The sequence below is a fragment of the Microbacterium sp. LWH11-1.2 genome, assembly GCF_038397745.1.
Lineage (GTDB): Bacteria > Actinomycetota > Actinomycetes > Actinomycetales > Microbacteriaceae > Microbacterium.
Window position 1 is genome coordinate 2,797,180 of record NZ_CP151636.1, and the last position, 891,410, is coordinate 3,688,589.

885 protein-coding genes, 18 tRNA genes, 2 other RNA genes, 1 pseudogene and 1 riboswitch (2 of these 907 only partly in view) are annotated in these 891,410 nt (G+C 68.8%); of the genes and pseudogenes, 407 read left to right on the forward strand and 499 right to left on the reverse strand.

Translation table 11 applies throughout. The features are described 5' to 3' along the window. From MRBLWH11_RS13520 to MRBLWH11_RS13530, 3 genes and pseudogenes are all read left to right on the forward strand, one after another. Positions 1–90, forward strand: partial view of a Xaa-Pro peptidase family protein gene (locus tag MRBLWH11_RS13520; RefSeq protein WP_341945231.1) — the end only. It extends 1,089 nt beyond the left edge of the window; 90 of the gene's 1,179 nt are visible here — the last part of the coding sequence; its start codon lies beyond the left edge, outside the window; the stop codon is at positions 88–90. Positions 91–94: 4 nt separating this feature from the next. Beyond that, a pseudogene (locus MRBLWH11_RS13525) lies at positions 95–1,021 on the forward strand (alpha/beta hydrolase); the annotation flags it as partial. Continuing rightward, entirely contained in the window at positions 1,018–2,052 is a 1,035-nt protein-coding gene (locus MRBLWH11_RS13530) for an Lrp/AsnC family transcriptional regulator (RefSeq protein ID WP_341945232.1), read from the forward strand. The pseudogene MRBLWH11_RS13525 and the gene MRBLWH11_RS13530, both read left to right, overlap by 4 nt. On the opposite strand, the gene MRBLWH11_RS13535 is transcribed toward MRBLWH11_RS13530, so the two are convergent. Beyond that, positions 2,049–2,234, reverse strand: a complete 186-nt coding sequence (locus MRBLWH11_RS13535) for a hypothetical protein (RefSeq protein ID WP_341945233.1) — start codon at positions 2,232–2,234, stop codon at positions 2,049–2,051. The two genes, MRBLWH11_RS13530 and MRBLWH11_RS13535, sit on opposite strands and share 4 nt — an antisense overlap. A gap of 135 nt (positions 2,235–2,369) precedes the next feature. Continuing rightward, positions 2,370–2,442 (reverse strand) — tRNA-Ala (locus MRBLWH11_RS13540). A gap of 137 nt (positions 2,443–2,579) precedes the next feature. On the opposite strand from MRBLWH11_RS13540, the gene MRBLWH11_RS13545 reads away from it, so the two are divergent. Genes MRBLWH11_RS13545 through MRBLWH11_RS13565 form a run of 5 tightly spaced genes read left to right on the forward strand, consistent with a single transcriptional unit; the run spans position 2,580 to position 6,950 of the window. Then, positions 2,580–3,650 carry an NAD(P)-binding domain-containing protein gene (locus tag MRBLWH11_RS13545; protein ID WP_341945234.1) on the forward strand — a complete coding sequence of 357 codons (1,071 nt, stop codon included), beginning with the start codon at positions 2,580–2,582 and terminating at the stop codon, positions 3,648–3,650. Positions 3,651–3,710: 60 nt separating this feature from the next. After that, complete coding sequence (locus tag MRBLWH11_RS13550) at positions 3,711–4,502, forward strand: hypothetical protein (RefSeq protein ID WP_341945235.1); 792 nt, start codon at positions 3,711–3,713, stop codon at positions 4,500–4,502. Further along, on the forward strand, positions 4,499–5,026 hold the full coding sequence (locus tag MRBLWH11_RS13555; RefSeq protein ID WP_133192838.1) for a hypothetical protein: 528 nt from the start codon (positions 4,499–4,501) through the stop codon (positions 5,024–5,026). Before MRBLWH11_RS13550 ends, MRBLWH11_RS13555 begins: the two co-directional genes overlap by 4 nt. Positions 5,027–5,067: 41 nt before the next feature. Beyond that, complete coding sequence (locus MRBLWH11_RS13560) at positions 5,068–5,724, forward strand: SDR family oxidoreductase (protein WP_116636686.1); 657 nt, start codon at positions 5,068–5,070, stop codon at positions 5,722–5,724. Positions 5,725–5,759: 35 nt separating this feature from the next. Beyond that, positions 5,760–6,950 carry a glycoside hydrolase family 3 N-terminal domain-containing protein gene (locus MRBLWH11_RS13565; RefSeq protein WP_341945236.1) on the forward strand — a complete coding sequence of 397 codons (1,191 nt, stop codon included), beginning with the start codon at positions 5,760–5,762 and terminating at the stop codon, positions 6,948–6,950. Positions 6,951–6,969: 19 nt separating this feature from the next. Here MRBLWH11_RS13565 and MRBLWH11_RS13570 read toward each other — a convergent pair whose 3' ends face one another. From MRBLWH11_RS13570 to MRBLWH11_RS13580, 3 genes are read right to left on the reverse strand one after another with little or no spacing between them, the layout of a single operon-like run. Then, on the reverse strand, positions 6,970–7,833 hold the full coding sequence (locus MRBLWH11_RS13570) for a 3-methyladenine DNA glycosylase (RefSeq protein ID WP_341945238.1): 864 nt from the start codon (positions 7,831–7,833) through the stop codon (positions 6,970–6,972). A 1-nt stretch (position 7,834) separates the two neighbouring features. Beyond that, on the reverse strand, positions 7,835–8,860 hold the full coding sequence (locus tag MRBLWH11_RS13575) for a phosphatase domain-containing protein (protein WP_116636684.1): 1,026 nt from the start codon (positions 8,858–8,860) through the stop codon (positions 7,835–7,837). A 4-nt stretch (positions 8,861–8,864) separates the two neighbouring features. After that, positions 8,865–9,536 carry a DedA family protein gene (locus MRBLWH11_RS13580; RefSeq protein WP_116636683.1) on the reverse strand — a complete coding sequence of 224 codons (672 nt, stop codon included), beginning with the start codon at positions 9,534–9,536 and terminating at the stop codon, positions 8,865–8,867. 41 nt (positions 9,537–9,577) lie between these two features. On the opposite strand from MRBLWH11_RS13580, the gene MRBLWH11_RS13585 reads away from it, so the two are divergent. From MRBLWH11_RS13585 to holA, 6 genes are all read left to right on the forward strand, one after another. Beyond that, positions 9,578–10,897: an anthranilate synthase component I family protein gene (locus MRBLWH11_RS13585; protein WP_341945239.1), complete on the forward strand. Its 1,320-nt coding sequence runs from the start codon at positions 9,578–9,580 to the stop codon at positions 10,895–10,897. Positions 10,898–10,922: 25 nt separating this feature from the next. Further along, positions 10,923–13,508, forward strand: coding sequence for a leucine--tRNA ligase (leuS, locus tag MRBLWH11_RS13590; protein ID WP_341945241.1), 2,586 nt, complete (start codon positions 10,923–10,925; stop codon positions 13,506–13,508). Positions 13,509–13,604: 96 nt separating this feature from the next. Then, complete coding sequence (locus tag MRBLWH11_RS13595) at positions 13,605–14,201, forward strand: ComEA family DNA-binding protein (RefSeq protein ID WP_341945242.1); 597 nt, start codon at positions 13,605–13,607, stop codon at positions 14,199–14,201. Next, on the forward strand, positions 14,198–15,904 hold the full coding sequence (locus MRBLWH11_RS13600) for a ComEC/Rec2 family competence protein (RefSeq protein WP_341945244.1): 1,707 nt from the start codon (positions 14,198–14,200) through the stop codon (positions 15,902–15,904). Before MRBLWH11_RS13595 ends, MRBLWH11_RS13600 begins: the two co-directional genes overlap by 4 nt. Before the next feature lie 15 nt (positions 15,905–15,919). After that, positions 15,920–16,510 (forward strand): hypothetical protein, encoded by a 591-nt coding sequence (locus MRBLWH11_RS13605; protein WP_341945247.1) that lies wholly within the window; start codon positions 15,920–15,922, stop codon positions 16,508–16,510. Between the two features lie 43 nt (positions 16,511–16,553). Then, complete coding sequence (gene holA, locus MRBLWH11_RS13610; protein ID WP_341945248.1) at positions 16,554–17,591, forward strand: DNA polymerase III subunit delta; 1,038 nt, start codon at positions 16,554–16,556, stop codon at positions 17,589–17,591. Positions 17,592–17,662: 71 nt separating this feature from the next. On the opposite strand, the gene rpsT is transcribed toward holA, so the two are convergent. Next, positions 17,663–17,923 carry a 30S ribosomal protein S20 gene (gene rpsT / locus MRBLWH11_RS13615; protein ID WP_116636678.1) on the reverse strand — a complete coding sequence of 87 codons (261 nt, stop codon included), beginning with the start codon at positions 17,921–17,923 and terminating at the stop codon, positions 17,663–17,665. 221 nt (positions 17,924–18,144) lie between these two features. Here rpsT and MRBLWH11_RS13620 point away from each other — a divergent pair, with 221 nt between their 5' ends. After that, a complete protein-coding gene (locus MRBLWH11_RS13620; RefSeq protein WP_341945249.1) occupies positions 18,145–19,518 on the forward strand; it encodes a GH1 family beta-glucosidase in 1,374 nt (457 codons plus the stop codon). Next, a complete protein-coding gene (locus tag MRBLWH11_RS13625; protein ID WP_116636676.1) occupies positions 19,515–20,735 on the forward strand; it encodes an MFS transporter in 1,221 nt (406 codons plus the stop codon). Before MRBLWH11_RS13620 ends, MRBLWH11_RS13625 begins: the two co-directional genes overlap by 4 nt. Here the strand turns inward: MRBLWH11_RS13625 and MRBLWH11_RS13630 are convergent. The 5 genes from MRBLWH11_RS13630 to MRBLWH11_RS13650 form a co-directional block, all read right to left on the reverse strand. Beyond that, the gene (locus MRBLWH11_RS13630; RefSeq protein WP_116636675.1) at positions 20,730–21,458 is read right to left on the reverse strand and encodes an alpha/beta hydrolase; all 729 of its coding nucleotides are present in this window, start codon (positions 21,456–21,458) and stop codon (positions 20,730–20,732) included. The two genes, MRBLWH11_RS13625 and MRBLWH11_RS13630, sit on opposite strands and share 6 nt — an antisense overlap. Positions 21,459–21,544: 86 nt before the next feature. Continuing rightward, positions 21,545–23,263: an ABC transporter family substrate-binding protein gene (locus MRBLWH11_RS13635; protein WP_116636674.1), complete on the reverse strand. Its 1,719-nt coding sequence runs from the start codon at positions 23,261–23,263 to the stop codon at positions 21,545–21,547. A 139-nt stretch (positions 23,264–23,402) separates the two neighbouring features. Further along, the gene (locus MRBLWH11_RS13640) at positions 23,403–25,331 is read right to left on the reverse strand and encodes an ABC transporter ATP-binding protein (RefSeq protein WP_116636673.1); all 1,929 of its coding nucleotides are present in this window, start codon (positions 25,329–25,331) and stop codon (positions 23,403–23,405) included. Further along, positions 25,328–26,266, reverse strand: coding sequence for an ABC transporter permease (locus MRBLWH11_RS13645; protein WP_243409003.1), 939 nt, complete (start codon positions 26,264–26,266; stop codon positions 25,328–25,330). Before MRBLWH11_RS13645 ends, MRBLWH11_RS13640 begins: the two co-directional genes overlap by 4 nt. A 1-nt stretch (position 26,267) precedes the next feature. Further along, entirely contained in the window at positions 26,268–27,251 is a 984-nt protein-coding gene (locus tag MRBLWH11_RS13650) for an ABC transporter permease (RefSeq protein WP_116636671.1), read from the reverse strand. Between the two features lie 240 nt (positions 27,252–27,491). On the opposite strand from MRBLWH11_RS13650, the gene lepA reads away from it, so the two are divergent. The 4 genes from lepA to hemW are packed head-to-tail and all read left to right on the forward strand — an operon-like array spanning position 27,492 to position 31,812. Next, on the forward strand, positions 27,492–29,345 hold the full coding sequence (gene lepA, locus MRBLWH11_RS13655; RefSeq protein ID WP_341945251.1) for a translation elongation factor 4: 1,854 nt from the start codon (positions 27,492–27,494) through the stop codon (positions 29,343–29,345). A gap of 2 nt (positions 29,346–29,347) precedes the next feature. Next, positions 29,348–29,851, forward strand: a complete 504-nt coding sequence (locus tag MRBLWH11_RS13660) for a DUF1990 family protein (protein WP_341945252.1) — start codon at positions 29,348–29,350, stop codon at positions 29,849–29,851. Between the two features lie 55 nt (positions 29,852–29,906). Further along, on the forward strand, positions 29,907–30,560 hold the full coding sequence (locus MRBLWH11_RS13665) for a DUF1990 family protein (RefSeq protein WP_116636667.1): 654 nt from the start codon (positions 29,907–29,909) through the stop codon (positions 30,558–30,560). Positions 30,561–30,576: 16 nt separating this feature from the next. Continuing rightward, positions 30,577–31,812, forward strand: a complete 1,236-nt coding sequence (gene hemW / locus MRBLWH11_RS13670) for a radical SAM family heme chaperone HemW (RefSeq protein WP_341945253.1) — start codon at positions 30,577–30,579, stop codon at positions 31,810–31,812. 1 nt (position 31,813) lies between these two features. Here the strand turns inward: hemW and MRBLWH11_RS13675 are convergent, their stop codons facing one another. Continuing rightward, positions 31,814–33,235: a carboxylesterase family protein gene (locus tag MRBLWH11_RS13675; protein WP_341945254.1), complete on the reverse strand. Its 1,422-nt coding sequence runs from the start codon at positions 33,233–33,235 to the stop codon at positions 31,814–31,816. Positions 33,236–33,349: 114 nt separating this feature from the next. Here MRBLWH11_RS13675 and hrcA point away from each other — a divergent pair, with 114 nt between their 5' ends. From hrcA to MRBLWH11_RS13735, 12 genes are all read left to right on the forward strand, one after another. Continuing rightward, entirely contained in the window at positions 33,350–34,381 is a 1,032-nt protein-coding gene (hrcA, locus tag MRBLWH11_RS13680) for a heat-inducible transcriptional repressor HrcA (RefSeq protein WP_341945255.1), read from the forward strand. 37 nt (positions 34,382–34,418) lie between these two features. Continuing rightward, positions 34,419–35,534 carry a molecular chaperone DnaJ gene (gene dnaJ, locus MRBLWH11_RS13685; RefSeq protein WP_341945256.1) on the forward strand — a complete coding sequence of 372 codons (1,116 nt, stop codon included), beginning with the start codon at positions 34,419–34,421 and terminating at the stop codon, positions 35,532–35,534. 2 nt (positions 35,535–35,536) lie between these two features. After that, positions 35,537–36,265 carry a 16S rRNA (uracil(1498)-N(3))-methyltransferase gene (locus tag MRBLWH11_RS13690; RefSeq protein WP_341945257.1) on the forward strand — a complete coding sequence of 243 codons (729 nt, stop codon included), beginning with the start codon at positions 35,537–35,539 and terminating at the stop codon, positions 36,263–36,265. 48 nt (positions 36,266–36,313) lie between these two features. Then, positions 36,314–36,664: an HIT domain-containing protein gene (locus MRBLWH11_RS13695; protein ID WP_341945258.1), complete on the forward strand. Its 351-nt coding sequence runs from the start codon at positions 36,314–36,316 to the stop codon at positions 36,662–36,664. A 79-nt stretch (positions 36,665–36,743) separates the two neighbouring features. Beyond that, the gene (locus MRBLWH11_RS13700) at positions 36,744–37,769 is read left to right on the forward strand and encodes a PhoH family protein (protein WP_341947831.1); all 1,026 of its coding nucleotides are present in this window, start codon (positions 36,744–36,746) and stop codon (positions 37,767–37,769) included. Between the two features lie 16 nt (positions 37,770–37,785). Beyond that, the gene (ybeY, locus tag MRBLWH11_RS13705) at positions 37,786–38,244 is read left to right on the forward strand and encodes an rRNA maturation RNase YbeY (RefSeq protein ID WP_017202321.1); all 459 of its coding nucleotides are present in this window, start codon (positions 37,786–37,788) and stop codon (positions 38,242–38,244) included. Then, on the forward strand, positions 38,241–39,536 hold the full coding sequence (locus MRBLWH11_RS13710) for a hemolysin family protein (RefSeq protein WP_116636660.1): 1,296 nt from the start codon (positions 38,241–38,243) through the stop codon (positions 39,534–39,536). The genes ybeY and MRBLWH11_RS13710 overlap by 4 nt, the downstream gene beginning before the upstream one ends. Further along, a complete protein-coding gene (gene era, locus MRBLWH11_RS13715) occupies positions 39,529–40,425 on the forward strand; it encodes a GTPase Era (protein ID WP_116636659.1) in 897 nt (298 codons plus the stop codon). The genes MRBLWH11_RS13710 and era overlap by 8 nt, the downstream gene beginning before the upstream one ends. 54 nt (positions 40,426–40,479) lie before the next feature. Then, a complete protein-coding gene (locus MRBLWH11_RS13720; protein WP_116636658.1) occupies positions 40,480–41,007 on the forward strand; it encodes a sigma-70 family RNA polymerase sigma factor in 528 nt (175 codons plus the stop codon). Next, positions 40,997–41,983 carry a hypothetical protein gene (locus tag MRBLWH11_RS13725; RefSeq protein WP_341945259.1) on the forward strand — a complete coding sequence of 329 codons (987 nt, stop codon included), beginning with the start codon at positions 40,997–40,999 and terminating at the stop codon, positions 41,981–41,983. The genes MRBLWH11_RS13720 and MRBLWH11_RS13725 overlap by 11 nt, the downstream gene beginning before the upstream one ends. Next, positions 41,980–42,459 (forward strand): hypothetical protein, encoded by a 480-nt coding sequence (locus MRBLWH11_RS13730; protein WP_341945260.1) that lies wholly within the window; start codon positions 41,980–41,982, stop codon positions 42,457–42,459. The genes MRBLWH11_RS13725 and MRBLWH11_RS13730 overlap by 4 nt, the downstream gene beginning before the upstream one ends. 8 nt (positions 42,460–42,467) lie before the next feature. Then, the gene (locus tag MRBLWH11_RS13735; protein WP_341945261.1) at positions 42,468–43,409 is read left to right on the forward strand and encodes an NADP-dependent oxidoreductase; all 942 of its coding nucleotides are present in this window, start codon (positions 42,468–42,470) and stop codon (positions 43,407–43,409) included. 72 nt (positions 43,410–43,481) lie between these two features. On the opposite strand, the gene MRBLWH11_RS13740 is transcribed toward MRBLWH11_RS13735, so the two are convergent. Then, positions 43,482–44,129: a hypothetical protein gene (locus MRBLWH11_RS13740; protein WP_341945262.1), complete on the reverse strand. Its 648-nt coding sequence runs from the start codon at positions 44,127–44,129 to the stop codon at positions 43,482–43,484. 194 nt (positions 44,130–44,323) lie between these two features. Here MRBLWH11_RS13740 and leuA point away from each other — a divergent pair, with 194 nt between their 5' ends. Further along, positions 44,324–46,078 carry a 2-isopropylmalate synthase gene (leuA, locus tag MRBLWH11_RS13745; protein WP_341945263.1) on the forward strand — a complete coding sequence of 585 codons (1,755 nt, stop codon included), beginning with the start codon at positions 44,324–44,326 and terminating at the stop codon, positions 46,076–46,078. 105 nt (positions 46,079–46,183) lie between these two features. Here the strand turns inward: leuA and MRBLWH11_RS13750 are convergent, their stop codons facing one another. Further along, positions 46,184–46,876 (reverse strand): TRIC cation channel family protein, encoded by a 693-nt coding sequence (locus tag MRBLWH11_RS13750; RefSeq protein ID WP_116636651.1) that lies wholly within the window; start codon positions 46,874–46,876, stop codon positions 46,184–46,186. Positions 46,877–46,910: 34 nt separating this feature from the next. Between MRBLWH11_RS13750 and recO the strand changes: the two genes are divergently transcribed. After that, positions 46,911–47,654, forward strand: coding sequence for a DNA repair protein RecO (recO, locus tag MRBLWH11_RS13755; RefSeq protein WP_341945265.1), 744 nt, complete (start codon positions 46,911–46,913; stop codon positions 47,652–47,654). Next, positions 47,651–48,454, forward strand: a complete 804-nt coding sequence (locus MRBLWH11_RS13760; RefSeq protein WP_341945266.1) for an isoprenyl transferase — start codon at positions 47,651–47,653, stop codon at positions 48,452–48,454. Before recO ends, MRBLWH11_RS13760 begins: the two co-directional genes overlap by 4 nt. On the opposite strand, the gene MRBLWH11_RS13765 is transcribed toward MRBLWH11_RS13760, so the two are convergent. Then, a complete protein-coding gene (locus MRBLWH11_RS13765) occupies positions 48,394–49,005 on the reverse strand; it encodes an AAA family ATPase (RefSeq protein WP_116636648.1) in 612 nt (203 codons plus the stop codon). The genes MRBLWH11_RS13760 and MRBLWH11_RS13765 overlap by 61 nt on opposite strands. A 134-nt stretch (positions 49,006–49,139) precedes the next feature. Here MRBLWH11_RS13765 and MRBLWH11_RS13770 point away from each other — a divergent pair, with 134 nt between their 5' ends. Then, positions 49,140–49,832 (forward strand): DsbA family oxidoreductase, encoded by a 693-nt coding sequence (locus tag MRBLWH11_RS13770; protein ID WP_116636647.1) that lies wholly within the window; start codon positions 49,140–49,142, stop codon positions 49,830–49,832. Between the two features lie 64 nt (positions 49,833–49,896). Here MRBLWH11_RS13770 and MRBLWH11_RS13775 read toward each other — a convergent pair whose 3' ends face one another. Both MRBLWH11_RS13775 and MRBLWH11_RS13780 read right to left on the reverse strand, forming a co-directional pair. Next, positions 49,897–51,093, reverse strand: coding sequence for a metallophosphoesterase (locus MRBLWH11_RS13775; RefSeq protein WP_341945268.1), 1,197 nt, complete (start codon positions 51,091–51,093; stop codon positions 49,897–49,899). A 158-nt stretch (positions 51,094–51,251) separates the two neighbouring features. Then, positions 51,252–51,746, reverse strand: coding sequence for a glutathione peroxidase (locus MRBLWH11_RS13780; RefSeq protein ID WP_116636646.1), 495 nt, complete (start codon positions 51,744–51,746; stop codon positions 51,252–51,254). A 59-nt stretch (positions 51,747–51,805) separates the two neighbouring features. Here MRBLWH11_RS13780 and dusB point away from each other — a divergent pair, with 59 nt between their 5' ends. The 5 genes from dusB to MRBLWH11_RS13805 all read left to right on the forward strand — a co-directional run bounded on the left by dusB (position 51,806) and on the right by MRBLWH11_RS13805 (position 57,198). After that, positions 51,806–52,981, forward strand: a complete 1,176-nt coding sequence (gene dusB / locus MRBLWH11_RS13785; RefSeq protein ID WP_341945269.1) for a tRNA dihydrouridine synthase DusB — start codon at positions 51,806–51,808, stop codon at positions 52,979–52,981. Beyond that, complete coding sequence (locus tag MRBLWH11_RS13790) at positions 52,971–54,356, forward strand: deoxyguanosinetriphosphate triphosphohydrolase (protein WP_341945270.1); 1,386 nt, start codon at positions 52,971–52,973, stop codon at positions 54,354–54,356. The genes dusB and MRBLWH11_RS13790 overlap by 11 nt, the downstream gene beginning before the upstream one ends. After that, positions 54,356–56,215, forward strand: a complete 1,860-nt coding sequence (gene dnaG / locus MRBLWH11_RS13795) for a DNA primase (protein ID WP_116636643.1) — start codon at positions 54,356–54,358, stop codon at positions 56,213–56,215. Before MRBLWH11_RS13790 ends, dnaG begins: the two co-directional genes overlap by 1 nt. 36 nt (positions 56,216–56,251) lie before the next feature. Further along, positions 56,252–57,025 carry an ATP-binding cassette domain-containing protein gene (locus tag MRBLWH11_RS13800; protein WP_116636642.1) on the forward strand — a complete coding sequence of 258 codons (774 nt, stop codon included), beginning with the start codon at positions 56,252–56,254 and terminating at the stop codon, positions 57,023–57,025. A gap of 97 nt (positions 57,026–57,122) precedes the next feature. After that, positions 57,123–57,198: transfer RNA gene (locus MRBLWH11_RS13805), tRNA-Asn, on the forward strand. 59 nt (positions 57,199–57,257) lie between these two features. On the opposite strand, the gene MRBLWH11_RS13810 is transcribed toward MRBLWH11_RS13805, so the two are convergent. The 3 genes from MRBLWH11_RS13810 to MRBLWH11_RS13820 all read right to left on the reverse strand — a co-directional run bounded on the left by MRBLWH11_RS13810 (position 57,258) and on the right by MRBLWH11_RS13820 (position 59,914). After that, complete coding sequence (locus MRBLWH11_RS13810; protein ID WP_341945271.1) at positions 57,258–58,151, reverse strand: dihydrodipicolinate synthase family protein; 894 nt, start codon at positions 58,149–58,151, stop codon at positions 57,258–57,260. A 75-nt stretch (positions 58,152–58,226) separates the two neighbouring features. Then, the gene (locus MRBLWH11_RS13815) at positions 58,227–58,901 is read right to left on the reverse strand and encodes a class I SAM-dependent methyltransferase (RefSeq protein WP_341945272.1); all 675 of its coding nucleotides are present in this window, start codon (positions 58,899–58,901) and stop codon (positions 58,227–58,229) included. Beyond that, entirely contained in the window at positions 58,898–59,914 is a 1,017-nt protein-coding gene (locus tag MRBLWH11_RS13820; RefSeq protein ID WP_341945273.1) for an NAD(P)/FAD-dependent oxidoreductase, read from the reverse strand. The genes MRBLWH11_RS13815 and MRBLWH11_RS13820 overlap by 4 nt, the downstream gene beginning before the upstream one ends. A gap of 67 nt (positions 59,915–59,981) precedes the next feature. Here MRBLWH11_RS13820 and MRBLWH11_RS13825 point away from each other — a divergent pair, with 67 nt between their 5' ends. Next, on the forward strand, positions 59,982–60,560 hold the full coding sequence (locus tag MRBLWH11_RS13825) for an XRE family transcriptional regulator (RefSeq protein ID WP_341945274.1): 579 nt from the start codon (positions 59,982–59,984) through the stop codon (positions 60,558–60,560). A 70-nt stretch (positions 60,561–60,630) separates the two neighbouring features. Here MRBLWH11_RS13825 and MRBLWH11_RS13830 read toward each other — a convergent pair whose 3' ends face one another. Further along, entirely contained in the window at positions 60,631–61,143 is a 513-nt protein-coding gene (locus MRBLWH11_RS13830; RefSeq protein WP_341945275.1) for a septum formation family protein, read from the reverse strand. A gap of 132 nt (positions 61,144–61,275) precedes the next feature. Further along, positions 61,276–61,842, reverse strand: coding sequence for a peptide deformylase (gene def / locus MRBLWH11_RS13835; protein ID WP_116636636.1), 567 nt, complete (start codon positions 61,840–61,842; stop codon positions 61,276–61,278). Positions 61,843–61,885: 43 nt separating this feature from the next. Between def and MRBLWH11_RS13840 the strand changes: the two genes are divergently transcribed. After that, entirely contained in the window at positions 61,886–62,971 is a 1,086-nt protein-coding gene (locus MRBLWH11_RS13840) for a DMT family transporter (RefSeq protein WP_341945276.1), read from the forward strand. 32 nt (positions 62,972–63,003) lie between these two features. Here the strand turns inward: MRBLWH11_RS13840 and pgl are convergent, their stop codons facing one another. From pgl to tkt, 6 genes are read right to left on the reverse strand one after another with little or no spacing between them, the layout of a single operon-like run. After that, a complete protein-coding gene (pgl, locus tag MRBLWH11_RS13845) occupies positions 63,004–63,783 on the reverse strand; it encodes a 6-phosphogluconolactonase (RefSeq protein WP_341945277.1) in 780 nt (259 codons plus the stop codon). 5 nt (positions 63,784–63,788) lie between these two features. Further along, positions 63,789–64,724 (reverse strand): glucose-6-phosphate dehydrogenase assembly protein OpcA, encoded by a 936-nt coding sequence (locus tag MRBLWH11_RS13850; protein WP_116637051.1) that lies wholly within the window; start codon positions 64,722–64,724, stop codon positions 63,789–63,791. After that, positions 64,721–66,271, reverse strand: a complete 1,551-nt coding sequence (gene zwf, locus MRBLWH11_RS13855; RefSeq protein ID WP_116637050.1) for a glucose-6-phosphate dehydrogenase — start codon at positions 66,269–66,271, stop codon at positions 64,721–64,723. Before zwf ends, MRBLWH11_RS13850 begins: the two co-directional genes overlap by 4 nt. A gap of 22 nt (positions 66,272–66,293) precedes the next feature. Then, entirely contained in the window at positions 66,294–67,901 is a 1,608-nt protein-coding gene (locus tag MRBLWH11_RS13860; RefSeq protein WP_341945278.1) for a glucose-6-phosphate isomerase, read from the reverse strand. Further along, positions 67,898–69,010, reverse strand: coding sequence for a transaldolase (tal, locus tag MRBLWH11_RS13865; RefSeq protein WP_116637048.1), 1,113 nt, complete (start codon positions 69,008–69,010; stop codon positions 67,898–67,900). The genes MRBLWH11_RS13860 and tal overlap by 4 nt, the downstream gene beginning before the upstream one ends. Next, positions 69,007–71,118 (reverse strand): transketolase, encoded by a 2,112-nt coding sequence (tkt, locus tag MRBLWH11_RS13870; RefSeq protein ID WP_341945279.1) that lies wholly within the window; start codon positions 71,116–71,118, stop codon positions 69,007–69,009. Before tkt ends, tal begins: the two co-directional genes overlap by 4 nt. Positions 71,119–71,381: 263 nt before the next feature. Here tkt and MRBLWH11_RS13875 point away from each other — a divergent pair, with 263 nt between their 5' ends. Beyond that, positions 71,382–72,287: a heme o synthase gene (locus MRBLWH11_RS13875; protein WP_116637052.1), complete on the forward strand. Its 906-nt coding sequence runs from the start codon at positions 71,382–71,384 to the stop codon at positions 72,285–72,287. A gap of 80 nt (positions 72,288–72,367) precedes the next feature. Here MRBLWH11_RS13875 and MRBLWH11_RS13880 read toward each other — a convergent pair whose 3' ends face one another. Together MRBLWH11_RS13880 and MRBLWH11_RS13885 are read right to left on the reverse strand one after the other, a co-directional pair. Next, complete coding sequence (locus MRBLWH11_RS13880) at positions 72,368–72,871, reverse strand: hypothetical protein (RefSeq protein ID WP_341945280.1); 504 nt, start codon at positions 72,869–72,871, stop codon at positions 72,368–72,370. A gap of 66 nt (positions 72,872–72,937) precedes the next feature. Continuing rightward, positions 72,938–74,059 (reverse strand): COX15/CtaA family protein, encoded by a 1,122-nt coding sequence (locus MRBLWH11_RS13885; protein WP_341945281.1) that lies wholly within the window; start codon positions 74,057–74,059, stop codon positions 72,938–72,940. Positions 74,060–74,293: 234 nt separating this feature from the next. Here MRBLWH11_RS13885 and sufB point away from each other — a divergent pair, with 234 nt between their 5' ends. From sufB to MRBLWH11_RS13920, 7 genes are read left to right on the forward strand one after another with little or no spacing between them, the layout of a single operon-like run. Further along, positions 74,294–75,712, forward strand: coding sequence for a Fe-S cluster assembly protein SufB (sufB, locus tag MRBLWH11_RS13890; protein WP_116637045.1), 1,419 nt, complete (start codon positions 74,294–74,296; stop codon positions 75,710–75,712). Beyond that, entirely contained in the window at positions 75,713–76,918 is a 1,206-nt protein-coding gene (gene sufD, locus MRBLWH11_RS13895) for a Fe-S cluster assembly protein SufD (RefSeq protein ID WP_341945282.1), read from the forward strand. Further along, complete coding sequence (locus MRBLWH11_RS13900; RefSeq protein WP_116637043.1) at positions 76,915–77,241, forward strand: non-heme iron oxygenase ferredoxin subunit; 327 nt, start codon at positions 76,915–76,917, stop codon at positions 77,239–77,241. The genes sufD and MRBLWH11_RS13900 overlap by 4 nt, the downstream gene beginning before the upstream one ends. Further along, positions 77,242–78,012, forward strand: coding sequence for a Fe-S cluster assembly ATPase SufC (gene sufC, locus MRBLWH11_RS13905; RefSeq protein ID WP_116637042.1), 771 nt, complete (start codon positions 77,242–77,244; stop codon positions 78,010–78,012). A 9-nt stretch (positions 78,013–78,021) separates the two neighbouring features. After that, a complete protein-coding gene (locus MRBLWH11_RS13910; protein ID WP_116637041.1) occupies positions 78,022–78,351 on the forward strand; it encodes a metal-sulfur cluster assembly factor in 330 nt (109 codons plus the stop codon). 2 nt (positions 78,352–78,353) lie between these two features. Continuing rightward, positions 78,354–79,508: an aminotransferase class I/II-fold pyridoxal phosphate-dependent enzyme gene (locus MRBLWH11_RS13915; protein ID WP_341945284.1), complete on the forward strand. Its 1,155-nt coding sequence runs from the start codon at positions 78,354–78,356 to the stop codon at positions 79,506–79,508. Beyond that, on the forward strand, positions 79,505–80,875 hold the full coding sequence (locus MRBLWH11_RS13920) for an MFS transporter (RefSeq protein WP_341945285.1): 1,371 nt from the start codon (positions 79,505–79,507) through the stop codon (positions 80,873–80,875). The genes MRBLWH11_RS13915 and MRBLWH11_RS13920 overlap by 4 nt, the downstream gene beginning before the upstream one ends. Here MRBLWH11_RS13920 and MRBLWH11_RS13925 read toward each other — a convergent pair. Beyond that, positions 80,838–81,422 (reverse strand): TetR family transcriptional regulator, encoded by a 585-nt coding sequence (locus MRBLWH11_RS13925; protein WP_116634794.1) that lies wholly within the window; start codon positions 81,420–81,422, stop codon positions 80,838–80,840. The two genes, MRBLWH11_RS13920 and MRBLWH11_RS13925, sit on opposite strands and share 38 nt — an antisense overlap. 89 nt (positions 81,423–81,511) lie before the next feature. On the opposite strand from MRBLWH11_RS13925, the gene MRBLWH11_RS13930 reads away from it, so the two are divergent. Together MRBLWH11_RS13930 and MRBLWH11_RS13935 are read left to right on the forward strand one after the other, a co-directional pair. Continuing rightward, entirely contained in the window at positions 81,512–82,210 is a 699-nt protein-coding gene (locus MRBLWH11_RS13930; protein ID WP_341945286.1) for an ABC transporter ATP-binding protein, read from the forward strand. Next, entirely contained in the window at positions 82,207–82,800 is a 594-nt protein-coding gene (locus tag MRBLWH11_RS13935) for an energy-coupling factor transporter transmembrane protein EcfT (protein WP_341945287.1), read from the forward strand. The genes MRBLWH11_RS13930 and MRBLWH11_RS13935 overlap by 4 nt, the downstream gene beginning before the upstream one ends. Positions 82,801–82,804: 4 nt before the next feature. Here the strand turns inward: MRBLWH11_RS13935 and MRBLWH11_RS13940 are convergent, their stop codons facing one another. From MRBLWH11_RS13940 to MRBLWH11_RS13955, 4 genes are all read right to left on the reverse strand, one after another. Further along, positions 82,805–84,115: an acyltransferase gene (locus MRBLWH11_RS13940; RefSeq protein ID WP_341945288.1), complete on the reverse strand. Its 1,311-nt coding sequence runs from the start codon at positions 84,113–84,115 to the stop codon at positions 82,805–82,807. Positions 84,116–84,213: 98 nt separating this feature from the next. Further along, on the reverse strand, positions 84,214–84,885 hold the full coding sequence (locus tag MRBLWH11_RS13945) for a response regulator transcription factor (RefSeq protein ID WP_116634798.1): 672 nt from the start codon (positions 84,883–84,885) through the stop codon (positions 84,214–84,216). Beyond that, positions 84,882–86,126, reverse strand: coding sequence for a histidine kinase (locus tag MRBLWH11_RS13950; protein WP_341945289.1), 1,245 nt, complete (start codon positions 86,124–86,126; stop codon positions 84,882–84,884). Before MRBLWH11_RS13950 ends, MRBLWH11_RS13945 begins: the two co-directional genes overlap by 4 nt. A gap of 5 nt (positions 86,127–86,131) precedes the next feature. Further along, a complete protein-coding gene (locus tag MRBLWH11_RS13955; protein ID WP_341945290.1) occupies positions 86,132–86,749 on the reverse strand; it encodes a VTT domain-containing protein in 618 nt (205 codons plus the stop codon). A gap of 164 nt (positions 86,750–86,913) precedes the next feature. Between MRBLWH11_RS13955 and MRBLWH11_RS13960 the strand changes: the two genes are divergently transcribed. The 7 genes from MRBLWH11_RS13960 to MRBLWH11_RS13990 are packed head-to-tail and all read left to right on the forward strand — an operon-like array spanning position 86,914 to position 91,960. Next, the gene (locus tag MRBLWH11_RS13960) at positions 86,914–88,512 is read left to right on the forward strand and encodes an ABC-F family ATP-binding cassette domain-containing protein (protein ID WP_116634801.1); all 1,599 of its coding nucleotides are present in this window, start codon (positions 86,914–86,916) and stop codon (positions 88,510–88,512) included. A 30-nt stretch (positions 88,513–88,542) separates the two neighbouring features. Then, positions 88,543–89,127 carry a pyridoxamine 5'-phosphate oxidase family protein gene (locus MRBLWH11_RS13965; protein WP_341945291.1) on the forward strand — a complete coding sequence of 195 codons (585 nt, stop codon included), beginning with the start codon at positions 88,543–88,545 and terminating at the stop codon, positions 89,125–89,127. A 52-nt stretch (positions 89,128–89,179) separates the two neighbouring features. Further along, a complete protein-coding gene (locus tag MRBLWH11_RS13970; RefSeq protein WP_341945292.1) occupies positions 89,180–89,842 on the forward strand; it encodes an HAD hydrolase-like protein in 663 nt (220 codons plus the stop codon). Positions 89,843–89,864: 22 nt separating this feature from the next. Then, a complete protein-coding gene (locus tag MRBLWH11_RS13975; RefSeq protein WP_341945293.1) occupies positions 89,865–90,224 on the forward strand; it encodes a metalloregulator ArsR/SmtB family transcription factor in 360 nt (119 codons plus the stop codon). After that, positions 90,221–90,718 (forward strand): SRPBCC family protein, encoded by a 498-nt coding sequence (locus MRBLWH11_RS13980; RefSeq protein WP_341945294.1) that lies wholly within the window; start codon positions 90,221–90,223, stop codon positions 90,716–90,718. Before MRBLWH11_RS13975 ends, MRBLWH11_RS13980 begins: the two co-directional genes overlap by 4 nt. 36 nt (positions 90,719–90,754) lie before the next feature. Beyond that, the gene (locus MRBLWH11_RS13985) at positions 90,755–91,189 is read left to right on the forward strand and encodes a cupin domain-containing protein (RefSeq protein WP_341945295.1); all 435 of its coding nucleotides are present in this window, start codon (positions 90,755–90,757) and stop codon (positions 91,187–91,189) included. Positions 91,190–91,192: 3 nt separating this feature from the next. Beyond that, on the forward strand, positions 91,193–91,960 hold the full coding sequence (locus MRBLWH11_RS13990; RefSeq protein WP_341945296.1) for a hypothetical protein: 768 nt from the start codon (positions 91,193–91,195) through the stop codon (positions 91,958–91,960). A gap of 6 nt (positions 91,961–91,966) precedes the next feature. Here MRBLWH11_RS13990 and MRBLWH11_RS13995 read toward each other — a convergent pair whose 3' ends face one another. From MRBLWH11_RS13995 to MRBLWH11_RS14010, 4 genes are read right to left on the reverse strand one after another with little or no spacing between them, the layout of a single operon-like run. Continuing rightward, on the reverse strand, positions 91,967–92,779 hold the full coding sequence (locus tag MRBLWH11_RS13995) for an SURF1 family protein (protein WP_116634805.1): 813 nt from the start codon (positions 92,777–92,779) through the stop codon (positions 91,967–91,969). Further along, positions 92,776–92,970, reverse strand: coding sequence for a hypothetical protein (locus MRBLWH11_RS14000; RefSeq protein WP_341945297.1), 195 nt, complete (start codon positions 92,968–92,970; stop codon positions 92,776–92,778). Before MRBLWH11_RS14000 ends, MRBLWH11_RS13995 begins: the two co-directional genes overlap by 4 nt. Beyond that, positions 92,967–93,317 carry a DUF3099 domain-containing protein gene (locus MRBLWH11_RS14005; RefSeq protein WP_116634807.1) on the reverse strand — a complete coding sequence of 117 codons (351 nt, stop codon included), beginning with the start codon at positions 93,315–93,317 and terminating at the stop codon, positions 92,967–92,969. The genes MRBLWH11_RS14000 and MRBLWH11_RS14005 overlap by 4 nt, the downstream gene beginning before the upstream one ends. A 50-nt stretch (positions 93,318–93,367) precedes the next feature. Continuing rightward, positions 93,368–93,973, reverse strand: coding sequence for a DUF4190 domain-containing protein (locus tag MRBLWH11_RS14010; RefSeq protein ID WP_341945299.1), 606 nt, complete (start codon positions 93,971–93,973; stop codon positions 93,368–93,370). 143 nt (positions 93,974–94,116) lie between these two features. Between MRBLWH11_RS14010 and MRBLWH11_RS14015 the strand changes: the two genes are divergently transcribed. Beyond that, positions 94,117–94,827, forward strand: coding sequence for a beta-ketoacyl-ACP reductase (locus MRBLWH11_RS14015; protein ID WP_045280106.1), 711 nt, complete (start codon positions 94,117–94,119; stop codon positions 94,825–94,827). A 24-nt stretch (positions 94,828–94,851) separates the two neighbouring features. On the opposite strand, the gene MRBLWH11_RS14020 is transcribed toward MRBLWH11_RS14015, so the two are convergent. Genes MRBLWH11_RS14020 through MRBLWH11_RS14030 form a run of 3 tightly spaced genes read right to left on the reverse strand, consistent with a single transcriptional unit; the run spans position 94,852 to position 97,516 of the window. Next, positions 94,852–95,547: an alpha/beta hydrolase gene (locus MRBLWH11_RS14020; RefSeq protein ID WP_341945300.1), complete on the reverse strand. Its 696-nt coding sequence runs from the start codon at positions 95,545–95,547 to the stop codon at positions 94,852–94,854. A 41-nt stretch (positions 95,548–95,588) separates the two neighbouring features. Next, a complete protein-coding gene (gene serB, locus MRBLWH11_RS14025; protein ID WP_341945301.1) occupies positions 95,589–96,224 on the reverse strand; it encodes a phosphoserine phosphatase SerB in 636 nt (211 codons plus the stop codon). A gap of 50 nt (positions 96,225–96,274) precedes the next feature. After that, the gene (locus MRBLWH11_RS14030) at positions 96,275–97,516 is read right to left on the reverse strand and encodes a glucose-1-phosphate adenylyltransferase (protein WP_116634812.1); all 1,242 of its coding nucleotides are present in this window, start codon (positions 97,514–97,516) and stop codon (positions 96,275–96,277) included. Between the two features lie 70 nt (positions 97,517–97,586). Here MRBLWH11_RS14030 and glgA point away from each other — a divergent pair, with 70 nt between their 5' ends. The 3 genes from glgA to MRBLWH11_RS14045 all read left to right on the forward strand — a co-directional run bounded on the left by glgA (position 97,587) and on the right by MRBLWH11_RS14045 (position 99,943). Next, the gene (gene glgA / locus MRBLWH11_RS14035) at positions 97,587–98,771 is read left to right on the forward strand and encodes a glycogen synthase (RefSeq protein ID WP_341945303.1); all 1,185 of its coding nucleotides are present in this window, start codon (positions 97,587–97,589) and stop codon (positions 98,769–98,771) included. Positions 98,772–98,788: 17 nt separating this feature from the next. Then, positions 98,789–99,574, forward strand: coding sequence for an ABC transporter ATP-binding protein (locus MRBLWH11_RS14040; RefSeq protein ID WP_116634814.1), 786 nt, complete (start codon positions 98,789–98,791; stop codon positions 99,572–99,574). A gap of 111 nt (positions 99,575–99,685) precedes the next feature. Continuing rightward, on the forward strand, positions 99,686–99,943 hold the full coding sequence (locus MRBLWH11_RS14045) for a type B 50S ribosomal protein L31 (protein ID WP_021200734.1): 258 nt from the start codon (positions 99,686–99,688) through the stop codon (positions 99,941–99,943). 66 nt (positions 99,944–100,009) lie between these two features. On the opposite strand, the gene MRBLWH11_RS14050 is transcribed toward MRBLWH11_RS14045, so the two are convergent. From MRBLWH11_RS14050 to MRBLWH11_RS14060, 3 genes are read right to left on the reverse strand one after another with little or no spacing between them, the layout of a single operon-like run. Then, complete coding sequence (locus MRBLWH11_RS14050) at positions 100,010–100,294, reverse strand: hypothetical protein (RefSeq protein ID WP_341945304.1); 285 nt, start codon at positions 100,292–100,294, stop codon at positions 100,010–100,012. A 55-nt stretch (positions 100,295–100,349) separates the two neighbouring features. Next, the gene (locus MRBLWH11_RS14055) at positions 100,350–101,606 is read right to left on the reverse strand and encodes an alpha/beta fold hydrolase (protein ID WP_341945305.1); all 1,257 of its coding nucleotides are present in this window, start codon (positions 101,604–101,606) and stop codon (positions 100,350–100,352) included. Beyond that, positions 101,606–103,609, reverse strand: a complete 2,004-nt coding sequence (locus tag MRBLWH11_RS14060) for a DUF262 domain-containing protein (protein WP_341945306.1) — start codon at positions 103,607–103,609, stop codon at positions 101,606–101,608. Before MRBLWH11_RS14060 ends, MRBLWH11_RS14055 begins: the two co-directional genes overlap by 1 nt. Positions 103,610–103,785: 176 nt before the next feature. On the opposite strand from MRBLWH11_RS14060, the gene MRBLWH11_RS14065 reads away from it, so the two are divergent. Both MRBLWH11_RS14065 and MRBLWH11_RS14070 read left to right on the forward strand, forming a co-directional pair. Then, positions 103,786–104,559 (forward strand): hypothetical protein, encoded by a 774-nt coding sequence (locus MRBLWH11_RS14065; protein ID WP_116634818.1) that lies wholly within the window; start codon positions 103,786–103,788, stop codon positions 104,557–104,559. Positions 104,560–104,754: 195 nt separating this feature from the next. Further along, positions 104,755–105,258 carry a DUF3145 domain-containing protein gene (locus MRBLWH11_RS14070; protein WP_116634819.1) on the forward strand — a complete coding sequence of 168 codons (504 nt, stop codon included), beginning with the start codon at positions 104,755–104,757 and terminating at the stop codon, positions 105,256–105,258. A gap of 137 nt (positions 105,259–105,395) precedes the next feature. On the opposite strand, the gene MRBLWH11_RS14075 is transcribed toward MRBLWH11_RS14070, so the two are convergent. After that, positions 105,396–106,799 (reverse strand): PLP-dependent aminotransferase family protein, encoded by a 1,404-nt coding sequence (locus MRBLWH11_RS14075; RefSeq protein WP_341945307.1) that lies wholly within the window; start codon positions 106,797–106,799, stop codon positions 105,396–105,398. A gap of 95 nt (positions 106,800–106,894) precedes the next feature. Between MRBLWH11_RS14075 and MRBLWH11_RS14080 the strand changes: the two genes are divergently transcribed. Further along, positions 106,895–107,560 carry a hypothetical protein gene (locus MRBLWH11_RS14080; protein ID WP_341945308.1) on the forward strand — a complete coding sequence of 222 codons (666 nt, stop codon included), beginning with the start codon at positions 106,895–106,897 and terminating at the stop codon, positions 107,558–107,560. A gap of 60 nt (positions 107,561–107,620) precedes the next feature. Here the strand turns inward: MRBLWH11_RS14080 and MRBLWH11_RS14085 are convergent, their stop codons facing one another. The 6 genes from MRBLWH11_RS14085 to aceE form a co-directional block, all read right to left on the reverse strand. Continuing rightward, a complete protein-coding gene (locus tag MRBLWH11_RS14085) occupies positions 107,621–108,859 on the reverse strand; it encodes a beta-ketoacyl-[acyl-carrier-protein] synthase family protein (RefSeq protein WP_116634822.1) in 1,239 nt (412 codons plus the stop codon). 93 nt (positions 108,860–108,952) lie between these two features. After that, positions 108,953–109,201 (reverse strand): acyl carrier protein, encoded by a 249-nt coding sequence (locus MRBLWH11_RS14090; protein ID WP_017830435.1) that lies wholly within the window; start codon positions 109,199–109,201, stop codon positions 108,953–108,955. A gap of 67 nt (positions 109,202–109,268) precedes the next feature. Then, entirely contained in the window at positions 109,269–110,270 is a 1,002-nt protein-coding gene (locus MRBLWH11_RS14095) for a beta-ketoacyl-ACP synthase III (RefSeq protein ID WP_341945309.1), read from the reverse strand. Further along, positions 110,267–111,187, reverse strand: coding sequence for an ACP S-malonyltransferase (locus MRBLWH11_RS14100; RefSeq protein ID WP_341945310.1), 921 nt, complete (start codon positions 111,185–111,187; stop codon positions 110,267–110,269). Before MRBLWH11_RS14100 ends, MRBLWH11_RS14095 begins: the two co-directional genes overlap by 4 nt. A 100-nt stretch (positions 111,188–111,287) precedes the next feature. Then, complete coding sequence (locus tag MRBLWH11_RS14105) at positions 111,288–112,490, reverse strand: helix-turn-helix domain-containing protein (protein WP_116634825.1); 1,203 nt, start codon at positions 112,488–112,490, stop codon at positions 111,288–111,290. 32 nt (positions 112,491–112,522) lie between these two features. Continuing rightward, positions 112,523–115,249, reverse strand: a complete 2,727-nt coding sequence (gene aceE / locus MRBLWH11_RS14110; protein ID WP_341945311.1) for a pyruvate dehydrogenase (acetyl-transferring), homodimeric type — start codon at positions 115,247–115,249, stop codon at positions 112,523–112,525. 254 nt (positions 115,250–115,503) lie between these two features. Here aceE and MRBLWH11_RS14115 point away from each other — a divergent pair, with 254 nt between their 5' ends. From MRBLWH11_RS14115 to MRBLWH11_RS14125, 3 genes are all read left to right on the forward strand, one after another. Continuing rightward, complete coding sequence (locus tag MRBLWH11_RS14115) at positions 115,504–116,109, forward strand: carboxymuconolactone decarboxylase family protein (RefSeq protein WP_341945312.1); 606 nt, start codon at positions 115,504–115,506, stop codon at positions 116,107–116,109. Positions 116,110–116,119: 10 nt separating this feature from the next. Beyond that, on the forward strand, positions 116,120–117,013 hold the full coding sequence (locus MRBLWH11_RS14120; protein WP_341945313.1) for an RNA polymerase sigma-70 factor: 894 nt from the start codon (positions 116,120–116,122) through the stop codon (positions 117,011–117,013). 41 nt (positions 117,014–117,054) lie between these two features. Further along, positions 117,055–117,127: transfer RNA gene (locus MRBLWH11_RS14125), tRNA-Val, on the forward strand. A gap of 146 nt (positions 117,128–117,273) precedes the next feature. Here MRBLWH11_RS14125 and MRBLWH11_RS14130 read toward each other — a convergent pair. From MRBLWH11_RS14130 to MRBLWH11_RS14155, 6 genes are all read right to left on the reverse strand, one after another. Then, positions 117,274–117,528, reverse strand: a complete 255-nt coding sequence (locus MRBLWH11_RS14130; protein ID WP_341945314.1) for a hypothetical protein — start codon at positions 117,526–117,528, stop codon at positions 117,274–117,276. A 187-nt stretch (positions 117,529–117,715) separates the two neighbouring features. Continuing rightward, complete coding sequence (locus MRBLWH11_RS14135; RefSeq protein ID WP_341945315.1) at positions 117,716–118,126, reverse strand: TM2 domain-containing protein; 411 nt, start codon at positions 118,124–118,126, stop codon at positions 117,716–117,718. Between the two features lie 856 nt (positions 118,127–118,982). Next, positions 118,983–119,156 carry a hypothetical protein gene (locus MRBLWH11_RS14140; RefSeq protein WP_341945316.1) on the reverse strand — a complete coding sequence of 58 codons (174 nt, stop codon included), beginning with the start codon at positions 119,154–119,156 and terminating at the stop codon, positions 118,983–118,985. A gap of 169 nt (positions 119,157–119,325) precedes the next feature. Continuing rightward, positions 119,326–119,709, reverse strand: a complete 384-nt coding sequence (locus tag MRBLWH11_RS14145) for a hypothetical protein (protein ID WP_341945317.1) — start codon at positions 119,707–119,709, stop codon at positions 119,326–119,328. Between the two features lie 123 nt (positions 119,710–119,832). Beyond that, the gene (locus MRBLWH11_RS14150; RefSeq protein ID WP_341945318.1) at positions 119,833–120,315 is read right to left on the reverse strand and encodes a hypothetical protein; all 483 of its coding nucleotides are present in this window, start codon (positions 120,313–120,315) and stop codon (positions 119,833–119,835) included. A gap of 433 nt (positions 120,316–120,748) precedes the next feature. Then, the gene (locus MRBLWH11_RS14155) at positions 120,749–121,033 is read right to left on the reverse strand and encodes a hypothetical protein (RefSeq protein ID WP_341945319.1); all 285 of its coding nucleotides are present in this window, start codon (positions 121,031–121,033) and stop codon (positions 120,749–120,751) included. A 1,204-nt stretch (positions 121,034–122,237) separates the two neighbouring features. Between MRBLWH11_RS14155 and MRBLWH11_RS14160 the strand changes: the two genes are divergently transcribed. From MRBLWH11_RS14160 to MRBLWH11_RS14180, 5 genes are all read left to right on the forward strand, one after another. Beyond that, the gene (locus tag MRBLWH11_RS14160) at positions 122,238–122,573 is read left to right on the forward strand and encodes a metalloregulator ArsR/SmtB family transcription factor (protein ID WP_341945320.1); all 336 of its coding nucleotides are present in this window, start codon (positions 122,238–122,240) and stop codon (positions 122,571–122,573) included. Next, on the forward strand, positions 122,566–123,000 hold the full coding sequence (locus MRBLWH11_RS14165; protein ID WP_341945321.1) for an SRPBCC domain-containing protein: 435 nt from the start codon (positions 122,566–122,568) through the stop codon (positions 122,998–123,000). The genes MRBLWH11_RS14160 and MRBLWH11_RS14165 overlap by 8 nt, the downstream gene beginning before the upstream one ends. A gap of 35 nt (positions 123,001–123,035) precedes the next feature. Then, entirely contained in the window at positions 123,036–123,386 is a 351-nt protein-coding gene (locus MRBLWH11_RS14170; protein WP_341945322.1) for a nuclear transport factor 2 family protein, read from the forward strand. Positions 123,387–123,478: 92 nt separating this feature from the next. Next, the gene (locus MRBLWH11_RS14175; protein WP_341945323.1) at positions 123,479–124,369 is read left to right on the forward strand and encodes a TIGR01777 family oxidoreductase; all 891 of its coding nucleotides are present in this window, start codon (positions 123,479–123,481) and stop codon (positions 124,367–124,369) included. A gap of 43 nt (positions 124,370–124,412) precedes the next feature. Next, a complete protein-coding gene (locus MRBLWH11_RS14180) occupies positions 124,413–125,366 on the forward strand; it encodes an L-lactate dehydrogenase (protein WP_341945324.1) in 954 nt (317 codons plus the stop codon). 13 nt (positions 125,367–125,379) lie between these two features. On the opposite strand, the gene MRBLWH11_RS14185 is transcribed toward MRBLWH11_RS14180, so the two are convergent. Continuing rightward, a complete protein-coding gene (locus tag MRBLWH11_RS14185) occupies positions 125,380–126,144 on the reverse strand; it encodes an SDR family NAD(P)-dependent oxidoreductase (RefSeq protein ID WP_341945325.1) in 765 nt (254 codons plus the stop codon). A gap of 100 nt (positions 126,145–126,244) precedes the next feature. Between MRBLWH11_RS14185 and MRBLWH11_RS14190 the strand changes: the two genes are divergently transcribed. Beyond that, positions 126,245–127,081 carry a helix-turn-helix transcriptional regulator gene (locus MRBLWH11_RS14190; RefSeq protein ID WP_341945326.1) on the forward strand — a complete coding sequence of 279 codons (837 nt, stop codon included), beginning with the start codon at positions 126,245–126,247 and terminating at the stop codon, positions 127,079–127,081. Between the two features lie 6 nt (positions 127,082–127,087). Here the strand turns inward: MRBLWH11_RS14190 and MRBLWH11_RS14195 are convergent, their stop codons facing one another. Further along, on the reverse strand, positions 127,088–127,927 hold the full coding sequence (locus MRBLWH11_RS14195) for an aldo/keto reductase (protein ID WP_341945327.1): 840 nt from the start codon (positions 127,925–127,927) through the stop codon (positions 127,088–127,090). A gap of 61 nt (positions 127,928–127,988) precedes the next feature. On the opposite strand from MRBLWH11_RS14195, the gene MRBLWH11_RS14200 reads away from it, so the two are divergent. The 4 genes from MRBLWH11_RS14200 to rnpB all read left to right on the forward strand — a co-directional run bounded on the left by MRBLWH11_RS14200 (position 127,989) and on the right by rnpB (position 131,263). After that, a complete protein-coding gene (locus MRBLWH11_RS14200; protein ID WP_341945328.1) occupies positions 127,989–128,372 on the forward strand; it encodes a YchJ family metal-binding protein in 384 nt (127 codons plus the stop codon). Between the two features lie 36 nt (positions 128,373–128,408). Beyond that, positions 128,409–129,143 (forward strand): C4-type zinc ribbon domain-containing protein, encoded by a 735-nt coding sequence (locus MRBLWH11_RS14205; protein ID WP_341945329.1) that lies wholly within the window; start codon positions 128,409–128,411, stop codon positions 129,141–129,143. A 22-nt stretch (positions 129,144–129,165) separates the two neighbouring features. Continuing rightward, positions 129,166–130,863, forward strand: coding sequence for a bifunctional 3'-5' exonuclease/DNA polymerase (locus MRBLWH11_RS14210; protein WP_341945330.1), 1,698 nt, complete (start codon positions 129,166–129,168; stop codon positions 130,861–130,863). Positions 130,864–130,906: 43 nt separating this feature from the next. Further along, positions 130,907–131,263: RNase P RNA component class A (gene rnpB, locus MRBLWH11_RS14215), an RNA gene on the forward strand. Between the two features lie 57 nt (positions 131,264–131,320). Here rnpB and MRBLWH11_RS14220 read toward each other — a convergent pair. Beyond that, positions 131,321–132,067, reverse strand: coding sequence for an ROK family protein (locus MRBLWH11_RS14220; protein ID WP_116634837.1), 747 nt, complete (start codon positions 132,065–132,067; stop codon positions 131,321–131,323). A gap of 68 nt (positions 132,068–132,135) precedes the next feature. Here MRBLWH11_RS14220 and MRBLWH11_RS14225 point away from each other — a divergent pair, with 68 nt between their 5' ends. Genes MRBLWH11_RS14225 through MRBLWH11_RS14240 form a run of 4 tightly spaced genes read left to right on the forward strand, consistent with a single transcriptional unit; the run spans position 132,136 to position 137,656 of the window. After that, a complete protein-coding gene (locus MRBLWH11_RS14225; protein WP_116634838.1) occupies positions 132,136–132,360 on the forward strand; it encodes an SPOR domain-containing protein in 225 nt (74 codons plus the stop codon). Between the two features lie 2 nt (positions 132,361–132,362). Next, entirely contained in the window at positions 132,363–133,700 is a 1,338-nt protein-coding gene (gene glnA, locus MRBLWH11_RS14230; protein ID WP_116634839.1) for a type I glutamate--ammonia ligase, read from the forward strand. A gap of 9 nt (positions 133,701–133,709) precedes the next feature. Then, positions 133,710–136,685 carry a bifunctional [glutamine synthetase] adenylyltransferase/[glutamine synthetase]-adenylyl-L-tyrosine phosphorylase gene (locus MRBLWH11_RS14235; RefSeq protein WP_341945331.1) on the forward strand — a complete coding sequence of 992 codons (2,976 nt, stop codon included), beginning with the start codon at positions 133,710–133,712 and terminating at the stop codon, positions 136,683–136,685. 50 nt (positions 136,686–136,735) lie between these two features. Next, entirely contained in the window at positions 136,736–137,656 is a 921-nt protein-coding gene (locus tag MRBLWH11_RS14240; RefSeq protein WP_341945332.1) for a diacylglycerol kinase family protein, read from the forward strand. 7 nt (positions 137,657–137,663) lie between these two features. On the opposite strand, the gene MRBLWH11_RS14245 is transcribed toward MRBLWH11_RS14240, so the two are convergent. From MRBLWH11_RS14245 to glnA (MRBLWH11_RS14260), 4 genes are all read right to left on the reverse strand, one after another. Continuing rightward, positions 137,664–138,806 (reverse strand): AI-2E family transporter, encoded by a 1,143-nt coding sequence (locus MRBLWH11_RS14245; RefSeq protein WP_341945333.1) that lies wholly within the window; start codon positions 138,804–138,806, stop codon positions 137,664–137,666. A gap of 98 nt (positions 138,807–138,904) precedes the next feature. Further along, positions 138,905–139,117, reverse strand: a complete 213-nt coding sequence (locus MRBLWH11_RS14250) for a hypothetical protein (protein WP_341945334.1) — start codon at positions 139,115–139,117, stop codon at positions 138,905–138,907. A gap of 19 nt (positions 139,118–139,136) precedes the next feature. Then, positions 139,137–139,625 (reverse strand): pyridoxamine 5'-phosphate oxidase family protein, encoded by a 489-nt coding sequence (locus MRBLWH11_RS14255; protein ID WP_116634843.1) that lies wholly within the window; start codon positions 139,623–139,625, stop codon positions 139,137–139,139. Between the two features lie 158 nt (positions 139,626–139,783). Beyond that, positions 139,784–141,208: a type I glutamate--ammonia ligase gene (gene glnA / locus MRBLWH11_RS14260; RefSeq protein WP_116634844.1), complete on the reverse strand. Its 1,425-nt coding sequence runs from the start codon at positions 141,206–141,208 to the stop codon at positions 139,784–139,786. Positions 141,209–141,329: 121 nt separating this feature from the next. Between glnA (MRBLWH11_RS14260) and MRBLWH11_RS14265 the strand changes: the two genes are divergently transcribed. Next, positions 141,330–141,758, forward strand: a complete 429-nt coding sequence (locus MRBLWH11_RS14265) for an RDD family protein (protein ID WP_165808033.1) — start codon at positions 141,330–141,332, stop codon at positions 141,756–141,758. A 7-nt stretch (positions 141,759–141,765) separates the two neighbouring features. Here the strand turns inward: MRBLWH11_RS14265 and MRBLWH11_RS14270 are convergent, their stop codons facing one another. After that, positions 141,766–142,254, reverse strand: coding sequence for a RimK/LysX family protein (locus MRBLWH11_RS14270; RefSeq protein ID WP_116634846.1), 489 nt, complete (start codon positions 142,252–142,254; stop codon positions 141,766–141,768). Positions 142,255–142,271: 17 nt separating this feature from the next. On the opposite strand from MRBLWH11_RS14270, the gene MRBLWH11_RS14275 reads away from it, so the two are divergent. Next, entirely contained in the window at positions 142,272–143,459 is a 1,188-nt protein-coding gene (locus MRBLWH11_RS14275; RefSeq protein ID WP_116634847.1) for a RimK family alpha-L-glutamate ligase, read from the forward strand. Between the two features lie 63 nt (positions 143,460–143,522). Here MRBLWH11_RS14275 and MRBLWH11_RS14280 read toward each other — a convergent pair whose 3' ends face one another. Then, positions 143,523–144,233, reverse strand: a complete 711-nt coding sequence (locus MRBLWH11_RS14280) for a DUF4191 family protein (protein WP_116634848.1) — start codon at positions 144,231–144,233, stop codon at positions 143,523–143,525. A gap of 162 nt (positions 144,234–144,395) precedes the next feature. Between MRBLWH11_RS14280 and MRBLWH11_RS14285 the strand changes: the two genes are divergently transcribed. Further along, positions 144,396–145,841: a hypothetical protein gene (locus MRBLWH11_RS14285; RefSeq protein ID WP_341945335.1), complete on the forward strand. Its 1,446-nt coding sequence runs from the start codon at positions 144,396–144,398 to the stop codon at positions 145,839–145,841. A gap of 9 nt (positions 145,842–145,850) precedes the next feature. On the opposite strand, the gene sucB is transcribed toward MRBLWH11_RS14285, so the two are convergent. The 3 genes from sucB to MRBLWH11_RS14300 form a co-directional block, all read right to left on the reverse strand. After that, positions 145,851–147,614 carry a 2-oxoglutarate dehydrogenase, E2 component, dihydrolipoamide succinyltransferase gene (gene sucB, locus MRBLWH11_RS14290; protein ID WP_341945336.1) on the reverse strand — a complete coding sequence of 588 codons (1,764 nt, stop codon included), beginning with the start codon at positions 147,612–147,614 and terminating at the stop codon, positions 145,851–145,853. A 67-nt stretch (positions 147,615–147,681) separates the two neighbouring features. Further along, positions 147,682–149,055, reverse strand: a complete 1,374-nt coding sequence (gene lpdA / locus MRBLWH11_RS14295) for a dihydrolipoyl dehydrogenase (protein ID WP_341945337.1) — start codon at positions 149,053–149,055, stop codon at positions 147,682–147,684. 3 nt (positions 149,056–149,058) lie between these two features. Continuing rightward, entirely contained in the window at positions 149,059–150,531 is a 1,473-nt protein-coding gene (locus tag MRBLWH11_RS14300; protein ID WP_341945338.1) for a leucyl aminopeptidase, read from the reverse strand. A gap of 113 nt (positions 150,532–150,644) precedes the next feature. On the opposite strand from MRBLWH11_RS14300, the gene MRBLWH11_RS14305 reads away from it, so the two are divergent. The 5 genes from MRBLWH11_RS14305 (at position 150,645) to MRBLWH11_RS14325 (ending at position 155,587) form a co-directional block, all read left to right on the forward strand. Further along, positions 150,645–151,586: a PAC2 family protein gene (locus tag MRBLWH11_RS14305; RefSeq protein ID WP_116634852.1), complete on the forward strand. Its 942-nt coding sequence runs from the start codon at positions 150,645–150,647 to the stop codon at positions 151,584–151,586. 168 nt (positions 151,587–151,754) lie between these two features. Next, positions 151,755–152,999, forward strand: a complete 1,245-nt coding sequence (locus MRBLWH11_RS14310; RefSeq protein ID WP_116634853.1) for an RNA polymerase sigma factor — start codon at positions 151,755–151,757, stop codon at positions 152,997–152,999. Beyond that, the gene (locus MRBLWH11_RS14315; RefSeq protein WP_207769933.1) at positions 152,999–153,691 is read left to right on the forward strand and encodes a coenzyme F420-0:L-glutamate ligase; all 693 of its coding nucleotides are present in this window, start codon (positions 152,999–153,001) and stop codon (positions 153,689–153,691) included. Before MRBLWH11_RS14310 ends, MRBLWH11_RS14315 begins: the two co-directional genes overlap by 1 nt. Before the next feature lie 154 nt (positions 153,692–153,845). Next, positions 153,846–154,550 (forward strand): alanine racemase C-terminal domain-containing protein, encoded by a 705-nt coding sequence (locus MRBLWH11_RS14320; protein ID WP_341945339.1) that lies wholly within the window; start codon positions 153,846–153,848, stop codon positions 154,548–154,550. Next, entirely contained in the window at positions 154,547–155,587 is a 1,041-nt protein-coding gene (locus MRBLWH11_RS14325) for an alanine racemase (RefSeq protein ID WP_341945340.1), read from the forward strand. Before MRBLWH11_RS14320 ends, MRBLWH11_RS14325 begins: the two co-directional genes overlap by 4 nt. Positions 155,588–155,657: 70 nt before the next feature. Here MRBLWH11_RS14325 and MRBLWH11_RS14330 read toward each other — a convergent pair whose 3' ends face one another. Next, positions 155,658–155,876: a hypothetical protein gene (locus MRBLWH11_RS14330; protein WP_116634856.1), complete on the reverse strand. Its 219-nt coding sequence runs from the start codon at positions 155,874–155,876 to the stop codon at positions 155,658–155,660. 181 nt (positions 155,877–156,057) lie between these two features. Between MRBLWH11_RS14330 and MRBLWH11_RS14335 the strand changes: the two genes are divergently transcribed. Beyond that, entirely contained in the window at positions 156,058–158,193 is a 2,136-nt protein-coding gene (locus MRBLWH11_RS14335) for a DNA topoisomerase IV subunit B (RefSeq protein WP_341945341.1), read from the forward strand. 5 nt (positions 158,194–158,198) lie between these two features. Here the strand turns inward: MRBLWH11_RS14335 and MRBLWH11_RS14340 are convergent, their stop codons facing one another. Next, positions 158,199–159,416, reverse strand: coding sequence for a glycosyltransferase (locus tag MRBLWH11_RS14340; protein WP_341945342.1), 1,218 nt, complete (start codon positions 159,414–159,416; stop codon positions 158,199–158,201). 32 nt (positions 159,417–159,448) lie between these two features. Between MRBLWH11_RS14340 and MRBLWH11_RS14345 the strand changes: the two genes are divergently transcribed. From MRBLWH11_RS14345 to MRBLWH11_RS14360, 4 genes are read left to right on the forward strand one after another with little or no spacing between them, the layout of a single operon-like run. Beyond that, a complete protein-coding gene (locus tag MRBLWH11_RS14345; protein WP_341945343.1) occupies positions 159,449–160,438 on the forward strand; it encodes an NAD-dependent epimerase/dehydratase family protein in 990 nt (329 codons plus the stop codon). Next, a complete protein-coding gene (locus MRBLWH11_RS14350) occupies positions 160,435–161,232 on the forward strand; it encodes an MBL fold metallo-hydrolase (protein ID WP_341945344.1) in 798 nt (265 codons plus the stop codon). Before MRBLWH11_RS14345 ends, MRBLWH11_RS14350 begins: the two co-directional genes overlap by 4 nt. Continuing rightward, the gene (locus MRBLWH11_RS14355) at positions 161,232–162,533 is read left to right on the forward strand and encodes a F390 synthetase-related protein (RefSeq protein WP_341945345.1); all 1,302 of its coding nucleotides are present in this window, start codon (positions 161,232–161,234) and stop codon (positions 162,531–162,533) included. The genes MRBLWH11_RS14350 and MRBLWH11_RS14355 overlap by 1 nt, the downstream gene beginning before the upstream one ends. Then, complete coding sequence (locus MRBLWH11_RS14360; protein WP_341945346.1) at positions 162,520–163,452, forward strand: 3-oxoacyl-[acyl-carrier-protein] synthase III C-terminal domain-containing protein; 933 nt, start codon at positions 162,520–162,522, stop codon at positions 163,450–163,452. The genes MRBLWH11_RS14355 and MRBLWH11_RS14360 overlap by 14 nt, the downstream gene beginning before the upstream one ends. A 22-nt stretch (positions 163,453–163,474) precedes the next feature. Here the strand turns inward: MRBLWH11_RS14360 and MRBLWH11_RS14365 are convergent, their stop codons facing one another. After that, positions 163,475–165,916, reverse strand: coding sequence for a DNA topoisomerase IV subunit A (locus tag MRBLWH11_RS14365; protein WP_341945347.1), 2,442 nt, complete (start codon positions 165,914–165,916; stop codon positions 163,475–163,477). 44 nt (positions 165,917–165,960) lie between these two features. Between MRBLWH11_RS14365 and MRBLWH11_RS14370 the strand changes: the two genes are divergently transcribed. Next, positions 165,961–167,082, forward strand: coding sequence for a nucleotide pyrophosphatase/phosphodiesterase family protein (locus MRBLWH11_RS14370; protein WP_165808036.1), 1,122 nt, complete (start codon positions 165,961–165,963; stop codon positions 167,080–167,082). A gap of 9 nt (positions 167,083–167,091) precedes the next feature. On the opposite strand, the gene sepH is transcribed toward MRBLWH11_RS14370, so the two are convergent. Continuing rightward, positions 167,092–168,138, reverse strand: a complete 1,047-nt coding sequence (gene sepH / locus MRBLWH11_RS14375; RefSeq protein WP_116634862.1) for a septation protein SepH — start codon at positions 168,136–168,138, stop codon at positions 167,092–167,094. A 198-nt stretch (positions 168,139–168,336) separates the two neighbouring features. On the opposite strand from sepH, the gene MRBLWH11_RS14380 reads away from it, so the two are divergent. Beyond that, positions 168,337–168,630 carry a DUF4193 domain-containing protein gene (locus tag MRBLWH11_RS14380; protein ID WP_105725536.1) on the forward strand — a complete coding sequence of 98 codons (294 nt, stop codon included), beginning with the start codon at positions 168,337–168,339 and terminating at the stop codon, positions 168,628–168,630. A gap of 74 nt (positions 168,631–168,704) precedes the next feature. Here the strand turns inward: MRBLWH11_RS14380 and MRBLWH11_RS14385 are convergent, their stop codons facing one another. Next, entirely contained in the window at positions 168,705–169,166 is a 462-nt protein-coding gene (locus tag MRBLWH11_RS14385; RefSeq protein WP_341945348.1) for a DUF3093 domain-containing protein, read from the reverse strand. A gap of 12 nt (positions 169,167–169,178) precedes the next feature. On the opposite strand from MRBLWH11_RS14385, the gene dut reads away from it, so the two are divergent. The 5 genes from dut to dxs all read left to right on the forward strand — a co-directional run bounded on the left by dut (position 169,179) and on the right by dxs (position 176,054). Then, positions 169,179–169,646, forward strand: a complete 468-nt coding sequence (dut, locus tag MRBLWH11_RS14390; RefSeq protein ID WP_165808037.1) for a dUTP diphosphatase — start codon at positions 169,179–169,181, stop codon at positions 169,644–169,646. After that, the gene (locus tag MRBLWH11_RS14395; protein WP_116634865.1) at positions 169,646–170,233 is read left to right on the forward strand and encodes a DUF3710 domain-containing protein; all 588 of its coding nucleotides are present in this window, start codon (positions 169,646–169,648) and stop codon (positions 170,231–170,233) included. The genes dut and MRBLWH11_RS14395 overlap by 1 nt, the downstream gene beginning before the upstream one ends. Continuing rightward, entirely contained in the window at positions 170,230–170,964 is a 735-nt protein-coding gene (locus MRBLWH11_RS14400) for a DUF3159 domain-containing protein (RefSeq protein WP_341945349.1), read from the forward strand. The genes MRBLWH11_RS14395 and MRBLWH11_RS14400 overlap by 4 nt, the downstream gene beginning before the upstream one ends. 153 nt (positions 170,965–171,117) lie before the next feature. After that, positions 171,118–173,955 (forward strand): aconitate hydratase, encoded by a 2,838-nt coding sequence (locus tag MRBLWH11_RS14405; RefSeq protein ID WP_341945350.1) that lies wholly within the window; start codon positions 171,118–171,120, stop codon positions 173,953–173,955. Positions 173,956–174,113: 158 nt separating this feature from the next. Beyond that, positions 174,114–176,054 (forward strand): 1-deoxy-D-xylulose-5-phosphate synthase, encoded by a 1,941-nt coding sequence (gene dxs / locus MRBLWH11_RS14410; RefSeq protein WP_116634867.1) that lies wholly within the window; start codon positions 174,114–174,116, stop codon positions 176,052–176,054. Between the two features lie 29 nt (positions 176,055–176,083). Here the strand turns inward: dxs and MRBLWH11_RS14415 are convergent, their stop codons facing one another. From MRBLWH11_RS14415 to MRBLWH11_RS14425, 3 genes are all read right to left on the reverse strand, one after another. After that, positions 176,084–176,776, reverse strand: a complete 693-nt coding sequence (locus MRBLWH11_RS14415; protein ID WP_116635386.1) for a hypothetical protein — start codon at positions 176,774–176,776, stop codon at positions 176,084–176,086. A gap of 100 nt (positions 176,777–176,876) precedes the next feature. Continuing rightward, positions 176,877–178,346: a glycerol-3-phosphate dehydrogenase/oxidase gene (locus MRBLWH11_RS14420; protein WP_341945351.1), complete on the reverse strand. Its 1,470-nt coding sequence runs from the start codon at positions 178,344–178,346 to the stop codon at positions 176,877–176,879. Continuing rightward, complete coding sequence (locus MRBLWH11_RS14425) at positions 178,343–178,951, reverse strand: helix-turn-helix domain-containing protein (RefSeq protein WP_341945352.1); 609 nt, start codon at positions 178,949–178,951, stop codon at positions 178,343–178,345. Before MRBLWH11_RS14425 ends, MRBLWH11_RS14420 begins: the two co-directional genes overlap by 4 nt. 20 nt (positions 178,952–178,971) lie before the next feature. On the opposite strand from MRBLWH11_RS14425, the gene MRBLWH11_RS14430 reads away from it, so the two are divergent. Genes MRBLWH11_RS14430 through MRBLWH11_RS14440 form a run of 3 tightly spaced genes read left to right on the forward strand, consistent with a single transcriptional unit; the run spans position 178,972 to position 183,147 of the window. Next, entirely contained in the window at positions 178,972–180,606 is a 1,635-nt protein-coding gene (locus MRBLWH11_RS14430; RefSeq protein WP_341945353.1) for an FAD-binding oxidoreductase, read from the forward strand. Between the two features lies 1 nt (position 180,607). After that, positions 180,608–181,513 (forward strand): YegS/Rv2252/BmrU family lipid kinase, encoded by a 906-nt coding sequence (locus MRBLWH11_RS14435; protein ID WP_341945354.1) that lies wholly within the window; start codon positions 180,608–180,610, stop codon positions 181,511–181,513. Beyond that, positions 181,510–183,147, forward strand: coding sequence for a GMC family oxidoreductase (locus MRBLWH11_RS14440; RefSeq protein WP_341945355.1), 1,638 nt, complete (start codon positions 181,510–181,512; stop codon positions 183,145–183,147). The genes MRBLWH11_RS14435 and MRBLWH11_RS14440 overlap by 4 nt, the downstream gene beginning before the upstream one ends. A gap of 73 nt (positions 183,148–183,220) precedes the next feature. Here the strand turns inward: MRBLWH11_RS14440 and MRBLWH11_RS14445 are convergent, their stop codons facing one another. From MRBLWH11_RS14445 to MRBLWH11_RS14460, 4 genes are all read right to left on the reverse strand, one after another. After that, positions 183,221–185,362 (reverse strand): 3-hydroxyacyl-CoA dehydrogenase NAD-binding domain-containing protein, encoded by a 2,142-nt coding sequence (locus tag MRBLWH11_RS14445; protein WP_341945356.1) that lies wholly within the window; start codon positions 185,360–185,362, stop codon positions 183,221–183,223. Next, positions 185,362–186,567, reverse strand: coding sequence for a thiolase family protein (locus MRBLWH11_RS14450; RefSeq protein WP_341945357.1), 1,206 nt, complete (start codon positions 186,565–186,567; stop codon positions 185,362–185,364). The genes MRBLWH11_RS14445 and MRBLWH11_RS14450 overlap by 1 nt, the downstream gene beginning before the upstream one ends. A gap of 73 nt (positions 186,568–186,640) precedes the next feature. Next, positions 186,641–187,834, reverse strand: a complete 1,194-nt coding sequence (locus tag MRBLWH11_RS14455) for an HRDC domain-containing protein (protein ID WP_341945358.1) — start codon at positions 187,832–187,834, stop codon at positions 186,641–186,643. Next, a complete protein-coding gene (locus tag MRBLWH11_RS14460; protein ID WP_279303204.1) occupies positions 187,827–188,408 on the reverse strand; it encodes a DUF3000 domain-containing protein in 582 nt (193 codons plus the stop codon). The genes MRBLWH11_RS14455 and MRBLWH11_RS14460 overlap by 8 nt, the downstream gene beginning before the upstream one ends. 25 nt (positions 188,409–188,433) lie before the next feature. Between MRBLWH11_RS14460 and MRBLWH11_RS14465 the strand changes: the two genes are divergently transcribed. After that, positions 188,434–189,588 (forward strand): alpha/beta fold hydrolase, encoded by a 1,155-nt coding sequence (locus MRBLWH11_RS14465; protein WP_116634874.1) that lies wholly within the window; start codon positions 188,434–188,436, stop codon positions 189,586–189,588. Here the strand turns inward: MRBLWH11_RS14465 and MRBLWH11_RS14470 are convergent. Both MRBLWH11_RS14470 and MRBLWH11_RS14475 read right to left on the reverse strand, forming a co-directional pair. Then, positions 189,572–190,003 (reverse strand): SufE family protein, encoded by a 432-nt coding sequence (locus MRBLWH11_RS14470; RefSeq protein ID WP_116634875.1) that lies wholly within the window; start codon positions 190,001–190,003, stop codon positions 189,572–189,574. The genes MRBLWH11_RS14465 and MRBLWH11_RS14470 overlap by 17 nt on opposite strands. Positions 190,004–190,022: 19 nt before the next feature. Continuing rightward, the gene (locus MRBLWH11_RS14475) at positions 190,023–190,916 is read right to left on the reverse strand and encodes a sulfurtransferase (protein ID WP_116634876.1); all 894 of its coding nucleotides are present in this window, start codon (positions 190,914–190,916) and stop codon (positions 190,023–190,025) included. Between the two features lie 145 nt (positions 190,917–191,061). Between MRBLWH11_RS14475 and zapE the strand changes: the two genes are divergently transcribed. The 3 genes from zapE to MRBLWH11_RS14490 all read left to right on the forward strand — a co-directional run bounded on the left by zapE (position 191,062) and on the right by MRBLWH11_RS14490 (position 194,079). Next, positions 191,062–192,099: a cell division protein ZapE gene (gene zapE / locus MRBLWH11_RS14480; RefSeq protein ID WP_116634877.1), complete on the forward strand. Its 1,038-nt coding sequence runs from the start codon at positions 191,062–191,064 to the stop codon at positions 192,097–192,099. A 134-nt stretch (positions 192,100–192,233) separates the two neighbouring features. Next, positions 192,234–193,472 carry an ammonium transporter gene (locus MRBLWH11_RS14485; protein WP_341945359.1) on the forward strand — a complete coding sequence of 413 codons (1,239 nt, stop codon included), beginning with the start codon at positions 192,234–192,236 and terminating at the stop codon, positions 193,470–193,472. A 19-nt stretch (positions 193,473–193,491) separates the two neighbouring features. Beyond that, positions 193,492–194,079, forward strand: a complete 588-nt coding sequence (locus MRBLWH11_RS14490; RefSeq protein ID WP_341945360.1) for a type II toxin-antitoxin system PemK/MazF family toxin — start codon at positions 193,492–193,494, stop codon at positions 194,077–194,079. Here the strand turns inward: MRBLWH11_RS14490 and MRBLWH11_RS14495 are convergent. Then, positions 194,045–195,205, reverse strand: a complete 1,161-nt coding sequence (locus MRBLWH11_RS14495; RefSeq protein ID WP_341945361.1) for a DUF1611 domain-containing protein — start codon at positions 195,203–195,205, stop codon at positions 194,045–194,047. The genes MRBLWH11_RS14490 and MRBLWH11_RS14495 overlap by 35 nt on opposite strands. 215 nt (positions 195,206–195,420) lie before the next feature. On the opposite strand from MRBLWH11_RS14495, the gene MRBLWH11_RS14500 reads away from it, so the two are divergent. After that, on the forward strand, positions 195,421–195,807 hold the full coding sequence (locus MRBLWH11_RS14500) for an SPW repeat protein (protein ID WP_116634881.1): 387 nt from the start codon (positions 195,421–195,423) through the stop codon (positions 195,805–195,807). Between the two features lie 47 nt (positions 195,808–195,854). On the opposite strand, the gene MRBLWH11_RS14505 is transcribed toward MRBLWH11_RS14500, so the two are convergent. Then, positions 195,855–196,280, reverse strand: a complete 426-nt coding sequence (locus tag MRBLWH11_RS14505; RefSeq protein ID WP_341945362.1) for a GIY-YIG nuclease family protein — start codon at positions 196,278–196,280, stop codon at positions 195,855–195,857. Between the two features lie 110 nt (positions 196,281–196,390). Here MRBLWH11_RS14505 and MRBLWH11_RS14510 point away from each other — a divergent pair, with 110 nt between their 5' ends. Continuing rightward, positions 196,391–197,473 carry a PQQ-dependent sugar dehydrogenase gene (locus MRBLWH11_RS14510; RefSeq protein WP_341945363.1) on the forward strand — a complete coding sequence of 361 codons (1,083 nt, stop codon included), beginning with the start codon at positions 196,391–196,393 and terminating at the stop codon, positions 197,471–197,473. A gap of 47 nt (positions 197,474–197,520) precedes the next feature. Here MRBLWH11_RS14510 and MRBLWH11_RS14515 read toward each other — a convergent pair whose 3' ends face one another. Together MRBLWH11_RS14515 and MRBLWH11_RS14520 are read right to left on the reverse strand one after the other, a co-directional pair. Beyond that, positions 197,521–198,093 carry a Pr6Pr family membrane protein gene (locus tag MRBLWH11_RS14515; protein ID WP_341945364.1) on the reverse strand — a complete coding sequence of 191 codons (573 nt, stop codon included), beginning with the start codon at positions 198,091–198,093 and terminating at the stop codon, positions 197,521–197,523. A gap of 148 nt (positions 198,094–198,241) precedes the next feature. Beyond that, a tRNA-Val gene (locus MRBLWH11_RS14520) sits at positions 198,242–198,314 on the reverse strand. A gap of 151 nt (positions 198,315–198,465) precedes the next feature. Between MRBLWH11_RS14520 and MRBLWH11_RS14525 the strand changes: the two genes are divergently transcribed. The 7 genes from MRBLWH11_RS14525 (at position 198,466) to MRBLWH11_RS14555 (ending at position 200,400) form a co-directional block, all read left to right on the forward strand. Beyond that, positions 198,466–198,538, forward strand: a tRNA-Gly gene (locus MRBLWH11_RS14525). Between the two features lie 54 nt (positions 198,539–198,592). Continuing rightward, positions 198,593–198,663 (forward strand) — tRNA-Cys (locus MRBLWH11_RS14530). Between the two features lie 29 nt (positions 198,664–198,692). After that, positions 198,693–198,764 (forward strand) — tRNA-Val (locus tag MRBLWH11_RS14535). 110 nt (positions 198,765–198,874) lie between these two features. Continuing rightward, a complete protein-coding gene (locus tag MRBLWH11_RS14540; protein ID WP_341945365.1) occupies positions 198,875–199,279 on the forward strand; it encodes a hypothetical protein in 405 nt (134 codons plus the stop codon). A gap of 52 nt (positions 199,280–199,331) precedes the next feature. Then, positions 199,332–199,604, forward strand: coding sequence for a hypothetical protein (locus tag MRBLWH11_RS14545; RefSeq protein ID WP_116634888.1), 273 nt, complete (start codon positions 199,332–199,334; stop codon positions 199,602–199,604). An 80-nt stretch (positions 199,605–199,684) separates the two neighbouring features. Continuing rightward, positions 199,685–199,948 (forward strand): hypothetical protein, encoded by a 264-nt coding sequence (locus MRBLWH11_RS14550; RefSeq protein WP_116634889.1) that lies wholly within the window; start codon positions 199,685–199,687, stop codon positions 199,946–199,948. Then, on the forward strand, positions 199,945–200,400 hold the full coding sequence (locus tag MRBLWH11_RS14555) for a BLUF domain-containing protein (RefSeq protein ID WP_116634890.1): 456 nt from the start codon (positions 199,945–199,947) through the stop codon (positions 200,398–200,400). Before MRBLWH11_RS14550 ends, MRBLWH11_RS14555 begins: the two co-directional genes overlap by 4 nt. On the opposite strand, the gene MRBLWH11_RS14560 is transcribed toward MRBLWH11_RS14555, so the two are convergent. From MRBLWH11_RS14560 to MRBLWH11_RS14570, 3 genes are read right to left on the reverse strand one after another with little or no spacing between them, the layout of a single operon-like run. Then, complete coding sequence (locus MRBLWH11_RS14560) at positions 200,382–201,455, reverse strand: FAD-dependent oxidoreductase (protein WP_341945366.1); 1,074 nt, start codon at positions 201,453–201,455, stop codon at positions 200,382–200,384. The genes MRBLWH11_RS14555 and MRBLWH11_RS14560 overlap by 19 nt on opposite strands. After that, positions 201,452–202,801: a deoxyribodipyrimidine photo-lyase gene (locus MRBLWH11_RS14565; protein ID WP_341945367.1), complete on the reverse strand. Its 1,350-nt coding sequence runs from the start codon at positions 202,799–202,801 to the stop codon at positions 201,452–201,454. The genes MRBLWH11_RS14560 and MRBLWH11_RS14565 overlap by 4 nt, the downstream gene beginning before the upstream one ends. Positions 202,802–202,852: 51 nt before the next feature. Continuing rightward, a complete protein-coding gene (locus MRBLWH11_RS14570; RefSeq protein WP_341945368.1) occupies positions 202,853–203,248 on the reverse strand; it encodes a hypothetical protein in 396 nt (131 codons plus the stop codon). 119 nt (positions 203,249–203,367) lie between these two features. Between MRBLWH11_RS14570 and MRBLWH11_RS14575 the strand changes: the two genes are divergently transcribed. Then, entirely contained in the window at positions 203,368–204,138 is a 771-nt protein-coding gene (locus tag MRBLWH11_RS14575; protein ID WP_341945369.1) for a DUF2807 domain-containing protein, read from the forward strand. Between the two features lie 14 nt (positions 204,139–204,152). Here MRBLWH11_RS14575 and MRBLWH11_RS14580 read toward each other — a convergent pair whose 3' ends face one another. Next, positions 204,153–205,100: an alpha/beta hydrolase gene (locus MRBLWH11_RS14580; protein ID WP_341945370.1), complete on the reverse strand. Its 948-nt coding sequence runs from the start codon at positions 205,098–205,100 to the stop codon at positions 204,153–204,155. 163 nt (positions 205,101–205,263) lie between these two features. Between MRBLWH11_RS14580 and MRBLWH11_RS14585 the strand changes: the two genes are divergently transcribed. The 5 genes from MRBLWH11_RS14585 (at position 205,264) to MRBLWH11_RS14605 (ending at position 210,079) form a co-directional block, all read left to right on the forward strand. Beyond that, positions 205,264–206,418, forward strand: coding sequence for a histidine kinase (locus MRBLWH11_RS14585; RefSeq protein ID WP_341945371.1), 1,155 nt, complete (start codon positions 205,264–205,266; stop codon positions 206,416–206,418). Then, the gene (locus tag MRBLWH11_RS14590) at positions 206,415–207,098 is read left to right on the forward strand and encodes a response regulator transcription factor (protein ID WP_341945372.1); all 684 of its coding nucleotides are present in this window, start codon (positions 206,415–206,417) and stop codon (positions 207,096–207,098) included. Before MRBLWH11_RS14585 ends, MRBLWH11_RS14590 begins: the two co-directional genes overlap by 4 nt. A 12-nt stretch (positions 207,099–207,110) precedes the next feature. Then, positions 207,111–207,470: a YnfA family protein gene (locus tag MRBLWH11_RS14595; RefSeq protein WP_341945373.1), complete on the forward strand. Its 360-nt coding sequence runs from the start codon at positions 207,111–207,113 to the stop codon at positions 207,468–207,470. A 122-nt stretch (positions 207,471–207,592) separates the two neighbouring features. Then, positions 207,593–209,518 carry a threonine--tRNA ligase gene (thrS, locus tag MRBLWH11_RS14600; RefSeq protein ID WP_341947832.1) on the forward strand — a complete coding sequence of 642 codons (1,926 nt, stop codon included), beginning with the start codon at positions 207,593–207,595 and terminating at the stop codon, positions 209,516–209,518. Between the two features lie 27 nt (positions 209,519–209,545). Continuing rightward, complete coding sequence (locus tag MRBLWH11_RS14605) at positions 209,546–210,079, forward strand: HIT domain-containing protein (RefSeq protein WP_341945374.1); 534 nt, start codon at positions 209,546–209,548, stop codon at positions 210,077–210,079. 134 nt (positions 210,080–210,213) lie between these two features. Here MRBLWH11_RS14605 and pdxY read toward each other — a convergent pair whose 3' ends face one another. Beyond that, complete coding sequence (pdxY, locus tag MRBLWH11_RS14610) at positions 210,214–211,065, reverse strand: pyridoxal kinase PdxY (RefSeq protein WP_341945375.1); 852 nt, start codon at positions 211,063–211,065, stop codon at positions 210,214–210,216. Positions 211,066–211,111: 46 nt separating this feature from the next. Beyond that, a complete protein-coding gene (locus MRBLWH11_RS14615) occupies positions 211,112–212,416 on the reverse strand; it encodes an aminotransferase class I/II-fold pyridoxal phosphate-dependent enzyme (protein WP_116634899.1) in 1,305 nt (434 codons plus the stop codon). Positions 212,417–212,506: 90 nt separating this feature from the next. On the opposite strand from MRBLWH11_RS14615, the gene pdxS reads away from it, so the two are divergent. Then, positions 212,507–213,400 (forward strand): pyridoxal 5'-phosphate synthase lyase subunit PdxS, encoded by an 894-nt coding sequence (gene pdxS, locus MRBLWH11_RS14620; RefSeq protein WP_341945376.1) that lies wholly within the window; start codon positions 212,507–212,509, stop codon positions 213,398–213,400. After that, positions 213,390–213,998, forward strand: coding sequence for a pyridoxal 5'-phosphate synthase glutaminase subunit PdxT (gene pdxT, locus MRBLWH11_RS14625; protein WP_116634901.1), 609 nt, complete (start codon positions 213,390–213,392; stop codon positions 213,996–213,998). The genes pdxS and pdxT overlap by 11 nt, the downstream gene beginning before the upstream one ends. Here pdxT and MRBLWH11_RS14630 read toward each other — a convergent pair. Both MRBLWH11_RS14630 and MRBLWH11_RS14635 read right to left on the reverse strand, forming a co-directional pair. Then, on the reverse strand, positions 213,995–215,374 hold the full coding sequence (locus tag MRBLWH11_RS14630) for an aminotransferase class V-fold PLP-dependent enzyme (protein ID WP_341945377.1): 1,380 nt from the start codon (positions 215,372–215,374) through the stop codon (positions 213,995–213,997). The two genes, pdxT and MRBLWH11_RS14630, sit on opposite strands and share 4 nt — an antisense overlap. 44 nt (positions 215,375–215,418) lie before the next feature. Then, positions 215,419–216,105 carry a PHB depolymerase family esterase gene (locus MRBLWH11_RS14635; protein ID WP_341945378.1) on the reverse strand — a complete coding sequence of 229 codons (687 nt, stop codon included), beginning with the start codon at positions 216,103–216,105 and terminating at the stop codon, positions 215,419–215,421. 88 nt (positions 216,106–216,193) lie between these two features. On the opposite strand from MRBLWH11_RS14635, the gene MRBLWH11_RS14640 reads away from it, so the two are divergent. From MRBLWH11_RS14640 to MRBLWH11_RS14675, 8 genes are all read left to right on the forward strand, one after another. Then, the gene (locus tag MRBLWH11_RS14640; protein WP_116634904.1) at positions 216,194–216,955 is read left to right on the forward strand and encodes a YebC/PmpR family DNA-binding transcriptional regulator; all 762 of its coding nucleotides are present in this window, start codon (positions 216,194–216,196) and stop codon (positions 216,953–216,955) included. A 46-nt stretch (positions 216,956–217,001) separates the two neighbouring features. Then, positions 217,002–217,562 carry a crossover junction endodeoxyribonuclease RuvC gene (gene ruvC, locus MRBLWH11_RS14645; protein ID WP_341945379.1) on the forward strand — a complete coding sequence of 187 codons (561 nt, stop codon included), beginning with the start codon at positions 217,002–217,004 and terminating at the stop codon, positions 217,560–217,562. 27 nt (positions 217,563–217,589) lie between these two features. Beyond that, a complete protein-coding gene (gene ruvA, locus MRBLWH11_RS14650; RefSeq protein ID WP_116634906.1) occupies positions 217,590–218,210 on the forward strand; it encodes a Holliday junction branch migration protein RuvA in 621 nt (206 codons plus the stop codon). After that, positions 218,203–219,228, forward strand: a complete 1,026-nt coding sequence (gene ruvB / locus MRBLWH11_RS14655) for a Holliday junction branch migration DNA helicase RuvB (protein ID WP_341945380.1) — start codon at positions 218,203–218,205, stop codon at positions 219,226–219,228. The genes ruvA and ruvB overlap by 8 nt, the downstream gene beginning before the upstream one ends. Before the next feature lie 75 nt (positions 219,229–219,303). Continuing rightward, positions 219,304–219,702 carry a preprotein translocase subunit YajC gene (locus MRBLWH11_RS14660; RefSeq protein ID WP_341945381.1) on the forward strand — a complete coding sequence of 133 codons (399 nt, stop codon included), beginning with the start codon at positions 219,304–219,306 and terminating at the stop codon, positions 219,700–219,702. A gap of 55 nt (positions 219,703–219,757) precedes the next feature. Beyond that, positions 219,758–221,524 (forward strand): protein translocase subunit SecD, encoded by a 1,767-nt coding sequence (gene secD, locus MRBLWH11_RS14665; protein ID WP_116634909.1) that lies wholly within the window; start codon positions 219,758–219,760, stop codon positions 221,522–221,524. Further along, on the forward strand, positions 221,524–222,513 hold the full coding sequence (secF, locus tag MRBLWH11_RS14670) for a protein translocase subunit SecF (protein ID WP_341945382.1): 990 nt from the start codon (positions 221,524–221,526) through the stop codon (positions 222,511–222,513). The genes secD and secF overlap by 1 nt, the downstream gene beginning before the upstream one ends. Positions 222,514–222,582: 69 nt before the next feature. After that, positions 222,583–224,835, forward strand: a complete 2,253-nt coding sequence (locus MRBLWH11_RS14675) for a bifunctional (p)ppGpp synthetase/guanosine-3',5'-bis(diphosphate) 3'-pyrophosphohydrolase (RefSeq protein ID WP_116634911.1) — start codon at positions 222,583–222,585, stop codon at positions 224,833–224,835. Here the strand turns inward: MRBLWH11_RS14675 and MRBLWH11_RS14680 are convergent. Further along, entirely contained in the window at positions 224,822–225,373 is a 552-nt protein-coding gene (locus MRBLWH11_RS14680; protein ID WP_165808038.1) for a type IV toxin-antitoxin system AbiEi family antitoxin, read from the reverse strand. The genes MRBLWH11_RS14675 and MRBLWH11_RS14680 overlap by 14 nt on opposite strands. A 64-nt stretch (positions 225,374–225,437) precedes the next feature. Further along, the gene (locus MRBLWH11_RS14685) at positions 225,438–226,790 is read right to left on the reverse strand and encodes a DUF349 domain-containing protein (RefSeq protein ID WP_207769938.1); all 1,353 of its coding nucleotides are present in this window, start codon (positions 226,788–226,790) and stop codon (positions 225,438–225,440) included. Between the two features lie 216 nt (positions 226,791–227,006). On the opposite strand from MRBLWH11_RS14685, the gene nirB reads away from it, so the two are divergent. Genes nirB through MRBLWH11_RS14705 form a run of 4 tightly spaced genes read left to right on the forward strand, consistent with a single transcriptional unit; the run spans position 227,007 to position 231,899 of the window. Continuing rightward, the gene (gene nirB, locus MRBLWH11_RS14690) at positions 227,007–229,586 is read left to right on the forward strand and encodes a nitrite reductase large subunit NirB (RefSeq protein ID WP_341945383.1); all 2,580 of its coding nucleotides are present in this window, start codon (positions 227,007–227,009) and stop codon (positions 229,584–229,586) included. Beyond that, positions 229,583–229,963: a nitrite reductase small subunit NirD gene (gene nirD, locus MRBLWH11_RS14695; RefSeq protein WP_116634913.1), complete on the forward strand. Its 381-nt coding sequence runs from the start codon at positions 229,583–229,585 to the stop codon at positions 229,961–229,963. Before nirB ends, nirD begins: the two co-directional genes overlap by 4 nt. Next, complete coding sequence (gene cobA / locus MRBLWH11_RS14700; protein ID WP_341945384.1) at positions 229,960–230,775, forward strand: uroporphyrinogen-III C-methyltransferase; 816 nt, start codon at positions 229,960–229,962, stop codon at positions 230,773–230,775. The genes nirD and cobA overlap by 4 nt, the downstream gene beginning before the upstream one ends. Further along, positions 230,772–231,899 carry a uroporphyrinogen-III synthase gene (locus tag MRBLWH11_RS14705; RefSeq protein WP_116634915.1) on the forward strand — a complete coding sequence of 376 codons (1,128 nt, stop codon included), beginning with the start codon at positions 230,772–230,774 and terminating at the stop codon, positions 231,897–231,899. Before cobA ends, MRBLWH11_RS14705 begins: the two co-directional genes overlap by 4 nt. A gap of 22 nt (positions 231,900–231,921) precedes the next feature. Here the strand turns inward: MRBLWH11_RS14705 and MRBLWH11_RS14710 are convergent, their stop codons facing one another. Further along, positions 231,922–232,224 carry a hypothetical protein gene (locus MRBLWH11_RS14710; RefSeq protein WP_243408872.1) on the reverse strand — a complete coding sequence of 101 codons (303 nt, stop codon included), beginning with the start codon at positions 232,222–232,224 and terminating at the stop codon, positions 231,922–231,924. Positions 232,225–232,337: 113 nt separating this feature from the next. On the opposite strand from MRBLWH11_RS14710, the gene MRBLWH11_RS14715 reads away from it, so the two are divergent. From MRBLWH11_RS14715 to MRBLWH11_RS14940, 46 genes are all read left to right on the forward strand, one after another. Next, on the forward strand, positions 232,338–233,708 hold the full coding sequence (locus MRBLWH11_RS14715) for a replication-associated recombination protein A (RefSeq protein ID WP_341945385.1): 1,371 nt from the start codon (positions 232,338–232,340) through the stop codon (positions 233,706–233,708). A gap of 181 nt (positions 233,709–233,889) precedes the next feature. Beyond that, positions 233,890–234,519, forward strand: a complete 630-nt coding sequence (gene rpsD, locus MRBLWH11_RS14720) for a 30S ribosomal protein S4 (protein ID WP_116634918.1) — start codon at positions 233,890–233,892, stop codon at positions 234,517–234,519. Positions 234,520–234,629: 110 nt separating this feature from the next. After that, complete coding sequence (locus MRBLWH11_RS14725; RefSeq protein WP_116634919.1) at positions 234,630–234,818, forward strand: hypothetical protein; 189 nt, start codon at positions 234,630–234,632, stop codon at positions 234,816–234,818. A 52-nt stretch (positions 234,819–234,870) separates the two neighbouring features. Then, complete coding sequence (alaS, locus tag MRBLWH11_RS14730; RefSeq protein WP_116634920.1) at positions 234,871–237,531, forward strand: alanine--tRNA ligase; 2,661 nt, start codon at positions 234,871–234,873, stop codon at positions 237,529–237,531. After that, positions 237,528–238,001 (forward strand): Holliday junction resolvase RuvX, encoded by a 474-nt coding sequence (gene ruvX / locus MRBLWH11_RS14735; RefSeq protein ID WP_341945386.1) that lies wholly within the window; start codon positions 237,528–237,530, stop codon positions 237,999–238,001. Before alaS ends, ruvX begins: the two co-directional genes overlap by 4 nt. A 2-nt stretch (positions 238,002–238,003) precedes the next feature. After that, positions 238,004–239,491: an endolytic transglycosylase MltG gene (mltG, locus tag MRBLWH11_RS14740; protein ID WP_341945387.1), complete on the forward strand. Its 1,488-nt coding sequence runs from the start codon at positions 238,004–238,006 to the stop codon at positions 239,489–239,491. 4 nt (positions 239,492–239,495) lie between these two features. Beyond that, a complete protein-coding gene (locus tag MRBLWH11_RS14745) occupies positions 239,496–240,308 on the forward strand; it encodes a shikimate dehydrogenase (protein WP_341945388.1) in 813 nt (270 codons plus the stop codon). Positions 240,309–240,370: 62 nt separating this feature from the next. Then, the gene (aroC, locus tag MRBLWH11_RS14750) at positions 240,371–241,600 is read left to right on the forward strand and encodes a chorismate synthase (protein WP_341945389.1); all 1,230 of its coding nucleotides are present in this window, start codon (positions 240,371–240,373) and stop codon (positions 241,598–241,600) included. Continuing rightward, positions 241,584–242,102: a shikimate kinase gene (locus tag MRBLWH11_RS14755; protein ID WP_341945390.1), complete on the forward strand. Its 519-nt coding sequence runs from the start codon at positions 241,584–241,586 to the stop codon at positions 242,100–242,102. The genes aroC and MRBLWH11_RS14755 overlap by 17 nt, the downstream gene beginning before the upstream one ends. Next, positions 242,099–243,187: a 3-dehydroquinate synthase gene (gene aroB, locus MRBLWH11_RS14760; protein WP_116634926.1), complete on the forward strand. Its 1,089-nt coding sequence runs from the start codon at positions 242,099–242,101 to the stop codon at positions 243,185–243,187. Before MRBLWH11_RS14755 ends, aroB begins: the two co-directional genes overlap by 4 nt. Before the next feature lie 2 nt (positions 243,188–243,189). Next, positions 243,190–243,735: a GNAT family N-acetyltransferase gene (locus MRBLWH11_RS14765; RefSeq protein WP_341947833.1), complete on the forward strand. Its 546-nt coding sequence runs from the start codon at positions 243,190–243,192 to the stop codon at positions 243,733–243,735. Next, positions 243,732–244,172 (forward strand): type II 3-dehydroquinate dehydratase, encoded by a 441-nt coding sequence (gene aroQ / locus MRBLWH11_RS14770; protein WP_116634928.1) that lies wholly within the window; start codon positions 243,732–243,734, stop codon positions 244,170–244,172. Before MRBLWH11_RS14765 ends, aroQ begins: the two co-directional genes overlap by 4 nt. Positions 244,173–244,283: 111 nt before the next feature. Continuing rightward, positions 244,284–244,844, forward strand: a complete 561-nt coding sequence (gene efp / locus MRBLWH11_RS14775) for an elongation factor P (RefSeq protein ID WP_116634929.1) — start codon at positions 244,284–244,286, stop codon at positions 244,842–244,844. Between the two features lie 3 nt (positions 244,845–244,847). Then, complete coding sequence (gene nusB / locus MRBLWH11_RS14780; protein WP_116634930.1) at positions 244,848–245,258, forward strand: transcription antitermination factor NusB; 411 nt, start codon at positions 244,848–244,850, stop codon at positions 245,256–245,258. 54 nt (positions 245,259–245,312) lie between these two features. Continuing rightward, positions 245,313–248,603 (forward strand): SNF2-related protein, encoded by a 3,291-nt coding sequence (locus tag MRBLWH11_RS14785; RefSeq protein WP_341945391.1) that lies wholly within the window; start codon positions 245,313–245,315, stop codon positions 248,601–248,603. 104 nt (positions 248,604–248,707) lie between these two features. After that, entirely contained in the window at positions 248,708–250,285 is a 1,578-nt protein-coding gene (locus MRBLWH11_RS14790; protein ID WP_341945392.1) for a Rieske 2Fe-2S domain-containing protein, read from the forward strand. Between the two features lie 42 nt (positions 250,286–250,327). Continuing rightward, positions 250,328–250,585: a hypothetical protein gene (locus MRBLWH11_RS14795; protein ID WP_133192791.1), complete on the forward strand. Its 258-nt coding sequence runs from the start codon at positions 250,328–250,330 to the stop codon at positions 250,583–250,585. Continuing rightward, positions 250,582–250,962 (forward strand): PIN domain-containing protein, encoded by a 381-nt coding sequence (locus tag MRBLWH11_RS14800; protein WP_165808039.1) that lies wholly within the window; start codon positions 250,582–250,584, stop codon positions 250,960–250,962. The genes MRBLWH11_RS14795 and MRBLWH11_RS14800 overlap by 4 nt, the downstream gene beginning before the upstream one ends. A 70-nt stretch (positions 250,963–251,032) precedes the next feature. Next, positions 251,033–251,563 (forward strand): bifunctional pyr operon transcriptional regulator/uracil phosphoribosyltransferase PyrR, encoded by a 531-nt coding sequence (gene pyrR, locus MRBLWH11_RS14805; RefSeq protein WP_116634933.1) that lies wholly within the window; start codon positions 251,033–251,035, stop codon positions 251,561–251,563. After that, entirely contained in the window at positions 251,560–252,525 is a 966-nt protein-coding gene (locus MRBLWH11_RS14810) for an aspartate carbamoyltransferase catalytic subunit (RefSeq protein WP_341945393.1), read from the forward strand. Before pyrR ends, MRBLWH11_RS14810 begins: the two co-directional genes overlap by 4 nt. After that, entirely contained in the window at positions 252,522–253,826 is a 1,305-nt protein-coding gene (locus MRBLWH11_RS14815; protein ID WP_341945394.1) for a dihydroorotase, read from the forward strand. Before MRBLWH11_RS14810 ends, MRBLWH11_RS14815 begins: the two co-directional genes overlap by 4 nt. Next, positions 253,823–254,332 carry a hypothetical protein gene (locus MRBLWH11_RS14820; RefSeq protein WP_243408874.1) on the forward strand — a complete coding sequence of 170 codons (510 nt, stop codon included), beginning with the start codon at positions 253,823–253,825 and terminating at the stop codon, positions 254,330–254,332. Before MRBLWH11_RS14815 ends, MRBLWH11_RS14820 begins: the two co-directional genes overlap by 4 nt. Continuing rightward, positions 254,329–255,474, forward strand: a complete 1,146-nt coding sequence (carA, locus tag MRBLWH11_RS14825; protein ID WP_341945395.1) for a glutamine-hydrolyzing carbamoyl-phosphate synthase small subunit — start codon at positions 254,329–254,331, stop codon at positions 255,472–255,474. The genes MRBLWH11_RS14820 and carA overlap by 4 nt, the downstream gene beginning before the upstream one ends. Next, on the forward strand, positions 255,474–258,761 hold the full coding sequence (gene carB, locus MRBLWH11_RS14830; protein ID WP_341945396.1) for a carbamoyl-phosphate synthase large subunit: 3,288 nt from the start codon (positions 255,474–255,476) through the stop codon (positions 258,759–258,761). Before carA ends, carB begins: the two co-directional genes overlap by 1 nt. After that, positions 258,758–259,603 carry an orotidine-5'-phosphate decarboxylase gene (pyrF, locus tag MRBLWH11_RS14835; protein WP_341945397.1) on the forward strand — a complete coding sequence of 282 codons (846 nt, stop codon included), beginning with the start codon at positions 258,758–258,760 and terminating at the stop codon, positions 259,601–259,603. The genes carB and pyrF overlap by 4 nt, the downstream gene beginning before the upstream one ends. After that, entirely contained in the window at positions 259,596–260,507 is a 912-nt protein-coding gene (gene gmk, locus MRBLWH11_RS14840; RefSeq protein WP_116634939.1) for a guanylate kinase, read from the forward strand. Before pyrF ends, gmk begins: the two co-directional genes overlap by 8 nt. Before the next feature lie 65 nt (positions 260,508–260,572). Next, positions 260,573–260,830 carry a DNA-directed RNA polymerase subunit omega gene (gene rpoZ, locus MRBLWH11_RS14845; protein ID WP_116634940.1) on the forward strand — a complete coding sequence of 86 codons (258 nt, stop codon included), beginning with the start codon at positions 260,573–260,575 and terminating at the stop codon, positions 260,828–260,830. A gap of 90 nt (positions 260,831–260,920) precedes the next feature. After that, a complete protein-coding gene (gene metK, locus MRBLWH11_RS14850; protein ID WP_116634941.1) occupies positions 260,921–262,114 on the forward strand; it encodes a methionine adenosyltransferase in 1,194 nt (397 codons plus the stop codon). Positions 262,115–262,130: 16 nt separating this feature from the next. Further along, positions 262,131–264,089: a primosomal protein N' gene (locus MRBLWH11_RS14855; protein ID WP_341945398.1), complete on the forward strand. Its 1,959-nt coding sequence runs from the start codon at positions 262,131–262,133 to the stop codon at positions 264,087–264,089. An 18-nt stretch (positions 264,090–264,107) separates the two neighbouring features. Beyond that, a complete protein-coding gene (gene fmt, locus MRBLWH11_RS14860; RefSeq protein ID WP_116634943.1) occupies positions 264,108–265,028 on the forward strand; it encodes a methionyl-tRNA formyltransferase in 921 nt (306 codons plus the stop codon). After that, entirely contained in the window at positions 265,025–266,521 is a 1,497-nt protein-coding gene (locus MRBLWH11_RS14865) for a transcription antitermination factor NusB (RefSeq protein WP_341945399.1), read from the forward strand. The genes fmt and MRBLWH11_RS14865 overlap by 4 nt, the downstream gene beginning before the upstream one ends. A 4-nt stretch (positions 266,522–266,525) precedes the next feature. Beyond that, positions 266,526–267,206, forward strand: a complete 681-nt coding sequence (rpe, locus tag MRBLWH11_RS14870; RefSeq protein WP_279303205.1) for a ribulose-phosphate 3-epimerase — start codon at positions 266,526–266,528, stop codon at positions 267,204–267,206. Further along, on the forward strand, positions 267,203–267,466 hold the full coding sequence (locus tag MRBLWH11_RS14875; protein WP_116634946.1) for a phosphoribosyl-ATP diphosphatase: 264 nt from the start codon (positions 267,203–267,205) through the stop codon (positions 267,464–267,466). Before rpe ends, MRBLWH11_RS14875 begins: the two co-directional genes overlap by 4 nt. Before the next feature lie 38 nt (positions 267,467–267,504). Continuing rightward, positions 267,505–268,347 (forward strand): ATP phosphoribosyltransferase, encoded by an 843-nt coding sequence (gene hisG, locus MRBLWH11_RS14880; protein WP_116634947.1) that lies wholly within the window; start codon positions 267,505–267,507, stop codon positions 268,345–268,347. After that, entirely contained in the window at positions 268,347–269,108 is a 762-nt protein-coding gene (gene hisF, locus MRBLWH11_RS14885; protein WP_116634948.1) for an imidazole glycerol phosphate synthase subunit HisF, read from the forward strand. The genes hisG and hisF overlap by 1 nt, the downstream gene beginning before the upstream one ends. Further along, the gene (hisI, locus tag MRBLWH11_RS14890) at positions 269,105–269,464 is read left to right on the forward strand and encodes a phosphoribosyl-AMP cyclohydrolase (protein ID WP_116634949.1); all 360 of its coding nucleotides are present in this window, start codon (positions 269,105–269,107) and stop codon (positions 269,462–269,464) included. Before hisF ends, hisI begins: the two co-directional genes overlap by 4 nt. Continuing rightward, a complete protein-coding gene (locus MRBLWH11_RS14895; RefSeq protein ID WP_116634950.1) occupies positions 269,461–270,048 on the forward strand; it encodes a Trp biosynthesis-associated membrane protein in 588 nt (195 codons plus the stop codon). The genes hisI and MRBLWH11_RS14895 overlap by 4 nt, the downstream gene beginning before the upstream one ends. 47 nt (positions 270,049–270,095) lie before the next feature. Next, on the forward strand, positions 270,096–270,326 hold the full coding sequence (locus MRBLWH11_RS14900; protein WP_116634951.1) for an HGxxPAAW family protein: 231 nt from the start codon (positions 270,096–270,098) through the stop codon (positions 270,324–270,326). After that, positions 270,326–271,102 carry an indole-3-glycerol phosphate synthase TrpC gene (trpC, locus tag MRBLWH11_RS14905; protein WP_341945400.1) on the forward strand — a complete coding sequence of 259 codons (777 nt, stop codon included), beginning with the start codon at positions 270,326–270,328 and terminating at the stop codon, positions 271,100–271,102. The genes MRBLWH11_RS14900 and trpC overlap by 1 nt, the downstream gene beginning before the upstream one ends. Further along, positions 271,099–272,367: a tryptophan synthase subunit beta gene (gene trpB, locus MRBLWH11_RS14910; protein ID WP_341945401.1), complete on the forward strand. Its 1,269-nt coding sequence runs from the start codon at positions 271,099–271,101 to the stop codon at positions 272,365–272,367. The genes trpC and trpB overlap by 4 nt, the downstream gene beginning before the upstream one ends. Further along, a complete protein-coding gene (gene trpA / locus MRBLWH11_RS14915; RefSeq protein WP_341945402.1) occupies positions 272,364–273,167 on the forward strand; it encodes a tryptophan synthase subunit alpha in 804 nt (267 codons plus the stop codon). The genes trpB and trpA overlap by 4 nt, the downstream gene beginning before the upstream one ends. 10 nt (positions 273,168–273,177) lie before the next feature. Further along, on the forward strand, positions 273,178–274,203 hold the full coding sequence (gene lgt, locus MRBLWH11_RS14920; protein ID WP_341945403.1) for a prolipoprotein diacylglyceryl transferase: 1,026 nt from the start codon (positions 273,178–273,180) through the stop codon (positions 274,201–274,203). A gap of 85 nt (positions 274,204–274,288) precedes the next feature. Beyond that, entirely contained in the window at positions 274,289–278,869 is a 4,581-nt protein-coding gene (gene gltB, locus MRBLWH11_RS14925; protein WP_341945404.1) for a glutamate synthase large subunit, read from the forward strand. Continuing rightward, a complete protein-coding gene (locus MRBLWH11_RS14930) occupies positions 278,862–280,328 on the forward strand; it encodes a glutamate synthase subunit beta (protein ID WP_116634957.1) in 1,467 nt (488 codons plus the stop codon). Before gltB ends, MRBLWH11_RS14930 begins: the two co-directional genes overlap by 8 nt. A gap of 60 nt (positions 280,329–280,388) precedes the next feature. After that, positions 280,389–281,840 (forward strand): pyruvate kinase, encoded by a 1,452-nt coding sequence (pyk, locus tag MRBLWH11_RS14935; protein WP_116634958.1) that lies wholly within the window; start codon positions 280,389–280,391, stop codon positions 281,838–281,840. 250 nt (positions 281,841–282,090) lie between these two features. Further along, positions 282,091–282,627: an alpha/beta hydrolase gene (locus MRBLWH11_RS14940; protein ID WP_341945405.1), complete on the forward strand. Its 537-nt coding sequence runs from the start codon at positions 282,091–282,093 to the stop codon at positions 282,625–282,627. 57 nt (positions 282,628–282,684) lie between these two features. Here MRBLWH11_RS14940 and MRBLWH11_RS14945 read toward each other — a convergent pair whose 3' ends face one another. The 3 genes from MRBLWH11_RS14945 to MRBLWH11_RS14955 form a co-directional block, all read right to left on the reverse strand. Further along, the gene (locus MRBLWH11_RS14945; RefSeq protein ID WP_341945406.1) at positions 282,685–283,890 is read right to left on the reverse strand and encodes a M23 family metallopeptidase; all 1,206 of its coding nucleotides are present in this window, start codon (positions 283,888–283,890) and stop codon (positions 282,685–282,687) included. Between the two features lie 97 nt (positions 283,891–283,987). Beyond that, positions 283,988–285,238, reverse strand: a complete 1,251-nt coding sequence (locus MRBLWH11_RS14950; RefSeq protein ID WP_341945407.1) for an alpha/beta fold hydrolase — start codon at positions 285,236–285,238, stop codon at positions 283,988–283,990. A 24-nt stretch (positions 285,239–285,262) separates the two neighbouring features. Beyond that, positions 285,263–285,345 (reverse strand) — tRNA-Leu (locus MRBLWH11_RS14955). A 92-nt stretch (positions 285,346–285,437) separates the two neighbouring features. Here MRBLWH11_RS14955 and MRBLWH11_RS14960 point away from each other — a divergent pair. Together MRBLWH11_RS14960 and MRBLWH11_RS14965 are read left to right on the forward strand one after the other, a co-directional pair. Next, positions 285,438–286,055 (forward strand): response regulator, encoded by a 618-nt coding sequence (locus MRBLWH11_RS14960; RefSeq protein ID WP_116634961.1) that lies wholly within the window; start codon positions 285,438–285,440, stop codon positions 286,053–286,055. A 16-nt stretch (positions 286,056–286,071) separates the two neighbouring features. Continuing rightward, positions 286,072–286,653: a GNAT family N-acetyltransferase gene (locus MRBLWH11_RS14965; protein WP_341945408.1), complete on the forward strand. Its 582-nt coding sequence runs from the start codon at positions 286,072–286,074 to the stop codon at positions 286,651–286,653. Here MRBLWH11_RS14965 and MRBLWH11_RS14970 read toward each other — a convergent pair. Then, positions 286,628–287,056, reverse strand: a complete 429-nt coding sequence (locus MRBLWH11_RS14970) for a hotdog fold thioesterase (RefSeq protein WP_116634962.1) — start codon at positions 287,054–287,056, stop codon at positions 286,628–286,630. The two genes, MRBLWH11_RS14965 and MRBLWH11_RS14970, sit on opposite strands and share 26 nt — an antisense overlap. Positions 287,057–287,101: 45 nt before the next feature. Between MRBLWH11_RS14970 and polA the strand changes: the two genes are divergently transcribed. From polA to MRBLWH11_RS15005, 7 genes are read left to right on the forward strand one after another with little or no spacing between them, the layout of a single operon-like run. Continuing rightward, the gene (gene polA / locus MRBLWH11_RS14975) at positions 287,102–289,735 is read left to right on the forward strand and encodes a DNA polymerase I (RefSeq protein WP_341945409.1); all 2,634 of its coding nucleotides are present in this window, start codon (positions 287,102–287,104) and stop codon (positions 289,733–289,735) included. Between the two features lie 58 nt (positions 289,736–289,793). Continuing rightward, positions 289,794–291,470, forward strand: a complete 1,677-nt coding sequence (locus tag MRBLWH11_RS14980; RefSeq protein WP_341945410.1) for a DUF885 domain-containing protein — start codon at positions 289,794–289,796, stop codon at positions 291,468–291,470. 54 nt (positions 291,471–291,524) lie between these two features. Further along, on the forward strand, positions 291,525–292,559 hold the full coding sequence (locus MRBLWH11_RS14985) for an LLM class flavin-dependent oxidoreductase (RefSeq protein WP_341945411.1): 1,035 nt from the start codon (positions 291,525–291,527) through the stop codon (positions 292,557–292,559). A 48-nt stretch (positions 292,560–292,607) separates the two neighbouring features. After that, a complete protein-coding gene (locus MRBLWH11_RS14990) occupies positions 292,608–293,960 on the forward strand; it encodes an MFS transporter (protein WP_341945412.1) in 1,353 nt (450 codons plus the stop codon). 49 nt (positions 293,961–294,009) lie between these two features. Continuing rightward, positions 294,010–294,756, forward strand: a complete 747-nt coding sequence (locus MRBLWH11_RS14995) for an SGNH/GDSL hydrolase family protein (RefSeq protein WP_341947834.1) — start codon at positions 294,010–294,012, stop codon at positions 294,754–294,756. Next, positions 294,753–295,412 (forward strand): hypothetical protein, encoded by a 660-nt coding sequence (locus tag MRBLWH11_RS15000; RefSeq protein ID WP_341945413.1) that lies wholly within the window; start codon positions 294,753–294,755, stop codon positions 295,410–295,412. Before MRBLWH11_RS14995 ends, MRBLWH11_RS15000 begins: the two co-directional genes overlap by 4 nt. Positions 295,413–295,417: 5 nt before the next feature. Then, positions 295,418–296,164, forward strand: coding sequence for an SUMF1/EgtB/PvdO family nonheme iron enzyme (locus MRBLWH11_RS15005; protein ID WP_341945414.1), 747 nt, complete (start codon positions 295,418–295,420; stop codon positions 296,162–296,164). 31 nt (positions 296,165–296,195) lie between these two features. On the opposite strand, the gene MRBLWH11_RS15010 is transcribed toward MRBLWH11_RS15005, so the two are convergent. Genes MRBLWH11_RS15010 through MRBLWH11_RS15020 form a run of 3 tightly spaced genes read right to left on the reverse strand, consistent with a single transcriptional unit; the run spans position 296,196 to position 298,553 of the window. Further along, the gene (locus MRBLWH11_RS15010) at positions 296,196–296,618 is read right to left on the reverse strand and encodes a GNAT family N-acetyltransferase (protein WP_116634968.1); all 423 of its coding nucleotides are present in this window, start codon (positions 296,616–296,618) and stop codon (positions 296,196–296,198) included. 18 nt (positions 296,619–296,636) lie between these two features. Beyond that, positions 296,637–297,962 carry an MFS transporter gene (locus MRBLWH11_RS15015; RefSeq protein ID WP_341945415.1) on the reverse strand — a complete coding sequence of 442 codons (1,326 nt, stop codon included), beginning with the start codon at positions 297,960–297,962 and terminating at the stop codon, positions 296,637–296,639. A gap of 42 nt (positions 297,963–298,004) precedes the next feature. Next, entirely contained in the window at positions 298,005–298,553 is a 549-nt protein-coding gene (locus tag MRBLWH11_RS15020; RefSeq protein ID WP_341945416.1) for a GNAT family N-acetyltransferase, read from the reverse strand. 72 nt (positions 298,554–298,625) lie between these two features. Between MRBLWH11_RS15020 and MRBLWH11_RS15025 the strand changes: the two genes are divergently transcribed. Next, positions 298,626–298,994 carry a VOC family protein gene (locus MRBLWH11_RS15025; RefSeq protein WP_341945417.1) on the forward strand — a complete coding sequence of 123 codons (369 nt, stop codon included), beginning with the start codon at positions 298,626–298,628 and terminating at the stop codon, positions 298,992–298,994. A 16-nt stretch (positions 298,995–299,010) separates the two neighbouring features. Here MRBLWH11_RS15025 and MRBLWH11_RS15030 read toward each other — a convergent pair whose 3' ends face one another. After that, positions 299,011–299,295 carry a DUF1905 domain-containing protein gene (locus tag MRBLWH11_RS15030; protein WP_116634972.1) on the reverse strand — a complete coding sequence of 95 codons (285 nt, stop codon included), beginning with the start codon at positions 299,293–299,295 and terminating at the stop codon, positions 299,011–299,013. Positions 299,296–299,315: 20 nt separating this feature from the next. Beyond that, positions 299,316–299,696, reverse strand: coding sequence for a DUF1761 family protein (locus MRBLWH11_RS15035; RefSeq protein ID WP_116634973.1), 381 nt, complete (start codon positions 299,694–299,696; stop codon positions 299,316–299,318). 74 nt (positions 299,697–299,770) lie between these two features. On the opposite strand from MRBLWH11_RS15035, the gene MRBLWH11_RS15040 reads away from it, so the two are divergent. Together MRBLWH11_RS15040 and MRBLWH11_RS15045 are read left to right on the forward strand one after the other, a co-directional pair. After that, on the forward strand, positions 299,771–300,388 hold the full coding sequence (locus MRBLWH11_RS15040) for a TetR/AcrR family transcriptional regulator (protein ID WP_341945418.1): 618 nt from the start codon (positions 299,771–299,773) through the stop codon (positions 300,386–300,388). Between the two features lie 63 nt (positions 300,389–300,451). Further along, entirely contained in the window at positions 300,452–300,616 is a 165-nt protein-coding gene (locus MRBLWH11_RS15045) for a hypothetical protein (RefSeq protein ID WP_341945419.1), read from the forward strand. Between the two features lie 20 nt (positions 300,617–300,636). Here the strand turns inward: MRBLWH11_RS15045 and MRBLWH11_RS15050 are convergent, their stop codons facing one another. After that, positions 300,637–301,452, reverse strand: a complete 816-nt coding sequence (locus tag MRBLWH11_RS15050; RefSeq protein WP_341945420.1) for an aminoglycoside phosphotransferase family protein — start codon at positions 301,450–301,452, stop codon at positions 300,637–300,639. A 170-nt stretch (positions 301,453–301,622) separates the two neighbouring features. Here MRBLWH11_RS15050 and MRBLWH11_RS15055 point away from each other — a divergent pair, with 170 nt between their 5' ends. Beyond that, positions 301,623–302,468, forward strand: a complete 846-nt coding sequence (locus MRBLWH11_RS15055) for a class I SAM-dependent methyltransferase (RefSeq protein WP_341945421.1) — start codon at positions 301,623–301,625, stop codon at positions 302,466–302,468. Between the two features lie 16 nt (positions 302,469–302,484). Here MRBLWH11_RS15055 and MRBLWH11_RS15060 read toward each other — a convergent pair whose 3' ends face one another. From MRBLWH11_RS15060 to MRBLWH11_RS15075, 4 genes are all read right to left on the reverse strand, one after another. Further along, positions 302,485–303,570, reverse strand: a complete 1,086-nt coding sequence (locus MRBLWH11_RS15060; RefSeq protein ID WP_341945422.1) for a serine hydrolase domain-containing protein — start codon at positions 303,568–303,570, stop codon at positions 302,485–302,487. A gap of 89 nt (positions 303,571–303,659) precedes the next feature. Then, positions 303,660–306,017 carry an excinuclease ABC subunit UvrA gene (locus MRBLWH11_RS15065; RefSeq protein WP_341945423.1) on the reverse strand — a complete coding sequence of 786 codons (2,358 nt, stop codon included), beginning with the start codon at positions 306,015–306,017 and terminating at the stop codon, positions 303,660–303,662. A 29-nt stretch (positions 306,018–306,046) separates the two neighbouring features. Then, positions 306,047–306,457 (reverse strand): VOC family protein, encoded by a 411-nt coding sequence (locus MRBLWH11_RS15070; RefSeq protein WP_116635400.1) that lies wholly within the window; start codon positions 306,455–306,457, stop codon positions 306,047–306,049. Between the two features lie 5 nt (positions 306,458–306,462). Then, complete coding sequence (locus MRBLWH11_RS15075; RefSeq protein WP_207769954.1) at positions 306,463–306,894, reverse strand: helix-turn-helix transcriptional regulator; 432 nt, start codon at positions 306,892–306,894, stop codon at positions 306,463–306,465. Positions 306,895–307,040: 146 nt separating this feature from the next. Here MRBLWH11_RS15075 and MRBLWH11_RS15080 point away from each other — a divergent pair, with 146 nt between their 5' ends. Further along, complete coding sequence (locus MRBLWH11_RS15080) at positions 307,041–307,634, forward strand: DUF308 domain-containing protein (RefSeq protein ID WP_341945424.1); 594 nt, start codon at positions 307,041–307,043, stop codon at positions 307,632–307,634. A 71-nt stretch (positions 307,635–307,705) separates the two neighbouring features. On the opposite strand, the gene MRBLWH11_RS15085 is transcribed toward MRBLWH11_RS15080, so the two are convergent. Next, a complete protein-coding gene (locus MRBLWH11_RS15085) occupies positions 307,706–308,470 on the reverse strand; it encodes an SDR family oxidoreductase (protein WP_116634979.1) in 765 nt (254 codons plus the stop codon). A 120-nt stretch (positions 308,471–308,590) separates the two neighbouring features. On the opposite strand from MRBLWH11_RS15085, the gene MRBLWH11_RS15090 reads away from it, so the two are divergent. The 4 genes from MRBLWH11_RS15090 to MRBLWH11_RS15105 all read left to right on the forward strand — a co-directional run bounded on the left by MRBLWH11_RS15090 (position 308,591) and on the right by MRBLWH11_RS15105 (position 311,286). Further along, positions 308,591–309,064, forward strand: coding sequence for an NfeD family protein (locus tag MRBLWH11_RS15090; protein ID WP_116634980.1), 474 nt, complete (start codon positions 308,591–308,593; stop codon positions 309,062–309,064). A gap of 9 nt (positions 309,065–309,073) precedes the next feature. After that, on the forward strand, positions 309,074–310,003 hold the full coding sequence (locus tag MRBLWH11_RS15095) for an SPFH domain-containing protein (protein ID WP_341945425.1): 930 nt from the start codon (positions 309,074–309,076) through the stop codon (positions 310,001–310,003). Then, the gene (locus MRBLWH11_RS15100) at positions 310,000–310,797 is read left to right on the forward strand and encodes a glycerophosphodiester phosphodiesterase family protein (RefSeq protein ID WP_341945426.1); all 798 of its coding nucleotides are present in this window, start codon (positions 310,000–310,002) and stop codon (positions 310,795–310,797) included. The genes MRBLWH11_RS15095 and MRBLWH11_RS15100 overlap by 4 nt, the downstream gene beginning before the upstream one ends. 105 nt (positions 310,798–310,902) lie before the next feature. Beyond that, positions 310,903–311,286, forward strand: coding sequence for an RNA polymerase-binding protein RbpA (locus tag MRBLWH11_RS15105; RefSeq protein WP_116634983.1), 384 nt, complete (start codon positions 310,903–310,905; stop codon positions 311,284–311,286). Positions 311,287–311,354: 68 nt separating this feature from the next. Here MRBLWH11_RS15105 and lnt read toward each other — a convergent pair whose 3' ends face one another. Genes lnt through MRBLWH11_RS15150 form a run of 9 tightly spaced genes read right to left on the reverse strand, consistent with a single transcriptional unit; the run spans position 311,355 to position 321,084 of the window. After that, positions 311,355–312,890, reverse strand: coding sequence for an apolipoprotein N-acyltransferase (gene lnt / locus MRBLWH11_RS15110; protein ID WP_341945427.1), 1,536 nt, complete (start codon positions 312,888–312,890; stop codon positions 311,355–311,357). Between the two features lie 11 nt (positions 312,891–312,901). After that, positions 312,902–315,376, reverse strand: a complete 2,475-nt coding sequence (locus tag MRBLWH11_RS15115; RefSeq protein ID WP_341945428.1) for a DEAD/DEAH box helicase — start codon at positions 315,374–315,376, stop codon at positions 312,902–312,904. Next, the gene (gene tatC / locus MRBLWH11_RS15120) at positions 315,373–316,131 is read right to left on the reverse strand and encodes a twin-arginine translocase subunit TatC (RefSeq protein ID WP_116635401.1); all 759 of its coding nucleotides are present in this window, start codon (positions 316,129–316,131) and stop codon (positions 315,373–315,375) included. The genes MRBLWH11_RS15115 and tatC overlap by 4 nt, the downstream gene beginning before the upstream one ends. A gap of 57 nt (positions 316,132–316,188) precedes the next feature. Further along, on the reverse strand, positions 316,189–316,425 hold the full coding sequence (gene tatA / locus MRBLWH11_RS15125) for a twin-arginine translocase TatA/TatE family subunit (protein WP_116634986.1): 237 nt from the start codon (positions 316,423–316,425) through the stop codon (positions 316,189–316,191). Positions 316,426–316,469: 44 nt separating this feature from the next. After that, on the reverse strand, positions 316,470–317,453 hold the full coding sequence (locus MRBLWH11_RS15130) for a WYL domain-containing protein (protein ID WP_116634987.1): 984 nt from the start codon (positions 317,451–317,453) through the stop codon (positions 316,470–316,472). Beyond that, positions 317,450–318,442, reverse strand: coding sequence for a WYL domain-containing protein (locus tag MRBLWH11_RS15135; RefSeq protein ID WP_116634988.1), 993 nt, complete (start codon positions 318,440–318,442; stop codon positions 317,450–317,452). Before MRBLWH11_RS15135 ends, MRBLWH11_RS15130 begins: the two co-directional genes overlap by 4 nt. After that, positions 318,442–319,374: a hypothetical protein gene (locus MRBLWH11_RS15140; protein WP_116634989.1), complete on the reverse strand. Its 933-nt coding sequence runs from the start codon at positions 319,372–319,374 to the stop codon at positions 318,442–318,444. The genes MRBLWH11_RS15135 and MRBLWH11_RS15140 overlap by 1 nt, the downstream gene beginning before the upstream one ends. Positions 319,375–319,384: 10 nt before the next feature. Further along, entirely contained in the window at positions 319,385–320,404 is a 1,020-nt protein-coding gene (locus MRBLWH11_RS15145) for a tRNA (adenine-N1)-methyltransferase (RefSeq protein WP_341945429.1), read from the reverse strand. Further along, positions 320,401–321,084, reverse strand: a complete 684-nt coding sequence (locus MRBLWH11_RS15150; RefSeq protein WP_279303206.1) for an HAD family phosphatase — start codon at positions 321,082–321,084, stop codon at positions 320,401–320,403. Before MRBLWH11_RS15150 ends, MRBLWH11_RS15145 begins: the two co-directional genes overlap by 4 nt. 88 nt (positions 321,085–321,172) lie before the next feature. Between MRBLWH11_RS15150 and MRBLWH11_RS15155 the strand changes: the two genes are divergently transcribed. After that, entirely contained in the window at positions 321,173–322,021 is an 849-nt protein-coding gene (locus MRBLWH11_RS15155) for a PAC2 family protein (RefSeq protein WP_116635402.1), read from the forward strand. Positions 322,022–322,027: 6 nt separating this feature from the next. Here MRBLWH11_RS15155 and MRBLWH11_RS15160 read toward each other — a convergent pair whose 3' ends face one another. Both MRBLWH11_RS15160 and MRBLWH11_RS15165 read right to left on the reverse strand, forming a co-directional pair. Further along, positions 322,028–322,852: an undecaprenyl-diphosphate phosphatase gene (locus MRBLWH11_RS15160; RefSeq protein ID WP_116634992.1), complete on the reverse strand. Its 825-nt coding sequence runs from the start codon at positions 322,850–322,852 to the stop codon at positions 322,028–322,030. A 47-nt stretch (positions 322,853–322,899) separates the two neighbouring features. Then, entirely contained in the window at positions 322,900–324,195 is a 1,296-nt protein-coding gene (locus MRBLWH11_RS15165) for a M20/M25/M40 family metallo-hydrolase (protein ID WP_116634993.1), read from the reverse strand. Positions 324,196–324,307: 112 nt separating this feature from the next. Between MRBLWH11_RS15165 and MRBLWH11_RS15170 the strand changes: the two genes are divergently transcribed. Next, a tRNA-Leu gene (locus tag MRBLWH11_RS15170) sits at positions 324,308–324,390 on the forward strand. 71 nt (positions 324,391–324,461) lie between these two features. On the opposite strand, the gene MRBLWH11_RS15175 is transcribed toward MRBLWH11_RS15170, so the two are convergent. Beyond that, positions 324,462–325,556, reverse strand: a complete 1,095-nt coding sequence (locus tag MRBLWH11_RS15175) for a VIT1/CCC1 family protein (protein WP_341945430.1) — start codon at positions 325,554–325,556, stop codon at positions 324,462–324,464. A 167-nt stretch (positions 325,557–325,723) separates the two neighbouring features. Next, the gene (locus MRBLWH11_RS15180) at positions 325,724–327,466 is read right to left on the reverse strand and encodes a DEAD/DEAH box helicase (RefSeq protein ID WP_341945431.1); all 1,743 of its coding nucleotides are present in this window, start codon (positions 327,464–327,466) and stop codon (positions 325,724–325,726) included. Between the two features lie 147 nt (positions 327,467–327,613). Here MRBLWH11_RS15180 and MRBLWH11_RS15185 point away from each other — a divergent pair, with 147 nt between their 5' ends. The 3 genes from MRBLWH11_RS15185 (at position 327,614) to MRBLWH11_RS15195 (ending at position 330,982) form a co-directional block, all read left to right on the forward strand. Continuing rightward, entirely contained in the window at positions 327,614–328,441 is an 828-nt protein-coding gene (locus MRBLWH11_RS15185) for an SGNH/GDSL hydrolase family protein (protein ID WP_341945432.1), read from the forward strand. A 113-nt stretch (positions 328,442–328,554) separates the two neighbouring features. Beyond that, a complete protein-coding gene (locus tag MRBLWH11_RS15190) occupies positions 328,555–329,001 on the forward strand; it encodes an AAA family ATPase (protein WP_341945433.1) in 447 nt (148 codons plus the stop codon). After that, entirely contained in the window at positions 328,979–330,982 is a 2,004-nt protein-coding gene (locus MRBLWH11_RS15195; RefSeq protein WP_341945434.1) for an AAA family ATPase, read from the forward strand. Before MRBLWH11_RS15190 ends, MRBLWH11_RS15195 begins: the two co-directional genes overlap by 23 nt. Positions 330,983–331,274: 292 nt before the next feature. Here MRBLWH11_RS15195 and MRBLWH11_RS15200 read toward each other — a convergent pair whose 3' ends face one another. Continuing rightward, positions 331,275–332,075 (reverse strand): RNA methyltransferase, encoded by an 801-nt coding sequence (locus tag MRBLWH11_RS15200; RefSeq protein WP_341945435.1) that lies wholly within the window; start codon positions 332,073–332,075, stop codon positions 331,275–331,277. Between the two features lie 82 nt (positions 332,076–332,157). On the opposite strand from MRBLWH11_RS15200, the gene MRBLWH11_RS15205 reads away from it, so the two are divergent. Both MRBLWH11_RS15205 and MRBLWH11_RS15210 read left to right on the forward strand, forming a co-directional pair. Next, a complete protein-coding gene (locus tag MRBLWH11_RS15205; protein ID WP_341945436.1) occupies positions 332,158–332,997 on the forward strand; it encodes a Sir2 family NAD-dependent protein deacetylase in 840 nt (279 codons plus the stop codon). Beyond that, positions 332,994–333,581, forward strand: a complete 588-nt coding sequence (locus MRBLWH11_RS15210) for a histidine phosphatase family protein (protein WP_341945437.1) — start codon at positions 332,994–332,996, stop codon at positions 333,579–333,581. The genes MRBLWH11_RS15205 and MRBLWH11_RS15210 overlap by 4 nt, the downstream gene beginning before the upstream one ends. Here the strand turns inward: MRBLWH11_RS15210 and MRBLWH11_RS15215 are convergent, their stop codons facing one another. From MRBLWH11_RS15215 to MRBLWH11_RS15235, 5 genes are read right to left on the reverse strand one after another with little or no spacing between them, the layout of a single operon-like run. Then, on the reverse strand, positions 333,582–334,391 hold the full coding sequence (locus MRBLWH11_RS15215) for a CoA ester lyase (protein WP_341945438.1): 810 nt from the start codon (positions 334,389–334,391) through the stop codon (positions 333,582–333,584). It lies immediately after the preceding gene. After that, positions 334,388–334,870, reverse strand: a complete 483-nt coding sequence (locus tag MRBLWH11_RS15220) for a MaoC family dehydratase (RefSeq protein ID WP_116634999.1) — start codon at positions 334,868–334,870, stop codon at positions 334,388–334,390. Before MRBLWH11_RS15220 ends, MRBLWH11_RS15215 begins: the two co-directional genes overlap by 4 nt. Before the next feature lie 10 nt (positions 334,871–334,880). Continuing rightward, on the reverse strand, positions 334,881–336,029 hold the full coding sequence (locus MRBLWH11_RS15225; protein ID WP_341945439.1) for an acyl-CoA dehydrogenase family protein: 1,149 nt from the start codon (positions 336,027–336,029) through the stop codon (positions 334,881–334,883). Positions 336,030–336,031: 2 nt separating this feature from the next. After that, positions 336,032–337,936 carry a biotin carboxylase N-terminal domain-containing protein gene (locus MRBLWH11_RS15230; RefSeq protein ID WP_341945440.1) on the reverse strand — a complete coding sequence of 635 codons (1,905 nt, stop codon included), beginning with the start codon at positions 337,934–337,936 and terminating at the stop codon, positions 336,032–336,034. 5 nt (positions 337,937–337,941) lie between these two features. Then, positions 337,942–339,495 carry a carboxyl transferase domain-containing protein gene (locus MRBLWH11_RS15235; RefSeq protein WP_341945441.1) on the reverse strand — a complete coding sequence of 518 codons (1,554 nt, stop codon included), beginning with the start codon at positions 339,493–339,495 and terminating at the stop codon, positions 337,942–337,944. 112 nt (positions 339,496–339,607) lie between these two features. Here MRBLWH11_RS15235 and MRBLWH11_RS15240 point away from each other — a divergent pair, with 112 nt between their 5' ends. Next, complete coding sequence (locus MRBLWH11_RS15240) at positions 339,608–340,219, forward strand: TetR/AcrR family transcriptional regulator (protein ID WP_116635003.1); 612 nt, start codon at positions 339,608–339,610, stop codon at positions 340,217–340,219. On the opposite strand, the gene MRBLWH11_RS15245 is transcribed toward MRBLWH11_RS15240, so the two are convergent. The 3 genes from MRBLWH11_RS15245 to pdhA are packed head-to-tail and all read right to left on the reverse strand — an operon-like array spanning position 340,212 to position 343,704. Further along, positions 340,212–341,579, reverse strand: coding sequence for a dihydrolipoamide acetyltransferase family protein (locus MRBLWH11_RS15245; RefSeq protein WP_341945442.1), 1,368 nt, complete (start codon positions 341,577–341,579; stop codon positions 340,212–340,214). The genes MRBLWH11_RS15240 and MRBLWH11_RS15245 overlap by 8 nt on opposite strands. Beyond that, a complete protein-coding gene (locus MRBLWH11_RS15250; protein WP_341945443.1) occupies positions 341,576–342,586 on the reverse strand; it encodes an alpha-ketoacid dehydrogenase subunit beta in 1,011 nt (336 codons plus the stop codon). The genes MRBLWH11_RS15245 and MRBLWH11_RS15250 overlap by 4 nt, the downstream gene beginning before the upstream one ends. A 2-nt stretch (positions 342,587–342,588) precedes the next feature. After that, positions 342,589–343,704 (reverse strand): pyruvate dehydrogenase (acetyl-transferring) E1 component subunit alpha, encoded by a 1,116-nt coding sequence (pdhA, locus tag MRBLWH11_RS15255; RefSeq protein ID WP_341947837.1) that lies wholly within the window; start codon positions 343,702–343,704, stop codon positions 342,589–342,591. A 170-nt stretch (positions 343,705–343,874) separates the two neighbouring features. Here pdhA and MRBLWH11_RS15260 point away from each other — a divergent pair, with 170 nt between their 5' ends. Continuing rightward, positions 343,875–344,348, forward strand: coding sequence for an Lrp/AsnC family transcriptional regulator (locus MRBLWH11_RS15260; RefSeq protein WP_116635006.1), 474 nt, complete (start codon positions 343,875–343,877; stop codon positions 344,346–344,348). Here the strand turns inward: MRBLWH11_RS15260 and MRBLWH11_RS15265 are convergent. Beyond that, positions 344,320–345,219, reverse strand: a complete 900-nt coding sequence (locus MRBLWH11_RS15265) for an alpha/beta hydrolase (protein ID WP_341945444.1) — start codon at positions 345,217–345,219, stop codon at positions 344,320–344,322. The genes MRBLWH11_RS15260 and MRBLWH11_RS15265 overlap by 29 nt on opposite strands. A gap of 66 nt (positions 345,220–345,285) precedes the next feature. Between MRBLWH11_RS15265 and MRBLWH11_RS15270 the strand changes: the two genes are divergently transcribed. From MRBLWH11_RS15270 to MRBLWH11_RS15280, 3 genes are all read left to right on the forward strand, one after another. Continuing rightward, positions 345,286–346,011 (forward strand): 3'-5' exonuclease, encoded by a 726-nt coding sequence (locus MRBLWH11_RS15270; RefSeq protein WP_341945445.1) that lies wholly within the window; start codon positions 345,286–345,288, stop codon positions 346,009–346,011. An 88-nt stretch (positions 346,012–346,099) separates the two neighbouring features. After that, positions 346,100–347,059 (forward strand): AraC family transcriptional regulator, encoded by a 960-nt coding sequence (locus tag MRBLWH11_RS15275; RefSeq protein ID WP_341945446.1) that lies wholly within the window; start codon positions 346,100–346,102, stop codon positions 347,057–347,059. Between the two features lie 145 nt (positions 347,060–347,204). Next, positions 347,205–347,522: a hypothetical protein gene (locus tag MRBLWH11_RS15280; protein WP_341945447.1), complete on the forward strand. Its 318-nt coding sequence runs from the start codon at positions 347,205–347,207 to the stop codon at positions 347,520–347,522. Between the two features lie 15 nt (positions 347,523–347,537). On the opposite strand, the gene MRBLWH11_RS15285 is transcribed toward MRBLWH11_RS15280, so the two are convergent. Both MRBLWH11_RS15285 and MRBLWH11_RS15290 read right to left on the reverse strand, forming a co-directional pair. Next, positions 347,538–347,611 (reverse strand) — tRNA-Ile (locus MRBLWH11_RS15285). A 31-nt stretch (positions 347,612–347,642) separates the two neighbouring features. Next, on the reverse strand, positions 347,643–348,179 hold the full coding sequence (locus tag MRBLWH11_RS15290) for a gamma carbonic anhydrase family protein (RefSeq protein ID WP_341945448.1): 537 nt from the start codon (positions 348,177–348,179) through the stop codon (positions 347,643–347,645). A 130-nt stretch (positions 348,180–348,309) separates the two neighbouring features. Here MRBLWH11_RS15290 and MRBLWH11_RS15295 point away from each other — a divergent pair, with 130 nt between their 5' ends. Next, a complete protein-coding gene (locus MRBLWH11_RS15295) occupies positions 348,310–348,795 on the forward strand; it encodes a DNA starvation/stationary phase protection protein (RefSeq protein ID WP_116635011.1) in 486 nt (161 codons plus the stop codon). 68 nt (positions 348,796–348,863) lie between these two features. On the opposite strand, the gene MRBLWH11_RS15300 is transcribed toward MRBLWH11_RS15295, so the two are convergent. The 5 genes from MRBLWH11_RS15300 to MRBLWH11_RS15320 are packed head-to-tail and all read right to left on the reverse strand — an operon-like array spanning position 348,864 to position 353,730. Further along, positions 348,864–350,315 carry an amidohydrolase family protein gene (locus tag MRBLWH11_RS15300; protein WP_341947839.1) on the reverse strand — a complete coding sequence of 484 codons (1,452 nt, stop codon included), beginning with the start codon at positions 350,313–350,315 and terminating at the stop codon, positions 348,864–348,866. Between the two features lie 41 nt (positions 350,316–350,356). Then, complete coding sequence (locus tag MRBLWH11_RS15305; protein ID WP_341945449.1) at positions 350,357–350,998, reverse strand: FMN-binding negative transcriptional regulator; 642 nt, start codon at positions 350,996–350,998, stop codon at positions 350,357–350,359. Between the two features lie 23 nt (positions 350,999–351,021). Next, positions 351,022–352,020 (reverse strand): DNA-formamidopyrimidine glycosylase family protein, encoded by a 999-nt coding sequence (locus MRBLWH11_RS15310; RefSeq protein ID WP_341945450.1) that lies wholly within the window; start codon positions 352,018–352,020, stop codon positions 351,022–351,024. 1 nt (position 352,021) lies between these two features. After that, positions 352,022–352,507: a ribose-5-phosphate isomerase gene (locus MRBLWH11_RS15315; protein WP_116635015.1), complete on the reverse strand. Its 486-nt coding sequence runs from the start codon at positions 352,505–352,507 to the stop codon at positions 352,022–352,024. A gap of 38 nt (positions 352,508–352,545) precedes the next feature. After that, a complete protein-coding gene (locus tag MRBLWH11_RS15320) occupies positions 352,546–353,730 on the reverse strand; it encodes a ferrochelatase (RefSeq protein ID WP_341945451.1) in 1,185 nt (394 codons plus the stop codon). Positions 353,731–353,854: 124 nt separating this feature from the next. Here MRBLWH11_RS15320 and pepN (MRBLWH11_RS15325) point away from each other — a divergent pair, with 124 nt between their 5' ends. The 4 genes from pepN (MRBLWH11_RS15325) to MRBLWH11_RS15340 all read left to right on the forward strand — a co-directional run bounded on the left by pepN (MRBLWH11_RS15325) (position 353,855) and on the right by MRBLWH11_RS15340 (position 359,670). Then, the gene (gene pepN / locus MRBLWH11_RS15325; RefSeq protein WP_341945452.1) at positions 353,855–356,407 is read left to right on the forward strand and encodes an aminopeptidase N; all 2,553 of its coding nucleotides are present in this window, start codon (positions 353,855–353,857) and stop codon (positions 356,405–356,407) included. 88 nt (positions 356,408–356,495) lie between these two features. Next, positions 356,496–357,569 (forward strand): mechanosensitive ion channel domain-containing protein, encoded by a 1,074-nt coding sequence (locus tag MRBLWH11_RS15330; RefSeq protein WP_341945453.1) that lies wholly within the window; start codon positions 356,496–356,498, stop codon positions 357,567–357,569. Next, on the forward strand, positions 357,569–358,015 hold the full coding sequence (locus MRBLWH11_RS15335; protein ID WP_341947841.1) for a globin: 447 nt from the start codon (positions 357,569–357,571) through the stop codon (positions 358,013–358,015). Before MRBLWH11_RS15330 ends, MRBLWH11_RS15335 begins: the two co-directional genes overlap by 1 nt. Then, positions 358,012–359,670, forward strand: a complete 1,659-nt coding sequence (locus MRBLWH11_RS15340) for an FAD-binding dehydrogenase (protein ID WP_341945454.1) — start codon at positions 358,012–358,014, stop codon at positions 359,668–359,670. The genes MRBLWH11_RS15335 and MRBLWH11_RS15340 overlap by 4 nt, the downstream gene beginning before the upstream one ends. Before the next feature lie 47 nt (positions 359,671–359,717). On the opposite strand, the gene MRBLWH11_RS15345 is transcribed toward MRBLWH11_RS15340, so the two are convergent. Then, positions 359,718–360,383, reverse strand: coding sequence for a hypothetical protein (locus MRBLWH11_RS15345; RefSeq protein WP_116635021.1), 666 nt, complete (start codon positions 360,381–360,383; stop codon positions 359,718–359,720). Between the two features lie 50 nt (positions 360,384–360,433). On the opposite strand from MRBLWH11_RS15345, the gene MRBLWH11_RS15350 reads away from it, so the two are divergent. Next, complete coding sequence (locus MRBLWH11_RS15350; protein WP_341945455.1) at positions 360,434–361,318, forward strand: acyl-CoA thioesterase II; 885 nt, start codon at positions 360,434–360,436, stop codon at positions 361,316–361,318. On the opposite strand, the gene MRBLWH11_RS15355 is transcribed toward MRBLWH11_RS15350, so the two are convergent. The 6 genes from MRBLWH11_RS15355 to MRBLWH11_RS15380 all read right to left on the reverse strand — a co-directional run bounded on the left by MRBLWH11_RS15355 (position 361,315) and on the right by MRBLWH11_RS15380 (position 365,652). Beyond that, complete coding sequence (locus tag MRBLWH11_RS15355) at positions 361,315–361,683, reverse strand: HNH endonuclease signature motif containing protein (RefSeq protein ID WP_341945456.1); 369 nt, start codon at positions 361,681–361,683, stop codon at positions 361,315–361,317. The two genes, MRBLWH11_RS15350 and MRBLWH11_RS15355, sit on opposite strands and share 4 nt — an antisense overlap. Positions 361,684–361,718: 35 nt before the next feature. After that, positions 361,719–362,195: a thioesterase family protein gene (locus MRBLWH11_RS15360; RefSeq protein ID WP_341945457.1), complete on the reverse strand. Its 477-nt coding sequence runs from the start codon at positions 362,193–362,195 to the stop codon at positions 361,719–361,721. Further along, complete coding sequence (gene ettA, locus MRBLWH11_RS15365) at positions 362,195–363,874, reverse strand: energy-dependent translational throttle protein EttA (protein WP_116635025.1); 1,680 nt, start codon at positions 363,872–363,874, stop codon at positions 362,195–362,197. The genes MRBLWH11_RS15360 and ettA overlap by 1 nt, the downstream gene beginning before the upstream one ends. 63 nt (positions 363,875–363,937) lie before the next feature. Then, a complete protein-coding gene (locus tag MRBLWH11_RS15370) occupies positions 363,938–364,435 on the reverse strand; it encodes a hypothetical protein (RefSeq protein ID WP_207769943.1) in 498 nt (165 codons plus the stop codon). A gap of 72 nt (positions 364,436–364,507) precedes the next feature. Next, entirely contained in the window at positions 364,508–365,047 is a 540-nt protein-coding gene (locus MRBLWH11_RS15375) for a single-stranded DNA-binding protein (protein WP_116635026.1), read from the reverse strand. Positions 365,048–365,580: 533 nt separating this feature from the next. Further along, a tRNA-Arg gene (locus MRBLWH11_RS15380) sits at positions 365,581–365,652 on the reverse strand. A 58-nt stretch (positions 365,653–365,710) separates the two neighbouring features. On the opposite strand from MRBLWH11_RS15380, the gene orn reads away from it, so the two are divergent. The 6 genes from orn to MRBLWH11_RS15410 all read left to right on the forward strand — a co-directional run bounded on the left by orn (position 365,711) and on the right by MRBLWH11_RS15410 (position 368,339). Beyond that, on the forward strand, positions 365,711–366,337 hold the full coding sequence (gene orn, locus MRBLWH11_RS15385) for an oligoribonuclease (protein ID WP_116635028.1): 627 nt from the start codon (positions 365,711–365,713) through the stop codon (positions 366,335–366,337). 36 nt (positions 366,338–366,373) lie between these two features. Then, a tRNA-His gene (locus tag MRBLWH11_RS15390) sits at positions 366,374–366,449 on the forward strand. Between the two features lie 78 nt (positions 366,450–366,527). Further along, positions 366,528–367,160: a LysE family transporter gene (locus MRBLWH11_RS15395; protein WP_341945458.1), complete on the forward strand. Its 633-nt coding sequence runs from the start codon at positions 366,528–366,530 to the stop codon at positions 367,158–367,160. A gap of 41 nt (positions 367,161–367,201) precedes the next feature. After that, positions 367,202–367,549 (forward strand): metallopeptidase family protein, encoded by a 348-nt coding sequence (locus tag MRBLWH11_RS15400; RefSeq protein WP_116635030.1) that lies wholly within the window; start codon positions 367,202–367,204, stop codon positions 367,547–367,549. Then, positions 367,546–367,842, forward strand: coding sequence for an ATP-dependent Clp protease adapter ClpS (gene clpS, locus MRBLWH11_RS15405; protein ID WP_341945459.1), 297 nt, complete (start codon positions 367,546–367,548; stop codon positions 367,840–367,842). The genes MRBLWH11_RS15400 and clpS overlap by 4 nt, the downstream gene beginning before the upstream one ends. Then, positions 367,839–368,339 (forward strand): DUF2017 family protein, encoded by a 501-nt coding sequence (locus MRBLWH11_RS15410; RefSeq protein ID WP_341945460.1) that lies wholly within the window; start codon positions 367,839–367,841, stop codon positions 368,337–368,339. Before clpS ends, MRBLWH11_RS15410 begins: the two co-directional genes overlap by 4 nt. Before the next feature lie 4 nt (positions 368,340–368,343). Here MRBLWH11_RS15410 and MRBLWH11_RS15415 read toward each other — a convergent pair whose 3' ends face one another. The 9 genes from MRBLWH11_RS15415 to MRBLWH11_RS15455 form a co-directional block, all read right to left on the reverse strand. Further along, entirely contained in the window at positions 368,344–368,925 is a 582-nt protein-coding gene (locus MRBLWH11_RS15415) for a hypothetical protein (protein ID WP_341945461.1), read from the reverse strand. Then, on the reverse strand, positions 368,909–369,226 hold the full coding sequence (locus MRBLWH11_RS15420) for a hypothetical protein (RefSeq protein ID WP_116635034.1): 318 nt from the start codon (positions 369,224–369,226) through the stop codon (positions 368,909–368,911). Before MRBLWH11_RS15420 ends, MRBLWH11_RS15415 begins: the two co-directional genes overlap by 17 nt. 37 nt (positions 369,227–369,263) lie before the next feature. Then, a complete protein-coding gene (gene dinB, locus MRBLWH11_RS15425) occupies positions 369,264–370,520 on the reverse strand; it encodes a DNA polymerase IV (RefSeq protein ID WP_341945462.1) in 1,257 nt (418 codons plus the stop codon). Between the two features lie 79 nt (positions 370,521–370,599). Then, positions 370,600–372,114, reverse strand: a complete 1,515-nt coding sequence (gatB, locus tag MRBLWH11_RS15430) for an Asp-tRNA(Asn)/Glu-tRNA(Gln) amidotransferase subunit GatB (protein WP_341945463.1) — start codon at positions 372,112–372,114, stop codon at positions 370,600–370,602. Beyond that, positions 372,114–373,631, reverse strand: a complete 1,518-nt coding sequence (gatA, locus tag MRBLWH11_RS15435) for an Asp-tRNA(Asn)/Glu-tRNA(Gln) amidotransferase subunit GatA (RefSeq protein WP_341945464.1) — start codon at positions 373,629–373,631, stop codon at positions 372,114–372,116. The genes gatB and gatA overlap by 1 nt, the downstream gene beginning before the upstream one ends. Then, positions 373,628–373,927, reverse strand: coding sequence for an Asp-tRNA(Asn)/Glu-tRNA(Gln) amidotransferase subunit GatC (gene gatC / locus MRBLWH11_RS15440; RefSeq protein WP_116635038.1), 300 nt, complete (start codon positions 373,925–373,927; stop codon positions 373,628–373,630). Before gatC ends, gatA begins: the two co-directional genes overlap by 4 nt. A gap of 9 nt (positions 373,928–373,936) precedes the next feature. Further along, on the reverse strand, positions 373,937–374,533 hold the full coding sequence (locus MRBLWH11_RS15445) for a dihydrofolate reductase family protein (protein WP_341947842.1): 597 nt from the start codon (positions 374,531–374,533) through the stop codon (positions 373,937–373,939). Then, positions 374,526–374,969: an SRPBCC domain-containing protein gene (locus tag MRBLWH11_RS15450; RefSeq protein WP_341945465.1), complete on the reverse strand. Its 444-nt coding sequence runs from the start codon at positions 374,967–374,969 to the stop codon at positions 374,526–374,528. Before MRBLWH11_RS15450 ends, MRBLWH11_RS15445 begins: the two co-directional genes overlap by 8 nt. Next, positions 374,966–375,316, reverse strand: coding sequence for a metalloregulator ArsR/SmtB family transcription factor (locus MRBLWH11_RS15455; protein WP_341945466.1), 351 nt, complete (start codon positions 375,314–375,316; stop codon positions 374,966–374,968). The genes MRBLWH11_RS15450 and MRBLWH11_RS15455 overlap by 4 nt, the downstream gene beginning before the upstream one ends. Positions 375,317–375,398: 82 nt before the next feature. On the opposite strand from MRBLWH11_RS15455, the gene MRBLWH11_RS15460 reads away from it, so the two are divergent. Further along, positions 375,399–377,099 (forward strand): long-chain-fatty-acid--CoA ligase, encoded by a 1,701-nt coding sequence (locus tag MRBLWH11_RS15460; RefSeq protein WP_341945467.1) that lies wholly within the window; start codon positions 375,399–375,401, stop codon positions 377,097–377,099. A gap of 65 nt (positions 377,100–377,164) precedes the next feature. Continuing rightward, entirely contained in the window at positions 377,165–378,967 is a 1,803-nt protein-coding gene (locus MRBLWH11_RS15465; protein ID WP_341947843.1) for a DEAD/DEAH box helicase, read from the forward strand. A gap of 94 nt (positions 378,968–379,061) precedes the next feature. Here MRBLWH11_RS15465 and MRBLWH11_RS15470 read toward each other — a convergent pair whose 3' ends face one another. The 4 genes from MRBLWH11_RS15470 to MRBLWH11_RS15485 are packed head-to-tail and all read right to left on the reverse strand — an operon-like array spanning position 379,062 to position 384,163. Next, on the reverse strand, positions 379,062–379,529 hold the full coding sequence (locus MRBLWH11_RS15470) for a hypothetical protein (RefSeq protein ID WP_341945468.1): 468 nt from the start codon (positions 379,527–379,529) through the stop codon (positions 379,062–379,064). After that, entirely contained in the window at positions 379,526–381,841 is a 2,316-nt protein-coding gene (gene ligA, locus MRBLWH11_RS15475) for an NAD-dependent DNA ligase LigA (protein WP_116635045.1), read from the reverse strand. The genes MRBLWH11_RS15470 and ligA overlap by 4 nt, the downstream gene beginning before the upstream one ends. 39 nt (positions 381,842–381,880) lie before the next feature. Next, positions 381,881–382,978: a tRNA 2-thiouridine(34) synthase MnmA gene (gene mnmA / locus MRBLWH11_RS15480; RefSeq protein ID WP_116635046.1), complete on the reverse strand. Its 1,098-nt coding sequence runs from the start codon at positions 382,976–382,978 to the stop codon at positions 381,881–381,883. A gap of 9 nt (positions 382,979–382,987) precedes the next feature. Further along, on the reverse strand, positions 382,988–384,163 hold the full coding sequence (locus MRBLWH11_RS15485; RefSeq protein WP_341945469.1) for a cysteine desulfurase family protein: 1,176 nt from the start codon (positions 384,161–384,163) through the stop codon (positions 382,988–382,990). 101 nt (positions 384,164–384,264) lie between these two features. Between MRBLWH11_RS15485 and glgX the strand changes: the two genes are divergently transcribed. From glgX to glgB, 3 genes are all read left to right on the forward strand, one after another. Beyond that, a complete protein-coding gene (glgX, locus tag MRBLWH11_RS15490) occupies positions 384,265–386,337 on the forward strand; it encodes a glycogen debranching protein GlgX (protein ID WP_341945470.1) in 2,073 nt (690 codons plus the stop codon). A gap of 65 nt (positions 386,338–386,402) precedes the next feature. Further along, positions 386,403–388,475, forward strand: a complete 2,073-nt coding sequence (locus tag MRBLWH11_RS15495) for an alpha-1,4-glucan--maltose-1-phosphate maltosyltransferase (protein WP_341945471.1) — start codon at positions 386,403–386,405, stop codon at positions 388,473–388,475. Next, on the forward strand, positions 388,472–390,676 hold the full coding sequence (gene glgB / locus MRBLWH11_RS15500) for a 1,4-alpha-glucan branching protein GlgB (protein ID WP_341945472.1): 2,205 nt from the start codon (positions 388,472–388,474) through the stop codon (positions 390,674–390,676). The genes MRBLWH11_RS15495 and glgB overlap by 4 nt, the downstream gene beginning before the upstream one ends. Positions 390,677–390,727: 51 nt before the next feature. Here the strand turns inward: glgB and MRBLWH11_RS15505 are convergent, their stop codons facing one another. Further along, positions 390,728–391,651 carry a tetratricopeptide repeat protein gene (locus MRBLWH11_RS15505; protein ID WP_341945473.1) on the reverse strand — a complete coding sequence of 308 codons (924 nt, stop codon included), beginning with the start codon at positions 391,649–391,651 and terminating at the stop codon, positions 390,728–390,730. After that, on the reverse strand, positions 391,648–393,630 hold the full coding sequence (locus MRBLWH11_RS15510) for a glycosyl transferase (protein WP_341945474.1): 1,983 nt from the start codon (positions 393,628–393,630) through the stop codon (positions 391,648–391,650). The genes MRBLWH11_RS15505 and MRBLWH11_RS15510 overlap by 4 nt, the downstream gene beginning before the upstream one ends. Positions 393,631–393,808: 178 nt before the next feature. Here MRBLWH11_RS15510 and MRBLWH11_RS15515 point away from each other — a divergent pair, with 178 nt between their 5' ends. After that, positions 393,809–394,870: an AI-2E family transporter gene (locus tag MRBLWH11_RS15515; protein ID WP_116635053.1), complete on the forward strand. Its 1,062-nt coding sequence runs from the start codon at positions 393,809–393,811 to the stop codon at positions 394,868–394,870. Between the two features lie 7 nt (positions 394,871–394,877). On the opposite strand, the gene MRBLWH11_RS15520 is transcribed toward MRBLWH11_RS15515, so the two are convergent. The 9 genes from MRBLWH11_RS15520 to rpsB form a co-directional block, all read right to left on the reverse strand. After that, positions 394,878–395,591: an alpha/beta hydrolase gene (locus MRBLWH11_RS15520; protein WP_341947844.1), complete on the reverse strand. Its 714-nt coding sequence runs from the start codon at positions 395,589–395,591 to the stop codon at positions 394,878–394,880. Between the two features lie 2 nt (positions 395,592–395,593). After that, the gene (locus MRBLWH11_RS15525) at positions 395,594–395,881 is read right to left on the reverse strand and encodes a hypothetical protein (RefSeq protein ID WP_341945475.1); all 288 of its coding nucleotides are present in this window, start codon (positions 395,879–395,881) and stop codon (positions 395,594–395,596) included. Between the two features lie 9 nt (positions 395,882–395,890). Further along, complete coding sequence (locus tag MRBLWH11_RS15530) at positions 395,891–396,559, reverse strand: transglycosylase SLT domain-containing protein (RefSeq protein WP_243408877.1); 669 nt, start codon at positions 396,557–396,559, stop codon at positions 395,891–395,893. A 66-nt stretch (positions 396,560–396,625) separates the two neighbouring features. Continuing rightward, a complete protein-coding gene (locus MRBLWH11_RS15535) occupies positions 396,626–397,207 on the reverse strand; it encodes a DivIVA domain-containing protein (protein ID WP_116635055.1) in 582 nt (193 codons plus the stop codon). Beyond that, positions 397,207–398,349 (reverse strand): phosphatidate cytidylyltransferase, encoded by a 1,143-nt coding sequence (locus MRBLWH11_RS15540; RefSeq protein ID WP_116635056.1) that lies wholly within the window; start codon positions 398,347–398,349, stop codon positions 397,207–397,209. The genes MRBLWH11_RS15535 and MRBLWH11_RS15540 overlap by 1 nt, the downstream gene beginning before the upstream one ends. Positions 398,350–398,354: 5 nt before the next feature. After that, complete coding sequence (frr, locus tag MRBLWH11_RS15545) at positions 398,355–398,909, reverse strand: ribosome recycling factor (RefSeq protein WP_116635057.1); 555 nt, start codon at positions 398,907–398,909, stop codon at positions 398,355–398,357. A gap of 68 nt (positions 398,910–398,977) precedes the next feature. After that, positions 398,978–399,694, reverse strand: a complete 717-nt coding sequence (pyrH, locus tag MRBLWH11_RS15550) for a UMP kinase (protein ID WP_017202017.1) — start codon at positions 399,692–399,694, stop codon at positions 398,978–398,980. Between the two features lie 93 nt (positions 399,695–399,787). Continuing rightward, complete coding sequence (gene tsf / locus MRBLWH11_RS15555) at positions 399,788–400,615, reverse strand: translation elongation factor Ts (RefSeq protein WP_116635058.1); 828 nt, start codon at positions 400,613–400,615, stop codon at positions 399,788–399,790. A gap of 46 nt (positions 400,616–400,661) precedes the next feature. Further along, positions 400,662–401,618 (reverse strand): 30S ribosomal protein S2, encoded by a 957-nt coding sequence (gene rpsB / locus MRBLWH11_RS15560; protein ID WP_341945476.1) that lies wholly within the window; start codon positions 401,616–401,618, stop codon positions 400,662–400,664. A gap of 324 nt (positions 401,619–401,942) precedes the next feature. Here rpsB and MRBLWH11_RS15565 point away from each other — a divergent pair, with 324 nt between their 5' ends. After that, on the forward strand, positions 401,943–402,464 hold the full coding sequence (locus tag MRBLWH11_RS15565; protein ID WP_341945477.1) for a M23 family metallopeptidase: 522 nt from the start codon (positions 401,943–401,945) through the stop codon (positions 402,462–402,464). Positions 402,465–402,491: 27 nt separating this feature from the next. Here the strand turns inward: MRBLWH11_RS15565 and MRBLWH11_RS15570 are convergent, their stop codons facing one another. From MRBLWH11_RS15570 to MRBLWH11_RS15610, 9 genes are all read right to left on the reverse strand, one after another. Further along, positions 402,492–403,394, reverse strand: coding sequence for a tyrosine recombinase XerC (locus tag MRBLWH11_RS15570; RefSeq protein ID WP_341945478.1), 903 nt, complete (start codon positions 403,392–403,394; stop codon positions 402,492–402,494). A gap of 67 nt (positions 403,395–403,461) precedes the next feature. Then, positions 403,462–404,658, reverse strand: a complete 1,197-nt coding sequence (dprA, locus tag MRBLWH11_RS15575) for a DNA-processing protein DprA (RefSeq protein ID WP_341945479.1) — start codon at positions 404,656–404,658, stop codon at positions 403,462–403,464. Then, positions 404,655–406,184 carry a YifB family Mg chelatase-like AAA ATPase gene (locus tag MRBLWH11_RS15580; protein ID WP_341945480.1) on the reverse strand — a complete coding sequence of 510 codons (1,530 nt, stop codon included), beginning with the start codon at positions 406,182–406,184 and terminating at the stop codon, positions 404,655–404,657. The genes dprA and MRBLWH11_RS15580 overlap by 4 nt, the downstream gene beginning before the upstream one ends. After that, the gene (locus MRBLWH11_RS15585; RefSeq protein WP_341945481.1) at positions 406,181–406,543 is read right to left on the reverse strand and encodes a YraN family protein; all 363 of its coding nucleotides are present in this window, start codon (positions 406,541–406,543) and stop codon (positions 406,181–406,183) included. Before MRBLWH11_RS15585 ends, MRBLWH11_RS15580 begins: the two co-directional genes overlap by 4 nt. Positions 406,544–406,647: 104 nt before the next feature. After that, positions 406,648–406,974: a DUF2469 family protein gene (locus MRBLWH11_RS15590; RefSeq protein WP_017204525.1), complete on the reverse strand. Its 327-nt coding sequence runs from the start codon at positions 406,972–406,974 to the stop codon at positions 406,648–406,650. Positions 406,975–407,043: 69 nt separating this feature from the next. Then, entirely contained in the window at positions 407,044–407,703 is a 660-nt protein-coding gene (locus MRBLWH11_RS15595; protein ID WP_341945482.1) for a ribonuclease HII, read from the reverse strand. Beyond that, positions 407,700–408,431 carry a signal peptidase I gene (gene lepB / locus MRBLWH11_RS15600; RefSeq protein WP_116635066.1) on the reverse strand — a complete coding sequence of 244 codons (732 nt, stop codon included), beginning with the start codon at positions 408,429–408,431 and terminating at the stop codon, positions 407,700–407,702. Before lepB ends, MRBLWH11_RS15595 begins: the two co-directional genes overlap by 4 nt. A 117-nt stretch (positions 408,432–408,548) precedes the next feature. Further along, entirely contained in the window at positions 408,549–408,896 is a 348-nt protein-coding gene (gene rplS, locus MRBLWH11_RS15605; protein WP_116635067.1) for a 50S ribosomal protein L19, read from the reverse strand. Positions 408,897–409,064: 168 nt separating this feature from the next. Continuing rightward, on the reverse strand, positions 409,065–409,553 hold the full coding sequence (locus tag MRBLWH11_RS15610; RefSeq protein WP_116635068.1) for an MFS transporter permease: 489 nt from the start codon (positions 409,551–409,553) through the stop codon (positions 409,065–409,067). Between the two features lie 109 nt (positions 409,554–409,662). Here MRBLWH11_RS15610 and map point away from each other — a divergent pair, with 109 nt between their 5' ends. Both map and MRBLWH11_RS15620 read left to right on the forward strand, forming a co-directional pair. Further along, positions 409,663–410,445, forward strand: coding sequence for a type I methionyl aminopeptidase (gene map / locus MRBLWH11_RS15615; protein WP_341945483.1), 783 nt, complete (start codon positions 409,663–409,665; stop codon positions 410,443–410,445). A 42-nt stretch (positions 410,446–410,487) separates the two neighbouring features. Beyond that, the gene (locus MRBLWH11_RS15620) at positions 410,488–411,081 is read left to right on the forward strand and encodes a histidine phosphatase family protein (protein ID WP_341945484.1); all 594 of its coding nucleotides are present in this window, start codon (positions 410,488–410,490) and stop codon (positions 411,079–411,081) included. Positions 411,082–411,099: 18 nt separating this feature from the next. Here the strand turns inward: MRBLWH11_RS15620 and trmD are convergent, their stop codons facing one another. From trmD to rpsP, 4 genes are read right to left on the reverse strand one after another with little or no spacing between them, the layout of a single operon-like run. Then, positions 411,100–411,819 carry a tRNA (guanosine(37)-N1)-methyltransferase TrmD gene (gene trmD, locus MRBLWH11_RS15625; RefSeq protein ID WP_341945485.1) on the reverse strand — a complete coding sequence of 240 codons (720 nt, stop codon included), beginning with the start codon at positions 411,817–411,819 and terminating at the stop codon, positions 411,100–411,102. 19 nt (positions 411,820–411,838) lie between these two features. After that, on the reverse strand, positions 411,839–412,429 hold the full coding sequence (gene rimM / locus MRBLWH11_RS15630) for a ribosome maturation factor RimM (RefSeq protein WP_116635071.1): 591 nt from the start codon (positions 412,427–412,429) through the stop codon (positions 411,839–411,841). A 1-nt stretch (position 412,430) separates the two neighbouring features. Next, entirely contained in the window at positions 412,431–412,661 is a 231-nt protein-coding gene (locus MRBLWH11_RS15635; protein WP_017830729.1) for an RNA-binding protein, read from the reverse strand. Between the two features lie 6 nt (positions 412,662–412,667). After that, complete coding sequence (rpsP, locus tag MRBLWH11_RS15640) at positions 412,668–413,108, reverse strand: 30S ribosomal protein S16 (protein ID WP_116635072.1); 441 nt, start codon at positions 413,106–413,108, stop codon at positions 412,668–412,670. Between the two features lie 206 nt (positions 413,109–413,314). Between rpsP and MRBLWH11_RS15645 the strand changes: the two genes are divergently transcribed. Further along, complete coding sequence (locus MRBLWH11_RS15645) at positions 413,315–414,466, forward strand: glutamate--cysteine ligase (RefSeq protein ID WP_341945486.1); 1,152 nt, start codon at positions 413,315–413,317, stop codon at positions 414,464–414,466. Positions 414,467–414,469: 3 nt separating this feature from the next. Here the strand turns inward: MRBLWH11_RS15645 and MRBLWH11_RS15650 are convergent, their stop codons facing one another. Continuing rightward, the gene (locus MRBLWH11_RS15650) at positions 414,470–415,441 is read right to left on the reverse strand and encodes a sugar-binding domain-containing protein (RefSeq protein ID WP_116635073.1); all 972 of its coding nucleotides are present in this window, start codon (positions 415,439–415,441) and stop codon (positions 414,470–414,472) included. Positions 415,442–415,543: 102 nt separating this feature from the next. On the opposite strand from MRBLWH11_RS15650, the gene MRBLWH11_RS15655 reads away from it, so the two are divergent. The 3 genes from MRBLWH11_RS15655 to glpK all read left to right on the forward strand — a co-directional run bounded on the left by MRBLWH11_RS15655 (position 415,544) and on the right by glpK (position 419,656). Next, positions 415,544–417,253: a glycerol-3-phosphate dehydrogenase/oxidase gene (locus MRBLWH11_RS15655; RefSeq protein ID WP_341945487.1), complete on the forward strand. Its 1,710-nt coding sequence runs from the start codon at positions 415,544–415,546 to the stop codon at positions 417,251–417,253. Positions 417,254–417,345: 92 nt separating this feature from the next. Beyond that, complete coding sequence (locus tag MRBLWH11_RS15660; RefSeq protein ID WP_116635075.1) at positions 417,346–418,101, forward strand: MIP/aquaporin family protein; 756 nt, start codon at positions 417,346–417,348, stop codon at positions 418,099–418,101. A 40-nt stretch (positions 418,102–418,141) separates the two neighbouring features. Next, a complete protein-coding gene (gene glpK, locus MRBLWH11_RS15665; protein WP_341945488.1) occupies positions 418,142–419,656 on the forward strand; it encodes a glycerol kinase GlpK in 1,515 nt (504 codons plus the stop codon). 6 nt (positions 419,657–419,662) lie between these two features. Here glpK and MRBLWH11_RS15670 read toward each other — a convergent pair whose 3' ends face one another. Further along, on the reverse strand, positions 419,663–420,589 hold the full coding sequence (locus tag MRBLWH11_RS15670; RefSeq protein WP_341945489.1) for a LysR family transcriptional regulator: 927 nt from the start codon (positions 420,587–420,589) through the stop codon (positions 419,663–419,665). A 78-nt stretch (positions 420,590–420,667) separates the two neighbouring features. Here MRBLWH11_RS15670 and MRBLWH11_RS15675 point away from each other — a divergent pair, with 78 nt between their 5' ends. Then, complete coding sequence (locus MRBLWH11_RS15675) at positions 420,668–421,582, forward strand: EamA family transporter (protein ID WP_341945490.1); 915 nt, start codon at positions 420,668–420,670, stop codon at positions 421,580–421,582. Positions 421,583–421,589: 7 nt separating this feature from the next. On the opposite strand, the gene ffh is transcribed toward MRBLWH11_RS15675, so the two are convergent. Continuing rightward, positions 421,590–423,152, reverse strand: coding sequence for a signal recognition particle protein (ffh, locus tag MRBLWH11_RS15680; protein ID WP_116635079.1), 1,563 nt, complete (start codon positions 423,150–423,152; stop codon positions 421,590–421,592). Between the two features lie 71 nt (positions 423,153–423,223). Further along, the gene (locus MRBLWH11_RS15685) at positions 423,224–423,811 is read right to left on the reverse strand and encodes a TetR/AcrR family transcriptional regulator (protein ID WP_341945491.1); all 588 of its coding nucleotides are present in this window, start codon (positions 423,809–423,811) and stop codon (positions 423,224–423,226) included. A gap of 97 nt (positions 423,812–423,908) precedes the next feature. Between MRBLWH11_RS15685 and lipB the strand changes: the two genes are divergently transcribed. Both lipB and lipA read left to right on the forward strand, forming a co-directional pair. Further along, on the forward strand, positions 423,909–424,562 hold the full coding sequence (gene lipB / locus MRBLWH11_RS15690; RefSeq protein ID WP_341947845.1) for a lipoyl(octanoyl) transferase LipB: 654 nt from the start codon (positions 423,909–423,911) through the stop codon (positions 424,560–424,562). Beyond that, positions 424,559–425,548 (forward strand): lipoyl synthase, encoded by a 990-nt coding sequence (lipA, locus tag MRBLWH11_RS15695; RefSeq protein ID WP_116635081.1) that lies wholly within the window; start codon positions 424,559–424,561, stop codon positions 425,546–425,548. Before lipB ends, lipA begins: the two co-directional genes overlap by 4 nt. 27 nt (positions 425,549–425,575) lie before the next feature. Here lipA and MRBLWH11_RS15700 read toward each other — a convergent pair whose 3' ends face one another. Together MRBLWH11_RS15700 and ftsY are read right to left on the reverse strand one after the other, a co-directional pair. Beyond that, a complete protein-coding gene (locus tag MRBLWH11_RS15700; protein ID WP_116635082.1) occupies positions 425,576–426,076 on the reverse strand; it encodes a DUF2004 domain-containing protein in 501 nt (166 codons plus the stop codon). A gap of 44 nt (positions 426,077–426,120) precedes the next feature. After that, positions 426,121–426,993 (reverse strand): signal recognition particle-docking protein FtsY, encoded by an 873-nt coding sequence (ftsY, locus tag MRBLWH11_RS15705; RefSeq protein WP_116635083.1) that lies wholly within the window; start codon positions 426,991–426,993, stop codon positions 426,121–426,123. A gap of 28 nt (positions 426,994–427,021) precedes the next feature. Here ftsY and MRBLWH11_RS15710 point away from each other — a divergent pair, with 28 nt between their 5' ends. Next, positions 427,022–427,696 (forward strand): hypothetical protein, encoded by a 675-nt coding sequence (locus MRBLWH11_RS15710; RefSeq protein ID WP_341945492.1) that lies wholly within the window; start codon positions 427,022–427,024, stop codon positions 427,694–427,696. 99 nt (positions 427,697–427,795) lie between these two features. Here the strand turns inward: MRBLWH11_RS15710 and smc are convergent, their stop codons facing one another. Continuing rightward, positions 427,796–431,338: a chromosome segregation protein SMC gene (gene smc, locus MRBLWH11_RS15715; RefSeq protein WP_341945493.1), complete on the reverse strand. Its 3,543-nt coding sequence runs from the start codon at positions 431,336–431,338 to the stop codon at positions 427,796–427,798. A gap of 530 nt (positions 431,339–431,868) precedes the next feature. On the opposite strand from smc, the gene MRBLWH11_RS15720 reads away from it, so the two are divergent. The 5 genes from MRBLWH11_RS15720 (at position 431,869) to MRBLWH11_RS15740 (ending at position 436,445) form a co-directional block, all read left to right on the forward strand. Next, positions 431,869–432,150 carry a hypothetical protein gene (locus MRBLWH11_RS15720; RefSeq protein ID WP_116635086.1) on the forward strand — a complete coding sequence of 94 codons (282 nt, stop codon included), beginning with the start codon at positions 431,869–431,871 and terminating at the stop codon, positions 432,148–432,150. Between the two features lie 14 nt (positions 432,151–432,164). Then, positions 432,165–433,253 (forward strand): GNAT family N-acetyltransferase, encoded by a 1,089-nt coding sequence (locus MRBLWH11_RS15725; protein ID WP_341945494.1) that lies wholly within the window; start codon positions 432,165–432,167, stop codon positions 433,251–433,253. Then, positions 433,250–434,329, forward strand: a complete 1,080-nt coding sequence (locus MRBLWH11_RS15730; protein ID WP_341945495.1) for a GNAT family N-acetyltransferase — start codon at positions 433,250–433,252, stop codon at positions 434,327–434,329. The genes MRBLWH11_RS15725 and MRBLWH11_RS15730 overlap by 4 nt, the downstream gene beginning before the upstream one ends. 101 nt (positions 434,330–434,430) lie before the next feature. Beyond that, positions 434,431–435,126 carry an ABC transporter ATP-binding protein gene (locus tag MRBLWH11_RS15735; RefSeq protein ID WP_341945496.1) on the forward strand — a complete coding sequence of 232 codons (696 nt, stop codon included), beginning with the start codon at positions 434,431–434,433 and terminating at the stop codon, positions 435,124–435,126. After that, positions 435,123–436,445 carry an FtsX-like permease family protein gene (locus MRBLWH11_RS15740; RefSeq protein WP_341945497.1) on the forward strand — a complete coding sequence of 441 codons (1,323 nt, stop codon included), beginning with the start codon at positions 435,123–435,125 and terminating at the stop codon, positions 436,443–436,445. Before MRBLWH11_RS15735 ends, MRBLWH11_RS15740 begins: the two co-directional genes overlap by 4 nt. An 11-nt stretch (positions 436,446–436,456) precedes the next feature. Here MRBLWH11_RS15740 and mutM read toward each other — a convergent pair whose 3' ends face one another. From mutM to MRBLWH11_RS15770, 6 genes are all read right to left on the reverse strand, one after another. Then, entirely contained in the window at positions 436,457–437,320 is an 864-nt protein-coding gene (gene mutM / locus MRBLWH11_RS15745) for a bifunctional DNA-formamidopyrimidine glycosylase/DNA-(apurinic or apyrimidinic site) lyase (RefSeq protein ID WP_341945498.1), read from the reverse strand. Continuing rightward, positions 437,313–438,005: a ribonuclease III gene (gene rnc, locus MRBLWH11_RS15750; RefSeq protein ID WP_341945499.1), complete on the reverse strand. Its 693-nt coding sequence runs from the start codon at positions 438,003–438,005 to the stop codon at positions 437,313–437,315. The genes mutM and rnc overlap by 8 nt, the downstream gene beginning before the upstream one ends. 14 nt (positions 438,006–438,019) lie before the next feature. Then, positions 438,020–438,229: a 50S ribosomal protein L32 gene (gene rpmF, locus MRBLWH11_RS15755; RefSeq protein ID WP_116635093.1), complete on the reverse strand. Its 210-nt coding sequence runs from the start codon at positions 438,227–438,229 to the stop codon at positions 438,020–438,022. 2 nt (positions 438,230–438,231) lie between these two features. Beyond that, the gene (locus MRBLWH11_RS15760; protein WP_116635413.1) at positions 438,232–438,780 is read right to left on the reverse strand and encodes a DUF177 domain-containing protein; all 549 of its coding nucleotides are present in this window, start codon (positions 438,778–438,780) and stop codon (positions 438,232–438,234) included. A 71-nt stretch (positions 438,781–438,851) separates the two neighbouring features. Then, entirely contained in the window at positions 438,852–439,349 is a 498-nt protein-coding gene (coaD, locus tag MRBLWH11_RS15765) for a pantetheine-phosphate adenylyltransferase (protein WP_116635094.1), read from the reverse strand. Between the two features lie 60 nt (positions 439,350–439,409). Next, complete coding sequence (locus MRBLWH11_RS15770) at positions 439,410–441,584, reverse strand: ATP-dependent DNA helicase RecG (RefSeq protein WP_341945500.1); 2,175 nt, start codon at positions 441,582–441,584, stop codon at positions 439,410–439,412. 61 nt (positions 441,585–441,645) lie between these two features. Between MRBLWH11_RS15770 and rsmD the strand changes: the two genes are divergently transcribed. Continuing rightward, the gene (rsmD, locus tag MRBLWH11_RS15775) at positions 441,646–442,263 is read left to right on the forward strand and encodes a 16S rRNA (guanine(966)-N(2))-methyltransferase RsmD (RefSeq protein WP_341945501.1); all 618 of its coding nucleotides are present in this window, start codon (positions 441,646–441,648) and stop codon (positions 442,261–442,263) included. On the opposite strand, the gene thiL is transcribed toward rsmD, so the two are convergent. After that, positions 442,233–443,228 (reverse strand): thiamine-phosphate kinase, encoded by a 996-nt coding sequence (gene thiL / locus MRBLWH11_RS15780; RefSeq protein WP_341945502.1) that lies wholly within the window; start codon positions 443,226–443,228, stop codon positions 442,233–442,235. The two genes, rsmD and thiL, sit on opposite strands and share 31 nt — an antisense overlap. A gap of 23 nt (positions 443,229–443,251) precedes the next feature. On the opposite strand from thiL, the gene MRBLWH11_RS15785 reads away from it, so the two are divergent. Further along, a complete protein-coding gene (locus MRBLWH11_RS15785; RefSeq protein ID WP_116635098.1) occupies positions 443,252–443,734 on the forward strand; it encodes a DUF3515 domain-containing protein in 483 nt (160 codons plus the stop codon). A 1-nt stretch (position 443,735) separates the two neighbouring features. Here the strand turns inward: MRBLWH11_RS15785 and MRBLWH11_RS15790 are convergent, their stop codons facing one another. The 6 genes from MRBLWH11_RS15790 to leuC all read right to left on the reverse strand — a co-directional run bounded on the left by MRBLWH11_RS15790 (position 443,736) and on the right by leuC (position 450,102). Next, positions 443,736–444,818, reverse strand: a complete 1,083-nt coding sequence (locus MRBLWH11_RS15790; protein WP_341945503.1) for a D-alanine--D-alanine ligase family protein — start codon at positions 444,816–444,818, stop codon at positions 443,736–443,738. Then, on the reverse strand, positions 444,724–445,860 hold the full coding sequence (locus MRBLWH11_RS15795) for an NAD(P)H-dependent glycerol-3-phosphate dehydrogenase (RefSeq protein ID WP_116635100.1): 1,137 nt from the start codon (positions 445,858–445,860) through the stop codon (positions 444,724–444,726). The genes MRBLWH11_RS15790 and MRBLWH11_RS15795 overlap by 95 nt, the downstream gene beginning before the upstream one ends. Further along, the gene (locus tag MRBLWH11_RS15800; protein ID WP_116635101.1) at positions 445,850–446,614 is read right to left on the reverse strand and encodes a lysophospholipid acyltransferase family protein; all 765 of its coding nucleotides are present in this window, start codon (positions 446,612–446,614) and stop codon (positions 445,850–445,852) included. Before MRBLWH11_RS15800 ends, MRBLWH11_RS15795 begins: the two co-directional genes overlap by 11 nt. Next, complete coding sequence (murA, locus tag MRBLWH11_RS15805) at positions 446,611–447,978, reverse strand: UDP-N-acetylglucosamine 1-carboxyvinyltransferase (protein ID WP_116635102.1); 1,368 nt, start codon at positions 447,976–447,978, stop codon at positions 446,611–446,613. Before murA ends, MRBLWH11_RS15800 begins: the two co-directional genes overlap by 4 nt. Before the next feature lie 67 nt (positions 447,979–448,045). Beyond that, positions 448,046–448,642 (reverse strand): 3-isopropylmalate dehydratase small subunit, encoded by a 597-nt coding sequence (gene leuD, locus MRBLWH11_RS15810; RefSeq protein ID WP_341945504.1) that lies wholly within the window; start codon positions 448,640–448,642, stop codon positions 448,046–448,048. A gap of 2 nt (positions 448,643–448,644) precedes the next feature. Then, positions 448,645–450,102 carry a 3-isopropylmalate dehydratase large subunit gene (gene leuC, locus MRBLWH11_RS15815; RefSeq protein WP_341945505.1) on the reverse strand — a complete coding sequence of 486 codons (1,458 nt, stop codon included), beginning with the start codon at positions 450,100–450,102 and terminating at the stop codon, positions 448,645–448,647. Positions 450,103–450,292: 190 nt separating this feature from the next. Here leuC and MRBLWH11_RS15820 point away from each other — a divergent pair, with 190 nt between their 5' ends. After that, positions 450,293–451,588, forward strand: coding sequence for a PLP-dependent transferase (locus MRBLWH11_RS15820; protein WP_341945506.1), 1,296 nt, complete (start codon positions 450,293–450,295; stop codon positions 451,586–451,588). Next, entirely contained in the window at positions 451,585–452,898 is a 1,314-nt protein-coding gene (locus MRBLWH11_RS15825) for an LLM class flavin-dependent oxidoreductase (protein ID WP_341945507.1), read from the forward strand. The genes MRBLWH11_RS15820 and MRBLWH11_RS15825 overlap by 4 nt, the downstream gene beginning before the upstream one ends. Before the next feature lie 22 nt (positions 452,899–452,920). Here the strand turns inward: MRBLWH11_RS15825 and MRBLWH11_RS15830 are convergent, their stop codons facing one another. After that, on the reverse strand, positions 452,921–453,418 hold the full coding sequence (locus MRBLWH11_RS15830; protein ID WP_341945508.1) for a DUF427 domain-containing protein: 498 nt from the start codon (positions 453,416–453,418) through the stop codon (positions 452,921–452,923). Positions 453,419–453,454: 36 nt separating this feature from the next. Here MRBLWH11_RS15830 and MRBLWH11_RS15835 point away from each other — a divergent pair, with 36 nt between their 5' ends. Continuing rightward, the gene (locus MRBLWH11_RS15835) at positions 453,455–454,051 is read left to right on the forward strand and encodes an LON peptidase substrate-binding domain-containing protein (protein ID WP_341945509.1); all 597 of its coding nucleotides are present in this window, start codon (positions 453,455–453,457) and stop codon (positions 454,049–454,051) included. 2 nt (positions 454,052–454,053) lie between these two features. On the opposite strand, the gene MRBLWH11_RS15840 is transcribed toward MRBLWH11_RS15835, so the two are convergent. Continuing rightward, positions 454,054–455,058, reverse strand: a complete 1,005-nt coding sequence (locus MRBLWH11_RS15840; RefSeq protein ID WP_116635109.1) for a TerC/Alx family metal homeostasis membrane protein — start codon at positions 455,056–455,058, stop codon at positions 454,054–454,056. 200 nt (positions 455,059–455,258) lie between these two features. On the opposite strand from MRBLWH11_RS15840, the gene MRBLWH11_RS15845 reads away from it, so the two are divergent. The 5 genes from MRBLWH11_RS15845 to MRBLWH11_RS15865 all read left to right on the forward strand — a co-directional run bounded on the left by MRBLWH11_RS15845 (position 455,259) and on the right by MRBLWH11_RS15865 (position 459,550). Further along, positions 455,259–455,924, forward strand: a complete 666-nt coding sequence (locus MRBLWH11_RS15845; RefSeq protein WP_243408880.1) for a TIGR00645 family protein — start codon at positions 455,259–455,261, stop codon at positions 455,922–455,924. A 60-nt stretch (positions 455,925–455,984) separates the two neighbouring features. Then, complete coding sequence (locus MRBLWH11_RS15850; protein ID WP_116635110.1) at positions 455,985–456,542, forward strand: sigma-70 family RNA polymerase sigma factor; 558 nt, start codon at positions 455,985–455,987, stop codon at positions 456,540–456,542. Continuing rightward, positions 456,539–457,648: a DUF4349 domain-containing protein gene (locus tag MRBLWH11_RS15855; RefSeq protein WP_341945510.1), complete on the forward strand. Its 1,110-nt coding sequence runs from the start codon at positions 456,539–456,541 to the stop codon at positions 457,646–457,648. Before MRBLWH11_RS15850 ends, MRBLWH11_RS15855 begins: the two co-directional genes overlap by 4 nt. A 112-nt stretch (positions 457,649–457,760) precedes the next feature. Next, entirely contained in the window at positions 457,761–458,309 is a 549-nt protein-coding gene (locus MRBLWH11_RS15860) for a winged helix-turn-helix domain-containing protein (RefSeq protein WP_116635112.1), read from the forward strand. Beyond that, entirely contained in the window at positions 458,309–459,550 is a 1,242-nt protein-coding gene (locus tag MRBLWH11_RS15865) for an MFS transporter (protein WP_341945511.1), read from the forward strand. The genes MRBLWH11_RS15860 and MRBLWH11_RS15865 overlap by 1 nt, the downstream gene beginning before the upstream one ends. Positions 459,551–459,602: 52 nt before the next feature. Here the strand turns inward: MRBLWH11_RS15865 and MRBLWH11_RS15870 are convergent. Next, a tRNA-Glu gene (locus tag MRBLWH11_RS15870) sits at positions 459,603–459,675 on the reverse strand. Positions 459,676–459,827: 152 nt separating this feature from the next. Between MRBLWH11_RS15870 and MRBLWH11_RS15875 the strand changes: the two genes are divergently transcribed. Then, positions 459,828–460,466, forward strand: coding sequence for an MBL fold metallo-hydrolase (locus MRBLWH11_RS15875; protein ID WP_341945512.1), 639 nt, complete (start codon positions 459,828–459,830; stop codon positions 460,464–460,466). Further along, complete coding sequence (locus MRBLWH11_RS15880; protein WP_341945513.1) at positions 460,463–460,993, forward strand: GNAT family N-acetyltransferase; 531 nt, start codon at positions 460,463–460,465, stop codon at positions 460,991–460,993. The genes MRBLWH11_RS15875 and MRBLWH11_RS15880 overlap by 4 nt, the downstream gene beginning before the upstream one ends. Here the strand turns inward: MRBLWH11_RS15880 and pepN (MRBLWH11_RS15885) are convergent. From pepN (MRBLWH11_RS15885) to MRBLWH11_RS15900, 4 genes are all read right to left on the reverse strand, one after another. After that, entirely contained in the window at positions 460,990–463,476 is a 2,487-nt protein-coding gene (gene pepN / locus MRBLWH11_RS15885; RefSeq protein WP_341945514.1) for an aminopeptidase N, read from the reverse strand. The genes MRBLWH11_RS15880 and pepN (MRBLWH11_RS15885) overlap by 4 nt on opposite strands. Before the next feature lie 49 nt (positions 463,477–463,525). Then, entirely contained in the window at positions 463,526–464,539 is a 1,014-nt protein-coding gene (locus MRBLWH11_RS15890) for a DNA topoisomerase IB (protein WP_341945515.1), read from the reverse strand. 88 nt (positions 464,540–464,627) lie between these two features. Continuing rightward, entirely contained in the window at positions 464,628–465,122 is a 495-nt protein-coding gene (locus MRBLWH11_RS15895; protein WP_341945516.1) for a hypothetical protein, read from the reverse strand. A 9-nt stretch (positions 465,123–465,131) separates the two neighbouring features. Further along, positions 465,132–466,454: an MFS transporter gene (locus MRBLWH11_RS15900; RefSeq protein WP_341947846.1), complete on the reverse strand. Its 1,323-nt coding sequence runs from the start codon at positions 466,452–466,454 to the stop codon at positions 465,132–465,134. A 116-nt stretch (positions 466,455–466,570) separates the two neighbouring features. Here MRBLWH11_RS15900 and MRBLWH11_RS15905 point away from each other — a divergent pair, with 116 nt between their 5' ends. Continuing rightward, positions 466,571–467,422, forward strand: coding sequence for a hypothetical protein (locus tag MRBLWH11_RS15905; protein WP_341945517.1), 852 nt, complete (start codon positions 466,571–466,573; stop codon positions 467,420–467,422). A 7-nt stretch (positions 467,423–467,429) separates the two neighbouring features. On the opposite strand, the gene MRBLWH11_RS15910 is transcribed toward MRBLWH11_RS15905, so the two are convergent. The 3 genes from MRBLWH11_RS15910 to MRBLWH11_RS15920 form a co-directional block, all read right to left on the reverse strand. Next, positions 467,430–468,425 (reverse strand): SDR family oxidoreductase, encoded by a 996-nt coding sequence (locus tag MRBLWH11_RS15910; protein ID WP_341945518.1) that lies wholly within the window; start codon positions 468,423–468,425, stop codon positions 467,430–467,432. 83 nt (positions 468,426–468,508) lie between these two features. Next, positions 468,509–468,580, reverse strand: a tRNA-Gln gene (locus MRBLWH11_RS15915). 106 nt (positions 468,581–468,686) lie between these two features. Beyond that, complete coding sequence (locus tag MRBLWH11_RS15920; RefSeq protein WP_341945519.1) at positions 468,687–469,238, reverse strand: ABATE domain-containing protein; 552 nt, start codon at positions 469,236–469,238, stop codon at positions 468,687–468,689. A 133-nt stretch (positions 469,239–469,371) separates the two neighbouring features. Here MRBLWH11_RS15920 and MRBLWH11_RS15925 point away from each other — a divergent pair, with 133 nt between their 5' ends. Beyond that, the gene (locus MRBLWH11_RS15925; RefSeq protein ID WP_341945520.1) at positions 469,372–469,818 is read left to right on the forward strand and encodes a VOC family protein; all 447 of its coding nucleotides are present in this window, start codon (positions 469,372–469,374) and stop codon (positions 469,816–469,818) included. 225 nt (positions 469,819–470,043) lie between these two features. Here the strand turns inward: MRBLWH11_RS15925 and gltX are convergent, their stop codons facing one another. Further along, a complete protein-coding gene (gene gltX / locus MRBLWH11_RS15930; protein ID WP_341945521.1) occupies positions 470,044–471,549 on the reverse strand; it encodes a glutamate--tRNA ligase in 1,506 nt (501 codons plus the stop codon). A 172-nt stretch (positions 471,550–471,721) separates the two neighbouring features. On the opposite strand from gltX, the gene MRBLWH11_RS15935 reads away from it, so the two are divergent. Continuing rightward, positions 471,722–472,966: an acyl-CoA dehydrogenase family protein gene (locus MRBLWH11_RS15935; protein ID WP_341945522.1), complete on the forward strand. Its 1,245-nt coding sequence runs from the start codon at positions 471,722–471,724 to the stop codon at positions 472,964–472,966. Between the two features lie 16 nt (positions 472,967–472,982). On the opposite strand, the gene MRBLWH11_RS15940 is transcribed toward MRBLWH11_RS15935, so the two are convergent. The 5 genes from MRBLWH11_RS15940 to MRBLWH11_RS15960 form a co-directional block, all read right to left on the reverse strand. Further along, complete coding sequence (locus MRBLWH11_RS15940) at positions 472,983–474,242, reverse strand: MFS transporter (protein ID WP_341945523.1); 1,260 nt, start codon at positions 474,240–474,242, stop codon at positions 472,983–472,985. Next, positions 474,239–475,015 (reverse strand): fumarylacetoacetate hydrolase family protein, encoded by a 777-nt coding sequence (locus tag MRBLWH11_RS15945; RefSeq protein WP_116635125.1) that lies wholly within the window; start codon positions 475,013–475,015, stop codon positions 474,239–474,241. Before MRBLWH11_RS15945 ends, MRBLWH11_RS15940 begins: the two co-directional genes overlap by 4 nt. Before the next feature lie 28 nt (positions 475,016–475,043). Beyond that, on the reverse strand, positions 475,044–476,144 hold the full coding sequence (locus MRBLWH11_RS15950; RefSeq protein ID WP_116635415.1) for a branched-chain amino acid aminotransferase: 1,101 nt from the start codon (positions 476,142–476,144) through the stop codon (positions 475,044–475,046). Between the two features lie 61 nt (positions 476,145–476,205). After that, positions 476,206–477,249, reverse strand: a complete 1,044-nt coding sequence (locus tag MRBLWH11_RS15955; RefSeq protein WP_116635126.1) for a 3-isopropylmalate dehydrogenase — start codon at positions 477,247–477,249, stop codon at positions 476,206–476,208. Between the two features lie 73 nt (positions 477,250–477,322). Then, a complete protein-coding gene (locus tag MRBLWH11_RS15960; RefSeq protein ID WP_116635127.1) occupies positions 477,323–478,858 on the reverse strand; it encodes an MFS transporter in 1,536 nt (511 codons plus the stop codon). A 63-nt stretch (positions 478,859–478,921) separates the two neighbouring features. Here MRBLWH11_RS15960 and MRBLWH11_RS15965 point away from each other — a divergent pair, with 63 nt between their 5' ends. Beyond that, on the forward strand, positions 478,922–479,464 hold the full coding sequence (locus MRBLWH11_RS15965) for a TetR/AcrR family transcriptional regulator (protein ID WP_341945524.1): 543 nt from the start codon (positions 478,922–478,924) through the stop codon (positions 479,462–479,464). A gap of 66 nt (positions 479,465–479,530) precedes the next feature. Here MRBLWH11_RS15965 and serA read toward each other — a convergent pair whose 3' ends face one another. From serA to MRBLWH11_RS15980, 3 genes are all read right to left on the reverse strand, one after another. Beyond that, positions 479,531–481,135, reverse strand: a complete 1,605-nt coding sequence (serA, locus tag MRBLWH11_RS15970) for a phosphoglycerate dehydrogenase (protein WP_341945525.1) — start codon at positions 481,133–481,135, stop codon at positions 479,531–479,533. Positions 481,136–481,249: 114 nt separating this feature from the next. After that, positions 481,250–481,582: a hypothetical protein gene (locus MRBLWH11_RS15975; RefSeq protein ID WP_341945526.1), complete on the reverse strand. Its 333-nt coding sequence runs from the start codon at positions 481,580–481,582 to the stop codon at positions 481,250–481,252. Then, a complete protein-coding gene (locus MRBLWH11_RS15980) occupies positions 481,579–482,043 on the reverse strand; it encodes a hypothetical protein (RefSeq protein WP_116635131.1) in 465 nt (154 codons plus the stop codon). The genes MRBLWH11_RS15975 and MRBLWH11_RS15980 overlap by 4 nt, the downstream gene beginning before the upstream one ends. Positions 482,044–482,123: 80 nt before the next feature. On the opposite strand from MRBLWH11_RS15980, the gene MRBLWH11_RS15985 reads away from it, so the two are divergent. Continuing rightward, positions 482,124–483,062 (forward strand): hypothetical protein, encoded by a 939-nt coding sequence (locus MRBLWH11_RS15985; RefSeq protein WP_341945527.1) that lies wholly within the window; start codon positions 482,124–482,126, stop codon positions 483,060–483,062. A gap of 17 nt (positions 483,063–483,079) precedes the next feature. Here the strand turns inward: MRBLWH11_RS15985 and MRBLWH11_RS15990 are convergent, their stop codons facing one another. Continuing rightward, positions 483,080–483,736, reverse strand: coding sequence for a GntR family transcriptional regulator (locus MRBLWH11_RS15990; RefSeq protein ID WP_341945528.1), 657 nt, complete (start codon positions 483,734–483,736; stop codon positions 483,080–483,082). Between the two features lie 74 nt (positions 483,737–483,810). Here MRBLWH11_RS15990 and MRBLWH11_RS15995 point away from each other — a divergent pair, with 74 nt between their 5' ends. Further along, the gene (locus MRBLWH11_RS15995) at positions 483,811–486,645 is read left to right on the forward strand and encodes an FAD-binding and (Fe-S)-binding domain-containing protein (RefSeq protein WP_341945529.1); all 2,835 of its coding nucleotides are present in this window, start codon (positions 483,811–483,813) and stop codon (positions 486,643–486,645) included. Between the two features lie 65 nt (positions 486,646–486,710). Here MRBLWH11_RS15995 and ilvC read toward each other — a convergent pair whose 3' ends face one another. The 7 genes from ilvC to MRBLWH11_RS16030 form a co-directional block, all read right to left on the reverse strand. Continuing rightward, positions 486,711–487,739, reverse strand: coding sequence for a ketol-acid reductoisomerase (gene ilvC / locus MRBLWH11_RS16000; protein ID WP_243408881.1), 1,029 nt, complete (start codon positions 487,737–487,739; stop codon positions 486,711–486,713). An 83-nt stretch (positions 487,740–487,822) separates the two neighbouring features. Beyond that, the gene (gene ilvN, locus MRBLWH11_RS16005) at positions 487,823–488,335 is read right to left on the reverse strand and encodes an acetolactate synthase small subunit (RefSeq protein WP_116635136.1); all 513 of its coding nucleotides are present in this window, start codon (positions 488,333–488,335) and stop codon (positions 487,823–487,825) included. A gap of 3 nt (positions 488,336–488,338) precedes the next feature. Continuing rightward, entirely contained in the window at positions 488,339–490,141 is a 1,803-nt protein-coding gene (locus MRBLWH11_RS16010; protein WP_341945530.1) for an acetolactate synthase large subunit, read from the reverse strand. Between the two features lie 72 nt (positions 490,142–490,213). Next, positions 490,214–491,932: a dihydroxy-acid dehydratase gene (gene ilvD, locus MRBLWH11_RS16015; RefSeq protein ID WP_341945531.1), complete on the reverse strand. Its 1,719-nt coding sequence runs from the start codon at positions 491,930–491,932 to the stop codon at positions 490,214–490,216. Between the two features lie 9 nt (positions 491,933–491,941). After that, a complete protein-coding gene (otsB, locus tag MRBLWH11_RS16020) occupies positions 491,942–492,775 on the reverse strand; it encodes a trehalose-phosphatase (RefSeq protein ID WP_341945532.1) in 834 nt (277 codons plus the stop codon). Next, positions 492,765–494,195, reverse strand: coding sequence for a trehalose-6-phosphate synthase (locus tag MRBLWH11_RS16025; RefSeq protein ID WP_116635139.1), 1,431 nt, complete (start codon positions 494,193–494,195; stop codon positions 492,765–492,767). The genes otsB and MRBLWH11_RS16025 overlap by 11 nt, the downstream gene beginning before the upstream one ends. 71 nt (positions 494,196–494,266) lie before the next feature. Next, positions 494,267–495,532, reverse strand: a complete 1,266-nt coding sequence (locus MRBLWH11_RS16030) for an MFS transporter (RefSeq protein WP_341945533.1) — start codon at positions 495,530–495,532, stop codon at positions 494,267–494,269. A gap of 220 nt (positions 495,533–495,752) precedes the next feature. On the opposite strand from MRBLWH11_RS16030, the gene MRBLWH11_RS16035 reads away from it, so the two are divergent. Continuing rightward, positions 495,753–496,958 (forward strand): PLP-dependent aminotransferase family protein, encoded by a 1,206-nt coding sequence (locus MRBLWH11_RS16035; protein WP_341945534.1) that lies wholly within the window; start codon positions 495,753–495,755, stop codon positions 496,956–496,958. Between the two features lie 9 nt (positions 496,959–496,967). Next, entirely contained in the window at positions 496,968–497,267 is a 300-nt protein-coding gene (locus MRBLWH11_RS16040) for a hypothetical protein (RefSeq protein ID WP_341945535.1), read from the forward strand. 23 nt (positions 497,268–497,290) lie between these two features. On the opposite strand, the gene MRBLWH11_RS16045 is transcribed toward MRBLWH11_RS16040, so the two are convergent. Genes MRBLWH11_RS16045 through MRBLWH11_RS16055 form a run of 3 tightly spaced genes read right to left on the reverse strand, consistent with a single transcriptional unit; the run spans position 497,291 to position 499,941 of the window. Beyond that, positions 497,291–498,490, reverse strand: coding sequence for an acetyl-CoA C-acetyltransferase (locus tag MRBLWH11_RS16045; protein ID WP_341945536.1), 1,200 nt, complete (start codon positions 498,488–498,490; stop codon positions 497,291–497,293). Continuing rightward, positions 498,483–499,151: a 3-oxoacid CoA-transferase subunit B gene (locus MRBLWH11_RS16050; RefSeq protein WP_341945537.1), complete on the reverse strand. Its 669-nt coding sequence runs from the start codon at positions 499,149–499,151 to the stop codon at positions 498,483–498,485. The genes MRBLWH11_RS16045 and MRBLWH11_RS16050 overlap by 8 nt, the downstream gene beginning before the upstream one ends. 1 nt (position 499,152) lies before the next feature. Further along, positions 499,153–499,941: a CoA transferase subunit A gene (locus tag MRBLWH11_RS16055; protein WP_341945538.1), complete on the reverse strand. Its 789-nt coding sequence runs from the start codon at positions 499,939–499,941 to the stop codon at positions 499,153–499,155. Between the two features lie 105 nt (positions 499,942–500,046). Here MRBLWH11_RS16055 and MRBLWH11_RS16060 point away from each other — a divergent pair, with 105 nt between their 5' ends. From MRBLWH11_RS16060 to MRBLWH11_RS16075, 4 genes are read left to right on the forward strand one after another with little or no spacing between them, the layout of a single operon-like run. Further along, on the forward strand, positions 500,047–500,835 hold the full coding sequence (locus tag MRBLWH11_RS16060; protein ID WP_341945539.1) for an IclR family transcriptional regulator: 789 nt from the start codon (positions 500,047–500,049) through the stop codon (positions 500,833–500,835). Between the two features lie 37 nt (positions 500,836–500,872). After that, positions 500,873–501,310, forward strand: coding sequence for a MarR family transcriptional regulator (locus tag MRBLWH11_RS16065; protein WP_341945540.1), 438 nt, complete (start codon positions 500,873–500,875; stop codon positions 501,308–501,310). Next, complete coding sequence (locus MRBLWH11_RS16070; RefSeq protein WP_341945541.1) at positions 501,307–502,536, forward strand: MFS transporter; 1,230 nt, start codon at positions 501,307–501,309, stop codon at positions 502,534–502,536. Before MRBLWH11_RS16065 ends, MRBLWH11_RS16070 begins: the two co-directional genes overlap by 4 nt. Positions 502,537–502,567: 31 nt before the next feature. Continuing rightward, positions 502,568–503,050 (forward strand): YbaK/EbsC family protein, encoded by a 483-nt coding sequence (locus MRBLWH11_RS16075; protein WP_341945542.1) that lies wholly within the window; start codon positions 502,568–502,570, stop codon positions 503,048–503,050. A 1-nt stretch (position 503,051) separates the two neighbouring features. On the opposite strand, the gene MRBLWH11_RS16080 is transcribed toward MRBLWH11_RS16075, so the two are convergent. The 3 genes from MRBLWH11_RS16080 to MRBLWH11_RS16090 all read right to left on the reverse strand — a co-directional run bounded on the left by MRBLWH11_RS16080 (position 503,052) and on the right by MRBLWH11_RS16090 (position 504,021). Next, the gene (locus tag MRBLWH11_RS16080) at positions 503,052–503,462 is read right to left on the reverse strand and encodes a protease inhibitor I42 family protein (RefSeq protein ID WP_341945543.1); all 411 of its coding nucleotides are present in this window, start codon (positions 503,460–503,462) and stop codon (positions 503,052–503,054) included. Between the two features lie 44 nt (positions 503,463–503,506). Further along, positions 503,507–503,875, reverse strand: coding sequence for a hypothetical protein (locus MRBLWH11_RS16085; protein WP_341945544.1), 369 nt, complete (start codon positions 503,873–503,875; stop codon positions 503,507–503,509). 73 nt (positions 503,876–503,948) lie between these two features. Beyond that, positions 503,949–504,021, reverse strand: a tRNA-Lys gene (locus MRBLWH11_RS16090). A gap of 154 nt (positions 504,022–504,175) precedes the next feature. Here MRBLWH11_RS16090 and hisN point away from each other — a divergent pair. Both hisN and MRBLWH11_RS16100 read left to right on the forward strand, forming a co-directional pair. Continuing rightward, positions 504,176–504,973, forward strand: coding sequence for a histidinol-phosphatase (hisN, locus tag MRBLWH11_RS16095; RefSeq protein WP_341945545.1), 798 nt, complete (start codon positions 504,176–504,178; stop codon positions 504,971–504,973). Positions 504,974–504,992: 19 nt separating this feature from the next. Then, complete coding sequence (locus MRBLWH11_RS16100) at positions 504,993–505,562, forward strand: hypothetical protein (protein ID WP_341945546.1); 570 nt, start codon at positions 504,993–504,995, stop codon at positions 505,560–505,562. A gap of 19 nt (positions 505,563–505,581) precedes the next feature. Here MRBLWH11_RS16100 and MRBLWH11_RS16105 read toward each other — a convergent pair whose 3' ends face one another. The 4 genes from MRBLWH11_RS16105 to MRBLWH11_RS16120 are packed head-to-tail and all read right to left on the reverse strand — an operon-like array spanning position 505,582 to position 509,524. Further along, positions 505,582–506,394 carry an ABC transporter ATP-binding protein gene (locus MRBLWH11_RS16105; RefSeq protein WP_341945547.1) on the reverse strand — a complete coding sequence of 271 codons (813 nt, stop codon included), beginning with the start codon at positions 506,392–506,394 and terminating at the stop codon, positions 505,582–505,584. Continuing rightward, positions 506,391–507,434, reverse strand: a complete 1,044-nt coding sequence (locus tag MRBLWH11_RS16110; protein ID WP_341945548.1) for an iron chelate uptake ABC transporter family permease subunit — start codon at positions 507,432–507,434, stop codon at positions 506,391–506,393. The genes MRBLWH11_RS16105 and MRBLWH11_RS16110 overlap by 4 nt, the downstream gene beginning before the upstream one ends. Beyond that, positions 507,431–508,474: an iron chelate uptake ABC transporter family permease subunit gene (locus tag MRBLWH11_RS16115; RefSeq protein ID WP_341945549.1), complete on the reverse strand. Its 1,044-nt coding sequence runs from the start codon at positions 508,472–508,474 to the stop codon at positions 507,431–507,433. Before MRBLWH11_RS16115 ends, MRBLWH11_RS16110 begins: the two co-directional genes overlap by 4 nt. Before the next feature lie 3 nt (positions 508,475–508,477). Continuing rightward, complete coding sequence (locus MRBLWH11_RS16120; protein WP_341945550.1) at positions 508,478–509,524, reverse strand: ABC transporter substrate-binding protein; 1,047 nt, start codon at positions 509,522–509,524, stop codon at positions 508,478–508,480. A 161-nt stretch (positions 509,525–509,685) separates the two neighbouring features. Here MRBLWH11_RS16120 and MRBLWH11_RS16125 point away from each other — a divergent pair, with 161 nt between their 5' ends. Both MRBLWH11_RS16125 and MRBLWH11_RS16130 read left to right on the forward strand, forming a co-directional pair. Further along, complete coding sequence (locus tag MRBLWH11_RS16125; RefSeq protein WP_341945551.1) at positions 509,686–510,498, forward strand: AraC family transcriptional regulator; 813 nt, start codon at positions 509,686–509,688, stop codon at positions 510,496–510,498. 12 nt (positions 510,499–510,510) lie between these two features. Continuing rightward, entirely contained in the window at positions 510,511–511,071 is a 561-nt protein-coding gene (locus MRBLWH11_RS16130; RefSeq protein WP_341945552.1) for a GNAT family N-acetyltransferase, read from the forward strand. On the opposite strand, the gene MRBLWH11_RS16135 is transcribed toward MRBLWH11_RS16130, so the two are convergent. Together MRBLWH11_RS16135 and ssrA are read right to left on the reverse strand one after the other, a co-directional pair. After that, positions 511,049–512,134, reverse strand: a complete 1,086-nt coding sequence (locus MRBLWH11_RS16135) for an ATP-binding protein (RefSeq protein WP_341945553.1) — start codon at positions 512,132–512,134, stop codon at positions 511,049–511,051. The two genes, MRBLWH11_RS16130 and MRBLWH11_RS16135, sit on opposite strands and share 23 nt — an antisense overlap. 137 nt (positions 512,135–512,271) lie before the next feature. Further along, positions 512,272–512,641: a transfer-messenger RNA gene (gene ssrA / locus MRBLWH11_RS16140) on the reverse strand. A 140-nt stretch (positions 512,642–512,781) separates the two neighbouring features. Between ssrA and MRBLWH11_RS16145 the strand changes: the two genes are divergently transcribed. Further along, positions 512,782–513,444, forward strand: a complete 663-nt coding sequence (locus MRBLWH11_RS16145; protein ID WP_341945554.1) for an SIMPL domain-containing protein — start codon at positions 512,782–512,784, stop codon at positions 513,442–513,444. Positions 513,445–513,456: 12 nt separating this feature from the next. Here the strand turns inward: MRBLWH11_RS16145 and hflX are convergent, their stop codons facing one another. Next, on the reverse strand, positions 513,457–514,962 hold the full coding sequence (hflX, locus tag MRBLWH11_RS16150) for a GTPase HflX (protein WP_341945555.1): 1,506 nt from the start codon (positions 514,960–514,962) through the stop codon (positions 513,457–513,459). A 67-nt stretch (positions 514,963–515,029) separates the two neighbouring features. Here hflX and MRBLWH11_RS16155 point away from each other — a divergent pair, with 67 nt between their 5' ends. Next, positions 515,030–515,671 (forward strand): methyltransferase, encoded by a 642-nt coding sequence (locus MRBLWH11_RS16155; RefSeq protein WP_341945556.1) that lies wholly within the window; start codon positions 515,030–515,032, stop codon positions 515,669–515,671. Positions 515,672–515,709: 38 nt separating this feature from the next. Here MRBLWH11_RS16155 and dapF read toward each other — a convergent pair whose 3' ends face one another. From dapF to MRBLWH11_RS16245, 18 genes are all read right to left on the reverse strand, one after another. Further along, positions 515,710–516,582 (reverse strand): diaminopimelate epimerase, encoded by an 873-nt coding sequence (dapF, locus tag MRBLWH11_RS16160; RefSeq protein ID WP_116635163.1) that lies wholly within the window; start codon positions 516,580–516,582, stop codon positions 515,710–515,712. A gap of 45 nt (positions 516,583–516,627) precedes the next feature. Beyond that, positions 516,628–517,155 carry a dihydrofolate reductase family protein gene (locus tag MRBLWH11_RS16165; RefSeq protein WP_341945557.1) on the reverse strand — a complete coding sequence of 176 codons (528 nt, stop codon included), beginning with the start codon at positions 517,153–517,155 and terminating at the stop codon, positions 516,628–516,630. A gap of 37 nt (positions 517,156–517,192) precedes the next feature. After that, positions 517,193–518,107: a tRNA (adenosine(37)-N6)-dimethylallyltransferase MiaA gene (miaA, locus tag MRBLWH11_RS16170; protein ID WP_341945558.1), complete on the reverse strand. Its 915-nt coding sequence runs from the start codon at positions 518,105–518,107 to the stop codon at positions 517,193–517,195. Next, on the reverse strand, positions 518,104–519,651 hold the full coding sequence (gene miaB, locus MRBLWH11_RS16175; RefSeq protein WP_341945559.1) for a tRNA (N6-isopentenyl adenosine(37)-C2)-methylthiotransferase MiaB: 1,548 nt from the start codon (positions 519,649–519,651) through the stop codon (positions 518,104–518,106). Before miaB ends, miaA begins: the two co-directional genes overlap by 4 nt. Positions 519,652–519,699: 48 nt before the next feature. Next, complete coding sequence (locus tag MRBLWH11_RS16180) at positions 519,700–520,614, reverse strand: regulatory protein RecX (protein WP_341945560.1); 915 nt, start codon at positions 520,612–520,614, stop codon at positions 519,700–519,702. Continuing rightward, positions 520,614–521,663 (reverse strand): recombinase RecA, encoded by a 1,050-nt coding sequence (gene recA / locus MRBLWH11_RS16185; RefSeq protein ID WP_341945561.1) that lies wholly within the window; start codon positions 521,661–521,663, stop codon positions 520,614–520,616. The genes MRBLWH11_RS16180 and recA overlap by 1 nt, the downstream gene beginning before the upstream one ends. A 269-nt stretch (positions 521,664–521,932) precedes the next feature. Continuing rightward, positions 521,933–522,157 (reverse strand): DUF3046 domain-containing protein, encoded by a 225-nt coding sequence (locus MRBLWH11_RS16190; protein WP_116635169.1) that lies wholly within the window; start codon positions 522,155–522,157, stop codon positions 521,933–521,935. Positions 522,158–522,180: 23 nt separating this feature from the next. After that, positions 522,181–522,489, reverse strand: a complete 309-nt coding sequence (locus MRBLWH11_RS16195; protein WP_060925763.1) for a helix-turn-helix transcriptional regulator — start codon at positions 522,487–522,489, stop codon at positions 522,181–522,183. Positions 522,490–522,630: 141 nt separating this feature from the next. Further along, positions 522,631–523,119 (reverse strand): CinA family protein, encoded by a 489-nt coding sequence (locus tag MRBLWH11_RS16200; RefSeq protein WP_341945562.1) that lies wholly within the window; start codon positions 523,117–523,119, stop codon positions 522,631–522,633. Continuing rightward, the gene (gene pgsA, locus MRBLWH11_RS16205) at positions 523,116–523,691 is read right to left on the reverse strand and encodes a CDP-diacylglycerol--glycerol-3-phosphate 3-phosphatidyltransferase (protein ID WP_341945563.1); all 576 of its coding nucleotides are present in this window, start codon (positions 523,689–523,691) and stop codon (positions 523,116–523,118) included. Before pgsA ends, MRBLWH11_RS16200 begins: the two co-directional genes overlap by 4 nt. Next, positions 523,691–526,399, reverse strand: coding sequence for a DNA translocase FtsK (locus MRBLWH11_RS16210; protein WP_341945564.1), 2,709 nt, complete (start codon positions 526,397–526,399; stop codon positions 523,691–523,693). The genes pgsA and MRBLWH11_RS16210 overlap by 1 nt, the downstream gene beginning before the upstream one ends. A gap of 73 nt (positions 526,400–526,472) precedes the next feature. Then, positions 526,473–526,967, reverse strand: coding sequence for a GNAT family N-acetyltransferase (locus MRBLWH11_RS16215; protein WP_341945565.1), 495 nt, complete (start codon positions 526,965–526,967; stop codon positions 526,473–526,475). Between the two features lie 74 nt (positions 526,968–527,041). Beyond that, on the reverse strand, positions 527,042–528,718 hold the full coding sequence (locus tag MRBLWH11_RS16220) for a ribonuclease J (RefSeq protein ID WP_341945566.1): 1,677 nt from the start codon (positions 528,716–528,718) through the stop codon (positions 527,042–527,044). 53 nt (positions 528,719–528,771) lie between these two features. After that, positions 528,772–529,749 carry a 4-hydroxy-tetrahydrodipicolinate synthase gene (gene dapA, locus MRBLWH11_RS16225; RefSeq protein ID WP_116635175.1) on the reverse strand — a complete coding sequence of 326 codons (978 nt, stop codon included), beginning with the start codon at positions 529,747–529,749 and terminating at the stop codon, positions 528,772–528,774. Positions 529,750–529,777: 28 nt separating this feature from the next. After that, on the reverse strand, positions 529,778–530,200 hold the full coding sequence (locus MRBLWH11_RS16230) for an EF-Tu/IF-2/RF-3 family GTPase (RefSeq protein ID WP_341945567.1): 423 nt from the start codon (positions 530,198–530,200) through the stop codon (positions 529,778–529,780). Between the two features lie 13 nt (positions 530,201–530,213). After that, positions 530,214–530,975, reverse strand: coding sequence for an SDR family NAD(P)-dependent oxidoreductase (locus MRBLWH11_RS16235; protein WP_341945568.1), 762 nt, complete (start codon positions 530,973–530,975; stop codon positions 530,214–530,216). After that, the gene (locus tag MRBLWH11_RS16240; RefSeq protein WP_341945569.1) at positions 530,975–531,451 is read right to left on the reverse strand and encodes a dihydrofolate reductase; all 477 of its coding nucleotides are present in this window, start codon (positions 531,449–531,451) and stop codon (positions 530,975–530,977) included. Before MRBLWH11_RS16240 ends, MRBLWH11_RS16235 begins: the two co-directional genes overlap by 1 nt. Further along, positions 531,448–532,257 carry a thymidylate synthase gene (locus MRBLWH11_RS16245; RefSeq protein WP_341945570.1) on the reverse strand — a complete coding sequence of 270 codons (810 nt, stop codon included), beginning with the start codon at positions 532,255–532,257 and terminating at the stop codon, positions 531,448–531,450. The genes MRBLWH11_RS16240 and MRBLWH11_RS16245 overlap by 4 nt, the downstream gene beginning before the upstream one ends. 118 nt (positions 532,258–532,375) lie before the next feature. Between MRBLWH11_RS16245 and MRBLWH11_RS16250 the strand changes: the two genes are divergently transcribed. From MRBLWH11_RS16250 to MRBLWH11_RS16260, 3 genes are all read left to right on the forward strand, one after another. Next, positions 532,376–532,789 carry a thioredoxin family protein gene (locus tag MRBLWH11_RS16250; protein ID WP_341945571.1) on the forward strand — a complete coding sequence of 138 codons (414 nt, stop codon included), beginning with the start codon at positions 532,376–532,378 and terminating at the stop codon, positions 532,787–532,789. 22 nt (positions 532,790–532,811) lie between these two features. Then, entirely contained in the window at positions 532,812–533,378 is a 567-nt protein-coding gene (locus tag MRBLWH11_RS16255) for a DUF4395 domain-containing protein (RefSeq protein ID WP_341945572.1), read from the forward strand. A gap of 85 nt (positions 533,379–533,463) precedes the next feature. Next, positions 533,464–533,889 (forward strand): OsmC family peroxiredoxin, encoded by a 426-nt coding sequence (locus MRBLWH11_RS16260; protein ID WP_116635182.1) that lies wholly within the window; start codon positions 533,464–533,466, stop codon positions 533,887–533,889. A 25-nt stretch (positions 533,890–533,914) separates the two neighbouring features. Here the strand turns inward: MRBLWH11_RS16260 and MRBLWH11_RS16265 are convergent, their stop codons facing one another. From MRBLWH11_RS16265 to MRBLWH11_RS16285, 5 genes are all read right to left on the reverse strand, one after another. Continuing rightward, complete coding sequence (locus tag MRBLWH11_RS16265; protein WP_243408885.1) at positions 533,915–534,352, reverse strand: hypothetical protein; 438 nt, start codon at positions 534,350–534,352, stop codon at positions 533,915–533,917. Then, positions 534,349–535,089 carry a 4-hydroxy-tetrahydrodipicolinate reductase gene (gene dapB, locus MRBLWH11_RS16270; protein WP_116635184.1) on the reverse strand — a complete coding sequence of 247 codons (741 nt, stop codon included), beginning with the start codon at positions 535,087–535,089 and terminating at the stop codon, positions 534,349–534,351. The genes MRBLWH11_RS16265 and dapB overlap by 4 nt, the downstream gene beginning before the upstream one ends. A gap of 52 nt (positions 535,090–535,141) precedes the next feature. Further along, positions 535,142–535,744: a histidine phosphatase family protein gene (locus MRBLWH11_RS16275; RefSeq protein WP_116635185.1), complete on the reverse strand. Its 603-nt coding sequence runs from the start codon at positions 535,742–535,744 to the stop codon at positions 535,142–535,144. Positions 535,745–535,814: 70 nt separating this feature from the next. After that, positions 535,815–536,855, reverse strand: a complete 1,041-nt coding sequence (locus MRBLWH11_RS16280) for an aldo/keto reductase (protein ID WP_116635186.1) — start codon at positions 536,853–536,855, stop codon at positions 535,815–535,817. A 217-nt stretch (positions 536,856–537,072) separates the two neighbouring features. Next, positions 537,073–539,349, reverse strand: a complete 2,277-nt coding sequence (locus MRBLWH11_RS16285; RefSeq protein WP_341945573.1) for a polyribonucleotide nucleotidyltransferase — start codon at positions 539,347–539,349, stop codon at positions 537,073–537,075. Between the two features lie 366 nt (positions 539,350–539,715). Here MRBLWH11_RS16285 and MRBLWH11_RS16290 point away from each other — a divergent pair, with 366 nt between their 5' ends. Beyond that, positions 539,716–541,026: a UDP-glucose/GDP-mannose dehydrogenase family protein gene (locus MRBLWH11_RS16290; protein WP_341945574.1), complete on the forward strand. Its 1,311-nt coding sequence runs from the start codon at positions 539,716–539,718 to the stop codon at positions 541,024–541,026. Between the two features lie 24 nt (positions 541,027–541,050). Here the strand turns inward: MRBLWH11_RS16290 and MRBLWH11_RS16295 are convergent, their stop codons facing one another. Further along, a complete protein-coding gene (locus tag MRBLWH11_RS16295) occupies positions 541,051–542,994 on the reverse strand; it encodes a GDSL-type esterase/lipase family protein (protein WP_341945575.1) in 1,944 nt (647 codons plus the stop codon). A 139-nt stretch (positions 542,995–543,133) separates the two neighbouring features. On the opposite strand from MRBLWH11_RS16295, the gene MRBLWH11_RS16300 reads away from it, so the two are divergent. Both MRBLWH11_RS16300 and MRBLWH11_RS16305 read left to right on the forward strand, forming a co-directional pair. Continuing rightward, positions 543,134–543,718 carry a VTT domain-containing protein gene (locus MRBLWH11_RS16300; protein WP_243408887.1) on the forward strand — a complete coding sequence of 195 codons (585 nt, stop codon included), beginning with the start codon at positions 543,134–543,136 and terminating at the stop codon, positions 543,716–543,718. Positions 543,719–543,755: 37 nt separating this feature from the next. Continuing rightward, entirely contained in the window at positions 543,756–543,932 is a 177-nt protein-coding gene (locus tag MRBLWH11_RS16305) for a DUF5302 domain-containing protein (protein WP_165808049.1), read from the forward strand. A gap of 78 nt (positions 543,933–544,010) precedes the next feature. Here the strand turns inward: MRBLWH11_RS16305 and MRBLWH11_RS16310 are convergent, their stop codons facing one another. Next, positions 544,011–545,447: a cation:dicarboxylase symporter family transporter gene (locus MRBLWH11_RS16310; protein ID WP_116635190.1), complete on the reverse strand. Its 1,437-nt coding sequence runs from the start codon at positions 545,445–545,447 to the stop codon at positions 544,011–544,013. A gap of 148 nt (positions 545,448–545,595) precedes the next feature. Between MRBLWH11_RS16310 and MRBLWH11_RS16315 the strand changes: the two genes are divergently transcribed. Together MRBLWH11_RS16315 and MRBLWH11_RS16320 are read left to right on the forward strand one after the other, a co-directional pair. After that, positions 545,596–546,879: an ATP-binding protein gene (locus MRBLWH11_RS16315; protein ID WP_341945576.1), complete on the forward strand. Its 1,284-nt coding sequence runs from the start codon at positions 545,596–545,598 to the stop codon at positions 546,877–546,879. Continuing rightward, complete coding sequence (locus MRBLWH11_RS16320) at positions 546,876–547,568, forward strand: response regulator (RefSeq protein ID WP_341945577.1); 693 nt, start codon at positions 546,876–546,878, stop codon at positions 547,566–547,568. The genes MRBLWH11_RS16315 and MRBLWH11_RS16320 overlap by 4 nt, the downstream gene beginning before the upstream one ends. Positions 547,569–547,572: 4 nt before the next feature. Here the strand turns inward: MRBLWH11_RS16320 and MRBLWH11_RS16325 are convergent, their stop codons facing one another. Next, a complete protein-coding gene (locus tag MRBLWH11_RS16325; protein ID WP_341945578.1) occupies positions 547,573–548,925 on the reverse strand; it encodes an FAD-binding protein in 1,353 nt (450 codons plus the stop codon). Between the two features lie 58 nt (positions 548,926–548,983). Further along, positions 548,984–549,127: riboswitch (FMN riboswitch) on the forward strand. A 13-nt stretch (positions 549,128–549,140) separates the two neighbouring features. Between MRBLWH11_RS16325 and MRBLWH11_RS16330 the strand changes: the two genes are divergently transcribed. Next, positions 549,141–549,575, forward strand: a complete 435-nt coding sequence (locus MRBLWH11_RS16330) for a 6,7-dimethyl-8-ribityllumazine synthase (RefSeq protein ID WP_341945579.1) — start codon at positions 549,141–549,143, stop codon at positions 549,573–549,575. Positions 549,576–549,600: 25 nt separating this feature from the next. On the opposite strand, the gene MRBLWH11_RS16335 is transcribed toward MRBLWH11_RS16330, so the two are convergent. Continuing rightward, positions 549,601–550,245 carry an FMN reductase gene (locus MRBLWH11_RS16335; protein ID WP_341945580.1) on the reverse strand — a complete coding sequence of 215 codons (645 nt, stop codon included), beginning with the start codon at positions 550,243–550,245 and terminating at the stop codon, positions 549,601–549,603. Position 550,246: 1 nt separating this feature from the next. Then, entirely contained in the window at positions 550,247–551,473 is a 1,227-nt protein-coding gene (locus tag MRBLWH11_RS16340) for an LLM class flavin-dependent oxidoreductase (RefSeq protein WP_341945581.1), read from the reverse strand. A gap of 111 nt (positions 551,474–551,584) precedes the next feature. On the opposite strand from MRBLWH11_RS16340, the gene MRBLWH11_RS16345 reads away from it, so the two are divergent. Next, positions 551,585–552,715, forward strand: coding sequence for an acyltransferase family protein (locus tag MRBLWH11_RS16345; RefSeq protein ID WP_341945582.1), 1,131 nt, complete (start codon positions 551,585–551,587; stop codon positions 552,713–552,715). A gap of 9 nt (positions 552,716–552,724) precedes the next feature. Beyond that, positions 552,725–553,588, forward strand: coding sequence for a serine hydrolase (locus MRBLWH11_RS16350; protein WP_341945583.1), 864 nt, complete (start codon positions 552,725–552,727; stop codon positions 553,586–553,588). Positions 553,589–553,592: 4 nt separating this feature from the next. On the opposite strand, the gene efeB is transcribed toward MRBLWH11_RS16350, so the two are convergent. The 3 genes from efeB to efeU are packed head-to-tail and all read right to left on the reverse strand — an operon-like array spanning position 553,593 to position 557,103. After that, complete coding sequence (gene efeB, locus MRBLWH11_RS16355) at positions 553,593–554,903, reverse strand: iron uptake transporter deferrochelatase/peroxidase subunit (protein WP_341945584.1); 1,311 nt, start codon at positions 554,901–554,903, stop codon at positions 553,593–553,595. Positions 554,904–554,929: 26 nt separating this feature from the next. Further along, positions 554,930–556,162 carry an iron uptake system protein EfeO gene (gene efeO, locus MRBLWH11_RS16360; RefSeq protein WP_116635200.1) on the reverse strand — a complete coding sequence of 411 codons (1,233 nt, stop codon included), beginning with the start codon at positions 556,160–556,162 and terminating at the stop codon, positions 554,930–554,932. Next, on the reverse strand, positions 556,159–557,103 hold the full coding sequence (efeU, locus tag MRBLWH11_RS16365; protein ID WP_341945585.1) for an iron uptake transporter permease EfeU: 945 nt from the start codon (positions 557,101–557,103) through the stop codon (positions 556,159–556,161). The genes efeO and efeU overlap by 4 nt, the downstream gene beginning before the upstream one ends. A gap of 121 nt (positions 557,104–557,224) precedes the next feature. Between efeU and MRBLWH11_RS16370 the strand changes: the two genes are divergently transcribed. After that, positions 557,225–558,229: a 2-oxoglutarate and iron-dependent oxygenase domain-containing protein gene (locus tag MRBLWH11_RS16370; RefSeq protein ID WP_341945586.1), complete on the forward strand. Its 1,005-nt coding sequence runs from the start codon at positions 557,225–557,227 to the stop codon at positions 558,227–558,229. Between the two features lie 24 nt (positions 558,230–558,253). Here MRBLWH11_RS16370 and MRBLWH11_RS16375 read toward each other — a convergent pair whose 3' ends face one another. The 3 genes from MRBLWH11_RS16375 to rpsO form a co-directional block, all read right to left on the reverse strand. Beyond that, a complete protein-coding gene (locus MRBLWH11_RS16375) occupies positions 558,254–558,595 on the reverse strand; it encodes a transcriptional regulator (RefSeq protein ID WP_243408888.1) in 342 nt (113 codons plus the stop codon). Further along, positions 558,592–559,464: a hypothetical protein gene (locus MRBLWH11_RS16380; protein WP_133192794.1), complete on the reverse strand. Its 873-nt coding sequence runs from the start codon at positions 559,462–559,464 to the stop codon at positions 558,592–558,594. The genes MRBLWH11_RS16375 and MRBLWH11_RS16380 overlap by 4 nt, the downstream gene beginning before the upstream one ends. Positions 559,465–559,642: 178 nt before the next feature. After that, complete coding sequence (gene rpsO / locus MRBLWH11_RS16385; protein ID WP_055993247.1) at positions 559,643–559,912, reverse strand: 30S ribosomal protein S15; 270 nt, start codon at positions 559,910–559,912, stop codon at positions 559,643–559,645. A gap of 187 nt (positions 559,913–560,099) precedes the next feature. On the opposite strand from rpsO, the gene MRBLWH11_RS16390 reads away from it, so the two are divergent. After that, complete coding sequence (locus tag MRBLWH11_RS16390; RefSeq protein WP_341945587.1) at positions 560,100–561,392, forward strand: MFS transporter; 1,293 nt, start codon at positions 560,100–560,102, stop codon at positions 561,390–561,392. A gap of 33 nt (positions 561,393–561,425) precedes the next feature. Here MRBLWH11_RS16390 and MRBLWH11_RS16395 read toward each other — a convergent pair whose 3' ends face one another. Further along, positions 561,426–561,980, reverse strand: a complete 555-nt coding sequence (locus MRBLWH11_RS16395) for a YceI family protein (protein WP_116635206.1) — start codon at positions 561,978–561,980, stop codon at positions 561,426–561,428. A gap of 179 nt (positions 561,981–562,159) precedes the next feature. Next, positions 562,160–562,528, reverse strand: coding sequence for an FKBP-type peptidyl-prolyl cis-trans isomerase (locus MRBLWH11_RS16400; RefSeq protein WP_116635207.1), 369 nt, complete (start codon positions 562,526–562,528; stop codon positions 562,160–562,162). A gap of 99 nt (positions 562,529–562,627) precedes the next feature. On the opposite strand from MRBLWH11_RS16400, the gene MRBLWH11_RS16405 reads away from it, so the two are divergent. Then, on the forward strand, positions 562,628–563,431 hold the full coding sequence (locus MRBLWH11_RS16405; protein ID WP_341945588.1) for a GntR family transcriptional regulator: 804 nt from the start codon (positions 562,628–562,630) through the stop codon (positions 563,429–563,431). 31 nt (positions 563,432–563,462) lie between these two features. Next, on the forward strand, positions 563,463–564,182 hold the full coding sequence (locus MRBLWH11_RS16410; RefSeq protein WP_341945589.1) for a cache domain-containing protein: 720 nt from the start codon (positions 563,463–563,465) through the stop codon (positions 564,180–564,182). A 92-nt stretch (positions 564,183–564,274) separates the two neighbouring features. Here the strand turns inward: MRBLWH11_RS16410 and MRBLWH11_RS16415 are convergent, their stop codons facing one another. Together MRBLWH11_RS16415 and MRBLWH11_RS16420 are read right to left on the reverse strand one after the other, a co-directional pair. Continuing rightward, positions 564,275–564,964 (reverse strand): alpha/beta hydrolase, encoded by a 690-nt coding sequence (locus tag MRBLWH11_RS16415; protein ID WP_341945590.1) that lies wholly within the window; start codon positions 564,962–564,964, stop codon positions 564,275–564,277. 40 nt (positions 564,965–565,004) lie between these two features. Beyond that, positions 565,005–566,324, reverse strand: a complete 1,320-nt coding sequence (locus tag MRBLWH11_RS16420; protein ID WP_116635211.1) for a PrsW family intramembrane metalloprotease — start codon at positions 566,322–566,324, stop codon at positions 565,005–565,007. A gap of 89 nt (positions 566,325–566,413) precedes the next feature. Between MRBLWH11_RS16420 and MRBLWH11_RS16425 the strand changes: the two genes are divergently transcribed. Then, the gene (locus tag MRBLWH11_RS16425) at positions 566,414–567,283 is read left to right on the forward strand and encodes a fumarylacetoacetate hydrolase family protein (protein ID WP_341945591.1); all 870 of its coding nucleotides are present in this window, start codon (positions 566,414–566,416) and stop codon (positions 567,281–567,283) included. 67 nt (positions 567,284–567,350) lie between these two features. Here the strand turns inward: MRBLWH11_RS16425 and MRBLWH11_RS16430 are convergent, their stop codons facing one another. Further along, complete coding sequence (locus MRBLWH11_RS16430) at positions 567,351–568,811, reverse strand: aspartate ammonia-lyase (protein WP_116635213.1); 1,461 nt, start codon at positions 568,809–568,811, stop codon at positions 567,351–567,353. A gap of 60 nt (positions 568,812–568,871) precedes the next feature. Continuing rightward, positions 568,872–569,792, reverse strand: coding sequence for a phosphodiesterase (locus MRBLWH11_RS16435; protein WP_341945592.1), 921 nt, complete (start codon positions 569,790–569,792; stop codon positions 568,872–568,874). A 62-nt stretch (positions 569,793–569,854) separates the two neighbouring features. Between MRBLWH11_RS16435 and MRBLWH11_RS16440 the strand changes: the two genes are divergently transcribed. After that, complete coding sequence (locus MRBLWH11_RS16440; RefSeq protein ID WP_341945593.1) at positions 569,855–570,421, forward strand: TetR/AcrR family transcriptional regulator; 567 nt, start codon at positions 569,855–569,857, stop codon at positions 570,419–570,421. A gap of 15 nt (positions 570,422–570,436) precedes the next feature. Here MRBLWH11_RS16440 and MRBLWH11_RS16445 read toward each other — a convergent pair whose 3' ends face one another. Together MRBLWH11_RS16445 and MRBLWH11_RS16450 are read right to left on the reverse strand one after the other, a co-directional pair. Then, positions 570,437–570,772: a peptidase gene (locus MRBLWH11_RS16445; protein ID WP_116635216.1), complete on the reverse strand. Its 336-nt coding sequence runs from the start codon at positions 570,770–570,772 to the stop codon at positions 570,437–570,439. Further along, entirely contained in the window at positions 570,769–572,127 is a 1,359-nt protein-coding gene (locus tag MRBLWH11_RS16450; protein ID WP_116635217.1) for an inorganic phosphate transporter, read from the reverse strand. Before MRBLWH11_RS16450 ends, MRBLWH11_RS16445 begins: the two co-directional genes overlap by 4 nt. A gap of 158 nt (positions 572,128–572,285) precedes the next feature. Between MRBLWH11_RS16450 and MRBLWH11_RS16455 the strand changes: the two genes are divergently transcribed. Beyond that, a complete protein-coding gene (locus MRBLWH11_RS16455; RefSeq protein ID WP_341945594.1) occupies positions 572,286–574,412 on the forward strand; it encodes a S9 family peptidase in 2,127 nt (708 codons plus the stop codon). On the opposite strand, the gene MRBLWH11_RS16460 is transcribed toward MRBLWH11_RS16455, so the two are convergent. The 7 genes from MRBLWH11_RS16460 to MRBLWH11_RS16490 all read right to left on the reverse strand — a co-directional run bounded on the left by MRBLWH11_RS16460 (position 574,382) and on the right by MRBLWH11_RS16490 (position 581,378). After that, complete coding sequence (locus tag MRBLWH11_RS16460) at positions 574,382–575,410, reverse strand: 6-phosphofructokinase (protein WP_116635219.1); 1,029 nt, start codon at positions 575,408–575,410, stop codon at positions 574,382–574,384. The genes MRBLWH11_RS16455 and MRBLWH11_RS16460 overlap by 31 nt on opposite strands. Positions 575,411–575,611: 201 nt before the next feature. Further along, on the reverse strand, positions 575,612–577,777 hold the full coding sequence (locus tag MRBLWH11_RS16465) for a DEAD/DEAH box helicase (protein ID WP_341945595.1): 2,166 nt from the start codon (positions 577,775–577,777) through the stop codon (positions 575,612–575,614). A gap of 210 nt (positions 577,778–577,987) precedes the next feature. Further along, positions 577,988–578,941 (reverse strand): bifunctional riboflavin kinase/FAD synthetase, encoded by a 954-nt coding sequence (locus MRBLWH11_RS16470; protein WP_341945596.1) that lies wholly within the window; start codon positions 578,939–578,941, stop codon positions 577,988–577,990. Continuing rightward, on the reverse strand, positions 578,938–579,375 hold the full coding sequence (locus tag MRBLWH11_RS16475) for a hypothetical protein (protein WP_243408889.1): 438 nt from the start codon (positions 579,373–579,375) through the stop codon (positions 578,938–578,940). Before MRBLWH11_RS16475 ends, MRBLWH11_RS16470 begins: the two co-directional genes overlap by 4 nt. 57 nt (positions 579,376–579,432) lie before the next feature. Continuing rightward, on the reverse strand, positions 579,433–579,801 hold the full coding sequence (locus tag MRBLWH11_RS16480; protein ID WP_341945597.1) for a hypothetical protein: 369 nt from the start codon (positions 579,799–579,801) through the stop codon (positions 579,433–579,435). Beyond that, positions 579,798–580,691: a tRNA pseudouridine(55) synthase TruB gene (gene truB / locus MRBLWH11_RS16485; protein WP_116635224.1), complete on the reverse strand. Its 894-nt coding sequence runs from the start codon at positions 580,689–580,691 to the stop codon at positions 579,798–579,800. The genes MRBLWH11_RS16480 and truB overlap by 4 nt, the downstream gene beginning before the upstream one ends. Before the next feature lie 45 nt (positions 580,692–580,736). Then, the gene (locus MRBLWH11_RS16490; protein WP_116635225.1) at positions 580,737–581,378 is read right to left on the reverse strand and encodes a hypothetical protein; all 642 of its coding nucleotides are present in this window, start codon (positions 581,376–581,378) and stop codon (positions 580,737–580,739) included. Positions 581,379–581,461: 83 nt separating this feature from the next. On the opposite strand from MRBLWH11_RS16490, the gene MRBLWH11_RS16495 reads away from it, so the two are divergent. Continuing rightward, complete coding sequence (locus tag MRBLWH11_RS16495; protein WP_341947847.1) at positions 581,462–582,331, forward strand: A/G-specific adenine glycosylase; 870 nt, start codon at positions 581,462–581,464, stop codon at positions 582,329–582,331. A 16-nt stretch (positions 582,332–582,347) separates the two neighbouring features. On the opposite strand, the gene MRBLWH11_RS16500 is transcribed toward MRBLWH11_RS16495, so the two are convergent. The 5 genes from MRBLWH11_RS16500 to nusA form a co-directional block, all read right to left on the reverse strand. Continuing rightward, positions 582,348–584,387: a helix-turn-helix transcriptional regulator gene (locus tag MRBLWH11_RS16500; RefSeq protein ID WP_341945598.1), complete on the reverse strand. Its 2,040-nt coding sequence runs from the start codon at positions 584,385–584,387 to the stop codon at positions 582,348–582,350. 273 nt (positions 584,388–584,660) lie between these two features. After that, on the reverse strand, positions 584,661–585,086 hold the full coding sequence (gene rbfA / locus MRBLWH11_RS16505) for a 30S ribosome-binding factor RbfA (RefSeq protein WP_116635227.1): 426 nt from the start codon (positions 585,084–585,086) through the stop codon (positions 584,661–584,663). Positions 585,087–585,199: 113 nt separating this feature from the next. Continuing rightward, positions 585,200–587,938 carry a translation initiation factor IF-2 gene (infB, locus tag MRBLWH11_RS16510; protein ID WP_341945599.1) on the reverse strand — a complete coding sequence of 913 codons (2,739 nt, stop codon included), beginning with the start codon at positions 587,936–587,938 and terminating at the stop codon, positions 585,200–585,202. Between the two features lie 94 nt (positions 587,939–588,032). Then, entirely contained in the window at positions 588,033–588,287 is a 255-nt protein-coding gene (locus MRBLWH11_RS16515) for a YlxR family protein (protein ID WP_341945600.1), read from the reverse strand. 59 nt (positions 588,288–588,346) lie between these two features. Beyond that, positions 588,347–589,333, reverse strand: a complete 987-nt coding sequence (gene nusA / locus MRBLWH11_RS16520; protein WP_116635230.1) for a transcription termination factor NusA — start codon at positions 589,331–589,333, stop codon at positions 588,347–588,349. A 66-nt stretch (positions 589,334–589,399) separates the two neighbouring features. Between nusA and MRBLWH11_RS16525 the strand changes: the two genes are divergently transcribed. Then, positions 589,400–590,821: an NAD(P)/FAD-dependent oxidoreductase gene (locus tag MRBLWH11_RS16525; protein ID WP_341945601.1), complete on the forward strand. Its 1,422-nt coding sequence runs from the start codon at positions 589,400–589,402 to the stop codon at positions 590,819–590,821. Here MRBLWH11_RS16525 and MRBLWH11_RS16530 read toward each other — a convergent pair. The 3 genes from MRBLWH11_RS16530 to MRBLWH11_RS16540 all read right to left on the reverse strand — a co-directional run bounded on the left by MRBLWH11_RS16530 (position 590,790) and on the right by MRBLWH11_RS16540 (position 594,487). After that, positions 590,790–591,830, reverse strand: coding sequence for a TIGR00730 family Rossman fold protein (locus tag MRBLWH11_RS16530; RefSeq protein WP_116635232.1), 1,041 nt, complete (start codon positions 591,828–591,830; stop codon positions 590,790–590,792). The genes MRBLWH11_RS16525 and MRBLWH11_RS16530 overlap by 32 nt on opposite strands. Positions 591,831–591,917: 87 nt before the next feature. Continuing rightward, a complete protein-coding gene (locus MRBLWH11_RS16535; RefSeq protein ID WP_341945602.1) occupies positions 591,918–593,672 on the reverse strand; it encodes a proline--tRNA ligase in 1,755 nt (584 codons plus the stop codon). A gap of 44 nt (positions 593,673–593,716) precedes the next feature. Then, the gene (locus MRBLWH11_RS16540) at positions 593,717–594,487 is read right to left on the reverse strand and encodes an isocitrate lyase/phosphoenolpyruvate mutase family protein (protein ID WP_341945603.1); all 771 of its coding nucleotides are present in this window, start codon (positions 594,485–594,487) and stop codon (positions 593,717–593,719) included. A 272-nt stretch (positions 594,488–594,759) separates the two neighbouring features. Between MRBLWH11_RS16540 and MRBLWH11_RS16545 the strand changes: the two genes are divergently transcribed. Continuing rightward, a complete protein-coding gene (locus tag MRBLWH11_RS16545) occupies positions 594,760–596,124 on the forward strand; it encodes a DUF222 domain-containing protein (RefSeq protein ID WP_341945604.1) in 1,365 nt (454 codons plus the stop codon). A gap of 87 nt (positions 596,125–596,211) precedes the next feature. Beyond that, complete coding sequence (locus tag MRBLWH11_RS16550) at positions 596,212–597,627, forward strand: RNB domain-containing ribonuclease (protein ID WP_341945605.1); 1,416 nt, start codon at positions 596,212–596,214, stop codon at positions 597,625–597,627. A 45-nt stretch (positions 597,628–597,672) separates the two neighbouring features. Here the strand turns inward: MRBLWH11_RS16550 and MRBLWH11_RS16555 are convergent, their stop codons facing one another. From MRBLWH11_RS16555 to ispG, 3 genes are read right to left on the reverse strand one after another with little or no spacing between them, the layout of a single operon-like run. Beyond that, entirely contained in the window at positions 597,673–598,536 is an 864-nt protein-coding gene (locus MRBLWH11_RS16555; RefSeq protein ID WP_116635237.1) for a hypothetical protein, read from the reverse strand. A gap of 56 nt (positions 598,537–598,592) precedes the next feature. Next, a complete protein-coding gene (locus tag MRBLWH11_RS16560) occupies positions 598,593–598,925 on the reverse strand; it encodes a nuclear transport factor 2 family protein (protein ID WP_116635423.1) in 333 nt (110 codons plus the stop codon). A gap of 23 nt (positions 598,926–598,948) precedes the next feature. Beyond that, a complete protein-coding gene (gene ispG, locus MRBLWH11_RS16565; protein ID WP_116635238.1) occupies positions 598,949–600,079 on the reverse strand; it encodes a flavodoxin-dependent (E)-4-hydroxy-3-methylbut-2-enyl-diphosphate synthase in 1,131 nt (376 codons plus the stop codon). Positions 600,080–600,329: 250 nt separating this feature from the next. Here ispG and MRBLWH11_RS16570 point away from each other — a divergent pair, with 250 nt between their 5' ends. Further along, entirely contained in the window at positions 600,330–602,213 is a 1,884-nt protein-coding gene (locus MRBLWH11_RS16570) for a chorismate-binding protein (protein ID WP_116635239.1), read from the forward strand. 19 nt (positions 602,214–602,232) lie between these two features. On the opposite strand, the gene MRBLWH11_RS16575 is transcribed toward MRBLWH11_RS16570, so the two are convergent. Further along, positions 602,233–603,546, reverse strand: a complete 1,314-nt coding sequence (locus MRBLWH11_RS16575; RefSeq protein ID WP_341945606.1) for a M50 family metallopeptidase — start codon at positions 603,544–603,546, stop codon at positions 602,233–602,235. A gap of 65 nt (positions 603,547–603,611) precedes the next feature. On the opposite strand from MRBLWH11_RS16575, the gene MRBLWH11_RS16580 reads away from it, so the two are divergent. From MRBLWH11_RS16580 to MRBLWH11_RS16590, 3 genes are all read left to right on the forward strand, one after another. Then, positions 603,612–604,193, forward strand: a complete 582-nt coding sequence (locus tag MRBLWH11_RS16580; RefSeq protein WP_341945607.1) for a hypothetical protein — start codon at positions 603,612–603,614, stop codon at positions 604,191–604,193. Between the two features lie 100 nt (positions 604,194–604,293). Beyond that, positions 604,294–604,977, forward strand: a complete 684-nt coding sequence (locus MRBLWH11_RS16585; RefSeq protein ID WP_341945608.1) for a YcnI family protein — start codon at positions 604,294–604,296, stop codon at positions 604,975–604,977. Positions 604,978–605,069: 92 nt separating this feature from the next. Beyond that, positions 605,070–606,692 carry a UDP-N-acetylmuramoyl-L-alanyl-D-glutamate--2,6-diaminopimelate ligase gene (locus tag MRBLWH11_RS16590; RefSeq protein WP_341945609.1) on the forward strand — a complete coding sequence of 541 codons (1,623 nt, stop codon included), beginning with the start codon at positions 605,070–605,072 and terminating at the stop codon, positions 606,690–606,692. A 30-nt stretch (positions 606,693–606,722) separates the two neighbouring features. Here MRBLWH11_RS16590 and dxr read toward each other — a convergent pair whose 3' ends face one another. Both dxr and MRBLWH11_RS16600 read right to left on the reverse strand, forming a co-directional pair. Next, positions 606,723–607,805, reverse strand: a complete 1,083-nt coding sequence (dxr, locus tag MRBLWH11_RS16595; protein ID WP_341945610.1) for a 1-deoxy-D-xylulose-5-phosphate reductoisomerase — start codon at positions 607,803–607,805, stop codon at positions 606,723–606,725. A gap of 31 nt (positions 607,806–607,836) precedes the next feature. After that, the gene (locus tag MRBLWH11_RS16600; RefSeq protein ID WP_341945611.1) at positions 607,837–608,799 is read right to left on the reverse strand and encodes an FKBP-type peptidyl-prolyl cis-trans isomerase; all 963 of its coding nucleotides are present in this window, start codon (positions 608,797–608,799) and stop codon (positions 607,837–607,839) included. Positions 608,800–608,922: 123 nt separating this feature from the next. Between MRBLWH11_RS16600 and MRBLWH11_RS16605 the strand changes: the two genes are divergently transcribed. Beyond that, positions 608,923–609,720, forward strand: a complete 798-nt coding sequence (locus MRBLWH11_RS16605) for a lysophospholipid acyltransferase family protein (RefSeq protein WP_341945612.1) — start codon at positions 608,923–608,925, stop codon at positions 609,718–609,720. A 17-nt stretch (positions 609,721–609,737) separates the two neighbouring features. On the opposite strand, the gene MRBLWH11_RS16610 is transcribed toward MRBLWH11_RS16605, so the two are convergent. Continuing rightward, the gene (locus MRBLWH11_RS16610) at positions 609,738–610,238 is read right to left on the reverse strand and encodes an OsmC family protein (RefSeq protein WP_341945613.1); all 501 of its coding nucleotides are present in this window, start codon (positions 610,236–610,238) and stop codon (positions 609,738–609,740) included. A gap of 48 nt (positions 610,239–610,286) precedes the next feature. On the opposite strand from MRBLWH11_RS16610, the gene MRBLWH11_RS16615 reads away from it, so the two are divergent. Continuing rightward, a complete protein-coding gene (locus tag MRBLWH11_RS16615; RefSeq protein ID WP_341945614.1) occupies positions 610,287–611,282 on the forward strand; it encodes an asparaginase in 996 nt (331 codons plus the stop codon). Between the two features lie 24 nt (positions 611,283–611,306). On the opposite strand, the gene MRBLWH11_RS16620 is transcribed toward MRBLWH11_RS16615, so the two are convergent. The 17 genes from MRBLWH11_RS16620 to prmC all read right to left on the reverse strand — a co-directional run bounded on the left by MRBLWH11_RS16620 (position 611,307) and on the right by prmC (position 628,123). Further along, positions 611,307–614,048, reverse strand: a complete 2,742-nt coding sequence (locus MRBLWH11_RS16620) for an FtsK/SpoIIIE domain-containing protein (protein WP_341945615.1) — start codon at positions 614,046–614,048, stop codon at positions 611,307–611,309. Between the two features lie 59 nt (positions 614,049–614,107). Continuing rightward, positions 614,108–614,908, reverse strand: a complete 801-nt coding sequence (locus MRBLWH11_RS16625; RefSeq protein WP_116635251.1) for a protein phosphatase 2C domain-containing protein — start codon at positions 614,906–614,908, stop codon at positions 614,108–614,110. Positions 614,909–614,987: 79 nt separating this feature from the next. Further along, positions 614,988–615,971, reverse strand: coding sequence for an aldo/keto reductase (locus MRBLWH11_RS16630; protein WP_341945616.1), 984 nt, complete (start codon positions 615,969–615,971; stop codon positions 614,988–614,990). Positions 615,972–616,069: 98 nt separating this feature from the next. Next, the gene (locus tag MRBLWH11_RS16635) at positions 616,070–616,861 is read right to left on the reverse strand and encodes a large exoprotein (protein ID WP_116635253.1); all 792 of its coding nucleotides are present in this window, start codon (positions 616,859–616,861) and stop codon (positions 616,070–616,072) included. 139 nt (positions 616,862–617,000) lie between these two features. Next, complete coding sequence (gene yaaA, locus MRBLWH11_RS16640) at positions 617,001–617,747, reverse strand: peroxide stress protein YaaA (protein WP_341945617.1); 747 nt, start codon at positions 617,745–617,747, stop codon at positions 617,001–617,003. An 89-nt stretch (positions 617,748–617,836) separates the two neighbouring features. Next, positions 617,837–618,097, reverse strand: a complete 261-nt coding sequence (locus tag MRBLWH11_RS16645; RefSeq protein WP_045280545.1) for a F0F1 ATP synthase subunit epsilon — start codon at positions 618,095–618,097, stop codon at positions 617,837–617,839. Between the two features lie 2 nt (positions 618,098–618,099). After that, entirely contained in the window at positions 618,100–619,554 is a 1,455-nt protein-coding gene (atpD, locus tag MRBLWH11_RS16650; protein ID WP_116635255.1) for a F0F1 ATP synthase subunit beta, read from the reverse strand. 21 nt (positions 619,555–619,575) lie between these two features. Further along, positions 619,576–620,475: a F0F1 ATP synthase subunit gamma gene (locus MRBLWH11_RS16655; RefSeq protein ID WP_341945618.1), complete on the reverse strand. Its 900-nt coding sequence runs from the start codon at positions 620,473–620,475 to the stop codon at positions 619,576–619,578. Between the two features lie 20 nt (positions 620,476–620,495). Then, positions 620,496–622,136 carry a F0F1 ATP synthase subunit alpha gene (gene atpA, locus MRBLWH11_RS16660; protein ID WP_116635257.1) on the reverse strand — a complete coding sequence of 547 codons (1,641 nt, stop codon included), beginning with the start codon at positions 622,134–622,136 and terminating at the stop codon, positions 620,496–620,498. 47 nt (positions 622,137–622,183) lie between these two features. Further along, positions 622,184–622,975, reverse strand: a complete 792-nt coding sequence (locus MRBLWH11_RS16665; RefSeq protein WP_116635258.1) for a F0F1 ATP synthase subunit delta — start codon at positions 622,973–622,975, stop codon at positions 622,184–622,186. Beyond that, complete coding sequence (locus MRBLWH11_RS16670) at positions 622,975–623,532, reverse strand: F0F1 ATP synthase subunit B (protein ID WP_341945619.1); 558 nt, start codon at positions 623,530–623,532, stop codon at positions 622,975–622,977. Before MRBLWH11_RS16670 ends, MRBLWH11_RS16665 begins: the two co-directional genes overlap by 1 nt. Positions 623,533–623,559: 27 nt before the next feature. After that, positions 623,560–623,796, reverse strand: a complete 237-nt coding sequence (gene atpE, locus MRBLWH11_RS16675) for an ATP synthase F0 subunit C (RefSeq protein WP_025103147.1) — start codon at positions 623,794–623,796, stop codon at positions 623,560–623,562. A gap of 57 nt (positions 623,797–623,853) precedes the next feature. After that, positions 623,854–624,642 carry a F0F1 ATP synthase subunit A gene (gene atpB / locus MRBLWH11_RS16680; RefSeq protein ID WP_341947848.1) on the reverse strand — a complete coding sequence of 263 codons (789 nt, stop codon included), beginning with the start codon at positions 624,640–624,642 and terminating at the stop codon, positions 623,854–623,856. Between the two features lie 143 nt (positions 624,643–624,785). After that, entirely contained in the window at positions 624,786–625,304 is a 519-nt protein-coding gene (locus tag MRBLWH11_RS16685; protein ID WP_341945620.1) for a hypothetical protein, read from the reverse strand. Next, a complete protein-coding gene (locus tag MRBLWH11_RS16690) occupies positions 625,304–626,473 on the reverse strand; it encodes an MraY family glycosyltransferase (RefSeq protein WP_116635262.1) in 1,170 nt (389 codons plus the stop codon). Before MRBLWH11_RS16690 ends, MRBLWH11_RS16685 begins: the two co-directional genes overlap by 1 nt. After that, positions 626,470–627,210: an L-threonylcarbamoyladenylate synthase gene (locus MRBLWH11_RS16695; protein WP_116635263.1), complete on the reverse strand. Its 741-nt coding sequence runs from the start codon at positions 627,208–627,210 to the stop codon at positions 626,470–626,472. Before MRBLWH11_RS16695 ends, MRBLWH11_RS16690 begins: the two co-directional genes overlap by 4 nt. A 52-nt stretch (positions 627,211–627,262) precedes the next feature. Continuing rightward, positions 627,263–628,123 (reverse strand): peptide chain release factor N(5)-glutamine methyltransferase, encoded by an 861-nt coding sequence (prmC, locus tag MRBLWH11_RS16700; RefSeq protein WP_341945621.1) that lies wholly within the window; start codon positions 628,121–628,123, stop codon positions 627,263–627,265. Between the two features lie 98 nt (positions 628,124–628,221). Between prmC and cysK the strand changes: the two genes are divergently transcribed. Together cysK and epsC are read left to right on the forward strand one after the other, a co-directional pair. Then, on the forward strand, positions 628,222–629,160 hold the full coding sequence (gene cysK / locus MRBLWH11_RS16705; RefSeq protein WP_116635265.1) for a cysteine synthase A: 939 nt from the start codon (positions 628,222–628,224) through the stop codon (positions 629,158–629,160). Next, positions 629,157–629,732 (forward strand): serine O-acetyltransferase EpsC, encoded by a 576-nt coding sequence (epsC, locus tag MRBLWH11_RS16710; RefSeq protein ID WP_116635266.1) that lies wholly within the window; start codon positions 629,157–629,159, stop codon positions 629,730–629,732. The genes cysK and epsC overlap by 4 nt, the downstream gene beginning before the upstream one ends. Before the next feature lie 12 nt (positions 629,733–629,744). Here epsC and MRBLWH11_RS16715 read toward each other — a convergent pair whose 3' ends face one another. The 6 genes from MRBLWH11_RS16715 to lysA all read right to left on the reverse strand — a co-directional run bounded on the left by MRBLWH11_RS16715 (position 629,745) and on the right by lysA (position 637,164). Next, positions 629,745–630,152, reverse strand: coding sequence for a phage holin family protein (locus MRBLWH11_RS16715; protein WP_116635267.1), 408 nt, complete (start codon positions 630,150–630,152; stop codon positions 629,745–629,747). 32 nt (positions 630,153–630,184) lie between these two features. Continuing rightward, entirely contained in the window at positions 630,185–631,264 is a 1,080-nt protein-coding gene (gene prfA / locus MRBLWH11_RS16720) for a peptide chain release factor 1 (protein ID WP_116635268.1), read from the reverse strand. An 11-nt stretch (positions 631,265–631,275) separates the two neighbouring features. After that, the gene (gene rho, locus MRBLWH11_RS16725) at positions 631,276–633,282 is read right to left on the reverse strand and encodes a transcription termination factor Rho (RefSeq protein ID WP_341945622.1); all 2,007 of its coding nucleotides are present in this window, start codon (positions 633,280–633,282) and stop codon (positions 631,276–631,278) included. A 172-nt stretch (positions 633,283–633,454) separates the two neighbouring features. Continuing rightward, positions 633,455–634,408 carry a homoserine kinase gene (gene thrB, locus MRBLWH11_RS16730; RefSeq protein WP_116635424.1) on the reverse strand — a complete coding sequence of 318 codons (954 nt, stop codon included), beginning with the start codon at positions 634,406–634,408 and terminating at the stop codon, positions 633,455–633,457. A 2-nt stretch (positions 634,409–634,410) separates the two neighbouring features. Beyond that, on the reverse strand, positions 634,411–635,715 hold the full coding sequence (locus MRBLWH11_RS16735) for a homoserine dehydrogenase (protein ID WP_116635270.1): 1,305 nt from the start codon (positions 635,713–635,715) through the stop codon (positions 634,411–634,413). Positions 635,716–635,745: 30 nt separating this feature from the next. Then, positions 635,746–637,164, reverse strand: a complete 1,419-nt coding sequence (lysA, locus tag MRBLWH11_RS16740) for a diaminopimelate decarboxylase (protein ID WP_116635271.1) — start codon at positions 637,162–637,164, stop codon at positions 635,746–635,748. A 151-nt stretch (positions 637,165–637,315) separates the two neighbouring features. Between lysA and MRBLWH11_RS16745 the strand changes: the two genes are divergently transcribed. From MRBLWH11_RS16745 to MRBLWH11_RS16760, 4 genes are read left to right on the forward strand one after another with little or no spacing between them, the layout of a single operon-like run. Continuing rightward, the gene (locus MRBLWH11_RS16745; RefSeq protein ID WP_116635272.1) at positions 637,316–638,362 is read left to right on the forward strand and encodes a YihY/virulence factor BrkB family protein; all 1,047 of its coding nucleotides are present in this window, start codon (positions 637,316–637,318) and stop codon (positions 638,360–638,362) included. Between the two features lie 60 nt (positions 638,363–638,422). Beyond that, complete coding sequence (locus MRBLWH11_RS16750; RefSeq protein WP_341945623.1) at positions 638,423–639,328, forward strand: alpha/beta hydrolase; 906 nt, start codon at positions 638,423–638,425, stop codon at positions 639,326–639,328. Next, positions 639,303–639,884, forward strand: a complete 582-nt coding sequence (locus MRBLWH11_RS16755; protein WP_341945624.1) for a TetR/AcrR family transcriptional regulator — start codon at positions 639,303–639,305, stop codon at positions 639,882–639,884. The genes MRBLWH11_RS16750 and MRBLWH11_RS16755 overlap by 26 nt, the downstream gene beginning before the upstream one ends. Positions 639,885–639,886: 2 nt before the next feature. After that, positions 639,887–640,618 carry an alpha/beta hydrolase gene (locus MRBLWH11_RS16760; protein WP_341945625.1) on the forward strand — a complete coding sequence of 244 codons (732 nt, stop codon included), beginning with the start codon at positions 639,887–639,889 and terminating at the stop codon, positions 640,616–640,618. A 15-nt stretch (positions 640,619–640,633) separates the two neighbouring features. Here the strand turns inward: MRBLWH11_RS16760 and MRBLWH11_RS16765 are convergent, their stop codons facing one another. Then, positions 640,634–641,485, reverse strand: a complete 852-nt coding sequence (locus MRBLWH11_RS16765; RefSeq protein WP_341945626.1) for a DUF2993 domain-containing protein — start codon at positions 641,483–641,485, stop codon at positions 640,634–640,636. Between the two features lie 39 nt (positions 641,486–641,524). Beyond that, the gene (gene argS, locus MRBLWH11_RS16770) at positions 641,525–643,189 is read right to left on the reverse strand and encodes an arginine--tRNA ligase (RefSeq protein WP_341945627.1); all 1,665 of its coding nucleotides are present in this window, start codon (positions 643,187–643,189) and stop codon (positions 641,525–641,527) included. Between the two features lie 93 nt (positions 643,190–643,282). On the opposite strand from argS, the gene MRBLWH11_RS16775 reads away from it, so the two are divergent. Both MRBLWH11_RS16775 and MRBLWH11_RS16780 read left to right on the forward strand, forming a co-directional pair. After that, complete coding sequence (locus tag MRBLWH11_RS16775) at positions 643,283–644,098, forward strand: SGNH/GDSL hydrolase family protein (protein WP_341945628.1); 816 nt, start codon at positions 643,283–643,285, stop codon at positions 644,096–644,098. A gap of 16 nt (positions 644,099–644,114) precedes the next feature. Beyond that, positions 644,115–644,187 (forward strand) — tRNA-Arg (locus MRBLWH11_RS16780). Positions 644,188–644,546: 359 nt separating this feature from the next. Here MRBLWH11_RS16780 and MRBLWH11_RS16785 read toward each other — a convergent pair. Next, positions 644,547–644,840, reverse strand: a complete 294-nt coding sequence (locus tag MRBLWH11_RS16785; RefSeq protein ID WP_341945629.1) for a hypothetical protein — start codon at positions 644,838–644,840, stop codon at positions 644,547–644,549. A gap of 11 nt (positions 644,841–644,851) precedes the next feature. Here MRBLWH11_RS16785 and MRBLWH11_RS16790 point away from each other — a divergent pair, with 11 nt between their 5' ends. Continuing rightward, complete coding sequence (locus MRBLWH11_RS16790) at positions 644,852–645,181, forward strand: hypothetical protein (protein ID WP_341945630.1); 330 nt, start codon at positions 644,852–644,854, stop codon at positions 645,179–645,181. Here the strand turns inward: MRBLWH11_RS16790 and MRBLWH11_RS16795 are convergent. From MRBLWH11_RS16795 to MRBLWH11_RS16810, 4 genes are all read right to left on the reverse strand, one after another. Continuing rightward, positions 645,178–646,356 (reverse strand): acyltransferase, encoded by a 1,179-nt coding sequence (locus tag MRBLWH11_RS16795; RefSeq protein WP_341945631.1) that lies wholly within the window; start codon positions 646,354–646,356, stop codon positions 645,178–645,180. The two genes, MRBLWH11_RS16790 and MRBLWH11_RS16795, sit on opposite strands and share 4 nt — an antisense overlap. A gap of 66 nt (positions 646,357–646,422) precedes the next feature. Continuing rightward, complete coding sequence (locus tag MRBLWH11_RS16800; RefSeq protein ID WP_341945632.1) at positions 646,423–647,982, reverse strand: glycosyl hydrolase family 28-related protein; 1,560 nt, start codon at positions 647,980–647,982, stop codon at positions 646,423–646,425. A gap of 33 nt (positions 647,983–648,015) precedes the next feature. After that, positions 648,016–648,297, reverse strand: coding sequence for a hypothetical protein (locus MRBLWH11_RS16805; RefSeq protein ID WP_341945633.1), 282 nt, complete (start codon positions 648,295–648,297; stop codon positions 648,016–648,018). Beyond that, a complete protein-coding gene (locus MRBLWH11_RS16810) occupies positions 648,294–649,964 on the reverse strand; it encodes a hypothetical protein (RefSeq protein WP_341945634.1) in 1,671 nt (556 codons plus the stop codon). The genes MRBLWH11_RS16805 and MRBLWH11_RS16810 overlap by 4 nt, the downstream gene beginning before the upstream one ends. A 51-nt stretch (positions 649,965–650,015) precedes the next feature. On the opposite strand from MRBLWH11_RS16810, the gene MRBLWH11_RS16815 reads away from it, so the two are divergent. From MRBLWH11_RS16815 to MRBLWH11_RS16830, 4 genes are read left to right on the forward strand one after another with little or no spacing between them, the layout of a single operon-like run. Next, positions 650,016–650,345 carry a hypothetical protein gene (locus tag MRBLWH11_RS16815; protein WP_341945635.1) on the forward strand — a complete coding sequence of 110 codons (330 nt, stop codon included), beginning with the start codon at positions 650,016–650,018 and terminating at the stop codon, positions 650,343–650,345. After that, the gene (locus MRBLWH11_RS16820; RefSeq protein ID WP_341945636.1) at positions 650,338–650,505 is read left to right on the forward strand and encodes a hypothetical protein; all 168 of its coding nucleotides are present in this window, start codon (positions 650,338–650,340) and stop codon (positions 650,503–650,505) included. Before MRBLWH11_RS16815 ends, MRBLWH11_RS16820 begins: the two co-directional genes overlap by 8 nt. Continuing rightward, positions 650,502–650,645: a hypothetical protein gene (locus tag MRBLWH11_RS16825; protein ID WP_341945637.1), complete on the forward strand. Its 144-nt coding sequence runs from the start codon at positions 650,502–650,504 to the stop codon at positions 650,643–650,645. Before MRBLWH11_RS16820 ends, MRBLWH11_RS16825 begins: the two co-directional genes overlap by 4 nt. A gap of 16 nt (positions 650,646–650,661) precedes the next feature. Then, positions 650,662–650,898 (forward strand): hypothetical protein, encoded by a 237-nt coding sequence (locus MRBLWH11_RS16830; RefSeq protein ID WP_341945638.1) that lies wholly within the window; start codon positions 650,662–650,664, stop codon positions 650,896–650,898. Positions 650,899–650,912: 14 nt separating this feature from the next. Here MRBLWH11_RS16830 and MRBLWH11_RS16835 read toward each other — a convergent pair whose 3' ends face one another. The 9 genes from MRBLWH11_RS16835 to MRBLWH11_RS16875 form a co-directional block, all read right to left on the reverse strand. Next, a complete protein-coding gene (locus MRBLWH11_RS16835) occupies positions 650,913–651,839 on the reverse strand; it encodes a hypothetical protein (protein WP_341945639.1) in 927 nt (308 codons plus the stop codon). Between the two features lie 352 nt (positions 651,840–652,191). Continuing rightward, positions 652,192–652,407 (reverse strand): holin, encoded by a 216-nt coding sequence (locus MRBLWH11_RS16840; protein ID WP_341945640.1) that lies wholly within the window; start codon positions 652,405–652,407, stop codon positions 652,192–652,194. Then, the gene (locus tag MRBLWH11_RS16845) at positions 652,404–652,796 is read right to left on the reverse strand and encodes a hypothetical protein (RefSeq protein ID WP_341945641.1); all 393 of its coding nucleotides are present in this window, start codon (positions 652,794–652,796) and stop codon (positions 652,404–652,406) included. Before MRBLWH11_RS16845 ends, MRBLWH11_RS16840 begins: the two co-directional genes overlap by 4 nt. Beyond that, positions 652,796–653,608, reverse strand: coding sequence for a M23 family metallopeptidase (locus MRBLWH11_RS16850; RefSeq protein ID WP_341945642.1), 813 nt, complete (start codon positions 653,606–653,608; stop codon positions 652,796–652,798). The genes MRBLWH11_RS16845 and MRBLWH11_RS16850 overlap by 1 nt, the downstream gene beginning before the upstream one ends. Before the next feature lie 4 nt (positions 653,609–653,612). Beyond that, positions 653,613–654,236 (reverse strand): hypothetical protein, encoded by a 624-nt coding sequence (locus tag MRBLWH11_RS16855; RefSeq protein ID WP_341945643.1) that lies wholly within the window; start codon positions 654,234–654,236, stop codon positions 653,613–653,615. Between the two features lie 62 nt (positions 654,237–654,298). Further along, positions 654,299–655,183, reverse strand: a complete 885-nt coding sequence (locus MRBLWH11_RS16860) for a hypothetical protein (RefSeq protein ID WP_341945644.1) — start codon at positions 655,181–655,183, stop codon at positions 654,299–654,301. Continuing rightward, positions 655,180–656,292: a hypothetical protein gene (locus MRBLWH11_RS16865; protein ID WP_341945645.1), complete on the reverse strand. Its 1,113-nt coding sequence runs from the start codon at positions 656,290–656,292 to the stop codon at positions 655,180–655,182. The genes MRBLWH11_RS16860 and MRBLWH11_RS16865 overlap by 4 nt, the downstream gene beginning before the upstream one ends. Before the next feature lie 7 nt (positions 656,293–656,299). Beyond that, positions 656,300–657,121, reverse strand: a complete 822-nt coding sequence (locus MRBLWH11_RS16870) for a hypothetical protein (RefSeq protein ID WP_341945646.1) — start codon at positions 657,119–657,121, stop codon at positions 656,300–656,302. A gap of 190 nt (positions 657,122–657,311) precedes the next feature. Beyond that, the gene (locus MRBLWH11_RS16875) at positions 657,312–660,083 is read right to left on the reverse strand and encodes a phage tail tape measure protein (protein ID WP_341945647.1); all 2,772 of its coding nucleotides are present in this window, start codon (positions 660,081–660,083) and stop codon (positions 657,312–657,314) included. A 63-nt stretch (positions 660,084–660,146) separates the two neighbouring features. On the opposite strand from MRBLWH11_RS16875, the gene MRBLWH11_RS16880 reads away from it, so the two are divergent. Beyond that, on the forward strand, positions 660,147–660,485 hold the full coding sequence (locus MRBLWH11_RS16880) for a hypothetical protein (protein WP_341945648.1): 339 nt from the start codon (positions 660,147–660,149) through the stop codon (positions 660,483–660,485). On the opposite strand, the gene MRBLWH11_RS16885 is transcribed toward MRBLWH11_RS16880, so the two are convergent. The 42 genes from MRBLWH11_RS16885 to MRBLWH11_RS17090 form a co-directional block, all read right to left on the reverse strand. Beyond that, a complete protein-coding gene (locus MRBLWH11_RS16885; protein ID WP_341945649.1) occupies positions 660,482–660,841 on the reverse strand; it encodes a hypothetical protein in 360 nt (119 codons plus the stop codon). The two genes, MRBLWH11_RS16880 and MRBLWH11_RS16885, sit on opposite strands and share 4 nt — an antisense overlap. An 11-nt stretch (positions 660,842–660,852) precedes the next feature. Continuing rightward, positions 660,853–661,257 carry a hypothetical protein gene (locus tag MRBLWH11_RS16890; protein WP_341945650.1) on the reverse strand — a complete coding sequence of 135 codons (405 nt, stop codon included), beginning with the start codon at positions 661,255–661,257 and terminating at the stop codon, positions 660,853–660,855. An 87-nt stretch (positions 661,258–661,344) separates the two neighbouring features. Further along, entirely contained in the window at positions 661,345–661,860 is a 516-nt protein-coding gene (locus tag MRBLWH11_RS16895; protein ID WP_341945651.1) for a hypothetical protein, read from the reverse strand. Positions 661,861–662,112: 252 nt separating this feature from the next. Continuing rightward, positions 662,113–662,532, reverse strand: coding sequence for a hypothetical protein (locus tag MRBLWH11_RS16900; protein ID WP_341945652.1), 420 nt, complete (start codon positions 662,530–662,532; stop codon positions 662,113–662,115). Then, positions 662,529–662,723 (reverse strand): hypothetical protein, encoded by a 195-nt coding sequence (locus tag MRBLWH11_RS16905; protein WP_341945653.1) that lies wholly within the window; start codon positions 662,721–662,723, stop codon positions 662,529–662,531. Before MRBLWH11_RS16905 ends, MRBLWH11_RS16900 begins: the two co-directional genes overlap by 4 nt. After that, positions 662,720–663,112, reverse strand: a complete 393-nt coding sequence (locus tag MRBLWH11_RS16910; protein ID WP_341945654.1) for a hypothetical protein — start codon at positions 663,110–663,112, stop codon at positions 662,720–662,722. The genes MRBLWH11_RS16905 and MRBLWH11_RS16910 overlap by 4 nt, the downstream gene beginning before the upstream one ends. Continuing rightward, positions 663,113–663,523: a DUF6093 family protein gene (locus tag MRBLWH11_RS16915; protein ID WP_341945655.1), complete on the reverse strand. Its 411-nt coding sequence runs from the start codon at positions 663,521–663,523 to the stop codon at positions 663,113–663,115. It lies immediately after the preceding gene. Further along, a complete protein-coding gene (locus MRBLWH11_RS16920) occupies positions 663,514–663,951 on the reverse strand; it encodes a hypothetical protein (protein WP_341945656.1) in 438 nt (145 codons plus the stop codon). The genes MRBLWH11_RS16915 and MRBLWH11_RS16920 overlap by 10 nt, the downstream gene beginning before the upstream one ends. A 26-nt stretch (positions 663,952–663,977) precedes the next feature. After that, on the reverse strand, positions 663,978–664,904 hold the full coding sequence (locus tag MRBLWH11_RS16925) for a phage major capsid protein (RefSeq protein ID WP_341945657.1): 927 nt from the start codon (positions 664,902–664,904) through the stop codon (positions 663,978–663,980). A gap of 14 nt (positions 664,905–664,918) precedes the next feature. After that, positions 664,919–665,410: a DUF4355 domain-containing protein gene (locus MRBLWH11_RS16930; RefSeq protein WP_341945658.1), complete on the reverse strand. Its 492-nt coding sequence runs from the start codon at positions 665,408–665,410 to the stop codon at positions 664,919–664,921. A gap of 112 nt (positions 665,411–665,522) precedes the next feature. Continuing rightward, positions 665,523–666,188, reverse strand: coding sequence for a hypothetical protein (locus tag MRBLWH11_RS16935; protein ID WP_341945659.1), 666 nt, complete (start codon positions 666,186–666,188; stop codon positions 665,523–665,525). Further along, positions 666,172–667,584: a phage portal protein gene (locus MRBLWH11_RS16940; RefSeq protein ID WP_341945660.1), complete on the reverse strand. Its 1,413-nt coding sequence runs from the start codon at positions 667,582–667,584 to the stop codon at positions 666,172–666,174. The genes MRBLWH11_RS16935 and MRBLWH11_RS16940 overlap by 17 nt, the downstream gene beginning before the upstream one ends. Continuing rightward, a complete protein-coding gene (locus tag MRBLWH11_RS16945) occupies positions 667,581–669,065 on the reverse strand; it encodes a hypothetical protein (protein WP_341945661.1) in 1,485 nt (494 codons plus the stop codon). The genes MRBLWH11_RS16940 and MRBLWH11_RS16945 overlap by 4 nt, the downstream gene beginning before the upstream one ends. Before the next feature lie 312 nt (positions 669,066–669,377). Next, positions 669,378–670,250, reverse strand: coding sequence for an HNH endonuclease (locus tag MRBLWH11_RS16950; protein WP_341945662.1), 873 nt, complete (start codon positions 670,248–670,250; stop codon positions 669,378–669,380). A 514-nt stretch (positions 670,251–670,764) separates the two neighbouring features. Then, the gene (locus tag MRBLWH11_RS16955) at positions 670,765–670,929 is read right to left on the reverse strand and encodes a hypothetical protein (protein ID WP_341945663.1); all 165 of its coding nucleotides are present in this window, start codon (positions 670,927–670,929) and stop codon (positions 670,765–670,767) included. Positions 670,930–671,055: 126 nt separating this feature from the next. Next, positions 671,056–671,313 (reverse strand): hypothetical protein, encoded by a 258-nt coding sequence (locus MRBLWH11_RS16960; RefSeq protein ID WP_341945664.1) that lies wholly within the window; start codon positions 671,311–671,313, stop codon positions 671,056–671,058. 346 nt (positions 671,314–671,659) lie between these two features. Beyond that, positions 671,660–671,857, reverse strand: a complete 198-nt coding sequence (locus tag MRBLWH11_RS16965; RefSeq protein WP_341945665.1) for a hypothetical protein — start codon at positions 671,855–671,857, stop codon at positions 671,660–671,662. A 110-nt stretch (positions 671,858–671,967) separates the two neighbouring features. Next, positions 671,968–672,165, reverse strand: a complete 198-nt coding sequence (locus MRBLWH11_RS16970; protein WP_341945666.1) for a hypothetical protein — start codon at positions 672,163–672,165, stop codon at positions 671,968–671,970. A 374-nt stretch (positions 672,166–672,539) separates the two neighbouring features. Then, entirely contained in the window at positions 672,540–673,697 is a 1,158-nt protein-coding gene (locus MRBLWH11_RS16975) for a hypothetical protein (RefSeq protein ID WP_341945667.1), read from the reverse strand. A gap of 446 nt (positions 673,698–674,143) precedes the next feature. Next, positions 674,144–674,216, reverse strand: a tRNA-Leu gene (locus tag MRBLWH11_RS16980). Between the two features lie 306 nt (positions 674,217–674,522). Next, entirely contained in the window at positions 674,523–675,176 is a 654-nt protein-coding gene (locus tag MRBLWH11_RS16985) for a hypothetical protein (protein ID WP_341945668.1), read from the reverse strand. Continuing rightward, positions 675,169–675,357, reverse strand: coding sequence for a hypothetical protein (locus MRBLWH11_RS16990; RefSeq protein ID WP_341945669.1), 189 nt, complete (start codon positions 675,355–675,357; stop codon positions 675,169–675,171). The genes MRBLWH11_RS16985 and MRBLWH11_RS16990 overlap by 8 nt, the downstream gene beginning before the upstream one ends. Before the next feature lie 430 nt (positions 675,358–675,787). Beyond that, a complete protein-coding gene (locus MRBLWH11_RS16995; protein WP_341945670.1) occupies positions 675,788–676,057 on the reverse strand; it encodes a hypothetical protein in 270 nt (89 codons plus the stop codon). A gap of 138 nt (positions 676,058–676,195) precedes the next feature. Then, complete coding sequence (locus tag MRBLWH11_RS17000) at positions 676,196–676,618, reverse strand: single-stranded DNA-binding protein (RefSeq protein ID WP_341945671.1); 423 nt, start codon at positions 676,616–676,618, stop codon at positions 676,196–676,198. Between the two features lies 1 nt (position 676,619). Then, positions 676,620–677,045, reverse strand: a complete 426-nt coding sequence (locus MRBLWH11_RS17005; RefSeq protein ID WP_341945672.1) for a hypothetical protein — start codon at positions 677,043–677,045, stop codon at positions 676,620–676,622. Between the two features lie 118 nt (positions 677,046–677,163). Next, positions 677,164–677,418, reverse strand: a complete 255-nt coding sequence (locus MRBLWH11_RS17010; RefSeq protein WP_341945673.1) for a WhiB family transcriptional regulator — start codon at positions 677,416–677,418, stop codon at positions 677,164–677,166. After that, entirely contained in the window at positions 677,415–677,732 is a 318-nt protein-coding gene (locus MRBLWH11_RS17015) for a hypothetical protein (protein ID WP_341945674.1), read from the reverse strand. Before MRBLWH11_RS17015 ends, MRBLWH11_RS17010 begins: the two co-directional genes overlap by 4 nt. Then, positions 677,729–678,541, reverse strand: coding sequence for a hypothetical protein (locus MRBLWH11_RS17020; RefSeq protein ID WP_341945675.1), 813 nt, complete (start codon positions 678,539–678,541; stop codon positions 677,729–677,731). The genes MRBLWH11_RS17015 and MRBLWH11_RS17020 overlap by 4 nt, the downstream gene beginning before the upstream one ends. Before the next feature lie 23 nt (positions 678,542–678,564). Next, positions 678,565–679,203, reverse strand: a complete 639-nt coding sequence (locus MRBLWH11_RS17025) for a DNA methyltransferase (protein WP_341945676.1) — start codon at positions 679,201–679,203, stop codon at positions 678,565–678,567. 177 nt (positions 679,204–679,380) lie between these two features. Further along, positions 679,381–679,803 (reverse strand): hypothetical protein, encoded by a 423-nt coding sequence (locus MRBLWH11_RS17030; protein WP_341945677.1) that lies wholly within the window; start codon positions 679,801–679,803, stop codon positions 679,381–679,383. Continuing rightward, entirely contained in the window at positions 679,800–680,282 is a 483-nt protein-coding gene (locus MRBLWH11_RS17035) for an SAM-dependent methyltransferase (RefSeq protein ID WP_341945678.1), read from the reverse strand. Before MRBLWH11_RS17035 ends, MRBLWH11_RS17030 begins: the two co-directional genes overlap by 4 nt. A gap of 158 nt (positions 680,283–680,440) precedes the next feature. Beyond that, positions 680,441–680,839: a hypothetical protein gene (locus tag MRBLWH11_RS17040; RefSeq protein ID WP_341945679.1), complete on the reverse strand. Its 399-nt coding sequence runs from the start codon at positions 680,837–680,839 to the stop codon at positions 680,441–680,443. After that, positions 680,836–681,651, reverse strand: coding sequence for a PD-(D/E)XK nuclease-like domain-containing protein (locus MRBLWH11_RS17045; protein WP_341945680.1), 816 nt, complete (start codon positions 681,649–681,651; stop codon positions 680,836–680,838). The genes MRBLWH11_RS17040 and MRBLWH11_RS17045 overlap by 4 nt, the downstream gene beginning before the upstream one ends. Further along, on the reverse strand, positions 681,648–681,824 hold the full coding sequence (locus MRBLWH11_RS17050; RefSeq protein WP_341945681.1) for a hypothetical protein: 177 nt from the start codon (positions 681,822–681,824) through the stop codon (positions 681,648–681,650). The genes MRBLWH11_RS17045 and MRBLWH11_RS17050 overlap by 4 nt, the downstream gene beginning before the upstream one ends. Positions 681,825–682,551: 727 nt before the next feature. Continuing rightward, entirely contained in the window at positions 682,552–682,755 is a 204-nt protein-coding gene (locus tag MRBLWH11_RS17055; RefSeq protein WP_341945682.1) for a hypothetical protein, read from the reverse strand. A 1-nt stretch (position 682,756) separates the two neighbouring features. Next, positions 682,757–682,912 carry a hypothetical protein gene (locus MRBLWH11_RS17060; protein WP_341945683.1) on the reverse strand — a complete coding sequence of 52 codons (156 nt, stop codon included), beginning with the start codon at positions 682,910–682,912 and terminating at the stop codon, positions 682,757–682,759. A 285-nt stretch (positions 682,913–683,197) separates the two neighbouring features. Beyond that, on the reverse strand, positions 683,198–683,716 hold the full coding sequence (locus tag MRBLWH11_RS17065) for a hypothetical protein (RefSeq protein ID WP_341945684.1): 519 nt from the start codon (positions 683,714–683,716) through the stop codon (positions 683,198–683,200). After that, on the reverse strand, positions 683,713–684,105 hold the full coding sequence (locus tag MRBLWH11_RS17070; RefSeq protein ID WP_341945685.1) for a hypothetical protein: 393 nt from the start codon (positions 684,103–684,105) through the stop codon (positions 683,713–683,715). The genes MRBLWH11_RS17065 and MRBLWH11_RS17070 overlap by 4 nt, the downstream gene beginning before the upstream one ends. After that, positions 684,105–684,449: a hypothetical protein gene (locus MRBLWH11_RS17075; RefSeq protein ID WP_341945686.1), complete on the reverse strand. Its 345-nt coding sequence runs from the start codon at positions 684,447–684,449 to the stop codon at positions 684,105–684,107. The genes MRBLWH11_RS17070 and MRBLWH11_RS17075 overlap by 1 nt, the downstream gene beginning before the upstream one ends. A gap of 271 nt (positions 684,450–684,720) precedes the next feature. Beyond that, positions 684,721–685,470, reverse strand: a complete 750-nt coding sequence (locus MRBLWH11_RS17080) for a methyltransferase (RefSeq protein ID WP_341945687.1) — start codon at positions 685,468–685,470, stop codon at positions 684,721–684,723. 357 nt (positions 685,471–685,827) lie between these two features. Then, positions 685,828–686,028: a hypothetical protein gene (locus tag MRBLWH11_RS17085; protein ID WP_341945688.1), complete on the reverse strand. Its 201-nt coding sequence runs from the start codon at positions 686,026–686,028 to the stop codon at positions 685,828–685,830. A 324-nt stretch (positions 686,029–686,352) separates the two neighbouring features. Continuing rightward, a complete protein-coding gene (locus MRBLWH11_RS17090) occupies positions 686,353–686,577 on the reverse strand; it encodes a hypothetical protein (protein WP_341945689.1) in 225 nt (74 codons plus the stop codon). Between the two features lie 242 nt (positions 686,578–686,819). Between MRBLWH11_RS17090 and MRBLWH11_RS17095 the strand changes: the two genes are divergently transcribed. Beyond that, positions 686,820–687,257 carry a hypothetical protein gene (locus MRBLWH11_RS17095; protein ID WP_341945690.1) on the forward strand — a complete coding sequence of 146 codons (438 nt, stop codon included), beginning with the start codon at positions 686,820–686,822 and terminating at the stop codon, positions 687,255–687,257. Positions 687,258–687,577: 320 nt separating this feature from the next. Here the strand turns inward: MRBLWH11_RS17095 and MRBLWH11_RS17100 are convergent, their stop codons facing one another. The 7 genes from MRBLWH11_RS17100 to MRBLWH11_RS17130 form a co-directional block, all read right to left on the reverse strand. Further along, entirely contained in the window at positions 687,578–688,861 is a 1,284-nt protein-coding gene (locus MRBLWH11_RS17100) for a tyrosine-type recombinase/integrase (protein ID WP_341945691.1), read from the reverse strand. 3 nt (positions 688,862–688,864) lie between these two features. Beyond that, positions 688,865–689,107 (reverse strand): hypothetical protein, encoded by a 243-nt coding sequence (locus tag MRBLWH11_RS17105; RefSeq protein ID WP_341945692.1) that lies wholly within the window; start codon positions 689,105–689,107, stop codon positions 688,865–688,867. Between the two features lie 353 nt (positions 689,108–689,460). Then, positions 689,461–689,706 (reverse strand): hypothetical protein, encoded by a 246-nt coding sequence (locus MRBLWH11_RS17110; RefSeq protein ID WP_341945693.1) that lies wholly within the window; start codon positions 689,704–689,706, stop codon positions 689,461–689,463. Positions 689,707–689,792: 86 nt separating this feature from the next. Next, positions 689,793–690,071 carry a DUF2945 domain-containing protein gene (locus MRBLWH11_RS17115; RefSeq protein WP_341945694.1) on the reverse strand — a complete coding sequence of 93 codons (279 nt, stop codon included), beginning with the start codon at positions 690,069–690,071 and terminating at the stop codon, positions 689,793–689,795. 35 nt (positions 690,072–690,106) lie between these two features. Continuing rightward, on the reverse strand, positions 690,107–690,373 hold the full coding sequence (locus MRBLWH11_RS17120; protein ID WP_341945695.1) for a DUF6510 family protein: 267 nt from the start codon (positions 690,371–690,373) through the stop codon (positions 690,107–690,109). Beyond that, a complete protein-coding gene (locus MRBLWH11_RS17125) occupies positions 690,373–691,113 on the reverse strand; it encodes a ferredoxin reductase (RefSeq protein ID WP_341947849.1) in 741 nt (246 codons plus the stop codon). The genes MRBLWH11_RS17120 and MRBLWH11_RS17125 overlap by 1 nt, the downstream gene beginning before the upstream one ends. Continuing rightward, complete coding sequence (locus MRBLWH11_RS17130) at positions 691,110–691,703, reverse strand: sulfite oxidase-like oxidoreductase (RefSeq protein ID WP_341945696.1); 594 nt, start codon at positions 691,701–691,703, stop codon at positions 691,110–691,112. The genes MRBLWH11_RS17125 and MRBLWH11_RS17130 overlap by 4 nt, the downstream gene beginning before the upstream one ends. A 98-nt stretch (positions 691,704–691,801) precedes the next feature. On the opposite strand from MRBLWH11_RS17130, the gene MRBLWH11_RS17135 reads away from it, so the two are divergent. Continuing rightward, positions 691,802–692,209, forward strand: a complete 408-nt coding sequence (locus tag MRBLWH11_RS17135) for a hypothetical protein (RefSeq protein ID WP_116635283.1) — start codon at positions 691,802–691,804, stop codon at positions 692,207–692,209. On the opposite strand, the gene MRBLWH11_RS17140 is transcribed toward MRBLWH11_RS17135, so the two are convergent. Further along, the gene (locus MRBLWH11_RS17140; protein ID WP_341945697.1) at positions 692,138–694,645 is read right to left on the reverse strand and encodes an HAD-IC family P-type ATPase; all 2,508 of its coding nucleotides are present in this window, start codon (positions 694,643–694,645) and stop codon (positions 692,138–692,140) included. The genes MRBLWH11_RS17135 and MRBLWH11_RS17140 overlap by 72 nt on opposite strands. A gap of 162 nt (positions 694,646–694,807) precedes the next feature. On the opposite strand from MRBLWH11_RS17140, the gene MRBLWH11_RS17145 reads away from it, so the two are divergent. Further along, positions 694,808–695,248: a hypothetical protein gene (locus MRBLWH11_RS17145; RefSeq protein WP_341945698.1), complete on the forward strand. Its 441-nt coding sequence runs from the start codon at positions 694,808–694,810 to the stop codon at positions 695,246–695,248. After that, entirely contained in the window at positions 695,245–696,369 is a 1,125-nt protein-coding gene (locus MRBLWH11_RS17150; RefSeq protein ID WP_341945699.1) for a DUF998 domain-containing protein, read from the forward strand. Before MRBLWH11_RS17145 ends, MRBLWH11_RS17150 begins: the two co-directional genes overlap by 4 nt. Here the strand turns inward: MRBLWH11_RS17150 and MRBLWH11_RS17155 are convergent. Together MRBLWH11_RS17155 and MRBLWH11_RS17160 are read right to left on the reverse strand one after the other, a co-directional pair. Then, positions 696,320–696,700: a PLDc N-terminal domain-containing protein gene (locus tag MRBLWH11_RS17155; RefSeq protein WP_116635287.1), complete on the reverse strand. Its 381-nt coding sequence runs from the start codon at positions 696,698–696,700 to the stop codon at positions 696,320–696,322. The genes MRBLWH11_RS17150 and MRBLWH11_RS17155 overlap by 50 nt on opposite strands. An 88-nt stretch (positions 696,701–696,788) precedes the next feature. After that, complete coding sequence (locus MRBLWH11_RS17160) at positions 696,789–696,998, reverse strand: hypothetical protein (protein WP_116635288.1); 210 nt, start codon at positions 696,996–696,998, stop codon at positions 696,789–696,791. Between the two features lie 137 nt (positions 696,999–697,135). Between MRBLWH11_RS17160 and MRBLWH11_RS17165 the strand changes: the two genes are divergently transcribed. The 10 genes from MRBLWH11_RS17165 to MRBLWH11_RS17210 all read left to right on the forward strand — a co-directional run bounded on the left by MRBLWH11_RS17165 (position 697,136) and on the right by MRBLWH11_RS17210 (position 708,520). After that, complete coding sequence (locus MRBLWH11_RS17165) at positions 697,136–699,700, forward strand: LuxR C-terminal-related transcriptional regulator (RefSeq protein WP_341945700.1); 2,565 nt, start codon at positions 697,136–697,138, stop codon at positions 699,698–699,700. Positions 699,701–699,760: 60 nt separating this feature from the next. Further along, positions 699,761–700,885 (forward strand): AI-2E family transporter, encoded by a 1,125-nt coding sequence (locus MRBLWH11_RS17170; RefSeq protein ID WP_341945701.1) that lies wholly within the window; start codon positions 699,761–699,763, stop codon positions 700,883–700,885. A 14-nt stretch (positions 700,886–700,899) separates the two neighbouring features. Then, entirely contained in the window at positions 700,900–702,276 is a 1,377-nt protein-coding gene (locus MRBLWH11_RS17175; RefSeq protein ID WP_341945702.1) for a hypothetical protein, read from the forward strand. A gap of 1 nt (position 702,277) precedes the next feature. Then, the gene (locus tag MRBLWH11_RS17180; protein WP_341945703.1) at positions 702,278–703,744 is read left to right on the forward strand and encodes a DUF2252 domain-containing protein; all 1,467 of its coding nucleotides are present in this window, start codon (positions 702,278–702,280) and stop codon (positions 703,742–703,744) included. Then, a complete protein-coding gene (locus MRBLWH11_RS17185) occupies positions 703,741–704,484 on the forward strand; it encodes an ion channel (protein WP_341945704.1) in 744 nt (247 codons plus the stop codon). The genes MRBLWH11_RS17180 and MRBLWH11_RS17185 overlap by 4 nt, the downstream gene beginning before the upstream one ends. Further along, positions 704,481–706,088, forward strand: a complete 1,608-nt coding sequence (locus tag MRBLWH11_RS17190) for an MFS transporter (protein ID WP_341945705.1) — start codon at positions 704,481–704,483, stop codon at positions 706,086–706,088. Before MRBLWH11_RS17185 ends, MRBLWH11_RS17190 begins: the two co-directional genes overlap by 4 nt. 47 nt (positions 706,089–706,135) lie before the next feature. Then, the gene (locus MRBLWH11_RS17195; RefSeq protein WP_341945706.1) at positions 706,136–706,600 is read left to right on the forward strand and encodes a MarR family transcriptional regulator; all 465 of its coding nucleotides are present in this window, start codon (positions 706,136–706,138) and stop codon (positions 706,598–706,600) included. Between the two features lie 29 nt (positions 706,601–706,629). Continuing rightward, a complete protein-coding gene (locus MRBLWH11_RS17200; protein WP_341945707.1) occupies positions 706,630–707,052 on the forward strand; it encodes an organic hydroperoxide resistance protein in 423 nt (140 codons plus the stop codon). Between the two features lie 19 nt (positions 707,053–707,071). Beyond that, positions 707,072–708,049, forward strand: coding sequence for a zinc-binding dehydrogenase (locus tag MRBLWH11_RS17205; RefSeq protein ID WP_341945708.1), 978 nt, complete (start codon positions 707,072–707,074; stop codon positions 708,047–708,049). Positions 708,050–708,121: 72 nt separating this feature from the next. After that, positions 708,122–708,520, forward strand: coding sequence for a RidA family protein (locus tag MRBLWH11_RS17210; RefSeq protein WP_116635295.1), 399 nt, complete (start codon positions 708,122–708,124; stop codon positions 708,518–708,520). On the opposite strand, the gene MRBLWH11_RS17215 is transcribed toward MRBLWH11_RS17210, so the two are convergent. Then, entirely contained in the window at positions 708,510–709,130 is a 621-nt protein-coding gene (locus MRBLWH11_RS17215) for a hypothetical protein (RefSeq protein ID WP_341945709.1), read from the reverse strand. The two genes, MRBLWH11_RS17210 and MRBLWH11_RS17215, sit on opposite strands and share 11 nt — an antisense overlap. A gap of 83 nt (positions 709,131–709,213) precedes the next feature. Between MRBLWH11_RS17215 and MRBLWH11_RS17220 the strand changes: the two genes are divergently transcribed. Next, on the forward strand, positions 709,214–710,962 hold the full coding sequence (locus tag MRBLWH11_RS17220; protein ID WP_341945710.1) for an alkaline phosphatase family protein: 1,749 nt from the start codon (positions 709,214–709,216) through the stop codon (positions 710,960–710,962). A gap of 15 nt (positions 710,963–710,977) precedes the next feature. Here the strand turns inward: MRBLWH11_RS17220 and MRBLWH11_RS17225 are convergent, their stop codons facing one another. The 5 genes from MRBLWH11_RS17225 to MRBLWH11_RS17245 are packed head-to-tail and all read right to left on the reverse strand — an operon-like array spanning position 710,978 to position 714,935. Next, on the reverse strand, positions 710,978–712,054 hold the full coding sequence (locus MRBLWH11_RS17225) for a DNA polymerase IV (protein ID WP_341945711.1): 1,077 nt from the start codon (positions 712,052–712,054) through the stop codon (positions 710,978–710,980). Positions 712,055–712,094: 40 nt separating this feature from the next. Beyond that, the gene (locus tag MRBLWH11_RS17230) at positions 712,095–712,487 is read right to left on the reverse strand and encodes a DUF1304 domain-containing protein (protein WP_116635298.1); all 393 of its coding nucleotides are present in this window, start codon (positions 712,485–712,487) and stop codon (positions 712,095–712,097) included. 26 nt (positions 712,488–712,513) lie between these two features. Next, entirely contained in the window at positions 712,514–713,347 is an 834-nt protein-coding gene (locus tag MRBLWH11_RS17235) for a CPBP family intramembrane glutamic endopeptidase (protein ID WP_341945712.1), read from the reverse strand. Further along, positions 713,344–714,069, reverse strand: a complete 726-nt coding sequence (gene trmB / locus MRBLWH11_RS17240; protein ID WP_341945713.1) for a tRNA (guanosine(46)-N7)-methyltransferase TrmB — start codon at positions 714,067–714,069, stop codon at positions 713,344–713,346. Before trmB ends, MRBLWH11_RS17235 begins: the two co-directional genes overlap by 4 nt. Positions 714,070–714,095: 26 nt before the next feature. After that, positions 714,096–714,935: a DUF3097 domain-containing protein gene (locus MRBLWH11_RS17245; RefSeq protein ID WP_341945714.1), complete on the reverse strand. Its 840-nt coding sequence runs from the start codon at positions 714,933–714,935 to the stop codon at positions 714,096–714,098. A 122-nt stretch (positions 714,936–715,057) separates the two neighbouring features. Between MRBLWH11_RS17245 and MRBLWH11_RS17250 the strand changes: the two genes are divergently transcribed. The 4 genes from MRBLWH11_RS17250 (at position 715,058) to MRBLWH11_RS17265 (ending at position 719,235) form a co-directional block, all read left to right on the forward strand. Beyond that, a complete protein-coding gene (locus tag MRBLWH11_RS17250) occupies positions 715,058–717,127 on the forward strand; it encodes a TPM domain-containing protein (RefSeq protein WP_341945715.1) in 2,070 nt (689 codons plus the stop codon). A gap of 58 nt (positions 717,128–717,185) precedes the next feature. Next, entirely contained in the window at positions 717,186–717,929 is a 744-nt protein-coding gene (locus MRBLWH11_RS17255; RefSeq protein WP_116635302.1) for a PspA/IM30 family protein, read from the forward strand. Positions 717,930–717,997: 68 nt separating this feature from the next. Next, entirely contained in the window at positions 717,998–718,801 is an 804-nt protein-coding gene (locus tag MRBLWH11_RS17260) for an arginase family protein (RefSeq protein WP_341945716.1), read from the forward strand. Next, on the forward strand, positions 718,798–719,235 hold the full coding sequence (locus MRBLWH11_RS17265) for a Fe-S oxidoreductase (protein ID WP_341945717.1): 438 nt from the start codon (positions 718,798–718,800) through the stop codon (positions 719,233–719,235). Before MRBLWH11_RS17260 ends, MRBLWH11_RS17265 begins: the two co-directional genes overlap by 4 nt. 4 nt (positions 719,236–719,239) lie before the next feature. On the opposite strand, the gene MRBLWH11_RS17270 is transcribed toward MRBLWH11_RS17265, so the two are convergent. From MRBLWH11_RS17270 to MRBLWH11_RS17280, 3 genes are read right to left on the reverse strand one after another with little or no spacing between them, the layout of a single operon-like run. Beyond that, positions 719,240–719,710: an SIP domain-containing protein gene (locus MRBLWH11_RS17270; RefSeq protein WP_116635305.1), complete on the reverse strand. Its 471-nt coding sequence runs from the start codon at positions 719,708–719,710 to the stop codon at positions 719,240–719,242. A 33-nt stretch (positions 719,711–719,743) separates the two neighbouring features. Next, on the reverse strand, positions 719,744–720,454 hold the full coding sequence (locus MRBLWH11_RS17275; protein WP_341945718.1) for a tyrosine-protein phosphatase: 711 nt from the start codon (positions 720,452–720,454) through the stop codon (positions 719,744–719,746). Continuing rightward, positions 720,451–720,927 carry a carboxymuconolactone decarboxylase family protein gene (locus tag MRBLWH11_RS17280; RefSeq protein ID WP_116635307.1) on the reverse strand — a complete coding sequence of 159 codons (477 nt, stop codon included), beginning with the start codon at positions 720,925–720,927 and terminating at the stop codon, positions 720,451–720,453. Before MRBLWH11_RS17280 ends, MRBLWH11_RS17275 begins: the two co-directional genes overlap by 4 nt. Before the next feature lie 170 nt (positions 720,928–721,097). Here MRBLWH11_RS17280 and MRBLWH11_RS17285 point away from each other — a divergent pair, with 170 nt between their 5' ends. The 6 genes from MRBLWH11_RS17285 (at position 721,098) to MRBLWH11_RS17310 (ending at position 727,056) form a co-directional block, all read left to right on the forward strand. Continuing rightward, entirely contained in the window at positions 721,098–722,036 is a 939-nt protein-coding gene (locus MRBLWH11_RS17285) for an alpha/beta hydrolase (protein ID WP_341945719.1), read from the forward strand. Between the two features lie 93 nt (positions 722,037–722,129). Beyond that, a complete protein-coding gene (locus MRBLWH11_RS17290) occupies positions 722,130–723,650 on the forward strand; it encodes an ABC transporter substrate-binding protein (RefSeq protein ID WP_341945720.1) in 1,521 nt (506 codons plus the stop codon). 16 nt (positions 723,651–723,666) lie between these two features. Beyond that, positions 723,667–724,617, forward strand: coding sequence for an ABC transporter permease (locus tag MRBLWH11_RS17295; protein ID WP_341945721.1), 951 nt, complete (start codon positions 723,667–723,669; stop codon positions 724,615–724,617). Beyond that, a complete protein-coding gene (locus MRBLWH11_RS17300) occupies positions 724,614–725,483 on the forward strand; it encodes an ABC transporter permease (protein ID WP_341945722.1) in 870 nt (289 codons plus the stop codon). Before MRBLWH11_RS17295 ends, MRBLWH11_RS17300 begins: the two co-directional genes overlap by 4 nt. After that, complete coding sequence (locus MRBLWH11_RS17305; protein ID WP_341945723.1) at positions 725,480–726,271, forward strand: ABC transporter ATP-binding protein; 792 nt, start codon at positions 725,480–725,482, stop codon at positions 726,269–726,271. Before MRBLWH11_RS17300 ends, MRBLWH11_RS17305 begins: the two co-directional genes overlap by 4 nt. Next, the gene (locus MRBLWH11_RS17310) at positions 726,268–727,056 is read left to right on the forward strand and encodes an ABC transporter ATP-binding protein (RefSeq protein ID WP_341945724.1); all 789 of its coding nucleotides are present in this window, start codon (positions 726,268–726,270) and stop codon (positions 727,054–727,056) included. The genes MRBLWH11_RS17305 and MRBLWH11_RS17310 overlap by 4 nt, the downstream gene beginning before the upstream one ends. 7 nt (positions 727,057–727,063) lie before the next feature. On the opposite strand, the gene MRBLWH11_RS17315 is transcribed toward MRBLWH11_RS17310, so the two are convergent. From MRBLWH11_RS17315 to MRBLWH11_RS17325, 3 genes are read right to left on the reverse strand one after another with little or no spacing between them, the layout of a single operon-like run. Beyond that, a complete protein-coding gene (locus tag MRBLWH11_RS17315) occupies positions 727,064–727,678 on the reverse strand; it encodes an N-acetyltransferase family protein (RefSeq protein WP_341945725.1) in 615 nt (204 codons plus the stop codon). Positions 727,679–727,682: 4 nt separating this feature from the next. Next, positions 727,683–728,396: a uracil-DNA glycosylase gene (locus MRBLWH11_RS17320; RefSeq protein ID WP_341945726.1), complete on the reverse strand. Its 714-nt coding sequence runs from the start codon at positions 728,394–728,396 to the stop codon at positions 727,683–727,685. Between the two features lie 2 nt (positions 728,397–728,398). Then, entirely contained in the window at positions 728,399–729,181 is a 783-nt protein-coding gene (locus MRBLWH11_RS17325) for an SDR family oxidoreductase (protein WP_207769950.1), read from the reverse strand. Between the two features lie 147 nt (positions 729,182–729,328). Here MRBLWH11_RS17325 and MRBLWH11_RS17330 point away from each other — a divergent pair, with 147 nt between their 5' ends. The 3 genes from MRBLWH11_RS17330 (at position 729,329) to MRBLWH11_RS17340 (ending at position 733,009) form a co-directional block, all read left to right on the forward strand. Beyond that, positions 729,329–730,651, forward strand: a complete 1,323-nt coding sequence (locus MRBLWH11_RS17330) for a bifunctional o-acetylhomoserine/o-acetylserine sulfhydrylase (protein WP_116635316.1) — start codon at positions 729,329–729,331, stop codon at positions 730,649–730,651. A 101-nt stretch (positions 730,652–730,752) separates the two neighbouring features. Continuing rightward, positions 730,753–731,763, forward strand: coding sequence for an endonuclease/exonuclease/phosphatase family protein (locus MRBLWH11_RS17335; RefSeq protein ID WP_341945727.1), 1,011 nt, complete (start codon positions 730,753–730,755; stop codon positions 731,761–731,763). 40 nt (positions 731,764–731,803) lie between these two features. Next, entirely contained in the window at positions 731,804–733,009 is a 1,206-nt protein-coding gene (locus MRBLWH11_RS17340) for a homoserine O-acetyltransferase (RefSeq protein ID WP_341945728.1), read from the forward strand. Between the two features lie 9 nt (positions 733,010–733,018). On the opposite strand, the gene MRBLWH11_RS17345 is transcribed toward MRBLWH11_RS17340, so the two are convergent. From MRBLWH11_RS17345 to MRBLWH11_RS17370, 6 genes are read right to left on the reverse strand one after another with little or no spacing between them, the layout of a single operon-like run. Then, positions 733,019–733,630, reverse strand: a complete 612-nt coding sequence (locus MRBLWH11_RS17345) for an NUDIX domain-containing protein (protein ID WP_341945729.1) — start codon at positions 733,628–733,630, stop codon at positions 733,019–733,021. A gap of 9 nt (positions 733,631–733,639) precedes the next feature. Next, positions 733,640–734,869 carry an MFS transporter gene (locus MRBLWH11_RS17350; protein ID WP_341945730.1) on the reverse strand — a complete coding sequence of 410 codons (1,230 nt, stop codon included), beginning with the start codon at positions 734,867–734,869 and terminating at the stop codon, positions 733,640–733,642. Between the two features lie 9 nt (positions 734,870–734,878). Next, positions 734,879–735,352: a GNAT family N-acetyltransferase gene (locus MRBLWH11_RS17355; RefSeq protein WP_341945731.1), complete on the reverse strand. Its 474-nt coding sequence runs from the start codon at positions 735,350–735,352 to the stop codon at positions 734,879–734,881. Next, positions 735,345–735,674, reverse strand: coding sequence for a thiamine-binding protein (locus tag MRBLWH11_RS17360; protein ID WP_341945732.1), 330 nt, complete (start codon positions 735,672–735,674; stop codon positions 735,345–735,347). Before MRBLWH11_RS17360 ends, MRBLWH11_RS17355 begins: the two co-directional genes overlap by 8 nt. 3 nt (positions 735,675–735,677) lie before the next feature. Continuing rightward, positions 735,678–736,916 carry a hypothetical protein gene (locus MRBLWH11_RS17365; protein ID WP_341945733.1) on the reverse strand — a complete coding sequence of 413 codons (1,239 nt, stop codon included), beginning with the start codon at positions 736,914–736,916 and terminating at the stop codon, positions 735,678–735,680. Next, positions 736,913–737,746: an NAD(P)H-hydrate dehydratase gene (locus tag MRBLWH11_RS17370; RefSeq protein ID WP_341945734.1), complete on the reverse strand. Its 834-nt coding sequence runs from the start codon at positions 737,744–737,746 to the stop codon at positions 736,913–736,915. The genes MRBLWH11_RS17365 and MRBLWH11_RS17370 overlap by 4 nt, the downstream gene beginning before the upstream one ends. A 56-nt stretch (positions 737,747–737,802) precedes the next feature. Here MRBLWH11_RS17370 and MRBLWH11_RS17375 point away from each other — a divergent pair, with 56 nt between their 5' ends. Next, the gene (locus MRBLWH11_RS17375) at positions 737,803–738,870 is read left to right on the forward strand and encodes an NADH:flavin oxidoreductase/NADH oxidase (protein ID WP_341945735.1); all 1,068 of its coding nucleotides are present in this window, start codon (positions 737,803–737,805) and stop codon (positions 738,868–738,870) included. Positions 738,871–738,942: 72 nt separating this feature from the next. Here MRBLWH11_RS17375 and MRBLWH11_RS17380 read toward each other — a convergent pair whose 3' ends face one another. The 3 genes from MRBLWH11_RS17380 to MRBLWH11_RS17390 form a co-directional block, all read right to left on the reverse strand. After that, positions 738,943–740,004 (reverse strand): hemolysin family protein, encoded by a 1,062-nt coding sequence (locus MRBLWH11_RS17380; protein ID WP_116635326.1) that lies wholly within the window; start codon positions 740,002–740,004, stop codon positions 738,943–738,945. Continuing rightward, positions 740,001–741,317: a hemolysin family protein gene (locus MRBLWH11_RS17385; protein WP_341945736.1), complete on the reverse strand. Its 1,317-nt coding sequence runs from the start codon at positions 741,315–741,317 to the stop codon at positions 740,001–740,003. The genes MRBLWH11_RS17380 and MRBLWH11_RS17385 overlap by 4 nt, the downstream gene beginning before the upstream one ends. Before the next feature lie 111 nt (positions 741,318–741,428). Then, positions 741,429–742,883, reverse strand: a complete 1,455-nt coding sequence (locus tag MRBLWH11_RS17390) for a GuaB1 family IMP dehydrogenase-related protein (RefSeq protein WP_341945737.1) — start codon at positions 742,881–742,883, stop codon at positions 741,429–741,431. Positions 742,884–743,043: 160 nt separating this feature from the next. Between MRBLWH11_RS17390 and MRBLWH11_RS17395 the strand changes: the two genes are divergently transcribed. Further along, the gene (locus tag MRBLWH11_RS17395; protein WP_116635329.1) at positions 743,044–746,724 is read left to right on the forward strand and encodes a multifunctional oxoglutarate decarboxylase/oxoglutarate dehydrogenase thiamine pyrophosphate-binding subunit/dihydrolipoyllysine-residue succinyltransferase subunit; all 3,681 of its coding nucleotides are present in this window, start codon (positions 743,044–743,046) and stop codon (positions 746,722–746,724) included. A gap of 71 nt (positions 746,725–746,795) precedes the next feature. Here MRBLWH11_RS17395 and MRBLWH11_RS17400 read toward each other — a convergent pair whose 3' ends face one another. The 3 genes from MRBLWH11_RS17400 to MRBLWH11_RS17410 are packed head-to-tail and all read right to left on the reverse strand — an operon-like array spanning position 746,796 to position 748,978. Continuing rightward, positions 746,796–748,097: a GNAT family N-acetyltransferase gene (locus MRBLWH11_RS17400; protein WP_341945738.1), complete on the reverse strand. Its 1,302-nt coding sequence runs from the start codon at positions 748,095–748,097 to the stop codon at positions 746,796–746,798. A gap of 33 nt (positions 748,098–748,130) precedes the next feature. After that, entirely contained in the window at positions 748,131–748,376 is a 246-nt protein-coding gene (locus MRBLWH11_RS17405; protein ID WP_116635331.1) for a zf-HC2 domain-containing protein, read from the reverse strand. Further along, a complete protein-coding gene (locus tag MRBLWH11_RS17410; RefSeq protein ID WP_243408894.1) occupies positions 748,373–748,978 on the reverse strand; it encodes a sigma-70 family RNA polymerase sigma factor in 606 nt (201 codons plus the stop codon). Before MRBLWH11_RS17410 ends, MRBLWH11_RS17405 begins: the two co-directional genes overlap by 4 nt. Before the next feature lie 126 nt (positions 748,979–749,104). Here MRBLWH11_RS17410 and aroA point away from each other — a divergent pair, with 126 nt between their 5' ends. The 3 genes from aroA to bcp are packed head-to-tail and all read left to right on the forward strand — an operon-like array spanning position 749,105 to position 751,978. Further along, the gene (gene aroA / locus MRBLWH11_RS17415) at positions 749,105–750,421 is read left to right on the forward strand and encodes a 3-phosphoshikimate 1-carboxyvinyltransferase (protein WP_116635333.1); all 1,317 of its coding nucleotides are present in this window, start codon (positions 749,105–749,107) and stop codon (positions 750,419–750,421) included. Positions 750,422–750,424: 3 nt separating this feature from the next. Continuing rightward, positions 750,425–751,495 (forward strand): ribosome small subunit-dependent GTPase A, encoded by a 1,071-nt coding sequence (gene rsgA / locus MRBLWH11_RS17420; protein WP_341945739.1) that lies wholly within the window; start codon positions 750,425–750,427, stop codon positions 751,493–751,495. Positions 751,496–751,504: 9 nt separating this feature from the next. Next, entirely contained in the window at positions 751,505–751,978 is a 474-nt protein-coding gene (gene bcp / locus MRBLWH11_RS17425; protein ID WP_341945740.1) for a thioredoxin-dependent thiol peroxidase, read from the forward strand. Positions 751,979–752,000: 22 nt separating this feature from the next. Here the strand turns inward: bcp and MRBLWH11_RS17430 are convergent, their stop codons facing one another. After that, positions 752,001–752,387 (reverse strand): hypothetical protein, encoded by a 387-nt coding sequence (locus MRBLWH11_RS17430; protein WP_341945741.1) that lies wholly within the window; start codon positions 752,385–752,387, stop codon positions 752,001–752,003. A gap of 234 nt (positions 752,388–752,621) precedes the next feature. Here MRBLWH11_RS17430 and MRBLWH11_RS17435 point away from each other — a divergent pair, with 234 nt between their 5' ends. Next, positions 752,622–752,870, forward strand: a complete 249-nt coding sequence (locus MRBLWH11_RS17435) for a WhiB family transcriptional regulator (protein WP_028503730.1) — start codon at positions 752,622–752,624, stop codon at positions 752,868–752,870. A 69-nt stretch (positions 752,871–752,939) separates the two neighbouring features. On the opposite strand, the gene MRBLWH11_RS17440 is transcribed toward MRBLWH11_RS17435, so the two are convergent. Together MRBLWH11_RS17440 and MRBLWH11_RS17445 are read right to left on the reverse strand one after the other, a co-directional pair. After that, on the reverse strand, positions 752,940–754,424 hold the full coding sequence (locus MRBLWH11_RS17440; RefSeq protein ID WP_116635337.1) for a PAS domain-containing sensor histidine kinase: 1,485 nt from the start codon (positions 754,422–754,424) through the stop codon (positions 752,940–752,942). Between the two features lie 24 nt (positions 754,425–754,448). Then, a complete protein-coding gene (locus MRBLWH11_RS17445) occupies positions 754,449–754,835 on the reverse strand; it encodes an Rv3235 family protein (RefSeq protein ID WP_116635431.1) in 387 nt (128 codons plus the stop codon). Positions 754,836–754,962: 127 nt separating this feature from the next. Between MRBLWH11_RS17445 and MRBLWH11_RS17450 the strand changes: the two genes are divergently transcribed. Then, positions 754,963–755,574 (forward strand): hypothetical protein, encoded by a 612-nt coding sequence (locus MRBLWH11_RS17450; RefSeq protein WP_341945742.1) that lies wholly within the window; start codon positions 754,963–754,965, stop codon positions 755,572–755,574. Here the strand turns inward: MRBLWH11_RS17450 and MRBLWH11_RS17455 are convergent. After that, on the reverse strand, positions 755,562–755,840 hold the full coding sequence (locus MRBLWH11_RS17455) for a helix-turn-helix domain-containing protein (RefSeq protein WP_116635339.1): 279 nt from the start codon (positions 755,838–755,840) through the stop codon (positions 755,562–755,564). The two genes, MRBLWH11_RS17450 and MRBLWH11_RS17455, sit on opposite strands and share 13 nt — an antisense overlap. Before the next feature lie 97 nt (positions 755,841–755,937). Between MRBLWH11_RS17455 and MRBLWH11_RS17460 the strand changes: the two genes are divergently transcribed. Together MRBLWH11_RS17460 and MRBLWH11_RS17465 are read left to right on the forward strand one after the other, a co-directional pair. Beyond that, entirely contained in the window at positions 755,938–756,558 is a 621-nt protein-coding gene (locus MRBLWH11_RS17460) for an SAF domain-containing protein (RefSeq protein ID WP_341945743.1), read from the forward strand. A 5-nt stretch (positions 756,559–756,563) separates the two neighbouring features. Next, positions 756,564–757,796: a P-loop NTPase gene (locus tag MRBLWH11_RS17465; protein ID WP_165808053.1), complete on the forward strand. Its 1,233-nt coding sequence runs from the start codon at positions 756,564–756,566 to the stop codon at positions 757,794–757,796. Here MRBLWH11_RS17465 and MRBLWH11_RS17470 read toward each other — a convergent pair. Both MRBLWH11_RS17470 and secA read right to left on the reverse strand, forming a co-directional pair. After that, positions 757,720–758,946, reverse strand: a complete 1,227-nt coding sequence (locus tag MRBLWH11_RS17470; RefSeq protein ID WP_341945744.1) for a pyridoxal phosphate-dependent aminotransferase — start codon at positions 758,944–758,946, stop codon at positions 757,720–757,722. The genes MRBLWH11_RS17465 and MRBLWH11_RS17470 overlap by 77 nt on opposite strands. Before the next feature lie 76 nt (positions 758,947–759,022). Further along, on the reverse strand, positions 759,023–761,827 hold the full coding sequence (secA, locus tag MRBLWH11_RS17475; RefSeq protein WP_341945745.1) for a preprotein translocase subunit SecA: 2,805 nt from the start codon (positions 761,825–761,827) through the stop codon (positions 759,023–759,025). 188 nt (positions 761,828–762,015) lie between these two features. Here secA and MRBLWH11_RS17480 point away from each other — a divergent pair, with 188 nt between their 5' ends. Then, a complete protein-coding gene (locus tag MRBLWH11_RS17480) occupies positions 762,016–762,618 on the forward strand; it encodes a PadR family transcriptional regulator (protein WP_341945746.1) in 603 nt (200 codons plus the stop codon). Between the two features lie 74 nt (positions 762,619–762,692). Continuing rightward, a complete protein-coding gene (locus MRBLWH11_RS17485; protein WP_116635344.1) occupies positions 762,693–764,030 on the forward strand; it encodes a hypothetical protein in 1,338 nt (445 codons plus the stop codon). A 64-nt stretch (positions 764,031–764,094) separates the two neighbouring features. Here the strand turns inward: MRBLWH11_RS17485 and raiA are convergent, their stop codons facing one another. From raiA to mtrA, 5 genes are all read right to left on the reverse strand, one after another. Next, on the reverse strand, positions 764,095–764,751 hold the full coding sequence (gene raiA, locus MRBLWH11_RS17490; RefSeq protein ID WP_116635345.1) for a ribosome-associated translation inhibitor RaiA: 657 nt from the start codon (positions 764,749–764,751) through the stop codon (positions 764,095–764,097). An 87-nt stretch (positions 764,752–764,838) separates the two neighbouring features. Next, positions 764,839–765,531, reverse strand: coding sequence for a phosphoribosyltransferase family protein (locus tag MRBLWH11_RS17495; RefSeq protein WP_341945747.1), 693 nt, complete (start codon positions 765,529–765,531; stop codon positions 764,839–764,841). A 96-nt stretch (positions 765,532–765,627) separates the two neighbouring features. Continuing rightward, positions 765,628–767,346 (reverse strand): LpqB family beta-propeller domain-containing protein, encoded by a 1,719-nt coding sequence (locus MRBLWH11_RS17500; protein WP_341945748.1) that lies wholly within the window; start codon positions 767,344–767,346, stop codon positions 765,628–765,630. Further along, the gene (mtrB, locus tag MRBLWH11_RS17505) at positions 767,339–769,021 is read right to left on the reverse strand and encodes an MtrAB system histidine kinase MtrB (protein WP_116635348.1); all 1,683 of its coding nucleotides are present in this window, start codon (positions 769,019–769,021) and stop codon (positions 767,339–767,341) included. Before mtrB ends, MRBLWH11_RS17500 begins: the two co-directional genes overlap by 8 nt. A gap of 7 nt (positions 769,022–769,028) precedes the next feature. Beyond that, positions 769,029–769,709: an MtrAB system response regulator MtrA gene (mtrA, locus tag MRBLWH11_RS17510; protein WP_116635349.1), complete on the reverse strand. Its 681-nt coding sequence runs from the start codon at positions 769,707–769,709 to the stop codon at positions 769,029–769,031. A 96-nt stretch (positions 769,710–769,805) separates the two neighbouring features. Here mtrA and MRBLWH11_RS17515 point away from each other — a divergent pair, with 96 nt between their 5' ends. The 5 genes from MRBLWH11_RS17515 to MRBLWH11_RS17535 all read left to right on the forward strand — a co-directional run bounded on the left by MRBLWH11_RS17515 (position 769,806) and on the right by MRBLWH11_RS17535 (position 775,434). Beyond that, positions 769,806–771,281, forward strand: a complete 1,476-nt coding sequence (locus MRBLWH11_RS17515) for a hypothetical protein (protein ID WP_341945750.1) — start codon at positions 769,806–769,808, stop codon at positions 771,279–771,281. Then, entirely contained in the window at positions 771,278–771,919 is a 642-nt protein-coding gene (locus MRBLWH11_RS17520) for a DUF4129 domain-containing protein (RefSeq protein WP_341945751.1), read from the forward strand. Before MRBLWH11_RS17515 ends, MRBLWH11_RS17520 begins: the two co-directional genes overlap by 4 nt. Then, positions 771,916–773,103: a DUF4350 domain-containing protein gene (locus tag MRBLWH11_RS17525; RefSeq protein ID WP_341945752.1), complete on the forward strand. Its 1,188-nt coding sequence runs from the start codon at positions 771,916–771,918 to the stop codon at positions 773,101–773,103. Before MRBLWH11_RS17520 ends, MRBLWH11_RS17525 begins: the two co-directional genes overlap by 4 nt. Before the next feature lie 99 nt (positions 773,104–773,202). Continuing rightward, positions 773,203–774,126, forward strand: coding sequence for a MoxR family ATPase (locus MRBLWH11_RS17530; protein WP_243408905.1), 924 nt, complete (start codon positions 773,203–773,205; stop codon positions 774,124–774,126). Then, positions 774,127–775,434 carry a DUF58 domain-containing protein gene (locus tag MRBLWH11_RS17535; protein ID WP_116635354.1) on the forward strand — a complete coding sequence of 436 codons (1,308 nt, stop codon included), beginning with the start codon at positions 774,127–774,129 and terminating at the stop codon, positions 775,432–775,434. A gap of 15 nt (positions 775,435–775,449) precedes the next feature. Here MRBLWH11_RS17535 and MRBLWH11_RS17540 read toward each other — a convergent pair whose 3' ends face one another. Continuing rightward, complete coding sequence (locus tag MRBLWH11_RS17540) at positions 775,450–776,442, reverse strand: stage II sporulation protein M (RefSeq protein ID WP_116635355.1); 993 nt, start codon at positions 776,440–776,442, stop codon at positions 775,450–775,452. A 16-nt stretch (positions 776,443–776,458) separates the two neighbouring features. On the opposite strand from MRBLWH11_RS17540, the gene MRBLWH11_RS17545 reads away from it, so the two are divergent. Further along, a complete protein-coding gene (locus tag MRBLWH11_RS17545) occupies positions 776,459–777,268 on the forward strand; it encodes an RDD family protein (RefSeq protein WP_116635356.1) in 810 nt (269 codons plus the stop codon). 30 nt (positions 777,269–777,298) lie between these two features. On the opposite strand, the gene ahcY is transcribed toward MRBLWH11_RS17545, so the two are convergent. The 5 genes from ahcY to MRBLWH11_RS17570 form a co-directional block, all read right to left on the reverse strand. Next, positions 777,299–778,744: an adenosylhomocysteinase gene (ahcY, locus tag MRBLWH11_RS17550; RefSeq protein WP_341945754.1), complete on the reverse strand. Its 1,446-nt coding sequence runs from the start codon at positions 778,742–778,744 to the stop codon at positions 777,299–777,301. 40 nt (positions 778,745–778,784) lie between these two features. Beyond that, complete coding sequence (locus tag MRBLWH11_RS17555; protein WP_341945755.1) at positions 778,785–779,999, reverse strand: ABC transporter permease; 1,215 nt, start codon at positions 779,997–779,999, stop codon at positions 778,785–778,787. After that, on the reverse strand, positions 779,996–780,748 hold the full coding sequence (locus MRBLWH11_RS17560; protein ID WP_341945756.1) for an ABC transporter ATP-binding protein: 753 nt from the start codon (positions 780,746–780,748) through the stop codon (positions 779,996–779,998). The genes MRBLWH11_RS17555 and MRBLWH11_RS17560 overlap by 4 nt, the downstream gene beginning before the upstream one ends. Then, the gene (locus MRBLWH11_RS17565) at positions 780,745–781,671 is read right to left on the reverse strand and encodes a biotin/lipoyl-binding protein (RefSeq protein ID WP_341945757.1); all 927 of its coding nucleotides are present in this window, start codon (positions 781,669–781,671) and stop codon (positions 780,745–780,747) included. Before MRBLWH11_RS17565 ends, MRBLWH11_RS17560 begins: the two co-directional genes overlap by 4 nt. Positions 781,672–781,772: 101 nt before the next feature. Then, the gene (locus MRBLWH11_RS17570) at positions 781,773–781,979 is read right to left on the reverse strand and encodes a DUF3499 family protein (protein WP_116635361.1); all 207 of its coding nucleotides are present in this window, start codon (positions 781,977–781,979) and stop codon (positions 781,773–781,775) included. Between the two features lie 77 nt (positions 781,980–782,056). Here MRBLWH11_RS17570 and MRBLWH11_RS17575 point away from each other — a divergent pair, with 77 nt between their 5' ends. After that, positions 782,057–782,485, forward strand: a complete 429-nt coding sequence (locus MRBLWH11_RS17575) for a hypothetical protein (protein ID WP_341945758.1) — start codon at positions 782,057–782,059, stop codon at positions 782,483–782,485. Between the two features lie 35 nt (positions 782,486–782,520). Here the strand turns inward: MRBLWH11_RS17575 and MRBLWH11_RS17580 are convergent, their stop codons facing one another. The 4 genes from MRBLWH11_RS17580 to manA form a co-directional block, all read right to left on the reverse strand. Then, entirely contained in the window at positions 782,521–783,903 is a 1,383-nt protein-coding gene (locus MRBLWH11_RS17580; RefSeq protein WP_341945759.1) for a DUF5719 family protein, read from the reverse strand. After that, positions 783,900–787,085: a glycosyltransferase gene (locus MRBLWH11_RS17585; RefSeq protein WP_341945761.1), complete on the reverse strand. Its 3,186-nt coding sequence runs from the start codon at positions 787,083–787,085 to the stop codon at positions 783,900–783,902. Before MRBLWH11_RS17585 ends, MRBLWH11_RS17580 begins: the two co-directional genes overlap by 4 nt. A gap of 74 nt (positions 787,086–787,159) precedes the next feature. Beyond that, positions 787,160–787,477, reverse strand: coding sequence for a WhiB family transcriptional regulator (locus MRBLWH11_RS17590; RefSeq protein WP_116635434.1), 318 nt, complete (start codon positions 787,475–787,477; stop codon positions 787,160–787,162). A gap of 108 nt (positions 787,478–787,585) precedes the next feature. Continuing rightward, on the reverse strand, positions 787,586–788,740 hold the full coding sequence (manA, locus tag MRBLWH11_RS17595; RefSeq protein WP_341945763.1) for a mannose-6-phosphate isomerase, class I: 1,155 nt from the start codon (positions 788,738–788,740) through the stop codon (positions 787,586–787,588). A gap of 69 nt (positions 788,741–788,809) precedes the next feature. Here manA and MRBLWH11_RS17600 point away from each other — a divergent pair, with 69 nt between their 5' ends. Then, positions 788,810–790,225: an O-antigen ligase family protein gene (locus tag MRBLWH11_RS17600; protein ID WP_116635364.1), complete on the forward strand. Its 1,416-nt coding sequence runs from the start codon at positions 788,810–788,812 to the stop codon at positions 790,223–790,225. Next, the gene (locus MRBLWH11_RS17605) at positions 790,222–791,520 is read left to right on the forward strand and encodes an O-antigen ligase family protein (protein ID WP_116635365.1); all 1,299 of its coding nucleotides are present in this window, start codon (positions 790,222–790,224) and stop codon (positions 791,518–791,520) included. The genes MRBLWH11_RS17600 and MRBLWH11_RS17605 overlap by 4 nt, the downstream gene beginning before the upstream one ends. A gap of 35 nt (positions 791,521–791,555) precedes the next feature. On the opposite strand, the gene galE is transcribed toward MRBLWH11_RS17605, so the two are convergent. After that, positions 791,556–792,545, reverse strand: coding sequence for a UDP-glucose 4-epimerase GalE (gene galE / locus MRBLWH11_RS17610; protein ID WP_116635366.1), 990 nt, complete (start codon positions 792,543–792,545; stop codon positions 791,556–791,558). 150 nt (positions 792,546–792,695) lie between these two features. Here galE and MRBLWH11_RS17615 point away from each other — a divergent pair, with 150 nt between their 5' ends. From MRBLWH11_RS17615 to MRBLWH11_RS17625, 3 genes are read left to right on the forward strand one after another with little or no spacing between them, the layout of a single operon-like run. Continuing rightward, positions 792,696–794,606: a glycosyltransferase gene (locus MRBLWH11_RS17615; protein ID WP_116635367.1), complete on the forward strand. Its 1,911-nt coding sequence runs from the start codon at positions 792,696–792,698 to the stop codon at positions 794,604–794,606. Next, on the forward strand, positions 794,603–795,565 hold the full coding sequence (locus MRBLWH11_RS17620) for a glycosyltransferase (RefSeq protein ID WP_116635368.1): 963 nt from the start codon (positions 794,603–794,605) through the stop codon (positions 795,563–795,565). The genes MRBLWH11_RS17615 and MRBLWH11_RS17620 overlap by 4 nt, the downstream gene beginning before the upstream one ends. A gap of 2 nt (positions 795,566–795,567) precedes the next feature. Beyond that, a complete protein-coding gene (locus MRBLWH11_RS17625) occupies positions 795,568–796,161 on the forward strand; it encodes a hypothetical protein (protein WP_243408897.1) in 594 nt (197 codons plus the stop codon). A 15-nt stretch (positions 796,162–796,176) separates the two neighbouring features. Here MRBLWH11_RS17625 and MRBLWH11_RS17630 read toward each other — a convergent pair whose 3' ends face one another. The 10 genes from MRBLWH11_RS17630 to MRBLWH11_RS17675 form a co-directional block, all read right to left on the reverse strand. Next, complete coding sequence (locus MRBLWH11_RS17630; RefSeq protein WP_116635370.1) at positions 796,177–796,728, reverse strand: hypothetical protein; 552 nt, start codon at positions 796,726–796,728, stop codon at positions 796,177–796,179. Further along, positions 796,725–797,327 carry a sigma-70 family RNA polymerase sigma factor gene (locus MRBLWH11_RS17635; RefSeq protein WP_341945764.1) on the reverse strand — a complete coding sequence of 201 codons (603 nt, stop codon included), beginning with the start codon at positions 797,325–797,327 and terminating at the stop codon, positions 796,725–796,727. Before MRBLWH11_RS17635 ends, MRBLWH11_RS17630 begins: the two co-directional genes overlap by 4 nt. 7 nt (positions 797,328–797,334) lie before the next feature. After that, entirely contained in the window at positions 797,335–798,264 is a 930-nt protein-coding gene (locus MRBLWH11_RS17640; protein WP_341945765.1) for a hypothetical protein, read from the reverse strand. 89 nt (positions 798,265–798,353) lie between these two features. Next, complete coding sequence (locus MRBLWH11_RS17645; RefSeq protein WP_116635373.1) at positions 798,354–799,088, reverse strand: ABC transporter ATP-binding protein; 735 nt, start codon at positions 799,086–799,088, stop codon at positions 798,354–798,356. Then, entirely contained in the window at positions 799,088–799,879 is a 792-nt protein-coding gene (locus MRBLWH11_RS17650; protein ID WP_116635374.1) for an ABC transporter permease, read from the reverse strand. The genes MRBLWH11_RS17645 and MRBLWH11_RS17650 overlap by 1 nt, the downstream gene beginning before the upstream one ends. Positions 799,880–799,889: 10 nt before the next feature. Further along, positions 799,890–801,026 (reverse strand): UDP-galactopyranose mutase, encoded by a 1,137-nt coding sequence (gene glf, locus MRBLWH11_RS17655; protein WP_116636492.1) that lies wholly within the window; start codon positions 801,024–801,026, stop codon positions 799,890–799,892. Positions 801,027–801,058: 32 nt separating this feature from the next. Further along, positions 801,059–803,218, reverse strand: a complete 2,160-nt coding sequence (locus MRBLWH11_RS17660) for an acyltransferase family protein (protein WP_341947851.1) — start codon at positions 803,216–803,218, stop codon at positions 801,059–801,061. Beyond that, positions 803,146–804,471 (reverse strand): nucleotide sugar dehydrogenase, encoded by a 1,326-nt coding sequence (locus MRBLWH11_RS17665; protein WP_341945767.1) that lies wholly within the window; start codon positions 804,469–804,471, stop codon positions 803,146–803,148. The genes MRBLWH11_RS17660 and MRBLWH11_RS17665 overlap by 73 nt, the downstream gene beginning before the upstream one ends. A gap of 108 nt (positions 804,472–804,579) precedes the next feature. Further along, positions 804,580–805,647 carry a UDP-N-acetylglucosamine 2-epimerase (non-hydrolyzing) gene (gene wecB / locus MRBLWH11_RS17670; RefSeq protein WP_341945768.1) on the reverse strand — a complete coding sequence of 356 codons (1,068 nt, stop codon included), beginning with the start codon at positions 805,645–805,647 and terminating at the stop codon, positions 804,580–804,582. A 40-nt stretch (positions 805,648–805,687) separates the two neighbouring features. Then, a complete protein-coding gene (locus tag MRBLWH11_RS17675; protein WP_243408987.1) occupies positions 805,688–806,140 on the reverse strand; it encodes an acyltransferase in 453 nt (150 codons plus the stop codon). Between the two features lie 91 nt (positions 806,141–806,231). Here MRBLWH11_RS17675 and MRBLWH11_RS17680 point away from each other — a divergent pair, with 91 nt between their 5' ends. Genes MRBLWH11_RS17680 through MRBLWH11_RS17705 form a run of 6 tightly spaced genes read left to right on the forward strand, consistent with a single transcriptional unit; the run spans position 806,232 to position 813,114 of the window. Further along, the gene (locus tag MRBLWH11_RS17680) at positions 806,232–807,197 is read left to right on the forward strand and encodes an NAD-dependent epimerase/dehydratase family protein (RefSeq protein ID WP_116636496.1); all 966 of its coding nucleotides are present in this window, start codon (positions 806,232–806,234) and stop codon (positions 807,195–807,197) included. Then, positions 807,194–808,306, forward strand: a complete 1,113-nt coding sequence (locus MRBLWH11_RS17685) for a DegT/DnrJ/EryC1/StrS family aminotransferase (RefSeq protein WP_341945769.1) — start codon at positions 807,194–807,196, stop codon at positions 808,304–808,306. Before MRBLWH11_RS17680 ends, MRBLWH11_RS17685 begins: the two co-directional genes overlap by 4 nt. Beyond that, entirely contained in the window at positions 808,303–808,935 is a 633-nt protein-coding gene (hisH, locus tag MRBLWH11_RS17690) for an imidazole glycerol phosphate synthase subunit HisH (RefSeq protein ID WP_116636498.1), read from the forward strand. The genes MRBLWH11_RS17685 and hisH overlap by 4 nt, the downstream gene beginning before the upstream one ends. Beyond that, positions 808,935–810,920: an N-acetyl sugar amidotransferase gene (locus tag MRBLWH11_RS17695; RefSeq protein ID WP_341945770.1), complete on the forward strand. Its 1,986-nt coding sequence runs from the start codon at positions 808,935–808,937 to the stop codon at positions 810,918–810,920. The genes hisH and MRBLWH11_RS17695 overlap by 1 nt, the downstream gene beginning before the upstream one ends. Beyond that, complete coding sequence (locus MRBLWH11_RS17700) at positions 810,920–812,107, forward strand: glycosyltransferase (protein WP_341945771.1); 1,188 nt, start codon at positions 810,920–810,922, stop codon at positions 812,105–812,107. Before MRBLWH11_RS17695 ends, MRBLWH11_RS17700 begins: the two co-directional genes overlap by 1 nt. Continuing rightward, positions 812,104–813,114, forward strand: a complete 1,011-nt coding sequence (locus tag MRBLWH11_RS17705; RefSeq protein ID WP_116636501.1) for a D-glucuronyl C5-epimerase family protein — start codon at positions 812,104–812,106, stop codon at positions 813,112–813,114. Before MRBLWH11_RS17700 ends, MRBLWH11_RS17705 begins: the two co-directional genes overlap by 4 nt. 9 nt (positions 813,115–813,123) lie before the next feature. Here the strand turns inward: MRBLWH11_RS17705 and MRBLWH11_RS17710 are convergent, their stop codons facing one another. Next, on the reverse strand, positions 813,124–814,281 hold the full coding sequence (locus MRBLWH11_RS17710) for a glycosyltransferase family 1 protein (RefSeq protein WP_341945772.1): 1,158 nt from the start codon (positions 814,279–814,281) through the stop codon (positions 813,124–813,126). Between the two features lie 103 nt (positions 814,282–814,384). Here MRBLWH11_RS17710 and MRBLWH11_RS17715 point away from each other — a divergent pair, with 103 nt between their 5' ends. From MRBLWH11_RS17715 to MRBLWH11_RS17730, 4 genes are read left to right on the forward strand one after another with little or no spacing between them, the layout of a single operon-like run. Continuing rightward, positions 814,385–815,680, forward strand: coding sequence for a hypothetical protein (locus tag MRBLWH11_RS17715; RefSeq protein WP_341945773.1), 1,296 nt, complete (start codon positions 814,385–814,387; stop codon positions 815,678–815,680). Further along, entirely contained in the window at positions 815,664–816,839 is a 1,176-nt protein-coding gene (locus tag MRBLWH11_RS17720; RefSeq protein ID WP_341945774.1) for a hypothetical protein, read from the forward strand. The genes MRBLWH11_RS17715 and MRBLWH11_RS17720 overlap by 17 nt, the downstream gene beginning before the upstream one ends. 4 nt (positions 816,840–816,843) lie before the next feature. Beyond that, complete coding sequence (locus MRBLWH11_RS17725) at positions 816,844–818,010, forward strand: glycosyltransferase family 4 protein (RefSeq protein ID WP_116636505.1); 1,167 nt, start codon at positions 816,844–816,846, stop codon at positions 818,008–818,010. Between the two features lies 1 nt (position 818,011). After that, positions 818,012–819,247 (forward strand): glycosyltransferase, encoded by a 1,236-nt coding sequence (locus MRBLWH11_RS17730; RefSeq protein WP_341945775.1) that lies wholly within the window; start codon positions 818,012–818,014, stop codon positions 819,245–819,247. Here the strand turns inward: MRBLWH11_RS17730 and MRBLWH11_RS17735 are convergent. Then, entirely contained in the window at positions 819,224–820,372 is a 1,149-nt protein-coding gene (locus tag MRBLWH11_RS17735; protein ID WP_116636507.1) for an acyltransferase, read from the reverse strand. The genes MRBLWH11_RS17730 and MRBLWH11_RS17735 overlap by 24 nt on opposite strands. An 88-nt stretch (positions 820,373–820,460) precedes the next feature. On the opposite strand from MRBLWH11_RS17735, the gene MRBLWH11_RS17740 reads away from it, so the two are divergent. Beyond that, a complete protein-coding gene (locus MRBLWH11_RS17740; RefSeq protein WP_116636508.1) occupies positions 820,461–821,543 on the forward strand; it encodes a glycosyltransferase in 1,083 nt (360 codons plus the stop codon). 24 nt (positions 821,544–821,567) lie between these two features. Here the strand turns inward: MRBLWH11_RS17740 and MRBLWH11_RS17745 are convergent, their stop codons facing one another. From MRBLWH11_RS17745 to MRBLWH11_RS17760, 4 genes are read right to left on the reverse strand one after another with little or no spacing between them, the layout of a single operon-like run. Continuing rightward, positions 821,568–823,361, reverse strand: coding sequence for an ABC transporter ATP-binding protein (locus MRBLWH11_RS17745; protein ID WP_116636509.1), 1,794 nt, complete (start codon positions 823,359–823,361; stop codon positions 821,568–821,570). Positions 823,362–823,373: 12 nt separating this feature from the next. Further along, the gene (locus MRBLWH11_RS17750) at positions 823,374–824,360 is read right to left on the reverse strand and encodes a Gfo/Idh/MocA family oxidoreductase (RefSeq protein WP_116636510.1); all 987 of its coding nucleotides are present in this window, start codon (positions 824,358–824,360) and stop codon (positions 823,374–823,376) included. Further along, a complete protein-coding gene (locus MRBLWH11_RS17755) occupies positions 824,360–825,457 on the reverse strand; it encodes a DegT/DnrJ/EryC1/StrS family aminotransferase (RefSeq protein ID WP_341945776.1) in 1,098 nt (365 codons plus the stop codon). The genes MRBLWH11_RS17750 and MRBLWH11_RS17755 overlap by 1 nt, the downstream gene beginning before the upstream one ends. Continuing rightward, on the reverse strand, positions 825,454–826,065 hold the full coding sequence (locus MRBLWH11_RS17760) for an acyltransferase (protein WP_341945777.1): 612 nt from the start codon (positions 826,063–826,065) through the stop codon (positions 825,454–825,456). Before MRBLWH11_RS17760 ends, MRBLWH11_RS17755 begins: the two co-directional genes overlap by 4 nt. A gap of 79 nt (positions 826,066–826,144) precedes the next feature. On the opposite strand from MRBLWH11_RS17760, the gene MRBLWH11_RS17765 reads away from it, so the two are divergent. Further along, entirely contained in the window at positions 826,145–826,831 is a 687-nt protein-coding gene (locus MRBLWH11_RS17765) for a glycosyltransferase family 2 protein (protein ID WP_116636513.1), read from the forward strand. A 4-nt stretch (positions 826,832–826,835) separates the two neighbouring features. After that, the gene (locus MRBLWH11_RS17770; RefSeq protein ID WP_116636514.1) at positions 826,836–827,210 is read left to right on the forward strand and encodes a DUF2304 domain-containing protein; all 375 of its coding nucleotides are present in this window, start codon (positions 826,836–826,838) and stop codon (positions 827,208–827,210) included. Here the strand turns inward: MRBLWH11_RS17770 and MRBLWH11_RS17775 are convergent. From MRBLWH11_RS17775 to MRBLWH11_RS17795, 5 genes are all read right to left on the reverse strand, one after another. Beyond that, the gene (locus MRBLWH11_RS17775) at positions 827,207–829,180 is read right to left on the reverse strand and encodes a DUF6541 family protein (protein ID WP_341945778.1); all 1,974 of its coding nucleotides are present in this window, start codon (positions 829,178–829,180) and stop codon (positions 827,207–827,209) included. The two genes, MRBLWH11_RS17770 and MRBLWH11_RS17775, sit on opposite strands and share 4 nt — an antisense overlap. After that, a complete protein-coding gene (locus tag MRBLWH11_RS17780) occupies positions 829,177–829,914 on the reverse strand; it encodes an ABC transporter ATP-binding protein (RefSeq protein WP_116636516.1) in 738 nt (245 codons plus the stop codon). Before MRBLWH11_RS17780 ends, MRBLWH11_RS17775 begins: the two co-directional genes overlap by 4 nt. Next, positions 829,911–830,813 (reverse strand): ABC transporter permease, encoded by a 903-nt coding sequence (locus MRBLWH11_RS17785; RefSeq protein WP_243408988.1) that lies wholly within the window; start codon positions 830,811–830,813, stop codon positions 829,911–829,913. The genes MRBLWH11_RS17780 and MRBLWH11_RS17785 overlap by 4 nt, the downstream gene beginning before the upstream one ends. A gap of 118 nt (positions 830,814–830,931) precedes the next feature. Next, a complete protein-coding gene (locus tag MRBLWH11_RS17790; RefSeq protein ID WP_341945779.1) occupies positions 830,932–833,397 on the reverse strand; it encodes a VCBS repeat-containing protein in 2,466 nt (821 codons plus the stop codon). 100 nt (positions 833,398–833,497) lie between these two features. After that, complete coding sequence (locus tag MRBLWH11_RS17795) at positions 833,498–834,571, reverse strand: glycosyltransferase (RefSeq protein ID WP_116636519.1); 1,074 nt, start codon at positions 834,569–834,571, stop codon at positions 833,498–833,500. 121 nt (positions 834,572–834,692) lie between these two features. On the opposite strand from MRBLWH11_RS17795, the gene MRBLWH11_RS17800 reads away from it, so the two are divergent. Together MRBLWH11_RS17800 and MRBLWH11_RS17805 are read left to right on the forward strand one after the other, a co-directional pair. Next, positions 834,693–836,456 carry a DUF4012 domain-containing protein gene (locus tag MRBLWH11_RS17800; RefSeq protein ID WP_341945780.1) on the forward strand — a complete coding sequence of 588 codons (1,764 nt, stop codon included), beginning with the start codon at positions 834,693–834,695 and terminating at the stop codon, positions 836,454–836,456. Between the two features lie 143 nt (positions 836,457–836,599). Continuing rightward, on the forward strand, positions 836,600–837,184 hold the full coding sequence (locus MRBLWH11_RS17805) for a hypothetical protein (RefSeq protein WP_116636521.1): 585 nt from the start codon (positions 836,600–836,602) through the stop codon (positions 837,182–837,184). Positions 837,185–837,433: 249 nt separating this feature from the next. Here MRBLWH11_RS17805 and MRBLWH11_RS17810 read toward each other — a convergent pair whose 3' ends face one another. The 6 genes from MRBLWH11_RS17810 to MRBLWH11_RS17835 all read right to left on the reverse strand — a co-directional run bounded on the left by MRBLWH11_RS17810 (position 837,434) and on the right by MRBLWH11_RS17835 (position 843,354). Beyond that, positions 837,434–838,888 (reverse strand): LCP family protein, encoded by a 1,455-nt coding sequence (locus MRBLWH11_RS17810; RefSeq protein WP_116636522.1) that lies wholly within the window; start codon positions 838,886–838,888, stop codon positions 837,434–837,436. Continuing rightward, positions 838,885–839,352 carry a 5-(carboxyamino)imidazole ribonucleotide mutase gene (gene purE, locus MRBLWH11_RS17815; RefSeq protein ID WP_341947852.1) on the reverse strand — a complete coding sequence of 156 codons (468 nt, stop codon included), beginning with the start codon at positions 839,350–839,352 and terminating at the stop codon, positions 838,885–838,887. The genes MRBLWH11_RS17810 and purE overlap by 4 nt, the downstream gene beginning before the upstream one ends. A 119-nt stretch (positions 839,353–839,471) precedes the next feature. Next, positions 839,472–840,596, reverse strand: coding sequence for a 5-(carboxyamino)imidazole ribonucleotide synthase (locus tag MRBLWH11_RS17820; protein ID WP_341945781.1), 1,125 nt, complete (start codon positions 840,594–840,596; stop codon positions 839,472–839,474). A 97-nt stretch (positions 840,597–840,693) separates the two neighbouring features. Continuing rightward, positions 840,694–841,212, reverse strand: a complete 519-nt coding sequence (locus tag MRBLWH11_RS17825; RefSeq protein ID WP_116636524.1) for a PH domain-containing protein — start codon at positions 841,210–841,212, stop codon at positions 840,694–840,696. A gap of 91 nt (positions 841,213–841,303) precedes the next feature. Further along, positions 841,304–842,074, reverse strand: a complete 771-nt coding sequence (locus tag MRBLWH11_RS17830) for a biotin--[acetyl-CoA-carboxylase] ligase (RefSeq protein ID WP_341945782.1) — start codon at positions 842,072–842,074, stop codon at positions 841,304–841,306. Further along, positions 842,071–843,354: a CDP-glycerol glycerophosphotransferase family protein gene (locus MRBLWH11_RS17835; protein WP_341945783.1), complete on the reverse strand. Its 1,284-nt coding sequence runs from the start codon at positions 843,352–843,354 to the stop codon at positions 842,071–842,073. The genes MRBLWH11_RS17830 and MRBLWH11_RS17835 overlap by 4 nt, the downstream gene beginning before the upstream one ends. Before the next feature lie 57 nt (positions 843,355–843,411). Between MRBLWH11_RS17835 and MRBLWH11_RS17840 the strand changes: the two genes are divergently transcribed. Then, positions 843,412–844,509, forward strand: a complete 1,098-nt coding sequence (locus tag MRBLWH11_RS17840; RefSeq protein ID WP_116636527.1) for a glycosyltransferase family 2 protein — start codon at positions 843,412–843,414, stop codon at positions 844,507–844,509. Between the two features lie 15 nt (positions 844,510–844,524). On the opposite strand, the gene MRBLWH11_RS17845 is transcribed toward MRBLWH11_RS17840, so the two are convergent. The 3 genes from MRBLWH11_RS17845 to MRBLWH11_RS17855 are packed head-to-tail and all read right to left on the reverse strand — an operon-like array spanning position 844,525 to position 848,853. Then, positions 844,525–845,961, reverse strand: a complete 1,437-nt coding sequence (locus MRBLWH11_RS17845) for a CDP-glycerol glycerophosphotransferase family protein (RefSeq protein WP_116636528.1) — start codon at positions 845,959–845,961, stop codon at positions 844,525–844,527. Further along, positions 845,958–847,211 carry a CDP-glycerol glycerophosphotransferase family protein gene (locus tag MRBLWH11_RS17850; RefSeq protein ID WP_341945784.1) on the reverse strand — a complete coding sequence of 418 codons (1,254 nt, stop codon included), beginning with the start codon at positions 847,209–847,211 and terminating at the stop codon, positions 845,958–845,960. The genes MRBLWH11_RS17845 and MRBLWH11_RS17850 overlap by 4 nt, the downstream gene beginning before the upstream one ends. A 46-nt stretch (positions 847,212–847,257) precedes the next feature. Beyond that, complete coding sequence (locus MRBLWH11_RS17855) at positions 847,258–848,853, reverse strand: trypsin-like peptidase domain-containing protein (RefSeq protein WP_341945785.1); 1,596 nt, start codon at positions 848,851–848,853, stop codon at positions 847,258–847,260. Between the two features lie 98 nt (positions 848,854–848,951). Between MRBLWH11_RS17855 and MRBLWH11_RS17860 the strand changes: the two genes are divergently transcribed. Continuing rightward, a complete protein-coding gene (locus MRBLWH11_RS17860) occupies positions 848,952–850,154 on the forward strand; it encodes an aminotransferase class I/II-fold pyridoxal phosphate-dependent enzyme (protein WP_341945786.1) in 1,203 nt (400 codons plus the stop codon). 17 nt (positions 850,155–850,171) lie between these two features. On the opposite strand, the gene MRBLWH11_RS17865 is transcribed toward MRBLWH11_RS17860, so the two are convergent. Continuing rightward, positions 850,172–850,981 carry a carbon-nitrogen hydrolase family protein gene (locus MRBLWH11_RS17865; RefSeq protein ID WP_341945787.1) on the reverse strand — a complete coding sequence of 270 codons (810 nt, stop codon included), beginning with the start codon at positions 850,979–850,981 and terminating at the stop codon, positions 850,172–850,174. A gap of 79 nt (positions 850,982–851,060) precedes the next feature. On the opposite strand from MRBLWH11_RS17865, the gene MRBLWH11_RS17870 reads away from it, so the two are divergent. Next, positions 851,061–851,134, forward strand: a tRNA-Met gene (locus tag MRBLWH11_RS17870). A 92-nt stretch (positions 851,135–851,226) separates the two neighbouring features. Here the strand turns inward: MRBLWH11_RS17870 and MRBLWH11_RS17875 are convergent. The 3 genes from MRBLWH11_RS17875 to MRBLWH11_RS17885 all read right to left on the reverse strand — a co-directional run bounded on the left by MRBLWH11_RS17875 (position 851,227) and on the right by MRBLWH11_RS17885 (position 856,937). Further along, positions 851,227–852,723 carry a cytosine permease gene (locus MRBLWH11_RS17875; RefSeq protein ID WP_116636533.1) on the reverse strand — a complete coding sequence of 499 codons (1,497 nt, stop codon included), beginning with the start codon at positions 852,721–852,723 and terminating at the stop codon, positions 851,227–851,229. Positions 852,724–852,848: 125 nt separating this feature from the next. Next, positions 852,849–855,770, reverse strand: coding sequence for a UPF0182 family protein (locus tag MRBLWH11_RS17880; protein ID WP_341945789.1), 2,922 nt, complete (start codon positions 855,768–855,770; stop codon positions 852,849–852,851). A 75-nt stretch (positions 855,771–855,845) separates the two neighbouring features. Continuing rightward, positions 855,846–856,937 carry a PDZ domain-containing protein gene (locus tag MRBLWH11_RS17885; protein WP_341945790.1) on the reverse strand — a complete coding sequence of 364 codons (1,092 nt, stop codon included), beginning with the start codon at positions 856,935–856,937 and terminating at the stop codon, positions 855,846–855,848. Positions 856,938–857,055: 118 nt separating this feature from the next. Here MRBLWH11_RS17885 and MRBLWH11_RS17890 point away from each other — a divergent pair, with 118 nt between their 5' ends. Further along, positions 857,056–858,474 carry a zinc-dependent metalloprotease gene (locus MRBLWH11_RS17890; protein ID WP_341945791.1) on the forward strand — a complete coding sequence of 473 codons (1,419 nt, stop codon included), beginning with the start codon at positions 857,056–857,058 and terminating at the stop codon, positions 858,472–858,474. Positions 858,475–859,290: 816 nt separating this feature from the next. On the opposite strand, the gene MRBLWH11_RS17895 is transcribed toward MRBLWH11_RS17890, so the two are convergent. Continuing rightward, positions 859,291–861,012, reverse strand: coding sequence for an ATP-dependent helicase (locus tag MRBLWH11_RS17895; RefSeq protein WP_341945792.1), 1,722 nt, complete (start codon positions 861,010–861,012; stop codon positions 859,291–859,293). Then, positions 861,009–861,890, reverse strand: coding sequence for an NAD(+) diphosphatase (gene nudC, locus MRBLWH11_RS17900; protein WP_341945793.1), 882 nt, complete (start codon positions 861,888–861,890; stop codon positions 861,009–861,011). Before nudC ends, MRBLWH11_RS17895 begins: the two co-directional genes overlap by 4 nt. 97 nt (positions 861,891–861,987) lie before the next feature. On the opposite strand from nudC, the gene MRBLWH11_RS17905 reads away from it, so the two are divergent. Beyond that, positions 861,988–863,376 (forward strand): hypothetical protein, encoded by a 1,389-nt coding sequence (locus MRBLWH11_RS17905; RefSeq protein WP_341945794.1) that lies wholly within the window; start codon positions 861,988–861,990, stop codon positions 863,374–863,376. Here the strand turns inward: MRBLWH11_RS17905 and MRBLWH11_RS17910 are convergent. Together MRBLWH11_RS17910 and MRBLWH11_RS17915 are read right to left on the reverse strand one after the other, a co-directional pair. Continuing rightward, the gene (locus MRBLWH11_RS17910) at positions 863,322–866,861 is read right to left on the reverse strand and encodes an ATP-dependent DNA helicase (protein ID WP_341945795.1); all 3,540 of its coding nucleotides are present in this window, start codon (positions 866,859–866,861) and stop codon (positions 863,322–863,324) included. The two genes, MRBLWH11_RS17905 and MRBLWH11_RS17910, sit on opposite strands and share 55 nt — an antisense overlap. Then, entirely contained in the window at positions 866,825–870,034 is a 3,210-nt protein-coding gene (locus MRBLWH11_RS17915) for an ATP-dependent DNA helicase (protein ID WP_341945796.1), read from the reverse strand. The genes MRBLWH11_RS17910 and MRBLWH11_RS17915 overlap by 37 nt, the downstream gene beginning before the upstream one ends. 149 nt (positions 870,035–870,183) lie before the next feature. Between MRBLWH11_RS17915 and MRBLWH11_RS17920 the strand changes: the two genes are divergently transcribed. From MRBLWH11_RS17920 to MRBLWH11_RS17930, 3 genes are read left to right on the forward strand one after another with little or no spacing between them, the layout of a single operon-like run. Further along, positions 870,184–870,408, forward strand: coding sequence for a DUF3107 domain-containing protein (locus MRBLWH11_RS17920; RefSeq protein ID WP_116636539.1), 225 nt, complete (start codon positions 870,184–870,186; stop codon positions 870,406–870,408). A 7-nt stretch (positions 870,409–870,415) separates the two neighbouring features. After that, positions 870,416–870,703, forward strand: a complete 288-nt coding sequence (locus MRBLWH11_RS17925) for a hypothetical protein (protein WP_116636540.1) — start codon at positions 870,416–870,418, stop codon at positions 870,701–870,703. A gap of 18 nt (positions 870,704–870,721) precedes the next feature. After that, on the forward strand, positions 870,722–871,219 hold the full coding sequence (locus tag MRBLWH11_RS17930; RefSeq protein WP_243408994.1) for a hypothetical protein: 498 nt from the start codon (positions 870,722–870,724) through the stop codon (positions 871,217–871,219). Here MRBLWH11_RS17930 and MRBLWH11_RS17935 read toward each other — a convergent pair. Beyond that, positions 871,216–871,929: a ferritin-like fold-containing protein gene (locus MRBLWH11_RS17935; RefSeq protein ID WP_116636541.1), complete on the reverse strand. Its 714-nt coding sequence runs from the start codon at positions 871,927–871,929 to the stop codon at positions 871,216–871,218. The two genes, MRBLWH11_RS17930 and MRBLWH11_RS17935, sit on opposite strands and share 4 nt — an antisense overlap. 192 nt (positions 871,930–872,121) lie before the next feature. On the opposite strand from MRBLWH11_RS17935, the gene MRBLWH11_RS17940 reads away from it, so the two are divergent. Then, positions 872,122–873,645 carry a DEAD/DEAH box helicase gene (locus MRBLWH11_RS17940; protein ID WP_116636542.1) on the forward strand — a complete coding sequence of 508 codons (1,524 nt, stop codon included), beginning with the start codon at positions 872,122–872,124 and terminating at the stop codon, positions 873,643–873,645. Here the strand turns inward: MRBLWH11_RS17940 and MRBLWH11_RS17945 are convergent. Together MRBLWH11_RS17945 and MRBLWH11_RS17950 are read right to left on the reverse strand one after the other, a co-directional pair. Continuing rightward, positions 873,632–874,567: a DUF817 domain-containing protein gene (locus MRBLWH11_RS17945; RefSeq protein ID WP_341945797.1), complete on the reverse strand. Its 936-nt coding sequence runs from the start codon at positions 874,565–874,567 to the stop codon at positions 873,632–873,634. The two genes, MRBLWH11_RS17940 and MRBLWH11_RS17945, sit on opposite strands and share 14 nt — an antisense overlap. A 63-nt stretch (positions 874,568–874,630) precedes the next feature. Next, complete coding sequence (locus tag MRBLWH11_RS17950) at positions 874,631–875,500, reverse strand: PHP domain-containing protein (RefSeq protein WP_116636544.1); 870 nt, start codon at positions 875,498–875,500, stop codon at positions 874,631–874,633. Between the two features lie 62 nt (positions 875,501–875,562). Here MRBLWH11_RS17950 and MRBLWH11_RS17955 point away from each other — a divergent pair, with 62 nt between their 5' ends. The 3 genes from MRBLWH11_RS17955 to MRBLWH11_RS17965 are packed head-to-tail and all read left to right on the forward strand — an operon-like array spanning position 875,563 to position 878,983. Further along, complete coding sequence (locus tag MRBLWH11_RS17955; protein ID WP_341945798.1) at positions 875,563–876,585, forward strand: endonuclease/exonuclease/phosphatase family protein; 1,023 nt, start codon at positions 875,563–875,565, stop codon at positions 876,583–876,585. A gap of 37 nt (positions 876,586–876,622) precedes the next feature. After that, complete coding sequence (locus MRBLWH11_RS17960) at positions 876,623–878,065, forward strand: aminopeptidase P family protein (protein ID WP_341945799.1); 1,443 nt, start codon at positions 876,623–876,625, stop codon at positions 878,063–878,065. 9 nt (positions 878,066–878,074) lie between these two features. Continuing rightward, on the forward strand, positions 878,075–878,983 hold the full coding sequence (locus MRBLWH11_RS17965; protein WP_341945800.1) for a phosphotransferase: 909 nt from the start codon (positions 878,075–878,077) through the stop codon (positions 878,981–878,983). A gap of 7 nt (positions 878,984–878,990) precedes the next feature. On the opposite strand, the gene MRBLWH11_RS17970 is transcribed toward MRBLWH11_RS17965, so the two are convergent. Genes MRBLWH11_RS17970 through MRBLWH11_RS17985 form a run of 4 tightly spaced genes read right to left on the reverse strand, consistent with a single transcriptional unit; the run spans position 878,991 to position 881,332 of the window. Next, positions 878,991–879,377: a VOC family protein gene (locus tag MRBLWH11_RS17970; protein WP_341945801.1), complete on the reverse strand. Its 387-nt coding sequence runs from the start codon at positions 879,375–879,377 to the stop codon at positions 878,991–878,993. Positions 879,378–879,393: 16 nt separating this feature from the next. After that, positions 879,394–880,044, reverse strand: coding sequence for an alpha/beta family hydrolase (locus MRBLWH11_RS17975; RefSeq protein ID WP_341945802.1), 651 nt, complete (start codon positions 880,042–880,044; stop codon positions 879,394–879,396). Then, entirely contained in the window at positions 880,044–880,634 is a 591-nt protein-coding gene (locus tag MRBLWH11_RS17980) for a DUF4870 domain-containing protein (protein WP_341945803.1), read from the reverse strand. Before MRBLWH11_RS17980 ends, MRBLWH11_RS17975 begins: the two co-directional genes overlap by 1 nt. After that, positions 880,631–881,332, reverse strand: a complete 702-nt coding sequence (locus MRBLWH11_RS17985) for a general stress protein (protein WP_341945804.1) — start codon at positions 881,330–881,332, stop codon at positions 880,631–880,633. Before MRBLWH11_RS17985 ends, MRBLWH11_RS17980 begins: the two co-directional genes overlap by 4 nt. 87 nt (positions 881,333–881,419) lie before the next feature. On the opposite strand from MRBLWH11_RS17985, the gene MRBLWH11_RS17990 reads away from it, so the two are divergent. From MRBLWH11_RS17990 to MRBLWH11_RS18005, 4 genes are read left to right on the forward strand one after another with little or no spacing between them, the layout of a single operon-like run. Continuing rightward, positions 881,420–882,688 (forward strand): CBS domain-containing protein, encoded by a 1,269-nt coding sequence (locus tag MRBLWH11_RS17990; RefSeq protein ID WP_116636552.1) that lies wholly within the window; start codon positions 881,420–881,422, stop codon positions 882,686–882,688. After that, positions 882,688–883,239: a DUF1003 domain-containing protein gene (locus MRBLWH11_RS17995; protein WP_341945805.1), complete on the forward strand. Its 552-nt coding sequence runs from the start codon at positions 882,688–882,690 to the stop codon at positions 883,237–883,239. Before MRBLWH11_RS17990 ends, MRBLWH11_RS17995 begins: the two co-directional genes overlap by 1 nt. Further along, positions 883,236–884,357: an Mrp/NBP35 family ATP-binding protein gene (locus MRBLWH11_RS18000; RefSeq protein ID WP_341945806.1), complete on the forward strand. Its 1,122-nt coding sequence runs from the start codon at positions 883,236–883,238 to the stop codon at positions 884,355–884,357. The genes MRBLWH11_RS17995 and MRBLWH11_RS18000 overlap by 4 nt, the downstream gene beginning before the upstream one ends. 39 nt (positions 884,358–884,396) lie before the next feature. After that, positions 884,397–884,891 carry a YcxB family protein gene (locus MRBLWH11_RS18005; protein ID WP_116636555.1) on the forward strand — a complete coding sequence of 165 codons (495 nt, stop codon included), beginning with the start codon at positions 884,397–884,399 and terminating at the stop codon, positions 884,889–884,891. On the opposite strand, the gene MRBLWH11_RS18010 is transcribed toward MRBLWH11_RS18005, so the two are convergent. Together MRBLWH11_RS18010 and MRBLWH11_RS18015 are read right to left on the reverse strand one after the other, a co-directional pair. Further along, on the reverse strand, positions 884,888–885,514 hold the full coding sequence (locus MRBLWH11_RS18010; protein WP_341945807.1) for a hypothetical protein: 627 nt from the start codon (positions 885,512–885,514) through the stop codon (positions 884,888–884,890). The two genes, MRBLWH11_RS18005 and MRBLWH11_RS18010, sit on opposite strands and share 4 nt — an antisense overlap. After that, the gene (locus MRBLWH11_RS18015) at positions 885,511–885,882 is read right to left on the reverse strand and encodes a twin-arginine translocase TatA/TatE family subunit (RefSeq protein WP_116636557.1); all 372 of its coding nucleotides are present in this window, start codon (positions 885,880–885,882) and stop codon (positions 885,511–885,513) included. Before MRBLWH11_RS18015 ends, MRBLWH11_RS18010 begins: the two co-directional genes overlap by 4 nt. Positions 885,883–885,972: 90 nt before the next feature. On the opposite strand from MRBLWH11_RS18015, the gene MRBLWH11_RS18020 reads away from it, so the two are divergent. After that, positions 885,973–886,611 carry a class I SAM-dependent methyltransferase gene (locus MRBLWH11_RS18020; RefSeq protein WP_341945808.1) on the forward strand — a complete coding sequence of 213 codons (639 nt, stop codon included), beginning with the start codon at positions 885,973–885,975 and terminating at the stop codon, positions 886,609–886,611. Between the two features lie 97 nt (positions 886,612–886,708). Here the strand turns inward: MRBLWH11_RS18020 and MRBLWH11_RS18025 are convergent, their stop codons facing one another. The 3 genes from MRBLWH11_RS18025 to dapE form a co-directional block, all read right to left on the reverse strand. Continuing rightward, a complete protein-coding gene (locus MRBLWH11_RS18025) occupies positions 886,709–886,882 on the reverse strand; it encodes a DUF3117 domain-containing protein (protein ID WP_017203323.1) in 174 nt (57 codons plus the stop codon). Positions 886,883–886,976: 94 nt separating this feature from the next. After that, on the reverse strand, positions 886,977–888,194 hold the full coding sequence (locus tag MRBLWH11_RS18030; RefSeq protein WP_341945809.1) for a hypothetical protein: 1,218 nt from the start codon (positions 888,192–888,194) through the stop codon (positions 886,977–886,979). Then, positions 888,176–889,249 (reverse strand): succinyl-diaminopimelate desuccinylase, encoded by a 1,074-nt coding sequence (gene dapE, locus MRBLWH11_RS18035; RefSeq protein ID WP_116636631.1) that lies wholly within the window; start codon positions 889,247–889,249, stop codon positions 888,176–888,178. The genes MRBLWH11_RS18030 and dapE overlap by 19 nt, the downstream gene beginning before the upstream one ends. 66 nt (positions 889,250–889,315) lie before the next feature. Here dapE and dapD point away from each other — a divergent pair, with 66 nt between their 5' ends. After that, on the forward strand, positions 889,316–890,269 hold the full coding sequence (gene dapD, locus MRBLWH11_RS18040; RefSeq protein WP_341945810.1) for a 2,3,4,5-tetrahydropyridine-2,6-dicarboxylate N-succinyltransferase: 954 nt from the start codon (positions 889,316–889,318) through the stop codon (positions 890,267–890,269). A gap of 238 nt (positions 890,270–890,507) precedes the next feature. Then, on the forward strand, positions 890,508–891,410 hold the 5' portion of the coding sequence (locus MRBLWH11_RS18045; RefSeq protein WP_341945811.1) for a DEAD/DEAH box helicase. The gene runs 477 nt beyond the window's last position; 903 of the gene's 1,380 nt are visible here — the first part of the coding sequence; the start codon lies at positions 890,508–890,510; the stop codon falls past the right edge of the window.

Genomic DNA, 891,410 nt, shown 5'->3' on the forward strand with positions numbered 1-891,410 from the left:
ATCAGCGACAGCATGCTCGTGACCGACGACGGCGCCGAGGCGCTCACGACCTTCCCCCGCGGTCTCGACGACTGCACCATCGCGCTCTGACGCACCCGATCTCGAGAAAGAGGACGACATGACATCCACCCCGCCGGTTTCCCCGGAGTTCGCCGCGGCGACGAGCGCCTACGAATGGGTCGAGATCAACGGCAACCACCTGGCGGTCGAGGTGCTCGGTCCCGAAGGTGCTCCGGTCATCATCACGCACCACGGCGCCCCCGGGCTCGGCTCCAGGGCGGAGCCGCGTGCGAGCTTCGGCCGTCTCGCCGACGAGTACCGGGTCGTCGTCTTCGACGCCAGAGGGAGCGGTCAGAGCGAGGGGGAAGGCACGTACAGCCACGAGCAGTGGGCGGCCGACATCGACGGTCTGCGCGAGTGGATCGGGGCCGAGAAGATCGTGATGGCCGGTGGATCGTACGGCGGATTCATGACGATGGAGTATGCGCTGCGCTACCCGGACCGCGTCGCGGCGATCGTGCTGCGGGACACCTCGGCCGACAACTCCAATGCGCACCTCGCACGCGAGAACGCCCTGGCCTCCGACCGCGTGACGATCGACATGGAGAAGTTCGATCGCATCGACGTCGGCCAGGTGCGCGACGACGAGGACCTGAAGGACTGCTGGCGCGAGATCCTGCCCCTCTACGACTTCGTGTACGACCCGGATGCCGTGGAGCGGAAGGTCCAGGCGACGCCGTACCGATACCGTGCCCACAACTATGCGTTCTCGGTGAACCTGCCGAACTACGACCTGAAGCCGCGTCTTCCCGAGATCGCCGTGCCGACACTCATCACCGTGGGCCGGACCGACTGGATCACGCCAGTATCGTGTAGCCAGGTGATCGCCGACCTCATCCCGGACTCCGAGATGGTGGTGTTCGAGAAGTCGGGTCACTCCCCGCAGATCGAGGAGGCAGAGGCGTGGACCGAGACCGTGCGCACGTTCCTGCACCGGGTGTACCCGCCGCTGACGCGATGAGCAGCATCCATATCGGCCGCGAGTTCAGCGATCTCGACCGCCGCATCGTCGTCGCCCTGCAGCAGGACGGCCGAGCGAGCTGGACGTCGATCGCCGAGTTCGCCGGGGCATCCGTCTCGACCGTCACCCGTCGAGGCCAGCAGCTGCTGTCGGAGGGCGTCGTGCAGGTGGGGATCGTGCCCACGCTCGGCAGCGAGGGGCATGTGGAGACCTTCTTCGTGCGGATCAACTGCACGCCCGGTGCGCAGCTGGCCGTCGCGCAGGAGCTGATCGGATCGCCGTACGTGCGGTTCGTGACCCTCGTGACGGGCAAGTTCGACGTGTTCGCCGAGGTCGTGATCCCCGGAGATTCGGCGACGTACGCGCATGTGCTCACCGATCTCCAGGGCATCCCCGGCGTCGAGCGGTGGCGCAGCGACCTGGTGGTGCACACCTACAAGGTGAGCTTCGACTGGGGGCGCCAGCTGTACGACGCCCACGCCGAGGCGACGAGCGACCCGAAGTCGTACATGCCTGCTCCGAACACCTGCGACCCGACGCACTTCGACGACGCCGACCGTGCGATCGTCGAGGAGCTGCGGCACAACGGCCGCGCGTCGTTCCTCTCGATCGGCGCGAAGCTGGACATGAACGAGAGCAGCGTTCGCCGCCGCTACGAGCGCATGCGCAACGGGGGCTGTCTCACCACCGTGACGATGGTCCCGGCATCCGCGCTCGGGATGAGCGCCGAGACCCTGCTCATCCTCCGGGTGGAGCCGTCGAGGATCGCGTCGGTGGCCCAGACGCTCGCGCAGCACGTGTCCGTCCGATTCCTCGCGGCCGCCCTGGAGGAGAACTCGCTCTACTGCGAGATCATCCTCCCGAGCACGGAGACGCTGCACGACTTCCTCACCGGGACGATCGCGCACCTGAAGGGCGTGCGCGGCTGGAACGCCTCGATGGAGCTCGTCTTCATGAAGCGCGGCTTCATCGAGACGCCCTGGTGGCGCGCACAGGTCGCCTCGGCGGGTGGGACGGAGATCGAGGGCTAGGGCAGATCGTCCTCGTCGTCATCGACGGCCCCGGAGGCGACGCGGTCGGCCTCGGCGCTGTCGACCAGCGCATCGTCGATGTCGGTGTCGGGCACCTGCTCGCCGTCGACCTCCTTCGTCGGGACGCCGTCGGGGGTGCCGTCGTCCGGGAAGGGGACGACGGGCGGGATCGGGTTGGACATGATCGCATCCTTTCGCGTGGCGGATCTGGATGCGGTCACGAAAAAACGCGCCCGACGTGCGAGAGAGCGGGTTGACCGCGGTCGCACAGCGCGCTAGGACGGGAAAAGCCCCCGGTGACCCGGGGGCTTTCGTTGTGGACCTGGGGGGACTCGAACCCCCGACCCCCTGCATGCCATGCAGGTGCGCTACCAGCTGCGCCACAGGCCCAGAACGCCGCTCCGAACTTCCCGGAGCAACTTGAAAAGAGTACTACACGAATCCGCGCGAACACCAATCGGGGCGGGCCTCCCGGGCGCGTCGTCGCGGGGCGGAACAACGACGTGCTCGAAGACGTTCGATACATCGTGAGCATCCTCGACAGCCTCGTGATCGGTGCAGGGCAGGCCGGCCTCTCGTCGTCGTTCCACCTCTCCCGCCTCGGGATCTCCCACGTCGTCCTGGACTCGGGCGACCGTCCGGGCGGAGCGTGGCAGCACCGCTGGGATGCGCTGACGATGCGCGACGTGCACGGCGTCGCCGAGCTCCCGGACGACGTCGCTCCGCCCCGGGACGACGAACGTGCGAACGTCGCCGTGCCCGCGTACTTCGCCGCCTACGAGCAGGAGCATGCGCTCCCCGTCATCCGTCCGGTGAAGGTCGACCGCGTCGAGGACCGGGACGGACTCCTCGTCGTGCGCGCTCAGGAACGGGAGTGGACGACGCGCACCCTCGTGAACGCGACAGGCACGTGGACGCACCCGTTCCTGCCGCATGTGCCCGGCATGGAGACCTTCGTCGGGGAGCAGCTGCACACCGTCGACTACCCGGGTCCCGCGCACTTCGTCGGCAAGCGCGTGCTCGTGGTCGGGGGAGGAGCCTCGGCCGTGCAGTTCCTCGGCGCGCTGGCTCCCCTCACGGAGACGCTGTGGGCGACGCGCCGCGAACCCGTCTGGCGCACCGACGACTTCTCTCCGGAGGCCGGGGCCGCCGCTGTCGCGCTCGTCGAGCAGCGCGTCGCGGCCGGACTCCCGCCGCAGAGCGTCGTCAGCGTCACGGGGCTCATGCTGCGTCCCCAGGAGCGCGAGGCGGAGCGCCTCGGCGCCTACGCCGATCGGCGCCCGATGTTCGAGCGGATCGAGGCCGACGGCGTGCGCTGGGCGGACGGCTCGTTCGAGCGCGTCGACGTGATCCTGTGGGCGACGGGCTTCCGTCCCGCGATCGCGCATCTCGCTCCGCTCCACCTCCGCAGCGCCGCGGGCGGCATCCAGCTCGATCGGAACGGGCGGGGCACGACCGCCGTCGCAGATCCCCGGATCCAGATGGTCGGATACGGTCCGTCGGCGAGCACGATCGGCGCGAACCGCGCAGGGCGCTCGGCGGCGACGGGCGTGCAGCGGATGCTGCGCCTCTCCGGGGCTCCGGTCACCGTCGGGTAGCACGTCCGCACGCGGAACCTGTGTTCGGTAGGTCGCGCACCCCGTCGCTACGCTGAGGGCATGCTCCGCATCGTGTTCGTGATCGTCTGGCTTCTGCTCTCGGCCTGGCTCCTCATCTGGGTCGGCGAGGGCCTCTTCGGCGTCGACCAGCGCCATTCGATCCTCCCGTTCTCCGGCGAGGACACGCTCGGCGGGCCGATCCTCATCGGCGTCGCGTGGGGGCTGCTGCTCACCTTCGGCGGCATGTTCCTCGGTTTCCGGGGGCGCAGGATCCCGCGCGGCGAACAGCAGATCGGGGTGGGCACGATCGTCGAGGTCTCCCGCACCGGGCTGACCGTGAACGACGTGCCGCAGTATGACGTCTTCATCCGAGTGACGCCGTCTGCCGGAGATGACTTCATCGGACAGCTGCGGATGCTGGTGGAGGCGACCGACGCGGCCGCGCTGCAGGTCGGCCAGCCGCTGGCGGTCCGCTACAGCCCGACCGATCAGGACACGATCGAGTTGGCCGATCCTTCCGATCCGGCCGTGCGGGACGCCCTGTTGCAGTGGCGGATCGGTCGCGGGCTGATCGATCCGAGTCAGGTACGGGCGCGGACGACCGGCACCCAGGTCCCGGCATCCGTCCTCGAGGTCCGTCCGACGGGCCGTCGCCGAGAGGGACAGAGCGAGCTCGCGCTGAAGGTGCTGATGGCTCCGGAGGGTGCGGCGACGTGGGAGGCGGACACCACGGTCTTCGTCTACCCGCAGGCGATCTCCCACCTGCAGGTCGGCGCGCCGATCTGGGCGTTCTACCGGCGAGAGGATCCGCAGACGGTCGCGATCACGATCGAGAAGGAGGCCGGGCGATGAACCCCATGGAAACGCTGATCTGGCTGCTGAACTTCCCGGCGGCGCACGGCTACGCGATGGTCTTCATCGCGGGCTTCTCGATCCTCGGCCTGTTCGCGATGTCGGTGCGTGCAGCCTCGCCGGGCGGCGAGCTCCGTGCCATCCGCGAGCGCGAGGGGCTCCTGCGGCCGGAGGAACGGGCGCGAGGGCAGGTGGGCGGACGCATCCTCCGCGTGTTCTTCCGCATCCTCGCGTTCATCATGCTGGGATCGCTGGTGATCGGCATCCTGAGCCTCACGGGTGTCCCGGTGACGCGCGCCTACATCCACGACAACGGCCGCCCGACGACGGCGACGATGGACGGAGACTGGGTGACCTTCACGACGGCCGAGGGCGTCGAGTACACGCTGGAGAGCAACTTCTTCACTCCGGCGGTCTACCCGGACCGCGACAGCTACCTGCCGAGCGGCTCGCCCGTCGTCGTGCGGTATCTGGCATCGCATCCGCAGGCTTTCGTGATCGACAGCACGCAGACCCCGCGCTGACGTCATCCCCCGCGTCGCACCCGGAGCGTAGGGTGAGGAGCATGTCGCGCATCATCGTGTTCGGCGGCCACGGCCGCATCGCCCTGCTCCTCGCGCCCCTGCTCGTCGAGAGAGGTGACGAGGTCACCGGGGTCATCCGCAACCCCGAACATGCCGACGACGTCGAGGCGGGCGGGGCCCGCGCGCTGGTGGCCGACATCGAGACGATGGATGTCGAGGCTCTCGCCGAGATCATCCGCGGTCACGATGCCGTCGTCTGGTCGGCCGGTGCCGGCGGGGGAGATCCGCAGCGCACCTACGCCGTCGACCGTGACGCGGCGGAGCGGTCGATGGATGCGGCGGAGCGCGCAGGCGTGCGCCGCTACGTCATGGTCTCGTGGATCGGTTCGACCGCCGATCACGGCGTCCCCGAGGGCGACTCGTTCTTCGCCTACGCCGATGCCAAGTGGGCGGCCGACGAGCACCTGCGCGGCACGGGGCTCGAGGGCACGATCCTCGCTCCCGGAACGCTCACGCTCGACGACCCGACCGGCCGGATCCGGATCGACCCCGACGGCCGCGGAGAGGTGTCCCGGGCCGACGTCGCCGCGGTCATCGCCGCGTCGCTCGCAGAGCCGTGCACGATCGGTCGCACCCTCCGCTTCGGCAACGGGAGCACGCAGACCGCGCTGCCCATCGCCGAGGCGCTCGCCTGCTGAGCGTGCCACGGGCAGGGAGAACGAGGAAGAGCACCGTGACGCGTCGACATCGTGGGTGGGCGGCCGCCGCCCTCGCCGGGATCGTCGTCGCCGTGGTGGGCGTCGCGACGGCCGCGTCGGCGACGGCGACGACGCGCGCACCCGCTCCGGCGGTCGCTGCCGTGCCCTCCGGTCCGAGCGATCGTGCTGACCAGCTCGTCGCCCGGATGACGGTGGTGGAGCAGGCGGCGAGCATCGTCATGGGACACGTGCCGAGCACCGATGCGGGGGCGCTCCGCTCGTACATGGAGTCCGGCATCGGCGGCTTCATCCTGATGGGCGCCAACATCCCGGCGACCGAGGCCGAGCTCCAGGGCCTCACCGCCGCGCTGACCGTCGATCCGGCCCTTCCGCCGCTGATCGCCGTCGATCAGGAAGGCGGTCTGGTCTCGCGGCTCGACGGCGACGACTTCGCCGCCTCGACGACCCTCAAGGTCCTCCCGCCGGAAGACGCGGCCGCGGCCTTCGCCGCCCGCGGCTCTCTCGTCGCCCGCGCCGGCATCACAGTGAACTTCGGAACGGTCGCCGACTTCACGGCGGACACCGCATCCTTCAGCTACGGTCGGTCGCTCGGCGCCGACGCGACGTCCGCGGCCGATCGGGTCGCCGCTGCCACGACGGCTCAGGAGCAGTTCGTCGGGTCGACGCTCAAGCACTTCCCCGGCCACGGGGCCGCACCGGGGGACTCGCACAGTGCGATCCCGAGCACGCCGATGGGCCTGGACGAATGGCGCGCGACGGAGGCTCTGCCCTTCGCCGCCGGCATCGATGCCGGCGCGTCGCTGCTCATGTTCGGTCACCTGTCGTACACGTCGGTCGATCCGACGCCCGCCTCGCTGTCGGCGACGTGGCACGAGATCGCCCGGGACGAGCTCGGCTTCGAGGGCGTCGCGGTGACCGACGATCTGGGCATGCTGCTCTCCTCCGGAGATCCCGCGTACGCCGACCCGGTGGCCAATGGCGTGGCGGCCGTCGCCGCGGGCAACGACCTCGTGCTGATGATCGCCGGGTCCGATGCCGAGACGGCCGGTCAGATGGCCGCCGGCATCGCGGCCGCCGTCGAATCCGGGTCGCTCCCGGCGGAGCGGCTGACCGAGGCCGCGACACGGGTGATGGCGCTTCGCCTCAGCCTGTCCACCGCGACGGCGCAGTGGGCCGTGTGCCCGGACTGCGAGTCGGCGGACTGAGGATCAGGCGGACTGACGCTCAGGCGGCCTCGGCGGTGCTCTCTCCGAGCCATGCCGTGAGCAGCGCGGAGCGCAGGACGATGCCGCGGTCGGCGAACCCGCGCTGACGGCGCACGTACTCGCTCTTTCCGTCGACGGTCTCGATCGGCACGGGCACGACACCCCAGGCCGAGAGATCGTACGGTGCCGCCTCCATGTCGAGCAGACGGATGTCGCGCGCGAGCTCGAAGGTGTCGAGCAGCAGCTCGCCCGGGATCAGCGGTCCGAGCTTCATCGCCCACTTGTACAGGTCCATCCCGGCGTGCAGGCAGCCGGGTTGCTCGAACAGGGGCTGCTCCTCGCGTGACAGCGCGGTGCGATTGCGCGGCACGGCGTCGGGGGTGAAGAAGCGGAACGCGTCGAAGTGCGTGCAGCGCAGGTCGTGCCCCTCGACCACCGCGTCGGTGCCGGCCTGTCCGAGCCGCAGCGGCACGCGGTGGCGATGTTCGTCGGCGCGGTACACCATCGCCCACTCATGCAGTCCGAAGCATCCGAACTGTCCGGGTCGAGAGGCCGTGCGGCGCAGCATCCGTTCGATGAGTCCGGCGAGCTCCGGCTTCTCCCGGGCGAACGCCTCCGCGTCGGGCACGACGGAGTCCTCCGTCGAGCCGGGGGAGTACCAGCGCCACGAGGCGCGCTCGGGAGCATCCGCCAGCTCGACGCCAGCCCCCGGGTGCCAGCGCCGCAACTGGGCGGGCTTGTACGCGTAGTAGGTGAAGAGGAAGTCCCACACCGGGTGCTTCTCTCCGCGCGCCGCCCGGTCGCGATGCTCGGCGGTGAGGGCGTCGGCCCGCTCCTGGTGCGCGCTCTCGCGTCGCAGCCATTCCTCGCGTGCGAGAGCCATGTCAGTGCAGGATGCCGGCCTCGCCGAGCTGATCGCGGAGCCCGGCGCCGTCTTCGGCGCTGACCCAGGGAGCGGAGTCCGCGGCGTGCGGCTCCGACTCGGCACGACCACCGGCGAGCACGGCTTCGGCGGGGAGCAGGCGACGGATGGCGACGCCCGCCACGGACTCGGGGTGCTCCTCCATGAACTGCGTGTAGATGGACTCGTCGTGCTGGCCGTCGTCGCCGATCAGCAGCCACTTCACGTGGGGGAACTCCGTGGCGAGTCGTCGCAGGTTGGTGAGCTTGTGCTCGCGTCCGCTGCGGAACCAGCGGTCGTGCGTGGGACCCCAGTCGGTCAGCAGCATCGATCCGGCCGGGAACAGGTGACGGCTGAGGAAGCGCCACAGCGTGGGCGCCACGTTCCAGGCGCCGGTCGACAGGTAGACCATCGGCGCGCCCGGATGCTGTCGCAGCAGCTGATCGAGGAGCACGGCCATGCCAGGGACGGGGAGGCGCGCATGCTCGTCGAGCACGAAGGAGTTCCAGAAGGCGATGAACGGACGCGGGAGTGCGGTCACCATCACGGTGTCGTCGACATCGGACAGCACGCCGAACGTGGTGCTCTCGGCGACGATGAACGCCCGCGCCTCGACGGGCTCCTGTCCCTCGACGGAGATCGTGAAGGTCTGCCACCCCGGTTCGAGGTCGGCGTGGATGACGGTGTCGACGACACCGCCGCGGTCGGCGACCACCTGGTGCGTCGACCCGCCGACGTGGACGGCGACGGCAGCGAAGCTCACCGGGATGCCGACGAAGCTGCGCCATCCCCGGACGCTCGCCGGCTCGCCGTCGCGGGTGCGGCGCTGCGGCGGGACGATCAGGACGCGGCCGACGACGCGGACCCAGCCTGGTCCGCCGTATCCGGGGAACGGCAGGATCGTCGCGACCCGTCCGCGGCGACGCGCACGGCCCTCACGCCAGACGTGGAGGCGGTGCTCGAGTCGCGCGAACCAGTGGATCCGGGGCGCCGGGGGTGCGGAAGCCATTGCCTCAGTCTTTCACGTCGGCGTCCGTCTCCGCGTCCTCCGTCTCCAGGTGACGGGATTCCAGGCGCTGGAGCAGCTTCTTGCCGAGGAAGGCGAGCACGAGGAACAGAGCGATGATGCCGACGAAGATGTATCCCGCGAAATGCACCCGGTCGACGAGTTCCCGGAAGCTCCCGGCCGCCAGCGAGGAGACGCTGACGTACGCCGTGGCCCAGATCACGCACGCGGGGGCGGTCCACGCGAGGAACCGGCGGTACGGGTACTCGCTCATGCCGACGGTGAGCGGGACGAGGGAGTGCAGGACCGGGAGGAACCGGGAGAGGAAGATGGCGATCCCTCCGCGGCGCGCCAGATAGTTCTCGGCGCGCACCCAGTTCTTCTCGCCGATCCTCCGCCCCAGCCACGACGCGCGGATATGCGGACCGAGCCAGCGACCGAGGAAGAAGCCGATGCTCTCGCCGATGAGTGCGCCGATGACGACGGCGATCCCCATCGCGATGCCCTCCAGCGGGCTGGTGACGCCGATGGAGGCGATGATGACGATCGTGTCGCCCGGGACGATGAGCCCGATCAGGATGCTCGTCTCCAGCATGACGGCGAGCCCGGCCACCAGCGTGCGCGTGACCGGATCGATCGACTGCACGGTGTCGAGGAGCCAGAGCAGGAGGTCGTCCACCTCATGAGGATACGGGAGCAGCCCGGTCCTAGGCTGGACGCGTGCGCGAACGCCTGAGTCCCCGAGAGCTGCCCCGGTGGGTGGACCCGGCGAGCGTCTTCCGGATGCTGGAGGACCAGGCGGCCGACGTGTTCTGGCTCGATGCCGGAGCGGCTGCGACCGAGGGCTGGAGCTTCGTCGGTACGGGGGAGCCATCGGACCTTCCGGAGGACGTGCGTCTCGACGTCGCCCCCACGGACGGCGCTCGCCCACCCTTCACCGGCGGGTGGGTCGGCTGGCGCGATTACGAGAGCGGTGCGAGCGCGGCCGGGGCCCCTGTCTCCGACGACGGGGATGCCGCGGGCTCCTCCTGGCTGCGTGTCACCCGCGTCGTCGCCTTCGATCACGCGTCCGGGCGCACGTGGACGCTCAGTGCGGAGGAGGATGCCGAGAACTGGGCGGTCGCCGTCGCGGCGGCATCCGGTCGTCCGGACGGAGAACCTCGCAGCGCGGGCGACGCCGCTCCTCGGATCGCCGAGGCTCGCCACGATCCTCAGGAGTACGCCGCCCTCATCGAACGCTGCCGCGAGCTGATCCGCGCGGGCATCGCGTACCAGCTGTGCCTCACGACGCGCTTCACGGTCCCGGGGGCGCATGACGCGGTCGCGGTCTACGAACGCCTGCGAGCAGCCACGCCCGCGCATCACGGCGGTTTCCTCCGCATCGGGGGGCGCGCGCTGCTGAGCGCGAGTCCCGAGCAGTTCCTCCACGCCGGGGGAGGAATGATCCGCTCCCGGCCCATCAAGGGGACGCGCCCCCGCCATGCAGACCCGGAGACGGATGCCGCGCTCGCCGCCGAGCTCGCCGTGAACGTCAAGGAGCGCGCCGAGAACGTGATGATCGTGGACCTGATGCGCAACGACCTCTCTCGGGTGTGCGTGCCCGGCTCGATCCGAGTGGACGGCCTGTGGACGGTGGAGAGCTATCCCGCCGTGCACCAGCTGGTCAGCACGGTCAGCGGAACGGCGGCTGAGGGCACCACGGTCGGGGCCCTGCTCGCGGCGACGTTCCCGGCCGGGAGCATGACCGGCGCGCCGAAGCTCTCGGCCATGACGCGGCTGCACGAGCTCGAGGGCGGCCCGAGGGGCGTCTACGCGGGGTGCTTCGGGTATGTGGGCGTCGACGGCGCCGTCGACCTGGCGATGGTCATCCGCAGCATCGTGATCGACGAGCATGAGGCGGTCGTCGGCGCCGGGGGCGGAATCACCTGGGGGTCGGTCGCCGTCGCCGAGGTGGCCGAGGTCGCGACCAAGGCGCGGGCCCCGCTGGCAGCGCTCGGTGCGGAAATGCCCGTGCTCTGGCGTTCCGATATCCTGAACTGATCCCGTTTTTCCCTGCAGATTGGTCGTGCGTTCGTTGTCTGAGAACCTGTCCTTCGGTCCCGCCGACGAGGAGACCCCGTCGGCGCACGCCATCCAGAGCAAGTGGCAGAAGTACTGGGCGGAGAACGAGACATTCCTCACCGGCGGCGATGACGACACCCGCCCGCGGCGCTACGTGCTCGCGATGTTCCCGTACCCCTCCGGTGACCTGCACATGGGACACGCGGAGAACTACCTCTACTCCGACATCGTGGCGCGCTTCTGGCGTCACCGCGGGCACAACGTGCTCAACCCGATCGGCTGGGACTCGTTCGGCCTGCCGGCCGAGAACGCCGCGATCCGGCAGGGCGCCGACCCTCGCGAGTGGACGTACCAGAACATCGCCCAGCAGAAGAAGGCGTTCCAGTCGTACGGCGTCTCCTTCGACTGGTCGCGCGTGCTGCACACCTCCGACCCGGAGTACTACCGCTGGAACCAGTGGCTGTTCCTGAAGCTGCACGAGCGCGGGCTGGCCTATCGCAAGAAGAGCGCCGTCAACTGGTGCCCCAACGACCAGACGGTGCTGGCGAACGAGCAGGTCGTCGACGGCCGCTGCGAGCGCTGCGGCTACGAGGTCGTGAAGAAGAAGCTGACCCAGTGGTACTTCAAGATCACCGACTACGCCGACCGTCTGCTCGACGACCTGAACCAGCTCGAGGGGTTCTGGCCGCACAAGGTGCTGCAGATGCAGCGCAACTGGATCGGCCGCTCGGTCGGTGCCGACGTCGACTTCCGCATCGAAGGACGCGACGAGCCGGTCACGGTCTTCTCGACGCGCCCCGATACGCTGCACGGAGCGACGTTCTTCGTCGTGGCGCCGGACTCCGACCTGGCCGCCGAGCTCGCCGCTGGTGCGCCGGTCGAGGTGCAGGAGCGGTTCCGCACCTACCTGGAGCAGGTGCAGAAGGAGAGCGACATCGATCGGCAGTCCACGGACCGTCCGAAGACCGGTGTCTTCCTGGAGCGCTACGCGATCAACCCCGTCAACGGCGAGAAGCTGCCGGTCTGGGCGGCCGACTACGTGCTGGCCGACTACGGCCACGGCGCGGTCATGGCCGTGCCGGCGCACGATCAGCGCGACCTGGACTTCGCCCGCGCCTTCGACCTGCCGGTCAAGGTCGTCGTCGACACCACGGCCCCCGTCACCGGTGCGATGCCGGTCATCGAGGTCGACGAGGAGGGCGTGCCGATCGACACCGGTGCAGCTCTGGATGAGCAGAACCCGGCGTCCACCGGCATCGCCCTGACCGGCGAAGGCCGCATGATCAACTCGGGCGCGCTGAACGGCCTGTCCAAGCGCAACGCGATCGCCCGCGCGATCGAGCAGCTGGAGGCGTCGGGCACCGGGCGCGCAGCCAAGAACTACCGTCTGCGCGACTGGCTGATCTCGCGCCAGCGCTTCTGGGGCACCCCCATCCCGATGCTGCACGCCGAGGACGGCCGGATCATCCCGGTTCCCGAGGACCAGCTGCCGGTGAAGCTGCCGAGCGTCGAGGGCCTCGACCTGAAGCCGAAGGGCTCGTCGCCGCTGGGCGCGGCCGAGAGCTGGGTGCAGACCGTCGATCCGCAGACCGGCGACCCGGTGCTGCGCGACCCCGACACCATGGACACCTTCGTCGACAGCTCGTGGTACTTCCTGCGCTTCCTGTCGCCGAACAGCGACACGGTCGCCTTCGACCCCGCTCAGGCGGCGCGCTGGGCACCGGTCGACTCGTACATCGGCGGTGTCGAGCACGCGATCCTGCACCTGCTGTACGCGCGCTTCATCACCAAGGTGCTGTTCGACATGGGGCTGATCGACTTCACCGAGCCGTTCTCGAATCTGATCAACCAGGGCATGGTGCTGCTCGACGGCGCGAAGATGTCGAAGAGCAAGGGCAACTTGGTGCTGTTCGAGGAGGAGCTCGACGCCTACGGCGCCGACGCCCTGCGCGTGGGTCTGGCGTTCGCGGGACCGGTGGAAGACGACAAGGACTGGTCCGACGTCTCGACGACCGGTGCGCAGAAGTTCCTGGCGCGCGCCCTGCGGATCGCGGGCGAGGTCGACAGCCCCGTCGACGTCGTCTTCGCCAGCGGTGACGCGGCGCTGCGCCGTGCCACGCACAAGCTGCTGGCCGAGGCTCCTGCGCTGGTCGAGCAGACGAAGTTCAACGTGCTGGTCGCCCGCCTGATGGAGCTCGTCAACATCACGCGCAAGACGATCGACGGCGCTGCGGGTGCGTCCGACCCCGCCGTGCGCGAGGCCGCGGAGACCATCGCCGTGATGCTCGACCTCATCGCCCCGCACACCGCGGAGGAGATGTGGGAGATCCTCGGGCACGAGCCGTCCGTGGGCCTGGTCACCTGGCGTTCGGCCGACCCGGCGCTGCTCGTGGAGGACACGATCACCGCCGTCGTGCAGGTGGGCGGCAAGGTGCGCGCCCAGCTCGAGGTGTCGGCGAGGATCGGCGAGGCCGAGCTCGAGGCACTCGCCCGTGCGGACGAGCGCGTGATCCGATCGATCGGCGACCGCGAGATCGTGAAGGTCGTCGTGCGCGCGCCGAAGATCGTCAGCTTCGTCGTCAAGGGCTAGAACCGCTTCCTGCACCGGGGACCGATCCTGAGGGATTGTCCCCGGTGCCTGGTTCTCAGGCTTCGTCGGGTGTCCGGGGCGGCCTAGCGTTGCGGGATGCCTCCAGAGCCGCCCCCGCCGCCGCCGCGACGTCGTCTGCGGTTGAGCATCGGGGCGGGCGTGGTCCTCGCGCTCGTCGTGCTCTCGGCAGCGGTCGGCTTCGGCATCCTGCGCGGCCAGGCGGAGCCGGTGGATTCCCTGCCGCTGGCAGAAGCCGGTGCGACTGCGGGCCCGACGGGTGAGCTCTACGTGCACGTGCTGGGCGCGGTCGCGCACCCGGGGCTCTACGTGCTCGATCTCGATGCGAGGCTGGTGGATGCCCTTGCGGCAGCAGGAGGCACGACCGACGACGCCGACCTGGCGGCGGTGAACCTTGCGCGTGTCCTCGCCGATGGCGAGCAGATCGTCGTGCCCACGGTGGGGGCGACCTCGGATGCCTCGGGCGGCGCGGCGCCGGGGGACGACCGCATCGACCTGAATGCCGCTGACCAGGCGGCGCTCGAGACCCTGCCGCGCATCGGGCCGGCACTCGCGGAGCGGATCATCGCCTGGCGCGACGAGAACGGGCGCTTCGCCTCGGTGGACGATCTGCTCGCCGTGCCGGGTATCGGCGAGAAGCTGCTGGCCGGCATCCGCGAGGCCGTGCGCGTATGAGGCCACGCGATCTGCGTCTGCTGCCGCTCGCGGCCGCGGTGTGGTGCGTGGCCCTCTTCTGCGTGTTCGTCCCGGGGTCGGCGTGGGGGAGCGCGGCGATCTGCGGGATCGCCGCCGTGTCCGTTCTCGGGGCGTTCTCGTGGCGGCGACGTCATGGCGGGCTCCATGCCGGCGCAGGACTTCTGATGGTGACACTGGCCGCGGGTGCCGCGGTGGCGATGTCGACGGGGTTCGCCTCACCCGCGCGTGACCGCATCGCGGAGTGGGACGGACGCGTGGTCGAGGTGGTCGCCGCCGTGACATCGTCGGCGTCGACCGGTCAGGACGGACGGCTCTGGTTCGAGGCCGTCTCGATCGACGTCGGACCGCCGGGGCAGGCGAGGCCGCTGGCGGCACCCGTGCGGATCGGCATCGACCCGGCCGACGGCTTCGACCTCGGAGCGCGGATACGCGTCACGGGAGAGGCAGCCGCGACCGATGCGGGTGAGCGCTCGGCGCTGGTCGTCTTCGGCGGCGAGGCCGAGGTGGTCTCGCCGGCAGCGGGCGTGTTCGGTGCCGCGGCGGCGCTGCGGCTGGCGTTCGTCGAGCGCTCGCTTCGGCTGCCCGATCCGGGTTCCGGCCTGCTTCCCGGACTCGCTGTGGGAGACACCCGGGCCGTGACGCAGGAACTGACCGACGACATGCGCACGAGCGGGCTCAGCCATCTCACGGCGGTCAGCGGTGCCAACTGCGCGATCGTGGTCGGGGCCGTGTTCTGGCTGACCGCGCTGTGTGGTGGAGGGCGGATGCTGCGCGTCGTGCTGGCGGCGATGGCGCTGGCCGGATTCGTGGTGCTCGTCACTCCCGAGCCGAGCGTCATCCGTGCAAGCGTGATGGCCGGCGTGGCGATGCTGACCGTGCTGCTCGGAAGACCGACTGCGGGCGCGGGCATGCTCGCGCTCTGCGTCGTCGGTATCCTGCTGGCCGACCCGTGGCTGGCCGCGACACCCGGCTTCGCCCTGTCCGTCGTTGCGTCCGGGGCGCTGATCCTGCTGGCGCCGCCACTGAGCCGCGGGATGACGCGATGGATGCTCGCGCCGGTGGCGCTGGCGATCGCCGTGCCGCTCGCCGCGCAACTCGCCTGCGGGCCCATCATCGCCCTCTTCGCCGAGCAGCAATCGCTCATCGGGATCGCCGCCAACCTGCTCGCGGCGCCGGCCGCGCCCGTCGCGACGGTGATGGGATTGCTCGCGTGCCTCGCCGCACCGATACCGCCCCTCGCCGACCTGCTCACGGCATCAGCCTGGCTGCCGGCCGCATGGATCGCGACGACGGCGACGACGACCGCGCAGCTGCCCGTCGCGCAGATCCTGCTCCCGGCCGGGCTCGCCAGCGCGCTGCTGGTGCTCGTGGTCAGTGCCTCGCTGGCGGCCGTGCTGATCGCTCGGCGCGGCGCCTTCCGACCACGGATCGCTCGGGCGATCGCGCTGGCTCGACAGGGCGCAGCGGGTGTCCTCATCGTGGTGCTGTCCCTCGCCGGCGCGCATCTCGTCCTGTCCGGCCCGCTCGCGAGTTCCACCGCGCCGGACGGCTGGTCGATCGCCGCATGCGACGTGGGGCAGGGCGACGCGCTCCTCGTGCGCTCCGCCGGGCAGGTGGCGCTCATCGACACGGGGCCGGAACCGGGTCCGCTGGCCGAGTGCCTGGCGTCGCTGGGCATCTAGCACGTCGACCTGCTCGTGCTGTCGCACTTCGACCTCGATCATGTCGGCGGAACGGCGGCGGTCTTCGGAAAGGTCGATGCGGTGCTGCACGGCCCCACGGCGGAGCCGGCCGACGAGAGGCTCCTGGACGACCTGGTCGCGGGCGGAGCGCGTCTCACACCGGCTTCAGCCGGCCTGCGGGGCCGTCTGGGGTCCGCCGCGTGGCGGGTGCTGTGGCCGATCCGGGACTCCGCGGCCTTCCCGCCCGGCAACGACGCGAGCGTGGTGGTCGACTTCGACGGCGGGGGAGTACCCCGCTCGCTCTTCCTCGGAGACCTCGCGGCCGAGCCGCAGCGCATGCTGCTGCGCACGGTGCGGCTCGGGAAATATGCGGTGGTGAAGGTCGCCCATCACGGCAGCGCGGATCAGGATCCGGGGCTCTACGAAGCCGTGCGGGCGACCGCGGCGATCTTCAGCGCCGGAGCCGAAAACGACTACGGTCATCCTCGGGATGCGGCGCTCGACATGCTGACCGCCGCCGGCGCCCACAACCTGCGCACCGACACGCAGGGGCGCATCCTGCTCGGCATCCGCGATGAGGAGCTGCAGGTCTGGACGGAACGGTGACCGGGACCGTCGCCGTGTCCCCGGCCCCCGGTAGTCTGGATCCATGGCAGCTTCGCGTCCCCCCTCCCGTGGCGGCGCGAAGGCCGGCAAGATCCCCCAGGTGTCGTGGCGCGAGCCGCATCCGGCACCGCTGGTGCTGGTCTTCGGACCCGAGGAGATCTGCGCCGAGCGCGCGATCGCGGGCGTGCGCGACTACCTTCGCGCCGAGGATCCCTCGCTCGAGGTCAGCGACGTGCGCGCCGACGACTACGAACCCGGCACACTGCTGTCGCTCACCTCGCCGTCCCTGTTCGGCGAGCCGCGGCTCGTCCGCGTGTCCGGCGTGGAGAAGTGCACCGACGCGTTCATCCAGGAGACGGTGTCGTACCTCGACCATCCTCAGGAGGGCGCGACCGTCGTGCTGCGGCACACCGGTGCGAGCGTCCGCGGCAAGAAGCTCCTCGACGCGCTGCGTGCCGGGAACGGCGGCGGTATCGAGATCGCGGTACCTGCGATCAAACGCGACAGCGATCGGGTCGACTTCGCGGCGGGGGAGTTCCGCTCCGCGAAGAAGCGCATCGCCCCTCCGGCGCTGCGCGCACTGGTCTCGGCCTTCGCCGACGATCTCACCGAACTGGCGGCGGCCTGCCAGCAGCTGATCGGCGACGTCGAGGGCGACATCTCCGAAGACACCGTCACCCGGTACTACGGCGGGCGGGTGGAGGTCTCGGCCTTCGTCGTCGCAGACACGGCGATCTCCGGTCGCTACGGCGAGGCACTGATCGCGCTGCGCCATGCGCTGTCGTCCGGCGCCGACCCCGTTCCGATGGTGGCCGCATTCGCCATGAAGCTCCGCGGCATGGCGCGAGTGGCGGGCAACCGCGAACCCAGCAGGCAGCTGGCTCAGCGCCTCGGCATGAAGGACTGGCAGGTGGATCGTGCACGGCGCGACCTCGCCGGGTGGAACGAGCGCTCACTCGGCATGGCGATCCAGGCGACCGCGCGGGCCGACGCCGAGGTCAAGGGTGCGGCGCGCGACCCGATCTTCGCGCTCGAGCGGATGGTCACGGTCATCGCCACACGGGAACCGTTCGGCGCGTGACACCGCCGGTGCAGACATCGGGCAACGAAAAAGCCCGCCTCGAGGAGGCGGGCTGATTCAGAAGCTGATGCTCAGAGAGCGGAGACCTGCTTGGCGAGTGCCGACTTGCGGTTCGCGGCCTGGTTCTTGTGCAGAACGCCCTTGCTGACGGCCTTGTCGAGCTTGACGGCGGCCTTCTTGAGGGTGGCCTCGGCGGCGGACTTGTCGCCGGCAGCGACAGCCGTCTTGGTCGAGCGGATGAGCGTCTTGAGCTCGCTCTTCACGGCCTTGTTGCGCTCGTGAGCCTTCTCGTTGGTCTTGTTGCGCTTGATCTGCGACTTGATGTTTGCCACGTGTGGACACTTTCTGTACAGGAGTGATGGGAATGCCGGCAGCAGAAGAGGGCTGCTGCACAGCGGTCGTGAGGGAAGAACCCACACGCAAGCCAAGAGTCGAGTCTATCAGCAGACGGCTCGATCACGCGAAACGACCACGAGAAGCGACACTGAGTCGCGGATCTGCTGGTACCGGGTGCAGAATCAACGGTATCCGGACACCGATGTCGAGGAGCCACATGACCGCCGTCCCCACCCGATCGCCCCTGCCCACCGGACTCCGCTGGTCTGCCGCGACGTCCGCCTTCCAGATCGAGGGGGCTCGCGACGTCGACGGCCGAGGCCGATCGATCTGGGATGAGTTCCTCGAGGCCCCCGGCGCGATCACGGACGGCTCCACGGCCGATCCGGCCTGCGACAGCTATCGGCATCCCGAAGCAGACGTCGCTCTCGTCGCCGGTCTCGGTCTCGATCGCTACCGCTTCTCGATACCGTGGGCGCGCGTGCAGCCCGATGGTCGCGGCACGGCGAACACCGTGGCACTCGATCACTACTCGCGATTCGTTGATCGCCTGCTGGAGGTCGACGTCGTGCCGTTCCCGACCCTGTATCACTGGGAGATGCCCAGCGCGGTCGAGGCCGACGGCGGATGGCTGAGCCGCGATACGGTCGAGCGCTTCGCCGACTATGCGGCGATCGTGGTCGACAGCCTGGGCGATCGCGTCGCGCACTGGTACACGCTGAACGAACCGGCGATGACCACGCTGCAGGGCTACGCGGTCGGTGCGCTGGCCCCGGGGCGACAACTCCTCTTCGACGCCCTGCCGACGGTGCACCACCAGCTCCTCGCGCATGCCCGCGCCGCCCAGGTCATCCGCTCCCGGGCCTCCGCACAGGTCGGCCTGGTCAACAACCACACCTGGGTGCTGCCGCTGAACGACACAGCGGAGGACCGCGACGCCGCAGCCCTCTACGACCTGATCCACAACCGGGTGTTCAGCGAGCCGCTCCTGGCCGGCGAGTATCCGGATCTCGCGGCCTGGGGCCTCCCTGCGATGCCTGTGCAGGACGGCGACCTCGATGCGATCCGCGCGTCGATCGACTTCTACGGCATCAACTTCTACAACCCGACCACCGTCACCGCCGCCGATGCGTCGAGCCCCATCCCGTTCGACATCGTGCCGACACCCGGCGTTCCCGTCACGGGCTTCGGTCCCGAATGGCCGATCATGCCGGTGGCGCTGCGCGATCTGCTGGTCGACCTGCACGCGCGGCATCCGCTGCTCCCTCCCGTCATCATCGGGGAGAACGGCGCTTCCTTCCCCGAGCCCGACCGCGCCGCGCGCGTGGAGGATGCCGATCGCATCGCGTATCTCGCCGGCCACATCGCGGCCGTGGGAGAGGCGATCGCCGCGGGAGTCCCCGTGGAGGAGTACACGGTGTGGTCTCTCCTCGACAACTGGGAATGGGCGGACGGCTACACGCAGCGCTTCGGTCTCGTCCACGTCGATTTCGCGACGGGGGAGCGCACCCCGAAGGCGTCGTACGACTGGTATCGGGACCTCATCGCCGGTGCCCGCTCCGCAGCAGCAGCTCGGGAGGAGACACGATGAGCGGTGCGACCAGGGCCGGCGCGCGGTGGATGTCGCTGTTCACGCTGGCGTGGCTCGCCATCTGGACCGTGCAGTTGACGCCCGTGCAGCTCCTCCTGCCTCTCCAGCTCGACACTCCGGAGGACGACTGGATCCGCGGCGTGGTCTCCTCGGGGCTCGTCCTCGGGATCGGCGGACTTGCCGGCATCGTCGCGGGGCCGGCGGCGGGAGCGCTCTCGGATCGCGCTGCCGCCGGACGGCACCGCCGGCGGCCCTGGGCCCTCGGCGGCGTCTGGCTCACCGCCGTGTGCCTCGTGCTCACCGGATTCGCGAGCGGCCCCTGGGCGGTGGGAGCCGGATGGGTGGGCGTCTCGATCGGCGTCGCCGTCTCCTCCGCCGCCTTCACCGCGCTGATCGCGGATCAGCTGCCCACCACACAGCGCGGCGCCGCGGCTGCCGCCGTCGGATCGAGTCAGGCAGTCGGCATCGTGCTGGGTGTCGGCCTCGTCGTGCTCCTCGGTCTCGGCATCGTCGCCGGATATCTCCTGCTCGCCGGCATCATCGCGGTGATCGGCACGGCGGCGGCGCTGCTCCTGCCCGACCCTCCGGGGACGGCGGAGCTGCGGCCGAAGGGCGAAGGTCGAAAGACCCTCGCGTCGCTGCGCGACCGCGACTTCGCCTGGATGCTGTCCGGTCGGCTCGTGACCAACATCGGCAACGCGCTCGGCACCGCCCTCTTCCTGTTCTTCCTCCTGCACGGGCTCGGACAGCCGAGCGCCGTCGCGCAGGACAACCTGCTGCTGCTCATCCTCGTCTACACGGTGTTCGTGGTGATCGCCGCGGTGCTCACGGGCATCGTGTCCGATCGCACCGGCAATCGGCGCACGCTGACCGTCGCGGCGACGGTCGTGCAGGCGGCATCCGGTGTCGCGATCGCGCTCGTCCCGACGTTCGAGATGACGATGGTCGCAGCGGCGCTGATGGGGCTCGGGTACGGAGCCTTCTCGACCGTGGGGCTCGCCTTCGCCGCAGACCTGCTCCCCGACGAGCAGGACCACGCGCGCGACCTCGGCATCGTCAACGTCACCGCGGCGCTGGGGCAGCTGATCGGTCCGGTGCTGGGGGCGGCTCTCGTCGCACTCGTCGGTGGATTCTGGCTCGTGTTCGTCGCCGCCGCCGTGCTCTCGCTCGTCGGGGGCGCGCTCACCGCCTTCGCCCGCCAGCCCGCGCGGTCATGAGCGGTCGGCGGCGTCGATCGTCGCGACCGCCAGTTCCAGGACGGCGTTGAACACGCGTGGTCGCATCGCCGTCACGAGGTGCGTCGTCCGCGGTACGACGATGAGCTCGGCATGGGGCGCGAGGCGCTGGAACAGTCGTTCGTTCACCCGCAGCTGGTCGTACTGGCCGTTCACGAACCACAGGGGGATCGTGATCCGCTCGACGGCCGTCGCGACATCGAGGGTGGAGAGGCTGCGCAGCGCGGCATCCTGTGTGTCCAAGGCGTAGCCGCCGGCGGCGAAGTCGGAGCGGTTCTCGGCCGGGATGGTCGCTGCCAGCATGCGACGGGTGATCCACATCCCGCGATCCGGCAGCGAATCGACCGCGCGGAAGAGCAGCCGATAGGCGGAGAGACCGGCGCCGCGGGGGAGCGAGGTGCAGGCGGCAGCGACGACCCCGGCGACCGGAGGCGTGTCCGCCCCGCCCGCGTAGGTGAGCGAGAGCAGTCCGCCCATCGAATGGCCGACGAGAAGCACCGGTCCGTTCTCCGCGGCCGCTCGCACCGCGGCATCGATCGTGTGCAGCGCCTCGTGGAGGGTGAAGTCCTCCTGCATGCGGGAGCCGTGACCGGGAAGGTCGACCGCGGTGTACGCGTACCCGCGGGCATCGAGGTGGGCGAGCTGCGAGCGCCACATGGTCGCAGACGTGCGGATGCCGTGCACGAAGACGATCTGGACGCTCACGCGTTCAGCATAAGGAAAGCGGGGCCGGTGGATGAACCACCGACCCCGCTGCGGGTCACTTCGACGAGCTCAGTGACCCTGGAGGATCACTTCTCCCAGCCGAGGTTCTCGACCGGGGTGACTCCGAAGAGGTCGAGACCCACGTAGGGCTCCGGGGTCAGGTTCGCCAGCCCCTTCTGCGCCACGTACACCGACGGACCGTTGTAGAGCGGGATGACGCCCCAGGTCTCCTCGATGATCTTCGGCTCGAGCTTCATCGCGGCCGCGGTCCAGCTCTCGGCGTCCTTCTGCGACTCGACCTCGTCAGCGATCTGCTTGTCGATGTCGGCGGTGCCCGTACCGGAGAGGTTCAGGCCGCTGTCGGAGCAGTAGATCTGGCACATCCAGGCCGGTCCGAACGGGTCGGAGTCGGTGAAGCGGAGACCGAAGATGTCCCAGTTCTTCGACGTGAAGTCGTCGGAGAAGTCAGCCGACGCGCGGACCTCGATCTGCACGTCGATGCCGATCTCCTTCTGCTGAGCCTGCAGCGACTTGGCGAGCGCCTCCTGAACGGGGCTGTTGCTGAAGATCGGGTAGATGACCGTGAACTTGACGCCGTCCTTCTCGCGGATGCCGTCTTCGCCCTCGACCCAGCCTGCGTCGTCGAGGAGCTTCTTGGCACCGTCCACGTCGTACTTCAGACCGGCCTCGCCGAACGCGTCGCTCCATCCGTCCTGGAAGGAGTACATGTTGAGCGAGCCTGCGGGGCCCTCTTCGTAGCCGAGGCCGTTCCAGGCGATCTGCTTCTGCTGATCGATGTTGATGCCCATGAAGAACGCCTTGCGGACCTCGAGGTCTGCGAACTGCGGCTTGTCGCCGTCGACCATGAGAACCGTCTTGGCGGTCTGCTGAGCGCGACGGACGACAGCGCCGTCGACGTCCTCGACCTGGGCCAGACGCTCCTGGCTGCCGGCCTCGACCTGGTCGATCTCACCGTTCTTGAAGGCGTTGATCGCGGCGTCGTCTTCGAGAGCCGTGAACGTCACCTTGTCGAGGAGCGGAGCGTTGCCCCACCACTCGGGGTTCGGCTTGAACGAGACGAAGCCCGCGTTCGCGTCGAACTCGTCGACGGTGTAGGGACCTGCACCCCACTCGGCGTTGAGGTTGCCGATGTAGGCGTTGTTGAACGTCTCGACGTCGGCGTGCTTCGGGTTCAGGACGCCACCCGTGAGGAACGCCATGGAGGGCCAGGCGTAGATGCCGTCGAAGGTGACCACGGCGGTCTTCGCCGAGTCGCCCTGCTCGACCGAGGTGATCTGCTTGTAGCCGTCGGTCGCGTTCGGGTTGAAGCCCTCGTCGTACGAGCGGTTCGCCTTCCACGTCGCGTCGATGGCGGTCCAGTCCATGTCGGTGCCGTCGTTGAAGTGGGCCTCGTCCGTGAACGTGAAGGTCAGCGTGGTGTTGCCGCCGTCCTCGCCGATCTCGTAAGCATCGAGGTACGCGTCGTTCTTCGTGACCTCGCCCTCCGGCGAGACCAGGAGGAGCTGCGGCATGTAGTAGTACCAGAGGCGAGCGGTGTCGGCGCTGGCGTCGCTGTTGAAGGCGTTCAGCTGCTCGGGAACCTCGTTGATCTCGAAGTTGACCTCGCCGCCCTCCTTCAGGTTCTCGCGGGGCTGCGGGTTGTAGTCCGCTGCCTTGGTCTCGACGGTCTCGCCGCCGCCGTTGTCCCCGCCGCCGGTGTTACCGGAGCCGCTCGCGCAACCCGCGAGGGCGAGTGCGAGGGCGCCGCTGATCGCGATGGCCCCCAACAACTTCTTGTTCTTCATGGTGCTCCTTCCGCCTTTCGGCGATTCATAAAGGGAAGAATAGTTCGACGGCTTCCGAACCACAGCGGGCGACAGTGAATACCGCCTAACCGTTATCGGACGGTGACCCATGCTCTCCGGCATCCGGTCCCAGGCTCGTTCAGGCGAGGACGGGGCGGGTCGTCATCGTCTCGGCATCGAACACGACACGCTGGCGTGTGCGCTCGATGTCGGGGTCGGGGACCGGGATCGCCGAGAGCAGAGCCTTCGTGTAGGGATGCTGCGGGTTCTCGAAGACCTCGTCCACGTCGCCGTGCTCGACGAAGTCCCCGAGGTACATCACGGCCACGCGGTCGGCGATGTGGCGCACCACCGAGAGGTCGTGCGCGACGAAGAGGTACGAGAGCCCCAGCTTCGCCTTGAGCTCGTCGAGGAGGTTGATCACGCCCGCCTGGATCGAGACGTCGAGCGCCGAGACCGGTTCATCCAGCACGACGATCTTGGGGTTGGTCGACAGGGCACGGGCGATGCCGATGCGCTGCCGCTGTCCACCGGAGAACGCCTGCGGGAAGCGGTCGCTGTGCGCGGGGTTGAGGCCGACGAGGTCCATCAGCTCATCGACCCGGCGGTGCGCCTCCTCCTTGGGGGTGCCGATCGCGAAGAGCGGCTCCGAGATGATGTCGGCGACCGTCATACGCGGGTCCAGCGCTCCCATGGGGTCCTGGAAGACGATCTGGATGTCGCGGCGCAGCTGACGCTCGACCTTGTGGCTGTGGATGTCGTTGACGCTGGTCCCGGCGATGACGATGTCGCCGTCGGTCTGCTTGACCATGTCCATGATCTGCAGGAGGGTCGTGGTCTTGCCGCTGCCGGATTCGCCGACGATGGCCATCGTCTCGCCCTCGCGCACGTCGAAGCTGACGCCCTTGATGGCGTGCACCTCGCCGACCTTGCGCTTCAGGAACGCGCCCTTGAGAAGGGGGAACGTCTTGGTGAGGTTCTTGACCTCGAGGGTGATCGGACGCTCCTCGCGCGGGAGCTTCGCCAGCGGGCTCTCCGGCACCTCGCGCACGGGGTACACGGGGATGCCGCCGAGGAGGCCGCCGTCCTCGATCTCGTGGGCGCGGATGCACGCGGCGCGGTGCTGGTCGCCGGAGCCGGTCGCGACCGGAAGGAGCTCGGGCTCCCTGGTGCGGCACGCGTCCATCACGATGGGGCAGCGGTCGGCGAACGGGCAGGCGTCCGGCAGGTTGATCAGCAGCGGCGGGTTGCCCTTGATCGGGGTGAGAGGTTCCTTCTCCGCCTTGTCGACGCGCGGGATCGCGCCGAGCAGGCCGATCGAGTACGGCATCCGGGTCTTGTGGAACAGCTCGTGCACGGGCGCCTGCTCGACAGGCTTCCCCGCGTACATCACCATCACGTCGTCGGCCGTGCGGGCGACGACGCCCATGTCGTGGGTGATCATGATGACAGCGGCGCCGGTCTCCTGCTGCGCCTTCTCGATCAGATCGAGGATCTGCGCCTGGATCGTCACGTCGAGTGCCGTGGTCGGCTCGTCGCAGATGATGAGCTTCGGGTTGTTCGCCATGGCGATGGCGATCACGACGCGCTGGCGCATGCCGCCGGAGAACTCGTGCGGGAACGACTTCATCCGTCGCTCCGGCTCGGTGATGCCCACGAGCTTGAGCAGCTCGACCGAGCGGTTCCAGGCATCCTTCTTCGACAGGCTCCGATGCACGGTCAGCGCTTCGATGAGCTGGTCGCCCACCGTGAACACGGGGGTGAGAGACGTCAGCGGATCCTGGAAGACCATCGACATGCCGTTGCCGCGGATCACGGAGAGCTGCTTGTCGGTCATGCCGAGGAGCTCCTTGCCCTCGTACATGATCGACCCGGTGACCTTGGCGTTCTCGTCGAGGAGCCCCATGATCGCGAGCGAGGTGACGGACTTGCCCGACCCGGACTCGCCGACGATCCCGAGAGTCCTGCCGGCCTCGAGATCGAACGAGACACCGCGGACGGCCTCGACGCGTCCCGCCTCGGAGGCGAAGCTGACGGTGAGATCGCGGACGGAGAGTACGTTGCTCATGCTCGGCCTCCAGCCGCAGAGGTGGGATCGAGGGCATCGCGCAGGCCGTCGGCGACGAGCGCCATCGACACCGTGAGAAGGGTGAGCGCGGCCGCGGGGAAGTAGAACAGCCAGGGTGACGTGATCAACGAGCTCGAGCCCGCGCCGATCAGCGCGCCGAGGGAGACATCGGGGATCTTGACGCCGAACCCGAGGAACGACAGGCCGGTCTCGGCCACGACCGCGTTGACGACGCCCAGGGTGAAGTTGATCACGAGGAGCGAGCCGATGTTCGGCAGCAGGTGGCGCAGGACGATGCGGAAACCGCGCACGCCCATGTACCGGGCGGCGCTCACGTACTCGCGCTCGCGCAGTGACAGCGCGAGAGTCCAGATCACGCGGGCGGGGAAGTACCAGCCGATCACGAAGATCATGATGAGCGCGATGACGCGCCAGTCGCCACCGGACTTGTTGGAGATCATCGCCAGGATGAGGAACGAGGGGATCACCATCATGAAGTGGATGACGAGCAGGGCGATCCGCTCGGTCCAGCCGCCGAAGTAGGCGGCAGCGGTGCCGACGAGCGCCGAGACGATGGTCACGCCGACCGATACGGTCACCGCGATCATCAGCGAGCGCTGCAGCCCGACGGCCACCTGGGCGAAGAGGTCGTTGCCGGCGTTGTTGGTGCCGAACCAGTGCTCGGCCGTGGGGCCGGTGCTGAGGGCGAGGAAGTCGAGCTCGACGTGGTCGTAGCGCGCGATGAGCGGTCCGAAGATCGCGAAGAGCACGAGCAGGGCGAAGATGACGAGGCCGGCGACGGCGCCCTTGTTGCGGGCGTAGCGCCGCGAGTACAGCGTCCACTTCGACAGGCGGCGAGTCGCGACGCGCGTCGTCTCGGGGCCGGCGGGGCTCGGCGCTGCTTCGACGGTGGGGTCGATCATTTCCGAGGTCATGTCAGCTCACTCTCACTCGAGGATCGAGCACCACGACGGCGACATCGGCGAGGATCGCGCCGATCGCGGTGAGGACGGCGCCGAAGGCTGCGACCGCGACCGTGCCGTGGACGTCGTTCTTGGTGATGGTCTCGATGAAGTACTTGCCCATGCCGTTCCAGGCGAAGATCGTCTCGGTGAGGACCGCGCCGGTGAAGATCGCGGGAATGGTGAAGGCGACCTGTGTCGCGACGGGGATCAGCGAGGTGCGCAGAGCGTGCTTGCGGATGGCCTGCTGCTTCGTCAGGCCCTTGGCCCGTGCCGTGCGCACGTAGTCGGCGCCGATGTTGTCGAGCAGGAGCGAGCGCTGCAGGAAGTGGATGCCGGCGTAGCCGACGAGCACGAGCGCTATCGTCGGCAGCGTCAGATGTTGAAGGACGTCTATGAGGACCGGGAAGAACCCTTCGACTCCTCGGCTCGCGTTGCCCGTCACGTAGAAGATGCGGATGCCGGTGGCGTTGTTCAGGCCGATCGCGAGGAGCACGATCGCGAAGGCTGCGACGACGATCGGGATGTTCATCGTGATGATGCTGGTCGCCTGGCCGATCCGGTCGGCGAGCTTGTACTGGCGCGAGGCGGTGTAGACGCCCAGCGCGATCCCGAGGACGGTCGTGAGGATGGTCGCACCCAGCACGAGCTCGGCGCTGACCCACATCCGGTACGCGACCTGCTCGTTGACCGAGCCGCCCGTGGGGCTGACGCCCCAGTCCCAGCGGAGGAGGATGCCGGTGAGCCAGGTCCACCACCGCTCGATGAGCGGGACGGTGTCGCTGAGGTTGCGCGGCGCGAGCGTGTGGACGATCTGCTCTTCGGTCAGCGGCGGACGTCGGCCCACGTAGTTGCTGCGCGGATCGAGGAAGCCCCACGCCAGGAAGTACGTGATGTTCGTCGCGACCACGATCATGAGCAGCCAGCCGAGTGCACGGCGCACGAGATACTTGATCAAGGTGATGATTCTTTCTCTTTTACAGAGATGCGCGGGATCGCCGACGCAACGCTGAGCCGGGTAGACATTCAATCACCATCCACCTCTTTGCGCGACGCGACGCCCTGCACGAGGTCTGTGACGGAGTCCTATCGCTCTCGGGATCCGGTGTCACGGATTGCTCCCGGGCAACCTGGGCAGAATATCACCGCATCGGGCGAATCGAGCATTAGCCTGCCCTGACCGTAGAATCGACGGGACATGTCACCACGCGCCCTCACACCTCTTCAGCCTGCCGCGACGCCGCCTGCGCAGATCCGCAATTTCTGCATCATCGCCCACATCGATCACGGCAAGTCGACCCTCGCTGACCGCATGCTCCAGATCACCGGGGTGGTGTCCGACCGCGACATGCGGGCCCAGTACCTGGACCGCATGGACATCGAGCGCGAGCGCGGCATCACGATCAAGAGCCAGGCGGTGCGGATGCCGTGGCAGATCGAGGGCGAGACCTTCGCCCTGAACATGATCGACACCCCCGGTCACGTCGACTTCACCTACGAGGTGTCCCGCTCGCTCGCCGCGTGCGAGGGCGCCATCCTGCTCGTCGATGCGGCGCAGGGCATCGAGGCGCAGACGCTCGCGAACCTCTACCTCGCCCTCGAGAACGATCTGCACATCATCCCGGTGCTCAACAAGATCGACCTCCCCGCGGCCGACCCCGAGAAGTACGCGAAGGAGCTCGCATCCCTCATCGGCGGCAAGCCGGAAGACGTCCTTCGCGTCTCCGGCAAGACCGGCGTGGGTGTGGAGGAGCTGCTCGACCGGCTCGTCAAGGAGATCCCCGCGCCCACCGGCGATGCGGATGCTCCTGCCCGCGCGATGATCTTCGACTCCGTCTACGACGCCTACCGCGGTGTCGTCACCTATGTCCGCATGGTCGACGGCAGCCTCGCTCCGCGCGAGCGCATCCAGATGATGTCCACCGGCGCGAACCACGAGGCGCTCGAGGTCGGGGTCTCCAGTCCCGAACCCGTCCCGTCGAAGGGTCTGGGCGTCGGCGAGGTCGGCTACCTCATCACCGGCGTGAAGGACGTGCGTCTGTCGAAGGTCGGCGACACGGTCACCACGGCGCGGAAGCCCTCGACGCAGGCCCTTCCGGGGTACACCGACCCGAAGCCCATGGTGTTCTCGGGCATCTACCCGATCGACGGCAGCGACTACGCCGACCTGCGCGAGGCGCTCGACAAGCTCAAGCTGTCCGACGCGTCGCTCGCGTACGAGCCGGAGACCTCGGTCGCTCTCGGCTTCGGCTTCCGCTGCGGCTTCCTCGGGCTGCTCCATCTCGAGATCATCACCGAGCGTCTCGAGCGCGAGTTCGGGCTCGATCTCATCACCACCGCACCCAGCGTGATCTACGAGGTGCTCACCTCCGACACGGGGGAGACCGTCACGGTCACCAACCCGAGCGAGTACCCCGACGGACGGATCGGCTCGGTCTCCGAGCCCATGGTGAAGGCGGCGATCCTGCTGCCGAAGGACTACGTCGGCACCGTCATGGAGCTCTGCCAGGGGCGTCGCGGCTCTCTGCTCGGCATGGAGTACTTCTCCGAGGAGCGCGTCGAGCTGCGCTACAACATGCCGCTCGGCGAGATCGTCTTCGACTTCTTCGATCAGCTGAAGTCCAAGACGCAGGGCTACGCCTCCCTCGACTACGAACCGTCGGGCCAGCAGGAGGCAGACCTCGTCAAGGTCGACATCCTCCTCCAGGGCGAGAAGGTCGACGCGTTCAGCTCGATCGTGCACCGCGACAAGGCCTATGCCTACGGGACCATGATGGCGGAGCGTCTGCGCAAGCTGATCCCGCGCCAGCAGTTCGAGGTGCCGATCCAGGCCGCGATCGGCGCGAGGATCATCGCCCGCGAGACGATCCGCGCGATCCGCAAGGACGTGCTCGCCAAATGCTACGGCGGTGACATCACCCGTAAGCGCAAGCTCCTCGAGAAGCAGAAGGAGGGCAAGAAGCGCATGAAGATGGTCGGCCGCGTCGAGGTCCCCCAGGAGGCGTTCATCGCCGCGCTGTCCGGAGACGTCGAGGGCAAGGACAAGAAGTAGGGATGCGCCTCCCGGCATACGAGCGCGGTCTCACCCGCCGATCGCTCGAGAACGTGCCGGAGGGGATGCGCGGTGCCGAGCACTCCACGGTCGTGCCGCCGGAGTCGGTCGTCGCGGTCGCCGCGCTCGTCCGCTCGTGGGAGTTCAAGCGGCGCGCCGGCTTCGAGGTTCCCGCGGGGAGCCCCGCCGCGGACGCGCAGGGCGTGCTCGCGAAGCGCGTCCTCGGCATCCGCTTCGTCGAGCCGATCAGAGTCGTGTGGGCGGACGAACGCGGGTTCGGCTACGAGACGAGGCCGGGGCATCCGATCTACGGCGAGGAGTCTTTCCGGATCGACGAGCGGGGAGTGTTCACCGCGCGGTCGATCTCGCGCCCGTCGTCCTTCTTCTGGCTGCTGATGTCTCCGGCGCTCCGCTTCCTTCAGCGCCGTACGCACGCGCGCTACGTCCGCATCGTGCAGGACGCCGCGGCTCACCCCCTTCGACAGGCTCAGGATCCCGGGATGTGACCTCGCGCGGCGCGTGGGGGTGAACCCTCAGGGAACCCGAAGTAGGCTGGAACTCATGCGGCGCGGGACTTTCCGAGACGACACGGTGGACTATGCGGCCGTGGGTGCGACCCACGCGCCCGATCTGATGCAGTACCCACCGGAACGCAGCATCCCTGCCGAGGAGTCGTGGCGCATCGGAAGCGGCGCTGAGCGGTTCCAGATCGCCGGCGAAGCGCTCCTCTCGTGGACGGCGCAGCGCGCGGCCGGCCTCTCGGTCGACGATCTCCGCCCTGCCCCGGGACCGGCCTACGCGGGCGTGAGCTTCGATGCCGAGGGCAACCCGATCGCTCCCAGCAAGCACGATGTCGAGCCGCGCTACGACGCCGAGGGCACGCCGTTCGTCGGAGCAGGCATGACGCTGCACCTCAAGGGGCGCATCGGCGGCATGCGCGCCGACTCCGAGCTCCGCGTGATCTCGGTCACGGAGGAGACCCGGCGCATCGGATTCGTGCTCGGCACCGTCGGCGGCTCGGTCGTCAGCGGCGAGGAGTCGTTCGACGTCGAGTGGCGCGAGGACAACGACGAGGTGTGGTTCACCGTGCGCGCGTTCGACGCGCCGAATTCCCTCCTCTACCGCACGGTGCCCGCACTGGTGAAGCGCCGTCGACGCGAACTGTTCGCCCGCTACCTCCGCGCGATCTCCCCGCTCTACGCGACGCCCGTCTGATGTCGAGACAGCACTGATGGCGGGACCGCTCCCGCTCGGCGATCCGGCGCCCTCGGACGGCAGGCTGCCCGACGATCTTCCGGTCGATCCGAGCGTGCCGTTCTCCGCCTACCTTCACGTGCCCTTCTGCCGCGTGCGCTGCGGGTACTGCGACTTCAACACCTACACGTCGAGCGAGCTGCGGGGCGCCAAGCAGGAGGACTATGCCTCCACGCTGATCGGAGAGATCGATCTCGCACACCGTGTGCTCGGTGACGCCGGTGCCCTGCGGCCGATGGACACCGTGTTCTTCGGCGGCGGCACGCCGACGCTGCTCCCGGCGGGTGATCTGGCGCGGATGCTGGACGCCGCGGCATCCGCGTTCGGCCTGGTCGACGGCGCCGAGGTCACGGTCGAGGCCAACCCCGACACGGTGACCCCCGGTGTCGCGCGCACGCTCGCGGACGCCGGGGTCACGCGGCTCTCGATCGGCATGCAGTCCGCGGTCCCGCACGTGCTCGCCGCGCTCGATCGCACGCATCGCCCGGAGAACGTGCGGACCGCGGTCGCCGCGGCCAAGGATGCGGGCCTCGCGGTCAGCGTCGACCTGATCTATGGCGCGCCCGGCGAGTCGCTCGGCGACTGGGAGGCATCGCTCGATGCTGCGCTCGAACTCGATTCGGACCACATCTCGGCCTACGCCCTGATCATCGAGGACGGGACGAAGCTCGCGAGGCAGATCCGACGCGGAGAGGTCCCGACGCCCGACGACGACCTGCAGGCCGACATGTACGAGCTCGCCGATGCCCGCCTCGCCGCGGCCGGCTTCGACTGGTACGAGGTGAGCAACTGGGCGCGTGCCGCCCACGGTCGCACCGCTGAGGAGAACCGCTCACGGCACAACCTCGCCTACTGGCGCGGAAGCGACTGGTGGGGGTTCGGACCCGGTGCACACAGCCATGTCGCGGGGCTGCGCTGGTGGAATGTGAAGCACCCCGCCGCGTACGCCCAGCGCCTCGCCGCATCCGAATCTCCCGCCGCCGGCACGGAGCGACCTGATGACGAGTCCCGCCTGCTGGAGCGGATCCTGCTGCTCAGCCGCATCCGCGAGGGGATCGCGATCGACGAGGTGCCGCCGGCGAACCGCACGCGGGTCGCCGGGCTCATCGCCGACGGGCTGGTGGATCCGGTCGCCGCAGTGAAGGGGCGCGTCCGGTTGACGCTCCGAGGTCGGCTCCTCGCCGACGCGGTGGTGCGCGAGCTGACCGACTGACTCAGCCCGGCAGCAGGTCCAATCCGGTCGTCCGCCGCTGCGGCACCGTCGCGGTGATCGTGTCGAACACGCGTGTGCGGCGCTCGGGGCCGAACACCGGCCATCCGGGGTCGCCGGTCTTCACGAACGCGATCCACGCCGCATGCATCTCTGCCGCGAGCTCCCGAGGCGCATCCGGCCCGGCGAGACGCTGCGCCTCGGGATCGTCGAGGCGATCGAAGACGAATCCGAGTTCGAGCGCATGCGCCGCGCGGAGGTCGCGCACCGGGCTGTTCCACGCGAACTCGTACACGTAGGTCGGTGCCGTCCGCTTCCGTGCGAGGCGCGTCAGCGGAGCCCGCAGCAGCACGTCGGTGGCGAGCTGTCCGAAGATCTCGCCGGTCGACGCACCGGGGAACTCCGCACGATACTCCCGTACGGCAGCGCGCGGGATCCGCAGGGCGAGACGGGCCGCGAGGAGCTTCAGCTCGCTGATGCCGTCGAGCGCGGCCGGCGGGAACCACAGCCGGTACTCGTCGGTGTTGCTGCCGATGAGCAGTGGCGTGTCGATCTCGGGAAGCACCTCGTGCGGAGAGCGGGGGAGGGTCTCCGCGTCGATCGCGAACTGGAAGCCGGGGGCGCCGCCCAGCGGAGAGGAACCGGCGGCGTGCTGCCGCCTGGTCTCGAGCAGGCTGTCGGGGGAGATGTCGGCGAAGGCCTCGCGATCGGGGCGGACCCCGAGCCGCTTCGCGAGCTGCACCGATATCCGGCCGGCCTTCCGCGGTGTCTGCGCCTCGAGCGGTCCGGATTCGATGATCGCGCGCGCGATGAGCGCGCGGGATGTCTCCTTCGCCAGGAGCCCGGCCACGATCGCTCCGCCTGCCGACTCGCCCATCACCGTGATCCGCGTCGGGTCGCCGCCGAACGTCTCGACCTCGCGGTGGATCCAGGAGAGGGCAGCGGCCGCATCCTCCAGTCCGAGGTTGCGGGGAGCGCCGTCGAGCACCGAGAAGCCCTCGGATCCCAGCCGGTAGTTGATCGAGACGAAGACGATCCCCGCGCGTGCGAAGCGCGTGCCGTCGTAGAGTCCGAGGGCCGCCGTGCCGCGTTCGAGGGCGCCGCCGTGGATCCAGAGCAGCACGGGCGCAGCCGCGGCATCCTCCGGTGCCCAGACGTTCGCGGTGAGGATGTCGTCGCCGTCGATGCGGACGCTGCCGAGGAGTTCGCCGATCGGACCGGGGTACGGCAGCTGCGGGGGAGTCGGACCGAAGTCCACCGCCTCGCGGATGCCGTCCCACGCCGCTGCCGGCTGCGGTGCGCGGAACCGGTTCGACCCGAAGGGAGCGGCGGCGTAGGGGATGCCGAGGAAGCGGCGGACGCCGGCGTCGAGAGTTCCGCGGACGATGCCGCCGGAGAGTATCGCGGTGGGCGGCGTCGTCGTCATGAGCGCCATCCTAGAGGGCGCCTTTCGGGGTATACCCGGCTGCGCGGGGTAGGATTGGCACTCGGGGCATCAGAGTGCCAGCGAGCGTCCGAGTGTCAGCGGAAGGGGAAGGCGATGGTCTCAGAGCGAGGACTCCAGGTTCTCCGTGCGATCGTGCAGGACTACGTCGAGACTCACGAGCCCGTCGGCAGCCGCTCCATCGTGGACCGCTACTCGTTCGGCGTCTCGGCGGCGACCATCCGCAACGACATGGCGCTGCTCGAGGACGAGGAGCTGATCACGGCTCCGCACACGTCGTCGGGCCGGGTCCCCACCGACAAGGGCTATCGCGTCTTCGTCGACCATCTGGCGCAGCTGCGGCCGCTCAGCGTCGCCCAGCGCACCGCCATCGAGTCGTTCCTGACCGCTCCCACCGACCTCGACGATCTGATGATCCGCACCGTCCGCGTGCTCACGCAGCTCACAGGTCAGGTCGCGCTCGCGCAGTACCCGTCCTTCGCCCGTGCGCACATCACGCACCTCGAGCTCGTGGCGCTCTCTCCCAACCGCGTGCTGATCGTCCTCGTCACCGACGCGGGCGGCGTCTCGCAGCGTTTGACTCCGCTCCCCGTCGACGTCGACGAGGCCGACACCGCGGTCCTCCGCGCGCGACTCTCGGCCCTGATCACGGGACAGGCGGTGAGCGATGCCGCCGAGCGGCTGCAGAACCTCGTCGCCGCCGACGACCAGACGAAGGACATCGCGCTGCGCACGCTCGCCGCCGTCGTCATCGAGGAGCTCGGCGAGTTCCGCCAGGAGCGACTGGTCATGGCGGGAGCCGCGACGCTCGCACGGCGCGAGCAGGACTTCCGCGGCAGCATCCACCCGATCCTCGAGGCGATCGAGGAGCAGGTCACCCTGCTGCGGCTGATGGGCGAGATGGTGACCGACGAGCATGGGCTCGGCGCGAGCATCGGCACCGAGAACGAGCCGTTCGGTCTCGGCGAGGCATCCATCGTCGCCAGCAACTACGCCGCCCCCAGCGGCACGGCACGGGTCGGCGTGATGGGGCCGACGCGCATGGACTATCCGAGCAACCTCGCGGCGGCGCGGGCGGTCGCCCGCTACCTGTCGCGGATGCTCGACGAGGACGAGGCCGGTCGCTGAGGCGACGGCCACGAGAGACACACGCAGAAAGGCGATTGTGGCGGACCACTATGAGGTTCTCGGGGTGTCCCGAGACGCTTCCACCGATGAGATCAAGAAGGCGTATCGGCGCCTCGCACGGCAGCTGCACCCGGATGTGAACCCGGGCGACGAGGCCGCCGAGAAGTTCAAGCTCGTGACGCACGCGTACGACGTGCTCAGCGACGACGACTCGCGACGGCGCTACGACATGGGCGGCGGAGACGGGGCTGCGGGCAACTTCCAGGGCTTCGGCGGCTTCGGAGACATCTTCGAGACGTTCTTCGGCGCGGCTCAGAGCGGCGGCCGCGGCGGGCGCCCGCGCTCGCGTCGTGAGCGGGGCCAGGACGCGCTCGTGCGCGTGACGCTGGACCTCGGCGACGTCGTGTTCGGCGCGCATCGCGACATCGAGGTCGACACGGCCGTGCTCTGCGAGACCTGTCAGGGCTCGTGCTGCCAGGAGGGCACCTCGCCCGTCACATGCGACATCTGCGGCGGTTCCGGACACGTGCAGCGCCAGGTGCGCAGCCTGCTCGGCAACGTCGTGACCTCCCAGCCCTGCGGCACCTGCGAGGGCTACGGCACCACGATCCCGTTCCCGTGCGGAACCTGCGGCGGCCAGGGGCGCGTGCGCTCGCGCCGCACCGTGTCGCTCGACATCCCGGCAGGCGTCGAGACCGGACTCCGGCTGCAGCTCCCGGGCTCCGGCGAGGTCGGCAAGGCGGGCGGCCCCAACGGCGACCTGTATGTCGAGGTGACCGTGAACGCGCACCAGGCCTTCAGTCGAGAGGGCGACGATCTGCTCGCGACCCTCGAGGTGTCGATGACGGATGCGATCCTCGGCACCGAGACCTCGATCCAGGGACTCGACGGCGAGGTCGATCTGGAGATCCGTCCCGGCGTGCAGTCGGGCGACGTGCTGACGATCAAGGGCCGCGGCATCACTCCGCTGCGCGGTTCGCAGCGCGGTGACCTGCGGGTCGGCGTGCAGGTCGTCACGCCGACGAAGCTCGATTCCGCCCAACGTGCGCTGATCGAGGACTTCGCGAAGAAGGCGAAGGCTCCCGGTCCGCAGCTGGCGCAGTTCCAGCAGGGACTCTTCTCCAAGCTCCGCGACCGGTTCCGCGGGCACTGATCGTGGCGCTGCACTTCCTCGTCGAGTCGTCGACGGATGCCGGTGTCGGAGACGTCGTGTCGCTGACCGGTGCCGAGGCGAAGCACGCGGCCGTGGTGCGTCGACTCCGCGTCGGCGAGGCGGTGACGGTCGGCGACGGCGCCGGAGTGTGGCTCGCGGGCGTCGCCGAAGAGGTGGCGCCGTCACGCGTCGACGTGCGCATCGAGGAGCGAGTCGAGCATCCGGCGCCCGCGCCGCGGCTGGTCCTGGTGCAGGCGCTGGCGAAGGGCGATCGAGACGAGCTCGCCGTGCAGGCCGCATGCGAGCTCGGCGTCGACGAGATCGTGCCGTGGCAGGCCGGCCGCAGCGTGTCGCGCTGGGAAGGCCCGAAGGCCGTGAAGGGGCGCGAGCGCTGGTCGACCATCGTCCGAGAGGCGGCGAAGCAGGCGCATCGCGCCTGGGTGCCCGAGGTCACGGCTCCGGCGACCACGAAGCAGCTCGCCGCGCGGGCGAGCACCGACCGCGTGCTGCTGCTCGATCCGACGGCCCCGGTCCGGCTTTCGGCTATCGAGCCGGATGGCCGCGATCTGGTGCTGGTGGTCGGCCCCGAGGGAGGCATCTCCGATGAGGAGCTCGCCCTGCTGACGGATGCCGGTGCGGAGCGCGTGCTCCTCGGCGAGACCGTGCTGCGCACCTCCACCGCCGGCCCTGCTGCCGTCGCGGTGCTGTCGGTCGCGCTCGGGCGCTGGTGATCACGGACCCACGGGCCGGAGTACGTGCCGGTCAGTAGACTTGACACCATGACGGAACCCTCGATCTTCACGCGCATTCTGAACGGGGAGATCCCCGCGGAGATCCTCGGCGAGACCGATCGCGTCTTCGCGCTGCGCGACATCGCGCCGCAGGCGCCGGTGCATCTTCTCGTCGTGCCGAAGTCGGCCGATTACCGCGACGTCGCCGAGCTCGCTGCCGGCGATCCGTCTCTGCTCGCCGAGATGATCGCCTTCGCGAAGGAACTCGCGGCGACGCACACCGACGACGGCGACTTCCGCCTCGTCTTCAACACCGGCGCGAACGCCGGACAGACGGTGTTCCACGTCCACGCGCATGTGCTGGCCGGCGGACTGACGGAGAAGAGTGTCGGTGCCTGAGAATCACGAGCCCCAGGAGCGGAGTCTGGGCGGACAGACGCCCGAGTCGGTCGAGAAGATCTACGCCGACGGCGTCGCGATGGTGCAGCTGCTCGGTCCGCAGGACCGGCTGCTGCGCATGCTCGAGAAGGAGCACCGCGACGTGCAGGTCCTCGTGCGCGGCAACGAGATCACCCTGAGCGGCTCGCGGGAGGCCGTCGACGGAGCCAAGAGCCTCGTCGACGAGCTGCTCGCGATGACCAGGGCGGGTCACGACCTCGCCCCGAGCGATGTCTCGAACTCGGCGCGGATGCTGCGCCAGGAGGGCGGTCCGCGTCCGAGCGAGGTGCTCGGCGAGGCGATCCTCACGACGCGCGGCAAGGTCATCCGGCCGAAGACGCTCGGGCAGAAGGAGTACGTCGACGCGATCGAGGAGAACACGATCGTGTTCGGCATCGGTCCGGCCGGAACGGGCAAGACCTATCTCGCGATGGCGAAGGCCGTCCAGGCGCTGCAGCGCAAGGAGGTCACCCGCATCATCCTGACCCGGCCTGCCGTCGAGGCGGGGGAGCGGCTCGGGTTTCTCCCCGGCACGCTCACCGACAAGATCGATCCCTACCTGCGACCGCTGTACGACGCGCTCAACGAGATGATGGACCCCGAGATCGTTCCGCGGCTCATGGCCACGGGCACGATCGAGGTCGCCCCGCTGGCGTACATGCGCGGTCGCACCCTGAACGACTCGTTCGTGGTGCTCGACGAGGCGCAGAACACCACGCCGGAGCAGATGAAGATGTTCCTCACCCGTCTCGGCTTCGGCACCCGGATGGTCGTCACGGGCGACATCACCCAGGTCGACCTCCCGCAGGGCTCCTCGGGCCTCAGGCTCGTCACGCGGGTGCTCGACGGCATCGAGGACATCCACTTCTCCCGACTCACGAGCGCCGACGTCGTGCGTCACTCTCTCGTCGGTCGCATCGTCGACGCCTACAGCGAGTATGACGAGAAGCGCACCGCGCAGCGGTTCGAACGCGAGCAGGCAGCGGAGTTCGCCAACCGCGCCGACCGGCGAGGTGCGCAGCGCCCAGGACCCCGCGACCGGATGCCGAAACGAGGCCTCTCCTGATGAAACGAGCACAGGCATGATCGAGATCAACAACGAGTCGGCGATCGACGTCGACGAGACCGTGCTCCAGCGGCTGACCGACTTCAACCTCGCCCAGCTGCATGTCAGCCCCGACGCCGAGGTCGCGATCGTCCTCGTCGACGAGGGCGCCATGGAGGCGCTCCATGTGCAGTGGATGGACGAGCCGGGACCCACCGACGTGCTCAGCTTCCCGATGGACGAGCTGCGCCCCGGAACCGAGGACCGCCCGACCGCTCCCGGGCTGCTCGGCGACATCGTGCTCTGCCCGCAGGTCGCGGAGACCCAGGCGCAGGCGGCCGGCCACACCCTGATGGACGAGCTCATCCTGCTCACCACTCATGGGCTGCTCCACCTGCTGGGGTTCGACCACGCCGAGCCCGACGAGGAGCGTGAGATGTTCGGACTGCAGAAGGAGCTCATCCAAGGCTTCGCCGCGGCCGAACGCCGCCGATGACAGCGACTCTCCTGCTCATCGCCGCCGTGCTCCTGGTGGCGTTCGGCGGCCTGATGTCGGCCATCGATGCCGCCTACGGCGTCGCCTCGCGTGCGAACCTCGCCGACATGGCGACAGAAGGACGGCGGGCGAAGGCCCTGGGCCGCATCGCCTCCGATCTCGACGCGCACGTCAACGCGGTCGCCTTCATCCGCGTCCTGGCCGAGGTCACGGCCGCGGTGCTCGTGACCGTGGCGTTCACGATCCTCATCGAGAACAACTGGTGGGCGATGCTCGCCGCCGCTCTGCTGATGACAGCGATCACGTTCGTCCTCGTCGGCGCCAGCCCGAGGTCGTTCGGGCGGCAGCACGCCGAAGGCATGATCCGCGGCACCGCGTCGATCGTGCGCGGCCTGCGCATCTTCCTCGGCCCTCTCGCGCAGGCGCTCGTCGTGCTGGGCAACCGGGTCACCCCCGGCACCGGGCGCAGCTCGTTCACGAGCGAGGACCAGCTGCTCAGCATGGTCGACGAGGCGGCGTCCAACGACCTCATCGAAGAGGATGACCGCGATCTCATCCACTCGGTGTTCGACTTCACCGATCAGTTCGTCCGCGCCGTGATGGTGCCGCGTACCGAGATGGTGACCGTCGATGCGACCGCCACCACCGACGAAGCCATGTCGCTCTTCCTGAACCGCGGCGTCTCGCGGATGCCGGTGGTGGACGACGACGCCGATGACGTCGTCGGGGTGCTGTATCTCAAGGATCTGGTGCAGTTCGCGTACCGCGACGACAGCGCCTGGCGCGCGGCATCCATCCGTCCCATCGCCCGCCCCGCCACCTTCGTGCCTGAGTCGATGCGCGCGGAGACGCTCCTGCAGCAGATGAAGCGCGATGCCGTCCACGTCTGCCTGGTGATCGACGAGCACGGCGGCATCTCGGGACTCGTGACGCTCGAGGATCTGATCGAGGAGCTCGTCGGGGAGATCTCCGACGAGTACGATCAGGTATCCGCCGAGTTCGTCGATCTCGGCGATGGCCGGTACCGTGTGAGCGCCCGGCTCTCGCTCGAGGACGTCGGAGATCTCTTCGGCCTCGAACTCGAGGACGAGGACGTCGACTCGATCGGCGGTCTGCTCGGCAAGGCCCTGGGCCAGGTGCCGCAGCCCGGCGCGACCGCGACGGTCTCGGGGCTCGCGCTCACCGGTGGAGCATCGCGCGGCCGCGGTCGAGGAATCGCCACGGTCTTCGTGGAACGCACGGCGACGGAGCCCGACGCTTCGCAGGACGAGGGAGAACGACACGATGACTGAGAACACCCGAAGCGGGTTCGTGACCTTCGTCGGTCGACCGAACGTGGGCAAGTCCACGCTGACGAACGCGCTCGTCGGCGAGAAGATCGCCATCACCAGCGAGAAGCCGCAGACCACCCGTCGGGCCATCCGCGGCATCGTGAACCGTCCGGAGGGCCAGCTCGTCATCGTGGACACCCCCGGCATCCACAAGCCGCGCACGCTGCTCGGCGAACGTCTCAACGATCTCGTAGACCAGGTGCTCGGCGACGTCGACGTCATCGGCTTCTGCGTGCCGGCGACTGAGAAGGTCGGCCCGGGCGACCGCCGCATCGCCGCGTCCCTCGACGGATACGCGCGGGCGAAGAAGATCGCGATCGTCACGAAGACGGATGCCGCGGGTCGGGACGAGATCACCGAGCGGCTGATGGAGGTCGATGCCCTCCGCGAGGACTGGGCCGCCGTCATCCCGCTCTCCGCACTGACGCGGGACCAGCTCGAGGTGCTCGCCGACGAGGTGCTGAGCCTCATGCCGAAGGGCCCTGCGCTCTATCCGGAGGGCATCACCACGGATGAATCGCAGGAGGACCGCATCGCCGAGATGATCCGCGAGGCGGCTCTGGACGGCGTGCGGGACGAGCTGCCGCACTCCATCGCTGTCGTGATCGATGACATCGCGCCCCGAGAGGGCACCGACCTGACCGACGTGCACGCCTCGATCGTGGTCGAGCGCGACAGCCAGAAGGCCATCATCATTGGACACAAGGGCAAGCGTCTCAGTGACGTCGGTGCGCGTGCCCGCAAGGGCATCGAGGCGCTGCTCGGCACCCGCGTCTTCCTCGGGCTGCACGTCAAGGTCGCCAAGGAATGGCAGCGCGACCCGAAGCAGCTCGGCCGGCTCGGGTTCTGACATGAGGACCGGCGACACGTCGAGGGCGGCGGGCAGGCCGCCGACCCCGCGGGCATGAACGGGCGCAGCCCGGACCCGGAAGCGCTGCGGAACGAGGTCTTCACACGCGTCTTCGACGACCACTGGGCGTCGGTGCGTCACCACATCGAGTGCGTCGTCGCTGACGACGCCGAGGTGGCGGAGATCGTCTCCGAGGTGTTCCTCCTGGCCTGGTCGCGGCTCAAGCCGACGCGGCCGATGGGCCGCGTGTGGCTGCTGCGGGCGGCCGAGCGGCGCCTGCGCGCTCGGTCGGGGCGCGCCCTCACGCTGCACACCGCGCTCGATGCGGTGCACATCGGAGTCACCGGCGATTCGGCGCCTCCTGGGCGCGTCGGTCAGGCCGAGGTCGTGCGAGCTCTGGGTGTCCTCACCTCCAGGGAACGGCGTATCATCATGCTCACGTACTGGGATGGGCTCGCGGAGGGGGAGATCGCGGAGCTGTTGCGCGGTTCTGAGTCCCGGGTGCGGAGAACACTTCGCCGAGCGCAGGATCGTCTGCGCGCGGAGCTGGGCCTGGAGGGGGTGACATCCGGTGACGACTGAGAACTCGGTGCTCGAGAGGGCGTTGAGCGACGCCGATCCCGGGCGCACCCCGCGCGATGCCGTCCCTGACGCGAAGGCCATCGCGACCCGCGACCGCATCCTCCGTTCGACGGAGGCGCCGAAGAAGCGCCGTCGTGCGCGCGCTCTGTGCTGGGCGTCGGGGGTCGTCGCTGTCGCGACGGCCGCGGTCGTCGCCTTCGCGATGATCACGCCGCAAGTGGCCGCGGTCGCGGGCACGCCCGCTCCGCTGGACTTCGAGGGGGAGTCCACGGTGGCCGACATCGTCGAGGAGGCGCACACCGCCCTCGCCACGTCGGAGGGCCCTTCCGAGGCGGTGCGAACGGTCCGGACGGCGTCGTGGGGCTTCGCGGTCGAGGTCGGCAAGAAGGAGACGAAGGTCGTTCCGAAGCTCTCGACTCTGACGTGGGAGCCCGACGGCTCAGGGCGGATGACGATCATCGCGGGCGTCCCCTACGACCCCGCGGATGCCGTGGCCAACAGCACGGCCGAGGTGACCAGCAGCGGTGAGGTCGTCACTGATCTCATCATGGAACCCGGCGACTTCACGACACCGTGGACGACCGTCCCTGCTGCCGACGGTGCTGACATGTCCGCGATGCTCCGCGCTCTCGGCATGCCAGACGATCCCACCGCCTTCGATGTGGAGACCGCGTTCACGTCGGCCCTCCAGCAGTGGACGCTGACGAACGCGCAGCACGCCGAGCTTCTCTCTCTTCTGGAGGAGGCCGGCGACGGCGTCGCACTCGGCACCTCAACGGATCGTCTCGGACGACCGGTAGCGGGCATCCGCGTGCAATCTCCCGACGGGGCCGCGAGTGACCTCATCCTGATCTCGCGTGAGACGGGCCGGATCGTCGGGGTCGAACGCACCGTGCTGATCGCGGACGAGGTGTTCGACGCAGGGGCGATCATCTCCTACGAGATGTGGGATGTCACGGAAGGAACCATCGAATGACGCGTGCGACCTCGGCCCTTCTCGCGGGTCTCGTCGGAATCCTCCTCGCGATGACCTCGGCGCCGGCCTTCGCGGCTCCGTCCGACGATGCCGAGCCGGATCCGCAGATCACGGCGATGCTCGAAGAGGTTCCCGGAGGTGTCCTCATCGATTCGAGGCACGCGGTGTGGCCGGAGCTCGCGATGGAGCTGACCGTCCATGCGGACAAGGGGCGGTCCGCCCGTTCGGTCGGCAGCTGCGCGACGAACAGCATCTGCGTGTACAACGGCTTGTCGCTGGGGGGCACGAGCACCTTGACGTTCGGCACCTGCGGCAATCACACCATTCCGTCGACGTTCTCGGCGAAGTCGCTGGCGAACGCCCGCACCTCGGGCTACGTGCAGGCGCGCAACGGATCGGCGGTCGTCGCGACCGTGTATGCCGGGAACTGGGCCAACATCTCCGGAGGCGCCACGAGCCTCCGGTGCTACCTCTGAGGACGAGCATGGCATCGCAGTGGATCGCCCGGACCCCTGGTCCGCCGGAGGGGTGGGACTTGGTCGGCTACGAGCCGCCCGCTCCTCGCGCCGGTGAGGTCACGATCCGGGTGCGTGCGGCCGGCGTGAACCCGGCCGATGCGAAGCACGTCGCGGCCCCGCGGGGCGGAGTCGAATTCCCGGTGGCCATCGGATACGAGGTCTCGGGCGAGCTGATCGCGATCGGTCCGAACACCTCGATCGGATCGGGCGCCGCCGCCATCGGAGACGAGGTCGTCGCGTTCCGCGTGGGCGGCGGATACTCGACGGAACTCACCGTGCCCGCGGAGAAGGTGTTCGCCAAGCCCACGACGCTGACGCACCCCGAGGCGGCGAACCTCCTCCTCGTCGGCACCACCGCGGCCGAGATGCTCGCGGTCACCGGTGCCGCTCCGGGTGAGACGATCCTGCTCCACGGTGCCTCGGGCGCCGTCGGCCTCAGCGTGCTGCAGCAGGCGCGGCTGCGCGGCATCCGTGTGATCGGCACCGCCAGTGAGAGCCGCTTCGACGAGGTGCGCCGCTTCGGGGGAATCCCTGTCCGCTACGGCACGGGCCTCTCCGATCGGGTGCGTGACGCGGCGGATGGTCCGATCGCCGCCGCGCTCGATGCCGTCGGCACGGACGAGGCCGTGGATGTCTCGCTCGCACTCGTCGCCGACCGTCGGCGCATCGTCACGATCGCCGCGTTCGGACGCGCGGAAGCCGACGACATCCTGGCCATCGCCGGGTCCATGCCGGCCAGCACGCGGTTCCGCGACGAGGTGCGCGGCGAGCTCGTCGCCCTAGCGCAGAACGGTGACCTCGTCGTGCCGATGGCGCGGAACTTCGCGCTGGACCAGGCACCCGAGGCGCATCGCCTCCTCGCGACCGGTCACCCCGGTGGCAAGCTCGCGTTGATCCCGGACGCCTGAGGCCCCTGTTCGGAGCGACTCGCGAGTCGCCCGCGGCGAGAAAGTCGGTGATCGCACAGGCTCCGGCGACGGTCAGTCGATCTCGCGGAGCGACGACGTCACGATCACCACGTCGTCGCCGAACTCGGCGTCCGCGGCATCCTGAATCGTGCCGTCGTCCCACACGACCTGCAGCCAGAGGTAGCCGCGGTCGGCGCCCACGGTCAGGGCGTCGCGTCCGAGTCGGGCGGAGATGTCGTCTTGGATCCGGGTGAGGTCGACCTCGGCCGTCGTGCCCTCCGTGCCGCCGGCCGGATCCTCCGGCGCGACCGGATCGTATAGAGCGAGCATGATCGGCGGATCCGTGTTCGTCAGCCGCGTCCCGTCGTAGGTCGCGTAGACCGCATACGCGCCCCACGTCGTCTCACCGCTGGTCTCGCTGCCCTCGAGGCCGTCCCAGGACCAGCCCTCGAGCGGGACACCGCTGCACTGCGGCGGGTAGGACTCCATGATCGCGCCCAGACACAGCTGCACGTCGCCCGCGACATCCAGAACGGTGCCGACGCCGATCACGCGTCCCTGCGGAAGGCCGGGCGTGACGTTCTCGAGGCGCTGGTCTGACGGGATCGCGGTGTTCGTCGGGGCGGGGGAGCCGCCGGGGCTGTTCGCGCAGGCGCCGAGAACGAGGACTCCGAAGACGGATGCCGTCGCGAGAAGCCTGCGACGCTGCGATGTGCTCATACTCCCCAGTGTCGCGCCCGCCGGGATCGTCTCACGACCGTCGAACGCGACCGGAGCTTCCCTGCTAGCATGGCCGCATGCCTTTCGGCGGTCTGCTTCTTCTTAGCTGCCGCGACGAGTCCTAAGAGCTAGGGCCTTCCTCGTCGCGGCGCTTGTGTTGGCCCGTACATCTTGACGAAGAGAAGAAGCCCATCATGCAGAACACTCAGCGCTCCTCAGCGATGCCGATCCACAAGTACCGGCCGTTCCACGAGCAGATCGACGTCCACCTGCCGGACCGCACATGGCCCGACGCCCGCATCACCGAGGCGCCCCGCTGGTGCGCGGTCGACCTCCGCGATGGCAACCAGGCCCTCATCGACCCGATGTCGCCCGAGCGCAAGCGCGTCATGTTCGAGCTGCTCGTCAGCATGGGCTACAAGGAGATCGAGGTCGGCTTCCCGTCGGCGAGCCAGACCGACTTCGACTTCGTCCGCCAGCTCATCGAAGAGAACCTGATCCCGGACGACGTGACGATCCAGGTGCTGACGCAGGCGCGCGAGCACCTGATCGAGCGCACCTACGAGTCGATCGCCGGTGCCAAGCAGGCCATCGTGCACCTGTACAACTCGACCAGCGTGCTGCAGCGCGAGGTCGTCTTCCGCACCGACAAGCAGGGCATCATCGACATCGCGCTCGAAGGCGCGCGCCTGTGCCGGAAGTTCGAGAAGACCATCCCCGACACGAAGGTCTACTACGAGTACTCGCCCGAGAGCTACACGGGCACCGAGCTCGAGTTCGCCCTCGACATCTGCAACCAGGTCATCGAGGTCTTCGAGCCCACCCCTGACCGCAAGGTGATCATCAACCTGCCGGCGACGGTCGAGATGGCGTCGCCGAACGTCTACGCCGACTCGATCGAGTGGATGAGCCGCCACCTCGCCCACCGCGAGAACATCATCCTGTCGCTGCACCCGCACAACGACCGCGGCACGGCGATCGCCGCCGCCGAGCTCGGCTACATGGCCGGTGCCGACCGCATCGAGGGATGCCTCTTCGGCAACGGTGAGCGCACCGGCAACGTCGACATCGTCGCGCTGGGCATCAACCTCTTCACGCAGGGCATCGACCCGCAGATCGACTTCAGCGACATCGACCAGGTCAAGCGCACGGTCGAGTACTGCAACCAGCTGCCCGTGCCCGAGCGCAGCCCGTGGGCCGGCGACCTCGTCTTCACGGCGTTCAGCGGTTCGCACCAGGATGCGATCAAGAAGGGCTTCGAGGCGATGGCCGTTCGGGCCGAAGCAGAGGGCGTCACCGTCGACGACATCGAGTGGGCCGTGCCGTACCTGCCGGTCGATCCGAAGGACCTGGGCCGCTCGTACGAGGCTGTCATCCGCGTCAACTCGCAGTCGGGCAAGGGCGGCGTCGCCTACCTGCTGAAGTCGGATCACGCGATCGACCTGCCGCGCAAGTTGCAGATCGAATTCTCCGGCGTCGTCCAGGCGAAGACGGATGCCGAGGGCGGCGAGGTCACGAGTGACCAGATCTGGTCGATCTTCAACGACGAGTACCTGCCTGCGGATGACTCCGCCGCCAAGTGGGGACGCTTCGAACTGCTCGCGACCCAGACCCGCAGCGACATGTCGGGCGAGGTCGTGCTCGACGTCGTGCTGCGTGATGACGAGCAGCAGCTGGCTGTCGCGGGGTCCGGCAACGGACCTGTCGCCGCGTTCGTCGAGGTGCTGCGTGCGCAGGGCTTCGACATCACGGTCTACGACTACGTCGAGCACGCTCTCAGTGCGGGCGGCGACGCGCAGGCCGCTGCCTACGTCGAACTGCAGGTCGGGGACCAGCGGCTGTGGGGCGTCGGCATCGACGGCGACATCTCGACCGCGTCGCTCAAGGCGATCGTGTCGGGTGTGAACCGCTCGATCCGCACGCGCGCGCAGGAGCTGGCCGCGGTCTGAAGTCCGTCGCTGCCCTGACCCACTTGGGTCGCTGAGCTTGTCGAAGCGTGCCTACGGGCCCTTCGACAAGCTCAGGGACCCAGGGGTCGGGGTGCGGCGTCGCGCTCAGTCACGCGGCTTCACGATTGGGATCGCTCCCGTCTCGGCGGCGACCTTGCGGCGGTAGATGCGTCGCTGCTCCGGGAGCGAGACGTCGAAGCTCACCGCCAGCACACGGATCACGGCGGTGACGACGATGCCGATGATCGCGGCGAGGGTGATCGACATGCCGAAGCCGTTCGCGATCACGATGAACGTGCAGCCGGCGCCGGCGGCGACGGCATAGAGCGAGCCGACGTGCATGATCGCGGTCGGCAGGCCCATCAGCATGTCGCGCAGCACGCTGCCGCCCACTGCGGCGCAGACGCCGATGAAGACGGCGGGCACCTCGGGGATCCCGAAAGCCAGAGCCTTGCTCGTCCCGAACGCGCCGAACATCCCGATCACGACGGCATCGAGCACGACGATCACGGTGTTCAGGCGGCTGAAGAGTCCCGCGAGGAGCATTCCGAAGAGAGCGGCACCGGCGGCCGTGACGAGATACCACTGATTCTGCAGGGTGGCGGGCGTCTGACCGAGCAGGATGTCGCGGATCAGACCGCCGCCCATGCCGATCATGATGCCGATGATCGCCACGCCCAGCCAGTCCAGTCGGCGCTGCCCCTGGAACCCGGAGGCGAACAGCGCGCCCTGCACCCCACCGAGGCCGACGCCGAGGAGGTCCGCCCACAGCGGAATGGTGAAGAGCGGTTCGGTCACCCGTCCATTCTCGCGCACGGAGGATAATCGACGTGTGCCCACCTACCGAGACGAAGTGGTGATCCTGCGCACCCACAAGCTGGGTGAGGCCGATCGCATCGTCACCATGCTGTCGCGGCGGCATGGCAAGGTCCGTGCGGTGGCGAAGGGCGTGCGACGCACGTCGTCGAAGTTCGGCTCCCGGCTCGAGCCCTTCATGGTCGCCGATGTGCAGCTCTATCAGGGCCGCTCGCTCGACATCGTGCAGCAGGCGGAATCGCTCGGCTCCTACGGCACCGACATCGCCGCACACTACGACCGCTTCACCTCGGCCAACGCGATGGTCGAGACCGCCGACCGCCTGAGCGATTCCGAGGCGACGCCCGAGCAGTACCTGCTCCTCGTCGGCGGTCTGCGCGCGCTCTCGCGGGGCGAGCACGTGCCGCGCAGCATCCTGGACTCGTATCTGCTGCGCGTGATGTCTCTCTCCGGATGGGCGCCCTCGCTCGACGACTGCGCCCGCTGTGCGGCGCCCGGACCGCACAGCACGTTCGTCGCCCAGCTGGGCGGCCTGGTGTGCGTGAACGATGCGCCGGCCGGAAGCCCGCGCATCGCCGAACGCACCCTCGAACTGCTCCGCGCCCTGATCAGGGGTGACTGGGGGTTCATCGACGCGGCATCTCCCGCCGAGTCGGCTGCCGCAGCCGGGCTCGTCGGAGCCTATGCCCAGTGGCACCTGGAGCGCGGCATCCGCTCGCTCTCGCACGTTTCCGACATCCGAGGAGAAGGAGCACGGTGACTCCCAAGCCGTACACGCACAAGGATGCCGTGGCTTATCGCCCTCTCGACTGGACGGGTGTGCACCCGCCCGCGTTCCCCGCGGTGCCCGAGCACGTCGCCATCGTCATGGACGGCAACGGCCGCTGGGCGAACCGCCGCGGCCTGAACCGTGTCGAGGGACACAAGGCCGGCGAGGAGGTGCTCCTCGACGTCGTCGCGGGCGCGATCCAGGCCGGAGTGAAGCACCTGTCCGTGTACGCGTTCTCGACCGAGAACTGGGCGCGCTCTCCCGAGGAGGTGCGCTTCCTCATGGGGTACAACCGCGATGTGCTGCACCGCCGACGTGACCAGCTGAACGAGTGGGGCGTGCGGGTGCGCTGGGCCGGACGGAAGCCGCGGCTGTGGGGCAGCGTCATCAAGGAGCTGCAGTACGCCGAGCAGCTCACCAAGGGCAATGACGTGCTGACTCTCACGATGTGCGTCAACTACGGCGGTCGGATCGAGCTCGTCGATGCGATGCGCTCGATCGCAGCCGATGTCGCCGCGGGCAGGGTGAAGCCGAACGCGATCAGCGAGAAGATGATCCGGCGCCACCTCTACGTTCCCGACATGCCCGACGTCGACCTCTTCGTGCGGAGCTCGGGGGAGCAGCGCACCTCGAACTTCCTGCTGTGGGAGTCGGCGTACGCGGAGATGGTGTTCCTCGACACGCTCTGGCCCGACTTCTCCCGCGAGGAGCTGTGGCGCGCGATCAGCATCTACCTGTCGCGGGACCGCCGCTTCGGAGGAGCCGTCGACGCTCCCGACGCGACAGCCTGAGCGCGGAGCCACTTCTCCGTCTCCCGAGGATGGCGCAGGCGCACGATCGTGAGATGCGGGAAGTGCTCGATGACACCGGGCATGCGCTCCGCCCATTTGTGCAACGTGTTCGTCTGCCAGAGCAGGATGTTCTCCTCCGGCTCGCCGCGCCACATCTGCCATATCGGCTTCTCCACGTTCCCGTTCCACAGCGGGGTACGCAGGATGCCGCGGGCGAGGGTGCGGCGCAGCAGCCGTGAACGCACCACGCGGTACGGGTAGTCCAGCCAGACGACGAGCTGCGCGCGCGGCGGGAGGACCTCGTCGGTCCCCTTGCTCGTGTACTGCCACTCCGTGACCCAGCGATCCTCGGCCGCGAACGCGCGCACGTCGTCGAGGAACTCCGGTCGCGGCGTCCAGTTCGGCCCGTGGAACAGTGCGTCGATCTCGACGTGCCGCAGGCCCCACGCGTCGCCGATCCGCCCGGCGAGGGTCGTCTTGCCCGACCCGGACACTCCCGCGATCAGCACGCGCTCCGGCCTGAGAGGCAGCGGATCGTCGGCGGAGAGCATCCGGAAATCCTATCGATCGCGGGGATTCGTCGCGCTCCTCGATTCCTGAGCGAGGAGCGCAGCGACGAGACGAAGGGCGCTCCGGAACCGCGAGATCCGGAATAGCTCACAGAACCATGCGGTTGGATGAAGGTGTGAGCGAACCCATCTCCATCGACATCTGGTCCGACATCGCCTGCCCCTGGTGCTACATCGGCAAGCGCAACCTCGAGAAGGGCCTCGAAGCCGTCTCCGCCGACGACGACGCCCCGGAGGTCACCGTGACCTTCCACTCCTTCGAGCTCTCGCCCGACACCCCCGTCGACTTTGACGGCGATGAGATCGACTTCCTGGCCGGACACAAGGGGATGCCGCGCGCGCAGGTCGAGCAGATGCTGTCGAACGTCACGGGCGTCGCGGCGAACGCGGGCCTCGAGTACCGTTTCGATCTCCTGCAGCACACCAACACCGTGAAGGCGCACGAGCTGCTCCACTTCGCGAAGGCCGAGGGCCTGCAGCACGCGATGGAGGAGCGCCTCATGTCCGCGTACTTCACCGAGGGCAAGCACGTCGGTCGCATCGACGACCTCGTCGAGCTCGCAGTCGAGGTCGGTCTCGACGCCGATCGGGCGCGCGAGGCGCTCGAGAGCGAGACGTACCTGCCGGCGGTCCGTCAGGACCAGGCGCAGGCGCAGGCCTACGGCATCCAGGGCGTGCCGTTCTTCGTGATCGACGGGCAGTACGGCATCTCGGGTGCGCAGCCGCCCGCAGCGTTCGAGAACGTGCTCCGCGATCTCTGGGCGAAGCGCGGAGAGACCGAGGACGAAGCAGCGGCCGTCCAGGCCTGAGGCACCTTTCTGATACCGAGGCGGCGCGAGCTCTGCTCCCGCCGCCTCGATCTGTCTCGGGGTGTCAGAGGCGCTCCTGCTTCGGGGCGAGGGGGAGCGGTTCCATGGGCTGGTCGTCGGCGGTGAGGTCGATGCCGAGGTCGCGGGCATAGACGACGCGAGTGGCGATCGACACGTCCTCGCCCGCCTCCGTGAGTTCGAACACGCGACCGCCGCGCATGCGGTTGCGCTCCTCTCCGTCGAGACCGTACGCACCGAAGCCGGCGCCCGGCGCGTATCCCAGCAGGACACCGTAGTAGTCGCCCACGTAGTCGTTGATGTGGTCGTGCCCGACGAACACGCCCTTCACGTCGCCGCGCTCGAGGATCGCGTTGAACATGCCCGAGTTGAACGGACCGGGGCACTCGTCCTCGTTCCTCTCGCCGACGATGCCGTGCCGGGCCTGGCCGCGTGCGGCGTCCGCCTCCGTGCGGGTGTCAACGCCTCCCCACCACATGAAGCGGTGCTCCCACAGGGCGATGTGCAGGAACATGAGACCGGGCAGCTTCGTTCCGCGGCGCTTCTCGAGCTCCTGCGACTGCTGGCGATACCACGCGACCTGATCCATGCGCAGCCAGTCCCAGGTCGGATAGCCGGCGAAGTCCTGGCCGTTCAACGCGTCGGGGGCGTAGCGGCCGGAGTCCATCAACCACAGCGCGAACGCCGCGCGGTTCTTCTTCGCCGACGAGGCGATCGTCGCGATCGTGTTGCTCGTGCCCGTCACGCCTCGGGTGTTCTCGGCATTCATGTTGTAGTCGTACGACCGGTAGATCGCCAGCATCCCCGCCTCGTCGACGCCCGACTCGGGCAGCGAGTCCTCGTCGTGATTGCCGAAGGTGACCGCCCAGGGGATCTGTCGGGCCTCCATCGGCCAGACGACGTTGTTGATCGCCTGCTTCACGGCGAGCCGCGTCTCGCATCCTCCGGTGATGACGTCGCCGTTGATGACGACGAAGTCCGGCGCCTCCTGATCGAGCACCTTCTCGATCAGCTCCACCGTGCGGCGGTCGGTGAGCTCGTCGTCCTGCGTGTCGTTGAACTGCACCACCTTGAAGGTGCCGTCCGCACGGAACTGCAGCCGTCCTGCCTTGCCGGGCTTCATCTGAGGGGACGGCGAAGCCGCGTTCGCCGGCGGGGTGCCGAGCGGCAGAGCGGTGCCCAGAGCGCCGAGCGCTCCGGCAGTGAGGACGGTTCGCCGGCTGATCGGCAGTCGGTCGGGCATGGTCGGTCTCCTTCGTCTTCCGGCGGATTCGCCGCGGAGAGACTAAGGACCAGGGGTGGCGTCGTGGCGACCAGCAGGTGAACGGATCCCGGTGGAGCTGCGCCTCCCGGGCGGGTGCTCGGGTGACGCGCAGGTGAACGACCCGCCCGTCGAGCGGTCTAGCGGGTCAGGGCCGCTTCGATCGCGCTGACGATCTCGGGGGCGTCCGGCTTCTGCTTCGGGCGGAAGCGCAGGACCTCGCCGTCGGGCAGCACGAGGAACTTCTCGAAGTTCCACTCGACGCGGCCCGCCTTGCCGCCGGCATCCGGGGCCTCCTTGAGCGCCTTGTAGAGCTCGGAGGCGTTCTTGCCGTTCACCTTGACCTTGTCGTTCACCGGGAACGAGACCCCGTAGGTCGTGGAGCAGAACTCGAGGATCTCGTCGACGGACCCCGGCTCCTGCCCGAAGAACTGGTTGCACGGGAAGCCCACGACGCTGAAGCCGCGGTCGCCGTAGAGGCGCTGCAGCTCCTCGAGCTGCTCGTACTGCGGGGTGAGGCCGCACTTCGAGGCGACGTTCACCACCAGCACCACATCGGCACCGAGGTCGTCGAGAGTCTTCTCGTTGCCCTGGGCGTCGGTGAAGGGGATCGAACGGAGCGCAGAGTCGGTCATATTCACAGCTTAGGTCGCAGCATCCGCACCGGCTCCGCGTCTGGGAGAATGGAGGGGACATGACTCTCGCCACCGCCCCCGCCCGCCCTCTTCGCATCGGTCCGATCGATCTCGACGTGCCGGTCGTCCTCGCGCCCATGGCGGGGATCACGAACACCGCGTTCCGACGCCTGTGCCGCGAGTACGGCGCGGGGCTGTACGTCAGCGAGATGATCACGTCGCGGGCGCTGGTCGAGCGCAACGAGACCACGATGCGCCTGATCCAGCACCACGAGTCCGAGACGCCCCGCTCGATCCAGCTCTACGGCGTGGACCCGGCGACCATCGCCGAAGCCGTGCGCATCATCGTCGCCGAGGACCACGCCGATCACATCGACCTGAACTTCGGATGCCCGGTGCCGAAGGTCACGCGCCGAGGCGGGGGAGCGGCGCTCCCGTGGAAGTCGAAGCTGTTCGCCGACATCGTCGACCAGGCCGTCAAGGCCGCAGGCTCCATCCCGCTGACGGTGAAGATGCGCAAGGGCATCGACCGCGACCACCTGACGTTCATCGAGGCCGGGCGCGCCGCCGAGGACGCCGGTGCTGCCGCTGTCGCGCTCCACGCCCGCACGGCGGGCGAGTTCTATTCGGGGCACGCCGACTGGAACGCGATCGGCGAGCTCAAGCAGGCGGTCACGAGCATCCCGGTGCTCGGCAACGGCGACATCTGGTCGGCCGAAGACGCCGTGCGCATGATGGCGCAGACCGACTGCGACGGCGTCGTGGTCGGACGCGGGTGTCTCGGCCGTCCCTGGCTCTTCGGCGACCTGGCCGCCGCCTTCGGCGCGGGCCCCGCGACGAGCTCGGGGACCGGCCATGTGGTCGACGCGACTCTCGGCTTCGTCGCGAACGCGTTCCGTCGGCACGCCCAGCTGCTGGTGGAGTTCTTCGACGAGGAGGATCGCGGCTGCCGCGACATCCGCAAGCACGTCTCCTGGTACTTCAAGGGCTATCCGGTCGGCGGAGACATCCGCACCGGACTCGCCACCGCATCCAGCCTCGCGGAGATCGACGACCTGCTCGGCCGACTCGACCACACCGCGCCGTACCCGGGTGCCGACGCGGAGGGCCAGCGCGGACGCGCCGGTCACCCGAAGCGCACGGCCCTGCCGGACAAGTGGCTGGAGTCGCGGGAGATCGAGTCGTCGGCCTCCGAGATGATGCGTGGAGCGGAGATCGAGAACAGTGGTGGCTGACCCTCAGGCCGGTGTGCGCGCCGACGGCTACGACGCCCGCGACGCCGAGCGCTTCTTCGCCGAGACGCACCGATCCGAGCGCGACGACTTCGCGCGCGACCGCGCCCGTGTGCTGCACTCGGCGGCGCTCCGCCGTCTCGCCGCGAAGACCCAGGTCCTGAGCCCAGCGAGCACCGCCGACTTCGCGCGCAACCGCCTGACCCACTCGCTCGAGGTCGCCCAGGTCGGACGCGAGCTCGCCACGGCCCTCGGCGTCTCCGCCGATGTGGTCGACACGGCCTGCCTGAGCCACGACCTCGGACACCCGCCGTTCGGGCACAACGGCGAGCGCGCGCTCAACGAGTGGGCCGAGCACATCGGGGGGTTCGAGGGCAATGCCCAGTCCCTCCGCATCCTGACCCGGCTCGAGGCGAAGGTCCTCGACGACGACGACCACTCCGTCGGACTCAACCTCACCAGGGCCAGCCTCGACGCGACCTGCAAGTACCCCTGGACGGTCGACAGTCCGGTCCCGGACCCGGGCGGTCGACTCAAGTTCGGCGTGTATCCCGAGGACGAGGCCGTGTTCCGGTGGATGCGCGAGGGTGCGCCCGGTCGCCTCCGCTGCATCGAGGCCGAGATCATGGATCTCTCCGACGACATCGCGTACTCCGTGCACGATTTCGAGGACGCGATCGTCAACGGCTACGTCGACGTCGCGCAGCTCGCGGATCCGCGCGGACACGATGCTCTCGTCGGCCGTATCCAGCAGTGGGTGGGCTACGACTTCACCCGTGACGAGCTCGCCGACGCCCTCTATCGTCTGGCCTCGCAGTCGATGTGGCTCCCGTCCTTCGACCGGTCGCGGCAGGCGCTCGCCCGTCTGAAGAACCTGACCAGCGATCTGATCGGCCGCTTCGCGCGCGCCTCCGTCTCGGCGACCCGCGACGCCTACGGGGGAAGCCATCTCGTGCGCTACAACGCTCACGTCGTCGTGCCCCGTGTCGTGGAGGCCGAGATCGCGGTGCTCAAGGGCATCATGGGCCAGGCGATCGTCACGATCGACGCGCGCAAGGGCGTCTACAAGGAGCAGCGGCGCGTGCTGAAGAGGCTCGCCGACTCGCTGTGGTCGACCGACGCCCTGTGGTCGGCGGGCGCCGATGTGCTCGAACCCGCGTTCGCCGCCGACTTCGTCGCCGCGGTCGACGACGCCGAGCGCGCCCGCGTCGTGGTCGACCAGATCGCGAGCCTCACCGACCAGAGCGCGATCGACTGGCACAACCGTCTGGTGGGGGAGATCGACCCCGCCGAGGTCGGGATCTGGACGCCGCGGCACGCCCGTGCGCGCGCAGGCGCGCACGCCGAGAGGCGGCCCGTCGCCGAAGGGGTGGGCTGATGCCCCGCATCCGGCAGGCCGACGTCGACGAGGTCAAGGCGCGCACGAACATCGCCGACATCGTCGGTGAGCGCGTGGCGCTGAAGTCGGCCGGGGTCGGATCGCTCAAGGGTCTGTGCCCCTTCCATGATGAGAAGAGCCCGAGCTTCCACGTGCGGCAGCAGGTCGGCTACTACCACTGCTTCGGCTGCGGCGAGTCGGGAGACGTCTACTCGTTCCTCCGCGAGATGGACCACGTCAGCTTCACGGAGGCCGTCGAGCGCCTGGCCGGCCGCATCGGGTACACGCTCCACTACGAAGACGGGGGAGCAGCCCCCGAGACCAGCGGACGCAGTCGCCTCTATGCCGCGAACACGGCCGCCGCGGAGTTCTTCCGCGCGCAGCTGCTCTCGCCGGACGCCGAGGCCGGTCGGCGGTTCCTGGGCGAACGCGGATTCGACGCCGGGGCCGCGGCGCACTTCGGTGTCGGCTTCGCTCCGCGCGGCTGGGACGGGATGCTCAAGGCTCTCACGGCGCAGGGCTTCACCCGTGAGGAGCTCGCCACGGCAGGTCTCGTCTCGACAGGACAGCGCGGGGTCTACGACCGGTTCCGCGGGCGTCTGGTCTGGCCGATCCGCGATGTCTCCGGGCAGACGATCGGCTTCGGCGCCCGCAAGCTCTTCGACGACGACCAGGGGCCGAAGTACCTGAACACGCCGGAGACCCCGATCTACAAGAAGGCGCAGGTGCTCTACGGGCTCGACCTCGCCAAGCGCGATATCTCGCGCGGAGATCCGCGCCGCGTGGTCGTGGTCGAGGGGTACACCGACGTCATGGCCTGCCATCTCGCCGGTCTCACGACGGCGATCGCGACGTGCGGCACCGCCTTCGGCACCGAGCACATCAAGGTGCTGCGCCGGGTGATGGGCGACGACAACGCCTCGGGCGAGGTCGTCTTCACGTTCGACGGTGACGAGGCCGGCCAGAAGGCGGCGCTGCGCGCGTTCACCGAGGACGACCGGTTCAACGCCCAGACCTTCGTGGCAGTCGCGCCGGACAGCCTCGATCCGTGCGATCTGCGACTGCAGCGAGGGGATGCCGCGGTGCGCGGGCTCATGGACGCCAAGGTGCCGATGTTCGAGTTCGCGATGGACCGGAAGCTGGGCGGCTTCGACCTCTCCACGGTCGAGGGTCGCGTCGGCGCGCTGCGTGCGGCCGCGCCCATCGTCGCCGAGATCAGGGACCGGCTGCTGCGCCCCGGGTACGAGCGCGTGCTGGCGCGTCGCCTCGGCATGGATCCCACCGAGGTGCACAGCGAGGTGGAACGTGCCGCGCGCGGTGCTTCGCAGCAGCCCGCGGCGCGGCGCGAGACGCCCCAGGCCGATCCGTCGACCGGTATCGCAGGCGTCGCGCCCGTCACCCTCGCGAGCCTGCCCCGGACGGCCGACGTCGCGGTCGAGCGCGATGCTCTGATGGGTGCCCTGCAGTACGGGCACCAGGTGGACCAGGATCTCCTGAACCGCGCCCTCGGCGCCCCGTTCCGGACACCGGGTCTCGACGCCGTGCGCGAGGCCGTGGCATCCGCTCCTGACCGCACGAGGGCGGGCTGGGTGACGGATGCCGTCAACGGCGTGCGCGAGCCCTACCGGTCCCTGGCCGGTGAGCTGCTGATGACGCCGTTCCCCGCCAGGAACGAGGAGGGTGCGGTCGCCTCGACGACCGATCTCGCCCGTCGTCTCATCCTCCGCCAGCTGGAGCGCGAGAAGCAGGAGCTGCTCGGCGCGGTGCAGCGGGTGCCCGCGGAGTCGGACGGCGGCCGCGCGCTGCGGATGCGTCTGAGAGACATCGACGCGGAGCGTCAGAGGTTCGCCGAGTCGTAACGCGCCCGCCGGGTCGGCAGAGGGCAGGATGGAGACATGTCCCGAAGGCCAGAATCCCAGAACGCGATCGAATGCTCGGATCTGGTGATCGACCGCATCGGGCACGGCACTCCCACCCGTGCCGTCGACGGTGTGACCTTCTCTCTCGCGCCGGGCGAGCTCATCTGCGTCGCCGGACCGACCGGTTCGGGGAAGTCCACCCTGGTCGCCGCCCTCGCGGGGTCGACCGACCCCTCGGTGCGCGTCGTCGGCGGAAGCGCCGTGGTCTGCGGCGTCGATGTGCGCAGGCCCGGTCGGAAGCACCGCATCCTCACGTATCGCACCGGCTTCGTGCCTCAGGGTGCGGGTGCCGACCTGCCGCCCCGTCTCACCGTCAACGAGGTGATCGCCGAGCCGATCCTCATCCGGGAGCGCCGGGTCAACACGAAGGCGCTGTCGATCCGCGTCGCGACCCTGCTCGACGAGCTGCACCTTCCGCTCGGCACCGCAGCCAAGTTCCCGTACGAGCTCAGCGCCGGCATGCGTCAGCGCGTGGCGATCGCCCGATCGTTCATCCTGGAGCCGAAGGTGCTCATCGCCGACGAGGTGCTCGCGAACCTCGACCTGGAGGTGCGTCCGGTGGTGTTCGACGCGATCACTCGTCGTCGGAGGGAGGAGTCGATGGCCGCTCTCCTCGTGACCAACGATGCGGCGTTCATCCGCGAGCTGAACGCCGAGACGCTCATGCTCCGCGGCGGTCATGTGGTCGCTCGCGGCGTCGGCAAGGACCTGCTCTGGGTTCCCAACGCCGAGTCGGATTCGCGGCACTGAACACGACACGCCCGACCTGCGCCGACCCCGCCCCGGTGTCACGAGTGGGGCTCGGAGTTTGCTAAGCTTGTCGAGTTGCCCGCGCAGCGGTGCACATTCCTCGGTAGCTCAATTGGCAGAGCAGCCGGCTGTTAACCGGCAGGTTCTTGGTTCGAGTCCAAGCCGGGGAGCCAAGATGGCCCGGAACTCCTTCGCGAGTTCCGGGCCATTCCCTTTTCGGCCTCGACGACCCTCAGCCGCGGAGTCCCAGCCGGTCGACGACCTCCGCGACCCGCTCCCGCGCTCCGGCACGAAGCCCGAGCACCGGGCGCGGAAGGCAGTCCGGGGCGACGAGCTGCAGGTGCTCCGCGATGGCGGCCGTGACGCGATAGCTCCCGAACTCCCGGAACAGGTCCCACAGCGGCTGGAGGCGGGTCGATTCGGCGGTCGCGGCATCCTGGTCACCGGCCTGCGCGGCACGCGTGATGGTGAGCGCGGGGTCGGGGAGCGTGCCACCGATGACCGAGTACCAGGCATCGCATCCGGCGTTCATGCCCGTGGCGGCGAACCAGTCGCCCGAGACGCCGATCGACACCGTGTCGGGGATGCGCTCGCGGAGTCGATGCACGCGTGCGGAGGCATCCTGGGGATCCACCGGAACACCGGGGATCTTGATGGAGGCCACGTTCGGCAGCGCGGCGATCCGGGCATGGAGCTCGTCGGTGAACGTGACGTGCGTCGTGCCGGGATTGTCGTAGACGACCAGGGGCACCGAGAGTCCGGCCGTGACATCCTCGAACAGCGTGAACACCTCGTCCGGGGTCAGCGCCTGGTAGGTGACCGGCGCGAGCAGCACGGCGCTCGCGCCGGCATCCTGCGCATCATCGGCGAGGCGCTGCACCTGGGAGGTGCGGAGCGCGCCGATGCCGACCATCACGGGCACGTCTCCCGCGAGCGCGACGGCTGCGCGGGCGACGCGCCGACGCTCGTCGCGGTCGAGGTACAGGTAGGAGCCGGTCGAGCCGAGCGCCGTGATCGAGTCGACGCCGGCGGTGACCAGCCGCTCGATGAGTCGCGCGTAGGCGGCTTCGTCGAAGGTGTCGTCGCGCAGCGGGGTGAGAGGGAAGGCACTCAGGCCGGTGAACATCGGTGCTCCTGTCTTCCGGCGCGCTTCGGGAAGGGCGCGCCGCCTCAGCGAGCGTAGCTCAGCGTCCGTGCCTGTTCACGCGACCGCGCCCCGCCTGACCCGCAGTACCGCGTCGACGAGCGTCACCTCGGAACCGTCGCGCCAGATCGCCACCCGGTCGACGAGAGCACTCGTCTCCGTGACCCACCCCTCGGGCAGATCGAGCGACGACAGCACCTCCTCGGCGGTCGGGAGCGGCGGCCCGTCGTGGTCGTGGTGGCTGAGCTTCGACCCCGGCGGGACGGACCCGTGCCCGACGACGAGGAGCCGCCCGCCCGGCGCCACCGCCGATGCCGCGCGCCGCAGCACCGCCTCACGCGGAAGCTCGACCGGGGAGTGCAGGAACGCCGACGTCACGAGGTCGAAGACGGAGGTCGGCTCCCACGTCGAGAGATCGTCGCGGATCCACCGGATCCGGTCGGAGAGCCCCGCACGCTGCGCCTGCGCCTGGCCGACGGAGAGGGCCGTCGCGGAGATGTCGACCGCCGTCACCGTCCATCCGTGCGCGGCGAGCCACAGCGCGTCCCCGCCTTCGCCGCACCCCAGTTCGAGAGCCGTCCCGGGAGTGAGGCCGGTGACCTCGCGCTCCACGGCGGCGTTCACGCGACCGCTCCACACCCGGCCGTGCTCGCCGCGGGTGCTCCGATAGCGCTCCTCCCAGAACTCCGCAGGGTTCGGCGCCGGATCGACCGAGGACTCGGTCTCGCTCACGATGCGACCGCCGCGCTCGCGACCAGCGCCGCCGCCGCAGCGACGTCCTGCGCCACGAGCTCCCCGTTCAGCGCGAGGGCTGCGGCGGCGCCGGACCCGGCGGCGATCGGCACGAGAGCGGCCGGGTTCGCCGCGTTCCCCACGGCCCAGACGCCCTCGACGCTCGTCCGTCCGAGAGCGTCGACGGTCGTCCACGGGCCCATCGGCGTGTCGGAGCGCTCAGCCCCGAGCTGACGCAGTGGCTCGTCGAGTGCGATCAGAGCGGGTTCGGCGAACACGACGTCGACGGGGATCGTGGAGCCGTCGTCCAGACCGAGTCCGGTCAGCTCGCCTGCCGCGGTGATCACCTGGGTGACGGCACGCGTCTCCACGCGCATCCCGCGCGCTTCCAGCACGAGCCGGTCCTCGTCGGGGATGCCGTCGACGAGGCCGGTGAACACCGTGATGTCGTCCGAGTACGCCCTCAGCATGTGGGCCTTGTGGAGTCCGCCGACGGAGGTCGCCAGCACCCCGATCGCGCGCCCTGAGGCCTCGTATCCGTCGCAGTACGGGCAGGCGACGACGCCACGTCCCCACTGTTCGGCCAGTCCGGGGATGTCGGGCAGCACGTCACGTGCGCCGGTCGCGACGATGAGGCGGCGCGCGGTCGCGTGGTCGCCCGCCGCCGTCACGATCTCGAAGCCGTCGGCGATCGCGTGCGCGCTGGCGACACGGGCGTCGACGATCACGCCGTCGACCGCGCGCACCTCCCGGTGGCCGTCGGCGACCAGATCGAGCGGGGAGTAGCCATCGCGACTCAGCACGCCGTGCATATGGGGCGCGAACCGGTTGCGCGGCTCCTGAGCATCGAGCACGAGCACGCGGCGTCGGGCTCGAGCGAGGATGAGCGCGGCGCTCAGTCCGGCTGCGCCTCCGCCGATGACGATGACATCCCAGTGCTCGCCCGAGATCGGGGTGTGCGAGAACTCATCTGGGCGGAGAGTGGATGCGGGGGAAGAGGTGTCGTCGATCATGCGTCCAGCTTCCGCGCCTGATACGCTTTCGGCAACTATTCATGCTGAATCAGCAAAGGATGCCGACGTGCCCGACGAATCCCTGGCCCTCATCGGACCACGTCTGAAGAGCTGGCGCGAGAAACGCAGCCTGACCCTCGCGGACCTCTCCGCGCTCACCGACATCTCCCCGAGCACCCTGTCGCGTCTGGAGGCGGGAAAGCGGGCGCCGAATCTCGAGCTTCTCGTGCCGATCGCGCGAGCGCTCGGTCTCGGTCTCGACGACATCGTGCCGCGCGCGGTCCCCGACCCGCGGGTGTCACGCACGACCAGGGAGGTCGAGGGCATCCGCTACGAGTCGCTCTCGCCGGCATCGAGCCCCGTGCAGACCTACAAGGTCACCTTCCCCGCCCGCCCCGCCGGCATCACCGCCGTGCCTCAGCCGAAGGTGCACGACGGCCAGGAGTGGCTGTACGTGATCTCCGGGCGTCTGCGGCTCGTGCTCGGGGACAAGGACGTGACGCTCGGGCCCGGCGAGGCCGCGGAGTTCGACACACGGGTCCCGCACTGGCTGTCGGCCGCGGGTCTTGGACCGGCCGAGATCGTGTCGATCTTCAGCAAGGACGGCAAGCGCATCCACCTGCGCGCGCGCCCGGCCGCCTCCTGACGCAGAGAGGGCCCCGCCGAACGGCGGGGCCCTCTCTGGAATCGTGCTCAGATCACTGCATGCGTCCGGATCAGCGAGCGGCGCCCGCGAGGGTTCCGGTGACCGGGCCGGCCGGGTCGGAGATCACGCACTGGATCACGCGGTCGTTGAGCTGGTCCCAGGTGTCCTTGGTCGGGGTGATCGGGTAGACGTCGAGGGCCGACTCGTCCCAGACGACGCCGACGAACGTGGTGAACGCGTCGCCGATGCAGCCCTCGGTCGCCGCGTCGACGGCCTCCTCGGAGAACTCGCCGTCCTCCATCGAGAACTCGTGGTAGACCTCTTCGTCGTGCGGCTCCTCGCACGGCACGACGTCGACGGCCTCGATGAGACCCGTCGCGCTGGACATCTTGCAGTCCCCGACCTTCAGCGCGAAGACGTCGATGTTCGCGCTCTCGGTGACCTGACCGGTCTCCTGGTCGCGGTCGGCGTCGCCGGCCCCGCCCCCGAGAATGCTGTTGATGGCGCTACAGCCGCTCAGAGCGATGGAAAGCGCCACCGCGGTACCTGCGAGCATCAGAGCGCGTCGATTGCGCAGTTTCATCATGATTGTGTCCCCTCCACAGAGCCTCTTGGTGCGCGGGCATGCGAAAGAAAGAAGCCCGCCGCGATCACGCTAGCCGCCTCCGAGTCTGTGATGCAACTCCGAGGATGCTGTGATCGCGCTGGGAGCGGATCAGCCCTCGAGGTCGTCGACGCCCGGCATCCAGCTGGCTCCGGGACGACCCCAGCCCCGCTTGCGCGCGATCTTCTGGACTGTCTTCCAGTCGCCGTCGGAGAGGCGGTCGACGTAGAGGACCCCGTCGAGGTGGTCGAACTCGTGCTGCATGATCCGCGCGCGCCAGCCGTCGACGTCGATCGTGACCGGCTGCCCGTCGAGATCGGTCGCCGTGAGGTGAACCCGCTCGGAGCGACGGAGGGGGAATCGCTCCCCGGGGAAGGAGAGGCATCCCTCCGACTCGAGATCGGGGTCGGGATCGCCCGGCTCGATCGGCGCGATCCACAGCACAGGATTGATCAGCACGCCGCGCCAGGGCTGATCGTCATCGTCCACGTACGCGTAGGTGTAGATGCGCAGCGGCACGCCGACCTGCGGTGCGGCGAGACCGACTCCCGGCGCGGCATCCATCGTCTCGAACATGTCGGCGACGAGTGTGCGGATGTCGTCCGTGATCTCCTCGACGGCGGATGCGGGGGAGTGAAGCACGGGGTCGCCCATGATGCGAATCGGAAGTACAGCCACGTCACAACCCTACTGTGCGCGATGTGCCGGGTAGGGTCGTAGTGTGAGCGCTGGGGTGTGGACGAATGCGGCTGAAGAGGTCGGCGAACAGCTCGTCGGCGCCTTCCAGAACCCCGGCCTGCTGCTCGGCATCCCGCTGGCTCTCGCCGGCGCGGTCTTCATGTCGCTCGGCGCGCAGTACCAGCACCGCGGCGTCGAGAAGGTCGAGCGCCTGAGCGGCTCCGACGGCACCACCGGTCTCACCGGCGGCCAGATCAAAGCGCTCCTGACCCGGCCGTCATGGATCCTCGGCACCCTGATGCTCGGGCTCGCGATCGTGTGTCAGCTCGCCGCGCTCGTCAAGGCTCCGCTCATCGTGGTGCAGCCCCTCGGCGCGATCGCGCTTGTGATCACGACGCTTCTGAACGCGCGGATCTCCGGCCATTCGCCGACTCGGAAGTCGGTCACCGCGATCATCTTCTGCGTGGGCGGCATCTTCCTCTTCGTCTTCTTCGCGGCCATCTACGCCACCGAGAAGGAGGTCACCGAACGCGAGCTCTTCGTGATCCTCGCCCTCCTCCTCGTCGTGATCATCGTGCTCGGGGCGTGCTGGCTGATCCTCCGCCACCGCATGCGCGCGCTGTTCTACGTGATCGGCGCCGGCATCCTCTACGGTTTCGTGGCCACGCTCGCGAAGGTCGTCATCAAGCGGATCGAGGCCGGCCAGTTCGAATGGATCACGGCCATCTGCGTGATCGCTCTGCTCGCGGCAGCCTCGGTCGGCGCGTACTTCGTGCAGACCGCCTACAGCTCGGGCCCGCCGGACCTCGTGATCGCCGGGCTCACGGTCGTCGACCCGCTCATCGCGGTCCTGATCGGCATGATCGTTCTCGGCGAGGCCGCTGCGGCGCCGTGGTGGGTGTTCATCATCTTCGGCGTCGCCGGGGCCATCGCGGTCTGGGGCGTCGTCAACCTTGCCCGTTACCACCCGCAGGTGCTGAGCGAGAGTCAGGAGCTCCCGATCGTGCGCGGCAGCGACTCGTCGCCGTCCTCGGTTGCTCCCGAGCTGAGCCAGGAGTCGACGGAGCAGCAGAACCCGTCGGATGCCTGGACGCAGGCCGAGCAGAACCGCCGGCCCGACGCTCCGTAGCGGGCGTTCGGACCGCGCCGGGCCGCGAGGCGTCAGTACGCCTGATCGATGAGGTCGGGGGAGACCTCGGAGGCCGCCGCCTCGTCGACGAAGAACACCGTGCGCTTGCGACCCTTCGCGCCGGCTGCCGGCACGCTCGTGTAGCTCGCGCCGGCCAGCGCCAGCCCGAGGGCGGATGCCTTGTCGGCGCCGGTCAGGACGAGCCAGACGCGCTTGGAGGAGTTCAGGACGGGACGCGTGAGCGTCACCCGCTCGGGCGGAGGCTTCGGCGAGTTGCGCACGGGCAGAGCCGCGGCGTCCGTCACCGTGACCTCGTCGCGATCCGGGAAGAGCGAGGCGATGTGTCCGTCGGGACCGACGCCCAGGAAGCACACGGCGAACGACGGCCAGGGGTGCTCCTTTGTGCCGTACCGCGCGAGCTCGGCGGCGTAGGCGGCGGCGGACTCGTCGAGGGTAAGTCCGCTGTCGGGACCCGCCACCTCGTGCACGTTCTCCGGCGGCACCGGGATGTGATCGAGAAGCGCGTGGCGCGACTGCAGAGAGTTGCGGTCGGGGTCGTCACGCGGGACGAAGCGCTCGTCGCCCCACCAGAAGTGGACCAGCGACCAGTCGATCTCCGACGCACGCGCGTCTTCCGCAGCCGTGCGCAGCACCGCTCCGCCCATCGAACCGCCGGTCAGGGCGATGTGGGCGATCCGGCCGTTCCTCGTGCGCGCGCGGACGCGCGTGAGAAAACGGTCGGCGACCCGGGAGGCGACGGCGGCAGGCGTGGCCTCGACCACCACCCGCTTCTCTGCGGACGAAACCTGCATCGACTTCACTCTCCCGTCTCAGGCGGACCCAGCTTCTCCCAGCCCTCGGTGATCACTCGACCGTACAGGACATCCGGGTCGAGCCGTCGCAGCTCCTCCGCGAGGCACTCCCGCAGCGTTCGCCGCGGCAGGTGCAGATCATGGTTCGGCTGGTCGGGCTGCGTCAGCACCGCGACGCCCGGGGTCGGACGCTCGAGCAGGATGTCGCCCGACGCGCGGGTGAGGCGCACAGACTTGATGCCCTCCTGCCAGTGCTCGGGCTCCTCGTACGACCAGCGCACCGGAACCTCCAGCGCCATCTGCAGCCAGGCCGCGAGCAGTGCCGTGGACGGCGAGGCGGCCGCTCCGCGGACCTCGACATCCGTGATCGACTCGTACGGCGGCTGGTCGAGCACGGCCGCGAGCTGCTCGCGCCAGTGCGTCAGGCGCGTCCAGGCGAGGTCGGTGTCGCCGGGGGCGTGCGTGCGGCCGAGCAGAGCGAGCCGGTCGCGCACGTCGGGCGCGGTGGCGGCATCCGTGATCCGGCGCTGCGCGATGCGGCCGAGGGGCGAGGTGGCGGGAGACTCGGGGGCCTCCTCCGGCCACCAGGCGACCACGGGGGCGTCGGGCAGGAGCAGTCCGGTGAGCAGGCTCTCCTCGTTGCTGGCGGCGTCTCCGAAGGCGCGGAGCACGACGACCTCACTGGCTCCGGCGTCGCCGCCGACGCGGATCTGCGCGTCGAGGCGGGACTCGCCCTCGCCGGTGGTGAGCACGATGACGCGCATCGGGTGCTCGCGGGAGGCGTCGTTGGCCGCGTCGATCGCCGCCTCGGCGACGCCGTTGCGGGCCGAGATGACCAGCGTGAGCACGCGTCCGAGGGCGACGGCTCCGCCGTCCTCGCGCACCTTGACCAGCTGCTTGGCGACCTGGCTGACGGTCGTGTCGGGAAGGTCGATGATCACGGGCGTCTCCAGACTCGTCCGTCGCGGGCCAGCAGGTCGTCGGCGGATGCCGGTCCCCACGAGCCTGGCGCGTACTGCTCGACCGGGCCGCCGACGGCCGCCCAGTACTTCTCCACCGGGTCGAGGATCTTCCAGGAGAGCTCGACCTCCTCGTGCCGCGGGAACAGCGGCGGGTCGCCCAGGAGGACGTCGAGGATCAGTCGCTCGTAGGCCTCGGGGCTGGCCTCGGTGAAGGCGTGTCCGTACCCGAAGTCCATCGTGACGTCGCGCACGTTCGATCCGCTGCCCGGCACCTTCGATCCGAAGCGGATCGTGACGCCCTCGTCGGGCTGCACGCGGATGACCAGGGCGTTCTGCCCCAGCTCCGACGCGTTGCCGCGCCCGAAGAGGTGCTGCGGCGCCCGGTTGAACACCACGGCGATCTCGGTGACGCGACGACCGAGGCGCTTGCCGGTGCGCAGGTAGAACGGCACTCCGGACCAGCGGCGCGTGTCGATCTCGAGCTTGATCGCGGCGTAGGTCTCGGTCGTCGACTCGGGGTTCATCCCGTCCTCGTCGAGGAAGCCGGTGACCTGCTCGCCGCCCTGCCACCCGCCCGCGTACTGCCCGCGTGCGGTCGCCTGGGAGAGGTCCTCCGGCACGTGGACGGCGGCCAGGACCTTCTCCTTCTCGGCGCGCAGGTGCTCGGCCGAGAGACTGATCGGCTCTTCCATCGCGGTGAGGGCCAGCAGCTGGAGCAGGTGGTTCTGGATCACATCGCGCGCCGCGCCGATGCCGTCGTAGTAGCCCGCGCGACCGCCGACGCCGATGTCCTCGGCCATCGTGATCTGCACGTGGTCGACGTAGTTGCGATTCCAGATCGGCTCGTACAGCTCGTTGGCGAAGCGCAGCGCCAGGATGTTCTGCACCGTCTCCTTGCCGAGGTAGTGGTCGATGCGGAAGATCGAGTCGGCCGGGAACGCCACCTCGAGTGCGGCGTTGAGGGCGCGCGCGGACTCGAGGTCGTGTCCGAACGGCTTCTCGATGACGACGCGGCGCCAGTTCTCGTCGTCGTCGGCGTCCTCTCCGACGAGCCCGGACTCCTTCAGCTGCTTCGCGACCAGCGGGAAGTCCTTCGGCGGGATCGACAGGTAGTAGGCGTGGTTGCCCATCGTGCCGCGTTCCACGTCGAGCTTCTCGACCGTCTCGCGGAGCTTGCGGAACGAGTCGGGGTTGTCGAACTCGCCGGAGACGAAACGGATGCCCTGCAGCAGCTGGGTCCAGGTCTCCTCGCGGAACGGCGTGCGCGCATGCTGCTTGACGGCGTCGTAGACGACCTGGGCGAAGTCCTGGTCCTCCCAGTCGCGCCGGGCGAAGCCCACGAGGGCGAAGCCGGGAGGCAGGAGGCCGCGGTTGGCGAGGTCGTACACGGCGGGCATCAGCTTCTTGCGTGACAGATCGCCGGTGACCCCGAAGATCACGAGGGCGCTGGGCCCCGCGATCCGGTTGAGGCGACGATCATCGGGGTCACGCAGCGGGTTGTGCCCGCGCGAGATGGGAACAGACATCGGTGGGGGATTCTCCTGCTGTCTACTTCTGTGCGGCTTCGAAGAGGGTGAGCACGTCGTCCGAGGACTCGGTGATCGTCAGCGAGACGACGGGACGCCCGTGCTCCGCGAGCACGCCCGCGTCGCCGGCGGCCTGCGCCTGGATGAGCTGACCGAACGTGAACGGACGGTCAGGGATCTCGAGATCGACCTCGGTGCGCTCGAGGATCTGGAGGAACACGCCCTGGGCCGGTCCGCCCTTGTGGTACTGGCCGGTCGAGTGCAGGAAGCGGGGTCCCCAGCCGAACGTGGTCGGACGGCCGGAGTCGGCCGCGACGAGCTCGCGGAGGCCCTGGAGCTGCGGGACCTCGAGCCGGTTGACGTATGCCTGGATCGACACGTATCCGTCGGCGGGGAGCTGCGCCCAGAGCGCGTCGAGCACGCCCTCGACCGTCCCGGACGCGGCGAGAGCCGGGTCGGACACGCGCACCTCGACGCCGTTCTCGATGAACGCCGGTGCCGTGGGCTCCGGACGCGCGTCGAGCAGACCGCGCGCGGCGATCTTGGCGGATTCGACGTCGGGCTGGTCGAACGGGTTGATCCGCAGCAGGTGACCGGCGATCGCCGTGGCGTACTCCCAGACGATGAGCTGCGCGCCGAGCGTTCCGCTGACGAGGATCTCGCCGGGGTGACGCTCGTGCAGGTGGAACTCGTTGGCGTCGTCGACCAGACGGACGATCTGCAGGTCGGCGGGCTTCGAGTCGAGCTCGGGGGAGACGGGGAGGAGGACGACCGGGAGGATGCCGGTGCCGTCCTTGCCGGTGGACTCCGCGATGAGCTGCTCGATCCAGTCGGGCAGGCCGTTGATGTGGGTTCCGTCGGTGATCAGGCCGAGCTTGTCGCGGCGCGGGCTGGTCGCTGCGATCGCCGCGCCGAGGCGGAGCGCGGGGTTCTCCGCCGAGTCCACGGCGACCTCGAGAAGCGAGGCCTCGGCCTCGTTCAGCAGCTCGTCGATGTCGACGCCGGCGAGGCCCGCCGGCACGAGGCCGAAGGCGGTGAGGGCGGAGTAGCGTCCGCCCACGTTCGGGTCGGCGTTGAAGACGCGGTAGCCGGCTTCTCGCGCCGAGGCGTCGAGCGGCGAGCCCGGGTCGGTCACGACGACGATGCGCTCGGTCGGGTCGATGCCCAGATCGCGGAACGCCGCCTCGAACGTGCGGCGCTGCGAGTCGGTCTCGACCGTGGAGCCCGACTTCGACGAGACGACGAGCGCGGTGTCGGCGAGGCCCTCGTCGAGGGCGGCGAGCACCTGGCCGGGTGCGGTGGAGTCGAGGATCGTCAGCGGCACGCCGGCCGTCTGCGCGATGACCTCGGGGGCGAGCGACGATCCGCCCATGCCGGCGAGCACGACGCGCGTGACGCCCTTGGCGTGCAGCTCGGAGCGGAGGGCCGTGATCTCGGCGACCAGCGGGCGGGAGATCGAGACGGCCTCGACCCAGCCGAGCCGGATGGCAGCCTCGGCCTCGGCCGCGGCGCCCCAGAGCGTCGGGTCGCCGTTGGTGATGCGCGACGCGACGAGGTCGTGGACGAGTCCGGGGACCGTCTCGTCGATCGCGGCGCGTGCCGCACCCGACGTGTGGATCGAGAACGTCATCGCTGGGCCTCCAGGCCCTCGGCGACCTGGCTGAGCAGGTCGTGCCACGAGTCGATGAACTTCGCGACGCCCTCGTCCTCGAGCACCTGGGTGACGTCGTCGAAGTCGATGCCGACCTCGGCGAGCCCGGCGAAGACGGCGCGGGCGTCGTCGTAGCCGCCGGTGATCGTGTCGCCCGTGACGACGCCGTGGTCGAACGTGGCCTCGAGGGTCTTCTCGGGCATGGTGTTCACGACACCCGGCGCGACGAGCTCGGTCACGTAGAGCGTGTCGGGGAGCGCGGGGTCCTTGACGCCGGTCGACGCCCAGAGCGGACGCTGCGCGTTGGCACCCGCGTCGAGGAGCGCCTTGGCACGGTCGCCGGCGAACGTCTGCTCGAAGAGCTCGTAGGCGAGGCGCGCGTTGGCCAGGCCCGCCTTGCTCTTGAGAGCCTCGGCGGCGTCGGTTCCGATCGCGGAGAGACGCTTGTCGGTCTCGGTGTCGACGCGCGAGACGAAGAACGAGGCGACCGAGTGGATCGTCGAGAGGTCGATGCCGGCGGCCTTGGCCGTCTCGAGACCGGTGAGGTACGCGTCGATGACCGCCGCGTAACGCTCGAGGCTGAAGATCAGGGTGACGTTCACGCTGATCCCGGCCCCGATCGCCTCGGCGATGGCGGGAAGCCCGGCCTTCGTCGCCGGGATCTTGACGAGCAGGTTCGGCCGATCGATCTTGGCCCACAGCTCCTTGGCCTGCGCCACGGTCCCGGCCGTGTCGTGGGCGAGGTCGGGGGAGACCTCGATCGACACGCGTCCGTCGACGTGGTCCGACTTCTCCCAGACGGGACGGAACACGTCGAGCGCGGCGGCGACATCCTGCGTGGTCGCCGCGAAGACGGCCTCTTCCGCGGTGGCACCGGACGCGGCGAGCTCGGTGACCTGCGCGTCGTACGAGGTGTTGTTCTTGTCGGTGATCGCGTTGGCGAAGATCGTCGGGTTCGTGGTGACACCGACGACGTTGCGGGACTCGATCAGCTCGGCGAGGTTGCCGGAGGAGATGCGGGTGCGAGACAGGTCGTCGAGCCAGATGCTGACACCTGCGGCGGCGAGCTCTGCGGTGGGGGTGCTCATGCGTTCTCCTTGGTGCTGTTTGCGGCGATGGTCTCGCGTGCGGCCGCGATGACGGCCTCGGTGGTGATGCCGAACTTCTCGAACAGGGTCTTGTAGTCGGCGGAGGCGCCGAAGTGGTCGATGCCGACAGAGCGTCCGCGGTCGCCGACGATCCCGCGCCAGCTGAGCACGGAGCCCGCCTCGACCGAGACGCGGGCGGTGACGGAGGCCGGGAGCACGCTCTCGCGGTACGCCTCGTCCTGCTCGTCGAACCACTCCAGCGACGGAGCGGAGACCACGCGCACGTTGACGCCCTCGGCGGCGAGGGCCTCGCGGGCGTTGACGGCCAGCTGCACCTCGGATCCGGTGGCGATGATGATGACGTCAGGGGTGCCGTTCGGCGCCTCGGCCAGCACGTACGCGCCCTTGACGGCGTTCTCGGCCGACGCGAACTGGTCACCGGATGCCGCGCCGTTCCCGCGCTCGAACACCGGGATGTTCTGGCGGGTCAGGGCGATGCCCGTCGGACCCTCGTGACGGCGGAGGATCTCGAGCCAGGTGACCGAGGTCTCGTTGGCGTCGGCGGGGCGCACGACCGCGAAGTTCGGGATCGCGCGGAGCGTCGCGAGCTGCTCGACCGGCTGGTGGGTCGGGCCGTCCTCACCGAGGGCGACGGAGTCGTGGGTCCAGACGAAGATGCTCGGGACGTTCATCAGGGCGGCCAGACGCACCGACGGGCGCATGTAGTCGCTGAAGATGAGGAAGGTGCCGCCGAACGCACGGGTCGGACCGTGCAGCACGATGCCGTTGACGATCGCGCCCATGGCGTGCTCGCGGATGCCGAAGTGCAGCACGCGGCCGTAGGGGTTGCCGGACCATTCGTGGGTCGACCACTCGGCGGGGATGAAGGACGGCGCGTTCTTGATGGTGGTGAGGTTCGACTCGGCGAGGTCGGCGGAACCGCCCCACAGCTCGGGGAGCTCGGCGGCGAGGGCGTTGATCACCTGGCCGGATGCGGCGCGCGTCGAGACCTCCTTGCCGCCTTCGAACACCGGGAGGGCCTCGCCGATGCCGGCGGGCAGCTCCTGCGCCTCGAGCCGGTCGAGCAGGGCCTTCTTCTCGGGGTTCGCTGCGGCCCAGGCGTCGAACGACTTCTGCCAGTCGGCGCGCGCCTCGGCGGCGCGGCCGGCCAGACCGCGCGTGTGCGCGATCACGTCGTCGGCGACGACGAAGTTCTGCTCGGGGTCGAAGCCGAGGACCTTCTTCGTCGCGGCGAGCTCGTCGGCGCCCAGGGCGGAACCGTGGATCTTGCCGGAGTTCTGCTTGCCGGGCGACGGCCAGCCGATGATCGTCTTGAGGATGATGAGCGAGGGCTTCGCGGTCTCGCCCTTCGCGGCCTCGATCGCGGCGTAGAGCTCGGCGACGTCTTCGACGTACTCGCCGGTCTTCTTCCAGTCGACGACCTGCACCTGCCAGCCGTAGGCCTCGTAGCGCTTCGCGACGTCCTCGGTGAAGGCGACGTTGGTGTCGTCCTCGATCGAGATCTGGTTGGAGTCGTAGATCGCGATGAGGTTGCCGAGCTGCTGGTGGCCGGCGAGCGAGGAGGCCTCGCTGGTGACGCCCTCCTGCAGGTCGCCGTCGCCGGCGATCACGTACACGAAGTGGTCGAACGGGCTCGTGCCGGCCGCGGCATCCGGGTCGAAGAGGCCGCGCTCGTACCGGGAGGCGTAGGCGAAGCCCACGGCGGAGGCGAGTCCCTGGCCGAGCGGGCCGGTGGTGATCTCGACGCCCTTGGTGTGGCCGTACTCCGGGTGGCCCGGCGTGAGCGAGCCCCAGGTGCGGAGCGCCTTCAGGTCGTCGAGCTCGAGCCCGAAGCCGCCGAGGTAGAGCTCGACGTACTGCGTGAGAGACGAGTGACCCGCCGAGAGGATGAACCGGTCGCGACCGAGCCAGTCGACATCGGTCGGGTCGTGACGGAGCACGCGCTGGTAGAGGAGGTACGCCGCGGGAGCGAGGCTCATCGCGGTGCCGGGGTGACCGTTGCCGACCTTCTCGACGGCGTCCGCCGCCAGGATCCGCGCGGTGTCCACCGCGCGCCGATCGATCTCATCCCACTGCAATTCCGACACGGTGAAGCCCTTCTCCGACAGTTCGAGAGCACCCGGGAAGCAGAATCGCGGTCCGCATCGTTACGGAAGAGGTGGATGAAGCGCCGGGCGCGCGAGTCTTTTCAGCATAGCCCCGTAGGTCGCCCCGTTACCCCCTTTTACGACGCTTCACATGGGGCGGAGAGCGGGTGTGAGAACGGCCGCGGGCGAGGCGCGCGGCCGGTGTGCCATAGACTGGAAGGGCTGTCGTGACGCGTGCGGAGGAGGCGATCGAGATCTCGACGATGTCTGATCAGACCGTTGTGAGGAAATCCATCGGTCGCACCGTGAAGGCGTACGTCGCCCTCACCAAACCGCGCGTCCTCGAGCTGCTGCTGGTGTCCACCGTTCCGGTGATGTTCCTCGCTCAGGGCGGACTCCCGAACATGTGGCTCGTGCTCGCCACCGTCATCGGCGGGTCCCTGAGCGCCGGCTCCGCCGCCGCGTTCAACATGTACCTCGATCGGGACATCGACGCGCACATGCACCGCACCGAGAACCGGCCGCTCGTGACGGGCGAGGTCAGCCCGCGCGGGGCGCTGATCTTCTCGTGGACGCTCGCCGTGACGTCGACGGTCTGGCTGTGGCTCACCACGAACTGGCTCGCCGCGACCCTGTCGGCGGTCGCCATCTTCTTCTACGTCGTGATCTACACGATGATCCTCAAGCGCCGCACCGAGCAGAACATCATCTGGGGCGGCATCGCGGGATGCTTCCCGGTGCTCATCGGCTGGTCCGCCGTGACCGGTTCGCTCGACTGGCCGGCCTTCATCCTCTTCCTGCTCGTCTTCCTCTGGACGCCGCCGCACTACTGGCCGCTGTCGATGAAGTACAAGGGCGACTACGAGGACGTCGACGTGCCGATGCTCGGCGTGACGCGCAACGCCTCGCAGGTCGGACTCCAGGTCATCCTGTACGCCTGGGCGACCGTGGCGTGCTCGCTGCTGCTCGTCCCGATCGCGGACATGGGGCTCGTCTACACCGTGTCGGCGCTCGTGTTCGGCGGATGGTTCATCTACGAGTCGCACCGCCTGTACAACCGGGCCGTCCACGGCACCGAGGCTCGGCCGATGCGCGTGTTCCACGCGTCGATCACGTACCTGACCCTGATCTTCGTCGCCGTCGCGCTCGACCCGCTGCTGCCTTTCTGAACCGGCTTCCCGGCTGAGGCCACTGCCGCAGACGACGGAGCGGCGCCGATCGCTCGACGCCGCTCCGGTCCTGCGCTCGATCAGCGCGTGACGGCGGGCGCCGTCTCCTCGGCGTCCGTCTCGGTGTCGGAGGGGTCGGTGGCGGAGGGGTCGGTGTCGACAGACACGGCGTCCGCGTCGGCCGTGGCGGTGTCGGTGTCGACGGGCTCTGCGTCGTGAGAGGCTCCGACCGAGCCCTCGACGGTCGTGGACGTCGTCTCGATCGGGGCGTCCTTCTCGGTGGGTTCCGCCGTCCAGTCGATCGCCTCGACGACCGCAGGGGCGGGAGCCGGAACGAGCGACCGCGCGGCGACGAGTCCCAGGCTGAGCAGGATCCCGACGATCCCGGCGGCGAGCACACCGGCGCCCACGACGACGAGGGACTGCCCGACGTAGACCTCGACGCCCGTGGCGGTGCCGGCGAGCAGCGTGGTCGTCATCGTGCCGATCTGGCCGGCGATGAGCCAGCCGCCGACTGCCGTCGTGGCGAGGGACACGACCAGGAGCAGCCAGAATCCGATGCTTCGTGTGAGTGAGGTGTTCATGCGGGCCACGATTCCCGATGCGCTGATGAGACGCCGATGCGGGTCCTATGGATCGCCTGTGCGGGGTCAGTCCTCCGCGGCGACCGGTCGCTTCAGATGCAGCACGACGACCGTGTATGCGGCGGCCGACAGGGAGGCGAGCACCATGTGGATGCCGACCAGCAGGGGAGGGAGGCCTTCGCGGGCCTGCAGGACGCCGACGCCGACCTGCACGGCGATCGCGATGACGAGCACGAGCAGCCAGCGTCGCGGCTCCAGGCGGAGCGACCACGCAGCGATCGTCAGCACGAGGACGAGCCCGGCCAGGATGTACCCCGGCCACGAGTGCACGTGCGCGAGCACCGTCGCGTCGAAGCCGTGCCGGAAGACATCGGCGTCGCCGGAGTGGGGCCCCGAACCGGTGGTCAGCACCCCGAAGACGATCGTCACGGCCAGCGCGAGGCCGGTGACGTGGCTGAGGATCGCGAACCACGTCGGCACGGCGCGCTCGCGCGGCCCGGGAGCGGCGTACAGACGCACGAGGAAGGCGGCGGTGACGCACACGAGCAGGAGCGACGACGTGTAGTGGAAGCCGACGATGAACGGGTTCAGGCCCGTGAGCACCGTGATGCCGCCGACCAGCGCCTGTGCGACGACGCCGATGAGGACGACCCAGGCGAGTGCGACCAGATCGCGGCGCGTCGGAGTCGTGGTGATCGATCGCACGGCCGCCACCACGACCGCGAGCAGCAGGACGCCCAGAGCCACGGGAGCGGCCGGGATGTGGAACGGAGAAGCGAGGGCGTACGCGGCACCGGCGGCGACGATGCCTGCGGCGGCGAACTTGAGCGAGGTCGCGAGCGCGCGCCTCCCGCCCGTGTGATGCAGCACGAGGAGGACGACGAGCAGCGCGATGATGCCCACGACTCCCGTCATCAGACGGTTGCCGAACTCGATCAGACCGTGGACGCCCTGATCGGCGTAGATCGGCACGAGCGACTCCGGGGTGCACAGCGGCCACTCCGAGCATCCGAGTCCCGACCCGGTGAGGCGCACGGCGCCGCCGGTGCCGATGATGATGGTCTCGGTCACGAAGGACAGCCAGGCCAGGATCCGAAGCGCACGCCCCCAGACGGCGGGTCGCGTGCCTGTCGCGCCCGGACCGTCGCCGGTCTTCGCGATGGCGGCGGGGATCTTCGTGTCGGGCATGGGTCCTCCGGACCGGGCTGACTCGGCGGGCACGGCCCGGTTGTCAGGCGAAACCTGTAGAATCGGATTGTTGCGATGAGCGCTGACAGCGCTGAAGCATCGACAACAGTTTAGGCGCGAAGAATGCGCCGGTGATGAGGGCCCAACCAACGGCACACACTCCCGCAGACTCGACGGGGATCACGTGTGCCGGGGCGGATGACACCGTTTCGGGACCTGTGAGGAGAGTATGAGATGTCGGATGTGCTGATCGACCGCCCAGAGCTGGACAGCCTGGGGGTGTACGAGTTCGGCTGGCACGATGAGGATGCCGCCGGAGCCATTGCGAAACGCGGGATCTCCGAAGAGGTGGTCCGCGGCATCTCGGGACTCAAGCACGAGCCCGAATGGATGCTGAAGACCCGTCTCAAGGGATACCAGCTCTTCGGCAAGAAGCCGATGCCGACCTGGGGTGCAGACCTCAGCGAGATCGACTTCGACAACATCAAGTACTTCGTGCGCTCGACCGAGAAGCAGGCGCAGTCCTGGGAAGACCTCCCGGCTGAGATCCGCGAGACCTACGAGCGCCTCGGCATCCCCGAGGCCGAGCGTCAGCGCCTCGTCGCGGGCGTCGCCGCGCAGTACGAGTCCGAGGTCGTGTACCACCAGATCCGCGAGGACCTGGAGGAGCAGGGCGTCATCTTCATGGACACCGACACGGCCCTCCGTGAGCACCCCGAGTTCTTCGAGGAATACTTCGGAACCGTCATCCCGGCCGGCGACAACAAGTTCGCCGCGCTGAACACCGCCGTCTGGTCGGGAGGCTCGTTCGTCTACGTCCCCAAGGGCGTGCACGTCGAGATCCCGCTGCAGGCCTACTTCCGGATCAACACCGAGAACATGGGCCAGTTCGAGCGGACCCTGATCATCGCCGACGAGGACAGCTACGTCCACTACATCGAGGGCTGCACCGCCCCGATCTACAAGTCGGACTCGCTGCACTCGGCCGTGGTCGAGATCATCGTGAAGAAGAACGCCCGCGTGCGTTACACGACGATCCAGAACTGGTCGAACAACGTCTACAACCTCGTCACCAAGCGTGCCGTCGCCCACGAGGGCGCGACCATGGAGTGGGTCGACGGCAACATCGGCTCCAAGGTGACGATGAAGTACCCGTCGATCTACCTGATGGGCGAGCACGCCAAGGGCGAGACGCTCTCCGTCGCCTTCGCCGGCCCCGGCCAGCACCAGGACGCCGGCGCGAAGATGATCCACATGGCTCCGTACACGCAGTCGTCGATCGTCTCGAAGTCGATCGCCCGCGGCGGCGGACGCGCCGGGTACCGCGGCGAGGTCCGCGTGGATGCCAACGCGCATCACTCCGCGAACACGGTGCGCTGCGACGCGCTCCTGGTCGACACGAAGTCCCGCTCGGACACCTACCCGGCGATCGACATCCGCGTCGATGACGTGCAGCTCGGCCACGAGGCCACGGTCTCGAAGGTCAGCGAGGAGCAGCTGTTCTACCTGCAGTCCCGAGGCATGCCCGAGGACGAGGCGATGGCGATGATCGTGCGCGGCTTCATCGAGCCGATCGCGCGCGAACTGCCGATGGAGTACGCGATGGAGTTGAACAAGCTCATCGAGATGGGCATGGAAGGCAGTGTCGGCTAGATGACGGCTCAGGCTACGGCGTCCGCAGGGACGCAGGATACGAACGCGCACATCGACCCGGCAGCGCAGGTCGCCGCCGCGGGCTTCGTCCCGGTGCAGACCCGCTCCGAGCGGCCGCACTCCTTCGAGCCCGCCGACTTCGGCGCGCCGACGGGGCGCGAGGTCAACTGGAAGCACACGCCCGTCGCGAAGCTGGCGCCGCTGTTCGCGGTGGCGTCGCCGAACGACGGCGTCCGCTACGACTTCAGCGCGGGGGAGCAGTACGTCTCGACCCCGCTCGCGGCCGGTGACGCTCCGCGCGGCGAGGTCTTCCTCGCCGAGGACGTGACGGCGGCGGTCGCCTGGCAGGGTGCCGCCGAGGCGCTCCACGTGCGGATCCCGCGCGAGGAGGAGGTGGCGGAGCCCGTCTTCGTCTCGATCACGGGTCTCGGCGCCGATCGCCGGGCCGATGCGCACATCGTCATCGAGGCTCTCGAGCACAGCTCGGCGACCGTCGTGCTCCAGCACTCCGGCTCGGCGCAGTACGCGCAGAACGTCGAGATCATCGTCCGCGACGGCGCGAAGCTCACGGTCATCAGCCTGCAGCAGTGGCAGGACGACGCCGTGCACGCGTCCGCCCACCAGGCCCGCGTCGGAGCGGATGCGACTCTCAAGCACTTCGTCGTCAGCTTCGGCGGCGGCGTTGTCCGGGTCAATCCGAACGTCGAGCTCGCCGGTGCCGGCTCCGAGGGGTATCTCTACGGCCTCTCCTACGCGGATGCCGGACAGCACCTCGAGAGCCAGGTGTACCTGCACCACAAGGGACCGCACACCAAGGGCGACGTGCTCTACAAGGGCGCCCTCCAGGGTGCCGGAGCGCACAGCGTCTGGATCGGCGACGTGCTGATCGGCGCCGATGCCAACGGCACCGACTCCTACGAGGCGAACCGCAATCTGGTGCTCACCGAGGGCGCACGCGCCGACTCGATCCCGAACCTCGAGATCGAGACCGGCGACATCCTCGGCGCCGGACACGCGAGTGCCACCGGTCGCTTCGACGACGAGCAGCTGTTCTACCTGCAGGCGCGCGGCATCTCCGAGGAGGAGGCGCGCCGACTGGTCGTGCTCGGCTTCCTGACCGACATCGTGCAGCGCCTCGGCATCCCGGCTCTGGAGACCGAGCTGCTCGACGCGATCGAGGTCGAGCTCGCGGCGGTCGACGCATGACCGCCGAGCGCGTGTGCGGCGTCGCCGACCTCGAGCAGGACACGCCGCTGCGCGTCGATCCCGCCGGCGTGCCGATCACGGTGATCAAGGACGGCGACGGCGTCATCCACGCCATCGGCGACGTCTGCACCCATGGCGACATCTCGCTCTCCGAGGGCTTCGTCGAAGGTGACACGGTGGAGTGCTGGGCCCATGGCTCCGCCTTCTCGCTGCTCACCGGCAAGCCCCAGAACCTCCCCGCTTATGAGCCCGTCCCGGTCTACGTCGTCGAGATCGACGGCGACGACGTGCTCATCGACCCGACCGTGACGAAGGAAGTCTGAATGTCTGTTCTCGAGATCCGCGACCTGTTTGTGACGGTCGAGACCGAGTCGGGGACCACCCCGATCCTCAACGGAATCACCCTCACCATGAACACCGGTGAGACGCACGCGATCATGGGCCCCAACGGCTCGGGCAAGTCGACGCTCGCCTACACGATCGCCGGGCACCCCAAGTACACCGTGACCTCCGGTTCCATCACCTTCGACGGTGAGGACGTGCTCGCGATGAGCGTCGACGAGCGCGCCCGTGCGGGTCTGTTCCTCGCGATGCAGTACCCGGTGGAGATCCCCGGCGTCACCGTGACGAACTTCCTGCGTACGGCCAAGACGGCTCTCGACGGCGAGGCGCCGGCGATCCGCGGCTGGACCAAGGACGTCAAGGCGGCCATGTCCAACCTGCGCATGGACCCGAAGTTCGCGCAGCGCAACGTCAACGAGGGGTTCTCGGGCGGCGAGAAGAAGCGCCACGAGATCCTGCAGCTCGAGGTGCTCAAGCCGAAGTTCGCGATCCTCGACGAGACCGACTCCGGCCTCGACGTCGACGCGCTGAAGATCGTCTCCGAGGGTGTCAACCGCGCCAAGGAGAACACCGGCCTCGGTGTGCTGCTCATCACGCACTACACCCGCATCCTCCGCTACATCCGTCCGGACTACGTGCACGTCGTCGTCGCCGGGAAGATCGTCGAAGAGGGCGGACCCGAGCTCGCCGACCGGCTCGAGGACGAGGGATACGACCGTTTCCTCGACCCCGCCGCCCCCATCGAGGCGTAGGCTGGCCGCATGACCGCGACGCTCACCGACCAGAAGTACGACGAGGTCACCGAGGCCCTGAAAGACGTCATGGATCCCGAGCTCGGGATCAACGTCGTCGACCTCGGTCTGATCTACGACCTCGCCTGGGATGACGAGAACGACGCTCTCGTCATCCACATGACGCTCACGAGCGCGGGCTGCCCCCTGACCGACGTCCTCGAGGAGCAGACCGCCGAGGCGCTGGACAACGTCGTGGATCGCTTCCGCATCAACTGGGTGTGGATGCCGCCGTGGGGCCCGGAGAAGATCACCGATGACGGTCGCGACATGATGCGCGCCCTCGGCTTCGCGATCTAGGAATGCTCCGGGTCACGGCCCTGCCCCTGGCAGAGCTCCGCGAGCGCAGCAGTGAGAAGTGGCGGGAGTACCCCGCCGACGTCCTGCCGCTGTTCGTCGCGGAGACCGACTTCCCGCTGGCACCCGCCATCACGGCGGCGCTGCAGCGCGCCGTCGAGATCGGCGACACCGGGTATGTGGCCTCGCGGACGCCGCTCGCCGAGTCGTTCGCCGCGTTCGCCGGGCGTCGCTACGGGTGGGAGCCCGACCCTGCCCGCATGCGGAGCACGGCTGATGTGAGCATGGGGATCGTGGAGGTCCTCCGCCGCGTCACACAGCCCGGCGACCGTGTCGTCGTCACGCCTCCGGTCTATCCGCCGTTCTACGAGCTCGTCGCCGAGGCCGGTGCGGAGGTCATCCGCGTTCCGCTGCGGGACACCGGGACGACGTGGGAGCTCGACCTCGACGGCATCCGCGCTGCCTTCGAAGACGGTGCGACCGCGATCCTGCTCTGCAACCCGCACAACCCGACCGGCACGGTGCACGACCGCGACGCGCTGACCGCTCTCGCCGAGATCGCGGAGGAGTTCGGTGCCGTGGTCGTCTCCGACGAGATCCACGGCCCGCTGGCGCAGCCGGGGACGGGGTTCACGCCGTTCCTGACGGCGGGTGACGCGGCACAGCGCGTCGGCTATGCGGTCGTGAGTGCGAGCAAGGCGTTCAATCTCGCCGGGCTCAAGTGCGCCCTGATGGTCACCGCCGACGATGCGACGACCTCTGTCGTGCGCAGCCTCCCGGTCGAGGTCGAGTGGCGCACGGGGCAGTTCGGCCTCCTCGCCGCGGTGGCCGCGTTCTCCGAGGAGAGCGACGAATGGCTCGACGGGCTCCTGCGCACGCTCGACGAGAACCGCGTGCTCCTGGAGGATCTCCTCGCTGCGCGTCTGCCCGGCGCGCGCTACCGCATCCCCGACGCCGGATACCTCGCCTGGATCGACCTGTCGGCGCTGGAGTGGGGCGAGAACCCCGCGCGACGCATCCTGAAGGACGCCAGGGTCGCACTGCACTTCGGCCCGGCCTTCGGCGCGGAGGGCGCCGGCCACGTGCGCCTGAACTTCGGAACCAGTCCCGAGATCATCACCGAGGCCATCGAGCGCATCGCGGCGCTCGTCGGCCGATGACGCCGGAGGGGACCGTCGCATCGATCTGGGATCGCGATCGCATCTGGGTGACACTCGGAGCGGTCGCCCTGATCTTCCTCGCGGCGATCGAGGCCCTCGCAGTCACGACCGTCATGCCCGTGGTCAGCGAAGCACTCGACGGACAATCGCTCTACGCTGTCGCGTTCGCCGGCACCCTGGCGACGAGCGTGATCGGCATGGTCGCGGCCGGAGCCTGGTCCGACGCGCGCGGGCCGCGCGGCGCCCTCTACGTCGCTGTGACGCTTTTCGTCGTCGGCCTCCTCATCTCGGGCCTCGCGACGACCATGCACCAGTTCCTCGTCGGCCGGCTCGTGCAGGGACTCGGAACAGGCGGTCAGACCGTCGCGCTCTACGTCGTGGTGGCCCGGCTGTACCCCGCGCATCTGCACGGCCGCATCTTCGCGGCGTTCGCCGCGGCGTGGGTGGTGCCCTCCATGATCGGTCCGTTCCTCGCCGGTGCCGTCGCGGAGTACCTGGACTGGCGCTGGGCGTTCCTCGGCGTCGCGGTGCTGACAGCGGCGGCCTTCCTGATGATCGCGGTGCGTCTCCGCGGCGTCGATCTCGGTCACGGCGAGCCTCAGGACGGGCGCGCACTGATCACCCGACTGCTGCTCGCGGTCGTGGTCGCCGTGCTCGCCGTGGTGATCGGTTTCTCGGCCGACATGGATCCCGTCGTCGGGTGGCCCGTCGCGCTCGGCGCGGTCGTCGTGATCGCCTTCGCCGTGCTCCCGCTGGTGCCGCGTCGCACGCTTCGCGCCGGACCCGGACTGCCGAGCGTCGTGCTCATGCGCGGTATCGCCGCGGGAGCGTTCTTCGCAGCCGAGGCGTACATCCCGTATCTGCTGATGGAGCGGTACGCGTTCACGGCCACCTGGGCCGGTGTCGCGCTGATGCTGGCCGCGTTCGCCTGGGCGGGGGCATCCGCGCTGCAGGGGCGCTACGGGGAGCGCCTCGGAAACCACCGCATCACCCTGATCAGTCTCGGCCTGATCCTCGTGGCGATGGTGTGCGTGCTCGTCGCTGCGCTGACGGGTATCACGCCGGTCGTCGTGATCGTCGGCTGGGCGTTCGCCGGGGGAGGGATGGGCCTGCTGTACCCCCGCCTGACGGTGCTCACACTTGCATACTCCGACGAGACCAATCAGGGGTTCAACTCCTCCGCGCTGTCGATCTCGGATGCCACGGGATCAGCGGTGGCCATCGCCCTCGCAGGACTCGGCGTCGCGACGCTCGGCGGCGGGGCGGGTGCCTTCGGGGCTGTCTTCGCCTTCGGGATCGCGCTCGTGCTGCTCGCGGTGGTTCCCGGGCTCAGGCTCGGTCACGCGGCGGAGTCGCCGCAGCGCTGACCTCCCCGGCGAGGGCGGTGACGCCGAGATCAAAGACGCGGTCCAGTCCCGCGGTCACGTCGGTCTCGTCCCCGCCGAGCAGGGCGCCGTGGCTGTCGGCGTGCATGCGCTGCTGCACGAGCGTGGCGTGTCCGAGGACGAAGTGCAGGATCGCAACAGCGCGCTGCTCGGCATCCGTCGCGCCCTCGCTCTCGAGGGCTCTCATGAGGGCGGACTGCGCCGGAGACGAGCCGAGCCGGAGGGCGTAGGTGCTGAGGACGAGCTCCGCGCCGTCGCGGTGGGCGAAGAGCGCGTCGCGGATGCCCCGGGCCGTCGCGAGAACGTCGGACCCGCCGCCCGGGATGACGGCGGTGATCCGATCGGCGAGATCGGCGAGGAGCTCCTGCTTGCTGGCGAAGTGCCAGTACAGGGCGCTGGGCTGCACGTCGAGTCGTCCGGCGATGCGCCGCATGGAGAGATCGGCGAGACCCACCTCGTCGAGCAGAGCGAGAGCCGTACGCGCGACGCTCTCACGGTCATGCCGTGCCGGATTGGGTTCGGGGGTCATGCTCTCACTATAGTGAACAGCGTTCAGGTGAACGGTGTTCAGGTGATGCCCGCGTCGAGCGCGGTGCGCTGTGGAGGAGGGGACCGCGGATGACGGAGAGCGTGACGACGGCGATCGCGGAGATCTCGGTCGATCGTGTGTCGGTCGAGTTCGACGGTCGCGCCGTGCTCGACGACGTGACGGTGGAACTCACGGCGCCCACCATCGCCGTGATCGGAGCGAACGGCTCGGGCAAGTCGACGTTCGCACGTCTGCTCAACGGACTCGTCGCCCCCACCGCCGGGCGGGTGACCGTGGACGGGCTCGATACGGTTCGCGACCGTGCGCAGGTGCGCCGTCGTGTCGGCTTCGTGTTCGCCAACCCGGATGCACAGATCCTCATGCCCACCCCCGCGGAGGACCTCGCGCTCTCGCTCCGCGGAACGCCACGAGATCAGGCCGCGCTGCGCGTCAGGGAGACCCTCGCCGCACACGGACTCGCCGGCCATGCCGATGTCCCGGCGTCGGCGCTGTCCGGCGGGCAGAAGCAGATGCTCGCCCTGGCATCGGTCCTCATCACGGAGCCCCGACTGATCGTGGCGGACGAGCCGACCACGCTCCTCGATCTGCGGAACGCGCGCCGGATCGGGGATCTGCTTCTCGCGCAGTCGGCGCAGGTCGTGCTCGTGACCCATGATCTCGAACTGGCCGCCCGGTGCCACACGGCCGTGCTCTTCGAGGAGGGGCGCGTGATCGCGTCCGGCGCCCCGAAGGACGTCATCGAGGCGTATCGCCGAGGCTGCGGATGATCTCGCTGCATCGACCGGGCTCGAGCCTTCTCCACCGTGCGCCGGCCGGCGCGAAGCTCGGCATCCTCGCGGTGTCCGCGCTGGCGCTCTCGCTGTATCCGCATGACCCGCTGAGCATCGGCATCGCTCTGCTCGTGTCGTTCGGACTGTACGGCGTCGCCGGCTTCGGGCCTCGCGTCCTCGCCGCCGAGCTCTGGCGTCTGCGGTGGATCGTCCTGGTGCTCGCTGCCGCGCTGGCGATCTTCGTGTCGCCGGCCGCGGCCTGGATCAGCACCGGCCGTGTCATCGCGCTCCTGCTGCTGGCGAGCCTCCTGACGCTCACCACGCCGATGTCCGCGCTTCTCGACGTCCTGCGTCGGCTCCTGCATCCGCTCCGCCGTCTCGGCGTCGACCCGGATGCTGTGGCGATGACGATCTCGCTCACGCTCACGATGATCCCGGTGGTCGCGGGGTTCGCCGAGCGCGTGCGCGAGGCGGGGCAGGCGCGCGGGGTGCGACTCGGGCCGCGCGCGATCGTTCCGATGCTCGTGCTCGCCCTCCGGCATGCCGACGATGTCGGCGACGCGCTGGCGGCTCGCGGCATCGCCTGACTTCTCACGCGATCGCGAAGTCCGCACGGGTGGGCACCGCGTCGCTCGGAGTGCGCCGAGCGAGACGCAGGGACGCGGCGAGGAGGGCGACCGCGATCATCGCCGTCGCCACGGAGGTGCCGAGGACCAGGAGCATCACGATGCCGATCAGCCCCAGCAGCGTGCCCAGTGCGAGACCGCGCGTCGACCGGGTCGGCTCCGGCGCGGTCTGCGTCTCGAACCGGGTGAAAGCGAGCGCGACCACCGCTGTGAAGGCGAGGGTCGCAGCGAGCCAGAGAGGACGCCCGGCCCACCAGTCCGCGCTGTCGAGCGCGGGGAGTGCGGCGCCGGTGAGCAGTGCGACGGCTGCCGTGAATCCGGCCATGGCGAGCAGGATCGGCATGTGCCACAGGTAGATCGTCATGGCGCGTCGCGTCACGAATCCGGTGAAGGCGGCCGGCAGGGGACGTCGGCTGAGGCGCTCGATCCGGTCGCGGTGCAGTGAGAGGGCACCGGTGTGCGCCACACCGACGAGCAGCAGCGCCGCCGTGGGCGGGTTGATGTTCGCGATGAGATCGGGAGAGTACACGCCGGTGAGGAAGGTGACGGCCAGGAGCGCGACCGCTCCCACGACGGCGAGCGTGCGGGTGCGCCGGCTGAGGGCGTCGATACGGCCGTCGGCGAGGAAGAATCCCAGCTGCTGAAGGGTCATCCAGACGAAGGCGAGGTTCAGGAAGCCCAGACCCTCGATGCCGCTGGCGGCGCGCAGCGCGTCCACGAGCACGGATGCCGCGGCCAGTGCTCCGATGGTCGTGAACGGGGCACGCTCGTGCGCGGCTGCGAGGACGGGCAGCAGCGCCTGGCAGAGGACGAAGACCCCGAGGAACCAGAGCGGCTGGCCGTAGCGGAAGCCGGCGGTGGCGATGAGATCGGCCGGGACGCCGATCACCGTGAGCACGGCGAGGGCGAAGCCGACGACGACCACGGTGAAGATCGCCGGTCGCAGCAGGCGATGGATGCGTCCGGCGACGAAGTCGGTCGCGGTCCCGCCGCGCTGCCGCAGGCGCCGATACGCCAGGAGACCCGAGAACCCTCCGATCACGAAGAAGAGCGGCATCACCTGGAGCACCCAGCTCAGCGGCGCGATCCATGCCGTGCCGTCGCTGGCGTTCTCGAAGAGCGGCCCGGCATCGGTGACCGTGACCCCGACCATGAGGGCGTGGAGCAGCACGACTCCCAGGACGCAGAGGGCCCGGATGAGGTCGATCCCCGTGTCGCGCGACGCGCGCGGCGGGGGAGTGGGAGTCGCCGTGCGCGGCGCCTGGGCGATGGTCATGAGTCCTCCTCGGGAGCGGTGTTCCCGAAGACTATGGACGCGGTATGCGCTGCGGCATCACCCTCCGGTGCCGTTCTCTCCCCCTACCGGAGGATGAGTCAGGAGGACGGCTCGACGAGCCCGGTGTCGTACGCGAGGATCACGGCGTGCACGCGGTCGCGCAGGTTCAGCTTCGCGAGGACCTTGCCGACATGGGTCTTGACCGTCTGCTCGGCGATGAACAGGTCGGCGGCGATCTCGGTGTTCGAGCGCCCCTTGCCGATGAGCACGAGCACCTCGCGCTCACGCTCGGTGAGCTCGGCCAGCGCCGTGGTGGCCTTGGGGCTTCGCGGCCGACGCCCGGCGAACTGCTCGATCATGCGCCGGGTGACACTCGGGGCGAGCAGCGCGTCGCCACCCGCGACCACGCGCACCGCGTGCACGAGCTCCTCCGGCAGAGCGTCCTTGAGCAGGAAGCCGCTGGCCCCGGCCTCCAGCGCGTCGTAGACGTAGTCGTCGATGTCGAAGGTGGTGAGCATGAGGATCCGCGGCACATGCGCCGCAGGATACGACGGGCCGAGGATGCGTCGGGTGGCTTCGATGCCGTCCATCTCCGGCATCCGCACGTCCATCAGGATCACGTCCGGGTCGACGCGGGCCGCCAGCGTCACGGCCTCGGCGCCGGTGGCGGCCTGCCCCGTGACGCGGATGCCCTCGTGGGCATCCAGCAGCGCGGCGAATCCGGCTCGGACCATCGCCTGGTCGTCGGCGATGAGCACGCTGATCGTCACGTGATCTCCTTCTCGGTGGTGAGGGCGTCGCCGACGGGGAGCGACGCCTCGACGGTCCAGCCTCCGTCGTCGTCAGGGCCGGCGGAGAGGCTGCCGCCGAGCAGCTCGGAGCGTTCCCGCATGCCACGGAGGCCGTAGCCCGTGCCATGGCTCTCCGGGGTGCGCGGGGGCGCGGCGTTGTGCACGCGGATGCGGATCGTCGCGGCATCCGCGTGCAGCCGTACGCTGATGCGCGCACCCGGCGCATGACGCACCGCGTTGCTCAGGGCCTCCTGGATGATGCGGAAGGTGGCGATCTGCGCGGCTGGGTTCGCTGCGGCCGCGGCGTCTCCGCCCTCGATCACCAGGCCGACCTCGACGCCGGCGCGACGGATGCTGTCGATCAGGGCCGGAACATCGTCGATGCCCTGCTGCGGGGTGAGTTCGGCGCTCTGGTCCTCGGTGCGGAGCACGCCGAGCATCCGTCGCATCTCGGTGAGCGACGCTCTCGCCGTCGCCGCGATGTCCTCGAACTCGGCTGTCGCGGCCTCGCCGATGTCCGGGAGGCGGTAGCGGGCGGTCGACGCCTGCACCTGGATCACCGACATGCTGTGGGCCACCACGTCGTGGAGCTCACGGGCGATGCGGGTGCGCTCCTCGACGAGCGCGCGACGCGAACCTTCCAGAGCGCTGTGCTCCTTCTCGCGCGACAGCTCGGCCGAGACCCGCAGTCGGCCGGACACGAGCGCCGCGATCAGGAGCATCGCCGCCGCGATCGATGAGGTCACGATCAGATCGGCGGTCGCGCTTCCGGCGGAGCCGGCCGTCGCGACCATGTCCGGGCGGAGAAGAGGCGCGGTGAGCGACACGATCACGCCGATGATCAGGGGGAATGCCCCGATCCGCGCGCCGTGCACGAACGTCACGACCCCGACGAACAGGACGAACGTCAGGAGAGCGGGAACCGACCATGGCCAGGGCGAATGGGTCGCGAGCTCCGGGACGACGAGGAGCGGAAGGACGAAGGCGGCGGCGCAGAAGAGCGCGATGGCCCAGCGCGGGTGGGCGATCGCGAGGAGCGGCGACACGCAGAGGGCGGCGCCGAGGATGAACGACAGGGGGAGCGGCGTACCGAGGAGGAGGGTCTGGAGGGGGACGAGGGTCGAGTACAGCGCGATGCTCGCCACGCACAGCGCAGCGAGCGCAGCGGTGCGCCGACTGATCCGCGGACGGCGCGGGGGGCGCTCTCTGCGTCGTGCCATGTCTGTCATCCTGCCAGTTGGGGAACGGTCTCGCGCCGTCGACGGGCGGCGGCGACCCGGTCGATCACCACTCCGATCGCGAGGGCGATGACGATGCCGAGCCCGGCGCTGAGGAGCGGCTGATCCTTGATCCAGGCTCCCGCGAGCAGACCGATGGCGAGGCTGAAGATGCTCCAGCTGAGTCCGGCGATCAGGCTCAGGGGCACGAAGCGTCGCCACGGGAAGCCGAGCGCGCCGGCGGACATGTTGACGGCGACTCGGCCGACGGGGATGTATCGCGCGCCCAGGATCAGGACGGCGCTGCGACGGTCCAGCGCGGTCTGCGCATGCGCGAATGCGGCGGCGACCCGTGGTCGGCGCATCCAGGCGAAGCGGGTCGTCCCGAGACGGCGTCCGATCGCGAAGGCGATGTTGTCGCCGATCGCGGCTCCGACGGCGCCGATCGCGCCGAGGAGCAGCAGGTTCCCGTCACCCGAGGATGCGGCCACTGCCGCCGCCGCGACCAGCACCGTCTCGCTCGGTACCGGAGGGAAGAACCCGTCGACGATCGTCACGACCAACAGCACGAGGTACAGCCAGGGGGAGGCGATGGCCTGCATGATGAGCTCGTTGAGGATGTCCACTCCTGCACGCTACGGAGCGCGTGCCGGTGCGGGCATCCCTCTCCGGTATCGTCCCTCTCACTCTCGGGACTGATCTTCCTGACCGGCGCTCCCTGCTGCGCCGCTTATACTGGGAGGCTGGCCCGTCGGCCGACTCTCTCCCCTTGAACGAACGGACATCCGCTGTGCTTGCCGTGCACGACCTCGAGATCCGCGTTGGCGCGCGCCTGCTCATGGAGAACGTCTCCTTCCGCGTCGCCGACGGCGACAAGATCGGACTCGTCGGTCGCAACGGCGCAGGGAAGACCACGCTGACCAAGGTGCTCGCCGGCGACGTGCTGCCGTCCGGTGGCAGCGTGACGCGCTCGGGCGAGCTCGGCTACCTGCCGCAGGACCCGCGTTCCGGCAATCCGGAGGATCTCGCGCGAACGCGCATCCTCGATGCCCGCGGCCTCGGCCAGCTGAACCTCGGGATGACCGAGGCGTCGCTCGCCATGGGATCCGACGACCCCGCGGTCGCGGCGAAGGCGATGAAGCGCTACGCCTCCCTGACGGAGAAGTTCGAGGCGCAGGGCGGGTACGCCGCCGAGGCCCAGGCCGCCTCCATCGCGCACAACCTGTCCCTCCCCGATCGCATCCTCGATCAGCCGCTCTCGACGCTCTCCGGCGGTCAGCGCCGCCGCATCGAGCTCGCTCGCATCCTGTTCTCGGACGCGCAGACGATGATCCTCGATGAGCCGACCAACCACCTCGACGCGGACAGCGTCGTCTGGCTGCGCGAGTTCCTCAAGGGATACAAGGGCGGACTGATCGTCATCAGCCACGATGTCGAGCTCGTCGGCGAGACCGTGAACCGGGTGTTCTACCTCGACGCCAACCGTCAGGTCATCGACACCTACAACATGAACTGGAAGAACTACCTGCGCCAGCGGGTGGCCGACGAGGAGCGTCGCAAGAAGGAGCGCGCCAACGCCGAGAAGAAGGCGACGACCCTGCAGCAGCAGGCCGCGCGCTTCGGCGCCAAGGCCTCCAAGGCCGCGGCCGCCCACCAGATGGTGGCGCGTGCCGAGAAGCTGCTCGCGGGTCTCGAGGATGTCCGGCAGGAAGACCGCGTCGCGAAGCTGCGGTTCCCGAAGCCCGCCCCGTGCGGCAAGACCCCGATGATGGCCTCCGGTCTGTCGAAGTCCTACGGCTCGCTCGAGATCTTCACGGATGTCGACCTCGCGATCGACCGCGGCTCGAAGGTCGTGGTGCTGGGGCTCAACGGTGCCGGCAAGACGACTCTGCTGCGGATGCTCGCCGGCGTCGACCAGCCCGACACCGGGCAGCTCGAGCCCGGACACGGGCTCAAGGTCGGCTACTACGCGCAGGAGCACGAGAACCTCGATGTGAACCGCTCGGTGCTGGAGAACATGGTCTCCGCGGCTCCGCACATCACCGAGACCGAGGCGCGCAAGGTTCTCGGCTCGTTCCTGTTCACCGGTGACGACGTGCTGAAGCCTGCAGGCGTCCTGTCCGGCGGAGAGAAGACGCGTCTGTCTCTCGCGACCCTCGTCGTGTCGTCGGCGAACCTGCTCCTGCTCGACGAGCCCACGAACAACCTCGATCCCGCGTCGCGTGAGGAGATCCTCGGAGCTCTCGCGCACTACGAGGGCGCCGTCGTGCTGGTCTCGCACGACCCCGGTGCCGTGCAGTCGCTGAACCCGGAGCGCGTGCTGATCCTCCCCGACGGCGTCGAGGACATCTGGAGCCAGGAGTATCAGGACCTCATCGAGCTGGCCTGACCGCTCGCAGGGCGTGGCATAGTCGACAGGGTGACGTTCGACGATCAGGACCGTGAGCTGCTCCCTCTGAACGACTGGCTCCGCGGTCGCCATGCGCTGACCGGAGTCGCGCCGGAGTGGGATCTCGACGCCGTGCCCGCGGAGCCGACAGAACTCTTCCGGGAGTGGCTGCTGCGGGCGGATGCCGATGGCGTCGCCGAGCCGCATGCCGCCACCCTCGCGACGGTCGACGCCGCGGGCGTCCCGGATGCGCGGACGTTGATCCTCAAGGGGATCGACGCGGGCGGATGGGCCTTCGCCAGCACCCGTTCGTCGCGCAAGGGAGCGCAGCTCGCCGATTCGCCGGCCGCGGCGCTGAACTTCTGGTGGCAGCCGCAGGTGCGCGCTGTTCGGGTGCGCGGGCGCGTGGAGGAGGCGACCGCCGAGGAGAGCGCGGCGGACCTCGCGGCGCGATCGGTCGCGGCGCAGGCGGGTGTCGCCGCGGGGGACTGGGTGCGCTGGCGTGTCATCCCGTCGCGGATCGAGTTCTGGCAGGGATCCCGCGACCGCCGGCACACGCGAGTGGTCTACGAGTCCGTCGGCGACGGCTGGCGGCACTCGGTCGCCCGGGACTGATCGGGACGAAGGGGTACGGGCCGGTGTCGGCGACCCTCGCTAGCGTGAACGGATGAGTCTCGCCCACATCCGCGCAGTCTGCTGGGACTGGAACGGCACCCTGCTCGACGACGCGGAGATCTGCCGCCAGGTCATGAACACGGTGCTCGTCGACCACGGGCGTGAGCCCCTGGCCGATCTGGAGGCCTATCGGTCCGTCTTCCGGTTCCCGATCCGGGAGTTCTACCGCTCAGTCGGCGTCGGCGACGATCGTTTCGTCACTGCGGCGTCCACGTACCTGGCCCGACTCGCGATGCGAGTCGCGGAGCCACGGCTCCACGAGGGTGCACTCCGCACCGTTCGCGGCATCGGCCGGCTCGGGGTCCGGCAGGTTCTCGCATCGGCGACCGTGTCCGACGCGCTCGCCCGGCAGATGGCGCCCCATGGTCTGGATCGCCTGTTCGAAGCGGTCCTCGCCATCGATGATCCCTATCGAGCGTCGAAGCACGAGGTCATCCGCGGCTGGCTGACGACGTCCGGCCTGGAGCCGGCAGACGTCCTGATCATCGGGGACACGAATCACGACCACGAGATAGCCGAGGATCTCGGGACCGAGTTCCTCCACTTCGAAGCGGGCCACGGGATCCGCTCCGGCGAGGCGCGACGGATCTCCGCGCTCGATGAGCTGCTTGCCCTGCTCGGGCCGCCGCGGCATCTCGCCCTCGACAAAGCGTAACCATGCGGTTACTCTTTTGTTCATGGACGGAGCTCGAGCGATCGCGGACCCGGTGCGACGGGAGATCCTCGAGCTGGTCAGCGCTGCGCCTCTCCCGGCCGGGAGCATCGCCGCGCATTTCTCGATCAGCCGACCTGCCGTGAGCAAGCATCTGCGCGTGCTCGTCGAGTGCGGCGTGGTCGAGGCGACCGTGTCAGGGCGGCAGCGGATCTATGCGCTGCGCTCCGAGCCGCTCGTCGAGGTCGCGACCTACCTCGACCGCCTTCTCGGGGCGCCCTTCGAGGCCCGATTGGACGCCCTGGAGACCGAGGTCGCACGAGCAAGGCGTCAGCGCAGGGCCCGACCGCCATCCGAATCGAGCATCAGAGGAGAGACAGCATGAACGCACCCGCACCGACCGGACGGCTGGTCCCCGTCGCAGACGGACACGACCTGGTCTTCGCCCGTACGCTGCCCGGATCGCTGGAGGACTCCTGGGCGAGCATCACGGAACCGGAACGCACAGCCCGGTGGATCGGCGCCTGGGAGGGTGAGGGAGCGGTCGGCGCGACGATCAGGCTGCGTCTCGGCTTCGAGGAGGAGTCGCCCTGGGCAGACGTCCGCATCACCGAGTGCGATCGGCCACGACGGCTCCGGGTGCTGTCGATCGATGAGGCAGGAGCCTGGGATGTCTCGATGGAGCTGACGCCCGCCGGTGAGCGCACGGAGCTGCGCTTCACCATGCACGCCGTGGACGCCACGACGATCGGCGACGTCGGCCCGGGATGGGAGTGGTACCTCGATCAGCTGATCGCCTCGATGTCCGATGCTCCGCTGCCGCCGTTCGAGGACTACTACCCCGCGCAGCGCGAGTACTTCGCGGCGCTGGCGCGCTGAACAGGAGATCATCCGATGTCGGAGGAGGAGAGAAGCGTGAGCGGATATCAGGTGGTGGAGATCGGGGCTCTCGACGAGTGGCGGGGGCACCACGGCGGCTTCGACGAGACGCGGTCGCGGGACGGGCGCCGGGTCGTCGACCACGAGCTGACGATGCAGTACATCGGGATGACGGCGAATGCGCTCGTACCCGGTGAGGAGGCCGGCTACTGGCACGTGCATCGGAAGATCGAGGAGGTCTACGTCTTCCTCGCCGGGCGCGGTCAGATGGGACTCGACGACGACGTCGTCGAGGTGGGTCCGGGAACCGTGATCCGAGTCGGCCAGGGCGTCGCTCGCACGTGGCGAGCCCGCCCGGACAGCCAAGGCGAGCTGCGTTGGCTCTGCCTCCGCGCGGGCGGCGAAGAGCTGCCCCACCTCCCGGACGACAGCTCGCGACTGCCCGAGAAGCCGATGCCCTGGGCGGACTGAAGCATGGACGAGACCCTCGCAGCCGCGCCACCGCGGTCCCCGGACTTCAGCGATGACTTCCGGGACGGACTCGATACGGAGAAGTGGATCCCGCACTACCTGCCGCAGTGGACTGTCTCCGAGCGGTCGGAAGCGCGGTATCGGATCACCGAGTCTGGGCTGGAGCTCCGGATCGACGCCGAACAGCTCGATTGGCGCGAGGAAGATGCTCCGATGCGCGTGTCGAACCTGCAGACCGCTGTCTTCTCGGGTGCGGTCGGGTCGATGCGCGGGACCCATCGCCATCGCGCCGATGGACTCGAGGTGCGGACGGCGACGCCGACGCGCATCCTGTTCGCTCCGTCGCGAGGACGCGTCGATCTGACTGTCGCTGCGAGCACAGACGACGGATGCATGCTCGCGGCCTGGCTCGTCGGAACGGAGCACCTCGCCGAGACCGACTCGGGCGAGATCTGCATCTTCGAGATCGACGCCGACGCCGTCTCTGCGGCGACGAGGGCGCGGACCGGCATCAAGGCACACCATGACCCGCGGCTCACGACCGACATGGCCGAGGTCGTGCTCCCGTTCGATGCGAGCGCGCCTCACACGTGGACAGTGATCTGGGGCGACGGAGAGACCACGATCGGATGCGAAGGGCGCGTGCTCCGCCGCATGCCGCAGGCACCGGAGTATCCGATGATGCTGCTGATCGATCTCTTCGAGGTCGGCGCGCCCTCGGGCACCTACCCCAAGACCGCCGTCATCTCCGAGGTCAGGGCCTGGAACTGATCGACGTCAGCGTGCGTCGAGCAGCTCGTCCTCGACGTCGGCATCCTTGTCGCGGCGACGCGTCTTCCTGACCGGTGCCGGAGCATCCTCCAGCTCTTCCCGATGCTTCACGATCTCGGTGCGGATGATGTAGCCGATGAACACGAAGCCCATCAGCGCGAACAGGATCCACTGGATCGCATAGGAGAGGTGCGGGCCGGGATCGTCGGTGGGGGAGTCGAACCCGCCCAGCGCCGCGTCGGCGGCAGGGGTCTCGCTGATGAGCTGGCCATAGGCGCCGGTGATCACGTCGCCATCCACGAGCTCGGCGATCGTCGGCAGATTGATCGTCGGGACCTGACCCTCCGGCGCACCGCGGCCGGATGCCGGGACCTGCTCGCTCTGGCGCAGTCGCGCAATCACAGTGACCTCGCCCTCCGGCGGTGCGGGTACCGCGTCGGGGGCGTCGCCGTCGCCCGGCGGCACCCAGCCGCGGTCCACGATGAACACGCGACCGTCGGCGTCGCGGAACGGCACCAGCACCTCGAAGGCGCTCGTGCCCCCGTGCGGACGGTTGCGCACCAGCAGCTGCTGATCGGCGAGATACTCGCCCTGCAGAATGACCGGATGCCACTGGTCGCCCGGTTCGAGCACGCCGTCGTCGCCGATGAGGTCGGCCAGCGGCACGGGGTCGGCGTCGTAGTTCCGCTCGATGAGCGCGATCTGCTCGGAGCGGGACTCGTTGCGCTCGAACTGCCAGTTCGACAGGAAGGCGCAGGCGATCGCGAAGCCGATCGCGACGAGCACATACACGCCCCACCGGGTCATCCTCTTGCTCATGCAGGGACACCGTCCCGCACCGTCACCGGGAAGTCCCGCGCGGCCAGGTAGTCCCGCAGGAACTCGACGTGCTCGTCGCAGGCGAGCCAGACCTTCTCGCGGTCAGCGGCGTGGATGCGGGGATTCCGCCAGACCACGCTCCTGGTAGCCGCGCGCCGGCATCCGGCGCGCGAGCATTCGAGTGCGGTCACGATCCGTCCTGCCGGCTTTCGCGGATCGTGAACACCGTCGGATCCGTGGTCTCGACGACCGTCGGCTCCGGTCGCGGTGCTTCCAGCTCCTGGACGGGGGATTCCGCGGTGGTCTCGGTGCTGTCGCTTCCCGCGTTCGCGAACACCACGGCGATGTACGGCAGCACCGCGGCGGCGATCCCGAATACCCACGTGTACCAGCCGTACGGCTGGACCAGCACCATCAGCGCGAAGCAGGCGATGCGGATGGTCATCGTGAGCGCGTAGCGGCGCACACGATGGTCAGCCTCATCCCGCGGGGACTGCGGGAGGGAGGTGACAGCCGGGACCTGACGCGCGTTCTTCACGATGAGTCCAGCCTACGCCGGTGCGGGATGCACGGCGTGCGGTATCGCGCTCAGCTGGAGAAGAGGAACGGGATCGTGAACGCGCCGAAGAAGAGCAGGCTGATGACGGTCGTGAACAGCAGCAGGGCCACGACCACGTAGCCGGTGATCAGACCGGCGAATGCCATGCCACGGCCGCCGAGCGCCGGATTGCGCTTGGTCTGACCGAGTGCCATGTGGCCGGTGATCACTGCGACGATCGACGCCAGCATCGGGACGACGGCCCAGAACAGGACGATCCCGGCGATGCCGCAGACTAGCGAGGTGATCGCCAGGCCGCTCGTCGGTCGCGCGGGGGGCATGGGGTAGCCCGGGGTGACGTACGGTGCGTAGCCGGGCTGCTGCGCCGGAAGCTGAGCGGGAGCGGCCCCGTACCCCTGCGGGGCGGGCGGTGCGCTGTAGACGGGCTGACTCGGGGCGACCGCGTAGCCCGGCTGCGGCGCGGCGGCGGGCGGTGCCGGGTATCCGACGGCAGGCGGAGGCGCCTGACCGTACGACGGCGCGGCTCCTGGATACGCCTGCACAGGCTGCGCGGGCGGCAGAGCCGGAGGCGCGGGCGGCGGGGGCGGGGAGACCGGCTGTTCGCCGGCGGGGGGAGGGAAGCTGTTGTCGCTCACGCGGAGGCCCTTTCGTCACGTTCAGAGTTCCAGGGCGGACTGCTCGTGTCAAACGCCTCGCCCGGGTCTGCGGGGCATCCTCGATAGGATCGATCACGGCTCGGACGCTCCGAGACCGCCGGTTCAGATCAGGAGTGATACCCATGAGTGCTCAGCGCGTCGTCCTCGTCACCGGAGGCAACCGCGGCATCGGCCGCGCGATCGCCGAGCGCTTCGTCCGTGACGGCTACCGCGTCGCCGTCACCGCGCGATCAGGGGAGGGCCCGGAGGGCACGCTCACCGTCCGCGCCGACGTGACGGATGCCGCCGCGCTCGATGCCGCGTTCACCGAGGTGGAGCAGCAGCTCGGTCCGGTCGAGATCGTCGTCGCGAACGCCGGGATCACGAAGGACACCCTGCTGTTGCGCATGAGCGAGGACGACTTCGACAGCGTCGTCGCGACCAACCTCGGTGGCACCTTCCGTGTCGTGAAGCGCGCATCGAAGGGCATGCTCCGCGCTCGCTTCGGTCGCGTCATCCTCATCTCGAGCGTCGTCGGACTCTACGGCTCCGCCGGGCAGGTCAACTACTCGGCCTCGAAGAGCGCCCTGGTCGGCTTCGCCCGTTCGCTCACCCGAGAGCTCGGCGGTCGCGGGATCACCGCGAACGTCGTCGCTCCCGGTTTCATCGAGACCGACATGACCGCCGAGCTCCCGGAGGAGACGCAGAAGCAGTACAAGGCGAACATCCCCGCCGGCCGGTTCGCGACCCCCGACGAGGTCGCGGGAGTCGTCACCTGGCTCGCCGGCGACGACGCCGGGTACATCTCCGGCGCGGTCATCCCGGTGGACGGCGGACTGGGGATGGGGCACTGACCGCGAGCCGCCGGCTCTGAGCCCTCAGCGGGCGACCGCGGCGACGATCAGCTCGCCGAGCTTCTCCGGCACGGAGAACTGGGGCCAGTGGCCGGAGCCGATTCTCACGACCTCTGCGTCATCGATCGCGTGGTACTCGTCGGCGTACGGTCCCCACTGGTCGATCATGCCCTCGAACGTCTCCTGATCGAGACCTCCCATGAGGAGCGTCACGGGAACGTGGTGGCGCGCGCTGTCGGCGAGGACGATCTCGTCGGTCGGCACGCGGGCCGGCACGCTGAGCGTCAGGGGAGCGGTGCGAGCGCGCACGGCCGCGTCGAGATCGCTGACGTCTTCGTCGGGGAAGAAGTCCCACCCGGGGAAGGGCACGACGCCGTCGACCAGCTCGAACTCGCTGATGCCGTTGCCGGACGGCGGCGGCACGGTGTCGACGAAGATCACGCGGCTCACGCGCTCGGGTCGAGCGTCGGCGACGCCCCACGCGACGTTGCCCCCGCCGCTGTGCCCCACTACGACGGCTGCGCCGGGCAGAGCATCGACCGCGCGTGCGGCCGCGTCGACCCAGTCGGCGATGCCGATTTCGGCCGACTCCGCGGCGGGGGCTCCGACACCCGGCAGGGTGAGCGGATGCACGCGGTGCCCCGCCTTCTCGAGCGTCGGGATCACCTCGTCCCAGCTGGAGGCGTCGAGCCAGAGTCCCGGGATGAGGATGATGTCCATTCCCCGACGGTAGCCGGGGTCGCCGACATCCGCCACGGGCGCTACGGCAGCAGCGCGATGACCTCGGCGAGGTCCTGCGGGCCGATGACCAGGCTGGCGGCCTCCCGCACCGCGGGCTTCGCGTTGAAGGCGAGGCCGAGGCCCGCCGCAGCCATCATCTGGAGGTCGTTCGCGCCGTCTCCGATGGCGATCGTCGCGTGCGGCGCGACGCCGAGCTCGATCGCCCACTCCCGCAGGGACGAGGCCTTCGCCGCGGCATCCACGATGTCGCCGTCGACCTGGCCGGAGAGGGCGCCATCGACGACCGCGAGCCGGTTGGCGCGCCAGCGGTCGACCCCGAGCTCGGGAGCGACGCTGTCGAGGATCTCGTGGAACCCGCCGGAGACCACGCCCACCACGCCACCTCGTGCGTGCACGGCCGCCGTCAGCTCGCGCACGCCCGACGTGGGCTCGATGCGGGCGCGGACGCGGGAGAACGCGGACACGGGCACGCCGGCGAGAGCGGCCACGCGCGAGCGCAGGCTCGCGGCGAAGTCGACCTCGCCGCGCATCGCTGCCTCGGTCGCGGCCTGCACCTCGTCGCGGCGGCCGGCCTCGTCGGCGAGCAGCTCGATCACCTCGTTGCGGATGAGGGTGGAATCGGCATCGAGGACGACGAGGAATCGCGCGGAGGTCACGGCTTCGAGCCTAGCGACCGCGCGGACCGTCTTCGCGCCGCGTGACCGACTCAGCGCTCGATGAAGACGCCCTTGCCGACGACGGTGATCCCCGACTCGGTGACCGTGAACCCGCGCGCCAGGTCGCGCTCGCGATCGACTCCGACGGTCGCACCGTCGGCGAGGACGACGTTCTTGTCGAGGATCGCGCGATGCACCCGCGACCCCTGGCCGAGCTGCACATGGTCGAACACCACGGAGTCCGTGATGGTCGAGCCGCCGCCCGCCAGGGTCCACGGCCCGACCACGCTGCGCTCCAGATGCGTCCCGGAGAGCACGGAGCCGAGCGAGACGATCGAGTCGATGGCGTTCCCGATGCGGCCGACCGAGTCGCGCACGAACTTCGCGGGAGGGGAGTTGACCGCCTGCGAATGGATCGGCCATTCCATGTTGTAGAGGTTGAAGATCGGAAGCGTCGAGATCAGGTCGCGGTGGGCGTCGAAGAACGAGTCGATCGTCCCCACGTCGCGCCAGTACGAGCGGTCGCGCGGCGAGGAGCCGGGAACCTCGTTCTGCTTCATGTCGTAGTAGCCCGCTTCGCCGCGATCGACGAAGTAGGGCACGATGTCGCCGCCCATGTCGTGTCCCGAGGTGGGGGATTCGCCGTCGGCCTCGACCGCGGCGATCAGAGCGTCGGCATCGAAGATGTAGTTGCCCATCGAGGCGAGCACCTCGTGGGGCGAGTCCTCGAGACCGGCGATGTCGGTCGGCTTCTCCAGGAACTGCTTGATCCGGCCCGTCTCGGCATCCGCATCGATCACGCCGAACTGCGAAGCCAGGGCGAGCGGCTGGCGGATGCCGGCGACCGTCGCCTTCGCGCCCGAGGCGATGTGCGCCTCGAGCATCTGTCGGAAGTCCATCCGGTAGACGTGGTCGGCGCCGATGACGACGACGATGTCGGGCTTCTCGTCGTTGATCAGGTTCATGCTCTGCAGGATCGCGTCGGCGGAGCCGGAAAACCAGCGCTTGCCGAGCCGCTGCTGCGCCGGGACGGAGGTCACGTAGGAATCCAGGAGCGCCGACATCCGCCACGTCTGCGAGATGTGGCGATCGAGGCTGTGCGACTTGTACTGCGTGAGCACGACGACCTGGCGGAGGCCGGAGTTTATGAGGTTCGAGATCGCGAAGTCGATCAGTCGGTACTGTCCGCCGAAGGGCACGGCGGGTTTGGCACGATCGGCCGTCAGGGGCATGAGGCGCTTGCCCTCGCCGCCGGCGAGGATGATCCCGAAGACCTTCTTTGGAGCGGACATGGCTCCACCATAGATGCCACTCCTTTCCGGTTCCTAGCGTCTGGACAAGTGAGTCGCTAGCGTCTAATGCATGCGAGTCGAGATGATCACCAAGGAATACCCGCCGGAGATCTATGGCGGGGCCGGTGTGCACGTCGCTGAGCTCGTCACCGCCCTGCGGAAGAGCATCGACGTGCGCGTCCGCGCATTCGGCGCACCGCGCGATGAGGAGGGGACTTTCGCCTATCAGCCGCCCGCGGAGCTCGCCGGGGCGAACGGGGCGCTCCAGACGCTCGGCACCGACCTCGAGATCGTCTCGGCGATCGCCGACGCCGACGTGGTGCACAGCCACACCTGGTACGCGAACTTCGCGGGACATCTGGCATCGCAGCTGCACGGGATCCCGCACGTGCTCACCGCGCACAGCCTCGAGCCGCTGCGTCCGTGGAAGGCCGAGCAGCTCGGCGGCGGCTACGCCGTGTCCAGCGGCATCGAGAAGCTCGCATACGAGAACGCCGCCGCGGTGATCGCCGTCAGCGCGGGGATGCGCGCCGACATCCTGCGCAGCTACCCGCAGGTCGATCCGGCCAAGGTGCGGGTGATCCACAACGGGATCGACGTCGAGCGCTGGCGTCCGGTGCACGATGCCGCGTTCCTCGAGTCGATCGGGATGGATCCCGATCGGCCGTCCGTCGTCTTCGTCGGTCGGATCACGCGGCAGAAAGGACTCCCGTACCTCCTCCAGGCAGCGCGGCTGCTGCCGCCGGAGGTGCAGCTCGTGCTGTGCGCGGGCGCCCCGGACACCCCCGAGATCATGGCCGAGGTGCAGGAGGGCGTCCGCCTGCTGCAGCAGAGCAGGGACGGCGTGATCTGGATCGAGCGGATGCTGCCGCGCGACGAGCTGTCCGCCATCCTGACGGCCGCCACGACGTTCGTCTGCCCCTCCGTGTACGAGCCCCTGGGGATCGTGAACCTCGAGGCCATGGCCTGCGGCGCCGCTGTCGTCGGCACGGCGACCGGCGGCATCCCGGAGGTCGTCGCCGACGGCGTGACCGGACGGCTCGTGCCCATCGAGCAGCTGCAGGACGGCACGGGGACGCCGGTCGATCCGGAGCGCTTCATCGCTGATCTCGCGGCCGTGCTCACCGAGGTCGCGATGGATCCGGAGCGTGCGCGCGAGTACGGCGCTGCCGGACGCGAACGCGCCAGGAGCGACTTCAGCTGGGGCGCGATCGCCGACACCACCCGCGCGCTCTACGCGGAGCTCCTCACCTGAGCCGATAGGCTTGGTGCATGCCGAGCGCTCTGGAATTCACCGACGTCGTCGTGCGCCGTGAGGGACGCAACATCATCGATCACGTGACCTGGGAGGTCGCCGACGACCAGCGATGGGTGATCCTCGGCCCGAACGGCGCGGGCAAGACGACGCTGCTCCAACTGGCCGACACGCTGATGCACCCGACCTCGGGCACGGTCACCGTCCTCGGGGAGACCCTGGGGCGCACCGACGTGTTCGAGGTGCGCCCGCGCATCGGGTTCGCGTCGTCCGCGATGGCCAAGCGGGTCCCGCGCGACGAGACCGTGCTCAACACCGTTCTCACCGCCGCGTACTCGGTGCTCGGACGCTGGAACGAGAACTACGAGGACATCGATGAGCGCCGCGCGCTGCGCGTGCTCGGCGACTGGCGCCTCGCCCACCTCGCGGAGCGCACCTTCGGCACGCTGAGCGACGGCGAGCAGAAGCGCGTGCAGATCGCTCGGGCGGTGATGACCGACCCGGAGCTGCTGCTGCTCGACGAGCCGACCGCGTCGCTCGACCTCGGCTCCCGCGAAGAGCTGCTGGCGCTGCTCAGCGGCTATGCGTCGTCGCCGACGACACCGGCGATGCTCATGGTCACGCACCACGTGGAGGAGATCCCGGTCGGATTCACGCATGTGCTGCTGATCCGCGACGGCGCCGTCGTCGCCGCGGGGCCGATCGCCGAGACGCTCACGGCCGAGACGCTCGGCGACACCTTCGGGATGCCGATCGTGCTGACCAGCGACGAGGGTCGGTACGCTGCGCGCGCCGCGGCCTGACCCTGATTACTGAGCTTCCTCGAACTACTGATAGAATCGACCCTTGGTGCTCTCCGCGCCGCAGACTTCCCTCGTCCCTGGCACAATCCAGGGCAGCAACTAAGGAATCCCATGAAGACTGACATTCACCCCGAGTACAAGGCTGTCGTGTTCCGCGACCTCGGCTCGGGCGAGACCTTCCTCACCCGCTCCACCGTGTCGAGCGACAAGACGATCGAGCTGGACGGCGTGGAGTACCCCGTCATCGACGTCGAGATCTCCTCGGCATCGCACCCGTTCTACACGGGCAAGCAGCGCATCATGGACTCGGCCGGTCGCGTCGAGAAGTTCAACCAGCGCTTCAAGGGCTTCGGCGGCTCGTCCAAGTAAGGACCTCTGCCGCGAAAGGCCCCGTACTCCTCGGAGTGCGGGGCCTTCGTCATGTCCGGAACGGTGTCAGATGTCGATGACGATGCGTCCGCGGTCGATCCTGCTCGGCGGGTCGCCGGGAGACGGCGCCGGTGCGGTCCGCTGTGTCTGCCGGTCCCGCTCCTGTCCGGCCTCGTGTGCCGAAGGGGACCAGACGGCGTCGAACGCTCCGCCGAGCCCGCCGGCCGTGGCGTTCTCGTACTTCTCCTCGACGGGCTTGCGCGAGAACGTGTGCATCATGCCGATGACGAGCAGTACCGGGCCCAGAAGGAGCACGCCTGCCGCCGTCGCCCACCCCAGCACATCGCTCATACGACCAGGATAGGCAGGCGGTGTCGCGGCGGCATCCGTCTGCGGGAGGATATCCTCAGCGGATGCGCCGCCCGTAGGCGAGGTCGATGAGGTGCGTCAGTACGGGCCCTGAACGGAGCCCGTTGTGCTCGTGCTCGCTCGTGATCCAGAGCTCGACGCCGGGGAGCAGGCGGGCGGTCTCGAGCGAGAACTCCATCGGCACGTAGACGTCGTTGACGTAGACGGCGGCGGCGCCGGTGGCCCCGGAGGCCGAGATGGCATCTGCGTCGTAGATGCTCGGCCAGACGAAATCGGCGAGCTCGAGCGCGACATCGCGCCACGGCTGGAACGCGGGGACGGTCTCGGTCCACTCCCGACGGATGTGCTCGCCCGTGAACAGGGTCGGATCCTCGCGGAAGTCGGTCGGCTCGGTCCGCTCCGCCGACCAGCGGGTGGCGTCTCCGTCGGCGTAGCTCGACTCATGGAACGCGAAGTACATCGGATTGCGCCCGTCGTACGGCATCGCGTGCATCAGGTCGTGGCGGAAGGCGTTGGACCGCGGATCGCGCTCCAGCAGAGACCACACAGTCTGCCAGCCGTCGTTCGTGCCGAGGGCGGAACCCAGCGAGCGCAGGCGCGAGCGCGAGACGACCTCGCCGTCGGGCAGGACGATGTCGCCGGCATCCGCTCGGTCGACCAGGCGGCGCATCGCGTCGCGGTGCTCAGGGAAGCGACGGTAGTACCGCTCGGATGCCGCGCGCATCTTGTCGTAGCAGAGCGCGTAGACGTCGTCGGGGTGACGACCCACGGCGCTCAACCCTCCGGTGATGAACACCTGCTGCAGGGAGTCGGCATCGGTCGACAGGTACGCCAGCGTCGTGAAGCCGCCGAAGGACTGGCCGAGCACGCTCCAGGTGGCGGCTCCCAGGTGCTCGCGGAGCGCCTCGCAGTCGCGGACGATCGCGTCGGCGCGCAGGTGCGTGAGATGCTCGGCGACGGCCGAGGCGCCCCGAGCGAGATCGTCGTCGCCGACCGGGGTGGATCGGCCGGTGCCGCGCTGATCCAGCAGGACCACGCGGTAGTGGGCGAGAGCCTCGTCCAGCCACGCGGGTGAGGCGGGGGAGTGGAACGGGCGCGGCGCCTCGTGACCCGGTCCGCCCTGGAGGAACACGAGGAACGGAAGTGTCTCGCCGCCCTCGCGCGACACGACGGCGGCGAACACGTCGATCGTCCGGTGATCGGTCGGGTCGCCCCAGACGAGGGGCACGGTGAGCGTGTGCTCCTCGACCGTCACGTCCATCAGCCGGCGCGTCGTTTTCTTCGCGGTGGTCATCACATCACATTCCCGATGTACGAGTACTTGACGAAGACCTCCGAGGCGATGCCGGACTCCTCCAGCACGCCCTGCACGGCGGTCATCATGTAGTTCGAATCCCATCCCATGTAGAGGAAGTGGGTGTCGTCGAGGTCATCCCACTGTCCCTTCCATGCCATCTCGTCGTAGATGGGGCCGCCGTGGCTCGCGCAGTAGGCGAGGGCGGCGGCTCTGCTGTCGGTCCACGCGCGGCGGAACACGCGGTTGAAGAGGTATTTGACGTCGGGGACGTCCCAGCGCTCTCCGCGGTATTCGACGTAGTCGAACTCGCGCTCCCAGCCGGCAGGCCAGCCCCGACGGCGGACGGCGTCCAGGATCGGGGTCAGGCCGTCGTCGTCGATCTCCGGCAGCGCCGGGCGCCCCCAGATGCGCAGCAGGTCGGCGGTGAGGGCGACGGTGCGCTGCGTGATCGCCGCTGTGCCCCAGGAGGCCGTCTCGCCCACGGCCCGGGTGGCCGGCACCACGCTCCGTGCGTAGGCATCGACGCGCTTGATCGGATAGGAGGCGCCGAAGACACGCTCGGCCAGCGGCTGCTCGAGCAGGGTGAGGTTGCCGAGAGTGGGGGCGAGCGCGCGATGGCTGTTCTGCTCGTCTTCCGAGTACTCGCTCCACGGACGCCGTCCGTCACCCGACCAGGTGTCGCCGGGCACTGCGGGCGCGATGTGTTCCACGTCGAACCCGTCGATGTCGTCGACGCCCTCGAGGCGCCCGAGCACGTAGGCCGCATGCGGCAGCTCGCTGTACTTCAGCACGGCGCTCACACGCTCGTCCGACGGCGTGATGCGGGCGAACGCGCGTGCGAGGGCATCGCGGCCCGCATCGCGCGCCCGGCACAGCCGCGCGATGAGACGCTCACCCGGCAGATTCACGAGCGTGCGGCGCAGGTGCATCGCCTGGATCCACTCCAACGTCTCGATGAGCTCAGCGCGATCGATGACGCCGCGCGCGTGGTCGCTGTACGCGCTCATCACCAGCGGATAGGTCGAGCGGCCGAACGTGTTCACGGAGCGGAGCTGGCGGGCGATCTCCTCGTCCTTCTCCCGCGACGGATCGAGCAGGACTCCGTAGATCTCGGCGAAGTGCCGCCAGTTCTCGGCATCCGCCTGCAGGTGGGCGACGTCGACGCGGGGGAACGACCGGCGGAACGCACTGTACACGCCGTGCTCGCCGTTCGCCGCCAGCTCGCGCCCCGTGGTCATCACGAGGTAGTGCCGCCAGAACGCCCCGATCGCCTCGCCCGTGTGGCGCTCGATCGGCAGCCAGAACCGGGCCTCCACATCGAGCTGCTCGGCGTGCGTCAGCCCCATGAGGATGTAGTTGTGGATGAGCTCGTGATCGCGCAGAGGCTCTCCGGTGGAGTTCAGGCTCTCGAAGATCTGCTGCGCGTTCGCCCGGGCGCCGAGCGTGATCGAGACGTGCTCGAGCTTCTGCAGTCCGCGCCAGATGCGGGGGGCCTCGTCGGCATGGATCTGACTGCGGAAGAAGGCGTAGTTGTCGTCGAAGCGGGACTCGCGATCGACGTCGTCGCGGCGGTCCAGCACCACCGACTCGTACAGGTCGGCCCAGGCGTCGTGCGGTCGCAGCTTCGTGCGTCCGGGCTCATCCGGTCGTACCAGCACGCGTTCGAGCTCCGCCGCCATCGTCGGGTCTCCGTCACGGACCGCGTGGTGCAGAGCGGCGACGAGCAGCATCAGCGTCGTGATGCGCTGCTGTCCGTCGATGAGGATGAGGTCGGAGCCGGGCTCCGGCCCGTCCTGTGCGGAGAGGATCGATCCGATGAAGTGCCGATGCTCGTCGTCTTCGCCGGCCACCGCACGGATATCGGAGAGAAGCCGCTCGCAGCCCCCGATGTCCCACCGGTACTGCCGCTGATACACCGGCACGACGATGCTCGTCGTCCCCGCCGCGAGCCACTCGATCGTGTTGACTGCTGTCGCCTCGACGTTTGTCGCACAGCTCATGCTGGTGTCTCGTCCTCCCGTTGCACAGGGCACCGAGGACTCGCCGGGCGCCCCCGTCAGTCTATTCGGTTATGCACGGCGGACCTCCGGGGAGCGCCCGCCGGTCGCTGTTAGGCTTGCCTTATCAGGGCCTGTTAAAACGTGCTGGCCCCCGATGAAAGGATCTGACTCAGATCATGGGATACATCAAGTCCGCTGCCCTCGAGGAAAAGGGATTCGTCGTCCTCGACAGCTACAACCAGGAGCTCGACCCCAAGGAATGGCTCGACATCGAGTACAACGACTGGAAGTCGTCCGGCGACACCCGGTTCGCTCCGCTCGCGAGCGCTTTCGGTGACATCGAATGCAACGGCTTCTGGAACCACAAGCCGCCGCGCACAGACAAGGACGGCGTCTGGATCGACTCGCAGACGGCCAAGGCGCCGAACCTGACGCGTCGCGCCCAGGAGCCGGGCGCCAACGTGGGGCGCTGCCGCGTCATCGAGCTGCAGCCCACGCCCTACGGCGACTGCCTCTACAACCTGCACCAGGACGACAACAACCGTCTGAACCCGGACGGGACCGGCTGGGTCGTCCGCGGGTTCTTCAACCTCACCGACGACAAGGACAGCTACTTCGTCCTGCGCGAGAACCGCACCGACCCGAGCATCGAGTACCGCATCGCTCTGCCGGCGGGTGCCCAGCTCATCGTCGACACCCAGCGCCTGTGGCACGCCGCCACGCACAACGGCGACGAGCCGCGCTACTGCCTGATCACGTCGTGGACCTCGGGCCCGGAGCTCGACGCCTACATCGAGAAGTACAACGGCACCGACGACGTCCCCAACTACGAGGTCGACCAGGAGACGCTCGAATTCGGCTACGCCGAGCAGGCCCGCAAGGACGCCGCTCGCGCCGCGTACTACGCGGCCAAGGGGCAGCAGGTCAAGCAGGCGATGAGCGAGGCGTAAGCCCGTTCCTGGGGTCGCCGACCCCATCGCAGCACGGAGAGCCCCGGTCGCTTCGACCGGGGCTTCTTCGTGCCCGAACTACATGCTTGTGATTTCGGCCCGACTGGGCGAGAATGGGCCCATAACCGCATATTCTCGCCACTCTCGTGGGTTTCAGGTCGTTGGGGAAGACGCACCTGATGAAACGGAGAGATCATGGCGACGGCTTACGCACGCGGAGTGGTTTTCGTCCACTCTGCGCCTCGCGCGCTCTGCCCGCACCTGGAATGGGCGGTAGGACGCGCCATCGGGCGCGCGGTCAACTTCGACTGGACCGAGCAGCCCGTGCTCGACGGTGCCCGTCGCGCCGAGTTCTACTGGGACGGACCTGTCGGCACCGGCGCCGCTCTCGCGACCGCGATCCGCGGTTGGGAGCATCTCCGCTTCGAGGTCACCGAGGATCCGACTCCTCGCAGCGACGGCGGCCGCTGGCTGCACACCCCCGATCTCGGCATCCATTACGCGCAGACGGATGCCGCGGGCAACATCGTCATCGGCGAGGATCGCATCCGCTACGCGATGGAGATCTCCGCAGGGAACGCGGTCGAGCTGCAGCGCGAACTGGACATCGCGCTCGGCTCGGCCTGGGACGAGGAGCTGGAGCCGTTCCGCCATGCCAGCGACGACGCGCGCGTCGTGTGGCTCCACAAGGTCGGCTGACGCCGGCGAGAGACCTGGAGCGGGGGAGGCGTGAGTATCGGATGCCGGTGATCCGTCCCGGACGCTGAGAAGACGTATCCCCGCTTCACATGACGAGGACCCCGCCCCGGAAGAGGCGGGGTCCTCGTCACGCTGTGTCAGATGACGGCTGCGCGGGGCAGAGCGTCGAGCTGCGAGACCTCCCCCTCCCGCACGTCCGTCCACGCGAGACGCAGCCGTTCCATCGCCTCATCCGTCCGCGCAGGCGGGAGCGTGATGGGAATACGAAGACGCCGTTCGAGCACGCCGCCTGTGGTGAACCTCGGTCCTGGCGGCAGGATCAGTCCGTGCTCGCGCGCCGCGAGAGACAGCATCGTCGAGACGGGAGCGCCGAGATCCACCCATGCGGAGAGCCCTCCGTCGGTCTGCGGCATGCGCACGCCGTCGATGCGTTCGAGTCCCTCGGCGACGGCCGCGCGTCCCGCCGCGAGCCGCGAGCGGACGTGTGCGGTGAGGGCGGGCATCTCGGTGAGGAGCTCGATGGCGATGCACTGCTCCAGGAGTGCGGTGCCGAGTTCGAACGACGGCCGCACCGCGAGCAGTCGGGAGATCACGGAGCGCTCCGCGCGGATCCAGCCGATGCGCATGCCGCCCCAGGCGATCTTCGACATCGAGCCGACCGTGATGACGTGCGGTCCGAACGCGGCCAGCGGGAGTGGGCGCCAGCCGCGATCGATGTCGAGCTCGACGGTCGTCTCGTCGACGATGAGCTGGGTTCCGGTGTTGCGCGCCATCGCCGCGATGAGCGGACGATCGGCGCCCGGCAGCGTGGCGCCGGTGGGGTTGTGGAAGTCGGGGATCAGATAGGCGACATGAGGGCGGCTCTGCAGCAGCAGGTCGGAGAGGTGCGCCGTGTCCCACCCGTCGACGTCGACCGGAGTGGGGAGCAGGCGGTAGCCGTACCGGCGTATCGCCTCGAGGGCGTGCGGGAACGTCGGCTGCTCGACGACGGCGCGCTCTCCGCGTCTGCCGATCGTGGCGAGCACCAGGTTGAGGGCGTTCAGGGCACCGGAGGTGATGATGATCTCCTCGGCCGTGGTCGGGACGCCGCGCTCGGTGAATCGCTGTGCGACGGCATCGCGGAGCTCCGGCATGCCTCGCAGGGAGTAGCCGCTCGTGCCCCGCAGAGCGGCCAGCCGTGGCAGCGAACGCACCGTCGCGTCGTAGAGCCCCGGTGTCGAGTCCATGGAGGCGATGGACAGGTCGATCGCCGAATCGTCCTCATGCTCCCGGGGTGAGACGTACTCGCGGGGGAGCGCCACCCGCGTTCCGCCGCCCTGTCGGCGGGAGACGTATCCGTCGCCTTCGAGCAGGTCGTACACCCGAGTCGTCGTCGATCGCGACCGGCGCAGCTCGACGGCGAGAGCTCGCTCGCTGGGCAGGCGCTCACCGACCGTGAGTCGTCCGTCGAGGATCAGGGCGCGGATCCGCCCCGCGAGCGCCGCCGCTGTCGCCCCGGCGACGCTCTGCGCGCCGAGCTGGTCCACCAATCGAGAGGTCACTCTTCCAGCATGCCCGAAACTGGCCTGGTGAAAGCAGGCCACTTTTCGAAGACTGGCCTCGTCGTCACCAGTGGACGGCCCACCACGATGAAGAGATGAGCATGCGTTCCGTCTTCCTCCCCGTCACCGCCACGAGCCGCCGCGACCTCGCTGAGCGCCTGGTGCAGCTGGTCGTCGGGCTGGTGCTGTACGGCGTCGCGCTCGGACTCATGGTGCGCGGCGGGATCGGAGTCGCTCCGTGGGATGTGCTGTCGCTCGGTGTCGCGGCGCAGAGCGGACTGGGCTACGGCGCGGTCACGAATCTCGTCGCCGTCGTCGTGCTGATCCTCTGGATCCCGCTCCGGCAGCGGGTGGGAATCGGTACATTGCTCAATGCGCTGCTGATCGGCCCGAGCGCGGATCTCACACTGGTCCTGGTTCCCGCGCCCACGTCCATCTGGTGGGGCGCACCCCTGTTCGCCGGAGGACTGCTCCTCCTCGCGTTTGCGACCGGTCTGTACATCGCGGCGGACTTCGGACCAGGACCCCGTGACGGATTGATGACCGGCCTCGTGCGCCGGACCGGATGGAAGGTCTGGATCGTGCGCACCGTGATCGAGGGCAGCGTCCTGATCATCGGCTTCCTGCTCGGAGGACCGGTGGGTGTCGGCACCGTCGTCTTCGCGCTCGGCGTCGGCCCGCTGATCGGCTGGTTCCTGCCGCGCATCACCGCGCTGCGCCAGGAGCGCTCTCGTCGACTCGCGACGAGCGTGCGCCCCTGAGCGGAGTGGGACGAGAAGAGGCCCCGGGAGGATCTCCCGGGGCCTCTTGACGAGCGACGGTCAGTCGCCGTTGGAGAACACGGCGACGGCGTTGTGGCCGCCGAAGCCGAACGAGTTGCTGATCGCGATCTGCGGTCCGTCCCCGAGCGGCGTCGGCTCGCCGGAGAGGCGGAACGGCACGGCCGGGTCGGGCTCGGTCATGTTGATCGTCGGAGGGGCCACACGATCGCGCAGGGCGAGCAGCGAGAAGATCGCCTCCAGGGCGCCGGTGCCGCCGAGCAGGTGGCCCGTGGAAGCCTTCGTCGCGGAGACGGGGATCTCGTCGAGCCGCTCGCCGAAGACCTTCTTGAGCGCCACGTACTCGTTGGGGTCGCCGACCGGGGTCGACGTCGCGTGCGCGTTGATGTGCGTCACCTGGTCGGGGGTCACGCCGGCCTCTTCCAGCGCCTGCGTGACGGCACGTGCGGCGCCGTTGCCCTCGGGGTCGTTCCCCGTGATGTGGTACGCGTCGGCCGTGACGCCGCCGCCGAGCACGTAGCCGTAGATCTTCGCGCCGCGGGCCTTGGCGTGCTCCTCGGTCTCGAGGATCAGCGCGGCGGCGCCCTCACCCATGACGAATCCGTCACGGTCGATCGCGCCGGGGCGGGACGCCGTGGCGGGGTCGTCGTTGCGACGCGACAGCGCCTGCGCGGAGGCGAACGAGGCCATCGTGATCGGGTGGATCGCCGACTCGGTGCCGCCGGCGATGACGACGTCGGCGAGGCCGTCCTGCAGGTGGTGGTACGCGTGGATGATCGACTCGGTGCTCGAGGCGCAGGCGCTCACGACGGTCTGGGCGTACGCGCGCGCCTGGAACTGGAGCGAGAGGTTGCCCGCAGCGGCGTTCGGCATGAGCATCGGGACGGTGAGGGGCATGACACGCCGCGGGCCCTTCTCGCGGAGGGTGTCCCAGGCGTCGAGCAGCGTCCACAGTCCGCCGATGCCGGTGGCGAAGTCGACGCCGAGGCGCTCGGGGGCGACCTCGGGCGAGCCCGCATCGGCCCAGGCCTCACGCGCGGCGATCAGCGCGAACTGGGAGGACGGGTCGAGCCGCTTCGCCTCGTGGCGGGGCAGGACCTCCTCGGGGCGGACGATGGCCTCGGCGGCGAAGGTGACGGGCAGCTCGTACTGCTGCACCCAATCGTGCTCGAGGGCCCGGGTCCCGGACACGCCTGCGAGCAGGTTGGCCCAGTTCTCCGGAGCGGTCCCGCCGATGGCGGAAGTGGCGCCGATGCCGGTGACGACGATGCGCTTGGTCATGGTGTGGTTCCTTGTCGGGCGGGGGTGGAGCGGAGTTCGGGCAAGGCAGAGGATGCCACGCCCCGCAGATGCGGGGGTGGCATCCTGCGGGGATTACTCCTGGCCTGCGACGATGAAGCTGACGGCGTCGCCGACGGTCTTGAGGTTCTTAACCTCGTCGTCGGGGATGGTGACGCCGAACTTCTCCTCGGCGTTGACGACGATCGTCATCATCGAGATCGAGTCGATGTCGAGGTCGTCGGTGAACGACTTCTCCAGGGCGACCTCGGAGGCGTTGATGCCGGTCTCGTCGGTGATCAGCTCTGCGAGGCCAGCGAGGACCTCATCGTTGGTGAAAGCCATGTGGTCTTCCTCTTTCTTACGGGTTGTATTCGGAACCGTGGAACAGTCTAGGGAAGGTCGCGCGATCTCAGGGGAGGACGACGACCTGTGCGGCGAAGACGAGGCCGGCGCCGAAGCCGATCTGCAGTGCGAGACCCCCGGAGAGCTCGGGGTGCTCAGCCATCAGCCGGTGGCTCGCGAGCGGGATCGACGCGGCCGACGTGTTGCCGGTCGTCTCGATGTCGCGCGCGATGACCGTGGTCTCCGGCAGCTTCAGCTGCTTGGCGAACTCGTCGATGATGCGCATGTTGGCCTGGTGCGGGATGAAGGCGGCGATGTCGGCCGGCTGGACACCGGCCTTCTCGAGCGCCTCGCGGGCGACCTTCGCCATCTCCCAGACGGCCCAGCGGAAGACGGTCTGCCCTTCCTGACGCAGCGTCGGCCACGGCGCCTCGCCGTCGCGGAACTCGGTGAGAGTGGCGTTCATGCCGACGGCATCGGCCTTGGAGCCGTCGGAACCCCACACGGCCGGGGCGATGCCAGGCGTGTCGCTGGGGCCGATGAGGGCGGCGCCAGCGCCGTCGCCGAGCAGGAACGAGATGCTGCGGTCGGTCGGGTCGACGACGTCGGAGAGCTTCTCCGTGCCGATCACGAGGGCGTAGCGGGCCGCTCCGGCCTTGATCAGGGCATCGGCCTGCGCGACCGCGTAGGCGTACCCCGCGCACGCGGCGTTGATGTCGTACGCCGCGGCGGGGTTCGCTCCGACCCGGTCGGCGACGATCGCGGACACCGAGGGGGTCTGCTTGGGGTTGCTGATCGTCGCGACGATCACGAGGTCGACCTGATCGGCGGGGATGCCGGACTTCTCGATGGCCTCGGCGGCCGCTTCGGTGGCGAGATCGATGGCGTCCGTGCCCTTGTTCGCGCGAGCACGCGTGATGATGCCGGTGCGCTGGCGGATCCACTCGTCGCTGGAGTCGATCGGGCCGATGAGGTCCTCGTTGGGCACGGCGTTCTCTCCGCGCGCGGCACCGAACGAGTAGATGCGCGTGTAGGCAGGGCCGGCGACCTGGGCGAGGGTGATGCTCATGCGGCTTCTCCGTTCAGCAGCGCGACCGCCGCATCGAGGTCTTCGGGGGTCTTCACGGCGACGGTGGGTACACCGCGGAGGCCGCGCTTGGCGAGTCCGACCAGGGCACCGGCCGGAGCGAGTTCGATCAGACCGGTGATGCCGTGGTCGGCGAACGAGCTCATGCACAGGTCCCACCGCACCGGGGAGGACACCTGGTCGACGAGGTGGGAGAGCGCCTGAGCGCCGTTGTCGACGACCGAGCCGTCGCGGTTGCTCCACAGGGTGATGGAGGGGTCGGTGGGCGTCACGGTCGCCACGGCGTCGCGCAGAGCGGCCACGGCCGACGCCATGTACTCCGTGTGGAACGCACCGGCGACCTGCAGGGGGATCACCCTGGTTCCCTTGACGGGCTGCGTGGCGAGGGCCTCGAGCCCGGGGAGCTCGCCGGCGACGACGAGCTGGCCGCCGCCGTTGTAGTTCGCGGGGGAGAGCCCGAGCTCGGTGAGCCGTTCCAGGACCACGGCCTCGTCGCCGCCGAGGACCGCGCTCATGCCGGTCGGCGTCTGCGCTGCGGCATCCGCCATCGCACGACCGCGGATGCCGACCAGGCGCATGCCCGTCTCGGCGTCGATGACGCCGCTGCCGACCAGGGCGGCGATCTCGCCCACCGAGTGTCCGGCGGTTCCGTCCGCGCGGCGACCGGCCCGGGCGGTCAGGGCGTCAGCCGCGATGAGTGAGGCGGCGACGATCAGCGGCTGCGCGATGCGCGTGTCGCGGATCGTGTCGGCATCCGACACCGTGCCGTGTTCGCGAAGATCGACCTCCGCGGCGTCCGAGTATGCGGCGAGGCGCTCGGCCACCCTGTCGAGCTCGAGCCAGGGGGCGAGGAATCCGGGGGTCTGCGAGCCCTGTCCAGGGCAGACGACGACAATCACACCCTCAGTCTGCCAACGTTTCGCGCCGAACGGTGGATGATCCATCACAAGATTCCGAAGAACCCTTGTGTGTGGCGTACAGACCGCGTGATCGTCGGCCTCAGCGCTGCGGTCGGCGGAGAGCCGGGCGACGGCGTGTCTGATCCGTCACTCCGATGGAGCCGAGGATCAGCGCGGTCTGGAGGATCAGCGCCTCGCGCGGGCCCGTGGCATCCCAGCCGATGACCTCGCTCACGCGCTTGAGGCGGTAGCGCACGGTGTTCGGGTGGACGAAGAGCTCGCGGGCGGTCGCCTCGAGGGAGCGGCCGTTGTCGAGGTAGCTCCACAGCGTCGTCACGAGGTCGGTGGAGTGCGCCTGCAGCGGGCGGAAGATGCGTTCGATGAGGGTCTGCTTCGCGAGCGGATCGCCGGCGAGAGCGCGTTCCGGCAGCAGATCGTCGGCCTCGACGGGTCGCGGCGCGCTGCGCCAGGCGCGGGCGACGGCGAATCCGGCCAGGGCGGCGCGGGCGCTCTGGCTCGCGTCCACGAGTGCGGCGACCGCCGGGCCGAGCACGACGTAACCGGGCCCGAACGAGGGCTCGAGACGCGTGGCGATCTCCTGGAAGCCGAGCTCGTCCTCGACCTCTTCGGTGTCCTGTCCGGCGATCCTCGCACGGCCGAGGACCAGCACCAGGCGCGAGCCCTGCACGCCGATGAGGACGTCGACCGCGAGCTTTCGGGCTGTGCGACGCACGAGGTCGACATCGAACTGCGGGGGAGTCGTGCCGACCAGGACGGCGACCTCTCCGTGGCCGTGCCAGCCGAGTGCCGCGATGCGGCTGGGCAGCTCCTCATCGGCCTCGCCCGTGAGGATCGAGTCGACGACGAGGGCCTCGAGCCGCGCGTCCCAGAGCCCGCGGGCCTCGGCGGCGCGCGCGTACACGTCGGCCGCCGCGAACGCCACATCGCGAGAGTAGAGCAGGATCGCCTCGCGGAGATCGTTGCCGCGACCGGCGACACGCTCCTCGGTGACCTCGACCGTCACACGGATCAGCTGCAGCGTCTGCTGGAGGCTGACGCTGCGCAGCAGCTCCCGCGGTGCGGCGGCGAAGATGTCGGCCGCGATCCACGGTGTCGAGGTCGGATCCTCGTACCACTGGATGAACGAGGTGATGCCCGCCTGCGCCACCAGCCCGACCGCGGAGCGGCGGGCCGGTGGCATATCGGCGTACCAGGGGAGGGTGTCTTCCAGCCGCTTGATCGTCACCGAGGCGATGTCACCGGAGATACGGCGCAGCCAGGTGAGCGTGGCGGTCTTGTCCATACCGCTGGAAGACGAAGCTGTCACCGAGGGGCTCAGCTCTCCCCGCCCGCGTTTCCGCTGGTGCCGGCATTCACGTCGTGCAGGCTGTACTTCTGGATCGCCTGCGCAGCGAGCGACCGGTCGACCACGCCGTCTTCGGCGAGCGACTGCAGCGTGCGGACGACGACCGACGGGCCGTCGATCTTGAAGAAGCGACGCGCAGCGGCACGGGTGTCCGAGAAGCCGAAGCCGTCGGCGCCGAGCGTGGCGAAGCGGTTCGGGACCCACGGGCGGATCTGGTCCTGCACGGCGTGCATGTAGTCGCTCACAGCGACGACGGGACCTTCGGCGCCCTGCAGCTTCTGGGTGAGGTAGGCCGTGTGCGGCTCTTCCTCCGGGTGCAGGAAGTTGTGCTCGTCGGCGGCGAGGCCGTCGCGGCGCAGTTCGGTCCAGGAGGTGACCGACCAGACATCGGCGATCACGCCCCAGTCGTCCTTGAGCAGCTGCTGAGCCTCGAGTGCCCAGGGGAGTCCGACGCCCGACGCGAAGAGCTGGGCGCGCGGGCCCTCGCCTTCGCCCACCGACACGCGGTGGATGCCGCGCACGATGCCGTCGACGTCGACATCCGCCGGCTCGGCGGGCATCACGATCGGCTCGTTGTAGAGCGTGATGTAGTACATCACGTTCGGGTCCTCGTGGTTCCCGCCGTACATGCGCTCGATACCGGAGCGCACGATGTGCGCGATCTCGTAGCCGTAGGCCGGATCGTATGAGATGGTCGCCGGGTTGGTCGCGGCCAGCAGGTGCGAGTGGCCGTCGGCGTGCTGCAGACCTTCTCCGGTCAGCGTCGTGCGACCGGCGGTGGCACCCATGATGAAGCCGCGCGCCATCTGGTCGCCGGCTGCCCACTGGGCGTCGCCCGTGCGCTGGAATCCGAACATCGAGTAGAAGAGGTAGACCGGGATCAGCGGCTCGCCGTGCGTGGCGTACGAGGTTCCGGCGGCGGTGAAGGCCGCGAGTGCGCCGGCCTCGTTGATGCCGACGTGCACGATCTGGCCCTGCGGGCTCTCCTTGTAGGCGAGGAGCAGCTCACGGTCGACCGACGTGTAGTGCTGACCGTTCGGGTTGTAGATCTTCGCGGTCGGGAAGTACGCATCCATTCCGAAGGTGCGCGCTTCGTCGGGGATGATCGGCACGATGCGGTGGCCGAAGTCCTTCGAGCGCAGGAGGTCCTTGAGTAGGCGGACGAACGCCATGGTGGTGGCGATCTCCTGCGTGCCGGAGCCCTTCTTGGGGAGGGCGTACGCCGTGTCATCCGGCAGAGCCAGGCCGACGTGGGTCGTGCGGCGCTCCGGGAGGAAGCCGCCGAGTTCCCTGCGACGCTCGAGCATGTACTGGATCGTCTCGTCCTGGGGTCCCGGGTTGTAGTACGGGGGCAGGTACGGGTTCTCCTCGAGCTGCGCATCCGTGATCGGGATGTGCATGGCGTCGCGGAACGTCTTGAGGTTGTCCAGCGTCATCTTCTTCATCTGGTGGGTCGCGTTGCGGCCCTCGAAGTGCGGACCGAGGCCGTAGCCCTTGACGGTCTTGGCGAGGATGACGGTGGGCTTGCCCTTGTGCTCGGTCGCGGCCTTGAAAGCGGCGTAGACCTTGCGGTAGTCGTGGCCACCGCGCTTGAGGTTCCAGATGTCGTCGTCGGAGTAGTCCTTGACGAGGGCGGCTGCGCGCTCGTCGCGGCCGAAGAAGTGCTCGCGGATGTACGCGCCCGACTCGGCCTTGTAGGTCTGGTAGTCGCCGTCGGGGGTGACGTTCATGAGGTTGAGCAGCGCGCCCTCGGTGTCGCGGGCGAGCAGGTCGTCCCATTCGCGACCCCAGACGACCTTGATGACGTTCCATCCGGCGCCGCGGAAGAACGACTCGAGCTCCTGGACGATCTTGCCGTTGCCGCGCACCGGGCCGTCGAGGCGCTGGAGGTTGCAGTTGACGATGAAGGTCAGGTTGTCGAGACCCTCGTTGGCGGCGACCTGCAGCTGGCCGCGGCTCTCGACCTCGTCCATCTCGCCGTCGCCGAGGAAGGCCCAGACGTGCGAGGCGGAGGTGTCCTTGATGCCGCGGTTCTCGAGGTACTTGTTCGACATCGCCTGGTAGATCGCGTTGATCGGTCCGAGACCCATCGAGACGGTCGGGAACTGCCAGTACTCCGGCATGAGGCGCGGGTGCGGGTACGACGGGATGCCGTTCGGCGCGTGCGACTTCTCCTGGCGGAATCCGTCGAGCTGATCCTCGGTCAGGCGGCCTTCGAGGTAGGAACGCGCGTAGGTTCCGGGGGAGGCGTGCCCCTGGACGAAGATCTGGTCGGCCCCACCGGAGTGGTCCGCGCCCTTGAAGAAGTGGTTGAAGCCCACCTCGTACAGTGCGGCAGACGAGGCGTAGGTCGAGATGTGGCCGCCGACCCCGATGCCGGGGCGCTGCGCGCGGTGCACCGTGATGGCCGCGTTCCAGCGGATCCAGGCGCGGTAGCGACGCTCGACCTCTTCGTCGCCGGGGAACTCGGGCTCGTTCTCCGGGGCGATGGTGTTGATGTAATCCGTGGTCGGAACCATCGGAACGCCCAGGTGCAGCTCCTTCGAGCGCTTGAGCAGGCTGAGCATGATCTCGCGACCACGTCCGTGGCCCTTCGCATCCACCAGCTCATCGAGCGACTGCTGCCACTCGCCGGTCTCTTCCGGATCGCTGTCCTGGGGGCCCTGGGAATACGGATCCTGGTCGTGCACGGTCACGGGGCGAACCTTTCGTCAAGCTGGCAGGTCATGCCAAGGAAACGGGAAGCGACGCGGGCAGCCTTGTCGGCTGTGCACAACGCGCGCCGGGTTCAGCCTATCCCTCTTCCACGACACGGGCGCGCACCGGGTCCCCGAGCGCGGATCGGCGGATGCCGACGGGTCGGGCGAGTCGTATGTCACATCCCGGGCGCGGGCGGTGTCTCCGTGTGGAAGGCCCGCAGAACGGCATCCGAATCGAAGGAGACATGAACATGAGCAGCAGCACGACCCGCATCCCGGCGGCCGAAGTCACCGGGGTCTACGGCGCGATGGTGAAGGTGTTCGCGAAGAAGATGATGGGCCGGGTGCCCGAGTCGGTCGGGGTGCTCTGGAACAACCCCGCGGTCATGAAGGACGCGATGGGCATCGGCCGGAAGACCGAGAGCTGGTCGGAGCTCGACCGGGACCTCGCGTCCTACGCGGCGATGGCGGCCGCAGCGACGATCGGCTGCAGCTTCTGCCTCGACTTCAACTACTTCATGGGTCACAACCACGGCCTCGATGCGACGAAGATCCGGCAGGTGCCGCGCTGGCGGGAGGCGAGCGTCTTCTCACCGGTCGAGCGCAGGGTGATGGAGTACGCGGAGGCTGCAAGTCAGACGCCGCCGGCCGTCACGGATGAGCTCTCCGATGCGCTGCTGGCCGACCTCGGACCCGCGGCTCTGGTCGAGCTCGCGGCGCGCGTGGCGTTCATGAACATGAGCGCCAGGATGAACGTGGCCCTCGGCATCCACTCCGAGGAGTTCGCCGACGCATGCGGGCTGCCTCCGCTCGCGGAACGGCAGGTCGTCCGAGAGCACATCGGCGACACTGCGTAGGCTCGCGGACATGGACCGCGTCGTGAGCGCCGTCGACGACCCGTTCGTCGTGCACCGCAATCTCCTCTTCACCGTCGCCTACGAGATGCTCGGTTCAGCGGCGGATGCCGAGGACGTGCTGCAGGAGTCCTGGCTGCGCTGGGCGGCGGTCGACCCGTCGACGGTCGCGGCGCCGAAGGCGTACCTCGTGCGGATCGTGACGCGGCAGGCGCTCAACCACATCCGCTCCACCTCGCGGCGCCGGGAGGACTATGTCGGCGAGTGGCTTCCCGAGCCGCTGCTCACGGCGCCCGACGTCGCCGATGATGTCGAGCTCGCTGAGAACCTGTCGATCGCGATGCTCACCGTGCTGGAGACCCTGAGTCCCGCCGAACGCGCGGTCTTCGTGCTGCGCGAGGTTTTCGATGTGCCATATGACGAGATCGCCGACGCCGTGGCGAAGACCCCCGCGGCGGTGCGGCAGATCGCCCACCGCGCGAAGGATCATGTCGCGGCCCGCCGTCCGCGCATCCGCGTTGTGCCCGCCGAGCGTGAGCGCGCGGTCGACAGGCTCGTCGCCGCGCTCAACACCGGCGACATCCAGGGGCTCATGGACGTCCTCGCTCCGGATGTGGTGTCCGTCGCGGACGGCGGCGGCAAGGTGCGCGGTGCCGCGCGGCGGCCGCTGGTCGGCGCGGACACGATCGCCCGCTACCTCATCGGCGGCCTCGCCAAGGTCGCCGGCGCCGTCCATGCGGCGGCGACGACGATCAACGGCCAGCCGGGGATCCGGGTGGAGATCGACGGAGAGCTCGCCGGGATCGTGACGATCACGGTCGAGGGCGGGCGGATCACCCGGATCTACTCCGTCGCGAACCCGGACAAGCTCGGACGCGTGGACCTCGAGGTGCCGCTGGTGCGGTGACGACCATCTCGGAGCTTTGTCGTCGATAGGATGATCGGGAAGGGCCTTTAGCTCAGCTGGTAGAGCGCCACGTTTACACCGTGGATGTCGTCGGTTCGATCCCGGCAGGGCCCACCTTCAGGTAGTCGCCGTACAGGCCCACAGGGTCGCGGCGCAGGAGCCCAGCGATCCCCTCGATCTCCTCTGCGAGGAATGCCGTCTCGCCCTTCATGCGAGATGCGAGCACGCTCTTGTTCATCCCTAGGAGCAGCATGAACGACTTAGGACCGCAGAACCAGGAACAGCAGATCACGCAAGGTGTCGCCCTGCCACTGATCCGGGTCATTCACCGCGATCGCCAGCCAACCGGCGTCGCTCATTTCGATATGCGCGACGTGATGCAGCGGACCCTCCTCGTACAGCATCCAGCGGTCACCGTCGGGGCGGACGGAATGCATCCGCCCGTCCTCGATGAAACGGAACGTGTGGCCGCGTTCGAGCTCGGGGGCCTCGTGGATGGTGGGCGTCGGGGTCATGCCCGCACTCTATCGGTGCGCTCGTCAGGAGTCCGAGGCTCGTCGCACCATCTCCGTCGCCTCCCGCGCACGGAGGCGAAGCCATCTCGCGGACCGCATCGGCGGTATGCGGTCTCCTCGCTCGGACGCAGCAAGCACGCTCCTGAGATGCGAACTGAGAGGAACAGAACCGATGAGCCACAGGCAGTCAGGACTGTCGGGTGCTCTCCTTGTTGACCTTGTCGACCATCGAGGGGATCACGAACAGGTCGGAGAGCACCCAGATGATCAGGAACGCGAAGATCACGTTCCCGATGATCAACGACCGCGAGTCAGGATCGACGTGGAACAGGAAGGACACGATCCACAGTGCCAGCAGCATCCATCCGATTCCGTAGCTGCGCAGGTAAAACCGGTGAGCACCAAGCGTCCCGAGCAGGATCACCAACCAATACGCCGCCGTCCGCGTCTTCACCAGCGTGATGACCACTGGCGCAGGTGCGACTGCCGGCGCAGCTCCTGCGGCTACCGGCCCCCACGATGCGCCGTCCCACCACTGCTTCTGCCCGTAGGCGTTGAGATACCAGCCTGCTTCGGGCGGTGATCCGGGAAAGGTCATCCCAGCAATCTATCGGTCCCAGAGAGCCAACGTGTGGAGCAGAGAGAGGCGGAGAACCATGGCTGAGTGCACGCCGACGACCGGGGAGATCCGCCAGTACATCTCGGCGGCGGATCGGGTCACCGCGCACATGTTCTCGCCGGAGGAGGCCGACGCTGTTGAGGCCTTCGATCGATGGCGGCCGCTCATGATACCGAGGTGCGGGGAGTAGCAGCCGAGTCCGCCGTGGTAATCGCAGACCAGTACGCAGATGCCCAGGGCTTCTGCGGGCGAGCATCGGGTCCCTCACTGCTCGCGACGTCGCTGCACGCATCCGTCGCGATGCTGGGGCTGATGTCGTAGCCGAGGAACCGGAATGGGAGTACCGCATCGCGGTCGACGGCCAGCACGAGTGGCCGTTCGGACCGCGCGACCAAGAGCAGGGCGAGACGCTCGAAGAGGTGCAGGCGGCACTCGGAGGTCAGTACGGCGACCCGATGAGCGGCGACATCGAGCGGCGCACGAAGGTGATCCCGGCTGGCCCGTGGGTGCCGGTGAAGCAGGAAACAGCGGAGACCGATGGGCGCTGACTGCCGATACGATGGGCCTCACCATGAAGCGATGGACGATCAGGACAGACGGGCTCGTCAGAGACGAAGAGAACGACTTCGAGGTCGATCACGTCTGGCGGAACCGCGAGGCCAGCAATTGGGAGTGGCGCTGCCTCCTGTGCGGACGACTCGAGGTCCTGAGCATCCGCCAGTTACACGCTCGCGACGGCCTGGTCGAACACGTCAAGCGGGAGCACTCGTTGCCCTGAGGTCTCCCGATGGCTGAGAACCTCACCTACCGGGAAGCAGGAGCCCTCGTGACGCGCTCACCCCGCACGATCCGCTACTGGAAGTCGCAGGGCATGGAAGCCGAACTCATCGATCAGGACGGTCAACAGGTTCGTCGAGAAATCCATTCTCCAGGCGTGGTTCCGGGACAGGCTCATGAACCAGCCCACGCGCAGGTGGAGGCTGAGGAAGAAACTGGCCGAGGAGATCATGTGACGCGCCGAAGGCACTGGAGATTGGGACAGATTACTTGCCGCGCCCATGTTGATGGTAGACCGGTTTCCGGGGAAGCCCCGAACCGCTCTGGTCCGGGGCTTCTGTCGTTTCTTGTCCCCATCCCAGCAGGGCGGCCGGCTTCGCCCACCGGCCGCCCGCACGGGATCAGCGGATCAGCGTAACTGGGAAGTCCGTCTGCACGTCTTGCCCGTTGAGGTGAGAGAACGCGCTGATCTTCCCGATCTGGTCCAGCCCGATACTCGCGTCCGGGTAGAAGATCACGAGTCCATCCTCGATGTACGCGATGCTCCCGGCGTTCGCCTGGGTAGCGCTCGACCACTCGAAGACATGCGCCGTGGCCTCGCTTCCGAAGCGGACGCCGAATCGTTTCCCGCCGTTCCCATCCGGGCCAAAGTAGTCGACCCCGTACCCGAAATACTCGACGTCGCCGGGGATCAGATCCCCCAGGCCGATAGTCACGGTGACCGATCCGTCCCGTTCTTCGACCAGCACGGAGGTCAGGTGCTGCGGCAGCTGCTCGTAGGTCATGCGGTGTTCCCTTTCCGCCCCAAGCACCGCGCTTCGGTACGCGCACAGCATGACCCGCGCAGCCGACGATCACGTGCGTCGACACGCGAAGGAGCCAGCGATGAATCTGACGAGCCTCGTGAATCAGAGAGGCAAGATGAACTGGTGCTGTTCCTCATCGTGCTCGTAGCTCCAATGCAGGACGAGCTTGTGAGGCGCATTCGAGAACTTGCTTGAGTACATGAACTCGAGACGATCGCCAGGCTGATAGAGCCCGTCCGGAGAGAGCCGCAACCGCAGAATGTCACTGCCCTCGGGGAACGGCTCAACTCTGTGAACCCGCAAGACCTCAGTGAGGTTGTTGACGAACGCGTACAGGTCTCCACTGACATGCTTCGCGGTCCAGGGCTTCGGCTTGGACTGTTCCTCCTGGAGACTGACGGACTTTTCAGCAGCCACAGCCTGGCGCTCACTCGCAGCTGCTGCTCGTTGCGCGGCAGAGACTGCCGCTTCGGCGTCACGCTTACTGTGTCGCGCGTCGAGCGCCTGCCAGATGGCCACCCCAGCGCCGACGACGCTGGTCACGGCCAGCACGACATTCAAGACAAGAGCAGCAGCTGGGTCCATGCGCTCACCATAGCGATGCCCGAAGACATTCGATCCTCGGCCGGAGGGGCGATGCCCGTCCAGCACGACGCCACCACCATACTGCGCGTGCCCGCCTCCCCTCGGACCGAGCCACGTGAAGGAGCAGCCGCGGCGAAGAGAATCTGCGACGGGAAGGGTCACCGCGCCTACCGTCGCGCGCATACCGCGTTGAAGCGCCGCACTGCGAGGGAGAACCCGCCCTGCGGGTGCGGGTGCGGATCGGACGACGGCTGCGGAGAACCCATCGACAAGACACTGCCGGCCACGGACCGCATGTCCTTCACCGCGGACCACCCCATCGCGGTAGCGAACGGCGGGCACCTGGTGTAGCAGGACCTCAGCCCCTTCCGCCGCCGATGCACCAGCATCAAGGGCGATGCGATGCAGACGGAGATCTGGGAAGCCAGCTGACCTACCGCACGAACAGAGCAGCCAGTGCAGCGCCGAGCGAGGCGATGGCAACTGCTAGCGAGCTCCACGCCATTGTTCGCGTGAACCGCTCCGACTTCTCCGCATCCGCCCTGGCTGCCCGCGTCAGCTCCACCTGGGCCTTAGATGCGCCCAACTGATCCTTCGACAGCCGCAGCATCTGCTCGACGCTCCGAGCAGTGGCCTTCGCTGAGTCAGCGGACGCCTTGAGCGACCGCTCGTTGCGACGGTCTTGGGCCTTCTCGGTTATTGAGCGCTCGTCGGGCATGCGACAGAGCATGCCACACCTCCACCCACGAATAGAGAACACCATGGACGATCTCATGCGCCGGATGCGAGGCCACGTCGGGTACGACCCGAAGCAGGTCATTGCGAATCCCGAGCGGTACAACCGTGCCGAGCGCCGCGCGCACAGCGTGTACTCGCCGAGGCGGACACGAAGCGCGTGAGTAGGGGCTGAGCATGGCCGACATGACAGCCGACGAGGCGTGGGATCACGTATGCGACTGGCTCAGCCCCGAGGAACGCCGGCGCTTCGACATGGGCCGAGATGTCACCGTCGAGATGACGCGCGATGAGTTCGACGCCATCGAGCGGGACCCGATGCGCCGCGCGATCCGCGAGGGGATGGAGAGAGCAGGTCGAAGCATCGGACAAGCCCTCGACCACGCCATCCTCGGAGACACATGCGACCGAGAGCACCATGGTCACCGATGGTCGCGCCACCACTTCCACTGCGCAGTGATCTGCTCCTCGACTCCTGCATGCACGCCTTCGCTGCGGAGACATGCCCGCACCACGGACCAGTGAGAGAGCAGGACGCGGCAGACCTGCACCGGAGGGCATCGTGAACCACCGACGCTACGGCTCACCGCTCCAACATTGGGTAGACGAGCACACGCTACAGTGGCCCCGACTCAACGCCCGGTACCAGCGTCCCAGTCTTCCGAGCGAACGTCGTCAGAATGCTGCGTCTGTTGCGAATAGTCGTCGCGGCGAGATTTTGCGCGCGTTGATAATCGATGAACATCTCGATCGCCTCGAGATTGTGTGTATGCATGATGATGATTCCCCTCCGAATAGAGCTCCCCGACGAGCTGTAGCCCTGACCCTATGGATGCCGGCGAGCGCATCGCGACGACCTCCACGCACAGAGCCTGAGCGGGTTCCTGGTGCGAGTCGCTGACGTGTCGCGCCGGTGCGTGCCGTGCATCAGCGGGCGAGGCGCCGCAGAGGATCGGTCAGGAAGCGCGCTCGCCGAAGAGGTTGATGATCGGGCGAATCAACCGCGGCGACTCCACCGTGGATGTCGTCGGTTCGATCCCGGCAGGGCCCACCGTTCCGGATCCCTCAGGCACCTTTTCGCTCGCGCACTCGCCTGCCCCGGCTCGAGTGCGTCCGCTCCACCAATACTCTTGAGTACAAACGCGCATTTGTGCTACGGTCGGCCCATCCGAACGAAGGGGAGACCGATGAGTGCCGACGCCGTTGCCGATCTCGACCTGGCGCTGCGCGCTCTGGCGGATGGGAACCGGCGCGCGATCCTCCGGGAGATCCGCTCCGCTCCGCTGCCGGTGGGCGCGATCGCGGACGCCGTCGGTCTCTCTCAGCAGACGACCTCGCATCACCTCGGCGTCCTGCGGCGAGCCGGGCTCGCCGCCAGCACCCGCGAGGGGACGCGGCACCTCTTCGCCGTCGACACCGACGGCCTGGCGGCCGTCCGCTCCTACCTCGATGACTTCTGGCCCGACAAGCTGGCCGCACTCAAGGCGGTCATCGAAGCGCGTGAAGGTGCGGATCGTGGCTGAGTTCCGCGACTCGATCGACATCGCCGCCGCCCCGGAGACGGTGTTCGAGTATCTGGTCACGGCGGAGGGCATGACCGCCTGGATGGGCCAGTACGCCGAACTCGACCCGACGCCGGGCGGCCGATTCGCCGTCGACATCGCCGGACACGCCATCCGGGGCGAGTACCTGCATGTCGAGCATCCGCGTCGCGTGGTCGTCTCCTGGGGAGTCGCCGGGAGCGAGACGCTTCCCGCCGAATCATCGCGCGTCGAGTTCACTCTCACTCCGACCGGTACCGGCACGCGCGTCGAGCTGACCCACTCCGACCTTCCCGACACCGAGGTGCGCGGACATGCGCACGGCTGGGCACACTTCCTCCCGCGTCTCGGCACCGCAGGTGTCGGCGGCGATGCCGGCACCGACGACTGGCATCCGCTCGACGACTGAACACCCGCCCATCCCGGAACGGCAAGGAGAACAGCATGGATACGGCATTCGACATCGTGCAGGGGTATCACCGCGCGTGGACCGACGGTGACGTGGAGCAGGCGATGACCTTCGTCGCGGATGACATCACGTGTCGCGCGCCCGGAGTCGACCTGCAGGGCAAGGAGGCGTACGCCCGATACATCGGCGGGTTCGCGCCCACGCTGACCGGCATCGGGGACATCGCCGAGTTCTCCGACGGGGATCGTGTCGCGCTGTTCTACTACCCCCGGACCGCTGCGACGTCGACCGCTCCTGCCGCCGAGTACTTCACGGTTCGCGACGGGAGGATCAGCGAGAGCATCCTCGTGTTCGATCGGCTCTCCTACGGGCCGCCGCGTCCGTGAACCTGTGCGGATCCGGCCCTGCGGTTAGTCTGGACAGCACTCATCCCGTGCGCGATCGGCCGCGGCAGAGGGACTGAACTCCAGGAGCGACCATGGCTCGACGCATCGTCATCAGCGGGGCATCCGGGCTGATCGGCGGCGCGCTGGCCTCATCGCTCCGCGCCGACGGCATCGACGTGCTGACGCTCGTCCGTCGCCCGCCCCGCGATGCGACCGAGTCGCAGTGGGCGCCGGGGGAGCGCGAGCTCGACCCCGACGTCATCGCCGGAGCAGAGGCCGTCATCGCCCTCGGCGGCGCGAGCGTCGGACGGCTGCCCTGGACGCCTCGGTACAAGGAGGAGCTGGTCGACTCGCGCCTGAAGAGCACGCGCACGCTCACGACCGCCCTGCGCGCGCTGAGGCAGGATGCTCCCGCCCTGATCTCCGCATCCGCCGTCGGCTACTACGGCTCGGCCCCGGGCGAGCAGCTCACCGAGGATTCGCCTGCGGGCGACACGTTCCTCGCAGAGCTCTGCGTGCAGTGGGAGGCCGAGGCGCGCCGCGCCGAGGACCAGACCAGGGTGGCTCTGCTGCGCACGGCCCCGGTGATCCATCGGCAGGGAGTCCTCAAGCCGCTGATCCAGCTCACGCGCTTCGGCGTCGCGGGTCCCATCGGCCGAGGCACGCAGATCTGGCCGTGGATGTCGCTCGAAGACGAGGTGCGAGCGATCCGTCACATCATCGACCAGAAGATCGCCGGACCGGTGAACCTCACCGGACCCGCTCCCGCGACGGCCAACGACATCGGGCGCGCGCTCGCCCGCGAGATGCACCGGCCGTTCTGGATCCCCGCGCCCGCCTTCGCCCTGCGACTCGTGCTGAGCGCTGCAGCCACCGATTCGCTCCTCGTCTCGGATGCCGACGTGCGTCCTGCGGTGCTCGAGAAGACGGGCTTCGTCTTCACGCATCCCACGGCCGCCGAGGCGGTCGCCTCCGCGGTCTGAGACGATCTCCCGCATCGAGGGCTCCGACTGCGAGACTGAGCGCATGGAGATCATCGAGAACTCGAAGCTCACGGTCGTCGGTGCGGGAAGCGTGGGCTCGAGCGTCGCCTACGCCGCACTGATCCGCGGATCCGCGCGCCACATCGCCCTCTACGACGTCGCGACCGAGAAGGTCGAGGCCGAGGTCCTCGACCTCGCGCACGGCACGCAGTTCACGGGCACGAGCGACATCATCGGCGGCAGCGACATCTCGGTCGCGGCCGGATCCCACGTGGTCGTGATCACCGCCGGCGCGAAACAGAAGCCCGGCCAGACGCGCACCGAGCTGGCCGAGGTGAACGCCGGCATCATCCGCAGCATGATGCCGCAGCTGCTCGAGGTCGCCCCGCACGCGGTGTATGTCATCGTCACGAATCCGTGCGATGTGCTCACGGTCATCGCGCAGGAGGTCAGCGGGCTGCCTCCCGAGCGCGTCTTCGCCTCGGGAACCGTCCTCGACACCTCCCGCCTGCGCTGGAAGCTCGCCGAGCGCGCCGGCGTATCGACCGGGAGCGTGCACGCCCACATCGTCGGCGAGCACGGAGACACCGAGTTCCCGCTGTGGTCGCGCGCCACGATCGGCACGGTCCCGATCCTCGACTGGGAGGTGCCGGGGCATCCGCGATTCACTCTCGAGGAGCTCCAGGCGATCGCCGTCGACGTGCGAGACGCCGCGTACAAGGTGATCCAGGGAAAAGGCGCGACGAACTACGCGATCGGGCTGTCGAGCGCCCGCATCGTCGAGGCGATCCTGCGCGACGAGCACGCCGTGATGCCGGTCAGCACGGTGCTGCGCGACTTCCACGGCGTGGACGGGGTGGCGCTCTCGGTGCCGTCGATCGTGAGCGCCACCGGCGCGGTGCCGATCCGGAGCACGTCGTTCTCCACAGAGGAGCTCGACCTGCTCCGTCACTCGGCGACCGCGCTCGAGGGAGTCAGGGCGACCCTGGGCGCCTGAGCCGCCCGCCGGGTCAGCGACCGTGCGGGTCGCGACTGTTCAGCGTGGCGACGACCTGGTCGTAGTCGCCGCGCGCCTCGCCGTAGCGGAGGAATTTGACGTTCTCGACCTGGATCTCGGTCGCCTCGGGCTGTGACTCCAACAGATGCATCACCTCGGCGATGAAGGCATCGAGCGGCATCGCGAAATCGCTCTCCCGCTGACCGGGCATCAGGTCGGTCTGCACGGACGGCGGCTCGAGCTCCACGACCTTCACGGTCGATCCGTCGAGCTGGAGCCGCAGCGACTCGCTGAGCATGTGGATCGCGGCCTTGCTGGCGTTATAGCTCGGCGTGGCGCGCAGGGGAGCGAAGGCCAGCCCGGACGACACGGTCATGATGGTCGCGTCGGGCACGCTGCGCAGATGCTCGATGAACGCGCCGATGAGGCGGATCGGACCGAGCACGTTGGTCACGATGGTCTCCTCCGCCGTCGCGAGGAATCCGGACGGCTGCGACCAGTCCTCGACGCGCATCACGCCCGCCATCGTGATGACGACGTTCAGTTCGGGGTGCGCCGCGATGACCTCGGATGCCGCGGCGCGGATGCTCTCGTCATCCGTCGTGTCGATCTGTACCGTGTGGATGCCGGGATCCTCCGCGGCGATCTCCTGCAGGAGCGCGGTGCGGCGCCCGCCGACGATCACGGTGTTGCCCGTGGCGCGGAGCGCGCGGGCGAGTGCCAGGCCGATGCCGCTCGTGGCACCGGGGATGAAGATGGTGTTTCCGCTGATGTTCATGCCTTCAGCGTCGATCAGGTGCGGGGCGCCCACCAGAGAGCGCTCATCCAGGGATCCGCGGTCCCTGGATGCCGACCTCCGCGGGAGGGATACTTCAGAGGTGGATCGAGAAGCGCTGGCCGAGTTCCTCCTGCGGCGACGGGAGATGCTGCAACCCTCCGATGTGGGGCTGAGTCCGGGCGTGCGCCGACGCACCCCCGGACTGCGCAGGGAGGAGGTCGCACAGCTCGCGACCATGTCGACCGACTACTACACGCGCCTGGAGCAGCAGCGCGGCCCGCAGCCGAGCCCGCAGATCCTCACGGCTCTCGCGCGGGCTCTCCGGCTCACGTCGGATGAACGCGACTACTTGCATCGCGTCGCCGGCTACAGCGCCCCGGATCGAGCGGCCGTGACCGACTACGTGCGCCCGGGCATGCTCCGAATACTCGACCGGCTGCACGACGCTCCGGCTTTCGTGGTCTCCGTGCTCGATGAGGTCCTGGTGCAGAACGATGCGGCCCGCGCGCTCCTCGGAGACGCGAGCCATCTGGTCGGCCTGGAGCGCAGCGGCATCTACCGGTGGTTCGCCCACCCGGACACCGAGCGGGCGCGCTACCTCGAGAGCGATCACGCTCGGCAGAGCCGCTCGCTCGTCGCGTCGCTCCGCGCCGCGCAGGGTCTGCTCGGCAGCCGCTCGCGCGCCGGCGAGATCGTCCGCGAGCTGACGGAGCGGAGCCCCGAATTCGTGCAGCTCTGGGAGGCCCAGGAGGTGCGCCGACGGTTCGAGGAGCACAAGGTCCTCGTGCATCCCGAGCTCGGCGAGATCGAGGTCGACTGTCAGGCGCTCTTCACCGAGGACGAATCCCAGGCGCTGATCGTGCTGACCGCCGCGCCCGGAAGCGAGGCGGCCGGCAAGCTCGAACTGGTCCGAGTGCTCGGCACGCAGACCGTCTGACCGGGCTCAGGACTCCTCGTGGGTCCGCGGGTCGGCGTCGAACAGCCGTCCGTCCGCACGGCCGAGTGCCGTGATCGCAGCGACCTCCGCGTCGTCGAGGACGATCTCGGCGGCGGCCAGGTTCGAGACCTGATGCTCGAGCGACGAGGCCTTCGGGATCGACACGGTCTCGCGTGCGACGTGCCACGCGAGCACCGCCTGCACCGGGGTGATGCCGTGCGCCGCGGCGACCTCGGCCACCACGCCCTCGTCGACGAGCTCGCGGGCCCGGCCGAGCGGGCTCCAGGCCTCGGTCAGGATGCCGTGCTCGCGGTGGTAGGCCAGCTGCTCCTCCTGCGGGAAGTACGGGTGCAGCTCGATCTGGTTCACGACGGGCCGGACCCCCGTCTCGCGCTCGATGCGCTCGAGGTGCTCCGGAAGGAAGTTCGACACGCCGATCTGTCGGACGATGCCGCGCTCCCGGGCATCCACGAGGGCAGCCCACGCCTGCACGTACTCGTCCTGGCTCGGGTTCGGCCAGTGGATGAGATGCAGGTCGGTGATGTCGAGTCCGAGGCGCGAACGGCTCTCCTCGGTGCTGGCCCGCGCCTTCTCCGTCGGGTGGTGGCGTCCGGGGAGCTTCGTCGTGACGATGATCTCCTCGCGCGGGGCGTCGGATGCTGCGACGCCGAGTCCCACCGATCCCTCGTTCTCGTAGTTGAACGCGGAGTCGACCAGGCGGTAGCCCGCATCGAGGGCACCGGCGATCGACGCGGCCCCCTCGTCGCCGTAGAGCGCGTAGGTGCCGAGGCCGATGGCCGGCAGGGCGAAGCCGTTGTGAGCGGTGAAGGTGGGGACGGTGGGCATCGGGGCTCCTTCGGTGCGGGGGTCACTTCAGCGTAGGGCGTGACCTGCGATGCTGGCTCTCATGACAGACCCCGTCCGCTGCCCGTGCTCGTCCGGGAACACGTTCGACGCCTGCTGCGGGCCGCTGCTCCAGGGCGCCCCCGCGCCGACGGCGGAGCGTCTGATGCGATCGCGGTTCACCGCCTTCTCGCTCGCCGACCGCGGGCACCTGCTGCGCACGTGGCATCCGTCGACCCGACCCGGATCCATCGAGTTCGACCCTGAGCTGAGCTGGCGCCGGCTCGTCATCCTCGATCGTGCCGCGGGTGGTCCCTTCGATCGAGAGGGCGTCGTCGAGTTCGAGGCGCATTGGCGGCAGGGTGCCGAGCGCGGATCGCTGCACGAGCGCAGTCGCTTCGTCCGCGAGGGACGCGAGTGGTACTACGTCGACGGCGACGTGGAGTGATGGGCGGATGTCGCCGCAGCGGCTAGATTTGAAAGCGTGAACGCCACCCCCGAGAACCAGCGCATCCTGCTCGACATCGCCGACCTCGACCGGCGCATCGCGCAGGCGGAGCGCGCCCGCACGCAGCCGGCCCAGGGGGCGCGGATCACAGAGCTCGTCGCCATCCGTCAGGAGCAGCTGCGCGAGCTCACCACGCTCACGGGCACCCGAGACGACGTGCGCACCGAGCTGACGCGGCTGGAGTCCGATGTCGCGGTCGTGGAGCAGCGCCGCAACCGCGACGCCGAGCGCCTTGCGGCCTCGACCAGTTCCAAGGATGCGCAGGCGCTCGAGCACGAGCTTGCGAGTCTCGCCCGGCGCCAGAGCGATCTCGAGGATGCCGAGCTCGACGTCATGGGCCGGCTCGAGGAGGCGGAGGCGGCTGTCGCCGCACAGCAGGCTCTGCTCGCCACCACGACGGAGGAGGGCACCGCGCTCACCTCGCAGGCGAAGGCCGATGTCGCTGCGGCGACCGACCGCGGCGCCGAGCTGGCGCGCGATCGTGCCGCGGTCGTCGCGAACGTGCCCGCCGACCTCCTCGCCGAGTACACGCGTCGTGCCGCGAACAGCGCGGGTGCAGCGCTCCTCACGCGCGGCACGTGCGAAGGGTGCCGCATGGTGCTTCCCAGCACCGATCTGAACGACATCCGCCGCGCGGCGGACGAACTCGTCGTCTTCTGCCCCGAGTGCGGCTGCGTCCTCGTGCGCACCGAGGAATCCGGGCTCTCTTGAGCGGGGTCCCCGCGCGACGTCGATGAGCCGTTCGGCGTCGCAGGGACGGCGGATCGCGCTGATCGACCTCGGCGACGGGCAGTACCTGGCGGTCGAGCTCGACGACGAGGGCGGCGAACGGAGTCGCGTACCCCTCGCCGGCACGGAGCTCCTGACCTGGGTCGCCGATCTCGAGAAGACCGCGGCGCCGCGGTGGATCATCCGCAGCGCCCGCGAGATCTACCCGATGCTGCTCGCGGGAGGCGTGCGACTCGGGCGGACGCACGACCTGCTGCTCTGCCACGCGATCCTGCGCGATACGGATGCCGTGGCTCGTCCCCTCGCTCCCTCGTCGGCGTGGGTGCGCCGTGAGCCGACGGATGCTGCTCCCGCCCTGTTCGACGTGGTCGAGCAGGGCCGCGCCGACGACCCTGTCGCCGAGGTGCTGGAGCAGTTCCGCGCGCAGCGCCGGGTGATCGAGCAGGAGCGCGATGGCCGCCTGACGCTCCTGTGCGCCGCGGAGTCGGCGGGCGGTCTGATCGCGGAGGAGATGCGGGCGGCCGGCCTTCCGTGGGACGAGGGCGTCCACGACGCGATCCTGACCGAGACGCTCGGCACCCGGCCCGTCGCGGGTGGCCTGCCCAGCAGGATGGTCGAGCTGGGCGATCGCGTGCGCGCGATCCTCAGCGACTCGACGCTGCACCTCGACAGCCAGCCGAAGCTGCTGCGTGCCCTGCACCGCGTCGGCGTGCACGTCGAGTCGACGAGCCGGTGGGAGCTTGCGAGCCAGTCGCACGCGGTCGTCGAACCGCTGCTGGAGTACAAGAAGCTCTCCCGTCTGTTCAGCGCCAACGGCTGGGCCTGGCTGGCCGAATGGGTGCATGATCGGCGATTCCGCCCCGTGTACATCCCCGGAGGCGTCGTGACCGGCCGATGGGCGTCGGCGGGCGGCGGCGCCCTGCAGCTGCCGCGCAGCCTCCGACCCGCTGTGCGCGCCGATCCCGGCTGGACCCTGGTGGTCGCCGACGTGGCGCAGCTGGAACCGCGGATGCTGGCCGCCATGGCATCCGATTCGTCTATGGCGCGCGCGGCCCAGGGGAGCGACCTGTACGAAGGCGTCGTGGCATCCGGTGCCGTCGGAACCCGGGAAGAGGCGAAGTACGCGGTGCTCGGCGCGATGTACGGCGCCACGACCGGAGACAGCGGCCGCCTGGTGCCGCGGCTGCGCAAGGTCTATCCGCGGGCGATGGCCCTCGTCGACAAGGCCGCGCGCACGGGCGAGGACGGCGGCGTGGTCTCGACCTGGCTGGGGCGCTCGTCGCCGCGTCCTTCGGCGGAGTGGGCGGAGCTCCAGTCGCGGGCCACAGGGGCGGATGCCGATCCGGTCGAGGTCGCCCTGGCGCGGCGGCGAGCGCGGGACTGGGGTCGGTTCACGCGCAACTTCGTGGTGCAGGGGACCGCGGCCGAGTGGTCGCTGATCTGGCTCGCCGAGATCCGTCACCGGTTGCAGCGCGCGCCCGAGGCGGCAGTGGCCGCCACGGCATCCGGACCGTTCGCCCGGCAGCCGCACCTCGCGTTCTTCCTCCACGACGAAGTCATCCTGCACGTGCCGGAGGAGCAGGCCGAAGCCGCCGCCGACGCGGTGCGGGTGGCGGCGGCGGTCGCCACCCGGCGCCTCTTCGGCGACTTCCCGATCGACGTGCCGCTCGACCTCCGGATCGCGGAGTCGGCCGAGAAGTAGCCGCCGTCGCCGGGGACGCGGCGAAGTAGACTGAAGACGCGAATGGGTCGACTGGACGGCCGCGTGGCGGGCAACCGCACCGAGGAACGTCCGGGCTCCACAGGGCAGGGCGGTGGGTAACACCCACCCGGAGTGATCCGCGAGAAAGTGCCACAGAGAGCAGACCGCCCCGCAAGGGGTAAGGGTGAAAGGGTGGTGTAAGAGACCACCGGGGGTCATGGTGACATGACCCGCCAGGTAAACCTCGCCCGGAGCAAGGTCAGACAGAGGATGTTGACGCGGCTCGCCGAGTCCTCGGGTAGACCGCTAGAGTGCCACGGCAACGTGTCGCCGAGAGAGATGGCCGTCGAAGGGGCGAAGAACCCCGGAACAGAACCCGGCGTACAGGTCGGCCCATTCGCCTCAGACGCAGAAGGCCCCGCTCGATGAGCGGGGCCTTCTGCGTGGTTCCCGCAGTTCAGTCGCCCGCGAGCGACGCCGCGCCGATGATGCCGGAGTTGTTGCGGTGGATCGCCGGGACGATCGGCGTCTTTAGCTCGAGCAGCGGCAGGAAGTCGCCGGCGTTCTTCGACACGCCGCCGCCGACCACGAACAGGTCGGGGCTGAAGAGGAACTCGATGTGCGAGTAGAACGCCTGCAGGCGCTCCGCCCAGGCCTCCCAGCTGAGATTCTCGCGCTCGCGCGCCGAGGTCGCGGCCCACTGCTCGACGGACTCGAACTCGCGGAAGTTCAGGTGGCCGAGCTCGGTGTTGGGGATGAGGATCCCGTCGTACAGGAAGGCCGAGCCGATGCCGGTGCCCAGGGTGGTCAGCAGCGTGAGGCCGCGGACGTCTCTCGCGGCGCCGTGGCGTGCCTCGGCGACACCGGCCGCGTCGGCGTCGTTCACGAACACGATGTTGCGACCGAGGCCGTCGCGGAAGAACCGCTCCGCGTCGAAGTCGATCCATTCCTTCGAGACGTTCGCCGCCGACAGCGTCTTGCCGCGCTTGACGATGGCCGGGAAGGCGACGCCGAGCGGCATGGTCGAGTCGTGCACGTCGAGGGTCTTCAGCACCGACTGCACGGCGACGAGGACGTCCTGCGGCGATGCGCCCTCCGGAGTGGGGACGCGCACCCGGTCGGAGGCCATGGTGCCGTGCGTGAGGTCGACGATTCCTGCTTTGATTCCCGTGCCGCCGATGTCGACGCCGATCGCTTTTGCCATGGGCGATAGCTTAGCGACCACCGCACACGCCAGTAGGATCGATGACATCACGCGAAGAAGGGGCAGCTATGTCTGACGGCGACGCAAAGTACTGGTACAACTCCGAGACCGGTCAGGTCGAGTTCGGCATGATCTCGCCCTCCGTGGACCGGGTCGGACCGTTCGACACCGAGGCGGAGGCGGCTCGTGCGCCGGAGGTGCTCAAGGAGCGTTCGCGCGCCTGGGCCGAAGAGGAAGCCGCCGAGCAGGGCTGGGATGTCAAGGGCGACGCAAAGGGCCAGGGCGCAGAGTAGTCATGGACAAGCAGAGGGACTTCGTCCTCCGGACCATCGAGGAGCGCGGCGTCAAGTTCGTGCGGCTGTGGTTCACCGACGTCATCGGCACGCTCAAGTCGGTCGCGATCGCGCCGGCCGAGGTCGAGGGCGCCTTCGCCGAGGGCATCGGTTTCGACGGCTCGGCGATCGAGGGACTCACGCGCAGCCACGAGTCCGATCTGCTCGCGCAGCCCGACCCGACGACTTTCCAGACGCTGCCGTGGCGCGGTGAGATCGATCCGACGGCACGCATGTTCTGCGACCTGACGACACCCGACGGGCAGCCGGCGGTCGCCGACCCGCGACAGGTTCTCAAGCGCACGCTCGCGAAGGCCGCCGATGCCGGGTTCACCTTCTACACGCACCCCGAGATCGAGTTCTACCTGCTCAAGTCGTCGTCGTTCGGCCCCGAGGGTCCGGTGCCGGTCGACTCCGCCGGCTACTTCGACAACGTGCCGGGCGGCACGGCGCACGACTTCCGTCGTCGGTCGGTGCGGATGCTGGAGGATCTCGGCATCTCCGTGGAATTCAGCCATCACGAGGGCGGCCCCGGCCAGAACGAGATCGACCTCCGGTACGCCGACGCGCTGACGACGGCGGACAACATCATGACGTTCCGCACGGTCATCAAGGAGGTGGCGATCGAGCAGGGCGTCTACGCGACGTTCATGCCGAAGCCCCTCAGCGGTCACCCGGGCAGCGGCATGCACACGCACATGTCCCTGTTCGAGGGCGACCAGAACGCCTTCTACGAAGAGGGTGCGAAGTACCAGCTCTCCAAGACCGGGCGTCACTTCATCGCGGGCCTGCTCCGGCACGCCAACGAGATCGCCGCGGTCACCAACCAGTTCGTGAACTCCTACAAGCGGCTCTGGGGCGGCGATGAGGCCCCGAGCTTCGTCACGTGGGGCCACGCGAACCGCTCGGCGCTCGTCCGGGTGCCGATGTACAAGCCCAACAAGGGGCAGTCCTCGCGTGTCGAGTACCGCGCTCTGGATTCCGCGGCGAACCCGTACCTGGCGTACTCCCTGCTGCTCGCCGCGGGCCTGAAGGGCATCGAGGAGGGCTACGAGCTCCCGCCCGAGGCCGAGGACAACGTGTGGGCTCTGAGCGACGCCGAGCGGCGCGCGCTGGGCTACTCGGCGCTGCCTGCGAGCCTGGATCACGCTCTCGAGTTCATGGAGGCGTCCGAACTCGTCGCCGAGACGCTCGGGGAGCAGGTGTTCAACTACGTGCTGCTCAACAAGCGCAAGGAGTGGGAGGCCTACCGCGGGCAGGTCACGCCGCTGGAGCTGAAGAACAACCTCGAACTCCTCTGAGAATCGCGCATGGCCCGTCCGGACGATTCCGTCTCTCTCTCCGCTCTGGCCAGGCTCGGCTTCGCGGAGCTGAGCGAGGCCGCGGCATCCCTCTCCGAGCTGGCGACGATCCTCGACATGCCGAGATCGTCGCTGCTCGAGGGGGCGGATGCCGCCGATCCCGACGCGGCGGTCCGCGGGATGGTGCGCGTCGCGCGACGCGACGCCGTGCCGCTGAAGGCTCTGCTGAAGGAGCCGCAGTCGCGCCATCGCGTCTGGCGGGTGTTCGGCGCGTCCGAGGGCCTCGCGGACTTCTTCCTCCGGCATCCGGAGCAGCTGTCCGTGCTGGGGGAGCCGATCACCGCGCTCCCCACCCCGGAGGTCCAGCGGGAGCGGATGCTGGCCGCGGTGGGCACACGGAACGGGTTCGCCGGCTCCGGAGATGACGCCGCGGTCGTCGCGGTGCGGGTCGCGTATCGGCGGAGTCTCGCCGGCATCGCCGCCTACGATCTGACGCATCCGGAGCCGCAGACGGTCGTGGCGGCGGTGTCCGCTGCCCTCGCCGATGCGGCCGGAGCCGCCCTCGAGGCCTCCCTGGCCATCGCACGTGCTCGACTGCGCGACACCATTCCGGAGGAGCAGATCGCGGCCACCCGACTCTCGATCATCGGGATGGGCAAGGCCGGTGCCAGGGAGCTGAACTACGTCAGCGACGTGGACGTCATCTTCGTCGGCGGCACGAGCGACGAGGAGATCGTCGCCGAGGCTCGGGCGATCGACATCGCCACCCGGTTGGCGCGGGAGACGATGCGCGGCCTCGACAGCATCGAGGTGGAGCCGCCGCTGTGGGAGGTCGACGCCAACCTGCGACCCGAGGGCAAGCAGGGTGCTCTGGTGCGCTCGCTCGCCTCCCATCTCGCCTACTACGACCGCTGGGCCAAGAGCTGGGAGTTCCAGGCGCTGCTCAAGGCGCGCCCTCTCGCCGGCGACACCGAGCTGGGGGCCGAGTACATCGCCGCGGTGCAGCCGAAGATCTGGTCCAGCGCCGCCAGAGAGGACTTCGTCGAGAGCGTGCAGCGCATGCGCGAGCGCGTGACGGAGCACATCGACCCGGAAGACGCGCCCTATCAGCTGAAACTGGGCGCCGGCGGGCTGCGGGACATCGAGTTCACCGTGCAGCTGCTACAGCTCGTCCACGGTCTCACCGATGAGTCGCTGCGCACCCGAGGCACCCTCGAGAGCCTCGATGCGCTCGTCGCCGGCGGGTACATCGGTCGAGCGGATGCCGCCACGTTCGCAGACGACTATCGCATCCTCCGGCTGATGGAGCACCGTCTCCAGCTGCGGGAGCTGAGCCGCACGCACCTGCTGCCGCGCACCCCGGCCGGACGGCGCGTGCTCGCGCGCGGCACCGGACTGGCCGACAGCGGCGAGGGCATCTGGACGCGCTGGGAGAGCGTGCGGCGCGAGGTGCGCGAGATCCACACGCGCCTGTTCTATCGGCCGCTGCTCAGCGCCGTCGCCGGCCTCCCCGAGGAGGAGCGCACCCTCTCTGCGGCTCAGGCGCACGACCGCCTCGCGGCCATCGGATTCCGTGACCCCGCAGGAGCGCTGCGCCATATCGGTGCGCTGACCACCGGACTCAGCCGCAAGGTGACGATCCAGCGAGCCCTGATGCCGATCATGGTGCGCTGGTTCGCCGATGGCAGCGACCCCGACTACGCCCTCATCGCCTTCCGACGCATCAGCGAGCGCCTGGGCGACACCCCGTGGTTCCTCCGCATGCTGCGCGACTCCTCGGGAGCGGCGGAGAGCCTGACGCGCCTGCTGTCGTCGTCCCGCTACATCGGCGAGCTGATGGAGTGGATCCCCGAGTCGGTCGCCTGGCTCGACAGCGCCGAGCGCCTGCGTCCGCGCGGCGCGGCGGCGCTGGACGAGGAGGCGAGGGCGATCCAGACCCGGCACGAGACGGTCACCGACGCCCTGCGGGCCGTCCGTGCGCTGCGGCGTCGCGAGCTCCTGCGCACGGCCATGGGCGGAGTCCTCGACGTGCTGACGATCGAGGAGGTCGCGACGGCGCTCACCGAGATCACCGAGGCGACGATCCAGGCCGCGCTGCGCGCTGTCATCCGGGAGGTCGTGCCGCCCGAGGACGACGCGCTGGACTTCGCGGTGATCGCCATGGGGCGCTTCGGCGGCGCGGAGCTCGGCTTCGGGTCCGACGCGGACATCCTCTACGTCTACGACGCCAACGGCGTGGACGGTCAGCGCGCGCAGACCCTCGCCACCCAGATCGTCGCGGGACTGCGCGAGCATCTCACGGATCATCGCGTGCCGCTGGACCTGGATGCCGATCTCCGCCCGGAAGGCCGTCAGGGCCCCGTCGTACGGTCCATCGAGGCATATACGGAGTACTACCGACGGTGGTCGCTCTCCTGGGAGGCGCAGGCTCTGCTCCGGGCCAGGGGGATCGCCGGAAGCTCCAAGCTCGTCGCCCGTTTCACGGCGCTCGCGGATTCGATCCGCTACCCCGAGACCGTCGATCTGCAGGGCACCCGCGAGATCAAGCGGATCAAGGCCCGCGTCGAGGGGGAGAGGCTGCCCCAGGGAGCCGACCCGCGGCGGCACCTCAAGCTCGGTCCCGGCACGCTCAGCGATGTCGAGTGGCTCGTGCAGCTGCTCCAGCTCCAGCACGCCCACGACGTCCCCGGGCTGCGGACGACCTCGACGCTCTCGGCGCTGGACGCGGCCGTCGCGGCTGACCTGGTGCCGGAATCCGACGCCGTGCTGCTGCGAGAGGCCTGGCGGCTGGCGAGCCGTCTGCGCTCCGCGATCACGCTCCTGACCGGGAAGACGAGCGATGTGCTGCCCGCCGATCGTCGCGAACTCGATGCGATCGCTCGGCTGCTGGGCTATCCCGACCGGTCGGCGACCGAGCTCGAAGAGGACTATCTCGGGGTGACGCGACGAGCGCGGAAGGCCTTCGAGCACCTCTTCTACGGGTAGCGCGATACCGCGAATTTGCAGTATCCGAAGCCGTGACTCATGCTGACGCTATGACCCACGCACGCATCGGCATCGTCTGGAATCCCTCGAAGGTCGAGCAGGAGGTTCTGCAGGATGCTGTCAGCGGCGTGTTCGACGACCGGACCGACATCCGCTGGTGGGAGACCACTCCCGAGGATCCGGGCCGGGGGATGGCCCGTGAGGCCGTGGAGGACGGCCGGGACATCGTCATCGCGGTCGGCGGAGACGGGACCGTCCGTGCGGTCGCGGAGTCCCTGGCAGGCTCGGAGACCGCGATCGGAATCGTGCCGCAGGGCACCGGCAACCTGCTCGCGCGCAACCTCGAGGTGCCGCTCAACAACGTGAAGGCCGCTCTCGAGCGCGTGCGCGACTCGGAGCCGCGGCGCATCGACCTCGGCTGGGTGTCGTACGACGGCACCGAGCACGCCTTCGCTGTGATGGTCGGCTTCGGTGTCGACGCGCAGATGCTCGTCGAGACGGATGACGACCTCAAGTCGAAGGCCGGATGGCTCGCCTACGTCGAGGCGATGGGGCGTGCCCTCGCCGGCACCGAGATGACCGACATCACCCTCGCGATCGACGGCGAGAAGGCGGTCGCGGTGCGCGGCCACACCATGCTCATCGGCAACTGCGGCATGGTGCAGGGCGGCATCCGCCTGCTGCCGGACGCCGTCCTCGACGACGGCAAACTCGACGTCCTCATGATCAGCGCCGACGGCGCGCTGCAGTGGCTCGACACCGTGCGCTCGTTCGTCTGGGACAACGGCATCCGTCGTCTGTTCGGCGCGACCGACGAGGCCGTGAGCACGGACTCGGCGCGTCACCTGCCCGTGGAGAAGATCTCCGTCGAGCTGGACACACCGCTCGTCTTCGAGATCGACGGCGAGGAGATGGGCGAGGTCTCCGCATTCGACGTGCGGGTGCAGCCGGGCGCCCTGCTCGTCCGCTGAGAAGCCGTCACATCGTGACGACGGGCGGGACGGTCTTCCGGTCCTGAGCGGGGAACGTCACCTTCTGCACGATGATGATGATGCTGGCGGCGACCGGGATCGCGACGAGCGCTCCGAGGATGCCGCCGAGGGCACCGCCGGCGACCGCCGCGATCACGACGAGTGCACCGGGGACGGCCACGGCCTTGCTCATGATGCGCGGCGAGAGCACGTATGCCTCGATCTGCATGTAGACGAGGTAGTAGCCGATCGCGATCAGTGCGGTCAGCGGCGAGACGAAGAGGCAGATCAGCGAGTTGATGATCGAGGCGGTCAGCGTTCCGACCAGCGGGATCATCGAGCCGATGAAGGCGATGAGTGCGAGCAGCGCCGGCACGGGAGCGCCGATGATGCTCAGGAAGATGAGGCTCAGCACGCCGTTGATGAGGGCGAGGCTCGCCTGACCGATGACGTAGCGGCCGACGGCGCCGGAGACGTCCTCCAGCAGCTCGCTGAACGTGTCGCGCTGGTATGCCGGGACGAAGCGGGCGGCGGTGCGCTTCATGCCGCGCAGGGATGCCATGAAGTAGAGGGTGAGGATCAGGACGATCGTGATGCCGGTGAAGCCGCCGGCGATGCCGGCACCCACCGCGAAGACGCCGCCGCCGATGTCGGCGAAGTTGCCGGGATCCTGGAAGAACCCGAGGACGCCCTGGACGGCTTCCTCGATCGTCGAGCCGAACTGGCCGCTGACGTCCTTGAACCAGTCGGTGTTCATGAAGTCCTCGATCATCGTCGGACCGTTCTTGATCAGGTTGCTGATCTGCTCGACGAGGAGCGGAACGATCGCGAGGATGATGCCGGCGAACGCGAGAACGACACCGGCCACGACGATGGCGACAGCGGCGGCACGGGGGAGCTTCTGCTCGATGAAACGGACGATCGGGTCGAGGCCGAGCGCGAGGAAGACGGCCACGCCGATGTAGACGAGAACCGTGGCGAGCTGGTCGACGATCCCGCCGATCACCAGCGCGACCAGAACGCCGAGCGCGCCGAGCAGGCCGAACATGAACGGATTCGTCCGCGCGTACGCTGCCACGCCGTTGGACGGCTGGGAGCGCTTCAGCTCCGGCGTCCCGACGACCGGCGCAGCATCGGTCTTCGCGATCACTCTTCTACGCCGCATGATTCCCCCGGTCGGTTGTAAGACTCACCCGTCGATCATCCCTCATCCGCGCGGACAACCGGCCGGACACGCGAGGAGCCGCATCAGGCTTTCGGGGTGCGGTTGCGGATGACGCCGAAGAGGATCGTCCCGACGAAGAGGATGATCCCGATGATGGCGATCCACAGGAGACCCTCGATCGCGAATCCCACGACAGCCACGATGGCCCAGGCGACGAGCAGGATGATCAGTACGGTCCACATGCTGCGAACGTACAGCCGCGACGCGGCGTCGCGCAGGCCCTTGACGGGGAGCACGACGCCGCGTAGCGAACGGTCACTTGCCGGAGAGCTCCACCGTCTCGTTCTCGGCGTCGTAGGGCTCACCCGTGATCTTCGACTTCACGAAGCTGAAGAGCGAGGCGATCTTCCCGCCGGGGCTGTCCCAGTACTCGGCGGATTCGGCGGAGAACTTCAGCAGTCCGACGTCGGGGTCGTCCGGGCCGTTCGTGAACCACGCTTCGACGGTCGGGCTCCACAGCTCTTTCACCTTGGCCTTGTCTTCGACGAGGGCGGCGGTGCCCGATAGCGACACCCACGAGTCGTTCGAGCTCAGAGAGATCCCGACGCGTTCGTCCTTCGCGATGTCAGCGACGAGGGAGGCGCTGCGGGAGACGAGGAACCAGAGGTCTCCGTCGAACTCCGCCTCCTGCACGGTGAGTGGATGGGAGACCAGCCGATCGTTGGCGTTGCGCGTGGTGAACATCGCGAAGCGGAAGTCCTTGATCAGCTCGGCGACCCGCTGGGTGGGGGTGGTGTCGGTCATGGGTGTCGTCCCTTTCGCGTTGGGTGGAGTCTCATCCTGTTCGCCTCGTCCCGCGGTGCCGAGGGGGTTGCGGATCGTCACACCGCGCGTTAGGTCGCCGGGGTGTACGACGAGAGCCCCCGGAGCGATGCTCCGGGGGCTCTCGACGGTGATCTGGATCAGACGCCGAAGTACAGCTCGTATTCGAACGGGTGCGGGCGCTGGGCCATCGGCAGGATCTCGTTCTCGTACTTGTACGAGATCCAGGTCTCGATGAGCTCCTTGGTGAACACGCCGCCCTCGAGGAGGAACTGGTGGTCCTCCGCCAGTGCGTCGAGCGAGTCCAGCAGGGAGTTCGGGACCTGCGGGATGCCCTTGGCCTCCTCGGGGGGAAGCTCGTAGAGGTCCTTGTCGACCGGCTCGTGCGGCTCGATGCGGTTCTTGATGCCGTCGAGGCCCGCCATCAGCTGCGCGGCGAAGGCGAGGTACGGGTTGCCGGAGGCGTCGGGCGCGCGGAACTCGATGCGCTTGGCCTTCGGGTTCGAGCCCGTGATCGGGATGCGGATCGCAGCGGAGCGGTTGCCGGCCGAGTAGACCAGGTTGACCGGAGCCTCGAAGCCCTTGACCAGACGGTGGTAGCTGTTCAGGGTCGGGTTCGTGAAGGCGAGGAGCGCCGGCGCGTGGGCCAGGATGCCGCCGATGTACCAGCGCGCGATGTCGCTGAGCTGTCCGTAGCCGGCCTCGTCGTAGAACAGCGGCTTGCCGCCATCCCACAGCGACTGGTGCGTGTGCATGCCGGAGCCGTTGTCGCCGTAGAGCGGCTTGGGCATGAAGGTCGCGACCTTGCCCCACTCGTCAGCCGTGTTCTTGACGATGTACTTGAACTTCAGGATGTCGTCCGCCGCGTGGACCATCGTGTCGAAGCGGTAGTTGATCTCCTGCTGGCCCGCGGTGCCGACCTCGTGGTGCGAGCGCTCCAGGATGAAGCCCGCCTCGATCAGCTTGAGCGTGATGTCGTCGCGCAGGTCTGCCGTCTTGTCGACGGGGGAGACGGGGAAGTAGCCGCCCTTGTACGGGGTCTTGTTGGCGAGGTTCCCGCCCTCTTCCTCGCGGCCGGTGTTCCATGCGGCCTCCTCGGAGTCGACCTTGTAGAAGCTCTCACCGGCGGTGACCGAGTAGCGGACGTCGTCGAAGATGTAGAACTCGGCCTCGGGGGCGAAGTAGGCCGTGTCGGCGATGCCGGTGGACGCGAGGTACTTCTCGGCCTTCTTGGCGACCTGACGCGGGTCCTTCGAGTAGATCTCACCGGTGCGCGGGTTGTAGATGTCGAAGATCATCACGAGGGTGCTCGCCTCGCGGAAGGGGTCGATGTACGCCGTCGTGACATCGGGGATGAGCTGCATGTCGGACTCGTGGATGCTCGCGAAACCGCGGATCGAGGAGCCGTCGAAGAGCTGGCCCTCCGTGAAGAACGCCTCGTCGACCGTCGCCGCAGGAATGTTGAAGTGCTGCTGCACACCCGGGAGATCGGTGAAACGGATGTCAAGGAACTTGACGTCGTTCTCCTTGATGTAGCTCAGAACCTCGGACGAATCTTTGAACATGTACGACTCCTGGATTGCGGATCGATGGCTTCACGGCCATTGTGCACAGTACGGCTGGGGCGTTTCCCCGGGGTGTCCGTATTGTTTCGGGCATGTTACAGGGGTCGCCTAGGCTGGAGCAGTGACGGATGCTGTGAACACGTACCCCGGTGAACGACTCGGACTGCCGACCTCGGGCCCGGGAAGCGTGGCCAGAGTCGGTCGCCGCATCGGTGCTCTCGCCATCGACTACGCCGCGGCGACGATCATCGCGACGGCCTTCCTCGGGTTCGACCAGTTCGCGCTGCCGACCGAGGCTGGGCTGTCCCAGTTCGCGCCGATGATGGTGTTCGCGCTCCTGCAGATCCTCTTCATCCCGACCGCCGGCGGCAGCCCGGGCCACCGGATCCTCGGCATGCGCGTCGTGCGCCTGGACGGCGCCTGGGTCGGCCTGTGGCGACCGATCGTGCGCACCCTGCTGCTGATCGTGGTCGTGCCGGCCGTGATCTGGGACGCGGATCAGCGCGGCCTGCACGACAAGGCGATCGGGACGGTCCTGATCCGCGCCTGAGTGCGCGTCAGATCCGGCCGCGGTTGCGGCGTCGTGCCTCTCGCGGCGCCCGTCCACCGAGGAACGAGCGCGCGGGGTCCACGATGTACCCGCGGCGCAGGGCCTCGCGCCCGATCAGCATCCGGAAGCCCATCTCGTCGCGATTGCTGAGCGTGACCTCCGCGAGCACCTCCCGATCGACGAGACGCACGAGGAGCTTCACGACCAGGCGCTCCTGCGCGTGTCCGGAAGAGCTTCGCACCGCGCGCCGGTCGTGGACGGGAGTCTCGACGACGACGGCATCCTCCTGGCTGTCCTGCCAGGGCTTGACGCGGAATCGGACCCAGTCCTCGCCCTCGCGCTCGAACTCGTCGACGTCGAACGCGTGCAGCGAGGATGTGCGGGCGCCGGTGTCGATCTTGGCTTTGAGCCAGTCGACTCCCAGATCCGGAAGGCTCACCCACTCGCGCCACCCCGTAAGGGTGTTTGAATGGGTAGACCTACTCACCTGATACATCCTGGCAGGAAATCCCCGTGAAGATCGCAGTGCTCTCCCGTGCGCCGCAGGCGTACTCCACCCAGCGACTGCGTGCGGCCGCGCTTCAGCGCGGTCACAACGTCAAGGTGCTCAACACGCTGCGCTTCGCGATCGACCTGACGGCAGATGAACCCGACCTGCACTACCGGGGGCGTCAGCTCAGCGACTACGACGCGATCCTGCCCCGCATCGGCAACTCGATCACCTACTTCGGCACGGCTGTCGTGCGGCAGTTCGAGCAGATGGACGTCTACACGCCGAACACGGCCAACGGCATCTCGAGTGCGCGGGACAAGCTGCGCGCCAACCAGATCCTCTCCCGTCACAACATCGCGATGCCGCCGACGGCCTTCGTCCGCAACCGCGCCGACGTGCGCCCTGCCATCGAGCGCGTCGGTGGTGCGCCGGTCGTGATCAAGCTGCTCGAGGGCACGCAGGGGATCGGCGTCATCCTCGCACCGCAGGTGAAGGTCGCCGAGGCGATCATCGAGACGCTGCACTCCACGAAGCAGAACGTGCTCATCCAGAAGTTCATCTCCGAGAGCCGCGGTCGCGACATCCGCGCGCTCGTCGTCGGCGACCGGGTCGTCGCGGCCATGCGGCGCTCCGCGGCCGGCGATGAGTTCCGCTCGAACGTGCATCGCGGCGGATCGGTCGCGGCGATCGAACTCGACCCGGTGTACGAGCGCGCGGCGGTGCGATCGGCACAGATCATGGGCCTGCGCGTCGCGGGTGTCGACATGCTCGAAGGGGAGGACGGGCCTCTCGTGATGGAGGTCAACTCCTCACCGGGCCTGCAGGGCATCGAGAGCGCCACCAAGCTCGACGTCGCGGGAGCGATCATCGACTACATCGCCGGCCAGGTCGCGTTCCCTGAGATCGATGTGCGGCAGCGGCTGACGGTCTCCACGGGCTACGGCGTGGCCGAGCTGATGGTCCACGGCGCTGTCGACCTCGTGGGGAAGACCCTCGGCGAGGCGGGCCTCTGGGAGCGCGACATCACCGTTCTCACGCTGCACCGTGGCGTCAGCGTGATCCCGAACCCGCGCAAGCACGTCGTCCTCGAGGCCGAGGACCGGCTCTTCTGCTTCGGCAAGCTGGACGAGATGCGCTCCATGGTCCCGGAGCGGCGTCGTCGCCGCGCCAAGGTGCGCCGCCTGCCCCGCCAGCCGCTCTCGGAGTGAACGAAAGCGCGGCCGCTCCTCGGAATGAGGGCGGCCGCGCTCGTCGTGGCGGATGTCGCGGGATCAGCGCGGACGCTGAGCGCGGACCTTCGTGGGGTCGATGCCCTTCGGGATCGGCAGCGACGACAGCGACTGCGAGACGGAGTCGATGCGTCGGATGACCGCGGCCATGGTGGTCTTGTCGATCGCCTTGGGGAGCTTCTTGATGGTCTTCGAGAGGTCCGCGATGGCGACCTCGTCATCGCCGTGGCCGACGTACAGGACCGTGACGGGCACGCCGTGCGCGACGCGCTGCGCCTTGCTGCGCTCCTCGTTGATGAGACGGGTCAGCCGTCCACGGGCACCTTCGCCGACGACGACGATGCCGCCGCGGCCGATGGTGCGGTAGACCGCCTCCTGCGTCTTGGGGTTGATCCCGACGGGCGTCTCCGATGCCTGCCAGCTGCGGCCGAGGCTGGTGCTGAGAACGTGTCCCGTCGCACCGGGCATGCCGTCGATCTTCGAGTACATCGCCGACGTCGACAGCCGGGTCATCAGGAAGAGCGACCCGAGCACACCCAGCATCAGACCGGTGATGCCCCACAGCACGAGCGTCCAGATCTGGAACGGGGGGATCAGGTACCCGGCGACGAGGCCGAGGAGCACGCCGATGAGAAGGATGCCCACCTGGAGCCACGGAAGCCACGGGTAGACCTCACGGGTGAACCGGAAGAGGGACTTGATCTGGGAGAAGAACCCAGGACGCTTCTCGGGTTCGGGAGCACGCTTTGCCATGGGGACCAGCCTACCGAGTTCGCGGATGCCGTGATGCCGAGTTCGCGCCCAGCGGAGCGGGCTCCGGGCGACTGGTTCTGCACATTCGCCGAGCGCCATGAATTCCTCCCCATCGTCCTCGATCGCCCACCGCGTCGATCGCTGGTCCGCTCTGATGGGGACATGGCAGACGTCGAGATCGAAGACCGGGGCACCGCGCTCCTCCCGGGTGCGCATCGGGTGGTCCGGGCTCTCGATCCGACAGAAGGACCGTTCTCCGGCGTACTGGTCACTCGTGGGGACGCAGTGGCCGTGCGGGTGGATGCCACCGCTCTCGCCGGATGGCTGGGGTGGCGCTTCGCGGGAGCGGAGCATGTCGCGGGTCCGGTCGACGTCATCCGGCGTGCCGACGGACACGACGCGCTGCTGCCATGGTGCACCGACCGGGTGCTGGGGTTCCTGGTCCGCCGCGCGGCCGCCGGCTCCGCGTTGTCGTCGGGGGAGTGCAGCACGCTCGTGGTGAGCCTGCTGCGAGGACTCGACGAGCTCGGAGAAGGTGCCGCCGGGGTGCAGACGGGGGTGTGGTGGCTGACCGACGGCGGCCGCCCCATCCTCGTCCTCGGCCAGGGAGAGGACCCGCGGTCAGGAGCCGCGGAGATCATCGAGCGCCTCACGGAGCACTCCGGAGACAAGGCGCTGACCCGCGTCCTCGGCGGGGTGCAGCAGGGGCTCGTCAAAGCGCTTCCGCAGCCGCGCGTGCCGCGGCGGCTGCTGGAGGAGTGGGAGAAGGAGCTGCTTGCCATCGCGGCACCCCGTCCGATCGGCCGGGAGTCGCATGCCCCGGAGCGTGCACGCGACGTCGCTCGCACCGCTGTCGACGTCGACCGGTCCCTGACGCCTGTTCGCGGGATGAGGAGAGGCGGACTGCGGTCGCGTTCGTCGAGTGAGCGGCGGGAGAGGTCGCCCTTCGCTGTCGGGTTCGGCATGCTGCGGTCGATCGCATCCGGCATCCGCGCGCGTCTCGAGGGGCGGACCGGTGGCTCCGCGGTCCGGCGGACGGCGGCGGAATCTGACGCCCCACGCTCGTCGTCTCGGCGGCGCGCGTTGATCGTCGCCGGCGGTGCGGCGGCCGTCGTGCTCGCCGGCGGGTTGCTCTGGCCGACAGGCGATGCGGCGGAATCGGCGGATGCCGCCAGGCGCACGGCTCCGCCGGTGTGGACATCCGACGACGCGACGGAGAGTCCGGCGCCGGGAGACGCGGGATCGGATGCGGCGGCCTCTCCGTCTCCGCCCGCAGACGACGGCGGACCCGAGGCGGCCGCCATCGCTCTGCTGGCATTGGTCGCGGAGTGCCACACGACCGAGGACCGGGTCTGCGCCGACGCCGTCGCGGAGGGATCCGTCGGCGTGGTCGACGTGCTCGGCGACCGAGGAGAGGGCACGCCGACGGTCGAACTGGTGGACGAGTACGGCGACGTCGCCGTGGTGCGGCTCGGTCTTGCCGGCGGTCGTCCGGATGACGGTGCCGCCGACGCGACGACGGCGCCCGAGCAGATGCTGGTGCTCGAGCGCCAGAAAGAAAGATGGCTGGTCCGCGACGTCTACGGCGTCGCGGACCAGCCAGAGTGATGCGGAGTGTCAGGCTCCGAGCTGTGCGGCGAACTGAGCCGCCTCGAGGCGAGCCTTCACCGCGCCGAGGAAGCGCGCGGCATCGGCGCCGTCGATGATCCGGTGATCGTACGACAGCGCGAGGTAGACGTACGAGCGGACCGCGATCGCGTCAGCGCCGCCGACCTTCACCAGACCCGGGCGCTTGACGACCGTGCCGGTTCCGAGGATGGCCGACTGCGGGAGGAACACGACGGGCGTGTCGAACAGCGCGCCACGCGAGCCCGTGTTCGTCAGCGTGAAGGTGCCGCCCGCGAGCTCGTCCGGCTTCAGCTTGTTGTCACGCGTGCGCGCGGCGAGATCGGCGATCTCGTGTGCGATCTGCGCGATGTTCTTCGACGCAGCGTCACGGAGCACCGGCGTGAGCAGTCCGCGCTCGGTGTCGACCGCGATCGACACGTTCTCGCTCGCGGGGTAGACGATGTTCTCGCCGTCGACCGTCGCGTTCACGATGGGGAAGGCCTGTAGGGCCTCAGCGGTCGCGAGAGCGAAGAACGGGAGGAAGGACAGCTTGTCGCCGGTCTGCTCCAGGAAGGAGGCCTTCACGCTGTCGCGGTAGTCCGCGAGGGCCGTGACATCGACCTCGACGACCGTCGTCAGCTGCGCCGTCTGCTGCATGGACTCCACCGCGCGCTTCGCGAGAACCTTGCGCAGGCGAGACATCGGCTGCGTGGTTCCGCGCAGCGGCGAGACCTCGAGCGGTGCCGGAGCGGCAGCTGCCGGAGCGGCCGCGGCCGGGGCAGCAGCGGTCTCTGCCGCCTTCAGAACGTCTTCCTTGCGGATGCGACCGCCGACGCCGGTGCCGGTGACCGACGCCAGGTCGACGCCCTGCTGGGCGGCCAGGCGGCGAACCAGCGGTGTGACGTAGAGGTTGTCGTTCTCGGTCGGCAGGCTGAGCTTCGGCGCGTCAGGCTCGGCTGCCGGAGCAGCGGGTGCGGATGCGGCAGCAGGTGCCGGCTCAGCGGGTGCCGCAGCGGGTGCGGGAGCGACCGGTGCCGGCGCGGCCTCGGCTGCGGGGGCCTGAGCCACCGGTGCCTCAGCGGCAGGAGCAGCCGGTGCCTCAGCAGCCGGTGCCGGAGCGGCGGGTGCAGCGCCCGAACCGACGCGAGCGAGAACGGCGCCGACGGCGACGGTCTCGTCTTCAGCGGCGACGATCTCCTGCAGCACGCCGGCGACCGGCGAGGGGATCTCGGTGTCGACCTTGTCCGTCGAGATCTCGAGGAGAGCCTCATCGACCTCGACGGTGTCGCCGACCTGCTTCAGCCAGCGCGTCACGGTGCCCTCGGTCACGCTCTCGCCGAGTTCGGGGAGGACGATGTCCTTCGCGTCGCCGGAGGGTGCAGCGGCAGGCGCGGCCTCTGCAGCGGGAGCAGGCTCGGCTGCCGGTGCTACCTCGGCGACGGGAGCCTCAGCTGCCGGAGCGGCTTCCGCAGGTGCGGCTTCTGCTTCCGCGGGAGCGGCTTCGGTCGGAGCATCCGCGGCCGGGGCCGCAGCGCTGCCGTCGCCGATGCGCGCAAGCAGGGCGCCGACCTCGACGGTCTCGTCCTCGGCCACGAGGATCTCCTCGATCACACCGCTGACGGGGGACGGGATCTCGGTGTCGACCTTGTCGGTCGAGATCTCGAGCAGGCCCTCATCCGCCTGAACGGTGTCGCCCACCTGCTTGAGCCAGCGGGTGACCGTACCCTCTGTGACGCTCTCACCGAGAGCGGGGAGGACCACGGATGTGCTCATGACTGAGTCTCCTTCAAGAAGTTGTATGACGCGTATCTAGCTTAGTGACTCGGGCACCGGTTGGTGCTCAGAGGGCGTGCAGCGGCTTTCCGGCCAGTGCGAGGAAGGCTTCGCCGAGGGCTTCGCTCTGCGTGGGGTGCGCATGGATCAGCGGAGCGATGTCCTCCGGGTGCGCTTCCCAGGCGACGGCGAGCTGCCCCTCGGTGATGAGCTCGCCGACACGGTCGCCGAGCAGGTGGACGCCGACGACGGGCCCGTCCTTGAGGCGGACGACCTTGACCAGTCCGCTGGTCCCGATGATCTCGCTCTTGCCGTTGCCGGCGAGGTTGTACTCGTAGGCGACGACCGCGTCAGCGCCGTGCTCGGCGATCGCGGCATCCTCGGTCACACCGACGGAGGCGACCTCGGGGCTCGAGTAGGTGACCTTGGGGATCTGGGCGTCGGGGATGTTGACCGGCGAGAGACCGGCGATGCGCTCGGCGACGGCGATGCCCTGCTGGAAGCCGCGATGGGCGAGCTGGAGACCGGGGACGATGTCCCCCACGGCCCAGACGCCGGGAACGCCGGTGCGAAGATCCTGGTCGACGGTCACGAACCCGCGGTCGAGCTTCACGCCGGCCTCCTCGAACCCGAGGTCCGCGGTGACGGGTCCGCGTCCGACGGCCACGAGAAGGTAGTCGGCGGTGAACTCCTTGCCGTCTTCCAGCGTGACCGTGACCGAGGTCTCGTCCTGCGAGGCGGTCTGGAAGCGCACGCCGAGCGAGTACTGGATCCCGCGACGGCGGAAGGCGCGCTCGAGACCCTTGCTGAGGGCGATGTCCTCGTTCGGGACGAGGTGCGGCAGCGCCTCGATGATCGTGACCTCGGTGCCGAAGGAGCGCCAGACGCTGGCGAACTCCACGCCGATCACGCCGCCGCCGAGGACGAGGACCCGCTCCGGGATGACGTCGAGAGCGAGAGCCTGCTCGCTCGTGAGGATGCGGCCGCCGATCTCGAGGCCGGGCAGCGATCGGCTGTACGAGCCGGTGGCGAGGATGACGTCGCTGCCGACGTACACGTCATCGCCGACGCTGATGCTGCGGTCCGCGTTGAGGCGGCCGAGTCCGGCCACGGTGGTGATGCCACGCGCCTTGACGAGCCCCTCGAGGCCCTTGAACTTCTTCGCGACGATGCCCTCGCGGTACGCGCGGACGCCTGCCGGGTCGATGCCCTCCAGCGTCGCCGTCACGCCGACGTGTGCCGCGTCCCGCACGTGCTCGGCCACCTCGGCCGCGTGCAGCAGCGCCTTCGTCGGGATGCAGCCGCGGTGCAGGCAGGTGCCGCCGACCTTGTCCTTCTCGATGAGGGCGACCGACTTGCCGAGTTCGCTGGCTCGGAGCGCCGCGGCGTAGCCGCCGCTTCCGCCGCCCAGGACGACGATGTCGAAGGTGTGGGTTGTCATGTGTCATGCCTCCTTGTGGGATGCTGCGGCCAGCGCGATGATCGTTCGGACCATCGCTCCGGTGGGGCCCTTCTCGGTGAAGCCGTATGCGGCGCCGGCGTGCTCGCCGGAACCCGCGATGTCGAGGTGCACCCAGGGGATGCGGGGTGCGTCCTCCGCGTCCGAGGTGCGCCCGACGAAGCGGCGCAGGAAGAGCCCGGCGTACGAGGCTCCGCCCATGCGATCGCTCATGTTCACGTTCTGGAGGTCGGCGATCGGAGACTCCATCGAGTCCTCCATGTACGACGGCAGCGGCATGTGCCAGGCGAGCTCATCGGCCTGCTCGGCTGCGGCGAGGAGCTCGGCGACCGTGTCGTCATCGCCGAACACTCCGGTGTGGCGGTGGCCGAGTGCCGCGACGATGGCGCCGGTGAGCGTGGCCACGTCGACGATCACGTCCGGGTGCTCGCGGCTCGCCGCGACGAGTCCGTCGGCGAGGACGAGCCGGCCCTCGGCGTCGGTGTTGAGCACCTCGACCGTCGTGCCGTCGAGGATGCGGACGACGTCGCCGGGGCGGAGAGCGCGACCGGACGGCATGTTGTCGGTGATCGCGAGCCACGCCGTGACCCGGACCGGGAGTGCCAGCGTCGCGATCGCGCGGAGGGCGGCGAGGCTCGTGGCAGCGCCCGCCATGTCGAACTTCATCCCTACCATCGAGGCCGCGGGCTTCAGGGAGAGTCCGCCGGTGTCGAACGTGATGCCCTTGCCCACGAGGGCGATATGGCGTGTCGCCTCGGCGGGGGAGTAGTCGAGTCGGACCAGGCGCGGCGGGCGGTCTGAGCCCTGCGCGACGCCCAGGATGCCGCCGAAGCCCTGCTCAGCGAGCGCGGTCTCGTCGAGGATCTCGACCGAGACGTCGAGGTCGGCGACGCTGTCCGCTGCGCTCTGGGCGAGCTGCGCGGGACTCTGCCACTCGGCAGGCACGTTCACGAGGTCCTTGATCAGCGCCACGGCCTCGCCGGTCGCCTGCGCCTTCGCGATCGACGCGTCGTCGATGTCGGCGTGCAGCAGGACCGCAGCAGCGCGGGACTTGCCCTTCTCGGACCGGTAGGTGTCGAAGCGGTACCCGCCGAGCACGGCGCCCTCGGCGGCCGCGGCGGCGAACGGCTCGAGTCCTGCGGCGAGTCCGACAGCCACGTTCTCGAAGCCGGTGAGCGAGCGCAACGCGGCACCGACGGCGTTGCGCACCGCGGTGTCGCTCGAGGCGGCGCCCGTTCCGACCACGGCGAACGGCAGCGATGTGACCTCGGGTGCGTACACGCGCGCGTAGGAGGAAGCGGATCCGGTGAACCCGATTCCGGCGAGCGCGTCGGCGAGGCCGGGGTAGGCAGCCAGCGACTCGGCCGATTCGGAGAGATCGGGGACGACGAGCACTGCGGCATCTGCAGCGCTTCCGGGGAACTGATCGGTGGTGTGCGAGAGCACGGGAAGCGTCATGCCTCCATCCTAGGATCCTCGCCGCTGCCCGGGTGCGCGGGGCCCGTCCGCGTGTTCGCTCTCAGCATGATGAGCCCAGCCCGGGCATCCGGACCTGCTCGTAGCATGGAGGCATGCCCTTCTCCGGTGAGATCCACGAACGCGTCGCGAATGCGCCGGCGGTGCCCCACGGCCTGCCCCTGGTCGTCCTCCTGACCGGGTTCACCGACGCCGGGAGCGCGGTGTCCGGTCTCATCGACCACCTGCGCGAGACCGCGTCGCCGGAGCCCGTCGTCGTCTTCGACAACGACGCGCTCCTCGACTACCGTGCGCGTCGTCCGGTGATCTCCTTCGATCAGGACCATCTCACGGAGTTCCGTCCGTCCCGGCTCGAGCTCTCGCTCGCGACCGACGCGCTCGGTCAGCCCTTCCTGCTGCTCGCGGGCTACGAGCCGGACTTCGCCTGGAACGCCTTCGCGGAGACGGTCCTCGACCTCGCCGCCGAGTTCGAGGTGTCCGGACTCAACTGGGTGCACTCGATCGCGATGCCGGTTCCGCACACGCGTCCGATCGGGACCACCGTCAGCGGCAATCGTCGTGAGCTCACGGTCGCGCACTCCGTCTGGCGCCCGCGCACGCAGGTCCCGGCGACCGCCGGTCACCTCCTGGAGTTCCGCTTCGTCGAGAGCGGACACCGCGCCGTCGGCTTCGTGCTGCTGGTCCCGCACTACCTCGCCGAGACGGAGAACCCGGATGCCGTGATCGCCGCCGCGGACAAGCTGATGGCGTCCACCGGACTCGTCTTCCTGGTCGACGCCGTGCAGGATCGCCGGGAGGACTACTTCACCCGCGTCGACGAGCAGGTCGCGGGGAACGAGGAGCTGCAGCAGATGGTGCACAACCTCGAGCGGCGCTACGACGCCTACATGGCGGGTCGCAACCCGGACGACGACACATACGACGAGGGCGGCTTCAGCGAACGCGATCTGCCGAGCGCCGACGAGCTGGCGGCCGAATTGGAGCGCTATCTCGCGTCTCGTCCCTCAGGTGACGACGACAAGCCCGGTCGCGGCTGAGACGAATCGGCGTGAACTTCGCCGGAATGCATCCGCATCGCCACACGTATGCGATACTAGGACTCTGACCCGTTGTCAATCGGCGTTTTCGAACGCCGGACTTGACAAGGGTCTTACTAGTGTCCGAAATGTCCCGGGGCGGTCCCGCAGCCCCGTGAAAGGCGAAACGTGACTCCTGCCACGACGAAGAAAACACGGACGACGAAGAAGGCCGAAGAGACCGCCGTCGACGCCGAGGTCGAGGTCGACGCTCCTGAGAAGCCCGCGCCGCTGAGCGCAGCGAAGCGTGCGGCTGCCAAGCGCGCCCCCGTGAAGAAGAAGAAGTCGGATGACGTCGTCGAAGAAGACGAGGCTCCCGCTGTCGGCGCTGCCGAGGACGGCGACGACGACGAAGACGACTCCAAGCCCAAGTTCACCGAGCCGCTGCCGACCGGCGCGATCGTCATCTCGTCGAACGACGACGAGGACGTCCCGGTCTACTCGACGCAGATCACCGGCGCGACCGCCGACCCGGTCAAGGACTACCTGAAGCAGATCGGAAAGGTCGCGCTGCTGAACGCGGCCGAAGAGGTCGAGCTCGCGATGCGGATCGAAGCGGGCCTCTTCGCCGAGGAGAAGCTCTCGGCGATGACCGCCGCGGAGAAGACCGGTCAGCTCGGGCTCGACCTGCAGTGGGTCGCCCGCGACGGCCAGCGCGCCAAGAGTCACCTGCTCGGCGCAAACCTCCGCCTCGTGGTCTCGCTCGCGAAGCGCTACACCGGCCGCGGCATGCAGTTCCTGGACCTGATCCAGGAGGGCAACCTCGGTCTCATCCGCGCGGTCGAGAAGTTCGACTACACCAAGGGCTTCAAGTTCTCGACCTACGCCACCTGGTGGATCCGTCAGGCGATCACGCGCGCCATGGCCGACCAGGCCCGCACCATCCGCATCCCGGTGCACATGGTCGAGGTCATCAACAAGCTCGCCCGCGTGCAGCGGCAGATGCTGCAGGACCTCGGTCGCGAACCCACTCCGGAAGAGCTCAGCCGCGAGCTGGACATGACGCCGGAGAAGGTCGTGGAGGTGCAGAAGTACGGTCGCGAGCCGATCTCGCTGCACACCCCGCTCGGCGAGGACGGCGACAGCGAGTTCGGTGACCTCATCGAGGACACCGAGGCGGTCGTCCCGGCTGACGCCGTGGGCTTCACCATGCTGCAGCGTCAGCTCGAGCAGCTGCTCGACTCGCTGTCCGAGCGCGAGGCCGGCGTGATCCGGATGCGCTTCGGCCTCGGCGACGGCCAGCCCAAGACGCTCGACCAGATCGGCGACACCTTCGGCGTGACCCGCGAGCGGATCCGTCAGATCGAGTCGAAGACGATGGCGAAGCTGCGGCATCCGAGCCGTTCGCAGTCGCTGCGGGACTACCTCGAGTGATGCAGGCGAACGAGGGCAAGGCGCTGGAGACCAGCGTCGATGGAAAGAGCTTCGCGCGGATTCCGCTGCGCACCCGTGTCGTCATGCCGAATGACGACCTCGACGCCGTCATCACGGAGTACGCGAAGGACGCGGTGCGTCCTGGCGACCTGCTCTTCGTGACGGAGAAGATCGTCGCCATCACTCAGGGCCGGTCGTACCGTCTCGACGAGATCAAGCCGCGCAAGCTCGCGCTCTTCCTGTCGAAGTACGTGACCCGCACGCCGTACGGCATCGGACTCGGCATGCCCGAGACGATGGAGATGGCGCTGCGCGAGTGCGGCACGCCGCGCATCCTGGTCGCCTCGGCGGTCGCCGCCGTGACCAAGGCGTTCGGTCGTCGCGGAGACTTCTACCGGATCGCCGGCGACAAGGCCAGGGCCATCGACGGTCCGACCAGCCACACGATCCCGCCGTACAACGAGGCGGTCGTGCTCGGTCCGAAGGATCCGCGCGGTGTCGCGGCGCACCTGAAGGCGCTGCTCGGCGGCGATCTCGAGGTGGCCGTGGTCGACATCAACGACCTCGGCGGCAACATCCTCGGGTCCACGCTCGACAGGAACGGCGAGCGCCGTCTCGTCAAGATCCTCGGAGACAACCCGCTCGGACAGGGCCGCGAGTCCACGCCGCTCGGGATCGTCCGCGAGGTCTGATCCCTTCGACACGCTCAGGGGCCCACGATCGAGGCAGGACCCCGTCGATCGAGGCAGGACCCACCCATGCAGGAGGCCCGGATGCTCGGCATCCGGGCCTCCTGCGTTCCTGCGGCAGACATACCCGACGAACCCGGAAGCTAGGCTGGAACGCGTGTGTGAGACGACTTCCAGCGCCCTGCCGCGTGCCGTGATCTCCCGCTCGGCACTGACGGCAGCGGCATCCGCTGCCGTGCGTGCGGGCGGACGGACGGCCGACCTGCGGCGGGATGCCTGGGGACACGGGGTGCTGTCGGTTGCGCAGGCGGTCGCCGCCGCCGGCGCCGAGCGGGTGCTCGTCGACTCGCAGGGCGAGGTCGACGCGCTGCGCCCCGAGGGGATCGACGCCGTGACGTCGGGAGCTGCGGACCTCGATCCTCATCTGCTCTACGGACTTCCCGACGATGGCGGGACCACGACCCTGCAACCGGTCATGCGGCTCACCGGTCGGATCCTGTCCACCAAGCGCCTGTGCGAAGGCGACGCCGTGTCCTACGGCTACACGTATCGCGCGCCGGCGGACACCACGGTGGCGCTCGTGACCGGCGGGTACGCGCAGGGCATCGTCCGCGCGCTCGGGAATCAGGCGCACGTCGATGTCGAGGGCATCGCCCGCCCGATCGTCGGTCGTGTCGCGATGGACGTGTGCGTCATCGACCTCGAAGGGCACGACGTCGCGTCCGGCACCGAGGTCACGTACTTCGGCGGAACCGGATCGGCGGCGTCCGCGCTGAGCCGATGGGCGCAGATCACCGCGATGTCCGTCGCCGAGCTCGTCACCGTCGCCGGTGCCCACGCCGCTCGGGGGTGGGAGGCGTGACCCGCCCGGAGCTGCGGATCAGCAGCGCGGCGTTCCGCGCGAACATCGAAGCCGTCCGAGCCCGCATCGAGCCGTCGACGCTCATGCTGGTCCTGAAAGACGACGCCTACGGGCATGGCTTGCGCTGGGCCGTCGAGACCGCCGTGCAGACCGGCGTCCGGTGGTTCGGCAGCTACGACATCCGCAGCGGTCTGGAGGTGCGTCGCATCGCCGGCGGCGACGTGCGCATCTTCGCCTGGGCGACGTCGACGGATGACGAGATCGACGAGGCGCTGGCGCACGACATCGACCTCGGCGTCGGCACGACGGAGTATCTCGAGCGCGTCATCGCCCGTGCCGCTGTCCTCGGCGCATCCGCACGTGTGCACCTCAAGATCGACACCGGACTGCATCGGAACGGCGTGCTGCCGGAGGAGTGGCCCGCCGCGGTCGCGGAAGCACGCGCGGCGGAGCGGCTCGGGCATCTCGAACTCCTCGGCGTGTGGAGCCACATCGCCGAGGCGAGCGACACGGAGGACGATGAGGCGCAGGCCGTCTTCCTGGATGCCGTGCGCATCGCCGGCGAATCCGGAGCCGCACCGGCGCTCCTGCACCTCACGGCATCGGCCGCGTCGTGGTGGCGTCCGGAGCTTCGCGGAAGCGTGTCGCGCATCGGGGCGTTCTGCTACGGCATCCGCTCCGCGGACGGGCCCGATCTCGATGGCGTCCGGCCGGTCGCATCGCTGAGCGCGCTCGTCGAGGACGTCGTCGAGGACACCGCGGTGATCGCGATCGGGAGCTTCGACGGTCTGCCGTCCACGCTGTCCGGGATGCCGGTCGGCACGCCGGGCGGCACGCGCACCCTCCGCGTGATCGGTCAGACGACATCGGTCGTCGACGGGTGGCCGGGGATGCGCGTCGGCGACGAGGTCATGCTGTTCGGCGCGGGGGAGTCCGGTGAGGTCAGCGCGACCACCCTGGCGGAGCGGATCGACACCGTCGGCGAGGAGATCCTCACCCGGTTGACCCCTCGCGTGCGCCGGATCGTCCGGGAATGAGAAAGACTCCGGACCGCGCGAGAGCGCGACCCGGAGTCCGAAGTCGGCCGGAGCCGGTGAGCAGCCTGCGTCAGACGGTCTCGACGAGGCGAGCGCTCTCGTCGTGCCAGCTGGTGGCGATGCTGCGGAGCTTCTCTTCGTACTTGCGGCCGTGGTGGGCGCAGAACAGGAGCTCGGATCCGTTGACCTCTGCGGCGATGTAGGCCTGAGCGCCGCATGAATCGCAGCGATCCATGGCGGTCAGGCGGAACTCGATGGCGGAAGCCTCACGTTCGGTCGTTGCATTCATCTCGGTGCCTCCTCGGGTGTCGGCCTCGCTGTGGGTCGTGCTCAATACAACCACGCTGCACCTGTGGGCATGCCCGGATCACGGCGTGTTTCGCTCAGCGCGTACGCGATCCGCGCGGGGTGGATCCCGCTGGGGAGTGTCTGCCGGCCGAAGCGGGGTGGCGAGAATAGACTCGGAGATTGTGACCGCCGAGTATTCCGCCCATCATCTCCAGGTGCTTGAGGGGCTCGAGGCTGTCCGCAAGCGCCCAGGCATGTACATCGGGTCGAACGGATCGCCCGGGCTCATGCACTGCCTCTGGGAAGTCATCGACAACGCCGTCGACGAAGCCGTCGCAGGCAACGGCGACAAGATCGACATCATCCTGCACGACGACGGCAGCGTCGAGGTCCACGACAAGGGTCGAGGCATCCCGGTCGACATCGAGCCGCGCACCGGTCTGAGCGGTGTCGAGGTGGTCTTCACCAAGCTGCACGCCGGCGGGAAGTTCGGCGGCGGCTCGTACGCGGCGTCGGGCGGTCTGCACGGAGTCGGAGCCTCCGTCGTGAACGCGCTCTCCGAGCGGCTCGACGTCGAGGTGGACCGCGGCGGCAAGGTCTACGCGATGTCGTTCCACCGCGGTGAACCCGGGATCTTCACAGACACGGGCGAGAAGCGGCCCGACGCCCCCTTCCGTCCCTTCGAGGACAAGAGCGAGCTGCGCGTCATCGGCAAGGCTCCCCGGGGCGTGACCGGCACCCGGATCAGGTACTGGGCCGACCGGCAGATCTTCACGAAGGATGCCGCCTTCCAGCTGAAGGACCTCGAGACGCGCGCTCGTCAGACGGCGTTCCTCGTGCCCGGACTCGAGATCCTGGTCCGCGACGACCGCGATCGCGGACCCCAGGCCGCCCCGGCATCCGAAGAAGGCGTGCTGGCCGCCGTCGTCGACGAGGTGCCGCGCGAGATCTCCTACCGCTACGAGGGCGGCATCTCCGAGTTCGTCGACTATCTCGCGACCGATCCTCCTGTCACCGACAACTGGCGCATCCAGGGGGAGGGCACCTTCAAGGAGACCGTCCCCGTGCTGCAGGCCGACGGCCACATGATCGCCACCGAGGTGGAGCGGGTCTGCGCCGTCGACATCGCGCTGCGCTGGGGCACCGGCTACGACACCACGGTGCGATCCTTCGTCAACATCATCGCGACGCCCAAGGGCGGCACGCACCAGCAGGGCTTCGAGCAGGAGCTCCTGAAGGCTCTGCGCGCGCAGGTCGAGCAGAACGCCCGCCGGCTCAAGGTCGGCAACGACAAGCTCGAGAAGGACGACGTGCTCGCGGGTCTCACCGCCGTGCTCACGGTCAACGTGCCCGAGCCGCAGTTCGAGGGCCAGACGAAAGAGGTGCTCGGGACGCCCGCCGTGCGGCAGATCGTCGCGCAGGTGCTCCGCAAGGATCTCGCGCAGCGCTTCACCTCGACCAAGCGCGACGACAAGAACCAGGCGTCGCAGCTGCTCGACAAGATCGTCTCCGAGATGAAGGCGCGCGTCTCGGCGCGTGCGCACAAGGAGACGCAGCGTCGGAAGAACGCTCTGGAGTCCTCCACGCTGCCGACCAAGCTCGTCGACTGCCGCACCAACGAGGTCGAGCGCAGCGAGCTCTTCATCGTGGAGGGCGACTCGGCGCTCGGCACCGCCAAGAACGCCCGCAACAGCGAGTTCCAGGCGCTGCTGCCGATCCGCGGCAAGATCCTCAACGTGCAGAAGGCCTCGGTCAGCGACATGCTGTCGAACGCCGAGTGCGCATCGATCATCCAGGTGATCGGAGCCGGCTCCGGCCGCACGTTCGACATCGACGCCGCGCGGTACGGCAAGGTGATCCTGATGAGCGACGCCGACGTCGACGGTGCGCACATCCGGACTCTCCTTCTGACGCTGTTCTTCCGGTACATGCGTCCGCTGATCGAGGATGGTCGCGTGTTCGCCGCCGTGCCGCCGCTGCACCGCGTGATCGTGATGAACCCGGGCTCGAAGCCGAACGAGACGATCTACACGTACAGCGAGCAGGAGATGCACGCGCTGTTGGCGAAGCTCCGCAAGTCGGGCAAGCGCTGGCACGAGCCGATCCAGCGCTACAAGGGCCTCGGCGAGATGGATGCCGAGCAGTTGGCCAACACGACCATGGATCGTTCGGGGCGCCTGCTGCGCCGGGTGCGGATGGAGGATGCCGAGGCGGCCGGTCGCGTCTTCGAGCTGCTCATGGGCAACGAGGTCGCCCCGCGCCGCGAGTTCATCATCGATTCCTCCGGGCGTCTGTCGCGCGAGGCCATCGACGCCTGATCGCGTCAGCGGACCGTCGCGAGGGCTGCCTCGTAGACGCCGACGAGTGCGGCGCGATGCGTGGTCTGCGCGACCTGCGGGCGATGCGCGACGGCGGCGGCGCTGAGCCTGGTCACCTCGGCGGGATCGTCGCGCAGCCTTGCCAGGGCGACGGCGAGGCCCGCGGCATCCGGAGTCGGCGTCACGATCCCGCCGCCCGGCGGCAGGGTCTCCGCCAGATCGGGATCGGTGACGATCACGGGAAGACCGGAGGCGATCGCCTCGAGCAGCACCATCGGCTGGTTGTCGAAGTCGAGCGAGCTCGAGACCAGGACGTGCGCCCGACGCATCGCCGCGAGGACCTCGGACTGCGGGACCGGGCCGTGCACGTGGACGCGACCGTCGGCGCCGCCGGCCGCCCACCGCGACACCGCACCTCGGGAGATCCCGTCGCCGTACAGGTGCGCCACGACGCCCGGCACCCGGGCGACGGCGTCGAGGAAGACCTCGGGGCGCTTCTCGGGTGACAGCCGTCCGCACCACATGACCTGCAGATGCTCGCCCGGGGCGACCGTGCGCGCGACGGGCTCGCCGATGTCGTCGAGCACGGACGCCTCGAGGCCGTTCGACAGGACCGTGATCGGGGTGTCGACGCCCTGGGCGAGGAGCTTCTCCGCGAAATGCGCGGACGGAACGATCACCCGATCGGCATGGTTCGCCTGACTGACCATGAGCCGCCACATCCGCCGGGCCGTCCGCGTGCGGGTGTACGAGGACGTGACGTCGACCCGCGCACGCTCGTGGCTCATCCGCCGGCGGTGCATCCCGGCCAGCAGCGCCGTGGTCACGCTCGGCAGCGGGAGGACCGAGCGCGTGTAGACGTCGATCCGGCCGTGCATGGTCTGCACGATCGGGATGCCCGACGCCCTGGCGGCCTCGAACCCCGCCAGCGCGGCGAACATCTCGGTGTGCACGTGCACGACGTCGACCGCGCGGCGGCGCAGCTCGTCCTGCAGGAACGCGGCGGCGCCCGAGGGCGTCCAGGTGAACGGGTAGCCGTCGGGGGCGAAGCCCCGGGCGGTCGGAAGCCGGACGACGGCGGGATCGGAGCTCGGCGCGGAGAGCGGGGCGAAGACCAGGACGTCGTGTCCGTCCCGCTCCAGCTCCTCCCGGTGCGCCTTGATCACCGTCTGCACCCCGCCGAGCGTCGGCAGGTAGTAGTCGGTGACCATGGCGATGCGCACCCCCTCAGACTAGGGCCGCTATGGTGAGGAGCATGTCCGGAGGCCGTGTGCTGGTGACGGGGGCGAGCGGGTTCCTCGGCGGTCACGTCGTGCGTGATCTGCGGGCACACGGGTTCGAGGTGTTCGCCGCCGGACGCGATGCTGCCGCCCTCGCCGCGGTCGCCGACGGGGAGCACCGCGTCATCGGCGATCTGGCGTCTCTCGCGTCTGCGGAGCTCCCGATCGACGCGGTGATCCACTGCGCCGCCCTCTCGACGCCCTGGGGGCCGTGGAAAGCGTTCCGCGAGGCGAACATCGAGGGCACGGCGCACGTCGTCGAGTTCGCCCGCCGCAACGGCGTGCGCCGCATCGTGCACGTCTCCTCGCCGAGCGTCTACGCGGCGCCGCGCGATCGCCTCGCCATCCGCGAGGACGATGTGGACCCCGGCAACCGCCTCAACGGATACATCCGCTCGAAGATCGCCGCCGAGGGCCTTCTCCAGGATGCTCGCCGCGCGGCCGCGTTCCCCGAGCTCGTGATCGTGCGACCCCGGGGGCTCATCGGCGCCGGCGACCCGAGCCTGGTCCCGCGTCTGCTCGAGGTGCATCGTCGTGTCGGGATCCCTCTGTTCGACGGGGGAGGGAACCTGATCGACGTCACGGCTGTCGAGAACGTGGCGACCGCCCTCCGGCTCGCGCTCGACGCCGGCGATCCCACGGGCGGCGTGTACAACATCAGCAACGACGATCCTCGTCCGTTCCGCGACCTGCTCGCCGAACTGCTGCGGCTCGTGGGGGAGACGCCCCGGATGCGCCCCATGAGCAGACGGTTCGCGTGGGGACTGGCGGCGGTCCTCGAGGCCGTCTTCCGGGTGGTGCCGGGTCGCCCGGAACCGCCGCTCACCCGCTACACGCTCAGCACGATCGCGTACTCGCAGACGCTTGATCTGACGCGGGCGAAGGCCGAGCTCGGCTACCGACCGCTCGTCTCGCTCGACGAGGCGCTCGCCCGTGCGGCGGCCGATCAGAGGGCGCACGCATGAGCGCGCGGCTGCGGCACTACGTCTGCGGGAGCACGGCGCACGACCTCTCCGCCATGTTCCGCGGCGGCGCGCACGAGTCGCGCGAGTTCCCCTCCGGTGTCTTCCTCTTCGACGGACCGGAGGGTCGCCGCGTCCTCTTCGACACGGGCTATGCGCCGGGAGCATGGGACACCGGGTGGCGGGGCGCCGCGTACCGCCGTCTGCTCCCGCCCCAGGTCGCACCCGACGACGACATCGCTCGACAGCTGGCCGACGACGGCGTCGATCCGTCATCCGTCACCCACGTCGTGCTCTCCCACCTGCACCCCGATCACATCGGCGGGATCCGGCGATTCCCGGGCGCGACGTTCGTGATCACCGCCGGGCACCGCAGGTCGTTGGCGGCGCCGCGGCTGCGTACCGGCATCCTCACCGGACTGCTCCCGGAGTGGTTCGACGATGCGACGCGGATCGTCCTCGACGACGCCGACTTCCCCGCGCGGCACGTCGGCGGCATCGCGCTGCGGGGCGCCGACCTCTTCGGAGACGGCTCCTATCTCGTCGTAGATCTCCCCGGACACGCGGACGGGCACATCGGCGCCCTGGTGGACGGGCGCGTCCTGCTCGCCGGCGATGCCGCCTGGGGGCGAGACCTGCTCGGGGCGACCGCCGACCTCCGCACGATCCCTCGAGCCGTGCAGCACGATCACCGCGCCTATCGCCGCACGGCGGCACTGCTGGAGGATGCGTCCGCCGCCGGCATCCGCATCGTCTGCAGCCACGACCCCCTCGGCGCGAAGGAGCTGCTGGACTGATGTCGACGGTGCGCATCCTGCGGGAGTTCGTCGCTGTGCGGTGGGTGCGCCGTCTGCGCACGCGCGCCGCGGTCGAACGGCGCCAGGAGAGGCTCCTACGGCGTCATCTGCGTTTCCTGCGCCGCCGATCGCCGTACTTCGGACGACTGCTCGAGACGCACTCCTTCGCGCAGCTCCCGCTCATGGACAAGAGCGTGATGATGGGTCGCTTCGACGAGATCAACACGGTCGGCGTGCAGCGCGACGAGGCGCTGGCCCTGGCCATCGCGAACGAGCGGTCCCGCGAGTTCGACGCCGACCTGGGGGAGAACTCGGTCGGCCTCTCCAGCGGCACCAGCGGACACCGTGGACTCTTCATCGTCAGCCCCAGGGAGCGGGACGCCTGGGTCGGCACCGTGCTCGCGCGCACGCTGCCGCGTGGACGACTCACGGGCCATCGCATCGCGCTCTTCCTGCGCGCCGACAACAGCCTGTACGAATCGGTCGGCTCGAAGGCGGTGTCGTTCTCCTACTTCGACGTGTACGCCGACATGGAGGAGAACATCCGCCGCCTCGAGGCCTTCCGGCCGACCATCCTCGTCGCACCGCCGTCTGTCCTCCGCCTGATCGCCCGTGCGGCGGATGCCGATCGCTTCGGGACCGTTCCGCAGAAGGTGTACGCGGTCGCCGAGGTGCTCGAGATCGCGGACGAGGCGCGCATCGCCACGTCGCTGCGCCAGCCGAGGATCCACCAGCTCTATCAGTGCACCGAGGGCTTCCTCGCGCACACCTGCGAGGCGGGCGTGATCCACCTGAACGAGGACAGCGTCCTCGTCGAGCGCGAGCAGCTCGACGACCGGCGGTTCACGCCGATCGTCACGGATCTCCGCCGCCGCGCGCAGCCGATCGTGCGCTACCGTCTCGGCGACGTGCTCCGTGCCCGCACCGAGCCGTGTCCGTGCGGGAGCGCCCTCGCGGCGATCGAGCGCATCGAGGGACGGGAGGGGGACACTCTGGTGTTCCGCGGGCACGACGGCCGCCGCGTCCCCGTGTTCGCCGACGTGATGTCGCGCGCGCTGCTCTATGCCGAGGGCTTCGACGAGTATCGGGTGGTGCAGACGAACGCGTCGCTCCTCGAGATCTCCCTGGACGTGCTCGATGATCGGACGACGGGCAGCGTCACCGCCGAGGTGCAGGCCCTCGCCGAGCGGCTGGGCTGCGAACGGCCGGAGATCGTCTTCCTGCCGTACAGGCGGGACGGATCGGTGAAGCTGCGCCGAGTGGCGCGGACCTGGAGGGGGGATGCCGATGAGGAGCTGTGAGATCGTCGGCTGGGGCAGCGTGCTGCCGCAGCAGACCGTGCGCTTCGGCGACGAGGTGCGCTATCGCATCGCGGAGGACGTGTCGCATCTGGACATGCTGGCCGGCGCGTGCGAGCGGGCGCTGGCTCGCGCCGGCATCGGCATCGAGGACGTGGATCTCGTCCTCGGGGCGTCGGCGGCGGGTATCCAGCCCATCCCGTGCACGGCGGCACTGGTCCTCGAGAGGCTGACTCTCGAGGGGCATGCGGCGGCGTTCGATGTGAATTCGACCTGCACCAGCTTCATCACGGCGCTCGACATCGCGTCGCGGTACCTCGACTCCGGCGATCACGACACGATCCTCGTGTTCTCGGGAGACGTCGGGACACGGTTCCTGAATCCCGCCCAGCGCGAGAGTTACGAGCTGTTCAGCGATGCCGCCGCGGCCGTCGTGCTGCGCCGATCGGACGACCCGTCGCGGGGCGTGATCGCCAGTGCTCAGCAGACCTGGCCCGCCTATGCGCACGATACGGAGATCCGTGGCGGGCTGTCGCGCTCACCGGCGCAGCTCTATGCGGAGGCCGACCCCGGCGACTACCTCTTCGACATGGACGGCCGTCGTGCGCTCCTGGGCATGATGCGCGTCCTGCCGGGATTCTTCGAGCGGTTCCACGAACGCCATGGCATCGATTACGACGACGTGGCGCTGTGGGTCCCGCATCAGGCCTCTGCCGCGCTCGGACCCATGCTCGACCGTCTCGGCATCCCGGCGGAGCGCCGCGTCGACGAGGTCGCCGCGTTCGGGAACATGGTGTCGGCCTCGGTGCCGTTCATGCTGACCCGGGCTCTCGAGGCGGGCCGTGTGGGCGCCGGCGACATCGTGATCCTCTGCGGAACCGCCGCCGGGCTCACCGCGAACGTGCTCGCGCTGCGTCTCTGATGCCGAGGGCGTCGCCCATCGGTCAGACGATCGTGCGGCCGATGCTGCCGATGACCCCGTCGATCGGCTGACCGGAGGCGTCACGACGTGCGCCGGGCTCGGGGAGCTTGCGCACCGCGCCGGTCGGGTCGACGGCCTGCGCGGGGTTCGGCCCGACCCAGGCGACCGTGAGACGGTCCTCGCCCTTCAGGAACGAGTGCGCCCGAACGCCGCCGGTCGCGCGTCCCTTCGCCGGGTACTCGGTGAACGCCGAGACCTTGGCCCGACCGGGGTCGGTGCCCGGCAGGATGCTGTCGCCGCCCGAGACCGTCGCGACGACCGCGTCGGAGCCCGCGGCGACCACGCCGAAGAAGAGGACGGAGGCACCGGCGGAGAGCTTGACGCCCGCCATTCCGCCGGCAGGGGCACCCTGCGGACGGACCGAGGACGCCGCGAAGTGCAGCAGCTGCGCATCGGTCGTCACGAAGACGAGCTCGGCATCGTCCGCTGCCTCCGCCGCACCGACCACCGTGTCACCGGGCTTCATGCCGATGACCTCGAGCTCCGGGCGGACCGGGAGGGATGCCGGGACGATCCGCTTCACGGTGCCCTGAGCCGTGCCGAGCGCGATCGGCGTCTCGCTGTCGAAGCGCACGAAGCCGATGATCCGCTCGTTCTTCGACAGGAGGCCGAGATAGTCGCGCAGAGGCGTCCCCGCCGCGAGCTGCACCGATGTCGCCGGCACGGACGGCAGGTCGACGGGGGAGAAGCGCATGACACGCCCTGCGCTGGTCAGCGCGCCGAGCTCCGCGCGCACCGTCGTCTCGACGGTCGTCAGGATCGCGTCGTGCTTGCTCCGACGGGCCGGAACACTCAGCTCCTGCCCCTCGACGAGATCGACGCGCACGGCGCGGCCGGTCGTGGAGAGCACGAGCACGGTCGGGGCGTCGGCGATCTGCAGATCGACCGATCCCTTCGTGGCGCGCGGCTTCGGGGGAGCGGCGTTCATGAGGAGGGTGCGACGCGGGGTGCCGTAGGCATCGGCGGCGGCATCGAGCTCCCGGGCGACGACCGCTCGGAGGAGCACCGGGCTCTCCAGCAGTTCGCGCAGCGCGGCGATCTCCGCGAGCAGGGAGTCCCGCTCCGCCTCCAGCTCGATGCGGGAGAACTTGGTGAGTCGACGCAGGCGCAGCTCGAGGATGTACTCCGCCTGCAGCTCGCTCAGATCGAACACCGAGCGCAGCCGGGTGCGGGCCTGCTCGGAGTCGTCGGACGAGCGGATGACCTGGATGACCTCGTCGATGTCGAGGATCGCGATGAGAAGTCCCTCGACCAGGTGCAGTCGCTCCTCGCGGCGCGCCAGACGGTAGCGGCTGCGACGCGTGATGACCTCGAGACGGTGCCCGACGTAGACGCTCAGCATCTCCTTGAGGCCGAGCGTGCGCGGCTGCCCGTCGACGAGGGCGACGTTGTTGATGCTGAAGGAGTCCTCCAGCGGCGTCAGCCGGTAGAGCTGATCGAGGACGGCGTTGGGGTCGAAGCCGGTCTTGATGCCGATCGCGACGCGCAGTCCGTGGTTGCGGTCGGTGAGGTCGGTGACGTCGCTGATCCCCTGCAGCTTCTTCGCCTGGACCGCGTCGCGGATCTTCTCGATGAGGCGCTCCGGGCCGACCATGTAGGGCAGCTCCGAGACGATGATGCCGGTCCGCCGCGGACCGAGCGGCTCGACCGAGACCTTGCCGCGCACCTTGAGCGCGCCTCGGCCGTTCGTGTACGCGTCCTTGACGCCGTCGAGGCCCATCAGGATGCCGCCGGACGGGAAGTCCGGACCCGGGACGAACTCCATGAGCTCCTCGGTGGTGGCATCCGGGTTCTCGAGCAGGTGCGTCGCGGCGGCGACGACCTCGATGAGGTTGTGCGGCGCCATGTTGGTCGCCATGCCGACGGCGATGCCGCTGGCGCCGTTGACGAGGAGGTTCGGGAAGGCCGCCGGCAGCACCGCCGGCTGCTGGAACTGCCCGTCGTAGTTCGGGATGAAGTCGACGACGTCCTCGTCGAGGTTCTCGGTCAGAGCCATCGCGGGGGCTGCGAGGCGGGCCTCGGTGTATCGCGCGGCGGCCGGGCCGTCGTCGAGCGAGCCGAAGTTGCCGTGCCCGTCGACCAGCGGCACGCGCAGCGCCCACTCCTGGGCGAGCCGCACGAGGGCGTCGTAGATCGCGGTGTCGCCGTGGGGGTGCAGCTTTCCCATGACCTCGCCGACGACACGGGCGCTCTTGACGTGGCCGCGATCGGGACGCAGGCCCATCTCGGCCATCTGGTACAGGATGCGGCGCTGCACGGGCTTCAGACCGTCGCGCGCGTCGGGCAGGGCGCGCGAGTAGATCACCGAGTACGCGTACTCGAGGAACGAGCCCTGCATCTCGCTTCCGAGGTCGATGTCCTGGATGCGTTCCTCGACGGGCTCGGGCGGCGGGGTTTTCGGCATGGACTTCCTGGGGGCGTAGAGGAGCCTGTGTCAGACTGGCTCGGATGTCCTTCATGCTACCGTCCGAGTCGCCCGGAGCCCGGAGCATCGTCGGGGTGGCGGGCGACCTGTTCGCCGCGCTGCGCGGCGAATCCGACCTGCTGCCGCGCGCGGACTCCGTGGTGCTCGTCGTGATCGACGGCCTCGGCGCGATCAGCCTCCGCGCGCACGCCGGCCACGCCAGGGCGCTGACGTCGGGCATGGCGAAGCGCGACGTCGCGCACTCGGTCTTCCCCTCGACGACGGCCGCGGCGCTCACGAGCATCGTCACGGGGGCGTGGCCGGGCGAGCACGGTCTCGTCGGGTACCGCGTGCTCGATCCGAGCCGTGACGTGCTGGTCAATCAGCTGAGCGGCTGGGAGACCGACGGGATCGACCCGCTGGTCTGGCAGCCCGCGGAGACGATCTTCGAGCGCGCGGCCGCGCGAGGACACGGGAGCTTCGCGGTGGGGGTCGCGGCCTACGCCCGCAGCGGCTTCACCAGGGCCACACTGCGCGGCGCCGAGTTCGTCTCCGCCACGACTCCTGCGGATCGCGTGGCGACCGCCTACGACCTCGCGCAGCGGCATCCGGGGTCCCTCGTGTACTGCTACCTGCCGGAGGTCGACAAGGCCGGGCACAAGCACGGCGTCGACTCGCCCGAATGGGTGACCGCGCTGGAGGACATCGACGCGGCTCTCGCTGTGCGTGCACCGGCGGGCGTCGGGGTGCTGGTCACCTCCGACCACGGGATGGTCGATGTCCCGGCGAATCGTCAGATCGTTCTCGAGGAGGAGCATCTCGTCGGCATCCGCCACGTGGGGGGAGAGCCGCGGATGCTGCACGTCTACCTGGAACCGGATGCCGAACGCGCCGCGGTCACCGCGCGCTGGCGCGCCGATCTGGACGGCGCGGCCGATGTCATCACGCGCGACGAGGCGATCGGACACGGTCTGTTCGGCCCGACGGTCAGCGTTGCGGCGTCATCACGGATCGGCGACCTGCTGGTCGTGCCACGCGGTGCGGGCGCCCTGTACGACGGGACGGCGGCGGATCAGCGCGGCCGCGGGATGGTCGGACAGCACGGCGGGCTCACGCCCGAAGAGCGTCAGGTTCCGCTGATCCGGCTCGGAGCCTTCGCCCGCTGAGATCCGACGTCACTCGTCGGTGCGGGCGCCGAAGACGATCTCGTCCCACGACGGCATCGCGTTGCGACGTCGACGACGTGCACCGCCATCGGTCGCATCGGCGCCGGACGGCTTGGGAGTCGGGGCTGCGGGCTCCGGCTCGTCGGCCGGCTGATCGAAGGCGTCGAACAGCGAGATCGGGCTCTGTCCGCCGTCGGACTCGTCGACGTCGTCGATCAGGGGAGCGGTCTCGCGCTGACCGCGCCGGCGCCGGAGCGCCTCGAGCAGGTCGGCGGTCTCGGGATTGGTCCTCGGGGATTCCGGCGCGCGGTTGATCGCCGCGTCCTGAGCCGCGGCGTCGGAGCGCTCGGGCAGAGACGGGTCCTCGACGCCGCCGTCCGGAGCGGGGAGCAGCCGAGGGCCGAAGGCTCCGGAGTCGAACCTGCTCTCGTCCTTGTACGGCGAGGTGGTGCGCTCGGGATCCACGGCTCGCAGCCGGGGGATGAGTCCTTCAGGCAGCGAGCCCTGGCGCGAGAGCTGAGTGGCGTCGGCGTTGAGCGGCGCCAGCGCGCTGCGACGGGGGTCGAAGCTCCAGCGCGCGTCATGGTCGACGTCGTTGGCGGTGAACTCCAGCTTGATGACCCAGCCGGACTCCTCCTTCCAGCTCGCCCAGCGCTCGGAGGACGCGGCGACGTCGGCGAGCTTGTCGCGCACGGCGGCGCCGAATGTCGGCTGCGCGTCGGGCTCGACCTCGCTCCCGATCAGGACCGGCACGGCGAGCGCCTGCCCGATGATGTGCTCGCGCTCCGCGAGGACCGGACCTTCGAAGCGTGCGACGTCGTCGACGCTGATCCCGAGGAGCTCGGAGACCTCGGTCGCGGTGAGTCCGGCGCGGATCTGCGCCTGGATGTCCCGAGGACTCGCGGCGAGCCGCTGACCCGCCGGCTCGGCCTGGCGAGTGGCGCGTCGGATCTCACGCTGCAGCACGTCGTCGATGGGCAGCGCGAAGCGCTCGCCCGACTCGGTGGCGAGTACGAGCACTCCTGCCTCTGTGCCGACGATGGTGACGTTTTCCATGCGAATGCCCCTCTGATGGGTGTGCGTTCATGGTGCCACGCGACGGCCGCTGCGACCGGGAATAGCCTGGGCGTGCCGTGAGTTTGGTATGTCGCACGGACCGGCATTTGCTTATTGCGTTCGGGTCGTGCAAACTATGGCCGCCGATTACCCGACGGCGCACCACCCACTCGCACCATGAAAGTGGAGATCTACCGCATGGCAACCGATTACGACGCTCCCCGCAAGAGTGAAGACGACTCCGAGTCGATCGAAGCCCTCAAGGAGCGTGTGCCGGACAAATCCTCCGGCTCAAGCGGGGACGAGGACTCCGACAACCCGTCGAACTTCGACCTGCCCGGTGCCGACCTCTCCGACCTCGAGCTCGACGTCGTCGTGCTGCCCGCGCAGCAGGACGAGTTCACATGCATGAGCTGCTTCCTCGTGAAGCACCGCTCGCAGCTCGACCACGAGGGCGCATCCGGGCCCATCTGCAAGGAGTGCGCTGCGTAGCAGCCCTCTGAGCGACGTCTCACGCGCCCCCGATAACTCCGATCAGGGGCGCGCTGTCGTCTGCGGCGCGCTTCTCAGCGTGCGGCGCGGATGGCGGCGGCGAGGCGGTCCGGCGTCCTGCTGGAGATCGTCCAGGCCTCGACCGGGTCGTCCTGGTCGGTGTTCGGCACGACCACGATGCCGTCGATGCCCCCGCGGATGAGGTGCCAGCCGCGTGCCGGGAGGCCGGGGCCGCGGGCCTGCCGGGCATCCGCTCCGGTCAGCGCGACGGGATCGCCGAGGAAGCGGGCATCGATGTGCGCGCGGCCGACGCGCAGCGTCGTGCCCTCGACGGAGACCACCGGGGCGGCGGCGATGAAGGCCGTCACGAGGAGCGCCGAGACGGCGGCTCCGGCGATCAGCGCGACGGTCGAGCCGACCGGCACGAAGATGAGCGAGACCATGGGTCCGGCGAGGGCGACGGTGACGAGCAGCCAGAGGCTGGGAGCGAGCCGTTCACGGTAGCGCGGACGTGCGTCTGTGGCGGTGTTCTGCATTAGCCTCATGGGGTGACCGATTCCGTTGATGTCCCCATTATCGCCGCTGTGGTCCCCGGATACGCCCACCCGGGCGACGCCGGTGCCGACCTGGTGGCTGCGGAGGCCGTCCGTCTGGAGCCGGGAGAGCGCGCCCTCGTCGCCACCGGCGTGCGCATCGCGCTGCCCGACGGGTACGCCGCGTTCGTCGTGCCGCGGAGCGGACTCGCGGCGAAGCACGGCATCTCGATCGTCAACTCACCCGGCACCGTCGATGCCGGGTACCGCGGTGAGATCAAGGTGAGCCTGATCAACACCGACATCCGGAACGCGTACGATGTGGCCGTCGGCGATCGCATCGCGCAGCTGATCGTCATGCCCGTGACACGCGCCACGTTCATCCCGGTCGACGAGCTGCCCGACAGCGTCCGCGGTGACGGGGGCTTCGGCTCCACCGGATACCAGGCAGGGCTCCACCAGAACGAAGCAGGACAAGGCTGATGACAGACAACAACGCGACTCCCTCGAAGTCGGCGCCGGACGATCGCGCCACCGAAGGTCCTTTCGACGACTCCGAGGCGAACCCGGTCCGGCCCTACATCGACCTCGGCGGGATCAAGATCCTGCCGCGCGAGGGGCTGAACCTGCGCCTCGAGGTCGAGGAGCAGTCCAAGCGGATCGTGGCCGTGGGCCTCGACTATGCGGACTCCTCGCTGCAGGTGCAGCCGTTCGCGGCACCGCGATCCGGCGGGCTCTGGGACGAGACCCGCGTGCAGCTGCGCGACCAGGTCAAGGCGCAGGGCGGGCGGGTCGAGGAGCGCGAGGGCGCCCTGGGCAAGGAGCTGCTGGCCGAGGTGCCGGCCACCGCGAACGAGGGATCGGGCCTCCGGCTCGCCAGGTTCATCGGGATCGACGGACCGCGCTGGTTCCTGCGCGGTGTGATCGGCGGGGCCGGTGCATCCGACCCGGAGGCGGCGGCCAAGGTCGAGGACCTCTTCCGTTCGATCGTGGTCGTCCGCGGCAGCGCCCCCATGCCCCCGCGCGACCTGATCCCCCTCAAGATGCCGGCGACGCCGGGATCCGCGTGACCGAGCCGGGACCCGACGCCCAGCGCGAGCAGAGCGCGTCGGAGATCCTCGGCGCCGCCCTCGGCGGTGCTGCGCGCCGCGCCGGTCTGGATCCGGCCGAGAGCGCGACCACCCACAAGGTTGTCTGGTCCGCGATCGGCGGATGGCGCGGCATCCTGGAATCCGTCCTCCCCAGCCTGGCGTTCGTGATCCTCTTCACGATCAAGCCGGAGCCGCTGATCCTCGCCCTCGGGGTGTCTGTCGGCCTCGCCGCGGTCTTCACGATCGTGCGCCTGCTGCAGAAGTCCCCGCCCTCGGCCGCGCTCGGCGGCCTCATCGCCGCCGCCGCTGCGGCGGCCCTGGCGCTGTGGACCGGGCGTGGACAGGACAACTTCGTCCCCGGTCTCATCACGAACGCGGCCTACGGCACCGTGATCCTCGTCTCCGCCTTGATCGGCTGGTCGCTGATCGGGATCGCCGCGGGTTTCCTGATGGGCGAGGGGACGGCCTGGCGTGCCGATCGGCGCAAGCGCAGGGCGTTCTTCTGGCTCGGCATCGCCTGGGCGGCGCTGTTCTTCGCTCGCCTCGCCGTGCAGCTGCCGCTCTATCTCACCGAGCAGGTCACGGCACTCGGCACTCTGAAGCTCATCATGGGTCTCCCGCTGTTCGCGCCGCTGATCGCGGTCACCTGGTTGGTGGTCCGCGCGCTCTATCCGCGCGCGTCGGGGAACGACGAGCCCGCCGAGGCATGATAGATTTATCTTGACATCAAGATAAATTGCAGGCTTTCGCCGGCGACTCCCGCGGGGCAGACTGGTTAGGTCCGCCTTCCTAGCCGCAGGGGCTCACTGGCGAGCAAGATGGAGGCGCCTGTCGCTCCCATCCGAATAGAAGGAGACGGATTCGTGTCCACGGTGAACAGCTTCGGTGCCAAGAGCACCCTGACGGTCGGCAGCACCGACTACGAGATCTTCCGCATCGACACGGTGCCCGGTTTCGAGAAGCTCCCCTTCAGTCTCAAGGTCCTCCTGGAGAACCTGCTCCGCACCGAGGACGGCGCGAACGTGACGAAGGCGCAGATCGAGGCGCTCGGGTCCTGGGATGCCGCGGCGGAGCCGAACACCGAGATCCAGTTCACGCCGGCCCGCGTGGTCATGCAGGACTTCACGGGTGTTCCGTGCATCGTCGACCTCGCCACCATGCGTGAGGCCGTCACGGCTCTCGGCGGCGACGCGAACAAGATCAACCCGCTCTCGCCGGCCGAGATGGTCATCGACCACTCGGTCATCGCCGACCTCTTCGGCTCCGAGAACGCTCTCGAGCGCAACGTCGAGATCGAGTACGAGCGCAACGGCGAGCGCTACCAGTTCCTCCGCTGGGGTCAGACGGCCTTCAGCGACTTCAAGGTCGTCCCCCCGGGCACCGGCATCGTCCACCAGGTGAACATCGAGCACCTGGCGAAGGTCATCTACGACCGCACCGTCGACGGCGTGCTCCGCGCGTACCCCGACACCTGCGTCGGCACCGACTCGCACACCACGATGGTCAACGGACTGGGCGTGCTGGGCTGGGGCGTCGGCGGCATCGAGGCCGAGGCCGCGATGCTCGGTCAGCCCGTGTCGATGCTGATCCCGCGCGTCGTGGGCTTCAAGCTCAGCGGCGAGATCCCCGCCGGCGTCACCGCGACCGACGTCGTCCTGACGATCACCGACCTGCTGCGCAAGCACGGCGTCGTCGGCAAGTTCGTCGAGTTCTACGGCGAGGGCGTGGCATCCGTCCCGCTCGCCAACCGCGCGACCATCGGCAACATGTCGCCCGAGTTCGGCTCCACCGCCGCGATCTTCCCGATCGACGACGTCACCCTCGACTACCTGCGCCTCACCGGTCGCAGCGAAGAGGCCGTCGCTCTCGTCGAGTCGTACGCGAAGGAGCAGAAGCTCTGGCACGACGCGTCGCACGAGCCGACCTTCAGCGAGTACCTCGAGCTCGACCTCGGCACCGTCGTCCCGTCGATCGCCGGACCGAAGCGCCCGCAGGACCGCATCCTCCTCTCGGAGGCGAAGTCGCAGTTCGAGCAGGACATCCTGGCCTACGCGTCGGCGTCGACCTCGGACTCCGTCGTCGATCTCGAGTCGAAGCACTCCTTCCCGGCATCCGACCCGGGTTCTGTCCCCGGCGAGGAGGAGCCCACGACGACGCGCCCGGTGCACATCAACAGCGGTGCACCGGCCAACGCCTCGAAGCCCGTGCCGGTCACGACGCCGTCGGGGGAGAAGTACATCCTCGACAACGGCGCCGTCACGCTCGCGGCCATCACCTCGTGCACGAACACCTCGAACCCCTCGGTCATGATCGCCGCCGGCCTGGTTGCCCGCAAGGCGCTCGAGAAGGGCCTGAAGCAGAAGCCGTGGGTCAAGACCACGCTCGGCCCGGGTTCGAAGGTCGTCACGGACTACTACGAGAAGTCCGGCCTCGACAAGGACCTCGAGGGTCTCGGCTTCTACACGGTCGGCTACGGCTGCACGATCTGCATCGGAAACTCCGGACCGCTGATCGAAGAGGTCTCCGAGGCGATCAACTCGCACGACCTGGCCGTGACCGCCGTGCTCTCCGGAAACCGCAACTTCGAGGGCCGCATCAGCCCCGACGTGAAGATGAACTACCTCGCCAGCCCGCCGCTGGTGATCGCCTACGCTCTCGCGGGCTCGATGCACTTCGACTTCGAGAACGACGCCCTGGGCAAGGGCACCGACGGCGAGGACGTGTTCCTCCGGGACATCTGGCCCACACCGGCCGAGGTGCAGGAGCTCGTCGACTCGTCGATCTCCCGTGAGCAGTTCATCAAGCAGTACGCGACCGTGTTCGACGGCGACGAGCGCTGGAAGAGCCTGCCGACCCCGGACGACGCGATCTTCCAGTGGGACGACAACTCCACCTACGTCCGCAAGGCTCCGTACTTCGACGGCATGACGATGGAGCTCACCCCGGTGCGCGACATCGAGGGCGCCCGGGTGATGGCGACGCTCGGCGACTCGGTCACGACCGACCACATCTCGCCGGCCGGCAATATCAAGGCCGGCACCCCCGCGGCGCAGTACCTCACCGAGCACGGCGTCGACCGCAAGGACTTCAACTCCTTCGGCTCGCGACGCGGCAACCACGAGGTCATGATCCGCGGAACCTTCGCGAACATCCGCCTGAAGAACCTGATGGTGTCGGCGGTCAACGACGGCCAGGTCGTCGAAGGCGGCTACACCCGCGACTTCACGCAGCCGGGCGGCCCGCAGTCGTACATCTACGACGCGAGCATGAACTACCAGGAGCAGGGCACCCCGCTCGTCATCTTCGGCGGCAAGGAGTACGGCTCCGGCTCGTCGCGTGACTGGGCCGCCAAGGGCACGAGCCTGCTGGGCGTCAAGGCGGTCATCACCGAGAGCTTCGAGCGCATCCACCGTTCGAACCTCATCGGCATGGGCGTCGTCCCGCTGCAGTTCCCCGCCGGCGAGAGCTGGGAGTCCCTCGGCCTCGACGGCACCGAGGTCGTCTCGATCACGGGTCTCGAGGAGCTGAACGAGGGCGTCACGCCCCAGACGGTGCGTGTGACCGCGACCCCGAGCGAGAACTCGCCCGAGGGCAAGCAGACCGTGGAGTTCGACGCGGTCGTCCGCATCGACACCCCCGGTGAGGCGGACTACTACCGCAACGGCGGCATCCTGCAGTACGTGCTGCGCTCGCTCGTCTGAGCATGGTCCGAGAGAGGGGCCCGCGTCTTCGGATGCGGGCCCCTCTCCGCATGTCAAGGGGTCTCCGCTCTCCGAGCTTTCCCGATCGGGCGCGATAGGATCGAGAGGACGCCCGGCCCCTGTCGGACGGCACGGACACAGCCTGTGAGGAGGTGCAGATGCCCATTCTTCCGAGCATCTCAGGACCCCGTGATCTGGACGCGCTGTCCACCGAACAGCTGGACGAGCTCGCTGCGGAGATCCGCACGTTCCTCGTCGAGAACGTGTCCCGCACGGGAGGGCACCTCGGACCGAACCTCGGTGTGGTCGAGCTGACGATCGCTCTCCACCGCGTCTTCTCCTCGCCGGACGACCCGTTCATCTTCGACACGGGTCACCAGTCCTACGTGCACAAGCTGCTCACCGGGCGGCAGGACTTCTCGGGCCTCCGCGTCCGCGGCGGACTCGCAGGGTATCCGCAGCGCAGCGAGAGCGCGCACGACGTGGTCGAGTCCTCGCACGCCTCGAGCTCGCTCAGCTGGGCTGACGGCATCTCCCGCGCTCTGACGGCGACGGGACGGGCCGACCGTCACGTGGTCGCCGTGGTGGGTGACGGCTCCCTCACGGGTGGGATGACCTGGGAGGCGTTGAACAACATCTCCGACGACAACGACCGCAACCTCGTGATCGTGGTGAACGACAACGGCCGCTCCTACGCGCCGACCATCGGCGGCATGTCGCGCTATCTGAACCGGGTGCGCACCGCTGCGGCCTATAAGGAGCTCCACCACAAGTCGGACCGTCTGTTCCGGGCCTTCGGACCCGTCGGGCGCGCGGTGTTCCGCGGTGTCCGCGGCGGCACGCACGGCTTCCTCTCGCGCTTCACCAACAACGAGGCGCTGTATTCCAATCTCGACATCAAGTACCTCGGTCCGGTCGACGGGCACGATCTTCCCGCCCTGCTGGAGACTCTCGAGCTCGCGAAGTCCTACGGCGCCCCGGTCATCGTGCACGCCATCACCGAGAAGGGCCGCGGCTACCAGCCCGCCCGCGATGACGAGGCCGACCAGTTCCATGCCGTCGGGCGCATTGACCCGGCCACAGGCGAGGAGCTCTCGTCCGGGGGACGCAGCTGGACCGATGTGTTCTCCGACTCGCTCGTCTCGATCGGAGAGCGCCGCACCGACGTCATCGCCATGACCGCGGCGATGCTCCGGCCGACGGGTCTCGCGCCGTTCGCGGAGCGCTTCCCCGACCGCGTCTACGACGTCGGCATCGCCGAGCAGCATGCCGTCGCCTCCGCGGCAGGGCTGGCCTTCGGCGGCCTGCACCCGGTGGTGGCGCTGTACGCGACCTTCATGGGCCGCGCTTTCGACCAGGTGCTGATGGATGTCGCCCTGCACCGCGCCGGCGTCACGTTCGTGCTCGACCGTGCCGGGGTGACCGGGCCGGACGGCCCCAGCCATCACGGCATGTGGGATCTCGCGATGCTCCAGATCGTGCCGCACATCCGGATCGCCGCGCCTCGAGACGCCGCGCGGCTCGCCGAGGCCCTCGAGGAGGCGGTCGACGTCGACGACGCACCGACCGTGATCCGGTTCCCGAAGGGAGAGGTCGCGAAGGACATCCCGGCCATCGAACGCCGGGACGACGGCGTCGATGTGCTCGCCCGCGGCGAGTCCGAGGACGTGCTGATCGTCGCGATCGGACCTTTCGCCGCGCTGGCCATGGACGTCGCCGACCGGCTCCGCGCACAGGGGATCGGCGCGACGGTGATCGACCCGCGCTGGGCGATCCCGGTGCAGCCGTCCGTCGTGAGCCTCGCTGCGCAGCATCGTCTGGTGATCACGCTCGAGGACGGCATCCGTGTCGGCGGCATCGGCACACGCGTGCGCCAGGTGCTCCGCGAGGCCGGGATCGACACCGCGGTCGACGAACTGGGCCTGCCGGACGAGTTCATCGACCACGCCTCCCGCGATCAGATCCTCACGGATGCGGGGCTGACGTCGTCGAAGATCGCGCAGGACATCGTCTCTCAGGTGCTCGGCACCCGGATCCCGGTGGCGCGCCAGACGGGGGAGACCGAGGCGATCGATCTGCCGCTCCGCGAACGGCGCTGAGCGGGCTTCCGCGCACGACCGGTGCAGCTTCAGTTCAGGGCGTGCAGGGCGGCGACGACCTCGGGCGCGCTGTCGGTGCCGCGGATGGCCTGCGACAGCAGGTAGCCGTCGGTGAGGGCGTCTCCGGTGATGAGCACCTCGACGACCTCGACACCGCACGCCGCACGGACCTTCTCGCCGCACATCGCCAGCACCGTGGTGCTGAGCTCGTCGTTGCGAGGGAGCTCGGCTCCCTCGAGTGAGCGCACCGCGTCGCGCAGCGCCGCGGAGATGATGTTGGCGGCGCGCTCGGTGACGTTGACGACGTCGAGCTCGAACACCCGCAGGTCACGTCCCGACACGACGGGTCGCCATTCGAACGACGCATGCACGAGGTGCTGATGCCCGGAGGCCGCGGTGAGCTGCCGGGCGGGCAGGTCTGTCGCCCGGCAGCGCACGTCGATGAGCTTGTACCAGTAGAACAGCGGGAAGGCGCCGTGCGAGCCGGGCGTGAGCACGACGACCTCGCCGACGCCGGGTGCTGCGGCCTTGCCCAGGCGTGCGCGGCGGATGATCGGTTTGCCGTTGCGCGTCCGGATCGCCGCCCAGCCCTCATCGACCGTCACGATGAACAGCTTCAACATGGCCGGAACCACGAGGAGGACCGTGAGGACCGCCGTCCCGGTCTTGACCAGTCCGCCCATCGCGCCACCGCTGCTGAAGATGCTGAAGATCGCGTCCACGCTCATACTCTGCACGTCCTGACGACGTCCGAGCCCCCGTGAAGCGTCCGCGCACCCGATGTTCACGTGGATTTCGCGGCCGATTCCTCTCCTGGTCTTCTCAGTCGATCTGTGCCAGCGTCTGCGCGACGATCTCTTCGACGGCGTGCCTGCTGCGGTCGCGATCAGCGTCGACGAGCCCGATCCGCGTCCGTCGCTCCATCACGTCGTCCACGGTCATCGCGCCCTCGGCCCGCACGGCGAACTCGATCTCCGCCCGGGTGATCGCGATGCCCTCCGCGACTTCGGCTCCCGCGTCCGCGATGCGGGCGCGGCCCACCACATCGTCCTCGATCAGACGGATCGACGCCGAGCGGCTCGGCGCGGGACTCAGACCGCGCGTTCGCACCGCCAGGTCCACGGCATCCTCGGCCATCCGCCGGTAGGTGGTGAGCTTGCCGCCCAGGATGGTGACGAATCCGCCGTCGGAGACGGCGACCAGATGCCGTCTCGAGACATCGGCGGTGGTGTCAGCGCCGTTGTCGACCAGGGGGCGCAGGCCGGCGAAGGCCCCGCGCACCTGATCGCGACGGATGGGCGTCGACACCACGCGGTTGAGGGTGGAGAGGAGGAAGGCGATCTCGGGCTCGGTGGCTTCCGCGACACGGGGCACGGGTCCGGGTGCGCTCTCGTCGGTGAGCCCCACGATGACGCGGCCTCCTCTCTGGGGGAGCGCGAACACGTAGCGGCTGATCGAGCCCTCGTGCGGGATGGTGAGGGCGGCGGACGGATGCCCGAGGTCCGCCGCATCGAGCACGATGTGCGTTCCTCGGCTGGGACGCACCGAGATGGCGTCGTCGAGCGTGCCCGCCCAGACGCCGGTCGCGTTGATGACGCTGCGCGCGCGGATCTCGAATCGTTCGCCGGTGAGCTCGTCGGTCACGGCGGCCCCGTCGGATCGCAGCTGCTCCGCGCGAACCCGGGTGAGGATGCGCGCGCCCATTCCGGCCGCCGTCCGCGCAACCGTCACGACGAGCCTTGCGTCGTCGACGAGCTGCCCGTCGTAGGACAGCATTCCGCCGCGGAGTCCCCGTGCGTCGAGCGCGGGGAAGAGTCGCCGTGCGGTGCGGGCGGCGACCGGACGAGGTGCCGGGAGTACCGACCGCGACGTGCGCGCCTGCATGCGCAGGAGGTCGCCGAGTGCCATGCCCACCGCGCCGGCGCTCCGCTGCCGCCAGGTCACGCCGGGGCGGAACGGCAGCAGCTGGGCCAGCGGACGGATGAGGTGCGGCGCGATCGTCGTCATGAGCAGATGGCGCTCCTGCGCGCTCTCCTTCGCGGTGGCCACATCGCCGGTCGCGAGGTAGCGGAGCCCGCCGTGCACCAGCTTCGAGCTGAACCGGCTGGTGCCGAAGGCGAGGTCCTCGGCTTCGATGAGAGTCACGCTCAACCCGCGGGACGCGGCGTCGAGCGCAACCCCTGCTCCGGTGATACCGCCGCCGACCACGAGCACATCGGCCACCTCGAGCGAGGACTCCTGCAGCTCTCTGCGACGGCGGCGAGGATCGAGATCGGGCGACGAGTGGCTCATGCCCGCAGATGTCCGTCGAGCGCCGCACGCAGTTCGCGCTCCCAGGCGGCTTCATCGATCAGGTCGGCGACCGTGCCGTGCGAGATCACGGCGGACTGAGCGATCAGGAGCAGCATCACCGCGATCTCCTGCGGCTCTCCCGCGCGCACCGAGCCGTCGTCCTGCGCGGCTGCGATGGCGGCGGCGAGCCACTGGAGGATCATGCGCTGGCTGGAGCCGACACGCTGCAGCGTGTAGCGGGTGAAGGCCTCGGGCTCGTCGTCGAGCAGGCGGCTGTACACCGCGTCGGTCCGGAAGAGGGCGGTGAACCGCATGACGTCGTCGACCAATGCCGCGCGGGTGCGAGCCGGAGCGGGGAACTGATCGATGAGTCCGATCACGCGCCGCAGAAGTGCGGAGCGCACGACGTCGTCGGCGTCGTTCCAGCTGCGGTAGATCGTCGGTCGACTCAGTGACGACTTCCGAGCGAGCTCGGCGATGGTGACGCCGTGGACTCCGCGTCGGCTGATGAGGGCGTCGGCGGCGTCGAGGACACGCGCCTGCGTCGCGTCCCAGTGCGGGCGATCGTTGAGGAGAGCGGAGCTTCCTGGTTGACGTTCTTCCATGATCTGTCACACTGTAACGCATGGAGCAAGAGAACGGCAGAGGCGCCGATGCCGGGCCGATGCGCTGGAACGGCTGGGGGGATCCCGCAAAGGCCCACGATCTGCCTCGCGCAGTGCGGGCCCTTCTCCCGCTTCTGCTGGGCCGCCTCCGCCGCCCGCCTGCCGCGGTCGAGCTGGATCACGTCCGTATCGCCGACAGCGCTCTGACAGCGGATGACCTCGCGAGCTTCGCCGCAGTCGTCGGACTCGGCGAGGTCGATGCGAGCCCCGAGGCGCGGATCCGACACGCCGGGGGCCGTTCGACCCCCGATCTCCTCCGCCGCAGGCAGCCCGGTCAGCAGGTGCCGGACGCGGTCGTCCGCCCGGGGAGCCACGACGAGGTGCGTGCCTGCCTCGTCGTCGCCGCCGATCGTGACATCACGGTCATCCCCTTCGGCGGCGGCACGAGCGTGGTCGGCGCGCTCGACCCCGAGCGTGGCGCACACCACGCGGTCGTCAGCCTGGATCTCCGGCGCCTCAGCGGGCTCCTGCAGCTCGACGAAGTCAGCGGCGAAGCCGTGCTCGCCGCGGGGACCACCGGCCCCGAGGCTGAGGCGCTGCTGTCGAGGCACGGCCTCGAGCTGGGGCACTATCCGCAGAGCTTCCGCTATGCGACGATCGGCGGGTTCGCCGCCGCACGCTCGTCCGGACAGAACTCGGCCGGATACGGCCGCTTCGACACGATGGTGACCGGCATCCGCGTCGCCACGCCCACCGGGGACGTCGAGCTGGGCCGTTCACCGGGTTCCGCTGCGGGGCCAGACCTCGTGCGTCTCTTCCTCGGCTCGGAGGGGATCTTCGGCGTGATCACCGAGGTGCGCGTGCGCGTGCACCCGGTGCCGAAGGATAGGGTGTTCGAGTCCTGGTCGTTCCCCGACTTCGCGAGCGGTGCGGAGGGACTGCGCCGGGTCGCGCAGCACGGCGGGGGACCGACCGTGATCCGGCTGTCCGACGAGGCGGAGACCGCGGTGAGCCTGGCGCAGGTCGGCCGAATCGGGAAGGCGCTCGCGAAGGGCGCGAGCGTCGTGACCGTGTACGAGGGCGATGGCATCGGCGAGAGACGGGAGCGCACCGCGGCGCTGCTGGCCGCGGCCGGCGGGACCTCGTCCGGCCAGGGGGCAGCGGAGGACTGGCTGTCCGGTCGCTTCGACGGACCCTATCTCCGCGACTCCCTCCTCGATGCGGGCGTCTTCTGCGAGACGCTGGAGACGGCGACGACCTGGGCGAACCTGCACGCCCTGCGAACCGCGGTCACGGACGCGCTGCGCACGGGCTTCGCGGATGCCGGTGCGAAGTCCTCCGTGATGTGTCATGTCTCGCACATCTACCCCACTGGGGCCTCGCTGTACTTCACCGTGCTCGCCGGCATCCGCTCCGATCCGCTGACCGTCTGGGAACCGGTGAAGGCGCGGACGAACGACGCGATCCTCGCGGCCGGCGGCACCATCAGCCACCATCACGCCGTGGGACGCGATCACGCACCGTGGTTGGCGCAGGAGATCGGCGAGACAGGGGTCCGCATCCTGGCGGCCGTCAAGCGGGAGCTCGACCCGCGCGGCATCATGAATCCCGGAGCCGTGATCGGCGCGCAGCCGCACACCGAGAGGATCGGCTGACGTGGGGCATATCGCACTCCTCTCGAACCCGTACGCCGGGAAGGGGCGGGGCGGTCAGGCCACGGATGCCGCCGTGTCGCACCTGCGCTCGCGCGGATCGGAGGTGCGGGTCTACACCGGCGACTCCGCGTCGGCGACCGTCGAGCTCGCTGCACGAGCCGTCGACGAAGGTCCCGACGTGCTGGTCGTCGTCGGGGGAGACGGCACGCTGTCCGGAATCCTCGACGTGGTGTGCGCCGCCTCCGTGCCCGTCGCGCTCGTCGCCGCCGGCACGGGCAACGACCTCGCCCGTGCGCTGGGGCTGCCACGGCACGATCCTGCAGCGGCGGCGGAACTCGCACTGACCGGGACGGGTCGCGTGCTCGACGTCGGCGAGGTGACGACCGCCGACCGCTCCGCGCGGTTCCTCACGGTCGCGGCGTTGGGATTCGACGCGAAGGTGAGCGACCGCACGAACCGGCTGCGCTGGCCGCACGGGGCCCTCCGCTACTACCTGGCGCTCGTCATCGAGCTCGTTCGCCTCCGGCCTCTGCGCTTCACGGTCGCCGTGGACGGCGAGACGCCGGAGACGGCGCTCGGAACGCTCGTCGCCGTGGGCAACACGGCGAGCTACGGGGGCGGCATGCCGGTGTGCGCGGGCGCGACGCCGGATGACGGGATGCTCGATCTGGTGCAGGTCGCACGGCTCGGGCGTCTGCGGCTCCTGCGGCTGTTCCCGCTGCTGCTGCGCGGACGGCACCTCTCACGACCGGAAGTGCGTCATCGTCGAGTGCGGACGGTGACGGTGAGCGCGCCCGGTCTCGTGGTCTACGCCGACGGCGAGCGTCTCGGCGAGGACGAGTGCACCATCTCGCTGCGTCCGGCAGCGTTCACCGTCCTGACCCCGGCCGAGGGAGTTCTCGCGTGACCGGGTTCGATGAGGACGTCGTGATCGTCGGATCCGGGTTCGGCGGCGCGGTCGCCGCACTCCGGCTCACCGAGAAGGGACATCGGGTGCGGGTGTTCGAGGCGGGACGGCGCTTCGAGGACGAGGACTTCGCGAAGACGAGCTGGGACGTGCGCCGCTACCTCTGGGCGCCGGGCCTCGGATGCTTCGGCGTGCAGCGCATCCACCGCCTGCCGCACGTGATGATCCTCGCCGGGGCCGGTGTGGGCGGCGGTTCACTCAACTACGCGAACACCCTCTATCAGCCCGGCGGAGCGTTCTTCGCCGACCGGCAGTGGGCAGGGATCGCCGACTGGGAGACCGAGCTCGCACCCCACTACGCGACGGCGAAGCGGATGCTGGGCGTCGTCGAGCGCTATCCGCACAGCGGACCCGTGGAGCGGATCATGGCCGGGGCCGCCGAGGATCTCGGGGTGGGCAGCACCTTCCGTCATGCGCCCGTCGGCGTCTGGTTCGGGAAGCCGGGGGAGCGCACCGCTGATCCGTTCTTCGGCGGGGAGGGACCGGAGCGCACCGGATGCACGCTCTGCGGCAACTGCATGGTCGGATGCCGGGTCGGCGCGAAGAACACCCTGATGAAGAACTACCTCGCCCTCGCCGAGCGCCGTGGCGCGATCATCGAGCCGCTGCGCACCGTGACCGAGGTTCGGGCGCTCGCGGGCGGTGGGTTCGCCGTCACCACGCGCCGCAGCGGCGCGTGGCTGCGACACGGGCAGCGCACCGTGACCGCGCGTGAGGTCGTGCTCGCCGCCGGCACCTGGGGCACGCAGCAGCTGCTGCACCGGATGAAGCACACCGGGGCGCTCCCGCACGTGTCCGATGCCGTGGGCCGGCTCACCCGCACCAACTCCGAGGCGCTGGACGGCGCCGTGGCGACGAGGGTGCCGGAATCCCTCGCCCTGGCTAGCGGAGTGGCGATCACGACGTCGTTCCACGTTGACGAGAGCACCCACGTCGAGAACGTCCGCTACGGCCCGGGCTCGAATCTGATGGGCGCGCTCGCGACCGTGATGGTGCCGGGCGACCGTTCACTCGCCCGGAGGCTCGGCGGGGTCGTGGTCCGGGCTCTGCGGTCGCCGATACGCCAGTTCCGCCTGGGGTCGCTGCGGCGTTGGAGCGAGCGCGGGATCATCGCTCTGGTGATGCAGACAGCCGACAACTCGCTCACGCTCTCCCTGCGGCGTCGGTTCGGGCGTCTCACGATGACCAGCGCTCAGGGGCACGGTGAGCCGAATCCGAGCCATCTGCCTCAGGCTCATCGCGCAGCACGCGCCATCGCCGCCCGGATGCGCAGCGAGGGCGGCGTTCCCGCCGAGGCTCGAGGATCGTGGCCCGAGGTGTTCGGCATCCCGCTCACCGCGCACTTCCTGGGCGGCGCAGTGATCTCCGCCTCGCCGGCGGACGGGGTGATCGATTCCTATCACCGCGTGTGGGGTCATCCCGGACTCCATGTGGTCGACGGTGCCGCCGTGCCGGCGAACCCGGGTGTGAACCCCTCGCTGACCATCACGGCGCTGGCGGAGCGGGCGCTGTCCTTCTGGCCGCGCGCGGGGGATGACGACGAGCGTCCGCCGCAGACTCCTGTCGCCGGCTGATCGGCCGGTGAACCGGGAACGCCCCTCCGACGCTCGCGCGTCGGAGGGGCGTTCCCCGTCGGTCGTACCGCGCTCAGCGGCTCTCGATGCCGCGGATCTGCGGGGTGTGGAACGAGCCTCCGAAAGCCCGGTCGGACGCGCCTTCGCGGTCGAGGTACGGCGAGGCGCCGCCGTCGATGAACGGCCAGCCGGCGCCCAGGATCAGACACAGATCGATGTCCTCGACCTCGGGCACGACCCCTTCGTCCAGCATGAGCTTGATCTCGGTGGCGAGGCCGTCCTGCACGCGCTGCAGGATGGTCGCGGCCGAGGCCGGCGCCTTGCCGACCGCCGGCTTGAGCACCTTCTCCGCCTGCTTCGTCCAGCCGGTCACGCGACCGCCCCTGTCCTTCTCGACCACCGCATCCAGCTCGGCGAGGGCGTGGAAGTTCTCGTTGGCGTAGAAGCGGTCCGGGAAGGCATGCACCATCGTGTCCTGCACGTGAGCTGCGACCTTCCAGCCGACCAGATCGATCAGCTGGAACGGACCCATCGGGAGCCCGAGCGGACCGAAGGCCTTCTCCACCTCCGCGATCGGCGTGCCCTCGTAGACGGCCCGCGCCGCCTCGCCCATGACCTTGGCGAGCAGGCGGTTCACGACGAAGCCCGGTGCGTCGGCGGTGAGCACGGCGTTCTTGCCCAGATTCTTCGCGACGACGAAGGCGGTCGAGAGTGCGGCATCCGCCGTCGCCGGCGTCTTCACGATCTCGATCAGCGGCATCACAGCCACCGGGTTGAAGAAGTGGAAGCCGACGAGGCGCTCGGGGTGCGCCAGCTTCGATCCGATCTCCTCGACCGAGAGCGACGAGGTGTTGGTGGCGAGGATCGCGTCCTCGGCGATGATCTTCTCGATCTCCCCGAACACCTGCTGCTTGACGCCGACCTCTTCGAACACGGCCTCGATCACGAAGTCGCAGTCCGCGTACAGGGTCTTGTCGGTCGTGCCGGTGACCAGCGCGCGCAGCTTGTTCGCGGCGTCGGAGTCGAGCCGACCCTTCGCCTCGAGCTTGCCGATCTCCTCGTGGATGTACGCCACGCCCTTGTCGACGCGTGCCTGATCCAGATCGGTGATCAGCACCGGGACCTGGAGCTTGCGCACGAACAGCAGCGCGAACTGGCTGGCCATGAGGCCTGCGCCGATGATGCCGACCTTCGTGACCTTCTTCGCGAGCTCCTTGTCGGGAGCGCCGACGGGGCGCTTCGCCCGCTTCTGTACCAGGTCGAACGCGTACATCGAGGCGGCGAACTGGTCGCCGGTCACGAGTTCGGCCAGCGCCTCGTCCTCGCGGGCGAAGCCCTCGGCCTTCGTGCCGCTCTTCGCCTTGTCGAGAAGGTCGAGCGCCGCGTAGGGGGACTTCGGAACGGTGCCGATCTTCGACTCCAGCATGCCGCGGGCCATCTTGATCGCGATCGGCCACTTGGTGAGGCGCTCGATCTTGCCCGGCTCGTTCCTGCGCTCGACCTTCTTGCCGCCGAGGACCGCGTCGGCCCACGCCAGCGAGTTCTCGAGATAGTTCGCCGCGGGGAAGATCGCGTCGACGATCCCCAGGTCGAACGCCTGTTGCGGCTTCAGCATCCGGTTCTGCTTGAGCGGGTTCGAGATGACGACCTCGAGAGCGTTCTCGATGCCGATGAGGTTCGGCAGGAGGTAGGCACCGCCCCAGCCGGGGATGATGCCGAGGAAGACCTCCGGCAGCGCGATGGCCGCCGCCGACGCGTCGACCGTGCGGTACGACGAGTTGAGCGCGATCTCCAGACCGCCGCCGAGAGCGAGGCCGTTCACGAAGGCGAACGAGGGGACTCCGAGCTCGCTGAGCTTGCCGAGCACCTTGTGCCCCAGCTGGGCGATCAGGCGTGCGTTGTCGCGCGACCCGACCTTGCTGATGTCGGACAAGTCGGCGCCGGCGGCGAGGATGTACTGCTTGCCGGTGATGCCGACCGCCTGGATCTCGTCGGCAGCTGCTCGCGCCGTGAGTTCGTCGAGGGTCTCGCCGAGCTCGGTGAGCGTGGCAGGACCCAGCGTGTTGGGACGGTTGTGGTCGCGACCGTTGTCGAGCGTGATCAGGGCGAGGGTCTTGCCGGAGGCGAGGCGGATGTCGCGCACGGGGGAGTGCGTGACGACCTCTCCCTCGGTGAGGGCCTGGATGGGCGAGAAGTCGACGTCTTCGTAGCTCACTACTTCTTCTTCTTTCCGTCGTAGTGCGGGTTCTCCCAGATGACCGAGCCGCCCTGGCCCAGCCCGACGCACATCGCCGTCAGGCCGTAGCGGACGTCAGGGCGCTCGGCGAACTGCGCCGCGAGCTGGATCATCAGACGCACACCGGAGGCGGCGAGCGGGTGTCCGAGGGCGATGGCACCGCCCCACTGGTTGACTCGGGGGTCGTCGTCGGCGATGCCGAAGTGGTCGAGCAGGGAGATCACCTGGATGGCGAAGGCCTCGTTCAGCTCGAACAGTCCGATGTCGGAGATCTGCAGACCCGCCTTCTTCAGTGCCTTCTCCGTCGAGGGGATCGGTCCGATACCCATGATCTCGGGCTGGACACCGGCGAAGGCGAACGAGACCATCCGCATCTTCGGGGCGAGACCCAGCTCCTTGACGGCGCCGCCCCCGGCCAGCAGCGACATGGTCGCGCCGTCGGTGAGCGGCGAGGAGGTTCCTGCGGTGACCCGCCCGTGGGGACGGAACGGCGTCTTGAGCGCAGCCAGGTCCTCCATGGTCGTCTGCGGGCGTCGCCCCTCGTCCTCGGTCGCGAGACCCCAGGCGCCGTCGGCGCCCTTGATCGCGACGGAGACCAGGTCGGGCTGGATCTTGCCCGCGTCGTACGCCGCCTGCACCTTGTGCTGGCTGAGCATCCCGAAGCGGTCGGAGCGCTCCTTCGTGAGGTGCGGGAAGCGGTCGAAGATCCGCTCGGCCGTGACGCCCATGTTGAGAGCTCCGGGGTCGACCATCTTCTCGGCCACGAACCGCGGGTTCGGGTCGGCGTTGCCGCCGATCGGGTGGTGGCCCATGTGCTCGACGCCGCCGGCGAGGGCCAGGTCGTACATCCCGACGCCGATCGATGCGCCCATGGTGGTCACGCTGGTCATCGCACCGGCGCACATGCGCTCGACGGCGAGGCCGGGGACGGTCTGCGGGAGCCCGGCGAGGATCGCCACGGATCGCCCGAGAGTGAGGCCCTGGTCGCCGGTCTGACTCGTCGCGGCGATCGCGACGTCGTCGATGCGATCCGCCGGGACGGCCGCGTTGCGCTCCATGAGGCCGATGGTCGCCTTCACGGCGAGGTCATCAGCGCGGGTGTTCCAGTACATGCCCTTTTCGCCGGCGCGCCCGAAGGGGGTGCGCACTCCATCGACGAAGAAGACGTCCGAGATCTCGGCCACTCTGCCTCCAAGTTTGTGCGGTCGCCTCAGTCTATGAACGGGCGGAAACCGGGAGGAATCGGTTGGATCGAACCTACGAAGCGGGTGCGGGGGTGGTGTCGGGCGATTGCGCCGCCTCTACAAAGGCAGTCGCGATCTTCTGTGCGGTCTGTGCAATCTGCCACGGACGTGCGCCGAGCGCCGAGAGGGCGGCGCCGATGTCTTCGGCGGTCTCGCCCGGCGCGTCCCACGCCACGCGGCGCAGGAACTCCGGGGTCAGCAGATTCTCGGTCGGCATGCCCAGTTCCTCGGCGACGGCCTCGACCACCGGGCGCGCGGCCTTCAGACGTGCGTCGGCCTCGGGATTCCGGTCGGACCAGGCACGCGGCGGCGGCAGCGCGTCGCTCGGAACCCGTTCGCGGGGGAGTTCCTCGGTGGCACGACCGTCGACGATGGCCTGCCACCAGCGGTCCAGCTGCGTGCGGCTCGCGCGCCCCTGGAACTCCTTGATGCCGGCGAGCGCCTGCTTCGACTGCGGGTTCGCCATGACGGCGGCGACGAGCGAGCGGTCCGGAACGAGTCGCCCGGGGGAGACGTCCTGCTCCTGCGCGAAGGTCTCGCGCGCCTGCCACAGGGAACGTGCGACCGCGAGATTGCGGGCGCCGCGCACCTGGTGCAGTCCGCTGAGACGGCGCCACGGATCCTCGCGCGGAGGCTTGGGCAGCCGGGTCAGGGTGGCGGCGAACTCCTCGGCGGCGAACTCGGTCTTCTCCTGTTCCGCGAGCTCCGCAACGAGGGCGTCGCGGACGTCGATCAGGTGCAGCACGTCGAGCGCGGCGTAGTCGAGCCACGAGTCCGGGAGCGGGCGCGTCGACCAGTCAGAGGCGGAGTGCTCCTTCTTGAGGGTGATCCCGAGGGTGTCCTCGACGACGGCCGCGAGGCCGACGCGGTCGTGCCCGAGCAGGCGCGACGCGAGTTCCGTGTCGAAGATCGACGGCGGCTCGAGATGCAGCTCGCGGAGTGAGGGAAGGTCCTGGCTGGCGGCGTGGAACACCCACTCGGTCTCGCCGATCGCCTCCTGGAGCGGTGAGAAATCGCCGAGCTCGGGCGGATCGAAGAGGAACACGCCCGCGTCCCGCCGGAACACCTGCACGAGGTACGCGCGCTGCGAGTAGCGGAAGCCCGACGCGCGTTCGACATCGACGGCGACCGGCCCGGTGCCCGCCGCGAGCGCAGCGCACGCTGCGCGGAACTCCTCGACATCCGAGATCACGGAGTATTCAGTCACGTACTGCCTTTCGAGCGCCGAACACGGCGATGCCCTCGGAGCCCGGCGGAAGTCCCGCCAGCATTCCGACCAGCTCGGCCCATGCTTCGACGTGCGGTCGGAACGGGCCTTCCGGAGTCCAGGACGCCCGCAATTCTATCTGTGCGCCGTCGCCTTCGACGGCGAGAGCGCCGAATCCCTTCGACAGCGTCTTCGTGGAGGTGCCGGATGCCGAGTGGTAGATCGCGTCGCGGGAGTCGAGCGCGTCGACCAGCCAGGACCACGTGACGTCCGCCAGGAGGGGGTCGGTGCCGATCTCGCTCTCGAGCGGCGCCTGCGCGAAGATCACGATGCGCCATGCCCCGCCCCAGGCTCCCGGTTCGTCCGGATCGTGCAGCAGCACGAATCGACCGGTGCCGTAGACCGACTCTCCGTCGCCCCCTGGTCGCACGTCGGCGGCGAGCGCGATGGCGAAGGGCGCCAGGCCCTGAGGCGTGGAGATCTCGCGCACCGTGATGTCGTCGCGGAACGCGGTCTCGCGCAGTTCGGCCATCGCGCTGTCGAAGGGGGTCCCGGCATCGGGGTGTGCGGTCACGGCAACAGGCTAGAGTCAGGAGGCGATGAAGAGTCTCAGGCACGCCGTTGCACTCCTTGTCCCCGCTCTGCTCGCACTCGGGGCCGCCCTGTCGTTCCTCGTGTTCGGCGTGGCTCGTCGCGTCGTCACCCCGATGCGCCGACCGGTCGACACGCAGATCCTCGCGGTCGACACCGGTGCGCAGACCATCGAGCTCGAACGCACGGTCGACACCGAGCTTCCTGGACGTTACGGGCTGTTCACGACAGGCACCTACGGCTACGTGAAGCTCGGCGCCGTCCTCGGCGTCGATGCGACCAGCGTGCGGCGCAAGCTGCTGACGAAGATCGAGACGGGGGCCAGGGTCGATCGGGGGGCGGGATTCAGCGGCTACTACTACTCGTCGCCGAGTGAGCTGCATCTGTCCTGGCAGAACGTGCTGATCGGATCACCCGCGGGGCCCTGCCCTGCCTGGTTCTTCCCTGCGACGTCGACGACGTGGGTGATCCAGGTGCACGGGCGCGGAGCCACGCGGGTGGAGTGCCTGCGGGCGGTCCCCGTTCTGCATGCCGCCGGATTCCCCAACCTCGTGGTGTCGTACCGGAACGACAGCGAGGCGCCGCGCAGCCGGGCCGGCGCCTACGCCCTCGGGACCGCGGAGTGGCGGGACGTGGATGCGGCGATCGCCTACGCACTGCGCCACGGCGCCGAGCGGGTGATCCTGATGGGCTGGTCGATGGGAGGCGCCGTCTCCCTGCAGGCGGCGGTCAGCTCGAGCTATCGGGAGCGCATCGTCGGTCTGATCCTGGAGTCCCCGGTCGTCGACTGGCGCACCGTGCTGCGCTTCCAGGCCCGGATCGCGGGTGTCCGCGCACCGCTCCCGGAACTGGCGATGAGCGCCCTGCAGCGCCCCCTCACCGCACGGATCAGCGGCGCGGACGACGCGATCTCGTTCGACCGGCTCGACATGGTCGCGCGCGCCGGCGAGCTGACAGCGCCGATGCTCATCCTCCACAGCGTGGACGACGGATTCGTTCCGATCGACTCGTCGGTGGCCCTTCAGCAGGCACGACCGGATCTCGTGACCATGCCCGAGTTCAGCGTCGCCCGGCACACGAAGATCTGGAACTACGATCAGCCCGGCTGGACCGCGGCGATCACCGACTGGGTCGAGGCGCAGGGCTTCAGCGCTTCTGCCTGACCTGCTTCTTCGCGCGCATCAGCATCCCGGTCATCCCACCGATCCGCAGCGGCGAGACCGCCTTCGTGAGTCCGATCGACTGCGGGTAGTCGTCGGGGATGGCGAGCACCTCGTCGGATGTGAGTCCGGTGATGCCCTGCACGAGGATGCTGGCGAACCCGCGGGTGGTCGGCGCCTCCGGCGGTGCGGTCGCATGCATCGTGACGATGTCGTCGTTCACCTCGACGTAGATATAGACCGGCGACTGGCACTCCGCGACGCGCTCGCACATCTCCGGATGGTTCGCGACCTCGTCGGAGACGGGGGGAAGCTCGTCGGAGTACTCGAGCAGCAGCAGGAGCCGATCCGACTCGGGGGTCTCCAGGAAGCCGTCGCGGATGTCGGCGAGGATGTCAGGAAGGTCGCTGGCGCTCATCCCTGACATCCTCCCATGTTCAGAGCGAGCCGGGCTCGGCACCCGTCACGATCGGAACCCGCACGGCGCTGCCCCACTCGGTCCAGGAGCCGTCGTAGTTGCGCACGTTCTCGAAGCCGAGCAGGTGCTTGAGCACGAACCAGGTGTGGCTGGAGCGTTCACCGATCCGGCAGTACGCCACGACGTCGTCGCCGTCCTTCAGGCCGGCGCCGTCGCGGTAGATCGCGTCCAGCTCCGCCCGGCTCTTGAAGCCGCCGTCCTCGGCCACCGCCTTCGCCCACGGCACGCTCTGCGCGGTGGGGATGTGCCCGGCGCGCAGCGTGCCCTCCTCGGGGTACGCGGGAGCGGTCGTGCGCTCTCCGCTGTACTCCTCGGGGGAGCGGACATCGATCAGCGGGTTGCCGATGTGCGTGAGGACGTCTTCCTTGTAGGCGCGGATCACGGAGTCGTCGCGCTCGACGACCGGGTACTCCGTCGCGGGGCGGGTGGTGGCGTCGCGCGTGAGCTCGCGTCCCTCGGAGATCCAGCGGTCGCGGCCGCCGTCGAGCAGTCGCACGTCCTCGTGTCCGAAGAGGGAGAACACCCAGAGGGCGTAGGCCGCCCACCAGTTGTTCTTGTCGCCGTAGATGACGACCGTGTCGTCGCGGGCGATGCCCTTGCGGCTGAGCAGCTGGGCGAAGCCCTCGCCGTCGACGTAGTCGCGCACGACCGGGTCGTTGAGCTCGGTGTGCCAGTCGACCTTCACGGCACCGGGGATGTGGCCGGTCTCGTAGAGGAGCACGTCCTCATCGGACTCGACGACGACGAGACCGGGCTGTCCGAGGCGCTCCGCCAGCCATTCGGTCGTCACCAGACGGCCGGGTTCGGCGTACTCGGCGAACTTGGGGGAGGAGGAATCGATCTCGATGGCCATGGGTTCTCCGAAGCATTGAGCGGGCGAGGGTGCGGTGGCGGACGGCGTAGTGTGGAGCCGTCCCTTCGACGATAGATCCCCTCAGTGCGCCCTGCACCCGATTCGTAAGACTTCGACACAGGTGCGCACCCGATTCAGGACCGTGATGACCGACACGACCAGCCGCACGGGAATCGTGCACCTCACCGAGCGCCAGCCCGCCGTCAGCGGACCCGAGATGCTGGCCAGTCTGGTGCCGCCGCCGCAGTTCGACACGGCCACGTTCGACAGCTATCGCGCGGATCCCGCCTACCCCTCTCAGGAAGAGGCCAAGGAGACGCTGATCCGCTTCGCCGGTCGCGGCGGCCCGGTCAAGCGCGGCGGGTTCTTCAGCCGGGCGAAGAAGGAGCCCGAGGTCAAGCCGGGGGTGTACCTGGACGGTGGCTTCGGCGTGGGCAAGACGCACCTTCTCGCGTCGATCTATCACGCGATGCCCGCACGCAGGAAGTACTTCGGGTCGTTCATCGAGTACACCGCGCTCGTGGGCGCACTCGGCTACAAGAACACGGTCGACCTGCTCAAGGGCGCCGACCTCCTCTGCATCGACGAGTTCGAACTCGACGACCCGGGCGACACCATGGTCATGACGCGTCTGCTCGGCGAACTCGTCCCGACGGGCACCCGCCTCGCCGCGACCTCGAACACCCCGCCGAACGCTCTCGGCGAAGGACGCTTCGCGGCGCAGGACTTCCTTCGCGAGATCCACGCGATGTCGGACAGCTTCCAGACGATCCGGATCGACGGCGTCGACTTCCGGCAGCGCGCTCTGGACGGCCATGCCGTCGTCCTCGACGACGAGGCCTACGACAGCGCGCGTGAGGCGGGCGCGACCGCCGGCACGGCATCCGATGACCGCTTCGATGATCTGATCCGTCATCTGGCCCAGGTGCATCCGTCCCGCTACATCCGCGTGATCGACGGACTCGACCAGGTCGGCCTCCGCGGCGTCCGCCAGCTGACCGATCAGTCCGAGGCGCTCCGGTTCGTCGCGTTCGTGGACCGGGTGTACGACGCCCAGATCCCGATCATCGCCACGGGACTCGGTCTGGACGCCGTGTTCTCCGATGAGATGCTCGCCGGCGGATACCGCAAGAAGTACCTGCGCGCCATCTCCCGACTGAACGCGCTGACGCATTCTGCGTGACCCTCCAGGCCCGTGTAACGCGATGTTCACACCCGGAGCCCTTCTGTAACACCGGAGAAACAAACCTCACGCATGCGCGAAACCGCGCGTCGTCACACTGAAGCTCTCAATTACTTCGGATGTGAGGTTTTCCTATGGATGCTCCCGGCAACATCTCGTGGGCGATCACCGCGACAGCGCTGGTCCTGCTCATGACGCCTGGCGTCGCCTTCTTCTACGGCGGTCTCGTCAAGGCGAAGAGCGTCGTCAGCATGATGATGATGAGCTTCGGCTCGATCGGCCTTGTCGCCGTGCTGTGGATTCTCTTCGGCTTCTCCATGAGCGCCGTCGACAGTCCGACCGCCTTCGCCGGCAACCCCTTCGCCGACTTCGGGCTCTCGAGCCTGGCCTCGGGTGAGGGATCGAACGTCGCCCTTCTCGGTGTCGCCTACGGCGCGACGTTCGCGATCATCACGGTCGCCCTGATCTCCGGCGCCATCGCCGACCGCGCGAAGTTCGGCAGCTGGCTGATCTTCGCCGGTGTCTTCGCCACCGTCGGCTACTTCCCCGTCGCCGCCTGGGTCTGGGGCGGTGGCTGGATCATGAACCTCGGCACCACCCTGTTCGGTGAGGACAGCGGCATCGGCGTCATCGACTACGCCGGTGGTACCGCCGTGCACATCAACGCGGGTGCTGCGGCCCTCGCTCTCGCCATCGTCCTCGGAAAGCGCATCGGCTTCCAGAAGGGCATCCTCAAGCCGCACAACGTGCCGCTGACGCTGCTCGGCGCTGCGCTGCTGTGGTTCGGCTGGTTCGGCTTCAACGCCGGTGCGGAGTGGCTCGCCGAGGACATGGGCGGTGTCGGACTCATCGGTCTCAACACGCTCGGCGCCACGGCTGCTGCCATCCTCGGCTGGATCCTGATCGAGAAGATCAAGGACGGAAAGCCCACCTCGGTCGGCGCCGCATCCGGTGCGGTCGCCGGTCTCGTCGCCATCACCCCGGCGTGCGCCAACCTGACGCCCGGCTGGTCGCTCCTGCTCGGCGCCGTCGCCGGTATCGTCTGCGCTCTCGCGGTCGAGCTGAAGTTCCGCCTCGGTTTCGACGACTCGCTCGACGTGGTCGGCATCCACCTCGTCGGCGGCCTGATCGGAACCCTGTACCTGGGCTTCTTCGCCACCGGCACCGGCCTGTTCGTCGGCGGCGACGCCCGCCAGCTCGCCGTCCAGGTGATCGCCGCTCTGGGTGTGCTCATCTACTCCTTCGTCGTCGCCTTCATCATCGGCTTCGCGATCGAGAAGACGATCGGCTTCCGCGTCACGAACGAAGACGAGATCGCCGGTGTGGACCAGGTCGTGCACGGCGAGGAGGGCTACGCTCTCGCGGACGCATGACAGCGGTTAGGGTGACCGTGTGAGCAATACCGACGGCATCCTGGCGACACTCGCGCAGATCCTGCAGAAGCTGCTGGGGTCGGACCGGGCGTCTCGGACAGAACATCGTCCGAGGCGCCCGGTCGCGCGTCTGCGGCCCTCCTCCGGAGCGCGGGGGCCGGTCGATTCGCCGCAGGACCGGGGGAGCGCAGGGGGCACTGCCACCATCCGGATCGACCCGGAGCGCATCGAGGATCTGCTCGTCGCCTACGCTCCCGAACGCGACGGAGCCCCGGACGCCGGCGAGATCGTCTGGACCTGGGTGCCCTATGAGGAGAACGACGGTCGAGGCAAGGACCGACCGGTGCTCGTCATCGGGCGCGCCTCGGCGGATCGCGTGTACGCCGTGCGCATGACCAGTCGGGCCCACGACGGCGACCGCGACTTCCTCACGATCGGCGCCGGCTCCTGGGACTCGCAGGGACGCGAGTCCTGGGTCGACATCGAGCAGCTGTACAGCGTGCACGAGCACGGCCTGCGGCGCGAGGCGGCCGTGCTCGATCGCCGGATCTACGACAGGGTCGCGAGCGCGCTCACACGCCGCTACGGCTGGGCTGCAGCGGGCTGAGCGACGGGAACGCCTGCAGGACCATCTCGACGAGCTCTGTCAGCGGGCGCGTCAGCGGGTCGGTGGCGGGGAGTCCCAGGCTCAGTTCGATCTCGTCGATCGACGCGCTGAGCTGAGCCTCGGAGAGGTTCTCGTGGTTGACGGTGATCCCGATGACCCTGGTGTCGGCGAAGGCCTCGATGAGCGCGACCTCGCTCTCCACGGTGGGCATCGCGACCATCGGGAAGTCCCCGAGGCTCTCGCGGCCGGGGGCGTGCTGCACGATGACGCCCGCCGGCTGGCTGCCGCGGAGGATGTGCGCGGAGGTGATGTACGCCGGGTGGCTGAGCGCTCCCTGGCCCTCGACGATGATCACGTCGGGGTCTTCGCCCTCGAACGCGGCGACGACCTGGTTCTCGACCTCGCCCGAGCAGAACTGGGGGACGAGGGCGTCCAGCGCCACCCCGTACTTCCCGCCCTGGATGATCGTGGTCTGCCCCGTGCCGACCATCACGGCATGGATGCCATGCTCGTTCAGCGCGCGCACCAGCAGGGTCGCGGTCGTGCGCTTGCCGATCGCTCCATCGGTTCCGAGGATGGCGATCCGGGGGCACGTGACATCGAAGATGCGCCCCGAGAAGAGGTGCAGATCCTTCTTCTCCTTGGGGCGGCGGATGTCGGTGATGGTGACACCGGCGAGCAGGCTCGCCGCGACGAACTCCGCGTCATCCGTCAAGAACTCGTGCAGGCCGTTGATGATGTGCATCCCGCGCGCGATCCCATCCAGCAGCACGGTGCGCTGCCCGGGCGAGAGCAGGCCGTCGGCGGGCGCGACGCCGCAGATGAGGTAGTCGGGAACGTGTCCGGCGTGAGCGATCGCGGCGGTGAGGCCGTCGAGGACCGGGATCCCGACCGCCGTGCCGTCGAGCAGCATCCCGGCATCCGCCCCTGCGTGCGTGCTGTCGATGACGCTGAGGATCTCGTACTTCTCGGAGTGGCGGACGAGCCCGTTGGCCGTCTTGCCGTCCTGCTCGCCGAACTGGCCCTCGCAGTAGATGACTGCGGTCGTGCCCGTGGGGAGCTGCGGCTCCGACCAGGAATGGGCGGAGGAATCGCTCGAAGCAACGGGCAGGGATGGGTGAGACATGGCTCTCCTCTGATCGCACAGAGGAGGCGACGGAGAACGAAATGGCCGAGAACGGCCCGTTGGTCGACAAGAAGTCTTCCCTGATACCGGCACGATGCCGGTTCCCTCACCGTAGCAGGGCGGTCTGGGACTCAGCCGCGAGTCGAGCAATCCGATTCGGCGGGCGCGCCGAATCAGATGTGAGCCGCGACCGCGGCGAAGCACAAGGAGGAATCATGCGTTTCATTCCCACCAAGGTCCACGGAATCCTCGACTACATCGTCGGTGTGGCTCTCATCGCTGCGCCGTGGCTCTTCGGATTCGCCGGCATGGGCGGCCCTGCCGTCGTCATCCCGATCGTGCTCGGAGTCGGCCTGATCGTCTACAGCCTGTTCACCAAGTACGAGTGGGGCCCCTTCGGGTTCATCCCGATGCCGGTCCACCTCGTGTTCGACATCGTCGCGAGCCTGTTCCTCGCCCTGTCGCCGTGGATCTTCGGGTTCTCCGGTGAAGCGCTGAACGTCTGGCTGCCGCACGTCGTCGTCGGCGCCGCGGTCATCGTGGTCGTGCTGTTCTCGCAGCCGCAGCCGGAGACCGCTCGCGGCCGTGCCGCCACGGCCTGATCCCATGCCACAGAGGCGCTCCCGGCCACAGCCCGGGGGCGCCTCTGTCACGCCCGGAGAGCCTCGCTGAGCCATCGCGCGTAGAGCTCCCAGGGGTCGCCGATGCTGCGGAGACGCGCGATGTGGGCACGCAGCTCATCGTCGAGCGTGAACCACTCACCGCCTTCGCGCTGCGCCGCATACTCGCGGTGCCGATGCTGTTCGACCGGCCGGCCGCCTCGCTCGAAGGCGAGGAGCTCGTCATGTCGGATGCTCGCGAGGCGCTGCCGAGGGCGTCGACTCGTGCCGATCTTCACGCGCCGGTCGTATCGCAGGTAATAGACCACCTCGATCTGAGGCAGCGGCAGATCGCTGTCGGGAACATCGCCGTACCGCCAGCCGCAGGTGCCGCAGATCCAGGCGCTGCCGAGGCGCGCCCCTGTGCGGCCTCCGCAGAGGTGGCAGGGACCGGGCAGGTCATGACTCGACGGCACAGCTCGAGCGTACGAGCAGGTGCCGACACGGCTCGGCGCGCGGTGTCACCCGAGGGTTACGAGGAACGGAGCGGCCGCATAGTGTCGAAGACAGCGTGAGGGGAGAGGCGATGACGACCACGGGCAGACGATGCATCGGCGCGGGCGTGGCGGCATCCGCTGTCCTCGCACTGGTGGCCTGCACGAGCGAGCCAGCCCCGCGTCCGCCCTCCGCGACGAGCGCAGCGCCGTCGTCGGTGGAACCGGAGGAGGTGACGGTCGTGGCGCAGGACCTCGACGCGCCGTGGTCCATCGCCTTCCGTGATGATGTGGCGCTGATCAGCGAACGCGACTCCGCCCGCATCCTCGAGCTCTCCGACGACGGCGAGGCTCGGGAGGTCGCGGTCATCGACGGTGTCGCGCCGCGGGGAGAGGGCGGACTTCTGGGGATCGCCGTCCATGAGGACTACCTGTACGTCTATCTCACGGGTGCCGACGAGAACCGCATCGAGCGCTTCGAGCTGACCGGGTCGGCCGGTGACCTCGCGTTGGGACGGGCGGAGACCGTCATCTCCGGAATGGATGCCGCCGGCAACCACAACGGCGGACGCATCGCGTTCGGTCCCGACGGGATGCTCTACGCGACCGTGGGCGACGCGGGGGACCCCTCGAGCGCGCAGGATCTCGACTCCCTCTCGGGAAAGATCCTGCGCCTCACGCCGGAGGGGGAGATCCCCGCGGACAACCCCTTCGACGGCTCACCTGTCTACAGCTACGGGCATCGGAATCCGCAGGGTCTCGCGTGGGACGACGACGGCGTGCTGTACGCGAGCGAGTTCGGTCAGGACACCTGGGACGAGCTGAACGTCATCGAGGCGGGCGGCAACTACGGCTGGCCCGAGGTCGAGGGCTTCGCCGACCGCGAGGGGTTCATCGACCCGGTGCAGCAGTGGAGCCCCGATGTCGCCAGCCCGAGTGGGATCGCCGTCGCCAACGGTGCCGTCGTGGTCGCGAACCTGCGCGGCGAGAGGCTCCGCGAGATTCCCCTGGAGGCTCTCGGAACCGCGAGCGAGCACCTCGTCGGCGAGTACGGGCGTCTGCGCGACGTCGTGCTCGCGCCGGACGGCACGCTGTGGGTGCTGACGAACAACACCGACGGGCGCGGGCAGCCGGCTGCGGGAGACGACCGCGTGATCAGCGTTCCGATCGGCTGATGACCACCTCGCCTACCCGAATCCGCTGCCGGTGGGTTCCGGCGCTGTCAGAGCGCGGCCTTCTCTGCACGATGCCGCAGATTGCCCGACCAGCGCACCAGGACGGCGAGCACGAAGAACGCGATCACGAGCACCACGCACCACAGCGCGACGCCGCCGTAACCGCCCGACGCCGCCGGGTTGAAGAACGGATAGGGATAGAACCCGTCGATCGCGCCGCGCGCGACCGAGAAGACGGCGTAGACCGCAGGCCAGACCATCCACCACAGCGCGACTCGGAACGACAGCCGGTGACGAGGAGCCCAGATGAGCCAGTCGACCAGGCCGGCGACGGGCACGATCATGTGCAGGACGACGTTGACCCAGGGGATGAGCTGGCCGAGGTCGGTGTCGGCGAGGATCGTGTTGAACACGACCCCGACGAACACGATGTAGACGACGGCGCCTCCGCGGATCGCGACGTCGGTCTCCGACGGGTCTCGGCGGCCGGACAGCAGTCGGAGCGCGCTCACGATGAACACGATCGAGATCATAATGTTCGAGAGATTCGTGAAGTAGCAGAAGAAGTTGATGACGCTGTGGCCCTGGGGGATCGTCACCGCGAAGAACTGCACGGCCACGGCTGTGAGCGACAGCGCGGCGAAGGCGAGACGGAAGACGATGGCGGCGACGCGCGAATTCCTGACACCAAGATATTGGTGGACCGCCGCCGTCTCGGGCCGGACACGAAGAAACCTCGGGAGATCTGGGATCTGCCGAGGTTTTCTGTGGGCGATACCGGACTCGAACCGATGACCTCTTCCGTGTGAAGGAAGCGCGCTACCAACTGCGCCAATCGCCCATACCTGTGGGGTACGTCAACAGATACTACCCGACGCTCGGAGGCCGCGAGGACCAGTCGGGGAGACACGCGCGAGATTCGTTTCCGGTTTGGACACTTGCCGATCATCGGCTAATGTTTCATGAGTGCCCGGGACAACCGGGAACGAAATGCGGATGTAGCGCAGTTGGTAGCGCACAACCTTGCCAAGGTTGGGGTCGCGAGTTCGAGTCTCGTCATCCGCTCGAGTGCAGAGGGTCTTCTCCGGAAGGCTCACGGCACGTGGGGTCAATCCACACGGTGGCGTGGCCGAGCGGCTAGGCACCGGCCTGCAAAGCCGTTTACACGGGTTCGAATCCCGTCGCCACCTCGTCGCATACAACTGAACAGCCTGTATAGGCGCGATTGGCGCAGCGGTAGCGCGCTTCCCTGACACGGAAGAGGTCACTGGTTCGATCCCAGTATCGCGCACAGACAAACCCCCGGTTCTCCGGGGGTTTTTTCGTGTTCGGGGAGTGTGGGCGTAACGATCGGGCATCTCTGCATCCGACGGCGATGCCGCTCGCCGTAACCTCAGACGCATGCGCAAGCAGATCAGCCGAGCTCTCTCCCTCGCCGCGGTCGGTCTGGTGCTCATCCTCACAGGTTGCACTGCCACCGATGCCTCAGCTCTTCGGATCAATTCCGATGGCTCTGTGGACTACGTCACTTGCGTCTCCGACGCGAACGATTGGTACGCGGTCTCATATGAGTCAGAAGACCAGCAACAGGGTGTCGAGCTGCACCCTGCCGAACCTCTGTCCGCCTCGTCTGAGGGCGCCGTGGTTCGCTTCTCGCCGCCCGACGACGAGTGGTACTCGATCACGGTCGGTGCGTCCGTCTTTGCCTCGGTGAGGGTCCGCTCGGAGAGCTTCACACCGGACGAGTGGCATTGGAACAACGGCGGATGGTTCGACACGAGCGATCGCTGCTCGATCGAGGAGTGAGCAGTCGTCAGCAGGCGCCTGGATGCTCCGATGCCTCGCCTAGGCTGGGTAGATGCTCGCTGCCCTGATCCGCCCCGCTGAGAAGAAGACCGCGACCGTCGAGGGCACGGACATCCCGGAGCTCCGGGCGCAGCTTCTCGCCCAGGCTCCGGCGGGCTGGGACATGGCGACTGCGCACGTGGAGATGAAGCCCGGCGGCATCCGCATCGTCGAAGGGCGCTTCCAGCGGCGCGACGAGCCTCAGGAGATCGAGGCGGACGACATGGCGGCCCTCGAGGCCAAGGTCCCCGAGGGCTGGCAGATGCTGTCGGTTCGCCGCGTCTGAGCGCGTCGGCGCTTGCCACAGCGGACGTCGGCTGCGCAAGGGGGAAGCGGAATATCGCTCCCGTCTCATAGTGTTCACGGGTGAACGATCCCCACTCTGCTTCCTCCGACGTCCTCTGGGCGTGCGTCGAGGAAGGATTCCATGTCGGCAGCCGCAGCGGAGACTTCCTGGGCTACGTCGATCGGCAGCCTGACGGCGCCTACGCCGCCTTCGACGCGCGCTCGCGGGCGCTCGGTAGCTTCGCGACCCTCGACGGCGCCACCGCCGCGGTGTCCTCGTCGCGCGCCGTGGTCTCGCCGGACGACGGCACCGACGAGCAGCTGAGGGGAGTGGTGCAGCTGTGAGCACGGACGACACCACGCTTCTCTCGCTCGTCTATACGAGCAAGGCCGCTGCGCCCTTCCGGGAGACGGCTCTCACGCACCTGCTCGAGCAGGCCAGGAGCCTCAACGGTGCACGCGACATCACCGGGATGCTGCTGTACCGAGGCGAGCGATTCATCCAGGTGCTCGAGGGTCCTGCCCATGTCGTGCGCCGACTGGCTCGCACGATCGGCCAGGACGCGCGTCATCAAGATATGCGGATCCTGATGGAGGAGCCGATCGAGGAACGGCAGTTCGAGGATTGGACGATGGGCTACCGCACCCTCCAGGGTGATCGCGATCATGCCCCGGCGGGGTTCCGCGATTCCTTCGCCGACCTCGAGGATGCCGACGAGAGATCGACCACGCTTCGCGCGCTGGCCGAGCTCAGCCTGTGGTTCCGGGTACGTGCGGGTCAGACCGTCGACGCCTGAGGCGCCCGCAGCCGTCCGTCGAACCGCGTGGGACGGAAGCGCGCCAACTCGGGCGCAGCAACGGAGGTCGTGAGCTCGTCTGCGACGAGACTTCCGATCGTGGCGGCGAGGCAGATGCCGGGGTGCGCGACGGCGACGTGAAGCCCCGGGATGCGGGTGGCGCCGACGGCGGGCTCTCCGTCGCTCGTCATCGGGCGCCAGCCGACCTCTGCACTGAGCAGACGGACGTCGTCTGCGCCCTCGAACGAATCGATCAGCAGTCGTCGGGCGGTCTCGCCCGTGGCCAGCAGCGATTCGGCCGAGTCCTCGCCGGCGTAGCCACGCGGCATCAGGATCGTGCCGTCCGGGCTCTGCCTGGCCTCGAACTCGTCGTTCGCGACGATGTGCCCGATGAGTCCCGGCTCTGCCCAGAGGCGAACCATGACCGCGGGAGCCGCCGGCAGGGGAAGGCTGACGCCGACCGAGCTGCAGAGCGCGGCCGATCCGGTCCCGGCAGCCACGATGACGTTCGTCGCTCCCAGCACGACGTGGCCGAGGTCGACGCCGATTACGCCCGCGACCTCGCCACGGATCAGTCGCAGCACGGGCGCTCCGAGCCGGATCTGCGCCCCGCGATGTCGGGCGGCCTCGATCAGCTGTTCCGTCGCGCGGACGGGATCGATCCATCCCTCGTCGGGGCTGAACCGAGCGGACGAGGGAAGATCAGCGAGCCGTGGCTCGACGTCGATCGGCGGCTCGATCGCCTCTGCGCGCCCGAACTCCTCACCCCAGGTGAGCGCTCCGGACCAGACCAGCCCGAGTCCCGGGATCTCCTCGCCGAGGCGTCTCCAGTCCTGCACCGAGAGATCCCTGAGCCCGAAGGCCGGCCCATCCGCGCCCCCGGTGCTGCTGATCCAGGCGAACGAGTGCCGGGTCGCGCCGGACGCGGGAAGACCCGCATCGACAACGGTCACCGCCGCTCCGCGTGCAGCGAGGTGGTAGCCGATCGATGCCCCGATCACGCCGGCACCGATCACGACCGTATCGTGCATCTCCCAGGGGCGCATGATGCTCATCTCTCGCTTCGCGACCCGCGCTTGACCTCGTCATAGGCGGCGAGCGCGGCCTTGCGGGTCTCGCCGAGGTCGACGATCGGCTCGGTCGGGGCATCCGATGCCCACTGTGCGACGTAGAGCCCCTGGGGGTCGAACTTCTTCGCCTGCAGCTCGGGGTTGAACACGCGGAAGTACGGCGCAGCATCTGCCCCGGACCCTGCGACCCACTGCCAGTTGAAGGGGTTACTGGCGTCGTCGGCGTCGACGAGCGTGTCCCAGAACCATTCCTCGCCGAGCCGCCAGTCGATCAGCAGGTTCTTCACGAGGAACGAGGCCGTCACCATTCGCACCCGGTTGTGCATGTAGCCCGTGTGCCAGAGCTCGCGCATGCCGGCATCCACCAGCGGTACCCCGGTCTCGCCGTGCTGCCAGGCGTCGAGCTGCGACGGATCGAGCGGCGGCCAGGGGAACGCGTCGTATTCGCGCCGCAGATTCTTCGTCGCGAGATCCGGCGAGTGGTACAGCGTGTGCCAGGCGAACTCCCGCCAGCCGAGCTCCGAGAGGAAGCGGCCAGCTCTGTCGACGCCGACCGCCTCATGCCAGACCGTGAAAGGGCTCAGCTCGCCCCAGCGCAGACGCGGCGACAGAAGCGACGTGGCGCCGGCCGACGGCTGGTCGCGGGCGCTGTCGTAATCGGGAAGGTCGCTCTCGAGGAACTCCCTCAATCGCCGGCGCGCGGCCGGCTCACCCGGCTCCCACGTCTCGCGAAGGCCCGCCGCCCAGTCCGGCGCCGTGGGCAGGAGCTCCCAGTCGTCGAGAGCGTCGGATGCCGGGACCGGCGTCGCGCCGCGAACCTCCCGCGGTTCCGGAAGCGGGGCACGGGGCGCGGGGAGCGCGAGGCACGCGCGCCAGAACGGCGTGAACACCGAGTAGTGCGTGCCACCGCCCGTCGTGACGGTCCATGGCTCATGCAGCAGCGACGCGGCGAAGGAGGCGACCGTCACGCCCTCTTCGCGCAGGGCCGATTTGATGCCGGCATCGACATCCCGTTCGGGACCGCCGTATCTGCGGTTCCAGAACACGGCACCGGCCCCGGAATCCGCGACCAGGTCACGGACGATGCGGTCGGCCGCGCCCCGCCGCAGGATCAGTTCTGCTCCACGCTCCTGCAGACGTTCCGCGAGCGAGGCGAGCGAATGATGCAGCCACCAGCGCGAGGCGCCGCCGAGGGCACGGATGCCGTCGGACTCCTCGTCGAGGACGAACAGCGCGATGATCGGCTCACCGAGATCGAGCGCGGCGCGCAGGGCAGGATTGTCGGCCAGTCGAAGGTCGTCGCGGAACCAGACGATCGAGGGAGAGGACATGGCCCCATTGTCGCTGACCCTGGCGACAATACGTGCCCGCCTCGGTGGCTTTCAGCGACGGCGCGCTGGTACGTCGTTCGTCGCCCAGAGGGCCCAGAGCACGAGCACCGGCTGCAGGAAGAGCCGCCCGAGCCGTCGAGCATCCGTGTCGAGCCCCGGCGTCGAGCGGCGCGTCTGCCACTGATGGATGTTGCCGGGGAGGACGGCGACGAAGAACGCGGCGGTCGCCCAGCCGATCCGGCGTCGTTCGCGGGGGAGCGCGATCAGGCCGGCGGACAGAGCGATCTCGGCGGCACCGGAGGCGAGGACGATGTCGTTCTTGTCGAGCTTCGTCAGCTCCACGGCCCAGTCCGGGACGACGACGCGGAACCCGCGGGTCGACGTGAAGTGCATGACGCCGATCGCGCCGAGCGCGATCGCGAGGATCCATCGGGCGACTGCTCTCATTCCCTCACGGTACGTGATGGGGCGGTCCTTCGCCGCCAGGAGCGTCATACCCAGGGGGCAGACGACGTTGGCACTCCGGTAGCTGTCGTCGTGGCCTGCCGCGTCCCTACGCTGACGTCATGCGCACTCCATTCCTCGCCTTCGCCGCCACCGCTCTCGTCGTCGCTGCGACGGCCCTCTCGGGATGCGCGGCGCTCGACTCCGGACCCGCGGTCACCCAAGAGCGGGAGATCTCGGATGTCAGCGTCGTGGAACTCGACAGCTCCGGCGATCTGACGGTCACGCTCGGCGCGACGCCGTCACTGACCGTGACCGCCGGCGAGCGGATCATCGATCGCCTCACGGCCGAAGTGGAGGACGGCGTCCTGCGCCTCGGCACGGACGGAGAGCCGATGCTGGGCAACGGGAAGATCCGTTACGCGCTCACGGTGAGTTCTCTCGAGTCGCTCACCGTCCTCGGGTCGGGCGATGCCTCGATCGACCTCTCGGAGGCGAACGAGCCGACGATCACGATCGGCGGCTCGGGTGATGTCGACGCCACCGGCATAGACGCCGGGACCGCCAGCCTCATCATCGACGGCTCCGGCGCCATCGATGTGCGCGACGCCGTGGTCGACGAGCTCGCCGTGCGGATCGAGGGGTCGGGCGGAGTCTCCATCTCCGGAACCGCCGGAACTCAACGAGTCGACATCAACGGCGACGGAGGCTATGAGGCGTCCGGGCTGCTCAGCACTCAGGCGTTCGTCACCATCCGTGGCGCGGGCAGCGCCGATGTGACCGCGGAGAGGACGCTCGACGCCGTCATCGACGGCAGCGGCGACATCTCCTACGGCGGCGATGCCCGCGTCACGGAGGACGTGTCGGGTTCCGGCGACGTCACCCGACGCTGAGCGACCCCGTCGGATCACTCCGACGGCTGACGCTCTGCCTCCCACGCGAGGAAGCCGTCGACGATGTCCTCGGCGTGCGTGTGGTGGAGGTAGTGATCCCCGGCCAGCGGGATGACGGTCCCGTCCGTCACGCTCGCCGCCTGTCGCTCGTGCAGGTCGAGCCACTCGGGGACGGTCTTGTTCTGCTTCTGGACGAACAGGAGCAGCGGGAGATCATCCGGGAACTCCTTGCCCTCGGCTTCGCGGAACGTCTCTCCGAGACGCGACATCGCGTCGACATAGGTCGGCGCCAGGGTGTTCCGATTCGTGAACATGTGCATCTGCTCACGATCCTCCGCTGAATAGGTCGGCGGGATGTACCCGCCATCGGCCGCGCCGGCGATGATCCGCATCAGACCGAGGTTCCTGGCCGTGACGAGGAGTCCGATCGGCAGCTCGACATCTGCGGTCGGCTGCCCGGGCAGGCTGCTGTCGATGCCGACGAACGCCCTCACCTCGTCGGGGTAGCGCTCGGCGAACTCGATCGCGTAGATCCCGGCGATCGAATGACCCATGAGGGTGTATTCGTCGACACCGAGCGACTGCAGAGCCTCGTGCACCTCGCTCACGATGTTCTCCGTCGTGCGCGCCTTCTCGGTGCCGTCGCTCAGGCCGTAGCCGAACGGCTCGACCACGACGACGCGATGATCGTCCGCGAGATCGGGGATGAGGGGGCTGAAGTCGATCACGGGCGACGCGGTGCCGAACCCGGGGAGCATCACGATCGTCTCGGGCCCCTCGCCCGTGACCAGGACGTTCATGTCACGCCCGTCCACCGACACCGCCTGCCCGTAGGTCTCGATCTCGTCCTTCTCCGATTCGGTCGCGACGACGTTCACGACCGTCGTCGTGGCGAGGCCGACGACGATCACCGTCGCGATGCCGGTGAGGGTGAGCAGAGTCCGTCTGACTGCCTTCTTCATTGCTGTCCTTTCCGAGCACGCGAGGCGTGCACCTTCCCAGCCTGATCGCGGAGGCGCGCGCCGGCATCCGCCCGTCGCAGACACTTCCGTACCGCGTTCGCGGTAGGCGAGTCTCATCCCCGGGAAGGACTCGCACCGTGGGTCAACCCGGAATACTGGAGGGGTGTCGTCCCTCCGCTTCCCCCGTCCGGCGACAGTGCTGGCCGACCTCCTCGCGGTTGCCGTCGTCATCCTGCTCGCTTTTCTTCCCTACCCCGATGCGGTCTTCCAGGCCCGCGGGCTGCTGCTCGTCCCGGCCCTGCTGCCTGCCGCGCTGATCCCGTTCCGCCGTCGGCTGCCGATCATGGTCCTCGCCGTCAGTCTGGGATGCAGCACGCTCGTGGCTCTGTTCGGCCTGCTCTCGCCAGGGGTCATGATCGCCATCGCCGTGGCGGCGTTCGCCGTCACGGACCGTGTGGCACGGCCTGTCGGGCTGCTGCTCGTCGGCGCGGCCTCGATCCTGGTCTTCTGCACGAACGCCATGACGCTCGACGGCGAGGTCTTCGATTCGCGCGCCCTGCAGTTCCTGCTCTTCATCGTCCTCGCCGGTGCTGTCGGAGACGCGACCCGATCCAGGCGTGAGTACGCCGCGGCGATGAGAGAGCGCGCCGAGCGCGCCGAACGCGGCCGAGAAGAGGAGGCGCGGCGACGCGTGGCGGAGGAGCGCGTGCGCATCGCACGCGATCTCCACGACATCGTCGCCCACCAGATCGCGGTCATCAGCCTGAACGCGGGCGTCGCCTCATCGGCGATCGACGCGCGGCCGGAACGGGCACGAGAAGCACTCACGGCGATCCGCGCGGCCGCCCGAACCGTGCTCACCGATATCGGTGGGCTGATGTCGGTGCTGCGCGACGGCGACACGGACGCACCGGGGGACCGACACCCGCCCGTGGGACTGGACGGTGTGGACGATCTTCTGACGCAGGTCGAGGCGGCGGGGTTGTGCGTCGATCTGCGCCGGGATGCGGAGGTCGCTGCGCTCGCGGGATCGAGCGATCATGTGGCCTACCTGGTGATCCGGGAGGGGCTCACGAATGCCCACAAGCACGGGGAGGGCGATCGGGCGGCCCTCGCGATCCGCGGCGGTGACGGCGTGGTCGACATCGTCGTGACCAACGCCGTCGGCGAGGAGAGCCCGGATGCCACGCCGAGCGGCCACGGACTGCGGGGGTTGCGGGAGCGCGTGGCCGCCGTGCGAGGGCGTGTCAGCGTCCTGCGGGACCAGGACGAGTTCCGGCTGCACGTCGCGATCCCGACAGCGGGAGATCGAGCATGACGCGCGTCCTCGTCGTCGACGATCAACCGCTGATCCGCCAGGCGGTCCGCGACATCCTCGCCGACGGAGGGCTTCAGGTGGTCGGAGAGGCGGCGAACGGGCGCTCAGCGGTCGTCGCCGCGAGGGAGACCCTGCCCGACGTCGTCCTGATGGACATCCGGATGCCGGAACTCGACGGCATCGCGGCCACCGCGGAGATCTGCACGGACCAGGGGAGCGGCACACGGGTGCTCATCCTCACGACGTTCGAAGAGGACCAGTACGTCGTGGCGGCGTTGCGGGCCGGGGCCAGCGGGTTCATCGGAAAGGGTGCCGAACCGCAGGAGATCGTCGACGCGGTTCGCACGATCCATCGGGGTGAGGCGCTGTTATCGCCCGCGGCGACGCGCGCGCTGATCGCCCGCACCGTGCTGCCGCGGCGGCCCGCGGCAGACGTCTGGGATTCGCCCGCGTTGCGACAGCTCACCGTCCGCGAACGCGAGGTGCTGCTCCGGGTCGCCGGCGGCGCGACCAATCAGCAGATCGCCGAGCAGTTGGTCATCTCCCCGCACACCGCGAAGACCCACGTGAACCGGATCATGTCGAAGCTCGGTGCACCCGATCGCGCGCAGCTGGTGATCCTCGCTTACGAGACCGGGCTCGTCGTACCGACCGAGGACGATGCCGCTCGTCGTCCCTGACACACTGGCAGGATGACCGTCTTCCGCATCGTCGTTCTTTTCGTCCTCGCGGCCCTCGCCGAGATCGGCGGCGCCTGGCTGATCTGGCAGGCGGTGAAGGAGGATCGCGGCTGGATCTTCGCGGTCCTCGGCGTGATGGCGCTCGGCGCCTACGGATTCATCGCGGCCCTGCAGCCGGACGCGAACTTCGGTCGAGTGCTCGCCTCGTACGGCGGGATCTTCATCGCGGGTTCGCTTGCCTGGGGGATCATCGTCGACGGCTTCCGGCCGACCGTGTGGGACTGGGTCGGCTCATCGGTCGCCCTCGTCGGTGCGGCGATCGTCATCCTCGCCCCGACCGCCTCGAACAGCGCATCCGATGCCGTCGTCTGACGGTCCGCAGCGCCTGGGCGTACCGGTAACCTGGGTAGTGACCCAGATGGAGAGTTTCTGTGCCTGAAAACGCCCGGCCGCACGATGGCTTCGCCCTGTTCACCGATCGAAACGTCGTCGCCATGCGCGTCAACGGCGACCTCAAGGATCTCGCCACGACCGTGACGGATGCCGACGAGGTCGAGCCGGTCACGATCGACAGCGCCGACGGGCTGAACATCCTCCGCCACTCGGCCGCGCACGTGCTCGCGCAGGCCGTGCAGCGGATCAACCCGCAGGCGAACCTCGGCATCGGCCCGCCCATCACCGACGGCTTCTACTACGACTTCGGTGTGGAGACCCCGTTCACACCCGAGGACATCAAGGCCATCACGAAGGAGATGCAGCGCATCGTCCGCGAGGGACAGCGTTTCGTCCGCCGCGTCGTGACGGACGACGAGGCTCGCGCCGAGTTGGCCGATGAGCCGTTCAAGCTCGAGCTGATCGGACTCAAGGGCGGGAAGGAAGCCGCCGAGGGCGCCTCCGTCGAGGTCGGCGAGGGCGAGCTCACGATCTACGACAACACCACGCGCGACGGCGAGGTCGTCTGGAAGGACCTCTGCCGCGGACCGCACCTGCCGAACACCCGCATGATCGGCAACGGCTGGGACCTCACCCGCATCGCCGCCGCCTACTGGCGCGGCAGCGAGAAGAACCCGCAGCTGCAGCGCATCTACGGCACGGCGTGGCCCACCAAGGACGAGCTGCGCGCGTACCAGCATCGCCTCGAGGAGGCGGCCAAGCGCGACCACCGCCGCCTCGGCAAGGAACTCGATCTGTTCTCGTTCCCGGAGGAGATCGGCTCCGGCCTCTCGGTCTGGCACCCCCGCGGCGGCATGATCCGCGGCGAGATGGAGCAGCACGCCCGCAAGCGCCACATCGAGGGCGGCTACACCTACGTGTACACGCCGCACATCTCGAAGGAAGACCTCTTCCTCACCTCGAACCACCTCGTCACGTACAAGGAGGGCATGTTCCCGCCGATCGTGATGGACGAGGAGCGCGACGACGAGGGCAACATCACCAAGCAGGGCCAGGACTACTACCTGAAGCCCATGAACTGCCCGATGCACATCCTCATCTACAAGGAGCGCGCACGCAGCTACCGCGACCTGCCCCTGCGGTTGGCCGAGAACGGCACGGTCTACCGCAACGAGCTCTCCGGCGCGCTGCACGGCCTGACCCGCGTGCGCGGCTTCACCCAGGACGACTCCCACCTGTTCGTCACCCCCGATCAGCTCGAGGACGAGGTCGCGAAGGTCCTCGACTTCATCCTGTCGATGCTGCGCGATTTCGGTCTGACCGACTTCGAGCTGGAGCTGTCGATGAAGGACGACGAGAAGTCCAAGTGGATCGGCTCGGACGAGTTCTGGGAGTCGTCGACCGACGCGCTGCGCCGTGTCGCGGTGGCATCCGGTCTCAAGCTCACCGAGGTCCCCGGCGAGGCGGCCTTCTACGGCCCCAAGATCGACCTCAAGACGCGAGACGCGATCGGCCGCACCTGGCAGCTCTCGACCGTCCAGGTCGACCCGAACCTGCCCGAGCGCTTCGACCTGGAGTTCATGGATAAGGACGGCCAGAAGAAGCGTCCGATCATGATCCACCGAGCGCTGTTCGGCTCGATCGAGCGGTTCTTCGCGATCCTGCTCGAGCACTACGCCGGAGACTTCCCGGTGTGGCTGTCGCCCGTGCAGGTCGTGGGCATCCCGGTCGCCGAAGAGTACGCCGACTACCTCGGCGAGGTCATCACCACGCTCCGGAACTCGGGTGTGCGCGCCGAGCTCGACACCTCGGACGACCGGATGCAGAAGAAGATCCGCAACCACACCACCGGCAAGGTGCCCCTGTTGCTGATCGCGGGGGAGCAGGACCGCGCCGCCGGCACCGTCTCGTTCCGCTACCGCGACGGCACGCAGGAGAACGGCGTCCCGATCGCGGATGCCGTCGACCGCATCCGCGCGGCGATCGACTCGCACGCACTCGTGCAGACAGCAGGGGACCTGGCGTGACCCATCGACAGGCGCAGGGATCCAGCGGTGGCTGAGCTGGAGGATGCCGGGCACCTCGTCGGCGTGCCGGACGAGTTCCAGCGGCTGTGGACCCCGCACCGGATGGCGTACATCCAGGCGGGGCCGGAGCCGCTGCGCGACGAGTGCCCGTTCTGCGAGGCGCCGAAGCATGCGGATGCCGATCGATTGATCGTCGCGCGCGGGGAGACGGCCTACGTGCTGCTGAACCTGTTCCCGTACAACTCCGGTCACCTGCTGGTGTGTCCGTATCGCCACATAGCGACGTACGACCAGGCCACGCCCGAAGAGGTCGCCGAGATCGGTGCGCTCACGCAGACCGCGATGCGCGTGCTGCGGGACGTGTCGCGCTGCGACGGGTTCAACCTCGGCATGAATCAGGGCGCCGTGGCGGGCGCCGGCGCCGACGGCCACCTGCACCAGCACGTCGTGCCGCGGTGGACGTCGGACGCCAACTTCTTCCCGATCATCGCCAAGACCAAGGCGCTGCCGCAGCTGCTCGGCGAGGTGCGCGAGGCCGTCGCGGACGCCTGGCCGCGCTGACCGCGTTTCGTCTCGTCGCTTCGCCCCTCGCTCAATGACCGGCGGATGCGGGGTCGCTGAGCCTGTCGAAGCGTCTGCCCTTCGACAGGCTCAGGGACCCAAGGTCCTCAGGGACCCGACGTCGGGTCTGACGCTCAGCGCACCTGGCGCGCGGTGAACTGCATCCGAGGGTTCGCATAGAACTCCTGGGCCTCGACGAGCTGCAGCTCGCGCTCTCCGGAGTCGAGCGTCGCCTTGAGCAGGTCGTAGACGCTGGATGCCGTGCGCTCGAGCGCGACCTGCGCGCTGCCTGTCTCGACATAGTGCGCGGTGAACAGCGCAGCCGTGACGTCGCCGGAGCCGTTCGCCTTCATCGGCAGATGCGGCGTCTGCACGATCCAGGCGCCCTGGTCGTCGACGGCGAGCATCTCGATCGTTCCCTCTTCGCGGTCGGGCCGCTCGACGCTCGTGACGAGCACCGTCCGGGGGCCCATCGCGCGGGCGAGGTCGACCGAGGCGAGAGTCGACTCGAGCGTGTCCGGCTCGGTGTCGGTGAGGAACCCGAGCTCGAACTGGTTCGGCGTGATGATGTCGGCCACCGGCACCACGCGCTCGCGCAGCAGCACCGGGATCGCCGGCGCGACGAAGCACCCGGACTTCGCGTTGCCCATGACGGGGTCGCACGCGTAGACGGCGTTCGGGTTGGCGGCCTTCACGCGCGCGACGGCGTCGATGATCACGTCGCCGATGCCCTCTCCGCCCTGGTAGCCGCTGAGCACCGCATCGACCTGCCCGAAGACGCCGCGCTCCTCGATGCCGGTGATGACCTCGCGCACGTCGTCGGGCGCGATCAGCGGTCCTCGCCACGCGCCGTATCCGGTGTGGTTGGAGAAGTTCACCGTGTAGACGGGCAGCACCTCCACGCCGATGCGCTGCAGCGGGAACACTGCTGCGGAGTTTCCGACGTGACCGTAGGCGACGGCCGACTGGATGGAGAGGATCTTCATTCTCCGATCCTTTCATTCAAGGCGGCCCGGTGTCCGCGGCGGGTGGTCAACGCACGGCGGCGACGAGGTCGGCCACGAGCGTCGCGGCATCCTGGTCGTCGAGGTCGTGCACGGTGAGGCGCAGGTGGTGGGAGGGCTCGGCGCGATCATCGAGGGCGAACTCGTCGCCGGTGCGGGCGAGCCAGCCGCGCCGCATCAGGCGCTCGGCGACGATCCTCGCGGGCTGCGGCAACTCGACCCAGAGGCTCAGCCCATCGGATGCCGGCGCCTCGATGCCCTGTTCCCGCAGACGCGCGGAGAACGCGGCGTTCCGCTCCGCGTAGTGGGCGGCTGCGGCGGCGACCTCGGCGGTCACCGCCTCGTCCGTGAGCTGCGTCAGCGCGAGGCGCTGCAGCAGATGGCTGACCCAGGTGGTGCCGGGGCTCAGACGCATCGCCAGCCGCTCGGCGGTCTCGGCGTCGGTCGCGGCGATCGCGAGGCACATGTCGGGCCCCAGGAACTTCGACACCGAGCGCACGAGGGCGAACCGGCGGTGCTCCGGACCGATGAGCGACTCGTAAGGCCGCTGCGAGAGCATCGAGAAGTGATCGTCCTCGATGATCAGCACGTAGGGGTGATCGGCCAGCACGGTCCGGAGCTCGGCTGCGCGCGCGGCGGAGAGACTCGCGCCGGTCGGATTCTGCGCGCGCGGTGTGCAGATGACGGCACGGACACCCGCGTCCAGCGCCGCGCGCAGCCCGTCGACCGTCATGCCCTGCTCGTCCACCGGCACAGCGACGGCACGGTAGCCGCCGAGCCGCACGGTATGGATGCTGGCGAGGAAGCACGGATCCTCGAGGGCGACGGCGTCGTCGCGCATCAGCGCCTGCGCCAGAAGTCGCTCGACCGCATCGACGGCGCCGCTCGTGATCGTCACGCGGAATGCGGCGTCGAGATCGGCTGCCACCCACTTCCGCGCCCAGTCGTCGAGATCGCGGTCGATGACGGGCTCGCCGTAGAGCACGGGGCGGCTGGCGATGTTCATCAGTGCGGGGGAGGGATCGGGGATCAGCCGCGGATCCGGATTGCCGGTGCCGACGTCGCGCAGCACGGTGTCGGCGGCGTAGCCCTCCTGCGGGACGGATTCATGGCCGGTGACGACGGTTCCTGCACGACCGCGCGAGATCACCAGGCCCGCCTGGGCCAGCTGCCGGTAGGCGGCGACCGCGGTGTTCCTGTTGACGCCGAGTCGTGCGGCGAGCTCGCGCACGGGAGGCAGCGGGCTGCCGGGACGCAGGATGCCACGGTCGCGGAGTCCGCGCACGCTGTCGGCGATGTCGGCCGCCGTGGTTCCTGTGATCTCGTCGCTCATGTGCCCTCCGGACCGATTCTAGGTCGTTTCGGACAGTGCTATGTTTGGCCTAGATCAATCCAGACTTTGGTGCACCCGACAGGAGTCCTCATGACCGACCAGACCACCACCGGATCCTCGCGCGTCAAGCGCGGCCTCGCAGAGATGCTCAAGGGCGGCGTCATCATGGACGTCGTCACCGCGGACCAGGCGAAGATCGCCGAGGATGCCGGCGCCGTCGCCGTCATGGCGCTCGAGCGCGTTCCGGCCGACATCCGTGCGCAGGGCGGCGTCTCGCGGATGAGCGATCCCGACATGATCGACAGCATCATCGACGCCGTCTCCATCCCGGTGATGGCGAAGGCGCGCATCGGGCACTTCGTCGAGGCGCAGGTCCTGCAGGAGCTCGGTGTCGACTACATCGACGAGTCGGAGGTGCTCTCGCCGGCCGACTACGTAAACCACATCGACAAGTTCGGCTTCACGGTCCCCTTCGTCTGCGGCGCCACCAACCTCGGTGAGGCTCTCCGCCGCATCAACGAGGGTGCCGCGATGATCCGCTCGAAGGGCGAGGCCGGAACCGGCGACGTCTCCGAGGCGATGAAGCACATCCGCAAGATCCGAGGCGAGATCGCCGCTCTGACGGCCCTCCCGAAGGACGAGCTGTTCGTGGCGGCGAAGGAGCTGCAGGCGCCGTACGACCTCGTCGCCGAGATCGCCGAGACCGGCAAGCTCCCCGTAGTGCTCTTCGTCGCGGGTGGCGTCGCGACGCCGGCGGATGCCGCGATGATGATGCAGCTCGGGGCCGACGGCGTGTTCGTGGGCTCGGGCATCTTCAAGTCCGGAAACCCTGCCGAGCGCGCGAAGGCGATCGTGAAGGCCACCACGTTCTTCGACGACGCGAAGGTCATCGCGGAGGTCTCGCGCGGCCTCGGCGAGGCGATGGTGGGCATCAACGTGACCGATCTGCCCGCTCCGCACCGCCTCGCCGAGCGTGGCTGGTAGTCCCAGGGTCGGCGTCCTCGCGCTGCAGGGCGACGTGCGCGAGCACGCCGCCCTGCTCGCGGAGCTGGGCGCCGACGTCACGCTCGTCCGCCGCCCCGAGGAGCTGGCGGCCGTCGACGGCCTCGTGATCCCGGGTGGCGAATCCAGCGTGATCGACAAGCTGTCCCGGATCTTCGGGATGCAGGAGCCGATCCGAGCCGCGATCGCCGCGGGGATGCCGATGCTCGGCACCTGCGCCGGACTCATCATGCTCGCCGACACGGTCGTCGACGCGATCGACGGGCAGGAGTCGTTCGGCGGCATCGACGCCGTGGTGCGGCGCAACGCCTTCGGCAGGCAGGTCGAGTCCTTCGAGGCCGAACTCGCCGTCGCGGAGCTCGGACCGGATCCGGTGAAGGCCGCCTTCATCCGCGGTCCCGTCGTCGAATCCGTCGGACCCGGCGCGGAGATCCTCGCGGCGCTGCCGGACGGACGCGTCGTCGCCGTCGAGCAGGGCGGCCTGCTCGGGCTGAGCTTCCACCCCGAGATCACGGGGGAGACCCGCTTCCATCGGCGGTTCCTCGACCGGGTACGCGCCGTCACCGCGGCAGCCGCCTAGATCGCGACCAGTCTGCGGATCGCCGCGACCGTGAGCTCGATGTCGCCGGGGGTCGTCGCCCACGACGACATCGAGCAGCGCAGCGACGCCCTCCCGCGCCACTCCGCGCCCGTGACGGCTGCCGTCCCGTCGATCAGGATCGCCTCGCCCAGCGCCCGGGTCGCGGCATCCGATCCGGCCCGGAACATGACCTGCGTGTAGTCGACCTCGTTGAGGATCTCGATCTCCTCGATCGAGGCGAGACCCGCCGCCATCGCGACCGCGTTCTCATGCAGGCGGTCGATGAGGCCCGCGACCCCGGAGCGTCCGAGACTCCGCAGTGCCGCCCAGGCCGGCACACCGCGGGCGCGACGCGAGAGCTCGGGCGTGACATCCCAGGGATCGAGGCCGGAGTAGATGAGGTAGTCGCCGCCGGTCCGGAAGGCCGCGATCGAGTCGGCAGGGTCGCGCACGATCGCCATTCCGCAGTCGTAGGGCACGTTCAGCGTCTTGTGCGCATCGGTCGCCCACGAATCCGCCTGCTCCATCCCGGTGGTGAGCCGACGCAGGTCTTCGGATGCCGCGGCCCAGAGCCCGAATGCGCCGTCGACGTGCACCCAGGCTCCGTGCTGCTTCGCGAGGGGGATCAGCGCGCGGAAGTCGTCGAACGCCCCCGTGTGCACCTCACCGGCCTGCAGGCAGACGATCAGCGGTCCCTCGCCGTCACCGAGCGCGCGCTCGAGGGCATCCGGCCGCATCCTGCCCTGATCGTCGGAGTCCACGACCGTCAGCTCCGCGCGCCCGATGCCGAGGAAGCGCGCGGCGCGGTCGATCGAGCCGTGCCGATCCGCGCCGACGACGAAACGCAGCGGGGGAGCGTCTCGCACGCCCCTCTCTGCGATGTCCCATCCCGCGCGCGCCATGACCGCGTGACGCGCCGTGGCGAGGCAGGTGAAGTTCGCCAGCTGACCTCCCGTCACGAAGCCGACACTCGCGGATGAGGGGAGCCCGAACAGTTCCAGCATCCATCCACCGGCCACACGTTCCATCGCGACGGTCGCGGGTGTGAGCGTGGACGAGCCGGAGTTCTGGTCCCACGCGGAGACGAGCCAGTCCGCGGCCAGGGCGGCCGGATGCGTGGCACCGATCACGAAGCCGAAGAAACGGCCGCCGGGGATGGCAACGAGACCGGGCTCCGCGTGCTCCGCCATCTCGTCGATCACCTGTGCCGGGTCGGTGCCGGCCGCCGGCAACGGTCCGCCGAAGGCAGTCAGCATCTCGTCGAGGGCCGCCCGCGGCCAGACCGGTCGGTCGTCGAGCGTCCCCAGGAACTCCGTCGCACGGCGGTGTGCGGCGTTGAGCGCACGGGTTCTGTCGTCGAGGCCACTCTGGTCCATGGGGTCAGGACTACACCCGCGAGCCGTCGCGCACCAGACGATGATCAGTCGACGCGTCGGTGGGAGAGCAGCCACTCGTAGAACCGGGGATCCTCGTACGTCTCCGTCCAGGAATCGTGGCCGACGCCCGCGTAGCTCGTGAACCGCACGTCGGCGCCGAGTGACCGGAGTTCGCCCACGATCTGCTCCGTGGCGGAGATCGGCACGACATCGTCGGCGTCGCCGTGGAACGCCCAGACCGGCATGTTCCGGATCGGCGCAGCACTCTGCAGCCACAGCCCGCCGCAGATGGGGGCGATGGCGGCGAACCGATCGGGGTAGCGCACCGCCAGGCTCCAGGTTCCGTAACCGCCCATGCTGAGTCCGGTGACCGCGATGCGCGCCGTGTCCACGCGGTGCGCCGCGACGACTTCGTCGAGCAGCCCGGCCAGCGTCGAGAGCTCTGCGACCCACTGACTCGACTCGGGGCACTGGGGGGTGACGAGGATGAAGGGGAAGTCTCGGCCGGCATCCGCCAGCTTCGCCGGGCCGTGCAGCGCGGCGAGGTCGAGGTCGGAACCCCGTTCGCCCGAGCCATGCAGGAACAGCACGAGCGGCCAGCGCCTGTCCGAGTCGGCGTCGTAGTCGTCCGGCAGATGGACCAGATATCGCAAGGTGTCGGCTGGTGTCGGTTCGTCGTCGCGCACCTCGGATGAGCGGAGGACCGGGGTGATGTGTCGGGATCTGCGCATATCTCCATCCTGTGCCACTCGCGCGGTTCGTTAGACTTGACGATGCCCTGGGTGCGAACTCCGGGGCGGATACGACGAGCGGAGACTAATGTCCGGGCATTCCAAGTGGGCGACCACGAAGCACAAGAAGGCCATCATCGACTCCCGCCGGGCGAAGTCGTGGGCCAAGCTCATCAAGAACATCGAGGTCGCGGCCAAGCTCGGCGGCGCTGACCTGGCCGGAAACCCGACGCTGTTCGACGCGGTGCAGAAGGCGAAGAAGACCTCTGTCCCCAAGGACAACATCGACCGCGCGGTGAAGCGCGGTGCGGGCATCGGCGGCGAAGCCGTCGAGTACCTGTCGATCATGTACGAGGGGTACGGCCCCAACGGCGTCGCCCTGATGATCGAGTGTCTGACCGACAACAAGAACCGCGCGGCCGCTGAGGTGCGCACGGCTCTGAGCCGCAACGGCGGCACCCTCGCCGACCCCGGCAGCGTCGCGTACAACTTCAGTCGCAAGGGCGTCATCGTCGTCGGCTCCGAGGGCACGACCGAGGACGACGTGATGATGGCGGCGCTCGAGGCGGGTGCGGAGGAGATCGAGCCGCACGCCGAGGGGTTCGAGGTCATCACCGAGGCACATGATCTGGTCGCGGTCCGCAGCGCGCTGCAGGAGGCCGGGATCGACTACGAGTCCGCCGACGTCGAGTTCGTCCCGAACCTCAAGGTCGAGATCGACGCCGACACCGCTCGCAAGATCTTCCGTCTCATCGATGCGCTGGAGGACAGTGAGGACGTGCAGAACGTGTTCACGAACTTCGACCTCTCGTCCGAGGTGCAGGCGGAGCTGGAGAACGACGACGCCTGAGGCGAGCCTGACGCTCCTCGTCCGGCGTCCGGCTTAGCCTGGGGGAGTGACCTCCTCCCTGCGCGTCCTCGGCATCGATCCCGGCCTCACCCGGTGCGGGATCGGGGTCGTCGACGTCGACCGCTCCCGCCGCGGGACGCTTGTGCACGTGGGGGTCATCCGCTCGTCTCCGGATGCCGAGATCGGCGACCGTCTCGCGATCGTCGCAGCCGGCATCCGCGAGGTGATCGCCGAGCATCGACCGGATGCCGTGGCTGTCGAGCGCGTGTTCGCGCAGCAGAACACCCACACCGTGATGGGCACGGCGCAGGCGAGCGGCGTCGCGCTGCTGATCGCGGCGGAATCCGGGCTTCCCGCCGCCACGCACACGCCGAGCGAGGTCAAGGCGGCGGTCACGGGGTACGGCTCCGCCGACAAGCGCCAGGTGCAGGCCATGATCGCCCGCATCCTCCGCCTGGACGCCCCGCCGCAGCCGGCGGATGCGGCGGATGCTCTCGCGATCGCGCTGTGCCACGCCTGGCGCCGGGGAGGTGCGGTCGCCACGCAGGGGGCGCTCACACCGGCGCAGCGCGCCTGGGCTGCCGCAGAGCGTGTCGCTCGAACATAGCTACGAGTGACGCCGTAGGCTGAGGGGATGATCTCCTCTCTGCACGGCGTCGTCCTGCACACGACGCCCGACCAGGTCGTCGTCGAGGTCGGCGGCGTCGGCTTCTCCGTGGCCGTCCCGACCGATGTGGCTCACACGGCGACGGTGGGAGAGCGGCTCCAGCTGCACACCAGCCTCATCGTCCGCGAGGACTCGCTCGCGCTGTACGGGTTCGCCGAGCGCGACGAGCTGGAGATCTTCGGGTTGCTGATCAGCGTCACGGGCGTCGGTCCGAAGTCGGCGCTGGGCGTCCTGTCGCATCTGACGGTCGATCAGATCGCCGAGGCCGTGACGTCCGAAGACGATGCACCTTTCCGGCGCGTGTCCGGCATCGGACCCAAGACGGCCAAGCTCATCGTGCTGCAGCTGGCCGGCAAGGTCCATCCGACGTCGACGCCGAAGCGGACCGCGGCATCGGCCGGCACCGATGTCGTGTCCCAGGTCGCTGCCGCGCTCGTGGGCCTCGGCTGGTCCGAGCGCGTCGCCACCGAGGCGGCGACGCAGACCGCTGCCGATGCGACGGATGCCGAGCGCGGCTCTGTCGCGTCGCTCCTGCGGCGCACGCTCGCCGTGCTGGGACCGGCTCAGGGAGGCCAGGCGCGTGTCTGACGCCCGCGATGCCACCGAGCCCGTCGACGACACCGAGCTCGCGATCGAGGGCGCACTGCGCCCCGCGAGCCTCGACGAGTTCGTCGGTCAGCAGAAGGTCCGCGGGCAGCTTCAGCTGCTCCTGGAGGCGGCCCGCATCCAGAGCCGACCCGCCGATCACATCCTCCTCGCCGGCCCTCCGGGTCTCGGCAAGACCACGCTCGCGATGATCGTCGCGCACGAGAGCGACCGACCGCTGCGACTGTCCAGCGGGCCCGCGATCCAGCACGCCGGCGATCTCGCCGCGCTCCTGTCGAGCCTCGTCCCCGGCGAGGTGCTGTTCATCGACGAGATCCACCGGATGGCCCGCTCCGCGGAGGAGATGCTGTACCTCGCGATGGAGGACTATCGCATCGACATCATGGTCGGCAAGGGCGCCGGCGCGACCAGCATCCCGCTCGAGCTCGCGCCGTTCACGCTGGTCGGTGCGACGACCAGGTCGGGTCTGCTGCCCAATCCGCTCCGCGACCGCTTCGGGTTCACCGGACACCTCGAGTTCTACGACGAGCGAGAGCTCGAGCAGGTCATCGAACGGTCGGCGATCGTGCTGGGCGTGGAGATCCCCCGGGACTCGCTCGCCGAGATCGCCCGACGCTCCCGGGGCACACCCCGCATCGCGAACCGCCTGCTCCGGCGGGTGCGCGACTATGCCCTGGTGCACGGCGACGGCTCGGCGACGATCCACGACGTCCGCGCCGCGCTCGAGCTCTACGACGTCGACGCGATCGGTCTCGACCGGCTGGATCGTGCCGTGCTGGAAGCACTCGTCCGGAGGTTCCGCGGCGGCCCTGTGGGACTCAGCACGCTCGCCGTCGCGGTCGGAGAAGAGGGCGAGACCGTCGAGAGCGTCGTGGAGCCCTACCTCGTCCGCATCGGCTTCCTCGGACGGACACCGCGGGGCAGGGTCGCCATGCCGGAGGCGTATGCGCACCTCGGAGTGGCCCACCCCGACGGGGCGCTTCGCCTTGATGACCTATAATCGCTGAAGACTTCCCCCCGGATACCTCTGTGCGCCCAAAGGCTGGTGCGTGCACCTGAGAAAGGCGCTTCCCCCATGCCCATGGAATTCATCCTCTTCGGCCTTCTGGCCGTTCTCCTCGTCTTCATGATCTTCAACACGCGCAAGCGCACGAAGCAGATGAAGGCTGAGCAGGAGGAGAAGGCGACCAAGACCGTCCCCGGCGTCAAGGTGCTGCTGCAGGGCGGGATCTACGGGACGATCGTCGCGTACGACCCCGAGGACCTCGATTCCCCGGCGCTCGTCGAGATCGCTCCCGGCACCATCATCGAGGTGCACAGCCAGGCCATCCTCCGCATCGTGGAGCCCAAGGACGTCGTCGAGGAGCCCGCGGTCGTCGAGGACGACGTGGTGGCCACCGAGACCGATGCTCCCGCGATCGAGACCACCGAGGAGACGCGTGCGCGTCTCGAGCGGGACGCAGACGACAAGTAAGACCGCCGCCAGCGCTGCCTCTCGCATCTCCGGCATCTCAGAAAGCTGAACACACGTGGCTTCATCCTCTCCGGTCCGTCACGCCTGGCGGGTCCTCCTCGGCCTGCTCCTCGTGACGGGCGTGCTCTTCGGCATCAACTCGCTGGGCGTCTACCTCATCAAGGACGGCAACGGGGAGGCGGCGAGCTCGTGGACGCCGGAACTCGCCCTCGACCTGCAGGGCGGCACGCAGATCGTCCTGAGCGCCGAGACCGAAGACGGCGCTGCCCCCTCGTCTGAGCAGCTCGACCAGGCCGCGGCGATCATCCGTCAGCGTGTCGACGCATCGGGTGTCGCCGAGGCCGACATCACGACCGAGGGCGGACAGAACATCGTCGTCCAGATCCCCGGTGTCGCCGACGAGCAGACCCGCGAGCGGATCCAGTCGAGTGCTCAGCTCGAGTTCCGCCCGGTGCTGGCCACCAACGCGGCCACCACGGACTTCGTCGGCGAGGACGGCAACTCCACGCCGTTCCCGTCGCCCGATCCGTCGCTCAACGCGACGCCGACCACCGAGCCCACCGACCCCAGCGACCTGGCCTGGGTGACCGAGAAGCTCGCCGCGGAGTTCCAGGCGTACGACTGCGCCAACCCGGACAACGACCCGGCGCGCGCGCCGAAGGACGAGCCGCTCATCGCGTGCTCGCCCGACGGAGCCCAGAAGTACCTGCTCGGCCCGGCCGAGCTCGACGGCACGGCCATCACCGACGCGGCCGCAGGTCGCGACCCCAAGTCGGGAGCCTGGCTCGTCCAGCTCACGATGAGCGGCTCCGGCGGAGACGCCTTCGGCGTCGTCAGCACGCGCCTGAACCAGAACCGCATCGACGGACTGTCGCCGCGGGACCAGTTCGCGTTCGTGCTCGACGGCAGCGTCCTCAGCGCCCCGCGGATGAACGGCGTGATCCTCGACGGTCGCCCGAGCATCTCGGGCAGCTTCACGCAGGAGAGTGCGACGACCCTCGCGGACCAGCTGAAGTTCGGCGCTCTGCCGCTCAGCTTCACCGTGCAGAGCTCGGACACCATCTCCGCGACCCTCGGAACGCAACAGCTGCAGATCGGCCTGATCGCCGGCCTCATCGGACTCGCGCTCGTGGCCATCTACTCGCTCATCGTCTATCGAGCGCTCGGCTCGGTGATCATCGCCTCGATCGCCGTGATGGCCGTGCTGACCTACATCATCATCTGCATCCTGGCCTGGCGACTGGGCTTCCGCCTGTCGCTCGCCGGCGTCGCGGGTCTCATCGTGTCGATCGGATTCACCGCCGACTCGTTCATCGTCTACTTCGAGCGAATACGAGACGAGCTCCGCGACGGCAAGTCGATCACCTCGGCCGTGGAAGACGGCTGGGGTCGCGCCAAGCGCACGATCTACATCTCGAAGTCGATCAACATCCTCGCGGCGGTCGTCCTGTACATCCTCGCGGACTCGACCGTGAAGGGCTTCGCGTTCACGCTCGGCCTCACGACCCTGATCGACGTCTTCATCTTCGTGATCTTCACGCACCCCGTGATGCAGCTCCTCGCGCGAACGAGATTCTTCGGCGGGGGACACAGGCTGTCCGGTCTCGACCCCGAGGCGCTCGGCGCGGTCTACCGCAGTCGGTCGCAGTTCCGTGAGGTGTCGACCGTCACCACCGGCCGCGGGGCGAAGAACGCCCGCGCGAGAGGTGAGGCCGACCGTCGTCAGACGATCGCCGAGCGGAAGCGCGCAGAAGCCCTGGCGGGGGAGAGACCTGCCAACGCCGACAGTTCGACCAAGGGAACCGGGGAGGGAGACGCCTGATGCCTTCCATGAATGAGTTCGGCAACAACCTGTACTCGGGAAAGACCTCCTTCCCGTTCGTCGGCAAGCGCCGGCTCTGGTTCATCATCGCGATCGTGCTCGTCGTCGGCTCGGCGCTCGTGCCGCTGATCCGCCCGATCCAGTTCTCGATCGAGTTCACCGGCGGGTCGCAGTTCACGGTGCAGGCACCGGACAGCCTCGACCAGGAGGCGGCGACTGCCGCCGTGCAGTCGGTCGTGCCTGGCGCGGCCACCAAGGTCGTGGTCGTGAGCGACCGCGACATCCGGGTGCAGACCGATCAGATGAGTGCCGACGAGACGCAGCAGGTCGCTGCGGCCCTCGCTGACGCGTACGAGGTCGATGCCGCCGACGTGACGTCGTCGTTCATCGGTCCGGCCTGGGGTGAGAACGTCACCAAGCAGTCGCTGTGGGGCCTGGCGATCTTCCTGGCGCTGACCTTCCTCATCCTCGCGATCTACTTCCGCACGTGGAAGATGTCCGCCGCGGCGATCATCGGTCTCCTGGACGTGCTCGTGATCACGGTCGGCGTCTACGCGCTGGCCGGCTTCGAGATCTCGCCCGCGGCCGTGATCGGCTTCCTGACGATCCTCGCGTACTCGCTGTACGACACCACGGTCGTGTTCGACAAGATCCGCGAGAACACCACCGAGGACGGGGAGAAGTCCGCCCGGCTGTTCGGAGAATCCGTCAACCTCGCCGTGAACCAGACGCTCGTGCGATCGATCAACACCTCGGTCGTCGCGGCTCTGCCCGTCGGCGCGGTGCTCTTCATCGGCGCCTTCTGGCTCGGCGCCGAGTCGCTCACCGACATCTCGCTCTCGATCTTCGTCGGCATCCTCGTCGCGACGTACTCGACGCTGTTCGTCGCCGCTCCGCTCTACTCGCTGTTCCGCGAGAACGAACCGCAGCTGAAGGAGCGGGACGCCCGCATCCGCGACGCCCGCAGCAAGGCGTCCGTCGACGCCTGATCGTTCCCTCTCGCGGGAGCTCGTCCCGCACAGCACGCGTAAGATGAGAAGATTCGGGAAGGTGAGTGGATGGCGGAGCCGCAGACGTCGTCGCAGGGATCCAGTCTGCGACGACTGGTGCCCCGCATCTTCTCGCGCGCGTCCAGGATCAACGACCTCGACAACCTGATCCGCACCGTCCGTGCCAACCACCCCCGAGGTGACTTCCCGGTCATCGAGCGCGCCTACGCGGTCGCCAAGGAGAAGCACGAGGGCCAGAAGCGTCAGAGCGGCGAGCCGTACATCACGCATCCGCTCGCGGTCGCGCAGATCCTCGCCGAACTGGGGCTGGGCCCGCGGGCGATCGCCGCAGCCCTGCTGCACGACACGGTCGAGGACACGGGCTACGCGCTGACCGATCTCACGGCCGAGTTCGGCGACGAGGTCGCGATGCTGGTCGACGGCGTCACCAAGCTCGACAAGGTCAAGTACGGCGAGAGCGCTCAGGCCGAGACCGTCCGCAAGATGATCGTCGCGATGTCGAAGGACATCCGCGTGCTCCTGATCAAGCTCGCCGACCGCCTGCACAACGCGCGCACCTGGGGTTTCGTCCCGCCGGAGAAGGCGGCGAAGAAGGCCAAGGAGACGCTCGAGATCTACGCGCCGCTGGCCAACCGACTCGGCATCCAGGCCATCAAGTCCGAGCTCGAGGACCTCTCGTTCGCGGTGCTGCACCCGAAGATCTACAACGAGATCCACAGTCTCATCGCGCAGCGCACGCCGCAGCGGGAGAAGTACCTCGGCCAGGTCGTCGAGGAGATCGACGAGGATCTGCGCGATCTCCGCATCCGCGGCAAGGTCGTCGGACGCCCGAAGCAGCTGTACTCCGTCTACCAGAAGATGGTGATCCGGGGCCGCGAGTTCGACGACATCTACGACCTGATCGGGATCCGGGTGCTCGTCGCCTCGGTCCGTGACTGCTACGCGGTGCTCGGTGCGATCCACGCCCGGTGGACGCCGCTGCCCGGCCGGTTCAAGGACTACATCGCGACGCCGAAGTTCAACCTGTATCAGTCGCTCCACACCACGGTCATCGGGCCAGCGGGTCGCACGGTCGAGATCCAGATCCGCACGCACGAGATGCACCAGCAGGCGGAGTACGGTGTCGCCGCGCACTGGATGTACAAGGAGCGGATGAACGGCGGCGGCAAGACCGAGGTCCGCGCCTCCGACACCGACATGGCCTGGCTCGCCCACATCTCCGACTGGCAGGCCGAGACGGCCGACCCGGGTGAGTTCCTCGACTCCCTGCGCTTCGAGATCGGCGCCAAGGAGGTCTACGTCTTCACGCCGAAGGGGCGTGTGATCGGTCTGCCGTCCGGTGCGACACCCGTGGACTTCGCGTACGCCGTGCACACCGAGATCGGCCATCGCACGATGGGCGCGAAGGTCAACGGACGCCTCGTGCCGCTGGAGTCCGAGCTGAAGAGCGGCGACGTGGTCGAGGTGTTCACCTCGAAGAACCCGGATGCCGGCCCCAGTCAGGACTGGCTCGGATTCGTGGCGAGCACCCGCGCACGGAACAAGATCCGCGGCTGGTTCACGAAGGAGCGTCGCGAAGAGGCGATCGAACAGGGCAAGGAGGCGATCGCTCGGGCGATGCGCCGGCAGAACCTGCCGCTGCAGAAGCTGATGAGCCAGGACTCCTTCGCGGAGGTCGCCCACCAGCTGCACTACGAAGACGTCTCTGCCCTGTACGCCGCCGTCGGTGAGGGACACGTCTCGACGCAGTCCGTCCTCGAGAAGGTCACCGCGCTCGTCGCGGCGAGCGACCCGGCGACCGGCACCATCGACCTTCCCGGGAGCGTCCCCACCCGCGAACCGCGTTCGGGCGACTCGGGCGTCCTGGTCCGCGGAGCCGCCGACATCCTGGTCAAGCTCGCGAAGTGCTGCACCCCGGTTCCGGGCGATGCGATCGTCGGCTTCGTGACGCGCGGCAGCGGCGTCTCGGTGCACCGTGCGGACTGCGTCAACGTCAAGGCGCTGAGCGCCGAGCAGGACCGCTTCGTCGACGTCTCCTGGGCGCCGACGACGAAGAGCGTGTTCCGCGTGCAGATCCAGGTCGAGGCGCTGGATCGCTCCGGTCTGCTCTCCGACGTGACGAGGGTGCTCAGCGAGCACCACGTCAACATCCTGTCGGCGACGGTCACGACCAACGACGAGCGCCTCGCGCTGAGCCGGTTCGTGTTCGAGATGGGCGATGCCGTGCACCTCGATCGCGTGCTGAACGCGGTGCGGAGGATCGACGCGGTCTACGACGTGTACCGCGTCACCTCGTCCTGAGGTCCAGACGCTCCAGCGCCGCGAGACCCACGCGGCTCCCCGGCACGCGTCGGAGGGAGCGGAGCACGGGTGCCGTCTCCGCGGGGAGTCCGGGGCGGAGCAGCGCCAGGCGCTCCATCCACGCCTGCATCCGGGGATCCCTGTGCAGGGCGGTGGCGAGATCGAGCATCGTGCGCGCGGGCGTCGAGACGGCGATCCCGCCGATCAGCTGCATGTCGGGTGCGGGCAGCACCGTGTCGTGGAAGACGAGGCGCGCGCTCGTGCGCGGACGAAGGCGTCGGTCCACCGCGCGCTTGACGTGGTGGACCGACGGGGCCGCATCGCCGGCGCCGTGGATCCACGCCGCCGTCGGTCCCGACGCCGCTGTTCCCGGATGCACGAAGACGGCGACGGATGCCGCGCGGAGATCGGCTGTCTCGACCAGGTCGGCCGGCGCATAGGCCTCGCCGATCTCGAACACGTGCCCGTCGATGCGGGCGGCACTCAGCTCCGCCTGGCTCAGGCGGGCGCCGGGCACATACAGGAACGCGGGGTGCATCACGCCAGTGTGGCGTGATGCACCCCGCGTGCGAGCGATCGCGGTCGACCTGTGGAGAACCGGGTCAGCCGCCCAGTGCGCTGAGCCAGGTGCGTCGAGCCTCGAGCGCATCGGCGGCAGCCTTCGCCGCCTTCTTGTCGCCGGCCTTCTCCGCCGCCGCGAGCTCGGCCTCGAGCTTCTCGATCGCCTCGAGCAGCTGCGAGCTCATGTCGTTGGCGCGGGCCTTGGTCTCGGGGTTGTTCTTCTTCCAGTCGACCTCTTCGCGCGCCTTCAGAGCCTGCTCGATGACGCGGAGGCGGTCGTCCAGAGCGCGCTCCTTCTCCCGGGGGAAGACGCGTCCGATCTCGTCCCACTGCTGCTGGATGCGGGTGAGCAGCGCGCGGGCGCGCTTGATGTTCGACTCGTCGGCGACGGCCTTGGCCTCTTCGAGCAGGGCCTGACGGGCCTCGATCTTCGGGCCGGACTCGGCCTCCTCGGCGGCGGCTTGCTCGGCACGGGCGGCGTAGAGAGCGTCTCCTGCCGCCTTGAACTTCGCCCAGAGCGCGTCGTCGGCCTTGCGCCCGGCTCGGCCGGCGGCCTTCCACTCGTCGAGCAGGTTGCGGTAGGCGGGGATGCCGTCGGTGCCGCGCGGGGCGAGAGCCTCTGCGCGCTCCACCAGACGGGACTTCGCGTCTCGAGCGACCTTGTGGGTGTCGTCGAGCTCGGAGTAGAAGGCGCGTCGCTGCTTGTCGACGACGGCGCGAGCATCGCGGAATCGCTTCCAGAGCTGCTGCGAGATGCCCTTCGACAGGCGAGGGCCGGTCTGCTGCTGCGCCTGCCAGGCGTCGAACAGCTCGCCGAGCTCGGCCGTGACCTGCTTCCACTGGACCTTGCTGAGGTCGCGCCCGGCGATCGCCTCGGCGCGCTCGACGAGGACGGTCCGCTCGGCGATCGCCTTGTCGACGAGCTCCTTCGCCTGCTGCGCCTCCTGCTCCGTGGCCTCGGAGAGCGATGCGGTGAGGGCGTTCAGACGGTCGCGCAGACCGGCGAGGTCTCCGACGGCGGCGGCATCCGTCGCCTCGTCGATGAGGTGACCGGCCTGCTTGGCGAGATCGCTCGCGGACGCCCCGCCCGACTGCTGACGCTGCTCGAGCGCGTGCACCTTGAAGGCGATGTCGTCGAACTTGCGCACGAAGTAGGCGAGCGCTTCGTCGGGGGTCCCGTCGGGGTACTGGCCCACCACGCGCCAGGCGTCGCCCTCGCGCACCTCGACGGTGCCGTCCTCGGACACGCGGCCCCATTCGGCGGACGACGACGAGGATGCCGGGGCCGGGGCGACCGGCGGCACGACGGCCGGTGTCGGCGCCTTCCGGGGCATCGGCACGGCGGGGGGTGCGGGAACGGGGGGAGTCGGCTTCGACGGCTCGGTGGCAGACACGGTGATTCTCCTTGCGCGGTAAGGCCGCGGGAGGCGGAAAGGACGAGGCTCAGCCTAGTACGCCCGCGGGTTGCCGGTGAGGCCCGCCGTTCTCACATCATCGTTACCGATCTGTGAGGAGATCGTTCGACGGGTGAAACATGCAGCGTCCTCTCCGAGAAACACGGCGCTCCTATCGTCGCCAGCACGACAGTTCCCCCGGTCGACAGGAGCCCCATGAACGACACCGCATCCACGCCGCACGAGATCCTGGTCGTCGGAGCGGGCATGGTGGCGCATCGATTCGTGGAGAGCCTGCTCAGCCGCGCCGACGCGGATGTGCGCGTCACCGTCATCGGCGACGAGGGGCGCGGGCCATACGACCGCGTGGGGCTGACGAGCTTCTTCTCGGGCGCCACCCCGGACGACCTCGAACTCGACCGCTCGGTCTTCCGCGACGCGCGGGTGCGTCTGATCCAGAACGATCGCGTCCTGCGCATCGATCGCTCCGCCCGCTCGGTGCGCACGCGCTCGCGTCGCAACTACGACTACGACACGCTCGTGCTCGCCACCGGCTCCTACGCCGCCAGGGTGGCCGTGGACGGCGCCGATCTCCCCGGCTGCTTCGTCTACCGCACGCTCGACGACGTGCAGGCGCTCCGGGACTTCGTCTCCCGGCGGGCGAGCGCGCTCGGCCGCCCTCTGCGCGGCGCGGTCATCGGCGGCGGCCTGCTGGGCCTGGAGGCGGCGGGTGCGCTCCAGGGGCTGGACGTCGACACCACGGTCGTGCAGTACTCGGACCGCCTGATGTCGGCGCAGCTCGATCAGGCCGGTGGCGGCATGCTGAAGCGTCTGCTCGAGGCCCGCGGCATCACGGTGCGCACGCAGGCACGGACGACGAGGCTCGACCCGGACGAGTCCGGGGCGGTCACGGCACTGGAGTTCCAGGACGGCTCGTTCCAGCGGGCCGATGTCGTCGTGTTCACGGTCGGCGTGCGCCCGCGGGACGAGTTGGCGCGAAACGCCGAGCTGGAGGTGCACCCGCGGGGCGGTGTGCTGATCGACGAGCGGTGCGCGACGTCCGACCCGAACATCCTCGCGATCGGCGAGGTCGCCAACTTCGACGACCGATGCGTCGGCCTCGTGGCTCCGGGGTACGCGATGGCGGAGGTCGCGGCCACCCGGCTGCTCGGAGGAGACGCCGGCTTCCCCGGCTACGACGAATCCGCCAAGCTCAAGCTCTCGGGTGTCGACGTGGCGAGCTTCGGCGATGCGCTCGCCCGTACCCCCGACGCGCTCGACGTCGTCTACGCCGATCCCGTGGCGGGCGTCTACAAGAAGCTCGTGCTCTCGGACGACGCGCAGACGCTGCTCGGCGGCATCCTCGTCGGCGACGCGAGCGCCTACGGCTCGCTGCGGCCGCTCGTGGGTGCCAGGCTCGGTGCCGATCCGTCGGCCTACCTGCTGCCGGAAGGGGGCAACGCCGCACCGATGGGGGAGCTCCCGGACGAAGCCGTCGTGTGCTCGTGCTCCAACGTCTCGGCAGGGCGGATACGCCAGGCCGTGCACGAGGAGGGCTGCCGGGATGCGGCGGCCGTCAAGGGGTGCACGAAGGCGGGCGCGACCTGCGGCTCGTGCGTGCTGATGGTCAAGAAGGTGGTCGGGCAGGAGCTCACCAAGCTCGGCCAGACGGTGTCGAACGCGCTGTGCGAGCACTTCGACATGTCGCGCCGTCAGCTGTTCGACGCCGTGCGGATCGCCGAGCTGTCGACGTTCAGCTCGATCGTCGAGCGCTTCGGACGCGGTCGCGGCTGCGACATCTGCAAGCCCGCGATCGCCAGCATCCTGTCGGGACTCGTCGGCCAGCACGTGCTCGAGGGCGAGAATGCCACGCTCCAGGACACCAACGATCACGTGATGGCGAACATGCAGAAGGACGGCACCTACTCCGTCGTCCCGCGGATGCCGGGCGGCGAGGTGACGCCGGACGGTCTGCTGGCGATCGGGCAGATCGCGAAGGACTTCGCCCTGTACACGAAGATCACGGGCGGTCAGCGCATCGACATGTTCGGCGCGCGTCTGGAGCAGCTGCCGCTGATCTGGGAGCGGCTGGTGGATGCCGGCTTCGAATCCGGTCACGCCTACGGCAAGTCGCTGCGCACGGTGAAGTCGTGCGTGGGGTCGACCTGGTGCCGCTACGGCGTGCTGGACGCGGTGGGCATGGCCGTGAAGCTGGAGCTGCGGTACCGCGGGCTGCGCGCACCGCACAAGCTGAAGCTCGGTGTCTCGGGATGCGCGCGGGAGTGCGCGGAGGCCCGCTCGAAGGACGTCGGGATCATCGCGACGGAGAACGGGTGGAACATGTACGTCGGCGGCAACGGCGGCTTCACGCCGCGGCACGCGCAGCTGCTCGCGTCGGAGCTCGACGACGAGGGTCTGATCCGCGCGATCGACCGGTTCTTCATGTACTACATCCGCACGGCCGATCGGCTGCAGCGCACGGCTCCCTGGTGCGAGGAGGTCGAGGGAGGACTCGACGGCCTCCGGTCCGTGATCTTCGACGACAGCCTCGGGATCTGCGACGATCTCGACGCCGCGATGGCGCTGCACGTGGAGCACTACGAGGACGAGTGGGCCGCGACGCTGAAGGATCCCCAGAAGCTCGAGAGGTTCCGCTCCTTCGTCAACGCGGCGGACACCCCTGACCCGTCCCTCGGGTACGTGGCCGAGCGCGGGCAGATCAGGCCGGCGACGGCCGAGGAGCGACGTTCGGGCGCGGTCCTGATCGCCGGGACGGCACTGGAGGTACGACGATGACCGGTCTGATCGCGGAGGAGACCCTGGTGCGCATCTGCGCGATCTCCGACCTCGAGGTCGAGCGCGGGCGCGCGGCGCTGCTCGGCAGCGAGCAGCTGGCGCTGTTCCTGCTCGCCGACGGCACGGTGCACGCTGTGTCGAACCTCGATCCGTACAGCGGCGCGAACGTGATCTCCCGCGGCATCGTGGGGACCAGGGGAGAGGCGCCGACGGTCGCGTCGCCGTTGCACAAGCAGGTGTTCGACCTGCGCACCGGGGCGTGCCTGGAGACGCAGGGGAAGCCGGATGCGTCGTTGCGGGTGTACCCCGTCCGGGTGACGGCCGACGGGGTGCATGTCGACGTCGCGGGGGCTGCCGCTGGGGAGGACGGCGCATGATGTTCCGATTCCGTCGGAGGAGGACGGCAGGATCGTGGACGAGCGGCGGATCGACGCGTGTAGGGCGCGTCGATCTCGTCGGCGGCGGACCGGGGCCCGCCGATCTGATGACGCTGAGGGCCCATCGTCTGCTCGCCGAGGCCGACGTGGTGGTCGCCGATCGGCTGGGTCCGGCGGACGAGGTGCGGGCGCAGCTCGGTCCCGACGTCATCGTCATCGATGTCGGCAAGCGTCCGGGGCATCACCCGGTGCCGCAGGCGCAGATCAACGCGCTCCTCGTCGACCATGCGCGGGCGGGAAGGCGCGTCGTGCGCCTGAAGGGGGGCGATCCCTTCGTCCTCGGTCGTGGAGGCGAGGAGGTGCTCGCCTGCGAGGCCGCGGGCATCCCCGTCTCGGTGACACCCGGAGTGAGCAGTGCGATCTCCGTGCCCCAGGCGGCCGGCATCCCGGTGACGCATCGCGGCGTGGCATCCGCCCTGCACGTGGTGAACGGCCAGGGGCCGTTCACCGACAGCACCCTGTCGTCGCTCGCCGACCCGTCCGTGACCACGGTCGTGCTGATGGGCGTGGCCGCGCTCCCTCGGCTGGTGGATGCGGCGCTCCGACACGGCATCCCCGCCGATCGTCCGGTCGCTGTCGTCGAGAACGGGCACACGCCGCGACAGCGCACGGTGCGCAGCACCCTGGGCGCTATCGTGGCCGACGCAGAGGAGGCCGCCGTGGTCAATCCCGCCGTGATCGTGATCGGCGACGTCGCACGCGCCGGACTGCTGCTACCCACGACGTCGCAGTTCGCGGAGAGCTCGGCGTGACGAACACACCCACACTCGACTCCGCGCTGGCCGGCTGCACGATCATCGTCGCCGCCGACCGCCGCTCGGTCGACCTCGCGACGGCGCTCGAGCGGAGGGGAGCACAGGTGCATCGTGCTCCCGCGCTCAGCATCGTCGCGAACGCGGATGACGCGGAGCTGATGCTCCGGACCGAGCAGCTCATCTCCGCGCCGCCGGACATCGTCGTCGTCACGACCGGCGTCGGGTTCCGCGGGTGGATGGATGCCGCGCACGAGCACGGTCTCGATGAGCGCATCGGCGCGGCGCTGCGCGGTGCGCACTTCGTCGCCCGCGGACCCAAGGCGCACGGCGCGATCCAGCAGGCAGGGTTCACCGCCGACTGGGTCGCGGAGTCGGAGACCTCCGCGGAGGTCGGCGAGTATCTGCTCGCCTCGGGGATCTCGGGCAAGCGGATCGTGGTCCAGCACCACGGCGCCGGATCCGACGGGCTCGACGAGCTGCTGACGGAGGCCGGTGCCGAGGTCGTCAGCGTGACGGTGTATCGCTGGGGACCGCCGCCCGACCCCGAGGTGGTGCGCCGGTCGGCTCGCCAGGCGGGCGCGGGCGAAGCGGATGCCGTGCTCTTCACCTCCGCTCCCGGAGCCGCTTCCTGGCTCGCCGTCGCCGAGGAGGCGGGAGTGCTCGACGACATCCGTCGCCGTGCCGCGACCGGCAGACTGCTCCTCGCCGCGGTCGGCCCCATCACGGCGGGACCGCTGCTGTCGGCCGACCTGGAGACGACGATCGCGGACCGCGGGCGCCTCGGATCACTCGCCCGCTGTGTGATCGCGCATTTCGGCGGCGGCCGTGCGCCGTCGCTGGAGACGGATGCCGGGCGCCTCGAGGTGCGCAGCGGCGGCGTGCTCATCGACGAGCGCTTCGTACCGCTGTCGCACACGGCCGCGCGCCTCATCGAAGCGCTGTTCGTCGCGGGCGGCCGCGTGCTCTCGCGTGCCGAGATCGGACGCGTCCTCCCCGGCAGCGACCGCAACGGCCACGCGGTCGAAGTCGCGGTGGCCCGGCTGCGCGAGTCGCTGTGCGGCGCCGAGCTCGTGCAGACCGTCGTGAAGCGCGGTTATCGGCTCGCGGTCATCGAGTACTGACCGGACGCGGAGTCGTGGCCGGCTACTCCGCCGGGGTGTCCGAGGGGATCGGAACCGGGGTCTCGACCGGCGCCTCGGTCGGCGCGGTCGTCGGCTCGACGGTCGGCGTCGGCGTGGGCTCAGGAGCGGTGACCTGCGCATGCACGACCTGGCTGGCGATGGCTGCGAGGACGATGACGGACCCGGCGATCGCCGCGATGGCGTTGTCGCGCGTGCGGCGACGGATCTGCCCCTGATGCCAGATCGTGCGCGCGGTGTGCAGACGGGTGCGGCGCTCGGCCTGAACGCGCTCCTGCCGGGTGCTCCTCGAACCGCGTGCGGCCATGCCTCGATCTCCCATCCGTGCGACGGTGCGTCACGTCGCCTCAGAGCCTACCGTCGGCGGCGGGGTGCGTTGAGCGTCACCCGAGTGTCGTGACCCGCCAGTAGCCTGGTGGGATGACGTCCCCTGCCGCGCTGCTCTCCGGGCAGACGCCTCTCGCCGTGCGCATGCGCCCGGTCTCCCTCTCCGAGGTCGCCGGGCAGCGTCATCTTCTGCGATCGGGCTCGCCGATCGTGGCACTCGCCGACCCGGAGGCGACGTCGCCGGGTGCGGTGTCGATCATCCTCTGGGGTCCTCCCGGCACGGGCAAGACCACTCTCGCTCAGGCGATCGCCCGTTCCTCGGGGCGCCGCTTCGTCGAGCTCTCGGCGGTGACCGCCGGCGTGAAGGACGTGCGCGAGGTGATGCAGGAGGCGATCACCCAGCGCGACCTCTACGGTCAGACGACGATCCTCTTCCTCGACGAGATCCATCGGTTCACCAAGGCCCAGCAGGATGCGCTGCTCCCCGGGGTCGAGAACGGCTGGGTCATCCTGATCGCGGCCACGACAGAGAATCCGTCCTTCTCGGTGATCTCCCCGCTGCTGTCGCGGTCGCTTCTGCTCACGCTGCAGCCGCTCACCGACGACGACATCGGCCTGCTGGTCGACCGGGCGGTCGGCGACGCGCGCGGTCTGAACGGTGCCGTCGCGCTGAGCGATGAGGCGCGGTCCGCGCTCATCCGTCTCGCGTCCGGCGATGCCCGTCGTGCGCTCACCGGTCTCGAGGCCGCCGCCGCGGTGGCGCTCTCGCATGCGGCCGACGCCCCGGCGAAGGGCAGGAAGAAGAAGGACTCCGAGGCGAGTGTTGCGCCGGCGGTCTCCGCCGACGACGTCTCGCAGGCCGTCGACAAGGCGCTGCTGCGCTACGACCGTCAGGGCGACGAGCACTACGACGTCATCAGCGCGTTCATCAAGTCGATCAGGGGTTCCGACCCGGATGCCGCGCTGCACTACCTCGCCCGCATGATCGAGGCGGGGGAGGACCCGCGGTTCATCGCGCGGCGCCTGGTGATCTCGGCATCCGAGGATGTCGGTCTCGCCGACCCGCAGGGCCTCGTCATCGCGGTCGCCGCCGCCGACGCCGTCGCGTTCATCGGAATGCCTGAGGGGCGCATCCCGCTGGCCGAGGCGACGGTGTACCTGGCGACGACGGCGAAGTCGAACGCCGCGTACGTCGGCATCGACGCCGCGATCGCCGACATCCGCAAGGGCGGCTTCGGCCGGGTGCCCGTGCATCTGCGCGACGCGCACTACCCCGGCGCGAAGCGGCTCGGCCACGGCAAGGGCTACGTCTACTCGCACGACAGCGAGTACGGCATCGTGCCGCAGCAGTATCTGCCAGACGAGCTCGACGGCCGGCGGTACTACGAGCCGAAGACCCTCGGAGCCGAGCGCGACGTCGCCGCCCGCCTGGAGCGGATCCGCCGCATCCTCGGCGATCGCTGAGCTGCCTTCATCGAGCCGACCGGCGATCTGTTAGACTTGACCGGCTCGAAACCGAGTTTTCGGGCATCTCCTCGTTCACACCCCACCTGGCCGGTGCCCCGGCGTGCGCTCCCAGGCAGAACGCGGACGATACGTCCGTGAGTCGCGAAAGACGCGACCACGTCATCGGAAGGACAGCTTCGTGACCACGAAGTCCCAGGACCGCCGCAAGGTGCGTCTCAGCCGCGCCCTCGGCGTCGCTCTCACCCCGAAGGCCGCCCGCTACCTCGAGAAGCGTCCGTACGCTCCGGGTGAGCACGGCCGCACCAAGCGCAAGGCCGACAGCGACTACGCCGTCCGTCTGCGTGAGAAGCAGCGTCTGCGCGAGCAGTACGGCATCCGCGAGAAGCAGATGCGCAACACGTTCAACGAGGCTCGTCGTCACGACGGCCTGACCGGTGAGAACCTGGTCGAGCTCCTCGAGATGCGTCTCGACGCGCTCGTCGTGCGTTCGGGCTTTGCCCGCACCACCGCGCAGGCTCGCCAGCTCGTCGTGCACCGTCACATCCTCGTCGACGGCCAGCTCGTCGACCGCCCGTCGTTCCGCGTGAAGCCGGGTCAGCTCATCCACGTCAAGCCCAAGAGCGAGGGCACCGAGCCCTTCCAGGTGGCGGCAGCCGGCGGTCACGCCGAGGTGCTTCCCCCCGTTCCCGGCTACCTCGAGGTCGAGCTCGACAAGCTCCAGGCTCGTCTGCTCCGTCGTCCGAAGCGCGCCGAGGTCCCCGTGACCTGTGAAGTGCAGCTCGTCGTCGAGTACTACGCAGCTCGCTGATCCAGCGATCGAGTAATTCGCAGAAGGCGTCGGGGCAACCCGACGCCTTCTGTCGTTTCCGCCTACGATGGAGAAACCGCGCCTTCGCGGATAGAGGCAAGGATGGTGACATGAAGAGCTTGCGATGGTTCGTGTTCGGTCTGATCGGCGGCTTCGTCGTCGCTCATTTCATGGACAAGGACCCGCGGGGTCACGACATCCTCGCCGAGGTCGATGCCCGGATCAACGGATTCACGGCTGCCCTCGGCGATGCCTATCGCGAGCAGGAGGCACGGCTCACGGAGCCGGGCAAGAACTGAACCCTCGCTGCGCCTCGGCGCGGCATTCTCACGCAAGGACACCCGGCACTCTATGAAAACTGCGGAGATCGCGCAGCGCTACCTCGATTTCTTCGAGAAGAACGACCACGTCATCGTCCCGTCGGCCTCTCTGGTCAGCGACGATCCCTCCCTGCTGTTCACGGTGGCCGGCATGGTGCCGATGATCCCGTACCTGACCGGCGTGGTGCCTGCACCCCACCCCCGGATCGCGGACGTGCAGAAGTGCATCCGCACCAACGACATCGAAGAGGTCGGTCGGACCGCTCGGCACGGCACGTTCTTCCAGATGCTCGGCAACTGGTCGTTCGGCGACTACTTCAAGGAAGGCGCCATCCGCTACGCCTGGGAGCTGCTCACCAGCTCCGAGGCCGACGGCGGCTACGGATTCGACGAGAAGGACCTCTGGGTCACCGTCTACGAGACCGATGACGAGGCCGAGGCGATCTGGCGCGACATCATCGGGCTGAAGCCGGAGCGCATCCAGCGGCTCGGCCGCGCCGACAACTACTGGAACACCGGCCAGCCCGGTCCCGGCGGCCCGGACTCCGAGATCTTCTTCGACCGCGGACCCGCGTACGGCAACGACGGCGGACCAGCCGCGGACGACTCCCGGTTCCTGGAGATCTGGAACCTGGTCTTCATGCAGGACTTCATCGAGAACATCCGCAGCAAGACCGAGTTCGACATCGTCGGCGAGCTGCCGATGAAGAACATCGACACCGGCATGGGTCTCGAGCGCGTCGCGTTCCTCAAGCAGGGCGTCGACAACATGTACGAGACCGATCAGGTGCGCCCCGTGCTCGACCGCGCGGTCGAGCTGTCCGGACGCCGCTACGGCGCGTCCCATGAGGACGACGTGCGCTTCCGCGTGATCGCCGATCACGTGCGCTCCTCGCTCATGCTGCTGTCCGACGGCGTGCGGCCGTCGAACGAGGGCCGCGGATACATCCTTCGCCGCCTCATGCGGCGCACGGTGCGCGCGATGCGTCTGCTCGGCGTCGACGAGCCCGTCTTCCCCGAGCTCTTCGCGACATCGCGCGACGCGATGAAGTCGGCCTACCCGGTGCTCGAGAAGGACTGGTCGACGCTCTCCGCGTCCGCCTTCGCCGAGGAGGAGACGTTCCGGCGCACGCTCGTGGCGGGATCGACCATCCTCGACCTCGCGCTCGATCAGACGAAGCAGGGCGGGGGCAAGACGCTCAGCGGCCCCGAGGCGTTCCTGCTGCACGACACGTACGGCTTCCCGATCGACCTCACGCTCGAGGTCGCCGAGGAAGCAGGGCTCGACGTCGATCGTGCCGCTTTCGACTCGCTCATGCAGGAGCAGCGTCAGCGGGCCAAGGCCGACGCGCGCAACCGCAAGCGCCAGCTCGCCGACGTCTCGGTCTACCGTGATCTCCGTGCGCTCGGCGAGACCGGCTTCGACGGCTACACCGCGCTCGAGGTCGAGTCGCGCATCCTCGGCATCCTGGTCGACGGCGCCGTCGTGCGCAGTGCGTCGGAGGGGCAGATCGCTGAGGTGGTGCTCGCCGAGACGACGCTGTACGCGGAGTCGGGCGGTCAGGTGGCCGACAAGGGCACCATCGTCGGCCCCGGGTTCGAGCTCGAGGTTCTCGACGTGCAGCGTCCGGTTCCCGGTCTGATCAGCCACACCGTGGAGGTCACGCGGGGCACCGTCGCCGTGGATGACGCCGCGACGACGGTAGTGGACGCCGCGAACCGGCGTGCCGCGCGTCAGGCCCACTCGGCGACGCACCTCGTGCACGCCGCCCTTCGCGACACCCTCGGACCGACGGCCACGCAGGCCGGCTCCCTGAACCGCGCCGGGTACATGCGTTTCGACTTCTCGTGGTCGCAGGCGCTCTCGGGCGAGACGCGCTCCGAGATCGAGGAGATCACCAACCGTGCCGTGCAGGACGCCCTCGAGGTGACCACGCGCATCGTCTCGCTCGACGAGGCGAAGGAGGCCGGCGCGATGGCCCTCTTCGGCGAGAAGTACGGCGACGTGGTCCGCATGGTCGACATCGGTGGCCCGTGGTCCCGTGAGCTGTGCGCGGGCACCCATGTCGGCACCAGTGCGGAGATCGGTCTGGTCAGCGTCGTCGGAGAGTCGTCCGTCGGCGCATCCAACCGTCGGATCGAAGCCCTCGTCGGCGCGGACGCGTTCCGCGAGCTGGCGGCGGAGCGGGCACTCGTGTCGCAGCTCACCGCCTCGCTGAAGACGCCGCGCGAGCAGCTGCCCGAGCGGATCGCCGATCTGGCGGCCAGTCTCAAGGCCGCCGAGAAGCGCATCGCGCAGTACGAGGCGAAGGAGCGCGCCGGCCAGGTGCCGGCCATCGCCGATGCCGCGCAGCGTGTCGGGTCCTTCCTCATCGCCGCGCAGTCGCTCGGCGAGGTCGCCTCGGCCGACGATGTGCGAGAGCTCGTCCTCGGTGTGCGCGACCGTCTCGGGTCCGAGGCCGCGGTCGTCGCTCTCGGTGCCGTCGTGGGCGGACGGCCGGTCGTCGTGGTCGCGACCAACGACGCCGCCCGCACCGCGGGTGCCAAGGCCGGTGTGCTCGCCAAGCGAGCCGCGGGTGTGCTCGGCGGCGGAGGCGGCGGTCGTGACGACGTCGCACAGGGCGGCGGTACGGACGCTTCGGCGCTCCCCGCTGCGCTGGAGTCCGTCTCTCAGGAGCTGCACGCCGCGTGAGCGGGTTCCGCCGCGGGGTGCGCCTCGGCATCGACGTGGGCCGTGCTCGGGTCGGTGTGGCGCGATCCGACCCCGATGGAATGCTCGCCGTGCCCGTGGAGACCGTTGCCCGCGACGACCTCTCGATCGACCGCATCATCGAGATCGCCGGAGACTACGACCTCCTGGAGTTCGTCGTCGGACTTCCGGTGAACATGCAGGGGGCGGACACGCCGTCGACGACGGACGCGCGCGAGTTCGCCGCCGCGCTCGGCCGGCGCAGCGGTGCGCCGGTGCGGCTGGTGGACGAGCGCCTCAGCACCGTCACCGCCCATGCGGCGCTGCGGTCCTCCGGGCGATCACAGAAGAAGTCTCGTAGCATTGTTGATCAGGTCGCCGCCGTGGTGCTGCTGCAGCAGGCGATCGACACGGAGAAGAGCACCGGAAACCCGGCCGGTGCCACGATCCCGGTTGACGAGGAGCCCGCCTGAACATGTCCGAACGCGAGAGTGCTTCCCCCCAGCACGATCCGGGCGCCCGCCTGGGCGACCTGTTCGAGAATCTGCCCGCCCCGACACGTCAGATCCCGACCGTCGACAACAGCGCCCCGACGCCGGGTTCGCGCCGCGCCGCGCGCGAGGCCGCCGGTCGGCCCTCGGAGTCGCACGACTCGGCGGGCTCGCCGGGCTCGGAGCCGACGAGCGAGGATTCCGCGAACACGGAGCCTGCGCGCCGCGAGCCCTCTGCCGCGGATGCCCTCTTCGCCTCCGCAGCGTCGCCGCAGCAGGATGCATCCGCCTCAGCGGCGACGTCCCCGAAGTCGACTTCTCCCGACCCCGCTCCGCCACTGGGCGGAGGGCTGGACGATCTCTTCGCTCCGCATGAGGAGCACCCCGCCGCCCGGCGGCCGAAGAAGAAGCGGCGAACCGGCTGCCTGATCGCCCTGGCCATCGTGCTGGTGATCGTGGGAGGCCTGGCCGCCGGTGGAGTCTGGGCCTGGAACACATACGGAGACAAGATCAGCGAGGCGCTCGGCTGGAGCGGTGCCGCCGATTGGGAGCCCGGTATGGCGACGGGCGAGGTGATGGTCACGATCCGCGAGGGCGACACCGGAGGACCGGTGTCGACCGCTCTCTACGATGCGGGCGTGACCAGGACCGAGGACGTCTTCTACGACTACCTCATCAACGAGAACCTCGCCGTGACGTTCTACCCCGGCATCTACCGGCTGCAGGAGAAGATGACAGCCGAGGCCGCCCTCGCCGCTCTCAAGGACGAGAAGAACAAGCTCGAGAACACGGTGTCGATCACCGAAGGCGGGACGATCGCCTCATCGCTGGCGAACATCGCCGAGACGCTCGGCATCCCGCTCGCGGACTTCGAGGCCGCTGTGGCCGATCCCGCGGCCTACGGCGTGTCCGCACCGTCTCTCGAGGGATGGCTCTTCCCCGCGATCTACACCTTCGATCCCGAGGTGACGGCGACGCAGGTCATCCAGCGGATGGTCGATCGCACACGGGAGTCGCTCGCCGCGGCAGGGGTCCCGGACGACGAAGCGGAGCGTGTGCTGACCATCGCCTCGATCATCGAGCGCGAAGGCCGCCTGGACGACTTCGCCAAGGTGTCGCGGGTGATCCAGAACCGCCTCGACATCGACATGCTCCTGCAGATGGACTCGACGGCTCAGTACGGGTACGGCTCGCTGCACGAGGGCGTCGTGTCGAGCTCGGCCGAGGCACTCGCCGACGACAACCCGTGGAACACCTACGTCCACACGGGACTCCCGGTCACGCCGATCGCGAGCCCGAGCGACGCGGCGATCGACGCGGCGATGAACCCGGCCGACGGGCCGTGGCTCTACTTCGTCACGGTCAACCTGGCCACGGGCGAGACCCAGTTCTCCGAGACCCTCGCCGAGCACGAGCAGGGTGTGGAGAAGTGGCGCGAGTGGTGCCGGGCCAATCCCGACGGCGGCTGCTGAGCCAGTGACCGCCTCGTATCTCGCCGTCTGGGGAGACCCGATCGCGCACTCGAAGTCGCCTGCGCTGCACGCGGCCGCCTACCGTGTGCTCGGTCTCGACTGGGAGTACGGGCGACGGCAGGTCGATGCGGCGGCGTTCGCCGACGCCCTCGACGGGCTCGACGCCCGGTGGCGCGGCCTGTCGCTCACCATGCCCTTGAAGGAGGAGGCGTTCCGTGCCGCCGCATCACGTGATGCGCATGCGGAGCTGACGGGCGCCGTGAACACGCTGCTGCTCGGCGACGTCATCGCCGGCTACAACACGGATGTCGGCGGCATCGTCGACGCGCTGGCCGAGGCGGGGATCACCGAGACGCGCTCCGTGCGCATCCTCGGTGCCGGCGCCACGGCGGCATCCGCGCTCGTCGCCGCCGCCGATCTGGGAGCGGAGAGCGTCGAGATCTCGGCGCGCCGCCCGGAGCGCGCTGCCGGTCTCATCGCTCTGGGGGAGCGCATCGGCATCTCCGTCGAGGCACGCCCGCTCGACGATGTCGCGGCCGAGACCGATCTGACCATCGCGACGCTCCCGAGCGGAACCGTTCTTCCCGAGGGTGCCGCGTCGGCCCTGGCCGCGCGAGGGGGCGCGCTGTTCGATGCGGCCTACGCCCCCTGGCCGTCCGCCCTCGCGGCGGCATGGGGCGGTGCCACCGTGGTGTCCGGACTCGGGATGCTGCTGCATCAGGCCGTGCGCCAGATCAGGATCTTCCATCACGGCGACCCGTCGACGGCGCTGCCCGACGAGGCCGCTGTGGTGGCCGCCATGCGCGCCGTGCTCTGATCCGGAGGGGCCCGAACGAAACGCGGCGCAGGACAGGCCTGATCGCATGGGAGACTGGAGCAATGCTCCGCGTGCTCACGGCCGGCGAATCGCACGGCCCAGAACTCATCGCCGTCATGGAGGGTCTGCCCTCCGGCGTGCCGGTGTCGTCCGAGGCCATCCAGGCCGATCTCGCCCGCCGCAAGCTCGGCTACGGCCGCGGCTCGCGGATGAAGTTCGAGCAGGACGAGCTGTCGATCTCGGGCGGCGTCCGCCACGGCAAGACCCTCGGCAGCCCGATCGCACTGCGCATCGGCAACACCGAGTGGCCGAAGTGGATCGAGGTCATGAACCCCGAGCCCGTGGAGCTCACCGACAAGTCCCGTGGTCGCAGCGCCCCGCTGACGCGTCCGCGTCCCGGGCACGCCGACCTCGTCGGCATGCAGAAGTACGACTTCGACGAGGCGCGTCCGATCCTCGAGCGCGCGAGCGCCAGGGAGACCGCCGCCCGCGTCGCGCTCGGCGCGATCGCCCGCTCCTTCCTCGGCGAGCTCGGCATCCGTCTCGTCAGCCACACTCTCTCGATCGGACCGGTCCGGGTGCCCGAGGGCTCGGCGCTCCCGACCCCCGACGACGTCGACGTGCTGGACGCCGATCCGCTGCGCTGCTTCGACCCCGCGTCCTCCGCGCTGATGGTCGCCGAGGTCGACGACGCGAAGAAAGACGGCGACACGCTCGGCGGCATCGTCGAGGTGCTCGCGTACGGCCTCCCGCCGGGCCTCGGCTCGCACGTGCACTGGGACCGCCGCCTGGACGCCCGTCTCGCCCAGGCGCTGATGAGCATCCAGGCCATCAAGGGCGTCGAGGTCGGCGACGGCTTCGAGACGACGCGCCGACGCGGCTCGGCCGCTCACGACGAGCTGTTCGCCACGGCCGACGGGATCTCTCGTGGCTCCGACCGGGCCGGCGGCACGGAGGGCGGCATGTCCACCGGGACCGTGCTGCGCGTCCGCGCGGGCATGAAGCCCATCGCGACGGTCCCGCACGCACTGCGCACGATCGATGTGGCGACGGGGGAGGACGCGACCGCGCACCACCAGCGCTCCGACGTCTGCGCCGTTCCGGCTGCCGGAGTCGTGGCGGAAGCCATGGTCGCTGTCGAGCTCGCCCGCGCCGTGCTGGAGAAGTTCGGCGGCGACAGCGTCCGCGAGACGCGTCGCAACCTCGAGGGGTACCTCGCGGGCATTCCGGCGGAGCTGCGCACGACTCCCGCGTCCGAGGCGGCGCTCATCGCGCATGACGAGCGCGACTGACCCGCTCACGCTGGTGCTGGTGGGCCCGATGGCCGCCGGCAAGACCAGCGTCGGCAGGCGCGTGGCGCGCCGGTTGAGCGTGCCGTTCATCGACACCGACAAGCGGATCGTCGCCGCGCACGGCCCGATCCCGACGATCTTCGCCGAGCACGGGGAGCCGCACTTCCGCGAACTGGAGCGCGCCGCTGTGGCCGCCGCGCTGTCGGAGGGCGGGGTGATCTCGCTCGGCGGCGGCGCGGTGACGGATGCCGGCACGCGCGCGCTCCTGCGACAGCATCCGGTCGTCTTCCTGACGGTGAGCGCGGATGCGGTGGCCGATCGCATCCGCGGCGGGAGCCGTCCGCTGCTGGCGGGGGAGGACCCTGTGGACCGCTGGATCCGGATCTTCGAGGAACGGCGCGACTGGTACGACGAGGTGGCCTCGACGACGTTCGACACGTCGCGACGCCCGATGCAGAGGATTGCCGACGAGATCGTGGCATGGAGGAGAGAACAGCGATGAGCACGACGACCATCAGTGTCACGGGGAACGACGAGTACGACATCACCATCGGACGGGGTGTGCTCGATCAGGTATCCGCCGCGCTCGCGCCGACCGTGCGCAAGATCCTCGTGGTGCACCCTCCGACGCTCGCCGCTCGCGCCGCCGAGCTGCGCGACCGTCTGCTCGCCGACACCGAGAACGGACAGCGCGAGGTGCTTCTCGCCGAGATCCCGGATGCCGAGCAGGGCAAGCGCGTCGAGGTGGCGGCCTTCTGCTGGCAGGTCATGGGACAGGCGGACTTCACCCGCAGCGATGCCGTGATCGGCTACGGCGGAGGCGCGGTGACCGACCTCGCGGGCTTCGTGGCCGCGACGTGGCTGCGCGGGGTGCAGCTCATCCAGGTGCCCACGACGGTGCTCGGACTCGTGGACGCGGCTGTCGGAGGCAAGACGGGCATCAACACCGCCGAGGGCAAGAACCTCGTCGGCGCGTTCTGGGCGCCGGCCGCGGTCATCGGCGACCTCGACGAGCTCGCCAGCCTCAGCCCGAACGAGGCCACCGCCGGTTTCGCGGAGGTCGTGAAGGCGGGATTCATCTGGGCGCCGGAGATCCTCGACATCGTCGAAGCGGATCCCGCGCGGGCCGTCGACCCGACGACCGAGGAGTTCCGCCGCGCCGTCGAGCTCGCCATCGACATGAAGGCCAAGGTCGTCTCCGACGACTTCCGCGAGGCGGGCCTCCGCGAGATCCTCAACTACGGCCACACCCTCGGTCACGCGATCGAGCACGCGGAGCGCTACCGCTGGCGGCACGGCGCGGCGGTGTCCGTCGGCATGCTCTACGCGGCGGAGCTCTCGCGTCTGGCGGGGCGTCTGTCCGACACCGCGGCCGAGCGGCACCGGACCGTGCTGGAATCCCTCGGCCTGCCGACCACGTATCGCGCCGGTGCGTGGCCGCAGCTGCTCGCGACGATGCAGCGCGACAAGAAGAGCCGCGGCGGGATGCTCCGCTTCATCCTGCTCGACGACATCGCGAAGCCCACCGTGCTGCAGGCCCCCGACGAGTCGCTGCTCTTCGCCGCCTACCAGGAGGTCGGTGCGTGAGCATGGTCATCCGGCGCGTGCGCGCGGACGAGGGGGAGCGGGTCCGCGATCTGCGCCTCGACGCGGTCCGTGACCCGGACGCCTCCATCGCGTTCCTGCACTCCTATGAGACGGAGGCGGCGCACCCGGACGAGTTCTGGCACGATCGTGCCGCGAACGCCGCCGAGGGTGACGGCGTGGCGCAGTTCGTCGCCGAGCGGGATGCCGAGTGGGTCGGCACCGTCACGGTGATCCGGTGGAAGGCCGGAGACACGGACCATCATGGGCGCGTGGTCTCCGTCGCCCGCGGCGACGTCGTCGGCGTCTTCGTCCGTCCCGAGAACCGGGCCGGCGGCACGGTCGACGCGTTGCTCGATGCAGCGGCCGAGTGGGCGCGCTCACTCGGCGACGGTGCGCTCGCCCTCGACGTGCACGTCGACAATCAGCGGGCCCAGGGCGCGTATCGCCGCGCGGGATTCGTCGAGACCGGCCTGCGCTTCACCGGATCCATCGGACCCGAGCTCGAGATGAGCCGTTCGCTCGTCCCCGCGGATAGTGTGTCATCGTGACCGCGAATCCGCGCCTGCTCCTCGTGAACGGCCCCAACCTCAACCTGCTCGGCACGCGTGAGCCCGAGGTGTACGGCACGGCGACTCTCGCCGATGTCGAGCGTCTGACAGCCGAGGCCGCCGGTGCGCTGGGCTACGACGTGCGTGCGATCCAGAGCAACCACGAGGGCGTGCTGATCGACGCCATCCATGCGGCTCGCGAGGACTGCGTCGGCATCGTCATCAACCCCGGCGGGCTCACGCACACCTCGGTCGCGCTCCGCGATGCGCTCACGGGTGTGGCGCTCCCGTTCGCCGAGGTGCACATCTCCGACGTGTACGCCCGCGAGGAGTTCCGTCACCACTCCTACCTCCACGATGTCGCCGCCGTGCGTGTGATCGGCCGGGGGATCGACGGCTATGCCGACGCCGTGCGGGAGCTCGTCGGCTCGCTCTGAGACGTCCGTTTCCGGGCCGCGCCCGCGCATCCCGTAGAATCGACTGTCGGCCCTGCCTGTATCGCGCGGGAGAGGCCGGCCCCACAGACTCAGGAACGGAACTCTCAGCGCATGGCATCTACCGCAGACATCAAGAACGGCGTCGTTCTCAGCATCGACGGACAGCTCTGGAACGTCATCGAGTTCCAGCACGTCAAGCCCGGCAAGGGCGGCGCGTTCGTGCGGACCAAGCTGAAGAACGTCGTGTCCGGCAAGGTCGTCGACCGTACGTACAACGCGGGCGCGAAGATCGACATCGAGAACGTCGACCGCCGCGACTTCACCTACCTGTACGCCGACGGCGACAGCTTCGTCTTCATGGACACCTCCGACTACGACCAGATCACCGTCGGCGCGGCGACCGTGGGCGACGCGAAGAACTTCCTGCTCGAGAACCAGCAGGTCACGATCGCGCTGAACAACGGCAACCCGCTGTACATCGATCTGCCCGCCTCCGTCATCCTCGAGGTGACGTACACGGAGCCCGGCCTGCAGGGCGACCGCTCGTCGGCCGGCACGAAGCCCGCCACCGTCGAGACCGGCTACGAGATGCAGGTCCCGCTGTTCGTCGAGACCGGCACCCGGATCAAGGTCGACACCCGCACGGGTGACTACCTCGGCCGCGAGAAGTAAGGCGTGAGCGCCCGCACGAAGGCGCGTAAGCGCGCTCTCGACATCCTCTTCTCCGCCGACGTCCGCGGCGACGACCTCTCGGTCACCCTCGCCGCCGAGGCGAAGCGCGCCGCGAGCGAGCCCGCGCGCGAAGCCTCCTGGCTGTACGCCCGCGAGATCGTGGACGGCATCATCGACCAGCGCGACGAGATCGACGAGCAGATCACCACGCACAGCCGTGACTGGAAGCTCGAGCGGATGCCCGCGGTCGATCGCGCCCTGCTCCGCATCGGCGTGTGGGAGATCCTGCACAACGACGCGGTGCCCACGGCCGTCGCCATCGACGAGGCGGTGGAGCTCGCCAAGGAGTTCTCGACCGACGATTCCGGTGCTTTCGTGCACGGCGTCCTCGCCCGGGTCGCCCGCGCCTCCTGATCGGTTCGTCCGAGTCGCGGCCTCCATGTCGGATGCCGCGGGAAGGATACGGGCATGCCCGCACCGCACGTCGACCTCCGCGACCTCATGCAGATCACGGACGCCGGTGGGTACGCGCGCGGGCTCGCGTACTTCCGTGAAGGGAACGTGCTCGACCTCGTCTGGGACGAGGACCTGCAGGAGCTCGAAGGCCATGTGAAGGGCAGCCAGGGCGCGCAGTACCTGGTCGAGGTCGGCTTCGTGTCGTCGAACGGCAAGCGGCACGTCCGATCCACGCGGTGCTCGTGCCCCGTGCGTTCCGCCTGCAAGCACGTCGTCGCCGCCCTGCTCGCCTCGAACGTCCATGAGTACTCCCAGCAGAGCGGCGCGCGAGTCGTCGAACCTGCCGTGGCCGCTCCCGCCCCCGCGCCCCCTGCCGCGCCCTCCTGGCGAGCGCTGGTCGATCCCGCGGTCACGGCGCAGACCCGTCCGCTGGCGCTCGGGGTGGAGCTGCGACACCGTGAGCCGCGCGGCGACAATCACTGGGCACCGCGTGCCGTGCGACCGGCGACGCCCAGGGACCTCGCCCGGTCGACCGGCGAGCTGCTCCTGGCGATCCGACCGCTGATGCGCAGCCAGCAGACCGGTGCCTGGATCCAGGGGCACGCCGGCTGGGACACGGTGCGACGGGACGCGGCGCAGTTCGGGCGCAGCCAGACCCGCTGGTTCGGCGACCTGCTCAGCATCTCGCGCGACTCGCTGCTCTCCGGCAACGCCGGCGACTGGCTGGTCGTCGACCAGATCGAGTCGGGACTCCTGTGGGGGCACCTGCGCGCGGGCGCGGCCCTCGGCATCCCGATGGTGACGAGTCAGAAGAACGCCACAGTGCGCCTCGCCGATGCGGCGGAGATCTCGGCGACGATCGCCCGCGACGACGACGGCGCACTGACGGTCGCCGCGGATGCCACGATCGACGGTCAGCAGGTCTCCGCGTCCTCCGTGCATCCGATCGGCCGATCCGGGGTGTACTCGGCGGTCTTGATGGGCAGCCGGATGCAGATCACTCTCGCCGAGGTGCCGCTCAGCGACCAGGTGCGGGCTCTCCTCGAGGCGCCGCGGCCCATCGTGGTCCCGGCCGATGAGGAGGAGGCGTTCGTCACCGAGGCCTACCCGCTGCTCGCGCGGCGCACTGCCGTGCAGACGGTGGGCGACGTCGCACTGCCGGAGATCCCCGCGCCGGAGCCCGTTCTGAACGTCGCCTTCGAACGCGGGGATGTCGTCAGCTACTCGTTCGCCTGGTCGTACCGCGGATTCGGGACGGTGCCGTTCGCGGCCGGTCGGACCGCTGTCCGCGATCCGGAGGCCGAGGCGGCGCGGCGTGCCCAGCTCGAGACGGTCTGGCACGAGCACACGACGAACCGGTTCGCGCCCTCGGGCTCGTTCCACGACATCGACGCTGCGGCTTTCGTCGCCCAGGTCGTGCCCGCGTTCGAGGCTGCCGGGGTCACGGTGGTCACGACCGGCACGCGCAAGGAGTACCGCGAGCTCACCGGCGTTCCCGAGGTGACGGTCTCGACGGTCGAGACGACGGATTCCGACTGGTTCGATTTGGGGATCATCGTGACGATCGACGGGCGGAGCATCCCGTTCGGGCCCCTGTTCACGGCGCTCAGCAGGGGGAAGAAGAAGCTGCTGCTCTCCGACGGCGGCTACTTCACCCTCGATCATCCGGCGCTCGATCGTCTGCGCGAGCTCATCGAGGAGGCGGGCGAGCTCGACGAGTGGGAGACCGGTCCGCGGATCAGCCGCTACCAGACCGATCTCTGGGAGGAGTTCGAGGACCTCGCCGACGAGGCGCAGCCGGCGGTGAGCTGGCGCTCGACCGCCGAGGGCCTCCGCCAGGCGACCGGCGTGCCCGCGACGCCCGTGCCGCCGTCGCTCCGCGCCGAGCTCCGTCCGTACCAGAAGTCAGGGTTCGACTGGCTGGCCTTCCTCTGGGCGCATCGGCTGGGCGGGATCCTGGCCGATGACATGGGGCTCGGCAAGACCCTGCAGCTGCTCACCTTCGTGCAGCACACGCGCGACCGGGGCGAGCGGCGGCCGTTCCTCGTGCTGGCTCCGACCTCGGTGCTGAGCACCTGGAAGACCGAGGCGGCCCGCTTCACGCCCGAGCTGCGCGTGGCGCTCGTCGACACGACGAGCGGAACGCGTCGCGGTTCGCTGACGGATGCCGCTGCCGGGGTCGACGTCGTCGTGAGCTCCTACACGGTGGCGCGACTCGACGAGAAGGAGTTCGCCGGCGTCGAGTGGGCGGGGCTCATCCTCGACGAGGCCCAGTTCGTGAAGAATCCGAAGACGAAGCTGCATCGGGCGATCTCGACGTTCCGCGCGGACGTGACGTACGCGGTGACGGGCACTCCGATGGAGAACAGCCTCTCCGATCTGTGGTCGCTGCTGAAGCTCGCCGCTCCCGGTCTGTTCCCGTCGGCGCGCCGGTTCCGCGATCGCTACATCCAGCCGATCGAGAAGGGCAAGGTTCCCGAGAACGAGGAGGGCGGCGAGTACCGCCGTCGTCGCCTCGAGCAGCTGCGCCGCCGCATCCGTCCGCTCATGCTCCGCCGCACGAAGGAGATCGTCGCAGCCGACCTGCCGCCCAAGCAGGAGCAGGTGCTCGAGGTGGAACTGAGCCCCGCCCACCGCGCCCTCTACGACGTGGTGCTGCAGCGCGAGCGCCAGAAGGTGCTCGGACTGCTCGACGATCTGGATCGCAACCGCTTCATCGTGTTCCGCTCCCTGACCCTGCTGCGGATGCTGAGCCTCGCCCCGGGACTGGTCGACGAGAACGACGCCGACATCGGCTCCAGCAAGCTCGACACCCTGCTCGAGAGAGTCGTGGAGCTGCAGGCCGAAGGCCACAGGGCGCTCGTGTTCAGCCAGTTCACCTCGTTCCTCGACCTCGCCGCCGCCCGCCTCGACGCCGCCGGCATCCCCTACGCCCATCTCGACGGGTCGACCCGCCGCCGGCAGGACGTCGTGGACGGGTTCCGGTCGGGGGAGCAGGTCGTGTTCCTCATCAGCCTGAAGGCCGGCGGATTCGGACTCACCCTGACCGAGGCCGACTACGTGTTCCTGCTCGATCCCTGGTGGAACCCGGCCGCCGAGGCGCAGGCGATCGACCGCACGCATCGCATCGGCCAGACCAGTCAGGTCTTCGTGTACCGCATGATCTCGGCCGGGACGATCGAGGAGAAGGTGCGCGAACTGCAGCAGCGCAAGGCCCGCCTCTTCACGGCAGTGATGGACGACCAGGAGCTGTTCGCCCAGTCCCTCACAGCCGACGACATCCGCGGCCTCTTCGACGACTAGCGCGTCGCCCCGACCACCGTCGGGTCGAGTATTCACGGCTGGTCTCCGCGGGCGCCCAGGAGGCCGTCGGTAGACTCTTACGGTTCACTTTCGAGAGGAATGCAATGCGGATCACGGGACTCGGCCACGCCGGGATGTTCATCGAGACGGTCGGCGGGAACATCATCTGCGACCCCGTCCTCGGACCCTCGTTCTATGGATCCTGGTTCCCGTTCCCGGACAATCGCGGCCTCGACTGGGAGCGCTTCGGCCGTGAGGCCGACTTCCTCTACATCTCGCACCGCCATCGCGACCACTTCGACCCGAAGCTGCTCGAGCGGTACATCCGCAAGGACATCGAGGTGCTGCTGCCGGAGTATCCGATCGACGATCTCGAGCAGGACATCCGCGCGCTCGGGTACACGAACATCACGTACGCGCCGGCGGGGGAGATCATCCAGCGCGGCGAGTTGAAGATCATGATCACGCCGCTGCGCGCCCCGAGCGACGGCCCGATCGGCGACTCCTCGCTGAGCGTGGACGACGGCACCGCATCCGTTCTGAACCAGAACGACTCGCACCCCCTCGACCTCGAGAAGCTGCTGGGCTTCGGCAAGCCGGATGCCTACTTCACGCAGGTCTCGGGCGCGATCTGGTGGCCCATGGTCTACGACCTGCCGCTCGACGCCAAGCAGAACTTCGCGAAGCTCAAGCGCGACGCGCAGAACAAGCGGGCGATGTACTACATCGAGAAGGTCGACGCGACGCACGTCTTCCCGATGGCCGGCCCGCCCATGTTCCTGCGGGACGACCTGTTCGACTTCAACGGCGTCGGCAGGAACGGCGAGTCGATCTTCACCGACCAGAAGCAGTTCCTCGCGCACATGAAGGAACTCGCTCCGCAGTACGACGGGCACCTGTTCGTCCCGGGGACGGTCGTGACCGTCGAGGGTGCGTCGGTGAGCACCGAGCAGTCCCTCTACACCGAGGCGGAGATCGCCCACATCTTCGATGAGAAGTGGGACTACCTCGAATCGCAGCGGGCGAGTCGGCAACAGGAGATCCGCGACGAGGAGGCCTCGCGCGCCGAGATCATCCCGCCGGCGGAGATGCTCGAGACCCTCAAGGCGTGGTGGGAGCCGCTGCTGAAGAAGTCGCGCACCATCCGGCTCGGTGTCGGAGGATGCGTGAGCTTCAAGATCGGCGAGCTCGACATGGTGGTCGACTTCCCGCGGGCGAAGGTCCGCGAATACGCGGGGGAGGAGTGCATCTACTGGTACACGATCCCCGCCGATCTCGTCTCGACTAACATCCGCGACCGCGAGATCGACTGGTCGAACTCGATCTTCCTCTCGATGCAGTTCCAGGTGGGTCGCAGCGGCAAGTTCAACGAGTTCCTGACGACGTTCCTCAAGTGCCTGTCGGTCGACCGCATCGAGTACGTCGAGAACTGGTACCAGGAGCAGACCGATCAGACCGAGGATGCCGAGGTCGGGGACTGGCTCGTGCAGCGTCGCTGCCCGCACCTGCGCGCCGACCTCACGAAGACGGGGAAGGTCGACGAGGACGGCGTCCTCACCTGCAGCATGCACGACTGGAAGTGGGACCTGAAGACCGGTCGGTGCCTGACCACGAGCGGCCACCCGATCCGCTCGTCGAAGATCGACGAGGTCACCGAGGGAGCCCTTCGCCCCGCAGTGTGAGAGAGCTGGTACCACCTCGCCATCGAGTGGTACATTTGCGGCATGGCGACGACACTCCCTCGCATTCAGGTGACCCAGAGCCCGGAGCTTGCCGCGGGCCTCGAGCTCGCCGCACAGGAATGGCCGGGAGCTTCGCGGTCTGAGCTGGTGGCCCGTCTCGCTGAGAGCGGCGTGGAAGCGCTCACGGCGAAGCGCGCGGCTCGACGCGCCGAGCGACGCAAGGTTCTCGAGGAGACGAGAGGCAAGTACCGCTATCCTCCTGGCTATCTCGCGGAACTGCGTGAGGACTGGCCGGAGTGATCGTGCTCGATGCCAACGTGCTCATCTCCTTCTGGGCCGAGGGCGACGCCCACGCGGCAGATGCGTTCGAGATACTCGACACTGAGGAGGATCTGGTCCTGCACCCCGTGACTCTCGCCGAAACGCTGGTGTGGCCTGTCCGCGAGCAGCGCGAGAGCGAGGCGCTCGAGGATCATGCCCGGCTCGGAGTCGAACGTCTCACGCCTGCGACGGATGAACCCCTCAGGGTCGCTCGCCTCCGCGCCGAGACCGGACTCAAGCTTCCCGACGCCTATGTCCTCGCCGCAGCGATCATGCTCGGCGCCACCCTCGCCACCTTCGACCGGCGGCTGGCCGACATCGCCCGCGAACGCGGTGTCGAGGTCGTCGGAGCCTGAGCCGCTCCGATAGACTGAAGCCACAAGCAACCTTTAACACCGTCCTGTGAGGCGGAGAAGGGAGCGGCTGATGAGCGCACGCACCGTGCTGCACGAAGCCGACGTATCGCGGGCTCTGACCCGTATCGCGCACGAGATCCTCGAGTCGAATCGAGGGGCTGAGAACCTCGTCCTGCTGGGCATTCCGACCCGCGGCGTCACTCTCGCCCACCGCCTGTCGCGCCTGATCGGCGAGATCGCGCAGACCCCGGTCGCCGTCGGCGCGCTGGACGTCACGCTGTTCCGCGACGACCTGGCCAAGCACCCGACGCGGTCCCCGCACCCGACCGAGATCCCGGACGGCGGGATCGACGGGAAGACGGTCGTGCTGGTCGACGACGTGCTCTTCTCCGGTCGCAGCATCCGCGCGGCGCTCGATGCGATCCAGTCGATCGGACGACCGGCCGTCGTGCGGCTCGCGATCCTCGTCGACCGCGGTCATCGCGAGCTCCCGATCCGGCCCGACTTCATCGGCAAGAACATCCCCTCCGCCCGCTCCGAGCGGGTCAACGTGCGCCTCACCGAGAACGACGGGGCCGAGGAGGTGACGATCGGCGAATGAGACACCTCCTCGACACCCGCACGCTCGACCGGGCGACAGCCCTCCGCATCCTCGACATCGCCGAGGACATGTCCGATACCCAGTCCCGCGAGGTGAAGAAGCTCCCGACGCTCCGCGGCAAGACGGTCGTGAACCTCTTCTTCGAGGACTCGACCCGCACCCGCATCTCCTTCGAGGCCGCCGCCAAGCGCCTCTCCGCGGACGTGATCAACTTCGCGGCCAAGGGCTCGAGCGTCTCGAAGGGCGAGAGCCTGAAGGACACGGCGCAGACCCTGGAGGCCATCGGCGCGGATGCCGTCGTCGTGCGTCATCCCGGATCCGGCGCCCCGCAGACGCTCGCGACCAGCGGATGGATCTCGGCCGGTGTGGTGAACGCCGGCGACGGCACGCACGAGCACCCGACGCAGGCGTTGCTCGACGCCTTCACGATCCGCAAGCGCCGCTTCGGCGCCGACAGCCGCGGGCGCGATCTCGCCGGACTCCGGATCGTCATCGTGGGCGACGTGCTGCATTCGCGGGTCGCACGCTCGAACGTCTGGCTCCTCACCACCCTCGGCGCATCCGTGACTCTCGTCGCTCCGCCGACGCTCGTGCCGCAGAACGTGTCGCTCTGGCCGGTCCGGGTTGTCTTCGACCTCGACGAGGCACTGGCGGAGGAGCCGGACGCCGTGATGATGCTGCGGATCCAGCTCGAGCGGATGAACGCGGCGTATTTCCCGACTGAGCGGGAGTATTCGCGCCGCTGGGGGCTCGACGCACGGCGTGTGGCCGGGCTCCCGGACGGTAGCATTGTCATGCACCCCGGACCCATGAACCGTGGACTGGAGATCTCCTCCGAAGCAGCCGATTCCGACCGCTCGACGGTGCTGGAGCAGGTCACCAACGGAGTGTCCGTCCGTATGGCGGTGCTGTACCTGCTGCTGGCAGGAGAACGAGACGACGAACGAGGGGGAGACCTGTGAGCGAGACCCTCGTCATCACCGGTGCACAGCTGCTCGGTGCGGAGAGCGCCGACATCATCGTCGAGGGCGGTGTCATCACCGAGATCGGCAGCGGCCTGAGCCGCGCAGGTGCACGCGTCATCGACGCCGACGGACTCGTCGCACTGCCGGGCCTCGTCGACCTGCACACGCATCTGCGCGAGCCCGGCTACGAGGCATCCGAGACGATCCTCACCGGCACGAGGGCGGCGGCGGCCGGTGGTTTCACGGCCGTCTTCGCCATGCCGAACACGTCGCCGGTCGCCGACACGGCGGGTGTGGTCGAACAGGAGCTCGCGCTCGGCGAGGCCGCCGGATACGCCACCGTGCAGCCCATCGGCGCCGTCACGGTCGGCCAGAAGGGCGAGCGTCTCGCCGAGCTGGGGGCCATGGCCACCTCCCGGGCGCAGGTGCGCGTCTTCAGCGACGACGGCTTCTGCGTGTTCGACCCGCTGATCATGCGCCGGGCCCTCGAGTACGTGAAGTCCTTCGACGGCGTGATCGCGCAGCACGCGCAGGACCCGCGCCTCACCGAGGGCGCGCAGATGAACGAGGGGACCGTCTCGGCGGAGCTGGGTCTCGCCGGATGGCCCGCGGTCGCGGAGGAGTCGATCATCGCCCGCGACGTGCTCCTCGCCGAGCACGTCGGTTCGCGGCTGCACGTGTGCCACCTCTCGACGGCCGGATCGGTCGACATCATCCGCTGGGCCAAGAAGCGCGGCATCGCGGTCACCGCCGAGGTGACACCGCACCACCTGCTGCTGACCGACGAGCTCGTGCGCGGCTACGACGCGCGCTACAAGGTCAACCCGCCGCTGCGGAGGGAGGAGGACGTGCTGGCCGTGCGTGAAGGTCTCGCGGACGGCACGATCGACATCGTCGCGACGGATCACGCCCCGCACCCCAGCGAGCACAAGGCCTGCGAGTGGCAGGCGGCCGCGAACGGCATGGTCGGCCTCGAGAGCGCGCTGCGCGTCGTGCACCAGTCGATGGTGCAGACCGGGCTCATCGGCTGGGCCGACGTGGCCAGGGTCATGAGCGCGGCTCCCGCGCGCATCGGACGGCTCGCCGGACACGGAACGCCCCTCGAGGTCGGGGCTGCCGCGCAGATCACCCTCTACGACGCCTCGGTCGCCGGTGTCTTCACGGAAGCCGACCTCCACGGGCGCAGCGTGAACTCGCCGTACCTGGGTCGCGCGCTTCCCGGACGGGTCGAGTTCACCGTCCATGGCGGCACGCTCACGGTCGACGGCGGCGCGGTCGTCGAGGAGCTGAACGCGTGACGCGCGAACTCGCCATCGCGATCATGATCGCAGTGGCCGTGCTCATCCTGCTCGCGATGCTGTTCGCGTGGCGACGACGACTGCGCCGGGACTCCGGTCTCACCGCACCGCTCGGAGTCCCGGAGCACGCGGAGGTCGCCCGCCGCGACGAGGTGCTGTACGTCTCGACGACGCGACACGACCAGCCGCTGGAGCGGCTGGCGGTCTCGCCGCTGATCTACCGCGCCCGCGGTGAGCTCGCGGTCACGGATCGGGGTGTCGCGCTCTGCCTCGACGGCGCGCCGACGGTGTTCCTCGCCTCGTCCCGCCTCGTGCACGTCGACAGGGCCACCGTCACGATCGATCGCGTCGTCGAGCCGGGCGGGCTCATCCGCATCGCCTGGAACGTCGACGACGACACGGTCGTCGACTCCTACCTGCGCCTCGCCACCGGCGACCCGAAGAACCTCATCTCTGAACTGCAGCGGCTCGTTCCCGCTGCCCCCGACACAGGAGCCACACGATGACCTCCCTGCCCGAAACCGCCGTCCTCGTCCTGGAAGACGGCACCCGCCACACCGGTCGTGCGTACGGCGCGCGCGGTCGCACCCTCGGCGAAGTGGTGTTCGCGACCGGCATGTCCGGCTACCAGGAGACGATCACCGACCCGTCGTACGCCGGTCAGATCGTCCTGCAGACCGCACCCCACATCGGCAACACCGGCATGAACGACGAGGACGCCGAGTCCCGCCGCATCTGGGTCGCCGGCTACATCGTCCGCGACCCCTCTCGCGTCGTCTCGAACTGGCGCGCGAACGCATCCCTCGACGAGGTGCTGCTGAACGACGGCATCGTCGGCATCAGCGGGATCGACACCCGCGCGATCACCCGTCACATCCGCTCGGCCGGATCGATGCGCGGCGGGGTCTTCTCCGGCGCGGATGCCGCGCTCGACGCGGAGGAGCAGCTGCGCATCGTCCGCGAGGCACCCGAGATGGCAGGGCGGAACCTGTCCGCCGAGGTGTCGGTGGACGTCGCGACCGTGACGACCGCGATGGGACAGCGGGTCGGCAACCTCGCGGTCCTCGACCTCGGGGTGAAGCAGGCCACGATCGACAACCTGGCCGCCCGCGGCTTCGAGGTGCACGTTCTCCCGCAGAACGTGACGATCGACGACATCCGCTCGATCGACCCGGTCGCCGTCTTCTACTCGAACGGCCCCGGCGATCCTGCCGCATCCGGCGATCACGTCGAGCTGCTGCGCGCGGTCCTCGACGACGGCCTCCCGTTCTTCGGGATCTGCTTCGGCAACCAGCTGCTCGGCCGTGCTCTCGGGCTCGGCACCTACAAGCTGCCGTTCGGTCACCGCGGCATCAACCAGCCGGTCCTCGACAAGACCACGGGCCGCGTCGAGATCACGGCGCACAACCACGGCTTCGCGGTGGACGCCCCGCTGGAGGGGACGTTCGACAGCCCGAACGGCTACGGCAAGGTCGAGGTCAGCCATGTCGGACTGAACGACAACGTGGTCGAGGGCCTCCGGGCGCTCGACATCCCCGCCTTCTCGGTGCAGTACCACCCCGAGGCCGCCGCGGGCCCTCACGACGCCAACTACCTCTTCGACCGGTTCCGCGACCTGGTCATCGCGACTCAGAAGGACAGCAAGTAATGCCCAAGCGCGACGACATCAACTCCGTCCTCGTCATCGGATCCGGTCCGATCGTCATCGGTCAGGCCTGTGAGTTCGACTACTCCGGCACCCAGGCGTGCCGCGTGCTGCGCGAGGAGGGCGTCCGGGTCATCCTGGTCAACTCCAACCCGGCCACGATCATGACCGACCCCGACTTCGCGGACGCGACGTACATCGAGCCGATCACCTGGCAGGTCATCGAGACGATCATCGCGAAGGAGCGTCCCGACGCGATTCTCCCGACCCTCGGCGGGCAGACGGCGCTCAACGCCGCGATCGAGCTGCACAACCACGGCATCCTCGAGAAGTACGACGTCGAGCTCATCGGCGCGAGCTTCGAGGCGATCAACAAGGGCGAGGATCGTCAGATCTTCAAGCAGCTGGTCCTGGATGCCGGCGCCGACGTCGCCGACTCCCGCATCGCCCACACGATGGACGAGGTGCTCGCGGCGGCCGATGAGCTGGGCTACCCGCTCGTCGTGCGCCCGAGCTTCACGATGGGCGGCCTGGGGTCCGGATTCGCGTACGACGAGAGCGACCTCCGCCGCATCGCAGGCGCGGGGCTGCGCGACTCGCCGACCACCGAGGTCCTCCTGGAGGAGTCGATCCTCGGTTGGAAGGAGTACGAGCTCGAGCTCATGCGCGACACCGCCGACAACACTGTCGTCGTCTGCTCCATCGAGAACGTCGACCCGGTCGGCGTCCACACGGGAGACTCGATCACGGTCGCACCGGCTCTGACGCTCACCGACCGCGAGTACCAGAAGCTGCGCGACATCGGCATCGACATCATCCGGGCGGTGGGCGTCGACACCGGCGGCTGCAACATCCAGTTCGCCGTCAACCCCGAGAACGGGCGCATCATCGTCATCGAGATGAACCCGCGCGTCTCCCGGTCGAGCGCCCTCGCCTCCAAGGCGACCGGCTTCCCGATCGCGAAGCTCGCAGCCAAGCTCGCGCTCGGCTATCGCCTCGACGAGATCCCGAACGACATCACGGGAGTCACCCCGGCGAGCTTCGAGCCCACGCTCGACTACGTCGTGGTGAAGGTGCCGCGATTCGCGTTCGAGAAGTTCCCGGCCGCTGACGCGACGCTGACGACGACCATGAAGTCGGTCGGCGAGGCGATGGCGATCGGTCGCAACTACGCGACCGCGCTGCAGAAGGCGCTCCGTTCACTCGAGAAGCGCGGTTCGAGCTTCCACTGGGGCACGGAGGAGCGCTCGCTCGAAGAGCTCCTGGAGATCTCGAAGATCCCGACGGACGGCCGCATCGTCACGCTGCAGCAGGCGCTCCGCAAGGGCGCGACCGTCGAGCAGGCATTCGACGCCACGGCGATCGACCCCTGGTTCCTCGACCAGATCGTGCTGATCAACGAGGTCGCCGAGATCGTGCGCACGGCGCCCGAGCTGGATGCCGCGACACTCCGCTACGCGAAGGAGCACGGCTTCTCCGACGCGCAGCTCGCCGAGCTCCGTGGCACGACGGAGCCCGAGGTCCGCGGCGTCCGTCACGGTCTCGGCATCCGCCCGGTCTACAAGACCGTGGACACGTGCGCGGGGGAGTTCCCGGCTCTGACGCCGTACCACTACTCCAGCTACGACTTCGAGACCGAGGTCGCCCCCTCCGAGCGCACCAAGGTCGTCATCATCGGCTCGGGCCCGAACCGCATCGGGCAGGGCGTCGAGTTCGACTACTCCTGCGTGCACGCCTCGTTCGCGCTGTCGGACGCCGGGTTCGAGACCGTCATGGTCAACTGCAACCCGGAGACCGTCTCGACGGACTACGACACGTCCGACCGCCTGTACTTCGAGCCGCTGACGCTCGAGGACGTGCTCGAGGTGCTCGACGCGGAAGCCGCGAGCGGCACGATCCTCGGCGTCGTCTGCCAGCTCGGCGGACAGACCCCCCTGGGACTCGCCAAGGGGATCGAGGCGGCCGGCTACACCGTTCTCGGCACCAGCCCCGCCGCCATCGATCTCGCCGAGGAGCGCGAGCTGTTCTCGCGCCTGCTCGACGAGGCGGGGCTCGTCGCGCCGCGCAACGGCACCGCGATCGACGTCGAGGGTGCCGTGCGCATCGCCGAGGAGATCGGCTACCCCGTGCTCGTGCGCCCGAGCTTCGTGCTCGGCGGCCGCGGCATGGAGATCGTCTACGACACGGCATCGCTGCGCGACTACTTCGTGCGCACCGCCGGCGAGGTCGTCATCGAGGAGGGCAAGCCCCTGCTCGTCGACCGCTTCCTGGACGATGCGATCGAGCTCGACGTCGACGCGCTGTACGACGGCACCGACCTCTACATCGGCGGAGTCATGGAGCACCTCGAGGAAGCCGGCATCCATTCCGGCGACTCCAGCTGCACGCTCCCTCCGGTCTCACTCGGACGCACCGATGTCGACCGTGTGCGCGAGGCGACCCTGGCCATCGCCGAAGGCGTGGGCGTGCGCGGCCTGCTGAACGTGCAGTTCGCGATCAGCGCCGGCGTGCTCTACGTGATCGAGGCGAACCCCCGCGCCAGCCGCACGGTGCCCTTCGTGTCCAAGGCTCTCGGCATCCCGATGGCGAAGGCCGCGAGCCGCGTCATGACCGGCTCCACGATCGCGGAGCTGCGTGCCGAGGGCATGCTGCCGCAGCAGGACGGCTCCCGCGTCCCGCTCGGCGCCCCGGTCGCGGTCAAGGAGGCCGTGCTGCCGTTCAAGCGCTTCCGCACGGCGGACGGCAAGACGGTCGACTCCGTGCTCGGCCCGGAGATGCGCTCCACGGGTGAGGTCATGGGCATCGACCGCGACTTCCCGACGGCCTTCGCGAAGAGCCAGGCGGCGGCCTACGGCGGCATGCCCACCTCGGGCACCGTGTTCATCTCGGTCGCCGACTCCGACAAGCGCGCGGTGATCCTGCCGGCGCACCGCCTGCAGCAGCTCGGCTTCACGATCGTGGCGACCGAGGGCACCGCCGAGATCCTCTCGCGCAACGGCATCGCGGTGACCGTGGTGGAGAAGTACAGCGAGACCCAGGAGTCCGGCGCGAAGAACATCGTCGACCTGATCAACGAGGGTGCGATCGACATCGTCGTGAACACGCCCTCCGGTGGTGCGGCCCGTGCCGACGGCTACGAGATCCGTGCGGCGGCGGTCGCTGCCGACAAGGCGCTGTTCACCACGATGGCGGTGCTCGGCGCCGCCGTCAGCGGTATGGATGCCGCGCACGAGGGCTTCCAGGTGAGGAGTCTGCAGGAGTACGCGATCGATCGGGCGGCAGCGCTGTGAGTCAGAGCTTCGGTGAGAGGGTCCGCGGGGCGCTGGACGCCCGCGGTCCCCTCTGCGTCGGCATCGACCCGCACGCCGAGCTGCTCGCCGCGTGGGGCCTCGGTGATGACGCCGCCGGGGTGCGCGAGTTCGGGCTGCGCACCGTCGATGCCGCCGCGGGGCGCGTCGGGGTCGTGAAGCCGCAGGTCTCGTTCTTCGAGCGCTTCGGGTCGCAGGGCATCGCGGCGCTGGAAGACGTGCTCGCAGCGGCCCGCGCCGCCGGACTGCTCGTCATCGCCGACGCGAAGCGCGGCGACATCGGTTCGACCATGGACGACTACGCCCACGCCTGGCTGACGCCCGGCGCGCCTCTGGAAGCGGATGCCCTCACGGTGAACCCGTTCCTCGGCGTCGGAGCGCTCGACGGCACGTTCGCCCTCGCGGCGAAGCACGAGAAGGGCGTGTTCGTGCTCGCGGCGACCAGCAACCCCGAGGCCGCGGGCGTGCAGCGTGCGATCGGGGCCACCGGCCTGACGGTGTCGGCGGAGATTGTCGGCGAGGTATCGGCGCGCAACGCGGGCCTGTTCGAGCCCGGGGCGTGGGGGAGCTTCGGCTTCGTCATCGGCGCGACGGTCGACTGGGATCAGGCAGGCATCACGCCGTTCGGCCCGATCGCCCCCATCCTGGCGCCCGGTTTCGGCACCCAGGGGGCGACGCCCGCCGACCTCCGCGCACGCTTCGGCACGATGGCGGATGCCGTGATCGCCAGCGAGAGCCGCAGCATCCTCTCCGCCGGTCCTGAGGGTCTCGCCGCGGCGATCTCCCATCGCGTCGCCGAGTATCGGGAGGTCGTCGGTGTCTGAACCGCTTCGGACCGTTCCCGAGGTCGACCGCGCGGCGGCCGCACGCCGGGCCGTCGAGCGCCGACGCGCCAGGGCGTCGCTGAAGCGCGATCTCACGATGCGCGTCGTGGCACCGCAGACGGTGCTGCATCGCGCCACCGCGGATGCGGACTCGGTCGAGGGATCCATGCGGATCACCGACTTCCTGCTCGCTCTCCCCGCCATCGGCGCCGGGAAGCGCGATCGCGTGCTGGAGGAGCTGCACATCTCCCCGGTCAAGCGTCTCGGCGGGCTCGGCGCCCGTCAGCGCGTCGTGCTGGAGACCTGGCTCGATTCCCGCTTCCCGGTGCTCGAGCCGCGCGGCGCACGCAGCCGCCTGCTCGTGCTGGCCGGTCCCACGGCGGTCGGCAAGGGCACCGTCGCGGCCCACATCCGTGAGCACAATCCCGAGATCCACCTCTCGGTGTCGGCGACGACCCGGCCTCCGCGGCCGGGTGAGATCGACGGCGTGCACTACTTCTTCGTCGATGACGCCGAGTTCGACCGCCTGATCGCCGACGACGAGCTCCTCGAGTACGCGGTGGTGCACAACCGCTCCCGCTACGGCACGCCGAGGGCGCCGATCGACGCGGCGCTGGCCGAAGGCAGGACCGTTCTGCTGGAGATCGACCTGCAGGGTGCCCGGCAGGTGCGACGCGCCGAGCCGGCCGCCACGCTCATCTTCCTGCTCCCGCCGAGCTGGGATGAACTGGTGCACCGCCTGGTCGGGCGGGGCACCGAGGAGGCGGAGGAACGCGCCAGGCGACTGCGCACCGCCAAGGTCGAACTGGCCGCCCAGAACGAGTTCGATCACCTCATCGTGAACGAGGACGTCGCCGCCGCCGCCCGTGAGGTCGTAGAATTGTCCTCAGGCTCTGCGCGCTGAGTCACCTTCGCGCGCCTTTGCACCGTCTTCGCGACGAACCCGTCGCCTGATCTGGAGGTCCCACCATGGCCGGACACCACACCAAGGGCATCATCGATCCCCCCATCGACAACCTTCTCGACCGCGTCGACTCCAAGTACGAGCTCGTGATCTACGCCGCCAAGCGCGCGCGTCAGATCAACGACTACTACTCCGACCTGCACGAGGGCAACCTCTTCGACAACGTCGGCCCGCTGGTCGACTCCTCGGTCGAGGACAAGCCGCTCACCATCGCGCTGCACGAGATCAACGAGGACAAGCTCCGCCTGCGTCACGCAGAGTGATATTCGAGACCGCGGCGCCGCACTGTCGGTGCCGCGGTCCAGAATGGGGGCAACACCCCTCCCACCGTCCGTCCCCGTTCTGGAGCACCGATGAGCGCGCTGCGTCTGTTCACGTCCGAGTCCGTCACCGAAGGGCACCCGGACAAGATCTGCGACCAGATCTCCGACAGCATCCTCGACGGGCTCATCGCGAAGGACCCCGGTTCCCGGGTCGCGGTGGAGACGCTCGTCACGACAGGCCTCGTGCACGTCGCCGGTGAGATCCGCACCGAGGCGTACGTCGACATCCCGACGATCGTGCGACAGGTCGTCAACGGCATCGGCTACACGTCGAGCGAGACCGGCTTCGACGGCGACTCCTGCGGTGTCAGCATCTCGGTCGGCGAGCAGTCCACCGACATCGCGCACGGCGTCGACAACGCGCAGGAGCACCGCGACGGCTCGTCGGTCGATCCGCTCGACGCGCTCGGCGCCGGCGACCAGGGCATCATGTTCGGCTTCGCCACCAACGAGACGCCGCAGCTCATGCCGATGGCCGCGTGGACGGCGCACCGCATCGCCGAGCGCCTGACCGAGGTGCGTCGCAGCGGTCTGCTGCCGTTCCTCCGTCCCGACGGCAAGACGCAGGTCACGCTGGGCTACGACGGCTTCACGCCGAAGACCGTCGACGCGGTCGTGCTCTCCACGCAGCACCACCCCGACATCTCCCAGGACGAGCTGAAGGCGCAGGTGCGCGAGCACGTCATCGATCCGATCCTCGCGACCACGGGCCTCGACCTGAGCGACGTCACGCACTACATCAACCCTGCCGGTCCGTTCGTCACGGGTGGTCCCAAGGGCGACGCCGGTCTCACCGGCCGCAAGATCATCATCGACACCTATGGCGGAGCTGCCCGTCACGGCGGCGGCGCGTTCAGCGGCAAGGATCCGTCCAAGGTCGACCGCTCCGGGGCCTACGCCACCCGCTGGGTCGCGAAGAACGCGGTCGCGGCCGGTCTCGCCGACCGCCTCGAGGTGCAGGTCGCGTACGCGATCGGCGTCGCGCGTCCGGTCGGTCTCTACGTCGAGACCTTCGGCACCGGCAAGGTGACCGACGAGGCGATCATCCGGGCGATCGAGCAGGTCTTCGACCTCCGCCCGCAGGCCATCATCGAGCAGCTCGATCTGCTCCGTCCCATCTACGCGCAGACCGCCGCCTACGGCCACTTCGGCCGCGAGCTTCCCGACTTCACGTGGGAGCGCACCGACCGCGTCGAAGAGCTGCGCCGCGCCGCCGGTCTCTGATGGGGCCTCGGTCCTCATGACGTCCGAGAGCCGGCGCATCGCGCGCGTGCTCCTCGACTCACCGCTGCCGCAGCTCGACCGTCTGTTCGACTACTCCCTCCCCGCCGAGTTCGGCGAGGTCCGGCTCGGGGTGCGCGTGCGCGTTCCCCTGCGCACGGCCGGCCGTGTGATCGACGGCTACATCGTCGACATCGACAGGGAGGACGATGCCGACAGGCCCCTCTCCGAGGTCGACAGCGTCGTCTCCGAGGTCGCCGTGCTGCCCGAACGCCTGCACCGACTCGCCCGACGCGTCGCCGACCGCGCGGCAGGGTCCGCCTCCGATGTGCTGCGACTCGTGATCCCGAAGCGGCAGGTGCGGGTCGAGAAGGCCTGGACCGCGGACAGCCCGGTGCCGGTGCTCGATGCGTCCGCCGTCGAACGGAGTCAGGAGATCCTCGACGTCTACGACGGACTCGTCGCCGTGCTCGACGGAGGAGGACGCGCCGCCGTCGAGGCCGTCCCGCAGCTGCGTGACGGGGGAGAGGCCTGGTCCCAGCTCCTCGCGGCCTCCGCGACACGGATGCTGGCCGCCGGCCGCTCGTCGATCCTCATCGTGCCCGACCACCGCGATCTCGATCGGCTGCTCACAGCCCTCGAGGCGCTCGTCCCCGGCGACGCGGTCGTGCGCTACGACTCCCGCCAGACGAACCCCGATCGGTACCGCGGATTCCTCCGCACGCTCGAGGAGTCGCCCTGCATCGTCGCCGGGAACCGCTCCGCGGTCTACGCCCCGGTCGAGGCGGGTCTCGTCGCCGTCTGGGACGACGGAGACCCGTTGCTGGGCGAGCAGCTCGCACCGTACGTGAACGCGCGGGACGCGGCACTGCTCCGTCAGGAGCTCGAGCAGTCGGCGCTGCTCTTCGCGGGGCACACCCGCACGACCGACGTCGAGCGCCTCGTCGCGCGCGGCTGGCTGCAGGACGTGCGCGCGTCCCGCCGTGTGCTGCCGAAGGTCGTGCTCAGCACCCCGCAGGAGATGGAGCAGCCCGCCGCGCAGCGGATGCCGTCCTCGGCGTTCCTCGCCGCGCGCACCGCCGCGGCGGAGGGGCCCGTCCTGGTGCAGGTGTCCCGTCCCGGCTTCTCGCCCTCGCTGGTCTGCGCGGAGTGCCGCGCACCTGCCCGCTGCCCGCACTGCGGCGGCCCTCTCGGCGCACGCCACCGAGGCGCTGTCCCCGTGTGCGGCTGGTGCGGCCGCAGCGCCCGCGCCTGGGTCTGCCCCACATGCTCGTCGACGAAGCTCCGACTCGCATCCTCCGGGAGCGAGCGCACCGCCGACGAGCTCGGGCGCGCGTTCCCCGGCATCCGTGTGATCGTCGCCGACAGCGCGCACCCCGTCGAACGCGTCGAGGCCAAGCCCGCGCTCGTCGTGGCGACACGCGGCGCCGAGCCGCTGGCGGCCGGCGGGTACCGTGCCGTCGTCCTCCTGGACGGACCGCGGATGCTCCAGGCACCGGATCTGCGTATCGGGGAGGCGTGCCTGCGCTGGTGGTCGAACGCGGCGGCCCTCGCCGCTCCCGGAGCCCCGATCCATCTCGTCGGCGTCAGCGGTGCGGTCGGCATGGCCCTCGCGACCTGGAACCAGGCCGGCTACGCGCGATCCGAGCTCGAGAGCCGTGCGCCACTGCACATGCCCCCGACGGCGCGGGTGGCGCTGGTCGAGGGATCCGCCGCGGCCGTCTCCCGCGCGCTGGTCGCGCTGGGCGAGCTCGCCCTTCCCGCCGACGCCGTCCTCGGGCCCGTCCCGATCGACTCCGATGACGTCCCGCCGCGCGTGCGCGCGCTCGTCCGGTTCGGCTACGGCGCAGGCAGCCGTGTCGCCACCGTCCTGCGAGCGGCCGTCGTCGCCGAGGCCGTCGCCGGTCGTCGAGGCCGCGCGCGCAACGCGAAGAACACGCTCTCGGTTCGTCTCGATATCCTCGATCCAGAGCTCTGACCCTTCCGGAGAACCTTCATGCGCCTCGTCTTCGCCGGCACACCTGCTGCCGCCGTGCCCACACTGCGACGTCTCTCGACGCTGCACGACATCGTCGCGGTCGTCACGCGCCCCGATGCCCCTCTCGGGCGCAAGCGGGTGCTGACGCCTTCGCCGGTCGCCCAGGCGGCCGATGAGCTCGGTCTGCCGGTGATCCGTGCGAGCCGGCTCGACGACGACGCGACGGCGCGCATCACGGCGCTGCGGCCCGAGCTCGGGGTGATCGTCGCCTACGGCGGCCTGGTGCGCGAGCCGCTGCTCTCGGCTCCGGATGCCGGGTGGATCAACCTGCACTTCTCCCTGCTGCCCGCCTGGCGAGGAGCCGCGCCGGTGCAGCGTGCGCTGATCGCCGGTGACCGCGAGCTCGGAGCGAGCGTGTTCCAGCTCGTCCCGGAGCTCGATGCGGGCGACGTGTTCGCCATGCGCACGATCGTGGTCGCGCCGACCGCGACCGCCGAGCAGGCACTCGAGACCCTGGCCCGCGACGGTGCGGAGCTGACCGCGGAGGTTGTCGACGCGATCGCGAACGGGACCGCCCGCGCCGAGCCGCAGCGAGGAGCGCCCACGCTCGCCCCGAAGCTGACCCTGGTCGACGGCCTGCTCGACTGGTCGCAGCCCGCTGACGCGGTGTTCGCCCGGTTCCGCGGCGTGACTCCGGAACCCGGAGCGCACACCACCGTCGAGGGTCAGCGGCTCAAGATCCTCGAGGCGGCCCCTGCGGATGCTGCCGAGCCGGTGGAGCCCGGTCGCATCGTCGGCACGAAGTCGGCCCTGCTGATCGGCACGGCATCCGCTCCTCTCGCCGTCACGCGCGTGCAGCCGGCGGGCAAGGGCGCGATGAACGCCGTCGACTGGTGGCGGGGACAGCGCGCCACGGAAGGGCTGCGTGCCGGATCATGAGCCCGTCTGAGCAGGGGAGAGCACCGCGACGGACCTCCGTTCGCCAGGGTGCCGCGCGTCCCACGAACACCGGGGACCGCTCGGGACGCCGGGGACCGACGCGCACCGTGCAGCCGGCGCGACGCGTCGCCTACGACGTGCTGCGCGCCGTCTCGGACTCCGACGCGTACGCCAATCTGCTGTTGCCCACGGCCATCGCCGAGGCCGCTCTCTCGCCGCAGGACGCCGCTCTCGCGACAGAGCTCACCTACGGCACGCTGCGGCGCCGCGGGCTCTACGACGCGATCATCGCGGCGGCAGCCGATCGCGCCGCCGACGGCATCGACCCCGCGGTCCTCGATGCGCTGCGTCTCGCCGTGCACCAGCTGCTGGCGACCCGTGTGGCCTCGCATGCGGCCGTCAACGAGTCCGTGAACCTCGTCGCGACGGCAGCGGGACGCGGTGCGGCGAGCTTCACGAACGCCGTCCTGCGGCGTATCGCGCGCGACACCCCCGAGCACTGGCAGGAGCGGATCGAGGAGGATGCGCGCTCCGACGACGAGCGACTCGCGCTGCGGTCGGCGCATCCGGTCTGGATCATCCGAGCGCTGCGACGCGCTCTCGCGGCCGAGGGACGCGTGGACGAGCTCGAGGCGCTGCTCGAGGCCGACAACGTCTCACCCGAGGTGACGCTGGTGGCGCTGCCGGGGCTGGCCGAACCCGTCGACCCCCGTCGGCCCTATGCCGTGACGGCCTTCGCGTCACCCGGCGGCGATCCGCGACGCTCCGTCGAGGCCTCGGGAGGCACCGTCCGCGTGCAGGACGAGGGCTCCCAGCTCGTCGCCCTCGCTCTGGCGGATGCCGCGCCGATCCGGGCAGGGGAGCGGTGGCTCGACTTGTGCGCGGGGCCCGGAGGCAAGACCGCCCTCCTTGCGGCCATCGCCCGCGAGCATGGCGCGACCCTCGAGGCGAACGAGGTCGTGCCGACGCGCGCCCGTCTGGTGCGCAACGCGCTCCGAGCCGTTCCGGGCGAGGTCGTCGTGCACGAACAGGACGGTCGTGAACTGGCCGCGGCGCGGGCGGGAGAGTTCGACCGGATCCTCGTCGACGCCCCCTGCACCGGCCTCGGCGCGCTGCGCCGCCGTCCGGAGGCGCGGTGGCGCAAGTCTCCGGCCGACGTCGCGGAGCTCGTGCCGCTGCAGGTCGACCTCCTGACGGCGGCACTGGAGGCTCTCGCGCCGGGCGGCATCGTGGCCTACGTCACATGCTCGCCGCATCTGGCCGAGACCGTCGGCGTCGTGCAGGAGGTGCTGCGCGACCGTGCCGACATCACCGAGCTCGACGCGAGGTCCGTGATCGCCGACCTCGCCCGGTCGCCGATCGACCTCGCCGATGACGGCCGCGCGGATTCCGGCAGCGCCCAGCTCTGGCCGCATCGTCATGGCACCGACGCCATGTTCCTCGCGCTGCTCCAGCGCACGGACGCCCCGAACACCGCAGCGAAGGAAGACTAGGACCGTGGAACTCCCCAGCGCACCCCGCATCAACCCCAGCATCCTGGCCGCCGACTTCGTGAACATGCAGGCCGATCTCGCCAAGATCGCGACCGCTGACTTCGCCCACGTCGACGTGATGGACAACCACTTCGTCCCGAACCTCACGTTCGGACCGCAGATGGTGGAGCGCATCCAGGCGACCAGTCCCATCCCGCTCGACGTGCATCTCATGATCACCGATCCGGACCGCTGGGCTCCGGGCTATGCCGAGCTGGGGGCGGCCAGCGTGACGTTCCATCTGGAGGCGGCGGCGGATCCGATCGCCCTCGCCCGTCGGCTGCGCGACATCGGGGCTCGCGCCGGCATCGCGATCAAGCCCGACACACCCGCGGAACCGCTGTACTCGGTGCTCGAGGAGTTCGACCAGATCCTCGTCATGACCGTGGAGCCGGGCTTCGGCGGTCAGGGTTTCATGCCCGAGACCATGCCCAAGCTGCGCGCTCTCGCCGACGAGGCGCAGCGCCGCGGATCGCAGGTGTGGCTGCAGGTCGACGGCGGGATCTCCGACAGCACGATCGAGATCGCCGCTGCCGCGGGCGCGAACACGTTCGTCGCGGGCTCGGCGGTCTTCGGCGCCGACGACATCGAGGCCGCTGTCACTCGGCTCAGGGACCGCGCGCGAGCCGGTAGCCTGGAGGGGTGAAGACTTTCGACGAGCTGTTCGCCGAGCTCAGCGTCAAGGCCGAGACCCGCCCAGAGGGATCCGGCACCGTCGCCGAGCTGGATGCCGGCGTGCACACGATCGGCAAGAAGATCGTCGAAGAGGCCGCCGAGGTGTGGATGGCATCGGAGTACGAATCCGACGAGGCCGCCGCCGAGGAGATCTCCCAGCTGCTGTACCACCTGCAGGTCATGATGATCGCGAAGGGTCTCAGCCTGCAGGACGTCTACCGACATCTGTGATGCGCTCCGTTCCTCTCCTCTCGAACTGAAGGCCATCCATGCTGCGCATCGCTGTTCCGAACAAGGGCTCGCTCTCCGAGACCGCCGCCGACATGCTCGCGGAGGCCGGCTATGCCGGTCGACGCGACCCGAAGACCCTGCACGTCATCGACGCCGAGAACGACGTCGAGTTCTTCTTCCTTCGCCCGAAGGACATCGCCACCTACGTCGGCTCGGGCGCCATCGATGTGGGCATCACCGGCCGGGATCTCCTGCTGGATGCCCGGATGCCGGGCGCACGGGAGATCGAGGCCCTCGGTTTCGCCGGCTCGACGTTCCGCTTCGCCGCGCCCTCGGGCCGCTACAGCGACGTCTCGGAGCTCGACGGCCTGCGCATCGCGACCTCGTATCCGGGCCTCGTCGACGCCTTCCTCGATGAGCGGGGAATCGCAGTCGATCTGGTCCCGCTCGACGGTGCGGTGGAGTCCGCCGTGCGCCTCGGCGTCGCGGACGCCGTCGCCGATGTCGTCGAGACCGGCACGACGCTCCGTCAGGCGGGGCTCGACGTGTTCGGTCCGGTGATCCTCGAGTCCGAGGCCGTCCTCATCGCCGGTCCGGTCGACGCCGACGGCTCCGAGACGCTGCTCCGCCGACTGCGGGGCGTCATGGTCGCCCGTCGTTTCGTCATGATCGACTACGACCTCCCCGTCGCGCTGCTCGACGACGCGGTCAAGATCGCCGGCGGTGTCGAGTCCCCGACCGTCTCGCCGCTGCGCGACCCCGAGTGGGTGGCCGTGCGGGTCATGGTCGCGCGTTCGCGCGTCAACCACGTGATGGACGAGCTGTACGCGCTCGGCGCGCGCGCCATCCTCGTCACCGCCATCCACAACGCGAGGCTCTGATGACTCTCGCCAGCCGCGTCATCCCGTGTCTGGACGTCGCCGACGGCCGCGTCGTCAAGGGTGTCAACTTCGAGAACCTCCGCGACATGGGCGACCCGGTCGAGCTCGCCCGGCACTACGCCGCGCAGGGTGCGGATGAGATCACCTTCCTCGACGTCACCGCCACGGTCGACGCCCGCGCGACGACCTACGACGTGGTGCAGCGCACGGCCGAGCAGGTCTTCGTCCCGCTCACCGTCGGCGGGGGAGTGCGCAGCGTCGACGATGTGGCGCGACTGCTCTCGGTCGGCGCCGACAAGGTCGGAGTGAACTCGGCCGCCATCGCGCGTCCTGAGCTCATCGGCGAGATCGCCGACCGCTTCGGCGCCCAGGTGCTCGTCCTCTCGCTCGACGTGAAGCGCGCCGACACGACGCCCTCGGGCTTCGTGGTGACCACGCACGGCGGGCGGACGCAGACGACGCTCGACGCGCTCGCCTGGGCTCGCGAGGCCACGGAGCGCGGCGCCGGCGAGCTCCTCGTCAACTCGATCGACGCCGACGGCACCAAGGACGGCTTCGACCTCGAGCTCGTGCGTCTCATGCGAGAGGTCGCCGACGTCCCGGTGATCGCGTCCGGCGGGGCAGGCAAGGCCGCGGACTTCGCGCCCGCCATCAAGGCCGGAGCGGATGCCGTGCTCGCCGCGAGCGTGTTCCACACCGGCGCGCTGACCGTCGGCGACGTCAAGGACGCGCTGCGCGCGGAAGGGGTGCTGGTCCGATGACATCGGTCGAGGAGCGCATCGCGCAGGTCGTCTTCAACGCCGACGGCCTGGCACCGGTGATCGTGCAGCAGTGGGACACCCACGAGGTGCTGATGCTCGCCTGGGTCGACGCGGAGGCACTGCGTCGCACCCTCACATCGGGACGTGCGACGTACTGGTCGCGCTCCCGGCAGGAGTACTGGCGCAAGGGCGACACCTCCGGCAACATCCAGGTCGTGCGGGAGGCCCGCCTCGACTGCGACGGCGACGCGATCCTGCTCGAGGTCGCGCAGACCGGGCCCGCCTGCCACACCGGCACCCGCACGTGCTTCGACACCACCGACCTCGAGGCGACCGTCGGAGCGGGAGAGTCGTGACCTTCGCCCAGCGCGGTCGTTCGATCTCCGTCTCCGGCTTCCTCCTCTCCGGCGCGATCGGCATCATCTCGTCCACGCAGACGTGGCTGACGGTCGAACGAGCGGATGCCGGGGAAGCGATCCTCGTGCCCGGTGCGTCGGCCCTCGTCCTGCTCGCTCCGCTGAGCCTGGCCGTCCTCGCCCTCGGCGCCGCACTCTCGATCGCGGCCCGCGTGCTGCGCGTCGTCTTCGCCGTGCTCGCCGGAGCGGCATCCGTCTTCCTCATCTGGTCGACGCTGCAGCTGCTCGCCGCCCCGCTCGACGCGGTGGGCCCCGCTGTGACCGACGCCACGGGGCTGGCCGGCGGGGGCGCCCTGGGCGATGTCGTGGAGGCGGTCGCGCCGACGGCGTGGCCGATCATCGCGCTGGTCGGCTGGGTCATCCTGCTCGCAGCATCCGTCGTCGTCCTCGTGACGTGGCGGGGCTGGAAGGCCGGTGGCCGCCGCTACCGCACGGATGCCGCCGACGCGGCTCCGCACGACGGTCCCGTCGACGCGGTCGATTCCTGGGACGAGCTGTCCCGCGGAACCGACCCGACGCGGTGACCCCGATAGACTGAACCCGCCCCGCACGTCGTCCCCCGGAGGAGAACATGACCAACCCGATCGCCGACCCCGGCCACGGACACTCGCCTGCGGCCTGGACCGCTGTCGTGATCATGCTCGTCGGCTTCACCGCCGGCACCGTCGCGTTCTGCTTCGAGCAGCCGGCCCTCGTCTGGATCTCCGCGGCTCTCATCCCGATCGGTGCGATCGTGGGCTGGGCGCTGGCCAAGGCCGGTTACGGCGTGAAGGGCCCCAAGTACTCGCCGAAGGCGCACTAGTGGTCCTCGCCGACCTGACGGCCGGCGCTGTCGCAGACGCCGAGCGTCGCGCGCTCTCGCGCCCCCTCGACGTCGTCGAGCGGGAGGCGCTCTCGCGTCCCGCGGCGAAGGACGCCCTGTCGTTCCTCGCTCCCGCCGAGCAGGTGAAGATCATCGCCGAGGTCAAGCGGGCCAGCCCCTCGCGCGGCGCCCTCGCCGACATCCCGGACCCCGCCCTTCAGGCATCGCTCTACGAGACCGGGGGAGCCTCCGCGATCAGCGTGCTCACCGAGGAGCGGCGGTTCGGCGGCAGCCTCGCCGATCTCGAGGCCGTCACCGCCCGTGTGTCCCTGCCGGTGCTGCGCAAGGACTTCATCGCGAATCGCTATCAGGTGCTCGAGGCCAGAGCGGCCGGAGCCGATCTCGTCCTGCTGATCGTCGCCGGGCTCGAACCCGCCGTGCTGCAGGATCTCTTCGGCTTCATCACCGAGCTCGGCATGACGCCGCTCGTCGAGACGCACTCCGCCGACGAGCTCGAGGCGGCGATCGATCTCGGCGCACCGCTCATCGGCGTGAACGCGCGCGACCTGAAGACCCTCGAGCTCGACCGTGATCTGTTCGGCCGTCTGGTCGACCGGATCCCGGACACCGCGGTCAAGATCGCCGAATCCGCCGTCCTGACACCTGCCGACGTGGTGCACTACCGCTCCGCCGGCGCGGATGTCGTCCTGATCGGCGAGGCGCTCGTCACGGGCGATCCCGTCGCGACCCTCAAGAGCTTCCTGGAGGCGAAGTGAGCCTGCGAGATCAGCACGGACCATACTTCGGCGAGTTCGGCGGGCGGTACATGCCCGAGTCGCTGATCGCGGCGATCGATGAGCTCACCGTGGCCTACGAGGCTGCCGTGGCCGATCCGGAGTTCCGCGCCGAGCTCGCTCAGCTCCTGAGCTCGTACGCCGGACGCCCCTCGGCCATCACCGAGGTGCCGCGGTTCGCCGCGCACGCCGGCGGTGCACGGGTCTTCCTGAAGCGCGAGGACCTCAACCACACGGGGTCCCACAAGATCAACAACGTGCTCGGTCAGGCCCTGCTCACCAAGCGCCTCGGCAAGACCCGCGTGATCGCCGAGACCGGCGCGGGTCAGCACGGCGTCGCCACGGCCACCGCTGCCGCGCTGTTCGGCCTGGAGTGCACGATCTACATGGGTGAGGTCGACACCGAGCGCCAGGCGCTCAACGTCGCCCGCATGCGTCTGCTCGGCGCCGAGGTCGTCGCTGTGACCTCGGGTTCGCGCACGCTCAAGGACGCGATCAACGACGCGTACCGCGACTGGGTGGCATCCGTCGAGACGACGAACTACATCTTCGGCACCGCAGCGGGCCCCCATCCGTTCCCGGCGATGGTGCGCGATTTCCAGAAGATCATCGGCGAAGAGGCCAGGGCGCAGCTCCTCGACGAGGTCGGCCGCCTTCCCGATGCCGTCTTCGCGTGCGTCGGCGGCGGGTCGAACGCGATCGGTATGTTCGATGCCTTCCTCGACGACGAGAGCGTGAAGCTCTACGGCGTCGAAGCGGCCGGCGACGGCGTCGACACCGACCGGCACGCCGCCTCGATCGAACGCGGACGCCCCGGCGTCCTCCACGGAGCGCGGACCTACGTGCTGCAGAACGGCGACGGTCAGACGATCGAGTCGCACTCGATCTCCGCGGGACTCGACTATCCCGGCGTCGGCCCCGAGCACTCCTGGCTGGCTGACATCGGCCGCGCGGAGTACATCCCGGCCACCGATGACGAGGCGATGCAGGCGCTGCGTCTGCTGAGCCGCACCGAGGGCATCATCCCCGCGATCGAGTCGGCGCACGCCCTCGCCGGCGCACTGCGCGTCGGACGAGATCTCGGTCCGGATGCGATCATCGCCATCTGCCTCTCCGGGCGCGGGGACAAGGACATGGACACGGCCGCGCGCTACTTCGAGCTGTACGACGAGGAAGCCCTCGCGCACGACGTCGAGGACGAGAGCGTCACCGACAAGGCCGCGTCGAAGGGGGAGCCGGAACTGTGAGCCGTGTGGAACAGGCCATCGCCGCCGCTCAGGCCGAAGGGCGTAGCGCCTTCGTCGGCTACCTGCCCGTCGGCTTCCCCGACCTCGAGACCAGCATCCAGGCCGCCATCGCGCTCGCGGAGAACGGCGTCGACATCATCGAGCTCGGCCCGCCCTACAGCGACCCGGTGATGGACGGCGCGATCATCCAGGAGGCGACGACCCAGGCGCTGGCCGCCGGGTTCACGACCGCCGACCTGTTCACCGCGGTGCGCGCCATCACAGCCGCGACCGATGCTCCCGTGCTCGTAATGACCTACTGGAACCCGGTCATGCAGTACGGCGTCGACCGCTACGCGGACGACCTGCTCGCCGCAGGCGGCGCCGGGCTGATCACACCCGACATCACGCCCGACGTCGCAGGGGAGTGGATCGCCGCGAGCGAGCGCACCGGACTCGACCGCGTCTTCCTCGCCGCGCCGACGTCGACGGACGAGCGCCTGGACCTCGTGGTGAAGTCGTCGACCGGCTTCGTCTACACCGTCTCGACCATGGGCATCACCGGAGAGCGCACCGAGCTCGACCGTGCGGCCCGCACTCTCGTCGCCCGCCTCCGCGAGCACGGAGCCACCCGTGCCTGCGTGGGCATCGGCATCTCCACCGCCGAGCAGATCGCGGGCGTCTCGGAGTACGCCGACGGCGCGATCGTCGGCACCGCGCTCGTCCGCGCGCTGCGCGACGGCGGCATCCCGGCTCTCGCCGAGGTCACCCGAAACCTGGCATCCGGCACGTCGTCGGCACGCCCCGATCACGAGAACTAGAATCGCACTCATGTCCCTCGCGCTCCACAGCACCTTCAACGGCGTGCTCGCCAGCATCCCGAGCCCTCCTGTGTCGTACTTCGACCTGGGGCCGATCCGGATCCACTTCTACGCGCTGTGCATCATCGCCGGCATCATCGCCGCCGCGCTGATCACCAACCACCGCCTGACAAAGCGCGGGGCGGAGCCGTGGGTCGTGATCGACATCTCGATCCTGGCCGTCCCGATCGCGATCATCGGCGCGCGCATCTTCCACGTGCTCACGCACCCGAACTTCTACTTCGGCGAGGGGAAGAACACCTGGAACCCGTTCGAGCCGGGTTCCGTCTGGGCGATCTGGGAGGGCGGCATCGCCATCTTCGGAGCGCTCATCGGCGGCGCGATCGGCGCCTACCTCGGATGCCGGTGGACCGGCATCCGCTTCTGGACCTTCGCCGACGCCCTCGCACCCGGTCTCCTGCTCGCGCAGGCCATGGGACGCTTCGGCAACTGGTTCAACCACGAGCTCTTCGGTCTCCCGACCGACCTGCCCTGGGGACTCGAGATCGAGTCGACCAACTCCGCGTTCCCTCCCGGCCTCCCCGACGGCACGCTGTTCCACCCCACGTTCCTGTACGAGGTGCTGTGGAACGGTCTGGGCGTCCTCGTGCTGCTGTGGCTCGGCCGCAAGCTCTTCTTCCAGTGGGGTCGCCTGTTCGCGATCTACCTCATCTGGTACAGCGCGGGACGCGTCGTCTGGGAGTCGATCCGCATCGACCCGAGCGAGATCATCCTGGGCCTGCGCAGCAACGTCTGGGCCGCGATCATCGGCATCGTCGTCGGTCTCGCGATCCTCATCGTGCAGACGCGCCGTCACCCGGGTCTCGAGCCGTCGCCCTACCAGCCGGGCCGCGGACGGAGTGACGAAGGCGCTGATGTAGAATCGCAGGACAATCCCTCTGACTTCGTGGATCTGAGCGAGCCTCCGGCCGAAGAAGTCACCGCAGGAGCCAGCGCCACAAGCGTCGCTCCCACGGACGCGGACGGCTCTCGATAGCCTCCAGAAGTTCCGTGAGGAACCCCACGCATCCACCCGGCCAATGACGTCCCCGGGTCACCCGAAGATCTGAGGACGGTACCGCATGGCATCGAGCGACCTCCGCGCACCCGTCGGGCAGCAGTTCCCGGCCAAGCAGGGCATGTACAACCCGGCGTTCGAGAAGGACGCCTGCGGCCTCGCCATGGTGGCGACGCTGCGTGGCACGGCAGGACACGACATCATCGCGCTCGCGCTGCAGGCGCTGCGGAACCTGGAGCACCGCGGTGCGATCGGTTCTGACGCCGGCACGGGCGACGGAGCAGGCATCCTCACGCAGATGCCCGATGAGTTCCTGCGCGCGGTGGCGGGCTTCGAGCTGCCGCCGGTGGGGGAGTACGCCGCGGGGCTCGCGTTCCTGCCGCGCGATTCGAGCGAACGTCGCCAGCAGAAGGCGGGCATCGAGAAGATCGCCCGCGCCGAAGGGCTGCGCGTGCTCGGCTGGCGCGAGGTGCCGACCGCCAACGACAACCTCGGCAAGCTCGCCGATGAGGCCCGTCCGGCTTTCGAGCAGCTGTTCGTCAGCGCCGGCGGAGCCACCCATGCGCAGGCCCCGCTCACGGGGATCGCGCTCGACCGTGTCGCCTACCGTCTGCGCAAGCGCGCCGGTCACGAGCTCGGCGCCTACTTCGTCTCGCTCTCGAGCCGCACGCTCGGCTACAAGGGCATGGTCACGACCCTGCAGCTCGAGCCGTTCTACCCCGACCTCCAGGACGAGCGCTTCGCCTCGGAGCTCGCCGTCGTGCACTCGCGGTACTCGACGAACACCTTCCCGTCCTGGCCTCTCGCGCAGCCGCTGCGGATGCTCGCCCACAACGGCGAGATCAACACGGTCGGCGGAAACCGCAACTGGATGCGCGCGCGTCAGTCGCAGCTCGAGTCCGAGCTGCTCGGAGACGTCGCGCCGCTGCTGCCGATCTGCACGGATGGCGCCAGCGACTCGGCCTCCTTCGACGAGGTGCTCGAGCTCCTGACGCTCACCGGGCGCAGCCTGCCGCACGCCATCATGATGATGGTCCCCGAGGCCTACGAGAAGCAGGCCGACATCACGCCGGAGCTCCGCTCCTTCTACGAGTACCACTCGAACCAGATGGAGCCGTGGGACGGACCCGCCGCCCTCATCTTCACCGACGGCACCCTCGTCGGCGCCACGCTCGACCGCAACGGCCTGCGTCCTGGTCGCTGGACGGAGACGACCGACGGACTCGTCGTGATCGGCTCGGAGACCGGTGTGCTGACGTTCGAGCCGGAGCGCATCAAGCGCCGCGGCCGTCTGCAGCCGGGGAAGATGTTCCTCGTCGACACGGCGCAGCGGCGCATCGTCGAGGACCAGGAGATCAAGCGCGAGCTCTCCACGATGCACCCGTGGCAGGACTGGCTGGATGCCGGTGCCGTGCGCCTCGCCGATCTCCCGGAGCGCGAGCACATCGTGCACCCGCCGGCCTCGATCACCCGCCGTCAGCGCACGTTCGGGTACACCGAGGAGGAAGTGCGCATCCTCCTGACCCCGATGGGGCAGACCGGTGTCGAGCCCCTAGGCGCGATGGGATCGGACACACCGATCGCGGTGCTCAGCAAGCGTCCGCGCCTGCTGTTCGACTACTTCACGCAGCAGTTCGCGCAGGTGACCAACCCGCCGCTGGACTCGATCCGCGAAGAGGTCGTCACGAGCCTCAAGCTCGGTCTCGGCCCGGAGAGCAACCTGCTCTCGTGGGGTCCTGAGCACACCCGCACGGTGTCGCTCGACTTCCCCGTGATCGACAACGACGAGCTCGCGAAGATCCGCCACATCGACAAGGCCCTTCCGGACCGGTCGAGCGTGACGGTCCGCGGCCTGTACCACTTCGACTCGGGCCCCGACTCGCTCGCCGACCGCCTCACCGAGATGTGCGCGGAGGTGGACGAGGCGATCGAGAACGGCGCCGAGTTCATCATCCTGTCGGACCGCGACTCGAACAAGGATCTGACGCCGATCCCGTCGCTGCTCATGGTCTCGGCGATCCACCACCACCTGATCCGCCGTGAGAACCGCATGAAGGTCGGTCTCATCGTCGAAGCGGGTGACGTGCGCGAGGTGCACCACGTCGCGACCCTGATCGGCTACGGCGCCTCGGCGATCAACCCGTACCTGGCGATGGAGACGGTCGAGCACCTGGTGCGCACCGGCTACATCACCGGCATCACACCCGAGAAGGCCGTCAAGAACCTGATCTACGCGCTCGGCAAGGGCGTGCTGAAGATCATGTCGAAGATGGGCATCTCCACGGTGTCGTCCTACGCCGGCGCGCAGGTCTTCGAAGCCGTGGGCCTCAGCCAGGAGTTCATCGACGCCTACTTCACCCGCACCGAGTCCAAGCTCGGCGGGATCGGCATCGAGGAGATCTTCGCCGAGAACCAGGCGCGTCACGACTACGCCTACCCGGAGGACGCCGCGGCGCGCGCGCACGAGCGTCTCTGGACCGGCGGCGAGTACCAGTGGCGTCGCGACGGCTCTCCGCACCTCTTCAACCCGGAGACGGTCTTCAAGCTGCAGCACTCCACGCGCACGCGTCGCTACGACATCTTCCGCGAGTACACGAAGCTCGTCGACGACCAGGCAGCGGAGCTCAAGACGCTGCGCGGACTCTTCAGCCTGCGCACCGGCACTCGCAAGCCCGTGCCGCTGGACGAGGTCGAGCCGGTGTCCGCGATCGTCAAGCGGTTCTCGACGGGTGCGATGAGCTACGGCTCGATCTCGCGCGAGGCGCACGAGACCCTCGCGATCGCCATGAACCGGATCGGCGGCAAGTCGAACACCGGTGAGGGCGGCGAAGACCCCGACCGACTGGTCGACCCTGAGCGTCGCAGCGCGATCAAGCAGGTCGCCTCCGGCCGCTTCGGCGTCACGAGCCTCTACCTGACCGAGTCGGATGACATCCAGATCAAGCTCGCCCAGGGCGCCAAGCCCGGCGAGGGCGGGCAGCTGCCGCCGACCAAGGTGTACCCGTGGGTGGCGCGCACGCGTCACGCGACGGCCGGCGTGGGACTCATCTCGCCTCCTCCGCACCACGACATCTACTCGATCGAGGACCTCAAGCAGCTCATCTTCGACCTGAAGAGGGCGAACCCCGAGGCGCGCATCCACACCAAGCTCGTGAGCCAGTCGGGTATCGGCGCCGTCAGCGCCGGTGTGGCGAAGGCGCTCAGCGACGTCATCCTCGTCTCCGGACACGACGGCGGCACCGGCGCGAGCCCGCTGAACTCCCTCAAGCACGCGGGCACGCCGTGGGAGCTCGGTCTGGCCGAGACCCAGCAGACCCTCATGCTCAACGGCATGCGCGACCGCGTGGTCGTGCAGGTCGACGGTCAGCTCAAGACGGGCCGCGACGTGATCATCGGCGCCCTGCTCGGTGCGGAGGAGTTCGGCTTCGCGACGGCTCCGCTCGTGGTGAGCGGCTGCATCATGATGCGCGTCTGCCACCTCGACACGTGCCCGGTCGGCGTCGCCACGCAGAACCCGGCGCTGCGCGAGCGCTTCACCGGCAAGCCGGAGTTCGTCGTCAACTTCATGGAGTTCATCGCCGAAGAGGTGCGCGAGCTGCTGTCCGAGCTCGGCTACCGCTCGATCGACGAGATCGTCGGCCGTGCCGACCTCATCGAGATGAACGCGGCCGTGGACCACTGGAAGGCCGAGGGCCTGGACCTCAGCCCGGTGCTGGACGGTCCCGTCTTCCCGGCCGGCGAGCCGCGTCGCAGCGGCCGTGCGCAGGATCACGAGCTCGAGAAGCACTTCGACGTGCAGCTGATCGACATCGCGAAGAGCGCGCTCCTCAACGGCGAGCCCGTCGTGGTCGAGCTTCCGATCGCGAACACCGAGCGGGCCGTCGGCACGATGCTCGGCCATCAGGTCACGTCGCGGCATGGCGCCGCGGGGCTCCCGAAGGAGACGATCGACGTCACCCTGCACGGAACGGCGGGGCAGTCGCTCGGCGCGTTCCTCCCGCCGGGAATCGTGCTGCGTCTGGAGGGCGACGCCAACGACTACGTGGGCAAGGGCCTCTCCGGCGGCGACATCACCATCCGTCCGCCGCGCGGCTCGTCGATCGCACCGCACGAGAACGTGATCGCCGGCAACGTCATCGGCTACGGTGCGACCTCCGGCACGATGTTCATCTCGGGTGTCGTGGGGGAGCGGTTCCTCGTCCGCAACTCGGGCGCCACCGCGGTCGTCGAGGGCGTGGGAGACCACGCGCTCGAGTACATGACCGGTGGGCTCGCCGTGATCCTCGGCTCGACCGGTCGCAACTTCGGCGCCGGCATGTCCGGCGGCATCGCCTACGTGCACGCGCTCGACACGGGCAAGGTGAACGCGCAGTCCCTCGGCAGCGGAGAGCTCCTCCTCGAGCAGCTGGACCGTGCCGATCTCGAGGTGCTGCGGAGCCTCCTCACGGCGCACGTCGAGCGCACCGCGTCACCGCGGGCATCCGCTCTCCTCGAGCGTTTCGACGAGACGGCGTCCGAGTTCGTCAAGGTGCTTCCCCGTGACTTCGCCGCCGTGCGGAGCATGCGCGAGGAAGCATTGGCCGAGGGGATCGACCCCGACGGCGACATCGTGTGGAACCGCATCCTGGAGGTGACCGGTGGCTGATCCCAAAGGCTTCATGAAGGTGACCGAGCGGGAACTCCCCGCACGACGTCCGGTGCCCGTGCGCATCATGGACTGGAAAGAGGTCTACGAGCGCGGCGACAAGGCGGTGCTGCAGCGCCAGGCCGGCCGCTGCATGGACTGCGGCGTGCCGTTCTGCCATTCCGGATGCCCGCTCGGCAACCTGATCCCGGAGTGGAACGACCTGACCTGGCGCGGCGAGGGCCGCGCGGCCATCGAGCGCCTGCACGCCACCAACAACTTCCCGGAGTTCACCGGGCGGCTGTGCCCTGCTCCGTGCGAGAGCTCGTGCGTGCTCGGCATCAACCAGCCGGCGGTGACGATCAAGCAGATCGAGGTCTCGATCATCGATGAGGCCTTCGCGAAGGGCTGGGTCGAGCCCGAGCCGCCCGAGCGCCTCACCGGCAAGACCGTCGCCGTCGTCGGATCCGGCCCCGCCGGCCTCGCGGCCGCGCAGCAGCTCACGCGCGCCGGTCACACGGTCGCGGTGTTCGAGCGCGACGATCGCATCGGCGGACTGCTCCGCTACGGCATCCCCGACTTCAAGATGGAGAAGGGACAGCTGGAGACGCGTCTTCGCCAGATGCAGGAGGAGGGCACCCGCTTCCGGGCGGGCGTCGAGATCGGCAAGGACATCTCCTGGGCCGACCTGCGCGCGCGCTACGACGCGGTCGTCATCGCGACCGGCGCGACGGTTCCGCGCGACCTTCCGATCCCCGGACGCGACCTCGACGGCGTGCACTTCGCCATGGAGTACCTGGTCGAGTCGAACCACGCGGTCGCCGGTGACAAGGTCACCAACCAGATCACCGCCGAGGGCAAGCACGTCATCGTGATCGGCGGCGGCGACACCGGCGCGGACTGCATCGGCACCGCCCACCGTCAGGGCGCACTCAGCGTCACCAACCTCGCCATCGGCAAGCAGCCCGGCACGGAGCGTCCCGACCACCAGCCGTGGCCGATGATGCCGACCGTGTTCGAGGTCGCTTCTGCCCATGAGGAGGGCGGCGAGCGGATGTTCCTCGCCTCCACCGTCGAGTTCCTCTCGAACGAGGTGGGCGAGGTGCGTGCACTCCGGGTCGCCGAGACCGAGTACATCGACGGACGCCGCGTGCCGAAGAGCGGCACCGAGCGCGAGATCCCCGCTGACCTCGTGCTGATCGCCATGGGCTTCACCGGCCCGGAGCAGGACGGCTACACCGAGGAGACCCTCCCGCAGGTGACCGACCGCGGTGCGTTCCGCCGCGACTCCAGCTACGAGTCGACCGTGTCCGGCGTGTTCGTCGCCGGTGACGCCGGCCGCGGACAGTCGCTCATCGTCTGGGCGATCGCCGAAGGCCGGGCCGCTGCCGCGAACGTCGACCGGTTCCTCATGGGCAGCACCGTGCTGCCCGAGCCGGTGCGTCCGCATGATGTCGCGATCGGCCTTCAGCCCGCGTAGGCTGAGCGGCGGCACCTCGCCTGATTCACCTTCCCCCACTTCTATCCCTGGAGAATTCTGTTGAGACGCGCGAAAATCGTCGCCACCCTGGGCCCCGCCACCTCCACCTATGAGACGGTGCGCGCACTGATCGATGCGGGGGTGGATGTCGCACGCCTGAACCTCAGCCACGGCGACTACTCCGTGCACGAGAACAACTACGCCAACGTGCGCCGTGCCGCGGACGACGCCGGCCGCGCCGTCGCGATCCTCGTGGACCTCCAGGGCCCGAAGATCCGTCTCGGCAAGTTCGAGAACGGGCCCTACGAGCTCGCGGTCGGTGACATCTTCAAGATCACCACCGAGGACATCATCGGCAACAAGGACATCTGCGGGACGACCTTCAAGGGTCTGCCGCAGGACGTCAAGCCGGGTGACTTCCTCCTCATCGACGACGGCAAGGTCCGCGTCGAGGTCGTCGAGACCGACGGCGTCGTCGTCACCACGAAGGTGATCGTCGCCGGTGCCGTCTCGAACAACAAGGGCATCAACCTGCCCGGTGTCGCCGTCAACGTCCCCGCGCTGAGCGAGAAGGACGAGGACGACCTGCGCTGGGGTCTGCGCATCGGCGCCGACCTGATCGCGCTGTCGTTCGTGCGCAACGCCTCGGACGTGACCCGTGTGCACGAGATCATGGCAGAGGAGGGCGTCAAGGTCCCCGTCATCGCCAAGGTCGAGAAGCCGCAGGCGGTCGACGCCCTCGAGGAGATCGTCGACGCGTTCGACGCGATCATGGTCGCCCGTGGCGACCTCGGTGTCGAGCTGCCGCTCGAGGCCGTGCCGATCGTGCAGAAGCGCGCCGTCGAGCTCGCCCGCCGCATGGCGAAGCCGGTCATCGTCGCGACGCAGATGCTCGAATCCATGATCAACAGCCCGGTCCCGACGCGCGCCGAGACGTCCGACGTCGCGAACGCCGTCCTCGACGGCGCCGACGCGGTCATGCTCTCCGGAGAGACGAGCGTGGGCGACTACCCGGTCGTCGTCGTCGAGACGATGGCCCGCATCATCGAGTCCACCGAGGAGCACGGCCTGGAGCGCATCGCGCCGCTCACCACCAAGCCGCGCACCCAGGGTGGCGCGATCACCCTCGCCGCCCTCGAGGTCGCCGAGTTCGTCGACGCGAAGTTCCTCTGCGTCTTCACGCAGTCGGGCGACTCCGCTCGTCGCCTGTCGCGTCTGCGCTCGCGCATCCCGATGCTGGCCTTCACACCGGAGCCCGACATCCGCCGCCGCATGGCGCTCACGTGGGGCATCCGCTCGACCCTCGTCGACATGGTGCAGCACACCGACCTCATGTATCTGCAGGTCGACGACTATCTGCTGAAGAACGGTCTGGCCGAGGAAGGGGACAAGGTCGTCGTGATCTCCGGTTCCCCTCCCGGAATCGTGGGCTCGACGAACGACATCCGCGTCCACAAGGTCGGGGACGCCGTCGGCGGTGCTGCTCCGATCTACAAGGAAGCCACCGTCTGATCCGTTGGTGCGCAGCAGAGGGGCGGGACTTCGGTCTCGCCCCTCTGTCGTCCGTCTCGGTGTATGTTCCCCCTATGGACAACGACCGGGAGATGCTCGTCGACTCCGAGGCGGAGGCCGCAGCATCCATCCGCTGAAGGCCGCCGGCTGGTGGCTCGCCGACTACGCCTACGCCGGGTACTGGCAGCTCAGGGCGACGTTCTCCCGATCAGACGCGACGTCATACGCGTCGGGCGACGCGGCACCCATCGTGGTGCTCCCCGGCGTGTACGAGACCTGGCGATTCCTGCAGCCGCTGATCACGGAGCTGCATGCCCGAGGGCATCCCGTCCATGTCGTCGACGCCCTGCAGCGGAATCAGCGCCCTGTGGCTGAGATGGCGGAGAGCGTGGCCGCGTTCCTCGAGGCACGGGATCTGCATGACGTCATCCTCGTCGCGCACAGCAAGGGCGGTCTGGCCGGCAAGCTCGCCATGACCGGACGCGCGGCAGGACGGGTGCGCTCGATGCTCGCGGTGGCGACGCCCTTCGGCGGCTCACGGTACGCCCGGATGTTCCCCGTGCGCACGCTGCGTGCGTTCGCTCCGGAAGACCCGTCGATCGTCGGTCTCGCCCGGCAGCTCAGCGTCAACTCCCGGATCGTCTCGATCTACGCCGACTTCGATCCGCACATCCCCGAGGGGAGCGAGCTGGCGGGAGCGAAGAACGTCCGGCTCGACACCGGAGGGCACTTCCGCATCCTCGCCCATCCGCGCGTCCTCGCCGAGCTGGCGGTGCTCGCCGAGTAGACCTCGCCCCGAACGTCGAACATCTCGCGCTCGCCTCCACGAGGCTTCGGGCTGCTGTCAGGGGGCATAGGTCATCACGTCCCCGACGAGAGGCGCCTCGGAGGTGCGGTCGCCCGAGACGGCGGTATCGAGCTCGTAGGGCGTGCCGGCGAAGCCCGCTTCGAGCGCCTCAGCGCTCGGCACGACTCCGTCGAGGGTGAACGAGTCGATCAGGAACGGCACGCCGTTCGAGGCGAGCGGGCTCGGCGAATCCATGATGTGGAAGTGCAGGTGTGGGGCGTCGGAGTTGCCCGAGTTTCCGAGCAGCGCGATCGGCTCGCCCTTCTTCAGCTGCTGACCCACCTCGACGTGCGCTGGGTTGCCGGGCTGCAGGTGCGCATAGAAGGCGAACCGGCCGTCGCCGATGTCCTGCACGATGTAGTTGCCGCCGTATTCGTCGAGGGTGAGGCCGGTCGGGTTCGCGCCCGGTGTCTGCTCCGGCCGGTCGGTGGTCATCGCGACCACCGGCCCGTCGGCGACCGCGATGACGTCGTTGCCGAAGGACGGGTAGTTCTGGGCCACGGTCTTGTCTCCGGTGAACAGCCGGTCATCGTCGGTCAGCTGCACGTAATCGATCGCCCAGCGTTCCGGGACCTTGAAGCCGGCGTTGATGGGGCTGACCGCTCCGCGGTGCGGTGTGAGGGTGCAGCATCCGTTGCCGTTCAGCCAGCCCGCGCCCTGCAGCGGTGGACCGATGGTGACGGGAGTCGAAGCGCTCACCGTGACGGCGGGAACGTGTTCGACGATGACGGAGTCGTGGATGGGTGGGTTGGCTTCCGGCATCCGCACCGTCACGGTGTGCTCGATCGCGGTCGGCACCTCGGCGGCAGAGTCGACGATCGCGTCCATCCAGATCATGGCACTTCCGCCGCCCGGGAGGGTACCGCCCGCGTCGCCCGTGCCGACACCGCGGTAGACGGCGGTCAACTCCTCGCCGGTGAGCGACTGCAGTGTGCCTCCGTCGGCGCGGGATTCGACGGACTCGATCGTTGCCGGCGACGCCGAGGCGTTGACGAGCAGGAGCTCATAGGCCAGATGCATGCGACCGTCGGTGGCGGGAGCCGCGATCGGCGGATTCGTGACGGTCACGACCACCGGGGAGTAGGCATCCTGAGCGGCATCGTACTGGGCGGGTGAGGACTCGACCGGCGTCATGGCGGGAGAGTCGGACGCGCTCGACGGGCCCGTGCATCCGCTCAGGAACAGCACGGAGATCGAGGACATCGCAACAGCGGAGAACAACGCCGAGCGTGGTCTGGGTCGGGGCATACATCTCATTGTGCCCAAGGCAGGCTGCTCGCGGTGCTCGATCGAGGAGATGTCAGCCGCAGTTCCCCGAGGGTGTGCGCCCGTCGCCCAGAGTAGGGAGCCAGAGCAGCAGATCCGGGAGCGCGGCGTAGGCGGCCAGTCCATGATCGATGTCGGGGTAGGTGTGGAACGTGAGATCCGCCTGCTGGGAGCAGAGCAGCTTCACATAGGCCTCGGTCGCACTCGGGCGCACCAGCTGGTCGGCCTCGCCCTGTCCGACGAAGACGGGTATGGTCACGGGCTGCCCGCCCGCGCTGTTCTCCTCCAGCAGGGTCTTCCACGGCTCGGTGGTGGCCGGGTCGCTGGTCACATAGCCGCCGACGAGCGGATCGGCGATCGTATGGAGCTCCTTCGTCTGCGTGAGGAGGCAGAGCTCGGCCATCTCGGGGGTGGCCTTCGCCCCGGCGGGAGTGAGTATCGCGGTGATCTCGTCCGCCGTGTACCGGTCGGCGTATGCGACCGTGTAGGCGGGGATGGCGAGCGACGCGATGGTCACTCCGGAGAGATCGATGATGTCATCGGTCATCAGCGCGTTCAGATTCGCCGCCGGCGCAGCCACCGCGACACCCTGCAGCTTCAGCTCCGGGGCGTACGACGATGCCCGCTCCGCCGCGAAGAGCACGGCCTGCCCTCCCTGCGAATGCCCCCACAGGACGACGCGGTCGCCGATGTCCGCGCCGTCGATCGTGCGCGCTGCGCGCACGATGTCCAGCACGCTGTTCGACTCCGGTACGCCGAGGAGGTAGGAGGATTGCCCTTCGACGCCGAGGCCCGGGTAGTCGGTCGCGGCGATCGCGTATCCCTCGGCCAACAGCTCGTGAAGACCCTCGATGTACTGGAAGGGATCGAGACCGAGCGATGGTGCGCACTGCGCGGCGGCACCCGTGGTCGGATGGGCCCAGGAGACCACCGTACGTCCGTTCTCCGGCGCAGGTCCCTCCGGGACGATCACGACGCCGGAGACCGGGATGTCATCGCCGGCGAGGTCTCGCGAGTGGTAGATCACCCGCCACGCCGATGTTCCCGCTGGTGCGCTCGCGATCGGTTCGATGCGGATGATCTCGCCGGGGTCGCCGGTCGGGGCCGGGGAGGGGAGCGAGTAGAACGCCGGATCGGTCTTGAGGTCGGCCTGCCCTTCGATGTACCGCCGGGCGAACTCCGCTGCGGCGAGCCCGAGCACGACGACGAGGACGGCCCCGATGATGAGAAGGATCCGTCGCCGCCTCGGTCGATGTGCGTGCGCCGCAGGCGCGCCACTGTCCATAAGGACTGTATAGCGCACAGAGGGTGCCGGCGGTGGGACTCGAACCCACACGCCCTCTCGGACAAAGCATTTTGAGTGCTCCGCGTCTGCCATTCCGCCACGCCGGCTCGTGTGTCGCGCCTTCGACTTTAGCGCAGGAGATCTCACCGCAGCGTCGGGCCACAGCCGGTAGCCGGGGCCTCTCCACTAGGATGGATCTGTGACCGAGCAAGAACAGGCTGTAGAGCCCACGGCATCCGCACCCCGACGCGTCGTCGTCGCCGAAGACGAATCGCTGATCCGTCTCGACATCGTCGAGATCCTCCGCGACAACGGCTTCGATGTCGTCGGCGAGGCCGGCGACGGTGAGACCGCTGTCGCTCTCGCGACCGAGCTGCGCCCCGATCTCGTCATCATGGACGTCAAGATGCCTCAGCTCGACGGCATCAGCGCGGCCGAGAAGCTGCACAAGGGGAACATCGCCCCGGTCGTGCTCCTCACGGCGTTCAGCCAGAAGGAGCTCGTCGAGCGCGCGAGCGAGGCCGGCGCTCTGGCTTACGTCGTCAAGCCGTTCACCCCGAACGACCTGCTCCCGGCGATCGAGATCGCGTTGGCCCGCCACGAGCAGATCATCACGCTCGAGGCCGAGGTCGCCGACATGGTCGAGCGCTTCGAGACCCGCAAGCTCGTCGACCGGGCCAAGGGCCTGCTCAACGAGAAGATGGGGCTGAGCGAGCCCGAGGCGTTCCGCTGGATCCAGAAGGCGTCGATGGACCGCCGTCTGACGATGCAGGACGTCGCGAAGGCGATCATCGAGCAGCTCGCGCCGAAGAAGTGAGCCCGGAGGGCTCGGAGTGAGCCTGCCGAAATCCGCTGTTCGGCTCGACGCCGAGCACATCCTGCGCCCGATCCGGATCGGTGACGGTGCCGCTCTCGCGCGCGCCTACGTCGCGAACCGTGACCATCTCGCGCCCTGGGAGCCCACCCGCGCAGAGTCCTTCTTCACGCAGGAGTTCCAGGAGCGGCACGCACAGGAGTGCGAGACGGATGCCGCCTCGGGACGCAGCATCCGATTCGTCATCGAATCCGACGACGGCGAGATCCGCGGGCGGATGAACCTCAACAACATCGTGCGGGGTGCGTTCTGGAGCGCCGACCTCGGCTACTGGATCGACGTCTCGCGTCTGCGCCGTGGCCTCGCGTCCCGCGCCGTCGAGCGGGTGGCCGCCTACGCGCGGGAGGAGCTCCGCCTGCATCGCCTGCAGGCGGCGACGCTGCTGCACAACATCGGTTCGCAGCGCGTGCTCGCCGAGAGCGGGTTCGAGCGCATCGGTCTGGCGCCGAAGTATCTGCGCATCGCGGGGGAGTGGCAGGACCACCTGCTCTTCCAGCTGCTGCTGGAGGAGCCGCTCAGTCCGCGGCGGGAACGGCCTTGATCATGTTCGTGATCCTGATCGTCGAGCAGCGCCGGCCCTGATCGTCGGTCACGACGATCTCGTGGACCGTGATGCTGCGGCCGAGGTGCACCGGGGTGCAGACGCCGGTGACGACACCGGAGGTCGCCGAACGCGTGTGCGTGGCATTGATGTCGACGCCGACGGCGAGACGTCCGGGGCCGGCGTGCAGATTCGCCGCCATCGACCCGAGCGACTCGCCGAGCACGACGTACGCGCCGCCGTGCATGAGACCGACGGGCTGCGTGTTGCCTTCGACGGGCATCGTCGCGACGCACCGCTCGAGGCTGAACTCGAGGAACTCCATGCCCATCTTCTGGGCGAGCGCCCCCATCCCTCGAGCTGTCGCCCAGTCGAGTCCCTCGCTCGTCGCGACGTCGCTCATGAATCCTCCTCAGCGGGTGTCTGCCGTCCTCGTTAGGCTGACAGGGTGACGGACTCCGCAAAGCCTACCCTCATGGTCATCGACGGCCATTCGCTCGCCTATCGTGCCTTCTTCGCCCTTCCGGTCGAGAACTTCACGACCAAGGACAACCAGCACACGAACGCCATCTACGGCTTCCTGTCGATGCTGGTGAACCTCATCAAGGCCGAGCAGCCGACCCATCTGGCGATCGCCTTCGACACCTCCCGGCACTCGTTCCGCACCGACGAGTACCCCGAGTACAAGGCGACGAGGTCCGAGACGCCCCAGGAGTTCCGCGGCCAGATCCCTCTCCTCCAGGACTGCCTCGCGGCCATGTCGATCCCGGTTCTCACGAAAGAGGGGATCGAGGCCGACGACATCCTCGCGACCCTCTCGACACAGGGCGCGGAGCAGGGCTACGACGTGCTCGTCGTCTCGGGCGATCGCGACAGCATCCAGCTGGTGAACGACGAGGTGACCCTGCTGTACCCATCGGTGCAGGGTGTGTCGCAGCTGAAGCGCTACGACCCCACCACGGTGCAGGAGCGCTACGGCGTGCCGCCCGAGCAGTATCCCGACATCGCGGCCCTGGTCGGCGAGACCAGCGACAACCTTCCCGGAGTCCCGAAGGTGGGGGAGAAGACCGCGGTGAAGTGGCTCACCCAGTTCGGCACGCTCGACGAGCTGCTCGATCGCGCCGATGAGATCAAGGGTGTGGTCGGCGGCAACCTGCGCGACCACATCGACGACGTGCGGCGCAACCGCAAGCTGAACCGTCTGCTCCGTGACGTCGAGCTTCCAGTCGCTCCCGACGACCTCGCGGTGACGCCGATCGATGCGCAGGCCGTTCGCGACATCTTCGCGCGGCTCGAGTTCCGTACGCTGCTTCCGCGCGTCTTCGACGCTGTCGGCGCCGGTGAGGTCGCCGACGATCCCGCCTCCGCGGTCGTCCTGCCCGTGCCCGCCGAGGTCGCGCCGGCTGACCTCGCGACGTGGGCCGCGGCACAGGACGGCGACGTCGCGCTCCGCATCACGACGCAGGGCGGCAAGCCCGTCCGCATCGGCGCGGCGACGACGACCGAGCTGCGGGAGTCCGACTGGACGGATGCCGCGGCAGACGCGCTCCGCGGCTGGATCGAGTCGTCGAGCCCGAAGGTGCTGCACGACGCGAAGCCCCAGGTCAAGGCGCTGTTGCGCCAGGGCATCCGCCTCTCCGGTCTCGCTTACGACACGAGTCTTGCGGGCTGGCTGCTGCGCCCGAGCTTCCCCGACAAGACGCTCGCCGACCTGGTAGAGCGCTACCTCGGCGAGAAGCTTCCCGAGGCAGACCCGTCTCAGCTCGTCCCCGAGACCGAGGGCGCCACGCCGTCCCAGGAGGCCTGGTTCGCGCTTCGGGTCGCCGACGCGCTGCGGGACGACATCCCCGAGTCGGTCACCAAGGTGCTCGTCGAGATCGAGCTCCCGACCCTGATGACGCTCGCCGACATGGAGGTCGCCGGTGTCGCGGTCTCGCACGAGGTGCTGTCGACCTTCTCGGGCGAGCTCGCCACCCGCGCCGAGGGGATCGCCCAGGAGGCCTTCTCGAGCATCGGCCGAGAGTTCAATCTCGGTTCGCCCAAGCAGCTGCAGGAGGTCCTGTTCGAAGATCTCCAGCTCCCGAAGACCCGTAAGACCAAGTCCGGGTACTCGACGGATGCCGCTGCGCTGGCCGACCTGCAGGAGACCCACCCGCACCCGTTCCTCAGCCTGCTCCTGCAGCACCGCGAGGCGACGAAGCTGCGTCAGATCATCGAGTCGCTCGACACGGCGATCGGCGACGACCACCGCGTCCACACCACGTACGTGCAGACCGGCAGTCAGACGGGACGGCTCTCCAGCACCGACCCCAACCTGCAGAACATCCCGGTGCGCACGGAGGAGTCGCGTCGCATCCGCAGCGCGTTCCAGGTCGGCGAGGGCTATGAGGCTCTGCTGACGGCGGACTACTCCCAGATCGAGATGCGCATCATGGCGCACCTCTCCGGCGACGAGGGGCTCATCGAGGCCTTCAACAGCGGCGAGGACCTGCACCGGTTCGTCGGTGCCCGGGTGTTCGGTGTCGACCCGAGCGAGGTGACCTCCGCGATGCGGACCAAGGTGAAGGCCATGTCGTACGGCCTCGTCTACGGGCTGTCCGCCTTCGGCCTCTCCAAGCAGCTGCGCATCGAGCAGTCCGAGGCGAAGCAGCTGATGGTGGAGTACTTCGCCCGTTTCGGCGCTGTCCGCGACTATCTCCGCGCCTCTGTGATGAAGGCGAAGGAGGTCGGCTACACCGAGACGATCTTCGGGCGTCGACGTCCGTTCCCCGACCTCGCGAGCCCGAACCGCGTGCTGCGGGAGAACGCCGAGCGTGCGGCTCTCAACGCCCCGATCCAGGGCAGTGCCGCCGACATCATGAAGATCGCGCTCCTGCACATCCATGACGATCTGCGCTCCGATCAGCTCTCCTCGCGTGCGCTGCTGCAGATCCATGATGAACTCGTGGTCGAGGTCGCGCCGGGCGAGTGGGACGCCGTCGAGCGGATCGTGCGGGCGCGCATGGGCGATGCCGCCGACCTGAGGGTGCCGCTCGACGTGCAGGTCGGTCGCGGCGCGGACTGGAACGAGGCCGCGCACTGAGGTCGGTGCGACGACAGAACCGATATATCGAGAGGATGCGGGGGATTAGGCTGAAGGGATGACTTCAGCTCCCCGCACTCCGTCTGCCATCGACCAGGTCGCTGACGAGTGGGTCGACACGATCGCTGTCCTCGCACCGACTCTCGGTACCTACATCGGCCGTGACGAGGTGAACGACCGCTTCGGCGATCTGAGTCCCGCGGGTCATGAGGAGATCGCCGCGGCGACCCGTTCGACGCTCGACAAGCTGTCTGCGCTCGAGCCAGGCGACGCGATCGACGAGGTCACCAAGACCGATCTGAGTGCCGAGCTCCGTCTCGACCTCGAGCTGCACGAGGCGAAGTGGCACCTGCGCGACCTCAACGTGATCGCCTCGGCGGCGCAGGACGTGCGATCGGCGTTCGATCTGATGCCGACGGCCACTGCCGACGACTGGGGCGTGATCGCCACGCGTCTGGCGGCGGTGCCCGGCGCGCTGCGCGGCTACACCGAGACGCTGCGCCAGGGCATCGCCGAGGGAGTCACCCCGGCGCGTCGTCAGGTCGTCGAGGTCGCGACGCAGATCGATCGCTACACCGCGGATGACGGCTTCTTCGCAGCGTTCGTCGCTGACGCCGGCCCCGACGAGGGCCAGCTTCCCGCATCTCTCGCCCGCACGCTCGCCGACAACTCCGCGGCCGCGCGTGTCGCGTACCACGAGCTGCGTCGCTTCCTCGCCGAGGAGCTCGCGCCCGCTGCCGGTGACGTCGACGCGGTCGGCCGTGAGCTCTACGCGCTGAACTCGCGCCGCTTCCTCGGTGCGACGATCGACCTGGACGAGACCTACGAGTGGGGACGCGAGGAGCTCGCCCGCATGGTCGCCGAGCAGACCGCGATCGCGAACGAGATCCTGCCCGGCGCCTCGGTCGAAGAGGCCGTCGCCCACCTGGAGGCCGACCCTGCCCGCAAGCTCGTGGGCACCGACGCGCTCCAGAAGTGGATGCAGGAGACGAGCGACCGCGCTGTCGCTGAACTCGGCGCCTCCCACTTCGACATCCCCGAAGCGATCCGCACGCTCGAGTGCATGATCGCGCCCACACAGGAGGGCGGGATCTATTACACCGGACCGACGGATGACTTCTCGCGTCCGGGACGCATGTGGTGGTCGGTCCCCGAGGGTGTCACCGAGTTCGACACGTGGCGCGAGCTGACCACGGTCTTCCACGAGGGCGTTCCCGGACACCACCTGCAGATCGCTCAGGCGGTGTACAACCGCGCCGAGCTGAACACCTGGCGGCGCCTCCTCGCCGGCACCTCCGGTCATGCCGAGGGTTGGGCGCTGTACGCCGAGCGCCTGATGGAGCAGCTCGGTTACCTGGACGACCCCGCCGACCGACTGGGCATGCTCGACGGCCAGCGCATGCGCGCCGCTCGCGTCGTGCTCGACATCGGCGTGCACCTGGGCAAGCCCCGCCTCGACGGAACGGGCACCTGGGACGCCGCCTACGCTCTCGAGTTCCTGCGGAGCAACGTCAACATGTCCGACCAGTTCGTGCAGTTCGAGGTGAACCGCTACCTCGGCTGGCCGGGGCAGGCGCCGTCGTACAAGGTCGGTCAGCGCATCTGGGAACAGGTTCGCGACGCCGTGCGCGAAGCCGAAGGAGAGTCCTTCTCGTTCAAGGAGTTCCACAAGCGGGCGCTCGACATGGGCGGTGTCGGCCTCGACACGCTCCGGAGTTCACTCCTCCCGCGGTGACGGGAATGGTCCGGCACCGGGAGGTGTTCATTCATCTGAATGGAAAGGGATGACATGAGCATCGAATTCGGACTGGACACCTTCGGCGACATCACGAGGGACTCCGACGGAGAACTCCTCACCGGCGCACAGACGATCCGCAACGTCGTCGCGCAGGCGGAGATGGCCGATCGGGTCGGGGTCGACTTCTTCGGCGTGGGGGAGCATCACCGCTCCGAGTTCGCGATCTCCGCCCCGGAGATGGTGCTGGCAGCGATCGCCGCGCGCACCGAGCGCATCCGCCTGGGCACGGCTGTCACGGTGCTGTCATCCGATGACCCCGTGCGCGTGTTCGAGCGGTTCTCGACGCTGGACGCACTGTCGCACGGCCGCGCCGAGGTCGTGCTCGGCCGCGGCTCCTTCATCGAGTCGTTCCCGCTGTTCGGCTACGACCTCCGCGACTACGAGGCGCTCTTCGAGCAGAAGCTCGAGCTGTTCACGGAGCTCCTCAAGGAGGAGCCCGTCACCTGGTCGGGAACCATGCGCGCCTCGCTCGAGAACGCGAACGTCTTCCCCAAGACCGAGAACGGGCTCCGCACGTGGGTCGGGGTGGGCGGCAGCCCCGAGTCCGTGGTCCGCGTCGCCCGCCACGGGCTCGGACTGATGCTCGCGATCATCGGCGGTCCGGCGGTGCGCTTCAAGCCCTTCGTCGAGCTGTACCACCGCTCGGTCGCCTCGTTCGGGACGACATCGCACCCGGTGGCCGTGCACTCTCCGGGGCACATCGCCGAGACGGATGCCGAAGCGTGGGACGCCGCATACTCCGGCTTCGAGGCGATGAACAACACCATCGGACGCGAGCGCGGCTGGCCGGCGTACAGCCGTGCGCGATTCCAGAACGACGTCGGCCCCGAAGGGGCCATCTACGCGGGCTCGCCCGAACGCGTGGCGGCCAAGATCGCCGACACCATCACGACTCTCGGGCTCGGCCGCTTCGATCTCAAGTATGCGACAGGCACTCTGTCCCATGAGTCCATGATGCGGAGCATCGAGCTCTACGGCACCGAGGTCATTCCGCGGGTGCGCAAGATCCTGTCCGAACGGGACTGACTCGTCATCGTGGGGCGGCGCGGCCGCGCGCCGTCCTACGATGAGGTCATGGCCAACACCGCCCTGCCGAGCCGTGCCTCGCTCGCCGAGCGCCTCGACGATCTGCCGTTCACGAGACGCCATCTCCGCGTCCTGAGCGGTTCGGGCGTCGGGTGGGCGCTCGACGCGATGGATGTCGGTCTCATCTCCTTCATCCTCGCGGCGCTCACGCAGCAATGGGGCTTGACGAAGACGGACGCCGGTTGGATCGCGTCCATCGGGTTCCTCGGCATGGCGGTCGGGGCGACGCTCGGAGGTCTCCTCGCCGATCGTCTCGGCCGCCGTCAGGTCTTCGCGCTCACTCTCCTCGTGTACGGCATCGCCACCGGAGCCAGCGCGCTCGTCGGCGGGATCGCCGCGCTGCTGGTGCTGCGGTTCTTCGTCGGGCTCGGACTCGGCGCCGAGCTGCCGGTCGCCTCGACCTACGTGAGCGAGTTCGCACCAGCGCGCATCCGCGGCAGGCTCATCGTCATCCTCGAGGCGTTCTGGGCCGTGGGCTGGACCGTGTCCGCGCTCATCGGGTACTTCGTGATCCCGGCATCCGACGCGGGATGGCGCTGGGCGTTCGCGTTGGGGGCCATCCCGGCCGTCTACGCCCTGATCATCCGCTGGGGACTGCCGGAGTCTCCGCGTTGGCTCGCCTCCCGCGGGCGCATCGCCGAAGCGGATCGGATCGTCTCGACCTTCGAGGCGGACGCCGGTCTCGTCGCGGCGCCCGCGATCCGCAAGGAGCCCGCGTCCCGTGCGATCGCGATCACGACCAGGGCGCGTCTCACGACCCTGTGGAACCGCGAGTTCCGCGTCCGCACGCTCTGTCTCTGGTTGGTCTGGCTGTGCGTGAACTTCGCGTACTACGGCGCATTCATCTGGATCCCGAGCATCCTCCTCGATGCCGGATTCGACCTGGTCAGGTCGTTCGGATTCACTCTGATCATCACGCTGGCGCAGCTCCCCGGCTACGCCGTCGCCGCGTGGCTCATCGAGGTCTGGGGGAGGCGCGCCACCCTTTCGGTCTTCCTCGTCGGGTCCGCCGTCTCCGCCGTGTTCTTCGGCACGGCCACGACGGAGTTCGCGATCATCGCCTCGGGGATGGCCCTGTCATTCTTCAATCTCGGGGCGTGGGGCGCGCTGTATGCCGTGACCCCGGAGACATACCCGACGTCGCTTCGCGGCACCGGTGCCGGCTGGGCAGCGGGGGTCGGGCGCATCGCCTCGATCGTCGCGCCGCTGTCCGTGCCCGTGCTGCTCGTGGCGGGCGGCACGCCGCTGCTGTTCGTCGTCTTCGGCGCCTGCTTCTTGGTCGCGGCCGGGGCCGCCTGGGGCCTTGCGGATCGCGGAGGCATCGCACTCGACGACCGCTGACGTGCGCCTCTCCCGCCGCGGGCGGGAATAGGCTTGTGCGGTGGCAGATGTGCGATTCGTGGCGATCGGCGACTCCTTCACAGAAGGCGTCGGCGACGTCCTTCCCGACGGCCGAGAACGCGGATGGGCCGACCTGGCCGCTCAGGGATGGGCGGACGCGGCAGGTCATCCGATCCACTACGCCAACCTCGCGATCCGCGGCAAGCTCGCCTGGCCGATCGTGGAGCAGCAGCTGGAGCCGGCACTCGCGCTGCGTCCGACACACCTCTCGTTCAACGGGGGAGGGAACGACATGCTGCGGCCGCGGACCGATGTCGAGCACATCGCCGATGCCTTCAGTCGCGTGCTCCGTCGCTGTGACGAGGAGGGTGTGACCATGATCCTGCTCTCCGGCGCGAACCCGAGCGGCCAGCTTCCCATGGGATCGCTCGTGCAGCGCCGCGGCGATCTCCTGTCCGAGGCGGTGCTCCGCCGGATCGAGGACAGGCCCGATGTGATCCGGGCTCTCAACTGGCCGGACAGGGAGCTCGCCGACCCCGCGTACTGGTCAGAGGATCGACTGCACATGAACGCCGCGGGACACCATCGCGTCGCCGCACGAGTGATCCATGCGCTCGGCTTCGAGCCGCCCGAGACGTGGTGGGCGCCGCGCGAAAGGGGAGGAGCGAGGCCGTCCGGACTCTCCTACTACCGCGAACACGTCGGCCCGTGGGTCCGCCGTCGCGTGACACGCACATCCTCCGGAGACGGCCGCGCGGCCAAGTACCCCACGTGGGTCGAGCGGATCCCCACGTGAAGCGCCTGCGCGGTCGGCGGATGCCGCGCCGCGTCACGCAACTCCTCGTCGGCCTGTTCCTTTACGGCGTCGGGATCTCCTTCCTCGTCCGAGGAATGATCGGAGCGGCGCCCTGGGACGTGCTGACGCAGGGCATCGCGCGCCACGTGCCGCTGAGCTTCGGCATCATCACGATCCTCGTCAGTGTCGTTGTGCTGCTGCTCTGGATCCCGATCCGGCAGAAGCCCGGAATCGGCACTCTGCTCAACGCCCTGCTTGTCGGGCCTGCCGCCGACATCGGCTTCCTCCTGATCCCCGAGACGGATGAGCTCTGGATCCGCGTCGCGTTCTTCGTCGTCGGACTGCTCGTCCTGTCGGGGGCGACCGGTCTCTACATCGGCGCCGCGTTCGGGCCGGGCCCGCGAGACGGGCTGATGACGGGGTTGCACCGGCGCACGGGCTGGCCCATCTGGGTCGTCCGCACCGGGCTGGAGGTGACCGTGGTCGCGGTCGGATGGGCCCTCGGCGGGAACGTGGGCATCGGCACCGTGGCGTTCGCTCTGCTCGTCGGACCGCTGTGCCAGTTCTTCCTGCGCCTGTTCGCGGTCGCGCTTCCTGAGGTCGCGGCGGCTGCGGACGCCGCGACGCCGACGGGCGAGATCCGGATCGCGAGCTGAGCGGAATGTCCGACTTCGAGATGACCACGCTTCCCGCGGGCTCTGTGATCCTCCATGACGCGAGACGGAAGGTGCAGCGCACGGTCGCGCTGGAGCCGTTCGCGATCGGCGTCTACCCCGTGACCGAGGAGCAGATGGCGGACGTGCTCGGCATCGCGGTCCGGCATCCGTCGCGTCCGGCGGTGGACGTGAGCTGGCTGCGCGCCGTGCACTTCTGCAACGCCGCATCCGAGTGGGAGGGCTTCGACCCGGTCTATCTGTTCGATGGCGAGGACGTGAGCTGGGATGCCACGGCAGACGGCTATCGCCTGCCCACGGAAGCGGAGTGGGAGTTCGCCTGCCGCGCAGGATCGACCGGCCCACACTACGCACCCCTCGCGGAGGCCGCCTGGACGAGCGCCGACGGCGTCTCCTCGCCGCAGAACGTCGGCGGGAAGATCCCGAACCTCAACGGACTGTTCGACACGCTCGGCAACGTCTGGGAGTGGTGCTGGGACCTGCTGGATCCGGCGCGCTACGACGACTACCGGGTGTTCCGCGGTGGAGGGTTCGCGGATGACGCCTGGAGCGTGCGCGCATCGGTCCGTCGCGGTGGAGCTCCGAGAACGCAGCAGGACGACGTGGGTCTGCGCCTCGTGCGTGGCGCGTTCGACACGGCCGACGAAGCGCAGGGATGGTCCGCGAAGATCGACCGTGAGCGCGCGGTCGTCGACGGCCCCTTGCCACCCGGATGGACGCCGCTGCGGCGGTGAGCGGTCAGTCCACGGGGCGCGTCGACTCCGCTCAGGCCTGTTCCAGGTGCTTGACCATGTACCGATTCGGGTCCTCCGAGGGTGCGAAGCCGAACTGCGCGTAGAGTCCGTGCGCGTCGGCTGTGGCCAGGAGAATGCGCTTCACCGGCAGCGGCTGCAGATCGGCGATGACGCCCTCGACGAGCATCTTGCCGACGCCGCTGCCTCGAGCGCTCTCGTCGACGAAGACATCGCACAGCCAGGCGAAGGTCACGGCATCCGTCACGACGCGGGCGTAGGCGACCTGTTCGCCGTCCCCATTCCAGACGCCGTAGTTGCGGGAGGCGTCGATCGCGGCATCCTGGATCTCGCGCGGCCGCCCCGTCGCCCAGTAGGCCTGCTCGCTCAGCCAGGCGTGCACCTGGGCGCGGTCGATGCGGGTCGAGTCGGAGGAGAATGTGAAGCCGGAGTCCATGCTTCATCCTATGAGCGCTCAGCGACGCGGATCGGGATCCAAGCCGATCCGGATGCGCGTGCGCTTGCGTTCGATCAGGATGAAGACGACGCCGAGGGCCCAGAGGGGAATCGGCATCAGGAATGCAACCCGGAACGCGTCGAGCGAGTAGGTCGCCGGGGTTCCGGCTCCCTGCAGGTCGAGGGCGAGACCGATCAGGAAGATCGCGATGAGCGCGGCGATGAAGCCGCCGGCGTTGGTCACTCCCGTCGCCGTGCTCAGCCGGTGCGAGGGGTTGTGCGTCCGCGCGTGGTCGAACGCGATCATCGACGCGGGACCGCCGGTCGCCAGGGCAACCGCGAGGATGTACAGCAGCCACAGCGGGGCAGGCCCGGGGAGCGCGATGACGACGACCCAGGCCAGCATCTGCACGCCCACAGCGGGCAGCACGAGCGCCATCGAACGGTAGTTCGGGAGTCGCCGGGAGAGGTCGCCGATGACGGGGCCGAGCACCATGCCGGCGATGACGTAGACCGAGATGATCCCCGCGGCGTGGGCGGTGTCGAGGCCCTGAGCCGCCGTCAGGAACGGCATCCCCCAGAGCAGGATGAACGCGGTGCCGGCGAACGGCGACGTGAAGTGCGACCAGAACGCGAGCCGGGTGCCGGGGTGAGCCCAGGCGGCGCGGATGCCGACGCCGGTGTCGATCGCGGACGTGACGACCCGGATCACCCCGGTGTCGGTGTTCACGGTGACGTCGGCATTCCGCTCAGGCGGGTGGTTTCGGATGATCAGGGCGACGAGGATCGCGAAGAGGACGCCGAGGCCGGCGATGCTGCCGAAGGTGATCGTCCACGTCGTCGCATGCAGGAGAGCCGCGAGCGGGACGAGGGCGATCAGCTGGCCCGCCTGCCCGACGATGCCGGTGAACTGCACCATGATCGGACCCCGCTGCGCAGGGAACCAGGTTGCGACGAGACGGAGGACGGCGGGGAAGATCGCGGCGTCGCCGGCGCCGAGGAGGATGCGGGCGAAGATCGCGATGCCGACGCTGGGGGAGAGGGCCATGGTCAGCTGCCCTGCGGCCATCAGGAGCATGCCGATCGTCATGATCGGGCGTGACCCGTATCGGTCGAGCAGGACGCCGATCGGGATCTGCATGCCGCCGTAGACCGCGAGCTGGACGACCGCGAAGAGCGCGAGCGTCGACGCGTCTGCCTGGAAGCGATCAGCGGCCTCGACGCCGACCGCGCCGAGCGAGGTGCGGTTCGTGATCGCGAGCACGTAGGCCGCGACGCCCACGGACCAGACCAGCCATGCCCGCCACTCCGGCGTCGAGACGGGGGAGCGGGGGACCTGCGACACGCCTCAACGCTACTCCTGTGCAGCCGGGCAGGTTTCGCATCGTCACTCGTGCAAGCGGATGCCCATCACCTGCACTGCGCGAGATTCCGTGACGTGGACGGCAGGATCGATCACAGCCCAGCCGAGCCGGCTGTAAAGCTTCTGCGCCGACCGCGCCTCCTGGTAGCAGGAGAGAAGCGCGGTGCGGTGCGGAAGATCATCGAGGACCGCAGCCATCAAAGCGGCCGCGACCCCACGGCGGCGGTGTGATCCGTCGACGGCGAGTTCCTCCACCGAGAAGCACTCCTGGTCGAGCCAGACCTCCTTCACGTCTGGCGGCAGCGCTGCTTCCAGACGATCCCACCACCAGTCGCCACGGGAGACGCCGGTCCCGAGGACGAGGCCGACCACCCGGTCACCCTCCGTCGCGATGAACAGCCGGAACGACGGCTTCTCGGAGGCACGGCGTCGCACGCGGGAAGTGAAGCTCTCGATGCTCTGCGAGCGCTCCTCGCCGTACGGCGCTTCGGAGAAGACCTCAGCGTAGAGCTCCGCCGCCCGCGCCAGCTGATCGTGGCTGCCGTTCCAGACGGCTATGGTCGTCGAACTCATCCTCACAGCCTGCCAGAGGCGAGAGACGTCGACGGGTGCCCGCATGTCGGCAGCCACCGATACGGTGATCGCATGACGCCTCGACCCGCGCACCATTCCATCGACTACGTAGAGCTCGTCGTGACAGACCTCGCCGCCGCCACGACCTTCTACACCGAGGCTTTCGGCTGGTCCTTCGTCGACTACGGACCGGGCTATGCCGGAATCGCCTCGCCGAGCGGTGACGGGAGCGAGGTGGGAGGCCTGCTGCTCGCCGACGAGGCGCGCCCGGTCGGCGGACCGCTCGTGCTGCTGTATTCGACCGATCTCGAGACGACGATGGACGCCATCGTGGCAGCGGGAGGCGCGATCCTCCAGCTGCCCTACGAGTTCCCCGGTGGGCGGCGCCTGCACTTCGCCGATCCGAGCGGCAACGAGCTCGGAGTGTGGGCCTCGCAGTAGACGAGACCCACGACGTTCAGGTGAGCCGTCCGGTGAGGTGGACGGTCACGTCATCACCGTCGGTCTTCCCGATCCTCTTGCGGATCGCTGCGGTCACCGGCAGCTTGTGTGTGCCGTCGCCCAACGCCATGAAGGCGCCCCGGAACGGCTCTCCGTCCACTGTTCCGACGACCTTGACGAGCCCGCGCGTACCGAAGACGGATGCAGAGTCGGGGAGCTGGACGCAGGTCCACGTGTCTCCGTCGCGCACCTTGCCGAGCGTGGCGACGAACGTGATGTCGAGCGGTGCGAGTGTGGTCATGATGTCCTCCGGTTCTGCGATCAGACGAAGAGACCGACGATGATGCCGATCAGTGCGAGCTTGACGACCCAATCGACGAGGTGGATAGCGGCCGCCGAGACGGCCGTGTTCTCGTGTATGACGCCGCCCATGAGCAGCGTGAGCGGCAGCACGGAGAGAGCGAGGCCCAGGAGCAGCCCGGGGACGGCTCCGTGCCACTCCGCGCACACCAGGATCCCGGCCATCAGGCACGCGGTGATGATGCTGCGCAGGACGACGGACGCCATCTGGGCGGCCATGGACAGCCCGGGCCGAGGCGTGCTCGTGCGGCTGATCGTGGCCGAGACGGCGGGGATCGCGTACAGCGCCGCGCTGGCGATGAACGACGCGACGGTGGCGACGGCGATTCCGAGAATGAGCATTTCGACTCCTTTAGTACCGACTGGTACTCAGACTAGACTGGTCATTTAGAACCGTCAAGTACTAAAGTGGCAGCATGACGACAGAAGCTCGCGCACCGGGCCGACCCGCAGGCCTCACGGGGGAGGATCTCCTCGCGGTGGCGCGCGACGTGTTCTTGGAGCGCGGGTACGGGGGAGCCTCCATGGAGGAGGTCGCCAGACGAGCACGGATCTCGAAGGCGTCGCTCTATCGCGAGCACCCCTCGAAGTCGGCCCTCTACGAAGCAGTGGTCCGCCACTGGGCATCCGCCGGCCGCGACGCGATGCGCCCGGCTCTGGAGCGGCTGCAGGCGGCGGATGATCTTCGGCAGGGGCTCGCCGAACTGGCGGAGACGATGCGCCTCGGCATCCTGAGCGAACCGGTGCTCGCCATGCGCCGTCTCGTGACGGCGGAGGCCGTGACGCAACCCGAAGTGGCGAGAATGTACCTCGAGGAGAGTTGGAACACCAACATCCGGAACCTCGCCGAGACGTTGCGCACGGTAGCGGCACGGCATGGGCTTCGGATCGACGATGTGGATGCTGCGGCCGCGGACCTCACGTGGCTCGTGATCGGAGCGCCGCTCAACGCCCGCCTGCTTGCCGGCGACGTCGAGGCCCCGCCGGTGGATCGCGCGGTCGACCTCTTCCTTGCGGGCTACCGGCGGCCGTGAGCAGCGCGGAGGGTAGCGCCCGCCCCGATGACCGCGGAACGGTGGGGCCCGTCGTCTTTGCGGATGCTGTTCTCTCTCACCGGTGCGAGTGGCGCAGGCAAGTCGACGGTGTTGGCGCATCTCGCGAAGGTGACCTGGTCGGAGCCGATCCGCTGCGTCGAGTTCGACTCCATCGGCGTCCCGGCCTTCGCGAGTGAGGTCCACCTGCGCTACCGAGTGCTCGAGTGAGCAGGTCCGTGGCGGGGCGATCAGTTGATGAGCTCCAGGAAATGACTGACCTGAGCCTCGGTCGTACCGGCCGGGTTGCGGAGGAAACCGCCGTTCCCGGGCAGGAGCATGGTCAGCCAGAACGCCGCCCAGAGAGGCCGGTAGGCGAGCATCCGCTCCCGTTCATCCGCCGACAGCCCGACGGCAGTCGAGAGCGCGTCGGGATCGAACACATTACCCAGGCGCCCCGCGAGATGCTCGACATGATCGGCCAGATCATACGCCGGATCGGTGAGTCCGCCGTCTTCGAAGTCGACGAGGCGGCACGTGCGGCCGTCCCAGAGGATGTTCGCGGGATTGAGATCCGCGATTCCGAGCCCGACGAGTCGTGGGGTCGGGAGGACATCGGGCTGGCTCAGCCAGTCGTGCGCGGCCGCGATGCCGTCGGCGACCCGAACGGCATCCTGGCAAGGGGAGAGGTCGTACGTGTCGCTCAGCCACGCATCGAGCGCCTGCGGAAGTGTCGAAGGGCCGTAGCGGCGCTCGACGATCCCCGCGGCAGCGATGTCCTCGACGGGAATGTCGTAGAGTCGCCGCAGCGTCCGCCCGAGCGAAGACGTCTGCTCAGCAGTGAGCGGCTTGTCGCCGAGCGGCACGCCGGGTATCCGCTCCATGATCACCACGGGGTACTCGTCGTCAGTGGTCCGCTCCAAGGGCCGCGGGGTGATCCCCGGAACCTGTTCCCAGACGAGTTGCAGACAGCGCCACTCACGATCGGCTTCGCCGTCTGCCCAGCTCAGAAACCTCTTACGAACCACCGTGTCGGTGATCTGCAGATCGTGCGTGTGGGAAGGCATACCGCACAGCCTAGGAGAGGCCATCGCTGTGCTCCTCGCGCTCTGCACCGGCCGGCGCATGGTGATCGAGGAGAGACGGAGGAGCTCGCACCATTCGCAATCTGACATAATGTGCATTATCGGCTTATGCTCGCGGACGCGCGATGAGGCCGATCGCTAGGCTTCGTCATGTGACTCCACGCAACGTCGAGATCGCCTGGGAAGCCGCGCGACACGCGAATCAGCAGAACTGGGATGATCGGGTTCCGCTGCACCAAGCGGCATACGGGCTCGAGGCCTATGACGACCCGACGTATCTCAGCGACGTCGTGCGACACGATCTTCCCGTCCTCGAGTCGTTCCTGTCATCTGGGAGCGTCTCCGGTCTGGATGTGTGCCACCTGCAGTGCCACATCGGGACAGACACGGTCTCACTGGCTCGCGCGGGCGCCACAGTCACCGGAGTGGACTTCTCACGGCCCGCCCTCCGTGCCGCTGCGGAGCTCGCGAATCGTACGGGCACATCCGCCACCTGGGTGGAGACGGATGTGCTCGACGCCCGAAACGTCGTCGAAGGTCACTTCGACGTGGTCTACACGAGCATCGGGACGATCACATGGCTGGCGGATCTGGATCGGTGGGCCAAGCAGATCGCCGCTCTGCTTCGCCCGGGCGGCACCTTCTTCATCCGCGACGGGCACCCGTCGCTCTACGCCTTGGACGAGGAAGCCACGTCACTGACGATTCGCTACCCGTACTTCGGCGATGGCCGAGCTCAGCAATGGGATGACGCGTCCACCTACGCCGGAGACGGCACCGTGGCGCATCCGCGCACCTTCGAATGGCCGCATCCGCTGTCGGAGATCCTCGGTGCGCTGCTGCACGCCGGACTCCGCCTGCTCCATTTCGATGAAGGACGCACGTTGCCGTGGCAGTTCAGCCCTCGCATGGTCGAGGTCGACGGCGGCTGGGCGTGGTCCGATTCCGAACGCGACCTCGTGCCCTGCACGTACACGATCGTCACGCGTCGGGACTGAGACCCGCTCTCGGCAGTCAGTCCTTCGCACCGTAGAGGTGCTCGCGGAGGACACTCGCGGCTGCTCCCGCCGCGCTCTCCCCCGGCGCCGCATCGACTCCGGCGGTGAAGATGACATCTCCATGATCCGCGTACAGCGACCATTCGGCGGAGAAGACGTCGTTCCCACCGTCGTGCCAGTAGATGCGGCCGAGGTCCGGAACGTCCTGCACCACGAGTCCGTACCCGTAGAAGCTCGATCCGGCATCGTCCTCGGCGATGTGCGGCTGCTGAAGGCGGTCCAGTGACGCAGGCGAGAGCAGGCCGCCGCTCGTCAGCTCCTGGAGGAAGCGGACGAACGTGGGCGCCGTGGTGACCAGGCCGCCGTTGCCCACGAGGTTCCAGGAGACCTCATGCGCACCCCAACTCGCTTCGCGAACGCTCTCGCCGCTCGTGGAGCGCATCGACAGCTCATCGACGTACTCCGACAGGTACCCGATGCCACCGATCCCCGCGGGGGCCAGAACCTCATCCCGCAGGTACTCCTCGTAGGACTTGCCGCTGCGCACCTCGATGATGGCGGCGAGGATCGAGTAGCCGACGTTGGAGTAGGCATATCTCGTACCCGGGATCTCGATCGACGGCGATGCGAACGCGCGTCTCAGCAACTCGTCTCGATCGATCTGCTCGAAGTCGTCACCGACCGATTCGGGCAGGCCGCTGCTGTGCGTCAGCAACTGCTCGACGGTGATGTCCGACTTGTCGTCAGGCACACCGGAGAAGATCTCCGCCAGCTTCTCGTCGAGACGGACGCCGGACTGATCGACGAGCTTCGAGATGGCCACGGCGGTGACCGTCTTCGTGATCGAGCCGATGTCGACCAACGTCTTCTCGGCCGGGATGCTGTCGTCCTGCAGTGCACCGAACTCTCGCACCGCAACCGGCGCCCCCTCCACCGACACGGCGGTGACCACCGAGGCGTCAGCGCGGTCCAGCGCACCGTAGGCCGCTTCGAGGTCGCTCAGGCTCGAAGGTGAAGACGCGTCAGGCGCCGGCGCGCTCGCGCACCCCGTGATGGCGAGCACGAGAACGGTGAGCGAGAGACCTCTGACGAGACGGGACACGTCCCGATGCTAGATCGGGACGACGCCCGCTGCGGAACTCATAGCAACATGAGAACGACCTCGGGGGCAGCCCATAGGTGCGATGGCTGTCACGCCCCGACGTACTCTGCCAGGTGCTCCCCCGTCAACGTCGTTCTTTGGGATACCAAATCCGCGGGTATGCCCTCGAAGACCACTGTGCCTCCGTCGTGGCCCGCGCCCGGACCGATGTCGATGATCCAGTCGGCGTGCGCCATCACGGCCTGGTGATGCTCGATCACGATCACGGTCTTCCCCGAGTCGACGAGCCGATCGAGAAGACCGAGGATCTTATCGACATCGGCCAGATGAAGACCCGTGGTGGGCTCGTCGAGCACGTAGATGTCGCCCTTCTCCCCCATCTGGATGGCCAGCTTGATCCTCTGCCGCTCTCCCCCGGACAACGTCGACAACGGCTGGCCGAGTGACAGGTATCCGAGTCCGACGTCGTCCAGACGGCCCAGGATCGCGGTCACCGCCGGGATCTTGGCCTCGCCCTCGGAGAAGAAGACCCTCGCCTCCGAAACCGGCAGGTCCAGCACCTCGGTGATGTCCTTGCCGGCCAGCTTGTATTCCAGGACGCTCGCCTGGAACCGCTTGCCGCCGCAGTCCTCGCAGGGCGTCTCGATGGTGTCCATGAAGCCGAGTTCGGTGATGATGACCCCGGCGCCCTTGCAGGTCGGACACGCTCCCTCGGAGTTCGCGCTGAACAGAGCCGGCTTGACGCCGTTAACCTTGGCGAAGGCCTTGCGAATCGGCTCGAGCATGCCGGTGTACGTCGCCGGATTGCTCCGGCGAGAGCCCTTGATCGCTCCCTGGTCGATCGCCACCACACCGTCGCGACGCGAGACCGAACCGTGGATGAGCGAGCTCTTCCCCGACCCTGCGACCCCGGTCACGACCGTCAGCACTCCGGTCGGGATGTCGACGTCGACGTTCCGGAGGTTGTTCTCGGTGGCTCCGCGCACTTCGATCGCGCCGTCGCTCGCGCGCACGGATCCCTTCAACTGCGCGCGGTCCTCCAGATGATCGCCGGTACGCGTGCCGCTGGTCTTGAGCCCCTCGACCGTCCCCTCGAAGCAGATCTGTCCCCCGGCGCCGCCGGCTCCCGGCCCCAGGTCGATCACGTGATCGCCGATGGCGATGGTCTCGGGCTTGTGCTCGACGACGAGGACCGTGTTCCCCTTGTCGCGCAGCTTCAGCAGCAGGCTGTTCATCCGCTGGATGTCGTGCGGGTGCAGTCCGATCGTCGGCTCGTCGAACACATAGGTGACGTCGGTCAGAGAGGATCCGAGGTGGCGGAGCATCTTGATCCGCTGCGCCTCTCCCCCGGAGAGCGAGCCGGAGGGCCGCTCCAGACTGAGGTAGCCCAGTCCGAGCGTGACGAACGCGTCGAGGTTCGCGCTGAGAGCCTCGAGCAGCGGACCCGCTCCGGGCAGATCGAGTCCCCGCACCCACGCGGCGAGGTCCGTCACCTGCATCCGACACGCATCCGCGATGCTGACGCCCTCGATCTTCGACGAGCGAGCGCCCTCGGTGAGTCGCGTCCCATCGCACTCCGGGCAGACCGCGAAGGTCGCGACCCGTTCGACGAAAGCACGGATGTGGGGCTGCAGCGCGTCGAGGTCCTTCGACAGCATCGACTTGGTGATCTTCGGGATCAGGCCCTCATAGGTCATGTTGATGCCGGAGATCTTCACCTTCGTCACCTCCCCGTAGAGAAGGAGGTGGCGCTGCTTCTCGGTGAACTCCGCGATCGGCTTGTCGGCGGGATAGAAGCCCGACGCCGAGAAGCCCTTCACCATCCATCCGTCGGCGGTGTACCCGGGGACCATGATCGCTCCCTCGTCGAGCGACTTCGACTCGTCGACGATCTGGGCGAGGTCGAGGTCGGACACCGCTCCCCTGCCCTCGCAGCGCGGGCACATCCCGCCGAGGTAGATCGCGTCCTTCACGATCTTCTTCTCGCCTCCGGGCCCCGTCATCACGCCGCTCGCCCGCTGGGTCGGGATGTTGAAGGAGAACGCCGTCGGGCCTCCGATGTAGGGCGAGCCGAGCTTGCTGAAGAGGATGCGGAGCATCGCGTTCGCGTCGGTCACCGTGCCGACCGTCGAACGAGGGTTGGCGCCCAGGCGCTCCTGGTCGACGATGATGGCCGTGGTCAGCCCGTCGAGGACGTCGACGTCGGGTCGAGGCACCGACGGCATGAACCCCTGCACGAACGCGCTGTACGTCTCGTCGATCATGCGCCGGGACTCGGCGGCGATCGTGTCGAACACGAGCGAGCTCTTGCCGGACCCGGAGACGCCCGTGAACACCGTGAGGCGGCGCTTCGGGATGTCGACGCTGACGTCTTTCAGATTGTTCTCGCGCGCGCCCTGCACGCGGATCAGGTCGTGGGTGTCTGCGGGATGCTCGGCGGCGGTCATCGGCGTCCTTCGTTGTCGTGGCTGATCGGTCAGCCGGCCTGATTGATACGGAGCAGATTTCCTGCCGGGTCGCGGAAGGCGCAGTCGCGCACCCCGTACGGCTGATCCATCGGCTCCTGGACGACGTCGGCGCCTCCTTCGACCAGGCGCTCGAACAGCCCGTCGAGATCGTCGCTCGCGAGTGTCAGCGCACCGTAGCTGCCCTTCGCGATGAGTTCCAGGATGGTCTGCCGCTCCGTGTCGGTGATGCCGGGGTCGGTGGCCGGCGGATGGAGGACGATCGAGGTCTCGGGCTGGCCGGCAGGACCGACGGTGAGCCAGCGGAGGCCGTCGTACCCGACGTCGTTGCGCACCTCGAAGCCGAGGGTGTCTCGGTAGAACCCGAGAGCCGCATCGGCGTCGGTGTGCGGGAGGAAGGCGTAGTGGATGCTGATGTTCATGGTGTTCACGCTAGATGCGCATCGGTGCGCGGTGCTTCTTGATTCCTGATCGGTCTGGTCACGTGCTTGGCCTGGAAGGACGGGATGCCGTCGACGTTGGCGGCGCGTTCACGGTACACCCGGGGTGAGACACCGACCAGCTCCGTGAACCTGGTGCTGAAGGTTCCGAGCGACGAGCATCCGACTTCGAAGCACACCTCGGTCACCGTCAGGTCCCCGCGTCGCAGCAGGGCCATCGCCCGCTCGATGCGCCGGGTCATGAGATACGAGTAGGGCGACTCCCCGTACGCCTCACGGAACTGGCGGCTCAGATGCCCGGCGGACATGTGCACTCCCCTGGCGAGCGCCTCCACGTCCAGCGGCCGCGCGTACTCGCGGTCGATGCGATCTCTCACCTTCCGCATCACGGCGAGCTCGCGCAGGCGGGCGTCATCCATGGCAGTCACGAGACGATCCTGCCACGTCACCAGGCGTCACGGGGTGACGTCCTGCGACGCGCGGTCGGAGCATCTTCCACAGGCGATCCTGAGAGCGCTACCCTGAGGGGCATCCCCACAGGATTCTCTCAGAAAGGGTCCACACCATGTCCGAAACACTCCCCGAAGCGAAGTCCCTGTTCAAGTCGATCCGTGTCGCGCTGGCCGTGTCCGGCGTCGTCGCGCTCATCGCCGGACTCGTCCTCCTGATCTGGCCGGTGAAGTCCGCGGTCATCGTGACGGCGATCTTCGCCACCTATCTGATCATCGCCGGCCTGGTCTACATCGGCCTCGGCATCTTCTCGGGCGCGAAGGGCGGATGGTCGCGCGTCGGTCACATCGTGCTCGGTCTCGTCTACATCGTCGCCGGTGTGATCGCGTACGCCAACCTCGGCGCGGCAGCCGCGACTCTCGCATTCGTCGTCGTCATCTTCATCGGCATCAGCTGGATCGTGGACGGCGTGGTCTCCCTGTCGCTCCTCGGCCGCGACGGCTCCCGCGTGTGGACGCTGCTCTACGCGCTGCTGAGCATCATCGCCGGCATCATCGTGCTGTTCTCGCCGATCATCGCCGGCCTCGCGTTCTGGCTGCTGCTCGGCATCTCGCTCGTCGCGCTCGGCATCGTGCAGATCGTGCGCGCGATCACCCTCGGCAAGGACGAGAAGGCCTTCACCGCCGCGCAGGAAGGCGCTCCGGCCTGACCGACCAGAAGACACGGATCGGCCCCGCTCTGCGAGAAGCAGAACGGGGCCGATCGCCGTTCAGAGAGGTCCTACTCGGCGGCGAATGCGCTGACGTCGCCGACGAGCCTGGTGTTGTCGGCCGGCACAGGGTCGACCGCGGCCTTGGCCACCTCGGCCGCAAACTCCGAGACGTTGTAGAGCTTGCCTGCCGACTCGCGGCGCTCCGCGATCGCACCGGGGTTGGCGCGCTCGAGAAGCGTCGCCGTGATCGTTCCCTCGATCATGTCGCCGGACACGACGGTGAAGCCGATGCCCTTCTCGGCGAGGCCGGGGATGAGCTCACGGAGCGCGTCCTCCCCCGCACGCTTCGAGAGCGCGACGGGCTCGTACTCGGGCATCGTCGGCGTGGTGCGGATGAAGTGCGCCTGGTGGCTGGTGACGAACACCACGCGAGCGCCCTCGCCGAGCAGCGGCGTCGCCGCGTTCAGCACGTTGAGCTGCGCGTCGCGGTTCAGGGTGAGGGCGTAGTCCTCGGCCATCCCCGATTCCATGCCTCCGGAGGCGTTCAGCACCAGGACATCGAGCCGGCCGTACTCGGCGCGGATCGCGTCGAACATCTCGGCGACGGATGCCGGATCGGTGAGGTCGGCGCCGACGACGAGAGCGCGACGGCCGAGCTCGCGCAGTTGCGCGGCGAGCTTCTCGGCTCGGGGCGCCTTGTTGCGGAAGTTGATGACGACGTCAGCGCCGGCCTCGGCGAGGTAGCGCACCGTGTCGGCGCCGATCCCCCGCGATGAGCCGGTGACAAGGGCGACCTTGCCGTCGAGAGATCCTGCGGGAAGAACGTCGGTCACGATGACTCCTGGAGATGGGTGAGAAGCCGTGATCGCACGGCTCTCACACACTATCAATCCGGCTCGGCGACTCCCGAGAGCGTCGACGGCGCGTGATAGGTTGACCGCAAAGGAGGCCGCATGAACGACTTCTCTGTCTTCATCGAACTGATCGACAACTGGGCGTGGATCGGTTGGCTGGTCCTGATCGCACTCTTCCTCGTGATCGAGATGCTGACGCTCGACTTCACCTTTCTCATGCTGAGCTTCGGCAGCGCGATCGGCCTCGTCAGCGATCTCGTGGGGTTGCCCATCTGGGCTCAGGTTCTCATCGCGGCCGCAGCCGCCGCCCTGTTCATCCTCTTCCTGCGGCCGCCACTGCTGAAGCGGCTGCGGCGCGGGGAAGATCCGACGAAGTCGAACGTCGACGCGCTGATCGACCTGCGCGGCGTCGCTCTGCACGACATCACCCAGATCTCCGGCCAGGTCAAGCTCAGCAACGGCGACACCTGGACCGCCCGCACATCCACCTCAGTGCCGATCCCCCAGGGCTCACCGGTCGCGGTCACCGCGATCAACGGGGCAACCGCCACCGTCCGTCCCGTCAATGACTAGGAGAAACACATGAACGACTCCTCGTTCATCCCCGCCGCCATCGGCTGGATACTCGTCATCGCGGTGATCATCTTCGTGGTGGTCACCCTCGCGCGCTCGATCCGGATCATCCCGCAGGCGACAGCCGGTGTCGTGGAGCGGCTCGGCCGGTACCACAAGACCCTCATGCCGGGTCTGAACCTCCTGGTCCCCTTCATCGACCGGCTCCGCCCCCTCATCGACATGCGCGAGCAGGTCGTCTCGTTCCCGCCGCAGCCGGTGATCACCGAGGACAACCTCGTCGTCTCCATCGACACCGTCGTCTACTTCCAGGTGACCGACGCCCGCGCCGCGACCTACGAGATCGCGAACTACCTCGGCGCGGTCGAGCAGCTCACCACCACGACGCTGCGAAACGTCGTCGGTGGTCTGAACCTCGAAGAGGCTCTCACCAGCCGCGACAACATCAACGGCCAGCTGCGCGTCGTGCTCGACGAGGCGACCGGCAAGTGGGGCATCCGCGTCGGCCGCGTCGAGCTGAAGGCCATCGACCCGCCGATCTCCATCCAGGACTCGATGGAGAAGCAGATGCGCGCCGAGCGTGACCGCCGTGCCGCTATCCTCACGGCAGAGGGAACCAAGCAGTCCGCGATCCTCGAAGCAGAAGGTGCGCGTCAGGCCGAGATCCTCCGCGCCGAGGGCGACAAGCAGGCCGCGGTGCTCCGCGCGCAGGGTGAGGCCGAGGCGATCCAGAACGTCTTCACGGCGATCCACCAGGGCGCTCCGGACGACAAGCTCCTCGCGTACCAGTACCTGCAGATGCTGCCGAAGATCAGCGAAGGCCAGTCGAACAAGCTGTGGATCATCCCGAGCGAGCTCACCGAGGCGCTGAAGGGCATCGGCAGCGCATTCACGCCGAAGCCCGGCCAGGGCCCGACCAACACGCTCCCGGGCGCGTGACGCACCCGTACTTCTCGAAGGCACGGCATCCCCGAGTCCTCGCCCACCGCGGTCTGATCACCGCGGCGGGCGAGGATTCCGGCGTGTGGGAGAACACGGCGGCGTCCTTCGCCGCCGCGCACGCCGCCGGTGCCGACTACATCGAGACGGACTGCCAGGTGACTGCCGACGGCGATGTGGTGCTCTTCCACGATGCGACGCTCGAACGCCTCCTCGGGGATCGCCGCGCGGTGCGGGAGGTGCGCACGAGAGAGCTCCGCAGCGTCTTCGCCGACCACGGCGGTCTGCTCACGGTCGCAGAGGCGCTCTCCTCGTTCCCGCAGATCCGGTTCAACATCGACGTGAAGACGGATGCCGCCACGGGGCTTCTGGGCCCGATCCTCGCGGACCACACCCACCGGGTACTCGTCACGAGCTTCTCCGACGCTCACCGTCGCGCCACGATCGCCGCCGTCATGGGAGCGGGAGCCTCACTCCGGCCTGCCACGTCGGGCGGAAGCCGCACCATCGCCGCATTGCGTGCGCTGTCATCCCTGCGCCTCTCCCCCGCCCGGGTCCTCCGCGAGATCGATGCGCTGCAGATCCCGGAACGGCACGGCGCGCTCACGGTGCTTACCCCGCACCTCCTGCGTGCCGCGCACCGCTCCGGCGTCGAGGTGCACGTCTGGACGGTCAACGATCCGGCGGAGATGCAGCGCCTCGTGAGTCTCGGCGTCGACGGCGTCGTCTCCGATCGCGCCGACGTCGCCCTGGCCGCTCTCCACCCCGCCGAAGGCTCTCGACGCGCTCTATAACCTCCTCCGCTGGGATTACGCTGTGAATCCCGCCGGGAAACCGCCCGCGTGGAGCAGGCGCACAGGCTGGAGCGTTATACCTGACAGCGACGAGAGGACCACAAAATGGCAGATCGCAGCCTGCGCGGCATCCGACTCGGCGCCCAGAGCCTACAGAGCGAAGAGGGCGTCGTTTTCATGGAACGCCGCGAGACCCAATACTCCTGTGACACGTGCGGACACGTCACGAACCTGATGTTCGCGGCCGACGCCGAGCCGCCGCAGACCTGGGAATGCCGCTCCTGCGGAGCGGACGCCCGCCTGAACGTCGACGGCCAGGCCGTCACGCTCGAGGTCACCGACGAGAAGGCCGCTCGCACCCACTGGGACATGCTGATGGAGCGTCGCACCCGCGCCGAACTCGAGGAGCTCCTCGAGGAGCGTCTGGCCTTCATCCGCGCCCGCCGCGGTGCCGGCGAAGACCCGACCCGCGAGAAGATCGGGGCCTGACGGCCTGACTCACGAAGCAGCAGGGCTCGAACGAGTCCTGCTGCTTCTGTGTGTGAGGCGCGTGCGGGTCACATCTCTTGGTCGCGCCTCCGCGTGCGCCACCACGCGACGAGGAGCGCGACCAGCCCGCCCCAGACCAGGAGCTGCTGCACCCAGGGTCCCAGGACGACACCGGCGGTCAGCCCGGTGCGCAACGAGACGTCCTCGAGCATCGCGCCCGCTTCTCCGGCATCCAGGCTCGTCACGGTCGATCCGTCGGGGCGGATGATCTGGCTCGTGCCGACCGTCGAGATGTTCACGACGCTGCGACCGGTCTCGATCGCACGCATCCGCGCGAAGGCCAGCTGCTGCAGATTCTCGTCGGTGCCGCGGAAGTCGGCGTTGTTCGTCTGGAACACCAGGACCTGAGCTCGGGCGTTGACGCCCTCGGTGATCACGTCGTCGTAGATCACGTCGAAGCAGATCGCGAGCCCGACGGCGACCCCGTCGACGTCGATGACAGGCGGATTCTCGCCTGGTGTGTACTCCCGCTGGATGAGCCCGATCAGGTCGGGGGCCAGGGCGTTGAAGAAGGCTCGATCCGGCACGTACTCGCCGAAGGGCACCGGATGACGCTTGTCGTGGAGCTGCGTCGCTCCCCCGGCATCCGTCCACAGCATCGACGTGTTGAAGTAGCGCTCATTCCGCCCGGTCGCCGCGTTCGCGAGCAGCGGCGCATCGATCCGGGTCGTGATGAGCGTCATCCGTCGGGCCAGCGCCTCGTTCTGGAACGGATCGGTGTCGAGCGACCCCTCCGGCCAGACCAGCAGGTCGACGTCCTCGCCGTAGAGCGGTGCGGTGGCATCGGTCTGCGCGTCGATCACCGAGAAGGGCTCGCGCTGATCGAAGTAGCCCGTGGGCCCGTTCCCCTGCACGGCGGCGATGCGCATCGAGCCGGCATCCGTCGTCGGGAAGAGCGGAGTGAAGAACAGGACGATCACGAGCGCGGCCGGCACGAGGAGTCGGAGCGGAGTCCGCCATGCCCGCAGCCGCACGATCTCGATCAGCATCGCCACCAGGAGCACCATGAGGAATCCGAGGCCGCTGACGCCGAGCCACGACGACAGCGGGGCCAGCGGGCTCTCCGCCTGGCTCATGCCGATGCGGGCCCACGGGAAGCCTCCGTAGGGGAAGGACCCGACGAAGACCTCGCGGCCGACCCAGAGGGCAGCGACCACCACCGGGAGGCCCACCAGGCGTCCCGCGGTCCCCGGGAACGCCCGGGGCATCCAGCGGTACGCCAGCGCCGTCAGGATCAGGGCCACCGCCGTGAGCCCTCCCTCGACCACGCTCAGCGCCGCCCAGGGTATCGGCCCCAGATAGCGCGAGGTGAAGGACACCAGGAGACCGAACAGCACGATCCCGTAGACGAGGCCGACCAGCAGGGCTCCTCCGGGACGCCGGCCGATGAGTGCGACGAGCAGAAGAGCAGTGGCAGGGAACGCGAGGATCCAGATCGCGGTCTCCGGGTAGGCCAGATTCATCAGGAACGCCGAGAGCGCCGCAGCGATCACAGCCACCCAGAGCGGCAGGAGAGGGCGCTGACGCGCAGGGGATTCAGACATCCCTCTCATTCTCACATCGACGAGTAGGCGACGATTCCGCGACGGACGCCGTCGAGCGCCGTGCGGGCCGTCCGTGCGAGCGCGCCGTCCTCCGCGACGATCGACAGCTGGTCGAGAAGATCGATCGTCTGCTTCGCCCAGCGCACGAAGTCGCCGGCCGCCATATCGGCATCGACGAGCACCCGATCGAGCATTCCGCCGCGGGCCCAGGAGTGCATCGCGCCGGCGAGGCCGGCGGCAAGAGGTTCGGAACCGGGCAGGTGATGATCCTTCTCGAGATCGTCGAGTTCAGCCCAGAGCGTCGTGGTCTTCTCATACGCCGCGCGGAACGCACCGCGTGGCAGTCCCCGCTCCCCCGAGTTCGCCTCGTCGCGTCGGGGCTCGTACACCAGGCAGCAGGCCATGGCGGCGAGCGAAGGGGCGTCGAGTCCGTTCCACAGCCCCTGGCGCAGCGACTCGGCGACGAGCAGATCGCGCTCCCCGTAGATGCGCCGCATCGTGCGCCCGGCCTCGGTCAACGCGGTCTCCCCGGATTCCTCGGAGAGGTAGTCCAGCGTATCGAGAACCTCCACCACGCGGTCGAACACGCGCGCGACGGTCCCGGTGCGCGTCTCGATCTGGCGCCGGGTGCGGTCGGTCTGGCGCCTGAGCTTCCAATAGCGCTCGGCCCAGCGGGCGTGCGCCTCCCGATCAGGGCAGCGGTGGCAGGGATGCCGCTGCATGGCGGTGCGCAGCGACTGGATGCGCTTCATCCGCTTGTCGCGGGAGGCGCGCGGTGCGCCGGAGTCCTGACGGTTCTTCTTCTCGAGGTCGCTGAGCTCGCGCCGGATCGCCGCATACTCGGGGAAATCTCCGTGCTCGCACGCCATCGACTTCTGATACCCGGCGAGGGACTCCTCGGCTTCCCGGACCTGACGTGCCAACCCGACGACCGAGCGGTCGGCCTGGAACTGGGCGAACGACGACTCGAGGATCTGCCGGGCGCGCGCTTTGCCGAACAGGTCGATCAGGTTGACCGCCATGTTGTACGTCGGGCGGAAGCTGGAGTTCAGCGGATACGTGCGACGCGATGCCAGAGCCGCCACGGCCTGGGGATCCATGCCCTCGGTCCACTGGACGACCGCGTGGCCCTCGACGTCGATCCCGCGACGGCCGGCGCGTCCGGTGAGCTGCGTGTACTCGCCCGAGGTGATCGCGACACGGGCCTCGCCGTTGAACTTCTCCATCTTCTCGAGCACCACGGTGCGCGCGGGCATGTTGATGCCCAGTGCCAGCGTCTCCGTGGCGAAGACGACCTTGACGAGCTTGAGACGGTAGAGCTCCTCGACGACCTCCTTGAAGGCGGGCAGGAGTCCGGCGTGGTGGGCGGCGACGCCCCGCTCCAGGTTCTCCAGCCAGTCCCAGTAGCCGAGGACGCCGAGATCCTCTTCCTGCAGCGACCGGGTGCGCTCCTCGACGATGGCGCGGATCTCCGCCTTCTCCTTCGGCGATGTCAGCCGGATGCCCGAGCGGCGCACCTGCTGCACCGCGGCGTCGCAGCCCACGCGGCTGAAGATGAAGAAGATCGCGGGCAGCAGGTTCGCCCGCTCGAGGAGCTTGATCACATCGGGGCGATCCATCCGCTCGATGCGGCGGACGTTCGAGGGACGCACCGGGCGCTGGCCACCACGCGGCGGTCGCTTCGCCTGTCGGCCGGCGTGCCGATTGCTGATGTACGACTGCGTCCGGCGATTGTTCTCGTAGTTCGAACCCGTGAAGGAGCGGATCCGCATCAGCTCCTGATTCACCTGCGCGGTCGCGATACCCGCGCGATCGTCGAAGAGCGGCAGCAGATCGTCCCGGACGAGCACGTGCTGTTCGAGCGGGACGGGCCGGATCTCCGAGACGATCACCTCGGTGTCGCCGCGCACGGTGTCGAGCCAGTCGCCGAACTCCTCGGCGTTCGACACGGTGGCGCTCAGCGAGACGAGCCGCACATGCTGCGGCAGGTGGATGATGACCTCTTCCCACACCGCGCCGCGGAACCGGTCGGCGAGGTAGTGGACTTCGTCCATCACCACGTAGCGCAGATCGCGGAGCGCCGCCGAGTCGGCGTAGATCATGTTGCGGAGCACTTCGGTGGTCATCACCACGATGCGAGCGTTGCCGTTGATGTTCGTGTCACCGGTGAGCAGGCCGACCTCGTCGGGGCCGTACACCTCGACGAGCTCTCGGAACTTCTGGTTCGACAGCGCCTTCATCGGCGTCGTGTAGAACGCCTTGTCGCTCGGCGTCTGCATCGCGAGGTGGATCGCGAACTCGCCGACGATGGTCTTCCCCGCGCCGGTCGGCGCCGCGACGAGCACGCTGCGGCCGGCCTCCAGAGCATGACAGCCGGCGACCTGGAACGGGTCGAGCTCGAACCTCTGACGCGCGGCGAACGCGTTCGTCGCCGGGTGCTCAGCGGCCTCTCGTGCGGCCGCGTAACGCTCGGACGGCGAACTCATACCGGGTCCGGCAGAAGCCCCGCTGCGGCGTCGCGCTTGCGCTTTCGGCGATCGAAGAGCAGGGAGAGCCCCGCGGCCGCGAAGAACAGGACGATGAGGATGCCGGCCAGCATCAGCATGCTGATCACGTCGGCTGCCGGAGTCGCCAGCGCCGCGAAGACCGTCGCGATGATGATCGCGATGCGCCATCCCTTGAGGATGGCTCGCCCGGACATCACACCGGCGAAGTTCAGCGCGACCAGGAAGACCGGGAGCACGAACGAGACGCCGATCACGATCATCAGCTTGAAGATGAAGTCGTAGTACTCCTGCGCCTGGTAGAAGTTCGTGCCGCCCTCGGGCGTGAATCCCCACATCAGCTCGATCACGTGCGGCATGATCACGATGCCGAGGTAGCACCCGGCGAAGAAGAGCGGTACGGCGGCGGCGATGAAGCCGATCGTGTACTTGATCTCCTTGCGGGTGAGCCCGGGCATGATGAACGCCCAGATCTGCCACAGCCACACGGGCGCGGAGATGAACAGGCCGATCGAGAAGGCGATCCGCATGCGCATGTCGAAAGCGGCGGTCACGGTGCCGAAGTTCAGCGCGCTGAAGTTGTCACCGCGCTTGTCCATGATGACGCGGATGGGTTCCGTGATCAGATGAATGACCGGATCGGCGATGATGAACGCGACCACCATGCCGACGACGAGCGCGAGCGCCGCGTACATCAGACGCTTGCGCAGTTCGACGAGATGTGCGCCCAGCGACATCCGCCGATCCCGATCCGCCTTCTGCTTCACGGTCGGTTCGATGGTTGCCACGGCCGGTCAGGCGCGAGGCGGAGTCTCAGGGTCGACGCCGGAGTCCTTCACCGTGGTGGGCTCGGCGACGACGGCGTCGGTGCGCGTCGCGTCCTCGTCCTTCATGGCCTTCATCTCGCCCTTGAAGACGCGGGCCGACTGGCCCATGCTCTTCGCGAGCGCCGGCAGCTTCGCAGCACCGAACAGAAGGAGGATCACGGCGAGCACGATGAGCAGGTGCCAGCCTTGCATTCCAGCGAACATGTCAGGATTCCCGTCTTCGGTAAGCTTTCGCCCCAGTCTACAGATCAATCCTCGTGATCGGGGCGGTGATAGAGCGCGAGTCCGGAAGCCGCCCATTCGCGGGTCGACGACCGTGCCACTCCGGGTTCCAGAACCTCCATGGCGCCGCCGAACCGTGCGGCGAGGCGCTTGATGCCACGCGGATCGGCCAGATGCACGTGCGCGGTGACCGAGCCGTCGACGGCTTCGAGCGTCGTGGCAGGCAGGAATCCGTTGAGCAGCGGGGCGAACCTCTCGGAGACGCGCACCGTCACCTCGCGCTCGTCGTCGAGACCGGCGAAGGGCTCGGGAACCTGATCCCCGCCGTGGGTGATCGGGATATCCGTGAGCTGGGGCTCGCTCACGCGATCCAGGTGGAACGTGCGCATCGCCTGGCGCAGATGGCACCAGCCCTGCAGGTACCACTGCGCGTTGGTGATCAGGATCTGCACCGGATCGACCGTGCGCGTCGTCGGCGCCGCATCCGGCGCCTGGTACGTGAACGAGATGGCGACGCCGTCCTGCAGCCCGCGTGCCACGACCTCACGCACCTCGTCGACCGCGCTCGGGGCCACCACGACATCGGCGGGCGCGTCGGCTGCGCCGCGCGACAGCTTGGAGATCAGCCCTGCGACGAGCCCGGAGTCGGAGACCGCGGGAACGGCCGCGACCATCTGCAGCCCGGCGAGCAGCGCCGCGGCCTCGCGCGCCGTGAATCGGGGAACCCGGCGGAGCGCGACATCGTTCGTGATCTCGATGACGTCCTCGAGATCGAGGAGGTCCCAGTTGATGTCGAACATCTCCTGCGGCTGCTGCCAGTATCCGGATTCGCCGGGCAGTCCGATGACCGTGAGCTTCTCGACCATGCCGCGCATCTCCTGCGGCGTGACGCCGAACTCCTCCGATGCCTCGGCGAGCGACACCTGGCCGTGCTCGAGCAGGTAGGGCACGAGGGTCAGGTAGAGCCGCACGCGATCAGCGGCGAGCAGGGGCTTGGGCTGGGCGCTCATCGTGCCTCCTCGCGATCGGCGTGGGCGTCGACGACGGCCTGAAGACGCGCGATGACGGCATCCCGCAGCGTCGCCGGCTCGACCACGCGCACCTCGGGCCCGTACGAGGCGAGCTCGTCGGCGAGGATGTGCAGGTCGACGAACGGCACCGTGATGCCCTGCGCAGCCGGCGTCGCACGCCGACCGAGCCGCAGGGCGGCCTCGGTGCCCGGCGTGACCTCCAGCAGCGCGGCGTTCTCCGCCGCGACACGGTCGAGTCCCGCGAGCGCACGCTCCCCCGCACCGTCGCGCAGCGACGGGTCGAAGGTGGTCGTCGTCACCTTCACATCGCCGACGATGCGGCTGAGCAGGAACATCCGGTCCTCGTCGATGTCGACATCCACGCCGAAGACGTGCCAGCGCGCTTCGTAGTCGACGAGCGCCAGCGGACGGATGCTGCGCCGACGCGGCACCGCCTCACCGGGCTTGAGGTAGTCGAAGACGACGACCCTGCTCTTCTCGATGGCGTCCTGCAGCGGCGCGAAGGCCGCATCGCGGGCGGTGATCCGAGGTGCGAACCCGATGATCGGCTCATCACCGTCGATGCCCAGTGCCCGGATCTTGCGCACGCCGGACTGCGCGTCACCGGACGCGGACTCAGCGCTCCAGACACTGCCCGCGAGACGGAGGACGGCCAGTTCGGCCGGGGTGAACTCGATGTCGGCGGGCAGATCGTATTCCGCCTGCGGAATGCGATAGCGCGCCTCGCGGAGGTCGTTCGGGTCGGCGGCGTCGCCGATCGTCTCGATCGGCACCCCGAGTGAACGCAGCTCCTCCTTGTCGCGCTCGAACATCTTCTCGAGGGCGTCCGACCGCGTGCCGGCATCGGCGCGCTGACGGTATCCCGAGACGTTGTCGAGGATCTGCTGCTTCGTGAGCCCGATCTCCGTGGCCATCAGCGCCACGACGAGATTCGTCAGGCGCTCCTCCGCGGGGATCCGGGCGGCCATCACTGCGTGGGCGCCGTCACTGCGCCCAGGATGTCGATGACGTAGACGATGGCCGCTGCACCCTCGGCGCCCGGGGTCACCACGAGGAGCTGGGAGCCGACGGTCTTGCCGACGAGCTCCTCGGCGACGGTCGGCACCGTCGACGCGAGGTCGCCGCTCGGGCCCTGTCCCCATGTGCTGTTGACGACGCTCTTGTCGTCCCAGTTGACCGCGGTCACGTTGACGAGCGGGATCTGATCGGCACCGACCTTCTCGCCGTCGCCCTTGATGAGGGTCTGCACGACCTGCTCCTTCGGCGCGGCGCTGTCGGGGACGATGATCCCTGGAGTGCCGTCTGCGGCGCGGACCACGGTCGGCATGCCCTGAGCGTCGTTGAACTGGAGCGAACCCTCGGCCTTGGACAGGAACACATCGAGCACGTCGATGACGAACACCATGTTGTCGTCGTCGGAGAGGCCGAGGCCGGACAGCGCCTCCTTGCCGAAGTCCTCCGGCGTGAGACCGGCGACGATGCGCGAACCCTCGGTCGCGCACTCGAATGCCTTGGCGAGCCCGGGCGACTGCGATGCCCAGTAGTCGGCGTTGGAGACCTGGCCCTTGTCCTCGTCATAGGCGGTCGCGTAGACCTTCTCGCCGGTCTCCCCGCTGAAGATCGAGAGCTCGACGGTGAGGGCCTGCTGGCCGTTGACGATCGTGCGGCCGTCTCCGACGGTGATGTCGGCGTAGGACGACTTCTTCAGGTGCAGCGGCGAGAAGACAGAGACGTCGGGGGCTGCGCCGAAGTCGCCTTCGACGGTGACCGCGTCCTGGATGTCGTTCGCGTCGGCGCTGCGATCGCACGCAGCACCGTCGTAGGAGGCCGACGCGGTGCAGCCCGTCAGGGCGAGGACGGCGAGGCTGAGGGAGGCCAGAACGGCGGACGTTTTACGCACGCGCTCCAGTCTATTCCGTCGCGTGCTCCGATTCGCGCGCAGCAGCAGCCAGGCGCGCCCCCTCGGCCGCCTTGCCGGCCTCTCTGGCGCGCTTGCGCAGATTCTTGTCGTTGATCTCGCGGTCACCGACGGCACCAGGGGTCCAGGCCTCCACGTCGTGGTCGCCGTAGCTGCTCTTCGATGCGCGGCGCTTGACCGACGGGGCCACCGCGCCGGGAGCGAGACGGCGGGCGGTCAGCAGGAAGCCGGTGTGCGCGACCATCCGGTGGTCCGGGCGCACCGCGAGCCCTTCGACGTGCCAGCCGCGCACCATGGTCTCGGACGCATCGGGGTCGGTGAAGAGCCCGGTTCCCCGGATGTACTCGGCGACGCGCGAGAGCTGGGTGGCCGTCGCGATGTAGCAGAGCACGACGCCACCGGGCGTCAGCGCCTCCGCCACGGCGTCGATGCACTCCCAGGGGGCGAGCATGTCGAGCACGACGCGGTCGACGGTTCCCGCCGGGGCCTCGGCGGGCAGGGATTCCACGAGGTCGCCGACGACGACGCGCCAGGTGTCGGGGTGCTCGCCGAAGAACGTCTCGACATTGCCGCGGGCGACGTCGGCGAAGTCGTCGCGTCGCTCGAACGAGATCAGCCGGCCGACCGGCCCGATCGCGCGGAGGAGCGACAGCGACAGCGCCCCGGAGCCGACCCCGGCCTCGACGACTGTGGCGCCGGGGAAGATGTCCGCCTGCATGACGATCTGCGCGGCATCCTTCGGATACACGATCGCGGCGCCGCGCGGCATCGACATCGCGAAGTCCCGCAGCAGCGGACGCAGGGCGAGATAGTCGTGCCCCGAGCTGTTCGCCACCACCGAGCCGTCCGGAAGACCGATGAGGTCACGGTGACGGAGCACACCCTGGTGCGTGTGCAGCTCGCCGTCCTCGCGGAGGGTCACGGTGTGGAGACGGCCCTTCGGACCCGTCAGCTGGACGCGATCACCCACGCGGAAGGGCCCACTCGGTCGCTGGGCAGCGGAATCCGTCATCGGGTGACCTCCGTCATCGCGCTCTTGGCGTCGAACAGGTCGCCGAGGTCCGACACGCCTCGCCCGGCGAGCGTCGGCCAGAGCTCGTGGGCTCCGAGATCGTCCAGCGGGACGATGTGCGGCACGCCGAGCGTCACGGCGCCGGAGGCGAGGCCCGCGCGCACTCCCGTCGGCGAATCCTCGATCACGACGACCTCGGTGATGTCGACGTCGAGAAGGGCGGCGGCCTGCAGGTACGGCTCGGGGTGCGGCTTGGGATTGTCGACGTCGTCTCCGGCGACGACGATGTCGAACGCCTCGAAGTCGATCAGGTCGACGACGTTCAGCGCCATCCTGCGGAGGGACATCGTGACCAGCCCGGTGGGGATGCCGGCGTCCCTGAGCTCAGCGAGAAGCTCGCGCGCGCCCGGTCGGAACGGGACGCCCTGGGTGCGCAGCGACTCCTGCACCACATCGGTCAGATGAGCGACGATCGCCTCCGGCTCCATCGCGACGCCCGCGTTCTGCAGGATGATCGCGCTGTCGATGAGGCCGCTCCCCACCAGTTGCAGAGCATCTTCATGGGTCCACGACCCACCGAAGGACTCCACCAGCGACGTCTCCGCCGCCATCCAGTACGGCTCGGTGTCGACCAGTGTTCCATCCATGTCCCAGAGGACTGCGCGGGGCTTTCTGCTCACTGAACCCATGCTAGCCCGGTGCCGCCCACATCCCGCCGCCGCGGACTAGCCTGGAGGGATACGTCCTCGATCTCGAAGGGAGCCCATGATGGATGTTCTCGGTTCACGCATCGTCATCGCCGCCTTCGACGGCTGGAACGACGCGGGCGAAGCAGCCAGTGGCGCCGTCGAGGCGCTGCGTTCGTCGTCGGAGTACGAGCTCGTGCATTCCGTCGACCCCGAGCTGTATTTCGACTACCAGTACACGCGACCGTCGACGCAGATGGATGCGGAGGGGCGCCGACAGCTCAAGTGGCCGGAGGCCGGCCTCTGGCGGCCGCGCGACCCCGGCCCAGGTCCCGAGTTCTGGCTGCTCACCGGCGTGGAGCCGGCGCGCACATGGCAGGCGTTCGCCTCGGAGTTCATCGACATCGCCCTGCGCGACGACATCACCGGACTCGTGACAATGGGCGCCATGCTGGCGGATGTTCCGCACACCCGCCCGATCTCGATCTTCGCCTCGAGCCAGAACGAGCAGGTGCGGGAGGCTCATGGCCTCGAGCGCTCGCTCTACGAGGGGCCGGTCGGCATCCTCAGCGTCTTCGAGCACTTCGCCGAGAGCGCGGGAATCCCGACCGCTGGTCTGTGGGCGAGCGTGCCCCACTACGTCGCCTCGGCCACGCCCTCCCCCAAGGTCACCCTCGCGCTCCTCGATCGCCTCGAGGAGCTCACCGGCGTCGACGTCGACCGACAGCACCTGCGCACGGAGGCGGCCACGTGGGAGGCGTCGATCGATGCCGCCGCATCCGAGGACGAGGACATGGCCGAGTACATCCGCCAGCTCGAGCGCACCCGCGACACCTGGGACTCCCCCGAGGCATCCGGCGATGCGATCGCGCAGGCGTTCGAACGCTACCTGCGCCGCCGGGGCGACGCCCCCGGCGATCACAAGCGCTGACGCGGCTCAGGCCGCGATCACTCCGGTGCCGAGCAGGATCAGCAGAACCGTGCCGAGCAGGATCCGGTAGATCACGAACGGCAGGAAGCTGCGCTTCGAGATGAAGTTCATGAAGAACGCGATGACGCCGAGCGCGACGACGAACGCGATGCCGGTCGCGGCCAGCGTGTCGCCGAACGAGAAGAACGAGGGCTCTCCCCAGCTCTTGAACACCTGATAGAAGCCGCTGCCGAAGACCGCCGGGATCGCGAGCAGGAAGGCGTATCGAGCCGCTGCGGCGCGCTCGTATCCGAGGAAGAGTCCCATCGTGATCGTGCCACCGGAGCGGGAGACGCCGGGGATCAGAGCGAGAGCCTGCGCGAATCCGAACGCGATGCCGTGCGGGTAGGTCAGGTCGCCGAGCTTGCGACGCTTGGCCCCGACGTGGTCGGCGACGCCGAGCAGGATGCCGAACACGATGAGCATGATCGCCACGATCCAGAGCGAGCGGAACACGGTCTCGATCTGATCCTGGAAGAACAGGCCGAGCACGACGATCGGGATGCTGCCGATGATGATCATCCAGCCCATCCGCGCGTCCGGGTCGCTGCGCGGAACGCGTCCCGCGAGCGAGCGGAACCACTGCGAGATGATGCGCACGATGTCACGCCAGAAGAAGACCACGACGGCTGCCTCGGTGCCGATCTGGGTGATCGCGGTGAACGCCGCCCCCGGGTCCTCCCCCGACGGCAGGAACGTGCCGAGGATGCGCAGGTGGGCGCTGGAGGAGATGGGCAGGAACTCGGTGAGTCCCTGGACGATGCCGAGGATGAGGGCTTCGAGCAGGTGCATGGAGGGCCTTCTGGTGAGGGGAGGGCGCGGAAGCGGGCGGGCTGCGGTCAGTACGTGCGCAGCAGATCGGCCAGCACCCGCTGGCCGAAGACAAGCGATTCTACGGGCACACGCTCGTCGACGCCGTGGAACATGCCCGTGAAGTCGAGGTCGGCCGGCAGCTTCAGCGGAGCGAACCCGTATCCCGTGATGCCGAGGTAGGCCAGCGCCTTGTTGTCGGTTCCGGCCCCCAGCAGATACGGGATCACGGGGACGCCGGGGTCGTGGCGGCCGATGCTCGCGACCATGGCCTCGACGAGCTCGCCCTCGAAGGGCGTCTCCATGCCGATGTCGCGCACGACCGTCTCGATGACGATCTCGTCGCCGACGATCTGCTGCAGCTCGGCCAGGACGTCGTCCTCGGTGCCGGGGATCACGCGCACGTCGATCAGCGCCTCGGCGCGCTCGGGGATCACGTTGTGCTTGTACCCCGCCGTCAGGGCCGTGGGGTTGGACGTGGTCCGGAAGGACGAGCGCAGGAAGGCCTCGGCGGGCCCGGCGGCTGCCGCGAGGGCGTCCGGGTCCTCGGCGCTGCGGCCCGTCAGGGCGCTGAGACCCGCGAGGAGAGCCTCGGTCGTCGGTGTGAGGCGGAGAGGCCACCGTGTGCGTCCGATGGCGGCGACCGCCTCGGCGAGCTTCGTGACCGCGTTGTCGTCGTGCAGACGGCTGCCGTGCCCCGCACGCCCCTTGGCCACAAGGCGGATCCAGATGAGGGCCTTCTCCCCCACCTGCAGCAGATAGGCGCGGCGGTCGTCGACCGTGATCGAGTAGCCACCTACCTCGCTGATGGCCGTGGTGGCGCCTTCGAACCACTCCGGACGGTTCTGCACGACCAGGGCCGACCCCTCGACGCCGCCGTTCTCCTCGTCGGCGAAGAACGCCAGCACGAGATCGCGCTCCGGCCGCTCCCCCGCTCGCAGGATGTCGGCGACGGCCGTGAGGATCATCGCGTTCATGTTCTTCATGTCGACGGCACCTCGGCCCCACAGCATCCCGTCCTGCACGAGGCCGGCGAACGGATCGACGCTCCAATCCTCGGCCATCGCGGGAACGACGTCCAGGTGACCGTGCACGACCAGGGCGGGCTTGCTGCTGTCGCGGCCCGGCACCCGCGCCATGACGTTGGTGCGGCGCGGGATCGGCTCGTAGTACTCGACCTCCAGCCCCAGAGCCTGGAGATACGCGCCGACGTACTCCGCCGCCTCCCGCTCCCCCTTGGCGTTGCCGCCGCCGAAGTTCGACGTGTCGAACCGGATCAGGTCGCTCGCGATGCGGACGACCTCGGGCAGAGAGGGATCGGTCATGACTCCCAGGCTACCGAAACGGCGAGCCACGCCCGGGCGTACGGCTCGGTTCGAAGCGCGCCGGATTACGTGCTAATCTCATTCTTCGGTCGGCAACGATCATCCAAAACCTGCGCGGGTGGCGGAATGGTAGACGCGCTACGTTGAGGTCGTAGTGCCCGTAAGGGCGTGGGGGTTCAAGTCCCCCTCCGCGCACAGGTAAGAAGAAGGCCCCTGATCCACGGATCAGGGGCCTTCTTCGCATCCCGGGGACGGGCAGGACGGCGTCACACCGCCCCGACGCCGAACACGAGCCCGAGGATGTACGTGACGGCTGCGGCGCCGAAGCCGATCGCCAGCTGTCGCAGCGCGCGGCGCAGCGGCGGACCGCCGGAGAGGACGCCGACCATGGCGCCCGTGCTCAGCAGGGCGATGCCCACGAGCACCAGGGCGAGGATGACGGCTGCGGCACCCTGCAGCCCGAAGATCCACGGCAGCACCGGGATGATCGCGCCGGATGCGAAGAGCAGGAAGCTCGAGATCGCGGCCGTCCAGTCGCTGCCGACGATCTCGTGGTCGCTCCCCGGCACGCGCACGGGCCCTGTCGCCGCGCGACGAGCGCCGGCTTTCGCCGCCTCGACGATGCGATGCGCACGGACCAGTGCCTCCTCCTGCTTCATGCCGCGTGCCCGGTAGACGAGCGCCAGCTCGTTCTCGTCGATGTCGAGATCGCCTGCGGCATCCGCTGCGTCCTCGTTGGCCTCGGTCGCGGCCAGCAGCTCGCGCTGGGAGCGCACCGACACGAACTCCCCCGCACCCATCGAGAGCGCGCCGGCGAGCAGACCTGCGATTCCGCTGAAGAGCACGAATCCGGAGCTCACCCCGGTCGCGCCGATGCCGAGCACGAGGGCGAGATTGCTGACCAGGCCGTCGTTGGCGCCGAAGACCGCCGCACGGAACGAGCCGGACAGACGTCGACGTCCTCGAGCGGCAAGCCCACGCACCACCTCGTAGTGGATCTTCTCGTCGGCGCGCATCGCGGGAGTCGCGTACTGCTCGGAGTCGTACGGCGACCGGGCTTCCGCGCTTTGCGCGAGGGCGAGCACGAAGATCGAGCCGAAGCGACCCGCCATCCAGCCCAGGAGGCGGGAGCGGATGCCGGCATGCGGCAGCCGCTTCGGCTCACCACCGAGAAGGTCGAGCCAGTGCTGCTCATGGCGCCGCTCGGCATCCGCGAGCCGGAGCAGGATCTCCTGCTCCTCTCCCGTGCGACGGGCGGCGAGCTTCTGGTACACCGCCCCCTCGGCGCGCTCCTCGACGAGGTAGCGCGCCCATCGGCGGTGATCAGCGGGTGTCGGCTCTGCGGCGGCAGGCGCTGTCATGGATCCTCCAGGCGTCACGAAGCCCGAGTGCGCGGGCAACCGTTCCACGCTAGCCGCGCCGGTGCGCGCGAACCCTGCTGAGACGAGGATTGCCAGCATTTCGGGGATCCGAACCCTTCGACAGGCTCAGGGACCGCCCTTCGACAGGCTCAGGGACCGCGGGGCGATCAGGAGCGGACGCGCTTGCGCAGCACGTCGATGCGCGACTGCAGCTGGGTCACCGTGGCCTGCGCGACGGCGGGGCCACCGCAGATGCGGCGGAGCTCGGCATGCACGGCGCCGTGGGGCTCCCCCTTCTGCCGCGCGTACAGCCCGACGAGGCTGTTCAGAAGCTGGCGCTGCTCCTTGAGCGTGCGGTGGAGAGGGGCGGGGAGCGTCGTCGTCTCGGTGGGGCCCGCAGCGGCCTCACGAGCCTCGCGCAGGCGGGACTGGCGGCTCTGACGCTGCATGAGGAGCTCGTGCACGTGCTCGGGCTCGAGGAGACCGGGGAACCCGATGAACTCCTCCTCCTCCGGGGTGCCGGGCTCGGCGAGCTGACCGAACTCCTGGCCCTCGAACACCACGCGGTCGAAGTGGGCGACCGAGGAGAGCGCCTGGTAGCTGAACTCCTGGGCAAGAGCATCCGAGGCCTCGTCCTCGCGATTGGCGCTCTCGAGCAGGGAGTCCTCGAGCCCGTCGTCGTCCTTCGACTGGCGGTCGAGAGCGTGGTCCCGCTCCTTGTCCATCTCGCCGGCGAGCCCCATGAGCACAGGGACCTGCGGAAGGAAGACGCTCGCCGCCTCACCCCGACGACGCGCTCGCACGAAGCGTCCGATGGCCTGGGCGAAGAAGAGCGGGGTCGACGACGAGGTGGCGTACACGCCGACGGCGAGCCGCGGCACGTCGACGCCCTCGGACACCATGCGCACCGCGACCATCCAGCGCTGGTCGCCGGCGCTGAACTTCTCGATGCGCTCCGACGCGGTCGCGTCGTCGGAGAGGACGACGGTCGGCTGCTGCCCGGTGATGCTGTGGAGGATCTTCGCGTAGGCGCGCGCCACGGTCTGATCCGTCGCGAGCACCAGACCGCCGGCATCCGGCACGTGGTGTCGGATCTCCGTGAGGCGCCGGTCCGCCGCCGACAGCACCGCCGGCATCCACTCCCCTTCGGGATCGAGCGCCGTGCGCCACGCCTGCGAGGTGACGTCCTTCGTGTTGTCCTGGCCGAGGTGGGTCTCGAGCTCGTCGCCCGACGTCGTCCGCCAGCGCATCTTGCCGGCGTACATGTGGAACAGCACCGGACGCACGACGCCGTCGGCGAGGGCTCGTCCGTAGCCGTAGTTGTAGTCGGTGCGGGAGATGCGCGCTCCGGACTCGTCGGGGTGGTACTCGACGAACGGGATGGGCGCGGTGTCGCTGCGGAACGGCGTCCCCGACAGCAGCAGCCGTCGCTTCGCCGGCCCGTACGCGTCGCGGATCGCGTCTCCCCAGCTGAGCGCGTCGCCACCGTGATGCACCTCGTCGAGGATCACGAGCGTCTTCGCGTCTTCGGTCAGGTGTCGATGCACCGACGACTTCGCCGCGACCTGCGCATACGTCACCACCGCGCCGTGATAGTGCCGCGCCGGCGCCCAGTCGCTGTTGCGGAACCGGGGGTCGAGGCGGATGTGCACGCGCGCGGCCGCGTCGGCCCACTGCGTCTTGAGATGCTCGGTGGGGGCGACCACGATGATGCGGTTGACCTCGCCCATGCGCATCATCTCGACGGCGAGGGTCAGGGCGAATGTCGTCTTGCCGGCGCCGGGTGTCGCGGCGACGAGGAAGTCGCGCTGGTCGGCTTCGAAGTACTGCTCCAGGGCCTCCTGCTGCCACGCCCGCAGCTTGTTCGCCGTTCCCCACGGGGCGCGCTGAGGAAAGGACGGAGAGAGCATCGAGTCCACGATAATCGCTCCCGCCGACACTGCGGCGCACGGGGCGCGCCGCTCCCGTCACCCCTGCCGCGACGCGCCGTCGCCGGGTAGGCTCGTTCACTGCGCTGCGGCCACCGCCCGGCGCACCCGTTCGCGAAGGAGAGCTGGATGACCGACCAGGATTCGACTCGGACCCCCTACGTCCCCAACGAGAGCGTGCACCCCTGGCGACGGTTCGTGGCCGTGGGCGACTCGTTCACCGAGGGCATCGGCGACCCCGACCCGAGCGCACCGGGCGGCCACCGCGGGTGGGCCGATCGGGTCGCCGAGGTGCTCGGCCAGCAGGTCGACGACTTCGCCTACGCGAACCTCGCGGTTCGGGGGAAGCTCATCGCACAGATCGTCGCCGACCAGATCGAACCCGCCGTCGCCCTGCACCCCGACCTCGTCTCCATCTGCGCCGGCGGGAACGACGTCATCCGTCCGGGAACCGATCCTGACGCGATCGCCGCGCAGTTGGAGGATGCCGTCGCGCGGCTCGCCTCCACCGGCGCCGCGGTGCTCCTGTTCACCGGCATCGACACCGGATTCACCCCCGTGTTCCGCGCGTTCCGCGGCAAGGTCGCGATCTACAACGAGAACGTGCGGGCCATCGCCGAGCGGCACGACTGCATCGTCGCGGACCAGTGGGCGCTCAAGGTCGTCCAGGACATGCGCTTCTTCGACGACGATCGTCTGCACTACAACGCGCTCGGCCACCACGAGGTCGCGCGCATGGCCCTGCGCGCACTGAACGTGCCGAACGAGCTCGAGGCCATGCAGCCCGAGCCTCTGCCGGTGCGGACGTGGCGGGAGGCCCGCTCCGAGGACTTCGGCTGGGCGCGCGAGCACTTCGTGCCCTGGGTCCTTCGACGGCTGCGCCACCAGTCCTCCGGCGATCACGTCGCGGCGAAGCGTCCCGAGGCGTCGCCGATGATCCGGCTCGATCAGGACTGAGGCCCAGCGAGCGGTACGCCTTCGCGACCTCAGACGACGGACTACGGGTCGCGCAAACCAGCGCAACTTTTGGTCCCACCTTCAACGTCCGATGTGCTCCATAGACTCGTCTAATGACACGGCTCATTAGAAGAGCCAGCGACGATGGCGAGGAGGCCAACGTGCGAGTACGGCAGATCTGGATTCGGTTCTACAAGTCTTTCAATTTTGACTATGAGCTGAAGGCAACCCCCGGCGCGAAGCCCGTACCGTGGCAGCAAACCGTCGATGGTTGGATGCCGCACGTACGGATACCCATCGAACCGGACATCACAGCTGTAGTAGGTGCGAACGAATCCGGCAAGACGCATCTGCTCGACGCGATCAAGATCCTACTCACCGGTGAAGGCCTGTTTCAACGAGACTTCTGCCGATCGTCATCGCTATTCTCCGTAGAACACGGTTCACGGCTCTTCCCCGAGATCGGTGCGACGTTCGAGCTGAGTGACGCGGAAGCGACAGCCATCGATGGCTTAGCCATCCCTCGTCTTAAGAACGGTGACCTGCTCGCCTCGTCTTAAGAACGGTGACCTGCTCGCGCTCAGACCGGCGCCGGGCAACGTGGCGGTCGTAAACCAGGATCAAGAACGCGTCCTGCTGAGTGACGAACAGGTCGCTGGGCTCCAGTTGTTGTTGCCACGCCATCACGAGCTAGACACCGACGTGGCACTACCTGACTCAGTGTCGATAGCCTTGCTCGCGGGTAGCAGCCACGCGATTGCCGGGCGTAAGAAGAGGTCCGCTCTCCTCGAAATGCTTGCTGCTGTGACTACCCCCGAACAGGTTACGGCGAACGCCGCAAGCGTGCTCGCTCTGGTAACTAATGTTGACGCGCTTGAGTCCAAAAGGCAACGAGAACAACAGCTTGGGATCGACCTCCTCCTAAAGATCGCGCACATCGAAGAGTCAAGCTTCAAAGAACTTCAGAAGGCAATCACGGAGGAGCGGGAAGGCCTAGTCAACGGCCTTATCCAGGAGATGAACAACTCGATCGCTCGGCACCTCAATGTGTCCCGGTGGTGGAGCCAGGACCCAGAGTTCCAGCTTCGCGTCTCGCCACGGGAGCACGAACTTGTCTTCACGATCCGAGATCGCACCGGCACTGACTATTCTTTCACCGAACGAAGCAGGGGCCTTCAGTATTTCTTGAGCTACTACGTTCAAATGCTCGCCCACGATCGCCCCGATTCGAAGCCAGAGGTCTTACTCATGGACGAACCGGACGCGTACCTCTCTGCTTCTGGCCAGCAGGATCTTCTTCGAGTTCTCGAGCATCACGCACGACCGGACGATGCCGCTCGGGAGGATCAAGTCGTCTATGTCACGCACTCGCCGTTCCTGATCAACCGCAATGCTGGACATCGCGTTCGAGTCGTTGACAAAGGGTCGCGCGACGAGGGGACCCGCCATGTTAAGGATGCCAGTCAGAATCATTACGAGCCGCTGCGGACGTCGCTCGGCGCATTCGTCGCTGAGACGGCGTTCATCGGAGGTGACAACCTCTTCGTCGAGGGCATTGCCGATCAAGTTCTGTTGGCGGGAATGAACATGAGGCTGCTCCGCGCTGGCGCAGCGCCCAGCCAGTGCCTCGACCTAAATAGGGTCACAATTGTGGCCGGGGGGTCTCATATTCCCTACATGCTGTACCTTGCCCGAGGTCGTGATCAGATCAAGCCGGCATGCGTGGTTCTGGTAGACGGCGATACCGCTGGCGACATCGCGCGAAAACAGATCAGGAAGGGCGGCGCGCACGGCAAACCCACCGTTTCCGACGACTTGATCGTGCAGGTCGCCGAGTGGGCTGCGACTGCCGACCTTGACGTCACCACCGGAGTCGTTGTGCGGGAACCCGAAGACCTCATACCCGCAGCTGTAGTGGTCGCTGCTGCTAGACGATACGCCCGAACTTTTCTCGGGCTCGACGAAGAGGCGAGCAAGAAGCTCACCGAGGTTGAGGTAATAGGTCGACTGGCGGCAGCGAAAGGGAGCATGTGGGACGCGCTCGACGACGCGTTCAAGAGCACATTCGAGACGAACATCAGCAAAGCCGGCTTCGCGAAGGAACTTCTCGCATATCTGACCAAGACGCGAGATGACGCAAGCCGCCCACCCGGCGTGCCCGCGTTGGATGATAACTTCGGGAAACTGCTGAATCGGCTAGCGGAGACTCTAAGCCTGGCTCAAGAACGAGAGTCTAGTAGCCGGCGTGATCAGCGGCTCGACCGAACCATCGACACGTTCATCGGCGACTACCCGTCTGGATCTACGAGAGACCGAGCGCTCACGGTGCTCAAGCGTATCGATGCCGCGGTCGACGAGACGACGGCTGGGGACATCATCCGCTCAGCAACAGCTCGGTTGCGGCGTGAGTTCAAGCTGGCGCAAGAACCGCTCAAGAACGTCGATGACTATGCCACCTTCTTAGATCGACTCGGCAACCTGCGCCACTTGGAGCGACTCAGCAACCAGGGTGTTTTGGCGCAGGACCCTGGCAATAGCTGATTCACCTGCGCAATGAGCCGAGGACTCGTTCGGGGGCAGGCAGTGGTGTCGAATCCTGCGCGGCTCCAGACACGGGACGCGGGCGTTGGGATTGGCTTCACACTTCCCCCGAGTCAAAAGCTGCCGGCTACTCCGATACAGGCTTTTTGAGACGCGACGCGGCCGCTCGACGGAGCATTACTCGAAACGTGATGAGAAACGATAAGCGACTACTGCGGCAGAGGCTCTCTCCCCGAGAGCCCGCGAAGCTGCAGGGCATCAGTTAGCACAAAGCAAGAATGGACGCGCGTTCTCAGCGCTGCAGCGCCCAGAGCGCGACCGCAGCGGCGGAGGCAACGTTCAGCGAGTCCACTCCCCCGCTCATCGGGATCGTGACCACGTGATCGGCGCCCTCGAGTGCGGTGCGGGACAGCCCGTCGCCCTCCGAGCCCATTACAAGCGCGACTAGTTCGGGGCGGTCGGCCGCATAGGCGTCGAGCGTCAGGGCATCGTCGCGCAAGGCGAGCGCAGCGATGTCGAACCCTTCGGCGTGCAGGTCAAGGATGGCGGATTCCCAGTCGGTGATGCGCGTCCAGGGCACCTGGAAGACCGTCCCCATGCTCACCCGCACGCTGCGGCGATACAGCGGGTCGGCGCCGCCGGGCGACACCAGCACGGCGTCGGCGCCCAGGCCGGCCGCCGCACGGAACGCGGCGCCGACGTTCGTGTGGTCGCCGATGTTCTCGAGGATCAGCACGAGACCGGCGCCCTGGATGACCTCGCGGACGGTCGGAAGCTGCGGGCGGTGCATCGACGCGATCGTCCCGCGGTGCACGGCGAACCCGGTGACCGCTTCGGCCACCTCATCCGGCACGACGTAGACCGGCACATCGAGGGCGCCGACGATGCCTCGGATGTCGTCGATCCGGCGTTCCTGCACGAGAACGGAACGGGGGCGATGGCCGGCCGCGACCGCGCGGGCGATGACCTTCGTCGACTCGGCGATGTACAGCCCGTCCGGCGGTTCCCGCAGCGCGCGGAGAGCCGTGTCTGTGAGACCCCGGTAGTCGTCGAGTCGGGGGTCTGCGGCGTCGGCCACGGAGATGAGTTCCACGAGAGCCACTCTGCCACCCGTCGGACGACTCGCGGCACGACCGACCGCTGCGACACGTCGTAGACTCGCTCGGGGAGGTCCTGTGAGCGCATCGAGCACTGCCGAGCTGTCGGCGACACTCGCCCAGGCGGCCGGACTGCTCCGGGGCAGGCGGATCGCTCTCCTGACCGGTGCGGGTATCTCCACGGACTCCGGCATCCCCGCCTATCGCGGCGAAGGCGCCAGGACCCGCAGCGATCCGATGACCATCCAGACGTACCTCGGCGACGAGGCGGCCCGGAGGCGCTACTGGGTCGGCGGCCACCTCGGATGGCGCGCATTCGCACGCGCGACACCCAACCCGGGGCACGTCGCCCTCGCCGAACTGGAGTCCGCGGGAATCGTGTCGGGCGTCATCACGCAGAACGTCGACGGACTGCACCTGCGCGCCGGCAGCTCGCACGTCATCGAGGTGCACGGCACCATGCGTCGCGTGCTCTGCCTGCATTGCGGCCAGGTCTTCGACCGCCGCGACGTGGCGGTGCAGATCGAGGAGCTGAATCCGTGGATCACGGTGCCCGAGAACGTCGCGCTCGCCCCCGACGGCGACGTGCTCCCGGAGAGCACGGAGGGCTTCGTCATCCCGACCTGCACCGTGTGCGATGGGATGCTGAAGCCCGATGTCGTCTTCTTCGGCGAGTACGTTCCGCAGGATCGCTTCCGCGCAGCGGAGTCCCTGCTGCGTTCCAGCTCGGCGCTCATCGTGGCGGGCTCCTCGCTCGTAGTGAACTCGGGGGTCCGCCTCATCGAGCGTGCCCGCCGCCGCAGCATCCCTCTGATCATCGTCAATCGCGAGCCGACCCGCGCGGACGCCTGGGCCGATCTCACGATCGCCGCCGGCACCAGCGACGTGCTCCCCGCCCTTCAGGAACTTCTCTCGTGACCTTCATCACCCTCATCCGCCACGGCCAGACGGACTGGAATCTCGCCCGGCGCATCCAGGGCTCGACCGACATCCCGCTGAACGAGAAGGGGCGCGCTGACGCGCACCGCGCGGCCGGTCATCTCGCCGCGACGCCGCACCACGCGATCTACTCGAGCCCGCTGCTCCGGGCGAAGGAGACGGCCGAGATCATCGCCGCAGAGCTCGGTCTGGAGTTCGCCGGGGTCGTCCCCGACGTGCGAGAGCGCGAGTTCGGCGAGGGCGAGGGGATGCTGGTCTCCGAGTACATCTCGACGTACGGCGACTGGCACGCCGAGGTTCCTGGCGCGGAGTCCCTGCATGAGGTCGGCGTGCGAGCCATCGCGGCCATCCACGCGATCGCACGCGAGTCGCGGCGCAGGTCTGCTCCACTGGCCGAATCCGTGCTGGTGGTGGCGCACGGCGGCGTCATCCGCTCGGTGATCGATCAGGTCTCCGGCGGCACGCTGCCGCGAGAGGGAGAGGTCATCGCGAACGGCTCGGCGCACCGCTTCGAGGCGTCTCCGGGTTCCCTCCGACTCCTCGAGGAGTCGCTGGTCATCTGATCAGCGGACGCGGCCCACGACGGACCGCGCGTGCCGCAGCACGGGCTCGTCCACCATCCGGCCCTCGAAGCGGAAGACACCGCGTTCGCTCTCCGCGGCGAGCAGGACTGCGCTCGCCCACGCGACGGTCGCCTCATCCGGGAGGTACGCCGCGCGGATCACGGCGACCTGGCTCGGATGGATGCACGCCGTGGCACGGAACCCGGAGGCCGCGGCATCCGTCGCCTCCTCCTCGAGGCCCTGCACGTCGTCGATGTCGACGTGCACCGCGTCGATCGCCGCCTTGCCGTGCGCGCCCGACTCGAGGAGCACGCGCGAGCGGGCGTAGCGGGCGATCTCGCGGTAGGCGCCGCCCGCCGTGCGAGAGGAAGTGCCGCCGAGCGAGGCCACGAGGTCCTCCGCCCCCCACATCATCGCCGAGACGAGCGGATGCGCGGCGATCTCGGCGGCCGCGTGGATGCCGAGAGCCGTCTCGCACAGCGCGACGAGCGAGAACCGGTCGTCGAACGCGGACAGGCCGTCGGCGCCCTCGGTCTTCGCCACCATGACGGTGCGGAAGTCGGTCTGCTCGAGAGCCTCGAGGTCGGCGGCGAAGTGCTCGCTGTTCGGTGCATTCACCCGCACGATCACACGATCGGGATCGATCGCGGCGCTGATCAGGTTGGTGCGCGCCGCCGCCTTCGCGTCAGGGAGCACGGCATCCTCGAGGTCGAGGATCACCGCGTCCGCCCGTTCCAATGCCCTGCCGAAGCGCTCGGGGCGGTCGGCGGGGCAGAACAGCAGCGCCGGGCCCAGGTCGAACGTCGTCATGCGGACGCCTCCGGCCGGCAGTGCACGAGGGCGCTTCTCGTGGCCGTGGCGACCACGGTGCCGTCCTGATTGCGTCCGGTGTGTGCGATCTGCACGATGCCCTGCCCCGGTCGTGACGACGAGAGCCGCTTGTCGACGATCACGCTCTCGGTGTAGAGCGTGTCGCCCGCGAACAGCGGATGAGGGAACGTGATGTCGCCGAAGCCGAGCTGAGCCACCAGCGTGCCCTGCGTCAGCTGAGCGACGGATGCGCCGACCATCGTCGACAGCGTCCACATGGAGTTCATCAGCCGTGCGTGGAACGGAGCCTGGGCGTCGGCGAACGCCGCATCGAGGTGCAGAGCCTGCGTGTTCATGGTCAGCGTCGTGAAGAGCACGTTGTCGGCCTCGGTCGCCGTGCGTCCCGGTCGGTGCAGATACCGGGCGTCCGTCACGAACTCCTCGTAGTAGAGGCCGCGTTGGATGATGTCCTCTGGCATGTCGCCCACGCTACCCGGCGAGACCGAGCCCGCGGGCGATGACGAGGAGCTGCACCTCGGTGGTGCCCTCGCCGATCTCGAGGATCTTCGAGTCGCGGTAGTGCCGTGCCACGGGGAACTCGTTCATGAATCCGTTCCCGCCGAAGATCTGGGTGGCGTCCCTGGCGTTGTCCATCGCGGCTTCGCCCGCGACGAGCTTGGCGATCGCGGCGGCCTCGGCGAACGGCTTGTCGGCGTCGCGCAGTCGCGCCGCGTGATGCCAGGCGAGTCGTGCCGTGTGCACCCGCGCACGCATCCGTGCCAGCGTGAACTGCGCGTTCTGACGAGTGCTCAGCGCGCTGCCGAAGATCGTGCGGCTCTTCGCGTAGTCGACCGCGGCTTCCAGGCACCCTTCCGCGGCACCCGTGGACAGAGCGGCGATCGCGATGCGCCCCTCGTCGAGGATGCTGAGGAAGTTCTTGAATCCGCGTCCGCGTTCGCCCAGCAGGTTCGCTGCCGGGACTCGTGCGCCCTGGAAGCTCAGCGGGTGGGTGTCCGACGCGTTCCAGCCGACCTTGTCGTACGGCGGCTCGACGGTGAAGCCGGGTGTGCCGTTGGGGACGATGATTGTCGAGATCTCCTTGCGGCCGTCGTCGACGCCCGTGACCGCGGTCACGGTCACGAAGCGCGTGATGGGCGTGCCGGAGTTCGTGATGAACTGCTTGGAGCCCTCGATCACCCATTCGTCGCCCTCCAGCCGGGCCGTGGTGCGCGTCGCACCCGCGTCGCTGCCTGCTTCCGGCTCGGTGAGACCGAAGCCCGCGAGAGCACGACCGGCGAGGAGGTCGGGAAGCAGCTCCTGGCGCTGCTCCTCGGTGCCGAAGCGGAAGATCGGCATGGCGCCGAGGCTGACCCCCGCCTCGAGCGTGATGGCGATGGACTGGTCGACCCGGCCGAGCGCCTCGATCGCGATGCCGAGTGCCATGTAGTCGCCGCCCTGGCCGCCGTACTCCTCGGGGAACGGCAGGCCGAACAGGCCGATGTCGCCCATCTGCGCCACGACGTCCATCGACAGGGTGTGCGTGCGGTCGGCCTCGTACGACTGGGGCGCGACGACGGTCTCGGCGAACTCGCGCACCATCGCGGCGAGCTCGCGCTCCTCTTCGGACAGGTCTTCCATCTTCAGCTCTCTTCCGTCGTCACTCGTGCGACCGGCTGGTCGCGTCGAACCTGATCGCCCACGGCGACCAGCAGCTGCACCACGCCGTCGTGCGGCGCGAGCACGGGGTGCTCCATCTTCATCGCCTCGATGGCGATCAGCGGGGTGCCCGCGGAGACGGACGCGCCGTCCTCCACGTGCACGGCGACGACGCTCCCCGGCATCGGCGCGCGCGCCTCCGGCTCGGTCGCCGCAGCGCCACGATCGTGCGCGGCATGCCGACGTCGCATCCGCTGACGTCGGTCGAGCGGACGCAGACGAGCGGTCCTGCCGTCTTCCGAGACCCAGACGGCCCCGTCGGCATCGACAGCAGCACGTGCCGTGGTCCCGGGTGTCACGTCGTCGCCGACCGGAACCTCGATGAGCTCGTCGTCGTCGGTGAGCAGCGCGAAGGGCGCGTGCGCCGCAGGTCCCGCCCCCAGACGCCAGCCGGGGAGCTCGCGCCAGAGCGCGCTCGTCCTGACGGGCTCCGCCGCCGTCGGTGCCGCGGCACGGGCGGCCGAGAGCATCGCCGCCGACGGCGCCTCCGCGCTCACCGGCAGCAGCGTGTCGATGAGCCCGGTGTCGAGATCGCCGGCGATGACGCGGGCGTCGTTGCAGAGCTGACGCAGGAACGCGATGTTCGTGTCGACGCCCAGCACTACCGTCTTCGCCAGCGCCTCGTCGAGGCGTCGCAGTGCCGTCGTGCGGTCCTCGGCGAACGCGATGATCTTCGCGATCATGGGGTCGTAGAACCCCGTCACCTCGCTGCCGGTCGCGATCGCCGCGTCCACGCGGACGCCCGTGGGAGGGTCGAAGAGCAGCACGGTCCCCGTCGAGGGAAGGAAGCCGCGTTCCGGAGATTCCGCGTACACGCGCGCTTCGACGGCGTGACCGCTGATCGTCGGCGTGACATCCAGCGGCAGACCGGCGGCGGCGCGCAGCTGCAGCGCGACCAGGTCGAGCCCGGTGACCTCCTCGGTGACCGGATGCTCCACCTGCAGCCGCGTGTTCATCTCGATGAAGAAGACGTCCTCCGGCGAATCCGCGTCGACGAGGAACTCGACGGTCCCGGCACCGACGTAGGACACGCTCTCGCCGGCGTGGACGGCGGCGGAGAGGAGTCGCTCCCTCGTCTCCGCCGGGATCCCGGCCGAGGGCGCCTCTTCGATCACCTTCTGGTGTCGACGCTGCAGCGTGCACTCGCGCTCGCCGAGCGCGACCACGGTTCCGTGGGCATCCCCGAAGACCTGCACCTCGATGTGCCGAGGGCGCCGGATCAGTCGCTCGAGGATCAGGGAGTCGTCGCCGAACGCGGCTGCCGCGACGCGTCGAGCCGACGCCAGCGCGCCGCCGAGGCCGGCCGCATCCGCGACGACCTCCATGCCCTTCCCGCCCCCACCTGCGCTGGGCTTGACCAGCAGCGGGAAGCCGACGCGGTCCGCCTCCTCTGCGATCTCGCCGTCGGAGAGCCCTCTGGCGTCGAAGCCCGGCACGACCGGCACGCCGTAGCGCATGACGTGGTCGCGCGCCCGCGCCTTGTCTCCCATGATCTGCAGGGCCTCGACGGACGGGCCGATGAAGACGATCCCGCTCTCCGCGCAGGCTTCCGCGAGACCGACGCTCTCCGAGAGGAAGCCGTAGCCGGGATGGATGGCCTGGGCACCCGTGGCACGAGCCGCGGCGATGACGGCATCGATGTCGAGATAGGACTCCGCGGCCGGCGCCGGTCCGATGCGCACAGCGGCGTCCGCCTCGCGGACATGCGGCGCGTCGGCATCGGCATCGCTGTAGACCGCGACGCTGCGGATGCCGAGATCACGCAGCGTGCGGATCACGCGGCGCGCGATCTCTCCACGGTTCGCGACGAGGACGGTGTCGTAGTACATGGCACTCACATCCGGAAGACGCCGAAGCGCGGTTCGGGCAGCGGACTGCGGGCGACGACGTCGAGGGCGAGGCCCAGGAGGTCACGGGTCTGTGCCGGGTCGACGATGCCGTCGTCCCAGATGCGGGCGGTCGCGTAGTACGGCTCGCCCTGCTGCTCGTACTGCTCGCGGATCGGCGCCTCGAACGACGCCCGGTCCTCGGGGGTCCATTCGTCGCCGCGTGCGGTGAGCTGGTCCTCCTTGACGGTCGCCAGGACGGAAGCCGCCTGTGCGCCGCCCATGACCGAGATGCGGCTGGCCGGCCACGTCCACAGGAAGCGCGGCGAGTAGGCGCGACCGCACATGGAGTAGTTGCCGGCACCGAAGGATCCGCCGATGATGACCGTGAGCTTGGGGACGCGGGTGCTGGCGACGGCGGTGACCATCTTGGCCCCGTCCTTCGCGATGCCGCCGGCCTCGGCATCCGATCCGACCATGAATCCGGTGATGTTCTGCAGGAAGAGCAGCGGGATGCCGCGCTGGTCGCACAGTTCGATGAAGTGCGCGCCCTTGAGTGCGGACTCGCTGAACAGCACGCCGTTGTTGGCGACGATCCCGATCGGATGCCCGTGCAGCCGGGCGAAGCCGGTCACCAGGGTCGTGCCGTACTCGGCCTTGAACTCGCGGAAGCTGTCGCCGTCGACCAGCCGGGAGATGACCTCGCGGACGTCGTACGCCGCGTTCACGTCGACGGGGACGACGTCGTAGAGGGAGGACAGCTCGGACGGCGGCCTGCTGTCGTGCACCTCCCAGGCGGGTGCCTGCGACGGGGGCAGCGTGGCGACGATGTCACGAAGGATCTCGAGAGCGTGCTCGTCGTCCTCCGCGAGATGGTCGACGACGCCGCTGCGGCGGGCGTGCAGCTCCCCGCCGCCCAGCTCCTCCGCCGTCACGATCTCGCCGATCGCGGCCTTCACGAGGGGCGGACCGCCGAGGAAGATCGTGCCCTGACCGCGGACGATGACCGTCTCATCGCTCATCGCGGGGACGTAGGCGCCGCCTGCCGTGCAGGAGCCGAGGACGGCGGCGAGCTGCGGGATCCGCTCCGCGGACATCCGCGCCTGGTTGAAGAAGATCCGCCCGAAGTGCTCGCGGTCGGGGAACACCTCGTCCTGCTTCGGCAGGAATGCGCCGCCCGAATCGACGAGGTAGAGGCACGGCAGCCGGTTCTCGAGGGCGATCTCCTGGGCGCGGAGGTGCTTCTTCACCGTCAGGGGGAAGTACGTGCCGCCTTTGACCGTCGCGTCGTTGCAGACCACCATCACGTGACGGCCGTGGACGAGCCCGATCCCCGCGATGACGCCGGCGCCCGGCGCCTCTCCCCCGTACAGTCCGTCGGCCGCGAGCGGAGCGACCTCGAGGAACGGGCTGCCCTCGTCGAGGAGCCGCGCCACGCGGTCCCGCGGGAGCAGCTTCCCTCGCGCCAGATGACGTTCGCGCGAGGCCTCGGGGCCTCCGCGCGCCGCCGTCGCAAGGCGCTCCCGCAGCTCGTCGGCGAGCGACTCCTGGGTTGCCGGCATCGTGATGTCCTCCTCGACCCACGTCGCGCCCGTCGATGACCCTGGCGCGGTGCATGCATTCTCGGTTAGTGTTCACTAACCCGTTGATTCAGGTTAGCGAGGATTAACTGAGATGACAAGCCCGGTCACCGCCCGAGACCGCGCCAAGGCCGAGCGCTCCGACGCGATCCTTCACGCCGCCGCTCGGCTCTTCGCCGAGCGCGGCTACACCGGCGTGAGCCTCGAGGACATCGGTGCCGCGGTCGGCGTGTCAGGACCGGCGGTCTATCGCCATTTCGCCGGCAAGCAGGCGCTGCTCGGGGCGGTCCTGGTGAAGGTCAGCCAGTACCTGATCCACGGCGGCCAGCGGGTCGCGGACGGCGCGGAGACACCCGATGAGCGGATGCAGACGCTGATCCGCTTCCACGTGGACTTCGCGCTCGGGAACGCCGAGGTGATCCAAGTGCAGGATCGCGATGTCGCCCACCTCTCCGAGACGGATCGGGCTGAGGTCCGACGACTCCAGCGCGCCTACATCGAACTCTGGATGGACGTGCTGGAGCCGCTCCATCCCACCCGCGACGACTCCCCCGCTCACCGGGATGAACTCCGGCTCCGCGTGCAGGCCTGCTTCGGCCTGATCAACTCGACGCCGCACAGCACTCGTGCCGCCGCGCGGCGGCATGCCGCCACCGCGAGCGTTCTCGTCGCGATGGCGGATGCCGCTCTGCGAGCCGCTATCTGAAGAGCATCGCGCGGCCAGGCTCCTGCAGGACGTCAGCGACGTCCTTCAGGAATCGCGCACCCTCCGCCCCGTCGACCAGCCGGTGGTCGAACGAAAGGCTGAGCGTCATCATCTGACGCAGCGCGATCGCACCGCGGTACTCCCACGGCTGCCGGCGCACCGCACCGACGGCGAGGATGCCGGACTGACCCGGCGGGAGGATGGGCGTACCCGCGTCGACGCCGAACACGCCGATGTTGGAGATCGAGAACGTGCCGCCGGCGAGCTCCGCGGGTGACGTCTTGCCCGCGCGTGCCGTCTCGGCGAGAGCCTTCAGCGCCCCCGCCAGTCCCGTGAGGCTCAGCTGATCCGCGTCGCGGATGTTCGGGACGATGAGGCCGCGATCCGTCGCTGCCGCGATGCCGAGGTCGACGAAGTTGTACTGGACGATCTCGCCCGCCGCCTCGTCCCAGCGCGAGTTGAGGCCCGGTGCACGGCCGAGCGCGAGGCAGACCGCCTTCGCGATGACCGCGAGCGGGCCGATGCGATGCTCGGCGAGAGACCGGTCTTCACGGAGACTCGACAGGAGGTCCATGGTCGCCGTCACGTCGACCGTGTGGAAGACGGTGACGTGCGGCGCGGTGAAGGCGCTCTGCACCATGGCGGCCGCGGTGTGCTTGCGGACGCCGCGGATGGGGATGCGGGTCTCGCGCTCCTCGTGCTGCGCCGTCGCGAACAGCGCGGCGGGCGTGGCAGGCGCGGCATCGACGGGCGACGCTGTCGCGGTGGTCGGGGCGGGGACTGCTCCGACACGCTCGGCGTAGGCGTCGACATCGTTGCGGGTGATCAGCCGATCCCCCACCTCTGCCGCGACCAGGACCAGATCGATGCCGAGACGCTTGGCGTGCGCACGGACAGGCGGCGTGGACCGAGGGCGCTCGATCACCGTGCGGGGGCTCGCCGTGGGTGTGGCGTCATGTGGCGCCGCCTCGAGGACGGCGGTGTCCGAGACCGCCGCAACTGCGCTCGCGCGACGCGCGCGACGAGCAGGACGGCCCGCCGTCGTCGGCGTCGCGCCGTAGCCGACGAGGTTCGGCTGCGCCTTCTCCCCCGGGTCGTCCGTCGGGATCGGGTCTTCCTCGCCCTCCACGTCGAAGGCGATCAGCGGGGCGCCGACGGCGACGGTCTCTCCCGCCTCCGCGTGCAGCGTCGAGACGGTCCCCTCGTAGGGCGATGGCAGCTCGACCACGGCCTTCGCGGTCTCGACCTCTGCGAGAGTCTGATTCAGAGCGACCACGTCTCCCGGCGCGACGAGCCACTGCACGACCTCTGCCTCGGTGAGACCTTCACCGAGGTCCGGCAGGCGGAACTCCGCATTCATGCGTCTGCTCCCGTCAGGCTGTTGGGTCGGTCCAGCACGCGATCCACCGCGTCGAGGAGCCGATCGAGATCCGGCAGGTGGTACTTCTCGAGCTTCGCGGGCGGATAGGGGATGTCGTGCCCGGTGACGCGCAGAGGCGCGGACTCGAGGTATTCGAAGCAGCGCTCGGTGATGCTGGCGATCACCTCGGCGGCGACCCCCGCTTCGCGCGAGGCCTCGTGTGCGACCACGACCCGTCCGGTCTTGCGCACCGACGCGGCGACCGAGTCGTAGTCGATCGGAGACAGCGAGCGCAGGTCGATGACCTCGAGCGAGATCCCCTCGTCCTCGGCGGCGTCGGCCGCCTGGAGGGCCGTGGACACCATGGCCCCGTATGTGATGAGCGTGGCATCGGTACCGGTCCGCATGACACGGGCGAGCCCCATCGGCGACGCATCGGCGAGAGGCGCCGCGAGGTCGACCTCGCCCTTGTGGTGGTACAGCCGCTTGGGTTCGAAGAAGATCACGGGGTCATCGCTGGCGATGGCCTGACGCAGGCTGCGGTAGGCGTCCTCCGGGTTGGAGACGGCGACGACGCGGAGCCCGGCGGTGTGCACGAAATACGCCTCCGGCGATTCCGAGTGGTGCTCGGCCGCGCCGATCCCGCCCGCCCACGGGATCCGGATGGTGATCGGCATCTTCGCACGGCCCTGCGTGCGGTAGTGGAGCTTCGCGACCTGCGCGACGATCTGGTCGAACGCCGGGTACACGAAGCCGTCGAACTGGATCTCGACGACCGGACGGTAGCCGCGGAACGCGAGCCCGACGGCCATGCCGACGATGCCCGACTCCGCGAGCGGTGTGTCGACCACGCGGGAGGCGCCGAACTCGTCCAGCAGTCCGTCGGTGATGCGGAACACGCCGCCGAGCTTGCCGATGTCCTCGCCCAGGAGGACCACCTTCTCGTCGTCGCGCATGGCCTGGCGGAGTCCTGCTCCGAGGGCCTTGCCGAGGGTCATCTCCGTCATGGTCACGCCTCGACTTCGAACGACGCGAGGTACGCGGCGTACTCGTCGCGCTGGCGCTCGAGTCCGGTGTGGGGCTCGGCGTACACGCCGTCGAACACGGCGAGCGGCGGCCGGGTGACCATGCCGAGGCACGCGGCGCGCATGTCCTTGGCGACCGCGTCGGCGGCGGCCTGGGTCTCGGCGACGTGGGTGTCGGCGAGTTCGCCGGCGTTTCGCAGATGCTGCTCGAGGCGTGCGATGGGATCGCGGCGGCGCCAGGATTCCAGTTCCGCGTCGTCACGGTAGCGCGTGGGGTCGTCCGCGGTCGTGTGCGGGCCCATCCGATAGGTCACGGCCTCGATGTACGCAGGCCCCTTGCCGGAGCGCGCGTGGTCGAGCGCCCAGCGCATCGCGGCCATGCACGCGAGCACGTCGTTGCCGTCGACGCGCAGGCTCGGGATGCCGAAGCCCGGCGCACGTCCCGCGATCGGGAACTGGGACTGCACCGCCACCGGCTCGGAGATCGCCCAGTGGTTGTTCTGGCAGACGAAGACGACGGGCGCCTGGTACGAGGAGGCGAAGATCATCGCCTCATTGACGTCTCCCTGGCTCGTCGCGCCGTCGCCGAAGTACGTCACGGCGACCTCGTCCGCACCCTCGTGACGGATGCCCAGGGCGTAGCCCACGGCGTGCAGCGTCTGCGCACCGATGATGATCTGCAACGGAGCGACGCGAAGAGCCTCCGGATCGTGTCCCGCGCCCTCCTCGCCGCGCCACATGCGCACGTAGTCGCCGGGCTGCGCCCCGCGGGCGTAGATGACGCCGGTCTCGCGGTAGCTGGGGAAGACGTAGTCCTGCGGGGCCAGGGCCCGCGCTGTGCCGATCTGCGTCGCCTCCTGCCCCTGGCACGGGGCCCAGAGACCGAGCTGCCCCTGGCGCTGGAGGGCGACGCCCTCCGCGTCGATGCGCCGGAGGATCACCATGTCACGATGCAGGGCGCGCAGCTGCTCGGCATCCACGTCGGCCACGAAGGCGTCCAGTCGGGGGTTCGCGATGCGCGATCCGTCCGGAGCCAGGATGCGCTCGGAGAGCTCCAGATCCTGGGCGGTGTCAGCGATGGGCGTGATCTGCGGTGACATCATCGTCCTCCAAGTCCTCAGCGGCCCTCGTGGGGTGCTCGCGGTGGCACCGGCGACATCACCGGCCTGCTCTGAGGCTACGTCCGCTCAACACCTCGCTCAAGCAATTGCAATGTGCTTGAGCATGTTGCTCAATTTCGGCGATCCGCGTCCTGCTAAGGTTTGGCACTATGTCTGGACTGGACCGCATCGATCTCGAACTCCTCGCCGCTCTGGCGGCCGATCCGCGCATCACGGTCGTCGCGCTCGCAGAGAACCTCAAGCTCTCGCGCAACACGATCCAGGCCCGGATGGCACGCCTCGAGCAGACGGGGGTCTTCCTCTCGTACGAGCGATCCTTCTCCCCCGATGTGCTCGGCTTCCCGCTGCAGGCGTTCGTCAACATCGGCGTCCGGCAGCCCGAGCTGCCTCGGATCATCAACGAGCTCGCGCGCATCCCCGAGATCGTCCAGGCTCACGGGCTGAGCGGTTCGATCGATCTTCTCGCTCGCGTCGCCTGCCGTGACGCCAGGCACCTGTTCGACACCGACGCCCGGATCCTGTCGATCGAAGGCGTCGAGAGGACCGAGACCTCGCTCGCGATGGGCGAGGTGATCCCGTTCCGGGTCGCCGGACTCATCGGCCTCGCGAGACGGGAATCCTGAGGAACCGACGAACCGCCCCGGCGGCCTCCGCCGGCGTCTCGTAGTGGATGAGATGCCCGACGTGGGCGATCTCCACCAGTGTGGCGTCGTCGAAGAGCGCGGCGAGCGTCCGCTCGGCCTCGATGGGGGTGATGTCGTCGCGCTCGGCGGCCACGAGGAGCGTCGGGACGTCGATGTCCGAGGCGAACTCCCGGACGTCGTGCGACACGCTCGCGACGAAGGCGTCGCGCAGCACGTCCCGATCGAAGAACCGTGAGAAGTACGTGTCGTGCTGGTCGTGGATGAAGCGTCGGAGCGATGCGTCCTTCGTCTTCGCCATCGTGATGCTCATCACCCGCACGATGACCCGGTTCCGCAGCAGCGCCGTCCCGAGCCGCTCCGGTAGACGCGCCCCGAGTGCGTAGTACAGCACAGCCAGCCGCGTCATGAGTCCCTTGGGCCCCTCCAGCGCGGGGGCGCCGATCGGGTTGAGCAGGATCATCCGCGGCGTCGCGAGGCCGCCGGCGACCGCGGCGGCCGTGACGATCGACCCGAAGGAGTGGCCGAGGATGACGGCTCCCGGCGCGACGGCGGCGGTGAAGTCGGTGAGCCAGGCCGCGTACTCGTCGAGGTCGTGCGTGCGTCCGGGAAGGGGCGCCGACTCGCCGAACCCCGGAAGATCCGGCGCGATCACCCTGACCTCGGGGAGGTAGGCGAGCACGGGCTCGAGGCCGTGATGCTCACCCCGGAAGCCGTGCACCGCCACGACCGTGGTCTCGGCGTCCGTCGGTCCGTACTCCCAGTACGCGGTGACGCCGCCGCGAACGGGGACCTCGTGCCGCTGCACCGGCAGTCGGCGGAGTCGGTCGGCGTAGGGAGAAGGCACCGTCATGCTCCGAGTCTACGAGCCGCAGTGCGCCTTCTCCTGAATGTCCGACGGCGGCTCTACGGTGAGGGCATGTCACCCGGTCCTGCGCTTCCCGCCTGGCTCACCCGCGTCGCGGTGTTCGACCTCGAGACGACCGGCATCGACGTCGCTTCCGACCGTGTGGTCAGCGCGCACGTGGGGGTCCTCGACGCCGAGGGCCGTCAGATCGCGGCGCGCACCTGGCTCGCCGATCCCGGCATCGCGATCCCGGACGGCGCGACGGCGGTGCACGGCATCACGACCGGATACGCGCGCGAGCACGGTCGGCCGGCGCCCGAGGTGATCGCCGAGGTCACGGCCGCCCTGCGTTCCCTCCTCGGGCAGGGGGTTCCTGTCGTCGCCTACAACGCCGCCTACGACTTCTCCCTGCTCGCCCACGAAGCCACCAGGCACGGGATCGAGCCGCTCGTCGACCCCGCCCCCGTCATCGATCCGTTCGTCATCGACAAGGCCTACGACCGCTACCGCCGCGGCAAGCGAACCCTCGAGGTCGTCGCCGAGCACTACGCGGTCCCTCTCGACGATGCACATGAGGCGTCGGCCGACGCGATCGCCGCCGGCCGCGTGCCTCAGGCGCTGGCACGCCAGTTCTCCCTCCCTCCGACGCTCACCGAGCTCCACACCCGTCAGATCGGCTGGGCTCGGTCGCAGGCTGCAAGCCTGACGGAGTACTTCATCAGCGTCGGGCGCCTCGAGCCGGAACAGCACCTCGACGGCGCCTGGCCCGTGCGCACGTCGCCGCCCACGACGGACTGACCGCCGGCCGCGACTTCTCTCGACGCCGTCGATTCGACTACTCTCCACAATGGCGCCCATGTCGTGCAGTGCGAGGAGGAAGCAGGCGATGCGGTTCACGTCCAGGAACGTCGATGACGTGGAGTCCACATGGCAGCAGTTCGTGCCGTCCGCGGCGCTGCAGAAGGTGGACCCTGAGCGGTTCCGTTTCGACTGGCGATCCGCCGATCTCGGGAGCGCGACGCTCGTCCGATACGACCTCGCGGCGCAGGTCCGCTCCGCCGCCGAACCGCACGACCAGCTCCTGGTGTGTCGCGTCGACTCCCCCGACGTCCACGTCTGGTCGGAAGGCCGGACACTCGACGCCCGCCTGCCCTGGTTGACCGACGGCGCTCGGGTTCACGCGCAGTGGAGCCGTTCGGCGCGCGTCAGGGCGCTCGTGTTCGACCGCGAGGCGGCGCAGGAACGCGCCAGGCAGTTGACAGGCGACGACGGCATCGAGTTGCGCGCCCTCGGCCTCGCCCCCCGCTCGGCAGCCGCGGCAGCGCAGTGGGAGCGGGTGTTCCATTACCTCGACTCCTCCCTGGGGGACGAGACCGGCGACGATCGCATCCTCCTGTCCGAGTTCGAGCGGCACGCGCTGATGATGACGCTGTCCACGTTCCCCACGACGCTGGCGGAGTCGATGCGGCGACCGCCGCAGCGCTCCGGCGCGCCGATGACCGTGCGGCGCGCGCTCTCCTACATCGAGGAGAACGCGCATCTGCCGATCACCGTCGATGACGTCGCGAACGCGTCCTTCATCTCGACGAGAGGCCTCCAGTACGCGTTCCGTCGCGCCCTGGACATCACTCCGACCGACGCCCTGCGACGCGCGCGTCTCGACGGTGCTCGCCGGGATCTCGAACGGGGCGAGGGCGTGTCCGTCCGGGCGATCGCTCGACGCTGGGGCTTCAGTCATCCGTCTCGCTTCACCGCGGCCTATCGGGAGGCGTACGGCGAGGCTCCCTCCCTCGCCTTGGATCCTGTCCTCCACGTGACACCAGACGAAGACTCTGTTCGTCCGTGACGGTGGGTTCCGCTCCGTGGTCGGGGCGGTCTCGCGCGTTGACTAGAGTTCAACCATCCCCCGACTGCTCGTCGGTCCGCACTGCCGTCTCCCGAGGAGTTCCATGAGCCACGCGCCCGTCATCTCTCGAGACGCCTGCTGACAGATGGGAAGCCTCTACTACGGCGATGCCCAGGATCCGATCCAGATCGAGGACCGCGCGCTCGCTCATCTCAAGGTCGTGATCGCCACCAAGCTCCGGCGCAATGAGAGCTTCACGCTGTCGTGGCGGCATCCGGAGGGCGACACGCCCGGACGATCGACCCTCTGGCTGCATCCCTCCATCCCGCTCCGCTTCGTGTTCCAGGAGCCGGAGACACCGGAGCTCAGTCGCAGCTGGATCGAGGATCTCGCGCATTCCGCGAACTCCAGCGGAGGCATGATGCTCGTCGACGAGCATCTCGAGAGCGCCGCGTCCGACTGACGACATCACGAACGGTAGGGCGGGCGGGACTTGAACCCGCGATCGTTGGGTTATGAGCCCACTGCCTTAACCAGCTTGGCCACCGCCCCGTACGCGCTCCAGCCTAGCGGCCGGTCCGGGTCACACCGGAGACGCGGCGGCGTGCGTCTGCAGGTGGCCCAGGTAGATCTCGGCGTTGGCGACCAACCCGGCACGCTCCTCCTCGCTGAGCGACCGGCGCACCTTCGCGGGGACGCCGGCGACGAGGGACCCCGCCGGGATCTCCGTGCCGCCGAGCACGACGGCGCCGCCCGCGATCAGGCATCCCTCGCCGATCACGGCACCGCTGAGGATCACCGACCCCATTCCGATGAGCGAGCCGTCGCCGATGGTGCAGCCGTGCACGACCGCGTTGTGTCCGATCGACACCTTCGATCCCACGACCACGGGGTGGCCGGCATCCACGTGCACCGACACGTTGTCCTGCACGTTGCTGCCCGGCCCGATGACGATCCCGGCGGAGTCACCGCGGAGCACCGCGTTGTACCAGACGCTGGCGCCGGCCGCGAGGGCGACGTCGCCGACGACGCGCGCGCCGGCCGCGACGAACGCGGAGGCGTCGATCGACGGCGTGCTGTTCGGCAGAGCGAGAACGGAGGCGTCTGAGGCGATGGTCATGAGGTGAGACTACCCTCACTTCCGCGGAATCACGCGGAAGTGAGCCGAGCCTCAGCTTGCTTGCGGAATGTCTGAGCGTGAGTAGCGTTGTCTTCAACAGATACGAGATTTCCCTCTTGAGGAGCAGAAGATGAGCAAGGCACAGACCGTTTCCACCACCGCTGTCGACCCGACCGTCGCCGCCGGCGCCGCGCAGTTCCTCTCCCCCGTCGTGCTCGGCCTCCAGGCGCTGACCGTCAACGGCAAGCAGGCCCACTGGCACGTCCGTGGCGCGAACTTCGTCGGCGTCCACGAGCTGCTCGACACGATCGTCGCCCACGCGGGTGACTTCGCCGACACCGCCGCGGAGCGCATCGTCGCCCTCGGGCTCCCGATCGACGCCCGCGTGAGCGCTGTGGCGGCGAAGGCCGGAGCGACGGGTGTCCCCGCCGGCTTCACCCAGTCGGACGAGCTCATCCGTGCCGTCATCGCCGATATCGATGCCATCCTCGTCGATGTCCGCGCCGCCGTCGACGGCCTCGACGAGGTCGACCTGACGAGCCAGGACGTCGCGATCGAGATCCAGCGCGGCCTCGACAAGGACCGCTGGTTCCTCGTCTCGCACATCGCGGCCTGACGCAGCAGCACTCGGAAGGGCGGTCCTCGGTATCACCGGGGCCCGCCCTTTCGCGTGTGCGGAGTCCGCTACTGCGCGTAGGTGACGCGTCCGCCGAGAATCGTCGCGACGACCGGCATCTCACGCAGACCCGGTGCTGTCGCCGTGCGCGGGTCCTCGCCGCAGAGCACGATGTCGGCGACCTCGCCCGGTCGGAGTGCGGAACGCACGCTCGCCTCGATCGCCTGATCGACCGTCAGCGTCTCCTCGGGATGCCAGGGTGCGCGGTCGTCGTCGGTCCGGGATACGGCGGCGGATATCGCCTGCCACGGGTCGAGGTCCGCGACGGGCGCATCGGAGCCGAACCGCAGCTCCGCTCCGGCATTGCGCAACGACGCGAGCGGGTAGCTGATCGCCGTCTGCTCCGCCCAGTGCCGCGCCACGAGGTCGCGGTCGTCGAGCGCGTGCTGCGGCTGCACGCTCGCGGCGACGCCGAGCCGCGCGAACCGGGCGAGATCGGCGTGGCGCACGAGTTGCGCGTGCTCGATGGTGCCGACAGCCCCGGCGACCGTGAAGGCGTCGAGCGCCGAGGTCGTCGCGCGGTCGCCGATCGCGTGCACCGCGGCGGCCAGACCGGCGCCGGTGGCGCGGGTCAGCAGCTCCACCAGTGCGTCCGGCGAGACCGTCAGCATCCCGAAGTCGTGCGGGTCGCCGGGATAGGCGTGCGAACACGCGGCCGTCCTGGTGCCGAGCGAGCCGTCGGTGATCACCTTGAGGGAGCCCACGCGGATGAGTCCGCGTCCCGCTTCCGGGCCGTCAGGGTCCTCGTGGACCTCGCCTGTCCGCAGACCGGACGCGATCGCTCGATCGAGGTCGAACGGGTATACCGCGAACTCGACGCGATGCGCGGCGAGCCCGGCGGCGACCCGTCGTGGCCAGGCGTCGGCGTTCCAGGCCATGTCGAAGTCGACGAGGCCGGTGATGCCTCGCGCTGCGGCGCGTTCACCCGCGCTCCGCACCGCCCGGTCGCCGTGCACGGGATCGGCGGCGTTGAGACGCCGGGAGATCTCGAACGCGTCCTCTTCGCGCAGCATCCCGTCCGGGCTCCGGAATCCCTCGCGGGCGAGCGCGGCGGAGTTCAGCCACACGCTGTGCACGTCGGCGTTGATGAGATAGGCGGGCACGGCTCCTGTCGCAGCATCCAGGAGCTCGAGGGACGGTGCATCCGTCCAGAGCGCATCCCGGAAACCGCTGCCCACACGTCGTCCGTCCGGGAGCAGCCGCGCTTCGCTCATGAGCTGTGCTGCCGCCGCGGCCGAGCCAGCCTCTCCGAGCGGTGCGCGCTCCTCGGCCAGCGCCCACTGCACGGTGTGCACGTGATTGTCCCAGAGCCCCGGGATCGCCCAGGCGCCGCCCGCATCCACGACCTCGCCTCTGGCCGACAGCGCCCCGGTCGGCGCGATGTCGGCGATCCGACCGTCCTCGAGGAAGATGTCGACCGGTTCGTCATCGATCAGGAACTCGCGGCCGGGGCCCGCGATCCGTGCGGCTCGGACGGTACCGACGACCGTCTCCCGCTCGGTCAACGCTGTGCTCCCGTGCGCGCGTCCTGCGCGCGGCGCATCTCCGCGGCGAGTTCGCGGTTCGCGTACGGACCGTCCTCCGACAGCGCGGAGATCACCGCCTCGATCGTCTCCGCCGGCTTGTTCTGGCTGAGCTTCCGCTTCGCGACCACCCGCGTCGGCGTCAGGCGGAAGCCCACCGTGCCGGCGGCCAGACGCTGCACGAAAGCAGGGTCGTTCGGTCGCTCCCACATCAGCCGGGGATCCGGCATCCGCTCCTCGAAGCGCTGGACCAGACGATCGAGCACCTCGAGGTTCTCCTCGTCGCTCAGGATCTCCGGCACGCCGGAGAGGTGCACGGCCGTGTAGTTCCAGGTCGGAACCGCCTGCACATCGCCGTACCAGCCGGGCGACACGTAGCCGTGCGGCCCCTGGAAGATCACCAGCAGCTCGCGGTCCCCCATGCCGTGGATCAGGTCGTCGGGGCGACCGACGTGACCCACGACCGTGAGGTCGTCCCGCGAATCGTCCAGCAGCACCACGTAGTGCGAGGCGACGAGTCCATCTTCACCTGCGCTGACGATGTTCGCCCACGGATTGGCGTCGACCACGCGACGCATCTCGGTGACGTCGGCCAGGGTGAAGCTCGGATTCTGTCGCATGAATCCAGCCTAGAGCGGGTCGGTCACGCCTGGCAGCGAGGACACCAGTACAGCTTGCGCGCGCCGATCTCCTCGAGAGCGATCTCGGTGCCGCACACGCGGCACGGCAGACCTGCACGGTGATAGACCCAGTGGCGATCGTCTCGGCTCGCCATGGCGGCCCGGTACTCGTCCGGCGACAGATCATCCATCGTCATCATCTGGCCGGTCTCGACGCCGATCGCGAGCAGCCGCACCCAGTCGTGCCACAGCGCGCGGACGATCTCCTCCGGCACGTCGCGGCCGGGTGTGTGCGGGTTGAGGCGCTGTCGGTAGAGCATCTCCGCACGGTAGACGTTGCCGATGCCGCTCACGACCGACTGGTCCATCAGCAGCAGCGCGATGACGGTCTGCGTCTTGCCGACGGCTCGGACGAACCGCTCCTCGTTCTCGACCGGATCTCCGACGAGCGGATCGGGGCCGAGCTTCGCGACGGTCGCCAGCATCTCGTCAGGAGTCTGGAGGACGCAGGCGGTCGGCCCGCGCAGGTCGGCCGCCGTGATGTCGGTCATCAGCCGCAGGCGCACCTGACCGACGATCGGAGGCGGCCACTGCATGCCGTCGTCGGCCAGACCCTTGGTCTGCTCCGACATCCGCACATGCACGCGCGTGCGCCGCGGGGCGCCGATCGAGGACAGGGAGTTCTCTCCGGCACCGTCGAGGATCGGTTCGTCCAGGACGGTGCCGCGCTGATTGGTCTGCCCCATCCGGCCGTTGGCAGAGGCGATCGTGGGGTCGAGGAGGATCTCCCCCGCGAAGTCCCACGCGCCGTAGAGGCCCAGGTGCACGCGCAGCCAGAGGTCGCCTTCCGCCTCGAGGAACATCTGCTTGCCCACGGCCTTGACGCTCACCACGGCCCGACCGTCGAGAACGGCCGCGCCCTCGGCGAACCGTCCCTGCGGACTCGAGGCCCGCAGGGTCTTGCCCACGAAGTTCCGGTCGAACTGTCGGGCGATGCGGTGGACGGAATGCCCCTCGGGCATGTCAGCCCCTCGGGTCCGGGAGGAGCGAGCCGTCGCGCTCGAAGTCCGCGATCTGTCCGATCCGACGCACATGGCGCTCCTCACCGGAGAACGGCGTCGCGATGAACCGGTCGATCAGCGCGGTCACCTCCTCGTAGGTGTGCTGCCGTGCGCCGATCGAGATCACGTTGGCGTCGTTGTGCTCGCGCGCCAGCTCCGCCGTCGAGAGGTTCCACACGAGAGCCGCCCGGATGCCCTGCACCTTGTTCGCCGCGATCTGCTCGCCGTTGCCGGAGCCGCCGAACACGATGCCGAGCGCCTCCACCCCCGCCGCCTGGTCGGCGACGACCGCCTGCGCCGCTCGGATGCAGAACGCGGGGTAGTCGTCGACGGCGTCGTAGACGATCGGACCGTGATCGATGACGTCATGTCCGCCGCTGCGCAGGTGGTCCTGCAGCTGCGTGGAGAAGTCGAGACCTGCGTGGTCGGTGGCGATGTGGATGCGCATGGCTCCCATCCTAGAAGCGGCGGACGCCGGACGGGATGTCAGGGTGCGACGCCCGCGGCGGCCGGCTTGAATCCCGCGCGGATGTTCTCGCAGCATCCGGGACGGCAGACGTCGAAGCCGCCCGGGAGCGCGGTGACGTGCGCGCGCTCCTCGTTGGGCCGGCCCTGGAGCCGCTCCTCGATCAGATCGACGATCCCGGCCACGAACGACGGGGAGACACCCGGCGTGGGAGTGCGCGTGAACGCGAGCCCCGCCTCTTCCGCGGCCTCGGCCGCCTCCGTGTCGAGGTCCCACAGGACCTCCATGTGATCGCTCATGAACCCGACGGGGACGACGGCCACGGCCTTGCGCCCGCGGGCGGGCAGCTCGCCGATCACGTCGCAGACGTCGGGGTCGAGCCAGGGCTGGGATGCGGGCCCGGAACGCGACTGGTACACGAGCTCCCAGGAGACGTCCGCCGCAGCAGGCACGCTCGCGCGGACGCGATCCATGACCCACGCGGCCACCGCCAGGTGCTGCGCCGCATAGGCTCCGCCCTCACCCCAGTCGATGTCACGCGCGCCCGACCGCTCCGCGTCGGCCGTGGGGATGCTGTGCGTCGAGAAGAGGATCTGGATGTCGGAGGCGGCGATGCCCGCGGCGAGGAAGCCCTCGACGGCCTCGCGCACCCCGGTCTCGAAGGCCTCGACGAAGCCCGGGTGGTCGTAGAAGGGGCGGATCTTGTCGATCGTGACGGTCTCGCCCAGGCCGGTGTCCTCCAGGACCCGTGCGAAGTCCTCGCGGTACTGACGGCAGCTGGAGAACGAGCTGTAGGCGCTCGTCGCGAAGGCGAGGAGCGTGTTGTGCCCCTGGGCCGAGGCCTCCGTGACGACCTCGTCGAGATACGGGGCCCAGTTCCGATTGCCCCAGTAGACGGGGAGGTCGATCCCGCGAGCAGCCAGCTCCGCCTCCAGCGCCTCCTTGAGCACACGGTTCTGGCCGTTGATCGGGCTCACACCGCCGAAGTGGCGATAGTGGTGTGCGACCTCCTCCAGGCGCTCGTCCGGGATGCCACGCCCTCTCGTGACGTTGCGGAGGAACGGGATCACGTCGTCCTGCCCCTCCGGTCCCCCGAAGCCCGCCAGCAGGATGCCGTCGTACGCGACCGGGGTCGTCACGAAGGGGGCACCGCCGGCAGCGGCAGGCGAGGCAAAGAGGACGGTGTTCGGCTCGATCGCAGTCACTCTCCCATCCTTTCACCTCTCCGGCGTGAGGGCGTCCGCTGCTCTGGCGTAGGCTGTCAGGGTTGCCGTCGGCGCCAACTGCGCCCGACTCCGGTGACATCCCCTCACCCCTGGGAGTACATCTGTGCCTGGAGAGAACCTCACCCGCATCGAAGCGCAGGAGCGCCGCGACGTCGTCGACACCCAGTCGTACGAGGTGGCCCTCGATCTGACCAAGGGTGCCGAGGTCTTCGGCTCCCGCAGCGTCGTGCGCTTCAGCGCGACCCCTGAGAGCTTCACCTTCATCGATCTGATCGCGCGCGAGGTCCGCGAGATCTCCCTCAACGGCGAGCAGCTCGATCCCGACGAGGTCTTCGCCGATTCGCGCATCGCCCTCACGGGGCTCCAGGCGGAGAACGTGCTGGTCGTCGACGCGGACTGCCTGTACACGAACACCGGAGAGGGACTGCACCGCTTCGTCGATCCGGTCGACGACGAGGTCTACCTCTACTCCCAGTTCGAGGTCCCGGACTCCCGTCGCGTGTTCGCGGTCTTCGAGCAGCCCGATCTGAAGGCCACGTTCCAGTTCACGATCACGGCGCCTTCGGCGTGGAAGGTCGTCTCCAACTCGCCGACGCCCGAGCCGATCGTCCACGACGACGACTCGATCGCGACCTGGGGCTTCGAGCCCACTCCCCGCATCTCCTCGTACATCACGGCGCTCGTCGCAGGGCCGTACGAATCGACATTCTCGGAGCTGACGAGCGCGTCCGGCCGGGTCATCCCCCTCGGCGTCTACGGCCGCAAGAGCCTGTGGCAGCACCTCGATGCGGACTACATCTTCGACAAGACCCGCGAGGGCTTCGCCTACTACGAGTCGAAGTTCGGCGTGCCGTATCCGTTCGCGAAGTACGACCAGCTCTTCGTGCCCGAGTTCAACGCCGGCGCGATGGAGAACGCGGGCGCCGTCACGTTCACCGAGACCTACGTGTTCCGCAGCAAGGTGACCGACGCCGTCAAGGAGCGCCGTGTCGTCACGATCCTGCATGAGCTGGCGCACATGTGGTTCGGCGACCTGGTCACCATGAAGTGGTGGAACGACCTCTGGCTCAACGAGTCGTTCGCCGAGTGGGCGTCGACCATCGCCACCGCCGAGGCCACCGAGTGGACCGAGGCCTGGACCACGTTCAACGCCATGGAGAAGACCTGGGCGTACCGCCAGGACCAGCTTCCCTCCACGCATCCGATCGTCGCCGAGATCAACGACCTCGAGGACGTGCAGGTCAACTTCGACGGGATCACCTACGCCAAGGGCGGCTCCGTCCTCAAGCAGCTCGCCGCCTGGGTCGGGATCGAGGCGTTCTTCGGCGGCGTCTCGCAGTACTTCCAGAAGCACTCCTGGGGCAACACCGAGCTGAGCGACCTGCTCTCCGAGCTCGAGGCCACGAGCGGTCGCGACCTCAGCACCTGGTCGAAGAAGTGGCTCGAGACCGCGGGCGTCAACACCCTGGAGCCGGTCATCGCCGAAGGCGGCGACGGCACCATCTCGCGGTTCGCCGTCACCCAGACGGCACCGGCGGACTACCCGACGATCCGTCCGCACCGCCTCGGCATCGGCTTCTACACGCTGACCGACGGATCGCTCACGCGCACGCACTACGTCGAGGTCGATGTCGACGGAGACCGCACGGAGGTGCCGGAGCTGCAGGGCATCAAGCGCCCCGATCTGGTGCTTCTCAACGACAACGATCTCGCCTACGCCAAGATCCGTCTCGACGAGAAGTCGCTGGCCACCGCGATCGCCCACCTCGCCGACATCCATGACCCGCTGGCCCGCTCGCTGGTGTGGGGCGCGGCCTGGGATCAGACGCGCGACGCCGAGACCCCGGCATCCGACTACATCGACCTCGTGCTGGGCAACATCGGCCGCGAGACGGAGTCCACGACCGTCCGCACCACGCTCGGGCAGCTGCGGACCGCGGCGACGCTCTACGTGGCACCCGCCGACCGCGAGGCCGCTCGTCTGAAGGTCGCCGACGGCATCTGGGCCCTCGCCGAGGCCGCCGAGCCCGGCAGCGACAGCCAGCTGCAGTTCGTCACCGCCTTCGCGAACGCCCTCGTCACGCCCGAGCACGCCGGGATCGTCGGGCGCCTGCGCTCCGGCGAGGAGACCCTCCCCGGGCTCGAGATCGACGCCGACCTGAACTGGCAGCTGCTCGTCGGCCTCGCCACCATCGGTGCGACGGATGCCGGGTCCATCGATGCCGCCCTTGCCGCGGACAACACCGCCAAGGGCGGCGAGTTCGCGGCCCAGGCCCGTGCCGCCCTCCCCGACGCGGCGTCCAAGAAGGCCGCGTGGGCCTCGCTCGTCGAACGCGACGATGCTCCCAACACGATCGTCCGATCGGCAGCGCTCGGCTTCGTCCACCCCGCCGGAGCCGCGGCCCTGCGCGAGTTCGTGCCGGCGTACTTCGACATGCTGCTCCCCGTCTGGGAGTCGCGCTCGTACCAGATCGCGCAGTACCTCGTCGTCGGGCTGTTCCCGACGGCACTCGCGGACATCGCGTTGCGTGACGCCACACGCGCCTGGCTCGCCGAGAACCAGGATGCCGCGCCGGCGCTGCGTCGGCTCGTCCTGGAGAACCTGGCCGACGTCGAGCGCGCGCTGGCCGCGCAGTCGCGCGACGCGGACGACTGATCACCGTACAGCCTCAGCGTCCGGCAGCGGGCGCTGAGGCTGTTCGGCATCCAGCCCGCGCAGAGGCCCGATCGCTAGGATCGGAGTGATGATGATCCCCTTCGAGAACGCACCCCCGACGACGCCGGAAGAGCTCCCGGAGTGGTGGAAGCAGACGCTCATCGTGCTCGGCGACGTCGGCATGAAGGCGCTTACCGTCGCGCTCATCCTCGTCAGCTGCATCGTGATCGGGCTGATCCTGCGCGTCGTCATCCGTCGCGTGGTGCATCGCATCGTCGACACCGCCAAGAACAAGGCGGCCGTCGACGACACGCAGGCGCTCGAGCGCTCGCCGCTGTCGGACATGCGACTCGTGCAGCGCACGCGCACGCTCGGGACGATCCTGCAGAACATCGTGAACGTGATGCTCGTCGTGATCGCGCTCGTCCTCGTCGTCAGCGCCCTCTCCCCCGGCCTCCTCGGCTCTCTGACGCTGCTCACGGCCGCTGTCGGCGCGGGTCTCGGCTTCGGCGCGCAGAACATCGTCAAGGACGTGCTCAACGGCATCTTCATCGTCGCAGAGGACCAGATCGGCATCGGGGATGTCGTCGACCTCGGCCTCGCGAGCGGCGTGGTCGAGTACGTCAGCGTGCGCATCACCCAGGTCCGCGACGTGAACGGGACCCTCTGGTACGTGCGCAACGGCGAAGTGACCCGCATCGGCAACATGTCGCAGGGCTGGGCGCGGGCGATCATCGATCTCGGCGTACCGGCGGATTCCGACCTGGAACAGGTCGAGCACACGATGCTGGAGACCGCGCAGGGGCTCGCCAAGGATCCCAAGTGGCGCACCCGCATCATCGAGAAGCCCGAGCTCTGGGGCCTCGAGTCGATCGGCGGTGACGCGCTCGTCGTGCGCATCGTGATCAAGGCGCGGGCCAACGCGAAGGACGACGTCGCGCAGGAGCTCCGCCGTCGCCTTCGCGCTGCGCTGGCCGAGAAGGAGATCGCGGTGCCGAGCATGGTCGAGGTCGCCCCGACGGGACTCGACGGAGCGCGTCGCGTCCGCGGAGCGAATCCGCCCCGGACCCGCCCCAACGCCGTGACCGGAGTCCCGGTCATCCCGGATCGCGGGATCTGGCGGCGGAAGAAGCCGACCGACGACGGGAGCCCCCAGAAGTGATGTTCTACGACGAGGTCGGCGGACACGAGACGTTCGCGAAGATCGTCTCGGTGTTCTACCGCGAGGTGGCACTCGATCCCGTGCTCAAGCCGATGTACCCCGAGGAGGATCTCGGGCCCGCCGAGCAGCGGCTGCTGATGTTCCTCGAGCAGTATTGGGGCGGCCCGACGACCTATGGCGAGACGCGAGGGCACCCACGCCTGCGCATGCGGCACATGCCGTTCCACGTGGATCCCGACGCGCGGGATCGTTGGCTCCGTCACATGCGGACCGCCGTGGACGAGGCGCAGTTGTCGCCCCTGCACGAATCCACGCTCTGGGACTACCTGGAGCGGGCCGCCTATGCCATGGTGAACACACTCGAGCCGTCGGGGATCGGCACCGCCACGGGCGGGCGTCCCACGCTCGAGACCCGATCACGTCAGGAATCAACGGAGAACTCATGACGAAGACGCCCCTGTCCACTGATGTCCTGGTGATCGGATGGGGGCTGTCCGGGCTGGTCGCCGCCGCCGAGGCCCTCGCGGCCGGGCACCGCGTGATCCTGATCGACCAGGAGCCGCGGACGAATCTCGGCGGACAGGCGTGGTGGTCCTTCGGCGGGCTCTTCTTCATCGACTCGCCGGAGCAGCGGCGGCTGGGCATCAAGGACTCGCTCGAGCTCGCGACGCAGGACTGGTTCGGCAACGCGGGCTTCGATCGCCCGGAGGACGAATGGCCGAGGCGTTGGGCGGAGGCCTATCTGCAGTTCGCGGCCGGCGAGAAGCGCGCCTGGCTGCGCGAGCGCGGGGTCGGGTTCTTCCCCGTCGTCGGCTGGGCGGAACGAGGAGGCTACGGGGCCCTCGGGCCGGGCAACTCGGTTCCGCGCTTCCACATCACATGGGGAACCGGGCCGGGGGTCGTCGCGCCGTTCGCCGCCGCGATCGAACAGGGAGAGCGCGAGGGGCATCTCACGGTGCTCCCGCGCCATCGCGTGGCCGAGCTGATCGTCACCGACGGGGTCGTCACAGGTGCACGGGGTGAGGTGCTGGCGACGAGCGGCGCGCGTCGCGGCGCCGAGTCCTCGCGCGAGGTCATCGGCGCTTTCGAGATCTCTGCCGGCGCCACGATCGTCTCGTCCGGCGGCATCGGAGGGAACCACGACCTCGTGCGGGCCGCGTGGCCCTCGCGCCTGGGCACGCCACCCGAGCACATGCTCACCGGGGTTCCGGCGTACGTAGACGGCTCGATGCAGGCCGTCAGCGAGGCCGCCGGCGCCCGCCTGATCAACGGCGACCGGATGTGGCACTACGTTGAGGGCATCACGAACTGGGATCCGGTCTGGCCGTCGCATGGCATCCGGATCCTCCCCGGCCCGTCCTCCCTCTGGCTCGATGCGACCGGCAAGCGGCTTCCGGTGCCGCTTTTCCCCGGGTTCGACACGCTCGGCACCCTCGCGCATCTGCGCACGACCGGTCACGACCACTCCTGGTTCGTGACCTCACGGAGCATCGTCGAGAAGGAGTTCGCGCTCTCGGGCAGCGAGCAGAATCCGGATCTCACCGGCAAGGACGTCGGTCTGCTGCTCAAGTCCCGTCTCGCGAAGGGTCCGACCGGTCCCGTCCAGGCGTTCCTCGACGAAGGCGAGGACTTCATCGTCGAGGGCGATCTCGAATCCCTGCTCGAGCAGATGCAGCGGCATCCGGGCGGCGAGGCTCTCGACATCGACGCGGTCCGCCGCGAGGTCGTCGCCCGCGACCTCGAGATGGACAACGACTTCACCAAGGACGCGCAGATCGGCATGCTGCGCTCGATGCGCAGCTACCGCGGTGACAAGCTGATCCGCACCGCGGCGCCGCATCGCCTGCAGGATCCGGCGGCCGGTCCCCTCATCGCGGTCAAACTGCATGTGCTCACGCGGAAGTCGCTGGGTGGCATCAACACCGATCTCGACGGGCGGGCGCTCGATGCTTCAGGAGTCCCCATCCCCGGACTGTACGCGGCCGGAGAGGCCAGCGGCTTCGGGGGCGGCGGGGTCCACGGGTACCGCGCGCTGGAGGGAACCTTCCTCGGCGGATGCCTGTTCTCCGGTCGCCAGGCGGGACGCGCCGCCTCTCGCTGAAGTACTTCCGGCCCGTGAACGGTCGGGAAGAACGTCGGAGGGCGGCTCTAGCCGGCGCTGCCCGTATCGCGGACGGCGGTCAGACCGGATGCGACCGGTCCGCGAGCGAGCACGTGCCCGCGCCGGAACGCCAGGCGGGTCCACCGTCCCGACTGCATCACGGGCACGTCCTCCTCGCCCGAGATGAAGCCCAGGGCGTCTGCGGCGAAGGCGATCCCGCGGGGCAGGCCGCCGAGATCCTCGTCGGGTTCGCCCCAGATCGCGGCCCGCAGCGCACGGACGGCCTCCTCGCCCGAGCCCGGTGTCGCGCCACGCGCGACGGCGGAGATGCCCCACTGCGCGCGTTGAGCGATCATCGACGCCGGCAGCGTCGCCGCCGGCGTCCAGTCCCCGCGCGGCGGTGCCACCCCGGCCCACGCGGGCGAAAGCCCGGTCTCCGGGAGCGTCAGCTGCAGGGGATCATCGGTCGCGGCGAGCTGATCGACCACGATGTCGCATTCGAGCTCGGGGTCGGCGTGCACGATGCGCATCGCGAGGACGGTCGGCGTGCTGTCGAAGAGCCCGTGCGGAGCCAGAGCCGCCGTGGTCAGCGCGAGGACTCCCCTCGACGCCTGCAGCCGCACACCGTCGTCGGTGATCCTCGTCGCCCGCCCCACGAACGTGAGGACGTCCTTCGCAGTGTCGGGGTCGGCGAGGAGAAGCTGATGCGGCACGAGCTCTAAACTACCAACGGACCGGTGCCCGCGGTCGCGGAGAGGAAAGAATGAGCCCCGAAGACCACGCCGCCCAGACGGTCGAGCGACTGCTCGATGTCCTCGATCTCGAGGTGACGCAGGCGCGAACCACCGAGGACATCTTCACCGGAGCATCTCATCCGATGCCGACCGGCCGGATCTACGGCGGGCAGGTGCTGGCACAGAGCCTCATCGCCGCCGAGCGCACCCTCCCCGAGGACCGCGCCGTCCACTCGATGCACGGCTACTTCCTTCGGCCGGGGGACGCGAGCCAGGGCATCACGATCGCGGTCGACCGCATTCACGACGGAAGGTCGTTCTCGACGCGGCGCTCCCAGGCCTATCAGAACGGCGTGCCGATCTTCTCGATGATCGCGTCCTTTCAAGATGCCGATCCGGGTGTCGAGCATGCGGAGCCGATGCCGGAGGATGTGCCGGCGCCCGAGGATCTCTCGCCGGACGAGGACCGCGTGGCGGGGCTCCCCGGCGGGACAGCACGGATGCTGAGCGAACGAGCCGCAGATATCCGCCATGTCGACTCGCCCCTCTATCTGCCGAGCGACGATCCGCATGTGGCCAGGCAGGCGGTGTGGATGCGCATGCGCGCACCGCTCCCCGACGATCAGCGGCTGCACCGCGCCGCGCTCGCTTACCTGAGCGACATGACGATCCAGGAGTCGATCCTGCGGGCGCACGGTGTGTACTGGGCGATGCCGGGACTCAAGGTCGCGAGCCTCGACCACGCGATGTGGTGGCACCGCCCGGCACGGGTGGACGAGTGGCTCCTGTACGTGCAGGAGTCGCCGAACGCACGGGGCGGTCGAGGACTCGCCACCGGACGGATCTACTCCGGCGAGGGCGGTCTCGTCGCCAGCGTCGCGCAGGAGATCATGATCCGCGTCCCCGCCGACTAGTCCGCGTTGAGCGTGGGCAGGATCTCGGCGTAGCGGACGAGGAAGGCGCGCTCGTCGAGCCTCTTGCGGCGCAGCCACCCGGTGACCTCGCTGTTGCTCTTGCTCGCGTTGCAGGACGCGCAGGCGGGGACGACGTTCTCGAGCGTGTAGCGTCCGCCCCGCGAGATCGGCATGATGCAGTCGCGCTGGAGCCCGTCACCCTGGGCTCCGCAGTACGCGCACCCGCCCCAGGCCGCAACGAGATCGGCCCACTGCGACGCGGTGAGGTCGTTGGTCACCTTGTCGAGCCGGCGCTGTCGTCGCTTCGCGTAGCGGGCACGCGCGGCCGCTGACGTGGTGGCGGGGAATCGTCGGCGTGAGGGCACACGACGACGGTACCGCGCCGGCGGGCGGAATCCGGTCAGCGGTGCGCGTACTCGATCGACGAGCCCACGTAGGGCTCCCAGGCGTCGCGCATCTCCTGCGTCAGGCGAGTCGGACGACCGCTCGCGGCGTCCACCAGGACGATCACGGCCGTCGAGCGGGCATAGATCGTCCGCGGCTGAGCCTCAGGGTCGTTGTGCACCTCGTAGCAGACCTCGATGCTCGAGCCGCCGAGCTTTCCGAACCACATCTGCACCTCGAGCGGGCGACGCTGATACGGCACCGGAGCGAGGTACTCGATCTCCTGCCGGGCGATGAGGGTGAGGATCCCCTCCTCGATGCCGGAGTCGAGGACAGCCGTCTGCGGCGCCTCCTCCCCCGGTCCCGCACGCCAGAAGGCCCGGACCCGCGCCTCCTCGAGCAGCTTGAGCATCGAGGTGTTGTTGACGTGGTTGAAGGCATCCAGATCACCCCAGCGCAGGTGGATCGGGATGTGCAGGCGAGGCGATGACATCAGTCGCGCGTGAGCTTGCGGTGCGTGGAGCGGTGCGGCTTCGCGGCATCCGGTCCGAGACGCTCGATCTTGTTCTCCTCGTAGGACTCGAAGTTGCCCTCGAACCAGTACCACTGGTCGGGCTTCTCGTCGGTGCCCTCGTACGCCAGGATGTGCGTCGCGATGCGGTCGAGGAACCACCGGTCGTGAGTGATGACCACGGCGCAGCCGGGGAACTCGAGAAGCGCGTTCTCGAGCGAGCTCAGCGTCTCGACGTCGAGGTCGTTGGTGGGCTCGTCGAGGAGCAGGAGGTTGCCGCCCTCCTTGAGCGTGAGCGCGAGGTTGAGGCGGTTGCGCTCTCCACCCGAGAGCACGCCGGCCTTCTTCTGCTGGTCCGGCCCCTTGAAACCGAACTTCGACACGTAGGCGCGCGACGGGATCTCGGTCTTGCCGACCGTGATGTAGTCGAGGCCGTCGGAGACGACCTCCCACAGGGTCTTGTTCGGGTCGATGTTCGACCGCGACTGATCGACGTAGCTGATCTTGACGGTCTCGCCGATCTTGAGGTCGCCGCCGTCGAGAGGCTCGAGACCCACGATCGTCTTGAACAGGGTCGTCTTTCCGACGCCGTTGGGGCCGATGACGCCGACGATGCCGTTCGGCGGCAGGCTGAAGCTGAGGCCGTCGATGAGCGAGCGCTCGTCGAAGCCCTTCTTGAGCTTCTTGGCCTCGATCACGACGCTTCCGAGACGCGGACCCGCGGGGATCTGGATCTCCTCGAAGTCGAGCTTCCTCGTCCGCTCCGCCTCCGACGCCATCTCCTCGTACCGGGCGAGACGGGCCTTCGACTTCGTCTGCCGCCCCTTGGCGCTGGAGCGCACCCACTCCAGCTCCTCCTTGAGGCGCTTGGCGAGCTTCGCATCCTTCTTGCCCTGGATCTCGAGCCGCTCGCCCTTCTTCTCGAGGTAGGTCGAGTAGTTGCCCTCGTAGCCGATGAGGCGGCCGCGGTCGACCTCGGCGATCCACTCGGCGACATGGTCGAGGAAGTACCGGTCGTGGGTGATGGCGATCACGGCACCCTTGTACGCCTGAAGGTGCTGCTCGAGCCACAGGACGCTCTCGGCGTCGAGGTGGTTGGTGGGCTCGTCGAGGAGCAGCAGGTCGGGCTTCTGGAGCAGGAGCTTGGCCAGCGCCACACGGCGCTTCTCACCGCCCGAGAGCGGGGCGATCGCCGCGTCGCCGGGCGGTGTGCGCAGGGCGTCCATGGCCTGCTCGAGCTGCGAGTCGAGATCCCAGCCGTCCGCGGCGTCGATCTCCTCCTGCAGCGTGCCCATCTCGGCGAGGAGAGCGTCGAAGTCGGCGTCCGGGTCGGCCATGAGGGCCGAGATCTCATTGAAGCGGTCGACCTTCGCCTTGATCGCGATCCCGTCCTGGATGTTCTCGATCACGGTCTTCGACTCGTCGAGCTCCGGCTCCTGCATGAGGATGCCGACAGAGAAACCGGGCGAGAGCTTCGCCTCGCCGTTCGACGGCGTGTCGAGCCCCGCCATGATCTTGAGGATCGTCGACTTTCCGGCGCCGTTCGGACCCACCATGCCGATCTTGGCGCCGGGAAGGAATGCCATGGTGACGTCGTCGAGGATGAGCTTCTCGCCCACTGCCTTGCGTGCACGCACCATCGAGTAGATGTACTCAGCCACCGAAAACCGCTCCTTCTGTTGGCGTCGAAGATCGACACTCCAGCCTACCGGCCCGTGGCTGTGTCACCAGTCGATCGGGCGAGTCGTGCCGACGAGGCAGCGCCCTTCCGCCAGCTGAGGCATCACGGCCGTGACGACCTGCCCCGTCGACGGACCGACCTGCCCGATCAGGCATTCGTCATCGCCCCAGCGCACCGAGAACTGCAGGCTCTCCGCCGTGTTGCCGACCGTCGTGAGGTCTTGCGTGACCTGCATCGCTGCGCGGTCGAACCCGGCGGCGATGAGAGCGTCGATGTACGCGCGACCCGACCCCTGCTGATCCGTAGTCCAGATGCTCTCCGAGACACGCGTGAACACGGGGAGGTTGTCCTCGGCGGTGCCGTCTGGCACCAGCACCGGATCTGGCGCCGCCTCGGAGTCCGGTGCGGGCGAAGTCTCGGCGGTTGGCGACGCGACCGGCTCGGCACCGGGCCCGCAGGCGGAGAGGACGAACAGCCCGGCAACGAGAGCCAGGGCGGAGGCGGCCTTCAACGGCGCCGCAGAGACCGGTCGACGAAGCACGTGCTGAGTCTACGGGCAGCGACCGTGATGACCGCGCCGCCGACCGGTCCCGATCCTCTCCCTTCGTCGCGCTCAGTGCGAGGCGACGCGATCAGCCGTGGCGCCTGCCGGCACCTCTGCCCACGAGATGTCCAGATCGGGCAGTTCTCGGTCGCCGTCGGGCTCGTCGGTTGCGCCGGGGTCGGTGTCGACTCGCTGATCGGCAGCCGTCGGTCCTTCCGCGGCCCCGTGCACGCCGGCATCCGTCGGCGTCGCTCGGCTGCGGGCGAGGAACGCGCTGGTCCCCCACCGCAGATCGTGCCCGATCGCGTCGGCGATGATGTCGACGCTGGTGCCCTGCTTGCCATTGCTCTCCCAGCTGCGGATCCGGAGCCGACCCGTGACGATGACGCTGTCTCCGGTTCGCAGCGACGCCTTGGAGTGCTCGCCCAGCTGCCGGAATGCGGCGACCGAGAACCAGTTGGTCTCCGAATCGACCCATGCCTGGGTCACGGTGTCGAACCGACGGTGCGTGCTGGCGAGTCGGAAGTTCGTGACCGGAGCCCCTCCTGTCGTCTGTCCCTGCGTCGGATCGGTGGCGACCCTTCCGATGATGGTGACGGTGTCGATCATTCTCAGTCCTCTCGATGACCGGGTCCAACGCCCGGATCGCACCAGCGTGCGGCATCCCGCTGCGCCCCGAACTCGCAGAAGACGGGATCGGTGGACACTCCGCGCCAGATTCGGTGTGTGCAGGACTGCTTTCGGAGCCCCTGTCGGCGACGGCGACCGAATGTCGGTGGTCGGTCATATGTTCGAATCAGAAAGGAGTTCCGATGTCCGACAGCTTGACCACCTATCTGCCCGAGGTTCCCTAAGCGACGCCTCGGCTCTCCTCCGCGCGCGAACACCTGGTCCGGGCGGCCGATCATCTGTGGCGCGTTCAGGACCGCACGGAGCGCGTCCTCGGCCATCTGCGGATCGTCGCCGACCCACTGGGACTTCGCTACCGCGCCGAGCGTCTTCACCTCGCGACCGGCACGTTCCGCATCGTCGGCGAGTTCTGGCGGGCCGACGACGCCGTCGCCGCGCTGCGCTACTCCTGAGCGTGTAGCGGCAAGACTGTGCGTGCTCCTCGGCGGGTCACGCGCATGGGGAAAGCCGAGTGCCCCCGGCAGGATTCGAACCTGCGACCGGCGGATTAGAAGGCCGCTGCTCTTCCTCTGAGCTACGAAGGCGTGCTTACAGCGTACCGCGCCCGGTCGCCGATGTCGGGCCCGTCGATAGTATGGCGGCATGGTATCTGCGTCCGAGAACGATCGTCTCGTATGGATCGACTGCGAGATGACGGGACTCGATCTGGCGGTCGACGAACTCGTCGAGATCGCCGTCGTCATCACCGATTTCGAGCTCCGTCCCATCGATCCGGGGTTCCAGGTGGTGATCCGCCCGAGTGATGCGGCCCTCGCGAACATGAACGACTTCGTCACCAAGATGCATGAGACATCGGGGCTGATCGAGGAGATCCCGCACGGCGTCACCCTGGAAGAGGCGGAAGCCCAGACGCTCGCCTACATCCGACGATTCGTCCCGCTCGAGCGCAAGGCTCCCCTCGCGGGCAACACGATCGGCACCGACCGCATGTTCCTCGCGAAGTACATGCCACAGGTCGATCAGTGGCTGCACTACCGGAACGTCGACGTCTCGAGTATCAAAGAGCTGTCCCGTCGCTGGTACCCGCGGGTGTTCTTCCAGGCTCCGTCCAAGGACGGCGGCCACCGTGCCCTCGCCGACATCCTCGAGTCGATCCGCGAGCTGCGCTACTACCGCGAGGCCGTCTTCGTCGCGGAGCCGGGACCGTCCAGCGACGACGCGCGCGACATCGCGACGCGCACCGTGTCGGAGTTCACCTCGAACATGTAATAGACTCATCTGGTTGCCCGCTCCGGTGGGCACATGGTGGGTATAGCTCAGCTGGTAGAGCGCTGGCTTGTGGTGCCGGATGTCGCGGGTTCGAGTCCCGTTACTCACCCCAGTGAAGAGGCCCGAATCGTATTGATTCGGGCCTCTTCTGCGTCTCAGGGGCATGCCCGCCGGGCTCTAGACTGACGGGGTGTCACTCGCGGTCTGGTTCTCCCTTCTCACGGCCTCGGTGGTCATCAGCTTCACGCCCGGGGCAGGCGCGATCAACACGATGTCGAACGCACTCAACCAGGGGTGGCGCCGCTCGATCTGGGGCATCGTCGGACAGCAGATCGCCCTCATCGTCCACGTCGCCATCGTCGCCGCAGGCGTCGGGCTCCTGGTGTCGCGCTCCGAGTTCCTCTTCAACGCGATCCGCTACGCGGGCGCCGCGTATCTCGTCTTCCTCGGCATCCGCCTCATCCTGACGAAACCCGATGTCGTGGTCGCGGACGACGACATCTCACCGGTCGACTCCCGTGAGGGGCACTGGTCGATGATCCGGCGGGGGTTCTGGGTCAACCTCCTCAACCCGAAGGCGATCGTCTTCTTCCTCGCCTTCATCCCCCAGTTCATCCGACTCGACGAGCCGCCCCTCCCCCAGTACCTCACCCTCGTCGCGACCGTGATCATCGTCGATGTCATCGTGATGTGGGGCTTCTTCGCCGCAGCAGCCCGCCCTTTCCGCCGGCTGACACGCTCTGCACGCGGCCAGCGCATCCTCAACACCGTCTTCGGCGTTCTGTTCATCGCCGTCGCGGCGCTCCTCGTCTTCCTGCATTGACGCTGACGCGCGTTCCCACCCCCGGCCCTAGGCTGGAGCGGATGGAGATGGATGCCGCAGCCTTCGAGGCGCTCGTGATCGACGAGCTCGACCAGCTGCCCGACGACATGGTCGACGGGCTGGAGAACGTCGTGTTCGTGGTCGAGGACCGTCCCGAGGACGGCACCCTCGATCTGCTGGGCCTGTACGACGGGCTGGCTCTGACGGAACGGACGCAGTACGGCATGGGTGAGCTTCCGGATCGGATCGTCCTGTTCCGCGAGCCGCACCTCGCGCAGTGCGAGACGGAGACGGAGCTGCGCGACGAGATCCACACCACTCTGGTGCACGAGATCGCGCACTTCTACGGCCTGGATGACGAGCAGCTCCACGAGATGGGCTGGGCATGAGCACTCCGGTCGCGCTCCCGGATCTCGAGGAGATCACCGACCTCCACGCCGCGCCCCTGGAGCCGTGGGAGGTGGTCGTGTGGAACGATCCGGTGAATCTCATGAGCTACGTCGTCCGGGTGTTCCGCACGTATTTCGGCTACTCCACAGAGCGCGCCACGGCGCTGATGCTCGCCGTCCATCACGACGGACACGCGATCGTCGCGACCGGTCCGCGCGAGACGATGGAGGTGCACGCCCAGGCGATGCACGACTACGGCCTCTGGGCGACGGTGCGGAAGGTGTCCGGATGAGCGCCCGTGAGATCGTCCTCTCGCTCGCCGTGATCGAAGGGGCGCATCTCCTGAGGCTCGTGGACGAGTTCGGCGAGCTGCTCCGTGCGCGCTCGACGGACGATCCCGCCGTTCGACGGTTGACGCCGACGGCTTATCCGGATGATGCGGAGGCGGCGGCAGCCTTCGCCGAGACCACCCGTGACGAACTCCTCGATCGGCGGCGCAGCGAGGCGACGACGGTGCGCGCAGGGCTCGCACCGTTCGACATCGAGATCGATGCCCTGTCCGAGAAGGACGCTCTGGAGCCACGCGATCTCGTCATCGCGGAAGACGATCTCGACGCCTGGCTGCGCACGCTCACCGCGATCCGGCTGGTCATCGCTGACCGTCTCGGGATCACCACGGAGGATCACACGAGCGATGACGGCCGCGGAGACATCTACGATTGGCTCGGTTACCGCCTCGAGGTGCTGATCCAGGCCGCCGACGAGATCGACGCGCGACGCGGCCGTTGATTCCCTAGGGGATCTCGACGATCCTGGTCGCCAGCGTCCGCGGGTCGTCGCGCTCCACGTGGAGGCGCTCCTGAGCCGCCCAGCGATCCCAGTGCGGACGATAGGTCTCTCCGTCGCGAGCGAGTGCGCGTGCCTTGCGCGCCGGCTCCCCCGACTCCGCCCAGACCCGCACGTCCCCGAGACCGACCGTCGACGGCGTCAGGATGCCGCTCCCCTCGACGATGACGCCCAGGGCAGGATCGACGGCGTGGCTCTCCGCCTCCGTCTCGCGCTCCCAGTCCCATCGTCGCCAGGTGCCGAGGTACCCGCGTCCGTGCGGACGGAGGATCCACTCGAGCGCTCGTTCGACACCGGCGTCGAGCCCGTCCCATCCGGGGTACAGCGAATCCAGCGCGATGAGCTGCACGCGTCCGGCCAGTGGCCACCGTGCTGCCAGCCGTGCGGCGAGAGAAGTCTTCCCCGCGCCGCTGCGGCCGTCGATCAGCACGACGGGGTTCGCCGCCGCGAGAGAGAGGACGTCCTGCTCGATCAGCGTCGCGGCGCGATCGAGCGCGGCCGCGACGGGATCGTCACTTCTTGAGGGCACGGATGATGCGCGAGAGCGCCCGCCCGGTGACCCAGACGAACGGCACAGCAACGGCCAGCAGAGTGACGATGTTCGGCTCGAACCGCAGCCCCTCTTCGCGACGGACGTATACGCCGACCGGGATCGAGACTCCGCCGCCGCCACCGCCCTCGCCGCCTTCCGCGCTGCCGCCGCCGAAACCGGAGTAGGTGAGAGACACCGGAGTGATGCTCACCCCGTCGACGTCCTGCGGCTCACCGTACGCGCTCTTCACGCCGAAGGACGCGATCTGCTTTCCCAGTTCCAGTGCAATGTTCGGCATGGTCCCACGCTAGCCCACGAAACAGGGCGGCGTGCGGTCAATCCACGCCGTGCGCCTTCGGATGCTGGGCGGCGCCTCGCCCGTCACCCCGACCGATGTGGCGTGCGCGACTGATCGTGGCCGTGCCGAACCGCGCGACCGCCTCGTCGACGGCCCCTTCGACCTTCCGCCAGTCCTCGTCGTCGTCCCAGAGCCCCAGACCCCCTCCACCGGCCGGTCGCAGGTTCTCCGCGCGCACACCGAGGAGGCGCACGGGATCGCGGCGGTCGATCTGCTCGTACAGGGCCTGCGCGGCCTCTCCGATCCGCTGCCCGACCGCTGACGGCTCGCTCAACGTCTGGGAGCGGTTCAGCGTGCGGAAGTCATCGAAACGCACCTTGATCGCGATCGTGGCCGCCTCCCACTCCGCGCGACGCAGACGGGCCGCCACGCGGTCGGCGAGACGGAGCAGCTCGGCCCGGAGGAAGGCGCGGTCCAGGATGTCGTGATCGAAGGTCTCCTCGTGCCCGATGCTCTTCTCGATCCGCTCCGTGTCGACCACACGCGGGTCTTCTCCTCTGGCGAGCTGCGCGAGGCGGGCGCTCAGGGCGGCACCCACCGCACGGTCGAGCATCTCGGGCGACGACTCCCGGATGTCGTGGATGGTGCGGATGCCACGGGCTTCCAGAGCCTCGGCCGCCTTCGGCCCCACGCCCCACATCGCGCGGACCGGGCGCGGAGCGAGGAAGTCGAGGGTGTCGCCCGCCGCGACCACGAGCATCCCGTCGGGCTTCGCGATCGTGGACGCCATCTTCGCCACATGCTTGGTCGCGGCGACGCCGACGCTGCAGGTGATCCCGACCTCTTCGAGCACCCGGGCTCTGATGAGTCCGGCGATGCGCGCCGGACTCCCCCACAGCCGCCGCACGCCCTGCACGTCGAGGAATGCCTCGTCGACGGAGAGCGGCTCCACGAGCGGCGTGAACGATTCGAAGATCGCCATCACCTGCCGGGAGACCTCCTGGTAGCGGTGGAAGTGCGGCAGCACGATGCGTGCCGTGGGGCACAGCCGCAACGCCTGGGACACCGGCATGGCCGCGCGCACGCCGTACCGACGAGCCTCGTAGGACGCGCTCGACACGACCGATCGTCCGTCCGGCGCACCGATGATCAGCGGCAGACCGCGGAGGCTCGGGTCGTCGAGCACCTCGACCGCTGCGTAGAACGCGTCCATGTCGACGTGCAGGATGCGGGTTCCGGTGTCGTCGGCGTCGGTGGGCGACGTGATCTGCCCTCTGCCGTCGCCGTGTCCCATGGATCCATTCTCTCCCGGACTCCGGACACGGGTGCGTCGACGGGCCCAGCACGCCGAGGCGGCTGAGCCCGTCGAATCGCTACTGCGCGGCGCGCTCGAGGATGAGCTCGCGGACGCGTGCAGCGTCCGCCTGGCCCTTCATCGCCTTCATGACCGCGCCGATCACGGCACCGGCGGCCTGGACCTTGCCGTCCTTGATCTTGGCGAGCACGTCGGGCTGCGCAGCGAAGGCCTCGTCGATCGCGGCGATCAGCGCGCCGTCGTCAGACACCACGGCGAGTCCGCGCGCGTCGATGACCTCCTGCGGAGTGCCCTCGCCCGCGACGACGCCTTCGAGCACCTGGCGTGCCAGCTTGTCGGTGAGCGTGCCCGCATCGATGAGCTTCTGCAGCGCGACGACGTTCTCCGGGCTGATGAGCTCGGAGGCGTCCTTCTCGTGTGCGTTGGCGAGGCGCGAGATCTCGCCGGTCCACCACTTCCGGGCCGTCGCGGGGGTGGCTCCGGCGGCGATCGTCGCAGCGACCTCTTCGAGGACGCCGTTGTTGCGCACATCCTGGAACTCGAGGTCGGTGAAGCCCCACTCCGTCATCAGGCGACGACGACGGGCGACCGGCTGCTCCGGGAGAGCCGCGCGCAGCTCCTCGATCAGCTCGGCGGCCGGCTGCACGGGCAGCAGATCGGGCTCCGGGAAGTACCGGTAGTCATCGGCATCCGACTTCGGGCGTCCCGGCGACGTGGTGCCGGTGTCCTCGTGCCAGTGCCGCGTCTCCTGCGTGATCGTTCCGCCGTCGGCCAGGATCTGCGCCTGACGCTGGATCTCGTACCTCACCGCGCGCTCGACCGAACGCATCGAGTTCACGTTCTTGGTCTCGGTGCGCGTGCCGAGCTTCTCGGTGCCGCGCGGACGGAGCGAGATGTTGGCGTCGCACCGCAGGTTTCCGCGCTCGAGCCGAGCCTCGGAGATGCCGAGACCACGGACGATGTCGCGGATCGTCTGCACGTATGCTTTGGCGACCTCGGGGGCACGGTGCTCCGTGCCGGTGATCACCTTCGTCACGATCTCGACCAGCGGCACACCGGCGCGGTTGTAGTCGACGAGCGAGTACTCCGCACCCTGGATGCGTCCGGTCGCGCCGCCCATGTGGGTCAGCTTGCCGGCGTCCTCCTCCATGTGCGCACGCTCGATGGGGATGGTCACGGTCGTGCCGTCCTCGAGCTCGACCTCGACCGACCCCTCGAACGCGATCGGCTCGTCGTACTGCGAGATCTGGTAGTTCTTGCCGAGGTCGGGGTAGAAGTAGTTCTTCCTCGCGAAGCGGCTGGACTCCGCGATCGAGCAGCCCAGCGCGAGGCCGAGGCTGATCGATGAGCGGATCGCGGTCTCGTTCACGACCGGCAGCGCGCCGGGAAGACCGAGGTCGACCGGTGCGATGAGCGTGTTCGGCTCGGCCGCGTGATACTTCTCGTTGGCCGGGTTCGGCGCATCCGAGAACATCTTCGTGTTCGTGTTGAGCTCGACGTGCACCTCGAAGCCGAGGACGGGCTCGTACAGCTCGAGCGCCTTGTCGAAATCCATGAGCTTGGCGGTGGCCATCAGCGGGTTCCTCCGGTCAACTGGGGTGCGCGGCTGAGGAGCGGTGCTCCCCAGGCGTCGAGCAGCACGGTCTCGAGCGCGGCGCCGACCTTGTACAGACGAGCGTCCTCGCGGGCGGGAGCCAGGAACTGGATGCCGACCGGCAGCCCGTCCTCCTCGGCGAGTCCGCTGGGGATCGAGATCCCCGGGACGCCGGCGAGGTTCGCGGGGATCGTCGTGACGTCGTTCAGGTACATCTGCAGCGGATCGTCGATCTTCTCGCCGATCTTGAAGGCGGTGGTCGGCGCCGAGGGCGTCGCGATGACGTCGACGTCGGCGAACGCGTTCGCGAAGTCCTGCTGGATGAGGGTGCGCACCTTCTGCGCGCTGCCGTAGTAGGCGTCGTAGTAGCCCGCTGACAGCGCATAGGTGCCGAGGATGATGCGGCGCTTGACCTCGTCGCCGAACCCGGCGTCGCGGGTCGCCGACATGACGTCCTCGACGGTCGGGTTGCCGTCAGGAGTGACGCGCAGCCCGAAGCGGACGGAGTCGAACTTCGCCAGGTTGCTCGAGGCCTCAGCGGGGAGGATCAGGTAGTACGCGGCGACACCGTACTCGAAGTGCGGCGCGCCGATCTCGACGATCTCCGCCCCCTGCGCCTCCATCAAAGCGAGCGCGCTGCGGAAGGATGCCGCGACGCCGGGCTGGAAGCCGCTGTCCGGCAGCTCCCGGATGACGCCGACCCTGAGGCCCTTCAGCACGTCGCCGCGGGCGCCCTCGCGAGCGGCATCCGCGAACGACGGCCAGGCATCGCGCAGCGACGTGGAGTCCTTCGGGTCGTGCCCGCCGATGACATCGTGCAGCAGACCCGCGTCGAGCACGGTTCGCGTGACGGGGCCGACCTGGTCGAGGCTCGAGGCCAGGGCGATCGCCCCATAGCGGCTCACACCGCCGTAGGTGGGCTTCACGCCGACCGTGCCGGTCACGTGTGCGGGCTGACGGATCGATCCGCCGGTGTCCGAGCCGAGCGCGAGGGGTGCCTCGAAGGCGGCGACGGCGGCCGCGGAACCTCCGCCGGAGCCGCCGGGGATGCGGTCGAGATCCCACGGGTTGCGGGTGGGGCCGTAGGCGGAGTGCTCCGTGGAGGAGCCCATCGCGAACTCGTCCATGTTGGTCTTGCCGAGCGGGATGAGGCCGGCGGCGCGCGAGCGTGCCACGACCGTCGCGTCGTACGGCGAGCGGTACCCCTCGAGGATGCGCGATCCGCTGGTGGTGGGCTGATCGTGGGTGACAAGCACGTCCTTGATGGCCAGCGGGACGCCGGCGACCGGGCCGAGGTTCTCGCCGGCGGCGCGCTGCGCGTCGACCGCGGCGGCCGCTTCGAGAGCGCCGTCGTTCACATGCAGGAATGCGTGGACGTCGCCGTCGACGGCGGCGATACGGTCGAGGTGGGCCTGCGTGGCCTCGACACTCGAGATCTCGCGGGATGCGAGCTTGTCGGCGAGCTCCGCTGCGCTCAGTCGGATGATGTCGCTCACTGCTCTTCTCCCAGGATCGCGGTGACGCGGAAACGGCCGTCCGCGGCATCCGGAGCGTTCTGCAGCACCTGCTCGTGCGTCAGGGTCTCTCCGACGACGTCAGGACGGAAGACGTTGCTCAGCGGAATCGGGTGGCTGGTCGCGACGACGTCGGAGGTGGCCACCTCCGACACCTTGGCGATGTTGTCGACGATGGCGTCGAGCTGGCCCGTGAGCCGCGTCACCTCGTCGTCGTTCAGCTGGATACGCGCGAGCACGCCGAGATGGCGCACGAGATCAGGGGTGATTTCAGACACCCCTCCAGTCTAGGTCGTGGCGCCGACCCGTCGTGGCGTGCGCCCGACGCGGTACTCGTCCGTGACGACACCGCTCGCGTCGCGATGGCTGGCGACCAGTTCGAGCGGAGACCGTCCCGTCTGCGGCGGCGCGACGGGTCGACCGGAGCCCAGCAGCATCGGCGCGATCCGCAGGCGGAGGATGTCCACCTCACCAGCGCGGAACAGAGCATCGGTGAGCTGGAGGCTCCCCCAGATCGCGATGGACCGATACTGCGTCTTCAGGGACCGGACGGCGTCGACAGGTCCGTCGCGCAGGATCTCGATCTCACCATCGCCCCACGGAGCCCGGTCGAGCGTGCGACTCACGACGAACTTCGGCAGACGGTCGATCGGCGCGGCCACCGCGTCTTCCGACGGTTCCGTCTGAGGCCAGTAGGCGGCGAACAGCTCGTAGGTCCGCCGACCGAAGAGGATCGCGTCGACGCCGGCCAGCCACCGCATCTGCTCGGTGTCGGTGCGGGTCTGATCGCCGAAGTCGACGTCGTCGAAGAAATCGATCCCGCCCGCTGCATCCATCGCGTATCCGTCCGCGGAGACGATCTGCTCGATCGTGATCTCACCCATGTGCTCCACCCATCTCTCGTTCAAACTCGCTGATGGCCTCCCGCCATCCCGTCCACACGCTGTCCTCGCGCCCGGTGTCGTCGACGTGTCCGCGCAGGCGGAACACCATCTCCGTGCGTCCGCCGTCGATCGTCGCGAGCCGGACCTCGAGTTCCGCGACGGGTTCGTCGGGAGCACCCCACGTGCACCGGAGCAGCTCCGGTTCGCGCACCTCGAGGTACTCCCCTCCGCTCGCGTGCGCCGTGCCCGCCTCGTCGACCATCGAGAATCGGAACCGCCCGCCTGCGCGAAGGTCGACGAACACGGATTCCTCGGGTGTGCGCAGACCGTGCGGATGAAGCCAGCGCGCCATCACCGACGGCTCGGTCCAGGCGCGCCACACGCGCTCCCGCGTGGCGTCGAAGACGCGCGTGATCTCGAGCTCCCGCTCGCTCATCGCCCGGGCGCCGTCTGCGCGGGATCGGCTTCGGCGAGCACCGCGTCGAGCTGATCGAATCTGGTCTGCCACGCCTGGCGATTGCGCTCCACCCAGGCCGCGGCCTCGTCCAGTGGCTCATGCGAGAGCGAGCACACGCGCCACTGCGCCCTGGCCCGTCTTTCGATGAGCTTGGCCTTCTCGAGCACCCGCAGATGCTGCGAGACGGCCGGAGCGCTCATCGAGAAGGGGGCACCGAGCTCGCCCACGGTCGCGTCTCCGCGGCTGAGTCGTTCGAGCATGCTCCGTCGGGTCGGATCCGCGAGCGCATGGAACACCATGGACAGTTCGTCCGTCGCCGTGGGCATCGTCACCTCCTGATTAAGTACTTTCTTAATTACACCCGGCGTCCGAGAAGCTGTCAAGCCTCCGCCGCCTTATGCTGGGCTCGTGAGCCCGTTCCAGCCTCCTCGTCCATGGGTCGCCAGCTACGCCGCCGGTGTTCCCGAAGACCTCGCTCCCGTCGAGGGATCGCTGATCGACATCGTCGCGGCATCCGCCAGGGACTACCCCGAGGCCCCTGCTCTGCAGTTCTTCGGCAGAGGGACGACGTACGCCGAGCTGCAGGATGCGATCGACAGAGCCGCAGCCGGGCTTCGCGATCTGGGCGTGCGGGCCGGCGATCCGGTCGCGATCGTGCTGCCCAACTGCCCGCAGCACATCGTCGCCTTCTATGCGGTGCTCCGCCTCGGTGCCGTGGTGGTCGAGCACAACCCGCTCTACACCCCGCGGGAGCTGCGCAAGCAGTTCGAGGACCACGGCGCGAAGCATGCGATCGTCTGGAACAAGGCCGTCGCCACGGTCCAGGAGTTCCCCACCGACCTCTCCGTCACGAACCTCATCTCGGTCGACGTGACACGGGCGATGCCGTTCCTCACCCGCTTCGCCCTGCGACTGCCGGTCGCGAAAGCGCGGGAGTCCCGCGCCGCACTCACCGAGAAGGTACGCGGCACCGTCACCTGGGACGCACTGGTGGCCTCCGCGCCCATCCCCGCGTCGCACCCGAAGCCGTCCACCGACGACCTGGCCATCATCCAGTACACGTCCGGGACCACCGGCACGCCCAAGGGCGCCTCGCTCACCCACCGGAATCTGCTCGCGAACGCGGCGCAGGCGCAGGCGTGGGTCCCGTCGATCCAGCGCGGCAAGGGCTGCGTCGTGTACGCGGTGCTGCCGATGTTCCACGCATACGGCCTCACGCTCTGCCTGACCTTCGCGATGTCGATGGGTGCCCGGCTCGTGCTCTTCCCCAAGTTCGATCCCGACCTCGTACTCGATGTGGTCAAGAAGCACCCCGCGACGTTCCTGCCGCTGGTGCCGCCGATCGCCGACCGCCTCCTCACGGCCGCGAGGGAGAAGGGTGTCTCCCTCGAAGGCATCGAGGTGGCGATCTCCGGCGCGATGGCGCTGCCGCACGAACTCGTCGTCCCGTTCGAGAAGGCCACGCACGGCTATCTGGTCGAGGGCTACGGCCTCAGCGAGTGCTCTCCGGTGCTGATGGCCAACCCCGTCGCCGAGCACCGGGTGCCCGGGACTGTCGGGCTCCCCCTGCCCGGGACCGAATGCCGCGTCGTCGAACCGGAGAACCCGACCGTCGACGTGCCCGATGGGACCGCCGGTGAGCTCGTCGTCCGCGGACCGCAAGTCTTCTCCGGGTACTACGGCAAGCCCGAGGAGACCGAGGCGGTCTTCGTCGACGGCTGGTTCCGCACCGGCGACATCGTCACGATCGACGACGCAGGTTTCATCCGCATCGTCGACCGCATCAAGGAGCTCATCATCACCGGCGGGTTCAACGTCGCACCGACCGAGGTGGAGAACGCGTTGCGACAGCATCCTCAGGTGGCGGATGCCGCGGTGGTCGGACTCGCGAGCGCGCACTCCGGCGAAGAGGTCGTCGCGGCGATCGTCGTCGACAGCGGAGCGGACGTGGATGTCGAGGCGATCCGCGAGTTCGCCCGCGGCATCCTCACCCCCTACAAGGTGCCACGACGCATCTTCGTGGTCGACGAGCTCCCGAAGTCGCTCATCGGAAAGGTGCTCCGCCGGCAGGTGAAGGAGAAGCTCGTCGCGCTGACAACGGGCTCCTGAGGACGCCCTCACAGGCGCCGACATCTTCGGGGCGCTACCCTTGGGAAGTGACTCCTGAAGATGCAGTGCTGACCGACGCCCCCGAGGACTCCCCCGCGACCCCCGGATTCGAGGAACTCGGCATCACCGGGCCCGTCCTCAAAGCCATCAAGGACCTCGGATACGAGACCCCTTCTCCGATCCAGGCCGCGACGATCCCGACCCTGTTGTCGGGACGCGATGTCGTCGGCATGGCGCAGACCGGAACCGGCAAGACCGCCGCGTTCGCGCTGCCCGTGCTGGAGCGACTCGACGTGTCGCAGAAGATCCCCCAGGCCCTGGTGCTGGCCCCGACGCGAGAGCTCGCGCTGCAGGTCTGCGAAGCCTTCGAGTCCTACGCCTCGAAGATGAAGGGCGTCCACGTGCTCCCCGTCTACGGCGGTCAGGGCTACGGCGTGCAGCTGTCCGCGCTCCGCCGCGGTGTGCACGTGATCGTCGGCACGCCCGGGCGCATCATGGACCACCTCGCCAAGGGAACCCTCGATCTGTCCGAGCTGAAATACCTCGTGCTCGACGAGGCCGACGAGATGCTGAAGATGGGCTTCGCGGAAGACGTGGAGCAGATCCTCGCTCAGACGCCCGCCGAGAAGCAGGTGGCCCTCTTCTCGGCGACGATGCCGCCCCAGATCCGTCGCCTCGCGCAGAAGTACCTGCAGGACGCCGAGGAGATCAGCATCACCTCGAAGACCGCGACCGGCACCAACATCACGCAGCGCTACCTCGTGGTGTCGTACGCGCAGAAGGTCGACGCGCTCACGCGCATCCTCGAGGTCGAGAACTTCGACGGCATGATCGTCTTCGTCCGCACGAAGAACGAGACCGAGACCCTCGCCGAGAAGCTGCGAGCCCGCGGATACTCCGCCGCCGCGATCAACGGCGACGTGCCGCAGGTGCAGCGCGAACGCAGCGTGAACCAGCTGAAGGACGGCAAGCTCGACATCCTCGTCGCCACCGACGTCGCCGCCCGCGGGCTCGACGTGGAACGCATCAGCCACGTCATCAACTTCGACATCCCCACCGACACCGAGTCGTACGTGCACCGCATCGGCCGCACCGGGCGCGCAGGCCGCTCGGGCGATGCGATCAGCTTCATCACCCCGCGCGAGCGCTACCTGCTCAAGCACATCGAGAAGGCCACCCGTCAGCAGCCGGCGCAGATGCAGCTGCCGAGCACCGAGGACGTGAACACCACGCGCCTCAACCGCTTCGACGACGCGATCACCACGGCGCTGTCCGAGACCGGTCGCATCGAGGCCTTCCGCGACATCGTCGCGCACTACGTGCGCCATCACGATGTTCCCGAGGGCGACGTCGCAGCGGCACTCGCGGTCGTGGCGCAGGGCGACAAGCCGCTGCTGCTCGACCCGGCCAACGACCCGCTGACGCGGGCGGTGGAGGCCGACAACCGTCCGCCGCGCGAACGCGCCGGACGCGATGCCCGGGAGCCGCGCACCGAGCGTCGCGGTCGCGGGGACTACACCGCATACCGCATCGAGGTGGGCCGACGTCATCGGGTCGAGCCGCGTCAGATCGTCGGCGCGCTCGCGAACGAGGGCGGCCTCGGTCGTGACGACTTCGGCGTGATCAACATCCGCCCCGACTTCTCGACGGTCGAACTGCCTTCCAACCTCAGCCCTGCCGTGCTGGAGAAGCTGCGCGACACGCGCATCTCGGGACGCCTGATCGAGATCAAGCCCGATCGGGGCCCCGCGGGCCGTCGCAGCAGCGGTCCTCGCGAGGGCGGCTACGAGCGCCGTGATCGCGACGACCGCCCCGCGCGCAGCGACCGCGAGGACAAGCCGTTCCGCAAGCCGCGTCACAAGGGCTGAGCGAGAAAACCTCTCAGCATCGCCCGAGAACGCCGCACGGATCACGCCGATCCGTGCGGCGTTCCGGCGTCCGGTCGGTGCCGGCACCCCGGCGCTACACCGATTCGCGGGCGAGCTGTGCGGCGATGTCGATCAGCGGTTCAGGATGCGCGAGCAGGGCACGCTGCTCCGGATTCGCGATGAGATGCGCGAGCAGACGATGCGCACCGTCGATCGTGGGCGCCCAGTAGCCTCCGACGTGGTGGCGACTCAGCGGCATGACCTGCTCTTCTCCGTCGACGGTCAGCGTCAGGGCTCCATCATCGGGGTCGACTCCGAGGTCGGAGAGCGCGACCGCGGTCAGCGCCCCGAGCACGATCGTGCCGACGAGACCGGGGAGCCGGAATCGCGTGGTCGGCACATCCAGCTCGATACGCTCCACCCGCGACCACGGCACGATGCCCCGGCTATCGACCCCCTCCCGGAGGATCACCGCATCCGGCGTGAGTCGGAGGTGGTTCCGCCCGGGGTCGCCGACGGCCAGCGCATCGGGGACGGCGATCAACGGTCCGTAGCGCTTCATGCGAGGGCGTCAGGACCCTCGGTCACGAGGATGTGGAACTGCGCCGCGTCGAGGATGCGGATGCCGAGCTCCTCGGCCTTCCCGAGCTTCGAGCCGGCGCCGGGGCCGGCCGCGACGAAGTCGGTCTTCTTCGAGACGCTCGAGGCGGCCTTGCCGCCCGCGTTGATGATGGCCTCCTGGGCGCCGTCGCGGGTGTAGCCGTCGAGGGAACCCGTCGCGACGATCGTGAGCCCTTCGAGCACACCGCCGGCAGCGACCGCAGCGCCGGGACCAGGATGCCCGGGAGTCGCCCACTGCACACCCGCCTCGGCCCACTGCCGCACGATCTCCTGGTGCCAGTCCACATCGAACCAGGCGAGCAGCGAATCCGCGATGATCCCGCCCACTCCCTCGACCGATGCCAGCTCATCGCGGGAGGCGGCGCGGATCGCATCGAGTGAGCCGAACCACTGCGCCAGCGCCCGTGCGGCGACAGGACCGACGTGACGGATGTTCAGCGAGACGAGCAGCCGCCAGAGTTCCTTCGTCTTGGCCTTCTCAAGCTCAGCCAGCAGGGTGACGGCCTGCGACGACGGCTGCGGACCCTCGGCTCCGGCCTTCTTCTCGGCCGCGGTGGGGTTGCGCCGGAACGGCGAGCGGGTCTTGACGAGTCCGTCGTCGTCTTCCTTCGGGAGCCCGGTCTCGGCGTCGCGGACGAAGAGCTCGATGGGCACGAGCTGGTCGATCGTCAGAGCGAACAGCCCTGCCTCGGTCTCGAGAGGAGGCACGGCAGGCGACGTGGGTTGCGTCAGCGCGGCGGCGGTCACCTCGCCGAGCGCCTCGACGTCGAGCGCGCCGCGAGACCCGATATGCTCGACACGACCGCGCACCTGCGCAGGGCAGGAGCGCGCGTTCGGGCAGCGGAGGTCGATGTCGCCCTCCTTCATCGCCCGCAGCGGTGTTCCGCACTCCGGGCACTCGACCGGCATCACGAACTCGCGCTCGGTCCCGTCGCGCTTCTCGACCACCGGTCCGAGCACCTCGGGGATCACGTCGCCGGCCTTGCGCAGCACGACCGTGTCGCCGATCAGCACGCCCTTGGCCTTCACCACATCCTTGTTGTGCAGCGTCGCCTGGCGCACCACGGAACCGGCGACCTGCGCCGGGGCCATCACGGCGAACGGCGTCGCACGACCGGTGCGGCCGACCGAGACGACGATGTCGAGAAGCTTCGTCTGCACCTCCTCGGGCGGGTACTTGTACGCGATCGCCCAGCGCGGCGCACGGCTCGTGGCGCCGAGTTCGTCGTGCAGCTCGAGCTCGTCGACCTTCACGACGATGCCGTCGAGCTCGTGCTCGATGTCGTGCCGGTGCTCTCCGAAGTACTCGACGAACGAGGCGACCTCGTCGATCGAGGCGCACACCTTCGTGTGCGGGCTCGTCGGCAGGCCCCACCCGGCCAGCAGGTCGTAGACCTCGCTCTGCGCCCCGACCGGCGGATTCGCCCAGGCGCCGACGCCGTGCACGTAGAGGGCGAGCGACTCGATGCGCAGGAGCCCGGCCTCGAGCTCGAGCCCGTCCTTCTTGTCGATCTGCTGCCGGAGGCCGCCGCTCGCCGCGTTCCGCGGGTTCGCGAAGGACGGGAACCGCCGTGCGGCCGCGGTGCGGGCCTTCTCCTCATCGAAGGGCTTCTTGGCGCCGCCACGCGCCTCCCAGCGCGCGAGCGCGTCGCCGTACGCCCGGTCGCGGAACGCCGCCTGCGCGGCGTTGAGTCGCTCGAACGCCGCGACGGGGATGAAGACCTCACCGCGCACCTCGACGATCTCCGGGTGCCCCTCCCCGCTGAGCCGCTCGGGGATCTCGGGAAGCCGGAGCGCGTTCTCGGTGACGATCTCGCCCACGCGCCCGTCTCCTCGCGTCGCCGCAGAGGTGAGCACGCCGTTCTCGTAGCGCAGGTTGATGGCGAGCCCGTCGATCTTCAGCTCGGTGAGCCAGGCGACCTTCCGTCCCGCAGAGGCCTGGGTCTTGGCCGCCCACTCGCGCAGCTCTTCGATCGAGAAGACGTTGTCGAGGCTCAGCATGCGCTCGGCATGCTCGATCGTGGCGAGGCCCGTCGCCTCGGCGGCGCCGACCATCTGCGTCGGAGAGTCCTGCCCCTGCAGCTCGGGATGCAGTCGCTCGAGCTCCTCGAGGCGATGCATCCAGCCGTCGTACGTGAAGTCGTCGACGACGGAGGTGTCTCGCCCGTAATAGGCGTCTTTCGCCTCGAGGATGCGAGTGGTCAGCTCTTCGGCTTCGGTTCGGGCGTCTTCCAGCGAGATGTTCTCCGGCACCCCGTCAGTCTACGAGCGGGCGCCGACATCCAGCGAGAGCTACGCGCCGACGGGAACAGCCGACACCGTGGTGTCGATCGTGAACTGACCGAGCACGCGGGTCCCCACGTAGAGCACCGCGGTCTGCCCCGGCGCGACGCCGTCGAGTGGGATCTCCGGCACGACGCGCACGCCGTCGTCCGACACGGTGGCGACGGCCGCGACGGGCTCGGAATGCGCCCGGATCTGCACGTGGCAGTCGAAAGACGACTCGACGGGCCCCGCACCTGCCCAGCTGAACCGCTCCCCTGCGATCTCCGCGATCGCGAGGGCCTCCTTCGGGCCGACGACGACCGTGTTCGACACCGGGCGCACCTCCAGCACGAACCGCGGCTTGCCGTCGGCTGCCGGCACGCCGAGCTTGAGTCCTCGGCGCTGTCCGACCGTGAAGCCGTGCGCCCCCTCGTGCGAACCCACGACGGCGCCGGAGCGGTCGACGATCTCACCGGTGGCGGTGCCGACCTTCTCGGCCAGCCAGCCCCGGGTGTCGCCGTCGGGGATGAAGCAGATGTCGTGGCTGTCGGGCTTCTGCGCCACCGTGAGGCCGCGGGCCTCCGCTTCGGCGCGCACGATCGCCTTCGAGGGGGTCGTGCCGAGCGGGAAGTAGGTGTGCGCGAGCTGCTCGGCCGTCAGCACCCCCAGCACATAGGACTGATCCTTCGCGTTGTCCGAGGCCCGATGCAGCTCCAGTCCCTGCTCGCCGTCGATCAGGGTGGCGTAGTGCCCGGTGCACACCGCGTCGAAGCCGAGCTCGATGGCCCGCTCCAGAAGAGCGGCGAACTTGATCTTCTCGTTGCAGCGCATGCAGGGGTTCGGGGTGCGTCCGGCCTGGTACTCGGCGATGAAGTCATCGATCACGTCGTCGCGGAAGCGCTCCGAGAAGTCCCAGACGTAGAACGGGATGCCCAGCAGGTCGGCGGCGCGGCGCGCGTCCAGGGCGTCCTCGATCGTGCAGCATCCGCGGCTTCCGGTGCGCAGGGTGCCGCCGGCTCGCGAGAGCGCCAGGTGCACGCCCACGACGTCGTGCCCCGCCTCCACGGCACGTGCGGCCGCGACGGCGGAGTCCACTCCACCGCTCATGGCTGCAAGGATCCGCATGAGACCAGTCTACGAGCGCGCGCCTGTGCCGGACCCGGATGCCCGATCGTAGGCATCGGCGATCGCGGCGAGCACCGCGTCGACATCGGCATCCGTCGACGTCCGGCCGAGCGAGAACCGCAGCACGCTGCGCGCATCGCGCTCGCTCCGCCCCATGGCCATCACCACGTGCGACGGCTCCGCGACTCCCGCCTGGCAGGCGGAGCCGGTGGATGCCGCGACACCCGCGACGTCGAGGAGGAACAGCAGACTCTCCCCCACGGCTCCGGGGAACAGGATGTGCGCGTTGCCCGGAAGCCGGCGGACCGGATCGCCGAGGAGCTCGGCTGCGGGGACGGCCGAGCGGATGCCCGCGACGAGACGGTCGCGCAGTGCCGACAACCGGACGGCCTCGCCGGCGCGCTCCGTCTCGGCGAGCTCCAGGGCGGTCGCGAAGGCCGCTGCCCCGGCCACGTCCTGCGTCCCGGCACGGAGTCCGCGCTGCTGCGCGCCACCGCGGAGCATCGCCGTCAGCCGGGCCGTCCTCGCCGCGACCAGGATGCCGACGCCGACCGGCGCGCCGATCTTGTGACCGGCCAGGCTCAGTGCGACGAGCCCGACGCCGGGGGCCGCATCCGCCCGCAGCCCACGGAAGGAGAGGGGAAGATGGCCGAGGGCGGCGACCGCGTCGAGATGGAGCGGCACTCCGGCGGACGCGCTCGACGAGGAGAGCACCGCCGCATCGTTGACGGTGCCCGCCTCGTTGTTCGCGACGAGGGCCGTGGCGAGGGCTGCTCCGGGGAGCTGCTGAGCGAACGCGTCGACGTCGATGCCGGCCAGCGCGGTCACGCCGACGCTCCGCACCCGCGCGCCCTCGTCGATCAGGGCAGCGACGGTGTCCATCGTGGCGTGGTGCTCGGCATCCGGCAGCACGATCGCCTCCGTGCCGTCGGGACGCGAACGCCACAGTCCCTGCAGCGCGAGGTTGATCGACTCGGTGCCGCCCGAGGTGAAGACGATCTCGATCGGATCGGCATCCAGGACGGCGGCCACGCGCTCGCGCGACTCCTCGAGCAGACGCCGGGCGTCCTGCCCCGCGCCGTGCGTGGACGACGCGTTGCCGACCGTCTCGGTGGCAGCCAGCCACGCATCGCGCGCCTCAGGCCGCAGAGGCGCGGTCGCCGCGTGGTCCAGGTAGTGCCGCATCCCTCGATTCTCTCGCGAATCGGCGCGGCAGAGGCGACTGCGCGATGGAACCGAGTGCGATCTGTCATGGGACTGCAACACATCCCGCCTATGGTGTACTCATGCCCGAGTCCCGAGACTTCACCGCGCCCGGCGGTCCAGCCCTCGACAACCTCGGCGTCCGTCTGCACGACGGCGTCGGGACCCTCCGTATCTGGTCGCAGAACGCCTCCTCCGTGGAGCTGGTCGTCTTCGACGCGACCGACCTCGACTGGGCGACCGACGAGGTCCCGCTCGAGCGACGCCCCGGCGGCATCTGGGAGGTCACCACGCCGCTCCTGCAGCCCGGCGTCCGCTACGCGATCCGCGTCGGCGGTCCGCACGGCCCCGGCAACACGTTCAACCCGGAGAGCCTGCTGCTCGATCCCTACGCGCGGGGCCTCGCCCAGGGCGACGGCTACGAGGAATGGCGCTCTGTCGTCATCGTCGACGGCTTCGACTGGGGCGACTCGCAGAAGCCGCGCGTCCCCCTCGACCGGACCGTGATCTACGAAGGCCACCTCAAGGGCCTCACCAAGAGGCACCCCGACGTGCCTCCGGCTCTGCACGGGACGTATGCCGGACTCGCCCACCCGGCGATGATCGAGCACCTCCACTCGCTCGGGGTCACCTCGGTCGAGCTCCTCCCCGTGCACGCGTTCGTCCCCGAGCCGCGCCTGCTGGAGCGCGGGCTGACCAACTACTGGGGCTACAACACCCTCAACTTCTTCACGCCCCACACCGCGTACGCCACCGAGGAGGCCCGCAAGGAGGGCCCTGAGGCCGTGCTCGCCGAGTTCAAGGGCATGGTGCGCCTGCTGCACGAGGCCGGGCTCGAGGTGATCCTCGACGTCGTGTACAACCACACCTCGGAGGAGGGAATCGGCGGTCCCCGTTCGAGCCTGCGCGGCATCGACAACGCGAGCTACTACCGTCAGGACGAGACGGGCAGGTACATCGACACGACCGGCTGCGGCAACACGCTGAACACCTCCACGGATGCCGGGGCGCGGCTGGTCCTCGACTCGCTCCGCTACTGGGTTCAGGAGATGCAGATCGACGGCTTCCGCTTCGATCTGGCCGCCGCGATCGCCCGGGACGGCGCGCACACCTACACGCCGGAGCATCCGCTCCTGACGGCGATCGCCAACGACCCGGTCCTCGCCGAGACGAAGCTGATCGCCGAGCCGTGGGACGTCGGAATGGGCGGCTGGCAGACCGGGAACTACCCGGCGGGGTGGCATGAGTGGAACGATCGCTACCGCGACCGGGTCCGCAACTTCTGGCTCAGCGACATCGACTACGCGCGGCGGGCCTCCGCCCCTGTCGGCATCGGCGGCTTCGCCACCCGGCTCGCCGGGTCGTCCAACACCTTCAGCGAGGCACGTGGTCCCCTGGCCAGCGTGAACTTCGTCACCGCCCATGACGGTTTCACCCTGCATGACCTCGTCGCCTACGACGTCAAGCACAACGAGGCGAACGGCGAGCAGAACCGCGACGGCGCCGACATGAACCGTGCCTTCAACCACGGTGTCGAAGGGCCCACCGACGATCCGACCATCCTGGCGGCCCGCCGCAAGGCGATGCGCAACCTCCTCGGCACCCTGCTCCTGTCCGCGGGCATCCCGATGCTCACCGCCGGGGACGAGGTCGGACGGACACAGCGCGGCAACAACAACGCCTACGCGCAGGACTCCGCGATGACATGGCTCGCCTGGGAGTTCGAACCCTGGCAGAAGGATCTCCGCGCGCACGTGGCGCGGTTGATCAGCCTGCGCGCCGAGAACCCCGCGCTGCGCCCGAGCAAGTACGCGCGGCTCGGCGAGCACATCCCGAACGCCTCTGTCATGGACTGGTTCGATCAGAACGGCGAGACGATGGAGAGCGCCCAGTGGGCGGACCCGCGGAACCGCACGCTCCAGTACGTCGCGGCTTCCACGCCCGACAAGGAGGCGGCCAACCGGATCCTGCTGATCGTCCATGGAACCGAATCGCCCATCGATGTGCGTCTCCCCGACGAGATCGAGGACGCGACGCGTTTCGTCTCGCTGTGGTCGAGCGCCGAGGAGCGCCCGTCGGATGCCGCGGAGGTGTTCGCCCCTGGTGACGTCCTGCCCATCCCCGGCACCTCCATGCGCCTGTTCCGGGTCGAATGACATCGGTCTCCGACCCACCCCGGTGATCGCTTCCCGCGACTACCGCTGGGCGGTACGTTGAGGGGGTGGCTGCACGTGGTGGTACTCGGTCCTCGGCTCTCCGGAGCCCCGCTCAGATCCCGACGCGCCCCGGTGACGCCGTCACGATCGCGGAGGACACGCGCACGCCGCGCCTCCCGCTCCTGAACGGCTCGCCCGCGGTGCCTGGCGGGTTCCCCGCGAAGGCGTTCGTCGGCGAGGTGGTCCCGTTCAGCGTGGTGTCGTTCCGCGAGGGACACGACATCATCGGCGTGCATGTGCGGCTGACTGCTCCCGACGGGGAGGAGACCCTGCATCGGCTGTCCCCGCGGCTCGACGGCACCGACACCTGGTCCACCGAGATCGCACTCGATCTCCAGGGTCGGTGGAGCTATCGGTTCGAGGCCTTCTCCGACGACTTCGCCACCTGGGCCCATGCCGCAGAGCTGAAGGTCGCCGCCGGCGTGGACGTGCCGATCATGGCGGCCCTCGGAGCACAGCTCCTCACGAGGGCGGCGGCAGAGAAGGATCGACCCGCCGCGCAGCGCAAGCGCCTGCAGGCCGACGCCGCGTCGCTGGGCGGTGGCGACGCCGCGACGACGATCGCGCTGTCGACGGATGCCGCTCTCGCGCAGATCTTCGCGGATCGGCCACTCGCGAGCCTCCGCTCCGTCTCGGCACCGCAGCCCCTGCTCGTCGATCGCGTCACCGCGGGCGTCGGCGCCTGGTACGAGTTCTTCCCCCGCTCGGAGGGCGCGCGCCGTCTGAAGGACGGCAGCGTCAGGACCGGCACGTTCCGCACCGCCGCGAAAAGACTGCCGGGCGTCGCGCAGATGGGATTCGACGTCCTCTACCTGGTCCCCATCCATCCGATCGGGACGACGAACCGCAAGGGGCGCAACAACACCCTGGTCGCGGAGCCGTCCGACCCCGGATCGCCCTATGCGATCGGCGCCGCGGAAGGCGGGCACGACGCGATCCACCCGGATCTGGGCACGGCCCAGGACTTCCGCGCATTCGTCCGCGCCGCCCGGAAGGAAGGGCTCGAGGTCGCGCTCGATCTCGCCCTGCAGGCGTCGCCGGACCACCCGTGGGTCGCCGAGCATCCCGAGTGGTTCACCACGCTCCCCGACGGCACCATCGCCTACGCCGAGAACCCCCCGAAGAAGTACCAGGACATCTACCCGCTGAACTTCGACAACGATCCGGCCGGCATCTACGCCGAGATGCTGCGCATCGTCCGGCACTGGGTCGCGCAGGGCGTGAAGATCTTCCGGGTCGACAACCCGCACACCAAGCCGCTGCAGTTCTGGGAATGGCTCATCGGGACCGTGAACGCCGAGGACCCCGACGTCATCTTCCTGGCCGAGGCGTTCACCCGCCCGGCGGTCATGCGCGCGCTCGCCGCCGTCGGCTTCCAGCAGAGCTACAGCTACTTCACATGGCGGAACACCAAGGCGGAGCTGGAGGAGTTCCTCACCTCGGTGTCGCACGAGACCAGCGACTACATGCGCCCGAACCTCTTCGTGAACACGCATGACATCCTCACCGAGTACCTGCAGTTCGGCGGCAGGGCCGCATACCGGATCCGCGCGTGCATCGCGGCCACGGCAGCGCCGATCTACGGCGTGTACGCCGGGTACGAGCTGTTCGAGAACGTCGCTCGACCGGGCTCAGAGGAGAACATCGACAACGAGAAGTACGAGTTCAAGGTGCGGGACTGGGCGGGTGCGGAGGCGCGCGGCGAGTCGCTCGCCCCGCTGCTGCGTCGACTCAACGAGATCCGGTCCGCTCATCCTGCGCTGCGGCAGCTCCGCAACTTCGAGACGCACTGGAGCGACGACGACTCCGTCCTCGTCTACAGCAAGCACCTGGACGCGGCGTTCACCGGCACAGGCGCGGCCGACACGATCATCGTCGTGGCCAACGTCGATCCGCACTCGGTGCGCGAGACGACCGTCCATCTCGACACGACGCGCTGGGGCGTGCCCCTCGGCGAGTCCTTCGAGGTGGAGGACCTGCTGACGGGGGCCGTCTGGACGTGGAGCGATCACAACTACGTGCGGCTCGACGCCTTCGCCGAACCGGTGCACATCCTGAAGGTGAAGGAGCGATCATGAGCTACGTGGAAGACGCGACAGCGTCCGCCGACTGGGAGGCCATCGCCTCGGCAGAGCACCACGATCCGCACTCCGTGCTGGGCGCGCATCCGATCAAGGATGCCGCCGACCGCACGGTCACCGTCGTGCGCGCCCGCCGTCCCCTCGCCGCATCCGTCGACGCGGTGTTCGGCGACGGGAGCCGCCTCGCGCTCTCGCACGTGGCCCACGGCATCTGGGAGGCCCAGCACGCCGGCCCGCCGCTCTCCTACCGCCTCGCCACCGCCTACGGCGACGACGAGGAAACCGTCCAGGGCGATCCGTACCGGCACTCCCCCGCGCTCGGAGACATCGACCTGCACCTGATCGCGGAGGGGCGCCACGAGCGGCTGTGGGAGGTTCTCGGCGCCCATCCCCGCACTCTTGACGGCGAGCAGGGCGTCTCCTTCGCCGTCTGGGCGCCGAACGCCTCGGCCGTCCGCGTCGTGGGAGACCACAACGGCTGGAACGGCGAGACGCACGCGATGCGTTCCATGGGCGTCAGCGGCGTCTGGGAGCTGTTCATCCCGGATCTTCCCCAGGGCACGAAGTACAAGTACCAGATCCGCACCCGGGACGGCGCCTGGATCCTCAAGGCCGACCCGATGGCGCTCGCCGCCGAGGTGCCGCCCAACACGGCATCCGTCGTCACGTCGTCGTCGTACGTCTGGACGGACGGCGCATGGATGACCCGACGGGCGGCGACGCACGCGGTCGCGCAGCCGCTGTCGGTCTACGAGGTGCATCTCGGGTCCTGGCGACATGGTCTGGGCTATCGCGACATCGCCGAACCGCTCATCCGGCACGTCACGGATGCCGGCTTCACGCACGTCGAGTTCATGCCGCTCGCCGAGCATCCCTTCGGGGGCTCCTGGGGCTACCAGGTCAGCGGGTACTACGCGCCGACCAGCCGATTCGGATCCCCCGACGACCTGCGATACCTGATCGACCGGCTGCACCAGGCGGGCATCGGCGTGATCATGGACTGGGTGCCCGGTCATTTCCCCAAGGACGCCTTCGCGCTCGCGCGATTCGACGGGCAGCCTCTGTACGAGCACCCCGACCCTCGGCGCGGCGAGCACCAGGACTGGGGCACGCTCATCTTCGACTACGGCCGGAACGAGGTGCGCAACTTCCTGGTCGCGAACGCCCTCTACTGGTTCAGCGAGTTCCACGTCGACGGTCTGCGTGTCGACGCGGTCGCCTCGATGCTGTACCTGGACTATTCGCGGAACGCCGGCGAGTGGGAGCCGAACATCCATGGCGGTCGAGAGAACCTCGAGGCCATCCGCTTCCTGCAGGAGGTCAACGCGACCGCCTATCGTCTGCACCCGGGCATCCTGATGATCGCCGAGGAGTCGACGAGCTTCCCCGGCGTGACGGCGCCCACCGACCACGCCGGTCTCGGCTTCGGCTTCAAGTGGAACATGGGGTGGATGAACGACTCCCTCCAGTACATCGAGCGCGACCCGATGTACCGCTCCCACCACGAGGGCGAGATGACGTTCTCGTTCGTGTACGCCTTCGGCGAGAACTATCTGCTGCCGATCAGCCATGACGAGGTCGTGCACGGCAAGTGCAGCCTGCTGGCGAAGATGCCGGGCGACCACTGGCACAAGCTCGCCAACGTCCGCGCCTACCTCGCGTACATGTGGGGGCACCCGGGCAAGAAGCTGCTGTTCATGGGACAGGAGTTCGGGCAGATCGCCGAGTGGTCCGAGGGCCGCGAGCTCGACTGGTGGCTGCTGGACCAGCCCTCGCACGTGCAGCTGCAGAGCTTCGTCGGGGCGCTCAACCACACCTACCGGGCCCAGGCGCCGTTGTGGGAGCGGGACAACGACGGATCGTCGTTCTCGCGGCTCGGTGCACCGGCGTGGGAGCCGACGGTGATCGCGTTCGAGCGTCGCGACGCGCACGGCGGCAGGCTCGTCGTCGTCAGCAATTTCGCCGGCGTCGAGCGCACGGGCCACCGCCTGGTGCTGCCCCGCGAGGGCGTCTGGCAGGAGATCCTCAACACGGATGCCGCGGACTACGGCGGCCGAGGCTCAGGCAACCTCGGCATGGTCATCGCCCACGCCGAGGGCGACGGTGCGCCGACGGCCACGGTCACGCTGCCGGCGCTGTCGACGCTCTGGCTGCGTCACCAGCCGGAGCCGCACGTGCCGACGATCACGAACGGCTGAGCGAGGGAGCGCTCCTTCCGATCGGGATCGTCCCGGTCGTGACTCAGCCGCTCAGAAGAGCAGCGACGACAGGCGGTTGCGCGCGGTGATCACCCGCGGGTCTGCCGCGCCGATCAGCCCGAACAGCTCGACCAGACGCTCCCGCACGGGCGTGCGCTCGTCGGAGGGAAGCTGCGCGAAAAGATCGAGCAGACGACCGAACGCGTCCTCGACGTGGCCTCCGGCGAGATCGAGATCCGCGACCGCGAACTGCGCCTGGACGTCCAAGGGCGCATCGGCGGCGGCGGCACGCGCCGCCTGGAGATCGAGGCCCTGCACACGATCGAGCAGGCGGACCTGTCCCAGACCTGCCAGCGCATCCTCGTCGCGCGGGTTCTCCGCGAGCGCCTGCTCGTAGGCGCGGATGGCGGCTGCGTAGTCCCCCGTCTCGATCGCCGCGAACGCCTCGGCGTGCAGCGGAGGCAGCGGCGGCTCCTCGGCCGGTTCCGCGTCTCCGGCGTCTTCTCCGACGGAGAGCGAACCCGTCACGCCGTTCTGGGCGGCGACCTGGAGCAGCTGGGCGAAGACGTCGCGCACCTGCTGCTCGGGGACGGCACCGGTGAACATCGGGACCGGCTGACCGGCGATGAGCGCGACCACCATCGGGATCGACTGCGCCCGGAAGCTCTGCGCGAGCTGCGGGTTGGCATCGACGTCGACCTTGGCGAGCAGCACGCGGCCGCCGAGCTCCCTGGTCACCTTCTCGATGATGGGACTCAGCTGCTTGCAGGGTCCGCACCACTCGGCCCAGAGGTCCACGACGACGGGCACCGTGCGGGAGAGCTCGAGGATCTGGCCGAAAGTCTCGTCGGTGGCATCCACGACGACGTCGACGACAGCGGGCGCCGGAGCGCCGGCCGGCGCAGGAGCCGGTCGGTTGCGGAGGCTGGACAGGTCGACGGCGCCGCGCAGGGCGGCGGGCGAGATCTCACTCATTCGATCACCTTCACGGACAGCAGGTCCTGGCGGACGGCCAGAAGCTTGATCTGCTCCGTCGATCCCTGCGCCGGGACCGAGAAGAACAGCTGGAACTCGTACGTCGTCTCGACGCCCTTCGCGGACTCCGACACACCGGTCAGCGCCTTGGCCTGGGCGTTCTCGCCGAAGCGGATCACGGCATCCGTCGTGGTCGGCGTGACGCTCTCAGTGTCGGTCAAGGACACGGCCACGATCGCGCCGCTGTCGAGCGTCGTCATCGACACGGGCACCGAGGTGGTCGGCGCCATGTCGAACGCCGCCTGCGACGTCGCGGACGCCCCGTTGTCGGCGAGCGTCTGCACGACCGCCTGACGGCTGTCGACGATGGACTTCGCCAGGTTCAGCGACAGGTCGTCGAAGAGGCCGTAGGAGGCGCTCTTGTCACCGGAGTCGACGACGTCGGCGAAGGCGGCGGACAGCTCGCCGGGCGCGACGCGCAGGAACGCGGAGTCCTGCGGGACGAGAGAGGTGCCCAGCCACGCGGCCGCCACGTCCGGGAAGACGGCGTCGGCCGACATCTCCGCCATATCGGTGACCTTGTAGTTCGACCACGGGTCGGCCTGGGTCATCGTGAGGATGACGGGCGGGACGGTGTCGTCGCTCGCTCCCTTGGAGAGCATGAGAACCGTGCGGGGCCAGCGGTCGGTCGCTTCGGGGAGCACGACCTCGACCTCGTCGGTCGGGATGACGGACGGGAGCGGCGAGTCGGTGATCTGCGTGCGCAGCGCGTACTCCGTGGTCCGCGCCGCGAGGGCCGGTCCGTCCAGACGGGTCGACGCCAGATCGATGTCGAGAGCGGTGTCGGCCTCTTCGAGTGTGCCGGAGATCGTCTGCAGGATCCGTGTGGCCTGCGCCTCGGTGACGGCGGGCGGCTTCTGATTCTCCGGCGCGATCACGGTCGGGCTCGGCGACGGCGACGGCGCGCCCTCGCCGAACTGCGGCCACGAATCCGAAGAGCAGCCGGCGACGAGTAGAGCCGTCACGCCGAGAGCCGGGAGCGCCAGCATGCGGCGCCGACGGGCAGGGCGTGCGGCGCGCATCTGGTTCCTCGCACCCGGATCCTTGCCCTCGTCCACGATCTCCGCGTCTTCGATCTTCTTCTCCTCGGACGCGTCCGCCGGCGCAGCGGGCTCGGTCGACTCGATCGCCTCCCGCTCGGCCGGAGGCAGCGCGGCGACATCGATCGGCTGTGTGACCGGAAGCGGGCCGGGGCCCTTGCGACGGGGACCGCGCCCGCGACGCTGGTGCCGGATCCCGAGAACGTAGAGGATGAGCCCGACCAGGAGCACGGCACCGCCGGCGGCCATGAGCGGTCCGGCCCACGGCGTGGAGGTGTCGAGCGGCCAGGAGACCGCGATGTCGTCGGGTGCATCCTTCGTGCCGTCGTAGGCGATCAGGACGCTGGTGCCCTCCGGGAGCTGCATGTTGTCCGCGATGAGCGCGTTCTCGTCGCCGAAGGAGTCCAGCCAGAGGTCGGATCCCGCCGGGTTGCGGCCCGAGGACTCCTCGGTCGTCGCGTCGGAGCCATCCGTCCCCGCCTCGGGAGCGGTGGTCTCTTCGGGCACGGGCGTCTCCTCGGGCGCAGGGGTGGCATCCGAGTCATCCGATGCGGCCGCTGCCTCGACGTGCTCGACGTCGAGCGTGCCGTCCTTCGCCACCGTGACGTGGTTGTAGTCCGAGTCGGCCAGCCACGCCTCCATGTCGGGCGTGCGTCCGTAGCTCGCGAAGATCTCTCCCTCGCCCCGGACGAGCAGCGTCTGGGCACCGGGGTTGGTTCGGAGCACATCGCCGTCGAGGAGCACGAACGGCGCCGGTTCCGCGATCTCCACCTGGGTCTGCTGCGACGGCGGTCCCAGGAAGATGGTTCGCTGGGCGATCCCTGCCCCGATCAGCACCGCGGCCAGCACGAAGGCCACGACGGCCCATACGAAACGCACGAATAGTCTCCTCACGCATCCCGGATATCCACCCGAGACGCAACACTCGACATTTCAGACTAGCGAAACCTCCTGTGTGTTGCCCACGAGCAGCTCCGCTCCATGTCCGACCGGCACGTCGCACGGTCCGCCGAGACGCGGCTCGATAATCTGAGGCCACACGTTCCGAGGAGCCGAGATGAAGATCCACAATCCCTTCCGCACCGCCCTGGTGGCGACGCTCGGCGTGGGGCTCGGCATCCTGCTGATCGGCAGCGTCGAGACGCTGTCGACCGTGCTCCTGTATCTCGGCACCGCCCTGTTCCTCAGCCTCGGCCTCGATCCTCTCGTGTCGTATCTCGAGCGCCGTCGACTCCCCCGCTGGCTTGCCGTGCTGGTCACGATCCTCGCGGTGCTCGCGATCTTCGTCGGCATCGTGCTCATCGTCCTTCCTGTGCTCGTGAACCAGATCTCCCAGCTGATCGCCCAGATCTCGGCGATCGTCCAGCGGGGAACCGCGATCGACGATCTGAAGGACTGGATGAAGGGCGCCTTCCCGAACCTTCGCGTCGACGACGTCTTCAGCTACGTCGAGGAGTGGCTCAACACGAACCTCACGGAGATCGGCGGCTCGATCGGTCAGGGAGTCCTCGTGGCGAGCGGCGCCGTGCTCAGCGGCCTCTTCGGCGCGTTCATCGTGCTCATCCTCACGATCTACCTCACGGCCTCCACGCCCTCCCTCAAGCGAGCCGTCTACCAGCTGGCCCCGGCGTCGAAGCGCGATCGATTCATCGACCTGGCCGACCAGATCACCGACTCGGTCGGCTACTACGTCATGGGGCAGGTCACCCAGGGCGTGATCAACGGCGTGCTCAGCGCGGTGTATCTGTCGATCATCAAGGCGCCGTTCCCCGCCGTGCTCGCCGTGGTCGCCTTCTTCTTCTCGCTGATCCCGCTCGTGGGCACGCTGACGGGCTCGACGATCATCGTGCTGGCGTGCCTGATCCCGGGACTGGGCTCGCCCGCCACGGCGATAGCCGCGGGCATCTACTACCTGATCTACATGCAGATCGAGGCGTACATCATCTCGCCGCGCATCATGAGCCGAGCCGTGTCCGTGCCCGGCGCCGTGGTCGTGGTCGCGGCTCTCGCCGGCGGCAGCCTGCTGGGCCTGCTCGGCGCACTCATCGCGATCCCCGTCGCGGCGAGCATCCTGATCATCTACCGGCAGGTGCTCATCCCGCGCATGAACGAGCTCTGACGTCCGCTCAGGCCGGCGGCCAGTGGGTCGCCAGAGGCAGCGCGGACGCGTTCACCGCGGCCACGATCTCCGTGAGGACGCGTCGCGTCTGCGTCTCGCCGACCCAGAGGTGCTTGCCCCCGTCCACGGCGATGAGCTGCGCCTGCGGGATCGATGCGAAACGCTGTCGGGCCTCTTCCGGGCGGAGGTAGTCGTCCAGCTCGGGCACCAGGACGACGACGGGCAGATCCGTGCTCGCCCAGGCCGCCACTTCCTCTTCGGTCGCGCGGTGCAGCGGAGGCGAGAGCAGGATGATGCCCTCGATCTCGTGCTCACGGCCGTACTTCAGCGCCAGCTCGGTCCCGAACGACCACCCCAGCAGCCAGGGGCGGGGAAGGCCGCGCTCGTGGACGAAGTCCATGGCGGCAGCCACATCGAACTGCTCGGCGGCGCCGCCGTCGAACCCGCCCTCGCTCGTGCCGCGGGGGGAAGTCGTGCCGCGGGTGTTGAACCGCAGCACGGCCAGATCCGCGAGAGCCGGGAGGCGGGCTGCGGCCTTGCGAAGGATGTGGGAGTCCATGAACCCACCGGCGGTGGGAAGCGGGTGCAGCGTCACGAGAGTGGCGACAGGCGCGGTGTGCTCCGGCCGGGAGAGCTCCCCCACGAGCGTCAGCCCGTCGGCCGTCTGCAGCTCGATCTCGTCACGTCGGGCGGGGAGCTCCAGCGGCCCCCGGATCTCGATGCTCAAGCGACCCTCCAGCAATGCGTGTGCCAATGACGTCGTGCCGCGAGGTCCGCGGCATCTCCCAGAACTCCGTCAGCGCGCCACGCCACCAGGTGCGGCGTGCCGGGCTCGATGTCCTGCGCGCACCCGGGGCAGCGATAGGCCTTCTGAGCCTGGGGGGCGGAGACGGGCTGCACCGTCCACTCGCTGCCGCGTCGGACTTCCGTGCGCTTCCAGCCGGCGAGCAGGCGCTCGAGGGATTCCTCGGCGTCAGGGCGCGCCGGACGGCGGCGGTGGGAGCGTGGCACGATGCCGGCTCACCACCAGTGGTTGTTCGTCCAGAAGGCGTGCGCGCCGGCCCAGCTGCCGTAGCGACCCGTCGCGTAGCCGTTGGCCCAGCGCAGATTGTCCACGGGGTCGTAGCCGTTGCCCGGCACCTTGCTGCACGGCAGCGCCTGAACGAGACCGCAGGCCCCCGACGACGAGTTCGTCGCGTTGGGGTTCCAGCCGCTCTCCTTGGACACGATGTAGTCGACGTAGCCCCAGTCGCTCTCGGCGATGCCTGCGGCGGCCATCCACTCGGCCGGTGCTCCCCCGCCGGTGTAGTACAGGGGTCCGCTGCCCGACGACTCGTCGCTCGAACCGGATGCCGCGGCGGGCACCGGGACGGGGACCGGCTTGGGCTTGACGTACACCTCGAAGGTGCCGCGCACGGCCGGCGTGATGGGCGTTCCCTCGACCGTGACGGTGAGGTTCTGCGTGTCGGCGAGGGCGACGGAGTATGCCGAGTCCGGGGTCTCCTCCTGCACCGGCTCAGCCAGTGCCACTCCCGTGGGAGCGACCAGCGCGCCGGCGAATGCGACGACGGCGAGAGCACTGAAGACGCCGACGACCCCGCGGCGGCGTGACCACCGACGAGTGCCCTTGCGCGCGGAATTGACCGTCGCTGCGGGCACCAGCGACGAGTCGTTTCGTTCGAGTGTCATGTCGTTTCGGGAGTTCACGATGAGTGACAGTCTACGCAGACCTTGCTGAGACGGCCATCAGAAACGTCAACGAACGGCGAGGATGACGTCGATCGCCGCGTCGAGGAGGGCATCGACCTGCTCTTCGCGGTATCCCCCGCGCTGCATACGGAACGCGGCCGACCTGAGCTGCTCAGCGGTCAGACCCTCGCCGTCGCGGAGGTAGCGCACGATCCGCGTGGTCACGTGATCGACCTCGTCGATCCGGTAGCCGAAGGTGAGCAGACCGGTGCGCGCGAAGCGGTGACGACGGGGGCGAGCGAGATGATCCAGGATGAGCTGGGCGTCTTCTCGTGCCTGCTCCACCCACGCCCCCGCTCCGCGCGAGCGCACGACCTGCTCGCGCTCGCGCGCGGCGAACGCGTCCTCGACGCGGCCCAGCGCGGCGTCCACATCGGCGACGACGTACCCGCCCTTCACGAGCGGGAAGGACGCGGTGCGCACGTCGACTGCGCCCATCTCGTCACGACCCGTCTCGAAGGCGCGTCGAGCCGATGCGAGGAAGGTGTCGACCGCCACGCGGTGATAGCCGCGCGTGCGACCCGTCGTCAGAGCGAACGCCGGCGGCGCCTGCGGCGCCGTCTGCTCGTCGATCCGGTCTTCAGTCATCAGAGAACCACCCAGGGAGAGAGAAGGAAGTACAGGCCCAGCGCGGGGATGGTCGACGGCAGGATGCTGTCCAGCCGGTCGAGCAGGCCGCCGTGCCCCGGGAGCCACGAGCTCATGTCCTTGATGCCGAGGTCCCGCTTGAGCATGGATTCGCCGAGGTCGCCGAGCGTCGCCGTGAGCAGGATCGATGCTCCGAAGATCAGCCCGGCCCACCACGGGAGGTCGAGGAGGAAGATCGCCAGCAGGACACCGGCGGCGAGAGAGGCGAGCACGGCGCCTCCGAAACCCTCCCACGTCTTCTTCGGGCTGATCTTGGGCGCCATCGGGTGACGACCGAACGCCAACCCCGCCGCGTACGCGCCCGTGTCGGCGGCGACCGCGATCGCGATGAAGCTCAGGACCCACCACTGGCCGCCCTCCTGCTCGAGCAGGATGAGAGCGACACCCGCGAGGAACGGCACGTAGATCTGCACGAAGCCGCTGATGACGGCATCCGCCAGCACTTCGCCGTAGGTGCGGCCGTCCTTCACGACCATCTGGCCGACGAGGCGCCACACGATCACGAACGCCACCGCGACGAAGACCATCACCCAGCAGAGCCAGGGCTCGGCGAAGTACGCGGAGAGCACGAGGAACGTCGCCGCGATCAGCTGCGGCACGACGTCGACGCGGCGACCGGAGGCGCGCAGCGCGCGCGACAGCTCGTACACGCCGAGGAGAGCCGCGGCCAGAGCGAAAGGCACGAAGAGAGCCTTGATGAACAGCAGCGAGCCCAGCAGTGCGGCACCGAACGCGAGTCCGATCAGGGTCGCCAGGATCAGGTCCCGACCGGTGCGCTCCTTGATTCGCTCGTTCGCCTGGTCGATCTGATCCCGCGCGTGGGAGACGTGGCTGTTCAGCTCGTCTCTCCGCACGCGCCACTGCTCCCTGATCGCGTTGTGATCCGCGGTGTCCAGGGGGCCTGCGCCGGCGAGAGCCGCCTCGACGGGCGGCAGCGGCGGACGCGGCGGGACGGTCGCGGCGTCGAACGACGGGAAGGCCGCGTCGACGAGCGGAACGCCGTCGTCGGGGGTCACCGCATCGCCTGTCTCACCGTGCGTCGGCGATCGCCCCTCCTCGCCGCGTCTCGTGTCGTCGGACATCCGGACTACACCTCGAGGAGTTCGGCCTCTTTGCGCTTGAGAGCGTCGTCGATGAGGTCGACGTGCTGACGAGTCAGAGCATCGAGCTCCTTCTCGCCCCGCGCGAGTTCGTCCTCGCCGATCTCGCTCTTCAGCGCGTCGAGCTCGTCCTTCGCCTTGCGACGGATGCCGCGGACGTGCACCTTCGCGTCCTCGCCCTTGGACTTGACGAGCTTGACGTACTCCTTGCGGCGCTCCGCAGTCAGCTCCGGCATCGTGACGCGGACCAGGTTGCCGTCGTTCGTCGGGTTCGCGCCCAGATTCGGCATGTCGCGAACAGCCTGCTCGATCGCCTTGAGGGCCGACTTGTCATAGGGGGTGATGATGAGGGTGCGCGCCTCCTGGTTGGCCAGCGATGCGAGCTGGGCCAGCGGGGTCGGCGTTCCGTAGTAGTCCACGAGCAGCTTCTGGAACAGCTGCGGGTTCGCACGGCCGGTGCGCACCGTGGAGAAGTCCTCCTTGGCAGCCTCGACCGCCCGCGACATACGGGAGGTGGTTTCAGCGAGGACATCCGCGATCACGGTGACTCCTATCGTCGGGGTGTTCTGGAAATTCTATCGGGCGAAGGCCACTCCACCCGCTCTTGCACTCAGGCGGTGACGAGTGTCCCGATGGGCTCGCCCAGCAGCGCCCGTGTGACGTTGCCTGCGGGCTCCATCCCGAAGACGCGCATGTCCATGCTGTTGTCCATGCAGAGGCTGAACGCGGTCGAGTCGACGACCTTGAGGCCGCGCTGCAGGGCGTCGCGGTAGGTGACCCGCTCGATGCGCTCGGCGTCGGCGTGCTTGTTGGGGTCGGCCGTGTAGATGGCGTCGACGCCGTTCTTGGCGACGAGCACCTCCTGCGCGCCGATCTCCAGCGCGCGCTGGGCGGCGACGGTGTCCGTCGAGAAGTACGGGAGGCCGGCACCCGCTCCGAAGATCACGACGCGCCCCTTCTCGAGGTGGCGCTCCGCACGACGCGGGATGTACGGCTCCGCGACCTGCGTCATCGAGATGGCGGACTGCACGCGCGTCGCGGCCCCTGCCTGCTCGAGGAAGTCCTGCAGGGCGAGCGCGTTCATGACGGTGCCCAGCATGCCCATGTAGTCGGCACGGCCGCGGTCCATGCCGCGCTGGCTGAGCTCGGCGCCGCGGAAGAAGTTCCCTCCACCGACGACGATCGCGACCTCGACGCGATCGACGGCAGCGGCGATGTCGCGCGCGATCTGCGAGACCACATCGGGGCTGACGCCCAGCTGACCGGCCCCGAAAGCCTCACCGGAGAGCTTGAGAAGGACGCGGCGGCGTCCAGTGCGTTCAGTCATGTGTGGGGTGTCCTCTCGTCCCGATTCAAGATAGTGCCTCGTGGGCACGAAGAAGGGGTTCGGATCGCGATGATCCGAACCCCTTCGACAGTGTTACGCGCCGACCTTGAAGCGCGCGAAGTCGGTCACCGTGATACCGGCGTCCTTCGCGACCTGGGCGACGGAGAGCTTGTTGTCCTTCGCGTAGTCCTGCTCGAGCAGGGCGACCTGCTTGATGAACGCGGACACACGGCCCTCGACGATCTTGGGCAGCGCCGCTTCCGGCTTGCCCTCGTTGCGGGAGATCTCGGTGACGATCTCGCGCTCCTTCTCGACCGCGTCAGCCGGGACGTCCTCGCGAGCGAGGTACGACGGGTTGGCGAACGAGATGTGCTGGGCGATGCTGCGCGCGGTCTCGGCGTCGTCACCCGAGTAGGCGACGACGACGCCGATCTGCGGCGGCAGGTCCTTGCTGGTGCGGTGCAGGTAGACCTCGACCTTGTCGCCCGAGATCGTGCGCACGCGACGCAGTTCGACCTTCTCGCCGATGATCGCCGCCTCTTCCGAGATCAGCTGCTCGACGGTCTGCGATCCCGCAGCGGCAGCGAGGCCGGCCTCGACCGAGTCGGCCTTGACCGCTGCGACAGCGTCCGCGACCTTGTCGGCGAGCGTGATGAAGCGGTCGTTCTTGGCGACGAAGTCGGTCTCGCAGGCGAGCTCGATGAGCGTCACGGCGCCGTCCTGCTCGCGAGCGACGATCAGTCCCTCGCTGGTGGAACGGTCGGCGCGCTTCGCGTTGCCCTTCGCACCCTTCAGACGCAGGATCTCGGTGGCCTTCTCGACGTCTCCGTCAGCCTCCTCGAGCGCCTTCTTGGTGTCGACCATTCCCGTGCCGAGCTGCTCGCGCAGCGCCTTGAGGTCGGCGATGGTGAAGTTGGCCATGTGTGGTGGCTCCTTGCTTCGTTATGTATGTGTGTGAACGAGGGGATTACTTGGCGTCTGCGGCCTCGGCTGCGGCGACCTCAGCGGTCTCCTCACCGGAAGCGGCGGCGATCGCCTCGTCGTGCGCCTCGGCACCGGCCTCGTCGGCCGCGGTCTCGTCAGCAGCGGGCGTCTCGACGACAGCAGCCTCATCGGCGGTCGGCTCGACCTCAGCCGCGTCAGCGGACTCCTCGACGACGGGAGCGTCGGCGGGGGTCTCGAGAAGCTCCTTCTCCCACTCGGCCAGCGGCTCAGCGTCGCCCGACTCCGGGTTGTGCTTCTGCTGCAGGCCCTCGGCCGCGGCGTCGGCGATGATACGCGTCAGCAGCGAGACGGAGCGGATCGCGTCGTCGTTGCCGGGGATCGGGTACTGGAAGTCGTCCGGGTCGGCGTTGGTGTCGAGGATGCCGATCACCGGGATGCCGAGCTTCTTGGCCTCGTCGATGGCGAGGTGCTCGCGCTTGGCGTCGACGACCCAGATCGCCGACGGCGTCTTCGTGAGGTTGCGGATACCGCCGAGCGACTTGTGCAGCTTGTCGAGCTCGCGCTTCTTGAGAAGGAGCTCCTTCTTCGTGAAGCCGCTGTTCGCGGGGACCTCGTAGTCGAGCTCCTCCAGCTCCTTCATGCGAGCGAGACGCTTGGAGATCGTCTGGAAGTTGGTGAGGAGTCCACCGAGCCAGCGCTGGTTCACGAAGGGCTGGCCGACGCGCGTGGCCTGCTCGGCGAGGATCTCCTGCGCCTGCTTCTTGGTGCCGACGAAGAGGATCGTGCCGCCGTGGGCGACGGTCTCCTTGACGAAGTCGTAGGCCTTGTCGATGTAGCCGAGCGACTGCTGGAGGTCGATGATGTGGATGCCGCTGCGCTCGGTGAGGATGAAGCGCTTCACCTTCGGGTTCCACCGACGGGTCTGGTGTCCGAAGTGCACGCCGCTGTCGAGCAGCTGGCGGATGGTGACCACAGCCATGGTCGTCTCCTGGTTCTGGCGCGATTCTGCGCCGTTGAGGTTGTCTGCCGATCTTCTGATCGGACTTCCTGGTGCCCGGCGCACTCCCGCCCGCTCGTGGAGCGGGACCTGTGGGAATGGATGCCGCGACCTCTGTCTCTGCAGACGCCGGTCGCTCTGGGCACGCGTAGTCACCCCGATATCGAGGTGCTCCTCCAGCATACAGGATGCGGCGGTCCGACTCGCGCTGCACCCCGCGGGGCTCGCACCTGCTTCTCCCCCATGACCGCGGCGTCCGGCGCAGGACAGGAGCGGACCCCGCCGCCGTCGACCAGGATGCCGGGAATGCGCACCTCATCACGACTCGTGTCCGGGATCGCCCTGATCCTCCTCTCGCTGCTGTTCTCCCCTGCGCAGGTCGCAGCCGTCCCGCCTCCCGGAGCCGACGAAGTCCGGTGGCTCTGGCCGCTCGACGGCGTTCGCCAGGTGGTCGAGCCGTATCGCGCCCCCGCGCACGCCTACGGAGCGGGTCACCGCGGTGTCGATCTGGCAGCGCCCGCGGGAACGGTCGTCCTCGCTCCCGCCGCCGGGGTGATCGCGTTCCAGGGGACCGTCGTCGACCGCCCGCTGCTCACGATCGAGCATCACGGGGGCCTCGTCTCGACATTCGAGCCTCTTCACTCGACGCTCCGGCCGGGCGATGCCGTCTCGGCCGGCGATGCGATCGGGGTGGTCGCCGTCGGCGGACACGCGACGCCCGGGACGCTCCATCTGGGCGTGCGGCTCGACGGGGCCTACATCAACCCGATGATCCTGTTCGGCGGTGTGCCGCGCGCGGTGCTGCTGCCGTGCTGCGACCCGGTCTGAGAACGTGCGGGCGCGCCGCAGCGAAGGTCATGCGCGCGGATGCGCCAGCCGGTAGGTCGCGGTCAGACGCTCGGCCGACACGTGGGTGTAGATCTGGGTGGTGCCGAGGCTGGCGTGGCCGAGGATCTCCTGCACCGCGCGCAGATCGGCGCCGCCGTCGAGGAGGTGGGTCGCCGCCGTATGCCGCAGAGCATGCGGGCCGACCGTCTCCGCTCCGACGATCGGCGCGAGCACGCGCGCGACGAGCGTGTAGACCGTGCGTGGTCCGATGCGCGCACCGCGGCTGCCCAGCATCACGGCCGGCGTGGCCGCCACGGCGCGGACGATCAGCGCCGGTCTCCCCCGGGTCAGATAGGCGCGCACGGCATCGCGTGCCGGTGCACCGAAGGGGACGACGCGCTCCTTGGAGCCCTTGCCGAGGACCCGAGCGGTGCCACGGTCCAGATCGAGGTCGTCGATGTCCAAGCCGCAGAGCTCCGAGACGCGGATGCCTGATCCGTACAGCAGCTCGAGGATCGCGTGGTCCCGCAGCGCGAGAGGGTCCCCGGAGTCCGCGGCGGTGCGGTGCGCGTCGAGAAGCTCCGACATCGAATCGCGCGAGGCCACCGTCGGCAGCGTGCGTCCCCTCTTCGGGGCGATCAGCCGCAGACTCGGGTCGTGCGCGACGAATCCCTGCTCCTGGGCCCAACTGAAGAACGACCGGGCGGCGGCGGCTCGTCGCGCCAGGGTCGACCTCGCGTCCCCGCGTTGCGTCGCCCGCCAGAGCCAGTCCCGCAGCACTTCGAGGTCGACATCTTCCAGAGCGATCGGGCCCGCTGATGCTCCGAGATCCCGCAGGTCCGAGCGATACGCCTTGACCGTCGCCGGCGACAGCCGACGCACCCGCTCGAGGTGATCGGCGAACGCCTCGGCAGCGACCGCGAGTTCCATGGACCCAGTCTGCCCGCGTTCTCGCGGCGGTGGCCGAAGCCCCGCCGTGACGGCGACGACGCGCGTCTCATGCGGGGGCTGTCGCCGTCAGGCGTCGCCAGCCCCTGTCATCGCGACGGACCTCCTCCTCGAGCTCGAGCAGGCCGAGCAGCGCGCGGACGCGGTCGGGCGGCAGCCCCGACCGGCGTACGAGCTCGTCGACGGATACGCGTGCCCTCGTGCTCATCGCGTCGAGCAGACGGATCCGATCCGGATCGACGGCCGGCTCGTGCGACGATGTTCCGACGCCCATCCCCCAGAGCTCCCGCACCTCCTCAGCCGATGTCACGCACTGCGCGTCGTACTCCCGCAGCAGTCGATGACAGCCCGCGGATGCCGCCGAGGTCACCGGGCCCGGCACGGCACCGAGCGGACGCCCGAGCGCGGCGGCGTGCCCCGCCGTGTTCAGCGAACCACTGCGCCACCCTGCTTCGATCACCACCGTCGCGTGCCCGAGCGCTGCGATCAGGCGATTGCGCGCGAGGAACCGCCACTTGGTGGGCGCCGCGCCGCAGGGCGGCTCGCTGACCACAGCACCTCGAGCGGCGATCTGCCCGATCAGATACTGGTGACCTGCCGGGTAGGCACGATCGACGCCGCCGGCCAGGAACGCGACCGTCGCGCCGCTCACGCCGAGTGCCGCCCGATGCGCCGCCCCGTCGATGCCGTAGGCGCCTCCCGACACGATGACCGTGCCGGTGGCGGCGAGATCTCCCGCGAGCTCCGCCGCCACGTGTTCGCCATACCCGCTGGAGGCCCGCGCCCCGACGAGAGATGCCCGAGGCTCGGCGACCAGAAGCTCCGCCCTGCCCCGCACCCAGAGCGCCGTCGGCGCATTGGCTCCGAGGTCGTCGAGCGACGCCGGCCAGCACGCATCACCGGGGAGCAGCAGCGTCGCGTCGATGTCGTGCGCACCCCGCAGCGCATCACGCACGGCGCGCGGATCGGCGCGCGGCATCCACCGCTTGCGCGCCTCGCTCAGAGCGCGCTGTCCGGTGCCGGCGACGTCCAGGAGCGCGAACGCGCCCTGCCGCGAGCCTCCGACGGCGACGGCCAGCGCATCGACCGCTCCGAGCTCGCCGATCAGCGTCCCCGCCACGGCATCGCCGGGCTCCGCGACGACGCTCCAGGCGACCCGCGCCAGAGCCTCGGCGACCTCATCCTCCCGTCGCAGCCGACGTGCGGCATCGACGATCTCGGCATCGCCGAGCAGCCTCTCGATCATGGAGTCAGTCCTCTCTTCAGGTGCAGCGCCCGGCCGATCTCGTCGAGGCCCGGACTCTCGAGATCCGCGAGGTCGGCCATCGTCCAGGCCAGCCGGAGCACGCGGTCGTATCCGCGCAGCGTGAGAGAGCCGCGTTCGAGTGCACGGTCCAGCGCGGCGCGGGTCGCCGGCGGAAGCCGCAGCGCGCCCTGACGCAGCCAGGTCCCCGGAACGTCGGCGTTGCGTCGCCACGGTGTGCTCCGCCATCGATCGGCCGCGCGTGCGCGCGCCGTCTCCACGCGCTCCCGGGCTCGCGCCGTCGTCACCTCGGAGCGGCCGCCGGCCGTCGCCCGGGATGCCGCGACCCGGGTCACCGACAGGTCGATGTCGACGCGATCCCGCAGCGGCCCGGACAGGCGCATCGCGTACCGCCTGATGCCGGCGGGAGGGCATACGCACTCCGCCCCTCGCACGCCGTAGTTTCCGCACGGACACGGATTCATGGCCAGGAGCAGCTGGAACCCGGCAGGGAATCTCGCCGTGAAGCCCGCCCTGTGAACGTCGATCACGCCGGATTCGAGCGGTTGCCGCAGCGCGTCGAGCGCGGCGCGCGAGAATTCGGCGGCCTCATCGAGGAAGAGCACCCCGCGATGCGCCCTGGCTATCGCGCCGGGCCGGGCCACGCGCGATCCGCCGCCCACCAGGGCGGCGACGGACGCGCTGTGGTGCGGTGCTTCGAGCGGAGGGAGCGGGTCGAGGGCCGTCACCGTCTCGCCGCTGAGCGATCGGATGGAGGCGACTTCGAGAGCCTCCTGCTCCCCCAGGGCGGGGAGGATCCCGGGGAGGCGCCGGGCGAGCATCGTCTTCCCTGCACCCGGCGGCCCGCTCAACAGGAGATGATGACCGCCGGCCGCGGCCACGACGAGAGCCTCGACCGCCTCCTCCTGTCCGACCACGTCGGCAAGGTCGAGAGCCGCTTCGCGCACCGACGACGCGCGGTCGACGGCGACGGCATCGACGTCCGGCACCTCGACGTCAGCACCGTGCCAGACCGCGACCTCGGCGAGGGAGGCGGCGGCCCGCACCTCGACGCCCGGCACCAGCCGGGCCTCGGCCTCGTTCCCCCTCGGCACGATGATGCGCCGGAAGCCCGCTCCGGCGGCAGCGAACACCGCGGGCAGGACTCCGGGGACCGGCCGGATGCGCCCGTCGAGCCCCAGCTCGCCGATGTGGACGGTGTCCGCGATCGAACGGCGTCCGATCGCGCCGCCCGCGGCCAGGGTCGAGACCGCGATCCCGAGGTCGAATCCCGCGCCGTGCTTCGGCAGGCTCGCCGGTGAGAGGTTGACCGTGAGACGGCGGCGCGGGAGGTCGAGGCCCGCGTTCTTGCACGCGTTGTGCACGCGTTGGACCGCTTCGCCGAGCGACTTGTCGGGGAGCCCGATGATCTTGAAGTCCGGGGTCTGGTTCGAGAGATCGGCCTCGATCTCGACCATGTGCCCGTCGACGCCGGTGAGGGCGACGGCCCAGGTGCGCGCGGTGCTCACGAGATGTCCCCGAGATGCTCGAGCACACCGACGGCCGGGTCGCCACCGATGATGCCGATCGCCTCGATGCGCAGGTCGAGTCCGCGGGCGAGCTCCGGGTGCGCGGCCCTCCAGGCGAACGCCAGCCCCCAGAGGCGCCGTCTCTTCCGCTCGTCGATGGCCTCGAACGGGTGGCCGAAGGCCGCTGAGCGTCGTGTCTTCACCTCGATGACGACCAGGTGCGCGCCCCGCGCGGCGACGATGTCGATCTCGCCCTGCGCACACCGCCAGTTGCGATCCAGCACGGTGTAGCCGTGCCGCGTCAGGTGCTGCGCTGCGCGCTCTTCACCGGCTCTTCCGAGTTCGTCCTTCGCTGCCATTCCGACAGCATCGCGCCCGGTCGCGACACGAGGCGGCGAGGATCAGGGGAGCTCCTGACGACTCGGGAGAAGCTCCTCGATCCGAGATCTGTGGAGAGAGGGTGTCACTCGCCGTCGAGCGAGAGCTCCTGCGGCAGCTCGAACTCGCGACGCTGGAGTTCCTCGACGTTGACGTCCTTGAAGGTGAGCACCCGCACGGCCTTGACGAAGCGGTCGGCGCGATAGATGTCCCACACCCACACGTCGCTCATCGAGATCTCGAAGTAGAAGTCGTGCTCGGTGTCGCGTCGCACGACGTTGACCTCGTTCGCCAGGTAGAACCGGCGCTCGGTCTCGACGACGTACTGGAACTGGGACACGACGTCCCGGTACTCACGGAACAGAGCCAGCTCGAGCTCGCGGTCGTAGTCGTCGAAGGCTTCCTCATCCATGATGTGTCCATCCTAGAGTCGCTCGCCGCCCTGCGCGGCATCCGCCGTGTCCGAGGTCGCCGCCGCCGGTCAGAACAGCGTGGGGGCGTCTGTGATGGCCCAGGAGGCCCGGTGGAACGGCGAGAGCCCGATCTCCCGGATCGCCTCCCGGTGCTCGAGGCTCGCGTAGCCCTTGTTGCGGTCCCACTGGTACGCGCTGTGGCTGCCGTGCAGCTCGGTCATCAGACCGTCGCGGGCCACCTTCGCGATGACGGATGCCGCCGACACCGAGGCGCAGTCGCGGTCGGCCTTGATGACGGGACGCACACGCAGCGGCACCGGGTGCACCTTAGACACGTAGTCGTGGTTTCCGTCGAGCAGGACGAGGGCGTTCTCGAGAACAGCACCCTGGTCGACGACGGACTGCACGGCGCGGGATGCCGCGAGCCCCAGGGCGCGCATGATCCCGACCTCATCGATCTCCGCCGCGCTCGCCCAGCCGACGGCGGAGGCCTGCACCCACGCTGCCGCGCGCGCCGCGACCTCGGGTCGGCGCTTCTCCGTGACGAGCTTCGAGTCGCGGAGCCCTTCGGGCACACGTCGGCGGGCGCCGGCGGCGTCCATGACCGCCGCGCCGACGGCGACGGGGCCCGCCAGCGCACCCCGACCCACCTCGTCGAGCGAGATGATCAGCTCACACTCGCCCAGGAGCCTGCGCTCCAGGGTCAGTCTCGGCGTGGCGACGGTCATTCCGGATCGGGGACGCCGTTGAAGATCTGGTGGTGACCGTCGATGGTCCCCAGCCGATCGAGGGGCCAGGTGGTGAGGAAGGCCTTGCCGACGACGTTCGCCAAGGGGACGAATCCGCCGCTGGGCAGTTCCTGGTGCGCTCGCGAGTCGCGCGAGCGATCGCGGTTGTCCCCCAGCAGCCACACGGAGTCCTCCGGGACGACGACGTCGAACGGCTCGTTGGAGGCCGCGGTGTCGCCCTCCGGCAGGTTCAGGTAGCTGAGCTCGTCGATCGGCGCCCCGTTGATCGTGATCTGGCCGAGCGCGTTGCAGCACACGACCCGGTCACCCGCGACGCCGATGACGCGCTTGACGAGATGGTCCTGCGAATCGGTCGCAGAGATGCCGACGAAGTTCAGCACCCAGTCGACGGCCTCGACGAGAGGCGGCTGCGCCGGCGTCTGCGGCTGGCCGTCGAGCCAGCCGCCCGGATCCTTGAAGACCACGACGTCGCCGCGCTCGTACCCGGTCCAGCGCGGCGTGAGCTCGTCGACGAGGATCCGGTCGTTGATGAGCAGCGTGCGCTCCATGGATGCAGAGGGGATGTAGAACGACCGCACGACGAAGGACTTGACCACGAACGAGACGAGTGCGGCGATCAGGATGATGACGAGCACGTCGCGGAGGAAGACGAGGAACCCCCGACGGCGTCTGGACGAGGACGCGGTCGCGGTCGGAGAGTCGGTCATGAGGTTCCTTCGCAGTGTTCACCGCCGAGATCGCGGGCGTATCAAGGTTCGCACACCCGGGGCACAACAAAGCACCCCGGGACATCGTGTCCCGGGGTGCTGTGGAGTTGCTGCGACTCAGCGGTCGCGCTTCTCCTTGATCTTCGCCTTCTTGCCACGGAGCTGGCGGAGGTAGTAGAGCTTCGCGCGACGCACGTCACCGCGGGTGACGACCTCGATGTGGTCGATCACCGGGGAGTGCACCGGGAAGGTGCGCTCGACGCCCACCTGGAAGCTGATCTTGCGGACCGTGAAGGTCTCGCGCACGCCGTCGCCCTGGCGGCCGATGACGACGCCCTGGAAGACCTGGATACGAGAACGGTTGCCCTCGGTGATGTTCACGTGGACCTTCACGTTGTCACCGGGGTGGAAGACGGGGATGTCGGAACGGAGTGAAGCCGCGTCGACGGCGTCGAGGATCTGCATGATCGTCTCTCTCTGCACTCGCCACAGGTCGGATGCATGATTTCAGAAGGAACAAGAAAGGGATGTGCCGTACGGCGCTGACGCGTCCGCGGGCTCCCCTGAGGCAGAGCCGGACACGGCACAAAGAACCATTCTGCCACGGATGCAGTCCGCCGCCAAAACGACGCGTCAGTCGCGGCTGTCGGTCTCCCTGACCACGATGACCTCGTGCGCCCGCGTCGGCGGGGCCTGCTCGTCGGACGCGGGGATCGTCGACCAGGAGATCGTCTCGCGCAGCCGCGCACCGCTCCCCTTGGCCTCGTTCCACAGCTGCCACAGCTGCAGCCAGACGAGGCCGATCCCGACGACGATCGCGGCGGCCAGCAACCATCCGAACGCACCGTCGATGAAGAATCCCACGGCGATCGTCAGCCCGTGCCAGAGCGCGAATCCGGCGACGTCCCACCAGGAGACGGCGCGCTCGATCCGCACCGAGGGCCGGGAGCGCGTGAGCAGCGTGAGCACGAGCTGACCCACGAACACCGACGGCATCGCGATCAGCAGCACCCAGAGGATGGACCAGCCGCCCTGGAAGACGCCCCATCCGATCAGCAGCCACAGGGGCAGCAGGAACGCGGCCGGCACGAGCCAGCGGAAGAACGCCTGACGCAACCACATGCTCAGATCGTACGACGCCGATCAGACGCCCGCCCCGGTGTTCGCTGTGAGCGCGCGAGGACCCGGGGCCGTCGCATCAGGGAGAATGGGAGGGACGAGAGGACACCCGATGATCGAACTGCGCACCCCCGCCGAGATCGACGAGATGCGCGCGGCCGGACGCTTCGTGGCCGAGACCCTGGCGACGCTGCGCGACGAGACGAAGGTGGGCACGAACCTGCTCTCCATCGACCGTCGGGCCCACGAGATGATCCGCAAGGCCGGTGCGGAGTCCTGCTACATCGACTACCACCCCTCCTTCGGCGCGAGCCCCTTCGGCAAGGTCATCTGCACCTCGGTGAACGACGCGGTCCTGCACGGGCTCCCCCACGACTACACGCTGCGCGACGGCGATCTCGTGACCCTCGACTTCGCCGTGTCCGTCGACGGCTGGGTCGCGGACTCGGCGGTCTCGTTCATCGTCGGCACACCTCGCGAAGAGGACCTGCGGCTCATCGACACGACAGAGCGCGCACTCGATGCCGCGATCGCGACGTCCGTCGTGGGCAACCGCATCGGCGACATCTCGGCCGCGGTCGCCGAGGTCGCGCATGGCGACGGCTACTCGATCAACACCGACTTCGGCGGCCACGGGGTCGGCCGCACCATGCACGGCGACCCGCACGTCCCGAACGACGGCCGCGCGGGCCGTGGCTTCCCGCTCCGCTCCGGCCTCGTCCTGGCCCTCGAGCCCTGGTTCCTCGCGACGACCGATGAGCTGGTGACGGATCCCGACGGCTGGACGCTGCGGAGCGTCGACGGCTCGCGGGGCGCGCACTCCGAGCACACCATCGCGATCACCGAGAACGGTCCGATCATCCTCACCGACCGCTCGTTCCTCGGCGTCGACTGACGGAGCGGGACGCCGGCGCGGAGCGTGTGCCATCCTGAGTCCATGATTCCGCAGGACCGTCACGTGCCGGAGCGTCTCTTCCTGGCGCGGCACGGCCAGACGACATGGAATCTCGAGCACCGCCTGCAGGGTCAGCTCGACTCCCCGCTCACGGCCGACGGCATCGCCCAGGCGACGGCGATGGCCGAGCACCTCGTCGGCTCGGCAGTGGTGACGGTGTGCAGCAGCCCTCTCGGTCGAGCGCTGCGGACAGCCGTGATCATCGCCGAGCGCATCGGCGCCGATCTCATCGAGGTCCCTGAGCTGGCGGAGCTGCATCACGGCGAGCTAGCGGGGATGACATGGGAGGAGATCGACCAGGAGTTCCCCGGAGCGCGAGAGGAACGCGCTGCCAACCGCTGGGGCTGGGCCTTCCCCGGTGGCGAGAGCTATGCCCAGGCGCGCGCCAGGGCGCGGAAGGCGCTGAGCAGCTGCGGGTGGGCCTCGAACGGCATCCCGCTGCTGGTGAGCCACGAGATGATCGGGCGGATGCTGCGCGCCGAACTCCGCGGTCTCGACGCCACAGCCGCCCTGGGGTTGCGACATCCGCAAGGCGTCATCTTCGAGATCGAGCGCGGTTCCGAGCGGATGCTCTGACCGACGCGGCCCGACGGCTCAGGACTCGGAGCCGTCCTCGTCGGGCAGCAGATCCGGCCGGCGGTGACGCGTGCGCTCGATCTGCTGGTCGCGGCGCCAGGAGGCGATGACGGCGTGGTTGCCGCTGAGGAGCACATCCGGCACCACGCGGTCGCGCCAGCTCGAGGGCTTCGTGTACGACGGGTACTCGAGGAGACCGTCCTCGTGACTCTCCTCCACGAGACTCTCGGGGTTTCCGACGACCCCGGGGATCAGGCGTCCGATGGCCTCGATCATCGCCATCGTGGCGACCTCTCCCCCGTTGAGCACGTAGTCGCCGAGACTGATCAGCCGCACCTCGCCGAGGTCGGCGGCGTACTCGAAGACGCGCTCGTCGATGCCCTCGTACCGGCCGCATCCGAAGATCAGGTGCTGCCGCGAGGACAGCTCACGGGCGGTCGACTGGGTGAAGACCTCGCCCGCAGGAGAGGGGAAGATGATCGTCGGGCGCTCGGCATCGGCCGAGGCGGACGGTGCCGCCAGTTCGTCGAGCGCGAGACCCCAGGGCTCCGGTTTCATCACCATGCCGGCACCACCGCCGTAGGGAGTGTCGTCGACCGTGCGATGGCGGTCGGAGGTCCAGTCGCGCAGGTCCCGGACGTGGAGGTCGAGGATGCCGGCGTCCCTGGCCTTGCCGAGAAGCGAGAGCGTCAGCCCGTCGAAGTACGACGGGAAGATCGAGAGGACGTCGATGCGCACGGGGGAACCGTATCAGCGCTCACTCGGACGCGTCGGCGTCCGCGGCGTCTTCCGACTCGGCATCCGGCAGTTCCTCGAAGAGCCCGGGAGGCGGCGTGACGATGACGCGGCCGCCCGCGACGTCGACGGTCGGCACGAGCGCCGCGACGAACGGAACCATGACCTCCCTCTCACCGGACTTGACGATGAGGAGATCCTGAGCCGGGAAGTGCTCGACGCGCGAGACACGCCCGACCACGACGTCGTCGCGGACGACGTCGAGACCGACGAGCTGGTGATCGAACCAGGCGTCGTCCTCGACCTCGTCGTCGTCCTGATCGATCCAGAGGATCGCCTTGACCAGGCTCTCGGCACCGTCACGGTCGTCGACGTCCTCGAAGAAGACGACGGGATTGCCGTTCATCACGCGGTACTCGCGGACGGTGATGTCCTTGCCATGCCACGGAGATGCCTCAGGCACCTGCAACGTGAACGCGGCTCCCGGAACGAAGCGTCGCTCCGGATTGTCTGTGTACAGCTCGAGCTTGAGGGCGCCCTTGAGGCCGTGGGCCTTGACGAGACGCCCGACCCGCAGCTGGTTCTTGCCCTGGTTCCGGTCCTTCGGCACCACGTCAGTCGTCCGCGACGTCGACGCGGACGCGACGCCCGTCGGCCAGAGCGCTGACGAGGGTGCGAAGGGCCTTGGCCGTGCGGCCGCCGCGCCCGATCACGCGTCCACGGTCATCGGGGTGCACGCGCACCTCGAGGAGGTCGCCTCGCGGCGATGTGGATTCGTTGATGCGGACATCCTCCGGGTGATCGACGATCCCCTTGACGATGTGTTCGAGCGCGGCGGCGAGCACGACGGATTACTCTGCGTCGGCGGCGGGAGCCTCGGCGGCCTCCGCGTCGGCGGCGGGAGCGGCGGGAGCCTCCTCAGCGGGAGCCTCTGCCTTCTTCTCGACCTTGGGCTTCACGACCGACTTCTTGGAGCCGTCGATCTCGAAGGCAGCCTTGGGCTCCTTGACCTTGACGGTCGACTTCGCGTCCTTGTCGCCCTTGAACTTGCCCCAGTCGCCCGTGAGCTTGAGGATGGCGGCGACCTGCTCGGTCGGCTGCGCGCCGACGGAGAGCCAGTACTGCGCCCGGTCGGAGTCGACCTCGATGAAGGAGGGCTCCTCGGTCGGGTGGTACTTGCCGATCTCCTCGATCACGCGACCATCGCGCTTGGTCTTCGAGTCGGCGACGACGATGCGGTAGTACGGCGCGCGGATCTTGCCCAGGCGCTTGAGACGAATCTTTACAGCCACGATTCTCCTGAATTGTGTGGAAGGAAGGAACTGATCGCCTGGAGAGTGGGGTGCACACCCGGCGGAAGCTCAGGGGGTGGACGTCTGCTGGATAGAGGGTCGAGCAGGTCGTCCGACCTTCTATTCTGCCAGATGCCCGCCCCCGGCGCGAAACGCGGGGAAACGGCGCTGATCGTGTCGCGGTGGCTGCGTGTCAGACTGTGCTCGTGAAGCTCGAATTCGCCTCTTCTGCCCGATCCACCGTCGGCATCGAATGGGAGATCATGCTCGCGGACCCCGTGAGCGGTGACCTGGTCGGGCGCGCTCCCGAACTGCTCGCCGCACTGGAGGAGGAGAGCGCCGACGAGCGGCACACCGTGACCGGCGAACTCCTCACGAACACGATCGAGGTCACCAGCGGAATCGGCGACTCGGTCGCGCACGCGGTGGACGACATCGCCAACGCGATCGCCGCGGTCCGCTCGGCGACCGACCCCGCGGGCATCGAGCTCCTGTCGGCCGGGAGCCACCCGTTCGCGCAGTGGTTCGACCAGGAGGTGACGGACAAGACGCGGTACCACACCCTCATCGAGCGCACCCAGTGGTGGGGGCGCAACATGATGATCTGGGGCATCCACGTGCACATCGGCGTCGAGGACCAGCGCAAGGTGTTCCCGATCATCAACGCGCTGGCCGGGTACCTCCCGCACCTGCAGGCCCTGGCCGCCTCGAGTCCGTTCTGGGCGGGCGAGCGCACCGGCTACGCATCGAACCGCGCCCTCGTGTTCCAGCAGCTGCCGACAGCGGGCCTCCCCTGGCCTCTGCAGGACTGGTCGCAGTACGAGTCGTACCTCGACGACATGGTGCGCACCGGTGTCATGGCCGATGCCACCGAGGTGCGCTGGGACATCCGCCCTGCACCGCGCTGGGGAACCATCGAGGTGCGCGCCTGCGACGGCATGTCGACCCTGCCCGAGCTGGCCTCTGTCGCCGCTCTCGTGCAGGTGCTGGTGGAGGACTTCTCCCGGCAGCTCGACGAGGGGCGCACGCTCCCCCAGATGCCGGCCTGGTTCCATCGCGAGAACAAGTGGCGCGCCGCCCGGTACGGCATGGACGCGCGCGTGATCGTCGACGCGGCGGGGACCCAGCGCCCGGTGCGCGAGCACCTCGCCGAGACGCTGGAGGAACTGGCTCCGGTCGCGGTGGAGCTCGGGTGCGTCCGCGAGTTCGGCAGCATCGCGACCACCCTGGAAGACGGTGCGAGCTACGAGCGCCAGCTCACGATCGCCAACGCGACGGGCGGCGACCTCGGCGCCGTGGTGCAGCATCTGATCCGCGAGTTCCGGTCCGGCCCCGAGTCGTCGATCGAGGAGCCGTAGGGCTCAGTCCTCCACGAGCCGGCGCGCGAGCCCCTCGTCCAGGACGACATCGGTGATGAGCTCGGCCGCGATCGCGGCGTGCAGACTGACGAGCTTCGGGATGCCGGAGACCACGCAGACCCGCCGCGGCACACGACGGAGACGGTCCAGGCCCGGCCCGGTCGCCCGCGCGTTGACGCGGATGTCCCGCCACGTGCCGTCGGCCCGGAAGAACACCGTGGCCACGTCACCGATCGCGTGGTCCTCACGGAGGCTCCGGTAGTCCTCGCGTCCGAGGTAGCCGCCGACGTACACGCGGCTGGGCACCTCGGCAGCGGGTGAGCCGAGGCTGAACACCGCGATGTCCATCTTCGCCTGGAGATCGAGGACGCGGCGCGTGCTCCGCTCCCTCCACATCGCCTCGCGGGTCGCCGGATCGTCGAAGAACGCCGGCACGGGGAACTGCTGCACCTGTGCGCCGAAAGCGCTGCCGAACCGCTGCAGGATGTCGCTGGAGTACTCGACGCCGCTGGTCTGCGTGTTGCCCGCCCCGTTGAGCTGCACGAACGTCGTGTTGTGCGTCTCCTTCTGGGTGAGCCCTCGACTGACCGCGCTGATCGTCGATCCCCAGGCGACGCCGATGATCATGTTGGAGTCGACGAACTGGGACAGCAGGCGGCCCGCGGTCAGTGCGACCCGCTCCAGACGCTCGACCTCGCTGACGATCTCCGGCATCGGGACGACGTGCGCGGCGACGCGATACCGGTCGCGGATGCGCTGCTCCAGCATGCCGAGGCGCTCCAGCGGGGAGTTGATGCGGATGTCGACCAGTCCGCTCTCCCTGGCGAAGCTCAGCAGGCGCGAGACGGAGGATCGCGACGTGTGCAGCTCCTGCGCGATGACCTCCATGGTCTTGTCCTGCATGTAGTAGAGCTGCGCGGCGGTGAGCGCCGCGATCAGCTTCGCGTCGCGTGATTGCGCTCCGGGACCGGTCATGACATCCTCCTCGACCTCGATCCTTGCACATATGTGCAGTGGGGTTGCGCACGGTGGGCGCACAGGTCGATGCTGGGGGCAAGCAAGGAAGAGAGTTCGAGAATGAACGATTCGACACACTCATCGGCGGAGCGGGCCGAGGTCCGCGACATCCGCGAATCCGGCACGACGAGCGTCCTCGTCATCGGCGGCGGGATCAACGGCATCTCGACGTTCCGGGACCTGGCCCTGCAGGGTGTGGACGTGCTCCTCGTCGAACGCGGCGATTTCGCCTCCGGCGCATCGGCGGCATCGAGCCACATGATCCACGGGGGCATCCGGTATCTGGAGAACGGCGAGTTCCGTCTCGTCCGCGAATCCGTCCAGGAGCGCAACGGCCTCCTGAAGATCGCTCCACACTACGTCAAGCCGCTCCAGACGACGATCCCGATCTACTCGACGTTCTCCGGCATCCTCTCCGCTCCCCTGCGCTTCCTCACGCACAAGAGCGGCAAGCCCCAGGAACGCGGCGCGTTCCTCATCAAGGTGGGCCTGACGATCTACGACACGTTCTCGCGTGACGGCGGCATGGTGCCGCGCCACCGCTTCCTCGGCCGTAAGCGCGCGCTGTCGGAGCTGCCTTCGCTCGACCCGAACATCAAGTACACCGCGACGTACTACGACGCCTCGATGCACGACCCGGAGCGGCTCGCGCTCGACGTCCTCCAGGACGGCCTCGCCGCACACCCGGGAGCACACGCCTTCAACTACGTCGAGGCCGTGTCCCGCGACGGCGACAGGGTCGTGCTCCGCGATCGCGAGAGCGGCACCGAGTTCTCCGTGAAGGCCGACGTGGTCGTGAACGCCTCCGGTCCATGGACCGACCTGACCAACGACGCCCTCGGCGTCGACAGCCGCTTCATGGGCGGCACGAAGGGCTCGCACATCGTCCTCGATCACCCCGAGCTTCTCGAGGCGACACAGGGACGCGAGATCTTCTTCGAGCACTCCGACGGACGCATCGTCCTCATCTACCCGCTCAAGGGGCGGGTCCTGGTCGGCACCACCGACATCGACGCGGACCCGCGCGAGGTCGCGGTGTGCACCGACGAGGAGGTCGACTACTTCTTCGAGCTGGTCCACCACGTGTTCCCGAGCATCCCCGTCTCGCGGGAGCAGATCGTCTACAAGTTCTCCGGCATCCGTCCGCTGCCCCGTCACGAGGACACCGCGCCCGGCTTCGTGTCGCGCGACTACCGCATCGAGGTCGACGACAAGGGCTCCGTGCCGCTCGTCAGCCTCGTCGGCGGCAAGTGGACGACCTTCCGCGCTCTGGGGGAATCGCTCTCCGACGTCGTGCTCGGCCTCATCGACCGCACCCGCACCGTCTCGACGGCCGGGCGCGCCATCGGCGGCGGACGCGACTTCCCGCGCACCGAGAAGGCGAAGCGCATCTGGATCCAGGAGAACCTCCCGGGGGCAGGCGCCAGGGCCGAGCGGCTCCTCGCCCGGTACGGCACGCGCGCAGCTGAGGTCTGGGAGTACGTCGAGCAGGGATCGGATGCACCTCTCGCCGGCGGCGACCTCTCCACGCGCGAGCTGGAGTGGATGGTCGAGCACGAGATGGTCGCCCGCCTGGAGGACGTCATCCTCCGTCGCACGAGCATCGCCTTCATCGGGAACGCGGATGCCGACGTGCTCGACGAGATCGCCGACGCACTCGCACCTCTCCTCGGGTGGGATCGCGCACGGCACGACGCCGAGCTCGAGCAGACCCGCGTGCTCCTGAACGAACGACATGGACTCCACATCTCGTCCCGCGCCCGCGGCTGACGAGAGATCCGACCGTCGCCCTCCTTGCGGCGAAACTCCCTCACCGTGTCGGGGCAGAGGGGCCCTGACACTCAAGAAAGGTCAATGAAGACATGGCTGATGTGAATCTCGGTCTCTACTTCCTGTCGGAGCTCGTCGGCACAGCGATGCTGATCCTCCTGGGTTGTGGTGTCGTCGCCAACGTCGCTCTCGCGAAGAACAAGGGCTTCGCCGGCGGCTTCCTGATGGTCAACTGGGGATGGGGCCTCGCCGTCTTCGCCGGTGTGCTCGTCTCCGCGTACTCCGGTGCGATCCTCAACCCCGCCGTCGGCATCGGCCTCCTGGTCGCCGGCAAGATCTCCTTCGTGATGTTCCTCGTCGCCACAGGTGCCGAACTCCTCGGAGCGATCATCGGTGCGATCCTCGTGTGGCTGGCATACAAGCAGCACTTCGACGAGGAGCCCGAGCCCGCCAACAAGCTCGGCGTCTTCTCGACCGGTCCCGCGATCCGCTCGTACGGGTGGAACCTCATCACGGAGATCATCGGCACGTTCGTCCTGGTGTTCGTCATCTTCGCGTTCGCGGACTACGGCGACATCGAGGTCGGCACGCCCGGCGGCCTCGGCCCGCTCACGGCGCTTCCGGTGGCCCTGCTCGTCGTCGCTATCGGCGCCTCGCTCGGTGGACCGACCGGCTACGCGATCAACCCGGCACGTGACCTCGGTCCGCGCATCGCCCACGCGATCCTCCCCATCAAGGGCAAGGGCGCCAGCGACTGGTCCTACTCGTGGGTCCCTGTCGTCGGTCCCCTCATCGGTGGCGTGATCGCCGCCCTCGCCGCACCCGCGCTGCTCGGCCTCGCCGGCTGACGCTCGACGCATCCGCACAGCTATTCAAAGGAGAAGCACAGTGGCTGACTACATCATCGCCATCGACCAGGGAACGACCTCGAGCCGTGCCATCATCTTCGACAAGAAGGGCAGCATCGTCGAGTCCGGCCAGAAGGAGCACGAGCAGATCCTGCCGAAGGCCGGCTGGGTCGAGCACGACGCCGCCGAGATCTGGCGCAACGTCCAGGAGGTCATCGGGCTCGCACTGAGCCGCGCGGACCTCACGCGTCACGACATCGCCGCGATCGGCATCACCAACCAGCGCGAGACCGCGGTGGTCTGGGACCGGAAGACCGGCAAGCCGATCTACAACGCGATCGTCTGGCAGGACACGCGCACGCAGGAGATCGTCGACCGCCTCGCGGCGGACGGCGGCGGCGACCGCTTCAAGGACATCGTCGGCCTCCCGCTGGCGACGTACTTCTCCGGCACCAAGATCGCCTGGATCCTGGAGAACGTCGACGGCGCCCGCGAGAAGGCGGAGGCCGGAGACCTGGCCTTCGGCACCACCGACAGCTGGGTGCTGTGGAACCTCACCGGTGGCGTCGACGGCGGCGTGCACGCGACCGACGTCACGAACGCGTCGCGCACGATGTTCATGGACCTCGAGACACTGGAGTGGCGCGACGACATCCTGGAGGCGTTCGGTGTGCCGCGCTCGATGATGCCCGAGATCCGCTCCTCCTCCGAGGTCTACGGCGCGGCGGAGGACTCGTCCCTGCTGCGCGAGACGCCGATCGCCGGCATCCTCGGCGATCAGCAGGCGGCGACGTTCGGACAGGCGGCCTTCAACACCGGTGAGAGCAAGAACACCTACGGAACGGGCTGCTTCCTGATCTTCAACACGGGCGAGGAGATCGTCCACTCGAAGAACGGGCTGCTCACCACCGTCGGGTACAAGCTCGGCGACGGTCCGACGCACTACGCGCTCGAGGGCTCGATCGCGGTCACCGGATCCCTGATCCAGTGGCTGCGCGACCAGCTCGGCATCATCTCCTCGGCGCCCGAGGTCGAGAAGCTGGCCGAGCAGGTCGAGGACAACGGCGGCGTCTACATCGTGCCCGCGTTCTCCGGTCTGTTCGCGCCCTACTGGCGCCCGGACGCTCGCGGCGCGATCGTCGGACTCACCCGGTACGCGAACAAGAACCACATCGCTCGCGCGGCCCTCGAGGCCGTGGCCTTCCAGACGCGCGACGTGCTCGACGCGGTCAACGCCGACGCCGGTGTCGACCTCACCGAGCTCAAGGTCGACGGCGGCATGGTCGCGAACGATGCGCTCATGCAGTTCCAGGCCGACGTGCTCGGTGTTCCGGTCGTCCGACCGGTCGTTGCCGAGACCACGGCGCTGGGCGCGGCCTACGCTGCGGGCCTCGCGGTGGGCTTCTGGAACGGTCTGGACGACCTCTCCGCCAACTGGCAGGAGGACAAGCGCTGGGAGCCGTCGATGGAAGACGGCGAACGCGACCGCCAGCTGCGCCTGTGGCGCAAGGCCGTCACGAAGTCGATGGACTGGGTCGACGAGGACGTGAAGTAGTCCGCATCATCCGGAAGCGGGTTCGGAGGTCTCCTCCGGACCCGCTTCCTGCTGTGCGGACCCGACGGCGTCGAGGACGTCGAGGAAGGCGCGGGCGGCGCTGCGCGGTCCCGTCCTGTCCCAGGCGACGTACTCGTCCCGGACGGGACCGCGCCGCAGGTCCACGGTGACCACATCGGCGTTCGATCGGGCGACCACCCCGGGCGCCAGCAGCGTGACCGCGAGCCCTGCCGCGACCAATCCGAGGATGAGCTCGGCCGAGTCCGCCTCGAACGCCACATCGCGCGCCACATGCGCCCCGTCGAAGGCCGCATCGCTCTGCGCGCGCCCGGAGGTGCCGGCCGGGAAGTCGGCGAACGTCATGTCCGCGAGATCGCTGATCCGGACGGATGCCGATTCCGCCAGAGCATGCCCGGAGGGGACGACGGCCACGAGACCCTCGGAGGCGAGGAGCCTCGAGGCCACGCCGCTCGGCTGAACCTCTTCCCGGAGCCCCAGGAGCCCGACGTCGAGCTCACCGGCACGGATCGCCGCCATGAGCGCATCGCTGTTCCCCACCCGGAGTTCGACCCTCGCCGACGGGTGCGCCGCGCGATACGCGACGAGGAGGGAGGGAACATCCACGGCCGTCACGGTCGGGATGACGCCGAGCCGAAGCGTGCCGACGATCTCGCCGGCGGAGGCGGCGGCATCCTCCTTGGCCTGCTCCGTCGCGAGGAGAGCCGCCCTGGCGTGCGGGACGAACGCCTCACCCGCCTCGGTCAGGCGGACGCTGCGGCTCGAACGCACGAACAGACGCTGACCGAGCTCGCGCTCGAGCGCGGCGATCTGATGGCTGAGCGCCGACTGCGTGACGAAGCACCGTTCCGCCGCTCGGGTGAAACTCGATGTCGAGGCCACCTCGACGACGTAGCGCAGCTGCTGCAGGTCCATTCAGCCATGATCTCGCTTCATGCTTTGCTTGACAACTATGCGTTGGACTCATCCGAGCCGAGCGAGGAGGCTGAGACCATGAACCGACTGACCATCCTCCTGCTGACGGCGCTCGCCCCGATCGCCTGGGGCACGACCTACCTCGTCACCACCGAGCTCCTGCCCGCCGGACACCCGCTGTTCGCCGGTCTCCTCCGCTCCCTCCCCGCCGGGCTGCTCGCCGTGCTGATCAGTCGGCGGCTCCCCCATGGCGCGTGGTGGTGGAAGTCCCTCGCACTCGGAGCGCTCAACATCGGCGCGTTCTTCCCGCTGCTGTTCCTCGCGGCGGAGCGGCTCCCCGGAGGCGTCGCCGCAGCCGTGGCCGGCGCCCAGCCGCTCATCGTCCTCGCGCTCGGCGCCCTCGTCCTGCAGGAGCGCGTCCGTCCGACCACGGCGGCAGCAGCGGTCGCGGGAGCCGGAGGCGTGGCGCTCGTCGTCCTCGGGCCTGCTGCAGAACTCGACTTCTGGGGCATCCTCGCAGCCCTCGGCGGCGTCTCGGCCACCGGAGTCGGCATGATCCTGACGAAGCGGTGGGGCCGCCCGAGCGGTGTCGGTCCCGTCGCCTACGCAGGGTGGCAGCTCACAGCCGGAGGGCTTCTGCTCCTGCCCGTCACGCTGATCGTCGAGGGCGTCCCTGCGGTGATCGACGGGGGCGCGGTCCTCGGGTACCTGTGGCTCGGCACCGCTGGCGGGATCGTCGCGTACACGCTGTGGTTTCGCGGCATCCAGCAGCTGCCCGTGATCGCTCCCGGCCTGCTCGCGCTGCTCTCCCCCATCGTCGCGACGGTCCTGGGAACGCTCGTCGCCGGAGAGGCCTTCACGCCCATCCAGGCTCTCGGGTTCACCATCACCCTCGGCGCGCTGGTACTCGGCCAGGTCTTCGCCCGTCAGGCGAGGATCGTCGCACCGCCCGCCGAGCCGGCGGCGGCGCCGGCACTGGTCGCTCCGCGCTGAGAGGGGCTCAGCCCTTGCCGAAGAGCTTCTGGATCTCGGCGAGGTCGGCCTCGCTGGGAGCGGCCTGAGCTGCTCCCCCACCGAGGCCGAAACCCGACCCGGTCGGCGCCGACGTCGCGGCGATACCCGCATTCTCGGCCGCGCGCTTGGCCGGGTTCCCGGACCGCGAGCCCCCGGACGACTTGCCCTTCTTCCCGCGCTTCGACGAAGCTCCGGGGCGACCCATGCCGGGCACCGCGCCCATGCCGGGGATGTTCGGGGTGCCGCCGCGAGCCACGGTCTTCATCATCTTCGCGGCCTGCTCGAAACGCTGCACGAGCTGGTTGACGTCGGTGACGGTCATGCCGGAGCCTCGCGCGATGCGCAGACGGCGCGAGCCGTTGAGCACCTTCGGGTTGCGCCGCTCGCCCGGGGTCATCGAGCGGATGATCGCCTCGGTGCGGTCGATCTCGCGCTCGTCGAAGTCCTCGAGCTGCTGCTTCATCTGGCCCATGCCCGGGAGCATCCCGAGCATCTTCTTCATCGAGCCCATCTTCTTCATCTGCTGAAGCTGGTCGAGGAAGTCCTCGAGCGTGAAGGCCTCGTTCGCGATCTTCTCGGCCATCTTCGTGGCCTCTTCCTCATCGAAGGCCTGCTGGGCCTGCTCGATGAGGGTGAGGATGTCGCCGAGGTCGAGGATACGGCTCGCCATGCGGTCGGGGTGGAACGGCTCGAGGTCTTCGAGACGCTCGCCCGTCGAGGCGAAGATGATCGGGCGGCCGGTGACCGAGGCCACGGACAGCGCAGCACCACCACGGGCGTCGCCGTCGAGCTTGGACAGCACGACGCCGGTGAAGTCGACGCCCTCCTGGAAGGCCTTCGCGGTGTTGACCGCGTCCTGTCCGATCATCGCGTCGATGACGAAGAGGACCTCGTCGGGGTTGACCGCCTTGCGGATGTCGGCGGCCTGCTTCATGAGCTCGGCGTCGACGCCGAGGCGGCCGGCGGTGTCGATGATCACAACATCGTGCTGCTGACGACGCGCGTGCTCCACGCCGTCCCGAGACACCCGCACCGGGTCTCCGACGCCGTTGCCCGGCTCCGGGGCGTACACCGCGGCTCCGGCCTGCTGCGCGACGACCTGGAGCTGATTGACGGCGTTGGGGCGCTGCAGGTCGGCGGCGACGAGCAGCGGGGTGTGCCCTTCGCCTTCGAGCTGCTTGGCGAGCTTGCCCGCGAACGTCGTCTTGCCCGAACCCTGGAGGCCGGCGAGCATGATGACTGTCGGCGCGGTCTTCGCGAACTGCAGACGCCGCTGCTCGCCGCCGAGGATCTGCACGAGCTCCTCGTTGACGATCTGCACGACCTGCTGCGCCGGGTTGAGCGCCTTGTTCACCTCGTCGCCGAGGGCGCGTTCGCGCACCTTGGCGGTGAAGTCCTTCACCACGACGAGCGCGACGTCGGCGTCGAGCAGCGCGCGACGGATCTCGCGCACCGTGCCGTCGACGTCGGCCGCGGTGAGCTTCCCCTTCGTGCGAAGGTTGCGGAAGGTCTCGGTGAGCCGATCGGAGAGCGTGCCAAAGGTAGCCATGGTGCTGTCGATTCTACGCGAGCGGAGCGGCCGCGCTCAGCGCGGGGCGGAGCCCGCCGTGCCCGAGGGGATCAGACCGCCCACGGAAGATCGTGGATCGTCCCGAGCGCGTCCAGCAGGACGGCCTCCGGCGTTCCCAGACCCGCTCCGTGCTCGGCCCACACGCGCAGCGATGACAGCACCGCGGCCGCGTGCGCCGCGCCGAGGATGTCCGCGCGGACGACGTCGACGCCCGACGCGCTCGCGGCACCGGACACGGCGGCGGCGAGCCGGGCGAGACGAAGACCCGTGTCGCGCACGAGCTCGTCCTGCAGCCCCATCGCGGCGGCGTTGCGGAGCGCCAGCGCCAGCGGGTCGGGTTCGAAATCGCGCACGACCAGCAGCAGGATGCCGCGCACGGCGTCTCCGGCCGCCGTTCTGCCCAGCGCCTCGAGGGAGGAGATCGCCTGGCCGATCCGCTCGTCCACACCGGACCACAGCACGTCGCTCTTGGATGTGAAGTAGTTGAAGAAGCTCGAGCGGCTCACCCCGGCGCGCTGGGTGATGTCCGCCACCGATGTCGCGTCGTAGCCGCGCTCCAGGAAGAGCTCGCACGCCGCTTCGGCGAGCGTCTCCCGCGACGACGCCTTGGGGCGACCCGCGCGACCGGTGGAGTTCATACCTTCACGCTACCGCCCGGTGCGGCGCGCTGAGCCCGGCCCAGGCGATCAGGAGTATTGTTAGACGCGATCCAACTACCCCACGAAGGTGGCAATGATGCTCGACATCCTCACCCCCGGGTTCGCACCGAACCCTGTTCCGTACACCGATGGGTGGGAGCTGCAGCGTCGCGTCCACGCCGACGTCGTCGACGGCACCCGTCACGACACGCTCATCCTGCTCGAACACGAGGCCGTGTACACGGCCGGCAAGCGCACCGAGCCCCACGAGCGACCGCAGGACGGCACGCCGGTGGTCGACGTCGATCGGGGAGGCAAGATCACCTGGCACGGGCCGGGTCAGCTCGTCGGCTACCCCATCGTCCGGCTGCCCGAGCCGATGGACGTCGTCGCGCACGTGCGCCGCCTGGAGCGGCTGCTGATCGACGTCCTGCGTCCGTTCGGCGTCGACGGCTACCAGGTGGACGGTCGGAGCGGCGTCTGGGTGCGCCGCCCGCTCTCCGAGGACAAGGTCGCGGCCATCGGCGTGCGCGTGCAGCAGGGCGTGACGATGCACGGCTTCGCGATCAACTGCGACAACTCGCTGGCCGGATTCCGCGGGATCATCCCCTGCGGGATCACGGATGCCGGTGTCACCACGGTGAGCGAGGTCGTCGGGCGGGCCGTGGCGCCCGCCGACATCGTCGAGTCCGTCATCACCGCCTTCACCGCCGACTACGCCGGAACCGACCTCGCAGGAGCACGCGCATGACCGCCGCACCCGAAGGGCGCAAGCTCCTCCGCCTCGAGATCCGCAACGCCGAGACCCCCATCGAGCGCAAGCCCGAGTGGATCAAGACCAAGGCGAAGATGGGCCCCGAGTACACCGCGCTGCACTCGCTCGTGAAGAGCGAGGACCTCCACACGGTGTGCCAGGAAGCCGGATGCCCGAACATCTTCGAGTGCTGGGAGGACCGCGAGGCGACGTTCCTCATCGGTGGATCCCAGTGCACGCGACGCTGCGACTTCTGCCAGATCGACACCGGCAAGCCGGACGCCTACGACACGGACGAACCGCGACGCGTCGCCGAGAGCGTCCAGCGGATGAACCTCCGCTACGCGACCGTGACGAGCGTCGCGCGCGACGATCTGCCCGACACGGGCGCCTGGCTCAACGCCGAGACCGTCCGGAAGATCCATGAGCTCAACCCGAACACCGGCGTCGAGCTGCTCGCGAACGAGCACAACGCCGATCCCGCGTTCCTCGGTCAGATCTTCGACGCGCGCCCCGAGGTCTTCGCACACAACGTCGAGACGGTGCCCCGCATCTTCAAGCGCATCCGTCCGGCGTTCAAGTACGAGCGGTCCCTCGACGTGCTCACGCAGGGCCGCAACGCCGGACTCATCACCAAGTCGAACCTGATCCTCGGAATGGGCGAAGAGCCGGAAGAGGTCGTCCAGGCTCTGCAGGATCTGCACGACGCCGGCTGCGACATCATCACGATCACGCAGTACCTGCGTCCCACACCGCGCCACCTTCCGGTCGCCCGCTGGGTCAAGCCGGCCGAGTTCGTCGAGTTCAAGGAGGAGGCGGAGCGCATCGGCTTCCTCGGCGTGCTCGCCGGTCCTCTCGTGCGCTCGTCCTACCGCGCAGGTCGGCTGTGGGCGCAGTCGATGGCATCGAAGGGGCGCGAGATCCCCGCGCACCTCGCACACATCGCCGAGAGCGCGGATCTGGGCTTCGCTCAGGCCGTGTAGTCAAGCGTCGCGCGACAGGGAGTGCGCTCAGTCGGCGCTCATGACCGACTGCACGCTGCCGTCGGATCCCAGGTTCACGAGCAGGACGTCGTCGGTCGAACTGTCGTCGAGGGCGTACTCGAGCACGGCGAACGGCTCAGAACCGCCGTGCTCATCCGCCAGGATCGTCATGCTCATCAGTCGCAGCGAGCGGATGATGTCGACTGCGGCGTCGCCCGAGACGTCCACGAGCACGTCGGGCAGATCGTCGCCGTAGGTCTCCTGCTGCTGGAGGATGTACTCGGTCACCTCGCTCGTGCGATCGTCCACCTCGGAAAGCATTCCGCGACGAGCCGTGTCGTCCACATTCTCGAGACCGGCGATGAGCGCAGCGGCGATGTCGAGCGCGTCCGCGGACACGTCGTCCTGGTCAGGAGCCGTGAGATCGACGGTGACGCTCTGGTCGCCGAGTTCGACGGTCTCCGACCAGAAGATCGAGCCGTCGGGTCCTGACGAGAGGAGTCCGAAGTAGTCGTGTTCGATCGCCATAACGCTATGAAACCAGCCTCGTGCTCACTGCGGTAGCCCCGTCCTCAACCGACCAGCGACTGGACGAACACATGGGGGGTGAATCCGGTCAGATCGTCGATGCCCTCGCCCTGCCCGAGCAGCTTCACGGGGATGCCGGTGCGCTCCTGCACGGCAAGCACGAATCCGCCCTTCGCCGAGCCGTCGAGCTTCGTCAGGACGAGACCGGTGACGCCGGCATGCTCCAGGAACGACTCCGCCTGCATGACGCCGTTCTGCCCCGTCGTGGCGTCGAGGACGAGCAGCACCTCGCTGATCGGCGCCTGCTTCTCGATGACACGGCGGATCTTGCCGAGCTCATCCATGAGCCCGCCCTTGGTGTGCAGACGTCCGGCGGTGTCGATGATCGCGATCTCGATGCCTTCGCGCTTGGCGTAGTCGATGGTCTGGAAGGCGACGGATGCCGGATCCTGCCCCTCCTGCTGCGGGCGCACGATCGCCGCTCCCCCGCGCTGCGCCCAGGTCGCGAGCTGATCGACCGCTGCGGCACGGAAGGTGTCGGCCGCCCCGACCACGACGCTGCGCTGGTACCCGCGGAGGAACTTCGTGAACTTGCCGATCGTGGTCGTCTTCCCCACGCCGTTGACCCCGACCACCAGAACGACGGCAGGGCGCTCGGTGAGCTTCAGCGTGGTGTCGAACTTCGCGAAGTGCTCTTCCAGCGTCTCGCGCAGCATCCGCTGCAGATCCTGCGGATCGGTCGTGCGGAAGCGGTCCACCTTCTCGCGGAGCTCCTCGACGACGCGCTCGCTGATGTCGGGTCCGAAGTCCGCGGTGATGAGCGCGGTCTCGAGGTCCTCCCAGGTCGTCTCGTCGATGGTGGGCTTGACGAACATGCCGCGCAGTGCGCGACCGAGAGACCAGGACTTCTCCGCCATGAGTCCAGCCTACGGGTAGCATCCGGGGATGGAACGCGCGCCGGACCTCCATCGTCTGTACGTCCACGGCAGCGGCCGCCGAGGTGCCGACGCCTGGCCGCACGTGCGTGACTCCGCCGCGAGATTCTTCGCGTTCTCGCCCGACACGACGATCGACGATCAGGTGGCCGCACTGCTCGACGACATCGGCGGTCGCAGAACTCTCGTGTTCGCGCATTCGATCGGCGCCGTGCCGGCGGTGCTCGCAGCGCAGCACGTCGATCTCGCCGGGCTCGTGCTGATCGAACCCGCCCTCTACGACATCGCACGGGGTGACGCGGCGATCGAACGCCACATCGCGATCGTCACGGAGGCGCGCGCTCTGGCGTCCAGCGGCGATCTCCGCGGCTTCTGGGCGATCCTGCGCCCACTGATGTTCGGCGGGCCCTTCGACTCCGCGCGCTGGCGGGAGGAGTCGCCGCTCGCCGAGCGGTGGGCGACCATCAACCTGCCCTGGGGGCACGGCGTGCGGGAGCGGATGCTCGACGGCACACCGAGCCTGGTGGTGACGGGGGGCTGGAACGACGAGTACGAAGCGATCGCGCAGGTCCTCGCCGATCGCGGAGCCAGTCATCTCGTGCTGCCCGGCCACGATCATCGCCCGCACGACTCCGGCGGCTTCGTGCACGTCGTGGACGATTTCGTGGCCGCACTCGCATCCTGAGCACGACTTCGGAGTTCACGTCCGCCGCTCCGGCGGCGCCCGGGGCTTCCGCGGCGTGTCGCTGCGCGTCCTCCGAAGCGGTGCTCGCGGCGGAGCGGATCAGCTCGCGGCCGCGCGGTCGCCGACGCGCTGTCCGACCACCGCGGACACGCCGTCCTGGCGCATCGACACGCCGTACAGGGCGTCCGCGATCTCCATCGTGCGCTTCTGGTGGGTGATGACCAGCAGCTGCGAGCTCTCGCGCAGCTGTTCGAAGACCGTCAGGAGCCGTCCGAGATTGGCGTCGTCGAGGGCGGCCTCGACCTCGTCGAGGATGTAGAACGGACTCGGGCGCGCCTTGAAGATCGCGACGAGCAGAGCGACGGCCGCGAGAGAGCGCTCGCCGCCGGAGAGCAGAGACAGCCTCTCGATCTTCTTGCCGACCGGACGCACCGAGACCTCGATGCCCGTGGTCAGCATGTTGTCCGGATCGGTGAGGCTGATGCTTCCCGATCCACCGGGGAACAGCAGCGGGAACACCTGGCCGAAGGCTTCCTTCGTGTCTTCGAAGGCGCTCGCGAAGATCGTCTGCATGCGCTCGTCGAGGTCGCCGATGATCGTCAGCAGGTCCTGGCGCGTCTGCGTGAGATCGGCCAGCTGCTCGGTGAGGAAGGCATGCCGCTGCTCCAGCGCGGCGAACTCCTCGAGAGCGAGCGGGTTGACGCGCCCGAGCTGCGCGAGCTTGCGTTCGGCCTCACCGAGACGGCGCTGCTGGATACGTCGATCGAAGGGGATGGCCGTGTCGTCGATGAGCTCACCGTCGGCGGGCGTGACGCCGGGATCGCGAGGAACCAGCTGATCCGGTCCATATTCCGCAATGAGAATATCTTCGTCGAGGGCGAGTTCCGACGACACGCGCTCGAGCAGGCTGTTGAGGTGCAGCTTCTTCTCGTGGATCTGGAGCTCGAGCCCGTGCACGCTCTCCGTGAGTCCGGCCAGCCGCTCCCGCAAGGACGTCTCCTGCGCGCGCAGCGCCACGAGCTCCTCGTTCTGCGCCGAGCGCGCGGACTCCGCCTCGCCGAGCGCGATACGCGCTTCGGTGACAGATCGATCGAGCGAGTCGAGGATGCGGGGCAGCTCCTCGGCGACACCGGATGCCGCCTCGCGCTGCGTGCGACGGATGACCGCTCTGCGTGCCGCCTCTGCGGCGGCGTCGCGCTCCTGTTCGCGCTGGCGCTCGAGGCTCGTCACCCGTGCCTGCGCGGCGCGCACCCGCTCGCGGAGCGTCTCGATCTCCAGTCGGGCACGGACCTCGTCCTCCCGAGCAGCCTCGAGTGCTTCGAGCAGGCCGTCGCGTGCCGTCGCGTCGAGGACCGGACGCGGCGCGGCGATCGCCGCGTCCACTTCGTCCTTGGCGGCCTGCGCCTTCGCCTCGGCATCGGCGACGGCCGCCTGCGCCTGGGCGAGCCCGGACTCGAGCCGCTCGCACTCCGCCACGGCCGACTCATGCCGCACCGTGATCCGGTTCACCTGCTCCGCGTGGCTTGCCAGGGCGGCGTCGTGCTCGCGAAGGGCCCGCAGCGCATCCTTCGCCTGACGACGGGTCGTCTCGACGGCTTCGTTCGCGTCTTCCCGCGCTTCCCGCAGAGAATCGACGACGATCTGGATCTCGGAGAGCCGCTCCTTCGCCGCATCGCGCTCGGCCGCGAGCTCCAGGCGAGACCTCTCGCCTCCCGATCCGGTCCGCAGGGTCTGAGCGGTGACCACGTCGCCACCGAGCGTGACGATGGTGGTCGTGACGTCGCCGGCGGTGTCCAGGGCTGCGCGCGCTGCTCGCGCCGCATCGAGATCGGCGGCGATGAGCACGTGCGACAGGATGCCCAGCACCCCGTCGGGAGCGGTGACGGTCTCGGTCGCCGGCGTGATCCCGTCGATCGCGGGCAGATCGACGATCGGACGCAGGGCGTCGGCCACGACGAAGTCCACGACGCCGCGACGCTGCTCGGCGGCCTCCGCGGCCGCCGCGAAGGCCTCGGCTGACGAGTCGATCAACACGCCTTCTGCGAGCGAACCGAGGACGGCCGCGATGGCCGCTTCGAAGCCGGAGCGCACCTGCACCGCGTCGCCGACGAGTCCGCGCACACCGGCTCCGCCGGCTTTGACGATCTCCGCCGCGCCACCGGACAGCGCGAGCGCGCTGCTCAGCGCCGCCGCCTTCGCCGTCAGCGAGTCGACCTCGCGCTCGGCGGCGTGCAGCCGCTCCCGCAGCGCCTCACGCTCGGCTTCGGCCGTCGAGGAGGCCCGCTGCGCGCTGTCGTACGCGGCAGCATGCTCGACGGCGGTCCCCTCGGGAGCCTCGGCATCATCGATCGCGTCGAGCGCCTCCGTCGCCTCGCGTCGTCGGACGTTCGCGGCCTCCAGCGCGTTCTCCTGCCGCAGCACCGCGCCTCGCACGGCCGCCAGCGCCGACGCCGCCGCATCCGCGGTACCGCGCAGCGTCGAGAGCCGCATGTCGTACTCCGAGACGAGAGCGCTCTGCTCCGCGATGTCGACGTCGAGTGTGTCCAGCTCGGCGCGGGCGTGCACAACCTCCCGGCTCGCCGCTGCAGCCGCGTCCTGCGCATCGCCGAGTCCGGCGGAGATCAGATCGATCTCCTCGCGCGCCTCGTCGATCGTGCTCTGCGTCACCGTCACCGCAGTGACGGCCGCATCGTCTTCCTCGGAGCCCAGCAACGCGAGGCGCTGGTTCGCGAGCGTGTAGAGACCGCGCATCCGCTCCTGGACCTGCTCGAGCCCGAATGCCACACTCCGCGCCTGATCGACCGCGACGGAGTTCTGGTCCTGCTCGAGGCGGGCGATGCTCGCGCGCACGGTCTCGGCCTGGTCGGACAGCACCAGACGCTCCGTGTGGCGCTCGTGCTCAGTGCGCGTGTGGTCGGCCAGCGCCGTGCGCAGCGCGACGACGTCATCCGCGAAGATGCGTGCCTTCGCGTCGCGGACCACCGCCGCGATGGTCTGCGCCTCGCGAGCGATCTCCGCCTGCCGGCCCAGGGGCTTGAGCTGACGCCGGATCTCGCCCGCCAGATCGCTGAGGCGCGTGAGGTTCGCCTCCATGGCGTCGAGCTTGCGGAGGGTCTTCTCCTTGCGGCGACGGTGCTTCAGGATGCCGGCGGCCTCTTCGATGAAGCCACGACGATCCTCGGGCGACGCCTGCAGGACGGTGTCGAGGCGCCCCTGTCCGACGATGACGTGCATCTCGCGTCCGAGACCCGAGTCGCTCAGCAGCTCCTGCACATCGAGCAGCCGGCAGCTCTCCCCGTTGATCGCGTACTCGCTCGAGCCGTTGCGGAAGAGGGTCCGGCTGATCGTCACCTCGGCGTACTCGATGGGGAGCGCGCCGTCGGCGTTGTCGATCGTGAGCTGGACCTCCGCGCGCCCGAGGGGTCCTCGAGTCGAAGTACCGGCGAAGATGACGTCTTCCATCTTGCCGCCGCGGAGCGTCTTGGCGCCCTGCTCCCCCATGACCCAGGCGAGCGCGTCGACGACGTTCGACTTGCCCGATCCGTTCGGGCCGACGATGCAGGTGACGCCCGGCTCGAACACGAAACTGGTCGGCTGGGCGAACGACTTGAACCCCTTGAGCGTCAGGCTCTTCAGATGCATGCGGGCACCGCTCGTCCGGGGAGAATCACGCCGCTACGCTACCGGAATCGCGCCGATCGGCCGTCATCCCGCGCGGGCGGGCGATGAACCCGCGCCGGCGGCGACACGCCGGGAGACGGCGGATGTGCTTGACGACCTCGGCGATCCTTCGCTACCGTGTCCTCCGGATCGCCACACGAAAGGAGGTTACCGATGATGTTCATTCAGCTCAACGCACAGGCCACAGGCCTCGCCGCGCCCGCGCACTCTGCGCCGCGCCCTGCGTACTCGGTGACCGCCGGCGTCCGCTTCAGCGCGTTCGCATAGAACCACAGCTCGAGAACTCCGGCCCGTACCGGGCTCCCTTCTCGCCGGTTCACCCGCGCCCCACCCTCTGATCTGCTCGCAGATCACGGATCTCCCGCCACTCTCGGCGTCCGCTTCTCGCGACCCCGAGGCGTCGCATCCTTCCTCGCCGTCCCCGACCGCCATCGCGGCCTCTCGACGACGAATCCGCACACCCATCCACCATTCATCTCGAAGGAATCATCGTGAATACGACGCTGCACCGCGGCATCACCCACCCGCCCGATACCGAGGACCGGCAGGTCCTCCAGATCCCCCGCCCCGACGAACTGCGCCGCCTCGCGCTCGCGGATCGTCTCTCCCTCCGGATCGGCCTCTGGCTGCTCCAGAGGGCGCAGCGTCCCCGGCGCGAACGCCGGAAGCTGCACCTCCCGCCCGCTGATTCACTGATCCTCGGGGAGCGCGAGCGCTCCGCCGCGGAGACCTACGCGCTGCTGGCCTACGACCTGCAGCGCAGCATGCGCTGATCGGAGTTCGCCACATGGACATCCCTCTCACCGCAGGCGCGACCCTGCGTCCGCTTGTGCTCCCGGCACGAGCGGACGCAGCGGACGCGGGCGAGTTCCGCGAGCTCGCCCGCGTCCGCAACCTCGTCTACCGCGAGATCACCGGCCGATCCGAGGACGACCTCACGCCCGAGGCGCTGCTGCCGATCCTCCGGTCCCGGAAGGAGCGCTCCACTTTCGTGTGGGCCGTGCGCATCGGCGAGGAGATCGTCGGACGCGCCGTCGTGAACATCCCCCACGAGGAAGGCTCGCGTGTCGCGATCGTCTCGATCGAGCTGCGACCGCACGTCTGGGGTCGCGGGATCGGCAGCGCGGTGCTTCCCCACCTGGAGACCGTCGCCCGCGAGCATGGGCGCTCCGTGCTTCAGGAGTGGCTCGAGCAGCAGCCGAGCGACGGCCCGCGCATCTCCGCGCCGACCGGCTTCGGCAGCGTTCCGGAGGATCATGTCTCCCGGTTCCTCCTCCGCCACGGCTACCGCCTCGAGCAGGTCTATCGAGTGAGCCATCTGACGCTCTCCCCGGAGACGATCCAGAGGGCGCGCGACCTCCTCGATCAGGCGCGCTCAGCCTCCACCGACTATCGCGTCGTGCAGTGGACTCTTCCGACGCCCGCCGATCGGGCCGCCGGGTACGCGTGGATGAAGTCGCGCATGTCCACCGACGCACCCTCGGCCGGGATCGAGACGGATGAGGAGACGTGGGACGTCGATCGTCTGCAGGAGGGCGAGCGACGGATCGCCGAGATGGGCCGAACGGTGCTGGTCACCGCCGCGGAGCACATCGCATCCGGCGAGCTCAGCGCGTTCACCGAGCTCGCCATCGGTCCGGACGCGGACGCGGTCACCCATCAGGAGGACACGCTCGTGCTCCGGGAGCACCGCGGCCACCGTCTCGGTCAACTGGTGAAGTGCGCCGCGCTGCTCGAATGGCTCGAGATCGCCCCTCGCTCGCCGAGCGTGATCACCTACAACGCCGAGGAGAACCGGCCGATGCTCTCCATCAACGAGGCCATGGGCTTCGCCCCCACCGCCTACGAGGGCGCCTGGAAGAAGGAACTGACATGACCACGATCGCAATGACGATCACTCCGCTCACCGCTCCGCGCTCGCTCGATGATGCCGATGCCGCGGACTTCCTGGCCTACGGCGAGCTCAACCGGCTCGTCTGCGACGAGGCCGTCGGGCTGCCCGATCTCGCTCCGGATGCCGCGCAGATGCTGCCGGCGTGGCACGACAGCACCGATGCGCTGCAGACCGGATACGTCGCGCGCTCGGGCGACCGGATCCTCGGGATGGTGACGGTGTCCTTCGCGCAGGAGGTCGAGGCGCATGCCGCGGAGATCGACGTGCTCGTCCCGGCGGAGCACTGGGGACACGGCGTCGAGGATGCCCTGCTCTCGCGGGCGGAGGACGAAGCGCGCGCACAGGGCCGCCGCGTCCTGCAGATCTGGTCCCTGCACCGCCCGGAAGAGGCCGAGCGCATGCTGGTTCCACGCACCGGCTGGGGCCGGGTGCCCGCGATCCCGCTCAGCGATCTGCTCGAGGAGCGCGGCTTCACGCTCGAGCAGGTGGAGCGCAACAGCGAGTTCGACCTGCGCCAGGACCCGGAGCCGCTGCGCCGGGCACTCGCGGACGCGCAGTCCTTCGCCGGCGCCGACTACCGGCTCGTCGAATGGATGCTGCCGACGCCGCCCGAGCTCCGCGACGGCTTCGCCGCCGTCCTCGCGCGCCTGTCGACGGATGCGCCGAGCGGCGAGATGGACTTCGTCGCCGAGGAGTGGGACGCGGATCGGGTGATCCGTCGCGAGGCCCGGTTCACCGGCGCAGGGCAGACGATGTCCGTGGCGGCGGTCCAGCACGTGCCGACCGGGGAGCTCGTCGCGTACAACGAGCTGCTGATCGGCGCCGATCGCGGAGGCGTCACGCACCAGTTCGGGACGCTGGTCTCGCGCGAGCATCGTGGCCACCGGCTCGGGATGATCGTCAAGTGCGCGAACCTGATCCGCTGGCGGGAGCGGATGCCGTCGTCGCCGGTCGTCTCCACGTTCAACGCCGAGGAGAACCGGCCGATGCTGAGCATCAACGAGGCGATCGGCTTCGTGCCGGTGTCCTACGCGGGAGCGTGGCAGAAGAGGATCTGACGCGGTTGCGGGCCCGATCTCATTCTCCGGGATGACGTCGGGCCCGCTCCCTCATCCGCCTGACGGACGACGGCGGCGAGGCCGATGACGAGGCTGGAAGCATGAACATCCCCGTCATCGAATCCCACGCCCTCACCAAGAACTTCGGTTCGACCCGTGCCCTCGCCGGCGTCGACCTCGCGGTCCACCGCGGCGAGTCCGTCGCGATCATGGGAGCCTCGGGGTCGGGCAAGACGACGCTGCTGCATGTGCTGGCCGGCATCGTCTCACCGGATGCCGGCACCGTGACCTTCCGCCCCGCCGAGGGTGCCGCAGTGGAGGTGACCGCGCTGGGAGAGTCCGCCCGCTCCCGGCTCCGTCGCGAGCGCTTCGGCTTCGTCTTCCAGCAGGGACTGCTGATCCCCGAGCTGACCGCCGTCGAGAACGTCGCACTGGCCTCGATGATCAACGGGATCCGTCGACAGGATGCCGTGCAGCATGCGGCCGCATGGCTCGCTGCGCTCGGGCTCGCCGGCATGGAGGATCGCCGGATCGGCGAGCTCTCCGGTGGTCAGGCGCAGCGCGTGGCGATCGCCCGTGCCCAGGCGACCGGCGCGGAGCTCGTCTTCGCCGACGAGCCCACCGGTGCGCTGGACTCCCAGACGTCGGCCGAGGTCATGGACGCGCTGCTCTGGTCGACGACCGGACAGGGTCGCACGCTCGTCGTCGTGACCCACGACCCCGAGGTCGCCGCACGCTGCACCCGCACGATCGCGGTGCGCGACGGACGCATCGTCGCCTCGGCGGTGTCCGCATGAACGCCAACGTGCTCGCCTTGCTCCTCCGCCCCGCTCCCGGTCAGAACAGCGTCCTGGCCCTGCCGGTCGTGGCCTTCGGCATCGTCACCACGCTCGTGCTGACCGTGATCGGCGGCGCGCAGTCGTTCTGGGGGTGGACCGACGAGTACGCGCCCCTGTACCAGGCGCTGGCCGCGATCGCGCTGGTGCTTCTCGTCGTCCCGCTCCTGTCGCTCGGCGGCGCGGCGGCGCGTCTCTCCGCACGTCGTCGCGACGAGCGGCTCTCCACGCTCCGGCTCCTCGGAGTCTCCCCCGCCGGAGTCACCGTCGCGACCGTCACCGAGTCGGTGCTGGTCGCCGGAGCCGGAGCGCTCGCCGGCATCCTCGGCCATCTGGCGATCAGTCCGCTGGTGGGGATGATCCCGTTCCGCGGAGAACCGCTCGGCTTCGGCGCGGTCGTCCTGTCTCCGCTGCACATCCTCGCCGTTCTCGGGGGCGTTCTCGTGCTGGCGGCGGGCAGCGCGATCGTCGGACTCCGCCGTGTCGTGATCTCGCCGCTGGGAGTCCGGACGCGAGCCACCGTCTCGAGCGTGCACTGGATCCGCGCGGTCATCGCCGTCGGCGCCATCGCGATCGCCTTCGTCCTGATCAAGGTCTTCCCCTCGGTCGGAAGCCTCGTCGCGACCATCGCGGTGCTCGCCGGGCTCTTCGGCGCCGTGCTCGCCGTGCTGAATGTCGTCGGCCCGTGGGTCCTCAAGGTCTCGGCGTCCCGACAGCTGCGTCGCGCGGAGAAGCCGGAGCGCCTGCTCGCCGCGCGCATCGTCCTCGACTCCCCCAAGGCGGCGTGGCGCCAGGTCGGCGGGATCGCGATGGCCGCGTTCATGGCCGTGTTCGCGGGCACGGGCGTCGCACTCCTGGACGTCATGGGCGGCGAGGGGGCGACCGCGTCGGACATCGCCCTGGCGGACGACATCCGCACCGGGCTCGTCGTCACGCTCATCGGCTCGTTCCTCATGGTGGCGGCATCCGTCGGTGTCAACCAGGCATCCGACGTGCTGGATCAGCGAGAGCTCCACCGCAGCCTGCACCACCTGGGAATGCCGCTGGAGACGGTCGATCGGGCGCGACGTCGGGCCATCATGTCGCCGCTGCTGGTGACGGCGATCGGATCGGCGCTGTGCGCGGCCGTCGTCGTGTTCCCGCTCGTGGGCATCGCCCTCATCACGGCACCGCTCTCGCTCCTGACGATCGCTGCCATCGTCGCCGTGGGCATCGGCGTCGTCTGGGCGAGCACCTGGGCCACGCGTCCGCTGCTGAACGGGGCGTTCCACGCAGCGTGACGTTGCCGCGGTCAGCGGCGGCGCTGGCAGGTCGGGCAGAAGTGCGAGGAGCGGTTCATGAACGCCGCCCGGCGGATCGGCGTCCCACAGCGCGGGCACGGCTGACCACCGCGACCGTAGGCGTTGAGGGAGTGCGCGAAGTACCCGGCCTGCCCGTTCACGTTGACGTACTGCGCGTCGAAACTCGTTCCGCCCTCGGCGAGTGCCTTCGCGAGGACCGCGCGCACCTCGGCGAGAAGCCGATGAACCGCCGGTGTGGACAGGCGGCTCGCCGGTGTCTCCGGATGGATGCGCGCCGCCCAGAGCGCCTCGTCGGCGTAGATGTTGCCGATGCCGCTGACCACGTTCTGGTCGAGGAGCACCCGCTTGATCGCACTGTTCTTGCGGGCGAGAGCCTGCCGGAAGCGCTCGTCGTCGAACGCGTCGTCGATCGGATCCCGGGCGATGTGGCCGACCTGCGTCGGGATCAGGGACGAGCCGTCATGGATCAGGGTGTCGACCGCGAGGGATCCGAACGTCCGCTGGTCCGAGAAGACGATCGCGAGCTCGCCGTGCTGCGGATGCTCGAGATCGATGCGGATGCGCTCATGGCGCTCCGCGGCGGCATCCGGTGCGCGCAGCAGCATCTGCCCGCTCATCCCGAGATGCGCGATCAGCGCGGACTCCGCATCGTCGAGCGGGAGCCAGAGGAACTTCCCGCGCCGGGATGCCGCAGAGAACCTGCGCCCCTCGAGACGTCCGACGAAATCGGCCGCGCCGGCCGGATGCCGTGTCAGCGCCCGCTCGTCGAGGACGGTGACCGCGGTGATCAGAGAACCGATCGCCGCAGGCGCGAGACCTGCGCGGACGACCTCGACCTCGGGAAGCTCAGGCACGCTCGTTCAGTGTGCGCCAGGCGCTCAGCGCGGCCGCCATCTCGGCGGTCTTCTTGCTGCTGCCGGTGCCGGTCATGCGGATGTCGCCCACCTCGACCGTCGCGGTGAAGCGTCGATCGTGATCGGGCCCGCTGGCCACGACCGAGTACTGCGGCGGCGTGGCCCCGGAACGAGCGGCGAGCTCCTGAAGACTGGTCTTCGGATCCATCGCCGCGCCGTAGCGCTCGGGATCGGCGAGCAGCGGCTCGGTCAGGCGGAGCACGAGCTCGGTCGCGGCCTCGGGGCCCGCCGACAGATAGGTGGCGCCGATGACGGCTTCCATTGTGTCGGCGAGGATCGAGTCCTTGTCGCGACCGCCGGTCTGCTCCTCGCCACGACCGAGCCGGAGGTGGCTGCCCAGATCGATGCCGCGGGCCACCTCGGCGAGGGCGACGGTCGACACGACGCTCGCGCGGCGCTTCGCCAGCTCGCCCTCATCCAGATCGGGGTGCGTGGTGAACAGCATGACCGTGACGGCCTGGCCGAGCACCGAGTCGCCGAGGAACTCCAGGCGCTCGTTGTGCGGGATGCCGCCGTGCTCGTACGCGTACGAGCGATGGGTGAGCGCCAACTCCAGAAGCTCCGCGTCGATGTCGACGCGGAGCTTGACTGGGAGAGGTCTCGTCCCCCCGGGGACCTCCGTCACGATGAGTTCGCGACTCAGACGTCGGCGACCTTGCGGCCCTTGTACTCCAGGAAGAGCTCGGTGCCCTGCGAGTCGGTGACGACCTTCGCCTGGTGGGGACGGCTGTAGACGGTCTTGCCGTTCTCGATCGTCTTCACGAGGGCGACGGGCGCCGCCTTCCACTGCGCGCGGCGCGAGCGGGTGTTCGAACGGGAGACCTTGCGCTTCGGGGGGTTACCAGCCATGACTAGCTCTCTTCTTTCTCGGCGGCGCGGCTCGATGCCTTGCCGTCTTGGTCTGTGATCTGCTGGAGCGCGCTCCATCGAGGATCGATGGGAGCGGCCTGCTCCGTCCCGGTGCTCACGGTCAGCCTTTCGCCCGTTTTCGGGTCGAGACCCGGGCAGTCCGGCTGACACACCGGCTGAAATGGAAGCGACAACACGGCCGCATCCCTGACGAGAGTTTCAAGATCCACGTGGTCGTCTTGAACCTCGAAGTCAGTTTCTTCCTCACCAGGATACGCGAAAAGCTCCTGGAACTCGACTTCGACAGGCTGAGTGATGTCGATGAGGCATCTTCCGCACACTCCGGCGTACTCCGCCTCCGCCGTTCCGGAGACCAGGATCCCCTCGTGGACCGACTCGAGACGCACGTCGATGTCGAGGTCGGAACCCGCCTCGTACCGGACGATCCCCTCGCCCCAGGGTTCGGCGAGACTCACCGTGAACTCGTGTTCACGCATCTCCCCCGGGCGTCGGACGATGTCGCGGACGGGAAGGACGAAAGGGCCGTTCAGTCGAGATCGCACCACGCCATGCTACCCGGCTCCGTCTGCGAGCGGGCCGGACGAGCGGCGGTGAGCGGTCGTCAGATCCCGCGCGCGCCGGTGTCGAGGAATGCGGCGACGGCCGGGGGGACGAACGGGGTGACGTCGCCGCCGAGCGACGCGACCTGGCGCACGAGCGAGCTCGACACCATCGCGTGCGACGGGTCCGGAAGCAGGAAGACGGTCTCGATGTCGGCCAGGTGCCGGTTGACGATCGCCATCGGCGATTCGTACGCCACGTCGATCTGGGAGCGGATGCCCTTCACCAGGACCCCGGCTCCGACGTCGCGGGCGTAGTCCACGAGAAGGCCCATGCTCCAGGAGCCGATCACGATGGTCCCGGCCATGCCGTCTTCGGCGATCGAGCGCTCGAGGAGCGAGAGGCGCTGCGCGATGGGCAGCATCGCCTCCTTGCCGGGGTTGTGGACGACGAGCACGTGCAACTCGTCGTAGAGCTTCGCGGCACGACGGATCACGTCGAGGTGACCCAGCGTCGGCGGATCGAAAGAACCGGGGACGACGGCGATCCGGCTGCTCACTGGGACTCCATCCGTCGCTCCGTGCATCGCATGGCTCCAGCCTAGGGCACGCGGATCGCGTCAGTTCTTCGCCAGCGCGGCGCGGTCCTCGTCGCTCACCCGGCGGCCGATCACTTCGCGCAGTCCCGGATGCCGCGCGAGTCCGGGGTCTGCCGAGAGGATCTGCTCGGCGACCTCACGGGCACGGGTGATGAGCCCCGCGTCCTTCACGACGCGCAGCAGCTTGAGCGACGATCGGACGCCCGCCTGCGCCGCACCGAGCACATCGCCCTCGCCACGCAGCTCGAGGTCGACCTCGGCCAGCGCGAAGCCGTCGAGGGTCGCCGCGACGGCATCCACGCGCTCGCGGGCGACGGAACCCGCCTCGGCCTCCGTGACCAGGAGACAGAGCCCCGGCACCCCGCCGCGACCCACCCGGCCCCGCAGCTGATGCAGCTGGGAGACGCCGAAGCGGTCGGCGTCGAGGACGATCATCGTCGAGGCGTTCGGAACGTCGACACCGACCTCGATGACCGTGGTCGCCAGCAGCAGGTCGATCTCGCCGCGCGCGAAGGCCTGCATCACGGCATCCTTCTCGTCCGAGGGCATCTTGCCGTGCAGCACGGCCCGGCGGAGCGATCCCAGCTTCGGGTGCGTCGCGAGCGCCTCGTCGAGCTGCACCACACCCCACCGCGGCCCTGCCGCACCTTCGGGCGCGAGGGCGGACTGCTCCCCCGGCTCCGCCGTCTTCTTGGCGGTGTCGATCGCTGCGCAGACGGCGAAGACCTGCCGACCCTGCGCGATCTCCTCGGCAGCGCGGTCCCAGACCCGGTTGAACCACCCCGGATGCTCGGCGAGCGGAGCGACGAACGACTCGATGCCGGCCCGTCCGGCCGGCATCGTCCGGATGACAGAGGTGTCGAGGTCGCCGAAGACCGTCATCGCCACGGTCCTCGGGATCGGGGTCGCCGTCAGCACCAGCGCATGCGGGCTCGAGCCCTTCGCCCGCAGGGCCTCCCGCTGCTCGACGCCGAAGCGATGCTGCTCGTCGACGACCACGAGGCCGAGATCGGCGAAGGTCGTCTTCTCGCCGAGCAGCGCGTGCGTTCCGACGACGATGAGCGACTGCCCCGACGCGACGCGCAGCGCGGCCTTGCGGCGTTCGGCGGCCGGGAGCTGTCCGGTGAGCAGCGTCGGCATGACGAGAGGTGCGAGCTGCGGGCCGAGCATCTTCGCGATGGAGCGGAGGTGCTGACCGGCGAGGACCTCGGTCGGAGCGATCAGCGCGGCCTGCCCTCCGCTCTCGGCGACCTGCAGCATCGCGCGCAGCGCGACAAGCGTCTTGCCGGAGCCGACCTCGCCCTGGACCAGGCGGTTCATCGGCCAGGCGCCCACCAGGTCGTGCGCGACCTGGTCGCCGACTGTCTGCTGGTCAGGGGTCAGCGCGTAGGGCAGCGAGGCGTCGAAACGCTCCAGCAGGCCTCCGGGCTCCGCAGGGCGCGCGGTGGCCGAGAGCGCGCGGACCGCATCGCGCTGCTGGAGCAGGGCCGTCTGCAGCGTGAGAGCCTCATGCATCCGCAGGGTGCGAACGGCAGGATCGATGTCGTTGCGCGTGCGCGGCCGGTGGATGAGCTCGAGAGCCTCAGCGGCCGTGAGCAGCTCCTCCCCGGTGCGCACCTCTTCCGGGAGCGGATCGGGGATGCCGGTCAGGTCGTCGAGCACCCGTCCGACGAACTTCGCGATCTGCCAGGTCTGCAGCGTCGAGGTCGCCGGGTAGATCGGGATGAGCACCGCCGCCCGCGCGTCGGCCCGGCGCCGGGCCGCGTCTTCGTCGTCGAAGAGCTCGTACTCGGGGTGAGCGAACTGGGTGACGTCGTTGAACATGCCGACCTTGCCCGAGAACACACCGCGCCGTCCGACCGCGAGGTCTTTCGAGCGCCACTCGGCGGCGCCGAGGTTCTTGGCGAAGAACGTCAGCGACATGCGCCCGATGCCGTCGCCGATCACGACATCGACCATCGCCCCCTGGCGGTTGCGCATGCGGCGGAAGCTCGAGGAGAGCACCTCGGCCACGATCGTCACGGTCTCGCCGATGGGGAGGTCGCGGATGGGCGTGAGCTCCCCCGGATCGGCGTAGCGTCGGGGGTAGTGCGAGACCAGGTCTGCGACCGACTGCATGCCGAAGGCCCGGTTCAGCGTCTTCGCGGGGGCGGCGCCGAGGGCCTCCTCCAGCGAGGAATCGAGCGTGAGCGGCATGCTCCGAGTCTAGGGAACCCCGCGGACACCTCGGACGCCGTGTCTGTCGTATCGTGAACGGGTGACGAGGATCATCGCCGGACGGGCACGCGGAGCACGACTCGAGGTGCCGGGCGCCGGCACACGTCCGACCAGCGACCGGGTGCGCGAGTCCCTGTTCGGCGCTCTGGAGTCCGCGGATGCCATCGACGGCGCGCGCGTGCTGGACCTCTATGCGGGATCCGGGGCCCTCGGGCTGGAGGCGCTCAGCCGCGGCGCGGCGAGCACGGATCTCGTCGAGCGCGGACGCCAGGCGGCCGCGCTGATCCGCCGCAACGCCGTGACCGTGGCGAAGGCGGGCGGTTCGGCGGCCGTCCGCGTGCACGAGGTGGCCGTGCACACCTACCTGCTGCGGGCCTCCGGCACGTTCGACCTCGTGTTCTCCGACCCGCCGTACGATCTCGACGATGAGGCGATGACGGCCGACCTGGTCGCCCTCGCGCCGCTGCTCTCGCCACAGGCGCTCGTCGTCGTCGAACGTGCTCGGCGCTCGACACCGCCTGACTTCGCCGCAGCGGGCCTCGAGCTGTTCCGCGAGAAGGCCTACGGCGACACGGCGCTGTGGTGGGCGGAGCCGGTCTCACCGGACGAGGAGCCCGGGATCGACGCTCAGCCCGCGACCGAGTCCCAGTCGCGATAGGGATCCCATCCGGAGACGTCCACCGGGTGCTCGTCGCACAGCAGCTCGTCGCTGCCGGCGGCCCGCACCTCGCCGATGACCCGGAATCCGGGCGGGAGAACGCCGTCCGGGAACGTCGCGAGGAGACCGTGATCCTCGCCGCCCGCCAGCGCACGATCCGGATCGTCGCCGAGGGACCCGCCGTCGAGAGCGATCGTCACGCCCGACGCCGCGGCCATCCGCCGCGCATCGAGTGCCAGGCCGTCGGAGATGTCCATCATGGCGGTCGCGCCCGCCGTCGCGGCCACCGGGCCGAGTCCGACCGGCGGAGAAGGACGCAGCTGCGCGGCGACCGCGGCGCTCTCCCCCGCGGCGAGCTTCGACGGATCGATCGCGACCGGCACGTCGCCGTCACGGAACCGATCGAACAGCACGGCGAGGCCATGCGCGGCGTGCCCCAGCTCGCCCGCGACCGCGACCACGTCGCCCGGTCGGGCGCCGGAGCGGGTCACCGCCGCCCGTCCCTCCAGATCGCCGAGCGCGGTCACCGCGACGGTCAGCACATCGGAGACCGTGAGGTCCCCGCCCACCACGGCGCAGCCGGGAGCCAACGCCGCGCAGGCCTCACGGAACCCGTCGGCGAGCCGCTCGACGAAGGACAGGCGCAGATCACGCGGGACGGCGAGGGCCACGAGAAGCGCGGTCGGGCGGGCGCCCATCGCCGCGATGTCCGCGAGGTTCACCGCCGCCGCCTTCCAGCCGAGGTCGTACCCGTTGGACCAGGCGAGCCGGAAGTCCGGTCCGTGCACGAGGGTGTCCGTCGTCGCCACCACGCTGCCCGACGGCGCGGCGACGACAGCCGCATCGTCACCCGGCCCGAGGAGCGTGTACGTCCCCGGAGCGGTGCGGGTGAGGATCGCTCGGAGGATCGCGCCTTCCGAGAGATCTCCGAGGGCAGGGTCGTCGGCTGCGGGTCGGGAGGGCATGCTGTCAAAGGTAGCCTGGAAGCATGCTCCGTTCCCGTCGCCTCGCAGCCGTCGCAGGTGCGGTGATCCTGGCCGCGGCCCTCGCCGGCTGCTCCACGACCGTGCATCTCGAACCCGCCGAGGATGCGAACGATCCCGGCTGCGCTGCGGTCTCCGTGCTGCTCCCGGACAGCGTCGGAGGCTTCGACCGGGTCTGGACCGATGCTCAGGCGACCGGCGCGTGGGGCGACCCGACGATCGTGCTGCGCTGCGGCGTCGAGCCGCCCGCCCCGTCCGCGCTCGTGTGCACGACGATCGGCGGCGTCGATTGGCTCGTCCTCGATCAGGAGGAGGAGCGCCAGCGGCTCGTCACCTACGGCCGCGAACCCGCCGTCGAGGTCAACATCCGCCGCGGCGAGCAGATCGACTTCCAGGCCGTGGTCGACACGATCTCGTCCAGCATCCAGCCGGGGCTCTCCCCGGCGACCGCGCAGTGCACCGAGCGGGTCGAGTTCCCCGCGGGCTGAATCAGCGCCGCAGCCCGGCCTCGACCAGTTCGGTGATCAGATCGCCGTAGCTCAGCCCGGAGGCCACCCAGCACTTCGGGAACATCGAGATCGGCGTGAAGCCGGGCATCGTGTTGAGCTCGTTGACGACCAGCTCACCCGCAGGCGTCAGGAACATGTCGACGCGGGCGAGACCGCGCCCGTCGACGGCCTCGAACGCGCGGATCCCGGCGTCCTGGATCGCGGCGACCTCGGCGTCGGTCAGCTCGGCCGGGCAGACGACGTCGACCCCGTCGCCGCCGAGGTACTTCCCCTCGAAGTCGTAGAACCCGCGAGAGGTCAGCACGATCTCGCCGGGAAGCGACGCCCGCACACCGTCGGCGCTCTCGAGCACCGCGACCTCGATCTCCCGGCCGCTCACTCCGGTCTCGATGAGCACCTTGTCGTCTTCGGCGAAGGCGGTCGCGAGAGCGGCATCCAGCTCGTCCAGGCTCTCGACCTTCGAGACACCGACGCTCGAACCGGCACGCGCCGGCTTCACGAACAGCGGCAGGCCGAGGTCTGCGGCGCTCGCGCGCACCGGCGCGGCATCCTGGTCCCACTCCCGACGTCGGACCGTGACGCCCGGCGCGACGGAGATGCCGGCCGCCTGGAGCGCGATCTTCATGAAGTGCTTGTCCATGCAGAGCGCGGAGTCGAGGACTCCACCGCCGGCGTAGGGAACCTCGAGGGTGTCGAAGAAGCCCTGGATCGTCCCGTCCTCCCCGTGCGTGCCGTGCAGGATGGGCAGGACCACGTCGATCTCGCCGAGCCCCTCGGTGCCACCGTCGGGGTGCACGACCCGCAGAGTGCGGTCGCCACCCGGCTCCGGCCACAGGACGCGGGTGCCGTTGTCGACCACCTCGGGAAGGTGCGCCGCGTCGAGCGGGAACTTCGCGGGGTCGTCGTCCTCGAGGACGAATGCCCCCTCGCGCGTGATCCCCACCGGGATCACGGAGTAGCGGTCGCGATCAATCGCTCCCAGCACGCCCCCCGCCGTTGCGGAACTGATCGAATGCTCGCTGGAGCGCCCTCCGAAGAGCACCACCACCGTCTGCTTGTCCATGGTTGGTCCTCTCACCCTGGGGGGTGTCGTCGTCCGTCGTCAGGTGGGGTGCGATATCGCGGGGATCCATCTTCCCGTCGAGCACCATCTTCACCTGTTCGACGATGGGCATGTCCACCTCGGACTCGCGGGCGAGCTGCAGCACAGGGGCGACGGAGGCGAGGCCTTCCGCCGTCTGCTGCATCTGCTTCACGACATCCTGGAAGCTGTATCCCTGGCCGAGCAGGCGCCCGGCCGTGTTGTTGCGGCTCAGCGGAGACTGGCAGGTCGCGATGAGGTCGCCGAGACCCGCGAGCCCCTGGAGCGTCTCCGGGTGCGCACCGTTCGCCACGGCGAAGTCGGTCATCTCGACGAGGCCGCGGGTGATGATCGAGGCCTTGGTGTTCTCGCCGTAGCCGACGCCGTCCACGATGCCGATCGCGACCGCGATCAGGTTCTTCAGCACACCGCCGAACTCCGTGCCGATCACGTCGGTGTTCACGAACGTGCGGAAGTAGCTGTTTCGCGCCGCCCTCGCGACGATCTCCGCCGTCTCCTGGCTGCGCGAGGAGATCACGGCGGCGGTCGGCTGCTCGCGGGCGATCTCCAGAGCCAGGTTGGGCCCGGATGCCACGGCGATGCGGTCGGGATCGCAGCGCAGCTCCTGCTGGATGACCTGGCTCATGCGCAGCCCGGTGCCGCGCTCGACGCCCTTCATCAGGCTGACGATCTTGGCGTCGCTGTCGGCCAGCAGGGGGCGCAGCGCCTTGAGGTTCTCACGCAGCGACTGGCTCGGCACCGAGAGATAGACCTGCTCCGCGCCCTCGAGCGAGGTGGCCAGCTCATGCGTCGCCGCCATCGAGCGGGGAAGGTTGATGCCTGGCAGGTATCGCGAGTTGCGCTTGGCCTCGTCGATCTCGTGCGCGAGCTCGGCGCGGCGTGCCCACATCGTCACCTGCGCCCCGCCGTCGGCGAGGATCTTGCCGAAGGTGGTGCCCCAGCTGCCGGCGCCGATGACCGTGGCCCGCGGGCCGATCGGGACGGCGGGTCTCTTAGGAGTCAAGGCGACCCGTCTCCTTCTGGCCGTGGCTCGCGGGATTCCAGCGTTCCGCGGGCGCCTTCTCATCGCGCAGCTCCTCGAGCAGAGCGGTGATCGCATCCATCAGACGCGTGGTCGCCTCGTTGAGCGCCGCCGGCTCACCCGCGCGGCTGCGCAGGTCGGAGACGTCGACCGGATCGCCGATGACCACCTGCACGGGCTTGCGCAGCGGCCAGAGGCTGAGGCCCTTCTGGTAGCGGCCCATGATGGCCTGCGTGCCCCACTGCGCCATGGGGATCAGCGGGATGCCGTCGGCGAGGGCCAGTCGCACCGCGCCGGACTTGCCGCGCATCGGCCAGAGCTCGGGGTCGCGCGTGAGCGTGCCCTCCGGGTACACGATGACGCCGCGTCCGTGCTCGACGAGCTCGGCCGACTGCTTCATGGTCTGCTTCGCGGACGCCGCGGACGACGTGCGGGCCACGGGGATCATGCCGGTGCGCTTCAGGAACCACCCCAGCACCGGTACACGGAAGAGGCTCTCCTTGGCCATGAACCGCGGGGCGCGGCCGATGCGCCACACGGCGACGGACACGATCAGCGGATCGAACTCGGAGTAGTGGTTCGGAGCGAGGACGAAGGACCCCTCCTGCGGAAGCTTCTCCGCACCCGTGACGCGGATCTTCGCGATCAGGGCGACCGGTGGGATCACCAGCGCGGCGAGCGGCCAGAACACACTCGGCCGCGTCGTCTCCGACGATCGGGAAGTCACCCGCGTCACCGGATGACGTCGAAGTCGGCGCCCAGTGCGTCGAGCTTGGCCAGGAACTTCTCGTAGCCGCGGCTGAGGATGTCGACGCCCGAGACCTTCGACTCGCCCGTCGCGGTGAGGGCGGCGATGACGTGGCTGTAGCCGCCCCGGAGGTCGGGGACGACGATGTCGGCGCCGTGCAGCGGGGTCGGGCCGGTGATGACGGCGGCCTGCTCCAGCTCGCGACGCGGAACCCGACGAGGACCGGCCTGAAGGCCGTGCGGGTGCACGACGATGTCGGCGCCCATCTTGACCAGCGCGTCGGTGAAGCCCATCCGGTTCTCGTACACGGTCTCGTGCACCACGGAGCGGCCGTGCGCCTGCGTCAGCGCCACCACGAGCGGCTGCTGCCAGTCGGTCATGAAGCCGGGGTGCACGTCGGTCTCGACGACCACGGGCTGGATGTCGCCGTCGCGACGGAAGAGGATGCCGTCCTCCTGGACGTCGAACCAGCCGCCGGCCTTGCGGAACACGTTGAGGAACGTGAGCATCTCCTGCTGCTTCGCTCCGCCGACGAAGATCTCGCCGTCGGTCGCCAGCGCGGCAGACGCCCAGGACGCGGCCTCGTTGCGGTCGAAGATGGAGCGGTGGTCGTAGCCGCGGAGCTTCTCGACGCCCTCGATCACGATGACGCGGTTGGGCTCGTAGGAGATGATCGCGCCCATCTTCTGCAGAACGGCGATGAGATCCATGATCTCGGGCTCGATGGCCGCGTTGCGCAGCTCCGTCGTGCCCTCCGCGCGGACGGCGGTGAGCAGCACCTGCTCGGTGGCGCCGACGCTCGGGTACGGGAGGTGGATGTTCGCCCCGTGCAGACGCCCGTGCGGCGTGGAGAGACGGATGCCGCTGGGGAGCTTCTCGACCACGGCGCCGAACTTGCGGAGCGCGTCCAGGTGGAAGTCGATCGGGCGATCGCCGATGCGGCATCCGCCGAGGTCGGGGATGAACGCCTGACCGAGACGGTGCAGCAGCGGTCCGCAGAAGAGGATCGGGATCCGGGAGGCGCCGGCATGGGCGTCGATCTCCTCGAAATGCGCCGATTCGACGTCGCTCGGGTCGAACACCAGCGCGCCGGGCTCGTCTCCGTCGGAGACGTTGACGCCGTGCACTTCGAGCAGCGAGCGGACGACGGCCACGTCGCTGATCGCGGGGACGTCGCGGAGCACGCTGACGGTCTCGCCGAGGAGCGAGGCCACCATCGCCTTCGTCGCGAGGTTCTTGGCCCCCTTGACGTCGACGCGACCGCTGAGCGGGCGGCCGCCTCGAATGGCGAGGACGTCTCCGGTGAGAGCGGGGACTCCGTCCGGAAGAGCGTCGCGCACAGGTGTCGTCATTCGGAGCCTCACTTCATTCCACGGATTTCGGGGGCGGGTTGCCCCTGGCTCCCCCGCCCCCTCCGTGTCACTGCACGGGGAGGGTTCGGGGCCGCCACGACTCGCAACGGGCCTCGAACTGCGCGATCTTGTCTTCGTTGCGCAGCGTGAGCCCGATGTCATCGAGCCCTTCGAGGAGCCGCCATCTAGTGTAATCGTCGATCCCGATGTCGGCCTGGACGTCGCCGATCGAGGCGGTGCGCGCCTCGAGATCCACGGTGATCTGCGCCCCGGGATTCCGGTCGATCTCGGCCCAGATCAGCTCGAGATCCTCTTCCGAGATGGTCGCTGCGAGGAGTCCCTGCTTGCCCGAGTTGCCGCGGAAGATGTCGGCGAATCGCGGGCTGAGCACGACTTTGAAGCCGAAGTCGCGCAGCGCCCAGACGGCGTGCTCACGGCTGGATCCGGTTCCGAAATCGGAGCCGGCGACGAGCACCGAGGCCCCCTGGAACGGCGCCTGGTTGAGGACGAACTCCGGATCCTGACGCCAGGCGTGGAAGAGCGCATCCTCGAAGCCCGTCTTGGTGACCCGCTTCAGGAAGACGGCGGGGATGATCTGATCGGTGTCGACATTGGAGCGCTTCAGCGGAGCCGCGATGCCGGTGTGCGTGGTGAACTTCTCCATGATCAGGCCTCTTCTCCGATGGTGACGAGCAGATCGGCAGGGCTCGACAGCGTGCCGCGGATGGCGGTCGCCGCCGCGACGAGCGGCGACACGAGGTGCGTGCGCCCGCCCTTGCCCTGACGGCCCTCGAAGTTGCGGTTGGAGGTCGACGCGCAGCGCTCCCCCGGTGCGAGCTGATCCGGATTCATGCCGAGGCACATCGAGCAGCCTGCGAAGCGCCACTCGGCGCCGAAGTCGGTGATGATCTTGTCCAGGCCCTCGGCCTCTGCCTCGAGCCGCACGCGGGCGGAGCCGGGGACGACCATGACACGGACGCCGTCCGCCTTCTTCTTGCCCTCGATGATCGAGGCGAAGGCGCGCAGGTCCTCGATGCGGCTGTTGGTGCACGAGCCCATGAAGACCGCGTCGACGGGCACCTCCTTGAGCGGCGTCCCCGGCATGAGGGCCATGTACTCCAGGGCGCGCTCCGCCGCGGCGCGCTCGTTCGGATCGGCGATCTCGGCCGGGTCCGGAACGGATGCCGACAGCGAGCTGCCCTGCCCCGGGTTGGTCCCCCAGGTGACGAACGGCTCGAGCTCGTCGGCGTCGATGAAGACCTCGGCGTCGAACACCGCGCCCTCATCGGTGGGCAGCGTGCGCCAGTAGGCGACGGCATCCTCCCAGTCCTGGCCCTTCGGCGCGTGCTGGCGCCCTTCCAGGTAGGCGAACGTCGTCTCGTCGGGCGCCACCATCCCGGCGCGGGCGCCGGCCTCGATCGACATGTTGCAGATCGTCATGCGGCCCTCCATCGACAGCGCGCGGATCGCGCTGCCGCGGAACTCCAGGACGTAGCCCTGACCGCCGCCGGTGCCGATCTTGGCGATCACGGCGAGGATGATGTCCTTGGCGGTGACGCCGGGGCGCAGCGTGCCCTCGACCGTGATCGCCATGGTCTTGAAGGGCTTGAGCGGCAGCGTCTGCGTGGCCATGACGTGCTCGACCTCGCTCGTGCCGATGCCGAACGCCATGGCGCCGAACGCGCCGTGCGTCGAGGTGTGCGAGTCGCCGCAGACGACGGTGATGCCGGGCATGGTCAGGCCGAGCTGCGGTCCGACCACGTGCACGATGCCCTGCTCGGCGTCGCCCAGCGAGTGCAGGCGCACGCCGAACTCGGCCGCGTTGCGCCGCAGCGTCTCGATCTGCGTGCGACTGGTGAGGTCGGCGATCGGCTTGTCGATCTCCCACGTCGGGGTGTTGTGGTCTTCCGTGGCGATCGTGAGGTCGAGTCGGCGGAGGGGGCGGCCTTCGCTGCGCAGGCCGTCGAAGGCCTGCGGGCTGGTGACCTCGTGCACGAGGTGCAGGTCGATGTAGATGAGGTCCGGTTCGCCGTTCTCGCCCTTGACGACGAGATGGTCGTCCCAGACCTTCTCGGCCAGGGTCCTGCGGCGTGCGGAATCGGAACCGGGTGCGGGGGTGCTCATTGCGTTTCTCCTGAAGCTGGCGGTTCGGCCCACGATGGACTCCGCGACGAGGAGGGGCTCAGAACGAGGTCTCGTCGCGGCCGCTAAGAAGAAGGAGCACGGTCCGCATGACGTCAGATTACCACCGCCCAGGCATGCTCCGACCCGCCGTGACACTCTGTTCTTCACCCGACCGACCGAGAGGCACCGCATGACCGTCGACACCGCCCGCTTCGCCACCCGTGCGGTGCATGCCGCGAGAGGCCGCGAGACGGCGGCACCCCGAGCCACGCCGATCTACCTCACGGCCGGGTTCGAGTTCGACGACTTCGACCATGCGGCGGACCACTTCGGCACCGGCACCGGATTCGGCTACACCCGCACCGGGAACCCGACCGTGCACGCGGCAGAGCGTCAGCTCGCCGCCCTCGAGTCCGGAGCGGATGCCGTGCTCGTCGCGAGCGGACAGGCCGCGGTCGTGACGGCGCTGCTGACCGTCGCCGGCGCGGGCGATCACATCGTGACCTCGACGCACATCTACGAGGGGACCCGGGGCCTGTTCCTCGACAACCTCGCCCGACTCGACATCGAGACCACGTTCATCGACGACATCGCCGACCCGGAGGCCTGGCGTGCAGCGATCCGACCCAACACGCGCGCGCTGTTCGCGGAGTCCATCGCCAACGCCCGCAACGACGTGCTCGACGTCGCCGCCATCAGCGCCGTCGCCGACGAGGCGGCCATCCCCCTGATCGTCGACAACACGCTGGCCACTCCCTTCCTGCTGCGCCCGATCGAGCACGGCGCGGCGATCGTCGTGCACTCGGCGTCGAAGTTCCTCGCCGGCCACGGATCGGTCCTCGGCGGGGTGATCGTGGACGACGGTCGCTTCGACGCGGAGCGCGCGGGTCACAACGCACCGCATCTCGTGCTCCCCGGTCGCGGCGGACTGCCGAGCGTCGCCGCCCGGCATGGCGGCCGCGCGCGGATCGCGTACGCACGCGAGTCGGTGGCTCCGCGCTTCGGCGCCTCCCCCTCGCCTCTGAACGCCTTCCTGATCGGTCAGGGCGCGGAGACCCTCGGGCTGCGCGTCGAACGTCAGTCGCGCAACGCCCTGGCGATCGCTCAGTGGCTCGAGGCGCAGGAGGCGGTCGAGAGCGTCGACTACGTCGGCCTGCCGTCGCACCCGGATCACGACACCGCGGTGCGCTACCTCGATGGCGGCTTCGGCTCCATCTTCACGTTCACTCTTCGCGGCGGCCTCGACGCCGCCCGCCAGTTCGTCGAGCAGGTGCGCGTCTTCACCCACATGACGCACATCGGCGACGTGCGCTCGCTGGTGCTGCATCCCGGCACGACGAGCCACGCGCAGCGCACGGAGGAGGAGCGCGAACTGCTCGGCGTGCGCCCCGGCACGCTGCGCCTGTCCATCGGCATCGAGGACATCGAGGACCTCATCTCCGATCTGGCGCGCGTGCTCGACGCCACGCGCGAGGCGGTGGCATGAGCCGCCCCCAGCACTTCGGGTGGTTCCTCGCCCGCGGTTTCGGGCCGCAGGGGTGGGGCTATCCCGCCCTCGACTGGGACTACGACTGGACGCGCCCCGAGATCTACCAGGAGGCCGCGCGAACGCTCGAGCAGGCGGGTTTCGATCTCGTCATCATCGAGGATGCTCCGTCGATGGGATCGCCGGAGACCATCGACATCCGCGTCCGGCACGCGTTCGGCGGTCCGAAGCACGACCCGCTGCTCCTCGCGCCCTACCTCTTCCAGGCCACGAAGCACCTCGGTGTCGTTCCGACCGTCAACCCGGCGGCGTCTCTCCCCTACACGTCCGCGCGACAGTTCGCGACGCTGCAGCACCTGAGCGCGAATCGTCTCGGCCTCAACGTCGTGACCGACACCGGCAGTGCACGCCACTTCTCGGATGCCGCCCAGCTGGGCCACGACGAGGCGTACGACCGCGCCGAGGAGTGGCTCGACGGCATCCGCTCGCTCTGGCGCAGCTGGGACGAGGGCGCGCTGGTGCGGGATCGCACCACGGACGTGTTCGCGGACGGCGCGAGGATGCGACGCGTGCAGCACCGCGGCACGCACTACTCCTTCGACGGGCCGCTCAACGCGCTGCCCTTCACCGACGGAGAGCCGGCGATCGTGTCACCCGGAGGTTCCGGACGCGGTCTCGGCTTCGCCGGAGCGAACTCCGACGTGCAGCTCGCGCTCGCCCCGTTGCACGAGGCATCCGTCCGCGCATACCGGGCGAAGATCCACGATGCCGCCGTCGCCGCGGGCCGCCGCCCCGACGACATCAAGATCCTCTTCGCCATCCAGCCGGTGATCACCTCGTCTTCCGAGGAGGCCGATCGTCTCGTCGCCGCCTCGGCGCACCCCGACGACTCGGCCCTCCTGCAGATCGCCCGCAAGCAGTCGAGCGATCTCGAGACCGATCTCACGTCGCTCGACCTCGACAAGCCGCTCGACCTCGAGATCTTCGGCCCGCACGTCTCGCGCGGGAGCATCCAGCGACTGGTCGGCGACCGCGGTGAGGATGCCCCGCTGCGGGCGCACCTGACGGCCCTCGTGCGCGCCGGCCGCTTCTCCGACCGCACCGGCTTCGTCGGGACCGCCGAGGAGTTCGCCGATGTGATCGAGGAACTCGGCGAGTGGGGCAACGACGGCGTGCTGCTGTGGGGCGACTTCCACCCGGTGAGCCTGCACCGCACGCTCGACGAGCTGGTCCCCGTGCTCCGCCGGCGCGGCATCCTCCGTCGCGAGTACACGGACGGCGGGCTGCAGGCGAACCTGCGCGCCTTCTGAGTCGTAAGGCTCGTCAGCCGCACTACCAACCCAGCGAGCCCGGGCCGCCCTTGAACGGTCCGACGACCGAGGGCGTGACCCACCCGCCGTAGAAGCCGCCCGGCTGCGGGACGACGACCTCGTCCCCGACGGTGCATCCGTCCATCGGTCCCGCGTACACCGCGACCCGGTCGCGCAGCGTCTCGAACCCCGGCGCGGGATTCGGGTAGTTCCACGCCGCGCCCTCGCGCACCGTGTCTCCGCCGCGCACGTCGAGGTAGCGCGCGGTGCCCTTGAACTCGCAGAGCGAGCTGCCCGGAGCATCCGTCAGCGCTCCCGGGACGAAATCGACGATCGGGAGATAGTAGACGGGAGGATGGCTCGTCTCGAGCACCCGCACGGCATCCCGGGTATCGGCGATCAGCACGCCGCCGAGGCGGATGGTCACGCGCTCCCCGACCGGCTCGACCCGAGGTGGCCTCGGGTAGTCCCACACGGATTCCTGCCCCGGAGCGGGGATGACGGGAAGAGGTCGGCGCATCTGTTCAGAGTACGTCGCTCCGTGTTGACTGATGTCATGACCGCGATACCGATGTTCCCGCTCGGCTCGGTGCTCTTCCCGTTCACCCCGCTGCCGCTGCGCGTGTTCGAGCCGCGGTATCTCACGATGGTCGGACGGCTTCTCGACGAGGACGACCCCGAGTTCGGCGTCGTGCTCATCGAGCGCGGCCACGAGGTCGGCGGCGGCGACCGGCGCACCAGCATCGGCACGATGGCCCGGCTGGTCAGCGTCTCGGCCGGCGCCGAGGTGCTGACCGCCGTCGCTGTCGGCACCGATCGCTTCACGGTCGAACAATGGCTCGACGACGACCCCTACCCCCGCGCGGATGTCACGCCGCTTCCCCGACTCGAGTGGGACGATGCACTCACCCCGCTGGAGAAGGAGGCCGAGGCCATCGTGCGTCGCACTCTCGCTCGCGCGCCCGAGACGCGGTGGGACGCCGACACCGAGCTCGCCGATGAGCCGCTCGCCGCGGCATGGCAGCTCGCCGCGATCGCTCCGCTGGGCGAATACGACAGGTACACCCTGCTGCAGTCGACGACGGCCGGTGCGCTCCTTCGACAGATCATCGATCTCACGCTCGAGGCCGAGCTCCTGTGGTCAGCCGAGTGATCTCACTCGGTGATGACCGCCTTCTTCTCGGCCCGCTTCTCGCGCCCTGAGGCGATGAGGCTGGCGATCGTCGCGATCGTCATCGACGCGATGATCACGCCCAGCGAGACCATGTTGTCGATGTCGGGCACCCACTCGACGTGCTCGCCGCCGTTGATGAACGGCAGCTCGTTCACGTGCAGCGCATGCAGGATGAGCTTGATGCCGATGAAGCCGAGGATCACGGCGATGCCGTAGTGCAGGTAGCGCAGGCGGTCGAGCAGATCGCCGAGCAGGAAGTACAGCTGGCGCAGGCCCATCAGCGCGAAGATGTTCGCCGCGAACACGAGGAAGCCGTTCGTCGTGATCTCGAAGATCGCCGGGATCGAGTCGATCGCGAAGATCAGGTCGGTCACACCGATCGTGATGAGCACGATGACCATCGGAGTGAACATCCGCTTGCCGTCTACCGTGGTGCGCAGCTTCGAACCGTCGTAGTGGTCGCTGATGTCGATGCGCCGACGCAGCAGTCGCACGACGAAGTTCTCGCGCTGCACCTCGCCCTCGTGATCGCCGTCCGGCATCGCCTGGCGGATCGCTGTCCAGATGAGGAATGCGCCGAAGACGTAGAAGATCGGCGAGAAGTTCTCGACGATCGCGACGCCGACGAGGATGAACGCGCCGCGCAGGACGAGGGCGATGATGATCCCGATCATGAGCACCTGCTGCTGCAGCCGCCTCGGAACGGCGAACTGCGCCATGATCAGCACGAAGACGAAGAGGTTGTCGATCGAGAGGCTGTACTCGAGCGCCCATCCGGTGATGAAGTCGCCGGCGTTCTGCCAGCCGCCCACGTTGCCGAGCAGCACCGCGAACAGCAGCGCGAGGCCGACGTAGAACACCACCCAGAGGGTGGACTCCTTCGTCGAGGGGATGTGCGGGCGCAGTTTGATGAGCAGGAGGTCGCCGATGAGGATGATCGTGAGGACGACCATCGAGGTGATCTCGAACCAGAGAGGGATTTCCAAGGGCGCACGGCACCTTTCAGGAGGGTCGGGAAGAAGCCGAAAGTCTCTCCCCCGCACAGAAGTGCGTCGCGCGCCCGGAGCAGCGATGCCGATGCTCGTGATGACGTTACGCGCGGATCCGGGATACTCCCTCTCGCGGGAGCAATGCTACCGGAGCAACACTGCCTCGGAGAACGACATTGCATGGTGGAATAGTCGTCGTGACCTCGACTTCGCACCCAGACCACATCGAACACGGCATCGCTCCCCTGGAGACCCGGCCCCAGAACTCCTGGGCCCGGGCGATCGGCTCGCTCATCTTCGTGAGCCGCTGGCTGCAGGCCCCGCTCTACCTCGGCCTGATCGTCGCCCAGCTGGTCTACGTCGTCGTGTTCATGGTGGAGCTGTGGCACCTGATCGCCGAGGACGTGTTCGGCGACATCACGCACATCGAAGAGGCCACCATCATGCTGACGGTGCTCGGCCTGATCGACGTCGTGATGATCGCGAACCTCCTCATCATGGTGATCATCGGCGGATACGAGACCTTCGTCTCGCGTATCAACACGGAGGGGCACCCGGATCAGCCCGAGTGGCTCTCGCACGTCAATGCGAACGTGCTCAAGGTGAAGCTCGCGATGGCGATCATCGGCATCTCCTCGATCCACCTGCTCAAGACATTCATCGAGGTGGGCGGGATGAGCGAGTCGGGGATCAACGAGGACGGCGAGAAGTACACCCCGACCGGCGTCCTCTGGCAGGTCGTCATCCACTGCGTGTTCATCCTCTCGGCCCTCGCGCTGGCCTGGATCGACAAGATGTCGCAGAGCACGGCGAAGGCCGCGCACGCTGCGGCGCAGACCGCTCCGCAGAACGCCGCGCACTGATCTGAGACGATCGGGCGTCCGTCGACACTTTCCCAGTGAGAGACACCGAACGGAAACAGGATGCCCGTGCAGACGAGTGATCAGAGATGGGCCGCGCAGGCCGCAGCAGGCGACGAGAGCGCCTTCCGCGAGCTGTACCGAGCCCACGTACGACCGGTCTACTGGATCGCCAACGGCATCCTCGCGTCGCCCGCCGACGCCGAGGATGTGACGCAGGAGACCTTCGTGGTCGCGTGGCGCAAGCTCCCGGGGCTCGAGCTCCAGGGCGAGTCGATCCTGCCGTGGCTGGCGACGATCTGCCGATTCCAGGCGGCGAACCGGCTCCGCCAGCGCCGCCGTGACCAGGCTCACACGGCCGAGGCCCTCGACGAGGAGCTGCCGGACACGGTCAGCGTCGAGGAGCAGGTCATCACCGCGGATCTCGCGGCGCGGATCGCCGCCGAGGTCGGCACACTGAGCGAGCTCGATCGCGAGATCTTCCGCCTGTGCGCATCCGAGGGCTATGCCTATCAGGCCGCAGCCGAAGAGCTCGGCGTGAGCCACGCCGTCGTCCGGAACCGTCTCTCCCGAGTGCGCACCCAGTTGCGCGGCGCTGTGAAGGAAGCGAGAGACGCATGAACGACCAGACCACCCGAGACGAGCTCCCCGAGCTCTCCGACGAGACCATCGCCCGCATCGAGACCTCCGTGTTCTCGGCGATCGAGGCGGAGCGCCCACGCGTGGCGGCACCGTCCGCGGACCGTGCGCGGACCAGACGGCGTCGCTGGCTGACCGGCGCCGGAGTCGCGGCCGCCTTCGTCGTCGGCGTCCTCGTGACACCCCCGATCCTCGGCGCCGTCGGCGGCGGATCGATGATGACCGCGGACGGTGCCGGTGGAAGCGTCGCCGAGTCCGGCGCCGCCTCCCCCGACCGGAGTCTCGAGATCGCTCCCGGTGCCGTGGATGAGGCGGCGACCGACCCTTCTGCGCTTGCCGGCAAGGAGCTCGCGGTGAGCGACCGGGAGATCATCGCCACCGCCCGCGCCACCGTGCAGGTCAAGAGCATCACGGATGCCGCCGCGGCCATCGCCGCCCTGGCCGAGGAGCGCGGCGGCTACGTAGAGAGCACGGAGATCGGCAAGGCCGTGGCGGTCGACGGCACGACCGAGCCCGTCCCCGCCGATTCCGGCTACGGATGGATCAGCATCCGCGTGCCCTCCGCCGAGCTGTCCGACGTGATCGCCGCTCTCGAGGATTCGGGCGAGGTGCTGTCCTCCTCGATCTCGAAGCAGGACGTCACCTCGGTCGCGATCGACCTCCGCGCCCGCGTCGACGCGACGAAGGCATCCGTCACGCGGCTCACCGAGCTCATGGCCCAGTCGGGCAGTGTCTCGGAGCTGATCGAGGCGGAGGTCGCGCTGACCGACCGTCAGGCGCAGCTCGAGTCCTATGAGCAGCAGCTCGCGTCGATCGAGGATCAGGTCGCGATGTCGACGCTCCAGGTCGAGCTGACCCGCACCACCGCGCCGACGACGGCGGACCCGGCCGGATTCGGCGATGGGCTGCTGGCCGGCTGGAACGGCCTCGTGGTCTCGCTGAACGCACTCGTCATCGCCGTCGGCTTCCTCCTCCCCTGGCTCGCGGTCGCCGGGTTCGTCGTGCTGGTCGTGTGGCTCATCCGCCGGGCCCGTCGCACCCGGCGCGCGAGACGGAACGCGACGACGACGGCGTCCGACGCGGACTGATCGTCTGATCGAGAGCGGCTCCCGGCATCCGTCGGGGGCCGATCTTCGTTGATTTTCCGGGGTATACAAGAAGTCTTGTGGAAACTGCGGGGCCGCACATAGCGTTCTTCCCGTGGAAGACATCTCCGTGATCACCGCCGTGCACCACCCACTGCGTCGCCGCATGTTCGACTATCTGCTGCTGTTCGGCGCCTCGCAGGTGACAGCGCTCTCCCGTGCGCTCGACAGCCAGGTGGGGAGCATCAGTCACCATCTGCGGATGCTGGAACGCGCGGGCATCGTGGAGCGTGTGGAGGATCCGACCGGCGACAAGCGCACCAGCTGGTGGAGAGTCGCACGCCGCGGCCTGACCTGGTCGGCCGACGACTTCGCCGATTCCCCCGCCGACGCACTCCTCGCACGTGAGGCGCAGCGCCAGGGCATCCGCCTGCAGTTCGAGCGGCTGCAGCGCTGGCACCGCCACCGCCACGATGCGGACTACGCAGATTACGACGGCTACAGCACCGACAGCACCGCCTGGGCGTCACCGGCCGAGCTGCAGGACCTCTCGATGCGGCTCCTCGCCACGATCCGCGACTGGCAGGAGTCGATCGACGTCCGAGACGGGCAGGACCGCACCCCGGTCTTCCTCTTCGCCCACGCCTTCCCCTCGGAGCCCTGATGACCGCTGTCGTCGATCCGGTGCAGATGCGCGAGGTTCCACCGTTCCGCCGCGATCGTCTCGTGCACGCGTGGATCGGGGTGAAGGCCCTGTCGGACGCCGGAGATGCGCTCTGGACCATCGCGCTGGTCTGGACGGCTGTGCAGACCGCCTCTCCCGCCGTCGCCGGCCTGATCGTCGCCGCCGGCACCGTGCCGCGAGCGGTGGTGCTGCTGTTCGGGGGCGTGATCGCGGATCGAGCCGATGCGCGCCTGGTCATGCTCCTGTTCAACACCATCCGAGTCGGCGTGCTCGTCGCGGTGACGCTCTGGGTGCTCGCCACCCCGCCGATCGTGGCCGTGCTGCTGTTCGCCGCGATCGCGTTCGGCGTGTGCGACGCCTTCTACGAACCCTCGGCCGGCACGATCTCGCGCCGACTGGTCCGGGCATCCGACCTGCCGGCCTACGGCGCCGCGGCGCAGACGGCGTCGCGTCTGGGGACCATGGGCGGCGCCGCCGTCGGGGGCGTCATCGTCGCCCACGCCGGTCTCTCAGGGAGCGCAGCCGCGAACGCGCTGACCTTCACGTTCGTCGTCGCTTTCCTCGCGATCTGGCTGCGACCGCGCTTCCTGCTCGCGCGCGCCGAGAAGGAGTCCGCGCTGCGCGGGATCGCCGGCGGCTTCCGCCATCTCGCCGCCACCCCCACGACACGCACGCTCGTGCTCGCCCTCTCCGGCCTCAACCTGGCCGTGGGACCGGCGGTCGGCATCGGACTCGCGCTGCGAGCGCACGACCAGGGTTGGGGCGCGCCGGCCGTCGGACTCTTCGAGGCGCTTCTCGGCCTGGGCGCGGCGATCGGCGCCGTCTCCGTCGCGAAGTGGCGTCCGCGCCGCGAGGCGGTCGCAGGGTTCTGGGCGCTCGTCGTGCAGGGCGCGGCAATCGTCGCCCTCGGATTCGGGCCGATCTGGACCGTGGCGGCATCCGCCTTCGTCGTCGGCGCGACGGCCGGATACGCCTCGGTGCTGCTGAGCGCGACGTTCTCGGCGACCGTCGACACCGCCTATCTCGGACGCATGGGCTCGATCACGCGGCTGGGCGACGACTGCCTGATGCCGCTCGCCATGGCCGGGTTCGGTGCGCTGGCTTCGGCGACCTCCGTCTGGGTGCCCTTCGTGCTCTTCGGGGTCACGATGATGGGGCTGATGGTCGTGCCTCTCCGCACCGGCACCTTCCGCGAGATGTCTTTGCGCTCCGGCCGATGACACCCGAATACGAGGAAAGCCCCCGGCGAACCGGGGGCTTTCTCGTGTCGTGTGACCCCAGCGGGATTCGAACCCGCGTTACCGCCGTGAGAGGGCAGCGTACTAGGCCGCTATACGATGGGGCCGTCTGGCCGGACGTTTCCGTCCCGCGACAACCGTTCAAGTATGCCACGACGATTCTCGGTCCGCAAAATCGAGGCCGCCCTTCGCGAACTCTCGGGCGTGGCGGGCGGCGAATGTGTTTGCCGCCGAGCGTCCGAAGGGGTTGACTCGTCTCATGCGCGTCACGAAGTTCGAACATGCCACCCTCCGTCTCGATGTGGACCAGGACACCCTGCTCATCGATCCGGGATCCTTCACGACCCCGCTGGTCGACCTCGGCGGCCTCGTCGGCGTCGTGATCACGCACGAGCACCCGGATCACTGGACTCCGGACCACCTGGATCGCATCCTGCGTGATGCCCCCGGGACCCCGATCTACGCACCGTCCGGCGTCGCGCGCGCTGCCGAGGGATACGAGATCACCGTCGTCGCTCCCGGCGACACCATAGAGGTCGGCGCGTTCACCCTGCGGTTCTTCGGCGGCACGCACGAGGTCATCCACTCCTCGCTCCCGGTCGTCGAGAACGTCGGCGTGCTCGTCAACGACGAGCTCTACTACCCGGGCGACTCCTACGCGGTGCCGGAGGGCGTCGAGGTCGACACGCTCGCAGCTCCGCTGGGCGCGCCGTGGCTCAAGATCGGCGAGGCCATGGACTACGTGCTCGCGGTGAAGCCGAAGCGCTCGTTCGGCACCCACGACATGACCCTCTCCGTCATCGGCAAGAACATGCACCGCCAGCGCCTGCAGTGGGCGACGGAACAGGGCGGCGGCGCCTTCACGGTGCTCGAACCCGGCGACTCGCTCGACCTGTGACAGGCCCCGTTCGTCGGCTCCTGCCGGAGCCGACACCTCGTCTGCGCTTCCGCGAGATGACCGCCGGAGACCTCGATGCGATGGCCGAACTGCTGGGCGACCCCGAGGTGATGGCGTACTACCCGGCGCCGAAGACCCGGTCGGCGAGCGCCGACTGGATCGCACGCATGCGGGACAGATACGAGAGCCACGGCCACGCCCTCTGGATCATCGAGACGCACGACGGCGTGTTCGTGGGCGACTGCGGCATCACGTGGCAGTCGGTCAACGAAGCTCCGGTGCTGGAGGTCGGCTACCACGTGCACCGATCCCTGCAGCGGCAGGGGCTGGCGACCGAGGCGGCGCGCGCATGCGTGAATCTGGTCGCACGGGAGTTCGCGCCGACGCTGCTGACCGCGATCATCCATCCGGACAACACCGCGTCGCGCCGTGTCGCGGAGAATCTGGGCATGACCCACATCGACGATGACCACGCGCATCCGTGGATCGTTCGCACCGTGATGGGGATGCAGGTCTCTCCGCGTTAGCTCCGCGTGATCGCCCGCACCCGGAGCGAGCGCTCCAGATGGTCGCGCTGCTCGATGACGAGGCGCCGGAGGGCCGCGGGCGCCTCCGCGTGCTCAGCGAGCCATGCGTCTACCCGGTCCAGGGAGTCGCCCGCGGGGAAGAGCCCGACCACGAGGCGTCTCGCCAGCTCGATGCTGCGCGCGTCCCACGCCTCGCGGATCCGGGCGAAGTACTCCGCGTCGAACGCCGCGATCAGATCGCGACGCCCTCCCGCCCGGAAGCCGGCGATCTCGGCATCCAGATGGTCGTTGCTCAGCGAGTGATCGGTCCACGCCGTGTTCCAGGCCTGCCGACGCACCTCCGCATCCGGGCGCGACGACAGGGCGCGCCGCTCGGCGGTGCGCCCGCTGCCGGTGTCGTCGCGCGCGAGCTCGGCGGCGATGTCGTCGGCGCCCGCATGGCCCGTCGTCACGAGAGCCGTGAGCAGCTGCCAGCGCAGATCGGGGTCGACGGTGAGACCGTCCGGAACCCGGCCGTCGAGCATCGCCCGCAGCTCGACGTGCCGCACGTCGTCGAAAGCGGATGCCGAGGCGAGAGCCCTCGCCCACGACAGCTGCGCGTCGCCGCCAGGCTCCGCGACCTGCAGAGCGCTCCACGCCGCTTCTGTCCAGGCGCGCTGCTCGTCGGCGCGGTGCGCGTCGGGGACGAACTGGCGGACCGCCACGGCGGCGTTGGCGAGCACACCGGAGAGCAGCCCGATGTTCCCCTCCCCCGGGGCGTGCGTCCGCACGATCGAGAGGTAGCGACGCGCATCGAGCACGCCGTCGCGGGTCGCGTTCCACAGCGACGACCACACGAGGGCCCGCGCCAGCGGATCATCGACCGCGGACAGCGACTCCTCGACGGTGCGGAGCGAACGCTCGTCGAGCCGGGCCTTCGCATACGTGAGGTCGTCGTCGTTGACCAGCACGAGATCGGCCTCGCCGAGCTCGATCTCGGTCTGCTCGCCGACGATGTCGAGTTCGCGCTGCTCGCGACGCACCACGCGCCCGTCGACGCGGTCGTAGAGACCGATGCGCACGCGGTGCGGGCGCGGATCGGTCTGCCGCAGCGTGCGGCGGCCCTCGGCATCCGTCTCGATCCACAGGGCCGACACCCCGGATGTCTGCAGCCATGCGCGCGACCAGTCGCTCATGTCGCGGCCCGACACGGCGCTCAGCTCGACGAGGAAGTCGTCCAGGGTCGTGTTGCCGAAGGCGTTCGCGGCGAAGTACCGGCGCGCTCCCTCGAAGAAGGCATCGTCGCCCACGAACGCGACGAGCTGCTTGAGCACGGCGGCGCCCTTGGCGTACGTGATGCCGTCGAAGTTCAGCTTCGCGGCCTCGAGGTCGGTGATGTCGGCGACGATCGGGTGGGTGGTCGGCAACTGGTCCTGCTGATACGCCCAGGCCTTGCGGTTCGCGGCGAACTTCACCCATGCGTCGTGGAATCGCGTCGCGACCGCTGAGGCGTGCGACCCCATGTAGTCGGCGAACGACTCCTTCAGCCAGAGGTCGTCCCACCACTTCATCGTGACGAGGTCCCCGAACCACATGTGCGCCATCTCGTGCAGGATCGTGTTCGCGCGGGCGGCGCGCTGGGCGTCGGTGGCCGCTCCGCGGGAGATGTACCCCTCGGTGAACGTCACGAGACCCGGGTTCTCCATGGCGCCGAGGTTGTACTCGGGCACGAAGATCTGATCGTACTTCCCCCACGGGTACGGGTAGGCGAAGGCATCCGTGAAGAAGTCGAGGCCCTGTCGGGTGATCTCGAGGATCTCGTCGGACTCCAGGTGCTTCGCGAGGGAACGGCGCACGAACACGCCGAGCGCGATGCGCTGGTCGTCGCGCTCCCAGGCTCCGTCGACCCGCGCGTAGGGACCGGCGGCGACGACCGTGATGTAGCTCGAGATCGGCAGCGTCGGGGCGAACTGCACGCGCTGCACGCCGAGGCCGGGATCGGTGCGCTCCGGGGCCTGGTTGGAGAGGACTTCCCAGCCGGAAGGCGCATCCACGACGAACGTGTAGGCGGCCTTCATGTCGGGCTGCTCGAAGCAGGCCATCACCCGGCGGGAGTCCGCGGGCTCGTACTGCGTGTAGAGGTACGTCGCATCGTCGACGGGATCATGGAACCGGTGCAGTCCCTCCCCCGATCGGCTGTAAGCCCCGACGGCCTCGACGCGGACCACGTTGGCAGTCGTCAGCCCCGACAGCACGATGCGGGCGCCGTCGTACTCGACAGGGCGCTCCTCACCGTTCACGACGACGCGACGCACCTCTTCTCCGATGAAGTCGAGCCAGGTCGCGTCGACCGTCGCGTCGAACTCGAGAGTCGTCGTCGTCGGGAAGCCGGTGCGTGCGCGCTCCGGCGCTCCGGTCAGGTCGAGCTCGACGCGGATGCTGCGCAGAGTGACCGCCGCGGATCGCGCCGCGGTCTCCTGTCGGCTGAGGTTGGCGGTGTCCATCCCACCATCCTTTCATCCGGCGGCTACCGGCCCGGACGCCCGCCCTCGCTCAGCGCCGACGCTCTCTCTTCTCGCGCCGTCCGGCCTTGCGGCTCTTCTCGGGCCCGCCGAGCAGACGACGGATGGCCGTCTCCGGCGTCACGGTCAGATCGAGCGTCTGTCCGCGGGCGTAGAGCCGGAAGACACGGGGGTCGATGTAGCTGCCGCGCGCGACGGCCGTCGTGTTCCCGAGTGCCGTCGCAGTCGCCTGGACCGCGAGACGCTCCGCCCTGGCCCGATCCCCGCGACGGTCGAGCTCGCCGATCCGCGCCAGCGCGTCCGCGGCGGTGATCGTGCCGTGCAGGGTCCGGAAGTCCTTCGCCGAGAACGTGGCACCCGTGATCTCGCGCACGTACGCGTTGACCTCCGCCGGAGTGATGCGCACGCGCCGACGCCCCTTGCGGTAGGCGAGGAGGAACTCCCGTGGGCCACCCGCGGCGAATTCGGTGAGGGCCTCGGCGAGGGAGTCGTCCGTGATCTCGATCGACGCCGTCCTGCCGCTCTTCGCGGGGAAGGACAGGGCGACAGCGCTGCCGTCGAGCTTCACGTCGCGTCTGCGCAGGGTCGTCAGCCCGCGGCTGCCGTGACGCACGAGGTACCGCTCGGATCCGATGCGGAGCGCGGCGTCGTCGAGCAGGCGGAAGGCGATCGCGAGAGCCTTGGCCTTCGTCTGCCCGTCGTCACCGAGCGCGCGGGTCACCTGGGCCCTGGCACCCGGAAGCGCGGCGGCGAGGTCGAGCGCGCGGATGAACTTGCGTCGATCACGCGAGACCCGCCAGAGCGGGTGATACAGGTACTGCTTGCGTCCGGCTTCGTCGATGCCCACGGCCTGGATGTGAGCCAGGGGGTCGGCGGCGATCCAGACGTCGGTCCATGCCGGCGGGATCACCAGGTCGCTGACCCGCTCCCGATCGGCCTCCGGAGCCGTCTCACCCGCCGCATCCACGTAGCGGAACCCGGACCCGGATCGCACACGACGGAATCCGGGGTCCTGCCCGGGAACGACGCGGTTCAGTCTCGCCATCCGCTCTGCCTCCTCGACTCATTGTCGGATCGAGGATGTCGTGCTTGCTTCGCCACTGAAAGGGAGTGGCGTCGCGTGCTCTGCCGTGCTAACGCGCCTCAGCACGGGGTGCGGCGAAGGCGCTGCGCATATGGTCGCTCGTGAGGAAGTCGGCGATGCCGATCATGATCAGGCTGAAGACGATCTGCTCGGAGACCATCCAGAGCGGGTAGAGGCCGGGGATCGCCGCCATCACGAGCGTGATCACCGGGAAGATCTGCGCGAACAGCCGCAGCCGTCGATACGCCCACCGCCATCCTCGCCGCGCCCGCCAGGCGAAGTAGAACAAGGTGGCGGTCATCGCGAGCACGACCAGCGTCCGCATCCAGACGGCGAAGGAGACCGGCTCCCCCTCGACGGCGAGCAGCAGCGCGACCACGACGGCTCCGACGCCGATCACGAGCTCGACGACGAGAAGCCAGAGGATCCAGGTGAACGCTCGCACGGTCTTGGGGTGTGTGCGGTCGGCCTCGCTGATCGCGACGCCGGCCTGCCGCCCGCCCGCGATCCGGTCGAGACGGAGGAAGAGGGATTCCAGAGCCATGGCTGGAGCCTAAGGGCTTCGACCCCCGCCGTCGTCGTCCGTTCGATGGATGCCGGAAAGGCCCGCAGCCCCGGCATCCGCTCCGCCATCGGCACCGACCGACGACACTCCGTTCGCCTCGGGCAGGACGACCCGTTCGAGCACCAGGGCCAGCACGCCGACGGCGAGGCTCCCCGCGATCATCACGCCGATGAACCAGCCGTCCCATCCCCCGCCGAGCATCACACCGGCCACGAGCGGTCCCGTGATGGCGCCGCCCTGGAAGGCCGCGGAGTTGATCGCGTTGTAGCGCCCTCTCGTGCGGTCGGAGGCGAGATCGTTGTAGATCGCGGGGACCGTGGGCTGCAGCATCGTCTCCCCGAATGCGAAGACGCCCATGAAGGCGATCACACCGATCGCTGCCGTCACCGAGCCGGGAAGGACTCCCGTCGCTCCGAGAATCACCCACGACAGCGCCCAGATGAGCGCCATCACCTGCATGACCCTGGTGCGTCGTCGGCCGGAGATGAGCCGGAGCACCGCGAACTGCAGCAGAACGATCACCGCCGTGTTCACGGCGAAGGAGAGGCCGACCACCTGCGTCGACACCTCGGAGACCTGCCGCGCGAATGCCGGGAACCCCGCCTCCATCTGCCCGTATCCGATGAACACGGCCAGGAACGTCAGCAGGGTGAGCCACAGGACGGCCGGCCGACGGAGGATCTCGCGGTACCCGCCGACCGGGGGTGCGTCGGCCTCGGCCTCGTGCTGAGTGCGCACGTGGCGGAGCGGTCCGAGCAGCAGCGCCAGCGGGATGAGACTGCTCGCCGCATCGACCAGGAAGATCGTCGTGAACGTCGTGGGGTCGTGCACGTCGACGAAGAACCCGCCGATCACACCGCCGACGCCGATGCCGAGATTCACCAGAGCGAAGTTGACGCCGAAGTACTGCTGACGCACCTCGCCGTCGACGACCGTGGCGATGAGCGCGTTGAACCCCGGCCATGAGACGCCGAAGTTGACGCCGATGAGGATGACGGCGACCGCGGCGACCGCCGGATGCGTGGCGAACGCGAGCAGCGCGCAGCCCGCGATCATCGACAGGAGTCCGACGATCAGCACGCGCCGCGCGCCGAAACGGTCGATCAGCGTCCCGCCGGGGCCCGTGACGATCAATCCGGTGATCGCGATGAGGCTCATCAGCGCGCCCGAGATGCCGAGATCGAATCCGCGGACCTCGTGGAGATAGATGATCGTGAACGGGAGCGTCATCCCTCGACCGAGAGTCTGGATCGCCACGGTCGACAGCAGCCAGCGCCCTTCGGTGGGCAGCGCGTTCCAGAAGCTTCTCATGCCGGTCACCCGAGCATTCTTCCCGATGCCTCCGACATCCTCCGTGCGCAGGGCCGGATCACCCGAACGCGAATCCGGATTGTCCGGATCCCACCGGTTCTGGGATGATCCTGAACATGGCACTGTCACTCGAGGAGTTCCGCGCCGCCCTGCTGAGCGCGGACGGACGCCGTCACCTCGGCATCACGCTGACGGATGCCGAGGCGCAGCAGGTGCACGACGACCCGGCATCCGCGCAGAGCTGGTACTCCTACTGGCTCACGACCCCCGCCGCCGCGGCCGCTCCCGCGACGACGCCGTATCCCGCCGTACCGCAGGTCCCCTCACCTCCGGCGCCCGCACCCCCGGCGCCCGTGCCGCAGGCTCCCCTCGGCGATCACGATCTGACGCGGATCCTGCCCGCCGCACCCGGGGCGTACGCGGGTGGATCTCCGTACCCTTCGGCCCTCTCCCCGACGGACACGGCTCCGCGGAAGAAGAACGTCGGACTCTGGGTCACTCTCTCGATCCTCGGGGCCCTGCTGCTGATCGCGGCGATCGTCGTCGTCTTCGCCTTCACGACCGCGCGCCACTGGACCAAGGTCGATGTGCCCGAGAAGCCGGAGACGTTCCACAGCGAGGAATTCGAGACCGGACGGTTCGACGTGGCCATGGACGCGGTCAACCCCTGCTTCGTGAACCAGGACTGGACCGACTGCATCACCGTGATGCAGGCGCAGTACGACGCGACGTGCGCCGGTGTCGAGCTCACCGAGTCGGCCGCCGCCCTGTGCGCGGACTACCTCGCGGCCGTCGACGAGATGAGAGCCCTCGACGAACCGGGGTCGTACGTCGCCTCGCTCGGCGACTACGGCAGCCTCTCGCGCACTGCGGAGATCGACACCCGGCAGGTGTCCAACAACGGCCAGGCACCGGCCGTGACCCACGAGGCCGTCTGCTACCTGGGCTTCATCGGAGAGTGCGAGTAGTCCGGGATCAGCTCCGCGGCAGAGCGAGAACGCGCTCGAACGCCGCGTCGGCCGCGGCATCGACGATCTGACGATCCGGGTTCGCGTCGTACCACGCCAGGATCTCGTGCGCTCCCTTATCGAAGGTGACCGTGGTGCGGAACTCGGGCACGAGGCCCTTCACCTTGCTGTTGTCGAAGACCATCGAGTGCGCCTTGTCGCCCAGCAGGCCATCACCCCACGCGGGGTGCACCGCCGCGATCGTGTCGGACGCGACGTGCACGAGCTCGGGATCGACGCCGGCCGCCGCTCCGAGCCATCGATAGATCTGATCCCACGTCGGCGCGTGATCACCCGTGATGTGGAACGCGTCGCCCACGGCGGCAGGATGGCCGAGGAGACCCACGAACCCCACCGCGAAATCCCGAGTGTGCGTGATGGTCCACAGACTGGACCCGTCGCCGTGCACCACGACCGGCTTGCCCGCGCGCATCCGGGCGATGTCGGTCCATCCGCCGAGCGTCGGCACCGAGGTCGCGTCGTAGGTGTGCGACGGCCGCACGATCGTCGCGGGGAAGCCGCGTTCCCGGTAGGCCGAGACGAGCCGGTCCTCGCAGGCGATCTTGTCTCGCGAGTACTGCCAGTGCGGATTGCGCAGCGGCGTGGACTCGGTGACCGGAAGACGTGACGGCGGCGTCTGGTACGCCGACGCCGAGCTGATGAACACATACTGCCCGACCCGGCCCTCAAAGAGATCGACGCCAGACTGCACCTGATCCGGCGTGAAGGACAGGAAGTCCGCCACGACGTCGAAGTCCTCCCCGGCAGCGTCCAGCGCCGCCCGGGTCGCCTCCGGATCCCTGATGTCGGCGACGATCGACCGGGCACCCTCGGGCAGCGGACGGATGCCGGTGGTCCCGCGGTTGAGCACCGTGACGTCGTGGCCGAGGTCGAGGGCGTGCGACACGCTGGCGGAGCTGATGATCCCCGTGCCGCCGATGAACAGGATCCGTTGTGGGCTCATGACGTCAGTCTGCCAGGAGCGCCGCACGGAGAACCACTCGCTTCAACGAAAAAACCCCCGCTCACGCGAGGGTTCTCATCTTGCTGGGGTACCTGGACTCGAACCAAGAATAACGGAACCAGAAACCGTCGTGTTGCCAATTACACCATACCCCAAGGGCGAAACCGGAGCCTCGCACCGAGAATCAAGCCTACCGGAGCAGGGGCAGAACGCCAAAACGCCCCGTGTCTCCCGCGCCCCGGGCGCGTCGCGCGCGACCCGTCATGCCGATGTTTCCGCGTCCGCGCGCTGACGAGCCCGGAAGTTCGCCGCCTTCACCCGGTTGCCGCAGGTCTTCATGGCGCACCACTCGCGCCGATGACCGCGAGACCGATCGAGATACACCTGAGTGCACTCGGGGCGAGCGCACTCGCGCAGCAGCGCCGCATCCTCTCCTCCGACGATCTCGACGGCCTGGCGAGCCAGGGACGACAGCCCTTGGGCGACGGTTCCCGATCGCCGCACGACGCCGTCGAGCCGCACGCCGATCGGCATCCCCTCGGCGAAGCCGTTCACGATCTCTCTCGCCGGGCCGGGAATCGCATCACCTCGCCGTCGAGCGCTCACGAGGTCGTAGACGGCCTCACGCAGGGCGATGGCCGCCTCGAGGTCGCCGGTCGCAACGTCCGGAGCATCGTGGACCAGCCCGGATTCCTCGAACCATGCCGTGAGCGCGGCATCCGAGTCGAGCTTCTCCGTGGGCGACGCGTTGCGGCGCGCGCGCAGCGTTCCGACGAAGTCGAGGGCGGGCGTCCCGCAGGGAAAGGCGTGCATAGCGTAACCATTCTGGCGGGTCACAAGCAATTGTGCAATCCGGAATAACCTGCTTGACAAGTTACGTTGAGTTGAGCAAGAGTCGTAACCGCTTCAACAAGTTACGCAGATCACCCACACGAACAGGCTCATCATGGAACTCACACTCGAGATCGTCGTCCTCCCCGTCTCCGACGTCGATCGCAGCAAGGCCTTCTACACGCGTCTCGGCTTCCGCCTCGACGCGGACTTCACCACCGATCGCGGTCTGCGCGTCGTCCAGGTGACGCCTCCGGGAAAGGGAACGGCGTCGATCATCTTCGGCGAGAATCTGACGGATGCCGCTCCTGGCTCGGTGCGCGGACTGCACCTCGTCACCCCCGACCTCGAAGCGGCCCGTGCCGAACTCGTCGCCGGCGGCGCAGTCGTCTCGGAGATATGGCACGACGCCGACGGGATCTTCCACTGGGCGGGCGATCGGAACCGTCTTCCGGGCGCGAACACCCAGCACGACAGCTACTCGTCGTACGTCTCGTTCGACGATCCCGACGGGAACGAGTGGATCATCCAGCAGATCGTCGATCGCCTCCCCGGGCGTTGATCACCGAAGCCGGGACCACCATGGATGAGACGACGCGCATCCTCCAGGACCTTCTCACGCGCGCGGCCGCGGCGCATGGCGTGCACGAGCAGGAGGACCTCGGCGGGATCTACGACGAGCAGTGGCCGCAGTGGTACGCGGCCCACATGACCGCGACGCTCGTGGAGCGAGGGCTCCGCCTCGTCGCGGACGACGCGAGCCGAGAGGACCCGGGACTCGGGGAACTCAGCTCGCGAGGAACTCGGCGAGACCCCGCAGACGGCGCAGTGATTCGTCCTTCCCGAGCAGCTCCATCGACTCGAAGAGCGGCGGCGAGACCCGACGACCGGTGATCGCGACACGCGGCGGACCGTAGGCGACACGCGGCTTGAGCTCCAGCGTCTCGACCAGCGCGTGGGCGAGGGCATCCTGGATCTTCTCCGGGGTGAACTCGCTCACCGGCTCGAGCGCCGCGACACACGCCTCGAGCACCTCGGCGGCGTTCGCCGGCAGGCCCTTGAGCGCATCGGCGTCGTACGAGACGTCATCCGTGAACAGGAAGCCGACCATGCCGGGCACCTCGCCGAGCAGCTGCACGCGCTCCTGCACCAGCGGCGCGACACGGAAGGCCGTGACGAGCTGCTCGCGGGTCGGCTCGTCGAAGAGGCCGGCGGCCGCCAGATACGGGATCGTGCGCTCGGCGAAATCCTTCTCCGCCAGCGTGCGGATGTGGTCGCCGTTGATGGACTCGGCCTTCTTCTGATCGAAGCGTGCCGGGTTCGGGTTGACGTTCTCGACGTCGAAGGCGGCGGTGAACTCCTCCAGGGAGAAGACGTCGCGATCGTGCCCGATCGACCAGCCGAGCAGGGCCAGGTAGTTGAGCAGGCCCTCCGGGATGAAGCCGCGATCGCGGTGCAGGAACAGGTCGGCCTGCGGGTCGCGCTTCGAGAGCTTCTTGTTGCCGGTCTCCCCCAGCACGAGAGGCATGTGCGCGAAGCGCGGCACGAAGGTCGTGACGCCCGCCTCGATGAGCGCCGCGTAGAGCGACAGCTGGCGTGCGGTCGACGGCATGAGGTCCTCGCCGCGCAGGACGTGCGTGATCCCCATCAGCGCGTCGTCCACCGGGTTCACGAACGTGTAGAGCGGGATGCCGTTCGGCCGCACGACGACGAAGTCGGGGAAGGACCCCGCCGGGAAGGTGACCTCGCCGCGGATGAGGTCGACGTAGGTCAGGTCCTCGTCGGGAACGCGGAGGCGCAGAGCGGGCTGGCGGCCCTCGGCGCGGAACGCCTCCTTCTGCGCGTCGGTGAGGTCGCGATCGAAGTTGTCGTAGCCGAGCTGCTTCGCCCGGCCGTTCGCCTCGTTGCGGGCGTCGATCTCCTCCGCGTTCGAGAAGCTCTCGTAGAGGGCGCCCGAATCGAGGAGCTTGTCGATGACCCCGCCGTAGATGTCGTGGCGCTCGGACTGCCGGTAGGGCGCGTGCGGTCCGCCGACCTCGACACCCTCGTCCCAGTCGATCTTGAGCCAGGTGAGCGCGTCGAGCAGCTGGCGGTAGCTCTCCTCGCTGTCACGCGCAGCATCGGTGTCCTCGATGCGGAACACCATCTTGCCGCCGTTATGACGCGCGTACGCCCAGTTGAAGAGGGCGGTGCGCACGAGGCCGACATGCGGCAGGCCGGTCGGCGAAGGGCAGAAGCGGACGCGGACGTCGGCACCACGTGCAGTCGTGGTGAGGGGGTGAGGGGTAGCCATAGCCCTTCGATTCTAGTTGGCGATGCCCGGCTCTCCGACGGCTCGACCGGTGTGCCGGGGCGACGTATCGGGACACTCCGGGTAACAGACGCTCACCCCCGGTAATCCGGGGCGCGAGATCCGCGACCGGCTCCTATCGTTGCGGCACACGTTCCCCACAGGAAGGCACACCATGACCATCGCAGACGCAGTGACCACAGGCCTCGGAGACCGCTGGCGCGAGGCCGCACCCCCGCGGACGAGCATCGAGTGGCTCGATCGCGCTCAGGAGGTCGCCGACATCCTGTCGGTCGACGCCGTCGAACGCGATCGCGCCAACGCCGCCCCGCACCTGGAGGTGCAGCTGCTCAAGGACTCCGGACTCGTCACGCTGCTCGGCCCGGTCGCGCACGGCGGTGCCGGCGAGAGCTGGGAGACGGCCTACAAGGTCATCCGGACCGTCGCACGCGGCGACGGATCGATCGGACAGGTGCTCGGGTACCACTACCTCTGGGCGTGGGCGGCCCGGCTGGTCGCGACGGACGAGCAGATCGCCGCCGTCGAGGAGCTCTACACCGTGAACCGCTTCGTCTTCGGCGGTGCGGTCAATCCTCGCGATTCCGACCTGGTGATCCGCGAAGAGGGCGACGACCTCGTCTTCTCCGGGACCAAGTCGTTCTCCACCGGCGGCCGGGTCTCGGATCTCACGGTCCTCGAAGGAATCCTCGAGGGCACGGACACCCACATCTTCGCCATCGTGCCGACCGCGCAGGAGGGCATCGTCTTCGCCGGCGACTGGGACAACCTGGGTCAGCGGCTCACGGAGTCCGGATCGGTCGAGATCCGCGACGTGCGGGTGCCCTGGGCCTCCGCCGCCGGGTTCGTGGACAAGGTCTTCCAGCCGCTCACGTACAACACGCTGAACGTGCCCGCGATCCAGCTCGTGTTCGCGAACTTCTACCTCGGCATCGCGCAGGGCGCGCTCGAGACGGCCTCGGCCTACACCCGTACGACCACCCGGGCATGGCCGTACGGCGGTGACGACAAGCAGCGCGCCACCGACGAGTGGTATCTGCTCGAGGGCTACGGGACGCTGGCATCCAAGCTCTGGGCGGACGAGGCCCTGCTGGATGCCGTGGGCGCGGAGATCAGCGCGGTCCTGCATGCCCCGCGCGAGGAGCTCACGGCGCGCCGGCGCGGCGAGATCGCGGTGCGGATCGCGGCGGGCAAGCTGCGGATCGTCGATGACGGTCTCGAGGTCGCCACGAAGGTCTTCGAGCTCACCGGTGCCCGCGCGTCGGCGAACTCCGTCGGGCTCGACATCTTCTGGCGGAACCTCCGCACGCACAGCCTGCACGACCCGATCGCCTACAAGAAGCGCGAGGTGGGCGACTACGTGCTGCGCGGCGAGGTGCCGGAGCCGACCTGGTACACGTGAGCTGCGTCGCGGGATCTCAGCGGGACGACGTGCGCCCGAGCGGCGAGAGCACCACGATCACGACCACCAGGACGGATGCCGCGACGCCGAGCCCCGCGTACTGGAAGTTCGAGAGGACGACACCCGCGAGCACGGATCCGGCCGCGGCGGAGAGGCTCATGAGCGAGTCGCTGCGCCCCTGCCGGCGCGTGCGGACGTCCGGTGCCGATGCCTCGGTCAGGAGTGCGGCGCCGGCCACGGTCGCCGCACTCCAGCCGAGTCCGAGCAGGATCAGCGCGACGATCACGCCCCATTGCTCGGTTCCGGAGAAGATCGCGAAGGCCAGCGCGCCGGCGAGCAGGACCTGGCCGAGCAGCACGACCCGGAGCCGGCCCCAGCGATCCGCCAGCACACCGAAGACCGGCGAGAGCGCGTACATGCCGCCGACATGCAGCGCGATGGTGATGCCGACGAGAGCCGAGACGTCTGCGGGCGTCGGAGCCATCCCGTGGGCACCGTGCGCCATGTGCGAGAGGTGCACGGGAGTCATCGCCATGACGGACGCCATCACGACATGGGACCCCGCGACCGCGAAGATGGCGTACCTCGCCACCACCGGTCGGTCGGCCACGATCGCGCCGGTGGTGGCGGCCGCCGCCTTCGCGAGTCGCTGGGCCGCCAGCAGCGGGTCGGGGCGCAGTGCGACGACGTACAGGATCAGCGCCGCGCACTGCGCGACGAAGGAGAACACATAGGAGCCGGTCTGCGGCGGCATCCCGATCGCCTGGCCGACGATCTCGCCCGGCCCCAGCAGCAGTGGTCCCGCGACTCCCCCGATGGTGGTCGACCAGACGACGATCGAGAGGTCCCGACCGCGATGCTGCGGAGCGGCGAGGTCGGTCGCCGCGAACCTCGACTGCAGGTTGCCGGCGTTGCCGGCGCCGATCATCAGGATCCCCGCGAGCAGCAGCGGGAACACCCGGAGCGACGCGGCGAGGATCACCACCGCGATGCCCACGAGGGCGAACAGGTTCCCCAGGGTGAGGGCGCGCCGACGCCCGACCCGTGCAGCCAGCCGAGCGAGAGGGATGGCGCAGACCGCCGCGCCGAGTGTCACCGACGCGGTCGCGAGACCGGAGAGCGCATCGCTGCCCGAGATGTCCGCGGCGAGCAGAGCGCCCAGCGACACCGTGGCACCGAATGCGATCCCGCCGAGCACCTGCCCGAACGACAGCACGAGCACGGTGCGCCGCTGCACGGCGGACTGCTCGGCCGCCGTCAGGACGACGTCGGTCATGACGCGGGTGCGGCGTCGCGTGCGCTGTTGCGGAGGATCCCCAGACCTGTGATCTCGACCTCGACGACGTCGCCGGCGCCGAACTCGCCCACGCCGGCCGGGGTGCCGGTCATGATGACGTCACCGGGAAGAAGCGTGAAAACGGCGGATGCGTACTCGATGATCGCCGGGACCGAATGGATCATGTCGGTGAGCGGCGCCTGCTGGCGCACCTCGCCGTTCACGCGGGTCTCGATGCTCGCGGATGCCGGATCGAAGTCCGTCTCGATGACCGGACCCAGCGGACAGAACGTGTCGAAGCCCTTCGCGCGCGACCACTGGCCGTCCTTGCGCTGCAGATCGCGCGCGGTCACGTCGTTGCCGATCGTGTAGCCGAGCACGTAGTCGAGCGCGTTCTCGGCCTTCACGTTCTTCGCGATCTTGCCGATCACGACCACCAGCTCGCCCTCGTACTCGGTGCGCTCGGACAGAGTCGGCCGCACGATCGCGTCGCCCGGCCCGATCACCGCGGTGTTCGGCTTGAGGAAGAGGAGCGGCTCCTCGGGAGCCACTCCCCCCATCTCGGCGGCGTGATCGTGATAGTTCTTGCCGACGCAGACGACCTTGGACCGCGGGATCACCGGGGCGAGGAGCGCCGCATCCGCCAGCGGCACGCGCGCACCCGTCGTCTCGTATCCCGAGAACATCGGGTCTCCGGCGAGCACGACGAGGTCGGTCCCGTCGATGATCCCGTACATGATGGCGTCGTCGTGGCTGAACCGGGCGATCTTCATGGTTCCAGCCTAGCGAGCGCGCTCCCCCTCAGGCGTCGAGGCGGAGCAGCCAGCCGTGCCGGTCCTCGCGACGACCGTACTGGATGTCGGTGAGCTCCTCGCGCAGCGACAGGGCCAGCTCGCCCAGGGGCTGCGGCTCGTCGAAGCCGTCGCCGACCAGCGCGCCGATCGGAGTCACGACCGCGGCCGTGCCGCACGCGAACACCTCGACGATGTCGCCCGATGCCACGCCCTCGCGCCACTCGTCGATCGAGATCGGCCGCTTCTCCACCGTGTACCCGCGGTCCTCCGCCAGCTGCAGCAGCGAGTCGCGGGTGATGCCCTCGAGGATGCTGTCGGACTCGGGCGTGACCACGCGGCCGTCCTTGAAGACGAACACGACGTTCATGCCGCCGAGCTCCTCGACGTTGCGGTGCTCGTTGAGGAAGACGACCTGGTCGCAGCCCTTCGCGCTGGCCTCGCTCTGCGCCAGCAGGCTCGACGCGTAGTTGCCTCCGGTCTTCGCCTTGCCGGTGCCGCCCTTGCCCGCGCGGGCGTAGTCCTCGGACAGCCAGATGCGCACGGGCTTCACGCCGCCGGAGAAGTAGGCGCCGGCGGGGCTCGCGATCACGTAGTACGCGACCTTCTGCGCCGCACGGACGCCGAGGAAGGCCTCCTTGGCGAACATGAACGGGCGCAGGTACAGACTCTGGTCGGCGCCCGATGGCACCCAGTGCCCGTCGACCTTGACGAGCTCGCGCAGCGACTGGATGAAGTACTCGGTCGGCAGCTCCGGCAGCGCCAGGCGCCGGGCGCTGGCCTGCATCCGCGCCGCGTTGCGGTCGGGGCGGAACGTGTGGATGGATCCGTCCTCGTGACGGTAGGCCTTGATGCCCTCGAAGATCTCCTGGGCGTAGTGCAGGACGGATGCCGCGGGGTCGAGCGCGATCGGCCCGTACGGCTGCACGCGCGGCCGGTGCCAGCCGCCCTTGGCGGACCAGCAGATGTCGACCATGTGGTCGGTGAAGACGACGCCGAACCCCGGGTTCTCGTGGACCTCGGCCACTCGCCCCGGCGAAGCCGCGGTCAGGTTCTTCGTCACCGCGAACTCCAGTGGAGCCACGGTCGCCTCAGCATCGATGGTCGTCATCTCGTCATCCATTCCTCGTGGGTGGGCGCATCGTCGCGCCCTCTCAGCCTACGCCTGAAGGTCAGAGCCGCGCGGCGATCGCGGAGCCGATCTCCGCCGTCGTGCGAGCCGCGCTGCGGGCGGCGATATCAGCCTCGACCGCCGCGCTCACGCGCGCGGATTCGTCGACGAGGCCGAGGTGGTCGAGCAGCAGCGCGACCGAGAGGATCGCGGCCGTCGGATCGGCCTTCTGCTGTCCGGCGATGTCCGGAGCGGAGCCGTGCACGGGCTCGAACATCGACGGGAACGCGCCGTCCGGGTTGATGTTCCCGGATGCCGCCAGGCCGATGCCGCCCGTGACGGCGCCGGCGAGGTCGGTGAGGATGTCGCCGAAGAGGTTGTCGGTGACGATGACGTCGAATCGCGAAGGGTCGGTCACCAGGAAGATCGTCGCGGCGTCGACGTGCAGGTAGTCGACGGACACGTCGGGGTGGGAGGCGGCGACCTCGTTCACGACCCGCTGCCAGATCGCGCCGGCGTGCACGAGCACGTTCGTCTTGTGCACCAGGGTGATCTTCTTGCCGCGCCGCTCGGCCAGCTCGAACGCGTAGCGCACGACGCGCTCGACACCGAACGCGGTGTTCACGGAGGTCTCGTTGGCGACCTCCTGCGGCGTGCCCTTGCGGATCGCGCCGCCGTTGCCCACATAGGGGCCCTCGGTGCCTTCGCGGACCACGACGAAGTCGATCTCGCCCGGGTTCGACAGCGGACCCGGCGCGCCCGTGAAGAGCTTCGACGGCCGCAGGTTCACGTAGTGATCGAGCGTGAAGCGGAGCTTGAGGAGGAGTCCGCGCTCGATGTTCGCGTCCTTGAGCCGGGGGTCCCCCGGCGTGCCGCCGACCGCTCCGAGGAGGATGGCGTCGTGTGCGGCGATGGCCTCGAGGTCGTCGTCGGTGAGCGTGTCGCCGGTCTCGAGGAAGCGCGCGGCCCCGAGCGAGAAGCGGGTCTTGTCGAAGACCACGTCGCTCTGCGCGGTGACCGCTTCGAGGACCTTCTCGGCCTCGGCGACGACCTCGGGACCGATGCCGTCACCGGGGATGACGGCCAGCTTCACGACACGCGACATGACACTCCTTGCACCGGGATGAGCCGGTCACGCTCTCCGCTCGTGGAGCGGACCGGTCATCCCAGCGTAGTGCTCAGTGCGAGGGGGCTTTGCGCAGTGTGACGGCGGCGATCACGCCCGCGAGGACGACGAGGCCCGCGCCGATCAGAGACGTCACCATCACGCCGGAGCCGAACGCCGCGGCAGCGGCGTTCCAGAGCGCGTCGCCGAGTGCCGCCGGGAGGTCGCGCGCCGCGGTGTAGGCACCGGCGAGCGTCTCGCGCGCGGCGTGCGCCACCTCCGCGGGCAGCCCCTCCGGCAGCGCGAGCGCTCCGCGGTAGAACGCCGTGATGATGCCGCCGAGGATCGCTGTGCCGAGCACGGCTCCGAGCTCGTAGGCCGTCTCGGACACCGCACTCGCGGCTCCGGCCTTCTCGGCCGGGGCGCTCGACAGGATCAGCTCGTTGGAGATCGTCTCCGCGGCGCCGATGCCGATCCCGAGCACGACGAACGCGATGATCAGCGGCGCGACGCCGTGCGCGTGGGTCGTGAAGGCGACGATGAGGTAGCCGGCCACCGAGAACAGCAGCGCGCTCGGCACGAGCACGTGCGGCGGGACACGGCGCGAGATCGGCACGACCGTGAGACCGGCCACGATCATCGCCGCCATGCCGGGCACCAGCGCGATGCCAGCGAGCATCGGCGACAGACCGAGCACCAGCTGCAGATGCTGGGAGACGAAGTAGAGGAAGCCGACCAGGGCGACGACACTGAGCAGGTTCACGAGGATGGCCCCCGAGAACGTCCCGCGCCGGAACAGCGCCATGTCGAGCATGGGCACCGTCGAACGGTTCTGCCGGCGGACGAACAGCACGCCCATCGCGATGCCGAGCAGCGCCCATCCACCCGCGACGAGCGACGGCCCATCGACGGCCAGCGACTTGATGGCGTAGACGACGGGGATCATCGCGGCCATCGACAGCACGATGCTGACAGGGTCGATGCGCCCCGGGTTCGGGTCACGGCTCTCCGGTACCAGGAGGGGCCCGCAGATCAGCAGCGGGATGAGGACGGGCACCGCGATGAGGAAGACCGACCCCCAGGCGAAGTGCTCGAGCAGGAACCCGCCGACGATCGGACCGAGCGCCGCACCGGCCGAGAAGGCCGAGGCCCAGACCGCGATCGCCATGCGGCGCTGGTCCCGGTTCTGGAAGATCGAGCGCAGCAGCGAGAGGGTCGACGGCATGAGCATCGCACCGAAGAAGCCGAGCAGCGCCCTGGCCGCGATCAGCAGCCCCGCGGTCGGCGCGAACGCGGCCAGTGCCGAGACGGCGGCGAAGCCGACGGCACCGATCAGCAGCATGCGACGCCGGCCGAACCGGTCGCCGAGGGTGCCCATCGTCACGAGGAGACCGGCGAGCACCAGCGGGTAGACGTCGATGATCCACAGCTGCTCGGCACCGGAGGGCGCGAGCGCGATGGAGATCTCGGGGAGCGCGAAGCTCAGCACCGTGTTGTCCACCGAGACGAGCAGCACCGGCAGCATGAGGACGACGAGCGCCGCCCAGCCGCGGGCCCCGACACGGGGAGCATCCGTCTCTGTCGTCGGGATCGACGCAGTACGGGTCATGGAACACCTCTCAGGATCTTGGCGGCCTCGTTAGTGAACCGTCCAGCTGGTATAGTAACAGATATGCCCCGCCCTCCCCTCGCACGTGAGAAGGTGCTCGACGCCTTCGAGTCCATCGTCATCGCCGACGGCGAGCGGGCGGCGACGCTCGACGCCACGGCCAGAGCAGCCGGTGTCTCCAAAGGCGGGCTGCTCTACCACTTCGGATCGAAGGAAGAGCTCGCGGCCGGGCTCCTGGAGCGGCTCGACACGCTGACCACTGCAGACCTCGAGGTCATGTCGGCAGCCGAGGAAGGGCCGGTCGCCTACTACATCCGCACCTCGGTCATGGAGGACGACGCCCTCGATCGCGCACTGATCGCCGCGTCGCGTCTCGCCCAGGGCGGCTCGGTCGCCGCGGCGGAGGGCCTGCGCAACAACCGGCGCCGCTGGGAGGACGCGATCCGTCCGCATGTGCGCGACCGGACGAGCCTCGACCTCGTGATGCTGCTCAGCGACGGCCTGTACTTCAACAATTCGCTCGACGTGCACGGGCCGGAGCGCCTCGTTCCCCATCACGACGAGCTCGCGGCCCTCATCGCCCTGGTCCTGAAGACCACCTCGTAGCCCCGAGCCGCCGAACGCGATGAGGGCGGAGAGGCTCTCGCCTCCCCGCCCTCATCGCGCGGTGATTCAGACCTCGGTGATCTCGATCTGACGGAACAGGTCGGCGTCGATCGCGGCGCTGACGTCTTCCAACAGATCCTCGGACACCGGCGAGTCGAGCGTCAGCACGCTGAGCGCCTGCGCGCCGGCCGCCTGACGAGCGATCTGCATTCCGGCGATGTTGATGCCCGCTTCGCCGAACTTCTGGCCGTACACCGCGACGATGCCGGGGCGGTCGGTGTAGAGCATGACGACGTGGTGCTTCTCGATCGGCAGCTCGAGAGTGTGGTCGTTGATCCCGACCAGCTTCTCGGCCTGCTTCGGACCGGTGAGCGTTCCGGAGACCGATAGCTGCGAGCCGTCGGAGAGCGCACCGCTGAGCGTGATCACGTTGCGGTACTCGTCGCTCACATCGTCCTTGAGCAGACGCACCGCGATGCCGCGCTGCTCGGCGAGCAGAGGCGCGTTCACGTAGGACACGGTCTCGCTCACGATGTTCGTGAAGACGCCCTTGAGGGCGGCGAGCTTGAGCACGCTCACGTCGTAGTCGTTGAGCTCGCCGTGCACCTCGACGTCGAGGCTCGTGAGCGGCGAGGTCGCGAGCGACGCGAAGATCTGGCCGAGCTTCTCGACGAGCGAGATGCCGGGGCGGACGTACGGGTCGATGACGCCGCCGGCGACGTTGACGGCATCCGGCACGAGGTCTCCCCCGAGCGCGAGCCGCACGGACTTGGCGACCGAGACGCCCGCCTTCTCCTGCGCCTCTTCCGTGCTCGCTCCGAGGTGGGGAGTGACGACGACGTTCGGCAGGTCGAGCAGCGGCCGTGCCGATCCTCCCTCTGCGGGCGGCTCGGAGGTGAAGACATCGAGTCCGGCACCGGCGATCTCGCCGGCGACGAGCGCCTCGTGCAGAGCCTCCTCGTCGATGAGGCCGCCACGCGCGACGTTCACGACGAACGCCGTCGGCTTCATCGCGGCGAACTGCTCCGCGCCGATCATGCCGGTGGTCTCCGGCGTCTTCGGCATGTGGATCGTGAGGAAGTCCGCCTCGGCCACGAGGTCGTCCAGCGACAGCAGCTGCACACCGAGCTGCTGCGCGCGGGCGGAGGTGACATAGGGGTCGTAGGCGACGACGCGCATGTCGAACGCGGCGAGGCGCGCGGCGACGAGCGCCCCGATCCGGCCGAGGCCGACGATGCCGACGGTCTTCTCGAAGAGCTCGGCGCCGGTGAACGAGCTGCGCTTCCACTGCCCGGCGGCGAGCGATGCGTGCGCAGCCGGAATGCGGCGGGCGAGGCTGAGGATGTGCCCGACCGTGAGCTCGGCGGCCGAGACGATGTTGGACGTGGGCGCGTTCACGACCATGACACCGGCAGCCGTGGCGGCCTTGATGTCGACGTTGTCGAGCCCGACGCCGGCACGGGCGACGACCTTCAGCTTCGGCGCGTGGGCCAGGGCCTCTTCGTCGATACGGGTGGCCGAGCGGATGAGCACCGCGTCCGCCTCGGCCAGCGAGGCGAAGAGCGCCTCGCGGTCGGTGCCGTCGACGTCACGGACGTCGAAGTCGGGGCCCAGAGCCTCGATCGTGGCGGGAGAGAGCACTTCGGCGATGAGCACAACGGGCTTCGGCACAGAGAATCCTTCGGGGCAGCGCGACAGGCGGGAGGGGCCGATGCGCCGCACACCATGGGGGCGCGATCACCTCAACTGTACCCGAGCGCTCGCGACGCTCCGTGCGTGTGACGCTCAGGCGCTGGGCAGGGTCAGGCTCAACGCGATCAGGCTCATCCAGAAGACGGCGACGATCCCGAGCCCTGCCAGCAGGGACAGGGCCAACTCCCCCACACGACGTCGCCGGCCGATGAGGAACGCGAAGACGAAGACGATCACGGGGAAGACCACCCCGAACAGCAGCGTGATCCAGCCGGTTCCGGTCAGGCCGGTCCGCGCCATGTTGATCAGATGCGCGACCGCGTTCCAGACCGCGTAAGCGTAGAGGAGTCCGGTGAAGCCGAGGACGACCCCGACGACCCAGCGCGGGGAACCGGCCGCGATGGGTGCGCTCTGCGCATCGGTCATGATCCGATCACCCCCACGGTGACGAAGGGCCAGGGCACGAGGAGGACGACGCCGGCGAGCAGGAAGGCGACTCTGACCCAGGCCGCTCTCCCCCGCGTCAGCACCCACGTCGCCAGGAACCAGAGGGCGGGGGCGGCGATGGCGAGCACGAACCACGGCAGGAACATCGCATCGTCGACGAGGAACGAGGCGAGCGGCTTGAGCCGCAGCCCGCCGACCACCCAGCCGATCGTGTACAGCAGGTAGACGCCGCCGACGACGCCGAGGATGAGGAGCATCGCCGTGCTCAGCCCGGCGCGCTCCGGCTCCTCCGCCGGCGTGACGGATCCGTCGTCCTCGATCCGGCCGACATCGGCGCTGCCCTTCCCCACGGCGTTCCATCCGCGCGGCAGCGCCGGATCCTCGGGCGTCCGCGCCTCGTCGCCGTCCCAGCGGAGGGCGTCGTCGGAATCGGAAGTCATGTCCCCAGAGTAGGACACGCGGTCCACTATGCTCGGGGGCATCGGGCCGCGGAGGCCTTCGGCAGGGGGAAAGGACCGCTGTGGCTGAGAAGAAGAAGGTCGATCGCACGGAGCAGGTCGCGACGAACGCCGGCACCGGAGAACCCTCCGCTGGCTGGGTGCCCACGGCTGCCGCCAAGCAGAAGGCGACGACATTCCGCTGGATCGCCGGGGTCCTCTGGGCGATCGCGATCGCGGGCGAGGCGGTCGGCATCTTCTGGCTGCTCCGTCAGCGGGTCTTCGTCGGCGAGGACGGCACGCTCGTGCGCGACCCCGACACCGGCCTCCTCCAGGAGCAGGGCGTCACGGCGCAGTTCCCGCAGTGGGCGTTCATCGCCCTCCTCGTCCTGCTCGTCGTCATCGCCGCACTGTCGATCACCGGCTCGGTGCTCTGGAAGAAGGCGAACCGCCTGGACCCTGCGCGCAAGTCCGAGACGGTCAGGTTCTTCGTCCAGAACCAGCTCGGAGCGATCATCGCCATCGTGGCGTTCCTCCCGCTCATCATCCTGATCTTCCTGAACAAGGACATGGACAAGGGGCAGAAGACGACGGCGGGCATCGTCGGCATCGCCCTCGCGGCGCTCACGGTCGTCCTGGGCATCGACTTCAACCCGCCGTCCGTCGAGCAGTACACCGCGGATCAGTCCGCCGTGATCCAGCTCCTCGGCCAGGACGAGGTCGTCTGGGTCGACGGAGGAGCGGTCTACCACGTCTGCGACCAGGTGTCCGCGATCCAGACGGGCAGCGAGATCCGCACCGGAACCACGGCCGAGGCCGTCGAGGCCGGCAAGATCCGCCTCACGCTGCAGTTCGCCTCCGAGCTCCGCGCCTGCGACCTGGCCGTGCCGGAGAACGCCGACGAGATCACCGAGGCCCTCCGCGCGATCCAGGCGGGGCAGGTCGACACGCTGCTGCCCGCTCCGGTCTGGGCCGATCCCGCCGACGCCCCGATCCAGGTCGAGGAGGCGCCGGCCGAGTGACGGCCGGCTGAGCGGCGTCACTCGGCGACGACGGCGTCGACCAGTCGCTCTTCGGCCGAGGAGAGATGCGCGGCGAGGAGTGCGGCGGCACGGTCGCCCTCGCCTGCGGCGACCGCTTCGAGCATCTCGGCGTGCTGGGCGGCGATCACCGCGGCGTCCAGCAGGCGGCGGCCCTGCACCTGCGCCATGCAGAGTCGCGCCTCGTCGAGGACGCTGCGATACATCCGTGCCGTCCGCTCGCTGCCGAGCGCGTCGATGAGAGCGGTGTGGAACCGCAGATCGGGGTCGACGGTCGCGGCATCGGGACCGGGCGGCATCGCCAGGATCTCGGCGTTCGCCTCGACCGCCGACGCGGGCACGGCGCGGGTGATCGCCAGTTCGCGGAGCGCGGCGCTCTCCAATCGGGACCGCGTGCGGTAGACGTCGCGAACGGTCTCCGGATCGATTCCCACGACGCGTGCCGAGCGGTGCGCCGTGCGGACCAGCAGACCGGTGGCGACCAGCTGCTCGATCGCCGCCTTCGCGCTGGGCCTCGCCACGCCGAACGTCTGGGACACCGCAGCCTCGGTGAGCGGCTCGCCGGAGCGGATGTCACCGCTCAGGATGCGCTCGCGGAGTCGGAGGGTGACGGCGTCGACCACGCCGACGATTCCCAGTGCAGCGTCCGTCGTCATCCGAGCAGTCTATCCAGACCTCCGCGAGTCAGTACACTTGTCAGACAATCCCTCGAGCGGAGCAGAGGAGCACCGTGACGACCACACTCGCAGAACCGCTGGACCCCGCCCTGCTCGGGTCGTCGACCGAGGTCCACTCCCGTTCGATCGATCGATTCGCGCGAGCGCACGATGCCTCGCACTACCTCCTGATCCCCGACGCCGTCCTCTCCCCCGCGGATGCCGAGGGCGTCGCCCGGGCATTCGGCGCCGTCCGCGCCGCCGGTCGGTCGATGACGTTCCGCTCCGGCGGCACGAGCCTCTCCGGGCAGGGCGTGAGCGGCGACATCCTCGTCGACACCCGCAGTCACTTCCGCGAGATCGCCGTCGAGGACGGTGGCGCATCGGTGCGCGTGGGACCGGGCGCCACCGTCCGCCAGGTCAACACGCGACTCGCGCGCTATCGCCGCAAGCTCGGCCCCGACCCCGCCAGCGAGATCGCGTGCACCATCGGCGGCGTGGTCGCCAACAACTCCAGCGGCATGGCCTGCGGCATCACCGAGAACTCGTACCAGACGATCGAGTCGATGCGGATCGTCCTCCCGAGCGGCACGATCCTCGACACCGGCGATCCTGAGGCGGGCGCCCTGCTCCGCGCCGCCGAACCCGCTGTCGTCGACGGGCTGCTGGCACTCCGGGAGCGGCTCCTCGCCTCGCCGGAGCACGTCGCGTTCCTCCGGCAGCAGTTCTCCATGAAGAACACGATGGGCTACGGGCTCAACGCCCTCCTCGACTTCGACGACCCGGTGCGGATCCTCGAGCACCTCATCATCGGCTCGGAGGGCACTCTCGCCTTCGTCGCCGAAGCCCGTTTCCGGACGATCGAGATCCGGCCCGCGATCGCCACCGGATTGCTGGTGTTCGAGACGCTCTCGGCCGCCATGACGGCGCTGCCCGCTCTCGCGGACCTCGGCCTCGCCACGATCGAGCTGCTGGACGCCGCATCGCTGCGGGTCGCGCAGAGCCTGAGCGATGTGCCGGCCACGATCGCCGAGATCGATGTGCAGGGGCACGCCGCCCTCCTCGTCGAGGTCCACGCCTCCGACGACGCCGGGCTCGCGGCGGCGAGCATCTCAGCGCAGTCCCATTTCGAGTCGCTGCCGCTGGCCATCGCGCCGCGTCTCACGACGGATGCCGCGGAGCGGGCAGCGCTCTGGCACGTCAGGAAGGGCCTGTACACCGCCGTCGCCGGCGCGCGTCCCTCCGGCACGACCGCGCTCCTCGAGGACATCGTCGTGCCGGTCCCCCGCCTGCTCGCCACCTGCGAGCGGCTCATCGAGCTCTTCGCGGAGCACGGGTACGAAGGTTCCGTCATCTTCGGTCACGCGAAGGACGGGAACGTGCACTTCCTGCTCAACGAGCGCTTCGACGACCCCGCGAGCGTCGCGCGCTACCGGCGCTTCACCGACGATCTGGTCGCCCTGGTGCTGTCGCAGCAGGGATCGCTCAAGGCCGAGCACGGCACCGGACGCATCATGGCCCCGTTCGTGCGGCGCCAATACGGCGACGAGCTGACCGACATGATGTGGGAGATCAAGAGGCTCCTCGATCCCGACCTCATCCTCAACCCCGGCGTGGTCCTCTCCGACGACCCCGACTCCTACCTCGACGATCTCAAGCGGGTGCCGACCGTCGAGAGCGAGGTCGACCGCTGCGTCGAATGCGGCTACTGCGAGCCGACGTGCCCGAGCAAGAGCATCACCCTCACGCCGCGCCAGCGCATCGTGATCCGGCGGGATATGGCCTGGGCCGAGGAGCAGGGCGACACCGCGCTGCTGCAGGATCTGAAGGCCGACTACGACTACGACGGTGTGCAGACCTGCGCGGTCGACGGCATGTGCGGCGTCGCGTGCCCTGTCGACATCAACACGGGCGAACTGGTCCGACGCCTGCGCGCCGAGGAGTCGTCGAAGATCGAGGACACGGTCTGGGACGCCGCCGCCAAGGGCTGGGGGGCCGTGACACGCGTCGGCGGCACCGCTCTGACCTTCGCCGCCGCGATGCCCGCTCCCCTCGTGAAGGGCGTGACCCGGGTGGGTCGCGCGATCCTCGGCGACGACACCGTGCCGCTCTACGACGGCGGGCTCCCCCGCGGCGGCACGAAGGCTCCGGCGGCGCAGAACCCTGCAGATGCCCGCGCGGTGTTCTTCGGCGCGTGCATCGGCACGATGTTCGGCGCGGAGGGCCACGGAGAGGGCTCCCGCGACGCGGTCCGCGCTCTGCTCGACCGCGCGGGAATCGCGGTCGTCATCCCGGAGGACACCGGCGGCATGTGCTGCGGCACACCCTGGAAGTCGAAGGGACACCTCGCGGGCTACGACCGGATGACGGAGCGGGTGCTCTCGTCGCTCTGGGAGGCCAGCCGGCACGGTGAGCTCCCGGTCGTGTGCGACGCGGCATCCTGCACCGAGGGACTGCACACGATGCTCGCGAAGTCCGTCGCCGAGTACCCGGAGTACGCGAAGCTCGTGATCGAGGACGCCACGACCTACATCGCGAGGGAGGTGCTCCCCCGCGTGACGGTGTCGGCGAAGCTCGACAGCGTGGCGGTGCATCCGACCTGCTCGACGACCGCGCTGGGCGCGACGGGAGCGCTCACCGAGATCGCCGCGGCCGTCGCCACCGAGGTGTTCGTCCCCGACGGATGGGGATGCTGCGCCTTCGCCGGCGACCGCGGCATGCTGCACCCCGAGCTCACCGCCAGCGCGACGGCCGTCGAATCGGCGGAGGTCCGTGCGGCGGATGCCGACCGCGGCGGATTCGATGCCTTCGTCTCGGCGAACCGCACATGCGAGATCGGTATGACCCGCGCGACCGGCCAGCCGTACCGCCACGTGGTCGAGGTGCTCGAGGAGCTCACCCGCGGCTGAGACCAGGCCGGACGATGAAAGAACGGGCGCCCCCGCAAAGGGGCGCCCGTTCTTCGTGGATCAGATCAGCGCGCAGCGCTGCCGTCGACGTAGTCCTCGTCCTGCTGCTTCCAGGCGAAGAGCGAGCGCAGCTCCTTGCCGGTGACCTCGATCGGGTGCGTCTCCTCCTTGGCGCGCAGCGCCAGGAACTCCTCGGCCCCGTTGTCCTGGTCGTCGATGAAGCGCTTGGCGAAGGCACCGGACTGGATGTCGGCGAGGACGCCCTGCATGCTCTCCTTGACGCGGGCGTCGATGACGCGGGGGCCGGAGACGTAGTCGCCGAACTCGGCGGTGTCGGAGATCGACCAGCGCTGCTTGGCGATGCCGCCCTCCCACATGAGGTCGACGATGAGCTTCAGCTCGTGCAGCACCTCGAAGTAGGCGATCTGCGGCTGGTAGCCCGCCTCGGTGAGGGTCTCGAAGCCGGCCTGCACGAGGTGGCTGACGCCACCGCAGAGCACGGCCTGCTCGCCGAACAGGTCGGTCTCGGTCTCCTCGGTGAAGGTCGTCTTGATGACGCCGGCACGCGTGCCGCCGATGGCCTTCGCGTACGAGAGGGCGACGTCCCAGGCCTGGCCCGATGCGTCGCGCTCGACGGCGATGATGTCCGGGATGCCACGGCCGGCGACGAACTCGCGGCGGACCGTGTGACCCGGCGCCTTCGGGGCGACGAGGATCACGTCGACGCCCTCGGGAGCGTCGATGTAGCCGAAGCGGATGTTGAAGCCGTGCGCGAACGCGAGGGTCTTGCCCGCGGTCAGGTTCGGCGCGATGGACTCGCTGTAGATGATGCGCTGGTGCTGGTCCGGCGCGAGGATCATGATGAGGTCGGCCCACTCGGTGGCCTCGGCGACGGTCTTGACCGCGAAGCCGGCCTCCTCGGCCTTCGCGGCGGACTTGGAGCCCTCCTTGAGGGCGATGGCGACCTCGACACCCGAGTCGCGCAGGTTCTGCGCGTGGGCGTGGCCCTGCGAGCCGTAGCCGACGATCGCGACCTTCTTGCCCTGGATGAGGGACAGGTCGGCGTCGGCGTCGTAGAAGATCTCGGTGCTCACGGTGTGTTTCTCCTTGTTCATTGCGTTTCGTCTCGCTCCGCTCGCTCAACGAGCGGCGAAACCTTTGGGATATGTGATGTCTGTCAGCCGCGCAGGACGCGCTCGGTGATGCTCTTGCCACCGCGGCCGATCGCGAGAAGGCCCGACTGGGCGATCTCCTTGATGCCGAAGGGCTCGAGCGCCTTGAGCAGGGCCTCGACCTTGCCCTTGTCGCCCGTGACCTCGACCACGAGCGCGTCGGGCGCGTAGTCGACGACCGAGGCGCGGAACAGGTTCACGACCTCGATCACGTTGGAGCGCGAGGCGTTGTCGGTGCGCACCTTGACGAGCATGTGCTCGCGCTGCACCGACGAGGCGGGGTCCAGCTCCACGATCTTGATGACGTTGATCAGCTTGTTGAGCTGCTTGGTCACCTGCTCGAGAGGAAGCTGCTCCTCCACGTCGACGACGACCGTGATCCGGGAGATCCCCGGAACCTCGGTCACGCCGACCGCGAGGGATTCGATGTTGAAGCTGCGACGGGCGAACAGCCCGGCGACACGGGTCAGAAGGCCGGGACGGTCTTCCACCAACAGGCTCAGCACGTGGGTCGACATGGATCAGTCCTCTTCGTCGAAGCTCGGCGCGTGGTCGCGCGCGTACTGGACATAGCTGTTGCTGACTCCCTGCGGGACCATCGGCCACACCATGGAGTCGGCGCTCACGACGAAGTCGATCACGACCGGACGGTCGTTGGTCTCGAGGGCGAGCTTGATGGCGGCATCCACCTCGTCCTCCTTCTCCACGCGGATCGCGAGGCAGCCGTACGCCTCGGCGAGCTTGACGAAATCGGGGATGCGGATGGTGCCGTGACCCGTGTTGAGGTCGGTGTTGGAGTGGCGACCGTCGTAGAACAGCGTCTGCCACTGCCGCACCATGCCCAGCGACGAGTTGTTGATGATCGCGACCTTGATCGGGATATCGTTGATCGCGCAGGTAGCGAGCTCCTGATTGGTCATCTGGAAGCAGCCGTCGCCGTCGATCGCCCAGACCGGGCGGTGCGGTTCGGCGACCTTGGCGCCCATCGCGGCCGGAACCGCGTAGCCCATCGTTCCGGCGCCGCCGGAGTTCAGCCAGGCGTTGGGACGCTCGTACTTGATGAACTGCGCCGCCCACATCTGGTGCTGGCCCACGCCCGACGCGTACACGCCCTCAGGTCCCGTGAGCTCGCCGATCCGCTGGATCACGTGCTGCGGTGCGAGGAGCCCGTCGGTCGGCGCGGTGTAGCCGAGCGGGAACTCGGTGCGCAGTCCGTCGAGGTACGACCACCACTCCTCGGTGTCGGGCTGGGAGCCCGCCGTCGCACCGCGGTAGGCGGCGTCGAGGTCGGTGAGCACATCGCGCACGTCGCCCACGATCGGCACGTCGGCCGTGCGGATCTTGGAGATCTCGGCCGGGTCGATGTCGACGTGGACGACCTTCGCGTGCGGAGCGAACAGCGCGGCCTTGCCGGTCACACGGTCGTCGAAGCGGGCGCCGAGCGAGATGAGCAGGTCGGCCTCCTGCAGCGCGAGCACCGCCGGGACCGTGCCGTGCATGCCGGGCATGCCGAGGTGCTGCGGGTGCGAGTCGGGGAAGGCGCCGCGCGCCATCAGGGTGGTGACCACGGGGGCGCCCGTCGTCTCGGCGAGTGCCAGGAGTTCGGCCGACGCGCGTCCGCGGATCACTCCGCCGCCGACGTACAGCACCGGCTTCTTGGCCTCGGCGAGCAGCGCGGCCGCGGCCTGGATCTGCTTGCCGTGGGCCTTGGTCACCGGGCGGTAGCCGGGGAGGTCGACCTTGGGCGGCCAGACGAACGGCGCCATGGCCTGCTGCGCGTCCTTCGTGATGTCGACGAGCACGGGGCCGGGGCGGCCGGTCGAGGCGATCTCGTAGGCGGCGGCCAGCGCACCGGGGATATCGGCCGCGTCCTTCACGAGGAAGGAGTGCTTCGTCACCGGCATCGTGATGCCGACGATGTCGGCCTCCTGGAACGCGTCGGTCCCCATCAGCGTCGAGAACACCTGACCGGTGATCGCGAGCAGCGGGACGGAGTCCATGTAGGCGTCGGCGATCGCCGTGACGAGGTTCGTGGCTCCGGGGCCCGACGTCGCGATGCAGACGCCGACCTTGCCGGACGCCGAAGCGTATCCCTCGGCCGCGTGGCCGGCACCCTGCTCGTGGCGCACGAGGATGTGGCGGAGCTCGGACGCGTCCATCAGCGGGTCGTAGACGGGGAGGATGGCACCTCCGGGGATGCCGAAGACGTCTTTGATCCCGAGCATCTCGAGCGAGCGGACGACAGCTTCGGCGCCGGAGATCTCCGGCGCTGAAGTCTGGCGGGCGGGCGGCCTCGGCACGGCCGAGACGGAGTCAGCAGTCATGACATTCCTTCTGGTGATCTGAAGAGGAATCCGCTCCTTCGACGGGCTCAGGAACCCATCGAACGAATCGGATCAACCGGTGGTCGCTCCCTCGGCGGCGGACCGCACGAGGCGCGAGTACTTGGCGAGAACGCCTCGGGTGTAGCGCGGGGGAAGCGGCTCCCAGCCAGAGCGGCGGGAGGCGAGCTCAGCGTCGTCGACGAGTAGGTCGAGAGAGCGAGCTGCGATATCGACCCGTATCAGATCACCATCGCGCACGAAGGCGATCGGACCTGCGTCCACCGCTTCGGGTGCTATGTGGCCGATGCACAGGCCGGTTGTGCCGCCTGAGAATCGTCCGTCTGTCAAGAGTAGTACATCTTTTCCGAGGCCAGCGCCCTTGATGGCCGCGGTGATGGCCAGCATCTCCCGCATGCCGGGACCGCCCTTGGGTCCTTCGTAGCGGATGACGATGACGGTTCCCGGTTCGATCTCGCCCTCGGCGACGGCATCCATCGCCGCGCGCTCGCGCTCGAACACCCGCGCCGGTCCCTCGAAGACCGCGGCATCGAACCCGGCCGTCTTGACGACCGCACCCTCGGGAGCGAGTGAGCCGTGCAGGATCGTCAGACCGCCGGTGGCGTGGATCGGGTTGTCGAACGTGTGGATCACGGTGCCGTCGATCGGCTGCGGATCGAGCTCGGCGAGGTTCTCGGCGAGCGTCTTGCCCGTCACGGTGAGCGCGTCGCCGTGCAGCAGGCCCTCGTCGAGCATGGCCTTCATGATCACCGGGATGCCGCCGTGGCGGTCGACGTCGTTCATGACGTACTTGCCGAACGGCTTCATGTCGGCGACGTGCGGCACCTTGTCGCCGATGCGGTTGAAGTCGTGCAGGTTCAGGTCGACATCCGCCTCGCGGGCGATCGCGAGCAGGTGCAGCACGACGTTGGTCGAGCCGCCGAGCGCCATCGCCAGTGCGATCGCGTTCTCGAACGCTTCCTTGGTGAGGATGTCGCGGGTGGTGATGCCCTGACGGAGCAGGTTGACCACGGCCTCGCCGGAGCGGTGCGCGTAGTAGTCCCGGCGCCGGTCGGCCGCGGGCGGTGCGGCGGAACCGGGGAGGCTGAGGCCGAGAGCCTCGGCGACGGACGCCATGGTGTTCGCGGTGTACATGCCGCCGCAGGCGCCTTCACCCGGGGCGATGGCGCACTCGATGCGCTTCAGATCCTCTTCGCTCATGAGACCGGCTCGGCACGCGCCGACCGCCTCGAACGAGTCGATGATGGTGACGTCCTTCTCGGTGCCGTCCGACAGCTTCACCCATCCGGGGGCGATGGAGCCCGCGTACAGGAACACGCTCGAGAGATCGAGGCGGGCGCTGGCCATGAGCATGCCCGGGATCGACTTGTCGCAGCCGGCGAGCAGCACGGAACCGTCGAGGCGCTCGGCCATCATCACGGTCTCGACCGAGTCGGCGATGACCTCGCGCGAGACGAGCGAGAAGTGCATCCCCTCGTGGCCCATCGAGATGCCGTCCGAGACCGAGATCGTGCCGAACTGCAGCGGGTACCCGCCGCCCGAGTGCACGCCCTCCTTCGCGCCCTGGGCGAGCCGGTCGAGGCTCAGGTTGCAGGGCGTGATCTCGTTCCAGCTGGAGGCGATGCCGATCTGCGGCTTCTCCCAGTCGGCGTCGCCCATGCCGACGGCACGGAGCATGCCACGGGAGGTCGTCGCCTCGATGCCGTCGGTGACGACGCGGCTGCGGGGCTTGATGTCGATGGACGCGCGGGGATCAGGATCGAGCGAGGACATGACGGAAGTCTATTCCCGCCGCGCGGAGCGCTCGTCCGCGAGGGCCTCCAGAAGCCGGGCCATCTCTTGTGGGTTCTCCACACGCAGGATCGCGGCGCTCTCCCCCGGTCCCACGCGCACGCCGAGATCGCCGTCCTGCAGCACGCCGATGGCATCCTCGTCGGTCACGTCGTCGCCCGCGAACAGGATGCCGGTGGCGTCGAAGCGCTCGCGCAGGGCGGCGACCGCGGCATCCTTCCCCTCGGTGCGCGACGAGAACTCCAGCACACGGTGTCCCGCGCGACGGCGCCAGTGCGGGAACCGCTCAGCGACGAGAGCGTCGATCTCCGCGAAGACGCGCTCCTCCGTCTCGCGGTCCGCGCGTCGGGTGTGCACGCCCATCCCGAACGTCTTGGGCTCGAACTCGGCCCCCTCGTAGCGCTCGATGATGGGCTTGGCCGCCGCCCACAGCTCCTCGCGCGCGCCGTCCTCCGTCGCCTCACCCGTCGACGCGGCTTCGCCCTCGCCCGGGAACCAGTACTGGGCGCCGTGCGACCCGGCCAGCGCGATGACGGAGTCGTCGTCGTGCTCGGTGATCACCCGGAGGTCGTGCATGCTGCGTCCGGAGACATAGGCGACCACGGTGTCGGGCAGGGCGGCGAGCCTGGCCACCTGCGTCGCGACCTCGGGGAGTGCCCGTGCCGCCATGGGATCGGGCACGAGGGGCGACGCGGTGCCGTCGAAGTCGAGGGCGACCACCAGACGGGGCGTCGCGGCGAGGGCCGACAGGTCGGCGTCGGGGGCTCCGGGGGTCCAGGCGCGGGTCACGTGCTCTCCGTTCGAGGTCAGGGTGTCAGCGTGCATCGCGCGCTGCGGTGAGGGCCGACAGGAAGGAGTCGGACCAGGCGTTCACATCGTGGTCGAGCACGCGGCGGCGCATCGACCGCATCCGCCGGGACTGCTCGCGCGGAGGCATCTCGACGGCGCGCATGATCGCCTCCTTGAGGCCCTCGATGTCATGCGGGTTCACCAGGATCGCGCTGCCCAGTTCGTCGGCGGCCCCGGCGAACTCGCTCAGCACGAGCGCGCCTCGGTTGTCGGTGCGGGTGGCGACGTACTCCTTCGCCACGAGGTTCATGCCGTCGCGCAGCGCGGTCACGAGCATCACATCGGCGGCGAGGTACAGGGCGACCATCTCCTCGCGCGGGAATCCCTGGTGCAGGTACCGGATGGCGGTGTGCCCCATGGTGTCGGTGTCGCCGTTGATGCGGCTGACGGCGAGCTCGATCTCGTCGCGCAGGTTGGCGTAGGCGTCGACGCGCTCACGGCTCGGGCTCGCCACCTGCACGAGGGTGACGTCCTCGACCGAGAGCTGACCGGATGCCAGCAGCTCGCCGTACGCCTTGACGCGGTGGCCGATGCCCTTCGTGTAGTCGAGGCGATCGACACCGAGCAGGATCCGCTTCGGATTGCCCAGGCTCTCCCTGATCTCGGCGGCACGGGCCTGGATGTCGGGGCGCGCGGCGAGTTCCAGGTACGGCACGGTGTCGATCGAGATCGGGAAGGCCTTCACCAGAGCGCGATGCGACTCTCCCCTGTCGTCGACCTCGCCGTTGCCCGACGGCACCGTGACCGTCGACGACTTGATCTCGTACTTCAGCCGTCGCCGGATCGCGTTGAGGAAGTTGGTGGCGTCGGTCGCGCGCTGGAACCCGATCACGTCGGCACCGAGGAGGCCGCGCAGCACCTGTCCCCGCCACGGGAGCTGGGCGTACAGCCCGTGCGTCGGGAACGGGATGTGGTGGAAGTAGCCGATCGTCACGTCCGGGCGCAGGGCGCGGACCATCTGCGGAACGAGCTGCAGCTGGTAGTCGTGCACCCACACCGTGCCGTCCTGCGCCACGGCGGCGGCAGCGGCGTCGGCGAAGCGGCGGTTCACGGCGACGTAGGCGTCCCACCACTCGCGGTGGTACTGGGGCGGCGCGATGACGTCGTGGTAGAGCGGCCAGATCGTGTCGTTGGAGAAGCCCTCGTAGTACTCGGCGATCTCCTGCTCGCTCAGCGCGATCGGGATCAGCCGGAGGCCGCCGGACGTGAACGGCTTGAGCTCGAGATCAGCCTGCCCGGGCCAGCCGACCCAGGCGCCGTTGACGCCCTGCATCACGGGCTCGAGAGCGGCGACCAGGCCGCCGGGAGACGTGCGCCACACCTCTTCGCCATCGGGACCGGGGACACGGTCGACGGGAAGCCTGTTGGCGACCACGACGAAATCTGCGGCGGCCATGCGGACTCCTCACGACAGGGGAACGGATGTCCCCAGGCTACCGAGGTTGCGAGGCTGCTTCCGCCACGGCGTCAGGCGGCGACGCGCACGGCACGCGGCGTCGTGCGACTGAGGAACCAGTTGGCGAGTCCGGCGACGAACACGAGGGCCGCCGCGATCATCGGGATCAGCAGGGCCGGGGCCGTGCCGACCCCCTCGGCGATCTCCCCGGTCGTCGCGGCACCCAGGGACTGCCCCACGACGACCCCGGAGCCGAGCATCGTCATGACGGTCGCCGAGCGGCCGAGCGGACTGCGGGCGGCGCCGAAGCTGTACTGGGTGACGAGTGTCGGTCCGATGCCGATCCCCATGATGGCGAGCGCGACCATCATCGTGCCCGGCGAATCCACGAACACGAGCAGCACGGTGCCGGCGAGCAGGATGCCGGAGAACACCAGCCACCGCGCGCGCAGGGTGAACGCGGGCGGCAGCCAGGCGACGCCGAGCGCGAGGATCGCGGAGCCGACGCCCATCACGCCGTACAGGAGTCCGGCCTGCTCCGGCGCGCCGCGGTCGGCCATGAAGGACGTGAGCGCGGTCAGCATCGCGCCGAAGAAGACCCCCACTCCGAGGATGCCGAGCACGACGATGAGGAGCTGCGGACGGAAGAGCTCCGAGACGGCGGACGGCGCCTTGCCGTCGGCGTCGCGCTCCTGCGAGACGTGGCGGCCGCTCGGATGCAGGGCGAACGCGCCGACGAACAGCACGGTGAGGGCCGCGGCTCCGGCCAGGGGCGCCCAGGGCGCGAGCGCCGAGGCGAGGACGCCGACAAGGAAGGGCCCGAAGACGAAGACGGTCTCGTCCGCCGCGGACTCGTAGGCCATCGTGCCGGAGAGGGTGCGCGCCTGCCGGGCATCCGGCATCCGCTCGCGGATGATCGTGACCAGACGTGAGCGGGACAGCGGCGCGACCTGCGGTGCCGTCGCGCCGATGCCCGCCGCCGCCAACAGCACGAAGCCGTCCGCCGCGCTGCCGTAGACGACCAGGGTGAAGACCACGAGCATCGCGCCGTTCGCCAGCGCGAGTGCGAGGAGCACGCCGCGCTGCCCCCAGCGGTCGGCCGCCGCTCCGAGCAGCGGGCCGAAGCACGCCGTCCCGAGCCCCACGGCGGCGGAGGTGAGCCCGCCGAGCGAGAGCGACCCCCGCGCCGAGACGACGACGGTGAGCACCCCGACGACCATCATCGCGAACGGCAGTCGCGCGATGAAGGCGATCAGGAAGTACGGGAGCCCTGCCAGGCGGAAGAGGCTGGGCTCGTCGGAACGGAGCGTCGTGGTGTGCGGTGATGCGTGTGTCATGGCTCTCGCGCGTCGATGACGCGATGTCGGGTGCCGCCGCTGTCCGCGGGAATGCCCGCGGCCGGTAGTTACACGGTCTGTGCGGCCGCGGACGAGCCGCGACACCCCCCATGGTATCGGGTCGCACTGGACAGCGGCAGGGAGGGCACGGACTCCGCCGCACGCGGGGCACCGCTAGTCTGGTCGACACTCCGTCGCACTCCCCTTCCAGGAGGAACCGTTGTCCGCTGCCCCGCAGACCTCCATGCCCACCCGTGCGCTCCCGGACCGCTCGCAGCGCGCGGGTTCCGCGAAGACCTCACCGGTGCGCGACCTGCTCGCGCTCACCGAGCGTCCCGAGGTCATCTCCTTCGCGGGCGGACTGCCGGCCCCCGAGCTCTTCGACCTCGACGGGATCCGCGCGTCCTTCGACGCCGTGCTGTCGTCCCCCGCAGTCCTCCAGTACTCGACCTCGGAAGGCAGCACCGCTCTCCGCGAGGAGGTCGCCCGGCGCTACACCGAGGACGGCCTGGAGACCGTGGCATCCGATCTGATCGTCACCACCGGGTCGCAGCAGGGGCTCGGGCTGCTCGCGACCTCGCTGATCGACCCGGGAGACACGATCCTCGTCGAGGAGCCGTGCTACCTCGCGGCGCTGCAGACCTTCGCTCTCGCCGGGGCGCGTGTCGTCGGCGTCCCCTACGCCGGCGACCGCCTCGACCTCGACGCCCTGGAGCGTCTCGCCGCCGACACGGCGCCGAAGTTCTTCTACACCGTGCCGACGTTCCAGAACCCCACCGGTCGCACTCACGATCGGGAGGCGCGGGTGCGGATCGCCGAGATCGCGCAGCGGCACGGCATCCGGATCATCGAGGACGAGCCGTACCGTCAACTCCGCTACTCCGGTGATGCGCTGCCGTCTCTGGCGGCGTTCGCACCCGACCACGTCCTGAGCCTCGGCAGCTTCTCGAAGGTGATCGCCCCGGGGCTCAGGATCGGATGGATCCGCACGACCCCGGATGTGCGCCCGACGGTCACGATCGCGAAGCAGGCGGCAGATCTGCACACGTCGACGATCGATCAGGCCGCCGCAGCGCACTACCTCCTCTCCGGACGGGGAGAGCCGGCGCTCGACCGCATCCGCTCCGCCTACGCGGAGCGACGGAACGCCATGCTCGATGCGCTTCCCGACGTCCTTCCCTCCGGAAGCGAGTGGAACAGGCCGGACGGCGGCATGTTCGTGTGGGTGCGCCTGCCGGAGGGGATGGATGCCGCGGCCTCGCTCGGCGCCGCCCTCGCGCAGGACGTCGCCTACGTCCCCGGGGCGTCGTTCTTCTCCGGGACTCCCGATGTGCGCACCCTCCGCCTCTCCTTCACCACCTACCCTCCTGCCAGCATCAGGGAGGGGTTGTCAAGGCTCGGGACGGCCTGGGCGGCAGGCGGGTAGCGTAGGAGCATGCGCTACCTCTTCAGCACAGGACTCGTCGCCGCGATCTCCGCGGGGATCTCGCTGCTGCGCGGCACCCGCCAGGAACCCATCACCTGGCGTGCCGCCCTGTCGTGGGTGAGCTGGGGCATCACCATGGCGCTCGCCGTCGGAGCGGTCGTCGACATGAATCGCGAACGTCGCGGCGTGCTCGTCGACGCGGACTCCCCGCAGTCGGTCAAGAAGTCGAAGAAGGCGCAGCGCCTGCAGTTCCGCTCGCAGAAGGCACTCGCCGACGCGCAGGACCACGCCAAGGACCGTCGCAACTGAGACGACCCTTGGCGCACTCCGCTCTAGCGTGTGAGGATGAGCGCCTCGCCCTGACCCCCGCCGCCGCACAGCCCGACGGCTGCGGTTCCGCCGCCTCGACGGGCCAGCTCATGGGCCAGGTGCACCACGAGCCTGTTGCCCGATGCGCCGATCGGGTGTCCGATCGCGATGCCGCCGCCGTGGATGTTGACGATCTCGCTGTCCAGCCCGAGCTCCACCTGTGAGCGGGCGACCACAGCGCCGAACGCCTCGTTGATCTCGACGAGATCGAGGTCTGCGGGTGAGATCCCCTGCTTCTCGCAAGCCCGCTCGATCGCACGAGCCGGCTGAGCCTGCAGCGAGTTGTCGGGGCCGGCCGTCTGTCCGCTCGCGCCGACGGTCACGAGCACTGGCCAGCCCTTGGACTGGGCGACCCTGCGAGACGTGACGATGACGGCGGATGCACCGTCCGAGATCTGCGAGGAGTTCCCCGCGGTGATGGAGCCGCCTTCGGCGAACGCCGCACGCAGACCGGCGAGCGTCTCGACGGTGGTCTCCGGGCGGACGCCCTCATCCTTCGTCACCAGAAGCGGCTCGCCTCTGCGCTGCGGCACCGAGACGGTCACCAGCTCGGCGTCGAAAGCACCGGCCTCCTGCGCGGCGGCCGCGCGCTGATGCGAGAGCGCGGCGACGGCATCCTGCGCCTCGCGCGTCAGCTCGTACCGCGCGTTGTGCCGCTCGGTCGACGCGCCCATGCTCTCGCGGTCGTAGGCATCCGTCAGCCCGTCGTAGGCCATGTGGTCGAGCACCTCGACGCTGCCGTAGGTCCACCCGTCGCGGGAGCCCATCAGCAGGTGCGGGGCACGTGTCATCGACTCCATGCCCGCCGCCACGACGACCTCCGCGTCGCCCGTGCGGATCATCCGCGCGGCGTCGATGATCGCGGTCAGTCCCGAGAGGCAGACCTTGTTCACCGAGTGCGCCGGCACGTCCCAGCCGATCCCGGCGCCGATCGCGGCCTGGCGGGCGGCGTTCTGCCCCGACCCCGCGGCGAGCACCTGGCCGACGATGACCGCATCGATGTCGGCCGGATCGACGGAACCCTGCTCCAGTGCGCCGCGGATGGCGAAGGCGCCGAGCTGCGGCGCCGTGAAGGCGGCCAGCTGCCCCTTGAGGCGTCCCTGCGGGGTGCGCGCTGCGGCGACGATGACGATGTCGTCCTCCGCCCCGTTATGTTCAGCCATGTTCTTCGATCCTTCCGTCGGTGAGAGCGTCCGCGATGATGAGAGGCGGCTCGGTCGCCGCGACGACCTCGTCCACGGTCACGCCGGGGGCGAGCTCCACGAGGACGAGGCCCTGTTCCGTGATGTCGATGACCGCCAGGTCTGTGATGATCCGGTCGACGACCCCTCGTCCGGTGAGCGGGAGCGAGCAGCTGTCGACGATCTTCGCGCTCCCGTCGCGAGCGACATGCTCCATCAGCACGATCACGCGGCCGGCCCCGTGCACCAGGTCCATGGCTCCGCCCGGCCCCTTGACCATCTTGCCCGGGATCATCCAGTTGGCGAGATCGCCGGATGCCGACACCTGCATCGCGCCGAGGATCGCGGCGTCGATCTTCCCGCCGCGGATCATGCCGAAGCTCGCCGCAGAGTCGAAGAACGCGGATCCCGGCAGGACCGTGACGGTCTCCTTGCCGGCGTTGATGAGGTCGGGGTCGACGGCCTCCTCGCGCGGGTAGGGACCGACGCCGAGGATGCCGTTCTCCGACTGCAGCACGACGGTGACATTTACGGGCACGTGGTTCGGCACGAGCGTGGGAAGGCCGATGCCGAGGTTGACATAGGCGCCGTCCTCGAGCTCGGCAGCGGCCCGTGCGGCCATCTGGTCGCGGGTGAGCGCCATGTCAGGCTCCTTCCACGGCGGCAGCAGGGTCGGAGACCGTGCGCCGCTCGATGCGCTTGGGGATGTCGGGGCCGACCTCGACGATGCGATGCACGTAGACGCCCGGCAGATGGATGCTGTCCGGGTCGAGGTCGCCCGGTTCCACGAGTCGCTCGACCTGCGCGATGCACACGCGACCGGCCATCGCGGCGAGCGGGTTGAAGTTGCGCGCCGCCTTGTTGAAGACGAGGTTGCCGTGGCGGTCGCCGGCGGCGGCGTGCACGAGGGAGAAGTCGGTCGTGATGGCCTCCTCGAGGACGAACTCCTTCGGCACGCCGTCCACGTCGAACGTGCGGACGTCCTTCACCGGGGAGGCCACGGCGATCGACCCGTCCGTGTTGTATCTCCGGGGCAGCCCTCCCTCGGCGACCTGCGTGCCGACCCCGGTCTGGGTGAAGAACGCGGCGATGCCGGAGCCGCCGGCCCGGAGCTTCTCGGCGAGCGTGCCCTGCGGGGTCAGTTCGAGTTCGAGCTCGCCCGAGAGGAACTGCCGCTCGAACTCCTTGTTCTCGCCGACGTACGACGAGGTCATCTTGCGGATGCGCTGTGCCGCGAGCAGGACCCCGAGGCCCCAGTCGTCCACGCCGCAGTTGTTGCTGACGACGCTGAGCCCTTTCGTCCCCTGCGCGAGCAGAGCCTCGATGAGGGCGATCGGGTTGCCGGAGAGACCGAACCCTCCGACCGCGAGAGATGAACCGTCTGTGATGTCGGAGACGGCCGCTGCCGCCGATTCCCACTGTTTGTCGATCACGCCTGCTCCTTCGAATACGCGTCCTCGTCCAGCATCCGCCTTTCTCCCCCGACGAGGGAACAACAGTCTTGCGATGTGGGCGATCTCGGAGATAGCGTCCACATTATGGAACCGGCATCCCGCACCGTCCCCGGCGCTCAGGCCATCGCCAGAGCCGCCTCCCTGCTGCGCCTCGTCACGGCGGCCGGCGCCGAGGGGGCTTCTCTGCAGGACCTGGCTCGCGCGGCGGATCTCTCGAGATCGACCGCGCACCGCCTGCTCAGCGCGCTGAAGGCCGAGGGACTGGTCGATCGAGACGGCGAGAGCACCCGCTGGATGCCGGGGCCCGAGCTCTTCCTCATGGGGTCGGTGGCGGCGGCGAGGTACGACGTCACCGGGCTCGCGCGCGACATCGTTCGCTCGCTGGCCGTCAAGACCGAGGAGAGCGCCTTCTTCTCCGTGCGGCGCGCCGACGAGACGGTGTGCCTGCTGCGCGAGGAGGGATCGTTCCCGATCCGCTCGTTCGTGCTCAGTGAGGGCGTGCGGTTCCCCCTGGGTGTCGCGAGCGCGGGTCTCGCCATCCTGGCCTTCCTCCCTGACCACGATGTGGATGCGTACCTCGAACGTCATCCGGAGCTGGAGAGCAGCTGGGGCCGCGCGCACGGAGACCTCCCGCTGCGCACACGGCTGACCGAGACGAAGGAGCGCGGCTACGCCGTGAATCCGGGCTTGATCGTGGAGGGCAGCTGGGGCATGGGGGCCGCCGTGTTCGATCGCGCAGGTCGCCCGGAATGGGCGCTCAGCCTCACCGGTGTGGAGTTCCGCTTCGGCCACGATCGCATCGCCGAACTCGGCCGCACGCTGCTGTCTCACGCGCACCAGCTGTCGGCGCGCATCGCGAGCGCTCGGCGGTGAGAGCCCGATTCATACCAACAGGTATATAATTGCTGGTATGAATCGTTCGGAAGTGATCCCTTCGCTCGTGCTCTCCGGCTACGCGCTCGGGCGCATCGCCGCGCAGGATGCCGGCAACGATGCACCAGCCGCCCAGTGGCGCGTACTGAGTCTCCTGGAACAGGCGGGAGCGCAGCGCGTCGGCACTCTCGCTTCCGCCGCGCGCACGACGCAGCCCGGCATGACGCGCCTGATCGGCGGACTCGAGCGGGACGGACTCGTGCGACGCTCCTCCGACCCGGACGATTCACGGGCCATCGTCGTCGACATCACGGCGCACGGCGCCGACACGCTCTCCGCGTGGCGTCGGGAGTTCCGCGAGACGCTCGCTCCGCGCTTCGCGGGCCTGAGCGACGACGACTGGAGCGCCCTCAGCCGAGCGGCCGAGATCCTCGCCGCGCACACCACCCCCGACTCGACAGGAGAAGCACGGTGAACACCCCCGCCACCACCTCGGTATGGAAGCAGCCCGCGCAGGTCTGGGCCGTCGCGTTCGCCTGCGTCGTCGCCTTCATGGGCATCGGGCTCGTCGACCCGATCCTCCCGGCGATCGCCGAGTCCCTCGAGGCCTCGCCGGTCGAGACCGAGCTGCTCTTCACGAGCTACCTGCTGGTGACGGGGCTGGCGATGCTCGTGACGAGCTGGATCTCCAGCCGGATCGGCGCCAAGGCCACACTCCTGATCGGCCTGGCGCTGATCGTCGCCTTCTCGCTCCTCTGCGCGCTCAGCGGCAGCGTCGATGCCGTCATCGGGTTCCGTGCGGGTTGGGGACTCGGCAACGCGCTCTTCATCTCCACGGCCCTCGCCACGATCGTCGGGGCGGCATCCGGCGGCAGCAGCGCGGCCATCATCCTGTACGAGGCCGCCCTCGGACTCGGCATCGCGATCGGTCCGCTCCTCGGCGGAATCCTCGGCGAGCAGAGCTGGCGCGGGCCGTTCTTCGGCGTCGTCGCCCTCATGGCCATCGCCTTCGTCGCCGTGCTGGTGCTCCTGCGTGGTCCCGGTGAGAAGCGTCAGCCGGTGCCCTTCTCGGCGCCGTTCACCGCGTTGCGTCAGCCCGCGCTCGCGATCCTCGCGGTCGCCGCCCTGTTCTACAACATCGGATTCTTCGTCCTCCTGGCGTTCTCGCCGTTCCCGCTCGGATTCGGAGCGCTCGGCATCGGGTTCGCGTTCTTCGGCTGGGGTGTCGCCCTCGCGGTCACGAGCGTCTGGGTCGCTCCCGTCCTGATGCGTCGGATGCCGCGGACCCGCATCATCCTCATCGTGCTGCCGCTGCTCGCGCTCGATCTCGTGGCCGCCGGGCTCGTCGTCAGAAGCGCCGGCGCCCTGGTCGCCTGCATCGTGATCGGCGGACTGCTGCTCGGTGTGATGAACACCGTCCTGACGGAGGCCGTGATGGAGGCGACCGACCTCCCCCGCTCCGTGGCGTCGTCGGCCTACTCGGCCGTCCGCTTCCTGGGCGGCGCCATGGCTCCGCCGATCGCCGCGCTGCTGTGGCACGCGTTCAACGCGACGGTGCCGTATCTCTTCGCCGCCGTGTCCGTGCTGCTCGCCGCCCTCACGGTGTTCCTCGGACGCCGCGTGCTCGCGCACATCGATGACGAGCCATCAGATGCGGCTGCCGAAGACGCTGAGGCGATCCTGATCGGTGATGCCGCCTGAGGCGCTCGTCGGGCTTCGCTACGGTGGAGCGATGAGCGATGCCTCCTCCCTCCCCGAACGCAGCGTCATCGTGCACCGTCACCTGACGGATGCCGGCGTGGACACCGAGATCCGCGTCCTCCCCGACTCTGCTCGCACCGCGGTCGAAGCCGCGTCCGCGATCGGCTGCGAGGTCGCCGCGATCGCCAACAGCCTCGTGTTCCTCGCCGACGGCGCACCGGTACTGGTGATGACGAGCGGCGGACACCGTGCCGATCTCGTGGTGCTGGCCCGGAACATCGGCGCCGCGGAGATCGTGATGGCACCGGCATCCGTCGTCCGGTCTGCCACGGGCCAGGTGATCGGCGGAGTCGCTCCGGTGGGTCACCCTGCCGCTCTGCGCACCTTCGTCGACGAGGACCTGCAGCGGTTCGACGTGATCTGGGCCGCAGCCGGACACCCGCACACAGTGATGCCTCTGACCTTCGACGAACTCCGTCGGATCACCGACGGTCAGGTCATCGCGGTGGTGTGAGTCACTTCACCGTGACTTCGATCTTCGCCGTCTTCTGATCTTCCGGGTCCTCCGGGATCTCCCCACGGAAGCGGTACTCGAACTCGATCACGGTCGTCCCCTCCCCCGCCGGCGCGAATCGGTACGTGACCTCGCTGGGCGCACCGGTCATGCCGTCCTCGCCGAGATAGCGCGAGCGCTCCTCCCCGGGGCCGAGTACAGCGGGATCGGGCTCCTGCGTGATCTCCCAGTCCTCACCCACCGAGGAGTTGACCTCGCCGAAGTCGATGACGAGCGCCTCACCCGGGGCGAGAGTGACGGAGTCCGCCGTGTGGTCGATGACCTTCTCAGCCGCGCTGGCGCAGGACGCGAGTCCCGCTGCCACGGCGATCGTGCCGACCAGGATCACTGCGGACCGAATGAATCCGTGCATCGCACTCCCCCTCCGAGATGAGGATCACGGTATCGCATGTCGCGTCAGAGGAGCGGAGCGAACGATGCGGGGACCGTCACGTTCGGCGGGACCCCGATGAACAGGGGCGCGACCTGTTCCGGCGTGTAACCGGCGATGCCGCAGCCGACGGGCGTCAGCAGGAACCGCAGTTCCGGGTGCACCGACGCATAGGCGATGAAGGCGCGCGCCTCGCTCTCGAGCACGTCCAGCCCGCTCATCGTGTCGATCGCGTAGGTCTGACCGTGGCGCCCGTGGCCCTCACCCCACACCGCGCCGAACCTCTCATGGGCGATGCGCGCCGCACTGCCGCCATGCTGGCCTGCCGCATTCGAACCGAACACGAAGACCTCATCCGGACGCAGCTCGGAGATGCGCTCAGGGGTGGTTTCCATAGCGGAACACTACGCCGCAGCCGTGAAAGCAGAAAAGCCCCGGAAACTGGCGAGAGTTTCCGAGGCTGATCCGTGCACCCCCTCGGACTTGAACCGAGAACCCACTGATTAAGAGTCAGTTGCTCTGCCGATTGAGCTAGAGGTGCGTGGCCCGGGATGACCCCGACCGAGGAATTACATTACCAGCCGATGGGCCCGAGGCGAAATCGAGGTCACCCCGGGCGTGGCAGACGCCGGACGGGCCAGAAACCTGGCGGAACGTCCCTCTGGCCGCCTCGCACGAACGACTATTCTGGGACCGTGACCGCCTCCCCCAGCGACGACCTCCTCACCCGCGACCTCGAGCTCGCGCTCCGCCTCGCGGATGCCGCCGATGCCCAGTCGCTCCCGCGTTTCGACTCCGCGGACCTCGAGATCTCGACGAAGGCCGACAACTCGCACGTGACCGACGCCGACCTCGCGACCGAGCGCGCGATCCGCGGCATCCTCGAGGCCGAGCGCCCCGACGACGGCATCTTCGGCGAGGAGTTCGGAGCGCAGGGCAGCACGCAGCGCCAGTGGATCATCGACCCGATCGACGGCACGGCGAACTTCCTCCGTGGCGTCCCGCTGTGGGGCACGATGATCGCCCTCGCGATCGACGGAGTCCCCCAGGTCGGGGTCGTGAGCATGCCGGCGTTCGGGCGACGCTGGTGGGCGTCCACGGGCAACGGCGCATGGACGTCGAGCCCCGAAGGACCCCGACGGATCCAGGCGTCCTCGGTGGCCGCACTGGACGATGCCAGCGTCAGCTTCCAGAGCATCGCGCAGTGGTCGCGCGCCGGACACCGTGATGCGCTCCTCACGCTCGCGGATCACGTCTGGCGCGATCGCGCGTACGGCGACGTCTACGCCTACATGCTCCTGGCCGAGGGCCGCATCGACATGGTCGCCGAGTTCGACGTCAAGGAGTACGACATCGCGGCAGCCGTCCCGATCGTCCGGGAAGCGGGCGGACGCATGACGTCGTTCGACGGCGAGGACACGATCTCCGCCCGCTCGACCCTCGCCACCAACGGCGTCCTCCACGATGCCTTCCTGACGCTCCTGCACGACTGATCGGACTGCGAGGCCCGCCATGCTCCGCCGCATCATCTCCGCCGTCGCCGGTGGACTGGTGGCGCTCGGCGCACTGGCAGCCTGTGCGGCGCCGTCGGATCCGCCGGCGTCCTCGCCCTCCGCGTCGACGGCGAGGACACCCGACACGGACGGTGGTCCGACGGGCTCCCCCTCCGCGACCGGACCGGGCGAGGAGATCTCCTGCGAGACGATGATCTCGCCGGGAACGGTGGACGCGCTCTCGGCGGCCGGATGGACCGCGCAGCCGAAGGAGTTCGTGATCGGCGGCGTCGAGCTCACCGCCGGGATGCTGTGCTTCTGGGCGGACTACTCGGTCGGCTCCGACCACGGACAGCTCTACGGGTGGTCGCCGATCACCGCCGACCAGGCCGCCGAGGCCCAGGAGGCACTGGCTGCCGGCAAGTGGCGCCGTGAGGAGGGCCCGCAGGGCGTGTACTTCACCGAGGACCCGGAGTACTCGATGGGCACCGACGACGACGGCTACGGCATGACCTACCTGTTCGGCGACGGCTGGGTGAAGGTGTCCGACACCCGGCAGGGACTCATCCTCGTCACCTGGTCCGGCTGAACCGAACGCCTCCGTGCGCTCAGCGATTCTCCGCGGAGCGCACACGACCGATCGGCACGACACTGGGCTTGCCGGTGATCGGATCGGGCACGACCACGCACGGGAGGCCGAAGACCTCCTCGACGAGCTCAGCGGTCACGATGTCGGATGGGCGTCCCTCCGCCACCACCTCGCCGTCCTTCATCGCTATGAGGTGCGTGGCATAGCGGGCGGCGTGATTCAGGTCGTGCAGGACCGCGACCAGCGTGCTTCCTCCCTCGTGCAGGTCGGTCAGCAGCTCGAGGAGCTCGATCTGATGAGCGATGTCGAGGAACGTCGTCGGCTCATCGAGGAGCAGGAGCGGCGTCTGCTGCGCGAGGACCATCGCGACCCAGACCCGCTGGCGCTGTCCTCCCGAGAGCTCGTCGACGAGTCGTGCGGACAGCTCCGTGATCCCGGTCGCCGCCATCGCCTCGTCGACCGCGGTCTGATCGTCGTCCGACCACGGTCGCATCAATGTCTGGTGGGGATATCGACCTCGCGCCACGAGGTCCGACACACGGATGCCGTCCGGGGCGAGCGAACTCTGCGGGAGGAGACCGACCCGGCGCGCGACCTCCTTGGCGCGGTAGCTGTGGATCTCCTTCCCGTCGAGGACCACATCGCCCTTCTCCGGCCGGATGAGGCGCGAGAGCGCACGCAGCAGCGTGGACTTGCCGCAGGCATTGGGACCGACGATCACCGTGAAGGAGCCGTCGGGAATCGCGACGGTCAGGTCTGTGGAGATCGTCCTGCGGTCGTAGCCGATCGTCACCCCTTCGGCGTGCAGAAGGGTCGAGGGCTTTCCGGTCATCGACGGAATCCTTCCTTGATGAGCAGCCAGGCGAAGTAGCCGCCGCCCAGCACCACGGTGACGAGACCCACGGTGATCTCGAAGCGCTGGCCGATGAAGTCCGCCGCGAGGAGCAGCACCGCACCGGTCAGGCCCGCGCTCACCATGTCGAGTCCGGGAGACCGGACGAGTCTCCGGGCGACCTGAGGGGCGACGAGAGCGACGAACGAGATGGGCCCGGCGGCCGCCGTCACGATCGCAGTGAGCGATACGCCGAGCACCGTCATGATCAATCGTGATCGCTCGAGGCCGACGCCGAGCGCCCTTGCAGCGTCGTCGCCGAGCTCGAGCTGGGTGAATCCGCGCCGCACCGTCGCGACGAGCGGAAGGACGACGACCAGCACGAGAGCGAACGGCAGCAGCTGCTCGGCTCCGAGGGCCGAGAAAGAGCCGAAGCCCCAGGCGATCGCGGCTCGTGCCTCCTGGGCGCCGGTGCTGATCAGCAGGTAGCTGTTGATGCCGACGAGGAAGGCCGAGAGCCCGATGCCGACGATGATGAAGCGGAATCCCTGGATACCGCCGCGATAGGCCAGAACGTAGACGAGCAGCGCCGTGACGACCCCGCCGAGAACGGCGCCGGTGGCGATCAGAGTGTAGGAGACGCTGCCGAGAACGAGCATGACGACGAGCGCGCCGGTGTACGACCCGGCGTCGAAGCCGATGACATCCGGGCTGCCGAGAGGATTGCGAGTCAGAGATTGGAAGATCGCGCCGCTCACCCCCAGTGCGATCCCCCCGAGCACGGCGAAGAGAACCCGGGGCAGACGCCACTCGAGGACCAGCTTGCGGACGTTGCCCTCCCCGGATCCGGTCAGCGCGGAGAGGACCTGCGCGAGATCGAGCTGGAACGTTCCGATGGCGAGGGCCGCCATACCGAGTACGACGAGCACGAGGACGAGGACGATGCGCACGACGAGGGTGCGCATCTCGATGCGCCAGATCGCCCCGCCCATCCGGACGGAGAGCACGCGCGGCGGTGCGTCGACGGTGAGCGCGCTCACAACCCGCTCACCTTCTTGCGTCGTGCGAGGGCGATCAGCACGGGCGCCCCGACGATGGCGGTGACGATGCTCACCTGCAGCTCGCCCGAGGGGAGCACGAAACGACCGATGACATCGGAGAACAGGAGCATGCTCGGCGCGACCACGGCGGAGAAGGGGATGATCCAGCGCTGATCCGGGCCGGTGAACCATCGCACGGCGTGCGGCACCATGAGTCCGATGAACGCGATGGGGCCGGCGACGGCGGTGGCTCCGCCGGCGAGGACGGTCACCCCCACCACGGACAGGATCCTGGTACGCACGAGGCGGGCGCCCAGCGTGCGTCCCAGGTCGTCACCGAGCGCGATCGCATTCAGCGGACGGGCGAGGAGGAAGGACAGCAGGAGGCCCGCCCCGATCAGGGGTGCGATGACCGCGAGTGCGCTCTCATCGCGCCCTCCGAGGCTGCCGAGGCCCCAGAAGCGCAAGGTGCTGAACACCGCCATGTTCTTCAGGATCACGATCGAGGTGATCCCGCTGAGGACGGCGCCGATCGCGACACCGGCCAGCGTCATCCGGCCGGGAGAGGGACCGCCCCGACCGGCGGCGCCGATCAGATAGACGACGAGCGTCACGACGAGCGCCCCGGCCAGAGCGAACCACACGTACGCGCTCGGACCGCGGACTCCGAGCAGGCCGATGCCCATGGTGACCGCGAACGTCGCACCGGCGTTGACCCCGAGGATGCCCGGATCAGCCAGCGGATTACGGGTGAAGGCCTGGATCAGGGCACCGCACACGCCGAGCGCGGGACCGACGACGAGTCCCACGATCGTGCGCGGCAGACGCGAGTCGCGGACGATCGCCTGGGCATCCGACCCGTCGAAGTCCACGAGCGCGCCGATGGCCGTCGCGGGCGGGAGCGCCTTCGCGCCGACCATCAGGCTCAGCAGCACCGCGATGAGGAGGACGATGATCGCGAGAGCGAGACCGCCCGCTCGAGATGCCGCGCCGCGGGACGTCGGAAGACGTTCCGCGGCGCGGCTCGACACGGCGGTCATCGATCAGTTCGACGAGGGGACGCCCGAGGAGAGCGCGTCTGCGAGGTCATCGATGGTCGCCGGGATGCTGAGCACGCTCGGTGCCGTGGTCGCCCATCCGAGTCGCTGGTCCTGGAAGAAGTAGTACGAGCCGTCTGCGATCGGCGCCCAGCGAGCGAGCAGCGGATCCTCGACGGTGTGCGCGACCTCGTCCGGAGTGTTCGCCCACCCGACGTGGAACTGCGACTCGATGTCGCCGACCTCTTCCAGGCTGACGTTCGCGAAGAACTCCTCGGTGCCGTCCTCGAGCGCGGCCACGTCGGGCGACGACACGAAGCCGAGCTGTTCGAGCAGCGGCACCCGCGGGTCGCGCGGCAGGTAGAGGCCGATCGAGGTCTCGCCTTCGGCGACGAACCAGCCATAGGTGAACACCACGTCCTGGAACTCCGGGTGCGCCTCGGCGGCGGCGGCGATCGCGGCGTCGGCCTCGTCGAGCAGGACCTGTGCTTCCTCCTCCTTGTCGAGGATCGATCCGATCGTGAGCGTGAGCTCTTCGCGATCCGACGCCCACATCGATTCGGCGAATCCGACGGTCGGGGCGATCTCGGAGAGGCGCTCGTAGTCGGTCTCGGTGATCCCCGAGTGGTTCGCGAGGATCACATCCGGTCCGAGGGCGAGGATCTGCTCGAAGTCGTACTCCCCTGCGTCGGTGATGGAGATGACCTCGGGCAGCTCTCCGCCCAGCTCCTCGACCTTGTCGGCGAACCACGGCAGGTACGTGTCGACGTTCCCCCAGCTGAAGTCGTCGACGCCGACGGGCACCTCGCCGAGCGCGGCCACCACATCCTGCGAGTACCAGCCGAGGGTGACGATGCGCTCCGGCTTCTCGCCGATCGTCGTCTCCCCGTACGCGTGCTCGACGGTCAGGGGGTACACCCCGGAGCCACCGGATGATGCGGCATCCCCCTGGGACGAGTCGGCCCCCGCACAGGCGGAGAGGGCAGATGCGGCGACGATGAGCGCGGTGAGCGCGACGAGCGCTCGCGGGGCGCGCCGGAGGGGGCGGGACATGGGACTCCTCGGGTGGAAGGCAGGGATGACGCGCTCCAACATAGTGAAGGCTTACCTTATTTGCTATCGTCCTGAGAGGACTCCTATCTGCTTCGATATCCCGTGTTCTGTCCACTGGGGATGATCCATGGCCGTTGCGAACGGCAGAAGGGCGGGATGCTGTGCTTGGAACGACATCCGAGAATCTGGAGGCGCATCGGGAGAGAGTCGCGTCCGATCAGTATTTCGAGCCGCATCTGCACGACACGGACCAGTTGGCGTGGATCCCGGGCGGTGCTCGCGTCGTCATCGGTCGATCGCGATGGCACCTTCACGCCGATCATCTCGTGTGGATCCCCGCCCTCACCGAGCATGAGATGCGGATGGTCGGCCCGGGCGACATGTTCAGCATCTACCTCGATCAGTCCCTGCGCCTCCCCCAGGACCGCTGGGACCGTCCGCTCGTCCTCCCCGTCGACACCGTCGGCGTGGCGATCATGCAGGACCTGTGCGCGCACGCCACCGAGGATCGTCGTCTGCAGGCGTCGGTCGCGCTCCTGCTCGAGATCCTGTCGGCCACGGACGAGAGCTACGACGCCCTGACGGTGCCCTCCGATTCCCGCGCGCGGACCGTGGCCGACGCCATCCTGCACGAGCCCCACATCGACCGGGACCTCGGCGCATGGGCTCGCGACCTCGGAATCAGCACGAAGACCCTGCACCGGGCGTTCCTGGCAGACACCGGGCTCTCCTTCAGCGAGTGGCGCACTCGCGCGCGGGTGTACGCCGCCGAGCGGCTGCTCGTCGACGGCCTGCCCGTCACGGACGCCGCGGAGATGGTCGGATACCGCACAGCCACCGGCTTCATCAAGGCGTTCCGGCAGGTCTTCGGATCGACCCCCGCTGCGTACATCCGCGCGAAGCGCAGAGCGCGCAGCGCCGGTGCTCCACGGATCTCGGGGAACTCCCGGCCGCGGAATGTCCCTGCCCCGTGACAGGCTGACGACGTGGAATCCCTCTCGCTTCGGCCCTGGCACGACGACGACCTGCCTCTGCTCCACCGCGCGAACACGCCGGAGATGACGTCGCATCTCAACGGCCCGGAGACCGACGAACAGGTGGCCGATCGCCATGCGCGCTACCTGCGGTATGCGCAGACCGGCGAGGCGCGGATGTTCGCGATCCTGCTCGACGCGGAGCCCGTCGGCTCGATCGGCTACTGGAGGCTGCGCTGGAAGGAGCAGGAGGTGTGGGAGACCGGGTGGTTCGTCCTCCCGGAGGCGCAGGGGCATCGTGTCGCCGCGCGCGCCCTCGGGCTCCTGATCGACGACGCCCGCCGCCACCCCGAGAGGCGTGGCAAACTGGTCGCGTTCCCGTCGGTGGAGAATCCGCCGTCCAACGCCGTGTGCCGGCGCGCCGGCTTCGTCCTGACGGGATCGGAGACGGAGACGTTCCGCGGGACGCAGCTGACGATGAACGAGTGGGAGTTCGACCTCACCGCGGCTCCCGCAGCCGTCTCGTCAGACGACGCATCCGCGCACCGGGTCACGCGCGCAGCGGCACCCTGACGTCTCCGCCGGACTCCTGGGTGAGCCGCTCCCCCATCTGCACGAACGTCGGTGCCGCGATGAAACCGCCGGCGAAGAGCGCCTGACCCTGCGCGAACGTCTGCGCTCGACGGATGGCCTCGTCGGACGCGAAGCCGAAGACCTCGACGAGCTCGGCCAGATCGCGCGGAGCGTTCACGCGCATCAGCGCGAGGTTGTCGCATTGGGAGAGGACGTTCGGATGGATCTTGGTCGGCCGCTGTGTCGACAGGAGGAGCCAGAGCCCGAACTTCCTGCCCTCGGCGGCGATCTGCACGAGCTTCGCCGTGAGCTCCCGCTCCACGGCCGTGGCGGGCTCCGGCGAGCACAGGTTGTGCGCCTCGTCGATGACGATGAGCACGGGGCGGCGTTCCTCGCGCCGCGCCCAGAGATGCTCCAGCACCGCAAGGGCGGCGACCTTGGGCTCCGCCGGATGGTCGAACCCCCCGAGGTCGAGAACGGTGGCACGGGGCCGCTCCTGGACGTCATCGACGACGGATGCCGCTCCCCGCGACCAGAGATCCCACTCGAGGACCTGCAGGTTCTCCATGCGGTTCGCCAGACGGGCCTGCATCTGGTCTCCACTCGCACGGAGGTCGCGGATCATCTGTGCTGTATCGAAGGTCTCGGAGACCATCTCCAGGTGCAGGAGGATGTTGTACTCCTCGGCGTCCGCGATGGGATCGATCTGCAGTACGGCAGCCTTCGATGCCGGGGAGAGGTCGACGTATCGCACCCGCAGCGGGTCTCCGTCGGCATGACCCGAGCGGAACACCCGCACATCGAGCCCGGAGATGCGGCTCGCCTCGGCCTCACCGGCGGATGAGCGCACTTCGCGCAGGCGCACGAAATCGGCATTGGGGTCCAGGATGAGCAAGGGCAGGTCGGTGTGGAGCAGCAGCTGCTCGAGCACGACACCGAGCGCGTACGTCTTGCCGCTGCCGCTCTGACCGCACCAGAACGTGTGCCGATTGAACCTCCGCGGATCCAGTTGCACCTGCGCGGCGTCATCGTCGATCGCTGCGCCGATCGTCAGCTCCGGCATACGGGGACCTCCTCCTGCTCCTCCCCAGAGTGCACCCTCCGCCGCGCGCAGGGAAGAGGCGATCGTCCCCGGCAGACGCGAAAGGCCCGCCTCCTCGGTCTCCCGGGGAGGCGGGCCTTTCACCCGCGACAACGGCTTGGTGGAGCTGGGGGGAATCGAACCCCCGTCCAACGCTGCTAATCCACGCCTTCTCCGGGCGCAGTCTGCGAAGACGTTCTGCTCGGCTCCGACCTTTGTCACAGACACCTAAGTCGACGAGCCCAGCCTGGGAAGAGTCCCGCGTGACGTCCAGACGCCATCACACAGCAAGATTCCTAGATGACGCCAGGGTCCGTGTCGGAATCACACACGGTCTGACGGACTATCGGGCTCGCTTATGCAGCGAGGGCGAAGTCGTTGCGCTTGGTTTCGGCAACTATTTTTTTGCAGAGAGCGTTTACGAGATAACTCTGCATCCTCGGCCCGCTTCTCGTGGATACACAGGCGCTGTCGAAACCGATCAGCCCCGTGGTCCTTCTCTCGAAGGAGCCGTTGTCGCACTGTGGAATTTTCGCCCGGGTGCGGAACACCCGAGCATCTCAGACTACAACGTCTGGAGCGTCTTCGCCATTCCGCGGAGGCCCGACCCGCTGGCGTAGAGTCACCCCATGAGCGAAGTCACGGTCACCGTCCGCGGCGAGCACGAGGCGCGTGTCGCGCCCGAGCGCGCAACCATCCGCGTCAGCGTGCGAGCGGAGGGGCCTGAGCGCACTTCCGTCGTCGAGCAGGTGATGCGTCTCGCCGAACCGGTGCGCGGAAGCATCACCGAACGAGCGGATGCCGGCAGCGTCGTCGATTGGACGAGCAAGCGGCTGTCCGTGCGCGCGGAGCGCCCCTGGAACAACGAGGGCAAGCGCCTCGCACCCGTCTACTACGCCAGCATCGACTTCACCGCGACCTTCGTCGAGGCATCCGAGCTCTCCATCTGGGTGTCGGACATCTCCCCCTGGGACGGCGTCGAGGTCGGCTGGGTCAACTGGCATCTCACGCCGGAGACCAGCGCGCGGATCGAACGCGAGGTCGCAGCGCAGGCCGTCGACGTCGCCGTCACGCGCGCCGAGACCTACGCCCACGCGCTCGGACTCGAAGGTGTCACTCCGCTCGAGATCGCCGACGTCGGACTGATCTCGAGCGGCCAGCCCGCGCCTCCCGCCCCGATGATGAAGGTGCGCGGTGCGGCGTTCGCCGCGGACTCGGCGCCCGCGATGGAGTACGAGCCGGAGGACATCGTGATCTCCGCAACGGTCGAGGCGCGCTTCCTCGCCCGGTGACGGAGGTCCGCCTCAGCGGGTGAAGGGCTCCAGCTCCGCAGCGAGACGCTCGGAGACGCGCGCGTGCACGGCGGTCCCGTCCTCCTGGTGATCGACCGAGAGCAGCATGCCCGTCTCGTGGATCGCAGCGATCAGATCGCCGCGGTCGTACGGGACGACCGCGTGAACCTCGACGGCCGGCTTCGGGAGGGCCTCCTCGATCGCGGCGCGGAGTTCGGCGATGCCCTCGCCGGACCGCGACGAGACGAAGTGCGCGTGCGGCTGCAGGCCGCGCAGCACCAGGCGCTCGTCCTCGCCGATGAGGTCGGCCTTGTTGAAGACCACGATCTCCGGCAGGTCGCGCACGCCCACATCGCCCATCACATCGCGCACGGTCTGCAGCTGGCCCGCGGGATCGGGGTGCGATCCGTCGACGACGTGCAGCACGACGTCGGCCTGCCCGACCTCTTCCAGCGTCGAGCGGAACGCCTCCACCAGCTGATGCGGGAGGTTGCGGACGAATCCGACGGTGTCGGTGATCGTGTAGACGCGGCCGTCCTCGGTCTCCGACCGGCGGACCGTGGCATCGAGGGTGGCGAACAGTGCGTTCTCGACCAGCACACCGGCGCTCGTCAGGGCGTTGAGGAGACTGGACTTCCCGGCGTTCGTGTAGCCGGCGATCGCGACGGACGGGATCGTGTTGCGCTTGCGCTCGGCGCGCTTGGCTTCGCGAGCCGGACCGAAGTCGCGGATCTGCTTGCGCAGCAGTGCCATCTTCGTGCGGATGCGACGTCGGTCGAGCTCGATCTTGGTCTCACCGGGGCCACGGGAACCCATACCGGCACCGCCGGCACCGACCTGGCCACCGGCCTGACGGCTCATCGAGTCACCCCAGCCGCGGAGGCGGGGAAGAAGATACTCGAGCTGCGCGAGTTCGACCTGCGCCTTGCCCTCCCGGCTCTTCGCATGCTGGCTGAAGATGTCGAGGATCACCGTGGTGCGATCGATGACCTTGACCTTGACGACGTCTTCCAGTGCACGCCGCTGGCTCGGGGCCAGCTCGGTGTCGGCGATCACGGTGTCGGCGCCGACGGCTGCGACGATGTCCTTGAGCTCCTGCGCCTTGCCCCGGCCGAGGTACGTGGCGGCATCCGGATGAGGACGGCGCTGGAGCACACCGTCGAGCACGACGGCGCCGGCGGTCTCGGCGAGAGCGGCGAGCTCGCGCAGCGAGTTCTCGGCATCCTCCTGAGCACCCTGCGGGTAGACGCCCACCAGCACGACGTTCTCCAGCCGCAGCTGCCGGTACTCGACCTCGGTGACGTCCTCGAGCTCGGTCGAGAGCCCGCCGACACGGCGCAGCGCGTGGCGATCCTCGAGATCCCACTGATTGCCGTCCGTCGTGGAGTGCGTCGCCGTCGATTCGTCCTGCAGCGCCTGCGCGGCACCGAAGACGCGCACCTCGGATCGCTTCTCTGCGTTCGCGAGCACGCGGTCGAGCGCCTCGTCATCGGTGGAGTGGGTCGTGGTCTCCGTCATCCGTTCCTGATCTCTGCTTTCGTTGCGAGCCTTAACCTTAGCCCGGGCGGTCCGGTACGCTCACCGTATGGGGTCTGAACATTACTTCACTGCGGCCCCGGCAAGCCCCGAGAATCTGCGCTCGATCCGTGTGTCGCTCGCAGGCCGTGAGCTGGATGTCACCACCGCGGGTGGAGTCTTCAGCCCGGATCGGCTGGATGCCGGCACCGCCGTGCTACTCGCCAACATGCCCCCGGTACCTCCGGGCGGCAACCTGCTCGACCTCGGCAGTGGCTGGGGACCGATCAGTCTCTCGATGGCCCTCGCCGCTCCGCACGCGACGGTCTGGGCCGTCGACGTGAACGAGCGAGCCCTCGATCTCGTCCGCCGCAATGCCGCGGCTCTCGGGCTCACCAATGTCAACGCCTCTCTGCCCGACGATGTTCCCGGCGACGTCACATTCCGCACGATCCGCTCGAACCCCCCGATCCGTGTGGGCAAGAACGAACTGCACGGCCTCCTGGAGCGCTGGATCCCTCGACTCGACGACCGCAGCGACGCCTGGCTCGTGGTGCAGCGGAACCTCGGTGCGGATTCGCTCCAGCGATGGATCGGCGCGACCTTCCATCCCGGCTACAGCGTCTTCCGCACCGCCACGGGCAAGGGCTATCGCATCCTCAAGGTGCGCAAGCACGGCAGCCCGCCGACCGAGCCCATCGCCGTCTCCTGACGCCGTATTCGCCTGGCGCGGCGCTCGCCTGAGGCCCGTCAGACGAGGTCGACCTCGCCCTGGAACACCAGCTGCGCAGGGCCGGCCAGTCCGACGTGCTCGCCGTCTTCCGCCGGGAACATGCGCACGCTCAGCGTGCCGCCGGGAACCTCGACCTGCCAGTTGTTCGGGGCCTGCTCGCCGGCCCAATAGCGCACCGCGAGTGCCGTCGCAGCGATTCCGGTGCCGCAGCTGAGGGTCTCGCCGACACCACGCTCGAAGACGCGCATGCGCACGTGTCCGATCCCGTCGCGGACCAGCGGCTCGCCCGGCACGACGAACTCGATGTTGGCGCCGGCCGGCAGCGCAGGCTCCAGGTCCGGAGCACGGTGCAGCTCCACCGAGGCGAGCTCGGCCTCCGAGGCGAGAGCGACGACCACGTGGGGGTTGCCGACGTCGATGCCGAGGCCGGGACGTGTGACGGGGAGCCCGTCCACACGCACCAGGGGGTCGTCGCCGGAGAGCTTCCACAGGCCGAGATCGACCTGATACCCGGTTGCGCTCCGCGTCACATCGCGCACGCCCGCGCGCGTTCCGATCGGCAGCGTCGAACCCTGCTCGATCGTGGCGAGTCCCGCGCGCACGAGGAAGTGGGCGAAAACCCGGATGCCGTTGCCGCACATCTCGGCGATCGAGCCGTCGGCGTTGCGGTAGTCCATGAACCACTCGGCGTCGGGCTCTTCCGCAAGTGCGGCCGCCCCCTCGGCGATCGCGGAGGACCGCACGACCCGAAGGATTCCGTCGGCACCGATTCCGAAGTGCCGATCGCAGAGGACGGCGACCTGCTCGACGGTCAGATCGAGCTCCCCGTCGGGGTCGGCGATGATGATGAAGTCATTGCCCGTGCCGTGTCCTTTGGTGAATGCGACCATGAGCCCAGTCTAGGGATTGCACGAGGGCGGCTCGCTCCACGCCTCTCAGGCGCGCAGCACGCGGTACCGTCCGCAGAGGAAGCTGCGATTGCGCGCGACGTCGAGGAGTTCGAGATCGAGTTCGCGCGGGAGCAGCGGAGCGCCGGAGCCGAGCGTCACCGGCGCGTACTGCACCCAGACCTCGTCGAGCAGTCCGGCATCGGCGAACTGTCCGGCGAGGTCTCCGCCGCCGATGACCCAGAGATCCTTGCCGCCGGCGGCCTCGACCATCTCGGCGTGCACCTCGGAGATCTCGCCCTGGGTCAGACGGATGTCGGCCCCGTCGGGAACCTCGAGGTGACGGTGGGTGAACACCCACGCCGGCTGGGTGTATCCCCAGCGGCCTTCTTCGTGCCGCATGACCCATTCATAGGTCGACGCCCCCATGGCGAGCGCGCCGATCGTCTTCTCGAAGCCCTGATAGGCCATCGGCCCCTCGGGGTCGATGTCCTGCTTCAGGAGCCAGTCGAGCGAGTGCTCGGACGTCGCGATGAATCCGTCGAGGCTGGACGCCGTGAAGAAGTGTGTCGTCATTCCGACAGCGTCGCATCGACCTCCGACATCGTGCCCGTCAGACGCCGACGATCCCGTCGAGGCCGGCGGTCGCTTCCCGCCACTCCACCTCGCGGTACCGCTTGAACCAGGAGACCTGTCTTCGGGCGTAGCGTCGCGTGAGCGCCTGCGTCTCGGCGATCGCCTCCCCTTCGGACAGGCGTCCGTCGAGCTGTCCGAGCGCCTGCGCGTAGCCGATGGCGCGACTCGCGGTCACCCCCTGCTCGAGACCCTGACGGCGGAGCTCGGCGACCTCGTCGACGAGCCCCGTCTCCCACATCCTCTCGACGCGCGCATCGAGGCGCTCGACCAGTGCCGGGCGATCGACGTGCAGGCCGATGATGCGGGTCTGCGGGTGCCAGAGGGTCGGGTGCTCCGGGAGCGCCGCCCCGTGCGTGCTGCCGCCCTGCTCGAGCACTTCGAGCGCACGGACGACACGTCGACCGTTCCGAGGGTCGACGCGTCGAGCGGTGATCGGGTCGCGGGCCCGGAGCCGCTCGAGGAGGGCGTCCGGTCCGTCGGCCTCCAGTTCCCTCTCGAGGCGTTCGCGGATGGCCGGGTCGCGCGGAGGGAAGTGGAACTCGTAGACCACGCTCGAGACGTAGAGACCTGAGCCCCCGACGAGGATCGCGTCTCCGCCGCGTCCGTGGATCGCGCCGATCGCCGTCCGCGCCTGCGGCTGGTACCAGGCGACAGCGGCCTCCTGATCGACCTCGCGCACATCGAAGAGGTGATGCGGGATCCCTCTCCGCTCCGCGAGCCGCAGCTTGGCCGTACCGATGTCCATGCCGCGATAGAGCTGCATGGCATCCGCGTTCACGATCTCGGCGGGATTGCCTTTCGAGCGCAGCGCCTCAGCGAGGTCGAGGGCGAGGTCGCTCTTGCCGGTGCCGGTCGCCCCGACGACGGCCCAGAGCCGCGGGCCGTCGGTCACACGCCGACGCGCAGTGTCGGAAGACCGAGCGACACGGCCCGCGGGCCGCCATCCGAGCTCGGGGCCGGCACAGCGCACGACTCGGACTGCGCGCGATCCCACGCATCTCCGCCGCGCGTCCGCCGGATCCGCAGCGGCGCACCCGTGGGGTCGTCGGCGAGCAGGTGGAAGGGCGCCGCGTGCGTGACCGTCACGGTGACGACGTCGCCCGGTCGCGGAAGGTCCGATCCGGGGGTCACCTCGAAGTGCACGAGACGGTTGTCCTCCCCTCGGCCGGTGAGACGGTGCGTCTCGGCATCCTTCTTCCCCTCGCCGGTCGAGACGAGCACGTGGATCTCGCGACCGATCTGCTTCTGGTTCTCCTCCAGGGAGATGCGCTCCTGCAGGGCGATCAGACGGTTGTACCGGGCCTGGACGATATCCTTCGGGACCTGATCCTCCATCGTGGCGGCGGGTGTGCCCTCACGGATCGAGTACTGGAACGTGAAAGCCCCCGAGAAGCGCGCCTGCTCCACGACGCGCATCGTGTCCTCGAAGTCCTCCTCGGTCTCGCCCGGGAAGCCGACGATGATGTCGGTCGTGATCGCGGCATGCGGGATGCGGTCGCGGACCCGGTCGAGGATGCCGAGGAACCGCTCGCTGCGGTACGAGCGGCGCATCGCCTTGAGGATGCGGTCGCTTCCGGATTGCAGCGGCATGTGGAGCTGGGGCATCACGCTCGGCGTCTCGGCCATGGCGTCGATCACATCGTCGGTGAAGGCGGCGGGATGAGGGCTCGTGAACCGGATGCGCTCGAGGCCCTCGATCTCTCCCGCCGCTCGCAGCAGCTTTCCGAACGCCTGACGGTCGCCGAACTCGACACCGTACGAGTTCACGTTCTGTCCGAGCAGGGTGACCTCGATCGCACCGTCGTCGACGAGCAGCCGGATCTCGTTCAGGATGTCGCCGGGACGACGATCCTTCTCCTTGCCGCGCAGGCTCGGCACGATGCAGAAGGTGCAGGTGTTGTTGCAGCCCACGGAGATCGAGACCCAGCCGCTGTGCGCGGAGTCGCGCTTGGTCGGCAGCGTGGACGGGAAGACCTCAAGAGACTCGAGGATCTCGAGCTCGGCATCGCCGTTGTGACGTGCACGCTCGAGAAGACCGGGCAGCGAGCCCATGTTGTGCGTGCCGAACACGACGTCCACCCACGGCGCCTTGTCGAGCACGGCCTGCTTGTCCATCTGCGCGAGGCAGCCGCCCACGGCGATCTGCATGCCGTCCTTGCGGCGCTTCACGGAAGCGAGGTGCCCGAGCGTTCCATACAGCTTGCCGGCCGCGTTGTCGCGCACCGCGCACGTGTTGATGATGACCACATCGGCCTCTGCGCCCTCGGACGCGCGCACGTACCCCGCGCTCTCCAGCGACCCGGACAGACGCTCCGAGTCGTGGACGTTCATCTGGCACCCGAAGGTGCGCACTTCATAGGAACGCTGTCGGCCGTCGACATCGATGGCTGCCGACGACGCGCTGATGATCGTCGGTTCACTGCGCGGGATAGTCATGATCCTCCCATTGTACGAGCGGATCAGGGACGGGAGGAGCGTCGCAGCTCAGTCGGAATCCACGAATCGGACGCCGGACGTCGACCCTCCGGACGAGACCTCGCGCAATGCCGCCTTCGCCGCGTTCATCGCCACCGCGCCGTTGTATCCGCGACGCGAGAGCTGACCCATCAGGCGACGTACGGCGGTGTCGTTGTCGAGTCTGGCCATCGACCGCGCCTTGGAGCGCGCGTAATCGAGAGCGCGCTCGGCGTCGTCGTCCGGCAGCTCATCGAGGGCCGCGTCGATGACGTCGCGGGACAGTCCGCGCTGAGACAGAGCCCGCGAGAGCGCGACCCTCCCCTGCCCCTTGCGCTCGACTCCGGATGTGACGAGCAGACCGGCGAGAACGGCGTCATCGAGATACCGCCGCCGGCAGAAGTCGTCGATCACGTCTTCGATCTGCCCGGAGTCGAGATCATGCCCCTTGAGCACGAGCCTGGCCTCCGAGATCGACAGCGACTTCGCGCGGAGTTTGCGCAGCAGCGCCTCTTCGGCCGTCACGCGGATCTCATCCGGAGATCGCACCGGCTCCGCGCTGTCGCGATCACCATCGTCCTGGAGGTCGTGCAACGCGCGAAGACGCGGCGCCGATCTCTCCGGAGCGCGCTCCTCCGGCGCACCCGAGTCGAGGTCGCCGCTATTCGATGCCGCCGTCCTCGCCGCTGTTCCTCTGGCGGGATGGCGATCGCTGGGCGTGCCTGCGTCGCGAGCGTCGTCGAAGCGCGACGGCTCGGGCTGCGCATCCCAGGTCGAACGCCAGAGACCCGCATCGCCGGTACGACGCGGGACCACCTTCTCCGCGCGATCAGCGTCATCGTCAGAGACCTTCGCCGGCACCGCCTTGCGACCCCCGGCCTTGCTGCCGAAGAGAGGGATGATGGGGGCGATCCGCTCGGAATCGCCCCCATGCGTGTCAGTCATCAGGCCGGACGACGCTCGGCGAGCTCGTCAGCAGCCGCGGGGGCCGCAGCCTGCCCGCCGATGCCGAGCTTCTGCTTGATCTGCGTCTCGATCGCCAGCGCGATGTCGGGGTTGTTGAGCAGGAACGTACGCGCGTTCTCCTTGCCCTGACCCAGCTGGTCGCCGTCGTAGGTGTACCACGAGCCGGACTTCTTCACGATGGCGTGCTCGACCCCGAAGTCGATCAGGCTGCCTTCGCGCGAGATGCCGACACCGTAGAGGATGTCGAACTCGGCCTGCTTGAAGGGCGGGGCCATCTTGTTCTTCACGACCTTGACCCTGGTGCGGTTGCCCACCGCGTCAGTGCCGTCCTTCAGCGTCTCGATCCGGCGGATGTCCATGCGGACCGAGGCGTAGAACTTCAGCGCCTTACCACCCGCCGTGGTCTCGGGCGAGCCGAAGAAGACGCCGATCTTCTCACGCAGCTGGTTGATGAAGATCATCGTGGTGTTCGTCTGGTTGAGACCACCGGTGAGCTTTCGCAGAGCCTGCGACATCAGTCGCGCCTGCAGACCCACGTGCGAGTCACCCATCTCACCCTCGATCTCGGCGCGGGGCACGAGTGCCGCCACGGAGTCGATCACGATGAGGTCGATCGCGCCCGAGCGCACGAGCATGTCGGCGATCTCGAGTGCCTGCTCACCCGTGTCGGGCTGGGAGACGAGGAGCGCGTCGATGTCGACGCCGAGCTTGGCGGCGTAGTCGGGGTCGAGCGCGTGCTCGGCATCGATGAATGCGGCGATGCCACCCGCGCGCTGTGCGTTCGCGATCGCGTGCAGGGTGAGGGTCGTCTTACCGGACGACTCCGGGCCGTAGATCTCGACGATGCGACCACGCGGGAGACCGCCGACGCCGAGGGCGACGTCGAGGGCGATGGAGCCGGTCGGGATGACCGCCACGGGGGCGCGCTCATCGCTGCCCAGCCGCATGACGGAGCCCTTGCCGAACTGACGGTCGATCTGGGCGAGTGCTGTCTCGAGGGACTTCTCGCGGTCGGCGGGTGATGGCATGGTCTGCTCCTTCTGCTCGCGTGGTGCCGCCTGTAGGCTGCCGCGGCGCTCCCGATTGGGAGCAACTCTCCGACAAGGCGTATGGCTCTGGGCCTGTTCTTCACCGTACGAGGAGCCACCGACATTGCGTCGAAGCATCCGCGAACCGTGTGGAACGAAACTCAGAGACCACTTGTGCAGAAGACTACGCCCGCTTCGAACAGATCTTCGACGACACGCCGTCATCGGCGTGTCGGATACCGCACGACTCGAACGAGCTGACGCCGACGTCAGCGACGCCGCGGCTCCTGACGCCCGACGCCGTGTCGCCGGTTCTCCGGCACGTCCATCTCGGCGCAGAGCGCCAGCCAGATGTCGCGGGGCGGCGCGCCGTCCGCGAGCGCCTCCACGGCCGTCCGATTGCCGAGCGCGCCGAGCACGAGGTCATTGACCAGCGATGACGCGCGGGCCTGGAACTCCGTCTCGACGGCGCGAAGGAACTCGCTGCGACGCATCCTGTCTCCGAGCCGGCAGAAGGTCAGTGCAGGGAGAGCTCGGGCTCGATCGACGCCACGAGGTCGTCGGGGACGACATCCGGGAAGACCTGGATGCCCTCGAGCACGGAGATGCGATCGCCGACCTCGCGCATGATCGTCGAGATGGGCACATCGAGCGCATCGGCGACCGAGGCGAGAATCTCGCTCGATGCCTCCTTCTGACCCCGCTCGACCTCACTGAGGTATCCGAGCGCGACCGAAGCCTTGCTTGCGACCTGCCGGAGGGTGCGCCCCTTCTGCAGGCGGAAGTCCCTCAGCACATCGCCGATTTCCTGTCGTACAAGAATCATCGGAACCTCCTCCCCGTTCGATCCATCGAGTTCCCCCTCGATGAGACAGCCAGTCTAGTCCCCCTGGCTTGCACAGAATCTACCCCTGCACTCTGTGGTTTCAATGTGAGCACATCGGAGATAACCGCGGAATGCACGCGACTATTCCTGGATGATCTCGAGAAGGAAATCGAGTGCGGCCGAGACCGAACCTGCCCGGATCGCGGCGCGGTCGCCGTCGAGGTGCAGCTCTCGCGTCTGCGAGGCGATCGGGGTGACGACGCCGATGTGCACCGTGCCGACCGGCTGCCCGTCCGGCGAATCCGGACCGGCGATCCCGGTCGTCGACACTCCGACATCAGCCGGTCGCCCACCGACGCCGATGGCACGTCGCACGCCGTCGGCCATCTGCCGCGCGACGTCCGGAAACACGGGTCCGTGCTGCGCCAGCGTCGCGGCGTCGACACCGAGAACGGTGTGCTTGACGGGCGTCGCGTAGGCGACCACTCCCCCGAGCAGGACCGCGGACGCACCGGGCACCGAGACCAGCTCGGCGCAGAGCGCTCCGCCGGTGAGGGATTCCGCCACGCCCAGCGTCCAGCCCCGGCTCTTCAGCGCGGACAGCACGGCGGCCGCCGGGGAATCGCTCACGACTTCTGCCGTGCCCCTCTGACCTGCGCGACGATGTAGTCGATCCCGCTGGCCACCGTGAGCACCAGGACGACGATCATCAGCAGGAAGGTCACCAGCGTCCACGGACCGAGGCCGATGACGACATGGAGCGGCAGCAGAGCCCACCCCAGGGCCACACCCTGGAACGCGGTCTTGATCTTGCCCATCCACGCGGCGGCGACCACATGCTCGCTGGCCACCATGAGCCGGTGCACCGTGATGCCCCACTCTCGGATGAGGATGACGGCGACGATCCACCAGTCGACCTCACCGAGGATCGCGAGCCCGATGAAGCCCGCGCCGGTGAGCATCTTGTCGGCGATCGGATCCCAGAGCTTTCCGAAGTCGCTGACGATCTCGTACTTGCGAGCGAGGTAGCCGTCGACCCAGTCCGTGGAGATGCCCACGATGAACAGGATCGCGGCGGTCCAGCGCAGCGCAGGATCGGGGAGGCCGTAGGTGCCGCCGAGCAGCAGCAGGATGAAGAAGACGACGGCCAGGGGGATGCGGGCGATCGTGATGGCGTTGGGCAGCTGCCGTGGAATGGCCATCAGTCGCGACCCGTCAGGCCCCAGGCGTCTTCGTCGCCCTCGGCCTCCACCACCGGAAGCCCGCTGTACTGCGCCTCGACCGGGTCGTGCGCGGGAGCTGCGGACGCGGCAGACGTCACGGAAGGAGCGGGAGCAGCGGCCGGAGCGTCCTCACCGCGGAGCTTGGCCATCACCTGCGGAAGCTGCTCCGCAGTCGCGAGCACGTCGCGCGCCTTCGAACCCTCGGACGGGCCGACGATCTCCCGCGACTCCAGCAGATCCATCAGACGACCGGCCTTCGCGAAGCCGACGCGCAGCTTGCGCTGCAGCATCGACGTCGAGCCGAACTGGGACGACACGATGAGCTCGGCGGCCGCGAGCAGCAGTTCGAGGTCGTCGCCGATGTCCTCGTCGACCTCCTTCTTCTTCGTCGGCTCGAGGGCTTCCTGCACGTCGGGACGGTAGTCCGGGCGCGCCTGGCGCGTGACGTGCTTGACGACCGCGTCGATCTCCTTCTCGTCGACCCAGGCGCCCTGCAGGCGGAAGGGCTTGGAGGATCCCATCGGAGAGAACAGGGCGTCACCCTGACCGATGAGCTTGTCGGCTCCGGGGCTGTCGAGGATCACACGGCTGTCCGTGACGCTGGTGACGGCGAAGGCGAGCCGCGAGGGCACGTTCGCCTTGATCAGGCCGGTCACGACGTCGACGCTGGGTCGCTGCGTGGCGAGGACGAGGTGGATGCCCGAGGCACGGGCGAGCTGGGTGATGCGCACGATCGAATCCTCGACGTCGCGCGGCGCGACCATCATCAGGTCGGCCAGCTCGTCGACGACGACCAGGAGGTACGGGTAGGGCTTGAGAACACGCTCGCTCCCGACCGGAAGCTCGACCTCACCGGCGCGCACGGCGCGGTTGAAGTCGTCGATGTGGCGGTACCCGAACGACGCGAGGTCGTCGTACCGCATGTCCATCTCCTTCACGACCCACTGCAGCGCCTCGGCCGCCTTCTTCGGGTTCGTGATGATGGGCGTGATCAGGTGCGGCACGCCCGCGTAGCTCGTGAGCTCCACGCGCTTGGGGTCGATCAGGACCATGCGCACGTCGGCCGGCCGTGCCCGCATCAGCAGGCTCGTGATCATCGAGTTCACGAAGCTGGACTTACCCGAGCCGGTCGAACCGGCCACGAGGAGGTGAGGCATCTTCGCGAGGTTGGCGATCACGATGTTGCCGCCGACGTCCTTGCCGACGCCGATCGTCATCGGGTGCGTGCTCTTCAGCGCCGCAGGAGAGCGCAGCACGTCGCCGAGCGCGACCATCTCCTTGTCGGCGTTCGGGATCTCGATGCCGATGGCGCTCTTGCCGGGGATCGGCGAGAGGATGCGGACGTCGTTCGACGCCACGGCGTAGGCGAAGTTGTTGCTCAGCTGCAGGATCTTCTCGACCTTGACGCCGTGACCGACCTCGACCTCGTACTGCGTGACCGTCGGACCGCGCGAGAAGCCCGTCACCTTCGCATCGACCTTGAACTGCGTGAGGACGCTCGTGATCTGCTCGATGACCTTGTCGGTCGCCTCGGAGCGCATGACCGGCGCCGGGCCCTCGACCAGCAGACCGGGCGACGGAAGGATGTACGGGGCCACGGGCGCCTGCGGCCCACGGTCCCCCGGTCCCTCGGTGCCGAATCCGTCGAGGCCGGGCAGCTCGGGCATCTCACCCGTGTCCGACTCGTCGTCGAGCAGCGCCGTGGCCTGCTGCTCCGCGAGCGAGTCGGTGACGGAGCGGACATCGGTCAGCACTTCTGTGGCCGCGTCGTAGGGGTTCTCCACCACCACGGCCTGATCGTAGGCGGGGGTCGGCTCGGCGGTGCTCAGCAGAGCGGTGATGTCGTCGGAGCCGAGGGTTCCCTCGTCGGGATCCTCTTCCCTGCCCGTCTTGTTCCGTCGCCACCACGGCAGAACGTCCGGGTCGTCGACCTTGTCGGCCTCGTCGATCGCCGCCGCGTCCTTCGCGGGCTTCTCGGCGCGCTCCGCGTCGAACATCCAGGCGTAGAGGTCACCGAGGCGGGCCCCGATGCGGTTCGGCGGGGTCTTGGTGAGGATCAGGACGCTCAGCGCGGCGAGAAGCGCCAGCACGATGTAGGCGGGGATGTCGGTGAGGAAGGTCAGCGGCTGACCCAGCATCCATCCGAAGAGTCCACCCGACTCGCTGAGCGCGAGCATGCCCTCCTTGGGCTGCGGGCGGGCTCCGGCGACGTGGCAGATGCCTGCGAGCGTCAGCACGAACAGGCCGAAGCCGATCCCGATGCGCCCGTTGTCGTGCACGGACGACGGATGCCGGAACAGCCAGCCCGCGAGCAGGAGCAGCAGCACCGGCATGACGAAGGCGACGCGTCCGATCAGTCCTCCGACCGAGAACGCACTGATGTTCGCGGCGACGTCGTTGCCGATGAAGAACCATTCGTTGACGGCACCGGCGACCGCGAGCAGCACCAGCAGGAACGGGAAGCCGTCGCGACGGTCGTCCTTCTCGAGGCTCTCCGGGCCGAAGGCGCGGAACAGTCCTCCGACGCCGTGCGCCAGACCCGTCCAGGCGCGGACGGCGACGGGCGGCCGCTCCTGCTCGTCGATGTACTTCTTGGGCGTGGGCTGGGCCTTGGGAGCCGTCTGCCGCTTGGGGCGCGACGGTGCGCTCGCGGACGCACGCTCAGTCTTGGTGGAACTCCTGGCCATGCTCTCACGTTACGACGGACAGTCGACATTTCCGCGTCACGACGCGGCTTCTCGCCGATCCCGCTCGGGCGGATCAGGCGGTGCGCCGCACCATGGTGTCGCGGAGCGTGCCCTCCGCCGTGACGTTGAACCCCTCGGAGCGATACAGGTTGCGGGCGAAGTTGTCGCGCTCGACGCTCAGGCTGATGCGCGCGTACCCCTGTGCGCTCGCCAGCTCGACGATGCCCCGCAGCAGCGTACGACCGACGCCGCGAGCCCGCCAGAGCGGATGGACGCCGATGATGAGCTCCGGGACCCCGGCGCCGACGAACCCGAATCCCGGCTCGTTCTGGGGCAGCATCCGGTACCAGGCGGCACCGACCGTCACGCCGTCGTCGCCGACGGCGATCAGTCCTTCGTCCGCGGCGCGCTTCCAGCCCGCGAGGTACCGGCGATGGTCCGCGGACGTCAGCACCTCATGTCGCGGGCGCACTCCCCCGGCGCGCCAGTTCGCGGCCTCGACGAGCATGTCGCCGAGGAAGACCGCGTCGGGTTGCGTCGCCCGCCGGGTGGAGAAGCCCGAGAACATGTGGTGAGCCTAGAGGGCGGCTGTTACGACGATGTGTCGGTCAGCCGTGAGTGCGCGTGCGACGGCGCGGACCCTCACGCCTCGATGACCAGCGGGACGATCATCGGACGCCGACGCAGCTTCTGGTTCACCCAGCGTCCGATCGTCCGGCGCACCACCTGCGACAGCGCATGCGTGTCGCGGACGCCGTTCCCTGCGGCTTCCTTGAGCGCGGCGACGATCTTCGGGGCGACGTCGTCGAAGACGGAGTCATCCTCGGCGACGCCGCGGGCATGGATCTCCGGTCCCGAGATGATGCGTCCGGTGCCGGCATCCACCACGACGATGACGGAGATGAACCCCTCCTCGCCGAGGATGCGCCGGTCCTTGAGATCGGCATCCGTGATCTCGCCGACCGTCGAGCCGTCGACGTACACGAAGCCGAGGTCCAGCTGCCCGGTGACACGCGCGGTGCCGTCCTTCAGGTCGATCACGGTGCCGTTCGCGGCGATGATCGTGCTCTCCTCCGGGATGCCGGTGTCCTGGGCGAGCTTCGCGTTCGCGATCAGGTGACGGTACTCGCCGTGCACGGGGAGGACGTTCTTCGGCTTCAGGATGTTGTAGCAGTAGAGCAGCTCGCCCGCCGCGGCGTGACCGGAGACGTGCACCTTGGCATTGGCCTTGTGCACGACGTTCGCACCGAGCTTCGTGAGGCCGTCGATCACGCGGTAGACCGCGTTCTCGTTACCAGGGATGAGGCTGGAGGCGAGGATGACGGTGTCTCCCTCGCTCACCTCGATCGCGTGGTCGAGGTTGGCCATGCGGCTCAGCACGGCCATCGGCTCGCCCTGCGATCCGGTGGACATGTAGACGATCTGGTCGTCGGGGAGGTCGCGGGCCTTCTTGTAGTCGATCAGGACGCCGGCCGGGACCTTGAGGTACCCGAGCTGCTCGGCGATCGTCATGTTGCGGACCATGCTGCGCCCGAGGAACGCCACACGGCGCCCGTTCGCGTAGGCGGCGTCGATGACCTGCTGCACACGGTGCACGTGGCTCGAGAAGCTCGCCACGATGACGCGGCGGGGCGCCTTGGCGATGACCTGGTCGAGCACCGGTCCGATCGACCGCTCCGTCGGCGTGAAGCCGGGCACGTCGGCATTGGTGGAGTCGACCAGGAACAGGTCGACGCCCTCCTCGCCGAGGCGGGAGAAGGCGCGGAGGTCGGTGATCCGGCCGTCCAGCGGCAGCTGGTCCATCTTGAAGTCGCCCGTCGCGAGCACCATGCCCGCAGGGGTGCGGATCGCGACGGCGAGAGCGTCGGGGATCGAGTGGTTCACGGCGACGAACTCGAGGTCGAACGGGCCGACGCGCTCCTCCTGGCCCTCGGTGACCGTCAGAGTGAAGGCCTTGATGCGGTGCTCCTTGAGCTTCGCCTCGACCAGCGCGAGCGTCAGGCCCGACCCGATCAGAGGGATGTCGCTCTTCAGACGCAGCAGATACGGGACGGCGCCGATGTGGTCCTCATGGCCGTGCGTGAGCACCACGCCGACGATGTCGTCGAGGCGATCGCGGATCGGCTCGAAGTCGGGCAGGATCAGGTCGACGCCCGGCTGGTGCTCCTCGGGGAAGAGCACGCCGCAGTCGACGATCAGGATCTTGCCGTCGTACTCGAACATGGTCATGTTCCGACCGATCTCGCCGAGGCCGCCGATCGGGATGACCCGAAGCGTCCCTTCGTCGAGAGCGGACGGTTCTGACAGGGGGATGGACATGCTGTCTCCTCAGTCGGACACTGTGCGCGTCCGTTCGTTCATGGCGACGCGGCTCAGCGCGTCGTGCCGTGCACCTTCGGCAGGGCACCACCCGCAGCCGCATTGCGGTCGGGTCGGAAGTTCGAGAAATCGGCACCGGGCACGTCCTGGACGAGGTCGAGCTCGTCTTCGATGAGCGCGGCCTCCCATTCCTCCGGGCCGACGAGGGGCAGACGCACCCGAGGGCTCGAGATGCGACCGAGGCCGTGCAGGATGTACTTGGCCGCGACGGTGCCTGGCACGTGGGTCATCACCGCGCGCACCAGCGGCTCGAGGCGCTTGTGCTCCGCCGTCGCCGTGGCCAGATCGCCGGCGTTCACCGCATCGATGATGGTGCGGTACGGAGCGGCCGCGACGTTGGCCGTCACGCCGATGAGGCCGGTCGCACCGATCGCGAGGTGCGGAAGGACGTTCGCGTCGTCGCCGGAGAAGTACATCAGGTCGGTCTGGTTGAGCACGCGGCTCACCTCGGAGAAGTCACCCTTGGCGTCTTTCACCGCGAGGATGTTGGGGTGCTTCGCCAGGCGCAGGATCGTCTCGTACTTGATCGGCACGCCGGTGCGGCCGGGGATGTCGTAGAGGATCACCGGCAGATCGGTCGCATCCGCGACCAGCCGGAAGTGCGTGAGGATGCCCGCCTGCGTCGGCTTGTTGTAGTAGGGCGTGACGATCATGATGCCGTCGGCGCCGGCCTTCTCGCTGGCCTTGTACAGCTCGATCGCGTGCGCGGTCTCGTTCGAGCCGCCACCCGTGATGATCTTCGCGCGGCCGGCGGCGACCGACTTCCCGACCTCGACGAGCTTGAGCTTCTCGGGGTCCGTGAGGGTCGAGGTCTCGCCGGTCGTTCCCGTCACGACGATGCCGTCCGCACCCGCGGTGATCACGTCATCGATGTGCTTCTCGACGGCGGGCCAATCGACTTCACCGTCGGCCGTCATCGGAGTGACGAGCGCGACGAGAACCTGTCCGAAGGGGTTGCCCGAGTGCGTCATGCCACCAGCGTATCGGTTCGGATGCCGCTCACCCAGACGAGCCGACCCGGATGACGTCACCACGAGCCACGTCGGTCTTGCCGCGCAGCAGCACCCCGATCATGGTGCCGGCGGATGCCGCGTCCGCGCGCTTGCGGAACATCTCGATGCCGGTGATCTCCGTGTCGGCCACCGGAGCCCCTTCGCGGAGCACGACGACGGCGTCGCCGACCCTGATCGTCCCCGTCGTGACGGTGCCGGTCGCGACCTGGCCGCGGCCCGTGATCGTGAAGACGTCCTCGACGGCGAGCTCGGCTGCACCGGCGCCTGCGCTGATGAAAGCGGATTGCTCCCGCGTGGCCGTTCCGCCGTTCGCGAGAGCGGCCAGGCGCACCGCCTCCGCCTCGTTGTACCGCCGCAGGATCTCGTTCGCATCCTGCGGATCGTGTCTCCGCCTGCGGAACCATCCCATGCCGGACTCCCGTTCAGACGCGACCGCGGCGGGCGACGCCGGACGTGAGCGCGCTCGGGAGGATGCTCGCCAGCGCCACGATCGCCTTGTAGCGCAGCGAGGGGATGGACACGGAGCGCCCGAGCGCGGCATCCCGCAGCCCTGCCCGCACGACGTCGCGGGCATCGAGCCACATGAAGGCGGGAACACCCTCCTGGCCCACCGCGAGCCCCATGCGCTCATGGAACGTGGTGTGGGTGAATCCGGGGCAGACCGCTGTGACGGTGACGCCGTCTCGGGCGTACTCGGCATTCGCCCAGCGGCTGAAGCCGATCAACCAGGACTTGCAGGCGGAGTACGTGGAGCGGGAGATGAATCCGGCCACCGAGGCGACGTTGATGATGCGTCCGCCGCGACCCCGCATCGTCTGCAGTGCCGCGTGCATCAGCCGCATCGAGGCCTCGACGTGCACGCGCAAGTGGCGGACTTCGTCGTCGATGTCGTTGTCGGCGAACTGCAGCGGCAGCCCGAAGCCGGCGTTGTTCACGAGGAGGTCGACCGGGTCGGCGGCATTCCGGAGCCGGTCGGCGACCTTCGCGACGCCTTCATCTTCGGCGAGATCCGCGACGAGCACCTCGACGGCGACACCGTGCGCGCTCCGCAGGTCGGCGGCCAGGGCGTCCAGCGCATCCTTGGACCGTGCGACGAGGATCAGGTCCGCGCGACGGCGGGCGAGCTGGCGGGCGAACTCGGCGCCGAGTCCGGCGCTGGCCCCGGTGATCAGCGCAGTGGGCATCAGCGCTCGTATCCGAGGAAGCGGTACCGCACGCCCGTGCGCGAGGTCTGCCACTCCCCCTCGTCGACCAGACGCCACCCGGCCTTGGAGGGGGCGTACGCGTCACCGTCGACGACGAGATCGAGCTCGGTCACTTCGAGACGGTCGGCATCCGCGATGACGAGACGGAAGATCTCCGCCCCGCCGATGATCCACACCTTGTCCTTGCCGCGCACGGACTCCGCGACGTTCGCCGCACGATGCGCGCCCTCGGCAGCCCAGTCCTGCTGGCGGGTGATCACGATGTTCTCCCGGCCCTCCAGCGGTCGGAACCGTTCCGGAAGGGAATCCCAGGTCTTGCGCCCCATCACGACCGGAGCGCCGAGCGTGACCTCCTTGAAGTGCGCGAGGTCCTCGGGCACATGCCAGGGCATTCCGCCCTCGGCGCCGATCACGCCGCCCTGAGCCTCCGCCCAGATCAGACCCACCCAGGTCATACCGCCACCGCCGCGCGGATCGGGGCGTGGTGCTGGTAGTCCTCCACGACGAAGTCCTCGTAGCGGTAGTCGAGGATCGACTCCGGGGTGCGGGCGAACCGGAGCGTCGGGTAGGCGAACGGCTCGCGCGTGAGCTGCTCGCGCACCTGCTCGAGGTGGTTGTCGTAGATGTGGCAGTCGCCGCCCGTCCAGACGAAGTCGCCCGGCTCGAGACCGACCTGCTGGGCGATCATCATCGTGAGCAGCGCGTACGAGGCGATGTTGAACGGCACCCCGAGGAACATGTCGGCGCTGCGCTGGTACAGCTGGCAGGACAGCTTGCCGTCGGCGACGTAGAACTGGAAGAGCGCATGGCAGGGCGCGAGCGCCATGTCGGGGATGTCGGCGGGGTTCCAGGCGGACACGATGAGGCGGCGCGAGTCCGGAGTCTGGCGGATCTGCTCGATCACCTGGGAGAGCTGGTCGATGCTCTCGCCGGCGGGCGTCGGCCACGAGCGCCACTGCACCCCGTACACCGGCCCGAGATCGCCCGTCTCGTCGGCCCATTCGTCCCAGATGGTGACGCCGTTCTCCTGCAGCCACCGCACGTTGGAATCACCGCGCAGGAACCAGAGGAGCTCGTACGCGATCGACTTGAAATGCACCCGCTTCGTGGTGATCAGCGGGAAGCCCTGGGAGAGGTCGAAGCGGATCTGCCGCCCGAAGACGCTCGTGGTCCCCGTGCCCGTGCGATCCGACTTGTGCGTGCCGCTCTCCAGCACGTCGCGGAGCAGGTCTTCGTAGGGTGTCGGGACGGCTGCGCTCATGACAGCCACGATACCCGTCGACCGTCGGCCGCGGGCGGACGCCGTCCCGCTCGCGCGCCGATCGTCACGGTCGGAAACATCGGCCCTCGACCCCCTCGGGGCGACGTACTCTCGACGCATGTCGCCAGCACTCGCGGGAGGGATCGCGGCAGCACTCCTGGTGCTCGCCACGATCATCGGAGTGACCCTGCGCCGCCGTGACGGACGCAGGCTGGATGCCGGCGCGCTCCGTTTCGACCGGGCGGATGCAGCATCCGCCGAGTTCGGCTCCCGCGCGACGCTCGTGCAGTTCAGCACCGAGATGTGCGCGCGGTGCCCCCAGGTCCGGCGGATCCTGCATGCCTACGCCTCCGACCACGACGGGCTGAGCCACGTCGAGATCGATCTGACCCACCGACCGGACCTCTCGGCCCGGTACAAGGTGCTGCAGACCCCCACGACGTTCGTGATCGACACCTCCGGCGCCGTCCGCGCGCGATTCCACGGCGTCCCGCATCGTCACGCCCTCACCGAAGCCGTCGCCTCCGTCTGAGGCCCCGAAGACTGGAGCACCCATGACATCTCCCGCAGGCATCGATCCGCGCGGCCCGCGCTTCGCCGCCACGATCACGGCCGTGCTCCTCCTGGTCGCGACGTTCCTGGCGCTGATCGGCATCTCGACGGCGCAGGCGACCGGCTGGTTCGCCTATCAGCCCCTGGCGGACGCGACCTTCGTCCCCGGCACCTGGGCGATCGCATCGGCATCGCTCGCCCAGCGCGCCCTCGACCCTGGCTTCCTCGTCACCGTCGTCATCGCCCTCCTGTTCCTCTGGAGCGTCGTCTCCCCGGCGACCGCCCCGTGGGGCGTGCTGTTCCGCCGCCTCGTGCGCCCCCGCCTCGCGCCGCCGGCCGAGCTCGAGGACCCTCGACCGCCGCGGTTCTCGCAGGGCGTGGGACTCTTCGTCGTCGGCATCGGCCTGATCCTGCATCTGATCGGCGTACCCTGGGCGCTCCCGATCGCCACAGCGGCGGCCTTCATCGCGGCGTTCCTGAACGCCGCCTTCGCGTTCTGCCTCGGCTGCCAGCTGTACCTGCTGCTGCAGCGCGCCGGCATCATCGGTCGGGCGGCGTCGACCGCCTGATCCCTGTTCCGTCCGGTCGGCCCGGTCGATAGGCTGGCCGCGACGCATTCCGCACACCGAGCGGGGCGCGAGAACCGGAGGAATCATGCCCGTCACCAGCGAAGCCGCCAGCACGTGGACCGGATCGCTCATGGAAGGGTCGGGCACCGTCGCGTTCTCTTCATCGAACCTCGGCACCTTCCCGATCAACTGGAAGGCCCGCAGCGAGGGCAGCGACACGACCACGACCCCGGAGGAGCTCATCGCCGCGGCGCACTCGTCCTGCTTCAGCATGGCGCTCTCGCACGCCCTCGCCGAGAACGGGACCCCGCCGGAGAAGGTCAACACCAGCGCGTCCGTGACGTTCAAGCCGGGCGTCGGGATCACCGGCAGCCACCTCAACGTGAACGCGGTCGTCCCGGGTCTGTCGCCGGAGAGGTTCCAGGAGATCGCCGCCGAGGCCAAGGTCGGCTGCCCCGTGTCTCAGGCGCTCGCCGGCATCGAGATCACCCTCGAGGCCACGCTGGCCTGAGGCCGGTACCCGCTCGTCGTCGGGGTCAGCGTCGAGCGAGGCGGATCGCCTCGCGGATGCTGGCCCTGGCGTCTTTCCGCCTCCCGGCCGCATCCTGGACGACGCCCAGCCGATAGCGGGCACGCCAATCGTCCGTCGCGGCCTCGGAGGCGGCCGCATAGCGCGCGATCAGCGGATCGGCGTCCGCGCGGGCGATCCGTCCGCTCGGGGTCAGCTCGGTCTCCACGGGAGGCATCCCCCCTTCGGCGTCCAGCGTGCGCCCCAGTCGATCGGCGGCGAAGCCGAACTGCATCTCGCGGATGAGCGCCCAGGCGCCGATCGGGGCGAGCACGAGCAGCGTGATGCCCATCCCGATCGAGATCGGCGAGCCGACCGAGATGAACATCACGGCGAGCCAGATCGCGACCGCCAGGTAGACGAGCAGGGCCGCGGCCATGAGCCCGACGCCGATCCGCGACATCATGCGCGGATGCCGATGTCGATCATGTGCTCCAACCCCACGACCACGCCCTTCGCCTCGCGGGCGAACGGCACGGCGAGCCGGATGCCGGGGGCGTATGCGAGCGCGGGATCGACCGTGTCGTGCGTGAACGTGAGGGACTCGCCGGGGCCCGAGAGGATGACCTCCTGCTTGGCCACCACACCGGGGCGACGCAGCGAGTGGATCGGCACGCTGCCGACCTGCTGACCCCGGGCGCGCTGATCCGCGTGCGGGGCGCTCACCGGTCCCTGCTCGGCGCGAGCAGCGGCGATGAGCTCGGCGGTGCGCACCGCCGTGCCGCTGGGCGAATCGATCTTGGTCTCCTGATGCGCCTCGATGATCTCGGCCGAGCCGAAGAACGGGGCCGCGGCCGCGGCGAGGGCCGAGCCGAGGACAGAGCCGAGGGAGAAGTTCGGGATGAAGACCACGCCGGTGCCGGCCGCCTCGACGAGCGGCCGCACGAGCGCGATCCGCTCCGCCGACCACCCCGACGTCGCCACGAGCACGTTGATGCCGCGCTCGACGGCGGAACGCACGACGTCGATGCTGATCTGAGGCGTCGACGCGTCCACGACGAGGTCGGCACCCTCCAACTCGGAGAGATCGCTCGACGAGGTCAGCACACGGCTCACCTCGAAGCCCTCGAGATCATCGATCACCGCGTGGATGATCTTCCCGAGCTTCCCGGTTCCGCCGACGAGTGCTACCTGCGAGGTCATGCGTCCAGTCTAAGGAGCGGGCGGACGCCTTCCGGCCGGGGCGCGCGGGGCGTCAGACGGGCATCGGGTCCGGGATGCCCGTCCGCAGCTCGAACGGCAGGTGTCCGGTGTCGTTGTGGTTGAGCAGCGTCCACGGTCGCCCCTGCTTCTGCGCGATGATCGTCAGTCCGCAGTGCGCCTGGTTGAGTGTCATCCAGCGCCATTCCGGTGCACCGAGCACCTCGCGGACGAACCAGGAGATCACGAAGTTGTGCGTGATGAGGACCTCGTGCACCTCGCCGTTCTTGCGCATCAGGAACTCGTTGACGGCATCCGCCATCTGCGCGCGACCGGCATCGATCTCCGCGTCGGAGATCGACCCGAAGAACGGCTCGAACGCGGCAGGCGTCTCCTCCGTCATCCCGGTGGGGACGCAGTCGAAGAGCAGCGCGGTCGGTTCGGGATCGACGGACGGGAGCCGACCGGCGATCGCACGGGCGGTCTCGTTGGCCCGCAGCAGCGGCGAATGCCAGACGGCGTCGAGCGGCAGACCGGACAGCCGGTCGGCGATCAGCTCGGCCTGCCGCTGCCCGCGCGGCGACAGGGGACCGTCGGCGAGGCCGTGCTCGGCATCCTGATGTTCACCATGTCTGACCAGATATATGTAGTGCGTCACAAACTCGCTCGCTTCATCGCCAGCATCCGCCGGACCTCCCTTCCACCCTATGTCACGGGTGGGACGATGCTCAGTTGCCGGCGCGCGTGAGCTCGGCGACCTGGGCACGCGAGAGCGTGACCCCCGCGCCCTGCATGAGCTCGTCGACGTGCTCGGTCGCGAAGGTGTTCACGATCGGGGCGGCGACCGTGCGCTGGGCCAGCAGCCAGGCGATCGAGACCGCGGCCACCGGGACCGCGAGTTCCGTGGCCACCTGATCCAGCGCGCGGAGGATCTTGATCCCCCGACGGTTGAGATGACCGCGCAACTGCTCGCCGCGGACGCCCTGCGACGTCAGCGCCTTGCTCCGATGACGACCGGACAGGAAGCCGTGCTCGAGCGCGTGCGAGGGCGTGACGGCGAGGTTCTGCGCCCCGGCGACGAGGCGGAGGTCGCCTTCGAACGGCTGCCGACGGAGCAGGTTGTACGGCGCGTCGATCACCTCGATGCGCGGGTAGCCGGCCGACGCCAGGATCCGCGCCTCCACGAGCTTCTCCGGTGCGAAGCCGAATGCGCCGACGGCACCGATCTTGCCCGCGTCCTTGAGCCATTCGACCGTCGCGAGAGTGTCTTCGACGTTCGTCGTCCTGTCGAGGGTCGCGTCGAGGTAGAGCACATCGATGCGGTCGACGCCGAGCCGCGTGAGCGACCCCTCGACGGCGCGGACGAGGTTCACGGAGCCGAGACCGGGGTTGTCGGCATGTGCTCCGATGCGCACGCTCAGGATCGCCCGATCGCGCTGTCCGCGCGACCGCAGCCACTGACCGAGGATGTGCTCGCTCCGACCGCCGGAGAAGCCGTCGGCCGTGTGGATCGCGTTGCCGCCGAACTCCACGTAGCGGTCGAGGATGCCGTGGCTCGTCTCGAGGTCGACGTTCCAGCCGAACTCCGCGGCTCCCAGCATGAGCGGGAACGTGTCGAAGCCGGTCTCGCCGAGCGGCATCCGCACCGTCTCCCCCACGCCGGGTCCGACGATCGGGATCGGTGCGGAGGGATGCTCGATGGAGGCGGGTTCCGTGCCCCTCTGGGCTCGCTCGTCCGACGCTCCCGCGCCTACGCTGAACAACCGCATACTCTCACCCCCGCGTCGATCGATGCGTTCCGATCTCCGTCACTGCCTGTGGTGCACCCCCCGGTGCGTACTTCGAGGGTAAGGGACTTCGGCGAACGTCCCGACCAATCCAGGGAACGGCGCGAAAACTTCCGATAACGGTTTGGTCACGCCGCAGACGACGGAACCCGAGCCCATCCTGTGCGGATGGACCCGGGTTCCGGTTCGAGCGTGGAGCTTACTCGGCGGCTGCGTCCTCGGCGGGCGTGGCCTCGGCGGCAGGTGCGTCGTCGAGCACGGGCTCGAGCGACAGCTTGCCGCGGTCGTCGATCTTCGTGATCTTCACGAGGATCTTCTGGCCGACCGAGAGGACGTCGTCGACGTTCTCGACGCGCTTGCCACCGGCGAGCTTGCGCACCTCGGTGACGTGGAGCAGGCCGTCCTTGCCCGGGAGCAGCGAGACGAAGGCGCCGAAGGTGGCGATCTTCACGACGGTTCCGAGGAACTGCTCGCCGATCTCGGGGTTGGTCGGGTTGGCGATCGCGTTGACCTGCGCACGAGCGGCCTCGGCCGAGGGGCCGTCGGTCGCGCCGATGTAGACGGTGCCGTCCTCCTCGATGGAGATCTGCGCGCCGGTCTCGTCCTGGATCGCGTTGATCGTCTTGCCCTTCGGGCCGATCAGCTCGCCGATCTTGTCGACCGGGATCTGCACGCTGATGACGCGCGGCGCGGTCGGCGCCATCTCGTCGGGAGCGTCGATCGCGGCGTTCAGGACGTTGAGGATCGTCAGACGAGCCTCGCGAGCCTGGGTCAGCGCGCCGGCGAGCACCGACGACGGGATGCCGTCGAGCTTCGTGTCGAGCTGGATCGCCGTGACGAACTCGCTCGTTCCGGCGACCTTGAAGTCCATGTCGCCGAGAGCGTCCTCGGCCCCCAGGATGTCGGTCAGCGCGGCGTAGCGCGTCTCACCGTCGACCTCGTCGGAGACGAGGCCCATCGCGATGCCGGCGACGGCGGCGCGCAGCGGCACACCCGCGTTCAGCAGCGACAGGGTCGAGGCGCAGACGGAGCCCATCGAGGTCGAGCCGTTGGAGCTCAGCGCCTCGGACACCTGACGGATCGCGTACGGGAACTCCTCGCGGCTCGGCAGCACCGGCACGAGCGCGCGCTCGGCCAGGAAGCCGTGCCCGATCTCGCGACGCTTCGGCGAACCGACCCGGCCGGTCTCGCCGGTCGAGTAGGGCGGGAAGTTGTAGTGGTGCATGTAGCGCTTGCTCGTCGTGGGCGACAGAGAGTCGATCTGCTGCTCCATCTTGAGCATGTTCAGCGTGGTGACACCCATGATCTGGGTCTCGCCGCGCTGGAAGATCGCGGAGCCGTGGACGCGCGGGATGACCTGCACCTCGGCGTCGAGCGGACGGATGTCCGCCAGGCCGCGACCGTCGATGCGAGCACCTTCGGTGAGGATGCGACCGCGCACGATCTTCTTCGTGACCGACTTGTACGCCGCGGAGAACTCGAGCGGGGCCGCAGCCGGGAGCGATCCCGACTCGGTGGCCTCGATGAGCTCGGCCTTGACGCGATCCTTGATCGCGTCGTCCGCCGTCTGACGCTCGGTCTTGTCGGCGATCTGGTACACGCCGACGAGCTCGTCGTAGGAGCGGCCGGCGACGAAGTCGTAGACCTCCTGGCTGTACGCCGGGAAGACCGGGTACACGCCCGGCTCCTTCGACGCGGTCGCCGCGAGCTCGGCCTGAGCCTTGACGAGCTGGGCGATGAACGGCTTCGAGGCCTCGAGACCCTGGGCCACGATCTCCTCGTTCGGCTTGGTGGCGCCGGCCTTGATGAGGTTCCAGCTGCCCTCGGTGGCCTCGGCCTCGACCATCATGATGGCGACGTCTTCCGTGCCATCGGCCTTGGTGACGACGCGACCGGCGACGATCAGGTCGAAGACGGCCTCGCCCACCTGCTCGGCGGTCGGGAACGCGACCCACTGGTCGGCGTGCTCGCCGTGGCCGGGGATGAACGCGAGACGCACACCGGCGACCGGGCCCGAGAACGGCAGACCCGAGATCTGCGTCGACGCGGACGCGGCGTTGATGGCGAGAGCGTCGTAGAACTCGCCGGGAGCGATCGACAGCACGGTGATGACGATCTGGACCTCGTTGCGCAGACCGTCGACGAACGACGGACGCAGCGGACGGTCGATCAGACGGCAGACGAGGATCGCCTCGGTGGAGGGGCGGCCCTCGCGACGGAAGAACGAGCCGGGGATCTTGCCCGCGGCGTAGGAGCGCTCCTCGACGTCGACCGTCAGCGGGAAGAAGTCGAAGCCCTCGCGCGGGTTCTTGCCTGCGCTGGTGGCCGAGAGGAGCATGGTCTCGCCGTCGAGGTACGCGGCGACTGCGCCCTGAGCCTGCTGCGCGAGGCGGCCGGTCTCGAAGCGGATGGTGCGGGTGCCGAAGCGGCCGTTGTCGAGAACGGCCTCGGTGGCGGTGATTTCAGGACCTTCCAAGAGGTCTCTCCTTCTTTGTTTAGACTCGCGAATCCGTATGACGCGCGAGCGCATTCAAGAGGAGCGGAAACAGCAGGGTTCGGGCGCGCGGGCACTCCCGCGAACATCGCCTGCGCTGGCCACCAGTAGAAAGCCACCCGACATCTTCGTGCCGAGGAACCCACCACAGGGGACCAGCTTCTCCGCCGCTCGCTCCATGAGTCGATATGAAATTGTGCGATCGACACAGATCGATCCCGTCCACCCTACCAGCGGGGCCCTCGGAATCCCGCGCCTGGAGCCGCTCGGCGGATCGGACACGTCCCGGCCATGAGGCGTTCACCGCACGGATGCCGGGGCGTGGGCGGCATCCGCTGTGCTGGGGCGATGCGCATGTCAGTGATCGGCTGCGGCTACCTCGGTGCCGTGCATGCCGCCGCCATGGCCTCGATCGGACACGATGTCGTCGGCATCGACGTCGACGAGGGGAAGGTCGCCGCACTGGCCGCGGGGACGGCGCCGTTCTTCGAGCCTCGGCTCACCGAGCTGCTCTCGGACGGCCTGGCATCCGGACGGCTGCGCTTCAGCAGCGACATGGCGGATGCCGCGGGTGCGGACGTGCACTTCCTCGCGGTCGGCACGCCCCAGACGGCGGGAGGACACGCGGCGGACCTCCGATACGTCGACGCGGCCGTGGAGAGCCTGCTCCCCCACCTCCGCGCCGGGGACGTCGTCGCGGGGAAGTCGACGGTCCCGGTCGGCACCGCGGCGCGACTGGCCGAGCGACTGACGCGCACAGGGGCCGCCCTCGTCTGGAATCCGGAGTTCCTCCGCGAAGGCTGGGCCGTCCACGACACGCTCACCCCGGACCGGCTCGTGGTCGGCGCCGCCCCGGACGCCGACGGCTCTCGGGCGGTCGACGTGCTCCGCGAGGCCTACGCGGACGCGATCGCGTCGGGCACGCCGTTCCTGGTGACCGATCTGGCCACCGCCGAGCTCGTCAAGGGCGCGGCGAACGCCTTCCTCGCCACGAAGATCTCGTTCATCAACGCGATGGCCGAGATCGCCGAGGCGGCCGGCGCCGACGTCACCCTCCTCGCCGACGCTCTCGGGCATGACGGCCGCATCGGGCGGCGCTACCTCGGCTCGGGCATCGGCTTCGGCGGCGGCTGTCTCCCCAAGGACATCCGCGCCTTCGCCGCCAGAGCGGAGGAGCTCGGGCGCGGCGAGGCCGTGGGATTCCTCCGCGAGGTCGACGCCATCAACCTGCGGCGACGCGACCGGGCCGTGCAGCTCGTCGTCGACGCGCTCGGCGGCCTCGTCTTCGGTCGACGGATCGCGGTGCTGGGCGCGGCCTTCAAGCCGTTCAGCGATGACATCCGCGACTCGCCGGCCCTCGACGTCGCCGTGCGCCTGCGCGGGCTCGGCGCCGATGTCGTGGTGACCGACCCGGCGGCGATCGACAACGCGCAGGCCGCGCATCCCCAGCTCGGCTACGCGAGGGAGCGCGACGACGCGCTGCGCGAGGCCGACGCGGTCGTGATCGTCACCGAGTGGGACGAGTACCGCCGCGACCTCTCCCCCGCGCACGCCGGCGGCCTCGTCCGCGGACGGATCGTCATCGACGGGCGCAACTGCCTCGATGCCGCAGCGTGGCGCTCTGCCGGCTGGCAGTACCACGGCATGGGTCGGCGCTGAGGCGTCTCGCCTCGCGGCGCGCACTCAACGGTCGGAGAGCACTCCGCGCACGGCCGCGGACCGGCCGAGATACACATAGTCGTCGTGCTTCGCCGAGCGGCCGTCACCGGCGGCGCGGCCGTGCAGGCGGCGCCAGACCCAGGGCAGGGCGTGCCGTCGCCACCACACGCCCGCGCCGATCGTCTCGTTCTCGTGCAGCGCCGCGTCGAGTGCGCCGAGCGCGTCGGCATCCGGGACGCCGAGCACCTCCGCCGCGCGGTAGGCGAGGAAGCGGTGTCCTCGGCTGCTCAGGTGCACGAGGTCCTCGCCCCAGTTCGGACGGTCCGGCAGCGACGGATGCAGATCGGTGTCGATCAGGATCGCTCCCGTGCGCGCGGCGACCCCCGCGAGGGCGGTCGCGAAGGCGGAGAACCGTCGCGTGTAGATGGATGCGGCGCGCCGCCCCGGCAGGAAAGGCGTCACCAGCACCACATCGGCACCGATGTCGCGGAGCCGGACCACCGCCTCCTCGAGGCGCACCGCCAAGCCGGCGACGTCGGCGCGGTGCTTCACCAGGTCGTTCGCACCGACGAGGATCGACACGAGGTCCGGCCGCAGTTCCAGGGCCCGCTCCAGCTGCGTGCCGCAGACGTCTCCGACGCGCTTCGAGCGGATCGCGAGGTTCGCATAGTGCAGGCCGCCGCGCGCGGCGAGGAGCAGCGCGAGCCGGTCGGCCCAGCCGCGCAGGGCCCCGTCCGGAGCCGGATCGCAGAGCCCTTCGGTGAGCGAGTCGCCGAGGGCCACGTAGCGACGCCATCTCCGCGGCGAGGCAGGTGCGGCGACCTCCGGGCGCACCACACGGCGAGCGCGAGCACCGGCATCCACCCGATGCAGCGTCCGCGCGTCCTCGAAGTGTCCGAGCAGCTGGTCGCACACACTCGTCCAGCTGCGCCCCTGCACGGCGTCGCGTCCTGCTTCGCCGAAGGCACGCCGCTTGCGGGCGTCCCCCGCGAGATCGGCGACGCGCATGCGCAGGTCGGCGAGGTCGCCCGGCCGGTAGAGCCAGCCGTCGACGCCCATGCGCACGAGGTCGAGCGGACCGCCACGGCCGGTCGCGATGACCGGCACTCCGCTCGCGTGAGCCTCCTGCAGGGTCTGCCCGAACGTCTCGCTCTCCCCCGGGTGCACGAACAGGTCGAAGGAGGCCATCGCCGCGGCGAGCGCTTCGCCGTCGAGATGTCCGAGGAAGACGGCATCCGGCAGCAGGCTCTCCAACCGGGAACGGCTCGGCCCCTCGCCCACGATCACGAGTCGCGTCCCTGGCAGGTCGTGCAGCACCGCGAGGTCCTCGACCTGCTTCTCCGGTGCGAGCCTGCCCACGTAGCCGATCACGACGTCCGCTCCCCAGCCGGCGCGCAGCGCGCCGTCACGGCGGGCGGGCTGGAACCGCTCGGCATCCACTCCGCGGCCCCAGCGGCGCACGCGGTCGATGCCGAGCGCGGCCAGCTGCTGGGCCGACTCCGCCGAGGGGGCGAGCGTCAGGGTCGCGCGCCGGTGGAGCCGGGCGATGTGCGTCTGGGCGATGCCCGTGGTCGCGGCGATGCCGTAGCGCTCCGTGTAGGCGGCGACGTCGGTCTGGTAGGCGGCGACGGATGCCGTATCGAGCCGTTCCGCCGCGAGCACGCCGCGCCACCCGAGCGCGAAGGGCGAGGCGAGATGGACGACGTCCGGCTCGAATCGGCGAAGGGAGGTCGCGACGCGGTGCGCCGTCGAGGTGCCGACCCGGACGTTCCGATAGCCCGGCAGCGCGAGGCTCGGGATGGCCTCGATGCGCGCGCCGTCCACGGTCTCCGGGATGCCGACGGCGGCGGGGGCGATGACATGCGCGTCGTGCCCCCGGCGCTCGAGGTGTCGCAGGATCTGCAGCACCGATCCGGTCACGCCGTTCATGTGCGGAAGGAAGGACTCCGTGATGATCGCTACTCTCACATCCTCAGGATGACGGCGCCGCGGCCCTGCGCTCCCCCGAATCGGCCCTCGCCACCAGATGTTCACCGGATGCTGGATCGCAGGTCACCGGCTATCCGGTCTTTGGTTCCCGTTCACCGTCGACGTGCACAGTGAGCCCGTGCCGACCGATGTGCTCGCCGAATCGCTCACCGGACCCTGGAGCCTCATGCTGATGAGCCTCCTCGTCCTCGGGGACGCCTTCTTCGTGGTCGTCCCCGGCGAGATCGCGGTGACGGCGCTCGGAGCGCTCGCGGTCACGAACGGCGCCCCCGCGCTGTGGGCGGTGATCGTGTGCGCGGCCGGTGCCGCCGCACTCGGTGACGCGTGCTGCTATCTGATCGGGCGGCTGGTCGGCACGGACCGCTGGCGATGGATGCGGGCGCCGCGCGTGCGGCAGGCGCTCGAGTGGGCAGGGCGCCGCCTCGAGAGCGGCACCGCCACCGTGCTCTTCACAGCGCGCTTCGTGCCCTTCGCGCGGCTCGCGATCAACCTCGTCGCCGGAGCATCGCGGATCCACCCGCCGCGCTATCTCGCACTCGTCGCGATCGCCGCGACCGCGTGGGCCGCCTACCAGGCGGCCGTGGGAGCCGCCGTCGCCGCCGTCGTCCCCGGAGGGCCTCTCGTCGCGGTGCCGGTGTCGATCGCGGTGGCGGTGGGCGTCGGCGCCCTGATCGACCTCGCCCTGCGCCGCAGCCGGCCCTGACCTCCCCCTCACGGCGAGCGTGCTCTAGGCTCGGGGCATGAGCACCGAAGAAGGCGCCACCTCCTCCGAGGAGATGAAGCGCAAGTTCAAGGAAGCGCTCGAGAAGAAGAACGCGCAGCACCGACAGGGCGAGTCGCACCTCGACGGCGATTCCGCCGTGCACGGCGCGGCCGCCCCGCAGACGCGGCGCGAGTTCCGACGCAAGAGCGGTTGACCACACGGATGCGGGGGCCGGAATCATCCGGCCCCCGCATCCCTCTCTCCGCTCTGCGGCCTCGCTCTTCAGATCAGCTCAGCGCTGTGCGGCACGGTCCCTGGCCCGCTGCTCCTTCGCCGCCATCTCCGACACGGCCGAGTCGCTGAGCCCCTGCACCCCGACGGCCTGCGGAGCATCCGACATCCCGTGCCCGTCGACGCCGTCCATCATGGACTCGTCGAACGGCAGCTCCCCGCTGAGCACCCGGCGGGTGCGGTCGCGGTCGATCTGCTTGGTCCACGTGCCGATGAGGAGAGTGGCCACCGCGTTGCCCGTGAAGTTCGTCAGGGCGCGCCCCTCCGACATGAAGCGGTCGATGCCGACGATCACCCCGACGCCGTCGACGAGGTCCGGGCGGTAGGCCTGCAGCCCGCCCGCCAGCGTGGCGAGACCGGCGCCGGTGACGCCCGCCGCGCCCTTGCTCGCGATGATCATGAAGACGAGGAGGCCGATCTGCTCGCCGATCGACATCGGCTGGCCCATGCCCGTCGCGATGAACAGAGAAGCCATCGTCAGGTAGATCGCCGTGCCGTCGAGGTTGAACGAGTATCCGGTCGGGACGGTGATGCCCACCACCGGCTTCGAGACGCCGACGTGCTCCATCTTCGCGATCAGACGCGGCAGCGCCGACTCCGAGGACGAGGTGCCGACGATCAGCAGATACTCGCGCGCCAGGTACTTCATGAGCGAGAAGATGTTGACCCGCGTCACCGCCCACAGCAGCGTGCCGAGCACCACCACGATGAACAGGATGCACGTGATGTAGAAGGCGACCATCAGGATGCCGAGGCTCCAGATCGCGGAGATCCCGGTCTTGCCGACCACGGCCGCGATCGCGCCGAACGCGCCGATCGGCGCGAGCCACAGGATCATGCCGAGGATGCGGAACACGAGCTTCTGCAGCTGCTTGACCGCCTCCATGATCGGGGCACCGCGATCGCCCAGCCCCTGCAGGGCGAAGCCGACGAGCAGGGCGATGAACAGCACCTGCAGCACGCTCTCACCCGTGAACGCGGAGAAGAACGTGGCCGGGATGATGGCGAGGATGAACTCCTGCGTGGTCTTCGCCTCGCCCTCGGCCTCATACGAGGAGGCCGCCATGTCGAGCCCGGATCCCGGGTGGATGAGGTTGCCGACGACGAGGCCGATCGCGAGCGCGAACGTCGACATGATCATGAAGTACAGCAGCGCCAGACCGCCGATCTTCCCGACCGTCGCAGCCTTCGCGATGGATCCGACCCCGACGACGATCGTGCAGAAGATGATCGGCGCGATCATCATCTTGATCAGCGCCACGAACCCCTTGCCGAGAGCCTCGAACCCCTGCCCGACCTCGGGCCAGATGAGGCCGACGAGTGCGCCGAGCACGACCGCGATGATCACCGCCACGTACAGCCACGTGTGCCGATCCCAGGCCTGCTTGCCGCGCCGCGAGTTGAACCCCGGCAGACGGAACCCCGTTGTGATGGCCATGTCTTTCTCCTTGATCATGAACGTCGTCGTGTCATGTGTGCGGCGGCATCCTCGTCGCCGATGACATTCACCGTCGCGGACTTCACACCGCGACGCGATTTGTGGTCGTATTGGTCACTACCGAGATCGCCGACGACCGGAGGATGCGATGGCACACGCCTCTGACGGCCGCAGCACCGCGTCGCGCGTGTTCGTCGTGCTCCTCGGGGTCGCGGTCGTCATCGGCGTGCTCGTCGCCGTCTTCCTCGTCGTGGAGGCGCAGCGAGCCATCCGCGCCGAGGCGGAGCGGGTGACGGCCGCCACCGCCGTCTCTCTCGCGGCCGCGCCGGACGTCGTCTCCGCACTGGGTGCCGGAGACGACGACGCCGCGACACGCCTGCTCGAGCCTTATGCGATGACGGTCGTGGAGGACGCCGGCCTCGACTTCATCACCGTCATGACCGCGGATGGCGTGCGCGTCACCCACCCCGACCTCGCACAGATCGGCGGGCGCTATCTCGGCACCATCCCCTCGACCCCTCGGACCCTCACCGAGGAGTTCACCGGCACCCTCGGGCCGTCCGTCCGCACGATCGTGCCGGTCCTGGACCCCGACGGCACACTGATCGGCTGGGTGGCGGCGGGAGTGACGACCGAGGCGATCTCCGACACGCTCATCCGCCGTCTCCCCCTCACGCTCGGGATCACCCTGGGGCTCGTGGCGCTCGGCGCGTGCGGCGCCCTGATCGCTCGCCGCGTCACTCGACGCATCGCCGGAGACCTCCCGCCCGGCCAGCTGCGCGACGCGGTGTCGTCCTACGAGTCCATCCGCACCCTCGGCGAGGCGCTGCGCGCGCAGACCCACGAGCACGGGAATCGTATGCACACCGCGGTCGCTCTGCTCGAGCTCGGTCGCAGCGACGAGGCGATCGAGATCCTCACCGAGACCTCACGCCAGAGCCAGTCCCTCGTCGACCAGGTCACGGCCCGGCGCCAGGGCGACCCCGCGGTCGGCGCCCTGCTGCTGGGGAAGGCATCGCAGGCGAAGGAGCGCGGCATCGACTGGCGGGTGCGGATCGACCCGGAGACCCCGCGCTCGCCGCTGTCGACGGTCGACAGCGTTTCGGTGCTCGGCAACCTCGTCGACAACGCGATGGATGCCGCGGCGGAGTCCGACGACCGCTGGGTGGGCGTCTCCCTCTCGCCGGCCGCGGATGGCGGGATCGTGCTCGAGGTCTCGGACAGCGGACCGGGTGTCCCGAGCGACCGACGTGAGCAGATCTTCCAGCAGGGCTACTCCACCAAGCCCGCCGATGCGCAGGGCCGCGGCATCGGTCTGGCGCTCGTGCGATCGGTCGTCACGGGCGTCGGCGGCACGGTGACCCTGGAGGGCGATCCCACGACGTTCCGCGTCATCCTGCCCGCAGCGGGAGCGCGGAGGCGCCGATCATGATCCGGACGCTCATCGTCGACGACGACGCTCTGACCCTCGAACTCCATCGCGACTACCTCGCACGCCTCGACGGGTTCGAGGCCTCCGGAGAGTGCAGCGGAGCACGTGCGGCGGTGAGCGCGGTGCTGGATCGCCGAGGCGCGGACGCCTTCGACCTCGTCCTGCTCGACATCACGATGCCGGACGGCTCCGGCATCGACGTCCTGCGCGCCCTCCGCGCCAGGGCGGCCTCCGTCGACGTGATCGCGATCACCGGAGTGCGCGACGCCGAGACCGTCCGGCAGATGGCGGCACTGGGCGTCTTCCAGTACCTCGTGAAGCCCTTCCCCTTCGCCGTGTTCAAGGAGCGGATGGAGCAGTACCGGTCGTACCGCGCTCAGGCCCGCACCACCGACGGTGAGGCGACGCAGGCCGAGATCGACGCTCTGCTCGGCCGCGCGACCGGCACGATCCCGCTGCCGAAGGGCTTGTCGGTGGGCTCTCTGGACCGCGTGACCGCTGCACTGCGCTCGTCGGGCCCGCTGTCGGCGAGCGAGGCGGCCGAGCACCTCGGCATGTCCCGCGTGGCCGTGCGACGCTACCTCGAGCACCTGGCCGCCGAGGGTGTGCTCAGCCGCACGGCGCGGTACGGCGCGCGCGGTCGCCCCGAGACCGAGTACCGCTGGAACCGGGGCGGCGACGACGCCTGAGAGCTCAGCGCGGAAGACGCCCCGCGTGCAGTGCACCATCGGGATCGACGACGGCACGGAGCGCACGCAGCCGCTCGAGGTCCGCCGCGGTCCCGCAGCGCTCGAGCGTCTGCCCCGGCACGAGGAACGTCGGCACCGTCTGCGGGGCCTCCGCTCGCGCCAGCACCTCGACGAAGCCTGCGAGGCTCGCGTCCCCCGGTTCGCGCGGAGCGCCGGGGAACAGCGGAGCGAGCGCGTGGAGCAGCCAGCCGGCCGAGGCCAGGGTCGCGAAACCGCTGCGCCGTGGCGCGTCGAGCGCGCCGCCCAGCATCCGGATGTCGATCCCGATGATCGGAGCCTGCTCCGGGAGCTCACGGAACTCCACGAGCGCATCGATCGTGGCGTCGTCCAGCGACGTGAGCGCCATGGACGCGCCACGGCCCGGAGTCGGCTCGATCGGCTCGTTGGACGCGGCCACGAGGGCGCCGGGAGACGTGGCCCCGATCGTCTCGTGCTGCACGACACCCGCGCCGCGGAGCCGATCGATGAGGTCGCCCGCGTCGCCGTCGACGGACAGCGCCTGCACCTCGAGGAAGCTGCGCCCGCGGATCGCCTCGGGCAGCTGCGGCGCGTCGGGCATGCGCATCGAGTTCATGAAGACGTTCAACGTCGCCGGTGCGTCGACGGAGAGGTCGCGCACCGCCCGGATGACGGCGGCCGCGTCCGACACGGCGAACGTGAGGCTCGCACCCCGCAGCGCTGGTGTGCGCACCAGATCGATCTCGAGCGCCGTGACGATCCCGACGATGCCGCCCGCACCCCGCAGCGCCCACATGAGCTCGGGATCGCTGTCGTCGTCGACGCGCTCGTGGGATCCGTCCGCGCGCAGCACCCAGGCCGCGCGCAGGTTGTCGGAGCCGAGACCCGCCGTGCGGCTGAACCACGAGTGCCCGCCGCCGAGCGTGTACCCGGCCACGCTGACGACCGGGCTCGTGCCGGCCGGCGCCGCCCAGCCGGTGCCCTCGAGGGCGTCGACGACAGCGCCCCAGCGCACACCGCTGCCCACACGGAGGATCCCGGCATCCACGTCGACGTCGAGCGCATCGAACGCCGACATCCGCACGATCACAGCACCGTCGAGATCGCCCGATGCTCCGTGTCCGCTCGGCTGGATCGCGAGGCGGAAGCCCGACGCGCGCGCGGCGCCGAGCAGGGTGCGCAGATCGGCGACATCTGCGGGAGCGGCGACGGCGAGGGGCCGCTGATCGATCGCGAGGTTCCACGGCTGTCTCGCCCCATCGAACTCGGGGTCGCCGAGGCGGAACAGAGAGCCGCTCAGTCGGTCACGAAGCGCATCGAACGAGGAGATCGAGGTCATGACGCCACGGTAGGACACCCCTCGGACATTCGACGATGCCCAGTGGTAGCCTCGTGCCGAATGTCCTCAGGGCGGGGTGAGATTCCCCACCGGCGGTGTCACGGCGAGGCCGTGGAGCCCGCGAGCGGAGTCCACGGTGGAGTCTGCAGACCCGGTGCGATTCCGGGGCCGACGGTCACAGTCCGGATGGAAGAGGACGAGAAGGAGCAGTCATCATGCCCAGAATCGCCATCGTCGCCGCGCAGTGGCACGCCGAGATCGTCGATCAGGCCGTCGAGTCCTTCGAGGCAAGGCTCGCGTCACTCGGCTTCGACGACGTCACCGTCCTGCGGGTACCCGGAGCCTTCGAGATCCCGCTGCACGTGCAGCGGCTCGCCCGCAGCGGTCGGGCCGACGCCATCGCCACCTGTGCGCTCGTCGTGGACGGTGGCATCTACCGCCATGACTTCGTGGCTTCCACGGTCGTCGACGCGCTGATGCGCGTGCAGCTGGAGACGGACGTGCCGGTGTTCTCGGCGGTCCTCACGCCGCACAACTTCCACGAGCACGAGGAGCACCGCGAGTACTTCCGCCGTCACTTCTCCGTCAAGGGCGCCGAGCTCGCCGACGCGGTCGTGAAGACGCTCGCCGGACTCGACGCCCTCGCCTGATCGGCCGCGAAGGCGGACATTCGCGTCACTCCCCGGCGAGACCGCCCAGCAGGTGACCGAACGACCGTCCTTCGCCCAGGTACGTGGCCGGGTCGAACGGGTCGGCGGCCGAGGCGGCGTCGCGCCGGGCGACCGCGTCCGCGAGCTCGCGTGCGCCCTTCTCGACGCGCTTCGCGAGCGGGGCGACGTCGTCTCCGGCGCCTCCCCAGTCGCTCGAGGCCGCGAACACGCCCGTCGAGACGGCGTCGGCGTGCAGGTAGGCGAACAGCGGGCGTATCGCGTAGTCGATCGCCAGCGAGTGACGGGCGGTGCCGGCGTTCGCACCGATGAGGACCGGCTTGCCGGTCAGCGCGTCGGGGTCGAGCACGTCGATGAACGACTTGAAGAGTCCCGAGTAGCTGGTCGAGAAGATGGGCGTCACCACGATGAGCGCGTCGGCCGACACCACGGTGTTGATCGCCGTCTCCAGCGCGGGGGGCGCGAATCCGGTGAGCAGGTTGTTCGTGATGTCGTGCGCGTAGTCGCGCAGCTCGATGACGTCGACGCTCGTCTCGATGTCGCGCTCGCGGAGCGCCTTGACCGTCTCGGCGGCCAGGCGATCCGCGAGCATCCGCGTGGACGAGGGATTCGAGAGACCGGCCGAGACGACGGCGATGCGGCGCACGGTCATCTCAGGCCTCCTTCCGGCTGAGCCCGAAGGCCGCTCCGGCCGGTGCCGGCGTGTCCTGGTAGGGCGAGTCGCCGGTCAGGTTGTCGCCGCGGTTCGCACCGGGGCGGGCCTGACGGGTCGGTCCGTCGCCGTACTCCGCCTTCACGCGCGCGGCATGGGTGGGAGCATCCGGCACGGCCTCCGGACGCCCCTTGGCGAGCTCCTTGCGCAGCACGGGGACGACCTCGGAGCCGAGGATGTCGAGCTGCTCGAGCACGATCTTGAGCGGAAGCCCGGCGTGGTCGATCAGGAAGAGCTGGCGCTGGTAGTCGCCGTAGTGCTCGCGCATGGCGGCGTAGCGATCGATGATCTGCTGCGGCGATCCCACCGTCAGCGGGGTCATCTCGGTGAAGTCCTCCATGCTCGGACCGTGACCGTAGACCGGGGCGTTGTCGAAGTACGGGCGGAACTGGTTCGCCGCGTCCTGCGAGTTCGCGGCCATGAACACCTGCCCGCCGAGACCGACGATCGCCTGCTCCGGGGTGCCGTGTCCGTAGTGCGCGTAGCGCTGGCGGTACAGCTCGATCAGGCGCTGGTAGTGCTCCTTCGGCCAGAAGATGTTGTTCGCGAAGAAGCCGTCGCCGTAGTAGGCGGCCTGCTCCGCGATCTCCGGGGTGCGGATCGAGCCGTGCCAGACGAAGGGCGCGATGCCGTCGAGGGGCCGGGGCGTGGAGGTGAACCCCTGCAGCGGCGTGCGGAACTTGCCCTCCCAGTCGACGACGTCCTCTCGCCACAGCTTGTGCAGCAGCGCGTAGTTCTCGATCGCGAGCGGGAGTCCCTGACGGATGTCCTGGCCGAACCACGGGTACACCGGGCCCGTGTTGCCGCGACCGAGCATGAGGTCCATGCGGCCGTCGGACACGTGCTGCAGCATCGCGTACTCCTCGGCGATGCGCACCGGGTCGTTCGTCGTGATGAGCGTGGTCGAGGTGGAGACGATCAGACGCTCGGTCCGCGCCGCGAGGGCGGCGAGGAACGTCGTGGGGCTCGATGACCAGAACGGCGGGTTGTGGTGCTCGCCGATCGCGAACACGTCGAGACCGACCTCTTCGGCGTGCGTGGCGATGGTCAGCGTCGCCTTGATCCGCTCCTGCTCGCTGGGCGTGATGCCCGTGGTGGGATCGCGGGTGATGTCGCTGACCGACATGATGCCGAACTGCATCGCCTGCGCGCCTGACTGCTCGCTCATGATTGCTCCATTTTCCTCGAAGCGGATGACCGCGCATCCGTTTCTATTCATTTGAATGTATATGAGTCAACGCGATGCGGACAACTTTATTCCCGACGGTAGCCTCGGAGGATGAGCAACGCAGCCGCGGCCTCCTCCGGCCCTCCGACCGCGTCGACGGCGCGCCCTCGTCGCCGCGTCCCGTTCTGGGACAACGCCCGCTACGCGTGCATCGTGCTGGTGGTGCTGGGCCACGCGATCCAGCGACTCATCTACGACTCCGACATCGCGTTCGCGTTCTACCTGGCCCTCTACGCGTTCCACATGCCCGCATTCGCGATCATCTCCGGCTACTTCTCGAAGTCCGGTTCGCCGACCAGGACGCAGATGGCCAGGGTCATCACCGACATCCTGGTGCCATACCTCATCTTCGAGGTGCTGTGGACGCTCACCAAGTGGCTCGTCGAAGGTCAGGCCAACCCCAACATCACCAAGCCGTCCTGGACGCTCTGGTTCCTGCTCGCGCTGGGGATCTTCCGCCTGATGCTCCCCTATCTCGCCCTGCTGCGCTGGCCGCTGGCCTGGACGATCGTGATCTCGATCGGCGTCGGGTACCTGCCCAACGTCGACAGCACGTTCTCGCTCTCGCGGACGCTCGGCCTGCTGCCGTTCTTCGCGTTCGGATGGTGGCTCCGGGAGCGCGACATCGTCGCCCGGTTCCGCCTCCTCGACTTCCGCCCCTGGTGGGTGCGGGTCGCGGCCGTCGCGGTGCTCGCGGCGACGGGCTGGGCGGCATGGAACTGGCTTCCGGTGTGGCAGGCGATCGACCTGCGGCACTGGCTGTTCTACGAGGACTCGTACGCCGACCTCGGCGGCGAGCAATGGTGGGCCGGCGGCCTCCGGTTCGCGCTCATGCTGCTCGCCGTCGTCCTCTGCGCCGCGTTCTTCGCGCTCATCCCCCGCGGGACCTACTGGTGGACGCACTTCGGCCAGTACACGATGTACGTTTTCCTCCTGCACTCGTTCGTGCTGTACCCCTTCCGCGAGTCCGGCGCCCTGCGCGACCTCGAGCCGACCTGGATCTGGCTGCCTCTCGTCACGATCCTGTCCGTCGTCGTCGCGCTGGCGCTGGCGACGAAACCCGTGCGTCACCTGTTCCGCCCGCTGGTCGAACCGCGGCCGAAGTGGCTGTTCGCCGACCCCGCTCTCGCCTCCCGCGAGGGGCGGAGGAACGACCCGACCGGATCGCGCCGACCGCGATAGCCTGAACGGATGCTCCGCGCCTCGACCATCCGTGATCGGATCGTCCGGCAGGTGGAGGCATCCGGCTTCGGAGCGCACGGACTGCACGTCCTCATCGGCGCGGAAGCGGCGGACCACCGTTGGACCCCCGACATCCGCGAGGACGTGCATTCCGCGGCGAAGGGCGTCTGCGTCCTGGCGGCCGGTATCGCCGCCGACGAGGGGCTCATCGATCTCGACGCCCCGATCGGGGTCTACGTCGGCGACGTCGATCTCGGCCCCGGGGTCGATCGCGTGACGCTCCGCCGCCTGCTGAGCATGACGAGCGGCGTCGACCTGCCGTGGTCGGAGACGATGATGACCGACTGGCCCGACCTCGCGATCGAGTTCCTGGGCCGCCCGTCACGGGGACCGGTGTTCCAGTACTCGAACGCCAGCACCTACACGGCGATGGCCGTGCTCGCCCGTCGGGTCGGCGATGTCGCCGAGTATCTCGATCCGCGGCTGTTCCGTCCGCTCGGCATCCACGACGTCGCCTGGGAGCGCTGCCCGAACGGCCGGATCGTCGCCGGCGGAGGGCTCGCGCTGCGCACCGAGGAGCTGGCTCGCATCGGCGCGCTGATCCGCGATCGCGGCATGCGGGAGAGGACGAGGCTGATCTCGGCGGAGTGGATCGACGCGATGCACTCCTCCTGGGTCGTGGCGGGAGCGACGCCCGGTTACGACCGCTACGCGCTCGCGGGCTGGGGCGGACCGGGCCGCGCATGGCGGCTGCACGGCGCCTACGGCCAGCTGCTCATCTTCGTGGACGATGCCGTGGTGACCATCACGGCGGACGATCATCCGGGCGCCGACGCCATGGCGGCCGCCATCGTGCGGATGCTCGAGGGCTGACCCGCTAGGCGAAGAGTTCGGCGCCCACGTAGGAGCCGGGCTTCACACCGGCGGGGATCGCCCAGATGCCCGAGCCGACATGCCGGATGTACTCGTTCAGGAGATCGGTCGACAGGCGGCGCTGCAGGGTGATGAACTGCGCGGGGTCGCGCTGGTAGGACAGGAAGAAGAGCCCGGCGTCGAGCCTGCCCAGCTCGTTGTTGCCGTCGACGTAGTTGTAGCCGCGGCGGAGGATGCGGATGCCCTCGTTCTGCTCCGGGTGGGCGAGGCGCACGTGGCTGTTCGCATCGATCGATGCGCCGCCGAAGTCGGGCGCCGTGAACTCGTCACCCCCGGAGAGCGGCGCGCCCTCCCCCTTGTCCCGGCCGATGATCGTGTCCTGCTCGGCGAGACGGACGCGGTCCCACGTCTCGATGAGCATCGCGATCTTGCGGGCCACCAGGTACGACCCGCCCGTGAGCCAGGCCGGTTCGTCGTCGGACGCGACCCACACGTGATCATCGAGTGCTGCCGCATCGTCGGCCAGGATGTTCGCTGTGCCGTCCTTGAACCCGAAGAGGTTCCGCGGGGTCGCCTGGGCGGAGGTGGTGCGCGACGTCTTGCCGAATCCCAGCTGCGACCACCGCAGCCGCGCACGGCCGAAAGCGATCCGGCTGAGGTTGCGGATCGCGTGCACCGCGACCTGCGGGTCGTCGGCGCACGCCTGGACGCAGAGGTCGCCGTGCGACGCCTGCGGGTTCAGGTCGTCTCCGAGGAACGCCGGCAGCCGCTCCAGGCCGGATGGACGGAGGGACGCGATGCCGTAGCGGTCGCCGTCCTCGTTCTCGAAGAGTCCTGGCCCGAATCCGAAGGTGATCGTGAGACCGGCGGCCGGAAGCCCCAGCGCCTCGCCGGTGTCATCCGGGGGCGCCTCCGCCGGACCGCCGACCGCGCCGCTGGCGCTCACCTCGAGCCCCTGCGTCATACGCGCGGCCGCGTACGACCAGTCCTGCAGCAGCGAGATGAGGTCGTCGCGATCCGTGCGCGGCATCATGTCGAAGCTCGCGAAGTGGAGGTGGTCCTGCACGGATGTCGTGATGCCGGCCTGGTGCGCGCCGAAGAACTCATGCACGGGCTGCGCGTCGGCGTGTGCGCGCTCTCGCCCGATCGCCACGCCGCCCGCGAGGCCGGCACCGGCACCCACCGCCAGTCCTGCGACACCGCCGCCGATGGCGAGGCCGAGCAGGCCGCGCCTGCTCAGCCCTGCCGGAGGGGATGCCGCAGCCGTGTCGGCCGTCGCCGTGTCGGCTGCGGCATCCTCTTCTGGTTCGTTCACGTCCGCGATCGTACCGGCTCGGGCGATCAGTCGAGGACCGTGCCGGTCAGCTGCGACAGCGGCTCGGCCAGCGCGTTGATCAGATCGGTGAACTCGCGCTTGTCCGCCTCGGTGAGCTGCGAGTACCCGACGAACCCGTCGGTCAGCGACCCGTGCGCGGCGAGCGACTCCTCGAGCGCCGCGTAGCCGGCTTCGATCTCCTCGACGAGAGCCTTGCCGTCATCGCCCTGCGCGGTGGCGAAGTCCTGCACGAGGGAGAACGCCATCTTGGAGCCCTCGACGTTCGCGGCGAAGTCGTACAGGTCGGTCCCGGACCACCAGTCCTCCTCGCCGGAGATCTTGCCCGTCGCGACCTCGTCGAGCAGCGCGATCGCGCCGTTGGAGATGCCGCCGATGCCCTGGTCGTCCAGCGCCGTGGTGAAGTCGTCCGAGTGGACGTAGTCGTAGAGCTCCTGGGCATCGGCGAGCAGAAGGTCGCCGAAGTCTGCCCGCTCCTGCGGAGTCGACGGCGCCCAGTCCTGCCAGGCGGGGGTCTCTCCGTCGGCGTTCAGCGCGTCCTGCGCGGGCACCCAGAGGTCCTTCTCGATGCGGTGGAAGCCGGTCCAGTCCAGACCCTCGGCGACCGCGTCGACCTCGCGGTAGTCGATGCGCGGGTCGAGATCGCCCAGCGCCTCGGCGACGGGCTCGATGCGCTCGTAGTACGCGCGCACCTGCGGGAAGAGCGCGCGCGCCGTCTCGTCGTCTCCCGACTCGTATGCGGCGACGAAGTCCTCGACGGCCGGCACGAGCTGGCCGACCTGGTCCTTCACGAAGGCCGCGTACAGATCGACCGCCTTCTGCTTCTGCTCGGCGTCGGGTCCGTCGACCGACACGCGGTCACCCGTGACGGTGAACGCCGCCTTTCCGACGCCCTCGCCGATCATGCCCGGCTTGCAGAGCGTGAAGTAGTCACCCGGCTGCGCCACGACGGTCAGCGTGCGGGATGCCGCGGGTGCGATGTTCTCGACCTCGCCGACGATGCGCAGACCGTCCTCCGCGAGCAGGTAGAACTCCGAGACCTGGTCGGTGTCGTTCGTCACGTCGAACGTCAGCGTCCCGCTCTTCGCCGTCGCCGCCGACACGGCGCAGTCCGCGTCTGTCGAGGAGACGTCGAAGGCCGCTGCGGCGTCGACGTCGCTCTTCGCGACGCAACCGCTCAGGACGAGTGCGGCGGCGCCGGTGGCGGCCACCGCCCCGAGGATCCGATGGAAGGTGGTCATGCTGCTCCTTGTGGTGAGTGGGATGCCGTTGCGAGCTGCGGATCCGTCGACGCTCGCTGCGTCGACGGTCGCCGCGAGCGGAGACCGCGGATGTACAGGTATCCGACGATGAGGATGTAGAGCGTCCACGCGATCACCTGCAGCCAGGTCATCGCGGGCATGAACCCGACGGTGGCCTGCAGGATCGCCGCGAGCGGTCCGCCGGGCGCGATCGTCGCCGAGACGTCGAACGCCCAGCCGAACGGCAGGCCCGCCCAGCCGACCGCCACACCGCCCGTGACCGGGTCGATCGGAGCCGCCGCGGTGAACGGCCCGGGAAGGGCGCCGGCCTCCTGGAGGTCCATGAGCGCATAGGCGAGCACGCCGGCCGCGACGATGACGAGGAAGCCGCCGGTCCAGGCGAAGAATCGGCGCAGGTCCAGCTTCACGGCGCCGCGGGAGATCAGCCAGCCGACGATGACGGCGGTGACGAGCCCGAGGAGCGCTCCGAGCAGGGCGGAGGGCGCGTCGCCGAACGACTGCACCATCGACCACAGGAGCAGGGTCGTCTCGATCCCCTCGCGGGCGACGGAGACGAAGCCGATCGCGATGAGGGCCCAGAGCCCGCCGACGGTGAGCGCGCGGTCGATGCCGCCCTCGAGAGTCGCCTTCATCGTGCGGCCGGCGCGCTGCATCCAGAAGATCATCCAGGTCACCATGCCGACCGCGAGCAGCGAGAGGCCGCCGCCGATCAGTTCCTGGGCGGTGAAGGTGAGCTCGTACGCACCGAAGGTGAGCACCGCTCCGATCCCGAGGGCGAGCGCGATCGCGAGCCCGACACCGGCCCAGAGCTTCGGGAGCGCGTCCTGGCGTCCGAGCCGACGGAGGTAGGCGACGAGGATGCCGACGACGAGCGCGGCTTCGAGGCCCTCGCGAAGGCCGATGAGGAAGGTGGCGAGCACGGAATGATCGACTCTCTGGTGAACACTGAGGTAAGGCATCCCTTACTCACGAGACTCTAGCACTGGGTAATGCGACGCAACACACGCCCGCCACCCCCGAAAGCCGACGTAGCCTCGGTCCATGGCTGAACTCTCGCTCCCCATCCTCGACCTCTCCCAGCTCGACGAAGGCCCCGAAGCCGCCGCTCGCTTCCGGGACGATCTGCGCGCGGCGACGCACGACGTCGGATTCTTCTATCTCACCGGCACGGGCATCTCCCCCGAGCTGGAAGCGCGGCTCCACCGTGCGGCGCTCGACTTCTTCGCCCTCCCCGAAGCCGACAAGCTCGCGATCGAGAACGTGAAGAGCCCGCATTTCCGCGGATACACGCGCGTCGGCGGCGAACGGACGCAGGGAAAGGTCGACTGGCGCGAGCAGATCGACATCGGGCCGGAGCGCGAGCCCGTCTCGGGCGGGCCCGCATTCAACCGCCTCACCGGCCCGAACCTGTGGCCCGAGGCGCAGCCCGAGCTCCGGGGCGTGGTCACCGAATGGCACGACACGCTCACCGCGATCGCCCGCAAACTGCTGGGCGCGTGGGCCGTGACGCTCGGAGCAGAGGAGACCTACTTCGACGGTCCCTTCCGTGACCCCTCCACCCTGATCAAGATCGTGCGCTACCCCGGTTCCCACGAGCCCGAGCCGCAGCAGGGCGTGGGCGCGCACAAGGACTCCGGCGTGCTGACGCTGCTCTGGGTCGAACCGGGCAAGGGCGGTCTTCAGGTCGAGCGCGACGGCGAATGGGTGTCGGCTCCTCCGGTCGACGGCGCTTTCGTCGTCAACATCGGCGAGCTTCTCGAATACGCGACCGGCGGGTATCTCAAAGCGACGAATCATCGGGTCATCTCTCCTCGTGCACCCGAGGAGCGCATCTCGATCCCGTTCTTCTTCAACCCCGCGCTCGATCAGCAGCTCCCGCTGCTCGAGCTCCCTGCCGATCTGGCCGCCGCCGCCACGGGCATCACCGATGATCCGAGCAACCCGATTCACGCGACCTACGGCGAGAACGCCCTGAAGTCCCGGCTGCGCGCGCATCCCGATGTGGCGGCGATCCATCACCCCGACCTCGTGGGTGCATCCGCCTGACGGCTGTCGGCGCAGCAGAGGAGCTCACGGCATCCGCTGCCCGCCGAGCTCGACGATCTCGCGCAGTGCACGCAGGTGCCCGTCGAAGGCGCTGAGCCCCGCTGCGGTCGAGCGCACCCACGTGCGCGGGCGGGTGCCCACGTATCCCTTGCGGCCCGTGACGTAGCCGGCCTGCTGCAGATGACTGATCGCCTTGCTGAGGGCGGAGTCGCTCGCCTGCAGGATCTCCGCGAGAGTGGCGAAGTCGAGCTCGATCCCCTCGCCGAGCGACGCCATCAGGGAGAAGCGGATGGGCGTGGAGAAGTTGTCGTCGAGGCGGGTTCTCGGATGCGCGGGGCCTCGAGCCTCCACACGATCAGCCATCATGACCGTCGACTGTCGCGCGCGCGCCGCTGCTCCGGGAGCACGGCGGATCCGATCAGCAGGGCAGCGACCAGGGCGCCGCAGAGGAGGTAGGTCGACGTCGCCATCGGCCCCGAGTAGACCGTCTGCACGTTCGCCCACAGCATCACCACGACGGTCAGTGCGTACGCCAGGAACTGCGGCCATCGCCAGTACCTGCCGAGAGCGGCCGGTCCGGCATCCGTCCTCCACGCGATGAACCAGCCGACGACGATCATCATCAGCACCAGCGTCACGATGGACGTGGTCAGATCATCGCCGACGCCGATCGACAGCGTGGCCAGCGCCAGCAGCAGCCCGACGGATGCCGTGGCGATGCGCGTCCCGAGCGGGATCGGATCGCGCGCGGGGCGTGCGGCGGGAGCGCTTCCGCGCGTCTTCCAGAGCTGAGCGACCCCGACCCCTCCGAATCCGACGAGCATGATCGCGCCGGGGATGAAATACGCCCACATCGGTCGCGCTTCGGGTGAGATCAGCAGGGCGAAGAACGTTCCGACGACCGCGAGGGCGAAGAGGACGACGAAGACCATGTACCACCGTGTGGATCGTGGAGTGCGCCACTGCAGACCGTTCCGCTCGCCCACGCCCGCGATGATCTGCGATGTGACGAGGAGAAGGAAGAGAAGCGGCTGTGCGGCAGATGCCTCCGCCCGCACGACCAGGAGATACGCGGTGAAGATGGCCGCGGTCACCACCGCCGTGACGATCGACTGCCAGGCGACGGCGCGCCGGTCGATCCGCTCCTCACGGCGCTGCTCGATCACCTCGATCTCGTCGAGGTAGAGTCGTGCGACCTCAGGAGACGGAGGGTCGAGCGGCCCGGATCCGTGCATCGGCCTCTGCTCCATGGCGAACCTCGGCTTCCTCTTTCCAGGTGGAAAGCATTACTACTTTCCTAATGGAAACCTTTTGAGACGTCAACCCTCCCCGGACGCGATGAAGGCCGCCCCACACCGTGGGGCGGCCTTCTCAAGAATGTTCTGCGCGATTGAACGCTGGGTTCGCTCTGCCTTATCGGCGGAGTCCGAGACGCTCGATCAGCGAGCGGTAGCGCTCGATGTCGATGTCCTGGAGGTAGCCGAGCAGACGACGGCGCTGACCGACGAGCAGGAACAGCCCACGACGCGAGTGGTGGTCGTGCTTGTGCTCCTTGAGGTGCTCGGTGAGGTCCTTGATGCGCTGCGTCAGCATTGCGACCTGCACCTCGGGGGATCCGGTGTCACCGGGGTGCGTCGCGTACTCTTCGATGATCGCCTTCTTGACGTCTGCTTCCAGTGCCATAGATTCGATCCCCTTTCAGCTTGTTGCGCGGCGCCCGACGCCTGATGCGAGGGCTCTCTTTATCCGCGGCCGATCAAACGGCAACCTGAAGAGTCTACCAGCCGCGGACTTCCTCGGGTGACATGCGGTCCGGAGTGCACCCGTCGGCGCTCGGCTAGTCTCGGAAGGTGCAGAAGAGGGCCTTCGAGTGAGCGCAGCGCGCGGACACCTGATCGACCTCACCCCGTTGAAGTCCAGCCCCGCGTTCGCACGGATGTGGATCGGCTCCACACTCGCGGGCATCGGCGGTCAGCTCACGATCGTGACAGTGATGCTGCACGTGTTCGCGCTCACGCAGAGCACCTTCGCCGTCTCGATGATCGCCGTCGCGGGACTCGTCCCGATGATCCTCGCCGGCCTCTACGGCGGAATGCTCGCCGATGCGTTCGATCGCCGCCGCGTCGCCCTCATCGCCGCAACGGTCACGTTCGCCTCGACCGCACTGCTCGCGGCCCTGACCTGGACCGGCGCCGAGACGATCTGGTGGCTCTACGCGCTCAGCATCGTCAACTCCGCCGCGAACTCGGTCGGCATGGCCACCCGCACGGCGATCGTGCCGCGCCTCATCCCGCGCGACATGCTCGCGTCGGCATCCGCGCTCAACGGGGTGGCATTCGGTGTCACGGTCATGGCCGGCCCCGCTCTCGCGGGTCTTCTCGTCGCACTCACCGGCTACGGCTGGACCTACACGATCGACGTCGTGCTGATGCTGTCGATGTTCCTCGGCCTGTGGACGCTGCCCGCGCTCCGCCCGGAGGGCGACATCGTCCGTCCGGGGCTGGCATCGCTCGTCGACGGATGGCGATTCCTGCGCCGGGCGAGCAACATCCGCACGCAGTACATCATCGACATCATCGCGATGACCTTCGGGCAGCCGCTGGTGCTGTTCCCCGCGCTCGGGACGGTGATCCTCGGCGGTGGAGCCGTCACGACGGGAATCCTGACCGCGGCGGTCGCCGTCGGCACGTTCGCGTCGAGCCTCCTGTCCGGCCGCGTGGTGCACTACCGCTGGCACGGCCGCGGCATCGAGCGGGCCGTCGAGGCCTACGGGGCCTCGATCCTCCTGTTCGGGGTCGTGCTGCTCATCGGCGCCCTCTCCGGCTCTGCGACCGAGCACTCCCCTCATGTCGCGCTGATCGTCGCGGCATGCGTCGCGCTCGCCCTCTCCGGCGCCTCAGACAACGTCAGCTCGATCTACCGCAACACGATGATGCAGGCGGCTGTGCCCGACACCATGCGCGGGCGGCTTCAGGGTGTCTTCATCGTCGTGGTCACCGGTGGGCCTCGCGTCGGAGCCCTCTACGCCGGCACGCTCGCGACCGTGACCGCACTCTGGTTCCCCCCGCTGCTCGGCGGCATCCTCGTGATCGCGCTGGTCGCTCTGCTGGCACGCCGCAGCGGTCGATTCCACGACTACGACGCAGAGAACCCCGAGCCCTGAGACCCGGGGTTCTCCGAGTGCGATCTGACGCGATCAGTCCTGCTGCAGAGCGCCCTGCAGGTCGAGGTTGATCGTCACGTCCTTGCCGACGAGCACGCCGCCGGTCTCGAGCGCGGCGTTCCAGGTGAGACCGAAGTCCTCGCGGTTGATCACGGTCTTGGCGGATGCACCGGCCTTGTAGTTGCCGTAGGGGTCGGTGCCGAAGCCGCCGAAGTCGAGCTCGAAGCTGACCGGCTTGGTGATGCCGCGGATGGTGAGGTCTCCGTCGACGAACAGCTCGTCGCCCTTGACGTGCGCGCCGGTGGAGACGAACTCCATGGTCGGGAAGTTCTCGGTGTCGAAGAAGTCACCGGAACGGAGGTGCGCATCGCGACCCTCGTCGTTCGTGTCGATCGAGGTGACGTCGACGGAGGCCTCGACCTTGGCCTCCAGCGGGTTCTCCGGGGCGATCAGCGTGGCGTTCTTGACGCCGAACGTCCCGCGCACCTTGGAGATCATCATGTGGCGGACGCTGAAGGTCACCTCGCTGTGCGCGGGGTCGAGGACCCAGGTGCCGGAGCGGTAACCGGGGATGTCGATGCTGGTCATGTTTTCTCCTCTGGAGACGTCAGCCGCTTCTGCGGCAAGGGACAGGGGCCGCGTGCGCGGCATCATCCGTTCCAACTTGCATTCAGGCGCATATATTCCCGTGCATGCAGATCTCTTCGGCACAGAAGAGGCGCCCCGCTCCCGAAGGAGCGAGGCGCCTCATCCGGCGTCGTGCGGACTCAGCCGACGGCGACGAGATCGATGATGAAGATCAGCGTCTTGCCGGAGAGGAAGTGGCCGCCTCCGACGGGACCGTATGCGAGGTGCGGCGGGATGACCAGCTCGCGGCGTCCGCCGACCTTCATGCCGGGGATGCCGTCCTGCCAGCCCTGGATCAGGCCGCGGAGGGGGAACTGAATGGTCTCGCCGCGACCCCAGGACGAGTCGAACTCCTCGCCGGAGTCGAACTCGACGCCGGCGTAGTGGACGGTCACGGTGTCACCGGGCTTCGCCTCGGCTCCGTCACCCTCGATGAGGTCGCGGATGACGAGCTCCGCGGGGGCGGGGCCGGTGGGGGCGTCGAACTCGGGCTTTGTGCGATCAGTCATGCCTCCATCCAACCCGAGCCGCGCTGACGGGTCAACGCGGGGGCACCTGCTCACAGCGAACACTTCGACAAGCGGCTGATGACAAGGCAGAATCGCAGGATGGAATCGGTTTCGTCACCTCAGGAGGTCGCCGATTCCGTCGCGCCTGCGCCCAGCGCAGCTCCGGCGCGCCAGCATCCTCACCGCCTGCAGGGCGTGCTGTTCCAGCCGATCGGCGACGAGGGGCGCGCCGAGCTCGTGGAGCGCCGACTGGTCGACGCCATCACGCGCGGCCACCTGCGCGCCGGCGAGCGCCTCCCCTCGGAAGCCGAGCTGGCGAGGAGCCTCGGAGTGGCGCCGGTCACCGTCCGCGAGGCCCTGCTCGCGATCCGCGAACGCGGACTGGTGGTCACGCGCCGCGGAAGGAACGGCGGCAGCTTCGTCGCCGCGCACGCCGATCCCCTCTCCTTCGCGCGCGAATCCGTCCGCTCGTCGTCCCGGGTGGCACTCCGCGACCTCGGCGCCCACTACGCCGCGATCACCGGAGCGGGCGTGCGTCTCGCGGCACGACGAGCCGATGCGTCAGAGGCCCAGCAGGTCCGGCGACGGATGGAGCGACTCGACGAGCTCGACGGCGAATCGCAGCGGCGCCTCCTGGATGACGTCCAGATCGAGATCGTCGCGCTGAGCCAGTCGGCGCGGCTGACGCGCGAGCAGATGAAGCTGCAGGCGGAGTTCTCGCCGTACCTGCGGCTCGTCGCGCACACGTCGGAGGACCAGCGCCGGCAGGCTGCGCACCTCGCCGCGGTCGTCGACGCGGTCGGAACGGCCGACGCCGACGCCGCCGGCACGCGCACCGACACGATGGTCGCGGAGATCATCGACGCCCTGATCCAGCTGCAGGCGCACCCGAGGAACGGCTGACGATGCCGGAGAACGCGACCCGGAGGACACGATGACGACAGGAACCGACACCGCGACCCGCGCCGCCGCGACCATCGTCGAGGAGTACTTCTCCTCGCCGATACGCACGCTCCTCGGCTGGGTCGGACCGTTCGCCGCCCAGGTCGCCGAGGCGAAGAGCTCCGGCCCGCTGACCAGCTCCCGGATCGACGCGCTCGTGGAGCCGCACGCGCTCCGAACGCTCGGCCTCCGGGATGCCCCCGTCTACGGTGCCGGATTCATCGCGGCGATCGATCTGCCGTCCGACGCCCGCAGCCACCTCGCCTGGTGGCAGGGCGAGGATCGCCGGCAGCTGGTGCTCGCCGCGCAGTCTCTCAACAAGGAGAACATCGACTACAGCGCACTCGAGTGGTACCGCCTCCCGATGGAGACGGGCGAGCCGCACATCGCCGGACCGTACGTCGACTACCTCTGCAGCGACGAGTACACCATCACGGTCGCCGCACCCGCGGAGGTCGACGGCGTGCGCATCGGCGTCGCGGGGCTCGACATGCTCGTCGCCGAGGTCGAGCGGGATCTCCTGCCCCGCTTCGCCGCTCTCGGTCGCGAGGTCACCCTCATCAACGGCATCGGTCGCGTCGTGGTCTCGACGGACCCGCGGTGCGCGACCGGCGATGCCGTGCGCAGCGGACGGTGGGCGGAGCTCCCCCGGTTCGCCTGCGCCGGCGTCGCGCTGACCGTGATCGTCGAGCCCGACCCAACTGACCCTTGACACCCCGCAGGGCCGGGTGCACCCTGTTTACAGACCAACTCAGCGCCCGGGAGACATGCAGGCATCGCCGCAGCACCGGGCGCTGAGTCTTGCTATCGGACCTCGTCCGCGTAGCTCACCAGCAGCTCGGCGATCTCCTCCGGCCGGCTCAGCATGGCGCAGTGGCCGCCGGGCACCTCGTCCGCGAGGATGCCGAGGCGTCGGCGCGCCAGATCGCGGAGGAAGTCCGCCGGGAAGAAGCGGTCGTCTGCGCACACGATGAACCGTGTCGGCACGTCGGGCCATTCCGCGAGCGGCCAGGGTGCCGCCATCGCCGCCGCAGAGGGGTGCGCCCGCTCCCTGCTCAGCGCCTCGTCGGCCAGTTCGCGCGGGACGTCGTGATAGAAGCTCACGTACGGGTCGTCGTTGCCGGTCAGGCCGCCGTCGCGGGCGGACTGCTCGCCGACGGCGAGGCCGTACCCGCTCGCCTCCCACCAGTCCTCCGGAGGCTCCCCCGGGGTGGGGATCATCCCGGCCAGCAGCACCAGGGCGTCGGCAGGGAGCCGCGCGGCGACGATCGGCGCCGTGAAGCCCCCGAACGAGTGCCCGACCACGACCACGTCGCGTCGGTCCCCGACGGCTGCCACGACCGCGTCCGCGTAGTCCTCGAGGGTGAGCGCGTCGTCGTCGGCCGGGAGGTCGGGAGCCACCACGTCGTGTCCCCGTGCCGCCAACGCCGCGGCCACGAGATGCCACGACCAGCCGACGTCGCCACCGCCGTGGATCAATGCGAACGTGGTCATCGCGCACCGCCTCTCCTGCGAGAAGGGTACGCCCGGAACGTCAGTATGCGAGCAGGGCCGCCCTCGTGGCCCTCGTGCGGATGAGCAGCGCCCGCTCATCCTCGGCCGCCAGCGGATCCCGTCCGGTGATCGCCCGCTGCCGGACCGCCGCGAGAGCCGTCGCGTCCTTGATGAACTCGCGCATGAGCGGTCGCCGATCGCCGCGCAGCTGCGCCGCCCACGTGAGTCCGACCTTGCGTCCGGCCGGCGTCGCCAGCATCGTGACCTCCTCGGGCGTGAACCAGCCCGCGGCCGCGTACTCGCCGAGACGCGACTTCGTCAGTCGCGCCTCCTCTCTGCGCAACGCGATGATCCCGAAGATGAAGCCGAGGAAGAGCGGCACCTGAAGCGTGAAGTACAGGCCGAAGAAATCCGCGAACGTGGCGGATCCGTTCCACAGTGCATGCAGGAGGATCGCCCCCAGCATGCCGAGGAGTCCCGCTCCGAGCGCGACTCCCGCCGAGGAGTACCGTCGTGCGGCGAGGCCGATCGCGAAACCGGTCAAGGCGGTGAACATCGCGTGCGCGAAGGGAGAGAGCAGCGCGCGCACCACGAAGGTGACCGTGAGCTGCGACCCGCCGCCCTCGATCAGACTGATCGCGAAGTACTGGATGTTCTCGGTGAAGGCGAACCCGGCGCCGACCAGGGCGCCGTACACGACGCCGTCGACCGGGCCGTCGAACGCCCGACGGGCCACGAGGAAGATCAGGAAGACTCCGAGGCCCTTCCAGAACTCCTCCACGATCGGCGCCTGCACGACCGCGGAGAACGTGTCGTCGCGCAGGCCGACCAGGAAGGTCAGGCCGATGTCGACGAGGAGCGTGAGGCCGATCGCCGCGACGGCGCCCCAGGCGATCGCGAAGATGACGAGACGCTTCGGCTCGGGATCCCAGCGGTCGATCATCCGCACACCGAGGAAGACGATCGTCAGCGGGATGAGGGCGAGCACCAGACCGATCACGGATGCCATCGGTCCCAGCGCCCAGCCGAAGTAGCCGATGAGCGCCAGGAGCAGGAAGCCCAGGAACGCGAACAGCCACAGCGAGACGGTGCGCCCCTTCTTCGTCGGCACCGGGAGCGCCGGCAGCGACGGTGCCGGGGCGGGCGCGACAGGCGCGGGCGGCGTGTACGGCGTCGGCTGCGCCAGAGCGGACGCGTATGCCGGCTGCGCCGAGAACTGCGGAGGGGTGTACGGCGACTGCGCGTACTGCGGAGAGGAGTACTGCGGGGCAGCGTACTGCGGCGGATTCGCGGGCTGCGCGGGCGGCGGCGTGTAGGGCGACGGCTGCTGCGGCTGCTGGGGAGGTCCTCCGAAACTCATAGCTGAAGCATATGGGGCACAAGCGATATCGCTTCGTTCTGGCGAAGTCCTCCACGCGGCGGTCCCGCGCCACCGGGTAGCGTAGAACCATGCGGTTCGCTCATCTGCGCCGTCCGGACTCCCCTCTCGCGGTTCTCGCCGTGATCGAGGATTCGGACGCCATCCTCGTCTCTGATCTCCTCAACGATGCTCCTGCGACTCTGCAGCAGCTCATCGAGAGAGGTGACGAGGTGCTCGACGAGCTGCGGATTGCTCTGGCCGGTGGCATCGCACCGCGGCATCCGCTCGGCGACTGGGAGTTCTCCTCCGCGGTGCTCGCTCCCCCGGCGGTCCTGGCCGTCGGGCTCAACTACGCCGCGCACTCCAGCGAGCTCGGCCTCAAGACCGATGCCGCGCCGACCGTCTTCACGCTCTGGCCGAACTCCCTGACCGGCCACGAGCAGACCACGTCGTGGAGCCGCGACCTCAGCGAGGCCGTCGACTACGAGGCGGAGCTCGGGGTGATCATCGGAGCGCCCGCGAAGGACGTAAGCGAGGCCGAGGCGCTCTCGCACGTCTGGGGCTACACCGTGGTCAACGACATCACCGCTCGGAACATCCAGTTCTCCGAGGCCCAGTGGTGCCGGTGCAAGTCGTTCGACGGCTTCACGCCGACCGGCCCGTTCGCCGTCACCGCCGACGAGATCGCCGATCCGCAGGACCTGCACATCTGGGCGGTCGTCGACGGGCACACCGTGCAGGACGCCAGCACCGGGCAGATGGTGCGATCGGTCGCCAAACTGATCGCGCATCTGTCGCAGTCCGTGACCCTCCTGCCGGGCACCCTGATCTCCACCGGAAGCCCGGGCGGCGCCGGTTACTCCCGCGATCCGCAGATCTTCCTGCGCGACCACTCGACGGTCACGGTCGGCATCGACGGGATCGGGGAGCTCACCACCCACTGCCGCATCACCGACTGAGCGCACTCGCGCACACGCAGAAGGGGACGGATGCGAGCGGCATCCGTCCCCTTCTGCGTGTGTCGACTCAGATCTCGACCAGGTCCTCCGGCGTGATCACGGGGATCGCCGCCGTGATCGCCTCGAGACCGGAGAGCCGCGCCGGCGACAGCTGCTTCACGACCTCTTCCCGCGACATCAGGCCGGCCTCGACGACCAGATCGGCCACGTTGCGGTTCGTCAGCAGGGCGGTCTTCGCGAGGGCGGCGGCCGCCGCGTAGCCGATGAACGGCGTCAGAGCGGTGATGACGCCCACCGAGGCGCCGACCATGGCGCCGAGACGGTCGCGGTTCGCGGTGATGCCGTCGACGCAGTTGACGCGCAGCGTCCACATCGCCTGACGCATCCAGGTGATGGACTGGAAGATCGAGTGCGCGATCACGGGCTCGAACGCGTTCAGCTGCAGCTGTCCGGCCTCGGCGGCCATCGTGACGGTCATGTCCGCGCCGGCGACGGCGAACGCCACCTGGTTGACGACCTCGGGGATGACCGGGTTGACCTTGCCGGGCATGATGCTCGAGCCCGCCTGCATCGCGGGCAGGTTGATCTCGCCGAAGCCGGCCTGCGGCCCGGAGGAGAGCAGACGGAGGTCGTTGCAGATCTTCGACAGCTTCATCGCATTGCGCTTGAGCGTCGACGAGAACGACATGAACGAGCCGGTGTCGCTCGTGGCCTCGACGAGGTCGGCCGACGTCTTCAGGTCGAGCGACGTGATCTCGCGCAAGTGCTTGAGCACGGCCGGCGCGTAGTCCGGGTGCGTCGTGATCCCGGTGCCGATGGCCGTCGCGCCCATGTTGATCTCGAACATGAGCGAGGCGTTCTCGGTCAGACGGGTGTGATCGAAGCCGAGCGTCGACGCGAAGCCGTGGAACTCCTGCCCGAGCGTCATCGGCACGGCATCCTGCAGCTGCGTGCGGCCGACCTTGAGCACGTCGTGGAACTCGCGGGACTTGCCGAGGAACGACAGGCGCAGCAGGTCGAGCTCCTCGAGCAGCGAGCGCAGCGTGAGCGACAGGCCGATCTTCACGGCCGTCGGGTACACGTCGTTCGTCGACTGACTGCGGTTGGTGTGGTCGATCGGCGAGAGGAAGGCGTAGTCGCCCTTCTCCCGGCCCGCCATCTCGAGCGCGATGTTGGTGATGACCTCGTTCGCGTTCATGTTGGTCGAGGTGCCGGCACCTCCCTGGATCACGCCGACGGTGAACTGCTCGTGGAACTCGCCGTCGATCACGCGCTGGGCGGCGCGGTCGATGAGGTCCGCGCGCTCGGGGTCGAGGACGCCGATCTCCCGGTTCGCCCGTGCGCTCGCCTGCTTGACCATCGCCAGCGCGATCACCAGATCGGGGTAGACCGAGATCGGGCGTTTGGTGATCGGGAAGTTCGCGTCGGCGCGGGCGGTGTGGATGCCCCAGTACGCGTCGACGGGAATCTCCATGCTCCCGAGGGAATCGGTCTCGGTGCGGGTCAGGGCAGGCGCGGCAGAAGCCATGTCACATCCTTGTGGGTCGTGGCGGGTGAGTGTGTGGGGGATGCGTCCAGTCTACGCGGCTCACCGTCCGGGTTTCCGGGAGAAGGCTTCGAGCCGCCCCTCCGGGGTGAGTCCCGCCATGCGCTCCAGCCACTCCTCGGAGAAGTAGCTCCCCGTCGCCGCATCCGTCACCGGGACGACCGAGTGCGTGATCGTGTCGGGGTGCACGTGCACGAGCTGGAAGGCCTGCGCGGCATCCATCCCGTTGACGTCCACGGCCGGCAGGGCGACGTTCATCGTGTAGCACGTCGCAGACGCGACGCTCACCGGGACGCCGGCGAACATGCCGTGCGAGGAGTAGTGCAGATGCCCGGCGAGGATGCCGCGCACATCGCTCCCCCGGATGATGTCCGCGAGCTCGTCCTGGTGACGCAGCTCCAGGATGTCGAAGAGCGGCAGGTGGCTCGGCAGCGGCGGGTGATGCATCGCCAGCAGCGTGCCGTGCGGCGCCGGCACGGCGAGGACCTCTCGCAGCCAGTTCCGCTGCGCCGCGTCCAGATCTCCGTGGTGCCACCCGGGAACGCTCGTGTCCAGGGCGACGACGCGCAGCCCGTCGAGATCCCAGACGCCGGTGACGGGCTCCTCGGTCGGCGCCAGATCGAGCAGATCGCGCCGCAGCGCAGGGCGCTCGTCGTGATTGCCCGCAACCCAGATGACCGGGGCGCCCAGCTCGGCCGCGACCGGCTCGACCGCGGCGCGCAGGCGGCGGTAGGCGTCCGGCTCCCCCAGGTCGGCGAGATCACCGGTGACGACGATGGCGGCGGGGTTCGGATGCACGGCGCGGATCGCGGCGAGCGTCCGCGCGAAGTTCGCCTCGACGTCGTAGCGCCCGCCGAGACGCGCGCCTTCCGCGAGGAAGTGCGGATCGCTGACGTGGATGAGGACGTGAGACGCGGGCCGGTGTCGGCCGAACGCGTACGCGCTGCCTGTTCCTGCTGACATGGCATCAGCCTATGCGCCCCCACCGACTACTGCGTCTGTAGTGCTCACACTAGGATTCGTTCATGGCCAAGAACGAGAGCCGACGACGGACCATCGCGGATGCCGGCCTGACCGTGCTCGCGCGAGACGGATCCCGTGGACTCACCCACCGCGCGGTCGATGTCGCCGCCGCCGTCCCGACCGGAACCACGTCCAACTACTTCCGCAGCCGCGACGCCCTCGTGGCAGGACTCGTCGAGCGCATCGGAGAGCGCCTGGCTCCGACGCCGGAGGACCTCGAGCGCCGCGCCTCCGCCACGCCGGGACCGGCGCTGTTCGCCGACTACGTCCGCGACATCGTCCGACGCCTCAGCGACGACCGCGACGTCACGATCGCCCTGTTCGAACTGCGTCTGGAGAGCAGCCGCCGCCCCGAGGTCGCCGCGGTCCTCGGAGCGTGGCAGCGCGCCGGCCTCGACGGCGACGTCGCGTTCAACGCGGCGGCGGGTCTGCCCGGGGGCCGACGCGAGATCGCGCTGTTCCACTACGCGATCGACGGCCTCCTGCTGGATCGGCTGACATCGCCGATCGATCCGGACACCTCGACCGACGAGATCGTCGACGCCCTGGTGGCCGGGCTGCTGCGTTGAGACGGCGGCCGCGGGTCAGTGTCCGAGGACGATGATCAGGATGCCGGCGACGACCGCGGCGGCGCACATCACGAAGCAGCCGTAGGCGCCCACGAGTGAGAGCGACTTCTGCGACTCTGTCAGCGGGCTCTTCTTGGCTGCCTTCGCGGCCTGCTTCGCCGCCCGCTTGAGCTCCTTCTCGGAGATGACGGTGATCGCATCGGTGAATTCCGCGGGGCTCACCACCGGAGCGCGCCCGCTGCGCACGAGCAGTCGGAGACCGAGCGCGTAGAACGTGACGATGGCGGTGGCGCCGATCAGAGCGGCGGCGAACACCTGGAGGAAGGCGAGCCAGTCGATGGACACGTTCATGCGGAATCTCCGTCCCGGCCGGCATCCACGGGCTTCGGGCTCTTCCCGGACTTCGAAGCCCCCTTGGCCTCGGCCTTCTTCTTCGCCCGCGCCTTGGCCTCGGCCTTGGCCTTCTCCCTGGCCTCGGCACGCGCCTTCGCCTCCGCCTTCGCGCGCTCGATGCGCTGCTGACGACGCGTCGGCGGCGGCGTGTCGGGAACCTCCACCGCCAGGTGGGATTCGGCGACGTCGCTCATCGCGTTCGCGTGCGTCACCGCGTTGCGGCGCGAGCGCATGAAGAGACCGAGGATGATGAGCACGGCGATGACGGCGTCGATCGCGACGCCCCAGTTGCCGAGCCACACGACGAGCAGAGCGGCCAGTGCACCCACGCCACCCGCGGCCGGCAGCGTGAGCAGCCAGCCGACGCCGATGCGTCCGGCGGTGCGCCAGCGCACCGTGGACCCCCGGCGTCCGAGGCCGGAGCCGATGACCGATCCGGAGGCGACCTGGGTGGTCGAGAGGGCGAATCCGAGCGCGCTCGAGGCGAGGATCGTGGCGGCGGTCGAGCTCTCCGCCGCGAAGCCCTGCGCGGGCTTGACGTCGGTGAGCCCCTTGCCGAGCGTGCGGATGATGCGCCACCCGCCGAGGTAGGTACCCAGGGCGATGGTGAAGGCGCACGCGATGATCACCCAGAGCTCGGGCTCATGGTGGGCCCCGGACTGCCAGCCGATCGTGATCATCGCGAGAGTGATCACGCCCATGGTCTTCTGCGCGTCGTTGGTGCCGTGCGCGAGCGCGACCAGCGACGACGTGAAGATCTGGCCCCAGCGGAATCCGTCGCGACCGTCGGGCTTCCCGTCGTATCGACGGGTGATCGAGTACGCGATCTTGGTCGCCGCGAAGGCGATGATCCCGGCCGTGACCGGGGCGATCAGCGCCGGGAGCACGATCTTCGACAGCACGGCGCCGAAGTCGATGCCGCCGAGACCTGCGCCCACGAGCGTGGCCCCGATCAGTCCGCCGAACAGGGCGTGCGAGGAGCTCGACGGCAGGCCGAGGAGCCACGTCAGCATGTTCCAGGTGATGGCGCCGATGAGTCCGGCGAAGATCAGCGAGAGGAAGAGATCGGCGCCGGCGGCGATGATCGCGTCCTCCTTGATGATGCCACCCGAGATCGTCTTCGAGACCTCCGTCGAGAGGAAGGCTCCGATGAGGTTCAGGACGGCCGCGAGGAGGACGGCGGTCTTGGGCTTCAGCGCACCGGTGGCGATGGGCGTGGCCATCGCGTTCGCGGTGTCGTGAAACCCGTTGGTGAAGTCGAAGAACAGTGCCAGCGCGATGACAAGCACGACGATGAGGGCTGCGGTTTCCACCGTTCGCTTTCGGTCGTTTGAGGAAGAAAAGGAGATGTCGACGGGATCGACGTGATGAACGAAGAGTTCACCGTGGGTTTCACTTCCGTTTACCGGCCCCGCTAAATCCTCCCACCCTCCCCCGCGCCGGTCAACTCGACCTGGGATAGCGTGGGACGGTGACCGACGCCCCCACCGCAGACCGCCGCTCCACCACTCGCACCCACCACGGAGACGCGTTCGACGATCCGTACGAGTGGCTCCGCGCGAAGGAGTCCGCCGAGGTGATCGAGCACCTCGAGGCGGAGAACGCCCACACCGAGGCGGAGACCGCGCATCTCGCCGATCTCCGCGAGAAGCTGTTCGAGGAGATCAAGGGCAGGGTGCAGGAGACCGACCTGTCGGTGCCCACCCGTCGCGGAGACTGGTGGTACTACAGCCGCACCGAGGAGGGCGCGCAGTACGGCATCCACTGCCGGGCCGCCGCTGCCCCCGGCGACTGGACTCCCCCGGTTCTGGAGCCCGGCGTGCCCGTTCCCGGGGAGGTCGTCCTGCTGGACGGGAACGTCGAGGCCGAGGGCCATGAGTTCTTCTCGCTCGGTGCCTTCGACACCTCGGACGACGCGACCAAGCTGCTCTGGTCCACCGACTTCGAGGGCGACGAGCTGTACACGGTGCACGTGCGCGATCTGACGACGGGCATCACGCTCGACGACGTGATCCCGAACACCGGCGGCGCCTTCTTCACGCCGGACGGCACCGGCGTCATCTACACCACGCGTGACGAGGCCTGGCGGCCCGACACCCTGTGGCTCCATCGCCTGGGAACCCCCGTCTCCGAGGACGTCACGCTGTTCCACGAGCCGGATGAGAAGTTCTGGCTGGGGGCGGGGATCACGCGCAGCCGCCGCTACCTCGTGATCGGGGTCGGGTCGAGCATCACCGGCGAGGAGTATCTCGTCGACCTCGCCGGAGATCTCACGGCCGAGCCCCAGCTCGTATGGCCGCGGGTCGAGGGCGTCGAGTACTCGCTCGAGCACGCCGTCGTCGACGGCGAAGATCGCCTGCTGATCCTGCACAACGATGAGGCCCTCGACTTCGAGCTCGTCTCGGTCGCGGCATCCGACCCCCAGGGCGAGCGGCGCGTGGTGATCGCGCACGAGCCGGGCCGTCGACTCCTCGGAATGGATGCGTTCCGCGACTTCGCGACGGTCGAGTACCGCAGCGGAGGGCTCGAGCGCGTCGGCCTGCTCGACTACGCGACGGACGCCGTCGAGGAGATCTCCTTCGACGAGCCGCTGTACTCGGCCGGTGTCAGCGGCAACCCGGAGTGGCACTCGCCGTTCCTGCGACTCGGGTACACGTCGTTCGTGACCCCCGGCACCGTGTACGACCTCGATCTGGCCTCCCGCGAACTGGTGCTGCGCAAGCAGGTCGCCGTGCTCGGCGGGTACGACCCGACGGAGTACGGACAGCGGCGGGAGTGGGCGACGGCCTCCGACGGCACGCAGGTGCCGATCTCGCTGGTCTGGAAGCGCGCGTTCGGCGACCCCGGATCGGCACCGCGACCGGTGCACCTCTACGGCTACGGCTCCTACGAGCACTCGATCGATCCGGGTTTCTCCGTCGCCCGGCTCTCCGAGCTCGACCGCGGGGTCGTCTTCGCGGTGGCACACGTCCGCGGCGGCGGCGAGATGGGCCGCCAGTGGTACGAGGACGGCAAGCTGCTGCACAAGCGGAACACGTTCACGGACTTCGTCTCCTGCGGCCAGCACCTCGTCTCGACCGGCGTGACCACCCCGCAGCAGCTGGTGGCCGAGGGCGGCAGCGCGGGCGGTCTGCTGATGGGCGCGGTCGCGAATCTCGCTCCCGAGCTGTTCGCCGGCATCCTCGCCGCGGTCCCTTTCGTGGATGCGCTGACGACGATCCTCGACCCCTCACTGCCGTTGACCGTGATCGAGTGGGACGAGTGGGGCGACCCGCTGCACGACCCGGAGGTCTACGCGTACATGAAGTCGTACACGCCCTATGAGAACGTCCGCGACGGCGTCGCCTATCCGCGCATCCTCGCCGTGACATCGCTCAACGACACCCGTGTGCTCTACGTGGAGCCCGCGAAGTGGGTCGCCCGGCTCCGTGAGGCCGGCGCATCCGACGTCCTCCTGAAGTGCGAGATGGTCGCCGGCCACGGTGGCGTCAGCGGACGCTACAACTCCTGGAAGGAGCGCGCGTTCGAGCTCGCCTGGCTGCTCGACACGCTCGGCCTCGCGGAAGCTCAGCCGAAGAGGGCAGCGGCCTCGTCGTAGCGGTAGCGCGGCACGGTGTGGAGCTCGCCGAGAGCGTCGGCGAAGGGCACGCGCACGATGTCGGTGCCCTGCATCGCCACCATCTGGCCCCAGGCGCCTTCGACGATCGCGTCTGCGGCATGCAGGCCGAGGCGCGTCGCGAGCACGCGGTCGAACGCCGAGGGCGACCCGCCGCGCTGGATGTGTCCGAGGATCGTGGCGCGCGTCTCGATTCCGGTGATGCGCTCGATCTCCGGCGCGAGCTGATCGCCGATGCCGCCCAGACGCGGACGGTTGAACGCGTCGAGGCCCTTGTCGCTGTACGCCTCTTCCATGCCGAGCAGCTTGAACCCCTCGGAGACGACGACCAGGGGCGCACGACCACGGTCGTGCGCGCTCGTGACGAGCGCCGTGATGTCGTCGATCGACATCGGCACCTCGGGGATGCAGATGACATGCGCCCCTGCCGCCATGCCGGCGTGCAAAGCGATCCAGCCGACGTGACGGCCCATGACCTCGGCGACCATGCAGCGCTGGTGCGAGTCTCCCGTGGTGCGCAGCCGGTCCATCGCGTCGGTGGCGATGTTCACGGCCGTGTCGAAGCCGAAGGAGTAGTCCGTGGCCTGCAGGTCGTTGTCGATCGTCTTCGGGACGCCGAGCACCTTGATGCCGTCCTTCGACAGGCGGTCGGCGGCCGCGAGCGTGCCCTCGCCGCCGATCGCGACGATGCCGTCGATCTTGTGTCCGTAGAGCGTCTTCGCGATGTTCTCGGCGCCGCCGCGCTCCCCCTCGTAGGGGTTCGTGCGGCTCGTCCCGAGGATCGTGCCGCCCACCTTGGAGAGACCCTTCACCTCGTGCCGGGTCAGCGGCATGAAGTCGCCTTCGACGACGCCGCGCCAGCCGTCGCGGATGCCGACGAACTCGAGGTCGTACGTGGTGGTGCCCTTGAGGACGATGCCGCGGATGACCGCGTTGAGTCCGGGGCAGTCGCCGCCGCTCGTCAGGATGCCGATCTTCATGCTGGTGCCTTCCGACGTTCGGGGAAAGGGGGAAAGGCGACGCTGCCTGCGATCGACACTAGTGCCACCGCGCGGTTCGGCGCCATTCGAGAGCGGCGAAAACCGATGATCTTTACGACGTCGAGACCGGCCGTCGCAGAACTTCACGACACATCCGGTTTCGGACCCGAAATCGCCGTTAAGAAACCGGGTTCTTGACGCCTATGCCGCGCCCAGCGCCTGCCGCAGCAGGTGCATGAGGGCCGCCAGCTGCACCGGTTCCGCCGCCACGTCGTCGATCGCCTCGCCGTCGAGGGCGCGCGCCGCGAGCCCCTGCTTCTGGTCGATGAGCTCGGCGATCTTCGTGTCGATCGTGTGCGCGGCGATGATCCGCCACGCGGTGACCGGCTCGTCCTGTCCGATGCGGTGCACGCGGTCGATCGCCTGGGTCTGCTCGGCGGCCGTCCACGACAGCTCGGCCAGCACGACGTTCGACGCGGCCTGCATGTTGAGCCCGACGCCTGCGGCGGTGAGGGAGCAGACGGCGATGCCGACGTCGGGATCGCCGTTGAAGTCGTCGATCGCCTGCTGACGCGCCGTCGACGTCTGATCTCCACGGATCGACACCGACCGGATCCCCGCGGCGGCGAAGTGCGCCTCCGCCTGATCCATCACGTCGACGTGCTTCGCGAAGAACACGACCTTGCCGACCGAGCGCTGCAGCTGGGCTGCGTAGTCGGCGGCGAGCTGCGCCTTGGCCTGACCGATGCGGCGAACCATCGTGAAGACGTTGTCTCCCCCGGTTCCGGCCGCCTTCGACTCCTCGAGCTCGTTCTGCGCGACGAGGCGCACGATGTCCTCGTCGATCTCGCCCGGGGCCCCCTTCGACGAGCTCAGGGATCCAGCAGAGGAGGAACGGGCCTCGATGATGCGGCGGTAGCGAGCGGCGAGCCGCTCCCCCAGCTCGCGCTCGGCCTGACGGATGCTGCGCCCGAACTCGTCGTCGAGCTGCACGGGCAGATCGGCGATCAGCTTGTCGGGGAGGTCGGCCGCGACGTCCTTCTTCTTGCGGCGGACGATCCCCATGGAGATCACGGCGTCGCGCGCCTCGGGATAGAACGCCTTGTCCGCGGGGGTGAACCCGGTCGCGTCGAGCTTCTCCATCAGCTCGGGTCCGGGCTTCTCGCCCGTGGTCCAGCCGAGGAACCGCCAGATCGCGTCGAAGTCCTCGACGTCGTTGATCAGCGGGGTTCCGGTGAGAGCGAGCATGAGCGGGTCGCCGCCGGGCGTGCGCTCGCGCATCCGCGTCGCGAGCGAGAGCACGTTCTGCGACCGCTGCGACGAGAGGTTCTTGATGAAGTGCGCCTCGTCGACGACCATGCCGCGCAGACCGATCGAGCCGAGCCACGAGAGGTGGCGGTCGAGGATCTCGTAGTTCACGATGAAGACGTCCGCGAAGGCGTCGATGTCCTGGCCGTCACCCTGGATGACCGTGGCACGGCGCTGGGGCGTCCACCGCTCGACCTCGCGGGCCCAGTTCATCTTCACGACGTTCGGGACGACCGCGAGCAGCGGATAGGCGCCGGCGACGGAGGCGGCGAGCAGCGACTGCGCCGTCTTGCCGAGTCCCGGCTCGTCGGCCAGCAGGAAGCTGCGGTGACCGGCGCGCACGGCTTCGAGGAAGCGGGACTGGTGCACCATCACCTCGAGGCCCTTGGGCGAGAGGTGGTCGTACTCGGGCGCAGGGGGCAGCTCCATCGTGGCAGCGGACCCGCCCGCTCCGGTCTCGAACGCCTTGTAGAGCGGGCCCATCAGCTCCCACCCGTCGAGGCGACGACGCGGAGTCGAGGTGCTGCGCGGGGTCAGGTCCGGCGCGAGGAAGGGGTTCGCCAGCTGTCGGGACTCGACCGACGGAGGCGTGACCTGGCGCTCGGCGATCGCCGCGGGCACCGAGGAGATCTGCACGGGAGCCGCGTCCGCGATGATGAGCTCCTCCGGTGCCAGCTCGGCTCCGGACTCGAGCAGCCAGTCTCGACGCATCCGCTTGGCGACCGGCGATGTCGCCTGGTCGGCTTCGAGGAGCTGGATCAGCGAGGTGTCGCGCGCGGCGGTCTTCGCGAGGATGGTCGCAACGCCGTCGAGCCGCTTGAGCAGCTCGGCGCGGGCGGGGTCGCCGATCTCGGCATCCGCCTTCACCCTGGCGCGCTCCTCGCGCACCAGGAACGCGATCACCTGGAACTTGACACGATTGGTCGGGCCGAGCTTCCCTCGCTGCGACTTCGCCTCGATCTCGCGCACCTTGCGCGCGAGGATCGGGATGAGCGGGGCCTCGTCGTCTCGACGGGACGTCTTCTTGCGCCGCGTGGCGGCGGTTGCCGTGGTCGGCATGCTCCTCCTGAGCGTGAAGGCCCCGGCATCCTCATGAAGCCGTGAGCCGTTCTCGATGTCCGCGTGTGGCGTGAGCCAGGACCGTACGAACAGTAGTTCCGGTTCCCGCCGATGCACGCGATGCGCGTGAGGATCGGTGCGAACCGGTCACCAGTCTATGCCATCCGACCCCGGCGACGGAGGATTTCGTCACCGGAGCACGTCACGAGCTCAGCGGACAGCCCCGGCCAGCACCCGTCGCGCGTCCGCGACGTCGACGGCGATCTGGGCCGAGAGCTTGTCGATGCCCTCGTACGCGACCATGCCGCGCAGCCGCTCGACGAACTCGACGGTGACGTCGTGACCGTAGAGATCGAGGCTCGTCTCGTCGAGCACGTGCGCTTCGACCTGGCGCTCGAGCACGTCGTCGAAGGTCGGGTTGGTCCCGACCGAGATGGCCGACGGATGACGGATGCCGGTGTCATGGTCGATGAGCCATCCGGCGTAGACCCCGTCAGCGGGGACGAACGCGTCGACGATCGTCGAGAGGTTCGCGGTGGGGAAGCCGAGCTCCCGACCGCGCTTGAGCCCGTGGACGACTTCGCCGCGCACGTCGGGATGACGCCCGAGCACACGCGCAGCCTCCGTGACATCGCCGTCGATCAGCAGTTCGCGGATCCACGTCGACGAGACGCGCCTGGGCGACCCCGGCAGATACACGTCGTCGACGACCTCGACGGAGAAGCCATGCGCCGGCCCGAGTTCCCGGAGCAGCGCAGGCGTGCCCGCTCCCCCGCGACCGAACCGGAAGTCCTGCCCCACGAGGACCGTGGAGACCTTCAGCGCGCCGACGAGGATGTCGACGACGAAGTCCTCGGCGTTGCGCGCCGCGAGCTCCTCGTCGAAGGTGAGCACGAGCGTCGCGTCGAGACCGAGTTCCCCGAGGAGCTCGAGCTTGCGGTCGACCGTCACGACGTTCTCCGGGCACCGATCGGGGCGGAGGACGGCGAGGGGGTTCCGGTCGAAGGTCACGGCGACCGCGCGGCTGCCCGACGCGGCTGCCGCCTCGTTCAGGCGGCGGATGACCGCTCGGTGGCCGGCGTGGACGCCGTCGAACTTGCCGATCGCCACCGCGCTGGGGCCGAAGTCGTCCGGCACCTCGGCGGGACTGCGGAACACGATCACGCGGTGACCTCGATCGGACGATCCGCGGCGGACGGCTGGTGCGTGCGGAGCCACCAGATGCCGAACACCGGCAGCACCAGCGGGATGAACAGGTATCCGCGCCCGAAGAGCGACCACACGGTCTCGTGCTGGAACAGAGCGGGAAGGAGGATGCTGAGCAGTCCGACGACGAGCACCCCGGTGAGCTCGAACACGATGGCGATCCAGGCGACCGTGTACCACCCTCGACGGCGCGCGAGGATGAGGGCGAGGGTGGCGAGGATGTAGACCACCGCAGCGAGCGCGGACAGCGAGTACGCGAGCGGCGCCTCGTCGAAACGCCGGACGATCTGCACGAAGCTGCGCCCCGTGGCGGCCAGCGCCATGACGGCGTAGACGATCACGAGGACGCGACCGATTCCGGTCATCCGAGTGGAGGGGGTGGTGGTGCTCATAGCGCATTCCATCTTAGAGCCGCGTGGGGATGCGGGACTCCGCCGGCGCTTCCGGCGTCATGCGATCTGCACGGTCCAGATGACCTGCATGCGCCAGAGCATGATCGCGATGGCCAGGGCGGCCACACCGAGGATCACCGTGCTCCACCTGCTGCGCTCCATCAGCGCCCACAGCACCGCCCCGACCGGCAGCAGCACCGCCGAGACCAGGTACACCCAGTACTCGAGCAGGTCGCCGGTGGGCGGATTGCCGGCCAACGGTGCGACGATCGCCGCGATCACCTGCACCACCAGGAGCAGCTCCACGAGCGCGAGGGCGCCGACGCTGACGTCGCTCGGTCGGCGTCCGGCGAGTCCGGCGACGATGCAGAAGGCGCCGGCGGCGACGGCCACGACGATCTGGGCGACGGTCAGCCACAGGATCATCGCGCGACCTCCGGCATGTTCATGGCGCTCTTCAGGTCGGCGCCCCGTCGTTCGACGATACCCACCAGCGTGCCGTCCTCGTCGATCGCGGCGGCGAGAGCGCCGTCGAGGCGCGCGGCCTGATCGGCGAGCCTCTTGCCGTGCCGGAGGTCGCGCGCCTCGTCCGTCGATACCGTCAGAGGCTGGAGGATGCGCGCGGCGGCCTGGGCGGGCGTCAGCGTCGTCGCGTCGGCGAGGTCGTCGAGCACGACGGCATCCGACACCGCGAACGGACCCACCCGTGTGCGGCGCAGCGACGTGAGGTGACCGCCCACGCCGAGCGCCGCGCCGAGGTCGCGCGCGAGCGCGCGGATGTAGGTGCCGGACGAGCAGTCGACGACCACGTCGAGGTCGAGGACGCCGTCCCCCTGACGTCTTGAGAGCACGTCGAACCGCGAGACGGTGACATCGCGTGCGGCGAGCACGACGTCCTCCCCCGCGCGCACACGGTCGTAGGCGCGGCGTCCGTCGACCTTGATCGCCGACACGGCGCTGGGGACCTGCGAGATCTCCCCGGTCAGCGCCGCGACGCCGGCGTGGATGGCGGTCTCGGTCACGGCATCCCATGCCTCCGGATCGGCCACCCCGACGATCTCGCCGTCGGCGTCGTCGGTGCCGGTCGTCTGCCCCAGACGGATCGTCGCCTCGTAGGTCTTGTCTGCGCCGACGACGTAGGTGAGCAGACGCGTCGCGCCCTCGATGCCGATCACCAGCAGTCCGGTGGCCATCGGATCGAGTGTGCCGGCGTGCCCCACCTTCCGCGTACCGAACGCGCGGCGCGTGCGGGCGACGACGTCATGACTGGTCAGCCCTGCGGGCTTGTCGACGAGGAGGATGCCGGGCGAGACCATCCCCCCAGCCTACGATGCGGGCCGCGTGCCGCCGTCACCCGACGATCAGCCGCACACCTCGTATGAGGGCGCGTCCCGCGACGTGACCGTCACGCTGCTCGCCTGGTCCTCGCCGTCTCGGAACTGGAAGAAGACGTGCCCGTCGGCATCACCGGGAAGGCGCATCCATGTGCCGCTCCCGATCTCATCCGATCCCTGCTCCGCGTCCGGGTATTCCGTGAGCACCTCCGCGGTCGACGCGCCGACGCCCAGTCCCTCCGCGGTCCGAGGACCCTGGACGCTGCCGAGGTCCTCCGCGGCCGAGTACACCGACACCTCGCTGACGGGCGCCGTGTCGGATTCGGTGCCGCGCACGAAGTACGCACCGTACGACGAGTCCGCCGCTGTCCACCACGCCGTCCACGAGCAGACGTCGTCGTTCTTCCAGGTGTCAGGGAGCATTCCGAGCACGGCGGCGAAGTCGCCGCCCAGCTCCGCGGGCCCGATCCCCGCCTCGCTGATGACCCAGGTCGCAGGGTCGGCGGGATCGGCCTCGGGAGTCGCGGTCGGCGTCGGCGTCGGCTCCGTCGAGGCGGTGGGTCCGGCCGAAGGCTCCTCCGCGGTCGAAGGCGCGCATCCGGTCAGGATGCCGAGGACGGCGGCCGCCGCGACCGCGGAGAAGACCCGTCGCATGTCGTTCGTTCGCATCGCCGCTCTCCGGTTCTCGAGCACGCGTCGCGCTCGCCTAGGCTGTCGTCGTGCCCGTGACCCCCTCACACCCTCTCGAGGAGATCGTCCGGCCGGTGCTCCGATGGTATCGACTCGGTGCCCGTGATCTCCCCTGGCGCCGTGCGGCGTTTCATGAGGAGTTCGGCGCATGGGGCGTGCTGGTGAGCGAGTTCATGCTGCAGCAGACTCCGGTCGCCCGCGTGATCCCGCACCTCGAGGCGTGGCTGGCGCGCTGGCCCACGCCTCCGGCGATGGCCGAGGCCTCCGCGGCGGACGTCGTGCAGCAGTGGGCCAACCTCGGGTACCCGCGCCGCGCACTGTGGCTGCATCGCGCCGCCGTCGAGGTGACAGCGCGCCACGGCGGCGTCGTCCCGCGCGACGTCGACGCGCTCCTCGCACTCTCCGGCATCGGCGACTACACAGCCAGTGCGGTCGCCGTCTTCGCATACGGAGACCGTCATCCCGTCGTGGACACCAACACGCGCCGCGTGCTCGCCAGGGCGGTGGAGGGTCGCGCGCAGCCCGCGCCGCCCTCCCGCCGGGACCTGACGCTGATGGAGTCGCTCCTGCCCTCGGACGACGTCGACGCCGCGGCCTTCAACGCCGGCGCGATGGAGCTGGGCGCGACGGTGTGCACGGCGCGATCCCCGCGCTGCGAGGTCTGTCCTCTCGCCGGCACCTGCGCCTGGCTCGCCGCGGGACGGCCCGACACCGGCGACACCCGCCGACGCCAGGCGGCGTACGAGGGTTCGGACCGGCAGGCACGTGGCGCGGTCCTGCGGCTGCTGCGCGATGCCGCGCCCGCTGCGGTGCCGCTGCACACGGTCCTGCACGACTGGCCGGATGCGCGTCAGCGCGATCGGGCAATCGACTCCCTGATCGCCGACGGGCTCGCGGAGGCGGACGGAGAATCGATCTCCCTGCCGCGCTGACAGACGGCCTCGCGACTCAGACGTGCCGATTGGTGCGGTGCGCGAGCGCCGTGAGCTCCACCCGCCGACGCACGTCGAGCTTGGCGAAGACGCGCCCCAGGTGCACCTCGACCGTCCGGACGGAGACGCTCAGGGCCGCGGCGATGTCCTTGTTCCCCGCGCCGCCCACAGCGAGCATCGCCACCTCCACCTCGCGTGCGGTCAGCAGCTGCGACCAGACGTGTCGGCACGACGACAGAGGGTCCGTGGGGACATCCGCCTCGGCCCCGTGCGGCTCGAGGCGATCGAGCCGATCCCCGACGGCCCGCGCCCAGGCGGCCGCCCCGGCGAGCTCGAAGAGATGCCGGGCGATCCGCAGATGACCTCGCGCGGCGACGACGTCATCGCGGATGGCGCACTGGACGCCGAGCATGGTCTCGACGCGCGCTCTCGCGAAGGGCGAGCGCAGGGTCCGGGCGGCGGCGTGCACCTCGTCGCGCTCGGACCGCCAGCGCGCGTCGGTCGTGGTCGCGATCCTGATCCGGAGTGCGTGCGCGAGGAAGACCTCCGGCGGCGCGACGATGCTCGGAGCATCCGAACCGATCTCCGCGGTCGCGGCGACCTCGTCGAGACCGGGCACCGAGAGCGTCGTCTGCGGTGCCCCCAGGTCGAGCCAGAGCCGCATCGACGCGGCGGCATCGTCGAACGCGCCGGCGAGGAACGACGCGATCGCCCTGTCGACCAGGACGTCGATCCTCGTCGCCGGCGGGAGCGCGGCCGTGAGGCAACGGGAGACCGGACCGATCTCGCCGCGCACCGCGAGATCCAATCGGCGTGCGAGCACGACCCCCAGGCCGGCGAACGGCATCGCGATCGGGAGCTCACGCGCGGCGAGCAGGATCCGTTCGCGAGCACGACCGATGTCGCCGCGCCACACGAGCAGCAGCACCTCGACGACCGACCGATAGGCCCGGACCACCGGGCTGAACTCGAAGCCGGCCACGAGGGGGTCCGGTTGCCCATCCATGATCGCGTCCGCTGCCAGAGTCCGCAGTCCGAGGTCGACATCCCCGTCGACGGCCGCGCGCAATGCGCTGAGCATCCGTCCGCTGAGCGGCCCGGTTCCGGTGATCTCGTCGAGGTCGCGGTCTCCGACGAGAAGCCAGCTCAGGGCGATCACCGGATCGCGGAGCTCACGCTCAGCGCCGACGCGTGCAGATCCGACACGCAGAGCATCCAGCCATCGGCGCATTCCCGGGCGGTCGCCGCGCTCCGCGCAGAGCACGGCGGCGAGGGCCGCTGCACGGGTCCACGAATACCAATCGCCGGTGTCGTCCGTGCGGGGGCGGAGGGAGCTCGGGTCCACGTCCGGCACCGCACCCTGAAGATGCGTGCGGGCGGTGATCAATCCCGCGAGCCCCTGCAGCCGGTAGCGCTCGGTGCCGTCGGGGAACAGGCTCCCCAGCCACTCCGCGGCTTCCACCGTGAACCCCGCGCCCACTGAGGCCGCGCCCGCGACGAGCCGCGCCTCATCCCGGTCGGCGCCCTCCGCATGCTTCGTCGCCTCCCGCGCGAGGATCAGAGCACGCTCCGGATGGCCGGCTTCCGACAGCTCCCGGGCGATCCGGGTGAGTTCGGCGGCGGCGCGCGGGTCCTGCTCGAGCGAGGCCCGCGCCCGGTGCCAGTCCGCACTCACCGCATCACCCCGATTCCGGAAGACCCGGCTGAGCCGATCGTGCACGGCGCCGACGACGGCGGCGTCCGTCCTCGCCTGGACCCAGATCGCCAGACGCGTGTCCGTGAACCGCGCTCTCCCTGCCCGGACGATCAGATGCCGAGCGACCGGAGCCGCCGAGATCTCGAGCGCGGACCGCCCGTCGAACGTCAACAGCGGATCGAGTCGGTCGTCGAGCGTGACGGAGAGCGCGAGGAGGAGGTCGCGATCTCGCGCCGGGAGGAGGAGGTCGTGAAAGCGGGCGGCGATCGCCGGGACGACCGGAAGCGGCGTCGGCAGCGGGCGCAGCCCCGCCCGCTGCGCCGGCAGCAGGCGCTCCACGACCTCACGGATGGCCGGCACGTCGCCCTGCAGCTCGACGGCCAGTCGAGAGACGACGTGGGGCGCGCATCCCCACCCGCGGGAGAGCAGATCGTCGAGAAGCGCCTCGATGACCTCCGGCGTGGCCGGGAGGCCCTTCTGCGCGTTCGAACCCTCGATGCCGATCCCCCTCAGCTCGGCGGGACGCGATCCCGCAGAGGCGAGGCTAGCAACGGGGAGTCTCCGGCGGAGCGTCTCACCGACGTTGTATATCGGTCGACGTTCCTGCCGGAGCAGACCTGCAGCCGGACGAGGTCAGTCCTGCTCGTCCTCGGTGCGATAGGGGTCGGCGTCGCCGGCGTGCGATGCCGAGGAGGCGAGCTTCGCGACCTCTGCATCGCGCTCCTGCGCCTCACGCAGGAGAGCGCCGATGTGGTCGGCGTTCTCCGGGAGCGCGTCGGGGATGAACTCGAGCGTCGGCACGAGCCGCGTGCTGAGCTGTCGTCCGACCTCGCTGCGCAGCATTCCCGTGGCCGAGGTGAGCGCTGCGCCGCTGGCGATGCGCTCCTCCTCCGTGCCCAGCACCGTGTAGAACACGGAGGCATGCTGGAGGTCGCCGCTGACGCGGACGTCGGTGAGGGTGACGAAGCCGAGGCGCGGGTCGCGCAGCCCCTTCTCCAGCCGCTCGGCGAGGATCACGCGGATCCGGTCCGCCAGACGAGCCTGTCGTTCACCAGCCATTGTTCTCTCCTAAGACCTGGCGGTCGTTGAGCGAGCGAAGCGAGACGAAACGCCCTGTAGAAGACGTTTCGTCTCGTCGCTTCGCTCCTCGCTCAACGACCGCGGTGGTTTGATCAGCCGCGAGGCTTCTCGACGAGCTCGGTCGTCTCGATCTCGTCACCGATCTGGATGTCGTTGAACTTGCCGAGACCGATACCGGCCTCGTAGTCCGTGCGAACCTCGGTGACGTCGTCCTTGAAGCGGCGCAGCGACTCGATGGCGAGGCCATCGGCCACCACGACACCGTCGCGGATGACACGTGCCTTGGCGTTTCGCGTGATCGTTCCCGACCGCACGATGACACCGGCGATGTTGCCGAACTTCGACGAGCGGAAGACCTCGCGGATCTCGGCGACGCCCGACTGGACCTCTTCGAACTCCGGCTTGAGCATGCCCTTGAGCGAGCTCTCGATCTCATCGATGGCGTTGTAGATCACCGAGTAGAACCGGATGTCGACGCCCTCGCGCTGAGCGCGCTCACGCGCCTTCGTGTCGGGACGCACGTTGAAGCCCACGATGATCGCGTTGTCGATCGTCGCGAGGTTCACGTCGGACTCGGTGATCGCACCGACTCCGCGGTGGATGATGCGCAGCTGCACCGAGTCGTCGACCTCGATCTTGAGGAGCGACTCCTCGAGCGCCTCGACAGCACCCGACACGTCGCCCTTGATGATGAGGTTGAGCGACTCGACCTTGCCCTCTTCGAGTGCACGGGTGAAGTCCTCGAGCGAGATGCGCTTGCGGGCCTTGGCCAGCTGAGCGTTGCGCTCGACCGCTTCACGCTTCTCAGCGATCTGACGGGCCATGCGGTCCTCGTCGGTGACGATGAACACGTCGCCGGCGCGCGGCACGGAGTTCAGACCCTGCACCTGCACGGGACGCGACGGGTAGGCCTCGAGGACCTGCTCGCCGTTCTCGTCGGCCATCGCACGCACGCGTCCGTAGGCCGTACCCGCGACGATCGCGTCGCCGACCCGGAGCGTTCCGGACTGGATGAGCACCGTGGCGACCGAACCGCGACCCTTGTCGAGCTTCGCCTCGATGGCGACACCGCGAGCGGCCTTGTTCGGGTTGGCCGTCAGGTCGAGACCGGCGTCGGCGGTGAGCAGCACCGCATCCAGGAGGTCCTGGATGCCGGTGTTGGCTCGCGCCGAGACGTCGACGAACATGACGTCGCCACCGAACTCCTCCGCGACCAGACCGTACTCGGTGAGCTGCTGGCGCACCTTGGACGGGTTGGCGTCGGGCTTGTCGACCTTGTTCACGGCGACCACGATCGGCACGTTCGCCGCCTGGGCGTGGTTCAGGGCCTCCACCGTCTGCGGCATGATGCCGTCGTCGGCCGCGACCACGAGGATCGCGAGGTCCGTGACCTGCGCACCACGGGCACGCATGGCGGTGAACGCCTCGTGACCGGGGGTGTCGATGAACGTGATGGCACGCTCGATGCCCTCGTGCTCCGTCCACACCTGGTAGGCACCGATGTGCTGGGTGATGCCTCCGGCCTCACCCTCGATGACGTTGGTCTGGCGGATCGCGTCGAGAAGGCGCGTCTTACCGTGGTCGACGTGACCCATGACGGTGACGACCGGCGGACGGATCTCGAGGTCGTCCTCGCTCTCCTCCTCCAGCTCCTGCTCGAGGTTGAGACCGAAGCCCTCGAGGAGCTCCTTGTCCTCGTCCTCGGGCGAGACCATCTGGATCTTGTAGCCGAGCTCGGCACCCAGGACCTCGAAGGTCGCCTCGTCCAGCGACTCGGTGGCCGTGGCCATCTCGCCGAGGTTGAAGAGGATGGTGACGAGGGTTCCCGGCTGCACGGTGTAGCCGGTCAGCGTCTCGATCTTGTCGGCGAAGTCCGCGATGGATGCACCGCGACGCATGCGGATGATCTCCCCGTTGCCACGGGTGACGTTGACGCCACCGACGACCGGGGCGCTCCGCATCTCGAATTCCTGCCGCTTCGCCCGCCGCGACTTGCGCTGCTTGCTCTTGCCGCCACCCTTGCCGAAGGCACCGGCGGTACCACCGCCGGGACCGCGGCCACGGCCGCCGCCACCACCGGGACGACCGGCGAAACCGCCACCGGGACGTGCACCGGGGCCGCCTGCACCACCGGGTCCACCGGCGCCGCCGGGACGACCGGGGCCGCCGGGACGCTGCTGGAACGGTGCGCCGCCGGGACGACCGCCACCACCGGGGCGACCTGCGCCACCTGGACGCGGGGAACCGGGGCGCGGGGCGCCCGGACGCGGAGCGCCGGGGCGAGGCGCCTGCGGGCGCGGGATGTTTCCGGGCGTCGGGCTCGGGCGCTGGCCCATGCCCTGCGCGGAAGCGAAGGGGTTGTTGCCCGGACGGGGACCCGCCGGACGCTGGCCCATCCCCTGCGAAGAGGAGAACGGGTTGTTGCCGGGGCGCGGGGCACCGGGCTTCGGGGCGCCGCCGTCATCGGACTTCGCCGGTGCCGGCTCGGCCGCCGGAGCGGGGGTCTCCGCAGCGGGAGCAGGTGCTTCCGGAGCGGGGGCCGCCGGAGCGGGAGCCTCGGGGGCGGGCTTCGGGCCGGGCTTGGGGCCCGGGGTCGGAGCCTGCTTGGCGGCGGGCTTCGCTGCGGGCTTGGCCGCAGGCGCGGCATCCGCACCGGCCTTGAGCGAGCCGTCGGCCTCGATCGCCGCACGCAGCTTGCGCGCCACCGGCGGTTCGATGGTCGAGGACGGGCTCTTCACGAACTCGCCGAGTTCCTTGAGCTTTGCAAGAGCGACCTTGCTGTCGACGCCGAGTTCGGCGGCGATCTCATGTACGCGTGGTTTACCAGCCACAATTCTCCTGTCTGAGTCGGTCCACCCAGACAGGGCAGACCACTAGTCGCGGACGGGTCTCATTTCGAGCCGTTCACTTTGTTTCCATAGCTGTTCAGCCTTTGTTTCTTGGTGGGTGCTGTTCGAAGTTCCGCGTGTCCAGCTGAGTGGACACGCGCAGTGCTCGTCCGAATGCGCGACGCCGCAGAGCGGCATCCATGCATTCCTGTGTCGGATGCAGCCACGCGCCTCTCCCCGGCAGAACGGCACGCTCGTCGATGACGAGCACGTTGTTCTGGGACACCACTCTGAGAAGAGAGGAGCGGGGAGCACGCGTGCGACAACCGACGCACGTTCGTACGGGTTCCATCTTACACCTGCGTTCCCTCGACCCTCTCCCCGCGTGGTGCGAGTCGGGGCGAGATCCGGTCAGTCGTCGAGGACGCTGTCGGGCTGGATGTCGATCTTGGCTCCGGTGAGCTTGGCGGCCAGGCGGGCGTTCTGCCCCTCCTTGCCGATCGCGAGCGACAGCTGGTAGTCGGGCACCAGGGCGCGCACGGCCTTGGTGCCGGCGTCGAGCACGAAGGCGCTCGTCACCTTGGCAGGCGACAGGGCGTGCGCCACGAAGGTCGCCAGGTCCGGGTCGTGATCGACGATGTCGATCTTCTCCCCCGCGAGCTCCTCGGTCACCGCGCGGACGCGGCGCCCCATCTCGCCGATGCAGGCACCCTTCGCGTTGATCGACGGATCGTTGGCCTTCACCGCGATCTTGGTCCGGTGCCCGGCCTCGCGGGCGAGCGAGACGATCTCCACGAGACCGGCCGCGATCTCGGGCACCTCCAGCGCGAAGAGCTTGCGCACGAGGCCGGGGTGGGTGCGCGACACCGTGATCTGCGGACCCTTCAGCCCCTTCGCGACGCTGGTCACGTACACGCGCAGGCGGGATCCGTGGGTGTACTCCTCGCCCGGAACCTGCTCCTCGGGAGGCAGGATGGCCTCGACGGAGCCGAGATCGACGTGGATCATCCGCGGGTTCGGTCCCTGCTGGATGACGCCGGCGACGATGTCGCCTTCCTTGTCCTTGAAGTCGCCCAGCACGACGTCGTCCGCGATGTCGCGGAGGCGCTGGCTGATGACCTGCTTGGCGGCGAACGCGGCGATGCGGCCGAAGTCGTCGGGCGTCGCGTCCTCCTCGCCGATGATGGCGCCCTCTTCGTCCTTGACGACCTGCAGCACGGCGACGTGGCCGGACTTGCGGTCGAGCTCGACGCGGACGCCCTCGGGCGTAGCACCGTCAGCGGCGACGTGCTTGGAGTACGCGGTCAGGATCGCCTGCTCGATGATCGAGACGAGCTCCTCGAAGGGGATCGCCTTCTCCTTCTCGATGCCTCGCAGCAGACTCAGTTCGATGTCCATGACGGCCTCCCTATTCAGCTCTCGTCGCGCCTGATCGCACGCGCGACATCCGTACCACGATACCCTGTGCCCACCGCCTGTTGCCACGGCGGCAGCCGCGCCGCCGCGGCGAAGACGCCGCAGGAGGACCACGTGAACTCGTTCGACACCATCGTGATCGGCGCCGGGATGTCGGGCGTCACGGCTGCGCGGATGCTGACGGACGCCGGCCAGCGCGTCGTGGTGCTCGAGGGGCGCGACCGCATCGGCGGACGGATGAACTCGGACCGGCAGGCCGGGTTCCCCGTCGACCTCGGGGCTTCATGGATCCACGGGATCGACGGCTCGGCGCTCTGGCGACTCGCTCAGGCCCTCGATATACCGACGCTGGAGTACACGGTGGGCAGCTTCCAGGTCGGCGGGCGCCCGATCGAGAACTTCGACGGCGACGGCAGACCGATGGATGCCGATGCCACCGCACGATGGATCGCGGATGTCGACGAGGCGGACCGTCTCCTCGTCGAGGAGATCGCGGCGTCCTCGCCCGGCGACACGTATCTGGACGTCACCGAGCGCGCACTCGACCGCTCCGGGCTCGCACCCGAGCGCATCGACGAGATCCGCGAGTTCTTCCGCCACCGCGTCGAGGAGCAGTGCGGCGCGTGGATCGGCGACCTCGACGCTCATGGCCTCGACGAGGACGCGATCGACGGCGACGAGGTGATCTTCCCGCGCGGCTACGACGAGCTGCCGCACCGCATCGCCGCGGGACTCGACATCCGCCTCGACCACGTCGTCACGCACGTCGCGCGGTCGGCGGCCGGAGTCGTCGTCCGCACAAGCGATGCCGAGTTCACCGCTGATCGCGCGGTCGTGACCGTGCCGCTCGGGGTGCTCAAGAGCGGCTCCCTCGTCTTCGAGCCCGCGCTTCCCGATGCCGTCGCCGGCCCCATCGACCGGCTGGGCATGGGCGTCTTCAACAAGATCTTCCTCCAGTTCCCCGAGCGGTTCTGGAACGAGGAGAGCTACGTCATCCGCGCACTCGGCGAAGCCGGTGAGCACTGGCACTCCTGGTACGACGTCTCGGCGGTGAGCGGCATCCCGACCCTGCTCACGTTCGCCGCGGGGCCGTTCGGTCGGCACATGCAGGAGCTCCCGGACGACGAGGTCGTGGCCGACGTGGTCCGTGCGCTGCGGGTCCTCTACGGCGATGCGGTCGGAGAGCCCGTGGCGCACTGGATCACGCACTGGGGTGAGGACCGCTTCTCCGTCGGCTCATACTCCCACCTCGCCCTCGGCTCCTCGCATCACGATCACGACGAGCTCGCCGGTCCCATGGACGACGTGCTGCACTTCGCCGGCGAGGCGACCTGGGGCGATGAGCCCGCGACCGTCGGAGCGGCGTACTACTCGGGGCACCGGGCTGCGGAGCGCATCCTCGGCCGGTCGGTGGATCTCGACGCCTTCGCCGCGGGCATCACTGCGCGCGAGCAGACGGAAGATCGTTGATCGCCCGGATGAGCCGGAACAGGTTCCCGACCTGACGCTGGTCCAGGTGCAGGATCAGTCGCGGCAGGTGCAGCACGTCGTCGTCGGCGACCTCGGCCCGCCGGGGCGCCGCTCGTTCGATCCGCCCGGACGAGAGCATCAGCGCGAACTGCTCGTTCAGCGACTCGATCTCGGCATCCGTCGGCTCGTTCCGCAGACGCAGGACGAGCGAGTCGCCGATCCAGCGGAGCGAATCGTAGTTCCGCCAGAAGCCGGCGATCTCGGCGCGCGCCTTGTCCGCGGAGTCGGTGACGACGACCCGGTCGAAGTCTCCGGGTGAGATGACGCCCATCGGCTCGAGGGTGTCGTCGATGTAGCGCTGCAGGCCCTGCCAGAACGTGCCGCCGGGCTGATCGAGGAGCACGATGGGCGTCGGCTCCGCCTTGCCGGTCTGCTGGAGCGTGAGGAGCTCGAACATCTCGTCGAGCGTCCCGAAACCTCCGGGCAGGCAGATGAACCCGGAGGATTCCTTGACCAGCATCAGCTTGCGCGTGAAGAAGTACTTCATCGCGACGACCTGACCCTGACCCGTGACGAGGCTGTTCGCCTTCTCCTCGAAGGGAAGCCGGATCGAGACGCCGAGCGAGAGTTCGGGGCCTGCCCCCTCCGCCGCGGCCTGCATGATCCCTGGACCCGCTCCGGTCACGACCATCCAGCCGTCGGTCGCGAGGGCCGCTGCGATGTCGCGAGCCTGCAGGTAGAGCGGGTCGTCCTGTCGCGTGCGCGCGGATCCGAAGACCGTGACCTTCGGCACGCCGTGGAACGGCGCGAACAGCCGGAACGCATCGCGCATCTCGGCGAGGGCTGCGGAGGCGATCTTCAGGTCCAGTCGGCCCGCATCGTCCTCACCGAGACCGATCGCCGTGCGGATCATCCGCGTCACGAGCCTGCGTTCGTCATGAACTCCCGCGTCGTCGAGGAGCGCGTCGATCTCGGCGGTCAGGGTCTCCGCCAGCGGTTCGTCCGTCATGATCCCAGCGTCGCATGTGGGAAGGAGGTGATGCATCCCGCAACGCCGCGCTCCGCGGGAGAGCGGGCGCGGCGTTCGGGCAGACACTCAGCGGGTCAGGCGCTCCACGACGTCGCCGACGGAGATCGCGTCGCGCTCCCCTGTGCTCCGGTCCCAGAGCTCGACCTGCCCATCGGCGGCGCCACGGCCGACGATGACGATCTTGGGCACGCCGACGAGTTCCGCGTCGCCGAACTTCACGCCGGGCGAGACCTTGGGTCGATCGTCGTACAGCACGTCGAGTCCGACGCTCTCCAGCTGCGCCGAGAGCTCTTCAGCGACGTCGAAGGCGACCTGGTCGCGACCCGCGGCCACGACCTGCACGTCGAACGGCGCGACGGATGCCGGCCAGATCAGGCCCTTGTCGTCGTTGTTGAGCTCGGCGATGATCGCGAGGATGCGGGTCACGCCGATGCCGTAGGAACCCATGGTGACGGTGACGAGCTTGCCGTTCTCGTTGAGGACCTTGAGCCCCAGCGCCTCGGCGTACTTGCGGCCCAGCTGGAAGACGTGCCCGATCTCCATTCCGCGCGCGAGCTCGACGGGACCGGAGCCATCGGGTGCGGGGTCTCCTGCGCGGACGTTCGCGATCTCCACGATGCCGTCTGCGAAGAAGTCCCGCCCGGCGACGACCGAGTGCGCGTGCTTCTGGTCGATGTTCGCGCCGGTGATCCAGCTGGTGCCCTCGCTGACGCGCGGGTCGACCAGATAGCGGATGCCGGTGGCCGACTCCTCGCCGAGCACCGCGCCGGTCGGCGACCAGGGGCCGATGTAGCCCTTCACGAGCAGCGGGTTGTTCTCGAAGTCGTCGGCCGTGGCCGTCGCCACCTCGGCGGGGGCGAAGGCCACTTCGGCGCGCTTCTCGTCGACCTCGCGGTCGCCGGGGATGCCGACGATGACGAGTTCGCGGGTGCCGTCGAGGTGCGTCAGCGAGAGGACGACGTTCTTGAGCGTGTCCGCAGCGGTGTACTCGCCGTCCAGGTGTGCATTGGTGTGCGCGACGAGCGTCTCGATGGTCGGGGTGTCCGGCGAGTCGAAGATGACCGGCGCCGCATCGGCGTCGAACGCGATCGCCTCGGGGACAGCCGTCGTGAAGGCCTCGACGTTCGCCGCGTAACCGCTGGCGCTGCGGACGAAGGTGTCCTCACCGACGGGCGTCGGGTGCAGGAACTCCTCGCTGCGCGAGCCGCCCATCGCGCCGGCATCCGCCTGCACGATGACGTACTCGAGCCCGAGACGCTGGAAGATGCGCTCATACGCGTCGCGCTGCGACTGGTAGCTGGCGTCGAGCCCCTCATCCGAGGCGTCGAAGGAGTAGGCGTCCTTCATCGTGAACTCGCGACCGCGGAGCAGACCTGCGCGCGGGCGCGCCTCGTCGCGATACTTGTCCTGGATCTGGTAGATCGTCAGCGGGAGATCCTTGTACGACGAGTACAGGTCCTTCACGAGCAGCGTGAAGGCCTCCTCGTGCGTGGGCGCGAGGAGGTAGTCGCCGCCCTTGCGGTCCTGGAGACGGAACAGCAGATCGCCGTACTCCTCCCAGCGACCGGTCGCCTCGTACGCCTCGCGCGGCATGAGCGCCGGGAAGTGCACCTCTTGCGCACCGGCCTCGGCCATCTCCTCGCGCACGACGGTCTCGATCTTCGCCTTGACGCGCAGACCCAGTGGCAGCCACGCGAAGATGCCGGCGGCCTGCGGACGGATGTATCCCGCCCGGATCAGCAGCTTGTGGCTCGCGACCTCTGCACCGGCAGGGTCTTCGCGAAGCGTACGGAGGAAGAATTTCGAGAGACGAGTGACCACGGCTCAAGTCTAGTGAGCCGTGGACACCCGTCTCTGCGACGACCTCAGTTGAGCGCGGGCAGTCCGGACGGGACGACTCCCCCGCCGTACAGGCTGACGGCGAGCTCCTGCAGCGCGGTGAGTGCCACGCGCTGCGGGAGCGGGCCGTAGGAGATGCGCGCGACGCCGAGCTTCTCGTAGTCCGAGGCCGCGAGAGCGCCGGGGACGCCGATCACACTGACCTTGCGATCGCCGATGCCCTCGACGAGCTGACGGGTGACGTTCGCGTCGAGGAGGCCGGGCACGAAGACCGCGGTCGCTCCCGCGTCGAGGTAGGCGCGGCCGCGCTGGATCGCATCGGCGATGCTCTCCTGAACAGGCCGGTGACCCGCGCGGACGAAAGCATCGGTGCGGGCGTTGAGCGCGAACGGGATGCCCTCGGCCTCGGCGGCCTTCACGATCGACTCGACGGCGGCGACCGACTCGTCGAACGGCTTGAGCCGGTCCTCGACGTTCGCGCCGACGATGCCGACGCCGATGGCGAGGCGGGTGGTCTCCCCCGCATCTCCGTAGCCGTCGTCGAGATCGGCGGTGACAGGGACCTGGACGGATGCCGCGATGCGCCCGACCATGTCGATCATGAGGTCGCGCGGCGTCGCACCGTCGTCGTACCCGAACGAGGCGGCGATGCCGTGTCCGGCGGTGGCGATCGCCTTCGTCTCGGGGAGGGCGGCGACGGCACGGGCGCCGACGACATCCCACACGTTCACGACGCGGAGGATCTCCGGAGCGTCATAGAGTCCGACAAGGGTCTGGGCCTTGGCTGCAGTGGTCATGACTCCACGCTAACGCGGGTGGTCGACATCGGGGGCGGTGCGGGCGGAACAATCGCGGGGCTCCTCGGTGGTGTTCCGTTGTCCGGGGACAGGATGCTGGTGTATCGGTTTGTGGGCGTGATCTGGGGGTTTCAATGTCGGTGGCTCCTGTTTCACTAGGGGTATGACAGCACTGGCGGACGCGACGGTCGAGCAGGTGAACGCGCTGGGTGCGGTCACCGAGATGCTCGTCGAGGTCGAGCGCACGATCAGCAGCATGCAGGCCGTGCGGGATGGTTTCCTCGCGGTCGGGTCCCGGGTCCCGGTTGGCGGTCGACGTCGCGGGCCAGGCGGGGTCTCGGGAGGAGGCGGATCTGGTGTTGCGGTCGGTCGCGGCGGAGTTCGCGGCCGCGCTGCGGGTGTCGGACCGGACGGTGCAGCGGCGGATGACGGACGCGTCGTTCCTGGTGGAGCGTTTCCCGTTGGTGTGGCGGGCGCTGGGGTCGGGGCGGATCAGTGCCGGGCATGCGCGGGTGATCTGCGACGCCGGCGAGCACCTGGACGATCCCGCGGACCGGGAGGCGTATTCGGCGGAGGTGATCGGGTTCGCGGAGACGGAGTCCGCGAACCGGGTCGCGCGGTGGGCGCGGCGGGTCGCGGAACGGTACCAGGCGCGTCCGGTCAGTGACCGGCACAAGGATGCGCGGAAGAAGCGGGGGGTGTGGGTGAGAGACCTCCCCGACGGGATGGCCGAACTCGGCATGTGCGGCCCCGCCGCGCTGGTGCATGGCGCGTTCGACCGGATCACCGCCATGGGAAAGACCGTGCAGGAACAGACGGTGCCGGAACAGACGGTGCCGGAACAGACGGTGCCGGAACAGACGATGCCGGAACAGACGGTGCAGGAACAGACGGGCCCGACCCGGGCGGATGCCGGAACGCACGCGACCGCGAGTGCGCCCGCAGGCGAGTCGCCGGAGACCGCGTTCGGCCCGGCCGCGGATGCGGCGCGGACCGCGGGACGACCGACCGGTGACACGGTCGCGAAAGACTCACGCACTCTCGGGCAGATCCGCGCGGACCTCGCCCTCGACCTGCTCCTCACCGGTGCCCCGGCCGGGCACGACACCCCCGCCGGGCTCCTCGGAGCGATCACCGCCACTGTGTCCGTGACCGTCCCGGTCACGACCCTGATGGGGCGGGACACGACGCCTGCCGAGCTGAACGGTTGCACCCCGATCGATCCCGATACGGCGAGACGCCTCGCGGGGGCGGCATCCGGGTGGGATCGCATCCTCACCCACCCGATCACCGGGACGCTTCTCACCGTCGACCGGTACCGACCGAGCGCGGACCTGAAACGCCACCTCCGGGCGCGGGACCAACGCTGCCGATTCCCCACCTGTGGCCACGCCGCCACCCACAGCGACATCGACCACCACCACGACGCCGCCCACGGCGGTGCGACGACCGCCGAGAACCTCGGCCACCTCTGCCGACGACACCACGTCCTCAAGCACCACTCGCCATGGCACGTCGAACCCCTCGGCGACGGCACCTACGCCTGGACCAGCCCCACCGGCCGCACCTACATCGACACGCCGCCGCCCCCGCACACCATCACCTTCACCGAAGACGACACCCCACCACCCTTCTGATACCCCGCGCCCTTCCGACGCCCCACCCTTCCGACACCCTGTGCTCTTCCGACGCCGCTCTGCAGCGGCTCGACCTAGTGTGGAGACATGCCTCAGCGCCGATCTCACGTCGCCCCGTCCGCCGCGCAGACCGAGCTCGCCTCGGCGCTGGCCGCGTTGCGGGAATCCGTCGACGCCCCGATCGAGTTCCCGGCCGACGTCCTCGCCGAAGCCGCAGCGGCCGATCCGACGGATCCCGAACTCGACCTGCGGGAGGTTCCGTTCGTGACCCTCGACCCGGCGGGATCCCGCGATCTCGACCAGGCATTCCACCTGGAGCGCGACGGCGCCGGGTACACCGTCCGCTACGCGATCGCCGATGTCCCCGGTTTCGTGACACCTCGGGGTGCGGTCGATGTCGAGGCACGCCGCCGCGGGCAGACTCTGTATGCAGCGGACGGACGAATCCCTCTGCATCCGCCGGTTCTCAGCGAAGACCGCGCCTCTCTCCTCGCCGACGTCGACCGGCCCGCCCTGGTGTGGACGTTCTCGCTCGACAGCGACGGCGCCGTCACCACGTTCCGACTCGAGCGGGCGCTCATCCGCTCCCGCGCACAGCTCGACTACGTGACGACGCAGGCCTCTCTCGACCGCGGGGAGGAAGGACCCGCGACTCTGCTTCCCGAGATCGGCGCACTGCGCATCGAGCAGGAACGTGTCCGCGGCGGCGCGAGTCTCAATCTCCCCGACGAGGAGGTCGTGCGCGCCGCCGACGGCACCTATGGCATCGAGCGTGCCAGCCCGCTGCCCGTCGAGGAGTGGAACGCACAGCTCTCACTGATGACCGGGATGGCCGCCGCATCGCTCATGATCGACGCCGGCGTCGGCATTCTGCGCACGATGCCTCGCCCCGATGACGACGCCTTCGAGACCTTCCGACACCAGACCGAGGCCCTCGGCCGCCCGTGGACCACCGGCGACTACGGCGAATACCTGCGAGCCCTCGACCGGACCGACCCTCTGACGCTTCCGGTGCTGCAGGCCGCCGCGTCGCTCTTCCGCGGCGCCGGCTACGTCACGTTCGACGGAGCGGCCCCGAAGGACGCGATCCAGGCCGCGATCGCCGCGCCCTATGCGCACGCGACCGCTCCGCTGCGGCGCCTCGTCGACCGCTGGGTGCTCGCGATCTGCCTCGCGGTCTCGACCGGCCAGGAGATCCCGTCGTGGGCGCGCGAGTCGCTCGACGACCTGCCCGGATCGATGCAGGAATCCGGACGACGCGCATCCCAGCTGAACGCGGCGACCATCAACAGCGTCGAAGCAGCTCTCCTCACCCCACTGGTCGGCACCGAGATCGACGCGACCGTCATCGAGCTCCGCGGCGAACGGGCATCCATCCAGATCGCGGAGCCCGCCGTGACAGCATCCTCTCCGGTCCCCGCCGGTGCGCAACCGGGCGACGTGGTCCGGCTGCGGGTCGTCCGGGTCGACATCCCGCGCGGCGAGATCGAGTTCGCGATCTGACCCCGGGCCTCCGGCCTCGCCGACGGCGGGAGCGACGAGCGCCGCTCAGCCCGCCGGCACCGCGGTCGTCGTCATCACCAGCAGCTGCGGGTCGGTCAGATCCAGCGTCACCGTGATCGAGGCGAACTCCGACAGCGACGCGACGTGCGTCCCGCCGCACAGGATCACGGCTTCACCCTCGGGCAGCTCGCAGTGCCAGCGCCGGCGATCGACGATGGTCGGCCCCTCGACCTCGATGCGGCTGGAGGCTCCCGACGCCACCCAGTCGGCGAGCTGGGCGTTGATGCGCGCCGCACGGGCGTCGAGTGTGGCTGCGAAGGTCTCCGTGTCGAACCCGGCACGACGCAGACTCTTCCCGAGCCGGTACTCGTCCACCGCACCGTCCTCGTGGATGCGACTGGTCTGGTTCGCCCGACCCTCGAAGTCGGGGTTGCCGAGCGCGTCGGCGCCGGGGTCCTTGCGCCACAGGTCGGCGACGGCGAGGTCCAGCGCGAGCGAGGCGAGATGGCACGCGGTGTGCCCACGGCTCAGTCCCGCACGGCGAGAGGCATCCACCGACAGCGTGACCGGTGTACCGGGGACGAGCCCCTCGGGCGCATCCCCGGCGAGGCGATGCCCCACCAGCCATGTCCAGCCCTCGGCGCCGCGCTTGACGGGGATCGCGCTGCCGACGGCGAACTCGCCGGCATCGCTCGACGCTGCCATGACGGCCTCGACGACGGCCGCACGCTCATCCCCCGCGGTCATCTCTCCGGAATCGCCGGGCTGATCGGGCCAGGTGTGGTCCACGGGATGGAACGGCGACACGTCGACAACGACCACGACTCCGTCGGGAGCGGCCTCGACCCGCGTGACCACTCCGTCTCCGATCACAGAGCCATCGGCGAAGGACACGATCGTTGACGACATGGGACTCCTGGGGTCGGTGCGAAGTGACGGGACGGCGTCCGGGGACGCCGACATGCTCAGTGAGCGGGCGGAATGGTGAAGCTGGCGAGTTTGTCGCCCTCCACCACGAAGATGCCATCGGACTCGCCGTTGAACACGCGACTGGACCATCCGAACCGGATGCGGGTCGTCTCCCCCTCGGTCGTGGCGCTCAGCACGGTCATGCGCGCTCCGGCGCCGATCGCATCGCTTCCCGCCCAGCTTCGGACGCCGTCGGGGCCTGCCTTGACCGTTCCCCAGTCGCTCACGAAGCCGTCGGCGGTGAACGCCGACACGAAAGCCTCGGTGTCAGCCGCGTTGATCGCATCGACCATCGCCTGCACGGGAGCGGGTACGGAGTTCTGCGACATCATCGTCTCCTTCGGGTCTCGCGTCAGACCGTGACGACCTGGGCCGTGCCGAGCGGAGCCTCGGGGCCCATCTCGGCGGCGATCCGGTTCGCCTCCTCGATCAGCGTGGCGACGATGTCGGCCTCGGGGACGGTCTTGATGACTTCGCCCTTGACGAAGATCTGCCCCTTGCCGTTGCCGGAGGCGACACCGAGGTCGGCCTCGCGCGCCTCGCCTGGACCGTTCACGACGCAGCCCATCACGGCGACACGCAGCGGGACGGTCATGTCCTTGAGCCCCTCGGTCACGTCTTCCGCGAGCGTGTACACGTCGACCTGCGCGCGTCCGCACGACGGGCACGACACGATCTCGAGCTTGCGCTCGCGGAGGTTGAGGGACTGCAGGATCTGGTGACCGACCTTGACCTCTTCCGCAGGAGGTGCGGACAGCGAGACGCGGATGGTGTCGCCGATGCCCTCGCCGAGCAGGATGCCGAACGCCGTCGCACTCTTGATCGTGCCCTGGAACGCCGGACCTGCCTCGGTGACGCCGAGGTGCAGCGGCCAGTCGCCCATCTGCGCGAGCAGGCGGTAGGCCTGAACCATGATCACCGGGTCGTTGTGCTTCACCGAGATCTTGAAGTCGTGGAAATCGTGCTCCTCGAAGAGCGAGGCCTCCCAGCGCGCGCTCTCGGCGAGGGCCTCCGGAGTCGCCTTGCCGTACTTCTGCAGCAGACGCGGGTCGAGGGACCCTGCGTTGACGCCGATCCGCAGCGAGACACCCGCGTCCTTCGCCGCCTTCGCGATCGCGCCCACCTGGTCGTCGAACTTGCGAATGTTGCCCGGGTTCACACGCACAGCGGCGCAGCCGGCGTCGATCGCCTGGAAGACGTACTTCGGCTGGAAGTGGATGTCGGCGATCACCGGGATCTGGCTCTTCTTCGCGATGATGTGCAGCACGTCGGCATCGTCCTGCGAGGGAACCGCGACACGCACGATCTCGCAGCCGGACGCCGTGAGCTCGGCGATCTGCTGCAGGGTCCCGTTGATGTCGGTCGTCTTCGTCGTCGTCATGGACTGCACGCTGACGGGTGCGTCACCACCGACGAGCACCTTGCCCACCTTGATCTGGCGGGACTTGCGACGCGGGGCGAGGACGACGGGGACCTTCGGCATCCCAAGATTCACTGCTGGCACCCCTCAAGCCTACGCCGCCAGGATGCACGAGGGCTGGATGTCGGCCGCATGGTCACGGTGTCATCCGCCCGGGGACGGCGCCTCCGGTGTGGTAGTTTTCACCCCATGCTCGCGAACTTCACCTGGTGGCCCGCCTCCTAGGCGGTGTGTTCGCGTTCCCACGAATCCAGACCGCCTCCGGGGCGGTCTTTTCGTTGAGCCGAGCCGGAGCCCTGCACAGGAGACATCGATGACCCTCTCACGACTCGCCGAGCTCAGCACCGACCCGGCGTCATCCTTCGTGCTGATCGCACGCGACGGCGCCGACACCGTCGAGCTCCTCACCGGCGACGTCGTCGACGTCGACCTGCTCCGCGACATCCCGCTCGACGTCGACGGCGTGCCGCGCGAGGTGTTCGCGCTCGTCCCGTATCGACAGGTCCGCGAGCGCGGCTTCGTGGCGCAGGACGACGGGGCACCCCTGCGCTGCATCGTCGTGGACGAGCACGTGCACCTCGACACCGCGCAGCTTCTCGCCGCGCTCCCCGACGCACCCGTGCCGCTGCACGACGACGGCTTCGACATCGCGGACGCGGAGTACGCCGCGATCGTCGAGAAGGTCATCGCCGAGGAGATCGGACGCGGCGAGGGAGCCAACTTCGTCATCCGCCGCGACTTCACGGCGAACATCGACGTCGACGACCGCACAGCGGCGCTCACCTGGTTCCGCGCGCTGCTCACGCACGAGCGCGGGGCGTACTGGACGTTCGCCGTGTTCACCCCCGGCCACATCGCGGTCGGTGCGAGCCCGGAGGCGCACGTCGTCGCCCGTGGCGGCGTCGTCACCATGAATCCGATCTCCGGCACGTTCCGGCACCCGGCCGGAGGCGCCACCAGGGAGACCCTCGTCGACTTCCTCGCGTCGACGAAGGAGACCGAGGAGCTGTTCATGGTCGTCGACGAGGAGCTCAAGATGATGAGCGCCGTCTGCTCCGACGGCGGCCGGATCACGGGTCCGCACCTCAAGGAGATGTCACGGCTCACGCACACCGAGTACATGCTCCGCGGACGCAGTGCCCTCGATCCCCGCGACATCCTGCGCGAGACGATGTTCGCCCCCACGGTCACCGGCTCGCCGATGCAGAACGCCTGCGCGGTCATCCGCCGGCATGAGAAGAAGCCCCGCGGCTATTACTCCGGTGTGGCGGCGCTGTTCACCCCGAATGACGCCGGTGGACACGACCTCGACGCCCCGATCCTCATCCGGACCGTGTATCTCCAGGACGGCGCCCTGAGCGTCCCTGTGGGCGCGACCCTGGTGCGGCACTCGGACCCGCTCGGCGAGGTGTCGGAGACCCACGGCAAGGCAGCGGGCGTTCTGGGCGCCATCGGCGCCATCGACCGCGATCGCGTCGCCGAGGCGCGCAGCGACGCGGATGCCCCCGGTGACGAGAAGGCCCTCGCCGACGACCCGACGATCGCCGCACTGCTCTCATCGCGCAACGCCCGGCTCGCGGACTTCTGGCTCAACCCGCAGGGCGACGACCTCGACGGACCTTTCGCCGGACGTACCGCCCTCGTCGTCGACGCCGAGGATCGCTTCACGACGATGCTCGCCCACCAGCTCCGCCACCTCGGCCTCGCCGTCACGATCAGCCCCTGGAGCGAGGTGCAGGACGCCGATCTCGATGCGGCCGACATCGTCGTGGCGGGCCCCGGCCCCGGCGACCCTCGGGATGCCGCGAACTCCCGTATCGCCCGCATGCGCGAGGTCGTCGCTCGGCGCATGGATGCCGAGGCCCCGCTGCTCGCCGTCTGCCTGAGCCACCAGATCCTCAGCGACCGCTTCGGCATCGCGCTGACGTCGCTCGATGCTCCGCATCAGGGCCTCCAGAAGGCGGTGCCCGTGTTCGGTGAGGAGCCGTCGATCGGCTTCTACAACACCTTCACCGCCCGGGTCGCGCCCGGCACGACGACGGTCGGGCCGGCGGAGGTCTCGGCGGACGCCGGATCGGGTGACGTCTACGCGCTCCGCGGCGCCCACTTCGCCTCGGTGCAGGGGCATCTCGAGTCGATCCTGTCGCGAGACGGCATCCACACGCTCGAGCGTCTCGTCCGTCACGCACTCGCCTGAGCACCTGCCCCGGGGCCGCTTACTGCAGGATGTCGACAGGGTTGAACAGGTCGGCGACCAGCAGGAGCGCGCCCATCCCGATCAGCAGCACCGCGACGACGACCGTCAGCGGGACGAGCCTCGTGGCGTCGACCGGCGCCGGCGGCGGCCGACGGAAGAGCTTCGCCCAGATCCGCTTGATGCCCTCCCACAGCGCGACCACGACGTGACCGCCGTCGAGGGGCAGCAGCGGGATGAGGTTGAAGACGAAGAGGGCGATGTTGAGCGAGCCCAGAAGTCCGAGGAGCACCGCGAAGCGGTTCAGGATCGGGGCGTCGGTCGCGGCGACCTCTCCGGCGATGCGGCCGACCCCGACCACGCTCAGCGGCCCGTTCGGGTCGCGCTCACCTCCCGTCACGAGTGACACTCCGACGTCCCAGAGTCTCACCGGCAGCGTGACGATCAGCGAAGCCACCCTGGCGACGTTGTCCGCCGTCATCTCCGGGCCCGCGCTCAGAGGCTGCTGCACGTAGCCCATCTGCGATCCCATGCCGACGTAGCCGACCTCCTTGACCACGGGCTCGCCGGCTTCGTCGAGGATCGGCTGCCCGCTGGCATCCGTGATCGTGCGCTCGGCGGCGATCGGCGTGATGCGCAGGGTCTGCTCCGCACTGTCGCGGCGAACCACCATGTCGAGAGTCTCGCCGGGTGCTGCCTGGACGATCGCCGTCGCATCGGCGAACGTCGACACCGGCTGGCCGTCGATCGAGACCAGCACATCGCCCGGCTCGATGCCCGCCTCGGCCGCCGGCGATGCCGGATCATCGGCCGAGCACTCCGTGGCCGTGGACTCCGCCGGTACGACGCACTCGGTCACCGACGCGATCGTCGTCGTACCCTGCTGCACGCCGATGCCGGAGACGAGGACCGTGAAGATGATGACCGCGAGGAGCAGGTTCATCAGCGGCCCGCCGAGCATGACGACCACGCGCTTCCACACCGGGAGCCTGTAGAAGACCCGGTCCTCCGCGCCCTCGGCGATGGTCTCGTCGTTCGCGGAGCGCGCATCCTGGATCAGCGTGCGGAACACGCCCTTCGCCGGACCGGCGGTCTTCGACGCCGGGTACATGCCCGACATCGAGATGAAGCCGCCCAGCGGCAGCATCTTGAATCCGTACTCGGTCTCGCCGATCCGCTTCGACCACAGCCGCGGACCGAAGCCGATCATGTACTGGCCGACGCGCACGCCGAAGAGCTTGGCGGGGACGAGATGGCCGACCTCATGCAGGCCGATCGACAAGCCGAGGCCGATCAGCATGAACAGGATGCCGCCCACATAGAGCAGGATTTCCACGTGCTCACGCTACTGCCCGCAGCCTAGGAATCCGCCCGGCACCCCGATCCGGCTAGGCTGACACGGTGACGACCCGGCAGCTGCGATTGGTACGCGCTGCCGCCGTCTCCTCCGTGGCCACGCTCATCGCCGCCGTCTCGCACACGCTCGGCGGCGGATCCGCGCCGCATCCGCTGCTGATCCTCGCGATGTCCACTCTGCTCACCCCGCTCTGCGCTCTTCTCGTGGGCGTCCGGCCGTCGCGCCCTCGCGTCGCAGCCACCGTCCTGTTCGCGCAGGCGGCTTTCCACCTGCTGTTCCAGGTGCTGGGTTCGCCGACGGGATCCGCCGCGGTCGGCGCCGGCCATTCGCATCACGTCGCGCTCGACGCCCTCGGGGCGCTGCCGCCTGTCGCGGCGGCGGATACGACCATGCTCTTCGCGCACATCGTCGCGGCGGCGATCACCACGCTGCTCATCTGGCACGGCGAAGCGCTGCTGCGCGGCATCGCCCGCTGGTTCCAGACGCTTCTCCTCCGAGCGTTCCTGAGCGCGCCCGCCGAGCACCGGCGCCCCGACTCTCTCCGTTCCCTCCTCGTGCGCCCGTCCGACGCCGCGGTCTCCGCCGCCGCGTCGCGACGCGGACCTCCGGTGCTCGTCCGCGGCTGATCCGCCGCACCGACGTTCCGCTGCCCCGGCAGCGTCATCCTTCGCGGGTTCCCGCGTCGTTCCGACGCGCCCGCATCAACGAGCAATCAGGAGTACTCCCATGTCCCGCAACACCTCCCGCAGCCGCGCCCGTCGCGTCTCGATCACCTCCGCCGCCGTCCTCGGCGGTGCCGTCCTCGCTCTCGCCGTCCCGACGATGGCCGCCGCGCACGTCAACGTCAGCCCCGACGAGATCGTGGCCGGCGACCACGGCGTGCTCACATTCTCCTTCTCGCACGGGTGCGACGACTCCCCCACCACAGCACTCCGCATCACGATGCCCGAAGGTCTCGCATCCGTGGCTCCCACGCTCGACGGCGACTGGACCATCGACGTCGAGCGCGGTGCCGACGGACTGGTGAGCGCCGTGACCTACACAGCCCTCACCCCCGTTCCGGTCGATCTCCGTGGCGCGGTGAGCATGTCGGTGGGCCTCGACGAGGACACCCCGGCCTCTTTGGCGTTCCCGGTCGTGCAGCAGTGCGTCGAAGGGGCGACCGAGTGGACGCAGCTCGCCGCCGAGGGTGAGAACCCCCACGACCTGGACTCCCCCGCACCCGTCGTGACCGTCACCGAGGCCGCTGCCAGCGGCCATGGCGAGCACGGTGCGACGGAGACCACGACGGATGCCGCGGCGGAGCCGGTCGCCGCGGACCCGCTGCCCACGGTCCTCGGTGCGGGCGGACTCGTGGCCGGCATCGCCGCCCTCGTGGTCGCGGTGCTCGCCTACCGTCGCCGCGTCTGACGACACAGTCCGCCTCCTCCCATGCATCGCGCGCGGGAGGGGGCGGGCCGCAGACGGGGTTCGTCCCGGCTCCGTGAGATCATGGATTCGACATGTCGATTGAACAACAACCGAGCCTGCCTCCCGTGCTCCGCCCCGCGAACCCGCCCCGGCGTGAGCTGTCCGAACTCGCCTCCCGATTCGCCGACGCCGTCCGCGGCGATGTGACCGGCATCGTGGTCTCCGGCATCACCCTCGCCACCGCGGATCTGCGGCCCGGCGAGGCGTTCGTCGCGATCCAGGGCGTCAACCGCCACGGTGCGGACTTCGCCGTAGCCGCGGCGGAGAAGGGGGCCGTGGCCGTCATCACCGATGAGCCGGGCGCCGAGATCGCCGCAGCGTCCGGAGTCCCGATCCTCGTGGTGGAGAACCCCCGCGCGATCCTCGGAGACCTCAGCGCCTGGGTCTACGGCACCGGTGCCGACGACCCGCTCCCGCTGCTGTTCGCGACCACCGGCACCAACGGCAAGACGAGCGTCTCGCACCTGCTGGAGGGCATCCTCGATCAGATGGGCGTCGTCACCGGCCTCTCCTCGACCGCCGAGCGTCACATCGCGGGCGAGATCATCGTCTCGCGGCTGACCACGCCGGAGGCGTCCGAGATGCACGCCCTGCTCGCACTGATGCGCGAGCGCGAGGTCGAGGCCGTCGCGGTCGAGGTCAGCGCGCAGGCCCTGTCGCGGCACCGCGTCGACGGCATCCGCTTCGACGTCGCCGGGTTCACCAACCTCAGCCACGATCATCTCGACGACTACGCCGACATGGACGAGTACTTCGAGGCCAAGCTGCCGCTGTTCCGCCCCGATCGCGCGCAGCGCGCCGTGATCTGCCTCGACTCCGCGTCGGGCGCCGTCGTGGTGGAGCGCTCCGAGATCCCGTCTGTGACCGTCGGCACTCCCTCGATCGCGGCCGATCCCGACGCCGCCGGACGCGCGGACTGGGTCGTCGTCATCGATGAGGAGCGCGCCGCCGGCACGACCTTCACGATGACGGGCCCCGCCGGCTCGCTCACCACGACCGTCCCGGTGATCGGTCCGCACATGGCCGCGAACGCCGCGCTCGCGATCGTCATGCTCCTCGAGGGCGGATACCCGTGGCAGCGCATCGTCGACGCGCTCTCCCGCGACGGCGGCATCCGCGCCTATCTCCCCGGCCGCACGCAGCTCGTCTCCGGAGACCGGGGACCGGCGGTCTTCGTCGACTTCGGGCACTCGCCCGACGCGTTCGAGAAGACCCTCGCCGCCGTCCGGCGCGTGACGCCCGGACGCGTGCTGATGCTGTTCGGCGCGGACGGCGACCGCGACGCGAGCAAGCGGTTCGACATGGCTCGCACCGCCGTCGAGGGCAGCGATGTGCTCGTCGTGACCGACCACCACCCGCGCTTCGAGGATCCTGCCTCGATCCGGGCGACTCTGGTCGCCGGCGCGCGGAGCGCACGGCCGGATGCCGAGATCCACGAGTACTCCCCGCCCGAGAGCGCCATCATCGCGGCCGTCGGCCTGGTCGGCGACGGCGATGCGATCCTCTGGGCAGGACCCGGGCACCAGGACTACCGCGACATCCGCGGGGTCCGCACGCCGTACTCGGCGCGAGAGCTGGCCCGACGCGCCTTGCGCGCTGCCGGATGGCCCGTGCCGGATTCGCGCTGGCCGGTGCCGTACCCCGACGAGGACTGACCGCGGGGCCGCCCCGGCGGTCTCTCGTCGTCAGGCCGCCGCGATCAGCCGATCGGCGGTCTGGCGCGCCCACGATTCCGCGGCCGCGAGCGACTCGACCGTGAGCGCATCGGGCGGTTCGTGCGCGTCGACGACGCGGGCGATGGTGTCGACGATGCCGAGGAACGACAGGCGCCCCTCGTGGAAGGCGTCGACGGTCTGCTCGTTGGCGGCGTTGTAGACCGCGGGGAAGGTCGCGCCGGCTCGCCCGACGGCCTTCGCGAGTGCGACCGACGGGAAGGCCGCGTCGTCGAGAGGCTCGAAGGTCCACGAGGAGGCCGTCGTCCAGTCCAGGGGACGTCCGACTCCGCCGACACGGTGCGGCCAGTCGAGGCCCAGCGAGATGGGCAGGCGCATGTCAGGCGGGGAAGCCTGCGCGATCGTCGAGCCGTCGATGAACTCGACCATCGAATGGACGATGGACTGCGGATGGACCACGACGTCGATGTCGTCGTACGCGATGTCGAAGAGGAGATGTGCCTCGATGACCTCGAGCCCCTTGTTCACGAGGGTGGCGGAGTTCGTCGTGACCATGCGCCCCATGTCCCACGTCGGGTGCGCGAGCGCCTCCGCCGGGGTGACGTCTGCCAGCTCGGCGCGGCTGCGACCGCGGAACGGACCACCGGATGCCGTGACGACGAGCCGTCGCACCTCAGCATGCGTTCCCGCCCGGAGCGCCTGCGCCAGCGCGGAGTGCTCCGAGTCGACCGGCACGATCTGCCCGGGGGCCGCGGCCGCGAGCACGAGCTCGCCGCCGACGATGAGCGACTCCTTGTTGGCGAGAGCGAGGGTTCGTCCGGCCTTCAGCGCGGCGAGGGTCGAGCCGAGCCCGATCGAACCCGTGATCGCGTTGAGGACGACATCCGCCTCGACATCCCGCACGAGCTGCTCGGCCTCGACCGCGCCGAGGGCCGTGTCCTCGACCTGGAACTGCGCCGCCTGAGCCGCGAGCATCTCCGCGTTCGATCCGGCGGCGAGGCCGACCAGTTCGAAGCGCCGAGGATTCGCGCGGATCACATCCAGCGCCTGCGTTCCGATGGAGCCGGTGGAGCCGAGGACGATGATGCGACGCATGACGCCAGCCTAGGACACGCGCCCGCCGCGACTACTGCTGCGGCTGGACGGGCGTCGTGGCGAGGATGTCGACGACGAAGACGAGGCTCTCCTTCTGGAGCTCGTGCCCCTCGCTCGCGCCGTAGCCGTCAGCCGGTGGCATCACGACGACGACCTGCGAGCCGACCTTCTGGCCCTCGAGAGCCTTCTGGAAGCCGGCGACGACACCGGTGGTCTGGAACTGCGCCGGCGCCGCGTCGCGGCTCCAGCTCGAGTCGAACTCGCTGCCGTCGGACCACTTCACGCCGAGGTACTGCACCACGACCAGGTCGCCGGAGGCGACCGTTGCCCCGTCGCCCTGCTTGAGGACCGCGACCTTGGTCTCGGTGGGCGCGTCCCCGTCGGGGATCGTCACGGTCGGCTTCCCGGCCTTGTCGAGCTCGACGGCGGGCATGCCGGGGGTCGGATCGACGGGGGTGCCCGTCGCGACCTCGGGGAGGTGCTCGACGGCCTCGGCGTAGACGACGACGTTGTTCGCGCCTTCACCGAGCACGTTGCCAGGCAACGTGAGGACGACGCGCGAGCCGACCGGCTCGCACTCGAGAGCGGCGACGAACAGCGACGACTGGTTCGTGTCGAGGAGCACGGGCAGAAGACCGCCCTCTCCACGCGCTGATGAGTCGAGAACGTCACCGGTCGCTGCGTCGATGATCTGATACTGCACGGACACGAGGTCACCCACCCCGATGTCCTCGCCGTCGCCCGCGCTCACCACGGTGCGCTCGACGCCCGCGAAGGCGGCGTCGGCCGGCACGGTGATCTTGGTGTCGGCACCCTCACCGTCGACGACGACCGCATCGGAGGTGTCGCCCGGCTGCGCGTCCAGCGCGCAGGAGCTCGACGCCGTGGGATCGGGCGTGCTCGAACTCTCCGGGGCGCCGCTGCCGGAGCAGCCTGCCAGCAGAAGGGTCGCCGCAGCGACGGTGGACAGAATGACGAGCGGACGCTTGCGCACAGGGAGACCTCAGGATCGCGGGCGGGACACTCCATCCTCCCCCATCCCCCTTTGCCCGCGCTGGGAGGCGCGGCGCGATTCTTCATTCCCGCGATGGCATGGATCCGGGAGTAACCTGCTCTGATGACCTCTGAGCAGTCCGTCGAGCCCGAAGCCTCGTCAGAAGAGATTCCGGCCTCAGAGGAATCAGCGAAACCGCGCCACGCCGGTTTCGCCTACCGGCTCGGCCGCGGGCTCATCACGCCGCTGGCCCGCCTGGTCTACCGGCCGCGGATCGAAGGCCGTGAGAACGTTCCGCTGAGCGGACCGGTGATCTTCGCGAGCAATCACCTCTCGTTCATCGACTCGATCGCCATCCCGGTCGCCGCTCCGCGACCCGTGCACTTCCTGGCGAAGTCGACCTACTTCGAGGGCGCGGGCTTCCAGGGCTGGATGAGCAAGACGTTCTTCCAATCGATCGGTGCGATCCCGGTTCGCCGAGGCGCCGGGCAGGCAGCGCTCGATGCGCTCGACCTGCAGCGCCAGCTCCTGGATGAGGGCCTCGCGGTCGCGCTCTATCCGGAGGGCACCCGCTCCACCGACGGCCGCCTGTACAAGGGCCGCACGGGCGTGGCGTTCCTCGCTCTCCAGACGGGCGCACCGGTCGTACCCGTCGGCCTGATCGGAACCGACAAGGTGATGCCGGTCGGCGCGAAGGTCCCCACCATCTCCGAGCGGATCACGGTGCGGTTCGGCGAACCGCTCGACCTGTCCCCGCACGGGCCCGCGACGAGCGGACGAGCACGTCGACTCGCGACCGACGACATCATGGCAGCGATCCACGCACTCTCGGGCCAGGAGCTCGCCGGCGCCTACAACGAGGCTCCGGCGCAGGGAGCCATCGAGAAGATCAAGCAGGCGCTGCCGCACGAACGACGCTGACGCGACGTCGCCGCGCGCTACGACGCGAGCGCGGTGACCGTCGCCTCGTGCCGCACCGGGAAGTTCATCGAGTTCGCGATGAAGCACCACTCGTTCGCCTGCGCGTGGGCGCGCTCGGCAGCGTCGATCATCGACGCCTCGGCGACGACGACCTCCGGCCGCAGCATGACCTCGACGAAGGCTCCTCCGCCCGCGCCGTTCTCGCGCATCATCCCGCTCGCCTGATCGCGGTAGGACACGACGACGACGCCGGCCGTCACACAGGCATGGAGGTACGACAGCAGGTGGCATTCGGACAGCGATGCCAGCAGCAGATCCTCGGGGTTCCATCGTGAGGGATCGCCGCGGAACGGCTTGTCGGACGAGGCGAGGAGCTCGGGCTTCCCATCGACCTCGATCGTGACGTCGCGGCGATAGTCGCGGTAGCCGCTGGTCCCGCTGCCGGTGTTCCCGGTCCAGGTGGACGTGAGGGCGTAACGGTGCTCGCCGAGGGCGCGAGGGGTCGACTGCTCTGCCATACGTCAAGTCTGCCAGGGCCCGGCGGGACGCGGCGTTAGGATCGAGAGGTGCTGGAGACTCTCACCGTTCAGGATGCCGTGGAACTCGCCGTCGTCGAACGCAGCGGGTTCGTCGAGTCCCGCCATGCGGGTGCCGCCGTCGTGCTGTCGACCGACGGCGAGATCGTCGCACGCCACGGCAACGTCGAGGCGCTGATCCTTCCGCGTTCCAGCCTCAAGCCGCTGCAGGCCGTCGCCTGCATCACGGCGGGCGCCGTCTTGGAGGGCGAGCAGCTGGCACTCTCGACGGCCAGCCACACCGGGACCGATCGCCATGCCTCCGTGGTACGCGACGTCCTGACCGAGGGCGGTCTGACGGAGGACGACCTCGGCTGTCCCCCGGCCTGGCCGACGGACTCGGCGACGCGGGACGAACTCGTCCGCGAGCACGGCCAGGCGGCGCGCGTGCGCATGAACTGTTCCGGCAAGCACGCCGCGATGCTCCGGGCCTGCGTGGCCACGGGCTGGTCGACCGACGGATACCTGGATCCCACGCACCCGCTGCAGGCTCACATCCGCGAGGTCGTCGAGCGCCTCTCCGGCGAGAAGATCGCGCACACGGCGATCGACGGCTGCGGAGCGCCGGTGCACGCGCTGACGCTCACCGGACTCGCCCGCGCCATCCACCGGATCGGCACGGCGTCGGATCGCTCTCCGTTCGCGCTGCACCGTGTTGCCGGCTCTCTGGTGCGCGCGGTGCGGGAGAACCCGTGGACGATCGAGGGCCCCGGCCGTCCCGACACGATCGCGATCGAGAAGCTCGGGGTGTTCACCAAGGGCGGCGCCGAAGGCGTGATGGTGATGGTCGCCCCGAACGGCACCACGGTGGCGCTGAAGATGCTCGACGGCGCCCCGCGTGCCTCGACCGTCGTCGCCGCGACCCTGCTGGCTCGCGCCGGCGGTCTGAGCGATGCCGACGTCGCAACTCTCCAGGCGGCTCTTCCGCTCGAGGTCCTCGGTGGCGGCGGCGTGGTCGGCAGCATCCGACCGGGTAGCGGCATCTGACCCACCCCGGGTCGGCACCCTCTCTCACCCGGGCTTGAGCGCCGGAACGATGACGCGCCGCGGCGATCCAGCCCCGCGCACCGACCACGCACGACCGGCGTGCGGACGCGCGAAGGGCGGAAGCTCGCGGACGCCTGCGAGCTGACGGAGATCCGTCGGCTGCTCGGCGCGGATGAGGATCTCCCCTTCGGCGCGGATGCGCTGCCAGACCGACCAGCTGCGCTGCCAGGTCTCCGCGTCCGCGACGAGGATGCACGAGGCGGACGGACGGAGCCTCTCCGCACCGGGCAGGAGCACCTCGCAGTCGGGGTGAGCGATCTGCAGCCGCGCGACGATCTCCGGGGCGCCCGTGCTCACCACCGCGGTGATGCTCGCCGCCGGGACCCACGCCGGAGGCACTGCCTCCGCGGAGATGGCGACCGCGTGCTCCTCGACCCACGCGAACTGGACCTCACGCCCGCCCAGCGTCGCGCGGCCGGCGATGCGATCGCGGACGAACCCCGACGGCTCGCCTCCGGCGGCGATGTGCTCGACGCGGCTCGGCATCCGCAGCAGAGCCCTCCGCGGAAGCGCGTCGAGAAGGCGCCCCACCGGACCTGTCGCACGCGACGCGGTCATCACGACGGTCGCGCCTCCGCCCGCCCTCAGGACCTGTTCCCAGCGCTGGGCGAGCTGCTGCGCGTGCTCGGACGGCAGTCCGGCGAGAAGGACGTCCACATCGTCGCACAGCACCACCGCGGGCAGCGGTTCGCCGCCGGTCGCCCAGGCCGTGACGAGGTCCCAGGCGTGCTCGGGATCGGACGGCACCCATCGCGCATCGGCGCGCTGCGCGGCGATCGTGCGCAGCGCCGCGGTTCGCCCCGACCCCGGAGCGCCCAGGATGGACAGGCCCCGCTCCGGCCCGGGGTACAGCAGCTCCAGCGGCTGGGACTGCCGCTCGGGAGCGTCGGCCCGTCCGAGGACGACCTGTCCCGCCGGGAGAGCCGCGGCGGGTCCGGTGAGATCGCTGAGCGGGATACGTCCGGGGAGCGAAGCAAGCCAGGGGCTGCGCGGCCGGTCGACGGCTGCCCACCGCATCCCCACGCGCCGCAGGTCCGACGCGCCGGTGAGGGCGACACGCAGCGCGACCGGAGCATGATCCTCGGGGCGGCGCACCAGGGCGACACCGCGTGAGCCCGCGCCGCCCGGGAGCTCGGCCGCGGCATCCGTGCCGATCACGAGCCTGCTGTCGGCGGCGTCTCCGACCCGCAGGCTGATCCGCAGAGGGCAGTTCGCCGCGAGGGCGTCGCGGACCACCCCTGCGGCGCGCTGGGTGCCGAGGATGAGGTGCATGCCCAGCGCCCGACCACGCGCGGCGACGTCGGTGAAGACGGCACCGAGATCCGGATGCTCCTGCAGGAGAGCCGCGAACTCGTCGACCACGATGATCAGGCGGGGCATCGCCACGTCGCGCACGTCTCTGGCGCCCGCGGCCGCGAGCACCGCCTCCCGGTGCCGCAGCTCCGCGGTCAGACTCGACACGCCTCGTCGCGCGCCCTCGTCGTCGAGATCGGTGATGACGGCCGCGACCTGTCGGAGCTCTCTCAGCGGCTCGAAGGCCGTGCCTCCCTTGAAGTCCGCGAGCACGAACGTCACGCGGTCGGGGCCGTTGGACGCGGCGATCGCGGTCACCCAGGTCACGAGGAGCTCGCTCTTCCCCGTCCCCGTCGTGCCGGTGACGATCGCATGCGGCCCGTCCTCCACGATGTCGACCACGATGTCCTCGTGGGCGCTCCGTCCGATGACCGCGGGAAGCCCGTGGTCGCCCGGTGACTGCGCGAGTTCGCGCATGCCGACGGACACCGGAAGCATGTCGGCGTCCCGATGCTCCTCCCGGCATTCCCCGGCGACCGCCTGCGCCTGCGCGAGCGAGAGGCATTCCACGGCGACGTCCGCCATGCCTCGCGGCGTCCGCAGCGTCGCCGACCCCGGTTCCACGACGTCGATCACGGTCGTGATGCCGTCGGGCACCTCGCCTCCCGTCTGGGCCAGCCAGACGACCGCATCCGCATCGACCCGTGACCCGCTCGACGCCGCGACGCCGATCCGGAATCCGCTCCGTCGTGCGCGCAGCGCGTGCGGCAGCGACTCGAGTCCCCAGCGCGCGAGATCGTCGCCGACGAGCGAGAGCTGAGCCGCACCGAACCGCAGACACAGCTGCACGACGACGGCCCGGGCCACCGCGGCCGTCAACGCCTCCGGTCCGCGCAGACAGACGCCCCGCCCGAGCGGTACCGCAAGCGGCGCATCGTGCAGCGTCGCCGACCGCTCCCGGAAGTCGCGCGTGCGTGCATCGTCTCCCCCACCGCAGCGGATGCCGCTCGGCACCCTTCCCCTGCCCACCACGAGCGCACTCGACTCGTCCGGCGGGTGCGCGCCGCGCAGCGGCGGCTGGACGAGGCATGACGCGGCATCAGGATCCTGGAGCCATCGTGCGGCGCGCTCCTCGCGCTGCCGGCGCTCCAGCTCGGCTTCGGCCTCGGCCCATGCCGCTGCGGCCTCCGCAGCGTTCCGGCGCCGGTCCCGGCGTCGGCTCCGCGCCGCGTCGGCGAGAGAAGCGACGAGCATCAGAGGTCCCAGTGCGGCGAAGCAGAGGGCGAACAGAGAACCGGTGACCAGCCAGAGCACCACGCCGGCCGCGACGGGGACGATCGCCGCCATGAACGGCAGAGCGGGCCTCCGCGGCGAAGGCGGCGCAGCAGGGAGCGTGATCGGAAAGGAGTCCATGCACCTCAGTGCACAGCATGGCGCATCCGGAGAGGATGCTGTCCACAGAAGTGGAGCGGTTACTCCGCGGACTCGTCCTCTGTGGAGAGCGAGTCGTCCTCACCGCTCACCTGAACGATGACCAGCGTGACGTTGTCGCGTCCGCCGTTCTCCAGCGCTGCGGCGAGCATCGCATCGACGGCATCAGCGGGGTCGGCGTTCTCGCGCAGGAAGTGCTGGATCCCGTAGTCGGTCAGCTCCTTCGTGAGCCCATCCGAGCAGATGACGAAGCGATCGCCCGCCCGCACATCGATCGTGAGGTAGTCCGGCGGGGTGAGCTCGCTCGCACCGACGGCACGGGTGATGACGTTGCTGTACGGGTGCCCCTCGGCCTCCTCCGGACTGAGCTTGCCCGCCGTGATGAGCTCCTGCACGACGGAGTGGTCCGTCGTCACCTGCACGAGCCGGTCGTCACGGAGCAGGTAGACGCGGGAGTCGCCGATGTTGAGCGAGACCCACTGCGGCTCGTCCCCCGCGACGTCGAGGAAGACGCCGGTGAGCGTGGTGCCGGTGCCCTCGTCGGTCGTCTCCGGGTGATCGGCGATGTCGGCCACGGCCAGCTCGAGAGCGTTCTCGATCGCAGCCCTGTCGACCTCGCCCGACTCGACGACCGCCTCGAGCCTCGCGACGGTGCTGCGGCTGGCGATCTCTCCCCCGGCATGACCGCCCATGCCGTCGGCGACGATGAACAGCGGGTACTCCGCAAGGAACGCGTCCTGGTTCGTCTCACGACGGCGCCCCAGGTCGGTGACGCCGGCCCACGAGAGCAGCAGCGGGCGCTGTGCGATCGTGATGCTGCGCGTCTTCGTCGTCTCAGCCACGTGCTGCCTCCGATGGACCTGCGGCGGATCGGGCGAGCGCAGGATACTCACACATCGTAGTGGAACTCCGGTTCCCGGCTCATACCCGGGCACCCGGGTCTTCGGGCAGCGGGAACAGCCTGTCGATGGTCTCGCGGTCGGCGGCGTCGGGGCGCCAGGCGTCTCCCGCAAGGGCGTTCGCCTCGACCTGGGCCGCCGAGGTGGCGCCGGCGATCACGCTCGAGACGACAGGGTTGGAGAGGAGCCAGCCGAACGACGCCTGCAGCATCGTGATGCCTCGTTCGTCGCAGAACCCGCGGAACTCCTCGATGGCATCCCACGGCGCGTTCTCCCACACGTGGCGACGACTCGACATGATGCGGCTCGATGCGGGGCCGCCTTCCCGGGTGAACTTGCCCGTCAGCAGCCCGTTGTGCAGCGGGAAGAACGGGAAGAACCCGAGCCCGTAGCGCTCCACGGCGGGGAGCACCTCGCGTTCGGCCGCACGAGCGAGCAACGAGTAGTGGTTCTGAGATGAGATGAAGCGGCCCGTCGACCGCTCGCGTGCGGTGAACTCCGCCTCGGCGATCTGCCAGCCGGAGAAGTTCGAATGCCCGTAGTAACGGATCTTGCCTTCGCGGACGAGTTCATCGAGGGCATCCGTCGTCTCCGCGATCGGCGTCTCGGGATCGGGCAGGTGCAGCTGGTAGAGGTCGATCCAGTCCGTGCGCAGTCGGCGCAAGGACTCCTCCACTGCTCGACGGACGTATCGACGGGAACCACGGCCCGCGGGAAAGGCGTAGCCCATGTCGCGCTCGTGGCCGAACTTCGTCGCGAGCACCACGCGGTCTCGGCGCCCTTCCAGGGCCTGTCCCATCAGGGTTTCGCTGGTGCCGGCGACGGCGCCGTACATGTCCGCCGTGTCGAGCAGCGTGATCCCGTTGGCGATCGCGGCGTCGATGACCTCGCGGGTCCCGGTGAGCGTCTCGGTGGCGGTGCCGCTGCGTCCGAAGTTGTTGCAGCCGAGGCCCGTTGCCGACACGAGCAGACCGGAGGCGCCCACCCGGCGCTGCGACATGACCATGGTCTCCACGTTAGCGCCCGTCCCGTCGCTGTCGGCGCGGCCCACGGCGGGAACGGCACAGGGCCCCCGACCGAAGTCGAGGGCCCTGTGTCAGACGATCAGGCCGGAGGCTGCGTCGGGTCGGACGGCGGCGCAGGCGGAGCTGCCGGCGGCGCGGTCGGAGGTGCCGGCGGAGTGGCCGGAGGAGCTGCCGGCGGTGCCGGCGGCGTGGTGGGCTGCGCCGGAGGCACGGGGGCCCCGGTCGCCGGTGCGGCAGGAGCAGCGGGCGGCGCGTAGCCGGGCTGTGCCGGCGGCGCGTAGCCGGGCTGCGCGGGAGGCGCGTACCCCTGCGGAGCGGGAGGCGCGTAGCCCTGGGGGGCGGCGCCGTAGCCCTGCTGAGGTGCGGCGGCAGCCGGCTGGACGGGGATGCCGTCCCACACCGTGCGGTCTCCGAGGAAGCCGTTGCCCGCCCAGGAGGCCGGCTGGATGTTCGGGTTCCAGCGCGACTTGTCGAACGCGTTGATACCCAGCCAGACGATGCTCAGGAAGACGTAGAGCACGACCCAGACCGCATCCTTCTGCAGCTTGAGGCCGACGCGCCACGCGGCGATCACGGACAGCACGGCCAGCGCGATCGAGAAGACGAAGCCGATCCCGATCCAGCTGAGGAGCGCAGCGCCACCGATGCCGTAGAGCACGAGCCACGGGCTCAGGTCACCGAGCTTGAAGAAGATCATCGTGTTGTAGACGGGCACCCAGGCGCGCCACTTGCCCTGCACTCCGGCCTTCTCGAAGATCTTCATGTAGAAGAGAGAGCCCAGTACATAGCCGGCGATCGCGATCAGGAAGATCACGAAGGAATATGCGAGAAGCAGGCCGGCGTAGCCTGCTCCGTAGTCGTCGTAATCCATGAGACTCACATTCTTTGGTCTCGGGAGACGGCTTTCGCCCCCCGCAAACGAAGCGACCGCCTCGCATTGGACATGGTAGCGGTGCGCATGGGGGCGGGCAACGAACCACGCGGGGAGTTTCATCCCGCGTCACCTGGCGTCATTCGGCGACGACGAGCTCCAGGATGCCGGCATCATCCGTGCCGCGGAGGACGACGTCGCTCTTCTCCGCCCAGCGGCGGAGGCCCCGCAGCGACGTGATGCGCGGTCGGTCCTCGGCCAGCGCCCGGACGAGGAGCCCCTTGGACTTCTTGTTGAAGTGGTTGAGCGCCCTGCCGTGCTCCGTCACGACGCGCACGTAGGAGGAGGGGACGGATGCCGGGACGGGGCCGAGAGCCACGTAGGCCTCGCTCCGCAGGTCGAGCACGAAGGCCGGAGCGGACTCCGCGATGGCAGACGATGTGGCATCCGCCCAGTGGCGCCGGAGGGCCGGGAGGCCGGGAACCGAGGTCCCTGCGGAGAGCCGGTACGTCGGCAGCGCATCCAGGGCCCCGATCGGTCCGAGCGGGGCGCTGTGGATCCACACGTGCTCGCCGAGCCAACGTCGGGATGCCGTCGACAGGGTCGCGGCGTCGAGCGCGTCGAAGAGCACTCCCGTGTAGCGGTCGACCGCCGGCATGGTCGGCGCGGTGCGCAGCGTCCGATTGTGCTCCACGTCACCGGCCTGGCGGTCGCTGAGCTTCAGAACCCGACGGGCGGCCTCCTCGTCGGCGGCGAGATCGATCAGCGCGTCGAGCGCGGCGGATCGGTGCGCGTGGAGCTCTGGGAGCGCCAGCGACGAGAGCGCCAGCGGTGCGCCGTCGCCGCCCGGACGCTTGGTCTCCGACGGTGGGAGCAGGATCTTCATGGGACCTCGGGGACAGACACGACCGCCCCGGATCGCCGACGGCTCGAAGAGCGCGGGACGGTCCGGGGCGGACGGGTGGAACAGGACTGCTAGGCGATGAGAGCCGCGTTGCCGGCGACGATGGTCAGGGTGTCGCCCTCCATGGAGAGGAACCCGTCCTGCGCGTTGGCCAGCACCTTGGTGCCGTCGGTCTGGGTGATCCGGACCTGGCCCTCGGCGAGGATCGCCAGCACCGGCTCGTGGCCGGTCATGAAGCCGATCTCGCCCTCGACGGTCTTGGCGACCACGAGGCTCGCCTCTCCCGTCCAGACCTCCGCGTCCGCGGAGACGAGGCTGACGTGCAGAGCCATGGTCAGCCGTTCTCCTTCTGGATCTTCGCCCACTGCTCTTCGACGTCGGAGATGCCACCGACGTTGAAGAAGGCCTGCTCGGCGACGTGGTCGAAGTCACCGCGCGTGATCGCATCGAACGACTCGATGGTCTCCTTCAGCGGGACGGTCGAACCCTCGACACCGGTGAACTTCTTCGCCATGTAGGTGTTCTGCGAGAGGAACTGCTGGATGCGACGTGCACGCGACACGACGATCTTGTCTTCCTCGGAGAGCTCGTCGACACCGAGGATCGCGATGATCTCCTGCAGCTCCTTGTTCTTCTGGAGGATCTGCTTGACGGTGGTCGCGACGCGGTAGTGGTCCTCGCCCAAGTACCGGGGGTCCATGATCCGCGACGTCGAGGTCAGCGGGTCGATGGCCGGGTACAGACCCTTCGACGCGATCTCACGAGAGAGCTCGGTCGTGGCGTCGAGGTGGGCGAAGGTGGTCGCCGGAGCCGGGTCGGTGTAGTCATCGGCCGGCACGTAGATCGCCTGCAGCGAGGTGATCGAGTGACCACGCGTCGAGGTGATGCGCTCCTGGAGCACACCCATCTCGTCGGCGAGGTTCGGCTGGTAGCCCACCGCGGACGGCATACGGCCGAGCAGCGTCGAGACCTCGGAACCGGCCTGCGTGAAGCGGAAGATGTTGTCGATGAAGAGCAGAACGTCCTGCTTCTGCACGTCACGGAAGTACTCCGCCATCGTCAGAGCCGAGAGGGCGACGCGCAGACGCGTTCCCGGCGGCTCGTCCATCTGGCCGAAGACGAGGGCCGTCTTGTCGAAGACACCCGCCTCTTCCATCTCGTGGATCAGGTCGTTGCCCTCACGGGTGCGCTCACCGACACCGGCGAACACCGACACACCACCGTGGTCCTGCGCGACGCGCTGGATCATCTCCTGGATGAGGACGGTCTTGCCGACACCGGCGCCACCGAACAGACCGATCTTTCCACCCAGCACGTACGGCGTGAGGAGGTCGATCGACTTGATGCCGGTCTCGAACATCTGAGTCTTGGACTCGAGCTGGTCGAAGTTCGGCGCCTTGCGGTGGATGGGCCAGCGCTCGGTGACCTCGATGGTCTCACCGGGCTCGCCGTTGAGGACCTCGCCGATCACGTTGAAGACCTTGCCCTTGGTGACGTCTCCGACGGGGACCGAGATGGCCTCACCGGTGTCGCGCACCTCCTGGCCGCGGACGATGCCGTCCGTCGGCTTGAGGGCGATGGCGCGCACGAGGTCGTCGCCGAGGTGCTGAGCGACCTCGAGCGTGATCTCGACGGAGGACTCGCCGATCACGATCGTGGTCTTCAGTGCGTTGTAGATGTCGGGGATCGAGTCGTGCGGGAACTCGATGTCGACAACCGGACCGTTGACGCGCGCGACGCGCCCGACGACCGCGGTCGCCGGCTGGTCAGCCGTGGCGGTGGGGGTCATTTTCGTCTCTTTCCTGATGGTCTATTTGCTCGACGAGAGCGCGTCGGCGCCGCCGACGATCTCTGCGATCTGCTGCGTGATCTCCGCCTGACGCGCGTTGTTGCGCAGGCGGGTGTAGTCGGTGATGAGCTTGTCGGCGTTGTCGCTGGCGGACTTCATCGCCTTCTGCGTCGCGGCCTGCTTGGCGGCCGACGACTGCAGGAGTGCGTTGAAGACGCGGCTCTGGATGTACACCGGCAGGATCGCGTCCAGCACGGTCTCGGCATCCGGCTCGAACTCGTACAGCGGGTAGACGGTGTTCCCGGCCTCCGACTCGTCTGCTTCCGAGATCTCCAGCGGAAGCAGGCGCACGGACTCCGGCGACTGCGTCATCATGCTGACGAAGCGGTTGTACACGAGGTGGATCTCGTCGACGCCGCCCTCGTCCGCACCGCGGGAGAAGTCCTCGAGCAGCTGCTGCGAGATCTCCTCCGCCGTGTGGAACGACGGGGTGTCGGTGTCGCCGGTCCACTCCGCGGCCGCCGCGATGCGACGGAACTGGAAGTAGCCGACGGCCTTGCGACCGACGAGGTAGAACACCGGCTCCTTGCCCTGCTCGCGCAGGAGCTCCGCCACCTCGAGACCCTCACGGAGGATCTGCGAGTTGAAGGCTCCCGCGAGACCGCGGTCCGACGAGAAGATCACGACCGCGGAACGGCGGATCGTCTCGGGCTCACGGGTGAGCGGGTGGTCGACGTTCGAGTGCGTCGCGACGGCGGACACGGCCCTCGTCACGGCCCGCGCGAAGGGACTGGACGCCTTGACGCGTGCCATCGCCTTCTGGATGCGCGAAGCCGCGATGAGTTCCATCGCCTTCGTGATCTTCTTGGTCGTCTGAGCAGAAGAGATCTTCTGCTTGTAGACCCTGAGTTGAGCGCCCATGAAATCAGTACCTCACGCGGTTACGCGCGACGACCCTTGACGATCTTCTCCTGGTTGACGTCGTCCGCCTCGGCCGCCGCATGCTCCTCGTGACCGGGAGCGCCGATGGCGTGTCCCTTGCCACCCTGGAACTCCAGGACGAAGGCATCCGTGTGCTTCTCGAGCTCTGCGACCGTGTCGTCGTCGAGGACGTTGGTCTCGCGCAGGGTCTCGAGGACCTTGGTGTTGCGACGCAGGTAGTCCAGGAGCTCGCGCTCGAAGCGGAGGACGTCGGAGACCTCGATCGTGTCGAGCTTGCCCTTCGTTCCGGCCCAGATCGAGACGACCTGCTCCTCGACGGGGTACGGCGAGTACTGCGGCTGCTTGAGCAGCTCGGTCAGACGCGCACCACGCGACAGCTGACGACGCGAAGCCGCGTCGAGGTCGGACGCGAACATCGCGAAGGCCTCGAGCGAGCGGTACTGCGCCAGCTCCAGCTTCAGCGTTCCGGAGACCTTCTTGATCGACTTGACCTGCGCGTCGCCACCGACTCGCGAGACCGAGATTCCCACGTCGACCGCGGGACGCTGGTTGGCGTTGAAGAGGTCGGACTGCAGGAAGATCTGGCCGTCGGTGATCGAGATCACGTTGGTCGGGATGTACGCCGAGACGTCGTTCGCCTTGGTCTCGATGATCGGGAGACCCGTCATCGATCCGGCGCCGAGCTCGTCGGACAGCTTCGCGCAACGCTCCAGCAGACGGGAGTGCAGGTAGAAGACGTCACCCGGGTAGGCCTCGCGGCCCGGCGGGCGACGCAGGAGGAGCGAGACGGCACGGTAGGCCTCGGCCTGCTTCGACAGGTCGTCGAAGATGATGAGGACGTGCTTGCCGCCGTACATCCAGTGCTGGCCGATCGCGGAACCCGTGTAGGGGGCGAGGTACTTGAAGCCGGCGGGGTCGGATGCCGGAGCCGCCACGATCGTGGTGTACTCCAGGGCGCCGGCCTCTTCGAGCGCGCCCTTCACCGAGGCGATGGTCGAGCCCTTCTGGCCGATGGCGACGTAGATGCAGCGGACCTGCTTGTTGACGTCGCCCGACTCCCAGTTGGCCTTCTGGTTGATGATCGTGTCGATCGCGATGGCCGTCTTGCCGGTCTGGCGGTCGCCGATGATCAGCTGGCGCTGACCGCGGCCGACGGGGATCATCGCGTCGATGGCCTTGATGCCGGTCTGCATCGGCTCGTGGACCGACTTGCGCTGCATGACGCCGGGCGCCTGCAGCTCGAGCTCGCGGACCGCTTCGGTGGCGACCGGGCCGAGGCCGTCGATCGGGTTGCCGAGCGGGTCGACCACGCGGCCGAGGTAGCCGTCGCCGACGGGGACCGAGAGGACCTCTCCGGTGCGGGTGACCTCCTGGCCGGCCTCGACGCCGGTGAACTCACCGAGGACGACGACACCGATCTGGTGCTCGTCCAGGTTGAGCGCGAGACCCTTGGTGCCGTCTGCGAAGGTCACGAGCTCGTTGGCCATGACGCCGGGCAGGCCCTCGACGTGCGCGATTCCATCCGCGGCGTCGATGACGGTGCCGACCTCGGTCGCCGCGGCCCCGGTGGGCTCGTAGGCGGCGGCGAAGTCCTTCAGCGCGTCACGGATGACGTCGGGGCTGATCGATAGTTCTGCCATTGTCTTCCCTTTGTATCTGGGTGCGCGGTTCCCCGCGCGAAGTCGTGTTAGCCCGCGAGCTTCTGGCGAAGGTCTGCGAGTCGAGCGGAGATGCTGCCGTCGATGACGTCATCGGCGATCTGCACGCGCAGGCCTCCGACGACGGCAGGGTCGATGACGACGTTGAGCGAGACCGTGCCGTCGTAGCGGCGCGAGAGCGCGTCGCTGAGACGGGTGCGCTGCGCCTCGCTGAGCTCGGACGCACTGTGGACCGTCGCCACGACTCGACCGTGCTGGCTCGAGACGATGCGCGTGGCGCGGCTGAGCAGCTGGCGCACACGCCGCTCGCGCGGCTGGCGCACGAGCGAGGAGACGATCAGCGTGGCGGGAGCACTGTAGCCGCCGTCGGCGAGCAGTCGCTCCACGAGAGCGCCCTTGGCTTCCTCTCCCCCGAGGCGGCTGCCCAGGGCGAGCTCGAGCTCGGCGTTGGCGGCGATCACGCGGGAGAACCCGAAGATCTCCCCCTCGAGATCGGCGCCCGGCTCCGCGATCGACGCGGCGCGGATCGCGAGCTCCTCGATGCCGTCCACCAGCTCGGAGGCGTTCGACCAGCGCTCGGCGACGACGGTCTTCAGGACGCTCTGCGCGTCTGCGGAGAATCCGCCGAAGACCGCCGTGACGACGTTCTGTCGCGCCTCGGCCGGAGCCGAGGGATCAGCGAGCGCGCCGCTCAGCTGGGACGACTCGCTCACGGCACGCCCGGCAGCGAAGAGCTCCCGTGCGGTGTCGAGAGTGACGCCCTTCGCTGCGGCAAGCGTCTCGATGGATGCCGCGAGTGCCTGAGTGGTCGCGCTGCCCATTACTGAGCCGCCTTCTCGGATGCCTCGAGGTCGGCGAGGAAGCGATCGACGACTGCCGTGGCGCGTGCATCGTCGGAGAGGGTCTCTCCGACCACACCGCCGGCGAGGTCGAGGGCCAGCGAGCCCACCTCGCTGCGCAGCGAGACGAGAGCGGTCTGACGCTCGGCCTCGATCTGCGTGTGCGCGGTCGCGGTGATGCGTGCAGCCTCGCTGGATGCCGCATCCTTCGCCTCGGCGACGATCTTCTTGCCGTCCTCACGAGCGGCCTCACGGATCTCACCGGCCTCGGTGCGTGCCTCCGCCAGCTGGCGGGTGTACTCCTCGAGCGCTGCTTCGGCCTTCTTCTGCGCCTCGTCAGCCTTCGCCATGTTGCCCTCGATGGCAGCCGAACGCTCGTCGAGCATCGCCTTCAATCGGGGCAGGGCGACCAACCACACGACGAGGAGGATGATGACGAACCACACGCCCGACCAGATGATGTCGTACCACGCGGGGATGAGCGGGTTGTTGGCCGCTTCGCCCTCTGCTGCGAGGTTCGTGACAAGAGCGTTGAGCATCCTGTCTCCTTCAGAAGTCGGTAGGGATTACGGGAAGGGGATGAATCCGACGGCGATGCCGACGAATGCAAGCGCCTCGGTGAAGGCGATACCGATCCACATGAGGACCTGAAGGCGACCGGCCAGCTCGGGCTGACGAGCGACGCCCTCGATGGTCTTGCCGACGACGATACCCACGCCGATGGCCGGGCCGATGGCTGCGAGGCCGTAGCCGACCGCCGCGAGGTGGCCGTTGATTTCAGCGAGAACCGTAGTTGCGTCCACGGGTTTTTCCTTTCGTTGGGTGGGAGGGCTGATGCCCGCCCGCTCAGAGTCTGTTGCTCAGTGCTCTTCTGCGACCGCGAGCTGGATGTAGACCGCGGTGAGGACGGTGAAGACGTAGGCCTGCAGGACGGCCACCAGGATCTCGAAGATCGTGAAGGCGCCGCCGAAGGCGAGGGTCCCGATGCCGAGGAAAGCCCAGCCTCCACCTGCGGTGAAGAAGAAGAACTGGGTCGCCGCGAAGCACAGGACGAGGATCATGTGGCCGACGACCATGTTCATCAGCAGTCGCAGGGTGAGCGTCACCGGGCGGATGATGAACGTCGAGAGCAGCTCGATCGGGGTGACGATGATGTACACCGGCCACGGGACACCGGCCGGGAACAGCGCGTTCTTGAAGAACTTGCCCGGGCTCTTCTTGATGCCCGCGTAGATGAAGGTCACGTAGCTGACGAGCGCGAGCACGAGGGGAACAGCGATGATGCTGGTTCCGGCGATGTTCAGGAACGGGATGATGCCCGTGATGTTCATGAACAGCACCATGAAGAAGATCGTGGTGAGGATCGGCAGGAAGCGGTCGCCGTCCTTGCGTCCGAGCAGGTCGTGCGCGATGTTGCCGCGGACGAGCCCGAGACCCATCTCGACGAGGCTCTGGAAGCGGCCGGGCACCACCGTCATGCGACGCGTGCCGAGCCAGAGGATGAGAACCACGGCGATCACCGAGAGGAACTGCACCAGGTGGATGCGGTGCACCGGGATGACACCGAACGCGTTGAAGAGGATCTCCGGGAAGAACTCATCGATCGACGGGCCGTGGAACTCGCCGTCAGTGGCGAGCTTAGGGATCAGGGTCGCAGCAAGATTAAACAGCGCGGGCTCCAGCTTCGGGGCACCGGTCTAAACCGGGGCGACGATGGTCGGTGTGCAATCAGCGCAAGCGCTCGCGGGCGAGCGGCGGGCACTCCCCAACACTATCAGAATCTGAGGATGCCCTAAGACCGGGGGCCGACCTCGGGCGATCCCTCTTCGGGCCGATTCGCCGACCCGGGCGCGACGTCCTCCGGCACCTCGGTCGGCAGCGTCGTGTCGCTGACGTTCGGCAGCCGCATGCGCGTGAGCACGATGACGTCGATCACGAGCGACATGATCACTCCCGCGACGATCGAGAGGAAGAACACCATCGGGTGCAGCCACGGCTGACCGGCCAGCAGGATCATCACCACGACGAAGACGCCGAGCTTGAGCAGCCAGCCGCCGAGCACGATGGCGAAGAAGAACTGCACGTAGAGGGGGTCGCCGTACCAGCGGTTGGCGACGAGGATGCTGATGCCCGTGATGGCGAGGAACAGGGCGGAGAGGAGCACGCCGAGAAGGCCGCTCACGAGCCCCTCCCCCTGGGCGACGAGGAATCCGACACCGCCGGCGACGATCGCGAGCACCGCGGTCGCCACCGCCGACCAGATGAGGGTTCGACGCAGGATCGGGGTGCTGGATACGGGGCTGGGGCTCATCAGGACTCCACGGGTGTCGGATCGGGTGCAACCCCCGCCGGGCGCTTCCTGCGGCGGGTAGGACTCAGGGTGATGACGAGGCAGGCCGCGATGCCCACGATGCCGAAGCCGACGCCGGGCAGGTACTGGCCGGGCCAGTCCTCCCTCGCGCCGACGTACATGAGCAGGACGGCGAGCGAGATGACCGCCGTCCATGCGTAGAAGATGAGGACCGCGTCCCGGTCGCGATGTCCGAGGTCGAGCATCCGGTGGTGCAGGTGCTTGCGGTCTGGCGAGAACGGCGACTTGCCGGCGTTCATGCGGCGGAGCACCGCCAGACCGAAGTCGAGGAGCGGCAGGAGGACGACCAGGAGCGGCAGCAGGATCGGGATGAACGCACCGAGCAGCTGCGAGCGGCCGAGGCGCTCCGGGTCGAGGGCCGAGGGATCCATCTGCCCTGTGAGCGCGATCGCGGACGTCGACATCAGCAGCCCGAGCACCAGTGCGCCGGAGTCGCCCATGAACAGCTTCGCCGGGCTCCAGTTGAGCGGGAGGAAGCCCAGGCACGCGCCGATGAGCACGGCGGCGATGAACGTCGAGAGGTTGAAGTAGCTGGAGGCACCGGAGTCGCGCGTGAAGATGTACGAGTACGCGAAGAAGACGCCGTTGGAGATGAGGCACACGCCCGCGACGAGACCGTCGAGGCCGTCGATGAAGTTGACGGCGTTCATGACGATCACGATCGCGAACATCGTCATCGTGATGCTGACCCAGCTCGAGAAGACGATGAGGTCGCCGAACGGGAGCGACAGGATCTGCAGGCCGCCGCCGACCGTGATGATCCCGGCGGCGAGGAACTGCGCACCCAGCTTGATCATCCAGTCCAGGTCCCAGAGGTCGTCGACCACGCCGATGACGGCGATCAGGAAGGAGGCGCCGAGGATCGACCACATGGTCGTCGGCGGGATCCAGATGCTCTGGAAGAAGGGGTTGGCCGCCGAGAACGCGAAGGCGGCGGCGATGCCGAGGAAGATGGCGACGCCGCCGAGACGCGGGGTGGGCGTCGTGTGCACGTCACGATCGCGGATGCCGGGATAGAGCTTGAAGCGCAGGCTCAGCCGCCAGACCGCCCAGGTCAGCCCGAAGGTGATGACGGCGGTGATGACGATCGTGAAGAGGTACTGCTTCACGGGTTCCCGTCCTGCTCCTCCGTGTGCTCCTCGTGCGGGTGGTCCTCGTGCGACTCCTGCGCGCCGTCGGACTCGAGCAGATCGCCGAGCACCTCGGCCAGCTGCTCCCGCGTGACGACGCCGTGGCGGAGGATGCGCACGACCCCCGGCTCATCGTCCCCGCGCCGGACGAGCGAGGTCGCGTCGACGATCGTCGAGGCGATGCCGTTCTTGCTCATGCCGTCGGCGAGGTACACCGCGACGCTGTCGCCCAGCATCTTCTCCGCGTCGAGAGCCGAGATCGCGGCGTCCTCGCCCGTGAGGTTCGCGCTGGAGACGGCGAGCGGGCCGGTCTCGGCGAGCAGCTCGAGCGCCACGTGGCCCTCCGGCATGCGCACGGCGACGGTCCCGAGGGTCTCCCCCAGGTCCCAGACCAGAGACGGCTGCGCCGGGAGCACGATCGTGAGACCGCCGGGCCAGAATGCGTCGACGAGACGCTGCACGGGCTCCGGCACCGACTCGGCCAGTGCCGCGAGGGTGTCCTTCGAGCCGATCAGCACGGGCGGCGGCTGGTTGCGACCGCGACCCTTGGCGTCGAGAAGACGCTGCACGGCGGTCGGTGAGAAGGCGTCGGCGGCGACGCCGTACACGGTGTCTGTGGGCATGACGATGAGTTCGCCGCGGCCGATCGCCTGGCGTGCGTTGCGCATTCCGGCGAGCAGCTGCGCCTCGTCGCGGCAGTCGAAGATGGTTGACATGACGGTTCGATTCTATGCGGGACGGATGCGGCGGAAGCTCGACGTGAGCTGATCAGGGCCGGAGAGCGGTCGTCGTGCGGTCGCGCAGCGTCAGGTCGCGGTGCGTGGCGGCGGCGCGCCAGCCGTCGGCGGTGAGCAGATCGCGGATCGATCCGCCCTGCAGCTCGCCGTGCTCGATGACGAGCAGGCCGCCGGGGCGGAGCAGTCGAAGCGCCCTGGTGCTGAGCACGCGCACGATGTCGAGCCCGTCCTCGCCCCCGTACAGCGCCATGGCGGGGTCGAACAGACGGACCTCCGGATCGCGCGGGATCGCCGCGTCGGGGACGTAGGGCGGGTTGGAGATGACGACGGATGCCGTGCCGTCGAGCTCCGGGAAAGCCTCGCCGAGGTCGGAGAGGACGAGCGTCAGGTTCTCGACCCCTGCCGAGTTCCGGCTCGCCCACGCGTGCGCGTCCGGGGAGAGCTCCGCCGCGAAGACGCGGGCGTGCGGGACCTCGGTCGCCATGGCCAGGGCGATCGCTCCGCTCCCCGTGCCGAGATCGACGCCGATCGGCGCGGGCTCCGGTGCGCTCAGCAGCGCGTCGATCGCGTACTGCACGACCGTCTCGGTCTCGGGTCGCGGTACGAAGACGCCGGGGCCGACCGCGAGTTCGAGGTGCCGGAAGGGTGCGGTGCCGGTGATGTGCTGCAGCGGCTCGCGGGCCGACCGCCGGGTCACGAGTTCGTCGAGGGCGGCGGAGGCATCGTCGGACGCCCGGTCACCGCGGACGATCGCCGCCTGCACCTCGCCGCGGCGCTGGCCCAGCACGTGTCCGGCGAGCAGCTCGGCATCGACCAGCGGATCCGGCACACCGGCGTCGGCGAGGCGCTGGGCGGCGGCGCGCACGAGGGCGGCGAGCGAGTTCTCAGGCATGGCTTCCAGCGTAGAGTGCAAGCGTCCGTCACATTTCCGGCCCCCGCAGTCCGCTCACCTAGGCTGGTGCGCAGCGACCCGCTCAGGAAAGGTTCCTCATGCCCGGTATTCACTCCGACATCACGACCGCGTTCGGCAACACCCCGCTCGTCCGCCTGAACAGAGTCGCCGAGGGCGTCGGCGCCACGGTGCTGGCCAAGCTCGAGTTCTACAACCCGGCTTCCAGCGTCAAGGACCGCCTCGGCATCGCCATCGTCGACGCCGCCGAGGCATCGGGCGAGCTGAAGCCGGGCGGCACGATCGTCGAGGCGACCAGCGGCAACACGGGCATCGCGCTCGCCATGGTCGGCGCGGCTCGCGGCTACAAGGTCATCCTCACGATGCCGGCGTCCATGTCGAAGGAGCGGCGCATGCTGCTCAAGGCGTTCGGTGCCGAGCTCGTCCTGACCGACCCGACCAAGGGCATGACCCAGGCGATCGCGGAGTCCGAGGAGATCGCCGCGAAGACGCCGGGTGCCGTGCTGGCGAAGCAGTTCGCGAACGAGGCGAACCCCGCGATCCACCGCAAGACCACGGCAGAGGAGATCCTCCGCGACACCGACGGCAAGGTCGACTACTTCGTCGCCGGCATCGGCACCGGCGGAACGATCACGGGTGTCGGACAGGTGCTGAAGGAGCGCATCCCCGGCGTCAAGATCGTCGCCGTGGAGCCCAAGGACTCCCCCATCCTCACCGAGGGCCACCCCGGCCCGCACAAGATCCAGGGCATCGGACCCAACTTCGTGCCCCCGATCCTCGACCGCGACGTGCTCGACGAGGTCATCGACGTCACGTTCGACGACGCGATCCGCCTCGCCCGTGAGACCGCGGCCAAGGACGGCATCCTCGTCGGCATGTCGAGCGGTGCCGCGATCTGGGCGGCGCTCGAGATCGCCAAGCGCCCCGAGGCCGCGGGCAAGAACATCGTCGTGATCATCCCCTCGTTCGGCGAGCGGTACCTGTCGACGGCGCTGTACGAGCACCTCCGCGAAGAGTGAGCACGTCGATCTGGGCTCGCGTTCGCGAGGACATCGCGGCCGCGCGCCTGCGGGATCCCGCTGCACGCAGCGCGGTCGAGGTCGCTCTGCTGTACCCGGGGCTGCACGCCATCTGGGCGCACCGCATCTCGCATGCGCTGTGGCGGCGCCGGCTCCGGCTGCTCGCCCGTGCCGGGTCGCAGCTGTCGCGCTGGCTCACCGGGGTCGAGATCCATCCCGGTGCGACGATCGGTCGGCGCTTCTTCATCGACCACGGCATGGGCGTGGTCATCGGCGAGACGGCCGAGATCGGCGATGACGTGATGCTGTATCACGGCGTGACCCTCGGCGGTCGCACGCGCGACGCCGGGAAGCGGCATCCGACGCTGGGTGACGGTGTCGCCGTCGGCGCCGGCGCGAAGATCCTGGGACCGGTGACGATCGGCGCCGGGTCCGTGGTCGGCGCCAACGCCGTGGTGACGCGGGATGCTCCTGCCGACAGCATCCTGGTCGGCGTGCCTGCCAAGCCACGGCATCGCACGATCGGCGAGGACACGCGAGCGCTGCTCACCGCGCCCGACTACTCCATCTGAGCGACGCCGCCGCTACCGGCGGCGGGAGTCCTTCGCCTCGACCTTGCGCTTGAGGAAGATCAGCGGCAGCAGCACGCTGCCGAGCGCGGTGATCAGCCAGACGATGACCGAGCCGAGCAGCCAGCCGGTGAGGTCGACGATTCGCAGCCCGCCGATGGGGAGCAGCACCACGACGATGAGGGAGATCAGGGTCGAGAAGATCCCGATGCCGCCCATCAGCACCGGCGCGTAGCGGTCGGCGAGCTTGCTCACCCACGGCGCGAGCACGCTCTGCAGGATTGCGAAGATGAGGATGCAGATGACGAAGCCCCACCATTTGTCCCACTGGATCTGGAAGCCCTCGAGGAGCGCGTCGGCGACGATGAGGCCGAGGCCGGCGGACACGACGTACATCAGACCGCGGAACAGAAGTGTGATCACGGGCCGAGCCTAGCGCTCGGCGGAGGCAGACGTCAGGAGTCGCCGCCGACGGCGGCCAGCCGCGCTTCCTCGTCGGCCGAGATGGCGCTCTCGATGATCGGGTCGAGCGCGCCGTCCATGACCTGGTCGAGGTTGTAGGCCTTGAACCCGGTGCGGTGATCCGCGATGCGGTTCTCCGGGAAGTTGTAGGTGCGGATGCGCTCGGAGCGATCCATGCCGCGGATCTGCGACCTGCGGGCGTCGGATGCCGCGGCATCCAGCTCTTCCTGCTGCCGGGCGAGGAGCCGGGCGCGCAGCACGCGCATGCCGGCCTCGCGGTTCTGCAGCTGCGACTTCTCGTTCTGCATCGAGACGACGATCCCGGTCGGCACGTGCGTGATGCGGACGGCCGAGTCGGTGGTGTTGACGGACTGCCCGCCGGGGCCCGACGACCGGAAGACGTCGATCTTGAGGTCGTTCTGATCGATCTGGATCTCCTCGGGCTCATCCACCTCGGGGAAGACCAGCACACCGGTCGTCGATGTGTGGATACGGCCCTGCGACTCGGTCGCCGGCACGCGCTGCACGCGATGCACGCCGCCCTCGTACTTCAAGTGTGCCCAGACGCCCTGCGCAGGGTCGGTCGAGGAGCCCTTGATCGCGACCTGGACGTCCTTGTAGCCGCCGAGATCGGACTCGTTCCGCTCCAGGAGCTCGGTCTTCCACCCCTTGGACGCGGCGTACTGCACGTACATGCGCAGCAGATCGGCGGCGAACAGCGCCGACTCGGCGCCGCCCTCCCCCGCTTTGATCTCCATGATCACGTCACGGGCGTCGTCGGGGTCGCGCGGGATCAGCAGACGCCGCAGTCGCTCCTGCGAGGACTGCAACTCCTCCTCCATCGCCGGGATCTCGGCCGCGATCGACTCGTCCTCACGGGCGAACTCGCGCGCGGTCTCGAGGTCGTCGGTCGCAGCGACCCAGGCCTCGTAGGCGGCGACGATGCGCGACAGCTCGGCGTAGCGGCGGTTGACGCGCTTCGCCCGACCGGCATCGGCGTGCACCGCCGGGTCGGAGAGCTCCTCCTGGACCCGGCGATGCTCGTCGATCAGAGTCTGTACGGACTCGAACACGGAACGGCCGCTCAGCGGATGTTGTTGTCGTGCCCGTGCGCGCCCGAGGAGAGCGCGGGGATCGACTTCTGCATCTGCACGAGGAACTCGACGTTGGAGTTCGTCTCCTTGAGCTTGCCGAGCACGACCTCGAGAGCCTGCTGCTGGTCGAGGCCGGCGAGGGCGCGACGCAGCTTCCAGGTGATCTTGACCTCGTCGGCCGAGAGCAGCATCTCCTCGCGACGGGTGCTCGACGCGTTCACGTCGACCGCCGGGAAGATGCGCTTGTCGGCGAGAGCGCGCGACAGGCGCAGCTCGCTGTTGCCGGTGCCTTTGAACTCCTCGAAGATGACCTCGTCCATCTTGGAACCGGTCTCGACGAGCGCCGTGGCGAGGATCGTGAGCGATCCGCCGTTCTCGATGTTGCGCGCCGCGCCGAAGAAGCGCTTGGGCGGGTACAGCGCCGAGGCGTCGACACCGCCGGTCAGCACGCGACCGGATGCCGGAGCCGCGAGGTTGTACGCGCGGCCGAGGCGGGTGATCGAGTCGAGCAGCACGACGACGTCGCGGCCCAGCTCGACGAGGCGCTTGGCGCGCTCGATCGCGAGCTCGGCGACCGTGGTGTGGTCTTCGGCCGGACGGTCGAAGGTCGAGGCGATGACCTCGCCCTTCACGGTGCGCTCCATGTCGGTGACCTCTTCGGGACGCTCGTCGACGAGCACGACCATGAGGTGGACCTCGGGGTTGTTCTGCGCGATCGCGTTCGCGATCTGCTGCAGCACGATCGTCTTGCCGGCCTTCGGCGGGGCGACGATGAGACCGCGCTGCCCCTTGCCGATCGGGGCGACCAGATCGATGATGCGCTGCGTCAGCTTCTCGGGGGCCGTCTCCAGGCGCAGACGCTCCTGGGGGTACAGCGGGGTGAGCTTGCCGAAGTCGACGCGGGTGGCCGCGTCGTCGATCGACAGGCCGTTGATCGAGTCGACCTTGACCAGGGCGTTGTACTTCTGACGGCCCTGCTGCTCGCCCTCGCGGGGCTGCTTGATCGAGCCGACGACCGCGTCGCCCTTGCGGAGGTTGTACTTCTTGACCTGTCCGAGCGACACGTAGACGTCGCTGGGACCGGCGAGGTAGCCGGTCGTGCGCACGAAGGCGTAGTTGTCGAGCACGTCGAGGATGCCGGCGATCGGGATCAGGACGTCGTCCTCGCCGATCTCGGTGTCGAACTCGTCGGTGGGCTCTCCGCCGCGGCGCTTGTTGCGCTGACGGTTGCGGTTGTTCCCGCCCGGCTGATCGTCTGCGGCGCCCGCGGCGGCCTGAGGCTGCTGCTGGTCCTGCGCGGCACCGTTCTGACCGCGACCACGGTTGCGGCTGCGGTTGCGGTTGCGGCCACGGCCGCCCTGTTCGTCGCCCCCGTCGGAGTCGGAGGAGGCGTCGTTGTTCTGCGCGTCGGCGTTCTGCGCGTTGCCGTTCTGGCTGTCATCGCTCTGGGCATTGCCGTTCTGGCTGCCGCCGCGCGCGTTGCTGTTGCGCGAGTTGCGCTTGGGGGCGGACTCGTTCTGTCCGCCGTCGTCCTGGCCGGACTCGGCCGGCGCGGAATCGGCGGCGGGCTCGGAGGCCGGGGTCTCGGCGTCAGCCGCCGGCTTCTGCGCGCCGCGGCGACCGCGACCGGTGGTCTTCGGGGCGGCCTCGGCCGGCGCCTCGGCGGCGGCAGGAGCCTCGGCCGGTGCGGCGGCGGCATCCGCGGCAGGAGCGTCGGCGTCTGCCTTCTTCGCACGGGTGCGGCGGGGAGCCTTCGCCTTGGGGGCGGCCTCCGCGCTCTCGGCGCCGTCGCCGGAGGGAGCCGCCTGCGGCTCGGCGGCCGCGGGTGCGGCATCCGTCTTCTCGGCGGCCTTCTCGGCCTTCGCCGCCGCTGTCGCGGTGGTGGCGCGACGCGGTGCGCGCTTGCGCGCCGGCGCCTTCTCGGTGTCGGCAGCGGCCGCAGGGGCATCGGCGACGGACGTCGTCTGATCGTTCTGGGTCTCGGAGAGGTTCTCCACGAGTACTCCCTTATATGTCATGGGAAATGAGCGTTGAACGCGCACAACGGGTGCTGCGCGCGATCGCACGGGCTGACGCTCGGCGCCAGCCGGCCTCGGCAGGGAGTTCTCGGAAGAAATCTGCCTCAGGGGTTTGCGTGCGGGTCTTGCAAGATTTGCAATGGGGCCAGATTCACGAAACTACGTGGAGCCCTCCGCTCGCCCCCACTGTACCACCACGGACGTCGACGGCGAGCAGGAGCGCCTCCCACGGGGTGTCGGTGACGCGATCCGCGAGATCGACGGCGTCCTGACGGCTGCCGGGACCGTCGGCGAGCACGAGCACGCTCGGTCCGGCGCCGGACACCACGGCGGCGAAGCCCTCGGCGCGGAGCGCCTGCACGAGCCGCTGCGTCTCGGGCATCGCCTCGGCGCGATAGTCCTGGTGGAGACGGTCGGCCGTGGCGTCGAACAGCAGCTCGGGGCTCTGCATCAGCGCGGCGATCAGCAGCGCCGAGCGCGAGACGTTGAACACCGCATCGGCCGTGGAGACCTGGGGCGGCTGCAGGGATCGCGCCTGCGAGGTCGACATCGTGTAGGCCGGGACGAGCACGAGCGGAGAGACACCTCGGTGCACGAGGAGCTTCTTGTGCTGCGGGCCGCGCTCCCCCACCCAGGCGATCGTCAGTCCGCCGAAGAGTGCGGGGGCGACGTTGTCCGGGTGGCCCTCGAGCTCGGTGGCGAGACGCAGCAGGTCGGCGTCGTCGATCTCGACGTCGCCCTCCAGCAGCCCCTTGGCGGCGAGCACGCCGGCGGCGACGGCCGCGCCGGAGGACCCGAGACCGCGGCCGTGCGGCACGCCGTTCTCGGCCACGATCCGCAGCCCGGGAACCGGACGGCCGACGTCCGCGAAGACATAGGCGATGGTGCGCACGATCAGGTTCGACGAGTCGCGCGGGATCTCCTCCGCACCGGAGCCGGTGACCTCGATCTCGAGCTGACCGGCGGGAAGCGCGGTGACCTGGAGCGTGTCGTAGATGCTGAGCGCCAGCCCCAGGGTGTCGAATCCCGGGCCGAGGTTCGCGCTCGTGGCGGGAACCGTCACCTCGACGGTGCGCCCCTCGACGGGCTGCGAGTCGGCCGCCACCGTCACTCGCCTTCCACGCGGAGCACGGAGATGACGCGCTCCACGACGGCGCTGCCGGCGAGGGCGTCGACGGTCGCGCTGAGCGCCTGCTCGGTCGCGCGGTGCGTGCCGATGATCAGTCGTGCGGTCGGCTCATCCTCGCCCTCCACCGTCTGCACGACGGTCGCCACGGAGACGCCCCCGTCGCTGAGCGTGCCGGCGACCGTGGCGAGCACGCCCGGTGCATCCGCGACCTCGAGCGTGATCTGATACCGGGTGGTCACGTGGCCGATCGGGACGACAGGGAGGTTGGCCCTGGTGGACTCGCCGACGCCGACACCGCCCGCGATGTGGCGGCGGGCGGCGGAGACGACGTCGCCGAGAACAGCGGATGCCGTCTGCACCCCGCCCGCGCCGGCGCCGTAGAACATGAGGGAGCCGGCGGCCTCGGCCTCGACGAACACCGCGTTGTTCGCGCCGTGGACGGATGCCAGCGGGTGCGTGGCGGGAACGAGCGCCGGGTAGACGCGCACCGAGATCGACTCCGCACCGTTCGCCTCGAGCCGCTCGCACACGGCGAGCAGCTTGATCACGAAGCCGGCGGCACGCGCCTCCTCGATCATCGAGGCCGTGACCGAGGTGATGCCCTCGCGGTAGACGGCGTCGAGCGGCACGGCCGTGTGGAAGGCGAGGCTGGCGAGGATCGCCGCCTTCTGCGCGGCGTCGTATCCTTCGACATCGGCCGTCGGGTCGGCCTCCGCGTAGCCCAGGCGCTGGGCGTCGGCGAGCACATCGCCGAAGTCGGCGCCCTCGGTGTCCATCCGGTCGAGGATGTAGTTCGTCGTGCCGTTCACGATCCCCATGATCCGCACGACGCGGTCGCCGGCCAGCGAATCGCGGAGCGGGCGGATGATCGGGATGGCGCCCGCGGCTGCCGCCTCGTAGTAGACGGAGGCGCCGACACGGTCCGCGGCCTCGAAGAGCTCGGGACCGTGCGTCGCGAGCAGCGCCTTGTTGGCGGTCACGACGTCGGCGCCGGATCCGATCGCCTGCAGGATGTTCGTGCGAGCGGGCTCGATGCCGCCGATCAGCTCGATCACGATGTCGGACCCGAGGATGAGCGTCTCGGCGTCGGTCGTGAAGAGCTCCTTCGGCAGGTCGGCGTCACGGGGTGCGTCGACGTCGCGGACGGCGATGCCCGCGAGCTCGAGCTCTGCCCCGGCCCGGTCGGCCAGTTCGTCGCCATGGCGCAGCAGGAGAGCCGCGACCTGCGAGCCGACCGCTCCCGCGCCCAGCAGCGCCACACGAAGTCGTCGGTAGTCAGTCATGGTTGCTCCTTCGGAAGCTTCGGAGGTGGGTCATCTGTCTCCCTCGGGGGCGTGCGCCCCGTCGATGCCCGCGTCCCGGGCCAGCAGGTCGTCGATGGTCTCACCGCGGACGATGACCCTCGACCGACCGTCGCGCACGGCGACGACCGGCGGACGCGGAACATGGTTGTAGTTGCTCGACAGCGAGGCGCAGTACGCGCCTGTCGCGGGAACCGCGAGCAGATCGCCCGGCACGAGATCGGCCGGGAGGTATTCGTGATCGACGACGATGTCGCCGGATTCGCAGTGCTTGCCGACGACGCGGCTGAGCTGAGGCTCTCCCCCGCCGATGCGCGAGGCGAGGCGTGCCGAGAACTGGGCGCCGTACAGCGCGGTGCGGGCGTTGTCGCTCATGCCGCCGTCGACGCTGACGTACCGGCGGACCGCGCCGGATTCCACCGTCACGTCCTTCGTGGTGCCGACCTCGTACAGCGTGACACCGGCGGTGCCGACGATCGCGCGCCCCGGCTCGAAGGACAGGGCGGGCACCGGGATGCCGCGCGCGGCGCAGCCCTCGGCGACCGCGGAGACGATCTCACCGGCGAGGACCTCGATCGGCGTCGGATCGTCGACGCGGGTGTAGGCGATTCCGAATCCGCCACCGAGGTTCAGCTGCGGCACCGGACCGCCCTCCAGGAGTGCGGCGTGCAGCTCGAGGACGCGGGACGCCGACTCGCGGAAGCCCGCGACCCCGAAGATCTGGGAGCCGATGTGGCAGTGCAGTCCCGCGAAGTCGAGCCCGGGGAGCTCCCGGATGCGGGCGACCGCGTGCGCGGCCTCGGCGAGCGGGAATCCGAACTTCTGGTCCTCGTGGGCCGTGGCGAGGAACTCGTGGGTCTCGGCATGGACTCCGCTGATGACGCGCACCAGCACGCGCTGGACTGCACCGGTCCGCGCGGTGATCGCCGCGAGACGCTCGATCTCGATCGCACTGTCGACGATGACGGTGCCGACGCCGGCGATCACGGCGCGCTCGAGTTCGGCGGTCGACTTGTTGTTGCCGTGGAAGCCGAGCGACGCCGGGGACACGCCCGCGGCGAGCGCCACCTCGAGCTCTCCTCCGGTGCACACGTCGACACGCAGTCCTTCGTCGACGACCCAGCGCGCGACGGTCGTGGAGAGGAAGGCCTTGCCTGCGTAGTAGACCTGCGCCGTCGTGCCGTTGTCGGCCGCCGCCTGGTCGAAGGCGGTCCGGAAGGCCCTGGCGCGGCCGCGGACCTCGTCCTCGTCGAGCACGAGCACAGGGGTGCCGTAGGTACGGGCGAGGTCTGCCGCGCTCACGCCGGCGATGTCGAGGACGCCGTCGGCGTCGCGCACCGCGGAGGCCGGCCACACTCCGCTCGCGAGGTCGTTCGCGTCATCGGGGACGACGAGCCATTCCGGGGCGAGCGAATCGGCAGGGGGAAGCACTGAGCACCAATCGTGGAACGGAGCGCGTCGCTGAATACGCACATCGAGGTTGACCCGATTCTAGGGCACCGCCCCGGAGCGCCTTGTCACGGTGACGCCCGGCGTCAAGCCCCTCCGGCTGTTTCACACGGGCTCATAGGGTGGGGGCGTGATGAACACCGAATCGCCCTCTGAGACCGCTGATCGCCCTGGCCTCGTCGCGCGCGTCACCGGGCCCCTGATCGCCTGGGCGCTGCGGAGGCGCCTCGTGCGGGCCGCGCTGCTGTACACCGAGCGTCGCGGACCGATGCTCGCCGACAGCGTCACCTACCGCGCGCTGTTCAGCGTCTTCGCGGGAGTCCTCCTCGGCTTCTCGATCGCGGCCCTGTGGCTGGCGGGCAATCCCGAGGCGTGGCGGGCGATCATCGACTCGGTCCAGTCGGTGGTACCGGGGCTCATCGGCGACGACGGCGTGATCGATCCGAAGGATCTGCAGAAGCCGGCATCCCTGTCCGTCGCGGGCATCGTGTCGCTCGTCGCGCTCATCGGAGCTGCCCTCGGCGCGATCGGGTCGCTGCGCACCGCCGTGCGCGTCATCGCCGGCACGGTCCAGGACGACATCCTCTGGGTGTGGGTGATCCTCCGCAACCTCGCTCTGGCGCTCGGCATCGGACTCTCGTTCGTCGCCGCGGCCGCCGTGACCTTCGTCGGCCAGCTCGGCGTGGCGTGGATCAGCGATCTGCTCGGGCTCCCTGCGGACTCAGCGCTCGTCAGCTGGAGCGCCCCGGTGCTCTCCCTCGTGGTGGTTTTCGCCCTCGACACGCTCCTCCTCGTCGGCGTCTTCCGTCTGCTCTCCGGCGTGCGCCCCGCCGCGCGGTCGCTGTGGAGCGGTGCCCTGCTGGGCGCATTCGGGCTCGTCGTCCTCCAGCAGCTGTCGAGCCTCTTCGTCGGCGGCGCCACCAGCAACCCGCTCCTCGCCACCTTCGCCTCGCTCCTCGCGCTCCTGATCTGGCTCAACCTGTCGACGCAGGTGATGCTGCTGGCGTGCGCCTTCATCGTGACCGCCGAGGAGGAGCGGACAGACCGCGTGCATCAGAGGTTCGGGGCCACGACGTTCCCGCAGCGTCGCCTCCAGCGCGCCGAGGTCGACGTGCAGATCGCCACCGCCGAGCTCCGGGCCGCGCAGAAGGCCGCTTCCGGCGACGGCACGGCCTCCTGACGCGGGTCCACCCCTCGTAGTGACCAAGTGGGATAGTCTGGTCACAACGAGAGGAATCCCATGGACCCCCGACGCGCACGCATCACCGTCGCCGATGCGGAGATCTCCTTCCTCGAATGGCGCCCGGCGGAGGAATCCGGCTCGACGGTCCTCCTGCTGCACGGCGGCGGCGCCGACTGCGCCGAGCTGTCCTGGTCCGAGGTCGGACCGGCACTCGCGGCGGCCGGGCACCGTGTCATCGCTCCGGATCATCCCGGTTTCGGTCACAGCCCGCGCGCGAAGTGGCCGCTCACACAGGAGCGGCTGGTCCGCTACGTCGGCGAGTTCGCCGACGCCGTCGGCCTCACGGACTACGCGATCGGCGGACTCTCGCTCGGCGGGGGCATCGCGCTCGGACACCTCCTCGCCCAGCCGGGACGGGCACGCGGTGCGATGCTGCTCGGGTGCTATGGCCTCATGCCTCGGCTCGCCGACGGGCCCTTCGGCGGACTCACGCAGGTCATGACCTTCCTGCTGCTGCGGAGCGGGGCGCTGGCGGCGATGACCAGGCGCTACATGCGGAACCGTTCGGCGATGGAGCGCGGCCTCCAGGATCTCGTCCGTGATCCGACGGCGCGCACGCCCGAGCTCGTCGATGCGGTCCTCGCCGAGGCGGCATCCGGCACCGGCACCGTCGTCTTCAGCGAGTGGCAGAAGGACCAGGTGCTCTGGAACCGGCTGCGCACCGAATACACCGCGCAGCTGCCCTCTCTCCGCACGCCGACCCTCCTCGTGCACGGCGATCACGACAGCGGGGTGCCGATCGCGCGCATCCGGTTCGCCGCAGAGCGGATGCCGGACGCGACGCTGCTCACGGTCCCCGACGCGGGGCACTGGGTGCAGCGCGACCGCCCCGACGTCGTCATCCCGGCGATGCTCGCTCACCTGCAGAGGATCGACGATGCCCAGACCTCTCGTCCCGAATAGGCGCGAACGCATCCTCGATGCCGCCGAGGAACTCGTGCTCGCTCGCGGCTTCGACGCGATGAGCGTCGCCTCGATCGCCGAGGGTGCCGGCATCGGCAAGGGCGCCGTCTACCTGGAGTTCCCGGGGAAGAACGACATCCTCGACGCCCTGCTGCAACGCGGGACAGCCCGGCTTCGCGAACGAGCGCGGGCGGAGGTCGGAGATCGGCCGCGACTCAGTGCGGCGTATCGTGCATCCGCACGGGCGCTGCGGGATGACGCGCTGATGACCGCCGCCTTCCTCGACGATCGTGGTGTGCTCGGCGCCCACGTGACCGAGGTCGAGCACGGGCGCTACCGCGAGCGTCATCTCGGCGTCGTCGAATGGCTGCACGACCTCCAGCGCCGGGGAGAGATCGACGAACAGGTCGATGCGGAGGCGCTGGCTCTGGCGCTGTCGAGCGCGACGATCGGACTGCTCTCCGCCGCGCGACTGCTCGGTCCGCTCTCCTCGGAGCAGCTCGAGAACGCGATCGACACCGTCGGCCGGATGGCCGCTTCCTTCGAGAGGAACTGACGATGCACATCGACCGCTTCGGCCCCGAAGGCGGCACACCGCTGCTGCTTCTGCACGGAGGCGGTGTCGCCGGCTGGATGTGGGAGCCGATGCGCGCGCACCTGGACGAGGGGCACCGCATCCTCGTGCCCGACCTCCCGGGGCACGGACGTAGCGCGGACCACATCTACACCTCGCACGACGACGTGCTCCCGGCGCTCGAGGAGCTGCTGGAGGGCGAGGGCCGCCCCGCCACGGTCGTCGGCTTCTCGCTCGGCGCCCAGCTGGCGGTGCTGCTGGCCGCCCGGCGCCCGGACCTGGTCGAGAAGGTGATCGTCGTCAGCGCTCAGGCGATCCCGATGCGCGCGGTCGGCCCCACGCTCGCCCTCCTCGGTGCGACCGCGGGACTCGCCCGGCAGGAGTGGTTCGCGAAGCTCCAGGCGCGGGAGCTGTTCGTCCCGCCGGAGCATCTCGACGACTACGTGCGGACGTCTGCCGGCATCTCCCGAGAGACCCTGCTCAACGCCGTCGAAGAGAACCTGCGCTTCACACCACCGGACGGCTGGCGACATTTCCCGGGCGCCGCGCTGATCCTCGCGGGTTCGAAGGAGAAGACGCTGATGAGGCGCTCGTCCGCCGCGCTGCACGAGGCTCTGCCGCAGAGCGAGCGGGAGATCATCGCCGACTGCGGTCACGGCATCCCGCTGCAGCGCCCCGCCTGGTTCGCGCAGCGGGTCGAGTCCTGGATGCGCTGACGGCGCTCCTGCCGGTCAGCGCGGGCAGACGCCCTTCTCGAGCAGAGCCGGATCGGTGGCGATCGCACCGTCGACGTCGATGTCGATCACGGCCTCGCTGCCCACGATCGCGAGGCCGGTGAGGGTGAGGCCGGCGGGAAGTTGATCCGCGATGCAGATGCGCTGCGTCCGCGTCAGGCTGTCTCCGACCGATCCGAGCATCGAGCCGACGCCATCCACATCGACGTCGAGTCCGCCGATCGACAGCCCCACCGGCGTGAGCTCGAGGTCACCCTCCGCAGCACCGGGCGTGAGCGTCAGCGTGAGGGGGACGGCCACCCCGAACACCGTGAACGAGCCGCCCAGCGTGGCGTTCGGCGCGTCGAAGACGACGGATTCGACCGGCAGATCGGTTCCGGCGAGCAGGGTGGTGAACTCGGCCTGGTCGATCCGGATCGTGCCGGAGGCACCGCCCAGGTCTCCCCCGCGCAGGGGGATGCCCGTCGCGGTCACGTCCGCGGCACCGGTGATCCCCTCGAGGGTCACGGCATCCGTCGACAGGTGCAGCGTGTCGAGTCGTCCGCCGATCAGCTGCGGGAGCAGCACGCCCTCCGCGTCGACGTCGAGCTGCTGGTCGGCGGGGAGGTCCAGCTGCTCGATGACGAGGGACCGCACGATCCCGGGAAGGATCGAGCGCGCGATGAACTCCGCCGCGACGACGAGCAGCGCCAGCAGCACCACGACGATCAGCAGCACCCACGGCCAGCGGCGACGACGCGTCGGCCGCTCGGCATCCGCCTCCGCGGGCGCATCGGACCCGGGGATCACGAGCGTCGGATGCTCTGCCGAAGCGTCAGGATACGGCAGGGTGTGGTTGTCGTCGCTCATGCTGCCATCCTGCCCTACCGGCGCGGTGGACAGCCGTCGCTACATGCGCTCCGGAGCGGACACGCCGAGCAGGTCGAGTCCGTTGCGGAAGACCTGGCCGGCGGCATCGTTCAGCCACAGACGCGTGCGGTGCACGCTCTCGATCGGGTCGTCGCTCAGGGGGATCACGCGGCAGTTGTCGTACCAGCGGTGGTACAGCCCCGCGAGCTCCTCGAGGTAGCGCGCCACGCGGTGCGGTTCGCGCACCTCGGCCGCGAACGCGACGATGCGCGGGAACTCCTGCAGCGCACCGAGCAGCGCCGCCTCGGACTCGTGCGTGAGCGTCTCGGGGGCGAACTCCGAGCGGTCGACGCCGGAGTCGGCGGCGTTGCGGGCCACGTTGTGGGTGCGGGCATGCGCGTACTGCACGTAGAACACCGGATTGTCGTTGGTGCGCTTCTGCAGCAGCTCGGGGTCGAGCGCGAGCGGCGAGTCGGCGGGCGAGCGCTCCAGCGAGTAGCGCAGCGCGTCGGTGCCGAGCCATTCGCGCAGGTCGTCCATCTCGATGATGTTGCCCGCGCGCTTGCTCAGACGGGCGCCTCCGACAGACACGAGCTGTCCGATGAGCACCTCGACGTCCTTCTCGGGATCGTCGCCGGCGGCTCCCGCGAGCGCCTTCAGGCGGTGCACGTAGCCGTGGTGGTCGGCGCCGAGCAGATAGATCTTGTGCGCGAAGCCGCGGTCGCCCTTGTTGAGGTAGTACGCGGCGTCTGCCGCGAAGTACGTGTACTCGCCGTTGGAGCGGCGGATCACGCGATCCTTGTCGTCGCCGAAGTCGGTGGTGCGCACCCACACGGCGTCGTCCTGGTCGAAGACGTGACCCTGTTCGCGCAGACGGTCCACGGCCTGGTCGACGAGGCTGACCCCGTCGGCGTTCTTCGCGTGCAGCGTGCGCTCGGAGAACCAGACGTCGAAGTGCACGTTGAACTTCGACAGGGACTCCTGCTGCTCCGCCAGCTGGTACTCGTAGCCGAGCTCTCGGGCGACGATCACCTTCTCGTCGTCGTCCAGAGAGAGGAAGTCGGGGCGGGCCGCGAGCACGCGGGCGGCGAGATCGTTGATGTAGCTGCCCGCGTAGCCGCCCTCCGGCGTGGGCTCGCCCTTCGCCGCGGCGACGATGGACTGCGCGAAGCGCTCCATCTGGGCGCCGGCGTCGTTGATGTAGAACTCGCGAGCGACGGTGGCACCGGATGCCGCGAGCACGCGGCCGATCGCATCGCCGAGCGCCGCCCAGCGGGTGTGGCCGATGTGCAGCGGCCCGGTGGGGTTCGCGCTCACGAACTCGATGTTGATGCTGCGTCCGGCCTGGGTCTCGTTCGTGCCGTAGGCGGCTCCGGCGTCGACGATCGTCTTCGCGAGCGCACCTGCGGCGGCCGCGTCGAGGCGGATGTTGATGAAGCCGGGTCCGGCGACCTCGGCGCTGGCGACGCCGTCGACACCGGCGAGACCGTCGGCGATCTGCTGGGCCAGCTCGCGCGGATTCGTGCCGAAGGGCTTCGCGAGACGCATCGCGATGTTCGAGGCCCAGTCGCCGTGGTCGCGATTGCGCGGACGCTCGAACACGATGTCGGATGCGGCGAGCTCGAGGGGCTCGCCAGGACGTCGTTCCTCCGCGATCGGTGCGAGGACGGCGAGGAGGGCTTCGGCGAGCGTTTCAGGGTTCATAGCCGTCCCAGTTTACGGCGCGCGATGACGGTCCCCGACGCCGCGGCGGCGCGGGGAATTTGCGTTCGCCTTCCGGTGATCTACTCTCATGCAATGCACGACTCCGCCGCCCGACGCCGACTGCGCACCGTGGGCATCGCCATCGCCCTGCTGCTCGCCGTCTCCGCGGGCGTCCTGGGCGTGTGGCGACCATGGACCCCGATGCCCGCCGCGGCCCCGGTCGGAGCCTCCGCCGACGGCGAGGGAAGCGCTGCCTCGGTCGTCGCTCCGGCACCGCTGAGCCTTCCCGATCACCCGCGTGTGCTCGTGTTCGGCGATTCCTGGACCTACGGTTCGGCAGCGACCGATCCGACCCAGGGATACGCCTACGTGCTCGCGGGACTCGTGGGCGGCGAGACCATCGTCGACGGTGTCCGCGGCAGCGGCTACCTCAAGCCCGGGCTCGACGGTCCGACCTTCGGCGAGCGCATCGCCCTCCTCGACCCGGCGCTCGCGCCGAACCTGATCATCATCCAGGGGTCGATCAACGACCGGGCCCAGGGCGTGGCCGGCTACCGCGAGGCCGTCACCGCCGCCTGGGACGCGCTGGCCGCGAAGTACCCGGAGGCGTCGATCGTCGTGCTGGGCCCCGCGCCGCACGAGCTGCCGGTGGGCGCGGCGACCGCGCGCATCGACACCGACCTCTCCGAGCTCGCGGCAGCACGCGGCTGGTGGTACATCTCCCCCATCGCGCTCGACTGGATCACCGATCAGAACTACCTCGACGTCATCGACGTGGACTTCGGTCACAAGCATCCGTCCACCGAGGGGCACCGTTATCTGGCCGAGAGGCTCGCCGCCGCACTCGATGAGCTGCGCGGCGCTCCCGTCACCGAGGCCGGTGGGTCGGAGACCACCCCCGACGAGTGATATCGTCGTTCGGTACGCCTCCGTAGCTCAGTGGATAGAGCGCCGGTTTCCGGTACCGTAGGTCGCAGGTTCGACTCCTGTCGGGGGCACTAGAAAACACTGGTCAATCAGTGAAAACACAACTTAGCGAATAGCCTCAGGCATAGCCAAGGTGATTCTAAGCGCGCACGCGGTTCTGTCGGCGTGTCGCCCTACCAGCGGCCCGTTCGCGCACCATACGTGCAGTCACAGGGTCCGCAGCGATACCTTCCGCAGACACTGCAGCACGCCCCAGCAGCACGTAGTACCGCACTTCCGTAATACCTAACCGGTGTCGGATGAGCGCGGTCTTGGCTGGCGTGTGGCGTGGCATTGATCGTTCGAACGCGAGTAGTTGTGCGGGTGTCATCCGTCTACTGTCCTCGGGGCGTCGGACATTGATAGACCTTATGCGCGTGGTGGGTAAGGTTCAGCCGCGTCCGTTGGGTGGCCCGTTGTGGATGTCGTCGTCGCGTTTGAGTCGCGCCTTGTACAGTCCTTCGCAAGCGTGCTGCAACGTGTTTGACCAGCCGATGATGTCGCCGCCCATGGTCACCTTGTAGCGGAGGACACCAGCACCCGGGACGCGTCGGAGTTCGATGCGTCCGAATGGTGCGGTCTCGTGTGCGGCTTTCATGGTCCAGACGCCGGGTTCGGGTTCGTCGGTCAAGAAGATCGGATGCCAGTGCGACATGCTGTCAATGATGCGGGCGACGTCTGACATACGCTGGAGCCATGGGAACCTTCAGGCTTGCCGGGCAGTATGAGCCACAACACTTCTCGGTCGCGCTCGACCCGGGACGGTCACTAGTTGCGGGTGCACTCCCGGACGAGGATAAGCCGCACCTTGCTGTCTATGACGGAACCGCGCTGGACATCCTTGCTGAGTTCGTCGGCCCGCAAGAACCAGGCGAGTTGCTGGTATCGCTCCAAAGGATGGAGAAAGCCATCCGGGCGAAGGCGATGCTCGAAGCCATTGCCGTTGTCCGCGACCATCCGCAGCAGGGCACCGAAACGGCGCTCAACGAACTCCTCACTCGTTACAAGAAGTACGCCAGTCGCTAGACGGGCGGATTCGCCGACTGGCGCTGCTGGGCTTCCCACCATTCCCGGCGCGCAGAGACCCGCCGTTTAGGCAGGGCGCGAGCGACTATGCGCTCAACCCAACGCAACGCACGCCCCACGGTCCCATCAAAGGCCGCCGACCACATTCGTTTTGGGCGGAGCTCGACGAACGCGTATAGCAGGTACGCCCCACCCAGGATGATCGCGAAGACGACGATGTAGGCGACCCATTTGTTCTCGTCGTTAGCGAACCGGTTGAAGAGCATGTATCCGATGTGCGCGTGGAGCAGGTACAGCGGATAGGTAAGTGCACCCAAGATGCGGCTCTTCGGGATCTTCCACGCGGCGACACTGGGGATGATCTGGACCAACATGATCCCGAAGAAGGCGACGGCGAGGGCGCCAACTAGCGGCAGAGAGAGAAGATGGAGCCCGGTGGACGCGTCGTTTATTCGGCCCGCCTCAGCCACGGTGTACGAAACCGAAACGTAAGCGCTGGCGGCAAGCCCTACAGCCTGCCACCATGACCATCCGTTGCGTTGGATCGTCGAGACGATCGCGCCGGCTGCGAAGTAGGCGTAGAAGGTTCCGAGCAATGGCATGGAAGCGATGTTGGGCGTGACGAGCGTGAGTGCGAGCATCATGATCGCCCACCCTGGATAGAAGACCTCGAGGCGCTTGCCGAGGCCCACGAGGAGGAACAGGAATATCATCCCGTAGAACAGCAGTTCACAGAACAGTGTCCAGTAACTGTTGTCGATGAGCGGTTGATGCAGTATGCCGGGCATCATGGTGAGGTTGGCGAGGTACTGCGGGATGGTGACGGTGAATACTGTGCCGCCGATGAGCAGGATGGTGATGGTGGTTATAGTCACTGCGACCCAAAATGCCGGGTAGAGACGGATCAACCGGCGCACCGCGAACTCGGATGCTGTGCGGCCTTGTGATGATGCGGCGATGACGAAGCCGCTGATCATGAAGAAGAAGTAGACGCCGAGGTATCCGTATGCGGCTATCCCTGCGAAGGGTGAGTAGGTCACCGTGTTCATCTCGTCCAATTCGATGCCCTTGTAGAGCCAGTGGAAGATCACGACGGCGAACGCTGCGACGAATCGGCACACGTCTAGCAGCTCGAAACGAACCGGGTTTGCTTGTGCGGGCGCTGCAGAAACCATGTGCACATCCTGGCACACGCGAAAAGCCCCCACCCGCCCGCGCAAGCAGGAGGGTGGGGGAATCGTTTAGGTGACTGGCACGGCTACGGTGCGGGAAACCTCAAACCATCGGTTGAGGACACCGTTGTATTGCATCCTCACTGTCGTTCGTGTGCTCGCCGTCGTATCCGAGGGGGCAACGCCTCCAGCAAACCTGAAGTTTGATGGGTATACGTAGGTGCGCCCACCTGTTGCGTCTTGAACAATCGTCAGGATGAGTTCCTGCCGATGCGACCCCACGGCGGTGAGGTTCATGCTGGTCACGTTTGCGCTCACGGTGATTTCCGTGTTGCCGAAGTCGGGGTTGATCGTTGCGACCCCGGCCACGGCGTGCGTTTTTGCCTCCACCGGTTGGAGCCTGAGCTTCCCGTCAAGGATGGTGCCGGGAACACTGCCACCTGCGGTGTATCCAACCGGGATCTCGACGCGTGCCCCCGGATATGGGAGGCCGCCTCCGTCAACGGCGGTGTACGAAGTTAGTGCCGTTTCGACGCGGACCCAGTTGTCGCCCGTGATGTCAACGTTTTGGCCTACGGTGAAACGGTAGGCAGCAGAACCGGAGACGTTAGCCGACGCGGCGCCCGCGATGAAGCTGTTCCCGCGGCAGTTCAACACCCGACCCGTGCCGCCGCGTTGTTCAATCCACGTCGTCAGGTTCGGCGTGTAGATGTAGCAGCCGATGGCATTGATCGTGGTGTTGATAAACGCCGCCGTGTCGATTCCGCGCACGTTCGCAGAAGCGATGGTCGACTCAAAGTAGACGCCGAACAAGTTCAAGGACTCACTGTGGAATACCTTGATGCCGGATTGGAACTGCTCAATCGAACCACCGAAGATGGACAGTGGCCGCGCGCACCCATCGATACCGATGCCGACCGTGCCATCCGCCCGCTGCGTGTTGATTTGCGGGTTGTGCATGGCGATGTTCAGGCTTGAGGTGATCTTGATTCCGGTTCCGCAGCGTCGGAAGGCGGGGTTGAGCAGGAGTCCGTAGTACACCTGGTCGAGGTGGACGCCGATTGCCCAGTCGTCAACGGATACGTTTTCCATGCGCAGCGAGTTTGCGGATGAGTCGTACATTTTGACGCCCACGCAGGTGCCGACCGCGTCACCGGGGCCGCGGATGAGGAGGTTCTTGAGTTTGGTGTAGGACCGGGCGCGGATCCCTGGGGTTGAGCCGGATACCGCGAACACGAGTTCCGCAGATGTGCTCGCACCGGAACCGAACGCCCCAACCGCCCCTTCGAGCGTCTGCCACGTCTGCGTGATGAGGGTGCCCGCTACTCGGTACCGCTTGTGGGGAGACAGGAGCACCCGCCCACCCACCCCGGCGGCATCGAGGGCCGCCTGAATGGCCGCTCGGTCGTCCGTGGTGGCGTCCCCCACCGCGCCGAAGTCGTCGACATTGCGGTACACCAGAGGCGCCTTCGGTCCCGACACTGTTGCATCGAGTGGCCCGACGAAGGCTTCTGCGAGTGCGCCGCCGACCACGGTGGCAGGGTTCGCAACATCGACGGACAGTGCCGCGAGCACGGGGTCGGGCAGTTTGTAGTCCGCGTCATCAACAGCAACAAGACGATTAACCATCGCGTCTACCGCCTTTCGTGTTCAGTTGGTGCATCAGTCGAGGTCGGGGATGACGGTCAGCGATGAGTACCCGTTGTTGGGGAAGGTGATGATTTCGCCGCCGTCTGTGACTTCGAGCTCGACTTTGTATGTGCCGATCGCGAGTGTGCCGGTGAGGGTGTGCGAGACGAGACCTTCCGTGGCATCCGTGATTGTGGTTGCGAGGACGATGGGGTCACCTGTCCGCGGTTTCGCTACGAGTCGCACCGTCGCGCTGGTCAGGTCGAGGTTCGCTTTCCACTGGACAACATGTGTGTCCCCGCTTTTGATGATCAAGATGCGTCCTCCAACGTGTGCGAAACCGTGACTGGTGTGAGCGTGTGATTGACGACGACCTCGGTCAGTGTGAGACGATCCGGGAGCACTCGAGCAGCCGTCACACCAACCCCGGTCAGGGCGAGGATGCCGAGCGCGGTTCGAACGATCTGGTACGTGACAGACCCGATGCCACCCAGCCCGAGCGAACCCTGTGCTGTGCGTGTGATCGTGACCGATGCTGTAGCCGTGCCCTGGATCGTCAGGAGCCCGTCTGCGGTCCTGTCCGTGCTACCAGTCGTGGATGCTGAACCGGACAGTTCGAGGACACCAGCAGCGGTCCTCGTGACAGTTGTGGCATGCTCAGCCGTACCCGCGAGAGCCAACGTGCCGGATGCGGTACGTCCGACCGTCACAGTGCGTGATGCGTCACCCGAAAGCGTCAACGAACCCGATGCAGTACGTGCCACGGTGATCGTGCGAGTTGCGGCACCGACAAGAGCCAGTGCGCCCGAAGCAGACACGTTCACCGTCGTCACAAGCTGAGCGGCAACAAACGCTGCACGCTCCGTGTACCCAGCCGCCGTCATGTGTGTGGAGTCCGTCGTCAACCAATACGTGGACGGGTTCGAGCCGCCATCGATCGCACGAATGTACGTGTTCCAGTCCGCGAACGTCGCATTACCTCGTGCGGTCAACTTCGCCTGGATGAGACCATTCACGCGGATGTCGTCCGCCGATGCGGTTGCCTTCGATGTCAGACCGATCCATACGATCTTCGGGCCTGCACCGATCGCCGTCAGCAGCGTGTCAATGTCGGCGTTGATCGTCGCATCCACTTGCGGGCGGTCGTTCGTACCCAGGGCGATGATCCACGTGTCGATCGTGCCCAACCATGCCTGCGCGTCAGCAACGTTGTTCGCCGCAGTCTTGCCAGTCAGGTCAGCGACGGCGATACGTTTCCCGCCAACACCGCCGTAGTAGAAGTTGCGGGTGTCGAAGTTTACGTCGAACGCGGAGAAGTAGTGTGTGGGCCCGGCGCCGTTCTCATAACCGTTCGAGTCGCTGAGCACGGCAATGCGCGGTGTGCCTAGCGTCGTCGGTGTTGCCAGCACGTCAGCGGCAGTGATCGCCGTGTCACCAACGAGTAGCATCCGGAACGACCAGTCCGGCAGTGCAGGCGTGGTTCCGATCTGTCCCATCCGCCAGTTGTCGACCAGGCCGAACGTGTTCGTCGCGGTGATCGTGTCAATGACGGTTGTTCCATCAGCCGCGTAGATCGCGACCGTCGCAACCGTGGCGCTGATCGACCCGACGAACGCGTACGTGGTGTTGTTCGACAGGACCGCGGACGTGTCGAGACTGTTCGTTGATGCGCCGTCGAGGATGATCGTGCCCGTGGACGACAACCGCAAACGGAACGAAGTCGCACCCGCCGAAGTGAACGGGTGCAGGAACACCTGAGATGATGCCGGATTGCCGGTCTTCCGGAACGCGAACCCGAAATAGGTGGTGGCCGGCGAACCCAGCGGCGACTTCCCGATGATCTTCGTAGCCGTGGTCGACGTCACCTTGAACCACGGGACACCGCTCAAGGTGTCAGCAACGATCAGCGGGCTGAATGACGTCAGCTCGGAATCAAACTTGCCTGTGACATCATCGCCGGACAGCTTCAACGTGATCGTCATTACGCCTCCGGTTGTCTATACATTCGTCTTTACGGGTGGTACGCTGGCCCCATGAGCGAAGACCGAAGCGCAAGGGCAGACTTTCCGGAGTTCTATGGACGCCGGGAGCTGCGGCGTTGGGTGCCATCGATATCGGAAGAACCTGCTGTCCCGGTTTCGGAGGTGCTGACTGGTGACGAACTGACGCTGACGTTCGACAGGCCAGAGTTCGCAGACGCGCTCGAGGAGACCAATTGCTGGGAGTGCGAGCGCCAGATCGCGGAAGGGGTTGACGCCATCGCTATATTCCGCGCATGCGCGACGGGCATGAAAATCATGGGCTACTCCCATGCGTGGCACTTCGAAACAGACGGGATGGATGAGGAAACTTCTGATGATTGAGCAACGGGAGAGCGTTGCGGATTCTCTCGCCTACTTGGAGAAGACGCTCGACAACGTCGCGGAACTGCGCGACGATCTCACGTGGACGAACGCGGAAGTGGTCGCGATGGTCACTGACGCGATTCTCCTACTTCGAGGTCAGACGAATGCCGGTGCATGATGGGTAACGTGCAGACTCCGCTCACCAACTTCCGCATCCCCGCAGATATCAAGAAGGCGGCGCAGGAGAAAGCCGAGTCCGAAGGCAAAACTCTCTCCCGCGTCGTCATCGACCTACTCCGCGAATACGCCCGCGACTAGACCCCAAGGATCGAGCATGAGCGAAAAGCCCTACGTCCACGTCTATCCCGAGTCTTTGTTTCGATGGTGGGTAACTTTCACGCCAGCCGGCGAGCTTGCTTTCCTCCACGAACGCGTCTATCTGCGCTACGGGAAGAAACGCGCCGTCCGACACGGGGAGCGCCTACTCCGCGAGGCTTCGGGCGGAACTCTGCATCTTTCGGACAAGGCCCCGTGGGCCCCCGGTGCGAACAGCGAGAAGTACGCCGTGTAGGCCGCAGTGTCGCGTCACGCTTCCTTGAAGATGCGGAGGCGGTTAATCACCATCCTCGATTCCTGCCACTCCGGTTTCGGTTCACGTGCACTCGACCCACCGGCCTGCAACGTGATCCGCGGATACCACTCACGCCCCGGGATCTCATACACCGAGTCGTACCAAGAAGCGATACGCGTGTTCATCGTCGGCTTGTCCCACGAATACAGCAGCACGCCATCAATCCAGAACGTGATCCGCCCCTTGACCTTCTCCACGACGTACGTGTGAGGTGCGGCAGGGTCAGGGTTCGGGAGCTTCGAGTACAGCAGAGAAGCGTTCTCTTTCCGCTTCGACGTGTAGTTCTCCCACACTGTTGCGTGAGCCTTCGCACCCAACGCCCAATCGAACGGCCACGTCTCACACACATCAATCTCACCCGAATCGCCATGAGTGAGCGGGCGGAACCACAGCGGACACGGCCACATGCCATAGTCGGTCGGGAGGGTTGCGGTCACCTCTGCGCGGAAATAGTTCGGGACACGGACGTGCCGACCCAGAACATCACCCGTCGTGTACGGTCGACCGCCCAGAGCCTCACGGCGCCCGATGACAGTCAGCCCGTCACCAAACACCACATTCTTCGGCGTGTTGAACGAGTTGTCATTCGACTGGGTTTCAGACCGCTTCTCCCACCCGTCATCCTTAGCAAACGTCGAGTCATACAGAGTCACCCAACCAGCAGGATCAACAGGCTTCTCGAGCTCGGCAATCCGTGCCTTCAGAACCGCGATCTCAGCCTCAAGCTCATCGATCCGACGAGACGCACCCGCAACATCCGCGTGCGCCAGGTCAAGTTCCGCAAGCACCGTCGACAACTGGGACTCGGCAGACACCACGCGCTCGACCAGATCAGCCTCACGCGCATCAACAAACGCACCCACCTCATCCCATAGCGTCATCAGACCACCGAGATGATGGGAGTGACAGCCACAACAGCCTGACCCGGGAGCGCACCAGTCGACGAAGACAGGGCAAACCCGCCAACGAACGTTCCCGACGTTGCCGCAGACCACACACCAGCGTATGTATACGTACCGGCCGGAACATCAATGCTCACAGCCGAACCATTCACCACACCATCAGACGAACCAGCCGTCCACGTCGTCTGCTTCCGCGCATAAGCCGGCGAACCACCAGTCACCTCATTCGCACCCGTAGTCGACGGGTCAGCAGTGTGCAGACTGATCCACGTACCGGTAGCAGTGACCGACGTTGCCGCAGTCTCTTTCGTCGCAGAGGTAAAGGCCATGGTCAGACCTCCGACTTCGGCGTGTTACCCCGGAAAGCGATAGACGTCAGGACGGACGCCAGAGTGATCGCACCGGCAACACCCAGCGCCCCATACCAATCCACATCCAGCAGCCCAATCTTGTCGACAGCGAGAACACCCGCAAGCGACTGTGCTGCCGTAGCAATGGCCCGGTCGAACAGGTCAATCCAAAACTGCTTATCTGCGTACTTGCTCATTTGTTGTTCTCCAAGTGGTTGTCAAACTTCTTCTGCAAGCGGTCAAGATCCTCAACGACGCTCTTAACCGCGTCCTTCAGACTGGAACCGTGATTCGTGGTCACCTCGTGCTGCACAACACCCAAAGCGATCGACTGGTTAGCCATCTCCGCCGACTGTTGAGCAAGCGACACCGACTGTTCGTCCTGCTTCTCCTCCACCACAGACAGGCGTTCCATCAGCCCCGGGCGTGCCTCGAAACCTGGACGTGCGGGCTCACCGGCCACGTCGTCAATGAAGTGTGTGATCTTCCGCAGAAACGGCCACACCTTCAACGCCACCCAAACCAGTAGCGCCGCAGCGGCAAGCCACGGTGCTACTGAGATCAGGTCAACAATCCAACCGGGCATCAGCCGGCGAGTCGCTTCGCGGCATCATCATTCACGGACTTCGCGATCGCTGCATAGTCGAGGCTCACGGTCGGCTTGCCAACCGACGCCACGACGGCGTCCGCGATCGCCTTGACCTGCTCGGGCGTGATCGGGGGCTTTGTCAGCGCCTGCGCCACAAGCTCCTGAGTGCGGTACTCGGTGTCGAGCAGGCCATACTCGCCAGAACGCGGCCCATCCTGGTTAACCCACTTGAGCTGGGCTGCACCCAGATTCTCGGGGCCGTAGATGGCGGCATAGATGGCGTTCTGCTTATTGCGGTCATCGTCCGTGAACATGTCGTCCTCCTGGTCTCCCCCGCCACCACTGGCGGAACCTGATGTGTCTGCGTAGTCCATGAAGTCGACCGTGTAAGGGTTCCCGTTGCGGTCGTAGCCATAGTTCGAATCGTGAGTCGGCCACAGGGTCACATGCGTGTGAGCGCCGCCCGTCTCAGCGACGTTCCAAGACCAGTCCTCTTCGCCGTAACCAGAAGCACCAGACCATCCGATGACCTCACCGCGGCGCACAAAGCCCTGCGACCGCCGGATGGACGACAGGTGCAACGCCCGGAAACGCATGCCGTTGTCGAGGTCGATACCTACCCATCGGCCAGTTGCGGGCCAGATGCTGTCCCCCGTGTCGTAAATGCGACCGTTCCCAGGCGCAAGAACGGGCGTACCAATCGGGCAGAAGAAATCCGTGCCGGGTTCCTTGGAAGGCTCGTCACGACGCTGATGAGACGCCCACGAACTCATACTGCGCGGACCAACAGGCAGAAGAAGATCACCCATCAGATCACGCAGCCTCGTACTGGAACGTCGCCGCAATAGTCGACGTCGCACCGAACGTGATCGGAGAAGTCGACGTCACACCGCTCACATACACGGTGCCCGCGAGAGTCGCCTCAGTCACCAAAGACGCCACGGTCGCAGAATCCTTCCGAATGTGCCCGATGCCCCGAGAACCCGTGCTGGGCAGGAAGAGAACCTTCGACATGAGGAGTTCTTCCAACGCGTCCGAAGCATTCAACGGGAGCGAAATGGTCGGTGCCGTCGACATCGTTGCCACCGCAATGCGGAACTTCACCGTGACCACGCCCTGATAGATCATGTACTTGGCCGTCGAGAATGTGCCCGTGAAGTTCGCAATCGTCGGGGTGTAGTTCGTCCAGGGGCGGGCCACGATCTTCCAGCCGGTCCCGTCGTGCCGATAGTCAGACTTCGTATCCAACGCATGACCCCACAGGCCCGCACGGTTCCACTCGTAGTCGTCCAGTTCTGCCAGGTTCGCCCGGATGATGCGGTTGCCCACGTCTGCCGCGTACTCTGCCGCCGTGGTCTCGTCAACTCCGAGATCCGGCGCATACCCAGCGAGAAAGATCGGGTGCCCGTCGAAGTCGTCAATATCGTTTGAGGCCAAGGTGTCCCCCTTAGAAACACAAAACGCCCACCCGCAGGTGAGCGTTGAAAGATGAGAAGAGATCAGCGGATGCCGATGATGCGAACCGCGCCAGACATCGCATCCGACGCCGTCCCGTACCAGCGCGTGTAACCCCCACCACCCGGAGCGAGGACGCCAACACCCCGACCGCCAGCGGCGAGATACTGGCCGACCGACGGAGTGAGCGCGATCCAGCCATTGCGACCACCGAGCGGAAGAGTGATCAGTGAAGACGGGAGAATGTACGGCTCGCCCCCAGGGATAGACGGGTGATCATGCGCGCCAACCGAAGCCAGCCCCACCTGTGAGATCAGTGGCAGGAAGGTGTACGCCTCGGTGACTGTCGCGCCAGAACCCACCGCATCCGAGATCGCATTACCGAAAGTCCAGATCCCCTGATTGCTCGAGCTCGCCCACGGATCATTGCCCCAGTAGCCGGACCCAGACTGATACCGGGCACTGTTGTTCGCGCGGATCGTCACATCGAACGGGGTGCCGCCCCCGCCGCCCGACTCCCCCGGCGTATCTGGAGTCTCGGAACCGGTGATCTTCCCCTGGATGATGCCGGTCGTCCAGTTGATCTCAACCATGTCGTCAACGGTCGGCGTGTAACCGTCCCGGTAGTACAAGCTGTACTCCACACCGTCAACGGTCACCGTAGAGCGCGGCGTGCCCGGCGCCGTAATCACGCCAAGGGGGTTCAGTGGGCGCACCGGGCCGGTCGCAGCCGGTGAACCATTCACCCAGTCGACCCGCACCGGCATGCCCGCAACCGGCGGGTAGAAACCGATGCAGGGGATCGTCACCGTAGACGTGCCGATGTTGACGACCGCGAAACGGCCATCCATGCGGACGAACTGGCCAATTTCAGATCGGGCAGACGTCTGCTGCGACATCTTTCGGGCCAGAACCTCCGCATCGTTCATGACAGCTCCCGGTCCACCCGCATCGTCACGTTCATGTATGCGCTATCTGACAGAGAGACGTTCGTCAGGCGACCCACAATCGGCCGCTTCCAACCCTCGAGCTCGACGACGTCACCGATCTCAACCAACGGGTTGATGTGGCACTGAATCTGTACGTCGTACTGCTGGGAGCCGATCGACTGATCGAGTACAGCCTGCACCGCGGTATCGCCCTGCGCCTGTGTCTTCACCAGGTCGGAGGAGTACTCGCGAGAGTTCACCTCGTAGGGGCCGTCGATGCTCAGTGGACCAGATGTCACGGCCTTGATCGAGTAGAACGCGTTGCCTTCCGCGTCCTCGAACTTGCCGATCACCTCGTTGTAGACCGTGTCCGTCTCAATCTCATCCGCAACATCCAGGACGGTACCGAGCTCGCCCAGGCGCAGCGTAGCGACCGGCTCGCCTATCTCATCGGGGATGATCACCCACGCGCCACGACTGTTCACCACAGCCTGGCCGCCCAGGATCTTCCCGAGTTCCATCACGGCCTCAAGGCGACCACCCCGCTTCGCCTCCCACGTCTTCACCGACGGAAGCGCAACGTCATCCACGGTCTGCTCGACGGCCATGTTCGTGAACCGGCGGATCTCGTCGAACGCCGAAGCGCCAGCCAGCGAAGTCTCCGGGAACCGAAAGCCCCACCGATCGATGTTGGTCTCGAGCGAATCGAATTTGATGCCCACGCGGGACGCGGTGACAATCTCGCGACCCTCATACTCGGTCACGTAGTCCTCAGCGGACGGAACCGCCATTACCCGGAACGTCCCCAGCGACACGGACTCCTGAAACGCGCCGGCCCGGATTGTCAGCACCGGTTCCACGCGGGCGCGGAACGGGGACAGAATCCCCTTCGTGCCTACCGGAACCAGAGACTCACCGTCAACCGAGGAGTGCACCACGTTGCCCGAACCCTGCCCGCAGATAGCGCGACCCAGATCCGAACTCAACTGCCACGACTCAAACCTCGCACCAGTAAGGGTGCGCTCAGAGGCGGTGTAAACGTTCACGGTCAACTCCCGCTCGAACGACCCCGCGAGCGCGTCAACCAGATCCTGCGAATGCTGCCTCATGGTGCTCCTATCCGGCCGTACCAGCCAACGAGTACAACCGGTTGATATCCGAGCGGGTCAGGCCCGCGCTATTGAGTGCGGCGCGGGTTGGGAAGAACGCGTTGAGGTCCGCGCGAGTGAGCAGCGGGACGAACAGGCCGGGGATTGGCGGGTCAACTTCGTCGCCCTCAATCTGGTGCGAGATCGCACCGCCGCCCCACTGGTGAGTGATGTCGACCTCTGCGGCAGATAGCACAGACAAGAACAAGGGCTGGGGGACGCGCATCACGCCATCACGCGAACCGAGGCGCACGCAAAGCACGGGCGGCTGACCATCGTCGCCACACATCGCCTGCACCAGGTCGGCATCCGCATCGGTGTACGTCTGCACGTCCAGGTAAAGGCCGGTGACACCATGCCGCGGCTCGCTCAACACGACACCAACACGTCGACCCTTGGGGCGCGAGATCACCCCGGGCGTGGGGCGAAGAATCCGGGACGCGGAGTCGCCGCCCAACTGAATCTTCACCCCACCCCGAGGATTGAGCGGATTGTGCATCCACGAGTCTTCGACGTTCAGCGTGATAGATGCCGAGTCCGTGAAACCCAGCGAATTGCCGTCGTCATCGAACAGTTCGGCCCGATAGGTCGCCGGGATGTTGAACGGCACTTCAAAATCGACCCGCGTGAACGAACCAGCCGTGCGCGCCTTCACGGCACCACGCATCTGGAACTCGCGCCCACCAGCCAACCGGTACACGGTCACGAAGGCGGCATCGGGGATTAGATCCTCGAGCAACACCTCAACAAACGGAGCCTCGGTGACATCGCTCAACAGTGTGATCGGCATCAGACAGCCTCCGCGTTGTAAGGGGTGATCGTCACGTAACCGATCGCGAAAGCCGTCGCATCAAACGCGTACAGACCAGCCTCGGACTCGGAGAGCCCCTGCGTTTCATACATGGACTCTCCGACGGGAACCGACTCACGGTTCGGTTGATACAGATCAGGCGAATACCGGTCCTGTCGAAAAGCCAAACTCATCGCCGCACCCCACCTCGGGTAGACATCGCCCGGTTGTTGTCGTACTCGTTGAGCACTCCCTGAACGACGCCAACCAGGCCGTTGCCAAGATCGAGAGTTCCCGAGATCGACATGGGGCCGGAGTTGGCCGGCGCCGACTGTGGCTGCTGGAAACCAAGACGGTCCCCAACCTCAAGCCACGTCCCATAATTCGCCGTCCGCTGATCCGACTTCGGGGAGAGGTACGCCTCCCAAGGAAGCGTCTTTTCCGCGAACTTGTGAATCTCCGCACCACCCGGATAGATACCCGAGTTCATGCCACCATTCGCGAACTGCTTGTACGTGAACAAGTTGCCGTTCTCGTTTGGTGTCACATCGAAGTTGCCGACCGTGAACCCCTCAAGAGTGACCCGCTTGTACGAGTTGTTCGGGATCGCATCCAGACGCGCCTTGAGGTCGTCAAGCTTCGAGGCCGCGGTTTCCGTGTCCGCAAGGATCTGGATTTCCTTCTCGGAAGGAATCGCATAGATCTTGTCCGCCAGCGCAACAGCCTCTTCCGCCGAGTACCCCATGGCCTCTGCGGATGCGATGAGAGCCGCTCGGCCCTCGACCATGCGAGTCGTGTACCCCTCAGTCGAGTTGTCCAACTCGAACTGAGCCTGAGCAGCCGCCTGCGAATCTGCAGCCAGACCAACAAGCATGTCCATGTTGGTGCGACCGGCCTCAGTGGAAATATCGAGACCCCACGCGCCCTCAGCAATCGCCTGATTCACCGCGGCAAGAGTCTCCTGGTACGCGATGTTCTGAGAAACCGCATCCTGGCCAACACCATTCGCCTCGTTCATCATGTCGATCAGAGAACTAAGCTCATCCCGTAGCGATGAAACCTCGTCCGCTTCTGCCATGTAGGCGTCAGCAGCCGTGGCTGAAGCATCAGCGGTGTCACTCAACGCGAACGCCAACAGCGCGTTCATATCAATCTGACCCTCTTTGGTGGTCACATCGATCTTCTGTGCGTCGGCCTGCTTCACCAGCGCGTCACGATACGGCCCCATCGTGTTGAGCAAATCGATCTGCTCAGCCTTCGACAGCTTCATCTCGTCAGACAGCAACTTGAACGAACGTGCCGCAGCCGGCGCATCCGTCTCAGCGGTCTTCGCCAACTCGGAACCGAGCTCGGACAGCGAGTTCTTCAACTGTCCCGCAGCACCATCAACCCCACGCATGAAGTCGTTGTGCGCGATGATGTCAAGCTTCTCCTGGAACACCTCAGCCGAAGCCGTGGCCTCCTTGATGCGCGACAGGAACGGCAGTGCCGAATCCGACGCGACGAACAGTTCATTCGCAGACTCGGCATTCTTGATGACATTCTGGAACACCTCAGTCGACGTCCGCAGCTTGTCCTGTGCAGCCGACAGCCCCACGATTACAGCCGTAGCCGCAACCAGGGCAATCCCCCACGGACCCGTCATGAACGACGCGAACCGGGCAAGGCCCGCACGAGTCGACGCACCAGTGATACCCAGTGTCGTCATCGCAATGTTGAACGCAGCGATCTTCGGAATCGCGATCAACGTCGCGCCACCCAGAAGACCCACACCCGCAGTCACAAGACCGATCCACAGAACAGCCTGCTTGCCACCCTCGGGAAGATCATTGAACACGTCAACGGCACCCGTAAGACCCTGCACCAGATCACGCAGCGGGCCATTCGCGGCCTCACCCATGCTGATGAAAGCCGTGTCCAGCGCGCCCGTGAACGCTTCCCAGTCACCCATCAGGTTGTCGAGACGGGTTGCCGCAGTCTCAGCCGCATAGCCCTGATCGTCGACCGCGGAGATCCAGTCCCGGATACCCTTTTCGCCCTCGGAGTAGAGGACGTTCGCGCCACGGACAGCATCCGAACCGAACATCACAGACAGGGCCGCGTTGCGAGCCTCCGGGGTCAGATCCTTGAGCGACTCACGCAGGTTACCCGCGAAAGCCTCCATGCCGATGAAGTTCCCCGACGCGTCATAGGCACTGATGCCAAGCTCATCCATCTTCGCCGCGGCCTCAGCTGACTGCGGAGTGAGACGCTGCAGCATCGTCTTGAACGACGTACCAGCATCCGAACCCAGAAGACCCTGAGACGCGAACGCCGCAAGGGTCGCCGTCGTCTCCTCGAGCGTCAGGCCCGTCGCCGCAGCAACCTGACCAGACTGCTGAAGCGCAGAACCCAGGTCGGACACGTCACCCATGGCCTTACCTGCACCAGCGGCCAGAAGGTCGGCCACATGAGCCATGTCCTCACCCTCAAGGTTGAACACGTTCAGAGCGGTCGCAGCGATACCAGCCGCATCCGCAACCTCAAGGCCACCAGCAGCAGCAAGGTCCAGCGAACCCTTCAGCCCGCCACCCAGAATGTCCTTCGCGGACAGTCCAGCCTTCGCCAGTTCCTCAATCGCGTTCGCAGACTCGGTAGCAGAGAACACGGTAGACGCGCCCGCATCCAGGGCCGCCTCACGCAGAGCTTCCATGTTCTCGCGGGCATCATCACCCGTCGCGGCAACGTTCGACATGGCCTGGTCGAACTCGGCGTACTTGGCAATCGCCATTCCGACACCCGCAGCAATAGCAGCGCCGGCAACCAGCATGCCCGTACCAAGCATCGTCATCGCCTGATGCGTCTCGGCCAGCTTCTTACCCTCGTCCGAAACCTGCTTCGTGGCAGAACTCGCCCGATTCATCGCCTGTTCGAACTGCGCAATCTCCGCCTCGAGAACAACGCGTGTGATGCGTTCACCCATTCGGCACCCCCAAGAATTTGAGAGGCCATAGCCCCAAGCCGAACGCCCTGTTAAGATCCGGGCATGAAGAAGAAAGTTCTTGCGGTCCTCGCGGTTGCGTTACTGCTCACCGGCTGCAGCGCCGGAAACGGCAGCACCGCTCTGAGCGCGTGCAAGAAAGCAGCGGAAGAGCAGGTCGGCGCATCGATCAACCTGGGTGACATTGAAGCCACCAACATGGGAGATGCGCTCTACGACGCGGGAATCAAAGACGAGAAGGAAACGGACGACAGTAACGCCCTGTTCACCGCCGCGGGAGACTTCACATACCAATCGGACGGCAGTGAGATCCGCAAAACGATGATCTGCACGGTGAAGTTCGATGATGGACAGCCGGGAACACCCGAACTGTCCATCACCTAATCCTTCTTCTCGACGCGGAACTTCAACGCGCCCAGTGGGATCTTGCCCTTGTAGATCTTCTCGGCCTCGTCGCGAGCCTCAATCTCGGCCTTCGCGGCGAAGTCAACGGTCGGCGGCCCCACGAAGAACCGTCCCTGATTCGCCGGGTCGGTCGCTTCTGTCATCAGCCAGCCATGAGAACCACGCGGTGCCTGCTCCTGTGCCAGCGAGTCCGACAGCCAGCGGCGATCCAGGTCTGAGAACTCAGGCTCCCGGACAGTGATAGCCCGCACTACGCGACCGGCACCGTCATACTCGAACGTTGTAACCTCACCCGGCTCCCAACCAAGGAACTTGCGAACCGAGACACCCATCAAGCGAGCAAGCGTTACATCTTGCCCGCTCGGACTTTTCCCAGCTCACGCATCTCCTTGAGGACCGCGTTAACGTTCGATCCCCAGATGACCACGCCGATGTTGTTCTTGTGCACAGAGTCCAGCACACCGAAGAACTCGGCCCACGTCTCAGCGTCCACCCGCTCGCCGTCCAGCGAGATACGCGGGTACGCCGCAGACACGCCGCGAGGGTTGTAACCGATCGTCGCATCGCCCTCAACACCACGGCGCGGCGGATTCGTGTTCACCAGCTCATCCCACTCGTCAGGACTCACCCGCTCGAGCGACACTTTCACCAGTTCGCCACCGCACGACACCTCAACATCCCAAACGGTTTCCTCGGGACGCGCGTCGAGCTCGGCGCGCTGCTTAGCGATCAGCGCCTTGTAATCAACCATCAAAGTCTCTTTCCACCAGAGTCCACCAGTTGGAGGGGTAACCCTGGGGCCGGTCTGGTGGAAAACCGACCCCAGGGAACTTGTCACTTACGCGCCAGCTACAACCGCAACCTCGCGGGCAACAGTGCCGCGAACGTTGGGCTTCTGTTCCTTGGTCGCCTCAGTGTTCGCCGTAGCCGGGATATCCGTCGAAATCGACGTGGTGACGGGAATGACCGCGTTGCAGATCATGCCCGCGATGATCGTGGTGCCGGACGCGTAACCCAGGATGTGAACAATGTTGCCGTCCACGCCAGGAGTACCAATCGCGTCCTCAACATCAGTCGGCGTCTCACGGTTGTACACGTAACGAAGAGTGACCTCATCCGAGACCGTGCCATCCAGCGTGATGACCTGCTTCAGCGCATACCGGCCCGACGTGACTTTGTTGACGGTCGGCGCATGGCTGAACCCGTCCGGGGTCAGGCCACCGGTCAGTTTGACGACCGTGCCAGCGGTCAGCTCGGTAACGGTCGGGGCTTCGGGGTTAGCAATCGTCGGAACCCACAGCACAAGGCCGTTGTCATCGATCGCGAAACCAGTCTGAATCTGTTCAGATGCCATTGTTGTCTCCCTCAGAATCGCCCTCAGAAGGGGCATCGTTTGTTAGATCCGGAACGACTGTCCCGGCCACCGCTTTCATCGGTCTCGACGCGGCCCGGGGGGCCGGATCGATGACCGTGTACCTGTCCGGGTGCCGCTCGAGCAGCGATACCGGAATGTCAAACTCGTGCAGCGGGTCGCCCACCGCGGAACCCCGAACACGAAGAAAGCCGCCACGGATAGGTGACGGCTTTGATGCTTTGCGTTTGCGAGTCATCCAGAACCCCCCGGCCTCGACGTGAATAGAATGCCCGTGTCGCACACCCACAGGCCCGGCTTGATCGACCGGTCCAGTTCTGCTTTCCCCGCCTCGACACGAGCCGGGGTGCACGAACGACCAGAGACAACGAGACGATGACCAAGGAATGCCGTGCGCAGCCGGTCAACAGCCTTCAGAAGCGCCGTATGAGTCGCACCCACCACGCGCACATCCACATCGAAATCGCCCGTAGACGACAGAGACGCACCCTGCGCGTACCGTTCCTCACGGCCATCCGGGAGGGGCGCGAACAGGATGTAGTACGTCGCCTGGATAAGCTCGTCCTGATCAGTGACCAAAGCGCTGTCATGAACCGGCAAACCAGTAGTCGACAGGCGAGACTTCAACGCGATATAGACGGCCTCAACACTCATCCGTCATCACCCGCCGAAACGTAGTCGATCAGAACCCGAACTAGCCGCGAATAATCACTGCCGAACCCCCGGGCAATCTCGTCCGGGGTGCGCGACTTGATGCCCCGCCAACTCGTATCCAAGTCGGAACCGACCAGACCACGGCTCTCGGCGAAGGCACGAAAGCTGTCATCTAGATTCGAACCGCTCATCCGCCCACCGCCTTCTCAAGACCATCAGCAAGCGCCTTCTCAAGCCCGTCATAGAAGTCCTGCTCGTTATGCTTCAACGCATCACGGCCCGCATGCTGAGGGGCCGACCGAACACCGCCGCCGCCATCCTCCATGAACCCAAACGAACCCTGACGACGCCCCGGAGTCGGACCAATCTCAGCCTCAATCGACTGCGCCTTCTCCGTCGTCTCATACCCCACCGACGCGCCATACGCCTCAAGACCAGTACGCGCAGCCTCAGCACGCCACTCATCACGAATGTTGAAAGCCGTGAACTGCAACGCCTTCCGAATGAACGGGCGAGCCTCAGCCGGCGCCGACGTAAGATCGGCGGCGAGCTTGTCAAGATCGGAGAAGTCGGTAGCCATCTAGCTCACCTGCTCGACCGGATAGCGCCAAGCCGAAACCTGACCCATCGTTGGGAAATCCAGAGTGCGAACCTTCACGCCCACCAGGCCCTCATCGGCATCCGACGCAGTAACGCGCACGAACACGGACGGCCCCACTCGAACCGAACCGAACGGCACCGACAGCACAAGCTTCGAAACCACCGGCTCCTGACCGGCGAACGGAACATCGCGTGGATCACGAGCAGCAGACCGAAGCCGAGCACGCACACCAGACGCAACAACCGTCTCAACCGTCACGGGCTGCAGGGTCTCGGGATCCTCCCCCAATGCCTCCGTGAAGAAGACCACAGTCTCCGTCATCCGCGACTCGGCCTCAGCGCGCAACCCCGGAAGGGCTGCGGAAACATCTCCGCCCAGGGTCACGGCCACCCTCGCCAATCATCTGTCGTGACGGGGAACCAATCTGACGGCGCCGGAAAACAAACGTCCGGCGCCATGTCCAGCGAGAAAGCACCCGAAGAACCCGAAAGCCCCAGAAGCGCCCACCACTCATCAAGGATCGACACGCGGCCCTTGCCCGACTTGTACGACTTCGTGCTCATTGCATCGTCAACCTGGATCGTCACCTGAGTGGCATCGTCCGGCTTCTGAACGTGCGAAACAACAGCCTGCCGAACCACGTAGTCGACCTTGACCTCATCGATGCTGTCGTACTCCACGCCCACTTGCTCGGCGCGCAGTTCAATCAGCATCGTGGCGTCATCGATCCACATGCCCCACTGCTGCTCCTGAGTGGAGCCAGAGTCGGGGGCGGGCACACCAAGTGCGACCGCGATTGTTGCGGGAGTCACAGCCATGACCGCCCCCTCTCTGTAGGTTCGACTTAGGAGATGGTGCCGTTGGTGATCTTGCGGAAGCGTGCGACGTCGCGGGCGACGAAGCCGATCTCCACCTCGACCAGGACGGCAAACATGTTCTGCTGCCACAGGTTGATCACGTTCGGGATATCGACGCCTTCAGCGACCTCGATAGTTCCGTCCACGATCGAGGCCTGGTTCGACACGTCAACCTTGATGCCCTCGACCGTGCCGTAGTACGTCGAAGCCCAGTCGCCGGCAAAACCGATCGTCGCGGGGCTACCCGCGGCGTAGACACCCTGGGTGTAGTACACGGGCTCACCGAGCAGCGACCCGACCGGCGAACCGGCCTGGATGTCGTTGAACAGCAGCGGGCGACCGTTGGCGTCCACCTGTCCGAGCAGTAGGCCCTTGGCCTGGCTCGAAAGCGCCCAACCGTCGAGCGTTCCACCCGCAGCGGCGATGTCGGCGTAAGCCTTCACCAGACCGCTGTACGTGTTCTTCTTCACGTCGGTTGCGTGCGGGCCGATCGGAACCGCGGTCGCAGCGCCAAGGGTATCGAAGCCCGAACCGGGAGCGGTCGTACCGAACACGGTCGAGTCGAACTTCTTCGCGATAGCACCGGGAAGGCGACGGCGAAGCTCCGCATACACGCCCGGAAGGTCACGACGGAACTCGTCAGAGAACGTCTCAATGACCGCAAGCTTGTACGGGGTCATGACCTTCTTACCGAGAGTCGCGCGCGAAACCGGCTTCGAGCCAGTCTCCGCAACCCAGTCAGCAGCAGCGTCACCCGTGATCAGCGGAATCGTGAGACCGGGGCCGGGGACGCGAATCGGAGTCGCAAGCTGCATAACAGCCGACTGCTCCTGAGCGTCTGCCCAGATCTCGTTGGAAATCTCCTTGGGGAGAAGGTCAGCGGCGTTCGTGGTGCCGCGAGAGAGATCAACCATCGGTTGTCCCCTTCCTAAAGTTTGTCGCTCAGATAACTGGCGAACTGGTCTGCGGTCGTCCCCGAAGTGGTCGACGACTTGCCCTCAGTGGCGACATGCAGGCTTGCCTGCTGCCCCCTGAATGCGATGAGCGCATCCGCTGACGCCTCGAGTTCCGCCTGCGTGCTGCCCGACAGCAGTTCGATCGGTACACTCTTGGCTGCGGCGACCTCAGCTCGCGTGGCCTTCAGTTCCAGCTCAACAGCCCGCTTCTCAGCAGCCTCGAGCCGTTCCTGCGCCTTCTGCGCTTCGGTCTTGTTGGCCTCACGGATCTTCTCGAGCTCGGCGGCAGCCGCCTTGAGGTCTTCGTAGTCCGTGGGTACCTTTGCGCGCTCCCGAGCAATGCGAGCCTGAATGGCCTTGTCGAAGTCTTCCTGCGACGTGATCGCGGTGAACTCCTTGGTGGTATCCGTGCCCTGCTCGTTGGTTTCTTCCGTGGCAGTGGTGCTGCCCGTCTGCTCAGACATGCTGAGACTCCCTACCGTTTAGGGGCCGTGCGCCCATGACCTCGAAACCGTCGAGTACGGCCACGGAAGAAACCCGCGGAAACCAAAAAGGCCACCCGAAGGTGACCTGAGATCATTCAAATTCGGCTATCAGTTCCTTCAACCGCGCCTTCTGCGCCGGTGAAGGGTTGCGCTTCGAACCAATGAACTGACCGACCGACAAGGGTTCCCCCGTGTCGGTCGTGCTGAACACTGGTTCGCACGTGCAGTTGCAATCAGGATGAGCCGCAAACCATGCCGTCGACTCGCGGTAAACCGCGCCGCGATCAGCCAGCATCCGACACAGACCACAACCGGCTCCCCGCGCGATCCGCCGCCACCCCGAAGCCGCAGGATCCCGTTTCCGGTTCGCGAGGATCGTGTCCCGGTAAGGACGGTTCACCTCGGACCGCACAACGGTCTGAAGCCGCAGAATCGCCGCCTCAAGGTCACCCGAATCCAACGGATCCGCCGCCCACACAACCGCGCGACGAATCTTCACCGTCCGATCCAGAACAATCGCATCCGCGGTGTACGAACCCGTCACGCCAGCATCAGCGCGCGAACCCTCATAGAAATCAGCAGCCAGAGCAGCCGAAGCTTCCGCGTAGTAGTCCACTACACCCGGAACAGAATCCAGAAGCTGCAGGCGTTGCGACTCGAAAGATCCACTTACCCCGCGAGCAAGCCAATCAGCGGTATCAACCGCGTCATCACCAACAAGAAGCAGTGTCTGCTTCGACTCAAGCGCCGTTACCATCAGCCACCTGCGGAACAGCCTCAACCTGACGTGTAACCGCAGCCTCAGCGATACGAAGACCGTTAGCCTTCCTCTTCTCAGCCAAAGCCCGCTCAATCTGCTGATCATCCAGCCCGAGAAGCTCAAGACCAACCTGCGTCTCGGCCAGCCACGGCACAACCGCAAGCTGCTTAGCCCCCGCGTCGGCCTCAGCCGCACGAGACAGGAACACTGGGGAACGCCACTTCGCATCAAGCGAAGACCACGACTCGGGAACCTTACTCAGCCCGTTCTGAATCGCCAACGCGCGAGTGATCGTCCGACGAATCGGAACCGACCAATCCAGTTGTGCGCCCTCAGCCTCAGCAATCAAGTTCTCGCGAGAAGCGTTGTACGCATCCGCGGAAGTCGGGTTCGCCATGTCCGTCAAAGCGAAGTCCGAATCCGGAAGATCCGTCTCCCGCGCCATCAGCTTCGCCAGCGCATTCAACTGCGCAAGATGAGGCTCAGGTGACTCCGCAGAGAACTGCTGGACATCAGCACGCGGGGTGGTCGCATCCTCATCATCAGGGATGCCAAACGCTCGCCCCATCGCAATCTGCCACGAAGCCTTCAAGGATCCGTCCGGGTTCTTGAAGATCGACTCGTCAGCACCCAGCAGCATCAGCTTCGGGATCGCATAGATGTCCATGTGGGCTTCCAGGCGGATCAGCGCACGAAGCGCCGCCTCCTGGATCGCCATAGCCGGTCGAGTAATCCTCGAGCGACCCATCGGACGAGACGTGCGAGGCCGATACACCAGAGGCTCCGCCGGGATCCCCCAAGGGTGAACCTGGCGCTCTACCGTCCACATCGAACCCTTACGAGTGGCCGTGATCGTAAGCCCGTCGAGATACAGGTTGAAAGCCGAGATCCCCGACTCGTCCCGATCTGTCAGCGACAGAAAACTATCTAGCCGGCGCTTACGCGGGTTCCAATCACCAACCGCAGTCAGCGCATCCCGAACATGAACAAGCCCCTTCGGCTCACCCGATCCGCCCTGCGTCGTAACGAGATACGAGACGCCATGAATCAGCGAATCAGTGCGCGCCTGGGCCAGCTCAGACAGAAGGAAGTTCGCATCAGTCAGCTCACGGATACCCAGATCGTTGATGTCACCATCGGTCCACACGAAACGGTCAATGTTGACCCGGCGAGCCAGCCCATCAACACCCTTCGCTGTCCACCCCAGAGCAAGAGCAATGTTCTGATACTGCGGCGGAATCACCGAACCAAGCTGAGCAACAGCCCGACGACCGTCGTAAAACGACGACCGCAACACGTTCCGGACGTTCGTCCGAGCAAGCCTCGCCAGAAGCTTGTTCAGCACGTCATTCTCGTCGTCTGAGAGCAGTGGAATACGAAGCACGTCAGTCACGAAAGCATCACCGCCCTACGTCCCTCAGAACGCCGCGTAGGACGTTTCACGTTGTCGTTCTGCGAGCCCCAAAGAGCCAGCGTTGTCGCCACCACCGGAGTAATATCCGACGTTTCGTCCTTGCGGTTCCACGCCCAACCACCAGCAAGAGGCCGCTTCGAAGCCACAGACAAGGCCACATTCATCTGCGGCTGATCCGTGTGGAACAAAGACCCATCCATCACCGAATCGAAGAACTTCGCACTAGCGATAGCCATGTCCCGCCCCTCCGCAGCCGCCAACGTCACCAAAACGTCCGTGCCAATCAAGTAGTTGCGGTCACGACGGCGCTCAACAAGACCAGACAGCTCATCCACAACCACCGAATGCAACTGGTTCTTCTCCGTGCGCGCCTTCACCCACGGAATCACCCAATCCACACCCTTGCGGTGATCATCAACCTCAATATGCCAACGCCCATCCGCACGCTGAGAAGCCAACCCAACCGCAGCCATGCGACGATCCGGCGCAACATCAATCCCCAGCGAAACGCGCAGAAGAGGCATCGAAGCGGCATCCGCCTGACGATTCCAAGACTCCTCGTCGATGACCCGGTGCGAATCAATCGCATCCCAAATCCCCAACGCCTCACGCTTGAACGAATCATCATCCGTAAGCTGCTCACGCATCCGCTCCATCGACTCCAACGGAGTACGAGACGGATATGACGGGTTAGCCTTCGCCCACTGCTCACGGTCATCAGGATCAGCGTTGTCGTCAGCCGAGAACTCGATGTAGACCATGTTCTTGGCCTTGCCGGACAAAGCCTTCATCCGACGATTCGTAAACTCACTGCCCGGATCAGAAGGCCGCGGCGGAGTGCCCATGAAGAACAAGAGCGCGCCCGACTCCTGCTTCGAAGCGTTCGTCGCCGGCACCATATCCTCGAGCGCCTTCTCGGTGAGGATCTGGGCCTCATCAAAGACCTCGACGTCGACAGCATCGAACCCGCGCCCAAAGCCCGCCTCGCGAGCACCGAACATAATCACAGAACCGTTCTTGAAACGGATCTCCTGCTCACCATTCGTCGAACGAACCGCACGAACATGCGGCCAGATCTTCTTGCGCCGAACCATGCCCTGCAGCGTCTGAAACGTCATCGAAGACGTGCGAGTACGATGCGCCGTCCACAGAACAGTCAAGTTAGGGAACAAGACACACAGCGCGATCATCATCATGCCGACAAGAAACGTCTTGCCCGTCTGCCTGGCGATCGAAAGAACCACCCCGCCGACCGTGGCCGCATACTTCCCGTCCCTGCGCTTACCCAGTGCAAGGATCCCGATGCCCTGCTGCCACGCATCAAACGAGACACCAAACTCCGCACACTTAGCCTCAACCCGAGGCCAAACAGTAGTCGCAATCCCCTTCGGATACACCCAATGACGCGCAACCTCAGAGAGACGCGGAGACGAAACTTCCGTCAGAGACTTCGGCGCCATGCTCAGCCTCCTGAAGCTCTCGAGCGTCGATAGCCTCTATCTCCCGAACCGTCTCCATAAGACGCTTCGTCAACGAAGCCAAATCCCTAGCCGGCGTCTTCTCATCCTCAACAGCCGTCGCAATCCGATCCCTCGTAGCCTCCAAAAGCTCACGAGTAGACCCATTCCGGGCAGCATCAGCAACAGAACGAGACATCAAAACCACCACCAGTCACGAGGAAAAAATGTCGGGGAGGGACGATTCCTATACCCGGAGGTCTATATACGTGCCCTTGGGGGGACCCTGGGTGGTACGTCATCGATGCCTGCAACTTAGGCCGCAAGTGTTTGGTTGCGCCAAGCTTCAGTGGTCGCCGCCGTCATCATCAGGTGCTTGAACTCAGGCGCGGTAAGGCTTGTGTCTACTGTGCTTAGTCCTCGCCTTTGCCTGTCCTGTGCCCACTCATCTAGGGTCAGATCGTTCTTGTCTGAGTTGCATGACCTGCATGCGGCAACAAGGTTGGACATGTCGTTGCGCCCACCTCGACTGAGCGGGGTGACGTGCTCCGGGTCGGGTAGTCCTGGGCATGGGAGCTTGCAGTATGCGCAGGCGAGCCCTTGACGTGCGTACTGTCGCATGATCTGTGAGTAGGTGTGCTGTCCTGGTGCGTTATGCTCGCGTGCTCGGCGGCGTCGCTTGGTGGTGCGGCGGGCACAGGTACGGGAGCAGTATGCGGATGGCGTGCCATATGCGTGCTCAATGAAGGGGGTGTCGCAGTCAGCGCACCTGTTGGCATAGAAGGCTGGGCGCTTGGGTTTGGGGGCTACCCATCTGCTGGTTGATCCGTACCATCTGGCCCAGTGATCAACTGGTAGTTCGGTGTGCTCACCGTGCGAGATCGCCTTGTCTCTGCAGGTCGTTGAGCAGTAGGTGCCGACGTATCGCTGTGCGCGCTTCGGCTTGATGCATTCGGCTCCACACCAGTCGCAGCTTTTGGTTACGAGGAGATCTGGGGTGCGCGGCCTGCACTTCCGTGTGCAGTATCGCTGGCTCGTGTTGACTGGCGTATACGTTGACTGACACGTGCTGCAGGTAGACTGGTTCACAGCCGGACTCCTTCTGACCAAGGTGTTTCGGTTAGCCCCCAGGTTGAGTGTTGACGCACTCCCTGGGGGTGTTCCTATTCTACGCCCGAGATCCGACATTCATTCGAGAAAGCCAGACCTGCGAATGATCGGCGCATAATCGCGGGCCCGCTTGGTGCTATTGCATGTTGCGTGCGCAGCGCGCGCGTTTGCGACGTTGTCTGCGCCGCCTTTAGCGAGAGGCACCAGATGGTCGACAACGAAGCACATGGGGTCGGGCCACGTCAGCTCATAGTTGATTGGCTTCCCACAGATGTGGCAGTTCGGTTTTGCTCGGCGTATGAGCGCGCGCATCCGGTTTGCCATGGCCTTAGAGCGCTCGGTCATGGTCTCGCCTTAGTCGGCATCGGCATCATTGACTGTCCTTAACGCAAGCAACCCTTAGTAACGACACCGTTACTAAGGGTTGTGGGGTGTGGAGTTCTATGTCAGTCGTATCCGAGTTCGTATCTGATGCGGCTTTTGGAGGGTGAGAGTGTGGCTGTGGTGTCTGCGCAGTCGCATCGTTCGCATGCTGATTGGGATGTCCAGCCTGTTCCGCAGTGATCGCAGATGTACACGTCGTCGTGTTCGGTCACTGTTCGATGCCGTTCTTCCAGGTGCGCATCTTGGGTGTCCATCCGTCTGGTGTGGGTACGTGTTCGTTGTGGTGGAAGACGTACCGGAGTGTGGGTTGCCGGAGGATGTAGATGAGGATGCTGAGTGTGAGTGTGATGGCGATACCGGTGATGGTGCGCATCAGTCGTTCTCGTCGTCTTGTTCACCGTGTTCGCGTGACCGGAGCCATGTGTGGAGGAGGATCAGTCCGGTGCCACCAATGGCGAAGCAGGCTGTGATTCCGATAGCCACACCCGTGGATAGCAGGTCACTCATCTTCGTCGTCGTCCGCTTCGTTGTAATCCCAGGAGTCCTGAATGATTTTCCGCCCGATGGTTAGCAGTCCTTCATCAACGTGGAGGGGTTGCGTTTCGGGGGTGAGCATCCTGTAGTTGGTGCTGTTGGGTTTGTCGAGTGTGGTGGATGAGACGATGACGACCCAACCGGATGTGTAGTGTCCGGGGAAGATGTCTGCGATGTGTGCACTGATGGCGTTGTCGAGGCCGGTGCGCGTCTCATCACTCATGGTGCGGCCTCAACTCCCACGGCATGTCTTCATCCAGAATGAGGATGCGCGTCTCGGGATGCCGCCAGATCAGCCGCAAGTAGTCGAGATCCCAGTCAGCACTCATCGTCGTCCGTTGGCTTCGCGTCGTGGTCCTTGAGCCATTTCGAGTTTAAAATTGCGTCCGCCAGAACGCTTGGTACTGTTGGCATCGTGCGGGATATGAGCTGCATAAGTTGCTGGCGCTCATTCATCGTCTTCTCCAATGTGGCATTCGTCACTCAGGCACCATTCGCCTTCTCCTTCGAGGTGGGTGATGGCTAGGTGGCGCATGATGCTTCTGTCGGTCTCCATCGACTCGGCCTTCCTAGGCTGATAGTTCGTAGAGGAATGCGCCAAGCAGGTTGAGGTTGGCGCGGTATCGACCAGCATGGTGGGCGCAATATTTGAGCTCGTTACCGGCTGGCATGGCGACGTAGATGAGTGCGGTGGTTCCTTTGCCGCACCGGTCGCAGTAGGTCATGCTTTTGTCTGCTAGGTCGTAGAACTCTGTTTGCTCATCCACGATCGCCGCCTTCGTTACTAACACTTACGGGTGTATCCGTTGGTAACGGGGTGGCTTACTAACATGTGTGGGCCGGAACACTTGTGATGTTCCGGCCCACATTGGTCTGATTACTCGTCGGCGCCGAACGTTGCGTCTCTTGCGCGTCGAAGGGTGCGGATCAGGCGGTTGATGCCCGACCTGTCGAACTCCACGCCATTAATGCAGGTTGCAGGATTCTCGCCGTGCCACGTGACGGTGAGTACGGGCTCTGATACGCCGTCGTTCTCGACTGCGGTTGCAGAGTCCCAGAAGGTTTCTTTGGGCATGGTTGCCCCTTTCGCTCGACAGCTTCGCGCTGTCTCACCCAGCATCGCGCCAGGGAGCTATGGGTGCGGCGCAGTCTTATACGTCCGAAGATGTATAAGACTGCGCCACAGGGTTCAAGTCCACACAACCTCAGCGCCTGGTGCCTACTGATGCGGCTAATGCCTAAGGGCGGGTTTGCGCGGGGGTGGACAAGTATTAGGTGGGTGGTTGTGAGGCTCGCTCCCCCACTCGTGCAATCGACGCCACCCGCGCCGGCCATCCACGGACATTGCACTGCCCTGATGACGTTCGCCGTACTAGTGCATGTGTCCGATATCCGTTGACGCACCCGAAGGTTGAGTGAACGGCTTACGGTCACCTCAGGCGACCACTTCTAGAGAACAGTCAGTGACTGCAGATCGAATCCGTCTTCTGTGATGTCGAAGACGAGCATGCCGGGGTCGGAATCGTCGCCGGCAATGTTGCGGAACCAGTCAGACCCGTTATCGAGGGTGGGTGCTGCGATATGCCACTTGGAGCGCCCCGTGTACGGGTTGCGTCCAGTGGGCAGGATCGCAAGGTGGTGATAGTGACCGGTCAGAAGGATGTCTGCGGCGCCAACAGGCTGACCGCCGTGGGTTTGCTTGCCCCACCATGCGGCGGCCTGACCATCACGGAACTGATTCCCGTGACACATTCCCACTTTGGTGCCGCGGACATCCACAACCATCGACTCGTTATAATGCTCCGGGTATTCCCATGTGGCGTCGAGTCCGGCGGCTTTCGCAACCTTCTCAACCTGCCTGTGCACGAAGATCCCGAGGTCGTCGCCGGGTGCACCAAGGTTCTGGGGTCCGCGTCTCCATGCAGTGTGGTTCGACGGGACTACGGCAACCTTGACGGCACCGAACCGGGCGCACAGTTCAACGAACTTGTACACCTCTGTCGCGGCGACATCCATCTGCTGCGAGAGGGACAGGTCGTTGGAGAACATTGGGTTTCCGCCAGACTCGAACCCCTCGAAGAGGTCGTTGATGTCGGGGAGGAAGATGTTGTCCGGTCTGCGGCGCTTGAACTCGGCTTCGAGCTTGCACCGCTTCTCGTCCAGGCGTTCGAGCAGTTCTGGTGTGCCGCCACGTGAACCCGTTTTGCCGATCTGCGGGTCTGCGATGACAGCGACTGTTGTCCTGGCCGTGGGGGTCGCCTTGACGCGTGCGCGAGGCTTGCGGCGCCCCTCCGCGTACAAGGCGGGGAGGTCAATCGCATCCTCGGCGGCTGTGATGGACTCGAACGAGAAAAGGAAGCTGTACGTGTCTTCCTTGTCGTGGTGAGTCTTCGTCCACTGGGAGACCTTGCCGACGATGCGGAACGTGTCAGGGTCAACGCCTGCAAGCTTCAGTAGTTCACGTTCGTCGGACACCATCTTGCGTACGGGGCCAGTTGACGCTTCACCCTTACCAGTCTTGGTGTCGAGCTCGGAGTGCTGCCGGTAGCTGACGGGCGGGATGACGTTCTTGGTTTCACCCTCGGCAAGGCGGTCTGAGATGCTCATTTCGTGTACCCGTTCCGACGTCTCCACGTTCCGAACGTGGTATCAGCAACCTCAGGCATGCCTTCTTCGATGAGGGCCGCGAGGAGGTCGACGTGTCGCCATGCCGGGTCTACGAGTGCTTTGCTTACGGCTTCATGATCTACGGCTGGGAGTTCATCTAGCCAGCGGTCGAGGATTGTCTGATTTGTCTTCGGTGCGGGCGGTGCCGCAAGACGAGTAGCAAGCGACACGACGGTCACCTTTCAGATAGCCAGTTGTCGGTGTTGAGTTGTTGGTTGACATTGCGGGTATTCCGTGCGTGCTTCATGTACGCCGGTTATGCCCGTTTCAAGAAAAGTTGGTGGCGAGGCGTTTTCTGCGCGGGCGCGACCCCGGAAACCTGCTCGCCGTCAGGGTGACTAGTCCATTTCTAGATGTTCGTGCTGCACTGTCTAGTCACTGCGCGGTACCGATCCCCAGGGTCGAACTGGGACTGAACGGGTTTTGAAGCCGTTGCCTCTGCCATTGGGCTAGATCGGCGTTGGTTAGGGTGCTCGCCTCAGCCGCACTGGCTCGAGCTTTGACACGACGGTTTGCGCGCTTCGATCGAGCGTTCCCGATCCGTGGGCTGTCGTGTGTTTGTGCGTGATGTCATGTCACGCTTGTCGCCGGCATCGACCCGGCTTGCCCTCGACTCGCCATACGCCACGGTTACCCATGAGCCAACGAGGAGGTACAAAGAAAGCCGCTCACCATTGATGGTTGAGCGGCTTGTGCGGAGAGTTTCGAGTCTTCTCCTGAACTAAGGCCAAGTGTACAGCATATTGACCATGGATTACAACCATGTCATTTGGCGTGTCGTGCAAGTCTCGCTTCCCTGAGTGCGACAATATCGATGTCCAAACCAGCTTCGTTTCCGAGTTCTTCAAGGCCGGTATCGCTGACCCAGATTGCTGCACATTCTCGCACCTGGCATTCGGCGGTGGGTTCCTGCCCGTCGCGCCAGACAACGATCAGGTTATCAACCGTGTCGCCGTTCTCGTTGGTGAACTTGCCGTTCCCACACCTCGTGCATTCGAGACCTCGGAGTGACACGCGGATGGGTGGTTCGATGAGATCCCAGATGCTGGTTGCCCACGCGTCGGGGTAAGCGGCCAGTCGTTCGTACATGTACTGGTCGATCTCTTCAGTGCGGTGCAGGGTGTGCAGGTGGTCCCAGAACCCGCGCAGGTCTAGCTTCAACTCCCCGGCTACGGTGACGCGCCATTCCTGCAACCAGGCGCGTGTGACGTTCTGGATGTGCTCGAGCAGGTCGAGGGATTTCACGTCGAGGACGTTGCGGGTGTTGACTGCTGATCCTCCCCCGTTCTGGTTGCCGTCTGGTACGACGCGTGCACGGAGCATGTCGACGAGTGGTGGGAAGTGTTGTGTTCTTTCGCCTCCATCGACGGGCACGACCATCATCCATGGGTCAATCAGTTTCGCGAGACCATCAGACATTCGCTTCTCCCTTGCGTGCTGCAATATCTAGGCCGTACAGGATGGTCTGTCGAACCATGTCCGCGCGGCTCGGGTTCTGTAAAGCGAGAAGCCGGATGAGGCCGGGGATCGCGTTGATGTCCTGCTTTTCGAGCGCAAGATGGATCCCGCGCTCAATCTGTGCGTCAGTGAACTCAGACATTGCTCCCCTCCCGGAGAACTTCCCAGTCATCTACCCAGGACACCATCTCGCCAGAGTTCATTGGACCACCGCTCCACGATCCCTGATCCGCAAACCAACGGTTGCTTCCGTCGGCCGCCTTTCGTGCCGCGGACCATGCAAGCTCGCTGTACACGACCGCATTACCTCCGAGAGCGTCTAGCTTGTCCTGTACTTGTTGGTTGCTCATCGGCTTTCCTTTCAGCAGAAGTCCCCGACCCCGATTGGGGCGAGGTCAATCTCTTTGTCGAACATGTCGTGAGAACTGTCATACGAGAACGGTGTGCACATCAGGCGACCCCATGACATGCACACGAACAGTTGGTGTTCGGGCATCCTTTGTGTTCCGTGGTTGACGGGAACGCACAGAAACCCGAACGCGTCATACGAACCTGCGACTTCGACGGCTCAGTCATCGACGCACCTGCTCCGGCTCGTGTTCCTCGTTCTCGATGCGATCGGCTTCGTCGTCAAGTGCGCCCACCCATCCGCCAAAACGCTTTTCGGCAGCCCATTCGGCGCGAACGCGCGAAGCCATGTTGCGTAGCGCGTCGGCTTGGAGGCGTCGGATCACGGGAGACGCCAAGATCGCGTCGGCAGTGCGGTGGTTCTCGTCCGGCTTCTCAAAACCGTCTTCAATGATCTGGGCTAGCTCGTCTCGGATGCTCTGCGGCTTGTTCATGTTCTCTCCGTTTCGTGTCCGTAGTCGTATGCGAGGTCGTCACGGCAACCACACCGGATGCTCACCGCTTGGGTTGTGATGACCGCGCGACCACCAAGCACCTCACCCGTGTCGATGAGCGTGAGGTATGGCGTGTGGCTAGAAAGGTGTGTCATCGCCGAAGCTTCCCGGTGTCGTCCACGCATCAGACTGCGCGGGTGCCGGTGCCGACTGTGCTGACGGCTGTTCTGCGCGCGGGATGACACCCAACGTCCCAAACCGGATCGACAATGCAGCATCCGTGGTCCCGTCCGTCTTCTGGAAAACACGCAACTCCGGCTGACCGGTTACCGTCACCAGTGTCCCCTTACGAACCGCGGCAACGATCGCCTCAGCATCCGCCTCCCAGAACGACGCCTGCACCCACAGTGTTGCGCCGGCATCCTCCCACTGGTTCGTCTGCTTGTTGAGTCGGCGCGGGGTGTGCGGGATGGATACGTTCGTGACCGCTTTGCCCTGATGGTTCCCGAGCTCGGGATCCTTCGCCACGAAACCCTCGATGGTCGTTGTTGCCTTACTCATGTCAGAGCCTTTCGTTGATGATCTGTTGGATTGCTTCGGGGCGAAATGGGTTCGGGTTGGGTGGCTGCTTGTCGGTCTCACGTTCGCCACCCAAAAGCACGGCGAAGTCTTCGAGAGTCATGGTCACGAGCTGGTCTTTCGCCTGCCCCTTGCCGTGACGCTTATGTACGACGACGGCAACCTTGGCGTCAGCGTTACCCCGCTCAACCTCCGCCTCACGCAACCACGTACCAAGATCCATGCGCGCATGATTCTTGACTTCAATGCAGATCTTCTCCCCCAGCAGGGTTCGAACACCGGCAACATCACCACGATCCTTCGCACCCGACAACGGCATGCGCATGATCCGGTCATCCCCCAGCCGCGCCTGCAGAAACAGGACGGCCAGGGTTTCGAGGAGGGTGCCTTTCTGTCGCTGCTTACTCATGCGGTTACTTCCTCTCGAATACTTGGCACTCCTGGGCGCGACAACAACTCGCGAAGAGCTGCGGCCGCTTGCTGAGGAACGACCCCGTTACCGCACGCCTTCAACTGCTCGGCGCGCGTCAGTCCCATACTGTCTCCTTGTTGCGTTGTTCGATGATGCGTCTCCTGGTGCGTGCTGTTACCCCACCCCAGATGCCGTCTGTGATCCGGTTGTTGATGGCGTATTCGAGGCATGAGGTTCGGGTGTCGCAGTGGTGGCAGATGGTTCGTGCGTTGGGTCCGGATACTGAGTCGCCGATTTCGGGGAAGAAGATGTCAGGGTCGGTGGTTGCGCATGCGGCGTCGTTGAACCATTCGGCGCGTTCGAACATCATGCGGCTGCCCGTGCTTCGAGAACATGCGACCACTGTTCACGACGCAACTTGTTGGGCTGTAGTCCGAGCCCGCGTCTGATCTCTGCGACCTGCCGCGAGTTGAGCCCGAGTCGCATGGCAATGACAGCATCGGGTTCGCCGCGGTCTACGAGTTTGTGGACGCGTGCGGTGATGGTGTCGGGTGCGTGGTCGGCTTTGGTGAGTAGTTCGCGGAATGCGGTGTTGAGGATGGTGGTGATTTTGAGTCCGCGTTCTTCGGCGTACCGTGCGAGCTGGTACCACTCTCGATCCGGAATGTCGTAGGTGATCTTCATTCGAGTTCTTCTTTCCGTTTCAGGCATCTCACACAGGAGTTGTCTGCAGCCCACTTGTGTCCGTTGGCGCACGGGTCACGTGTCTCACGCATGAGCGCATCCCACTGGGCGTTGATGACGTTGGTGCCTGCTGTGGGTGGTTCGTCTGTCCACCGTTCACCGTTGAGCCAGACGTTGAGGGCTGGCACGTATCGCTTCTCGGTGGTGGTGGCGTACGCGGTTCCGAAGCGGATGATGTCGTCGATCAACTTTTCGACACCGCGGCTCTTCGCTGCGGTCTTGAACTTCTCGAGCGACTTCTTGCGTTCGACCTTCTTCGGCCAGTACGCCCATGCCCGTTCGAAGTCCTCATCAGACACACGCACCCTAGCCGCAGGTGAGGAAGAGTTCTTTCTTTTATCTGTCTCTGTCTCTGTCTCTATCTCTGCTTTAGGTTGGGTTACTTTTGGGTTTTGTTTTGAAACCGAGTCGGTTTCGGTTGGGTTTTTTCGCGGTCGTCCACCCCGACTCCCGTTAGCCTTGTTCGTCTCCACGCGGTGCTCACGGGCAGCCTTCGTGTCCTGGTGTTCCGCATAGTCACGGATCACAAACTCGGCACCGTCATGGATGACAAGGGGGCGCTCCGGGTCACTCATGAGCAGCGGATCGAGCACGGCTTTGCTCCACATGCGCAACGCCATAACCTCTGGGATACGTCCGTCTAGATCCTGCATGCGGGAGTAACCGTTCATCTCAACGAACGCCCATTTTGCTTCGACGGGTAGTGGCGCGACTTTCGGGTGCATCCAGAAATCAATCGGGAACGTCATCCACAGCCTTCTGTCTCTTGGCACTAGGCCCACCTCACTAGGGGTTGAGCGGAGAGACGTTTCGCGATTACTTCGCAATACGCCTCGTCGAGTTCGACACCGATTGCCCTCCGCCCCATCTCCGCAGCGGCAACGAGGGTCGAACCTGATCCTGCAGACGGGTCGGCGATCACACCGCTCGTCTTCGCGATGAGATCCTGCATGAGCGGGATCGGCTTCTGGTGCGGGTGCAGCCGTCCGTTCTTCGCCATCGACTGCACGGGCGCGTAAGAGAGAACGTTCGATGTTCGTGGCCCCGCGAATCCCTTACCGATGACATAGATCTCCTGATCGGATGGCTTCCATGGAACCGATAGATCACCCATGCCGAGCGCGCCCTTCGTGTCCCAGATGAGACGCGTGTGGGTGCCCTCAGGGTGAGCGATCTTCCACGACCCGAAGACGAGGGCGGGCTTGTCGCCCCAAAGAGAAAGGACACCATCGCGAATGCTGGTGTCCTTATCGTTGAGGATTGACGCTTTGAGCTTCGATCTTCGGGAACCCGACTGATAGTTGATCCCATACGGCGGATCAGTGATCAGCACATCTGCCGCCATCCAGGCCAGTTCCTCGAGCCCGCTTCCGTGGTAGAGAGTCACGTACTCGTCTTCGTAGTACAACACGTCATCACGCTCCTCCTACTAGGTATGCCTGTACGTCGGCCAAGTCCATGCGGCACATGTCCGCGATGTCTTCGGGCCATACACCGGACACGTATAACTGTTCGATGGCGAACCTGGCACGTGTCCCGGGTGTTGCCGTGTATGAGATGAGCATCATCCGGGCAATGCTGTCGCCGGTCATGACTCCGCACCTTTCGCCTGGGATGCAGCACGCAGAGCTGATCGGATGTTCATACGCACCCACTCGATATCGTTGCTGTACTTCGGGTCGTTGATGACCTGCTCGACGCGCTCAGCAAGTTCGGCCCAGCCTTCCTCGAATGCCCACCGGAACGGAGCTGACGATACGAGCGGGTATGCCTTCACGGCACACGTCGCGGCGAGTGTGTACCGAAGCGGCGCACTACCCACCTGCGCGTCGGACGGTTCGCCCTGCGGCTTCGGTATACCCACCGCGTCGATGGCTGCTTGTGCGCGTGTGATCCACCAGGCAAGGTCTTCCGGGTGTGCTGGCGGCCATTCGGTGACGGGTGTGCCTGGTTCGTCGTCGGGTGCGGGTGCCTCATACATTGCCGCCGCGACACGATCAATGAGACTCATGACGCCGCCTTCAAGAAGGTCACCCAATGCGTCTTAGCCGTCTTGCCGCTACGGTGCCCGACGAGTGGCGCGTTAGGAGTGAGCGCGAGGATCTGTCCCACGGGGATCTGCGTCTCATTCCACTTGAAGATCAGCACACCGTTCTCTGCAAGAACCCGGAAGCACTCTGCAAACCCAAGGGTCAGGTCATGCCGCCAGTTGAGCGGATCGAGCTTGCCGTACTTCTTTCCCATCCACGCGTTTTCCCCGACGCGCACGAGGTGGGGCGGATCGAATACAACAACCCGGAACGATTCATCTGGGAACGGAAGAGACCGGAAGTCCATCTCTACGTCGGGGTGCACGTTCAATGCGCGTCCGTCACAGAGAATGTGATCCTCGGTTCGGATGTCACCAAAGACGACGCGCGGATCTTCCTTGTCGAAGTAGAACATTCTGCTACCCGACGCGGGATCTAGTACCAACTGCTGTTCGTTCATGATCCGCTTCCATCTCGTTCGAGCTCGGTTCGTTTCTTGGTGATCGCATCCTTGACTGTGGCTGCAATACCCAACGTCACGGCATAAGTTTCGATCTTGTCCAACCCGGTGATGTCGGTTGCGTTGGCGATCGCTGTGAGTGCGTTCTCGATCTTCTCCTATGCGACAGGTGCAACATCAGGGAGCGGTTCGATGGTTACGGGCGTCTTCTTGCCGCGCTTGACCGTGCTTGCGATCTTCATGGTCTTGCCGATGTGCGAGAGGTGGCTTACCCGAATCCCACCGACTTCTTCAGGCCCGAACCGGACAGCGGGATCGAGCTTCAGGGTGACGCGCCGGCCTACCCAGACGTCGGACTCTTCGCCCCATGCGGCGATCAAAATCCGGACGACGGTGGGCGGTGGGCGCCACACTCGACCGCCGCCTTCAACCAGGTCGATGTCGTACTTCTGTTCAGCCTTGCCGGGCTTCACGCCGGCGATGGTGAACGTGCGCGGCCCACCAACGAAATCGTCACCGTTCCACTGGTCTGAGCGTGGTTCTGCTGTGATCCTCATAGCGCCAGTTCCTCTTCGTGCTGATAGATGAGCCAGTTGGGTGGGCCGAGTAGTTCACCTTCGACCCCGGGCCACGTGGCGGTTTCAACGCATCGCTGGTAGATGTCGCGTGCTTCTTGTGCGAGTTTCCGTCCGATGTCGCGGTAGATGACGTCGAGTTCGTGAACGGCAACCTGGTATGGGCCACTGGTTTCGACTGCGATGAACTTGAACGTTTCGAGTTCGACACCGGTTTCGTATCGGTGGACGTCGCGGTACCAGGCTTCTTGAACGAAGTACCCGTATTCGATGACGTGTTTGCCGAACCCGCGTGGTGATGCGTCGGTGGTTGTCTTGAGGTCTGCCCCCGCACCGTTGCCGTAGATGTCGAACCGTGCACGCACTGGCACGCCCTCGGGCGACGTGCTGAAAATGGATGTTTCCCGGTGCGGCTGCTCAAGGATCTTCCGTGCGTCCGCATTGTTGAGTACGGCGTCGGTGATCTTGTTGATGACGTTGACTTCGACGGACTTCATGGGCACGAACCCGAACCCGCGTTGTTCCTCAGCCCATTCCTTTGCGGCTTTGGTAGACGCTGCGCCGTTTGATGCGAGGAGGTCTTCGGGGTAGGCGATGGCCTGCAACCCGGTGCCGAGTACTTTCGCGTGTACTGCGTGTCCGATGTCGAACGCACGGCTGGTTCTCGGGTGACTCTTCTCCCAGATGAACTTGGCCGGCGATCCCTTGAACTCGGGGAGAAGAGTGCGCGCCCCGGTGCTGGATAGCTCGGGGCGCGCATGGTAAATCTCATCCGGCATGTTGTGATCGATCACTTCTCGATCACCGCCACGATGTCGGCGGGTGAGATGTAGAGCGGCTTACTCTTCCCACTCGTCCATGTCACCTTATTGACTTCGCCCGTCACGGATGATCGGGTGATACTGAATTCCTCAAGATCGAGCGCGATGACGGCTCCACTCTTGAGATAAATGTCGAGCTTTGTCATGGCCTATTCCATTCCGTCGATGATGTCTTGTGCGTGTCCGGCAATGATCTGGATGATGTGTTCGTTGATGTCGACACCGTTGATTGCGGCTTCGGTGACCAAACGCGCGTACACGTCGTCGAATAGTTCGAGCGTTGTGAGCGTGTCGCCGTTGCTATCTGCTCTTCGTACCCGCGACGCCAGTCATCGCGCTCATCCGCCACGCGCTCCAGCGCGGTCCAAGGTACTCTCCCGCGTGACGCTTAGCGCGCTCAATCAGACGCGCAACATCATCAGCTGACAGCATTGTCACCGGCACGATGACTTTTACTTCTCGATAGTTCGTCATATCGCTCTTTCTTGGTCGAATGCGTGCATGAGTCGTTTGAGGTTCATTTCGCCAGGTGAACGCAACTTGTCACCCGCAACACATGAACACAGATCCTCTTCGTCCGGATCCCGACTAATCATGTAATGGCCGTTGTCTTTGCAAACAGGGCAGTTCATGGCGTGTACGAGGGGAGAATTCCGGAGCCAAACCACTCCCAGTAGGGTGCATCCGAGCACTCTTTCACCGTGTACTGAGACCCCACATTCGCGTGGTGGCCATCTGCGGTCTCCAAATCCCACGAGAACGCACCCTCACGTCGCTGCCAGAATCCGGCATAAGTCCGCCGCACGCGATACTCACCAGGTTCGATGTGACCCTCACGAATTAGGCGCGCAATGAGGCGCTCGCTTGGCTTACTCATGTCTCAATCTCCACTTTCGGTGCAGGCCATCCCCCGCTGTCGATTAGCCGTAGTCGGAACAGTTCGGCTTCCCATGCTTTGATGTGCACTTCGGCCATTGCGATTGCGATGGGGTTGTGTACGGTTATGGCGGCATCGAGGAATCGTTGTTCTGCGGCGAGGCGTTCTTCTGCTTGTGCAATGTCCGCGGTGATTTTCATGTCATACCTCGTTGCGGATCCTGTTGATGAATCGGGCATGCTTCCACGCCATTTCCCACGACTCGTGCGGGATTGTTGCGGTGCCGGTGAACAGCATCCAGATGCCGTCTTCATCACGCCAAATGTGTTGTCTGAGCGGGAATGAGAAAGCGTTCATGATTGCTCCTATCCGAAGCAGTTTCGACAGGTACAGTGGGCCACGTATCCGAACGCGCGGTAGTGGCATTTGGGTGACGGGTCGTGTGCTGGTGCGTCAGGAATATGACATTTGGCACATGACGGGTGGTCAACGTTGACGCCCATCATTCGACCCGTTTGTGAGCATTCGGGCAGAGTGGATTGCCGACCATGAATGGGTTGCGACACTTACCGCACACGTGTGGTCTTTCGTCGTGCGCATACGTCGGTGCAGCAGCACCGGGCGAAAGTGAGATGTAGTTGCTCACGATGCGTCTCCCTCGGGCCAGATGCGACGACCGGTGATGAACCCCTCGGTTGCGTCCAAATCGGATCCGTCAGCGAATCGAAACTTGCCATCGGTTCCAACGATGGCAACAAACTCGTGTAGGCCAGACCCCATCAGCCAAACCTCTTCAGGCTTTGCGTAATGCCACGGCTTGGGCTCTGGGTGATTCGCGAAGTAGGAGCGCGCCGCACTCAAAAACTCGATGTCGCGCTTCGAACCAAGGCCGACGATCTCGTCGGCAGGGCGGACAACACAGGTGGCGAAGGACGGCTCGTGGAGGATGCGGGCAATCCGAACACCCAGCGGATCGTGCTTCACCACGTAGTCGGGATTTTCGGGCCAACGCCACCGTCCGAGTTCTTCGTCGCGCTTATGCTGGAAGTACTCGCACAGAGCATCGACCTCCACTGGCGTGAGGAACATGCTCGAAAGCAGAACCCCGCCCTGCGGCTGCTTCTCGATCTTTCGACCGTTGCTTGCTGCGAATTCGTTCATGTGTTCTTCTCCAATGCGGATCCCCATTCGGCGCGCGGGAATCGTTGTTTCAAATCTGCGAATACAACTTCGGCTTCACGTGCACCAATTTCGGCGGTGAGCAAGCGTTGCAGTTCATTGCGGCGTCTTTTGACACGCCGGCTGAGTCGTATCGTTCTACCCACCCAGCCCACTGGTGTGTATGTGTCGACCGCGCGAACAATGAGCTGGTTCGCAACAAGACGATGAAACTCATGCACCCTTGTTAGCGCGCCAATCAACCCGTGACCAATAAGAAACATGGCGAACTGTTCATCGTCATACACGGCGTCCTTCACGTCCTCGAAATCATTCGGCCACACCCACTCAATGTCATCCGGAGCAAGGGTGTTATCGCGGTACGTGGACATCACTTGTCCGAACTGATTGCGGCTAGACGAGCCAAGACTCGGCGAGCATGATCCCGAGCCGGTTGGGATGCCTCAAGCCCCGTGAATCCGTCCTCGAGATCCATGTCTTCGATGAGTTCCCGGATGAAGAACTTGGGATTGATAGACGGGTTCAGCCCGATCTCTTCGCGAAGAAGGAGGAAGTAGGGATTTGTTGGGTTCGCCTGCGGGCGGTCGTACTCGGTTCGCGGCCAGAGTTGCCACCCCAGGGACTCATCCGCATACTCCGCTCGCCGACCCATGAAGGGGTCGACCATCGGCATCGGGTCATCGTTGAACTGCGGGCGGCTGCTGAACATGCTCATGGTCGTTCTCCTTCATCGTCGTTTCGGTCGTGCGTAAGAATTTGTGCGGGGTCCGGGTATCCCCAGACACACCAGACCCCGCAACGTGACAGACCCACACCGCCACACCCCACACCCCAGGCGTGAGGACAAGAACGGGGGCCAGTGCGTGAACACCAGCCCCCAGGGTTTAGTGGGAGTTACACGACCAACCACGGTCGCTACAAACTCAGAACCACCAACCCGAGTGCCCGTACGCCGCGACAGTGAGCGCGCGCACGGGCCGTATTTGCTAGAACAAGCTGTCGTCTGTCACTTGATCCACTTCGACGCATGCGATCTCGACCGCGGGCGAAACGCCGTGCCAACGATCGGCATAGACGCGGGTGTCGACACCACAACCTGCCTCGAGCGTGATGCCCGTTTGCTTGACGAACGTCCGGTACTTCTGCGCTTCGGTTCGTCTATAGCCGGTGTCGTTCGAAAGGTCGAATCCCGCAGAGGAGTTAGGAATGATGTGCGTTCCGAAACCTGCGTGATGGGCGGCTATGTCTATGACGTGGTACTCGAACTCGGAGCCTCGGTATCTCGGTGCGTTCGCGGCGCGCTTGATCTTCCCGAACGGCGGGTTGCTGATTGCGTGATCGAAGTCGCCCCAACTGGAGTGATCGAAGATGCTTCCCACGACCCATTCGGCGTCGGGGACCATCTTGCGCCCGACGCGTGCGTATTCGGGATTCAGTTCCACGCACACGACCCGACTGGCTCTGCTCATCTCAAGCGCGGCAAGACTCAAGGTGCCCATTCCGGCGCACAGATCCAGCACCGCTCCTTCGAATTGCCAGCCGCCGAGCTCAAGCATCGCGTCAGTAGCGAGACCCCAGGGGGTGAAGAACGCGCCGGTCAAGCCATTGATCTGCGTGGCACCTTCCTGCCAGTTTTCGATTACAAACATTCGGTCATCGTCGTCAAGTTTCGGCTTCCTCAGAATCCTCTCTGCCTCTTCGTGATTCTTGGCCTCTTGCTTGCTAAGTTTTGCCATGTGTCCTCGCCCGGTGATTCTCCGGGGCGACCGATTACAGGCTCGAGGACCGTCACGTAACCCTGTGACATGGTTCACGGCGACCAAACCCGTGCCAAACGACGCATCACCCCGCGCCTGGTTCCGCCCGTCTTACATGGCGGCGAACTGTCGAAAACTCCACACCCCCAAAGATCCCGGCCCACTTACATCCGGAACCCGCAGCCGAAGCTTCTGGGTTTTATGTGACGCGTCCCCGTTGCCGAGCCAGTGAGAGCCGGGATAGGTGACGCTATATAGGTGATGCATGCCGGCCGCTGGGGTCGACGAGTAGCGGGTAAGTCAGTACGACCTACCAGCCGGATCAGATGACGGGGATCAGCCGTGGATGCGATGCATCCGTTCAAGGACTCGTCGCGCGTGGTAGATCTGCGCGACCGGATAGCCCAGCCAGTACCGCTGCGGCTGCCGGATCATCTCGACGTCAGATGCAACGTGCACGCCTTCTTCGCGGATCTTGAGCAGGACCGCATTGCTCGGGTTGGTCTGCGGGTACAGGGTGGACGCGAACTGAGTCATGATGCCGCCTCCACTACTGCTCGATGCTCAGGGCGGGGGCATTCGAGGACGCAACCGCAATCACATGCGTCGTAACAGCACTCGCAGGCGAGCAGAAACCGGAGAAGCTTCTCCATCGGGTGCAGGTTCATCGCACTACCTCCTGCTTGCATGCACGGACATACCGACTCGACGGGTGACCGGAAGCAGTCACCACAGCCGGGTCAGACGCCTCACGATCCGCCCAGTAACGCTTCGATGCACGCACCGTCACCGCCATCACCGCAAGAGGCCAGAGAACAATCGCCGCGGGGATCCAGATGTAAGCGGGGATCATGTCGTACATCAGAGTTCCCATTCCTCATCAGGAAGCGCCTTCAAGAACCGGCGTGCTTCTTCTACCGGGACGATGCGCTTACGACCGGAGTATTTGGGTGTGAGGTCGCGGCGTTCGATGTGCTTGTAGAGCTGTCGGGCTGAGAGTCCGATGACTTCTGAGAGTCGGGGGATGTCGAATGCGAGGATGCCGGACTTGTCGAGGGCATCTTCTGCGGTCTGCTTAGCGCTCACCGAACATCTCCTTCACGGTCAAACGACGAACACCCCCGGCCAACACGACGTCGCGGACAGTGACGTGCTCGTTGTGAGCGCGCATCTGGTCCACGATCGTCATGCGACCGGGGGTGTGGTTGGGAGTGGTGATCCCATCTCTTCTCTGCATATGTGCAGTCTAAGCGAGCAGAGATGCAGTGTCAAGCGCATACGCAGGTTTAAACCGCATACGTTCAGCCTGAGACCGCTAAACTGCTGTCATGGCAATCCGTAAACTCCCAGAAACGTTCGACCAGCACCTCGGATCCGTGATCGACGGACTAGCAAAAGCGAGGGGTGGACGACCGTGGCTTGCGAGCCTCACCGACTGGTCCGAAGGGACAGTTGAACGACGCGTCACAGGACGCACAGAGTTCACAGTCAAAGAGCTAGAGATTGTTGCCGCAGCGCTTGGTTCCTCCCCCGCAACCATCGTTAGTCATGCGCTTCGGAACTACGCGAACAGTACCGAGCAGGACGGCGTTGCCAAGCTGTTGCGTGAAGAGGGCCCAATGTCGGCGGCACCCGTTAGCCTCACCGAACATCGGACCCGGAAGAAGCCGTCCGAGATGACAGAGGATGAGTTGGATGCGTTCAAGGGGGAACAAGCCGCTAACACCGACCCAGAGTTGGGTCGGGACGAACCTGAAGCGCCCTAGGGGTAGGGCGTATGATCCGTGGAGGCATGCTGAGGAGCTGGGAATTGACGTGTATGTGCGCCGGTTGAGGTCCGCGCATGGCCTGTGGTTTCCGGAGTATGGGGAGATTCTGATCAGTGACCGTTTGCGGTTACGGGATCAGAGGATCACCCTGGCGCACGAGATCGGCCATAGTGTTCTCGGGCATACGGATGATCGCCCGAAGCACGAAAAACAGGCCGACCAGTTCGCGGCCCGGAATCTGATTGATCCGGACGAATTGGCCGACCTGTATGAGTGGTGTCCTGATGAGCGGCGTATTGCTGCCGAGCTCGGGGTGACTACGACTCTATTTCGTGCGTACGTACTGTCTCGGGCCGCATGAACTGTGCCGAGTACGACACCATGCCCGCCTCCAACTGTCCCGGCTCTGTCCGGGAACGGTAGGCGCGTGTCATCGCCCGTGTTGAGTGCCCGATGATCTCCTGGATGATCTCTTCGCGAACACCAGCCCGGTAGAGCAGGTCAACCGCCGTGTGACGGATGTCGTGCAATCGGACACGGCGTCCGGGTCCGAAGACTTCATCGCGGATCTTGGGCCACTCGTGCGTGATGCGGTCGGGGTCGGGTGGCACCATCCACTTGTAACGTCCGTGCTTAGTCGCGAACACCAGCCCCCATTCGTTAGCCGGCGCTTGTGCAATGTACTGGAGTAGGTGTCGCCGCAACGGGTCTACGAGGGGGATGATGCGCCAACCCGCCCGAGACTTGGGGCGGGTCAGGTGCATGCCACCTTTGATCTGCCGCACCTCATAGTCATGCGGTTTCTGCAGGACGCGCTCAGGGCAGTTCCCTGCGCGCCGATGGCTACATGTTCCACCGCATCCGTGCGTGTACTCGAGCCGCTGCAATTGCCAGGACAGGTCGAGGGTGTCACCGATGCGATCGATCTCGAGGCCCGCGATCTCGCTACGACGCGCACCCGTGAGCAGGTAGGTTGCCCAGAGTGCAAGATCGGGGTGGTGGTTGTCTTCGAGGTACTTCAACAGTCGGTCAGCGTCAGACAACGTGAACACGTCCAGGTCTGGTACAGCCTTGCGTGGTGGTTCGACTCGTTTCGCGGGGTTGAAGAACAACGCCCCTTGACGTACGGCGAACTCGAGGCCCGCGGATGCGTAGTGGTAGGCGTTGGTGGCGGTACTGGGCGAGAGTCCTTGCCCGATGACGAACGCTTCGATGCGCCGCACAGTGTCCGGTGTGACCTTGCTGAGTAGCGTGGATGCGCCGAGCGCGGGAACAATGTAGGACCGTACGTACTGTTCATACGTTTTAGCCGTCTTGGGTCGCTTGTTCGGGATGACCTGCATCTTCAACCATTTCGCGAACCATGTTTCAACGGTGGGTGATGCGGATGGCAGTGTCCCCATTTGCCGTTTCTGTTCCCGTAGTTCACGGAGCGCAGTGTCGGCTTCGGCTCGTGTGCGGAACCGTTGGACTTTCCGGTTGCGGAACGGGGTGCCGTCGGAGTGCCATTTGATGGGTGGCAGTTCGATGGCTACGGCCCACAGTCCGGAAGACTTCTCCTTGTACTGTGCACCGTCGCCACTACGCGCTCGAGACGCCATAGATCACCCCTCTTCCCGATCGCTGTTGTCCCGCTCGATATCGCCCGCGTACACATCTCCGATGCGTCGGTAGCGCCGGAGGCTTCGTGTGCAGAGTTCGCCATGCGCCTTCTCGAAGACCGCGAGAGCGGCGCGGGCCATCTCGTCGGGATTGATCCACCACGAGGGGTGTCGGTCGTCGGGGGCGTGGAAATTATCCAAGATAGCCTTCGCGGCTTCCTTGACCATTTTCTCGTTAACGCTCATCCGGATCTCCCCGCTTCATGCTTCGTGCTTCGGTTGTGTTTCGCGGACTCCGTTGTCCGCTTCATCCCTTCTCAGGCTTACGACGTACATCACAGCTGTTCCTCTCCGGGTCAGTTCCAGTAGCCGAACGGTGTAGCCCCCGCACTGACACCCAGTGCGGGGAGTACCGCGTAACAGCCACTTTAGACTGCGAATGCGAAGTATGCAACCCCAGATCTGATGTACCGCCGGTTTCCGGTACCGTAGGTCGCAGGTTCGACTCCTGTCGGGGGCACGAAATCGCAGAAGGGGACCGTCCGCCAGGACGGTCCCCTTCTGCGATTTCTAGGTAACCCCCTACCGAGGGGCCCTGTTCAGAGGAGCAGATCCTCGAGGTCGCTGAGCGACAGAGTCCGTCCGCTCGCCACCGGATTCCCCTCCTCGACCCGGAAGTCGTAGAGGTCGCCGTCGCGCCGCAGGTGGGCGACGTAGTCGATGTCGTGCGCGCGGTGCACCTCCCACTCCCCCGGTGCGACGTACGTGAATCGGTACGTGTTGTTCGCGCTGCTCCATTCGGTGACGACATCGGGTTGATCCTCAAGACGGATCGAGTTGCTCACGGCGGGCTCCCTTCACTTCGAGGTCTTCTTCAGTCGCCGGAGGGCTGCGCCCTTACGCGCCGCGCGCGCACCGGTCTTCTCCGAAGTCACGATGAACGCGGGCTCACCCGCGGATGCCGTGAACCTCTGCCCGTCGAGTCGAAGTCCTCGACACGCCTTTCCTCGACGACGCCTCGGGTGCGCCCCTGCGAGGTGTTCCATGACACCCGGTCGCCTCTGCCCAGGGATTCCGTCATCGCGTCTCCTTCTTCTCGGGTCGTGACCCCGCGCACGCTCGGCCACAGGGCTGCCTCTCTCCTGGTCCGATCGAGCCTGCGCTCTGATCGACGCCCCATGAAGGGGGTTGCCAAGCGATCGGATCTCATGGCACCGGCAAAGATGTCGGAAAGCCGAGCCCCCGTCAGGCGCCGATCGCGCCGAGCGTCCCGACGACGAGTCGAGGGCCGTCCTGCCCGCGCAGCAGAGTGAACAGCGTCCTGGTGCAGGATCGGCACCGCACGATCGCGGAGTGACTGTCGACCTCGACCACGGTCTCGGCGACGTTCGCCGCGGTTCCGCACCCGGAGCAGGTGGCGACGAGCGAGGTGATGTCGGCGCCGAACAGGTCTCCCATCATCCCCGCGAGGCAGTTGCCGTCGACGATCATCGAGCTGTGAGCAGCATCCATCAGCGACCTCCGAATCGTTCGGTGCGCACGCGCGCAGGATCGTGCCCCAACCGGACGAGCGCGTCCGCCGCGTGCTCGACGAAACCGGTCGGGCCGCACACGAACACGAGCGGCTCCCGCTCGACGGGCCAGACCGCGTCTCGGAGCGTGTCCTCATCGACGCGGCCGACGCTGCCCTCCCAGTCGGGCGGGGCCGACCTCGTGTACACCCACCGCACATCGATGCCGGCTGCGGCAGCCGACACGACCTCCTCGCGGTAGATGGCATCCTCGGGACTGCGCACCGAGTACAGCATCCGGACGGAGTCGACCGCACCGGCATCCTGCGCCGCGCGCATCATCGCCACGAGCGGCACGACGCCCGATCCCCCGGCGATCAGCTGCACGGGCCCCCGTCGCTCCGGCTCCTCCTGATCCGGACGCCACACGAAGAACTGCCCGAGCGGACCTTTGACCTCGAGCTCATCGCCGATCCGGACATCGCGCACCAGATAGGGCGAGACCTCGCCGTCGGGTACCTCGTCGACAGCGAGCTCGATCACCTCGGTCGACGCCCCGTAGGAGCCGAGAGAGTAGGACCGCACCGCCTGATACCCGTCCTCCGCCGTGAGCCGCACGTCGACGTGCTGGCCCGCGTCACTGCCCGTCCAACCCGGAACCTCCAGGCGGATGCTGCGCGCAGAGGGAGACTGGGTGCGGGTCTCGATCACCCGTGCCGGACGCCACCCGCCGACGATCACCAATAGCGTTCCTCGGTCCACGGATCGCCGTGCATGTTGTAGCCGTTCTGCTCCCAGAAACCGGGCGCATCCTCGTCCATCAGGGTCAGCGCTCTCACCCACTTCGCGCTCTTCCAGAAGTACAGGTGCGGCACGAGCAGACGCGCCGGACCACCGTGCTCCGGGTCCAGGGGCTCGCCCTCGAACTCGAACGCGATCCACGACTGCCCACCGAGCAGGTCGTCGAGGGCGACGTTCGTCGTGTATCCGCCGTAGGAGTGGGCCATCGCGTACGACGCGGCCGTGTCGACGTCGGCGAGGAGCGTGTCGAGCGAGATGCCGCGCCATGCGGTGCCGAGCTTCGACCAGCGCGTCACGCAGTGGATGTCGGTGTGCACCTCCTCGATGGGGAGCGCCTGCAGCTCGTCCCAGGTCCAGGACGTCACGAACCCGGCTTCGTTACGGATGCCGAAGCTCCACTCGGCCGTGGAGATCTGCGGCGTCGGTCCGGCAGACAGCACCGGGAAGTCCTCTGTCAGATACTGGCCCGGCGGGAGCTTCGGATCGCTCTCCCTGCGGCGTGCGCCGAAGCCTCTCGAGATCACTGCCATGGTCATTCTCCTTCGCGGCCGGGTAGACGGACGCTAGCAGAGCATCACCCCGCTCGGCGATCACTTCACGGATCAGACCCTGCTTGTACAGTGATCGCGTGGACACCGTCACCGAGCAGCCCCGCACGCACAAGCGACCCGTCGTCGTCACCGTCGTGGTGATCCTGGTCGTGCTGAGCGGCCTGTCGAACGCGCTCCTCGGTCTCACCGTGCTCCTGAGCCGGTATCAGGTGCCCGACGGTGACGTGCTCGTCGTGTCGCTGATCGGCGCGGCCGTCATCCTGTTCGGCCTGCTGACCCTCGCAGTGGCGGCGGCGATCGCCCGCGGCAGTCGTCTCGCCCGCCTGCTGCTGACGATCTACATCGGCGTGCAGCTGGCTCTGCACGTCGTGACGGCGCTCACCACCACGTGGGATTGGGCCGTGCTCGTCCAGTCAGTCGTCGAGCTGCTGGTGCTGGTCGCCGTCTGGGCGCCGCCCGGATCGCGGCACTTCCTCGACCGCTGACCCTCCAGCCACGGCGTTCGACCGGGCGAGGAACCGCCGGTGGATCAGCCGGACGATCTCGATGGCGAGGATCGTCGCGATCGTGACGGCGGCGATCAGGTACGCGGCCCCCTCTCCCGGATCCACGAGCTGGAAGAACTCCCCGGCGAGCGGCACCGTGAACAGGATCGACAGCGCGATGAACATCGCACCCACCACCAGCACCTTGTAGCGGTTGAGCGGTCGCGCCAGCACCGAGAGCACCCAGATCCCGACGATGGCGAGGATGATGGTCGAACCGGTCCGCAGCTGCGGCTCGGTGACGCCGAGCGCCATGGCGCCGCGCGTGTACACGGTCAACGCGATCGCGATCAGGAGGCCTGCGGGGATCGCGAACGCCAGCGAGCGCCGCAGGAACCCGGGGACGTAGCGGCTCGCATTCGGCATCAGCGCGAGGAAGAACGCCGGGATGCCGATCGTCAGGCCGTCCGTGATCGACAGCTGTCTCGGCAGGAACGGGAACTCCAGCACCATGACGCCGAAGAGCACGGCGAGCGTCGTCGCGTAGACGGTCTTCGTCAGGAAGAGCATCGAGACGCGCTCGATGTTCGCGATCACCTGTCGCCCCTCCGCGACGACGTCCGGCAGGTGCGAGAACTGTCCGTCCAGCAGCACGAGCCGCGCGACGGCCTTCGTCGCCGGCGACCCGGAGTTCATCGCGATGCCGATGTCGGCCGTCTTGATCGCGAGCGCGTCGTTCACGCCGTCGCCGGTCATCGCGACCGTGTGTCCGCGCGCCTGCAGCGCGACCACCATGCGCTTCTTCTGCTCGGGGGTCACCCGGCCGAAGACGGTATGCGCTTCGAGCACCGGACCGAGCTCGGCGTCGTCCTCCGGGAGCTGCCGTGCGTCGTAGCCCTCTCCGGCATCGAGACCCACCTGCCGGGCGATCGCCGCGACCGTGCGCGGATTGTCTCCGGAGATCACCCGCACTCCGACGCCCTGCGCGCGGAAGTACGACAGCGTCTGCGCCGCATCCGGTCGCACCTTCTCGCTGAACGTGATCACCGCTACCGGCACGAGACCCGTCGGAAGAGCCTCGGACTCCTGCGCGGCGGAGGAGTAGGGATCCGCGGTGAACGCGAGGACGAGCGTGCGCAGGCCCTCGGCAGCCAGGCGCGTGACGGCTTCGCCCACCTCGGTGCCGGCATCCGTCGCCGCGTCTCCCAGCACCATCTCGGGAGCGCCGAGCACCCAAGTCTCGTCGCCGCGGTCGGCGAACGAGAGGGCGCTCCACTTGCGCGCGGACGAGAAGGAGACATAGACGGATGCGTCGCGCGGCGCCGATGCGGGGAACGGCTCGCGCAGGCACCGCGCGGTCGCATTCGCATCCGGAGCGCCGCCGAACCAGGCGAGCGCCGCCTCCCACTCCCCCGTCGCCGAACCGAGCTCGAGCAGATCGCGGTATGCGAGCTCGCCCTCGGTGAGAGTGCCGGTCTTGTCGAGGCAGATGATGTCCACGCGCGCGAGTCCCTCGACGGCGGGCAGCTCGTTGACGAGCACCTGCCGAGCCGCGAGACGCGCGGCACCGACGGCGAAGGCGATCGACGTCATCAGCACGAGGCCGAGCGGGATCATCGCGGTCAACGAGGAGATCGTGTTGACGATCGCCTGCGTCCAGGTGCCGGTCTCCCACGCCGTCACCCAGCCGCCCGCGACCATCATCTGCGCGTTCAGGACGAGGAGGCCGATCGGACCGATCCCCCAGCCGACCCACTTCAGCACACGGTCGATCGACGTGCGCAGCTCGGAGGACACGAGAGAGAAGCGCTTGGCCTCCTCGGCGAACTTGTTGGCGTAGGAGTCCGCCCCGACGCGCACGGCGCGCGCGATGCCGTCACCCGCCACCACGATCGAGCCGGACAGCGCCTCGTCGCCGTCGTTCTTGTCGACGGCATCCGATTCGCCCGTCAGCATCGACTCGTCGATCTGGAGCGCACGATGCTCGAGCACCACGGCATCCGCGGTGACCTGATCTCCGGCGCGGAGCACGAGGATGTCGCCCTGGACGACGTCGGCAGGAGAGATCTCGATATCCTGCGAATCCCGGCGCACTCGTGCGCGCGGCGCATTCAGCAGCGCCAGCCGGTCGAGAGCCGCCTTGGCGCGGAACTCCTGCCAGCATCCGATGATCGCGTTGCCGAAAGCCGCGAGGCCGAAGAGCGCGTCCTGCCAGCGACCCAGGAGGAGCAGGACGAGGAAGCAGGCGCCGACGATCCCGTTGAAGAGCGTGAAGACGTTCGCGCGGACGATGTTCCACGCGCTGCGGCTGGAGTCGCCCGCGAACGCGTTGGTCCGGCCGTCCGCCGTCAGCTCGGCCACGCGCGCTGCCGTGAGGCCCGTCCGGGGGTCGGTGTCGAGGTCGTCCTGCTGCTGCACCGCCGTGGGGGACTCCATGCGCCCCATATTAGGGGCGGGCCGAACTCGAGCCGGGTTCGGCCGCGCATCACTCTCCCGGGGTGACGCGCCGCGCGCGAGCTCGGCGCGAGAATCACCAGCGAGCGCAGGGATTCCGCCCCGCGCCCCGTCATGCCGCCCGTCGGCAGAGAGGTGTGAATCATGTCCTCCACCAGAGCGTCGACCGGATCCTCGGCCTGGACGGGATGGGCGGCTTTCGCCGGCGTCATCATCCTCATCAGCGGCATCTTCGGACTGCTGCAGGGTCTCGTGATCCTGCTCGGGCCGCGGGCCTCCTATGTCGTGGTCGACGGATCGCTGTTCCTCTTCGACGTCACCGGGTGGGGATGGTGGCACGTCGTCATCGGAGCGCTGCTCACGATCACCGCGTTCGCACTGTTCAGCGGTGCGACGTGGGCGCGCGTCGTCGCCGTCATCCTGGCGGTGATCAGCGCCGCCGGGCAGCTGCTCGTGATGCCGCTGCAGCCCTGGTGGTCGGTCATCGTGATCGCGATCGACGTGCTCATCATCTACGCCCTCACCGCGCACGGTCACGAGCTCTCTGAACGGCGCGCGCCGCATCAGCGCGGGAGCATGGTGTGACCGCACAGCTGCGCGTCAGGCAGGTGCTGCGCCACCCGTTCCGGAACGCGGAGTCGCGGGAGTCCGCCGCGCTGCTCATCGCCGCCGGTGTGCTCGTCGTCGCGACCGTCGTCTCGCTCCTGGTCTTCCGCGGCGGACCTCTCCCGATCGCGGGCCCCGGGTCGATCGGGCAGTTCGTCGCCCTCGCCGCCGCCGTCACGGCCTTCGGCGTCTTCATCGCCGCCGTGACGGTGTCGCGCGCCGGCCCGCAGGACGCGCGGGCACTCCCCCGCATGCGATGGTTCGACATCGCGAGCATCGCCGCGGCCCACGGGGTCATCGCGCTGCTCGGCTGGATCGGCATGGCGAACATCGTGGAGCGCAGCTTCGTCGGCGCCGTCGTGTTCCCGGTGTCGGCAGCCCTGCTGGCCGGGGTCGCGATCGCGGTCACCGCCTATCTCACGACGGTGTCGGCGATGAGCATGACCCCGACGAGGCTGTCGCTGGTGCTCATGGTCTTCCTCGTGGTCGGGGTGTTCGCGAGCATGCTCAGCGCCACCGACCCCCTGTGGTGGCAGAAGAACCTCAGCACACTCGGGATCTCCGACGACATGTCGGCGCTGGCGTTCAACCTCACCGTGATCATCGCGGGGCTCATCGTCACGACCATCGCGCACTTCGGCACGATCGACATCCCCGTCGACACCGAGAAGGCCCGACGCGGACGGCGCGTCGTGCGGATCGAGCTGCTCCTGATGGGGGTGTTCCTCGCGGGCGTCGGCCTCTTCCCCGTCGACACCCACTTCGCGATCCACAACACCGTGGCCTCCGGGATGGCGGTGCTGTTCGTCGCGCTCGTGATCGGCCTGCGGTGGCATGTCCCCGGCACTCCCCGGGTGTTCCTGATGCTCGGCTACGCCTTCGTGCTCATCATCGTCGTGCTCGCCGTGCTGTTCACCACCGGCTACTACAACCTGACGGCGGTCGAGCTGATCGCCTTCCTCATCATCTTCGGCTGGCTGATGCTGTTCCTCCGCAACACGGCCGCCGCCGGCACAGGGGCCGACGGCGGCGAGCGCCGGACGGATGCCGTCAGCGAGCCAGCGCCTTCCCCTTCAGGGTCTCGTACTCTCCCGCAGTGATCGCACCGGAGTCGAGCAGCGCCTTGGCCTTGGTGATGTCGTCGGCGGGCGACGCCGTGCCGGCGGTCTCGCGGATGTAGGCGGTCTGCGCCTCACGCAGAGCGCCGATCTCTGCCGCGCGGCGCTCCGCCATCCCCTGTCCCCGGGCGATGAGGTAGACGAGGGCGGTGAGGAACGGCAGGAACACCAGGAAGATGATCCACACCGCCTTGAGCCAGCCGTTGAGCGACTGGTCGCGGAAGATGTCGCCGATGATCGTGAACACGACCATCAGGTAGGAGATGAAGACGAAGGACCAGAAGAACCAGGCGATGAGATCCCAGATGAACATGATTTTCTTCCTTTGCTCGGGGACACGACCGTGCCGGAACCGAAGCTAGTGAGCGGACGACCGGGCGGCGTCACCCTGCCCGGGTGACTCAGCGGTCCGCGACCGGATTCACCGAGATCACCTCGATGTGCAGGTCGTCGAAGGCGCCGAGCAGGGCCAGCAGGCGCGGTTGATCGATCACCGGACCGACGATGCTCGTCACACCGCCGTCGCGGAGTCCCACGGTGAAGCCGTCGAGCGCGCCGGCGAGCTCCGCGCTCAGCCGTCCGCGGACGATCACCTCGAAGGTCTGGACCATGCGGCCCCCTCTGATCAGCCGCCTCGGACGGCACCTGCGAACGTCGGTCCACCCCATGATCGACCGACGCGACCTGATCGTCCTCACCCCCTCTGGATGATCTGGTCGCGCACTGCGATACTGAGCGCGAGAGCGCGATGACCGTCTTCCCCCATGTGCCGGTTCACGCCGTCGATCGTCCGCGGTTGCGCCGCCGACTCGACGCGGCGCTCGGCGCGCCCTTGAGCACGATCGTCGCCCCGGTGGGATCCGGCAAGACGGTGCTGCTCTCGCAGTGGGTCGAGTCGCGCCCTGATGTGCGGTTCGTCTGGCTCGAGCTGGAGGCCGCCGACGACGATCCGCAGCATTTCGTCGCCCGCCTGCTCGAGGGATTCCGCAGCGATCCCCGCACTCGTCACGACCTCGGCACCCCGCACGCCCTGAGCGACAAGGCGCTCGGCCGACCGGTGCTGGAGGCGCTCCTGGCCGTGTTCCGCGAGCATCCGGGGACGACGGTGATCATCGACGATGCGCATGCCGTGTCCAACTCCGCGCTGCTCGCCGACATCTGGTGGCTGGCGGATCATCTGCCGGAGGAGAACCACATCGTGCTGTCCTCCCGGGTGGATCTGGGCTTCCCGTGGAGCCGGCACCGGCTGCGGCACTCGCTTCTGGAGCTGCGACAGTCCGACCTGGCGCTGGATGACGACAGCGCTGCCACGCTGCTGCGGCGGATCATCGGCAGCCCGGTGAGCGCGGCGACCCTGTCGGCCGTCATGGAGCGGACGGAGGGATGGGCGGCAGGAGTCCAGCTGACCGCGCTCGGGCTGCGCAATCAGGACGATCCGGAGGGTTTCGCTCAGCACCTCCGCGGCACGGATCTCCTGATCGCCGACTACCTCAGCGAGCAGGCGCTCGCGCAGCAGTCGCCGGAGCGCCGGGACCTCCTGCTGCGCCTGTCGTCGCTCGATCGGATGTCGGCCGAGCTCATCGAGTCCGTGCTGCACCTCGACGACGCCGCGCAGCTCCTCGAGGAGCTCCAGCACGATTCGATGTTCCTGGTCTCCCTCGACGAGCGCAGGGAGTGGTTCCGCTTCCATCACCTGTTCCGCGATCTGCTGCACTACCGGCTCCGCGCGCGCGGCGACGGCGAGGAGACCCGGCTGTTGATCTCAGCGGCGGAGTGGCACCTCCGGGAGGGCGACCTGCCGTCGGCCATGGCGTATCTCCTCCGAGCGCGGGAGTGGGATCGCGTGCTCGATCTGCTCCTCGCGAGCGGCCGCGACGTGTTCGAGCGCAGCAGGACGCTGTCGGTGAGTCGATGGCTCGACGCGGTACCGGCGGAGGTCCGCGCCGAGCGCCCGGACGCCGAGATCCTGCGGGGGATCGTGCTCGGGATGAGCGGCGATGCCGTCCGCGCGGAAGACGTCCTCCGTGCGCAGAGCGCGCGCGACGACCTGACCGCAGCCCAGTCCGCGGTCGTGCACGCCTACATCGCCGCGCGGGTGCAGTTCCGGTCGGAACCGGAGATCGCCCTGCGCGCGGCGAAGACGTCGATCGCCTTCCTCCGGCACGACCCGACGCTGCGGCCGCCCGACATCCTCGGACTGATGCATCCGTCCTTCCTGCACACGCTCGCGCGCACGTCGGGGGGACGGGCGCACTTCCTCTCCGGCGACTTCGTGCGGGCCCGGCGCTGGTTCGACGACGCCCTCGCCGGCCCCGGCGCCGAGTACTCGCCCTACCGCGTGCATCTCCTGGGCTCCATCGCGCTGCTCGACGCGTGGTGCGGTCGCGTGTCGCACGCCTCGTCGCTCGCCCAGGAGGCGCTCGAACTCGCCGCCGATGCGCAGCTCCTTGCCCACCCCGCACCGGCGGACGCCTACCTCGCGGCCGCTCTCGCCGCCGTCGAGCGGGGAGAGCCCGGCAGCGCCGCATTGAATCTGCACGAGGGCGTCGTGCGTGCGGAATCGAACAGACGCTCGCAGCTGCTGTGGATCGCTCACCTCGTCCGCACGCTGATGGATGCCGATGAGCCTCCGAGCGCCCTGCCCCAGGGCATGGGCCGCCCTCCGGCGATCGTCGATGCGGCGCTGCGTGCAGAGGACGCTCGCACGCTGCGTGCCCAGCGGTCGTCCGCGCCGCTCGACGTGCCGACGGGTCGATGGTCCCCGCTGCTGGTCGAGTCGATCGCTGCCGCGCTCACGGAACGGAGACCGATGATGGCCCGCCGTCGCCTGGCGTGGACCGCGCCGGATCCGGACGCTGCTCCGCGGGAGAGGGTGGAGCGCCTCACCCTCGAGGCCTGGCTCGCCGCGTCGGAAGGCGGACCATCCGCCGCGCGGGACCTGCTGTCCGAGGCCCTCGCCGTCGCCGAATCGCACGGGCTCGTCGCGGTCTTCCCGCGCATGGGCCACGAGGTCATCCGGCTCATCGCCGAGCTTCCGGGCGCCCCGACGCGATTCCGCACCACGGTGCTGCAGCGCGCACGCGAGAGCCATCAGCGACGAGTCACCTCGCCGCTGCTCGCGGAGCAGCTCACCGACCGGGAGCTGGAGATCCTCGCGCATCTGCCCTCGCGCATGACCAACACGGAGCTGGCGGCGCAGTGCTTCGTCTCGGTCAACACGATCAAGACCCACACGGCCCACATCTATCGCAAGCTCGACGTCGCCAACCGCAACGGCGCCGTCGCGCGGGCGCAGGAGCTCGGCATCCTCTGACGCGCAAATCGCCCGGAAAGGATGACGCGGGCGATATACCGGCACCAGCAGAGTGACACGATGAGCGACGCGACACCGCCCGCATCCGAGCCGCCGGATTCCCCTCCGGCGCTCCCGCCGCCACGTCGCCGCAGCATCCTGACCGCGCTGGAGCATCCCTTCGGCCTGGGATTCGCTCTGGTCCTGGGCGGACTCGCCGCATTCGTGCTCGGCGTCGCACTCACGTCGCTTTCGACGATCCTCATCTACATCGCATTGGCGATCTTCATCGCCCTCGGACTCGATCCCGTGGTGAAGCGGCTCGAGCGGAACGGCATGTCGAGGCCGCGCGCCATCGCGGTCGTCTTCGGCGTCTTCCTCGTGGTCGTCATCGTCGTGCTCGTCTTCATCGTGCCTCCCGCCCTCCGGCAGATCGCCGAGTTCGCCCGCTCGATCCCCTCGGCGATCGCGCAGTTCCAGGCCTCCGACTGGTACCGGGGATTCGAGGCGCAGATCGGCGACGTCGTCGGCACCGCGCTCGATCAGCTCTCGGCCTTCCTCGCCGACCCGGGCAATCTGCTGCTGCTGGGCGGCGGTGCGCTCGCAATCGGCTTCGGCATCGGGAACGCGATCTCCGGGATCCTCATCGTCATCGTGCTGACGCTCTACTTCCTCGCGTCGCTGTCCACCTTCCAGACGAGCTTCTATCGCCTCGCGCCGGCGCGCGACCGGCCGAAGGTCGCCGAGCTCACCGAGACCATCACGGACTCGGTCGGCGCCTACCTGATCGGGATGGTGGTCCTCGCGGCCTGCAACGCCGTGTTCGCGACGATCCTGCACTTCGCGCTGGGGCTGCCGTTCCCCGCCTTCATGGGACTCGCCGCCTTCCTGATCACCCTCATCCCGCTCGTGGGACCCGTGCTCTACTGGATCATCGCCTCGGTGCTCGCGCTGTTCACCGACCCGCTCCTGGCGCTGATCTTCGCGGTGCTGTACCTGATCTACATGCAGTTCGAGGCGTATCTGCTCACCCCGCGGATCATGAACAAGGCCATCGCGGTGCCCGGCGCCCTCGTCATCATCGGCGCGCTCGTCGGGGGCACCCTGCTCGGACTGCTCGGCGCCCTGGTGTCGATCCCGGTCGCCGCCGCGATCCTGCTGATCATCAAGCAGGTCACCATCCCCCGGCAAGATGCCAAGACCTGAGGTCGGAGTCCGTCATGAGCACACCGAAGATCGCGGAGCTGCAGAGCCGACTGGCCGCCCTCGAAGAGGAGAACGCCGCGCTCCGCGGCGGCCTGCCGGTGTCCGGCCCGGGCTCCCCCGCACCCGCACGGAGACGGCGGACCTGGGGACGGACGCTCCTCGCCACGGTGCTGATCACGCTCGGCGCGCTCCTCGCCCCTGTCGCGGTCGTCGCGACGTGGACGCACGTGCAGCTCACCGACACCGAGCGGTTCGTGAACGGATTCGCGCCGCTCGCCGACGACCCAGCCGTGCAGTCGGTGGTCACGACCCAGGTCGTCGCCGTCATCGGCGAGCAGATCGACATCCCCGCGCTCACCTCCGACGTCATCGACGGCATCATCGACCTCGGCACCGGCGAGCGCGCGACGCGGGCACTCGAACTCCTGAAGGGTCCGGCTGCCGAGGGTGTGCAGTCGCTCGTCACGACCGTCGTGACCCGGTTCGTGGAATCCGACGCGTTCGCGGATGTGTGGGCATCGGCGCTGCGCGTGACCCACGCGCAGGTGACCGGAGCGCTGCAGAACGATCCGAGCGCAGCGGTCACCCTCGGTGAGGGCGGCACGATCGGCATCCAGCTCGCCCCGATCATCGACCGCGTGAAAGAGGTGCTCGTCGATCAGGGCATCGGCTTCGCCTCGTCGATCCCGGCCGTCGATCGCACCGTCGTGGTCGCGACATCCGACGCGCTGCCCACCGTGCAGCTCGCGTACGGCCTGGCGGTCGCCGCGGGACTGTGGCTGCCCTGGGTCGCGATCGCCCTGCTGATCGCCGGAGCCCTCGTGGCTCACCGCCGCTCAGTCGCGACGATCGTGTCGGCCCTCGCGCTGGCCGCCTCGATGCTGATCCTGATCGCCGGGTTCGCCGTGGGTCGTGTGTTCTTCGATGCGGCCATGCGCTCGGGTCCGATCCCCGCCGATGCGGCGGGCGTGATGTACGAGACCCTCGCGGGGCCCATGCGCGACACCGCCGTGGCCGTGCTGGTGCTCGCCGTCGCGGTCGCCGTCGTCACCTGGTTCAGCGGCCCGTTCGGGGTGCCGCGGCGACTGCGTGCCGCCGCACAGGCGGGCGCTGCCCGACTTCGGGCGGGCATGGCACGGCACGGGGTGACAGCGGGGCGTGCGGGCCGCTGGCTGCACGCCCAGCACACCCTCCTCCGTGTCGTGATCGCCGCCGTCGGCGCCGCCGTGGTCCTCCTCGTGCGTCCCCTCACGCCCGGCCTCGTCGTGTGGACGGTCGTGCTCGCCGCGATCGTCATCATGATCCTGGAGATCGTGGAGATCCCTCCGGACGAGACCCGCGCCGTGACCCCGGATGCAGACGATCTCGTCGCCGAGCGATCCGAGGCGTGACATGGCGAAGGAACGCAGGTCGCACGACGACGCGGAGACGACCGCCCCGCTCCCGGCCGCCCCGGACTTCGTCCTGCGACGGAGCAGGGGGCGGGATGCCCGAGCGCGGGCGCCCCGATCGGCGCAGGGGCCCTGGGTCGCGCCGCCCGGACGCAGCGACCCGATCGCACTCCTCGAGGAGCAGGCGGAGTCGCGCGTCTCCGAGCTCGTGCCGATCCGGTACGCGCGGATGGCCGCGTCAGCGTTCGCGTTCTATCGCGGCGCGGCGCTGCCGATGGCCGCCGATCTCGCGACCGCGGCGCACAGCGGCGTCATCGTGCAGCTCTGCGGAGACGCGCACCTGTCGAACTTCGGCGTCTTCGGCACCCCGGAGCGGCAGCTGATCTTCGACATGAACGATTTCGACGAGACCCTCCCCGGACCGTTCGAGTGGGACGTCAAGCGACTGGCGACGAGCTTCGCCGTCGCCGGACGGCAACGCGGATTCACGCCGTCGGAGATCCGGGAGTGCGTGGAGCAGGCGGTCCGCGGCTATCGCATCACCGTCAGCAGGGCGGCCGACGCGTCGGTGCTCGATGCCTGGTACGACCGGTTCGATGCGGACAGTGCGCGACATCGCATCCGATCGGAACGACGACGTCGGCGAGCCGATGACGAGGCTGTCGAGCGCCTGGAGGCCGCGCTGCGGAAGGCCCGCAAGCGCGACCGCAGGAAGTCGTTCTCGAAGCTGGTCGGCGTCGAGGACGGACAGCTCCGCATCACCGCGGACCCGCCCCTGATCGTCCCCGTGGAGGATCTGGTCGACGGCGTCGACGACGTGGACGACGCCGGGGCCATGCGGGAGATCCTCGACGCCTACCGTCAGACGCTTCCCGGAGCACGGCATCCGCTGTCCGAGTATCGATACCGGCACATGGCCAGGAAGGTGGTGGGAGTGGGCAGCGTGGGCACCCGAGCCTGGGTCATCCTGCTGAGCGGACGGGACGACGACGATCCGCTGCTGCTCCAGGCGAAGGAGGCGCAGCCCTCGGTGCTCGAGCGCTTCCTGGGACCGAGTCGGTATGCCGGATCCGGCGAGCGCGTCGTCAGAGGTCAGCGACTCATGCAGGCCGCGTCCGACATCTTCCTCGGGTGGCAGCAGGTCACGGGACTGGACGGTCGAACACGCGACTTCTACATCCGGCAGCTGCACGACTGGAAGGGCGGGATAGATCCGGAGACGATGACGCCGCGGGGTGCCGCGCTCTACGCACGCGTCTGCGGCGAGACCCTTGCGCGGGCTCACGCGCGCAGCGGTGACCGTCTCGAGATCGCCGGATACCTCGGCAGGGGGCGTCGGTTCGAGGATGCCGTCGTCGCGTTCGCGGACTCGTACGCGGACCAGAACGATCAGGACCACGCCGCGTTCCGGGAGGCCCTCGCATCCGGGCGGCTGCCCGGCGGCGAGCGGGAGAGCGCGGAGCCGTGACAGCGACGACGCGACGCGGGGACCCGGTGGCGCGCCATCGCGCGCGCCGCACCGTCGTCCGCGATCGCCACGGGGTCGCGGGGTACACCGTCGCCCTCGCGCTGCTCGTGCTCTCGTACGCGCTGTGTGCCACGCAGCGATCCACCGATCCGAGTCCGTTCGCCTTCCTGCTCATCCTCGCGACCGTCGCCGTCATCTTCCACGTCACGGCGGTGCGTGCGATGATCCAGCACGTCGCCTGGGTCGTCCTGGCCGCAGCAGCCGTCGCGACGACGCTCGGAACCGTGTTCGGGGCCGCCGGGCACGTGCTGGACGTCGTCTTCTCCACGGCGTCGATGCTCGCCCTGCTCGTCGCCCCGGCCGCGATCGTCGCCCATCAGGCGAAGCGGCGCGGCTTCAACCTCGAGGCCCTGCTCGCGACGATCACGGCCTACGTGCTCGTCGGCCTGTTCTTCGCCTTCCTCTTCAATCTCCTGTCGCTCGTGACCTCGACGCCCATGTTCGGCGAGGGCAGCGAGGAGTCGCTCTCCAATCAGCTGTTCTTCTCCTTCACCACGCTGACCACGACCGGATACGGCAACATCGCGCCGGTCACCGCGGGCAGTCAGGCCGTCGCGGTCGCCGAGGCGATCACGGGCCAGCTGTTCCTCATCACCGCCGTGGCCCGCATCATGCGCGGAACAGGCGACAGGAGCGCGATCGACCGCGCACGCACCGCGACTCCGGAGGAGATCTCATGAGGAGATGGAACGTCGTCATCGTGCTCGGCTGCGCGCAGTTCGTCATGGTGCTCGACGGCACCGTGATGAACGTGTCGATCTCGACCGTCGTCGTCGACCTCGACACGACCGTCGCCGCGATGCAGGGGGCCATCACCTTCTACACGCTGACCATGGCGGCGTTCATGCTGCTGGGGGCGAAGCTCGGCGACGTGTGGGGTCGTCGCCGGGCCTTCGTGATCGGATCGTGCGTGTACGCGGTCGGCTCTCTCGTGACGGCGCTCAGCCCGAACGTGCAGACGCTCTTCCTCGGGTGGTCCGTCATCGAGGGGCTCGGGGCCGTGCTCGTGATCCCGGCGATCGCCGCTCTCGTCGCGGACAACTACCAGGGGCGCGACCGGGTCACCGCCTTCGCCGTGATCGGCGCCGTGTCGGGCGCGGCGGTCGCCGCAGGCCCGCTGATCGGCGGCTTCGTCACGACCTACTTCGACTGGCGCTACGTCTTCGTCGCCGAGGTCGTGATCATGATCGTCGTGGTGCTCTGCGCTCGAGTGATCACCGACGCGACACCGCGCACGAGCATCCGCATCGACCTGCTGAGCGTCGGACTGTCGTCGGCCGGGCTCGTCGCCGTCGTCTTCGGGATGCTGCAGAGCAAGATCTGGGGCTGGATCGTGCCCCTGCGCATCCCCGTCATCGGCGGCGTCGACGTGGCGCCGCTCGGCATCTCGCTCACCGCATGGCTCGTGGTCTTCGGCGTGCTGCTGATCGCGCTGTTCATCGTCCGGCAGCGCCGGCTCGTGCGCCTCGGGCGACCGCCGCTCGTGAACGTCGAGATGTTCGGGATCTCCTCGCTCCGCAGCGGGCTCTCGGTGCTCGGTGCGCAGTACGCCGTCACGGCCGGTCTCTTCTTCATGGTGCCGGTCTACCTGCAGATGACGCTCGGGCTCGACGCGCTGGAGACGGGGATCAAGATCTTCCCCCTGTCGGTGGCCCTCGTGCTGTTCTCGATCGTGGGGACCGGGCTCTCGAAGCGGATGTCGCCGCGGACGATCGTGCGGATCGGACAGCTGCTCCTGGTGTTCAGCTCGCTCGTGCTGCTCGGCTCGGCGACCAGCGATCTGCGGAGCGGGCTCTTCGCGGCCGGCATGTTCCTGTCCGGGGCAGCCCTCGGGCTGCTGGCTTCGCAGCTGGGGAATGTGAACATGTCGAGCGTCTCCGCGAAGGAGACGAGCGAGGTCGGCGGACTGCAGGGAGTGTTCCAGAACCTGGGTTCGTCGCTCGGCACCGCCTTGATCGGCTCGATCCTGATCGGAGCGCTGTCGACGTCGTTCGCCTCCGGCGTCGCGGAGAGCGATCTGCCCGCAGAGACGCAGACACAGGTGAGCGCCTCGACGGAGCACGGCGTCACGATCGTCCCGGCCGCCGACGTGCCGAAGATCGCCGAGGCCGCCGGCCTCAGCGAGGATGACGCGGATCAGCTCGCACAGATCTACCGCGACTCGCAGCTCTCGTCGCTGCGGGTGGCGTTCTTCGGCCTGATCATCATCAGTCTCCTGGCGCTCTTCTTCTCTCGCGGAATCCCGAGCGAGATCGAGGTGCGTCGACGCACGGAGGCCGCCTGAACTCTCGTTAGATTGTGCACAACTTAATTGCGTGACATACTCCAGGTATGGCCGTGACCGATGAGATGGTGTGCTTCTCGCTCTACTCCGCCGCCCGCGCCACCACCCAGGCGTATCGCGCGCTGCTCGCCCCCTGGGGGCTGACCTACCCGCAGTACCTCGTGCTCGCCATCCTCTGGCACGAAGGCGACCAGACGATCGGCTCGCTGGGCGAGGCGATGCAGCTCGACTCCGGCACCCTGTCGCCCCTGGTGCGCCGCCTCGAGCAGGCCGGCCACGTCACGCGATCGCGCCGCGCGGATGACGAGCGGGTCGTCACGGTGACCCTCACCGCCGACGGCCAGTCGCTGCGCGGCGAGCTCGCGTCCATCCCCGCACAGGTAGCCGGCTTCTCCGGCATCCGCGACGACGAGCACCGCCGCCGACTCATCGCCGAGTTGCAGGAGCTCACCGCGCTGCTGCAGGACGCGACCACGAACGCCGCCGCCGCGCACGCTCGCGGCGGCGAATGACCACCGATCGAAAGGAAGAACCGCACCCCATGGAAGCTCTCTACACCGCAGAGGCCCTCGCCACCGGAGCCGGACGCGACGGCCACGTCGCCACGAGCGATCGCCGCGTCGAGTTCGATCTCGCGATTCCGAAGGAGATGGGCGGAAGCGGCGATGGCGCGAACCCCGAGCAGCTCTTCGCCGCCGGGTACGCGGCCTGCTTCCACTCGGCGCTGCAGAGCGTCGCCCGCGCCCAGAAGGTGCGCATCGCCGACTCCTCGGTGGGCGCGCGCGTGCAGATCGGCCAGAACGGTCGTGGCGGGTTCGGCCTCGCGGTCGAGCTCGAGGTCGTGATCCCCGAGATCCCGCACGAGCAGGCCCAGGCCCTCGCGGACGCCGCGCACGAGGTGTGCCCGTACTCGAACGCGACCCGCGGCAACATCGATGTCACCATCACCGTCTCCGACGACTGACCCGAGAGGCAGAACCACCATGCGCGCACTCATCCATTCCACATTCGGCACGCCCGAAGAGGTCCTCGAGGTCCAGGAGCGCCCCGTCCCGGAGCCCGGTCCCGGTCAGGTGCGCCTGCGCATCGTCCTCTCTCCCATCCACAACCACGATCTCTGGACGGTCCGCGGCACCTACGGCTTCAAGCCCGAGCTTCCCGCCGCCTCCGGCACCGAGGCGCTCGGCATCGTCGACGCCGTGGGCGAGGGTGTCGAGCACCTCGCCGTCGGCCAGCGCGTCGCCACCGGCGGCACGTTCGGCGCCTGGGCCGAGTACATCCTCGCGAGCGCGGCCGGACTCGTCCCGGTACCCGACTCGCTGCCGGACGAGAGCGCCGCCCAGCTCGTCTCGATGCCCTTCAGCACGATGACCCTGCTGCAGTTCCTGAACGTGACGGAGGGCGACTGGATCGTCCAGAACGCGGCCAACGGCGCAGTCGGACGGATGCTGGCTCAGCTCGGCGCCGCCCGCGGCATCAACGTCCTCGGACTCGTCCGCCGGTCCGCCGGCGTCGAGGAGCTCCGCGCGCAGGGCATCGACAACGTGATCGCCACCGACCAGGACGACTGGAAGGAGCAGGCCGCCGCTCTCACGAACGGGGCCCGCGTCGTGGCCGGCGTCGACTCGGTCGGTGGAGCATCCGCCGGACAGGTGCTCTCGCTCCTCTCCGAGGGGGGAACGCTCGTGGCCTTCGGGGCCATGGACTCCCCCACCATGGAGATCGCGTCCTCCGACGTGATCTTCAAGCAGGCCACCGTGAAGGGCTTCTGGGGCAGCAAGGTGATCCCGGCGCTCGATCCGGCCGACCGCAAGGCCCTCTTCGGCGAGCTGTTCCCGCGCATCGCCGACGGAACCCTCACGCTTCCCGTCGCGGGCGTCTTCGACGCCGCCGACATCGCCGAGGCCGTCCGCGCCAACGGGACCCCCGGCCGCGTGGGCAAGGTGCTGCTGAAGTTCTGACGCGCATCGGGAGGCGGCCGGCGACGGCCCCTCCCGTTGCCCAGTGTCCGACCCCGGGTGCACACTCCCCTCATGGAGATCACACTCGCTCAGCCCGAGGGGCTCGTCGTCAGCCCGGCATTCAGTCACGTCGCCGTCGTGCCCCCGGGTGCGACCACGATCTACGTCGGCGGTCAGAACGGCGTCGACACCACGGGAGCCGTCGTCTCGGCCGATGCCGCCGAGCAGTCGGCTCGCGCCGTCGAGAACGCCAGGATCGCATTGGAGTCGGCCGGCGCGGGTCTCGGCGACGTCATCAGCTGGACCGTCCTCATCCATCAGGATGCCGATCTGCGCGCCGCCTACGGGGCCGTCGCGTCGAAGCTGGCGCGTGAGGGGGCGCCGCCCCTGGTCACCGCGGCACTCGTCGCGGGTCTCGGCGTCCCGGGAGCATTGATCGAGGTCAGCGCGGTGGCCGCGGTCATCCGCTGAGGCGCGCGGTCTCCGAGCGTGAGCGCCGGGCGCGGACCCACCTGTCGATGGCGACGGCCGCCCATGCGCCGCCGAGACCGATGATGACCACCACGCCGAGCGTGACGAGCGCGTAGGCCCCGGAGGTCACCGAGCTCTCGACGAGAAGCCTGCTCACGACGGGCGAGACCAGAGCCAGCAGGAGGACGACGTAGGCGGCGGGTGTGCGCTCCCTGACGATCAGCCACCCGCCGAGGCTCACGAGGAGCGTGATCAGCCCCTGATCAGTGACGAACTGCCAGACGCTGATCGGCTCGACGATGTTGCCCACGCCCCGTTCGATGCCGATCGTGGCCCAGAGCAGCAAGGTCACGCAGGCCAGGGTGACGGCGCCGAGACGCCGCGCGGCCGAGGTGGGGAACATCGCGAACGACACGATGTACAGGCCGAGACAGACCAGGAACTCGAAGACGTCGACGGCCGGGATGTCGGTGCCCAGGACCCCGGCGTAGTTCTCCGCCTGGATGAACGCGTCGAAGCTCGTGACGATGTTCAGGTAACCCGCGAACAGCACGCCGCCCATGCTCGCGCCGTATCGCGCATTCCTGTCGAATCGCACTCGCTCCGCCATGCCTAGACCTTAGCGATATATCCGTCGTCGACGGTCGACGCTCGGCGGTCCTGCGCGTTGCTACTATGCGAGAGGAGGTGCGGGTGGAAGACACAAGCAGCACGCAGGCGGACGGGGACTCGTCCTCGCCGCAGTCACGTCGTGACTTTCTTCGTCGAGCGGGAATCGGCGCCGCGGGTCTCGCGATCGGCGGGTCGGCAGGAGCCGCCGTCACCGCGGCGGCCACCGCCAGTCCGCCGGAATTCGCACCGCTTCCGACGCGCAAGGTCCCGGGATTCGATCACGTCGTCGTGGTCATGTTCGAGAACCGCAGCTTCGACAACATGCTCGGCCACCTCTACAGCGCCGAGGAGAAGTCGAAGGACGAGTTCGACGGACTCGCGCAGGGCTCGTACTCCAACCCCGGTCCGGACGGCGAAGCGATCGAGGCGCACATCTACTCCGGCTCCACAGACCACATCATGCAGTCGCCGCAGCCGGACCCCGGTGAGCACTTCCCGCATGTGAACACCCAGCTCTTCGGCACGGTCGATCCGGCGGGCAACGCCCACATCCGGAAGAACGGCCAGATGCCGCCGTTCAACACGCCCCCGACCGGAGCGACTCCCACGAACGACGGCTTCGTGCGTGACTACGTCATCAACTTCGAGCTCGACAAGGGTCGACCTCCGACGGCCGACGAGTACCGGATCGCGATGGGCGGCTTCAGCCCCGAGATGATGCCCGTGCTCTCGACCCTCGCGCGCGAGTTCGCCGTCTATGACGCGTGGCACGCCGCCGTTCCGTCCCAGACGTTCTGCAACCGCCTCTTCTTCCATGCCTCGACCTCTCACGGGTACGTCACGAACCACGGCGGCGACGGGTACTACAAGTGGATCGACGGGCCGGCGGCACCGACGATCTTCAACCGCCTCGAGGAGGCGGGCATCCCGTGGCGCATCTACTACGACGGATCGCAGCTGGTCTCGCTCACGGGACTCCTGCACTCCCCCGTGCTGCAGCCGTACTGGAAGACCAACTTCCGGGAGATGAGCCAGTTCTACGAGGACGTGAAGAGCGGCGATCTCCCGGCCTACAGCTTCATCGAGCCCCGCATGGTGTTCAACCACAACGACATGCATCCGCCGTGGGGCGCGCACGTCCGCGAGACCGACGTCGAGATCGACGGCGAGACCGTGCCGGTCTACAACAGCGCACTGTCCGATGTCCGCGCCGGCGATCGGCTGGTCCAGGACATCTACGACGCGATCCGCACGAGCAAGTCGCACAAGGGATCGAACGCGATGAACACCGCTCTCGTCATCACCTTCGACGAGCACGGCGGGACGTACGACCATGTGGCCCCGCCGCAGACGACGCCTCCCGACCGCAGCGGCCCCGGTGAGATGGGGTTCGTCTTCGATCGGCTCGGGGTGCGCGTGCCCGCCATCGTGGTCAGCGCCTACACGGCCCGAGAGACCGTCATCCACGATGAGATGCACCACGGCTCGATCATCAACACCCTGTGCCGTCAGCACGGGCTGTCGCCCCTGACGCTGAGGGATCAGACGGCGAACCCGATCTTCAACGCGATCAACCTCACCGAGCCTCGGCAGCCGTACACCTGGCCGAAGCCGCGCGCGCTCTACGTCGGGCGCAATCCGGAGGAGGATGATGCGACCTCGTCCGCGACCAAGCACAAGCACCGCCCGCTCACGGCTCCGGCCGTCGGCCTCACGGGCCTCCTCCTCGCCCGCTACAACCCGGGTTCGAAACCTCCCAAGACCTACGGCGAGGCGTACGAAGCGGTCACCCGGTACGGATCAGGGCTCTTCGGCGTCTACGACGAGTGAGCCTCGGCTCCCTGCTCAGATCCGGCCGCGCACCGGCGTCCGCTCGACGGGGTCGCCGTCGTCCGGCATCGCCATCTCCACGCGGACGCCCAGCAGGCGGATCTCGCGCTCGGCGTCCAGAGTCGAGCCGAGCGCGACAGCCGCGTCGATGACGTCGTCCCGTCGCTCGGTCGGAGAGGCGAGCTTGCGGCCCAGCGTCTTCGTCTCGAACGGCGCGTACCGAACCTTCAGATGGACGCGGATGACCGGCCGCCCCTCGGCTGCGCAGTCGTCGAAGGCCTGCCCGGCGAGCTCGCGGAGCGAGGCCTCGACCTCCGCCGTGGTCGTGAGGTTCTGCTGAAAGGTCGTCTCCCGACTGTGGCTGCGCGCGATCCAGGGCGTGTCGTCGACGACGTGCGGCCCGAGGCCGGATCCGAGGCCGTGATACCAGACGCCCATCTTCGGGCCGAACTCCGTCACGAGCTCCTGCTCGTCGGCATCCGCGAGCTCTCTGACCGTCTGGATGCCGTGATCGGCGAGGCGCTTCTGCACCTTCGATCCCACGCCCCAGAGATCACGCGTGGGCTTCGCACCCATCACCTCGAACCAGTTCTCCTCGGTGAGCCGGAAGGTGCCCCGGGGCTTGCCGAACTCGGTCGCGATCTTGGCGCGCACCTTGTTGTCGCCGATGCCGACCGAGCAGTGCAGGCCGGTCGCGTCGAGCACGGCCGCCTGCGCATCGCGCGCCGTCTGCTCCGGGTCGTCGGTGGTCACCCCGAGGAAGCACTCGTCCCAGCCGATCACCTCCAGCACGACGCCGGGGAGGGTTCGCAGCGCTGTCATGACCTCGGCGGAGGCGGCTGCGTACGCCTCGTGATCCACGGGCAGGAACACCGCGTCCTCCGGCGCCTTCCGCGCGGCGATCTTGAGCGGCATCCCCGAGCCGATGCCGAACTCCCGCGCCTCGTAGGATGCGGTCGAGACCACGGCGCGCTCGGTCGGGTCGCCGCGTCCGCCCACGATCACAGGACGGCCGGCGAGCTCGGGGCGGCGCAGCACCTCGACAGCGGCGATGAACTGATCCATGTCCACGTGCAGCACCCAGTCGGCCATGCAACGAGTGTGGCGGCTGGTGGACCGGATGTCACCCCTCTCAGCCGAGAGCGATGCCGATCGCCGTGCCGATCACGGCGAGGAGCGGGAGCGTCCCCTGCATCACCGCGGCACGGATCTTCGTGCGGTCCGAGAGCACCAGCACGAGCGCGGCGGCGGCCATCATGCCGGTGCCGGCGAAGACGAGCGTCAACCCGACGGTGGGTGACCCGACGATCACGAGACCGATGCCGAGCAGCGTCGTCAGCGCCAGGAAGAGGTTGTAGAAGCCCTGGTTGAAGGCGAGCTGCTTCATCGTGACGGCATCCGCCTCGCTGGCGACGCCGAAGATCTTCCTCGTCTCGGGCTCGGTCCACTTCAGCGACTCGAGCGCGAAGATGAACACGTGGAAGGCCGCAGCGGCTGCGGCGAGGACGAGACCGACGATGAGCATGGACCGATTCTCTCAGAACAGCCGGCTCAGACGAGGAAGATCGGCAGAAGTCCGGGGTTGTGCGCGTGCACGAGGACGGCGAAGACGACAGCGTCGAAGAGCAGGTGCACCGTCACGACATAGGCGAGAGAGTGCGTCCGCAGGAAGATGAAGCCCTGCAGCAGAGCGAACGGGATCGTGAGCAGCGGACCCCACTCGCGGTAGCCGAGCTCCCAGAGGAACGACACGAACACGATCGCCTGCAGCACGTTCGCGACCACGTCGGGGAAGTGCCGGCGCAGCAGGGCGAACACCGTGCAGATGAAGAAGAGCTCGTCCCAGATGCCGACGGCGCCGACGCCGACGAACAGTCGCACGATCAGCTCGGGCGTGTCGACGACCGGCCAGTTCTGATAGACGCCGCTGGTGATGAAGTAGAACGGCAGGATCAGCCACCCGAGCACCAGCACCGCGACGAGCCAGCCCCACTGGAGGCGGCCCCAGCGCTTGCGGGTGCGCCAGGGGAAGCTGATGGCACGGTCGCGGTAGACGAACCGGGAGATCACGTAGGGCACCACGACCGCCCCGCCCAGAGCGAGCGTGAACCGGAGCATCGCCATGTCGTCGAGCTCGGCGGCGAGCGGGATCACGCTGACGATCAGCATGCCCACGGCGATGAGCGACAGGTCCCTGGTCAGCGAGGGATCGGATGCTGTCACCTTCCCGCGCTCGAGAGCCCAGGCGGCACCGACGCCCAGCGCCAGCAGCACCCAGCCGAGCCACGGGATCTCCAGGACGAAGAACGCGGGCGCCGCGGCGCAGACGAGGAGCGCGGGCGCGATGCCGCGTCCGAGCGCGGTGTCGCCCCGCACGACGGTCACGCGCGGTCCCGCCGCCGATACACGAGATCGCGGATGTCGCGTCCCTTCGCGATGCCCTTGCGCTCGAACGCCGTCATGACCCGACCGTCGAAGCGCTCGGCCCACTCGCCGTCGAACGCGCGCTCGAACAGCGGCTCCGCATCGAGCACCTCGCGCATCTGCTGGGCGTAGTCCTCCCAGTCGGTGGCGAGTCTCAGGAGTCCGCCGTCGCGCAGCGCCCGCGCCGCGTTGTCGGCGAATCCTGGGCGCACCAGGCGCCGCTTGGTGTGCTTCTTCTTGTGCCACGGGTCGGGGAAGAAGATCCACACCTCCCGGGCCGCGGCCTCCGGGAGGAACGAGGCCAGCACCTCTGGCGCGTTGGCCTCGACGACGCGGAGGTTGCGAGCGCCCTCCCGATCGGCGTCGAGCATCGTGCGGGCGAGGCCGGCGCGGAAGACCTCCACGGCGAGGAAGTCGTCTGCAGGGCGCGACGAGGCCGCCGCAACGATCGCGTGGCCCTGCCCCGAGCCGATCTCGACGTACAGGTCGGCGGCGCGACCGTATTCCTCAGCGGGATCCAGGCGCGCCTCCGGGTGCACCGACGTCCAGGCCACGTCCCGCGGGACGTCGAGCAGATAGTGCGGGGCCAGGTCGGAGAAGGCGCGGTCCTGCGCCTCCGACATGCGGCCGCTGCGGCGTACGAAGGACACCGGCTCGTCACGGAAGGTGCGGGGTTCGGGCATGATTCCAGGGTAGTCGGCGGAGACGCTCACTCCGCGGGCGCGGTCACGAAGTCGATGAGCTCTTCGACGCGCCCCAGCAGCGCCGGCTCGAGGTCCCGGTAGGTCGTCACCTTCGAGAGGATGTGCTGCCACGCGCGCCCGGTGTCGGCCTGGGTCTCGTACGGCCAGCCGAACGCGCGGCAGATGCCGGTCTTCCAGTCGGTGCCGCGAGGGATCTCCGGCCACTTCGCGATGCCGAGGGCGCGCGGAGTCACGCACTGCCACACGTCGACGAACGGATGCCCGACGATGCGCAGGTGGCGGCCGTGCGGACCGCGCGCCACGGCATCCGCGATGCGGGACTCCTTCGATCCGGGAACGAGGTGGTCGACGAGCACTCCGTAGCGGCGGCTCGCGCTCGGCGGTTCCGCGGCCAGCAGATCGTCGAGCAGGTCGACGCCCTGCAGGAACTCGACGACGACGCCCTCGACGCGGAGGTCCGCGCCCCACACCTTCTCGACGAGCTCTGCGTCGTGCTTGCCCTCGACGAGGATGCGGCTGGGCAGCGCGACGCGTGCGCGCTGATCGGCGACGACGAAGGATCCGGATGCCGTGCGCCGCGGACCCTGCTCCGACGCTGCGGGAACGACGAGTCGCACGGGAGCGCCGTCGATCAGGAACCCACCGCCGAGCGGGAACAGCCGCTTTCGACCGAGGCGGTCCTCGAGCTCCACGTTGCCGCCCTGCACACGGGTCACGGCGCCGCAGTAGCCGTCGTCCGCGACCTCGACCACGAGGTCGATCTCGGCCGGCACCTGCGGCACCTTCTTCGCCCCGCGCTCGCGCCAGCCCGCCGAGAGCACATCCGATCCGTACCGGTCATCCATGCCTTCCAGCGTATGTGTCTCCGCTGATGGCGAACGGAGATCGGGCAAGGGATGCTGTCGCGTGTCGGCCTCTGTGCATAGACTCGTGCCATGGGGCTCGGCTGCCGGTCGGAGGGAAAAGCATGACGAAACGGTGGCTCACGCTGGCCGCGTTGACCGTGGCCGCCGTCGCAGGGGCGTTCTCCGCCTCCGCGGCATCCGCCACCGATCCGCTCACGCTCGACTCCGGGTACGTCACCGACGACGCCGGGGTGCTGAGCTCCGCGCAAGAGGATGCCGTCGAGGCCCGTCTGACGGAATTGAGCGCGAACTCGAACGCCGACCTCTTCGTCGTCCTGGTCGACGACTTCTCCTCCCCCTCTGACAACGCCGAGTGGGCGGACACGGTCGCGCAGAACAACAACCTCGGCTCCGAGCAGTATCTGCTCGCGATCGCCGTCGAGGGCCGCAGCTACTACATCTCCGCCGCACCCGACGGCCCGCTGAGCGACAGCAAGCTCGACGACGTCGAGAACAAGATGGTGCCGCTCGCCGCGCAGAACGACTGGGTCGGGGCGATCACGCTCGCGGCCGACGAGATCCAGGGCGACGGCGGCGCGGGCGCTCTGCGCGTGGCGCTGATCATCGGCGCCGTCGTGGCGGCCGGCCTGCTCCTGTGGCTCGTCATCGCGCTCGTCCGCCGCTCGCGACGCGACGCCGAGGTGCGGCGGCGCGGCGCGATGCCCGAGACGCCCGACCCGAACGATCCGTTCTCCACACTCACCGACGAGCAGGTCGAGACGCAGGCAGGGGTCGCCCTCGTGCAGGCCGACGATGCGATCACCTCGAGCAAGGAGGAGCTCGGATTCGCCGTCGCGCAGTTCGGCGAGGGCGCCACGGCCGAGTTCACGCATGCCGTCGAGGCGGCGAAGGCGAAGATGTCCGAGGCCTTCGACCTCAAGCAGAAGCTCGACGACGAGATCGAGGACACGATCCAGGACCACCGGGCCTGGCACATCCGCATCATCCAGCTCGCCGACGAGATCGGCGACGTCCTGGAGGAGAACACCGAGGCCTTCGACGAGCTGCGCAAGCTCGAGCAGAACGCCCCTCAGGAGCTCGAGCGGGTTCGCGGCGAGCGGGCGGCCCTGGCACCCGTTCTCGCATCGGCCGCTCCCGCCCTGGCGGCGCTGTCGGCCTCGTACGATCCCGCAGCGCTCAGCACCGTGTCGGACAATCCCGCTCACGCGCAGGAGCGCGCCACTCTCGCGGATCGCTCGATCGAGGCCGCAGGCCAGGCGATCGCGGCCGGTCGATCCGGCGAAGCAGCGTTCGCGATCCGCACCGCCGAGCAGTCGGTCGCGCAGTCGGCGCAGCTCGCACAGGCCATCACGGCGCTCGGGCAGGAGCTCGCGACGATCGAGACCCAAGCGCAGGCGCTGATCGTCGAACTGCAGGGCGATCTCGCCGCAGCCCAGCAGCTTCCGGATGCCGGCGGCACGATCGCCGCGGCCGCATCCGCGACGGCCCAGCAGGTGCAGCTGGCGCAGACGCAGCTGGCCGGCGCGGGCCGCAACCCGCAGGCCGCGTTCGCGACGCTCACGGCTGCGAACGCGCAGATCGACGCCGCCCTCGCGCAGGGTCGGGAGACCGCAGAACGCGCCCGTCGGGTGCAGCAGGTCCTCGACCAGACCCTGACTCAGGCGAACTCCGAGATCCGCGCGACGCGCGAGTACATCGAGACCCGCCGCGGCACGGTGGGCTCCACCGCGCGCACCCGCCTCGCCTCTGCCGAGGCCAGCCTGACCCAGGCGCAGAATCTGCGGGCGACGGATGCCGAGGCGGCACTGGCCGAGGCGAACCGCGCGGTCGAGCTGGTGCGCCAGGCGACCTACGCCGCTCAGTCCGACGTGCAGTCCTACAACTCCCCCTCCGCCGCGGACGACGGATGGGGAGGCGGGCTGTTCGGCGGCTCCGGCTCGTCGTCCGGCGGCTCGGGAATCGGTGGCGACATCCTCGGCGGCATCATCGGCGGACTCCTCTCCGGTGGTGGAGGCGGCGGAAGCTCCTCCCGCAGCAGCAGCTGGCGCTCCGGAGGGGGCGGCGGCTACCGCAGCTCCGGTTTCGGAGGAGGCTCCCGCAGCAGCTCGCGGAGCAGTTCCCGCAGCAGCAGCAGCGGCCGCAGCGGTCGATCCGGAGGTAGGCGCTTCTGATCCGCACATCGACAGGTACCCCAGGCTCACGACTCCGTCCCTCTGAAAGGAATCACGCATGACCAAGCAGTCCATCTTCGGACGTATCTCGACCCTCGTCCGCGCGAACATCAACTCGCTCCTCGACTCTGCCGAAGACCCGCAGAAGATGATCGATCAGCTCGTTCGCGACTACACGAACAGCATCGCCGACGCCGAGTCCGCGATCGCCGAGACCATCGGCAACCTGCGCCTGCTCGAGCGCGATCACGAAGAAGACGTCCAGGCGGCCACCGAGTGGGGCAACAAGGCTCTCGCCGCCAGCCGCAAGGCCGACGAGATGCGCACGACCGGCAACGCCGCGGACGCCGACAAGTTCGACAACCTCGCGAAGATCGCGCTGCAGCGCCAGATCAGCGCCGAGCGCGAGGCGACCGGCGCCGAGCCGCAGATCGCCGCGCAGACCGAGATCGTCGACAAGCTCAAGAGCGGCCTCAACGGCATGAAGGACAAGCTCGGCGAGCTGAAGAACAAGCGCAGCGAGCTGCTCGCCCGTGCCAAGGTCGCCGAGGCGCAGACCAAGGTGCAGGACGCCGTCGGTTCGATCAACGTCCTCGACCCCACCAGCGAGCTCGGGCGCTTCGAAGACAAGGTCCGCCGCCAGGAGGCCATCGCCCAGGGCAAGATCGAGCTTGCGGCCTCCAGCCTCGACGCGCAGTTCGAGAGCCTGGAAGACCTCGGCGAGCTGACCGAGGTCGAGGCGCGCCTCGCCGAGCTCAAGGCCGGCGGCACCGCGCCGCGCCAGGCCATCGAAGGCTCCTGACACACCCCGCCGATGCCCCGGACACCACTCGTCCGGGGCATCGGCGCTTTCTCCCCCGGAGGCAACCCATGGTGCGATTCCTCGTCGTCCCGCAGTGGCAGGGCTCGCCCGCACCGCGCGCGATGCTCCTCGTCGACGGCGCCTCCGCGATCGCCGGCGACCTTCCGCGCGCGGCGACGACCCTGCTCGATGTGCCCGTCGAAGCCGGAGAGTCACTCGGCACCGGCGTCCGTCGCCTGAGCGCGCTGCTGCGGACTCGCGAACTGGTGCGCGAGCATCTGCAGGAGGACACCGTCATCATCGGCGGCGACTGCAGCGTCACCGTCGCGGCCCTCGCGGCGCTGCCGGGCGGAACGGATGACCTCGCGGTGGTGTGGTGCGATGCGCACGGCGACCTCCACACGCCGGAGACCTCGCCGTCCGGAGCCTTCTCCGGCATGGCCCTGCGCGCCGTGCTCGGGCAGGGAGAGGAGCAGATCGTGCTCTCCCCCGGCATCCCGCGCGATCGCATCGTCACGGTCGGCATGCGCGACGTCGATGACGCGGAGGTCGACCAGCTCGACACGCTCACACAGCTCTCCGTCGACGACCTCGCGCGCACCGATGCGCTGGCCGAGGCCGTCAGCGCGACGGGAGCGGCCCGCGTCTGGGTGCACATCGACGTCGACGTGCTCGATCCCTCGGATCTCGCCGGAGTCTCCTCCGCCGCTCCCTTCGGCGTCTCCCCCGCAGTCCTCAGCGCGGCGATCCGTCGGCTGCGGGAACAGGTTCCGCTCGCGGGCGCCACCATCTCCGGTTTCGCGCCTCGCTCCCCGGCGGATGCGGTCGACGATCTGGGCGCCCTTCTGCGCCTGGTCGGGGCTGTCGCGTGAGCGCGGACTGGAAGCCGACGGCGGAGGCGGCACTCGCCCGCGGGCGACGATTCGATCGTCGCATCCCCTCGTTCCTGCTGCGTTCGCCGATCAGCCGCGTCGGCTACTGGTGGGGCACGGGAGTCGGCTGGCTCTGGGGCTCGCTGTGGAGCACGGGCCCGGTCGAGCGCCGCGCGGGTCTCTGGATCTTCCAGGGCATGCCGAGATGGACATTCAACCGGGGCGGAGTGTGCGTCGGCGGATGCTTCCTCACGGGTGACACGCGTCCGACGGACGCGGTGCTGCGTCACGAGGCGGTGCACAAGGAGCAGTGGCTGCGCTACGGCTTCCTGATGCCGCTGCTGTACCTGTTCGCGGGACGCGACCCGCTGCGCAACCGCTTCGAGATCGAGGCGGGCCTGGAGGACGGCAACTACGTGCGCCGCGCGCGCTGACGGATCAGCGGTCGGCGGGCAGCAGTCCGAAGCGCTCGGGAGCGTGGATGAGCGCGGGCTCGATGTCGAGCGTGTGCGTCAGGTGATCCACGATGTCCGCCGTGCCGAGGTAGCCCCCGAGAAGCGTGACGTGCGTCTGGATCTCGTCGTCGCACATCATCTCGTCGGCCCATGCGCAGGTGGCGCGAGCGAGGGCCTGTCCTGGTGCGCACGAGCGCCCGGAGCCCGGTGCGCCGGACCGCTGTCCGCGAGCGAGCCACGTGACGGTCATGCGTCCGGGAGCCTCGACCACGCCGATGTCGGATGCGTCGGGGACCTCGATGAAGATGCGGCCGGATGCGCACAGGGGAAGAGTGGCCAGGAACATCTCGAGGTCGGCGAGCGAGTGCTCGTCAGCGGTCACCAGGTGGTGCGCACGGCGTCGCGCTTCGCGGCGCTGGGCGCGCGTGCTGCGGAGCTCGAGGGAGGTGTTCATGGTGTCTCCATGGTACACCAAGTGAAGGCTTGCCTAACCTTCGTCGACGAGTGCCTTCTTCAGAGCTGCCAGCTCGGCATCCGTCATCCCGTTCGCACGCAGATAACCGGCTGCCGAACCCCAGCGCTCGTCGACCTGCTCCAGCAGCGCACGCATCACGGGCGCCGGCGACTGCGTCGCGAGGGCGACGGCGTGCACCGCCTCGGGATGCTGCGACCGGAGGTAGTCCGCGATGCGCTGCGACCGCTGCGCCGGTAACTGCGACTCCGTGAGCGCGTAGTCGGCGATCACAGCCTCGCGATCAGCGCCGACGGCGGACAGCGCGAGCGCGACGGTCACGCCCGTCCGGTCCTTGCCCACAGTGCAGTGCACGAGCGTCGGCTTGCCCTCGGCGATGATCCGGATGGCGTCGACCAGACGCTCCCCGCTCTCCTCGAGCAGGTGCAGGTAGAGGTCGTCGAGGCTCGTGTCCGCCTCGAAGAACGAGCGCACCGACCCGAGGAACAGCGGAAGGTGCGTGGTCTCCGGGCCCTCGATCTCGGTCGGCTCCGCCGCGACCTCTTCGCCGTCGCGCAGATCGACGATGTGCTGGATGCTGCTCTGCAGCGCGGTCGCACCGCGGGGCGTCGCACCCGACAGCTGCCCGGATCGCAGCAGCACGCCCGAGCGGATTCGTCCGCCCTCCGCGGGGATGCCGCCGACGTCGCGGACGTTGTTGACGCCGTCGATGTCGAGGATCGTCATGCCTGCGCCTGCGGGGTACGAGGCGGCACCGGGTAGCGTCCGGCGATGACGATGCGGTTGAAGGCGTTGATGGAGACGCATGCCCAGCTCAGTGCCGCGTACTCCTTCTCGGTGAACACGCTCCCCACCAGGTCGTAGACCTCGTCAGACACACCGTCGTCGGCGATGAAGGTGAACGCCTCGGCGAGCTCGAGCGCTGCGCGCTCCCGGTCGCTGAACACGCCGCTCTCACGCCAGACCGGGATCTGGGTGATCGTGTCGGTGTCGAGACCGGCCTTGAGCGCCCGATCGACGTGGAGTCGGGCGCAGTAGCTGCATCCGTTCAGCTGCGAGCAGTGGATCATGACGATCTCCTTGAGTCGATCGTCGATGCCGTTGGCGGCGCAGATGTCGCCGACCGTCCTCGCGAACGCGTCGAGCGCCTGATACGCCGCCGGCTCGGTCTTGGAAAGGTGCACGCGCGTCTCGCTCATGTCTCCATGATATTCGTCGCGCGAACAGGGCGCCCTCGGTCATCGACAGGCGGTGAAATGCGAAATGCTCAGCACCAAGAAGGATGACTAGTGAATATGTCCGTAGATGTCCGCATATTGCTTGTCATATCGCTCCGCAATTTCCTGCCGCCGAATCCGAGGAGCAGAATATGGACGTGGCGATCGACATCACCGAGTTCAGCTATCTTCCCGCACAGGCCGAAGCCCTGGGCGTCCCTCTCCCCCCGGTCGAGCGCGTGACGCTCCCCCTCCCCGGTGGTCGCACAGTGAGCGCGCTGCGCTTCGGGATCGAGGCACCACGGGTCACGCTTCTGCACGGCGCCGGGCTGAACGCGCACACCTGGGACACCACCTCGCTCGCCCTGCAGCAGCCGCTGCTCGCGATCGACCTGGCCGGCCACGGAGACTCCTCCTGGCGGACCGACGCCGACTACACTCCGCGCACGCTCGCCGTCGACGTCGCCGCTGCCCTCGATGCCTGGACCGCACAGCCCCAGCTCGTCGTCGGGCAGTCTCTCGGCGGGCTCACCGGCGCGGCCCTCGCCGCGGCTCGACCGGACCTCGTGTCGGAGCTCGTCGTGGTCGACATCACCCCGGGCATCGACGTCAGCGCCGGGCCCGCTGCGCTGCGCGCCTTCTACGAAGGGCCCACTGACTTCGCCACTCGCGCTGAGCTCGTCGACAAGGCGATGTCCCTCGGCTTCGGGGGCACCCGACCGGAGACCGAGCGCGGCGTCTTCCTCAACACCCGCGTGCGGCCGGACGGGCGCATCGAGTGGAAGCACCACTTCGCACATCTCGCTGCTCGAGCGCTCGCTGCCCACGATCCGGGATCGGCCGTCGCCCCCTCCGCGCTGCACGAGACCGGCTGGGACGACCTGGCGGCCGTACGCGCCCCGATCACGCTGGTGCGCGCCACCCGCGGCTTCGTCAGCGAGGCGGATGCCGCGGAGCTGCAGCGCCGCATCCCCGAGGCGCGCGTGGTCGTCGTCGACGCCACCCACAACGTGCAGGAGACGGCGCCGACGTCGCTCGCCGACCTCGTCGCCTCCGCCGCAGCCGGCACCTCCCCCGGCACCGGTTTGTGACGATTCGTTCCGCATCCGCCCCGCATCCCTCCCGCCATCCCTAGGCTCGATCCAACGGCACACAGCAACTGCCGCACCGAGAGGAAACGCCTCATGTTCCGACGCACCCGACGTCTCGCGCTGATCTCCGCCCTCGCGGCGACCGCCGTCATCCTCAGCGCCTGCTCCGGCACCCCCGCGGAGACCCCGTCCTCGTCTCCCGGGAAGCCCGACCCCGACGCGACCCTGCACGTGGGACTCGTGCTCGAGCCGACCAACCTCGACATCCGGCACACCAGCGGCGCCGCCATCGAGCAGATCCTCATCGACAACATCTACGAGGGTCTCGTGACGCGCACGCAGGACAACGAGATCGAGGGCCGGATCGCCTCCGACTACGAGGTGTCCGCCGACGGGCTCACCTACACGTTCACTCTGAACGACGGTGTCGCCTTCCACGACGGCACCCCGCTCACATCCGCCGACGTCGTCGCCTCCTACGAGACCGTGCGCACCGACGCGACCGTGCAGGGCAACGCGGAGTTCGCCTCGGTGGCCTCGATCACCGCGCCGGACGCCACGACCATCGAGATCGTGCTCTCCGCGCCGAACCAGAACTTCCTGTTCGCCCTCACCGGGCCCGCGGGACTGATCTTCAAGTCCGGTGACACGACGGACCTGAAGACGGCAGAGAACGGCACGGGTCCGTTCACTCTCACACGCTGGAACAAGGGCAGCACGATCACCTTCGCGCGCAACGAGGCCTACTGGGGCGAGGCGGCCGGTGTCGCCGAGGTGGAGTTCCAGTACATCCCCGACTTCACGGCCGGTGTGAACGCCGCACTCGCCGGCGACGTCGACGTGCTGACGGCGGTGGACCCGAACCTCGCGTCGCAGCTCGAGGACTCCGGGGACTTCACGCTCACCAAGGGCCGCACCACCGACAAGGCGACGCTGGCCTTCAACAACAAGAAGGCGCCGCTCGACGACGTGCGCGTGCGCGAAGCCCTGCGTCTGGCCATCGACCATGAGGCCCTGATCGAGGCCGTCGGAGCCGGCACCACCCTGTACGGACCGATCCCGGAGCTCGACCCCGGTTACGAGGACCTCTCCGACGTCATCTCGTACGACCCGGAGAAGGCCAAGGAGCTCCTCGCCGAAGCCGGCCAGGAAGACCTCGAGCTCACCCTCACCATCCCGAGCTTCTACGGGACGACCGTGCCGAAGGTCCTGATCTCGGACTTCGCGAAGGTCGGTGTGACCCTCGAGGTCGATTCCGTGGAGTTCCCCGCCTGGCTCGAGGACGTCTACACCAACCATGACTACGACCTGAGCTTCGTGCTGCACGTCGAGCCGCGGGACTTCGGCAACTTCGCGAATCCGGACTACTACTTCGGCTACGACAACGCCGAGGTCCAGGGGCTCTACGAGCAGGCGCAGGCCGAGGTGGATCCCGACAAGTCCGCCGAGCTCCTCGCGCAGGCCGCCCGCATCGTGTCCGAGGACCACGCCGCGGACTGGCTGTACAACGGCGAGACCGTCACCGCAGTGAGCCCGATCGTGGCCGGCTTCCCCGAGGACTCGATCAACTCGCGCATCAACCTCGCGGGCGTCACCGTCTCCGCCGAGAAGTAGGAGCGGTCGGCCCTCCGTGCTCCGCTACGCGCTCTTCCGAGGAGCCCTGCTCGTCGCAGGGCTCCTCGTGTCGAGCGTGCTCATCTTCCTGACGCTGCGGGTCTTCCCCGGCGACGTCGCGCAGCTGATCGCCGGGACGCAGGCCTCCCCCGCCGAGGTCGACGCCCTGCGCGAATCGCTCGGACTCGATCGCCCGCTCCTCGCGCAGTACACCGACTGGATCGGCGGCATCTTCCGGGGGGATCTCGGCACCTCGCTGCTCTCCGGTGCCTCCGTCGGTGAAGAGCTGTTCCTCAAGTCGCAGGTCACCGTCCCGCTCGGGATCATGTCACTGCTGATCGCTATCCTGATCGCCGTGCCCTTCGGGATCGTCGCGGCGCTCCTCCGCGGCCGTCGCGGCGGCACGGCGCTCAGCGTCGGTGCCCAGACGCTCGCGGCCGTCCCCGTCGTCTGGGCGGGCATGATGCTGATCGTGGTCTTCTCGGTCTGGCTCGGCTGGCTGCCGCCGCAGGGGTTCCCGCGCACCGGCTGGTCGACGCCGGGAAAGGCCATCGAAGCTCTGCTGCTCCCTGCGCTCACGATCGGGATCGTCGAGGGCGCGATGCTCATGCGCTTCGTCCGCAGCGCCACGCTGCAGGCGGCCGGCCAGGACTTCGTCCGCACCGCCGCCGCGAAGGGTCTGACGCGCACCAGGGCGCTGATCCAACACGGCATCCCTGCGGTGGGTCTGTCGATCATCACGGTCCTGGGACTCCAGGTGGCCGGGATCATCGTGGGATCGGTCGTGATCGAGCAGCTGTTCACGCTGCCCGGCATCGGACGGATGCTCGTGGCCGACGTCGGCACCCGCGACCTGATCAAGGTGCAGAGCGAACTGCTCGTGCTCACCGGATTCGTGCTCGTGGTCGGCTTCCTCGTCGATCTGCTGCACCGCGCGATCGACCCCCGACAGCGGGAGGCCGCATGATCCCCCGCTGGCTGACGAGGCTCTGGGCGACGGCGACCGGTCGCTTCGGGCTCATCGTCGTGGCGCTGATCGCCGTCACCGCGCTCGTGTCGTCGTTCTGGACGCCGTTCGATCCGCAGTCGTCGAACATCGGCGACCGCTGGCTGCCGCCCAGCTGGCCGCACCTGCTCGGCACCGACGACACCGGTCGCGACATCCTCAGCCTGATCATGGCCGGGGCACGGACGGCCGTGTTCGTCAGCGTCGGCGCCGGCGTGGTGGCGACCGTCATCGGCATCTCCCTCGCAGCGCTCGGAGCCCTCACCACGCGCTGGGTGCGAGAGACCGTCGCCGTGTTCGTCGACATCCTCATCGCGTTCCCCGTGCTGCTGATCGCCATGATGATCTCCTCCGTATGGGGCGGATCGCTGTGGGTCGTCATCTGGGCGGTCGGGATCGGCTTCGGCGTCAACATCGCCCGTGTCACCCGTCCGGAGCTGAGGCGGGTGCAGCAGAGCGACTTCGTGCTCGCCGCCCGCGCATCCGGACTCACCCCCGCGCAGAGCCTCGCCCGGCACCTGCTTCCGAACGTCGCACCGGTGTTCATCGTGCAGCTCTCCTGGTCGATGGCCGTCGCCGTCCTCGCCGAGGCAGGGCTGTCGTACCTCGGCTTCGGCGCATCGGTGGTCGAGCCGAGCTGGGGCATCCTGCTGGCCGACCTCCAGCGGTACATCGGCGTCCATCCGCTCTCCGTGATCTGGCCGGGCCTGACCATCACCGTCACGGTCCTCGCCCTGAATCTGCTCGGCGACGGGCTGCGCGAGGCGACGGACCCGACTCTGCGCCACCGTGCGGCGGAGCTGCACACCCCGGCGGTGGTCGCATGACACTCGCCGTGCAGGACCTGGTCATCGACATCGAGGGACGTCGGGTGGTCGACGGCGTCTCCTTCGACGTGCCGGACGGCTCGCGCCTCGGGCTGATCGGAGAATCCGGCTCCGGCAAGTCGCTCACCGCCCTCGCCGTGCTCGGACTCCTCCCCGAGGGGGCCACCGCGAGCGGCAGCATCCGCTGGAACAGCACCGAGCTGATCGGCATGCCGGATCGCGAGCTCGCGAAGCTGCGCGGCGACGACATCGGCATCGTCTTCCAGGAGCCCCGGACCGCGCTCAACCCGATCCGGACCGTCGGACGACAGATCGCGGAGTCCATCCGGATCCACGAGGGGCTCGGCCGCCGCGAGGCTCGAGACCGCGCGATCGCCGAGGCGGAACGCGTTCGCCTGCCCGATCCGGCGTCGATCGTGGACCGCTACCCGCACCAGCTCTCCGGCGGCCAGCGGCAGCGCGTGGCGATCGCCATGGCCCTCGCATGCCGTCCGCGACTGCTGATCGCCGACGAGCCGACCACGGCGCTCGACGTCACGATCCAGTCCGAGATCCTCTCGCTGCTGCTGTCGCTCGTCGCCGAGGAGGGCATGTCGCTCGTCTTCATCACGCATGATCTCGCCGTGCTCGCGCAGGTGGCGACGGAGGGCGTCGTCCTGGAGCACGGACGCGTGATCGAGGCGGCACCCGTGTCCACCCTCCTGACCGCGCCGACGTCTCCCGTCACCCGGGCTCTGCTCCGTGACGCGACCGCCACGCTCTGGCGACCGGATGGCGGCGCGTCATGAGCCTGATCGAAGCGCGGGATCTGAGCCGGGACTTCGTCGTCCCGAAGCGCTCCTCCTTCGAGCGCACGCGCCGGCAGACCGCACTCGCGCCCACCGATCTCGACGTCGTCGAAGGATCGTCGATGGGGATCATCGGCGAGTCCGGCTCCGGCAAGTCCACGCTCGTCCGCCTCCTGCTGGGGCTCGATCGTCCGACGACCGGGACCGTGAGCGTGGACGGGCGCGCCGTGGACGCCACGGCGTCCGCGAAGTCCCTGCACTGGCTGCGCCGCGAGACAGGGCTGGTGTTCCAGGACCCGTACGCGTCGCTGGACCCACGGATGTCGGCGGGGCAGATCGTGCGCGAACCGCTGTGGGCGCTCGGGATCGAGGGCGACCACCGGGCGAGGGTCCGCGAGGTCCTGGAGCAGGTCGGGCTGGAAGCGGAGATGGCCGACCGCTATCCCCACGAGTTCTCCGGCGGGCAGCGCCAGCGGATCGCACTCGCCAGAGCCATCGTGCACCGTCCGCGCATCCTCGTCGGAGACGAGCCGCTGTCCGCTCTCGATGTCACGGTGCGCGCGCAGATCCTCGAGCTGCTGATCGAGCTGCGACGAACGACCGCCCTCACCCTGCTGCTCGTCTCGCACGACATCGGGGTCGTGCAGAACCTGTGCGACGCGGTCGTCGTGATGAAGGACGGCCACATCGTCGAGCGCGGCTCCACGAAGGACGTGCTCCTGCACCCGCAGGAGGCCTACACGAAGAAGCTGCTGTCGGCGATCCCGGTGATCCCCGGCTCCTGACCCGGCCTCAGCGACCGCCGAAGAGGCTCCCCCGCCGCCGCCCCACGGGCTTGAGCACACGTCGCATGTACACGGTCCCGAGGTCGCGCCCGAACTTGTAGCCCACGCGTCCCATCCGCCCGGCCTCGACGAAGCCCAGCTTGGCGTGCAGACGGATCGAAGCCTCGGCTCCGCTGTCGCTGATGACCGCGACCATCTCCCGCAGTCCGATCTGCTCGCAGGCGTCGATGAGCGCTTGCAGCAGGGCCGCACCGAGCCCCTTGCCGCCGGCACCCGGACCGAGGTAGATCGAGTCCTCGACCGTGTAGCGGTAGGCGTTCTTGCCCGCCCAGGGCTGCGCGAGCGCGTAGCCGATCACCTCGCCCCGCGATGAGACCGCGACGAGGAACGGCAGCTTCAACCGCTCGAGGAGCGCGAACTTGTCCCGCCAGTACGGGATGCTGCTGCGGCGCTCGTCGAGCGTCACTGCGGAGTTGCTGACGAAGTGGTTGTAGATCTCCCGGATATGGGCGAGGTCGTTGGCGCGTGCAGGACGGATGACGTACGAGAACACCTCCGGTGCCGCCTCCGGGCGCAGATGGCGCGGCAGGACACGACGACGGTCTCCCGGCTCGAACTGCATGGGTTCAGCTTAGGGAGGAAGGCGCGTCGCCCTCCACTCTCCAATCCACCGGATCTGCGCCGAGCTTTTCGAGCAGTGCGTTCGCCCGCGAGAAGGGCCGCGAGCCGAAGAAACCGCGGCGCGCCGACAGCGGTGACGGGTGCGCCGACGCGATGACCGGCGTCTCGCCGAGAAGGGGCTGCAGATTCGCCGCGTCCTTGCCCCACAGGATCGCGACGAGCGGCTGCTCACGCGCCACGAGGGCCCGGATCGCGAGCTCCGTGACCTCCTCCCAGCCCCAGCCGCGATGCGACGCCGCCGCACCCGGACGGACCGTGAGGACGCGGTTGAGCAGCAGCACGCCCTGGTCGCTCCACGCCGTCAGATCGCCGTGCGGCGCCGGTGGGATGCCGAGATCGCTCTCGCGCTCCTTGTAGATGTTCGCCAGGCTGCGCGGGAGCGGGCGCACCTCGCGGTCGACGGCGAAGGACAGACCGATCGGATGCCCGGGCGTCGGATACGGGTCCTGACCGGTGATGAGGACCCGCACCTCCGACAGCGGCCGCTGGAAGGCGCGAAGCACGTTCTCCCCGGCAGGAAGATAGCCGTGACCGGCTGCCTGCTCGGCACGGAGACGCTCCCCCAGGGCGGTGATCTGCTCCTGCGCCGGCGCGAGCGCCTCGGCCCAGCCCGGATCGATCTGCCCGTCGGCGGCGAGCTCAGCGAGGGTGCGGGCCATCGTCAATCGATGGATCGCACGCGCAGTGGGCCGCGGGCGAGAAGGTGCTGGGCCGACTGGGCGACCGGACGCATCGTGATCTGGTCGAGGTTGACGTGCGCCGGCGACTCCAGCGCATAGGCGATGACGTCGGCGACGTCTTCTGCGAGGAGCGGCGCCTCGACGCCGGAGTACACGGCTTCGGCCGCCACCGTGTCGCCGCCGAGACGGTTCAGCGTGAACTCCTCGGTGTGCACCATGCCGGGAGCGACCTCGACGACGCGGACCGGCTCTCCGTTGAGCTCCTGACGGAGCACCTTGACGAGCATCGACTCCGCCGCCTTGGCGGCGTTGTATCCTGCCCCTCCGGCGTAGGCCGTCTGCGCGGCCGTCGACGTGATGAACACGGTGTCGGCGTGCCCGTCCGCTGCCGCCGCGCGGCGCAGGAGCGGGAGGAGCCCTGCCACCAGACGCTGCGTCGCCAGCACGTTGGCGTCGAACATCCACTGCCAGTCGTCGATCGACGCGTCCTCCACGCGATCCGTTCCGCGCGCTCCGCCCGCGACCTGCACGAGGGCGTGCACGGGCCCGGACTTCTCGAGCTCGGCCACGAGCGCGTCGACCGCTGCGGCGTCGGTGAGGTCGCAGGCGATGGCCGAGGCCCCGGTCTCCTCGGCGAGCGCGGTCAGCCGGTCCTCCCGTCGGGCGACGCCGACGACATCCCATCCGCGGGCGCGGAGCTCGCGCACCGTCGCCGCGCCGATCCCGGAGCTCGCACCTGTCACCACTGCACGTCTGATCACCATGCCTCCACCGTACGATGTTCCCGCGCGATTTCGCGGTCCGGCACTGTTACGTCACATTTCCCGTCCCTTGTTGACATGAGCCGATGTTCCGTACTCTCGCTGCAACGGCATCCGCCATCCGACCTTCACACGTTCCAGGGGGAACACATGACCGCACCCGAGTCCTGGCGCTTCGAGACCAAGCAGATCCACTCGGGTGCCGCACCCGATCCGGTCACGAAGGCCCGCGCCACGCCGATCTACCAGACGACGTCGTACGTGTTCGACAGCGCGGACCACGCCGCGAACCTCTTCGCCCTCGCGGAGTTCGGCAACATCTACACCCGCATCCAGAACCCCACGCAGGACGTGCTCGAGCAGCGCCTCGCCGCACTCGAGGGCGGCACCGGCGCCCTGGTCCTGTCCAGCGGTCAGGCGGCCTCCACGTTCGCCGTGCTCAACATCGCCGAGGCGGGCGACCACTTCGTCGCCTCGAGCTCGATCTACGGCGGAACGTACAACCTCTTCAAGTACACCCTCGCGAAGCTCGGCATCGAGGTCACCTTCGTCGAGAACCAGGACGACCCCGAGGAATGGCGCCGCGCGGTCCGCCCGAACACGAAGCTGTTCTTCGCCGAGACCATCGGCAACCCGCAGATCAACATCCTCGACATCCGCACGGTGGCCGACGTCGCGCACGAGAACGGCGTCCCTCTGATCGTCGACAACACGATCGCCACGCCGTACCTGATCCGCCCGTTCGAGTTCGGCGCCGACATCGTCGTGCACTCGGTCACGAAGTTCCTCGGCGGCCACGGCACGACCATCGGTGGCGTCATCATCGACGGCGGCACGTTCGAGTGGTCGAAGAACGTCGAGAAGTTCCCGGGTCTCACGGTTCCGGACCCCTCGTACCACGGCGCGAGCTACACCGCCGCGGTCGGCGACCCGCTCGCGTACATCATCAAGGCGCGCGTGCAGCTGCTGCGCGACCTCGGATCGGCCATCGCCCCGCAGAGCGCCTGGAACCTCATCCAGGGCGTCGAGACGCTGTCGCTGCGCATCGAGCGCCACGTGCAGAACGCACAGGAGATCGCCGAGTGGCTCGACAGCCGCGATGACGTCGCGACCGTCAACTACTCCGGACTCCCCTCTTCGCCGTGGTACGCCAAGGCGAACGAGTACGCCCCCAAGGGTGTCGGCGCCGTGCTGTCCTTCGAGCTCAAGGGCGGTGTCGAGGCCGGCCGCGAGTTCGTCAACAGCCTGTCGCTGTTCAGCCACCTCGCCAACATCGGCGATGTGCGCTCGCTCGTGATCCACCCGGCATCGACCACCCATGCCCAGCTCACGCCCGAGCAGCAGCTCACGGCCGGCGTCACCCCTGGCCTCGTGCGTCTCTCGGTGGGCATCGAGAACGTCGACGACCTCAAGGCCGACCTCGAAGAGGCTCTCGCCGCGGCTCGCCGCGTGTCGGAGGCCGCTCGCGCCTGATCCGCACACCGCACGACACGAAGATGCCCCGAGCCCCTGCTCGGGGCATCTTCGTGTCGGCAGGCCTCCACACGGCGAGTGCACAGCACGGCCGCGCCAGAATGGGAGGTCTGCCCGAGGAGCGCACGATCGACACCACATCCGTCCGACCGACCACGCCGAGACCGTCCTCTCGGCGCTCCCGCGCGCGCACGCGACGGCTCATCGCGGTGGCCGGGCTGATCCTGCTGGTCGCGGTGATCTGCGTCTGGGTGCCCGGACTGATCGGCACGGCCGCGGCCGCCGCCCTGCCGTGGACCGGTGTCGCGCTCGCGATCGTGGCGGTCATCGCGCTGTTCCTCGCGCGTCGCGTGCTCCTCCTGTTGCTGGTCCCCGCTCTCGTCTGGGCAGTCGCGATCTTCCCCTCGCTCCCTGGTCCGGGCACCAGTCCGGCGACAGATGCCACGCCGCTGACCGTCGTCAGCCAGAACGTACGCGCGCATTCCGGCGGCGCCGCCGCGTCAGCCGACGATCTCGCGGCCCTCGACGCCGACGTGATCGCCCTCACCGAACTCGACGGGGACAGCCTGACCGCGGCGAGCGCGGCGCTGGCCGAGGAGTACCCGCACTCGTACGCGATCGGGACGGTGGGTGTGTGGAGCCGCTTCCCGATCGACGACGCGGTGCCGCTGACGCTCGGACTCGACTGGAAGCGCGCACTCCGCGTCTCGGTGCGCACTCCGGATGCCGACGTCGCCGTGTACGTCCTGCATGCGGCATCGGTGCGCCCGGGACAGCAGCACGATCGCGACATGATGCTGGAGGGCATCGCCCAGGCCGTCGCCGACGACGAGGCCGGCTCGATCATCGTCGTCGGAGACTTCAACGCCGCGTCGGCGGATCCGGCCCTGAGCGCGGTCCGCTCCCGGCTCGACTGGGTCCGACCGACCGACGGCACCCTCGGCATGACCTGGCCGGCCGCCCTGCCCCTCGTCCGCATCGACCACGTCTTCGTGCGGGGCCTCGACGTGCACAGCTCCACGACACGACGCGCCGGGAACAGCGATCATCTCGCGACCGTGACGAGCGTCAGCGTCGGTATCCGGGATGCGGACTCCGCCCCGGGACCGTAACGTTCGACGCACCGGTCCCCCGCCAGGCGAGAATGGGAACATGGACTGGCAGACGACCTCCGAGGACACGGTGCCCTCAGCGCCCGTGACGGAGGCCGATGTGCGGCTGCTCCGTGCTCGCCCTCCGGCGACCGGCGCGTGGCGCGACGGGGACCCCGTCGGCGGTCGGCGCTTCGGGAGCTTCGGCGCGTTCACGACCGAGAGCGGAGCGGTCCTTCCCGGCATCCGTCTCGCCTACGAGAGCTGGGGCGAGCTGAACGCGGCACGGGACAACGCCGTGCTCGTGCTGCACGCGCTCACTGGTGACAGCCACGTGCGCGGGGCGGCCGGTGCGGGTCATGCGACCGCCGGGTGGTGGGAGGACATCGCCGGCCCCGGCGCTCCGCTCGACACGGACCGCTGGTTCGTGATCGCCCCGAACATGCTCGGCGGCTGCCAGGGCTCGACGGGGCCGGCGAGCGTCGCGCCCGCCGGCTACGAGTGGGCCTCTCGCTTCCCCTACCTCACGATCCGCGACCAGGTGGCGGCGCAGGTGCGTCTCGCCGATGCCCTCGGCATCGACCGGTGGGCCGCTGTCATCGGCGGCTCGATGGGCGGCATGCACGCTCTCGAGTGGGCCGTCACGCATCCCGAGCGCGTCGCGCGTCTCGCCGTGCTCTCCTCACCCCCGGTCACCACCGCCGACCAGATCGCGCTGAACACGGTGCAGCTCGAGGCGATCCGGATGGACCCGCGCTTCCAGGGCGGGGAGTACTACGACCTCGGCGACGGCGACGGTCCTCACCGCGGCCTCGCCCTCGCCCGGCGGATGGCTCTGCTGAACTACCGCAGTCCGATCGAGCTCAACCAGCGGTTCCAGCGCTCGTGGCAGTCCGGCGTCTCCCCGCTCGGCCACGGCGGTCGCTTCGCCGTCGAGTCGTACCTCGACTTCCACGGGAACAAGTTCACGCGCCGCTTCGATGCGAACAGCTACATCACGCTGGTCGAAGCCATGAACTCGCACGACGTCGGGCGGGATCGCGGGGGTGTGGAGGAAGCTCTGCGCGCCGTCACGGCCAGGACCCTCGTGATCGGCATCGACAGCGACCGCCTCTTCCCCGTGGACGGACAGCAGCGCATCGCGCGGAGCATCCCGGATGTCGTCGGCGGCGAGGCGGTCGTGCTCACCAGTGACTTCGGGCATGATGGCTTCCTCATCGAGACGGAAGCCGTCGGCACGCACCTGCGGCAGCTGCTCGCCGACTGAGCCCGAGGCTCAGCTCCGTACGAAGCGCCAGGGCAGGGTTCCGGCCTCGAGTCTTCCCTGCTCCCAGGCGAAGGCGCGCCCGGCGTCGGTGTCGAGCACGCGCGTCTGGAAGAGCTGCGCAGCACCTGCAGAGGACAGCGCCGACGCCGCGTCGACGAAGCCGGTGAGGTGGTGCAGGGTGATCCACGTCGGAGGGAAGAGCACCCACTCACCGGCGGCGTGTCGTGCCAGGGCGTCGGCCGGGCTCGCCCAGGTGAGCTCCGCCACCTCGTCCGCCGACGCCACAGGCTCCGCAACGGGAGCCATCGCGAGGAAGAACCAGGTACGGATCCGCGTCGGCGCCTCGAGCGGCGGACGCCACTCCGACAGCGGCACCAGGTCCGCGACCGCGAGGCCGACCTCTTCGCGGGTCTCCCGGATACCGGCGCGACGCGCGTCGTCACTCTCGGCCTCGCCGATGCGCCGATCGGCCGGCTCGACCTTCCCGCCTGGGAAGACCCACGCACCGGCGAACGACCCGCGATCGGGACGGCGGATGAGGAGCACCTCGAAGCCGGGATCGGCAGCACGCAGCAGCACGACGGTGCCCGCCACGGGCAGGGATTCGTCGGGAGAGCTCACCCCGCCACTCTAGGACGCGACGAGTACAGCAGCGGAGGCGCGGCGCGCTTCGAGGCGGTACGACGCCAGGGCGATCAGCAGTCCGGCGACGGCGAGCCCTGCTCCGGTCATGGCCGGGGCCGTGAACCCCCAGCCCAGGGCGATGACGACGCCGCCGAGGAAGGCTCCGAGGCTGTTGCCGATGTTCAGGGCCGAGTGGTTCATCGCGGCGGCGATCGACTGGTTGTCCCCCGCGACATCCATCAACCGTGTCTGGATGGTCGGGCTCAGAACCGATGAGACGAATCCGACGATCAGCACCATCAGGCACAGAGTCACGATCCAGAACGACAGCACGGCGAGCAGGACGAACGTGGCTGCCATCACGGCGAGCCCGATCAGCAGCGTGCGGCGCAGGTCGATGTCGGCGAGGTGGCCGCCCACGAGGTTTCCGATCGTCATGCCGATGCCCATCAGGACGAGCACGATCGGCACGGCCCATTCCGGCGACCCCGCCACCTCGGTGACGACCGGTGCGATGTAGCTGTAGACGGCGAAGAAGCCGCCGAATCCGATCGCTCCGACGCCGAGCGTGAACCACACCTGCGGGATGCGGAACACCCCGAGCTCCTGGCGCATGGTGCGGCCCGGCGACCCGGGGTGCGCGGGCACGAACAGCGCGATGCAGAGCGTGGCCAGGGCGAAGACGAGCGCCACGACCGCGAATGCGGTGCGCCACCCCCACTGCTGGCCGAGGAAGGTGCCCAGCGGTACACCGACGACGTTGGCGACCGTCAGCCCCGTGAGGATGAACGCGACGCCCTTCGCCCGGTTGCCCGGACCCATCACATCGGCCGCGACGAGCGCGCCGATGCCGAAATAGGCGCCGTGCGGAAGGCCGGCGAGGAAGCGTGAAATCCCGACGAGCTCGAACGACGGGAGCACCACGGTCAGTGCGTTGAAGACCGTCAGAGCCAGCGCCAGCACGATCATCACGCGATGCCGCGGGTACCGCGCGACGAAGCCCGCGATGGTCGGGGCGCCGATGACGACGCCGAGCGCATACAGGGAGATGAGCCACCCGGCCTGACTCAGGGCATCCTCCCGACTCGAGGACCAGAGGGCGGGCAGCAGGTCACCGGCGATGTCGGGCAGCAGGCCCATGACCACGAACTCGGTCATGCCGATGCCGAAACTGCCGATGGCGAGAGAGAGGAGCGCCCTCTTCGCCGCACCCCTCGATTCTGTCGAGGGATTCACCGGATCAGCTTACCGGTCCCCGGACTCCTCGATCCGCCCCGTCCGGTCGAGGCTCATGAAGACATCGACCTCGTCCTCCCGGTCGACGACGAAGCCGTGGCGCTCGTAGAGGCGCCGCGCGGCGCTTCCCTGCAGCACGTTGAGCCGATAGAGCACGTCGTCCTGCAGGACCATCGTCAGGATGCGTCCGCCGACGCCACGCCCCTGGTGCGATCGAGCCAGGTAGAAGTGCTCGATCCAGTAGGTGTCGTCTTCGCGACGCACGGCGATGCAGCCGACATCCTCGCCGTCGACGACCACGGTCCGCGTGACCGATGGATCATAGGCGTCGCGGAGCCGCTGCCGCACGCGGACCGCGTCATAGCGCCCGAGACGCTCCAGGTCTGCGCGGAGCACGATCGCGCGGAGATCGGCGAGCCAGTCCAGGTCCGCAGACTCCGCAGGGCGGAGAGTCACCTCCGCGCGAGCGCGAAGATCAGTCATCCGCCCCGTCGATCGCCGCCTCGAGCCGCTCGATCTTGGCATCGAGCTCTCCGGAGTACCCCGGACGGATGTCGGCCTTGAGCACCAGCGAGACCCGCGAGCCGAACGGCATCACGGCCTCGGTCGCGCGCTTCACGACGTCCATCACGGTGTCCCAGTCAGGCCCCTCGACCTCGGTGAACATGCTGGTGGTGCGGTGCGGCAGGCCCGATTCGCGGACGACGCGCACCGCCGCGGCGACGGCATCGTGCACGGAGTCGTCGGTGCGCTCGGCACCGTCGGCGGGGGTGCCGCTCGGGGCGACGGAGAAGGCGATCAGCATGGTTCACTCCCTGGGTTTCGAAGGTCGGTGGGCGGGCACACGGGCGAGCGCCCGGATGCCGACGGCGAGAAGCACGAGGAGAAGGACGTTGCGCAGCGTGAGCACCAGGACCGGCAGCAGCTCCGCCCGCAGCAGCGCGTCATAGCTCAGCGGATAGACGAGGCAGGTCAGCGCGCACAGGGTCAGCACGATCAGCGCGGGCACGCGGGCCCGGATGCCGTCGAAGACGATCCACAGCACGACGGGTGCGATCAGCCAGGTCTGGAACTGCGGCGAACCGACCTTGTTCGTCACGATGAGCACGACGACCAGACTCAGGGCGAGCGGCGGGAAGAGCCGGGCGAAGGATGCTCCGCGCGCGGCCTTCACGGCGCCGATCGCGGCCACAGCGGCCGCGGCGATGATCATGAGCGGCGTGAGGATCGCGGTGACCGCCTCCGTGCCGGACCCGGTGATCTGGAACGTCAGGATCTCGAAGCTGTACTCGATGCGCGCGGAGCCGGCGACAGCGAGCCACAGGAACGGCGTCGCCGCCACGGCCTCGATCTGCAGTCCGCGCCCCGTCTGCTCGGTGAGGAAGCCGAACACCTCGGTGTCCGCCCCGAGCAGCAGCAGCACCATGACGACACCGGCGCTGACGGCTGCGGCGGCGAGCAGCATCCGGATCCGCGCACGGACGGCCAGGATCGCCGCCAGGACCAGAGCACCCGGCCAGATCTTGATCCAGGCGCCGATCGTCAGCAGCGCGACGGCCACGACGGGTCGCGACACGAGCCAGAGTCCGCCGATCACGGCGAGCGGGACGGTGATCGCGTCGATCCGGTAGATCGCGATGGGACCGAGGAGCAGGACGGCGGCGATCCAGAACCACGCGGCGACGCGACGCGGCCGGGACGGCGCTCGTCCGATCAGGACGCCGAACGCGACAGCGTCGAGCACCGTGACCAGGAGCGCCCAGGCGACCAGGTAGGCACCGGAGACTCCGAGAAGCGGCACGAGCGGCGCGGCCAGTCCCGCGGTCAGCAGCATCGGCACGAGGGCGAGCTGTGGATAGACCCACGTCTCGCTGACACCCATGATCGCTCCCCCGCCGATCGCCGACGACGCCCAGGGCTCGTAGACCAGGACGACGTCGCCCATGGGCTGGCTCGGATACACCCAGCCCACCGCGGCCGTGACGAGGTGCACGAAAAGGAAGACACACCACAGCACGACCACGCGGGTCGTCCGGGTCCGGCTCACGCCAGGACGTCCGCGATCGCGGACGGGAGAGCATCCGCGACATCCATCGCGACGATCGGGTGTCCCGGTGCGCCCTCGAGCACACCCGCGGCGATCCGGGCGGCATGGCCGTGCAACCACGCTCCCGCCGCTGCGGCCTCCGCCAGAGAGGCGCCGGGATTGGCGGCCGTGACCGCGCCGAGAGCGCCGGCGAGCACATCACCGGTCCCTGCCGTCGCCAGCCAGCCGGTCCCGGCTTCCACGGCGATGACGGCTCCGGACGGGTCGGCGATCAGCGTTCGAGCGCCTTTGAGCAGCACGGTTCCACCGATCTTCGCGGCGACCTGGGACGCCGCCTCGGCACGGTCGTCGCCCGACGAGGGCACCCGCAGACGCTCCCGCAGCCTCGAGAACTCGCGCGCGTGCGGCGTCACGAGGAAGGGAGCGCGCGTGCCAGGCGCGAGGTCGAGTGCGCCGGCATCGATGATCACCGTGGCCGACCCGGAGAGGATCTCCCGCAGCGCCAGGGTCTCGGTGTCGCTGCGCTCCCCCGGATCCGTGCCCGACCCGATCACCCAGACGTCCACCCGCGTTCCGCCCGCGTCGGGACCGGCGACCGTCTCCGGACGACGCGCCAGCACGGCATCCGCCACTCGGGACGCCCCGACGTACCGGACGAAACCGGCACCTGCCCGCCACGCGGCCTCGACACCGAGGACGGCGGCACCGGGGTAGGCGGGCGAGCCGGTGCGCAGCGCGACGACGCCACGAGCGTACTTGTCGTCGTCCGGCGTCGGCACCCGGAGGAACCGCGCGGTATCGCTGCGTGTCCACTCGCGCACCTCGACCATGACTCCACGTTAGCGGGACGGCCCCCGCCCCGCGCACGCGGGGGTAACGTCGAACGGTGAGCCTCCTCTTCTCCCCGCTGACCATCCGATCCGTCACGTTCCGCAACCGCCTGTGGGTGTCGCCGATGTGCATGTACAGCGCCGTCGACGGCGTCGTGCAGGAATGGCACCACAGCCATCTCGCCCAGTTCGCATCGGGCGGCGCGGGGCTCATCGTGGCGGAGGCGACCGCCGTCGTGCCGGAGGGTCGCATCTCGCCGCGCGACGTCGGACTCTGGAACGACGACCAGCGCGACGCCTGGGCTCCCATCGTGCAGGCGATCCACGATCGCGGTGCGGTCGCCGGGATCCAGCTCGCCCACGCGGGTCGCAAGGCCTCGACCTGGTGGCCGTGGGCGGAGAGTCGCGGCTCGGTGCCGTCCGACGAGGGCGGGTGGACGACGAGCGCACCGTCCGCCGTCGCCTTCGAAGGCTTCGCCGATCCGGCCGCGCTGGATGCCGCAGGGATCGACCGCGTGGTCGATGCCTTCGCCGCGGCCGCCCGACGCGCGGTCGACGCGGGCTTCGACGTGCTCGAGCTGCACGGGGCGCACGGCTACCTGCTGCACCAGTTCCTGTCGCCGCTGTCGAACCTCCGCGACGACGAGTACGGCGGGTCGCTGGACAACCGCGCCCGACTGCTCCTGCGCGTCGTGGACGCCGTCCGCGCCGAGGTCGGCGAGGAGGTTCCGCTGTTCGTGCGCATCTCGGCCACGGACCACGCCGACGGCGGCTTCACCGCCGACGAGGCGGCTGTGGTCGGAGACTGGGCGTCTCAGCACGGCGCGGACTTCATCGACGTCTCCAGCGGCGGGCTCGTCGCCCACCAGCGGATCGAGGTCTTCCCGGGCTACCAGGTCCCCCTCGCCGAGACCGTCCGGCAGGGAGGACGCATCCCGGTCTCGGCCGTCGGACTCATCACGGCGGCGGAACAGGCCGAGCAGGTGCTCGCCGCGGGCGCGGCCGATGCGATCTTCGCCGGACGCGAATGGCTGCGCGATCCGCATTTCGGCCTCCGCGCGGCGCACGAGCTCGGCGCCGAGGTCGCCTGGCCGCCGCAGTACGACCGCGCACGCTGGCGCTGACCGGCGCCGTGCCGGACGAAGGCCGCCGCCCCGAGAACCGGGACGGCGGCCTTCGTCGTGAGGCGTGCGCGGTCAGCGTCCCCGGATGCGACGGGTCGCGTCCTGCACCTCGCCGACGAGCTCCTCCAGGATGTCCTCCAGGAACAGCACGGCGGTCGTGCGGCCGTCCGCGTCGCGCACCTTGGCCAGATGACGACCGGCACGGCGCATGAGCGCGAGGGCGTCCTCCAGATCGGTGTCCTCCTGCACGGGGACCATGTGGTGGATGCGCTTCGCCGGAAGCGGCTCCACCAGCTTCTCGGCGGCGTCCGGGCCGTCGGAAGCCCGCAGGATGTCCTTCAGATGGACGTAGCCGACCGGCACGGCATCCGCATCGACGATCACGTAGCGGGAGAACCCGTATCGGGCGACCGCCTTCTCGATGTCGTCGGGTGTCGTCGACTGCGGCAGCGTGATGAGGTCGCTGAGCGGAACGGCCACGTCGCGCGCCTTCTTGTCCGTGAACTCCACGGCGGCCGCCACGGTTCCCGCGGTGTCGGTCAGCACGCCCTCTCGGCGCGACTGATCGACGATGGTCGCGACCTCGTCGAGCGTGAAGGTCGAGGCGGCCTCGTTCTTCGGCTCGACCCGGAACAGTCGCAGCACGCCGTTGGCGGCCGCGTTCAGGAGCCAGATCACCGGCATGAAGATCTTCGACACCCACACGAGCGGGGTCGCCAGGATCAGCACCGCCCGGTCCGGCACCGAGAACGCGAGGTTCTTCGGCACCATCTCGCCGAACACGACGTGCAGGAACGAGACGATCAGCAGCGCGATCGTGAACGACACCACATCGACGACGCCGTCCGACCAGCCGAGCGCGTGCATCGGCACGGCGAGCAGGTGGTGGATCGCGGGCTCGGAGACGTTCAGGATCAGCAGCGAGCAGATCGTGATGCCGAGCTGCGATGTCGCGAGCATCAGCGTCGCGTGCTCCATGGCATAGAGCGCGGTCTTGGCAGCGCGCGAGCCCTCCTCGGCGCGCGGCTCGATCTGCGAGCGCCGCGCGGAGATGACCGCGAACTCGGCGCCGACGAAGAACGCGTTCGCGACGAGCAGCACCACGAGCCAGGCGAGTCCTCCCCAGTCGTTCATCGGGTGGCCTCCTCTGCGGTGTCGTGCGGTCTCGGGACGTATCTCACGCGGTCGACCCTCCGGCCGTCCATCCGGACGACCTGGAGCATGCCGCTGTCGACCGTCACCTCGTCTCCGACGGTCGGCACGCGCTCGAGCACGCTCATGACGTACCCGCCGACCGTGTCGTAGACGTCGCCCTCCGGAACCACGACTCCGGCGCGGCTGCGCAGCTCGTCCGGTCGCAGCTCACCCGGGAACATGATGCCGTCGCGCCCGCGGACGATGCCGGCCCTCGTGCGGTCGTGCTCGTCCGACACCTCGCCGACGAGCTCCTCGACGAGGTCCTCGAGTGTCACGAGACCCGCGGTGCCGCCGTACTCGTCGACGACGATGGCGAGCTGGTAGCCGCGAGCGCGGAGCTCGGAGATGAGACCGTCGACGTGCACGGTCTCCGGGACCCGGAGCGCGTCCGTCGCGAGAGCGCCCACCGGCACCTCCGCGCGACGCTCACGTGGCACCGAGATGGCCGCCTTCAGGTGCACGACGCCGGAGATGTCGTCGAGGTCGTCGTCGTAGACGGGGAAGCGGCTGTGGCCGGTGCGACGTGCCAGCTGGATGACGTCATCGGCGGAGTCGCCCGCGGCGAGCGCATGCATGCTCGGCCGGGCCGTCATCACGTCGGCGGCGCTGAGCCGCGAGAAGGTGAGCGTGCGGTCGAGCAGGCTGGCCGTGTCGGCCTCGAGCAGTCCCGCGTTCGCGGAGCGGCGGACGAGCGACGAGAGCTCCTCGGCGCTGCGCGCACCGGAGAGCTCCTCCTTGGGCTCGATGCCCATGCTGCGCAGCACACCGTTCGCGCTGCCGTTGAGCACCACGATGGCGGGCTTGAACACCGTCGTGAACGCGACCTGGAAGGGGATGACGAGCTTGGCGGTCTGCCGCGGCAGCGCCAGCGCGAAGTTCTTCGGGACCAGCTCGCCGAGGATCATCGACAGCACCGTGGCGACCAGCATCGCGACGATGGTCGCGATCGGAGCGACGGCAGCCTCGGGGATGCTCCAGGCGAGGAGAGTCGGACGGAGAAGGTTCGACAGCGCGGGCTCCATCGTGTAACCGGTGAGGAGCGTCGTCAGCGTGATGCCGAGCTGCGCCGACGAGAGATGCGTCGACGTGTGCTTGAGAGCGCTGATCGTGAGCGAGAGCCGGGATTCGCCTCGTGCCTGACGAGCCTCGAGGTCGGCGCGGTCGAGATTGACCAGCGCGAACTCGCTCGCGACGAAGAGGCCGGTGCCGACCGTGAGCAGGAGCCCCACGCCCAACATGATGTAGTCCATCAGAGGTTCCTCTCCGGTGAGAGAGGCGGACAGTGGGGCGATGTACTGCAACTGGGAGGGTCGTCCATTATGCGGACGATTCTACAGAACCCGGCGGGGAGCGCGACTCGGCTACCAGCTGACCGGGAGCGCCTTGCCCTCCTCGTATCCCGCGGCCGACTGGAGGCCGACGAGAGCCCGGTCGTGGAACTCCGGCACCGACGACGCGCCGGCGTACGTGAACGACGAGCGCACGCCCGAGGTGATCATGTCGAGCAGGTCCTCCAGTCCGGGGCGGAGCGGATCCAGGTAGATCTTCGACGAGGAGATCCCCTCGGCGAAGAGCTCCTTGCGCGCACGCTCGTAGGCGTCGAGGCGGCCGAACCGCGCCTGGACCGCCTTGGTCGAGGCCATGCCCCACGATTCCTTGAAGATCCGTCCCTCGCCGTCGCGCTGCAGCTCCCCCGGCGCCTCGATCGTGCCGGCGAACCAGGAGCCGACCATGACGGATGCCGCGCCGGCGGCGAGCGCGAGCGCCACGTCGCGGGGGTACCGCACCCCGCCGTCCGCCCAGACATGGGCCCCGAGCTCTCGCGCCGCCTGCGCGGTCTCGAGCACCGCCGAGAACTGGGGTCGCCCGACCGCGGTCATCATGCGCGTCGTGCACATCGCGCCGGGGCCCACGCCGACCTTGAGGATCGACGCTCCCGCATCGACGAGGTCGCGCACGCCGTCGGCGGTGACGATGTTCCCCGCCACGATCGGCAGGCCCAGGTCGAGGTCGGCGACCGCGCGCAGCGCGCGCAGCATCCCCTCCTGGTGCCCGTGGGCGGTGTCGACCACCAGCACGTCGACCCCGGCGCCGGCGAGCGCCTTGGCCTTCGCGGCCACATCGCCGTTGATACCGACAGCGGCGGCGACGGCGAGGCGGCCGTCGGCGTCGAGCGCCGGACGATACAGCGTGGAGCGCAGCGCGGTGCGCGCGCTCAGCGTTCCCACCAGATGCCCGTGATGGATCACGGTCACCATCTCGACGTCGGCATCCGTGATCACGTCGAAGGCGTGGCGTTCCGAGCCGATGTCCTCCGCGTCGATCGACGGGACGCCGCTGTGCACGAGATCGCCCAGCTGCGCATCCGGGAGCGCCGTGGCCAGCCGCGTCGCCGGAAGGATGCCGAGCACCCGGCCGACCTCGATCGGCGCCTCGCCGCGGGCGACGACGATCCCGTGCCCTGCGGTCGGCGGGAGCAGACGGAGCGCGTCGGCGACGGACGCCTCCGGCGGGAGCACGATCGGCGTGTCCCAGAGCACGGGCTGAGCCTTGACGTCGCGGATCGCGGCGTCCAGGTCCTGCAGCGGCAGGTCCTGCGGAAGCACGCCGAGTCCGCCGCGGCGGGCGAGCACGGCCGCCAGACGCGGACCCGTCACCGAGTTCATGTTCGAGGCCACCAGGGGCAGCGTCGCCGGTGTCCCGTCCTGCGGAGCGAGATCGACCTGGAGACGACTGGTCACCGCGGATCGGCGCGGAACCAGGAAGACGTCCGAATAGGTCAGATCGACGGTCGGCTGCGCACCTGAGAAGTTCATGTCTCCACGGTACTCAGATCGCCGCGCGGTCGGCACACGGCTTCGACGATTGCCGGGGCGAAACACGTTAGGCTTGACAGTCGAGAGTGTGCGGACCCGGGCGCATCCTGCGCCGTCGTCTGCACCAGAGTGCTTCAGCGATGAAAGAGGGCGATACAGCGTGTCGAACCAGGTGACCGGCGTCGGAGGCGACGGGGGGTTCGGAGCCAATTCCTGGCTCGTCGAAGAGCTCTACGAGCAGTTCAAGGAGAACCGCGACTCGGTCGACAAGGAGTGGTGGCCGGTTCTGGAGAAGTACCACGCGGACACCACCGGCTCCGCGGCTCCTGCGGCTGCCCCCGCGGCCCCCGCTGACACGGCCGCGCATCCCGTCACGGCACCGATCCCGGTGATCGGCTCGCAGCCGGTCGCACGGACCACCACCAAGCCAGCGGCCACGGCTCCGATCCCCGCCCAGGCGCCGAAGCCTGCGGCGAAGGAAGCCGTCGACGCCGCCGAAGAGGACAAGGTCACCCCGCTCCGCGGCCTCCCCAAGACCCTCGCGGCGAACATGGACGAGTCCCTGACCGTCCCGACCGCGACCAGCGTCCGCACCGTTCCGGCGAAGCTGATGATCGACAACCGCATCGTCATCAACAACCACATGGCCCGCACGCGCGGCGGCAAGATCAGCTTCACCCACCTCATCGGCTGGGCGCTCATCCGCACCCTCGACGAGTTCCGCAGCCAGAACGTGTTCTACGCCGAGATCGACGGCAAGCCGTCCGTCGTCGCACCGGCGCACGTGAACCTCGGCATCGCGATCGACCTGCCCAAGCCCGACGGCACGCGCGCCCTCATGGTCCCGAGCATCAAGCGCGCCGACACCCTGAGCTTCACCGAGTACCTGTCGGCGTACGAGGATCTGGTCACGCGCGCCCGCGGCAACAAGCTGACCGCCGCGGACTTCCAGGGCACCACGGTGTCGCTGACCAACCCGGGCGGCATCGGAACCGTGCACTCGGTTCCGCGTCTGATGAAGGGCCAGGGCTGCATCATCGGCGCCGGCGCCCTCGAGTACCCGGCCGAGTTCCAGGGCGCGAGCGACAAGACGCTCAACGAGCTCGCGATCGGCAAGACCATCACCCTGACCAGCACCTACGACCACCGCGTCATCCAGGGCGCCGGGTCGGGCGAGTTCCTCAAGAAGGTGCACGAGCTGCTCATCGGGCAGCGCGGCTTCTACGACGACATCTTCGCGGCGCTCCGCATCCCGTACGCGCCGATCCGCTGGAACCCCGACATCGCGGTCGACCTCGCCGAGCGCGTCGACAAGCAGTCCCGCGTGCAGGAGCTCATCAACTCCTTCCGCGTGCGCGGCCACCTGATGGCCGACATCGATCCGCTGGAGTATGTGCAGCGGTCGCACCCCGACCTCGAGATCGAGAGCCACGGGCTCACCTTCTGGGACCTGGACCGCGAGTTCGTCACCGGCGGCTTCGGCGGCCGGCGACTCGCGAAGCTGCGCGACATCCTCGGCGTGCTGCGCGACTCGTACTGCCGCACGCTCGGCATCGAGTACATGCACATCCAGGACCCGGAGCAGCGCCGCTGGTTCCAGGAGAAGGTCGAGGTCAAGTACCAGAAGCCCGGCCACGACGAGCAGCTCCGCGTCCTCCGCAAGCTCAACGAGGCCGAGGCGTTCGAGACGTTCCTGCAGACGAAGTTCGTCGGCCAGAAGCGGTTCTCGCTCGAGGGCGGTGAGTCGCTCATCCCGCTTCTCGACGAGATCCTCCAGGGCGCCGCGACGGCCGGACTCGAGGGCGCGGCGATCGGCATGGCCCACCGCGGTCGTCTGAACGTGCTCACCAACATCGCCGGCAAGACCTACGGGCAGGTGTTCCGCGAGTTCGAGGGCACGCAGACCCCGGGCAACCAGCGCGGCTCCGGCGATGTGAAGTACCACCTCGGCACCGAAGGCACCTTCGTCGCCGACGACGGCTCCGAGCTGCCCGTCTACCTCGCCGCGAACCCCTCGCACCTCGAGACGGTCGACGGAGTCCTCGAGGGCATCGTCCGCGCCAAGCAGGACCGCAAGCCCATCGGCACCTTCGCCTGGCTGCCGATCCTCGTCCACGGTGACGCGGCCTTCGCAGGCCAGGGCGTCGTGGTCGAGACGCTGCAGATGTCGCAGCTGCGCGGCTACCGCACCGGCGGCACCATCCACGTGGTCGTCAACAACCAGGTCGGCTTCACGACGTCGCCGAACGACGGTCGCACCTCGGTCTACGCGACCGATGTCGCCAAGACGATCCAGGCGCCGGTGTTCCACGTGAACGGCGACGACCCCGAGGGCGTCATCCACGTCGCCCAGCTCGCCTTCGAGTATCGCGAACGCTTCCACCGCGACGTCGTGATCGACCTGGTCTGCTACCGCCGACGTGGTCACAACGAGGGCGACGACCCCTCGATGACGCAGCCTCTGATGACCGACCTGATCCAGGCGAAGCGTTCGGTCCGCAAGCTCTACACCGAGTCGCTCGTCGGCCGCGGTGACATCACCGAGCAGGAGTACGACGAGGCGAAGGCGGACTTCCAGAACCGCCTCGAGATCGCCTTCGCCGAGACGCACGCCGCGGAGACCGGTGCGACGCCGATCGCGCCCGATCTCCTCCCGGTCGAGGAGCAGATCGGCGCACCGGACATCACCGGCGTGCCGAACGAGGTCATCCAGCTCATCGGCGATGCGTTCGTGAACAAGCCCGAGGGCTTCACGGTGCACCCGAAGATCCAGCAGCTGCTCGACAAGCGTCTCGACATGAGCCGCAACGGCGGCATCGACTGGGGCTTCGGCGAGCTTCTCGCGTTCGGTTCGCTGCTCGTCGAGGGCACGCCCGTGCGCTTCGCTGGTCAGGATGCGCGCCGGGGCACGTTCGTGCAGCGTCACGCCACCCTGCACGACCGCGCGAACGGCCAGGAGTGGCTGCCGCTGTCGAACCTCTCCGACGCGCAGGGCCGCTTCTTCATCTATGACTCGCTCCTCAGCGAGTACGCCGCCCTCGGCTTCGAGTACGGCTACTCCGTCGAGGCTCCCGAGGCGCTCGTCCTGTGGGAGGCGCAGTTCGGAGATTTCGTCAACGGCGCCCAGTCGGTCATCGACGAGTACATCTCCGCCGCCGAGCAGAAGTGGGGACAGCAGTCCAGCGTCACGCTGCTCCTCCCCCACGGCTACGAGGGCCAGGGACCCGACCACTCGTCGGCTCGCATCGAGCGCTTCCTGCAGCTGTGCGCGCAGGACAACATGATCGTGTCCCGTCCCTCGACCCCGGCGTCGTACTTCCATCTGTTGCGTCGACAGGCCTACGCCCGTCCGCGCAAGCCGCTGATCGTCTTCACCCCGAAGGCCATGCTGCGTCTGCGCGGCGCGACCAGCCCGGTCGAGGACTTCACCCAGGGTCGTTTCGAGCCCGTGATCGACGACCACCGCGATCTCGATCGTGCCGCCGTGAAGCGCGTGCTCGTACACTCCGGCAAGGTGCACTGGGATCTCCGCGCCGACCTCGAGAAGAACCCGAACCCGGAGATCGCCCTGGTCCGGCTCGAGCAGCTGTACCCGACGCCGATCGACGAGCTCAAGGCCATCACCGACTCGTACCCGAACGCCGAGCTGGTGTGGGTGCAGGAGGAGCCGGAGAACCAGGGCGCGTGGCCGTTCCTGGCACTCGCCTTCGCCGACGTCCCCGGTGACCGCTCCTTCCGCCCTGTGGCTCGCACGGCATCCGCATCGCCGGCCACCGGATCCTCCAAGGTGCACGCCGCCGAGCAGGCGAAGCTGCTCCGCGAGGCGCTCACGCTCGGCTGAGCGCTCCCGCCAACGATGAAGGCGCCTCGACCTCACGGTCGGGGCGCCTTCTCTCGTTCCCGCTGGACGCGTCAGTACCAGATGTCGAGCGACGGCGCGGGGAACGCGATCAGCGCGCGGTCGAGGGCTTCGACAGCCGCGGCGTCCGCGGTGATGCGCCCGGCTCCGTGCAGGGACGCTGCCCGCACCCCACCGGCGTACAGGGAGGACAGCACGGAGACGTCGAGCGAGATGTCCGGCGTCGCAGTCTCCACTCGGTCGACCGTCGCGGCACCGGCGCCGTCGACGCGGAGATGCCAGTCGCCGCTCGCGAAACCGAGCGAGTCCTCGACGCGGATGACGGTGTCGAGCGGAGCCGAGTACCGGCGGGCGGAGAGCGCAACCGGCACGTCGAGGATGCGCAGCCAGCCATGGTCGTGCACGACCTGCGTCACGCCGCGCGGGTCCGCCACCAGCCACGGCAGCGGATCGTCGAGCGGACGGAGATCGGCGGTGACCTGGTCGACGAGGTCGTGCTCCAGTGCGAAGCGCCAGAGCGCCGCCACGGCGTCGGGCGTCTCGGCGACCAGGAGCCCGATGTCGAGCCGGAAGCGGAACGAGTCGCCCTTCTCGTGCACCGTGTAGGCGAGCGCGCCGCGGAGTTCGCCGGCGTCGTCGAGGAAGCGGACCCCTCGCACCTTGTCGCGGTCCTGACTCGACGGCGAGGCGCCCGAGAGGCCCTCCCAGCGACCCTGCCAGCCGGGGATGCGTCCTGATGCGTCGTGACGCGCACGCTCGTGCACGGTGCCGATGTCGGCGGCCAGGGTCTCGCGATCGACGTATTCGACCCGTCCGGACGGCGTCGCACCGCCCCACCCGGCACGGCGGGTGTCGATCGTGAGATGCGCGACAGGGATCGCGGAGCCGAATCCGTAGCGGCCGTAGATCGTCGCCTCGGAGACGGTGAGGCCGGCCATCGGGACCCCGGCGGAGGCCGCGGCGCGGAGTTCGCCCTCGAGCAGCGACCGGGCGATGCCGCGGCGACGATGAGTGGCGGCGACCGTCACCATGCTGATCGCCCACATGTCCAGTTCGCCACCGCCGGGGATGGTGAGCGGCGTCACCCAGGCGTTGGTCGTCGCGACCGGGAACGCAGACGCCGGTGCACCGGGCTCGTAGACCCCGATGTCGCGTCGCTCGGCGAACGTCTTCCGGTTCTGGGCGAGCGACTCCGCACTCGGCTCGGCTCCGAGGAAGCCGCGGTCGGCGGCCCGCTGGAACCCGCTCGCGCTCTCGTCGACCGTCAGATCGACGACGCGGTAGTCGAGTCCCGCGGCGCGCAGCCGTTCGGTCGAGGTCGGGTCGGCGGGCACATCACGCGCATCGATGGTCATCGATCCAGCCTACCGACGGCCTCCGACGGAGGGTCAGTGCTGAGAGGCCTGGACTTCGCGCAGACGGGCGAACACCTGATCGCGCAGCTGCTCCGGAGCCGTCTCCTTGCAGGCGCGGGCGACGACCTCGGTGAGCGTCGTGGCGACGAGAGCCTCGTCCCGGCACGATGCGCAGTTCTCGAGATGCTCCCGGATCTCGGTGTGCTCGGTCTTGCACACCTCGTTGCGGAGGTACTCCTCCAGATCCTGGCGGGCCTTGTCGCAGCCGCAGTCGCTCATTTCGTGCTCCTCGTGTCAGCCGCGGCGATGCCTCGCTCGGCGGCGTAGTCAGCCAGCAGCTCCCGCAGCATGCGCCTGCCACGGTGCAGGCGGCTCATCACGGTGCCGATGGGGGTCTTCATGATGTCGGCGATCTCCTGGTAGGCGAAGCCCTCGACATCCGCGAAGTACACCGCCAGCCGGAAGTCCTCCGGGACGGCCTGGAGGGCATCCTTCACGACGGATGCCGGCATGCGGTCGATCGCCTCGGCCTCGGCCGAACGGCCGTGCGTCGCGGTGGTCGACTCGGCGCCGCCCAGCTGCCAGTCCTCGAGCTCGTCGATCGTGCCCTGGTAGGGCTCGCGCTGCCGCTTGCGATAGATGTTGATGTAGGTGTTCGTCAGGATGCGGTAGAGCCACGCCTTGAGGTTGGTGCCCTGCGAGAACGTCGCCCAGGAGCCGTACGCCTTCACGAACGTCTCCTGCACGAGGTCGGCGGCGTCGGCCGGGTTGCGCGTCATGCGCATCGCGGCGGCGTAGAGCTGATCCATGAAGGGGATCGCCTGCTCCTCGAATTCGCGCCGAGGGTCGCCGACGGTCTCTGCGGTTGCGGTGTCATCCATCACCGGCCAGTCTAGGCCGCTGATGTCCAGCGTCCCGCGTTCCAGCGTGCCCAGCATGCACTCTCCTCCTCGGCGGACGCCCGCGCCTTCACGCCGTGGGCATCCTGTTCACTAAAGTGAGAACCGATGAGCGCGAACAGGTATTCCCCCGCCCGAGTCCAGGGCGCCTATGCCGCGCCCACCGTGGACGATCCGGTACACGCCGAGCTCACCATCCCCGGGTCGAAATCGCTGACCAATCGCGAGCTCATCATCGCCGCGATCGCCGACGGACCCGGTCGGCTGATCGCCCCGCTGCATTCCGACGATTCGGCGCGCATGGTCGACGCGCTGCGCGCGCTGGGCGTCGGCATCGAGGAGGTGGATGCCGGACACGAGTTCGGCCCCGACCTGGTCGTGACCCCCGCGAAGCTCGAGGGCGGCAAGACGGTGGACTGCGGTCAGGCCGGCACGGTGATGCGCTTCATCGCCCCGCTCGCCGGTCTCGCTGCCCACGACGTGCACCTCACCGCCCACGAGACCGCGCTGCACCGTCCGATGGGCGGACTGATCAGCGCGCTCCGCGACCTCGGCGTCGACATCGACGACGAGGGCACCTGGGCGCTGCCGTTCACGATCCGCGGTCACGGCCGCATCCGAGGCGGCCGTGTCGAGATCGACGCCTCCGCGTCGAGTCAGTTCGTGTCCGGGCTCCTGCTCGCCGCACCCCGTTTCGATGTCGGCCTGCACCTCGTGCACACCGGCGAGCACCTGCCGAGCCTCCCGCACATCGACATGACCATCGAGGCGCTGAGCCGACGCGGCATCCGCATCGAGCGTCCCGCGGTCGGCGAGTGGCTCGTCGAGGCCGGAGTCCCCCGCGCCAAGGAGATCGCGATCGAGCCCGACCTCTCCAACGCCGCGCCGTTCCTGGCGGCCGCGCTCGTCACGGGCGGCGCGGTGTCGATCACCGGATGGCCGGCGCACTCCACCCAGCCAGGCGCCCTCCTTCCGGAGATCCTGCAGGCCATGGGCGCGCACGTCGGCCGCCACGGCGGCACGCTCACCGTGCGCGCCGGGTCCGGCATCCGCGGGCTCGACATGGATCTCTCCGCGGCGAGCGAGCTCACCCCCACCCTGGTGGGGCTCGCCGCCTTCGCGGACTCGCCGACGACGATCCGCGGCATCGGGCACATCCGTCTGCACGAGACCGACCGCATCGCCGCCCTCATCGGCAATCTCCGTGCCCTCGGCGGCGACGCCGAAGAGCTGACCGACGGTCTGCGCATCATCCCGGCTCCGCTGCACGGAGGCGCTTGGGCTGCGCATCACGACCACCGGATGGCCACCACCGGAGCGCTCATCGGCCTGCGCGTCCCCGGCGTCGAGATCGACGACATCGGCACCACCGCGAAGACCCTCCCGGAGTTCACGATGCTCTGGGAGCGGATGCTGCGAGGCTGACCGATGAGCTGGCTCGACGACAACGACGACCTCGACGACGACTTCGAGGACTTCGACGAGAGCAGCATCCGCACGCGCCCGAATCCGAAGGCGAATCGGCCGCGCACCAAGCGGCGGCCCGCTCATGACGACGCGCAGACCGGTCGCGTGCTCGGGGTCGACCGCGGCCGCTACACCGTGCTGCTCGACGAGGACACCGATGACGAGCATGTCATCAGCTCCGTCCGCGCGCGGGAACTCCGCCGCATGCCGATCGTCACCGGCGACCAGGCGCGCGTGGTCGGCGACACCTCGGGAGACGAGGGCACGCTCAGCCGCATCATCGGCATCGCCGACCGCACCTCGCTGCTGCGGCGCAGCGCCGACGACACCGACCAGGTCGAACGGGTCATCGTCGCGAACGCCGACCAGATGCTCGTCGTCGTGGCCGCCGCTGACCCCGAGCCCCGCGCCCGGCTCGTCGATCGCTATCTCGTCGCGGCCCTGGATGCCGGCATCCGCCCGCTCCTCGTCGTGACCAAGACCGACATCGCCGATCCGACCGAGTTCCTCGCGCACTTCGACGGCCTCGACCTGCGCGTGTTCACCAGCGCGCTGGAGGAGATGCCGGTGGAGGAGATCGGTGCCGCGCTCGTCGGCCACTCCACCGTGTTCGTCGGACACTCCGGTGTCGGCAAGTCGACGCTCGTGAACGCCCTCGTGCCGACGGCCGAGCGAGCCACCGGGCACGTCAACCAGGTCACCGGTCGCGGCCGCCACACGTCGTCGTCGACCGTGTCCCTGAGGTATCACGGCGCGCTCGGCACCGGGTGGGTCATCGACACGCCCGGCGTGCGCTCCTTCGGCCTCGGGCACGTGGACCCGGCGAACATCCTCGCGGCGTTCACCGAGCTGGCCGAGATCGCCGAGAACTGCCCGCGCGGGTGCACGCACCTCGCCGACGCCCCCGACTGCGCCCTCATCGAGGCCGCGGAGAGAGGCGAGCTCAGCGAGACCGGACGCGCGCGCCTCGATTCGCTCCAGCGGCTGCTGCAGACGTTCTCCGACAAGGCCGAGCAGACCCCCGGCCGATAGGGTGGACGGGTGACTCAGCGCCTCGAACCCGGAACCGCAGCCCCCGACTTCAGCCTCCTCGACCAGGACGGCACCCGCATCTCGCTCGCCGACCTGCGCGGCGAGAAGGTCGTCCTGTACTTCTACCCGGCGGCGATGACGCCCGGCTGCACGACCCAGGCGTGCGACTTCCGCGACAGCATCGGCTCTCTCCAGGGCGCCGGCTACCGCGTCATCGGGATCTCCCGCGACGAGCCCTCGACGCTGGCCGCGTTCCGCGAGCGCGACGGACTCACCTTCACCCTCCTCAGCGACCCGGACCACGCGGTCCACTCCGCCTACGGGGTGTGGGGCGAGAAGATGAACTACGGCAAGGTCATCGAGGGCGTCATCCGCTCGACCTTCGTGCTGGACGAGTCCGGCGTGGTCGAGCTCGCGCTGTACAACGTCAAGGCCACCGGCCACGTCGCCCGCATCCGCAAGCTGCTGGGTATCGACGCCTGAGACCGGGAGCGGCCTCCGACCCTCACTCCGCTTCGCGCTGCTCGCCCTCGCGTCGCGCACTGGCGATGAGCAGGACGAAGCCGAGAAGGGCGGGGAGCCCCACGGCCAGCGTGAAGGTCCAGGAGATGGGCTGGATCGTGAGCGAGGCGAGTGCCAGCGCGACCGCGAGCACCTGGAAGACCACTCCCCCCGACCGCGCCCAGGAACGCCCGCTGCGGGTGCCGACGGCGAAGGCGATCAGGGCGGCGGCACCGATGATCGTGAGGACGATCAGCGCGAGTGCCGTCGGGAGGGATGCCGCGTCACCTGCTCCGAGTCCGGCGAGCTCGATGACCGCGAAGACGAGCAGTGCCGCCCCTTCGGCCGCGAGAACGACAGACGCCGCGAGAGCGAGTCCGGGTGCACGCACGATGTGTCTCCTGAGAATCGAATGAGAAGGCGGAAAACCCTTGATTTCGCAGGTTTCATGTAACAGAATAGACAGCGTCATGTGCTCCCACAGCGGCGTGGGGCGGGCGTTTCGCTCGCATCACAATTCGCGGGCATCCGTCCGCATCTCAACAGGGTAACTGAACCCGAACAGTAGCCCGAATCGAGCGGTCGCGTCGCGACATCTCTTTGAAATCCACACCGAGGAGCCCCCATGGACTGGCGCGACAAGGCCGCCTGTTTGACTGTCGATCCCGAGCTGTTCTTCCCCGTCGGGAACACCGGTCCGGCCGTCGACCAGATCGAGAAGGCGAAGACCGTCTGCGCCACCTGCACGGTGACCGAGATCTGCCTGCAGTACGCCCTCGAGAGCAGCCAGGACTCGGGCGTCTGGGGCGGTCTCTCCGAAGACGAGCGCCGCGCTCTGAAGCGCCGCGCCGCGCGCGCCCGCCGCGCCTCCTGAACCTCACGGAAGCGGCCTGAGACCTCGTGTCTCAGGCCGCTTTCCTGTGCGCGGTGCGCGGGGTGATGCTCAGGGCTGCAGCCAGCGCAGCGGAATGTCGATGACCACCTCGGTGCCCTCGCCCTCGCTGCCACGCCACTCGATCGTGCCGCCGAGCTCGCCCTGGATGAGCGTGCGGATGATCTGAGTGCCGAGGCCCTGGCCGATCCGCCCCTCCGGCAACCCGAGACCGGTGTCGTGCACGGTCACGCGGAGGTTGTCCTCGGTGCGGGTGGCATCGATCGTCACCAGGCCCTCCCGGCCCGCGAGTCCGTGCTCGACGGCGTTCGTGACGACCTCGGTGAGAGCCAGGGCGAGGGGCGTCGCGTACTCGCTCGGCAGCACCCCGAACCGTCCGGTCGACTGCGTGCGCGCCCGCGTGTTCGGCGCCGAGGCGACCTCGGCCACGAGCTTGAGGACGCGGTGGAAGACCTCGTCGAAATCGACCTTCTGCGTGAGCCCCTGCGCGAGCGTGTCGTGCACGACGGCGATCGAGTCCACGCGCCGCATCGCCTGCGTGAGGGCGTCGCGGGCCTCGTCGGAGTGCGTGCGCCGCGCCTGGATGCGCAGCAGCGACGCCACCGTCTGGAGGTTGTTCTTCACCCGGTGATGGATCTCACGGATGGTCGCATCCTTCGTGATGAGCTCCTGCTCCTGGTGACGGAGCTCCGACACGTCGCGGCAGAGCACGATGGCCCCGATCCGGGTGCCGTGGTCCTTGAGCGGGATGGCCCGCAGCGACACGGTCACCCCTCGAGCCTCGATGTCGGTGCGCCATGGTGCGCGCCCCGTGACGACGACGGGCAGCGACTCGTCGACCTGGCGCGACGGCGGCACGAGCCGCGTCGTCACCTCGGCGAGCGACTCGCCCTCGAGCTCGTCGTCGAAGCCCATGCGGTTGAACGCCGAGAGGGCGTTCGGGCTCGCGAACGTGGTGATCCCGTCGACGTCGATGCGGATGAGACCGTCCGACGCGCGAGGCGCACCCCGCCGCGGCGACGTCGGTGCCGCGAGGTCGGGGAAGCTGCCGTCGGCGATCATCCGGAAGAGGTCGTTCGCGCACTCGTCGAACGTGATCTGCTGACGGGACGGCGTCCGCGCCTCTCCGAGGTTGGTGTGCCTGGTCACGACCCCGATGACGGTCGGCTCGGTTCCCGAACCCCGGCGCTCGCTCACGATCGGGACGGCGCGCACCCGCGTCGGCGTCTCCTCGAACCAGTCGGGTGAGGACGAGTCGACGATCGTCGCCGACTCGAAGGCCCCCTGCACCTGGGTGCGCCACTGCGGTCGCACCCTCTCCCCCACGATGTCCCGGTAGAAGAGCGTCGCCGCACCGCTGGGCCGCGCGTGGGCCACGGCGACGAACGATCCGTCCTCGGTCTGGATCCAGATGACGATGTCCGCCGACGCGAGGTCGGCGAGGAGCTGGCCGTCGCCGGCGAGCCGATGGAGCCACTCCACATCGCTGTCGGTCAGACGACCCTGGGCGTGGGCGAGATCACTGAGGGTTGACACCCCTCCAGCCTAGGGCGACATGGCTCAGAGGATGGCCAGAGAGCTCGCGCGCCACCGGCGGTCGAAGCCCTCGAGACGCACGGCGACCGCGCGGGTGCGTCCCGGACCCGCCACGACCACGACGGCCTCGATCACCCCGTCCGTCGGCTCGCACACCCGGATCGACAGGATCTCGAAGGTCGGACGCGCCGGTGGGACTCCCCGCGCGCTGCGCGCCCTCGCCGAGAGGTTCGCCCTCGTCGCGAGACTCCGGAACGCGTCTTCGCTGAACCATCGGGCGAGCTGATCGACCTCTCTGACCCCGGCGAGCACCTCGAGCGCTCCCTGCGTCAGGCTGCGGAGCAGCGGAACGGGGTCCGGCAGCTCGACGGTGGGCGTGGGCTGCGGCGCGAAGTACTCGTGAAGCGTCATCATCGGACTCTCGATCGGGGCGGACTGCGCGCCAGTAGAGCACGGGGAGTCCGTCACCGTGGGCGTCGCCCGAGAGGAATGTGGATAACTCGTACGTCGTTCCCGGACGTGGCCTACTCTCGGTCGGATGCACTGGGATCGACTGTTCGAAGATCTCGAGGGTCAGCTGGCCTCGGAGTGGGAAGCCGAGCGCGCCGCCCTCGATGCCGAGTCGGAGCGCCTGCGGATCGCGCGTCTCGAGCTGCGTGCGCGACTGCGGATGCTGTGCGCCCTCGGCGCGGAGGCCGTGATCGACCTCGCGAACGGACGGCGCCTCCCGGTGACGCTGCGCGCTCTGGGAGCGGATTGGATCGCGGTGACCTCGCGCGTCGCCGACTGCACGCAGGCCGGCCCTTCGACGCTGCTCGTCCCCGAGCACGCGATCGCCGGAATCACGCTCGATCACGGCATGATCCTCGCGAGCCTCGAGGAGCCGGCCCCTTCAGAGCACGCGCTCCGCGAGCGGATGACGCTCGGGTTCGTGCTGCGCGATCTCGCGCGCCGTCGTGTCGCGGTGCAGGTGAGCACGCTCACGGGGGAAGACGCGCACGGCACGATCGATCGCGCCGCCGCGGATCATCTCGATCTCGCGGTGCACGACAGGGGAGACGCCCGACGTGCGTCCGCGGTCCATGGGTTTCGCGTCATCCCGTTCTCGCGGCTGGTCGCGGTGCGGACGCCGGGGACTCAGATGCCGTGAGCAGACGATGTTCCCCAGACCTCGGGGAAGCTCGCGGTCTGGGACTGACGCCACAGCGCCATGCGACGAGAGGTCTCGGACTGCTCGGCCAGGTAGTCCTGCAGGCTGGCTTCCTCGACGCGCCAGCGCGGCGGCGTTCCGAGCTGCGACCCGCGCAGGCGGCCTTCGTGGACGAGGGTGATCACCTCGTCGACGCCGATGCTCAGCAGCTCGGCGACCTGCGCAGGTGCGAGGAATCGCGGAGCGGACGCGAGCGGATCTGCCATGGCCCCATTGTCCCGCACTCCCCCGTGCCCGCATCGGCCGATCCGGCCCTGTGGATAACTCGACGGGCGTCGGCCGGATTTCTGTGACGATGTCGCCATGGCTGTCCTCTCCCGTCCTCGGCGCGCATTCTGGGGCGACGTGCGCTTCCTCGTCGGCATCGCCCTGGTCGTCGTCTCCATCACGGGCGTCTGGCTCATCGTCTCCGCCGCCGACGACGCGGCGCCCGTGCTTCAGGCCGGCCGCACCATCACCGAGGGCGAAGTCCTGACGTCGGGTGACTTCCAGGTCGTCGAGATCGGGCTCGGCGCACTCGCGGACGAGTACCTCGGTCCCCAGGACCTCCAGCCGGGGCAGGTGGCATCCCGAACGCTGGAGAGAGGCGAGATCGTGCCCATCTCGGCGACGGCCGATGCCGCCGAGAGTCGCAGCACCACCATCGTGATCGAGAGCAGCACGGGCATCCCCGACGACGTGGAGAGCGGAGCGGTGGTCGAGGTATGGCAGGCGCCTCGACTCGAGGACGGGCGCTCGTTCGATGCTCCGCGCATCCTCGTCGCCGAGGCGAGCGTCCGCGAGGTGTTCGAGGACGACACCATGCTCGCCGACGCGGGCACCCGGGTCGAGATCGTGATCGCCCGCTCCGATGTCGCGGATGTCCTCGCCGCCGTCACGGGAGGCTCCTCGCTCTCGGTCGTCCCGATCCGGTCCGTACGATGACGTCGGTGATCCTCGCCATCCCTGAGCCGCGGGCCGCCGCACTCGCCGCAGAGCTCGATGCAGAGGAGATCCGCGTCGCCGCGATCGTGCCCCCGACCGCGGCGATCGATCTGCTGCCCGGCGTCGAAGCCATCGTGGTCCCCGCCACACGTGCGGTGCTGACCGCGAGCCTGATCGCCGCCTGCGATCGCGCCGGCGTGCGCATCCTCGCGCTCGGAGGCACGGAGACCCGCCTCCTCGGCCGACTCGGACTCGCCGCGGCGCTTCCGGCGGACGCCGCCGGATGGGAGGTCGCCGCAGCTCTGGCGGCGGAGACGCCTCGCCCGGCCCGTGTCCCCGACGCTGCTCCGCGTCGCGTCATCGCCGTGTGGGGCCCGCAGGGCGCACCGGGGCGATCGACCGTCGCGATCCAGCTCGCGGTCGAACTCTCCCGTGCCGGTCGCACCACCGCGCTCGTCGACGCGGACTCGACGGCGCCCTCCCTCGCCCTGCTGCTCGGGCTCAGCGACGAGTCTCCCGGAATCGCGGCTGCGTGTCGGCGCGCCGAGCTCGGCGGTCTCGATGCGACGGAGCTGACGCGTCTGGCGACCACGATCTCCACCAGCGCCGGCGAGCTCGAGGTCCTGCCGGGACTCAACCGTCCGAGTCGCTGGCCGGAGCTCTCAGCGGCGCGTCTCGGCGCCGCCCTGCGCGCCTGCCGCGAGTGGGTCGACGAGACGGTCGTCGACGTCGCGGCGTCCTTCGACGCCGACGACGAGGTGACCAGCGATCTGGCAGGCCCGCGTCGCCACGCCGCCACGTCGACGGCGCTGCAGGAGGCCGACCTCATCGTCGCGGTCGCGTCGGCCGACCCGGTCGGGATCAGCCGATTCCTGCGCGACCATGCCGAGCTCCGACGCCTGGTGTCACCGACGCCCGTGACCGTCGTCGTGAACCAGATCCGCCCGGGGCCTCTGGGCCTCGACGCACGCGGTCAGGTGCGACGCACCCTCGAGCGGTTCGCCGGCATCACCGATCTGGAGTTCCTGCCTTTCGATCGACGCGCCGCCGACGCCGCCCTCCTGCACGCAAGGCCCCTCTGCGACGTCACACCACGATCCGCGCTCGTCGCCGCGGTGCGCCGGCTCGCAGTCTCTCTCGCGGGAGAAGGCCGGGGACCGGCTACTGCCGGTAGCTCGCGAGGAAGTTCCCCAGTCGCTCGACGGCTTCGCTCAGCACTCGCGGCTCGGGCAGAGTGACCAGGCGCAGGTGATCCGGCGTCGGCCAGTTGAATCCCGTGCCCTGCACCAGCAGGATGTGCTCCGAGACGAGCAGATCGTAGACGAGCTTCGCGTCGTCGCGGATCTCGTGGACGTTCGGGTCGAGTCGCGGGAAGGCGTAGAGCGCCCCCTCCGGCTTGACGCACGAGACACCAGGGATGGCTTCCAAGCCCTCCCAGGCGATGTCGCGCTGCTCATGCAGGCGCCCGGTCGGCGCGATCAGCGCATCGATCGACTGCACTCCGGAGAGAGCCGCCTGCACGGCGTGCTGCGCAGGGACGTTCGGGCACAGCCGGGTCGACGCCAGCAGCGTGATCCCCTCGAGGAAGCCCTTGGCGTGATCCTGCGGCCCCGTGATCACCATCCAGCCCGAGCGGTAGCCGGCGACGCGGTAGGTCTTGGAGAGTCCGTTGAACGTCAGGCAGAGCAGATCGGGGGCGAGCGTCGCCGTCGGGATGTGCACGGCGCCGTCGAACAGGATACGGTCGTAGATCTCGTCGGAGAGCAGCAGCAGCTGGTGCTCCCGCGCGATCTGCACGAGCCCCTCGAGGATCTCTCGGGAGTAGACGACACCCGTGGGGTTGTTGGGATTGATGATGACCATCGCCTTGGTGCGCGGCGTGATCTTCGAGCGGATGTCCTCGAGGTCGGGCTGCCAGCCGTCGTCCTCGTCGCACAGGTAGTGCACGGGCGTGCCGCCGGCGAGGCTCGTCATGGCCGTCCACAGCGGGTAGTCGGGCGCGGGGATGAGCACCTCGTCACCCTCGTCGAGCAGCGCCTGCATCGTCATCGCGATCAGCTCGGACACGCCGTTGCCGAGGTAGACGTCGTCCGGATCGAATCGCGGGAAGCCCTCGATCTGCTCGTAGCGGCTGACGACGGCGCGGCGGGCCGAGATGATGCCCTTGCTGTCGCTGTAGCCGTGCGCCGTGGGAAGAGCCGCAAGCATGTCGTGCACGATCTGGTGCGGAGCGTCGAAGCCGAAGATCGCCGGATTGCCGGTGTTCAGCTTGAGGATCTTGTGCCCCTCGGCCTCCAGCCGCGCCGCCTCGACGAGCGCGTTTCCGCGGATCTCGTACAGGACGTTCTTGAGCTTCGACGACTGGTCGAAGTTGCGCGTTGGGGTCATCGACCAAGCCTACAGCGACGAAGAGAGGGCCAATCCACACGGAATGGCCCTCTCTTCGTCGCTACGGCGGACCGCGCTACTTCTTCTTCTTCTTCTCCTGCGCACGACGCTGCTCGCGGTTGCCCGCTGCCGGAGCGGCGGCATCCGTCCGCTGGCCGAAGGCACCGCGCGGTGCCTCCTCCGGCTCCTCCTGCGGAGCCTGGGCGCGTGCTGCCGCCGCCTGGCGGAGACGCTCGGTGGCGGCCTGCTGCACCTGGCCGCGGTCGTTGCGGACCTCGACCTCGCCGGCGTCGTTCGCGGCCGAGTACTCCAGACGCTGCTCGCCGCCGTCGGTCGCGAGGCCCTTGGCCTCGACCTCTGCGGTCTGCGAGTCCGCACGACGGACCTCGACCTCGAGGTTGTAGAGGTAGCCGACGGACTCCTCCTTGATCTGCCCCATCATCGACTGGAACATCGCGTAACCCTCGCGCTGATACTCGATCAGCGGGTCGCGCTGCGCCATCGCACGAAGGCCGATGCCGTCCTTGAGGTAGTCCATCTCGTACAGGTGGTCGCGCCAGCGGCGGTCCAGCACCTGCAGCACGACGCGACGCTCGAGCTCGCGGGTCGCGGCCTCACCGAGCGACTCCTCGCGCTTCTCGTAGGCGATCTTCGCGTCGGAGAGCAGCTCGCGGGTGAGTCCGTCCGCGGTGATGCCGCCCTTGCGGCCTGCCGCCTCCGACACGACCTCGTCGATCGTGACGCCGACCGGGTAGAGCGTCTTCAGCTCGGTCCACAGGGCGTCGAAGTCCCAGCTCTCGTTGTGCCCCTCGCCGGTGTGGTCTCCCACGACTCCGCCGATGGCGTCCTCGATGAAGTGCTGCACGCGGCCGGCGATGTCGTCGCCCTGCAGGATGTGGCGGCGGTCGGCGTAGATCGCCTCGCGCTGGCGGTTCAGGACGTCGTCGTACTTGAGGACGTTCTTGCGCATCTCGGCGTTGCGGGACTCGACCTGGGACTGCGCGCTGCGGATCGCCCGCGAGACGAGACCCGACTCGATCGGCACGTCGTCCGGGAAGTTCGTACGCGACAGGATCGCCTCGGCCGCCCCCGACTGGAACAGGCGCATCAGGTCGTCGGTGAGGCTCAGGTAGAAGCGGCTCTCACCGGGGTCGCCCTGACGTCCGGAGCGCCCGCGGAGCTGGTTGTCGATGCGACGGGACTCGTGACGCTCGGTTCCGAGCACGTAGAGTCCGCCGGCCTCGATGACCTTCTCGGACTCCTCCGCGACGACATCCTTCATCGCCTGGTAGGTCTCGTCCCAGGCGACCTCGTACTCCTCGGGCGTCTCGACCGGGTCGAGCCCCTTGCCCTTGAGCTCCTGCACAGCGAGGAACTCGGCGTTGCCGCCGAGCATGATGTCGGTTCCACGACCGGCCATGTTGGTGGCGACGGTCACGGCGCCGAGGCGACCGGCGCGGGCCACGATCTCGGCCTCGCGCGCGTGGTTCTTCGCGTTGAGCACCTCGTGCTTGATGCCCTTCTTGGCGAGGAGGCGCGAGAGGTACTCGCTCTTCTCGACGCTCACCGTGCCGACCAGCACCGGCTGACCGCTGTTGTGGCGCTCCGCGATGTCCTCCACGACCTGGGTGAACTTCGCCGTCTCGTTCTTGTAGACGAGGTCGGACTGGTCCTTGCGGATCATCGGCCGGTTGGTCGGGATCGGGATGACGCCGAGCTTGTAGGTCGACATGAACTCGGCGGCCTCGGTCTCGGCCGTTCCCGTCATGCCGGCGAGCTTGTCGTAGAGACGGAAGTAGTTCTGCAGCGTCACGGTGGCGAGGGTCTGGTTCTCGGCCTTGACCGGAACGCCCTCCTTGGCCTCGATCGCCTGGTGGATGCCCTCGTTGTAGCGACGACCGACCAGGATGCGGCCGGTGTGCTCGTCGACGATCATGACCTCGTCGTTCATGACGACGTAGTCGGTGTCCTTCTTGAAGAGGGCGAGCGCCTTGATCGAGTTGTTGAGGAACGAGATCAGCGGGGTGTTCGCGGACTCGTACAGGTTCTCGATGCCGAGATAGTCCTCGACCTTCTCGATGCCCGGCTCGAGCACGCCGACCGTGCGCTTCTTCTCGTCGACCTCGTAGTCCTCACCGGCCTCGAGCGTGCGCGCGATCTTGGCGAACTCGGCGAACCAGCGGTTGGCCTCGCCCGACGAGGGACCGGAGATGATCAGCGGGGTGCGGGCCTCGTCGATGAGGATCGAGTCCACCTCGTCGACGATCGCGAAGAAGTGCTCGCGCTGGACGAGGTCCTCCTTGCGCCACGCCATGTTGTCGCGCAGGTAGTCGAAGCCGAACTCGTTGTTCGTGCCGTAGGTGATGTCCGCGGCGTACTGCTCGCGGCGGACGGCCGGGGTCTGCCCGGAGACGATGATGCCGGTGGTCATGCCGAGGGCACGGAACACACGGCCCATCAGCTCCGCCTGGTAGCTCGCGAGGAAGTCGTTCACCGTGATGATGTGGACGCCCTTGCCGGCGATCGCGTTGAGGTAGGCCGGGAACGTCGCGACGAGGGTCTTGCCCTCACCGGTCTTCATCTCGGCGATGTTGCCGAGGTGCAGGGCGGCTCCACCCATGATCTGCACGTCGTAGGCGCGCATGCCGAGCGTGCGCTTGGCCGCCTCGCGCACAGCGGCGAACGCCTCGGGCATCAGCTGATCGAGCGTCTCGCCCTTCTCGAAGCGGACGCGGAGCTCGGTCGTCTCGTTCCGCAGCTCGTCGTCGGTGAGCTTGGAGATGTCCTCTTCCAGCGCCCCCACTGCCTTGACCACCTGGTTCAGGCGACGGATGACCCGCCCCTCACCAGCACGCAGCAGCTTCTCAAGAGGATTGGCCACGGATGTCATCTCCCTGTCAGTGGGTAAATCGCCGGCCACCGGAAGGCGGTCGCCAGGCATACTTTGCCATGTTACCGGGCTGTGACCTGCACGTCGCCTGCACGCGCGGTCTGCGCGTCGGTCAGGATGGTTGCCCGGTATCCATATACTCGGTATCGCGTTCGACAACACGCGGTCGGGAGATCACCATGTCGGTCCGTCAGAGCCTGCTCGCCATCCTCGATCAGGGTCCGTGCTACGGCTATCAGTTGCGACACGAGTTCGACCGTCGCACCGGTTCGACGTGGCCCCTCAACGTGGGCCAGATCTACAACACGCTCGAACGGCTCGAGCGCGACGGACTCGTGCAGCGCGGCGACACCGACGAGCACGGCCACGTCTACTGGCAGATCACGGATGCCGGATCGGCTGAGGTCGCGCAGTGGCTCTCCTCCCCCGTGGTCCGGACGCCGGCGACCCGCGACGAGCTGGCGATCAAGCTCGCGGTCGCCGCGACCCTGCCGGGAGTCGACGTGGCCGCCGCCCTCCAGGCACAGCGCGAGGCCTCGCTGCGGCAGCTGCACGCCCTCCGGCACACACCCCGCCCCGAGATCGCAACCGACGGCCCCGAGGATCTGGCCTGGTCCCTCGTGCGGGACTCGATGATCTTCGCCGCCGAGGCCGAGCTGCGCTGGCTCGATCACGCCGGAGAACTGCTCGCACAGCATCCGCAGCATGCGATGGCTCTGGAGCTGGCCACCGAACGACCCAAGCGCGGCCGACCCGCGACCCGCACTCCTGCGATCGTCTGACGCCGTCAGCGAACCCCGTTCGCCCGGAGCGGATGCTCAGCCACCGCGACCGCAGGGGAAACTAGGATCGATCCATGGCTGGATTTTGGGGCAGACGCAAACGCGAACAGGAAGAACTCGCCGCACAGGACGCCGATCTGGCGCGTCGCGCGGAGCAGGCCCTGGTCGGCGCCGACGAGAGGATCCGCACCACCTCCGACGAGCTCGACTTCGCCGAAGCCGAGCTCGGAGCGTCGCTGACCGCCGACCTGCGCAAGGCCCTCGCCGCCGTGCGCACGCATCTGCGCGAGGCGTTCCAGCTGCACCAGCTGAACCACGACGAGATCCCCGACACGGCCGAGGAGCTGCGCACCCGCAACGCACGCATCCTCCAGCTGTGCGACTGGGCGCAGGACCTGCTCGACGAGAAGACGTCGGTGCTCGCCGCATCCGTCGCCAAGGTGCGCAGGGCGCCAGAGGTGATCGCACAGGTGCGAGCGGATGCCGCGGCGCTGAGCGCGCGCATCCCGCAGACGAACGAATCCGTCTCGCGGCTGTCGGCCCGCTACGCCGAGTCGGCCATGCACCAGATCACGGCCAGCGCCGCCGAGGCCGAGCAGCTGATCGCCTTCGCGACGCACAGCGCCGACATCTCCGAGCGCCGCCGCGCGGCCAAGCAGAACGAAGAGGCCAACCTCGCTCTCGAGACGGCGACCGAGGCCACCCGCCGCGCGTCCGCGCTGCTCGACGCCGTCGAGGACTTCGAGATCGAGGCGCTGCGCGCCGAGTCCACCCTCGCCGAGGTCGTGGCAGACTCCCGCGGCGATCTGATCGCCGCCCGCACCGCCCCGCAGGCTCCCGCGGTCGCCGAAGCGGTCTCCGCTCTCCAGGCCGCGCTGAGCGCACTGACACCGTCCGGCACCCCCAACGACCCCTTCGCGGAGCTGTCGCAGCTCCGCACCGCGAACTCCGCGCTCGACGACGCGATCGCGAAGGCCCGCCACCGCGCCGAGAACCCCCTTCCGAGCATCCCTCAGGTGCAGCACGCGATCGACGACGCCGACCGGCAGCTGGGCGTGGCACGCGGACTCATCTCCGGCCACCGCGGGTGGATCGGTGCCGACGCGCGGACACGCCTCGCGGAGGCGGAACGGCTGCGAGTCGACCTGTCCGATCTGCTCCCGGCCGAGGACACGAGAGAAGAGGCGCTCGTCCAGGCCCGCCGTGTCGCGCACCTGGCATCCGAGGCCCTGCAGCTCGCGCAGCGCGACATCGACTCCTCCCGTCCCGACGACCAGGGCTGGGGTGGTGGCGGCGGCTACGGAGGCGGCGGCTGGGGCGGACGGCCGCGCGGAGGCGGTGGAGGCGACATCGCCTCGGGCATCCTCGGCGGGCTCGTGATCGGCAGCCTCCTCGACGGCATGTTCGACTGACCTCTCACGACCCAACGTCAGAACGGCCCGTCCCCTCAGGGACGGGCCGTTCTCTGGTCTCAGCTCAGGAAGCCAGTGCCTCCGACGGCGGCGCCTGCGTGCTCAGCGCGATCACACCGTAGTCCCAGCCCTTGCGGCGGTAGACGACGCTCGGGTGATCCGTGCGGACGTCGACGAAGAGGAAGAAGTCGTGGCCGACCAGCTCCATGCGGTCGACGGCCTCTTCGACCGTCATCCACTCCGCGTCGAAGCTCTTCGTGCGGATGACGACCGGCGAGTAGCTCTCCTCGTCATCGTTCTGCACCGGGATGGTGCCGGTGGCGACAGCGTGCAGGATGTCGGCGGATGCCGGCTGCACATCGATCCCCTCGAGCTCACCGGTGCCCTTCTCGAAGTGGGCACCGCGCGGGTGCTGGCGTCCGTCGACGCGCTTCTCCTTGGCACGACGCAGCTGCTCGGACATCTTGTCGATCGCGAGATCGAGTGCGACGAACTTGTCACCGTCCGTCGCCTCAGCTCGGACGACCGGACCCTTTCCGACGAGCGTGAGCTCGACCGTCTCCTCGGGGACGTGGCCGTTGCGGAAGACGCGGTGCGTGACCTTCACGTCCAGCCGTTGCGCTCGACCCGCGAGCGTCTCGACCCTGGCGATCTTCTCCTCGACAACGGTTCGGAAGCGATCGGTGATTCCCACTCCGACGCCGACGATGCTCGTTTCCATTGCTGTCTCCTTGTCCCGGTCCTCCCGGCCAAGGGCGGACCGTTGTCGCCTTGTGGTCCCCAACCGTAGTCCGCCTGCGAGTCGATGTCACTGGTGACTTTCGTCGTGTCGTCGATGAGTTCCCGATGAGTCTCCTTCGAATCCGGCGCGCCGCGGCGTGGCGGCGAGCGCGACCGCCGCGTTCACCCTGAACCCTGCCGCGCGGAGTGCGCGAGCCGCCTCGTCGAGCGTCGCCCCGGTCGTCACGACGTCGTCCACCAGAATCGCCTCGGCTCCGCGGCCGACCCGTCGCGCACGCATCGCACCGCGGACGTTCAGTGTCCGCTCGCGCACCCCGAGACCGCGCTGATCGGCGGGTCTCGCCACGAGGGAGAGCACGCGCTGCGGCATGTGCCCGGCACGGCGGATGAGCATGTCGGGCACACGGTAGCCGCGCCGGCGGAAAGCACTCCTCGCGGTGGGCACCGGCACGATCCACGTCGAGGACGACAGGACGGGCGCCAGGACGATGGCGAGCGCCGACCCGAGAGGACGGGCGAGCTGGGTCTCCCCTTCGCCCTTGAGGCGGCGGATGCAACGCGCTGCGACCCCCTCGTATCGGAGGGCGGCGTGCACGGGCAGTCCGCCCGGCGTCATCCCCCGTTGCGGCGTCGGCGCCAGCCGGTCATGACAGGACGGGCAGAGCAGCCGACCCGGCTCGTCGCACCCCGCGCACGAGGCGGCGAGCAGGAACGCGGCGATCTCGACGCCGAGGGTGCGAAGAGCGGAAGCGGGCAGCATCCGCCGATCCTCTCGGATCAGGACAGCTCGACGAACGCACGCACGCCGCAGCCGGGGAGAACCGTACGGATCAGCCCGCCGTGCAGGAGGGGCGATTCACTCGCCCGCCCGGGTCGCGAGGACCGAGATCCCCGCGGCGATCTCCCGCCACGCCGAGCCCGCGTGGGCGAAGAGCTGTCCGCCGACGCCGACGACCCGGAGCCCGCCGACCGTCCGCGCGCCGGCGATCGACACGGCATCCTCCGGTGCTGCCTCAGCGGTCCCCGGCCCGCCCACCATCTGGGTGAGCACCTGCGGGCTCTGCGGATCGATGAGGATCCCCAGTCGCTCCGACCCGAGCCACGCCAGCCCGATCGCCGGAGCCGAGAGCTGCGTCACCTGCTTCACGTCGCCGAGCTCGACGGGGATTCCCGCCGGATCGCGCACCACCGCGGCGACCACGACCCAGCGCTGCTGCCCGACCGTGACCACGGCGGCCACCCTCGCCCCGTCCGCAGAGACCCGAAGATCGGAGATCGCCGAGGCCGTCGGCCAGGCGTTCGCCACCGGGTGTTCCACGACGTCGCTCCCCCGGGCGTGCACGGCGGTCGGAGCGCCTGCAGGAACCGTCCAGGTGTAGCCGTAGGGGTCCATCGACGGCTCGATCAGGCCCTGCCGCGCGTCGAGCTCGTCGACGCTCCCCTCGCTGACGAGGTAGACGTGATTGTCGGCCAGCTGCACCGCCGCCTGAGAGTCGTCGGTCGCGACGTCGATCGACACGATGGGCTGATCGATCGCGACGATGCCCTGGGTGATCCCGGGGATCGCGGTGACCTCGTCCCCGACGATCCTCCCGAACGCCCCGTTCTGCAGGACGAGCGTCCCGACGTCCGGCGGCGCGTCCACCAGCTCGACGACGCCGGCGTCGAGCGTGCGTCCGTCCACGGAGAAGCGCACCTGCGAGACGGACACGCCCGCGGCTTTGAGCGTGGCCTGCAGCTGTGTGCGCATGCGGGACAGGGTGAGCTGGTCGAGTCCGATCGCCGGGCGCGTGAGCGCGACCTCGGCCACCTGGTCGGTGATCAGCACGGCGTCCTGCGCCAGCTGCACGTCGGCCGGGAACGCGGTCTGGACGGCGGGGTCGAGCCAGGCGCTGGGCGATCCGTCGATCAGCGCCTGGGTGACGGTGGTCGCGGGACTCTGCCGACGCGGGAACCACCGCACATCCGGCACGAGCCGAGACCACTCTCCGTCGAAGTACTGCAGCGGGTACCCCTCGAAGACGTTCGAGAACCGGGGCTGGTCGATGACGATGCCGTCGGGCGCCTGCGTGATGCGCCACTCCCCGTCGTCCGTCCGCTCGAGGCTGAACTTCACGGGTGACGGCCCGAGGGCCTCCGCATACGCACCGGATTCGTCGACGCTCGCGACGAGGTCGAGGCGCACCTGCACCTCGGCGCTCTCCGCGTCCTCGACGGCATCCGCCGGGACGGAGGAGGTGAGCACGCGGGTCTCCGTGCCGACGTCGATCGACACTCCCGCGGCCGGACGCCAGGCGCGCTGCAGCGCAGGTGCGAGGAACTCGCGCGCCGTCGCCCAATTCTCGGACGTGGTGATCCCCGCCTCGAGGAAGCCCTCGACGATCTCCTCCGGACCGGCGCCCGCGATCGGTCCCGACGCCACCGGGAGGAAGTCGACGTCCTGCGGCGACTCGCCGAGCACGAGGCCGACCGTGACGTCGCCACTCGTCGGCAGCCCGGCGCACGCGGGCAGCAGCAGCGCCGCGACGATCAGCGCGATGCCGCGCAGCACCCGCGTGCCTCTCCGATCAGTCATCGTCGTCCGGCTCCTTCAGCAGTCCGGGGAGCTCCGCCCAGGAGATGGGCTGGGTCGCGTCGCCGAGCTCGGCGAGCGGCTCCTGCGGCTCGATCGGGATCGGGCTCGGCCCGTCCAGGACCGCGCCGTGCCGCGGGATCGTGAGGACGAAGTTGGTCCCGACGCCGAGCTCCGACCACACCGCGAGGGTGCCGCCGTGCAGAGTCGCGTCGCCGAGCGCGATCGAGAGCCCCAGCCCCGTGCCCCCGAGGGTGCGCTGGCGCGAGGGATCGGCGCGCCAGAAGCGGTCGAAGACGCGTTCGGCGTCGGCGGGCTCCATGCCCAGACCGAAGTCCCGCACACCGGCGGCCACCGCGTGCTGGTTGCTGTCGACCGTCACCACGATCGGTCGTCCTTCACCGTGCTCGATCGCGTTCCCGATGAGATTGCGCAGCACACGGCGGACCCGACGAGGATCCATGTCCACCGGCGAGTAGCCGCCGGGGCCGACGAGTCTCAGCTCGGAACCGCGCCCCTCGGCGAGCGGACGCATCTGCTCGATGATGTCCTCGGCGAGGTGGGCGAGGCTCGTCGCCTCCAGCTCGAGCTGCACGGACCCCGCGTCGTAGCGGCTGATCTCGAGGAGATCGGCGAGCAGCGTGTCGAACCGCTGCACCTGGGTGTGCAGCAGCTCGGTCGTACGGGCGGTCGTCGGATCGAACTCCTCGCGCTGATCGTTGAGCATGTCCGCGGCGAGGCGGATCGTCGTCAGAGGCGTGCGCAGCTCGTGCGACACGTCGGACACGAAGCGCTGCTGCACCATCGACAGCTCGCCGAGCTCCTTGATCTGGGCCTCGATGCTGTCGGCCATGGCGTTGAAGGACCGCCCGAGGGTGGCCAGCTCGTCCTCGCCGTGCACCTCCAGACGCACGCCGAGATCGCCCGCCGCGAGGCGCGCGCTCGTCTCGGCGGCCTGCACGATCGGCGTCGCCACCGCGCGGAGCACGATCCAGGAGATCGCCGCGACGATCGCGACGAGACCGATCCCGGCGATCCACAGCGTCCGCTGCACGAACACGAGGGTCTGATCCGCATCGGCGAGGTCGTAGGCGAAGTAGATCGCGAACGGTCCCGCCTCGGGCACGTTCAGCTGCTGTCCGACCACGATCCCCGGCACCTCGCCGCCATCCGCGACGGGAAGGGCCACCGACTGCCAGGCCTGACGATCGGCGAACTCCTCGACACGCGCCTCGATCTCCGGGCTGAGCCGGTTCCTGCTCAGCCCCGCGGTGAAGCCGTTCAGGCGCACGCCGTCCGACTCCGTGTCGATGCGGAAGCCGGCGAGCTGATCGGTGCTCGAGGTTCGCGCCAGGTTCGCCTGGATGCTGCTCCACAGATCGGCGAGAGCAGCCGGGTCGTCGCTCACCTCGGCGACGTCGAGGATGTCCTGCGCCTGGTCGACGGCGCGGCGCGCGTCCTGGAGGGCGACGTTCTTGCGCGACACGAAGAGATCGTTCTGGATGACGAGGGCCATCGTGACGCAGGTGATGAAGATCGCCAGCGACGTCGCGATCAGGGTGATGGTGAGCGTGCGGAACCGCAGCGACCGGCGCCAGAGCGCGGAGAGGACGGTCGGCCATCCGCGCCAGTCGCGGATGACAGCGACGGCCGTGGTGGTCGCTGTCGTCGCGTCCATCGTGCGCCTAACCGACGCTCCCGGCGCGATAGCCGACGCCACGCACCGTCATGACGATCTTGGGATTGTCGGGGTCGAGCTCGACCTTGGCGCGCAGGCGCTGCACGTGCACGTTCACGAGTCGGGTGTCGGCCTTGTAGTGGTAGCCCCAGACCTGCTCGAGCAGCATCTCGCGGGAGAACACCTGCTGCGGCTTCGAGGCGAGCGCGACGAGCAGCTGGAACTCCAGCGGGGTGAGAGCGATCGGCGTCGTGCCACGACGCACCTCGTGCGCGTCGACGTCGACCGTGAGGTCGCCGACCTTCAGCTGCTCGCTCGTGGCCTGCGGCGTCGGACGCAGCCGGGTGCGGATGCGCGCGACCAGCTCCTTCGGGTTGAAGGGCTTCACCATGTAGTCGTCCGCCCCGACCTCGAGACCGCGGACCACATCGGCGGTGTCGCTGCGCGCCGTCAGCATGAGGATGGGGACGCCCGACTCCGCTCTGATGCGCGTGCAGATCTCGATGCCGTCCATGCCGGGGAGCATGAGGTCGAGCAGCACCAGGTCGGGACGCTGCGTGCGCCACTCGTCGACCGCACGTGCGCCGTCGGCGCAGAAGACCGGCTCGAAACCCTCCGTGCGCAGCACGATGCCGATCATCTCGGCGAGCGCGGTGTCGTCGTCGACCACAAGAATGCGTGAGGTCATAACTGTTACCTTATGGCACCGAGTCCCGCGGTCCCCAGGTCTGCGCACCACGTACAGGGATATGACACGATGGGAGCGCTCGATGGAGGGAGTGCTGTGAGTGGTGCGACGTGGACCCCTGCCCCGAAGAAGGGTGTCATCCCCCTTCATCCGCTGACCTTCGGGATGCTGCTGGGGAAGGCCTTCGCTGCCCTCCGGCACAACCCGAAGGTGCTCTTCGGCTTCGCCGTCGTGATCCAGCTCGTCGTCGTGGTCGCCACGGCCGGCGTGATGGGTGTGGTGCTCTTCACCACGTTCTCGCGCCTGGAGACCGTGTCGCCGTCCTCCCCCGACTTCGAGGCCGTGCTCGCCGGCACGATCGCGATCAACATCATCGCGGGGCTCGCGGTCGGCCTGACCTCGATCGCCTTCACGGCGATGATGCAGGGAGTGGTCGCCGCAGACATCGGCTACGCGTCGATCGGAGTGAAGGCGACGCTCGGGATGCTGTGGCGCAAGATGGCGCCCGCGTTCTGGCGTCTCGCCGGCTTCGCCTCGCTGTCGGTGATCGCGGTGTTCGGGTTCTTCGCGATCGTCGCCCTGATCATCGGGGCCTTCATCGCCGGCGGACTCGGCGGCAGCGTCGAGCTCATCGGGGTCATCGTGCTGGTGGTCGTGCTCATCGGGCTGGCCTCGATCCCGCTGATCGTCTGGCTGAGCACCAAGCTGCTGCTGGTGCCCTCGATCCTCGTGCTCGAGAAGGCGCGCTTCCGCGAGGCGCTCGTGCGTTCCTGGCGCCTCACGCGCGGCCGGTTCTGGGTCGCGTTCGGCGTCACGTTCCTCATCAGCTTCATCATGGGTCTGGCGATGCAGGTCGTGAGCTTCCCCGTCGCGATGCTCAGCTCGCTCCTCGGGTCCGTGGTCGCTCCCACCGGCGAGTACGAGCCCGGTGCGGTCATCGGCTTCATCTTCACGCTCATCGCACCGCAGATCCTGCTCCTCGTGCTCCAGGCCATCACCCTGGTCGTGCAGAGCACGGGATCCGCCCTCGTGTACCTGGACTGCCGGATGCGCTACGAGGGGCTCGATCAGACGCTCATCTCGCACGTGGAGCGTCGTGAGGTCGGCTGGACCGAGGAGCAGCTGGGCGACCCCTTCGCCGTCGATCCGTCGCGGGCCGTGTCCAGCGCTCCGCCTCCCCGGCAGGTGCCGGAGCACGTGATGATGTCCCAGACGCCCGGCTACGCACCGTACGGGGCGCCGGCTCCGCAGGGCTACCCGCCGCAGCCGTACGCCGCGCAGCCCGGCGGCATGCCTCCCTACGCCGGACAGCCCTCCGCGCCGCCGCCGTACGTTCCATCGGCGTACACGCCACAGCCGTACGCACCGCAGCAGCCGGCCGGCGCGCCTCCCGCCGCGTTCGCGCCCGCGCCGCCTCCCGCTCCTGCGGCGCCTCCCGCTCCTGCCGCGCCTCCCGCTCCTGCCGCGCCTCCGGCGTCCTCCGCCCCTCCGGCGCCTCCGACCGACAGCCCGTGGGCCACTCCCGCGGACGGCGGCTGGGCCGCCCCGGGAAGCGGCGACGGCACGGCATGATCCGACCGTCCGACGATCTGTTCGTCCCCGACGGGGACGAGGCGCGGCGCTGGGCCGAGGAGGAGCTCTCCAATCCCCGCTACGCCGACGCGAAGCCGACCTGGTTCGATCTCGTCGCCCGCGACATCGGGAGGTTCATCGCCGACCTCTTCACGTCCGACAACGGCGCGAACGTCGGGCCCTGGGCGCTCATCATCGTGACGACGATCATCGTCGCGGCACTCGTCACCGCGCTCATCATCTGGGGACGCCCGCGGAGCTCGAGGGCCGTGCGCCGGGCGCGGACCGACCTCCTGGGCGAGCAGGACGACCGCACCGCCGCGCAGCTCAGAGCGGATGCCGAGCGCAGCGCCCGCGACGGAGACTGGGACACCGCCACGATCCTCCGTTACCGCGCGATCGCCCGCAGCCTGCTGGAGCGCGACCTCATCGATCCGGCGCCCGGGGCGACCGCGCAATCGATCGCCCGGGAGGCCAGCGCGGTGTTCGCCGACGAGGCCGGCGCGATGCGTCGCGCAGCGGTGTCCTTCGACGACGTGCGCTATCTGCGCCACCCCGCGACCGAGGAGAGCTACCGCGACCTCGCGGCCACGGATGAGCGACTGCGCGCACGACGCCTCGAGGCGGTGCCCGCGTGACCTCGATCGAGCAGGCGAGTGCGGAGCAGTCCACCGCAGACGCCCGACCCCGGCGCGTGCGCACGATCGTCGGATGGGTGATCGTCGTCGCGCTCGTCCTGCTCGTCGCGTTCGTCGCCCTCCGCGTGAGCGCGAGCGGCCCTGGCGCCCGCGGCACGCTCGATCCGGAAGGACGCGACGACTCCGGCGCTCTCGCCCTCGCCGAGATCCTGCGCGACCAGGGTGTGGAGGTGTCGGTCGTCCGATCCCGTGCCGAGGCCCGCGCGGCGGTCGGCGACGACACGACCCTGGTGATGACGAACCCCTACACGCTGAGCGACGACGCCCTCGCCGAGCTGCTCGAGCCCGCCGACCGGATCGTCTTCCTCTCGACGGGCACGCACCTGCTGAACGTCCTCGACATCGGCGAGAACGCCCCGGGGAGCTCCGCGCCCGCGGATGCGGAGTGCGACGTCCCGGAGTTCGCCGAGGTCGGGACGATCCGCGCCGACCGGTTCTTCTCCCCCGCCGACGGCGTCGAGGCCTGCTTCGGCGACGCCGACGGCGCCGCGGTCCTCGTCGATGAACGCGCGGACCGCGACGTCCTCGTCGTGGAGGGCACGAAGCTCTTCAGCAACGCCTACCTCGCCGAGAACGGCAACGCCGCCCTCGCCCTCGCGCTCCTCGGTCAGACCGAGCGGGTCGTCTGGTACGTGCCGTCGTTCGGCGACACCGACATCGAGGGCCAGTCGCCCGACACGCTGGGCAGCCTCACACCTCCGTCGGTCACGCCCGTCATCCTGCTGCTCCTCGCCGCCGGGGTCGCCGCCGCGATCTGGCGCGGCCAGCGCTTCGGACCGCTCGTCGCCGAGACTCTTCCGGTGACCGTGCGCGCGTCCGAGACCATGCACGGGCGCGCGCGTCTCACGGCGAAGGCCGGCGACGCCCCCCACGCGGGACAGGCGCTCCGCGACGGCGCGCAGCGCCGTCTCGCCCGCCGCCTCGGACTCGCGGTCCACGCCGGAGCCGACGAGGTCGCCGACGCGGCATCCGATCGCCTCCGAATCCCCCGCGGCACGCTGCAGGCGCTGCTCGCGGGCCCGCTCCCTGCAGACGACGCCGCCCTCGTCGAGCTCGCCCGACGGCTCGACGAGCTCGAGGCCGCCGTGGAGGCGAGCATGCACACCACCAGGGGCGAGTCGTGATCCGCATCCGAATCGCCGTCCATCCATCCCCACGGAAGCCGAGGCCACCACGTGACCGTTGACAACCACTCCGCCGACGACGCCGCGCTGCGTCAGGCAATGCACCGCGTGCGCACCGAGGTCGACAAGGCCGTCGTCGGTCAGGCCGGCACCGTGACGGGCCTGCTCGTCTCGCTGCTCGCCCGAGGGCACGTGCTGCTGGAAGGCGTACCCGGTGTCGCGAAGACCCTGGTCGTGCGCTCGTTCGCGCGGGCTCTCGGGCTCGACACGAAGCGCGTGCAGTTCACGCCCGACCTCATGCCCGGCGACGTGACCGGCTCCCTCGTGTACGACGCGCGCACCGGGGAGTTCGACTTCCGTGCGGGCCCGGTGTTCACGAACATCCTGCTCGCCGACGAGATCAACCGCACGCCGCCGAAGACGCAGGCAGCTCTCCTCGAGGCGATGGAGGAACGCCAGGTCTCCGCTGACGGCGTGAGCCGGCCGCTGCCCGATCCGTTCCTCGTCGCGGCCACGCAGAACCCGATCGAGCACGAGGGGACGTACTCGCTGCCCGAGGCGCAGCTCGACCGCTTCCTCATGAAGCTCGTCGTCGGGATGCCGGAGCGCGATGCCGAGGTCTCCGTCCTGCGCCGGCACGCGGAGGGCTTCTCACCGCGCGACCTGACCGGCGTCGAGTCCGTCGTCACGGCAGACGAGATCCGCGCGGCGCAGGCGGCCGCGGGGCGCGTCGAGGTCACCGACGACGTCCTCGGCTACGTCGTCGATCTCGCCAGGGCGACGCGTCAGTCCCCGTCCGTCGAGCTCGGGGCGAGCCCGCGCGCGTCGACGGGGCTTCTCGCCGCCGCGAAGGCATGGGCATGGCTCAACGCCTCCTCCGCCGTCACCCCCGACCACGTCCAGACCATGCTGGTGCCGGTCTGGCGCCATCGCCTGCAGCTGCGCCCTGACGCCCAGATGGAGGGCGTGTCGGCGGATGCCGTGCTCACCTCGGTCGTGCAGCAGACCAGGGTGCCGATCTAGGTGTTCGTCACCGGCCGCCTCGCCCTCGCCCTCGCCGTGGGCGTGATCCCGCTCGTCCTGGCCGGACTCGCGGGCTATCCGGCGTACGCGGTGCTCGGCGGATGGATCGCGCTCTGCCTCCTGCTGACCGGGATCGACATCGCCCTCGCGGCCAGTCCTCGAAGTGTCACGGTGACGCGCCGCGTGCCGAAGCGCACGCGGATCGGCGAGCCGGTGCCGGTGAGCGTCGCCCTGCAGAATCACGGTGAGCGCACGCTGCACGCGGTGATCCGCGACGCCTGGCAGCCGACGGCCGGGGCATCGCCCGCGCGCCCGCAGCTGAGCATCCCTCCCGGGGAACGCGCACGGGTCGCGATCCCGCTGCTGCCTCGCCGCCGCGGCGAGCTGGTAAGCGAGTTCGTCATGATCCGCTCCCGCGGTCCACTCGGCCTGGCCGGTCGGCAGACGCGGCACCGAGTGCGCGGGGCGATCCGTGTGCTGCCCGCCTTCTCCTCCCGCAAGCATCTCCCCTCGCGACTCGCGAGACTGCGCGAACTCGACGGCAACACGAGCATCCAGGTCCGCGGGCAGGGCACCGAGTTCGACTCGCTGCGCGAGTACGTGCGCGGCGACGACGTGCGGTCGATCGACTGGCGAGCGACCGCGCGCGCCGGAACGACCATGCTGCGCACCTGGCGGCCGGAGCGCGACCGTCACGTGGTCATCATCATCGACACCGGACGCACGGCGGCCGCTCGGGTGGGCGACGGCACGCGCGTCGACGCCTCGCTCGAGGCGGCGCTCCTGCTCGCCGCGCTCGCCTCGCGCGCCGGGGATCACGTGCACCTGCTGATGTACGACCGTGTGGTGCGCGGCCGCGTCACCGGCGTCGACGGCACGGCCCTGCTCCCCGCCATGACCGACGCGATGGCCCCGGTGCATGCACGTCTGGTCGACACCGACTGGCACGGCGCATTCGCCGCCGTCCGCACGCTCACGACCCGCCCCTCGCTCATCGTCGTGCTCACCGCGCAGGACGCCGCGGAGTCCGCCAGGGCGTTCCTCGGTGCCTTCCCCGACGCGTCTCGTGCGACGACGGTGCTGGTCGGATCGGTGACGGATGACGACATCGCGGATCTCGCCCGTCGGCGAGGCTCACGCGAGGAGATCTATCTCGCCGCGGCTGCCGAGCGCACGCTCAGGGATGCGGAGAACGTCGCGGACGCGATCCGTCGCGCCGGGGGCGAAGCGATCGCCGCAGACCCGGAGGAGCTTCCGCCGCGCATCGCCGACCGCTACCTCGAGCTCAAGGCCGCCGGACGGCTCTGATCCGTCGGACCGGGGTCACCCGGCGACGAGTCGCGGCGTGCCGGCCTCGTACTCCACCAGATCGCCGGTCGCGCCTCGGCGGTGGGCCCGACCGCCGATCACGATCATGTAGATGAGGAACACGGCGAGCGCGGCCGCACCGATGCCGATCTTCACCGGCCAGGGCAGCGACCAGCCGGTGATGAAGCCCTCGACCAGGCCTGCGAGGAACAGCGCGAACACCAGCCCGAGCGCCACCGTCGCCAGCGACCTGCCCTCTTCCGCGAGCGCCTCGCCGCGGGAGCGGGGCCCTGGCGCGACCCAGGCCCAGAAGATGTGCAGACCGGCGGCCGCGGCGACGAAGATGCAGGTCAGCTCGAGCATGCCGTGCGGGAGGATGTAGAGCAGCATGACATCGGCCTTGTCGTGCGCGGCCATCACGGCGCCCGACAGACCGAGGCCCATCGCGTTCTGCACGAGCACGGCGATCGGCCAGATGCCGGTCACGCCGAAGAGCACGCACTGCATCGCGATCCAGGCGTTGTTCGTCCAGACCATCCCCATGAACTCGGCGGCGGGGTTCTCGGTGTAGTAGCCCGTGAAGCTCTCGTCCGCATACTGTTCGAGCGCATCCGGCGGACCGAGCGTCGCGATGAGCGCCGGATCGTTCGCGATCCACGCGGCGGTGCCGACGCCGATCGCGATGAACGACACGGCGATGATGGCCGTGGTCCAGCGCAGCCGGTACAGGGCTGCGGGCAGCTGGAGGCTGAAGAACCGCGCGGTCTGCGTCAGGATGCTGTCCGAGGCCCCGGTGAGGCGGAGCCGCGCGCGCACGAGGATCGTGGAGAGGTAGGCACCCTGGGGCGACTCCCCCACCGAGGTCTTGAGCTCGGCGAGGTCCGCGGACGCCGCGCGGTAGCGCACGATCAGCTCGTCGACACCCGCCCCGTCCAGGCGGGCGCGGCTCAGCTCGTCCAAGCGCTCCCATTCGGCGCGGCGTGCATCAGACAGCGCATCGGCATCCACCTGATTTACTGTACTCATGTCCGTCCCGATCGATGCGTCCGACGAGGTGCTCTCCGGCGAGGCCGTCGCGATCGACGTGCAGCCGGTCGGCTTCCTGCTCCGCGCCTTGGGCGCCCTGATCGACATGGTGGTCGGGTTCGCCGTCTTCATCCTGTGGCTGTTCCTGCGCATCTGGCTGCTCGACGCCGGTGTGCTCGACGACGCCACGGACCGCATCGCGACGGTCGCCGCACTGGTGGTCAGCTTCGTGGTGCTGCCCATCACCGTGGAGGTCGCCACGAAGGGCCGCAGCCTCGGAAAGCTCGCGGTCGGCGGGCGCATCGTGCGTGTCGACGGTGGCGCTGCGGGCTTCCGCCACGCGTTCATCCGCGCCCTGCTGGGCGTGCTGGAGATCTACGGCACGTTCGGCGGCGTCGCCGTCCTCACGGGCGCCTTCAACTCCCGTTCCCAGCGCCTGGGCGATCTGGTCGCGGGAACGTACAGCCAGCGTGTGCGCACCCCACGGCTCATCCCGATCGTGCCGGTCCTTCCGCCGGAGCTCGGCGGCTGGGCGCAGATCGCCGACGTGGCGCGACTTCCCGACCGGCTCGCGCGGCGCATCTCCCAGTTCCTGCAGAGCGCTCCTCGCCTGGTCCCTGCAGCGCGGGCCAGGGTCGCCCAGGACCTGCTCGCCGAGGCGACCCCCTACGTGTCGCCGATGCCTCCCGCGCATCCGGAGGCCGTGCTGATCGGCATCACCGTGCTGCGCAGGGAGCGGGAGCGCCGCGCGCTGGAGAACTCCGATCGGCGGGCCGAGAAGCTCACCGGTCGTCGCGTCGGGGTCTGAGCGGCTCTCGTCACCCGCCGCGCCGCGCGCTCAGTAGCGGTAGTGATCGAGCTTGTAGGGCCCGTCGACGGGAACCCCGATGTATGCGGCCTGTCCGTCGGTCAAGGTGGTCAGCTGCACGCCCAGGGCGTCGAGGTGCAGGCGCGCGACCTTCTCGTCCAGTGCCTTCGGCAGCGTGTACACGCCGGTCGGATACGCCTCGATGTTCGTGAACAGCTCGAGCTGCGCCAGCACCTGATTCGTGAACGACGCGCTCATCACGAACGATGGGTGGCCGGTGGCGTTGCCGAGGTTCATCAGGCGTCCCTCGCTGAGGACGAGCACGCTGCGACCGTTCGGCATCCGCCATTCGTGCACCTGCGGCTTGATCTCGATCTTCTCCGCGCCGGGCAGCGCCTCGAGCCCCGCCATGTCGATCTCGTTGTCGAAGTGGCCGACGTTCGCGACGATCGCCAGGTGCTTCAGCGCCTGCAGGTGCTCGGTGGTGACCACGTCGCGGTTCCCCGTGCCGGTCACGACGATGTCGACCTCGCCGGCCACATCGAGCAGCCGCGCCACCTGGAAGCCGTCCATCGCGGCCTGCAGCGCGCAGATCGGATCGACCTCGCTGACGATGACGCGCGCGCCCTGTCCGCGCAGCGCCTCGGCCGCTCCCTTGCCGACGTCGCCGTAGCCGCAGACGAAGGCGACCTTGCCGCCGATGAGCACGTCCGTGGCGCGGTTCAGTCCGTCGGGGAGGGAGTGGCGGATGCCGTACTTGTTGTCGAACTTGCTCTTGGTCACCGAGTCGTTGACGTTGATGGCCGGGAACAGCAGTCCGCCGGCCGCTGCGAGCTCGTACAGGCGGTGCACGCCCGTCGTGGTCTCCTCCGTGACGCCGATGAGACCAGCGGCGACCTTGGTCCAGCGGTCCGGCGACGAGGCGAGCGAACGACGCAGCAGGTCGAGGATGATCGTGTACTCGTGCGAGTCGTCCGCTGTCGTCGCGGGAACAGCGCCCGCCTTCTCGGATTCCGCGCCCTTGTGCACGAGCAGTGTGGCGTCGCCGCCGTCGTCGAGGATCAGGTTCGGACCGTCGAAGCCCTCGGCGGACCAGTCGAAGATGCGCTCGGTGCAGGCCCAGTACTCCTCGAGGCTCTCACCCTTCCAGGCGAAGACGGGCACGCCGGCGGGGGCGTCGACCGTTCCGTCGGGCCCGACCACCACCGCGGCCGCGGCCTCGTCCTGCGTGGAGAAGATGTTGCAGCTGGCCCAGCGCACCTGCGCACCGAGCGCGACGAGCGTCTCGATCAGCACCGCGGTCTGCACGGTCATGTGCAGGGACCCGGCGATGCGGGCGCCCGTCAAGGGCTGCGCGGCGCCGAACTCCTCTCGGAGCGCCATGAGGCCAGGCATCTCGTTCTCCGCGAGTCGCAGCTGGTGCCGGCCGGCTTCGGCGAGGGACAGGTCGGCGACGCGGTACTCGAGCTCTGGCATGCCCCCATTGTTCCAGTCCCCCGCGGCGGACCGCCATGTGTCAGAAGCGGATCGCGTCGATCACCTTCACCCGCAGCGCGACGAGGGCGGGGATGAAGCCGGACACCGCACCGACGATGACCGAGGCGACGAGGCCGATCACCGCCGCCCGCATCGGGAACGGCGGCACATCCTGCATCCCGATGAACATCGTCGTGAGCAGCCAGTCCGAGCGGAGCACGGCGACGACGATCGCGATCCCGATCGCTCCCGCGACGGTCGTGGCCACGAGGCTCTCCAGGAACACCGAGAAGAACACCCGTCCCGAACTCGCTCCGAACGCACGACGGACGCCGATCTCGCGCACGCGCTGACGCATCGCCACGAGCTGGATGTTGATGAGGCTCAGTGCGCCGAGGGCGAGGATCACGGCGGCGATGCCGCCCGTCACCATCTCGAAGGTCGCCTGCGCATCCATCGTCCCCGGCTGAGCAGCCCAGTCCGACCGGCTCACCGAGACCGTCTGTCCCTCGGGGAGCCCGGCACGCAGGTCCATCGCGAGCACCGGACCGATCTCGTTCGCCTGTTCCGGGCCGACCCAGATCTCGTACTGCGACCAGGCGTCCTCGGGGAGCGCGTCGACGCGCTCGCGGTACGCGTCGTACAGCAGATCGATGCGGAGCTCCTCGTCGCCGAATCCCTGCCGCGGGACCACGCCGACGACCTGGTAGGTGCCGCCGCCCGCCCCGGTGAGCGTCACGATCGGATGCTCGGCGAGCGGCACGCGCCCGATGCGGTCCCACAGCGGCTCGGAGATGACGGCCGCGGGTGCCAGCGCCTCGATGTCGGAGTCGCGAAGCCAGCGCCCCTCCAGGAGCTTCTCGCGATGGATCTCCGAGTACACCGGATCCATCAATCGTGCGTTGACGTCGGTGATGCCCTCCGGGAGCCGGATTCCCACGGTCATGCCCTGCACGATTCGCGCGGTATGGCTGAAGGAGAATCGCTCACCGACTCGTGCGAAGCGCTCGTCGAAGTCGTCGATGTCGACCGGGGCGCCCTCGTCTCCGCTCACGCCGACGACGATGGTCGCCGCCCTGCCGCCCCAGCGATCGGACTGCTCGGCCTGGTACTGGCGCTGATACTCGGAGATCGCGACGACCGCGGTGAGGGCGCCGACGGAGACGGCGATGCCGATCAGGCTGAGGAGGACGCGGAGCTTGTGGACGCGGATCTCGGCCCAGGCGTCGGCGAGCGCGCCGAGGAAGCCGGTCATGCGCGCGGTCCGTCCGGCGGGGCCGGCACCGCTGCGGCGAGCGTGGACGCCTCGAAGGCCCGACTGAGGTCGGCCGGTGCGAGAGCTCCGGCATCCAGTCGGTAGTGGCGCCGTGCGCGCGCGGCGACGTGCAGGTCGTGCGTGATCGTGACCAGCGCCGCCTCCGTCTCGGTGGCCACCTCGTCGAGGAGCGACATGACGGATGCTCCGGTGTCGATGTCGAGCGCACCGGTGGGCTCGTCGGCGAGGATCAGCACGGGCCTGCGCACCAGAGCGCGGGCGATCGCGACGCGCTGCTGCTCACCGCCCGACAGCCGATCAGCGACCTGGTCGACGCGATGCCCGAGCCCCACGCGCTCCAGCATGTCCGCGGCGATCTGCCGGCGGTTCCAGAACATCCGCCCCTTCGCGTGGCCGAGAGGCATCATGACGTTGTCGATCGCGGTGCGTCCCGGCAGCAGATTGAACTGCTGGAACACGAACCCGACGTTGTCACCCCGCAGCCGGTCGAGCCGTCCCGAACGCATGCGGCGCACCTCGCGGCCCTCGAAGGCGACCGTGCCCGACGTGGGCGCGTCGAGCATGCCGAGGATGTTGAGCAGTGTGGACTTGCCCGAGCCGGAGCGGCCGACGATCGAGACGTGGTCTCCTGCGCTCACCTCGAGATCGATGCCGCGGAGGATCTCGAGCCGCGAGTCGTCGGCCAGCAGCACGCTCTTCTCGACGTCCTGCAGAGCGACGAGCGTCACCAGTTCATCCCGCTGTCGCACTGCTCGACCCCGGGAGAGACCTCGTAGCAGAACTCCTCGACCGGAGCCACGAACCCCGGCACGAACTGCCGGATGCTGTCGCCCTCCTCGAGCCCCTCGACGACCTCGACCATGACGCCGTCGTTGACCCCGAGCTTCACCGCGCGTTCCTCCGGCTCGGTGCCGTCGCCGGCATCGACCCAGACGTTCCCGGTTCCGGCGCCGCCCTGCACGGCCGTGACGGGGATCACGAGCGCGTCCTCGACCTGGCCGAGGGCGAGATCCATGGTCGCGGGAAGACCGGCGAAGACCGTCTGATCGCCGGGGATGGCGCAGCGGACGCTCGCCGTGCCCTCAGCGCTGACCTGCACCCCCACGCCCGTGCAGACGAAGGGTGCCGGGCCGCCGGCGATCGTCACGGTGCCCTCGGTCGGCGCGTTCACCAGGCGGTACAGCTGGACGGGCTCCACGGTGGCCAGCAGGTGATAGCGCGCCGGGGTGAGGGTGTAGGACTCGGTGCCGACGGATACCGCCTGCCCCTTGACCAGGGCGATCTCCGACACGTCGCCGCCCTCCGGAGCGAGCACGTCGATGTCCGCGCGGGGATCCTCCTGGCGCACGGTGAAGAGCGCCTGCCCCGCCGCGACCGTGGCTCCTTCCCCGACATGGACGGCTGTGACCGTGCCGTTCAGCTCGCTCCGCACACCGTACTTGTCATCCCGCGCGACGTTCCCGCTCAGGCTCAGCGCGTTGACGACAGAACCACGCTCCACCGCCACGACGGGATCCGTGATCCCCGCCTCCGGGCTGACGACGCTCTCGGCGCGGTCGGGGAAGAAGGCGATCTTGACGAGCGCCGCGGCGCACGCTCCGAACACGAGCACGAGGAGGAGGGGGAAGATCCAGCGACGCCAGACGATCACGGCAGCCTTTCCGAACGCGCCGCTCTGACGGGCCCGCGGCCAGAGTACTCAGACGCCCTCTCCGGTCATCGCGACCTCTCCCGCGTGTCGTCGGGATGCGGTCAGGCGCGAAGGGCCTCGTGCCGGACGACGATCCAGCCGGACGGGACCGACATGCGGTCCGCGTGCGGAGAGCACAGGTCGTGCGCCTGCGGATCGTTCGCCGCGCCGAGCGGTCCGAGTGCCGCCATCTGATCGCGGTAATCGTAGGTGAGCGTGGCCACCGCTTCTCGCGCGCAGCCGACCTTCGAGCAGAGTCGTCCGTCCATCAACGCAACAGTACGGTGCCGCAGTGCCGGCCGCCGGATGCCGCGCCGCGCGCAGCGGCACCGCTTAGACTTTCGTCATGCCCCGTCGCCGATCCGCTCGCACCTCCGCAGCCCCTCGGCGCGGAGCACGGCACGGACGCCACGGGCGGCTCGGACGCAGCGAGGTCGTCCGGCCTCCTCTTGCTCCCCTCGACGGCCGACTCGACCGATTCGACCTGACCGTGGGCACCGCTGTCGAGTTCCTCCGCGGCACCTGGCCGGAACTCCAGGAGGTGCGATTCGAGATCGGTGCGATCCCGGCCTTCGACGCCACCGACGAGGTGCCGCGCTGGTACCTCGACCGTGAGAACCGTCGGATCGTGCTGTTCCGCCTGCCGATCGAACGTCTCCTGCCACCCGGTCACGATGACGCGGCACATCGCCGGATGGCGATCGAGAGCGCGGTGTTCCGCGCGGCGGCCGAGTACGTCGGGCGAGAGCCCTGGGATCTCGGCCACGACCACTGACCCCGTCCCCGCGCAGGGAACGCCGGCACTCGAGGTCAGGGGTAGACGGTGATCGTCTGCTCGGCCCCGGAGCCGGCCTGCACGGGCAGCACCGCGAGTGCGCCCGGCTCCGTCATCGTGACGGCGGCATGAACCGTGGCCGCCGGCCGCAGCAGGTACGTCGTCCCCGGCTCCACGTCGGCACTCACCGACTCTCCCGCCCGGACGACGATCTCCTCGGCGTCGCCGCCGTCAGCAGGCTCGAGCGACACCGTGGCATCCTCGTCCGCGGTGTTCGTGAGCTGCAGCTGCGCCGTCGGTCCCTCGGGGACGGCGACGAGGACGTCGGCATCGATCTCAGGAGCCGGGGTCACCCAGGCGAAGTCGGATCCCAGGCCGGCGCCGTCCTGCTGACGCACGGCGGCCACCACGGGGACGTCGGCCTCCACCTCGACCGAGTACGTACCGGGTGCCAGTCCGCTCAGCGAGACGTCGGCCGGGGTCGCGGACGACAGCGGGACGGTGAACTCGTTCGCCACGTCGCGTGACCCGGTGGCCCGCACGACGATGCGGGCCTGCCCGTCCGCGTCCGGAGAGAGGAGCCGCATGACGGTCATGTCCGCCTCGTCGCCCTCGACAGGGAACGACTGCACTCCGGAGAACACGAGGTTCTGCTGCGCACCCGCCACCGCGTCCTGCAGATCGATGCCGGCGGGATCGAGAACCCGCACGAGGGAGGACTGCAGGACGGCACGCACCGGCGCGCCCACCGCGTTGACCTTGACGACCGGGGCGTCGTTCCCGGCCGCGATCGACGAGAGGGGAAGAGCGAGCTGCGTGCCGGCCGGCACCACCACGGTGCGCGCGCTGCGCGTGGTGCCGTAGACGGACAGCGTCACCGTGGTCGGAACCTTCCCGGCATTGGCCAGGGTCACGATGTCCTCGGTGCCGGTGCCGACACTCCCGCCGACGAGCCAGGACTCCAGGCGGGGTTCGCCGCACGCCAGAGCGGCGAACCCCGCGAGGTCATCTTCCGCGATGGTCACCGACTCCGCCGCCGCGATCAGCGGCGCGGTGCGGCCCTCGACCGTGCCGGTGAGCACGCGGACCTCGCCGGCATCCGGCAGGTCAGGGCTCTCGAGCGTCGTGGTCGACGGACGACCCGAGGTGCCGGCGTCGGTGAGGGTCGGCGACGCGGCGGAGCGCATGTCCAGAGGGGCCGACGAGTCCCGCCCGAGCGCGCGCAGATCGCCGTTGCAGACGAGGACGGTGTCGCCGGGCAGCGGTGTGACCTGGACCTGGGCGGGGTCGTGGCTGATCTCGGGCCACGGCGCATGGATCGCCGCGACGACACCGACCGTGCACGCGACCGCGACCGCGACCCCGGTGATGAGGCGGGCGCTGGTGGCGGCGACTCGGAAAGCACGGGTGCCGTTCATCGGTTGTCCTCCTCGGCGGCATCGGCGGGCGTCGCCGCATCGGCGGACGGCACTGCGTCGTCGGACGGTGACGGCTGCTCGGAGGCCGAGGCATCAGAGGCAGCCCCCTCATCAGAGGCAGCCTCCTCATCAGAGCGCACATCCTCGTCCGAAGGAACCTCGTCCGCCGACGGTTCCTCGTCGGAGGGAGCGGATGCTTCGTCGGAGATCGCCTCGTCCTCGGGCCCCGGCGCCTCGTCGGGTGACTCCACACCGACGAGCGGATCGTCGGAGATCGCATCCTCGGTCTCGCCGGTCGCGACGGTCGGCACGGTCGCCTCCGCGATCCCGGCGTCGTCGTCCTCCCGATCCTCCGCGTGCCGCGGGAGCACGAGCGGCTCCTCGGGAACCCGGCCGACGATGCGGGACTGCGAGCGAGCGGCGCGGCGCGATGCGCGCGTCGGGACGGACAGCAGCAGGGCGGCGAAGACGAACACGAGCTGCAGGGTGATCACCAGGCGCGCCGTGCCCTGCTGGGTCTGCGTCAGCGCCTTAGGTGCTGCCGCGTCGGCCTCCAGCCGCCACAGCACGCCGCGCTCCGTGGTGCCGGCGTGCACGAATCCGGGACGCTGATCGATCGAGGTGACGGCCGTCGTCCCCAGCGCACGCGCCTTGTCGCTCTGTCCTCCGGGGAGCTGAGCGAGCAGCACATAGCTGATGCCCTGCTTCGCCAGTTCACCCGGAGCATCGAAGTCGCGAGCCGAGAGCAGGTCGACGGCGAGCGTGGTGATGTCGGTCCCCTGCGGTTCGACGGCGGTGGTCATCATGGTCGACTGGGCTCCGAGAGTCTCACTCGCTCCCCAGGCGACATCGACGGCCAGGCCGCCGTCATCCTGAGGAGTGAGGACCAGGGTGGCGATCTGCTGATCCCCGGCGGCCTGCGCCGCGACATAGGCCGGCAGCGTCGAGGTCGGGCCGTTCGTCAGGGCCGACCGGTCGAGGTGGAACGCCGTGAGGGCCGGCACCGCGCACACCACGAGCGCGACGGCCGCGATCGAGGTGGCGACCAGGCGGAGTCGTGGCAGGGTGAGCGCGGTGTCCAGCGTGACCAGCGCCGCGCCCACGAGACCGATCCACGCGAGGCTGAGACCGGTACCGGGCCAGATGGCGACCGGATTGCCCTGCGTGAAGCTCACGGTGATGCCGACAGCGAGGAACGCCGTCGCGAGTCCCGCCAGCGTCACGGTGAGGAGCGTGATGCCGGCGCGCCAGCGGGGGGCGACCGCGGCGGCGAGAGCGAGCAGGGCGATCGGAGCGCACAGCAGTGGCGCCCAGGTGCCGATCACGGCCGGAGCGAACACCGTCCACCCGGCGAAGTCGCTCGTCGGGAACCCGGTCGCGAGTGCGAGGCGTCCGGCGGCGTCGGCGCTCGCCTGCGGGCCGGCCCAGATGAATCCGGGGTCGCCGAGCAGCGCGAGCGGCGAACCGTGCGCGATCTGCCAGAAGATGAGCGGCGCGAACAGCAGCGCCGTCGGAAGCGGGAGCCAGAGCTGCCGACCGGCGCCGCGGAACTGCGCCGTCGCGAGGGTGATGCCGATCGCGACGACCCAGAGCAGCGCCAACGCGGGCGCCAGCGACGGTGCGCACGCGACGACCGCGGCGAGCAGGAGCGAGGCGGCGCCCGCAGCTCCCCAGGACCGGTGCGCGACGACAGCCGCGTGGAAGAGCCAGGGAAGCAGGAGATGCACGAGCACGGCGCTCGGCCGTCCGTCGACGAGCGCCGTCAGGAAGGTCGGCGCCATCGCCCACGCCACGCCGGCGAAGATCCGGAGACCCGCACGGTCGGTGACGCGCGTGGCTGCGAACCATCCCCCGAGAACGGCGAGCGGAAGGGCGAGGATCCAGAGCAGCACGAGCGTGAAGGAGGGACCGGCCGGCCAGAGCGTGCCGAGGATGGCGACGACTCCGGCGAACGGATCGGCGGGGCCGACCAGATCGAGACCGACGCCGCGGAGCCCCCAGGCCGCATCGCTCCACAGGGCGGACACCGTGTCCCGCAGGGGCAGCAGTGCTCCGCCGCCGACGGTCGGCCATGCCAGCACCGTGGTGAAGGAGGCGATGCTCACCACCAGCGCGGCCAGCACGGCCCACGCGCCGCCGCCGGAGAAGAAGCGCAGCTCGCTGACAGCACCGCCCTCGCTGCCGTGTCCGTCGTCGAGACGGCGACGCAGCTGCGACGACGTGACCCGCAGTGGAGCGATGCTCGCCCAGGTGGAGGCGCGGAAGGAGCGGATGCGGGCACGCGAGCGTGCGACGGCGTTGACGCGCAGCATCGCGGTGAGCGCGGCGGCCCACTCGGGGATCACCGCTTCCGGTCGCTTGCCGATGAGGTGCGTGATCGATCGCCAGAGCGCGAGCGGGAGGAGCGCCAGCCAGTGCAGGGGCACCACCGGCGCCGGGGCGTAGGCGAGGCGGCGATGCAGCTGTGCGAGACGTCGGACGTAGGCTCGGCGCGAGCCACCGGAGGGCAGAGCCGCAGGCCCGTCCGGAGCCGCCGAGATGCGCGCACTCGGTGCGAGCACGACGCGGCCGCCCCCGAGGCGGGCGCGGACCCCGAGATCGAGACCTTCATCGGCCCCGGCGAGCGCAGGGTCCGGGCGCAGCGCGTCGCGGACCTCGCCCCGGATGAGGATGCCGCGGATGTCGGACCCGAGCACGTCGTCCATGCCGTCGTGCTGTCCCTGGTCGAGCTCCCCCGCGGCCAGTTCGACCGAGCGTCCGAGTGTCGTCATCGTCACGCCGAGCGAGACGATCTCCCTCTCGTTGTCGGTCGCGACCAGCTTGGGAGCGACGATCACCGCGGAGGGCGAACGCTCCAGCATCCCGCTGAGCCGCTCGAGGGCGCGCGGGTGGGGTGCGGTGTCCTGGCCGAGGAGCCAGATCGCGGTTCCGTCGGCGACGCGGGGGCGTGCGAGTTCCACGGCCTCGGCGAACGACGTCGTCGCGCGCGCCTCGATGATGCCCTCGACCGTGCCGGCGACCGTCTCGCTCTCGCGAGCGGTCGTCGCATCGCCGCACATGACGAGGGTCACCGCGGCAGGAGGTGTCGTCTGGGACCGGACGGCGTCGAGAGTGCGGAGGAGCTGCGCGCGGGCAGAGGATCCGGGGCGCGCGACGATGATGGCGTGAACTCGGGCTGGCATGACGTGGTCAGCCTAAGCGCGCGATCCGCGCCTCTGGAGCAGTGGACGCGGCGCGCCCGCGAAGCCGGATGCGATCAGCTCGCGCGACGCTTGAGCTTGCGGCGCTCGCGCTCGGAGAGTCCGCCCCAGATTCCGAAGCGCTCGTCGTTGTTGAGCGCGTACTCGAGGCATTCCCCTCGGACATCGCACGTGGTGCAGATGCGCTTGGCGTCTCGCGTGGATCCGCCCTTCTCCGGGAAGAAGGCCTCGGGATCGGTCTGCGAGCAGAGAGCGTCGCTCTGCCAGGCGAGGGCGTTGTCGTCTTCGGCGTTCGGCTTCCGAACCCCCGGCACTCCGAGGTTGATCGGATCGACGAACCAGTTCTCCGGTACGTCGGAACGGTATCCCGTCATCTCGATCTCCAACCCTGTCTCCGCCCCCCGGCGGGCCGTGCTCACACTAATTACACCCGTGTCATTCGCTCCGGTCAAGTCGCGGATCGTAAACCCTCAAGCCGCTGTTTAAAGTTCTTGGTCGCGCATCGGCGTGTCGCGCCCGGGCGACGCGATGAACACCTCGCCGGCTCCGGACAGCGTGATCGCGCCCTCATCCGGCGTGGCGAACGCCACCGCACCGACGGCGATGGGTCGGGCCTCTCCCGCGGCGGAGGCGACGGTGACGTCGCCCGCGGTCGCGAGCACCATCGTCGGGCCGGCGACGTCCCGGGTGAGCGGCGTACCGCCCAGCGAGACCCGCTCGAGGGCGAAGTCGGCGATCGGCACCGGATAGACCGTGCTGCCGCTGTCCCCTGAGGGACGCAGCACCGGCACCTCGCCGGCGGAGGTGTCGAGGATCGACAGCAGCTCCGGCACGTCGATGCGCTTGGGGGTGAGACCGCCGCGGAGCACATTGTCGCTCGCGGCCATGATCTCGACTCCGAGCCCCGAGAGGTACGCGTGCAGCAGGCCGGCGCGCAGGAAGACGCCTTCTCCGCGCCGCAGGACCACGTGGTTCATCAGCAGGGCCACGACGACACCGGGGTCCCCCGGGTAGTGCTCCGCCACACCGGCGATCGCCCGGAGCGTGCCGTTCCACTCCCCCGCGTCCGCCGCGGCCGCGGTGCGCACGGCCTCGATGATGTCGTCGACCTCGGTCTGCGCCTCACCGCCGAGCAGCCACCCGATCACCGCGCGGAGGACGTCGCCGTCGCCGCGCAGCCGCTGGCGGAGTGCCTCGACGCCCGCGCTGTCGCCGAGCGCGTCGAGCAGCGACGCGGTGCCCTCCACCGGACGCAGCCCGCTGAGGGATTCGAAGGTGTCGCTGAGCGCCACGATGAGCTCGGGCTTGTGGTTGTCGTCCCGATAGTTGCGCCGCGGGTCGTCCGCCGCGAGACCGTCCTCCCGCGACCACCCCTCGCGCGCCTGCGCGATCGTCGGATGCACCTGGATCGAGAGCGGCCGACCGGCCGCGAGCAGCTTCAGCAGGTACGGGAGCGAGCCCCCCGTGATCTGATCGAGCGTGCCGCCGCCCTCCACATCCGCCGGGTCGCCGGGATGGTCGCCGAACCAGACCTCGGCCTCCGGCGCGCCCGAGGGCGTGCGGCCCTCGAGCTCGGCGAGCAGGGAGTCGGATCCCCAGGCGTAGTCGCGGGGCGCGTTCGTGAGGCTGAGCAGCATGGATCCCAGCGTAGAGCCGTGCGGCGGCGCTCAGGGACGCACGAAGCGCGGCGCGGTAGCCTGAACGCGATGGCTCAGTACACCAAGCATCCCGTGGCGCCCCCGCCCACCGCGCCGGAGCGCGAGTCGACGGGGCATCTGCTGCTGCGCGCCTACGTGATCCTGGTGCTCTTCGTCACGTTCGCGCACTCGGCCGTCTACAACCTGCTCGGGATGATCGGCGCCGGGATCGTCCTCGCGGCCTTCACCCTCGCCACGCTCGCGATCGGCATCCCGATGCTCGCTCGCAACCGACCGCAGCCCTTCCGCTGGAGGCGCCTGCCCTGGTCGGCACTCGGCTACACGACGCTCGCGCTCGTCTCCGTCGCCTGGTCGCAGTGGCGCGGACCGACGCTCCTCACCTGGGTGCTGCTCGCCGCTGTCACGATCAACGGCCTGTTCATCGCGCACGTGCTCACCTGGCACGAGATCGTCCGCGCCCTGTCGTCGGCCTTCAAGTGGATCCTCGGGCTCTCGCTGGCTCTCGAGCTCTGGGTCTCCCTCGTCATCCACGGCCCGCTGCTGCCCAACTTCGCCACGCTGCCGGACGGCGAGATCGACCCGCAGTGGTACTGGGTGCGCGACAACCTGTTCGACGGCGGTCGCATCCAGGGCATCGTCGGCAACGCCAACCTGCTGGCGATCATCTCGCTCTTCGCGATCATCACCTTCGGCGTGCTCTTCGCCGCGCGCGCACGCTGGCGGACCACGCTCGCGATGTGGTCGCTCCTGGCCGCCTACTTCCTGTTCCGCACGTCGTCGGCGACCGCGCTGGTCTGCGCCGCTGCGGCCGCCGTGGTGCTCGTGGTCGCCCTGCTCATGCGGCGAGCCGGTACTCCGGGAGCGCGCACCCGCGTCTACGTGATCGCGATCGGCGGCACGGTCCTGGGCGTCGCGGCGGTGTGGCTGGTGCGGGAGCCTCTGCTCGCGCTTCTGGGCCGGAGCTCCGACCTCACGGGCCGCTCCGACCTGATCTGGTCGAAGGTGCTCGAGCGCGCCGGCGAGCATCCGCTCTTCGGCAACGGCTTCTCGAGTCCTTGGATCCCGACGGACCCCGCGTTCGACGGCTGGATCACCGACCACGGCATCACCGTCTTCCACGCCCACAACATGTGGCTCGACGTGCTGCTGCAGCTCGGCGCGCTCGGGGTCGTCCTCATGGCGCTCGCCTACGTGAGCCTGCTGTGGCGCTCGTGGTTCTTCGCCGTCGACCGGCCGCGCTGGGACCTCGAGGCCGCCCGGCCGTTCTCGCCGCTCACGCTGCTCCCGAGCCTGTTCACCATCGTCCTCCTCGTGCAGGGGCTCTCCGAGTCGACCCCGATCATGCTCTGGGGCTGGATGCTGCTGGTGCTGCTGTCGTTCAAGCTCAAGTCGGTTCCGCTGGTGGGCGTGGGCGAGCGCGATCTCCTCTTCGAACGCGGCGCGCGCCAGCGGCGGGTTCCGTGACACCGGTCCGCCCGATCGTGCGCCTTCTCGGGTCCGTCGAGATGGCACGGGCGTTCACGCTGGCCGCTCTCACCGCCGTGTTCGGATCGTTCGCGATCGAGCAGATGACGTCGGCCGTCACCCTGGCCGCGGTCATCACGGCGCTGTGCCTTCTCGGCGGCGCGATCCTCTGGGTCCGCCGGGAGGAGCTGTCGCCGCTGCGCATCGCGCCCTCCTCGCTCTTCGCGTTCCTCTGCTGGGCCCTGGTGAGCCTCGTCTGGACGACCGACCGCTCCGACACGGTGTTCGGCTGGCTCTCCCTGTTCGGGTTCGCCTTCCTGGCGATCACCGTCGGCCACATCCGCGACACGCTGCAGACGGTCCGCGCGATCGGCGACACGCTGCGCGGGCTGCTGGCCGTCTCGCTCGGCATCGAGATCCTGTCCGGCATCCTGCTCGACGTCCCGTTCGCCTTCCTCGGCGTCCAGGGGAATCTGGCCGCGGGCGGCCCCATCCAGGGTCTCTTCGGCAGTCGCAACATGCTGGGGTTCATCGCGGTCATCGCGCTGATCACGTTCGTGATCGAGTGGCGCACCCAGTCGGTCGACCCTCCGCTCGCCGTGGTGTCCGTCGCCCTCGCCGGATCGCTGGCGTTCCTCTCCTCCTCCCCGACCGTGCTGGTGCTCGCCGTCGCCGTCGGCATCGTGACGGTCGCGCTGACGATCGTCCGGCACGCGTCGCCGGAACGGCGCAATCTGGTGCAGTGGATGCTGGGGATCCTCGTCGCTCTGGCGCTCACCGTGGCGTTCGCGCTGCGGCATCAGATCATCGCGCTCCTCGACGCCGGTTCCGACTTCTCGATCCGCGCCACGCTCTGGAACACGATCCTGGACTTCGTCGCCGTCAAGCCGATCCAGGGCTGGGGATGGTTCGGAGACTGGGCGCGCGGCGAGTACCCGTTCACCTACATCAACTTCCAGCTCGACGACCGCCATCAGAGCGCGCTGAACGCGTTCTTCGACGTGCTCCTGCAGCTGGGCTCGATCGGACTCGTGCTCTTCCTGCTGCTCGGCGGCGTGGCGCTGGTGCGCTCGTGGCTGGTGGCCAGCGTGCGGCGGTCCGTCGTCTACGCGTGGACGCCGATCACCCTCGTCACGCTCGCGGTCGACTCGATGTTCGAGAGCTTCACGATCGTCGGGGCCGGCTGGTTCATGCTCGTGCTCTGCGCCCTGCGCGCCGGCCAGTCCCGGTCCTGGCGCGAGAACATCGACGCCGCGCACACGAGCTCGATCCCGACGCTCCGCCCGCAGGAGTGATGCGGCCGGGGCGAGCCCGGTTCAGAGCAGGACCTTCAGCGCAGGGTACCGAGCTTCTCGGCCCAGGCGATGGCGTCGCGCACACCGTCGTCGACGGAGCGCTCCGCCTGCCAGTCGAGGACCTCACCCGCACGATCGACGATCGCGAAGGCGCCGGCCTGATCGCCGGGACGGCGACCGGTCTCGACGACGGCGAGGGGCTCACCGGTCACGCGTTCGAATGCGGCGACCAGCTCGCGCACCGTCACGCCGTCGCCGGTGCCGAGATTGATCACCCGGTACGGCTCGTCCGCGGTGGCGACCTCGTCGAACCGCTGCACGGCCGCGACATGCGCGAGCGCGAGATCCCAGACGTGGATGTAGTCCCGCAGCCCCGATCCGTCGCGCGTCGCCCAGTCGGTGCCGGTGATCGTGAACGGCTCGCCGGCGGCATGCGCCTGCATGATCTTGCCCAGCGCGTGCGAGGGCCTCGGGTTCTGCTGCCCGGTCCGGAGCTGCGGGTCGGCGCCGATGGGGTTGAAGTAGCGGAGCGCGATCGCACGGAAATCGCCGGCGGCGGCCGCGTCGCGCAGGATCTCCTCGACCATCGCCTTGGTGGTCGCGTAGGGGCTGGAGGGCGCGAGGACACCGTTCTCATCGACGCCTTCCCCGGTCTCCCCCGCGTAGACGGAGGCGGACGAGCTGAACACGATGCGGGCGATGCCGGCGTCGCGGAGTCGCTGGAGCAGGAGCACCGTCTTGCCGACGTTGGAGTCGTAGTAGCCGAGCGGGTCGGCGACGGAATCCGGCACCACCGCGCGGGCCGCGCAGTGGACGACCGCATCGATGTCCGGGTGGTCCGACAGCAGGCGGTCGAGAAGGGCCGCATCGGCGATGTCGCCCTCGTAGAGGTTGCGACCTTCGCCGAAGGCGCGGAGGCCCGTCGACAGGTCGTCGAGGATGACGACCTCGATGCCGGCCTCGATGCATGCCGTCGCGACGGTGGACCCGATGTAGCCGGCGCCGCCGGTGATCAATACCTTCATCGCCCTCAGTCTAGCCAGACGCCCGGGCGGCACATGGAGCCGACTCTCCGCAGATCCGAAGGCGACGGACGGTAGGCTACTCACTGCTCGTCGCGTCGCGCGCTGTCCCGCCACAGCGGTCTGCGACACCAACATCGGAGAACTTACCCAGTGGCCCACGTCCTTCAGAACGTCGTCTTCCCACTTGATCGCGACCCCGATCTGCTTCCCCTGTACGCCGATCCCGAGACGTGGTCGGTCATCGAGGACGTGCCCGTGCGCGTGTCCAACCGTGCGCACCTCGGCAATATCCTCGGCCGTCACCGCGCGCGCATCGTCGCCGGGCGGCGTGTGTCGCTCGGCACCTACTTCAACGCTTTCCCCGCCTCCTACTGGCAGCACTGGACCAGCGTCCGAGAGGTCCGGCTGACCGTCCGCACGACGGGGCCCGCGACGATCCTCGTCTACCGCTCCAACGGCTCCGGCATCCGCCAGCGCGTCGCGACCCGTGAGGTGACCGGCGAGGCGACGACCTCGTTCGACCTCGACCTCACGCAGTACAGCGACGGCGGCTGGATCTGGTTCGACATCGTCGCCGACGAGAAGCCCGCGGTGCTCGAGGGCGCGGAGTGGACGACCGAGCAGGAGCCAGCGCGGTCCGGCAAGGCGTCGCTCGGCATCACCACGTACAACAAGCCGGACTACTGCGTCGAGACGCTGCGCGCCCTGGCCGCCTCCCCCGACGCGCTCGAGTTCGTCGACCGCATCTTCCTGGTCGACCAGGGGTCGCAGCTCGTCTCCGCGCAGGACGGCTTCGACGAGGTCGCCCAGAGCCTCGGGGAGACGCTGCAGGTCATCCGGCAGGAGAACCTGGGCGGATCCGGCGGGTTCGCCCGCGCCATGCACGAGACGCTGCAGCGCCCGGAGAGCGACTTCGTGCAGCTGCTCGACGACGACGTGCGCCTCGAGCCCGAGTCGCTGCGCCGCTCGATCGTGTTCGGCCAGTACGCGACGACGCCGGTGCTCGTCGGCGGGCACATGTTCGACCTGCTCGATCGCCCCAAGCTCCACGGCTGGGCCGAGGTCGTCGACGAAGACCCGTTCATGTGGCGCAACCTCTATCAGGAGAAGATGCCGCACGACTTCGGCGTGTCGAACCTGCGCCAGTCGACGCTGCTCCACATCCGGATGGACGCCGACTACAACGGCTGGTGGATGTGCCTGATCCCCCTCGACGTGATCCGCAAGGTCGGCCTCGCGCTCCCCGCGTTCATCAAGTGGGACGACGCCGAGTTCTGCCTGCGCGCAGGAGAGGCCGGGTTCCCGACGGTCTCGATGCCGGGCGTCGCCCTGTGGCACGTCTCCTGGGTCAACAAGGACGACACGATCGACTGGCAGGCGTACTTCCATGCCCGCAACCGGATCGTCGCCGGCCTCCTGCACTCCGGCGCCCCACGCGGAGGGGCGCTGCTGAAGCACAGCAGACGCGTCGACCTCAAGCACCTGATGATGATGCAGTACTACCCGGTGGCTCTGCGCGCCCGCGCTCTGCGGGACATCCTGTCGGGCCCCGACCACATGCGGCGGAACCTGGCGACGGCGATGCCCGCCGCGCGCGCACTCGCCCCCGAGTTCCCCGAGACCGTCGTGCACCGGGATCCGGCGAGGGTGCTGCACTCCCGACGCGGCCGCCGCGTGTTCCAGCAGCTGTCGAAGAACGATCTGGACAACCCGACAGGCATCCGGCTGCGGGTGTTCACGCTCCGCACGCTGCTGTCCCACTGGCTGCACCGGCCGCACCCCGCGAACATCGCGCAGCCCGAGGTCGAGTTCGGCAAGGAGGACGCCCTGTGGTGGCGCGTCCCCGCCTTCGACAGCGCGCTCGTGAGCGCCGCGGACGGATCCGGCAAGAACATCTACACGCGCGACCGCGGACAGTACCGCCGCATGCTGCGCGAGAGCATCCGACTGCACTCCGAGCTGCGCCGCCGGTGGCCGCAGCTGCAGAAGCAGTACCGCGAGGCGCTCCCCGAGCTCGTCTCACCCCAGTCCTGGCAGCAGATCTTCGAGGAGAAGGCATGACCGCGGCGCCCGCTGCATTCGACCCCACGGCCGCGACGATCGTCATCGTCACCTTCAACCGCTCTCACCTGCTCTCGGGCCTGCTCACGAGCATCACCGCGATGGACCCGAAGCCCGGCCATGTCGTAATCATCGACAACGCGTCCGCCGACGACACCACCGCCGTCGTCGAGTCCTTCCGCGAGGGCATCGGCACCGAGATCGTCTACCGCCGCCTGGAGACGAACACCGGCGGTTCCGGCGGATTCAGCGAAGGCATGCGCACCGCGTACGAGCTCGGCTCCGAGTGGATCTGGATGATGGACGACGACGTCGAGGTCCTCACCGACGGCCTGGCGAAGATGGGCAAGTGGGCGCCGCGGTTCAAGAGCATCCAGGGCCGCCGCATCGACTACGACGGCAGCGAGTTCTACTGGCAGTACCGCATCGCGGAGCGCATGGGGATCCCGATCCCGTTCGCGCCGTCCGGATTCGACGACTCCGGATTCAAGGAGATGAACAGCGGATGCTTCGAGGGCATGTTCATCCACCGCTCGATCGTCGCGCAGATCGGCCTCCCCGACCCGAGGTTCTTCATCTACTGGGATGACCAGATGTACGGGTGGCTCGCCTCGCGCCGGACCACCGCCGTCATCGTGGACGAGTTCGTCCTGCGGCGCACGCGCGAGATCAAGCAGTGGGACATGGGCATCCGCCACATGAACGCGTCGAGCAACGCGTATCGCTACTACATCATGCGCAATCGCGGGTTCATCAAGCAGTACTACCGTGTGCACGGGGTCTACAACCCGGTCCTGTTCGGGCTGGGCACCGCGGCGACATTCGCGAAGGAGCTGATCCGGCTCGTGTTCGTGGAAAGGACCGTGCGCGGGACCAGCAACCTCTTCCGCGGGATCCGTGACGGCGGCAAGGCCGGACGCGACCGCACCTGGCAGCCGATGGAACCGCTGGAGGCATGACGATGGACGAGCAGCAGCCGGAACTGCGGTGGGCCCCGCTCCCCGCTCCCCCGAAGCGCACCGGCCGGATCTGGCTGATCGTCGGCCTCTCGGTCGCCGCTCTGGCGATCGTGGGCGTGCTGCTCTTCCTCTTCCTCCCTCGAGGTGACGGCCCCACCCCCGGCGCGAGCCCGTCGTCCACGCCGTCGGCCTCCCCGAGCGCGACGCCGACACCGACACCGACGCCGTCCGCGACGCCGGCTCCGAGCCAGACTCCGATCGTCGACCCTCCGCCGGCGACCGACCCGACGATCGAGGCCTTCCGCGGTCAGGTGAGCGGCTGGCTCAACGACGCTCCGCGCGGACTCGACATCATCACCGGAGCCAACGGACCCGACGCGCTCCCGGTCGTCGAGACGCTCCAGCAGGACGTGCAGCGCCTCTCCGACGCGCAGCCGCCCGCCTCGATCGCCGACGGATGGCGTGACGGGCTCTCGGTGTACTCGCAGCGGCTGACCGACCTGCAGTCCGCGCTGACGGTCGGCGCCGCTCCCGCCGAGACGATCGATGCCGCCCGTGCGGCCGTGCAGGACCTGCGCGCCCTCGTCGGACTCTGACGTCGTCGGCTCGGATCAGGACCCGGATCGATCCTCTTCCGTCCAGTCGACCATGCCCGCAGAGGCGCAGTCGGGTGCCGGGATCACGACGGGTGCGCCGTCGGCGAGGCTGCACAGCGCCAGTGCGGGCCTGCCCACCGGGGCGCTCTGCGGGCTGCCGCTCTGGAACTCCACACTCATGAGCAGCCCTTCATCCCATAGTCGCGCACATTCCTCGATCAGTTCGGGCGACGGGTTGGCTCCGCTCGGGACGGGGACAGACACCGCGATGCCGCGCGGATCCGAGAGCGCACCCCCGGACCCGGACAGGGAATCGACAGGTCCGGCGACGGCAGCGCAGACCACATCCACCGACCGCGTCTCGAGGCCGCCGGCGACGGGCTCCGACCCCCGATCGGCTAGCGCCCAGGCGGTCCCGGCCCCGGCGAGCAGACACACCCCGGCGACCAGACCCCACGCGAGGCGCGTTCCACGCCTCACCGGTCGCGCGTCGGTCGCCTGCGTGACCAGGGCTCGTCGGAGCCGTGCGCGGAACTCCGGATCGATCCCTCCCGTGCTTCCGCTCATGTCGTCCCCTTTCCGCCTACCCGGGCGTCCGGGGTGAGCTCGGTCATCGCGACGCGCAGCCGCTGCTTCGCGCGACTGAGTCGCGTGCGGACCGTTCCGGCGGGCACGCGCAGCAGCCTGGCCGCATCGGCAGGCGCGACCTCCTCGATCACGCACAGCGCGAGGATCTCCTGATCCGACGCGCTCAGCCGCGCGAAGGCCGTCTCCACCTCACCTCGGCGATGCGAGCGCGTCTCGGCATCGAGCACCTCCTCCGCATGATCGGGGACGACGTCGGGCCGCAGTCGTCGGAGGAGGCGTTCGTGCCGCATCCGGGTCCGGGCGCTGTTCCGCGCGATGTTGGCCGCCGTCACGAGCAGCCATCCGATCACGGAGCCGTTCACGACTCTCACCCGAGAGCGCAGCCGCCACGCCTCGAGGAACACCATCGCCGTGATGTCCTCGGCGTCCTCACGCGAATGGGCGAATCGCCGCGCCTGTCGATGCACACGGTCGACGTGCCGATCGAAGACAGCGGCGAAGGCGTCGGCGTCGCCGGCGCAGGCCTGCGCCCAGAGGTCGGCATCGCTGCAGTCCATGCTCTGCCCGGGGTCAGTCACAGGTAGCTCAGCGCGGAACGAGGATCGATGAGACCACGACCGCGCCGGGTCCGTACTCCTGGTCCATCTCCCGCTGCAGTGCACCGTCCACGTCGTGGACGACCTGGATCGTGATCACGCCTGTCAATGCGTCCGGACCTGTCGTCATGACCTGATGCTCCGTCATCCTCTGATGATCCGCCATGATCTCCTGAACCCGCGCATTCAGCTCCGCATCGGTGAAGTCGACCGAGAACACGCAGAGCGCTCCTCCCCATACTTCGCGGATCCGTGCCTCCGCCCCCGCAGGATCCGACCGTACCCCGACGTTGATGATCGAGAGCCCGGCGTGCACGGCGTTGAGCCGCAACGCCTCGAGGGGATCCGTCCCGGGCGGCACGGTCGGGATCTCGCTGCGGTCGATCCACATGGTGCCGTATCCCTCCACGCTCGCGATCAGGCCGAACGCAGCGTTCAACGATTCATAGGACGCTCTGGTCTCGTCGACGATCTTCCATCCGCCATCCGGCGCGGGGCAGCGAGAAGGCAGGATCGGACCTGTCGGATGGGCGGGCGGTGTCGCGGCGATCGGTCCCGTGGAGACGACGGCGAGGGTCTCGGCGTCCGAGTCGTAGACTCCCGTCACCGTGAAGTCGCCCCAGCGCACGCCTGCGTGCTCCTCGTACTGCCCCTCGACGGCTTCCCAGTCCCACCCGGCGAGCTCCACCCCGCCGGCGCATGCAGGAGGATATGGCTGGAGTACTCCGAAGCAGAGATTCGTCTGTCCGTCGCGTTCGATGACCGCCCCCGAGGCTTCGGTCATGAACGTCGACGATATCCCGGCGCCGAGAGCTCCCCCTTCTCGCACCTCTTCCGCGCGTGGTGTGGCGCACCCCGTGGCGGCCAGGGCCAGCACCAGCACCACCGCCCCGCGCGCACGCCCTGCGATCGACCTCACCACACCGACCTCCCCCTTGAACTCCGGGATCCGCTGATGCGGCCCTCACCAGGGAGTGTCGCGAGGACGCCCAACGTTACAAGAAGGGTTCAGGCGTTGTAGTCGGCGTTGTACTGCGCCAGCACGTCGGCGATCGGCGCATCGAGCACGAGCTCGCCTTTGTCGAGGTAGAGGCCCCGCGTGCAGAAGCGACGGAGGTCGCGCTCGTTGTGGCTCACGAAGAACAGCGTGCGCCCTTCGGCCAGCAGCTCGTCGATGCGGGTGTAGCACTTCTCGCGAAAGGCCTTGTCCCCCACCGCGAGCACCTCGTCGACCAGGAGGATCGGCTCGTCGAGCTGCGACACGACCGAGAACGCCAGGCGCACCTTCATGCCGTTGGAGAGGTGCTTGTAGGGGGTCTCCTCGAAGCCGGCCAGCTCGGCGAACGCGATGATGCCGTCGTATCGACGGGAGACCTCCTCGCGCGACATCCCGTGCAATCCGGCCGTGAGCCGCACGTTCTCGCGCACCGTGAGGTCGCCGACGAAGCCGCCCGTGATCTCGATCAGCGGGGCGACTCCCCCGTTGACCGTGACCGTTCCCGTGTCGGGCAGGAGGACCTTGGCGACCAGGCGGAGGAGCGTCGACTTGCCCTGGCCGTTGCGCCCGACCACGCCGATCGACTCGCCCGGCTGCACGGTGAACGAGACGTCGCGCAGCGCCCAGAACTCCCCGGGACGCGAGCGTCGCGAGGCCCCGGAGAAGAGATCCTTGAAGCTGCGTCGTCCTCGACGGTTCCGTCGGAAGTGGACGCCGAGTCCCTGGACTTCGATGGCCGCGGACATCACAGCTCCTTCAGCACGGGACGCTCCAGGCTCCGGAACGTCCAGACGCCCAGCGCGAGGATGACGATGCACATCACCGCACTGATCACGACGGGGGTCGTCTGCCAGAGCTCCGGGAAGAATCCGACGCGGTAGAGGGTGAAGATACCCGCCAGCGGATTGAAGGCGCCGATGGTGTCGAACGGCGCCGGCAGGTCCTGGAAGCTGTAGATCACGGGCGAGGCGTAGAAGAGCGCGCGCAGGATCAGCGCCGTCGTCCGCTCGAGGTCGGCGTAGAGCACGCAGAGCGGAGCCACCAGCAGCCCGAGGCCGACGAGCAGCGTCACCTGCATGAGCATCGCCACGGGGAACCAGAGCAGCATCCAGTTGACGGTCGCGCCGCTGAACACCGCGAAGAGCACCAGCACCGGAATCGAGAAGAGGAACTCGATCCCCTTGCTCAGCACGATGCGGTTCACCCAGATCGATCGCGGGATGGCCGTCGACCGCACCAGGCGCGAGTCCTTCTTGAACGCCCTCGTGAAGTCGGACACCGAGGTGTTGAACCACACCCACGGCAGGAGCGCCACGATGAGGAACACGATGTAGGGATCCTCGCCGACGGTGCGGTGGAAGACCTGCGTGAAGACGAACCAGTAGATCGCGCTCATCACGAGCGGATCGAGGACGGACCAGAGGTAGCCGAGGAAGCTCGTCGCGTACCGGACCTTGAGGTCGCGGGCCGACAGCAGCCACAGCGAATGCAGATAGCGCCGGGGCGTCCCGGGCGCCCCGACAGCAGCGTGACTCACGATGTCGAGTCTAGGAGAGAGTGTTGTTCCAGAGCGACAGCGCCGAGCCGATGGCCATGTGCATGTCGAGGTACTGGTACGTGCCGAGGCGTCCGCCGAAGTGCACGTCCTTCTCGCCCTTCGCCAGGTCGCGGTAAGCCAGCAGCCCCTCACGATCCGACGGCGTGTTCACCGGGTAGTACGGCTCGTCCTCGCGGTTCGCGAAACGCGAGAACTCGCGCATGATGACCGTCTTGTCCTGCTCGAACACGTCCTTGCGCTCCGGGTGGAAGTGCTTGAACTCGTGGATGCGCGTGTAGGGCACGTCCATGTCGGGGTAGTTCATCACGCTCGTCCCCTGGAAGTCGCCGACATTCAGCACCTCCTGCTCGAAATCGAGCGTGCGCCAGCTCAGCGCGCCCTCCGCGTAGTCGAAGTAGCGGTCGACAGGGCCCGTGTAGACGACGGGCACCTGCCCGACCGTGGCCTTCTTGCTCAGAGGCTGCGACTCGTCGAAGTAGTCGACGTTCAGCTTCACCTCGATGTTCGGGTGATCCGCCATCCGCTCGATCCACGCGGTGTAGCCGTCGGTCGGCAGGCCTTCCCAGGTGTCGTTGAAGTACCGGTTGTCGTAGGTGTAGCGCACCGGGAGGCGGCTGATGATGTCACCGGAGAGCTTGTGCGGATCGGTCTGCCACTGCTTCGCGGTGTAGTCCCGGAAGAACGCCTCGAACAGCGGGCGGCCGACGAGGGCGATGCCCTTCTCCTCGAAGTTCGCCGCCGTCTTGGCGTCGAACTCCCCCGCCTGCTCCTTGACCAGCGCACGCGCCTGGTCGGGGGTGTACGCGGACTGGAAGAACTGGTTGATCGTCCCCAGGTTCACGGGCATCGGGAAGACCGTGCCCTTGTGCGTCGTGTACACCCGGTGCACGTAGTTCGTGAAGGTCGTGAACCGGTTCACGTACTCCCACACCGTCGCGTTGGACGTGTGGAAGAGGTGCGCACCGTAGCGGTGGACCTCGATCCCGGTCTCGGACTCCGCCTCGCTGTAGGCGTTGCCGCCGATGTGGTGACGACGATCGATGACGGTGACTTTGCGGCCCGCTTCTGCTGCGCGCTCCGCGATGGTGAGGCCGAAGAAGCCCGACCCGACGACGAGAAGATCCATACCTGCAATCGTATCGGCGTGTACCTGGGAGCTCAGTCGCCCACGATCGGCCCGATGACGTCGGCCAGCATCGGAGCGAATCGGCGGACGTAGTCGAGGTTCAGATGGTCCGCGTCGTAGAAGACCGCCGTGCCGCCGATCGCGGCGTAGCACCGCGTCTCGTCGCAGAAGTACGGTCCGGCGTCGAAGGACCGGATCGATGGATCGTCCGCCGTGGATGCCGCGAGCAGATAGGGATCGGCCGGCTGCGCCTCGGCTATCGGCACCGCGCACGCGAGCGGGTTGCGCGCGTTGACGAGGAGGCAGTCGGGCGAGCGCACCTCACCGTTGAACGGTACGCCGCCGAGGGCGATCACCGTCACACCGGCATCCGCCCAGGCGCGCCAGGTGCTCTGCAGGCCGTCCGCGAACTGGTCGATCTGCGGGCGGTCGGTGCCGTCGTCCACGAGCTGCACCCGGCCCGCCGACGACGTGAGGACGACGTCGGGAGCCGCCTCCACGACCGCGGCCTGTACGGCGGCCGACCACTCCCGGCAGCGCGCCTGCTCCGCGGCACTCGCCGGCGTGCGGAACCCCACGAAGGGGGCGTCGATCACCGGGCACCCTCCGCCGAACGACGTGGTCACGATCCACCCCTCGGTGCGGGCGAGGTCGAACACCGCGCCCTGCCACTGCTGTGCGTGCGAATCGCCGACGAGCCACACCGTCGGCGCATCCGCGGATCCCGCGCTGAAATCGCACACCACCGTCGCCGTCGTGTCGCCGAAAGGCAGCAGCGCCGGATCGGCCCCGCACTCGTCGGGCACGTCGAAATAGGCGTTCCCCGGGCCCATCACCACGTCGGCCGCCGGCCCGAACCGGTCAGGACACTCCGCGCCGGGATCCATCGCCTGGGGTCCGACGCACTCCTCGATCGTGACGGTCACGGGCGGCACGTCCGCCGCGGACGCCGCTCGGCCGGCCAGGACGAGCCCGCCGCCGACGAGAGCCACGGTGACGACGGCGCCCAGCATCGCGAGGAGGGTCCGACGCGGAGAGGCGGCGAGGACCTTCCAGCGCTGACCGGGGCGCTCCACGAAACGGGCCGTCGCCCAGGCCAGCAGCAGGGAGAGCGCCAGGATGCCGAGCTTCATGACGGTCGACGCAGCTGCTCCGACGAGGAACGGCACGAGCACGATCAGCGGCCAGTGCCAGAGGTAGAGCGAATAGGAGACGTCGCCGATCCACTGCACCGGCCTGGTCCCGGTCACCGCGGTGTGCCAGAGGCGCTCGCGTCCGGTTCCGGCGAGGATCATCGCCGCCGTGCCGAGCACGGGCAGCAGCGCCACGTAACCGGGGAACGGCGTCGCGGGGCCGAAGAACACGGCGGCCAGCGCGATCATGACGAGGCCCCCGAGCGCGAGCACATCGGCCCCCACGCGCGGGAGACGTCGTGTCGCGGTCAGCGCCAGCAGGCCGCCGACGCCGAACTCCCAGGCGCGGGTGTAGGTCGCGAAGTAGGCCTGGCTCGGGATGAGCGTCGTGGCGATCACGCTCGCCGCGAGCGAGGTGACGACGAGGACGGCCAGCACGACGACCGCGACGACCCGCGGGCGCGCCGACCGCCTGGCCGCCCACCAGGCCGCGGCCAGCAGGAGCAGCGGCCAGAGCAGATAGAACTGCTCTTCGACCGACAGGGACCAGTAGTGCTGCGCGACGGTCGCCTGGTCGTTGAGCGCCGAGTAGTTCACCGACATGGCGCTGAGGAACCAGTTCTCGACGTAGCCGGCGCTCGCCGCGATCTCGGCGCCGGCCCGCGGCCAGCGAGGGTACGGCAGGAGCAGCAGGGTGCCGATCGCGCTGACGATCAGCACCAGGAGCGCGGCGGGAAGGAGCCGGCGCACCCGGCGTGCGTAGAACGCGGCGAGCGCGATGCGCCCCGTGGCGGCCACCTCACGGGTGAGATGACTCGTGATCAGGAACCCGGAGATGACGAAGAACACGTCGACGCCGACGTAGCCCCCGGTCAGGCGGGTCGGCCAGAGGTGGTTGAGCACCACCGCGGCGATGGCGATCGCGCGGAGCGCCTGGATGTCCGCACGGAACGCGGCACGCCGAGGAGGGGCGGGCCGTGCGCGGTTCAGGTCGTGGCCCCTGCGGTGGCCATCAGCTCGACCGCGGTGCCGACGACGATGCGCGGAGTGCCCGCCCAGCGCGCGGCATCCGTCGCGGCGCGACCGTCGACGAGCAGCTTGATACCGGGAAGCTGCGCAGGCTCGAGCTCACGGTAGGCGGCGTGGTCGGTCTGCAGGATCGCGATGTCGATGTCGTCGCCCAGCGTGTACGGCTCGAATCCGAGTCGGCGCAGCTCCTCATCGCTGTACAGCGGATCGTGCACCTGGACGGCTGCCCCGCGCGCCTGCAGAGCAGCCACGGTCGGGAACACACCCGAGAAGGCCGTCTCCTTCACACCGCCGCGGTAGCTGGCGCCGAGGACGACAGCCCGCAGCCCGGACAGCGATCCGAGGATGCCCTCGGCCTGGGCGACCAGTCGCTCCGGCATGGATTCGTTCACGCGACGCGCGGTCCGCACGATGTCGGCGCCGGGATCCGTCGAGAGGTAGAGCTTCGGATACACCGGGATGCAGTGACCGCCGACGGCGATGCCCGGGCGGTGGATGTGGCTGAAGACCTGGGAGTTGCAGGCCTCGATCACCTGGTAGACGTCGATCCCGTTGGCCCCCGCGAACAGGGCGAACTCGTTCGCGAGCCCGATGTTCACATCGCGGTACGTGGTCTCGGCGAGCTTGGCCATCTCCGCGGCTTCCGCGCTGCCCAGGTCCCACACGCCGTTGGCCCGCGCGAGATCCGGACGATCGTCGAACTCGAGGACGGCCTCGTAGAACTCCACGGCGCGACGCGCACCCTCGTCGGACAGCGCGCCGACCAGCTTCGGGTACTTGCGGAGGTCCGCGAAGATGCGGCCGGAGTACACGCGCTCCGGCGAGAAGACGACATGGAAGTCCTCGCCCTCGGTCAGTCCGGAGACCTCCTCGAGCATCGGCTTCCACCGACCGCGGGTGATGCCCACGGGGAGCGTCGTCTCGTACGAGACCAGGGTGCCGGGGCGGAGATGCTGCGCGAGCGACCTCGTGGCCTGGTCCATCCAGCCGAACTCGGGCTCCGCGGTCTCCTCGTTGACGAAGAGCGGGACCACCACGACGACGGCCTCCGCCGACGGGATCGCCTCGGCGTAGTCGGTCGTGGCGCGCAGGCGTCCGGCTGCCAGAGCCGCGGTGAGCTTCTCCTGCAGCTGCGCCTCACCGGGGAACGGCTCGACCCCGCTGTTGACGGCCTCGACGAGCGTCGGGTTCACATCGACCCCGATCACCTCATGTCCACGGTCGGCGAACTGCAGAGCGAGAGGGAGGCCGATCTTTCCGAGGGCCACGACGGCGATACGCATGAGCGATATTCTATGGCGCGGACGGAGGTCGGCCTCGCGCTCCCCGTCTCCCCCGCGTACCCGCGCAGACTGTTCACGGGATGTGCGCGGAGTGTGCGGAGGCTCCGGTCAGCGGCGCTGCCCCTCGAGCACGGAGATGACGCGGGTGGCCGCGTGACCGTCGCCGTAGGGCGCCTGGTCCGTGTCGGCGGGCCGTGGGCGCGTCACTCCGGCGGCGATCTCCTGCGCCGTGTTCGCGAGCACGTTCCAGCCCAGCTGCACGGTCTCGACCCATTCCGTCTCCGTGCGCACCGTCGTGCACGGCACGCGCAGGAGGAACGCCTCCTTCTGCAGACCACCCGAGTCGGTGACGACGCCGGCGCTCGAGACGGCCGCGGCGATGAGGTCGGCGTACGCCAGCGGCGCATGCGCGATGAGAGATCCCTGGGTGAGCGCGATGCCGTGGGCGGCGGCCTTCGCGACGACGCGCGGATGAGCCAGCAGGACCACGGGCTTGTCGAGGTCCGCGAGACCGGCGGCGATCTCCGCCAGGCGCGCGGGGTCGTCGGTGTTCTCGGCGCGATGGATGGTCGCGACGTAGAACCCACCCGCCTCCAGGCCGAGCTCCTCGATCAGGGCGGAGGGAGCCCCCGCCACCTGATCGCGGACCTCGAACAGCACGTCGGTCATGACGTCCCCCACGAGCACCGTGCGCTCGGCGAGCCCCTCGTTCGCGAGGTGCTCGACCGCGACCTCGGTGGGAGCCAGCAGGAGGTCAGCCGCGTGGTCGGTCAGCACCCGGTTGTGCTCCTCCGGCATCCGGCGGTTGAAGCTGCGCAGACCGGCCTCGAGGTGCGCGACCGGGATGTGCATCTTCACGGCGCTCAGCGCCGCGGCGACCGTCGAGTTCGTGTCTCCGTAGACGAGGACCCAGTCCGGGCGGTGCTCGTCGAACACGGCGTCGAGCGCAGCCAGCATCGAGCCCGTCTGCACGCCGTGGGATCCGCTTCCCACACCGAGGTGCACGTCGGGAGCGGCGATGCCCAGGTCCTCGAAGAACACGTCGGAGAGCATCGGATCGTAGTGCTGACCGGTGTGCACGATGACGTGCTCCACGCCGGCGGCGAGCGCAGCCTTGTGGATCGGAGCGAGCTTCACGAACTGGGGGCGGGCGCCGACGACGCTGATGATCTTCACGGTCACTCAGCCTAGAGCGCGGCGCCGCGCCGCACCCGACTCAGTCCGCGAACCGGCGGGCGGCGTCGGGGAACACGCGTGCCGGCACGCCACGGAGGACGCTGTACGGAGGAGCGACCGTGTTCTCGGTGACGACCGCTCCGGCGGCGATGACGCTGTGGTGGCCGATGTCCGCGCCCATGAGGACCACGGCGTTCGCACCGATATGCACGTGGCCGCCGATCCGACTCGACGCGCGCTGGATGTCTCGGGCGCGTTCGCTGACGCAGCGCTCGACCGTGGAGTGCGTGTAGATCTGCACACCGGCGGAGATGTCGCAGCCGTCGCCGATCACGAGGCCGCCGCTGCCGTCGATGACCGTGAACGCCCCGATCCAGACGCCGTCGCCGATCTCGGGCTCACCGACGATCCACGCGTGCGGATTGAATCTGTTGGCGGGGAGGCCGTGCCACGCGGGCACCTCCTGGTTCGGCGACTCAGCGGGCTCTCTCACGGTTCGGCGCACCTCCATCCCATATGATACTTAGCAGTCTGCCCGCTTCCGTGATGCCACGGGAGCTCGATAACGAGAGAACTCGAAATCCATGTCTGTGCGTTCAAAATCCATCCTTGTCACCGGCGGCGCCGGCTTCATCGGGAGCCACCTGGTCGATCGACTCATCCGTGACGAGCCCCGACGGATCACCGTCGTCGACAACTTCTTCCTCGGCAGCATGGAGAACCTTACGGCCGCGCAGGCCGCGCGCCCGGACATCGACGTCATCCGGCTCGACGCCTCCGACCTCGCCGCCATGCAGGACGTCGTGACGACGCACGAGATCGACACGGTGTTCGACCTCGCCGTCATCCCGCTGCCGACCTCTCTGACCTACCCGGCCTGGACGGTCCAGACGAACGTCGGCATCGCCACGACGTTCTGCGAGATCGCCCGTCGCGGACTCGTGGAGCGCCTGATCCACGTCTCCAGCTCGGAGGCCTACGGCTCCGCCCGCTACATCCCGATGGACGAGGGGCACCCGCACGACGCGATCACCCCGTACGCGGCGAGCAAGTCCGCCGCGGATCACATCATCGAGTCCTACGTGCAGACGTTCGGGATCGACGCCACCGTGATCCGGCCCTTCAACAACATCGGTCCTCGCCAGAACCCCGGCTCGTACGCCGGCATCGTGCCGATCATCGTCCGCCGCGTGCTCGACGGCGAGCCGATCGAGATCTTCGGCGACGGCGAGCAGACCCGCGACTTCATCTTCGTCAAGGACAGCGCCGACCTGATCGCCCAGGTCCACGACTCCGACGAGTGCCGTGGCAAGGTGCTGAACCTCGCCACCGGCGTCGAGACCTCGGTCAACGAGCTCGTCTCGCGCATCCTCGGCCTGATGGGACGCCCCGACCACCCGGTCATCCACACGGAGGAGCGCCCCGGCGACGTCCGCCGCCACCTCGCCGACGTGTCGCAGCTCGAGTCGCTCCTGGGTCACCAGTCGCCGCGCCTCACCGACGACGCGCTCGGCCAGACCGTCGAGTGGTACACCTCGGTCCTGTCATGAGGCTCAACATCCCGCTGACCGGCGCCCCGGAGGTCGACGCGGTCCGCGAGGTCATCGAGTCCGGCTACCTGACGCAGGGTGCGAAGACGGCGGCGTTCGAGGAGGCGGTGCGCGGATACACGGCCGCCCGCCACGCCGCCGCCGTCAGCTCCGCCACGACCGGTCTGCACCTCGCCCTCGTCGCGCTCGGCGTCCAGCCGGGAGACGAGGTCGTGATCCCGGGCTTCAGCTTCCCGGCGACGGCGAACGCCGTGATCCAGCAGGGCGCCACGCCCGTGTTCGTCGACATCGACGAGGCGACGTTCAACCTCGACCCCGCGCTCCTCGACGCAGCCGTCACCGATCGGACCCGCGCCATCATGCCGGTGCACGCCTTCGGCCTCTGCGCGGACATGGACGCCATCAACGCCGTCGCCGCGCGGCACGAGCTGCCGGTGCTGGAAGACGCCGCGTGCGCTCTCGGCGGCACGTACGGGGGCCGTCACGCCGGCACGCTCGGCACCGCCGGCGTCTACTCGTTCCACCCTCGCAAGATCATCACGACCGCCGAGGGCGGGATGATCACGACCGATGACGACGAGCTCGCGAAGCGCATCGCCGTGCTGCGTGCGCACGGCGCCGTCCGCGGCGAGCTGTACATGGAGTTCGTCGAGGCCGGATTCAACTACCGGCTCAGCGACGTCCACGCGGCGATCGGCCTCGCCCAGATGACCCGCATCGACGACATCGTCTCGGGTCGCCGACGCGCGGCATCCGAGCTCACCAGCCGTGTCTCCGGCATCGAGGGCGTGCAGGTGCCGACGGAACCCGCAGGCACCGCCCACACCTTCCAGTCGTACGTCGTGCTCCTCGATGACGGCATCGATCGGGACGAGGTCATCCGTCGCATGCGAACGCGCGACATCGAGACGACGCTGGGGACGTACGGGATGCACCTGCAGCCGTATTTCCGCGAGCGGTTCGGCATCCCGGACGAGGCGCTCCCCCACACGACGCGCGCCCACCACCAGGCGCTCACGCTCCCGCTGTATCCGCAGCTGACCGAGGACGACATGGATGCGATCGCCGACGCGCTGCGACTGAGCATCGAGGAGAGCACGACACGATGACCCGACCTGATGTCACGATCGTCGACTACGGCGTGGGGAACCTCGGCTCGCTGCGCAATGCGCTGGCGAAGGTCGGGCGCTCCTCCGAGGTCACCAGCGACCCGCAGACCGTGATCGATGCCGCGCGCATCATCCTCCCCGGGGTCGGCTCCTTCGACCACGCCGTCGACCGCCTGACCGAGAGCGGCCTCGGCGAGGCCGTCGTGACGGCGGCCCGCGACAAGGGCACGCCGCTCGCGGGTGTGTGCCTCGGCATGCAGCTGATCATGGACGGCAGCGACGAGGGCGAGCGACCGGGTCTGGGCCTGATCCCCGGACGCGCCCACCGCTTCCCCGACGAGTTCGACGGTGCGCGCCTGCTCGTCCCGCACATGGGATGGAGCGCAGCCGTCGCGGCGAAGCCGTCGCGACTCGCACCGTCGCTGGGCAGCGGCGGACGGTTCTACTTCGTCCATTCCTATGCCGTCACCCCCGATGACGAGGCCGACGTCCTCACCTGGACGGAGTACGGCGAGCGCTATGCGTCGTCGGTGGAGCGCGACAACGTGATCGGGATCCAGTTCCACCCCGAGAAGAGCCACCGCTTCGGATTGACGCTCCTCGGCGAGTTCGCGGTGGCGGAGGCCTGATGCACGTCTATCCCCGGCTGATCCCCGTCCTGCTGCTCGAGGGCGACCGTCTCGTGAAGACCAAGGGCTTCGAGGACCCCCGCTACGTCGGCGACCCGGTCAACGTCATCAGCATCTTCAACGACCTCGAGGTCGACGAACTGGTGATCCTCGACATCGGCGCCGCGAAGAGCCGCGTGCCCGCCCGGATGGAGCTGCTGAACCGCATCGCCACCGAGGCGTTCATCCCTCTCGCCTACGGCGGCGGCGTCGAGACCGCCGCGCAGGCGCAGGCGATCATCGCCGCGGGCTTCGAGAAGATCATCGTGAACACCGCGCTGGTCACGCACACCGACGCCGTCCGCGAGATGGTCCGCGCCCTCGGGTCGCAGGCCATCGTCGCGAGCCTCGACGTGCGCGGGACCGACGACGGCTACGTCGTCCACACCGGCGGAGGAGCGGATGCCGCGGCCTTCACGGTCGACGAGTGGGTCGCGCTGGCGACCGATGTCGGGGTCGGCGAGATCCTCGTCACGAACATCGACCACGAGGGCACCCGAGAGGGCATCGACCTCGACCTCGTCCGCACGGTGGCGGCGACCGCGGCCGTCCCGGTGATCGCGCACGGCGGCGCGGGCGGACGCGGCGACCTCGTCGCACCGATCGAGCATGCCGGCGCGTCGGCCGTCGCCGCCGGAACCGCGTTCGTGATGCAGTCCGGGCGCGAGAGCGTGCTCATCAACTACCCGACGCGTCCGCAGATCGACGCGCTCTTCGGCCACCTCTTCGACGGCCGCGGGGAGCCCATCGCCGCGCAGCAGTTCGGGCTGGACCTGGATGCCGCCACCTCCGACGAGTTCCTGAGCTCGCCGGACGTGTGCCGCCGCTGCATCATCACCTCCGACGTTCCCGGTGCGGCGTTCGACGCCGACGGCGTCTGCTACTACTGCCACCTGCACGACTCGCTCGACAAGCAGTACCCGATCGGGCTCGAGAGCGAGAAGGCGCTGGACAAGTTCGTCGCCGAGCTCAAGGCCGCGGGCCGTGGCAAGAAGTACGACTGCATCATGGGGGTGAGCGGCGGCACCGATTCGTCGTACCTCGCCCACCTGCTGGTGAAGAAGGGCGTGCGCCCGCTCGCCGTGCACTTCGACAACACCTGGAACTCCCCCACGGCGACGTCGAACATCTTCGCCGTGCTCGACAAGCTCGGGGTCGACCTCGAGACCTACGTCGTGGACAACGCGGAGTACGACGACATCTACCGCTCGTTCATGCTCGCGGGAGTGAAGGACATCGAGGCTCCGACCGACATCGGCTTCATGGGCGTGCTGTATCGCGCCGCCGAGAAGCACGGCATCCGCCACATCGTCGAGGGCCACTCGTTCCGCACCGAGGGCATCTCCCCCATGGGCTGGCTGTACATGGACGGCGGCTACATCAAGGGCGTCCACAAGCGCTTCGGCACGGTGCCGATGAAGACCTATCCGAACCTCGACTTCACGAACTTCGTCAAGTGGTCGGCGTTCAGCAGGATCCAGCGCACCCGCCCGCTGTACTGGATCGACTACAACAAGGAGGCCGCGAAGCGCTTCCTCGCCGACGAGTACGGATGGCAGTGGTACGGCGGCCACCACCTGGAGAACCGCTTCACGGCGTTCTACCACACGTACTTCCTGCCGACCCGCTTCGGGATCAACTTCCGTCAGATCGAGCTCTCGGCGCTGGTGCGCTCCGGCCAGATGGACCGGAGGCTCGCCGCCGCCCAGTTCATCGAGCCCCGCCACGGCGATCCCGAGCTCATCGCGATGGTGAAGAAGCGCATCGGCTTCGATGACGCGGGCTTCGAGCACGTGATGACGATGCCGAAGAAGGACTACACGGACTACCCGACGTACAAGCGGCGTTTCGAACTGCTCCGCCCGTTCTTCTGGCTCATGTGGAAGCTCGATCGCGTTCCCAAGAGCTTCTACGTGAAGTTCTGCATCCCGCGCAAGAAGCGATGATGGCCGCGTCGACCTCGGTGGTGTTCCGTCGCCAGCAGGCGCTGCTGCGCACCCTCTTCTGGGTGTTCAAACCGTTCGCGTTGTTCACGAGGCGGATCGACTGGGTCGTCGGCCCGGAAGACATCGCGCTCATGGCCACCCACATCGCGGAGGCGCTGCCGAACAGCTACACCGCGATCCACGCGAGGAATCCGTTCTACTCCGTGGAGTACGACGCCGTGATCCAGACGACGTCCACCGCCCTCGGCGGCCGCCTCGCGACCTGGCGCCGCCTGTACGGCGGACCGATCCTGCTGGCCTGGCTCGTCAACCGTGCGCGCGGATTCATCTACGTCGGCGGAGGGGCCTTCCTCGAGGGGCACCACGACGAGCGGGAGTTCGAGTTCGCGTTCATCCGGCGGCACGGGCGACGTCTGGTCTGCTACTTCACCGGCAACGACATCCGCTCGCCCCGATTGTCGCAGCAGCGCGCGGAGGAGACGGGACGTCCCAACATCGGATCGATACTCGCCACGATCGACCCGATCTTCGCCGCACCCGAGTACGACCTGGCCCGGCGGGCACGCGCGCAGGTGGCCGAGCGCCATGCGGAGGCGATCTTCAACGCCCGCAACGACCAGCTCTCCTACCTCGAGGGGCACACGCACCCGTTCCTGTACTTCTACCCGGATGAGCAGTTCGTCGACAGCACCGTCAAGTTCGATGCGCCGGAGCGCATCGTCGTCGTGCATGCCCCCTCGAACCCTCTGCTGAAGGGCACGGATGCCGTGCGCGAGGTCATGGCTCGGATCACGCAGTCCCATCCGCACGTCGAGTACCGCGAGCTGATCGGCGTCCCGCACGAGCAGGTGCTGGCGGCTCTCGACGATGCGCACGTCGCCCTCAACGAGTTCTACGCCTCGGTGCCCGGTGTGTTCGGCGTCGAGGCCATGGCGCGCCGCTGCGTGCTGGTCACCAGCGCCCGCGCGTCCGACGAGCCCGATCTGGGCGAGGATGCCGACGAGGCCTGGGTGATCGCCGACGTGCACACGCTCCACGACGCACTGCTGACGGTGCTCGCGCACCCCGAGGAGATGGCCGCGCAGGCCGCACGCGGACACGCGTGGGCGATGGCCAACGCCTCGGCGAGCGCGAGCGCACGAGCGCTGGCGCTGGCTCTGGCCCCGGCGACAGAGCCTGCGCGATGACATCGCGGCGTCAGACGCTCCTCACGCGGATCGGTTCGATCCTCCTCGCGGGCCTCCTGCTCGCCGGGTGCACCTCCCCCGCCCCCTCGGCATCCCCCTCCCCGATCCCGACGGTGTCCCCCGCGCCGGAGACGAGCCTCAACACCGAGGGCTTCGCGACATCCGGATGGACTCTGCGCACCGACGTCCTCAACCCCTTCTACGACCGGATCCAGGTCGACGTCGACATCACCGAGATCGACGACTCGGGTCTCGCGCTGTACCGGGAGCAGGCCACCGGAAAGGTGCTGCCGCATCCGATCGTCAACGCGCAGTATGCGATGGCGGCCCTGCTGCGGTGGGAGGAGACCGGCGACGACATCTGGCTGACGCGAGCCATCCGCAACGCGCAGGAGCTCGTCGACACGCACGTGGAGCGAGACGGCGCGTGGTGGTTCCAATACGACTGGGACTGGACCTACCTGGATCGCACGCTCACCGCACCCTGGTGGTCGGGGATGGCGCAGGGCGAAGCGCTGACGGTGTTCTCCCGCCTCGCCACCATCCAGCCCGAGAATCCGCAGTGGCGAGAGGCCGCCGACCGCACGGTCGAGTCGTTCTTCCAACGCGGCGAGGGCAACACCGCACCGTGGTCGACCGTCGTCGACAACGGGTACCTGTGGTTCGAGGAGTACGCGGGCGACCAGCCGCCGCTCCTGGTCATGAACGGGCACGTCTTCGCGATCTTCGGGCTCTACGAGTACTGGCTGCTCAGCGGGGACCAGCGGGTCGCGACCTACATCGACGGCGGCGCGACGGCCATCCTGGCCGCGATGCCGCTGATCCGCGGCGGCGAGGGTGCGGTGTCGTACTACTGCACGCAGCGCGACTACTGCCGCCGTGTCGAATGGCAGAACGCCACGTACCACCCGATCCACATCCAGCAGCTCCACGCTCTGGGACGGATCACCGGCGCACCGGAGTTCGACGAGTGGGCCGCACTCCTGGAGAGCGACTGGCAGGGCTGAGAGTCGCGGTCAGCGGGAGCGCACGATCGCGCTGACCGCCGTCGCCCAGTTCTCCACCTGCGCCTCGGCGGAGAGCGCCGCGGCGTGCTCCTGCACAGCGGCCTTGAACCCGTCGACCCGCTCGGGAGTGAGTCCGTCGACGGCCGCGAGGATGCTCGACTCCGTGAAGTCCGCCGTGACGATGCCGAGGCCCCGCTCCTCCACGATGCCGGCCATCTCGATGGACGGACCGACGATGATGCCGAGTCGGGCCTGCACGAAGTCGAAGAACTTGTTCGGCAGCGCGAGCGCGTTGTTCTCGCTCGTCGGCGGCAGCACGTGGATCCCCACGTCGTAGCCGTGCAGCACATCGATCAGCTCGGCCTGCGCGACCGGCTCATGCACCGTGATCCGAGATCCGAGCTCGTCGGAGAGAGCGACGAGCTGCTCACGATCGGTGGGCGGGTTGTACGTCAGGTAGAGGTCGAGGCTGACGTCGGCCGAGGAGGCGGCGACTGCCCGCATGATCTCGGCGAGACCTCGCTCGCGGAACGGATTGCCGCTGTGCACGAGCCGGATCGGACGCCCCGTCGGCGTCGGCGCGAAGTCCCGGAACGGGGTCGCGTTCGTCACCACGCCGGGCTCGAGGCCGTACTCGCGGTAGCGCTGGGCGATCGCGGTACCGACGGTCGTGGAGGACCGGACGCGGGACGCGAACCGTGTGATGAGCCAGGTCCGGTACCGCCGCTGCCGGAGTCCGAGTTTCGTATCGTCGACGGGCAGGCCGGGGAAGAACTCATGGAGGTCGGCGTGGACCCGCTCCGCTCCCGCCACCGAGATGGCGGCTCCGAGGGTCTCCGCGTCGTTCGCGATGACCGCGTCGAACCGGCGTCCGCGCAGGAGACGACGGGTCTGCTGCACCAGGGGCACGTGGTCGTACCCCCAGCGGAACCACTCCCGCTCGCGGGCGATGTCGTCGACGAGGTCTCCCCAGCGTCCGCGGGGCCGGACGTCATCGGGGTCGAGGGCGATGTGCTCGACCCGAGGGTCCGGCGAGGCACCGGGCGAACAGGTCGTGACCTCGTACTCGTCGGCGAGCCGGCGCACCTGCTTGATCACGCGGGGATCGATGTCGATCGCGTCGTACGAGAGGATGAGGACCCGCGGCCGCGCAGACGAGGTCACCACGTCGTCACGGTCCCGGAGGGGGAAGGGCGGACGTCCTCGTATGCGATCCGGACACTCATGCGCTCCAGTCTAGGAGGCCTCAGCGCGGTTCCCCGGAGGACACATGTCCGCCTCGGTAGACTGGGCGGATGACCGCTGTCCGTTCCACGATCGCTCCGCGCTCGTGAACCGCTACCGTCTGCCTGGCTGGATCAACTCGCTCATCGATCGGATCGCGGATGCTCCGATGAGTCCGATCGGCCGGATCGCGGCCCGCCGGATGGGTGCCCCGGCTCCGGCCGGAGCCGTTCCCGCCACGGAGTTCGACGACAAGCCGATCAGGGTCCTCATCACCCCGATGAACTACTCCGGCCAGGGCCGGGCCTGGGCGCGCGCGCTCGAGGCAGCGGACCCCTCGATCTCGGCCCGCAACACCGCCGTCGACGTTCCCGGGGGCTTCTCGTTCGACGCGGACCTCGTGGTCCCCGTCGGCACGTACCACAACGGCGCCGAGTGGCAGCAGCGCGAGTTCGAGGCTGCGAGCCGCGCCACGCATGTGCTGATCGAGGCCGAGGAGCCCCCGTTCGGGCGGATGCTGTCGCGATCGGTCGCCGCTCAAGCCGAGGCCCTGCTGGACAGAGGCGTCGATGTCGCGTTCCTCGCGCACGGGACCGACGTCCGGCTCCCCTCCCGCCATATGACGGACAACCCGTGGTCGCACTACGGAGACCCGGACATCTACGCGCCCAGGGCGGAGGTCCTCGCCGCGAGGAACATCCGACTGCTGACCGAGAGCGGCCGTCCTCTCTTCGTCTCGACTCCTGACCTGCTGGAGGATCTGCCCTCCGCCGGATGGTGCCCGGTCGTCGTCGACCCCTCGCGCTGGGCCGCCGCGCCTCGGAGCGGTTCCGACGGCCCGCTGCGCGTCACGCACGTCCCGTCGGTGTCGGCGGTGAAGGGCACCCAGCTCATCCTCCCCGCGCTCGAGAAGCTCGCCGAGGAAGGGGTCATCGACCTCCGACTCGTGCAGGGCGTTCCGAGCGCCGAGATGCCGGCCGTGTTCGCCACCGCCGACGTGGTGATCGATCAGGTGCGCATCGGCTCCTACGGCGTCGCAGCCTGCGAGGCCATGGCCGCGGGGTGCATCGTGGTCGGACACGTCGCCGCCCGCGTCCGCGGCGAGGTCGAGCGGCGCACCGGACTCGCGCTCCCCGTCGTGGAGAGCGACCCGCCGAGCATCGAGGAGACGCTGCGTCGACTCGCCGCGCTTCCGGATCGCTCCGCGATCATCCGAGCAGGCATCGACTTCGTGCGGCACGTCCACGACGGACGCATGGCCGCTGCGGTCCTGACAGACGAGTGGATCCGTCCACGCACGAGCACAGACCAGGAAGGTGGCGCGCATGCATCCCGCGATTGAGCGGATCTGGAAGCTGGTGCCGAAGCCGGTGCAGGATTCCATCGCCGCCGGTGTCGACAGGGCGAACGGCGTCGTGCCCCCGCCCCCGCCCCACCCCGACCTGACCCGGCCGCACCGCGTGCTCATCGGCCCGGTGAACTACGCCGGCCAGGGCTACCGGTGGTCGCGGGCGATGGAGGAGTCCGGGGACGTCTCGGCGAAGAACTTCGTCCATGCCGAGAACAACGTCCTGCAGTACCCCGCGGACTACGTCGTGCCGTGGCGCACCTCGGAGCACTCCCGCGCGTGGCAGCGCGCGATGGTCGAGACGATCGCCCAGGAGTACACGCACGTTCTCGTCGAGGCCTGCGTTCCGGTTCTTGGCGGCATGTTCTCCGGTGATCTGCGGCGGCAGGTGGCGCTCATGCAGCGCGGCGGCGCCCGCGTGGGGATCATCGGACACGGCACGGACGTGCGGCTCCCCTCGACGCACGTGCAGTCGACGCCCTGGTCCCACTTCGTGGACAGCGACGAGTGGGTCGCTGCGGAGAAGGTCGAGACCGTGGTCGCCGAGAACCTGCGGGTCATCCGCGAGCTCGGACTGCCGACATTCGTCTCGACCGCCGGGCTGCTCATCGACATCCCCGACGCGCACTTCCTGGGCGTCGTCATCGACCCGGACAGGTGGGTGAACGACGAGCCCGTCCTGCAGCGCGACCGGCTGAAGGTCGTCCATGCTCCGACGAACCCCCACGTCAAGGGCACGCCCCTCATCGTTCCCGCGGCGCAGCGGCTCCACGACGAGGGTCTCATCGAGTTCGTGCAGCTCGAGCGCACGCCGAACGAGGAGATGCCCGCCGTGCTCGCATCCGCCGACGCCGTGCTGGACCAGTTCCGCGTCGGAGACTACGGCGTCGCGGCCTGCGAGACCATGGCAGCCGGCCGCCTCGTGCTGGCGCACGTGACCGATCAGGTGCGCCAGGAGGTCGAGCGCCACGCCTCGATGCCGCTCCCCGTCGTGGAGGCCACACCGGACGACATCGAGGCGGTGCTGCGCGACATCGTCGCGCGTCGCGAGCACTACCGTGCGATCGCCGCGTCCGGACCGGCGTTCGTGCGTCGCCTCCACGACGGCGCCTTCTCCCGCGAGGTGCTCGTGAAGCACTTCCTGGCGGTCTGAATCCATGCGCGTCGCCATCGTCTCCCGCATCTACCGACCGGAGCCGTCTGCCGCCTCGCTCTTCCTCGGCGCCGTCGCCGACGAGCTGACCGGCCGCGGGAACCGGGTGGTCGTGCTCACCGCCCGGCCGCCGAAGAGCACGAGGACTCCGCGTCATGTGGAGACCGTCCGCACCTTCCCGGTGGTCCGCGACCGCCAGGGTTACGTGCGCGGGTACATCCCCTACCTGAGCTTCGACATCCCCCTCGCCTTCCGCCTGCTCTTCCTGCGGCGCCCCGACGTCGTCTTCATGGAGCCGCCGCCCACCACCGGGGTCGTCGTGCGCGTCATCTGCGCCCTGCGGCGGATCCCCTACGTCTACGACGCGGCGGACATCTGGTCGGATGCCGCCGACCAGGCGACGAACTCCTCGCTCGTGATCCGGGTGCTCCGCGCCATGGAGGGATTCGGGATGCGCGGCGCCGAGCGCCTCGTCACCATCTCGCAGGGCGTCGTCACGCGCGCTCGCGCGCTGGGCGTCTCCCGCAGGATCGCCGTCACGGGCTTCGGTGCGGACACGGGGGCGTTCGCCCCGGACTCCGACGTCCCCGTCCGGAAGCTCTTCGTCTATGCGGGGAGCTATTCGCCCTGGCACGGCGCGGAGGCGCTGATCGACGCCTTCGGGATCTTCTCCCGTGAGCATCCCGGCTACACGCTGCGGTTCATCGGCAACGGCAGCGAACGCGAGCTGATCGAGGAGCGCGCGAGACAGGTCGGCGTCGCCGACGCGGTCGAGTTCCTCGCCGCGATGCCGGCGGAGGAGCTCCTCCCGCACCTGAACGAGGCCGTCGCGAGCATGGCGACCCTGCGCCCCGGCACCGGCTACGACTACGCCTTCACCACGAAGGCGTATTCCTCGCTCGCGGCGGGATGCCCTGTGCTGTTCGCCGGCCCCGGCCCCACCGCGCCGTTCCTGCGGGAGGCGAACCGCCACGTGCGGGCCGGGATCGCCTGCGAGTACGACGTGGCCCAGATCGCGATCGCGATGGAGCAGCTCGCGATCACACCGCTCTCCGCGCAGGAGCGCGAGGACCTCGGACGCTGGACAGCCGAAGAGCACTCCCTCACGGCCGTCGCGCGGCGCGTCGTCGACAACATCGAGTCCGCGGCCGTCCGCTCCGAGGAGCGCTGAGATGGCCGGTCTGCACGACATCGCCGGCTGGTTGGTCCGCCGCCGCTCGTCCCTGCCCGCCTGGGCGACGCGCATCATCGATGCGCCCGCGCGCAACCCGGACGGCCTGATCGGTCGACTCGCCTATCGGATCCTCGGCGGCGACGGCGCTGCGAACACCTCGGCGCCGGACACGGCCGTCCGCGTCTACATCGCCCCGACCAACTACTCCGGTCAGGGCTTCCTCTGGGCGCGGGCGCTCGAGCGGGCGCAGAGCGACGTCGGCGCGCGCAACATGGCCGTGGACATCCCCGGCGGATTCGCCTTCCCAGCTGACACGACCGTGCCCATCGCCGTCAACAGCGCCTCCGCCGAGTGGCAGCGCGCCGAGTGGGAGGCGGTGCAGGCCTTCACGCATGTGCTGATCGAGGCGGAGCGGCCGATCTTCGGCGGACTCTTCGGCCGCCGGGTGCTCGCCGAGGTCGAGGCGCTCGAGAAGGCCGGGCTGTCCGTCGCCTTCCTCAGCCACGGCACCGACATCCGCAGCCCTCGGGCGCACGCCGCGCTGACGCCCTGGTCGCCCTACCCGGAGGACCCCCGTACCGAGACGCTCCAGGCCGACGCCGATGAGAACATCGCGCTCCTCGACACGCTCCGGCGCCCCACGTTCGTCTCGACACCCGATCTGCTCCTCGACGTCCCCTGGGCGCGATGGTGTCCGGTCGTCGTGGACGCCGAGCGCTTCGCCCAGGACCGCTCCGTGCTCCTCGGGCAGACGCCGCGCGTGATCCACATCTCGAGCTCCGCCGTCCAGAAGGGCAGCCATCACATCGCGCCGGCCCTGCAGCCTCTCGTCGACGATCGGGCGATCAGCTACGACCTCGTGACCGGCGTGAGCTCCGCGGAGATGCCGGCGATCATCGGCGGCGCCGACATCGTGCTCGACCAGTTCCGGATCGGGTCGTACGGCGTCGCGGCCTGCGAGGCCATGGCGGCCGGTCGGATCGTCGTCGGGCACGTCCTGCCGGAGGTGCGCGAGCTCATCCACGCGGACACCGGCCTGGAGCTGCCGATCGTCGAGGCCACCCCCGACACGCTCCGCGACGTGGTCAGCGGGCTGCTCGCGGACCCCGATCGCGCGCGCGCGATCGCCGAGAGCGGACCGGGCTACGTGCAGGCGGTGCACTCGGGCGCACGCAGCGCCGCCGTCCTCCTGGACGGATGGATCGACCGCTCAGGCCGCCCCGACGGGGACTGAGCGCGTCGCGTCGCGCCTGTCCTTCCAGCGACGCATCCGACGCTCGACGGGGCGTTCCACGAACGCGTGCAGCGCCCACGCGGCCACGATGCACACCGCGAGCAGCACGACGTACCAGATCAGGTTCGTCCACGACGGCGGCTGGAGGCCGAAGATCCGCAGGGCCGTGTAGATCACCGTCGCGTGGATCAGGTAGAACGCGAACGACCACTCACCCAGCTTCACCTGGAGACGCGTGTCGAAGAAGACGCGGCGGCCGTTCAGGGACGCGGACGCGAGGGCGACGATCGCGATCGCGCAGCCGACGGTGAACAGCTCGTTGGCGAAGGTGCCGACGTACCCGATCAGCGGGACGACTCCGTTCAGGCGGCTGCTGAGGAGGATCGCCAGGATCGCCACCGCCATCGCGCCGACGCCGACGAACGGGTGGATGCGCGGACGCCAGCCGTTGCGCATGGCCCACGCGAGCGCCATGCCCAGCACGAACTCGGGAAGCCGCTGGACCGGCAGCGGCACCAGCGGCAGCCAGGAGTCGGGGGCCAGGGCGACGCCGGCGCGGTACACGAACGCGTAGAGCACGACACCCGCCGCCAGCAGGAGCGCTCCCCGCTTCGCCATCGGGACGAGCACGCGCGAGATCCACGGGTGCAGGGCGTAGAAGAACGCCTCGCAGGTCAGAGTCCACGCCGCCGGGTTCCCGGAGAAGAGGATCATCGGATTCGACCACCAGGCCTGCAGCAGCACGACCGAGAGCGCGAGGATACCGAGATCGAACGGCTTGAGGAAGCTGCCCTCCGGGATGGCGGCGAAGGTGTAGAACACCGGGATCGCGAGGATCAGAGCCACCATGTGCGAGGGCCAGATCCGGGCGAAGCGCCGCCAGTAGAAGGTCGAGTTCGACACCGCGGGGCGCGCCGACCACGTGAGCACGAAGCCGGACAGCACGAAGAAGAACGTGACCCCGAAGTAGCCGTAGGAGAACACCTGCGCCAGCAGCCCCGGGACCGGTGCGAAGACGAGCATGTGATAGAAGAAGACAAGGAACGCCGCCCACCACCGGAGCCCGGTCAGTGCGTCGAGTCGCTGCGTCGGCTCGGCGAGGACGTTTCGGGAGGGCAGCGACATCTCGTCTCGGTTCCGGTATCGGGGGCGGTCGATAGTCCAGGATACCCGGCGCCTCGCCCGGACCCCGCCGCCCCGTAGAATTCCAGTGATGAGCACCCCGCAGATCGACGTCGTCATTCCCGTGCACTCCGCCACCCGTCCCGTGGATCGCGCCGTGCGGTCCGTCCTCGACGGGACGAGCGCGGACGTGCGCGTCAACGTCGTGGCGCACAACATCGACCCGGCCGTGATCGCGTCGAACCTGGGCACGCTGCTGTCGGACGCCCGCGTGCGCCTGCTCCCGTTCGAGGACGGCATCCGCTCCCCTGCGGGGCCCATGAACCACGGCATCGATCAGGCGACCGCCCCCTTCCTCTCCGTGATGGGATCGGACGACGAACTCGCTCCTGGGGCCATCGACTCGTGGCTGCGCCTGCAGGCGGAGACCGGTGCGACGACGGTTCTCGCGCGCATCCGCATCGTCGGGCGCGGAAGCGATCCGTATCCTCCGGTGCGCAACGGTCGGCGTCAGCGGGAACTCGACGCCAGGAAGGATCGGCTGACCTACCGCTCCGCGCCGCTCGGCGTTGTCGACCGGCAGCGGTTCGCCGACCTCCGCTTCACCGAAGGACTGCCGTCCGGCGAGGACCTCGCGTACACCGCCACGCTGTGGTTCACCGGTCAGCACATCGCCTATGACATGACGGGGCCCGCCTACCTCGTGCACGATGACGCCGACGACCGGGTCACCTTCTCGAGCAGAGACGTCGCCGCGGACTTCGCGTTCCTCGACGCCATCGAGACCGCCCCCTGGTATCCCCGCCTCCGTCGCGCCGAGCGCCGGGCACTCGCGATCAAGATCCTGCGGGTGCACCTGTTCGATGCGATCCTCGCGCGCGCGAACGCGCCGGAAGGACTCGGCGCGCACCGGCTCGACCTGATCGCCGTGATCGAGCGCCTGGAGCGGATGGCCCCCGGAGTGCTGCGGCTCCTCGCGAGGGTCGACCGCCAGGTGATCGACGAGCTCCAGGTGAACGAGCCGGAGAAGGCGCGGATCCTCCACCTCCTCGACGCGCGGTGGAACTATCGCACGATCGGCGCGCTCACGCCCAGGAATCCGTTCCTCGCCCTGCACGGGCAGGCGCCGTTCCGCACCCTGTTCGCGGGGCTGCGCTCGATGAGCGCAGCCTGACCGCAGTCCCCGACCCGATTCGACTCAGTCGAGGTCTCGGGCGAGCCCGGCGAGCACGACCTGCTCGGCGAAGTCCGGAAGCATCGAGGCCACCTCCAGGAACGTGCCGGAGGCGGCGATCACGCCCTCGTCGACGTAGCAGATCCGGTCGTAGTCCTTGATCGTCGAGAGGCGGTGCGCCACCGAGATCAGCGTGACCTCACCCTGCAGCGCGCGGATCGACTTCGTGACCTCGTCCTCGGTCTTGGTGTCGAGCGAGCTGGTCGCCTCGTCTAGCACGAGCACGAGAGGATCGGTGTAGAGCGCGCGTGCGATGCCGAGGCGCTGCTGCTGACCGCCGGACAGCGATACGCCGCGCTCCCCGATGCGCTCGTGCATGCCGCCGGGCCGAGAGCGGATCAGCGGTCCGAGCTGTGCGCGCTCCAGCGCGTTGAGAACCCGTTCCTCGTCGACTTCCTCGGTCCAGGTGAGAGCGACGTTCTGCGCGATGCTGCCGTCGAACAGCGCGACGCGCTGCGGGACGTAGCCGACGCGGCCGCGCCACTGCTTGAGCACCGATCTGAGCGGCGCGCCGTCGATCGAGATCTCTCCTCGGGAGGCCTGGCTCAGGCCGAGCAGCAGGTCGATCAGCGTGGACTTGCCGGCTCCAGACGGCCCGACGATTCCGAGCGAGCTGCCGAGCGGGATGTCGAGGGACATTCCGCGGATGACGTCCTCGGTGGCGCCCGGGTAGCGGAATCGCACATCGTCGAGACGGAGCTCCCGCGGGTTCTCCGAGAGGATCGCGGTGTCCGCCGGGGTCGTGGAGGTCTCCATGTCCTTCTCGGCCGACATGAGGTCGCCGATGACATCGAGAGCCGAGGGCGTGCTCGCCACCGCCTGCACGATGCCGCCCTGGATGCCCGTGATCGCCGGGATCAGCCGGAATCCGGTGGCGGCGAACAGCGCGACGGACGACAGCGCGGCCGTGAGGCCGCCCTGCCAGAACGAGAACCCGCCGATGAGGATGACACCGCCGATCAGCGCGGCCTCGAACGCGAAGCCGGGGATGATGCCGAGGAACGAGCCGTTGGCCCGCGCACGCACAGACCGGCTGCGGTTCGCGGTGACGAGGTCGGAGACCTCGGAGAGACGGTTGCGGAGGCTCAGCTCCTTGAGCGCCTCGATCATCTCCGTCATCAGGATGGCGACCCGGTAGCTGTACGTGAGGTTGACCTGCGCGGCCTCGAGCGACCGCTTGGTGACGACCTGGTGCACGATGAGCGCCACGAGCCCCAGGTAGCCGAAGGCGATGATGGCCGTCCAGGGGTCGGCCACGAGAAGCACTGCGATGATCAGCACGAACGTGAAGATCATGCTCGGAACGCGCATCAGCGGCAGCAGGAACCCCGCCATCGTGTTGGCGATGCCGGCATCCGCGATGCGGGTGATCTCGGCGACGGAGCGCTTCGAGCGCTCCTCCCAGCTCGAGTTGATGTACGCGTTGAACATCCGATCGCCGATCTCCAGCTCGTACTGGGCGAAACGGCGCGTGGCGAACCAGTGCAGCGTGACAGAGAGCACGGACTTGAGGATGATCAGGACGCAGGCGGCGAGAGCGAGCAGCGGCATCATCTCGGCCGACACCTCGCCGATGATGGGCAGCGACAGGGTTCCGCCCGAGAGAGCGGGACCGATGATGAGCGCCAGCAGCGACATCGCGATGACGTCGAGTGCGGTGATCACGGTCGTCGCGACCATGTAGCCGGCGAAGTAACGCCGTGCGCCTTCGGGCAGCAGCGGAAGGAGGTCCTTCAGGACCGGCCAGATTCTCTTCATACGCTCCGCTGCTCAGAAAGTGGTCGACACGCCGGTGGCGGCCGAGGTGACCGCACCCTCGACGACGGCGAGGGTGTGCAGACCCTGCTCCATGGTCACGAGGTCGCTCGGCTTGCCCAGGACGGCATCGCGGAACGCCTCGTGCTCCACCTTGAGCGGCTCGCGCTTCGCGTAGGAGTACCGGGTGATGTCCCCCTCCGAGACGCCGCGGAACGACGAGATCGAGTCCCACTCGAGCGGGATCGTGCCGTTGGCGTAGAAGGTGAGGTCGCCGGTCGCGGTGTCCGCGATGAACGTGCCGCGTTCGCCGGTGACGACGGTGACGCGCTCCTTCATCGGCGAGAGCCAGTTGACGAGGTGGTTCACGATCACACCGTTCGCCAGGCGACCGGTGACGGTGATCATGTCCTCGAACTCGCGGCCGCTGCGGTGCGCCGTCTGCGCGAACACGGTCCGGTACTCGCTCTGGGCGACCCAGCTGGTCAGGTCGATGTCGTGGGAGGCCAGGTCCTTGGCGACGCCGACATCGGCGATGCGCGCGGGGAACGTGCTCTGACGACGAGTGGCGATCTGGAACACGTCTCCGAGCTCACCTGCCTCCAGGCGGCGGCGCATCTCCTGCAGAGCGGGGTTGAAGCGCTCGACGTGACCGACGGCGCCGATGAGGCCCCGTGATGCGAAGGCATCGGTCATCCGACGCCCCGCCTCGACGTTGTGGGCGATCGGCTTCTCGACGAGCGTGTGCACGCCGGCCTCGGCCAGCTTGAGCGCCGCGTCCTCGTGGAAGCGGGTCGGCACGGCGACCACGGCGATGTCGATTCCGGCCGCGATGAGCGCGTCGATGTCGGGGAGGACCTCGAGTCCGCCGGCGACACCGTGGGGGTCTCCCCCGGGATCGGCGATGGCGACGAGGTCGACGCCGTCGACGTCGCGCAGCACGCGGGCGTGGTGGCGACCCATCATCCCGACGCCGAGAAGACCGGCACGCAGATCGGCCATCAGGCGCCCGCTCCTGCGACGGTGTTGACGGCGGCGACGATGCGCTCGAGGTCGTCCTGGCTCAGCGACGGGTGCACGGGCAGCGAGGCGACCTCGCGGGCTGCGCGCTCGGTCTCCGGCAGGTCGAGCCCCGGAGCGAAGTGCGTCAGCGAGGGCAGACGGTGGTTCGGGATCGGGTAGTAGACACCGGCGCCCACGTTGTGCTCGCTCTTGAGCGCGGCGACGAAGCCGTCGCGGTCCTCGGGGACGCGGATCGTGTACTGGTGGTACACGTGCACGGCGCCGTCGGCGACGGGCGGCACGATGACGCCCTGGAGGTTCGCGTCGAGGAACGCCGCGTTCGCCTGACGGGTCTTCGTCCAGGCGTCGACCTTCGTGAGCTGCACGCGACCGATCGCCGCGTGGATGTCGGTCATGCGGGCGTTGAAGCCGATGACCTCGTTCTCGTACTGTCGCTCCATGCCCTGGTTGCGCAGAAGCTTGACCTGGCGGGCGATCTCGTCGGTCGCCGTCGTGACCATGCCGCCTTCGCCGCTGGTCATGTTCTTCGTCGGGTAGAGGCTGAACATCGCGAACTCGCCGAACGAGCCGACCGGGCGGCCGTCGAGCGATGCGCCGTGCGCCTGGGCCGCGTCCTCGTAGAGGGCGACGCCGCGCTCGGCGGCGAGCTTCTCGAGCTCGCGCATGCGTGCGGGGTGGCCGTACAGGTGCACGGGCAGGATGCCCTTGGTCTTCGGGGTGATCGCCGCGGCGACGGCCTCGGGGTCGAGCGTGAACGTGTCGGGCTCGATGTCGACGAAGACGGGGGTCCCCCCGGTGAGCGCGACGGAGTTGCCCGTCGCCGCGAAGGTGAAGGAGGGCACGATGACCTCGTCGCCCGCGCCGACGCCGGCGGCGAGAAGACCGAGGTGGAGACCCGCCGTGCCGGAGTTCACCGCGACGGAGGGGCGCCCCGGCACGAAGTGCGCCGAGAACTCGCTCTCGAACGCCGCGACCTCGGGCCCCTGAGCGATCATGCCGCTGCGCATCACGCGATCGACAGCAGCGCGCTCTTCATCTCCGATGATCGGCTTTGCGGGGGGAATGAACTCGCTCACACGGTCTCCTTGATCAGTGTTCCGTCAGTCTCGATGTAGTGCGCACCCGTGGAGGGGCACACCCAGGTCTTCTCGTCCTCGCCGGCGACGAGGGGGACGCCGGACTCTCCCACCCAGCCGATGCGGCGGGCGGGGACGCCCGCGACGAGGGCGTAGGCCGGCACGTCCTTGACGACCACGGCGCCGGCGGCGACGGTGGCCCAGGCGCCGATGGTCACGGGGGCGACGCAGGTCGCACGGGCGCCGATGGCCGCGCCGCGCTCGATCGTCACGCCGACCGGCTCCCAGTCGTGCGCGCTCTTGATCGTGCCGTCGGCGTTGATCGCCCGCGGGTACGTGTCATTGGTCAGCACGACGGCCGGTCCGATGAAGACGCCGTCGCCGAGCTTCGCCGGCTCGTAGACGAGGGCGTAGTTCTGCACCTTGCAGTTGTCGCCCATGATCACGCCGGTGCCGATGTAGGCCCCGCGACCGACGATGCAGTTCTCTCCGAGCTGCGCGTCCTCGCGCACCTGTGCCAGATGCCAGATGGAGCTTCCTGCACCGATCTTCGCCTCAGGGGACACATCGGCCGAATCGACGATCCGGACATCGGTCGGTGAGGGCATACGGGTTCTCCTCGTACGTGTTGAAGGGGACTCGGTCATCCTATCTGTTCACCCAGTCGTTTCCTGAGAGGATAGGAGGGTGATCAACCCAGTCAGCCCCGATCCGCATACCTGGGTCGTCGTCCCGCTGTTCAACGAGGCGACCGTCATCTCGGGGGTGATCGCGACGCTTCTCCCCCATTTCCCGAACGTCGTGTGCATCGACGACGGCTCCACCGACGGCTCCCTCGAGGAGGCGCGCGCGGCCGGTGCCCACATCGTGGAGCACCCGATCAACCTCGGTCAGGGCGCCGCACTGCAGACGGGCATCGACTACTCGCTCTCGCAGCCCGGATGCGAGTACATCGTGACCTTCGACGCCGACGGCCAGCACCGCGTCGACGATGCGATCGCCATGGTCGCCGCGGCCCGCGAGACCGGCGCCGCGATCGTCTTCGGCTCCCGGTTCCTCGACGACCGCACGAACCCCGGCTGGATGAAGCGCGTCATCCTCAAGACCGCGGTCTGGGTGACCAACCTCACCACCAGCGTCAAGCTCACCGACGCGCACAACGGCCTGCGGGTCATCCGCGCCGACGCCGCGAGCCGGATCTCGCTGAAGCAGGACCGGATGGCTCATGCCACCGAGATCGTGCTGCAGCTCGGACACACCGGACTCCCGTGGATCGAGCATCCGGTCGAGCTCCTGTACACCGACTACTCGAAGTCGAAGGGTCAGTCGGTGCTCAACTCCGTCAACATCCTCGTCGACCTGATCGTGAGGTAACGCCATGTGGATCCAGATCGTCCTCATCGTCGGCGTCGTCGCCATCGGCGCCGTCTTCATGCGTCGCACCGGCGCCGACAGCCATCTCGCCATCCGCCGCCTGCTCTTCGGCGTGTTCGTGCTCGTCGCGATCGTGTCGATCCTGTTCCCGCAGTGGCTGACGTGGGTCGCCAACCTCGTCGGGGTCGGCCGCGGCACCGACCTGCTGCTCTACGCCCTTGTGCTGATGTTCCTGGTGTTCGTCTACACGCAGTCGCGTCGGAACGCCGCCCAGCAGCGTCGACTCACGCTGCTGGCGCGCAAGCTCGCCCTGCTCCAGGCGTCGAGCCCGTCGGAGCAGCCCGACGAGTCGGATGCCGGGCAGCCGGAGAGCCGCTAGTCGCAGGCGGTGATCCGCCAGAGGCTCGCTTCTCCCTCACGGGCGACCTCGTCGAAACCGGGCTGCCCCTCGAACCCGGTCATCCCCGGCATCAGGTACTCGCCGGGCCCCGTGCCGCCGATGCCGAAGTCGAGCACGTACTCGGGGGCGCCGTAGGCGGCGAGGGCCTCGCAGACCGCGGGGTCGTCCCCGGCATCGCGGAGACCGACCGCGAGCGTGTCCCATGCCTGCGACTGCGGCGGCGACCATGTGCGCGGGATGATGTCGCGGTCCCCGAGCACGTACGCGAATGCGGCGCCGGTCGAGGGGTTCGCGATGATCACGGCATCCTCGGGGATCAGATCGGGGAGCTCGCGCAGGAGCGCGTACTCGTCGGTCGAGAGGTAGCTGTCCGCGTCCATCGCGTAGCGCGACTGCTCGTCCGTCTCGGCCGCGACGCGCAGCAGGACGACCGGTGCGATGATCACGCCGATGACGCCCACCACGGCGATGACGGCCATCGAGATGACCGTCAGCGGAGTGCGGGCGAGCACGCTGACGTCCGACCACCGGCGGGCGACGACGCGGATGACCGTGGCGAGCCCGACGGCTGCGAGCGGCACCACGATCAGCGGCACGACGGCAGCGAGACGGAAGGAGTCGCCGTACCACGGTCCCGTCAGCACGCGCTTGACCACCGGGAGGTCCGTGGCCACGCTGATCACGTAGAGCAGCGAGATACCGGCCCAGGCGACGACCAGCCAGCGCAGGCGCGGCGCGCGCACGGCGATCACGAGCCCGACGATGAGCAGCGCGCTCATCCCCCATGCCGGCGGGAGCAGCGAGTGGCTGTTCAGGATGACATCGACCAGGGCCCCCGGGATCCCCCGGTACGACCGCCAGAGCACGTGCCCGGCGAGGTAGGCCAGCGCGAGCCAGACCGCCACGACCGCTGCCCATCCGCCGAGGAGCACCACCAGCGATCGGCGACGGAAGACACGGTCGGCCGTGCGATAGCGGCGCAGGACGGTCCCGGTGAGCCACAGCATCACCAGCACGCCCCAGACGAGGACCGACGACGGCTGCGACAGGGTCGTCGCGGCCACGGCGAGCACGGCGGCGACCGCGATGCCGATCGCGCGGCGAGCCTTCTCGCCGGGCGCCGCACCCATCCAGATCCGCACGACGTCGATCGTGAGCGCCGCAGCGGCTGGGATCACGGCGAGCGAGAGCGCGTACGGATAGAGGACTCCCCACTCGAACATCAGCTGCGGGAAGGCGAGCAGGCCCGCCGACAGCGCCGCAGCCAGCGCGGTGACCGCACGGTTGCCGTTGCTCACCACCCGGGCGAAGAGCGCGATCGCGAGCGGCCACATCACCGCCGCGATCACCAGCGACACCATGTTGGCGGCGACCGGGATCTGGGCGACGTCGAGCGCGACGAGCGATGTGACGGCGTGCCACGCCGCGGGGTAGAAGGTCGTGCCGCCGATCAGACCGGACACGTCGAGCGAGGACGCGGTCCCCGTCTCGGATATCCACCGCAGCACGTTCAGGTGGAACACGGCGTCGTTCGTCTGGGAGAGCGCTCCCGGCAAGCCGACGTACGTCATCAGACGGGCGGCGTTGAGGGCACCTCCGACGACGAGGCCGGCGAACAGCAGCAGGTTCGGCACGCGCGACCGCGGTCGCGGCAGAGACAGTCGACCTCCCGTCGATCCGCGTCCGCGGCCGACGAGCAGCGAGAGCGCGTACAGCAGCGCGCCGATGACGACGACGCCGACGCCGACGCTCAGATGACCCCAGCGGATGCCGAGGAACGAGTACACGATCGCCAGCACGGCCAGCAGGCCGACGGAGATGCCCGGGGCGGCCGCCCACAGGACCAGACCGCGCAGCCGCAGCGCCAGGCCGAGGAGCAGACCGGGGAGGAACACCACGGCCAGAGCGAGGGCGAAGAGCCCCGTATGCGCCAGCCAGTCGGTGATCATTCGTCGACCAGCGCGATCGCGCCCTCGATCTCGCCGTCGTAGACGACCTCGCCCTTGTTGATCACCACGCCTCTGGTGCAGAGCTCTCGGACCATCTCCATGTCGTGGCTGACCACGACGAGCGTCTTCTTCTGTGCGATCAGCTCGCCGAACTTCTGGCGGCACTTCTCACGGAAGGGGGCGTCGCCGACCGAGAGGATCTCGTCGACCAGCAGCACGTCGAGCTCCACGTGGATCGCCACCGAGAAGGCGAGCCTCATGAACATCCCCGAGGAGTAGTGCTTGACCTCCTGATCGATGAACTGCTCGATCTCGCTGAACGCGACGATCTCGTCGTAGCGCTCCTCGACCTCCTTGCGTTGCATCCCGAGGATGGCCGCATTGAGGAAGACGTTCTCACGACCGGAGAGCTCCGGGTGGAAGCCTGCCCCGACCTCGATGAGACCGGCGACCCGACCGCGAGTGAGCACCTCGCCGGCATCGGGCTCCATGACGCCGGAGATCAGCTTCAGGAGCGTCGACTTCCCCGAGCCGTTCAGGCCGAGGATGGCGACGGACTCTCCCTCGTTGATCACGAGGTCGAGTCCCTTGAGCGCCTCGAAGGTGCTGCTCGTCTTCCGACGACGGATCCAGGCCACGACGGTGTCCTTGAAGGAGAGCGCGTGGTTCAGGGTGAAGTTCTTGCGGACACCGTCGACGACGATGCTCGGGCGCGAAGCGGTTGCAGTGCTCATAGGTCCTGGGCGAACTTTCCCTCGAGACGGCGGAAGACGAGCTGACCGAGCAGCAGAGTGCCGACCGCGATCAGGAACGTCCAGAGCGTGTTCCACGCGAGGTCGGGCGGGAGTGCCAACGTGGTGTCGGTGACCGGCCGCCAGAAGGCGTAGTGGAACAGCTCGACGCCCTGCGTGATCGGATTCAGCAGGTAGATGTCGACCAGCCAGTCCGGCCACCCCAGCTTGTCCATCGCCTCCTGCACCATCGTCCAGGCGTACAGCACCGGCGATGCCCAGGTGGCGAGGAGCAGCAGGAGCTCGACGATGTTCTCCGCGTCGCGGAACCGCACGTTGAGCGCGCCGAAGAAGAGCCCGATACCGAGCGCGAACAGCGACACGATGATCATCGCGGCCAGTGCGGCGAGCACGCCGAGGATCGAGACGCTGGGGATCCACCCCATGAACAGGCACACGATGAGCAGCAGGGCGAGCTGCGGGAGGAAGTGGATGAAGGCGACGACCACCGAGGAGACGGCGAACAGCTGGCGCGGCAGGAACACCTTGCGCACCAGCGGCGCGTTGTTCACGATCGACGTGGTCGCGTTCTTGAACGCCTCGGAGAACAGGTTGATCACCACGATGCCGGAGAACAGGTACACCGGGTAGTTCGGGATGTCGCGGTTGAGGTTCAGGAAGAGTCCGAGCACCACCCAGAACACGAGGAACTGCGCTCCGGGTCGCACATACGACCAGGTCCAGCCCAGCACCGAGTTGCGGTAGCGGGTCGTGACTCCCGTTCGCACCAGCAGGTACAGGAGATAGCGCCAGCGCACGACATCGATGAGTCCTCGGCTGGTGCCGGGGGTATCGAACTCGGAACGCGGGACGACGGCGAAAAGATCTCGGGTATCTGTCACTGGCCCACTCATTCAGCTGCGGTGGCGGTCGCCACGACGCATCCCAGTATCCTATGGCACCCCTGGAAGCAGGCCGAGGACACCCCGAAGGGTGCCCTCGTGTCCTGAATCACGCCGGTCAGATGATCTGCTTCATGATCTGCCACCCCATGTTGATGCGGGTCGGATCGGCGGTCCAGCCGGCGCGGCCGTTGCCGCGGTAGATGTACATGTCGCCGGTCGTCGTGACCGCGAGCACGTCGCTGTTGCCGTCGCCGTTGAAGTCGCCCATGCTGAACACCGAGGCCATCCCGCCCCAGCCCTGTCCGATCGAGCGCGCGTTGCCCCAGTTGCCGTCGCCGGTGGTCGAGTAGAGCATCAGCACTCCCCCGGCGGTGCGACCCATCAGGTCGGCCTTGCCGTCGCCGTCGAAGTCGCCGACGCTGAAGAGATCCGTGAAGCTGGCCCAGCCCTGGCCGATCGTGGTCCCGAGACCGGCACCCCATCCCCCGGCGCCGTTCCCGCGGTAGAGCCGGAGGTCGCCCCTCGCGTCGACGACGAGCACATCCGGCGTCCGGTTCCCGTCGAAGTCGAGGCCGCCGACGATGCGGAGGAACGAGCCCCAACCGTTGCCGATGACGATGCGCGGGCCGAAGCCGCCGCCCGCCAGACCGGGGTGCAGATAGAAGATGCCGCCGGCGTCGATCTGACCGAGGTCGCTGAATCCGTCGCCGTTGAAGTCGCCCATCGGGGTCAGCCTGTCGGTCGCCGCCCAGGTGCTGGCCGGGCGCGCGATGCCGCCCCAGTTGCCGTTCCCGGTCGTGCCGTAGACGCGCACCTCGCCAGCCGTCGTCATCGCCACGATGTCGCGACCGGCCACGCCGTCGACGTTGCCCACACCGGCCGGGAGGGATCGCGGACCCCAGACCGCCGAGCCGGACACCGACGCGTTGACGGTCTGCCAGCCCAGGCCGATCGCGATGTCCGCACCGATCGCTCCGCCGCCTGCGCCGCGATAGAGGCGCAGCGTGCCGGACGAGTTGATCGTGAGGAGGTCGGAGACGCCGTCGCCGTTGAAGTCGCCGGTGTTGAAGATGTCGGTGAAGCCCTGCCACCCGTTCCCGATCTGCCTCGACGCCTTCCAGCCGCCGCTGCCGTTGCCGGAGTAGAGGTACAGGCGCCCTCCACCGTCTCGAGCGACGAGGTCGGGCCGGCCGTCGCCGTCGAAATCGCCGTTGCCGCTGATCAGGTTCATCGCGGACCATCCGGTTCCGACGACGCGTGGGGCGAGGAAGCCCCCGCGGTTGTCGCCCGCCCGGAGCATGAGACGGCCGGCGGAGTCCGTCGTGAAGAGATCGGGGACGCCGTCTCCGTCGAAGTCGCCGGCGGGTGTCGCCAGCAGCACTCCGGACCAGTCACCGGCCAGAGTGGTCGGCGCGGGCATCGTGGTCGTCCCGTTGCTCCGCACGACCTGCGCCGGGCCGGACGTCTTGATCGCGACGAAGTCGCGACGCCCGTCGCCGTCGAGGTCTCCGACGCCGAAGAACTTCTTGACCCCGGTCATCCCTCCGCCGACCTTGACACGATCGCCCCAGGCGCCGTTCAGGTACGGATAGCCGAAGACGTCCCCCGCGCCGTCGACGCCGAGCACGAACGAGCTCTGATCGATCGAGGACAGCGTCGGCGTCATCGAGGTCGGGACCTGCGTCGAGCCGAACCAGTCCGTGAAGTAGTTGTAGAAGTTGCGGTTGCCGTACGCGGAGCACGGGTCGCCGCTGTCGCCGTATCCGGCGTTGAGCGCGTTCTGATTCGGCTGGTACGGCGTGTAGTAGTAGAGCGCCGACGTGGCCTTGTTCGCGATGTAGACCGGCGAGGAACCGCACCCGGCGTTCGGGTTGTACTGGATGTTCCAGGTCCGGTACGGCGCGTACCACTGGAACCACTTGCCCTCCATGTAGATCTGCATCTGCCGCGCGGCACCGTAGATCTGGTGGAAGAAGCCGACGTACTGCGGATCGCACGGCGCGGTGTCGGGGCAGCCCTGTCCGAGGGCGATGTCGTAGCGCCACGCGCTCGGCCACGAGTGCGTGACGAGGCCCTGCTCCTTCTGGAGCATCACGATCAGCACCTGCGGGTTGATGTTGCACGACTGCGCCACGCGGTAGATGATGCGCGCCGCGGTCTCGTTCGCGGCCCCCGTGTATCCGTTGCAGTACGCGTCCGCCGGACGCGTCACGGACGAGATCGTGAAGTCCTTGAGGCAGACGATCCGTCGGCCGTCCTCGTCCGTGCCGCCCAGGCAGCGGGAGACCTTGCTGTTGAAGAAGGTCTGGATCTGCGCCTCGGTCATCGAGTTCTTGTTCGTGAACACGGCGTCGCTGATGAGATTGCCCGCGTTGAAGCCGACGAGCGTCGTCTTCGCCAGTCCGGCGGCGACGGGGTCGGCAGAGGCGTTCGCCGCAGTCGCGACGCTCGACGAGACGGATGCCGTGGCGGCGGTGGCGGGGACCACCGTGCCGACGATCAGGGCGGAGGCGGCGAGGAAACAGGTGAGGAGTCGGGTGATCCTCAGGGTGTTTCGCGAGCGTGGGGCACGTCGAGACATGTGACCAGTGTGACGGAAGTTACAGGATGATGCCACTGTTACTGAGAATCCGCTGTATGGATCGCGCGCGTCGCTCGCTGGTGCGAGCCGGCTTCCGCCGTCAGAGATCGGCGTGCAGCCCCCACACGCGCTCTGCCGAGCCGGCCCACGAGAACGCCCGCGACCTGTCGGCGGCGAGGACCCGCAGGCGGGCCGCTCCCTCGCGGGAGGCCGCAGCGAGTGCGTCTGCGACGCCGTCCGCCGGCACCAGCAGCCCTCCGTCGGCGATCACGTCGTGGTGCGAGCCGCTGTCGACCGCGACGACGGGGATGCCGAGTGTCATCGCCTCCACCGCACGCCACGGCCAGCCCGCGACCGGACTCGTGGCGGCGAATGCCGCCGCGCCCGCGAGGACGGCGGCTCGGTCTTCCGGCGACAGCACGCCGCGCACGTGGGCGCGCCGTTCGGGGAGCCCCGCGGCCGATGCCCGTTCGGCGAGTCGCGGTTCCGCCCCCTCGGGCGCGTCGAGAACCACCGCGTCGAGCCCCGCAGCGACGGCACCGCGGAATCCCGCCTCGAGTGATGCCGGTGTGCCGGTGAGCACCACGTACTCCCCCGGCATCGACAGCGCGGCGCGACGCGTCTCGGCGTCACGCGGCGTCACGAACCCCCGCGGCGCGGCGCCGGCGATCACCCGTACGCGACCGCGGAGCTTCGCCACCTCGGACAGGCGCTCCGCCACGGCGTGCGAGGGCACCACCACGGCGTCCGCATGCTTCACCGCGCGCTTCAGCATGGCGCGCTGCCAGGCCACCGCGCTCTTCGAGAGAAGCTCGGGAGCATCCCAGGCCTGCAGGTCCCAGACGGTCACCGTGGTCTGATCGTTGTCGTGCACGCGGTCGTGGCGCACGAGCGGTGCCATGAGGCTCGGAGAATGGATCAGGCCTCCGCCGACGCCGGGCGCGATGCCCAGCTGCCAGGCGGCGGCCAGCTCACGCCGCGCGAGGTTGAGCGTGCGCACGTCGGAGACACCGGTGACGGTGACCTCGGCACCGGCGGGAACGATGGCATCGACCGTGCACCCGGTGGGGGCCGTCGCCACGAGACCGATCGCCAGATCCACCGCGGCCGCGGCCTGATCCGCATCGACGACGTGCACGAGCTGATCCAGAACAACACGCAGCCGAGCACCCATGCGCTCAGGCTATCCTCGCGGCACCGCTCTCCCGTGGATCCCACCCCCGTGCCGTGCGAATATCGGGCTTCCCGAGGCATCCGTCCCCCGGTCCGGCAGCGGTTCGTGCTTGAATGCTCACGTGAGCGACGGTCGACTTCCCCGGCGGCGCCGATGGATCGGTTGGACCGTCGGCATCGTCCTGACGCTTCTCGTGCTCGCGATCGGATGGGTCGCCGTCCGCGGCATCGGCGCGGTGAGCGACCTGCAGCTGGTCGCCAAGGGGGCGTCGCAGCTCAAGGCGGCGATCGCCGAGGGCGACCTCGAGGGGGCGGAGCCCATCGCCGGGAGCATCGCGGGCAACGCCGAATCGGCGCGCGATCTCACCTCCGATCCGGTCTGGCAGGCCTTCGGCTACATCCCCTGGCTCGGACCGAACTTCCGCGCCGTGAGCGACGTCGCCGAGATCGCCGACGATGTGTCGGCGGATGCCCTCGCGCCGCTCCTCGACGTCGCCGCCGGCTTCGATCTGGGGAACCTCGGCTTCGCGGACGGCGCGATCGACCTCGAGCCCTTCGCCGAGATCGAGAAGCCGCTCGGCACGGCGAGTGCCGCGCTCACCTCCGCGGAGCAGCGCGCCCAGCAGATCGACGCGGATGCGACCCTCCCCCCGCTCGCCGACGCCGTGCGCGAGCTCCGTGCGTCCGTCACCGAGGCTGCGACCGTGGTCGGGTCGCTCCACGGCGCCGCGGTTCTCCTGCCGACCATGCTCGGAGGCGACGAGCCGCGCGACTACGTGCTGGCCATGCAGAACAACGCCGAGCTGCGGTCGTCGGGCGGGATCATCGGATCGATCGCCCTGCTGCATGCGGAGGGCGGCCGGATCACGCTGGGAACCCAGGCGTCCACCAGAGACTTCCCGGGGCTGGACGTCCCGCTGCCGCTCAGCGAGTCGACCGTCGCGCTGTTCGAGGACCGGCCGGGTCGGTACCTGCAGAACATCACCAGCATCCCCGACTTCGCCGAGGCGGGGGCGACGATCGCCACACGGTGGCAGGGACGCTTCGGCGGCGAGATCGACGGTGTGATCGCCGTCGACGCCGTCGTGGCCGAGCACCTCATGGAGGCCACCGGAGACCTCAGCTTCGGTCCGTTCACGGCGACTTCCGAGACCGTCATCAGCATCCTGCTCTCCGAGATCTATGCCGCCATCCCGGACCCCGCGGCCCAAGACGACGTCTTCGCCCAGGCCGCGAGCGGCCTCTTCGGCGCTGCGCTCTCCGGAGGCGACACGAAGGCCCTCATCGGCGCGCTGGCCGAGTCGGCGGGCGAGGGCCGCATCCGCATCTGGAGCGCCCATGAGGACGAGGAGTCCGTGCTCGCGGCTTCCGCCCTGGGCGGGACGATCCCGACGGACAGCGTCGATGCGACGTATGTGGGCGTGCTGATGAACGACACCACCGGCGCCAAGATGGACTACTACACGCGGGCGTCGGTCGCCACCGCGATCGGCACGTGCCGGGGCGAGCCGACGACGCAGGTCCGCGTCACGTGGACCAATGAGGCACCCGCGGATGCCGCGACGTCGCTGCCGCCGTATGTCACGGGCGCCGGGTACTACGGCGTCCCCGCCGGGTCCGTGCGGACGCTCATCGCCGTCTACGGACCGGAGGGGGCCACGGCCTCGCACATCGACCGCGACGGCTCCGAGGAGGGTGTGCAGACGGCGATGCTCGGAGACCGCTCCGTCGTGCAGCACGAGGTGCTGCTCGCACCGGGCGAGTCGACCACGATCACCGTGGAATTCCAGGGCGATGGTGCCGGCGAACGCCTCACCGAGGCGCTCGTCACCCCGCTGATCGAGGCTCCGGAGATCTCGCGCGAAGAACTCCGCTGCGGTTCGTGACTTTCGCCTCCGAATAGGCTACTGTCGACTCACTGGGGAATATCTGGGCTCTGTCTTCCTGCCGTGGGGGCAGGATGAGTCCACGCAGTCGAGCGCAGGGGTGTGCTCGGGTGCGATTCCGCGTGAAATTCTGGGGAGAAATCATGCTGAAGAAACTGGCTGCCATCAGCCTGACCGCTGGCGCGCTGGTATTCATCGCGCCCTCCGTCGCAACCGCTGCGCCTTCCGGCCCGGCTGTGACGACCGACTCCTACGCGGAGACCCCTGGCGTGAAGGTCGATGATCCGATCATCGACATCTGCGAGGTCTCGACCATCGTCTTCGGCCCCGGCTACTTCCTGCCGTCCGAGAACGTGAACGTGTCGGTGTCGGGTCTGAACGCCGCGAACGCGGCCGTCTCGGGCAACACCGCCGCTGCTGACGGAAGCATGACGGTGACGTTCCGCCCGCCGTCCGACGGAGAGGGCTCCTACGCCATCGCCTTCGGCGGCTCGCGCTCGTACACCGCGACCATCACGGTCTCGCACGGACACGACGCCGCTGTGAGCTGCGACCACGATCCGTCTGTCGCGCCCGCAGGGTCGGAGCTGCCGCTCACCGGCGACGGATTCGAGCTCGCGCTCACCGGCGGAAGCGTATCGCCGTGGATCCTCGGCGGCGGAGCCGTCGCTCTCGTCGCCGGTGGGGCCCTGGTCGCCGCCGGTGCGGCTCGCCGCAAGCGCGCCTGAGTCTGGCTGCCGCCTCGTGCGGTGGTCGGCTGGACGACGGTGATCCCTCCCCCTCCGATCACCGTCGTCTGGCGATCCCGGTGGCCGCACCGGAAGCCCACGGCCTGCTCCTCCGGGAGACGGTCGTGGGCTGCGGCGTGCCCGCGGACGGCGTACCGCCGCTGATCGCGGACGATCGCATCTCTCCCGGCTGAAGTCGGCGGTCCACAGACCACCAGCTCACGGATCAGCGGCTCGCGGACCTCCGGGTCACGGCTCCGGCGTCGGCGTCTCGGTCGGAGGATGCAGGGTCTGCCGGATCATCTCCTGGATGTACCCGTAGTCCGGCTCGAACTCGTCGACTCCGAAGTCCGGGGTCAGCTCGATCGACGTGACGGGCAGCTCCTTGGCCTTGAGCATCAGATCGAAGAACTCGGGCAGCTTGTCCTGCGGCAGGTCCGTGCTGATGAGCGCCGTCCCCGCCGCCGCCACCTCGTTGAAGCGGGTGAGGACCGTCTGCGGAGTGAACTGGGCGAGGATCGCCTCCTGCAGCTCGCGCTGCCGCTTCATCCGATCCCAGTCGCTGGTGGTGTACCGCGAACGTGCGTACCACTGCGCGGTGTCGCCGTTCATGAGCTGCTGGCCCGGTTCGATCCAGCCGATCGCCCACTCGTTCACATCCGTGCCTTCCCAGCCCTCCGGCGGGCCGCCCATCGGCAGGCGCTCGGTCACGTTGATGTCGACGCCGCCCAGCGCATCCACGAGCTCCGCGAATCCGTGCATGTCGACGAACACGTAGTACGGGATCTCGATTCCGAGGACGCCTTCCGCGGCATCCTTGGTCGCTTCGATGCCAGGGTCTGATCCCTGCGCCACGGCGTCCGGGTAGAGCGAGGCTCCCTGATCCTCACGGCAGATCTCCGCGGCGTTGCGCACGTGGTTCATCCAGCCGTTCCAGCCGCAGTCGTCGGAGCTGTAGCCCTCGAAGCCGTTCGGATAGAGCTCCTGCATCGGGCTGCCCTCGCTGAACGGAGCATTCGGGAGCTCACGCGGGATGCCGGTGATCGTCACGGCGCCCGTGTCGGCGTTGACCGACACGACCGAGATGCTGTCGAACCGCATCGAGTCGCGCCCGTCACCGCTGTCGGCACCCAGGAGCAGGATGTTGTAGTACCCGTCGCTCGGCGGGAGGCTCGGTCCGCTCTGCCCGAAGATCGTGGAGATGGTGCTGCGCGCGGACCCCACCACGGTCGCGGCGTATCCCGCGGCGCCGCCGACGAGTCCGAGCAGGATCAGCGCGACGATGGGGATCGCGAACCGCGAAGGACCCGAGACCTTCACGAGACGCACCAGACGCAGGGCGTCGAATGTCAGGACGATCCAGAGCACGACATAGGCGACGATCAGCACCTGCACGATCGTCAGCACGGCGGCGGAGAAGAATCCACCGCCGATGGTGAGCCAGAGCAGCACCGGGCGCGCGAACAGCGCCAGGCCGGCCGTGACGATCACCAGGAACCAGGCGATCAGCGTCGCGCGCAGCCCGAAGCGTCCGAGCCGACGATTGCCCGCGAGGATCTGCGCCGAACCGGGCACGAGGAGATTGAGCGCGACGAGCCACCAGCCGCGCTTCGTCATCTGCCCAGGGTCGGAGGAGTCCGGATGCCGCAGCGGCCGGTTCTCGATCAGCGGGCGCCCTGTCGCGCGCGGTGGCGCAAGGGTCACAGCGAGCCCTTCAGCCGTTCGCTCTTCTCCTCGACCTGCGCCTCGAGGTCGCGCGCGTACGCCTCCACCCGGTCGGCGAGGTCGGCGTCGGCGGTACCGAGGATCCGTGCGGCGAGGAGCCCGGCGTTGCGCGCGCCCCCGATCGAGACGGTCGCGACGGGGATGCCGGCCGGCATCTGCACGATCGAGAGCAGCGAGTCCATGCCGTCCAGATACGCGAGCGGCACCGGCACGCCCACGACCGGGAGCGCCGTCATCGAGGCGACCATACCCGGCAGATGGGCCGCTCCCCCGGCGCCGGCGATGATCACGCGGATGCCGCGGGAACGTGCCTCGCGCGCGTAGGACATCAGCTTGTCCGGCGTGCGGTGCGCCGAGACGACCTCGACCTCGTGCGGGATCCCGAAGTCCGTGAGCGCCTGCGAAGCGTCGCTCATGACACGCCAGTCGGAGTCGGATCCCATGATCACGCCGACCAGCGGCGCGGCGGAGGAGTGCAGTGGCTCGGTCACCAGATCAGGCTACGGTCTGCTGCTGTGAGAAGCCCTGAACGGCACACCTCTTGCCCGGTCTTGCGGGACGGTCAGTCGAAGTGCGCGGCTGCCGCCCTGGCGACGTACACCGCGTCGTCGAGGTCATCACCAGAGACGTTCACGTGCCCGACCTTGCGACCCGGACGCGGAGCCTTGCCGTAGGTGTGGATCTTCGCCGTGGGGTGCTCGGCCATCGCCGCGTCGAATCGCGCCTCGAGAGTGCCTTCGGTCGGACCGCCGAGGATGTTCACCATCACCGACCACGCCGCGCGCGGCGCCGTGCTCCCCAGCGGGAGATCGGCCACGGCGCGCAGGTGCTGCTCGAACTGCCCGGTCACCGCTCCGTCCTGACCCCAGTGTCCGCTGTTGTGCGGACGCATCGCCAGCTCGTTGACGAGGATGCGCTCGTCGTCGGTCTCGAAGAGCTCGACGGCGAGCATGCCCGTCACGCCGAGGCCCTCGGCGATCGTGCGTCCGATCTCCTCCGCGACCCGGGACAGCCGTTCGGTCGCCGCCGGCGCGGGCGCGATGACCTCGGCGCAGACGCCACCGCGCTGCACGGTCTCGACGACCGGGTAGGCGACGATCTGACCGGAGGGCCGACGCGCGACCTGCTGTGCGAGCTCTCGGACGAACGGCACGAGCTCCTCGACCAGCAGCGCATCGCCGTCGACGACCGCCTCGAACCAGTCCTGGGCTTCATCGGCGGCGCGGACGACCCGCACACCCTTGCCGTCGTATCCTCCGCGCGGCGTCTTCACGACACCCCGGCCGTCGTGGCCGTCGAGGAAGGCCTGGAGCTCATCCACGCTGCGCACGGCCGCCCACTCCGGCTGCGGGATGCCGAGCTCGGTCAGGCGCGCGCGCATCACCAGCTTGTCCTGGGCGAACTGGAGGGCGTCCGGACCCGGGTGCACCACGACGCCCTCGGCGACGAGTGCCCGCAGCACCTCCTGGGGAACATGCTCATGGTCGAAGGTGATCACGTCGATGTCGGCCGCGAACGCGCGCACGGCGTCGATGTCCCGGTAATCGCCCACGGCGGTCGTCGCGAGCCGGGCGGACATGCCGTCGCCCTCCGCGAGCACCCGCAGGTCGAGTCCGAGCTCGACCGCCGGAGCGATCATCATCCGGGCCAGCTGTCCTCCGCCGATCACGCCCACACGCAGCGTCATGTGCCGCCTCCATTCGTCTCGACCATTCTCGCGCACGCAGGCGACGATGTCCGACACGGGTGCCGCGGCGCGCGGGCGGCGCCGCGCACCGCGGGAGTCAGATGTCGTCGAGGTTGTCGGTGCTGCCCTGCGCGTCTCGATGCGCGAGGATCTGGCCCACCTCGATCTGGTCGGCGAGCGTCTCGTGGACGAGCGTGACGTTGGGCACATTGGCCAGGCGCAGGGGTTCGTCGACACCGTTCGAGAGGGTGATCGTGCCCGTTCCCCACAGGCGCTGCAGCGGCCCGCGACGCACGGCGATCGTGTAGCCCCTCGCGTGCGACATCTCGCGCCGACGACGCGCCCCGATGCCCTGATGCGCGATGACCCTCCGGGTGGTCACGGTCGTGCTCTGCGAGTACCAGACGATGAACGGCACCACGACGACGAGCAGGACGACGAGACCGGCCGCCGACAGCAGCATCCAGTTCTCGAGCCCCGCGGGCAGATTGTCGTAGAAGTAGGCCGTCGCCCCGAAGACGCCGATCAGGACCAGCGCCGACCAGAACAGTCGACGGGCGTGGCTCCGCAGCCGCGCGATGAGCAGCTCTTCGGTCGGCACGCCGGGCGGCGGCATCACCGGCCGGCCTCCGAGCGTCACGGGCTGAGTCACCCCACCATTGTGCCCGTGATCTGCGACAAAGCGGACTGCGCGGCGGCGTGTCAGATCAGGCGGGCCGCACGTGCACGACATCGCCCGCCGAGACGGCGTGCGCGGAACCGTCCGCCGACACCAGGAGACGGCCCTGAGGGTCGAGCGCCGTGGCGCGGCCCTCGAGCAGGACACCGCCGGGCAGCGAGACGCGGACGACGAGACCCAGGGTCGCGCATCGGGCCGTGACGGCAGCGTGCAACCCGCTCGCGACCGCGTCATCGGCCGCGGCGAGCGCGGCGAGGGTGGAGGACAGCGCCCGCAGGTAGTCCGCCAGCAGCCGGTCCTCGTCGACCTCGACGCCGAGCACCGCGAACGAGGTCGCCGTCGGCACGGGGAGCTGCTCCGCAGTCATGGCCGTGTTGACACCGGAGCCGACGATGACGGCATCCGTCGTCGCCTCGGCGAGGATCCCGCAGATCTTGCGCCCGTCGACCAGGACGTCGTTCGGCCACTTCACCGCGACGTCTCGCCCCGGGAGCTGGGCGGCCACCGCCTCTGTCATCGCCAGGCCTGCGGCGAGGGGGATCCAGCCGCGTGCGGCGGGGTCGTCCGGCAGGGTGCGCAGCAGCACGGAGATCGCGAGCGCTGCGCCGTCGGGAGCCACCCACGTGCGGTCGAGACGCCCGCGCCCCGCGGTCTGGTTCCTCGTGATCAGGGCGGAGAGGTGCGGCCAGCCCTCGACATCGTCGGCCCGCTCGCGGAGATCGGCGTTCGTCGAGCCCGTGCGCGGGAGGACCTCCAGGCGCGCCGCGACACCATGGGAGCGCGGGAGGTCACCGCTCATGCGTCTTCCTCGTCGGCCTCTTCGTCATCGTCGTCCTCGTCCTCGCGGATCGCGCCGATGTCGTTCGCGTGCCACTGCTCCCATTCGCGCATGAGCCGCTCGACGGCTGCGTGGAACTTCTCGGTGGCGACGCCCGGAGTCGTGTCGCCGAAATAGTGCTGCACCCACATCCGGAGCCGGGCGACGGCCGCCTCATCCGCACGGACGCGCTCGACCTCGGAGACGATGCGAGACGCGTCGTCGACCGTCAGCCACTCGCAGTCCGCGAGGTAGCCGGTGGAGTCGATCGAGGCGCGCTCGTCTGCGGGACGCGTGATCATGAGGGGCTTGCCAGCGGCGAGACGGTCGTAGACCATCGCCGAGATGTCGACGACGGCGACATCGGCGGCCGAGAGCTGCCAGCCGAGTTCCGGCCCGTCGTCGTAGACGTGCTGCGCGCTGCGGTCCGCGGCATTGGCCGCGTTGATCGCCGCGATGATCCTGCGGTGGGCGGCCCCGTACGCCTCATCCACGACCCCGCTGCGGGGATGCGGTCGGTAGATGACCCGATGCCGGCCGGTCGCCAGGAGCTGTTTCACGAGCGTCTCGCCGTGCGTCGCGATCGAACCGTAGTGAGCGCTGGGACGGTCCCCCTCCCAGGTCGGTGCGTACAGCACCACGGTGCGCTCATCCGGCGTGTAGGGCAGCGTCCCCGAATAGTGATCCGCCTGCGGTCGACCGATGTCGATCGTTCGACGGTCGACGTCGTAGTCCCACAGCGTGCGCGAGAGACGATCCCGCGCCGCCTGACCCGCGACGAAGGCGTAGTCGTAGGCCTTGTACTGATTCGTGGTCATGTACATCTTGTCGGACTCGCCGTGGTTGATGAACACGTGCCAGCGGCGTCCGTAGCGGAACATCTGAAAATTGCGGGTGTTCTGATTGACGTACAGCACGACCCGGATGTCCTGGTGGGCGATGAACCGCTCGAGGTCGCGGACCTTCGGCACGAAGGCGACCGGCGGTCCGTCCTCGTCGAGCAGCTTCTCGGCGCCCGTCGCCGACCGGGAGAGCACGACGACCGGCCACCGCTTCGCGAGCTCCGCGAGCGGACGATACCACTGGCGCATCTGGTACATGTTCACCGCGCCGTCGGCGAAGTACACCGCGACCTGGAAGTGATCGAGCGGATGCGGTTCGCGCTCGGCGAGGCGCCGCCGCACCCGCTGCACGGCGCTGCGGGACGCGAGCGCGCGCGTGAGGAGACGGTACGCCTTCTTGGCGTCAGACAATGCACCCATCCCTCCAGAATAGTTCGTTCCGCGCTCTCGCCCCGCGGACGGATCAGGGAACGCCCGATGTCGTCGTGCCATGATCGTCATGTGCCAGCCAACGAATCCGTCACGCCCGACGCCGGGGTGTCCTTCGTGATGCCGGTGCTCAACGAGCGGGCGTACCTCGAGCACGCCGTCGCCTCCGTGCTCGCCCAGGACGTCGACGGACCCGCCGAGCTCGTCCTCGCGCTCGGCCCCTCGACCGACGGGACCACTGAGCTGGCCGAGCGGCTGGCTGCGGCCGACGACCGCATCCGGCTGGTCCGGAACCCGGCCGCGCACATCCCGGTGGGGTTGAACGCCGCGATCGGCGCGAGCCGGTACGCGACGATCGTCCGCGTGGATGCTCACTCCGAGCTGTCTCCCGGCTACGCGGCCCGCGCCCTGGAGACGCTCGAGCGCACACAGTCGGCCAACGTCGGCGGCGTCATGCACGCCGAGGGCCGCACGCCCTTCCAGAAGGCGGTCGCGCGCCTCTACAACTCCCCCGTCGGTCTCGGCGGCGGCGCGTACCACGGCCGCACGCACGAGGGCGAGGCCGAATCGGCGTACCTCGGCGTCATGCGCCGCGAGGTGCTCGACGAGGTGGGACTGTTCGACGAGACGATCCGCCGTGGCGAGGACTGGGAGCTCAACCTCCGCATCCGCCAGGCCGGACACCGCGTCTGGTTCGACCCGACCCTGTCCGTGACGTACTGGCCACGGGAGAGCTGGCTCCGCCTCGCGCGTCAGTTCCGCGCGACCGGCGCCTGGCGCGGCGAGCTCGTGCGCCGATTCGGCCGCCGCAACGGCATCCGCTACTTCGCTCCGCCCGCCCTCGTCCTCGTGGTCGCCCTCGCTGTCATCGTCGGTGCGCTGCAGCTCACCGGCGTGCTGACGGGCGTCGCGTCCCTGATCGCGGCGATCGTGGCCTACGTCCCGCTCGCGCTGTATCTGCTCCTCGTGCTCGCCGTCGCCCTGGCTCCGGGGGGAGGCGGGCTGCGTCAGAAGCTGTGGACCCTGCTCGTGCTGCCGACGATGCACCTGTCCTGGGGCATCGGGTTCCTCGGGGGCGTGCTGCGTGGTGCGCGCGACACGGTCGACGCATCGCGTCTCGGCACGCAGAACACGCCGCTGCCGTGACGCCGGCCCTTCGGATCAGCGGCTGACGAACCCGAGGTCGAGGATCCGGTCCACCACGCGCTCGGCTGCGTGCCCGTCGTCCCGCCTGTTGAACTGCGCGCGCCACGCGGCGTACCTGCTCGCGTAGGCGGATTCCTGGCCGGGGTCGCCCAGCGCCGCGGCGAGCTCGTCCTGCGTGCGCACGAGGGGGCCGGGCGCGCGCTCGGCGAGGTCGAAGTAGAAGCCGCGCAGCTGCCCGCGGTAGTGATCCATGTCGGGAACGAGAAAGTACATCGGCTTGCCGGTGACGCTGAAGTCGAACATCACCGAGGAGTAGTCGGTGATGAGCGCGTCGGCGGCGAGGAGCAGCTGAGCCGTCTCGGGATAGCCGGTCACGTCGATGACCCTGGCGCCGGAACGGTCGCGCCCCTGCTGCAGCGTGCGGGTGTGTCCGCGGACGAGCACCACGGCGTCGGCCTGCCGGGCGAGCAGCTCCGGGTCGATGAAGTCGACCATCTCGCTGCGATCGTCACGCCAGGTCGGTGCGTACAGGAGCACACGCTCCCCCTCGCCGATCCCCAGAGCCGCACGGACCGCGGCCGGATCCCCGGTGGTGAGCGCGTCGTTGCGCGGGTAGCCCTCGACCCAGATCGGCCTTCCGAAGAACGCATATGCCTTGCGGAGAATGCGCTCGGAGTAGGTGTTCTGCGCGAGCAGCACATCCCATCGTCGCGATTCCTTCACGACCGCCGCCATGCGACGAGGGTCGAACCCGGGACGATGCAGGGCGAGTCGCTTGAGCGGTGTGCCGTGCCAGGTCTGCAGCACCTTCTGCCCCGGCTTGCGCTCGAACCGGCGGCGCAGCCAGTCGTTCACCACCAGCAGTCGGGCGGCACCGCGGGCATGCCACCACTCCGGACTGCCTTCGACGACGGCGATCGCCCCCTCCGGCACCGCGACCGAGAGGTCGACCACGCTCCAGTAGCGCCGCAGATCCGGCACTCGGGACGCGAGCTCCCGATCGATCGCCTGCGGGTTGCAGCCGACGCTGCGGCCGTAGAAGCTCTCGAAGAACACGGCGTTCTCGGTGCCGCCGGTCTGGGCCACGTAGCGTCCCTCCAGCGTCGACTGCCCCTCGACCGTCTCGTAGACGGGATCGATCGGTGCGGCGATGCGCACAGCGCCGCCGTCGACAGCGACGCGGACACCGGTCATCACGGTCGGCGCGATCCGCAGGTCGTCGAGATCCGTGTCGGCGATGCGCAGCTCGTATTCGCCGGACGGCAGCGGCAGAGCCGGCCCGCCCCAGCGCGAAGCCTGCAGCGGGAACACGGCCTTCCAGGTCTTGCCCCCGCCGGTGATGCGCGCATCGACACGTGCCCGCGGTCCGGAGAGCTGCGCTGTCGCCGGTCGCTGACCGGTCCCTGCGATGATCAGCGCTTCGGCCGCTTCATCGATCCGGGCCGTTGTCATGCTGCTCCCTTCGGTGCGGGGATCCCCCGCGCGCGGATTGCCTGGTACACCCGATCGGTATTGCGCCCGTCTCGGAATGCATGCATCTCCGCGCTGAGCGTAGCGGAACGCGCCGACGCCTCGTCATAGGCGGCGTCGTCGGCGAGAAGGCGCCGGAGCTGCCCGAGGAGTGCGTCCCAGTCGGCCGCGGGGTCTGCGCCCGCGACGTCCTCGTATCGGCCGTAGAAACCCCGTGTGCGCGCGTACTCGGTCGCGTCCGGGGCCAGATACAGCACCGGTGTCGTGAGCAGCCCCACGTCGTACGCGAGCGAGGAGTAGTCGGTGATCAGCACGTCGACCGCGGCGAGCGCGGGCGTGACGTCGGCGAGCACCGACGAGCCCAGCATCCGCACCCTCCTGCTGGGCAGCGGCGGGGCATAGCCCCCCTCGCCGAGAGGATGCGATCGCACGAGCAGGATCGCGTCCTCCTCTTCGAGCACACGGATGATCCGCACCCACTCCGCCGCGGAGGGCACCGCGGGGTCCGCCGCACCGTCGCGCCAGGTCGGAGCGTAGAGGATCACGCGCGCGGCCTCGGGCAGAGGACCGACGGCGCGATCCAGCAGAGCGGAGGCCGCCGCCCGGCGCTCGTCGACCGATCCGGCGGAGAGCACGTCGACGCGCGGCTCACCCGTCACGACGACCCGGTCGTCGCCCAGTCCGAACGCGGATTCCAGACGACCGCGAGAGCGATGCGAGGCGGCGGGCAGCACTCGGATGCGCTGGGCGGCTCCGCGGTACAGCAACCCGACGACCCGGCGCAGCAGCGGCGCGCCCGGCACGTTCGGGACCTGCGTCGTGGCCGGCGAGTCGAGGCCGATGCGCTTCAGCGGGATGCCGTGCCAGAGCTGCACGACGAAGGCCCCGCCGTTCGCGTAGCGGTTGACGTCGCCGAGGCCGTGCGTGACGACGAGCACGCCAGCCCTGGCCGTCGCCCACCAGCCCCGCAGACCGCTCTTGCGCACGGTGCGGAGGCCGAGCGCGGCGGCATCCCGATCCTCGCGATCCGATGACGTGAGCCACAGCGTGTCGTGTCCCGCATCCGACGCGTGCCGCTGCAGAGCCAGCGCGCCGTCGCCGATCCCGGCGCCGCAGCCGAACACCCAGCGTCGACCGCGCGGGACGAGGAACGTACCCATGCGTCCTGCGGCATAGAGCGGGATCCGGAGCAGCTTGGCCGCATTGCCGGTGCCGAAGGAGAAGGACGCCACCCCGCGAGCCTATCGCGGGGTGGCGTCCTTCTCGGCGAACTCCGGATCAGCCGGCGAGCTCGCCGAGTGTCACCTCGAGCTCGTACTCCTTGCCGCCGCGGACGTAGGTCACCTTGGCATCGCTGCCCGCGGCCGCCGCACGCACCTGCGCCGTGAGATCGCTGGCGCTGCTGATCGGGACCCCGTTGAACGCCGTGACGACGTCTTCGGCCTTGAGCCCTGCCGCGGCCGCCGCTCCACCGTCGGTGACCTCGGCGATGTACGCTCCCGCGACGTTCGCGCCCTCGACGCTCGCCGCGTCGCGGACCGAGGCGCCGAGCAGGCCGTGCGTGGCGGCGCCGTCGGCGATGATCTCCTCGGAGACGCGCTGCGCGATGTTCGCGGGGATCGCGAAGCCGATGCCGATCGATCCGGACTCCTCGGATCCGCCCGAGCTCGCGATCGCCACGTTGATGCCGATCAGCTCGCCCTTGCTGTTCACGAGAGCGCCGCCGGAGTTTCCGTGGTTGATCGCGGCATCCGTCTGGATCACGGCGATCGAGATCGACTCGGTCGGCTGCTGTCCGGTGTTGCCCGGCAGATCGAACTGGAACGGACCCTGTCCTTCGCCCTCTTCCGGCGCCTGCTCCTCCGGGGCGTCCTCGGACGACGAGTCGGGCAGCGCGGACGACGCGATCTGGATGCTGCGGTTGAGCGCGCTCACGATACCCGTGGTGACGGAGTTCGCGAGACCGAGCGGAGCGCCGAGCGCGACGGCGGTGTCACCGACGTTGAGCTTCGACGAGTCGGCGAACTCGATGGGCGTGAGGCCCTTCGCGTCCGTCAGCTTGATCACGGCGAGGTCGTAGATCGGGTCGGTGCCGACGACGGTGGCGTCGAAGATGCGGCCGTCGGATGTCGTCACGCGGATGCTGGGGTCGGCCACGGCTCCGCCGAGGGTCACGACGTGCGTGTTCGTCAGGACGTAGCCGTCCTCGCTGATGATCACGCCCGAGCCGCTGCCGGCCTCCTGGGATCCCGCGACCTCGATCGTGACGACCGAGGGAAGAGCGGCGGTCGCGACCGCGGTGGTCTCGTTGACCGATCCGGGGTTGTTGACGGTGACGGTCTGCGGTCCGCCGGCGGTGCCGCCGGTCGGCTGGTCCTGCAGACCGCTCAGCAGCGCGCCGCCGCCGAAACCGGCGACGCCGCCGACGAGGGCCGCGGCCACGATGAACGCCGCGAACTTCGCGCCGCCCCGCGACTTGGGTTCCTTGGTCTTGACCCCGTCGGCCGGCGGTGCGCCGAACCCGAGCGGCGCGGTGCCGTCGAGCGGCTGCGTCGGCTGCGTGTGCGCGGTCGCGGTGGGGATGCCGAAGGCGGCTCCCGGAGCCGAGGCTGTCGCCTGCTGCGCCGTGTGCGGCGCGGCGAAGGGCTGCGGCGCTGCGGGGGCCGTCGGGGCGGAAGCCGGCGCGGCGGCGGCGGACGCGGCGACGGCGGGCGCCTGCGACGTGAAGGTCGACGGCACCTCGTGTCCCTGGGCCGACGCGGCCGTGGTCTCGGAGGCGGGCGCGGGCTGAGCGGCGGCCTCTGCTGCCTCGGTGGACGGCACGGCGTCGTGCGACGCGGGTGCCGACTGGTTCTGGGTCTCGTCTTCGTTCATGGTGTGCTCCTTCATCGACGCCCCTTCAGACTGCCGCCTGTATCTGTGCGTTTCGTATGGCGAAGATGAGTTTCAGCTATGGCCTTAGCCTGTTCTTCATGAGTGTCATTCCCGGCGCATGGCGGCGCACGGCGGCCGGTGCAGGTCTGCTCGCCGCAGACGGAACCGTCGCACCTACGATCTTCGCAGAGATGTCAGCGGCTGCGGCCAGAACGGGGGCGATCAATCTCGGCCAGGGCTTCCCCGATGAGGACGGGCCCGCCGAGGTGCTGGAGGCCGCGCGCGCCGCGATCTCCGCGGGCGCGAACCAGTATCCGCCCGGTCGCGGCATCCCGGACCTGCTCGCCGCGATCAGCGAGCACCAGCATCGCTTCTACGGCCTCGACGTCGACCCGGCGTCCGAGGTCATCGTCACCGCGGGTGCGACAGAGGCCCTCACAGCCAGTCTGCTCGCGCTGATCGACGGCCCCGACGACGAGGTCGTGGTCTTCGAGCCGTACTACGACTCCTACGCGGCGGCCGTGGCCCTCGCCGGCGCCCGCCTGCGCACCGTGCCGCTGCGCGCCCCCGACTTCCAGCCCGATCTCGATCTGCTGGCTGCCACGGTGACCGATCGCACCCGCATCATCCTCGTGAACGATCCGCACAACCCGACCGGAGCCGTGTTCGGCGCGGAGGTGCTCGCCGAGGTCGTCCGTCTCGCCCAGCAGCACGACGCGATCATCATCACGGACGAGGTCTACGAGCACCTCTCGTTCCACACGCCGCACACGCCGATCGCCACGCTGCCGGGCGCGGCCGAACGCACTCTCACGATCTCCTCCGCGGGGAAGACCTTCTCCGCCACCGGGTGGAAGATCGGCTGGGTGCACGGCCCGGCCGATCTGATCACGGCTGTGCTCACGGTCAAGCAGTACCTCACGTACGTCAACGGCTCGCCGTTCCAGCCGGCCATCGCCGTGGGCCTGCGTCTCGACGACGCCACCTTCACCCGGGCCGCCGCGACGCTCGCGCACAAGCACGAGATCCTCGGCGACGGCCTGCGTGCCGCCGGGTTCACCGTGCACGCGCCGCAGGGCGGCTACTTCACCGTCGCGGACGCCACCGCTCTCGGTGGAGCGGATGCCGCGGCGTTCTGCCGCGCGCTGCCCGAGCGCGCCGGTGTCGTCGCGATCCCCCTGACGGCGTTCGTGTCGGCGGACCGGCGCAGCGAGTACGGCGGGCTGGTGCGTTTCGCCGCCTGCAAGCGCGTCGAGGTCCTGGAGGAGGCCGCCGCGCGCCTCGCCGCCTCGGCGCTCTGAGGCGGTGCTGCTCCGCGTCAGCGGGGAACCACCGCGTACCGCCGCACCCGCAGGGACGGGTTGACGGCGCGGACGCGGTCTATCGCCGACCGCTCGAGAGCCGCGACCGCGATGCCCTCGGCGGTGCCGACGCCGGCGAGGACGACGCCCTGCGGATCGACGATCTGCGAGTGCCCGACGCCGATCGGCGTGGGGTGGTCGGCGGCGACCACGTAGACCGTGTTCTCGATCGCCCGCGCGGCCAGCAGGGTGGTCCAGTGGTGCTCCTTGAGCGGACCCCGCACCCATTCGGCCGGCACCACCAGCACGTCGGCGTCCGCATCGACGAGGGTGCGCGCCAGCTCGGGGAAGCGCAGGTCGTAGCAGGTCATCAGCCCGAAGCGCAGGCCACCGAGCACGAACGTGGCCGGCTCCCCCGGGTCACCCGGTTCGACCCAATCGGACTCCGTCTGCCCGAAGGCATCATAGAGGTGCTGCTTGCGGTAGACCGCGAGGATGCCGTCGCCGCGCACCGCCAGGACCGTGTTCCGCACCCGCTCGCCGTCCGCAGCACGCTCCGCGAGGCCCGCGACGATCACGACCGCGTAGTCGGCGGCCAGAGACGTGAGGGTCGCGACGAACTCGCCGTCCAGCCCCTCGGCGTTCGCGGCGAGCGTCGCATCCATCGGATCGACGAAGTAGCTCGAGTACTCGGGGAACACGATCAGCTTCGCACCGCGCGCCGCCGCATCCGCCGTCAGCGCAGCGATCCGCTCGCGGTTGTCGGAACGGGACGCCGTCGGCGCGAACTGGCACACGGCGACGGATACGGCTGCGGTCTCGGACATGACCTCATCCTCTCGCATCCGTGCGCACCCGGCCTCGATTCGCCGACCTCTCGAATCCGTGATAAGTTACTTCTTGTGCCGCGGGGTGGAGCAGTTCGGTAGCTCGCCGGGCTCATAACCCGGAGGTCGCAGGTTCAAATCCTGTCCCCGCAACGAGAATGCGACACACGAAAGGCCCCTGATCAGGAGAAATCCCGATCAGGGGCCTTTCGCTCACCCGCTGACGGAGGCCGTGGCGACCGCCGTCAGCCGCGTTCCGCACCGAAGCTGACCGAGCGTACTCCCATCGCCTCGGCCTCTTCCGTGGCGAGTCGACGTTCCGCGCCGAGATCGAGTCCGCGCGCGAGAAGCACGTAAGCGACAGCGGATGCTGCGAGCCCGACGAACAGCGCGATGTCGATGCCGCCCATCGCCGCGGCGATCGGACCCGTGAACCACGTCGTCACGACGAATGGGATCATCGCGGCGATGCCGATGACGTAGGCGGTGATGCCGCGCCATCCCCAGGAGCCGTAGATGCCGTTCGGACGGAACATCTCGGCGACCGCGTAGCGCCCGCGCCGCACGACGTAGTAGTCGACGAGGTTCACCGACGTCCACGGTACGAGCACGTAGAGCAGCACCACGAGGAAGCTCCCGAACGAGTCGAGGAACTCCCCCGTCGAGAACGCCGCTCCCAGCAGACCGCCGAGTCCGATGATGCTGCAGGCGACGATGCGGGCGAACCGCGTCGGTCGCACGGAGCGGAAGGAGTCGGCCACCGTGATCAGCTCGATGCTCGCGGCGTAGATGTTGATCGTGATGACCGTGATCAGGGCGGGCAGCGCCGACCAGAGCAGCACCGCACCCGCGCCGGGCACGATCGCGTCGGCCGCCGCGGTGATCGCCTGCACAGGGTCGGCATCCGCGAACAGGGAGGCGACGAACGCCCCGAGGATCATGAGCCACCCCGCGCCGACGATCACTCCGGAGGAGGTGTAGAACAGCGCCTTGCGCGGACTCGTCTGCGGCGGCAGGTACCGCGAGTAGTCGGACACGTACGGCGCCCAGCCCAGCGCGTAGGCCGCGGCGGCCGCGAACTGCACGAGGAACGCCGGACCGTCGAACGCCCCCAGCGAGAAGTCCGCCGCGGGGAGCGGGAGAGCGAAGAGCGCCACGACGCTGAACACGCCGAAGGTCGCGAGGAACAGCCAGGTGAGCCACTTCTGCACGCGGTGGATCCAGTGGTACCCCACGATCGCCAGCGTGAGCGCGAGCGCCGTGATGAGCACGTACCAGCCGGCGCCGGCGTCGACTCCGGTCGTCGCGGTGAGCACCTGCCCGGCGAGCAGCTGGTTGAAGATGTTGAATCCGACGATGCTGGCGACGACCACGAGGCACACGATGGCGACACCGCGGTAGCCGAACTGCGCCCGCGACTGGATCATCTGCGGCAGACCCAGCTGCGGTCCCTGCGCGGAGTGGAACGAGGTGAACACGGTGCCGACGCACACGCCGAGGATGATCGCGAGCAGCGACACCAGGAAGTTCGCGCCCATCGCGACCCCGACCATGCCCGTCGCGAGCGTGGTGAGGTTGGCGTTGGACATGAACCACAGCGGGAACAGGCTCGACGGCTCGCCGGTGCGCTCGGAGAGCGGCACCCAGTCGATGGACTTGACCTCGATCCCCGTCGCCCTCGGTGCTGCCACCTCGGTCTGCACGGCGGCGGGCTCCGGAATATCGCGCTGGGGCTCGTTCATGGTGCAACAGTAGGTCGCCGCCCGATCTCGTCCCATCCCCGGAATCCGATGGAGCCCATAGGGTTCGCCGATACGCGCATCGGGCGCCCCCTAAGGGACGCCCGATGCGCTTCAGTCGCGCGAGGTCACTGCGCGGCACCGTCCAGCTCGAGGAGCTTCTGGACCGCTGCCGTCAGGCGCTTGTCGGCGGCCGCGAAGGCTTCGAGGTCTCCTGCCTTCAGCGCTGCCTCGCGGTCGAGCAGCGCCTGCTGGGCGGCCGCGAGGGCCGCGGCCTCATCGCCCGTGGGCTCTGCGGGTTCGGTCGGCTCGGTCGGCGTCTCGCCGGTGCTCGGATCGTCCTCACCGGGTTCCGTCGGCTCGACCTCGTCGTCACCGCCGGTCGCACCCGAGTCGCCCCCGAAGAGCGTGTCGAGCGCCTCGGTGAGCGTGTTCTCGAAGGCCACCCGATCGCCGAAGGCGACGAGGACCTTCTGCAGCCTCGGGAGCTGCGTACCCTCGGAGGACTGCACGTACACGGGCTGAACGTAGAGCAGACCGCCACCCACCGGAAGCGTGAGCAGGTTGCCGTAGATCACCTCGGACTCGCCCTGTTGCAGCAGGTTCAGCTGCGGCACGACGGCGGTGTCCGAGTTGTAGGTGTTCTGCACCTGGCCGGGACCGGGCACAGTGGTGTCCGTGTCGATCTCGAGCATCCGGAGCTGGCCGTAGCCCTCGCCCTTCACTCCGGCCTCCGACCCGGCATCCGAGTCCACCGCGAGGTAGCCCATCAGCACGTCTCGGCTGCCGCCCGCTCCCTGGGAGACGGGGATGAAGGTGGAGAACATCGAGAAGCGCGGCGAATCCTGCCCCGGCATCTGCATCGTCAGGTAGTACGGCGGCTGCAGCATCGCGTCGCTGCGGGGGTCGTTCGGCGTCTGCCAGCGGTTGTCCTGCTGTGCGAACGATCCGGCCGTGTCGACGTGGTAGATCCCCAGCACGTCGCGCTGCACCTTGAACAGGTCGGTCGGGTAGCGCACGTGGCTCATGAGCTCGCCGGACATCTCGCTGATCGGCTTGACCGTCGACGGGTAGACCTTCTGCCAGGTCTCCAGCACCGGGTCCTCCTCGTCCCACGCGTAGAGCGTGACCGAGCCGTCGTAGGCGTCGACCGTGGCCTTCACGGAGTTTCGGATGTAGTTGATGTCGTCGATCGCGAGCGTGGGCGACGGGACGTTGGAGTCGGCGATCGCGTCCGACAGGCTGACGCCCGTCGAGTACGGGTACGTCGAGCTCGTGGTGTAGCCGTCGACGATCCAGACGATGCGGCCGTCGACGACGCTCGGGTACGGGTCGCTGTCGAGCTCGAGGTACGGGGCGACCTTCTGCACGCGCGTCTTCGGATCGCGGTCGTAGAGGATCTGCGAGTCCTCGTTCACGAGGTTCGAGAACAGGATCTGCTCGGACTGGAACTTCAGCGCGTACAGCAGCTTCGTGAACGTGTTGCCGACGGCGGGGCCGCCCTCGCCCTCGAACGTCGTCTTCGTCTCACTGGACCCGTCCTTGCCGCGCGGGTAGTCGATCTCCGCCGGCTCCGAGCCCTCGGGGGCGCCGACGATCGAGTACTCCGGGGAGTTCTCGCCGAAGTAGACGCGCGGTTCGAAGTTCTCGCGGTCGGTGAGGAACCCGGACGACGGGATGCCGCGCTCGAGGAACACCGGCTCGCCGTCGCTGGTGCGCTGGTTGCCGGCGGCAGCGACGAGGCCGTAGCCGTGCGTGTAGACCGCGACGCGGTTGTTCCAGTTGTCGCCGTCGCCGAGACCCGACATGTCGAGGTCTCGCACGGAGACGACGGTGTCCTGCATCACGCCGTCGATCTCGTACCGGTCGACGTCCATCGTCGTCTGGAACTGGTAGTACCCGCGGTACTGCTCGAGCTGGCGCACGGTCGGCGGGATGACCTTCGGGTCCATGATGCGGATCGACGCCGTGGTCTCGGCGTCCTCACGCAGCTGGCCCGCGGCGGCATCCGTCTCGGCCTCGAAGGCCGTGGTCTCGAGGTCGGCGATGCCGTAGGCCTCTTTCGTGCCGTCGATGTTCCGCTGGTAGTACTCGGCCTGGTAGGCGTTCTGGTTCGGCTTCACCTGGAAGGTGGTGACGATCCACGGGTATCCGACCCCGACGACGAGCGACGTGACGATCAGCAGCGCGGTCGCCGCGAGCGGGAAGCGCCAGCGGCCGATGACCGCGGTGACGAAGAAGAGCACGGCGACCACGGCGGCGACGACCGAGAGGATCGCCAGACCGGGGATGGTCGCGTTGACACCCGTGTAGGCCGCACCGGTGATGCGGTCGTCCGGAGCGGTCAGGGTCTTGTACTGGTCGAGCCAGAAGCTCGCCGCCTGAACCAGAAGGTAGAGACCGGCGATCACCGCGAGCTGGATGCGCGCGGGCTTCGAGATGCGCAGCTCGCCCTGGCCGACGCGCACCGAGCCGTAGAGGTACGACACGAGAGCGGTGACGAGGAGCGAGAGCAGCAGCACGGCCGAGACGAACGCGAGCAGGATCGAGTAGAACGGCATCGCGAACATGTAGAAGCCGGTGTCGATGCCGAACTGCGGGTCGACCGTCGAGGTCGCCACGCCGTTGGCCCACAGCCAGACGGTCTTCCACTGTCCGGCGGCGGCGAAGCCGGCGAAGAGGCCGAAGAAGATCGGCATGCCCCACATCGCCAGGCGACGCAGCGGCTCGATGACCTCCTGGTAGCGGTCCAGCTGCGAGCTGAGCCGCACGTAGACCGGTCGCAGCCGGTAAGCCAGCTGGATCACGAGGAAGAGCGGCGCTGCCATGCCGAGGAAGCCGACCACGAACATCACGGCCGTGGCGATCCACTGCGTGGTGAGCACGCCGGTGAAGCCCACCTGGTCGAACCAGAGGTACTCCGTGTAGAGCGAGGCGAACACGAAGAACGCCGCGATCAGGGCGGCGATGATCACCAGGGAGATGCCGAGGATGCGTCGGGAGGTTCGAGGCGTGGCCGGATTCGGAGCAGTGGCTGAGTTCGAGGTCACCGTTCCATCCTAGGCGCGCCTCACTGTGCGGCGGCTGTCATCCCGGTCACGGCGAGGTCACGGCCGCTCCCCTGCTCACGAGCCGGCGAGCTCGCACGTGGGGAGGGAGGAGACGTCGCCGTCCGCCGCGATCACCTCGAGCGCGTCGAGCGACTCCTCGAGCGTCGCGGTGCGGATCACCTGCAGTCCGTCGGGCACATGCCCCACCACCTCGTCGCAGTTCGAGGCCGGCGCGAGGAAGTAGTCCGCTCCGGCGTCGCGCGCGCCGTAGAGCTTCTGACGGATGCCGCCGATCGGCCCGACCGTGCCCTCGGCGTCGATCGTGCCGGTGCCGGCGATGTTGTGGCCGCCGTTCAGCTCGCCCTCGGTGAGCGTGTCGATGATGCCGAGTGCGAACATCATCCCCGCGCTGGGGCCGCCGACGTTGTCGAGCTGGAGCGTGACGTCGACCTCGAAGTCGTAGTCCGTGCGCAGCGTGATGCCGATGAGCCAGGTGGTCACGTCGTTCTCGGTGTGCTCCTCGGGAGTCACCTCGACGGTCTTCTCCTCGCCCGCGCGCAGGACGGTGAGGGCGACCGGGTCGCCGCCCGCCTTCTGGATCGCCTCGCGCAGCTGCGTGGCGGAGGTGACCGGCGTCCCGTCGATCGCGGTGATCACGTCTTCGCCCTCGAGCAGCCCGTCGGCCGGGGCGTCCGCCACGGCCTCCTGCACGACGACCTTCGCTCCCGTGTCGTAGCCGAGCTCGTTCAGGGCTGCGGCCGTCGCCTCGTGCTGGGAATCGACCATCAGCATCGCGTTGCGCTCATCGCGCTGCTCCGTGGTGACGCCCTCAGGGAAGACCGAGTCGAGCGGCACGACCGCGCGGGACGAGTCCATCCAGGCGAGGGCGAGTTCGAACCAGCTCGGAGTGCGCTCGCGGTTGCCGACGACCTGCACGGTCGTGAGGTCGAGCGTGCCACCCGTCTCGAACGTCTCGGCACCCTCGACGCTGATCAGCGGCACCTGCTCGCCGTCGGTCCCCGTCGCGGTGCCGAGCGTGTCGTAGACGGGACCGGGACGCTGGATCACGTACGGCGTCGGCAGGAAGGTCAGGACCACGAGGGCGATGAGCGCGACGATCAGCGCCCAGACACCGAGTCCGGGCTTTCCAGACCGCGTTCGATCCACAGCATTCCTCCGTCGTTCGCGAGCGGCGTACAGCGATCTGCTCGCTTCGGGGACGCGTGCAGAAACCTGTGACTAGCGTAGATGCCACGGCTATAGGCGTGCTGAGAGGGCGAACGACATGGCAGACAACGACCCGACTCCCGAGGACTTCCAGGAGTTCCTCCGAAAGATGCTCTCGAACCAGGGCGGCGGGGACATCGACCCCGAGGCCCTGCGGGATGCCATGCAGGGCATGGAGGGCTTCCAGTTCGACCCCGCGATGATGCAGACGATCATGTCGCAGCTGCAGGGTGCGTTCGGCGGAGACCCGTGGGAGAACGCGCAGCGCCAGGCACTGCACATCGCGAATCGCGACGGCCAGGGGGTGACCGACGGCTCGCGCAGCTCGCTGGTCGACTCGTTCACGCTCGCGAACCTGTGGCTCGGCGAGGCGACGACGATCTCCGAACTGAGCGAGGCTCCCACCGCGATGACCCGCGGCGAGTGGGTCGAGAAGACCCTGCCCGTCTGGAAGGAGATCGCCGGGCCGGTGTCGACGAGCATCGCCGATGCGCTGACCTCCGCCCTCGACACCCAGGTGCCCGAGGAGATGCGCGGCGTCGTCCAGGGCGCGGGCAAGCTCATGCGCGGCCTCGGCGGCTCTGTGTTCGCCGCGCAGTTCGGCCAGGTCCTGGGCAATCTCTCGCTCGAGGTGGTGTCCGGCGGCGACGTCGGCATCCCGGTGCTCCCTGCCGGGACGGCCGCCGTCATCCCGCAGAACCTCACGGCGTTCGGCGAGGGACTGGAGATCCCCGAGGACCAGATCGCCCTGTACCTGGCGACGCGCGAGCTCGCCTATGCGCGGCTTTATCGCCACGCCAAGTGGCTGCACCTGCACGTGATGGCGCAGATCACCGACTTCGCACGCGGCGTGAGCGTCGACGTGGATGCGCTCGAAGACGTCGCCAGCCGCCTCGACCCCTCTGACCCGGAGGAGCTGCGGGCGGCGATCGAGGGCGGGGCGCTGCTCCCCGCGCAGACCGAGGCTCAGCGCGAGGCCCTGACGCGTCTCGAGAACCTCATCGCGACGATCGACGGCTGGGTGGACGTGGTCACCGCTCAGGCCACCGCACGGCTCCCCGACGGGGCGCGCATCGCCGAGGCGGCCCGTCGTCGTCGCGCGGTCGGCGGCCCTGCCGAAGACGCCCTGGGCGCCCTCGTCGGGCTCAAGCTGCGTCCGCGGCGGATGCGCGAGGCCTCGGCCATGTGGCAGGCCGTGACGGATGCCGTCGGCATCGGCGCCCGCGATGCCCTGTGGGACTATCCCGACCTCATGCCGACCGCCGACGACATCGACGACCCGAGTGCACTGGTCGCCCGGCTGCAGGCCGCCGAGCGCGGTGAGCAGCCGGTCGCGGACGAGTTCGACGAGGCTCTCGCCCGTCTGCTCGACGGCGACGACTTCTCCGCCGGGGATCCGACGGAGAAGACGGACGATGCCGACGGGTCCGACGACCCGGACGGGGACGGCGCACCCGAGGGCGAACGACCGGTCTGAGGTCTCCGGGTGGAGCGGGCGATGCGCACCGCTCCTCCCCTGGCTCGGGAAGCACGGAAGTTCTCCACGGACCGGCCTTCTCCGCACCACGGCATCCTGGGCTTCACCAGAATCGGGGGATGCCGCTGACCCCGCCGACCCTCACCCGTCTGGATCCGAGCGCGCCGCTGCTCTGGCGGGATGAGCGGACGCTCCAGCTCGGCGTCGACGAGGGGCCGCGCATCGCGGTCGACGCACCGTGGGTGGAGCTGCTGCTGAGTCGCCTGCGCTCCGGCTTCCGCCGAGCCGCCTTCGACGTGATCGCGCACGGCGTGGGAGCCCCGCGACAGGACGCCCGGATGCTGCTGGCCAGGATCGAGCACCTGCTGATCGACGATCCGCCGACGGTTCGCCCCGCCTGGGTCGAGATCATCGGCGTCACCGACGGACGCGCCGCCCACCGCGCCAGAGAGGTGCTCGAGGACGAGGGGATCGCGCTGGTCGACCGCTCGGTCCGCGGTGCGGTCGGCGTGATCCTCGTGCAGGGCGCCGCCGCCGCCGTACAGTTCGCGCGCTACCTGCGCAAGGACATCCCCCATCTCCCCGTCGCCTTCGAGCCGGGCCGGGTCTCGGCCGGTCCCCTGGTACTCCCCGGGGAGTCGCCCTGTCTGGCCTGCCGAGACGCCGACGATGCGCGCCTCGACCCGGCGTGGCCGCTGCTGCATGCACAGATGATCGGCCGCGGTCCCGCTGTGCTGCGGGCAGCGCAGGTGGCGGAGGGCGCACTCGCGGCGGCGCGACTCCTCGCGGCGGGAGACGGCGGCGAGATCGTGCGGGTCAGCGCGGACGGTTCGCGCGAGCATCGCGCGGTGACGTTTCACGAAGGATGCCGGTGCCGCGCGCCGTCGTCCCCATCTCCGCCAGGAACCGCGACGGTGCCCGCTCTCCTCGCCCTGCCGACCGCGACCACGAGATGTCCAGCGTCCGTGCGGCGCGCGTGACCCCCACATAGGCCAGTCGCCGCTCCTCATCGATGGCCTCGAAGCTCGATGCGTAGGAGATCGGCAGCGATCCCTCGGCCCACCCCGCGAGGTGCACGTGCGGCCACTCGAGGCCCTTCGCGGCGTGCAGGGTCGACAGCGTCACGGTGCGCATGGTGGGCTCGTGCTGATCCTTCGCCCGCGCCATCATGGCGTCGCTGAACGTGCGCAGGTTCGCCTCGGAGCCCGCTTCCTCCGCGAGTCGCAGGATCGCCCGTCGCGCCTCCCAGCCGTCGCGCTGGGCGCCGCCGGCAGCGGGCGGCTCGTCGGTCAGTCCGAGCTCGCGCAGCACCCGCTGCACGTTCGGCAGGAAGCCCTGCTCGGTCGGAGCCACGGCCGCGGCGCGCAGCGCGAGGATCGCCTGTCGCACCTCGGGCATCGCGAAGAAGCGCGTGCCGCCGAGGACGGAGGTCGGGATGCCCTCCGCCGCGAGCGCCTGCTGCAGCACCGCCGACTGCGCGTGAGCGCGGTACAGCACCGCGATCTCGGCCGGGGAGGCTCCCGCGGCGATCCGGGCGGAGATCGCCGCGGCGATGCCCGCGGCCTCCTCGGACTCGGAGTCGTAGGCGGTGACGGTGGGGGCGTCCGCGGTGAACTGCTCTCGGGCGGGGACGAGTTCGAGAGCACCGGGACGACCGTGCATCAGCGCGTTGGCCGCGGTGAGGATCGGAGCCTGCGACCGGTAGTTCGTCTCGAGCCGCACGACGGTCGCATCCGGGTGACGGCGTTCGAACTCGAGCAGGAAGCGCTGCTCGGCGCCCGCGAACGAGTAGATGGTCTGGCTGGCGTCGCCGACGACGCAGATGTCCTGGCGATCCCCCAGCCAGAGCTCCAGCAGCCGGTTCTGCAGCGGCGAGACGTCCTGGAACTCGTCGACAGTGAAGTGGCGGTACTGCTCGTGGACGGATGCCGCGACGCGCGGCTCCGCCTCCAGCATGCCGGCGCAGGCGAGCAGGACGTCCTCGAAGTCGAGCTGCCGCCGCTCGTCCTTCAGCGCCTCGTAATTGCGCATCAGCTCGACCAGCTGCCCGGAGTCGACACCCGTCACCGTGCGGCCGAGCGCGGCATGCTGGTCGATCGAGAGCATCGACACCTTGCGCCACTCGATCTCGGATGCGATGTCCCGGAGGGTGGCGGTGCTCGGTCGCAGCCGGATCGCGTCGGCCGCCTGCCCCAGCATCCGCACCTTGTTGGTGATGATCGCCGGGGCGGGCGAGCCGGCCAGCGTCGGCCAGAAGAAGTTCAGCTGCGCGAGGGCGGTGGCGTGGAACGTGCGCGCCGCGACGCCCTCGACGCCCAGAGCGCGCAGCCGGCCTCGGAGCTCCCCCGCCGCCTTCGCGGTGAAGGTCACCGCCATGACCCGCGACGGCGAATACGCCCCGGTGTCGACGCCGTGCGCGATGCGATGCGTGATCACGCGGGTCTTGCCGGTTCCCGCGCCGGCGAGCACGGCGACCGGACCCCGCAGGACGGATGCCGCAGCCCGCTGCCGCTCGTCGAGGGCATCGAGTGCGCTCACGCGTGGTCCTCGTACCAGTCGATGATCAGCGCGCGCGCGATGGATGCCGGACCCGGCAGCCCCACAGGCCCGTCGCCGGCGAGGGCGGAGGCGATCTCGCTCCGGGTGAACCACCGGACGTCGACGATCTCCTCGCCGTCGGCGAGAGCCGCGGACTCGTCGTCGACGACCGCGCGGAAGCCGATCATCAGCGAGCGCGGGAAGGGCCAGGCCTGCGACGAGATGTAGCGCAGCGAGGAGAGGCGCACGCCGGACTCCTCCTCGATCTCCCGATGCACGGTCGCCTCGAGCGACTCCCCGGCCTCGGTGAAGCCCGCGAAGCAGGAGTACATGCGCCCGCCCCAGTTCGCATTCGCTCCGAGCAGCAGGCGCTCGCCGTCGCGGCTCTCGACGGCGACGATCACCGCGGGGTCGTTGCGTGGGAAGTGGTCCCGCCCGCAGACGAGGCAGCGCCGCGACCAGCCGGCCTGCCGCACCTCGGTGCCGCCGCCGCAGGTCGGGCAGAAGGGTGCGTCGCGCAGCCATCCGGCGAGCGCGATCGCCTCGACGAGCAGTTCGGACTCGACGCGGTCGATGCGTCCGCCGAGGTCGCGCAGCCCGAGCCAGATCTCGTCCGGAGCCGCGTCGAGGGCATCGTTCTCGGGCGGTGCGACGGCGAGCAGCAGCACGGTCCCGTCCTGATCGCGACCCAGCAGCGCCCATGTCGCGTCGCCGACGGCGTCCGCCGGCACGCGCAGCAGGGTCGAGTCGACGACCCGCACGCGCCCCTCGCGCACCACGATGACCCGGGTTCCGGGGTCGTCTCGCAGACGCTCGAGCACGTCCGGCTCCTCGCGAAGCTCGGCGGCGCGGTCGAGGGACGGGGGCTGAAAGGTCATCGACTCCCTCTCTCACGGGCGTGGCGGAGGCGGGACCGCCCCGGCGTCGACCTACCCTGGGGGCATGGGACGCTCTCCATTCACTCTAGCCGCGGCGGTGACGGCCGCACTGCCCGGCGCGGAGGTCACGGGTGCTCGCCCTCTGAGCGCCGACGGCGACGGCCGGTTCGACTCGGCGGTCGCCTCTCTGGCCGACGGCCGTGAACTCGCGATCCGCGTCGCCGACGACGAGGAGGCCGCTCGAGAACTGGCCGCGGAGGCCCTGGCGCTGCGTGCCCTGACCGACGGCGCCCGCGCGATGCTGCCGTTCCAGGCGCCCGAGTACATCGGCGAGACATCGGTCGGCGCGGGCCGCGCGCTGGTGACCGAGCTCCTCCCCGGATTCCAGATCGACGCCTCGCTCGTCCCGGCCGGGCGTGGCGCGGCCGAATCGATGGGTGCCGCGATCGCCGCCGTCCACGGGATGCCGACCTCGGTCGTCCGCGGAGCCGGTCTCGTGACCCGCTCGGCAGACGAGACCCGTGACGAGCTGAGCCGCCTCATCGACTCCGCAGCGGCGACGGGCCGGGTGCCCGCGCGCCTCACGGTGCGCTGGCGCGACGCCGTCGCCGACGACGACCTGTGGCGGTTCGAGTCGACCGTGGTCCTCGGTGGCGTCCAGGCGACCTCGTTCGTCTTCACGGATCACCCCGAGCGCGGCCCCGAGGTCACCGGCCTCGTCGGATGGCACGGGCTCTCCGTCGGCGATCCCGCCGTCGATCTCTCCTGGCTGTCGGCTGCACCGGATGCCGCGCCCGACGTGCACGCGACCTACGCGCGTGCGGTCGATCGCGCACCGGATCCCGGTCTCGAGGTCCGCGCACGACTGCTGGCAGAGCTCGAATTCGCGCGGTGGCTGGTGCACGGCGACGCGATGCGCCGGCCCGACATCGTCGATGACGCGGCCGCGCTGCTCGAATCCCTCGCCGAGGGCCTGCGCACCGACGACCTCAGCATCATCGCGGCCCGGAGCGAGGGGGTAGATTCCGCACTCGACGCTCTGGACCGTGTGCCGGCCACCGCCGCGACCCACGTGGACACGTCCATGCAGACGGACGCCTACAACCCGAACGAGCTCTGGGCCGCCGCCGCAGACACCGACGACGCGCGCGATGATGACGCCGATGCCGATGCCGATGCCGATGCCGAGCCCACCCCGCCGTGGGCCGCACGCGAGGAGGCATCCGACCCGGAGAGCGCCGATGCCGCCCACCGCGCCGAGATGCTGAATCTCGAGACCGAGGATCTCTCCGGCGTCGCGAGCATGTTCGCCGGCACGAACGGGGTCGCCGGCGTGCGCGAGGACTCGCATCCGCTGGCTCCGCAGCGCCGCGAATCCGACGCCTCGGGCGACGCCTCCGCGGAGGAATCCGCCGAGGACTCGGAAGAGGCTCAGCGCGCGGCGCGCGCCGCGCTCCAGCGCTGGAAGAGCTCGTCCTCGGAGTAGACCCGGTCGCCGCGGATGACGAGATCGTCCGCGACGTAGTACAGCGCGACGTCGATCTCGTCCAACGGCACCTCGAAGCGTCGGTGGTAGGCGAGACGGTAGAGCGCGAGCTGCAGCATCCGCTCGTCCCGCTCCTGCGCCGTCCGCGGCGCCTTGCCCGTCTTCCAGTCGACGATCTCGATGCGCCCGCCGCGGTCGTCACGACGATAGACGGCGTCGAGCTTGCAGATGACGATGTGCGCCTGCTCGGTCCCCTCCACACCCGCGCCGAGCGCGAAGTCGATCTCGATCTCGACGGCGATCGGCTTCAGGCCGCCCCACTCGCTGCGCTCGAACGTCTCCTGCAGCGCCGCGAGATCTGCGGCATCCGCCGACGACGTCGGACCGTCGGCGCTGCCGCCGGCGGCGAACCCGGCTTCGGTGGGCGGCTCGTCCTCGTCGAGCTCCCACAGCGCCTCATCGACGCGGCTTCCGACGCCGACGAGCTCTGAGCGCTGCTCGACCCAGGCGTGGAACAGCGTGCCCAGCCGCGTCTGCCGGTAGGGCCGTTCGGGCATCGGCCGCACGATCGAGGACAGCGTTCCGGTGAAGTCCGTGACGTAGTCCTTGAAGCGCGAGGCCGGGACGCGGGTCGGGGCCGCGGCATCCGTCCCCCGCTGGCGTGCGGCGCGCTCGGCGAGCAGGCGGGTCAGCTCCGGGGAAGGCTGCGCGACGCCGGTCCTGGTCGCCTGATCGACAGCGGCCGCCGCCGCGGTCACGGCGGCGCGCCGTGCACCCAGCGGATCGAGCGGCCAGGTGAGCGTCGACCCCGGCCCTTCGTAGGGATTCTCGTCCGGGTCGACCGGCTCGATCGGCTCCAGCCCCTGCACGTCGATGGCCTCGATGAGGTAGGGGCTCGGCGTGCGCGGCGCCTTCTGCCCCGCCCAGTGCGCACCGCTGAGCAGCAGATCGGTCCGCGCACGCGTCACCGCGACATACGCGAGCCGACGTTCCTCCTGCTGCTGATACGCGCGGTACGCGTCTTTGAAGCGTTTGAGGGCCCCGCCCTGAGGGTTGGCCTTCGTCGCTCCGCCGGAGAGCGAGGCCTGCGCGAGCTTCTGCCGCTTCTCGGGGTCGGTCTCCTCCCCCATCGCCTCGACGGGATCCCACTCGAAGCGCGGCAGCGCATCGCGATCGCCGCGCAGTGCGAAGGGCACCACGCCGAAGCCGAACCAGCCCGAGGTGTCCGAGACGCGACTGGGCAGCTCGTCGGCCACGAGCCGGACCACGGCGACCGCGTCCCACTCCAACCCCTTCGAACCGTGGATCGTGAGCAGCTGGACGACCCCCGGTTCCGGCGGTTCCGGTCGGGGCATGAGCTCATCGGTGCTCTCGGCCTTGTCGAGCCAGGCCAGGAGGCTTCCGATGGTGCCGCGGTCGTCCGCGGCGAGGAACGCCCGCACCTCGTCGGCGAAGGCCCGCAGCTGGGTCGCCGCGATCCGGGCAGGGCCCCTGGTCTCGTTCGACGCGAGCTCGATGTCCAGCCGCAGCTCCATCTCGATCAACCGGATCAGCTCCGGGATCGGCTGCGAGGATGCCCGCCGCAGGCGCTCGAGCATCTCGCCGGCCGCGCGGATCCGTGCACGCCCCTCCGGCGTGATCTCCTCGAGCATGCGGTAGTCGTCCCTGACCGCGCGCACGACGTCGACGGCGTCGATGATCGACACCGCCTCGTCGGCACCGCGCGACGAACGCAGCCTCGCCCGCACCTCCTCCGGCAAGGGCGCCATGTCGGTGTCTCGTTCCGCGAGCGTGCGACCGAGGTCGTACAGCGCACCCATGTCGGCGACCCCCACGCCGAAGCGCGGTCCGGTGAGCAGGCGGATCAGCGCCGACCCCGCCGTCGGGTCGTGGACGACCCGCAGCGTGGAGACGACATCGACCACCTCGGGCGTCGTGAGCAGTCCCCCGAGGCCGAGGATCCGATGCGGGATGCCGCGGGCGGCGAGCGCTCCGGCGAAGGTCTGCATGTGCCTCTTCGACCGGAAGAGGATCGCGCCGGTGTGGGGACCGTGGTCTCCCTTCCCTCCGGCTGCACCCTGCGCCTCGTGCGCGGCGCGACGCTCGGCGAACCATTCCGCGACAGCCGCGGCCTCGTCGTCGACCGTGAACGGGAAGCGCACGCTCACGACTCCGTCGCCCGCGCCCGGACGCGGTTCGAGCGGCGGCACATCGAGTCCCGGCCGCTGCAGGGGTTCGAGCACCCGGTTCGCGATGTCGAGGATGCCGCGGTCGTTGCGCCAGCTCGTCATCAGGCTGTACGTCTGTGCGGCTCCCGTGCTCGCGAATGTCTTCGAGAAGGCGTACAGGTTGTCGGCGCTCGCGCCCCGCCACCCGTAGATCGACTGGTGCGGGTCGCCGACCGCCATGACCGCGGCATCCCGGAAGAGGTCGGCGAGGAACCGGGTCTGGATGACGGAGGTGTCCTGATACTCGTCGAGGAGCACGACACGGTGCTGCTCGCGGAGCTCGGCGCGCACGTCGGGGGCGGACTCGACGATGTCGTAGGCGCCGCCCACCTGGTCGGCGAAGTCGAGCACGCCGCGCCGCTCCTTCTCGGCCATGTAGTCGCGAACGAGGTCGGCGAGGGTGGGCAGGCTCAGCAGGTTCGACGCCGCCTTCTCGACGTCGGCGTTCGACCGGTAGGGGGCGAAGGCGAGTGCCTGCTCCCGCGCGATCCGCTCCGCGAGGTCGAGATCGACGCGGTGATCCAGCGCATCCCCGGCCAGCCGCTGCACGGCGTCGATCACGGTCCCGAGAGCGAAGTCGATGTTCTCGAGCTCGGGAAGGTCGCTGCGCAGCACCACTTCGCGCGCCAGCATCCAGGACGCGGCTTGGCTGAGCATCGCCACGTCGGGGTCGCGACCGATCCGCGCGGCGTGCTCGCGGACGATCCCGTCGGCGAAGGCGTTGTACGTCGACACCCGCGGACGGATCATCAGGTCCTCGGCGGCGCGGGGCGTCGCCGGATCCCACCCCGTCCCGAATCCCGACGCCAGCTCGTCGAGGACGTGGGTGCGCACGAGCTCGCGCTGACGTCCCGACGCCGCATCCGCGATGCGGCGGAGCGCATCGCCGCGAACGATCTCGGCGAGATGCGGCAGCAGTCCCCGTCGTCCGTACTCGTCGATCACGGAGAGGCGGGTCCCGATCCGCTCGGCGAGCTCCCCGGCCGCCTTGCGCGTGAAGGTGAGCCCGAGGATCTCGTCGCGGCGCACGTGCCCGTTGGCGACGAGCCATACAACGCGTCCCGACATGGTCTCGGTCTTGCCGCTGCCCGCACCGGCGACGACGAGCGCCGGCTCAGGCGGCGCCTCGATCACGCGCTGCTGCGCCGCGGTGGGCGGCGGCTGCCCCAGGGCGGCGGCGATGTCGGTCGCGGACAGGCTGCCGGATACCGCCCATGCCGTCACGAGCTCACCGCCGGCACGGTGTGGATGCGGCACGGGTGCACGCGGCGCTGCGTGTCGGCGCAGTGCGACTCGACCTGGGCCGTGAAGCTCGACGCCGACATGCCGCGTGCCGCGCCCGCCACTCGGCGCAGGAAGGCCGAGCGCGACTCGTCGTCGAGCGTGTGCTGGTGGGCGATCCGGTAGTCGCTCTTCGCGAGGGTCTTCGACACGATCACGAGGCGCGCACCGGCGAGCGATTCGGGCGGAGCCCCCTCGATCAGCCCCTGCTGCACGGCGACCTGGTACGCCGCGAGCTGGGCATGCTCGAGCACGCCGGAGTCGGACTCCGGATCGGTCTTGCCGGTCTTCAGGTCGACCACCACGGTGGGCCCGGCCGGACCGCCCGACATCGACTCCCAGCCGCGGCCGCGCGCATGCGCATGCTCGCCGAGCCCCGGCGGATAGGCCTCGACCCGGTCGATGTACCCGTGGATGATGGCTTGATTCGCGCGGTCCTCGCCGACGGCGTGCACGACGGGTGCGGCCTCCTCGTCCGCCAGGTCGACGGCGAACCGGAACTCGACCTCGCTGCCGATGACCTGGCCGTCGTCACGGCTCACGTCGCCGAGGTACGCATGCAGCCGATCGACGAACAGGTCGGCGCGCCGACGCTCCTTGCGCCCGATCCACTCGGTCTCGAAGTCGAGTTCGGGCCAGTGCTCGGCGACGATCGCGCGCATCTGCTCGAGGTCGCCGTCGGGAACCCGCTCCATCGCCTCGTGCACGATCGTCCCGATCCCCGCCGTGGGGGGCATGACGGTGTCGCCGCCGAGAGCCGTGACGGCCCAGTTCAGGCCGCACTCCTCGTAGGATTCCATCTTCGAGGGCGACACGCGCGCCCCGGCGACCGCCAGATCGCGCAGCGGAGCATCCGTCGATCGCGGGGTCACGCCGTACCATTCGGCCGGATCGGCGCCCGGTACGCCTTCGCGGGCGAGGACGGCGAGTTGCGCGGCCGCCTCGCGCCGCAGCGTCTCGGAGGGCACGGAGGTGAGCGTGCGACGGTGACGGGCGACCATGCCGCGCAGGGTGAGCGGATGCTCGGCCGACACGTGACGCTCCGGCGACTCGGGGGCGGGCAGGAAGCCGAAGAAAGCGCTGGGCGTCATGTCGTCGTCGTCGACCGCGGTGATGAGGAGCCGGTCGCGCGCGCGCGAGATGGCCCGCACGAACAGGCGCAGCTCGTCGTGCAGAGCCGCGCGGCGACGGTCGACGACGCCGGGGGCCTCGATTCTCGTCCCCGTCCGAGCGGCCTCGATCTCGTCGGCGAGCCGCCAGGTCTGCAGCAGTCCTCCGCGCAGGCGGACGTTGGGCCAGACGCCGTCCTGCACACCGGCGACGACCACGACGTCGAATTCGGTGCCGAGCGCGGTCGCCGGCGTCAGCAGCGTCACCGTGCCCGGTCGATCCGGCGTCGAGAGCGAGTCCTCGGGGACCTCGCTGTCGAGGATGTCGCGGACGAACGTCTCGGGCTTCTCGTTCGGCGAGCGCTCGACGAAACGCTTCGCCGCGTCGAACAGCGACACCAGCGCATCGAGGGAACGTGCGGTCTCGGCACCGGTCGGCAGAAGCGAGATCTCCCGCCAGGCCACATGCAGTCTGCGTCCGTCGACCGCGCGGGCCTGGTCCCACACCCGCCACAGGAGGTCGTGGATGGTCTCTCCCGCGGACGCGGCATCGGCGAGCGCAGCGATCGTCTCAGCGAACCGCGCCGCGCTGCGGGACTCGGCAGCGTCGATCAGCGTCAGGTGGGCGGGAGCGGCCATCGCCTGCCGCAGCAGCTCGCGGGCAGGGGTCGACCCGCCCTGTTCGAGCTCGATGTGCCGCAGCCGCGCACGCAGACGCCGCAGCCCGATGGCGTCCATCCCGCCGAACGGGGTGCGCAGCGCCTCCTCCAGCGCCTGCGGGGTCCGCTCGTCGACCGGCGTCAGAGCGAGACGCACGACGCCGACGATGTCGCGCACGATGCCCTCGCTGCCGAGCGGACGCTGGACGCCTGCCGCTCGTGTCGGGATCTCGCGGGCCGCCAGCTCGGTCTCGAGCGTCGTCACCTGACGGGTGTCGTGCGCGATGACGGCCATGCGATCCCAGCGGACGCCGTCGGTCAGATGCCAGTCGCGCATGACGCCCGCGATACGGTCCAGCTCCTCGTACGGCGAAGGGGCGATGAAGGTGCTCACGGCCGCCGCAGCCTCGTCGGCCACCGGCACCGGCGCCCGGCGGTGCTCGACGCGACCGGAGACGCCGATCGCCTGGGTCACGGTGCGCGTCAGAGCGGTGAGCGCCGGACGCTGGCGGTGCGCCCCGTCGAGGACGCGCACGTCGCCCAGCACGCCGGCGAGCTGTGCGAAGAGCTCGGGGCTGGCGCCGCGGAAGGCTCCGGAGGAGATGTCGGGATCACCGAACGCGAGCACCGCGATCCCCCGGCTCCGCAGAGCCCCGACCACGGCGATCCCGCCTCGGGTCAGCTCCTGCGCGTCGTCGATGAGCACGACCCGCAGCGACGCGAGCGGACCGAGCGCAGCGGGCTCGGCGATCTGCAGGATCGCGCTCGCCTCGCTGAGCAGGTCGGCGGCGTCGCGGTGCGCCGAGCGCAGGGCGTCGAGCACCGCACGGTACTCGACGAGGAACTCGGCCGCGGCGGCCCACACCTTGTTGCCCGACGCGCGGAGCTCGTCGGGGTGGGCGCCGATCTCGGTGCACTCCGCGAGGAAGGCTCGCAGCTCGGAGCGGAATCCCTTGGACGCGCGCACGGATGCGCTGAGCGCCTCGGGCCACGGGATGCGCTCGTCTTCGGCGTCGCCCGCCAGCAGCTCCGCGATGATGCGGTCCTGGTCGGCGCCCGTGAGCAGAGCCGGCGGCTCGGCGCCGGCACGCACCATCGCGCCGCGCACGAGCTGGAAGGCGAACGAGCCCAGCGAGCGAGCGAGGGGCCCCGGTGTCGCCTGCCCGATGCGCACGCCGATCCGGTCGCGCAGCGCGGTCGCGGCCTGGCGGCTCGGCGTGAGCACGAGCACCTCCTCCGGGCGCATCCCCTCGGTGTCGAGCAGGTGCACGACGCGATCGACGAGGGTGCGGGTCTTCCCTGTGCCCGGCGCGCCGATGATGACCCCCGAGGCGGTCGACGCGGCGGCGACGACGGCTCGCTGCGCGGCATCCGGTGTCATGTCCTCCACGGTATCGGGGCGCGCGGACATCGTCGCCGCGCCCTGCCCGCACGCCGTGTGCGCTCACGGCGAAACCGGCTCCGGCGGCCGATCCCGCCCGGTGCGCGCGGGGTAGAGTTGGGACGTCCGACGAACTTCAAGGAGCACGCGTGGAAATCCGCATCGGCATCATCAACACCGGCCGCGAGCTGAGCTTCGACACCGGCGCGAGCGCGGACGAGGTCCGCACCCAGGTCTCGGCCGCACTCGAGCAGAGCTCGACGCACCTGAACTTCTCCGACGTGAAGGGCAACTCCTACCTCGTCCCGACCGCGAACCTCGCCTACATCGAGCTGGGCTCCGAGGAATCCCGCCGCGTCGGCTTCGTCGCCTGACCGGACGATGTACATCCTCCTCGCGCTCATCGGCGCGTGCGCTCTCGGCATCGGCGCGCACTATCTGATCGGCGGCCGCGACCTGCGCGGCGTCGCCGTGACTCCGGCCATCGCGACGGCCGTGTCGGCGATCGCGTACACCGGCCTGCAGTGGGCGGGGCTCGGCGAGGACAGCATCTGGCTCTGGCTCGCGAGCGTCCTCGGAGCCGTGGCCGTCGCGGTCCTGGCGACGGTGGCGATCGTCGCGGTGCGCCGCCGATCGGATGCCCAGGCCAAGGCCGCGCTCGGGATCTGACCCGGCGACCGAGCTGACGTGGACGAGCGGCGCACGCTGCGCTGGATCAGGATCTGCATCGGGATCATGATCCTCGGACTGTTCGTGAGCGGCGTCACGGCGTTTCCGCTGCGGATCGAACTCGCGATCGGCTCCGACATCCTGCACGCATCTCCCGCCGCCGGCTGGTTCCCCGACGCCGTGGCGTGGGTCGACCGGGTGGCCGATGCGCTGGCCGACGTGGACGGACGCTACCCGTTCATCTCCTACGGCACGGACTGGCTCGCCTACGCGCATCTCGTGATCGCGGTCGTCTTCATCGGCCCGCTGGTCGATCCGGTGCGCAACATCTGGGTCATCCAGTTCGGCGTCATCGCCTGCGCCGGGATCATCCCGCTCGCCCTGATCGCCGGCGGCATCCGCGGCATCCCGCTCGGATGGCAGCTGATCGACATGTCGTTCGGGGTGCTCGGCGTGATCCCGCTCGTCATCGCCTGGCGCCTGACCAGGAAGCTGGAGCGGACGCGGTCGGCCTAGGAGGCGAGCCCCATCGCGTCCATGCGCCGCGCGTGCGCGCCCATCAGCTCGGTGTACACGGGCTCGATGCGCTCGTCGTCGGCCGCGAGCCGCTCCGGGCGCAGCGCTGAGCGGCAGACGAGGATCGTGTCGCCGACGAGCCGACGCGCCCACATCGACAGCAGCGAACGCCACTCCTCGTCGCTCTCGATCGTCTCCTGGATGATCGCGACGATCTCGTGGCGCGCATCGTCCTCCCGGAGGATCTCGACCACCCGGCGTCCGGTGTCGGCGTAGCTCGAGGCCAGCGCCAGATAGAAGTCGTCGAGCATCCCCGCGGTGATGTAGACCGCCAGCAGGGTCTCGCGGGGGCGCGCGCCGATGGTCTTGCGGCGGAAGGCGTCGAGGTTCTCGCGGAACGGCAGCATGAGCTGCGTCGGGTCGTCGCCTCGTTCCGCGATGAGGTCGACGATCGCGCGATGCTTCGTCAGCGCCGCTCCGGCCGCGCGGGAGAGGGATTCCTTCTCGGAGAGCTCGGGCGTCGCGCGGATCAGACGCGTGAGCGTCTCGAAGTAGCCGAGCTGGAGGTACGCGGCCTGCCCGAGGAAGCGATTCAGCTCCGGCGCGAGCTCGGCGAAGTCGACGCGGGTCGCGTCGCCCTGATCGCCCCGGCTGCGGAGGGCCAGCGTGCGGCGCGGCGCGGCGTCGCGCTGCCAGAACCACTTAACCACGGGGCCTCCCTGTCGAGTTCACCACGTCGTTCACAATACTCGGGCGCAGCACCTCTTCCTGGCCCGCACCGCCCCTCGGGTAGGCTGGGCGTGTCCCGCCGTCGGAGCGGGCCCCCGCGCCTGTGGCACAAGAGACGGCGTGGATCCGTTTACGTGGCGCCCCAGAGGGTCGCCGGACAGGCATCTGAACAAGTGACAACTTTCGCTGATCTCAATATCGATCAGGACATCATCGACGCGCTCGCCTCGAAGGGCATCGTCGACGCTTTCCCCATCCAGGAGCAGACCATCCCCCTCGGCCTTCCCGGCCAGGACATCATCGGCCAGGCGAAGACGGGTACCGGCAAGACCTTCGGCTTCGGCATCCCCGTCGTCCAGCGGCTCGGCAAGGACCCGGAGCACGGGGTGAAGGCGCTCATCGTCGTCCCGACCCGTGAGCTCGCGGTGCAGGTGTACGAGGACATCGATCTGCTCACCAGCAACCGCTCCACGAGCGTCGTCGCGATCTACGGCGGAAAGGCCTACGAGGGTCAGATCGACCAGCTCAAGGCCGGCGCGCAGATCGTCGTCGGCACGCCCGGTCGTCTGATCGACCTCGCGGGGCAGCGCCTGCTCGACCTCTCCAACGCGACCGAGGTCGTGCTCGACGAGGCCGACAAGATGCTCGATCTGGGCTTCCTGGCCGACATCGAGAAGATCTTCCAGAAGGTCCCGGCCGTCCGGCACACGCAGCTGTTCTCGGCGACCATGCCCGGCCCGATCGTGGCACTCGCCCGCCGCTTCATGACGAACCCGATCCACATCCGCGCCAGCGACCCGGACGAGGGCCTCACGCAGGCGAACATCAAGCACCTCGTCTACCGCGCGCATTCGATGGACAAGGACGAGATCATCGCCCGCATCCTGCAGGCCGAGGGCCGCGGAAAGACCGTGATCTTCACGCGCACCAAGCGTGCAGCGCAGCGCCTCGTCGACGAGCTGGGCGACCGCGGCTTCAACGTCGGCGGCGTGCACGGCGATATGGGTCAGGATCAGCGCGAGCGGTCGATGGCCGCGTTCAAGGCCGGCAAGCGCGATGTGCTCGTCGCGACCGATGTCGCCGCCCGCGGCATCGACGTCGACGACGTGACGCACGTGATCAACCACACCATCCCGGACGAGGACAAGACGTACCTGCACCGCGCCGGCCGTACCGGTCGCGCGGGCAAGACCGGCATCGCGGTGACCTTCGTCGACTGGGAGGACCTGCACAAGTGGGCCCTGATCAACCGGGCCCTCGAGTTCGGCCAGCCCGAGCCCGTCGAGACCTACTCGTCGAGCCCGCACCTGTTCTCCGACCTCGACATCCCCGAGGGCACCAAGGGTCGTCTGACGACCGCCCCGAAGACGCAGTCGGTGAAGACCGAGCGCACGCGTCGCCCGGAGCGCGCAGCGGATGCCGCCGCCGAGGGCAGCGATGAGAGCGGCACGCGTCGCCGCCGTCGCCGTCGCAACAGCGAGAACCCGGTCGGCTCCACCTTCGCCGAGGGCGGCTCCGAGTCGACCGCCTCCGACGGCCAGACCGCTCCGTCCGCCGATCGCGGCGCCGACGGCAGCGGCACCCACGACGGTGCGGGCAAGGAGCACCACGACGGGAAGCCGGCCCCGGCACGCCGTCGTCGTCGCCGTCGCGGCGGCTCCGGCGCCCCCGGCGCCGCCCCCGTCACCGGGGCCTGATCGACGTCGGAGGGGCGGATGCTGCGCGAGCGGCATCCGCCCCTCCGCTGTCTCCGGCACCGGCGCGCAGCATCGACCCGGGAATCTGCGGCGGATAGACCCACGCGACCAGGACCACCGAGATGATCATCAGCAGGAACCACGAGCTCAGCTTGCTCAGCGAGACGGGCTGCCAGGTCTCCGCCTGATCGGGGTACGCCCACGCCCCGGCCCAGGTGCCGATGTTCTCAGCGAGGTAGATGAACGCCGCCACGCCGCCGAAGACGAGCAGGAGCGGCAGCCGGACGGTGCGACGCCACACACGCGCGTGCATCACGGTGGGCACCCAGAGCGCCACGACCCCGGCGAGCAGCACCCAGCGGGCGTCCCACCACCAGTGGTGCGTGAAGAAGTTCAGGTAGATCGCCGCGGCCAGGATCGCCGTGATCCATCGACGCGGGTAGCGGGTGAACCCCAGATCGAACAGCCGGTAGACGCGCACCATGTACGAGCCGACGGCCGCGTACATGAAGCCGCTGAACAGCGGGACCCCGCCGATGCGGAGAACGCCGTCGGCGGCATAGGCCCACGAGCCGGCATCCGTCTTGAACAGCTCCATCGCCGTGCCGGTGAGATGGAACAGGACGATGACCCAGAGCTCGCGTCCGCTCTCGAGGCGGAACACCAGCATCGCGATCTGGATGAGAACCGCGGCGATCGTGAGCGCGTCGTTGCGGGCGAGGGCCGCGTCGTCGGGATACCAGAGCTGCGCGGCGACGATCACGATCAGCAGCGCGGCGCCGAAGATGCACGCCCAGGCCTGCTTGAGGACGAACACCGCGAACTCGACGAGTCCCGCGCGGATGCCGTCCGCCGGAGCGCCGAGGAGCACGCGCCTCGCGGCGGCATCGACGCGGCGCTCCAGGGAAGTCGCTCGCTGCATGCCTGGAACCGTATCCGTGGCGCTCGACAGCCGGCCGGGAGTGTCCCGACAGAATGCCGAGGATCAGGGAAAGCGCGGGGCGGTTCCGGTCGCGCGGTCTATGATCCGGGCGACCATCTCCTCGGACGTCGTGTTCTCCCCCGGACGATTGGGCTTGCCGCTGCCGTGGTAGTCGCTCGACCCGGTGACGATGAGGTCGTGCGCGGCGGCGATCTCCCGCAGCTTCCTCTTGCCCGCCTCGGTGTTCTCCCGGTGGTCGATCTCGAACCCGCCGAGGCCTGCGGCGATGAGGCGCTCGAGGTAGGGCACCGGCATCATCAGATCACGGCCGGTGACCGGGTGAGCGATGACCGCCACTCCCCCGGCGTCCGTGATGAGTCGGACCGCCGTGAGCGGGTCCGGGGCGTAGTGGGGTTCGTAGTACCCCTCGCGCGGATGGAGGATGCCGTCGAAGGCCTCGGTGCGGTCGCGCACGATCCCGCGGGCGACCAGGGCGTCGGCGATGTGCGGGCGACCGACGGTGGCGTCGAGCGTGGTCTGGGCGACGACGTCGTCCCAGTGCAGGTCGTAGTCGCGGCCGATGTTGCGGACGATCCGCTCCGCGCGTCCGATCCGGTCGCCGCGGATGCGCTCTGTCTCGGCCAGGAGAGCCGGGTCCTCCGGATCGAAGAGGTACCCGAGCACATGCACGCTGCGCCACTCGTGCTTGGCCGACAGCTCCATCCCGGGGATGAACGTCACCCCGAGCGCGGCGGCCGCCTCCCCCGCCTCCTGCCAGCCGGTCGAGCGGTCGTGGTCGGTCAGGGCGAGCGTCCGCACGCCGTGCGCGTGCGCCTGGCGCACCACCTCCGCAGGGCTCTCCGTGCCATCGGAATGGTTGGAGTGCAGGTGCAGGTCGGCGGGACCGGCGAATCCAGAGGACGGAGTGGCCATCCTCCGAGCGTACCGAGCATGGCGGCAGGGACTTCACAGGCGGCGCTTCTAGGCTTGTCGGGATGCTTCGACTACTGGGGGTCCTGTTCACCGTGCTGCTCGCGATCGCGACGGCGATCGTGGTGTGGCCGCAGTTCTTCCACCTCGAGCAGACCTACCCGTTCGCGCAGCTCGTGTCGGCTCGCGGGCCGGTTCTGGCGGGATTCCTGATCGTGGCGGTGCTCGCTCTCCTGCTCCTGTTCGCCCGTCCGCTGCGCGGATTCGCAGCATCCGTGCTCATCGTGGCCCTGCTCGGAGCGGGAGCGATCGGCGCCATCGGAGCCGTGCGCGGCTTCGGCACGTCCGCCCTCCCGGAGAAGGGTGAGGGAAGCGTCCGCGTCCTGACCTGGAACACGGCGGGCGAGGCGGTCTCGGCCGAGCACATCGCGCAGCAGATCCTCGAGCAGGGCGCCGACATCGTGGCGCTCCCGGAGACCACACAGGCGGTCGGAGAGCAGATCGCGCTGATGCTGCGCGAGCAGGGGCACCCGATGTGGGTGCATCACGTGCAGTTCCGCCCCGACGTGCAGGACGGGCCGCAGTCCTGGCAGACGACGGTGCTGGTCGCCCCCGACCTCGGCGAGTACTCCGTGATCGAGTCGTCGAAGGACGGCACGAGCAACACGGGCTCGGTGCCGAGCGCGGTGCTCATGCCCATCGACGGCGCCGGCCCCACGATCGTCGCCGTGCATGCGGTGGCGCCGCGCATGGAGGAGATGGAGCAGTGGCGGCATGACCTGCAGTGGATCGCCGACCAGTGCCCCCAGGGCGACTTCATCCTCGCCGGCGACTTCAACGCGACCATCGATCACATGGCGCCGCTCGGCATGGACGGCGGCGACATCGGATACTGCCGCGATGTGGCATCGCGCACCGGCAACGGCATGACCGGCACGTGGCCGAGTTCGCTCCCTCCGCTCGCGGGGGCACCGATCGACCACGTCATGGTCTCGCAGAACTGGACGCCCTCGGGCTCGGTCGTGCTCGACGACGCGGGCGGAAGCGACCACCGCGCCCTCGTCGTGCAGCTGGAGCCGGCCGGCTGAGCTTCTGCGCATGCCCGCCAGATGACAGACTGGAGGGATGAGCACCGCAGAGCGCGACACGATCGCAGACGCCGCCGCAGAGATCCCCGCCGAAGTCACGACGGAGACCGTCGAGAACAGCAGCACCAACCGCAAGCAGCCGTTCCCCCAGGGCTTCCTCGACACGATCTCGACCGGCTGGGCCGAGCGACCGGAGACGCTTCCGGCTCCGCGGGCACAGGCCGCGTTCGCGGCGACGCGCCGCGCAGCGGTCTCCGCGGCCTTCCCGGGCAAGCGACTGGTGATCCCCGCCGGCTCTCTCAAGCAGCGCAGCAACGACACCGACTACGTGTTCCGCGCGCACTCGGCGTTCGCTCATCTCACCGGATGGGCGTCGGATGCCGAGCCCGACTCGATCCTCGTCTTCGAGCCGACCGATGCCGGACACGACATCACCCTCTACTTCCGCGAGCGCGCGGACCGCACCACGACCGAGTTCTACGCCGACGCCACGGTGGGCGAGTTCTGGATCGGCCCGCGCCCGTCGCTCGCCGGCGTCTCGGCCGACCTCGCCATCGAGACCGCGCACCTCGAGAAGTTCGCGCCCGCGGACGGCGAACTCGTTCTCGACGAGGATGAGGCGCTCACCCGCGTCGTCTCCGAGCTGCGCCTGATCAAGGACGAGTTCGAGATCGCCGAGATGCGCCGCGCCGTCGACATCACCGCGCAGGGCTTCAACGACATCATCCGCGAGCTGCCGCAGGCGATCGACCATGCTCGGGGAGAGCGCGTGGTCGAGGGCGTCTTCCACCGCCGCGCGCGCGAGGACGGGAACGGCGAGGGGTACGACACCATCGCGGCATCCGGCCCGCATGCGTGCTACCTGCACTGGACCCGCAACGACGGCAGCGTCGTCCCCGGCGATCTGATCCTCGTCGACGCGGGTGTGGAGGCGGACAGCCTGTACACGGCCGACATCACCCGCACACTGCCGGTGTCCGGCACGTTCACCGAGGTGCAGCGTCGCGTCTACGAGACCGTGCGCGAGGCCGCGGATGCCGCCTTCGCCGCCGCACGAGTGGGCGTGCGGTTCCGCGATGTGCACGCCGCGGCGATGACCGTGATCGCCGCGCGCACCGCCGAGTGGGGTCTGCTGCCGGTCACGGCCGAGGAGGCCCTCGACGCGGATGCCGGCGGACAGCACCGCCGGTACATGGTGCACGGCACGTCGCACCACCTCGGCATCGACGTGCACGACTGCGCGCAGGCGCGGCGGGAGATGTACTACGACGGCATCCTCGCTCCCGGCATGGTGTTCACGATCGAGCCGGGCCTCTACTTCCAGATCGACGACCTCACGGTCCCCGCGGAGCTCCGCGGCATCGGCGTGCGCATCGAGGACGACATCCTGATGACCGCCGACGGCCCCGTGAATCTCTCGGCCGGAATCCCCCGCACCGCCGACGAGGTCGAGGCCTGGATCGCCCGCGTCCAGAGCTGAGCGATCCCGGTGCACGAGAGCGAGCTGCCGCTCGACGACGATCTCGCCGAGCGGCTGATCGCCGCACGCTTCCCGGAGCTGCGCGGTCGGCCGCTGCGGCGCGTGCCCACGACCGGCACGGTGAACACCATCATGCGACTGGGCGATGAACTGGTCGCGCGGTTCCCCCTCCTCGGCGCGTCCGAGGCGGAGCTGCGCACCGAGGCCGACGCCATGGCCGAGCTGGCCGACGCCAGCCCGTTCCCCGCAGCACGTCCCTACGGGGTCGCGAACGCCTCCGACGGGTTCGCTTCGGCGTGGTCCGTGCAGACGTGGCTCGACGGCGAGGTGGCCGGGCACGATCGGCACGCGGCATCCGCTTCTCTCGCCCGCGACATCGTGACGCTCATCACGACGATGCGGAGCGTCCCGGTCGGCGGGCGCGTGTTCGACGGCGCCGGTCGCGGCGGGCATCTCCCCGATCATGACGAGTGGATCACGACGTGTCTCGCGCAGAGTGGACACCTGCTCGACACGCGTCGGGCCGCAGAGCTCTGGGCGTCGCTGCGCGTGCTGCCGGCAGCCGGGCCCGACGTCATGAGTCATCGCGACCTCACCCCGTTCAACCTCCTCGTCACCGAGCGGGACGGCGACGATCGGCTCGCCGGTGTCCTGGACGGCGGGAGCTTCGGACCGGCCGACCCGGCGCTCGACCTCGTCGCCGCGTGGCATCTGTTCGATGCCCCGCGACGCCGGATGCTGCGCGACGGTGTCGGCGCAAGCGATGGGGAGTGGCTGCGCGGAGCGGCATGGGCGTTCCAGCAGGCGATGGGCCTCGTCTGGTACTACGAGGAGTCGAATCCGCCGATGAGCGCACTGGGCATCTCGACGATGCGGCGGCTGCTGGCGGATGAAGAGCTGTCGGGGCTGGGCCGGTGAGACGGCGTCACTCCGCGACGATCTCGACCTTGAATCCTTCGGCGTTCTCCAGCCAGCCGGCGTAGTGGTCTGGTCCTCCGGCGTGCGGGTACCGATCCTGGTAGAGCGGGCGCCATCCGTTGAACGGAGCGGCAGAGATCATGGCGTCGACGTCCGCCGGGGAGCCGCCCCACAGGGCGAGGTGATTCATGCCGGGTCTGCGCCGATCGTGATCGGCCGCCGAGATGTTCGGCGACGTCGTCAGGGTCACGTATGCTCCACCGGCGTCCCAGGTCCGACCGCCCGGCCACTCCCCTGTGCACTCCAGACCGAGCGAGGTGAACAGCCAGCTCCAGCCGTCGACGACCGCATCGAGGTCCGCCACCCAGATCTCGACGTGATGGATGCCCTTCATGACTGCTCCTGCGCACTCAGCGGCGCACGAACTCCGCGACGATCGGCGCCAGAGACGCACCGATCTCGGATGCCGGGCGCTTCTGCCCCTTCACCTCGAAGGTGTGCCCTCCACCCTCGATCCAGACGACCTCCGCGTTCTGACACGTCGCGACCGCATCCTCGAACTGGGAGATCGGCTGGATGAACGGGTCGTTCGTCCCCTCCACGAACAGCTGCGGCACGGCGATGGCCGGGAGGTGCTCGATCCGCGGCTTCTCCGGCTTTCCGGGGGCATGCAGCGGATAGCCGAGGTACGCGAGCCCGTCGACGGCGAGGCCGTCGGCGACGGCCATGGACGCCATCCGTCCGCCGTAGGACTTGCCGGCCGCCCAGACGGTCGCGTCGGGGGCGGCGGCTCGGGCGAAGGCCACCACCGCATTCCAGGTCACGATCGCGTGCCTCGCCGGGCCCGGCATCCGCCTCCCCTGCTCGACGTAGGGGAAGTTGAACCGCAGGGTCGAGAAGCCCGCGTCGCCGAGCGCATCGACGAACCCGGTGAGGAACGGATGATCCTTCCCCGTGCCCGCCCCATGCGCGACGATGACCGTCACGCCGTTCTCACCCGAGGACCAGTCCGCGGAGACCGTCGTCGGTCCGGTCGGCAGCTCGACGGCGATCCGGACCATCAGGAGCGCAGGAAGGGGATCGCGAACGGCACGCGCATGACCTTGCCCGAGGACGCCCGCACCGTGCCGATGATCACGATCACGAGGTGGGCGAGCGACAGCGCGAAGTACACGGTGATCGGGATGCCGAGCGGGTAGAAGCCCGTCGTCGGCGACTGCGACGTGAGGACGAACAGCAGCACGAAGTGCAGGATGAGCAGGAGCGAGGACACCATCAGGTAGGTGAGTCCCCAGTTCCGTGCCGCCCGCGCGTTCTCGCGCGCCGTGCCGCCCGCGCGGAGAGACGATCCGCCGCTCACCGCCATCGCGATTCCGGAGGCGAGACCACCGGCGAACGGGAACGGGATGACGATCAGGAACCCGAGCACCCAGGGCAGCAGGCCACGCGGCGGCACGGCCGCCGGGTACACGGGATATCCGGGCGCCGGGTACCCGGGCGCGACGTGGCCGGGGGCGGCGTAGCCGCCCGGAGCCCCCGGTGCGGGCGGGGGCTGATACGCGGGCGGTGGCTGATACGCGGGGGCCGCCGGCGGTGCCGGAGGAGGAGGAGGCGTGAACTCACCCGGCGTCTGAGGGTCGTGCGAGGTCATCGAGTGTCGTCCCGCGGGCCTTCGACGCGGGTCGCGACACCGGGCTCATCGACGGGACCCGGTGCGGGCGTCTCGGGCGTCGTCCCCTCCGGCTGCGGTACCGGGTCGGCCGGGCGCGGCGGCACCACCGGCTCCGCAGCGGGCTCGGGCGCCGGCGCCGGAGCGCCGGCCGGGATCCGCTCCCCGTACCGGGGCGGCTCGTCGAGGTTCACCGGGGGTCGCACCGGGGCGACGTGCGCCGAGCCGAGCACCTGACGAGCCTTGGAGAGCGAGGTGGGCATCACCGTGACCTCGTAGTGGTCCGCGGCGAACTGGGTGACGCTCGCGAAGTCGCGGCGACGACGCACGATCGCGTAGGTCACGAGGCTCAGCAGCATTCCCACGGCCACGCCGATGAACACGAAGCCGACGAACAGCTGGATCGGGACCTCGGGGTTGCCCAGCACGAGGATCGCGGAGAGGAAGAGCCCGAGCAGCACGCCGTTGATGGCACCGGAGCGGGCGGCAGCGGCATAGCCGAGCTTGCCGGTCACCCTCTCGACGGTGCGAACACTCTGGCCGACGATCGCGATGTCCCGCGCGGGCACCTCCCCGGCGATCAGCTTCGAGACCGTCTTCTGCGCGCTCTCGTAGTCGCGCGTCGACGCGACGATCTCGCCGGTCTCGGTACCGTTCACAGGACGGTTCAACATGCTCATCCGGCTATTCTTCCACGCCCTGCCATCCCGGGCCCGGGGAGCGCAACCCTCACGGCGGCTCTCGGGCCCGCGCACTACGCTGGGCAGGTGAGCACACAAAGGGTTTTCGCCGCGCGCCTGGCCGGGTGCGCCGTCTTCGACCCCCTGGGCGACCGCCTCGGCAAAGTCCGCGACGTCGTCATCGTGTACCGAAGTACCGCTGCTCCTCGCGTCATCGGCCTCGTGGTCGAGATCCCGGGCCGCCGCCACGTCTTCCTCTCCATCGGGCGTGTCACATCGATCCGCGCCGGGCAGGTCATCACGACCGGTCTGATCAACGTGCGCCGGTTCTCTCCGCGCGCCGGTGAGGTCCGTGTGCTCGCCGAGCTCCTCGGCCGTCGCGTGAACCTCGTCGACGGCACGGGCACGGCCGTGATCGAGGACGTCGCGATCGAGCCGAACCGTCTCGGGGAATGGGCTGTCAGCCAACTGTTCCTCCGCCGCCCGAAGACGAGCGCCTCGCCGTTCGCGAAGGGGCCGACGACGTTCGCGGCGTGGAACGAGGTCGCCGAGCAGCACTCCCCCGGTGAGGCCCAGTCGGCCGAGCAGCTCGTCGCCTCCTATTCGGAGCTGCATGCCGCCGACCTCGCGAACACGCTGCTCGATCTTCCTCAGCAGCGCATGATCGAGGTCGCCGAGGAGCTGTCGGACGATCGGCTCGCCGACGCCCTCGAGGAGATGCCCGAAGACGAGCAGGTCCACATCCTCGATCGCCTCGGCGACGAGCGCGCCGCCGACATCCTCGACCAGATGGAGCCGGACGACGCCGCCGACCTCCTCGCCCAGCTGCCGCCCAACCGGCTCGAGCAGCTCCTCGAGCTGATGGAGCCCGAGGAGGCAGAGGACGTCAGGATGCTCCTCCGCTACGGCCCGGACACCGCCGGCGGTCTGATGACCCCGGAGCCGATCATCCTCTCGGCGGATGCGACGGTCGCCGAGGCCCTGGCGCTGATCCGTCGGCACGAGCTCCACCCGGCGCTGGCGGCAGCCGTGTTCGTGACCCTCCCGCCGTTCGAGACCCCGACCGGCCGCCTCCTCGGCATGGTGCACTTCCAGCGGATGCTGCGCTATCCGCCGCACGAACGTCTCGGCGGGATCATGGACGACAGTCTCGAGCCCGTGCCCGCGAACGCGTCCGCCGCCGAGGTCGCGCGTCTCCTGGCGAGCTACGACCTCGTCTCGCTTCCCGTCGTCGATGCCGCGCGTCGCCTCGTCGGCGCGGTCAGCATCGACGACGTGCTCGACTACCTCCTCCCGGACGACTGGCGCTCGCATGACGACGACGAGCCGACGCCGACGGCGAAGGAGGTGCGCTGATGGCACGTTCGCCCCGCCTCGACGCGCCCCTCGGTCGGGGCACCACACGCGCCCGCCCCACCTCACGCGACCGCTTCGGCCGGTTCACCGAATGGGTCGCCCGGGCGATGGGGACCCCCGCGTTCCTGCTGATGCTCACGCTGTTCTGCGTGGCCTGGATCCTCTGGAACACCCTGACGCCCGATCATCTGCGATTCGACGATGCGGCACTGGGCTTCACCGCGCTCACCCTCATGCTCTCTCTGCAGGCCTCGTACGCCGCGCCACTGATCCTGCTCGCGCAGAACCGCCAGGACGACCGCGACCGGGTGCAGATCGAGCAGGACCGTCAGCGCGCGGAGCGGAACCTCGCCGACACCGAGTACCTCGCGCGCGAGATCGTCGCGCTGCGCATGGCGCTCGAAGAGCGCAACACGCAGCTCGTCACCCGCGATGTCCTGCGCAACGAGCTGAAGGCGCTGCTCGCGGAGCTCGGCTCCGACGAGAAACACGATGAGAAGCACGACGACAGGCACGACGCCGAGAAGCGCTCCGGCGGCGGCGGCTCATGACGGCGGCCGACAGAGTCCGCGCGGCCGTGGCCGCGGTCACGGATCCGGAGCTGCGCCGCCCGATCGGCGACCTCGACATGGTCCGCGAGATCGAGGTCGACGGCGACCGGGCGCTGGTCGGGATCGTGCTCACGATCGTCGGCTGTCCCGCCGCCGCACGCATCGAATCGGATGTGCGGGAGGCCGCGGCATCCGTTCCCGGCATCGCCGCCGTCGACGTCTCGGTGGGCGTGATGACTCCGGCCGAGCGCAAGGCGCTGACCGAGAAGCTCCGCGACGGACGCCCGGCGAGGCAGATGCCCTTCGGCCCCGAATCGCTCACCCGGGTCATCCTCGTCTCCAGCGGCAAGGGCGGTGTGGGCAAGTCGACGGTCACCGCGAACCTCGCCGTCGCCCTCGCCGATCAGGGCCTGTCCGTCGGGCTCGTGGACGCCGACGTGCACGGCTTCTCGATCCCCGGTCTCCTCGGCATCGCGGCGGGAACCCAGCCGACGCGCATCGACGATCTCATGCTCCCTCCGGTCGCGCACGGCGTGAAGACGATCTCTATCGGCATGTTCCTCCGCGACGGCGAGGCCGTGGTCGCCTGGCGAGGGCCCATGCTGCACCGCACGGTCTCGCAGTTCCTCACGGACGTGTTCTTCGGCGATCTCGACATCCTCCTGATCGACATGCCCCCGGGTACCGGCGACATCGCCATCTCGATCGGACAGCTGCTGCCTCACGCGGAGGTCCTCGTGGTGACGACGCCGCAGGCCGCGGCATCCGACGTCGCCATCCGCAGCGGCCTCGTGGCGCGGCAGACCGGGCAGCGCGTGATCGGGGTCGTCGAGAACATGGCCGCGTACACCCTCCCCGACGGCACCGTCGTCGACCTGTTCGGGTCGGGCGGCGGCGCGGCCGTGGCCGCAGCACTGTCCGAGGGCGGCGACGACGTGGCGCTGCTGGCGTCGATCCCGTTGAGTCCGGCGCTGCGCGAAGGCGGCGACGTCGGCATCCCGATCGTCACGACGGAGTCGACGGATGCCGCCGCCACCACGATCCGCGCGCTCGCGCGCTCCCTCGCCGGTCAGGGTCGCGGTCTCGCCGGACGATCGCTGCCGATGTCGATCGGCTGAGCCGCCGACGGCCCGAGGGCCCCGTGGGAGAATGGGACGATGCCCCCTCGTTCCCTCACGATCGATGAGAGCCTGCTCCGACGGATGGCGCGCGATGCCGCCGTCTACTCGCTCACACGCCCGGTCGCGATCATCATGTGGGTGGCACTCGCCGCGGCCCTCGGCATCAGCATCCTCAACCTGTCGGGGCTGGTCGCCGCCGGCGAGGACGACGGCGGTCTCGCCGCGTGGATGCCGCCGCTGGTGATCGCCCTCGCCGTCATCGCGATCGTCATGTCCGTCTCGAGCGCCCGTCACGCCGTGCGCGCCGCGATGCCGCCGGCGACGCTCGTCTGGGTCTCGCTGGAGGACGAGGTGCTGCAGGTGGGCAGCGGCGACCGCCGCTCGACCATCGCCTACAGCACGTTCCAGGGCGTCAGGGTGGGCGCGGACGCCGTGCTGCTGAAGCTGCGCGACGCCTCTGTCGCGACGGCGATCCCGCGCGCGCTGCTGAGCGACGAGGACGTCGCCACGCTCCGCGCGAAGATCGCCTAGGCAGCCATGCCCTCCGCACGACGCCTGGTCCGGCGTGACGCCCCGACGCGGATCAGCACGATGATCGTCACCGCGACCGCGAACGGCGGCAGGAAGACCGCCCCGAACGACAGCATCGTCCCGATCGGGTAGTCGGCGCCGCCTCCGCGGCCGAGTCCGATGCTCCCGCCGCCGAACGAGTCGCCTGCGATCAGGAACGCGCCGTCGTAGATGTCGAGCGAATCCGCGCACCGGACCTCGTGTGGCCCCGCGGCCGGTGCGGTGAACTGCGCGGTCTGCTCGAATCCCGGCTTCGGCGTCATCCACCAGAGGGTGCTGCTCCAGTCGAGCGCCGGCGCCCCGCGCTGCGCGACGGGCTCGCCACCGGGGGCGACGACGACGCACTCCAGGGTTCCGAGGTTCGCGGAGATCCCCTGCGCCCAGATGCCCGCGCGCTCATCCGCATCGAGATCGACGACGATCGCGTCGCCGAGCGGCTGAGGCTCTGCGCGGTCGACGGAGGCGACGATCGGCAGGACCCAGAGGATCCAGATCAGCGCGCCGCCGACGGCGCCGAGCACCGCGGCGACCACCGCGAGGCGAAGTCGGGCTGCGGGGCGAAGGTGCGACCCCGCAGGGCTCACGTGGCTTCGGGGTCGTACGGCGGCCGGTTCTCGGCGCTGAACGTCTGCGGCGCACGCGGTGCGACGGGCTCGGCGATGGTGGCTCGCGCCTTCGTCGCGGTCGCGGGCTGCGGCTCCTCCATCAGCGCATCGCGGATGATCCGGCGCGGGTCGTACTGTCGCGGGTCGAGCTTGCGCCAGTCGACGTCGTCGAGCTCGGGACCCATCTCCTGACGCATCTTCGACTTCGTGTCGCGGACGTACTCGCCGACCTTGCGGACCATGCGGGCGAATCCCTCTGCGGCCCGCGGAAGACGCTCAGGGCCGATGATGAGCACCGCGATGAGGCCGATCAGCAGCAGCTTCTCGAAAGTGAGCCCGAACGTCATCTGTACAGGCTACCGCCGCGCCTGCACTCCCCGCGCACACCGAGCGAATACGCTGAGATCGATCACAGTGCAAGCACGGAAAGGCAGGCCATGAGCGAGCACGAAGCGAACGCGCGTTTCCTTCGCGAGTCCATCATCGAGCCGGATGCCATCGCGCGCGCCCGGGCCCATGCGGTCGAACTGGGAGCGGCGCCCGTCAGCGCCGTCGTCGGATCGCAGATCGCCGTGATCGCCGCCGCGACCGCCGCCCGCTCGATCGTCGAGATCGGCACGGGAGCCGGCGTCTCGGGACTGTGGCTGCTGCGCGGAGCGCCGCAGGCCGTGCTGACCTCGATCGACAACGAGCCGGAGCATCTCGCCGCCGCCCGCCAGGCATTCTCCGATGCGAGAGTGCCCTCGACGAAGGCCCGCTTCATCACCGGACGGGCCGCCGATGTGCTTCCCCGCATGAACGAGGCCTCCTACGACATCGTGCTCGTCGACGCCGACCCCGAGAACGTCATCGAGTATGTCGAGCACGGCCTGCGCCTCGCCCGCGCCGGCGGCATCGTGCTCGTTCCGCGCGTGCTCGGCGGCGGCCGCGTCGCCGATCCCGTGCAGCGCGACGAGATCACTGCGGCGTACCGCTCGCTCGTGCAGGAGACGCAGGAATCGTCGGCCGTGCTGGCGACCGTCTCCCCCGCCGGCGAAGGGCTCCTTCAGCTGGTCAGCATCGCCGATCGCGCCTGACTCTCGTTCCGGACGACAGCCACCCGGAACAGGAAAGAGGGCGACGGATCCGGAGATCCATCGCCCTCGCAGACCCGCATCGCGGATCCGGGGTCAATCAGGCCGGTGCCACGACGGCGGCCAGCACGTCGTGAAGTTCCTTGGCCTCGGCGTCGTTCACGGAGACGACCAGACGGCCGCCACCTTCGAGCGGAACGCGCACGATGATGAGTCGCCCTTCTTTCACGGCCTCCATGGGTCCGTCTCCGGTCCTCGGCTTCATCGCTGCCATCGTGGCTCCTTTTCCTCGGTGGTATGGAATGAGTTTATCGGGTGTCACCGGGGCCTGGACGTCACCTGTGAAGAAAAGCGACGAGCGTTCACTCTCAGGGCACCTGCCAGAACGTGTTCCCGAGGGCGTACATCGGGAGTATCCAGGCCCACTGACCGACCAGACAGAGCACCAGGACACCGACTCGCCACCACCGTGATCGCGGCACAGCCAACGCTCCCCACATCGGGCTCAGCGGGAGCAGCAGCCGGAAGGTGCTCGACTGCGGGAAGAACACCGCGAGCAGATACAGCAGATAGCTCGCGCTCCACAGTCGCAGGTCCGTCCCCAGGGCGCGCACCTGCGGGAGGTACAGCAGCGCGGCTCCGGCGGCCACGACCAGGAGCGCCAGTGCCACCGGCCCCGCCCACGCCGGCAGACCCCACAGCCCGAACCAGAACTGGGACGCCTGCACCCACCCCTCGAACGGCACGAATCCCTCGACGCCGCCGGCGATCCAGTGCCGCCGCCACGCGAGCTCCGTGGCGAGATAGGCGCCCGGATCGCCCGTGACCATGCCGGCGAGAAGCTGCCAGGCGAAGCCGGTCGCGGTCGCGAGAGCGCCCAGGGCGACGATGTGCGCGATCTCGACACCGGTGAGGGGATCGTCGCGGCGTCGTACCCACCGGACGATGCCGTGCAGTCCGATGTAGAGCGCGAAGGCGAGGATTCCCGGCCGGGTGAAGGCCATCACCGGGATGAGCACATAGAGCCACGCGTATCGCCGACGGGTCATCGCGTCGAGCGCCAGGAAGAGCAGCAGGAGGAACAGCGTCTCTGCGTAACCCACCTGGAACATCGCGGCGAGGGGACCTGCGGCGAAGAACACCACGGCCCAGGTCGCGGCGGAGGCCCCGATGCGATCGCGCAGCAGGCGGTGCAGCGCCAGACAGGCGAGGTACCCGGCGACGAAGGAAAGCAGGAACGCTCCGGCGCCCCACGAGCCGAACACGAAGCCGAGTGCCTTCGCCGCATATGCGAACACCGGCATGAACGCCCAGGCGTTCTCCGCGACGTCGCCGGAATCGGTCAGCGGCAGTTCGGCCGGGTACCCGCTCTCGGCGACCAGCCAGTACCACTGCGCGTCCCAGCCGAGCACGAAGTCGATGAGTCCGGCATCCGCTCCGAAGCGCGACAGCGACGTCGAGATCGAAGCCGCCGCGAGGAAGAATCCCGTGGTGACGACACGTGCGACGAGATAGATCACCGCGATGCGCAGGGCGAGGGGCGCCTGCGCCCAGCGACGGGCCGCGCTCAGTGCGAGGTGAGCCATGCGCGCAGGCCCCGCTCCACGGCGTCGATCTGCGCCAGAGGCACGCGCTCCTCGTCGTGGTGGGCCAGGTGGGGATCGCCGGGGCCGTAGTTCACCGCCGGGATGCCGAGCGCCGAGAAGCGCGCGACATCGGTCCAGCCGTACTTCGGTCGTGGCTCCGCGCCCACGGCCGCGACGAACTGCTGCGCGATCGGGGCGTCCAGCCCGGGGCGGGCTCCCTCTGCAGCATCCGTGATCTCGACGTCGAACCCGGCGAGCACGCCGCGCACGTGCGCCTCGGCGTCGGCCGCCGACTTGCTCGGAGCGAAACGGTAGTTCACCTCGACCTCGCACGCGTCGGGGATCACGTTCCCGGCGACACCGCCGGCGATGCGCACGGCGCTCAGGCTCTCGCGGTACAGGAGCCCGTCGACGGGCACCTCCTTGGCCCGGTACTCGGCCAGACGGGTGAGGATGGGCGCGGCGCGGTGGATCGCGTTCTCGCCGATCCACGCGCGTGCCGCGTGCGCCCGCACGCCGGTGGTGCGGACGATCGCGCGGAGCGTGCCGTTGCATCCGCCCTCGACCTCGCCGTTGGACGGCTCGCCCAGGATGGCGAAGTCCGCCTGGAACAGGTCGGGGCGCACGGCCGCGAGGAGCCCGAGACCGTTCTTCGAGGCCTCGACCTCCTCGTTGTCGTACCACATCCAGGTGACGTCGATCGCGGGCTCGGCGAGCTCGGCGGCGAGCTTGAGCTGCACCGCCGTCCCGGCCTTCATGTCGACCGTGCCGCGCCCCCAGAGGAAGGGGACCCCGTCGATCTCGATGTCCTTCGTGGGCACATTCTCGTTGATCGGCACGGTGTCGATGTGCCCGGCGATCGCGACGCGCTGAGCGCGGCCGAGGTTCGTGCGCGCGACGATCGTGTTGCCGTGGCGGATCACCTCCAGATGCGCGAGGGGAGCGACGGCCGCCTCGATCGCGTCCGCGAGGGCCTTCTCATCGCCCGAGACACTCGGGATGTCGCAGAGTGCGCGGGTGAGTTCCACGGAGGACGCGGTCAGATCGAGCAGCATGTCCACCAGCCTACTTACACCGTCATGTGCGACGTGGTCGATCGGCGGGCGCGATAGCGTGGAAGCATGAGTGAATCGCGCAGCGTGTGGGGCATCGGACTGACCACGATCGCCGGAGACGGCACGGTGCTCGACGCGTGGTACCCCGAGGTCGGCGTCGGATCGCCGACGGCCGGCGATGCCGCCGCCGCAGCGGCCACCTGGGAGGCGCTCACCGGCCCGGATGACCGCCGCAACGTCACGGTCGAGGTCGTCCAGCTCCAGATCGACCTCGACGCCCCGCCTGCCTCCACGTCTGACGCCTATCTGCGCCTGCACGCGCTCTCGCACCTGGTCGTGCGACCGAACGAGCTCAACCTCGACGGCATCTTCGGCCACCTGCCGAACGTGGCGTGGACGAACGCCGGCCCCGTGCACCCCGCGGACGCCGCCCGCCTGCGTCCGTTGCTGCAGCGCGCCGGCATCCAGGTGCAGGGACTCGACAAGTTCCCGCGCCTGACCGACTACGTGCAGCCCGCCGGTGTGCGGATCGCCGACGCGTCGCGAGTGCGCCTCGGAGCGTACCTCTCCCCCGGCACGACCGTCATGCACGAGGGCTTCGTGAACTTCAACGCCGGCACGCTGGGCGCGTCGATGGTCGAGGGACGCATCTCCCAGGGCGTCGTCGTCGGCGACGGCAGCGACATCGGAGGCGGCTCGTCGATCATGGGCACGCTGTCCGGTGGCGGCACGCACCGCGTCTCGATCGGGTCGAGGACCCTTCTCGGCGCGAACGCGGGGATCGGCATCTCGCTCGGAGACGACTGCGTCGTCGAGGCGGGGCTCTACGTCACGGCCGGAACGAAGATCGTGCTCGTCGACGGCCCGCAGACCGCTGACGGCGGTCGCGTCATGGTCAAGGGCGTCGAGCTCTCCGGCCAGGACGGGCTCCTGTTCCGCCGCAACTCGCTCAGCGGCGCGGTCGAGGCCGTGCGCCGCGCCGGCATCGGCGTGACCCTGAACGAGGCGCTGCACGCCTGATCCCTGACCCGTCCGACGGCGTCCGCCGGGCGTGGCGGGCCGGCACACAGGTTGTGCGTGATAGTGTCGGCATGACGCTCCTCGCAGTGCGAGACGTCTGCGTCGTCGACACGCTCCCGCGCCACTTGCCTGGTTCTGGCCATTTCGAACGGCGAAACGATGCGCGATCCCGCGCCGTCGCCCACCTTCCGCACCCGGCCCAGATGGTTCGCGCGTGCACTCTCGGAGATATACCCCTATGACTTCCTTCCTCGATCTCGGCGTGCCCGCCGACCTCGCCGCCGTCCTCTCGAAGGACGGCAAGACCGAGGCGTTCGCGATTCAGCGCGACACGCTTCCCGACTCCCTCGCCGGCCGCGACCTGCTCGGCCGCGGCCGCACCGGCAGCGGCAAGACGATCGCCTTCGCACTCCCCCTCGTCTCCCGCCTCGCCGCCTCGTCGCGCACGAGCCGCCCCGGCCACCCGCGTGGTCTCGTGCTCGCTCCGACCCGCGAGCTCGCCACCCAGATCGCCGCGACCATCGCGCCGCTCGCGGCAGCCAAGGGCCTGCGCGTCACCACCGTGTTCGGCGGCGTCAGCCAGCGCCCGCAGGAGCAGGCCATGCGCAGCGGCGTCGACATCGTCGTCGCGTGCCCCGGCCGTCTCGAAGACCTCATGAAGCAGCGCGTCGTGCAGCTCGACGCGGTCGAGGTCACCGTTCTCGACGAGGCCGACCACATGGCCGACCTCGGCTTCCTGCCGGGTGTCACCCGCATCCTCACCGCGACCCCGGCCGGCGGTCAGCGCCTGCTGTTCAGCGCGACCCTCGACCGCGGCATCGACACTCTCGCCCGTCGCTTCCTCTCGAACGCCGTGAGCCATGAGGTCGACGAGGAGAGCGTGCCCGTGGGCGAGATGACCCACCGTGTGCTGGTCGTCGACTCGACGGACAACAAGACCGCTCTCGTGCGCGACCTCGCCTCCGGCACGGGTCGCCGCATCCTCTTCACGCGGACGAAGCACCAGGCGAAGAAGCTCGCCAAGCAGCTCACCGCCGCCGGCATCCCCGCGGTCGACCTGCACGGCAACCTGTCGCAGAACGCGCGCGAGCGCAACCTCAGCGCCTTCTCGACCGCTCCCGACGAGGGTGGCGTGCGCGTG

What these genes read in the sequence shown, in the direction of transcription:
- MRBLWH11_RS16395 (WP_116635206.1), bottom strand. Translation starts at nt 561,980, where the DNA reads ATGACCAGCATCGACATCCCCGGTTACCGCTCCGGCACCTGGGTCCTC.
- MRBLWH11_RS13820 (WP_341945273.1), bottom strand. Translation starts at nt 59,914, where the DNA reads ATGATCGACGACACCTCTTCCCCCGCATCCACTCTCCGCCCAGATGAG.
- MRBLWH11_RS15660 (WP_116635075.1), top strand. Translation starts at nt 417,346, where the DNA reads ATGGCTGATGTGAATCTCGGTCTCTACTTCCTGTCGGAGCTCGTCGGC.
- MRBLWH11_RS14680 (WP_165808038.1), bottom strand. Translation starts at nt 225,373, where the DNA reads ATGCACCCCGCGTTCCTGTATGTGCCCGGCGCCCGCCTGAGCCAGGCG.
- tsf (WP_116635058.1), bottom strand. Translation starts at nt 400,615, where the DNA reads ATGGCCAACTTCACCATCGCCGACCTCAAGGCGCTGCGCGAGCAGCTC.
- MRBLWH11_RS17285 (WP_341945719.1), top strand. Translation starts at nt 721,098, where the DNA reads ATGGACGTGGCGATCGACATCACCGAGTTCAGCTATCTTCCCGCACAG.
- leuA (WP_341945263.1), top strand. Translation starts at nt 44,324, where the DNA reads ATGCAGAACACTCAGCGCTCCTCAGCGATGCCGATCCACAAGTACCGG.
- MRBLWH11_RS16960 (WP_341945664.1), bottom strand. Translation starts at nt 671,313, where the DNA reads ATGAGTGATGAGACGCGCACCGGCCTCGACAACGCCATCAGTGCACAC.
- MRBLWH11_RS16420 (WP_116635211.1), bottom strand. Translation starts at nt 566,324, where the DNA reads ATGAGTTTCGGAGGACCTCCCCAGCAGCCGCAGCAGCCGTCGCCCTAC.
- MRBLWH11_RS17410 (WP_243408894.1), bottom strand. Translation starts at nt 748,978, where the DNA reads ATGGATGACACCGCAACCGCAGAGACCGTCGGCGACCCTCGGCGCGAA.
- MRBLWH11_RS13720 (WP_116636658.1), top strand. Translation starts at nt 40,480, where the DNA reads ATGAACGGGCGCAGCCCGGACCCGGAAGCGCTGCGGAACGAGGTCTTC.
- MRBLWH11_RS17570 (WP_116635361.1), bottom strand. Translation starts at nt 781,979, where the DNA reads ATGGACGGACGACTCTGCTCGAAGGTCGGCTGCGCGCGAGAAGCGGTG.
- era (WP_116636659.1), top strand. Translation starts at nt 39,529, where the DNA reads ATGACTGAGAACACCCGAAGCGGGTTCGTGACCTTCGTCGGTCGACCG.
- MRBLWH11_RS17385 (WP_341945736.1), bottom strand. Translation starts at nt 741,317, where the DNA reads ATGGACTACATCATGTTGGGCGTGGGGCTCCTGCTCACGGTCGGCACC.
- MRBLWH11_RS15830 (WP_341945508.1), bottom strand. Translation starts at nt 453,418, where the DNA reads ATGCGCCGACCTCTTCCCGTCATCCCCGCTCCGGGGCAGGAATCCGTG.
- MRBLWH11_RS17200 (WP_341945707.1), top strand. Translation starts at nt 706,630, where the DNA reads ATGGAAGCTCTCTACACCGCAGAGGCCCTCGCCACCGGAGCCGGACGC.
- rpsO (WP_055993247.1), bottom strand. Translation starts at nt 559,912, where the DNA reads ATGGCACTGGAAGCAGACGTCAAGAAGGCGATCATCGAAGAGTACGCG.
- sucB (WP_341945336.1), bottom strand. Translation starts at nt 147,614, where the DNA reads ATGAGCACATCCGTGGTCCTCCCCGCTCTCGGTGAGAGCGTCACAGAG.
- MRBLWH11_RS14080 (WP_341945308.1), top strand. Translation starts at nt 106,895, where the DNA reads ATGAGCATGCGTTCCGTCTTCCTCCCCGTCACCGCCACGAGCCGCCGC.
- MRBLWH11_RS14070 (WP_116634819.1), top strand. Translation starts at nt 104,755, where the DNA reads ATGGCGACGGCTTACGCACGCGGAGTGGTTTTCGTCCACTCTGCGCCT.
- MRBLWH11_RS17405 (WP_116635331.1), bottom strand. Translation starts at nt 748,376, where the DNA reads ATGAGCGACTGCGGCTGCGACAAGGCCCGCCAGGATCTGGAGGAGTAC.
- MRBLWH11_RS15025 (WP_341945417.1), top strand. Translation starts at nt 298,626, where the DNA reads ATGACGCCTCGACCCGCGCACCATTCCATCGACTACGTAGAGCTCGTC.
- MRBLWH11_RS15965 (WP_341945524.1), top strand. Translation starts at nt 478,922, where the DNA reads ATGCCCCGCCCTCCCCTCGCACGTGAGAAGGTGCTCGACGCCTTCGAG.
- MRBLWH11_RS15675 (WP_341945490.1), top strand. Translation starts at nt 420,668, where the DNA reads ATGAACCGACTGACCATCCTCCTGCTGACGGCGCTCGCCCCGATCGCC.
- MRBLWH11_RS15770 (WP_341945500.1), bottom strand. Translation starts at nt 441,584, where the DNA reads ATGCCGCTCACGCTCGATTCCTCGCTGGAGGAGGCCCTCGGCGCCGCC.
- MRBLWH11_RS14855 (WP_341945398.1), top strand. Translation starts at nt 262,131, where the DNA reads ATGACGTCCGAGAGCCGGCGCATCGCGCGCGTGCTCCTCGACTCACCG.
- MRBLWH11_RS14330 (WP_116634856.1), bottom strand. Translation starts at nt 155,876, where the DNA reads ATGAATGCAACGACCGAACGTGAGGCTTCCGCCATCGAGTTCCGCCTG.
- mnmA (WP_116635046.1), bottom strand. Translation starts at nt 382,978, where the DNA reads ATGCGGATCCTTGCAGCCATGAGCGGTGGAGTGGACTCCGCCGTCGCG.
- MRBLWH11_RS17600 (WP_116635364.1), top strand. Translation starts at nt 788,810, where the DNA reads ATGGCTCAGTACACCAAGCATCCCGTGGCGCCCCCGCCCACCGCGCCG.
- raiA (WP_116635345.1), bottom strand. Translation starts at nt 764,751, where the DNA reads ATGGAAACGAGCATCGTCGGCGTCGGAGTGGGAATCACCGATCGCTTC.
- MRBLWH11_RS13595 (WP_341945242.1), top strand. Translation starts at nt 13,605, where the DNA reads ATGCCTCCAGAGCCGCCCCCGCCGCCGCCGCGACGTCGTCTGCGGTTG.
- MRBLWH11_RS16315 (WP_341945576.1), top strand. Translation starts at nt 545,596, where the DNA reads ATGGCACACGCCTCTGACGGCCGCAGCACCGCGTCGCGCGTGTTCGTC.
- MRBLWH11_RS13675 (WP_341945254.1), bottom strand. Translation starts at nt 33,235, where the DNA reads ATGACGACGACGCCGCCCACCGCGATACTCTCCGGCGGCATCGTCCGC.
- trmB (WP_341945713.1), bottom strand. Translation starts at nt 714,069, where the DNA reads ATGCCCGAACCCCGCACCTTCCGTGACGAGCCGGTGTCCTTCGTACGC.
- MRBLWH11_RS17845 (WP_116636528.1), bottom strand. Translation starts at nt 845,961, where the DNA reads ATGACAACGGCCCGGATCGATGAAGCGGCCGAAGCGCTGATCATCGCA.
- MRBLWH11_RS15650 (WP_116635073.1), bottom strand. Translation starts at nt 415,441, where the DNA reads ATGACCGGTCCCGGAGCGCAATCACGCGACGCGAAGCTGATCGCGGCG.
- MRBLWH11_RS13810 (WP_341945271.1), bottom strand. Translation starts at nt 58,151, where the DNA reads ATGTTCACCGGCCTGAGTGCCTTCCCTCTCACCCCGCTGCGCGACGAC.
- MRBLWH11_RS16145 (WP_341945554.1), top strand. Translation starts at nt 512,782, where the DNA reads ATGAGCGAAGTCACGGTCACCGTCCGCGGCGAGCACGAGGCGCGTGTC.
- MRBLWH11_RS16025 (WP_116635139.1), bottom strand. Translation starts at nt 494,195, where the DNA reads ATGGCCGCCGCAGATTTCGTCGTGGTCGCCAACAGGCTTCCCGTCGAC.
- MRBLWH11_RS15185 (WP_341945432.1), top strand. Translation starts at nt 327,614, where the DNA reads ATGACCGACCAGGATTCGACTCGGACCCCCTACGTCCCCAACGAGAGC.
- MRBLWH11_RS13570 (WP_341945238.1), bottom strand. Translation starts at nt 7,833, where the DNA reads ATGGCTCTCGCACGCGAGGAATGGCTGCGACGCGAGAGCGCGCACCAG.
- MRBLWH11_RS14315 (WP_207769933.1), top strand. Translation starts at nt 152,999, where the DNA reads ATGCAGGCGAACGAGGGCAAGGCGCTGGAGACCAGCGTCGATGGAAAG.
- MRBLWH11_RS14615 (WP_116634899.1), bottom strand. Translation starts at nt 212,416, where the DNA reads ATGAGCGACGAGATCACAGGAACCACGGCGGCCGACATCGCCGACAGC.
- MRBLWH11_RS14180 (WP_341945324.1), top strand. Translation starts at nt 124,413, where the DNA reads ATGGAGATCATCGAGAACTCGAAGCTCACGGTCGTCGGTGCGGGAAGC.
- MRBLWH11_RS16670 (WP_341945619.1), bottom strand. Translation starts at nt 623,532, where the DNA reads ATGCTCAACGCTCTTGTCACGAACCTCGCAGCAGAGGGCGAAGCGGCC.
- MRBLWH11_RS16415 (WP_341945590.1), bottom strand. Translation starts at nt 564,964, where the DNA reads ATGACCACGTTCGCATTGATCCACGGCGGTGGCGACGTCGGCTGGTCG.
- lipA (WP_116635081.1), top strand. Translation starts at nt 424,559, where the DNA reads ATGACCGCCGCACCCGAAGGGCGCAAGCTCCTCCGCCTCGAGATCCGC.
- MRBLWH11_RS15960 (WP_116635127.1), bottom strand. Translation starts at nt 478,858, where the DNA reads ATGACCCGTACTGCGTCGATCCCGACGACAGAGACGGATGCTCCCCGT.
- MRBLWH11_RS16065 (WP_341945540.1), top strand. Translation starts at nt 500,873, where the DNA reads ATGAATCGTTCGGAAGTGATCCCTTCGCTCGTGCTCTCCGGCTACGCG.
- MRBLWH11_RS15400 (WP_116635030.1), top strand. Translation starts at nt 367,202, where the DNA reads ATGGAGATGGATGCCGCAGCCTTCGAGGCGCTCGTGATCGACGAGCTC.
- MRBLWH11_RS15595 (WP_341945482.1), bottom strand. Translation starts at nt 407,703, where the DNA reads ATGACCGTCGCCACGCCGAGACTGACCCTGGAGCGCAGGCTCCTGGGC.
- MRBLWH11_RS13620 (WP_341945249.1), top strand. Translation starts at nt 18,145, where the DNA reads ATGACCGCCGTCCCCACCCGATCGCCCCTGCCCACCGGACTCCGCTGG.
- MRBLWH11_RS14350 (WP_341945344.1), top strand. Translation starts at nt 160,435, where the DNA reads ATGAGCGCGCGGCTGCGGCACTACGTCTGCGGGAGCACGGCGCACGAC.
- MRBLWH11_RS16765 (WP_341945626.1), bottom strand. Translation starts at nt 641,485, where the DNA reads ATGAGCGACGACAACCACACCCTGCCGTATCCTGACGCTTCGGCAGAG.
- MRBLWH11_RS16655 (WP_341945618.1), bottom strand. Translation starts at nt 620,475, where the DNA reads ATGGGCGCTCAACTCAGGGTCTACAAGCAGAAGATCTCTTCTGCTCAG.
- MRBLWH11_RS17065 (WP_341945684.1), bottom strand. Translation starts at nt 683,716, where the DNA reads ATGAACGAATTCGCAGCAAGCAACGGTCGAAAGATCGAGAAGCAGCCG.
- MRBLWH11_RS14575 (WP_341945369.1), top strand. Translation starts at nt 203,368, where the DNA reads ATGCGCACTCCATTCCTCGCCTTCGCCGCCACCGCTCTCGTCGTCGCT.
- MRBLWH11_RS16435 (WP_341945592.1), bottom strand. Translation starts at nt 569,792, where the DNA reads ATGTCAGCAGGAACAGGCAGCGCGTACGCGTTCGGCCGACACCGGCCC.
- prmC (WP_341945621.1), bottom strand. Translation starts at nt 628,123, where the DNA reads ATGCCTGAGAACTCGCTCGCCGCCCTCGTGCGCGCCGCCGCCCAGCGC.
- mtrB (WP_116635348.1), bottom strand. Translation starts at nt 769,021, where the DNA reads ATGGACGCGACGACAGCGACCACCACGGCCGTCGCTGTCATCCGCGAC.
- MRBLWH11_RS16265 (WP_243408885.1), bottom strand. Translation starts at nt 534,352, where the DNA reads ATGATGTCGCGGATCGGCGTCGGGCTCATGGCCGCGGCCCTGCTCGTC.
- MRBLWH11_RS16795 (WP_341945631.1), bottom strand. Translation starts at nt 646,356, where the DNA reads ATGGTTTCTGCAGCGCCCGCACAAGCAAACCCGGTTCGTTTCGAGCTG.
- MRBLWH11_RS14425 (WP_341945352.1), bottom strand. Translation starts at nt 178,951, where the DNA reads ATGGAAGAACGTCAACCAGGAAGCTCCGCTCTCCTCAACGATCGCCCG.
- MRBLWH11_RS17865 (WP_341945787.1), bottom strand. Translation starts at nt 850,981, where the DNA reads ATGTCCGAGACCGCAGCCGTATCCGTCGCCGTGTGCCAGTTCGCGCCG.
- sufB (WP_116637045.1), top strand. Translation starts at nt 74,294, where the DNA reads ATGTCGGATGTGCTGATCGACCGCCCAGAGCTGGACAGCCTGGGGGTG.
- MRBLWH11_RS15730 (WP_341945495.1), top strand. Translation starts at nt 433,250, where the DNA reads ATGACCACGATCGCAATGACGATCACTCCGCTCACCGCTCCGCGCTCG.
- MRBLWH11_RS14950 (WP_341945407.1), bottom strand. Translation starts at nt 285,238, where the DNA reads ATGGACAGTGGCGCGCCTGCGGCGCACGCACATCGACCGAGGCGGCGA.
- rpmF (WP_116635093.1), bottom strand. Translation starts at nt 438,229, where the DNA reads ATGGCTGGTAACCCCCCGAAGCGCAAGGTCTCCCGTTCGAACACCCGC.
- MRBLWH11_RS14465 (WP_116634874.1), top strand. Translation starts at nt 188,434, where the DNA reads ATGAAGAGTCTCAGGCACGCCGTTGCACTCCTTGTCCCCGCTCTGCTC.
- MRBLWH11_RS15445 (WP_341947842.1), bottom strand. Translation starts at nt 374,533, where the DNA reads ATGGGTGAGATCACGATCGAGCAGATCGTCTCCGCGGACGGATACGCG.
- cobA (WP_341945384.1), top strand. Translation starts at nt 229,960, where the DNA reads ATGATGTTCCGATTCCGTCGGAGGAGGACGGCAGGATCGTGGACGAGC.
- MRBLWH11_RS15010 (WP_116634968.1), bottom strand. Translation starts at nt 296,618, where the DNA reads ATGGACTCCGGCTTCACATTCTCCTCCGACTCGACCCGCATCGACCGC.
- MRBLWH11_RS13980 (WP_341945294.1), top strand. Translation starts at nt 90,221, where the DNA reads ATGAACGCACCCGCACCGACCGGACGGCTGGTCCCCGTCGCAGACGGA.
- MRBLWH11_RS13575 (WP_116636684.1), bottom strand. Translation starts at nt 8,860, where the DNA reads ATGGCTTCCGCACCCCCGGCGCCCCGGATCCACTGGTTCGCGCGACTC.
- MRBLWH11_RS16530 (WP_116635232.1), bottom strand. Translation starts at nt 591,830, where the DNA reads ATGACGGACGAACCGCTGGCGGAGACCCTGACCGCCGAGATCGACGCG.
- MRBLWH11_RS15535 (WP_116635055.1), bottom strand. Translation starts at nt 397,207, where the DNA reads ATGACTGAAGACCGGATCGACGAGCAGACGGCGCCGCAGGCGCCGCCG.
- MRBLWH11_RS16490 (WP_116635225.1), bottom strand. Translation starts at nt 581,378, where the DNA reads ATGCGAACGAACGACATGCGACGGGTCTTCTCCGCGGTCGCGGCGGCC.
- MRBLWH11_RS13660 (WP_341945252.1), top strand. Translation starts at nt 29,348, where the DNA reads ATGCGCCTCCCGGCATACGAGCGCGGTCTCACCCGCCGATCGCTCGAG.
- MRBLWH11_RS16440 (WP_341945593.1), top strand. Translation starts at nt 569,855, where the DNA reads ATGGCCAAGAACGAGAGCCGACGACGGACCATCGCGGATGCCGGCCTG.
- MRBLWH11_RS17860 (WP_341945786.1), top strand. Translation starts at nt 848,952, where the DNA reads ATGAGTGTCATTCCCGGCGCATGGCGGCGCACGGCGGCCGGTGCAGGT.
- MRBLWH11_RS16785 (WP_341945629.1), bottom strand. Translation starts at nt 644,840, where the DNA reads ATGTCAGACGTCGCCCGCATCATTGACAGCATGTCGCACTGGCATCCG.
- MRBLWH11_RS14085 (WP_116634822.1), bottom strand. Translation starts at nt 108,859, where the DNA reads ATGACCAAGCGCATCGTCGTCACCGGCATCGGCGCCACTTCCGCCATC.
- MRBLWH11_RS17190 (WP_341945705.1), top strand. Translation starts at nt 704,481, where the DNA reads ATGAGGAGATGGAACGTCGTCATCGTGCTCGGCTGCGCGCAGTTCGTC.
- MRBLWH11_RS16900 (WP_341945652.1), bottom strand. Translation starts at nt 662,532, where the DNA reads ATGAGTGTTGAGGCCGTCTATATCGCGTTGAAGTCTCGCCTGTCGACT.
- MRBLWH11_RS15340 (WP_341945454.1), top strand. Translation starts at nt 358,012, where the DNA reads ATGACGAAGACGCCCCTGTCCACTGATGTCCTGGTGATCGGATGGGGG.
- MRBLWH11_RS16610 (WP_341945613.1), bottom strand. Translation starts at nt 610,238, where the DNA reads ATGGCAGAGCAGTCGACCCCTCGCGCCCTCGGCGAGCACCGTTACGCC.
- MRBLWH11_RS13995 (WP_116634805.1), bottom strand. Translation starts at nt 92,779, where the DNA reads ATGAGCAAGAGGATGACCCGGTGGGGCGTGTATGTGCTCGTCGCGATC.
- MRBLWH11_RS17980 (WP_341945803.1), bottom strand. Translation starts at nt 880,634, where the DNA reads ATGACCTCGCACGACCCTCAGACGCCGGGTGAGTTCACGCCTCCTCCT.
- MRBLWH11_RS14145 (WP_341945317.1), bottom strand. Translation starts at nt 119,709, where the DNA reads ATGACCTACGAGCAGCTGCCGCAGCACCTGACCTCCGTGCTGGTCGAA.
- MRBLWH11_RS16115 (WP_341945549.1), bottom strand. Translation starts at nt 508,474, where the DNA reads ATGACCGCCGTGTCGAGCCGCGCCGCGGAACGTCTTCCGACGTCCCGC.
- MRBLWH11_RS16820 (WP_341945636.1), top strand. Translation starts at nt 650,338, where the DNA reads ATGATTGAGCAACGGGAGAGCGTTGCGGATTCTCTCGCCTACTTGGAG.
- MRBLWH11_RS15470 (WP_341945468.1), bottom strand. Translation starts at nt 379,529, where the DNA reads ATGAAGCGCTACGGACCGTTGATCGCCGTCCCCGATGCGCTGGCCGTC.
- MRBLWH11_RS17355 (WP_341945731.1), bottom strand. Translation starts at nt 735,352, where the DNA reads ATGACTGATCTTCGCGCTCGCGCGGAGGTGACTCTCCGCCCTGCGGAG.
- MRBLWH11_RS15955 (WP_116635126.1), bottom strand. Translation starts at nt 477,249, where the DNA reads ATGTCGCGTGTCGTGAAGCTGGCCGTCATCCCCGGTGACGGCATCGGT.
- MRBLWH11_RS17180 (WP_341945703.1), top strand. Translation starts at nt 702,278, where the DNA reads ATGGCGAAGGAACGCAGGTCGCACGACGACGCGGAGACGACCGCCCCG.
- hisH (WP_116636498.1), top strand. Translation starts at nt 808,303, where the DNA reads ATGACCCGACCTGATGTCACGATCGTCGACTACGGCGTGGGGAACCTC.
- MRBLWH11_RS17450 (WP_341945742.1), top strand. Translation starts at nt 754,963, where the DNA reads ATGCACTGGGATCGACTGTTCGAAGATCTCGAGGGTCAGCTGGCCTCG.
- MRBLWH11_RS15540 (WP_116635056.1), bottom strand. Translation starts at nt 398,349, where the DNA reads ATGTCCGACGACACGAGACGCGGCGAGGAGGGGCGATCGCCGACGCAC.
- MRBLWH11_RS17795 (WP_116636519.1), bottom strand. Translation starts at nt 834,571, where the DNA reads ATGGGTGCTCGGCTGCGTGTTGTTCTGGATCAGCTCGTGCACGTCGTC.
- MRBLWH11_RS13775 (WP_341945268.1), bottom strand. Translation starts at nt 51,093, where the DNA reads ATGCCCGACCGACTGCCGATCAGCCGGCGAACCGTCCTCACTGCCGGA.
- hrcA (WP_341945255.1), top strand. Translation starts at nt 33,350, where the DNA reads ATGGTCTCAGAGCGAGGACTCCAGGTTCTCCGTGCGATCGTGCAGGAC.
- MRBLWH11_RS14790 (WP_341945392.1), top strand. Translation starts at nt 248,708, where the DNA reads ATGCGGATCACGGGACTCGGCCACGCCGGGATGTTCATCGAGACGGTC.
- MRBLWH11_RS14510 (WP_341945363.1), top strand. Translation starts at nt 196,391, where the DNA reads ATGACGACCACGGGCAGACGATGCATCGGCGCGGGCGTGGCGGCATCC.
- MRBLWH11_RS14235 (WP_341945331.1), top strand. Translation starts at nt 133,710, where the DNA reads ATGGCCCGTCCGGACGATTCCGTCTCTCTCTCCGCTCTGGCCAGGCTC.
- truB (WP_116635224.1), bottom strand. Translation starts at nt 580,691, where the DNA reads ATGGTCTCGCCCGGCATCCTCCTCGTCGACAAGCCCGCAGGGCTGACC.
- MRBLWH11_RS17070 (WP_341945685.1), bottom strand. Translation starts at nt 684,105, where the DNA reads ATGTCCACGTACCGCGATAACACCCTTGCTCCGGATGACATTGAGTGG.
- MRBLWH11_RS16695 (WP_116635263.1), bottom strand. Translation starts at nt 627,210, where the DNA reads ATGTCAACCATCTTCGACTGCCGCGACGAGGCGCAGCTGCTCGCCGGA.
- MRBLWH11_RS14900 (WP_116634951.1), top strand. Translation starts at nt 270,096, where the DNA reads ATGACCAACCCGATCGCCGACCCCGGCCACGGACACTCGCCTGCGGCC.
- MRBLWH11_RS15235 (WP_341945441.1), bottom strand. Translation starts at nt 339,495, where the DNA reads ATGCCGGCAACCCAGGAGTCGCTCGCCGACGAGCTGCGGGAGCGCCTT.
- rpsB (WP_341945476.1), bottom strand. Translation starts at nt 401,618, where the DNA reads ATGGCTGTGGTCACCATCCGCCAGCTGCTCGACAGCGGCGTGCACTTC.
- MRBLWH11_RS16405 (WP_341945588.1), top strand. Translation starts at nt 562,628, where the DNA reads ATGGAATCGGTTTCGTCACCTCAGGAGGTCGCCGATTCCGTCGCGCCT.
- gatB (WP_341945463.1), bottom strand. Translation starts at nt 372,114, where the DNA reads ATGGCCACCGCCAAGCTCATGGATTTCGACAAGGCGCTCGAGCTGTAC.
- MRBLWH11_RS17720 (WP_341945774.1), top strand. Translation starts at nt 815,664, where the DNA reads ATGCATCCCGCGATTGAGCGGATCTGGAAGCTGGTGCCGAAGCCGGTG.
- MRBLWH11_RS17195 (WP_341945706.1), top strand. Translation starts at nt 706,136, where the DNA reads ATGGCCGTGACCGATGAGATGGTGTGCTTCTCGCTCTACTCCGCCGCC.
- MRBLWH11_RS17555 (WP_341945755.1), bottom strand. Translation starts at nt 779,999, where the DNA reads ATGACCGGCTTCCTCGGCGCGCTCGCCGACGCCTGGGCCGAGATCCGC.
- nirD (WP_116634913.1), top strand. Translation starts at nt 229,583, where the DNA reads ATGACCGGTCTGATCGCGGAGGAGACCCTGGTGCGCATCTGCGCGATC.
- MRBLWH11_RS14785 (WP_341945391.1), top strand. Translation starts at nt 245,313, where the DNA reads ATGCCCGCACCGCACGTCGACCTCCGCGACCTCATGCAGATCACGGAC.
- recA (WP_341945561.1), bottom strand. Translation starts at nt 521,663, where the DNA reads ATGCCATCACCCGCCGACCGCGAGAAGTCCCTCGAGACAGCACTCGCC.
- MRBLWH11_RS17730 (WP_341945775.1), top strand. Translation starts at nt 818,012, where the DNA reads ATGGCCGGTCTGCACGACATCGCCGGCTGGTTGGTCCGCCGCCGCTCG.
- MRBLWH11_RS15225 (WP_341945439.1), bottom strand. Translation starts at nt 336,029, where the DNA reads ATGGAAGACCTGTCCGAAGAGGAGCGCGAGCTCGCCGCGATGGTGCGC.
- MRBLWH11_RS15455 (WP_341945466.1), bottom strand. Translation starts at nt 375,316, where the DNA reads ATGCCCACGGCGACGGACGAACTGTCCATGGTGTTCCATGCGCTCGCG.
- MRBLWH11_RS16320 (WP_341945577.1), top strand. Translation starts at nt 546,876, where the DNA reads ATGATCCGGACGCTCATCGTCGACGACGACGCTCTGACCCTCGAACTC.
- MRBLWH11_RS16585 (WP_341945608.1), top strand. Translation starts at nt 604,294, where the DNA reads ATGTCCCGCAACACCTCCCGCAGCCGCGCCCGTCGCGTCTCGATCACC.
- MRBLWH11_RS17165 (WP_341945700.1), top strand. Translation starts at nt 697,136, where the DNA reads ATGACCGTCTTCCCCCATGTGCCGGTTCACGCCGTCGATCGTCCGCGG.
- clpS (WP_341945459.1), top strand. Translation starts at nt 367,546, where the DNA reads ATGAGCACTCCGGTCGCGCTCCCGGATCTCGAGGAGATCACCGACCTC.
- MRBLWH11_RS15420 (WP_116635034.1), bottom strand. Translation starts at nt 369,226, where the DNA reads ATGCCGAACATTGCACTGGAACTGGGAAAGCAGATCGCGTCCTTCGGC.
- MRBLWH11_RS15890 (WP_341945515.1), bottom strand. Translation starts at nt 464,539, where the DNA reads ATGGCGAGACTGAACCGCGTCGTTCCCGGGCAGGACCCCGGATTCCGT.
- MRBLWH11_RS14635 (WP_341945378.1), bottom strand. Translation starts at nt 216,105, where the DNA reads ATGCGCAGATCCCGACACATCACCCCGGTCCTCCGCTCATCCGAGGTG.
- MRBLWH11_RS16240 (WP_341945569.1), bottom strand. Translation starts at nt 531,451, where the DNA reads ATGACCTGGGTGGGTCTGATCTGGGCGGAGGCTCAGGGCGGCGTGATC.
- MRBLWH11_RS14160 (WP_341945320.1), top strand. Translation starts at nt 122,238, where the DNA reads ATGAGTGCCGACGCCGTTGCCGATCTCGACCTGGCGCTGCGCGCTCTG.
- MRBLWH11_RS13560 (WP_116636686.1), top strand. Translation starts at nt 5,068, where the DNA reads ATGTCGCGCATCATCGTGTTCGGCGGCCACGGCCGCATCGCCCTGCTC.
- MRBLWH11_RS16590 (WP_341945609.1), top strand. Translation starts at nt 605,070, where the DNA reads ATGTCGATTGAACAACAACCGAGCCTGCCTCCCGTGCTCCGCCCCGCG.
- MRBLWH11_RS16515 (WP_341945600.1), bottom strand. Translation starts at nt 588,287, where the DNA reads ATGGAACCCGTACGAACGTGCGTCGGTTGTCGCACGCGTGCTCCCCGC.
- MRBLWH11_RS16210 (WP_341945564.1), bottom strand. Translation starts at nt 526,399, where the DNA reads ATGGCCAGGAGTTCCACCAAGACTGAGCGTGCGTCCGCGAGCGCACCG.
- MRBLWH11_RS13625 (WP_116636676.1), top strand. Translation starts at nt 19,515, where the DNA reads ATGAGCGGTGCGACCAGGGCCGGCGCGCGGTGGATGTCGCTGTTCACG.
- MRBLWH11_RS17315 (WP_341945725.1), bottom strand. Translation starts at nt 727,678, where the DNA reads ATGCAGTTCGAGCCGGGAGACCGTCGTCGTGTCCTGCCGCGCCATCTG.
- MRBLWH11_RS17485 (WP_116635344.1), top strand. Translation starts at nt 762,693, where the DNA reads ATGGCTGGATTTTGGGGCAGACGCAAACGCGAACAGGAAGAACTCGCC.
- hisG (WP_116634947.1), top strand. Translation starts at nt 267,505, where the DNA reads ATGCTGCGCATCGCTGTTCCGAACAAGGGCTCGCTCTCCGAGACCGCC.
- MRBLWH11_RS17175 (WP_341945702.1), top strand. Translation starts at nt 700,900, where the DNA reads ATGAGCACACCGAAGATCGCGGAGCTGCAGAGCCGACTGGCCGCCCTC.
- MRBLWH11_RS13765 (WP_116636648.1), bottom strand. Translation starts at nt 49,005, where the DNA reads ATGCTCTCCGCCGACGATCCGCTGCCTCTCAGGCCGGAGCGCGTGCTG.
- MRBLWH11_RS16555 (WP_116635237.1), bottom strand. Translation starts at nt 598,536, where the DNA reads ATGTCGTCAACGATCGTGTCCTTCGCCGATGGCTCTGTGATCGGAGAC.
- hflX (WP_341945555.1), bottom strand. Translation starts at nt 514,962, where the DNA reads ATGACGGAGACCACGACCCACTCCACCGATGACGAGGCGCTCGACCGC.
- nudC (WP_341945793.1), bottom strand. Translation starts at nt 861,890, where the DNA reads ATGACCTTTCAGCCCCCGTCCCTCGACCGCGCCGCCGAGCTTCGCGAG.
- MRBLWH11_RS17875 (WP_116636533.1), bottom strand. Translation starts at nt 852,723, where the DNA reads ATGAACGAGCCCCAGCGCGATATTCCGGAGCCCGCCGCCGTGCAGACC.
- dprA (WP_341945479.1), bottom strand. Translation starts at nt 404,658, where the DNA reads ATGATCGAGAGGCTGCTCGGCGATGCCGAGATCGTCGATGCCGCACGT.
- MRBLWH11_RS16775 (WP_341945628.1), top strand. Translation starts at nt 643,283, where the DNA reads ATGCACGACTCCGCCGCCCGACGCCGACTGCGCACCGTGGGCATCGCC.
- MRBLWH11_RS15160 (WP_116634992.1), bottom strand. Translation starts at nt 322,852, where the DNA reads ATGCACCTGCTCGAAGCCCTCATCCTCGGCATCGTCCAGGGACTCACC.
- MRBLWH11_RS16790 (WP_341945630.1), top strand. Translation starts at nt 644,852, where the DNA reads ATGGGAACCTTCAGGCTTGCCGGGCAGTATGAGCCACAACACTTCTCG.
- MRBLWH11_RS15330 (WP_341945453.1), top strand. Translation starts at nt 356,496, where the DNA reads ATGATGATCCCCTTCGAGAACGCACCCCCGACGACGCCGGAAGAGCTC.
- MRBLWH11_RS17335 (WP_341945727.1), top strand. Translation starts at nt 730,753, where the DNA reads ATGGGAGGTCTGCCCGAGGAGCGCACGATCGACACCACATCCGTCCGA.
- MRBLWH11_RS15005 (WP_341945414.1), top strand. Translation starts at nt 295,418, where the DNA reads ATGTCCGACTTCGAGATGACCACGCTTCCCGCGGGCTCTGTGATCCTC.
- MRBLWH11_RS15655 (WP_341945487.1), top strand. Translation starts at nt 415,544, where the DNA reads ATGAACGATTCGACACACTCATCGGCGGAGCGGGCCGAGGTCCGCGAC.
- MRBLWH11_RS16685 (WP_341945620.1), bottom strand. Translation starts at nt 625,304, where the DNA reads ATGAGCCCCAGCCCCGTATCCAGCACCCCGATCCTGCGTCGAACCCTC.
- MRBLWH11_RS17055 (WP_341945682.1), bottom strand. Translation starts at nt 682,755, where the DNA reads ATGAAAATCACCGCGGACATTGCACAAGCAGAAGAACGCCTCGCCGCA.
- MRBLWH11_RS15190 (WP_341945433.1), top strand. Translation starts at nt 328,555, where the DNA reads ATGACACGGCTCATTAGAAGAGCCAGCGACGATGGCGAGGAGGCCAAC.
- ruvA (WP_116634906.1), top strand. Translation starts at nt 217,590, where the DNA reads ATGATCTCCTCTCTGCACGGCGTCGTCCTGCACACGACGCCCGACCAG.
- MRBLWH11_RS15165 (WP_116634993.1), bottom strand. Translation starts at nt 324,195, where the DNA reads ATGACCGATCCCTCTCTGCCCGAGGTCGTCCGCATCGCGAGCGACCTG.
- hisF (WP_116634948.1), top strand. Translation starts at nt 268,347, where the DNA reads ATGACTCTCGCCAGCCGCGTCATCCCGTGTCTGGACGTCGCCGACGGC.
- lpdA (WP_341945337.1), bottom strand. Translation starts at nt 149,055, where the DNA reads ATGACAACCCACACCTTCGACATCGTCGTCCTGGGCGGCGGAAGCGGC.
- MRBLWH11_RS17075 (WP_341945686.1), bottom strand. Translation starts at nt 684,449, where the DNA reads ATGAGCATGTTCAGCAGCCGCCCGCAGTTCAACGATGACCCGATGCCG.
- metK (WP_116634941.1), top strand. Translation starts at nt 260,921, where the DNA reads ATGAGCGCGCTGCGTCTGTTCACGTCCGAGTCCGTCACCGAAGGGCAC.
- MRBLWH11_RS13830 (WP_341945275.1), bottom strand. Translation starts at nt 61,143, where the DNA reads ATGAAACTGCGCAATCGACGCGCTCTGATGCTCGCAGGTACCGCGGTG.
- MRBLWH11_RS14630 (WP_341945377.1), bottom strand. Translation starts at nt 215,374, where the DNA reads ATGGACCAGAGTGGCCTCGACGACAGAACCCGTGCGCTCAACGCCGCA.
- MRBLWH11_RS16375 (WP_243408888.1), bottom strand. Translation starts at nt 558,595, where the DNA reads ATGATGGCTGATCGTGTGGAGGCTCGAGGCCCCGCGCATCCGAGAACC.
- MRBLWH11_RS14120 (WP_341945313.1), top strand. Translation starts at nt 116,120, where the DNA reads ATGGACCGCGTCGTGAGCGCCGTCGACGACCCGTTCGTCGTGCACCGC.
- MRBLWH11_RS17080 (WP_341945687.1), bottom strand. Translation starts at nt 685,470, where the DNA reads ATGGCAAAACTTAGCAAGCAAGAGGCCAAGAATCACGAAGAGGCAGAG.
- MRBLWH11_RS17725 (WP_116636505.1), top strand. Translation starts at nt 816,844, where the DNA reads ATGCGCGTCGCCATCGTCTCCCGCATCTACCGACCGGAGCCGTCTGCC.
- MRBLWH11_RS16445 (WP_116635216.1), bottom strand. Translation starts at nt 570,772, where the DNA reads ATGAACGTGTCCATCGACTGGCTCGCCTTCCTCCAGGTGTTCGCCGCC.
- MRBLWH11_RS16605 (WP_341945612.1), top strand. Translation starts at nt 608,923, where the DNA reads ATGACCTCTGAGCAGTCCGTCGAGCCCGAAGCCTCGTCAGAAGAGATT.
- MRBLWH11_RS15270 (WP_341945445.1), top strand. Translation starts at nt 345,286, where the DNA reads ATGTCACCCGGTCCTGCGCTTCCCGCCTGGCTCACCCGCGTCGCGGTG.
- glgB (WP_341945472.1), top strand. Translation starts at nt 388,472, where the DNA reads ATGAGCTACGTGGAAGACGCGACAGCGTCCGCCGACTGGGAGGCCATC.
- MRBLWH11_RS17160 (WP_116635288.1), bottom strand. Translation starts at nt 696,998, where the DNA reads ATGGTCCAGACCTTCGAGGTGATCGTCCGCGGACGGCTGAGCGCGGAG.
- MRBLWH11_RS17855 (WP_341945785.1), bottom strand. Translation starts at nt 848,853, where the DNA reads ATGAACGAAGACGAGACCCAGAACCAGTCGGCACCCGCGTCGCACGAC.
- MRBLWH11_RS13940 (WP_341945288.1), bottom strand. Translation starts at nt 84,115, where the DNA reads ATGACCATCGCCCAGGCGCCGCGCACGGCGACTCCCACTCCCCCGCCG.
- MRBLWH11_RS16815 (WP_341945635.1), top strand. Translation starts at nt 650,016, where the DNA reads ATGAGCGAAGACCGAAGCGCAAGGGCAGACTTTCCGGAGTTCTATGGA.
- leuC (WP_341945505.1), bottom strand. Translation starts at nt 450,102, where the DNA reads ATGAGCACCCCCGCACCCGGTTCCGATTCCGCACGCCGCAGGACCCTG.
- MRBLWH11_RS15940 (WP_341945523.1), bottom strand. Translation starts at nt 474,242, where the DNA reads ATGACCGACGTCGTCCTGACGGCGGCCGAGCAGTCCGCCGTGCAGCGG.
- MRBLWH11_RS16040 (WP_341945535.1), top strand. Translation starts at nt 496,968, where the DNA reads ATGCGCTACCTCTTCAGCACAGGACTCGTCGCCGCGATCTCCGCGGGG.
- MRBLWH11_RS17435 (WP_028503730.1), top strand. Translation starts at nt 752,622, where the DNA reads ATGGACTGGCGCGACAAGGCCGCCTGTTTGACTGTCGATCCCGAGCTG.
- lepA (WP_341945251.1), top strand. Translation starts at nt 27,492, where the DNA reads ATGTCACCACGCGCCCTCACACCTCTTCAGCCTGCCGCGACGCCGCCT.
- MRBLWH11_RS13635 (WP_116636674.1), bottom strand. Translation starts at nt 23,263, where the DNA reads ATGAAGAACAAGAAGTTGTTGGGGGCCATCGCGATCAGCGGCGCCCTC.
- MRBLWH11_RS17060 (WP_341945683.1), bottom strand. Translation starts at nt 682,912, where the DNA reads ATGAACGCTTTCTCATTCCCGCTCAGACAACACATTTGGCGTGATGAA.
- MRBLWH11_RS17260 (WP_341945716.1), top strand. Translation starts at nt 717,998, where the DNA reads ATGGTGCGATTCCTCGTCGTCCCGCAGTGGCAGGGCTCGCCCGCACCG.
- MRBLWH11_RS14565 (WP_341945367.1), bottom strand. Translation starts at nt 202,801, where the DNA reads ATGTCCTCTCCCTCGATCGTCTGGTTCCGCGACGACCTTCGACTGGCC.
- MRBLWH11_RS14795 (WP_133192791.1), top strand. Translation starts at nt 250,328, where the DNA reads ATGGCGACGACACTCCCTCGCATTCAGGTGACCCAGAGCCCGGAGCTT.
- MRBLWH11_RS16080 (WP_341945543.1), bottom strand. Translation starts at nt 503,462, where the DNA reads ATGCACGGATTCATTCGGTCCGCAGTGATCCTGGTCGGCACGATCGCC.
- MRBLWH11_RS16750 (WP_341945623.1), top strand. Translation starts at nt 638,423, where the DNA reads ATGGACCCCCGACGCGCACGCATCACCGTCGCCGATGCGGAGATCTCC.
- MRBLWH11_RS15710 (WP_341945492.1), top strand. Translation starts at nt 427,022, where the DNA reads ATGGAACGCGCGCCGGACCTCCATCGTCTGTACGTCCACGGCAGCGGC.
- lgt (WP_341945403.1), top strand. Translation starts at nt 273,178, where the DNA reads ATGTCCCTCGCGCTCCACAGCACCTTCAACGGCGTGCTCGCCAGCATC.
- MRBLWH11_RS14305 (WP_116634852.1), top strand. Translation starts at nt 150,645, where the DNA reads ATGCCCTTCTCCGGTGAGATCCACGAACGCGTCGCGAATGCGCCGGCG.
- MRBLWH11_RS17985 (WP_341945804.1), bottom strand. Translation starts at nt 881,332, where the DNA reads ATGAGCATGTTGAACCGTCCTGTGAACGGTACCGAGACCGGCGAGATC.
- MRBLWH11_RS17530 (WP_243408905.1), top strand. Translation starts at nt 773,203, where the DNA reads ATGCACCGCGTGCGCACCGAGGTCGACAAGGCCGTCGTCGGTCAGGCC.
- dapA (WP_116635175.1), bottom strand. Translation starts at nt 529,749, where the DNA reads ATGACGCACTCGGGCAACCCCTTCGGACAGGTTCTCGTCGCGCTCGTC.
- MRBLWH11_RS15240 (WP_116635003.1), top strand. Translation starts at nt 339,608, where the DNA reads ATGACAAGCCCGGTCACCGCCCGAGACCGCGCCAAGGCCGAGCGCTCC.
- MRBLWH11_RS15230 (WP_341945440.1), bottom strand. Translation starts at nt 337,936, where the DNA reads ATGTACTACGACACCGTCCTCGTCGCGAACCGTGGAGAGATCGCGCGC.
- MRBLWH11_RS15250 (WP_341945443.1), bottom strand. Translation starts at nt 342,586, where the DNA reads ATGACGGAGATGACCCTCGGCAAGGCCCTCGGAGCAGGACTCCGCCAG.
- rplS (WP_116635067.1), bottom strand. Translation starts at nt 408,896, where the DNA reads ATGCAGATCCTCGACGCCGTCGACGCGGCTTCACTCCGTTCCGACATC.
- MRBLWH11_RS17590 (WP_116635434.1), bottom strand. Translation starts at nt 787,477, where the DNA reads ATGACGGGATACCGTTCCGACGTACCGGAGAACTGGTTCGTCGATCCG.
- MRBLWH11_RS16975 (WP_341945667.1), bottom strand. Translation starts at nt 673,697, where the DNA reads ATGAGCATCTCAGACCGCCTTGCCGAGGGTGAAACCAAGAACGTCATC.
- MRBLWH11_RS17790 (WP_341945779.1), bottom strand. Translation starts at nt 833,397, where the DNA reads ATGTCTCGACGTGCCCCACGCTCGCGAAACACCCTGAGGATCACCCGA.
- MRBLWH11_RS15905 (WP_341945517.1), top strand. Translation starts at nt 466,571, where the DNA reads ATGGCACTGTCACTCGAGGAGTTCCGCGCCGCCCTGCTGAGCGCGGAC.
- MRBLWH11_RS16350 (WP_341945583.1), top strand. Translation starts at nt 552,725, where the DNA reads ATGCTCCGCGCCTCGACCATCCGTGATCGGATCGTCCGGCAGGTGGAG.
- MRBLWH11_RS15220 (WP_116634999.1), bottom strand. Translation starts at nt 334,870, where the DNA reads ATGCCAGAGGACATCATCCAACGCGGCCTCTACTACGAGGAGTTCGTG.
- MRBLWH11_RS17325 (WP_207769950.1), bottom strand. Translation starts at nt 729,181, where the DNA reads ATGGTGATCAGACGTGCAGTGGTGACAGGTGCGAGCTCCGGGATCGGC.
- MRBLWH11_RS17030 (WP_341945677.1), bottom strand. Translation starts at nt 679,803, where the DNA reads ATGAGTCTCATTGATCGTGTCGCGGCGGCAATGTATGAGGCACCCGCA.
- MRBLWH11_RS18025 (WP_017203323.1), bottom strand. Translation starts at nt 886,882, where the DNA reads ATGGCAGCGATGAAGCCGAGGACCGGAGACGGACCCATGGAGGCCGTG.
- MRBLWH11_RS17445 (WP_116635431.1), bottom strand. Translation starts at nt 754,835, where the DNA reads ATGACGCTTCACGAGTACTTCGCGCCGCAGCCCACGCCCACCGTCGAG.
- carA (WP_341945395.1), top strand. Translation starts at nt 254,329, where the DNA reads ATGACCTCCCTGCCCGAAACCGCCGTCCTCGTCCTGGAAGACGGCACC.
- MRBLWH11_RS17495 (WP_341945747.1), bottom strand. Translation starts at nt 765,531, where the DNA reads ATGCTGCCCGCTTCCGCTCTTCGCACCCTCGGCGTCGAGATCGCCGCG.
- MRBLWH11_RS14060 (WP_341945306.1), bottom strand. Translation starts at nt 103,609, where the DNA reads ATGAGCTGTGCGACAAACGTCGAGGCGACAGCAGTCAACACGATCGAG.
- MRBLWH11_RS17270 (WP_116635305.1), bottom strand. Translation starts at nt 719,710, where the DNA reads ATGAACACCTCCCTCGAGCTCCGCAGCACGCGCGCCCAGCGCCGCGAA.
- MRBLWH11_RS15925 (WP_341945520.1), top strand. Translation starts at nt 469,372, where the DNA reads ATGGAACTCACACTCGAGATCGTCGTCCTCCCCGTCTCCGACGTCGAT.
- MRBLWH11_RS15980 (WP_116635131.1), bottom strand. Translation starts at nt 482,043, where the DNA reads ATGACTTCCGATTCCGACGACGCCCTCCGCTGGGACGGCGACGAGGCG.
- dapB (WP_116635184.1), bottom strand. Translation starts at nt 535,089, where the DNA reads ATGACCTCGCAGGTAGCACTCGTCGGCGGAACCGGGAAGCTCGGGAAG.
- MRBLWH11_RS16945 (WP_341945661.1), bottom strand. Translation starts at nt 669,065, where the DNA reads ATGGCGCCGAAGTCTCTGACGGAAGTTTCGTCTCCGCGTCTCTCTGAG.
- MRBLWH11_RS15825 (WP_341945507.1), top strand. Translation starts at nt 451,585, where the DNA reads ATGAGCCGCCCCCAGCACTTCGGGTGGTTCCTCGCCCGCGGTTTCGGG.
- MRBLWH11_RS15075 (WP_207769954.1), bottom strand. Translation starts at nt 306,894, where the DNA reads ATGGATGACGCCCGCCTGCGCGAGCTCGCCGTGATGCGGAAGGTGAGA.
- map (WP_341945483.1), top strand. Translation starts at nt 409,663, where the DNA reads ATGATCGAACTGCGCACCCCCGCCGAGATCGACGAGATGCGCGCGGCC.
- manA (WP_341945763.1), bottom strand. Translation starts at nt 788,740, where the DNA reads ATGCTGCTCAGCCTCACGAACGCGCCCCGCGACTACGCCTGGGGATCC.
- gltX (WP_341945521.1), bottom strand. Translation starts at nt 471,549, where the DNA reads ATGGCTACCCCTCACCCCCTCACCACGACTGCACGTGGTGCCGACGTC.
- MRBLWH11_RS17000 (WP_341945671.1), bottom strand. Translation starts at nt 676,618, where the DNA reads ATGAGTAAGGCAACAACGACCATCGAGGGTTTCGTGGCGAAGGATCCC.
- leuD (WP_341945504.1), bottom strand. Translation starts at nt 448,642, where the DNA reads ATGGAGAAGTTCACCACGCACACCGGCATCGCGGCTCCGCTGAAGCGC.
- MRBLWH11_RS15310 (WP_341945450.1), bottom strand. Translation starts at nt 352,020, where the DNA reads ATGCCCGAGGGGCATTCCGTCCACCGCATCGCCCGACAGTTCGACCGG.
- MRBLWH11_RS13860 (WP_341945278.1), bottom strand. Translation starts at nt 67,901, where the DNA reads ATGACGTTCTCGATCCACACGTCGGGTGCGGCACGCGCCGCGATCGAC.
- MRBLWH11_RS16825 (WP_341945637.1), top strand. Translation starts at nt 650,502, where the DNA reads ATGATGGGTAACGTGCAGACTCCGCTCACCAACTTCCGCATCCCCGCA.
- MRBLWH11_RS16460 (WP_116635219.1), bottom strand. Translation starts at nt 575,410, where the DNA reads ATGAAGATCGGCATCCTGACGAGCGGCGGCGACTGCCCCGGACTCAAC.
- MRBLWH11_RS14195 (WP_341945327.1), bottom strand. Translation starts at nt 127,927, where the DNA reads ATGCCCACCGTCCCCACCTTCACCGCTCACAACGGCTTCGCCCTGCCG.
- MRBLWH11_RS17360 (WP_341945732.1), bottom strand. Translation starts at nt 735,674, where the DNA reads ATGCTGATCGCCTTCTCCGTCGCCCCGAGCGGCACCCCCGCCGACGGT.
- MRBLWH11_RS17130 (WP_341945696.1), bottom strand. Translation starts at nt 691,703, where the DNA reads ATGGCAGTGATCTCGAGAGGCTTCGGCGCACGCCGCAGGGAGAGCGAT.
- MRBLWH11_RS16280 (WP_116635186.1), bottom strand. Translation starts at nt 536,855, where the DNA reads ATGCGGTTGTTCAGCGTAGGCGCGGGAGCGTCGGACGAGCGAGCCCAG.
- MRBLWH11_RS14185 (WP_341945325.1), bottom strand. Translation starts at nt 126,144, where the DNA reads ATGAACATCAGCGGAAACACCATCTTCATCCCCGGTGCCACGAGCGGC.
- tal (WP_116637048.1), bottom strand. Translation starts at nt 69,010, where the DNA reads ATGAGCACCCCCACCGCAGAGCTCGCCGCCGCAGGTGTCAGCATCTGG.
- MRBLWH11_RS16865 (WP_341945645.1), bottom strand. Translation starts at nt 656,292, where the DNA reads ATGAGGCAGCATTCGCAGGATCTGGTTGACGCGCTCGCGGGGTCGTTC.
- MRBLWH11_RS16380 (WP_133192794.1), bottom strand. Translation starts at nt 559,464, where the DNA reads ATGCACGGATCCGGGCCGCTCGACCCTCCGTCTCCTGAGGTCGCACGA.
- MRBLWH11_RS17005 (WP_341945672.1), bottom strand. Translation starts at nt 677,045, where the DNA reads ATGAGTAAGCAGCGACAGAAAGGCACCCTCCTCGAAACCCTGGCCGTC.
- MRBLWH11_RS15875 (WP_341945512.1), top strand. Translation starts at nt 459,828, where the DNA reads ATGCGCGTCACGAAGTTCGAACATGCCACCCTCCGTCTCGATGTGGAC.
- MRBLWH11_RS17100 (WP_341945691.1), bottom strand. Translation starts at nt 688,861, where the DNA reads ATGGCGTCTCGAGCGCGTAGTGGCGACGGTGCACAGTACAAGGAGAAG.
- MRBLWH11_RS17390 (WP_341945737.1), bottom strand. Translation starts at nt 742,883, where the DNA reads ATGAACTTCTCAGGTGCGCAGCCGACCGTCGATCTGACCTATTCGGAC.
- MRBLWH11_RS17320 (WP_341945726.1), bottom strand. Translation starts at nt 728,396, where the DNA reads ATGGCCCGCACCCTCGCTGAGCTCGCCGCCGACGGGCAGATCGATCCG.
- MRBLWH11_RS17575 (WP_341945758.1), top strand. Translation starts at nt 782,057, where the DNA reads ATGCCCCGTCGCCGATCCGCTCGCACCTCCGCAGCCCCTCGGCGCGGA.
- otsB (WP_341945532.1), bottom strand. Translation starts at nt 492,775, where the DNA reads ATGCACGCTGACACCCTGACCTCGAACGGAGAGCACGTGACCCGCGCC.
- MRBLWH11_RS17770 (WP_116636514.1), top strand. Translation starts at nt 826,836, where the DNA reads ATGTGGATCCAGATCGTCCTCATCGTCGGCGTCGTCGCCATCGGCGCC.
- MRBLWH11_RS15080 (WP_341945424.1), top strand. Translation starts at nt 307,041, where the DNA reads ATGTCCGAAACACTCCCCGAAGCGAAGTCCCTGTTCAAGTCGATCCGT.
- gltB (WP_341945404.1), top strand. Translation starts at nt 274,289, where the DNA reads ATGGCATCGAGCGACCTCCGCGCACCCGTCGGGCAGCAGTTCCCGGCC.
- ybeY (WP_017202321.1), top strand. Translation starts at nt 37,786, where the DNA reads ATGATCGAGATCAACAACGAGTCGGCGATCGACGTCGACGAGACCGTG.
- MRBLWH11_RS17050 (WP_341945681.1), bottom strand. Translation starts at nt 681,824, where the DNA reads ATGACAAAGCTCGACATTTATCTCAAGAGTGGAGCCGTCATCGCGCTC.
- MRBLWH11_RS17290 (WP_341945720.1), top strand. Translation starts at nt 722,130, where the DNA reads ATGTTCCGACGCACCCGACGTCTCGCGCTGATCTCCGCCCTCGCGGCG.
- ffh (WP_116635079.1), bottom strand. Translation starts at nt 423,152, where the DNA reads ATGGCTACCTTTGGCACGCTCTCCGATCGGCTCACCGAGACCTTCCGC.
- MRBLWH11_RS13645 (WP_243409003.1), bottom strand. Translation starts at nt 26,266, where the DNA reads ATGACCTCGGAAATGATCGACCCCACCGTCGAAGCAGCGCCGAGCCCC.
- MRBLWH11_RS13910 (WP_116637041.1), top strand. Translation starts at nt 78,022, where the DNA reads ATGACCGCGACGCTCACCGACCAGAAGTACGACGAGGTCACCGAGGCC.
- MRBLWH11_RS16735 (WP_116635270.1), bottom strand. Translation starts at nt 635,715, where the DNA reads ATGACTGACTACCGACGACTTCGTGTGGCGCTGCTGGGCGCGGGAGCG.
- mltG (WP_341945387.1), top strand. Translation starts at nt 238,004, where the DNA reads ATGTCCGAACGCGAGAGTGCTTCCCCCCAGCACGATCCGGGCGCCCGC.
- MRBLWH11_RS17915 (WP_341945796.1), bottom strand. Translation starts at nt 870,034, where the DNA reads ATGACACCGGATGCCGCGCAGCGAGCCGTCGTCGCCGCCGCGTCGACC.
- MRBLWH11_RS17685 (WP_341945769.1), top strand. Translation starts at nt 807,194, where the DNA reads ATGAGGCTCAACATCCCGCTGACCGGCGCCCCGGAGGTCGACGCGGTC.
- MRBLWH11_RS14865 (WP_341945399.1), top strand. Translation starts at nt 265,025, where the DNA reads ATGAGCCCGTCTGAGCAGGGGAGAGCACCGCGACGGACCTCCGTTCGC.
- MRBLWH11_RS17625 (WP_243408897.1), top strand. Translation starts at nt 795,568, where the DNA reads ATGGACGAGCAGCAGCCGGAACTGCGGTGGGCCCCGCTCCCCGCTCCC.
- MRBLWH11_RS16050 (WP_341945537.1), bottom strand. Translation starts at nt 499,151, where the DNA reads ATGGCGCTCACCCGCGACCAGATGGCCGCACGGGCCGCTGCCGAGCTC.
- MRBLWH11_RS13535 (WP_341945233.1), bottom strand. Translation starts at nt 2,234, where the DNA reads ATGTCCAACCCGATCCCGCCCGTCGTCCCCTTCCCGGACGACGGCACC.
- MRBLWH11_RS16570 (WP_116635239.1), top strand. Translation starts at nt 600,330, where the DNA reads ATGACCCTCTCACGACTCGCCGAGCTCAGCACCGACCCGGCGTCATCC.
- MRBLWH11_RS13885 (WP_341945281.1), bottom strand. Translation starts at nt 74,059, where the DNA reads ATGCCCGACACGAAGATCCCCGCCGCCATCGCGAAGACCGGCGACGGT.
- MRBLWH11_RS15900 (WP_341947846.1), bottom strand. Translation starts at nt 466,454, where the DNA reads ATGAGAAGCTTCTGGAACGCGCTGCCCACCGAAGGGCGCTGGCTGCTG.
- pdxS (WP_341945376.1), top strand. Translation starts at nt 212,507, where the DNA reads ATGACCGACCAGACCACCACCGGATCCTCGCGCGTCAAGCGCGGCCTC.
- pyrR (WP_116634933.1), top strand. Translation starts at nt 251,033, where the DNA reads ATGAGCGCACGCACCGTGCTGCACGAAGCCGACGTATCGCGGGCTCTG.
- MRBLWH11_RS17500 (WP_341945748.1), bottom strand. Translation starts at nt 767,346, where the DNA reads ATGACTGATCGGAGAGGCACGCGGGTGCTGCGCGGCATCGCGCTGATC.
- MRBLWH11_RS14475 (WP_116634876.1), bottom strand. Translation starts at nt 190,916, where the DNA reads ATGGCCATCGAGATCGATTCCTCCTCCCCCAAGTTCGCCGAGTACGCC.
- MRBLWH11_RS15095 (WP_341945425.1), top strand. Translation starts at nt 309,074, where the DNA reads ATGAACGACTCCTCGTTCATCCCCGCCGCCATCGGCTGGATACTCGTC.
- MRBLWH11_RS17280 (WP_116635307.1), bottom strand. Translation starts at nt 720,927, where the DNA reads ATGAGCGAGACGCGCGTGCACCTTTCCAAGACCGAGCCGGCGGCGTAT.
- MRBLWH11_RS14115 (WP_341945312.1), top strand. Translation starts at nt 115,504, where the DNA reads ATGAGCAGCAGCACGACCCGCATCCCGGCGGCCGAAGTCACCGGGGTC.
- MRBLWH11_RS16045 (WP_341945536.1), bottom strand. Translation starts at nt 498,490, where the DNA reads ATGGCTGAACATAACGGGGCGGAGGACGACATCGTCATCGTCGCCGCA.
- MRBLWH11_RS16630 (WP_341945616.1), bottom strand. Translation starts at nt 615,971, where the DNA reads ATGGTCATGTCGCAGCGCCGGGTGGGCGCCTCCGGTCTGCTCGTGTCG.
- cysK (WP_116635265.1), top strand. Translation starts at nt 628,222, where the DNA reads ATGCCCGGTATTCACTCCGACATCACGACCGCGTTCGGCAACACCCCG.
- MRBLWH11_RS14380 (WP_105725536.1), top strand. Translation starts at nt 168,337, where the DNA reads ATGGCAACCGATTACGACGCTCCCCGCAAGAGTGAAGACGACTCCGAG.
- MRBLWH11_RS13970 (WP_341945292.1), top strand. Translation starts at nt 89,180, where the DNA reads ATGAGTCTCGCCCACATCCGCGCAGTCTGCTGGGACTGGAACGGCACC.
- MRBLWH11_RS15735 (WP_341945496.1), top strand. Translation starts at nt 434,431, where the DNA reads ATGAACATCCCCGTCATCGAATCCCACGCCCTCACCAAGAACTTCGGT.
- MRBLWH11_RS17975 (WP_341945802.1), bottom strand. Translation starts at nt 880,044, where the DNA reads ATGGTCCGGATCGCCGTCGAGCTGCCGACCGGACCGACGACGGTCTCC.
- MRBLWH11_RS14210 (WP_341945330.1), top strand. Translation starts at nt 129,166, where the DNA reads ATGAGCCGTTCGGCGTCGCAGGGACGGCGGATCGCGCTGATCGACCTC.
- MRBLWH11_RS14660 (WP_341945381.1), top strand. Translation starts at nt 219,304, where the DNA reads ATGCCCATGGAATTCATCCTCTTCGGCCTTCTGGCCGTTCTCCTCGTC.
- MRBLWH11_RS14725 (WP_116634919.1), top strand. Translation starts at nt 234,630, where the DNA reads ATGAAGAGCTTGCGATGGTTCGTGTTCGGTCTGATCGGCGGCTTCGTC.
- MRBLWH11_RS15305 (WP_341945449.1), bottom strand. Translation starts at nt 350,998, where the DNA reads ATGCGACAGAATCCGAGCTTCACCCTGGCCGACGTCACCGAGATGCGT.
- MRBLWH11_RS16745 (WP_116635272.1), top strand. Translation starts at nt 637,316, where the DNA reads ATGAACACCGAATCGCCCTCTGAGACCGCTGATCGCCCTGGCCTCGTC.
- MRBLWH11_RS16755 (WP_341945624.1), top strand. Translation starts at nt 639,303, where the DNA reads ATGCCCAGACCTCTCGTCCCGAATAGGCGCGAACGCATCCTCGATGCC.
- MRBLWH11_RS14030 (WP_116634812.1), bottom strand. Translation starts at nt 97,516, where the DNA reads ATGTCCGCTCCAAAGAAGGTCTTCGGGATCATCCTCGCCGGCGGCGAG.
- MRBLWH11_RS15975 (WP_341945526.1), bottom strand. Translation starts at nt 481,582, where the DNA reads ATGACCGATGCGCAGAGCGCACCCATCGCGGCCGGTTCCCCGCGCTGG.
- MRBLWH11_RS17155 (WP_116635287.1), bottom strand. Translation starts at nt 696,700, where the DNA reads ATGTTCATCTGGGATCTCATCGCCTGGTTCTTCTGGTCCTTCGTCTTC.
- MRBLWH11_RS14545 (WP_116634888.1), top strand. Translation starts at nt 199,332, where the DNA reads ATGCTCGCTGCCCTGATCCGCCCCGCTGAGAAGAAGACCGCGACCGTC.
- MRBLWH11_RS17455 (WP_116635339.1), bottom strand. Translation starts at nt 755,840, where the DNA reads ATGGCAGATCCGCTCGCGTCCGCTCCGCGATTCCTCGCACCTGCGCAG.
- yaaA (WP_341945617.1), bottom strand. Translation starts at nt 617,747, where the DNA reads ATGAAGATCCTGCTCCCACCGTCGGAGACCAAGCGTCCGGGCGGCGAC.
- MRBLWH11_RS15040 (WP_341945418.1), top strand. Translation starts at nt 299,771, where the DNA reads ATGACGACAGAAGCTCGCGCACCGGGCCGACCCGCAGGCCTCACGGGG.
- MRBLWH11_RS17520 (WP_341945751.1), top strand. Translation starts at nt 771,278, where the DNA reads ATGATCCGACCGTCCGACGATCTGTTCGTCCCCGACGGGGACGAGGCG.
- MRBLWH11_RS16400 (WP_116635207.1), bottom strand. Translation starts at nt 562,528, where the DNA reads ATGACTGATCGCACAAAGCCCGAGTTCGACGCCCCCACCGGCCCCGCC.
- MRBLWH11_RS16345 (WP_341945582.1), top strand. Translation starts at nt 551,585, where the DNA reads ATGAGCAACGCAGCCGCGGCCTCCTCCGGCCCTCCGACCGCGTCGACG.
- MRBLWH11_RS16845 (WP_341945641.1), bottom strand. Translation starts at nt 652,796, where the DNA reads ATGCCCGGTTGGATTGTTGACCTGATCTCAGTAGCACCGTGGCTTGCC.
- MRBLWH11_RS14065 (WP_116634818.1), top strand. Translation starts at nt 103,786, where the DNA reads ATGGGATACATCAAGTCCGCTGCCCTCGAGGAAAAGGGATTCGTCGTC.
- MRBLWH11_RS15565 (WP_341945477.1), top strand. Translation starts at nt 401,943, where the DNA reads ATGCGCACCTCATCACGACTCGTGTCCGGGATCGCCCTGATCCTCCTC.
- MRBLWH11_RS14710 (WP_243408872.1), bottom strand. Translation starts at nt 232,224, where the DNA reads ATGGCCGCACGCGGTTCGAGGAGCACCCGGCAGGAGCGCGTTCAGGCC.
- MRBLWH11_RS13900 (WP_116637043.1), top strand. Translation starts at nt 76,915, where the DNA reads ATGACCGCCGAGCGCGTGTGCGGCGTCGCCGACCTCGAGCAGGACACG.
- MRBLWH11_RS15065 (WP_341945423.1), bottom strand. Translation starts at nt 306,017, where the DNA reads ATGACCGCCGCCGAGCATCCCGCAGACACCCACGACCTGATCCGCGTG.
- MRBLWH11_RS13700 (WP_341947831.1), top strand. Translation starts at nt 36,744, where the DNA reads ATGGTGCAGCTGCTCGGTCCGCAGGACCGGCTGCTGCGCATGCTCGAG.
- MRBLWH11_RS14945 (WP_341945406.1), bottom strand. Translation starts at nt 283,890, where the DNA reads ATGTCCTCGATCTCCGTGCTGTTCCTGAGCGGATGCACGGGCCCGTCG.
- MRBLWH11_RS17620 (WP_116635368.1), top strand. Translation starts at nt 794,603, where the DNA reads ATGACCGCGGCGCCCGCTGCATTCGACCCCACGGCCGCGACGATCGTC.
- MRBLWH11_RS14485 (WP_341945359.1), top strand. Translation starts at nt 192,234, where the DNA reads ATGGATGCTCCCGGCAACATCTCGTGGGCGATCACCGCGACAGCGCTG.
- MRBLWH11_RS17715 (WP_341945773.1), top strand. Translation starts at nt 814,385, where the DNA reads ATGTCCGCCTCGGTAGACTGGGCGGATGACCGCTGTCCGTTCCACGAT.
- MRBLWH11_RS17735 (WP_116636507.1), bottom strand. Translation starts at nt 820,372, where the DNA reads ATGTCGCTGCCCTCCCGAAACGTCCTCGCCGAGCCGACGCAGCGACTC.
- MRBLWH11_RS17040 (WP_341945679.1), bottom strand. Translation starts at nt 680,839, where the DNA reads ATGAGGATCACAGCAGAACCACGCTCAGACCAGTGGAACGGTGACGAT.
- MRBLWH11_RS16180 (WP_341945560.1), bottom strand. Translation starts at nt 520,614, where the DNA reads ATGACTGACACGCATGGGGGCGATTCCGAGCGGATCGCCCCCATCATC.
- MRBLWH11_RS16305 (WP_165808049.1), top strand. Translation starts at nt 543,756, where the DNA reads ATGAGCACCGAAGAAGGCGCCACCTCCTCCGAGGAGATGAAGCGCAAG.
- MRBLWH11_RS17970 (WP_341945801.1), bottom strand. Translation starts at nt 879,377, where the DNA reads ATGAAGGGCATCCATCACGTCGAGATCTGGGTGGCGGACCTCGATGCG.
- MRBLWH11_RS15790 (WP_341945503.1), bottom strand. Translation starts at nt 444,818, where the DNA reads ATGGACAAGCAGACGGTGGTGGTGCTCTTCGGAGGGCGCTCCAGCGAG.
- MRBLWH11_RS17745 (WP_116636509.1), bottom strand. Translation starts at nt 823,361, where the DNA reads ATGAAGAGAATCTGGCCGGTCCTGAAGGACCTCCTTCCGCTGCTGCCC.
- MRBLWH11_RS16370 (WP_341945586.1), top strand. Translation starts at nt 557,225, where the DNA reads ATGGCTGAACTCTCGCTCCCCATCCTCGACCTCTCCCAGCTCGACGAA.
- MRBLWH11_RS14345 (WP_341945343.1), top strand. Translation starts at nt 159,449, where the DNA reads ATGTCCGGAGGCCGTGTGCTGGTGACGGGGGCGAGCGGGTTCCTCGGC.
- MRBLWH11_RS14430 (WP_341945353.1), top strand. Translation starts at nt 178,972, where the DNA reads ATGGAGCAAGAGAACGGCAGAGGCGCCGATGCCGGGCCGATGCGCTGG.
- MRBLWH11_RS15175 (WP_341945430.1), bottom strand. Translation starts at nt 325,556, where the DNA reads ATGACAGCGCCTGCCGCCGCAGAGCCGACACCCGCTGATCACCGCCGA.
- MRBLWH11_RS16925 (WP_341945657.1), bottom strand. Translation starts at nt 664,904, where the DNA reads ATGGTTGATCTCTCTCGCGGCACCACGAACGCCGCTGACCTTCTCCCC.
- MRBLWH11_RS15350 (WP_341945455.1), top strand. Translation starts at nt 360,434, where the DNA reads ATGAGCCCCGAAGACCACGCCGCCCAGACGGTCGAGCGACTGCTCGAT.
- MRBLWH11_RS16120 (WP_341945550.1), bottom strand. Translation starts at nt 509,524, where the DNA reads ATGTCCCGCCCCCTCCGGCGCGCCCCGCGAGCGCTCGTCGCGCTCACC.
- MRBLWH11_RS15865 (WP_341945511.1), top strand. Translation starts at nt 458,309, where the DNA reads ATGACCGCTGTCGTCGATCCGGTGCAGATGCGCGAGGTTCCACCGTTC.
- MRBLWH11_RS13665 (WP_116636667.1), top strand. Translation starts at nt 29,907, where the DNA reads ATGCGGCGCGGGACTTTCCGAGACGACACGGTGGACTATGCGGCCGTG.
- MRBLWH11_RS17950 (WP_116636544.1), bottom strand. Translation starts at nt 875,500, where the DNA reads ATGGCCACTCCGTCCTCTGGATTCGCCGGTCCCGCCGACCTGCACCTG.
- fmt (WP_116634943.1), top strand. Translation starts at nt 264,108, where the DNA reads ATGCGCCTCGTCTTCGCCGGCACACCTGCTGCCGCCGTGCCCACACTG.
- MRBLWH11_RS15590 (WP_017204525.1), bottom strand. Translation starts at nt 406,974, where the DNA reads ATGGATGAGGAAGCCTTCGACGACTACGACCGCGAGCTCGAGCTGGCT.
- MRBLWH11_RS16290 (WP_341945574.1), top strand. Translation starts at nt 539,716, where the DNA reads ATGCGCATGTCAGTGATCGGCTGCGGCTACCTCGGTGCCGTGCATGCC.
- MRBLWH11_RS16875 (WP_341945647.1), bottom strand. Translation starts at nt 660,083, where the DNA reads ATGGGTGAACGCATCACACGCGTTGTTCTCGAGGCGGAGATTGCGCAG.
- MRBLWH11_RS16760 (WP_341945625.1), top strand. Translation starts at nt 639,887, where the DNA reads ATGCACATCGACCGCTTCGGCCCCGAAGGCGGCACACCGCTGCTGCTT.
- MRBLWH11_RS16970 (WP_341945666.1), bottom strand. Translation starts at nt 672,165, where the DNA reads ATGCCCAAAGAAACCTTCTGGGACTCTGCAACCGCAGTCGAGAACGAC.
- MRBLWH11_RS14280 (WP_116634848.1), bottom strand. Translation starts at nt 144,233, where the DNA reads ATGGCAAAGCGTGCTCCCGAACCCGAGAAGCGTCCTGGGTTCTTCTCC.
- MRBLWH11_RS17340 (WP_341945728.1), top strand. Translation starts at nt 731,804, where the DNA reads ATGGACTGGCAGACGACCTCCGAGGACACGGTGCCCTCAGCGCCCGTG.
- MRBLWH11_RS14500 (WP_116634881.1), top strand. Translation starts at nt 195,421, where the DNA reads ATGCGTTTCATTCCCACCAAGGTCCACGGAATCCTCGACTACATCGTC.
- dapE (WP_116636631.1), bottom strand. Translation starts at nt 889,249, where the DNA reads ATGCTGCTCGATCTGACCGCGTCCTCCGTGGAACTCACCCGCGCACTC.
- MRBLWH11_RS17740 (WP_116636508.1), top strand. Translation starts at nt 820,461, where the DNA reads ATGAGCACCCCGCAGATCGACGTCGTCATTCCCGTGCACTCCGCCACC.
- MRBLWH11_RS16135 (WP_341945553.1), bottom strand. Translation starts at nt 512,134, where the DNA reads ATGCCGGAGCTGACGATCGGCGCAGCGATCGACGATGACGCCGCGCAG.
- MRBLWH11_RS14470 (WP_116634875.1), bottom strand. Translation starts at nt 190,003, where the DNA reads ATGAGCGCCAGCGACCTTCCTGACATCCTCGCCGACATCCGCGACGGC.
- MRBLWH11_RS14095 (WP_341945309.1), bottom strand. Translation starts at nt 110,270, where the DNA reads ATGAGCATCACCCTCGCCCAGGTCGCCGGCCCTGCCTACACGCGCATC.
- MRBLWH11_RS15070 (WP_116635400.1), bottom strand. Translation starts at nt 306,457, where the DNA reads ATGAACATCAGCATCCACTACGCCTTCCTCCCGCACACCGACGCCGAT.
- MRBLWH11_RS15505 (WP_341945473.1), bottom strand. Translation starts at nt 391,651, where the DNA reads ATGAGTGAGATCTCGCCCGCCGCCCTGCGCGGCGCCGTCGACCTGTCC.
- MRBLWH11_RS15155 (WP_116635402.1), top strand. Translation starts at nt 321,173, where the DNA reads ATGGATGTTCTCGGTTCACGCATCGTCATCGCCGCCTTCGACGGCTGG.
- MRBLWH11_RS15935 (WP_341945522.1), top strand. Translation starts at nt 471,722, where the DNA reads ATGACCATCGCAGACGCAGTGACCACAGGCCTCGGAGACCGCTGGCGC.
- MRBLWH11_RS15785 (WP_116635098.1), top strand. Translation starts at nt 443,252, where the DNA reads ATGCTCCGTTCCCGTCGCCTCGCAGCCGTCGCAGGTGCGGTGATCCTG.
- secF (WP_341945382.1), top strand. Translation starts at nt 221,524, where the DNA reads ATGCCTTCCATGAATGAGTTCGGCAACAACCTGTACTCGGGAAAGACC.
- MRBLWH11_RS15515 (WP_116635053.1), top strand. Translation starts at nt 393,809, where the DNA reads ATGAAGATCCACAATCCCTTCCGCACCGCCCTGGTGGCGACGCTCGGC.
- MRBLWH11_RS16665 (WP_116635258.1), bottom strand. Translation starts at nt 622,975, where the DNA reads ATGGGCAGCGCGACCACTCAGGCACTCGCGGCATCCATCGAGACGCTT.
- MRBLWH11_RS16155 (WP_341945556.1), top strand. Translation starts at nt 515,030, where the DNA reads ATGGGGTCTGAACATTACTTCACTGCGGCCCCGGCAAGCCCCGAGAAT.
- pdxY (WP_341945375.1), bottom strand. Translation starts at nt 211,065, where the DNA reads ATGAAGATCCTCTCCATCCAGTCGGCCGTCGCCTACGGTCACGTCGGA.
- MRBLWH11_RS16955 (WP_341945663.1), bottom strand. Translation starts at nt 670,929, where the DNA reads ATGCGCACCATCACCGGTATCGCCATCACACTCACACTCAGCATCCTC.
- MRBLWH11_RS16910 (WP_341945654.1), bottom strand. Translation starts at nt 663,112, where the DNA reads ATGGCTACCGACTTCTCCGATCTTGACAAGCTCGCCGCCGATCTTACG.
- MRBLWH11_RS13550 (WP_341945235.1), top strand. Translation starts at nt 3,711, where the DNA reads ATGCTCCGCATCGTGTTCGTGATCGTCTGGCTTCTGCTCTCGGCCTGG.
- MRBLWH11_RS13880 (WP_341945280.1), bottom strand. Translation starts at nt 72,871, where the DNA reads ATGAACACCTCACTCACACGAAGCATCGGATTCTGGCTGCTCCTGGTC.
- MRBLWH11_RS14300 (WP_341945338.1), bottom strand. Translation starts at nt 150,531, where the DNA reads ATGACGCTTCCCGTGCTCTCGCACACCACCGATCAGTTCCCCGGAAGC.
- MRBLWH11_RS15670 (WP_341945489.1), bottom strand. Translation starts at nt 420,589, where the DNA reads ATGGACCTGCAGCAGCTGCGCTACGTCGTCGAGGTGGCCTCGACATCG.
- MRBLWH11_RS16545 (WP_341945604.1), top strand. Translation starts at nt 594,760, where the DNA reads ATGGTTTCCTCGCGGTCGGGTCCCGGGTCCCGGTTGGCGGTCGACGTC.
- MRBLWH11_RS14810 (WP_341945393.1), top strand. Translation starts at nt 251,560, where the DNA reads ATGAGACACCTCCTCGACACCCGCACGCTCGACCGGGCGACAGCCCTC.
- MRBLWH11_RS17275 (WP_341945718.1), bottom strand. Translation starts at nt 720,454, where the DNA reads ATGACGATCCTCGACATCGACGGCGTCAACAACGTCCGCGACGTCGGC.
- MRBLWH11_RS14755 (WP_341945390.1), top strand. Translation starts at nt 241,584, where the DNA reads ATGACGAGCGCGACTGACCCGCTCACGCTGGTGCTGGTGGGCCCGATG.
- glf (WP_116636492.1), bottom strand. Translation starts at nt 801,026, where the DNA reads ATGGATCTTCTCGTCGTCGGGTCGGGCTTCTTCGGCCTCACCATCGCG.
- MRBLWH11_RS14240 (WP_341945332.1), top strand. Translation starts at nt 136,736, where the DNA reads ATGACCCACGCACGCATCGGCATCGTCTGGAATCCCTCGAAGGTCGAG.
- MRBLWH11_RS15895 (WP_341945516.1), bottom strand. Translation starts at nt 465,122, where the DNA reads ATGGCTCTGGAATCCCTCTTCCTCCGTCTCGACCGGATCGCGGGCGGG.
- zapE (WP_116634877.1), top strand. Translation starts at nt 191,062, where the DNA reads ATGACCGACACGACCAGCCGCACGGGAATCGTGCACCTCACCGAGCGC.
- MRBLWH11_RS18005 (WP_116636555.1), top strand. Translation starts at nt 884,397, where the DNA reads ATGCCCCCTCGTTCCCTCACGATCGATGAGAGCCTGCTCCGACGGATG.
- MRBLWH11_RS17095 (WP_341945690.1), top strand. Translation starts at nt 686,820, where the DNA reads ATGGCAATCCGTAAACTCCCAGAAACGTTCGACCAGCACCTCGGATCC.
- MRBLWH11_RS16215 (WP_341945565.1), bottom strand. Translation starts at nt 526,967, where the DNA reads ATGTTCTCGGGCTTCTCCACCCGGCGGGCGACGCAACCCGACGCGGTC.
- MRBLWH11_RS14970 (WP_116634962.1), bottom strand. Translation starts at nt 287,056, where the DNA reads ATGAGCGACGTCGCGACGAGCGAGGGACTCGACTGGGCGACAGCTCGA.
- MRBLWH11_RS16105 (WP_341945547.1), bottom strand. Translation starts at nt 506,394, where the DNA reads ATGACCGGAAAGCCCTCGACCCTTCTGCACGCCGAAGGGGTGACGATC.
- atpA (WP_116635257.1), bottom strand. Translation starts at nt 622,136, where the DNA reads ATGGCAGAACTATCGATCAGCCCCGACGTCATCCGTGACGCGCTGAAG.
- MRBLWH11_RS14055 (WP_341945305.1), bottom strand. Translation starts at nt 101,606, where the DNA reads ATGACCACCGCGAAGAAAACGACGCGCCGGCTGATGGACGTGACGGTC.
- MRBLWH11_RS14765 (WP_341947833.1), top strand. Translation starts at nt 243,190, where the DNA reads ATGGTCATCCGGCGCGTGCGCGCGGACGAGGGGGAGCGGGTCCGCGAT.
- MRBLWH11_RS17705 (WP_116636501.1), top strand. Translation starts at nt 812,104, where the DNA reads ATGACATCGCGGCGTCAGACGCTCCTCACGCGGATCGGTTCGATCCTC.
- MRBLWH11_RS13990 (WP_341945296.1), top strand. Translation starts at nt 91,193, where the DNA reads ATGGACGAGACCCTCGCAGCCGCGCCACCGCGGTCCCCGGACTTCAGC.
- MRBLWH11_RS14715 (WP_341945385.1), top strand. Translation starts at nt 232,338, where the DNA reads ATGACGTCCCCTGCCGCGCTGCTCTCCGGGCAGACGCCTCTCGCCGTG.
- MRBLWH11_RS14980 (WP_341945410.1), top strand. Translation starts at nt 289,794, where the DNA reads ATGACTTCAGCTCCCCGCACTCCGTCTGCCATCGACCAGGTCGCTGAC.
- MRBLWH11_RS17700 (WP_341945771.1), top strand. Translation starts at nt 810,920, where the DNA reads ATGGCCGCGTCGACCTCGGTGGTGTTCCGTCGCCAGCAGGCGCTGCTG.
- murA (WP_116635102.1), bottom strand. Translation starts at nt 447,978, where the DNA reads ATGACGACACCTGTGCGCGACGCTCTTCCGGACGGAGTCCCCGCTCTC.
- MRBLWH11_RS15700 (WP_116635082.1), bottom strand. Translation starts at nt 426,076, where the DNA reads ATGGCGATCGAACACGACTACTTCGGACTCCTCTCGTCAGGACCCGAC.
- MRBLWH11_RS17015 (WP_341945674.1), bottom strand. Translation starts at nt 677,732, where the DNA reads ATGAAGATCACCTACGACATTCCGGATCGAGAGTGGTACCAGCTCGCA.
- MRBLWH11_RS14385 (WP_341945348.1), bottom strand. Translation starts at nt 169,166, where the DNA reads ATGCAGAACACCGCCACAGACGCACGTCCGCGCTACCGTGAACGGCTC.
- MRBLWH11_RS14360 (WP_341945346.1), top strand. Translation starts at nt 162,520, where the DNA reads ATGAGGAGCTGTGAGATCGTCGGCTGGGGCAGCGTGCTGCCGCAGCAG.
- MRBLWH11_RS14270 (WP_116634846.1), bottom strand. Translation starts at nt 142,254, where the DNA reads ATGTATCAGGTGAGTAGGTCTACCCATTCAAACACCCTTACGGGGTGG.
- MRBLWH11_RS18020 (WP_341945808.1), top strand. Translation starts at nt 885,973, where the DNA reads ATGAGCGAGCACGAAGCGAACGCGCGTTTCCTTCGCGAGTCCATCATC.
- sufC (WP_116637042.1), top strand. Translation starts at nt 77,242, where the DNA reads ATGTCTGTTCTCGAGATCCGCGACCTGTTTGTGACGGTCGAGACCGAG.
- MRBLWH11_RS15530 (WP_243408877.1), bottom strand. Translation starts at nt 396,559, where the DNA reads ATGACACTCGAACGAAACGACTCGTCGCTGGTGCCCGCAGCGACGGTC.
- MRBLWH11_RS17380 (WP_116635326.1), bottom strand. Translation starts at nt 740,004, where the DNA reads ATGAACGACTGGGGAGGACTCGCCTGGCTCGTGGTGCTGCTCGTCGCG.
- MRBLWH11_RS15105 (WP_116634983.1), top strand. Translation starts at nt 310,903, where the DNA reads ATGGCAGATCGCAGCCTGCGCGGCATCCGACTCGGCGCCCAGAGCCTA.
- MRBLWH11_RS15045 (WP_341945419.1), top strand. Translation starts at nt 300,452, where the DNA reads ATGCTGTTCTCTCTCACCGGTGCGAGTGGCGCAGGCAAGTCGACGGTG.
- MRBLWH11_RS15035 (WP_116634973.1), bottom strand. Translation starts at nt 299,696, where the DNA reads ATGCTCATTCTCGGAATCGCCGTCGCCACCGTCGCGTCGTTCATCGCC.
- MRBLWH11_RS17230 (WP_116635298.1), bottom strand. Translation starts at nt 712,487, where the DNA reads ATGCTCATCGTCGGTCTCGTCCTCGCCGCAGCCGCTGCGGCCTTCCAC.
- MRBLWH11_RS16425 (WP_341945591.1), top strand. Translation starts at nt 566,414, where the DNA reads ATGCGGTTCGCTCATCTGCGCCGTCCGGACTCCCCTCTCGCGGTTCTC.
- MRBLWH11_RS15315 (WP_116635015.1), bottom strand. Translation starts at nt 352,507, where the DNA reads ATGCGCATCCACATCGCCACCGACCACGCAGGTCTCGACTTCTCCACG.
- MRBLWH11_RS17305 (WP_341945723.1), top strand. Translation starts at nt 725,480, where the DNA reads ATGACACTCGCCGTGCAGGACCTGGTCATCGACATCGAGGGACGTCGG.
- MRBLWH11_RS17120 (WP_341945695.1), bottom strand. Translation starts at nt 690,373, where the DNA reads ATGGATGCTGCTCACAGCTCGATGATCGTCGACGGCAACTGCCTCGCG.
- MRBLWH11_RS16830 (WP_341945638.1), top strand. Translation starts at nt 650,662, where the DNA reads ATGAGCGAAAAGCCCTACGTCCACGTCTATCCCGAGTCTTTGTTTCGA.
- pgl (WP_341945277.1), bottom strand. Translation starts at nt 63,783, where the DNA reads ATGCAGGTTTCGTCCGCAGAGAAGCGGGTGGTGGTCGAGGCCACGCCT.
- MRBLWH11_RS16250 (WP_341945571.1), top strand. Translation starts at nt 532,376, where the DNA reads ATGTCGCCAGCACTCGCGGGAGGGATCGCGGCAGCACTCCTGGTGCTC.
- MRBLWH11_RS13780 (WP_116636646.1), bottom strand. Translation starts at nt 51,746, where the DNA reads ATGACCGACTCTGCGCTCCGTTCGATCCCCTTCACCGACGCCCAGGGC.
- MRBLWH11_RS13930 (WP_341945286.1), top strand. Translation starts at nt 81,512, where the DNA reads ATGACGGAGAGCGTGACGACGGCGATCGCGGAGATCTCGGTCGATCGT.
- MRBLWH11_RS13920 (WP_341945285.1), top strand. Translation starts at nt 79,505, where the DNA reads ATGACGCCGGAGGGGACCGTCGCATCGATCTGGGATCGCGATCGCATC.
- MRBLWH11_RS14220 (WP_116634837.1), bottom strand. Translation starts at nt 132,067, where the DNA reads ATGGCAAAAGCGATCGGCGTCGACATCGGCGGCACGGGAATCAAAGCA.
- MRBLWH11_RS16100 (WP_341945546.1), top strand. Translation starts at nt 504,993, where the DNA reads ATGCTCCGCCGCATCATCTCCGCCGTCGCCGGTGGACTGGTGGCGCTC.
- MRBLWH11_RS16335 (WP_341945580.1), bottom strand. Translation starts at nt 550,245, where the DNA reads ATGACCGTGCGCCGCATCGCCGTCGTCTCGGCCGGTCTCTCGAATCCC.
- MRBLWH11_RS13935 (WP_341945287.1), top strand. Translation starts at nt 82,207, where the DNA reads ATGATCTCGCTGCATCGACCGGGCTCGAGCCTTCTCCACCGTGCGCCG.
- MRBLWH11_RS13695 (WP_341945258.1), top strand. Translation starts at nt 36,314, where the DNA reads ATGACGGAACCCTCGATCTTCACGCGCATTCTGAACGGGGAGATCCCC.
- MRBLWH11_RS16330 (WP_341945579.1), top strand. Translation starts at nt 549,141, where the DNA reads ATGCCCAGAATCGCCATCGTCGCCGCGCAGTGGCACGCCGAGATCGTC.
- lepB (WP_116635066.1), bottom strand. Translation starts at nt 408,431, where the DNA reads ATGACCGACTCTCCGACCGCGACCGCGTCCTCGTCCAGACGCCGTCGG.
- thrS (WP_341947832.1), top strand. Translation starts at nt 207,593, where the DNA reads ATGCGCGTCAACGGCGACCTCAAGGATCTCGCCACGACCGTGACGGAT.
- MRBLWH11_RS16920 (WP_341945656.1), bottom strand. Translation starts at nt 663,951, where the DNA reads ATGGCTGTGACTCCCGCAACAATCGCGGTCGCACTTGGTGTGCCCGCC.
- lnt (WP_341945427.1), bottom strand. Translation starts at nt 312,890, where the DNA reads ATGTCTGAATCCCCTGCGCGTCAGCGCCCTCTCCTGCCGCTCTGGGTG.
- MRBLWH11_RS17310 (WP_341945724.1), top strand. Translation starts at nt 726,268, where the DNA reads ATGAGCCTGATCGAAGCGCGGGATCTGAGCCGGGACTTCGTCGTCCCG.
- MRBLWH11_RS16905 (WP_341945653.1), bottom strand. Translation starts at nt 662,723, where the DNA reads ATGAGCGGTTCGAATCTAGATGACAGCTTTCGTGCCTTCGCCGAGAGC.
- MRBLWH11_RS17020 (WP_341945675.1), bottom strand. Translation starts at nt 678,541, where the DNA reads ATGACGTTCCCGATTGATTTCTGGATGCACCCGAAAGTCGCGCCACTA.
- MRBLWH11_RS16835 (WP_341945639.1), bottom strand. Translation starts at nt 651,839, where the DNA reads ATGACGCTATGGGATGAGGTGGGTGCGTTTGTTGATGCGCGTGAGGCT.
- MRBLWH11_RS15180 (WP_341945431.1), bottom strand. Translation starts at nt 327,466, where the DNA reads ATGCTCTCTCCGTCCTTTCCTCAGCGCGCCCCGTGGGGAACGGCGAAC.
- MRBLWH11_RS13735 (WP_341945261.1), top strand. Translation starts at nt 42,468, where the DNA reads ATGGCATCGCAGTGGATCGCCCGGACCCCTGGTCCGCCGGAGGGGTGG.
- MRBLWH11_RS15910 (WP_341945518.1), bottom strand. Translation starts at nt 468,425, where the DNA reads ATGAGCCCACAACGGATCCTGTTCATCGGCGGCACGGGGATCATCAGC.
- MRBLWH11_RS14020 (WP_341945300.1), bottom strand. Translation starts at nt 95,547, where the DNA reads ATGGACATCATCCTCATCCCGGGACTCTGGCTCGACGCCTCCAGCTGG.
- MRBLWH11_RS17680 (WP_116636496.1), top strand. Translation starts at nt 806,232, where the DNA reads ATGTCTGTGCGTTCAAAATCCATCCTTGTCACCGGCGGCGCCGGCTTC.
- rpoZ (WP_116634940.1), top strand. Translation starts at nt 260,573, where the DNA reads ATGGCCGGACACCACACCAAGGGCATCATCGATCCCCCCATCGACAAC.
- MRBLWH11_RS15610 (WP_116635068.1), bottom strand. Translation starts at nt 409,553, where the DNA reads ATGTGGTTGCGTCAGGCGTTCTTCCGCTGGCTCGTGCCGGCCGCGTTC.
- MRBLWH11_RS16340 (WP_341945581.1), bottom strand. Translation starts at nt 551,473, where the DNA reads ATGAGCGAGCAGTCAGGCGCGCAGGCGATGCAGTTCGGCATCATGTCG.
- ispG (WP_116635238.1), bottom strand. Translation starts at nt 600,079, where the DNA reads ATGCCGAAGGTCCCCGTCGTCCTCGCCCCGCGTCGCAAGTCCCGCCAG.
- MRBLWH11_RS17780 (WP_116636516.1), bottom strand. Translation starts at nt 829,914, where the DNA reads ATGAGCACTGCAACCGCTTCGCGCCCGAGCATCGTCGTCGACGGTGTC.
- glgX (WP_341945470.1), top strand. Translation starts at nt 384,265, where the DNA reads ATGCCCGAGTCCCGAGACTTCACCGCGCCCGGCGGTCCAGCCCTCGAC.
- MRBLWH11_RS15820 (WP_341945506.1), top strand. Translation starts at nt 450,293, where the DNA reads ATGACCGTCGACACCGCCCGCTTCGCCACCCGTGCGGTGCATGCCGCG.
- MRBLWH11_RS17580 (WP_341945759.1), bottom strand. Translation starts at nt 783,903, where the DNA reads ATGAACGGCACCCGTGCTTTCCGAGTCGCCGCCACCAGCGCCCGCCTC.
- MRBLWH11_RS17645 (WP_116635373.1), bottom strand. Translation starts at nt 799,088, where the DNA reads ATGTCCGCGGCCATCGAAGTCCAGGGACTCGGCGTCCACTTCCGACGG.
- MRBLWH11_RS16230 (WP_341945567.1), bottom strand. Translation starts at nt 530,200, where the DNA reads ATGGGATGGTTCCGCAGGCGGAGACACGATCCGCAGGATGCGAACGAG.
- MRBLWH11_RS16645 (WP_045280545.1), bottom strand. Translation starts at nt 618,097, where the DNA reads ATGGCTCTGCACGTCAGCCTCGTCTCCGCGGACGCGGAGGTCTGGACG.
- MRBLWH11_RS17225 (WP_341945711.1), bottom strand. Translation starts at nt 712,054, where the DNA reads ATGGCCGACTGGGTGCTGCACGTGGACATGGATCAGTTCATCGCCGCT.
- MRBLWH11_RS17945 (WP_341945797.1), bottom strand. Translation starts at nt 874,567, where the DNA reads ATGCAGCGAGCGACTTCCCTGGAGCGCCGCGTCGATGCCGCCGCGAGG.
- MRBLWH11_RS15990 (WP_341945528.1), bottom strand. Translation starts at nt 483,736, where the DNA reads ATGACGACGGACGCTGCACTGGGAATCGTCGGCGTGGTCGACGCCGTC.
- holA (WP_341945248.1), top strand. Translation starts at nt 16,554, where the DNA reads ATGGCAGCTTCGCGTCCCCCCTCCCGTGGCGGCGCGAAGGCCGGCAAG.
- MRBLWH11_RS18000 (WP_341945806.1), top strand. Translation starts at nt 883,236, where the DNA reads ATGACGGCGGCCGACAGAGTCCGCGCGGCCGTGGCCGCGGTCACGGAT.
- MRBLWH11_RS16220 (WP_341945566.1), bottom strand. Translation starts at nt 528,718, where the DNA reads ATGTCCATCCCCCTGTCAGAACCGTCCGCTCTCGACGAAGGGACGCTT.
- MRBLWH11_RS16950 (WP_341945662.1), bottom strand. Translation starts at nt 670,250, where the DNA reads ATGTCGGATCTCGGGCGTAGAATAGGAACACCCCCAGGGAGTGCGTCA.
- MRBLWH11_RS14175 (WP_341945323.1), top strand. Translation starts at nt 123,479, where the DNA reads ATGGCTCGACGCATCGTCATCAGCGGGGCATCCGGGCTGATCGGCGGC.
- MRBLWH11_RS17840 (WP_116636527.1), top strand. Translation starts at nt 843,412, where the DNA reads ATGTCGTCGTGCCATGATCGTCATGTGCCAGCCAACGAATCCGTCACG.
- MRBLWH11_RS14155 (WP_341945319.1), bottom strand. Translation starts at nt 121,033, where the DNA reads ATGCCCGACGAGCGCTCAATAACCGAGAAGGCCCAAGACCGTCGCAAC.
- orn (WP_116635028.1), top strand. Translation starts at nt 365,711, where the DNA reads ATGGTATCTGCGTCCGAGAACGATCGTCTCGTATGGATCGACTGCGAG.
- MRBLWH11_RS17370 (WP_341945734.1), bottom strand. Translation starts at nt 737,746, where the DNA reads ATGGTCGAGGTGCGCGAGTGGACACGCAGCGATACCGCGCGGTTCCTC.
- MRBLWH11_RS14130 (WP_341945314.1), bottom strand. Translation starts at nt 117,528, where the DNA reads ATGACCCCGACGCCCACCATCCACGAGGCCCCCGAGCTCGAACGCGGC.
- MRBLWH11_RS15855 (WP_341945510.1), top strand. Translation starts at nt 456,539, where the DNA reads ATGAACGACCAGACCACCCGAGACGAGCTCCCCGAGCTCTCCGACGAG.
- MRBLWH11_RS17960 (WP_341945799.1), top strand. Translation starts at nt 876,623, where the DNA reads ATGAGCACCGCAGAGCGCGACACGATCGCAGACGCCGCCGCAGAGATC.
- MRBLWH11_RS13925 (WP_116634794.1), bottom strand. Translation starts at nt 81,422, where the DNA reads ATGACCCCCGAACCCAATCCGGCACGGCATGACCGTGAGAGCGTCGCG.
- MRBLWH11_RS17140 (WP_341945697.1), bottom strand. Translation starts at nt 694,645, where the DNA reads ATGGAGTCCCCCACGGCGGTGCAGCAGCAGGACGACCTCGACACCGAC.
- MRBLWH11_RS15620 (WP_341945484.1), top strand. Translation starts at nt 410,488, where the DNA reads ATGATTCCGCAGGACCGTCACGTGCCGGAGCGTCTCTTCCTGGCGCGG.
- MRBLWH11_RS18030 (WP_341945809.1), bottom strand. Translation starts at nt 888,194, where the DNA reads ATGGCTCACCTCGCACTGAGCGCGGCCCGTCGCTGGGCGCAGGCGCCC.
- MRBLWH11_RS15485 (WP_341945469.1), bottom strand. Translation starts at nt 384,163, where the DNA reads ATGCGGCACTACCTGGACCACGCGGCGACCGCGCCTCTGCGGCCTGAG.
- lipB (WP_341947845.1), top strand. Translation starts at nt 423,909, where the DNA reads ATGCTCGACATCCTCACCCCCGGGTTCGCACCGAACCCTGTTCCGTAC.
- MRBLWH11_RS17665 (WP_341945767.1), bottom strand. Translation starts at nt 804,471, where the DNA reads ATGCGTATCGCCGTCGTGGCCCTCGGAAAGATCGGCCTCCCTCTCGCT.
- MRBLWH11_RS17890 (WP_341945791.1), top strand. Translation starts at nt 857,056, where the DNA reads ATGGCAGACAACGACCCGACTCCCGAGGACTTCCAGGAGTTCCTCCGA.
- nusA (WP_116635230.1), bottom strand. Translation starts at nt 589,333, where the DNA reads ATGGACATCGAACTGAGTCTGCTGCGAGGCATCGAGAAGGAGAAGGCG.
- MRBLWH11_RS17300 (WP_341945722.1), top strand. Translation starts at nt 724,614, where the DNA reads ATGATCCCCCGCTGGCTGACGAGGCTCTGGGCGACGGCGACCGGTCGC.
- MRBLWH11_RS16550 (WP_341945605.1), top strand. Translation starts at nt 596,212, where the DNA reads ATGCCTCAGCGCCGATCTCACGTCGCCCCGTCCGCCGCGCAGACCGAG.
- MRBLWH11_RS14045 (WP_021200734.1), top strand. Translation starts at nt 99,686, where the DNA reads ATGAAGACTGACATTCACCCCGAGTACAAGGCTGTCGTGTTCCGCGAC.
- alaS (WP_116634920.1), top strand. Translation starts at nt 234,871, where the DNA reads ATGAAAACTGCGGAGATCGCGCAGCGCTACCTCGATTTCTTCGAGAAG.
- MRBLWH11_RS15850 (WP_116635110.1), top strand. Translation starts at nt 455,985, where the DNA reads ATGCCCGTGCAGACGAGTGATCAGAGATGGGCCGCGCAGGCCGCAGCA.
- aroB (WP_116634926.1), top strand. Translation starts at nt 242,099, where the DNA reads ATGAGCACGACGACCATCAGTGTCACGGGGAACGACGAGTACGACATC.
- atpD (WP_116635255.1), bottom strand. Translation starts at nt 619,554, where the DNA reads ATGACCCCCACCGCCACGGCTGACCAGCCGGCGACCGCGGTCGTCGGG.
- MRBLWH11_RS15740 (WP_341945497.1), top strand. Translation starts at nt 435,123, where the DNA reads ATGAACGCCAACGTGCTCGCCTTGCTCCTCCGCCCCGCTCCCGGTCAG.
- MRBLWH11_RS16430 (WP_116635213.1), bottom strand. Translation starts at nt 568,811, where the DNA reads ATGGCTTCTGCCGCGCCTGCCCTGACCCGCACCGAGACCGATTCCCTC.
- MRBLWH11_RS17105 (WP_341945692.1), bottom strand. Translation starts at nt 689,107, where the DNA reads ATGAGCGTTAACGAGAAAATGGTCAAGGAAGCCGCGAAGGCTATCTTG.
- MRBLWH11_RS17995 (WP_341945805.1), top strand. Translation starts at nt 882,688, where the DNA reads ATGGCACGTTCGCCCCGCCTCGACGCGCCCCTCGGTCGGGGCACCACA.
- MRBLWH11_RS17470 (WP_341945744.1), bottom strand. Translation starts at nt 758,946, where the DNA reads ATGACCCCAACGCGCAACTTCGACCAGTCGTCGAAGCTCAAGAACGTC.
- pgsA (WP_341945563.1), bottom strand. Translation starts at nt 523,691, where the DNA reads ATGGCCATTCCACGGCAGCTGCCCAACGCCATCACGATCGCCCGCATC.
- MRBLWH11_RS15410 (WP_341945460.1), top strand. Translation starts at nt 367,839, where the DNA reads ATGAGCGCCCGTGAGATCGTCCTCTCGCTCGCCGTGATCGAAGGGGCG.
- MRBLWH11_RS16635 (WP_116635253.1), bottom strand. Translation starts at nt 616,861, where the DNA reads ATGGATTACGACGACTACGGAGCAGGCTACGCCGGCCTGCTTCTCGCA.
- rsgA (WP_341945739.1), top strand. Translation starts at nt 750,425, where the DNA reads ATGAGCTGGCTCGACGACAACGACGACCTCGACGACGACTTCGAGGAC.
- MRBLWH11_RS14150 (WP_341945318.1), bottom strand. Translation starts at nt 120,315, where the DNA reads ATGGACCCAGCTGCTGCTCTTGTCTTGAATGTCGTGCTGGCCGTGACC.
- MRBLWH11_RS15920 (WP_341945519.1), bottom strand. Translation starts at nt 469,238, where the DNA reads ATGCACGCCTTTCCCTGCGGGACGCCCGCCCTCGACTTCGTCGGAACG.
- MRBLWH11_RS14050 (WP_341945304.1), bottom strand. Translation starts at nt 100,294, where the DNA reads ATGAGCGATGTGCTGGGGTGGGCGACGGCGGCAGGCGTGCTCCTTCTG.
- MRBLWH11_RS17480 (WP_341945746.1), top strand. Translation starts at nt 762,016, where the DNA reads ATGTCGGTCCGTCAGAGCCTGCTCGCCATCCTCGATCAGGGTCCGTGC.
- MRBLWH11_RS13740 (WP_341945262.1), bottom strand. Translation starts at nt 44,129, where the DNA reads ATGAGCACATCGCAGCGTCGCAGGCTTCTCGCGACGGCATCCGTCTTC.
- MRBLWH11_RS15685 (WP_341945491.1), bottom strand. Translation starts at nt 423,811, where the DNA reads ATGAACTCCACCGGTCGCGCGGGTCGCCCCAAGGCGTCGTCGCGGGAG.
- smc (WP_341945493.1), bottom strand. Translation starts at nt 431,338, where the DNA reads ATGCATCTGAAGAGCCTGACGCTCAAGGGGTTCAAGTCGTTCGCCCAG.
- MRBLWH11_RS14990 (WP_341945412.1), top strand. Translation starts at nt 292,608, where the DNA reads ATGGCCAACACCGCCCTGCCGAGCCGTGCCTCGCTCGCCGAGCGCCTC.
- rbfA (WP_116635227.1), bottom strand. Translation starts at nt 585,086, where the DNA reads ATGGCTGGTGAACGACAGGCTCGTCTGGCGGACCGGATCCGCGTGATC.
- MRBLWH11_RS13800 (WP_116636642.1), top strand. Translation starts at nt 56,252, where the DNA reads ATGTCCCGAAGGCCAGAATCCCAGAACGCGATCGAATGCTCGGATCTG.
- MRBLWH11_RS15570 (WP_341945478.1), bottom strand. Translation starts at nt 403,394, where the DNA reads ATGGAACTCGCGGTCGCTGCCGAGGCGTTCGCCGATCACCTCGAGCGG.
- MRBLWH11_RS16410 (WP_341945589.1), top strand. Translation starts at nt 563,463, where the DNA reads ATGACGACAGGAACCGACACCGCGACCCGCGCCGCCGCGACCATCGTC.
- dnaG (WP_116636643.1), top strand. Translation starts at nt 54,356, where the DNA reads ATGCCCCGCATCCGGCAGGCCGACGTCGACGAGGTCAAGGCGCGCACG.
- MRBLWH11_RS15030 (WP_116634972.1), bottom strand. Translation starts at nt 299,295, where the DNA reads ATGACCACACTCGCACCGCTCGACATCACGTTCGTCGCCACGCTCGGC.
- dapF (WP_116635163.1), bottom strand. Translation starts at nt 516,582, where the DNA reads ATGGTCGCATTCACCAAAGGACACGGCACGGGCAATGACTTCATCATC.
- MRBLWH11_RS13555 (WP_133192838.1), top strand. Translation starts at nt 4,499, where the DNA reads ATGAACCCCATGGAAACGCTGATCTGGCTGCTGAACTTCCCGGCGGCG.
- MRBLWH11_RS13640 (WP_116636673.1), bottom strand. Translation starts at nt 25,331, where the DNA reads ATGAGCAACGTACTCTCCGTCCGCGATCTCACCGTCAGCTTCGCCTCC.
- MRBLWH11_RS14560 (WP_341945366.1), bottom strand. Translation starts at nt 201,455, where the DNA reads ATGAGCATCATGCGCCCCTGGGAGATGCACGATACGGTCGTGATCGGT.
- MRBLWH11_RS14590 (WP_341945372.1), top strand. Translation starts at nt 206,415, where the DNA reads ATGACGCGCGTCCTCGTCGTCGACGATCAACCGCTGATCCGCCAGGCG.
- MRBLWH11_RS17035 (WP_341945678.1), bottom strand. Translation starts at nt 680,282, where the DNA reads ATGAACGAACAGCAGTTGGTACTAGATCCCGCGTCGGGTAGCAGAATG.
- MRBLWH11_RS16890 (WP_341945650.1), bottom strand. Translation starts at nt 661,257, where the DNA reads ATGGTTGATTACAAGGCGCTGATCGCTAAGCAGCGCGCCGAGCTCGAC.
- MRBLWH11_RS15050 (WP_341945420.1), bottom strand. Translation starts at nt 301,452, where the DNA reads ATGCCTTCCCACACGCACGATCTGCAGATCACCGACACGGTGGTTCGT.
- MRBLWH11_RS13530 (WP_341945232.1), top strand. Translation starts at nt 1,018, where the DNA reads ATGAGCAGCATCCATATCGGCCGCGAGTTCAGCGATCTCGACCGCCGC.
- MRBLWH11_RS16475 (WP_243408889.1), bottom strand. Translation starts at nt 579,375, where the DNA reads ATGAGCACCACCACCCCCTCCACTCGGATGACCGGAATCGGTCGCGTC.
- MRBLWH11_RS14200 (WP_341945328.1), top strand. Translation starts at nt 127,989, where the DNA reads ATGACAGACCCCGTCCGCTGCCCGTGCTCGTCCGGGAACACGTTCGAC.
- MRBLWH11_RS15135 (WP_116634988.1), bottom strand. Translation starts at nt 318,442, where the DNA reads ATGGCCGCCCGGATCCCCGCGGAGGAGCGCCTGACGAATCTCGTCGTG.
- MRBLWH11_RS15130 (WP_116634987.1), bottom strand. Translation starts at nt 317,453, where the DNA reads ATGAGCGCCCAGCCCAAGCCCCTGCTCGCCGCTGATCGCGTGCGGCTC.
- MRBLWH11_RS18015 (WP_116636557.1), bottom strand. Translation starts at nt 885,882, where the DNA reads ATGACGTTCGGGCTCACTTTCGAGAAGCTGCTGCTGATCGGCCTCATC.
- purE (WP_341947852.1), bottom strand. Translation starts at nt 839,352, where the DNA reads ATGGGATCCGACTCCGACTGGCGTGTCATGAGCGACGCTTCGCAGGCG.
- argS (WP_341945627.1), bottom strand. Translation starts at nt 643,189, where the DNA reads ATGAACCCTGAAACGCTCGCCGAAGCCCTCCTCGCCGTCCTCGCACCG.
- tatA (WP_116634986.1), bottom strand. Translation starts at nt 316,425, where the DNA reads ATGTTCGCTGGAATGCAAGGCTGGCACCTGCTCATCGTGCTCGCCGTG.
- MRBLWH11_RS17830 (WP_341945782.1), bottom strand. Translation starts at nt 842,074, where the DNA reads ATGAGCGGTGACCTCCCGCGCTCCCATGGTGTCGCGGCGCGCCTGGAG.
- MRBLWH11_RS15090 (WP_116634980.1), top strand. Translation starts at nt 308,591, where the DNA reads ATGAACGACTTCTCTGTCTTCATCGAACTGATCGACAACTGGGCGTGG.
- MRBLWH11_RS15360 (WP_341945457.1), bottom strand. Translation starts at nt 362,195, where the DNA reads ATGTCATCGCCTCGCCTGCACATCCCGATCCACCTGCGCTGGGGTGAT.
- MRBLWH11_RS17695 (WP_341945770.1), top strand. Translation starts at nt 808,935, where the DNA reads ATGCACGTCTATCCCCGGCTGATCCCCGTCCTGCTGCTCGAGGGCGAC.
- MRBLWH11_RS16995 (WP_341945670.1), bottom strand. Translation starts at nt 676,057, where the DNA reads ATGAACAAGCCGCAGAGCATCCGAGACGAGCTAGCCCAGATCATTGAA.
- MRBLWH11_RS14285 (WP_341945335.1), top strand. Translation starts at nt 144,396, where the DNA reads ATGGCAGACGTCGAGATCGAAGACCGGGGCACCGCGCTCCTCCCGGGT.
- tatC (WP_116635401.1), bottom strand. Translation starts at nt 316,131, where the DNA reads ATGTCGCTGGGCGCACATCTCGTCGAACTGCGCAAGCGTCTGATGTAC.
- MRBLWH11_RS17215 (WP_341945709.1), bottom strand. Translation starts at nt 709,130, where the DNA reads ATGGCGGAGCGAGTGCGATTCGACAGGAATGCGCGATACGGCGCGAGC.
- MRBLWH11_RS15290 (WP_341945448.1), bottom strand. Translation starts at nt 348,179, where the DNA reads ATGACCATCGCCTCAGACGCCTCCGTTCTCGCTCTGCCGAACAGCACG.
- MRBLWH11_RS13975 (WP_341945293.1), top strand. Translation starts at nt 89,865, where the DNA reads ATGGACGGAGCTCGAGCGATCGCGGACCCGGTGCGACGGGAGATCCTC.
- MRBLWH11_RS17245 (WP_341945714.1), bottom strand. Translation starts at nt 714,935, where the DNA reads ATGGATGACCGGTACGGATCGGATGTGCTCTCGGCGGGCTGGCGCGAG.
- MRBLWH11_RS15020 (WP_341945416.1), bottom strand. Translation starts at nt 298,553, where the DNA reads ATGAGTTCGACGACCATAGCCGTCTGGAACGGCAGCCACGATCAGCTG.
- MRBLWH11_RS14540 (WP_341945365.1), top strand. Translation starts at nt 198,875, where the DNA reads ATGCGCAAGCAGATCAGCCGAGCTCTCTCCCTCGCCGCGGTCGGTCTG.
- MRBLWH11_RS16325 (WP_341945578.1), bottom strand. Translation starts at nt 548,925, where the DNA reads ATGACCTCGATCTCCTCGTTCGATGCGCTTCGTGACCGACTGAGCGGC.
- MRBLWH11_RS16800 (WP_341945632.1), bottom strand. Translation starts at nt 647,982, where the DNA reads ATGGTTAATCGTCTTGTTGCTGTTGATGACGCGGACTACAAACTGCCC.
- MRBLWH11_RS16245 (WP_341945570.1), bottom strand. Translation starts at nt 532,257, where the DNA reads ATGAGCGCAGCCGTCCCGACACCCTACGAAGACCTGCTCCGCGACGTG.
- MRBLWH11_RS17460 (WP_341945743.1), top strand. Translation starts at nt 755,938, where the DNA reads ATGGCTGTCCTCTCCCGTCCTCGGCGCGCATTCTGGGGCGACGTGCGC.
- MRBLWH11_RS17585 (WP_341945761.1), bottom strand. Translation starts at nt 787,085, where the DNA reads ATGCCAGCCCGAGTTCACGCCATCATCGTCGCGCGCCCCGGATCCTCT.
- MRBLWH11_RS15245 (WP_341945442.1), bottom strand. Translation starts at nt 341,579, where the DNA reads ATGAATGCGGAGTTCCGCCTGCCGGACCTCGGTGAAGGTCTCACCGAG.
- aroA (WP_116635333.1), top strand. Translation starts at nt 749,105, where the DNA reads ATGAGCGCGAACAGGTATTCCCCCGCCCGAGTCCAGGGCGCCTATGCC.
- pepN (WP_341945514.1), bottom strand. Translation starts at nt 463,476, where the DNA reads ATGGACACCGCCAACCTCAGCCGACAGGAGACCGCGGCGCGATCCGCG.
- MRBLWH11_RS15585 (WP_341945481.1), bottom strand. Translation starts at nt 406,543, where the DNA reads ATGGCAGCGAAGGACGAACTCGGAAGAGCCGGTGAAGAGCGCGCAGCG.
- hemW (WP_341945253.1), top strand. Translation starts at nt 30,577, where the DNA reads ATGGCGGGACCGCTCCCGCTCGGCGATCCGGCGCCCTCGGACGGCAGG.
- MRBLWH11_RS17115 (WP_341945694.1), bottom strand. Translation starts at nt 690,071, where the DNA reads ATGAGATCCGATCGCTTGGCAACCCCCTTCATGGGGCGTCGATCAGAG.
- MRBLWH11_RS13875 (WP_116637052.1), top strand. Translation starts at nt 71,382, where the DNA reads ATGTCTGATCAGACCGTTGTGAGGAAATCCATCGGTCGCACCGTGAAG.
- MRBLWH11_RS16310 (WP_116635190.1), bottom strand. Translation starts at nt 545,447, where the DNA reads ATGGCCATCACAACGGGGTTCCGTCTGCCGGGGTTCAACTCGCGGCGC.
- MRBLWH11_RS15335 (WP_341947841.1), top strand. Translation starts at nt 357,569, where the DNA reads ATGTTCTACGACGAGGTCGGCGGACACGAGACGTTCGCGAAGATCGTC.
- MRBLWH11_RS17210 (WP_116635295.1), top strand. Translation starts at nt 708,122, where the DNA reads ATGGAGATCACACTCGCTCAGCCCGAGGGGCTCGTCGTCAGCCCGGCA.
- MRBLWH11_RS15145 (WP_341945429.1), bottom strand. Translation starts at nt 320,404, where the DNA reads ATGACGGATTCCGCTGCCCAGCGACCGAGTGGGCCCTTCCGCGTGGGT.
- sufD (WP_341945282.1), top strand. Translation starts at nt 75,713, where the DNA reads ATGACGGCTCAGGCTACGGCGTCCGCAGGGACGCAGGATACGAACGCG.
- MRBLWH11_RS14640 (WP_116634904.1), top strand. Translation starts at nt 216,194, where the DNA reads ATGTCCGGGCATTCCAAGTGGGCGACCACGAAGCACAAGAAGGCCATC.
- MRBLWH11_RS16935 (WP_341945659.1), bottom strand. Translation starts at nt 666,188, where the DNA reads ATGGTAACGGCGCTTGAGTCGAAGCAGACACTGCTTCTTGTTGGTGAT.
- MRBLWH11_RS14015 (WP_045280106.1), top strand. Translation starts at nt 94,117, where the DNA reads ATGAGTGCTCAGCGCGTCGTCCTCGTCACCGGAGGCAACCGCGGCATC.
- MRBLWH11_RS13710 (WP_116636660.1), top strand. Translation starts at nt 38,241, where the DNA reads ATGACAGCGACTCTCCTGCTCATCGCCGCCGTGCTCCTGGTGGCGTTC.
- MRBLWH11_RS14570 (WP_341945368.1), bottom strand. Translation starts at nt 203,248, where the DNA reads ATGAGAGCAGTCGCCCGATGGATCCTCGCGATCGCGCTCGGCGCGATC.
- MRBLWH11_RS16880 (WP_341945648.1), top strand. Translation starts at nt 660,147, where the DNA reads ATGAAGAAGAAAGTTCTTGCGGTCCTCGCGGTTGCGTTACTGCTCACC.
- MRBLWH11_RS14580 (WP_341945370.1), bottom strand. Translation starts at nt 205,100, where the DNA reads ATGAAGAAGGCAGTCAGACGGACTCTGCTCACCCTCACCGGCATCGCG.
- MRBLWH11_RS14255 (WP_116634843.1), bottom strand. Translation starts at nt 139,625, where the DNA reads ATGACCGACACCACCCCCACCCAGCGGGTCGCCGAGCTGATCAAGGAC.
- MRBLWH11_RS17010 (WP_341945673.1), bottom strand. Translation starts at nt 677,418, where the DNA reads ATGATGTTCGAACGCGCCGAATGGTTCAACGACGCCGCATGCGCAACC.
- MRBLWH11_RS16840 (WP_341945640.1), bottom strand. Translation starts at nt 652,407, where the DNA reads ATGAGCAAGTACGCAGATAAGCAGTTTTGGATTGACCTGTTCGACCGG.
- MRBLWH11_RS14135 (WP_341945315.1), bottom strand. Translation starts at nt 118,126, where the DNA reads ATGACCTTTCCCGGATCACCGCCCGAAGCAGGCTGGTATCTCAACGCC.
- MRBLWH11_RS16895 (WP_341945651.1), bottom strand. Translation starts at nt 661,860, where the DNA reads ATGGCATCTGAACAGATTCAGACTGGTTTCGCGATCGATGACAACGGC.
- dusB (WP_341945269.1), top strand. Translation starts at nt 51,806, where the DNA reads ATGACTCTCGCCACCGCCCCCGCCCGCCCTCTTCGCATCGGTCCGATC.
- MRBLWH11_RS13730 (WP_341945260.1), top strand. Translation starts at nt 41,980, where the DNA reads ATGACGCGTGCGACCTCGGCCCTTCTCGCGGGTCTCGTCGGAATCCTC.
- glgA (WP_341945303.1), top strand. Translation starts at nt 97,587, where the DNA reads ATGCGAGTCGAGATGATCACCAAGGAATACCCGCCGGAGATCTATGGC.
- galE (WP_116635366.1), bottom strand. Translation starts at nt 792,545, where the DNA reads ATGAAGGTATTGATCACCGGCGGCGCCGGCTACATCGGGTCCACCGTC.
- ahcY (WP_341945754.1), bottom strand. Translation starts at nt 778,744, where the DNA reads ATGCCAGAGCTCGAGTACCGCGTCGCCGACCTGTCCCTCGCCGAAGCC.
- MRBLWH11_RS17925 (WP_116636540.1), top strand. Translation starts at nt 870,416, where the DNA reads ATGTACATCCTCCTCGCGCTCATCGGCGCGTGCGCTCTCGGCATCGGC.
- MRBLWH11_RS16260 (WP_116635182.1), top strand. Translation starts at nt 533,464, where the DNA reads ATGCCCGTCACCAGCGAAGCCGCCAGCACGTGGACCGGATCGCTCATG.
- carB (WP_341945396.1), top strand. Translation starts at nt 255,474, where the DNA reads ATGCCCAAGCGCGACGACATCAACTCCGTCCTCGTCATCGGATCCGGT.
- MRBLWH11_RS16165 (WP_341945557.1), bottom strand. Translation starts at nt 517,155, where the DNA reads ATGACGACACACTTCTTCACGGCGTCCAGCCTCGACGGATTCATCGCG.
- MRBLWH11_RS16850 (WP_341945642.1), bottom strand. Translation starts at nt 653,608, where the DNA reads ATGGGTGATCTTCTTCTGCCTGTTGGTCCGCGCAGTATGAGTTCGTGG.
- MRBLWH11_RS17955 (WP_341945798.1), top strand. Translation starts at nt 875,563, where the DNA reads ATGCTTCGACTACTGGGGGTCCTGTTCACCGTGCTGCTCGCGATCGCG.
- MRBLWH11_RS14495 (WP_341945361.1), bottom strand. Translation starts at nt 195,205, where the DNA reads ATGTCTCACCCATCCCTGCCCGTTGCTTCGAGCGATTCCTCCGCCCAT.
- MRBLWH11_RS13600 (WP_341945244.1), top strand. Translation starts at nt 14,198, where the DNA reads ATGAGGCCACGCGATCTGCGTCTGCTGCCGCTCGCGGCCGCGGTGTGG.
- MRBLWH11_RS15215 (WP_341945438.1), bottom strand. Translation starts at nt 334,391, where the DNA reads ATGACGACGTTCGACCTGGGCCCGGCGCTGCTGTTCTGCCCCGCCGAC.
- MRBLWH11_RS13950 (WP_341945289.1), bottom strand. Translation starts at nt 86,126, where the DNA reads ATGGCACGACGCAGAGAGCGCCCCCCGCGCCGTCCGCGGATCAGTCGG.
- MRBLWH11_RS14370 (WP_165808036.1), top strand. Translation starts at nt 165,961, where the DNA reads ATGTCCTTCATGCTACCGTCCGAGTCGCCCGGAGCCCGGAGCATCGTC.
- MRBLWH11_RS17805 (WP_116636521.1), top strand. Translation starts at nt 836,600, where the DNA reads ATGCTGAAGAAACTGGCTGCCATCAGCCTGACCGCTGGCGCGCTGGTA.
- MRBLWH11_RS14675 (WP_116634911.1), top strand. Translation starts at nt 222,583, where the DNA reads ATGGCGGAGCCGCAGACGTCGTCGCAGGGATCCAGTCTGCGACGACTG.
- MRBLWH11_RS16540 (WP_341945603.1), bottom strand. Translation starts at nt 594,487, where the DNA reads ATGACCACTGCAGCCAAGGCCCAGACCCTTGTCGGACTCTATGACGCT.
- MRBLWH11_RS17835 (WP_341945783.1), bottom strand. Translation starts at nt 843,354, where the DNA reads ATGGGTGCATTGTCTGACGCCAAGAAGGCGTACCGTCTCCTCACGCGC.
- pyrH (WP_017202017.1), bottom strand. Translation starts at nt 399,694, where the DNA reads ATGACTGAACGCACTGGACGCCGCCGCGTCCTTCTCAAGCTCTCCGGT.
- MRBLWH11_RS17545 (WP_116635356.1), top strand. Translation starts at nt 776,459, where the DNA reads ATGTCCGTCCCGATCGATGCGTCCGACGAGGTGCTCTCCGGCGAGGCC.
- MRBLWH11_RS15295 (WP_116635011.1), top strand. Translation starts at nt 348,310, where the DNA reads ATGAGCAAGGCACAGACCGTTTCCACCACCGCTGTCGACCCGACCGTC.
- MRBLWH11_RS14140 (WP_341945316.1), bottom strand. Translation starts at nt 119,156, where the DNA reads ATGATCTCCTCGGCCAGTTTCTTCCTCAGCCTCCACCTGCGCGTGGGC.
- MRBLWH11_RS17145 (WP_341945698.1), top strand. Translation starts at nt 694,808, where the DNA reads ATGTCCTCCACCAGAGCGTCGACCGGATCCTCGGCCTGGACGGGATGG.
- mtrA (WP_116635349.1), bottom strand. Translation starts at nt 769,709, where the DNA reads ATGACCTCACGCATTCTTGTGGTCGACGACGACACCGCGCTCGCCGAG.
- thiL (WP_341945502.1), bottom strand. Translation starts at nt 443,228, where the DNA reads ATGCCCTCCCGACCCGCAGCCGACGACCCTGCCCTCGGAGATCTCTCG.
- MRBLWH11_RS14985 (WP_341945411.1), top strand. Translation starts at nt 291,525, where the DNA reads ATGAGCATCGAATTCGGACTGGACACCTTCGGCGACATCACGAGGGAC.
- pdhA (WP_341947837.1), bottom strand. Translation starts at nt 343,704, where the DNA reads ATGTCACCGCAGATCACGCCCATCGCTGACACCGCCCAGGATCTGGAG.
- MRBLWH11_RS14395 (WP_116634865.1), top strand. Translation starts at nt 169,646, where the DNA reads ATGACAGACAACAACGCGACTCCCTCGAAGTCGGCGCCGGACGATCGC.
- MRBLWH11_RS16190 (WP_116635169.1), bottom strand. Translation starts at nt 522,157, where the DNA reads ATGCGTCGCAGCGAGTTCCTTCGCGCCGTCGAGACGGAGTTCCAGGCC.
- MRBLWH11_RS16010 (WP_341945530.1), bottom strand. Translation starts at nt 490,141, where the DNA reads ATGACTGCTGACTCCGTCTCGGCCGTGCCGAGGCCGCCCGCCCGCCAG.
- MRBLWH11_RS17205 (WP_341945708.1), top strand. Translation starts at nt 707,072, where the DNA reads ATGCGCGCACTCATCCATTCCACATTCGGCACGCCCGAAGAGGTCCTC.
- MRBLWH11_RS16465 (WP_341945595.1), bottom strand. Translation starts at nt 577,777, where the DNA reads ATGCCGACCACGGCAACCGCCGCCACGCGGCGCAAGAAGACGTCCCGT.
- MRBLWH11_RS14355 (WP_341945345.1), top strand. Translation starts at nt 161,232, where the DNA reads ATGTCGACGGTGCGCATCCTGCGGGAGTTCGTCGCTGTGCGGTGGGTG.
- MRBLWH11_RS14105 (WP_116634825.1), bottom strand. Translation starts at nt 112,490, where the DNA reads ATGGACAAGACCGCCACGCTCACCTGGCTGCGCCGTATCTCCGGTGAC.
- glnA (WP_116634844.1), bottom strand. Translation starts at nt 141,208, where the DNA reads ATGTTCAAAGATTCGTCCGAGGTTCTGAGCTACATCAAGGAGAACGAC.
- dapD (WP_341945810.1), top strand. Translation starts at nt 889,316, where the DNA reads ATGAGTGAATCGCGCAGCGTGTGGGGCATCGGACTGACCACGATCGCC.
- MRBLWH11_RS14170 (WP_341945322.1), top strand. Translation starts at nt 123,036, where the DNA reads ATGGATACGGCATTCGACATCGTGCAGGGGTATCACCGCGCGTGGACC.
- hisI (WP_116634949.1), top strand. Translation starts at nt 269,105, where the DNA reads ATGACATCGGTCGAGGAGCGCATCGCGCAGGTCGTCTTCAACGCCGAC.
- MRBLWH11_RS15375 (WP_116635026.1), bottom strand. Translation starts at nt 365,047, where the DNA reads ATGATCGACACCGTCACCATCATCGGAAGGGTCGCCACCGATCCGACG.
- MRBLWH11_RS16810 (WP_341945634.1), bottom strand. Translation starts at nt 649,964, where the DNA reads ATGACGATCACGTTGAAGCTGTCCGGCGATGATGTCACAGGCAAGTTT.
- MRBLWH11_RS15725 (WP_341945494.1), top strand. Translation starts at nt 432,165, where the DNA reads ATGGACATCCCTCTCACCGCAGGCGCGACCCTGCGTCCGCTTGTGCTC.
- zwf (WP_116637050.1), bottom strand. Translation starts at nt 66,271, where the DNA reads ATGTCTGTTCCCATCTCGCGCGGGCACAACCCGCTGCGTGACCCCGAT.
- MRBLWH11_RS16075 (WP_341945542.1), top strand. Translation starts at nt 502,568, where the DNA reads ATGAGCGATGCCTCCTCCCTCCCCGAACGCAGCGTCATCGTGCACCGT.
- MRBLWH11_RS16060 (WP_341945539.1), top strand. Translation starts at nt 500,047, where the DNA reads ATGGAACCGGCATCCCGCACCGTCCCCGGCGCTCAGGCCATCGCCAGA.
- MRBLWH11_RS16985 (WP_341945668.1), bottom strand. Translation starts at nt 675,176, where the DNA reads ATGTCTGATGGTCTCGCGAAACTGATTGACCCATGGATGATGGTCGTG.
- sepH (WP_116634862.1), bottom strand. Translation starts at nt 168,138, where the DNA reads ATGGAAAACGTCACCATCGTCGGCACAGAGGCAGGAGTGCTCGTACTC.
- MRBLWH11_RS16620 (WP_341945615.1), bottom strand. Translation starts at nt 614,048, where the DNA reads ATGGACTCCTTTCCGATCACGCTCCCTGCTGCGCCGCCTTCGCCGCGG.
- MRBLWH11_RS17170 (WP_341945701.1), top strand. Translation starts at nt 699,761, where the DNA reads ATGAGCGACGCGACACCGCCCGCATCCGAGCCGCCGGATTCCCCTCCG.
- MRBLWH11_RS17775 (WP_341945778.1), bottom strand. Translation starts at nt 829,180, where the DNA reads ATGATCACCGACTGGCTGGCGCATACGGGGCTCTTCGCCCTCGCTCTG.
- efeO (WP_116635200.1), bottom strand. Translation starts at nt 556,162, where the DNA reads ATGACCACCTTCCATCGGATCCTCGGGGCGGTGGCCGCCACCGGCGCC.
- dinB (WP_341945462.1), bottom strand. Translation starts at nt 370,520, where the DNA reads ATGGGACACGGCGACGGCAGAGGGCAGATCACGTCGCCCACCGACGCC.
- MRBLWH11_RS14420 (WP_341945351.1), bottom strand. Translation starts at nt 178,346, where the DNA reads ATGAGCCACTCGTCGCCCGATCTCGATCCTCGCCGCCGTCGCAGAGAG.
- MRBLWH11_RS16030 (WP_341945533.1), bottom strand. Translation starts at nt 495,532, where the DNA reads ATGACACACGCATCACCGCACACCACGACGCTCCGTTCCGACGAGCCC.
- MRBLWH11_RS15275 (WP_341945446.1), top strand. Translation starts at nt 346,100, where the DNA reads ATGCGGTTCACGTCCAGGAACGTCGATGACGTGGAGTCCACATGGCAG.
- dxs (WP_116634867.1), top strand. Translation starts at nt 174,114, where the DNA reads ATGCCCATTCTTCCGAGCATCTCAGGACCCCGTGATCTGGACGCGCTG.
- MRBLWH11_RS17330 (WP_116635316.1), top strand. Translation starts at nt 729,329, where the DNA reads ATGACCGCACCCGAGTCCTGGCGCTTCGAGACCAAGCAGATCCACTCG.
- nirB (WP_341945383.1), top strand. Translation starts at nt 227,007, where the DNA reads ATGAACGACACCGCATCCACGCCGCACGAGATCCTGGTCGTCGGAGCG.
- aroC (WP_341945389.1), top strand. Translation starts at nt 240,371, where the DNA reads ATGCTCCGCGTGCTCACGGCCGGCGAATCGCACGGCCCAGAACTCATC.
- MRBLWH11_RS16255 (WP_341945572.1), top strand. Translation starts at nt 532,812, where the DNA reads ATGACATCTCCCGCAGGCATCGATCCGCGCGGCCCGCGCTTCGCCGCC.
- MRBLWH11_RS14090 (WP_017830435.1), bottom strand. Translation starts at nt 109,201, where the DNA reads ATGGCTTTCACCAACGATGAGGTCCTCGCTGGCCTCGCAGAGCTGATC.
- MRBLWH11_RS15265 (WP_341945444.1), bottom strand. Translation starts at nt 345,219, where the DNA reads ATGACGGTGCCTTCTCCCTACGCCGACCGACTCCGCCGACTGCCGGTG.
- MRBLWH11_RS15945 (WP_116635125.1), bottom strand. Translation starts at nt 475,015, where the DNA reads ATGAAGATCGCCCGGTTCAGCCACGACGACGCCATCATGTACGGGATC.
- MRBLWH11_RS16930 (WP_341945658.1), bottom strand. Translation starts at nt 665,410, where the DNA reads ATGTCTGAGCAGACGGGCAGCACCACTGCCACGGAAGAAACCAACGAG.
- ilvN (WP_116635136.1), bottom strand. Translation starts at nt 488,335, where the DNA reads ATGTCGACCCACGTGCTGAGCCTGTTGGTGGAAGACCGTCCCGGCCTT.
- MRBLWH11_RS14040 (WP_116634814.1), top strand. Translation starts at nt 98,789, where the DNA reads ATGCCGAGCGCTCTGGAATTCACCGACGTCGTCGTGCGCCGTGAGGGA.
- MRBLWH11_RS14595 (WP_341945373.1), top strand. Translation starts at nt 207,111, where the DNA reads ATGACCGTCTTCCGCATCGTCGTTCTTTTCGTCCTCGCGGCCCTCGCC.
- MRBLWH11_RS15950 (WP_116635415.1), bottom strand. Translation starts at nt 476,144, where the DNA reads ATGACGACCATCGATGCTGAGGCGACCGTGGCTCCACTGGAGTTCGCG.
- MRBLWH11_RS17825 (WP_116636524.1), bottom strand. Translation starts at nt 841,212, where the DNA reads ATGCCGCCGCCCGGCGTGCCGACCGAAGAGCTGCTCATCGCGCGGCTG.
- MRBLWH11_RS15115 (WP_341945428.1), bottom strand. Translation starts at nt 315,376, where the DNA reads ATGAGTTCGCCGTCCGAGCGTTACGCGGCCGCACGAGAGGCCGCTGAG.
- ilvD (WP_341945531.1), bottom strand. Translation starts at nt 491,932, where the DNA reads ATGTCCTCGCTCGATCCTGATCCCCGCGCGTCCATCGACATCAAGCCC.
- MRBLWH11_RS17760 (WP_341945777.1), bottom strand. Translation starts at nt 826,065, where the DNA reads ATGCCCTCACCGACCGATGTCCGGATCGTCGATTCGGCCGATGTGTCC.
- MRBLWH11_RS16990 (WP_341945669.1), bottom strand. Translation starts at nt 675,357, where the DNA reads ATGTCTGAGTTCACTGACGCACAGATTGAGCGCGGGATCCATCTTGCG.
- MRBLWH11_RS16480 (WP_341945597.1), bottom strand. Translation starts at nt 579,801, where the DNA reads ATGATCCTGTGGCTGACCGTCGCCCAGATCGTCGTGGCCGTCGCCGCC.
- MRBLWH11_RS16560 (WP_116635423.1), bottom strand. Translation starts at nt 598,925, where the DNA reads ATGTCGCAGAACTCCGTACCCGCTCCCGTGCAGGCGATGGTCGATGCG.
- MRBLWH11_RS17250 (WP_341945715.1), top strand. Translation starts at nt 715,058, where the DNA reads ATGACGAAACGGTGGCTCACGCTGGCCGCGTTGACCGTGGCCGCCGTC.
- MRBLWH11_RS15260 (WP_116635006.1), top strand. Translation starts at nt 343,875, where the DNA reads ATGTCTGGACTGGACCGCATCGATCTCGAACTCCTCGCCGCTCTGGCG.
- MRBLWH11_RS15450 (WP_341945465.1), bottom strand. Translation starts at nt 374,969, where the DNA reads ATGAGCGAGCGGGAGCTCGAGATCACGCGCGTCTTCGACGCCACGCGG.
- MRBLWH11_RS16195 (WP_060925763.1), bottom strand. Translation starts at nt 522,489, where the DNA reads ATGATTCTTGTACGACAGGAAATCGGCGATGTGCTGAGGGACTTCCGC.
- MRBLWH11_RS16235 (WP_341945568.1), bottom strand. Translation starts at nt 530,975, where the DNA reads ATGCCCACTGCGCTGATCACCGGGGCCAGCGCCGGACTCGGCGCCGAG.
- dxr (WP_341945610.1), bottom strand. Translation starts at nt 607,805, where the DNA reads ATGCGTCGCATCATCGTCCTCGGCTCCACCGGCTCCATCGGAACGCAG.
- ftsY (WP_116635083.1), bottom strand. Translation starts at nt 426,993, where the DNA reads ATGGCGGAGAAGTCCTGGTCTCTCGGTCGCGCACTGCGCGGCATGTTC.
- MRBLWH11_RS16085 (WP_341945544.1), bottom strand. Translation starts at nt 503,875, where the DNA reads ATGGAAACCACCCCTGAGCGCATCTCCGAGCTGCGTCCGGATGAGGTC.
- MRBLWH11_RS17630 (WP_116635370.1), bottom strand. Translation starts at nt 796,728, where the DNA reads ATGAGCGGAAGCACGGGAGGGATCGATCCGGAGTTCCGCGCACGGCTC.
- MRBLWH11_RS17820 (WP_341945781.1), bottom strand. Translation starts at nt 840,596, where the DNA reads ATGACGCTGCGTGTGGGCGTGATCGGCGGAGGACAGCTGGCCCGGATG.
- MRBLWH11_RS13915 (WP_341945284.1), top strand. Translation starts at nt 78,354, where the DNA reads ATGCTCCGGGTCACGGCCCTGCCCCTGGCAGAGCTCCGCGAGCGCAGC.
- efp (WP_116634929.1), top strand. Translation starts at nt 244,284, where the DNA reads ATGGCATCTACCGCAGACATCAAGAACGGCGTCGTTCTCAGCATCGAC.
- MRBLWH11_RS15280 (WP_341945447.1), top strand. Translation starts at nt 347,205, where the DNA reads ATGGGAAGCCTCTACTACGGCGATGCCCAGGATCCGATCCAGATCGAG.
- MRBLWH11_RS17750 (WP_116636510.1), bottom strand. Translation starts at nt 824,360, where the DNA reads ATGGCCGATCTGCGTGCCGGTCTTCTCGGCGTCGGGATGATGGGTCGC.
- MRBLWH11_RS17400 (WP_341945738.1), bottom strand. Translation starts at nt 748,097, where the DNA reads ATGACCATCGATGCGCGTGATGTGCCCGCCGACCCGACCTCGACCGAA.
- MRBLWH11_RS15835 (WP_341945509.1), top strand. Translation starts at nt 453,455, where the DNA reads ATGACCGCGATACCGATGTTCCCGCTCGGCTCGGTGCTCTTCCCGTTC.
- miaB (WP_341945559.1), bottom strand. Translation starts at nt 519,651, where the DNA reads ATGACTATCCCGCGCAGTGAACCGACGATCATCAGCGCGTCGTCGGCA.
- MRBLWH11_RS17255 (WP_116635302.1), top strand. Translation starts at nt 717,186, where the DNA reads ATGACCAAGCAGTCCATCTTCGGACGTATCTCGACCCTCGTCCGCGCG.
- MRBLWH11_RS17085 (WP_341945688.1), bottom strand. Translation starts at nt 686,028, where the DNA reads ATGACTCAGTTCGCGTCCACCCTGTACCCGCAGACCAACCCGAGCAAT.
- MRBLWH11_RS16870 (WP_341945646.1), bottom strand. Translation starts at nt 657,121, where the DNA reads ATGCCGATCACACTGTTGAGCGATGTCACCGAGGCTCCGTTTGTTGAG.
- glnA (WP_116634839.1), top strand. Translation starts at nt 132,363, where the DNA reads ATGGACAAGCAGAGGGACTTCGTCCTCCGGACCATCGAGGAGCGCGGC.
- MRBLWH11_RS14365 (WP_341945347.1), bottom strand. Translation starts at nt 165,916, where the DNA reads ATGCCGAAAACCCCGCCGCCCGAGCCCGTCGAGGAACGCATCCAGGAC.
- MRBLWH11_RS14225 (WP_116634838.1), top strand. Translation starts at nt 132,136, where the DNA reads ATGTCTGACGGCGACGCAAAGTACTGGTACAACTCCGAGACCGGTCAG.
- MRBLWH11_RS16860 (WP_341945644.1), bottom strand. Translation starts at nt 655,183, where the DNA reads ATGAACGATGCGGAGGTTCTGGCCCGAAAGATGTCGCAGCAGACGTCT.